Origin of the sequence: Microbacterium sp. SGAir0570 (assembly GCF_005491085.2) — a bacterium.
GTDB classification, from domain to species: Bacteria; Actinomycetota; Actinomycetes; order Actinomycetales; family Microbacteriaceae; genus Microbacterium; species Microbacterium arborescens.
Window position 1 is genome coordinate 684,068 of record NZ_CP027929.1, and the last position, 901,811, is coordinate 1,585,878.

Annotated in this window: 866 protein-coding genes, 20 tRNA genes, 3 other RNA genes and 5 pseudogenes (2 of these 894 running past the window's edge); 553 read left to right on the plus strand and 341 right to left on the minus strand. The window is 69.9% G+C overall.

All coding sequences use genetic code 11. The annotated features are described in order from the left end of the window. On the minus strand, positions 1 to 2,106 hold the 5' portion of the coding sequence (locus C1N74_RS03115) for an acyltransferase family protein (RefSeq protein WP_137749948.1). 321 nt of this gene lie to the left of the window's left edge; the window shows 2,106 of its 2,427 coding nt (coding positions 1–2,106); it begins with the start codon at positions 2,104 to 2,106; its stop codon lies off the left edge, out of view. A 131-nt stretch (positions 2,107 to 2,237) separates the two neighbouring features. Here C1N74_RS03115 and C1N74_RS16580 point away from each other — a divergent pair, with 131 nt between their 5' ends. The 5 genes from C1N74_RS16580 (at position 2,238) to C1N74_RS03135 (ending at position 7,313) form a co-directional block, all read left to right on the plus strand. Then, the gene (locus C1N74_RS16580) at positions 2,238 to 2,999 is read left to right on the plus strand and encodes a hypothetical protein (RefSeq protein ID WP_240482620.1); all 762 of its coding nucleotides are present in this window, start codon (positions 2,238 to 2,240) and stop codon (positions 2,997 to 2,999) included. A 4-nt stretch (positions 3,000 to 3,003) separates the two neighbouring features. Beyond that, positions 3,004 to 4,644: a RecQ family ATP-dependent DNA helicase gene (locus C1N74_RS03120; RefSeq protein WP_258317988.1), complete on the plus strand. Its 1,641-nt coding sequence runs from the start codon at positions 3,004 to 3,006 to the stop codon at positions 4,642 to 4,644. A 273-nt stretch (positions 4,645 to 4,917) separates the two neighbouring features. Then, a complete protein-coding gene (locus tag C1N74_RS03125; RefSeq protein ID WP_023952429.1) occupies positions 4,918 to 6,228 on the plus strand; it encodes an LCP family protein in 1,311 nt (436 codons plus the stop codon). Positions 6,229 to 6,321: 93 nt separating this feature from the next. Next, positions 6,322 to 6,413: transfer RNA gene (locus tag C1N74_RS03130), tRNA-Ser, on the plus strand. Positions 6,414 to 6,506: 93 nt separating this feature from the next. Next, positions 6,507 to 7,313 carry a sugar nucleotide-binding protein gene (locus C1N74_RS03135; protein ID WP_137749950.1) on the plus strand — a complete coding sequence of 269 codons (807 nt, stop codon included), beginning with the start codon at positions 6,507 to 6,509 and terminating at the stop codon, positions 7,311 to 7,313. Positions 7,314 to 7,469: 156 nt separating this feature from the next. Here C1N74_RS03135 and C1N74_RS03140 read toward each other — a convergent pair whose 3' ends face one another. Further along, positions 7,470 to 8,066, minus strand: coding sequence for a TetR/AcrR family transcriptional regulator (locus tag C1N74_RS03140; RefSeq protein ID WP_036305123.1), 597 nt, complete (start codon positions 8,064 to 8,066; stop codon positions 7,470 to 7,472). A 62-nt stretch (positions 8,067 to 8,128) separates the two neighbouring features. Between C1N74_RS03140 and C1N74_RS03145 the strand changes: the two genes are divergently transcribed. The 3 genes from C1N74_RS03145 (at position 8,129) to C1N74_RS03155 (ending at position 11,882) form a co-directional block, all read left to right on the plus strand. Further along, positions 8,129 to 10,183 carry a beta-galactosidase gene (locus C1N74_RS03145; RefSeq protein ID WP_137749951.1) on the plus strand — a complete coding sequence of 685 codons (2,055 nt, stop codon included), beginning with the start codon at positions 8,129 to 8,131 and terminating at the stop codon, positions 10,181 to 10,183. Positions 10,184 to 10,202: 19 nt separating this feature from the next. Next, positions 10,203 to 11,177, plus strand: coding sequence for a squalene cyclase (locus C1N74_RS03150; protein ID WP_114598010.1), 975 nt, complete (start codon positions 10,203 to 10,205; stop codon positions 11,175 to 11,177). Positions 11,178 to 11,249: 72 nt separating this feature from the next. Next, positions 11,250 to 11,882, plus strand: a complete 633-nt coding sequence (locus C1N74_RS03155; protein WP_114598009.1) for a flavodoxin family protein — start codon at positions 11,250 to 11,252, stop codon at positions 11,880 to 11,882. A 7-nt stretch (positions 11,883 to 11,889) separates the two neighbouring features. Here the strand turns inward: C1N74_RS03155 and C1N74_RS03160 are convergent, their stop codons facing one another. Then, positions 11,890 to 13,167, minus strand: a complete 1,278-nt coding sequence (locus C1N74_RS03160; protein WP_137749952.1) for a glycosyltransferase — start codon at positions 13,165 to 13,167, stop codon at positions 11,890 to 11,892. After that, positions 13,164 to 14,204: a glycosyltransferase family 4 protein gene (locus C1N74_RS03165; RefSeq protein WP_137749953.1), complete on the minus strand. Its 1,041-nt coding sequence runs from the start codon at positions 14,202 to 14,204 to the stop codon at positions 13,164 to 13,166. Before C1N74_RS03165 ends, C1N74_RS03160 begins: the two co-directional genes overlap by 4 nt. Positions 14,205 to 14,318: 114 nt before the next feature. Here C1N74_RS03165 and C1N74_RS03170 point away from each other — a divergent pair, with 114 nt between their 5' ends. From C1N74_RS03170 to C1N74_RS03185, 4 genes are read left to right on the plus strand one after another with little or no spacing between them, the layout of a single operon-like run. Beyond that, positions 14,319 to 15,446: a glycosyltransferase gene (locus tag C1N74_RS03170; RefSeq protein ID WP_258317989.1), complete on the plus strand. Its 1,128-nt coding sequence runs from the start codon at positions 14,319 to 14,321 to the stop codon at positions 15,444 to 15,446. Further along, entirely contained in the window at positions 15,443 to 16,561 is a 1,119-nt protein-coding gene (locus C1N74_RS03175; RefSeq protein WP_137749954.1) for a glycosyltransferase, read from the plus strand. Before C1N74_RS03170 ends, C1N74_RS03175 begins: the two co-directional genes overlap by 4 nt. After that, positions 16,558 to 17,571, plus strand: coding sequence for a glycosyltransferase (locus C1N74_RS03180; protein WP_137749955.1), 1,014 nt, complete (start codon positions 16,558 to 16,560; stop codon positions 17,569 to 17,571). The genes C1N74_RS03175 and C1N74_RS03180 overlap by 4 nt, the downstream gene beginning before the upstream one ends. Continuing rightward, on the plus strand, positions 17,568 to 18,365 hold the full coding sequence (locus C1N74_RS03185) for a glycosyltransferase (RefSeq protein ID WP_088380420.1): 798 nt from the start codon (positions 17,568 to 17,570) through the stop codon (positions 18,363 to 18,365). The genes C1N74_RS03180 and C1N74_RS03185 overlap by 4 nt, the downstream gene beginning before the upstream one ends. On the opposite strand, the gene C1N74_RS03190 is transcribed toward C1N74_RS03185, so the two are convergent. The 4 genes from C1N74_RS03190 to C1N74_RS03205 form a co-directional block, all read right to left on the minus strand. After that, positions 18,328 to 19,527: a glycosyltransferase family 4 protein gene (locus tag C1N74_RS03190; protein ID WP_137749956.1), complete on the minus strand. Its 1,200-nt coding sequence runs from the start codon at positions 19,525 to 19,527 to the stop codon at positions 18,328 to 18,330. The two genes, C1N74_RS03185 and C1N74_RS03190, sit on opposite strands and share 38 nt — an antisense overlap. Further along, positions 19,524 to 19,826 (minus strand): hypothetical protein, encoded by a 303-nt coding sequence (locus C1N74_RS03195; RefSeq protein ID WP_071918505.1) that lies wholly within the window; start codon positions 19,824 to 19,826, stop codon positions 19,524 to 19,526. The genes C1N74_RS03190 and C1N74_RS03195 overlap by 4 nt, the downstream gene beginning before the upstream one ends. A gap of 100 nt (positions 19,827 to 19,926) precedes the next feature. Further along, positions 19,927 to 21,399 (minus strand): glycosyltransferase, encoded by a 1,473-nt coding sequence (locus C1N74_RS03200; protein WP_137749957.1) that lies wholly within the window; start codon positions 21,397 to 21,399, stop codon positions 19,927 to 19,929. Between the two features lie 7 nt (positions 21,400 to 21,406). Next, positions 21,407 to 22,099 carry an SDR family oxidoreductase gene (locus tag C1N74_RS03205; protein WP_088380424.1) on the minus strand — a complete coding sequence of 231 codons (693 nt, stop codon included), beginning with the start codon at positions 22,097 to 22,099 and terminating at the stop codon, positions 21,407 to 21,409. A 219-nt stretch (positions 22,100 to 22,318) separates the two neighbouring features. Here C1N74_RS03205 and C1N74_RS03210 point away from each other — a divergent pair, with 219 nt between their 5' ends. Genes C1N74_RS03210 through C1N74_RS03220 form a run of 3 tightly spaced genes read left to right on the plus strand, consistent with a single transcriptional unit; the run spans position 22,319 to position 26,533 of the window. Next, positions 22,319 to 24,223 carry a beta-glucoside-specific PTS transporter subunit IIABC gene (locus C1N74_RS03210; RefSeq protein WP_137749958.1) on the plus strand — a complete coding sequence of 635 codons (1,905 nt, stop codon included), beginning with the start codon at positions 22,319 to 22,321 and terminating at the stop codon, positions 24,221 to 24,223. Next, the gene (locus tag C1N74_RS03215; protein ID WP_137749959.1) at positions 24,210 to 25,661 is read left to right on the plus strand and encodes a family 1 glycosylhydrolase; all 1,452 of its coding nucleotides are present in this window, start codon (positions 24,210 to 24,212) and stop codon (positions 25,659 to 25,661) included. The genes C1N74_RS03210 and C1N74_RS03215 overlap by 14 nt, the downstream gene beginning before the upstream one ends. Positions 25,662 to 25,705: 44 nt before the next feature. Then, positions 25,706 to 26,533, plus strand: a complete 828-nt coding sequence (locus tag C1N74_RS03220; RefSeq protein WP_023952409.1) for a PRD domain-containing protein — start codon at positions 25,706 to 25,708, stop codon at positions 26,531 to 26,533. 7 nt (positions 26,534 to 26,540) lie between these two features. Here C1N74_RS03220 and C1N74_RS03225 read toward each other — a convergent pair whose 3' ends face one another. Genes C1N74_RS03225 through C1N74_RS03250 form a run of 6 tightly spaced genes read right to left on the minus strand, consistent with a single transcriptional unit; the run spans position 26,541 to position 33,054 of the window. Next, the gene (locus C1N74_RS03225; protein ID WP_137749960.1) at positions 26,541 to 27,344 is read right to left on the minus strand and encodes an HpcH/HpaI aldolase/citrate lyase family protein; all 804 of its coding nucleotides are present in this window, start codon (positions 27,342 to 27,344) and stop codon (positions 26,541 to 26,543) included. Next, positions 27,329 to 28,114, minus strand: coding sequence for a 2-keto-4-pentenoate hydratase (locus tag C1N74_RS03230; protein ID WP_137749961.1), 786 nt, complete (start codon positions 28,112 to 28,114; stop codon positions 27,329 to 27,331). Before C1N74_RS03230 ends, C1N74_RS03225 begins: the two co-directional genes overlap by 16 nt. Before the next feature lie 27 nt (positions 28,115 to 28,141). Continuing rightward, complete coding sequence (hpaD, locus tag C1N74_RS03235) at positions 28,142 to 29,305, minus strand: 3,4-dihydroxyphenylacetate 2,3-dioxygenase (RefSeq protein ID WP_137749962.1); 1,164 nt, start codon at positions 29,303 to 29,305, stop codon at positions 28,142 to 28,144. Positions 29,306 to 29,358: 53 nt separating this feature from the next. Next, positions 29,359 to 30,870 carry a 5-carboxymethyl-2-hydroxymuconate semialdehyde dehydrogenase gene (gene hpaE, locus C1N74_RS03240; protein WP_023952401.1) on the minus strand — a complete coding sequence of 504 codons (1,512 nt, stop codon included), beginning with the start codon at positions 30,868 to 30,870 and terminating at the stop codon, positions 29,359 to 29,361. A gap of 28 nt (positions 30,871 to 30,898) precedes the next feature. After that, positions 30,899 to 31,597, minus strand: a complete 699-nt coding sequence (locus C1N74_RS03245; protein ID WP_258317990.1) for a GntR family transcriptional regulator — start codon at positions 31,595 to 31,597, stop codon at positions 30,899 to 30,901. Then, positions 31,594 to 33,054 (minus strand): fumarylacetoacetate hydrolase family protein, encoded by a 1,461-nt coding sequence (locus C1N74_RS03250; protein ID WP_137749963.1) that lies wholly within the window; start codon positions 33,052 to 33,054, stop codon positions 31,594 to 31,596. The genes C1N74_RS03245 and C1N74_RS03250 overlap by 4 nt, the downstream gene beginning before the upstream one ends. A 76-nt stretch (positions 33,055 to 33,130) precedes the next feature. Between C1N74_RS03250 and C1N74_RS03255 the strand changes: the two genes are divergently transcribed. Both C1N74_RS03255 and C1N74_RS03260 read left to right on the plus strand, forming a co-directional pair. After that, a complete protein-coding gene (locus C1N74_RS03255) occupies positions 33,131 to 34,531 on the plus strand; it encodes an MFS transporter (RefSeq protein WP_023952395.1) in 1,401 nt (466 codons plus the stop codon). Positions 34,532 to 34,553: 22 nt separating this feature from the next. Next, positions 34,554 to 36,443, plus strand: coding sequence for an FAD-dependent monooxygenase (locus C1N74_RS03260; RefSeq protein ID WP_137749964.1), 1,890 nt, complete (start codon positions 34,554 to 34,556; stop codon positions 36,441 to 36,443). Between the two features lie 9 nt (positions 36,444 to 36,452). Here the strand turns inward: C1N74_RS03260 and C1N74_RS03265 are convergent, their stop codons facing one another. Together C1N74_RS03265 and C1N74_RS03270 are read right to left on the minus strand one after the other, a co-directional pair. Then, the gene (locus tag C1N74_RS03265; RefSeq protein WP_064956154.1) at positions 36,453 to 38,105 is read right to left on the minus strand and encodes a thiamine pyrophosphate-binding protein; all 1,653 of its coding nucleotides are present in this window, start codon (positions 38,103 to 38,105) and stop codon (positions 36,453 to 36,455) included. Between the two features lie 156 nt (positions 38,106 to 38,261). Next, positions 38,262 to 38,618 (minus strand): hypothetical protein, encoded by a 357-nt coding sequence (locus C1N74_RS03270; RefSeq protein WP_023952389.1) that lies wholly within the window; start codon positions 38,616 to 38,618, stop codon positions 38,262 to 38,264. Positions 38,619 to 38,796: 178 nt separating this feature from the next. Between C1N74_RS03270 and C1N74_RS03275 the strand changes: the two genes are divergently transcribed. After that, positions 38,797 to 39,306: a MarR family winged helix-turn-helix transcriptional regulator gene (locus C1N74_RS03275; protein WP_023952387.1), complete on the plus strand. Its 510-nt coding sequence runs from the start codon at positions 38,797 to 38,799 to the stop codon at positions 39,304 to 39,306. 79 nt (positions 39,307 to 39,385) lie between these two features. Here the strand turns inward: C1N74_RS03275 and C1N74_RS16585 are convergent, their stop codons facing one another. Beyond that, on the minus strand, positions 39,386 to 39,508 hold the full coding sequence (locus C1N74_RS16585; protein WP_023952386.1) for a hypothetical protein: 123 nt from the start codon (positions 39,506 to 39,508) through the stop codon (positions 39,386 to 39,388). A 104-nt stretch (positions 39,509 to 39,612) separates the two neighbouring features. Here C1N74_RS16585 and C1N74_RS03280 point away from each other — a divergent pair, with 104 nt between their 5' ends. The 5 genes from C1N74_RS03280 (at position 39,613) to C1N74_RS03300 (ending at position 43,467) form a co-directional block, all read left to right on the plus strand. Next, a complete protein-coding gene (locus tag C1N74_RS03280) occupies positions 39,613 to 39,831 on the plus strand; it encodes a multidrug transporter (RefSeq protein ID WP_137749965.1) in 219 nt (72 codons plus the stop codon). Further along, the gene (locus C1N74_RS03285; RefSeq protein WP_103841222.1) at positions 39,828 to 41,003 is read left to right on the plus strand and encodes a zinc-dependent alcohol dehydrogenase; all 1,176 of its coding nucleotides are present in this window, start codon (positions 39,828 to 39,830) and stop codon (positions 41,001 to 41,003) included. Before C1N74_RS03280 ends, C1N74_RS03285 begins: the two co-directional genes overlap by 4 nt. Before the next feature lie 24 nt (positions 41,004 to 41,027). After that, the gene (locus tag C1N74_RS03290) at positions 41,028 to 41,468 is read left to right on the plus strand and encodes an SRPBCC family protein (RefSeq protein ID WP_064956152.1); all 441 of its coding nucleotides are present in this window, start codon (positions 41,028 to 41,030) and stop codon (positions 41,466 to 41,468) included. Further along, positions 41,465 to 42,919: an NAD(P)/FAD-dependent oxidoreductase gene (locus C1N74_RS03295; RefSeq protein WP_137749966.1), complete on the plus strand. Its 1,455-nt coding sequence runs from the start codon at positions 41,465 to 41,467 to the stop codon at positions 42,917 to 42,919. Before C1N74_RS03290 ends, C1N74_RS03295 begins: the two co-directional genes overlap by 4 nt. A 98-nt stretch (positions 42,920 to 43,017) precedes the next feature. After that, complete coding sequence (locus C1N74_RS03300; RefSeq protein WP_023952381.1) at positions 43,018 to 43,467, plus strand: MarR family winged helix-turn-helix transcriptional regulator; 450 nt, start codon at positions 43,018 to 43,020, stop codon at positions 43,465 to 43,467. Between the two features lie 14 nt (positions 43,468 to 43,481). On the opposite strand, the gene C1N74_RS03305 is transcribed toward C1N74_RS03300, so the two are convergent. Further along, entirely contained in the window at positions 43,482 to 43,781 is a 300-nt protein-coding gene (locus C1N74_RS03305) for a hypothetical protein (RefSeq protein ID WP_023952380.1), read from the minus strand. Positions 43,782 to 43,956: 175 nt separating this feature from the next. Between C1N74_RS03305 and C1N74_RS03310 the strand changes: the two genes are divergently transcribed. The 3 genes from C1N74_RS03310 to C1N74_RS03320 all read left to right on the plus strand — a co-directional run bounded on the left by C1N74_RS03310 (position 43,957) and on the right by C1N74_RS03320 (position 45,614). Further along, positions 43,957 to 44,253 carry a hypothetical protein gene (locus tag C1N74_RS03310; protein ID WP_137749967.1) on the plus strand — a complete coding sequence of 99 codons (297 nt, stop codon included), beginning with the start codon at positions 43,957 to 43,959 and terminating at the stop codon, positions 44,251 to 44,253. A gap of 42 nt (positions 44,254 to 44,295) precedes the next feature. After that, a complete protein-coding gene (locus tag C1N74_RS03315; RefSeq protein ID WP_114597998.1) occupies positions 44,296 to 45,255 on the plus strand; it encodes a Gfo/Idh/MocA family protein in 960 nt (319 codons plus the stop codon). Positions 45,256 to 45,320: 65 nt separating this feature from the next. Further along, complete coding sequence (locus C1N74_RS03320) at positions 45,321 to 45,614, plus strand: dienelactone hydrolase (RefSeq protein WP_023952374.1); 294 nt, start codon at positions 45,321 to 45,323, stop codon at positions 45,612 to 45,614. 13 nt (positions 45,615 to 45,627) lie between these two features. Here C1N74_RS03320 and C1N74_RS03325 read toward each other — a convergent pair whose 3' ends face one another. Next, positions 45,628 to 46,083 (minus strand): CinA family protein, encoded by a 456-nt coding sequence (locus C1N74_RS03325; RefSeq protein WP_023952372.1) that lies wholly within the window; start codon positions 46,081 to 46,083, stop codon positions 45,628 to 45,630. A 181-nt stretch (positions 46,084 to 46,264) separates the two neighbouring features. Between C1N74_RS03325 and C1N74_RS03330 the strand changes: the two genes are divergently transcribed. Continuing rightward, complete coding sequence (locus tag C1N74_RS03330) at positions 46,265 to 46,855, plus strand: DoxX protein (RefSeq protein ID WP_023952370.1); 591 nt, start codon at positions 46,265 to 46,267, stop codon at positions 46,853 to 46,855. Between the two features lie 52 nt (positions 46,856 to 46,907). Here the strand turns inward: C1N74_RS03330 and C1N74_RS03335 are convergent, their stop codons facing one another. Next, on the minus strand, positions 46,908 to 47,513 hold the full coding sequence (locus C1N74_RS03335; protein ID WP_137749968.1) for a response regulator transcription factor: 606 nt from the start codon (positions 47,511 to 47,513) through the stop codon (positions 46,908 to 46,910). A gap of 38 nt (positions 47,514 to 47,551) precedes the next feature. Between C1N74_RS03335 and C1N74_RS03340 the strand changes: the two genes are divergently transcribed. Together C1N74_RS03340 and C1N74_RS03345 are read left to right on the plus strand one after the other, a co-directional pair. Then, positions 47,552 to 48,106 carry a TetR/AcrR family transcriptional regulator gene (locus C1N74_RS03340; protein WP_137749969.1) on the plus strand — a complete coding sequence of 185 codons (555 nt, stop codon included), beginning with the start codon at positions 47,552 to 47,554 and terminating at the stop codon, positions 48,104 to 48,106. A gap of 7 nt (positions 48,107 to 48,113) precedes the next feature. Further along, positions 48,114 to 48,635 (plus strand): annotated as a pseudogene (locus C1N74_RS03345) (MMPL family transporter); the annotation flags it as partial. Positions 48,636 to 48,650: 15 nt separating this feature from the next. Here the strand turns inward: C1N74_RS03345 and C1N74_RS03350 are convergent. Then, a complete protein-coding gene (locus tag C1N74_RS03350; RefSeq protein WP_137749970.1) occupies positions 48,651 to 49,976 on the minus strand; it encodes an NtaA/DmoA family FMN-dependent monooxygenase in 1,326 nt (441 codons plus the stop codon). Continuing rightward, on the minus strand, positions 49,973 to 51,334 hold the full coding sequence (locus C1N74_RS03355; protein ID WP_083990608.1) for an O-acetylhomoserine aminocarboxypropyltransferase/cysteine synthase family protein: 1,362 nt from the start codon (positions 51,332 to 51,334) through the stop codon (positions 49,973 to 49,975). Before C1N74_RS03355 ends, C1N74_RS03350 begins: the two co-directional genes overlap by 4 nt. Positions 51,335 to 51,495: 161 nt before the next feature. On the opposite strand from C1N74_RS03355, the gene C1N74_RS03360 reads away from it, so the two are divergent. Continuing rightward, the gene (locus tag C1N74_RS03360) at positions 51,496 to 52,353 is read left to right on the plus strand and encodes a sulfurtransferase (protein ID WP_064956147.1); all 858 of its coding nucleotides are present in this window, start codon (positions 51,496 to 51,498) and stop codon (positions 52,351 to 52,353) included. Between the two features lie 5 nt (positions 52,354 to 52,358). Here C1N74_RS03360 and C1N74_RS03365 read toward each other — a convergent pair whose 3' ends face one another. After that, positions 52,359 to 52,928, minus strand: a complete 570-nt coding sequence (locus tag C1N74_RS03365; RefSeq protein WP_036305111.1) for a flavin reductase family protein — start codon at positions 52,926 to 52,928, stop codon at positions 52,359 to 52,361. An 85-nt stretch (positions 52,929 to 53,013) separates the two neighbouring features. Here C1N74_RS03365 and C1N74_RS03370 point away from each other — a divergent pair, with 85 nt between their 5' ends. The 3 genes from C1N74_RS03370 to C1N74_RS03380 all read left to right on the plus strand — a co-directional run bounded on the left by C1N74_RS03370 (position 53,014) and on the right by C1N74_RS03380 (position 56,153). Beyond that, positions 53,014 to 53,826 (plus strand): NADPH-dependent oxidoreductase, encoded by an 813-nt coding sequence (locus C1N74_RS03370; protein WP_219994758.1) that lies wholly within the window; start codon positions 53,014 to 53,016, stop codon positions 53,824 to 53,826. A 156-nt stretch (positions 53,827 to 53,982) separates the two neighbouring features. Continuing rightward, the gene (locus tag C1N74_RS03375) at positions 53,983 to 55,002 is read left to right on the plus strand and encodes a pyridoxal-phosphate dependent enzyme (protein WP_137749972.1); all 1,020 of its coding nucleotides are present in this window, start codon (positions 53,983 to 53,985) and stop codon (positions 55,000 to 55,002) included. Continuing rightward, positions 54,999 to 56,153 carry a cystathionine gamma-synthase gene (locus C1N74_RS03380; protein WP_137749973.1) on the plus strand — a complete coding sequence of 385 codons (1,155 nt, stop codon included), beginning with the start codon at positions 54,999 to 55,001 and terminating at the stop codon, positions 56,151 to 56,153. Before C1N74_RS03375 ends, C1N74_RS03380 begins: the two co-directional genes overlap by 4 nt. A gap of 22 nt (positions 56,154 to 56,175) precedes the next feature. Here the strand turns inward: C1N74_RS03380 and C1N74_RS03385 are convergent, their stop codons facing one another. After that, on the minus strand, positions 56,176 to 56,676 hold the full coding sequence (locus C1N74_RS03385) for a DUF1992 domain-containing protein (protein ID WP_137749974.1): 501 nt from the start codon (positions 56,674 to 56,676) through the stop codon (positions 56,176 to 56,178). A gap of 67 nt (positions 56,677 to 56,743) precedes the next feature. Between C1N74_RS03385 and C1N74_RS03390 the strand changes: the two genes are divergently transcribed. Together C1N74_RS03390 and C1N74_RS03395 are read left to right on the plus strand one after the other, a co-directional pair. Next, positions 56,744 to 57,820: an FUSC family protein gene (locus C1N74_RS03390; RefSeq protein ID WP_167366979.1), complete on the plus strand. Its 1,077-nt coding sequence runs from the start codon at positions 56,744 to 56,746 to the stop codon at positions 57,818 to 57,820. 63 nt (positions 57,821 to 57,883) lie between these two features. Continuing rightward, the gene (locus tag C1N74_RS03395; RefSeq protein ID WP_023952347.1) at positions 57,884 to 58,471 is read left to right on the plus strand and encodes a PadR family transcriptional regulator; all 588 of its coding nucleotides are present in this window, start codon (positions 57,884 to 57,886) and stop codon (positions 58,469 to 58,471) included. 2 nt (positions 58,472 to 58,473) lie between these two features. On the opposite strand, the gene C1N74_RS03400 is transcribed toward C1N74_RS03395, so the two are convergent. Beyond that, positions 58,474 to 59,109, minus strand: coding sequence for a hypothetical protein (locus C1N74_RS03400; protein ID WP_064956145.1), 636 nt, complete (start codon positions 59,107 to 59,109; stop codon positions 58,474 to 58,476). Positions 59,110 to 59,311: 202 nt separating this feature from the next. On the opposite strand from C1N74_RS03400, the gene C1N74_RS03405 reads away from it, so the two are divergent. From C1N74_RS03405 to C1N74_RS03425, 5 genes are all read left to right on the plus strand, one after another. Continuing rightward, entirely contained in the window at positions 59,312 to 59,956 is a 645-nt protein-coding gene (locus C1N74_RS03405; RefSeq protein ID WP_023952345.1) for a hypothetical protein, read from the plus strand. An 89-nt stretch (positions 59,957 to 60,045) separates the two neighbouring features. Beyond that, complete coding sequence (locus C1N74_RS03410) at positions 60,046 to 61,059, plus strand: LacI family DNA-binding transcriptional regulator (RefSeq protein WP_258317991.1); 1,014 nt, start codon at positions 60,046 to 60,048, stop codon at positions 61,057 to 61,059. A 74-nt stretch (positions 61,060 to 61,133) separates the two neighbouring features. Continuing rightward, entirely contained in the window at positions 61,134 to 62,759 is a 1,626-nt protein-coding gene (locus C1N74_RS03415) for a xylulokinase (RefSeq protein WP_137749975.1), read from the plus strand. A gap of 28 nt (positions 62,760 to 62,787) precedes the next feature. Continuing rightward, a complete protein-coding gene (gene araA, locus C1N74_RS03420; RefSeq protein ID WP_064956142.1) occupies positions 62,788 to 64,290 on the plus strand; it encodes an L-arabinose isomerase in 1,503 nt (500 codons plus the stop codon). 32 nt (positions 64,291 to 64,322) lie between these two features. After that, positions 64,323 to 65,258 carry an aldose 1-epimerase family protein gene (locus C1N74_RS03425; RefSeq protein ID WP_258317993.1) on the plus strand — a complete coding sequence of 312 codons (936 nt, stop codon included), beginning with the start codon at positions 64,323 to 64,325 and terminating at the stop codon, positions 65,256 to 65,258. 22 nt (positions 65,259 to 65,280) lie between these two features. Here the strand turns inward: C1N74_RS03425 and C1N74_RS03430 are convergent, their stop codons facing one another. Next, entirely contained in the window at positions 65,281 to 65,826 is a 546-nt protein-coding gene (locus tag C1N74_RS03430; RefSeq protein ID WP_064956141.1) for a hypothetical protein, read from the minus strand. Next, entirely contained in the window at positions 65,826 to 66,242 is a 417-nt protein-coding gene (locus C1N74_RS03435; RefSeq protein ID WP_036304665.1) for a DUF4383 domain-containing protein, read from the minus strand. The genes C1N74_RS03430 and C1N74_RS03435 overlap by 1 nt, the downstream gene beginning before the upstream one ends. A gap of 185 nt (positions 66,243 to 66,427) precedes the next feature. Between C1N74_RS03435 and C1N74_RS03440 the strand changes: the two genes are divergently transcribed. The 4 genes from C1N74_RS03440 to C1N74_RS03455 all read left to right on the plus strand — a co-directional run bounded on the left by C1N74_RS03440 (position 66,428) and on the right by C1N74_RS03455 (position 69,078). Then, entirely contained in the window at positions 66,428 to 66,889 is a 462-nt protein-coding gene (locus C1N74_RS03440; RefSeq protein WP_258317994.1) for a YdeI/OmpD-associated family protein, read from the plus strand. Positions 66,890 to 66,933: 44 nt separating this feature from the next. Next, on the plus strand, positions 66,934 to 67,551 hold the full coding sequence (locus C1N74_RS03445; protein ID WP_064956139.1) for a hypothetical protein: 618 nt from the start codon (positions 66,934 to 66,936) through the stop codon (positions 67,549 to 67,551). Positions 67,552 to 67,628: 77 nt separating this feature from the next. Continuing rightward, positions 67,629 to 67,701: transfer RNA gene (locus tag C1N74_RS03450), tRNA-Arg, on the plus strand. Positions 67,702 to 67,824: 123 nt separating this feature from the next. Next, positions 67,825 to 69,078, plus strand: coding sequence for an FAD-binding protein (locus C1N74_RS03455; protein ID WP_137749976.1), 1,254 nt, complete (start codon positions 67,825 to 67,827; stop codon positions 69,076 to 69,078). Positions 69,079 to 69,087: 9 nt separating this feature from the next. Here the strand turns inward: C1N74_RS03455 and C1N74_RS03460 are convergent, their stop codons facing one another. After that, a complete protein-coding gene (locus tag C1N74_RS03460; protein WP_137749977.1) occupies positions 69,088 to 70,158 on the minus strand; it encodes an FUSC family protein in 1,071 nt (356 codons plus the stop codon). An 89-nt stretch (positions 70,159 to 70,247) separates the two neighbouring features. Between C1N74_RS03460 and C1N74_RS03465 the strand changes: the two genes are divergently transcribed. Together C1N74_RS03465 and C1N74_RS03470 are read left to right on the plus strand one after the other, a co-directional pair. After that, complete coding sequence (locus C1N74_RS03465) at positions 70,248 to 71,660, plus strand: L-serine ammonia-lyase (protein ID WP_023952324.1); 1,413 nt, start codon at positions 70,248 to 70,250, stop codon at positions 71,658 to 71,660. A gap of 150 nt (positions 71,661 to 71,810) precedes the next feature. Beyond that, positions 71,811 to 72,236, plus strand: a complete 426-nt coding sequence (locus C1N74_RS03470) for an Hsp20/alpha crystallin family protein (RefSeq protein ID WP_071918483.1) — start codon at positions 71,811 to 71,813, stop codon at positions 72,234 to 72,236. A 213-nt stretch (positions 72,237 to 72,449) separates the two neighbouring features. On the opposite strand, the gene C1N74_RS03475 is transcribed toward C1N74_RS03470, so the two are convergent. Continuing rightward, on the minus strand, positions 72,450 to 73,886 hold the full coding sequence (locus C1N74_RS03475; protein WP_237049204.1) for an HNH endonuclease signature motif containing protein: 1,437 nt from the start codon (positions 73,884 to 73,886) through the stop codon (positions 72,450 to 72,452). Between the two features lie 167 nt (positions 73,887 to 74,053). Further along, positions 74,054 to 74,485 carry a MarR family winged helix-turn-helix transcriptional regulator gene (locus tag C1N74_RS03480; protein ID WP_064956135.1) on the minus strand — a complete coding sequence of 144 codons (432 nt, stop codon included), beginning with the start codon at positions 74,483 to 74,485 and terminating at the stop codon, positions 74,054 to 74,056. 35 nt (positions 74,486 to 74,520) lie between these two features. On the opposite strand from C1N74_RS03480, the gene C1N74_RS03485 reads away from it, so the two are divergent. Further along, the gene (locus C1N74_RS03485; RefSeq protein ID WP_258317996.1) at positions 74,521 to 76,320 is read left to right on the plus strand and encodes a DUF2207 domain-containing protein; all 1,800 of its coding nucleotides are present in this window, start codon (positions 74,521 to 74,523) and stop codon (positions 76,318 to 76,320) included. Between the two features lie 286 nt (positions 76,321 to 76,606). Next, positions 76,607 to 76,939, plus strand: a complete 333-nt coding sequence (locus C1N74_RS03490; RefSeq protein ID WP_088380439.1) for a hypothetical protein — start codon at positions 76,607 to 76,609, stop codon at positions 76,937 to 76,939. 40 nt (positions 76,940 to 76,979) lie between these two features. On the opposite strand, the gene C1N74_RS03495 is transcribed toward C1N74_RS03490, so the two are convergent. The 4 genes from C1N74_RS03495 to C1N74_RS03510 all read right to left on the minus strand — a co-directional run bounded on the left by C1N74_RS03495 (position 76,980) and on the right by C1N74_RS03510 (position 81,212). Next, positions 76,980 to 78,044 carry a sodium:calcium antiporter gene (locus tag C1N74_RS03495; protein WP_103841200.1) on the minus strand — a complete coding sequence of 355 codons (1,065 nt, stop codon included), beginning with the start codon at positions 78,042 to 78,044 and terminating at the stop codon, positions 76,980 to 76,982. A 93-nt stretch (positions 78,045 to 78,137) separates the two neighbouring features. After that, positions 78,138 to 79,376: an amidohydrolase gene (locus tag C1N74_RS03500; RefSeq protein WP_036304663.1), complete on the minus strand. Its 1,239-nt coding sequence runs from the start codon at positions 79,374 to 79,376 to the stop codon at positions 78,138 to 78,140. 23 nt (positions 79,377 to 79,399) lie between these two features. Further along, complete coding sequence (locus tag C1N74_RS03505) at positions 79,400 to 79,834, minus strand: VOC family protein (RefSeq protein WP_137749978.1); 435 nt, start codon at positions 79,832 to 79,834, stop codon at positions 79,400 to 79,402. Between the two features lie 355 nt (positions 79,835 to 80,189). Beyond that, positions 80,190 to 81,212, minus strand: coding sequence for a lytic transglycosylase domain-containing protein (locus C1N74_RS03510; protein ID WP_258317997.1), 1,023 nt, complete (start codon positions 81,210 to 81,212; stop codon positions 80,190 to 80,192). Between the two features lie 230 nt (positions 81,213 to 81,442). Here C1N74_RS03510 and C1N74_RS03515 point away from each other — a divergent pair, with 230 nt between their 5' ends. From C1N74_RS03515 to C1N74_RS03530, 4 genes are all read left to right on the plus strand, one after another. Further along, entirely contained in the window at positions 81,443 to 81,916 is a 474-nt protein-coding gene (locus C1N74_RS03515; RefSeq protein ID WP_023952312.1) for an S-ribosylhomocysteine lyase, read from the plus strand. A gap of 37 nt (positions 81,917 to 81,953) precedes the next feature. Continuing rightward, complete coding sequence (locus C1N74_RS03520) at positions 81,954 to 82,598, plus strand: hypothetical protein (RefSeq protein WP_137749979.1); 645 nt, start codon at positions 81,954 to 81,956, stop codon at positions 82,596 to 82,598. An 81-nt stretch (positions 82,599 to 82,679) separates the two neighbouring features. After that, positions 82,680 to 84,179, plus strand: coding sequence for a PepSY domain-containing protein (locus C1N74_RS03525; RefSeq protein WP_137749980.1), 1,500 nt, complete (start codon positions 82,680 to 82,682; stop codon positions 84,177 to 84,179). An 88-nt stretch (positions 84,180 to 84,267) separates the two neighbouring features. Beyond that, on the plus strand, positions 84,268 to 86,373 hold the full coding sequence (locus tag C1N74_RS03530) for a glucose PTS transporter subunit IIA (RefSeq protein ID WP_137749981.1): 2,106 nt from the start codon (positions 84,268 to 84,270) through the stop codon (positions 86,371 to 86,373). A gap of 106 nt (positions 86,374 to 86,479) precedes the next feature. Here the strand turns inward: C1N74_RS03530 and C1N74_RS03535 are convergent, their stop codons facing one another. Then, the gene (locus C1N74_RS03535; protein WP_137749982.1) at positions 86,480 to 88,150 is read right to left on the minus strand and encodes a bifunctional NAD(P)/FAD-dependent oxidoreductase/class I SAM-dependent methyltransferase; all 1,671 of its coding nucleotides are present in this window, start codon (positions 88,148 to 88,150) and stop codon (positions 86,480 to 86,482) included. A 65-nt stretch (positions 88,151 to 88,215) separates the two neighbouring features. Here C1N74_RS03535 and C1N74_RS03540 point away from each other — a divergent pair, with 65 nt between their 5' ends. Next, a complete protein-coding gene (locus C1N74_RS03540; protein ID WP_023952305.1) occupies positions 88,216 to 88,770 on the plus strand; it encodes a helix-turn-helix domain-containing protein in 555 nt (184 codons plus the stop codon). 98 nt (positions 88,771 to 88,868) lie between these two features. On the opposite strand, the gene pgi is transcribed toward C1N74_RS03540, so the two are convergent. Both pgi and aztA read right to left on the minus strand, forming a co-directional pair. Beyond that, entirely contained in the window at positions 88,869 to 90,554 is a 1,686-nt protein-coding gene (gene pgi, locus C1N74_RS03545) for a glucose-6-phosphate isomerase (RefSeq protein ID WP_137749983.1), read from the minus strand. Further along, positions 90,551 to 91,270, minus strand: a complete 720-nt coding sequence (gene aztA, locus C1N74_RS03550; protein ID WP_258317998.1) for a zinc ABC transporter ATP-binding protein AztA — start codon at positions 91,268 to 91,270, stop codon at positions 90,551 to 90,553. The genes pgi and aztA overlap by 4 nt, the downstream gene beginning before the upstream one ends. Positions 91,271 to 91,324: 54 nt before the next feature. Here aztA and aztB point away from each other — a divergent pair, with 54 nt between their 5' ends. The 6 genes from aztB (at position 91,325) to C1N74_RS03580 (ending at position 97,932) form a co-directional block, all read left to right on the plus strand. Next, positions 91,325 to 92,206, plus strand: a complete 882-nt coding sequence (aztB, locus tag C1N74_RS03555; RefSeq protein ID WP_137749984.1) for a zinc ABC transporter permease AztB — start codon at positions 91,325 to 91,327, stop codon at positions 92,204 to 92,206. Then, positions 92,203 to 93,450, plus strand: coding sequence for a hypothetical protein (locus C1N74_RS03560; protein ID WP_137749985.1), 1,248 nt, complete (start codon positions 92,203 to 92,205; stop codon positions 93,448 to 93,450). Before aztB ends, C1N74_RS03560 begins: the two co-directional genes overlap by 4 nt. After that, positions 93,447 to 94,349: a metal ABC transporter substrate-binding protein gene (locus C1N74_RS03565; protein ID WP_137749986.1), complete on the plus strand. Its 903-nt coding sequence runs from the start codon at positions 93,447 to 93,449 to the stop codon at positions 94,347 to 94,349. Before C1N74_RS03560 ends, C1N74_RS03565 begins: the two co-directional genes overlap by 4 nt. Positions 94,350 to 94,378: 29 nt before the next feature. Then, a complete protein-coding gene (aztD, locus tag C1N74_RS03570) occupies positions 94,379 to 95,563 on the plus strand; it encodes a zinc metallochaperone AztD (RefSeq protein WP_103841188.1) in 1,185 nt (394 codons plus the stop codon). A 77-nt stretch (positions 95,564 to 95,640) separates the two neighbouring features. Beyond that, positions 95,641 to 96,471, plus strand: coding sequence for a hypothetical protein (locus C1N74_RS03575; protein ID WP_137749987.1), 831 nt, complete (start codon positions 95,641 to 95,643; stop codon positions 96,469 to 96,471). Between the two features lie 57 nt (positions 96,472 to 96,528). Further along, positions 96,529 to 97,932 carry an MFS transporter gene (locus C1N74_RS03580; protein WP_308457273.1) on the plus strand — a complete coding sequence of 468 codons (1,404 nt, stop codon included), beginning with the start codon at positions 96,529 to 96,531 and terminating at the stop codon, positions 97,930 to 97,932. On the opposite strand, the gene C1N74_RS03585 is transcribed toward C1N74_RS03580, so the two are convergent. The 4 genes from C1N74_RS03585 to C1N74_RS03600 form a co-directional block, all read right to left on the minus strand. Continuing rightward, positions 97,907 to 99,118 (minus strand): MFS transporter, encoded by a 1,212-nt coding sequence (locus C1N74_RS03585; protein WP_023952290.1) that lies wholly within the window; start codon positions 99,116 to 99,118, stop codon positions 97,907 to 97,909. The two genes, C1N74_RS03580 and C1N74_RS03585, sit on opposite strands and share 26 nt — an antisense overlap. Positions 99,119 to 99,337: 219 nt before the next feature. After that, on the minus strand, positions 99,338 to 100,228 hold the full coding sequence (locus tag C1N74_RS03590; RefSeq protein WP_137749988.1) for a DUF4097 domain-containing protein: 891 nt from the start codon (positions 100,226 to 100,228) through the stop codon (positions 99,338 to 99,340). Further along, entirely contained in the window at positions 100,225 to 100,902 is a 678-nt protein-coding gene (locus C1N74_RS03595; RefSeq protein WP_137749989.1) for a response regulator transcription factor, read from the minus strand. Before C1N74_RS03595 ends, C1N74_RS03590 begins: the two co-directional genes overlap by 4 nt. Next, positions 100,890 to 102,158, minus strand: coding sequence for a sensor histidine kinase (locus tag C1N74_RS03600; RefSeq protein WP_114597975.1), 1,269 nt, complete (start codon positions 102,156 to 102,158; stop codon positions 100,890 to 100,892). Before C1N74_RS03600 ends, C1N74_RS03595 begins: the two co-directional genes overlap by 13 nt. 120 nt (positions 102,159 to 102,278) lie before the next feature. On the opposite strand from C1N74_RS03600, the gene C1N74_RS03605 reads away from it, so the two are divergent. From C1N74_RS03605 to C1N74_RS03615, 3 genes are all read left to right on the plus strand, one after another. Further along, positions 102,279 to 103,082, plus strand: coding sequence for a Cof-type HAD-IIB family hydrolase (locus C1N74_RS03605; RefSeq protein WP_088380449.1), 804 nt, complete (start codon positions 102,279 to 102,281; stop codon positions 103,080 to 103,082). A gap of 63 nt (positions 103,083 to 103,145) precedes the next feature. After that, positions 103,146 to 103,976 (plus strand): aldo/keto reductase, encoded by an 831-nt coding sequence (locus C1N74_RS03610; RefSeq protein ID WP_036304662.1) that lies wholly within the window; start codon positions 103,146 to 103,148, stop codon positions 103,974 to 103,976. 23 nt (positions 103,977 to 103,999) lie between these two features. Next, positions 104,000 to 106,078 (plus strand): alpha/beta fold hydrolase, encoded by a 2,079-nt coding sequence (locus tag C1N74_RS03615; protein WP_137749990.1) that lies wholly within the window; start codon positions 104,000 to 104,002, stop codon positions 106,076 to 106,078. 90 nt (positions 106,079 to 106,168) lie between these two features. On the opposite strand, the gene C1N74_RS03620 is transcribed toward C1N74_RS03615, so the two are convergent. The 4 genes from C1N74_RS03620 to C1N74_RS03635 all read right to left on the minus strand — a co-directional run bounded on the left by C1N74_RS03620 (position 106,169) and on the right by C1N74_RS03635 (position 108,747). Then, positions 106,169 to 106,894: a membrane protein insertase YidC gene (locus C1N74_RS03620; RefSeq protein ID WP_064956114.1), complete on the minus strand. Its 726-nt coding sequence runs from the start codon at positions 106,892 to 106,894 to the stop codon at positions 106,169 to 106,171. Positions 106,895 to 107,014: 120 nt separating this feature from the next. After that, positions 107,015 to 107,296, minus strand: a complete 282-nt coding sequence (locus tag C1N74_RS03625; protein WP_023952277.1) for a DUF6412 domain-containing protein — start codon at positions 107,294 to 107,296, stop codon at positions 107,015 to 107,017. Then, positions 107,296 to 107,835, minus strand: coding sequence for a DUF805 domain-containing protein (locus tag C1N74_RS03630; RefSeq protein ID WP_023952276.1), 540 nt, complete (start codon positions 107,833 to 107,835; stop codon positions 107,296 to 107,298). Before C1N74_RS03630 ends, C1N74_RS03625 begins: the two co-directional genes overlap by 1 nt. 126 nt (positions 107,836 to 107,961) lie before the next feature. Then, a complete protein-coding gene (locus C1N74_RS03635) occupies positions 107,962 to 108,747 on the minus strand; it encodes a siderophore-interacting protein (protein WP_137749991.1) in 786 nt (261 codons plus the stop codon). 100 nt (positions 108,748 to 108,847) lie between these two features. Here C1N74_RS03635 and C1N74_RS03640 point away from each other — a divergent pair, with 100 nt between their 5' ends. From C1N74_RS03640 to C1N74_RS03655, 4 genes are read left to right on the plus strand one after another with little or no spacing between them, the layout of a single operon-like run. Beyond that, positions 108,848 to 109,834 carry a siderophore ABC transporter substrate-binding protein gene (locus C1N74_RS03640; RefSeq protein WP_258317999.1) on the plus strand — a complete coding sequence of 329 codons (987 nt, stop codon included), beginning with the start codon at positions 108,848 to 108,850 and terminating at the stop codon, positions 109,832 to 109,834. 56 nt (positions 109,835 to 109,890) lie between these two features. Continuing rightward, positions 109,891 to 110,865: an ABC transporter permease gene (locus C1N74_RS03645; RefSeq protein ID WP_114597970.1), complete on the plus strand. Its 975-nt coding sequence runs from the start codon at positions 109,891 to 109,893 to the stop codon at positions 110,863 to 110,865. Beyond that, entirely contained in the window at positions 110,858 to 111,880 is a 1,023-nt protein-coding gene (locus C1N74_RS03650) for an iron chelate uptake ABC transporter family permease subunit (RefSeq protein WP_088380456.1), read from the plus strand. Before C1N74_RS03645 ends, C1N74_RS03650 begins: the two co-directional genes overlap by 8 nt. Continuing rightward, positions 111,877 to 112,635, plus strand: a complete 759-nt coding sequence (locus C1N74_RS03655; RefSeq protein WP_137749993.1) for an ABC transporter ATP-binding protein — start codon at positions 111,877 to 111,879, stop codon at positions 112,633 to 112,635. The genes C1N74_RS03650 and C1N74_RS03655 overlap by 4 nt, the downstream gene beginning before the upstream one ends. Positions 112,636 to 112,747: 112 nt before the next feature. Here the strand turns inward: C1N74_RS03655 and C1N74_RS03660 are convergent, their stop codons facing one another. The 3 genes from C1N74_RS03660 to C1N74_RS03670 form a co-directional block, all read right to left on the minus strand. Further along, entirely contained in the window at positions 112,748 to 112,966 is a 219-nt protein-coding gene (locus C1N74_RS03660) for a hypothetical protein (protein WP_023952268.1), read from the minus strand. A gap of 25 nt (positions 112,967 to 112,991) precedes the next feature. Continuing rightward, entirely contained in the window at positions 112,992 to 113,951 is a 960-nt protein-coding gene (locus tag C1N74_RS03665) for a DNA-3-methyladenine glycosylase (protein WP_137750956.1), read from the minus strand. Positions 113,952 to 114,051: 100 nt separating this feature from the next. Continuing rightward, on the minus strand, positions 114,052 to 114,744 hold the full coding sequence (locus C1N74_RS03670; protein WP_137749994.1) for a winged helix-turn-helix domain-containing protein: 693 nt from the start codon (positions 114,742 to 114,744) through the stop codon (positions 114,052 to 114,054). A gap of 403 nt (positions 114,745 to 115,147) precedes the next feature. Here C1N74_RS03670 and C1N74_RS03675 point away from each other — a divergent pair, with 403 nt between their 5' ends. The 8 genes from C1N74_RS03675 (at position 115,148) to C1N74_RS03710 (ending at position 122,720) form a co-directional block, all read left to right on the plus strand. Continuing rightward, positions 115,148 to 115,714, plus strand: a complete 567-nt coding sequence (locus C1N74_RS03675; protein WP_023952261.1) for a putative adenylate kinase — start codon at positions 115,148 to 115,150, stop codon at positions 115,712 to 115,714. Then, positions 115,711 to 116,004: a GNAT family N-acetyltransferase gene (locus tag C1N74_RS03680; protein ID WP_023952259.1), complete on the plus strand. Its 294-nt coding sequence runs from the start codon at positions 115,711 to 115,713 to the stop codon at positions 116,002 to 116,004. Before C1N74_RS03675 ends, C1N74_RS03680 begins: the two co-directional genes overlap by 4 nt. A 113-nt stretch (positions 116,005 to 116,117) precedes the next feature. Beyond that, positions 116,118 to 116,348: a hypothetical protein gene (locus tag C1N74_RS03685; protein ID WP_064956107.1), complete on the plus strand. Its 231-nt coding sequence runs from the start codon at positions 116,118 to 116,120 to the stop codon at positions 116,346 to 116,348. Further along, a complete protein-coding gene (locus C1N74_RS16590; protein WP_023952255.1) occupies positions 116,345 to 116,704 on the plus strand; it encodes a hypothetical protein in 360 nt (119 codons plus the stop codon). The genes C1N74_RS03685 and C1N74_RS16590 overlap by 4 nt, the downstream gene beginning before the upstream one ends. Before the next feature lie 150 nt (positions 116,705 to 116,854). Next, positions 116,855 to 118,315: an MFS transporter gene (locus C1N74_RS03695; RefSeq protein ID WP_023952253.1), complete on the plus strand. Its 1,461-nt coding sequence runs from the start codon at positions 116,855 to 116,857 to the stop codon at positions 118,313 to 118,315. A 62-nt stretch (positions 118,316 to 118,377) separates the two neighbouring features. Continuing rightward, positions 118,378 to 119,526, plus strand: coding sequence for an exonuclease SbcCD subunit D C-terminal domain-containing protein (locus C1N74_RS03700; protein ID WP_071918457.1), 1,149 nt, complete (start codon positions 118,378 to 118,380; stop codon positions 119,524 to 119,526). Continuing rightward, positions 119,523 to 122,528 carry an AAA family ATPase gene (locus C1N74_RS03705; protein WP_137749995.1) on the plus strand — a complete coding sequence of 1,002 codons (3,006 nt, stop codon included), beginning with the start codon at positions 119,523 to 119,525 and terminating at the stop codon, positions 122,526 to 122,528. Before C1N74_RS03700 ends, C1N74_RS03705 begins: the two co-directional genes overlap by 4 nt. Positions 122,529 to 122,537: 9 nt before the next feature. Further along, the gene (locus C1N74_RS03710; RefSeq protein ID WP_023952247.1) at positions 122,538 to 122,720 is read left to right on the plus strand and encodes a hypothetical protein; all 183 of its coding nucleotides are present in this window, start codon (positions 122,538 to 122,540) and stop codon (positions 122,718 to 122,720) included. On the opposite strand, the gene C1N74_RS03715 is transcribed toward C1N74_RS03710, so the two are convergent. After that, positions 122,708 to 123,274: a nucleoside phosphorylase gene (locus C1N74_RS03715; protein ID WP_258318000.1), complete on the minus strand. Its 567-nt coding sequence runs from the start codon at positions 123,272 to 123,274 to the stop codon at positions 122,708 to 122,710. The genes C1N74_RS03710 and C1N74_RS03715 overlap by 13 nt on opposite strands. Further along, positions 123,271 to 123,402, minus strand: coding sequence for a hypothetical protein (locus C1N74_RS16595; RefSeq protein ID WP_023952243.1), 132 nt, complete (start codon positions 123,400 to 123,402; stop codon positions 123,271 to 123,273). The genes C1N74_RS03715 and C1N74_RS16595 overlap by 4 nt, the downstream gene beginning before the upstream one ends. 143 nt (positions 123,403 to 123,545) lie before the next feature. Between C1N74_RS16595 and C1N74_RS03720 the strand changes: the two genes are divergently transcribed. Continuing rightward, positions 123,546 to 124,127 carry a hypothetical protein gene (locus tag C1N74_RS03720; protein WP_094262243.1) on the plus strand — a complete coding sequence of 194 codons (582 nt, stop codon included), beginning with the start codon at positions 123,546 to 123,548 and terminating at the stop codon, positions 124,125 to 124,127. Between the two features lie 25 nt (positions 124,128 to 124,152). Here the strand turns inward: C1N74_RS03720 and C1N74_RS03725 are convergent, their stop codons facing one another. Continuing rightward, positions 124,153 to 126,222 (minus strand): NAD(+) synthase, encoded by a 2,070-nt coding sequence (locus C1N74_RS03725; RefSeq protein ID WP_137749996.1) that lies wholly within the window; start codon positions 126,220 to 126,222, stop codon positions 124,153 to 124,155. Positions 126,223 to 126,292: 70 nt separating this feature from the next. On the opposite strand from C1N74_RS03725, the gene C1N74_RS03730 reads away from it, so the two are divergent. Beyond that, positions 126,293 to 129,811 carry a bifunctional RecB family nuclease/DEAD/DEAH box helicase gene (locus C1N74_RS03730; RefSeq protein WP_137749997.1) on the plus strand — a complete coding sequence of 1,173 codons (3,519 nt, stop codon included), beginning with the start codon at positions 126,293 to 126,295 and terminating at the stop codon, positions 129,809 to 129,811. Between the two features lie 17 nt (positions 129,812 to 129,828). Here the strand turns inward: C1N74_RS03730 and upp are convergent, their stop codons facing one another. Further along, positions 129,829 to 130,464, minus strand: a complete 636-nt coding sequence (gene upp, locus C1N74_RS03735) for a uracil phosphoribosyltransferase (protein WP_023952235.1) — start codon at positions 130,462 to 130,464, stop codon at positions 129,829 to 129,831. Positions 130,465 to 130,515: 51 nt separating this feature from the next. Between upp and C1N74_RS03740 the strand changes: the two genes are divergently transcribed. After that, entirely contained in the window at positions 130,516 to 130,983 is a 468-nt protein-coding gene (locus tag C1N74_RS03740) for a nucleoside deaminase (RefSeq protein ID WP_374754843.1), read from the plus strand. Positions 130,984 to 131,016: 33 nt separating this feature from the next. Here C1N74_RS03740 and C1N74_RS03745 read toward each other — a convergent pair whose 3' ends face one another. Beyond that, positions 131,017 to 132,135, minus strand: a complete 1,119-nt coding sequence (locus C1N74_RS03745; RefSeq protein WP_137749998.1) for an alpha/beta fold hydrolase — start codon at positions 132,133 to 132,135, stop codon at positions 131,017 to 131,019. 114 nt (positions 132,136 to 132,249) lie between these two features. Here C1N74_RS03745 and proC point away from each other — a divergent pair, with 114 nt between their 5' ends. Further along, positions 132,250 to 133,089 carry a pyrroline-5-carboxylate reductase gene (gene proC / locus C1N74_RS03750; RefSeq protein WP_137749999.1) on the plus strand — a complete coding sequence of 280 codons (840 nt, stop codon included), beginning with the start codon at positions 132,250 to 132,252 and terminating at the stop codon, positions 133,087 to 133,089. 122 nt (positions 133,090 to 133,211) lie between these two features. Here proC and C1N74_RS03755 read toward each other — a convergent pair whose 3' ends face one another. Beyond that, positions 133,212 to 133,883 carry a TrkA family potassium uptake protein gene (locus tag C1N74_RS03755; protein WP_023952231.1) on the minus strand — a complete coding sequence of 224 codons (672 nt, stop codon included), beginning with the start codon at positions 133,881 to 133,883 and terminating at the stop codon, positions 133,212 to 133,214. Beyond that, a complete protein-coding gene (locus tag C1N74_RS03760) occupies positions 133,876 to 135,318 on the minus strand; it encodes a TrkH family potassium uptake protein (protein WP_137750000.1) in 1,443 nt (480 codons plus the stop codon). Before C1N74_RS03760 ends, C1N74_RS03755 begins: the two co-directional genes overlap by 8 nt. Before the next feature lie 100 nt (positions 135,319 to 135,418). Here C1N74_RS03760 and C1N74_RS03765 point away from each other — a divergent pair, with 100 nt between their 5' ends. The 6 genes from C1N74_RS03765 (at position 135,419) to C1N74_RS03790 (ending at position 137,301) form a co-directional block, all read left to right on the plus strand. Further along, positions 135,419 to 135,826, plus strand: a complete 408-nt coding sequence (locus tag C1N74_RS03765) for a helix-turn-helix transcriptional regulator (protein ID WP_023952229.1) — start codon at positions 135,419 to 135,421, stop codon at positions 135,824 to 135,826. Positions 135,827 to 135,925: 99 nt separating this feature from the next. Beyond that, positions 135,926 to 136,117 carry a helix-turn-helix domain-containing protein gene (locus tag C1N74_RS03770; RefSeq protein ID WP_023952227.1) on the plus strand — a complete coding sequence of 64 codons (192 nt, stop codon included), beginning with the start codon at positions 135,926 to 135,928 and terminating at the stop codon, positions 136,115 to 136,117. A gap of 83 nt (positions 136,118 to 136,200) precedes the next feature. Continuing rightward, positions 136,201 to 136,299: a 30S ribosomal protein bS22 gene (locus tag C1N74_RS03775; protein ID WP_003792170.1), complete on the plus strand. Its 99-nt coding sequence runs from the start codon at positions 136,201 to 136,203 to the stop codon at positions 136,297 to 136,299. A gap of 114 nt (positions 136,300 to 136,413) precedes the next feature. Beyond that, on the plus strand, positions 136,414 to 136,707 hold the full coding sequence (locus tag C1N74_RS03780) for a rhodanese-like domain-containing protein (RefSeq protein ID WP_023952225.1): 294 nt from the start codon (positions 136,414 to 136,416) through the stop codon (positions 136,705 to 136,707). Positions 136,708 to 136,723: 16 nt separating this feature from the next. Then, positions 136,724 to 137,002 (plus strand): glutaredoxin family protein, encoded by a 279-nt coding sequence (locus C1N74_RS03785; protein ID WP_114597961.1) that lies wholly within the window; start codon positions 136,724 to 136,726, stop codon positions 137,000 to 137,002. Beyond that, positions 136,999 to 137,301: a Dabb family protein gene (locus tag C1N74_RS03790; protein WP_137750001.1), complete on the plus strand. Its 303-nt coding sequence runs from the start codon at positions 136,999 to 137,001 to the stop codon at positions 137,299 to 137,301. Before C1N74_RS03785 ends, C1N74_RS03790 begins: the two co-directional genes overlap by 4 nt. A gap of 41 nt (positions 137,302 to 137,342) precedes the next feature. On the opposite strand, the gene C1N74_RS03795 is transcribed toward C1N74_RS03790, so the two are convergent. Both C1N74_RS03795 and aspS read right to left on the minus strand, forming a co-directional pair. Further along, positions 137,343 to 138,536, minus strand: coding sequence for a mechanosensitive ion channel family protein (locus C1N74_RS03795; RefSeq protein ID WP_023952219.1), 1,194 nt, complete (start codon positions 138,534 to 138,536; stop codon positions 137,343 to 137,345). A gap of 89 nt (positions 138,537 to 138,625) precedes the next feature. After that, the gene (gene aspS / locus C1N74_RS03800; protein WP_137750002.1) at positions 138,626 to 139,966 is read right to left on the minus strand and encodes an aspartate--tRNA(Asn) ligase; all 1,341 of its coding nucleotides are present in this window, start codon (positions 139,964 to 139,966) and stop codon (positions 138,626 to 138,628) included. 99 nt (positions 139,967 to 140,065) lie between these two features. Between aspS and C1N74_RS03805 the strand changes: the two genes are divergently transcribed. From C1N74_RS03805 to ccsB, 6 genes are read left to right on the plus strand one after another with little or no spacing between them, the layout of a single operon-like run. Beyond that, positions 140,066 to 140,788 carry a DedA family protein gene (locus C1N74_RS03805; RefSeq protein WP_023952214.1) on the plus strand — a complete coding sequence of 241 codons (723 nt, stop codon included), beginning with the start codon at positions 140,066 to 140,068 and terminating at the stop codon, positions 140,786 to 140,788. 25 nt (positions 140,789 to 140,813) lie between these two features. Further along, positions 140,814 to 141,455, plus strand: coding sequence for a histidine phosphatase family protein (locus tag C1N74_RS03810; protein WP_137750003.1), 642 nt, complete (start codon positions 140,814 to 140,816; stop codon positions 141,453 to 141,455). Then, positions 141,455 to 142,069 carry a TlpA disulfide reductase family protein gene (locus C1N74_RS03815; RefSeq protein WP_023952210.1) on the plus strand — a complete coding sequence of 205 codons (615 nt, stop codon included), beginning with the start codon at positions 141,455 to 141,457 and terminating at the stop codon, positions 142,067 to 142,069. The genes C1N74_RS03810 and C1N74_RS03815 overlap by 1 nt, the downstream gene beginning before the upstream one ends. Continuing rightward, positions 142,066 to 142,905, plus strand: coding sequence for a cytochrome c biogenesis CcdA family protein (locus tag C1N74_RS03820; protein WP_023952208.1), 840 nt, complete (start codon positions 142,066 to 142,068; stop codon positions 142,903 to 142,905). The genes C1N74_RS03815 and C1N74_RS03820 overlap by 4 nt, the downstream gene beginning before the upstream one ends. Beyond that, on the plus strand, positions 142,886 to 144,661 hold the full coding sequence (locus tag C1N74_RS03825; RefSeq protein WP_137750004.1) for a cytochrome c biogenesis protein ResB: 1,776 nt from the start codon (positions 142,886 to 142,888) through the stop codon (positions 144,659 to 144,661). Before C1N74_RS03820 ends, C1N74_RS03825 begins: the two co-directional genes overlap by 20 nt. A 5-nt stretch (positions 144,662 to 144,666) precedes the next feature. After that, positions 144,667 to 145,722 (plus strand): c-type cytochrome biogenesis protein CcsB, encoded by a 1,056-nt coding sequence (ccsB, locus tag C1N74_RS03830; protein ID WP_064956098.1) that lies wholly within the window; start codon positions 144,667 to 144,669, stop codon positions 145,720 to 145,722. A 536-nt stretch (positions 145,723 to 146,258) separates the two neighbouring features. On the opposite strand, the gene C1N74_RS03835 is transcribed toward ccsB, so the two are convergent. Then, positions 146,259 to 148,310: a YhgE/Pip family protein gene (locus tag C1N74_RS03835; protein WP_137750005.1), complete on the minus strand. Its 2,052-nt coding sequence runs from the start codon at positions 148,308 to 148,310 to the stop codon at positions 146,259 to 146,261. Next, a complete protein-coding gene (locus C1N74_RS03840; RefSeq protein ID WP_137750006.1) occupies positions 148,307 to 151,132 on the minus strand; it encodes an MMPL family transporter in 2,826 nt (941 codons plus the stop codon). The genes C1N74_RS03835 and C1N74_RS03840 overlap by 4 nt, the downstream gene beginning before the upstream one ends. A gap of 124 nt (positions 151,133 to 151,256) precedes the next feature. Between C1N74_RS03840 and C1N74_RS03845 the strand changes: the two genes are divergently transcribed. Then, positions 151,257 to 151,874, plus strand: a complete 618-nt coding sequence (locus C1N74_RS03845) for a TetR/AcrR family transcriptional regulator (RefSeq protein ID WP_137750007.1) — start codon at positions 151,257 to 151,259, stop codon at positions 151,872 to 151,874. An 18-nt stretch (positions 151,875 to 151,892) separates the two neighbouring features. On the opposite strand, the gene C1N74_RS03850 is transcribed toward C1N74_RS03845, so the two are convergent. Next, positions 151,893 to 152,894 carry an o-succinylbenzoate synthase gene (locus C1N74_RS03850; protein WP_237049202.1) on the minus strand — a complete coding sequence of 334 codons (1,002 nt, stop codon included), beginning with the start codon at positions 152,892 to 152,894 and terminating at the stop codon, positions 151,893 to 151,895. Positions 152,895 to 152,929: 35 nt separating this feature from the next. On the opposite strand from C1N74_RS03850, the gene C1N74_RS03855 reads away from it, so the two are divergent. From C1N74_RS03855 to C1N74_RS03865, 3 genes are read left to right on the plus strand one after another with little or no spacing between them, the layout of a single operon-like run. Then, positions 152,930 to 153,829 (plus strand): 1,4-dihydroxy-2-naphthoyl-CoA synthase, encoded by a 900-nt coding sequence (locus tag C1N74_RS03855; protein ID WP_137750008.1) that lies wholly within the window; start codon positions 152,930 to 152,932, stop codon positions 153,827 to 153,829. A 17-nt stretch (positions 153,830 to 153,846) separates the two neighbouring features. Then, entirely contained in the window at positions 153,847 to 155,007 is a 1,161-nt protein-coding gene (locus C1N74_RS03860) for an AMP-binding protein (RefSeq protein ID WP_137750009.1), read from the plus strand. An 11-nt stretch (positions 155,008 to 155,018) separates the two neighbouring features. Beyond that, positions 155,019 to 155,987, plus strand: a complete 969-nt coding sequence (locus C1N74_RS03865) for a 1,4-dihydroxy-2-naphthoate polyprenyltransferase (protein WP_137750010.1) — start codon at positions 155,019 to 155,021, stop codon at positions 155,985 to 155,987. Between the two features lie 18 nt (positions 155,988 to 156,005). Here the strand turns inward: C1N74_RS03865 and C1N74_RS03870 are convergent, their stop codons facing one another. Further along, entirely contained in the window at positions 156,006 to 156,266 is a 261-nt protein-coding gene (locus C1N74_RS03870) for a DUF4229 domain-containing protein (RefSeq protein ID WP_023952191.1), read from the minus strand. Positions 156,267 to 156,319: 53 nt separating this feature from the next. On the opposite strand from C1N74_RS03870, the gene C1N74_RS03875 reads away from it, so the two are divergent. Both C1N74_RS03875 and menD read left to right on the plus strand, forming a co-directional pair. Further along, positions 156,320 to 156,724, plus strand: coding sequence for a PLD nuclease N-terminal domain-containing protein (locus C1N74_RS03875; RefSeq protein ID WP_023952189.1), 405 nt, complete (start codon positions 156,320 to 156,322; stop codon positions 156,722 to 156,724). 1 nt (position 156,725) lies between these two features. Further along, on the plus strand, positions 156,726 to 158,537 hold the full coding sequence (gene menD, locus C1N74_RS03880; protein ID WP_137750011.1) for a 2-succinyl-5-enolpyruvyl-6-hydroxy-3-cyclohexene-1-carboxylic-acid synthase: 1,812 nt from the start codon (positions 156,726 to 156,728) through the stop codon (positions 158,535 to 158,537). Between the two features lie 36 nt (positions 158,538 to 158,573). Here the strand turns inward: menD and C1N74_RS03885 are convergent, their stop codons facing one another. Continuing rightward, positions 158,574 to 159,866 carry an isochorismate synthase MenF gene (locus C1N74_RS03885; protein WP_137750012.1) on the minus strand — a complete coding sequence of 431 codons (1,293 nt, stop codon included), beginning with the start codon at positions 159,864 to 159,866 and terminating at the stop codon, positions 158,574 to 158,576. 25 nt (positions 159,867 to 159,891) lie between these two features. Here C1N74_RS03885 and C1N74_RS03890 point away from each other — a divergent pair, with 25 nt between their 5' ends. The 10 genes from C1N74_RS03890 (at position 159,892) to C1N74_RS03935 (ending at position 169,740) form a co-directional block, all read left to right on the plus strand. Further along, entirely contained in the window at positions 159,892 to 160,434 is a 543-nt protein-coding gene (locus C1N74_RS03890; RefSeq protein ID WP_309147427.1) for a DUF402 domain-containing protein, read from the plus strand. A gap of 117 nt (positions 160,435 to 160,551) precedes the next feature. Next, entirely contained in the window at positions 160,552 to 161,289 is a 738-nt protein-coding gene (gene ubiE, locus C1N74_RS03895; RefSeq protein WP_023952181.1) for a bifunctional demethylmenaquinone methyltransferase/2-methoxy-6-polyprenyl-1,4-benzoquinol methylase UbiE, read from the plus strand. A 48-nt stretch (positions 161,290 to 161,337) separates the two neighbouring features. Then, positions 161,338 to 162,393, plus strand: coding sequence for a polyprenyl synthetase family protein (locus C1N74_RS03900; protein ID WP_036304658.1), 1,056 nt, complete (start codon positions 161,338 to 161,340; stop codon positions 162,391 to 162,393). Between the two features lie 52 nt (positions 162,394 to 162,445). Further along, positions 162,446 to 163,831: an FAD-dependent oxidoreductase gene (locus tag C1N74_RS03905; RefSeq protein WP_023952177.1), complete on the plus strand. Its 1,386-nt coding sequence runs from the start codon at positions 162,446 to 162,448 to the stop codon at positions 163,829 to 163,831. After that, on the plus strand, positions 163,828 to 164,193 hold the full coding sequence (locus C1N74_RS03910) for a hypothetical protein (RefSeq protein WP_023952175.1): 366 nt from the start codon (positions 163,828 to 163,830) through the stop codon (positions 164,191 to 164,193). The genes C1N74_RS03905 and C1N74_RS03910 overlap by 4 nt, the downstream gene beginning before the upstream one ends. Positions 164,194 to 164,334: 141 nt before the next feature. Further along, complete coding sequence (locus C1N74_RS03915; protein WP_023952173.1) at positions 164,335 to 165,597, plus strand: extracellular solute-binding protein; 1,263 nt, start codon at positions 164,335 to 164,337, stop codon at positions 165,595 to 165,597. Further along, positions 165,594 to 166,529, plus strand: a complete 936-nt coding sequence (locus C1N74_RS03920) for a carbohydrate ABC transporter permease (RefSeq protein WP_036304657.1) — start codon at positions 165,594 to 165,596, stop codon at positions 166,527 to 166,529. The genes C1N74_RS03915 and C1N74_RS03920 overlap by 4 nt, the downstream gene beginning before the upstream one ends. After that, positions 166,529 to 167,377: a carbohydrate ABC transporter permease gene (locus C1N74_RS03925; RefSeq protein ID WP_094262209.1), complete on the plus strand. Its 849-nt coding sequence runs from the start codon at positions 166,529 to 166,531 to the stop codon at positions 167,375 to 167,377. Before C1N74_RS03920 ends, C1N74_RS03925 begins: the two co-directional genes overlap by 1 nt. Positions 167,378 to 167,420: 43 nt before the next feature. Further along, on the plus strand, positions 167,421 to 168,722 hold the full coding sequence (locus C1N74_RS03930) for an ABC transporter ATP-binding protein (RefSeq protein WP_103841132.1): 1,302 nt from the start codon (positions 167,421 to 167,423) through the stop codon (positions 168,720 to 168,722). A 40-nt stretch (positions 168,723 to 168,762) separates the two neighbouring features. Beyond that, positions 168,763 to 169,740: an alpha/beta hydrolase gene (locus C1N74_RS03935; protein WP_137750014.1), complete on the plus strand. Its 978-nt coding sequence runs from the start codon at positions 168,763 to 168,765 to the stop codon at positions 169,738 to 169,740. 4 nt (positions 169,741 to 169,744) lie between these two features. Here the strand turns inward: C1N74_RS03935 and C1N74_RS03940 are convergent, their stop codons facing one another. Both C1N74_RS03940 and C1N74_RS03945 read right to left on the minus strand, forming a co-directional pair. After that, complete coding sequence (locus C1N74_RS03940) at positions 169,745 to 171,061, minus strand: Nramp family divalent metal transporter (RefSeq protein WP_137750015.1); 1,317 nt, start codon at positions 171,059 to 171,061, stop codon at positions 169,745 to 169,747. 132 nt (positions 171,062 to 171,193) lie between these two features. Beyond that, positions 171,194 to 172,129, minus strand: coding sequence for a dihydrodipicolinate synthase family protein (locus C1N74_RS03945; RefSeq protein ID WP_023952166.1), 936 nt, complete (start codon positions 172,127 to 172,129; stop codon positions 171,194 to 171,196). A gap of 193 nt (positions 172,130 to 172,322) precedes the next feature. On the opposite strand from C1N74_RS03945, the gene C1N74_RS03950 reads away from it, so the two are divergent. Both C1N74_RS03950 and C1N74_RS03955 read left to right on the plus strand, forming a co-directional pair. Beyond that, the gene (locus C1N74_RS03950; RefSeq protein WP_137750016.1) at positions 172,323 to 173,342 is read left to right on the plus strand and encodes a LacI family DNA-binding transcriptional regulator; all 1,020 of its coding nucleotides are present in this window, start codon (positions 172,323 to 172,325) and stop codon (positions 173,340 to 173,342) included. 216 nt (positions 173,343 to 173,558) lie between these two features. Continuing rightward, on the plus strand, positions 173,559 to 174,497 hold the full coding sequence (locus tag C1N74_RS03955; RefSeq protein WP_137750017.1) for a hypothetical protein: 939 nt from the start codon (positions 173,559 to 173,561) through the stop codon (positions 174,495 to 174,497). Here the strand turns inward: C1N74_RS03955 and C1N74_RS16750 are convergent. Further along, a complete protein-coding gene (locus tag C1N74_RS16750) occupies positions 174,494 to 174,799 on the minus strand; it encodes a helix-turn-helix domain-containing protein (protein WP_137750018.1) in 306 nt (101 codons plus the stop codon). The two genes, C1N74_RS03955 and C1N74_RS16750, sit on opposite strands and share 4 nt — an antisense overlap. Here C1N74_RS16750 and C1N74_RS03965 point away from each other — a divergent pair. Beyond that, positions 174,749 to 175,366, plus strand: a complete 618-nt coding sequence (locus tag C1N74_RS03965) for a hypothetical protein (RefSeq protein WP_181405576.1) — start codon at positions 174,749 to 174,751, stop codon at positions 175,364 to 175,366. The genes C1N74_RS16750 and C1N74_RS03965 overlap by 51 nt on opposite strands. Before the next feature lie 3 nt (positions 175,367 to 175,369). On the opposite strand, the gene C1N74_RS03970 is transcribed toward C1N74_RS03965, so the two are convergent. From C1N74_RS03970 to C1N74_RS04050, 16 genes are all read right to left on the minus strand, one after another. Next, complete coding sequence (locus tag C1N74_RS03970) at positions 175,370 to 175,702, minus strand: hypothetical protein (RefSeq protein WP_137750020.1); 333 nt, start codon at positions 175,700 to 175,702, stop codon at positions 175,370 to 175,372. Between the two features lie 231 nt (positions 175,703 to 175,933). Continuing rightward, a complete protein-coding gene (locus C1N74_RS03975) occupies positions 175,934 to 176,212 on the minus strand; it encodes a hypothetical protein (RefSeq protein WP_137750021.1) in 279 nt (92 codons plus the stop codon). A gap of 414 nt (positions 176,213 to 176,626) precedes the next feature. Further along, the gene (locus C1N74_RS03980) at positions 176,627 to 176,938 is read right to left on the minus strand and encodes a hypothetical protein (RefSeq protein ID WP_137750022.1); all 312 of its coding nucleotides are present in this window, start codon (positions 176,936 to 176,938) and stop codon (positions 176,627 to 176,629) included. A 148-nt stretch (positions 176,939 to 177,086) separates the two neighbouring features. Then, a complete protein-coding gene (locus C1N74_RS03985; RefSeq protein ID WP_137750023.1) occupies positions 177,087 to 178,100 on the minus strand; it encodes a hypothetical protein in 1,014 nt (337 codons plus the stop codon). Between the two features lie 7 nt (positions 178,101 to 178,107). Next, positions 178,108 to 178,770: a hypothetical protein gene (locus tag C1N74_RS03990; RefSeq protein ID WP_137750024.1), complete on the minus strand. Its 663-nt coding sequence runs from the start codon at positions 178,768 to 178,770 to the stop codon at positions 178,108 to 178,110. Positions 178,771 to 178,778: 8 nt separating this feature from the next. Beyond that, positions 178,779 to 179,243 (minus strand): hypothetical protein, encoded by a 465-nt coding sequence (locus tag C1N74_RS03995; protein WP_137750025.1) that lies wholly within the window; start codon positions 179,241 to 179,243, stop codon positions 178,779 to 178,781. Positions 179,244 to 179,355: 112 nt separating this feature from the next. Continuing rightward, entirely contained in the window at positions 179,356 to 179,994 is a 639-nt protein-coding gene (locus C1N74_RS04000; RefSeq protein WP_137750026.1) for a hypothetical protein, read from the minus strand. Continuing rightward, a complete protein-coding gene (locus C1N74_RS04005; protein WP_137750027.1) occupies positions 179,994 to 182,672 on the minus strand; it encodes a phage tail tape measure protein in 2,679 nt (892 codons plus the stop codon). The genes C1N74_RS04000 and C1N74_RS04005 overlap by 1 nt, the downstream gene beginning before the upstream one ends. 315 nt (positions 182,673 to 182,987) lie before the next feature. Then, positions 182,988 to 183,641, minus strand: coding sequence for a hypothetical protein (locus C1N74_RS04010; protein WP_137750028.1), 654 nt, complete (start codon positions 183,639 to 183,641; stop codon positions 182,988 to 182,990). Positions 183,642 to 183,654: 13 nt separating this feature from the next. Continuing rightward, entirely contained in the window at positions 183,655 to 184,026 is a 372-nt protein-coding gene (locus C1N74_RS04015; protein WP_137750029.1) for a hypothetical protein, read from the minus strand. Between the two features lie 169 nt (positions 184,027 to 184,195). Continuing rightward, positions 184,196 to 185,119, minus strand: a complete 924-nt coding sequence (locus C1N74_RS04020; protein ID WP_137750030.1) for a hypothetical protein — start codon at positions 185,117 to 185,119, stop codon at positions 184,196 to 184,198. Positions 185,120 to 185,421: 302 nt separating this feature from the next. Further along, positions 185,422 to 185,907 (minus strand): hypothetical protein, encoded by a 486-nt coding sequence (locus C1N74_RS04030; protein ID WP_137750031.1) that lies wholly within the window; start codon positions 185,905 to 185,907, stop codon positions 185,422 to 185,424. 41 nt (positions 185,908 to 185,948) lie between these two features. After that, positions 185,949 to 186,149, minus strand: coding sequence for a hypothetical protein (locus C1N74_RS04035; RefSeq protein ID WP_137750032.1), 201 nt, complete (start codon positions 186,147 to 186,149; stop codon positions 185,949 to 185,951). A 325-nt stretch (positions 186,150 to 186,474) separates the two neighbouring features. Then, positions 186,475 to 187,008, minus strand: coding sequence for a hypothetical protein (locus tag C1N74_RS04040; protein ID WP_137750033.1), 534 nt, complete (start codon positions 187,006 to 187,008; stop codon positions 186,475 to 186,477). Positions 187,009 to 187,037: 29 nt separating this feature from the next. Further along, entirely contained in the window at positions 187,038 to 187,463 is a 426-nt protein-coding gene (locus C1N74_RS04045) for a hypothetical protein (RefSeq protein WP_137750034.1), read from the minus strand. A 489-nt stretch (positions 187,464 to 187,952) separates the two neighbouring features. After that, positions 187,953 to 188,123: an AlpA family transcriptional regulator gene (locus C1N74_RS04050; protein WP_137750035.1), complete on the minus strand. Its 171-nt coding sequence runs from the start codon at positions 188,121 to 188,123 to the stop codon at positions 187,953 to 187,955. A gap of 105 nt (positions 188,124 to 188,228) precedes the next feature. On the opposite strand from C1N74_RS04050, the gene C1N74_RS04055 reads away from it, so the two are divergent. Together C1N74_RS04055 and C1N74_RS04060 are read left to right on the plus strand one after the other, a co-directional pair. Further along, complete coding sequence (locus C1N74_RS04055; protein ID WP_137750036.1) at positions 188,229 to 188,756, plus strand: helix-turn-helix transcriptional regulator; 528 nt, start codon at positions 188,229 to 188,231, stop codon at positions 188,754 to 188,756. Between the two features lie 106 nt (positions 188,757 to 188,862). Continuing rightward, positions 188,863 to 189,855 (plus strand): site-specific integrase, encoded by a 993-nt coding sequence (locus C1N74_RS04060; protein ID WP_258318002.1) that lies wholly within the window; start codon positions 188,863 to 188,865, stop codon positions 189,853 to 189,855. 2 nt (positions 189,856 to 189,857) lie between these two features. Here the strand turns inward: C1N74_RS04060 and C1N74_RS04065 are convergent, their stop codons facing one another. After that, complete coding sequence (locus C1N74_RS04065) at positions 189,858 to 190,346, minus strand: YajQ family cyclic di-GMP-binding protein (protein ID WP_137750037.1); 489 nt, start codon at positions 190,344 to 190,346, stop codon at positions 189,858 to 189,860. Between the two features lie 68 nt (positions 190,347 to 190,414). On the opposite strand from C1N74_RS04065, the gene C1N74_RS04070 reads away from it, so the two are divergent. The 6 genes from C1N74_RS04070 to C1N74_RS04095 all read left to right on the plus strand — a co-directional run bounded on the left by C1N74_RS04070 (position 190,415) and on the right by C1N74_RS04095 (position 194,651). Continuing rightward, positions 190,415 to 190,909, plus strand: a complete 495-nt coding sequence (locus tag C1N74_RS04070; protein WP_181405577.1) for a GNAT family N-acetyltransferase — start codon at positions 190,415 to 190,417, stop codon at positions 190,907 to 190,909. A 48-nt stretch (positions 190,910 to 190,957) separates the two neighbouring features. After that, positions 190,958 to 191,281 (plus strand): hypothetical protein, encoded by a 324-nt coding sequence (locus C1N74_RS04075; protein ID WP_137750038.1) that lies wholly within the window; start codon positions 190,958 to 190,960, stop codon positions 191,279 to 191,281. 123 nt (positions 191,282 to 191,404) lie between these two features. Next, the gene (locus tag C1N74_RS16360) at positions 191,405 to 192,544 is read left to right on the plus strand and encodes a DUF2510 domain-containing protein (RefSeq protein WP_258318003.1); all 1,140 of its coding nucleotides are present in this window, start codon (positions 191,405 to 191,407) and stop codon (positions 192,542 to 192,544) included. After that, positions 192,541 to 193,923 carry a hypothetical protein gene (locus tag C1N74_RS04085; RefSeq protein WP_137750039.1) on the plus strand — a complete coding sequence of 461 codons (1,383 nt, stop codon included), beginning with the start codon at positions 192,541 to 192,543 and terminating at the stop codon, positions 193,921 to 193,923. The genes C1N74_RS16360 and C1N74_RS04085 overlap by 4 nt, the downstream gene beginning before the upstream one ends. Positions 193,924 to 193,984: 61 nt before the next feature. After that, a complete protein-coding gene (locus C1N74_RS04090) occupies positions 193,985 to 194,476 on the plus strand; it encodes an FBP domain-containing protein (RefSeq protein WP_023952148.1) in 492 nt (163 codons plus the stop codon). A 93-nt stretch (positions 194,477 to 194,569) separates the two neighbouring features. Beyond that, a tRNA-Tyr gene (locus C1N74_RS04095) sits at positions 194,570 to 194,651 on the plus strand. Between the two features lie 65 nt (positions 194,652 to 194,716). Here C1N74_RS04095 and C1N74_RS04100 read toward each other — a convergent pair. Together C1N74_RS04100 and lanKC are read right to left on the minus strand one after the other, a co-directional pair. Continuing rightward, positions 194,717 to 194,833 carry a SapB/AmfS family lanthipeptide gene (locus tag C1N74_RS04100; RefSeq protein WP_114597945.1) on the minus strand — a complete coding sequence of 39 codons (117 nt, stop codon included), beginning with the start codon at positions 194,831 to 194,833 and terminating at the stop codon, positions 194,717 to 194,719. A gap of 4 nt (positions 194,834 to 194,837) precedes the next feature. Continuing rightward, a complete protein-coding gene (gene lanKC, locus C1N74_RS04105) occupies positions 194,838 to 197,459 on the minus strand; it encodes a class III lanthionine synthetase LanKC (RefSeq protein ID WP_137750040.1) in 2,622 nt (873 codons plus the stop codon). A gap of 171 nt (positions 197,460 to 197,630) precedes the next feature. On the opposite strand from lanKC, the gene C1N74_RS04110 reads away from it, so the two are divergent. Next, positions 197,631 to 197,831 carry a hypothetical protein gene (locus C1N74_RS04110; RefSeq protein WP_137750041.1) on the plus strand — a complete coding sequence of 67 codons (201 nt, stop codon included), beginning with the start codon at positions 197,631 to 197,633 and terminating at the stop codon, positions 197,829 to 197,831. Here C1N74_RS04110 and C1N74_RS04115 read toward each other — a convergent pair. Further along, complete coding sequence (locus C1N74_RS04115) at positions 197,828 to 198,496, minus strand: response regulator transcription factor (protein WP_023952143.1); 669 nt, start codon at positions 198,494 to 198,496, stop codon at positions 197,828 to 197,830. The two genes, C1N74_RS04110 and C1N74_RS04115, sit on opposite strands and share 4 nt — an antisense overlap. 13 nt (positions 198,497 to 198,509) lie before the next feature. Next, positions 198,510 to 199,784 carry a sensor histidine kinase gene (locus tag C1N74_RS04120; RefSeq protein WP_023952141.1) on the minus strand — a complete coding sequence of 425 codons (1,275 nt, stop codon included), beginning with the start codon at positions 199,782 to 199,784 and terminating at the stop codon, positions 198,510 to 198,512. Between the two features lie 78 nt (positions 199,785 to 199,862). On the opposite strand from C1N74_RS04120, the gene C1N74_RS04125 reads away from it, so the two are divergent. The 5 genes from C1N74_RS04125 to C1N74_RS04145 all read left to right on the plus strand — a co-directional run bounded on the left by C1N74_RS04125 (position 199,863) and on the right by C1N74_RS04145 (position 203,348). Beyond that, on the plus strand, positions 199,863 to 200,744 hold the full coding sequence (locus tag C1N74_RS04125) for a hypothetical protein (RefSeq protein WP_023952139.1): 882 nt from the start codon (positions 199,863 to 199,865) through the stop codon (positions 200,742 to 200,744). A gap of 45 nt (positions 200,745 to 200,789) precedes the next feature. Continuing rightward, on the plus strand, positions 200,790 to 201,587 hold the full coding sequence (locus C1N74_RS04130) for an inositol monophosphatase family protein (protein WP_181405578.1): 798 nt from the start codon (positions 200,790 to 200,792) through the stop codon (positions 201,585 to 201,587). 134 nt (positions 201,588 to 201,721) lie between these two features. After that, positions 201,722 to 203,116 (plus strand): M23 family metallopeptidase, encoded by a 1,395-nt coding sequence (locus C1N74_RS04135; protein WP_081731739.1) that lies wholly within the window; start codon positions 201,722 to 201,724, stop codon positions 203,114 to 203,116. 63 nt (positions 203,117 to 203,179) lie between these two features. Beyond that, a tRNA-Thr gene (locus C1N74_RS04140) sits at positions 203,180 to 203,251 on the plus strand. Positions 203,252 to 203,274: 23 nt separating this feature from the next. Next, positions 203,275 to 203,348: transfer RNA gene (locus tag C1N74_RS04145), tRNA-Met, on the plus strand. Between the two features lie 552 nt (positions 203,349 to 203,900). Here C1N74_RS04145 and C1N74_RS04150 read toward each other — a convergent pair. Both C1N74_RS04150 and C1N74_RS04155 read right to left on the minus strand, forming a co-directional pair. Then, positions 203,901 to 205,220, minus strand: coding sequence for a cytochrome P450 (locus C1N74_RS04150; protein ID WP_258318004.1), 1,320 nt, complete (start codon positions 205,218 to 205,220; stop codon positions 203,901 to 203,903). 62 nt (positions 205,221 to 205,282) lie between these two features. Continuing rightward, positions 205,283 to 206,203, minus strand: a complete 921-nt coding sequence (locus C1N74_RS04155; protein WP_137750042.1) for a DUF368 domain-containing protein — start codon at positions 206,201 to 206,203, stop codon at positions 205,283 to 205,285. Positions 206,204 to 206,345: 142 nt separating this feature from the next. Between C1N74_RS04155 and C1N74_RS04160 the strand changes: the two genes are divergently transcribed. The 6 genes from C1N74_RS04160 to C1N74_RS04185 all read left to right on the plus strand — a co-directional run bounded on the left by C1N74_RS04160 (position 206,346) and on the right by C1N74_RS04185 (position 211,323). Further along, positions 206,346 to 206,705 carry a hypothetical protein gene (locus C1N74_RS04160; RefSeq protein WP_023952129.1) on the plus strand — a complete coding sequence of 120 codons (360 nt, stop codon included), beginning with the start codon at positions 206,346 to 206,348 and terminating at the stop codon, positions 206,703 to 206,705. After that, positions 206,702 to 208,492, plus strand: coding sequence for a glycoside hydrolase family 15 protein (locus C1N74_RS04165; protein WP_137750043.1), 1,791 nt, complete (start codon positions 206,702 to 206,704; stop codon positions 208,490 to 208,492). Before C1N74_RS04160 ends, C1N74_RS04165 begins: the two co-directional genes overlap by 4 nt. Next, positions 208,482 to 209,366, plus strand: a complete 885-nt coding sequence (locus C1N74_RS04170) for an SMP-30/gluconolactonase/LRE family protein (RefSeq protein WP_103841102.1) — start codon at positions 208,482 to 208,484, stop codon at positions 209,364 to 209,366. The genes C1N74_RS04165 and C1N74_RS04170 overlap by 11 nt, the downstream gene beginning before the upstream one ends. A 53-nt stretch (positions 209,367 to 209,419) precedes the next feature. After that, the gene (locus C1N74_RS04175) at positions 209,420 to 210,316 is read left to right on the plus strand and encodes an SDR family oxidoreductase (RefSeq protein WP_137750044.1); all 897 of its coding nucleotides are present in this window, start codon (positions 209,420 to 209,422) and stop codon (positions 210,314 to 210,316) included. A gap of 93 nt (positions 210,317 to 210,409) precedes the next feature. Then, entirely contained in the window at positions 210,410 to 210,904 is a 495-nt protein-coding gene (locus tag C1N74_RS04180) for a MarR family winged helix-turn-helix transcriptional regulator (protein WP_240482614.1), read from the plus strand. Then, positions 210,901 to 211,323 carry an organic hydroperoxide resistance protein gene (locus C1N74_RS04185; RefSeq protein WP_023952119.1) on the plus strand — a complete coding sequence of 141 codons (423 nt, stop codon included), beginning with the start codon at positions 210,901 to 210,903 and terminating at the stop codon, positions 211,321 to 211,323. Before C1N74_RS04180 ends, C1N74_RS04185 begins: the two co-directional genes overlap by 4 nt. 24 nt (positions 211,324 to 211,347) lie before the next feature. Here C1N74_RS04185 and C1N74_RS04190 read toward each other — a convergent pair whose 3' ends face one another. After that, positions 211,348 to 212,043, minus strand: coding sequence for a GTP pyrophosphokinase family protein (locus tag C1N74_RS04190; protein WP_023952117.1), 696 nt, complete (start codon positions 212,041 to 212,043; stop codon positions 211,348 to 211,350). Between the two features lie 113 nt (positions 212,044 to 212,156). Between C1N74_RS04190 and C1N74_RS04195 the strand changes: the two genes are divergently transcribed. From C1N74_RS04195 to C1N74_RS04225, 7 genes are read left to right on the plus strand one after another with little or no spacing between them, the layout of a single operon-like run. Further along, positions 212,157 to 213,884, plus strand: coding sequence for an ABC transporter ATP-binding protein (locus C1N74_RS04195; protein ID WP_137750045.1), 1,728 nt, complete (start codon positions 212,157 to 212,159; stop codon positions 213,882 to 213,884). Further along, complete coding sequence (locus C1N74_RS04200) at positions 213,881 to 215,935, plus strand: ABC transporter ATP-binding protein (RefSeq protein WP_064956003.1); 2,055 nt, start codon at positions 213,881 to 213,883, stop codon at positions 215,933 to 215,935. Before C1N74_RS04195 ends, C1N74_RS04200 begins: the two co-directional genes overlap by 4 nt. 43 nt (positions 215,936 to 215,978) lie before the next feature. Then, positions 215,979 to 216,842 carry a DUF2510 domain-containing protein gene (locus C1N74_RS04205; RefSeq protein ID WP_137750046.1) on the plus strand — a complete coding sequence of 288 codons (864 nt, stop codon included), beginning with the start codon at positions 215,979 to 215,981 and terminating at the stop codon, positions 216,840 to 216,842. After that, positions 216,842 to 217,678, plus strand: coding sequence for a sulfite exporter TauE/SafE family protein (locus C1N74_RS04210; RefSeq protein WP_023952109.1), 837 nt, complete (start codon positions 216,842 to 216,844; stop codon positions 217,676 to 217,678). Before C1N74_RS04205 ends, C1N74_RS04210 begins: the two co-directional genes overlap by 1 nt. A gap of 9 nt (positions 217,679 to 217,687) precedes the next feature. Beyond that, entirely contained in the window at positions 217,688 to 218,137 is a 450-nt protein-coding gene (locus C1N74_RS04215; protein WP_137750047.1) for a MaoC family dehydratase N-terminal domain-containing protein, read from the plus strand. Beyond that, on the plus strand, positions 218,134 to 218,541 hold the full coding sequence (locus C1N74_RS04220) for a MaoC/PaaZ C-terminal domain-containing protein (protein WP_137750048.1): 408 nt from the start codon (positions 218,134 to 218,136) through the stop codon (positions 218,539 to 218,541). Before C1N74_RS04215 ends, C1N74_RS04220 begins: the two co-directional genes overlap by 4 nt. Positions 218,542 to 218,543: 2 nt before the next feature. Further along, complete coding sequence (locus tag C1N74_RS04225) at positions 218,544 to 219,680, plus strand: UDP-N-acetylmuramate dehydrogenase (protein ID WP_137750049.1); 1,137 nt, start codon at positions 218,544 to 218,546, stop codon at positions 219,678 to 219,680. A 97-nt stretch (positions 219,681 to 219,777) separates the two neighbouring features. On the opposite strand, the gene C1N74_RS04230 is transcribed toward C1N74_RS04225, so the two are convergent. After that, positions 219,778 to 220,662 carry an endonuclease domain-containing protein gene (locus C1N74_RS04230; RefSeq protein WP_137750050.1) on the minus strand — a complete coding sequence of 295 codons (885 nt, stop codon included), beginning with the start codon at positions 220,660 to 220,662 and terminating at the stop codon, positions 219,778 to 219,780. 189 nt (positions 220,663 to 220,851) lie between these two features. Then, on the minus strand, positions 220,852 to 222,051 hold the full coding sequence (locus C1N74_RS04235; protein ID WP_023952099.1) for a pyridoxal phosphate-dependent aminotransferase: 1,200 nt from the start codon (positions 222,049 to 222,051) through the stop codon (positions 220,852 to 220,854). 94 nt (positions 222,052 to 222,145) lie between these two features. On the opposite strand from C1N74_RS04235, the gene C1N74_RS04240 reads away from it, so the two are divergent. The 5 genes from C1N74_RS04240 to C1N74_RS16365 all read left to right on the plus strand — a co-directional run bounded on the left by C1N74_RS04240 (position 222,146) and on the right by C1N74_RS16365 (position 226,836). Then, positions 222,146 to 223,027 (plus strand): ABC transporter ATP-binding protein, encoded by an 882-nt coding sequence (locus C1N74_RS04240; protein ID WP_137750051.1) that lies wholly within the window; start codon positions 222,146 to 222,148, stop codon positions 223,025 to 223,027. Then, a complete protein-coding gene (locus C1N74_RS04245) occupies positions 223,024 to 223,899 on the plus strand; it encodes an ABC transporter permease (protein ID WP_137750052.1) in 876 nt (291 codons plus the stop codon). The genes C1N74_RS04240 and C1N74_RS04245 overlap by 4 nt, the downstream gene beginning before the upstream one ends. A gap of 16 nt (positions 223,900 to 223,915) precedes the next feature. Continuing rightward, the gene (locus C1N74_RS04250; protein ID WP_137750053.1) at positions 223,916 to 225,097 is read left to right on the plus strand and encodes a sensor histidine kinase; all 1,182 of its coding nucleotides are present in this window, start codon (positions 223,916 to 223,918) and stop codon (positions 225,095 to 225,097) included. Beyond that, a complete protein-coding gene (locus C1N74_RS04255; protein WP_023952091.1) occupies positions 225,094 to 225,729 on the plus strand; it encodes a response regulator transcription factor in 636 nt (211 codons plus the stop codon). Before C1N74_RS04250 ends, C1N74_RS04255 begins: the two co-directional genes overlap by 4 nt. Positions 225,730 to 225,909: 180 nt before the next feature. After that, positions 225,910 to 226,836, plus strand: coding sequence for a hypothetical protein (locus tag C1N74_RS16365; RefSeq protein ID WP_181405579.1), 927 nt, complete (start codon positions 225,910 to 225,912; stop codon positions 226,834 to 226,836). 90 nt (positions 226,837 to 226,926) lie between these two features. Here C1N74_RS16365 and aceB read toward each other — a convergent pair whose 3' ends face one another. Next, a complete protein-coding gene (aceB, locus tag C1N74_RS04265) occupies positions 226,927 to 228,489 on the minus strand; it encodes a malate synthase A (RefSeq protein ID WP_258318030.1) in 1,563 nt (520 codons plus the stop codon). 196 nt (positions 228,490 to 228,685) lie between these two features. Further along, complete coding sequence (aceA, locus tag C1N74_RS04270) at positions 228,686 to 229,993, minus strand: isocitrate lyase (protein WP_023952085.1); 1,308 nt, start codon at positions 229,991 to 229,993, stop codon at positions 228,686 to 228,688. Between the two features lie 185 nt (positions 229,994 to 230,178). Here aceA and C1N74_RS04275 point away from each other — a divergent pair, with 185 nt between their 5' ends. Then, positions 230,179 to 231,609: a helix-turn-helix transcriptional regulator gene (locus C1N74_RS04275; RefSeq protein ID WP_137750961.1), complete on the plus strand. Its 1,431-nt coding sequence runs from the start codon at positions 230,179 to 230,181 to the stop codon at positions 231,607 to 231,609. A 97-nt stretch (positions 231,610 to 231,706) separates the two neighbouring features. On the opposite strand, the gene C1N74_RS04280 is transcribed toward C1N74_RS04275, so the two are convergent. Continuing rightward, positions 231,707 to 233,233, minus strand: coding sequence for a PucR family transcriptional regulator (locus tag C1N74_RS04280; protein WP_081731737.1), 1,527 nt, complete (start codon positions 233,231 to 233,233; stop codon positions 231,707 to 231,709). A gap of 84 nt (positions 233,234 to 233,317) precedes the next feature. Here C1N74_RS04280 and gabT point away from each other — a divergent pair, with 84 nt between their 5' ends. From gabT to C1N74_RS04315, 7 genes are read left to right on the plus strand one after another with little or no spacing between them, the layout of a single operon-like run. Then, a complete protein-coding gene (gene gabT / locus C1N74_RS04285) occupies positions 233,318 to 234,676 on the plus strand; it encodes a 4-aminobutyrate--2-oxoglutarate transaminase (protein WP_023952070.1) in 1,359 nt (452 codons plus the stop codon). 2 nt (positions 234,677 to 234,678) lie between these two features. Then, a complete protein-coding gene (locus tag C1N74_RS04290) occupies positions 234,679 to 236,175 on the plus strand; it encodes an amino acid permease (RefSeq protein ID WP_137750056.1) in 1,497 nt (498 codons plus the stop codon). Further along, the gene (locus C1N74_RS04295) at positions 236,168 to 237,526 is read left to right on the plus strand and encodes an NAD(P)/FAD-dependent oxidoreductase (protein ID WP_064955985.1); all 1,359 of its coding nucleotides are present in this window, start codon (positions 236,168 to 236,170) and stop codon (positions 237,524 to 237,526) included. The genes C1N74_RS04290 and C1N74_RS04295 overlap by 8 nt, the downstream gene beginning before the upstream one ends. Next, entirely contained in the window at positions 237,523 to 238,425 is a 903-nt protein-coding gene (locus tag C1N74_RS04300) for a universal stress protein (RefSeq protein WP_023952067.1), read from the plus strand. Before C1N74_RS04295 ends, C1N74_RS04300 begins: the two co-directional genes overlap by 4 nt. After that, complete coding sequence (locus tag C1N74_RS04305) at positions 238,422 to 239,981, plus strand: APC family permease (RefSeq protein WP_088381026.1); 1,560 nt, start codon at positions 238,422 to 238,424, stop codon at positions 239,979 to 239,981. The genes C1N74_RS04300 and C1N74_RS04305 overlap by 4 nt, the downstream gene beginning before the upstream one ends. Then, positions 239,978 to 241,444, plus strand: coding sequence for an NAD-dependent succinate-semialdehyde dehydrogenase (locus C1N74_RS04310; protein ID WP_023952064.1), 1,467 nt, complete (start codon positions 239,978 to 239,980; stop codon positions 241,442 to 241,444). The genes C1N74_RS04305 and C1N74_RS04310 overlap by 4 nt, the downstream gene beginning before the upstream one ends. 18 nt (positions 241,445 to 241,462) lie before the next feature. Then, positions 241,463 to 242,830, plus strand: coding sequence for an NAD-dependent succinate-semialdehyde dehydrogenase (locus C1N74_RS04315; RefSeq protein WP_064955984.1), 1,368 nt, complete (start codon positions 241,463 to 241,465; stop codon positions 242,828 to 242,830). Between the two features lie 72 nt (positions 242,831 to 242,902). On the opposite strand, the gene C1N74_RS04320 is transcribed toward C1N74_RS04315, so the two are convergent. The 3 genes from C1N74_RS04320 to C1N74_RS04330 all read right to left on the minus strand — a co-directional run bounded on the left by C1N74_RS04320 (position 242,903) and on the right by C1N74_RS04330 (position 249,176). Continuing rightward, positions 242,903 to 245,689, minus strand: a complete 2,787-nt coding sequence (locus C1N74_RS04320; RefSeq protein ID WP_137750057.1) for a hypothetical protein — start codon at positions 245,687 to 245,689, stop codon at positions 242,903 to 242,905. A 36-nt stretch (positions 245,690 to 245,725) separates the two neighbouring features. Then, a complete protein-coding gene (locus C1N74_RS04325; RefSeq protein ID WP_023952058.1) occupies positions 245,726 to 247,576 on the minus strand; it encodes an HSP90 family protein in 1,851 nt (616 codons plus the stop codon). Between the two features lie 184 nt (positions 247,577 to 247,760). Beyond that, positions 247,761 to 249,176 carry an HNH endonuclease signature motif containing protein gene (locus C1N74_RS04330; protein ID WP_137750058.1) on the minus strand — a complete coding sequence of 472 codons (1,416 nt, stop codon included), beginning with the start codon at positions 249,174 to 249,176 and terminating at the stop codon, positions 247,761 to 247,763. A gap of 245 nt (positions 249,177 to 249,421) precedes the next feature. Between C1N74_RS04330 and C1N74_RS04335 the strand changes: the two genes are divergently transcribed. The 6 genes from C1N74_RS04335 (at position 249,422) to C1N74_RS04360 (ending at position 253,413) form a co-directional block, all read left to right on the plus strand. Beyond that, a tRNA-Trp gene (locus C1N74_RS04335) sits at positions 249,422 to 249,494 on the plus strand. Between the two features lie 44 nt (positions 249,495 to 249,538). Next, complete coding sequence (gene secE / locus C1N74_RS04340) at positions 249,539 to 249,796, plus strand: preprotein translocase subunit SecE (RefSeq protein ID WP_023952054.1); 258 nt, start codon at positions 249,539 to 249,541, stop codon at positions 249,794 to 249,796. Positions 249,797 to 249,870: 74 nt separating this feature from the next. Continuing rightward, positions 249,871 to 250,932, plus strand: coding sequence for a transcription termination/antitermination protein NusG (nusG, locus tag C1N74_RS04345; protein ID WP_023952052.1), 1,062 nt, complete (start codon positions 249,871 to 249,873; stop codon positions 250,930 to 250,932). A gap of 216 nt (positions 250,933 to 251,148) precedes the next feature. After that, positions 251,149 to 251,580, plus strand: coding sequence for a 50S ribosomal protein L11 (gene rplK, locus C1N74_RS04350; protein WP_023952050.1), 432 nt, complete (start codon positions 251,149 to 251,151; stop codon positions 251,578 to 251,580). Between the two features lie 13 nt (positions 251,581 to 251,593). Then, positions 251,594 to 252,283 (plus strand): 50S ribosomal protein L1, encoded by a 690-nt coding sequence (gene rplA / locus C1N74_RS04355; protein ID WP_023952048.1) that lies wholly within the window; start codon positions 251,594 to 251,596, stop codon positions 252,281 to 252,283. Between the two features lie 86 nt (positions 252,284 to 252,369). Then, entirely contained in the window at positions 252,370 to 253,413 is a 1,044-nt protein-coding gene (locus tag C1N74_RS04360) for a nitronate monooxygenase family protein (protein WP_137750059.1), read from the plus strand. 33 nt (positions 253,414 to 253,446) lie between these two features. Here the strand turns inward: C1N74_RS04360 and C1N74_RS04365 are convergent, their stop codons facing one another. Together C1N74_RS04365 and C1N74_RS04370 are read right to left on the minus strand one after the other, a co-directional pair. Then, on the minus strand, positions 253,447 to 253,722 hold the full coding sequence (locus tag C1N74_RS04365; protein WP_023952044.1) for an acylphosphatase: 276 nt from the start codon (positions 253,720 to 253,722) through the stop codon (positions 253,447 to 253,449). A gap of 14 nt (positions 253,723 to 253,736) precedes the next feature. Next, positions 253,737 to 254,354, minus strand: coding sequence for a LysE/ArgO family amino acid transporter (locus C1N74_RS04370; protein ID WP_137750060.1), 618 nt, complete (start codon positions 254,352 to 254,354; stop codon positions 253,737 to 253,739). 71 nt (positions 254,355 to 254,425) lie between these two features. On the opposite strand from C1N74_RS04370, the gene C1N74_RS04375 reads away from it, so the two are divergent. Next, on the plus strand, positions 254,426 to 255,319 hold the full coding sequence (locus C1N74_RS04375; RefSeq protein WP_137750061.1) for a LysR family transcriptional regulator ArgP: 894 nt from the start codon (positions 254,426 to 254,428) through the stop codon (positions 255,317 to 255,319). Between the two features lie 121 nt (positions 255,320 to 255,440). Here C1N74_RS04375 and C1N74_RS04380 read toward each other — a convergent pair whose 3' ends face one another. The 3 genes from C1N74_RS04380 to C1N74_RS04390 form a co-directional block, all read right to left on the minus strand. Beyond that, positions 255,441 to 256,469 carry an NADP-dependent oxidoreductase gene (locus C1N74_RS04380; RefSeq protein WP_137750062.1) on the minus strand — a complete coding sequence of 343 codons (1,029 nt, stop codon included), beginning with the start codon at positions 256,467 to 256,469 and terminating at the stop codon, positions 255,441 to 255,443. A gap of 151 nt (positions 256,470 to 256,620) precedes the next feature. Beyond that, on the minus strand, positions 256,621 to 257,139 hold the full coding sequence (locus C1N74_RS04385) for a MarR family winged helix-turn-helix transcriptional regulator (protein ID WP_023952037.1): 519 nt from the start codon (positions 257,137 to 257,139) through the stop codon (positions 256,621 to 256,623). Positions 257,140 to 257,149: 10 nt separating this feature from the next. Next, positions 257,150 to 258,856 carry an MDR family MFS transporter gene (locus C1N74_RS04390; protein WP_242435700.1) on the minus strand — a complete coding sequence of 569 codons (1,707 nt, stop codon included), beginning with the start codon at positions 258,854 to 258,856 and terminating at the stop codon, positions 257,150 to 257,152. A gap of 189 nt (positions 258,857 to 259,045) precedes the next feature. Between C1N74_RS04390 and C1N74_RS04395 the strand changes: the two genes are divergently transcribed. Beyond that, the gene (locus C1N74_RS04395) at positions 259,046 to 259,558 is read left to right on the plus strand and encodes a 2'-5' RNA ligase family protein (RefSeq protein WP_137750063.1); all 513 of its coding nucleotides are present in this window, start codon (positions 259,046 to 259,048) and stop codon (positions 259,556 to 259,558) included. A gap of 49 nt (positions 259,559 to 259,607) precedes the next feature. Here C1N74_RS04395 and C1N74_RS04400 read toward each other — a convergent pair whose 3' ends face one another. Then, positions 259,608 to 260,267, minus strand: coding sequence for a YqaJ viral recombinase family protein (locus tag C1N74_RS04400; RefSeq protein WP_023952034.1), 660 nt, complete (start codon positions 260,265 to 260,267; stop codon positions 259,608 to 259,610). 149 nt (positions 260,268 to 260,416) lie between these two features. After that, entirely contained in the window at positions 260,417 to 261,388 is a 972-nt protein-coding gene (locus C1N74_RS04405) for a hypothetical protein (RefSeq protein WP_137750064.1), read from the minus strand. A 443-nt stretch (positions 261,389 to 261,831) separates the two neighbouring features. Here C1N74_RS04405 and rplJ point away from each other — a divergent pair, with 443 nt between their 5' ends. Then, positions 261,832 to 262,320, plus strand: a complete 489-nt coding sequence (rplJ, locus tag C1N74_RS04410) for a 50S ribosomal protein L10 (RefSeq protein ID WP_023952031.1) — start codon at positions 261,832 to 261,834, stop codon at positions 262,318 to 262,320. Positions 262,321 to 262,368: 48 nt separating this feature from the next. Further along, complete coding sequence (rplL, locus tag C1N74_RS04415) at positions 262,369 to 262,752, plus strand: 50S ribosomal protein L7/L12 (RefSeq protein WP_023952029.1); 384 nt, start codon at positions 262,369 to 262,371, stop codon at positions 262,750 to 262,752. Between the two features lie 97 nt (positions 262,753 to 262,849). Here the strand turns inward: rplL and C1N74_RS04420 are convergent, their stop codons facing one another. Further along, positions 262,850 to 263,899, minus strand: a complete 1,050-nt coding sequence (locus tag C1N74_RS04420) for a LacI family DNA-binding transcriptional regulator (RefSeq protein WP_023952027.1) — start codon at positions 263,897 to 263,899, stop codon at positions 262,850 to 262,852. Positions 263,900 to 264,167: 268 nt separating this feature from the next. Between C1N74_RS04420 and C1N74_RS04425 the strand changes: the two genes are divergently transcribed. The 3 genes from C1N74_RS04425 (at position 264,168) to C1N74_RS04435 (ending at position 267,921) form a co-directional block, all read left to right on the plus strand. Then, complete coding sequence (locus C1N74_RS04425) at positions 264,168 to 265,502, plus strand: ABC transporter substrate-binding protein (RefSeq protein ID WP_023952025.1); 1,335 nt, start codon at positions 264,168 to 264,170, stop codon at positions 265,500 to 265,502. A gap of 110 nt (positions 265,503 to 265,612) precedes the next feature. Beyond that, positions 265,613 to 266,950, plus strand: coding sequence for a carbohydrate ABC transporter permease (locus C1N74_RS04430; protein WP_023952023.1), 1,338 nt, complete (start codon positions 265,613 to 265,615; stop codon positions 266,948 to 266,950). Beyond that, entirely contained in the window at positions 266,950 to 267,921 is a 972-nt protein-coding gene (locus C1N74_RS04435; protein WP_023952021.1) for a carbohydrate ABC transporter permease, read from the plus strand. Before C1N74_RS04430 ends, C1N74_RS04435 begins: the two co-directional genes overlap by 1 nt. A 36-nt stretch (positions 267,922 to 267,957) precedes the next feature. Here the strand turns inward: C1N74_RS04435 and C1N74_RS04440 are convergent, their stop codons facing one another. After that, the gene (locus tag C1N74_RS04440) at positions 267,958 to 268,653 is read right to left on the minus strand and encodes a DUF305 domain-containing protein (protein ID WP_309147421.1); all 696 of its coding nucleotides are present in this window, start codon (positions 268,651 to 268,653) and stop codon (positions 267,958 to 267,960) included. Further along, a complete protein-coding gene (locus C1N74_RS04445) occupies positions 268,650 to 269,354 on the minus strand; it encodes a DUF3105 domain-containing protein (RefSeq protein WP_023952017.1) in 705 nt (234 codons plus the stop codon). The genes C1N74_RS04440 and C1N74_RS04445 overlap by 4 nt, the downstream gene beginning before the upstream one ends. A gap of 252 nt (positions 269,355 to 269,606) precedes the next feature. On the opposite strand from C1N74_RS04445, the gene C1N74_RS04450 reads away from it, so the two are divergent. From C1N74_RS04450 to C1N74_RS04460, 3 genes are read left to right on the plus strand one after another with little or no spacing between them, the layout of a single operon-like run. Continuing rightward, positions 269,607 to 270,836, plus strand: a complete 1,230-nt coding sequence (locus C1N74_RS04450) for a multidrug effflux MFS transporter (protein ID WP_137750963.1) — start codon at positions 269,607 to 269,609, stop codon at positions 270,834 to 270,836. A 58-nt stretch (positions 270,837 to 270,894) separates the two neighbouring features. Next, positions 270,895 to 271,554 carry a phosphatase PAP2 family protein gene (locus tag C1N74_RS04455; RefSeq protein WP_064955972.1) on the plus strand — a complete coding sequence of 220 codons (660 nt, stop codon included), beginning with the start codon at positions 270,895 to 270,897 and terminating at the stop codon, positions 271,552 to 271,554. A 10-nt stretch (positions 271,555 to 271,564) separates the two neighbouring features. After that, positions 271,565 to 273,490 carry a helicase HerA-like domain-containing protein gene (locus C1N74_RS04460; RefSeq protein WP_137750065.1) on the plus strand — a complete coding sequence of 642 codons (1,926 nt, stop codon included), beginning with the start codon at positions 271,565 to 271,567 and terminating at the stop codon, positions 273,488 to 273,490. 24 nt (positions 273,491 to 273,514) lie between these two features. Here the strand turns inward: C1N74_RS04460 and C1N74_RS04465 are convergent, their stop codons facing one another. After that, positions 273,515 to 274,990, minus strand: a complete 1,476-nt coding sequence (locus tag C1N74_RS04465) for an MFS transporter (protein WP_023952009.1) — start codon at positions 274,988 to 274,990, stop codon at positions 273,515 to 273,517. A gap of 242 nt (positions 274,991 to 275,232) precedes the next feature. Here C1N74_RS04465 and C1N74_RS04470 point away from each other — a divergent pair, with 242 nt between their 5' ends. The 3 genes from C1N74_RS04470 to C1N74_RS04480 are packed head-to-tail and all read left to right on the plus strand — an operon-like array spanning position 275,233 to position 277,747. Next, a complete protein-coding gene (locus tag C1N74_RS04470; RefSeq protein ID WP_137750066.1) occupies positions 275,233 to 276,846 on the plus strand; it encodes an SDR family oxidoreductase in 1,614 nt (537 codons plus the stop codon). After that, a complete protein-coding gene (locus C1N74_RS04475) occupies positions 276,843 to 277,319 on the plus strand; it encodes a molybdenum cofactor biosynthesis protein B (RefSeq protein WP_023952005.1) in 477 nt (158 codons plus the stop codon). Before C1N74_RS04470 ends, C1N74_RS04475 begins: the two co-directional genes overlap by 4 nt. Then, a complete protein-coding gene (locus C1N74_RS04480; protein ID WP_064955969.1) occupies positions 277,319 to 277,747 on the plus strand; it encodes a molybdenum cofactor biosynthesis protein MoaE in 429 nt (142 codons plus the stop codon). The genes C1N74_RS04475 and C1N74_RS04480 overlap by 1 nt, the downstream gene beginning before the upstream one ends. A 21-nt stretch (positions 277,748 to 277,768) precedes the next feature. Here the strand turns inward: C1N74_RS04480 and C1N74_RS04485 are convergent, their stop codons facing one another. The 4 genes from C1N74_RS04485 to C1N74_RS04500 are packed head-to-tail and all read right to left on the minus strand — an operon-like array spanning position 277,769 to position 280,836. Next, positions 277,769 to 278,002 (minus strand): MoaD/ThiS family protein, encoded by a 234-nt coding sequence (locus C1N74_RS04485; RefSeq protein WP_023952001.1) that lies wholly within the window; start codon positions 278,000 to 278,002, stop codon positions 277,769 to 277,771. Further along, entirely contained in the window at positions 278,002 to 278,481 is a 480-nt protein-coding gene (moaC, locus tag C1N74_RS04490; protein WP_023951999.1) for a cyclic pyranopterin monophosphate synthase MoaC, read from the minus strand. The genes C1N74_RS04485 and moaC overlap by 1 nt, the downstream gene beginning before the upstream one ends. Positions 278,482 to 278,485: 4 nt before the next feature. Then, positions 278,486 to 279,745: a gephyrin-like molybdotransferase Glp gene (gene glp / locus C1N74_RS04495; protein ID WP_375538050.1), complete on the minus strand. Its 1,260-nt coding sequence runs from the start codon at positions 279,743 to 279,745 to the stop codon at positions 278,486 to 278,488. Beyond that, on the minus strand, positions 279,733 to 280,836 hold the full coding sequence (locus C1N74_RS04500; protein WP_137750067.1) for a ThiF family adenylyltransferase: 1,104 nt from the start codon (positions 280,834 to 280,836) through the stop codon (positions 279,733 to 279,735). The genes glp and C1N74_RS04500 overlap by 13 nt, the downstream gene beginning before the upstream one ends. Before the next feature lie 119 nt (positions 280,837 to 280,955). Between C1N74_RS04500 and C1N74_RS04505 the strand changes: the two genes are divergently transcribed. From C1N74_RS04505 to C1N74_RS04525, 5 genes are read left to right on the plus strand one after another with little or no spacing between them, the layout of a single operon-like run. Further along, positions 280,956 to 281,348, plus strand: a complete 393-nt coding sequence (locus C1N74_RS04505; RefSeq protein WP_023951991.1) for a molybdopterin-binding protein — start codon at positions 280,956 to 280,958, stop codon at positions 281,346 to 281,348. Between the two features lie 3 nt (positions 281,349 to 281,351). Further along, a complete protein-coding gene (gene modA, locus C1N74_RS04510) occupies positions 281,352 to 282,170 on the plus strand; it encodes a molybdate ABC transporter substrate-binding protein (RefSeq protein ID WP_137750068.1) in 819 nt (272 codons plus the stop codon). Further along, positions 282,167 to 283,003: an ABC transporter permease gene (locus C1N74_RS04515; protein WP_137750069.1), complete on the plus strand. Its 837-nt coding sequence runs from the start codon at positions 282,167 to 282,169 to the stop codon at positions 283,001 to 283,003. Before modA ends, C1N74_RS04515 begins: the two co-directional genes overlap by 4 nt. Next, positions 283,000 to 284,079: an ABC transporter ATP-binding protein gene (locus C1N74_RS04520; protein WP_137750070.1), complete on the plus strand. Its 1,080-nt coding sequence runs from the start codon at positions 283,000 to 283,002 to the stop codon at positions 284,077 to 284,079. Before C1N74_RS04515 ends, C1N74_RS04520 begins: the two co-directional genes overlap by 4 nt. 16 nt (positions 284,080 to 284,095) lie before the next feature. Then, positions 284,096 to 284,701 (plus strand): GNAT family N-acetyltransferase, encoded by a 606-nt coding sequence (locus tag C1N74_RS04525; RefSeq protein ID WP_071918402.1) that lies wholly within the window; start codon positions 284,096 to 284,098, stop codon positions 284,699 to 284,701. A gap of 188 nt (positions 284,702 to 284,889) precedes the next feature. On the opposite strand, the gene cydC is transcribed toward C1N74_RS04525, so the two are convergent. The 4 genes from cydC to C1N74_RS04545 all read right to left on the minus strand — a co-directional run bounded on the left by cydC (position 284,890) and on the right by C1N74_RS04545 (position 290,807). Continuing rightward, positions 284,890 to 286,551, minus strand: coding sequence for a thiol reductant ABC exporter subunit CydC (gene cydC / locus C1N74_RS04530; RefSeq protein WP_137750071.1), 1,662 nt, complete (start codon positions 286,549 to 286,551; stop codon positions 284,890 to 284,892). Further along, positions 286,548 to 288,251 carry a thiol reductant ABC exporter subunit CydD gene (gene cydD / locus C1N74_RS04535; RefSeq protein ID WP_137750965.1) on the minus strand — a complete coding sequence of 568 codons (1,704 nt, stop codon included), beginning with the start codon at positions 288,249 to 288,251 and terminating at the stop codon, positions 286,548 to 286,550. Before cydD ends, cydC begins: the two co-directional genes overlap by 4 nt. An 86-nt stretch (positions 288,252 to 288,337) precedes the next feature. After that, a complete protein-coding gene (gene cydB / locus C1N74_RS04540; protein WP_137750072.1) occupies positions 288,338 to 289,369 on the minus strand; it encodes a cytochrome d ubiquinol oxidase subunit II in 1,032 nt (343 codons plus the stop codon). Positions 289,370 to 289,379: 10 nt separating this feature from the next. Beyond that, the gene (locus C1N74_RS04545) at positions 289,380 to 290,807 is read right to left on the minus strand and encodes a cytochrome ubiquinol oxidase subunit I (protein ID WP_137750073.1); all 1,428 of its coding nucleotides are present in this window, start codon (positions 290,805 to 290,807) and stop codon (positions 289,380 to 289,382) included. Between the two features lie 196 nt (positions 290,808 to 291,003). On the opposite strand from C1N74_RS04545, the gene moaA reads away from it, so the two are divergent. Next, positions 291,004 to 292,014: a GTP 3',8-cyclase MoaA gene (moaA, locus tag C1N74_RS04550; protein ID WP_023951975.1), complete on the plus strand. Its 1,011-nt coding sequence runs from the start codon at positions 291,004 to 291,006 to the stop codon at positions 292,012 to 292,014. 14 nt (positions 292,015 to 292,028) lie between these two features. Here moaA and C1N74_RS04555 read toward each other — a convergent pair whose 3' ends face one another. Continuing rightward, positions 292,029 to 293,207, minus strand: coding sequence for an MFS transporter (locus tag C1N74_RS04555; RefSeq protein ID WP_181405580.1), 1,179 nt, complete (start codon positions 293,205 to 293,207; stop codon positions 292,029 to 292,031). A 23-nt stretch (positions 293,208 to 293,230) separates the two neighbouring features. Between C1N74_RS04555 and C1N74_RS04560 the strand changes: the two genes are divergently transcribed. Then, positions 293,231 to 293,797, plus strand: coding sequence for a TetR/AcrR family transcriptional regulator (locus tag C1N74_RS04560; protein ID WP_103841036.1), 567 nt, complete (start codon positions 293,231 to 293,233; stop codon positions 293,795 to 293,797). Positions 293,798 to 293,832: 35 nt separating this feature from the next. On the opposite strand, the gene C1N74_RS04565 is transcribed toward C1N74_RS04560, so the two are convergent. The 7 genes from C1N74_RS04565 to C1N74_RS04595 all read right to left on the minus strand — a co-directional run bounded on the left by C1N74_RS04565 (position 293,833) and on the right by C1N74_RS04595 (position 299,599). Beyond that, positions 293,833 to 294,459, minus strand: a complete 627-nt coding sequence (locus C1N74_RS04565; RefSeq protein ID WP_071918395.1) for a metalloregulator ArsR/SmtB family transcription factor — start codon at positions 294,457 to 294,459, stop codon at positions 293,833 to 293,835. A gap of 176 nt (positions 294,460 to 294,635) precedes the next feature. Continuing rightward, positions 294,636 to 295,586 (minus strand): aldo/keto reductase, encoded by a 951-nt coding sequence (locus C1N74_RS04570; RefSeq protein WP_137750075.1) that lies wholly within the window; start codon positions 295,584 to 295,586, stop codon positions 294,636 to 294,638. Positions 295,587 to 295,741: 155 nt separating this feature from the next. Continuing rightward, the gene (locus C1N74_RS04575; protein WP_023951967.1) at positions 295,742 to 296,023 is read right to left on the minus strand and encodes a GlsB/YeaQ/YmgE family stress response membrane protein; all 282 of its coding nucleotides are present in this window, start codon (positions 296,021 to 296,023) and stop codon (positions 295,742 to 295,744) included. A gap of 220 nt (positions 296,024 to 296,243) precedes the next feature. Then, positions 296,244 to 297,041, minus strand: coding sequence for an alpha/beta fold hydrolase (locus C1N74_RS04580; RefSeq protein WP_137750076.1), 798 nt, complete (start codon positions 297,039 to 297,041; stop codon positions 296,244 to 296,246). 111 nt (positions 297,042 to 297,152) lie between these two features. Beyond that, a complete protein-coding gene (locus tag C1N74_RS04585) occupies positions 297,153 to 297,692 on the minus strand; it encodes a GNAT family N-acetyltransferase (protein ID WP_240482613.1) in 540 nt (179 codons plus the stop codon). A gap of 90 nt (positions 297,693 to 297,782) precedes the next feature. Then, on the minus strand, positions 297,783 to 298,565 hold the full coding sequence (locus C1N74_RS04590) for an alpha/beta fold hydrolase (protein WP_103841030.1): 783 nt from the start codon (positions 298,563 to 298,565) through the stop codon (positions 297,783 to 297,785). Then, positions 298,562 to 299,599 carry an LLM class flavin-dependent oxidoreductase gene (locus tag C1N74_RS04595; protein WP_023951959.1) on the minus strand — a complete coding sequence of 346 codons (1,038 nt, stop codon included), beginning with the start codon at positions 299,597 to 299,599 and terminating at the stop codon, positions 298,562 to 298,564. Before C1N74_RS04595 ends, C1N74_RS04590 begins: the two co-directional genes overlap by 4 nt. Positions 299,600 to 299,675: 76 nt before the next feature. Between C1N74_RS04595 and C1N74_RS04600 the strand changes: the two genes are divergently transcribed. The 13 genes from C1N74_RS04600 to C1N74_RS04660 all read left to right on the plus strand — a co-directional run bounded on the left by C1N74_RS04600 (position 299,676) and on the right by C1N74_RS04660 (position 310,293). After that, positions 299,676 to 300,185, plus strand: coding sequence for a bifunctional nuclease family protein (locus tag C1N74_RS04600; RefSeq protein ID WP_023951957.1), 510 nt, complete (start codon positions 299,676 to 299,678; stop codon positions 300,183 to 300,185). A 64-nt stretch (positions 300,186 to 300,249) separates the two neighbouring features. After that, positions 300,250 to 300,897 (plus strand): SDR family oxidoreductase, encoded by a 648-nt coding sequence (locus C1N74_RS04605; RefSeq protein ID WP_023951955.1) that lies wholly within the window; start codon positions 300,250 to 300,252, stop codon positions 300,895 to 300,897. Between the two features lie 67 nt (positions 300,898 to 300,964). Continuing rightward, positions 300,965 to 301,897, plus strand: a complete 933-nt coding sequence (locus C1N74_RS04610) for an iron-siderophore ABC transporter substrate-binding protein (protein ID WP_137750077.1) — start codon at positions 300,965 to 300,967, stop codon at positions 301,895 to 301,897. Next, on the plus strand, positions 301,894 to 302,895 hold the full coding sequence (locus tag C1N74_RS04615) for an iron ABC transporter permease (RefSeq protein ID WP_137750078.1): 1,002 nt from the start codon (positions 301,894 to 301,896) through the stop codon (positions 302,893 to 302,895). The genes C1N74_RS04610 and C1N74_RS04615 overlap by 4 nt, the downstream gene beginning before the upstream one ends. Positions 302,896 to 302,909: 14 nt before the next feature. Continuing rightward, positions 302,910 to 303,932: an iron chelate uptake ABC transporter family permease subunit gene (locus C1N74_RS04620; RefSeq protein WP_137750079.1), complete on the plus strand. Its 1,023-nt coding sequence runs from the start codon at positions 302,910 to 302,912 to the stop codon at positions 303,930 to 303,932. Beyond that, complete coding sequence (locus tag C1N74_RS04625; RefSeq protein ID WP_023951947.1) at positions 303,925 to 304,758, plus strand: ABC transporter ATP-binding protein; 834 nt, start codon at positions 303,925 to 303,927, stop codon at positions 304,756 to 304,758. The genes C1N74_RS04620 and C1N74_RS04625 overlap by 8 nt, the downstream gene beginning before the upstream one ends. Then, positions 304,755 to 305,612 (plus strand): siderophore-interacting protein, encoded by an 858-nt coding sequence (locus tag C1N74_RS04630; RefSeq protein WP_023951945.1) that lies wholly within the window; start codon positions 304,755 to 304,757, stop codon positions 305,610 to 305,612. The genes C1N74_RS04625 and C1N74_RS04630 overlap by 4 nt, the downstream gene beginning before the upstream one ends. 21 nt (positions 305,613 to 305,633) lie before the next feature. Continuing rightward, complete coding sequence (locus tag C1N74_RS04635) at positions 305,634 to 306,131, plus strand: GNAT family N-acetyltransferase (RefSeq protein ID WP_023951943.1); 498 nt, start codon at positions 305,634 to 305,636, stop codon at positions 306,129 to 306,131. 74 nt (positions 306,132 to 306,205) lie between these two features. Further along, positions 306,206 to 307,054 (plus strand): aldo/keto reductase, encoded by an 849-nt coding sequence (locus C1N74_RS04640; protein WP_023951941.1) that lies wholly within the window; start codon positions 306,206 to 306,208, stop codon positions 307,052 to 307,054. A gap of 124 nt (positions 307,055 to 307,178) precedes the next feature. After that, a complete protein-coding gene (locus C1N74_RS04645) occupies positions 307,179 to 307,910 on the plus strand; it encodes a sulfurtransferase (RefSeq protein WP_071918390.1) in 732 nt (243 codons plus the stop codon). Between the two features lie 2 nt (positions 307,911 to 307,912). Next, positions 307,913 to 308,596: an NAD-dependent deacylase gene (locus C1N74_RS04650; RefSeq protein ID WP_137750080.1), complete on the plus strand. Its 684-nt coding sequence runs from the start codon at positions 307,913 to 307,915 to the stop codon at positions 308,594 to 308,596. A 43-nt stretch (positions 308,597 to 308,639) separates the two neighbouring features. Next, a complete protein-coding gene (locus tag C1N74_RS04655; protein WP_114598557.1) occupies positions 308,640 to 309,725 on the plus strand; it encodes a DNA glycosylase AlkZ-like family protein in 1,086 nt (361 codons plus the stop codon). Between the two features lie 112 nt (positions 309,726 to 309,837). Then, positions 309,838 to 310,293, plus strand: a complete 456-nt coding sequence (locus C1N74_RS04660; RefSeq protein WP_023951935.1) for an SRPBCC family protein — start codon at positions 309,838 to 309,840, stop codon at positions 310,291 to 310,293. A 90-nt stretch (positions 310,294 to 310,383) separates the two neighbouring features. On the opposite strand, the gene C1N74_RS04665 is transcribed toward C1N74_RS04660, so the two are convergent. Beyond that, positions 310,384 to 310,599 carry a DUF2945 domain-containing protein gene (locus C1N74_RS04665; RefSeq protein WP_023951934.1) on the minus strand — a complete coding sequence of 72 codons (216 nt, stop codon included), beginning with the start codon at positions 310,597 to 310,599 and terminating at the stop codon, positions 310,384 to 310,386. Between the two features lie 133 nt (positions 310,600 to 310,732). On the opposite strand from C1N74_RS04665, the gene C1N74_RS04670 reads away from it, so the two are divergent. The 3 genes from C1N74_RS04670 to C1N74_RS04680 all read left to right on the plus strand — a co-directional run bounded on the left by C1N74_RS04670 (position 310,733) and on the right by C1N74_RS04680 (position 313,481). Beyond that, complete coding sequence (locus C1N74_RS04670; RefSeq protein WP_137750081.1) at positions 310,733 to 311,557, plus strand: SDR family NAD(P)-dependent oxidoreductase; 825 nt, start codon at positions 310,733 to 310,735, stop codon at positions 311,555 to 311,557. A gap of 150 nt (positions 311,558 to 311,707) precedes the next feature. Next, positions 311,708 to 312,073 carry a hypothetical protein gene (locus tag C1N74_RS04675; RefSeq protein WP_023951932.1) on the plus strand — a complete coding sequence of 122 codons (366 nt, stop codon included), beginning with the start codon at positions 311,708 to 311,710 and terminating at the stop codon, positions 312,071 to 312,073. A gap of 169 nt (positions 312,074 to 312,242) precedes the next feature. Further along, entirely contained in the window at positions 312,243 to 313,481 is a 1,239-nt protein-coding gene (locus C1N74_RS04680; RefSeq protein ID WP_137750082.1) for an NAD(P)/FAD-dependent oxidoreductase, read from the plus strand. Here C1N74_RS04680 and C1N74_RS04685 read toward each other — a convergent pair. From C1N74_RS04685 to C1N74_RS04695, 3 genes are read right to left on the minus strand one after another with little or no spacing between them, the layout of a single operon-like run. Beyond that, positions 313,465 to 314,112, minus strand: a complete 648-nt coding sequence (locus tag C1N74_RS04685) for a hypothetical protein (protein WP_023951930.1) — start codon at positions 314,110 to 314,112, stop codon at positions 313,465 to 313,467. The genes C1N74_RS04680 and C1N74_RS04685 overlap by 17 nt on opposite strands. Continuing rightward, on the minus strand, positions 314,109 to 314,966 hold the full coding sequence (locus tag C1N74_RS04690; RefSeq protein WP_137750083.1) for an endonuclease/exonuclease/phosphatase family protein: 858 nt from the start codon (positions 314,964 to 314,966) through the stop codon (positions 314,109 to 314,111). The genes C1N74_RS04685 and C1N74_RS04690 overlap by 4 nt, the downstream gene beginning before the upstream one ends. Then, the gene (locus tag C1N74_RS04695; protein ID WP_137750084.1) at positions 314,963 to 315,760 is read right to left on the minus strand and encodes a glycosyltransferase family 2 protein; all 798 of its coding nucleotides are present in this window, start codon (positions 315,758 to 315,760) and stop codon (positions 314,963 to 314,965) included. Before C1N74_RS04695 ends, C1N74_RS04690 begins: the two co-directional genes overlap by 4 nt. An 83-nt stretch (positions 315,761 to 315,843) precedes the next feature. Here C1N74_RS04695 and C1N74_RS16495 point away from each other — a divergent pair, with 83 nt between their 5' ends. Further along, positions 315,844 to 317,628, plus strand: a complete 1,785-nt coding sequence (locus C1N74_RS16495; protein WP_219994759.1) for an NYN domain-containing protein — start codon at positions 315,844 to 315,846, stop codon at positions 317,626 to 317,628. A gap of 18 nt (positions 317,629 to 317,646) precedes the next feature. Here the strand turns inward: C1N74_RS16495 and C1N74_RS04705 are convergent, their stop codons facing one another. Beyond that, entirely contained in the window at positions 317,647 to 319,149 is a 1,503-nt protein-coding gene (locus C1N74_RS04705) for an MATE family efflux transporter (protein ID WP_137750085.1), read from the minus strand. A gap of 433 nt (positions 319,150 to 319,582) precedes the next feature. Here C1N74_RS04705 and C1N74_RS04710 point away from each other — a divergent pair, with 433 nt between their 5' ends. After that, positions 319,583 to 319,921, plus strand: coding sequence for a TraR/DksA family transcriptional regulator (locus tag C1N74_RS04710; RefSeq protein WP_258318005.1), 339 nt, complete (start codon positions 319,583 to 319,585; stop codon positions 319,919 to 319,921). A 6-nt stretch (positions 319,922 to 319,927) separates the two neighbouring features. Here the strand turns inward: C1N74_RS04710 and C1N74_RS04715 are convergent, their stop codons facing one another. Continuing rightward, a complete protein-coding gene (locus tag C1N74_RS04715; RefSeq protein ID WP_306460407.1) occupies positions 319,928 to 321,031 on the minus strand; it encodes a HAMP domain-containing sensor histidine kinase in 1,104 nt (367 codons plus the stop codon). Next, a complete protein-coding gene (locus C1N74_RS04720) occupies positions 321,028 to 321,696 on the minus strand; it encodes a response regulator transcription factor (RefSeq protein ID WP_023951913.1) in 669 nt (222 codons plus the stop codon). The genes C1N74_RS04715 and C1N74_RS04720 overlap by 4 nt, the downstream gene beginning before the upstream one ends. Positions 321,697 to 321,782: 86 nt before the next feature. Here C1N74_RS04720 and C1N74_RS04725 point away from each other — a divergent pair, with 86 nt between their 5' ends. The 3 genes from C1N74_RS04725 to C1N74_RS04735 all read left to right on the plus strand — a co-directional run bounded on the left by C1N74_RS04725 (position 321,783) and on the right by C1N74_RS04735 (position 325,210). Then, the gene (locus C1N74_RS04725) at positions 321,783 to 322,478 is read left to right on the plus strand and encodes a M15 family metallopeptidase (RefSeq protein ID WP_114598566.1); all 696 of its coding nucleotides are present in this window, start codon (positions 321,783 to 321,785) and stop codon (positions 322,476 to 322,478) included. Between the two features lie 64 nt (positions 322,479 to 322,542). Beyond that, positions 322,543 to 323,832 carry a M18 family aminopeptidase gene (locus C1N74_RS04730; RefSeq protein ID WP_258318006.1) on the plus strand — a complete coding sequence of 430 codons (1,290 nt, stop codon included), beginning with the start codon at positions 322,543 to 322,545 and terminating at the stop codon, positions 323,830 to 323,832. A gap of 100 nt (positions 323,833 to 323,932) precedes the next feature. Beyond that, a complete protein-coding gene (locus tag C1N74_RS04735) occupies positions 323,933 to 325,210 on the plus strand; it encodes an MFS transporter (protein WP_137750087.1) in 1,278 nt (425 codons plus the stop codon). Here C1N74_RS04735 and chrA read toward each other — a convergent pair. Further along, positions 325,200 to 326,402: a chromate efflux transporter gene (gene chrA / locus C1N74_RS04740; RefSeq protein ID WP_258318007.1), complete on the minus strand. Its 1,203-nt coding sequence runs from the start codon at positions 326,400 to 326,402 to the stop codon at positions 325,200 to 325,202. The genes C1N74_RS04735 and chrA overlap by 11 nt on opposite strands. A 175-nt stretch (positions 326,403 to 326,577) precedes the next feature. Here chrA and C1N74_RS04745 point away from each other — a divergent pair, with 175 nt between their 5' ends. Continuing rightward, the gene (locus tag C1N74_RS04745; protein WP_137750089.1) at positions 326,578 to 331,128 is read left to right on the plus strand and encodes a lamin tail domain-containing protein; all 4,551 of its coding nucleotides are present in this window, start codon (positions 326,578 to 326,580) and stop codon (positions 331,126 to 331,128) included. Positions 331,129 to 331,143: 15 nt separating this feature from the next. On the opposite strand, the gene C1N74_RS04750 is transcribed toward C1N74_RS04745, so the two are convergent. Next, positions 331,144 to 332,073, minus strand: coding sequence for a GTP-binding protein (locus C1N74_RS04750; protein ID WP_103840998.1), 930 nt, complete (start codon positions 332,071 to 332,073; stop codon positions 331,144 to 331,146). 82 nt (positions 332,074 to 332,155) lie between these two features. Here C1N74_RS04750 and ykgO point away from each other — a divergent pair, with 82 nt between their 5' ends. Continuing rightward, positions 332,156 to 332,278 carry a type B 50S ribosomal protein L36 gene (ykgO, locus tag C1N74_RS04755; protein WP_023951906.1) on the plus strand — a complete coding sequence of 41 codons (123 nt, stop codon included), beginning with the start codon at positions 332,156 to 332,158 and terminating at the stop codon, positions 332,276 to 332,278. A 78-nt stretch (positions 332,279 to 332,356) separates the two neighbouring features. Beyond that, complete coding sequence (locus C1N74_RS04760; protein ID WP_023951904.1) at positions 332,357 to 333,136, plus strand: isocitrate lyase/phosphoenolpyruvate mutase family protein; 780 nt, start codon at positions 332,357 to 332,359, stop codon at positions 333,134 to 333,136. A gap of 62 nt (positions 333,137 to 333,198) precedes the next feature. On the opposite strand, the gene C1N74_RS04765 is transcribed toward C1N74_RS04760, so the two are convergent. Next, positions 333,199 to 334,056, minus strand: a complete 858-nt coding sequence (locus C1N74_RS04765) for an SDR family oxidoreductase (protein ID WP_114598572.1) — start codon at positions 334,054 to 334,056, stop codon at positions 333,199 to 333,201. Between the two features lie 96 nt (positions 334,057 to 334,152). Here C1N74_RS04765 and C1N74_RS04770 point away from each other — a divergent pair, with 96 nt between their 5' ends. The 4 genes from C1N74_RS04770 to C1N74_RS04785 all read left to right on the plus strand — a co-directional run bounded on the left by C1N74_RS04770 (position 334,153) and on the right by C1N74_RS04785 (position 337,675). Continuing rightward, on the plus strand, positions 334,153 to 334,521 hold the full coding sequence (locus tag C1N74_RS04770) for a helix-turn-helix domain-containing protein (protein WP_023951900.1): 369 nt from the start codon (positions 334,153 to 334,155) through the stop codon (positions 334,519 to 334,521). Positions 334,522 to 334,611: 90 nt separating this feature from the next. Beyond that, a complete protein-coding gene (locus C1N74_RS04775) occupies positions 334,612 to 335,196 on the plus strand; it encodes a PadR family transcriptional regulator (protein WP_023951899.1) in 585 nt (194 codons plus the stop codon). A 5-nt stretch (positions 335,197 to 335,201) separates the two neighbouring features. After that, a complete protein-coding gene (locus C1N74_RS04780; protein WP_375538051.1) occupies positions 335,202 to 336,944 on the plus strand; it encodes an ABC1 kinase family protein in 1,743 nt (580 codons plus the stop codon). A 20-nt stretch (positions 336,945 to 336,964) separates the two neighbouring features. Then, entirely contained in the window at positions 336,965 to 337,675 is a 711-nt protein-coding gene (locus tag C1N74_RS04785) for a CoA pyrophosphatase (protein ID WP_137750090.1), read from the plus strand. Positions 337,676 to 337,692: 17 nt separating this feature from the next. Here C1N74_RS04785 and C1N74_RS04790 read toward each other — a convergent pair whose 3' ends face one another. Further along, positions 337,693 to 339,000: an SLC13 family permease gene (locus tag C1N74_RS04790; protein WP_137750091.1), complete on the minus strand. Its 1,308-nt coding sequence runs from the start codon at positions 338,998 to 339,000 to the stop codon at positions 337,693 to 337,695. 97 nt (positions 339,001 to 339,097) lie between these two features. On the opposite strand from C1N74_RS04790, the gene C1N74_RS04795 reads away from it, so the two are divergent. Genes C1N74_RS04795 through C1N74_RS04805 form a run of 3 tightly spaced genes read left to right on the plus strand, consistent with a single transcriptional unit; the run spans position 339,098 to position 342,279 of the window. After that, positions 339,098 to 340,492: a serine hydrolase gene (locus C1N74_RS04795; protein ID WP_137750092.1), complete on the plus strand. Its 1,395-nt coding sequence runs from the start codon at positions 339,098 to 339,100 to the stop codon at positions 340,490 to 340,492. A 9-nt stretch (positions 340,493 to 340,501) separates the two neighbouring features. After that, positions 340,502 to 341,677 (plus strand): sorbosone dehydrogenase family protein, encoded by a 1,176-nt coding sequence (locus C1N74_RS04800; RefSeq protein ID WP_137750093.1) that lies wholly within the window; start codon positions 340,502 to 340,504, stop codon positions 341,675 to 341,677. Positions 341,678 to 341,724: 47 nt separating this feature from the next. Beyond that, positions 341,725 to 342,279 carry an NYN domain-containing protein gene (locus C1N74_RS04805; protein ID WP_137750094.1) on the plus strand — a complete coding sequence of 185 codons (555 nt, stop codon included), beginning with the start codon at positions 341,725 to 341,727 and terminating at the stop codon, positions 342,277 to 342,279. Positions 342,280 to 342,421: 142 nt separating this feature from the next. Here C1N74_RS04805 and C1N74_RS04810 read toward each other — a convergent pair whose 3' ends face one another. The 3 genes from C1N74_RS04810 to C1N74_RS04820 form a co-directional block, all read right to left on the minus strand. Further along, positions 342,422 to 344,185, minus strand: coding sequence for a pyruvate dehydrogenase (locus C1N74_RS04810; RefSeq protein WP_114598577.1), 1,764 nt, complete (start codon positions 344,183 to 344,185; stop codon positions 342,422 to 342,424). A gap of 108 nt (positions 344,186 to 344,293) precedes the next feature. Continuing rightward, the gene (locus tag C1N74_RS04815; RefSeq protein WP_137750095.1) at positions 344,294 to 346,009 is read right to left on the minus strand and encodes an AMP-binding protein; all 1,716 of its coding nucleotides are present in this window, start codon (positions 346,007 to 346,009) and stop codon (positions 344,294 to 344,296) included. 97 nt (positions 346,010 to 346,106) lie between these two features. Beyond that, positions 346,107 to 346,781 (minus strand): Type 1 glutamine amidotransferase-like domain-containing protein, encoded by a 675-nt coding sequence (locus C1N74_RS04820; protein ID WP_219994760.1) that lies wholly within the window; start codon positions 346,779 to 346,781, stop codon positions 346,107 to 346,109. On the opposite strand from C1N74_RS04820, the gene C1N74_RS04825 reads away from it, so the two are divergent. Both C1N74_RS04825 and C1N74_RS04830 read left to right on the plus strand, forming a co-directional pair. Further along, entirely contained in the window at positions 346,780 to 347,184 is a 405-nt protein-coding gene (locus C1N74_RS04825; RefSeq protein WP_137750096.1) for a DUF3054 domain-containing protein, read from the plus strand. The two genes, C1N74_RS04820 and C1N74_RS04825, sit on opposite strands and share 2 nt — an antisense overlap. A gap of 10 nt (positions 347,185 to 347,194) precedes the next feature. Next, positions 347,195 to 347,692, plus strand: coding sequence for a DUF427 domain-containing protein (locus C1N74_RS04830; protein ID WP_064956198.1), 498 nt, complete (start codon positions 347,195 to 347,197; stop codon positions 347,690 to 347,692). Positions 347,693 to 347,732: 40 nt separating this feature from the next. Here C1N74_RS04830 and C1N74_RS04835 read toward each other — a convergent pair whose 3' ends face one another. The 3 genes from C1N74_RS04835 to C1N74_RS04845 all read right to left on the minus strand — a co-directional run bounded on the left by C1N74_RS04835 (position 347,733) and on the right by C1N74_RS04845 (position 350,276). Continuing rightward, on the minus strand, positions 347,733 to 348,368 hold the full coding sequence (locus C1N74_RS04835) for an NADPH-dependent F420 reductase (RefSeq protein ID WP_137750097.1): 636 nt from the start codon (positions 348,366 to 348,368) through the stop codon (positions 347,733 to 347,735). 61 nt (positions 348,369 to 348,429) lie between these two features. Beyond that, entirely contained in the window at positions 348,430 to 349,206 is a 777-nt protein-coding gene (locus tag C1N74_RS04840; protein WP_071918379.1) for a siderophore-interacting protein, read from the minus strand. A 29-nt stretch (positions 349,207 to 349,235) separates the two neighbouring features. Beyond that, on the minus strand, positions 349,236 to 350,276 hold the full coding sequence (locus C1N74_RS04845) for a beta-propeller fold lactonase family protein (protein ID WP_137750098.1): 1,041 nt from the start codon (positions 350,274 to 350,276) through the stop codon (positions 349,236 to 349,238). A gap of 73 nt (positions 350,277 to 350,349) precedes the next feature. Here C1N74_RS04845 and C1N74_RS04850 point away from each other — a divergent pair. Then, a tRNA-Ser gene (locus C1N74_RS04850) sits at positions 350,350 to 350,438 on the plus strand. Between the two features lie 41 nt (positions 350,439 to 350,479). On the opposite strand, the gene C1N74_RS04855 is transcribed toward C1N74_RS04850, so the two are convergent. Further along, positions 350,480 to 351,088, minus strand: a complete 609-nt coding sequence (locus C1N74_RS04855; RefSeq protein WP_023951868.1) for an HD domain-containing protein — start codon at positions 351,086 to 351,088, stop codon at positions 350,480 to 350,482. A 200-nt stretch (positions 351,089 to 351,288) separates the two neighbouring features. On the opposite strand from C1N74_RS04855, the gene C1N74_RS04860 reads away from it, so the two are divergent. Continuing rightward, entirely contained in the window at positions 351,289 to 352,683 is a 1,395-nt protein-coding gene (locus C1N74_RS04860; protein ID WP_064955922.1) for a dicarboxylate/amino acid:cation symporter, read from the plus strand. A 107-nt stretch (positions 352,684 to 352,790) separates the two neighbouring features. On the opposite strand, the gene C1N74_RS04865 is transcribed toward C1N74_RS04860, so the two are convergent. From C1N74_RS04865 to C1N74_RS04875, 3 genes are read right to left on the minus strand one after another with little or no spacing between them, the layout of a single operon-like run. Beyond that, positions 352,791 to 355,073, minus strand: a complete 2,283-nt coding sequence (locus C1N74_RS04865; protein ID WP_137750099.1) for a DUF3488 and transglutaminase-like domain-containing protein — start codon at positions 355,071 to 355,073, stop codon at positions 352,791 to 352,793. Positions 355,074 to 355,104: 31 nt separating this feature from the next. Next, positions 355,105 to 356,385, minus strand: a complete 1,281-nt coding sequence (locus C1N74_RS04870; protein WP_084670310.1) for a DUF58 domain-containing protein — start codon at positions 356,383 to 356,385, stop codon at positions 355,105 to 355,107. Between the two features lie 7 nt (positions 356,386 to 356,392). Then, a complete protein-coding gene (locus C1N74_RS04875) occupies positions 356,393 to 357,385 on the minus strand; it encodes a MoxR family ATPase (RefSeq protein ID WP_023951861.1) in 993 nt (330 codons plus the stop codon). A gap of 107 nt (positions 357,386 to 357,492) precedes the next feature. Here C1N74_RS04875 and ffs point away from each other — a divergent pair. The 5 genes from ffs to C1N74_RS04900 all read left to right on the plus strand — a co-directional run bounded on the left by ffs (position 357,493) and on the right by C1N74_RS04900 (position 364,426). Further along, positions 357,493 to 357,589, plus strand: an RNA gene (ffs, locus tag C1N74_RS04880) — signal recognition particle sRNA small type. Positions 357,590 to 357,681: 92 nt separating this feature from the next. Further along, the gene (gene pta, locus C1N74_RS04885; RefSeq protein ID WP_137750100.1) at positions 357,682 to 359,799 is read left to right on the plus strand and encodes a phosphate acetyltransferase; all 2,118 of its coding nucleotides are present in this window, start codon (positions 357,682 to 357,684) and stop codon (positions 359,797 to 359,799) included. Then, positions 359,796 to 361,025 carry an acetate/propionate family kinase gene (locus tag C1N74_RS04890; protein ID WP_071918375.1) on the plus strand — a complete coding sequence of 410 codons (1,230 nt, stop codon included), beginning with the start codon at positions 359,796 to 359,798 and terminating at the stop codon, positions 361,023 to 361,025. Before pta ends, C1N74_RS04890 begins: the two co-directional genes overlap by 4 nt. A 26-nt stretch (positions 361,026 to 361,051) precedes the next feature. Continuing rightward, complete coding sequence (locus C1N74_RS04895; RefSeq protein ID WP_071918374.1) at positions 361,052 to 361,780, plus strand: HAD family phosphatase; 729 nt, start codon at positions 361,052 to 361,054, stop codon at positions 361,778 to 361,780. Between the two features lie 66 nt (positions 361,781 to 361,846). Beyond that, a complete protein-coding gene (locus tag C1N74_RS04900; protein WP_083990571.1) occupies positions 361,847 to 364,426 on the plus strand; it encodes a glycoside hydrolase family 65 protein in 2,580 nt (859 codons plus the stop codon). A gap of 28 nt (positions 364,427 to 364,454) precedes the next feature. Here the strand turns inward: C1N74_RS04900 and C1N74_RS04905 are convergent, their stop codons facing one another. After that, positions 364,455 to 365,594: an NAD(P)-binding domain-containing protein gene (locus C1N74_RS04905; protein ID WP_137750101.1), complete on the minus strand. Its 1,140-nt coding sequence runs from the start codon at positions 365,592 to 365,594 to the stop codon at positions 364,455 to 364,457. Positions 365,595 to 365,683: 89 nt separating this feature from the next. On the opposite strand from C1N74_RS04905, the gene C1N74_RS04910 reads away from it, so the two are divergent. Together C1N74_RS04910 and recR are read left to right on the plus strand one after the other, a co-directional pair. Next, a complete protein-coding gene (locus C1N74_RS04910; RefSeq protein ID WP_137750102.1) occupies positions 365,684 to 367,990 on the plus strand; it encodes a DNA polymerase III subunit gamma and tau in 2,307 nt (768 codons plus the stop codon). 3 nt (positions 367,991 to 367,993) lie between these two features. Then, positions 367,994 to 368,587 carry a recombination mediator RecR gene (recR, locus tag C1N74_RS04915; RefSeq protein WP_023951846.1) on the plus strand — a complete coding sequence of 198 codons (594 nt, stop codon included), beginning with the start codon at positions 367,994 to 367,996 and terminating at the stop codon, positions 368,585 to 368,587. Between the two features lie 19 nt (positions 368,588 to 368,606). Here the strand turns inward: recR and C1N74_RS04920 are convergent, their stop codons facing one another. Then, the gene (locus C1N74_RS04920; RefSeq protein WP_375538052.1) at positions 368,607 to 370,766 is read right to left on the minus strand and encodes a S9 family peptidase; all 2,160 of its coding nucleotides are present in this window, start codon (positions 370,764 to 370,766) and stop codon (positions 368,607 to 368,609) included. A gap of 199 nt (positions 370,767 to 370,965) precedes the next feature. On the opposite strand from C1N74_RS04920, the gene C1N74_RS04925 reads away from it, so the two are divergent. From C1N74_RS04925 to C1N74_RS04970, 10 genes are all read left to right on the plus strand, one after another. Further along, positions 370,966 to 372,210 carry an inorganic phosphate transporter gene (locus C1N74_RS04925; RefSeq protein WP_064956942.1) on the plus strand — a complete coding sequence of 415 codons (1,245 nt, stop codon included), beginning with the start codon at positions 370,966 to 370,968 and terminating at the stop codon, positions 372,208 to 372,210. Beyond that, positions 372,207 to 372,542, plus strand: coding sequence for a hypothetical protein (locus tag C1N74_RS04930; protein WP_023951841.1), 336 nt, complete (start codon positions 372,207 to 372,209; stop codon positions 372,540 to 372,542). Before C1N74_RS04925 ends, C1N74_RS04930 begins: the two co-directional genes overlap by 4 nt. A 23-nt stretch (positions 372,543 to 372,565) precedes the next feature. After that, positions 372,566 to 373,513 carry a phosphodiesterase gene (locus C1N74_RS04935; protein ID WP_137750103.1) on the plus strand — a complete coding sequence of 316 codons (948 nt, stop codon included), beginning with the start codon at positions 372,566 to 372,568 and terminating at the stop codon, positions 373,511 to 373,513. A gap of 54 nt (positions 373,514 to 373,567) precedes the next feature. Continuing rightward, positions 373,568 to 375,028, plus strand: a complete 1,461-nt coding sequence (locus C1N74_RS04940; RefSeq protein ID WP_103842010.1) for an aspartate ammonia-lyase — start codon at positions 373,568 to 373,570, stop codon at positions 375,026 to 375,028. Between the two features lie 76 nt (positions 375,029 to 375,104). Next, complete coding sequence (locus C1N74_RS04945; protein WP_023951837.1) at positions 375,105 to 375,512, plus strand: DUF4190 domain-containing protein; 408 nt, start codon at positions 375,105 to 375,107, stop codon at positions 375,510 to 375,512. Between the two features lie 175 nt (positions 375,513 to 375,687). Further along, positions 375,688 to 376,953, plus strand: coding sequence for an extracellular solute-binding protein (locus C1N74_RS04950; RefSeq protein WP_023951836.1), 1,266 nt, complete (start codon positions 375,688 to 375,690; stop codon positions 376,951 to 376,953). A 5-nt stretch (positions 376,954 to 376,958) separates the two neighbouring features. Further along, entirely contained in the window at positions 376,959 to 377,909 is a 951-nt protein-coding gene (locus C1N74_RS04955) for a carbohydrate ABC transporter permease (protein ID WP_137750104.1), read from the plus strand. Between the two features lie 4 nt (positions 377,910 to 377,913). Continuing rightward, entirely contained in the window at positions 377,914 to 378,798 is an 885-nt protein-coding gene (locus C1N74_RS04960) for a carbohydrate ABC transporter permease (RefSeq protein ID WP_023951834.1), read from the plus strand. Between the two features lie 56 nt (positions 378,799 to 378,854). Beyond that, positions 378,855 to 380,699 carry a glycoside hydrolase family 3 protein gene (locus tag C1N74_RS04965; RefSeq protein WP_137750105.1) on the plus strand — a complete coding sequence of 615 codons (1,845 nt, stop codon included), beginning with the start codon at positions 378,855 to 378,857 and terminating at the stop codon, positions 380,697 to 380,699. Positions 380,700 to 380,736: 37 nt separating this feature from the next. Continuing rightward, complete coding sequence (locus tag C1N74_RS04970) at positions 380,737 to 381,891, plus strand: LacI family DNA-binding transcriptional regulator (RefSeq protein WP_023951832.1); 1,155 nt, start codon at positions 380,737 to 380,739, stop codon at positions 381,889 to 381,891. Here the strand turns inward: C1N74_RS04970 and C1N74_RS04975 are convergent. Continuing rightward, positions 381,881 to 382,750 (minus strand): fumarylacetoacetate hydrolase family protein, encoded by an 870-nt coding sequence (locus C1N74_RS04975; protein WP_023951829.1) that lies wholly within the window; start codon positions 382,748 to 382,750, stop codon positions 381,881 to 381,883. The genes C1N74_RS04970 and C1N74_RS04975 overlap by 11 nt on opposite strands. A gap of 86 nt (positions 382,751 to 382,836) precedes the next feature. On the opposite strand from C1N74_RS04975, the gene C1N74_RS04980 reads away from it, so the two are divergent. The 3 genes from C1N74_RS04980 (at position 382,837) to C1N74_RS04990 (ending at position 385,277) form a co-directional block, all read left to right on the plus strand. Beyond that, complete coding sequence (locus C1N74_RS04980) at positions 382,837 to 384,006, plus strand: PrsW family intramembrane metalloprotease (protein WP_137750106.1); 1,170 nt, start codon at positions 382,837 to 382,839, stop codon at positions 384,004 to 384,006. A gap of 185 nt (positions 384,007 to 384,191) precedes the next feature. Beyond that, a complete protein-coding gene (locus tag C1N74_RS04985; RefSeq protein WP_137750107.1) occupies positions 384,192 to 384,560 on the plus strand; it encodes an FKBP-type peptidyl-prolyl cis-trans isomerase in 369 nt (122 codons plus the stop codon). Between the two features lie 162 nt (positions 384,561 to 384,722). After that, positions 384,723 to 385,277 carry a YceI family protein gene (locus C1N74_RS04990; protein WP_023951824.1) on the plus strand — a complete coding sequence of 185 codons (555 nt, stop codon included), beginning with the start codon at positions 384,723 to 384,725 and terminating at the stop codon, positions 385,275 to 385,277. Between the two features lie 75 nt (positions 385,278 to 385,352). Here C1N74_RS04990 and C1N74_RS04995 read toward each other — a convergent pair whose 3' ends face one another. Beyond that, positions 385,353 to 386,657, minus strand: a complete 1,305-nt coding sequence (locus tag C1N74_RS04995; RefSeq protein WP_023951822.1) for an MFS transporter — start codon at positions 386,655 to 386,657, stop codon at positions 385,353 to 385,355. A gap of 118 nt (positions 386,658 to 386,775) precedes the next feature. On the opposite strand from C1N74_RS04995, the gene rpsO reads away from it, so the two are divergent. After that, complete coding sequence (rpsO, locus tag C1N74_RS05000) at positions 386,776 to 387,045, plus strand: 30S ribosomal protein S15 (protein ID WP_023951820.1); 270 nt, start codon at positions 386,776 to 386,778, stop codon at positions 387,043 to 387,045. Between the two features lie 185 nt (positions 387,046 to 387,230). On the opposite strand, the gene C1N74_RS05005 is transcribed toward rpsO, so the two are convergent. Beyond that, positions 387,231 to 388,244 (minus strand): isopenicillin N synthase family oxygenase, encoded by a 1,014-nt coding sequence (locus C1N74_RS05005; protein ID WP_064956939.1) that lies wholly within the window; start codon positions 388,242 to 388,244, stop codon positions 387,231 to 387,233. 9 nt (positions 388,245 to 388,253) lie between these two features. Beyond that, positions 388,254 to 389,417: an acyltransferase family protein gene (locus C1N74_RS05010; RefSeq protein ID WP_064956938.1), complete on the minus strand. Its 1,164-nt coding sequence runs from the start codon at positions 389,415 to 389,417 to the stop codon at positions 388,254 to 388,256. 147 nt (positions 389,418 to 389,564) lie between these two features. Between C1N74_RS05010 and C1N74_RS05015 the strand changes: the two genes are divergently transcribed. Continuing rightward, complete coding sequence (locus tag C1N74_RS05015; protein WP_036305013.1) at positions 389,565 to 390,761, plus strand: LLM class flavin-dependent oxidoreductase; 1,197 nt, start codon at positions 389,565 to 389,567, stop codon at positions 390,759 to 390,761. Further along, a complete protein-coding gene (locus C1N74_RS05020; RefSeq protein WP_023951815.1) occupies positions 390,758 to 391,402 on the plus strand; it encodes a CE1759 family FMN reductase in 645 nt (214 codons plus the stop codon). Before C1N74_RS05015 ends, C1N74_RS05020 begins: the two co-directional genes overlap by 4 nt. On the opposite strand, the gene C1N74_RS05025 is transcribed toward C1N74_RS05020, so the two are convergent. After that, entirely contained in the window at positions 391,314 to 391,997 is a 684-nt protein-coding gene (locus C1N74_RS05025; protein WP_023951814.1) for a DedA family protein, read from the minus strand. The two genes, C1N74_RS05020 and C1N74_RS05025, sit on opposite strands and share 89 nt — an antisense overlap. A gap of 150 nt (positions 391,998 to 392,147) precedes the next feature. Here C1N74_RS05025 and C1N74_RS05030 point away from each other — a divergent pair, with 150 nt between their 5' ends. Then, the gene (locus C1N74_RS05030; RefSeq protein ID WP_088380787.1) at positions 392,148 to 394,136 is read left to right on the plus strand and encodes a GDSL-type esterase/lipase family protein; all 1,989 of its coding nucleotides are present in this window, start codon (positions 392,148 to 392,150) and stop codon (positions 394,134 to 394,136) included. Between the two features lie 114 nt (positions 394,137 to 394,250). Here C1N74_RS05030 and C1N74_RS05035 read toward each other — a convergent pair whose 3' ends face one another. Together C1N74_RS05035 and C1N74_RS05040 are read right to left on the minus strand one after the other, a co-directional pair. Then, on the minus strand, positions 394,251 to 394,931 hold the full coding sequence (locus C1N74_RS05035; RefSeq protein WP_064956934.1) for a response regulator: 681 nt from the start codon (positions 394,929 to 394,931) through the stop codon (positions 394,251 to 394,253). Beyond that, positions 394,928 to 396,256, minus strand: a complete 1,329-nt coding sequence (locus tag C1N74_RS05040) for an ATP-binding protein (RefSeq protein WP_309147422.1) — start codon at positions 396,254 to 396,256, stop codon at positions 394,928 to 394,930. Before C1N74_RS05040 ends, C1N74_RS05035 begins: the two co-directional genes overlap by 4 nt. A gap of 90 nt (positions 396,257 to 396,346) precedes the next feature. Here C1N74_RS05040 and C1N74_RS05045 point away from each other — a divergent pair, with 90 nt between their 5' ends. After that, positions 396,347 to 397,795, plus strand: a complete 1,449-nt coding sequence (locus C1N74_RS05045; protein WP_023951808.1) for a cation:dicarboxylate symporter family transporter — start codon at positions 396,347 to 396,349, stop codon at positions 397,793 to 397,795. Positions 397,796 to 397,932: 137 nt separating this feature from the next. Here C1N74_RS05045 and C1N74_RS05050 read toward each other — a convergent pair whose 3' ends face one another. Both C1N74_RS05050 and C1N74_RS05055 read right to left on the minus strand, forming a co-directional pair. Continuing rightward, entirely contained in the window at positions 397,933 to 399,447 is a 1,515-nt protein-coding gene (locus tag C1N74_RS05050; protein WP_258318008.1) for an HNH endonuclease signature motif containing protein, read from the minus strand. Positions 399,448 to 399,575: 128 nt separating this feature from the next. Further along, entirely contained in the window at positions 399,576 to 399,758 is a 183-nt protein-coding gene (locus C1N74_RS05055) for a DUF5302 domain-containing protein (protein WP_036304634.1), read from the minus strand. A gap of 289 nt (positions 399,759 to 400,047) precedes the next feature. On the opposite strand from C1N74_RS05055, the gene C1N74_RS05060 reads away from it, so the two are divergent. From C1N74_RS05060 to C1N74_RS05090, 7 genes are all read left to right on the plus strand, one after another. Beyond that, on the plus strand, positions 400,048 to 402,327 hold the full coding sequence (locus C1N74_RS05060) for a polyribonucleotide nucleotidyltransferase (RefSeq protein WP_071918366.1): 2,280 nt from the start codon (positions 400,048 to 400,050) through the stop codon (positions 402,325 to 402,327). Between the two features lie 198 nt (positions 402,328 to 402,525). Beyond that, positions 402,526 to 403,569 carry an aldo/keto reductase gene (locus tag C1N74_RS05065; protein WP_023951801.1) on the plus strand — a complete coding sequence of 348 codons (1,044 nt, stop codon included), beginning with the start codon at positions 402,526 to 402,528 and terminating at the stop codon, positions 403,567 to 403,569. A gap of 85 nt (positions 403,570 to 403,654) precedes the next feature. Next, entirely contained in the window at positions 403,655 to 404,254 is a 600-nt protein-coding gene (locus C1N74_RS05070; RefSeq protein ID WP_023951798.1) for a histidine phosphatase family protein, read from the plus strand. Beyond that, positions 404,173 to 404,667, plus strand: a complete 495-nt coding sequence (locus C1N74_RS16600) for a GrpB family protein (RefSeq protein WP_258318009.1) — start codon at positions 404,173 to 404,175, stop codon at positions 404,665 to 404,667. Before C1N74_RS05070 ends, C1N74_RS16600 begins: the two co-directional genes overlap by 82 nt. Positions 404,668 to 404,731: 64 nt before the next feature. Continuing rightward, positions 404,732 to 405,553 (plus strand): TSUP family transporter, encoded by an 822-nt coding sequence (locus C1N74_RS05080; protein ID WP_064956963.1) that lies wholly within the window; start codon positions 404,732 to 404,734, stop codon positions 405,551 to 405,553. 10 nt (positions 405,554 to 405,563) lie between these two features. After that, positions 405,564 to 406,379, plus strand: coding sequence for a 4-hydroxy-tetrahydrodipicolinate reductase (gene dapB, locus C1N74_RS05085; RefSeq protein WP_088380898.1), 816 nt, complete (start codon positions 405,564 to 405,566; stop codon positions 406,377 to 406,379). Beyond that, positions 406,376 to 406,825: a tetratricopeptide repeat protein gene (locus C1N74_RS05090; RefSeq protein WP_023951790.1), complete on the plus strand. Its 450-nt coding sequence runs from the start codon at positions 406,376 to 406,378 to the stop codon at positions 406,823 to 406,825. Before dapB ends, C1N74_RS05090 begins: the two co-directional genes overlap by 4 nt. A 1-nt stretch (position 406,826) precedes the next feature. On the opposite strand, the gene C1N74_RS05095 is transcribed toward C1N74_RS05090, so the two are convergent. The 3 genes from C1N74_RS05095 to C1N74_RS05105 all read right to left on the minus strand — a co-directional run bounded on the left by C1N74_RS05095 (position 406,827) and on the right by C1N74_RS05105 (position 408,655). Next, complete coding sequence (locus C1N74_RS05095) at positions 406,827 to 407,741, minus strand: TIGR01777 family oxidoreductase (RefSeq protein ID WP_071918364.1); 915 nt, start codon at positions 407,739 to 407,741, stop codon at positions 406,827 to 406,829. Next, the gene (locus C1N74_RS05100) at positions 407,734 to 408,159 is read right to left on the minus strand and encodes an OsmC family peroxiredoxin (protein ID WP_137750108.1); all 426 of its coding nucleotides are present in this window, start codon (positions 408,157 to 408,159) and stop codon (positions 407,734 to 407,736) included. Before C1N74_RS05100 ends, C1N74_RS05095 begins: the two co-directional genes overlap by 8 nt. Before the next feature lie 121 nt (positions 408,160 to 408,280). Further along, on the minus strand, positions 408,281 to 408,655 hold the full coding sequence (locus tag C1N74_RS05105) for a thioredoxin domain-containing protein (protein WP_237049195.1): 375 nt from the start codon (positions 408,653 to 408,655) through the stop codon (positions 408,281 to 408,283). A 134-nt stretch (positions 408,656 to 408,789) separates the two neighbouring features. Between C1N74_RS05105 and thyX the strand changes: the two genes are divergently transcribed. After that, complete coding sequence (gene thyX, locus C1N74_RS05110; RefSeq protein ID WP_023951782.1) at positions 408,790 to 409,542, plus strand: FAD-dependent thymidylate synthase; 753 nt, start codon at positions 408,790 to 408,792, stop codon at positions 409,540 to 409,542. A 43-nt stretch (positions 409,543 to 409,585) separates the two neighbouring features. Here the strand turns inward: thyX and C1N74_RS05115 are convergent, their stop codons facing one another. Beyond that, positions 409,586 to 410,125 carry an NUDIX hydrolase gene (locus C1N74_RS05115; protein ID WP_137750109.1) on the minus strand — a complete coding sequence of 180 codons (540 nt, stop codon included), beginning with the start codon at positions 410,123 to 410,125 and terminating at the stop codon, positions 409,586 to 409,588. A 288-nt stretch (positions 410,126 to 410,413) separates the two neighbouring features. Here C1N74_RS05115 and C1N74_RS05120 point away from each other — a divergent pair, with 288 nt between their 5' ends. The 10 genes from C1N74_RS05120 (at position 410,414) to C1N74_RS05165 (ending at position 420,733) form a co-directional block, all read left to right on the plus strand. Then, positions 410,414 to 411,220, plus strand: a complete 807-nt coding sequence (locus C1N74_RS05120) for a type IV toxin-antitoxin system AbiEi family antitoxin domain-containing protein (protein WP_036304632.1) — start codon at positions 410,414 to 410,416, stop codon at positions 411,218 to 411,220. A 157-nt stretch (positions 411,221 to 411,377) separates the two neighbouring features. Further along, entirely contained in the window at positions 411,378 to 412,355 is a 978-nt protein-coding gene (gene dapA / locus C1N74_RS05125; protein WP_023951777.1) for a 4-hydroxy-tetrahydrodipicolinate synthase, read from the plus strand. Between the two features lie 51 nt (positions 412,356 to 412,406). Further along, positions 412,407 to 414,083 carry a ribonuclease J gene (locus C1N74_RS05130; RefSeq protein WP_137750110.1) on the plus strand — a complete coding sequence of 559 codons (1,677 nt, stop codon included), beginning with the start codon at positions 412,407 to 412,409 and terminating at the stop codon, positions 414,081 to 414,083. A 48-nt stretch (positions 414,084 to 414,131) separates the two neighbouring features. Beyond that, entirely contained in the window at positions 414,132 to 416,852 is a 2,721-nt protein-coding gene (locus tag C1N74_RS05135; protein ID WP_088380887.1) for a DNA translocase FtsK, read from the plus strand. 17 nt (positions 416,853 to 416,869) lie between these two features. Continuing rightward, entirely contained in the window at positions 416,870 to 417,442 is a 573-nt protein-coding gene (gene pgsA, locus C1N74_RS05140) for a CDP-diacylglycerol--glycerol-3-phosphate 3-phosphatidyltransferase (protein ID WP_137750111.1), read from the plus strand. Continuing rightward, positions 417,439 to 417,984, plus strand: a complete 546-nt coding sequence (locus C1N74_RS05145) for a CinA family protein (protein ID WP_023951773.1) — start codon at positions 417,439 to 417,441, stop codon at positions 417,982 to 417,984. Before pgsA ends, C1N74_RS05145 begins: the two co-directional genes overlap by 4 nt. Before the next feature lie 157 nt (positions 417,985 to 418,141). After that, positions 418,142 to 418,462 (plus strand): helix-turn-helix domain-containing protein, encoded by a 321-nt coding sequence (locus tag C1N74_RS05150; RefSeq protein ID WP_023951772.1) that lies wholly within the window; start codon positions 418,142 to 418,144, stop codon positions 418,460 to 418,462. Positions 418,463 to 418,477: 15 nt separating this feature from the next. Then, positions 418,478 to 418,702 carry a DUF3046 domain-containing protein gene (locus C1N74_RS05155; RefSeq protein WP_023951770.1) on the plus strand — a complete coding sequence of 75 codons (225 nt, stop codon included), beginning with the start codon at positions 418,478 to 418,480 and terminating at the stop codon, positions 418,700 to 418,702. A 280-nt stretch (positions 418,703 to 418,982) separates the two neighbouring features. Further along, positions 418,983 to 420,035, plus strand: coding sequence for a recombinase RecA (gene recA, locus C1N74_RS05160; protein WP_023951768.1), 1,053 nt, complete (start codon positions 418,983 to 418,985; stop codon positions 420,033 to 420,035). Between the two features lie 239 nt (positions 420,036 to 420,274). Next, positions 420,275 to 420,733 carry a regulatory protein RecX gene (locus C1N74_RS05165; protein WP_237049193.1) on the plus strand — a complete coding sequence of 153 codons (459 nt, stop codon included), beginning with the start codon at positions 420,275 to 420,277 and terminating at the stop codon, positions 420,731 to 420,733. 59 nt (positions 420,734 to 420,792) lie between these two features. Here the strand turns inward: C1N74_RS05165 and C1N74_RS05170 are convergent, their stop codons facing one another. Further along, the gene (locus C1N74_RS05170; RefSeq protein ID WP_181405581.1) at positions 420,793 to 423,249 is read right to left on the minus strand and encodes a LuxR C-terminal-related transcriptional regulator; all 2,457 of its coding nucleotides are present in this window, start codon (positions 423,247 to 423,249) and stop codon (positions 420,793 to 420,795) included. Positions 423,250 to 423,593: 344 nt separating this feature from the next. Between C1N74_RS05170 and miaB the strand changes: the two genes are divergently transcribed. Genes miaB through dapF form a run of 4 tightly spaced genes read left to right on the plus strand, consistent with a single transcriptional unit; the run spans position 423,594 to position 427,485 of the window. Beyond that, complete coding sequence (miaB, locus tag C1N74_RS05175) at positions 423,594 to 425,144, plus strand: tRNA (N6-isopentenyl adenosine(37)-C2)-methylthiotransferase MiaB (protein WP_064956921.1); 1,551 nt, start codon at positions 423,594 to 423,596, stop codon at positions 425,142 to 425,144. Then, complete coding sequence (gene miaA, locus C1N74_RS05180) at positions 425,141 to 426,151, plus strand: tRNA (adenosine(37)-N6)-dimethylallyltransferase MiaA (RefSeq protein WP_167350509.1); 1,011 nt, start codon at positions 425,141 to 425,143, stop codon at positions 426,149 to 426,151. Before miaB ends, miaA begins: the two co-directional genes overlap by 4 nt. Beyond that, positions 426,148 to 426,606 (plus strand): GNAT family acetyltransferase, encoded by a 459-nt coding sequence (locus C1N74_RS05185; protein ID WP_137750114.1) that lies wholly within the window; start codon positions 426,148 to 426,150, stop codon positions 426,604 to 426,606. Before miaA ends, C1N74_RS05185 begins: the two co-directional genes overlap by 4 nt. A gap of 9 nt (positions 426,607 to 426,615) precedes the next feature. Next, entirely contained in the window at positions 426,616 to 427,485 is an 870-nt protein-coding gene (dapF, locus tag C1N74_RS05190; RefSeq protein ID WP_023951756.1) for a diaminopimelate epimerase, read from the plus strand. Between the two features lie 36 nt (positions 427,486 to 427,521). On the opposite strand, the gene C1N74_RS05195 is transcribed toward dapF, so the two are convergent. After that, positions 427,522 to 428,163: a class I SAM-dependent methyltransferase gene (locus C1N74_RS05195; protein WP_023951754.1), complete on the minus strand. Its 642-nt coding sequence runs from the start codon at positions 428,161 to 428,163 to the stop codon at positions 427,522 to 427,524. Between the two features lie 85 nt (positions 428,164 to 428,248). On the opposite strand from C1N74_RS05195, the gene hflX reads away from it, so the two are divergent. Then, on the plus strand, positions 428,249 to 429,766 hold the full coding sequence (gene hflX / locus C1N74_RS05200) for a GTPase HflX (protein ID WP_137750115.1): 1,518 nt from the start codon (positions 428,249 to 428,251) through the stop codon (positions 429,764 to 429,766). A 118-nt stretch (positions 429,767 to 429,884) separates the two neighbouring features. Here hflX and C1N74_RS05205 read toward each other — a convergent pair whose 3' ends face one another. Together C1N74_RS05205 and lexA are read right to left on the minus strand one after the other, a co-directional pair. Then, positions 429,885 to 431,801 carry a prolyl oligopeptidase family serine peptidase gene (locus C1N74_RS05205; RefSeq protein ID WP_137750116.1) on the minus strand — a complete coding sequence of 639 codons (1,917 nt, stop codon included), beginning with the start codon at positions 431,799 to 431,801 and terminating at the stop codon, positions 429,885 to 429,887. Positions 431,802 to 431,879: 78 nt separating this feature from the next. Then, the gene (gene lexA, locus C1N74_RS05210) at positions 431,880 to 432,545 is read right to left on the minus strand and encodes a transcriptional repressor LexA (RefSeq protein ID WP_023951748.1); all 666 of its coding nucleotides are present in this window, start codon (positions 432,543 to 432,545) and stop codon (positions 431,880 to 431,882) included. Positions 432,546 to 432,801: 256 nt separating this feature from the next. On the opposite strand from lexA, the gene C1N74_RS05215 reads away from it, so the two are divergent. The 6 genes from C1N74_RS05215 to C1N74_RS05240 are packed head-to-tail and all read left to right on the plus strand — an operon-like array spanning position 432,802 to position 437,118. Beyond that, positions 432,802 to 433,158 carry a LysM peptidoglycan-binding domain-containing protein gene (locus C1N74_RS05215; protein ID WP_036304627.1) on the plus strand — a complete coding sequence of 119 codons (357 nt, stop codon included), beginning with the start codon at positions 432,802 to 432,804 and terminating at the stop codon, positions 433,156 to 433,158. 42 nt (positions 433,159 to 433,200) lie between these two features. Continuing rightward, positions 433,201 to 434,286 (plus strand): histidinol-phosphate transaminase, encoded by a 1,086-nt coding sequence (locus C1N74_RS05220; RefSeq protein WP_137750117.1) that lies wholly within the window; start codon positions 433,201 to 433,203, stop codon positions 434,284 to 434,286. Continuing rightward, the gene (gene hisB, locus C1N74_RS05225; protein ID WP_023951742.1) at positions 434,283 to 434,888 is read left to right on the plus strand and encodes an imidazoleglycerol-phosphate dehydratase HisB; all 606 of its coding nucleotides are present in this window, start codon (positions 434,283 to 434,285) and stop codon (positions 434,886 to 434,888) included. The genes C1N74_RS05220 and hisB overlap by 4 nt, the downstream gene beginning before the upstream one ends. After that, positions 434,885 to 435,547: an imidazole glycerol phosphate synthase subunit HisH gene (gene hisH / locus C1N74_RS05230; protein ID WP_064956917.1), complete on the plus strand. Its 663-nt coding sequence runs from the start codon at positions 434,885 to 434,887 to the stop codon at positions 435,545 to 435,547. The genes hisB and hisH overlap by 4 nt, the downstream gene beginning before the upstream one ends. 58 nt (positions 435,548 to 435,605) lie before the next feature. Continuing rightward, a complete protein-coding gene (gene priA / locus C1N74_RS05235; protein WP_064956916.1) occupies positions 435,606 to 436,352 on the plus strand; it encodes a bifunctional 1-(5-phosphoribosyl)-5-((5-phosphoribosylamino)methylideneamino)imidazole-4-carboxamide isomerase/phosphoribosylanthranilate isomerase PriA in 747 nt (248 codons plus the stop codon). Next, positions 436,336 to 437,118 (plus strand): SseB family protein, encoded by a 783-nt coding sequence (locus C1N74_RS05240; RefSeq protein WP_137750118.1) that lies wholly within the window; start codon positions 436,336 to 436,338, stop codon positions 437,116 to 437,118. The genes priA and C1N74_RS05240 overlap by 17 nt, the downstream gene beginning before the upstream one ends. Before the next feature lie 42 nt (positions 437,119 to 437,160). Here the strand turns inward: C1N74_RS05240 and C1N74_RS05245 are convergent, their stop codons facing one another. Next, a complete protein-coding gene (locus C1N74_RS05245; RefSeq protein WP_023951737.1) occupies positions 437,161 to 437,565 on the minus strand; it encodes a DUF1844 domain-containing protein in 405 nt (134 codons plus the stop codon). Positions 437,566 to 437,792: 227 nt separating this feature from the next. Here C1N74_RS05245 and infC point away from each other — a divergent pair, with 227 nt between their 5' ends. The 10 genes from infC (at position 437,793) to pheT (ending at position 447,206) form a co-directional block, all read left to right on the plus strand. Next, on the plus strand, positions 437,793 to 438,452 hold the full coding sequence (infC, locus tag C1N74_RS05250; RefSeq protein ID WP_023951736.1) for a translation initiation factor IF-3: 660 nt from the start codon (positions 437,793 to 437,795) through the stop codon (positions 438,450 to 438,452). A gap of 44 nt (positions 438,453 to 438,496) precedes the next feature. After that, the gene (gene rpmI / locus C1N74_RS05255; protein WP_005048908.1) at positions 438,497 to 438,691 is read left to right on the plus strand and encodes a 50S ribosomal protein L35; all 195 of its coding nucleotides are present in this window, start codon (positions 438,497 to 438,499) and stop codon (positions 438,689 to 438,691) included. A 32-nt stretch (positions 438,692 to 438,723) separates the two neighbouring features. Further along, complete coding sequence (rplT, locus tag C1N74_RS05260) at positions 438,724 to 439,104, plus strand: 50S ribosomal protein L20 (protein WP_023951735.1); 381 nt, start codon at positions 438,724 to 438,726, stop codon at positions 439,102 to 439,104. A 77-nt stretch (positions 439,105 to 439,181) separates the two neighbouring features. After that, on the plus strand, positions 439,182 to 439,979 hold the full coding sequence (locus C1N74_RS05265) for an RNA methyltransferase (RefSeq protein ID WP_103840933.1): 798 nt from the start codon (positions 439,182 to 439,184) through the stop codon (positions 439,977 to 439,979). Between the two features lie 182 nt (positions 439,980 to 440,161). Beyond that, a complete protein-coding gene (locus C1N74_RS05270; protein ID WP_071918351.1) occupies positions 440,162 to 440,953 on the plus strand; it encodes an amino acid ABC transporter ATP-binding protein in 792 nt (263 codons plus the stop codon). A gap of 56 nt (positions 440,954 to 441,009) precedes the next feature. Further along, positions 441,010 to 441,921, plus strand: coding sequence for a glutamate ABC transporter substrate-binding protein (locus C1N74_RS05275; protein WP_064956912.1), 912 nt, complete (start codon positions 441,010 to 441,012; stop codon positions 441,919 to 441,921). Positions 441,922 to 441,991: 70 nt separating this feature from the next. Beyond that, positions 441,992 to 442,639, plus strand: coding sequence for an amino acid ABC transporter permease (locus C1N74_RS05280; RefSeq protein ID WP_023951730.1), 648 nt, complete (start codon positions 441,992 to 441,994; stop codon positions 442,637 to 442,639). Further along, on the plus strand, positions 442,636 to 443,574 hold the full coding sequence (locus C1N74_RS05285; protein ID WP_088380896.1) for an amino acid ABC transporter permease: 939 nt from the start codon (positions 442,636 to 442,638) through the stop codon (positions 443,572 to 443,574). The genes C1N74_RS05280 and C1N74_RS05285 overlap by 4 nt, the downstream gene beginning before the upstream one ends. Before the next feature lie 72 nt (positions 443,575 to 443,646). Then, entirely contained in the window at positions 443,647 to 444,687 is a 1,041-nt protein-coding gene (gene pheS, locus C1N74_RS05290; RefSeq protein ID WP_023951725.1) for a phenylalanine--tRNA ligase subunit alpha, read from the plus strand. Then, positions 444,687 to 447,206 (plus strand): phenylalanine--tRNA ligase subunit beta, encoded by a 2,520-nt coding sequence (gene pheT / locus C1N74_RS05295; protein ID WP_137750119.1) that lies wholly within the window; start codon positions 444,687 to 444,689, stop codon positions 447,204 to 447,206. The genes pheS and pheT overlap by 1 nt, the downstream gene beginning before the upstream one ends. A 108-nt stretch (positions 447,207 to 447,314) precedes the next feature. Here pheT and C1N74_RS05300 read toward each other — a convergent pair whose 3' ends face one another. After that, a complete protein-coding gene (locus tag C1N74_RS05300) occupies positions 447,315 to 448,439 on the minus strand; it encodes an AAA family ATPase (protein WP_137750120.1) in 1,125 nt (374 codons plus the stop codon). A 59-nt stretch (positions 448,440 to 448,498) separates the two neighbouring features. On the opposite strand from C1N74_RS05300, the gene C1N74_RS05305 reads away from it, so the two are divergent. Together C1N74_RS05305 and C1N74_RS05310 are read left to right on the plus strand one after the other, a co-directional pair. Beyond that, a complete protein-coding gene (locus C1N74_RS05305; protein ID WP_023951719.1) occupies positions 448,499 to 449,302 on the plus strand; it encodes an ABC transporter ATP-binding protein in 804 nt (267 codons plus the stop codon). Next, complete coding sequence (locus C1N74_RS05310) at positions 449,284 to 450,864, plus strand: hypothetical protein (RefSeq protein WP_137750121.1); 1,581 nt, start codon at positions 449,284 to 449,286, stop codon at positions 450,862 to 450,864. Before C1N74_RS05305 ends, C1N74_RS05310 begins: the two co-directional genes overlap by 19 nt. 33 nt (positions 450,865 to 450,897) lie before the next feature. Here the strand turns inward: C1N74_RS05310 and C1N74_RS05315 are convergent, their stop codons facing one another. The 4 genes from C1N74_RS05315 to C1N74_RS05330 are packed head-to-tail and all read right to left on the minus strand — an operon-like array spanning position 450,898 to position 453,498. Further along, positions 450,898 to 451,650, minus strand: a complete 753-nt coding sequence (locus tag C1N74_RS05315) for an ABC transporter permease (RefSeq protein ID WP_137750122.1) — start codon at positions 451,648 to 451,650, stop codon at positions 450,898 to 450,900. Then, positions 451,650 to 452,549: an ABC transporter ATP-binding protein gene (locus tag C1N74_RS05320; RefSeq protein WP_137750123.1), complete on the minus strand. Its 900-nt coding sequence runs from the start codon at positions 452,547 to 452,549 to the stop codon at positions 451,650 to 451,652. Before C1N74_RS05320 ends, C1N74_RS05315 begins: the two co-directional genes overlap by 1 nt. Continuing rightward, complete coding sequence (locus tag C1N74_RS05325) at positions 452,546 to 452,845, minus strand: transcriptional regulator (protein WP_036304625.1); 300 nt, start codon at positions 452,843 to 452,845, stop codon at positions 452,546 to 452,548. Before C1N74_RS05325 ends, C1N74_RS05320 begins: the two co-directional genes overlap by 4 nt. Next, the gene (locus tag C1N74_RS05330) at positions 452,842 to 453,498 is read right to left on the minus strand and encodes a hypothetical protein (RefSeq protein ID WP_137750124.1); all 657 of its coding nucleotides are present in this window, start codon (positions 453,496 to 453,498) and stop codon (positions 452,842 to 452,844) included. The genes C1N74_RS05325 and C1N74_RS05330 overlap by 4 nt, the downstream gene beginning before the upstream one ends. Positions 453,499 to 453,767: 269 nt before the next feature. Here C1N74_RS05330 and argC point away from each other — a divergent pair, with 269 nt between their 5' ends. The 11 genes from argC to C1N74_RS05385 all read left to right on the plus strand — a co-directional run bounded on the left by argC (position 453,768) and on the right by C1N74_RS05385 (position 465,192). Then, positions 453,768 to 454,826, plus strand: a complete 1,059-nt coding sequence (gene argC, locus C1N74_RS05335) for an N-acetyl-gamma-glutamyl-phosphate reductase (protein WP_064956904.1) — start codon at positions 453,768 to 453,770, stop codon at positions 454,824 to 454,826. Continuing rightward, entirely contained in the window at positions 454,823 to 455,980 is a 1,158-nt protein-coding gene (argJ, locus tag C1N74_RS05340; RefSeq protein ID WP_137750125.1) for a bifunctional glutamate N-acetyltransferase/amino-acid acetyltransferase ArgJ, read from the plus strand. The genes argC and argJ overlap by 4 nt, the downstream gene beginning before the upstream one ends. Continuing rightward, a complete protein-coding gene (argB, locus tag C1N74_RS05345) occupies positions 455,977 to 456,882 on the plus strand; it encodes an acetylglutamate kinase (protein ID WP_023951709.1) in 906 nt (301 codons plus the stop codon). Before argJ ends, argB begins: the two co-directional genes overlap by 4 nt. Beyond that, the gene (locus C1N74_RS05350) at positions 456,879 to 458,126 is read left to right on the plus strand and encodes an acetylornithine transaminase (protein ID WP_052007578.1); all 1,248 of its coding nucleotides are present in this window, start codon (positions 456,879 to 456,881) and stop codon (positions 458,124 to 458,126) included. The genes argB and C1N74_RS05350 overlap by 4 nt, the downstream gene beginning before the upstream one ends. After that, positions 458,123 to 459,046 (plus strand): ornithine carbamoyltransferase, encoded by a 924-nt coding sequence (argF, locus tag C1N74_RS05355; protein ID WP_064956902.1) that lies wholly within the window; start codon positions 458,123 to 458,125, stop codon positions 459,044 to 459,046. Before C1N74_RS05350 ends, argF begins: the two co-directional genes overlap by 4 nt. 33 nt (positions 459,047 to 459,079) lie before the next feature. Further along, complete coding sequence (locus C1N74_RS05360; protein WP_083990705.1) at positions 459,080 to 460,180, plus strand: heparan-alpha-glucosaminide N-acetyltransferase domain-containing protein; 1,101 nt, start codon at positions 459,080 to 459,082, stop codon at positions 460,178 to 460,180. A gap of 9 nt (positions 460,181 to 460,189) precedes the next feature. Then, the gene (gene argH, locus C1N74_RS05365; protein WP_137750126.1) at positions 460,190 to 461,620 is read left to right on the plus strand and encodes an argininosuccinate lyase; all 1,431 of its coding nucleotides are present in this window, start codon (positions 460,190 to 460,192) and stop codon (positions 461,618 to 461,620) included. 78 nt (positions 461,621 to 461,698) lie between these two features. Beyond that, positions 461,699 to 462,343, plus strand: coding sequence for a SatD family protein (locus tag C1N74_RS05370; protein ID WP_036304624.1), 645 nt, complete (start codon positions 461,699 to 461,701; stop codon positions 462,341 to 462,343). Then, on the plus strand, positions 462,340 to 463,035 hold the full coding sequence (locus C1N74_RS05375) for a hypothetical protein (protein WP_137750127.1): 696 nt from the start codon (positions 462,340 to 462,342) through the stop codon (positions 463,033 to 463,035). Before C1N74_RS05370 ends, C1N74_RS05375 begins: the two co-directional genes overlap by 4 nt. A 48-nt stretch (positions 463,036 to 463,083) precedes the next feature. Next, on the plus strand, positions 463,084 to 464,388 hold the full coding sequence (gene tyrS, locus C1N74_RS05380) for a tyrosine--tRNA ligase (protein ID WP_112613838.1): 1,305 nt from the start codon (positions 463,084 to 463,086) through the stop codon (positions 464,386 to 464,388). 9 nt (positions 464,389 to 464,397) lie between these two features. Beyond that, positions 464,398 to 465,192, plus strand: coding sequence for a DUF4184 family protein (locus C1N74_RS05385; RefSeq protein ID WP_137750128.1), 795 nt, complete (start codon positions 464,398 to 464,400; stop codon positions 465,190 to 465,192). 53 nt (positions 465,193 to 465,245) lie between these two features. Here C1N74_RS05385 and C1N74_RS05390 read toward each other — a convergent pair whose 3' ends face one another. Beyond that, on the minus strand, positions 465,246 to 465,614 hold the full coding sequence (locus C1N74_RS05390) for an RNA-binding S4 domain-containing protein (protein WP_023951692.1): 369 nt from the start codon (positions 465,612 to 465,614) through the stop codon (positions 465,246 to 465,248). Between the two features lie 22 nt (positions 465,615 to 465,636). Further along, the gene (locus tag C1N74_RS05395; protein WP_137750129.1) at positions 465,637 to 466,254 is read right to left on the minus strand and encodes a GNAT family N-acetyltransferase; all 618 of its coding nucleotides are present in this window, start codon (positions 466,252 to 466,254) and stop codon (positions 465,637 to 465,639) included. Between the two features lie 141 nt (positions 466,255 to 466,395). Between C1N74_RS05395 and C1N74_RS05400 the strand changes: the two genes are divergently transcribed. Beyond that, positions 466,396 to 466,469: transfer RNA gene (locus C1N74_RS05400), tRNA-Pro, on the plus strand. Positions 466,470 to 466,565: 96 nt separating this feature from the next. On the opposite strand, the gene C1N74_RS05405 is transcribed toward C1N74_RS05400, so the two are convergent. Continuing rightward, positions 466,566 to 466,766 (minus strand): hypothetical protein, encoded by a 201-nt coding sequence (locus C1N74_RS05405; RefSeq protein WP_258318010.1) that lies wholly within the window; start codon positions 466,764 to 466,766, stop codon positions 466,566 to 466,568. 53 nt (positions 466,767 to 466,819) lie between these two features. On the opposite strand from C1N74_RS05405, the gene C1N74_RS05410 reads away from it, so the two are divergent. After that, positions 466,820 to 467,281, plus strand: a complete 462-nt coding sequence (locus tag C1N74_RS05410) for a hypothetical protein (protein ID WP_137750131.1) — start codon at positions 466,820 to 466,822, stop codon at positions 467,279 to 467,281. On the opposite strand, the gene C1N74_RS05415 is transcribed toward C1N74_RS05410, so the two are convergent. The 8 genes and pseudogenes from C1N74_RS05415 to C1N74_RS05450 all read right to left on the minus strand — a co-directional run bounded on the left by C1N74_RS05415 (position 467,278) and on the right by C1N74_RS05450 (position 474,585). After that, on the minus strand, positions 467,278 to 467,997 hold the full coding sequence (locus tag C1N74_RS05415; protein ID WP_137750132.1) for a hypothetical protein: 720 nt from the start codon (positions 467,995 to 467,997) through the stop codon (positions 467,278 to 467,280). The genes C1N74_RS05410 and C1N74_RS05415 overlap by 4 nt on opposite strands. Next, the gene (locus C1N74_RS05420) at positions 467,994 to 468,449 is read right to left on the minus strand and encodes a hypothetical protein (RefSeq protein WP_137750133.1); all 456 of its coding nucleotides are present in this window, start codon (positions 468,447 to 468,449) and stop codon (positions 467,994 to 467,996) included. The genes C1N74_RS05415 and C1N74_RS05420 overlap by 4 nt, the downstream gene beginning before the upstream one ends. A gap of 337 nt (positions 468,450 to 468,786) precedes the next feature. Continuing rightward, complete coding sequence (locus C1N74_RS05425; protein ID WP_137750134.1) at positions 468,787 to 468,990, minus strand: hypothetical protein; 204 nt, start codon at positions 468,988 to 468,990, stop codon at positions 468,787 to 468,789. A gap of 11 nt (positions 468,991 to 469,001) precedes the next feature. Next, positions 469,002 to 469,361, minus strand: coding sequence for a hypothetical protein (locus tag C1N74_RS05430; RefSeq protein ID WP_137750135.1), 360 nt, complete (start codon positions 469,359 to 469,361; stop codon positions 469,002 to 469,004). After that, complete coding sequence (locus tag C1N74_RS05435) at positions 469,349 to 471,265, minus strand: phage/plasmid primase, P4 family (RefSeq protein ID WP_258318011.1); 1,917 nt, start codon at positions 471,263 to 471,265, stop codon at positions 469,349 to 469,351. Before C1N74_RS05435 ends, C1N74_RS05430 begins: the two co-directional genes overlap by 13 nt. Positions 471,266 to 471,354: 89 nt before the next feature. Further along, positions 471,355 to 471,798 (minus strand): annotated as a pseudogene (locus C1N74_RS16605) (bifunctional DNA primase/polymerase); the annotation flags it as partial. A 964-nt stretch (positions 471,799 to 472,762) separates the two neighbouring features. Beyond that, complete coding sequence (locus C1N74_RS05445; RefSeq protein ID WP_137750137.1) at positions 472,763 to 473,926, minus strand: HAMP domain-containing sensor histidine kinase; 1,164 nt, start codon at positions 473,924 to 473,926, stop codon at positions 472,763 to 472,765. Then, entirely contained in the window at positions 473,926 to 474,585 is a 660-nt protein-coding gene (locus C1N74_RS05450; RefSeq protein ID WP_137750138.1) for a response regulator transcription factor, read from the minus strand. Before C1N74_RS05450 ends, C1N74_RS05445 begins: the two co-directional genes overlap by 1 nt. Before the next feature lie 139 nt (positions 474,586 to 474,724). Between C1N74_RS05450 and C1N74_RS05455 the strand changes: the two genes are divergently transcribed. From C1N74_RS05455 to C1N74_RS05470, 4 genes are read left to right on the plus strand one after another with little or no spacing between them, the layout of a single operon-like run. Next, complete coding sequence (locus C1N74_RS05455; protein ID WP_023951683.1) at positions 474,725 to 475,378, plus strand: hypothetical protein; 654 nt, start codon at positions 474,725 to 474,727, stop codon at positions 475,376 to 475,378. 29 nt (positions 475,379 to 475,407) lie between these two features. After that, positions 475,408 to 476,409 carry a peptidoglycan-binding protein gene (locus tag C1N74_RS05460; protein WP_137750139.1) on the plus strand — a complete coding sequence of 334 codons (1,002 nt, stop codon included), beginning with the start codon at positions 475,408 to 475,410 and terminating at the stop codon, positions 476,407 to 476,409. Continuing rightward, positions 476,402 to 477,037: an ATP-binding cassette domain-containing protein gene (locus C1N74_RS05465; protein ID WP_023951679.1), complete on the plus strand. Its 636-nt coding sequence runs from the start codon at positions 476,402 to 476,404 to the stop codon at positions 477,035 to 477,037. The genes C1N74_RS05460 and C1N74_RS05465 overlap by 8 nt, the downstream gene beginning before the upstream one ends. Further along, positions 477,034 to 478,098, plus strand: a complete 1,065-nt coding sequence (locus tag C1N74_RS05470) for a hypothetical protein (protein WP_137750140.1) — start codon at positions 477,034 to 477,036, stop codon at positions 478,096 to 478,098. Before C1N74_RS05465 ends, C1N74_RS05470 begins: the two co-directional genes overlap by 4 nt. An 11-nt stretch (positions 478,099 to 478,109) precedes the next feature. Here C1N74_RS05470 and C1N74_RS05475 read toward each other — a convergent pair whose 3' ends face one another. Further along, the gene (locus C1N74_RS05475; RefSeq protein WP_137750141.1) at positions 478,110 to 478,892 is read right to left on the minus strand and encodes a TetR/AcrR family transcriptional regulator; all 783 of its coding nucleotides are present in this window, start codon (positions 478,890 to 478,892) and stop codon (positions 478,110 to 478,112) included. Between the two features lie 284 nt (positions 478,893 to 479,176). Between C1N74_RS05475 and C1N74_RS05480 the strand changes: the two genes are divergently transcribed. Together C1N74_RS05480 and C1N74_RS05485 are read left to right on the plus strand one after the other, a co-directional pair. Next, on the plus strand, positions 479,177 to 480,103 hold the full coding sequence (locus tag C1N74_RS05480) for an NAD(P)-dependent oxidoreductase (RefSeq protein ID WP_137750142.1): 927 nt from the start codon (positions 479,177 to 479,179) through the stop codon (positions 480,101 to 480,103). Between the two features lie 46 nt (positions 480,104 to 480,149). Next, complete coding sequence (locus C1N74_RS05485) at positions 480,150 to 480,836, plus strand: ScbR family autoregulator-binding transcription factor (protein ID WP_023951675.1); 687 nt, start codon at positions 480,150 to 480,152, stop codon at positions 480,834 to 480,836. On the opposite strand, the gene C1N74_RS05490 is transcribed toward C1N74_RS05485, so the two are convergent. Continuing rightward, on the minus strand, positions 480,833 to 481,765 hold the full coding sequence (locus C1N74_RS05490; RefSeq protein ID WP_137750143.1) for an AvrD family protein: 933 nt from the start codon (positions 481,763 to 481,765) through the stop codon (positions 480,833 to 480,835). The two genes, C1N74_RS05485 and C1N74_RS05490, sit on opposite strands and share 4 nt — an antisense overlap. Positions 481,766 to 481,891: 126 nt before the next feature. On the opposite strand from C1N74_RS05490, the gene C1N74_RS05495 reads away from it, so the two are divergent. After that, positions 481,892 to 482,374 carry a hypothetical protein gene (locus C1N74_RS05495; RefSeq protein WP_023951673.1) on the plus strand — a complete coding sequence of 161 codons (483 nt, stop codon included), beginning with the start codon at positions 481,892 to 481,894 and terminating at the stop codon, positions 482,372 to 482,374. Then, positions 482,374 to 483,123 (plus strand): GAP family protein, encoded by a 750-nt coding sequence (locus C1N74_RS05500; protein ID WP_064956887.1) that lies wholly within the window; start codon positions 482,374 to 482,376, stop codon positions 483,121 to 483,123. Before C1N74_RS05495 ends, C1N74_RS05500 begins: the two co-directional genes overlap by 1 nt. Here the strand turns inward: C1N74_RS05500 and C1N74_RS05505 are convergent. The 14 genes from C1N74_RS05505 to C1N74_RS05560 form a co-directional block, all read right to left on the minus strand. After that, a complete protein-coding gene (locus C1N74_RS05505; RefSeq protein WP_181405583.1) occupies positions 483,118 to 484,698 on the minus strand; it encodes a thiamine pyrophosphate-binding protein in 1,581 nt (526 codons plus the stop codon). The genes C1N74_RS05500 and C1N74_RS05505 overlap by 6 nt on opposite strands. Next, positions 484,695 to 485,129, minus strand: a complete 435-nt coding sequence (locus C1N74_RS16375; protein ID WP_023951669.1) for a hypothetical protein — start codon at positions 485,127 to 485,129, stop codon at positions 484,695 to 484,697. The genes C1N74_RS05505 and C1N74_RS16375 overlap by 4 nt, the downstream gene beginning before the upstream one ends. Further along, positions 485,119 to 485,967: a hypothetical protein gene (locus C1N74_RS05510; RefSeq protein ID WP_137750145.1), complete on the minus strand. Its 849-nt coding sequence runs from the start codon at positions 485,965 to 485,967 to the stop codon at positions 485,119 to 485,121. The genes C1N74_RS16375 and C1N74_RS05510 overlap by 11 nt, the downstream gene beginning before the upstream one ends. Positions 485,968 to 486,215: 248 nt before the next feature. After that, positions 486,216 to 486,929, minus strand: coding sequence for an NAD-dependent epimerase/dehydratase family protein (locus C1N74_RS05515; protein WP_071918326.1), 714 nt, complete (start codon positions 486,927 to 486,929; stop codon positions 486,216 to 486,218). Beyond that, complete coding sequence (locus C1N74_RS05520) at positions 486,926 to 487,435, minus strand: hypothetical protein (RefSeq protein WP_137750146.1); 510 nt, start codon at positions 487,433 to 487,435, stop codon at positions 486,926 to 486,928. The genes C1N74_RS05515 and C1N74_RS05520 overlap by 4 nt, the downstream gene beginning before the upstream one ends. Before the next feature lie 19 nt (positions 487,436 to 487,454). Then, on the minus strand, positions 487,455 to 487,712 hold the full coding sequence (locus tag C1N74_RS05525) for an acyl carrier protein (protein WP_137750147.1): 258 nt from the start codon (positions 487,710 to 487,712) through the stop codon (positions 487,455 to 487,457). Further along, positions 487,705 to 488,772: a hypothetical protein gene (locus C1N74_RS05530; protein ID WP_114598616.1), complete on the minus strand. Its 1,068-nt coding sequence runs from the start codon at positions 488,770 to 488,772 to the stop codon at positions 487,705 to 487,707. Before C1N74_RS05530 ends, C1N74_RS05525 begins: the two co-directional genes overlap by 8 nt. Further along, positions 488,769 to 489,635 carry an AMP-binding protein gene (locus tag C1N74_RS05535; protein ID WP_162815219.1) on the minus strand — a complete coding sequence of 289 codons (867 nt, stop codon included), beginning with the start codon at positions 489,633 to 489,635 and terminating at the stop codon, positions 488,769 to 488,771. The genes C1N74_RS05530 and C1N74_RS05535 overlap by 4 nt, the downstream gene beginning before the upstream one ends. A 22-nt stretch (positions 489,636 to 489,657) precedes the next feature. Next, positions 489,658 to 492,243, minus strand: coding sequence for a phosphotransferase (locus C1N74_RS05540; protein ID WP_114598618.1), 2,586 nt, complete (start codon positions 492,241 to 492,243; stop codon positions 489,658 to 489,660). Beyond that, positions 492,240 to 492,785 (minus strand): flavoprotein, encoded by a 546-nt coding sequence (locus tag C1N74_RS05545; protein WP_023951653.1) that lies wholly within the window; start codon positions 492,783 to 492,785, stop codon positions 492,240 to 492,242. Before C1N74_RS05545 ends, C1N74_RS05540 begins: the two co-directional genes overlap by 4 nt. Further along, positions 492,776 to 493,969 carry an aldehyde dehydrogenase family protein gene (locus C1N74_RS05550; protein WP_064956878.1) on the minus strand — a complete coding sequence of 398 codons (1,194 nt, stop codon included), beginning with the start codon at positions 493,967 to 493,969 and terminating at the stop codon, positions 492,776 to 492,778. Before C1N74_RS05550 ends, C1N74_RS05545 begins: the two co-directional genes overlap by 10 nt. Then, positions 493,966 to 494,391, minus strand: coding sequence for a hypothetical protein (locus C1N74_RS05555; RefSeq protein WP_114598619.1), 426 nt, complete (start codon positions 494,389 to 494,391; stop codon positions 493,966 to 493,968). The genes C1N74_RS05550 and C1N74_RS05555 overlap by 4 nt, the downstream gene beginning before the upstream one ends. Positions 494,392 to 494,454: 63 nt before the next feature. Continuing rightward, a complete protein-coding gene (locus C1N74_RS16755) occupies positions 494,455 to 494,538 on the minus strand; it encodes a microvionin family RiPP (protein ID WP_368730587.1) in 84 nt (27 codons plus the stop codon). Positions 494,539 to 494,764: 226 nt separating this feature from the next. Further along, a complete protein-coding gene (locus C1N74_RS05560) occupies positions 494,765 to 497,338 on the minus strand; it encodes an excinuclease ABC subunit UvrA (RefSeq protein WP_137750148.1) in 2,574 nt (857 codons plus the stop codon). Between the two features lie 42 nt (positions 497,339 to 497,380). Here C1N74_RS05560 and C1N74_RS05565 point away from each other — a divergent pair, with 42 nt between their 5' ends. Beyond that, positions 497,381 to 498,652: an MFS transporter gene (locus C1N74_RS05565; protein ID WP_088380858.1), complete on the plus strand. Its 1,272-nt coding sequence runs from the start codon at positions 497,381 to 497,383 to the stop codon at positions 498,650 to 498,652. A gap of 5 nt (positions 498,653 to 498,657) precedes the next feature. Here the strand turns inward: C1N74_RS05565 and C1N74_RS05570 are convergent, their stop codons facing one another. Beyond that, on the minus strand, positions 498,658 to 499,692 hold the full coding sequence (locus C1N74_RS05570) for a serine hydrolase (protein ID WP_137750149.1): 1,035 nt from the start codon (positions 499,690 to 499,692) through the stop codon (positions 498,658 to 498,660). Positions 499,693 to 500,037: 345 nt separating this feature from the next. Between C1N74_RS05570 and C1N74_RS05575 the strand changes: the two genes are divergently transcribed. Genes C1N74_RS05575 through C1N74_RS05600 form a run of 6 tightly spaced genes read left to right on the plus strand, consistent with a single transcriptional unit; the run spans position 500,038 to position 506,989 of the window. After that, a complete protein-coding gene (locus C1N74_RS05575) occupies positions 500,038 to 501,357 on the plus strand; it encodes an extracellular solute-binding protein (RefSeq protein ID WP_064956875.1) in 1,320 nt (439 codons plus the stop codon). Beyond that, positions 501,354 to 502,730 carry a carbohydrate ABC transporter permease gene (locus tag C1N74_RS05580; protein ID WP_219994761.1) on the plus strand — a complete coding sequence of 459 codons (1,377 nt, stop codon included), beginning with the start codon at positions 501,354 to 501,356 and terminating at the stop codon, positions 502,728 to 502,730. Before C1N74_RS05575 ends, C1N74_RS05580 begins: the two co-directional genes overlap by 4 nt. After that, positions 502,723 to 503,556, plus strand: a complete 834-nt coding sequence (locus C1N74_RS05585) for a sugar ABC transporter permease (RefSeq protein WP_064956874.1) — start codon at positions 502,723 to 502,725, stop codon at positions 503,554 to 503,556. Before C1N74_RS05580 ends, C1N74_RS05585 begins: the two co-directional genes overlap by 8 nt. After that, positions 503,553 to 504,725, plus strand: a complete 1,173-nt coding sequence (locus C1N74_RS05590; RefSeq protein WP_258318012.1) for a glycosyl hydrolase 53 family protein — start codon at positions 503,553 to 503,555, stop codon at positions 504,723 to 504,725. The genes C1N74_RS05585 and C1N74_RS05590 overlap by 4 nt, the downstream gene beginning before the upstream one ends. Further along, positions 504,722 to 506,371, plus strand: a complete 1,650-nt coding sequence (locus C1N74_RS05595; protein WP_137750150.1) for a glycosyl hydrolase 53 family protein — start codon at positions 504,722 to 504,724, stop codon at positions 506,369 to 506,371. The genes C1N74_RS05590 and C1N74_RS05595 overlap by 4 nt, the downstream gene beginning before the upstream one ends. Positions 506,372 to 506,419: 48 nt before the next feature. Further along, positions 506,420 to 506,989 (plus strand): hypothetical protein, encoded by a 570-nt coding sequence (locus C1N74_RS05600; protein WP_071918316.1) that lies wholly within the window; start codon positions 506,420 to 506,422, stop codon positions 506,987 to 506,989. An 18-nt stretch (positions 506,990 to 507,007) separates the two neighbouring features. On the opposite strand, the gene C1N74_RS05605 is transcribed toward C1N74_RS05600, so the two are convergent. Then, positions 507,008 to 508,084 (minus strand): LacI family DNA-binding transcriptional regulator, encoded by a 1,077-nt coding sequence (locus C1N74_RS05605; RefSeq protein WP_137750151.1) that lies wholly within the window; start codon positions 508,082 to 508,084, stop codon positions 507,008 to 507,010. A gap of 91 nt (positions 508,085 to 508,175) precedes the next feature. Next, the gene (locus tag C1N74_RS05610) at positions 508,176 to 511,388 is read right to left on the minus strand and encodes a glycoside hydrolase family 9 protein (RefSeq protein WP_181405584.1); all 3,213 of its coding nucleotides are present in this window, start codon (positions 511,386 to 511,388) and stop codon (positions 508,176 to 508,178) included. Positions 511,389 to 511,558: 170 nt separating this feature from the next. Here C1N74_RS05610 and C1N74_RS05615 point away from each other — a divergent pair, with 170 nt between their 5' ends. From C1N74_RS05615 to C1N74_RS05630, 4 genes are all read left to right on the plus strand, one after another. Continuing rightward, positions 511,559 to 511,969 (plus strand): barstar family protein, encoded by a 411-nt coding sequence (locus tag C1N74_RS05615; RefSeq protein ID WP_181405585.1) that lies wholly within the window; start codon positions 511,559 to 511,561, stop codon positions 511,967 to 511,969. 55 nt (positions 511,970 to 512,024) lie between these two features. Beyond that, complete coding sequence (locus tag C1N74_RS05620; protein ID WP_023951628.1) at positions 512,025 to 512,762, plus strand: response regulator transcription factor; 738 nt, start codon at positions 512,025 to 512,027, stop codon at positions 512,760 to 512,762. Beyond that, positions 512,759 to 514,231 (plus strand): HAMP domain-containing sensor histidine kinase, encoded by a 1,473-nt coding sequence (locus C1N74_RS05625; RefSeq protein WP_137750153.1) that lies wholly within the window; start codon positions 512,759 to 512,761, stop codon positions 514,229 to 514,231. Before C1N74_RS05620 ends, C1N74_RS05625 begins: the two co-directional genes overlap by 4 nt. A 123-nt stretch (positions 514,232 to 514,354) precedes the next feature. Further along, positions 514,355 to 515,656, plus strand: coding sequence for a heparan-alpha-glucosaminide N-acetyltransferase domain-containing protein (locus C1N74_RS05630; RefSeq protein WP_023951624.1), 1,302 nt, complete (start codon positions 514,355 to 514,357; stop codon positions 515,654 to 515,656). Between the two features lie 53 nt (positions 515,657 to 515,709). Here C1N74_RS05630 and C1N74_RS05635 read toward each other — a convergent pair whose 3' ends face one another. Continuing rightward, positions 515,710 to 515,913, minus strand: a complete 204-nt coding sequence (locus C1N74_RS05635) for a cold-shock protein (protein WP_023951622.1) — start codon at positions 515,911 to 515,913, stop codon at positions 515,710 to 515,712. Positions 515,914 to 516,223: 310 nt separating this feature from the next. After that, complete coding sequence (gene nrdI / locus C1N74_RS05640; RefSeq protein WP_064956867.1) at positions 516,224 to 516,670, minus strand: class Ib ribonucleoside-diphosphate reductase assembly flavoprotein NrdI; 447 nt, start codon at positions 516,668 to 516,670, stop codon at positions 516,224 to 516,226. A 190-nt stretch (positions 516,671 to 516,860) separates the two neighbouring features. Here nrdI and adhE point away from each other — a divergent pair, with 190 nt between their 5' ends. The 5 genes from adhE (at position 516,861) to C1N74_RS05665 (ending at position 522,574) form a co-directional block, all read left to right on the plus strand. Continuing rightward, on the plus strand, positions 516,861 to 519,605 hold the full coding sequence (adhE, locus tag C1N74_RS05645; RefSeq protein ID WP_137750154.1) for a bifunctional acetaldehyde-CoA/alcohol dehydrogenase: 2,745 nt from the start codon (positions 516,861 to 516,863) through the stop codon (positions 519,603 to 519,605). Positions 519,606 to 519,666: 61 nt separating this feature from the next. After that, the gene (locus tag C1N74_RS05650; RefSeq protein WP_137750155.1) at positions 519,667 to 520,659 is read left to right on the plus strand and encodes an aldo/keto reductase; all 993 of its coding nucleotides are present in this window, start codon (positions 519,667 to 519,669) and stop codon (positions 520,657 to 520,659) included. Positions 520,660 to 520,742: 83 nt separating this feature from the next. After that, positions 520,743 to 521,033, plus strand: coding sequence for a DUF1905 domain-containing protein (locus tag C1N74_RS05655; RefSeq protein ID WP_083990711.1), 291 nt, complete (start codon positions 520,743 to 520,745; stop codon positions 521,031 to 521,033). Beyond that, positions 521,030 to 521,509: an A24 family peptidase gene (locus tag C1N74_RS05660; protein WP_064956863.1), complete on the plus strand. Its 480-nt coding sequence runs from the start codon at positions 521,030 to 521,032 to the stop codon at positions 521,507 to 521,509. Before C1N74_RS05655 ends, C1N74_RS05660 begins: the two co-directional genes overlap by 4 nt. Positions 521,510 to 521,560: 51 nt before the next feature. Next, positions 521,561 to 522,574, plus strand: coding sequence for a YihY/virulence factor BrkB family protein (locus C1N74_RS05665; protein ID WP_137750156.1), 1,014 nt, complete (start codon positions 521,561 to 521,563; stop codon positions 522,572 to 522,574). Between the two features lie 10 nt (positions 522,575 to 522,584). Here C1N74_RS05665 and C1N74_RS05670 read toward each other — a convergent pair whose 3' ends face one another. Continuing rightward, entirely contained in the window at positions 522,585 to 522,941 is a 357-nt protein-coding gene (locus tag C1N74_RS05670; RefSeq protein WP_137750157.1) for a DUF6176 family protein, read from the minus strand. A gap of 17 nt (positions 522,942 to 522,958) precedes the next feature. Continuing rightward, on the minus strand, positions 522,959 to 523,690 hold the full coding sequence (locus C1N74_RS05675) for a glutamine amidotransferase (RefSeq protein ID WP_064956860.1): 732 nt from the start codon (positions 523,688 to 523,690) through the stop codon (positions 522,959 to 522,961). A 97-nt stretch (positions 523,691 to 523,787) separates the two neighbouring features. On the opposite strand from C1N74_RS05675, the gene C1N74_RS05680 reads away from it, so the two are divergent. Together C1N74_RS05680 and C1N74_RS05685 are read left to right on the plus strand one after the other, a co-directional pair. After that, the gene (locus tag C1N74_RS05680) at positions 523,788 to 524,033 is read left to right on the plus strand and encodes a hypothetical protein (protein ID WP_023951604.1); all 246 of its coding nucleotides are present in this window, start codon (positions 523,788 to 523,790) and stop codon (positions 524,031 to 524,033) included. Further along, positions 524,023 to 524,655 carry a CYTH domain-containing protein gene (locus C1N74_RS05685; protein WP_023951602.1) on the plus strand — a complete coding sequence of 211 codons (633 nt, stop codon included), beginning with the start codon at positions 524,023 to 524,025 and terminating at the stop codon, positions 524,653 to 524,655. Before C1N74_RS05680 ends, C1N74_RS05685 begins: the two co-directional genes overlap by 11 nt. 84 nt (positions 524,656 to 524,739) lie before the next feature. Here the strand turns inward: C1N74_RS05685 and lpdA (C1N74_RS05690) are convergent, their stop codons facing one another. Then, the gene (lpdA, locus tag C1N74_RS05690; RefSeq protein ID WP_023951600.1) at positions 524,740 to 526,140 is read right to left on the minus strand and encodes a dihydrolipoyl dehydrogenase; all 1,401 of its coding nucleotides are present in this window, start codon (positions 526,138 to 526,140) and stop codon (positions 524,740 to 524,742) included. Positions 526,141 to 526,149: 9 nt separating this feature from the next. Further along, a complete protein-coding gene (locus C1N74_RS05695; protein ID WP_137750158.1) occupies positions 526,150 to 526,704 on the minus strand; it encodes a copper resistance CopC family protein in 555 nt (184 codons plus the stop codon). A gap of 106 nt (positions 526,705 to 526,810) precedes the next feature. Between C1N74_RS05695 and C1N74_RS05700 the strand changes: the two genes are divergently transcribed. From C1N74_RS05700 to C1N74_RS05710, 3 genes are all read left to right on the plus strand, one after another. Then, positions 526,811 to 527,305 carry an FHA domain-containing protein gene (locus C1N74_RS05700; RefSeq protein ID WP_023951596.1) on the plus strand — a complete coding sequence of 165 codons (495 nt, stop codon included), beginning with the start codon at positions 526,811 to 526,813 and terminating at the stop codon, positions 527,303 to 527,305. Then, the gene (locus C1N74_RS05705) at positions 527,302 to 527,982 is read left to right on the plus strand and encodes a MerR family transcriptional regulator (RefSeq protein WP_023951594.1); all 681 of its coding nucleotides are present in this window, start codon (positions 527,302 to 527,304) and stop codon (positions 527,980 to 527,982) included. The genes C1N74_RS05700 and C1N74_RS05705 overlap by 4 nt, the downstream gene beginning before the upstream one ends. Positions 527,983 to 528,082: 100 nt before the next feature. Next, positions 528,083 to 528,628, plus strand: coding sequence for a MerR family transcriptional regulator (locus tag C1N74_RS05710; protein ID WP_023951592.1), 546 nt, complete (start codon positions 528,083 to 528,085; stop codon positions 528,626 to 528,628). A 74-nt stretch (positions 528,629 to 528,702) separates the two neighbouring features. On the opposite strand, the gene C1N74_RS05715 is transcribed toward C1N74_RS05710, so the two are convergent. Then, a complete protein-coding gene (locus C1N74_RS05715) occupies positions 528,703 to 529,524 on the minus strand; it encodes a ParA family protein (RefSeq protein WP_023951590.1) in 822 nt (273 codons plus the stop codon). Between the two features lie 90 nt (positions 529,525 to 529,614). Here C1N74_RS05715 and C1N74_RS05720 point away from each other — a divergent pair, with 90 nt between their 5' ends. The 3 genes from C1N74_RS05720 to def (C1N74_RS05730) are packed head-to-tail and all read left to right on the plus strand — an operon-like array spanning position 529,615 to position 535,377. After that, positions 529,615 to 533,022: a pyruvate carboxylase gene (locus C1N74_RS05720; protein ID WP_137750159.1), complete on the plus strand. Its 3,408-nt coding sequence runs from the start codon at positions 529,615 to 529,617 to the stop codon at positions 533,020 to 533,022. 50 nt (positions 533,023 to 533,072) lie between these two features. Further along, positions 533,073 to 534,884: a MinD/ParA family protein gene (locus tag C1N74_RS05725; RefSeq protein WP_064956955.1), complete on the plus strand. Its 1,812-nt coding sequence runs from the start codon at positions 533,073 to 533,075 to the stop codon at positions 534,882 to 534,884. Position 534,885: 1 nt separating this feature from the next. Further along, complete coding sequence (gene def, locus C1N74_RS05730) at positions 534,886 to 535,377, plus strand: peptide deformylase (RefSeq protein ID WP_023951584.1); 492 nt, start codon at positions 534,886 to 534,888, stop codon at positions 535,375 to 535,377. Positions 535,378 to 535,443: 66 nt separating this feature from the next. On the opposite strand, the gene C1N74_RS05735 is transcribed toward def (C1N74_RS05730), so the two are convergent. Beyond that, a complete protein-coding gene (locus C1N74_RS05735) occupies positions 535,444 to 537,279 on the minus strand; it encodes a long-chain fatty acid--CoA ligase (protein WP_023951582.1) in 1,836 nt (611 codons plus the stop codon). Positions 537,280 to 537,422: 143 nt separating this feature from the next. Between C1N74_RS05735 and C1N74_RS05740 the strand changes: the two genes are divergently transcribed. From C1N74_RS05740 to C1N74_RS05755, 4 genes are all read left to right on the plus strand, one after another. Then, entirely contained in the window at positions 537,423 to 538,355 is a 933-nt protein-coding gene (locus tag C1N74_RS05740; RefSeq protein ID WP_023951580.1) for an ROK family protein, read from the plus strand. A 3-nt stretch (positions 538,356 to 538,358) separates the two neighbouring features. Then, a complete protein-coding gene (locus C1N74_RS05745) occupies positions 538,359 to 539,048 on the plus strand; it encodes a 1-acyl-sn-glycerol-3-phosphate acyltransferase (RefSeq protein WP_023951578.1) in 690 nt (229 codons plus the stop codon). Positions 539,049 to 539,094: 46 nt separating this feature from the next. Beyond that, positions 539,095 to 540,429 carry a class II 3-deoxy-7-phosphoheptulonate synthase gene (locus C1N74_RS05750; protein ID WP_023951577.1) on the plus strand — a complete coding sequence of 445 codons (1,335 nt, stop codon included), beginning with the start codon at positions 539,095 to 539,097 and terminating at the stop codon, positions 540,427 to 540,429. 136 nt (positions 540,430 to 540,565) lie between these two features. Beyond that, entirely contained in the window at positions 540,566 to 541,486 is a 921-nt protein-coding gene (locus C1N74_RS05755) for a hypothetical protein (protein ID WP_137750160.1), read from the plus strand. A 102-nt stretch (positions 541,487 to 541,588) separates the two neighbouring features. On the opposite strand, the gene pknB is transcribed toward C1N74_RS05755, so the two are convergent. Together pknB and C1N74_RS05765 are read right to left on the minus strand one after the other, a co-directional pair. Then, a complete protein-coding gene (pknB, locus tag C1N74_RS05760; RefSeq protein WP_023951575.1) occupies positions 541,589 to 543,544 on the minus strand; it encodes a Stk1 family PASTA domain-containing Ser/Thr kinase in 1,956 nt (651 codons plus the stop codon). An 85-nt stretch (positions 543,545 to 543,629) separates the two neighbouring features. Beyond that, entirely contained in the window at positions 543,630 to 544,853 is a 1,224-nt protein-coding gene (locus C1N74_RS05765; protein WP_237049190.1) for a LysM peptidoglycan-binding domain-containing protein, read from the minus strand. Between the two features lie 183 nt (positions 544,854 to 545,036). On the opposite strand from C1N74_RS05765, the gene C1N74_RS05770 reads away from it, so the two are divergent. Beyond that, positions 545,037 to 545,342, plus strand: a complete 306-nt coding sequence (locus C1N74_RS05770) for an Rv2175c family DNA-binding protein (RefSeq protein WP_052007748.1) — start codon at positions 545,037 to 545,039, stop codon at positions 545,340 to 545,342. A gap of 32 nt (positions 545,343 to 545,374) precedes the next feature. Here the strand turns inward: C1N74_RS05770 and C1N74_RS05775 are convergent, their stop codons facing one another. Continuing rightward, on the minus strand, positions 545,375 to 546,448 hold the full coding sequence (locus C1N74_RS05775) for a polyprenyl synthetase family protein (RefSeq protein ID WP_137750161.1): 1,074 nt from the start codon (positions 546,446 to 546,448) through the stop codon (positions 545,375 to 545,377). A 68-nt stretch (positions 546,449 to 546,516) separates the two neighbouring features. Here C1N74_RS05775 and C1N74_RS05780 point away from each other — a divergent pair, with 68 nt between their 5' ends. From C1N74_RS05780 to C1N74_RS05870, 19 genes are all read left to right on the plus strand, one after another. Further along, positions 546,517 to 546,888, plus strand: a complete 372-nt coding sequence (locus C1N74_RS05780; RefSeq protein WP_023951571.1) for a DUF3040 domain-containing protein — start codon at positions 546,517 to 546,519, stop codon at positions 546,886 to 546,888. Between the two features lie 152 nt (positions 546,889 to 547,040). Beyond that, positions 547,041 to 547,472, plus strand: coding sequence for a division/cell wall cluster transcriptional repressor MraZ (gene mraZ, locus C1N74_RS05785; RefSeq protein ID WP_023951570.1), 432 nt, complete (start codon positions 547,041 to 547,043; stop codon positions 547,470 to 547,472). A gap of 99 nt (positions 547,473 to 547,571) precedes the next feature. Then, positions 547,572 to 548,531, plus strand: coding sequence for a 16S rRNA (cytosine(1402)-N(4))-methyltransferase RsmH (gene rsmH / locus C1N74_RS05790; protein ID WP_023951569.1), 960 nt, complete (start codon positions 547,572 to 547,574; stop codon positions 548,529 to 548,531). Continuing rightward, positions 548,528 to 549,148 carry a hypothetical protein gene (locus tag C1N74_RS05795; RefSeq protein WP_023951568.1) on the plus strand — a complete coding sequence of 207 codons (621 nt, stop codon included), beginning with the start codon at positions 548,528 to 548,530 and terminating at the stop codon, positions 549,146 to 549,148. The genes rsmH and C1N74_RS05795 overlap by 4 nt, the downstream gene beginning before the upstream one ends. A 5-nt stretch (positions 549,149 to 549,153) precedes the next feature. Then, positions 549,154 to 550,947 carry a penicillin-binding protein 2 gene (locus C1N74_RS05800; RefSeq protein ID WP_023951566.1) on the plus strand — a complete coding sequence of 598 codons (1,794 nt, stop codon included), beginning with the start codon at positions 549,154 to 549,156 and terminating at the stop codon, positions 550,945 to 550,947. 28 nt (positions 550,948 to 550,975) lie between these two features. Next, the gene (murF, locus tag C1N74_RS05805; RefSeq protein WP_064956847.1) at positions 550,976 to 552,388 is read left to right on the plus strand and encodes a UDP-N-acetylmuramoyl-tripeptide--D-alanyl-D-alanine ligase; all 1,413 of its coding nucleotides are present in this window, start codon (positions 550,976 to 550,978) and stop codon (positions 552,386 to 552,388) included. Beyond that, entirely contained in the window at positions 552,385 to 553,494 is a 1,110-nt protein-coding gene (mraY, locus tag C1N74_RS05810; protein WP_023951562.1) for a phospho-N-acetylmuramoyl-pentapeptide-transferase, read from the plus strand. The genes murF and mraY overlap by 4 nt, the downstream gene beginning before the upstream one ends. Next, on the plus strand, positions 553,491 to 555,038 hold the full coding sequence (murD, locus tag C1N74_RS05815) for a UDP-N-acetylmuramoyl-L-alanine--D-glutamate ligase (protein ID WP_137750162.1): 1,548 nt from the start codon (positions 553,491 to 553,493) through the stop codon (positions 555,036 to 555,038). The genes mraY and murD overlap by 4 nt, the downstream gene beginning before the upstream one ends. Then, the gene (gene ftsW / locus C1N74_RS05820; RefSeq protein WP_023951558.1) at positions 554,989 to 556,272 is read left to right on the plus strand and encodes a putative lipid II flippase FtsW; all 1,284 of its coding nucleotides are present in this window, start codon (positions 554,989 to 554,991) and stop codon (positions 556,270 to 556,272) included. Before murD ends, ftsW begins: the two co-directional genes overlap by 50 nt. 10 nt (positions 556,273 to 556,282) lie before the next feature. After that, positions 556,283 to 557,356, plus strand: coding sequence for a glycosyltransferase (locus C1N74_RS05825; protein ID WP_137750163.1), 1,074 nt, complete (start codon positions 556,283 to 556,285; stop codon positions 557,354 to 557,356). A gap of 49 nt (positions 557,357 to 557,405) precedes the next feature. Further along, on the plus strand, positions 557,406 to 558,806 hold the full coding sequence (murC, locus tag C1N74_RS05830; RefSeq protein ID WP_137750164.1) for a UDP-N-acetylmuramate--L-alanine ligase: 1,401 nt from the start codon (positions 557,406 to 557,408) through the stop codon (positions 558,804 to 558,806). Between the two features lie 3 nt (positions 558,807 to 558,809). Further along, positions 558,810 to 559,844 (plus strand): FtsQ-type POTRA domain-containing protein, encoded by a 1,035-nt coding sequence (locus C1N74_RS05835; RefSeq protein WP_137750165.1) that lies wholly within the window; start codon positions 558,810 to 558,812, stop codon positions 559,842 to 559,844. A 221-nt stretch (positions 559,845 to 560,065) separates the two neighbouring features. Continuing rightward, positions 560,066 to 561,217, plus strand: coding sequence for a cell division protein FtsZ (gene ftsZ, locus C1N74_RS05840; RefSeq protein WP_088380394.1), 1,152 nt, complete (start codon positions 560,066 to 560,068; stop codon positions 561,215 to 561,217). A 12-nt stretch (positions 561,218 to 561,229) separates the two neighbouring features. Beyond that, a complete protein-coding gene (locus C1N74_RS05845; RefSeq protein WP_137750166.1) occupies positions 561,230 to 561,916 on the plus strand; it encodes a YggS family pyridoxal phosphate-dependent enzyme in 687 nt (228 codons plus the stop codon). 31 nt (positions 561,917 to 561,947) lie between these two features. Beyond that, positions 561,948 to 562,406, plus strand: a complete 459-nt coding sequence (locus tag C1N74_RS05850; RefSeq protein WP_023951545.1) for a cell division protein SepF — start codon at positions 561,948 to 561,950, stop codon at positions 562,404 to 562,406. A 6-nt stretch (positions 562,407 to 562,412) separates the two neighbouring features. Continuing rightward, positions 562,413 to 562,715 carry a YggT family protein gene (locus C1N74_RS05855; RefSeq protein WP_023951543.1) on the plus strand — a complete coding sequence of 101 codons (303 nt, stop codon included), beginning with the start codon at positions 562,413 to 562,415 and terminating at the stop codon, positions 562,713 to 562,715. A 121-nt stretch (positions 562,716 to 562,836) separates the two neighbouring features. Beyond that, complete coding sequence (locus C1N74_RS05860; protein WP_023951541.1) at positions 562,837 to 563,415, plus strand: DivIVA domain-containing protein; 579 nt, start codon at positions 562,837 to 562,839, stop codon at positions 563,413 to 563,415. A gap of 3 nt (positions 563,416 to 563,418) precedes the next feature. Continuing rightward, entirely contained in the window at positions 563,419 to 563,997 is a 579-nt protein-coding gene (lspA, locus tag C1N74_RS05865) for a signal peptidase II (RefSeq protein WP_064956843.1), read from the plus strand. 1 nt (position 563,998) lies between these two features. After that, a complete protein-coding gene (locus tag C1N74_RS05870) occupies positions 563,999 to 564,919 on the plus strand; it encodes an RluA family pseudouridine synthase (RefSeq protein ID WP_023951537.1) in 921 nt (306 codons plus the stop codon). A gap of 33 nt (positions 564,920 to 564,952) precedes the next feature. Here the strand turns inward: C1N74_RS05870 and C1N74_RS05875 are convergent, their stop codons facing one another. Further along, on the minus strand, positions 564,953 to 565,555 hold the full coding sequence (locus C1N74_RS05875) for a cyclodeaminase/cyclohydrolase family protein (RefSeq protein ID WP_137750167.1): 603 nt from the start codon (positions 565,553 to 565,555) through the stop codon (positions 564,953 to 564,955). Then, a complete protein-coding gene (locus C1N74_RS05880; protein WP_023951534.1) occupies positions 565,552 to 566,025 on the minus strand; it encodes an NUDIX domain-containing protein in 474 nt (157 codons plus the stop codon). Before C1N74_RS05880 ends, C1N74_RS05875 begins: the two co-directional genes overlap by 4 nt. Positions 566,026 to 566,072: 47 nt before the next feature. Here C1N74_RS05880 and dnaE point away from each other — a divergent pair, with 47 nt between their 5' ends. From dnaE to C1N74_RS05905, 5 genes are read left to right on the plus strand one after another with little or no spacing between them, the layout of a single operon-like run. Then, on the plus strand, positions 566,073 to 569,591 hold the full coding sequence (gene dnaE, locus C1N74_RS05885) for a DNA polymerase III subunit alpha (protein ID WP_023951532.1): 3,519 nt from the start codon (positions 566,073 to 566,075) through the stop codon (positions 569,589 to 569,591). Positions 569,592 to 569,640: 49 nt separating this feature from the next. Further along, a complete protein-coding gene (locus C1N74_RS05890) occupies positions 569,641 to 570,942 on the plus strand; it encodes a hypothetical protein (RefSeq protein ID WP_258318013.1) in 1,302 nt (433 codons plus the stop codon). A gap of 31 nt (positions 570,943 to 570,973) precedes the next feature. Then, entirely contained in the window at positions 570,974 to 572,272 is a 1,299-nt protein-coding gene (gene hisD / locus C1N74_RS05895; protein ID WP_071918293.1) for a histidinol dehydrogenase, read from the plus strand. A gap of 12 nt (positions 572,273 to 572,284) precedes the next feature. Continuing rightward, the gene (gene nrdR, locus C1N74_RS05900) at positions 572,285 to 572,767 is read left to right on the plus strand and encodes a transcriptional regulator NrdR (RefSeq protein WP_023951526.1); all 483 of its coding nucleotides are present in this window, start codon (positions 572,285 to 572,287) and stop codon (positions 572,765 to 572,767) included. A gap of 11 nt (positions 572,768 to 572,778) precedes the next feature. Continuing rightward, positions 572,779 to 573,822, plus strand: coding sequence for a quinone-dependent dihydroorotate dehydrogenase (locus C1N74_RS05905; RefSeq protein ID WP_023951524.1), 1,044 nt, complete (start codon positions 572,779 to 572,781; stop codon positions 573,820 to 573,822). Here the strand turns inward: C1N74_RS05905 and C1N74_RS05910 are convergent. Then, positions 573,797 to 574,366 carry a DUF3043 domain-containing protein gene (locus C1N74_RS05910; protein ID WP_023951522.1) on the minus strand — a complete coding sequence of 190 codons (570 nt, stop codon included), beginning with the start codon at positions 574,364 to 574,366 and terminating at the stop codon, positions 573,797 to 573,799. The genes C1N74_RS05905 and C1N74_RS05910 overlap by 26 nt on opposite strands. Positions 574,367 to 574,413: 47 nt before the next feature. On the opposite strand from C1N74_RS05910, the gene C1N74_RS05915 reads away from it, so the two are divergent. From C1N74_RS05915 to C1N74_RS05935, 5 genes are all read left to right on the plus strand, one after another. Continuing rightward, positions 574,414 to 575,808 carry a dipeptidase gene (locus tag C1N74_RS05915; protein ID WP_137750168.1) on the plus strand — a complete coding sequence of 465 codons (1,395 nt, stop codon included), beginning with the start codon at positions 574,414 to 574,416 and terminating at the stop codon, positions 575,806 to 575,808. 98 nt (positions 575,809 to 575,906) lie between these two features. Further along, positions 575,907 to 576,266, plus strand: a complete 360-nt coding sequence (gene erpA, locus C1N74_RS05920; RefSeq protein ID WP_023951519.1) for an iron-sulfur cluster insertion protein ErpA — start codon at positions 575,907 to 575,909, stop codon at positions 576,264 to 576,266. A gap of 109 nt (positions 576,267 to 576,375) precedes the next feature. Beyond that, positions 576,376 to 577,284: a cytochrome c oxidase subunit II gene (gene coxB / locus C1N74_RS05925; RefSeq protein WP_023951517.1), complete on the plus strand. Its 909-nt coding sequence runs from the start codon at positions 576,376 to 576,378 to the stop codon at positions 577,282 to 577,284. After that, positions 577,284 to 579,050, plus strand: coding sequence for a cytochrome c oxidase subunit I (gene ctaD / locus C1N74_RS05930; RefSeq protein ID WP_023951516.1), 1,767 nt, complete (start codon positions 577,284 to 577,286; stop codon positions 579,048 to 579,050). The genes coxB and ctaD overlap by 1 nt, the downstream gene beginning before the upstream one ends. 3 nt (positions 579,051 to 579,053) lie before the next feature. Next, positions 579,054 to 579,491, plus strand: coding sequence for a cytochrome c oxidase subunit 4 (locus C1N74_RS05935; protein WP_023951514.1), 438 nt, complete (start codon positions 579,054 to 579,056; stop codon positions 579,489 to 579,491). A gap of 617 nt (positions 579,492 to 580,108) precedes the next feature. On the opposite strand, the gene C1N74_RS05940 is transcribed toward C1N74_RS05935, so the two are convergent. From C1N74_RS05940 to C1N74_RS05960, 5 genes are all read right to left on the minus strand, one after another. After that, positions 580,109 to 580,516, minus strand: coding sequence for a rhodanese-like domain-containing protein (locus C1N74_RS05940; RefSeq protein ID WP_023951512.1), 408 nt, complete (start codon positions 580,514 to 580,516; stop codon positions 580,109 to 580,111). 81 nt (positions 580,517 to 580,597) lie between these two features. Beyond that, entirely contained in the window at positions 580,598 to 582,448 is a 1,851-nt protein-coding gene (locus tag C1N74_RS05945; RefSeq protein WP_137750169.1) for a ubiquinol-cytochrome c reductase cytochrome b subunit, read from the minus strand. After that, positions 582,445 to 583,521 (minus strand): ubiquinol-cytochrome c reductase iron-sulfur subunit, encoded by a 1,077-nt coding sequence (locus C1N74_RS05950; protein WP_023951508.1) that lies wholly within the window; start codon positions 583,519 to 583,521, stop codon positions 582,445 to 582,447. Before C1N74_RS05950 ends, C1N74_RS05945 begins: the two co-directional genes overlap by 4 nt. Positions 583,522 to 583,557: 36 nt before the next feature. Then, positions 583,558 to 584,358: a c-type cytochrome gene (locus tag C1N74_RS05955; protein WP_023951507.1), complete on the minus strand. Its 801-nt coding sequence runs from the start codon at positions 584,356 to 584,358 to the stop codon at positions 583,558 to 583,560. A gap of 18 nt (positions 584,359 to 584,376) precedes the next feature. Continuing rightward, complete coding sequence (locus C1N74_RS05960; protein WP_023951505.1) at positions 584,377 to 585,021, minus strand: heme-copper oxidase subunit III; 645 nt, start codon at positions 585,019 to 585,021, stop codon at positions 584,377 to 584,379. Between the two features lie 121 nt (positions 585,022 to 585,142). Here C1N74_RS05960 and trpD point away from each other — a divergent pair, with 121 nt between their 5' ends. The 3 genes from trpD to C1N74_RS05975 all read left to right on the plus strand — a co-directional run bounded on the left by trpD (position 585,143) and on the right by C1N74_RS05975 (position 587,825). Continuing rightward, on the plus strand, positions 585,143 to 586,192 hold the full coding sequence (trpD, locus tag C1N74_RS05965) for an anthranilate phosphoribosyltransferase (RefSeq protein ID WP_023951503.1): 1,050 nt from the start codon (positions 585,143 to 585,145) through the stop codon (positions 586,190 to 586,192). A gap of 93 nt (positions 586,193 to 586,285) precedes the next feature. Next, entirely contained in the window at positions 586,286 to 586,777 is a 492-nt protein-coding gene (locus C1N74_RS05970) for an aromatic ring-opening dioxygenase LigA (protein ID WP_071919392.1), read from the plus strand. Positions 586,778 to 586,826: 49 nt separating this feature from the next. Beyond that, positions 586,827 to 587,825, plus strand: coding sequence for a PHP domain-containing protein (locus C1N74_RS05975; RefSeq protein ID WP_137750170.1), 999 nt, complete (start codon positions 586,827 to 586,829; stop codon positions 587,823 to 587,825). A 15-nt stretch (positions 587,826 to 587,840) separates the two neighbouring features. On the opposite strand, the gene C1N74_RS05980 is transcribed toward C1N74_RS05975, so the two are convergent. From C1N74_RS05980 to C1N74_RS05990, 3 genes are all read right to left on the minus strand, one after another. Then, positions 587,841 to 588,758 (minus strand): 5'-3' exonuclease, encoded by a 918-nt coding sequence (locus C1N74_RS05980; protein WP_103840820.1) that lies wholly within the window; start codon positions 588,756 to 588,758, stop codon positions 587,841 to 587,843. Between the two features lie 46 nt (positions 588,759 to 588,804). Next, entirely contained in the window at positions 588,805 to 589,263 is a 459-nt protein-coding gene (locus C1N74_RS05985) for a hypothetical protein (RefSeq protein ID WP_137750171.1), read from the minus strand. A 233-nt stretch (positions 589,264 to 589,496) separates the two neighbouring features. After that, complete coding sequence (locus tag C1N74_RS05990) at positions 589,497 to 589,949, minus strand: hypothetical protein (RefSeq protein ID WP_103840814.1); 453 nt, start codon at positions 589,947 to 589,949, stop codon at positions 589,497 to 589,499. A 184-nt stretch (positions 589,950 to 590,133) separates the two neighbouring features. Between C1N74_RS05990 and C1N74_RS05995 the strand changes: the two genes are divergently transcribed. The 4 genes from C1N74_RS05995 (at position 590,134) to C1N74_RS06010 (ending at position 595,200) form a co-directional block, all read left to right on the plus strand. Beyond that, the gene (locus C1N74_RS05995) at positions 590,134 to 590,553 is read left to right on the plus strand and encodes a YchJ family protein (RefSeq protein WP_071919391.1); all 420 of its coding nucleotides are present in this window, start codon (positions 590,134 to 590,136) and stop codon (positions 590,551 to 590,553) included. Positions 590,554 to 590,781: 228 nt separating this feature from the next. Continuing rightward, complete coding sequence (gene rpsA / locus C1N74_RS06000; RefSeq protein WP_023951490.1) at positions 590,782 to 592,239, plus strand: 30S ribosomal protein S1; 1,458 nt, start codon at positions 590,782 to 590,784, stop codon at positions 592,237 to 592,239. Positions 592,240 to 592,363: 124 nt separating this feature from the next. Continuing rightward, complete coding sequence (locus C1N74_RS06005; RefSeq protein WP_083990694.1) at positions 592,364 to 594,040, plus strand: cell wall metabolism sensor histidine kinase WalK; 1,677 nt, start codon at positions 592,364 to 592,366, stop codon at positions 594,038 to 594,040. Beyond that, entirely contained in the window at positions 594,037 to 595,200 is a 1,164-nt protein-coding gene (locus C1N74_RS06010) for a diguanylate cyclase domain-containing protein (protein WP_137750172.1), read from the plus strand. Before C1N74_RS06005 ends, C1N74_RS06010 begins: the two co-directional genes overlap by 4 nt. A gap of 18 nt (positions 595,201 to 595,218) precedes the next feature. Here C1N74_RS06010 and C1N74_RS06015 read toward each other — a convergent pair whose 3' ends face one another. Next, the gene (locus C1N74_RS06015; RefSeq protein ID WP_088380356.1) at positions 595,219 to 595,947 is read right to left on the minus strand and encodes a response regulator transcription factor; all 729 of its coding nucleotides are present in this window, start codon (positions 595,945 to 595,947) and stop codon (positions 595,219 to 595,221) included. Positions 595,948 to 596,038: 91 nt separating this feature from the next. Here C1N74_RS06015 and coaE point away from each other — a divergent pair, with 91 nt between their 5' ends. Both coaE and uvrB read left to right on the plus strand, forming a co-directional pair. Further along, positions 596,039 to 596,647 (plus strand): dephospho-CoA kinase, encoded by a 609-nt coding sequence (coaE, locus tag C1N74_RS06020; protein WP_137750173.1) that lies wholly within the window; start codon positions 596,039 to 596,041, stop codon positions 596,645 to 596,647. Positions 596,648 to 596,710: 63 nt separating this feature from the next. Next, on the plus strand, positions 596,711 to 598,792 hold the full coding sequence (gene uvrB / locus C1N74_RS06025; RefSeq protein ID WP_023951483.1) for an excinuclease ABC subunit UvrB: 2,082 nt from the start codon (positions 596,711 to 596,713) through the stop codon (positions 598,790 to 598,792). A 21-nt stretch (positions 598,793 to 598,813) separates the two neighbouring features. Here the strand turns inward: uvrB and C1N74_RS06030 are convergent, their stop codons facing one another. After that, positions 598,814 to 599,050 carry a hypothetical protein gene (locus C1N74_RS06030; RefSeq protein ID WP_370576207.1) on the minus strand — a complete coding sequence of 79 codons (237 nt, stop codon included), beginning with the start codon at positions 599,048 to 599,050 and terminating at the stop codon, positions 598,814 to 598,816. Between the two features lie 60 nt (positions 599,051 to 599,110). On the opposite strand from C1N74_RS06030, the gene C1N74_RS06035 reads away from it, so the two are divergent. From C1N74_RS06035 to C1N74_RS06085, 11 genes are all read left to right on the plus strand, one after another. Further along, the gene (locus C1N74_RS06035; RefSeq protein ID WP_036304948.1) at positions 599,111 to 599,557 is read left to right on the plus strand and encodes a MarR family winged helix-turn-helix transcriptional regulator; all 447 of its coding nucleotides are present in this window, start codon (positions 599,111 to 599,113) and stop codon (positions 599,555 to 599,557) included. 52 nt (positions 599,558 to 599,609) lie between these two features. Next, positions 599,610 to 602,495 carry an excinuclease ABC subunit UvrA gene (gene uvrA / locus C1N74_RS06040; protein ID WP_023951480.1) on the plus strand — a complete coding sequence of 962 codons (2,886 nt, stop codon included), beginning with the start codon at positions 599,610 to 599,612 and terminating at the stop codon, positions 602,493 to 602,495. Between the two features lies 1 nt (position 602,496). Then, the gene (uvrC, locus tag C1N74_RS06045) at positions 602,497 to 604,395 is read left to right on the plus strand and encodes an excinuclease ABC subunit UvrC (protein ID WP_137750174.1); all 1,899 of its coding nucleotides are present in this window, start codon (positions 602,497 to 602,499) and stop codon (positions 604,393 to 604,395) included. Positions 604,396 to 604,429: 34 nt separating this feature from the next. Next, complete coding sequence (gene rapZ / locus C1N74_RS06050) at positions 604,430 to 605,305, plus strand: RNase adapter RapZ (protein WP_036304946.1); 876 nt, start codon at positions 604,430 to 604,432, stop codon at positions 605,303 to 605,305. 41 nt (positions 605,306 to 605,346) lie between these two features. After that, positions 605,347 to 606,324: a DNA-binding protein WhiA gene (whiA, locus tag C1N74_RS06055; RefSeq protein ID WP_023951475.1), complete on the plus strand. Its 978-nt coding sequence runs from the start codon at positions 605,347 to 605,349 to the stop codon at positions 606,322 to 606,324. Positions 606,325 to 606,480: 156 nt separating this feature from the next. Then, positions 606,481 to 607,101, plus strand: a complete 621-nt coding sequence (locus C1N74_RS06060; RefSeq protein WP_023951473.1) for a superoxide dismutase — start codon at positions 606,481 to 606,483, stop codon at positions 607,099 to 607,101. A gap of 137 nt (positions 607,102 to 607,238) precedes the next feature. After that, complete coding sequence (gene gap / locus C1N74_RS06065; RefSeq protein WP_137750175.1) at positions 607,239 to 608,243, plus strand: type I glyceraldehyde-3-phosphate dehydrogenase; 1,005 nt, start codon at positions 607,239 to 607,241, stop codon at positions 608,241 to 608,243. A 5-nt stretch (positions 608,244 to 608,248) separates the two neighbouring features. Next, positions 608,249 to 609,463 (plus strand): phosphoglycerate kinase, encoded by a 1,215-nt coding sequence (locus tag C1N74_RS06070; RefSeq protein ID WP_137750176.1) that lies wholly within the window; start codon positions 608,249 to 608,251, stop codon positions 609,461 to 609,463. Further along, on the plus strand, positions 609,454 to 610,242 hold the full coding sequence (gene tpiA / locus C1N74_RS06075) for a triose-phosphate isomerase (protein WP_064956827.1): 789 nt from the start codon (positions 609,454 to 609,456) through the stop codon (positions 610,240 to 610,242). The genes C1N74_RS06070 and tpiA overlap by 10 nt, the downstream gene beginning before the upstream one ends. Positions 610,243 to 610,356: 114 nt before the next feature. After that, positions 610,357 to 610,605 carry a preprotein translocase subunit SecG gene (gene secG / locus C1N74_RS06080; RefSeq protein ID WP_036304945.1) on the plus strand — a complete coding sequence of 83 codons (249 nt, stop codon included), beginning with the start codon at positions 610,357 to 610,359 and terminating at the stop codon, positions 610,603 to 610,605. Next, positions 610,605 to 610,961, plus strand: a complete 357-nt coding sequence (locus C1N74_RS06085) for an RNA polymerase-binding protein RbpA (protein ID WP_023951465.1) — start codon at positions 610,605 to 610,607, stop codon at positions 610,959 to 610,961. Before secG ends, C1N74_RS06085 begins: the two co-directional genes overlap by 1 nt. A gap of 82 nt (positions 610,962 to 611,043) precedes the next feature. On the opposite strand, the gene pgl is transcribed toward C1N74_RS06085, so the two are convergent. Genes pgl through tkt form a run of 6 tightly spaced genes read right to left on the minus strand, consistent with a single transcriptional unit; the run spans position 611,044 to position 619,118 of the window. Then, positions 611,044 to 611,817, minus strand: a complete 774-nt coding sequence (gene pgl / locus C1N74_RS06090) for a 6-phosphogluconolactonase (RefSeq protein WP_064956825.1) — start codon at positions 611,815 to 611,817, stop codon at positions 611,044 to 611,046. A 1-nt stretch (position 611,818) separates the two neighbouring features. Next, positions 611,819 to 612,760, minus strand: coding sequence for a glucose-6-phosphate dehydrogenase assembly protein OpcA (locus C1N74_RS06095; protein ID WP_023951461.1), 942 nt, complete (start codon positions 612,758 to 612,760; stop codon positions 611,819 to 611,821). Then, positions 612,757 to 614,304: a glucose-6-phosphate dehydrogenase gene (zwf, locus tag C1N74_RS06100; protein ID WP_023951458.1), complete on the minus strand. Its 1,548-nt coding sequence runs from the start codon at positions 614,302 to 614,304 to the stop codon at positions 612,757 to 612,759. Before zwf ends, C1N74_RS06095 begins: the two co-directional genes overlap by 4 nt. 13 nt (positions 614,305 to 614,317) lie before the next feature. Beyond that, positions 614,318 to 615,940, minus strand: a complete 1,623-nt coding sequence (locus C1N74_RS06105; protein ID WP_137750177.1) for a glucose-6-phosphate isomerase — start codon at positions 615,938 to 615,940, stop codon at positions 614,318 to 614,320. Beyond that, on the minus strand, positions 615,937 to 617,043 hold the full coding sequence (gene tal, locus C1N74_RS06110) for a transaldolase (RefSeq protein WP_137750178.1): 1,107 nt from the start codon (positions 617,041 to 617,043) through the stop codon (positions 615,937 to 615,939). Before tal ends, C1N74_RS06105 begins: the two co-directional genes overlap by 4 nt. Beyond that, on the minus strand, positions 617,040 to 619,118 hold the full coding sequence (gene tkt / locus C1N74_RS06115) for a transketolase (RefSeq protein ID WP_088380353.1): 2,079 nt from the start codon (positions 619,116 to 619,118) through the stop codon (positions 617,040 to 617,042). The genes tal and tkt overlap by 4 nt, the downstream gene beginning before the upstream one ends. Before the next feature lie 222 nt (positions 619,119 to 619,340). Between tkt and C1N74_RS06120 the strand changes: the two genes are divergently transcribed. Then, a complete protein-coding gene (locus C1N74_RS06120; RefSeq protein ID WP_023951449.1) occupies positions 619,341 to 620,273 on the plus strand; it encodes a heme o synthase in 933 nt (310 codons plus the stop codon). Between the two features lie 378 nt (positions 620,274 to 620,651). Here C1N74_RS06120 and C1N74_RS06125 read toward each other — a convergent pair whose 3' ends face one another. Together C1N74_RS06125 and C1N74_RS06130 are read right to left on the minus strand one after the other, a co-directional pair. Beyond that, a complete protein-coding gene (locus tag C1N74_RS06125; protein ID WP_088380352.1) occupies positions 620,652 to 621,146 on the minus strand; it encodes a dinucleotide-utilizing enzyme in 495 nt (164 codons plus the stop codon). A gap of 79 nt (positions 621,147 to 621,225) precedes the next feature. Continuing rightward, positions 621,226 to 622,194: a heme A synthase gene (locus C1N74_RS06130; protein WP_137750179.1), complete on the minus strand. Its 969-nt coding sequence runs from the start codon at positions 622,192 to 622,194 to the stop codon at positions 621,226 to 621,228. Positions 622,195 to 622,439: 245 nt separating this feature from the next. On the opposite strand from C1N74_RS06130, the gene sufB reads away from it, so the two are divergent. The 6 genes from sufB to C1N74_RS06160 all read left to right on the plus strand — a co-directional run bounded on the left by sufB (position 622,440) and on the right by C1N74_RS06160 (position 627,782). Further along, positions 622,440 to 623,858 carry a Fe-S cluster assembly protein SufB gene (gene sufB / locus C1N74_RS06135; protein ID WP_023951442.1) on the plus strand — a complete coding sequence of 473 codons (1,419 nt, stop codon included), beginning with the start codon at positions 622,440 to 622,442 and terminating at the stop codon, positions 623,856 to 623,858. 1 nt (position 623,859) lies between these two features. Next, positions 623,860 to 625,044 carry a Fe-S cluster assembly protein SufD gene (gene sufD / locus C1N74_RS06140; RefSeq protein ID WP_137750180.1) on the plus strand — a complete coding sequence of 395 codons (1,185 nt, stop codon included), beginning with the start codon at positions 623,860 to 623,862 and terminating at the stop codon, positions 625,042 to 625,044. Continuing rightward, positions 625,041 to 625,370, plus strand: a complete 330-nt coding sequence (locus C1N74_RS06145; protein ID WP_023951438.1) for a non-heme iron oxygenase ferredoxin subunit — start codon at positions 625,041 to 625,043, stop codon at positions 625,368 to 625,370. The genes sufD and C1N74_RS06145 overlap by 4 nt, the downstream gene beginning before the upstream one ends. A gap of 15 nt (positions 625,371 to 625,385) precedes the next feature. Next, positions 625,386 to 626,156 (plus strand): Fe-S cluster assembly ATPase SufC, encoded by a 771-nt coding sequence (gene sufC / locus C1N74_RS06150; protein WP_023951436.1) that lies wholly within the window; start codon positions 625,386 to 625,388, stop codon positions 626,154 to 626,156. Between the two features lie 9 nt (positions 626,157 to 626,165). Continuing rightward, positions 626,166 to 626,495, plus strand: coding sequence for a metal-sulfur cluster assembly factor (locus C1N74_RS06155; RefSeq protein WP_023951434.1), 330 nt, complete (start codon positions 626,166 to 626,168; stop codon positions 626,493 to 626,495). Positions 626,496 to 626,603: 108 nt separating this feature from the next. Next, the gene (locus C1N74_RS06160; RefSeq protein WP_137750181.1) at positions 626,604 to 627,782 is read left to right on the plus strand and encodes a MalY/PatB family protein; all 1,179 of its coding nucleotides are present in this window, start codon (positions 626,604 to 626,606) and stop codon (positions 627,780 to 627,782) included. 89 nt (positions 627,783 to 627,871) lie between these two features. On the opposite strand, the gene C1N74_RS06165 is transcribed toward C1N74_RS06160, so the two are convergent. The 5 genes from C1N74_RS06165 to C1N74_RS06185 are packed head-to-tail and all read right to left on the minus strand — an operon-like array spanning position 627,872 to position 632,753. Further along, entirely contained in the window at positions 627,872 to 628,777 is a 906-nt protein-coding gene (locus C1N74_RS06165) for a siderophore-interacting protein (RefSeq protein WP_023951430.1), read from the minus strand. After that, positions 628,774 to 629,595 (minus strand): ABC transporter ATP-binding protein, encoded by an 822-nt coding sequence (locus tag C1N74_RS06170; RefSeq protein ID WP_114598655.1) that lies wholly within the window; start codon positions 629,593 to 629,595, stop codon positions 628,774 to 628,776. Before C1N74_RS06170 ends, C1N74_RS06165 begins: the two co-directional genes overlap by 4 nt. Then, entirely contained in the window at positions 629,592 to 630,638 is a 1,047-nt protein-coding gene (locus C1N74_RS06175; protein WP_137750182.1) for an iron chelate uptake ABC transporter family permease subunit, read from the minus strand. Before C1N74_RS06175 ends, C1N74_RS06170 begins: the two co-directional genes overlap by 4 nt. Further along, entirely contained in the window at positions 630,635 to 631,672 is a 1,038-nt protein-coding gene (locus tag C1N74_RS06180; RefSeq protein ID WP_023951424.1) for an iron ABC transporter permease, read from the minus strand. The genes C1N74_RS06175 and C1N74_RS06180 overlap by 4 nt, the downstream gene beginning before the upstream one ends. 40 nt (positions 631,673 to 631,712) lie before the next feature. Next, positions 631,713 to 632,753: an iron-siderophore ABC transporter substrate-binding protein gene (locus tag C1N74_RS06185; RefSeq protein ID WP_064956818.1), complete on the minus strand. Its 1,041-nt coding sequence runs from the start codon at positions 632,751 to 632,753 to the stop codon at positions 631,713 to 631,715. Between the two features lie 202 nt (positions 632,754 to 632,955). Between C1N74_RS06185 and C1N74_RS06190 the strand changes: the two genes are divergently transcribed. Next, positions 632,956 to 634,554 (plus strand): ABC-F family ATP-binding cassette domain-containing protein, encoded by a 1,599-nt coding sequence (locus C1N74_RS06190; RefSeq protein ID WP_023951420.1) that lies wholly within the window; start codon positions 632,956 to 632,958, stop codon positions 634,552 to 634,554. Between the two features lie 15 nt (positions 634,555 to 634,569). Here C1N74_RS06190 and C1N74_RS06195 read toward each other — a convergent pair whose 3' ends face one another. From C1N74_RS06195 to C1N74_RS06210, 4 genes are read right to left on the minus strand one after another with little or no spacing between them, the layout of a single operon-like run. After that, positions 634,570 to 635,493, minus strand: a complete 924-nt coding sequence (locus tag C1N74_RS06195; protein ID WP_114598657.1) for an SURF1 family protein — start codon at positions 635,491 to 635,493, stop codon at positions 634,570 to 634,572. Continuing rightward, positions 635,490 to 635,705 (minus strand): hypothetical protein, encoded by a 216-nt coding sequence (locus tag C1N74_RS06200; protein ID WP_036304608.1) that lies wholly within the window; start codon positions 635,703 to 635,705, stop codon positions 635,490 to 635,492. The genes C1N74_RS06195 and C1N74_RS06200 overlap by 4 nt, the downstream gene beginning before the upstream one ends. Continuing rightward, entirely contained in the window at positions 635,702 to 636,052 is a 351-nt protein-coding gene (locus C1N74_RS06205; protein ID WP_258318014.1) for a DUF3099 domain-containing protein, read from the minus strand. Before C1N74_RS06205 ends, C1N74_RS06200 begins: the two co-directional genes overlap by 4 nt. A 42-nt stretch (positions 636,053 to 636,094) precedes the next feature. Then, positions 636,095 to 636,544, minus strand: coding sequence for a DUF4190 domain-containing protein (locus C1N74_RS06210; RefSeq protein WP_023951415.1), 450 nt, complete (start codon positions 636,542 to 636,544; stop codon positions 636,095 to 636,097). 103 nt (positions 636,545 to 636,647) lie between these two features. On the opposite strand from C1N74_RS06210, the gene fabG reads away from it, so the two are divergent. After that, positions 636,648 to 637,358: a 3-oxoacyl-ACP reductase FabG gene (gene fabG / locus C1N74_RS06215; RefSeq protein WP_137750183.1), complete on the plus strand. Its 711-nt coding sequence runs from the start codon at positions 636,648 to 636,650 to the stop codon at positions 637,356 to 637,358. A 14-nt stretch (positions 637,359 to 637,372) separates the two neighbouring features. Here the strand turns inward: fabG and C1N74_RS06220 are convergent, their stop codons facing one another. The 3 genes from C1N74_RS06220 to C1N74_RS06230 are packed head-to-tail and all read right to left on the minus strand — an operon-like array spanning position 637,373 to position 640,012. Then, a complete protein-coding gene (locus C1N74_RS06220) occupies positions 637,373 to 638,062 on the minus strand; it encodes an alpha/beta fold hydrolase (protein ID WP_137750184.1) in 690 nt (229 codons plus the stop codon). Positions 638,063 to 638,105: 43 nt separating this feature from the next. After that, entirely contained in the window at positions 638,106 to 638,741 is a 636-nt protein-coding gene (gene serB / locus C1N74_RS06225) for a phosphoserine phosphatase SerB (RefSeq protein ID WP_023951409.1), read from the minus strand. A gap of 26 nt (positions 638,742 to 638,767) precedes the next feature. Next, positions 638,768 to 640,012 (minus strand): glucose-1-phosphate adenylyltransferase, encoded by a 1,245-nt coding sequence (locus tag C1N74_RS06230; protein ID WP_023951407.1) that lies wholly within the window; start codon positions 640,010 to 640,012, stop codon positions 638,768 to 638,770. Positions 640,013 to 640,059: 47 nt separating this feature from the next. Between C1N74_RS06230 and glgA the strand changes: the two genes are divergently transcribed. The 3 genes from glgA (at position 640,060) to C1N74_RS06245 (ending at position 642,384) form a co-directional block, all read left to right on the plus strand. Next, the gene (glgA, locus tag C1N74_RS06235; RefSeq protein WP_137750185.1) at positions 640,060 to 641,253 is read left to right on the plus strand and encodes a glycogen synthase; all 1,194 of its coding nucleotides are present in this window, start codon (positions 640,060 to 640,062) and stop codon (positions 641,251 to 641,253) included. Between the two features lie 9 nt (positions 641,254 to 641,262). Beyond that, positions 641,263 to 642,048: an ABC transporter ATP-binding protein gene (locus C1N74_RS06240; RefSeq protein ID WP_023951405.1), complete on the plus strand. Its 786-nt coding sequence runs from the start codon at positions 641,263 to 641,265 to the stop codon at positions 642,046 to 642,048. Between the two features lie 84 nt (positions 642,049 to 642,132). Continuing rightward, positions 642,133 to 642,384 carry a type B 50S ribosomal protein L31 gene (locus tag C1N74_RS06245; RefSeq protein WP_018186539.1) on the plus strand — a complete coding sequence of 84 codons (252 nt, stop codon included), beginning with the start codon at positions 642,133 to 642,135 and terminating at the stop codon, positions 642,382 to 642,384. A gap of 75 nt (positions 642,385 to 642,459) precedes the next feature. Here the strand turns inward: C1N74_RS06245 and C1N74_RS06250 are convergent, their stop codons facing one another. Further along, positions 642,460 to 643,146, minus strand: a complete 687-nt coding sequence (locus tag C1N74_RS06250) for a trimeric intracellular cation channel family protein (RefSeq protein WP_023951404.1) — start codon at positions 643,144 to 643,146, stop codon at positions 642,460 to 642,462. A gap of 36 nt (positions 643,147 to 643,182) precedes the next feature. On the opposite strand from C1N74_RS06250, the gene recO reads away from it, so the two are divergent. From recO to C1N74_RS06265, 3 genes are read left to right on the plus strand one after another with little or no spacing between them, the layout of a single operon-like run. Further along, entirely contained in the window at positions 643,183 to 643,911 is a 729-nt protein-coding gene (gene recO / locus C1N74_RS06255) for a DNA repair protein RecO (protein WP_023951403.1), read from the plus strand. Positions 643,912 to 643,953: 42 nt separating this feature from the next. Then, positions 643,954 to 644,757, plus strand: a complete 804-nt coding sequence (locus tag C1N74_RS06260; protein ID WP_137750186.1) for an isoprenyl transferase — start codon at positions 643,954 to 643,956, stop codon at positions 644,755 to 644,757. 46 nt (positions 644,758 to 644,803) lie between these two features. Then, on the plus strand, positions 644,804 to 645,481 hold the full coding sequence (locus C1N74_RS06265) for a DsbA family protein (protein WP_137750187.1): 678 nt from the start codon (positions 644,804 to 644,806) through the stop codon (positions 645,479 to 645,481). A 24-nt stretch (positions 645,482 to 645,505) separates the two neighbouring features. Here the strand turns inward: C1N74_RS06265 and C1N74_RS06270 are convergent, their stop codons facing one another. Next, positions 645,506 to 646,006, minus strand: a complete 501-nt coding sequence (locus C1N74_RS06270; protein WP_023951400.1) for a glutathione peroxidase — start codon at positions 646,004 to 646,006, stop codon at positions 645,506 to 645,508. A 57-nt stretch (positions 646,007 to 646,063) separates the two neighbouring features. On the opposite strand from C1N74_RS06270, the gene dusB reads away from it, so the two are divergent. The 5 genes from dusB to C1N74_RS06295 all read left to right on the plus strand — a co-directional run bounded on the left by dusB (position 646,064) and on the right by C1N74_RS06295 (position 651,469). Then, positions 646,064 to 647,227, plus strand: coding sequence for a tRNA dihydrouridine synthase DusB (gene dusB, locus C1N74_RS06275; RefSeq protein WP_137750188.1), 1,164 nt, complete (start codon positions 646,064 to 646,066; stop codon positions 647,225 to 647,227). Beyond that, positions 647,217 to 648,590, plus strand: coding sequence for a deoxyguanosinetriphosphate triphosphohydrolase (locus C1N74_RS06280; RefSeq protein WP_023951397.1), 1,374 nt, complete (start codon positions 647,217 to 647,219; stop codon positions 648,588 to 648,590). The genes dusB and C1N74_RS06280 overlap by 11 nt, the downstream gene beginning before the upstream one ends. Next, complete coding sequence (gene dnaG / locus C1N74_RS06285; protein WP_103840775.1) at positions 648,590 to 650,482, plus strand: DNA primase; 1,893 nt, start codon at positions 648,590 to 648,592, stop codon at positions 650,480 to 650,482. The genes C1N74_RS06280 and dnaG overlap by 1 nt, the downstream gene beginning before the upstream one ends. A 53-nt stretch (positions 650,483 to 650,535) precedes the next feature. Next, positions 650,536 to 651,303, plus strand: a complete 768-nt coding sequence (locus C1N74_RS06290) for an ATP-binding cassette domain-containing protein (protein WP_137750189.1) — start codon at positions 650,536 to 650,538, stop codon at positions 651,301 to 651,303. Positions 651,304 to 651,396: 93 nt separating this feature from the next. Then, positions 651,397 to 651,469: transfer RNA gene (locus C1N74_RS06295), tRNA-Asn, on the plus strand. A 162-nt stretch (positions 651,470 to 651,631) separates the two neighbouring features. Here C1N74_RS06295 and glsA read toward each other — a convergent pair. Then, entirely contained in the window at positions 651,632 to 652,558 is a 927-nt protein-coding gene (gene glsA, locus C1N74_RS06300; RefSeq protein ID WP_137750190.1) for a glutaminase A, read from the minus strand. A gap of 4 nt (positions 652,559 to 652,562) precedes the next feature. Beyond that, the gene (gene def / locus C1N74_RS06305; protein WP_083990691.1) at positions 652,563 to 653,129 is read right to left on the minus strand and encodes a peptide deformylase; all 567 of its coding nucleotides are present in this window, start codon (positions 653,127 to 653,129) and stop codon (positions 652,563 to 652,565) included. 40 nt (positions 653,130 to 653,169) lie between these two features. Between def (C1N74_RS06305) and C1N74_RS06310 the strand changes: the two genes are divergently transcribed. Continuing rightward, positions 653,170 to 654,162 (plus strand): DMT family transporter, encoded by a 993-nt coding sequence (locus C1N74_RS06310; protein ID WP_114598660.1) that lies wholly within the window; start codon positions 653,170 to 653,172, stop codon positions 654,160 to 654,162. Positions 654,163 to 654,209: 47 nt separating this feature from the next. After that, a tRNA-Ile gene (locus C1N74_RS06315) sits at positions 654,210 to 654,283 on the plus strand. A gap of 53 nt (positions 654,284 to 654,336) precedes the next feature. Here C1N74_RS06315 and C1N74_RS06320 read toward each other — a convergent pair. After that, complete coding sequence (locus C1N74_RS06320; RefSeq protein WP_064956803.1) at positions 654,337 to 654,528, minus strand: hypothetical protein; 192 nt, start codon at positions 654,526 to 654,528, stop codon at positions 654,337 to 654,339. A gap of 205 nt (positions 654,529 to 654,733) precedes the next feature. Here C1N74_RS06320 and C1N74_RS06325 point away from each other — a divergent pair, with 205 nt between their 5' ends. Continuing rightward, positions 654,734 to 655,237, plus strand: a complete 504-nt coding sequence (locus tag C1N74_RS06325; RefSeq protein WP_023951383.1) for a DUF3145 domain-containing protein — start codon at positions 654,734 to 654,736, stop codon at positions 655,235 to 655,237. A gap of 160 nt (positions 655,238 to 655,397) precedes the next feature. Here the strand turns inward: C1N74_RS06325 and C1N74_RS06330 are convergent, their stop codons facing one another. From C1N74_RS06330 to aceE, 6 genes are all read right to left on the minus strand, one after another. Beyond that, complete coding sequence (locus C1N74_RS06330) at positions 655,398 to 656,636, minus strand: beta-ketoacyl synthase (RefSeq protein WP_023951381.1); 1,239 nt, start codon at positions 656,634 to 656,636, stop codon at positions 655,398 to 655,400. A gap of 51 nt (positions 656,637 to 656,687) precedes the next feature. Beyond that, positions 656,688 to 656,936: an acyl carrier protein gene (locus tag C1N74_RS06335; RefSeq protein WP_023951379.1), complete on the minus strand. Its 249-nt coding sequence runs from the start codon at positions 656,934 to 656,936 to the stop codon at positions 656,688 to 656,690. Positions 656,937 to 657,011: 75 nt separating this feature from the next. After that, on the minus strand, positions 657,012 to 658,013 hold the full coding sequence (locus C1N74_RS06340) for a beta-ketoacyl-ACP synthase III (RefSeq protein WP_137750191.1): 1,002 nt from the start codon (positions 658,011 to 658,013) through the stop codon (positions 657,012 to 657,014). Next, on the minus strand, positions 658,010 to 658,927 hold the full coding sequence (locus tag C1N74_RS06345) for an ACP S-malonyltransferase (protein ID WP_064956801.1): 918 nt from the start codon (positions 658,925 to 658,927) through the stop codon (positions 658,010 to 658,012). Before C1N74_RS06345 ends, C1N74_RS06340 begins: the two co-directional genes overlap by 4 nt. Positions 658,928 to 659,051: 124 nt before the next feature. Next, the gene (locus tag C1N74_RS06350) at positions 659,052 to 660,254 is read right to left on the minus strand and encodes a CdaR family transcriptional regulator (RefSeq protein ID WP_137750192.1); all 1,203 of its coding nucleotides are present in this window, start codon (positions 660,252 to 660,254) and stop codon (positions 659,052 to 659,054) included. A 7-nt stretch (positions 660,255 to 660,261) separates the two neighbouring features. After that, on the minus strand, positions 660,262 to 662,991 hold the full coding sequence (gene aceE, locus C1N74_RS06355) for a pyruvate dehydrogenase (acetyl-transferring), homodimeric type (RefSeq protein ID WP_064956800.1): 2,730 nt from the start codon (positions 662,989 to 662,991) through the stop codon (positions 660,262 to 660,264). A gap of 137 nt (positions 662,992 to 663,128) precedes the next feature. Here aceE and C1N74_RS06360 point away from each other — a divergent pair. The 4 genes from C1N74_RS06360 (at position 663,129) to rnpB (ending at position 666,031) form a co-directional block, all read left to right on the plus strand. Then, a tRNA-Val gene (locus C1N74_RS06360) sits at positions 663,129 to 663,202 on the plus strand. Between the two features lies 1 nt (position 663,203). Next, positions 663,204 to 663,935 carry a zinc ribbon domain-containing protein gene (locus C1N74_RS06365; RefSeq protein WP_088380338.1) on the plus strand — a complete coding sequence of 244 codons (732 nt, stop codon included), beginning with the start codon at positions 663,204 to 663,206 and terminating at the stop codon, positions 663,933 to 663,935. A gap of 7 nt (positions 663,936 to 663,942) precedes the next feature. Further along, complete coding sequence (locus C1N74_RS06370; RefSeq protein ID WP_137750193.1) at positions 663,943 to 665,631, plus strand: bifunctional 3'-5' exonuclease/DNA polymerase; 1,689 nt, start codon at positions 663,943 to 663,945, stop codon at positions 665,629 to 665,631. 41 nt (positions 665,632 to 665,672) lie between these two features. Further along, positions 665,673 to 666,031, plus strand: an RNA gene (gene rnpB / locus C1N74_RS06375) — RNase P RNA component class A. Positions 666,032 to 666,055: 24 nt separating this feature from the next. Here rnpB and C1N74_RS06380 read toward each other — a convergent pair. Further along, complete coding sequence (locus C1N74_RS06380; RefSeq protein WP_258318015.1) at positions 666,056 to 666,220, minus strand: hypothetical protein; 165 nt, start codon at positions 666,218 to 666,220, stop codon at positions 666,056 to 666,058. Between the two features lie 191 nt (positions 666,221 to 666,411). Here C1N74_RS06380 and C1N74_RS06385 point away from each other — a divergent pair, with 191 nt between their 5' ends. From C1N74_RS06385 to C1N74_RS06395, 3 genes are all read left to right on the plus strand, one after another. Then, positions 666,412 to 666,681: a hypothetical protein gene (locus tag C1N74_RS06385; RefSeq protein WP_137750194.1), complete on the plus strand. Its 270-nt coding sequence runs from the start codon at positions 666,412 to 666,414 to the stop codon at positions 666,679 to 666,681. Between the two features lie 14 nt (positions 666,682 to 666,695). Next, the gene (locus C1N74_RS06390; protein ID WP_137750195.1) at positions 666,696 to 667,547 is read left to right on the plus strand and encodes a hypothetical protein; all 852 of its coding nucleotides are present in this window, start codon (positions 666,696 to 666,698) and stop codon (positions 667,545 to 667,547) included. 222 nt (positions 667,548 to 667,769) lie between these two features. Continuing rightward, complete coding sequence (locus C1N74_RS06395) at positions 667,770 to 668,447, plus strand: hypothetical protein (protein WP_137750196.1); 678 nt, start codon at positions 667,770 to 667,772, stop codon at positions 668,445 to 668,447. On the opposite strand, the gene C1N74_RS06400 is transcribed toward C1N74_RS06395, so the two are convergent. After that, a complete protein-coding gene (locus tag C1N74_RS06400) occupies positions 668,382 to 669,149 on the minus strand; it encodes a hypothetical protein (protein ID WP_137750197.1) in 768 nt (255 codons plus the stop codon). The two genes, C1N74_RS06395 and C1N74_RS06400, sit on opposite strands and share 66 nt — an antisense overlap. A gap of 225 nt (positions 669,150 to 669,374) precedes the next feature. Beyond that, positions 669,375 to 669,563 (minus strand): hypothetical protein, encoded by a 189-nt coding sequence (locus C1N74_RS06405; protein ID WP_137750198.1) that lies wholly within the window; start codon positions 669,561 to 669,563, stop codon positions 669,375 to 669,377. Positions 669,564 to 669,828: 265 nt separating this feature from the next. On the opposite strand from C1N74_RS06405, the pseudogene C1N74_RS16760 reads away from it, so the two are divergent. Next, a pseudogene (locus tag C1N74_RS16760) lies at positions 669,829 to 670,107 on the plus strand (helix-turn-helix domain-containing protein); the annotation flags it as partial. A gap of 75 nt (positions 670,108 to 670,182) precedes the next feature. Here C1N74_RS16760 and C1N74_RS16610 read toward each other — a convergent pair. Continuing rightward, a complete protein-coding gene (locus tag C1N74_RS16610; RefSeq protein WP_258318016.1) occupies positions 670,183 to 670,995 on the minus strand; it encodes a hypothetical protein in 813 nt (270 codons plus the stop codon). A 435-nt stretch (positions 670,996 to 671,430) separates the two neighbouring features. On the opposite strand from C1N74_RS16610, the gene C1N74_RS06415 reads away from it, so the two are divergent. Next, a complete protein-coding gene (locus tag C1N74_RS06415) occupies positions 671,431 to 671,916 on the plus strand; it encodes a hypothetical protein (protein WP_137750200.1) in 486 nt (161 codons plus the stop codon). A gap of 190 nt (positions 671,917 to 672,106) precedes the next feature. Here the strand turns inward: C1N74_RS06415 and C1N74_RS06420 are convergent, their stop codons facing one another. Both C1N74_RS06420 and ppgK read right to left on the minus strand, forming a co-directional pair. Beyond that, entirely contained in the window at positions 672,107 to 672,469 is a 363-nt protein-coding gene (locus tag C1N74_RS06420) for a hypothetical protein (protein WP_137750201.1), read from the minus strand. A gap of 412 nt (positions 672,470 to 672,881) precedes the next feature. Next, positions 672,882 to 673,706, minus strand: a complete 825-nt coding sequence (gene ppgK, locus C1N74_RS06425) for a polyphosphate--glucose phosphotransferase (RefSeq protein WP_023951363.1) — start codon at positions 673,704 to 673,706, stop codon at positions 672,882 to 672,884. Between the two features lie 78 nt (positions 673,707 to 673,784). Here ppgK and C1N74_RS06430 point away from each other — a divergent pair, with 78 nt between their 5' ends. Genes C1N74_RS06430 through C1N74_RS06445 form a run of 4 tightly spaced genes read left to right on the plus strand, consistent with a single transcriptional unit; the run spans position 673,785 to position 679,283 of the window. Continuing rightward, the gene (locus C1N74_RS06430; protein ID WP_137750202.1) at positions 673,785 to 674,006 is read left to right on the plus strand and encodes an SPOR domain-containing protein; all 222 of its coding nucleotides are present in this window, start codon (positions 673,785 to 673,787) and stop codon (positions 674,004 to 674,006) included. 33 nt (positions 674,007 to 674,039) lie between these two features. Next, the gene (gene glnA, locus C1N74_RS06435) at positions 674,040 to 675,377 is read left to right on the plus strand and encodes a type I glutamate--ammonia ligase (protein WP_064956796.1); all 1,338 of its coding nucleotides are present in this window, start codon (positions 674,040 to 674,042) and stop codon (positions 675,375 to 675,377) included. A 4-nt stretch (positions 675,378 to 675,381) separates the two neighbouring features. Further along, a complete protein-coding gene (locus tag C1N74_RS06440) occupies positions 675,382 to 678,372 on the plus strand; it encodes a bifunctional [glutamine synthetase] adenylyltransferase/[glutamine synthetase]-adenylyl-L-tyrosine phosphorylase (protein WP_137750203.1) in 2,991 nt (996 codons plus the stop codon). 8 nt (positions 678,373 to 678,380) lie between these two features. Continuing rightward, positions 678,381 to 679,283 (plus strand): DUF808 domain-containing protein, encoded by a 903-nt coding sequence (locus C1N74_RS06445; RefSeq protein ID WP_137750204.1) that lies wholly within the window; start codon positions 678,381 to 678,383, stop codon positions 679,281 to 679,283. Between the two features lie 3 nt (positions 679,284 to 679,286). Here C1N74_RS06445 and C1N74_RS16380 read toward each other — a convergent pair whose 3' ends face one another. Then, a complete protein-coding gene (locus C1N74_RS16380; protein ID WP_023951353.1) occupies positions 679,287 to 679,430 on the minus strand; it encodes a hypothetical protein in 144 nt (47 codons plus the stop codon). Between the two features lie 98 nt (positions 679,431 to 679,528). On the opposite strand from C1N74_RS16380, the gene C1N74_RS06450 reads away from it, so the two are divergent. Both C1N74_RS06450 and C1N74_RS06455 read left to right on the plus strand, forming a co-directional pair. Beyond that, a complete protein-coding gene (locus tag C1N74_RS06450) occupies positions 679,529 to 680,326 on the plus strand; it encodes an alpha/beta fold hydrolase (RefSeq protein ID WP_258318034.1) in 798 nt (265 codons plus the stop codon). Further along, on the plus strand, positions 680,323 to 680,994 hold the full coding sequence (locus C1N74_RS06455) for a triacylglycerol lipase (protein ID WP_181405586.1): 672 nt from the start codon (positions 680,323 to 680,325) through the stop codon (positions 680,992 to 680,994). Before C1N74_RS06450 ends, C1N74_RS06455 begins: the two co-directional genes overlap by 4 nt. A 6-nt stretch (positions 680,995 to 681,000) precedes the next feature. On the opposite strand, the gene arr is transcribed toward C1N74_RS06455, so the two are convergent. Beyond that, positions 681,001 to 681,408, minus strand: coding sequence for an NAD(+)--rifampin ADP-ribosyltransferase (arr, locus tag C1N74_RS06460; RefSeq protein ID WP_137750206.1), 408 nt, complete (start codon positions 681,406 to 681,408; stop codon positions 681,001 to 681,003). Positions 681,409 to 681,517: 109 nt separating this feature from the next. Beyond that, positions 681,518 to 681,679, minus strand: a pseudogene (locus C1N74_RS06465) (type I glutamate--ammonia ligase); the annotation flags it as partial. Positions 681,680 to 681,895: 216 nt separating this feature from the next. On the opposite strand from C1N74_RS06465, the gene C1N74_RS06470 reads away from it, so the two are divergent. The 4 genes and pseudogenes from C1N74_RS06470 (at position 681,896) to C1N74_RS16385 (ending at position 689,048) form a co-directional block, all read left to right on the plus strand. Continuing rightward, on the plus strand, positions 681,896 to 685,699 hold the full coding sequence (locus C1N74_RS06470; protein WP_258318035.1) for a 5'-methylthioadenosine/S-adenosylhomocysteine nucleosidase: 3,804 nt from the start codon (positions 681,896 to 681,898) through the stop codon (positions 685,697 to 685,699). Between the two features lie 314 nt (positions 685,700 to 686,013). After that, a pseudogene (locus C1N74_RS06475) lies at positions 686,014 to 686,234 on the plus strand (relaxase domain-containing protein); the annotation flags it as partial. Between the two features lie 855 nt (positions 686,235 to 687,089). Then, positions 687,090 to 688,790 (plus strand): hypothetical protein, encoded by a 1,701-nt coding sequence (locus C1N74_RS06485; protein ID WP_137750208.1) that lies wholly within the window; start codon positions 687,090 to 687,092, stop codon positions 688,788 to 688,790. Positions 688,791 to 688,883: 93 nt separating this feature from the next. Continuing rightward, a complete protein-coding gene (locus C1N74_RS16385; protein WP_181405587.1) occupies positions 688,884 to 689,048 on the plus strand; it encodes a hypothetical protein in 165 nt (54 codons plus the stop codon). 84 nt (positions 689,049 to 689,132) lie between these two features. Here C1N74_RS16385 and C1N74_RS06490 read toward each other — a convergent pair whose 3' ends face one another. From C1N74_RS06490 to glnA (C1N74_RS06500), 3 genes are all read right to left on the minus strand, one after another. Then, positions 689,133 to 689,543, minus strand: coding sequence for a hypothetical protein (locus C1N74_RS06490; protein ID WP_137750209.1), 411 nt, complete (start codon positions 689,541 to 689,543; stop codon positions 689,133 to 689,135). A 557-nt stretch (positions 689,544 to 690,100) separates the two neighbouring features. Next, a complete protein-coding gene (locus tag C1N74_RS06495) occupies positions 690,101 to 691,432 on the minus strand; it encodes a hypothetical protein (protein ID WP_137750210.1) in 1,332 nt (443 codons plus the stop codon). 230 nt (positions 691,433 to 691,662) lie between these two features. Beyond that, a complete protein-coding gene (glnA, locus tag C1N74_RS06500; RefSeq protein WP_023951345.1) occupies positions 691,663 to 693,087 on the minus strand; it encodes a type I glutamate--ammonia ligase in 1,425 nt (474 codons plus the stop codon). 133 nt (positions 693,088 to 693,220) lie between these two features. Here glnA (C1N74_RS06500) and C1N74_RS06505 point away from each other — a divergent pair, with 133 nt between their 5' ends. Beyond that, the gene (locus C1N74_RS06505) at positions 693,221 to 693,655 is read left to right on the plus strand and encodes an RDD family protein (RefSeq protein ID WP_023951343.1); all 435 of its coding nucleotides are present in this window, start codon (positions 693,221 to 693,223) and stop codon (positions 693,653 to 693,655) included. Between the two features lie 27 nt (positions 693,656 to 693,682). Here the strand turns inward: C1N74_RS06505 and C1N74_RS06510 are convergent, their stop codons facing one another. Next, positions 693,683 to 694,393 (minus strand): DUF4191 domain-containing protein, encoded by a 711-nt coding sequence (locus C1N74_RS06510; RefSeq protein ID WP_064956943.1) that lies wholly within the window; start codon positions 694,391 to 694,393, stop codon positions 693,683 to 693,685. 120 nt (positions 694,394 to 694,513) lie between these two features. Here C1N74_RS06510 and C1N74_RS06515 point away from each other — a divergent pair, with 120 nt between their 5' ends. After that, positions 694,514 to 695,833: a hypothetical protein gene (locus C1N74_RS06515; RefSeq protein ID WP_137750211.1), complete on the plus strand. Its 1,320-nt coding sequence runs from the start codon at positions 694,514 to 694,516 to the stop codon at positions 695,831 to 695,833. A gap of 18 nt (positions 695,834 to 695,851) precedes the next feature. Here the strand turns inward: C1N74_RS06515 and sucB are convergent, their stop codons facing one another. From sucB to C1N74_RS06530, 3 genes are all read right to left on the minus strand, one after another. After that, complete coding sequence (gene sucB / locus C1N74_RS06520; protein ID WP_137750212.1) at positions 695,852 to 697,585, minus strand: 2-oxoglutarate dehydrogenase, E2 component, dihydrolipoamide succinyltransferase; 1,734 nt, start codon at positions 697,583 to 697,585, stop codon at positions 695,852 to 695,854. A 64-nt stretch (positions 697,586 to 697,649) separates the two neighbouring features. Beyond that, complete coding sequence (gene lpdA, locus C1N74_RS06525; protein WP_137750213.1) at positions 697,650 to 699,020, minus strand: dihydrolipoyl dehydrogenase; 1,371 nt, start codon at positions 699,018 to 699,020, stop codon at positions 697,650 to 697,652. Next, a complete protein-coding gene (locus C1N74_RS06530; RefSeq protein WP_114598670.1) occupies positions 699,017 to 700,483 on the minus strand; it encodes a leucyl aminopeptidase in 1,467 nt (488 codons plus the stop codon). Before C1N74_RS06530 ends, lpdA (C1N74_RS06525) begins: the two co-directional genes overlap by 4 nt. Before the next feature lie 91 nt (positions 700,484 to 700,574). On the opposite strand from C1N74_RS06530, the gene C1N74_RS06535 reads away from it, so the two are divergent. From C1N74_RS06535 to C1N74_RS06555, 5 genes are all read left to right on the plus strand, one after another. Next, positions 700,575 to 701,501 (plus strand): proteasome assembly chaperone family protein, encoded by a 927-nt coding sequence (locus C1N74_RS06535; protein ID WP_023951330.1) that lies wholly within the window; start codon positions 700,575 to 700,577, stop codon positions 701,499 to 701,501. A 230-nt stretch (positions 701,502 to 701,731) separates the two neighbouring features. Next, positions 701,732 to 703,075 (plus strand): RNA polymerase sigma factor, encoded by a 1,344-nt coding sequence (locus C1N74_RS06540; RefSeq protein ID WP_137750214.1) that lies wholly within the window; start codon positions 701,732 to 701,734, stop codon positions 703,073 to 703,075. Next, entirely contained in the window at positions 703,072 to 703,770 is a 699-nt protein-coding gene (locus tag C1N74_RS06545; protein ID WP_023951326.1) for a coenzyme F420-0:L-glutamate ligase, read from the plus strand. Before C1N74_RS06540 ends, C1N74_RS06545 begins: the two co-directional genes overlap by 4 nt. Positions 703,771 to 703,780: 10 nt before the next feature. After that, positions 703,781 to 704,794 (plus strand): sugar-transfer associated ATP-grasp domain-containing protein, encoded by a 1,014-nt coding sequence (locus C1N74_RS06550; RefSeq protein WP_258318017.1) that lies wholly within the window; start codon positions 703,781 to 703,783, stop codon positions 704,792 to 704,794. 50 nt (positions 704,795 to 704,844) lie between these two features. Further along, complete coding sequence (locus C1N74_RS06555) at positions 704,845 to 705,852, plus strand: sugar-transfer associated ATP-grasp domain-containing protein (protein ID WP_023951322.1); 1,008 nt, start codon at positions 704,845 to 704,847, stop codon at positions 705,850 to 705,852. A gap of 81 nt (positions 705,853 to 705,933) precedes the next feature. Here C1N74_RS06555 and C1N74_RS06560 read toward each other — a convergent pair whose 3' ends face one another. Continuing rightward, positions 705,934 to 706,152, minus strand: a complete 219-nt coding sequence (locus C1N74_RS06560) for a hypothetical protein (RefSeq protein ID WP_023951321.1) — start codon at positions 706,150 to 706,152, stop codon at positions 705,934 to 705,936. A 193-nt stretch (positions 706,153 to 706,345) separates the two neighbouring features. On the opposite strand from C1N74_RS06560, the gene C1N74_RS06565 reads away from it, so the two are divergent. Next, positions 706,346 to 708,415, plus strand: a complete 2,070-nt coding sequence (locus tag C1N74_RS06565; RefSeq protein WP_023951320.1) for a type IIA DNA topoisomerase subunit B — start codon at positions 706,346 to 706,348, stop codon at positions 708,413 to 708,415. Positions 708,416 to 708,525: 110 nt separating this feature from the next. On the opposite strand, the gene C1N74_RS06570 is transcribed toward C1N74_RS06565, so the two are convergent. Further along, positions 708,526 to 710,985, minus strand: a complete 2,460-nt coding sequence (locus tag C1N74_RS06570; protein WP_137750216.1) for a DNA topoisomerase (ATP-hydrolyzing) subunit A — start codon at positions 710,983 to 710,985, stop codon at positions 708,526 to 708,528. 63 nt (positions 710,986 to 711,048) lie between these two features. Between C1N74_RS06570 and C1N74_RS06575 the strand changes: the two genes are divergently transcribed. Further along, entirely contained in the window at positions 711,049 to 712,176 is a 1,128-nt protein-coding gene (locus C1N74_RS06575; protein ID WP_137750217.1) for an alkaline phosphatase family protein, read from the plus strand. A gap of 30 nt (positions 712,177 to 712,206) precedes the next feature. Here C1N74_RS06575 and sepH read toward each other — a convergent pair whose 3' ends face one another. Continuing rightward, positions 712,207 to 713,244: a septation protein SepH gene (gene sepH, locus C1N74_RS06580; protein WP_071918256.1), complete on the minus strand. Its 1,038-nt coding sequence runs from the start codon at positions 713,242 to 713,244 to the stop codon at positions 712,207 to 712,209. A gap of 228 nt (positions 713,245 to 713,472) precedes the next feature. Between sepH and C1N74_RS06585 the strand changes: the two genes are divergently transcribed. Then, positions 713,473 to 713,766 (plus strand): DUF4193 domain-containing protein, encoded by a 294-nt coding sequence (locus C1N74_RS06585; protein ID WP_023951316.1) that lies wholly within the window; start codon positions 713,473 to 713,475, stop codon positions 713,764 to 713,766. A 73-nt stretch (positions 713,767 to 713,839) separates the two neighbouring features. On the opposite strand, the gene C1N74_RS06590 is transcribed toward C1N74_RS06585, so the two are convergent. After that, positions 713,840 to 714,337 (minus strand): DUF3093 domain-containing protein, encoded by a 498-nt coding sequence (locus C1N74_RS06590; protein ID WP_023951315.1) that lies wholly within the window; start codon positions 714,335 to 714,337, stop codon positions 713,840 to 713,842. Between the two features lie 12 nt (positions 714,338 to 714,349). On the opposite strand from C1N74_RS06590, the gene dut reads away from it, so the two are divergent. The 5 genes from dut to dxs all read left to right on the plus strand — a co-directional run bounded on the left by dut (position 714,350) and on the right by dxs (position 721,224). Then, entirely contained in the window at positions 714,350 to 714,802 is a 453-nt protein-coding gene (gene dut, locus C1N74_RS06595; protein WP_064956743.1) for a dUTP diphosphatase, read from the plus strand. Continuing rightward, positions 714,799 to 715,377 (plus strand): DUF3710 domain-containing protein, encoded by a 579-nt coding sequence (locus C1N74_RS06600; RefSeq protein ID WP_023951313.1) that lies wholly within the window; start codon positions 714,799 to 714,801, stop codon positions 715,375 to 715,377. The genes dut and C1N74_RS06600 overlap by 4 nt, the downstream gene beginning before the upstream one ends. After that, positions 715,374 to 716,141, plus strand: coding sequence for a DUF3159 domain-containing protein (locus tag C1N74_RS06605; RefSeq protein WP_071918253.1), 768 nt, complete (start codon positions 715,374 to 715,376; stop codon positions 716,139 to 716,141). The genes C1N74_RS06600 and C1N74_RS06605 overlap by 4 nt, the downstream gene beginning before the upstream one ends. A gap of 133 nt (positions 716,142 to 716,274) precedes the next feature. After that, positions 716,275 to 719,133 (plus strand): aconitate hydratase, encoded by a 2,859-nt coding sequence (locus C1N74_RS06610; RefSeq protein ID WP_137750218.1) that lies wholly within the window; start codon positions 716,275 to 716,277, stop codon positions 719,131 to 719,133. Between the two features lie 102 nt (positions 719,134 to 719,235). Beyond that, the gene (gene dxs, locus C1N74_RS06615) at positions 719,236 to 721,224 is read left to right on the plus strand and encodes a 1-deoxy-D-xylulose-5-phosphate synthase (RefSeq protein WP_137750219.1); all 1,989 of its coding nucleotides are present in this window, start codon (positions 719,236 to 719,238) and stop codon (positions 721,222 to 721,224) included. Here dxs and C1N74_RS06620 read toward each other — a convergent pair. Together C1N74_RS06620 and C1N74_RS06625 are read right to left on the minus strand one after the other, a co-directional pair. Continuing rightward, positions 721,206 to 721,808, minus strand: coding sequence for a hypothetical protein (locus C1N74_RS06620; RefSeq protein ID WP_137750220.1), 603 nt, complete (start codon positions 721,806 to 721,808; stop codon positions 721,206 to 721,208). The genes dxs and C1N74_RS06620 overlap by 19 nt on opposite strands. Then, a complete protein-coding gene (locus C1N74_RS06625) occupies positions 721,805 to 722,482 on the minus strand; it encodes a TetR/AcrR family transcriptional regulator (RefSeq protein WP_137750221.1) in 678 nt (225 codons plus the stop codon). Before C1N74_RS06625 ends, C1N74_RS06620 begins: the two co-directional genes overlap by 4 nt. Positions 722,483 to 722,546: 64 nt before the next feature. Here C1N74_RS06625 and pepN point away from each other — a divergent pair, with 64 nt between their 5' ends. Further along, the gene (pepN, locus tag C1N74_RS06630; RefSeq protein ID WP_137750222.1) at positions 722,547 to 725,051 is read left to right on the plus strand and encodes an aminopeptidase N; all 2,505 of its coding nucleotides are present in this window, start codon (positions 722,547 to 722,549) and stop codon (positions 725,049 to 725,051) included. Positions 725,052 to 725,111: 60 nt separating this feature from the next. Here pepN and C1N74_RS06635 read toward each other — a convergent pair whose 3' ends face one another. The 4 genes from C1N74_RS06635 to C1N74_RS06650 form a co-directional block, all read right to left on the minus strand. After that, positions 725,112 to 727,256, minus strand: a complete 2,145-nt coding sequence (locus tag C1N74_RS06635) for a 3-hydroxyacyl-CoA dehydrogenase NAD-binding domain-containing protein (protein ID WP_036304603.1) — start codon at positions 727,254 to 727,256, stop codon at positions 725,112 to 725,114. 11 nt (positions 727,257 to 727,267) lie between these two features. After that, complete coding sequence (locus tag C1N74_RS06640; protein ID WP_023951298.1) at positions 727,268 to 728,485, minus strand: thiolase family protein; 1,218 nt, start codon at positions 728,483 to 728,485, stop codon at positions 727,268 to 727,270. Between the two features lie 72 nt (positions 728,486 to 728,557). Next, on the minus strand, positions 728,558 to 729,754 hold the full coding sequence (locus C1N74_RS06645; RefSeq protein ID WP_137750223.1) for an HRDC domain-containing protein: 1,197 nt from the start codon (positions 729,752 to 729,754) through the stop codon (positions 728,558 to 728,560). Continuing rightward, entirely contained in the window at positions 729,747 to 730,337 is a 591-nt protein-coding gene (locus tag C1N74_RS06650) for a DUF3000 domain-containing protein (RefSeq protein ID WP_023951295.1), read from the minus strand. Before C1N74_RS06650 ends, C1N74_RS06645 begins: the two co-directional genes overlap by 8 nt. 25 nt (positions 730,338 to 730,362) lie before the next feature. On the opposite strand from C1N74_RS06650, the gene C1N74_RS06655 reads away from it, so the two are divergent. Beyond that, the gene (locus C1N74_RS06655) at positions 730,363 to 731,583 is read left to right on the plus strand and encodes a S9 family peptidase (protein WP_137750224.1); all 1,221 of its coding nucleotides are present in this window, start codon (positions 730,363 to 730,365) and stop codon (positions 731,581 to 731,583) included. Here C1N74_RS06655 and C1N74_RS06660 read toward each other — a convergent pair. Next, complete coding sequence (locus tag C1N74_RS06660; RefSeq protein ID WP_258318018.1) at positions 731,537 to 732,244, minus strand: dihydrofolate reductase family protein; 708 nt, start codon at positions 732,242 to 732,244, stop codon at positions 731,537 to 731,539. The two genes, C1N74_RS06655 and C1N74_RS06660, sit on opposite strands and share 47 nt — an antisense overlap. Before the next feature lie 33 nt (positions 732,245 to 732,277). On the opposite strand from C1N74_RS06660, the gene zapE reads away from it, so the two are divergent. From zapE to C1N74_RS06680, 4 genes are all read left to right on the plus strand, one after another. Further along, entirely contained in the window at positions 732,278 to 733,306 is a 1,029-nt protein-coding gene (gene zapE / locus C1N74_RS06665; protein WP_137750225.1) for a cell division protein ZapE, read from the plus strand. Between the two features lie 165 nt (positions 733,307 to 733,471). Further along, complete coding sequence (locus C1N74_RS06670; protein WP_023951284.1) at positions 733,472 to 734,740, plus strand: ammonium transporter; 1,269 nt, start codon at positions 733,472 to 733,474, stop codon at positions 734,738 to 734,740. Positions 734,741 to 734,921: 181 nt separating this feature from the next. Further along, positions 734,922 to 735,485: a type II toxin-antitoxin system PemK/MazF family toxin gene (locus C1N74_RS06675; protein ID WP_219994762.1), complete on the plus strand. Its 564-nt coding sequence runs from the start codon at positions 734,922 to 734,924 to the stop codon at positions 735,483 to 735,485. Positions 735,486 to 735,619: 134 nt separating this feature from the next. After that, a complete protein-coding gene (locus C1N74_RS06680) occupies positions 735,620 to 736,354 on the plus strand; it encodes a VIT family protein (protein ID WP_137750227.1) in 735 nt (244 codons plus the stop codon). A 149-nt stretch (positions 736,355 to 736,503) separates the two neighbouring features. Here C1N74_RS06680 and C1N74_RS06685 read toward each other — a convergent pair. Beyond that, positions 736,504 to 736,580 (minus strand) — tRNA-Val (locus C1N74_RS06685). A 151-nt stretch (positions 736,581 to 736,731) separates the two neighbouring features. Here C1N74_RS06685 and C1N74_RS06690 point away from each other — a divergent pair. The 5 genes from C1N74_RS06690 (at position 736,732) to C1N74_RS06710 (ending at position 738,268) form a co-directional block, all read left to right on the plus strand. Further along, a tRNA-Gly gene (locus C1N74_RS06690) sits at positions 736,732 to 736,803 on the plus strand. 55 nt (positions 736,804 to 736,858) lie between these two features. Beyond that, positions 736,859 to 736,929 (plus strand) — tRNA-Cys (locus C1N74_RS06695). A gap of 27 nt (positions 736,930 to 736,956) precedes the next feature. Then, positions 736,957 to 737,028: transfer RNA gene (locus tag C1N74_RS06700), tRNA-Val, on the plus strand. Positions 737,029 to 737,108: 80 nt separating this feature from the next. Next, positions 737,109 to 737,615: a glycine cleavage system protein R gene (locus C1N74_RS06705; RefSeq protein WP_137750228.1), complete on the plus strand. Its 507-nt coding sequence runs from the start codon at positions 737,109 to 737,111 to the stop codon at positions 737,613 to 737,615. Beyond that, positions 737,612 to 738,268, plus strand: coding sequence for a DNA alkylation repair protein (locus tag C1N74_RS06710; protein WP_064956730.1), 657 nt, complete (start codon positions 737,612 to 737,614; stop codon positions 738,266 to 738,268). Before C1N74_RS06705 ends, C1N74_RS06710 begins: the two co-directional genes overlap by 4 nt. A 23-nt stretch (positions 738,269 to 738,291) precedes the next feature. Here the strand turns inward: C1N74_RS06710 and C1N74_RS06715 are convergent, their stop codons facing one another. Further along, entirely contained in the window at positions 738,292 to 739,455 is a 1,164-nt protein-coding gene (locus C1N74_RS06715) for an SLC13 family permease (protein WP_064956729.1), read from the minus strand. Between the two features lie 195 nt (positions 739,456 to 739,650). On the opposite strand from C1N74_RS06715, the gene thrS reads away from it, so the two are divergent. From thrS to C1N74_RS06730, 3 genes are all read left to right on the plus strand, one after another. Further along, positions 739,651 to 741,690 carry a threonine--tRNA ligase gene (gene thrS, locus C1N74_RS06720; protein ID WP_137750229.1) on the plus strand — a complete coding sequence of 680 codons (2,040 nt, stop codon included), beginning with the start codon at positions 739,651 to 739,653 and terminating at the stop codon, positions 741,688 to 741,690. After that, a complete protein-coding gene (locus C1N74_RS06725; RefSeq protein ID WP_064956727.1) occupies positions 741,687 to 742,244 on the plus strand; it encodes an HIT domain-containing protein in 558 nt (185 codons plus the stop codon). Before thrS ends, C1N74_RS06725 begins: the two co-directional genes overlap by 4 nt. A 90-nt stretch (positions 742,245 to 742,334) precedes the next feature. Continuing rightward, complete coding sequence (locus C1N74_RS06730; protein WP_064956726.1) at positions 742,335 to 742,916, plus strand: hypothetical protein; 582 nt, start codon at positions 742,335 to 742,337, stop codon at positions 742,914 to 742,916. A 9-nt stretch (positions 742,917 to 742,925) separates the two neighbouring features. Here C1N74_RS06730 and pdxY read toward each other — a convergent pair whose 3' ends face one another. Together pdxY and C1N74_RS06740 are read right to left on the minus strand one after the other, a co-directional pair. Then, positions 742,926 to 743,777, minus strand: a complete 852-nt coding sequence (gene pdxY / locus C1N74_RS06735; protein ID WP_137750230.1) for a pyridoxal kinase PdxY — start codon at positions 743,775 to 743,777, stop codon at positions 742,926 to 742,928. Between the two features lie 4 nt (positions 743,778 to 743,781). Further along, entirely contained in the window at positions 743,782 to 745,110 is a 1,329-nt protein-coding gene (locus tag C1N74_RS06740; protein ID WP_137750231.1) for an aminotransferase class I/II-fold pyridoxal phosphate-dependent enzyme, read from the minus strand. Positions 745,111 to 745,198: 88 nt separating this feature from the next. Between C1N74_RS06740 and pdxS the strand changes: the two genes are divergently transcribed. From pdxS to C1N74_RS06790, 10 genes are all read left to right on the plus strand, one after another. After that, entirely contained in the window at positions 745,199 to 746,095 is an 897-nt protein-coding gene (gene pdxS / locus C1N74_RS06745) for a pyridoxal 5'-phosphate synthase lyase subunit PdxS (RefSeq protein WP_375538053.1), read from the plus strand. 4 nt (positions 746,096 to 746,099) lie between these two features. Continuing rightward, positions 746,100 to 746,711 (plus strand): pyridoxal 5'-phosphate synthase glutaminase subunit PdxT, encoded by a 612-nt coding sequence (gene pdxT, locus C1N74_RS06750; RefSeq protein WP_064956723.1) that lies wholly within the window; start codon positions 746,100 to 746,102, stop codon positions 746,709 to 746,711. A gap of 10 nt (positions 746,712 to 746,721) precedes the next feature. Further along, a complete protein-coding gene (locus tag C1N74_RS06755) occupies positions 746,722 to 747,483 on the plus strand; it encodes a YebC/PmpR family DNA-binding transcriptional regulator (RefSeq protein ID WP_137750233.1) in 762 nt (253 codons plus the stop codon). Between the two features lie 124 nt (positions 747,484 to 747,607). Further along, positions 747,608 to 748,177, plus strand: a complete 570-nt coding sequence (ruvC, locus tag C1N74_RS06760; RefSeq protein WP_023951254.1) for a crossover junction endodeoxyribonuclease RuvC — start codon at positions 747,608 to 747,610, stop codon at positions 748,175 to 748,177. 70 nt (positions 748,178 to 748,247) lie between these two features. Next, positions 748,248 to 748,865 carry a Holliday junction branch migration protein RuvA gene (gene ruvA / locus C1N74_RS06765; RefSeq protein ID WP_137750234.1) on the plus strand — a complete coding sequence of 206 codons (618 nt, stop codon included), beginning with the start codon at positions 748,248 to 748,250 and terminating at the stop codon, positions 748,863 to 748,865. Then, complete coding sequence (ruvB, locus tag C1N74_RS06770) at positions 748,858 to 749,883, plus strand: Holliday junction branch migration DNA helicase RuvB (protein ID WP_137750235.1); 1,026 nt, start codon at positions 748,858 to 748,860, stop codon at positions 749,881 to 749,883. The genes ruvA and ruvB overlap by 8 nt, the downstream gene beginning before the upstream one ends. A 79-nt stretch (positions 749,884 to 749,962) precedes the next feature. Then, positions 749,963 to 750,466 carry a preprotein translocase subunit YajC gene (gene yajC, locus C1N74_RS06775; RefSeq protein WP_023951247.1) on the plus strand — a complete coding sequence of 168 codons (504 nt, stop codon included), beginning with the start codon at positions 749,963 to 749,965 and terminating at the stop codon, positions 750,464 to 750,466. A gap of 44 nt (positions 750,467 to 750,510) precedes the next feature. After that, positions 750,511 to 752,226, plus strand: a complete 1,716-nt coding sequence (gene secD / locus C1N74_RS06780; protein WP_023951245.1) for a protein translocase subunit SecD — start codon at positions 750,511 to 750,513, stop codon at positions 752,224 to 752,226. After that, positions 752,226 to 753,215: a protein translocase subunit SecF gene (gene secF, locus C1N74_RS06785; RefSeq protein WP_023951243.1), complete on the plus strand. Its 990-nt coding sequence runs from the start codon at positions 752,226 to 752,228 to the stop codon at positions 753,213 to 753,215. The genes secD and secF overlap by 1 nt, the downstream gene beginning before the upstream one ends. A 49-nt stretch (positions 753,216 to 753,264) precedes the next feature. Then, the gene (locus C1N74_RS06790; protein ID WP_023951241.1) at positions 753,265 to 755,517 is read left to right on the plus strand and encodes a bifunctional (p)ppGpp synthetase/guanosine-3',5'-bis(diphosphate) 3'-pyrophosphohydrolase; all 2,253 of its coding nucleotides are present in this window, start codon (positions 753,265 to 753,267) and stop codon (positions 755,515 to 755,517) included. Here the strand turns inward: C1N74_RS06790 and C1N74_RS06795 are convergent. The 3 genes from C1N74_RS06795 to C1N74_RS06805 form a co-directional block, all read right to left on the minus strand. Next, positions 755,504 to 756,058: a hypothetical protein gene (locus tag C1N74_RS06795; RefSeq protein ID WP_064956720.1), complete on the minus strand. Its 555-nt coding sequence runs from the start codon at positions 756,056 to 756,058 to the stop codon at positions 755,504 to 755,506. The two genes, C1N74_RS06790 and C1N74_RS06795, sit on opposite strands and share 14 nt — an antisense overlap. Before the next feature lie 96 nt (positions 756,059 to 756,154). Further along, the gene (locus C1N74_RS06800; protein ID WP_023951236.1) at positions 756,155 to 757,417 is read right to left on the minus strand and encodes a DUF349 domain-containing protein; all 1,263 of its coding nucleotides are present in this window, start codon (positions 757,415 to 757,417) and stop codon (positions 756,155 to 756,157) included. 68 nt (positions 757,418 to 757,485) lie between these two features. Continuing rightward, complete coding sequence (locus tag C1N74_RS06805; RefSeq protein ID WP_023951234.1) at positions 757,486 to 757,788, minus strand: hypothetical protein; 303 nt, start codon at positions 757,786 to 757,788, stop codon at positions 757,486 to 757,488. Positions 757,789 to 757,888: 100 nt separating this feature from the next. On the opposite strand from C1N74_RS06805, the gene C1N74_RS06810 reads away from it, so the two are divergent. The 16 genes from C1N74_RS06810 to C1N74_RS06885 all read left to right on the plus strand — a co-directional run bounded on the left by C1N74_RS06810 (position 757,889) and on the right by C1N74_RS06885 (position 776,347). Then, on the plus strand, positions 757,889 to 759,214 hold the full coding sequence (locus tag C1N74_RS06810) for a replication-associated recombination protein A (RefSeq protein WP_023951232.1): 1,326 nt from the start codon (positions 757,889 to 757,891) through the stop codon (positions 759,212 to 759,214). A 3-nt stretch (positions 759,215 to 759,217) separates the two neighbouring features. Next, positions 759,218 to 760,765, plus strand: a complete 1,548-nt coding sequence (locus C1N74_RS06815) for a tetratricopeptide repeat protein (protein ID WP_023951230.1) — start codon at positions 759,218 to 759,220, stop codon at positions 760,763 to 760,765. Positions 760,766 to 760,921: 156 nt separating this feature from the next. Then, complete coding sequence (gene rpsD, locus C1N74_RS06820) at positions 760,922 to 761,551, plus strand: 30S ribosomal protein S4 (RefSeq protein ID WP_023951228.1); 630 nt, start codon at positions 760,922 to 760,924, stop codon at positions 761,549 to 761,551. An 88-nt stretch (positions 761,552 to 761,639) separates the two neighbouring features. Next, the gene (locus C1N74_RS06825; RefSeq protein WP_036304601.1) at positions 761,640 to 761,942 is read left to right on the plus strand and encodes a hypothetical protein; all 303 of its coding nucleotides are present in this window, start codon (positions 761,640 to 761,642) and stop codon (positions 761,940 to 761,942) included. A 67-nt stretch (positions 761,943 to 762,009) separates the two neighbouring features. Beyond that, positions 762,010 to 764,673 (plus strand): alanine--tRNA ligase, encoded by a 2,664-nt coding sequence (gene alaS / locus C1N74_RS06830; RefSeq protein WP_137750236.1) that lies wholly within the window; start codon positions 762,010 to 762,012, stop codon positions 764,671 to 764,673. Next, positions 764,670 to 765,140, plus strand: a complete 471-nt coding sequence (ruvX, locus tag C1N74_RS06835) for a Holliday junction resolvase RuvX (RefSeq protein ID WP_023951222.1) — start codon at positions 764,670 to 764,672, stop codon at positions 765,138 to 765,140. Before alaS ends, ruvX begins: the two co-directional genes overlap by 4 nt. Before the next feature lies 1 nt (position 765,141). Then, positions 765,142 to 766,557, plus strand: coding sequence for an endolytic transglycosylase MltG (gene mltG, locus C1N74_RS06840; RefSeq protein ID WP_137750237.1), 1,416 nt, complete (start codon positions 765,142 to 765,144; stop codon positions 766,555 to 766,557). Next, positions 766,538 to 767,398 (plus strand): shikimate dehydrogenase, encoded by an 861-nt coding sequence (locus tag C1N74_RS06845; RefSeq protein WP_071918232.1) that lies wholly within the window; start codon positions 766,538 to 766,540, stop codon positions 767,396 to 767,398. Before mltG ends, C1N74_RS06845 begins: the two co-directional genes overlap by 20 nt. A 4-nt stretch (positions 767,399 to 767,402) precedes the next feature. Beyond that, complete coding sequence (gene aroC / locus C1N74_RS06850) at positions 767,403 to 768,614, plus strand: chorismate synthase (RefSeq protein ID WP_023951216.1); 1,212 nt, start codon at positions 767,403 to 767,405, stop codon at positions 768,612 to 768,614. After that, on the plus strand, positions 768,611 to 769,120 hold the full coding sequence (locus C1N74_RS06855; RefSeq protein ID WP_064956716.1) for a shikimate kinase: 510 nt from the start codon (positions 768,611 to 768,613) through the stop codon (positions 769,118 to 769,120). Before aroC ends, C1N74_RS06855 begins: the two co-directional genes overlap by 4 nt. Further along, complete coding sequence (gene aroB, locus C1N74_RS06860; protein ID WP_064956715.1) at positions 769,117 to 770,193, plus strand: 3-dehydroquinate synthase; 1,077 nt, start codon at positions 769,117 to 769,119, stop codon at positions 770,191 to 770,193. The genes C1N74_RS06855 and aroB overlap by 4 nt, the downstream gene beginning before the upstream one ends. Positions 770,194 to 770,221: 28 nt before the next feature. After that, on the plus strand, positions 770,222 to 770,665 hold the full coding sequence (aroQ, locus tag C1N74_RS06865) for a type II 3-dehydroquinate dehydratase (protein ID WP_114598694.1): 444 nt from the start codon (positions 770,222 to 770,224) through the stop codon (positions 770,663 to 770,665). 53 nt (positions 770,666 to 770,718) lie between these two features. Then, positions 770,719 to 771,279, plus strand: a complete 561-nt coding sequence (efp, locus tag C1N74_RS06870) for an elongation factor P (protein WP_023951208.1) — start codon at positions 770,719 to 770,721, stop codon at positions 771,277 to 771,279. A gap of 16 nt (positions 771,280 to 771,295) precedes the next feature. Then, the gene (nusB, locus tag C1N74_RS06875; RefSeq protein ID WP_023951206.1) at positions 771,296 to 771,706 is read left to right on the plus strand and encodes a transcription antitermination factor NusB; all 411 of its coding nucleotides are present in this window, start codon (positions 771,296 to 771,298) and stop codon (positions 771,704 to 771,706) included. A gap of 46 nt (positions 771,707 to 771,752) precedes the next feature. After that, entirely contained in the window at positions 771,753 to 774,680 is a 2,928-nt protein-coding gene (locus C1N74_RS06880; RefSeq protein WP_258318019.1) for a DEAD/DEAH box helicase, read from the plus strand. 98 nt (positions 774,681 to 774,778) lie between these two features. Next, positions 774,779 to 776,347 (plus strand): MBL fold metallo-hydrolase, encoded by a 1,569-nt coding sequence (locus C1N74_RS06885; protein WP_088380301.1) that lies wholly within the window; start codon positions 774,779 to 774,781, stop codon positions 776,345 to 776,347. A gap of 30 nt (positions 776,348 to 776,377) precedes the next feature. On the opposite strand, the gene C1N74_RS06890 is transcribed toward C1N74_RS06885, so the two are convergent. The 6 genes from C1N74_RS06890 to C1N74_RS06915 are packed head-to-tail and all read right to left on the minus strand — an operon-like array spanning position 776,378 to position 781,419. Next, positions 776,378 to 777,253 carry a prenyltransferase gene (locus tag C1N74_RS06890; RefSeq protein WP_023951200.1) on the minus strand — a complete coding sequence of 292 codons (876 nt, stop codon included), beginning with the start codon at positions 777,251 to 777,253 and terminating at the stop codon, positions 776,378 to 776,380. Beyond that, complete coding sequence (locus C1N74_RS06895) at positions 777,250 to 777,552, minus strand: lycopene cyclase domain-containing protein (RefSeq protein WP_023951198.1); 303 nt, start codon at positions 777,550 to 777,552, stop codon at positions 777,250 to 777,252. The genes C1N74_RS06890 and C1N74_RS06895 overlap by 4 nt, the downstream gene beginning before the upstream one ends. Further along, positions 777,549 to 777,896 (minus strand): lycopene cyclase domain-containing protein, encoded by a 348-nt coding sequence (locus C1N74_RS06900; RefSeq protein WP_064956711.1) that lies wholly within the window; start codon positions 777,894 to 777,896, stop codon positions 777,549 to 777,551. Before C1N74_RS06900 ends, C1N74_RS06895 begins: the two co-directional genes overlap by 4 nt. 3 nt (positions 777,897 to 777,899) lie before the next feature. Next, complete coding sequence (gene crtI / locus C1N74_RS06905; RefSeq protein WP_103840691.1) at positions 777,900 to 779,495, minus strand: phytoene desaturase family protein; 1,596 nt, start codon at positions 779,493 to 779,495, stop codon at positions 777,900 to 777,902. After that, positions 779,492 to 780,367 carry a squalene/phytoene synthase family protein gene (locus tag C1N74_RS06910; RefSeq protein WP_023951192.1) on the minus strand — a complete coding sequence of 292 codons (876 nt, stop codon included), beginning with the start codon at positions 780,365 to 780,367 and terminating at the stop codon, positions 779,492 to 779,494. Before C1N74_RS06910 ends, crtI begins: the two co-directional genes overlap by 4 nt. Beyond that, complete coding sequence (locus C1N74_RS06915; protein WP_137750238.1) at positions 780,364 to 781,419, minus strand: polyprenyl synthetase family protein; 1,056 nt, start codon at positions 781,417 to 781,419, stop codon at positions 780,364 to 780,366. The genes C1N74_RS06910 and C1N74_RS06915 overlap by 4 nt, the downstream gene beginning before the upstream one ends. A gap of 94 nt (positions 781,420 to 781,513) precedes the next feature. On the opposite strand from C1N74_RS06915, the gene C1N74_RS06920 reads away from it, so the two are divergent. Next, on the plus strand, positions 781,514 to 781,981 hold the full coding sequence (locus tag C1N74_RS06920; RefSeq protein ID WP_137750239.1) for a MarR family transcriptional regulator: 468 nt from the start codon (positions 781,514 to 781,516) through the stop codon (positions 781,979 to 781,981). Positions 781,982 to 782,096: 115 nt separating this feature from the next. Here C1N74_RS06920 and C1N74_RS06925 read toward each other — a convergent pair. Next, positions 782,097 to 782,170: transfer RNA gene (locus C1N74_RS06925), tRNA-Met, on the minus strand. A gap of 135 nt (positions 782,171 to 782,305) precedes the next feature. Here C1N74_RS06925 and C1N74_RS06930 point away from each other — a divergent pair. Then, positions 782,306 to 782,821 carry a DUF6328 family protein gene (locus tag C1N74_RS06930; RefSeq protein ID WP_137750240.1) on the plus strand — a complete coding sequence of 172 codons (516 nt, stop codon included), beginning with the start codon at positions 782,306 to 782,308 and terminating at the stop codon, positions 782,819 to 782,821. Then, complete coding sequence (locus C1N74_RS06935) at positions 782,818 to 783,636, plus strand: carbon-nitrogen hydrolase family protein (protein WP_114598699.1); 819 nt, start codon at positions 782,818 to 782,820, stop codon at positions 783,634 to 783,636. Before C1N74_RS06930 ends, C1N74_RS06935 begins: the two co-directional genes overlap by 4 nt. Here C1N74_RS06935 and C1N74_RS06940 read toward each other — a convergent pair. Then, positions 783,610 to 784,809, minus strand: a complete 1,200-nt coding sequence (locus C1N74_RS06940) for an aminotransferase class I/II-fold pyridoxal phosphate-dependent enzyme (RefSeq protein WP_137750241.1) — start codon at positions 784,807 to 784,809, stop codon at positions 783,610 to 783,612. The genes C1N74_RS06935 and C1N74_RS06940 overlap by 27 nt on opposite strands. A 100-nt stretch (positions 784,810 to 784,909) precedes the next feature. Here C1N74_RS06940 and C1N74_RS06945 point away from each other — a divergent pair, with 100 nt between their 5' ends. The 3 genes from C1N74_RS06945 to C1N74_RS06955 are packed head-to-tail and all read left to right on the plus strand — an operon-like array spanning position 784,910 to position 789,130. Next, positions 784,910 to 786,391, plus strand: a complete 1,482-nt coding sequence (locus C1N74_RS06945; protein WP_137750242.1) for a S1C family serine protease — start codon at positions 784,910 to 784,912, stop codon at positions 786,389 to 786,391. 43 nt (positions 786,392 to 786,434) lie between these two features. Continuing rightward, positions 786,435 to 787,682, plus strand: coding sequence for a CDP-glycerol glycerophosphotransferase family protein (locus C1N74_RS06950; RefSeq protein WP_023951178.1), 1,248 nt, complete (start codon positions 786,435 to 786,437; stop codon positions 787,680 to 787,682). Further along, on the plus strand, positions 787,682 to 789,130 hold the full coding sequence (locus tag C1N74_RS06955) for a CDP-glycerol glycerophosphotransferase family protein (protein ID WP_137750982.1): 1,449 nt from the start codon (positions 787,682 to 787,684) through the stop codon (positions 789,128 to 789,130). The genes C1N74_RS06950 and C1N74_RS06955 overlap by 1 nt, the downstream gene beginning before the upstream one ends. Positions 789,131 to 789,161: 31 nt before the next feature. On the opposite strand, the gene C1N74_RS06960 is transcribed toward C1N74_RS06955, so the two are convergent. Then, on the minus strand, positions 789,162 to 790,253 hold the full coding sequence (locus C1N74_RS06960) for a glycosyltransferase family 2 protein (RefSeq protein ID WP_088380294.1): 1,092 nt from the start codon (positions 790,251 to 790,253) through the stop codon (positions 789,162 to 789,164). A 56-nt stretch (positions 790,254 to 790,309) separates the two neighbouring features. On the opposite strand from C1N74_RS06960, the gene C1N74_RS06965 reads away from it, so the two are divergent. After that, on the plus strand, positions 790,310 to 791,578 hold the full coding sequence (locus tag C1N74_RS06965) for a CDP-glycerol glycerophosphotransferase family protein (protein WP_137750243.1): 1,269 nt from the start codon (positions 790,310 to 790,312) through the stop codon (positions 791,576 to 791,578). Between the two features lie 20 nt (positions 791,579 to 791,598). Here the strand turns inward: C1N74_RS06965 and C1N74_RS06970 are convergent, their stop codons facing one another. From C1N74_RS06970 to C1N74_RS16620, 4 genes are all read right to left on the minus strand, one after another. Continuing rightward, positions 791,599 to 791,820: an SCO4848 family membrane protein gene (locus tag C1N74_RS06970; protein ID WP_023951170.1), complete on the minus strand. Its 222-nt coding sequence runs from the start codon at positions 791,818 to 791,820 to the stop codon at positions 791,599 to 791,601. Then, a complete protein-coding gene (locus C1N74_RS06975; protein ID WP_258318020.1) occupies positions 791,817 to 792,779 on the minus strand; it encodes a hypothetical protein in 963 nt (320 codons plus the stop codon). Before C1N74_RS06975 ends, C1N74_RS06970 begins: the two co-directional genes overlap by 4 nt. A gap of 38 nt (positions 792,780 to 792,817) precedes the next feature. Continuing rightward, positions 792,818 to 793,510, minus strand: a complete 693-nt coding sequence (locus C1N74_RS06980) for an NTP transferase domain-containing protein (protein WP_083990674.1) — start codon at positions 793,508 to 793,510, stop codon at positions 792,818 to 792,820. A gap of 229 nt (positions 793,511 to 793,739) precedes the next feature. After that, on the minus strand, positions 793,740 to 794,189 hold the full coding sequence (locus tag C1N74_RS16620; RefSeq protein WP_258318021.1) for a hypothetical protein: 450 nt from the start codon (positions 794,187 to 794,189) through the stop codon (positions 793,740 to 793,742). A 394-nt stretch (positions 794,190 to 794,583) separates the two neighbouring features. On the opposite strand from C1N74_RS16620, the gene C1N74_RS16625 reads away from it, so the two are divergent. From C1N74_RS16625 to C1N74_RS06995, 3 genes are read left to right on the plus strand one after another with little or no spacing between them, the layout of a single operon-like run. Continuing rightward, positions 794,584 to 795,486 carry an ABC transporter ATP-binding protein gene (locus C1N74_RS16625; RefSeq protein ID WP_258318022.1) on the plus strand — a complete coding sequence of 301 codons (903 nt, stop codon included), beginning with the start codon at positions 794,584 to 794,586 and terminating at the stop codon, positions 795,484 to 795,486. Further along, positions 795,462 to 796,997: a hypothetical protein gene (locus C1N74_RS06990; RefSeq protein ID WP_137750244.1), complete on the plus strand. Its 1,536-nt coding sequence runs from the start codon at positions 795,462 to 795,464 to the stop codon at positions 796,995 to 796,997. Before C1N74_RS16625 ends, C1N74_RS06990 begins: the two co-directional genes overlap by 25 nt. A 23-nt stretch (positions 796,998 to 797,020) precedes the next feature. Then, positions 797,021 to 797,287, plus strand: coding sequence for a DUF3039 domain-containing protein (locus C1N74_RS06995; RefSeq protein WP_023951164.1), 267 nt, complete (start codon positions 797,021 to 797,023; stop codon positions 797,285 to 797,287). Between the two features lie 105 nt (positions 797,288 to 797,392). On the opposite strand, the gene C1N74_RS07000 is transcribed toward C1N74_RS06995, so the two are convergent. After that, positions 797,393 to 798,715, minus strand: coding sequence for a nicotinate phosphoribosyltransferase (locus tag C1N74_RS07000; protein WP_137750245.1), 1,323 nt, complete (start codon positions 798,713 to 798,715; stop codon positions 797,393 to 797,395). An 80-nt stretch (positions 798,716 to 798,795) separates the two neighbouring features. On the opposite strand from C1N74_RS07000, the gene murI reads away from it, so the two are divergent. The 3 genes from murI to rdgB are packed head-to-tail and all read left to right on the plus strand — an operon-like array spanning position 798,796 to position 800,986. Next, positions 798,796 to 799,632 carry a glutamate racemase gene (gene murI, locus C1N74_RS07005; protein WP_036304919.1) on the plus strand — a complete coding sequence of 279 codons (837 nt, stop codon included), beginning with the start codon at positions 798,796 to 798,798 and terminating at the stop codon, positions 799,630 to 799,632. Positions 799,633 to 799,664: 32 nt separating this feature from the next. Next, positions 799,665 to 800,396, plus strand: a complete 732-nt coding sequence (gene rph, locus C1N74_RS07010; RefSeq protein ID WP_023951161.1) for a ribonuclease PH — start codon at positions 799,665 to 799,667, stop codon at positions 800,394 to 800,396. Then, positions 800,393 to 800,986, plus strand: coding sequence for an RdgB/HAM1 family non-canonical purine NTP pyrophosphatase (rdgB, locus tag C1N74_RS07015; protein ID WP_023951159.1), 594 nt, complete (start codon positions 800,393 to 800,395; stop codon positions 800,984 to 800,986). The genes rph and rdgB overlap by 4 nt, the downstream gene beginning before the upstream one ends. Before the next feature lie 125 nt (positions 800,987 to 801,111). Here the strand turns inward: rdgB and C1N74_RS07020 are convergent, their stop codons facing one another. Further along, positions 801,112 to 803,577, minus strand: a complete 2,466-nt coding sequence (locus tag C1N74_RS07020; RefSeq protein ID WP_137750246.1) for an ATP-dependent DNA ligase — start codon at positions 803,575 to 803,577, stop codon at positions 801,112 to 801,114. A gap of 61 nt (positions 803,578 to 803,638) precedes the next feature. Between C1N74_RS07020 and C1N74_RS07025 the strand changes: the two genes are divergently transcribed. After that, entirely contained in the window at positions 803,639 to 804,619 is a 981-nt protein-coding gene (locus tag C1N74_RS07025; RefSeq protein WP_023951156.1) for a Ku protein, read from the plus strand. Here the strand turns inward: C1N74_RS07025 and C1N74_RS07030 are convergent, their stop codons facing one another. The 5 genes from C1N74_RS07030 to C1N74_RS07050 all read right to left on the minus strand — a co-directional run bounded on the left by C1N74_RS07030 (position 804,620) and on the right by C1N74_RS07050 (position 808,713). Further along, positions 804,620 to 805,438 carry a DedA family protein gene (locus C1N74_RS07030; protein WP_083990673.1) on the minus strand — a complete coding sequence of 273 codons (819 nt, stop codon included), beginning with the start codon at positions 805,436 to 805,438 and terminating at the stop codon, positions 804,620 to 804,622. It lies immediately after the preceding gene. Positions 805,439 to 805,489: 51 nt separating this feature from the next. Beyond that, positions 805,490 to 805,571: transfer RNA gene (locus C1N74_RS07035), tRNA-Leu, on the minus strand. Between the two features lie 108 nt (positions 805,572 to 805,679). After that, positions 805,680 to 806,513: a formate/nitrite transporter family protein gene (locus C1N74_RS07040; protein ID WP_023951151.1), complete on the minus strand. Its 834-nt coding sequence runs from the start codon at positions 806,511 to 806,513 to the stop codon at positions 805,680 to 805,682. 78 nt (positions 806,514 to 806,591) lie between these two features. After that, positions 806,592 to 807,644: a methionine synthase gene (locus C1N74_RS07045; protein ID WP_137750247.1), complete on the minus strand. Its 1,053-nt coding sequence runs from the start codon at positions 807,642 to 807,644 to the stop codon at positions 806,592 to 806,594. A 31-nt stretch (positions 807,645 to 807,675) separates the two neighbouring features. Continuing rightward, a complete protein-coding gene (locus tag C1N74_RS07050) occupies positions 807,676 to 808,713 on the minus strand; it encodes a putative oxygenase MesX (protein WP_137750248.1) in 1,038 nt (345 codons plus the stop codon). A gap of 118 nt (positions 808,714 to 808,831) precedes the next feature. Here C1N74_RS07050 and C1N74_RS07055 point away from each other — a divergent pair, with 118 nt between their 5' ends. Next, positions 808,832 to 809,773: a LysR family transcriptional regulator gene (locus tag C1N74_RS07055; RefSeq protein ID WP_023951144.1), complete on the plus strand. Its 942-nt coding sequence runs from the start codon at positions 808,832 to 808,834 to the stop codon at positions 809,771 to 809,773. A gap of 53 nt (positions 809,774 to 809,826) precedes the next feature. Here C1N74_RS07055 and C1N74_RS07060 read toward each other — a convergent pair whose 3' ends face one another. From C1N74_RS07060 to C1N74_RS07070, 3 genes are read right to left on the minus strand one after another with little or no spacing between them, the layout of a single operon-like run. Then, positions 809,827 to 811,020, minus strand: coding sequence for a M20 family metallopeptidase (locus C1N74_RS07060; protein ID WP_137750249.1), 1,194 nt, complete (start codon positions 811,018 to 811,020; stop codon positions 809,827 to 809,829). 1 nt (position 811,021) lies between these two features. Beyond that, positions 811,022 to 812,455, minus strand: coding sequence for an MFS transporter (locus C1N74_RS07065; RefSeq protein ID WP_181405589.1), 1,434 nt, complete (start codon positions 812,453 to 812,455; stop codon positions 811,022 to 811,024). After that, complete coding sequence (locus C1N74_RS07070) at positions 812,445 to 813,056, minus strand: TetR/AcrR family transcriptional regulator (protein ID WP_137750251.1); 612 nt, start codon at positions 813,054 to 813,056, stop codon at positions 812,445 to 812,447. Before C1N74_RS07070 ends, C1N74_RS07065 begins: the two co-directional genes overlap by 11 nt. Positions 813,057 to 813,200: 144 nt before the next feature. On the opposite strand from C1N74_RS07070, the gene C1N74_RS07075 reads away from it, so the two are divergent. The 10 genes from C1N74_RS07075 (at position 813,201) to C1N74_RS07120 (ending at position 820,206) form a co-directional block, all read left to right on the plus strand. Then, positions 813,201 to 813,584, plus strand: coding sequence for a hypothetical protein (locus C1N74_RS07075; protein WP_137750252.1), 384 nt, complete (start codon positions 813,201 to 813,203; stop codon positions 813,582 to 813,584). 119 nt (positions 813,585 to 813,703) lie between these two features. Then, positions 813,704 to 814,348 (plus strand): hypothetical protein, encoded by a 645-nt coding sequence (locus tag C1N74_RS07080; protein ID WP_137750253.1) that lies wholly within the window; start codon positions 813,704 to 813,706, stop codon positions 814,346 to 814,348. Between the two features lie 183 nt (positions 814,349 to 814,531). Further along, positions 814,532 to 815,707, plus strand: coding sequence for a CpaF family protein (locus C1N74_RS07085; RefSeq protein WP_375538054.1), 1,176 nt, complete (start codon positions 814,532 to 814,534; stop codon positions 815,705 to 815,707). Further along, complete coding sequence (locus C1N74_RS07090; RefSeq protein WP_137750255.1) at positions 815,704 to 816,567, plus strand: type II secretion system F family protein; 864 nt, start codon at positions 815,704 to 815,706, stop codon at positions 816,565 to 816,567. The genes C1N74_RS07085 and C1N74_RS07090 overlap by 4 nt, the downstream gene beginning before the upstream one ends. Continuing rightward, positions 816,564 to 817,481 (plus strand): type II secretion system F family protein, encoded by a 918-nt coding sequence (locus tag C1N74_RS07095; RefSeq protein ID WP_137750256.1) that lies wholly within the window; start codon positions 816,564 to 816,566, stop codon positions 817,479 to 817,481. The genes C1N74_RS07090 and C1N74_RS07095 overlap by 4 nt, the downstream gene beginning before the upstream one ends. A 30-nt stretch (positions 817,482 to 817,511) precedes the next feature. Continuing rightward, complete coding sequence (locus tag C1N74_RS07100; protein WP_137750257.1) at positions 817,512 to 817,700, plus strand: hypothetical protein; 189 nt, start codon at positions 817,512 to 817,514, stop codon at positions 817,698 to 817,700. Between the two features lies 1 nt (position 817,701). Beyond that, complete coding sequence (locus C1N74_RS07105; protein ID WP_137750258.1) at positions 817,702 to 818,088, plus strand: TadE/TadG family type IV pilus assembly protein; 387 nt, start codon at positions 817,702 to 817,704, stop codon at positions 818,086 to 818,088. After that, a complete protein-coding gene (locus C1N74_RS07110) occupies positions 818,063 to 818,524 on the plus strand; it encodes a TadE family protein (RefSeq protein ID WP_137750259.1) in 462 nt (153 codons plus the stop codon). The genes C1N74_RS07105 and C1N74_RS07110 overlap by 26 nt, the downstream gene beginning before the upstream one ends. Next, positions 818,521 to 818,937 (plus strand): pilus assembly protein TadG-related protein, encoded by a 417-nt coding sequence (locus C1N74_RS07115; RefSeq protein ID WP_137750260.1) that lies wholly within the window; start codon positions 818,521 to 818,523, stop codon positions 818,935 to 818,937. Before C1N74_RS07110 ends, C1N74_RS07115 begins: the two co-directional genes overlap by 4 nt. A 96-nt stretch (positions 818,938 to 819,033) precedes the next feature. Beyond that, positions 819,034 to 820,206 carry a GAF domain-containing SpoIIE family protein phosphatase gene (locus C1N74_RS07120; protein WP_181405590.1) on the plus strand — a complete coding sequence of 391 codons (1,173 nt, stop codon included), beginning with the start codon at positions 819,034 to 819,036 and terminating at the stop codon, positions 820,204 to 820,206. A 20-nt stretch (positions 820,207 to 820,226) separates the two neighbouring features. Here the strand turns inward: C1N74_RS07120 and opgC are convergent, their stop codons facing one another. The 6 genes from opgC to C1N74_RS07150 form a co-directional block, all read right to left on the minus strand. Next, positions 820,227 to 822,728: an OpgC domain-containing protein gene (gene opgC, locus C1N74_RS07125; protein WP_258318023.1), complete on the minus strand. Its 2,502-nt coding sequence runs from the start codon at positions 822,726 to 822,728 to the stop codon at positions 820,227 to 820,229. Beyond that, positions 822,713 to 823,132: an ATP-binding protein gene (locus C1N74_RS07130; RefSeq protein WP_023951113.1), complete on the minus strand. Its 420-nt coding sequence runs from the start codon at positions 823,130 to 823,132 to the stop codon at positions 822,713 to 822,715. The genes opgC and C1N74_RS07130 overlap by 16 nt, the downstream gene beginning before the upstream one ends. Continuing rightward, positions 823,125 to 823,466 (minus strand): STAS domain-containing protein, encoded by a 342-nt coding sequence (locus C1N74_RS07135; RefSeq protein ID WP_023951112.1) that lies wholly within the window; start codon positions 823,464 to 823,466, stop codon positions 823,125 to 823,127. The genes C1N74_RS07130 and C1N74_RS07135 overlap by 8 nt, the downstream gene beginning before the upstream one ends. Continuing rightward, the gene (locus C1N74_RS07140; protein ID WP_114598716.1) at positions 823,463 to 825,469 is read right to left on the minus strand and encodes a glycosyltransferase family 2 protein; all 2,007 of its coding nucleotides are present in this window, start codon (positions 825,467 to 825,469) and stop codon (positions 823,463 to 823,465) included. The genes C1N74_RS07135 and C1N74_RS07140 overlap by 4 nt, the downstream gene beginning before the upstream one ends. 91 nt (positions 825,470 to 825,560) lie before the next feature. Further along, positions 825,561 to 826,415, minus strand: a complete 855-nt coding sequence (locus C1N74_RS07145) for an endo alpha-1,4 polygalactosaminidase (RefSeq protein WP_137750985.1) — start codon at positions 826,413 to 826,415, stop codon at positions 825,561 to 825,563. Between the two features lies 1 nt (position 826,416). Further along, positions 826,417 to 827,748: an MFS transporter gene (locus C1N74_RS07150; protein WP_242435629.1), complete on the minus strand. Its 1,332-nt coding sequence runs from the start codon at positions 827,746 to 827,748 to the stop codon at positions 826,417 to 826,419. Positions 827,749 to 827,773: 25 nt separating this feature from the next. Here C1N74_RS07150 and prfB point away from each other — a divergent pair, with 25 nt between their 5' ends. The 4 genes from prfB (at position 827,774) to smpB (ending at position 831,421) form a co-directional block, all read left to right on the plus strand. After that, a complete protein-coding gene (prfB, locus tag C1N74_RS07155) occupies positions 827,774 to 828,886 on the plus strand; it encodes a peptide chain release factor 2 (RefSeq protein ID WP_023951108.1) in 1,113 nt (370 codons plus the stop codon). 81 nt (positions 828,887 to 828,967) lie between these two features. Next, the gene (ftsE, locus tag C1N74_RS07160; protein ID WP_023951105.1) at positions 828,968 to 829,948 is read left to right on the plus strand and encodes a cell division ATP-binding protein FtsE; all 981 of its coding nucleotides are present in this window, start codon (positions 828,968 to 828,970) and stop codon (positions 829,946 to 829,948) included. Continuing rightward, a complete protein-coding gene (ftsX, locus tag C1N74_RS07165; protein ID WP_023951103.1) occupies positions 829,945 to 830,859 on the plus strand; it encodes a permease-like cell division protein FtsX in 915 nt (304 codons plus the stop codon). Before ftsE ends, ftsX begins: the two co-directional genes overlap by 4 nt. A gap of 85 nt (positions 830,860 to 830,944) precedes the next feature. After that, entirely contained in the window at positions 830,945 to 831,421 is a 477-nt protein-coding gene (gene smpB / locus C1N74_RS07170) for an SsrA-binding protein SmpB (protein ID WP_023951101.1), read from the plus strand. A gap of 52 nt (positions 831,422 to 831,473) precedes the next feature. Here smpB and C1N74_RS07175 read toward each other — a convergent pair whose 3' ends face one another. After that, entirely contained in the window at positions 831,474 to 832,136 is a 663-nt protein-coding gene (locus C1N74_RS07175; RefSeq protein WP_137750262.1) for an SIMPL domain-containing protein, read from the minus strand. Positions 832,137 to 832,268: 132 nt separating this feature from the next. Here C1N74_RS07175 and ssrA point away from each other — a divergent pair. Next, positions 832,269 to 832,638: a transfer-messenger RNA gene (gene ssrA, locus C1N74_RS07180) on the plus strand. A 333-nt stretch (positions 832,639 to 832,971) separates the two neighbouring features. Here the strand turns inward: ssrA and C1N74_RS16390 are convergent. The 4 genes from C1N74_RS16390 to C1N74_RS07195 form a co-directional block, all read right to left on the minus strand. Further along, positions 832,972 to 833,130 carry a hypothetical protein gene (locus C1N74_RS16390; RefSeq protein ID WP_023951097.1) on the minus strand — a complete coding sequence of 53 codons (159 nt, stop codon included), beginning with the start codon at positions 833,128 to 833,130 and terminating at the stop codon, positions 832,972 to 832,974. 76 nt (positions 833,131 to 833,206) lie between these two features. Beyond that, positions 833,207 to 833,599 carry a DUF4440 domain-containing protein gene (locus C1N74_RS07185; RefSeq protein ID WP_023951094.1) on the minus strand — a complete coding sequence of 131 codons (393 nt, stop codon included), beginning with the start codon at positions 833,597 to 833,599 and terminating at the stop codon, positions 833,207 to 833,209. Further along, positions 833,599 to 834,159, minus strand: a complete 561-nt coding sequence (locus C1N74_RS07190) for a hypothetical protein (RefSeq protein ID WP_137750263.1) — start codon at positions 834,157 to 834,159, stop codon at positions 833,599 to 833,601. Before C1N74_RS07190 ends, C1N74_RS07185 begins: the two co-directional genes overlap by 1 nt. Beyond that, on the minus strand, positions 834,156 to 834,992 hold the full coding sequence (locus tag C1N74_RS07195; RefSeq protein ID WP_023951090.1) for an inositol monophosphatase family protein: 837 nt from the start codon (positions 834,990 to 834,992) through the stop codon (positions 834,156 to 834,158). Before C1N74_RS07195 ends, C1N74_RS07190 begins: the two co-directional genes overlap by 4 nt. 94 nt (positions 834,993 to 835,086) lie before the next feature. Between C1N74_RS07195 and C1N74_RS07200 the strand changes: the two genes are divergently transcribed. Beyond that, positions 835,087 to 835,162: transfer RNA gene (locus C1N74_RS07200), tRNA-Lys, on the plus strand. A 71-nt stretch (positions 835,163 to 835,233) separates the two neighbouring features. Here the strand turns inward: C1N74_RS07200 and C1N74_RS07205 are convergent. Then, positions 835,234 to 836,781 carry an HNH endonuclease signature motif containing protein gene (locus tag C1N74_RS07205; RefSeq protein ID WP_137750264.1) on the minus strand — a complete coding sequence of 516 codons (1,548 nt, stop codon included), beginning with the start codon at positions 836,779 to 836,781 and terminating at the stop codon, positions 835,234 to 835,236. A gap of 126 nt (positions 836,782 to 836,907) precedes the next feature. Here C1N74_RS07205 and C1N74_RS07210 point away from each other — a divergent pair, with 126 nt between their 5' ends. Beyond that, complete coding sequence (locus C1N74_RS07210) at positions 836,908 to 838,092, plus strand: acetyl-CoA C-acyltransferase (protein ID WP_137750265.1); 1,185 nt, start codon at positions 836,908 to 836,910, stop codon at positions 838,090 to 838,092. A 23-nt stretch (positions 838,093 to 838,115) separates the two neighbouring features. On the opposite strand, the gene C1N74_RS07215 is transcribed toward C1N74_RS07210, so the two are convergent. Next, the gene (locus C1N74_RS07215; RefSeq protein WP_023951084.1) at positions 838,116 to 838,373 is read right to left on the minus strand and encodes a hypothetical protein; all 258 of its coding nucleotides are present in this window, start codon (positions 838,371 to 838,373) and stop codon (positions 838,116 to 838,118) included. 81 nt (positions 838,374 to 838,454) lie between these two features. Here C1N74_RS07215 and C1N74_RS07220 point away from each other — a divergent pair, with 81 nt between their 5' ends. From C1N74_RS07220 to serA, 10 genes are all read left to right on the plus strand, one after another. Further along, on the plus strand, positions 838,455 to 839,936 hold the full coding sequence (locus C1N74_RS07220; protein ID WP_023951082.1) for a trehalose-6-phosphate synthase: 1,482 nt from the start codon (positions 838,455 to 838,457) through the stop codon (positions 839,934 to 839,936). Next, entirely contained in the window at positions 839,933 to 840,724 is a 792-nt protein-coding gene (otsB, locus tag C1N74_RS07225) for a trehalose-phosphatase (protein WP_137750266.1), read from the plus strand. Before C1N74_RS07220 ends, otsB begins: the two co-directional genes overlap by 4 nt. A gap of 29 nt (positions 840,725 to 840,753) precedes the next feature. Continuing rightward, on the plus strand, positions 840,754 to 842,460 hold the full coding sequence (gene ilvD / locus C1N74_RS07230; protein ID WP_023951078.1) for a dihydroxy-acid dehydratase: 1,707 nt from the start codon (positions 840,754 to 840,756) through the stop codon (positions 842,458 to 842,460). Positions 842,461 to 842,506: 46 nt separating this feature from the next. Continuing rightward, positions 842,507 to 844,309, plus strand: coding sequence for an acetolactate synthase large subunit (locus C1N74_RS07235; protein WP_064956667.1), 1,803 nt, complete (start codon positions 842,507 to 842,509; stop codon positions 844,307 to 844,309). 1 nt (position 844,310) lies between these two features. Continuing rightward, on the plus strand, positions 844,311 to 844,820 hold the full coding sequence (gene ilvN / locus C1N74_RS07240) for an acetolactate synthase small subunit (protein ID WP_023951074.1): 510 nt from the start codon (positions 844,311 to 844,313) through the stop codon (positions 844,818 to 844,820). Between the two features lie 36 nt (positions 844,821 to 844,856). Further along, positions 844,857 to 845,882, plus strand: coding sequence for a ketol-acid reductoisomerase (gene ilvC / locus C1N74_RS07245; protein ID WP_023951072.1), 1,026 nt, complete (start codon positions 844,857 to 844,859; stop codon positions 845,880 to 845,882). Between the two features lie 140 nt (positions 845,883 to 846,022). Then, positions 846,023 to 846,745 carry a hypothetical protein gene (locus C1N74_RS07250; protein ID WP_023951070.1) on the plus strand — a complete coding sequence of 241 codons (723 nt, stop codon included), beginning with the start codon at positions 846,023 to 846,025 and terminating at the stop codon, positions 846,743 to 846,745. A 58-nt stretch (positions 846,746 to 846,803) separates the two neighbouring features. Next, complete coding sequence (locus tag C1N74_RS07255; RefSeq protein ID WP_023951068.1) at positions 846,804 to 847,277, plus strand: hypothetical protein; 474 nt, start codon at positions 846,804 to 846,806, stop codon at positions 847,275 to 847,277. Between the two features lie 5 nt (positions 847,278 to 847,282). Continuing rightward, positions 847,283 to 847,606 (plus strand): hypothetical protein, encoded by a 324-nt coding sequence (locus C1N74_RS07260; protein WP_023951066.1) that lies wholly within the window; start codon positions 847,283 to 847,285, stop codon positions 847,604 to 847,606. Positions 847,607 to 847,736: 130 nt separating this feature from the next. Further along, a complete protein-coding gene (gene serA / locus C1N74_RS07265; protein ID WP_064956664.1) occupies positions 847,737 to 849,341 on the plus strand; it encodes a phosphoglycerate dehydrogenase in 1,605 nt (534 codons plus the stop codon). Positions 849,342 to 849,383: 42 nt separating this feature from the next. Here the strand turns inward: serA and C1N74_RS07270 are convergent, their stop codons facing one another. Beyond that, entirely contained in the window at positions 849,384 to 849,929 is a 546-nt protein-coding gene (locus C1N74_RS07270; RefSeq protein ID WP_181405591.1) for a TetR/AcrR family transcriptional regulator, read from the minus strand. 63 nt (positions 849,930 to 849,992) lie between these two features. On the opposite strand from C1N74_RS07270, the gene C1N74_RS07275 reads away from it, so the two are divergent. The 6 genes from C1N74_RS07275 (at position 849,993) to C1N74_RS16395 (ending at position 856,065) form a co-directional block, all read left to right on the plus strand. Next, complete coding sequence (locus C1N74_RS07275) at positions 849,993 to 851,540, plus strand: MFS transporter (protein ID WP_137750267.1); 1,548 nt, start codon at positions 849,993 to 849,995, stop codon at positions 851,538 to 851,540. A gap of 38 nt (positions 851,541 to 851,578) precedes the next feature. Then, positions 851,579 to 852,631 (plus strand): 3-isopropylmalate dehydrogenase, encoded by a 1,053-nt coding sequence (locus C1N74_RS07280; protein WP_064956661.1) that lies wholly within the window; start codon positions 851,579 to 851,581, stop codon positions 852,629 to 852,631. A 41-nt stretch (positions 852,632 to 852,672) separates the two neighbouring features. After that, complete coding sequence (locus tag C1N74_RS07285) at positions 852,673 to 853,779, plus strand: branched-chain amino acid aminotransferase (RefSeq protein WP_023951057.1); 1,107 nt, start codon at positions 852,673 to 852,675, stop codon at positions 853,777 to 853,779. Position 853,780: 1 nt separating this feature from the next. Beyond that, positions 853,781 to 854,545, plus strand: coding sequence for a fumarylacetoacetate hydrolase family protein (locus C1N74_RS07290; RefSeq protein ID WP_023951055.1), 765 nt, complete (start codon positions 853,781 to 853,783; stop codon positions 854,543 to 854,545). After that, entirely contained in the window at positions 854,538 to 855,827 is a 1,290-nt protein-coding gene (locus C1N74_RS07295; RefSeq protein WP_137750268.1) for an MFS transporter, read from the plus strand. Before C1N74_RS07290 ends, C1N74_RS07295 begins: the two co-directional genes overlap by 8 nt. Before the next feature lie 61 nt (positions 855,828 to 855,888). Beyond that, positions 855,889 to 856,065 (plus strand): hypothetical protein, encoded by a 177-nt coding sequence (locus C1N74_RS16395; RefSeq protein WP_023951053.1) that lies wholly within the window; start codon positions 855,889 to 855,891, stop codon positions 856,063 to 856,065. Between the two features lie 29 nt (positions 856,066 to 856,094). Here C1N74_RS16395 and C1N74_RS07300 read toward each other — a convergent pair whose 3' ends face one another. Then, entirely contained in the window at positions 856,095 to 857,144 is a 1,050-nt protein-coding gene (locus C1N74_RS07300; RefSeq protein WP_181405592.1) for an aminotransferase class V-fold PLP-dependent enzyme, read from the minus strand. Between the two features lie 80 nt (positions 857,145 to 857,224). Here C1N74_RS07300 and C1N74_RS07305 point away from each other — a divergent pair, with 80 nt between their 5' ends. The 6 genes from C1N74_RS07305 to C1N74_RS07330 all read left to right on the plus strand — a co-directional run bounded on the left by C1N74_RS07305 (position 857,225) and on the right by C1N74_RS07330 (position 861,864). Then, the gene (locus C1N74_RS07305; protein WP_023951051.1) at positions 857,225 to 858,181 is read left to right on the plus strand and encodes a LysR family transcriptional regulator; all 957 of its coding nucleotides are present in this window, start codon (positions 857,225 to 857,227) and stop codon (positions 858,179 to 858,181) included. A gap of 10 nt (positions 858,182 to 858,191) precedes the next feature. Continuing rightward, positions 858,192 to 859,706, plus strand: a complete 1,515-nt coding sequence (gltX, locus tag C1N74_RS07310; protein ID WP_137750269.1) for a glutamate--tRNA ligase — start codon at positions 858,192 to 858,194, stop codon at positions 859,704 to 859,706. 83 nt (positions 859,707 to 859,789) lie between these two features. Beyond that, a tRNA-Gln gene (locus C1N74_RS07315) sits at positions 859,790 to 859,861 on the plus strand. A 95-nt stretch (positions 859,862 to 859,956) separates the two neighbouring features. Next, positions 859,957 to 860,214 carry a hypothetical protein gene (locus C1N74_RS07320; RefSeq protein ID WP_064956657.1) on the plus strand — a complete coding sequence of 86 codons (258 nt, stop codon included), beginning with the start codon at positions 859,957 to 859,959 and terminating at the stop codon, positions 860,212 to 860,214. Between the two features lie 23 nt (positions 860,215 to 860,237). Continuing rightward, a complete protein-coding gene (locus tag C1N74_RS07325; protein WP_071918193.1) occupies positions 860,238 to 860,786 on the plus strand; it encodes a TetR/AcrR family transcriptional regulator in 549 nt (182 codons plus the stop codon). Between the two features lie 25 nt (positions 860,787 to 860,811). Continuing rightward, on the plus strand, positions 860,812 to 861,864 hold the full coding sequence (locus C1N74_RS07330; RefSeq protein WP_137750270.1) for a 2,3-butanediol dehydrogenase: 1,053 nt from the start codon (positions 860,812 to 860,814) through the stop codon (positions 861,862 to 861,864). 86 nt (positions 861,865 to 861,950) lie between these two features. On the opposite strand, the gene C1N74_RS07335 is transcribed toward C1N74_RS07330, so the two are convergent. From C1N74_RS07335 to C1N74_RS07345, 3 genes are all read right to left on the minus strand, one after another. Beyond that, positions 861,951 to 862,163: a hypothetical protein gene (locus tag C1N74_RS07335; protein WP_023951041.1), complete on the minus strand. Its 213-nt coding sequence runs from the start codon at positions 862,161 to 862,163 to the stop codon at positions 861,951 to 861,953. After that, positions 862,157 to 863,638 (minus strand): SDR family NAD(P)-dependent oxidoreductase, encoded by a 1,482-nt coding sequence (locus tag C1N74_RS07340; protein ID WP_137750271.1) that lies wholly within the window; start codon positions 863,636 to 863,638, stop codon positions 862,157 to 862,159. Before C1N74_RS07340 ends, C1N74_RS07335 begins: the two co-directional genes overlap by 7 nt. 211 nt (positions 863,639 to 863,849) lie before the next feature. Next, positions 863,850 to 865,862, minus strand: coding sequence for a DUF262 domain-containing protein (locus C1N74_RS07345; RefSeq protein ID WP_137750272.1), 2,013 nt, complete (start codon positions 865,860 to 865,862; stop codon positions 863,850 to 863,852). A 126-nt stretch (positions 865,863 to 865,988) separates the two neighbouring features. On the opposite strand from C1N74_RS07345, the gene C1N74_RS07350 reads away from it, so the two are divergent. The 5 genes from C1N74_RS07350 (at position 865,989) to C1N74_RS07370 (ending at position 871,022) form a co-directional block, all read left to right on the plus strand. Next, positions 865,989 to 866,762 (plus strand): hypothetical protein, encoded by a 774-nt coding sequence (locus tag C1N74_RS07350; protein WP_023951035.1) that lies wholly within the window; start codon positions 865,989 to 865,991, stop codon positions 866,760 to 866,762. 144 nt (positions 866,763 to 866,906) lie between these two features. Then, the gene (locus tag C1N74_RS07355; RefSeq protein ID WP_103840621.1) at positions 866,907 to 867,683 is read left to right on the plus strand and encodes a DeoR/GlpR family DNA-binding transcription regulator; all 777 of its coding nucleotides are present in this window, start codon (positions 866,907 to 866,909) and stop codon (positions 867,681 to 867,683) included. Next, the gene (locus C1N74_RS07360; RefSeq protein WP_071919376.1) at positions 867,680 to 868,630 is read left to right on the plus strand and encodes a 1-phosphofructokinase family hexose kinase; all 951 of its coding nucleotides are present in this window, start codon (positions 867,680 to 867,682) and stop codon (positions 868,628 to 868,630) included. Before C1N74_RS07355 ends, C1N74_RS07360 begins: the two co-directional genes overlap by 4 nt. 37 nt (positions 868,631 to 868,667) lie before the next feature. Further along, complete coding sequence (locus C1N74_RS07365) at positions 868,668 to 870,740, plus strand: fructose-specific PTS transporter subunit EIIC (protein WP_137750273.1); 2,073 nt, start codon at positions 868,668 to 868,670, stop codon at positions 870,738 to 870,740. 12 nt (positions 870,741 to 870,752) lie between these two features. Then, positions 870,753 to 871,022, plus strand: coding sequence for an HPr family phosphocarrier protein (locus C1N74_RS07370; protein WP_023951028.1), 270 nt, complete (start codon positions 870,753 to 870,755; stop codon positions 871,020 to 871,022). Between the two features lie 62 nt (positions 871,023 to 871,084). Here the strand turns inward: C1N74_RS07370 and C1N74_RS07375 are convergent, their stop codons facing one another. After that, complete coding sequence (locus tag C1N74_RS07375; RefSeq protein WP_064956650.1) at positions 871,085 to 871,723, minus strand: MBL fold metallo-hydrolase; 639 nt, start codon at positions 871,721 to 871,723, stop codon at positions 871,085 to 871,087. A gap of 121 nt (positions 871,724 to 871,844) precedes the next feature. Between C1N74_RS07375 and C1N74_RS07380 the strand changes: the two genes are divergently transcribed. Continuing rightward, positions 871,845 to 871,920 (plus strand) — tRNA-Glu (locus C1N74_RS07380). Between the two features lie 66 nt (positions 871,921 to 871,986). Here C1N74_RS07380 and C1N74_RS07385 read toward each other — a convergent pair. Both C1N74_RS07385 and C1N74_RS07390 read right to left on the minus strand, forming a co-directional pair. Beyond that, positions 871,987 to 873,099: a DUF4349 domain-containing protein gene (locus C1N74_RS07385; protein WP_023951026.1), complete on the minus strand. Its 1,113-nt coding sequence runs from the start codon at positions 873,097 to 873,099 to the stop codon at positions 871,987 to 871,989. Beyond that, positions 873,096 to 873,656 (minus strand): RNA polymerase sigma factor, encoded by a 561-nt coding sequence (locus C1N74_RS07390; protein WP_023951025.1) that lies wholly within the window; start codon positions 873,654 to 873,656, stop codon positions 873,096 to 873,098. The genes C1N74_RS07385 and C1N74_RS07390 overlap by 4 nt, the downstream gene beginning before the upstream one ends. A gap of 116 nt (positions 873,657 to 873,772) precedes the next feature. Between C1N74_RS07390 and C1N74_RS07395 the strand changes: the two genes are divergently transcribed. The 7 genes from C1N74_RS07395 to C1N74_RS07425 all read left to right on the plus strand — a co-directional run bounded on the left by C1N74_RS07395 (position 873,773) and on the right by C1N74_RS07425 (position 881,380). Beyond that, the gene (locus C1N74_RS07395) at positions 873,773 to 874,846 is read left to right on the plus strand and encodes a TerC family protein (RefSeq protein ID WP_023951024.1); all 1,074 of its coding nucleotides are present in this window, start codon (positions 873,773 to 873,775) and stop codon (positions 874,844 to 874,846) included. Between the two features lie 152 nt (positions 874,847 to 874,998). Further along, positions 874,999 to 876,447, plus strand: a complete 1,449-nt coding sequence (gene leuC, locus C1N74_RS07400; RefSeq protein ID WP_023951022.1) for a 3-isopropylmalate dehydratase large subunit — start codon at positions 874,999 to 875,001, stop codon at positions 876,445 to 876,447. A gap of 2 nt (positions 876,448 to 876,449) precedes the next feature. Next, complete coding sequence (leuD, locus tag C1N74_RS07405) at positions 876,450 to 877,046, plus strand: 3-isopropylmalate dehydratase small subunit (protein WP_103840611.1); 597 nt, start codon at positions 876,450 to 876,452, stop codon at positions 877,044 to 877,046. A 72-nt stretch (positions 877,047 to 877,118) separates the two neighbouring features. Then, on the plus strand, positions 877,119 to 878,486 hold the full coding sequence (gene murA / locus C1N74_RS07410) for a UDP-N-acetylglucosamine 1-carboxyvinyltransferase (protein WP_137750274.1): 1,368 nt from the start codon (positions 877,119 to 877,121) through the stop codon (positions 878,484 to 878,486). A gap of 3 nt (positions 878,487 to 878,489) precedes the next feature. Further along, the gene (locus C1N74_RS07415) at positions 878,490 to 879,254 is read left to right on the plus strand and encodes a 1-acyl-sn-glycerol-3-phosphate acyltransferase (protein WP_114598760.1); all 765 of its coding nucleotides are present in this window, start codon (positions 878,490 to 878,492) and stop codon (positions 879,252 to 879,254) included. Continuing rightward, positions 879,244 to 880,380: an NAD(P)H-dependent glycerol-3-phosphate dehydrogenase gene (locus C1N74_RS07420; protein ID WP_023951014.1), complete on the plus strand. Its 1,137-nt coding sequence runs from the start codon at positions 879,244 to 879,246 to the stop codon at positions 880,378 to 880,380. Before C1N74_RS07415 ends, C1N74_RS07420 begins: the two co-directional genes overlap by 11 nt. Further along, positions 880,280 to 881,380 carry a D-alanine--D-alanine ligase family protein gene (locus tag C1N74_RS07425; RefSeq protein ID WP_023951012.1) on the plus strand — a complete coding sequence of 367 codons (1,101 nt, stop codon included), beginning with the start codon at positions 880,280 to 880,282 and terminating at the stop codon, positions 881,378 to 881,380. The genes C1N74_RS07420 and C1N74_RS07425 overlap by 101 nt, the downstream gene beginning before the upstream one ends. A 31-nt stretch (positions 881,381 to 881,411) precedes the next feature. Here C1N74_RS07425 and C1N74_RS07430 read toward each other — a convergent pair whose 3' ends face one another. Then, a complete protein-coding gene (locus C1N74_RS07430) occupies positions 881,412 to 881,924 on the minus strand; it encodes a DUF3515 family protein (protein WP_071918184.1) in 513 nt (170 codons plus the stop codon). A 53-nt stretch (positions 881,925 to 881,977) separates the two neighbouring features. Between C1N74_RS07430 and thiL the strand changes: the two genes are divergently transcribed. Continuing rightward, on the plus strand, positions 881,978 to 882,976 hold the full coding sequence (gene thiL, locus C1N74_RS07435; protein ID WP_114598763.1) for a thiamine-phosphate kinase: 999 nt from the start codon (positions 881,978 to 881,980) through the stop codon (positions 882,974 to 882,976). Here thiL and rsmD read toward each other — a convergent pair. Together rsmD and C1N74_RS07445 are read right to left on the minus strand one after the other, a co-directional pair. Next, positions 882,946 to 883,542, minus strand: a complete 597-nt coding sequence (rsmD, locus tag C1N74_RS07440) for a 16S rRNA (guanine(966)-N(2))-methyltransferase RsmD (protein WP_023951006.1) — start codon at positions 883,540 to 883,542, stop codon at positions 882,946 to 882,948. The two genes, thiL and rsmD, sit on opposite strands and share 31 nt — an antisense overlap. Continuing rightward, on the minus strand, positions 883,539 to 884,150 hold the full coding sequence (locus tag C1N74_RS07445) for a 1-acyl-sn-glycerol-3-phosphate acyltransferase (protein ID WP_064956647.1): 612 nt from the start codon (positions 884,148 to 884,150) through the stop codon (positions 883,539 to 883,541). The genes rsmD and C1N74_RS07445 overlap by 4 nt, the downstream gene beginning before the upstream one ends. A 57-nt stretch (positions 884,151 to 884,207) precedes the next feature. Between C1N74_RS07445 and C1N74_RS07450 the strand changes: the two genes are divergently transcribed. From C1N74_RS07450 to mutM, 6 genes are all read left to right on the plus strand, one after another. Then, complete coding sequence (locus C1N74_RS07450) at positions 884,208 to 886,367, plus strand: ATP-dependent DNA helicase RecG (protein WP_064956646.1); 2,160 nt, start codon at positions 884,208 to 884,210, stop codon at positions 886,365 to 886,367. 9 nt (positions 886,368 to 886,376) lie between these two features. Beyond that, on the plus strand, positions 886,377 to 886,874 hold the full coding sequence (gene coaD / locus C1N74_RS07455) for a pantetheine-phosphate adenylyltransferase (RefSeq protein WP_023951000.1): 498 nt from the start codon (positions 886,377 to 886,379) through the stop codon (positions 886,872 to 886,874). Between the two features lie 105 nt (positions 886,875 to 886,979). Further along, a complete protein-coding gene (locus C1N74_RS07460; protein ID WP_052007726.1) occupies positions 886,980 to 887,477 on the plus strand; it encodes a DUF177 domain-containing protein in 498 nt (165 codons plus the stop codon). 2 nt (positions 887,478 to 887,479) lie between these two features. Continuing rightward, positions 887,480 to 887,689 (plus strand): 50S ribosomal protein L32, encoded by a 210-nt coding sequence (gene rpmF / locus C1N74_RS07465; RefSeq protein ID WP_013586329.1) that lies wholly within the window; start codon positions 887,480 to 887,482, stop codon positions 887,687 to 887,689. 11 nt (positions 887,690 to 887,700) lie between these two features. Beyond that, complete coding sequence (rnc, locus tag C1N74_RS07470; RefSeq protein WP_023950996.1) at positions 887,701 to 888,393, plus strand: ribonuclease III; 693 nt, start codon at positions 887,701 to 887,703, stop codon at positions 888,391 to 888,393. Next, the gene (gene mutM, locus C1N74_RS07475; RefSeq protein ID WP_064956645.1) at positions 888,386 to 889,282 is read left to right on the plus strand and encodes a bifunctional DNA-formamidopyrimidine glycosylase/DNA-(apurinic or apyrimidinic site) lyase; all 897 of its coding nucleotides are present in this window, start codon (positions 888,386 to 888,388) and stop codon (positions 889,280 to 889,282) included. The genes rnc and mutM overlap by 8 nt, the downstream gene beginning before the upstream one ends. Here the strand turns inward: mutM and C1N74_RS07480 are convergent. Further along, complete coding sequence (locus C1N74_RS07480; RefSeq protein ID WP_023950994.1) at positions 889,230 to 890,357, minus strand: GNAT family N-acetyltransferase; 1,128 nt, start codon at positions 890,355 to 890,357, stop codon at positions 889,230 to 889,232. The two genes, mutM and C1N74_RS07480, sit on opposite strands and share 53 nt — an antisense overlap. Before the next feature lie 48 nt (positions 890,358 to 890,405). Beyond that, positions 890,406 to 890,657, minus strand: a complete 252-nt coding sequence (locus C1N74_RS07485) for a hypothetical protein (protein ID WP_023950993.1) — start codon at positions 890,655 to 890,657, stop codon at positions 890,406 to 890,408. Positions 890,658 to 891,027: 370 nt separating this feature from the next. Between C1N74_RS07485 and smc the strand changes: the two genes are divergently transcribed. The 4 genes from smc to C1N74_RS07505 are packed head-to-tail and all read left to right on the plus strand — an operon-like array spanning position 891,028 to position 896,412. Beyond that, positions 891,028 to 894,534, plus strand: coding sequence for a chromosome segregation protein SMC (gene smc / locus C1N74_RS07490; RefSeq protein WP_088379908.1), 3,507 nt, complete (start codon positions 891,028 to 891,030; stop codon positions 894,532 to 894,534). A gap of 4 nt (positions 894,535 to 894,538) precedes the next feature. Continuing rightward, complete coding sequence (gene ftsY, locus C1N74_RS07495) at positions 894,539 to 895,411, plus strand: signal recognition particle-docking protein FtsY (protein ID WP_023950991.1); 873 nt, start codon at positions 894,539 to 894,541, stop codon at positions 895,409 to 895,411. Between the two features lie 55 nt (positions 895,412 to 895,466). After that, a complete protein-coding gene (locus tag C1N74_RS07500) occupies positions 895,467 to 895,967 on the plus strand; it encodes a DUF2004 domain-containing protein (RefSeq protein WP_023950989.1) in 501 nt (166 codons plus the stop codon). A gap of 1 nt (position 895,968) precedes the next feature. Beyond that, the gene (locus C1N74_RS07505) at positions 895,969 to 896,412 is read left to right on the plus strand and encodes an MSMEG_6728 family protein (RefSeq protein ID WP_023950987.1); all 444 of its coding nucleotides are present in this window, start codon (positions 895,969 to 895,971) and stop codon (positions 896,410 to 896,412) included. Between the two features lie 27 nt (positions 896,413 to 896,439). On the opposite strand, the gene lipA is transcribed toward C1N74_RS07505, so the two are convergent. Beyond that, entirely contained in the window at positions 896,440 to 897,462 is a 1,023-nt protein-coding gene (lipA, locus tag C1N74_RS07510; protein ID WP_023950984.1) for a lipoyl synthase, read from the minus strand. Continuing rightward, positions 897,459 to 898,097 (minus strand): lipoyl(octanoyl) transferase LipB, encoded by a 639-nt coding sequence (gene lipB / locus C1N74_RS07515; RefSeq protein ID WP_023950982.1) that lies wholly within the window; start codon positions 898,095 to 898,097, stop codon positions 897,459 to 897,461. The genes lipA and lipB overlap by 4 nt, the downstream gene beginning before the upstream one ends. A 58-nt stretch (positions 898,098 to 898,155) precedes the next feature. Between lipB and C1N74_RS07520 the strand changes: the two genes are divergently transcribed. After that, complete coding sequence (locus tag C1N74_RS07520) at positions 898,156 to 898,722, plus strand: TetR/AcrR family transcriptional regulator (RefSeq protein WP_172407781.1); 567 nt, start codon at positions 898,156 to 898,158, stop codon at positions 898,720 to 898,722. A 33-nt stretch (positions 898,723 to 898,755) separates the two neighbouring features. Further along, positions 898,756 to 900,309, plus strand: coding sequence for a signal recognition particle protein (gene ffh / locus C1N74_RS07525; protein ID WP_064956639.1), 1,554 nt, complete (start codon positions 898,756 to 898,758; stop codon positions 900,307 to 900,309). A 16-nt stretch (positions 900,310 to 900,325) separates the two neighbouring features. Here ffh and C1N74_RS07530 read toward each other — a convergent pair whose 3' ends face one another. Continuing rightward, positions 900,326 to 901,495: a glutamate--cysteine ligase gene (locus C1N74_RS07530; RefSeq protein ID WP_023950979.1), complete on the minus strand. Its 1,170-nt coding sequence runs from the start codon at positions 901,493 to 901,495 to the stop codon at positions 900,326 to 900,328. A 183-nt stretch (positions 901,496 to 901,678) separates the two neighbouring features. Between C1N74_RS07530 and rpsP the strand changes: the two genes are divergently transcribed. Then, positions 901,679 to 901,811, plus strand: the beginning of a protein-coding gene (gene rpsP / locus C1N74_RS07535; RefSeq protein WP_023950978.1) for a 30S ribosomal protein S16. It continues 293 nt past the right edge of the window; 133 of the gene's 426 nt are visible here — the first part of the coding sequence; its start codon is at positions 901,679 to 901,681; its stop codon lies beyond the right edge, outside the window.

The window sequence follows — 901,811 nt, forward strand, 5'->3', positions numbered from 1 at the left end:
CATCCCATAGCTGTCGGCTTCGGCCTCCTGAGCGGCGAGCAGCGCATCGGCCGACAGGTCGGCCCCGTCGGGGGTGTGCCCGAGCGTGTAGGCGTTCGACATCACGACGAGGGTCGGCGCGTCGGCGAGGATCATGGCGCGGACATCGGCCTTCCGCTGCGGGCATGCCGCCATCACGCCGGCGCCGTCGTTCTGCACGGCGACGTCGGTGAAACGGCATCCGTAGAGGCCGACCGTCGTCACGCGGATGCCGCCGTCACTGTCATCGGCGAGCTTGCGGAACGCCGGAGCGTAGGCCATCGCGGTCGAATCGCCGACGAGATAGATGTGGACGGGGGCGTCGGAGCTGCCCGTGGAGCAGCCCGTGGCGGTCGGCGAGACATCGGGTGAGAAGCAGTCGCGCGCCGGGTTGCTCGCCGACGACCGGGTCATGACCTCGTCGAGCGAGGGATGCAGCTCGGGCCATTCCGTCGCGGTCGCGGCCGCGGCGAGCTCGGCCTGCAGGGCGGCGATCGGGTCGCCGGGGTCTGCGTCGGCCGCGTCGCTCGCGGCGTCGGCGGCACCCGCGGGCGGGAAGGCGACGAGCGATGCCGTGAGGCCGCCGAACACGTTCTGAACGACGAGCACGACGGCCAGCGCGGCGATGCCGAGCCCGGATGCCGCAAGCAGCGCCGGCGGCCCGAAGCGGGCGCGCCACGCGGCCCAGGGCGCAGATGCGTCGGACGTCGGTTCTGCGGTCGTCGTTGTCGCTGTCGCTGTCCCTGTCCCTGTCCCTGTCCCTGTCGCGTGTGCGAGCGCCGGCGCGGCTATCGGTGCGGGCACATCGTGAAGAGCAAGGTCCGCTGAGTCAGGACGGGGCATACCCGGGTAGTAGCGCGTCCCGGGAGTCCAGCCCGCGGGGCGGGTGCTGAGCGCGCGCGGCGCCGGGGCCGGCGCGGCATCCCGAACCGGCGTCGCAGCGCGCACCGCAGCGGACACCGGCGCGGCGGCGGCATCCTCGCGCGCCGTCTCCGTCGTTTCGCCGCCGACCGGCCGTCCGTACGGCGCGAATCGGAAGGGCCGCTCGACGAGGTGGTACGAGGCGACGGCGAGGACGGCCGTGATCGCGAGCACGAGCACCGTCGTGGCCTCCCGGGCGGGCAGCAGAACGGCGGCGAACACGATGACCGGGAAGTGCCAGAGGTACAGCGAGTACGACACGTCGCCCGCGAAGACGCTCACCGGGTTCGTCAGCGGGAAGAGGTGCCGATGCCGCGGGTCGCCGGGCACGCCGCCCGCGAGCACGAGTGCCGTGGCGACCACGGGCAGGGCGGCCCACGGAGCCGGGAACCCGCCCGCCGCGGGATCGATGACGGCGAACGCCACGACGAGGCTTCCGACACCGACCCACGACGCGAGTCCGCCGATGACGGGCGGGATGCGGCGCAGCAGCGGCACCATCGCGGCGATGAGCGCCCCGATCGCCAGCTCCCACGCGCGGGTGAAGGTGGAGAAGTAGGCCGCGACGGCGGCATCCGCGCTCTGCAGCATCGCCCACGCGAACGAGGTGGCGACGACGGCTGCCGCGAGCGTCGCCGCGGCCGCGGTCGCTGCGGCGCCGCGTCGCCGGGCGGCGGGCAGAAGCGAGACCGCCAGCAGGAGCAGCAGCGGCCACGCGAGGTAGAACTGCTCCTCGACCGCGAGCGACCAGAAGTGCTGGAGCGGTGAGACGGCGTCGTCGGCGTGGAAGTAGTCGGTGCCGACCGCGGTGAATCGCCAGTTGGCGGCGAAGCCCGCCGACCACAGCGCGTCGACGAGCGTCTGCTCGGCGCGGGGACGATTGAAGACGACGAAGGCGCTCGCCGCCGTGGCGAGGAGCACGACGACCGCGAGAGGCAGGATGCGGCGGGCGCGCCGACCGGCGAAGGCGGCGAGGCGGATGCCGCCCGTGAGCTGCACCTCGCGCAGCAGAGCCCCGGTGATGAGGAAGCCGGAGACGACGAAGAACACGTCGACCCCGACGAACCCGCCGCGTGGCCAGCCGACGGCGTGCGCGCCGATGACCGCGAGGACGGCGAGAGCCCGAAGGCCCTGGATGTCGCGTCGCGGCGTCGGGTGGGGGAGCATCGGGCTGTTCACATGGCGTCCGGAAGGGCGCCACCGAGTGTAGTGGGAGCGGTCTCACTGCGGCGATAGCGCATCGAGATCTCAGCGCAACCCCTGTGCACAAGCAGCAGGGAACCCGCTTCGCTGGCGCGATGAGAGCTCTTCCTCGTGCGCCTTTCGCCCGCGTGGCCGGGACGCTGCTCCGCGGATTCTTCGGCGCTCTGCTGGTTCTGCGCCGGCCGCGCCCGATCCACGTCCGCGGGACGATGCTCAGCGGCACGATCCGCTGGGTCGGCCCGGATCGTCGGTCCGGGGTCTCGTGGATAGACGATCCGCCGGTCGCCGGTGAGACGCCCGTGGTCGCTCGCCTGTCGCGATCACTCGGACTCCCGGACGCTCTGCCCGACATCTTCGGGCTCGCGCTCCGCATCCCCGGTGACCCCGAGTCTCCGGGGGACGGCGCGGCCGACATCGAGTTCGCCTCGACCGGGCGGGGCGTGCCGCTGCGCTACGCGCTGCTGCCCCTGCGCCGGCCCGAGCGCGCGCGTTTCGGCATCCTGCTGCCCTACCGCGGGCGCCGGGGCCCGGTGCTGCTCTCGGCGACGACCGTGGACGGCGGCCCGGATGCCGCGGACTGGCGTCTCGTGCTGTCGTTCGCCTCGCCGTTCGGCCCCTGGCGCCCGTTCGCGCTCGTGCGGCTGCGCCGTGCCGCATGGCCGGATGGTCAGCCCCGATTCGACGCCGGACGACGGGTGCTGCCCGGCGCGCGCGTCTACCCCTGGGTGCGTGCGTTGCGCCAGCCGTCGTACGACCGCGTCCAGCGTCGCGGGCTGCAGCCCGCTGACGACGCGCCTTCCACACCGGGGGCGCCGGCGCAAGCGGCGTGCACGGTCGCGGCGGGCGCGATGGACTGAGCCGGTGCAGCCCGACGAGATCGCCCGTGTCGCCCGAGAGTCCTTCGGCATCGAGGAGCTGCGCCCGCAGCAGCTCGACGCCATCGAGGCGGCCGTCGCCGGGCGAGACGTGCTGGTCGTCTGGGCGACGGGGGCCGGGAAGTCGGCCGTCTACCAGGTCGCCGCGGCCCTCCGGCCCGGACTGACCGCGATCGTCTCGCCCCTCATCGCGCTGCAGGAGGATCAGCTCGCGCGCATCGAGGAGGCGCCCGATGCGCCCGACGGCGTCGCCCTGAACTCGAGCCGGGGCGTGCGCGCCCAGCGCGAGGCCTGGGACGCGATCCGTTCGGGAGAGGCCTCGTACGTCCTGCTCGCGCCCGAACAGCTCGCGAAGGACGACGTCGTCGCCGAGCTCGCCGAGGCGGGGGTGTCGCTGCTGGTCGTGGACGAGGCGCATTGCATCGCAGCCTGGGGGCACGACTTCCGCCCCGACTACCTCATGCTGGGCGAGGTCTCCGAGCGTCTGGGGCGTCCGCCGATCCTCGCGATGACCGCGACGGCCACGAGCCCCGTCCGCACCGAGATCATCGAGCGGCTCGGGATGGACGACCCGGCGATCCTCGTGGGCGATGTCGACCGGCCGAACATCGAGCTGAACATCCGCCGTCATGCCGAGAAGTCGGGCAAGCGCGAGGCCGTGATCGACGAGGTGGCGGAGCTGCCGGGGCCCGGGCTGCTGTACACCGCCACCCGGCGGGGCGCCGAGGAGTACGCGGAGGCGCTGCAGGAACGCGGCGTCAACGCCGTCGCGTACCACGCCGGTCTGTCGGCGAAGGAGCGCAACGGGGTGCACGAGGCATTCCACGACGGCGAGGTCGAGGTCGTGGTCGCCACCTCGGCCTTCGGGATGGGGATCGACAAGGCCGATGTGCGCTTCGTCGTGCACGCCGACATCCCCGACTCGATCGACGCCTACTATCAGGAGCTCGGTCGCGCCGGCCGCGACGGCGAGCCCGCGACGGCGACGCTGCACTACCGGCCCGAAGATCTGTCGCTGCGACGTTTCTTCGCGGCGTCGGCCCCGAAGCGCGGCGAGCTCAAGCGACTCGTCGACGCCGTCGCCGGCGCGACGCGGTCGCGTGCCGAGATCGCCGCGGCCGGCGGGCTGTCGGCCCGTCGCGTCACCGCCCTGCTCACCGTGCTCGTGGATGCGGGTGCCGTGCGCACGAGTCGCGCCGGTGTGGCACTGCGGCGGGGGATGACCGTCGAGCATGCGGTCGACGCGGCGCTGGAGAGGTCGGCGGAGCGTGAGCGCATCGACGCCTCCCGCATCGAGATGCTCCGCAGCTACGCCGAGACCCGTCGATGCCGGCGGGCGACGCTGCTCGGGTACTTCGGGCAGGACTACGTCGAGCCGTGCGAGAACTGCGACACGTGCGCGGCATCCGCGAACGACCGCTCGGCTCGCGACGAAGGGCCGGGGAGACAGGGTGACCACACCGACGGGCCCTTCCACGTCGACGACATCGTCCGCCACCACGAGTGGGGTGAGGGGACGGTCATGGCGGTGGAGGACGACCGGGTGACCGTGTTCTTCGAATCGCAGGGGTACAAGGTGCTCGCCACAGACCTGGTGGCTGAGCGCGGCCTGCTCGAACCTGCCTGATCTTCGGCCGCTGCTCGCCCCTGGGAGTGCTTACCAGTCTCGTTCCATTCCGGCCGGTTCGCCGTTCGCGGCTCGTTAGCGTGCAGGTGAGTGAAACGAGCATGTCGGGGCGGTGGCGGCTGAATGGGGGGCGTCGCCGCCTCGCATGTCCGCGGCGCTCACAGAGTTTCCAGACATCCGTCCCTATGATGAGTCGGTCACCCGGGAGTGCCTGCGCGACGCGAAGAGCGTGCACCCGAACGCACTCCTCGCCGGCTCGTCGAGAGGACACCCGTGAGCGCACGTTCCGATGCGAAGGCGTCGCGGCGCCGTCGTCGTCCCGTCGCCCGGCACGGCCAGCTGCGGTCGCCGAACCCGCTGACCCAGATCCTGGCGGTGCTCGGCGTCATGGTCGCCGTCGTCGTCGTGAGCGGTGTCGCCATCGGCGGTTTCTACGTGTGGAACGCCACCCAGGTCGTGGCCGACGCGGGCGTCTCGATCGGCGACGACGACTCGCAGCTCCCCCCGACGATCGGCGAGATCGAGGGCGGCGTGAACATGCTCGTGGTCGGCACCGACTCGTGCGAGGGAGCGAACGCTGAACTATCGGGTGCCTGTCAGGCGAAGGACACCGACGGTGAGCGCAACGATGTGACGATGCTCGTGCACATCAGCGACGAGCCGCGACGCGTGACCGTCATCTCGTTCCCGCGCGACATGATCGTCCCGATCCCCGCCTGCACCGGCGAGGACGGCACCCAGTACTCCGCGATGAGCGCTCAGATGCTCAACGTCTCGTACATGTACGGCGGCCTCGCGTGCTCGGTCAGCACGATCGAAGAGCTGACGGGCATCGACATCCAGTTCGCCGCCGCGACCCGATGGACCGGCGTCATCAACATGTCCGACGCGATCGGCGGCGTCGACGTCTGCGTGTCGGATGACATCAACGACTCCCACACGGGCCTGAGCCTCGCGAAGGGCAATCACACTCTGCAAGGCACCGAGGCTCTGCAATTCCTGCGCACGCGGTACGCGATCGGCGACGGGTCCGACCTCGGGCGGATCTCGAACCAGCAGCAGTTCATGAGCTCGATGGTGCGCAAGCTGCAGTCCGACGGCGTGCTCGGCAATCCGACGGCGCTGCTCAACCTCGCCACCACCGCAGTCGACCAGGTCGCCAGCGGACAGATCAAGCTGAGCTCGTCGCTGTCGAGCCCGCAACGGATGGTGCAGATCGCCCTCGCCATGCGCAGCGTGCCTTACGAGGACATCGTCTTCGTGCAGTACCCCACCGCGTACGTCGACGGCGGGCTGCGCGTCCGGCCCGTCGAGAGCGCCGCGAAGGTGCTGTTCGACGCGCTCGCCGCGAACCAGCCCGTGCAGCTGAGCGGATCGACGAGCGACGGCTACGGCACCGAGGTCGTCGGCGAGGCGGCTCCTCCCGCGCCTGCTCCGACCGACTCCGCAGCGCCCGCCGACCCGGCGGCGACGCCGGATGCGCCCGCGACGGAGGCGCCCGAAGCGGGCGCGCCGGTCGTGCTGCCGGATTCGGTCACGGGCCAGACGGCGGCGCAGGTGACCTGCACCGTCAGTGCGCGCTGAGACGGGGCGCCTTCACGGCCTTCGATTCGGAGCCTGGGGAAGTCCGGGCTATGATTGCCGGGTGCATCCGCGCCGTCTCGCGTCGGATGCCGTGGAGACGTCGCATAGTCAGGCCTAGTGCACCACCCTGCTAAGGTGGAGTCCCCGTAAGGGGACCGAGGGTTCAAATCCCTCCGTCTCCGCCAAGACGAAAGCCCCGGTCCGCCGGGGCTTTTTCGTTTCCGGCTGCGTCTCGATGCGGCGGCCCCAGCCCTGGCGCGCCCTGGGAGGATGGGGATATGACTGCTCGACGTACGCTCCTGGTCGGATCCGGCAAGGTCGCCACTCGCCTCGGCGAGAGCCTCGTCGATGCGGGGCAGGAGGTCGTCGCGATCCGGCGGAGCGCCGGCGGCATCCGGCCCGCGTTCACGCCGATCGTCGCCGATCTGGCAGCGCCCCTCGACACGACGCTGCCCGCGGTCGACGCGATGGTCGTCACGCTTCCGCCGGGGGATGACCCCGGCTTCTACCGCGCCGCGCTTCAGCGGATCGCGCAGGCCCTCCCGAAGCAGCCCGAGCGCACCGTCTTCGTGTCGTCGACGCGGGTCTTCGAGGGGTGGGGTCCGGAGCGGGCTCTCGACGAGGATGACGAGCCTCGGCCCACGAGTATGCGGGGCGAACAGCTCGTCGACGGCGAGCGTGCGGCGCGCGAACTCTTCGACGCGATCATCGTGCGGCCGGCGGGGATCTACGGGCCCGGGCGCGAGCGGCTGATCCGGCAGGTTCTCGCGGGCGAGCCGGTCGACTACGACCGCCGCACCAACCGCATCCACGAGGTCGACCTCGTCCGCGCGATCGCGCAGCTGCTCGACGCGGACGCGCCGCCCGCGCTCCTGCACGGCGTCGACCGGCGACCCGCCGCCCTCGGCGAGGTGGTCGAGTTCATCGCGGATCGCCTCGGGGTCGCCGCACCGCCGCGCGCGGAGGTCATGCCCGACGCCGACCGCGGCAAGGTGCTCGACGGCTCGCGCCTCGCCGCGATGATCGACTTCACGTTCCCGACGTTCGTCGAGGGCTACGGGCGCATGATCGCCGACCGCGCCTGATCGCCGAGCCCAGCGGCGGCGATTCTGCCGTCGGAGCCGATACAGCCGTCGGACCGGTGGTGCTGGTGTCGCCAGTAGCGGGGTCCGAGACCACACCGGCCCCGGCAGTCCGACGAATGTATCGGCTCGAGCGCGGCGCGCTCAGGCGCGGCGTGCTCAGCGGCGAGGGCGCAGCAGGCCGGTGAGCAGCAGGCGCATCGCGGCGACGGGATCGGTGTCGTCGGTCAGCCAGCGGATCTGGATGCCCTCCCAGCCGCTGATCACGAGGTCGGCGAGGGCTCGCGGGTCGTCGTCCGCCTCGAGTCGGCCGCGGGTGCGGTCGTCGGCGATGGCCGCGGCGTAGGTCTCGGTGACCGCTCGGTAGCGCTCGAGCAGCCAGGCGTGCGCCTCGTGCTCGGGGTGCGTCGCCTCGGCCGACACGATCGAGAACATGCGGACGAGCTCGCGCCGCGCGAGGTTGCGCTCGACGATGGCGAGCACGCTCGGGATGAACCCGTCGCGGGCCGCGCGCGCGGGGAAGTCGGTGTCGGCGGCATCCTCCTGCTCGAGGACGGCCGCCAGCAGCGAGACCTTCGTGGGGAAGTGGTGCATCACGGTGGTGAGACTCAGATCGAGCTGCTTGGCGATCTGGCGGAGCGACCCGCCGCGGTAGCCGTGGGTGCCGAACACGACGGTCGCCGACGCCACGATCTCCGCGCGCCGGGCCGCGCTCTTCGCGTACGGCCCGCGGGGGTGAGCGGCATCGGATGGCATGACCCGAGCGTAGAACACCTCAATCCCGTGCATTTGCACGTGTTTCGGTCTAGGCTGATCGCATGGCAACGGATGACACGACCTACCGCTGGGTGAAGGACGGGGCGCTCGGCCCGGGACGGATGCGCTACGGCGCCGACTACAACCCGGAGCAGTGGCCGCGCGAGGTGTGGGACGAGGACGTCCGGCTCATGCGCGAGGCCGGGGTCAACATCGTCTCGCTCGGGATCTTCTCGTGGGCGCTGCTCGAGCCGCGTCCCGGCGAATGGGATTTCGGATGGCTCGACGAGGTCATCGATCTGCTCCACGCCAACGGCATCGACGTCGACCTCGCCACGGCGACCGCGTCGCCGCCGCCGTGGCTCGCGAAGCGGCATCCCGAGATCCTGCCGCAGACGATCGACGGAACGACCCTCTGGCCGGGGTCACGCCAGCACTGGCGGCCGACGTCGCCGGTCTTCCGCGAGTACGCGCTGCGGCTGACCCGCGCCCTGGCCGAGCGCTACGCCGACCACCCCGCCCTCGTCGCCTGGCACATCTCGAACGAGCTCGGCTGCCACAACCTGTACGACTTCTCGGATGACGCCGCCCGGGCCTTCCGGGTGTGGCTAGAGGAGCGCTACACGACCCTCGACGCGCTCAACGAGGCCTGGGGCACGGCGTTCTGGTCGCAGCACTACGAGGAATGGGACGAGATCCTGCCTCCGCGCGCCGCGCCGACGCAGCGCAACCCCGGACAGCAGCTCGACTTCGAGCGCTTCTCGTCGGATGCCGTTCGCGACCACCTCCGTGCCGAGAACGCGGTGCTCGCCGAAGTGACCCCCGGCATCCCGCGCACGACGAACTTCATGGTCGCCCAGAACGTCCGCGACATCGACTACCCCTCGTGGGTCGGCGACGTCGACTTCGTCTCGAACGACCACTACCTGCGCCCGGGCGAGCTCGGGCGCGACGACCTGTCGTTCTGGTCGAACCTCACCGGCAACATCGCCGGCGGCCGGCCGTGGTTCCTCATGGAGCACGCGCCGAGCGCGGTGAACTGGCGCGCCGTGAATCCGCCCAAGCGCCCCGGCGAGCTCGTCCGCGACGCCCTCACCCATGTCGGGCACGGGGCCGACGCGGTCTGCTACTTCCAGTGGCGGCAGTCCCGTGCCGGGGGCGAGCGCTACCACTCCGGCATGGTTCCGCACGCCGGCGCCGACAGTCGGGTGTTCCGTGATGTCGTCGACCTCGGTTCGCAGCTGCGCGACCTCGCACCCGTGACCGGCAGTCGGCGCGAGCGGGCTCGTGTGGCGCTGGTGTTCGATTACGAGTCGTGGTGGGTCAGCGGCCGCGACTCGCACCCCGCCGAGTCGCCCGCCTATGACGACGAGACACTGCTGTGGTACCGGGCGCTCCTCGACCTCGGCGTCCGCGTCGACGTCGTGCCCGTCGCCGCCGACCTCGCCGACTACGAGGTGGTCGTCGCGCCGATGCTCCACGTCGTCCCGGCGGCGCTGCGCGAGCGCCTGACCGCTTTCGTTGCCGGCGGTGGTCACCTCGTGACGACCTACTTCTCGGGCGTGGTCGACGAGAACGACCGGGTGTGGCTCGGCGGTTACCCGGGCGCGCTGCGCGACCTGCTCGGCATCACGATCGAGGAGTTCGTGCCGATGCTGCCGGGGGAGACGGCATCCCTCGCATCCGGCACGGTCGTCCGCGACTGGAGCGAGCGCATCGCTCGCGTCGAACCGGATGTCGAGGTGCTCGACTTTTACGCGGGCGGCGATCTCGACGGCGCCCCGGCCATCACTCGGCGCCGCAGCGCCCACGAAAGCGGCGGCAGCGCGACGTACGTGTCGGCTGCGATCGGTCGGCCCGGTGCGGCGGACGTCATGCGGCGCCTGGCCGGCGACATCCCGGCGCTCGCGGCAGACGCCCTCGCGGCCGACGGCGACGTCGACGTGATCGTCCGTCGCCACGAGGCCGGACGTTACGTGTTCCTCGCGAACCGCACCGACGACGAGGTGGTCGTGGCCGCAGCGGGTGACCTGCTCGCGGGCGCCGCCGAGCGCGGTTCCGCGGATGCCGTGACGATCGCTCCCCGCGGGGTCGCCGTGCTCGCGCAGGAGGGCTGACCCGCGCGACAATGACCGCATGACCGACACGGACGGCACGCTGGCGTGGCTTCTGGACACCGACCCGTCGCTGCGCTGGCAGGTGGAGCGCGACCTCGCCGGCGCTCCGCCGTCGGTGTGGCAGGCCACGCGCGCCCGCGTCGCGACCGAGGGCAACGGGGCGCGCCTCCTGCGGGAGCAGGGCGACGACGGCCAGTGGGAGGGCGGAGCCTACTTCCCCGCGGGGTTCTTCGACAGCCCGGAGGCCCGCGCGCCGGGTCAGCCCTGGACGGCGACCACCTGGACCCTGAAGGATCTGCGCGAGTGGGGTCTGGATGCCGCCGTCCTCGGCGACACCGCGGAACGGCTCCGGCGCAACAGCCGGTGGGAGTACGACGACCTGCCGTACTGGGACGGCGAGATCGACGTGTGCATCAACTCGTACACGCTCGCGACGGGCGCCTGGCTCGGCGTCGACGTGAGCGGACTGGCGCGGTGGTTCCGCGATCATCAGCTGACCGACGGCGGGTGGAACTGCGAGGCGGAGGAGGGCCGGTCGACCCGCGGGTCGTTCCACTCGACGCTCAACGCCCTGCGCGGCATGCTCGCGTGGGAGCAGATCACCGGCGACACGGCCCTCCGTGAGAGCCGCCACCGCGGTGAGGAGTACCTGCTGTCGCGGCGGCTGGCCTTCCGCGCCTCGACCGGCGAGCCCGTGGGCGACTTCGTGACGGAGTTCGTCTATCCCGACCGCCACCGCTACAGCGTCCTCGCAGCCCTCGACCACTTCCGCGCCGCCGCGCTCCTCGAGGGCGTCGCGCCCGACCCACGGCTGGCGCAGGCCGTCGACATGGTTCGGAATGCTCGCTCCGCCGACGGCACATGGCATCAGGGGACGCCGCTGGCGGGACGCGTCTGGTTCGACATCGATGTCGCCCGGGGTGAGCCGTCGCCCTGGCTGACGATGATCGCCCTGCGCGTGCTGCGGTGGTGGGATGCCGCCGTTCCGGCCTGACGCGGTCCTGTCAACGGCCTGTCGTCCGTCACGGATCGTCGCCGACGATGGCGGCAGACGAAAGGACTCGCCATGACGACAGACTCGCCCGCTTCCGACGCCCCGCTTCGCGTCGTCGCCCTCAACTGCACCCTGAAGCCCGCACCCGCTGAGTCGAGCACGCAGCTCATGCTGCAACAGGTGCTCGACGCCCTCGCCGAGCATGGTGCCGCGGGTACGCAGGTGCGTATCGCCGACCTGAACATCGCGCCCGGCGTCGAGACCGACATGGGGGAGGGCGACGAGTGGCCCTCCGTTCGTGAGCAGATCCTCGCCGCAGACATCCTGGTCGTCGGGACGCCCATCTGGATGGGGCACGCCTCGAGTCTCGCGCAGCGCGTCCTCGAGCGCCTGGACGCCGAACTCTCCGAGACGGACGATGCCGGTCGGCCGATCCTCTTCGACCGCGTCGCCGTGGTGGCCGTGGTCGGCAACGAGGACGGCGCGCACAAGGCCACCGCAGACCTGTTCCAGGGGCTGAACGATGTCGGGTTCACGATTCCCGCCCAGGGCGGTACGTACTGGAACGGCGAGGCGATGCAGACGGTCGATTTCAAGGATCTCGAGAAGACCCCCGACCCGGTCGCCTCGACGACGGCGACACTCGCCCGCAACGCGGCGCACCTCGCCCGCGTGCTGCGCGCGGCCCGCTACCCCGCGGAGTGAGCGCCGGTCATCCCCAGCCGCCGAGGTAGGCGGCGAGGTCCGGCTCGTCGGTGACGACGCGGATCGCCGCTGTCGTCACCGACGCCGTCGGGAAGAGATCGTCGCGGTGCCAGCGCTCGCTCCGGGTGCGGGCGCGCGTCGACGTCATCCGCACCAGTGGCTCGCCGTCGGGGGAGCGCAGCGTCACCTCGCCGAGCGCCTCGTCGCTCATCCGCGCCAGCGACGCGGCGAGGACGTCGGCGTCGGCGTCGACGCGAACCGGGCGCAGCAGCTCGACGACGACCCGGACCCGGTCGAAGGCGGCATCCGGCTCGGAGTCCTCGGCGAGGACTGCGGCGCGGTTCGAGGCGGGGCCGAGCGCCGCGAGGGTGCTGTCGAGGGCGAGGAACCGCTGCCCGGCGCTCGCGTGCGGCGGCGCGATGATCGCGATGTCGGGGTGGGTGGGCCGCAGGCCCCGGCCCGCGGATCCGGCGACGGGGATGAGGTCGCTCAGCCGGATGGTCTCGGCATTGCGGCGTGCGACAGCGCCTTCGTCGCGTCCGGCGGCATCCGGGCCGTCGTGCCAGGCGACGGCCGCGGGCACGTGGGCGAGCAGCGCGCCGCGCAGCCACGCGCGATAGGTCCACTCCCAGTCCTCCCCGCCGTACGACGTGAACGACTCGTCGAATCCGCCCGTCGCATCGAACAGCATCCGCGAGCACGCGATGACGGCCCCGATGACGTACCGGTAGCTGCGGTCGTCGGCGTGGAGGAGGTTCGCGGTCCGGCGATACTCCGCCGCGAGCCAGTCCGGCTCGGGCAGAGCCCTGGGCGCCGCCTCCTCGGCGAGCCGAGTGGCGTCGACGCCGCGCAGGTCGGCGTGCCGGCGGCGCCCGACCGTGACGCAGTCCGGCGCGAGTGCGGGCAGCCGGGTCAGCTCACGGATGAAGGCGGGTTCGGGTGCCGTATCGGCGTCGAGGAACACGAGCACGTCGCCGCGTGCCGCAGCCGCTCCGAGATTGCGGACGGCCGCGAGCCGGAACCCCCGGTCCTCGTGGTGGACGAGCTCGACCCCGTCCGGAACGGAGGGCGGCTCGGGCGAGCCGTCGTCGGCGACGATGATCTGCAGCAGCTCGGCCGGGTGATCCTGCGACCGCAGCGCGGCGAGCGTCCGCGCGAGCTGTTCGGGCTGGCGGTAGTGGGCGACGATGACCGACACGTGCGGCGGTTGTTCGGGCCACCGCCCGTCGAGGAGATCCCACCGGTTCGCCGGGAGCGGCATGCCGGCGGGGCTGTCTGCCGTCATCGCGGCATCCCGCGCCACCACGCGAGGTACGACCCGGCCGCGTCGGCGAGATCCGGATGCAGCGGGTGCCCCGGCACGAGGCGCGTCGAGGCCGGATCTTCCCAGGCGGCGGCGAGCATGCCGGTCAGCTCCGCCGGGTCGAACAGGGTCGCGGTGCCGGGTCGCAGACGGTCCATCTCGTCGCTGTAGCGCGAGCGGACGACCAGCGGGCGGCGGCCCGCCTCGATCCAGTCGAGCATCGACCGCGACGCCGACACGTGCTCGTGGGCGGCGACCGGGATGCCGGGTTCGCGCAGCCGCCGGGCGAAATCCTCGTCGCCGAGGAACCCGGTGATCTCGAAGCGACCGCCGAGATCGGCCGCCAGGCGTTCGAGTGCGGCGACATCGCCGTCATGGCCCGGCGACGCGGCGCCCAGCGCGCGGACGACCGCTTCGCCGACCGGCCGTCCCGACGCCCGCAGGGCGTCCACGGCGGCGGTCGCGGCGCGCACGGCGGGCTCGTGCCCCTTTCCGGGGTAGACGAAGCCGGCGATGAGCACGACGAGATCTGCCGAGGTGGTGGGTTCGCCGGTCTCGGGGGCGGCGGCGACGCGGGTTCCCAGCGGGATCACCCGGGGGCGCAGGTCGTCGCCCAGGTGCTCGGACACCAGCAGCCGTTCGTGATCGCTGTTGACGGCCACGGCGTCGGCCGCGGCGAAGAAGCGGCGATACGCGGCGACCCGGCGGTCGTACTTCGTGCCGTCGGAGGGCTGCGGCAGGTCGTGCAGCGTGAGCGTCAGCCGGCAGGCGCCGGCGAGCGTCTCGACCGCGTCTGCGGCGGCTTCGAGGCTCGTTCCGAGCAGGCGGTCCGTCGCGTGCAGGTGCACGCGCTCGCCGGGGGCGATCGCCGCCAGCGCGGCACCGAGGTCGGTCACCTCGACGGTGCGGAGGGCCGGGTCGAGCCGGTGGGCGGCCCGGGCGATGTCGGCACCGTAGTCGGTCACGCCGTGTCCGGCGGGGCCCCAGACCAGGCACAGGGGAGGGGGGTCGGCGGGCATCCGGTCATCGTTACCGGTCGCCTGTGGTTCGCGCAAGTGCGAGGCGCCGGCGTGTCCGCTCGGCTAGCGTCCGACTCGGGTCGCCCCTTCTCGGCGGCTCCAGCAAGGAGATTCGTGACCATCGTGACCGCGAGCGTGCCCCGGGACGAGATGTCCGGTGCACCCGACGTGCGCGTCGTGGCAGTGCCTGCGGGGCATCCGTACGTGCGGCGTGTGACGGATGCCGCGGGCATCGAGGTTCTGCCCGACCCGCCCGTGCCGGGCGCGGCCGAGGGCGTCTGGTGGCCTCCCGTGGCGCTCGACCCCGACTGGATCCGCCGCAACGCCGACGACGCCGACATCCTGCACGTCCACTTCGGCACCGAGTCTTTCCCCGCCGGTCACCTGACGGCGTGCGTCGAGGCAGCACACGCGGCGGGATGGGCCGTCGTGTTCACCGTGCACGACCTGACGCATCCGCAGCTGACCGACCAGAGCCCCTATGCCGCGCAGCTCGACGAGCTCGTACCGCGGGCCGACGCTCTCGTGACTCTGACCCCGGGAGCAGCCGCCGAGGTACGCGAGCGCTGGGGACGGGATGCGGCCGTGCTGCCGCACCCCGCGATCCTGCACGAGGGCGAGAGCCCGTCCATCGTGGCGGTGAGCGAGGACCTCCGGATCGGGATGCACCTGAAGGACCTGCGCCCCGGCACCGACGGGCCCACGAGCGCGCGGACGCTCATCGCCGCGGTCGAGCGGCTCCGAGACGAAGGCCATCACGCCGTCGCCGAGATCCGGATGCACCGGTCGGTCCGCGATCAGGGCGCCCGCGACGAGGTCCGTGCGGCCGTGGCCGGACACCCGTATGCGGTCCTCGTCGAGCAGGGCCGGTTGCCCGACGCCGCGTTGAACACCGCGCTCGGCGGGCTCGACGTGTGCGTGCTGCCCTACCGGTTCGGCAGCCACTCGGGGTGGCTCGAGCTGTGCTGGGACCTGGGGGTGCCCGTCGCCGTCCCCGACGTCGGCCACTTCGCCGATCAGCACGACGACGCCTCGACAGCGAGCTTCCGCCCGGGCGACATCGAGACGCTCACAGCGGCACTGCGCTCACTGCTGTCGTGCGACGACGCGGCACGGCCCGGGTCGATCGCGCGAGCCGAGCTGATGGAGCGGCGCCGCGCCCGTCGCCGGGAGCAGGATGCCTCGACGGCGGAGGCGCACGCCGCGCTGTACCGCCGGCTCCGCAGCGAGCGTGTCTCGTGACGGGGCGTTCGCTGCGCATCGCGGTGATCGCGCCGCTTCGGTTCCCGATCCGCAGGCCTCACGCCGGCGGGCTCGAAGCCGCCGTGTGGTCGGAGATCGAGGCTCTGCGCGCGCGAGGCCACGAGGTGACCGTCGTCGCGGTGACCGGGTCGGACCACGTCGAGCCCGGCAGCGTCTGGGAGATGCCCGAACTGGGCTGGGATGCCGACGCGGTGCGTACCGACAAGACGTACCCGCCCGCGTACGAGACGCTCAGCGTGCCGATGCTCCGGCGCGCGCTCGAGACCATCGGCGCGCGGGCCGCCGACTTCGACGTGATCTCGAACCATTGCCTGCACGCCCTCCCGCTGCAGCTCGCGCCGCAGCTGGGCGTGCCGATGGTCACGACCCTGCACACGCCGGTGGACGACGACTTCGTGCGCGCGCACCGCGCCGCCGCGGGCCGCGGCAGCGCGTTCCTCTCGGTCAGCGAGCACACCCGCCGGGAATGGCAGCACGCGGGGGTCGCCTCGACCCTGCTGGCCAACGGCGTGGACCCGCGCGTCTGGACCGGCGGCCCGGGCGGCGACGACCTCGTCTGGTTCGGCCGCATCGTCCCCGAGAAGGCCCCGCACCTGGCGGTAGCCGTCGCGCGGGCGCTGGGGCGACGCCTCACGATCGCGGGTCGCGTCGGCGATCGCGCGTACGCCGACGAGGTGCTCGGCCCGCTGCTCGGTGACGGCGTGACCGTCGTCGGTGAGCTCACGCCTCTCGAGCTCGCCGACCTCGTCGGCCGATCGGCGGTCGCGCTGGCCACTCCGGCGTGGGCGGAGCCGTTCGGACTCGTCGGGCCCGAGGCCCTCATGTGCGGGACCTCCGTGGTCGGCTTCGCCGTGGGCGGGGTGCCCGAGATCGCCGCGGCCAGCATCGGGATGCGGCTCGTGACCGCGGGGGACGTCGTCGCGATGGCGGATGCGGTCGAGGAGATGTGGGAGCAGGCTCACGATCCGCGCTTCCGCCGCGCGGTCCGCGCCCGCGCGGTCGAACGCTTCTCGCTCGATGCGCGCACGACGGCTCTCGAGGAGATCTTCGCGTCGCTGAGCTCGGAGGCCGCCCCCGCCGAGCTGCCGGCATGACCGGGCGCATCGGCTGGTACGTGCATCACCACGGCCAGGGGCACCTGACCCGGATGCGGGCGATCGCCCCCCACCTCGATGCCGACGTCGTCTGCTTCAGCTCGCTGCCCGTTCCCGCCGATCTGCCCGCGAACGTCTCCTGGGTCGAGCTCGCGCGCGACGATGAGCCCGCGCCCGCCATCCCCGCCGACGACCCGACGGCCGGCGGGATGCTGCACTGGGCCCCGCTGCGCCACGCCGGCCACCGCTCCCGGCTCGCGGTCATCGCGGCGGCGGTCGCGGCCGGCGACATCGAGGCGTTCGTCGTCGACGTCTCGGCCGAGGTCACGCTCTTCCTCCGGCTCCTCGGTGTGCCCGTGGTGATCATCACGCAGCCCGGTGACCGCATCGACGAGCCCCACCGGCTGGCCTTCCTGGCCGCGCGGCGGATCATCGCGCCGTGGCCGGAGGAGGCCTACGCGCCGGAGCACCTGACCGCCCTCGGCGATCGCGTCGCATTCGTCGGCGGGATCTCGCGGTTCGCCGGTCGTGACCGGCCCGCGCAGCCGCGCGGTGACGAGGTCGTCCTCCTCGGCGGTGGCGGCGGGGCCGACGTCTCCGCCGCCGACATCGCCGCCGCCGAGCGCGCGTCGAGACGCCCCTGGCGCGTGCTCGGCGCCGGTTCCGGAGCGTGGACCGCCGATCCCTGGGACGCGGTCACGACGGCATCCGTCGTCGTGTCGTGGTGCGGCCAGAACGCCGTCGCCGATCTCGCCGCCGCCGGTGCCCCGGCCGTCGTCATCCCGCAAGAGCGTCCCTTCGCCGAGCAGCGTGCGACGGCGTCGGCACTGGGGCGATCCGGGCTCGCCGTCGCCCTGACAGCCTGGCCGGAGCCCGAGCGCTGGCCTGAGCTGCTCGCATGCGCATCGGCGCGCGGCGGTGACGGGTGGGAGGCATGGCGCACCGATGGCGCCGCCCAGCGGGCAGCGGCCGTCATCCGTGCCGAGGCGGTCCCGGGAGGACGAGCATGAGCGACATCGCGATCGTGACGCTGTGCTCGGCGCCACGCCTGGCCCACCTGCGCAACCAGCTGCGCGCGACGGCCGGCACCCCGCGGGTGGTCGTCTGGATCGGCGACGACGACGCTCCCGCGCTCGACGCCGAGTCCGTCGTGCATGTTCCGCCGGGGCCCGCCGGTCTGCGGCTCGCAGCGGCCCGAAACGCGGGCGCGCGTGCGGCGGAGGCGCTGGGGGCACGCTTGCTCGTCTTCCTCGACGCCGACTGCATCCCGGGTCGCGATCTCGTCGAACGGTACCGCGACGCGGCGGCGCAGCACCCCGATGCGGTCCTGTGCGGACCGGTGACGTACCTCCCCGCGGGGGCCGCGCTCGATGCGGCATCCCTCCGCGCGGCCACCGCGCCCCACGCGGCGCGCCCGGCCCCGCCCCCGGGTGTCCTGCAGCGCGCCGCGGCGGAGGAGTATCCGCTGTTCTGGTCGCTGTCGTTCGCGACCACGCCGGCCGTGTGGCGGGCCATCGGCGGCTTCGACGAGCAGTACGAGGGATACGGGGGCGAAGACACCGACTTCGCGTTCTCACTTCGCCGGGCGTCGGTCCCGATGATCTGGGTGGGCGGCGCCGATGCCTATCACCAGCATCACGAGACCTCGTCACCGCCCTGGCAGCACCTCGACGACATCTTGCGCAACGGCCGCCGATTCGCGCGGAAGTGGGGCGAGTGGCCCATGACGGGGTGGCTCGAGGCCTTCGAGCGAGCCGGGGCCGTCGTCAGAGAGGACGACGGCTGGCGTCGAGCCTCGGCCTGACCGCACCGGCGAGGAGCTCGGTTGCGGCGGCGAGCAGGTCGCGGGCGACGGGATCGGGGGCGAAGTCCGCCACCTGTGCGCGGGCGTGCTCGGCGAGCGTCCGAGCCCACGCCGGATGCCGCACCGCGACGGTGATGGCTGCGGCGAGACGTTCCGGGTCGGCGGGCGGTACGGACTGGCAGTCCTGCCCGTCGGTGCAGAACTCGTCGAATCCGCTCCCGGAGGTGACCACCAGGGGAGTGCCGATCGTCTTGACCTCGAGGGCGACGTTGCCGAACCCCTCCCAGCGCGAGGGGCAGATGACGACGTCCGCGCGGGCGATGGCTCCGTAGATCTCGTCGCCCGGCACGTGCCCGAGCCAGATCACCCGGTCGCGCGCCGACGGAGGCAGCATCTCGAGGAGCGCGGAACGCGTCGGCTCGTAGCGGGCGTCGCCGCCAGCGCCGGCGAGCACGAGCCACGCACGCGGGACATCCTGGTGAACCCGTCCGAAGGCCGCGAACGCGTCCTCGACTCCCTTGCGGCGCTCGGACCGGCCGAGGAAGAGGACGATCGGTGCGTCGTCCTGGGGCCAGCCCGTCGGCACCTCGGGCCGCGCTGCCGCCGCGGCGACGGCATCGACGTCGATGCAGTTGCGCACGATGCGGGCCGGGGGCAGCCCGGGGTAGAGGTCGCTCGTGCGGTCGAGCATCGCGCGGGAGATGGCGATGAGGCCGGTCGACCGGTACAGCTGACGTCGCTCGGCGGCAGCCTGCCGTGCGCGCACGATCCGCTGCCCGATGGGCAGGTCGGCCGCCGCGAACCCGGAGACCTGGTCGGCGAGCCGGATGCCGGTCGCGAGGTTGGTCAGCAGCGGCGCCGTACGGGGAAGCGCCGCGGCCAGCCCGCCCCATTCGGGGGCGAAGACGACGTCATGACGGTGGGTACGGTATGCGCGTCGGATGCCGCCGTCGACCAGCCGGACGCCGGGGCCCGGGTCGTCGGACACGAGCTCCGCGCCCGTCTCGATCGCGAGGTCGACGGCGACCCCCTGGCGGGCGAGGGCCGGAAGGAGAGCGGCGTAGTGGCGGCCGATCCCGCCGGTGTACCCGGTGACTCCGGCGTACTCGGACGTCCCCACGAGCCAGCGGGTCTCGGCCTGCGACGTGAGCGCCCTGGTCATGACGCCTCGACAGGAAGGGTGCCGAGCGAGAGGCCGGTGATCGCGGCGGCCTCGGTGAGCATGGCCCGCACGCGCCGCGGATCCGTGCTGACCGGGTGCGACGACGCGAAGTCGAAACGCAGGGGGATCGAGCGCTCGAGCCACAGCGTGCTCCGCCCCTGTCCGTCGCCGTGCCTCCAGCTCACCGTGAACCCCTCACCTGCGCCGAGCTTCGCCGCGATCACGAGCTGAAGGTGCGCGAGCACGTCGTCGGGCATGGGGATGGCGATCAGGTCCGATCCGTATCGCAGCAGTCCCATCGCGGCCCTCGCCTCCCTCGTGCCACGACAGGGTGCATCACCCGTCCGCCGTTGTGAGTGGCCCTTGACGAGCTGGTGGAGCGCGAGCTAACGGCGGGGGTCAACCGTGCTTCGGTCGCAGGCGGCGTCGCAGGCCCCCGGCCAGGCGGCGCGCGGCGGCCGACAAGCGGCGCTGCCCGATGAGGATGCGCCGCCGGCGCCGCGCCGTCCGCAGGACGCTCGCCCAGCGGTGCCGGATACGGGCGTCGCTGTAGGCGGATGCCGTCGCGCGTGCGTTCCGCCGCATCGCGGCTCGCCGGGCGGGGTCGGCTTCTGCCGCGGCACGCACGGCACGGGCGAGCGCCTCGACGTCGCCGTCGGGGACGAGCCAGCCGTTCTCGCCGTCGCGGATGAGCTCGGCCGGTCCGTAGGCGATGTCGTACGCGATGGGGAGGCAGCCCGCGGCCATCGCTTCGAGCAGGACGAGCCCGAACGCCTCGGATCTGCTCGTGAGCAGAAGGACGCTCGCGGCGGCCATCGCCGTGGTCGGGTCGTCGGTGTGGCCGTGGAACCGGATCGCGTCGTCGTCCACGGCCAGGGCGGCGAGCTCGTCGGCACGAGATCCCGTGCCGTAGACGTCGAGCCGGACCTCGGGGCCGTCGCTGTCGCCGTCGTGGCCGTGGACGAGGCGCATCGCGGCGACGGCATCCTCCACGCGCTTGATGGGCTCCAGGCGCGCGATGACGACGGCTCCGGTGCGGTCGGACTCCGGCGGCAGAGCGGATGCGTCGACGGCGGAGACCGGGTGGGCGATGCTCGCGAGGAACGGGCGGGGGCCCACGATGTCACGGACGTCGGCGGCCTGGGCCTCGGTCGCGAAGGCGACGGCGTCGAAGTCGGCGAGCCGGGAGAACACCGCCTGGCGCGACGCCCGGACCGAGCCGGGCGTCGGGCCGCGGTGCGAGCCGTGCACGACGTGGACGGTGGTCACACGACGACGGCGGTAGCCCGCGGCGAAGGGGGCGACGGTCTTGCTGTCGACGATCAGGAACGCCTCGTCGTCTCCCACGAGGTGGTCGAGCCAGTCGGCGTAGAAGTCGTAGCGCCGGCGCCAGGCCCGGATCGGCCGGCCGTCGGCGTCGCGCGCGAGGAGGATGCGGCCGCGGGTTCCCACGCGCCGCTCCGAGAGCGCGATCGTGCCGTCGAGCCGGAGGTGGTCGACGTCGACCGGCTTGCCGTTCGCGCCCAGCCGCAGCCGGCGGAGGAGCACGCCGCCGGCTCCGTCGGAGATGACGCCGTCGTCCTCGGGGTCGAGCGGAGCCGGAGCGTCGGGCAGCCCCGAGCGGGCGGGGACCTCGTTCGAGCGCGGCCAGTCGTAGAGGTTGCGGATGGTCACCGAGGTGCCGGCACCGACTCCGGGGATCGGCGGCAGCGGGAGAGCGCGGTCGTCGAGGGTGAGGACGTCGACCGGTGTCCCCGCGTCGGCGAAGAGGCGGCTGCGGTCGAGCAGGGCGGTCGTCATGCCGCCGTAGGGGACGGCGATGCCCCAGGTCAGTGCGAGGTGTCGCCCGGGAGGGAGGTCAGAACCGGCCACGTCGTCGTCACCGCGGGCCGGGGCGCACGGATACGTCGGGGACGAGGGCGTCGCGCGGAAGGTCGAGCGCCGCGAGCGCGGTCGTCGCGACCGACTCCGGGTCGATGAAGGCCGCGGGGTCGTAGTCGCGCCCCTCCTGGCGGTGGACCTCCGCCTGCATCGGTGTGGCCGTCCGGCCCGGGTAGACCGTCGTCACGCGGACGCCGTTGGCGGATTCCTCGCCGCGGAGGGCGTCGGCGAGGGCCTTGAGCCCGTGCTTCGACGCGGCGTACGCGCTCCAGGAGGGGTGCGCGGTGAGGCCGGCGCCGGAGTTGACGAAGAGGATCTGACCGCGCGCGGTCCGCACCGCGGGCAGCGCGAGACGGGTGAGCTCCGCGGCGGCGATCAGGTTGACGGTCAGCTGATCGGTCCACGCGGCGACGGACAGGTCGGATACCGGGCCCAGCTCGACGACGCCCGCCCCGTGGATGACGGTGTCGATCGCCTCCGGCAGGCGATCCGCGAGCGCGCCGGCGAGCTCCGCGGGCTCGCGCAGGTCTGCAGCGACGCCGACGGCATTCGGGAAGAGGTCCGCGAGCTCGGCGGCACGGGCGTCGCTGCGGCCCAGCAGCACGAGCCGGTCACCGCGGTCGGCGAGCCGGCGCGCGATCGCGAGTCCGATGCCCGAGCCCGCGCCCGTGATGAGATGCGTCTGCGTCATGCTCCCATCGTCGCATCCGCGACCGTGCCCGTTGCGTCCGTTTGCACCCCGCAGCCGAACGTGCGACGATCTTCTCGGACATGTGACTGGTCATGCAGGCAGGATCCGAACGTACGTGCATCGCACGGCGGTCGGGTCCTTTTTTTATTGCCTCCGGCCGGGTCCGGAGCGGAGCCGCTCCGGCGGCACGGTCCGGGATTCCACAGGAGGAAAACGAAGATGACCACCACGAAGGACGCCGCCGGCGCGATCCTCGAGCACGTCGGCGGACCCGAGAACATCGCCGCCCTGCAGCACTGCTCGACGCGACTCCGCTTCAATCTCGTCGACGACGCCCGCGCCGACGAGGCGGCTCTCAAGGCGGTGCCCGGCGTCATCGGCGTCGTGCGCGGTCCGCAGACCCAGATCATCGTCGGGTCGAAGGTGGGCGATTACTTCGCCGAGATCGAGAAGCTGCGCGGCGGACGTGCGGCGGCTCGCGCCGCGGGCACGCCCCGGCAGAAGCTCACCTGGAAGCGCGCGGGCTCGGCGATCATGGACTTCGTCGTGGCGGTGTTCACCCCGATCATCCCGGCGATCGCCGGCGCGGGCATCTTCAAGTCGTTCCTGATCCTCGCTTCGGCGCTCGGGTGGATGCAGACCACCGATCCCAGCTACCAGGTGCTCTCCGCGATCCCCGATGCGGTGTTCTTCTTCCTGCCGCTGCTGGTGACCTACACCGCCGCGAAGAAACTCGGCGTCAACATCCCGCTGGCCCTCGGCATCGTCGGGCTCCTGGTGTTCCCGACGTTCTCGGGCCTGTTGACTCAGGAGGGCGGTGTCGCGCTGTTCGGGCTGCCGATCCCGGCGATCGCCTACAACGCGCAGGTGTTCCCGCCGATCCTCACGGTGCTGCTGCTGTGGCCCGTCGAGAAGCTCGCGACGAAGATCACCCCCGGGCCCATCCGCACGTTCTTCGTGCCGTTGCTGTGCTTCATCGTGGTCTCGCCGATCATGATCTTCGCTCTCGGGCCCCTCGGATACGGGCTCGGGTCGCTGCTGACCGGCGGGATGCTGTGGCTGTACGGCACGCTCGGCTGGGTCGCGATCGCGCTGCTGGCCGCCGTGCTCCCCTTCATCATCTCGGTGGGCATGCACAAGGCGTTCATCCCGCCCACGATCGCCACCGTCGCACAGCAGGGGCGTGACCCCTTCTACCTCGTGGCCTCGCTCGCCCACAACATCGCCGAGTCGGGCTCGAGCCTGGCCGTGGCCATCCGCACCCGCAACAAGACGCTGCGTGGCACGGCGATCTCGGCGGGCATCTCCGCGTTCTTCGGCATCACCGAGCCCGCGCTCTACGGTGTGACGCTCCAGAACCGCCGCGCGCTGTTCGCGGTGATCGCCGGCTCACTGACCGGCGGCGTCTACCTCGGCATCGCCGCCGTCGGCGCCTTCGCCCTCGTCAGCCCGGGGGCTGCGAGCATCTCGATGTTCATCGACGTGCTCAACCCGTGGAACCTCATCCATGCCGTCATCGGGGCGCTCGTCGCCTTCGCGACCGCTTTCGTCGTCTCGCTCGTCATCTGGAAGGACTCCGACTCGGGCACGATCCGCGCGCTCGACGCCCAGGCCGGCACGGCGGGCGACATCGCGGCCGAGCCCGTCGCCGACGGCCGGCTCGTCGCTCCCGTCGCCGGCGAGGTCGTCCCCCTCGACCGCGTCGACGATCCGGTGTTCGGCGGCGGCATCCTCGGCGACGGCGTCGCGATCCGCCCCAGCACCGGCGCCGTGTACGCACCGCTGTCGGGCGTCGTGTCGAGCCTGCTGCCGTCGAAGCACGCCTTCGGCATCACCGGTGACGACGGCGTCGAGATCCTCGTCCACGTGGGGCTCGACACCGTCAAGCTCGACGGTGCGCCCTTCGTCGCCCACGTCGCGCAGGGCGATCGCGTTGAACGCGGGCAGCTGGTCCTCGAGGCCGACCTCGAGGCGATCCACCTCGCCGGATTCGACACGATCACCCCCGTCGTCGTCCTCAACGGAGACGCGTTCGAGGTCGTCGAAGCCCTCACTGGGCCCGTCGAGGCGGGCACGGGAATCTTCACCGCACGCACCAAGGAGGCCGCTCATGGCACTGTCTGATTCGTTCCTGTGGGGCGGCGCGCTCGCCGCCAATCAAGCCGAGGGCGCGTGGCGCGAGGGCGGCCGAGGTCCGGCCGTCTCGGACATCGCGAAGTACCGTCCGAACGTCGACCCGCGCGAATACGCGATCCATCACGCGCACACGGTCGAGAGCATCACGGCCGCCATGGCCGATGACGACGAGACGTATTACCCCAAGCGCCGCGGCATCGACTTCTACCACCGGTATCCCGAGGATCTCGCGCTGTTCGCCGAGATGGGCTTCACGGTGCTGCGCGTGTCGATCGCGTGGACGCGGCTGTACCCGACGGGCGAGGAGACCGAGCCCAACGAGGAGGGCATCGCGTTCTACGAGGGGCTGTTCACCGAGATGCGGCGTCTCGGCATCGAACCGCTCGTCACGCTCTCGCACTACGACCCCCCTCTCGCCCTCGCCCTGAAGAACAACTGCTGGGTCGACCGCGGCACGATCGCCCTGTTCGAGCGGTTCGCCCGCACGTGCTTCGAGCGCTTCGGGCACCTCGTGAAGCTGTGGCTGTCGTTCAACGAGATCGACGGCATCGTGCGGCATCCGCTCACCTCGGGCGGCATCATCGAGGAGACCGTCGAGGGCAGCATCCTGCAGGCCTGCTACACCGCCCTCCACCACCAGTTCGTGGCCTCGGCCTCGGTGACGCGGATGCTGCACGAGATGTGGCCCGAGTCGCAGATGGGCTGCATGCTGACGATGCTGAAGACCTACCCGCTGACCTGTCACCCCGATGACATCGCCGCGACCCAGGCGAAGGACCGGCTGCTCTACCTCTGCACCGACGTCCAGGCCGGCGGCGCCTACCCCCGCCTGGCCCTCAACGCCCTCGCGCGACAGGGTGTCGAGATCGCGTTCGCCGAGGGGGATGCCGAGCTGCTGCGCGAGCACCCCGTCGACTTCATCTCGCTGTCGTACTACATGACCCTCGCCGAATCCGTCGACCCGGATGCCGAGCGGACGCCCGGCAACACGGTGCTCGGTGTCAAGAACCCCTACCTCGAGTCCAGTGAGTGGGGCTGGCAGATCGACCCGGTCGGGCTGCGGATCTCGCTCATCGATCTCTACGACCGCTACGGCAAGCCTCTGTTCATCGTCGAGAACGGGCTGGGCATGCGCGATGAGCTCACCCCCGACGGCCGCATCCACGACCCCTACCGCATCGACTACTTCCGGGCGCACTTCCGCGAGATGATCCGGGCGGTCGACGAGGGCGTCGAGCTGATGGGCTACACCAGCTGGGCACCGATCGACATCATCAGCGCGTCGTCGTCGCAGATCTCGAAGCGATACGGTTTCATTCACGTCGACCTCGACGACCTCGGTCGGGGCAGCGGTGAGCGTCGACGCAAGGATTCGTTCTGGTGGTACCAGCGGGTTATCGCCACGAACGGCGCAGATCTCGGGTGACCCTCCTGCTCCATGAGCGTGAGGCCGGGTCGATGAGGACGGGCATGCAGACCATCAAGAAGGTGCTCAACTCGAGCGTCGTGCTCGTCGACGACGAGCGCGGGGTCGAGCGGGTGCTGCTGGGCAAGGGCATCGGATTCGGAGCCAAGCCCGGCGACGTCGTCGACGAAGGGGCGACCGACCGGGTGTTCGTCGCGCTCGACGATGCGGATCAGCGGAACCTCGTCGAGCTGCTCGCGCAGATCCCGGGTGAGTTCGTCGAACTGACCCGGGAGATCGTGCGAGATGCCGTGGCCTCGGGGCTCGATCTGGACCCGCATATCTACCTCACGCTCACCGACCATCTCCACTTCGCCGTCGAGCGGCATCGTCGCGGCCTCGTCGTGGTGAACCGGCTCGCCTGGGAACTGCGCACCGTGTACCCCGACGAGTACGCCGTGGGCGCGCGGGGCGTGGAGCTGCTGCGAGCACGGATGCGCGTGGATGTGCCGGACGAGGAGGCCGCGAACATCGCGTTCCATCTCGCCAACGCCGCCAACGGGCGGGCCGGTGCCGACACGATGCACGTCGTACGGCTCATCTCCGCGGCGACGACGATCGTCTCGAACACCACGGGGATCGCGTTCGGCGACGACCTGCACTCGTCGCGCTTCCTCGTGCACCTGCAGTTCTTCGCCGAGCGGGTGTTCTCCGGGCGCATGCTCGACAGCGACGACGGCTTCCTCTTCGAGAGCATGAGCCGGCGGCATCCGCGCGCCACGGCGACGGCCGAACGGGTGCGTGCCCTCGTGCGGACGCAGCACGACATCGAGATCTCCGACGAGGAGGTCGCCTACCTCGCCCTGCACATCGCGCGGGCCGTTCCGGGGTGATCCCGCGTCAGTATCCGGAGCGGGTCGTGCGGTCGGCCTCGGGCACCCACGCCGTCGCGAGCGCTTCCGAGCCGCGGGCCAGGAGTGCCACGTCGGCTCCGACGAGCAGGAAGTCCGCTCCGGCGTCGGCGTAGTCGCGGGCGAGCGCGGGGTCGAAGGCGTTCACGCCCACCGGTGCGCCCGCGGAGCGGGCCTCGGTGAAGACGCGACGGACGGCGGCCACGACGTCGGGGTGCGTCTGCTGTCCGAGCAGCCCCATCGACGCGGCGAGATCGCTCGGGCCGACGAACACGCCGTCGACGCCGTCGACCGCGGCGATGGCCGCGGCTGCGTCGACCCCCGCGACGGTCTCGATCTGCACGACGAGCGACACGTGCTGCTCGGCGTCGGCCAGGTAGTCGTCGACGCGGTTCCAGCGGGCCGAACGGGCGAGGGCGGAACCCACGCCGCGGATGCCGCGCGGCGGATAGTGCACCGCGCGCACGACCGCTTCTGCTTCGGCGGCCGACGACACCATCGGCACGAGCAGGTTCTGCGCTCCGAGGTCGAGCACCTGCTTGATGACGACCGGATCGGCGGTCGAGACCCGCACCATCGTCGTCACCGGCGCCGCTGCGGCAGCCTGCAGCTGCGCGAGGACCGATTCGATCCCGTTGGGCGAGTGCTCCATATCGATGAGGAGCCAGTCGAGTCCCGCACCGGCGCAGATCTCGGCGACCAGCGGCGACCCGGAGCAGACCCACATGCCCGCGAGCGGGCGGTCGGCGCGTGCGAGGGCGTCGCGGAAGGTCGGTGTCAGACGAAACGGCATGCGATCACTCCCATCGGGCCATAGTCGCAGCGGACCGCGTCGCCGCGCGACACCCACATCGGCCGGGTGAACGACCCGGCGAGGATCAGCTCGCCCGCTTCCAGACGCGCCCCGTGCTGCGACACCTTGTTGGCGAGCCAGGCGACGCCCGTGGCGGGGTGTCCGAGAACACCGGCCGCCACCCCCGTCTCCTCGATATCGCCGTTGCGCGAGAGCAGCGCCGGCACCCACCGCAGGTCGATCTCATCGGGGCGTCGCCGCTCGGTGCCGAGCACCATCGCACCGTAGGCGGCGTTGTCGGCGATCGTGTCGACGATCGTGCGCCCCTCGAGCTCGATGTGCGAGTTGAGGATCTCGAGCGCCGGGACGGCGTAGTCGATCGCGTCGAGCGCGTCGTCGAGCGTGCAGTCCGGTCCGGCGAGCGGACGGGCGAGCGCGAACGCGAGCTCGACCTCGACGCGCACGTTCGAGAACCGCTCGGTCGCGATCTCGGCGCCGGAGGCGAAGACCGTGTCGTCGAACATGACGCCGTAGTCGGGCTCGGTGATCCCGGTCGCCTGCTGCATCGCCTTGGATGTCAGGCCGATCTTGCGCCCCACGATCCGGCGGCCCGACGCGATCATCCGATCGCGCCAGACGCCCTGGATGGCATACGAGTCCTCGACGGTGGCGCCGGGATGGCGGGCCGTGATCCGCGGGATGACGCCGTGCGTGCGATCGGCCTCGGCCAGTTCGTCCGCGATGGCGGCGATGTCGTCGGGGGAGAGCATGAGCGTCCTCTCAGAGCTGGTTGGAGATCAGAGCTGGTTGCCGAGCTTGTACTCGCCCTGCTTGTACTCGGGCAGCCCGTCATCGCCCGGGCGGGTGTACGAGAACCCGTCCGCGCCGATCGTGACGGCCATCTCGGAGTCATCGGTGCGGGCGCGGAGCGGCTGGGGATTCCCGTCGAGGTCGAGGACGAGCGAGGCCTCGGTGTACCAGGAGGGGACGACGGGGTTGCCCCACCAGTCGCGGCGCTGGTTGTCGTGCACGTCCCATGTGACGACGGGATTGTCGGGGTCGCCGGTGTAGTAGTCCTGCGTGTAGATCTCGACCCGGTGTCCGTCGGGGTCGCGCAGGTAGAGGTAGAACGCGTTCGAGACGCCGTGGCGCCCCGGCCCCCGCTCGATCGCGTCGGAGCGGCGCAGGGCGCCGAGCTTGTCGCAGATCGCGAGGATGTTGTGCTTCTCGTGCGTCGCGAAGGCGACGTGGTGCATGCGGGGGCCGTCGCCGCCGGTCATCGCGGTGTCGTGGACGGTCGGCTTCCGCCGCATCCACGCCGCGTACACCGTGCCGGCGTCATCCTGGATGTCCTCGGTCACCCGGAACCCGAGCGACTGCATGAACTGCACGGCGCGCGGGACGTCCGGGGTCACCTGGTTGAAGTGATCCAGGCGCACGAGCTCGCCGGGCGTGTGCAGGTCGTAGCGCCACGAGAGGCGCTCGACGTGCTCGGTCTGGAAGAAGAACTCGTAGGGGAAGCCGAGGGGATCCTCGACGCGAACCGAGTCGCCGATGCCTCGCACGAAGCCCTCCGGGCGCCGCTCGACCCGGCACCCGAGCTCGGTGTAGAACTCCACGGCGCGGTCGAGGTCGTCGGCCGACCGGACGCGGTACGAGAACGCCGCGACGGCGGCGACCGGCCCCTGGCGCAGGATCAGGTTGTGGTGGATGAACTCCTCGGTCGAACGGAGGTAGATCGCCTCGTCGTCCTCCTCCTCGGTGACGTAGAGCCCGAGCACGTCGACGTAGAACTCGCGCGAGGCGGCGAGGTCGGTGACGACCAGCTCCATGTACGCGCAGCGGAGGATGTCGGGAGCCGGCGCGGTCGGCGTCGGGATCGGGTCGTCGCAGGTGATCGGCGCCTCTTGGCTGACGAAGTAGCCCGAGGAGGTCCGGGTCATCTGGTCGCGGTGGGTCATGACAGCGTCCTTGCTCTCGTTGTCGGGGTGCAGTCGGGGTGCCGGGCGGCGATTCAGCTCTTGCCGAAGGTCGGGTTGTGGACCGCGCCGAGGGTGATGTGCACCGCCTGCTGGTGCGTGTAGAAGTCGATCGACCGGTAGCCGCCCTCGTGGCCGAGGCCGGACGCCTTGACACCGCCGAACGGGGTGCGGAGGTCGCGCACGTTGTTGGAGTTGAGCCACACCATTCCCGCCTCCACGGCCTGCGAGAAGTTGTGCGCCCGCTTCAGGTCGTTGGTCCAGACGTAGGCGGCGAGCCCGTACTTCGTGTCGTTGGCGAGGTCCAGGGCCTCGGCATCCGTGTCGAAGGGGGTGATCGCGACGACCGGGCCGAAGATCTCCTCCTGGAAGATCCGCGCGGTCGGGGGGACGTCGGCGAAGACGGTCGGGGCGACGAAGGTGCCGGTCTCGAACCCCTCGGGGCGACCGCCGCCGGCGACGAGCCGGCCCTCGCTCTTACCGAGCTCGACGTACGACATGACCTTCTCGAAGTGCTCGGGGTGCACGAGCGCGCCGACCTCGGTGGCCGGGTCGTGGGGGTAGCCGACGCGCACCCGCTCGGCCTGCGCGGCGTATCGCTCGACGAACTCGTCGTACACCGAGCGCTCGACCAGGATGCGGCTGCCTGCCGTGCAGCGCTCGCCGTTGAGCGAGAACACCCCGAAGATCGTGGCGTCGATCGCGGCGTCGAGGTCGGCGTCGGCGAAGACGATCGCCGGGCTCTTGCCGCCCAGCTCCATCGAGAGCCCCTTGAGGTGCGGTGCGGCGTTGGCGAAGATCAGCTGCCCCGTCGAGCTCTCACCCGTGAACGAGATGAGGGGCACGTCGGGGTGCTTCACGAGCGCGTCGCCCGCGTCCTCGCCGAGGCCGTTGACGAGGTTGAACACCCCCGGCGGCAGTCCCGCCTCTTCGAAGATGCCCGCCCACAGCGACGCGGACAGGGGAGTGAACTCGGCGGGCTTCAGCACGACGGTGTTGCCGGTGGCGAGTGCCGGGGCGAGCTTCCACGACTCGAGCATGAACGGGGTGTTCCACGGCGTGATGAGCCCCGCGACTCCGATGGGCTTGCGGTTGACGTAGTTGATCTGACGGCCGGGCACTTTGTACGTGTCGTCGGCCTGCGCGACGATCAGGTCGGCGAAGAACCGGAAGTTCTCCGCCGCGCGCCGGGCCTGCCCGAGCGCCTGGGTGATGGGGAGACCGGAGTCGAACGACTCGAGCTCGGCGAGGCGGGCGTCGCGCGACTCGACGAGGTCGGCGATGCGGTGAAGCACGCGTGAGCGCTCGCGCGGCAGCATCCGCGGCCACGGCCCGTCGGCGAAGGCTCGGCGGGCAGCGGCGACGGCCGCGTCGACGTCGGCCTTCTTGCCGGCCGCGGCCTGCAGATACACGCGTCCGGTGACGGGGTCGAGCACGTCGAACGTCGCGCCGTCGAGCGAGTCGACGAGCGACCCGTCGATGTAGTGCCGGATGGCGCCGGGGAGGTCCGCGGGCGTGTGAGGGGCGGTGAGCGTCGTGTCGGTCATCTCGTGCGTCCTTGCAACAGGGGGGCGGTCAGAAGTTGGGCAGGCCGAGCGCCTGGTCGGGGTGCTCGTGCGTCATGTAGGCGTCGAGCGTGGTCGAGCGGTGGCGCCGCGCGGCGTGCTCGATCTCGGTGAGGGGCGCCCCTCGCTCGATCAGCGCGAGGATGTGCTCGTGCTCCCGCACCGACTCCTGGGCGCGGCCCGGGACGAAGCTGAAGGTCGAGTCGCGCAGGTGGCCGAGTCGCGCCCATTCGGCCTGCACGAGCTCGAGCATCCGCGGGTTCGCGCACTGCTCGAACAGCGTCGCGTGGAACTCCTGGTTCAACCTGGTGAACGAGCGGGGGTCGAAGTGATCGAGCGACTCGGTCATCAGCGCGTTGATCTCGCGCGCGCGTCGGATGTCGTCGACGCTCAGCGCACGCGCGGCGAGCGCGGTCGCGGCGCCCTCGAGGATCGACAGCGCCTGCATGCTGAAGCGGTACTGCGAGTCGTCGACCATCGCCACGCGGGCGCCGATGTTGCGCTCGAAGGTCACGAGGCCCTCGGCCTCGAGCTGGCGGATCGCCTCGCGCACCGGCACGACGCTCATGTCGAGCTCGCCGGCGATCGTCCCGAGCACGAGCCGGTATCCGGGGGTGAACTCCTGCTCGGCGATGCGCTCGCGGATCCAGTGATACGCGCGCTGCGACTTGCTCTGCGTCTCGGGCAGGGGAGGCGTCGGCGACATCATGCGCCGCGCTCGCCGTCGTACCGGGCGCGCCAGGCCGCGTTCATCGGGAACAGGCCGTCGACCGAAGCGCCCTCCGCGACGCGCGCGGCGATCCAGGCGTCCTCGTCCTCCTGCGCGAGGGCCGCATCGACGACCTCCGCCACGAGTGCCGGCGGGATGACGATGACGCCGTCGGCGTCGCCGACGATGATGTCTCCGGGCTGGACGGTAGCGCCGCCGCAGGCGATGGTCCCGCCCGCCTCCCACGGGACGTGCTTGCGTCCGAGGACGGCCGGATGGGCGCCTGCGGTGTAGACGGGGAGCCCGATCTCGGCGACGGCGGCGTAGTCGCGCACGCCGCCGTCGGTCACGACGCCGGCCGCTCCCCGGGTCCGGGCGCGGAGGGCCAGGATGTCGCCGAGGGTGCCCGATCCGGTCTCGCCGCGCGCTTCGATGACGATGACCTCGCCGGGCGAGACCGCGTCGAACGCCTGCTTCTGCGCGTTGAACCCGCCGCCGTGCTGAGCGAAGAGGTCGGGGCGGAACGGCACGAACCGCAGCGTGGCGGCGGTTCCGACGAGCTTGCTGCCGGGGTGCATCGGCCGCACGCCGTCGATCGTCACGTCGTCGAGCCCGCGCTTGCGCAGCTGCTGCGACAGCGCCGCGACGGGCACGCGCTCGAGCTTGACGCGGAGGTCGGCGGTGAGGCCGGATGCCGGCTCGTCCGGCAGCCCGGCCGCGGCGGCGGATCCCCATGCCTCCTCGCGCTGGACGTCGTCGATCGAGGGAAGGGAGCCGAGCGCGGGGTCGAGGGCAGGGCTCGTGTCGGCGCCGACCGTCGTCACGAGACGTCCGGACGTGGCGCCGGTGTCGAGCGCGTCGACCTCGACCTCGACGACGTCTCCCGGAACGATGACCGACGATCCGGCCGGCGTGCCGGTCAGGATGACGTCGCCGGTCTCGAGGGTCACGTGCTGCGAGAGGTCGGCGACGATCTGCGCCAGGGGGAACAGCAGGCCGGCGGTCGTGTCGTCCTGGACGAGGTCGCCGTTGACCCAGGTGCGCACGCGGAGCCGGTGGGGGTCGACGGTGCGGGCGTCGATGAGGTCGGGGCCGAGGGGAGTGAAGCCGTCGCGGCTCTTCGAGCGCAGGTTCGACCCCTTGTCGGCGGAGCGCAGGTCGTAGACGCCGAGGTCGTTGGCCGCGGTGACGGCGGCGACGTGGTCCCAGGCCTCGGCGAGGGTGACATGGCGCGCTTCTCGTCCGATGACGAGCGCGATCTCGCCCTCGAACGCAAGCAGCTCGGTGCCCGGCGGGCGTTCGACCGTGCCGCCGGTCCCGGCGATCGAGCTCGACGCCTTCAGGAAGTACGAGGGGGCGGCGGGCGTGCGCCCGCGCTGGGCCGCCCGGGATGCATAGCTCAGGTGGACCGCGATGATCTTGCCCGGTCGACCGGAGCTTCCTCGCTCTTGTCTCATATTCGAAATCGTATATGATCATCGCCAGCAGAACAACGTCTGCAGACAACGTCGTCGACACCTCGGGAGCACGAAGATGAGCACCCCCACATCTACCCCCGGTCCGGCCGCTCGCAGCGGCTTCACCCCGACCGGGACCATCGCCACCGCCGCCGACCGCCGCCGCGTGGTCTTCGCCACCGTCGTCGGGACGACGGTGGAGTGGTACGACTTCTTCATCTACGCCACGGCGGTCGGGCTGGTCTTCGGTCAGCTCTTCTTCGCTCCGCTGGGTGCCAACAGCGCGTTGATCGGTTTCGCCACCGTCGGGGTGAGCTTCCTCTTCCGGCCGCTCGGCGCCTTCCTCGCCGGCCACCTCGGCGACCGGCTGGGACGCAAGCTCGTGCTGATGTGGACGCTCATCCTCATGGGCGTCGCGACGGCACTGATCGGCCTCCTGCCGACCTACGAGACCATCGGTCTCGCGGCGCCGGTCATCCTCGTGCTGCTGCGCATCGTCCAGGGCATCTCGGCCGGCGGCGAATGGGGTGGCGCCGTGCTCATGGCCGTCGAGCACGCGCCAAAGACGCGCCGTGGCGCGTTCGGCGCATCGCCGCAGATCGGCGTGCCGCTCGGGCTTCTCCTCGCGTCGGGCGTCATGGCGCTCATGGCGATGATCGCCCCCGGCGAGGCGTTCCTGGCCTGGGGTTGGCGAGTCCCGTTCCTCCTGAGCGTCGTGCTCATCCTCGTCGGCTGGTACGTGCGTCGCCGCGTCGAGGAGAGCCCCGTGTTCACCGAGCTCGCCGAGCGGCGCGAGAAGGCGCACATGCCGATCGTGCAGCTCTTCCGCAAGCACGCCGCCCTGGTCATCATCGCCGCCTTCGTCTTCGCGGGGAACAACGCCGTGGGCTACATGACCACGGGCGGCTACATCCAGAACTACGCCACCAACCCCGATGGGCCGCTCGGCTTCGACCGCGAACCGGTCCTGTGGGCCGTCGCCGGCTCGGCCGTCACCTGGCTCGTTACCACGCTCATCGCCGGATTCCTCTCCGACCGCATCGGGCGTCGCACGACCTACATCGCCGGCTGGATCCTCCAGCTCGCGGGCGTGTTCGCCCTCTTCCCTCTCGTGAACACCGGAAGCATCGGCCTCCTCTTCGCCGGGCTGGCGATCCTGACGATCGGCCTGGGCCTCACTTACGGCCCGCAGGCCGCCCTGTACGCCGAGCTCTTCCCCGCATCCATCCGGTTCTCGGGCGTCTCGATCTCGTACGCCATCGGCGCCATCCTCGGCGGGGCGTTCGCTCCGACGATCGCCACCGCGCTCGTTCAGGCGACGGGATCGACCATGTCGGTGACCTGGTACCTGGCCGGGATGACGGTGCTCGGGCTCGTCGCGACGCTGCTGCTGCGCGACCGCAGCGGAATCCCCCTCGATCCCGACCACGAGGCCGAGCAGTCGGTGAGCCCGATCGTCGGCACCGGCCGGCGCTGAACGCGGCGGCCAGGAGGACACGATGCAGTTCCATCATCACGGCTACGTCTCGGGAGATCCGCGTGTGCAGCCCGCGGCCGGTCGCGGGCTGCATCGCCCCGCCGAGCTGCCCGACCAGACCGACGTCCTCATCGTCGGCTCAGGGCCTGCGGGGATGCTGCTGGCCGCGCAGCTGTCGCAGTTCCCCGATGTCGACGTGCGGCTGATCGAACGCCGCGAGGGGCGACTCGAACTGGGTCAGGCCGACGGCATCCAGCCGCGCAGCGTCGAGACCTTCCAGGCGTTCGGGTTCGCCGAGCGGATCATCGCCGAGGCCTACAACATCGGCTGGATGAACTTCTGGGCGCCCGACCCCGACGATCCGGCGCGCATCGTGCGCACCATGCGCACGGAGGACTACGCGCTGCGGATGAGCGAGTTCCCGCACCTGATCGTCAACCAGGCGCGCGTGCTCGACTACTTCGCCGAGGCCGCGGCGCACGGGCCGGGGCGCGTCGTCCCCGACTACGGCATCGAGTTCCTCGGGCTGACCGTCGGTGACGAGGGGGACTTCCCCGTCGAGGTGCGCGTGCGTCACATCGCGGGCGCTCGGGCGGGGGAGGAGCGCACGATTCGCGCCAAGTACGTCGCGGGGTGCGACGGCGCGCGCAGCCGCGTGCGCGACGCGATCGGCCGGGTCCACGTCGGGGCGGCCTCGGCGCACGCCTGGGGTGTCATGGACGTGCTGGTCAACACCGACTTCCCCGACTGGCGCATCAAGTGCGCGATCAACTCGGCGGCGGGCAACATCCTGCACATCCCGCGTGAGGGCGGCTACCTCAGCCGCATGTACATCGATCTCGGCGAGGTCGCCCCCGACGACGATCACCGCGTGCGGCAGACGCCGATCGACGAGATCATCCGGCGTGCCAACGCGATCCTGCATCCCTACTCGATCGATGTGAAGGAAGTCGCCTGGCACAGCGTCTACGAGGTCGGGCACCGCGTCACCGACGGCTTCGACGATGTCCCGGCGGGCGCCCCGCGTGCGCCGCGCGTGTTCCTCACCGGCGACGCCTGCCATACCCACAGCGCGAAAGCCGGGCAGGGGATGAACGTCTCGATGCAGGACGGGTTCAATCTCGGGTGGAAGCTCGGTCACGTCCTGACGGGTCTGGCGGCGCCCTCGCTGCTGTCGACCTACGGAGCCGAGCGCCGGCCCGTCGCGCAGCAGCTGATCGACTTCGACCGGGAGTGGTCGGCCCTCATGGCGCGCAAGCCCGAGGAGATCACCGATCCGCAGGATCTCGCGACCCATTACCTGGCGACGGCGGAGTTCCCCTCCGGCTTCCGCACCCGGTACGCCCCGTCGGCGATCGTCGCCGACGCCACGCACCAGGACCTCGCTTCCGGCTTTCCGATCGGCATGCGATTCGCGTCCGTCGAAGTCGCTCGCGTCGCCGACGGCAACGCCGTGCACCTCGGTCACCATGCCCGGGCGGACGGGCGGTGGCGTGTCTACGCGTTCGCCGATGCCCCGCTGCCGGGCGCCCCGTCCGCCCTCGGCGACTTCGCGCGGTGGCTCGCGTCGTCCGCGTCGCCGGTGTCCGTGCACACCCCGGCGGGCGCGGACGTGGACGCGGTGTTCGACGTCAAGGTCGTGTACCAGCAGCGGTACGACGACATCGAGCTGCCGCTCGTGCCTGACATCTTCCGCCCCCGTACCGGTCCGCTCGGTCTGACGGACTGGGAGAAGGTGTACGCCGCGGCACCGAGCGCGTGGCATGATTCCGACATCTTCGAGGAGCGGGGACTCTCCCGCGACGGCGTCGTCGTGGTCGTCCGCCCCGATCAGTACGTCGCTGCCGTGCTGCCCCTGACGGCGACGGACGAGCTCGCGGCCTTCTTCGCGGGAGCCCTCCTGCCGCGCTAGGAGGCCGCGCTAGGAGTTCACACGCAGGATCTCCTCCTGGTACGGGGCGCGGATCTGCGCCGACACCCGCAGGTCGAGCAGGAGGAACGGACGCTCATCTGCGGGTCGGTCGCGCCACCGGGCGAGGGCCTCGAGGTCGTCGAGTGTTCGCACGACGACGCCCTCGCCGCCCACAGCGCGGCACAGCGCGGCGAAGTCGACCTCGGGAATGAGCATGGGTGCGGGCGCGAGGCCCTGTGCGCCGTAGAGGTGGACCTCGGCGCCGTACGCGCGATCGTTCCAGACGACCGCGAGGCCGTGGCCTCCCGCCACCCGCACGGCGGACTCCAGGTCGCTGACGGCCATGAGGCCGCCGCCGTCGCCCGTCGTCAGCACGATCGTCGCGTCGGGGCGGGCGCGTGCCGCACCGGGCACGGAGGGGAAGCCGAGACCGATCGACTGGTAAGCGGTGCCGACCATCATCATCCGGTCGGGCGACGACACGGGCCAGTACATGTTGGCCCAGCCGATGAAGTGGCCGCCGTCCGATACGACGACGCGGTCCGCGGGCAGCAGCTCCCCGATCCGCCGCGCGGCCGATCGCGGATCGAGGCGCCCGTCGGGGGCGAGTGCATCGCCGGGGTGGTGGTCGCGCAGGGCGACGATGTCGACCGACTCGCGCCATCCGCTGGCCGCAGCACCGATCGCGGTGAGCTCGTCGGCGATCGCCCGGGTGGCGAGCGCCGCGTCGGCGCGCAGATAGAGCCCGACGTGCGGATGCGTCGCCGTGGGGGCCGTGTCGATCTGCGCGACCGTCGTCCCGGGGGCGAACAGGGCTCCGAATCGCATCGTGAACTGGTTCAGCGACGCGCCGACGACGACCACGACATCCGCTTCGCGGATGAGCGACATCGCATTCTCGGCGCCGAAACCGCCGGTGACCCCGAGGTCGAACTCCTCCCGCGGGAAGAGCCCGCGCCCGAGCGCGGTGGTCGCGGTCACCGCTGAGGTGGCGTCGGCGAGAGCGCCGAGCGCGGGCCCCGCTCCGGCGAGCCAGGCGCCTCGGCCGGCGAGGAGGAGGGGGCGCTGCGCGCTGGCGAGCGCGCGCGCGATCTGACTGACGGTTCCGGTCGCGAACGGCGTGGCGGGAGCGAGCTCGGGGGCGCGTCGCGGCTCGGGCGTCTCGGTGAGGGGGCCGGCGTCGGCCTTCGCGACGTCGTAGGGGATCGCGAGAACGACGGGGGAGGAGTAGGCCAGGGCGTGCTCGATCGCGATGACGGTGGTGGCGGCGGCATCCGTCCGTCCCACCGTGTAGGTGCGGACTCCGACGGCCGACGCGAGGGCGATCTGGTCGACGTCCCACGGGCGCGGTCCCGACGTGGGCGCATCGCCGACGACCAGGACCAGCGGGGTGCGGGCCTGGGCCGCTTCGGCCAGTGGTGTCAGCGTGTTCGTGAACCCCGCGCCGTACGTCGCGGTGGCGGCCGCGAGACCTCCGCCGGCGCGGTAGTGGGCGTCGGCGGCGACCACGCCGCCCGCCTCATGCCGGAGGGCGGTGAAGGCGACCCCGGGTGAGCGCTCCAGTGCGTCGAGCAGGTGGGCGTTGCCGTTGCCCATCACCCCGAAGACGTGCGAGACGTGTCGGGAGAGGGCAGCGGAGACGTGCGCGGAGACGGAGGGCATGGCGATGCCTTTCGAGACGGAACGGTGATCGAGGCCGTATGTGTCTCACGCGCGGATGCCGCTTCGTGCCCATTTTTCGAGCACCGACGGCAACGCCGCCGCCGGACGTTCCGATTATAGGAACGACCGACGACGGCGTGAAGTGTTCGGTCCGGGTTACGCCGGGACCTTCAGTCGCGGCACCCCGGCGGTGACCGGGCGCAGCTCGCGCTGCGGGGCCTCGGGGATCTCCTGGTCGAGGGCGACCATCAGGCCGGCCGACGAGGTCGCGGCATTGGCGAGGTCGCGGACGGCAGCGGGGTTCAGGATCTCCATGTCCGCGCTCTCGAAGACGAAGCGCAGGGGGATGGACGGCTGCAGCCAGATCGATGAACGGCCCTCGTCGGACGTCCACGACATCATGAAGCTCTCGTTGCGCCGGAGCTTCGTCGCGATGACGACCTTCAGGTGCGCGAGCAGGCGGTCCGGGATCTCGATTCGGGTGTCGGAGTTTCCGTAGTGGAGCTGTCCCATGCTGTCCTCCTGAGATCGTCGATGAGCGAGGGAAGTGTTGGTTCCCTCATTAAGTATCTAGCCAGACAAGACACTTCCTGTCAATTCTTAGATCCTATGTATCTCACCATCTGTGAAAGACAGAATCTGTCAAGCCGGGCTAGTGTTCTAGGATGCTGTCGGAGGAGGTGGCAACCCGATGCCTCGAAACGTCGTCCTGCACGAAGGACTCCATCTCTACGCGGACCAACCTCGCGAAGAGGTCGGCCGTCGCCTGAGCGACGCCGTGCTGCGCCTGCGACGCGCCGAGCAGGTGCAGGCCGGGCTCGCCGTCCGAGCATCCGAGCTGTCGGCGATCGACCTGACCGCCTTGCGATACCTCGTCCAGGGCCACCGCGACGGCCGCGATCTGGGCCCGAAGGACCTCATCGTCATGCTCGCCACCTCGAGCGCCACCGTGACCAACGTCGTCGAGCGTCTGGCCTCGAAGGGGCTGGTCGAGCGCGTTCAGCACCCCACCGACCGGCGCGCGCACTACCTCGTTCCGACCCCGGAGGCGGTCGAGCGAGTGGATGCCGCCTTCGCCGCCCATCACCAGGCGATCGTGACCGTCATCGACGAGCTCGACGCGGAGCGTGCCGCCATCGCGGCCGAGGTCGTGGACCTCCTCGCGTCCGCTCTCGACGATGTCGCGGAACGCAGCGCCTGATCTCGAACGACGCTCCGGGCGCACGACGACGGAGGGGCCGGCTCGCATCAGGTGCGACGCCGGCCCCTCCGTCGTGGTGTCAGCTGTCTTCGCCCTCGGCCTGCGAGGGGTGTCCCGTCGCCTCTTCCGGGGCTTCGCCCGTGTCGGGGTGTTCGGGGTCGGCACCTTCGGCCTGACTGGGCTTCGCGTCGTCTCGTGACATCGGCGGTCTCCTTCCGGGATGGGCTTGTCGTCTCTGGCTACCACGCTTGTCCGGCCCTCGCCATCCCCTCGCTCCGGCCGGGCGGACGTGCTTACGGTCGCCCCATGTCCGACGCATCCGAATCCCTGACCGACGAAGACGCCCGCCGCGCGGAACTGCTGCGAGCCGGCGGATCGACCGAGGCCGACGCCGCGCCGCGGATCGAGACGAGCGAGCACGACGGCGTCACGCGCATCGACATCGCCGACACCGCCGCCGTGCGGCCCGGGCCCGGCCCCGGCACGCCCGAAGCCGACGGCGACGACCCGGAGGAGACACGATGAAGGCTCTCACCTGGCAGGGACGCCGGAAGGTCTCCGTCGAGACCGTGCCCGACCCCGAGATCCTCGAGCCGACCGACGCGATCGTGCGGATCACCTCGACGGCCATCTGCGGGTCCGACCTGCACCTCTACGAGATCTTCGGGCCGTTCATCGACAGCGGTGACGTACTCGGCCACGAACCGATGGGTGTCGTCGTCGAGGTCGGGTCTGCCGTCACGAACCTCGCCGTCGGCGACCGCATCGTCGTGCCGTTCAACATCTCGTGCGGGCACTGCTTCATGTGCCGTCGTGGCCTCCAGTCGCAGTGCGAGACGACGCAGGTCACCGAATACGGCAGCGGCGCCTCGCTGTTCGGCTACACGAAGCTGTACGGACAGGTCCCGGGAGGGCAGGCCGAGTACCTGCGGGTTCCGCTCGCGGACTACAACCACATCCGCGTCGGCTCCGACCTTCCCGACGACCGCTACCTCTTCCTCAGCGACATCCTGCCGACGGCGTGGCAGGGCGTGGCGTACGCCGACGTTCCCGAGGGCGGCACTCTCGCGGTCATGGGCCTCGGCCCCGTCGGGCAGTTCGTCGCGCGCGTCGGCGTGCATCGCGGCTATCGCGTGCTCGCGGTCGATCCGGTCGCCGAGCGCCGAGCGATGGCCGAGCGGCACGGTGCCGACGTCTTCGACCTCACCGATTCGGTCGCCGAGGAGCTCCGCGACCTCACCGACGGGCGCGGCGTGGATGCGGTCGTGGATGCCGTCGGCATGGAGGCCCACGGCAACCCCGCCGTCTCGACGGTGCACAAGGCGGTGGGACTGCTGCCCGACGCCCTGGCCCAGAAGGTCATGGAGACCGGCGGGCTCGACCGGCTGGCCGCACTGCACTCGTCGATCGACGTCGTCCGCCGCGGCGGCACCGTGTCGATCAGCGGCGTGTACGCCGGCGAGGCCGACATGATGCCGATGAAGACGATGTTCGACAAGCAGCTGAGCCTGCGGATGGGGCAATGCAACGTCAAGCGGTGGATCGATGATCTGCTGCCTCTCGTCGAAGACCCCGCCGACCCGCTCGGCGTCATGGATCTGACCACCCACCGCGCGCCGCTGACCGACGCGCCGGGCCTCTACGAGACTTTTCAGAAGAAGGAGGACGGCTGCATCAAGGTGGTGCTGCAGCCGTGACTCCGCCCCGGAGAGGAGACGGCCATGTCGCGTAACGTCCGGCTCATGCACTGCGCCCCCGAGGACGTCTTCGCGGTCCTGAACGACGGCTGGCTCTTCCCGGCCTGGGTCGTCGGTGCTTCGCGCATGCGCGACGTCAGTCCGGCTTGGCCTCAGACGGGGTCGCGCCTGCACCATTCGTTCGGGGTCTGGCCCTTCGTCATCGACGACAGCACATCGGTGCTCGAATTCGATCCGCCGCACCGCATGGTGATGCAAGCGCGCGGCTGGCCGATCGGCGAGGCCCACATCACCATCGACGTCAAGCCCCGCGGCGACGATTGCGTCGTGCGCATTCAGGAGGTGGCCGCGGAGGGGCCGGGATCATTCATCCCGCAACCACTGCTCGACCTGCCGCTGCACGTCCGCAACGCCGAGACCCTGCGGAGGCTCGCGCACCTCGCGGAGGGCGGCGCGGGACGGTGACGGCGGAGTACGACGCCGTCGTCGTCGGCTCCGGGCCGAACGGGCTGGCGGCGGCCGTCACCCTGGCGCGCTCCGGGCTCTCGGTCGCGGTGTTCGAAGCGGAGGACCACTTCGGCGGTGGGGCGGCGACGGGCGAGATCACGCTTCCGGGCTACCGGCACGACCTCTGCTCGGCGGTGCACCCGCTCGCTTTCGAATCCGCCTTCTTCCGCGAGTTCGGACTGCGCCGCCGCGTCGAGTTCGTCGTGCCCGAGGTGTCGTATGCGCACCCTCTCGACGGTGGCGCAGCGCTGGCTTACCGCGATCTCGATCGCACGGCCGAGGGGCTCGGAGCCGACGGCCGCGCGTACACCCGGCTGATGGCGCCGCTCGTCGAGCGCGTGCGCGGCATCGCGGACCTCACCGGTGGCTCGCTGCTGCGCGTCCCCGGCGATCCGATCGCCGCGGCCTGGTTCGGACTGCGCACACTCGAGCAGGGGAGCGCCGCGTGGAACCTGCGGTTCCGCGAGCAGGCCGCCCCGGCTCTGGTGTCCGGTGTCGCGGCTCACACCATCCTGGGCCTTCCGAGTCTCGCAGCCGCCGGTGGCGGGCTGACCCTCGCCACCTACGGTCATGCGCGCGGGTGGCCGATCCCCATCGGCGGCAGCGGCGCCATCGTCCAGGCGATGGTCGAAGACATCCGCGCCCACGGGGGCGAGCTGTTCGCGGGGCGCCGCATCCGCTCCCTCGACGAGCTCCCCACCGCCCGCGCCGTCCTGCTCGACGTCACTCCGCGTGCCCTCATCGGGATGGCGGGGGAGCGGATGCCGGCCCGGTACCGCCGCCGACTCGAGCGCTTCCGCTACGGCGACGCCGTCGCGAAGGTCGACTTCGCTCTGTCGGCGCCCGTGCCCTGGCGCGATCCGGCGATCGCGCGCAGCGGCACCGTGCACATCGGCGGCACGCGGGCGGAGATCGCCGCGTCCGAGAACGCGGTTCGGGAGGGGCGTCTGCCCGACGCGCCCTACGTCCTGGTCGCCCAGCCGTCGCTGTTCGACGAGACCCGTGCCCCGGCGGGACACCACACGCTGTGGGCGTACACGCATGTCCCCGCCGGCAGCGAGGTCGACCGCACCGAGGCGATCGTCCGGCAGATCGAGCGCTTCGCGCCGGGCTTCCGGGAGACGATCCTCGCCACTCACTCCGAGACGGCGCGGCAGGTCGCCGCTCGCAATCTGAACTATCCCGACGGCGACATCTCCGCCGGGGTGCCCTCGCTCGATCAGCTGATCGCGCGTCCCGTGCTCGCGCGAGACCCGTGGCGAACCCCTATGGACGGCGTCTACCTGTGCTCCTCGTCGACCAGCCCCGGACCGGGCGTTCACGGGCTGGGCGGCTGGTGGGCGGCCCTGAGCGCGTTGCGGCACGAGTTCGGGGTGCGGACGCGTCCCGACCTCTCGCCGCGTCTCTGAGGGGGCATTACGGGCCCCGGGCGGCGGAGTCAAGCCGCAGATCGCCGATTCTCGGCGCTTCTACAGTGGAGGCATCATCGACGTCTGCGGGAGGTTCCATGGTGTCCGGTGCGTCCGAGCCCGAATCCGTCGCACGCGCGGTCGAACGGCTGCGACTGGCCGAGGCCAGCCTGGCGCGGCGACGCCAGAGCGACTGCGGTCCGAGCGAGACCGCGCGTGCGGCGATGCGCGTCGTGTACGACAGCGCGGATGCAGGCAAGCGCGTCACACCGACCGACATCGCCGCGACGCTCGGCATCTCGACGCCGACGGCCACCACGATGCTCAAGCGCCTGCACGACGGGGGACTGGTCGCCTTCCAGCGCAATCCCGACGACGGCCGGAGCAAGTACGTCGTTCCGACGGACCGCAACGCCGATGTCGAAGGCGTCGACCCGCTCACGCTCCGCGTCCGCGACATCGCGCGCGGGCTCGACGAGGACACCGCGGCGAAGCTGGCGACGCTTCTCGACGCGATCGCGGACGCGGTCGATGAGGAGTGCCGCTGAGGCAGGCGACGTCGTCAGGCGTCGGCGGTCGCCGGCTCCGGGATCACCCGCAGGCCGTTCGTTCCGCCGGCCTCGAGCATGAGGGCCTCGACCCAGTGCCGATTGATCGTCGGCGGCCGGCTGCCGCTGAAGAGGAACACCATCGGAACGGCCGGGTGCACCCAGACGCTGAACAGCCCGCTGTCGGTCGAGCGGTGGAACATGAACGGCTCGTTGCGACGCAGCTTGTTCATGAAGACCACCCGCAGGTGAGCGAGCAGACGGTCCTCGACGTCGAACGTCCGCCCCTGGCTTCCGTAAACGAGTGTTCCCACGGACGCGAGGGTAGTGGCGCGGTTCGGCCTAACTAATTCCGGTTAGTTAGGCGAACTAGGTAGGTCGTGTTGACGCCGTGTAAACCCCGTGTGAACTTCTGTCAAGCCGGTAGGTGCAGCGGGTCCGGGGCGGGACACTCGATGCAGAGCGACGGGAGTGGTCATGGTCTTGGATATGTCACCGATCGCCCGCAAGCCCAGCGCGGTGAGGCTGGCCACGTCGGGCGCTCTGCGTCAGTTGCCCACCCGGCGGCCCGAGGCCCCCAGCGCCGAGGCGGACGTGCGGTGGGAGCTCGTCGACGTCGATCGCTACGAGGTGCGCGAGGGCGAGGTCATCCTCGGGTACATCGACGTCGTGGGCGCCGTGTTCGTGGCGCTCAGCGGCCCCTGGTACTCCGCCGCCGTCGAACTCCGTCAGACGCTGCGATTCGACGAGGCGGTGCAGACGCTGCGCTCGACCCGGCGCCACTGACGCAGCCCGAGGCCCCGGTCACCTCCTCCTAGGCTGGAGGGCATGATCCGGATCGCGACCGTCGGCACGAGCGTCATCACCGACGCCTTCATCGGTGCGGCATCCCGCACGCCCGGTATCGAGGTGGTGGCTGTGTCATCGCGCGATGGCGCGAGGGCGCGCGCGTATGCCGATCGTCTCGGCGTCGAGGGAGCGTTCGGCAGCGTCGAGGCCGCTCTCGCCGATCCCGGCGTCGATGCGGTCTACATCGGCTCGCCGAACTCCGCGCACGGCCCACAGGTCGCGGCGGCGATCGCGGCGGGCAAGCACGTACTCGTCGAGAAGCCGGCGGTCGGCTCCGCCGCCGAATGGGACGATCTCGTCGGCCGCTCCCGGCGGGCGGGGGTGGTGCTGATCGAGGCGATGCGCACGGCCTACGACCCGGGCATCGTCGCCGTCCGCGACCGCGTCCCGTCGCTCGGCAGCCTCCGCCGAGCCTCGTTCCACTACGCCAAGCGCTCCTCGCGTTACGACGCCGTGCTCGCCGGTGAGACCCCCAACATCTTCGATCCCGCGATGGGCGGCGGCGCGCTCGCAGACCTCGGCGTCTACGGTGTGCACGCCGCCGTCCTCCTGTTCGGCGAGCCCGTGAGGGTGTCCGCGTCGGCGGTGACCATCGCCACCGGTGCCGACGGGGCGGGCCTCGCGGTGCTGGAGTACCCCGGGCTGATCGTCGATGTCGGCTACTCGAAGATCACGACGGCGGCCAGGCCGAGCGAGATCCAGGGCGAGAGCGCGACGCTCTTGATCGATCATCTGGCCAGCCCGCGTCGGATCACGCGCATCGACGCGTCCGGTGCGTCGTCGGAATGGACCTCGGACGCCGCGGTCGACACCCTCGACGGGGAGGTCGCGCGCTTCGTGGAGCTCGTCGGCGATGCGGCGGCACCCGACGAGGATCAGGCCCGCACGTCGGCGACGCTGCGCACGCTCGAACGGATCCGTCGCGCCGCGGCCGGCTGACGCATCCGCGGATCGCGCTGTCAAGGCCCTGGGGTTCCGCCGGGGCCGTGACGCAGGCTCGGATCATGCAACACACGGGACTGCGCTGGGACGAGATCGCTGAGGATGCCTGGCGGGTATGCGATCCCGCTCGCCCGTCCTCCGATGCCGCCGCCGTCGTCGCCTACGTCGAGCGACGCCGCGACGGCGTGTACGAGGTGGTGTGGCTGTGCGGCACCGCGGGAACCGAGACGTTCGCCGCGATCGGCGAGGCGGCGTTCGCCATCTCCGAGCGGCACGCGGCGTCGCGCCGCACCGGGTCGCCGCTTGCGACCAAGCCGATCCCCATCGCGCACCGGCCGCCGCTGTCGACGGCCTGATCGGCGAGCGCGCTCAGCGTCGCATCCGATCGATGAGCAGTCCGAGGGCCGCGTTGACGCTGCCGTCGATGACCTGCTCGGGCTCGCCGTCGAGTTCGAGCAGCACGTGCCCGGTGTCGTCGCCGTCGCTCCACCCGAGGTAGACGGTGCCCGGCTCGTGCCCGTCGTGGGGCTCGGGGCCCCCGACGCCGGTCGCCGATACCGCGAGGTCGGCTCCCGTGAGGTCGCGCACCGCCCGGGCCAGCTGCTCGGCGCACTCCGGCGAGCAGGGATCGATGCCCTCGGCCAGGTCCAGGACCCGGTGCTTCGTCTCGAGCCGGTAAGCCACGACCCCGCCGGCGAACCAGTCGCCCGCGCCCTCCGCGGCGCCGATCGTCGCGGCGAGGTTGCCCGAGGTGAGTGATTCCGCGACGGCGATCACGGTGCCCGTCTCCTGTGCGCGTCGTGCGAGTTCCTCGATGTCGCTCATATCTCCTCCTGGCGCGACCCTAAGCAGCGGCGTGCGCTCCGGGCGCGGGGATTGTCCCCGGTCCGACGCGGTGATACGCGCGGGCGACCCTGCAGGCGGATCGGGACTTTGGTCCCTATTCATGACGCCGGGAACGCGAGATAGTTATGTGGTCAGACCACATACGACGAAGGAGACAGAAATGACCACGCACGCGGTCCACGCAGCCATCCCGCGCACGGAGGCTCGGACCCGCACTCAGGCGATCGCCCGCCAGGACGAGATCGTGACCTCGCTCACCGGACGCCGCACCCTCGCTGCACTGCGCTATGCGACCGGCTTCATCTTCCTCTGGGCGTTCCTCGACAAGCTGCTCGGCCTCGGTTTCTCGACGCCGTTCGAGCGGGCGTGGATCAACGGCGGCACCCCGGCGCAGGGCTTCCTCAACAGCCCCGCCGTGACCGGACCGCTCCAGCCCTGGTTCCAGAGCATGGCGAGCCCGCTCGCCGACGTCCTGTTCATGGCGGGCATGCTGGCCATCGGAGTCGCCGTCATGTCGGGCATCGGTCTCCGCGTCGCCGCGGTCGCCGGGAGCCTCGTCATGCTGCTGATGTACCTGGCCGAGTGGCCGTTCGCCTGGGGCGCGGCATCCACCAACCCCCTCGTCGACTACCACATCGTCTACGCGCTCGCGCTGATCGTGATCGCCGTGCTCCACGCCGGCGACACGTGGGGCCTCGGCGCCATGTGGAAGAAGCTGCCTCTCGTGCAGCGCTTCCGGTGGCTCGTCTGACACCGAGTCGCCCCGCCGAAGGCGCGGATCCCACCGGGGTCCGCGCCTTCGCTCATTCGTGCTCGGGTTGCGCCGCGCGCAGCGCGGCCTGCGTACGGCTCGTGACGCCGAGCGTGCGCATGATCCCCGTCAGGTGGTTCTTCACCGTCTTCTCGGCGACACCGAGCTCGGTCGCGATGGCGCGGTTCGACAGCCCCCGCGCGACCAGGGCGAGCACCTCCCGCTGCCGGCGGGGGAGGGCCTCCGGCGGCGACGTCGGGGGTGAGGCGGGTCGCAGGGTCGCGCTCAGCGGGTGCCCCGACCCGACCCGGCGCACGGCCTCGACGAGCTCGCCCGCCGCGACGTCTTCGAGAAGGAAGGCCGCGGCGCCCGCGGCGGCGCTCGCGGCGCGGGCCGTGTCGTCGTCCGCGGCGCTGAGGACGATGCACTGCAGGTGAGGGTCCAGCGCGCGCAGGGCGCGGCACACTTGTGGGCCGTCGCCGTCGGCGAGCCGGTATCCGATGATCGCGACGTCCGGCCGTGTCACCTCTGCGCGCGCCGCCGCCTGACGGGCGGTGGCCGCCTCGGCGACGACCTGCAGTCCCGTCGCCGCGTCGATCAGGTCGGCGACGCCGCGGCGGACCAGGTCGTGGTCGGCCAGGACGAGCACGGCGAGCATGGGCTCCACCGTAGCGTCCGGCTCGTTACGGTGGAGGGATGGACGAGCACCGGGCCGGTCCGCGGCGCAGCGAACAGGCTCGGCTGGCGGTACTGACGGCCGCGGCCGAGCTGATCGCGCAGAGCGGCTACGAGAACCTCACGATCGAGGCGATCGCCCGGCACGCCGCCGTCGGCAAGCAGACGATCTATCGGTGGTGGCCCTCTCGCGCCGCGATCCTCACCGAAGCGCTGCTCGAGGGGATGGTCTTCCGGCATCAGCTCGCAGTGCGAGACACGGGGGACCTCCGCCGCGACCTGACCGAGTGGATGTCGCGGGTGTGGACCGTCCTCGACGCTCCGCAGGGACGTCTGCTGCTGCGGTCGCTCGTCGCCGCCGCGACCGAGCATGCCGCGATCGGTGAGCTCATGCGCGACCGGCTGAGCGCCGACGGCGGCATCCGGGCGCGCGTGGTCGCACACGGCGATCCTGCTCTCGCAGCGGTCGAGATCGGCGATGCGGTCGCGGGCTGGATGATGATGCAGGCGCTCCTGGGCGCCGCCCCGACGCCCGACAGCATCCGGGCGATCGTGCACGTCCTGGTCCCGGGTTAGGGTTGACGCGACGGGAGGATTCATCCTGTCGCTGTTCGCCACCTACGGCGCCGTCGTCGCGGTCTTCCAATGGGGGTGGGGCGCCGAGTTCATCGGCCTGCACACCACCGGCCCGATCCTGAACTTCCTACCGGTGATCCTCGTGGGCATCCTCTTCGGACTCGCGATGGACTACCAGCTGTTCCTCGCGTCGGGGATGCGCGAAGCCTTCGTGCACGGCTCCGAGGCGCGCCTCGCGGTCATGCAGGGCTTCCGTGCCGGGCGGTCGGTCGTCATCGCGGCTGCGCTCATCATGGTGTCGGTGTTCGGCGGCTTCATCTTCGCCGAGGCGACGATCATCCGCTCGATGGGCTTCGGCCTCGCCTTCGGCATCCTCGTCGACGCGCTCGTGGTGCGGATGCTGCTCATGCCGGCACTCATGCACCTCATCGGGCGCGGCGCGTGGTGGCTGCCCCGGTGGCTCGACCGCATCCTGCCGGATGTCGACGTCGAGGGCGCCAAGCTCGAACGCACCCACCCGCACGTCTGAGCGCGCCGGTCGGGGTCAGAACGCGTCGAGGTCGGCGCGCAGGCCCCGACCGGTGTGCTCGGTGCGCAGGATGCCGCGGCGCCGCAGCACCGGCACGAGCTCGTCGAGTGCGCGGTGGAGGGTCACGGGGTGGAAGTCGCCCGAGAAGATCAGGCCGTCGTTGTCGGCATCGTCGCCCAGCGCCTGGATGACGTCGGCGATCTCCTCCGCGGTTCCCACCGTCCCTCCCGCACCGTCGGTCACGCGTCCGAGCCGCGCCTTGCCGGTGAGGATGTCGCGAAGCGATGCTTCCGAGAAGTCGGAGTAGCGCCCGAGCAGGCCCCGGATGGTGCCCTTCGAGACGTGATCGCCGAAGATCGCAGGATCGAGCGGGCGGTCGAGGTCGAGCGACGTCAGGTCGGTCTCGAGGTCGCTCGACCACGCTTCTGCGACCTCGCGGAGGGCCGCCTCGTCGGGATGACGCGACGCCTCGACGATGCGGTCTGCCTCGTCGACCGAGCTCGCGACGATGGGCTTGACGACGAAGAGAGTCTTGATCGCGTCGGCATCGCGCCCGGCGGCGATCGCCGCCTCGCGCACCCGGGCGCGGTAGGCCCGGATGCTCGCGGGATCGAGGTTCGACAGGGCGAGCTGGATCTCGGAGTTCGTGCCGGCGAAGCCGATGCCGCGCGGCGAGCCGCCGGGGGAGGCGACGATCGGGTCGCCCGCGGGCAGGGGCTCGGCGTTGAGGGGACCGTCGAATGAGAAGTACTCGCCGCGGTGCTGGACGGCGCGGATCTTCGAGCCGTCGGCGTAGATCTGCGTGTCGGGGTCGGCGATCAGCGCGTCGTCGTCCCAGCTGTGCCACAGCAGGCGCAGCGCATCGAGCCACTCCTGGGCGCGGTCGTATGCGGCGTCGTGCCCGAGGCGCTCGGCGCCGAAATGATGCGCCGATCCGACGTCGGTGACGACGTTCAGCCCCAGCCGGCTGCCGCTCAGGTGCTGCAGCGACGCGAACTGACGGGCGGCGAGGTACGGCGGCCACGCGGCGGGGTTGACCGTGGGGATCACGCCGAGGTGCTGCGTCGCGGCGAACAGGTACGGCGCGAGCGTCCACGGGTCGTGCTTGGGACCGCCGTACGCCTTGCGCACCCGCAGGTTCAGCGTCTCGGGCGTGATGCCGACCGAGAGCGCGTCTTCGATGAGGACGAAGTCGAAGCCCGCCTGCTCGAGCTCGCGGGCCGAGTGCTGGTAGAGGTCGGGCTTCTGCCACGGCCAGTTCCACCGCTGGTACGGCCGCGCCCAGCCGTGGGGCCCGAACCCGCGCGAGAGGAACCAGCCGAAGTGCTGTGCGCGCGTCATGCCGACACCGTTTCCGGCAGGTCTTCCGGCAGGTCTTCCGGCACGACGCCGGTCGCCGCGCGGGCGGCGTCGAGTCCGCGCGCGAGGTCGGCGATGAGGTCGCCGGCATCCTCCAGCCCGACCGAGATGCGCAGCAGCCCCGGACCGACGCCGATGCGCTCGAGGTCGGCATCGTCGCGACTCGCGTGGGTGGTGGTCGCCGGATGCAGCACGAGCGAGCGCACATCGCCGAGGTGGGTCATCGGGGTGAACAGCCGCACGCTGCGCGTGAACGCCTCTGCAGCCGGCCGCCCGCCCGCGAGGGTGAAGGAGAACAGCGCGCCCTGTCCCGCCGGAAGGAGGCGCACGGCGAGATCATGGTCGGGATGCGAGGGGAGTCCGCTGTAGTCGACGCCGGCGACCTCGGGACGCGTCTCGAGCCAGGCCGCGAGAGTCGCCGCGGTCTGCGACTGGCGCTCGACCCGCAGCGACAGGGTCTCGATGCCCTGCAGCAGCAGGAAGGCGTTCAGAGGTGAGGGGGAGGGGCCGAAGCGCATCGCGACGCGGCGTGCGGTGTCGAGGAAGGCGCGCTCGCCGGAGCGTTCGACGAACGTGCGCCCGTCGGGCCCGGTCTCGGCCGCGATCTGGCGGAACCGGCCCGGGACGGCGTCCCAGGCGAAGCGTCCGCCGTCGATGATGACGCCGCCCAGGCCCGTTCCGTGGCCCGACAGGAACTTCGACGCGGAGTGGATGACGATGTCGGCGCCGAGTTCGAGCGGGCGCAGCAGGTACGGGGTCGCGAGGGTCGAGTCGACGACGAGCGGGATGCCGTGCCGGTGTGCGACCTCGGCGACGGTGGGGATGTCGAGCACGCCGCCGCGCGGATTCGCGATGGTCTCGGCGACGAGCGCGCGCGTGCGCGGGCCGATCGCCGCCTCCCAGGCGGCGGGGTCGCGCGGATCGTCGACGAAGTCGGTCGTGATGCCGAGGCGGCCGAATTCGGAGCGCAGCAGTTCGCGCGTGCCCTCGTAGATCGCGGAGGCCGCGACGATGTGGTCTCCGGACTCGAGGATCGTCAGCAGCGCCGTCGTCGTCGCGGCCTGGCCGCTGCCGACGAGCAGGGCGCCGACGCCGCCCTCGAGGTCGGCGATGCGACGCTCAGCTGCCGCGGCGGTCGGATTGCCGACGCGCGTGTAGCTGAAACCCGTCGTGGGGTCGGCGAAGCGGCCCTCGCCGTCGGCGATGTCGTCGAACTCGAAGCCGGCGGTCAGGTAGATCGGGGTCGCGCGCGAGCCGTATGCGTCGAAGCCGCGGGCGCCCGCGTGCAGCTGACGCGTCGCGAAGGCGAGGGATTCGGGGTGGTTCTCGAGACCGGGCATGGGGGGAAGAGTACGGGCGGCGGACGCGGCGGCGCTTCCCCGCCGTCATGCGAGGTCACGCGGAGGCGCCCGTGGGTCGGCGTGTGTCGCTCTGTGTTCTCCCGTTTCCGACTGTTTCGATCGCGAGCGCACGGGGAACGCGGGCTGGGGAGCATGGGGGCATGTCCCCCCTGGTGAGCGTCGACGACCTCGCCGCCGAACTCGCTGCGGACGCTCCCGTGCGTCTGCTGGATGTCCGGTGGCGCCTGGACCGGGCCGAAGGACGCCCCGACTATCTGCTGGGTCATCTGCCCGGCGCCGTCTACGTCGATCTGGAACGTGAGCTCGCGCGCCCCGGGGTTCCGGAGCAGGGACGGCATCCGCTGCCCGACCGCGCCGACCTCGAGGCCGCGGCCCGTCGCTGGGGTGTGAGGGCCGGAGACCGGCTCGTCGCTTACGACGACAACGACGGTGTCGCCGCCGCGCGTGCGTGGTGGCTGCTGCGCCGTCACGGCCTCGACGTCCGGGTGCTCGACGGCGGCTTCCGCGCCTGGGTCGCGTCGGGGCGTCGCCTGGAGCACAGCGACCGGGCCGCCGCGGCGGGCGATGTGTCGCTCCCCGAGGGCAGCGGCGGTCTCGCCACCATCGACGAGGCGGCCGTCGCTCCCGCGCGCGGAGTGCTGCTCGACGTGCGCGCGCCCCAGCACTACCGGGGTCAGGTGGCGGGGGCCGACCCCGTCAGCGGCCACATCCCCGGGGCCCTGAATCTTCCGACGGTGGCCCACATCGCGCCGGACGGTCTCCTGCGCGGTCCGGACGAGGTCCGCACGTCGCTCGCGGCAGTGGGGATCGGCGCCGACACGGATGTCGTCATCACCTGCAGCTCGGGTATCGCCTCGGCGCACACCGCCCTAGCCTTCGCGGTGGCCGGATACGGCCGGGCGCGCGTGTTCGCGGGGTCGTGGAGCCAGTGGTCTCGTGACCCCGGCCGGCCCGTCGCGACGGGGGCGAGCCCGGCGGCGGCGATCGGCGTCGTCTGAGGGGATCAGCCGCGGATGGCGGAATCTTCGCTGAGGCGGTGCCAGGTGCGGTTGTGGTAGACCAGCGCATCGCCGTGACCGCCGGGCTCGACGTCGCGCTCGACGTGCGACTGGAGGGCGTGGCCGGCGATGACGATGGAGCCGCCGGCATCCATCCGCGACACGACCGCGCAGCGGACCCACGCCCGCACGCCGCGGTACACGGGTTCTCCCGTCGTCAGCCGCGACCAGGCCGAGGTGTCGGCGAAGCGATCGATGCCGCTCGTGGCGCCGAGCTTCGCCAGCGGCAGATCGTCGGCGTCGAGCAGGTGCACCACGACGGTCTCGGCAGTGGACAGGACGGCCGACGCGGACGACTGAGCCGACACCGAGAACACCAGGAGCGGCGGGTCGGCGCTCACCGACGACACGGAGGTCGCCGTGAGCGCGACCGGGCCGTCACCCGCGTCGGCGGTGATGACGGCGACCCCGCCGGGGTGCCCGCGGAAGAGCGTCTTGAACTCATCGGCGGACAGCGAGCCGCCCAGATGACGGGAGGGGTGCTCCGCGGACGGGTCGATGTTCGGCTGCGACATGATCACGACGTTAGTAACCACGACGACCCATCACATGTTCCGTGAACGTCGGAGACGATCGATGACGCCGTGTAACGTTCCCCGCGTGACGACGGAATCACGCGACGGCTGGTCTGGGCGGTACGGCTCTGCCGCGCCCGAGGGCCTCCCGCGCAACGATGTGCTGGACCTCCTCTACCGCCATCGCTCCGTGCGGCGATTCGCACCCGGCGAGATCGACGACGCGACGCTGACCGCGATCATCGCGGCTGCACAGTCGGCCTCGACGAGCTCGAACCTGCAGGCGTGGTCGGTGATCGAGGTGCGCGACCCCGACCGGCGCGACGCGCTCGCCCGACTCGCGGGCGACCAGGACTTCATCCGCCGGGGCGGCGTCTTCCTCGTCTTCGTCGCCGACTGGGCTCGTGCGCGCGAGCTCGCGCATCGCGCGGGGGAGCCGTCGGATGCCGTCGAGTACATGGAGAGCACGATCGTCGGCTTCATCGATGCGGCGCTCGCCGCCCAGAACGCCGTGATCGCCGCCGAGTCGCTGGGCCTGGGCGCGGTCTACGTCGGGGCGGTCCGGAACCATCCCGAGCAGATCGCCGATCTGCTCGAACTCCCCGCGGGAGCCTTTCCGGCGTTCGGCGTCGTGCTCGGCCGCCCCGACCCGCACGACCGGGCGGGGGTGAAGCCACGGCTGCCGCAGCGGGTCGTCCGCCACCGCGAGACCTATCGCCTGCCCGACGACGCCGAGATCGCCGCGTACGAGGAGGCGGTCACGGCGTACTACCGCACGCAGGGCGAGCCGCGGGGCTGGCTGCGCGCCGCGATCGCCCGGGTGCGGGGTGCCGCGAGCCTGCACGGGCGCCACACGATGCGTCGCTCCCTCGAACGCCGCGGTCTGTCGTCGCGCTGACCCGGGGGGCGAATCCGCTCGACAGCGGCCGGGCCCTGGCTTAGGGTGGACGCGTGCAGACCTGTCGTTGTTGTCGCTGAGCGCCGCCGCGCTCACCTCAGACGACCCCGACAGCACCCGCGCCTCTGAGCGCGCGGACACCGTGAGGACACCCTCGTGCGCTACGCAGAGAACATCGCCGAACTCGTCGGCAACACCCCGCTGGTTCGCCTGAACCGCGTCGCGTCCTCGACGCGGGCGACCGTGCTCGCCAAGATCGAGTACTTCAACCCGGGCAGCTCGGCCAAGGATCGCATCGCTGCGAGGATCATCGAGGCCGCCGAGCGCGACGGGCTGCTCCGGCCGGGCGGAACGATCGTCGAGCCCACGAGCGGCAACACCGGTGTCGGCCTCGCCCTCGTCGCGCAGCAGCGCGGCTACCGGATGGTCTTCGTCGTTCCCGACAAGTTCGCGGGCGAGAAGGTCGCCGTCCTGAAGGCGTACGGCGCCGAGGTCGTGATGACCCCCACGAGCGTGCCGCCGGAGCATCCGGATTCGTATTACAGCGTCTCGGACCGGCTCGCGCGCGAGATCCCCGGCGCCTTCAAACCCAACCAGTTCGCCAACGCCGCCGGGCCGCGCGCCCACTACGAGACGACCGGACCCGAGATCTGGCGCGACACCGCGGGGAGCGTGACGCACTTCGTCGCCGGTGTCGGCACCGGCGGCACGATCACGGGCACGGGACGGTACCTGCGCGAGGTCTCCGGCGGGGCCGTGACGATCGTCGGCGCCGACCCCGAGGGGTCCATCTACAGCGGCGACATCGGCCGGTACCTCGTCGAGGGCGTCGGCGAGGACTTCTGGCCCGAGACCTTCGATCCGTCCGTCGTCGACCGCTACGAGCGGGTGGGCGACCGCGAGTCGTTCGCGATGACCCGCCGCCTCGCGCGCGAGGAAGGCCTGCTCGTCGGCGGTTCGTCGGGCATGGCCGTGGTGGCCGCGCTTCGGACGGCACGCGAGCTCGGACCCGACGACGTCGTCGTCGTGCTGCTGCCCGACCACGGCCGCGGGTACCTCTCGAAGATCTACGACGACGACTGGATGCGTGCCCACGGGTTCGCCGACCTCGTCGTCGAACCCGACCACGGCATCCCCGATCACCGCACGACCCACGACACCAGGAGCGACGCATGAGCACGCACGATTCCGCCCGCGGCCTCGCGAGCCTCGCCGTTCACGCCGGCCAGGAGTTCGACCCCACCACCGGAGCGGTCATCCCGCCGGTCCACTTCTCGACGACGTTCGCGCAGGACGGCATCGGCGGCCTCCGCGGCGGCTACGAGTACGGTCGCTCGGGAAACCCGACCCGCACGGCGCTCCAGGTGCAGCTCGCCGCGCTCGAGGGCGGGGCGCACGGCTTCTCGTTCGCCTCGGGGCTGGCCGCCGAGGACGTGCTGCTGCGCGCCGCGCTGACGCCCGGTGACGAGGTGCTTCTCGGCAACGACGTCTACGGGGGCACCCACCGTCTCATCGCCCGTGTCCTGGCTCCGTGGGGTGTGAAGCTGCGGGTCGTCGACATGAGCGACCTCCCCGCCGTGCGGGCTTCGGTCGCCGAGCGCGCGCCGCGCGTGCTGTGGGTGGAGACACCGTCGAACCCGTTGCTGCGCATCACCGACATCGCGGGCCTGGCGGCCATCGGACACGAGGCCGGCTCGCTCGTCGTCGTCGACAACACCTTCGCGACCCCGGCGCTCCAGCGGCCCCTCGAGCTCGGCGCCGATGTCGTCGTGCACTCCACGACGAAGTACCTCGGCGGACACTCGGATGTCGTCGGCGGCGCGCTCGTGCTCGACGACGATGCGCTCGCCGAGAAGATCGGCTTCCTGCAGTACGCCGCGGGAGCGGTGTCGGGACCGATGGATGCCTGGCTCACGACGCGCGGGATCAAGACGCTCGATGTCCGCATGCAGCGCCACAGCGAGAACGCCGGGGCCATCGCCGCGTTCCTGGAGCGACACGATCGCGTCGCCCGCGTGTTCTACCCCGGGCTCGCCTCGCACCCCGGGCACGAGCTGGCCGCGTCGCAGATGACCCGCTTCGGGGGCATGCTCTCGCTCGCGCTCGAGTCCGGCGAGGCGGCGCGTCGCTTCGCCGAGTCGACGCGCCTGTTCCAGCTCGCCGAATCGCTCGGCGGCGTGGAGTCGCTGGTGAACTATCCCGATGCGATGACGCACGCTTCGGTCCGCGGCACGGAGGCCGCCGTGCCGGTCGAGGTGGTGCGGCTCTCCGTGGGCATCGAGTCGGTGGACGATCTGCTGGCCGACGTGGAGCAGGCGCTGCGCTGACCTCGTCTCGCCGGCGGGCCGCTCAGCGTCGGAACAGCCGCCGGCGGCGTCGCGGTTCGGCCGGCGGGGCTGCGGATGCCGCCGCCGCGGCATCCGCGCGACGCTGACGCCAGGCGGCGACCTCGGCCTCGACGTCGTGCGTCGGTGTGACCACGGGCGGCCCGCCCTGCAGCTGCCGGCGGGCCTCGACGACGCGCCGGTTGAAGTCGACGACGTACTCGCGCACATCGTCCTCGCGGTTGAGAGCGTCGACACGGGCGTCGAACTCGGCGTGCTCGATCCGCAGGGTCAGCGCCGGCGGGCCGAGCCCGGTGAGCTGCTCCTCGCGGATCTTCCGCTTGATCCACCAGTCGGGATCGTGGTTCGGGCCGAGATCGGCGATGGGCTTGCCCGCTCCCGGCAGATCGTCGAAGTCGCCGCGGCGGATGGCCTGCTGAATCGCCGTCTCGATGTAGGCCGCGCGTTCACGAGGGCCGGGCACCGGCGTCTGGGGCGTCGAGGATGCGGGGGAATCGTCGCTCATGTCGTTCTCCGCCTCCAGAGTACGTGCCGGCGCGCAGACGTCGGCGTTCTCGCGGGACAATGGAGTAATGCCGCTTTCGCTCGAACCGCCCCCCGACAGTTCCGGCCGGTGGCGGCGTGAAGCGGGGGAGCTGGGGCGCAGCCTGACGCGATTCGGGCCGTCGCCGGGACCGCGATGGCACCTCGGGCTGCAGGCTGCGCTCGCGATGGCGCTGCCCGTGGTCGTCCTCTCCGCGCTGGGGCTCGAGAACATCGCGCTGCTCGCCGCGACCGGAGCGTTCGCGACGCTGTACGGTGGCCGTCTCTCACCGCGCGAGCGCCTGCGCTTCGTCCCCATCGTCGCGGCGGTGCTGTGGTCGTGTGCGGCGCTCGGGGTCGCGGCGGCGGCCGTCGGCGCTGTCGCGGTGGCCATCGGCCTCATCGTGGTCGCCGTCGCGGCATCCGTTCTGGTCTTCGGCCGCTCGGTCGGTCCGCCGGGCCCGCTGTTCGCCGTGCTCATCTACGGTCTGTCGGCGCACGTCACGGCGCCGCAGTCGTCGCACGCGGTGAACCCGGCGCTGTATCTCGGTGTCCTCGCGGCGTCGCTGCTGTTCGCATGGCTGGTCACGGCGGCACCTCTCGTGCGGCGCTCGCACCGCGGCGCGAAGCCTCGGTCGATGCGCTCGCTCTTCCCCGCGGCCGGGGGCGAGGCGACGACGCGGACCCTCGTCGTGCGAACGGCGACGGTCGCGGTCGTCGGCACGGCGATCGCGCTGCTCGTCGATCCCGAGCGCGCCTACTGGATCGTCGGGGCGGGGATCGCCGTCCTCGGAGTCAGCGCGAGTCGCCGCGTCGCGCTGTCGCGCGGCATCCACCGCGCGCTCGGCACCGCGGCGGGGGCGGCCGTGTTCCTCGCCATCAGCGTCGTGCCGCTCGGCGGCGTCGTGCTCGGTCTCGTGCTCGGGGCGCTGCAGTTCATCATCGAGCTCGTCGTCGTCCGCCACTACGCGCTCGCGCTCGTCTTCATCACCCCGCTGGTGCTCCTCATCCTGAGCGCGGCGGGAGCCGGCGGCCCGGAGCTGGCGGTCGAGCGCGTCGTCGACACCGCGGTGGGTGTCGGACTCGGCATCCTCAGCAGCGTGATCGTGGTGGGCCCGCGGCGGTAGTCCCCTCGATACCCGGTATGCATATACTCGCAAACTACATACCCGGTATGCGAAAGGACGACCGTGTCGGTTCGACTCAGCCTTCTGGCGATCCTCGATCAGGGCCCCTGCTATGGCTATCAGCTGCGGGCGGAGTTCGACCGTCGGACCGGGTCGACGTGGCCGCTGAACGTGGGCCAGATCTACAACACCCTCGACCGGCTCGAGCGGGACGGTCTCGTCGAGAAGGGGTCGGTCGACGGGCAGGGCCACGTCTACTGGCAGATCACGGATGCCGGGCGCGCCGAGGTCGCGTCATGGTTGGGCTCGCCCGTCGAACGGCCGGCGGGCACACGGGATGAGCTCGCGATCAAGCTCGCGGTGGCCGCGACCCTGCCGGGGATCGATGTGAACGAGGTCATCCAGGCGCAGCGGCGCGCCTCGCTCGCGCAACTGCAGGAGCTCCGCAGCGGCGAGTACGCCGGAGCGAACCCCGACGGTCCCGAGGAGCTCGCCTGGTCGCTCGTGGTCGACTCGATGATCTTCGCGGCCGAGGCCGAGGTGCGCTGGCTCGATCACACCGAGCAGCGCCTCGCGCAGCATCCCGGCCGCGCGATGGCGATCGAGCTGTCGACGGAGAAGCCCAAGCGCGGGCGGCCGGTCAAAGCCTGAGCTCAGCCGAGCACTTGCCCGGTAGCCCAGAAATCGGGGCGGACCTCCGCGATGGGGGCGAGCTCGTCGCGCAGGCGGCGCCAGATCGCCAGGCCGGTTTCGAACGAGTCGGCGGGGACCGGGCCGTCGGGTCCCGCGTCCTGGATCGCGCCGTCCCAGGCGAGGAGATCCCGGGTCAGGTCATCGCTGATCCCGAGACTGCGCGGGTCGACGACGTACTCGTCCGTGAAGCTCTCCCACAGCGGGCTCGAGGCCCATCCCGAGAACATGCGGATGACGCGCCGTCCGTCGGGGAGCACGAGCGGCTCGCCGCGACGGGAACGCGCCATCAGGTAGCGATCCTGCATCTCGCGACGACGTTGCCATTCGACGCCGTCGGTCGGGGTGTCGTCGTAGTCGTACCCCGACAGCCAGACCAGACCCCGTTGCGCTCCCTCCCCGCGGACCAGAGCGACCGACCAGAGGTGGCGGTCGTCGTCGGAGAAGATGCGCATCTCGCGGAAGACGGTGTCGATCGAGACGTCGACGATGTCGATGATCCGCGTGTCTTTCGCGTCGCCGGGGTAGACGAACACCCGGAATCTCGGTCCGAGATCCTCCCAGGTCGTGTCACGGCGATCGGCGAGCTCTGCACGCATGATGCAGAGCCTACGCGGGCCGGATGCCGCGCTCTCAGGCGACTGCCAGGAAACCGCCGCGATCCGCATGAGGGCGCGGATGGCCGGCGCTCCAAACGGTGGCGGATGCACGGTTTTCGCTCGAGGTGTCCAATCCGCATCCGGGCTCGTCCCGGATAGCCCCACGTGCCGCAATCCAGCGCACGTGACGGAAGGAAGAGACATGCGTACGAACCTGAAGCGAGCAGCAATCTTCGGCACGGCGGGCCTGGGTGCCGCCGCGATCGCCACCGCCGGATTCGCCCTGCCCGCGTCGGCTGACGACACCACCGCAGTCGACTCGTCCACCACCGACACGACCACCACCACGGACGTCGCATCGTCGTTCGACGCGCTGTCGACGTGGATCGACGGCGTCCTCGAGGCCAACGGCAACGGCGTGGGCGAGAACGCCAACGTCGGCAACCTCGGGCTCGAGGGCGGCCTCATCAACGGTCCGCTGATCAGCGATGTGGGCAACGGCGCGCTGCTGTCGGGCAACGACACCCCGATCGCGTCGGGCAACGACACTGCCGTGGACGCCCCGGTCGACGCCCCCATCGTCTCGGGCAACGAGACCGGTAACGGCAACGAGACCGGCAACGGCAACGAGGTCGGCAACGGCAACCAGACCGACACCGACCTCGGCAACGGCACGGACGTCGGCACGGGTGACGTCGGCACGGGCGACGTCGGCACGGGCGAGGTCAGCACGGGCGACGTCACGAGCGGAATCGGCAGCACCGTCGACAACCTCGTCGGCGGCATCACCTCGGACGTGACCTCCGACGTCGACGACCTCGTGGGCGGCATCCTCGGCGACCGCTGATCCCGGATCCCATCCGACCGAGAGTTCTCGAAGGGCGGCACGCGGCCTCGGCCGGTGCCGCCCTTCGGCGTGCCCGCTAGCCTGGCGCAGTGAGCGAAGCGATGCCCGGGCGGGCGCGAGTGGGCGTGCGGGATGTCGCGGCCGCCGCGGGCGTGTCGACGCAGACGGTCTCGCGCGTCATCAACGACCACCCTCACATCCGGCCCGAGACGCGGGAACGCGTGGTCGCGGCGATGGCCGAGCTCGGCTATCGCGTCAACAATGCGGCGCGTGCGCTCGGCACCGCGACGACGCGGACGATCGGGGTCGTCGCCTCCGACACCGATCTGTACGGGCCCGCCGCGGGCATCGGGGCTCTCGAACGCGCGGCGCGGTCGGCCGGCCGGTGGATCGCCACGGCCTACGCCGACGGCGCGGATGCCGCCAGCGTCACGGCCGCCGCCGACCATCTTCTCGCCCAGGGGGTGGACGGGATCGTCGTCGTGGCGCCCCATACGGCGGCGCTCGAAGCGCTGGCGGCGGCATCCCCCGGGGTCCCGGTGGTGCCGCTGCACTCGCGGGTCGGGGGAGCCGGCACGCCGGCTGACGGCGACCGCGGCGCCGAGGGAGCGGCGCTCGCCGTCGATCATCTGCTGGACGCCGGGCACCGCCGCATCGCTCAGCTGTCGGGCCCGGCCGCCTGGCTCGAGGCCGTCGCTCGCGACACCGGTGCCGAGTCTGCGCTCGCGCGAGGGGGACTGCAGCTCGCCGGTCGCTGGCGCGGCGACTGGTCCGCGGCATCGGGGGCGGCGCTGGCCCCCGAGATCGCCGCCGCGGTCGGCGAGGCGGGCGGGCCGACCGCGATCGTCGTCGCGAACGATCAGATGGCGCTCGGCCTGGTCTCCGGACTCGCTTCACGGGGTGTGGACGTTCCCGCGGACGTCAGCGTGGTCGGCTTCGACGACCACCCGGATGCGGCCTTCTACCGGCCCGCCCTCACTACGGTCCGTCTCGATATCGCGGGCGAGGCGCAGCGGTGCGTCCGGATCCTGCTGGGCGCGGACTCTGCCACCGGTCCGGAACCGCCCCGGCTCGTGGTGCGCGACTCGACTCGCCCGGTCTGAGGTCGATGAGCCTGCCGTTCAGGCTCGCGTCGTGAGGTTGTTACCGGTAACATGTTCACACCGCGGCACGACCAATGGAGGCATCCGTGACCCACACCGCCACGCGCGACCGATCCGCCGAGCGCGACGACATCCTCGCCGGTCGCACGAGCCTGGGCATCGAATTCGGCTCGACCCGCATCAAGGCATGCCTCGTCGGGTCGGACCCGACCCGGGTCCTCGCGACCGGGTCGCACGCGTGGGAGAACCGTTTCGAGGAGCGCCGCTGGACGTATGCCCTCGACGACGTCTGGTCCGGCGTGCAGGCGGCCTACGCCGACCTCGCCGCCGCGATCGAGTCCCAGTACGGCGTCGTGCCCGAGACCTTCGGCACGATCGGCGTCTCGGCGATGATGCACGGCTATCTCGCGTTCGACGCCCACGACGAGCTGCTCGTGCCGTTCCGCACGTGGCGGAACACGAGCACGGGCGCGGCCGCGGCCGAGCTCACCGAGCTGCTCGGCATCAACATCCCGCTGCGGTGGTCGATCGCCCATCTGCATCAGGCCGTGCTCGACGGCGAGGCGCACGTCGCCGACATCCGTCACATGACGACCCTCGCCGGGTACGTGCACGCGAGCCTGACCGGTGAGAAGGTCCTGGGGGTCGGCGACGCGTCGGGGATGTTCCCGATCGACCCGGTCACCCGTGACTACGACCAGCGCCGCGTCGACCTCTTCGACGCGCACACCGCCGGGCGACTCCCGGCGGATCTCCGCGCCCTGCTGCCGGAGGTCCGTGTCGCAGGTCAAGCCGCAGGCTCCCTCACCGTCGCCGGTGCCGCGCTGCTGGACCCGTCGGGAGCGCTGCGCCCCGGCATCCCGTTCTGCCCGCCCGAGGGCGATGCGGGCACCGGCATGGTCGCCACCGAGGCCGTCGCGCCCCGCACCGGCAACGTCAGTGCCGGCACGAGCATCTTCGCGATGGTCGTGCTCGAGCGCCCGCTGCAGAGCACGCACCACGAGATCGACGTCGTCACGACCCCCGCGGGCGACCTCGTCGCGATGGTCCACTGCAACAACGGGGCGAGCGAGCTCGCGGCCTGGGTGGGCATGTTCGAGCGGTTCGCTGCGGCGTCGGGATCGGCGCTCGACGCCGACGCGGTGTACGACACCCTGTTCCGCGAAGCGCTCACGGGCGACCCCGACGCCGGCGGCCTGCTGGCCTACAACCACCTCGCGGGCGAGCCCATCGCCGGCACTGAGGAGGGTCGTCCGCTGTTCGTGCGCACCCCCGACAGTCGGTTCACGCTCGCCAACGCGATCCGGGCGCAGCTCTACGGCGTGTTCGGCACGCTCGCGCTCGGCATGCGCGTTCTCGACCGCGAGGGGGTGCAGCTCGACCGGATGTTCGCCCACGGCGGCATGTTCCGCACCGCCGGGGTCGCCCAGCGGTTCCTCGCAGCGGCCCTCGGAGCCCCGGTCGCCGTCGGTGACACCGCCTCGGAGGGCGGGGCCTGGGGCATCGCCGTGCTCGCCGACTATCTGCGCCACGGCGACGGCCTCGATCTCGACGCCTACCTCCGCGAGCGCGTCTTCGCGTCGGCGACGGTCGACGTCGCCGAGCCCGACGCAGCGGATGCCGCCGGCTTCGCCGCCTACCTCGATCGTTACGACGCGGGGCTCGCCGTCGAGCGCGCCGCCGTCGCCGCCTTGTCCTGACCCGTCCGACCTCACCGGAAGAAGAACAATGACCCTCTCCACCTCTCTCGAGCAGTACACCGTCTGGTTCGTGACGGGCAGCCAGAACCTCTACGGCGAGGAGACCCTGCGCCAGGTCGCCGAGCAGTCGCAACAGGTCGTCGCTGGCCTCGCCGGACTGCCGGTCCGCGTCGAATGGAAGCCGGTGCTCAAGGACTCCGAGTCGATCCGCCGACTCGCCCTCGACGCGAACGCCGACGACTCGGTGATCGGCGTCATCGCGTGGATGCACACCTTCAGTCCGGCGAAGATGTGGATCACGGGCCTCGACGCGCTCCGCAAGCCGCTGCTGCACCTGCACACGCAGGCCAACGTCGAGCTGCCGTGGGCCGACATCGACTTCGACTTCATGAACCTCAATCAGGCCGCCCACGGCGACCGCGAGTTCGGCTACATCCAGACCCGCCTCGGCGTCTCGCGCAAGACCGTCGTCGGGCACGTCTCGAACCCCGAGGTCACGCGTCAGATCGAGGACTGGCAGCGCGCCGCGGCCGGGTGGCAGGCCGCCCGCACGCTCAAGCTCGCGCGCTTCGGCGACAACATGCGCTACGTCGCCGTGACCGAGGGCGACAAGACCGAGGCAGAGCTGCAGTTCGGCGTCCAGGTGAACACGTGGGGCGTGAACGAGCTGGCGGATGCCGTCGCCGCGGCCTCCGACGCCGACATCGACGCGCTCGTCGAGGTGTACCTCGCGCAGTACGACGTCGCCGAGGAGCTTCTCCCCGGGGCTGAGCGCCACCAGTCGCTGCGCGACGGCGCGGCGATCGAGATCGGGCTGCGCTCGTTCCTCGAGGCCGGCGGGTTCGGAGCCTTCACGACCTCGTTCGAAGACCTCGGCGAGCTCACGCAGCTGCCGGGCCTCGCCGTGCAGCGCCTCATGGCCGAGGGCTACGGCTTCGGCGCCGAGGGCGACTGGAAGACCGCGATCCTCGTGCGCGTCGCCAACGTCATGGGTGCGGGCCTGCCCGGCGGGGCGAGCCTCATGGAGGACTACACCTACGACCTCGTTCCCGGCTCGGAGCGCATCCTCGGCGCACACATGCTCGAGGTCTCGCCGTCGCTGACGACCGCGAAGCCGCGCCTGGAGATCCACCCCCTCGGCATCGGCGGCAAGGACGACCCCGTGCGCCTCGTCTTCACCGCGGATCCGGGTCCCGCCCTCGTCGTGGCGATGAGCGACATGCGCGACCGCTTCCGCCTGACGGCGAACGTGGTCGAGAACGTCGAGGCTCCCGACCTGCCGAAGCTGCCGGTGGGCCGGGCGATCTGGAAGCCGGCACCCGACTTCGCCACGTCGGCCGCGTGCTGGCTCGCCGCCGGTGCCGCACACCACACCGTCATGACGACGGCCGTCGGCATCGAGGTGTTCCGGGACTTCGCCGAGATCGCCGGCACGGAGCTCGTGGTCATCGACGAGGACACGACGGTGCGAGGATTCCAGAAGGAGCTCCGCTGGAACCAGGCCTACTACCGCCTGGCCCGCGGACTGTGATCTCCGAGAACCAGAACCGAGAGGGGACGCCCGTGGCGGCATCCGGAACGTCGTACGTGCTGCGATTCGGCGACGCTGAGGCGATCGTGGCGAGCGTGGGGGCGTCGCTGCGCTCCTTCCGCGTCGCCGGGCGCGACCTCGTCGTCCCGTACGGCGAAGACGAAGTGCGCCCGGGCTACCGGGGTGCGACCCTCGCCCCGTGGCCGAACCGCGTCGTCGACGGTGAGTACGAGGTGGCGGGCACCCGCTATCGTCTCGCTCTCACCGAGCCGGAGCGCCACCACGCGCTGCACGGGCTGGTGGCCTGGCTCGACTTCGAGCCCGTCGTCGTCGCCGCCGATCACGTGACGCTCGGCGCCACGATCGTCGCGCAGACCGCCTACCCCTGGACCGTCCGCATCGAGGCGACCTACCGCCTCGGCGCCGACGGCCTGACGCAGACGGTGCGGGCGACGAACGAGAGCGCGGATGCCGCGCCTTTCGGCACCGGCCCGCACCCGTATCTCGTCGCCGGATCGGCGCCGCTGGACGAGTGGACGCTCGAACTGCCGGCAGCTCGCGTGCTCGAGGTCACCCCCGACCGGCTCTCGCCCGTCGGGCTGGCCGACGTCGCGGACGTCGCGGAGTTCGACTTCCGCGAGCCGCGGACGCTGGGCCCCGTCGAGATCGATCACGCGTTCACGGCGCTCTCGCGCGCCGAGGACGGCATCGCCGCGGTGCGGGTGACCGACCCGTCGGGAACGGGAGTCGCGATCTCGTGGGATGCCGCGTGCCCGTGGGTCCAGGTGCACACGGCCGATCTGCCCGGGGGACCGGCTCAGCCGGGGCACCGCGCGGGTCTGGCGGTCGAGCCGATGACGTGCGCCCCGGATGCCTTCAACGCCGCGCGGTACGACTACGACGCCGGGCTCATCCTCATCGAGCCGGCCGCCACGGTCGAGGCGTCCTGGCGCATCAGCGCGATCTGATCTCGCGGCCGCGCTCGGCGGATCAGTGGCTGTGCTCGGTGGAGAACAGCGGGTGGTCGGAGTGGCTCGGAGCGTTGCGACCCGCCTCTGTGGCCCCGAGCGCCGGCGTGACGAGTCCGGCCACGATGACGCAACCGGCGACGAGCCCGATGACGCTCGTCCGCGGGGTGGAGCGGGCTTCGGCGGGGGAGGAGCCCGCGGGCGCTGTGCGCGCCCGGCGGACGACAGCCGCTGCGGCCACGCCGTAGGCGACGTGGAGGAGAACGGTCACGCCGACGGCGTGAACGCTGATCCGCATCGGGTCCGCTGCGAGAGCGAGCCCCGATGCGATCGTGCCGGCGACGGCGATGGCCATCGCGACACGGGGAGCGACGAGGCGGCCGCGGGTCAGGGCGGCGACGCCCCAACCGAGGGCGGCCGCCCCGACCGCTACCGCCACGACACCGACGCCGCGATCGGCGACGCCGGTGCCCTGGGTGATCATGCCCGCGCCCACGCCGAGCTGGAGCAGACCAGCCCCCCACGCGGCGAGCGTGGGCCAGGAGCGGGTGAGCGCGGCGGTGTTCATCAGGCGACGGCGGTGCGGCGGGTGTCGACCGCGCGGTCGGTGCCGAGGCCGACGCCGAGCAGCACGAGGGCGCTGGCGAGGTGGAGGAAGTGGTCGGCGGTGTTCAGGGCGAGCACGTTCGCGGCGCTGTCCTGAATGAAGAAGCCGACGATGCCGAGCAGCAGGTAGGCCGCGCCGACGGTGATGTTGACGCCCTTCGCGGCGCGGACGCCGGAAAGGCCGCCGATGAGCAGCGCGGCACCGATCAGGAGGTGCGCGATGTTGTGCAGCGGGTTGACCTCGAAGATGCCGAGCAGCAGGCCACCCTCGGTGGCGATGAAGTCGACGCCCGCGGTCACGGTGAAGCCGAGGAGGCCGACGAGGATGTAGACGGCGCCGAAGATGATCGCCACGAGGCGGTTCGGTGATGTACGCATGAGGGTTCCCTCCCATTGGGCGACGGATGTCGCGGTGCTGCGGTTGTTCGGTGACAGGGGCAGATCGGTTTGCCACTGGGCGGGCCCGGAGCGTCCGATCTTGTGTGTTCGTCGATATCGATGGGGAGTCAGGCCCAGGCCGTGAAGCGAGGCTATGGTCAGCGAGTTCACGGCTCACCCTGCTTGTGTATTCGGGCGCCGCGGTGGTAATGAGAAGCGTGCGATTCGAGACGACGCTGTCCCAGTTCGGAAACAACACCGGCATCGAGGTGCCGTTCTCGATCCTGGATGCGCTCGGTGGCGGTCGTCGCCCCGCCGTCTCGGTCGCCGTCAACGGCTTCGCCTTCCGCAGCACGGTGGGGTCGATGCGGGGGCTCGCGCTCATCCCTTTCTCGGCGGAGCGGCGGCGCGAGAGCGGCCTCGCGGGAGGCGATGCGATCGTCGTCGACATCGAACTCGACGAGGCGCCGCGGGAGGTCGAGGTGCCGACCGATCTCGCCGCCGCGCTGACGGACGCCGGCGCGGGGGAAGCGTTCGACCGACTGCCGCCGAGCGCGCGGAAGGCGCATGTCGGGAACGTCGAGTCCGCGAAGGCGCCGGAGACCCGCGCGAGGAGGATCGCGGCGATCATCGCCAAGCTCGGCTGAGGCGCGCGCCCCGTAGGATTGGGGTGAGGTGAGGAGGGGCAGCGTTGGCCACCCGTCAAGCGCGTACCAAGAGCTCGGAGATCGTCGCCGAAGGGCTGTACATCGCCTCCGCGGCGACCCGCCTCGCGCTCAAGAACGCCATCCTCGTCGACATCCTCGCCGACGGGCGCGATTTCGAGGCCGACCGCTTCCTGGACGACGCGCGCGACGCCCTCATCTCTCTCGCGGAGGAGGCCGAGGCCGACGCCGAGCGCACCCATCGCGAACGCAAGGCCGCGAGCGGCCGCTACAGCGACTCGGGCGGGACGCACGACTACCGCAGCCGGGACGTGTCGAATCTGCGTCGACGTCGCAAGCAGTCGCTGCGCATCGCCAAAGAGCTCCGCGAGCGCGCGGCCGACGAGGCGGAGCTGCGCAAGCTCATCGCTGATGCGCGGGAGGCCGCGTGGGCCGAGGTCGCCGGGAACATCGACCGCACGCTTCGCATCGAGGCGGCGCGGCCCGATCTCGAACCCGACTACGAGCGCATGCGCACGGCGCGCATGCAGGCCCTGCGGATGGTCGACCTCCCGCGTCTCCGCTCGCAGCGTCGCAATGTCCAGCGGCAGGCGGCCGAGCGCGATGAGGCCGTGGATTCCGCGGCTGCGCCGGTGATCGACTAGCCGTTCCGTGCTCGATTCGCTCTTTGCGCGAGAGCGGGCTATGCTTGACGACGGCCCGGGAGAGATTCCCAGGCACTGCGCCCGTAGCTCAATGGATAGAGCATCTGACTACGGATCAGAAGGTTAGGGGTTCGAGTCCCTTCGGGCGCACACTGTGTTGAGACAGTGAACGAGAAGCCTCCGCTCTGCGGGGGCTTCTTTGTTTTCCGTTCCACGCCGACGACTTTGTTGTGGTGCTGCACATTCTCAGCGGTCATCGCGTAGCGTGGGGGCGTGACCGAACGGAACTGGGCCGGAACACACACCTTCACCGCCGAAGCTGTACTCGCACCGACGACGATCGACGAGGCTCGACGCATGGTCGCCGCGCACGACCGCATCCGGTCGCTGGGCACACGGCATTCGTTCAACGACCTCGCCGACACGGCCGGCGTCCTGCTCGATCTCACCGGGCTCGACGCCGACATCATCGTCGATGAGGATGCGCGGACCGTGACGGTGGGAGCCGGAACGCGCTATGCCGTCGTCGCTCGGCACCTCGCCGATCACGGCTGGGCGCTGCACAACATGGGTTCACTGCCGCACATCTCCGTCGGTGGTGCGACGGCGACGTCGACGCACGGGTCGGGCGACGGCAACGGGTCGCTCGCGACGGCGGTGCGGGCGCTGGAGTTCATCACTCCGGACGGCGAGCTGCGCACGGTCTCGGCCGGTGACGCCGACTTCGCCGGCAGCGTCGTCCACCTCGGCGCACTCGGGCCGGTCGTCCGGCTGACGCTCGCGATCGAGCCGACCTACCAGGTGCGCCAGGACACCTATGCCGGGCTCACCTGGGACGATCTCTTCGAGCGCTTCGACGAGGTGACGGCGTCGGGCTACAGCGTCAGCGTCTTCACCCGCTGGAAGACGCCGGATGTCGGCGAAGTGTGGATCAAGGAGCGCCTCGACGCCGCGTCGGCCGCCGACATGCCGGAACGCGTGCTGAGCGCTCGGCGCGTCAGGGTCAAGGCGGACTCGCCCGCGGCCGACGGAGTCGACAACACGACCGAGCAGGGCGGCATCCCCGGGGATTGGTGCGAGCGCCTGCCGCACTTCCGCATCGACGCGACCCCGTCCAACGGCGACGAGATCCAGACCGAGTACTGGGTCGACCGTGCGGTGGCCGTCGAGGCGATCGCGGCCGTGCGCTCGATCGCCGACCGGGTCGAGCCCGCCCTTCTCGTGACCGAGCTGCGCACCGTCGCCGCCGATGACCTCTGGCTCTCTCCCGGGTTCGGGCGCGACAGTGTGTGCATCCACTTCACGTGGAAGAACGAACCGGATGCGGTCCGCGAGGCGATCGCGAATGTGGAGCGCGTGCTCGCTCCGTTCGACCCCCGGCCGCACTGGGGCAAGGTCTTCTCGATGCCCATCGGCGATTCGCTCCCGCGTCTCGCTGATTTCCGCGAGCTCGTGGCGCGTGTCGACCCGACCGGTAAGTTCTCGGGTCCGTACCTCGAGCGGGTGCTGGGCATCGCCGCTCGCTGATTCACCGGTTCACGAGAACGGGCGGGATGCCTCGATGATCCGGCTGAGATCGACGGCGGTGCGCGTCCACGGCGAGATGCGACCATCGCCGTCCGCGGGCACCGTTGCGACGACGCGGGCGAGCGCCTTCTCGGCATCCTCGACCGTGGCTGCCGTCGCCGGGTCGCCCAGAGGTCGTGCGACGGCTTGCGCTGTGGCCCGTACGGCCTCGGCGAGCTCGGCGCGCAGCGGCGCGGCGTCGGGGGTGAGGGGGAGGCCGTCGATGCCGTCGCCGAGCTCGATCGTCTGGCGCACAGTGTTCTCGAGCGCTCTCAAGCGACGGTCGTTCTCGGCCTCGATGCCGCGGCGGCGCCGAGCGAGCGGATGGGCTTTGCGGCTGCGGGCGGCCTCGCGCACGTCGGCCGAGACGGCGTCGAGGATCTCTCCGAGGTAGCGCTGGCCCGCCGAATCGGCGGGTTCGCCGGCGGCGACCGAGGTCGCCAGCATCTCGAGCCGGTCCGAGACCGCGTCGCGCAGCTGCGACAGGCGGGTGGAGGCCCGCCGGAGGTACAGGGGTGGGACGAGCGCGAGGTTGACGGCCACCCCGATGAGCACGCCGAACGCCATCGTCACGAGGTACGACACCGAGAAGCCGCCGGCGTCGTTCGCGCCCAGCAGCAGAACGAACAGCGCCGCGATGGCGATCCAGTCTCGGCCGGTGCCGAGAGCTCGGATGCCGCCGACGGCGACGCCCGCGGCGACGACGATCGCCACGCCGACGATCCGCGGGCTGGGTCCGGAGACGATCCACAGTCCCGCGAGGCCGATCACGATGCCGATGGCCAGGCCTCCCAGCGCTTGCAGGCCCGCCTTGGCGGAGTCGGCGATCGTCGGGTACATGCTCACGAGCACGCCGAGCGGCGCGTAGTAGGAGTACTCGTCGTGCGCGAACGGCACATACGGCGCGAGGTACCAGGCGATCGCGGCGGCGAGGGCCGCCTTGCCGGCGAGCAGAAGGCGCGAGACCGCGAAGGCCTCGCCACCCGCGGTGCGCGCGGCTGCCTTGAGCGATGCCAGACGGGGGTGGGATGGGGTGGTCATCGGTCGCGACGATAGGCGCGTGGCGTATCCGTCGGCAGGCCCTTGACGTCGCCCGGTGCGTACGGCAGATGCTGGCGTAGCCTGGAGGTGTGAGCGCTTACGTCTCGGCGTTCGAGCTGTTCTCCATCGGTGTAGGACCCTCGAGCTCCCACACGGTCGGCCCGTTGCGCGCCGCCCGAGCTTTCGCCGTCGGGCTCGAGGCCGCCGGCAGGCTGCCCGAGGTCGTGCGCGTCGGCTGCGTGCTGTACGGGTCGCTCGGAGCGACCGGCATCGGGCACGGCACTCCCGACGCGGTGGTCGCGGGGTTGCAGGGCCACGCGCCCGAGACGGTCGATCCCGATGCGGTCCGCGCGGCGTGGACGAGCTGGACGGACGGCTCACCTCTGCTGCTCGCGGGCCGGCATCCGGTGCCGTTCTCGCGAGGCGATGTGACCTTCGAGCCGCGGACGCGACTGCCGGAGCATCCGAACGCGATGACGCTGAGCGCGTGGGATGCCGCCGGGCATCTCGTCGCGTCGGACACGTATCTCTCGGTCGGGGGTGGCTTCATCCGCCGGGCGGGGGCAGACGCCGCTCCGCGGGGAGCGGGAGGCGGACCGAGCAGCGATGTCGCGTGGCCGTACCGGTTCAGCACGGCGGCCGAGCTGCTCGAGCTGTGCGAGCGCGACGGGGTGAGCATCGCCGGGCTCGCGCGCCGCAACGAGGAGGCGCTTCGGCCCGAGGCTGAGGTCGCCGCGGGGCTCGACGCGATCTGGGATGCGATGTCGGGGTGCGTCGATGCGGGCTTGCGTGCCGAGGGCACGTTGCCCGGGATGCTGCGCGTGCGGCGGCGCGCGGGTGCGATGCGCGCGCAGCTCGAGGCGGCCGAAGCCGCGGGTGGACGGGAGCTCCCGGGGGAGTGGCTGGGTGCGTTCGCGCTCGCCGTCAACGAGGAGAACGCGTCGGGCGGACGCGTCGTCACCGCGCCCACCAACGGGGCCGCGGGGATTGTTCCTGCGGTGGCGATGTACTGGTGGCGGTTCGCGGCGGAGTCGCGCCTGGCCTCGGAGGATCTCGACCGTCGGCGCGGGATTCGGCGGTTCCTGTTGACCGCGACGGCGCTCGGCTCGCTTTTCAAGGCGAACGCCTCGATCTCGGGTGCGGAGGGCGGGTGTCAGGCCGAGGTCGGGTCCGCGTGCGCGATGGCGGCCGGGGGCCTGACGGCGGTCATGGGTGGCAGCAACGCGCAGATCGAGAACGCGGCGGAGATCGCGATGGAGCACCACCTCGGGCTCACGTGCGACCCGGTCGGCGGTCTCGTGCAGATCCCGTGCATCGAACGCAACGCGATCGCCGCGTCGACGGCGGTCACTGCTGCGCGCCTCGCGCTGCGGGGCGACGGGCAGCACTACGTCTCGCTGGATGCCGTCGTCGAGACGATGCGGCAGACGGGGATCGACATGTCGCACAAGTACAAGGAGACGAGCGAGGGCGGGCTCGCCGTCAACGTCGTCGAGTGCTGAGAGGCCCTTGCGCGCCCCGTCTCCGGGGCGCTGTTCGCCGTGCGAGAACCCTTGGCACTCGATGGGGGAGAGTGCTAATCTGAATGCAGTTGAGTCGACAGGGCTCAACTTCCAGATCTCAACATGAAGCATCAGAGAAGGGAAAGATCGATGGCTACTTACGACCCGTTCCGCGACCTCGACCGCATCGCCTCGAGCCTCTTCGACACGCGCCGCGGCCCCCGTCGCATGCCGATGGACCTCTACCGTGACGGCGACCACTACGTGATGACCGCCGACCTGCCGGGCATCGACCCGGGCTCGGTCGACATCGACGTGGACGGCCAGCTGCTGACGATCCGCGCCGAGCGCACGCTCACCAGCGGCGACGGAGTGAAGTGGATCACGCGCGAGCGTGAAGCCGCGAGCTTCCTTCGTCAGCTGAACCTCGGTCAGGGCGTCGACACGGAGGGCATCGCCGCGACGTACAACAACGGCGTCCTCACCGTCACCATCCCGGTCAGCGAGAAGGCCAAGCCGCGCAAGGTCGAGGTCACGACCGACGCAGCCGCGCCGGTGGTGCCGATCGAGAACTGATCGCGCAGATCCGCGTTCGCACGACGGGCGGCCGCAGCTCCCTCGGGGGCGGCGGCCGCCCTTCGCGTGCGGGTCGGTGCCGAATGCGTCGCGGATGCGCGGATGCGCGGATGCGCCGATGCGTCGCGGCTGAGCCGATGCGTCACCGCTGACCAACGGCGCGCGAGTCCGTCGTGCCCGGCCTCGGAACGTGCGCGGGCACACGCCCCGAACTCAGAACGGTGGAGGTTCGTCCGTCGGTGGCCCGCCGCTTCCGGCATCCCGTGGCGGGCTCGCGGTGTCGATGGTGAAGCAGACGGCCGGCATGGGAACGTCTTCGCGGTAGGTCCTGCCGAGGGGCGAGGTCCATTCGAGAACCCCGCCTCCGATCTGTCTGACCTCCCACTTGGTGAACTGCTTCATCGAGTGGTGTCTTTGGCAGAGGTGGGCGAGGTTGAAGATGTGGGTGTGGCCGCCAAGGGCGTAATCGATCGTGTGGTCGATCTCGCACCGGATCGCGGCGCGCCGGCATCCGGGGAACCGGCAGTGCTGGTCCCGCACCATCAGGAGTTTCTTCATCGATGCGGTGGGCCGATAGGTGTCGATCTCGACCGGTGTGCGGATGACCGGGTCGATGAAGAGCCGGTCCCATTCGCTGACCTGCCCGGCGAGTCGTCGGACGGTGTCGGCATCGACGAGCCCGGCCCCGACGGCTTCGGCGGGGTTCTCGTCCTTGCCCATCAGTGTCTCCGCGGCGACGGCGACTTGCACGCGTGCCCGGATCGCCCCCAGCCCACCGGCCCGGTCGGTCCCGTAGGTCGGGTCGACCACGGGCGCGCCGCCGAGAACGAGGTCGCCCAGGATGTCCGCGCGCAGCTGGTCCATCGTCCGGGTATCGGCGGGCTCGCCCGCTTCTGCGGCATCCGCCGCCGAACTCTCCCCGGCATCCGCGCCGGCGCCCCGGCCAGCGGCATCCGCCCCGCCCGCCCCGGCACCGCCAGTGCCCGCGACCCGGGCGTCCTTCACCGACTGTCCCATCTGCGTGAGCCGGTCGAGTATCCCGGCGGCGATGACGGTCGGAAGGGTGGCGACGAGGTTCGACATTCCGTCGGTTCCGTGGAACACGCGCACGCACCGTTCCGCGACCGCGGTCTTGTGCCGCTCTGTGAACGTCTGCGTATGCAACCGGGCCGCCAGGGTCTCCAGCGCACCCCGCACGCGAGAGGGCACATCCCGCTCACACACCCCGATCGCGGCCTCCGCGAACGAATCCCGCATCGCAGCCGGCACCCCCGCGCCGACGCGCACCACCAGATCCACGTGTCCGCGTTCGATCCGCCGCTGCACCCACGCGTCGAACACAGTGGGGTAGTCGTCGATGACCGTCATCGCGTGGTCGATCTCACCCTGCAGTCGGCGGTCGGTCAGCCGGGCCATCCCGGCCGCTTCGGCTGCCACCGACCGCAGCTCCATATCCGACGCCATGCCGCGCACGCCGTCGCGGCGCGCGTTGTGCAGGGCGGCGTGGCCCAGATCGGCCAGCGCCCGAGTGCGGGCGATGTCAGCGGCGTGAGAGAGGTCGAGCGCCTCCGCGTACCGCGAGAGAGCGAGCGCCTGCGACGGTGTGGGGGTCTCGCGTCCCACTTCGCCACCCACGCCATTCGCTGTCACGTTCCCATGATGCCAGCAAGGTGCGACATGTGAGTCGGACCTATGTTCGATTAAGGAACATCGGGTCACCGTCCCGCCTGGGGAGGAATCGACACCGCACGACGCCCCACGACACCGCGCGACGCCCCACGACACCGCGGGACGCCGCCCGACCGCTCCGCCGGGCGTCAGGGCAGGCGGCGCAGCTTCGTCGTCAGCTGCTCGAGCTGCTGCAGCTCCTCGGTCGACAGCACCGACATCCGCTCGGCGATGGAGCGACCGTGGGCCGCAGCGAGCCGGCGGAAGGCTGAGACGCCCTCCGGGGTCGCCGTGAGCATTGCGCCGCGCCCATCCGTGGGGTCACCGCACTTGGTGATGAGGCCGCGCGAGACCATCCGGTCGACCAGGCGCGACACGCTCGGCTGGCTGATGAGCATGTTGGCCGTGACATCGCGCAGCCGCGCCCGATGACCGGTGCCGCGCACGACCGTGAGAAGGACGTCGTACTCGGCTTGCGTGAGCTCATCGCCGGCGAAGTCGTTGCTGATGTCGTCGAAGATCTCGTGCTGCGCGCGGAACAGGCTCTCCCACGCTGCCACGGCACGACGACGATCGCTCATGGCGACAACTTTACTGCCCGCCTAAGCTGGTCGGCATGATGCGTCGCACCCGGGCGGCACTCGCGGTCGTGGTCCTCATGCTGATCACAGGCCTTTTCGGACTGACGGCCCCCGCCGCGGCATCCGAAGACGAATCCGCCGATGTCGACGCGTTCGTCTTCGATTCGCTTTCCGTCGATTACACCCTCACCCGCGACGAGGACGGCACGGCGCGGATGCGGGTCGTCGAGACCTTCGTCGCCGAGTTCCCCGAGTCGGATCAGAACCGCGGCATGCGCCGTCTTCTGCCCGAGACCTACAACGGGCAGCCGCTGCATCCGCAGCTCATCTCCGTCACCGACGAGAACGGGCAGGCCCGTCCCGTCGACACCGACAGCGAGGACGGCACGCTCGGCATCCTGACGCGCGAGCCCGGGTACCTGCACGGGCGGAACACCTTCGTCTTCACCTACGACCTCGAAAACGTCGTGTGGGACTTCGCCGACACCGGGCTGGAGTTCTACTGGGACGTCAACGGCACCGACTGGAAGCAGCCGTTCCGTGAGGTGACCGCGACGCTGCACATCGATCCCGTCCTCGCGGCCTCGCTCGCGGGGCGTCAGGCCTGCTACATCGGCGAGCAGGACAGCACGACTCCGTGTCCCGAGATCATCGCCTCACCGGACGGAACCACGATCACCGCCTCGGCGACCGACCTCGCACCGCACGAGACGCTCAGCTTCGCCGTCGGGTTCGACGAGGGCGCGTTCGAGGTATACGACACCGGGTTCCTGGCTTCGCCTCTGGGGTGGCTTCAGTCCGGGGCAGCGGTGCTCCTCGCCGGTGCCACCGGCTGGGCGCTGCGGAACCGCCGCCGGTACCTCCGCGACGATCCGGGGCGTCCGACGGTCATCGCGGAGTATGCACCGCCGCGCCGCATCGACGCACTCGATGCGGCGGTGCTGCTGCAGAAGACCTCGAAGGCGATTCCGGCCGAGATCCTCGAGCTCGCGCTCCTCGGTTCCATCCGCATCGTCGACGACGGCCACCGCCGCTGGGGGCGCGCGAAGCTGCAGGCGGAGCTCGTCGATCCCCGGGCCGCCGACGAGAACGGGCGCAGGCTCCTGCGCGGCATGTTCCCGAATCACCGACGCGGTGAGGTCTACCGTTTCGGGACCTCTGACACGCGGCTGTCGTCCGAGTCCCAGCGGGCGCTGAAGATGGCGAAGGACAGCCTCCGCGGGCGCGACATGTACAAGCCGGTGCCGAGGGGAGTGCGCGGCTGGCCCGTCGCCGCCTGGGCGATCGCGGCGGGACTGGTGATCCTGTTCGGGGCGCTCGCGCTGAGCGCATACGTCCACCCGGCGCTGCCCATCATCGGCATCGTGCTGGCGGGGGCGTCGTTCATCGTGGTCGTGTTCGCGGTCGCCGGCGATCCGTTGTCGGCCGCGGGCGCGGAGGTTCGTGATCACCTGCTCGGGCTCGACCTCTTCATCCGGTGGGCCGAGGCCGACCGCATCCGGATGCTGCAGTCGCCGACGGGCGCCGAGCGCGAACCGGTCGCGACGGACGACCCCCGCGAGGTCCTGCGGATCTACGAGCGTCTGCTGCCGTACGCCGTGCTGTTCGGCCGCGAGAAGGAGTGGGCCGAGCACCTGACGGCGGCCTACGCCGCAGCGGGTGTGAGTGCGCCGATCTGGTACTCCGGCTCGGGTGCCTTCGACGCCTCGTCCTTCTCCGCGGGCATCGGCACGCTCTCGTCGGCCGCGTCCTCGTCGTCGTCGACGTCGGGTGGCTCCAGCGGCGGCGGATCGGCCGGCGGGGGAGGCGGCGGAGGTGGTGGCGGCGGCGCCTGAGCGCTCGTCATCCGCGGCCGGCGCGCGACCCACGGACGCAGTTGAGGGCCCGACCGAAGAGGCATTCGGTCGGGCCCTCGTCCCTTTGCACCAAGAGTTTCCTGCAATCACATGCCGGTGGCTGCCACAGCAAAACAGCTACCGTGCGAGCACTCTATAACGACGAGGTAACGACGAGCAAGGGTTTTCCGTTATCTCTTCGTAATCATCGGAAACGCCGAGGCGCCACCTCGGCGGCATCCGGTTTTCGGCCTTCGCAGTGCCGTGGGTCTGTCAGGATGAGCGCGTGCACGCCCACGGCCGAGACACCGCCAGCGGACCCTTCGTGGTCACGCTCGTCGTCGACCTGCCGATCGCGAAGCCGGACGCTCTCGAGACGATCGCTTTCGTGTCGGATGGCGTCATCGAGAACGCAGGCACCGCGTTCCCGCGCGTGGGACTGGGGCGGGATGTGTGGGCCGAGGTGCAGATCCCCAAGTTCGCCGACCCGCCCCCGCTGGCGGTCGACGTGTGCTCGGACGTGTCATGGGATGTCGCGGCGACCGAGGCCGCACGACTGGCCGATGCCCTGCGGCGGGTCGGATGGTCGGTGCGGTCGCCACGCTCGGACGAGGTCTGACCCGCACACCCTGCGGCTGCGGGCTCACCCTGCGGCCGGATCAGCCCGCGACGGCGAAGAGCCCTGCCACCCCGGCAGCGTAGAGGACGAGCACGACCAGTGAATCGACGCCCATCCCGGCCACGCGCTTCGCGGGCCGGAAGATGAGTCCGACGACGTAGACGAGCGTCAGCAGCGCGGCCAGCGCGGTGAGGTAGATGTCAGCTCCATTCGCCTGCGGCAGTACGGCCTGGCCCGAGATCAGGGTGGCCACGAGGAACAGCACGGGCAGGAACGCATTGCCGCCGAAGATGTCGCTCATCGCGAGATTGTCATCGCCCTGGCGGATGGCCTGCAGCCCCGTGGAGATCTCCGGCAGCGCGGTCGCCAGTGCGAGGACGGTCGCTCCGAACAGGACCCCCGACAGGCCGATCTCGTCGGCGATGGCGTCGCCGACCCGTTCGAGCACGACACCGGCTCCGAGCGTCGCGAGCGCCGAGACGGCGAAGATCGCGACGACCGCGCGGGTGCTCATCGCGTGATGCGGATGCTGCGGCTTCGCGCGCCGGTGCCCCGGCCGGTGCTCGCTCGCACCGGGCGATGTGCCGTTCTCATGCCAGGGAAGGTGCTTCCCGGCGCGCTGCACGAGGAAGAGCCCCGCGAGCCACAGCGCCGCGATGAGCACGACGTCGGGGGTGAGGCGGGCCACGACGAGATCACCGGGTAGCTGGCTCCCCGCCATGACGACGGCGAGCACGGCGACCACGATCACGGCCTCGAGCACGAGGACGAGGGATGCTGCGCGATAGGTCAGCGGTCTGACCCCGTGCCCGCGCTTGCCGAACAGGTCGAGGATCACCAGCACCACGGTCTGCAGGGCGATGCCGCCGAGGATGTTGCCCACGGCGACCTCGAGATTGCCCGAGACGGCGGCGCTGACCGTGATGGCGATCTCGGGGAGGTTGGTCGCCACGGCGAGCACGATCAGTCCGCCGAACGCGCTGCCGATGTGCCAGCGCGCGTCGAGGACGTCGGTCGACTTCGAGAGCTGGATGCCGGCGACCCACACGACGGCGGCGGCAGCGGCGAACACCAGGAGGAGCAGCCAGAGGGGCAGGTTCGACATCCCCTCAGTGCACACCCGATCAGGCGGGTGCGTGTACCGCTTGCGTTCGCCCCCGGAACCGGCTCAGGACCCGGGACCGGTTCCGGATCCGGCTCAGCGGAGCCAGCTCGACCGGCCGAACCGCTCCCACCGCTCGACGATGTGCACGTCGCCGTCGTCGGTCGTCTCGAGCACCGTGGTTCCGCCGATGACCACGTGCTCGACGCGCGACTCCACGGCGAGCGGGTCGCCCGACCACAGGACGAGGTCGCCGTCGCGGCCGGCCTCGAGGGCGCCGACGCGGTCGTCGAGGCGCAGGATGCTGGCGGGGTTGGTGGTCAGCGCCTGCAGCGCGACATCCGCCGGGAGTCCCTCGCGCACCGCGAGGATCGCCTGCAGCCGGATCTGGTCGATCGGCACCACGGGGTGATCGGTCGTGATCGCGACTGTGACGCCCGCCGCGGCGATGAGGGCGAGAGCACCGATCGCCCGGTCGCGCAGCTCGACCTTCGAGCGCGAGGTGAGCATGGGCCCGAAGATGACGGGGATGCCCTTCTCGGCCAGGACGTCGGCGATCTTGTGCCCCTCGGTGCCGTGGTTCACGACGAGCCGGTAACCGAACTCCTCGGCCAGACGGATCGCGGTGACGATGTCGTCGTGCCGGTGGCTGTGCTGGTCCCACAGCAGCGTGCCGTCGAGCACCTCGGCGAGCGTCTCCTTGCCGAGATCGCGCTCGAACGGCTCGCCCTTGGCTGCCGCGGCATCCCGCTTGGCGACGTAGTTCTGCGCGCCGACGAAGGCGTCTCGCAGGACGGAGGCGACACCCAGCCGGGTGGAGGGGGTCTGCTTCTTGTCGCCGTACACGCGCTTGGGGTTCTCGCCGAGGGCCGACTTCACCGACACGTTCTCGGCGATCACCTGCTCGTCGACGGTGCGTCCGCCCCAGGTCTTGATGGCGACGGTGCGCCCGCCGATCGGGTTGCCCGAACCCGGCTTGATGACGACGGAGGTGACACCGCCGCGCAGTGCGTCGCGGAACCCGACCTCGTCGATGTCGATGCCGTCGAGCGCGCGGAAGCGGGCGCCGTTGGGGTCGGTCATCTCGTTGGTGTCGTTGCCCGACCATCCCTCACCGTCCTCGTGGACGCCGAGGTGGCCGTGGGCCTCGACGAACCCGGGCAGGACCCAGCGTCCCGCGGCATCCACGACCTCCGCGCCCTCGGGAACGGGCGTCTCGGCGCCGCCCACGGCGGTGATCACGCCATCGGTGACGATCACCGTCCCGCCCTCGATGGCGGGTGCGGACACGGGGACGATGCGGCCGTTCACGACGGCGAGGATGCGGGGGGCCATGTCTCCGACCCTATGCCGGACGATCACTGGAGGCAGAACTCGTTGCCCTCGGGGTCTCGCATCTGCCAATACCGCTCGGGCCACGCACCCCACTGCTGTTCCACCAGCCGGACGACACTCGCCCCCAGCGCGACCAGGCGATCCTTCTCGGCATCCAGGGCCTCGGCCGTTGCGCGGCGAGCACCGTCGGCCGGTGCGACCGACACGTCGATATGCAGGCGGTTGCGCCCCCGCTTCGCGCCGTCAGCGTGGTGGAAGTACAGGCGAGGCCCGCGGCCCTCGGGATCTTCCGCGAGCCCTCGGTGGTCGAGGTCGTCATCGGTCAGGCCGGCATCGAGCTGTTGTCGGCGCATGTCGTCGGGCCAGTCGAGGCGCGGATAGCCGAAGACATCGGCCCAGAAATGCGAGAGCGCGCGTGGGTTGTCTGCGTAGAAGGTGATGTTGCCGAGCGTGTTCATAGTGACCTCCTCGTCGCGACCGACGGTACCCCCGACCACCGACACGGGGCGAGTACACCCGGCGTCGCGGCGAGGCAACGGGGCTGACGGCGGTGAGGCGTCGCCGTATCTTGAGCGGTTCACGAACTACAGGGAGGAACCACTATGAGCCTCAATGGGAACGTGCCCTTCGTCGCACCGGGTGAGATGCCCATCGACCCGATCGAGGAAGCCCCGACACTCGAGCCCACGGCCGAAGACCCGGTCGACGAGGACTGACCCGGCATCCCGAGCCCGCACACGGCGAAAGCGCACGTCCGCACGGTTTCCGCGTGAGCGGACCGTGCGAACGTGCGCTTTCGTGAACTGGCAGAGATCAGTACCAGCCGGTCGACTGCGAGTGGCCCCATGCGCCGCAGGGCGAGCCGTAGCGGCCGGAGATGTAGCCGAGGCCCCAGCGAACCTGGGTGACGGCGCTGGTCTGCCAGTCGCCACCGGCCGAAGCCATCTTGCTGCCGGGAAGCGCCTGCGGGATGCCGTATGCACCGCTGCCGCTGTTGTAGGCCTGGTAGTTCCAGCCCGACTCCTTGTTCCACAGCGAGACGAGGCACGAGAACTGGTCCTGGCCCCAGCCGAACTCGCCGAGCATGTTGCTCGCGGCCTGCTGCGCGGCGCCGGGGGAGTTGTCTCCGGTCGAGGCGACGGCCGAAGCGGCGGGGGCGGACGACGACGAGGACGACGAGCGCGAGCTGTTCGAACGCTGCGCGGCAGCGGCCGCAGCGGCTTCCTCCTCGGCCTTCGCCTTCGCGGCTGCCTCGGCGGCCGCAGCCTCTTCGGCGGCGATCCGCGCGGCTTCCTCTTCGGCGGCCTTCTGCGCCTGTGCGGCCTCGAGACGTCCGCGGAGGTCGGCCGTCTCGGCCTGCACATCGTCGGTCGCGTCGGTCAGCTTGTCGGTCAGGTCGGGCAGGAGCAGCGTCGGGATGACGTCGGTGTCCTTCAGGCCCTCGATGCGCTCGCGCAGCTGCGACGTGTCGATCGTCGTGTCGCCCTCGATGGGGAGCGCCGCCGCCGACACATCGCCGGTCACCGTGGCGGCGTCCACGACGGATGCCTCGGCCGCGGCGACGGCGTCGCTCGTGGCCTGCTCGATCGCGCTCAGCGGCTTCGAGGTCGAGGTGGCCGCGGCGGTGACGAGCGCGGCGCGCTGCATGACGGGAGCGGGACCCGATGCCGTGGGCAGTGCGGCAGAGGCCGTCGTTCCCACCACCGCGGTCAGGCCCAGGGCCAGCCCGAGAGTGAGGGCAGCGGGGCGGACGAAGCGGCGGGATGCCGAGCTGGAGGCGGAGGTGGTGGAACGCCGCAGGTCGCGGCGGGTGGGCTGGCTTGACGAAGAAGTCATGCGAACAGGGGCGGTCCTTCGATGTTTGCGGGCACCGCGGCAGGCGGCGGGCGTCTCGGGCGGACGCACAAAACTCCCCGAGTCTGCGGGGTGAGTCTGGACGAGTCCCGGACAGCCCCTGGACGTAACCTGAGAGCGGAGGCGGGCCGACCCGGTGGCCCGGCGGGTTAATCTGGCCGGAACGACGGGCCGTTTCGGCCGTCCGATCGTCCGTGCCGAGGGAGGAAATCATGGCCGAGATCGAGAGCTTCACGTTGGACCACACCGCCGTGCTCGCCCCGTACGTGCGGCGGATCGGCGTCGAGCACGGCCCCGGCGGCGGCACCATCACGAACTTCGACGTGCGATTCGTGCAGCCCAACGCGGGCGAGATCCCGACCGCCGGCATCCACACCATCGAGCACATGCTCGCGGGCCTTCTCCGCGACCGCATCGACGGCGTCATCGACATCTCGCCCTTCGGATGCCGCACCGGCTTCCACCTGCTGATGTGGGGCGAGCCCGAGGTCGCCGACGTCGTCGCCGCCCTGACCGGGAGCCTGCGCTTCATCGCCGACGAAGCGGTCGAGGCCGATATCCCGGGCGTCTCCGCCCTCGAGTGCGGCAACTACCGCGACCATTCCCTGCACTCGGCCCGCGAGTGGTCGAAGACCGTGCTCGATCAGGGCATCAGCCTCGACGCCTTCTCCCGCGTCGGGGTCTGACGACCCCGCGACCGACCGGCCGACCGAGCACCGCGACGTGACCTCCCCTCGCCACCAGCGCGCGCTGAGAGCCGGCGCGTCCGCGACGCTGGCCACGTTCGTCGCTCTGCTGTCGCATGTGGCGGCGGGAGGTGAGCCGCCTTCGGCGCTGGGAGCCGCCCTGCCGTGGGCACTGTCGCTGGTGGTGAGCCTCGTCGTCGTCGGGCGTCGGCTCTCCGCGGTGCGGCTCGGAGCGGCGGTCACCGCGGCTCAGGTGCTCTTCCACGTCATGTTCGCGCTCGGCGTCGTGCCACTGGCAGGATCAGCGGGGGTTTCGACGGCCGGAGCGAGCCAGACGACGCCGATGAGCCTGCATGCGGGACATATGTCGCTCCCGGCATCCCTGTCCGCGCCGGGCGCGCTCGCCGCGGTGGCACCGGATGCCGCGATGATCGGCGCCCACGTCCTGGCCGCCGTCGCGACCACACTTCTCCTGCACCGCGGCGAGCGACTGCTCTCCGCGCTCCTCGGGCTCGCCCGGCGCATCGCCGTGCGTCTGCGCTCGGCGGCGCGGGATGCTGTTCCGCCGGCCCCGAACCCGCTGCGGGTGCGCCCGATCGTGTCGAGCGTCCGCATGCCCCGACGGCGCGCCCTCGTCGCGGCGCCCGCGCGGCGCGGTCCTCCCGTTCTCCTCGCTCTCTGACGCCCCGGCGCCCGTCGGGGCGATCCGCCGTGCGCGCTGACGTTGCTTCGCGTGCCGGCACCCCGACGACCGAGGAGTCTCATGTCCATCACCGAGTCGCGCACGCCCACCGGCGGCGCCCCCGACCCCGGCGGCGCGTCCGCCACCCCGTCCCGCGAACACGCCCCGCCGCGGCGACCGCGCGCGTGGGTGATGCCGCTGCTGCTGCGCATCCACTTCTTCGCCGGCATCCTGGTCGGCCCCTTCATCCTGATCGCCGCGGTCAGCGGGGCGATCTACGTCGTGACGCCGCAGCTCGAGCGCGTCGTCTACGCCCACGAGCTCAGCGCGCCGGTCACCGAGGCGACGCTCTCGATCGGCGACCAGGTGCGCATCGCGGAGGGGTACATCGGCGACGCCGCCTCGCTGGCGGCCGTCCGGCCCGCGCCCGCGGCGGGCGACACCACGCGCGTCATGTTCGCCCAGGACGGGCTCGGGCCGAGCGAGACGCGCGCCGTCTTCGTTGACCCGGGCACGGGGGATATCCGTGGCGACCTGACGGTCTACGGCACGAGCGGTGCGCTGCCGCTGCGCGCATGGGTCAGCGACCTGCACCGCAACCTCCACCTCGGCGAGCCGGGCCGCCTCTACAGCGAGTTCGCCGCGTCGTGGCTCGGCATCGTCGTCGTCGCGGGACTCGCGCTCTGGGTCGTGCGGCTGCGCAGGGCGCGCGTGAAGAAGGACCTGCTCCGCCCGAAGCGCGGTGCCACCGGGTATCGGCGCCTCTTCGGATGGCATGCGTCGCTCGGGGTGTGGCTCGTCGTCGGGGCGCTCTTCCTCTCGGCCTCGGGTATCACGTGGTCGACCTACGGCGGCGCGAACGTATCGACACTCCGGGCCGCGCTCTCGTGGCAGAACCCGACGTTGTCGACGGCGCTCGGCGACGACGGCCCCGCCGCCGCGGGCGCGCACGCGGACCACGGCGTCGTCGCGGCGCCGACGGCCGCGGTGTCGCCCGACACGTTCGACGACGTGCTCGCGGTCGCGCGCACCGAGAACGTGAACGTCGGCCTCATCGAGATCCGGCCGCCCTCGGCTGCGGGGCAGGCGTGGGTCGTCCAAGAGATCCAGCGCAGCTTCCCGACGGAGGTCGACGGTGTCGCGATCGACGGCGACACGCTCGCGGTCGTGGACCGGGTCGACTTCGCGGACTACCCGTTCATGGCGAAGCTCGCGCGGTGGGCGGTCGACCTCCATATGGGGTCGATGTTCGGGATCGTGAACCAGCTCATCCTCTTCGTGGTCGCCGCAGGGATCGCGACGATGGTCGTGTTCGGATACCTGATGTGGTGGAAGCGTCGGCCCACCCGCGACCCCGCTCGCCGGATGGGCACGGTCCCCGGCGAGGCCCTTCCGAACGCGCCGGTATGGGGTGTCGCGCTCGTGGCGGCCGTCGCGATCGGCATCGGGTACTTCCTTCCCCTCGTCGGACTGCCGCTCGCGGCCTTCGTGATCGCCGACGCGGTCGTGCAGGGATTCCGCGCCCGTCGCGCGCGGAGATCTTCCTCCGGGGGAGCGGAAACGAGTGTGGTCAGGCCATGACAGGTCAACCCCTCGTTCCCGGCGAATTCTCAGGGTAAAGTTCCGGGCGAAGAACTCCGGCCACCCGTCGGAGAACAGGAGAGAAGCCATGGCGACAAGCCCCGCTGAATCGATCGTCGACGCAGTCGGCGGTCCGGGAAACATCGAGAGTCTGACGCACTGCGCCACGCGCCTGCGTTTCCAACTGCGTGATTCGTCGAACGTCGATCAGTCGACGGTCGAGGCCATCCCCGGCGTCATGGGCGCCGTTCCGCAGGCCGGGAACCGGTACCAGGTCGTCATCGGCGGAGCCGTCCAGAACGTCTACAACGACATCAACGCGCTCCCCTCGATGTCGGGTGCCGGCGGTGGCGCTGTCGACGAGGACGACATCGACTCGGTCAAGGCGCGCGAGCGCGCGAAGGGCCCGCGCGGCAAGGTCGCCTGGCTCGACTCCCTGTTCGAGTTCCTGTCGGACTCGTTCCGCCCGATCCTCGGCGCACTGCTGGGCGCATCGCTGTTCATCACCTTCATGGCGCTGATGGCGACGCTCGGGGTCATCCCGGCCTGGAACGCCCCGGGCGTCGTCCTCGACCCCTCGTGGCAGTTCGTCAACCTGATGTGGCAGTGCGTCTTCATCTTCCTGCCGCTCATGGTCGCCTACAACGCGGCCAAGAAGGTCGGGGCCGACCCGTGGGTCGGCTTCGCGATCATGGCCGTCGTGATGCTGCCGCAGTTCTCGGGCCTCGCGACCCAGGAGGGCGCGCAGCAGATCAACTTCCTCGGTTCGGACATCACGACCGTCTCGGTCTTCGGTCTGCCGCTGACGATCTTCGACTACAGCTCGCAGGTGTTCCCGCCGCTGCTCATGGCGGGTGCGCTCGGGCTGCTCTGGAAGGGGCTGCGCAAGGTCATCCCCGAAAACATCCAGCTGATCTTCGTCCCCTTCCTGGCGATGCTGATCATGATCCCGCTCACGGCGTTCCTCATCGGACCCATCGGTGTGTACGCGGGTGCCGGTCTCGCGAACCTGCTGAGCTCGATCAACGACTTCTCGCCGTTCATCTTCGCGGTCGTCATCCCGCTCGCATACCCCTTCATGGTTCCGCTCGGCCTGCACTGGCCGATCAACGCGATCATGCTGCTGAACATCCAGAACCTCGGCTACGACTTCATCCAGGGCCCCATGGGTGCGTGGAACTTCGCCTGCTTCGGCGCGACCGCCGGCGTGCTGTGGATCTCGTGGCGTGCCCGTGACAAGCAGATGCGGCAGACGGCGACGGGAGCCCTCGCGGCCGGTCTGCTCGGCGGCATCTCGGAACCCTCGCTCTACGGCATCCACCTGCGCTTCAAGCGCATCTACCCCCGGATGCTGGTCGGATGCCTCGTCGGTGGTCTCATCATCGGCATCGGAGGTGGCGTCAAGACGCAGGCGTTCGTGTTCACGTCGCTCCTGACGATCCCCGCCTTCGACTCGGTCGTCCTCTACGGCATCGCCGTGCTCGCGGCGTTCGTCGTCGCGATGGCCCTCGTCATCATCAGCGACTACCGCACGCCCGAGCAGCGCGCCGAGTTCGAGGCGCAGCGCGACAAGGCCGAGGCGAAGGCCGGCGCGACGGCTGCCGGTGCTGCGGCAGCGCCTGCTGCGGCTGCGGCCTCGGGCTCGGCCTCGGGCTCGTCGACGGCGACCCCCGCGCAGACCGCTCCGGGAACCGCCACCGCGACCCTCGACAAGCCCGGCGCCACCGACGAGGTGTCGGCGGCCTTCGAGATCGCGTCGCCTCTCGACGGCACGGTCGTCGCCCTCTCCGAGGTGCCCGACCCGGTCTTCGGCGGCGGCGTCATGGGTCCGGGTGTCGCGATCGAGCCGACGGGGAACACCGTCGTCTCGCCCGGTGCCGGAACCGTCGCGGCGGCTCAGCCGACCGGTCACGCGTTCGGCCTCCAGCTCGACAACGGGGCCGAACTGCTCATCCACGTCGGCATCGACACCGTCAACCTGAAGGGCGAGGGCTTCGAGGTCCACGTCAAGGCCGGCGACCGCGTCGAGCAGGGCACGCCCCTCGTGACGTTCGACCGTGCCGTGATCGAGAAGGCGGGCTACCCGCTGATCACGCCGGTGATCGTCCTCAACGGCGACGCCTTCGCGACGGTCGACCCCGTGGGCCTCGGCTCCACGACCGCCGGCGCCCCTCTCCTGATCCTGGAGAAGTAGCCCCCGCTCCCTCCATCCCTCCCCACACGTCGACTCGCCACGAATCGCGGATGCCGGGCTTCCGGCATCCGCAGATTCTGGCGAGTCGACGTTTTGTGCTGCGGGGTCAGGGGAGGCGGCGGAGGAGGAGGACGCCGTCGAGCAGATGCGGGGGACGGGATGCGGCGCGCGAGGACGCCGCGGGGGCGGACGCGGCGCGCGAGGAAGCGGCGGGCGAGGAAGCGACGGGGGCCCGGCGCTCGTGGATCTCCCGGCGCTCGACGACCTCCTCGCGCTCGACGATCCACTCGGCGGGGTCGAGCTCGAGCGCGGCGCGCTCCTCGGCGGGCGTCGCGAACGGAGGATGCTCGTGCGGTTCGCCGTCCTCGGGCCCGCGCGGCGGTCCGCCGGCGTGCGACACGACGAGCAGGCGCCCGCCCGGGGCGACGTGGCGGAGGGCGGCGCGCAGGAGCGGGATGCGGGAGAACTCCGGGTCCCACGAGTGCAGGAAGCTCGTCGTCACGAGGTCGAACTCCCCGAGCTCCGCCGCGTCGATCTCGCCCGCGACGAAGGTCGCGTCGAGCTGAGCGTTCCGGGCGGCGGCCCGGGCGCGCGCGACCGCCGTCGGCGAGAGGTCGACCCCCGTCACCGACCACCCGCGCGAGGCGAGCCACAGCGCGTCACCGCCCTCGCCGCACCCCAGATCGAGAGCGGTGGTCGGAGCGAGCGAGCCCGCCGCCTCGAGCTCGGCGATCACCGTCGAGGTCGTCTCGTTCACGCGGCCCGACCAGACCCGGTCCGTCTCGGCGTATCGCGCCTCCCAGTCGGCGGCATGACCGCGGCGGCGCTCCACAGCTGCCGCGGCGTCGAGCGCGACGAGAGCGGCGTTGACCGCTGCGCCGGCCATCGACCCGGCGCCCATCGACAGGGGCACGTTCGCCATCGGTGCGACGACGTTGCCGGCGGCCCACACGAGGGGGTGGCTCGTCGCCCCCGCCGCGTCGACCGCGATGAACGACCCGACCGGTCCGTCGGAGCGGGCGAGGTCGAGCCCCGCGAGGAAGCCGTCGTGAGGCTCGAGGTGTCCGCCGGTGAAGATGGCGTCGATCGCCACGCGCTGCCCGTCGGCGGTCACGACATCGCCGATCGCCGCGTCGTCGGCGTCGTCCGCCGCTTCCGCCGGGCCGGTGACGGCGACCACGGGCGACGCGACGGTGCGGATGCCGCGGGCACGGAGCCGCTCCCGGACGTCGTCGCCGAGGTCACCCGCTGCCGCTGTGAACGCCACGACGTCGGGGCTCCACTGCCGTACGAGCTCGATCTGGTGCAGGCTCATCGGCGACGTCGCGAGCACGCCGATCCGGCGATCGCGCACCTCCCAGCCGTGGCAGTAGGGGCAGTGCAGCACGGTCCGCCCCCAGCGCTCGGCGAGCCCGGGCACGTCGGGCATGCGGTCGGAGACGCCGGTCGCGACGAGAAGCGCTCGCGTCGTGATCCGCTCGGTGCTTCCGGCGAGGACGACCTCGAGGCCGCCGTCGATCTCGGTCACCGATGCGACGCGCGCCGAACGGAAGGCGACGCCGTAGCGCTCCGCCTCTTCTCGACCGCGCCGGCGGAGCTCGGAGGGCGAGGTGCCGTCGAAACCGACGACGGCGTGCATGTGCTCCGCGAAACGATTGCGCGGGGAGTCCGAGTCGAGCATGAGGGTGCGGCGGCGAGCCCGCCCGAGCATCTGCGCGGCGCTGAGGCCGGCGGGTCCGGCACCGACGATGACGACGTCCTGATCGAGGTTCTGCATGTCCACAGCATCCGGTTTCGAATGCACGCTGGCAAACCCGTTTGCAGAAATGGCAAACTCGACCCATGACCGGATTGGATCAGATCGGCCCACGCCTGCGTGCGGCGCGGCAGGAACGCGGGCTCACCCTCGACGAGCTCGCGGAGCGGGCGGGCATGTCGACGAGCACGCTCTCGCGGCTCGAATCGGGCAAGCGTCAGGCGAACCTCGAGCTTCTCGTCCCGCTCACGCGGCAGCTCGGCATCCGCATCGACGACCTCGTGCCCGCCGAGCATCCCGATCCCCGGGTGCGTCGGCCCGCGACCATGCGGCACGGCCATGTCGTCGCACCGCTGACGCGCGAGACCTCGCCCGTGCAGACCTACAAGGTGACGTTCCCGCCGTCAGCTGAGGCGCCGTCGCCGCGGGTCCACGACGGCTTCGAGTGGTTCTACGTGCTGAGCGGACGCATCCGGCTCGTGCTCGACGACCAGGAGCTCATCCTCTCGCGGGGCGAGGCGGCGGAGTTCGACACGCGCACGCCGCATTCCATCAGCGCGGTCGGGACGCGCCCCGCCGAGGTCATCAGCATCTTCAACGCCGCCGGCGAGCGCATGCACACCCTGACGACCCCCTCCTGACCCCGCCCCGTTACCCGTCGACTCGCCGAGAACTGCGGATGCCGGCGCCCCGGCATCCGCGTTCTCTGGCGAGTCGACGGGGAGAGAGAAAGGGGGCGTCAGGAGTGGCGGTGGGTGCGGTAGTAGGCGAGGAGAGCCTGGGTCGAGGCATCCTGCGCGGCGAGCGCGTCGGCGTCGCCCTCGATCGCGGGCGCGATCTGCAGGGCGAGCTGCTTGCCGAGCTCGACGCCCCACTGGTCGAACGAGTTGATGCCCCAGATCGTGCCCTGCGTGAACGTGATGTGCTCATAGAGCGCGATGAGCTCGCCGAGCACCTTGGGCGTCAGCGCGGGCGCGAAGATCGACGTCGTCGGACGGTTGCCCGCGAACGTGCGTGCGGCGACGAGCGCTCCGGTCGTGCCCTCGGCCTCGACCTCCTCGGCGGTCTTGCCGAAGGCGAGCGCCTTCGTCTGGGCCAGGAAGTTCGCCAGGAACAGTCCGTGCACGTCGCGCCCGCCGTCGGTGAGCGGATGGGCCGGGTTGACGAAGGCGATGAAGTCGGCGGGGATCAGCCGCGTGCCCTGGTGGATGAGCTGGTAGAACGCGTGCTGGCCGTTGGTGCCGGGCTCGCCCCAGAAGACCTCGCCGGTGTCGGAGGTGACGGGGGTGCCGTCCCAGCGGACCGACTTGCCGTTCGACTCCATCGTGAGCTGCTGCAGGTAGGCCGCGAAGCGGTGCAGCTGCTGTGCGTAGGGCAGCACGGCGTGCGTCTGGGCGCCGAGGAAGTTGGTGTACCAGACGTTGAGCAGGCCCATGAGAACGGGCACGTTCTTCTCGAGCGGGGTGGATGCGACGTGCTCGTCGACCGCGTGGAAGCCGGCGAGCAGCTCGCGGAACGCGTCGGGGCCGAGCTCGATCACGAGCGACAGGCCGATCGCCGAGTCGACGGAGTAGCGGCCGCCGACCCAGTCCCAGAATCCGAACGCGTTGGCCGGGTCGATGCCGAAGGCCTCGACCTTCTCGAGCGCGGTCGAGACGGCGACGAAGTGGTGCGCGACGGCATCCGTCTTCTGCGCCTCGCTGTCGTCGATCGCACCGGCCTCCTGCAGCCCGGCCCACAGCCAGTCGCGGGCGAGGCGCGCGTTGGTGAGGGTCTCGAGGGTCGTGAAGGTCTTCGACGCGACGATGAACAGCGTCGTCTCGGGGTCGAGGTCGGCGGTCTTGTTCGCGATGTCGAACGGGTCGATGTTCGACACGAACCGTGCCTGGATACCGGCCGTGGCATAGGGTCGGAGGGCCTCGGAGATCATGACCGGCCCGAGGTCGGAGCCGCCGATGCCGATGTTGACGACGTGGGTCACCTTCTTGCCGGTGATGCCGGTCCATTCGCCGGAGCGAACCCGATCGGCGAACGCCGACATCTTCTCGAGCACGGCCTGCACGTCGGCGTCGATGTCCTGCCCGTCGACGACGAGCTCTGGTGAGGCGTCCGCGGGTCGTCGCAGCGCCGTGTGGAGCACGGCGCGGTCTTCGCTGGTGTTGATGTGCTCGCCCGAGACCATGGCGGCGTAGCGCTCGGCGACGCCGGTCTGCTCGGCCAGGCGCACGAGGGCGGCGACGATCTCGTCGGTGACGAGGTTCTTCGACAGGTCGACGTGCAGGTCGGCCAGCGGCAGGCTCAGACGCTCGACGCGTCCGGGGTCGCTGTCGAACCAGCCGCGGAGGTCGGGGGTGAAGCCGTTCTTCAGCGACTCGAGGTCGTTCCAGGCGGCGGTGGTGGTGGCATCGATGGGAGCAGCGGTCACGCTCTCACGGTAGCCGCGCCGCCGTGTCCGCGTCCACGCGGCGCGGCGGGAGAAGTCTCGACCACGCGCCCGTCGACGAGCCGGCAGACGGCGTCGACCTCGCCGAGCTCGGCCAGATCGTGCGTGACGGCGACGACGGCCGTGCCCGTGCGCGCCACGGCGGCCAGAGCGGATGCCACGGCGTCGCGGGATGCCGCATCCAGTCCGCTCATCGGTTCGTCGAGCAGCAGCAGGTCGGCGTCCTGGGCGAGAGCCTGCGCGATGTGCGCGCGCTGGCGCTGGCCGCCCGAAAGCAGTCCGAGCGGCCGCCGGGCGAGCGGCGTGAGCCCGACGGTCTCGATCGCCTCGGCGACGCGTGCGCGGTCGTGGCGGCGCAGTGGCAGGAACGGTCCGCGCTCGCGCCAGCGCCCCATCGCGACCAGGTCGGCCACGGTCAGCGGCAGGCGGGCGCCGTCGTTCGAGGTCTGCGGCACGAGACCGACGCGGATGCCGGGGTCCCGGCGCACCGTTCCCGAGGTGGGGGCGAGGAGTCCGGCCGCGATGGCGATGAGCGTCGACTTCCCCGAGCCGTTGGCCCCCACGATCGCGAGGAGCTCACCGCCCATCAGGTCGAGATCCACCCCGCGGAGGGCGAGGTGTCCGTCGAAGGCGACGGTCACCTCACGCAGGGCGACGACCGGGCCGCGGGCGACGGGAGCGGGGCTGAAGCTGGGCATCGACTCAGTATTGCAAATGAAAACGGTTCTCACTTTCATGTAAGGTCGTCGACCGTGTCCCTCCTCTTCGACCCCTTCGCCGTCACGTTCGTCCAGCGCGCGCTGCTCGGCGGCACGCTCGTCGCGGTCGTCTGCGGCATCGTCGGTACGTGGGTCGTGCTGCGCGGCATGGCGTTCCTCGGCGAGGCGATGGCGCACGGCATGCTCCCCGGGGTGGCCGTCGCCACCCTCACGGGCTTCCCGCCGATGGCCGGCGCCGCCGTCAGCGCGGCAGCGATGTCGCTGGGTGTCGGCGCGTTGCAGCGGCGCGGCCGTCTTTCCGCCGACACGAGCATCGGCCTGTTGTTCGTCGCGAGCCTCTCGCTCGGAATCATCGTCATCTCGGCCTCGCGCAGCTTCGCAACCGATGCCTCCGCGATCCTCTTCGGCGACATCCTCGCCATCGGGTCGGCTGATCTCGTCGCCCTCGCGGCCGCCCTCGCCGTCACCGTCGCCGTCGCGGCGCTCGGGCACCGGTCATTCGTCGCGCTGACCGTCGACCCGCGTCAGGCGCAGCTGCTCGGTCTCCGGCCCCGTGCCGCCCACATCGTCCTCGTCGGGCTCGTCACGCTCGCAGTGGTCTCGGCCTACCAGGCGGTCGGCTCTCTCCTGGTGGTGGGCATGCTCCTCGGGCCCGCCGTCGCGGCCGGCCAGTGGACCCGGCGCATCGTCCCCACGATGATGCTCGCCGCTGTCATCGGCACCCTGTCCGTCGCCGTCGGCCTCCTCGTCTCGTGGCACGCCGCCACCGCCGCCGGGGCCACCGTCGCCTTCACCGCGATCTGCTCGGGGGCCATCTCGACCGGCATCCGCGCCCTCATCCGCATTCCGACCCGCCCGGACGGACGCCGCGCGCCGTCATCCGTCATCCCGAACACCCCGGAAAGGACCGCATGAGAACTCGTGCACCTCTCTCGCTCATCGCTCTCACGGCCGGTGCAGCCCTCCTCGCCGGCTGCCAGGCCACTCCCTCGGACTCGGCCGCCGAGACTCCCGACGCCGATGCCACAGCACTCGGCGACGGGCACGGCGCCATCGCCGGAGCGCGCGAGCTCGCCGAGCCCGCGCTGCACCTCACCAGCATCGGAACCGACGGTGCCGTGCACCACCTCGACCTGATCGACGAGCAGTCCGAGCTCCTCGGCGAGATCGCTCCCGCCGACACCCTCGACAGCGAGGGACGCTTCCTCTTCGCGGGCCGCGAGGGCGAGGTGTCGATCATCGACAGCGGCGTGTGGACCTGGGACCACATCGACCACTTCCACTACTACGAGGCTCCGTCCCGCATCCTCGGCGAGCTCGGGGGGCCCGGCGCACCGCGAACCGTGACCAGCGACCTCGGGGTCGGCGTCTACTTCGACGGCGGCGACCACGGCGACGACCGCAGCGGCGAGGCCGTGCTGCTCGACTTCGACGCGCTGAAGAAGGGCGACATCGTCGAGAGCTTCCGCCTCGACCTCGATGCCCCCGGCTCCCTCGTCGCGCCGATCCCCGGGGGAGCGCTCATCGCCGATGCGCGCGCGGGCGAGATCCGCCGTGTCGACGCCTCGGGGACGGAACTCGACACCACGCCCTGCACCGAGCCGGCCGGGTCCATCACGACCAATGTGGGCGTCGTCGTCGGCTGCGCCGACGGTGCTGTGCTCGCCGTCTCGGATGCCGCGGGAACGACTCTCGAGCGCGTCCCGTATCCCGAGGGCGGGCCGAGCCGCGCCCTGTCGTTCGCCAACCGCGAGGGCCGGCCCACCGTGGCCGGTCGAACCGAGTCGTCGGCGTTCTGGCTGCTCGACACCCGCGAGCGGTCGTGGACGGCACACGACGCCGGCGAGCCCATCGTCCGCGTGACGGCGGTCGACGACGCCGACGACACCGTGGTCGCACTCGCCGCCGACGGCTCGGTGATCGTCATCTCCGGTGCCACGGGAGGGCAGCTCTCGCGCACGGAACCGCTGGTGGCGGCGTCCGTCGCCGACCCCGCGCTCATGGCAGGCGTCGACCTCGTCGCGGATCAGCGTCGCACCTACCTCAACGGGCCGGCGGAGCGAACGCTGTTCGAGCTCGATCCCGCTGACGGCGGCCGGGTGGCTCGGAGTTTCCCGACCGAGCATGCGCCCGCTCTCTTCGCGGAGACGGGCCGATGAAGCGGGTCGCGCTGGCTCTCGGCCTCTTCCTCGCCGGAGCGGTCTCGCTCGCCGGCTGCTCGGCGGGCGGAAGCGACCGCCCGACCGTCGTCGTGACGACCAACATCCTGGGCGACATCGTGCAGAATCTCGCCGGCGACGAACTCGACGTCGTCACCTTCATGCCGCGAGACGCCGATCCGCACTCGTTCGAGCTCTCGGCCCAGGACGCGGCGGCGATGCGCAGCGCAGACCTCGTCGTCTCGAACGGTCTCGGGCTCGAAGAGGGCGTGCAGCACCACGTCGACGCATCTGCCGCCGACGGCGTGGCTCAGTTCGTCGCAGGTGACCACGTCGAGACCCTCGGGTACCTCGACTCCGACGCCGTCGACCCGCACTTCTGGACCGATCCGACCCAGACCGTCCGTGTCGTCGACGCACTCGCCCCGGTCCTCGCCGACCTCGCCGGTGACGGCGGACGGAACGTGACGGATGCCGCCGACGAATACGCCGCGGAACTGGAGACGGTCGACGCCGAGATGGCCGCCGGCCTGGAGGCCATCCCCGCCGAGCACCGGGCCCTCGTCACCAACCATCACGTGTTCGGCTACCTCGCGCGCCGTTACGACGTGCGTATCCTCGGCGCGGCCGTCCCAGGCGGGACGACCCTCGCGGCCCCCAGCGCCTCCGACCTGCGGGAGCTCGTCGATGCGATCGATGCGGCCGGCGTCCGCACCATCTTCGCCGACTCGTCGCAGCCGGACCGGCTCATGCGCGTCCTCGCCGACGAGGCGGGGCGCGACGTGTCCGTCGTGCCGCTGCTGACCGAGTCGCTCGCCCCGGAGGGGCAACCCGGAGACACCTACCTCGACATGATGCGCCAGAACCTCCAGCGCATCACCGACGGCCTCACCCGATGAGGCATTTCCCTGGAAAGGAAACCCACCCCATGAAGAGAACCCTGCAGTTCGGCGCCCTCGCCGGCGCCGCAGCCCTGGTGCTGGCGGGATGCTCGTCCTCGCCCGCCGCGACGTCCAGCCCGTCGGGCGACGCGTCGGCCGAGGCGTCCGCGCCCGCCGGTCCGCGCGTCGCGCTCGGCTACGAGGGCGGCGTGCTCGTCCTCGGCGGCGAGGAGCTCGAGGTGATCGGAGACTTCGACTCCGAGGACTTCATCCGGCTCAACTCGGCCGGTGACGGCCGTCACGTCATGGTCACCACGTCGGAGGGCTTCCAGCTGCTCGACGTTCAGCAGCCTGAGCTCACCGACCTCGTCGTCCCGGCGGCCGCCGCCGGACACGTCGTCGTTCACGGCGGCAAGACCGTGCTCTACGACGACGCGACGAGCGACACGACGATCTTCGACACCGCCGACCTCGCACAGCTCGACGGCACGCTGCCCGACGCCGAGGTGATCCCCGGCGTCGAAGCGCACCACGGCGTCTCGGTCGAGCTCGAGGACGGCACACTGCTGACCACCGTCGGCGGAGAGGCCGGGCGCACCGGCATCCGCGTGCTCGATGCGGACGGCGCCGAGGTCGCGTCCAACGCCGACTGCCCGGGCGTCCACGGTGAGGGCACCGCCGAAGGCGAGCGCGTCGTGTTCGGCTGCGAGAACGGCGCGATCATCTACGACGGCGGAGAGATCACCAAGGTCACCTCGCCCGACTCCTACGGCCGCATCGGCAACGCCTTCGTCGCCGAGGACAGCCCGCTCGTCGTCATGGACTACAAGGACGACCCCGACGCCGAGGGCTACCTGCTGCGCAACATCGCCCTCGTCGACACCGAGGCGAAGTCGCTGACCAAGGTCGCGCTGCCCGCCGGCGTCGAGTACACCTTCCGCGGCATCGCGCGCGGGCCGGCCGGCGAGGCCGTGCTGATCGGCACCGACGGATCGCTGCACTGGATCGATCCCGCCACGGGGGGCATCACGAAGTCCCTGCCCGTGGTCGACCCGTGGGAGGGTCCGGCCGAGTGGCAGGCTCCGCACCCGGCCGTCAAGGTCGCGGGCGACATCGCCTACGTCACCGACCCGGCGGACAGCGAACTCGTCGCTGTCGACCTCACGACGGGCGAGATCGTGCAGACCGTGAAGCTGCCGCACGTTCCCAACGAGATCGCCGCCGTCTCCTGACGCGCCGCGCCGCCGCATCCGCTCCGGTCACCGGGGCGGATGCGGCGGACGTCCGACGCCGCCGTTAGCCTGGCGTCGTGCCGGCCGTCTCGACCTCGCAGCGCACGTATCGCTACCTGCGCCTGACCCTCGCGGGCGCGCCGGTGGCCATCATGCTCGCGGTGCTCTTCGCGATCCCCGACGTGGGAGTGCTCCCCAGCGTCAGCCACTACTTCTACAGCTCCGCCCGCACCGTCTTCTCCGCCGCCCTGGTCGCGGCAGCGGCCTGTCTGCTCGCCCTCTCCGGGCGGGGGCCGCAGCGGGTGCTGCTGGATGTCGCGGCGCTCCTGGCTCCGCTCATCGCCATCATCCCCACGCCGATCTCGGCCGGCGAGGTGCTCGGCATCGTCGTCGACTGCGCCGCCCCGTGCCTCCCCGCCGGGTTCACGGATGACCTCGACAACGCCCTGGCGACCTATCTCGTGATCGGCGCCGTCGTGCTCGCGATCGGCCTCGTGCTGGGGCGACGCGGCGACGTCGCCCTCCGCGACACGGGGCCGACCCTCGCCCTCGCGGCGGCGGTGCTGGCGGGCGTCGCCCTCGTGTGGGCGCTCGTGCCGCAGCTGCTCGTCCGCTACGGTCACGTCGTCGCGGCGTTCGGATTCTTCATCATCATCGCCCTCGTCGCGCTGGCCGAGGCGCTTCGGCCCTCCGACGCGCATCCACCCGCGAAGCGGATGCGGATCGGGTACGTCGTCGTGGCGATCGCGCTTCTGCTCGACCTCGCCACCACTGTCGTGTCGGCGGTGCTGTTCGACCTTCCCGTCGTGCTGGCGGGAGAGCTCGTCGCCCTGGCACTGTTCCTGGTGTTCTGGATGATGCAGACCGCCCAGAAGTGGTCGCTCGCCGACCCCGCGCTGCGAGCCTGACGGGCGACCCGGAATCCGCTCTTCTCCGTGTCGGCGTCCGGGTCTACTGTTCGTCCCATGACCGCCCCGCTCAGTGCCGTGGAGACCTCGCGCATGCGCGCGTTCCACCAGGTGCTCGGCAACACCCTGCTCGCGAACGTGACCTCGAGCTTCCTCTGGTTCGCCTTGACGTTCTGGGCGTACCTCGCGACGCAGAACGTGCTGGCGACCAGCATCATCGGTGGGTCGTACATGCTGCTCGTCGCCGTGTTCGGGGTGGTCTTCGGGGCCCTCGTCGACCACATGAAGAAGAAGGCGGTGATGGTGCTCTCGAGCCTCATCACCCTGTCGACCTATCTCGGCGCCGGCGCGATCTACCTGCTGTTCCCGGAGTCGGTGCTCGTCGATTGGGGCGGGCCGTGGTTCTGGGTCTTCGCGGGGTTGATCCTCGTGGGGGGAGTGGTCGAGAACCTGCGCAACATCGCGCTATCGACCACCGTCACCCTGCTCGTGCCGAGCGACCGCCGCGACCGGGCGAATGGCCTGGTCGGAACGGTGCAGGGCGTGGCGTTCATCGTCACGAGCGTCTTCTCGGGTCTCTCGATCGGCCTCCTCGGAATGGGCTGGACCGTCGTGATCGCGGTCGTCGCGACCGCGTCCGCCCTCGCCCACCTGACCTTCGTCTCGATCCCCGAGCGCGGCGTCACCGCGGCGAACGAGGCCGTGACGCCGGCCTTCACGTTCCGCGGTGTCCTCCCGGCGATCCGGTCGGTGCCCGGGCTGCTGGCTCTGATCCTGTTCACGACCCTCAACAACCTCGTCGGCGGGGTGTTCATGGCGCTCATGGATCCGTACGGGCTGACGCTTTTCACGGTCGAGGCGTGGGGCATCGTGCTCGCGGTCACCGGCACCGGATTCATCCTCGGCGGCGCGCTCGTGGCCGCTCGCGGCCTCGGACGCAATCCCGTGCGCACGCTGCTTCTCGTCAACGTCGGCGTCGCCGTGCTCGGCATGACGTTCGCGATCCGCGAGTGGTGGTGGCTGTACGCCCTCGGGATCTTCGTCTTCATGATGCTCATGCCCGTCGCCGAGGCCGCCGAGCAGACCGTCATCCAGCGCGTCGTGCCGTTCCACACCCAGGGCCGCGTCTTCGGGTTCGCGGCGTCGGTCGAGTCGGCGGCGTCTCCGATCTCGGCGTACCTGATCGGACCGCTCGCGCAGTTCGGCCTCATCCCCTTCATGCGCAGCGACGCCGGAGAACGCAGCTTCGGCTGGCTGCTCGGTGGCGGTGAGGCTCGCGGCATCGCCCTGGCCTTCGTCGCTGCGAGCGCCCTGATGCTCCTCATCGTCATCCTCGCGTTCGCCTCACCGCAGTACCGGCGCCTGAGTCGGGCGTACGCCGACGCGCCGCCGCCCGATCCCGCGGACGCGACGGTGGTCCCGGTCGCAGGCGCGGTCAGGCAGCCCGACGCGGCGCCCTGAGCCCGAGCACCGCGAGCAGACCGGCGACCGCGACCATCGCGAGGGTGCATCCGGCGACGCCGGGCCACCCGAGATCGTGGAAGGCGTATCCCAGGAGCCAGCCGAACAGGCTCGAGCCGCCGTAGTAGCCGAGGTAGTACAGCGATGCGGCCTGAGCTCTCGTCTGCGATGCGGCCGCAGCGGGAGCCCAGCCCGAGGCGATCGCGTGAGCGCCGAAGAAGCCGGCGGTCAGGACCAGCAGCCCCACGAGCACCGCGATCACGTGGGGCACGGCCGTCACGATGATGCCGATCGCCATGACCGCCAGTGCGGCCAACAGCACCGGCAGCCGGCCGTGCCGCCCCGCGAGCGATCCGGCCCACGGCGAGGCGACGGTCCCGGCGAGGTAGGCGAGGAAGAGGAAGCTCACGACCCACAGCGGCAGCGAGTACGGCGGTGCCACCAGGTGGAACCCGAGGTAGTTGTACACCGCGACGAAGCCGCCCATGAGCAGGAACCCCTGCGCGTAGAGAGCCAACTGGCGGCGGTCGCGCAGGTTCGTCACGAGCCGGGCGACCAGCGCCGGGCCCGAGGCGCCGGTCCGCCGCTGCGGCGCGAAGCCCTGTGCCGGCGGCGTCAGCCAGAGGAAGAGCGCCGCCGACGCGGCGCACACCGCTGCGACCGCGAAGACCCCGCCGCGCCACAGGCCGACGTCGCCGAACGGCCCTGCGACGAGCCGCCCGAGCAGCCCGCCGATCGTGGTGCCGGCGATGTAGCTGCCCGCCGCCGTCGCGGTGTGGGCCGCGTCGACCTCTTCCGACAGGTACGCCAGCGCGATGGCGGGCACGGCGCCGAGCGCCGCGCCTTCGAGCAGCCGGGCGCCGAGCAGTAGCGGCAGGGTGGGGGCGAGGGGGGCGAGCAGGCCGAGCACCGTCGCGGCGATGACCCCGATCGCCATCGCGGGCACGCGGCCGATGCGGTCGGCCACGACCGACCAGGGGATGACGCTGACGGCGAGACCGAGCGTCGAGACCGAGACCGCGAGGGCTGCCGTCGCCGGCTCGACCCCGAACTCCGAGCCGATGAAGGGGAGCACGGCCTGCGGCGAGTACAGCTGGGCGAAGGTCGCCACGCCTGCGAAGAACAGCCCGGCGATGAGCCGGCGGTAGGCGGGCGAGCCGGGGAGATGACCGGTGAACGCACGCACTCGGCCAGCCTACGACTGCCGCGATCGCCCGCCGGACGTGAGAAGGGCCGGCCGACTCAGAATCGTCGACCGGCCCTGTCATCCCTTGCACCAGAGATCACACCGCGCAGTCGGGGGAACTGCGTGCCTCGAATTTATAACGGCCAGATAACGGGATGCAACGGGTGAGCGTTTCTCATCAGCGGTGCATAGGGATCGTTCAGAATCGCCCGTCGGACCTCAGCGTCCCTCGCGCAGGACGACCGAGCCCGCCGACACCCGGACCTCGACGCGGTTGCGCGATGACGGGTCCTCGGTGAGGCCGTTGACGACCGAGCCCGCCTCCTGCGTCGCGCTGACGGCGTAGCCGCCGCGGGGGAGGGTCAGGTCGGCGCCGCCGGCCTCGGCGGTGATCGTCACCGACGTCGGCGCGGTGCCCGACAGCGTTCCCGACAGCCGGCCGGCGCTGACGTCGACGGTCGCCTCGCGGACACCGTCGAGGTCGACCGACACGCGTCCGGCGGACACCCGCGCGTCGAGACTCGTCGCGGAGCCGGCCGCATCGACCGATCCGGCGTCGGCTCGCAGCGCGAGCGCGCCGAACTCGCCGTCTGCACGCAGCGCTCCCGCCCCGACGCTCAGCTGGGCGTCGAGCCCGGCGAGGCTTGCGGGCAGGACGAGGGTTGCCCGCGACGATCCGCCCCACAGGCGCCATCCGCTCCACCAGTCGCGGTCGGAGTCGACCACGAGGCGGTCGCCCTCGCGGGCGAGCTCCCACGCCTCGGCGCCTCCCGTGCCGGTCACGGTGAGCGTCGCTTCGTCGACGTCGCCGAAGGAGACCTCGACATCGGCTGCTGCGGCATCCATCTCGAGCAGGTTCACGCCCGCGGTCGGTGCGGAGATCGTCGAGGTCGCCGCACCACCGCCGACGATGGTCGACACGACACCCGTGCCCGCGGTGAACAGGACGAGGGCTGCTCCCGCGGCGATCGTGAGTCCCGCGATCACCCGGGCGGATGACGACGGTCCCCGGGACGGTGCCGGCCCGGCCGGCGGCATGTCGCCCGTGACCGGCGGCTCGACCGGAGGTTGCGGCGGAGTGGCGGGAGGCGGGGTCAGGGTCGAGCTCATCGGACTGTTCCGTTCTGCGGCTGCGAGCCGCCGTATTCGAGGTGGACGAGCGCGGCGAGCACGCGACGGTTGCCGTGCTCGTCCTGCTCGAGATCGAGCTTCTGGAAAAGGGAGGTGATGTACTTCTCGACGCTCGCCTCGCTCAGGAACATCGCCCCGGCGATGGCCTGGTTGCTGCGGCCTTCGGCGATGAGGGCGAGCACCGTCCGCTCGCGTTCGGTGAGCCGCGACATCCGCTCGTCGCGTGAACGGCGCGTCAGGAGCTGCGCGACCACCTCGGGGTCGAGCACCGTGGCTCCCGACCCGATGCGCTCGATCGTCGCGAGGAACTCGCCGACGTCGGCCACACGGTCCTTCAGGAGGTAGCCCAGGGCTGCTCCCTGCGAGGTGATGAGCTCGCTCGCGTAGCGCTCCTCGACGTACTGGCTCAGCACGAGGATCGGCAGTCGCGGGTTCTCGGCGCGCAGCGCGAGGGCCGCGCGGATGCCCTCGTCGGTGAACGTGGGCGGCAGCCGGACGTCGAGGATGCAGAGGTCGGGACTGGTCTCGGTCACGGCGGCCGAGATGCCGTCGGCGTCGGGGAGGGCGGCGGCGACCTCGTGGCCCGCGTCGGCCAGCAGCCGCACCAGCCCCTCGCGCAGCAGCGTGGAGTCCTCGCAGATCAGGATGCGCACGGGACGCTCACCTCCAGAGCGGTCGGTCCGCCGGCCGGACTGTCGAGACGCGTCGTGCCGCCCGCCGCCGTGATGCGGTTGATGATTCCGTCGAGCCCGCCTCCGGGGATGACCCGGGCGCCTCCGACGCCGTTGTCCTCGACGCGCGCCCAGAGCGTGTGGTCGTCGCGATGGCGGACCACCACGCGGCATTCCCCGGCCCGCGAGTGCTTGGCGGCGTTGGTGAGCGATTCCGCGATGGCGAAGTACACGGCCGCCTCGGCGGTACGGCTGCAGCGCTGATCGACTCGCACGTCGAGGCTGACGGGGACGTGCGAGCGGGCGGCGAGCGCCGACAGCGCCGCGTCGAGCCCCCGGTCGTCGAGCACCGAGGCATGGATGCCGCGGGCGAGCTGACGCAGCTCGGTGATGGCCGCCTTCGTCGACGTGTGCGCCTCGGCGAGCAGCTCCTTCGCGGCAGCCGGATCGTCGTCGATCTTCTGCTGAGCCAGTCCCAGCGTCATGCCGACCGAGACCAGACGGGGCTGGACGCCGTCGTGCAGGTCGCGCTCGATGCGGGTGCGCTCGAGCTCTCCGGCACGGACCGCGCCCTCGCGCTGGACGCCCGCGGTGCGTGCTGCTTCGACGAGCTGGGCCTCGCGAGAGGGGACGAGGATCGATGTGGCGAGGATGCGGTGCAGGAGAGCGATGCCCACGAGCACGGCTGCCGGCACGATCACCATCAGCACGCCGGCCACGACGGCGCCCTCGAGCGGCACGGTGATCCAGGTCGACCCGATCGTGACGTCGCTGGTGGCGTATAGCGGCGCGAAGAGAAGGGCGACGCCCGACGCGAGCAGGCTCGCCAGGCTCAGCACGATGAGACCCAGCACGGTCGAGATCGCCGCGTGAGCGACCCCGCGCCACATCCGGCCGTCGGTGAACTGCAGCCAGACCGTGCGCAGCCAGCCGCCGAACCCGGGCCGTCCGCTGCTGCGCGCCGACAGCGGGGGCAGCCCCCATCCGTAGAGGCCGTCGACACGCGCGTACTCGAGCCAGCCGGTCAGCCAGAGCGCGTAGACGAAGCCGACGAGGATCGGCAGGCCGAGGCCGAGCGCCGGGGTGAGGCCGATGCCGACCGCCATGAGCGTCAGGATGACGGTGAATGCGGCGGTGCCCGCGAAGCCGAGGGCGGCGAGCTGGGCGAGCGCGCCGAGCGGGCGCGCCCACGTCAGGGCGCGGGATGGAGGGGCGGTGCTGGCGACGGCTGTGGTCATGGCTCCACGCTAGGACCGCGGCCCGGTGCCGCGCAGGCGAGCGGTCCGGAGACCCGCGTTCGGGTTATCCCCCGGGAGGGCGCGGCCGCACCGGCTGGTCGCGTCGGAGAGGATGGGGGAGTGACCTCTCCCGACATCCGCCTGATCGCCGTCGACATGGACGGCACGCTCCTCGACGCGGACGGCCGCATCCCGGACGGGCTGTGGCGGCTGCTGCCGCGGCTCCGCGACCGGGGCATCGTCTTCGCTCCCGCGAGCGGGCGGCAGCTCGCGACGCTGCGGCGGCAGTTCGCCGATGCGCCGGTCGAGCTGGACTACATCGCCGAGAACGGCGCGTACGTCGTGCGTGACGGCGCGGAGGTCAGCTCGGATGCCGTCGACGCGGAGTTCGCGGCATCCGTCGTCCGTCGCATCCGCGGTCTCGACCACCTCGATGTCGGCCTCGTCGTCTGCGGCAAACGGTCGGCGTACATCGAGCGCGCGGACGCCGCCTTCCTCGCCGAGGCCGACACGTACTACGCCGAGCTCGCGATCGTCGACGACCTGACGTCGGTCGACGATGAGATCCTCAAGCTCGCCGTCTACGACTTCGCGCTCGCCGAGGACTCGGTCGCACCGGAGCTGTTCGACCTCCGCGAGAGCCACCAGGTCGTGGTGTCGGGGCAGCACTGGGTCGACATCATGAACCCCGGGGTCAACAAGGGACGGGCGCTGTCGCGGTTGCAGGAGACGCTCGGGATCGGGCCCGAGCACACGATGGCGTTCGGCGACTACCTCAACGACCTCGAGCTGCTCCAGCAGGCCCGCTATTCGTACGCGATGGCCGAGGCCCACCCCGAGATCGCGGCGGTCGCGCGCTACAGCGCCCCCTCGCACACCGAGGCGGGAGTGCTCACCGTGATCGAGGAGTTCCTGGCGCGCTGAGCGGCGCGATCGGTCTGCGCAAGCCCGCGCCGCAGACCGCGGTGACGGCGTAGCGTGTGCGGCATGGTCACGATTCCCACGGTCTCGCTCAACGACGGCTCCGACTTTCCCGAGCTCGGGCTCGGCACCTACAACCTGCGCGGCCCGGAGGGCGTCGACGCCATCGCCGCCGCGATCGACTCCGGCTACCGCCTGCTCGACACGGCGGTGAACTATCAGAACGAGTCGGAGGTCGGCGAGGCCGTGCGCCGCAGCGGCATCCGCGACGAGCTGATCATCACGACGAAGGTGCCGGGGCGCGACCACGGCTTCGACGAGACGATCCGCAGCGCCGAGGGGTCGCTCGGCCGGCTGGGCGTCGAGAAGATCGACCTCTACCTCATCCACTGGCCGAACCCCAGCCAGGGGAAGTGGCTCGAGACCTACCGGGCAATGCTGGCGCTGCGCGACGAGGGGCAGGTCGGGTCGGTCGGGGTGTCGAACTTCACCGAGCCGATGCTCGCGCGCCTCATCGAGGAGACCGGAGTGGCCCCAGCGGTCAACCAGGTCGAGATGCATCCCTACTTCCCGCAGGCGGGACTGCGCGCGTTCCATGCCGCCAACGGCATCCGCACCGAGAGCTGGAGCCCCCTGGCACGGCGCAGCGAGCTGCTGAACGAGCAGGTCATCGCCGACATCGCGGCATCCCACGGCGTCACGGGCACCCAGGTCGTGCTGCGCTGGCACACACAGCTGTCGTCGACCCCGATCCCGAAGTCGGCCGACCCGGTACGCCAGCGCGAGAACGCCGACGTCTTCGACTTCCTGCTGACCGGCGACGAGATCACGGCGATCAGCGCCCTCGAACGCGGCCGGCTCTGGGACGGCGACCCCGACACGCACGAGGAGATGTAGTCCGCGCCGGATAGCGTGGAGGCATGACGACGCCGTTCGACTCTCTCGACGACTACTACGCCCTTCCCCGCATCGACGCGGCGGCGACCTCGCCCGACGGCTCGCACGTCGTGCTGACGGTCGCGACCCTGACGAAGGATCGCACCGGCTACGAGCGCTCGCTGTGGTCGGTGCCCGCTGACGGCACCGGCGTGCCGCGCCGGCTGACCCGTTCGACCACCGGCGAGTCCGGGGCCGTGTTCACCTCCTCCGGCGACCTGCTGTTCGTCTCGGCACGTCCCGACAACGACGCTGCGGACGGCGCCCCCGCTCAGCTCTGGCTGCTCCCGGCCGCCGGTGGCGAGGCGCGTCCGGTGACCCGGCTGGCCGGCGGGGTCTCCGCGGTCGTGACGGCAACGGACTCCGACCGCATCGTCATCGCGTCGTCGCTGCTTCCCGACGCCGCCACGATCGAGGCCGACGCGAAGCTGCGGGCGGAGCGGAAGAAGCTCAAGGTCTCCGCGATCATCCACGACACGTACCCCGTGCGCTACTGGGATCACGACCTCGGCCCCCACGAGCCCGCGCTGTTCGCCCTCGACCTGAACGACCTGGCCGACGCGCCCGCCGTCATCGCGACCGCCGACCAGGCCGTCGACGAGGTCGTCGGCGCGACGGCAGCACCGGAGGCCGCCGATGAGCCGTACCCCGCGGGCCTGCCGCGACCGCGCATTCTGCTCCGCGGCCGCGTAGCGGGCACGGCGGGAATGGCGCTGACGCCCGACGGCGCTACCCTCATCGCCTCGGTGCCCGAGCCGCAGGGACGCGACGCCCGGTACCGTCTCGTCGCGATCGACACCGCGACGGGCGAGCTGCGCGTCGTCCGTGACGAGGCCGATGTCGATGTCGAGATGCCCGCGATCAGCCGCGACGGCGCGCGGGTCGCATACGTCCGCACGGCGAAGTCGACTCCGGCGGGTCCCGCCGACCAGGAGCTGTGGGCCGGTGCCCTCGACGGCTCCGGCGCGCAGCGCCTCGCGTCGCGCTGGGACCGGTGGCCGAGCAGCATCCGCTTCGCCGACGACGACTCCGCACTCGTCGTGACTGCCGACCACGATGGTCGCGGCCCGGTCTTCACGGTGCCGCTCGACGGTGGTGACGCCGACGAGGTCACACAGATCACGCAGGACGACTTCGCGTACACGCATGTCGAGCCGGTCTCCGGGACGACAGATGTCGTCGCGCTCCGCTCGAACTGGATGACACCGCCGCATCCCGTCCGTATCGCAGCCGACGGCGCCGTGACACCCCTTGCGAGCCCGGCCCCGTCGCCCGCGACGACCGCCTCGATGGTCGAGGTCGAGACGACCGCCGACGACGGAGCCCGCGTGCGCGGCTGGCTCGTGCTGCCCGAGGGAGCGGATGCCGCGACCCCGGCGCCGCTTCTGCTGTGGATCCACGGCGGACCGCTCAACAGCTGGAACGCGTGGAGCTGGCGCTGGAGCCCGCTGCTGGCCGCCGCGCGAGGCTATGCGGTGCTGCTGCCCGACCCTGCCCTGTCCACCGGGTACGGGCTCGACTTCATCGCCCGGGGTTGGGATGCCTGGGGTGCTGCGCCCTTCACCGACCTCATGTCGATCACCGACGCGGTCGTCGCGCGCGATGACATCGACCAGACCCGGACGGCCGCGATGGGCGGATCGTTCGGCGGCTACATGGCGAACTGGGTGGCGGGGCACACCGACCGCTTCGACGCGATCGTGACCCACGCGAGCCTGTGGGCGTTCGACCAGTTCGCCGGCACGACCGACTTCGCGCCGTACTGGCAGAGCATCTTCAGCCCCGAGGGCGCGATCGCCAACTCGCCGCATCGTTTCGTCGCCGACATCCGGACGCCGATGCTCGTGATCCACGGCGACCGCGACTACCGCGTGCCGATCGGCGAAGGGCTCCGGCTGTGGGCCGACCTCAACGAGCATCACGCCGCCGAAGACGGCACGAGCCCGCACCGGTTCCTGTACTACCCCGACGAGAACCACTGGATCCTCTCGCCGCAGAACGCGCGCGTCTGGTACGAGACGGTCTTCGCGTTCCTCGAGGAGAACCTGCCCGCGCGCGCCTGAGCGCCGTCGGGTCGCGTTTCGCGGCCCTCGCTTGACAGGAGTGGCCGCTTCCCCGCGCGGGAGGGGGCCACTCCTGTCAGGTGAGCGGGTTCACGCCGCGATGGGCGGAAGGATGCGGCGCAGGATGAGGCGCTGCACCAGCGTCCAGGCGACCGTCACGACCAGGTACAGGCCCGCCGCAAGGGGAACGAACACCGCGATGACGGCGGTCGCGAACTGCGCGACCCCGAGCACTCCCGACAGGGCGGCCGGAGCATCCGTCACCCGGAAGGCGCGCCGCGTCAGCTCGCCGACGAGCGCGATCGAGGCGATGACGACGCCGAACACGAGGCCGGTGGTGAGCGGCAGCGCCCCCGAGGCGACGGTGCCCGCGAGGCTCGACCCGAGGGGGACCCCGAAGAGCGTCTCGGCGAGCAGCCCGTTGGCGTGCCCCGCGATCGTGGGGTGGATGAACACGCCGTACAGCAGTCCCACGACGGGGGCCTGCACGAGCAGCGGCAGACAGCCCGCCGTCGGCGAGACGTTCTCGTCGCGGTACAGCTTGAGCGTCTCGCGCTGCAGTCTCTCGCGATCGGTGCGGTGTCGCTGCTGGAGCTCGCGCAGCCGGGGCGCCAGGCGCGCACGAGCGCGGTCTGCGCGCGCCTGGGCGACGCCCGCGGGGATGAGTGCGGTGCGCACGACGACGGTGATCAGGATGACGGATGCCGCGGCGGAGAGGCCGCCGAGCGCGGGTTCGAGCGCCGCGGTCAGCGCGGCGAGGGTCGAGGCCACCGCGTCGAGCGCGGCGGCGAGGGGCGGGAAGGAATACAGGTCCATGAGGAGTCCGATCGACGAAGCTGAACACACGGGGGATCAGCCGCGAGGGGACGCCGGACGGCGCGATGCGCGAGGCCTCGGGCGCGGGTGCGCGCGGGTGTAAAGCCGTTCCGGACGTGGCTACGCGGCTGAGGCCGCGAGCCCCGGGGCGCGGGGGCGGCGTCTCCCGGGAGCGTCCGGGTCGCTCTGCGCCAGCAGCGTCGAGGGTGAGATCGACCGCCGGGGGTGTGGTCGTCGCGAGCCCGCGGGCCCCGTCGTGGCGGCGGTCGCCGAAACCGAGACGACCGCGATCGCGATCGCGAGCAGCGCCACCGCGGTCGCCGCAGCGAGCCCGCTCGAATCACCGAGCGACAGGGCGCCGACGATCGACAGCAGCATCGGGAGCACGGAGAGGAAGGGCATCACACCACCTCGGTCCGCACTCCGCCGGCGGCGCGCTCGAACAGGGCGGCATCCCCGTCGAAACGAGCGCCCTCGGGGCGCGACCGTCGCAGGGCGAGCAGGAGCAGGATGAAGCCGCCCACCGGCAGCAGGTTCAGCAGCACCCACCATCCCGAGAGGTTGGAGTCGTGCAGCCGCCGCACCGCCACGGTGAAACCGGGGACGACCGTCAGGGCGACCCACACGGCCGAAGCCCAGAGGTAGACGCCCAGAAGAGCGGAGAGCGGATCGGTCGGAGCGATCGGTCCGAAGAGCTCGAGGCCGCGCCATCCCCACCAGCCGAAGGGGTGGAGGCCGAGATCGAGCTGCGGCCAGCGCCCCGACAGCATCCGGGGGATCACGAGAAGCAAGATCACGGCGGCGGCGAACCCGACCGCCATCCACCACCAGTACTCGCTGCGGCTCGCGCGCCCGCGCAGACGGAAGGCGTGCGCGACGAAACGTCGCATCGCCTGGGGCAGCGAAGCGTTCGGCAGCGGTGCTGTCGAGACGGCCTCCATCCCGCGATGCTAGCGGAGCGGCGCGGCGCGGGGCGGCGCGGCGCGGGGCGGTCTTCGCCTGTCAGCTCTGGCCCCATCCCGCGTGGTGAGTGGGCGGGAAGTGCCAGGTGAAGCGACTCCGAGGGCTCAGTGGGGTGCGTGATACTCGGGCTCGCCACGCTTCCAGTAACCCTTGACGGTGATCCGCTCGGGGTCGAGGCGCCAGCGGTCGAGGAGCAGCGCTCGAGCCGGTCGCACGATCGACTGCTCGGCGGCCACGAAACCGAACACGGCGCCGGCCGGTCGGTCCCCGTCGCCGAGCGCGGCGAGACGAGCGGCGAGCGCAGCGCCGGCGGATGCCGATCCGCGGTGCACCTGCTCGACGACGACGCCCGGGGGCGTGGAGATGGGCAGCTCGTGATCACCGTCGGGCACTTCGATGAGCACGCGCCCGACGGCGGCGGCATCCATGTGATGGGCGAATCGCCGGATCGCAGGCACGGCGGTCTCGTCTCCGGCCAGGAACCAGCCGTCGGGGCGCCCCGTGAGCACCGCGGATCCGCGCGGTCCGCCGATGCCGATCGTCGACCCGATCTCCGCCGTCGCCGCCCAGTCCGCAGCCACGCCGTCACCGTGCAGGGCGAACTCGAGATCGAGCCAGCCCTCGTCGGCGTCCCAGGCGAGCGGGGTGTACTCGCGGCTCGGTGCCGCCCGCATCTCGTCGATGCTCTCGGGGGCCACGTCGGGGAAGAACACGCGGACGTGGTCGTCGCAGCCCGGGGAATCGAAGTCCCGCAGGTCGGCGCCCTCGAGCCGCACGCGGACATAGGCCGGAGTGAGCCATCGTCGGGCTGCCAGGCGGACGAAGCGGAAGCGCAGGTCGAGCGCTCGGCGAGCGATCCGGAACGAGGGGGTTGCGGTCGATGCGGACATGAAGGTTAGGCTAACCTACACAGCCGTCGGGGTCTCGATCCCGGCATCCGGTCGCCCGTCGACCAGCATCCGATACGCACCGCACCAGGAGATACGTCACGTGAGCCATGCATTCCGCCGTCCCGCACTCGTCTCGATCGCGCTCGTCGCAGCCCTCGGCCTCGCCGGGTGCGCGTCGTCGGCCAGTCCGGACGCCGAGCCCGGCGGCGACGCGACCTCGGCCGCGACCGTGACGGTGACCGACAACCACGGCGAGATCGAGGTTCCTGTCGCCCCCGAACGCGTCGTGGCGCTCGACAACACGACGTTCCAGACACTGAGCGACTGGGATATCGAGCTCGTGGCGGCACCGAAGCCGCTGATGTACGACCTGTGGCCCAACCTGTCCGGCGGCGACGACGTGCTCGACGTCGGGCTGCACCGCGAGCCCGACCTCGAGGCCATCATCTCGGCGCAGCCCGACCTCATCGTCGGCGGCTACCGCTTCCGCGACATCTACGACGACCTGACGGCGATCCAGCCCGCGACGATCGAGACCAGTGCGCGCGAGGGCGAGGAGCAGGTCGCCGAACTGAAGCGCCAGGTCGAGATCCTCGGCCAGGTCTTCGACCGCGAGGATGACGCGAAGAAGCTCGCCGACGACCTCGATTCCGCCGTCGCAGACGCGAAGGCGGCCTACAACGGCACCGACACGGTCGTGGGCCTGCTCACCTCGGGCGGCAAGATCTCGTTCGCGGCGCCGGGGGAGGGGCGCGGCGTCGGCGCCGTCTTCCCCACGCTCGGTCTCGTGCCCGGCATCGATCGCGGGGCGGAGAATGCCTCGCACGGCGACGACATCAGCGTCGAGGCGATCGCGGCGGCGAACCCGGAGTGGCTGATCGTGCTCGATCGCGACGCCATGTTCGGCGAGGACGGCTACGTCTCGGCGAAGGAGCTCATCGAGGGATCCGAGGCCCTGCAGAACGTTCCCGCCGTGCAGAAGGGGCAGATCGTGTACCTCGCGCCGAGCTTCTACCTCGACGAGGGCATCCAGGCTTACACCACGCTCTACGCCGACATCGCGACGGCGTTCGCCGCGGCGGCCTGATCGTCATCTCGGGGAGCCCCGTCCGGTACCGCCGGGCGGGGCTCCCGTAACCCGTCATGACTGCGCTCACCGTCCCCGCCCGCATGCGCGGGCGTCTCGCCCTCCCGGCCGCGATGATCGTCGTGGCCGGTCTCGTCGTGCTCTCGCTCTTCGTGGGCGTCTACGACCTCACCTCCGACGGCGTCGGCTCCGAGATGCTGTGGATCACGCGGATCCCGCGCACGCTCGCCCTGGTCCTCGCCGGCTGCGCGATGGCGGTCTCCGGCCTCGTCATGCAGCTGCTGACCCAGAACCGCTTCGTCGAGCCGACCACCACCGGGACCACGGAGTGGGCCGCGCTCGGCCTCCTCGCGACAGTGCTCCTGGTGCCCGACGCGCCGCTGATCGTGCGGATGGTCGTCGCGAGCATCGCGGCGTTCGCCGGAACGCTGGTCTTCCTCGCGATCCTGCGCCGCATCCAGCTGCGCTCGTCGCTGATCGTGCCCCTCATCGGCATCATGCTCGGCGCCGTCGTCTCGTCCTTCACGACCTACCTCGCCGTCAGCGCCAATGCCCTGCAGATGCTGGGCACCTGGTTCATGGGAAGCTTCACCGCCGTGGTCCGTGGCCGCTACGAGGTGCTGTGGGTCGTCGGCGTCGTCGTCGTGCTCGTCGCGCTCTTCGCCGACCGGCTGACGGCGGCGAGCCTCGGAAAGGATGTCGCGACGACGCTCGGCGTCGACTACGACCGGGTGCTCCTCCTCGGCACGGCCCTCGTCGCCGTCGCGACCGGGGTCACGACCGTCGTCGTGGGCTTCCTGCCGTTCCTCGGGCTCATCGTGCCCAACCTCGTGTCGATGTGGCGGGGGGACAACCTCCGCGCGAACCTTCCCTGGGTGTGTCTGGGCGGAGTGGCTGTCATCGTCGTCTGCGACATCGTCGGCCGCGTCATCCGGATGCCGTTCGAGGTGCCGGTCTCGATGATTCTCGGCGTCCTCGGCGCGGCCGTGTTCGTCATGCTGCTCCTCCGGCAGCGCGGGAACGATGGCTGAGGCCGTGCGCGGCACCGTGCGCGCGTCGTCCGCGGATGCTGCGACGCGGCGACCACGGGTGTGGCTGCGGTTCGTCGTCCTCGCCGTCGCGGTCGTCGCGGCCGCCGTCCTGCTGCTGACCTGGAACATCCCCCTCGATCCGGCGCAACGCGGCTACTGGCTCGCCGTGGATCTGCGGGTCACGACGGTTACGACGGTCGCGATCGTGGCCTGCTGCCAGGCGGTCGCGACGGTGCTGTTCCACACGGCGACGGGCAACCGCATCCTCACGCCCTCGATCATGGGGTTCGACGCGCTCTACGTCGTGATGCAGACGGGCCTGGTGTTCTTCTTCGGGGGAGCTGCGCTTGCGGCGACCGACGGACTCGCCAAGGTGGCTCTCCAGAGCGTGCTGATGGTGGCTTTCGCGACCCTCCTATACGGATGGCTCTTCGCCGGCAAGCGGGGAAACCTGCACATCATGCTGCTGATCGGCATCGTGCTCGGGGTCGGGTTCGGCTCACTCTCCACGGTGATGCAGCGGCTGCTGACGCCGAGTGACTTCGATCTGCTCTCGGCACGGCTGTTCGGCAACCTGAGCAACTCGAACCCCGAGTACCTGCCGTGGGCTGCGGCGATCGTCGGTGTCGTCCTCGTCGTGGTGTGGCGCCGCCGCCGCCGTCTCGACGTGCTGACCCTCGGTCGCGACGTCGCCACCAATCTCGGACTCGCCTACAAGCGCGAAGTCACCGTCCTGCTGATCCTCGTGGCGGTGCTCATCTCGGTCTCCACGACGCTCGTCGGGCCGATGACCTTCTTCGGGTTCATCGTCGCGACACTCGCGTATCAGCTCGCCGGATCGTCCCGGCACGCCGTCGTCCTCCCGTTCGCGGCTCTGCTGGGGATGACGACGCTCCTCGGCGGCTACTTCGTGCTGCGGCACGTGTTCTACGCGGCGGGCATGCTCACCGTGATCATCGAGTTCGTCGGCGGGCTCTTCTTCATCGTCTACCTTCTGCGAAAGGGCGCGCTGTGATCACCCTCACCGACGTCTCGAAGTCCTACGGCGGCCTGCGCGTGCTGGGTCCCATCGACCTCCGGATCCCGGCCGGCGGGGTGACCGCCCTCGTCGGGCCCAACGGCGCCGGCAAGTCCACGCTGCTCACGATCGTCGGGCGCCTGACCGAGCCGACAACGGGCACGGTCACCGTCGGCGGTCTCGATGTCGCGCGCACCCCGAGCCGCGAGCTGGCGCGCGTCGTGTCGATCCTGCGGCAGGAGAACCACTTCGTCACGCGGCTCACGGTGCGCGATCTCGTCGGCTTCGGGCGCTTCCCCCAGTCCGGAGGACGCCTCACCCCCGACGATCGGCGCCACGTCGACGAGGCGTTGCGCTTCCTCGATCTGGAGGATCTCTCCCACCGCTACCTCGATCAGCTCTCCGGCGGGCAGCGCCAGCGCGCCTACGTCGCGATGGTGCTCGCTCAGGACACCGACTGCATCCTGCTCGACGAGCCGCTCAACAACCTCGACATGCGCCACGCCGTCGGGATGATGCGACAGCTGCGACGGGCGGCGGATGAACTGGGCAAGACCGTGGTCGTCGTCATCCACGACATCAACTTCGCCGCCGCCTATGCCGACCGCATCGTCGCCCTCACCGGGGGAACGGTGGCGTGCACGGGGACACCGCGCGAGATCATGCGCCCCGATGTGCTCGAGAGCGTGTTCCAGACGCCGATCGCGGTCCGCGACGACGGCGAGTACCCGCTCGCGGTCTACTTCCGCTGACCTCGGCGCACCGAGTGGATTTCACCTGGCGTGGGTTTCACCTGGCAGTTGTGGCCGCATCCGGTGCATGGATGGGGCGCGAAGTGTCAGGTGAGGTGGCTCATGCGGCGGGTCAGAGCTGCGCGCCGTCGTCGTCGCGATCGTAGACGCCCTCGTTGCGTCCCCGGCGCGACTCGTAGGCGATGAGCCATCCCACCGAGATCGCCGCGGCGAGCACGAGACCCAGCCACACGTTGTTCATCACGAGGCCGAACACGATGCCCAGCACGAAGACGAGGGCGGCGCCGAGTGCCCAGTAGGTGTGTCCGCGCTGCCATCCCCGATTCGCCATGCCCCGAGCTTACGACGCGGCTGCCTCAGCGGTCGCGATGGTCTTCGGGATGCAGGCGCGGGCCGCGGCGCGGTTCGAACACGCCGCCGGCGTAGATGAGCCGGATGACGCGCTGCCGGTGGCCCCGCCACGGCTCGAGCAGTTCGAGCATCCCGTCGTCGTCGACGCGGTGGCCCGTCAGGGCGTAGCCCACGGTGTGGCACAGGTGGTAGTCGCCCACGCTCACGGCGTCGGGGTCGCCGAAGGCGCGGATGCGGGTCTCCGCCGACGTCCACGGACCGATCCCCGGCAGGGAGGTCAGGATGCGTTCGTGCTCGTCGCCGCCGTGGGCCCCGGCGACCGCACGCTCGATCGAGGCGCGCCGCTGGGCCGCGCGCACGACGGTGCGTGACTGCGGTGGCTCGAGGCCGGCGCGATGCCACGCCCAGCTCGGGATGAGGTGCCAGTCCGCGGGAGGTGCGAACATCGGGCGCGGCGTGGGACCGGGGGCGCGCTCGCCGTACCAGGTGACGATCGCACGCCAGGCACCGAACGCCTGCAGCCCCGTCACCTTCTGCTCGAAGACGGCGCTCGCGAGGTCGTCGAAGACGAGGTCGGTCGCGCCGAGGCGGATGTCGGGATGCCGGTGGTGGATGTCGGCGATGAGCGGATGCCGCGTCCCGTCGAAGCCCTCAGGATCGTCGTCACCGCCGCACAGCCGAGGCAGCTGCTCGATCGCCCACTCCGCGCCGGGGCCCCACGCGGCCGCTCTCACGAGCGAGCGCCCCACCCGCAGAGCGAGCGTCGCGACCCCGCGCGGCGTGCGGCTGACGCGCCAGATCACCTCGCCCGACGTGGTCATCGTGGGATCGTGGGCCCCGTGCTGCTGGTGGCGCACGGCGCGGGCGACGTCGATCGGCGCAGCCGGCCGGTACTCGGTCTCGATCGGGGGCGACGACGGCGGCGCGGCATCGAGACCGCGGATCGCCGGGCGGCGACCCGGCATCCGTCCCGTCGTCACCGCGCTCATGCCGACACCCTACGTCGGAACCTCCGACATCCCGCCGTGAGCGGCGTCGATCGGCACCCCGGTCGGGTGGGGCGCGTCAGAAGCGGTCGGGCGACGGCGTGCCGTGGCCGTAGCGGATGACCACGTCGGCGTGGCGGTCGAACCGGTAGCCGACGCCGCGGACGGTGCGCACGATGTCCTCGTAGCGCCCGAGCTTTGCACGCAGACGGCGGACGTGGACGTCGATCGTGCGCTCTCCCGGCGCCTCCTCGTCGGACCCGTTGTTCCACAGCGACTCGACGAGCTCGGAGCGCTCGATCGTGCGTCCCTCGCGCAGCACGAGGTACTGCAGCAGCTCGAACTCCTTGAAGGTGAAGGCGGCGGACTCGCCGTCGATGAAGACGCGCTTGCGCGAGATGTCGACGGTCACGCCGCCGGGGACGTGGTCCTCCGCCGGGACCTCCTGCTTCGTGCGGGCGACCGCGCTGGGCTCGTGCAGCGCGAGGCGGACGACGTCGACGTCGCGTCCTCCGGCGCCGACCGGTGCCAGGGCGACGGTCGCGTAGGTCTCGGCGTGGGGGGCGAGCTCGCTCAGCGTACGGCGCAGGGCCTCGACGAGCGTCGAGAGCGAGACGCCGTCGGCGGCGGCCTTGGCCTCGTCGATGCCGACGTACAGGGCGAAGCCGCGCGGCGCGGTCGAGGCCGCGGCGGCGGGTGCCGGGGGAGGCGTCTCGACGGCGCGAAGGTGACGAGCGGGGGCGGCGGGGGCGAGAAGAGCGGTGTTCGACATGGGAGGTTCGTCCTCGGAACGTGAACCCGGGCTGTCAGAGCCTGCGGCGGGTTCGGGTGTGCGTTGCGTGAGGCCCAGCGGGGGCCGGTGAGCGAGCATCCGGATGTCGGCGTTGTGGGCCGGGCCATCGGAACTCGGGGATCCGCGGCCGCGTTCAGAAGCGGCGGAGGATCAGGCGGGGTTCACCTGTCAGCGGCACATTCGGCAACACATGACAGCACGCTGCGACATCATCATGATGTCGGCAGTTCCGTTCGCCTCCCGGGCGGACAGAGTGCGTGCGATGTCAGTCATGGGGTTGATTATGACGATCCGTGTCCGGATGTGTCAAACACACCAGTGCCTCGCGTCCTTCGATGACGGAATGTGACAGATTGCTCAATCCTCGCTACGGTGCACGATCGTGGCTACGCGGATCCGGATCGTCGGCACCTCCGGCTCGGGGAAGAGCGTGCTCGCGGACCGTGTCTCGGCGCGGACGGGGCTGCCGCGGCTCGAGCTCGACGCCGTCTTCTGGGACGCCGACTGGCGGATGCGCGACCTCGACGAGGCCCGCGCCCGGGTCCGGGCGTTCGTGCGGCAGCATCCGGACGGGTGGGTCGCGGACGGCAACTGGACGTCGCGTCTGGGCGACATGCTCGATCCGGGCTCACCGGACGGCGCCGACACGGTCGTGTGGCTCGACCTGCCGCGCCGACGTGTGATGCGTCAGGTCGTCGGGCGGACGCTGCGCCGAGTGGTGCGGCGCGAGGAGCTGTGGCACGGCAACCGCGAGCGCGCACGAAATCTCCTGAGATGGCACCCGGAGCGGAACATCATCCGGTTCGCGTGGACCAACCATCCCGTCACGCGCGAGCGCATGCTCGGGCGCATCGCCGCGGGGGAGCGGATCGTGCGGCTGCGCGATCGCTCGGAGATCGACGCCTGGCTGGCCTCGCTGCCGCCGGCCGGGCGTAGCGTGGGCCCATGAGCGATCTGACATTCACGAATGAGAAGGACGCCTCGCGCTACGCGCTGCACCGGGGAGACGACCTCGTCAGCGTGCTCGACTACCGCGACGACGGGCGCACCGTGGCGCTCACTCGCGCCTACACGATCCCCACCTTCCGCGGGCACGGCTATGCGGCGGAGGTCGTCGAGCGCGCCGTGGCCGACATCGAGACTCTCGGCGACCGGACGATCAGCCCGGTCTGCTGGTACGTCGCCGACTGGTTCGAGGCGCACCCCGAGCGCGCGGACATTCTGACGCCGCGCAGCTGACCGCCGCGTCGTTTCGAGGCGGCGGGATACGTCCCTCGGCGCGCGCCTGTCAAGACGGTGCTCGCGAGAGGATGCCGGGGCCAGACTGGGGCGATCGATCGAAGGAGACAGTCATGAACCGCGATCTTCCCGAGGGCGTCGTCGACCCCGACGGCGCCGGTGCCACCTCGCTCGCCGCGAGCGAAGCCGAAGACGACGCCGTCCGCGACGCGGACAGCCCCGCCGACGTCCCGATGCCCGACGGCGACAGCCCGGACGGTTTCGTCGAGAGCGCCGAGATCCAGCAGGGCCTGGACCCCGACCTCGTCACCGACGAGCAGGCAGACGAGGAGGAGCAGCGATGAGCGGTCAGGCCGACGAGATCGACTCGAGCGTCTCGGACTCCGCGACGCAGGACGCTCCCGAGACCGGTCGCGGCGGCACGCGGGCGACATCTGCGGGAACCGGCGGCGACGTGACGCCTCCGAAGGAGGACACCCCGGTCTCGCCTCCGGGCGTGCAGGACGGTCCGGCGCTGTCAATGCACGACACGACCGAGCAGGAGCGCCTCGACGGGCTCGTCGCGCAGCTGCGCGCGGATCTCCCGGGCGAGAACCGCGCGACGGTCGAGAAGTACGTGCGTCAGCGCGTCTCGGAGGTCGGCCTGAACGTCGGCGACGACGAGATCGCGCGAATCGTCGACGACCTCGCCGCCGACTGACGAATGACATCGCGAATGCCCCGGGGCACGGTCCCGGGGCATTCGTCGTGGTGGCGCCCGGGCCTCTCCGGGAGCCCGGCCTCTACGGGGCCCGGGCCGACAGTGCAAGGCCGCGCACGGCATCTCTCGACGGGCATAGCCTGACCTACGATGAGTGACACGGCGAGCATCCCGCTGTCGGTGCACCAGCGGTGGCGGGCCTTCTGGGTCTGCGTCGCCGTTGCGGCGCTGACGATCCTGGACCTGACAAAGGTCAACGTCGCGCTGCCCTCGATCGAGAAGGCTTTCGGCGCGGGCTCGACGGAGCTGCAGCTCATCGTGTCGGGCTACGTGCTCACGTTCGGGCTGACCCTCGTACCGGCCGGACGCATCGGCGATCAGCGCTCGCGACGGGCGCTGTTCGTCATCGGGCTCTCGCTCTTCGCCGCCACGAGCGTCGTCTGCGCGCTCGCGCCGGATACGGGGGTGCTCCTGGCCGCCCGGCTCGTGCAGGGCGTGGCGGCCGGCATCCAGATGCCCCAGGTCATCGGTCTCGCCCAGGAGATGTTCCAGGGGGCCGAGCGCGGGAAGGCCTTCGGGCTGTTCGGCGCCACGATCGGCATCTCGACGGCGTTCGGCCCGACGCTCGGTGGTCTCATGATCGCGCTGGGCGGGGCCGAGGACGGCTGGCGCTACATCTTCTGGATGAACGTCCCGCTGACGATCGCCGTTCTCGCCGGTGTGATCTGGCTGCTCCCGAGGACCCGCGAGTCGCGGCCGGCCCGCCTGCAGCTCGACCCGGTGGGCCTGCTGCTGTTCGCGCTCGTCGTGATCGCCTTCATGGCCCCGTTCCTCCTCACGACGGGCGCGCAGGGCGACGATCCGCAGCGGTGGTGGTCGCTCGTGGCCTTCGGGGTCTTCGCCGCGATGTTCGTGTGGTGGGAGCGACGCTACGCGGCATCCGGCAAGCATCCGCTGATCCCGCTCGAGCTCTTCGCCATCTCGTCGTATCGAAACGGCACGCTCATCCAGGCGGTGTACTTCATGGCGCTCCCCGCCATGTTCCTGCTCACGACACTCTTCCTGCAGCTCGGAGTGGGCCTCGAACCGGTGTTCGCGGGGATGGTGTCGATCGGCTTCGCCATCGCCAGTGCGGGCGCCTCGTACGTCGGCGGTCGCATCGTGACGCGCGTCGGTCGCCCCCTGGTGGTCGGGGGACTGGTCATCATGCTCGCGGCGGTCGTCGCGCTCGCTCTCGTCGCATACTTCGTGCCGGCCGGGATCGTCGAGTTCGCGATGGCGGGCGTGCTGACGGTCGGCGGCTTCGGCGGCGGTCTCGTCATCTCGCCGAACCAGACCCTCACCCTCGCCGACATCCCGGTGAAGCAAGGCGGTCTGGCCGGCTCCGTGGGGCAGCTCGTGCAGCGCATCGGCACCGCCGTCGGAACGGCCGTCGCACTGTCGCTGTTCTACTCGACGGTGTACCGCCTCGGTGGTGGATCGACGCCGCGGATCGACGTCTATCACGATGCCTACGCCCTCGGGATGGTCTCGGTCGGCCTGTTCCTCGCGCTCGCCCTCGTGCTGGGCGTCGCCGACCTCGCGTCCCGACGGCGGGCGGCGCGGGCCTGAGTCTGGCGGCTTCCCCGCGGGGCATCGCCGCGATGTCCGACCCTCCTCCTACCCTGGTCGGCATGCGGATCCTCCACACCTCCGACTGGCACATCGGGCGGACCTTCCACGGTCATTCGACGCTCGACGCGCTGCGGGGCGTGCTCGAGGAGCTCACCGCGCAGGTCCGCGAGCACGAGGTCGACGTCGTCGTCGTGGCCGGCGATGTCTTCGACTCGGCCGCACCGGCGGCGGGGTGCTACGCCCTCCTCTCCGACACCCTCCGCGGCATCGCCGACGCCGGTGCTCGCGTCATCGTCACGAGCGGCAACCACGATTCCGCCGCCCGCCTCGGGTTCCAGGCGGGGCTGCTGCGCGAGGGCATCCACGTCCTCACCGACCCGGCCGCGGTGGGCACTCCGATCACGATCGCGGATGCCGACGGGCCGGTGCACTTCTACGGCATCCCGTATCTCGAGCCGGCGCTGCTGCGACACCTGTGGCCCGAGGCCCGGTCGCAGGCAGCCGTGATCGATCGCGCGATGGGGCTCGTGCGCGACGACCTGGCGGTGCGCGGCGGGCGGTCGGTCGCGATCGCCCACTGCTTCGCCGCGGGTGTCGAACCGACGCCGCACCTCGAGCGGGACATCCAGCAGGGCGGCCTCGACGTCGTGCCGCTGGCGGCATTCGCGGGTGTCGACTACATGGCTCTGGGGCACATCCACGGTCGCCAGCAGCTGGCCCCCGCCGTGCGCTACGCGGGCGCGCCGCTGCACTACAGCTTCGGCGAGGGCGACAAGCCCCGGGGTTCGTGGCTCGTCGAGCTCGACGCCGACGGCTTCGTCGACGCTCGGTGGCTCGAGCTGCCGGTTCCGCGTCGGGTCGTCACCCTGCGCGGCCCCCTCGCCGACGTTCTGGCCGATCCCGCTCACGAGCAGCACGCTGATGCGTGGGTCTGCGTCGAGTACACCGACACCCTGCCCGAGCGCGATCCGATGCGCCGTCTGCAAGAACGCTTCCCGTTCTGCGCGAAGGTCGTGCACGTACCGGCGGATGCCGCGCCGAGCGACGCGCGCACCTACGTCGACCGCGTGCGCGCCGCGCGCAGCGACGCCGAGCTCGTCGAAGCGTTCCTCGTGCACGTCCGCGAGGGGGCCGGTGCCGACGAGCGCGAGCGCGAGCTGTTGGCCGACGTCCTCGACGAGCGGATCCGCGTGGAGGCGATGGCGTGAAGCTGCATCGCCTGGAGCTGACCGGCTTCGGTCCGTTCCGCGAGAAGCAGACCGTCGACTTCGACGCCTTCGATCGCGACGGCGTCTTCCTCATCTCGGGCCGCACCGGCGCGGGCAAGTCGAGCATCCTCGACGGGGTGAGCTTCGCGCTCTACGGCTCGGTGCCGCGTTACGACAACGGCGAACGGCGTCTCCGCAGCGACCACAGCTTCCTGGGCGACCCCACCGAGGTGCGGCTGGAGTTCACCGTCGGCGGGCAGCGCTGGCGCGTGACCCGAGCGCCGGAGTACGAGCGGCCCGCGAAGCGCGGCGACAAGCTCACGACCGAGATCGCGCGCGCCGAGCTCGAGCAGGACGTCGACGGCGAGTGGGTGGGCCGGGCTGCGAAACCCCGCGAGGTCGCGCTGCTGCTCGACGAGGTGCTGGGCCTGAACGCGCAGCAGTTCCAGCAGGTGATCCTGCTGGCGCAGAACAAGTTCTCACGATTCCTCCTCGCTCGAAACGATGAGCGGCAGCAGCTGCTGCGCACGCTGTTCGGCACGAAGCGCTTCGAGCAGTACAAGGACGATCTCGAGGAGCGTCGGCGCTCCGCGCAGCGCGAGCTCGACGCCGCGGGCGATCAGGTGCGTACGCTTCTCGAGCTCGCCGAAGCGGCCATGACGCAGCAGAGCGGCGCCATCGGCGATGACGGGGCGACGGACGGGGCGGCGCCGCTCGACCTCGCCGGCCGACGCGATGTCGTCGAACGAGCACGCCGTCGGGCCGATTACCGCGTGGAACAGGCCGACGAGCTCCGCCAGCAGGCGGAGTCGCGGCAGACCGCTCTCGCGGCGACCTATGCCGAGCTCGTCGAGCGGGTGCGGGTGCTCGACGATCTCGCCGCAGCGCGCCGGCGCCTGGACGACCTCGACGCGGTCGCCGACGAGGTGGCTGCGGGTGAACGCCGACTCGAGCGTGCGCGTGCCGCCGAAGCGCTCCGCGCGACGCTCGAGCAGGCCGACCGGTCCGACGAAGCGGCGGGGGAGGCCCGCATCGCGGTGGGGCGCGCCGAGAGGCGCTGGACGGAGGCGGGCGGACGCGTCGACGACGACATCGCCGCTCTCGTCGAGGCCCTCACAGGCGACATCGCCCGCTGGACGGACGCGCTCGAGCGCGAGCACGAGCTGACGCACGCCCTCGCGGATCGAGACGCGACCGCGGGCGAGATCGCCCTCCTCGAGGAGCAGGCGACGCTGCTCGACGCACAGCACGCGCTCCTGCCCGCGGAGCGCGAACGGCTCTCGACCGAGCTCGCGGCGGCGACCCTCGCGGCGGCGCGCGGCGACGAGCAGCGTGTCCGGGTCGGCGAACTCGCTGCTCAGGCCGAGGCGGCCGGTGAGGCGGAACGCCTCGCGGGTGAGCTCCGCGAGGCCGAGGAAGCCTATCTGCGCACGAGTGATGCCGCGGAGGGGGCGGCTGCCGCCGTCACCGACCTGCTGCGGCGACGAGTGGCCGGTCGGGCGGGAGAACTCGCCGCCGAACTGGCCGACGGCGCGGCCTGCCCGGTCTGCGGGGCGCTCGAGCACCCGCATCCCGCGCCCCCGGCGCCCGACGGTGTGACGGACGACGATCTGGCCGACGCGGAGTCGGCGCGCGATGCCGCCGCGGCCGAGGCGCGCGGCGCGGGAGAGCGCGCCGCGCTGCTGCGCGCGGACCACGCCGCTGCGACGGCACGTGCGGGCGGTCGCGGGAGCGATGAGCTCGCAGGCATGCTCGCTCAGGCCCGGGACGAGCTGACATCCGCCGAACGCGCCGCAGAGCGTGTCGCCGACCTGACCGAGAAGCGCGACGTGCTCGACCGTCTCGACGCCGAGGCGGCCGAGGAGCGCTCGCGCCTGTCGGCCGCGCTGGCCGATGCGCGCGAGCGCTCCGCCGTGGCCACCACGACCCTCGCCCGCCTGGAGCGCGACGTGGCCGACGCACGGGGGCCGTTCGCGACGGTCGCCGAGCGCATCGCGGCGGCGACCGAGCGGCGCGACCTCGCGCGAGCGGTGATCGAGGGCCGGCGGGCGCTCGCCCACAGCGAGGCGACCGCGGCCGGTGCCGCGAACGACCGCGCGCAGCGCATCGAGGCATCGGTGTTCGCCGACGTCGGCGAGGTGCGCGAGGCGCTGCTCCCCGAATCCGAGCGGACCTCCCTCACGCGGCGCGTCGCCGAGCACGCCGCCGACGTCGCGGCCACGCGCGCCCGCCTGCTCGAGCTCGAGCTCGCCGCCGCGGGGCTGCCCGACGAGCGGCCCGATCTCGACGCTGCGGCCGAAGCGGTCGCCGCCGGAGACCGCGCCCGCAGCGAGGCGATCGCCGCGCACCGCGACGCCGTCAACGCCGCCGAGACGATGAGCGATCTCCTCCGGCGCATCGACGACGCGTTCGTCGCGGTGTCCGGTCTCGCCGAGCGGACGGCGACCGTGACCCGGCTCGCCGACACCGTCGCCGGCCGTGCGCCCAACACCCGCAAGATGGATCTCGAGACCTTCGTGCTCGCCGCCGAACTCGAAGAGATCGTCGCCGCCGCCAACCTGCGGCTGCGCGACATGTCGTCGGGCCGGTACACCCTCCACCACAGCGATGCGCTGCAGGCTCGTGGTGCAGCCTCCGGCCTCGGTCTCGAGGTGCTCGACGCGCACACCGGCCGCCTCCGCTCGCCGCAGTCGCTGTCGGGAGGAGAGACCTTCCTCGCCTCCCTCGCCCTCGCGCTCGGTCTCGCCGAGGTCGTCACGGGTCGTGCCGGCGGCATCCGCCTCGACACGCTCTTCGTCGACGAGGGATTCGGGTCGCTCGATCCCGAGACCCTCGAGCTCGCGATGCGCACCCTCGACGAGCTGCGCGCGGGCGGCCGCACCGTCGGCGTCATCAGCCACGTCGAGGGCATGAAGGAGCAGCTCGCCGCGCAGATCGTCGTCGAGGCGACGCGTGAGGGCCCGAGCATCATTCGACAGGAGGCGCTCAGTGAGCGCGACTAGGCTGGCGCCGTGAGGACTTTCTGGACCGTCGTCGGAGTGATCGCCGCGATCTTCGTGGCGTGGGTGATCGTCGACATCGTGCTGCGCCTGGCCGTGTTCGCGGTCAAGCTCGGGCTCGTCGCGGTCGTCGCCCTCGTCGTGTTCCTGCTGCTGCGTCGGCTGTTCGCGCGCAGCAGTGATCAGACGCCGTAGTCGGCCCGGATCCGCTCGTACAGGGCGCGACTGCACGCCGCGACGGCGTCGTCCCACCCGGTTGTCGCGCCGTCCTGGGCGTCGTCCGACACCGCTTTGAGCACCCGGATGGGGATGCCGAAGCGCTGGGCGACCCAGATGTAGACGTAGGTCTCCATGTCGACCAGTTGCGCGCCCAGCGACTGGATCAGGGCGACCGCCTCGGCGTCGTCGACGAAGACGTCGCCCGTCGCGATGCGCACCCCGGCACCGCCGGCTTCGACGCGCTCGGGCATCGACAGATGCCGGCCGCGAACCCCCGCCAGGTCGAACACGTCGTGCTGGACGGCGTCGCCGACCTCGTAGATGCCGGGGCCGAGAGCGCCGGCCACCGCTCCCGCGGTTCCGACGACCACGATCTCGTCGTACGTGGTGCGGTCGAGCGCGCGGGTCAGCTCATGTGCGGCGAGCAGCTTGCCGGGGCCCGTGAGCAGGATGTCGAACCCCGGGATGTCGGTGGGGAACCCGATCAGCTCATCGCGGTGCGCGACGACCAAGAGCCGTCGCACGGTCACGCACCGCCCCGGGCGAGGATGCCGAGGATGCCGGAGATCAGCAGGTAGGCGCCGATGCCGCCCACCACGACCCAGATCGCGATGCGGGCGGAGGACGGCCGCTTGTCGTCGCCGTTGTCGAGGCTCATCCCGCCAGCCTAAGCGAGGTCGCGTCGGCGGATCGCGCGGGCGGCCCGGGAACCGGATTGACCCGGTCGCCCGCCCTGGTGCGAGCACGTGCGGTCGCTAGACTCGACCTGAGGTCAGACCATCCAGAGGCGGGAGCGACGGAATGAAGACGGTACTTCTCGATACGCCCGCGGGGATCACCGCACGGCTCGGGTGGGATCCCGCCATCACGGTGCACCACCGGCGGCGGATGATCGCGCGTGAGCTCGTCGCTCAGGCTCTCGGCTGCGACGAGAAGGATGTCCGCATCGAACGTGAGGCTCCTCGCGGCTTCGGCTATCACACGCGCCTCATCGCATCGCGCGACGGCGTCGAGGTGCCGCTGGCGATCACGACGGCGAGCTTCCGTGCGGCGACGGTCGTCGCGGTCAGCGATCCGGGGCTGCCGGTCGGCATCGACATCCGCGACGCGCATCCCGAACCCGCCGACCTCGCCCGGATGCGCAAGCACTCCCGGCTCTTCGCCGGGGCCGACACCCTCGACCTCGTCGACCACTGGGTTCACGTGCAGGCGGTGCTGGAGGCCGACGGCCGCGGTGTCCGTGTCGCGCCGGAGCAGGTCCGGCTCGACCCGGGCCGGCACCGCGGCTGGATTCCCGACCGCAAGATGAAGTACACCCTCGTCGACATTTCGCGCGACGGGTGGCTCATCACCCTCGCCTACGGCACTCTGCCGACCGCCTGACCGGGCCGTCCGGGTCGCCGACGCGTCAGTCGACGAGGTCGGGCAGCGCCCGCCGGAGCTCCGCGAGCCACGCCTCGGGGTTGCCGTCCGACGGTGCACGCCAATCGCCCCGGGGCGACAGCGACCCCGCCGCGGCCACCTTGGGGCCGTTGGGGATCGCGCTGCGCTTGAACTGCGCGAAGCCGAAGAACCGCTTGATGAACACCTGCAGCCAGTGCGTGATCTCGGCGAGGTCGTACGCGTAGCGGCTGTCGCGCGGGAAGCCGACCGGCCAGTCGCCGGCGTCGGCATCCGACCAGGCGTGCTGGGCGAGGAAGGCGATCTTCGACGGGCGGAACCCGTAGCGCAGGACATGGTGCAGCGCGAAGTCGTGGAGGGCGTAGGGGCCGATCGTCGACTCCGTGGACTGCACCTTGCCGTCTTCGCCCGCGGGCACGAGCTCGGGGCTGATCTCGGTGTCGAGAACCGACTGCAGTACCGCCACGGCCTCGTCGGTCAGGTCGGTTCCCGTCCCCTCCCGGTGCGCGATCACCCAGCGGATGAGGTGCTGCATGAGCGTCTTGGGCACACCGACGTTCACGGCGTAGTGGCTCATGTGGTCGCCGACGCCGTAGGTGGCCCAGCCGAGCGCGAGCTCGGAGAGGTCGGAGGTGCCGATGACGATGCCGTTCAGGCGGTTGGCGAGCCGGAACAGGAAGTCGGTCCGCACACCGGCCTGGACGTTCTCGAACGTCACGTCGTACACGGGCTCGCCGGAGGCGTAGGGGTGTCCGATACCGCGCAGGAGCTCGTTCGCGGCGGGGCGGATGTCGATCGTCTCGATCGTCGCGCCGATCGCCTCGGCGAGCGCGACGGCATTGGACTTCGTGTGGTCGCTCGTCGCGAAGCCGGGCATCGTGTAGGCGAGGATGTCGCTGCGCGGCCGGCCCATGCGGTCCATCGCGCGGGCGACGACGAGCAGGGCATGAGTGGAGTCGAGCCCGCCGGACACGCCGATCACGGGGCGGGGCCCGCCGATGGCCCGCATCCGCTGCTCGAGGCCGGAGACCTGGATGTTGAACGCCTCGTAGCAGTCCTGGTCGAGGCGCGCCGGGTCGTCCGGCACGAACGGGAAGCGGTCGAGCGTGCGCCGCAGCCCGATGTCCTCGGCGGGCGGGTGCAGGAACGTCTCGACGGTGAGGAAGTCGGTCGCCGTCGTGCGGCGATTGTCGTCGAACGTGCCCTGGCGGTACCGGTCCTGGCGCACCCGGTCGAGGTCGACGTCGGCCACGCTGCGGCGCGGCCCGTCGGGGAAGCGCTCGGTCTCGGCGAGGAGCGAGCCGCCCTCGTAGATCATGGTCTGGCCGTCCCACGAGACGTCGTTGGTCGATTCGCCGAGACCTGCCGCCGCGTAGGCGTAGACGGCGAGGCATCGCAGCGACTGCGACTGCACGAGCGTGCGGCGGTCGTCGGCCCGGCCGATCGTGATGGGGGAGCCCGACAGGTTGACGAGCACCGTCGCCCCTGCGAGAGCCGCGCGCGACGAGGGCGGCACCGGAACCCACATGTCCTCGCACACCTCGGCGTGCAGGACGAGGCCCGGGACGTCGCGGACGTCGAAGAGGAGGTTCGTTCCGAACACGGTCTCGCGCGAGCCGATGCGGATGCCCTCGCCGTCCCACTCCTCGCCGGCGGCGTACCAGCGGCGCTCGTAGAACTCGCGGTAGGTGGGCAGGTGGGCCTTGGGGGCGACACCGAGGATCTCGCCGCGATGGATGACGACGGCGCAGTTGTACAGGCGGCTGCGGTGGCGGAGCGGGGCACCGACCACCAGCACCGGCATGAGATCGACGGATGCCGCGACGATGCGCTCGATCGCCGCGTCGACGGCATCCAGGACCGCGTCCTGCAGGACGAGGTCGTCGATCGCGTAGCCGGTGAGGCACAGCTCGGGGAACACCGCGACCGCGACGGAGTCGGCGTCGCACGCGTGCGCCTCGGCGATGACGGCTTCGGCGTTGGCGGCGGGATCGGCGATGGACACCGGAATGGTGCAGGCGGCGATCCGCGCGAAGCCGTGGGCGTACGCGCTGGCGAAGGGGAGCGACTCGTTCACCCTCCTCAGTCTGGCACCGGCGTCGGCGGTGTCGCACCCCGCGGTTAGGGTCATTGAACGGAAGGGGATCATGCGATACATCGAGGACGAAGGCCGGATCGTCTGGAGCGCGAGCGACCTCAAGGCCGCGGCCGAGTGCGAGTTTGCGTGGCTGCGCGCGATCGACGCCAAGCTCGGACGCGTCGCCGCCGTCGACGAGCCCGACGACCCGACGCTCGAACGGGCCGGCCGTCTGGGCGACCGGCACGAAGAACGTCAGCTCGCGGCGTACCGCGCCGAGTTCGGTGATCGTGTCACCGAGATCCCCGAGACGCGGTCATCGGATGCCGCGGGCCTGGCGCGGGCGGTCGCGCTCACGCGCGAGGCTCTCGCATCGGATGCGCGGGTGATCTACCAGGCCGCGTTCGCCGATACCGACTTCGTCGGGTTCGCCGACTTTTTGCTGCGCGACGAGGACGACCGGTGGGTCGTGCAGGACACCAAGCTCGCCCGTCACGCCCGGGTCACCGCGCTGATGCAGCTCGAAGCGTATGCCGTCCAGCTCGATCGCGAGGGTGCGCGCGTGGCCGATCACGTCGAGCTGCTGCTCGGCGACGGCACGGTGTCGCGGCATGCCCGGGCCGACATCGCGCCCGTGTTCGCCCTGCGCCGCGAGCGCCTGCGCTCCCTCATCGCCGATCGTGATGTCGCCGCAGGTGCGGCGCGGGATGCCATCGCGTGGGGCGACGACCGCGGAGATCTGCGGATCGCGGCCTGCGGACGCTGCGCGACGTGCGACCTCGAGGTCGTCGCTGCGCGCGACCTGCTGCTCGTCGCCGGGATGCGGCCGATCCAGCGCGAGCGGCTGCGGGCCTCCGGCGTCACCACGATCGACGAGCTCGCGGCAGCGCGCGAGGCGCCGGGCCGGATGTCGTGGGACACGTTCACGGGGCTCCGCACCCAGGCGCGGCTGCAGCTCGAGAGTCCCGCGGGCGGCGTCACGGCCACGCTCCAGGGTGATACCGAGGACGGCCCGAGCGCTGCGCCCCTGCCGACCTATGAGGTCGTCTTCCCGCGGGCACTCGGCGCGCTTCCCCGGCCAGACCTCGGCGACCTGTTCTTCGATTTCGAGGGAGACCCGCTCTACACCGAGGGCGCGGGTCGCCACTGGGGCATCGACTACCTGTTCGGGTGGGTCGACCTGCGCGAGCAGTACTCCGCGCTGTGGGCCCACACGTTCGACGAGGAGAAGGCGGCGTTCCAGACCTTCCTCGAGTTCGTCGCCGTGCAGCGGGCCGCCCACCCCGCGATGCACATCTATCACTACGCGCCGTACGAGCCGACGCATCTCCTCGCGATGGCCGCGCGCTACGGCGTCGGCGAAGCGGAGGTCGACCGACTGCTGCGCGACGGTGTCTTCGTCGACCTGTACCCGATCGTCCGCCGGGCGCTTCGGGTGGGCTCGCGCTCGTACTCGATCAAGAAGCTTGAGCCGCTCTACATGGGCGCCGAGGTCCGCACGAGCGACGTCCAGAAGGGCGACGACTCGATCGTCCGGTACGTCGAGGCGCGTGCGCTCGCCGAGGCGGGTGACGCCGACGGCGCCGCCGCGATCCTCGCCGACCTCGCCGACTACAACCGCTACGACTGCGTGTCGACGCGGCGGCTGCGCGACTGGCTCGTCGACCGGGCGCGCGAGGCGCAGCTCCGTCCGTCGGCCGACGTCGAGCCCGAAGAGCGCGCTTACGAGCCGTCGCCGCGGGCGACGGCGCTCTCACGGCTCGCGGATGCCGCTGCCACCGACGACCCCGCCGGTGCGGAGGCTCCGGCAGCCGTTGCGCTCCGGCTCGGGGCAGCGGCGATCGACTACTACCCGCGCGAGGCGAAGTCGTTCTGGGCCACGCACTTCCTCCGTCTGCGCGAACCGCTCTCGATGTGGGAAGACACCCGTGACGTCGTCGCCGTCGCGTCGGAGCGCAGCCGGGTGCTCGAGGACTGGCATCGCCCCGAGGGTGCCCGGACCGACCGGCGCATCCTCGAGCTTCGCGGCGAGGTCGCGCCGGGCACGCGGCTGAGCGTCGATTCGTCGCCCTTCGCGATCTACGAGTCGCCCGCGCCGTTCCCGACCGAACCGCGGCCGCGCTTCATCCACGCCGACCGGCGCGTTCGGGTCGTCGAGGTGCTCGATGACGGCGCGATCATCGAGGAGCTCGCCGCGGGGGCTCACATGTGGTCCGAGCTGCCGATCGCGCTGACCCCCGCGGCGCCGCCGCCCGCGGGCAGCCAGCAGGCGGCGATCGACGCGTGGGCAGACGGGGTGATCCATACCGCGCCCGAGCTTCCAGCCGATCCCGCAACCGACCTGCTGCTGCGCCGCCCGCCGCGAACGTTCTCCGGCGGTTTACCGGGCGACGGGTCCGACCCCGTCGCGGACATCTCACGCGCCATCCTCGACCTCGATCGCAGCTATCTCGCCGTCCAGGGCCCTCCCGGAACGGGCAAGACCTATGTGGGGTCGCACGTCGTCGCGCGTCTGGTCGGCGAGCGCGGATTCCGCGTCGGTGTCGTCGCGCAGTCGCACGCCGTCGTCGAGAACATGCTCGATCGCATCGCGGCGGCGGGCGTGCCCCGCGAGAAGATCGCCAAGGCGGTGAAGGGCGAGGCGAGCGGTGACGAGGCCTTCACCGTCATCCCGAAGAACGGCGTCGCCGAATTCACCGCGACACGTCCCGACGGCTACGTCATCGGCGGCACCGCGTGGGATCTCACTCACGCGGGCCGCATCCCGCGCGGCAGCCTCGACCTGCTCGTGATCGACGAGGCGGGTCAGTTCTCGCTCGCCTCGACGATCGCGGTGTCCGTCGCGGCATCACGGCTCCTCCTGCTGGGCGACCCGCAGCAGCTGCCGCAGGTCAGCCAGGGCACACACCCCGAGCCGGTCGACACATCCGCTCTCGGCTGGATCATGGACGGCGCTCACGTCGTTCCCGCCGACCGCGGGTTCTTCCTGGCCGAGACCCGGCGCATGCGGCCGGAGGTCGCCGAGCCGGTCTCGGTGCTGGCCTACGACGGACGTCTCGCCGCGCACGTCTCGACCGCGGACCGGGTGCTCGAGGGCGTAGCTCCGGGCGTCGTGCCCGTACCGGTCGCGCATCGGCGCAATGCGACCGCCTCGCCCGAGGAGGCGGAGGTCGTCGTGCGCCTGGTCGCCGATCTCCTCGGCCGCACGTGGCTGCCCGATCCGACGGCCGCGCCGCGTCCGCTCGACCAGCGCGACATCATCGTGGTCACCCCCTACAACGCCCAGCAGGTGCTCGTAGAAGAAGCGCTCGCCGCAGCGGGCTACACCCAGGTGCCGGTGGGAACGGTCGACCGCTTCCAGGGCCAGGAGGCCGCCGTGGCGATCGTGTCGCTCGCGGCATCCTCGGGACGCGATGCACCGCGAGGGCTGGAGTTCCTGCTGCTGCAGAATCGCCTCAACGTCGCCGTCTCACGGGCGCAGCACACGGCGTACATCGTCTACGGCACCGGCATCCTCGACGATCTGCCGCGCACGCCCGAGGGGGTCGCGCGGATGAGCGCGTTCGCTCGCCTCGTCGGGGCGGTCTGAAGCGCGCGGCTCGCGGGTCAGTCGACGGTGCCGTAGAGGCGGTCGCCCGCGTCGCCGAGCCCGGGCACGATGTAGCCGCGCTCGTCGAGACGCTCGTCGAGCGAGCCCAGGACGAGGGTCACGTCGCGGTCGCCGACCTGCTTCTCGATGGCGGCGAGCCCCTCGGGAGCGCCGAGGATGCAGATCGCGGTGACGTCCTGCGCGCCGCGCTTGAAGATGAAGTCGATCGCGGCGCCGAGCGACCCGCCCGTGGCGAGCATCGGGTCGAGCACGAAGCACTGGCGGTCGCTGAGGTCGTCGGGCAGGCGCTCGGCGTACGTGGTGGGCTCGAACGTCACCTCGTTGCGCGCCATCCCGAGGAAGCCCACCTCGGCGGTGGGGAGGAGCTTGGTCATGCCCTCGAGCATGCCCAGCCCGGCACGCAGGATCGGCACGACGAGGGGACGCGGCTTGGCGATCGCGAGGCCCGTCGTCCGGGTGACCGGGGTCTCGATCTCGACCTGCTCGGTGCGGACGTTCCGGGTGGCCTCGTACGCGAGCAGGGTGACGAGCTCTTCGGTGAGCTGGCGGAACACCGGCGAGGTGGTGTTCTTGTCGCGCAGGACCGAGAGCTTGTGGGTGATGAGGGGGTGGTCGGCGACGTGAACACGCATGTGATGATCCTACGCGGACGGTCCGCATCTCCTCGGCTCTACGCTGGTGCCGTGACCCTGACGGCATCCGCTGACGACATCCGCAGCATGACGCTGGCCCTCCAGCTCGCGGAAGCGGCTGCCGCAGCCGGCGACATCCCCGTGGGCGCGGTCGTGACCGACGCCGCGGGCGCGGTGATCGGCGAGGGACGGAACCTCCGCGAGGCGACCGGCGACCCGACGGCTCACGCCGAGGTGGTCGCGCTGCGCGCCGCGGCGGCCGCGACCGGGTCGTGGAACCTGGCCGGCTGCACCCTCACCGTGACGCTCGAGCCCTGCGTCATGTGTGCGGGCGCGATGCTGCAGGCGCACGTCTCGCGACTCGTCTTCGGCGCGTGGGACGACAAAGCCGGAGCCGCCGGTTCGCAGTACGACCTCGTGCGCGACCGCCGGCTTCCCGTGCGCGCGGAGGTCGTCGCCGGGGTGCGGTCCGCGGACTCGTCGGCGCTGCTGCGCACGTTCTTCGCGCAGCAGCGGTGAGGTCGGCTAGGACTGCGACGGCGCCAGGGCCGGTCAGTCCCAGGAGCTGAGGATGATCGCCTCGGTCGGGGGAGCCGGTGAGATGGGCGTGCCGAGGTAGCCCATCGTCGAGAGGATCGCGGTGCGGACCTTGCCCGGGCGTTCGAGGTGCACGGCGTGCCCGACGCCTTCGATGACGACCTCGGTCACCTGACCGCCCGCCTCGCGGTACCGCTCGAAGACGGCGCGCGTCTGCGCGACCATCTGCTGAGCCGGCGCGGCCTCCACACCCGGCCAACCCGGGATCGCGCCGATCTCACCGAGGTGACCGCTGTCGGCGAACGAGCCGTCCGCGACGATGACGTCCCCACCGCCGCGCACCCACAGGATCGGAGGCGCGTCGTAGCCCGCCGCGAGGTCGACGATCGCCGAGACGTCGAAGTGCCCCGGTGCGAGGGCGTTCTGCGTGCCGAGCCCACCTGCGGCGAAGCCCGGCCAGTTCTGGCTCGGGACGCTGTCGCCGGGGTAGTTCCCCTCGGCCGTCGACGTCGTGAGCATCGCCTCGACCCACGTGTCTTCGTTGTCGGACTCGTAGTCGGGCGAGACGAACGACGTGCGGAAGAACGAACGGGCGGTGCCCTCGTCGTCGCCGGCGTCGCGAGCGGTGAGACGGTCGACGAGTGTCGGGCTGATCGTGCCTGCACCGCACCCGGCGTCGTCGTCGGTCAGGCGCGTGCCGTCGAGCCGCGTGCCGCCGAAGCCGTAGGGCGAGACGGGCGAGAGAAGGCTGAGCGAGAGCACCCGGTGATCGAGGGCGTACTGCATCGCGACCGCGGCTCCCAGGCCCCAGCCCACGAGGTGCACGGCGTCGAGGCCCAGAGCCTCGAGCGTCGCCCGAACATCGTCGGAGAAGTCGCGGACGCCGCGCGTCGCGTCGACCGGGAGCCGTTCGGTGCCACCGAAGCCGCGGAGGTCGATGGCGATCGGGCGAACGTCGCTCGGCAGGTCTTCGATGATCTCCTGCCAGAACAGGCTCGACCCGGGAGCCGTGTGAAGCAGCACGAGCGTGCGGTCGGCCGGGGTCTCCGGGTCGTCTGCGGCGCGTTCGAGGATGTTCACCGCCAGGCGCGACGTCTCGATGGTGCGTGGCGTGATGCCGTCGAAGAGGGGCATGGCGGGATCCTTCGCTCTGCTCTGCGCGGCGAGCGCCTCCGCGCCCGCGGACGCTTCGACTCTACCTCGCGCCCGTTCCCTCCGCTGGGAAACGGCCGGACTTAAGATGGCCGCATGCCCGACGTCGTCGCCCTGCCCCCGATCGCCATCCTCGGAGCCGGTTCGATGGGGGGTGCGGTGCTCTCGGGCCTGGTGGCCTCCGGCGCCGCCGGAGGAGTGACCGTCACCAACCGCACCGCCGAGAAGGCTGCCGCCCTCGCCGACCTGCCGGGAGTGACGAGCGTCGCGCTCGCAGACACACCCACGGGCAACACGGATGCCGCGGCCGCGGCCGATGTGGTCCTGATCGGCGTCAAGCCCGCGATGGTGCCCGACCTGCTGCGCGAGATCGCGCCGGTGCTGCGCGCGGGGGCGGTCGTGGTGAGCCTCGCCGCGGGCGTCACGATCGACACGTTCGCCGGCATCCTGGGGTCGGACGTCGCGGTCATCCGATCGATGCCCAACACTCCCGCCGTCGTCGGGAAGGCCGTCACGGGACTGGCCGCCGGCCCCGCGGCATCCGATGCGCACCGGGCGACCGTGCGCGCGCTCTTCGAGACGTGCGGCGTCGTCGTCGAGGTGCCGGAGGAGCAGATCGACGCCCTGTCGACGATCTCGGGCTCGGGCCCCGCCTACGTCTTCCTGCTGATCGAGGAACTCACGCGGGCTGCGGTGGGCAAGGGCTTCGCCGAGGCGGAGGCGCGGGTGATGGCCGAGCAGACGTTCATCGGTGCGGCCGCCCTGCTCGACGCCTCGGGGGAGGACCCGGCCGAGCTGCGGCGGCGCGTCACGAGCCCGAAGGGCACCACCGAGCGGGCGATCGCCGTGCTGCAGGAGGCCCGCCTCGACGACGTCTTCGCTCGCGCGACCGACGCCGCGCTCGCACGCGCCCGCGAGCTCGCCGCCGGAGCCTGACCCCCGGCCCCCGGCCCCCCGGCCCTGTCCCGCCCCCCGGAGCGCCATCCGAGGTCCCACTTGGGCCGGGTATGCGTCCCGCATAACCGGCCGAATGGGGACCTCGACGCGGGGGTGCCGGGTCAGCGGTCGAGCGAGGCGAAGCGCTCGATGTCGGAGTTCGTGCCCGAGACGATGATGAGGTCGTGATTGGTGACGACCGTGTTCGCCTCGGCGTAGCGGAACGGCTTGCCGGGGCTCTTCACGCCGACGACCGTGACGCGGTACTTCGTCCGCACGCCGGACTCGTTGAGGCCGACGCCGCGGATGAACTTCGGCGGGTACATCTTCGCCAGCACGAAGTCGTCGTCGAAGCGGATGAAGTCGAGCATGCGCCCGCTGACGAGGTGCGCGACGCGCTCGCCGGCCTCGCGCTCGGGATACACGACGTGGTTGGCGCCGACGCGGGCGAGGATCTTGCCGTGCGACTGCGACACGGCCTTCGCCCAGATCTGCGGCACCTTCAGATCGACGAGGTTCGCGGTGATGAGCACGGACGCCTCGATCGACGAGCCGACCGCCACGACGGCGACCTGGAAGTCCTGCGCCCCGATCTGCTTGAGCGCGTCGAGGTTGCGGGCGTCGGTCTGCACGGCGTGCGTGACGCGCTCCGACCACTTCTGGACGAGCTCGAGGTTGTCGTCGATCGCGAGCACCTCGCGGTCGAGGCGGTCGAGCTCGCCCGCGCAGGCGGCGCCGAAACGGCCCAGCCCGATGACCAGGACGGGAGCGTCGCTTCGGATCTGCTCAACCAACGATCGGCCTTTCGACGGGCAGGGCGTACAACTGCGAACGGGATGCCGCGGCCACCGCTGCAGCGAGAGTCACTGTACCAACGCGTCCCATGAACATGACGAGGGCCATGACGTACACCGCCGGGTCGGGCAGTTCGGCCGTCAAGCCTGTCGACAGCCCGACGGTCGCGAAGCCGGAGATCACGTCGAACAGCACTTCGTCGACGGGAGCTTTCGTGATCTGGGCGATCGTGACGGTGCCGATCGCGACGATCGTGGCGCTCCACGCGACGACCGAGAGGGCGACGCGCTGGACGTCGCTGGGGATGCGGCGGCGGAACACCTGCACCGACGGGCGTCCCTTCGCCTCGGACCACACGGCGAGGGCGAGCACGGCGAGGGTCGTGACCTTGATGCCGCCGGCGGTCGAGGCCGAGCCGCCGCCGACGAACATGAGCATCGATCCGACGATGAGCGACGAGCCGTGCATCTCGCCGATGTCGATGATGGAGAAGCCCCCCGACCGGGTCATCGCCGAGATGAAGAAGGCCTGGAACGTGGTGTCCCACGCCTCCATCGACCCGAAGGTCGCCGGGTTGTCGTACTCGAGGAGCAGGAAGACTCCGGCGCCCGTGAAGAACAGGATGATCGTCGTGATGATTGTGAGCTTGGCGTGCAGTGACCACGCGCGCACGTGCCACTGGTGGCGCCAGAGCGTGAAGATCACGGGGAAGCCGATGGAGCCCAGGAACACCCCGGCCATGAGCACCGTGAGCATGACGTAGTCCTGCGCGAACGGCTGCAGACCCTCCGCGTTCGGCGAGAAGCCGGTGTTGGTGAAGGCCATCGCCGCGTAGTACGGCGCCTCCCACAGTGCGGTGAGCGGGTCGACGCCGCCGAAAAGCAGCGAGGGGTACAGCAGGATCGCCAGGCCCGCCTCGATGACGAGCGTCGACAGCGCGACGGTGCGCAGCAGCAAGCCGACCTCGCCGAGGCGGACGGCTTGACCTTCGTTGACGGGACCGCCGTGTGCGCGCATCGGATTGCTGTCGCCGGCGGCGATGAGCTTCGCGCGCAGGCCGAGGCGCTTGGAGATCACGAGTCCCAGGATCGACGCGAGGGTCAGCACGCCGAGCGCGCCGACGTTGACGCCGATGTAGATGAGGACGTGGCCGAACGGCGACCAGTGCGTGGCCATGTCGACGGTCGCGAGCCCCGCGACGCAGATCGTCGACACCGCGGTGAACAGCGCGTCGGCGAACGGCGTGGCCCGGCCCGATGCGGATGCCGCCGGCAGGGAGAACAGCGTCGTGAAGACGAGGATCAGCGTCGAGAAGATCAGAACCGCGAACCGTGACGGGGAGGCGGTCGCGAGATCACGACCGGCATCCCACGCGCTGCGCCCGAAGCCGCGGAGGCGGCTGAGGATGAGCGCGCCGACGGACCTGTCCGCCATGCGTGTTCCTCCCCACGATCGCAGCTGTTGCTCCCGGCGCCGCGGTAGGTCGGTGCCGATGTCATGGTACTCGGGCGTGCGCGCCGACTAACCTGATGGCATGGCGGACATCTTCGACGTGATCGCCGACGGTACCCGTCGGGACATCCTGAGGCTCTTGCTCGATCGGGACTCCGATCCGCGCTCGTCCGGGACGAGCGTCTCGCAGATCGTGAGCGAGCTCGGCGTCAGCCAGCCGACGATCTCGAAGCACCTGAAGGTGCTGCGCGGGGCCGAGCTCGTCACCGTGCGGGAGGAGGGGCAGCACCGCTACTACAGCCTGTCTCCCGAGCCGCTCGATGTCGTCGACGACTGGCTCGTCCCCTTCCTCTCGTCCGAGGCCTACGACGCCGAGCCCGTCGCCGCGCTGCCCGAGCAGGCGGTCGCTGCGGCCGAGCTGGTCGGCCGGGCTGCGGCATCCGCGAAGCACGCCGTCACGAGCGTGTTCGGCAAGCGGTCCGGACGCTGAGCCCAGAGCCCTCGCTTCGGCGGAGCAACAGGCGTCACTCCGGTTTACACGCGTCGCGCCCGACCCCTAGAGTGTTCGCATCCGGGGAAAGGGATGACGATGGCCGAGCTGCCCGATGTGCGCTTCCTCACTGTCGCGGAGGTGGCCGAGATCATGCGGGTGTCGAAGATGACGGTGTATCGCCTCGTGCATTCCGGCGAGCTGCCCGCCGTGCGCTTCGGCCGCAGCTATCGCGTCCCCGAGTCGGCGGTGCGCGACGTCGTGCAACGGCCGATCGCCGACGTCGGCTAGACTGATCCGAGGCATTTTTCGCGAGGTGCCTGTTCCCGGACGCAGACGAGATGCGTCCAGACCCTGACATAGTGAGGTTTTCCGTGGGTTCTGTCATCAAGAAGCGCCGCAAGCGCATGGCGAAGAAGAAGCACCGCAAGCTGCTTCGCAAGACTCGCCACCAGCGCCGCAACAAGAAGTAAGTCGCGGCGACGTCACTGAGCGCCCCGTTCGGCTCCGGCCGAGGGGCGCTTCGTGCTTTCCGGATGCGGCCGCCCCGCCGCGCCGCGGCCTAGGCTGAACGTGGAGGAACGAGCATGAAATCCATCACCATCGACGAGCTCCGCGCGGGCCGCGACATCCCCCTCATCGACGTGCGCGAGGATCACGAGTTCGCCGCGGGACGTGTTCCCGGCGCGATCAGCATCCCGATGTCGCAGCTCGGCGACCGCATCGGCGAGCTGCCCGATGGCGCCTTCGACGTCATCTGCCAGGCCGGCGGACGATCGGCGCAGGTCGTCGCCGCCCTCGAGGCGCGCGGCTACGATGCGACGAACGTCACCGGAGGCACCGGCGAATGGGCGTCGCGCGGTTTCGAGCTCGAGCGCTGAGAGCGCCGCGCCACCGATGTCCACGCTGACGCTCATCTCCAAGCCCGGCTGCCACCTCTGCGACGTCGCCCGCGAGATCGTCGACACGGTCGTGGCCGACCTGCCCGGCGACGCGGAGGTCGAGGTCGTCGAGCTGTCGATCTTCGATGACCCGGCGCTCTTCGAGCAGTGGTGGGAGAAGATCCCCGTCGTGTTGATCGACGACCGCCTCCACGCGCACTGGCGTGTTTCCGCCGACCGGCTGCGCGCCGCGCTGACCGACGAAACCCCGACCCCGACCGAGGAGTCCGCATGACCATCCGCCACGTCGTCGCCTGGAAGCTCGCCGCCGAAGACGCCGAGACCCGAGCCGAGCATGCCATCGAGGTGGCGCGCCGCATCCGAGGGCTCGTCGGTGTCGTCCCCTCGATCCGCTCCCTGAGCATCGGCCCGAACACCGCTTACGCCGATGTGAACGGCGACGTCGCCCTCGTCGCCGACTTCGACGATGTCGCCGGTCTCGAGGAGTACCAGGTGCACCCGGCTCACCAGGAGGTCGCGGCGTTCGTCCGCGGCGTCGTCGCGAGCCGCATCTCGGTCGACTTCGAGGTCTGAGCCGAGCCTCGGCCGCGCGCGGCGGCGCACGCGAGCACGCGTCAGTCGCGCCGATCGCGCTCGGCGAGGTCGTCCGTCACGACCACCGGGATCGCATTGGTGAACGTGCTCGCCCGGCGCTCGGCCTCGGCGCTGCCGGTGAAGAGCCCGTCGTTGGTCGGTGTGGGGTCGTGCGTGATGTGGTGGTCGCTGCCGTGGCCCGGGGTCGCGGCATCCGACATCACGATCCGCTGCACCGGAACGGCCTGCGGCATCGTGCGCTGCACCCACGTGACCATCGCCTCGCGCACGAGGCAGCGCAGGTCGAAGAGGGTCGGGGCGTCCTTCGCGGTGACGAGGATGCGCACCCGCACGTAACCGGCGACGGCATCGGTCACCTGCAGCACCGAGGTCCGGCGATCCCAGAGGTCGGTCTTCTCGAGCACGTCGTGCAGGTGGGTGCGCATCGCGGCGGGGGAGACGTTCCAGTCGAGGTCCATCTCGACGGCGCCCAGCAGCTCTGAGCCGCGCCGGGTCCAGTTCTCGAACGGCGTCGTCGTGAAGTAGGTGCACGGCAGGACGAGACGACGGTCGTCCCAGAGGTCGAGGACGACGTAGCTGAGGGTGATCTCGCCGACGCGGCCCCACTCGCCGTCGGCCACCACGACGTCGTCGACCCGCAGAGCGTCGCTGAAAACGATCTGAAGGCCCGCGAAGACGTTCGCGAGCACGGACTGCGCAGCAAGGCCCGCGACCACCGACGCGATACCGGCTGAGGCCAGGACGCTCGCCCCGACCGCGCGCACGGAGTCGAACGTGAGCAGCACCGCCCCGATGCCGATCACGATGATGATCGCGACGGCGAGGCGGCGCACGATCAGCATCTGCGTACGGATGCGGCGGGCGACGCGATTGTCGGGCACGTCGATGCGGTAGCGGCCGAGCGCGACGTCGGTGACGACGAGCACGAGGGATGCGAGCAGCCAGGCGCTCGCGGCGATGATGGCGATCGTCAGGATCTGCCCGAGCACCGACCGCCACAGCTCATCGGGGAACGCGGTCTGCACCGCCGCCCACAGCACGATGGCGACGAGCAGCGAACGGAACGGCGTGCGCGAGCGGCGGCCGAGCACCTCGGGCCAGCGCTGCCGTCGTGCGGCGATGCGCAGCGCGACGTGAGCGACCACCGCGATCACCGCCGCGACCGCGAGTCCCACCAGCACGGCGATGCCGAACTCCATCCAGCCGTCCCACATACGTCTTGCTCCTCTCGTCAGCGGAGAAGCCACGATACGGGCGTCGGCCGGCGGCGCCTGAAGGCTTGCCGGGTGTGCGGGGTGGTGTGTTACGGGGCCAGACGCGTGGGGCCGCGGAAGAGGTAGGTGACCTCGCGGATCGACGACTCGCCGAGCAGCAGCATCAGCACGCGCGCGAGGCCCATCCCGAATCCGCCGTGCGGCGGGGCGCCGTACCGGAAGAAGTCGAGGTAGAAGTCGAGGTGCTCGGGATCGAGCCCCTTCTCCTTGGCCTGCTCGATGAGGACGTCGACGCGGTGCTCGCGCTGCGCGCCGGTGGTGATCTCGACGCCGTTGAAGAGCAGGTCGTACGACTTCGTCAGCCCGGTCTCCTCGTCGCGCATGTGGTAGAAGGCGCGGATCTCGGGGTGATAGTCGGTGATGAAGACGAACTGGTGTCCGTACGTCTCGAGCACGTGCGCCGAGATCTGGCGCTCGCCCTCGGGGTCGAGGTCGCCGTCGGTGCGCGGGATGTCGTATCCGCGTGCCGCGACGATCGCGCGGGCCTCGGCGAGGGGGATCCGCGGGAACGGGGTCTGGGGAACCTGGACCTCGACGCCGAACAGCTCGGCGATCTCGTCGCCGTGCTTGTCCTTGACGGCCTGGAACGCGAACTGCAGGAGCTCCTCCTGCATCGCGGCGACGTCCTCGTGCGAGTCGATCCAGCTGATCTCGGCGTCGATCGAGGTGAACTCGGTCGCGTGCCGCGAGGTGAAGGACGGGTCGGCGCGGAAGACGTCGCCGATCTCGAAGATCTTCCCGAAGCCCGCGGACTGCGCCATCTGCTTGAAGAACTGCGGGCTCTGAGCGAGATACGCGGTCTTGTCCTCGAAGTAGGGCACCTCGAACAGCTCGGCGGCCGACTCGGATGCCGAGGCCATGAGCTTGGGGGAGTGGATCTCGATGTAGTCGCGCTCGATCCAGTACGTGCGCATGGCGTGCTCGAGCGTCGTCTGCACGCGGAAGATCAGGTTGTTGCGGCGCTGGCGCAGGTCGAGGAATCGCCAGTCCATGCGCTTGTCGAGGCCGGAGTCGGCGGCGATCGGCGTCTCGGGGAGGGCCGCGGCCGCGATGTCGAGGGCGCCGATCTTGATCTCGACGCCGCCGAGCTTGACGCGCTCGTCGTGCTTGAGCTCGCCCGCGACCGTGAGGAAGGTGCCGGTCGAGAGGTTCGAGATCAGGTCGGTGAGGGCGAGGGCCGCGGCATCCTGCTCGCTGCCGTCCTCCGCCGGTCGGGTGGCGGGGTTGACCAGCTGCACGGCACCGGTCTCATCGCGGAGGATGACGAACTGCACCTTCTTCTGATCGCGGACGGTCTCGACCCATCCGGACACCGAAACGGGGCCGTCGGGGCGGGCCTGCAGCTGCTGGACGAGAACGCGTTCACTCACGAGGGGAGAGTCTACGCGTCCAGCAATCTCCGACGTCGCGGCCCTAGGCTGTCCGCGGGGCCCGGCCGGGCATCCGATCACCGAGCGCGAAGGCACCCGATGACCGTCATGACCCGCACCGCCTCCGCGCACGCGTCGGCTGCCACCGCCGATGAGGGCGGGTCGTGGCTGACCACGCTCGCGGACTGGACCGTGTCGCTGATGGACACGATCGGGCCGGCCGGCGCTGCGATCGCCGTCGGGATGGACAACCTCTTCCCGCCGATCCCCAGCGAGGTCGTGCTCCCGATGGCCGGGCTGGCGGCGTCGCGGGGGTCGTTCACGCTCGCGGAGGCGATCCTGTGGACCACCTTCGGATCGGTCGCCGGCGCGTTCATCCTGTATCTCCTCGGCCGCTGGCTGGGCGCGGATCGCCTGCGCCGGATCGCCGATCGGATGCCGCTGGTGACCGGCGACGACGTGGTCCGGTCGGTCCACTGGTTCGAGAAGCACGGATCGATCGCGGTGTTCTTCGGCCGGATGGTGCCGCTGTTCCGGAGCCTCATCTCGATTCCGGCCGGCGTCGCGCGGATGCACTGGTGGAAGTTCGGCCTGCTCACGACGGCGGGCAGTCTCATCTGGAACTCCATCTTCGTGATGGCGGGCTTCCTCCTCGGCGAGAACTGGCACATCGTCGAGCAGTACGCCGAGATCTTCCAGACGATCGTGATCATCGTCGTCGCGGTGCTCGTCGTCTGGTTCATCGTCTCCCGTGTGCGCGAGCTGCGGCGAGGCCGCTCCTCGGGCCCGGGCACGGCACCCGAGCGCTCAGGGTCCGCATAGGAGCCGCCGCCGTAGACTGGAGACCGTGCCCGCAGCCCGTCTCCATCTCGTGCGCCACGGTGAGGTCCACAACCCCCGGCGCGTGCTCTACGGACGGCTGCCGCACTTCGGACTGAGCGAGGACGGCCGGCGCATGGCGCGCTCCGCTGCCGAGTACGTGTCGTCGCTCGACCGGCCCGTCACCGCCTTGATGTCGTCGCCACTGCAGCGCACGCGCGAGTCGTCGGAGCCGTTCACCGAGCTCTTCGGTCTCGACCCCGTCATCGACGAGCGGGTCATCGAGCCGCACAACGTCTTCGAGGGCCGTCGCATGCGCAACGCCCTCGTCAACCCCTGGAACTGGTGGCACCTGCGCACGCCCGCCACGCCGAGCTGGGGAGAGCCCTACCTCGAGATCGTCGCGCGCATGGATGCCGCGATGCGCGATCTGTGGACCGCGACGGATTCGGGCGACGTCGTGATCGTCTCGCACCAGCTGCCGATCTGGATCACCCACCTCGCGATCGCGGGGGAGCCGCTGCGCCATGACCCCCGTCGGCGCCGGTGCGCCCTCTCGAGCGTCACGAGCTTCGAGCTCGACGACGGGGGAGAGCGCGCCGCGTGGCGCGAGGTCGCGTATGCCGAGCCCGCGTCGACCGCGGGTGCCGTCGATGTAGGAGCCGTCTGATGAAGCGCCGCCTCGTGGCCGCCGTCCTCGCCCTCGGGCTCGCGGCAGGGCTCGCCGCCTGCTCGAGCCCCAACGACGACCTCGCCGGGCAGTACCGCGACGGCGACAACAAGGGGTTCATCTCGGGCGACGGCACGACCACGGAGATCCCCGAGGCCGAGCGCGGCGCCCCGATCGAGTTCACCGGAACGGCCGTCGACGGCTCGACGATCTCGAGCGCCGACTACGCCGGCAAGCCGCTCGTCCTCAACTTCTGGTACGCCCAGTGCGGGCCGTGCCGAGCCGAGGCGCCGCTGCTGGAAGAGGTCTACACCGACACGCAGGAGGTCGGCGCGGAGTTCCTCGGCGTCAACATCTACGACGGACCCGAGCAGGCGTCGGCCTTCGAGCAGAACTACGGCATCAGCTACCCCTCTCTCCTCATGCAGGGCGACGGTGAGCTGAAGCTCGCGCTCGCGGCATCCGCATCGGTCCAGGCGGCGCCCACGACGCTCGTGCTCGACACCGAGGGGCGGGTCGCCGCCCGTATCGTCGGGCAGCTGCGGGATGCCGGCATCCTGCGCACCCTCGTCGAGGACGCCGCGAAGGCGGGCGCCGGCGCGGGATCGTCGTGAACCCGGGCGAGATCGTCTTCGGCGGAGCCCTGTGGCTCGCGGTGCCGATCGCCGTGCTCGCGGGCCTGGTGTCGTTCCTCTCGCCGTGCGTGCTGCCCCTCGTTCCCGGCTACCTCGGCTTCCTCGGCAGTGCAGTCACCCCGCGCGAGCCCGCGGGGCGGGGCGCCGGCCGCGACGAAACTCGGAGAATCGCGCGAAGCTCGGAGGATGCCGAGGGATCGGTCCGCGTCTCGACGGATTCTCCGACGTCCGCGCCGGGCCGCGGACGCCTGCTGCTCGGCGTCGGACTGTTCATCGCGGGATTCACCGTGGTCTTCCTCGCCATGGGCGTCTTCGCGGGCACGGTCGGCCGCGTCTTCTTCGAGTACCAGGAGGTCATCACGCGCGTCCTCGGCGCCGTCGTGATCGTCCTGGGGCTCGTGTTCGTCGGCATGTTCGGCTTCGCGCAGCGCATCTACCGGCCGCAGCTGCGGCAGAACCTCGGCATCGCCGGGGCGCCCCTGCTCGGTATCGCGATGGGCATCGGCTGGGCGCCCTGCATCGGTCCGACCCTCGCCGCGATCCTCTCGATCGCCCTCAGCCAGGCCGACCCCACCCGCGCGGGGGTTCTCGCCGTCGCGTACTCGCTCGGACTCGGCATCCCCTTCGTCCTGCTGGCGCTGGGCGCGAGCTGGGCCACCCGCTCGGTGGCCTTCGTGCGCCGGCACATCCGCGTCGTGAACATCGCCGGGGGAGCGCTGCTGGTCGTCCTCGGCCTGCTGATGGTCACCGGCGTCTGGACCACGATCATGTCCGTCTTCCAAGGAGTGGTGGCCGGTGTCCCGACCTTCCTCTGACCAGGCCGATCCCTCGGCGCCGCTGCGACCGGGAGACCACTCCGACGCCCCGCAAGACAGCGGCGTGGATGGCGATCGCACGATCACGCAGCCCCAGCTCGGGATCGTCGGGTGGCTGCGGTGGGGCTGGCGGCAGCTGACGAGCATGCGCACGGCGCTCGTACTGCTGCTCCTGCTCGCGATCGCCGCCATTCCGGGATCGATCGTGCCCCAGCGCAGCGCCGACCCCAACGGCGTGACGCAGTGGCGCACCGACAACCCCGACCTGTATCCGATCCTCGATGCGCTGCAGCTGTTCGACGTCTACACCTCGGTGTGGTTCTCGGCGATCTACATCCTGCTGTTCGTCTCGCTCGTCGGATGCGTCATCCCCCGCACCAAGCACCACTGGCAGGCACTGAAGTCGCGCCCGCCCCGCACCCCCGTGCGCCTGTCCCGGCTGGCCGATCACCGCACGGTCGGCGTCGCTCTGCGAGAGGACGAGGATGCCGCGGCCGCGGCGTCGGCGGCCGTCGACGAGGCTCAGCGACAGCTGCGCAAGTCGGGCTACCGCGTCGAGCGCTACGACTCGGGCCCCGTGGCATCCGTCTCCGCCGAGCGCGGCTACCTGCGCGAGACGGGCAACCTCGTCTTCCACGGGGCGCTCGTGGGCGTGCTGATCTCGGTGGGCATCGGCGGCGGGCTGACGTACACGGGCCAGACCGTCATCGTCGAGGGCGACACGTTCGTCAACTCGCTCGGCCTCGGCTACACCTCGTTCAACCCGGGCCGCTTCGTCGACACCGACCAGATGCCCCCGTACTCGCTGACCCTCGACAAGTTCGACGTGACGTACGGCCCGTTCACCGGGGGACCGGGGCACGGGATGGCCGGTGACTTCCTCGCCCACCTCACGGTGACCGAGCCCGGGCAGGAGCCGCGCGACGGCGACGTGCGGGTCAACCACCCCTACGGGATCGAGGGTGACCGCGTATACCTGATGGGCAACGGCTACGCCCCGACCATCACCGTCCGCGACGCCGCAGGCGAGGTCGTGTTCAGCGAGGACGTGCCGTTCCTGCCGCAGGACAACAACATGACCTCGATCGGGGTCGTCAAGATCGCCGACGGGATGCCGAAGCAGCTGGGGTTCGCCGGCTTCTTCTACCCGACCGCTGCGACGCTCGAGACGGGCGCCATCGCCTCCGCCTACGGCGACCTCACCAATCCGCTCGTGACCTTCCGCGTCTACGAGGGCGACCTCGGCATCGACGACGGCACGCCCCGCTCGGTGTACACGCTCGACCCGACCGGCATGGAGCAGATCGCCGGCGGCGACTCGGGTGTCGCGTCGCTCGAGCTCGAACCCGGTCAGACCGTCGACCTTCCCGGCGGTCGCGGCACCGTGACCTTCGAGGACCAGCGCGCGTCGGGCGCCGAGGCAGCGGTCAAGCGCTACGTCTCGCTGTCGATCCACCGCGACGTGGGGGCGCCGTTCGTGCTCGTCTTCGCGATTCTTGCGACCCTCGGTCTGCTCGCGGGTCTCTTCGTGCCGCGCCGGCGCCTGTGGGTCAAGGCGACCCCGGCCGACGGCGCGATCCGCCTCGAGTACGCCGGTCTCGCCCGCGGAGAGGACCCCGCGATCGCGCAGGCGGTCGCCGACATCTCCCGCGGCCACCTCGCCGCCCTCGGGCGCGACGAGGTCGAGGTCCCGCCCGAGGCGGAGCGTCCGCGCCGTCCCCGCCCCGCCCGCGCGCAAGCGCCCGACGTAAACTGAGGATCATGCCCGAAGACCTGTCGTTGGATGCCGTCTCGGTCCTGCTCGTCTGGACAGCCGTGGCTGTCTACGCGCTGGCCTTCATCGCCTACGCGGTCGATCTGGCTCGTCGTTCCGACCTCGCGCTGAAGACCAAGGACTCCGTCCCGGCGGCCGCCGCTCCGGTCCTGGTCGGTGCCGGCGGCTCGCAGACGATCGGCGAGATCCGCGCCGCGGAGGCACAGGCCGAGCTCGCGCTCAACGCCCGCCCCGCCGACCGGCCGCGCCTGCTGTGGGCGCGCATGGGCACGACCCTGACGTGGATCGCGTTCCTCTTCCACCTCGGCGCCACCGTGCTCCGCGGCATCGCGGCCGAGCGGGTGCCGTGGTCGAACATGTACGAGTTCGCCCTCACCGGGCTGCTCCTCGTGGTGATGGTCTACCTCGTCGTGCTCTTCCGGTACGACCTCCGGTTCCTCGGCACCTTCATCACCGGTCTCGCGGTCGTGCTGCTGGGCGGATCGGTCCTCAACTTCTACGTCGCGGTGGTGCCGCTCGCGGACCCGCTGAAGTCGATCTGGCTCGTCATCCACGTCTTCGTCGCCTCGCTCGCGTCGGCCTTCTTCGCGCTGGCGTTCGCCCTGTCGATCGTGCAGCTCATGCAGGCGCGACGCGAGGCACGCGCCCTGGCCCGCGCAGGCGCAGACGCCGGGGATGCGGCATCCGCTCCTCGGCGCGACGGCGCGCGCTTCCTGCGGACGCTGCCGAGTGCCGACGCTCTCGAGTCGCTCGCCTACCGGTTCGCGATCATCGGCTTCATCTTCTGGACCTTCACCCTCATCGCCGGTTCGATCTGGGCCAACGATGCGTGGGGCCGGTACTGGGGCTTCGACACGAAGGAAGTGTGGACCTTCGTCATCTGGGTGCTCTATGCGGGCTACATCCACGCGCGCGCAACGCGCGGCTGGCGCGGCAACCGCAGCGCCTGGCTGTCGATTGTCGGCTTCTCGGCGGTGCTGTTCAACTTCATCATCGTCAACCAGTTCTTCAAGGGGCTGCACGCCTACAGCGGCCTGAGCTGAGCCTCGGGGCCGCCGCCCGGCCTGCGCCTCCGGTTGGCGGGTTCTGCCCGTACCTGTCGCGGGACGGGGCGTGAACTGCCACCTGTGCCATGCCGGTGGTGCGGGACCTCGCTTCGGTTGGGAGGATCCGCCCACTCGTGCGTCCTGAAGGGGCGCGAACTGCCGCCTGAACCTTGCGCTGGTGTGGTGGCCGCCCTCGACTGGCGGATCGGCCATTCCTGTGGGGTGAGGCCCGCCGCCCGAAGCTCACCGGGCCGCGGGCCCGGCCTCGCCCGGCAGCACGCGCCCATTCCTCTGGCGCGAAGGGGCGTGGACTGCCAACTGAAGCTCTGTGGTCCGTGGCCTCGCTTCGGTTGGCGGCGCGCGCCCATTGCTGCGGCGCGAAGGGGCGTGAACTGCCACCTGTGGCTTGCTGTGGTGTGCGGCCCCGCTTCGGTTGGCGGCGCGCGCCCATTCCCGTGGCGCGAAGGGGCGTGGACTGCCAAGTGAATCCCCGCGCCCGCCCCGCCCCGCGCGAGGCGGGGCGGGGGGCGGTGTCAGGCGGTGGCGGGGCTGAGCACGGCGCGCACCGACGTCGTGCGCGCGCGGGCGGTGACGATCACCGTGACCACGAGCGAGATCGCCGTCCACACGAGCAGTCCCGCGATCGCGGCGCCGACGCCTCCGGCCGAGGTGAGCACCGCGAGGAGGCCCTGGTAGGCGGATGCCGTCGGCAGCAGCCCCGCGATCTGCGAGAGCACGCCCGGCACGGTCGAGACGACTCCCGTGGCAACCGCGAGCACGGCGACACCGGCCGCGACCCATCGGCCCGCTCCGCCGAGCAGCGCCACGAGAGCCTGGTTCACCGCGGCGAAGGCGACACCAGCGAGGGCGGAGAGCCCAGCGAACGCGGCCCACGTCCACGGATCGTACGAAGCGGCGAGCTGCACGACGACGGCGACCAGCACGCCCTGCACGAGCCCCACCACGGCGGCGGGCGCGAAGGCGCGGAGCGTCAACACGAACGAGGGGCGCCGCGAGGTCAGCGCGCCGCGGGGTACGGCCTGCAGCGCGACGAACGATCCGATCGCGCCGAGCCACAGCGCCAGGCCCGTGAGGAGCGGAATGGCCGAGGCTCCGAACAGCTCGGCACCCAGGCCCTCGGCCTCGACCGGCGCCGCGACGACGCTCGCGAGGTCGGTCGCCTGCTGGTCGGTGTACGACGGCAGCGCGGCCGTCGCGGTGTCGAGGCCGTCGGCAAGGGTGCCCGTGCCGTCGGCGACCGTGCCGACACCGGTGGCGAGGTCGGTCGCACCGCCGGCCAGCTCGCCGGCGCCGGACGAGAGCTGCGCGGCGCCATCGGCGGCGGAGGAGGCGCCCGTCGCGAGCGCTGAGGCGCCGGAGGCCAGCTGGCCGCCTCCCGCCGCGAGAGCGTCGGCGCCGTCGGCGAGCTCGGTCATGCCGTTCGCGAGCTGTGTCGCCGCGCCCGCGGCCTGCTGCAGGCCGGCGATCAGCTCGGGCGCCGAGGCGGCGAGTCCCGAGACCTGTCCGGCGATCTGGCCGGACTGGCCGATCACGCCGGTGACCTCGGGGAGTGCGCTCTGCGTCCGCTCGGAGACGGCGCGCAGGGCATCGCAGACCTGCGCGGATCCGCCGTTCGCCTCGCAGCTGGCCGAGACCGCGGCGAGCTCGTCGGCCGCCTGCGTGACCCCGCTGGCGATGCGGTCGGAGTTCTCGGCGAGGTACTGCGCCCCGGCGACCGCCTCGGCGGGGATCTGGGGAACGCTCAGCCCGTTCAGCGACTGCGACAGCTGGGTCGCGAACTCGTTGGTCCCGCCCGCAAGGGTGCGTGCCCCCTGCGCCCAGGTGGTCAGGCCCGTCTGGGTCGCCGCGGCGCCGTCGGAGAGCTGCGAGGCACCGGTCGCGAGCTGGCCGACCCCGTCCGCGAGGGTTCCCGCGCCGCTCGCCAACTGGCCCGCGCCGTCGGCGAGCTGCGTCGCGCCGTCGGCCGCCTGCCGTCCGCCGTCGGCGAGCTGACGCGCGCCCGAGGCGGCGTCGCCGAGCTGATCCCCCAGCGTTGTGAAGCCGAGGAACACGTTCTCGAGGTAGACCGTCGAGAGCTGCGAGCCCATCAGCGACGTCGCCGCCTGCGTGATCTGGGCCGTGATGGCGTCGTCGACGACGAGGCTGTCGGGGGCGGTGTCGACCCGGATGGTCGCCTTCTCCGGCGTGCCGCCCGGGGCGGTCGAGGTGGCCGCCGCCGAGAAGCCGCTCGGGATCGTCACGACAGCGTCGTAGGTGCCGTCGGCGAGCCCGGCCCGGGCGTCCTCGTCGTTCGAGATGACCCAGTCGAGGTTGCTCGGGACCTCATCCGACCCGGCGACGAGACCCGCGGTCAACTGCCGGCCGAGGGGTGCGAGCTGACCGTTGATCTCGACGGCCTGATCGTCGTTGACGATGGCCGCCCGCATGTTGCCGAGCCGTTCGACGGGGTTGTAGAGCGCTGCGACCAGCACGCCGCCGATGAGGACGGGCAGCAGGATGACGCCCACGATCGTGAGCCAGGTGACGGGCTTGCGCGAGCGGGCGCGCTCGATGGGCAGAGTCATGACGAGATCACCTCGGTGTTCGGGTGCGACGGTTCGGACGCGGATGCCGCGGGTGCACCGTCGTGCAGGGGGAGGGTGTGGGGAGCGGGGCGGTGCGCTTCGGCGAGGATGTCGAGCACGCCGAGGTCGCGCCGCACGACGGCGACGACGGTGAGGGCGCCGGCGCCCGCGTGACGTTCGTCGAGGTCGGATGCCGCGTCGCGGAGTACCGCCGCGGCCTGGTCGCGGTCGGCGCCGGTCAGGGCGTCGAGCCCGTCGACGACGACGATCGCCGTGCCGCCGGCGGTAGCGCGACGCAGCTCGGCCACCGGGTCGGTCGTGTCGTCGAGCAGCGCGAGGCCGACGTGCGAGCGGACCCACGGCGCCCGCTCGGGCAGCAGGTGCCCGCCGACGCGGAGCAGCCCGCCGTCGACGCGCAGACGCCCGGAGACGGCGAGGGCGAAGGCCCGGCCGACACGGGGATCGGGGTGGGAGACGACGAGCGACTCGCCCGGCTCGACGCGGAAGGTCGCGTCGGAGAAGACCGCGGCGCGGCCGTCGTCGTCGGCGTGGACGGCGACATCCTCGCCGACCAGGGCGGCGGAGGTGTTCCGCTCCGGCCAGTCGCGCAGCGACAGCTCGCGTTCGACGGCCTCGCCCTCGATGTCGAAGTGGGGGAGGATGCGGTCGAGCCAGCGCGGCATCCACCAGGCCTTCTCGCCGAGCAGCGCCATGACGGCCGGCACGAGCGTCATGCGGATGAGGAACGCGTCGACGGCGATGCCGACGGCGAGCCCTAGTGCGATCGGCTTGATCGACGAGTCGCCCTCGGGGACGAACGCGGCGAAGACGGCGAACATGATGACCGCCGCGGCCGTGACGACGCGCGCCGATGAGGTGAAACCGGAGCGGACGGCCCCGACGGCGGTGAGGCGATCCGCGCGGCCACCCCGGTCTCGGCGGGCATGGACGTAGTCCTCGCGCATCCGCGAGACGAGGAAGACCTCGTAGTCCATGGCGAGGCCGAACAGGACGCCCATGAGGATGATCGGCATGAAGCTGATCACGGGCCCCTCCCGGGTGACGTGGAGCAGGTCGGCGAACCAGCCCCACTCGAAGACGGCGGCGACGACGCCGAAGGCGGCGAGCACCGAGAGCAGGTAGCCCAGCGCAGCCTTGATCGGCACCCAGATCGACCGGAACACGATCGTCAGCAGGATGAGGGAGAGCCCGACGACGAACACGCCGAAGGGCAGGAGCGCCTCGCCGAGCCGGTCGGAGATGTCGATGCCGACCGCGGTGAACCCGGTGACCTTGAGGTCGACGCCGTACTCGTCGAGCAATCGGTCGTGCTGTGCGCGCAGCTCGCGCACGAGGTCGGCGGTCTCGGGGGAGTCGGGTGCGGTCTCGGGCACGATCTGCACGAGCCCCGTGTCGGCGGTCTCGTTGGGGGTCGCGAGGGCCACCTCTTTCACGCCCGGGATGGTCGCGATGTCGTCGCCGATGTCCTGCATCAGGGTCAGCGGGTCGTTCGAGGTCACGATGGTGCCCGTCATGATCAGCGGGCCGTTCGCGCCGGGGCCGAAGTGCTCGGCGGTGAGGTCGTACGCCTGCCGGGCCTCGCTCGATGGCGGCTGCACGCCCGCGTTCGGGAGGGCGAGGGTCAGGCTCGCCGACGGGATCGCGACGACGCCGAGCCCCACGACGACCGCGATCGTCGTGACAAGGGGATGCCGCGTGACGCCGCGCACCCAGCGCTCCGAGAACGACCGGCGAGGTGCGGCCGGCCGCTTCCGCGATCGCTTCGCCCGGCGGGGCCAGCCGGCGACACGCGCCCCGGCGAATCCGAGCAGGGCGGGGGTGAGGGTGACGGCCACGACGACCGCGATCGCGACGGCGACGGCAGCGGCGATGCCCATCGTCGTGAGGAACGGGATGCCGGCGAAGCTCAGGCCGATCAGCGCGATGAGCACCGTGATGCCGGCGAACGCGACGGATGATCCCGCGGTTCCGGTCGAACGGGCGGCGGATTCCTCGGGGTCCATGCCTGCCCGCACCTGGTCCTGGTGGCGGGCGGCGATGAACAGCGAGTAGTCGATGCCGACGGCGAGGCCGAGCATGACCGACAGCAGCGGGGTCGTCGACGACACCGACGCGAACTGGGTGGCGACGAAGATCATCGACGTCGCCAGAGCCACGCCGATCAGGGCGCTGATCAGGGGGAACCACGACACCGCGAACGAGCGGAACGTGACGATGAGAACGAACAGTGCGACGAGCACGCCGATGACCTCGACGATCGACAACGCCGGGATCGAGGTCGAGAACAGGTCACCGCCGAGGGCGATCTGCGTGCCGTCGGGGAGGTCCGATCGCATCCGGTCGGCGACCGAGGTGAGCGCGTGCTTCGTCTCGGCGCTGACCGAGGTCGCCTCGCCGTCGAACTGCACGCGGACGATCGCGGCCCGATCGTCCTCCGAGACCAGGCCGGAAACGGTCTGGTCGAACGGATCGGTCACGGCCAGGACGTCGTCGCCGAGGTCTCCGAACGCCGTCACGGTGTCGGCGATCTCTCCGGAGAAGGGCTCATCGCGCACGCTCTCGCCGTCGGGGGCGACGACGACCAGCTGCGCGCTCGTGCCGCTCGCCTGGGGGAAGGTGCGGTTCAGCAGTTCCAGCCCCTCCTGCGCTTCGGTTCCGGGGATCGAGAAGGAGTTGTCGGTGCCCTTGTTCAGCAGTGCCGCACCGCCGCCGGCGATGACGAGGATCAGCAGCCATGCGGTGAGCACGCGCCAGGGGTGACGGAACGACCAGCGTCCGAGGGTGAACAGGAGTGTGGACACGGGCGCTCCAGGTCTGATCGATCGTCATGGTGTTCGATACAGCGCTGTATCCGATACACCAATGTATCCTAGGTTCATCACGCATCGGTCAGGCTGGACGATCGGTGTGAACACGAGGAGCACCATGGACGCCGAGGCACGCACAGCCACCCGCAGTCGCGAGAACACGCGCGCCCGGCTGCTCGATGCCGCCGCCGAGGTCTTCGCCGAGGTCGGTCTCGACGCGGCATCCGTCGAGGCCGTCTGCGACCGTGCCGGGTTCTCCCGCGGCGCCTTCTACTCGAACTTCGACTCCAAGGGAGAGCTCTTCCTCGCCCTGGTCGAGCGGTCCTCGAGCGAGAAGCTCGACCTGGTCGCCGACCGCGTCCGCACCCTCGATCGCACCGCGGCGCCCGATCCGTCCTTGCTCGTTCCGCAGATCGTCGACGTCTCGCTCGGGGGCATGGAGCCCCGGCTGGTGTCGGAGCTGCGCACGCAGGCGTTGCGCGACAAACGGATGGCCGAGGCCTACCTTCGCCTGCAGGACGGCATCGTCGAGCGAGTGCGGGTGATCGTCGACGACATCCGGAAGGTCTACGAGCTGCGCTTCCGGCTGCCGATCACGGAGGTCGCGCAGCTCATGGTCGATCTCTCCGATGCGACGTGCGAGCGGGCGGCGGTCGAAGGGCTCGGCGAAGCGGAGACGACGCGGCTGCTGCACGAACGCATCGGGCAGCTCGCGACCGCGCTCCTCGACGCCTGAGGTCTGCGCGATCTGCGGTCAGTGCTGTCGCGCGAGCACCGCGTGGCAGCGCTCGAGACGCTCACGCCACCACCGCTGCCGCTCCGCGGACGGGGCGAGCTCGGCGACGGCATCCCGGTCGACCGAGACCCGTCCGGTCGGGAGCTCGCCCGAGATGGGACGGAGGGCGGGAGTCGCGACGTCGGCGGCGAACAGCGAGGCCGTCCCCAGGCCGCAGTCGAATTCGAGATCGGGCAGGGCCGCCGCGAGGGCGACGCCCATCGACAGGCCGACGCTCGTGTCGAGGGCGCTCGAGACCACCGCGGGTAGACCTGCCTCTGCCACCAGGGCGAGCGCGCGCCGGACGCCGCCGAGCGGCTGCGCCTTGATGACGAGCAGATCGGCGGCGCCGGCCCGTGCCACGGCGAGCGGGTCGTCGGCCTTGCGGACGCTCTCGTCGGCCGCGACCGGGATCCCCATGTAGCGCACGCGGCGGCGCAGCTCGGCGAGTTCCGCCACGCTCGCGCACGGCTGCTCGACGTACTCCAGATCGAACTCCGCCAGGGCGTGGAGCGCGTGCTCGGCCTCGTCGAGGTTCCACGCGCCGTTCGCGTCGATCCGCACGCGCCCCTCGGGGCCGAGCGCCTCGCGGACGGCCCGCACGCGAGCCACGTCGTCGGCGAGCACCTGGCCGCGCTCCGCGACCTTGACCTTGACGGTGCGGCATCCGTCGTACCGCGAGAGCACCTCGGCGACGCGCTCGGCCGCGACGGCCGGAACCGTGGCGTTGACCGCGACGCGCTCGCGGACCGGCGCAGGCGTCGCGGTCCAGCCGAACTCGAGCGCGGCGGCCAGCCAGGTCGCGGCCTCGCCGTCGTCGTACTCGGTGAACGGAGAGAACTCGGTCCAGCCCTCGGGCCCCTCGAGCAGCAGTGCCTCTCGCACGTCGACCCCGCGGAAACGCGTCGTCAGCGGCAGCGCCACGACGTGCGACCGGTCGAGCAGCTCGGCCAAGGAGGGGAGGGGGAAGTCGGGGTCCACGCGTTCATCCTCCCACCGCGGCATAGGCTGGCGGCATGGTCTCGGAACTGTTCGATCCCGCGGAATGGTCGCTCGCCCCCGGGGCCGACGCGTACACAGACATCACGGCTCACGTCTCGAACGACGGGCGCATCGCGCGCATCGCCTTCGACCGCCCCGAGGTGCGCAACGCCTTCCGCCCGCACACGGTCGACGAGCTGTACCGCGCGCTCAACATCGCCCGTCAGGACCCCCGCATCGGCGTCGTGCTGCTGACGGGCAACGGTCCGAGCGCGAAAGACGGCGGCTGGGCGTTCTGCTCGGGAGGCGACCAGCGCATCCGTGGCCGCGACGGCTACAAGTACAGCGACGACGAGAGCGCCGTGGCCGACCCCGCCCGCGCGGGCCGGCTGCACATCCTCGAGGTGCAGCGCCTCATCCGGTTCATGCCGAAGGTCGTCATCGCGGTCATCCCGGGGTGGGCCGCCGGCGGCGGGCACTCGCTCCACATCGTGTGCGACCTCTCCATCGCCTCGGCCGAGCACGGCCGGTTCAAGCAGACCGACGCGGATGTCGGGTCGTTCGACGCCGGCTACGGCTCGGCGTACATGGCGCGCCAGGTCGGTCAGAAGATCGCCCGCGAGGTCTTCTTCCTCGCCGAGGAGTACTCCGCCCAGCGCGCGTACGAGATGGGCGCGGTGAACCGCGTCGTCCCGCACGCCGAGCTCGAGCGCGAGGCGATCGCGATGGCCCGCACGATCCTCGGCAAGTCGCCCACCGCGATCCGCATGCTGAAGTTCGCGTTCAACGCGATCGACGACGGGATGGTCGGTCAGCAGGTGTTCGCGGGCGAGGCGACGCGCCTCGCCTACGGCACCGACGAGGCCGTCGAGGGACGCGATGCCTTCCTGCAGAAGCGCGACCCCGACTGGTCGCCCTACCCGTACCACTTCTGAGATGGATCGCCTCTGACATGGCGGTCGACCTCGTTCCGGTCGCATCCGAGCCCCGCGCGGTGCTCCGGGCCCTGCGGCAGACCCTCGACGGTGCGGGGCCGGCGCTCGCCCTCGGCGCGCCCGCCGGCCACACCGTGCCGGCGCAGGCCCCACCCGGAACCGTCGCGGTCGTCACGACGTCGGGATCGACGGGCGTGCCCAAGAGCGTGGTCCTGAGTCGGTCGGCGCTGATCGCCAGCGCCGTGTCGACCGCGGCGCGGATCGGAGAGGGGCGCTGGCTCCTCGCCCTGTCGCCCGGGTACGTGGCGGGGCTGCAGGTGATGGTCCGCAGCCTGCTCTCGGGTCATGAGCCGGCCGTCCTCGCGGGGTCGTTCTCGCCCGCCGCGTTCGCCGCGGTCACCGCGTCGATGCACTCGAGCATCGGCGGGGAGCGTGCGGGCATGTTCACCTCGCTGGTGCCGGCGCAGCTGTCCGACCTGCTCGACGCGGCTGAGACCGATGCCGCCGTCGCCGATGCTCTGCGGGCGTACGAGGCGATCCTCGTGGGCGGGCAGGCGCTTCCGGCGGCGCAGCACCAGCGCGCCTTGGAGAGGGGCGCGCGCATCGTCCGCACCTACGGCTCGACGGAGACGAGCGGCGGATGCGTCTACGACGGCGTCCCGCTCGATGGAGTGGGGGTGCGGATCGTCGCGGGCGAGGTGCAGCTGTCGGGCCCGATGCTCGCCGACGGGTACCTCGGCGAGCCGGACCGAACGGCGGCATCCTTCCTCGTCGACGACGGTGTGCGCTGGTACCGCACCGGCGACGCGGGGGAGTACGACGGTGCCGTGCTGCGGGTGACCGGTCGTATCGACAACGTCATCATCTCCGGCGGAGTCAACGTCTCGCTCGACCGCGTCGAGGCCGTCGTCCGGGAACATGCCGGACTCGCGTCGGCCGTCGTCGTCGCGATCCCCGATGAGCGATGGGGCCAGGCCTCGGCCGTCGTCGTGCCGAGCGCGGCGCTCGCCGACGTCGGTTCCGACGTGCCGGGGCTGCTCGGCGAGCTCCGGGATGCCGTCGGTGATCGGCTCGGCAAACCGGCGCGCCCCGCACGGGTCGTCACGGTCGATCGGATCCCGGTGCTCGCGAGCGGCAAACCCGACCGTGCGGCGGTGCGTCGCATGCTCGCGATCTAGGATGATCCCTCGTGGCTCGTTCGTCTCGCTCCCCGAAGTCGTCCCGCCCTGCACCGCGCGGCGGCAACCCCGCCAAGCGCGGCCTCGTGTCGGCACCGCCGCCTCGGACGGCCACGGCGCGCGACTGGATCGGCGCCGCGCGTCTGCGCACGCTGCCGCTGGCGATCACCCCGGTGCTCATCGGCACGGGCGCAGCGATGCTCGTCGATCGACAGCTGCACTGGGTCATCGCGCTGTGCTGCCTCGTGGTCGCCGTCGCGCTGCAGATCGGCGTCAACTACGCCAATGACTACAGTGACGGCATCCGCGGCACCGACGACGTGCGCGTCGGCCCCGCCCGGCTGACCGGGGGGAAGCTCGCGCAGCCTCGCACGGTGCTCGCCGTCGCCCTCGGGTTCTTCGGGCTCGCGGCCGTCGCCGGTATCGCGATCGTCGTGCGCACCGGTCACTGGTGGATGCTGCTGATCGGAGCGGCCTGCGTCGTCGCCGCCTGGTTCTACACGGGAGGCAAGCGCCCGTACGGCTATGCGGGTCTCGGCGAGCTGTTCGTCTTCGTCTTCTTCGGGCTCGTCGCGACCGTCGGCACGACCTTCGTCCAGGCCGGATCCGTTCCCCAGGAGAGCTGGTTCGGTGCGGTGGGTGCGGGGCTGCTCGCCTGCGCCGTGCTCCTGGCGAACAACCTCCGCGACATCGACCAGGACCGGATCGCGGGCAAGCGCACGCTCACGGTGCTCATCGGCCGAACGGCCACCCGCATCGTCTTCACGCTGTTCGTTCTGGCGCCGTTCGCGATCGCCGTTCTGCTCGCGCTGGTCTACCCGATCGCATGGCTGAGCCTGTTCGCGCTGCTGCCCGCTCTGTCGGCGATCCTCATCGTGTGGACGTATCGCCAGCCGCGTGAGCTGGTCGTCGCGCTGGCGCTGACGTCGTTGACGTCGGTTGCTTACGGTGCGTTCCTGTTCTGGGCCTTCGTCGGCTGAGATGGCAGCGAGCCGCCGTCAGGATGCGGCGTCTTCGGCCTCGGCGTCGGCCTGGGCGCCCGAGCGGCGGCGCGTGCGCCGTTCGGCGAGGCCAGTCGCGACGTCGTCGAGCGGCCGGCGCAGGAAGATCATCGACAGGCTCAAGCCGATGAGGGCGGCGAAGATCGCCGCGAGCCAGTAGAACTCGCGCATGATCGGGAAGAGCATCATGATGCCGAAGGGGATCAGGAAGGCGAGGAGCCGCAGCACCGAGTAGACGACGGCCGAGCGGGCGTTCATCCGGCCATTCTACGTCCGGGCCGAGCACCCCGCCGGACGCCTAGGATGGGAGGATGGCGCGGCTCCTGCTCATCGGTGTGCTGCTGGCACTCGCCTTCTGGGTGTACAGCATCGTCGACTGCGCGCTCCAGGACGCCACGCGGCACCGCGGCGTCAGCAAGCCGGTGTGGATCCTCATCGTCGTCCTGCTGCCCGTGCTGGGCGGCATCCTGTGGTTCGTCGTCGGACGTGCGCGCCGAGCCAGTGCTCCGGTGCGCCGTGCGCCGGATGACGATCCCGAGTTCCTGGGCAGTCTCGGAACGGTCCGCGACCAGGACGAGCGCATCCGCCGTCTCGAGGAGGAGCTCGCCGCCCTCGACGCCGAGGCCGACGACCCCCGCGACATCCCGCCCACGCGCTCGTCGCAGAGCGACGACGACGCCGAAGGACCGGCCGGCTCACGCGGTCCGCGCGCCTGAGATGAGCGGGGCCGAACACGCTCCGACGCCGGCGGATCGGGCTCCCGCGACCGACGCCGCGGCGGCGCTTCTCGGCGCCCTGGTCGCCGGGGGAGTGCGCCACGTCGTCCTCAGCCCGGGGTCACGGTCGCAGGCGCTCGCGCTCGTGGCGGCCGAACTGGAGCAGCGCGGCCTGATCCGCCTGCACGTCCGCGTCGACGAGCGCGTCGCTGGATTCACCGCGCTCGGCATCGGGCGTGAGACGCGGATGCCGGCAGCCGTCGTCTGCACGTCGGGAACGGCGGTCGCGAACCTCATGCCCGCGGTTCTCGAGGCGCACCACTCGGGGGTGCCCCTGCTGCTGCTGACCGCCGACCGCCCGCCCGAGCTGCGCGGCATCGGCGCCAACCAGGCCACGCGTCAGCCCGGATTGTTCTCGGGCTTCGTCCGGCTCGAGGCCGACGCCCCGACCCCGGAGGACGTCGACGCCGACCCGACCGCGCCGCAGTCGGCCGATGTCGCCGCCCTCGCGGTCGAGGCTCTCGCCGCGACTCGCGGCGACCGGTCGCGCCCGGCGGGCCCCGTGCACCTCAACCTGCCGTACCGGAGCCCCCTGTCGGGCGCCCTCCCGCCGTGGCTCATCGACGTGGATGGCGAGCCCGCCCTCGCCCCCGATACCCGCCGCGCCGCCGCGGACGCGGCCGCCGAGTCGACGGTCTCGGGGGCGCACTATCAGGGCGGCGGCGGGATCGGCCAAGCCGAACCCCCCATGCCCCTCGAACCCGTGGAGCTCACCCGCGGTCCGAACACGCTCGTCGTCGCAGGCGCGGATGCCGGTCCGGCGGCGGAGGAACTCGCCCACGTGGGCGGCTGGCCGCTCGTCGCGGAGATCGTCAGCGGCGCGCGCTTCGGACGCAACCTCGTCCACGGCTACCGAGCGGTGCTCTCGCGTCCCGAGCTGGCCGACGCCGTCGAGCGGGTCGTCGTGTTCGGGCATCCGACGCTCAGCCGCGAGGTGGCCGGGCTGCTGTCGCGCCCGGAGGTCGAGGTGTGGGCCGTCCGTGGTCCGGGCGAAGACCTCAACCTCAACGGCACGACGACAGCGGTGTCCGCGGTGTCCGTTACCCCCGGGGCAGCCGACCGCGCCTGGCTCGGCGCCTGGATGCGCGCATCGCGTGACGAGGCGGTCGACCTGAGCCCCGCGGCGCCCGACGTCGACGGGCTCGCGTCGGCGGTGCCGCAGGAGCGCCTCGGCGCCATCTCGGCGGAGATGGCCGTGCTCAAGGCGCCGCTCGACCGCGAGTCGCTCGTCGACGCGGTCTGGCGGGCCAGCTGGCCGCACGATCGTCTCCTGTTCGCCTCGTCGAGGCTCGTTCGGGTGGCCGACACCGTGCTCGGGGGCAAGAAAGTGCCGGTGCACGCCAATCGCGGGCTCGCGGGCATCGACGGCATCGTCGCGACCGGGGTGGGCATCGCGGTCGCGAGCCAGGACGACGCGCGGGCCGGCGTGACCCGGGTGCTCACCGGCGACCTGTCTCTGCTGCACGACGTCGGCGCGCTGCTGCTCCCCGGCGCCGAGGACGAACCGCGGATCCAGGTCATCGTCGGCAACGACGGCGGCGGAACGATCTTCGATGGGCTCGAGGTCGCCGGAACCGCGCCGCCGGAGGCTGCTGACCGGGTGCTGTTCACCCCCCACGAGGCACGCCTCGAGCAGCTCGCGCTCGCCTACGGGTGGGAGTACCGGCGCATCACGACGCGCTCGGCGCTCGATCAGGCGCTGACCTCGCCCGTCGGCGGGCGCCAGCTGATCGAAGTCCCGCTGGTGCGCTGAGTACCGCTGAGCTGCGAGCGGCGCACGATCGCCCGCTCAGGCGAGGGCGTCGATGATCGGGCGGAACTTCACCCGCGTCTCGAGCATTTCCGATTCCGGGTCGCTCGCGCCCACGATGCCCGCCCCGGCGTAGGCGGTGAAGGGCATCGAGGCGCCGTCGTCGGTGCGTTCTCCGGGACGGAACTGCGCGCATCGCAGCGCGATGGCCCATTCCCCGTCGCCGGTCGCGTCGATCCAGCCGACGGGACCGGCGTAGCGTCCGCGGCTGAAGGGTTCGAGGCGGCGGATCTCGTCGAGCGCGTTGGGGGTCGGTGTGCCGGCGACGGCCGCCGTGGGGTGCAGCACCGCGACGAGGTCGAGGGCTGAGGCATCCCCGGCGAGCTCGCCCTCGACGTCGGTCGCCAGGTGCCAGACGTTCGGCAGCTTCAGCATGAACGGCTGTTCGCCGGCGACGAGCGACGAGGTCGACGGGCGAAGCGCCTCGAGGACGCTGCGCACCGCGTAGCCGTGCTCGTCGAGATCCTTCGTGCTGGTGGCCAGGTGCAGCGATGCCGCGGTGTCGGCGTCGGCGTCTGCTCCGCGCGCGATCGTCCCGGCGAGGACGCGCGCGGTGACGGTTCCGCCCGACACCGTCACGAGGGTCTCGGGACTCGCTCCGATGAGGCCGTCGACGGCGAATGCCCACGTGTCGGGGTACGCCGACGACAGCGCGCGGACGAGCCGCCGCAGGTCGGCGTCCGCGGGAACGGTGCCGGCGAGATCGCGAGCGAGGACGACCTTCTGGAGGTCGCCCTGGAGGATCGCGTCGACGCCCGCGCGCACGATCTCCTGGTAGCCGTCGGGAGGCAGCGCTCCGGGGCCGGTCGTCGCCGACCAGTGCGGGCCGAACCCGGTCGCGGCGGGGAGGGATGCGACGGGATCCGAGCCGTCGGCGGTGATCGCGGTCACCCACGCGCGCGATCCGCGGCGGCCCACGACGGCCCGAGGCACCGCGAAGTGCAGCGCCGGGGTCGTCGCGTCGGCGCGGTCGTCGGGGCGGGGATCGAACGGCAGGGCGCCGAAGGCGACGAGGCCCGATCCGGGCAATCCGACCGCGTCGTCGATCTCGGCGGTGGCGACCGTTCTGCGCCACCAGTCGGCCGCTTCGCGCGGACCGGGGTTCGCGTCGGCAGGACCGAAGGCCGCGGCGGTGCCGCGCGCCACGAGGATGTCGCCGCGTCGCGACCACACGGTGGGGTTCTGCGGGTCGGCGAACACCAGCAGCTCGTCGGGTGCCTCGATCTCGCGAGTGACCACGCGCAGCCGGGCGGCGGGCGCAGAATCGTTCACCCGACCAGCCTAGACTCGGCGCGTGATGCTCCGCCCCGTACCGGGAACCCCGGTGATCTTCCGCTGGCGCAAGTGGAACGGCGGCACCCACTGGGTGCACGCCTGCATCTATCTCGGTAGCGACGAGCACGGCGACTGGTTCGGCCAGCGACCGGGCGACGGCAGCAACCGGCCCGGACGCGACTTCGTCGCGACGCACCCCTGCGTCATGCTCCTTCCGCCTGTCGGGGAGTGGGTGCTGACGATGAACGCGCCGCCTCATCCCACCCGCGTCTACATCGACATCGCCTGGGACGCCCGCTGGGACGAGGGCGGCGAGCCCACCGCGATCGACATGGACCTGGATGTCGTCGACTCCGCCACCCGCGGTATCTGGATCGACGACCGCGACGAGTGGGAGGAGCATCGCGTGGCCTACGGATATCCGCGGGAGATCGTCGCCGAGCTCGAGGCTCTCGCTGTCGACCTCGAGGCGGCGGTCACCGCGCACCGCCCGCCCTTCGACGTGCCCACGGCCGCCCACTGGCTCGGCATCCTGGCATCCCTCCCCGCCCCCTCGGCCCCCTGACTCCCGTCCCACTCGCCGAGGTCCCACTTCGGCCGGGAAACCCCGGCCCAGACCCGGCCGAAGTGGGACGTCGCGGAGCGGGGCTGGGCGGTCACGGCCGCGCCTAGACTCGAGGGCGTGACCAGCGAGCCCAACCGCGCCGACCTCGGCAAGGACCCGTCGCGCGTCAGCGGCATGTTCGACCAGGTGGCCGGCGCATACGACCGCACCAACGACGTCCTCAGCCTCGGACAGGACCGCCTCTGGCGGATCGCGGCCACGCGCGCGATCGACCCGAAGCCGGGGGAGCGCATCCTCGATCTCGCCGCCGGAACGGGTGCGAGCTCCGTCTCGCTCGCGCGCAGCGGCGCCGAGGTGGTCGCCGCCGACTTCTCGCCGGGCATGATCGCCGAGGGCGTCCGTCGCTACGGACCGCAGGCGCCGGGCGGCGGCATCCCGAATCTGTCGTTCGTCGAAGCGGATGCCACGAACCTGCCGTTCGGGGATGCCGAGTTCGACGTCGTCACCATCTCGTTCGGGCTCCGCAACGTCAACGAGCCGAAGAAGGCGCTCGCCGAGATGCTGCGCGTCGCCAAGCCCGGCGGACGTCTGCTCATCAGCGAGTTCTCGCAGCCCCCGTCCCGCGCGTTCGCAGGGCTCTACCGCTTCTACAACGACCGGGTGCTGCCGCTGGTCGCGCGGGTGGTGAGCTCCAACGCCGAGGCCTACGACTACCTCAACGAGTCCATCCGCGACTGGCCCGACCAGCGCACCCTTTCCGGGTGGATCCGCGAAGCCGGCTGGGACGAGGTCGCCCACCGCGATCTGTCGTTCGGCATCGTCGCGCTGCATCGCGCTGTCAAGCCCGCCGGCTGAACCGGCTCGCGCGGATCGGCGCCGCCGCCCGGCCGGTAGGCTGGAGAGGTGACATCGAGCCCATCCGCGCCGCGGCTGGCGAAGCACCTCGGGATGACCGAGCGGATCTTCGCCGGACCCCGCACCCGCAAGCTGCTCGCGACCGTCGAAGCCGGGCTCGAGCGCGTCGAGACGCGCCTCGGCGATGAGCTCACCGTCAGCGACGCTCTCGTCGACGCCAAGACGCGCTACCTCTACGAAGCCGGCGGCAAGCGGCTGCGGCCCATGCTGGCGCTGCTGACCGCCCAGCTCGGCGACGGTGCGACCGAGGACGTCATCGCCGGAGCTGCGGCGCTCGAGCTGACCCACCTCGGTTCGCTCTATCACGACGATGTCATGGACGGCGCCGACAAGCGACGCGGCGTCCCCAGTGCGCACGAGGTGTGGGGCAACAACGTCGCGATCCTGACCGGTGACCTGCTCTTCTCGCGCGCGAGCCAGCTCATGGCCCGCATCGGCGAGCGGGCGATCCGCGTGCAGGCCGACACGTTCGAGCGCCTCGTGCTCGGTCAGATGCACGAGACGATCGGCGCCCAGCCCGGCGACGATCCGGTCGAGTTCTACATCCAGGTGCTGGCCGACAAGACCGGTTCGCTCATCGCCGCCGCAGCTCAGGTGGGCGTGCTCTTCTCGGGCGGACCGGAAGAGCTCGCCGAGCCGCTTCTCGCGTTCGGCGAGAAGGCCGGCGTGGCCTTCCAGCTGCTCGACGACGTCATCGACCTGTCGGCCGACCCCGAGGCGACGGGCAAGGTGCCGGGCACCGACCTGCGCGCCGGCGTGCCGACGATGCCGTACCTGCTGCTGACCCGCGCCGACGACGAAGCCTCGCGTGAGCTCGCCGCCACGATCGACCGCGGCGTGGCCGAGATCGCCGAAGGCGCCGACCCCGCGATCCTCGACGAGCCGCTCGCCCGGCTGCGCGATCACGCCGTCACGGCCGAGACGCGCCGGCTCGCCGAGAAGTGGGCCGATGACGCCGTCGCGGCCCTCGCGCCGCTTCCCTCCGGCGCCGTGCGCGACGCATTGACCCGGTTCGCCGAGGTCGTCGTCGACCGCGCCAGCTGACACAGACCCCGCTGCGCCCGCGCTCGGGTGCGACCAGGAACGAGGAACACCCATGACCAAGCTGAGGCTGGCCATCGTCGGAGCCGGTCCCGCCGGCATCTACGCCGCGGATCTGCTGCTGAAGGCCGAGCGCAAGTTCGACGTCTCGATCGACCTGTTCGATCACCTGCCCGCCCCCTATGGGCTCGTCCGGTACGGCGTCGCGCCCGATCACCCCCGCATCAAGGGCATCATCAACGCCCTCCGTGATGTCATCGACAGCGGCGACATCCGGCTGTTCGGCAACGTGCGCTTCGGCGAGGACCTCACCCTCGACGACCTCAAGCACCACTACAACGCCGTCATCTTCGCCACGGGGGCGGTGCGCGACGCAGCACTCGACATCCCCGGCATCGACGCCGACGGCTCATACGGCGCGGCCGACTTCGTCAGCTGGTACGACGGTCACCCCGACTTCCCGCGCGAATGGCCGCTGGATGCCGCATCCGTCGGCGTCATCGGCAACGGCAACGTCGCGCTCGACGTGGCCCGCCTGCTCGCCAAGCACGCCGACGACCTTCTCGTGACGGAGATCCCCGACAACGTCTACGAGGGGCTGCGCTCATCGGCGGTGACCGATGTCCACATCTTCGGGCGTCGCGGACCGGCGCAGGTGAAGTTCACCCCGCTCGAGCTGCGCGAGCTCGGCGACCTGCGCGACGTCGACCTGGTCGTCTACGACGAGGACTTCGACTACGACGAGGCCTCGAAGGCGGCGATCGCGTCGAACAAGCAGGTGATGGTCATCGACCGCGTGCTGCAGTCCTGGCGCCAGCGCCCGGGTGCGAACGGCCTCGGGGGAGAGGCCTCGCGCCGCCTGCACCTGCACTTCTACGCCAAGCCCGTCGAGGTCAAGAAGGACGCCGACGGCCGTGTCGCCGCGCTCGTCTACGAGCGGACGCGTCCCGATGGCCAGGGCGGCGTCGAAGGCACCGGCGAGCTGCGCGAGGTCGCACTCCAGGGGCTCTACCGCGCGGTCGGCTACTTCGGGTCGCCGCTGCCGGGTGTGCCGTTCGATGCGACGCACGGCGTCATCCCGAACCACGAGGGTCAGGTGCTGCACGAGGACTCGAACGAGCGGGTGCCGGGCGTGTACGCGACGGGGTGGATCAAGCGCGGACCCGTCGGTCTCATCGGTCACACCAAGTCCGACGCGATGGAGACCGTGCGCCACGTCATCAACGACCAGGGATCGTGGTGGCAGCCGGCCGACCCGTCCGAGCAGGGCGTCCTCGACCTGCTGACCGAGCGTGGCGTCGCCTGGACCGACCTCGACGGCTGGCACCGCCTCGACGAGCACGAGATCGCGCTCGGCGCCCCGGCCGAACGCGCGCGCGTGAAGGTCGTCGACCGCGACGAGATGGTCAGCATCTCGCGCGGCGAAGAGGCCGGGCGATGACCTTCCGGAGCAAGCAGACCCTCGACGCGTGGATCGAGGAGTTCCAGCGGTTCGGATACCCGCTCGCGGTGAAGGTCATTCCGCAGGACGGCAGCCTCGGCCGCGACACCGGGCTCGTCGCGATCACCATGATGAACGCCCAGACCGTGACCTACATCGAGCCCGACGTTCCCGGCGGCAACACATGGCGCATCACGTTCGAGGCGCGCGAGACCGAGCTGCGTCTGGGCGCGGGTGGGGCGCTCGCCCTGTCGACCGAGCTCGCGATGGTGTCGACCCTCTGCGCGTTCCTCGAGACGAAGTCGCACGCGTTCGCGGGTGACGACCCCGCCGAGATCGAGAGCCCGGTCGCCGCGGACTGACCGTTCGCCTCGCCCGCTCGACGTACTACAGCGCATCGGGTTGGGCAACCCGTGGTCGCGGCGTTCCTCCGACGCCATGATGGGTGCACGCCCGGTGCCGTGAGCGCGCCGGGGCGCGACGATACGGAACGAGGAGGCCCGATGCGCACGACCCGGGTCCTGGCAGCCGCATCGGTGGTCGCACTCGCAGCGACGCTCGGCGCCTGCGCCCCCGATGACGGCGTGCCCACGCTCACCTGGTACATCAACCCTGACGACGGCGGGCAAGCGCGGATCGCCGCGGCCTGCACGGATGCCGCGGACGGCGCCTATCGCATCGAGACATCGCTGCTACCGCGTGACGCGGCCTCGCAGCGCGAACAGCTCGCCCGGCGTCTGGCGGCCGGCGACACCTCGCTCGACATCATGAGCCTCGACCCGCCGTTCATCCCCGAGCTCGCCGAGCCCGGCTTCCTCGACGAGGTCCCGGGCGACCTGCAGGACACCGAAGGCATCGTCCAGGGTGCGGTCGACTCGGCAAGCTGGGGTGGCGAGCTGGTGACCGTGCCGTTCTGGGCCAACACGCAGCTGCTCTGGTATCGGCAGTCGGTGGTCGACGCCGCCGGTCTCGACATGTCGCAGCCGGTCACCTGGGACGACATCATCGGCGTCGCCGAAGAGCAGGATCTTCGGCTGGGCGTCCAGGGCGCGCTGGCCGAGTCGCTGACGGTGTGGATCAATGCTCTCGTCGCGTCGGCCGGCGGCGAGATCCTGAAGAACCCCGAGGCGCCCGCCGACGAGCTCGAGCTCGGACTCGACAGCGAGGCGGGCCGGGCCGCCGCGGAGATCATCCACCGCATCGGTGCCGACGGGCTCGGCGGGCCGGGTCTGCCGACCGCCGACGAGAACGCCAACATGAACCTGTTCCAGGGCGAGCAGGGCTCGTTCATGGTCAACTGGCCGTTCGTGTGGCCGGCGATGACCGGTGCCGATCCCGCCATCGCCGATGACCTGGGCTGGGCCGTCTACCCGCGCGTCGACGCCGACGAGCCGGCCGCCCCTCCCGTGGGCGGCATCAACCTCGGCGTCGGTGCGTTCAGCAAGAACCCCGACCTCGCCTGGCAGGCCGTCGAGTGCATCGTCCAGCCTGAGAACCAGTCGGAGTACTTCGTCACCGACGGCAACCCGCCGTCCAACGCCGCCGCCTACGACGACCCTCGCGTGCAGGAGGAGTTCCCGATGGCCGACACCATCCGCGAGTCGCTCGACCTCGGTGTGCCGCGTCCGCAGACGCCGTACTACAACGAGATCTCCATCGGGCTGCAGCGCACGTGGCACCCGCCGGCAGCGGTGGACCCCGACACCACTCCGAGAACGTCGAGCGAGTTCATCCTCGCCGTCCTGCGCGGGGAGCGTCTGCTGTGAGCACGCGGGAGAGTGCGGCGGCGCGGCCCCGGCGCTCCGCTCGGGCGCGTGCGGAGGGGCGACTGGGCTGGATGCTGGCGGGCCCGGCGTTCGTCATCATGCTGCTGGTCACGATGTATCCCATCGGGCAGGCGCTGTTCGATTCGCTGTTCAGCCTGCGGCTCACCGCCCCCGACGAGCGGTCTTTCGTCCTTTTCGAGAACTACCGGGTGGTCCTCAGCGACCCCGCGTTCTGGCGGTCGATGGGGGTCACCCTTTTCATCACGGTCGTGACCGTGCTGTTCGAGCTGATTCTCGGCTTCCTCCTCGCGCTCGTGATGCACCGGGCGATCAAGAAGCTCCGCGGTCTGGCGCGGACCGCGATCCTCGTGCCTTACGGCATCATCACGGTCGTGGCGGCCTTCGCCTGGTTCTACGCGTTCGACATCAACTCGGGCGGGTACGTCAACAACTGGCTGAGCTGGATCCCGGGGTTCGACCCCGAGCTCAACTGGTTCGCCGAGCAGGGCACCTCCCTCGTGGTGATCATCTTCTCCGAGGTGTGGAAGACGACGCCGTTCATCTCGCTGCTGCTGCTGTCGGGCCTCGCCCAGGTGCCCGGCGATCTGGAGGAGGCCGCGAAGGTCGACGGGGCCACCGGATGGGAGGTCATGCGTCGCGTCATCCTGCCGAACATGAAGGCCGCGATCATGGTCGCGGTGCTCTTCCGCACGCTCGAGGCGTTCCGCATCTTCGACAACATCTACATCATGACCGGCGGCGCCAACGACACCGAGGCGCTGTCGCTGCTCGCGTACAACACCTCGATCGGGCGCCTCGAGATCGGGCTCGGCTCGGCGATCTCGGTGCTGCTGTTCCTCAGCGTCCTGATCATCGCCGCGATCTTCATCAAGGGCTTCAAAGTCGACCTGGCGACGGGACGGAACTCCTGATGCGCACGCTCACCTGGCCGCAGCGGATCGGATGGGCCGCGATCATCATCGCGGTGCTCGTCTGGTCGCTCTTCCCCGTCTTCTCGATCCTCATGACGTCGTTCAAGACGCCGTCGGGTCTGTTCTCGGGCACTCTGCTCCCGCAGGAGTGGACGCTCGAGAACTACACCGAGATCCTCGCGCCCGGCGGGGGAGCGCAGGACCTGTTCCTGCCAGCGCTGCGCAACTCCGTGGGGATCTCGCTCATCGCGACCTTCGTCGCCGTCGTGCTCGCGACGCTGTGCGCCTACGCGATCGCCCGACTGGAGTTCCGCGGCAAGCGCATCATCCTCGTCACGGCACTCGCGGTCTCGGTGTTCCCGATCGTGTCGATCGTGACGCCGCTGTTCAACCTGTGGCGGGTCATCGGCCTCTACGACACCTGGCTCGGCCTCATCATCCCCTACCTCTCGCTCACGCTGCCGATCGCGATCTGGACCCTCGCGGCCTTCTTCCGTCAGATCCCCTGGGAGCTGGAGCAGGCGGCGCAGGTCGACGGTGCCACGCCGTTCGAGGCCTTCCGCAAGACCGTCGTGCCCCTCGCGGCGCCGGGTGTCTTCACGACCGCGATCATCGCGTTCTTCATCGCCTGGAACGACTTCGTCTACGGCATCTCGCTCACCTCGACCAGCGCCGCGCGTCCCGTGCCCGCCGCCCTGTCGTTCTTCACCGGAGCGTCGCAGTTCGAGCAGCCCACCGGCGCGATCTCGGCAGCAGCCATCATCGTGACGATCCCGATCGTGGTGGTCGTCGTCATCTTCCAGCGCCGGATCGTCTCCGGCCTCACGCAGGGCGCGGTCAAGGGATGACCTCCAGCATCTCCGCCGCCGCGTCGACCTCGAAGGGAACGTCATGGCCTCCATCACGCTGAAGAACATCGTGAAGACGTACGACGACGGCTTCACGGCGGTCAAGGGTGTCGACCTCGACATCGCCGACGGCGAGTTCGTCATCCTCGTCGGGCCCTCCGGATGCGGCAAGTCGACGCTCCTGCGGATGATCGTGGGGCTCGAGGACATCACCAGCGGCGAGATGCTCATCGACGGCGACGTCGTGAACGACAAGGCGCCCAAGGACCGCGATCTCGCGATGGTGTTCCAGAACTACGCGCTGTACCCGCACCTCACGGTCTACGAGAACATCGCCTTTCCGATGCGGTTGAAGTCGAGCAACGTGCCCGACGACGAGATCGACGAGCGGGTCCGGCGCGCGTCGAGCCTGCTCGAGCTCGACGAACACCTCGACCGCAAGCCCGCCAACCTCTCCGGCGGTCAGCGTCAGAGGGTGGCGATGGGGCGCGCGATCGTCCGCAACGCCCGGGCGTTCCTCTTCGACGAGCCGCTGTCGAACCTCGACGCCAAGCTGCGCGGGCAGATGCGCACCGAGATCGCGCGCCTGCAGCGCTCGCTCGGCACGACGACGGTCTACGTCACCCACGATCAGACGGAGGCCATGACGCTCGGCGACCGGGTGGCGGTTCTGCGCCGCGGGGAGCTGCAGCAGGTGGCCAGCCCGCGCGGCCTGTACGAGCAGCCGGTCAACCTCTTCGTCGCCGGTTTCATCGGGTCGCCGCCGATGAACTTCCTGCACGGCACGGTCGAGGGTGACACTCTCAAGCTGCCGATGTTCGACGTTCCGCTCGATGACCGGCTGCGCCGCGCGATCGGGGACCGCGAGCTCGTCATCGTCGGCGTGCGTCCCGATGCATTCGAGGATGCCGAGACCTCGGACCGTCCGCTCGAGGGTGGTGTGCGCGCCGAGGTCGACGTCGAGATGACCGAGTGGCTCGGCGAGGTGCTGTACGCCTACATCCCGTTCGACGTCGAGGAATCGGTACGCGAGAAGCTCGCCGAACTCGACCGCGATCTCGACGGGGAGGGGCTGCGCACCGAGCTCGTCGTGGCGCTCGACTCGCTCAGCAACATCCGCGCGGGCGATCCGGCGACGCTGTGGTTCTCACCCGACTCGCTGCACGTGTTCGACCCCGAGACGGGCGAGAACCTCACGCGCGACGAGCAGCGTGCGGCGAAGCTCGAGGACGACGCCCGCGAGCAGCGCAAGCGCGCGCTCCAGCGCGCCCAGGAGCGCGAGGCCCGTCGCACCGGCTCCGGTGCTGGCTCGGGCTCAGGTGCGCAGCAGAGTTCCGCCGCCTGACGCTCGGCATCCGTCGATGTCCACGACCTAGGGTGGGGACATGCGGGCGGATGACGTGACGTGGGGCCCCGACCTGCTGGGCCCCGGCTTCGAGCAGACGACGCTTCCGCTCGGCTCCGATGACGAGGGTGAGGTCGTCGCGACGCTCGTGCGGGCGATGCCGCATCCGGGCCTCCGCCTCTTCGGAGCGTGGCGTGACATCGACGTGCTGTACGTCCACGGCTGGTCGGACTACTTCTTCCAGACCGATCTCGCCCGCTTGTTCACCGACCGCGGCGCGCGGTTCCACGCGCTCGACCTGCGGAAGTACGGGCGCAGCATCCGTCCCGGTCAGGCGCGCGGCTACGTCACCTCGCTCGACGTGTACGACGACGACATCGAGGCCGCGCTCACTGTGATGGACACCGCGCGTCAGGGCCGGCGGCTCGTGCTCCTCGGGCACAGCACCGGCGGACTGACGCTCACCCTGTGGGCAGCGCGTCACCCGGGACGCGCCGCGGCCGTGGCGCTGAACAGCCCCTGGCTCGAGCTGCAGCTCGGCCCCCTCGGGCGGCAGGCGGTCGCGCCGCTCGTCGAGGTCCGGGCCCGTTTCGACCCGCGTGGCGCCCATCCCGTGGTCGATCTCGGGTTCTACACGCGGGCTCAGCGCGAGGTCGGCAGCCTTCCCGACGCTCCCGACGGCTGGCGACCCGAGCAGGGTTTCCCGACGCATCCGGCATGGCTCGCCGCCGTCATCGCGGGGCACGCGCGTGTCGCGGCCGGGGTCGACGTCGGCGCCCCGGCTCTCGTGCTGCTCTCGGCGCGGTCGACCTCGCCGCTGCGGTGGAACGACACGATGACCTCGACCGACTCCGTGCTCGTCGTCGACGACATCGCGCGCGCGGCCACCCGCATCGCCGCCACCGTCACGATCGCCCGCATCGACGGCGCCCTGCACGATGTCTTCCTCTCGGCTGCGTCCGCACGCGCCGAGGCCGCTGACCGACTGGTGTCGTTCGTCAGCGGCCTCGACCGGTGAGTGCTCAGCCCGCGATGATGCTGATGAGCAATCGGATCGAGAGGGCGAGCACCGAGACGAAGCCGATGACACCCAGCACGTTCTGCCACCAGCGGTTTCGAAGCGGGCCCATGAGCGCCCGGTTGTTCGCCATGATGATGATCAGGGCGGCCAGCAAGGGAGCGAACAGCACCGTGAGGGCCTGAGCGAGCACGATCAGCTCGATCGGCGACGTCCCGGCGAACGCGACGGTGATCGCGATGCCGAAGGCGAGGATGGACGCGCTGCCCAGCCGAGCGGTGATGGTTTCAGCCGATGCCCCGCGTCCGAGGGCGTCGGAGAGCAGGGTGCCGCCGGCGATGCAGTTGGGGATCATCGACGAGAACGCCGAACCGAAGAAGCCGAGCGCGAAGATCCAGGTGCCTACCGGTCCTGCAACCGGCTCGAAGATGCGCGCGAGACCGACGAAGGCTCCGGGAGCCGGGGTGCCCGTGTCGAACAGCACGGACGCGGACACGACGATGACGAGGGCGGTCATGATGCCCGGGGCGACGATGCCGGGAATCGTGTCGACGATCGTGATGTCGCGGTACTCCGATTCGGACCTTGCCCGGGCCTTGGTCCCGTACGACGCGAAGAAAGCGGCGTTGATGGAGAAGTTGGTCCCCACGAGCCCGATGATGAGCAACCAGGCTCCGTCGGGGACGACGGGGATCAGCCCGAGGCCGGCAGCGGCCCAGTCGGGGTTCGACACGAACGCCGACACGATGAAGCAGAACGCCATGATCGCGACGATGACGATCAAGGCCTTTTCGACGATGCCGTAGATGCCCTTCATGAGCAGGATGGTCGCGACGGCGACCGTGCAGATCACCGTCCACATGACGGGAGAGCTGCCCGGGATCAGCATCGCGAGCCCCACTCCCGATCCGACGGCGTTTCCCACCGAGAAGCAGAGGGCGATGAGGAAGACGCCGATGCCGGCTGCGACGCCGGTCCACCGGCCGAGGCTGTCCTTGATGGAGGAGATGAGCGAGACGGGCGTTCGGATGCCGAGCCGCACGCTCATGTCGGTCAAGAAGACCATCAGCAGCGTCGACACGATGATCACCCAGATCAGGGCGTAGCCGTATCCTGCTCCCGCGTTCATCGCGGTGGTGAGGTTTCCCGGACCGAACTGCCAGGCTCCCGCCACGAATGCGGGGCCGATCAGGGCGAGGCGACGCCAGAACGTTCGTCGCACGGGGTTCTTGCCGACGATGCTCCGCACCGTCTCGGTCGAGATCCGGCCGTGGCCGGTCGCGGGAGTGGCGGGGGGACGTGAGGTGATGCGGTCGCTCATGGAGACTCCTTCGGAGGGCGGCGGGATGCCGCGCAGTCGTCATTGACTTCGAGCCGGCGCTGCGACGCGTCGGGGAGCGGAACGGGGTGGAGGGAGGGCGGCCGGATGCGGGGTCCGGCCGCCCGTGGTGGTTTACGCGGGAACGGTGACGCTGCCGAGCTCGGCCGAGGCGAAGGCCGCGGCGATCTCGGCGTCTGCGCCGGCGGGGAGGGGCAGCAGCGGCTCCCGGACCGTCGCGTGGTCCAGGATGCCACGGTTGACCAGGCCCCACTTCAGGGCGACGGTGCCCTCCATGTGCGAGCCGCGGTGGTAGACGGCCTTCGTCACCGGGAGCAGGCGCTCGTGAATGGCGTGGGCAGCGGCGTAGTCGCGCGCCTTGCCCGCGGCGATCAGGTCGACCAGCAGCTCGGGCGCGATGTTCCCGTAGCCGACGAGCAGGCCGTCGACGTCGAACATCGTCGGCAGGAGGTACTCGTCGTGGCACGACAGGATCTGCAGGTCGGGGTACGCCGCGCGCAGTGCCGGGATCTCGGTGTACCACCGACGCATGTTCCGGACGCCGTTCTTGGTGTGGTTCACGCCCTCCTGGCCTGCGATCTCGAGCTGGGTGTCGAGGTCGTACGAGGCCTTGGTGTTGTCGGGGTACTGGAAGAGGATCTCCTCGAGCCCCGACTCCTCCCAGATCGCGCGGTATCGCGTCTGCGGCGCACCGGGCTGGAATCCGAAACGCAGCCAGCCGTGCGAGGGGTAGACCAGAGCGCCGCGCGCTCCGGCGGCCGCGGCATCCTTCGCCTCGAGCGCGGCGGTGGCGTTGCCCTCCTTCGTGATGCCGGCGATGATCGGCAGCCGGTCTTCCACGGAGTCGCGGAAGGCCCGGATGACGTCGAGCTGCTCCTTCTCGGTGAGGAATGTTCCCTCGCCGGCGTGGCCGAGCACGACCAGGCTCTTCACCCCCTCGATCGATCCGAGCCACGAGCCGAGCCGCGAGATGGCTGCGTAGTCGACGTCGCCGTCGACGGTGAACGGGGTGACGGGGGCGGGGTTGAGTCCGCGGAGGTCGAGGACCATGTCGTCTCCTTGGGTGAGGTCTCGTCGTCGAGATCGGGAGGTGCCGGTTGGCTGATCCCGAAACCAATAACGTTTGCGGGAACGTTTGCAGTTTGGACCTGCTCGCCATCGATGTCAAGCGGTTCGGGAACGTTCTCGGGAAGGTTCTCGCCGGCGTGCGTGTCACCGGTAGGCTCGGCGAGGGAGGCAGGACATGGCCGAGGGCGACCGGAACATCAGACACGTCGTGACGCTCAAAGACGTGGCGACGGCCTCGGGTGTCAGCATCTCGACCGTGAGCCGCATCCTGGACGATCGCACTCCGCCCTCCCGGTCGGCGACGGCCGAACGCGTTCGCGCAATCGCCGAAGAGCTCGGCTATCGCCGCAACGTGTTCGCCTCGGGGCTCCGACGTGGCGCCACGGGCACCATCGGCGTGCTCGTGCCCAGACTCACCGACGCGGTCATGGCGCTCATGTTCGAGGCGGTCGAGCGGGCCGCGCGGCAGCGGGGCTACTTCGCCGTCGTCGCGACGTGCGGCGACGACGGTGACGAGGAGCGCCGCGCGACCGAGACCCTGCTCGACCGGAACGTCGACGGGCTCGTCCTCGCGACCGCGCGCATCGACGACTCGCTTCCGGCGTCGCTGCGCGAGCGCGGCATCCCCCACGTGCTCGCGCTGCGGACCGACGGGGTCAGCCCCGCCTCGCTCGGCGACGACGAGACCGGCGGCTATCTCGCGATGCGGCACCTGCTCGACCTCGGACACCGCGACATCGCCGTCGTCACGGGCTCCTGGTTCACCTCGAGCGGACGCGACCGGCGCAGCGGCGCGAACCGCGCTCTCGCTGAAGCCGGCGTCGACCTGCCCGAGGAGCGGGTGATGGCGGTCGGCTACGGCCTCGACCACGGGATGGAGGCCGCCGAGACGCTCCTGGGCGGTACCTCTCGCCCCACGGCGATCTTCGCGGCCAACGACAATCTCGCGATCGGAGTGCTCAGCGTCGCGCAATCCCTGGGGCTCGAGACGGGGAAGGACCTCTCGATCGTCGGGTACAACGACATCTCGCTCGTGTCACGCCTGCCCGTGCCGCTGACGTCGGTGCGGACGCCATTCGACCAGATCGCCTCGTCGGCTCTCGACATCCTGCTAGCGACCGATCCCGCGACGCCGCAGATCGTGCGCGCGCTACCGACCCTCATCCCGCGCGCGTCGACGGCCCCGCGCCGCTGAGCCGCAGCGCTGGTGGGGTCTGTCGGCGCCGAGCCTTACCGGTAGTTGACGAACTGCATCCTGCTGGTTGCCTTTGACGGGCGAGAGTGGGATATGCCTTCTGACCTGCACGTTACCGGTTGTGCTTCGTTGTGGTCGCTTGGGCTCGATTGGATCTCTGGCGGACTCTGGGCGGACAGCTTGGCTTACGTGGTGGTTCACGGACACCCTGGACTGATGAGCGACTGGGACGAGATCGAACGACGAGCACGCGAGGTCGGGCAGCTGATCCCCGAGCAGTACCCGACGCACCTCGATGCCGGCGAGGAGTGGTTGTGGTGGCACGTTGAGAAGCAGCGCTGGCGTCGGGTGGAGCTTCTCGAGGTCGCGGAAGGTAGCCCCCAGCGGGTCAAGGTGCAGCACCTGGATCCGGATATGGGTGCACGCGCGGCCTGGTCACCGATCAGGCGGTGCCGAATTCCATGGGGCGCGCGCGACGCCTACATTGACTCACTCGATCGTCGGTCCCGGGCCGTGGATCACCCATTCGTGCAGGACGAGCGCGACGCCGCCATGGCGATAGTCCTCAAAGCCGTGCCATCTGACGTTGCGTTCATCGGATACAAGCCGGGTGGGACCCTTGAGGTGAATGATCCCGAACGGCTGACTGCCATCAGTGGGATCAGCGTTTCAGAGCTTCTGGGTCACCCTGATACCTATCGGGATGCGGACGGATGGTTGGTGCCGTGGCCTGTTGCGAAGCGGGTTGCGATGGCGCTGGCCCAGCGCGATCCGCTTCGATGGATCCGTTTGGTCGCGAGCGAGGAACGGGATGTCCGACCCCGCGTCGAGAGGAACATTGAGCTATCGATCGCTGAGGGCAGGACAGATCTCGAATGGCTGTCTGATGAGGAGAAGGATGAGATTGCCCGTAAGTCCTTCGCGCGGAGCGAGGGTAGGCACGCTGTCATCCTCGAGTGGGCTGGAGGATCCCGGCCGTCTTTGGGGCAGGAGTATCGACGCCTACGTGGCCAGTATCGTGAGCTGGCGCGGCTCGCTACCGAGGCACTGCCTGAGTTGAGGTCGAGGCGAACGAAAGGCGCTGCGATGCTGGCGGACCGAATTGAGGCCACTCTGGCGTCTGTACAGAGGTTGCCTGACGTCAGCGACGTCTAGGACGACCCTCGTTCCCTCGCCCATCGGCGTTCCCACCCCTGCTTGGCTGCCGCGCTTCTCGGTGACTGGTGCCAGGGGTCGGGGTGCGGCTCAGCCTGCTGGCGCACGCTCTCGAGGACTTCGCTGACGATGAACCGCCACCGGTTGCCGATCTTGAGCGCGGGTATGACTCCGGAGCGAGCCCAGCGATAGGTCGTGTCTGTGCTGACGTTCAAGATGCGGGCGAGTTCTCCGGCGTCAACAGTTGCCTCGTGAGTAGTGATGATGGTGCGCCTATCGGTGAGAAGTGGACTAGCTTTCATTCAGACATCACACCGGGGGAAGCCATGTCCAAGCTCGTTGCACTGCCCATCGCTCTACTCGTCGTCGCAGCTCTCTCGGGTTGCGCGAGCGCTGCTCCGGCTGACTTACAGACCCCGACAACCACCCAGCAAGCTGAGGTGAAGGAAGACAGCACGCCGGAGCAATGGGCATCGCTCGTTGCGCAACAACAAGCCGGCTGGGAGGACTGGCAAGACGGTTGGGACGAAGCTGGGTGTTCCTCTCTCGCGGCCGCTGCCGGGGCTATGGATTGCCAGCTCATGCTGACGTCCGCGAGCTTCATGGTCCAAACCACATCCATCGAACATGAGTTGGCTGTCTCGGCAGGAAAGAAAGGCTTCATAGCGACGACCCCGCCGGCGGAGGTGGCAACTCTGTTTGGTGAACTCACCGCTGCAGGGGAAGCCGCGGCAGACGCTGGTGTTGCGTGGTCTGACGCTGAGTGCGGCTCCACGGAATCTGACGACTGTACAACTTTGGCGATCGCGTTCGAGCGGTCGATTGATGCGCTTCAGTCGGAGTTTGCCGCGTGGCGGCCCTACATGTGACCGTTACATCGCTCGCCCCGTTGCGGCGCGGTAGATTTCGGCGGCCGAACGGCTACCGAGGTCATGGCCGTCCGCCAGGCGTGTAGACACGCGGTCTACAGCCGCACGGATGCGGTTGCAGGACGGGTTGTCGAACGCGATTGGTTGCCCCGCGAAGTCGGCCCAGTTGTCAAACGGGAGGGCTTGCAAGAGTGCGGCGCGCTCGAAGCCGGCGGCAGCCGCGTCGAACTCGATCGTGACCGTGCGATCTTTGTACCGGACATCGGAGACGGCGCGGGCGGCAGCGACTCCTGCATCTGCTCGCTCTTGCAGGAAGGCGCGGAAGGCCTCGATCACTTCGGCTGAGGTTGGAGTTTCCATGGGGCGAGACTACGAGCGAGCTCAGACATCAGCCGCCCAAGATTCCGGGTAGACCGTCGCTATCGGTGGGCCGTTCGATCCACGGGATGTCGATTTCCCACCCGCACCCGCCGCACTGGTAGCCGCCGTCGAGCGTACGCATGACGGTCCCACAGACCTCGCAGCGCGGCTCGGAGCCGATGTCGAAGCCGTCATCTTGCTTAGGCGTCATGTCACGCTGCCGCCCTCTTCGCCTACTTCGCTGGCGTTGGTTGCGGCGCGTCGTTCGGTTGCTCTCAGTCGCATGACGCCCACGAGGGTGGCAAGCAACCAGACGAGCAGCATCCCAAAGGCGACGAGTAACACCGTCCTCGAGACGTCGAAGTCGCGAATGACCAGGCCCACGCCGTTGACGATCACTATGCCGGCGCAGATGACTAGCTGCATGATGAGCAGCGGGAACATCGGCCCGGCCCACACCCGGAGGTTCTTTCCCCACCACGTCATGACGCGAGCGTAACGCTACGCGATGTCGGCGTAGCATGGCAGTCTCTCGGCCGGAGGAAGGGGTACCCGGCCAGGTGGGGACGAACAAGCGGTACGCGGATGCGATCGACAGGCGGGCTGCGGATATGTCGCAGCAGACGATCATGCGGATCCCGCCCTGCACGATCCCGATGCAGGCGTATGGGCCGCAGCCGCTCGAGTGGGCGGAGAAACGTCCGATGGTGTGGGCGTGGGTGTCGTGGCCTCACAAGCCTGCGGAGCGGATCCCTGCGGTCGCGCATGGGTGGAATGATCGGGTGGTCGTCGTGTACTGGATGAGCCCGGCGGGGGAGTTGAATACCGTGGTGTGGCGCAACGCTGTGACTCGTCGTCACGGCTAAGACAGGAAGCGACCTCGACCCCCGTGCCCCCTCGTCATCCCACGAGACCTTTGAACGCCGCGACTATTGCGTAGGCGGCGGAGGCCAGCAGAAGCGCTGTGCCAATGATCCGTAGCCAACCTCCCAGCAGCGGGCGGGATTCAGGCTTCTCTGAACGCCATAAAGGTATTCCGCCGTACACATCGGCGAGCATCACTCCGACGGTCCCTGCGCCAGCAAAGAGCACGGCGAGAAGGTTTAGTATCCTAACGTCAATACCGAACAGTTGACTGATACCTACAAATGTGCCGAAACCTAGCGCAACGATGATGAACGCACGGGCTGTGTGGCGTCGAATCGTTTCCATACTTCTCAAGTCTCCTTTTGCGGCTCCTCGGTCGAAAGTCGAAACGCCAGGAACGAAGCGTCGACCTCAAGGAGCTTCGTCCGGTGCCAGGAGTGGCTCTTTCTGTCAGCTCGCCGGTAGCAGTGTCGAGGGAGCCTGACGAGAACCACTACCTGAGTGCTGCCGCCTGGTCGTCTGCCGCCCTGGCGTCGGGAGCAGATCTTGCGGTGTACCGCTGGAGAAGCGCCGTCACAGACTTTCGAATCTCGCTCTCTCGCTTGGATTCGAACCACTCGTGGTCCGCGAGGTAGGCCGCGCGAATCTTCGGAATGAGCTTGTACGCGAGGTCGTGGACGGCGCGCCAGCGGGTCTCATCACCGACCGAATCTCTGTAGTGCGTACCGTCCTGAAGTACTCGGAATGCGCCGTTACTTGACAGATCGAGCTCGAACCGAGCGTCGATCGCGACGTCGGCGAGCTTGATGCGGGCGGGTCCTAAGCGGTCTTTTTCCGCGACCGCGACTAGGAAAGCTGGCCGGTCGAAGTCCACGCCTTGTGATAGTGAAGTCAGACGCTTGGCGTTGTCGCGCCCATAGATGCGATCAACCTTGGTGACGGACGTGGCGCTGTCGAGCGTTGGTTGATCCCTCACACGGGTTAGCAGCCACAAGAATACGTCGGCGTCCTCCAGGGACACGACGGATGTCTCGAAAGCGCCCGTCAATCTATCATCTACGGAGCCCACGCAATTCAGCAGGCTCATCCAGGGGCGGGCGGCAAGCGTGCTCTGCCGCGCGGAGATCAGGCACAGGTACTCCGAGCTGCTTCCAGGCACGCGGCTGATCAGCAGGTCGATTGCTTCCAGCGTGTGCCACTCAGCCGGATCACGATCGGAGAACTGCCGCCTGAGAGTGCTGTCTGGCTTGAAGAAGTAATAGCGTGCGTGAAGCCGTTCCGGGTATCCGTTCTCGGCGGGCAGGAGGATCGGATCGCTTACTGGCGCAGGGACGTTGCGATAGCCGAGCGCAACGTCGGTCCCTAGAGCGGGCCCGCCCCAGCCGGGCTCGAGCGTCGCGTGAACAGGTCGGTTCTGCACGAGGGCGTCACTGATCTCACGAAGGGAGGTGGTCGTGATCAACCGCGCCGGGTAGACGCCAACCTGTGACGAAGTGAAAGTTGGCACGTGTCTCCTACCCGTGAATGTTGATCAAGTCCGCGGAACGTTGCGTCCTCAAGAGAACCTTTGCACATCTGCTGACGAACCGGTTCGGACAGTGCGCGGAATAGGTGATCGTGAACGGGGTGCCGCTGGGTACGGCACCTGACGAGCGAGCAGAGAAGTACACCATGCTCCACATCCATGTCTCTCTAACAGGCATGTCCAGCAAGCGGGCGACAACGCCGTCCCCGTCCTGAGCTTCTTGGATGCGTTTGCTGCCGTCAGGTACTAGAGGCGTGGAGTTCTCGGCGGTTAGGTAGAGAGGGGCGGCCCGGGTATGGATGCGTAGCTCGACGTCGCCTCGGTGCGTGACGGCTCTGAGGATGAGCCATCCCACAAAGCTCCGCGCGGCCCCAGTGATGCTCAATTCGTACGCCACATTTCCACGCTGCAACCCATCACGAGGAAGGTCCAGCCTGGTCACGGGCATGCCGTTCCCCGGTGTCCGCCAGTCGACCGAAAGACGCGGTGGGATGATCACGAAACACACCAGGATCGTGGTCGCCAGAGAAGTGACGATGAGGCCTATGGCGGCCGCGATGATGGGATTGATGTCTGGCCACCAACCTTGCAGGATCGGTGGGACATGCACCGTGGCGACGTAGATGACCGCTAGCTGAACGAGCTGGATCACCCACTCGCCTACGCGAGGCGAAGCGCTTCCCACGCTGGCCTAACGAGGTCAATCGGTGAAGCACCCTGCTCCGCCTGGGTTACGCCATTGCGGCGGATCACGAAGCCGCGGTGGTTGGGGCCTACGAAGTGCACCCCGAGCACTGTGAGGTAGGGATATTTTGACAGTAGTAACTGGACAGCGGCGTTCGCACCCTGCCCCGTGAGTGCTCCCACGAGTTGACGTTGTATCCGAGACTCTTCCTTCTCGTCCTCGATCGGGTCGAGATTCACGTCCGCAAGCTCAAGCTTGTCTACGTCCCAACCATGCTCTTTGGCGTACGCGGCCAGCCGCAGCAGGTCTTGGGAGCCGAGGCGGGGTATGCGGCCCCGTCCCGTCTCTTCGAATGCGATCGGAGGAAGGTTCGTCGGGTTGTCAACAAGGCGCAGGATCGGACCGCCATCAACGCCGGTATACTTCAGAATCACCTGCACTGACGCGATCCTCCTTCCTTGTGTCTGTCCCGAGAATGATAGTGTCCCTCCGGCATCCGACACGCCGGACTACCGGACGGAATCCGTGCTCCAGCACCGCAGCTCCGCTGCGTCATGCCTCCCGCTCCGCGCTCAGGTGGAGCCGGTCGTAGTCATGAAATCGGTGCCAGTGCTGGTGCTCGATGCTGGTCGGAGTGAGACGCGTTGCAATGAGATCGCCACCGATCGCTACCGGGTCTGAGCTCCGGCTGTCGTCGTTCTCCTGTTTCAGCTGGATCGCGAGTTCGATCACCTGTTCGGGCGTCTCGGGTAGGTCGGGCTCGAAGGTCTCGGCTCGCGGTTTGTGTCCGAAGGCCTGCCCGCTGCCTCGTTCGGGGGCGTAGTCGAGCTTGGAGCGGTGGACGTACCTGACCAGGTCGTCCGTGCCTCGAGAGAAGCCCCACATGTAGATCGTCGATGTGCCGTGGTCGCCGAATACGGCAGACACCTGACCATGTATGGCGGTTAGCTCTGACTGCGCGAGCGTTGCGATCGATTCAATGTCGCTGTCGTCGTCAATCAGCTCAAGGATGCGAGCGTTCCAGAGGTCTCCGACCGCGGCGGTCCCGGTCATCGCGAGAACCATTCGCTGGTCGGGGTAGGTCCACAGCTTGTGGGCGTATCCGACAGGTCGCCGGTCAGCGGTGGAGACCAGCGTGTCGGTGAAGATGACGACTTCGTGTTCTTGCTGGTCGAAGATGAGGAGGCTCATTATGCCTCTCCTTTGTCGAAGGCCGCGAAGATCGCCGGCCGGGGGCGGCGGGTTTCGATGATCTGGTCCTGGCTGTCGGCGGTCCCGACGGCTTCACGGGTTAGGCTGCCTGCGCCGGCTCCGAGCACCGCAGACCGCCAGGCAGCGACTGCGCCGTGGCCGCCAGCGGCGTTCACTTCGGCTGCAGTAACAACGTGCTCACCATTGGACAGGCGACGCAGCACCGAGTCGGATGTCGCAGTCCCGGGTCCGTACACGGGACCACCGGTTGCTTGTCCAGGGATCGCGAGCGATCCGAGACCACCGACCGTTGCGCTCAGCGCGAAGGTCTTGCCGGACGGGATCGCGTTGATAGCTGCAAGGAAGTTCTCCACTCGTTCCTGAGCTACCGCTGTGTTAGCGAGTGCTTCGAATTCCCGCTCGGTGGGGATCGCGTAGATGCGGTCAGCGAGGCGGTTTGCTTCGTCGGCGCTGTATCCGAGATCCTGGGCGCGGCGGATCAGATCGTCCCGGCCGTTGACGAGCGCCTGGCGGAACTCGTCTGTGTTCTGTGTCGCGTCGAATTGGGCTTGAGCGGCGTCTTGTGACTTGGATGCGAGGTCGACGAGCATGTCGAGGTTGTCGCGACCGGCTTGTGTTCCGGTGTCGAGAGTGAGCGCGTAGCCTTCCTGGCCCTCGCGGGCTTTCGTGATGGTCTCGTCGACCTTCGCGATCGCGTTCTGATAGTCGAGGTTGGCGGTGATGGCGTCCTGCCCGACACCGTTTGCCTCGTTGATCGTGTCGATGAGCTGGGTGAGTTGGTCGTTGAGCCCTCCAACCTGCTGGGCGGACTCTAGGTACGCGTCCGCCGCTGTCTTCGTAACTTCGACCTGGTCGTCGGTGACGGAGTTGACCTGCTCCTTCACGCGGATCGCCTCTTCGATCGATCCGTTCTCGCCTGCGATCGCTTCGGCTACCAATGTCGACGCGGAGGATACGTCTGTGAGTGAGATGCCGAGTCTGTCGGCGAGACGCTGCGCGGCCTCCTGCGATCCCTCACCCGCCTTGAGTACGTCGTCGATCTCCCGAAGGGCATCCGCGTTGAGCATCGCCGCGTCGGTGACCGTGTCCAGGGAGAGACCCAGCTTCTCGGCGGCGTCATACGCGGATCCGCGAGACATCCACAGCCACGACTGCTCAGCTGCGAGGTTCTCTTTGGCGAGGTCGCGGGACGCGTTCGTGAGCTTGTCGGTACCGGCCTCGAGCGTGTCAGCGTAAGCGCGAGCTTTGGCCTGCGCTTCAGCGTGACGGCGGGCCAGCTCACCAACAACCATGAACAAGCCACCGAGGGCGAGGCCAGCGACACCAGCCCCGACGGCTACGCCCTTCATGGACACGCCCGCGGCATCCATCGTTGCCTTCATCTCGAGGAACTTCGGGACGGTGGTGAATGCTGCTCCGCCCGCAAGGAGAATGGCAGCGGTTCCACCGCCGATGGCGAGGACCGCCTGTTGGACGGGTTCGGGCAGGTCGTTGTACATATCGACGAGACCGGTCAGGCTCTGCACCAGCTCGCGGAGGGCGTCGTTTGCTCCGGAACCCGTCTGGATGAGCGCTGCGTCCATCGCCCCGCTCAGCGCCTCGAGGTCGCCAGCGAGGTTGTCTAGGCGGTCGCGGGCGGTCTTAGCGGCGTAGCCACTGTCATCGACAGCGGCCGTCCACTCGTCCACTCCCTTCGCGCCAGCCCGGTAGAGGGCCGTCGCCGCGGTCACAGTCTCGCGACCGAAGATGATGCCGAGCGAAGCGTCACGAGACGCGCCATCCATGTTGGTGTACGCCTCCGACAACTCACCGGCGGCGTTCTCGAGCCCGAGGAAGTTACCCTGCGAGTCGTAGATTGTGAGTCCAAGACGCTCGATCTCCTTGCGCGCCTGGGCAGACGGGGACGTAAGCGAGGAAAGCACGCCACGAAGCGACGTCCCCGCCTGCTCACCGATGATGCCCTGCTGCGCAAACATCGCCAGGACACCCGTCGTCTCCTCGAGCGACACACCCATCGCCGCAGCCACCGGGCCCACAAACTTGAGACCGTTCGCCAGATCTTCCACCGAACCCATCGCCTTACCAGCGCCGGCGGCGAGAACATCCGCCACGTGCGACGCCTGATCACCCGACAGCCCGAACTGGTTCAGCGCGGTCGAGGTGATTTCTGCGGCGCGAGCCACCCCCAGCTCACCGGCCGCCGCAAGATCGAGAGAACCAGACAGCGCTCCGGCTAGAACGTCAGCCGTCGACACGCCAGCCTTCGCGAGCTCTTCCACCGCGCCGGCCGCCTCGCTCGCTGAATAGACCGTCGATGACCCAGCTTCAATGGCGGCAGAGCGCAGAAGGTCCATATTCGCGGATGTCTCATGCGTTGCCGCCTGCACGTTCGACATCTGCTGGTCGAACTCAGCAAACCGAGATACCGCCAACGCCACACCAGCAGCCGCGGCAGCGCCGAACCCCAAGGCCAGGCCACCCAGGTCCGTGAGAACCTGCTTCTTCTGGGCCAGCTTCTCAAGCTCGGTCCCCGTCTTCGCGGTCTTCTGCGCAACCTGATCCATCCCGGACATGTAGCCCGTAGCGAGCAGAGACAGACGGACAGCAACAGACCGATCAGCCATTGCGTTCTCCTTCGATGCGAGCCGCAGCTTCACGCACCGCGGTCTCCTTCGCGGTGGGGTTCCGCCCCGCGAATGTCTTGAGCTGCCAGGTCTGTGCTTCTTCGCGACTCAGCGGTCGCGATCGGCCATCGGGAGTCGTATCTGACATCGCTGACGCCTTTCGTTCGCGGGTGGGGGAGGGGCCTGAGTCGGCACCCAGCAGTACCGCCGGGGAGGGGAACTCTCGGTCTGTCAGGTCAAAGGTTTTGCGGATCCCAAATGTTTTGAACCTGACACACCCCTTAATGCCCTCCCCGGCGGTACGAGGCAGTGAGGGATGAGGGGGTGCCCCCACGTCGGTCAGCGCGGTCATGCGGTGAGCGCCCCGCCCCACATCTGCCCTTCGTTGGGTTGCTCTTCGGCGGCGATGCGTTCGAGGGTGGCGTCGGTGTGACGCCCGAGCTCCTGGGGCTTGATGAGGCTGTACGCGGAGGTCGCGTTGAACTGGACATCCGGGTCGGTCTGGAAGTGGATGACGTCGGCGAGGTCTTTGAGGGTTCCGGCGGCGTTGGGGTTGTCGTTGTTGTATTGGCTGATGACACGGTCCCAGCCGGCGCTGAGTGCGCGGCTGATGAGCGCCGCCTGCAGGGTGGTGTCTCCGGCGAGCTCGGCGGTGTGCATCATCGTGAGAGCCTTCGCCTGGTCCTTCTCGGTGAGCGCGGTTGCTCGGTCCTGGGCGTCGCGGTAGGCGATGATGGCGCTGGGGTCGTTGCTGAACTGGCCGAAGATTTTCCGTTCGAGTTCGGCGCGTGTGGTCTCGAGAGCTTCGCGCTCCTGCCGGTCGAGGTCGCTAAGGGTGCGGCTCGCGCTGAGGTAGCGCTTGGCGAGTTCGGCATTCTTGCCGGTGCTCGACAGGCGCTCGTCTGCCCGGATGCTGGCTACCCATTCACGGTGGTTCGCTTGAGTCGAAGCCGCGGTGTCGCGGAGCTTGTTGAGCTTCTGGTTCAGCGTGGTGAGTGCCATTCGGGTTTCTCCTTCAGTCCGTCCGGTTTCCGGCGATGTAGCTCTTCGCGTCTTCTGCTCGTATGAGCCAGTTGGGTGCTTTGGTGGCTGGTAGCCGTCCGTCCTGGCAGTCGAGCCTCACGGTGCGTTCGGCCCGGTTCGCTGCTCGTGCAACTTGCCTGACCGTCCAGTAGCTACGTTCCTCTGATGCCGTCGTTTGCCGGGGCTCGTTGCCGGAACCGGCAGGCTGGTGGAAAGCGCAGATGGACATTTCGGTGAGGATCTGTCCGAGCCGTGTCGTGCTGCCTGCACGGGCTCGGTGCTCGCGGATCCGCAACGGGGCGTAGATGATCCGCACGTCAGCGGGGGTGAGGATGATCGAACCCTCTGCGATTCGTTGGGTCATCTGCACCTCCTGGTGGTGTCCCGGTAGCGGGCGTTGTTCACGGTAATCTCCTTCGGACGAGTGCATTTGGGGCCGAAAAAACGGGACTTGAGCGCATGCAGGATGTGTGGTGCTATCCCCGGCGGTACTTGGGGGTGCAGGGGGAGTACCCCGCACCCCCCGCTGTGGGTTAGGAGAATGCGCGGTCGACTGCGTGGGTCACTGCGGCATCGTCGCGTGCGGTGTCGTGTGCCTGTCGCGGTGTGGGAGTTCCTTCGAGCGGCGTGGTGTCTGACCCGACTGGCAGGTAGGTGCGGCTGGCCTCGGCGGGGAGCTCAGGAAGTGTGCCCTCGATGAGTTCGGCGTTACCGTCTCGGACGGTGCGCGCGAGGTTCGTCGGGTTGATCTCACGACTGCTGAGGATGTGACCGGCGGGCTTGCCGCCGAGGGGCCGAGTGAGCTTGACGCGGAAAGCGGGAGCGCGTTCGCTGTCCCGCTGGTCAAGGCGTGTGAGCGTTGCGGGGTCGAGAAGCTGGGACCGTGCGTCGCGGGTGTGCTGGTTGACGGCGTGGGCAACATACGCGGCGGGCCTCCGGAGTGCTGAGATCTGGTTGCCGCCGATGGTGATCGTCGTGCCGGCCGTGGCGGAGGTGTAGATCTTCACCTCTTCGTCGTCGATGGTGAGTCCCTGGTCGGGTACGCCGAGGTCACGCAGCTTGTTGACCCAACCAAGGATCGCGGCGTTCCGCTTGTTGTTCACGTCTCGGATGTTCTGCAGGGCGGTGTCGAGCTGCGCGAATGCTGCGGTGAGTTCGTCGGCCTTGAGTGACGAGTCATCCATGAGACCGGTGATGGCTGCGTGGATCTCAGCGTCGGGCGCGAGGCTGCTTCGTTCGCGGTCGGCTGCGGCCTGTACGGCGTCGGATCGGAGTTTGGCGAGGTCGTAGTCGGCCTGGATGTTCTTGAGGTCGCGTCCGGTGATCTGCCGTGCGAGCGCGGCTTGCTGGGCGTTCTCGAGCTGTGTCGCGGCAGCGTTCAGTTCTTCGGCTGCGGTGGCTGCTGCGAGCGTCTTCGGGCTCTCGAGCGTGAGGGTCGGGGTCTTTGCTTTCGTCATCGTGTTTCCTTTCGTCGTGAGGCTTGCTAAGCACTTGCCAAGCAAGTGCCTACGCGAGCGTCCCTCAGGCAGGATTCGAACCTGCGGCCGGCCGTTTAGAAAGCGGATGCTCTTCCTCTGAGCTACTGGGGGCTGTGGGGGTATGTGGTGGGCCATACCCCCGGGTGAAGAGAAGATCATGGTCGATGTTGAAATCAGGCCGAGAAGTTATCCACAGGCCCTAGTGAGGTGGTTGGTTTGGTGATGTATTTCCTGATGCTTGTAGTCAGTGGTTCCTTCCTTGTTCTTAGGGGGTAGGAATTTCATACCCCTGCAGGTAGGGATTCCCTACCCCTGAGGGGTATGGATTTCCTGCCCTTGAGGGGTAGGGATTCCCTGCCCCTGGGTCGCGAGCCGTCTCCCTTCCTCCGCCTCCTGTACTCCTCTGTGTTGATGCTCATCTGGACGTCGATCACGACCGCGAATTCTGCTCGCCGGCCCGCTCGACCTGACTTCAGGCGTCGGATCGCCCCGATGCCGGTCAGCCCGCTAACGGCCTCTTTGACTGCCGAGAACGCCGCGTTCCGCTCAAGCTGGATCTCAGCGTGGTCCGGATGATCGGGGTGTACCTCGTCTCTCACACGCCGACCGAGAGCGAGCGCGGATGCCTCGCGAGAGTCGAAGTAGCGGGGCGGGGTGTCGTCGTCCAGAGCAGTCAGTGCCATGTACGTCATGAGCCGGTACTCATTCGGCTTGAGGGGCACGTCGATGGCGTACGCGATGAGTTGCTTGACAAGTCGAGATCCCACTACGCGCGCCTCCCTTCGGTGTTCAGTTGTGTGCGCAGCGCTCAGCCGGCCAGGTTGCGAAGATTTGCATGCCACGCGGTGATCGCTGCTTCCATCTGGTCGACGATGGATCGGATGTCGCGGAACTCTCGTTCGACCTCCTTCCCGAGTTCCGTCAGATTCGGGGCGCTGATACGCCACTCGAGGTCGTCGAGCAGGATGACCCAGCCCTGACCGGGGCGTTGGTCAGCCCAGACACGCACTGAGCTCTTCCCGGCGCGAGCTATCGCAACCTCGCCGTAGTGGTCGTCATCGTCGGTGTTGTGCTCTCGGTCTGTCTCGACGCACCACGGGTAGGTATCGCACGTGTGAGTCATGCTTGCGCCGTCCTCTCGTACATGTTGGGAATCCCGCGTCGCTCTCGGTATCGCTGCACCGTTCGGTTGCAGATGCCGAGTGCGCGCGCGGTTGAGAGGTCGCTGTGGCCACGGTTGATGAGCGCTGCGATCCGCTCGTATACGTAGTCCTGATCGGGCGTACGGTGACGGCTGCGGGTGATTCCGCCCTGGCTCCGCACCTGGTGTGTGCTCATGCTGCGACCTCACCAGCGGTGTTCTCGTAGCCGCACAGCCACCGGAACGCGCTTGCGATCGTGCCTTCATGGGCGACGTACCCGAGCGGGTCGATGAGCTGCATGTGGTCGCCGCGTGCCCGTACTCGGAGGTCGCTCTTTCCGGCCCAGTTACGCAGCTTGGGGATCGAGCGGCGGTGGCCGATCTCGTCGGGCGCGAGCTGTACGAGAAGGTGTCGTTTCTCATCGGAGAGGACTACCTGCCAGGTGCCCAGGGACACCCGCAGGGTGACCGTCTCCTCGCCTGTGAGCGCCCACCGCCAAGTAGCCACGTCAATTGTGCTCACCCGGGGAAGCGGCGTCACGTTGACCCGATACTCAACCGACGGCGATTGGTCGTAGTCCATGCTGTGGATCTCGTCGATGTAGACGCGCTCTCCGTTGGGGATGACGCTGCGGCAGTCGATGACGAGTGTCGCGTGCCCCATAGAGCGCAGCGTGTCTTGCGCGGTCCCCATGAGGGTCGCGCGCTGGTCGATGACGTCTTGCACGCCTGTCAGTACGGCGCTCAGTTCCGGGCTCAATGCTCGTCCGCCTTGAGCGTCACGGCGATCTCCTCGAGGCGCCACATCATGTGACGGGTAACCGGCGAGAGGACGTGCGGGGTCTTGAAGAGATCCGCCACGTTCATGCCGGGGAAAGCGTCACAGACTGCTTCGAAGTTGACGTAGCCCTCACAGCGCTGCGCCAGTTCCTCAGCCGCCGCGAGGTCAGCCGTGAACTTGCGGACGCTCGCGAGGTCAGCGAAGAACTCGTCGGCTCGAAGCTCGACGTACCATCCCTGATTCGTCGCGTTGCCGGGGGTGACTTCCTTCCGGACGAAGATGTCGTAGCAGACGGCCTCGTGATAGTCGCGGTAGACAGAGACGTGGGATGCCTGGTGGTAGTCGTCGGGCTCGTGTTCCTGCCCGAACTCGACGCACATGGCCTCCTTGCAGATGGTCATCTGGCGAGCGGGGGTGGTCTGTGTCATACTCATGACAGATCGGTCCTTTCGTAGTGGTTAGGGGCGGTTCTGAAACCCGGCCGGCCAGCCGGGTTTTTCCCTTTGTAGGGAGCTTTCGAGGTCGAGATGTCGGTAGCGACGAGATCTCGTGTGAAGGTCGTTTCGGGCGGGTCGTGGGTCAAGCGAGCACCCACCGGGTAGCTCGACGACCGTGCCTCGACCGACCCGGTTCCGCCCCGGCTCTCACGAGTCCGCGATGCACGAGTTCCGATGTTCGGGTGCGGATTGACTGATCCGTTGCGAACGGGACGCTCTCGCTCGATGCCGCCCGCTTGCCGTAGGCGTCGATCAGTTCGTCATGAGTCATTGCGCCGTGCTCGGTGAGAAGAGACACGATGACCGTGTGAACGCGGGCTAAGACCGCGGGATGCTGCGAGGCAGAAGCTTCGAGTGCGTAGCCATCAAGAACCGCGGGGCGCGTGCGCGACGTCATGACGCCTCGGCGATGAATCGTTCGATGTCCGACTCGCGGAACATGCGGCGTCCGCCGATCTTGATACTCCGAGGCGCAGTGCCTGCGTGGAGCATCCATCTCAGTCCGGCCTCCGTCGTGCGGAGTTTGGGGGCCGTCTCTCTGACGGTGAACAGCTGGTCCGGCATGAAGCTATCTCCTCTCGTGGTCTACTTCGACCATGCTTCATAGTACACAGGATCTTGTCGTCCGCAACTGGATTTCGTGGTCGAAGATTGGATACGCTGTCTTACGTGGAAGAGAAGCGAACGCGCGATCAGGAACTGGGGCACAATCTGGCGCGCCTGCGAGGCGACATGAGTCAGCAGGCGCTTGCGGACAAGATGCGAGAAGCCGGCTTTGATTGGGCTCAGGCGACCGTGTGGAGCGTCGAGAAGGGCAAGCGCCCGCTTCGTCTTGCCGAGGCTGAGGCGGTGGCGAAGATCTTTGGCTTCGACCTGAACGCGCTCACGACACACACGTCCTGGTACACGTTGTTCAACCACGCGACCGACCTGCAGCGAGCCAATATGGCGCTCTGGCAGGCCGCGGAGAACTATGAAGCGACGCTACGCACGCTCGTCGAGGCCGCAGACGAAATGGTCGCGGAAGGCGTCGACGTGGACGAGATCACGAGCATGATGGCCGGCTACCTCGAGCCCGACTATATGGACCGTGCCAACATCATCGTCGGCAGGCGCATGACGTCGAGACACCCGGTTCCCGGTGGTGGCCCGTTCGCGAAGATGCACAAGGAGAAAGCCCGCAATGGCGAGCGTTAAGAAGCGTCCGAACGGGCGGTGGCGGGCCCGGTACACCGACGCCCAGGGCAAGGAGCACGCGCGCCACTTCGAGCTCAAACGGGACGCTGAGCGCTGGATCGACGAGGTGACGGCCGCGGTCGTGACCGGTCAGTATGCCGACCCTCGCGCGGGCAAGGTGACGTGGCGGGCGTGGGTTGAGGCGTGGATGAGTCGCCAGGTGTGGGCAGATGGTACGCACGAGGCGGCGCGGACGTCGGTCATGTCGGTGCCATGGCTTGATAGCGCAATCGGCTCGGTGCGCCCGTCGCACGTGCAGGCGTGGATCTCGGGGGAGAGTAAGCGCGGGCTGGCGGCGTCGACCATCCGTACGCGGGTCAACTATGTGCAGATGGCGTTCCGCGCGGCGACGCTCGATCGGGTCATTCCGACGAACCCGGCTGAGGGGGCGAAGTCGCCCCGCACGCGTCGCTCTGATGCGGCGATGAAACTGCTCACCGTCGAGCAGGTAGCCGCCGCGCTCGATGCGGCTGGCGACTTCCGGCCCTTCGTGGCGGTCTGCGCGTTCGCCGGCCTACGCCTCGGTGAAGCGGCGGGCCTGCGGGTGAAGGATGTGAACTTCCTGCGTCGCACGATCGGTGTGCGCCAGCAGGTGCAGGGATCGACGCACAAGACGGCGAAGATCGTTCCTCCGAAGGCCGGTTCGGAGCGTGACGTGTTCGGGCCCGATGGACTTATGAGTGTGCTCTCGCTCGTCGACCGCTCGTCGTCTCCGGATGCACTGCTGTTCCGCACGCCGCTCGGTCAGATGTGGCATCGGAACAACGCGGGTGAGGAGTGGCGGCGGATCCGCAAGGCCGCAGGTCTGCCCGAGGACGTGACGTTGCACGCGCTACGCCACACCTACGCCTCGAGCCTGATCGCGGCCGGCTGCGATGTGGTCACGGTGCAGCGCGCGCTAGGCCACTCTCAGCCGTCAATCACCCTGAACGTCTACAGCCACTTGTGGCCGTCTGCGGAGGACAAGACGCGAGCCGCGGCGGCGGACTTCATGGCCTCGGTTCTCGCTCCGGCGGACAATCCACGGACAGCTGACGGAAAAGCCCAGGTCAGAGGCTAGTCTTACCGGTAGTTGACGAACTGGAGGTCGACGTCGAGGTCGGCGGCCTTCAGCATCCGCTGCACTTCCTGCAGGTCGTCGCGCGACTTCGACTGCACGCGCAGCTCATCGCCCTGGATCTGCGACTTGACCGACTTCGGGCCCTCGTCGCGGATCATCTTGCTGATCTTCTTGGCATCCTCCGACGAGATGCCCTCCTTCAGCGTCGAGACGACGCGGTACTCGCGGCCGGAAGCGGTGGGCTCGCCCGAGTCGAGGCTCTTGAGCGAGATGCCCCGCTTGATGAGCTTCGTCTGGAAGACGTCGAGCACGGCCTTGGCGCGCTCTTCGGAGTTCGCCTTGATGAGGATCGACTCGCCCGACCACTCGATGGAGGCGTCGGTGCCCTTGAAGTCGTAGCGCTGCTCGACCTCCTTGCGGGCCTGGTTCAGCGCGTTGTCGGCCTCCTGGCGATCGATCTTGCTGACGATGTCGAACGAGGAATCTGCCATGCCGCTCAGCCTACCGAGCCGCCGTGCGCCCTGCCACGACGGCGAGGATCCCTGCCAGGGTGGGGTACATGAGCTTCGTGATCCGGGAGCCCGCCGCCGAGGAGGCAGCGCTGCTCGCCGAACTCCATGTCGCCACCTGGCAAGAGGCGTACGCGCACCTCCTGCCGGCTGGGTTCTTCGACGCAGAACACGTCACCTCGCGACATCGGATGTGGAATCAGATCCTCAACGACCCCGCGCCCACCGTCACGGTGCGCGTCGCGGAGCATGGCGGTCAGCTCGCGGGATTCGCTCTCGCGGGCCCGAGCTCTGCCGACGGTGGCGAGAAGCCCGGGCGTGACACCCACCTCTACGCGATCTATGTCTCCGCTGCTCATCACGGCACGGGGGTGGGCCAGGCGCTCCTGGACTCGGCGCTCGGGACAGCACCCGCGACTCTGTGGGTCGCCAAGCAGAATCCACGAGCGATCGCCTTCTACCTTCGGAACGGCTTCGCCTTCGACGGTATGGAGAAGGTCGACCCGATGGCTCCCGCTATCACGGAAGCCCGCATGGTCCGCTGACCTCGGTCGCGCCCGTGGCCTCGCGCCGGGGGACGCTAGGCTCGCGCCATGACGAGCGAGCCCGCCGACCGGCCCCGGCGCCGCGGCCGCGGGTGGGGAATCGCCGCGACGATCCTCGCGGGCATCGGCATCCTCCCGGTCGGTGTCGTGTTCATCCTCGGGTACACCGTGGATCCGCTCTGGGGATGGATGCTGTTCATCGCCCTGCCGATCTCGATCGCGGCAGGCGCCCTCGGCGGCGTGCTCGGCATCATCGGGCTGATCGCGGCGCGCGGTGACGGCGCGGGATACGGGTGGCCCGTGGTGGCACTGGTCCTCGGCTGGGGGCAGGTGCTGCTGGGGACCGGATTCCTGAACGGCTGGTTCATCTGACGCCGAGGGCGTCCGTCACGACTAGCAGATCCGGCGCGGAAAAGCAGGTGTACGAGCCACTTCGCGCATGCCAATAGCATCGTCTCGAACCGGCGGTGCTCGCGGCCGGGGCAAGGGGGACGTGTGAACGACGTGCCGGACTCTGTTCCGACCGCGCCGGCCGGCTGGCATCCCGACCCATCGGGACAGCAGCAGCTGAGGTATTGGGACGGCCAGCGATGGACCGATCACGTCTCGCCCTACCCCGTGGCGGAGCAGACGGCGCCGGATGCCGCACCGGCGGCGGCCCCCGCTGCCGCGCCCGCGCCCAAGAACCCCGGGCAGAAGGTGATGACGCGCGCGACCTGGATCCTGCTGGCGGCCACTCTTCTCATCGTCGGCGGCGCAGCCGGGTTCGTCGGCTGGACCGTCGTCTCGGCCAACGCGGCCGCGACCTCGGAGGCGCCGGATGTCGTCGACGGCTTCCTCGCCGCCGCCACAGCCGACGAGCCCGGCTGGACGCAGTACGCCTCGCCCGGCTACATCGCGATCTCGGGGTCGGCGACGCCCCTGTTCGGCGACGCGCGCGCCGCGGAGGTGCTCGACCTCTCCATCGAGTACGACCGGCGCGGCATCCTCTATGGAACCAACGGCACCGCCGGCTACGAGTCGCCCAGCGGCGCGGACACCGCCAAAGCAGTGGTCGACATGACCTACACCTTCACCGTCGACGGCACGCCGCAGACGGCGACCTCGACCCGCGAGATCTGGCTGACCCGGCCCTACTACTACGGTGACGACGTTCCGTCGGCGTTCAAACCGGGAGAGACGCCGACGGCGATCGGGCCTTGGCGGGTGACCGGCGCGGCATCGGCGGCGGCGTACGAGGGAGAGGTCGTCGCGACGACGAGCTTCGAGCCCGCCCGACTCGATCAGGCGTGCTACACCTCCGACGTCGTGCTGTCGCAGATGTCCGAGATCGCGCGCACCGAGGGTGTGCTGGCCGCGGTCTGCCTGAGCGGCGGCACCTCGACCTCCTTCGACGACGGCATCGACATCGACGCCCTCGCCGCCGGGTTCCCCGTCGTCGGCCAGGCTGCGCCGCTGAACGATCTGATGGGGTGGCACAACGATCCCAACACTCCGGCACCCCTCGAGCAGTACCTGATCTCTTCGGGCGGGACCGACTACGTCTTCGTCCTCGCCTCGACGGGCGTCGGCGGCGAACTGACGACCGACTCCGAACGCCGCATCATCCTCATCTCGAAGGCGGAGACCCGATGACCGACACCACCCCCGCGCCGGCCACCGAGGCGCCGGAGCGGAAGCCGCGCAACCGTGCGGCGCGCACGATGCAGATCGTCATCGCCTCCCTCGGCGTCGGCGCGCTGCTGATGACCGCCGCCGCAGGTGTCGTGCTGTGGCCGCGGACGCCCGAGGCGGGGCCGACGGCCGATGTTCCGGTCGCGTGGGCTCCGTGGGCTGACAACGACCTGGCGACTCCCACCAGCGCCACGTTCGCCGAGATGAACGCCGCGATGCGCGATAAGGATCGCGAGCGGTTCCTCGCTCACGCCACGGGTGACGCGGCGACGCAGCTCGCGCTGTGGTGGGACAACTCCACCAAGATCGGGTGGGATGTCGCGGCGATCGCGCCGTCGGACTTCGACGTCGACGAGACCGGAACCATCGAGGTCATCCTCGGCGCTCAGTATGCATTCGCGGCGCAGCCGCAGCGAGGCGACGGTGACCGTGACGCCGGTCTCGACCTCATTCAGGGCTTCGCCTACACTGTCACCTTCGAGCCCGGTACCGTCCCCAGTCGGTCGTTCGATCGGTACGAAGAGACGGAACCGCCCGAGCCCGCCACGATCACATCCATCGTCCCCGCGCGCGAGCCGAACCCGTGGGACGAGGGTGAGATCCACGTGGCCAAGCGCGACCACGTCGTCCTTTTCGGGATGAGCGACGAGGCCGAGCTGGTCGATCAGAACGCGGATGCGGCCGAGCGATCGGCCGTCATCGCGCTCGACACGATCCGCGCCCTCGGCGGCGAGCCGACGCAGGACGGCTTCGTATCGGCGATCACCGACGACGATGAACGCTTCCAGCGCTGGCAGTACGGCAAGGGCACGCCGTGGGACATGGATGTCGCCGGTTACGCCCGTCCGACTCTCCGACCGCAGATCGCGCAGCGCTTCCTCGACCCCGTGATCGCGACGGGATCCGACACCTCCGGAACGCTCATCGTGATGGGCCCGGGCGGCGCGACGGGTCGCGAGCAAGTGTTCGTCCACGAGTTCGCACACGGCCTTCACTACACAGCGGCGCCCGGGTCGTTCATCGCACCGCCCGTGGCGGTCCACGAGGGTTTCGCCCGCTTCGTCGAATGGAAATCGGGTCTCGCCGATCCCGGGTACCTCCGGCCCGAGGTGAAGGCCGCCATCGCCGCGCAGGGAATGGGGGCCTTCACCGACGAGGCGCTGCGCAGCAAGGACGCGAACCTCGCGTACGACGCCGCGGGGTCGTTCTACGCCTACGCCGATGCCTATGACGGGTCGGCCTGGACGATGGCAGTGGATTCAGTCCTCGGCGGCGGATTCTTCGTCGACAGCACCGACTTCACCGAGGCCGACTGGCAGGCATGGGTCGCATCGCAGTGACCGCGGGAGGGCGTCCGCGCACGCGGCCCGCTAATGCCGTGCGCTTCGTAGGCTGGAACGCGTGCAAGCTCTGACCGAAGACCAAGTCCGCGCTTCGTTCGTCAACGCGACGGTCGACGACCGCCGGATCATGGCGATGCCGATCGACTTCATGCTGCTCGACTGGGACCACCTCGACTTCCTCGCGTGGCGGGATCCGAACTCGCGCGAGCGGGGATACGTCATCACGCAGCGCGAGGGTGCGCCGGCCGGAGTCGTCATGCGCGCGGCATCCGGAAGCTCGCGTGCGCGCTCCGCGCTCTGCAACCTCTGCCACACCATGCAGCCCGGCGACCAGGTCACCCTCTTCAGTGCGCGCAAGGCCGGGCCCGCCGGCGATGCCGGTGACACGATCGGCACGTACATCTGCGCCGACCTCGGATGTCACGACAACGTGCGGATCGCCGGACCGCTCGCGCCCAGCGAGATCCGCGCGAGCGTCGATCGCCGGATCGACGGCACCCGCCACCGCACCGAGGCCTTCGTCGAACGGGTCATCGGAGGCGACGACTGACGGCTCTCGCCGTGGTTCGGAGCACGCGGTCACAGGGGGTAATATGGGTTCTCGCGCCTCCGGTCGACTGCACAAGCCGGGCGGGTGCGCACTGGCGAGTTACCCAAGCGGCCAAAGGGATCTGACTGTAAATCAGACTGCATTGCATTCGGGGGTTCGAATCCCTCACTCGCCACATCGAGAAGGGCCCCCGCTGAGCGGGGGCCCTTCTGCTTGGCGATCCGCGTGGTTCGCGCCCGGTCAGCAGGCGGTCGACACGGTGCTCCGGCACAGGCCGATGCTCAGTGTGCTGGCCAGGACCGTGCGGTGCTCGTCCTCGCTCTTCTCGAGCGTCTGCAGCGACAGGATGAAGCCCATTTCCTCACCTCCTTCGTTCGATCGCCGCCGGAGAACCGACGGGTGCGAGCACCGGGGGGAGTATGGGGAGGAGTGGCCGGTCGGTCATCGGACCGCGACCGGATGCCGCGACGAGGGTGAGCAGCACGCCCGCGGCTCCGGTGGCGAGGTCGCACGAGGCGCGCAGCATCCCGTCGCCGACGATGCGGACGCCGGCCGGGGCATCGAGGGCATGCAGGGTCATCCGCGACAGGTGGTGGTCGCGGGCGCGGACCGTCTCCGGCGTCGCATGTCCGGTCGCGTGCAGCGAGTGGAGGAAGAGCGCCAGCCCCGCTCGGCCGGCGAAGATTCCCGACTGCACGACGAAGGGGGCCGACGCTGCTCGGATGATGCCGCGCAGTGCATCATCCAGCTCGTCGTCCGGCTCATGCGCCAGGTACTGCGCGAGGACGAGTCCGATGCCAGCCGACCCGTGGGCGAGATAGGGAAGCAGCCGCCAGCCCTGGTCCACCTGCAGCGAGCCGTCCCCGTCGCGCCGCAGCGAGCCGAGGTCGATGGCGAGAGCGTGGCGGGCGATCTCGAGAAAGCGCCGGTCTCGGGTGTGCTCGAACAGCCGCACGGCCAGGAGCGCGGTTCCGCTCGCGCCGCCCATGAGGCCGCCGCGCCGTCGTGATGCGGGCGGCGTCGTCATCGGCGCGCTCCGCTCGTCGAGCCCCCACCTCTCGCTGAGGCGGTCGACGATGTCGATCGCTCGAGCGAGGTCGTCGGGCGAGCCGGATGCGTCGAGGAGGGCGATGCCGATACCGGCGAGGCCCGAGGCGAGGTCGGAGCCCCATGCTCCGACGTCGAGCTCGACGCTCTGCAGGCGCTCGCCGAGCGTCGTGGCCTCGTCGGTGAGCCCCAGGCGGCGGCACGCCCACACCGCGCCCGCGAGGCCGTCCATCAGGCCGACGCGAGGGCGGTCGTCCCGCACTGCGGAGATCGACTGCGACACCCACGCGCGCATCTCGGACGGCAGAGCGACACCGGCGGCGTCGAGCGCGAGGGCGACCCCCAGTGCGCCGTGGGCGAGCGAGAACGCGGGCTCCGCGAACTGACGGGGATCGCCCGGCCACAGCCGGTCGCGGCGGTGCGGCGTCGCATCGGCGATCAGCTGCGCGGCGATCCGCTCGATCGTCGGACCGGGCTGGGGATGCCGGCCCGCCTGGCCGGGGGCGCCATCGCCGCGAGACCCGAGCCGCAGCGCGGCGGCCATGCGCTCGGACCATGCGCGAGGCAGGTCGAAGGCGGCCGCGGCCTCAGCGGCGAGAGCGCCGGCCTTCGCCGGCTGAAGAGCGAGCACGCTCGTGAGCGGCAGGAAGACGTACAGCTCGATGCACGCCAGTGCGTGAGCGTCGCGCCGCACGGGGTCGGGCTCATCGGGCAGCGTGAACCCGGCCGCACCGAGTACGGCGGCGGAACGGGAGCCGACCGGCATCGACATCTCGAAGTCGATGAGGCCGACCGACCCGTCCGCGTCGACCACGACGTTCGCGGGGTGCAGATCCCCGTGGGTGAGGCCAGCGGCGTGGAGACGGGAGATCTCCCGCCCCAGGGCATCGACGACGCGCAGCATCCGGTCGCGATACGCGTGGCGCTCCGCGGCGGTGGAGACCGCGGCGGTCAGCGGGCTGCTGGTCGACACCACCCGATCGAGCGGCTGGCCCGGCAGCTGTTCCAGGACGAGGAAGCGATGACCGTGCGCGTCGAGGGATGCCCGCACCTCCGGCACGCGCACTCTGCCGGCGACGGCTCGCAGGGTCCGTTCCTCGTCCTGGAGCCGCGCGACGGCATCGCGGCCGTCCGGGGTCCAGCCGGCGAACGGCCGGGCCTCCTTCACGATGACGGGGGAGCCGTCGAGAAAGCCGCGGTAGACACCGCCGGCGTTGGAGTAGTGCAGCGCCCCGGTGATCTCCGGGAATCCCGCCGGCGGCTGGTCGCCGAGGGCGTCGAGCTGACGCCGGAGGAAGGTCGGCAGCTCGACCCAGGGCGGAACGTGGAACCCGGCTTCGCGGCGGTCGGGAACCCACTGCCCGCTCCGCAGGTCGCGCACCGCCGGCAGGGACTCGCCGTCGACGAGCACTTCATGGTCGGTGAAAGCGCCGTACCGGACGAAGAGCGGCCCCGCGTTCCAGCGCAGGTCCGACAGGATGTACGGGCCGGGCCGGGAGCCGACTGCTTCGTCGAGGGTGCCGAGGCAGTGCTCCAGGCTCTCCTCCGAGGGCGGATAGAGCGTGATGAACTTCCCGGCGCCCGACCGCTCGGCATCCTTCGCCAGCACGGCGTCGAGCGCCCGCTCGTCGATCAGGTGCTTGAACGGGATGCCGTGCCGGTGGCAGTACGCCGACACGATGTCGAGCACATCGCCGGCCCCGTCGGGCAGTGCCGTGACATGCACCTTCCACCCCTGATCGGCGAGGCGCATCCCGGGCGGCAGCCAGATGGACCACGGATGCCGCCGGCCCCGCCGCCAGCCGTCCCACGGGACCGCCGTCGACGGCGCGTAGACGTCCGCGCCTTCCGGTGCGCCGGCGCGGGCGGCATCCGTGCCGGGTGAGTCGTAGAACACCCGATCCCGTATCGCGAAACGCCCGAAGATCGGATCCATCTGCTTCCCCCACGGCCCGGTACGGCGGGCCCAGGGTCATCATCGGTCGGGCCGGACCGCGGGCTCGGCGGGCGAAGACCGGACAAAAGCCCCTTTGCCATTGCCGCGGGGAGCGGCGCAGGCGATGACGAGCAGGTGTACAGCGACCTGCCCGCCGGGTCGGAGTGCGTCGTGACGGAGACCCGATGCGGCACGACCGCGCTCGTGCAGGTGGCGACCGCCGACCCGGTCACCGTCGAGATCCTTCCCGCGACAGGCGGCGCAGAGCCGTACCTCGGCCTCATGCTCGGCCGGGGCAGCATGATGGTGGGTCTGCTCGTGCGTGGCAGAAACCGGTGCCGAAGTTTCACCCGGATGGATGACGAAATCTAGACCCGGTTGCGCGCTCCCCACAGCGCGAGCTGGGTGCGATCCGCGAGATCGAGCTTCTTGAGCGCGGAGTGCAGCTGCGATCGCACGGTGTGGACCGAGACCTGCAGCGTCTCGGCGATGCCCTCGTTGCTCGTGACGCCGCCGGCGAGAACGGAGATCACGCGACGCTCGGCGGAGGTCAGCTGCGCGCCGGCCTCGGGGTCTTCGGGGGCCCCGCCGCGGCGGACGAACTCGCGGATCAGCGGCGCCGTCACTCGCGATGACACGAGAGCCTCGCCCCGAGCCGCGGCGTAGATCGCGCCGACGAGCTGGTCCGAGTCGTGGCTCTTCAGCAGGTATCCGACGGCGCCGGAATCCAGGGCCTCGCTGACGTATCCGTCGACGGCGAAGCTCGTCATGACGATGACGGCGATGGGCGCGCTCCCGTCGTCGGGACGGGCGAGAAGGCGGGTCGCGGACAGCCCCGACATCTGGGGCATCTGGATGTCCATGAGCACGACGTCGGCGCGTTCGGCGCGCGCGACGTGGACGGCGTCGACGCCGTTCGAGACCTCGCCGACGACCTGGATGCCGGGAGCGCCTTCGAGCTGCAGTCGCAGCCCGCGACGCACAGCACGATTGTCGTCGGCGATCAGAACGCGGATGCGCTCGGCCCCACGAGTCATACCGTTCTCCTTGTCAGGCGACCGGGTCGATCGGGATCGTGATCCGCACTTCCCATCCGCCGGTCGGCGTCGGCCCTGCGAACAGTGTGCCCCGCAACAGCTCGACGCGCTCGCGCATCCCGCGCAGGCCCCAGCCGAGATCGAGGCCCGGAACAGGCGTCGAGTCACTGTTCGGGGCCCGGTTGACGATCCGGACGATGAGCTCGTCCTCGGCGGCGGTCACCGAGACGCTCACGGGTGCCCCGGGAGCGTGCTTGGCCGCATTGGTCAGCGCCTCCTGCAGGGCGCGGTACGCCGTGGTCGAGACGACGGCGGGCAGATCCGACACCCCGCCCGACAGCTCGAACGACACCGGCATGCCGCGCCGCGACCAGAACTGCACGAGTTCGCCCGCCCGGCGCAGGTCACGCGTCGTCTCAGTCGGGGTCGCTGCCTCCGTGTGCAGGTCGCTCAGTGCGCCCGCGAGGCTCGCAGCGGCGAACCGCCCCTCGTTCCTCACCTCACCGACCAGGCGGATCGCCTCGTCGGGGCGGGCCGGGGCGAGAGAGATGGCGGCATCGGCGAGTGTCACGAGCCCGGCGAGGTGCTGGCCCGCGACATCGTGCAGCTCTTGCGCGATGCGGGCGCGCTCGCGTTCGCGCGCGTCGTTGACCCGTGCGTCGTGCTCCTGGCGGGCGAGCTCGGCCTGCTCACGGGCCAGTGTCACCTGACGCACCTGGGCGCCCCACCAGATCCCGAGAGCGGTCGCCCCGAGGGCCGGAGCGGAGAAGCGGAAGAACTCGTTCGCCATGAAGCTCAGGGCGGTACTGACGTCGCCCGAGTAGAAGACGGCCCAGGTGAAGAGCCCGCCCATGCCGGCGACCACGACGCCGAGCAAGCACACGACGGCCGAACCGGCCGAGACCCGGCGGGCCAGAAGGAACTGCGCGAGTGCCACGACGAGGTACATGCCGATGAGCCAGTTCGGTATGTCGAAGGCGCCGAGGAGGACGAGGTAGACGGCGACCGTCGCGAAGACCGCCGTGCGGGGCCACCGCTCGCTCAGGAGAACAGCCGAGGCTTGGGCCACGCACGCCAGGGCGAGGATGACGCACAGGACCGATATGGATACGTCGAAGGGCCAGTCGACGGGACCAGCGATCATCGCGGTGATCGGCGTCGCCAGCACCTGGACGGTCGTGCTCACCGAGACGATCGCGACCAGGATCGCCGACGCGCGACGCGTGCGGAAGAAGGTCTGCGTCGCGGGTGCGCCGAAGTCGACGCCGGGCTCTCGGGGTGGCTTCACCACAGAATCCTCTCAGCCCCGCGCAGAAGCCCCGTGCATGCCAGGATGTGAGGAGTCAGCGCGGAAGGAAACCTGTCGATGAGCAAGCCCATCACATCTCCGGAATCGAGCAAGCTGCTGCGCGCCGCGATCTGGGTCGCCATCGGCGCACTCATCGCCGCGGCGATCGTGTGCGTCGTCTGGGTTCTGATCGGCTCGGGCACCGGCATCGTCGCGCGCGCCTTCATGACGGTGCTGCTGCTCGCGGGTTTTGCGGGCATCGCGATCCTCGAGTCGCACCTGGCGGGTCGTCGGCCCGCCTGGTTCGCGCTCACGAGCATGGGCAGCTGGGTCGTCGCGCTGCTGGTCGGCGCCGTCATGATCTGGCTGCCGTCCCCGACCGAGAGCTTCGGGTGGGGATACGAGCGCTTCATGCGCTTCCTCCTGGTCGTGCTGATTCTCCAGCTCGCGCTGCTGCACCTGCGCTTGTTCACGAAGGCCTACCTGCGCAACCCCACGACGTTCCTGTCGATCGTGACCTACGTCACCATCGCCTTCGTCGGCATCGTCGCCGTCATGCTGATCGTGCCGCTCGTCGGCGGCGAGTGGTTCGACTTCCTGCCGATCTACTGGCGCGTCGTGGTCGCGCTCACCATCCTCGCGGCGGTCGGCACCGCGCTGGTCCCGCTCGTGAACGCACTGCTGATGCCTCGCCCGCCGCATCCACCGGCAGCTGCGCCGTGGCCGACCTATGCCGACGGCCGCACGCCCTTGCCCGTGCTCGGCGATGGATCGCCCGACTGGCAGGCCTACTACACCGGTCGCCCCACCTACCCGCAGGGCTATGCCCCCGCGCAGCAGGCTCCGGCACATCCGACGGCGGCTCAGACGACCCCGCCGACGCAGGCGCCCGCGCAGCCGGGATACCAGGACTACCCGCCGCCCCCGCCGCTGCCCGACCAGCCGATCGCCCCGCGCTGACGTTCCCGGCCTTGCGGAGGCCGCGAACCCCGTAGCGTGGGTCGCATGGTGGATGCCCGAGAGCTCACAGATCTGGCCGTCGAGATCGCGCGCGAGGCGGGTGCGCTCGCGCGTCGACGCCGCGGCGAGGGCGTCGCGATCGCCGCGACCAAGTCCGCGCTCGCCGACATCGTCACCGAGGCCGATCGTGAGGTCGAGCTCCTCATTCGCGATCGCATCGCTCAGGCGCGGCCCGACGACGGGTTCCTCGGCGAGGAGTCCGGAGCCGAGCGCGGCGCGAGCGGCTTGACCTGGGTGGTCGACCCCATCGACGGAACCGTCAACTACGCCTACGGGATCCCGCACTACGCGGTGAGCATCGCCGTCGTCGACGGCGAGCCCGATCCGCAGCAGTGGGAGGCGGTGGCCGCGGCGGTCTTCTCGCCGGCCGTCGACGAGATGTTCAACGCGACCGCGGGCGAGGGCGCCTGGCTCGGCGACGCCCGCCTCGCGGTCTCCGAGCCGACCGACGCGGGCGCGCTCCTGGCGACCGGTTTCGGCTACGACCCGGCGACGCATGCGGGCGATCTCGCGCGGCTGGGTCGCATCATGCCCGTCGCGCGCGATATCCGCCGCGCCGGGGCGGCATCCCTCGATCTGGCGTACGTCGCCGCCGGCCGGCTCGACGGCTACGTCGAGCGCGGACTTCAGCCCTGGGACCACGCCGCCGGCGCGCTGCTGGTCGCCGAGGCCGGGGGAGTGGTGACCGGGATGCCCGGAGAGCGTCCGGGGCGGACCATGACGATCGCCGCGTCCCCGTCGCTCCACAGTCGTCTGGCAGAACGGGTTTTCCACGAAAGCTGACGCGTGGATCGCATTCCCAGCCGCAAGTCGTTAGTGTTTACCCGTTCGTTATCTTCGGAACCCGATCCGGAGGGCGGACACCACCCGGAGAGTTTGTGCCGCGCCAGCGCGCGCTGTTTTCGAGAGCCTGCGATTTGACTTCTGAGACCACCCCCACCGAGGCCGCGTCCTCGCGACCCTCGGCAGGGGAATCCTCGTCCGGTGCGGCGACGGGTCTCACGCGGGCTACGGGACTGACGCGAGCGCAGTGGCGGCGTCTGGCGGCTGAAGCCGAGCTCGCCGCGAAGGTCGCCGCGGTTCCGACCGACGACGTCGCGACGATCGACGAGGCGCCGTCGACGCCCGACGAGCCCCGCGCGGCTTCGAGCGACGATGCGAGCACCGCCCCCGTTGCGAAGCCCGAGGCCCAGATCGACGACGAGACCGACGAGATGGTCCTCACGGTCCTCGACGGCGACGCCTACGCCGGCCCGGATCTCGTCACGCCCTCCCGTCGTCGTCGCTCGCGTCCGGCCGAGCACGCTGCCCCCCAGGGGGAGTCGTTCGGTCCTGCCGCAGTCGATTCCGCGAAGACCGAGACGGCGGATGCCGCCGAGACGAGCTCGGCCGGCGACTCGGGCGCCGGTGACGAGACCCGCAAGCCTTCGGACGCGCATGACGTCGACGAGTTCGAGTTCGCCGCGCGCCTGTTCTCCTTCACTGCTCAGACGCCGGTGCAGGTTGCCGAGGAATCGATCGCCGAGCACCAGCAGCGCACGCGCGAGGTCGCGGTCGCCCGCCCGGGGCGCCTGCGTCGTGTCGGCAAGCGCGTCGCCGCGGCATCCGTCTCGATCAGCGCCGTCGCGGCCGTCGGTCTCCTCGCGGTCGGCCTGACGAGCCCTGCCGCTGCGGTCTTCGCGTCCGGTGACACCGGCCGTGACATCACGGCGGAGGTGCCGCGGACGTCGGCCTCGATCGAGCCCGAGGAGATCCAGGCGTACGTGTCCTCGTCCAGCACCGGTGTGACGTTCGACCGCAGCGACACCTTCGACGTCACTTCGGTCTCGAAGATCGCCGCAGACTCGGGTGTGACCAACTTCGCCGGCACGTGGGTCAACGACCCGAACGCCGCGATCCAGTGGCCGTTCCCGGTCGGTGTACCGATCTCGGCGCAGTTCGGCTCCGTCTCATACCTCTCCGAGTTCTCGCGTCCGCACCGCGGGGTCGACCTCACTCCGGGCGCAGGCGCGGACATCCACGCCGTTGCGGGCGGAACCGTCCGCATCGCGACCGAGGCGGGCGGCGACTACGGAGTGACGGTCGTCATCGACCACAACATCGACGGCGAGCTCGTCTCGACCCGGTACGGCCACATGCAGTACGGCTCGCTCAAGGTCAAGGTCGGCGACACGGTCGAGCCCGGCCAGATCATCGGCAAGGTCGGCAGCACCGGCAAGTCGACGGGGGCTCACCTGCACCTCGAGGTCCTCCTCGGCGGCACCACGCAGACCGATCCCATCGCCTGGCTCGAGGAGCACACGAAGCGCTGACCTGATTCGAAGTGAGGCCGCCGAGATGGTATCCTCTTCTAGTTGCCCGCTTGCGGGTGGCACGCCCCGATAGCTCAGTGGCAGAGCACTTCCATGGTAAGGAAGGGGTCGTCAGTTCAATCCTGACTCGGGGCTCGCAGCATCCTCGGATGCGTTGCGGCAGGGTAGCTCAGTTGGTGAGAGCGCACGACTCATAATCGTGAGGTCGCGGGTTCAAGCCCCGCTCCTGCTACAGATGAAAACCCCGGTGCGTCCGGGGGTTTTGTCGTATCCGGGGCGAGGTTGACGCGGCGGCCGTCGCGCCGAACACGAACGCATCAGGGAAAGAGGAGGCGCCCGGGACCCCTCCAGAGTCCCGGGCGCAGGTCGGACGCGAGACGAGGACCTAACTCGCGGCCGAGGGATCGAGCAGGCCCGCCCTGCTCCCCATCAGCGCTGGATCGCACCCGACGTGATGATCATGCCTCGGGTGGCAGATGGCCCGTGCTCACCGGCTGCGCCCCTGGCCGGGCTCAAAAAAGCCGGTCAAACGACTTAAAAGTCCCGCGACTGGGCTCTTGAAGGGCTCTGTATCCGCTGATGTTCCGCGCAGGATTTCATCCGATCGGATGATGCCGGGCACTCCCACGCGGACCGGAAACCAGAACGCCCCGTCATCCGAGGATGCGGGGCGCTCCACGATCCGGGGGGAAGATCGTCGACGTCATCGACGCTAGGGCCTCCCGGCCGGTCCGTCGAGTCGGCCTTTCGGGGGACACGGTGCCCGAGGACGGGTCGTGTCGCGTCAGCGCCGGTGGAACGGGCAACCGCTGCCGGTGCCGGCCGCACGGACACGACCGCCCGACGCGGGCTTCGTCGGCAGCCGGCGCATGTCGACGTCGAGACCGGAGCCGAGGATCGTGACATCCGGGTGGCTCAGCGCCGTGATCGCGGTCGCGAGCCCGGCGATCGCGAGCTTCTCTCCCGGGCACCGGTGGCCGGTGGCGACATCCGCGCCGCCGTGCGGGACGAACGCGGGAAGAGCCTCGTAGTCGTCGACGCCGATGAAGCGCTCGGGCGCGAACGAGTCGGCGCGCTCCCACGAGCTGTCATCGACGTTGGTGCCGAGGATGTCGAGGACGACGCGGCCACCCGCCGCGACGCGCTGGCCGTCGAGCTCGATGTCGGCGACCGCACGCGCGGGGAGCATTGGGACGAACGGGGCCGTGCGGCGGACCTCCTGGGCGAACGCGACGGCGAGCGGTCCGCCGTCGAGGGTCTTGCGATCGGCCGCCTCCGCGGCGATGCGCTCGCGCCACTCCGGACGATCGTGCAGCTCCTTCGCCGCGAAGGCCACGAACCGCGCGACGGCGATCATGGGTCGCATGCTGTTCTGCAGCTCGATCCCGGCGAGACGCGCAGACAGCAGCACGCCGGCGCGATCACGGTGCCAGGCCCACGCGTGGAGGGCCGTTCCGGGCTTCGGCTGGAGGTCGCCGTCGCGCACCGCCTCGATGAGGTGCTGAGCGTGGCGGTCGGACCAGCGGCGATTGATCCACGCGAGGACGTACTCGGGCGAGTAGGGGACGCCGAAGCCGTCCACGATCTGCGCCAGGCGCGCCGCCCACCGCGTCTTCGCGGCGGGAGTGCCCGGAAGTCCCGCCCACCGCATGACGGCACGCCCGAAGGCGCCCACAGCCGCGTCGTAGGCGGAGCGCTCACCGCCGGCGAACCAGTCGTCGAGCTCGCGCTGCCACTCGGCGGCGAGGAAGGGGCGCAGGCGCTCGACCTGCTCGTCCTCGTAGGCGACGTCGAGGAACGTCGCTTTGCGGTGCCTGTGGTCCTGACCGTCGAGGCTGTGAACCGAACCGTGGCCGAAGAGGGTCTCCTGCACGATCCCCGGCATCGCCCCGTGACGCCGCACCCGGTCCTCGTCGTAGAACACCTCGACGCCCTCGGCGCCCCGGACGAAGATCGTCGGATCGCCGAGAAGGCCCATCGGCGCCGAGCGAGCGCCGGCTCGCACTCGCCTCCAGATCCGATCGCCGAACCCGTAACCGCGCAGCAGAAGCTGGGGGGAGTCGTCGGTCAGCGTGCGTGCAGCGGCGGTGATCGAAGACATCATGAGTCCACGCTCACACGCCGGCCCGGCTGAGCCGAGGGGGAGGCGGATCCAGCCGACGTGTGCTAGCCCGCGGCGCCCGATTCGAGGCGACGAGCAGCCCTGCGCAGAACAGCGGATTCGATGAGGAGCACGCCGCCCACCGCCGCCGCGCCGAGGAGGACGAGGAGCAGCACCGGCAGGGCATCGGGCCCGGGGGGCTGCACCGTGCCGCCCTCCTGCCATGGCCACAGGGCGCGGAGCGAACCGAGCATCAGGCCCGTCATCATCGCCAGCATGACGCGCCGCCGGTGGACCAGCAGCCACTGCAGCACCGACACGAACAGCCCGAGACCGATCATCGCGCCGAGGATGAACACACCCAGATAGACCAGGTCGCGCTCGTTCACGGCGGCCAGCGTCGGGGCGTACATACCGACGGCCAGCAGGATGAACGAGCCCGAGACGCCCGGGACGACCAGTGCGCACACGGCGAACGCCGCCGCGAGCGCGACCACCGGAAGGGGCGGTTCGAGGGGATCGACCTGGGGGAGGCTCGTGAGAAGGAAACCGGCGACGGCGCCGACGGCCGCGATGGCGTACTCGCGCATCCGCCAGCGACCGCCGACCATCCGGATCGGGACGACGAGCGAGGCCAGGATGAGTCCCGCGAAGAGGGCGCGCGAGGCGACGGGCTCGGCCTCGATGATCGGTGCGAGGATCGCGGATGCCGCGAGGACCGCGGCGATCATGCCGAAGCCGACGGGCAGGACCACCGACCAGCGCACGGCGGCGAACTCCTCGCGCGCACGAGTGAGGCCGCGGCCCCGGACGCCGTCGGAGGCGGCGCGGGCGACACCGCGGGCGAGGTGGCCGGCCGAGTCGATGAGCGTCTCGTACACCCCGACGATCAGCGCGACGGTGCCACCGCTGACCCCGGGGATGATCTCGACGGTCCCGATGAGAGCGCCGCGACCGGCATCCAACAGCATTCGGGCGACGGGCATGGGTGACCTCCGGGATGACGACGACGGAGCGTTCCACGCTACCGGTGACCACCTGAGCGACCCGTGGTGGTCGCCGTTACCGCGCCCTCGGGCCCGGTGCAAGTGGCTCGACGAATTCATCGCTCCCGCGCATCGTGGAGTCATGTCCAACGCATTCAACGACGACCTCGCCCGCCCCACCGCAGCCGAGGACGCCGGCATCCAGCCGCTGCGCGACGGCGATGCGACCAGCGTGGCCGATCCCGACCTCGACCCCGCGCAGCGAGAGTGGGACCGCACCGACGCGATCGACGAGGCGCTCGACGCCGGCGTCGACCCCGCCGAACTCGACACCGCCACCGCCACGAGCGACGACCCGGCGCACATTCCCTCGGACGAAGACGAGATCCCCGCGGAGGACCTGCCCACGGGATACGCCCAGCCCGAGACCCAGGGAGACGACCCGGTCATCGCCGAGCTCGGTGAGGACGGCGAGGGCGACATCAACGACGAGGGCATGTGACCGCGGCGATCGAGTCGTACGCGCCGATCGGCGACGGTCGCACCGTCGCGCTGATCGGACTCGACGGCAGCATCGACTGGTTGCCGCTTCCCGAACTCACCTCCACCCCGGTCTTCGCCCGCCTGCTCGACAGTGAGACGGGCGGGTGCCTCGAGCTCGCGCCCACCGAGGAGTTCGAGACCACCCGGCGGTACATCCCCGACACCAACGTCCTGGAGACGACGTTCACCACCGCCCGCGGAACCGTGAAGGTCACCGACGCGATGGTCTCGGGAGTCGCCGGGCGGATGCCGTGGGCGGAGCTGGCGAGGCGCATCGACGGAATCGATGGCACCGTGCCGATGGCCTGGCGTATCCATCCCGGCACCTCGCTGCGGACGGCATCGCCCTGGATCGAGCGCACCCAGCACGGCGACGTCATCCGCAGCGGCAAGACCGCCCTCGTCGTCGTGGGTTTCGAGCACGGCCCCGACGCGCCCGACCCCGACGGCACGAGCGGCCCGCGCCTGACCGGGTCGTTCACCACCTCGGCCGGTTCGCGCCACCTGATCGCGCTCGCCGCGACGCACGACGAGCCCCTGCATCTTCCCGACCCGCGCAACGTCGACATCGGCATCGACCGGACGATCGACAACTGGCGGCACTGGTCCGAGGTCTTCTCGTACGAGGGGCCCTGGCAGGAACGCATCCAGCGCAGCGCGCTCGCCCTCAAGCTGCTCATCTTCAGCCCCACCGGCGCGATCGCCGCGGCCGCCACCACCTCGCTGCCCGAGAATCCCGAGGGCGGCAAGAACTGGGACTACCGCTACGCCTGGGTTCGCGACCTCGCCTACACCGCTCACGCCCTCGTGCGCTTCGGGCTCCGCGAGGAGACGCATGCGGCGCTGTCGTGGATGCTGCGCACCATCCGCGAGCACGGGCCCGAGCTGCACGTCATGTACACGCTGAACGGCGACCTCGTGCCCGATGCCCAGGACTATCCCGTGCCCGGATGGCGCGGCAATCAGCCCGTCGTGACGGGCAACCCCGCCCGCGAGCAGCTCCAGCTCGGCGTCTACGGCGACCTCATGGCCATCTGCCGAACGTACGTCGATGCGGGCAACGTGCTCGACATCGGAACGGCACGGATGCTGGCGGGTGTCGCCGACCGCACGTGCGACCTGTGGCGCAACCCCGACTCGGGCATGTGGGAGCTGCCGGAGGAGCGGCACTACACCTCGTCGAAGATGGGGTGCTGGAAAGCTCTCGACGACGCGGTCGCGCTCGCCGAGAGCGGCGCGATCCCCGGAAGCGCGGAGCGGTGGAAGGCCGAGCGCGAACGCATCCGGCTCTGGATCGAAGAGAACTGCTGGTCGGAGGTGAAGTCTGCGTACGTGTTCTACGCCGGGTCCGAGGAGCTCGACGCCTCCGTGCTGCTGCACGCGCCAACCGGCTTCGACCGCGGCGAGCGCATGTCGACGACGATCGACGCCCTCTCCGCGGAACTGGGCGCCGGGCCGCTGCTGTACCGCTACAGCGGGGTATCGGCCGAGGAGAAGACGTTCGTCGCCTGTGCGTTCTGGCGCGCTGAGGCGCTCGCGTGCGTCGGCAGGCATGACGAGGCGCTCGACCTCGTCGACCAGCTCGTCGCCCTCGCGAACGACGTCGGCATCTACGCCGAGATGATCGACGCCGACGACGGCACCGCGTGGGGCAACACCCCGCAGGCCCTCAGCCACCTCGCGTTCATCGCGACCGTGCTCACCATCCGCGACGTCGTCCCCGGGGAGGCACTCCGTGACAGATGAGATCGGAGTGTTCCGCGACACCCGTGCCGTGCTCGTCGAGAGCATCTGGTGGGATCACCGCGCCGACGAGGTCGTGTGGGTCGACATCACCGCGGGACTGCTGCATCGCGGCCCGCTCGACGGAGCGGTCGACGGCAGTGACGACCGCGTCGTGGAGCTGCCCCCGCCGCTGTCGGCGGTGCAGCCGGCCGCGGGCGGCGGCTACATCGCGGCGCTGAAGGACCGGGTCGTCCTGCTCGACCCGGACGGGCGCATCGAGCGCGACCTCGCGACGCTGCGTCACCGCCACGACGGGATGCGGCTGAACGAGGGCAAGGTCGATCCGTTCGGCCGGTTCGTCGTCGGTGCCATGGAGCTCACGCGCGACGCCCCCGACGCGACCGTCTGGTCGGTCGACCCCGACGGCGGTCTGCGGGTGCTCGGCGGCGGCTACGGCGTCGCCAATGGCATGGAGTGGTCGGACGACGGGCGCACGATGTACATCACCGACACCGCGACCTCGACGGTCTACCGGGCGCCATACGGCCCCGCCGGCGACCTCGGCGAGCTCGAGCCGTACCTCGTGGGCCGATCGAGCGACGGGCTGGTCCTCGCGACCGACGGCTCGTTCTTCAACGGCCTGTACGGCGAGGGCATCGTGGCGCGCTGGAGTGCGAACGGCGAACTCGTCGACGAGATCGCGATGCCCGCGCCCAACATCACATCCGTCGCGTTCGCCGGTCCCGACCTCGACGTCCTCCTCGTCGGATCGGCGCGCGAGAACCTCTCCGAGGAGCAACTGCAGCGGCATCCCCTCTCGGGCGGCATCCTCCGCCTCGAACCGGGCGCGACCGGCCGCCCCATCCACACGTTCGGATCTGCGTCGATCACCTGATCGACGGACCCGAGTGACGACCACCCCCAGGAAGACCGATGGAAGGAGACACCATGTCCCGTGACCAGTACACCTTCGCCAACCCCGCCGAGCTGTACGCGGACATCGAGCCCGAGAAGCAGCACATGGACGAGCCGGGCCTCGACGCCGACCTCACGCCGAAGGCCGACCTCGGCGAGGAGAGCTACCGCGGCAGCGGCCGCCTCACCGGGCGCAAGGCGCTCATCACGGGCGGCGACTCGGGCATCGGCGCCGCGACCGCGATCGCCTTCGCTCGAGAGGGGGCCGACGTGGCCATCTCCTACCTCCCCGAGGAGGACGAGGACGCGAAGCGCATCGCCGGCATTCTGAGGGATGCGGGCGTGACGGTGGCGCAGCTCCCGGGCGACCTGCGCGACCCGGAGTACTGCCGCTCGCTCGTCGCCGACACCGTCTCGGCGCTGGGCGGCATCGACATCCTCGTCAACAACGGCGGCAAGCAGATCTTCCAGTACGAGCTGGCCGATCTGACCGACGAGCAGTTCGACGACACCTTCAAGACCAACGTCTACGCGATGTTCTGGATCACCAAGGCCGCGCTCCCGCACCTGCCGGCGGGCGCTTCGATCATCAACACCACGTCGATCCAGGCCTACTCGCCGTCGGAGACGCTCGTGGACTACGCCTCGACGAAGGCGACGATCAACACCTTCACCAAGGCCCTGGCGCAGCAGCTCGCACCGAAGGGCATCCGCGTGAACGCCGTGGCGCCCGGGCCGATCTGGACGCCGCTGCAGCCGAGCGACGGGCAGCCGCAGGAGAAGATCGACAGCTTCGGCGAGGAGACGCCGCTGGGACGCATGGGCCAGCCGGCGGAGCTCGCGCCCGCCTACGTGTTCCTCGCTTCCGCGGAATCGAGCTACGTCGCGGGGGAGACCCTGAACGTCAACGGCGGCATGCCCACGCCCTGACGTCCGCGCTCGGAGGGCGTCGGCGGCCCCGGCTGCCGGCGCTCTTCTCGACCATATTGATTGTGCACAACTGAGTTGTGTACGATGCGTCACATGGAACCGACGCAGCACATGGTCTGCTTCTCGCTCTATGCCGCGTCGCGCGCGACCACGAAGGCGTATGCCGCCCTGCTCGAGCCGCACGGGTTGACCTATCCGCAGTACCTCGTGCTCGTGCTGCTGTGGAACCGCGACGGGCGCAGCGTGAGCGACCTGGGCGAGGCGCTCGACCTCGACTCGGGCACCCTCTCGCCGCTGCTGCGCCGGATGACGCGCGACGGTCTGGTCGAGCGCGGCCGCGACAGTGCCGACGAGCGCGTCGTGACCGTGTCGCTCACCGTCCGCGGGCGCGAGCTGCGCACGGAGCTCGCTCACGTCCCCGCCTGCATCGCGCAGGGGATGGGCGTCACCGTCGACGGAGCCCGTCAGCTGATCGCCGCCCTCACCGAGCTGGCGGACGGGATGCGCGATACCGCCACCGATCTGCGCGCGGCTCCTCGCGCGACGAAGACCACCCCCGAAAAGGAAATGAAGGAGGAGCACGCATGAGCGCTCTCTACACCGCCGAAGCACTTTCGACGGGCGCCGGCCGAAACGGGCACGTCCGCACCACGGACGGCCGCGTCGACCTCGAGATGGCCATCCCGAAGGAGATGGGCGGCTCGGGCAACGGCTCCAACCCCGAGCAGCTGTTCGCCGCCGGTTACGCCGCCTGCTTCCACTCCGCCCTCCAGATGGTGGCGCGGTCCAAGAAGATCGACGTGACCGACTCGGCCGTCGGCGGTCAGGTGCAGATCCACCCGACGGATGCCGGCGGGTTCTCGCTCTCGGTCGTCCTCGAGGTCGTGCTGCCCGGTGTCGAGCGCGAGGTCGCTCAGGAGCTCGCCGATGCTGCGCACCAGGTGTGCCCGTACTCGAACGCGACCCGCGGCAACATCCCCGTCGAGATCACGGTCTCGGAGGACTGATCCCGGCGTCCCCGCGTCGCGCGCTCAGATGCGCACGACGCGGGGACGGTGCCGCACCTCCCGGTGCAGGCGCTCCATCTTCGCGTCGAGCTCGGCCGCCGTCTCCGCGGCATCCTTCAGCTCCGCGATCAGCTCGGCCGGCACGTTCGCCGCGAACTTGTAATAGATCTTGTGCTCGAGGCTCGCCCAGAAGTCCATCGCGATCGTGCGGAACTGCACCTCGACGGGGACGGTGATGCGGCCCGTGGACAGGAAGACGGGCACCTCCACGATCGCGTGCAGGCTCTTGTAGCCGTTGGGCTTGGGCTCGGCGATGTAGTCCTTGACGGTCCGCACCTCGATGTCATCCTGGGCCGTGAGCAGGTCGAACAGGCGGTAGGCGTCCTGCGTGAAGCTGCACGTGACGCGCACGCCCGCGATGTCGGTGATGTGCTCGCGGATCGACGCGAACTCGGGCTCGACGCCCTTGCGCACGACCTTCTCGACGATGCCGTCGGGCGATTTCAGCCGGCTGGAGAGATGCTCGATCGGGTTGTAGTCGTGCAGCTGCTGGAACTCGTCGCGCAGGATCTGCAGCTTGGTCTCGATCTCCTGCATCCCGAACCGGTACTCCAGGAGGAACTGCTGGAACTCGTCGCGAAGGCTCCGCAGCTCCTGGGGTGAGAAGTTCTGCAGACCGTCGGTGATCGATAGCGGGGGCACGGAGCTGCCGGTCGTCATGGCACCGACGGTACCGATCCGGCATCGGCGGCGGCTGTGAGGATCGTCGGTCGGTCGCGTGTCGGAGCGCGGCGCTACCATGAACCGTCCGGTCGACTCGCTCAAGGAGACCCATGCTCGGCAAGCTCCTGTTCCGCTATCTGCGCACCTATCGGTGGCTGCTCCTGGGCGTGCTGGTGTTCCAGTTCGGCTCGGCGATGGCCTCGCTCTATCTGCCTCGTCTGAACGCGGACATCATCGACAACGGCGTCGCCCGCGGCGACACCGCCTACATCTGGTCGCGCGGCGCGATCATGCTCGTCATCGCGCTCGGGCAGATCGTCGCGTCGGTCATCGCGACGCTGTGCGCCGCCCGCGCCGCGATGGCCGCGGGGCGCGACATCCGACGCGACGTCTTCGAGAAGGTCAGCGGCTTCTCCGAGCGCGAGGTCTCGCGCTTCGGCCCGGGCACGCTCATCACCCGCAACACGAACGACGTGCAGCAGGTGCAGATGCTCGCGATGATGGGCGCCACGATGCTCGTCACAGCTCCGATGCTGGCGATCGGCGGCGTCATCATGGCGCTGCAGCAGGATGTCGGGCTCAGCTGGCTCATCGGGGTCGCGGTGCCGCTGCTGCTCGTCGTCGCGGGGCTCATCATCGGGCGCATGGTGCCGCTGTTCCGGCAGTTCCAGACGCGGCTCGACAACGTCAACCGCATCATGCGCGAGCAGCTCACCGGCGTCCGGGTCGTGCGGGCGTTCGTCCGCGAGCGCATCGAAGAGCAGCGCTTCCGCGGTGCGAACACCGACATCATGATCGTCGGCCGCAAGGTCGGATCCCTGTTCGTCCTGATGTTCCCGCTCGCCATGCTGGTGCTCAACGTCACGGTCGTCGGGGTCATCTGGTTCGGCGGCATCCAGGTCGACCAGGGCAACGTGCAGATCGGCACGCTCTTCGCATTCATGCAGTACGTCGGTCAGATCCTCATGGGCGTGCTGATGGCGACGTTCATGACGATCATGATCCCGCGCGCCGCGGTCTCGGCCGACCGCATCGGCGAGGTGCTCTCCTCTCACGATGCCCTCGAGCGGCCCACGGCGCCGGTACGCGAGTTCCCCGAGCCCGGCGCCGTTGCATTCGACGACGTCTCGTTCACCTACCCGGGCGCCGATGCGCCGGTGCTCGAGGGCATCTCGTTCCGCGCGGCTCCGGGCGAGACGGTCGCGGTGGTCGGTTCGACCGGCTCGGGCAAGACGACCCTCGTGTCGCTCATCCCGCGTCTGTTCGACGTCACGGGAGGGGCGGTCGCCGTGGCCGGCGTCGATGTCCGGAAAGCCGACCTCGATCTGCTGTGGAGCGGCATCGGCTACGTGCCGCAGCGCGCCTTCCTGTTCACCGGCACGGTCGCGTCGAACCTCCGGTTCGGTCGGGAGGACGCGACCGACGACGAACTGTGGAGGGCGCTCGAGATCGCGCAGGGGCGCGACTTCGTCGCGGAGATGGAGGGCGGGCTCGACGCCCGCATCGCCCAGGGCGGCACGAACGTCTCGGGCGGGCAGCGACAGCGGCTCGCCATCGCACGCGCGATCGTGCGGCGCCCCGACGTCCTGGTCTTCGACGACTCGTTCTCCGCGCTCGACCTCACCACGGATGCCCGACTGCGCGAAGCGCTGTGGCGCGAACTGCCGGAGGTCACGAAGATCGTCGTCGCACAGCGCATCTCCACCGTGACCGGTGCCGACCGCATCCTCGTGCTCGACGACGGCCGGATGGCGGGTCTCGGCACGCACGACGAACTGCTCGAGTCCAATGAGACGTATCGAGAGATCGTCGAATCGCAGCTGGGAGTGGACGCATGAGCGCCGACAACCTCACCGACGACGAGCGCACCGAGCTCGAGTTGGCCGAGCAGGCCCGCCAGAACTCGGGCAGCTGGGACAGCGTGGCACCCGGCAAGGCGGCGAAGTTCGGGCCGAGCTTCCTGCGGATGATCGGACTGCTGCGGCCGTACGCGGTCGTGTTCGCGCTCATGACGGTTCTCGGCGCGGTCGGCGTCGTTCTCGCCGTCCTCGCTCCGCGCGTCCTCGGCGATGCCACGAACCTCATCTTCGAGGGCGTCGTCTCGGCGAACCTCGGCTCGCAGTTCCCCGCAGGCACGAGCCAGGAGGATGTCGTCGCGGCGCTCAACGCCGCGGGGCAGACGGATGTCGCCAACATCGTCGGAGCGATGCAGAACTTCCAGGTGGGCGCGGGCGTCGACTTCGATCGGCTGAAGTGGGTCGTCGTCACCGTGCTCGCGATCTACGTCGGCTCGGCCGTGCTCACCTGGCTGCAGGGCTTCGTGATCAACATCATCATGGTCCGCACGATGTGGCGTCTGCGCGAGTCGGTCGAGGCGAAGATCAACCGGCTGCCGCTGTCGTACTTCGACCGGGTCCAGCGCGGTGAGCTGATCTCGCGGGTCACGAACGACATCGACAACATCACCCAGACGATGCAGCAGTCGCTGTCGACCGCCCTCACGAGCGTGCTGACGGTCGTCGGCGTGCTCTTCATGATGTTCTCCATCTCGTGGCAGCTGGCGCTCGTGGCGCTCGTGTCGCTGCCGCTCATGGCCGTGATCTTCGGCGTCATCGGGCCGCGGTCGCAGAAGGCGTTCGCGGTGCAATGGCGCAAGGTCGGACGCCTCAACGCCCGCGTCGAGGAGTCGTTCTCCGGTCACGCGCTCGTCCGGGTGTACGGCCGCGAGCGCGATGCGCGCGAGAAGTTCGCGGCCGAGAACGACGAGCTGTTCGAAGCTGCGTTCAAGGCGCAGTTCCTGTCGGGCCTCATCATGCCGGGCATGACCTTCATCGGAAACCTCACGTACGTGGGCATCGCGGTGCTGGGCGGCCTCATGGTCGCGTCGGGGCAGCTGCGACTCGGCGACGTGCAGGCGTTCATCCAGTACTCGCAGCAGTTCACCCAGCCGCTGTCCGAGCTCGGCGGCATGGCCGCGGTCGTGCAGTCCGGCACCGCGTCGGCCGAGCGCGTGTTCGAGCTGCTCGACGAGGACGAGCAGGAGCCCGATGCGCCCGACGCCGAGCCGGCGCGCGGCGGTCGCGGCGTCATCGAGTTCGAGCATGTCCGCTTCGCCTACTCACCCGACAAGCCCCTCATCACCGACCTGACGTTCCGGGTCGAGCCGGGGCAGACGGTCGCGATCGTCGGTCCGACCGGGGCGGGCAAGACCACGCTCGTGAACCTCCTCATGCGCTTCTACGAGCTCGACGGCGGCCGCATCCTGCTCGACGGTCAGGACATCTCCGAGCTTTCGCGCGACGATGTGCGCTCGCGCACGGGCATGGTGCTGCAGGACCCGTGGCTCTTCGCCGGCACGATCCGCGACAACATCCGCTACGGCCGCGAGAGCGCGACCGACGACGAGATCGTCGAGGCAGCAACCGCGACGCGCGTCGACCGCTTCGTGCATTCGCTGCCCGACGGTTACGACACGGTCCTCGACGAGGATGCCGCGAACGTCTCGGCCGGGGAGAAGCAGCTCATCACGATCGCACGGGCCTTCGTGGCGCAGCCCGCTGTGCTGATTCTCGACGAGGCGACCAGCTCGGTCGACACCCGCACCGAGCTGCTGCTGCAGCAGGCCATGTCGGCACTGCGCGAGGGCCGCACCTCGTTCGTCATCGCACACCGGCTCTCAACCATCCGCGACGCAGACCTCATCCTCGTGATGGAGCACGGCGACATCGTCGAGAAGGGCTCGCACGACGAGCTGATCGCAGCGCAGGGCGCCTACTGGCGCCTCTACCGATCGCAGTTCGAGCAGGCCGCGACCGAGCAGGCGGAGGCGGTCGCCGAGATCGCCGCGGTCGACGGTGAGACGGGCAGCCAGGTCGCGGCCGATCGGTAGTCTGAACGAGGCGGATCTGCGCCCGACGCGAGAGAAGGCAGAGTTGAGCGGTTCGACGCCTCCGGGCTGGTACGACGACGGGCACGGCTCACTGCGATGGTGGGACGGCTCGCAATGGACCGAGCACACGCACGCCCCCGTCGAACCGGAGCCCGAGCCCGAGCCCCAGCCGGAGCCCGAGCCCCAGCTCGAAGAACCGCCGGTCGTGACGGAGGCCTCCCTCGCCGAGAGCCAGCACGGGCTCGCGGCATCCGACACGGCGTCGCCGACCGACGCGCTGCCGCCGATCCCGCCGTCGCCGGGAGGGTTCGCTCCGGTCTACCCCGGCGCCCACCCGACGACGGCGACGGCGGCAGTGACCGGCGCCGTCGGTGAGACCGACCCAGCGCCCGCTCGCCGATCGAAGCTCTGGATCGTCTTCGTCGCGCTCGGCGTCGTGCTCATCGGGCTCGTCATCCTCGCCGCCGTTTTCGTTCCGCGCTTCATCGTGGGGATCCTGGATCCGAGCAGCGATCGCCCCGGTGCGACGTCCGTCCAGGGGGCCGATCTGCGGGCGGCCGAAGACATCGTCGACGCGTACGACGACGCCTGGGACGACATGGACTGCGCCGCGTACCAGGCGATCCTCACGCCCGAGTTCCTCGCCAGCGGCGGCCTGTCCGACTGCGCGGACTTCGCCCAGGCGGCACGCGAGTTCAACAACTCGGTCGAGGACTACGAGGTGAGCTTCATCTCCACGACCCGAGAGGGAGACACGATCTACGTCCAGACGGTCGAGACCTTCACGCAGACGGCGGATGCCGCCGGCGCCCCTCTCGACAATCCCGTGCCGGCGAGCTTCTCGGCGCTCTACACGCTCGTCCCGGGCGGTTCCGGTTGGCTCATCGACGATTACGTCGAGCAGTGATGGGGGAGCGGGGTGCGCGCCGCAGTGCGCGGTTCTACCTGGCCTGCGCTGGGGTCGGGCTCGCGGCCGGCCTCCTGTCGGGGCTGTTCGGCGTCGGCGGCGGAACGGTCATCGTCCCGCTCCTGGTGCTGCTGCTCGGGTTCGATCAGCGGCTGGCTGCCGGAACGTCTCTTGCCGCGATCGTCCCGACCGCCTCGGTCGGCGTCATCTCCTACGCCCTGACCGGGTCGGTCGCCTGGATCCCGGCCATCATCCTCGCCGCGGGTGCCGTGATCGGAGCGCAGATCGGAAGCTGGCTGCTGGCGAAGATTCCGCAGAACGCGCTGCGCTGGGGCTTCGTGGCGTTCCTCGTCGCGGTCATCGTGATGCTCTTCATCGTCGTGCCCTCCCGCGACGCGGTACTGGAACTGAGCTGGGGCGTTGGCATCGGGCTCGCCGGGCTGGGTCTGTTCACCGGCATCATGGCGGGGCTGCTCGGCGTCGGCGGCGGCGTGATCGTCGTGCCCGCGCTGATGTTCCTCTTCGGCACGAGCGATCTCATCGCGAAGGGCACTTCGCTCCTGATGATGATCCCGACGGCGATCTCGGGCACGGTGGGCAACGCCCGCCGACGCAACGTCGACCTCTTGGCGGCCCTCGTCGTCGGACTCGCCGCCTGCATGACCACCGCGGTGGGCGCCTGGATCGCGACCCTGCTCAACCCGCTGACCGCCAACGTCCTGTTCGCCGCCTTCCTCACCTTCATCGCGTCGCAGATGGCGGTGCGCGCCGTCAAAACGCACCGTGCGGCGCGTGCGGCGAAGCGTGCTGCGCAGCCCGCGGAGGGCCAACGGTAGAATCGGACGGTGTCCGTGAACCCCGATCTGGTCGACCGCGCCTTCGCGCCGACCGCCCCGTACCTCGTGGGTCGCGAGAAGGTGCGCGAGTTCGCCCGCGCCGTCTTCGCGACCGATCCGCAGCACACCGACCCCGACGCGGCGCGCGCGCTCGGTTACGCCGATGTGGTCGCACCCCCGACCTTCGCAATGGTGATCCAGGACCTCACCCTGCAGCAGCTCCTGGGTGAGCCCGACTCGGGCATCGCCCTCGAGCGGACGGTGCACGCCGAGCAGCGCTTCCGTTACACGCGACCGATCGTGGCGGGCGATGAACTCACCGCGCAGCTCACCGTCACCGGCATCCGTGCGTTCGGCAAGGGGGCGATGGTCACGAGCGAGGCGGACATCCGTGACGTCTCCGGCGACCATGTCGTGACGGCCGTGTCCGTGCTGCTGGTCGGGGGCGAGGACACATGAGCGATCTCATTGTCGGAACCATCGTCGCCGAGCGCTCCGTCGAGCTGACCCGTGAGTCGCTCGTGCGCTACGCCGGCGCTTCGGGCGACTTCAACCCGATCCACTATCGCGACGACGTCGCCGCCCGCGTGGGCCTGCCCGGGGTGCTCGCCCACGGCATGCTGACGATGGGGCTGGCCGTCGAGACGATCGTCGACTGGCTCGGCGACAGCGGCCGCATCATCGAGTACGGTGTGCGCTTCACGCGCCCCGTCGTCGTCGACGCCGAGATCGGCGCGACCCTCACCGTTGTTGCCAAGGTCGGCGCGGTCGAGGACGGCGTCGCGCGCATCGACCTGACCGTCAGCCACGACGGCACCGTCGTGCTCGGCAAGGCGCAGGTGCGCGTGCGCACCGCCGAGTGACCGTGGCCGAGATCGAACCGCGGCCCCTCGCGGAGCTGACCACGCTGCGCGCGGGCGCCGTGCCCGACCGCATGGTCGAGGCGCACACGGCCGACGAGCTCGTCGCCACGATGCGTGAGCTGTGGGCGGCCGGTGAACCCTGGCTCGTCGTCGGTGGTGGGTCGAACCTGCTGGTGGGTGATGAGCCGTTCGACGGCACCGTCGTCGCGGTCCGCACGACGGGTATCGAGGAGCTTCCCTCGCCGCATCCGGGCCACGCGCGTCTGAAGGTTCAGGCCGGACACTCGTGGGACGACCTCGTCGAGTACGCCGTCGCGGCCGGCCTCGGCGGGATCGCCGCGATGTCGGGCATCCCGGGCACTGCGGGGGCGGCACCGGTGCAGAACATCGGCGCCTACGGTCAGGAGGTCGTGCAGACCCTCGTCGAGGTCGAGCTGCTCGACGAGTCGACCGGCGAGGTCAGTGTCGTCCCGGCACCCGAATTGGGACTCGGCTTCCGCACCTCGGTGCTCAAGCACCACCACGGCTCGGTCGCGGCGCGTTCGGCCGTCATCCTCTCCATCACGCTCGAGCTCGAGCGTGTCGGGCACGGCGAGTTCGCGATCCGCGGGCCGCAGCTGCGCGGCGCGCTCGGGCTCGATCACGAGGCGACGGTGTCGCTGCGGTGGGTGCGCGAGACGGTGTTGTCGGTGCGGGCCAGCAAGGGGATGGTGCTCGACGACGGCGACCCCGACACGTGGAGCGCCGGGTCGTTCTTCCAGAACGCCGTGGTCACCGCTGCGTTCGCCCGGACCCTGCCCGACGCCTGTCCGCGCTGGCCGGTGGCGCCCGATCCCGTGTCCGACCGCGTGATCCCGCTGAACGAGTACTACGGCGTCTCGCCTGTGGGCGAGGTGGCGGAGCCGGATGTGAAGGTCAGCGCGGCCTGGCTCATCGAGCACGCGGGCATCGGCAAGGGCTTCTCGCTGCCCGGTTCGCGTGCCGGTCTGTCGACCAAGCACGCCCTCGCGCTGACCAATCGCGGGGGTGCGACGGCCGAGGAGCTCGCCGCGCTCGCGCGGTTCGTCCAGCAGCGTGTGCAGGCCGAGTTCGGCCTCATCCTGCAACCCGAGCCCGTCCTCGTCGGCGTCGAGCTGTAAGCCCCCCGCCCCCGCCCCACCCGTCGAGTCGCCAGAGAATGCGGATCATCGGGTGCCGGCATCCGCAGTTCGTGGCGAGTCGACGGAGTGAGGTTCGTCACGGCCCGGACAGGAGACGGCGGATGCGGCGCACGAGCGCGCCGGGATCGTCGAAGTCGCGCGCAGTCACGACGGTGACGCGGTAGCCCAGCGACTCGAGCTCGGCACGTCGTGACTGGTCGCGGCTCCACTGCGAGAGGTCGCGGTGATGATCGCCGTCGTACTCGAGGACGAGCCGGGCATCGCGGTACAGCAGATCGACCCGCGCGACGAAGCGCCAGCCGTCGCGGATGACATTCGTCTCGGGCCGGGGGAGCCCGGCCCGTATGAGGAGCACCCGCAGTTCCGACTCACGCGGCGATTCCGCGCCGTCGTCGAGCAGGGGCAAGGCCGCGGCCCGGCGGACCGCGCCGCGGCTGCGGCCCGCCCTCTCGTGAGCGAGTTCGAGCGCGTCGACCGTCGTGCGCGGCCCGCCGCGAGCGATGAGCGCGTCGCCCGCGGCCACGAGAGCGCCCAGCGAGAGGGAGGCGCCGAGGTCGACCCACGTGCGTTCGACCGTCGTGAGTCGGATGCCGTCGACCTCGACGATGTCGTCCGGCTCCACGGCCAATGCACGACCGACCACCTCGGGGCGTCTGACCCGGTTGGCCGGAAGCGCGACGGCGACGTGCGGTCGCGCCGCCGCGGCGTCTCGGAGGGGGCCGGGCAGCGGCATCCGGTGCGCCGCGGCGGCGGTGGGTCCGCAGAAGAATGCATGCGGCGGAATCCGCTCGCGGATCAGCCTGAGCAGGTCGAGATGGTTCAGCGGCTCGCGCGCCCGCGCACCGTGAAGGGGCCGGGCGAGATCACGAGCCCGCAGGCGGCCGGCCGTGACGCCGAGCTCGCGGGCCGTCTCGGTGAGGAATCCCACGGGAAGCGCGGCGGGAAGCGGAGCGCGTCGCATCGCACCAGCATCCGTCTCCGAGGGCTCGCGCCGACGTTCCGCTGCTAGTCCCGGGGATATCTCGCCCCCTCACCCCCCCTGTGCAGGACCCCTGGCTCCGTCCCCTCCCCGTCGAGTCGCCACAAACGGCGGATGCGGGCGTGCCCTGATCCGCGTTTCTTGGCGAGTCGACGGGGGAACGAGAGGGGGTCAGGAGAAGAGGCGCTGGAGGCGCTGGATGCCTTCGAGCAGCTGCTCGTCGCCGAGCGCGTACGACAGGCGCAGGTAGCCCGACGGACCGAAGGCCTCGCCGGGTACGACGGCGACCTCGGCCTGCTCGAGGATCAGGTCGGCGAGCTCGAGGCTCGTGTTCGCCTCCACCCCGCCCCACGAGCGTCCGAGCAGACCGGTGACGTCGGGGTAGACGTAGAACGCCCCGAGGGGGTTGGGAACCTCGACGCCGGGGATCTTCGCGAGCTCCTCGACGATCAGGCGGCGCCGACGGTCGAAGGCCAGGCGCATCTCCTCGGCCTCGGTCTGCGGCCCGGTGAGTGCGGCGAGGGCCGCGCGCTGCGCGACGTTGTTGACGTTCGAGCTGAGGTGCGACTGCAGGTTGCCGGCGAGCTTCATGGCGTCGGCGGGACCGACCATCCAGCCCACGCGCCATCCGGTCATGGCGTAGGTCTTGGCGACACCGTTGACCAGGATCGTCTGACCCGCGAGCTCGGGCACGGCCTCGACGATCGAGACGGCGCGGGCGCCTTCGTAGACGAGGTTCTGGTAGATCTCGTCGCTGATGACCCAGATGCCGTGCTCGAGCGCCCACTGGCCGATCGCGGCGGTCTCCTCGGGCGTGTACACCGAGCCGGTGGGGTTCGAGGGCGAGACGAAGACGAGCACGGTGGTGCGCTCGGTGCGCGCGGCCTCGAGCTGCTCGACGGTGACCTTGTACTCCTGGTCCGCGCCGGCGAAGACCTCGACCGGGATGCCGTCGGCGAGGGCGATCGCTTCGGGGTACGTCGTCCAGTAGGGGGCGGGCAGCAGCACCTCGTCGCCGGGGTTCACGACGGTCTGGAAGGCCTGATACACCGACTGCTTGCCGCCGTTGGTGACGATGACCTGCGAGGGCTGCACCTCGAGGCCCGAGTCGCGCAGCGTCTTGGCGGCGATGGCCTCGCGCAGCACGGGGAGGCCCGCGGCCGGGGTGTACCGGTAGTTGGCGGGGTCGGCGAGAGCATGCTGAGCGGCCTCGACGATGAACTGCGGCGTCGAGAAATCGGGCTCACCCGCCGCGTACGAAATGACCGGCCGGCCGGCGGCCTGCAGGGCCTTGGCCTTCGCGTCGACCTTGAGGGTCGCCGACTCGGCGATGGCGGAGAGCTTGCGGGACAGCGGTGCGCGTTCGGTCACCCTTCGAGAGTAGCGGCGCGGTCCACCGAATGGTGGACGGGGATCGACCGGATGACCCCTGCCGTACGGACGGCGGAACCGGCACGCTGGAGGCATGACCACGAGAGCGAGCGCACCGACCGTCGTGCGCGGCCTGACCAAGAGATACGGCGACGTGACGGCCGTCGACGACGTGAGCTTCGACGTACCCGCCGGCGGCGTGTTCGCGTTCCTCGGGACGAACGGGGCCGGCAAGTCCACGACGATCAGCGCTCTCACGACCGTGATCGAACCGGATGCCGGGCAGCTCGAGGTCGCCGGTCACGACGTGCGCTCCGACGGTGATGCGGTCCGCCGCGCGATCGGCGTCGTCTTCCAGGACTCGCTCCTGGATTCCGCGCTCACCGTCCGTGAGAACCTGACTGTGCGGGCGCGCCCCTACCTCGGTTCGACGGCGGCGATCCGCGATCGCATCGAGCGCCTCGCCGACATCATCGACCTGGGCGAGTTCATCGACCGGCGCTACGGGCGGCTCTCGGGCGGGCAGCGTCGCCGCGCCGACATCGCCCGCGCGCTGCTCCATGACCCGGAGATCGTCTTCCTCGACGAGCCGACGACGGGACTCGACCCGGCGAGTCGGCAGATGGTGTGGCGCACGATCCACGAGCTGCGCGAGCGCGCCGGCCTCACCGTGTTCCTCACGACCCACTACCTCGAGGAGACCGAAGAGGCCGACCAGGTCTGCATCATCGACCGCGGGCGCATCGTCGCCGACGGCACTCCGGCGCAGCTGCGCGCGCGACACAGCTCCAGCATCCTGTCGCTCGTCACGGCTGACGGAGACGAGCGCATCGCGGTGGCGGATGCCGCCGAGGCCCGCCGCATCCTCGCCGAACGGGGCGACGCGGTGCTCGACTTCGAGTTCCGCCATGGACGCATGGACGACGTCTTCCTGGCGCTGACGGGGCAGGCGGCGACGGGGGAGGCGACGCGATGAAGACCGTGCAGGCGTACGTCGGGCGCAATCTCCGGCTGTTCTACCGAGACCCGCTCGGGGTGTTCTTCTCGCTCACGGGCGCCCTGGTGGTGTTCCTCCTCTACGCCCTCTTCCTCGGCCAGATGCAGGTGGACTCGCTCGCCGCGACGCCGGGGTTCGACGCCGACGCCGCCCGCGACTTCGTCGACTCGTGGATGTTCTCCGGGGTCGTCGCCGTCGCCGCCGTCACGACCCCGCTCGGCGCGCTCTCGACGTTCGTCGAGGATGCCGCGTCCGGACGGTTCCGCGATTTCCTCGTCTCGCCGGTGCGCCGCTCGCAGCTCGTGCTCGGCTATCTCGGGTCGGCGTTCATCATCGGATTGATCACCACGCTGATCGTGCTCGCCGTCGCCCTGGCGTACCTCGGGCTCACCGGGCGGACGCTCCCCGACGCCGGGCAGATCACCCGCATCGTGCTGTGGACCGTGCTCTCGGTCGCCGCGTACACCGCCCTCTGGGCGTTCGTGGTGTCGTTCCTCCGCACGAGCGGCTCGTACTCGGGACTGTCGACGCTCGTGGGAACCCTGACCGGCTTCGTCGCGGGCGCGTACATCCCGGTCGGCTCGTTCCCCGACGCGGTGCGGGATGCCGTCGGCGTCCTCCCGTTCGCGCAGTCGGCGATGCTCGTCCGGCGCGAGTTCGCCGCCGATCCGCTCGATCGCCTCGCGAGCGGGGCGCCGGGCGCGGTCGAGGAGCTCAGTCGCATCTACGGCCTCGATCTGCAGGTGGGCACGGCGACGGTGCCGGTCTGGGTCGCGGCCGTCGTGCTGGCCGTCGTGGCCGTGGCGTTCACGGTGCTCGCGGCGTCCCGCATCCGCTCGCGGATCCGCTGAGCGGCAGGATGGTCTCGTGATCAGTCGCAACTGGGTGGATGTCGCCGTCGGTGTCGTGCTCGCCCTCGGCGTCGGCATCCTGGCGGCCGCGGGGGAGGCGGAACGGCTGCCGTGGGCGGTCGCGGGGCTGGTGCTGCTGCTCGCGGCGTATCTGATCGCGCGGCCCTCCGCCGGCGCGGAGGATCCCCGCCGCTTCGCGGTGTTCCTGGCCGTCGTGACGGTCTCGATCGCGGCGATGACGTTCGGTGAGGTCTCGCTCGCGACGATGCAGGTCATCGTGTATCCGCTGGTGTGGATCTTCGCTCCGTTGCGCCGTGATGGGGTCGTGGGGTCGCTTTCGGTGGGCGCCGGGATGCTCGTCGGGTACGCCGGCGGCTTCGGTTTCGCGCCCGACGCGCTGCTGGAGGCCGCTGCCGTCGCGGTGCTCTCGGTCGCGTTCTCGATCGCGATGGGGTGGTGGATCTCGGCGATCGCCGCCTACGGCACGGAGCGCGCGCGGCTGCTCGACGAGCTCTCCCGGGCGCAGCAGCAGGTCGAGGCGCTCAGCCGCGACAAGGGCGCGGCCGACGAGCGGGAGCACCTGGCTCGCGAGATCCACGACACCCTCGCGCAGACTCTCGCGGGAATCGTCATGCTCGCCGAACAGGCCGGGCGGCGCTCGCGTGCGGGCGACGTCGACGGTACCGCCGCGGCTGTCGAGCGCCTCGAGGTGGCCGCTCGCGACGCGCTCGGCGAGGCCCGGGCGATCGTCGCCCGGACCGCGGCCGTGCCGGGTGACCCCGTGCTCGGCGCCGCGGTGGAGCGGCTCGCGGAACGCTTCCGCGCCGACACCGGACTCGAGATCTCCGTCGTCGACACGGCATCGGGGGTCGATCGCGAGACGCAGGTGGTCGTCCTGCGCTGCCTGCAGGAGGCGCTTTCGAACGTGCGCAAGCACGCGGGAGCCGCGCGGGTCACGGTGACGCTCGCGGGCGGGGACGACGGCACTCTGAGACTCGTCGTCGAGGACGACGGACGCGGGTTCGACGTCTCCTCCCCGCGCACCGGCTACGGTCTCGACGGCATGAGCGATCGGGTCGCGCTCGCCGGGGGGACCGTCGAGGTCACGGCCGTCCCGGGGGCGGGAACGACGCTCTCCGTCCGCCTCCCCGCGCCCGCCGCGGCGGTGCCGAGTGCTGGCGCGGCGGTGCGCGCATGATCCGTCTGCTCATCGCGGACGATCACCCGATCGTCCGGGCGGGGCTGGCCGGCCTGCTCGCGGACGAGCCCGGCTTCGAGGTGATCGCGGAGGCGGCCGACGGCGACGAGGCCGTCCGGCTCGCCGCCGAGGCGCGACCCGACGTCATCCTCATGGACCTCCGGATGCCGGTGCTCGACGGCGTCGCAGCCACCGCTCGTATCGTGGCAGCGCGCGATGCGGCCGCGGGGCCGCGGGTGCTCATCCTCACGACCTACGAGAGCGACGACCAGATCCTCGCCGCCATCGAAGCCGGAGCCAGCGGATATCTGCTCAAGGCGGCTCCGCGCGAGGAGATCGTGGCGGGGATCCGGTCGGTCGCCGCCGGCCAGTCGGCTCTCTCGCCGGCCGTCGCGGTGCGTCTGGTGGAACGGATGCGGCAGCCCGAGCCGGCGGCATCCGCTCTCACTCCGCGCGAGACCGACGTGCTGCGCCTCGTCGCTGCCGGCCACGGCAACAGGCAGATCGCGGTGCAGCTCGGGATCGGCGAGTCGACCGTCAAGACGCACCTGTTGCGGGTTTACGACAAGCTCGGCGTCGACAGCCGAACCCGCGCCGTGACCCTGGCCCTCGAGCGCGGCCTCCTTCCCTGACCCCCCGCCCCTAGCCCGGTCGACTCGCCAGGAAACGTGGGTCCGGCGAGGCCAGGACCCACAGTTCGTGGCGAGTCGACGATCGTTATGGGGTCGTCACGTGCGGGAGCGGGCGCGGTCGTAGCGTGGGAGGGAACGGAGAGAACAGGGCAGGGGAGGGCTGCGGGGATGCGGATAAGGGTGGCTCTGGCCACGGGCTCGGGCACGCTATTGCTTCTCGCGGGGTGCGCGTCGATCCCGCTCGGACCGCCGCCTGTCCGCGAGGTGGCGACCGTGTCCGACACGATGTCGTGCCCGGACCCCATGCTCAACCCGCTTCCCGGCGCCGGTCTCGTCCCTGAGGACTTCGAGGTCGTCGCGGTGCTGGAGTGCGCCGACGGCGTGACGCGTGAGGATGCCGACGGCGTCCTCGCCGGCAACGAGGTGCGGCGCTACGGGGGCGACCTCACGGGATTCCTCGCCGCGATGGCGGCACCGAGCGATCCGGGGCCGGCAGCGGTCTGTCCCGCTATCGGGTACGGCTTCCGCGCGCTCTGGGCGACGGACGCGGCAGGCCGCTTCGTGCCGATATCGTTCCCCCTGACGGCGTGCGGCGGACCCAAGGAGGACGAACCATTCGCCGCCCTGGCTCGGCTCGAGATCGTCGACCGAGCCTTCTCAGCCGCGGGGCGCGTCGAACTGCACGACGCGACGGCGGCAGGCTGCGCGACGCGCGCGGGCGTGGCGCCGCTCGACGTCCTCGGGTGGGCTCCGACGGAGACGCAACCGCCGGCCGACGTCGCCGGCGCCCTGGTGTGCGTCTATCACGCCGAAGCCCCGGCCAGCACGCCGACCGTCGTCGGCGATGGGGACCTGTTCGCGGCGGCCTTCTCGCTCGACGCCGACGACGCCGCGGCGGTTCTCGAAGCCGCGGCTGCTCCGCCTGCAGGCGTGGAGTGCGCCGAGACGGCATCCCGTCTCGTCGTCGTCCACCCGGACGTCACGGCCGCCGCGGTCAGCGCGCCTCGCACTGTGACCGTCGAGCTCGACGGTTGTCAGCGCATCGTCGGCACCGACTTGCAGACTCGCTCCGCCCCTCCGGCTGTGATCCCCCTCCTGTCCCCCTGACCCCGCCCGGACCCCGTCGACTCGCCAGGAAACGTGGGTCCGGCGGGGCCAGGACCCGCAGTTCGTGGCGGTCGAGGGGGGTGAGGGACCTCAGAGGTACTTCGCGTAGGCGGGGAGGGTCAAAAACGCGGGGAAGTCCGAGCCGAGCGCGACCTCGCGGAACAGGGCCGCGGCGTCGTCGAAGCGGTCGCCGTCGCGGCGGTCGACCTCGGCGAGGACCTCGTCGACCAGTGCATCGACCCAGGCGCGGGTGATCGGCGTGCCGTCATCCGTCGTGCGGTCCTGGTGGATCCACTGCCAGATCTGCGAGCGGCTGATCTCGGCTGTGGCGGCATCCTCCATCAGGTCGTCGATCGCGACCGCGCCGATCCCGCGCAGCCAGGCCTCGAGGTAGCGCACGGCGACGGACACGTTCGCGCGCACCCCGGCGGTCGTGATCGGCAGGCCGATGTGGCAGTCGATGAGTTCGGACGCCGCGACCGCGACGTCGTCGCGCTGGCGTTCGAGCTGATTCGGACGGTCGCCGAGCACGGCGTCGAACTCGGCGCGCGCGATCGGGATGAGGTCGGGGTGCGCGACCCACGTGCCGTCGAAACCGTCGCCGGCCTCGCGACGCTTGTCGGCGGCGACCTTCTCGAAGGCGGCGCGCGTGACCTCGGGGTTCCGCCGGTTGGGGATGAAGGCGCTCATTCCGCCGATCGCGTGCGCGCCCCTGCGGTGGCAGGTCTTCACGAGCAGCTCGGTGTACGCGCGCATGAACGGCACCGTCATCGTGACCGCGCTGCGGTCGGGCAGGACGAACCGGGCGCCGCGGCCGCGGTAGTTCTTGATCATCGAGAAGATGTAGTCCCACCGTCCGGCGTTCAGGCCCGCGCAGTGGTCGCGGAGGGCGAAGAGGATCTCGTCCATCTCGAAGGCCGCAGGCAGCGTCTCGATCAGCACGGTCGCGCGGATGGTGCCGTGAGGCAGTCCGAGCCGGCGCTCGGTGAACGAGAAGACGTCGTCCCACAGCTGCGCCTCCTCGCTCGACTCGAGCTTGGCGAGGTAGAAGTACGGCCCACGGCCGCTCTCGACGAGTCGGACGGCGTTGTGGAACGCGAACAGGCCGAAGTCGACGAGCGAGCCGGATGCGTCGAGGGTGCGCCCCGTGCGGTCGGTGAAGGCGAGGTGCTTCTCGGTGAGATGCCAGCCGCGCGGGCGCATGACGATCGTCGGGGTGCGCTCGGCAGTGACGGTGTACCGCCGCCCGTCGGGGCCGGTGTGCTCCAGCTCGCCGCGGATCGCGTCGCGCAGCGACAGCTGCCCGCCGATGACGTTGCGCCAGGTCGGCGAGGTGGCGTCCTCCTGATCGGCGAGCCACACCCGAGCGCCCGAGTTCAGGGCATTGATCGTCATCTTGGGGTCGGTGGGTCCCGTGATCTCCACGCGGCGGTCCTCGAGGCCCGGCCCCGCGCCCGCGACGCGCCACGTGTCGTCCTCGCGGATGTGCGCGGTGTCGCTGCGGAAGGCGGGGTCGGCGCCGTTGCCGATCTCGAAGCGGCGCCGCATCCGGTCGGCGAGGCGGTCGTGCCGTCGCCCCGCGAACCGGTCGTGCAGTGCCGTGACGAAGTCGAGGGCATCGGGCGTGAGGATCTCGTCGAAGCGCGGGTGCATCTCGCCGCGCACCGCGATCGCGGGTTCGTGGGTCTGCACCGCGACGGGGCCCGTCCAGGTGCGTCGCCGGGTCTGGGTGGCTGTCTGTGTCATGGTCATGTTCTCGTCTCCGGTCTTGAGGGCGTCGAGTCGCCAGAGAATGCGGATGCCGGGGTGCCGGACCGGCACTTCTTGGCGACTCGACGGGTGAAGGGGGTCAGAACTGGGATGCCTCGGTCGATCCGGCCAAGGCGAGGGTGGCGCTGTCGGGGTTGAGCGCCGTCGAGAGGGCGTCGAAGTAGCCGGTGCCTGCTTCACGCTGGTGGCGGGTGGCGGTGTAGCCGTGCGTCTCGGCGTCGAACTCCGCCTGCTGCAGCTCGACGTACGCGCTCATCGCGCGGTCGGCGTAGCCACGGGCGAGATCGAACATCGAGTGGTTGAGGGCGTGGAATCCGGCCAGGGTGATGAACTGGAACCGGTAGCCCAGTTCGGCCAGCTCCGCCTGGAACGTCGCGATCTGCGCGTCGCTGAGGTGCCGCTTCCAGTTGAAGCTCGGCGAGCAGTTGTACGCGAGCAGCTTGCCGGGATGCTCGGCGTGAACGGCCGCGGCGAACTCGCGCGCCAGCTCGATGTCGGGCTCGCCGGTCTCGACCCACAGCAGGTCGGCGAAGGGCGCGAACGCGAGGCCCCGAGCGATGACCGGGTCGATCCCGGCGCGGGTGCGGTAGAAGCCCTCGCTCGTGCGCTCGCCGGTGAGGAAAGGGCGATCGCGCTCGTCGACGTCGCTCGTGATGAGGTCGGCGCCCAGCGCGTCGGTCCGCGCGATGACGATCGCGGGCACGCCCGCGACATCTCCGGCCAGCCGCGCGGCGTTGAGCGTGCGGATGTGCTGGGCCGTCGGCACCAGCACTTTGCCGCCGAGGTGGCCGCACTTCTTCTCGCTCGCGAGCTGGTCTTCCCAGTGAGTCCCGGCGGCACCGGCGGCGATGAGGGATGCCGCGAGCTCGTAGGCGTTCAGCGGACCGCCGAACCCGGCCTCGCCGTCGGCGACGATCGGGGCGAGCCAGTCGCGGGTGCGGCCGCCCTCGGCGTGCTCGATCTGGTCCTGCCGCAACAGCGCGTTGGTGATGCGCCGCACGACGGCCGGCACGGAGTTGGCGGGGTAGAGGCTCTGGTCGGGGTAGGTCTGCCCGGCGAGGTTCGCGTCGGCGGCGACCTGCCAGCCGGACAGATAGATCGCCTTCAGGCCGGCGCGCACCTGCTGGACGGCCTGGCCGCCCGTGTAGGCGCCGAGGGCGCGGACGTACTCCTCGGTGTGGAGGAGGTTCCACAGCGACTCGGCACCGCGGCGGGCGAGCGTGGCGTCCTCGCGCACGGAACCTCGCAGCCGGATGACGTCGGCGGCGCGGTACGTGCGCTCGATGCCGTCCCAGCGGGGGTCGGTCTGCCACAGCTCCTCGAGCTCGGCAGCGGTCTGAACCTGGTCGCCGGGCCGCAGCGGACCCGGAGCGGGAATCGTGGTCATCTCGGTCTCCTTCGTCGGAACGGGCGGCTCTGCCCGTCGTGGAGACCACTGTGGGCGAACTAACCCGCGCGGTACGGTCGGATCCGAGGAGAAGATCGGCCGATCTTCTGCTTTCGTGACAGAATCCCGCCATGACGCGCAAGGGTGCCGTCGCCGCCGCAGGGGTGGCGCTCGACGATGAGGACATGGACGCCTTCACGATCGGCCGGCGCATCCGGCAGATCCGCACCGGGCGAGGGATGACCCTCGACGACCTCGCCGCGGCCGTCGGGCGCGCGCCGAGCCAGCTCTCGATGATCGAGAACGGTCGCCGCGAGCCGAAGCTCTCGCTGCTCCGCACGATCGCCCGCGCCCTCGGCACCTCGCTCGACGCGCTTCTCGAGTCCGAGGAGCTCGATCCCCGAGCGGCCCTCGAGATCGAGGTCGCCCGGGCGATGACCGGGCCGACGTTCCGGAGTGCCGGGGTCACGCCGTTCCGCATCCCGCGCGCCGTGCCCGACGAGGTGCTGCGCGCCCTTCTCGCACTGCAGGGTGAGATCGAGCGGTTGCACGACGAACGCGCCGCGACCCCCGAGGAGGCGCGGCGCGCGAACGTCGCCCTGCGGCGCCTCATGCGCACGCAGAACAACTACTTCCCCGAGCTGGAGCAGCAGGCGCGGGAGCTGCTGGCGGCGGTCGGGCACCCGGGCGGGCCGCTGACGCAGCGCACCGCGAGCGACATCGCGGGGCACCTCGGGTTCAGCATCCACTACGTCGCGGATCTGCCGCAGACGACCCGCAGCGTCGCCGACCTCGCCCACGGGAGGCTCTATCTGTCGAGCCGCCTCGCTGCCGCGACCCCCGCCGATCCGCGGACCGCCGTGCTGCAGGCGCTGTCGAGCCGCATCCTCGGTCACACCGAGCCGGCCAGCTACGACGAGTTCCTCCGGCAGCGGGTGGAGACCAACTACCTCACCGGCGCACTGCTGATCCCCGAGGCGGATGCTGTGCCCGCCCTGCGCGAGGCGAAGGAGCGGCGGGCGATCTCGATCGAAGACCTGCGCGACGCGTACTCGGTGTCGTACGAGACCGCCGCGCACCGCTTCACGAACCTCGCGACCGAGCACCTCGGCATCGCGGTGCACTTCCTCAAGGTTCACGAGTCGGGGACGATCACGAAGGCGTACGAGAACGACGACGTCGACTTCCCGACCGACCGCCTCGGCGCCATCGAGGGGCAGCTGTGCTGCCGGGAGTGGACGAGCCGGGCGGTCTTCGACGTCGACGACCGCTTCAACCCGTACTATCAGTACACCGATACCGGCAACGGGACCTACTGGTGCACGGCTCGCGTCGAGCATTCGAGCGAGGGGGCGCACTCGGTCAGCGTCGGCGTGCGTTTCGACGACACGAAGTGGTTCCTCGGCCGCGACACACCTCACCGCGGGGTGTCGCGGCACTCGGTCGACGTGTGCTGCCGACGTGCGCCGGCGGGCCTCGAGGAGCGGTGGCGCGCCGCCGCCTGGCCGAACGTGAAGACGCCGCGCACCCTGCTGGCGACGCTGCCGACGGGCGCCTTCCCGGGCGTCGACACGACCGATCTCTACGCGTTCCTGGAGTCGCACGCCCCGTCCTGACCGGCGCCGCATCCCGTCGACTCGCCAGAAACGGTGGATGCGGCGGGGCCCGGATCCGCGATTCGTGGCGAGTCGACGGGAAGAGGCGGGGGGTCAGTCAGGGGGAGAGGCGGAGAGCCGTCCAGACGGCGGCACGATCGGCGAAGGTCGACAGGTCGCGGCCGAGCAGGCGCTGGGCCAGGGCGATGCGCGTACGGACGGTGTGCCGGTGTACTCCGAGGGCCCGAGCAGTCGCCTCATGCGCGCCGTCGTGATCGAGCCAGGCGACGAGCGTCGCCTCGAGCGCCGTGCCGTGACGGGCGTCATGGGTGCGCAGGGGTGCGAGCTCGGCTCCGGCCCGGGCGCGAGAGGGCGCCGTCGCGAGATCGTCGAGCAGATCGCCCGGGGCATCGACGACATCGGTGACGGCACCCGGACGCCCGCGGTCGCGCGCGAGCCGGGCACGGTCGCGGGCCGCCGTCACGTCGTCGTCGGTCGCGGCGGCGGCGGTTCCGAGCCGCCACGACAGCCGCGCGGCGATGTCGTCGAGCACCTGCCGTTCGCCCGCCCCGACGATCAGGAGCACTCCGTCCTCGTCGCGACCGTAGAACAACCGACCCCCCGCGGCGTGATTGTCGAGCACCTCGCGGGCGCCGGTCGGGGCGTGAGCATCGGCCACGGCGACGACGTATGGCGCGGCGGGGAAGCCGCCCCAGGCATCGGTCGCCACCTTCCGCGCGAGGGTGAGATGCCCGTCGACGAGCAGGTCGACGAGCGCCGCTCGCAGTCCGCTCCACGCTCCCGCGGTCATCCGGCGCTGCTCGAGAGCGAGGCCCGTCATCGCGACGACGGCGGTGACGACAGCCCGGGCATCCTGGTCGAGCTCGATGCCGACGGTGACGAGGACGCCCCGCTGACCCGCCGAGCCGAGGGTCTGCAGCGTCACGGTGTGCCCCGCCAGCCGCATCGCCGCACCTGTCCCGCCGCCCCTGCGCAGGAGGGCCGCCGCCTCGGCGTCGACGGCCCGGCGCAGGTCGTCGTCGACCGACGACCCGGCGGTCGAGTGCTCGTGGGTCAGCGCGCCCGAGGCGTCGTAGAGGCCGACCCACGCCCCGAGCTGGCGAGCGAGCTCGGCGAGCGTCGCGTCGAAGCCGTCGGGGCGCAGAGCGGCGATCGCGAGGGCGCGCTGCGCGTCGAGCGCCCAGCTGCGCCGGGCGTACGCCTGTGCCGCGATGGCCTCGGCCGCCGCTCGGGCGACGGCGATGAACGGCGTGCGGTACGGCACCTCGAACAGCGGCATTCCCGCCGTCGTGCACGCGGTCCGGAGCGCATCGGGGATGCCGTCGCGGACCACCTCCGTGCCGAAGCCGAGCCCTCGGACACCGCGCGCCCGCAGGCGGCCGACATAGGCCTCCGCCTCTGCGTCCGCGTCGTCGTCTCCGGCGAACTGGGTGCCCGTCGTGAGCAGGATCACGTCTTCCGAGAGGAAGGGCGTCGGGTCGGCGAGATCCGAGCTGTGCACCCAGCGCACGGGCGCGTCGAGGTTGGCGTCGTCGGCCGGCGTCGCGAGGCGCAGATCGAGCTCGCGCCGGGCCAGCAGCGCGCGGATCGTCGGCGACGGGGGAGCGGCGGCGGGCATCGGCATCCTGTACATGCTGGCGATAAGAGGTGGCATCACTGTACAACCCGGTGAATGCGGGTTGCGCGATGCGCGTCCTACTGTCGCGGAATGAGCACCACGACCTCGACGCCGACCATCCCCCTCGGCGGCCCGACCCTCCCGCAGGAGCGCCGCGTCGTCACCGCGATCCCCGGACCTCGCTCCGAGGAACTGCTGGCCCGCAAGGCAGCCGCCGTCCCGGCCGGTGTCGGCCACACCGCGCCGATCCATGCCGTCGCCGCGGGCGGCGGAGTCGTCGTCGACGCCGACGGGAACTCGCTCATCGACCTCGGCTCGGGCATCGCCGTGACCTCGGTGGGCAACGCGCATCCCGCCGTCGTCGCCGCTGTGCAGGCGCAGGTCGCGCAGTTCACCCACACCTGCTTCATGATCTCGCCGTACGAGTCGTACGTCGCCGTCGCCGAAGCCCTCAACCGGCTCACCCCGGGCGACCACGAGAAGAAGACCGCGCTGTTCAACTCGGGTGCCGAAGCGGTCGAGAACGCCGTGAAGATCGCTCGCAAGGCGACCGGCCGCCAGGCGGTCGTCGCCTTCGACCACGGCTACCACGGCCGGACGAACCTCACGATGGCGCTCACCGCGAAGTCGATGCCCTACAAGAGCGGATTCGGGCCGTTCGCCCCCGAGGTCTACCGTGCGCCGCTGTCGTACCCGTTCCGCGACGGGCTGTCGGGCCCGGATGCCGCAGCCCGCGCGATCTCGCAGATCGAGAAGCAGATCGGAGCCGACAACCTCGCCGCCGTCATCATCGAGCCCATCCAGGGCGAGGGCGGGTTCATCGTCCCCGCCGACGGGTTCCTGCCGGCGGTCGCCGACTGGTGCCGCGAGAACGGCGTCGTGTTCATCGCCGACGAAGTCCAGACCGGCTTCGCTCGCACCGGTGCCATGTTCGCCAGCGAGCACTTCGGCATCGTCCCCGACCTGATCACGACCGCGAAGGGCATCGCGGCGGGCCTGCCGCTCGCCGCGGTCACCGGGCGCGCCGACCTCATGGACGCCTCGCACCCCGGTGGCCTCGGCGGCACGTACGGTGGCAACCCGGTCGCGTGCGCGGCGGCGCTCGCCGCGATCGACGCCTTCGAGAACGACGGCCTGATCGAGCGAGCTCAGCAGATCGGGGCGCGCCTGACGGCGCGGCTGAACGCGATGCGCGAGAGCGACCCCCGCATCGGGGATGTGCGCGGGCTCGGCGCGATGATCGCCGCGGAGTTCGTCGACCCCGCCACCGGCGCCCCCGACGCCGCGCTGACGTCGGCGATCGCGAAGGCGTGCATCGCGGAGGGCGTCATCGTCCTCACGTGCGGCACCTACGGCAACGTCATCCGGTTCCTTCCGCCGCTGTCGATCGGCGACGAGCTGCTCGACGACGGCCTCGACGTCATCGCTGCGGCGCTCGGGCGGGTCTGAGCGTGGCGGCCCCGAGCTCCAGCGGCTGGAAGAACCCGGTCTCGCCCGAGACGTCCGCGGGGCTCGGGGCGGTGACGAAAGCGCGCTCGAACAAGCTGCGGTCGCGCCACGTCACGATGATCACGCTCGGCGGCATCATCGGCGCGAGCCTGTTCGTGGGGTCGGGCAACGTCATCCGTACGGTCGGGCCGGCCGCGGTCCTGTCCTACCTGCTGGGCGGTCTGCTGGTCTTCCTCGCGATGCGCATGCTCGGCGAGATGGCGGCGTCGCGTCCGGCGATCGGCTCGTTCATGGAGTACGCCCGCGTCGGACTCGGCGACTGGGCGGCCTATCTCGTCGGCTGGCTCTACTGGTACTTCTGGGTCGGCGTGCTCGCCTACGAGGCGGTGCTCGGCGGCGAGACGATGCACACCTGGTTCCCCGGCGTCCCCTCGTGGGGCTGGTCGCTGATCCTCCTGGCGGTCTTCGTCGGGACGAACGTCATCTCGGTCCGCACGTTCGGCGAGGTCGAGTTCTGGCTCGCCAGCATCAAGGTGCTCGCGATCGTGGTGTTCCTGGGTGCCGGCATCCTCTTCGCCCTCGGGCTGTGGCCGCAGGCGACCTTCGCCGTCCCCAATCTGTGGGAGCACGGCGGGTTCGCCCCCAACGGCATCGGCGTCGCCTTCACCGGGGTGGCCCTCGTGATCTTCTCCTACTTCGGCACCGAGATCGCCGTCATGGCGTCGGCCGAATCCGTCGATCCCGCCAAGGGCATCCGACAGGCGACGAGCACCATCATCTGGCGCATCCTGCTGTTCTTCGTCGGTTCGGTGCTCGTGATCGTCACCGTCGTGCCCTGGGACGAGCTGCCGGCGCCGACGGATGTCGCGAACGCGCCGTTCACCGTCGCGCTGTCGCGCTTCGGCATCCCTGGTGCCGACGTCATCATGCAGCTCGTGATCTTCACGGCGGTCATCTCGGTGCTCAACTCGGGGCTGTACTCGGCCTCACGGATGTTCTCGGCGCTCGCCGACAAGGGCTTCGCCCCGAAGATCGTCGCGCGGCGCTCGCGCAACGGTGTTCCGGTGATGGCGCTGCTGGCCTCGACGATCGGCGGGCTCATCGCGACGCTCGTGAACTTCCTCACGCCGGGGTCGGGCATCTTCGACTTCATCATGAACTCGGCCGGCCTCGTCGCGCTCTTCGTGTACGTCTTCATCGCCCTCACCCAGCTGCGTCTGCGTCAGCGGATGACGCCCGAGGAGGTGGCCGCGCTCAAGCTGAAGATGTGGCTGCACCCGTGGCTCAACATCTTCCTCATCGTCGCGATCGCCGCCGTCGTGGTGGTCATGCTCACGACCGAGTCGGGGCGTTCGCAGGTGTGGACGAGTCTCATCGCCACCGGTGTACTACTGGTGTTCTGGCCGCTCGTGCGCCGCAACCTGCGCGCCCGTCGGCTCGACCGGGAGAGTGTCGCCCCGGTCACGGGTTCTGCCAACGAAGGAGTCGGAAATGACTGAGATCACCCGCGACGTCGCGATCGTCGGAGCCGGCGCGGCCGGACTGACCGCCGCGAACGACCTGAGGAAGGCCGGGCTGTCGGTCGTCGTGCTCGAGGCGCGCGACCGCGTCGGCGGACGTCTGTGGACCGATGAGATCGACGGCGCCATGCTCGAGCTCGGCGGCCAGTGGGTCTCGCCCGACCAGCACGCGCTGATCGACACGCTCGCCGACCTCGGACTCGAGACGTACACGCGGTACCGCGACGGCGACAGCGTATACGTCGGTCCGGACGGGCAGGCGCGACGCTTCCGCGGCGAGATGTTCCCGGTGGCGCCGGAGACCGAACGGGTCATCGACGAGATCACCGCGCGGCTGGACGCGATGGTCGCCGAGATCGACCCCGACCGGCCGTGGGCGCACGAGAAGGCGGCCGAGTGGGACCGCATCTCGTGGGACGCCTGGCTGCGACAGCAGACCGACGACGACGAGGCGGTGCGCAACCTCGCGTTCGCCACGGGATCGGCGATGCTCACCAAGCCGACGCACACCTTCTCGCTGCTGCAGTCGCTGCTCATGGCGGCGTCGGCGGGGTCGTACTCGCACCTGGTCGACGCGGACTTCATCCTCGACAAGCGCGTCGTCGGAGGTCTGCAGCAGGTGCCGCTGCGCCTCGCGGAGCGACTGGGCGAGGACGTCCTGCTCGCTCAGCCGGTGCGCTCGATCGAGTACTCCGACGCGGGCGCGGTCGTCCGCACCGACGACGTCACGGTGCGGGCGCGTCACGTCGTGCTCGCCCTGGCACCGGTGCTCTACAACCGCATCTCGTTCTCGCCGCCGCTGCCGCGTCTGAAGCATCAGATGCACCAGCACTTCTCGATGGGCTTCGTCATCAAGGTGCACGCCGTCTACGACCGGCCGTTCTGGCGCGAGCAGGGGCTGTCGGGCACCGCTTTCAGCCCGTACGAGCTGTCGCACGAGGCGTACGACAACACCAACCACGGCGACGAGCGGGGCACGCTCGTCGGGTTCGTCTCCGACCAGAACGCCGACGACCTTTTCCGCCTGTCGGCGGATGAGCGGCGCGAGCGCATCCTCGAGTCGCTGTCGCACTACTACGGACCCGAGGCGAAGAACCCGATCGTCTACTACGAGAGCGACTGGGGCAGCGAGGAGTGGACGCGAGGCGCGTACGCCGCGAGCTTCGACCTGGGCGGCCTGACCCGTTACGGCGCTGAGCAGCTCGAGCTCGTCGCGCCCCTGCACGTCGCGTGCAGCGACCTCGCCGGACTCGGCTACCAGCACGTCGACGGGGCGATCCGCATGGGCCACCGCGTCGCCGACGAGATCCTCGAAGCGGACCGCGCATGAGTCGGTCGGCGTCCGCCGGCCGCATCGTCGTCGGATACACCGCGACCAAGGCGGGGCGGGATGCCGTGGCCTTCGCGAGTCGCCTCGGGGCGGCATCCGGGGCCGCGCTCCACCTCGTGCTCGTGCTCCCCGCCCAGAAGCCGGGCATCGTGCCGCCGGATGCCGGCTATGAGCGGCTGCTGCGCGAGCAGGCCGCCGGCTGGCTGCGGGAGGGCGCCGCGGAGGTTCCCGAGGGTGTGTCGCACCGCGCCCACGTCCGCTACGGCGAGTCGGTCGCGGCGGGGCTCATCGACACCGCCGACGAGCTGGGGGCCTCGCTCATCGTCGTCGGGGCGGCCGACGGCGGCAACCGGGGCCGGCACCGGCTCGGCACGACGACGACCGAGCTCGTGCACTCGTCCGACGTGCCGGTCGCCCTGGTTCCGCGCGGCGCGCGGCGGGTTCCGGTCGAGACCGGCATCACGCGGCTGACCGCCGCCGTGGGCGAGCGCGAGGGCACGGAACTCCTCGTCGAGGCGACCATCCGGCTCGCCGCGGCGACCGCGGCGCCGGTGCGGCTGCTCTCGCTCGTCGCCCTCGACCTGCCTGCGGGCCTCGACACCGGCGCCATCCGCACGGTCGGTCAGAACCACGCGCAGGAGGTGCTCGACGAGGTCCGTTCGGCGCTTCCGTCCGACGCCGAGGTGACCGCCGTGGTCGCGGCCGGCGACGGCATCGAGGACGCCGTGTCGCACCTCGAGTGGGAAGCCGGTGAGGTCGTCATCGTCGGCTCCAGCCGTCTCGCTCAGCCGCGACGGCTCTTCCTCGGCTCCACGGCGGCGCGGATGCTGCGCGTCGTGACCGCCCCCATGATCGTGGTGCCCCGCACCCGCAGCGACCGCGAAGGAGCGAGCGCATGACCCGAGCAGAACAGGCGGGGGTGCCCGCGGGCGACCCCGTCACCGGCGGCATCTCCCGGAAGGGGCTGAGCGCCGGGACCGTCGGCCTCATCGGAGCGGTCGTCATCGGCATCTCCTGCATCGCCCCGGCCTACACCTTCACCGCGGCGGTCGGGCCGACGGCATCCGTCGTGGGCACCCAGGTGCCGGCGATCGTGCTCGTCGGCTTCATCCCGATGCTGCTCGTCGCGTTCGGGTATCGCGAGCTCAACAACCGCATGCCCGACTCCGGCACCAGCTTCACATGGGCGACGCGCGCCTTCGGCCCGTGGATCGGGTGGATGGCCGGTTGGGGGCTGGTCGCTGCGACCATCCTCGTGCTCTCGAACCTCGCGGGTGTCGCCGTCGACTTCCTCTTCCTGTTGATCGCCCAGCTCACCGGGCAGGAGTCGATCGCCAGCCTCGCCTCGGTGGTCTGGATCAACGTCCTCGTCTGCGTCCTGTTCGTCGCCGCGGCGACCTTCATCTCTTACCGCGACATGCAGACGACTCAGAAGCTGCAGTACGGGCTCGTCGCCTTCCAAGTGGTCGTCCTCGTACTGTTCGCCATCGCGGCGATCGTCGAGGCGGTCTCGGGCAACGCCTTCGACGCCACGGCGTTCGACTGGTCGTGGTTCAACCCGTTCGCCGTGCCGACGTTCAGCGCCTTCGCCGCCGGGCTGTCGCTGTCGATCTTCATCTTCTGGGGCTGGGACGTCACCCTGACGATGAACGAGGAGACCAAGGACCCCGAGCGCACACCGGGCCGCGCCGCGACCATCACGGTCGTCATGATCGTCGCGCTCTACCTGCTGCTCGCGATCGCGATGATCATGTTCGCCGGCGTCGGCACGGGCGAGCTCGGACTCGGCAACGAAGACATCCAGGAGAACGTCTTCTTCCATCTCTCGGGACCGATCCTCGGCCCGCTCGCGTTCCTCGTCTCGCTCGCCGTGCTCACCAGCTCGGCGTCGTCACTGCAGTCGACCTTCGTCGGGCCGGCGCGCACACTGCTCGCCATGGGCCACTACGGTGCCCTCCCCGAGAGTTTCGCGAAGGTGAGCCCGCGGTTCTTCACGCCCGGCTACGCCACCATCGTCTCGGCGATCGTCGCGTCGGGCTTCTACGTCGTCATGCGCATCGTCAGCGAGAACGTGCTGTGGGACACCATCCTCGCGCTCGGCATGATGATCTGCTTCTACTACGGCCTGACGGCGTTCGCCTGCGTCTGGTACTTCCGGCGCCAGTGGTTCGACTCGGTGCGGAACGTCTTCTTCACGTTCCTCTTCCCGCTCGTGGGCGGCGTCATCCTGGCGGTGCTGTTCGTGACGACGCTCATCGACACGATGGATCCCGCGTACGGCAGCGGGTCGCAGATCGGCGGCATCGGCCTGGTGTTCATCCTCGGCGTGGGAGTCATCCTCGTCGGCGTCGTCGTGATGGTGTGGCAGGCCGTGAAGCGCCCCGCGTTCTTCCGGGGCGAGACTTTGACCAAGGATGCGCCGGCGAGCCGGCGCGCGAGAGGAGTGGCGCGATGACGCACGAGAACGAGACACGACTGCTGGCGGGAATCGAACGCGGCCTCTTCATCGGTGGCGAGTGGGTGGATGCCGAGGGCGGCGCGACCTTCCCGGTCACCGACCCCTCGACCGGTCGCACGCTCATCGAGATCGCCGACGCCTCGCCGGCAGACGGCATCCGCGCCCTCGATGCCGCTGTCGCCGCGCAGGAGGAGTGGGCCGCCACCGCGCCCCGCGTGCGCAGCGACATCCTGCGCCGCGCGTTCGACCTCGTGCAGGAGCGCAAGGAGGACCTGGCGCTGCTGATGACGCTCGAGATGGGCAAGCCGCTCGCCGAGGCGCGCGGCGAGGTCGTCTACGGCGGTGAGTTCCTGCGGTGGTTCAGCGAAGAGGCCGTGCGCATCTCGGGCCGATACGGCCTCAACCCCGAGGGCACCGGCCGCATGGTCGTCTCGCAGCGTCCCGTCGGCCCCTCGTTCTTCATCACGCCGTGGAACTTCCCGCTCGCGATGGCGACGCGCAAGATCGCCCCGGCGCTGGCGGCCGGGTGCACCGTCGTGGTCAAGCCCGCGGCGCTCACGCCACTCACCACGACGCTGTTCGTCCAGATCCTGCAGGAGGCGGGCCTCCCGGCGGGCGTCGTGAACGTCGTCAACGCGACGCGCTCGAGCGAGGTCGCCGCGCCCATCATCGCCGACCCCCGGCTGCGGAAGCTCTCGTTCACCGGCTCGACCCCGGTCGGGCGCAAGCTCATCGAGCAGGCGGCGGAGGGCGTGCTGCGGGTCTCGATGGAGCTCGGCGGCAACGCGCCGTTCGTCGTGTTCGACGACGCCGACCTCGACAAGGCGGTGGAGGGCGCGATGCTCGCGAAGTTCCGAAACATCGGGCAGGCCTGCACCGCGGCCAACCGCTTCATCGTGCACGAGTCGATCGCCGACGAGTTCGCCGACCGGCTCACCGAGCGCGTCTCGGCGATGAAGATCGGTCGCGGAACCGAGGACGGTGTGCAGATCGGGCCGCTCATCGACGAGAAGGCGGTCGCGAAGACCGGCGCGCTCGTCGAGGACGCCGTCGCACGGGGTGCCACGGTGCGCACGGGCGGTTCCGCGATCGACGGGGAGGGGACGTTCTTCGAGCCCACGGTCGTGACCGAGGTCGCCGCGGGCAGCGACATCCTGCGCGAGGAGATCTTCGGACCTGTCCTGGCGATCGCGACCTTCGCGGATGAGGACGAGGCCGTGCGCCTGGCCAACGACACCGAGTACGGACTGGTCTCGTACGTGTTCACGCAGGATCTCGCGCGCGGCCACCGGATGATCGATCGCCTCGAGACCGGCATGATGGGCCTGAACGTCGGGGTCGTCTCGAACGCGGCGGCCCCGTTCGGCGGTGTGAAGCAGTCGGGAATCGGGCGCGAGGGCGGACTCGAGGGCATCCACGAGTACCTCTCGACGAAGTACACCCTGATCCCCGCCGACTGACGAGACGAAGGAGAACCGATGAGCACGTATGCCGTGACCAACCCCGCCACCGGCGAGACGCTGGCGACGTACGACCCCGCGACCGATGAGGACGTCGAGCGGGCCCTGGCCGCCGCGGACGAGGCGTACCGCACCTGGTCGCGCGTCGTCGCGCCGGCCGAGCGGGCCGACCGGCTTCGCCGCGTGGCCGAGCTGCACCGTGAGCGCCGAGACGAGCTGGCCGCGATCATCGTGCGCGAGATGGGCAAGCCGCTCGCCGCGGCGGAGGGCGAGGTCGATTTCGCCGCCGACATCACCGCGTACTACGCCGACCACATCGACGAGATCACCGGCGACACCCCGATCCCGATCGAGGGGGAGGGTGCCGCGGTCATCCGTCGTAGCCCGCTCGGCGTGCTGCTCGGGATCATGCCGTGGAACTTCCCGTACTACCAGGTGGCCCGCTTCGCGGCGCCGAACATCGCGGTCGGGAACACCATCCTGCTCAAGCACGCGCCCCAGTGCCCCGAGTCCGCCGCCGCGATCGACGCGATCTATCGCGACGCGGGGTTCCCGGCGGGGGTCTACACGAACCTGTACCTGAGCAACGAGCAGGCCGCCGATGTGATCGCCGACCGCCGCGTGCAGGGCGTCTCGGTGACCGGGTCGGAGCGCGCGGGATCGGCGGTCGCCGAGATCGCCGGTCGCAACCTGAAGAAGGTCGCGCTCGAGCTCGGTGGGTCAGACCCCTTCATCCTGCTCTCGACCGACGATCTGGATGCGGCGGTGTCGGCGGCCGTCGAGGCGCGTCTGGACAACGTGGGACAGTCGTGCAACGGTGCGAAGCGGTTCATCGTGGTCGACGGGCTCTACGACGCCTTCGTCGAGCGGTTCGCGGCGGCGCTGGCCGACGCGAAGGTCGGCGACCCGTTCGCCGACGACACGGTGCTCGGGCCGCTGTCGTCGCTCACGGCGGCGGAGCGGCTGGCGGAGCAGGTCGACCGAGCCGTGGCGCAGGGGGCGACCCTCGTGACCGGGGGACGCCGCGACGGCGCCTTCTACCCGGGCACGGTGCTCACCGGCGTGACGCCGGAGATGGATGCCTACCGCGAGGAGTTCTTCGGTCCCGTCGGCGTCGTCTACCGGGTGGCGGATGAGGCCGAGGCGATCGAGCTCGCCAACGACACCCCGTTCGGGCTCGGTTCCTACGTGTTCACGACGGATGCCGAGCAGGCTGAGCGTGTGGCCGATGCGATCGACGCGGGCATGGTCTACATCAACCTCGTGCTCGCGGACGAGGCCGGGCTGCCGTTCGGCGGGGTCAAGCGCAGCGGCACGTCTCGCGAGCTCGGGCTCCTCGCCGCCGACGAGTTCGTGAACAAGAAGCTGATCCGCACGGGCGCCTGACCCGTCGCGGAGCCCGCGATAACCACGAAGGGCGCGCCGAGTGGATCGGCGCGCCCTTCGTGTCGATCGGGCTCAGGCGTCGAGGAGCGCGCGCACCTCGGCGGCTTCGGCGGGGCGGCCGAGCGCTTCGTAGACGTCGCCGAGCTCACCGGCGGCCACCTGGAGCAGCGGCGGGATCTCGGCGGCACGCTCCATGACCGACCGGTAGAGCGGGACCGCATCGGCGCCGCGCTCGTTCTGGGCGAGGACGCGCGCGGCGAAGAGCTCGGACGCGCCGGCAGAACCGGTGTCGCCGACCTCCGCGAACGCGTCGGCGGCCTGGAGCGCCGTGGCAACCGCCTCGTCCGCCTGCCCGAGCATGGCCAGCGCTCGGGCTCGCGAGTCGGTGATGTCGGCGACGAGCCACGGGGCGCCGAGACCGGAAGCGATCTCGCGGGCCTCATCGAAAGCCGTCAGCGCCTCGTGCTCGCCTCGCGCGGCGCGGACCTGACCCTCCGAGTGCCGCGCTTCGGCGAGCAGCCCGGCCTGTTCGGGCTCGGTGCGTGCGATCTCGACCGCCGTCTCGAGCGAGGCGAGGGCGTCGTCGAACTCTCCGAACCGGTGCAGCAGACGCCCGTGCGACAGGAGAGCGTTGGCGCGACCCACCGGCGCCTCTCCTTCGTCGAACAGTTCGGCGGCGAACTCCCATGCGCCGACCGCACGGCCGGGTTCGCCGGCGTCTTCGAAGGCGCGGGCCAGCAGCATGAGCGTCTGGGCGCGCGACGCCGCGGGCTCCTCGCGGTCGGTCTCGTCGGAGTAGACGTTCACGAGCAGCTCGGCGGCCTCGTCGGCGGAGCCGGATGCGAGCAGCGCCCGTGCGAGGCGGTACTGCACCGCGGTCACGGAGTCGCCGTTCTCGGTCGCGGCGCGCTCGGCGAACCGGTAACGGGCGACCGCCTCGCCGGGCGCACCGGCGTCCTCGTTGAGCGCGGCCGCGAGCACGTACGCTCCGGCGAGGACGCTGCGCGCGTCGAGCTCGACGAGGATGCGGCAGAGCTCGTCGGCGTCGGCCACACCGTCGAGGAACCTCTCCTGGCCGCCGCGCATGCGAGCCCGCAGGCCGAGCAGCCGGGCCCGGGCGCCGGCGCCGAGCGCGGGGTCCTCGAGCGCGGCGGTGATCGTCGCGTCGCACTCGTCGAATGCACCGATGGCGCCCTGGAACGATGCACGTGCGAGCGCGACGATGCGACGCAGGTCGTCGTCGCCCAGCGCGGCCTCGCGGTCGCGGGCGTCGTCGAAGAGGCCGCGGGCTGTCTCGGGGTCGGTCTCGGCGACGGCCATGCCCACCACGACCTCGACGATCGCGTGCAGACGGGGCGGCAGGCTCTCGCCGTCGGCGAGGACCTCGCGAAGCGTCTCGAGGTCGCCGGGGGCGCCGCGTCCGAACAGGGCGAGGCCGGCGCGCTCTTCGACCTGGGCCTCCGCGTCGCGACCGACGGCGCGGAGGGCGTCGAGACGGTCGTGCAGAGCGGCCTGGGCGCCTTCGAGGTCGTCGCGCGCGACAAGGGCGGCGATGCGCGCCGAGTGGAGCTTGGCGCGCTGGTCGAGGGTCGCGCCGGGGAGCGCCGCATCCGCCGCAGCCAGTGCTTCCGAGGCGCCGTAATCGCCGAGGTCGATGGCTCGCTGAACGAGCTCTTCGGCCGAGCGCGCGGCCACGGGGGCGACGCGGGGGAGCAGGGGCTCGGCGCTGAGGGGGAGCGAGTAGCGCTCCTGCCCGACGGCCCAGGCCCGGTCGAGACGGCGGCGGTGACCGTCGGTGCCGTCGCGGCGATCGAACTCGCCGGCGATCCGCTCGGCCTCCGAACGCATCACCGCCGCGAGCTCGGCGGCGCGCCACGGGCCGTCGTTCTCGCCGAAGAAGGCGCGGAGCCGCTCGGAGTCGGCGCCGCGAACGATGGTGTCGGCGTGTCCCGCCGCGCTGACGGCTTCGAGAGCGATCGCGAAGGCGGTGAGGGCGGAGAGGTGGCCGTCGACGCCGAGCGCGTCGTGCGCGAGCCAGTCGAGGTGGCGTTCGACGAGCGAGAGTGCCCGTGCTTCGTTGCCGGTGATGGCGCAGAAGACGATGTTGTCGGCCACGATGGCGAGGTTGTCGGCGTTGTCCTTCGCGAGGCGATAGCTGCGCAGGTGAGCGAGGCGGGCCTTGTCGTACTCGCCCGCGTGCAGGTACGGAACGAGCGACCGGGCGAGCGCGTGCTCCGGCTCTTCGCCGCATGAGAAGTCGCCCTCGACGAGCTCTTCGACGAGGCGGATCGCCTCGTCTTCGCGGTCGGTGTCGATGAGGTACCCGGCGACGACGCTGCGGACGCACGCCTCGCAGTGGCTGTGGCTGTCGCGGGGTGTCGTCTCGAGCTTGGTGCGCAGCTGCTCGGCCTCGTCGAGGCGGCCGGCCATCCACGCGTTCTCGAAGCGCGCCATGAGGACGCCGCTCTGACCGAGCCCGGCAGCGCGGTAGTGGTTCTCCATGTCGTCGAGCACGGCGGCGATCTGTTCCCGGTCGAACGCCGGAGACGCGGCCAGGCTGTCGGCCATCCACTTGAACTGCCACATGAGGTCGGCGGTCTCGTCGCCGAGGTCGGCGGGGAAGCGTTCGGGGTCATCGTCGTGCTTTCCGAGGCACCATGCGAAGGAGGTCAGCATCGCCTCGGTGTCGCCGCTCATGCAGGCGGACGAGGTCAGTCGCATCCGCGCCCGGTACTCCAGGGGCTCGTCGCCCGCATCGACGGCGAGGGCGATGGCCTCGTTGATGAGGGCTCGTTCTTCGACGCCGACCGGGGTGCGGTCGATCTGCTCGAACAGTTCGAGGATACGGTCGCTGCTCATTCTGTCCTTTCGTGGGGGCCGAGGCGCGGGATGCGGTCAGGACGCCGGGCGCGCGGAGAGTTCGACGAGCGCATGGAGCGCGCCCATCATGAGCGCGCGGTCGTCGCCGCTGAGGGGGCGCTGGGCGGCGAGGAGCGCCTGAACGTAGAGGAGGTGGACCGTGCGCGCGAAGGCGAGGTCGTCGGGGATGTCCAGGAGCGAACGCACGACCGAGTTCTGCCAGTTCAGGCAGAGACGGACACTCCCGGACGGCACCTCGGAGGAGGCCGGGCGCAGCCTCTCGGCTGTCGCGTCGATGCGGTCCATGACGCTTCCCCACAGCGGGCTGCCGACCGATCGGGCTCGGCCGCGGTCGATCGCCCGCAGCGCTTCGGCACCCGCGAGGTAGACCGCGGGGATCTCGGCGGCGTCGAGCGAGCGCACCGCGACCCTGCATCCGACAGCCGAGAGGGCGGAGGTCGCGCGCTCCTCGAGTGCGAGGACGCGGGCGCGGTCGTCGAGTGGAGGCGGATCGAGCCGGTCGAGCTCGTCGGCGAGGTCGACGTGCTCGACGGTGACGCCGTCGAAGACGAGCGGGAGCAGGCGCACCAGTTCGGCGTCGAACAGATATCCGCCGTTGACGAGCGGCTGCCGGGGGTCGGCGATGCCGGCGATCTGGCGGTACTCGTCGACCGTCTCGACGTATCGAAGGTGCGGGAAGCGGCCGATCAGGTCGCCGACCCGCATTCGCCCGTGCGTGGTCTCGACGCTCAGCCAACGCACGATGAAGGCGGCGAGCTCGTCGTCATGACGCACGAGAGACTTGAGCGCGACTTCGTGAACCGCGACGAACTGCGCGAGACGCTGCGGTTCGGTCAGCCCGAGGTCGAGCACCCAGCGCCGGATCGCGGCTCCGAGTTCCTGACGTGTGTGCTCGAGGGCATCGTCCTCGACCAGCGCCTCGCGGCTCGCGGTCGGGCTGAGCGCCGTGGAATCGATCACGGCCCGGACGAAGAAGGCCCAGTCGGGCAGGATGTCGTCGGCGTTCTCGCTCAGCAGCATCCGTCCGAGGTAGACGCGGGTGGCCTGTCGGGCGCCGGGCGGGGGAGCGTAGGGGAGGACGTATGCGGTCCCGACGGTGTCGGTTCCCGGGACGTGCAACGGGATCGCGTCGAACGGGTCCTGGCCGAGCAGGTCGCGCCCGTAGGCCCAGCGGGCCGCCTCGTCGATGCCGGTCGTGGCGGCACGGAAGGGAGGCGTGCGGGTGGTCAGTTGCTCGCCGCCGCCGGGAAGGTCGACGCGCACCGGGATGGGGAGGAACTCCCCGAAAGTCTCGGCCAGCTCGACCGTCGCGGGGGTGCTGAGGAGATCGCGCTGTCCTGGGCGCGGCCGCAGGTGCACGCTCGTGCCGACCGGGAGATCATCGGGAATCGTCCGCACCGTGAATGTGCCGTCGGCGTTGCCCTGCCATTCGACGGCGGCGCCGCCGCGCGCGCTCCGCGATCGGATGACGATCGTCTCGGCCACCATGAAGCACGACAGCAGCCCGATGCCGAACTGCCCCAGGAAGTCGCTCCTGGGGAGGTCGAAGATGTCGCGCTTCGAGCTGCGCCCGACGGTCGCGAGCAGGTCGGTCACCTCTGAGGCGGTGAGTCCGATGCCGTCGTCGCGGACGATGAACTCGTCGCTTCGGTCGCTGAGGGGAGTGATGCGGATGCCGCTCGACTCGCGCGGCATCCCTGCCGGGGATGTGCTCGCGTCGAACTCGGCGCGAGCGGTGATCGCGTCGCAGGCGTTCTGCATCAGCTCGCGAAGGAACACGCGAGGACCCGAATAGATGTGTCGACTCAGGAGGTCGACGATGCCGCGAAGGTCGACCTGGAACTGCTGTGATCGTCCGGTATTCATCCGCCTGATTTCGTTTCGGGTGAGCGTCACCGATGGCGTCCTCGGCGCGACAGCCGAGCGTAACAGTTCCCGGTAAGGGGCCATTTCTGACTCGCGTCCAGAATCGCGCGTCATATCCGGCGTCGGCTGACGGGCCACCCCGACGGGAGGAGGGGTACGGGCGCGGAGTCGCGACCCCCGGGGTTCAGAACGGCGGTGGCCCGCCGGGTGGCTTGCCTGCTCCGGCGCGGGAACGCGGCGGGTCGGCTGTGTCGATAGTGAAGCAGACGGAGGGTATGGGTACGTCTTCGCGGTAGACCCGCCCGAGGGGTGAGGTCCATTCGAGGATCCCGCCGCCGACCTGTCTCACCTCCCACTTGGTGAATTGCTTCATCGAATGGTGTCGTTGGCAGAGGTGGGCGAGGTTGAAGATGTGGGTGTGCCCGCCGAGGGCGTGATCGATGGTGTGGTCGAGCTCGCAGCGGATGGCGGCTCGTCGGCATCCGGGGAACCGGCAGTGCTGATCCCGCGCCATGAGGAGTTTCTTCATCGATGCGGTGGGCCGGTACGTGTCGATCTCGACCGGGGTGCGGGTGACGGGGTCGATGAAGAGTCGGTCCCACTCCGATACCTGCCCGGCGAGCTGTCGTGCCGTGTCGGCGTCGATCAGCGCACCGCCGACGGCTTCGGCGGGGTTGTCATCGCGCCCCATCAGCGTCTCTGCGGTGACGGCGACTTGCACCCGGGCTCGGATCGCGCCGAGCGCACCGGCGCGGTCGGTGCCGTAGGTCGGGTCGACCACGGGTGCTCCTCCGAGGACGAGGTCGCCGAGGATGTCGGTCCGCAGCTGGTCCATCGTCCGGACGTCCGGTGCGGCATCCGTTCCCGCCGGGCTGGCAACCGCGTCAGCGTGCACTCCGACAGCCCCGGCGGCATCCGCACCGTCAGCGCCCTCAACCCGGGCGTCCTTGACGGACTGTCCCATCTGCGTGAGCCGGTCGAGCATCCCTGCGGCGATGACCGTCGGGATGTTGGCGACGAGGTTCGACATCCCATCGGACCCGTGGAACACGCGCACGCATCGTTCCGCCGCCGCCGTCTTGTGCCGCTCCGTGAACGTCTGCGGGTGAAGCTGGGCCGCCAACGCGTTTAGCGCAGCCCGCACCCGGGACGGCACATCCCGCTCGCACACCGCGATCGCCGCTTCCGCGAACGAATCGCGCACCTCGTCCGGCACCCCCGCACCGACCCGCACGACCACATCCACGTGTCCGCGTTCAATCCGCCGCTGCACCCACGCGTCGAACACAGCCGGGTAGTCGTCGATCACGGCCATCGCGTGATCGATTTCGCCCTGCAGCCGACGATCCGTCAGCCGCGCCATCCCGGCCGCCTCAGCCGCGACCGACCGCAGCTCCATGTCCGACGCCATGCCTCGCACGCCGTCACGACGCGCCTCACGCAACGCCGACCACCCCAGCTCCGCCAACGCCCGAACTCGCGCCACATCAGACGCATGAGCCAGATCGAGCGCCTCGGCGAACACCGAGAACGCGTCGGCGTGCGGCGACCCACCCGAGGCGCGCTCGCCTCCGAGCCCGTGGTCGCCGTCCGATGTCATGTTCCCATGATGGCAGCGGGTTACGACATTCACATCGAATGCAGTTTCGCCTGTGCGCAACGGGCTCCGCATCTCTCCAGGGGAGGAGGCGGTGTCGAAATCGCGCCGACGTTCGCGACCCCGGCAGTCATGACGTACACTGAGAGGAGCAGTCGAAATCTGCATTCTTTCGCCATGCCCAAGCGTCGAAGACTCGACGGCCGTGGAGGAATGCGGGCGTAGACCCCGGGGTCCGAAGGATCTCTAGGGCGGTAGCTCAATTGGCAGAGCAGCGGTCTCCAAAACCGCAGGTTGCAGGTTCGATTCCTGTCCGCCCTGCGCGTCGGCGTCAGCCGGCACACGGAAGGTATCAGGTGGGTTCGATGGTCCAAGAGGGTGGCGAAGTCGTCGCCGCAGGTGGCGCGCCCCGCGAGAAGAGGCCGAACATCTTCGCGCGGATCATCATCTTCATCCGCCAGGTGTTCGCCGAACTCCGCAAGGTCGTCACCCCGACCCGCCAGGAGCTCGTGAAGTTCACGGCAGTGGTCCTCGGATTCGTCGTCGTCATGATGGCGCTCGTCTACGGCCTCGACGTCCTGTTCGTCTGGATCACCACCGTCGTCTTCGGCGTCCCGGGCTGATCGACGGGCCCAGCCCGCACGACCCGCGAATGCCTGCCGCGCAGGCATCCCGACAACCGATGGAAGAGAACGCAGTGTCAGAACGCATCCCCGACGACGTCGATTGGGCTACGGCCGCCGAGCAGTCCAGCGAGGACGACGAAGCCCAGGAGGGCAACGTGCTGGCCGGTCAGGAGCGTGCCTCCGACGCAGCCGAGCACACCGCCGTCCACGTCGTGGACGATGAGGCCGAGCAGGACGACACCGACCTCGACGGTGTGGAGATCGACGACCCCGAGGCCGACGCTGTCGTCAACGACGCGCTCGAGATCGACGAGACCGCCGAGGCCGAGGCTGCTGCGGAGGTGCTGACCGACTCCCTCGAGGAGGAGATCGCCGAGCAGGCCGCTGAAGCCGCCGACGAGGTCGAGCCCTACGACGGTCCCGAGCCCGACGTCGAGGTCTCCGAGGAAGCCGTCGACTACCTCTCGGAGTTCGAGGCCGCCGCCGGCATCGAGATCTCCGTCGGCGACGACGAAGACCCGTACGAGGCGTTCCGCACCGAGCTGCGCATGCTGCCGGGCAAGTGGTACGTCATCCACTCCTACGCCGGCTTCGAGCGCAAGGTGAAGGCCAACATCGAGCAGCGCAAGTCGACGCTCGAGGTCGAAGAGGACATCTACCAGGTCGAGGTCCCGATGGAGGACGTCGTCGAGATCAAGAACGGTCAGCGCAAGATGGTCACGCGCGTCCGGATCCCCGGCTACGTGCTCGTCCGCATGGAGCTCACCGAAGACACCTGGTCGGTCGTCCGCCACACCCCCGGTGTCACGGGCTTCGTGGGCAATGCCCACAACCCCACGCCGCTGCGCTTCGACGAGGCGTTCAACATGCTGAAGTCGCTCGTCGAGGTCAAGGAGGCGGCCCCCGCCAAGGCCGGCGCCGCGAAGGGCGTCGCCGCCCCCACGCGCAGCGTCGTCACCGAGGTCGACTTCGAGATCGGCGAGACCATCACGATCAAGGAGGGCTCGTTCGCCGGCCTTCCCGGCTCGATCAGCGAGATCAAGCCCGAGAGCGGCAAGCTCACGGTACTCGTGTCGCTCTTCGAGCGCGAGACGCCCGTCGAGCTCTCGTTCGACCAGGTCACCAAGCAGTAGCGCAACCCCGCGTCGACGAGCGCCCCTCCGCCGCACGGTGGCCGGGGCGCTTCGTCGTCTCGTGGCCAGGATCGCCGACGTCCGCCCTGCTGAGGATGCGGTAAGCTTGGGGAGTTTGCGGGCGCCTGCGCGCCCGCGCGACACAACCGCCGCTCGGAGATGCCGGGCGTGCGGGAGAGGGATGCCGCCGGCATCCGCTCGACGAAAGGAAAACGAATGGCACCGAAGAAGAAGGTGACCGGCCTGATCAAGCTCCAGATCAACGCCGGAGCAGCCAACCCGGCGCCGCCGATCGGCCCCGCGCTCGGTCAGCATGGCGTCAACATCATGGAGTTCTGCAAGGCGTACAACGCCGCGACCGAGTCGCAGCGCGGCAACGTCATCCCCGTGGAGATCACCGTCTACGAGGACCGCAGCTTCACCTTCATCCTGAAGACCCCGCCCGCCGCGGAGCTCATCAAGAAGGCCGCCGGAGTCGCCAAGGGCTCGGCCACGCCTCACACGACCAAGGTCGCGAAGCTCACGAAGGACCAGGTCCGTGAGATCGCTGAGGCCAAGATGCCCGACCTGAACGCCAACGACATCGAGGCCGCCTCGCTGATCATCGCCGGCACCGCCCGTTCCATGGGCATCACGGTCGAGAGCTGAGGGGGAGAACACAATGGCTAAGTCCAAGGTTTACGAAGCAGCCGCGGCGAAGATCGATCGCGACAAGTTCTACAGCTCCTCCGAGGCCGTCGCTCTCGCGAAGGACACCGGTTCGAAGAAGTTCGACTCGACCGTCGAGGTCGCGCTGAAGCTCGCTGTCGACCCGCGCAAGGCGGACCAGATGGTCCGCGGCACGGTCATCCTGCCCCACGGCACGGGTAAGACCGCTCGCGTCATCGTGTTCGCGACGGGCCCGGCCGCCGAGGCCGCCATCGCCGCGGGTGCCGACGAGGTCGGCGGCGCCGAGCTCATCGAGAAGGTCGCGGGCGGCTGGACCGCTTTCGACTCGGCCGTCTCGACGCCCGAGCTCATGGGTCAGGTCGGACGTCTGGGTAAGGTCCTCGGTCCCCGTGGCCTCATGCCCAACCCCAAGACCGGCACCGTGACCCCCAACCCGGCCAAGGCCGTCGAGGAGATCAAGGGCGGAAAGATCGAGTTCCGTGTCGACAAGCACGCCAACGTGCACTTCGTCGTCGGCAAGGCGTCGTTCTCGGCCGAGCAGCTCGAAGAGAACTTCAACGCGGCGGTCGAGGAGATCGTCCGCCTGAAGCCCTCGAGCGCCAAGGGCCGCTACATCCAGAAGGGCGCCGTGTCGACCACGTTCGGCCCCGGCATCCCGCTGGACGTCAACGCGCTCGTCTGATCGCGCTTCGCACGAACGGGGTCTCGCCTTCAGGTGAGGCCCCGTTCGTCGTTCCGGCCTCGCGCGCAACGCGCTAGCGTCGGCTCATGCGGAGTTCCCTCACCGATCTGCTCGGAATCGACCTGCCCATCGTGCTCGGCCCCTTCGGGGGCCTGTCGTCGGCGGAGCTGACCGCCACGGTGAGCGAGGGCGGCGGGCTCGGATCGTTCGGCCTCTACGGTTACGACGGCACGCGGATCCGCGAGACCGTCGCGTCGATACGAGAGCGCACGGCTCGCCCCTTCGCACTCAACCTCTGGCTGCCGCTCGGCGACGAGGTCACCCCGGACCGCGTGGACGCCGCGCCCTCGCGCGACGCGCTGCGACCGCTCTACACCGCCGCGGGCGCGGCCGTCCCCGAGCTGCCAGAACGCTTCCTGCCGCCGCTCGAGGAACAGCTCGCAGCCGTCTGGGAGGCGCGACCGGCGGTGCTCAGCGTGGTCTTCGGGGTGCCGGCACCGAGCGTCGTCGCCGATGCGCATCGGCTCGGCATCCGCGTGATGGGCACCGCCACGACCGTCGCCGAGGCGCGTGCGCTCGAGGCCGGCGGTGTCGACGTCATCGTCGCGAGCGGCGCCGAGGCCGCGGGCCACCGCGTGTCGTTCCTCGCGGCCCCGGAGGATTCCCTCGTGGGGACCTTCGCTCTCACGCCCCAGGTCGTGGATGCCGTCTCCGTGCCGGTGGTCGCCGCGGGCGGCGTCGCCGATCGGCGGGGCGTCGCTGCCGCGCTCGCCCTCGGGGCCGCGGGGGTGCAGGTGGGGACCGCGTTCCTGCGGACGCGGCAGTCGGCCGCATCCGACGGCCATCGCGCCGCGATCGCCGGTGCCGACGACACCTCGACGGTGCTCACGCGTGCGATGAGCGGGCGCCTCGCGCGAGGCATCCCGAATCGCGCCCTGCGCCACATCGAGGCGAGCGGGGTGATCGCTCCCTTCCCTGCGCAGAACTGGCTGACGGGAGTCTTCCGTGCCGCAGCCGGCGGAGATCCTGAGCTGTCATCGCTGTGGGCGGGGCAGGCGGCGGGTCTCGCCCGCCGGGATGACGCGGCGGAGGTGCTGCGCGAGCTCGCGGCCGGGCTGCCGGACTGCTGACGTACGGCCGGCACCGCGGCGGCGCGGCTGCGGTCAGTGGGTGTCGCGCACCTCGAAGCCCGTCGAGCCGACGCGCTGCGCGTCGGTCACCCGGGCCGCGTCGACCCGTGCTCCGGGAGGTCCCTCCGCCATCCAGGCGAGGACCGCGTCGACAGCATCATCCGTGCCCTCCAGGACGGCCTCGACCGAACCGTCGGTCCGGTTGCGCACCCAGCCCGCCACTGCGCGCCGGTCGGCTTCCAGCAGCAGGCTGTAGCGGTACCCGACGCCCTGAACGCGGCCTTCGACGATCACGTGAACGCTTCGCATCCCCTCATCCTGCCTCACGGCCAGACGAGGCTCACGGCGAGGATGATCATGACGACGGCGACGAAACCGTCGAGCACCCGCCACGCCCGCGGGGTCGCGAGCACCCGGCCGAGAAGCCGCGCGCCGAAGGCGAGCGCGAAGAACCAGAGGACGCTCGCCGCCACCGCCCCGACGGCGAACCAGACCCGGTCGTCGCCGTGGGTGGCGGCGATGCTCCCGAGCAGGAAGACGGTGTCGAGGTAGACGTGCGGATTCAGCCAGGTCAGCGCGAGGCACGTGAGCACGACGGTGGTGCGGCGTGCCGGCGCCGGCCGTTCGGTCGCCGCGTGCGCGTCGAGGGCTTGTCCGCTCGGACGCCAGGCGCGGCGGGCAGCCAGGAGGCCGTAGGCGAGAAGGAACGCCGCACCGGCCCACCGGACGACGGGTACGAGCCACGGCATGCCTTCCACCAGCAGGCCGAGGCCGGTCACCCCCGCGCCGATCAGCACGGCGTCGGATACGGCGCAGATGGTTGCGACGAGCAGGACGTGTTCCCGCCGGATGCCCTGCCGCAGCACGAACAGGTTCTGCGCGCCGATGGCGACGATGAGCGACAGGCCGAGGCCGAGGCCCGAGAAGGAAGCGGAGAGCACGAGTCGACGCTAGGGTCGGCGGACGCTACAGTCCAGTTCATGGAACTTCACTTGGTGAAGCGCAGCTGAAGATGCGTGTGCCCGTCGATCTGGTCGAGACGCTCGCGATGATCCTCGACGAGGGGAGCCTGGACGCCGCCGCGCGCCGGCTGCACATCACGCCGTCCGCGGTGAGCCAGCGGATCCGCGCGCTCGAGCGCATCGCCGGGCAGGTGTTGCTCGTGAGGTCGAAACCGGCGCGCGCGACCGAGGCGGCGCACCGCTTCGTGCGCTACGCCCGCCAGCTCGCCCTCCTCGAGCGCGATGCCTTCGATGGGATCGACGACGAGGTGACGAGCGTTCCGCTCGCGGTCAACGCCGACTCGCTCGCGACGTGGTTCCTGCCGCCGCTGGCCCGGGTCGCGTCCGCTCGGGATGTCGTGTTCGACCTGCATCGCGACGACCAGGACTTCACCGCGGGTCTCCTCGAGAGTGGAACGGTCATGGGCGCCGTCACCTCGCGTCGGGCACCGGTGGCGGGATGCCGGGTGTCGGCGCTCGGCGCGCTGCGGTACGAGGCGGTCGCGACGCCCGCTTTCGCGGGTCGATGGTTCGCCGAGGGGGGAGGTGGTGGACCCGATCGCGCCGGCCTCGCGGCAGCGCCCGTCGTGGACTTCGACCGCCGCGACGAGCTGCAGACCCGGTGGCTGCGCGGTGCGGGTGCGGACTCCGCCGCGCCGCCGCGGCACCGCGTGCCGGCCTCGCAGGACTTCGCGACCGCCGTGCTGCTCGGCCTCGGGTGGGCGCTCCTGCCGACGCTGCAGTCGCGCGCCCACGTGGCACGGGGCGAGCTGGTCCGGCTCGGGGGAGAGGACATCGTCGTGCCGCTGTACTGGCAGCAGTGGAACCTCGCCTCCCCGCTCCTCGACGCCGTCGCCGACGAGCTCGTCGCAGAGGCCCGGCGCGTGCTCGAACCCGTCGTCTGACTCGAGCTCGGTTCGCCGAGAGTGCACGCTCGTCGCGAGAGTGTCGCTATGACGGTACGTGGTGGGTGCGCGGGTGCGTGCTCGGTGAAATCTCACCGGGCCCGGCCCGGCGGGGCGGGGCTCAGGTCTCGGCGACCGTGAGGACGACCTTGCCGCGGGAGTGACCCCGCTCGACCTCGACGTGGGCGGCTGCGACATCGGAGAGGTCGTGCACGCTGTCGACGAAGACCTGGATGGCGCCGGAGTCGAGCAACCGCCCGAGGGTCGCCAGCACGCTGCCGTCGGGGATGACCTTGTATCCGGTCGCCCGAACGCCCGCGGCAGCGGCGGCTTCGCCGTACCCCGGCCACCCGCCGGTCGGAACCATCACATACAGACCGCCCGGACGCAGGACCCCGAGCGAGCGGGAGCCGGTGTCGTCGTGCACGTTGCCCACGAGGTCGATGACGACGTCCATCTCGCCGACGACGTCTTCGAAGCACGTCGTGGCGTAGTCGATCGCGACCGAGGCGCCGAGCTCGCGCAGCCAGGGGAGGTTCCGCTCCGAGCCGGTGGCGGTCACCTGCGCACCGAAGTAGGCGGCCAGCTGCACGGCGAAGTGGCCGACGCCTCCCGACCCGGCGTGGATCAGCATCCGCTGCCCCTCGTGCGCGTGAGCGGTCTCGACGACCAGCCCCCACGCGGTGAGCGCGGCGAGGGGAACCCCCGCAGCTTCGACGTGCGACAGGCTCGCGGGCTTCCGGGCGACGGACAGCGACGGCACGACGACGTACTCGGCGTAGCTGCCGCCCGACCGCGGGAACGGCACCATGCCGAAGACCTCGGTGCCCGGCTGCAGGTCGTGGGTCTCGAACGGGCTCGCGACCACGACGCCGCTGAAGTCGAAGCCGAGCGTGCTCGGCCAGCGATCGATGAGCCCGGCGACCCCGCGTCCCAGCCGCGTCTTGGCGTCGATGGGGTTCACACCGGCGGCCACCACTCGCACGAGCACCTCGCTCAGGGCGGGCGAGGGCACGGGAACATCGGTCACACGGAGAACCTCGGGTGCACCGGGTTCGTCGAACACGACCGCTCGCATGGTCTCGGGCGGCGTCTCGGCCGGCGTCGTCGGCTGGGAGGCGGTTGCTGTGCGCAGCGGCCGGAATCTCATCCGTCGCTCCTTCCTCACGCCGCCGGCGTCGGCGGCGATGATGCTCGGTCGGCCTCAGTCAATCGTGACATTGTCTCGACCGTGTTACGGAGCGGTCACCGAGGGGAGAAGCTCGCGCGCGTGCAACGCCGGCGCGCGGAGTCGAGGCGGGTCAGTCGGGCGCCTCGGATGCCGAGAGGGCGTGGAGGAGGCGGGTGAGCTCCCGGATGTCGTCGACGTGCCACGACTCCAGCGCGTTCAGAAGCGAGTTCTCGCGCGGGGCGCGGACGGCGTCGAGCCGTCGGATGCCGTCGGGGGTGGCCGACAGCAGGCTGGACCGGCCGTCGGCGGGGTCGGGCGTGCGCTGCACGAGCTGCAGCTCTTCGAGCTCGCGCACCGTTCGGCTGATCTGACCCTTGTCGGAATGCAGGGTCTCGGCGAGAGCGGAGAGGGTGATCTCGCCGCGGCGTGCGATCGTCGTGAAGACCTTGTATGCGCCGGGAAGCATCCCCGGGCTGAGCCGATCGGCGTTCTCGGCGAAGAGGCGCCGGACGTGCGTGAAAAGCTCGCCGAACTCGAGCTCGAGGGCTCGGACGGCCGCGGTGCGCTCGTCGTCGAAGACCGCGGCCCAGGGGCCGGGAGCCCCGGGGGCGGTGCACCCCCGGGACTCGGCGGACTCTTGCTCGGGCATCCCGATCACCTTAGCGAGCCGAGCGGCGGGTCTCGGCGTCGATCGGCGCATCGCCGTCGGCGGCATCCGTACGGACGGCTCCGGTCGCCGTGAGTGCGCTCATGCCCTCGGGTACCGACACCGTGGCGAAGTCCGCCTCGCCCGCCTGCAGGCGCTCGGTCGTGGTCATCGTGGTCAGCGGCTTGTTCGGCAGGAACACGATCGCGATGAGGCTCAGGACCGCGAACGGCACGGCGATGAGGAACGAGTGCGAGATGCCGGTGGCGTAGATGTCCTCGAAGACGATCCGCAGCGCCTCGGGCATCGCCGAGACCTGGGGGAGCGTCCCCGACTGCAGCTGCGCGGCCCAGGTCGGGGCCTGATCGCCGAGCGACACCAGCGCGGCCTGGATGTCGTCCTTCCGATCGCTGACGAGCGTCGTGACCTGTGAGGCGAGCGCGGCTCCCATGACCGAGACGCCGATCGTGCCGCCGAGGCTCCGGAAGAACGTCACACCCGAGCTCGCGACACCGATCTCGGTGGGGCGAGAGGTGTTCTGCACGACGAGCACGAGGTTCTGCATCGTCATGCCGATGCCCGCACCGAGCATCGCCATGTAGATCGAGACGAGGGTGAAGTCGGTGTCGTAGTGGATCGTGGACAGCAGGCTCGCCCCGCCGATCAGCAGCAGCGCGCCGACGATGAGGAACGGCTTCCAGCGTCCGGTCCGCGTGATGAGCGCGCCCACGCCGATCGAGGCGACGAGAAGTCCGCCGATCATCGGGATGGTCATGAGGCCGGCCTCGGTGGGGGTGGCTCCACGGGCGAGCTGCATGTACTGGCTGAGGAACACCGAGGCGCCGAACATGGCGATGCCCGTCGCGATCGACGCGATCACCGAGAGGGTGAAGGTCAGGTTGCGGAAGAGCGTGAGGGGCACGAGCGGCTCGCGCACCTTGAGCTCGGTGATGACGAAGAGCACCGCGCCGATCACGGCGCCGCCGACCATCAGCAGCGTCTCGACGCTCATCCACTCGAACGAGTCGCCCGCAAGGGTCACCCAGATGAGCAGGAGGGACACCGACGCCGACAGCAGCACGATGCCGAGGTAGTCGATGCGCGTCTCCTTGCGCGGGTGGGCCGGGATGTGGAGCGTGCGCTGCACGATCAGCAGAGCCGCCACGGCGACGGGAAGCGCGACGAAGAAGTTCCAGCGCCAGCCCCAGGCATCGGTGATGACGCCGCCGAGCAGCGGGCCGCCGATCGTGGCGACGGCCATGACGGCGCCGAAGAGGCCCATGTAGCGACCGCGCTCGCGCGGGCTGATGATGTCGGCCATCAGCACCTGGCTGAGGGCGGCGAGGCCGCCGGCGCCGATGCCCTGCACCGCGCGGAAGGCGATCAGCATCTCGGGGGACTGCGAGAAGCCGGCAGCGGCGGTGGCCAGCACGAAGATGACGATCGCGAGCTGGTAGAGCACCTTGCGGTTGGTGAGGTCGGCGAGCTTGCCCCAGATCGGGGTCGAGATGGCGGTCGTCAGCAGGGTCGCCGTGACGACCCACGTGAAGGCGGCCTGGGTGCCCTCGAGGTCGTGGATGATGACCGGGAGCGACGTCGAGACGACGGTCGAGGCGAGCATCGACACGAACATGCCGAGCAGGAGGCCCGAGAGGGCCTCGAGCACGCCGCGGCGCGACATGTTCTTTCCCTCGGGTGGAGCGGATGCGGAAGCGGACATGAGTCCTCCTGGGATTCGGACGGACGCGGCTGCGCTGGCGCGGATCGTCGGTGGACGGTACTTCGATAGCCGCGGGAGCGGCGTAACTGGTTGACGAAAGTCAACCGTTGAGATCGGTCAACTATATGTTCAATCGTTGAGCTACGTCAACTATTCCCGGTGCGACGCGTGAGGCGGAAGGATGGCGGGATGTTCAGTATCGAGTCGCTTCCGGACGACGTCGTGGATGCCGCCGTCCGGGCGGACTGGCAGCGGCTCATCGACGCCGATCTGCCCAGCGCCGGGCGGCATCCGTCCGACTCGAATCGTCCGCACGTGACGCTCGCGGTTCGAGACGACCTCCCGGAGGATGCGGTGCGCGAGCTCGCGCGAGCGGGTGGCGCGCTGCCGGTGGAGTGCCGGCTCGGGGGAGCGGTCGTCTTCGCCGCGGGCGAGCGGTTCGTCCTGGCTCGGCCCGTCGTCATGAGCGCCGCATTGCTGCGGCTGCACGCCGACATCGTCGACCTCGTCGGACCCCCGCCGGCTCGAGATGCCGTCACGGCGAAGGACCGGTGGACGCCGCACATGACGCTCGCTCGCCGGATGACGGCCGAACAGGTCGGCCGCGCACTCGGCATCGTCGGTGCGTCGACCATCGAGGGTGAGCTGACGGGGCTGCGCCTGTGGGACGCCGAAGCGAAAGTCGTCACGCCGCTGCGGTGACCGCGGGGCGGTGACCGCGGGGCTGTGTGCGCCGGGCGTGCGGGTCGAGTCAGTCGCTCAGGGCGAGGGCGCGGTACGGCTCGCGCGGATGCGCCGCTGCGACGCGGGGCGCCTCGGCCGCGCGTCGCAGCATGGTGCGGCGGTACAGCTCGTCGATGAGCTCGGTGGCGAGGTTCACGAGCAGTCGGATCTCTCGCTCATCGCGGTCGACCCACGCGCAGCGGGGCTCATCGTCGATGGGGACGAAACCGTCGTGCTGCTCCCACACCACGAGCGTGCGCTCGGCGCCGAGGACGTGCTGCTGCCACCACACCTGACGCAGATAGGTGCGAGGGATCGACCGCCAGCTCTTGTTCGTGGTCTTGATCTCAGCGAGGGTGACACGGCCATCGGCATCCACCATCACCCCGTCGGGAGTGGCGAGGTGACGCTTCTCGACCACGGCGTGGAACAGCGCGGAGGAGGGCTGGATGCCGTGCGTCGCGGCGACCCACGCGGCGATCTCCGGCTCGCGGCGGCGGCCGTGGTCGGTGTACGCGTTGCCGGAGAATCCCGAGCCCATGAGCTTGGCGTCGGCTGCGCGCGCGATCGCCTTCGGGCTCGTCAGCGTCGCGACATCCGTTGCCGTGATGCCCCGCGAGCGAGCCCGGATCCACGCCACGCGGTCGCGCGAATCCGCGACGATGCGAGCAGCGAGTTCGGGAGACACGCCTTAGACCCTAACCCCGCCCACCCCACCTCTCTGCCCTTGCCCCTCGGCGTGCCCTCCCCTCGCGTAGGGGTCGAGTGCACGGCATCCCATCCACTGCACGGCATCCGCGCGAGGATGTCTCGTTCACCCGGCGGCAAGCCGTGCACTCAGAGGGGAGGGTGGATGTTGAATGCCCTGAGGTGGGCGGCGAAGGCCGACGGGGAGATGACGTGTCGAGCCTCCCAGCGCACGAGGCGGCGTCCGGTCGTGCCCCGGATCCAGTCTTCGCGGCGCTTCTCATCGAGGACTGTCCTCTCCGCCGAGCCCGCGGACCGGAGCTCCGGGTCGAGGTACTTGCCGACGCCGTCGCATTCGCCCCAGGCATCGGCGTCGTCGAGGCCGAAGTCGACGCGGTACCAGCCCGCACCGCGCGGGCCGGCGATCGGCACTTGCAGCCGGACCGACCGAAAGCCGAGCTGGTGCAGCCGGAACCGGCTCACGCTCTCCAGGGTCGACTCGGCCCGGCCGTCGGCGAAGCCCGCCACCCATCGAGCCCGCCTGATCCCTCGCGCCGCCCCCGCCTCGGCGATCCGAGCGGCCATGGCCATCCGCCAGTCGTCGGGAGAGCAGCCCGTGTGGTCGCACCAGATCGGTTCGGCTCGGTCGGCGATGACGAGTGCCGCCTCGGGAGTCATGGTGCGCGCGACGTCGAAGACCGTCCGCGCGAGGGAGGTGCAGCGGATGCCGTTGACCTCGACGACGTCGTGCGCATCGAGAGGCGTGCAGTGGCGGAATGCATCGGGACTGCTGGAGACCCGGGCGCCCGGGGCCGTCGTGAGGTGGACGCGGGTCGGCCGGACGCGATAGAGGTCGAGGCCGTGCAGGACCGCGGCGGACTCGTGCGAGACGGCCGCGTGGCCTCGGACCTCGTGCGCGACCGCCATGACATGGAGCAGGTGCGCGTCTTCGGTGTAGAGCTCGTCGAACGCGGCGCGGTCGACGTACCAGCCGCGTCGCACGTGCACCCGGACGCCGTCGCGCACAGAACGCTCGATCGAGCGTTCGCTCTCACCGGCTTCGAGGTCGCGTCGGCGGTGGAGCAATGCCCGCACCTCATCCGGTCCTCGTCGTCTGCGCATCCCGCCCATGCTCACCCCCCACCCCCCACCACCCCCATTCCCCCCACCCATGTGTGGACACCCCCACCCCACCCCCCCCACATGTGCAGAACCCGCGGCCGGCGCCGAGTGAACGAGCTCGCGCCGAGTGCACGGGCACCCTGCGTTGCGGTGCCGTGCAGTGGGCGGGATGCCGTGCACTCGGCGGCGGGGCGGGGGGATTTGGGGGATGGGGGGTATGGGGGTATGGTGGGGGGTAAGCCAAAGACCGCTGGTCATCGGTGTGCGCGTGAGCGCACTCGTGATCGAAGCTCTGCACTGCAGGGGCCCGCGCAGGTGACACTGAACTTCTCCTTCGGGAACCGAGCTCCGTGCCTCTGCGCCGGAGCTTTTGTCATGTCCGGGGCTGGTCGAGGCCGGCGCTCCGCCACCGCGGGGCGTCAGGCACACATCAAGGAGTGACCATGGTGCAGAAGGACGCATCGGTCGCCGAGCTCACGAAGTCATTCGAGGACTCGACTGCCGTTCTGCTGACCGAGTACCGCGGTCTGACGGTGGCCCAGCTCAAGCAGCTGCGCAACAGCATCCGTCAGGACGCGAACTACGCCGTGGTGAAGAACACGCTGACCAAGATCGCCGCGAACAACGCGGGGATCACGTCGCTCGACGAGGACCTCAAGGGTCCCTCGGCCGTGGCGTTCGTGCACGGCGACTTCGTCGCCACCGCCAAGGCTCTGCGTGACTTCGCCAAGGCCAACCCGCTCCTCGTCATCAAGGGCGGCATCTTCGAGGGCAACGCCCTCACCGCCGACGAGGTCAACAAGTACGCCTCGCTCGAGAGCCGCGAGGTTCTGCTGGCCAAGGCCGCGGGCATGATGAAGGCGACGATGGGCAAGGCTGCCGCCACCATCGACGCGCTTCGCGAAAAGCTGGAGACCGCCGACGCCGCGTGAGCGACAGGCGAGCTCTTACACCAACCCCATCTATCTAGGAGATACATCATGGCGAAGCTTTCCACCGAGGAGCTGCTCGAGCAGTTCGCCGGCCTGACCCTCGTCGAGCTCAGCGAGTTCGTGAAGGCGTTCGAGGAGAAGTTCGACGTCACCGCTGCTGCCCCCGTCGCCGTCGCCGGCGCCGCTGGTGGCGCTGGTGCCGCTGAGGCCGAGGAGGAGAAGGACTCGTTCGACGTCATCCTCGAGGCTGCCGGCGACAAGAAGATCCAGGTCATCAAGACGGTCCGCGAGCTCACCTCGCTGGGCCTGGGCGAGGCCAAGGCTGTCGTCGACGGTGCTCCCAAGGCCGTCCTCGAGGGCGCGAACAAGGAGACCGCCGAGAAGGCGAAGGCCGCTCTCGAAGAGGCCGGCGCGACGGTCACCCTCAAGTAATTCCCCGCTCTCACTCGAGAGCAGCACGACGGCCCCGGATGCTGCATCCGGGGCCGTCGTCGTATCTCCCGGTCGTGCCGGGCCCGACGCGCCGAACTCAGTCGCGGCGGGAGAGGGTCGAGTCCCGGACGGCGACGGAGCTGTGTCCGGGGGCTCCCGCCGTCGTCCCCCGCACCACCATCCGCGGCTTGATGCGCATGGTCACCGTGTCGGCTTCGGGGTCCTCGATGTGGCGCAGGAGCAGTTCGACGGCGGCCCGGCCCTGCTCGTGGGGCACCTGTCGCAGCGTCGTCAGGGCGAACATCTCGGCGTTCACGTGGTCGTCGATGCCGACCACGCTCAGGGCGGAGGGGACGAGGATGCCGAGGCGGCGGGCCGCGATGATCGCGCCGATCGCGACGTCGTCGCAGGCCGCCACGATGCCGGTGGGCCGGGATGCCGGGTCGCTCAGGAGGTCGACGGCGGCGGCGTAGCCCGCGGGCATCGAGAGCTCCGCGGGCACGCGGGAGATCTCCGCCGCGAGGCCGGCGCGGCGCATCTCCGACTCATAGCCGGCGTAGCGCTCGGACTCGACGTGCGGCCAGCGGGTCGCATCGGTGCCGCCGAGGAACGCGATGCGGCGGTGCCCGAGCTCGACGAGGTGCGCCGTCGCGAGAGCGGTGGCGTGCGCGTCGTCGAGCGTGACGAGGCTCGTGTCGCCCTCGGTGCCGATGACGCTGACGACGGGCTTGCCCAGCGCCAGCAGTGCGTCGAGCTCGCTCTCGGCCGGTTCGAGGCCTACCGCGATGACACCGTCGAAGCGTCGACGGGCCAGGAAGTCCTCGAACACCCGCCGCCGGGTCTCGGTTCCCGGTCGGGCGTCGTACAGGGTGAGGTCGAGGCCGTGCTCGAGAAGTGCCGCCTGGATGCCCTCGAGGACTTCCCCGAAGAACCAGCGGCTGACATGCGGCATGACGACGCCGACCGTCTGGGTGCGACCGGTCGCGAGGCTCATGGCAGAGGAATGGGCGACGTACGACAGCTCCTGGGCCGCCGCGGCGACCCGCTGGCGGGTCTCCTCCGACACGTATCCCCGGCCGGAGAGGGCTCGGCTCGCCGTCGCCTTGGACACACCTGCTCGGGTGGCGACGTCGGCGATGGTGCTCATGGGACCTCCTCGTCCGTTCGGGAGACCTGCCGGGGGACTCCCACCAGAGCGTAGCGCTTTCCCGCGCGACCGGGAACCGGTTCCAGGCCCGTCCCGTGTGAGCGCTCCCACGAACAGGTGCATTACCACAGGTGATGGTTGTCATTCCGTGATATTCCGCTGGTTGTGCCGGACTCCGCAGGACAGTAGGTTGTCCTGGAATCGGTTCCCCAATGGATGCGGACAAGGCTCCTCTGGGTGAACGATGATCCCGATAGAGGAGAAGTACATGGCATTGTCACAGCGATACCGTCTTCTTGCCCCCGTCGCTCTCATGGGCGCGGCAGCACTGGTGCTGGCTGGGTGCGCCGAAGGTGGCGGCGAAGGCGGCGGCGACGGCGGCGGCGACGCGAAGACGACCGTCCGCATCTCGGGCGGAATCACCGGTGGTGAGGCTGACGCGCTCAACGAGTCGTTCGCACAGTTCACCGAGGACACCGGTATCAAGGTCGAGTACACCGGCGACAAGTCCTTCGAGGGCAACATCGTCACCAAGGTGACCGGTGGCGACGCCCCCGACATCGCGATCGTCCCGCAGCCCGGTCTGCTGAAGACGCTCGTCGAGACCGGCAAGGTGCTGCCCGCATCCGAGGCCGTCGAGAGCGCGGTCGACGAGAACTGGTCGCCGGACTGGAAGAAGTACGGAACGTTCGACGACACCTTCTACGCGGCACCGATGCTCGCGAACCTGAAGGGCTACGTCTGGTACTCGCCCAAGCAGTTCGCCGAGTGGGGCGTCGAAGTGCCCAAGACGTGGGACGAGATGATCGCCCTCACTGACAAGATCGTCGAGACGACCGGCGGGCCCGCCTGGTGCGCCGGCTTCGCCTCCGACGCCGCCTCCGGCTGGCCGGGAACCGACTGGGTCGAGGACCTCGTCCTGCGTCAGGCCGGTCCCGAGGTCTACGACCAGTGGGTCGCCGGTGACGTGAAGTTCACCGATCCTCAGATCAAGTCGGCGTTCGACGCGGTGGGCGAGATCCTGCTCAACCCCGAGTACGTCAACGCGGGCTACGGCGACGTGAAGAGCATCAACTCGACCGCGTTCGGCGACGTCGCCGCGGCCGTCGCGAGCGGCGACTGCGCGCTCACGCACCAGGCCTCGTTCCTGTCGGCGAACTTCCTCGACGTGCAGACCGCCGACGGCGCGACCCCCGAGGTCGCTCCCGACGGTGACGTCTACGCCTTCCTGACCCCGGGGTACACCGAGGGCGAGCTCCAGGTCGAGGGCGGCGGCGAGTTCGTCGCGGCGTTCTCGGACGACGAGTCGACGCAGAAGGTTCTCGAGTTCATGGCCTCTCCCGAGTTCGCTGACGCGCGCGTCAAGCTCGGCGGCGTGATCTCGGCGAACAAGAACGCCGACCCCTCGCTCGCCTCGAGCGAGTTCCTCCAGGAAGCCATGACGACGCTGCAGGACGAGACCACGGTCTTCCGCTTCGACGCATCCGACCTGATGCCGTCCACGGTGGGCTCGGGCTCGTTCTGGAAGGGCATGGTCGACTGGATCGACGGCAAGGACACCGAGACGGTCCTGTCCGACATCCAGGCCGGTTACGAGAACTGATCGTCGCCTGACGATCGGTTGAGCCGAGCGGGGTCGGGCTGCACAAGCCCGGCCCCGCTCCTCCCGTCCGTACCGCCCGGGTACGCCGCTGTACTCAGAAGGGGATCCACATGTCGCAGACGACCGTCGACAGACCTGTCGACACCGAACCTCCCACCACCACCCATGCCACCGATCCGAAGGGGAGGTCGATCACCCGGATCGTCGTCGCCGTCGGCTTCGCCCTGATCGTCGCCATCCTGCTGCTGCTGATCTTCACCGGATCGAGCGAGGAATCGGCGCGCATCACGATCGGGTTCTCACTCAACAGCTTCTTCCTCTGGCTGGGCGCGATGAACCCGCTCATCCAGATCCCCGTGATCCTGGCCGTCTTCGGGCTCGTCGTGGGCATCATCCTGGTGCTCATCGAGTACGCGCCCCGGCCGGGTCGCGGCTACTTCATCATGCGGCTCGTCGCGTGCCTGGTCATCCCGGTGCTCGCGTTCCTGCTGCTGCGCCCCTACGCCAACGCCGTCCTCTACGTCGTCGCGATCGCGCTGCTCGTCGGTGCGCTGCTCTTCTTCGCGGACTTCCGGTCGCGTCAGGGCGCGGGCTACCTGTTCCAGCTCATCCTCTTCATGGCCCCGGCCAGCATCATGCTGGCGCTCGGACTGATCTACCCGGCCATCGCCACGATCTTCAAGTCGTTCTACGACAAGTCGGGCGAGCAGTTCGTGGGCCTCGAGAACTACTTCTGGGTGTTCACGAACCCGACGGGCACGGCCTCGGTCGTCAACACGATCCTGTGGGCGCTCCTCGCTCCGACGATCTCGGTCGCCATCGGACTCGCCTACGCGGTGTTCATCGACCGCGCCCGCGGCGAGAAGGTGCTCAAGGTCCTCGTGTTCATGCCGGTCGCGATCTCGTTCGTCGGCGCCGGCATCATCTGGAAGTTCATGTACGACGCACGGCAGGGGGAGCAGGTCGGCCTGCTCAACGCGATCGTCACGGCGTTCGGCGGCGATCCGATCCAGTGGCTCGCCATCAAGCCGGTCATCAACACCCTCATGCTCCTGGTGGTCTTCATCTGGACCCAGACCGGATTCGCCATGGTGATCCTCTCCGCCGCGATCAAGGCGGTGCCGACCGAGCAGCTCGAGGCGGCGCAGCTGGACGGGACGAACGCCTGGCAGCGGTTCCGCAATGTCACGGTGCCCGGCATCCGCTCGTCGCTGATCGTGGTGCTCACGACCATCACGATCGCATCGCTGAAGGTGTACGACATCGTGGCGGTCATGACCGGCGGCCGCGATGAGACGACCGTGCTCGGCTTCGAGATGGTCAACCAGCAGCAGCGGTTCCAGAGCTACGGGCACTCGTCCGCGCTCGCCGTCGTGCTGTTCCTGTTCGTCCTGCCGCTGATCATCTACAACGCCCGATCGATGGCCAAGCAGAGGGAGATCCGCTGATGACCGTTGCAGCCCCGGCCGCGCCCGTCGACACCCGCACCAAGCGCCAGGTGGCGCGCGACACACGCCGCAACGAGGCGATCGCCCACAAGAAGCTGACGTCGAAGGGCGCGACCATCGCGGCCGTCATCATCGCCGTCTTCTGGACGATCCCGACGTTCGGCCTGTTCGTGACCTCGTTCCGGCCCGGTGCCGACACCCAGTCCACCGGCTGGTGGACCGTCTTCGCCAACCCGGAGTTCACCCTCGACAACTACGCCGAGGCGCTGACGGCCGGAGGAACGTCGACGACGCTCGCCTCGGCGTTCATCAACTCGCTCGCGATCACCATCCCCGCGACGGTGTTCCCGATCGTGATGGCCGCCCTTGCCGCCTACGCGTTCGCGTGGATCGACTTCAAGGGCCGCAGCGCGCTGTTCGTGTTCGTCTTCGCGCTGCAGATCGTGCCGCTGCAGATGGCGCTCGTACCGCTGCTCAGCCTCTTCTCGGAGGGGCTGACCATCAACGACGTGCCGATCTTCCCCGGGTTCGGTCTCAACGAGGTGCAGTACAGCTTCGCCCGCGTCTGGATCGCCCACGCGATCTTCGCCCTGCCGCTGGCGACGTTCATGCTGCACAACTTCATCGCCGAGATCCCGGGAGAGATCATCGAGGCGGCGCGGGTCGACGGCGCCGGCCACGGGCAGGTCTTCTTCCGCATCATCGTCCCGCTGGCAGCTCCGGCGATCGCGTCGTTCGCGATCTTCCAGTTCCTGTGGGTGTGGAACGACCTGCTGGTCGCGACGATCTTCGCGTCGCCGGGAGCTCTGCCGATCACGCAGGCGCTCAACTCGCTGTCGGGCACGTGGGGCAACCGCTGGTTCCTGCAGTCGGCGGGAACCTTCATCTCGATCATCGTGCCGCTGATCGTGTTCTTCGCGCTGCAGCGCTTCTTCGTGCGCGGCCTGCTGGCAGGTGCGACGAAGGGCTGATCGGGAGGAGCGGATGCCGCTGGGGTGCGGGGGCTGTCAGCCCTCGCACCCCAGTCTTTGCTGGATCGAGCGCATCAGGTCGATCTCGGCGCTCTGCGTCTCGATGACGCCGCCGGCGACCTGAACGGCCCGCGGGTCGCTGCCGAGGTCGACGAGGGCCTGGGCCATGGGGATGGCCCCCTGGTGGTGGCGGATCATCAGGCCGAGGAACGTGCAGTCGGCGGCGACGCCGGTCTCGGCATCCAGCTGCGCCAGCTGAGCGGGCGTGGCCATGCCCATCTCGGCGCGGAGCTCTTCGTCGCTCGGCTGCTGCGCCTGAGTCCCGTGGCTGTGAGCGGGGTGCCCGACCATCCACTGCATGAGGGGAGCGGTGGATGCCTGCGGCAGCCCCCACTGGACGAGCCAGTCGTAGAACTCTCCGCGCTGGCCGGCCTGGGCCGTGGCGATGTCGAACGCGAGCGTGCGGATGCCCTCGTCCTCGGTCTTGCGATAGATCGTCATCGCCATCTCGATCGCCTGCGTGTGGTGCACCTGCATGTCGCGGGCGAAGCCGGCCTCGGGGGAGGAGTTGCCGGGAACCGACGGGGAGGTGCCGAAGGCGGAGAAGCGCCCGACGGCGAACGCCGCCCCCGCGACCGCGAGGACGATGAGGAGCACCGCCCACCAGCGCAGGCCGGTGGGCGGCGGGACCGAGCCCTGCGACTCGGTCTCCACCGCGAGGTCGTCGGTCACGCCTTGCCGGGCCCGTCGATCGCGCCCGAGCAGATCGCGTTCGGCTCGGGGACGTTCTGGCTGCGCCAGTACTCGGTGAAAAAGTCGCGGATGCGCTCGTCATCGGCCGAGTCGACCTTCAGCTGCGCGTTCCAGGCGCTCACGGCGATGGGGGTGTCCATGTCGGGGTAGGGCGTCAGCAGCGCGTACGTGCTCGGCATGTAGCCCTCGAGGGTCTCGATGTCGGCATCCGAGACCTGGGCCGGGTCGTACGTGATCCAGACGGCGCCGTGCTCCATCGAGTGGACGGCGTTCTCGTTCGCCTGCGGCTCGGTGTAGACGCCGCAGTTGAGCCAGTACGGGTTGTGCTCGCCGCCGGCCGGCGGGTTCTGCGGGTACTCGACGGTGCCCTCGACGTGAGTCGTGATGTTCTGGAACGTCTCGACGCCGGGGATCTCGCGACCCGTGCTGTTGCCCGCCTCGTACGTGACGGGCCGAGGCGCGAGGACCACCGACGCGGCGATGAGACCCACCACGGCGACCGCGGCGGTCGAGCCGACGACCCACCAGGTCAGCTTGCTGCGACGTCGCTTCGCCAGCTGCTTCTGGTACTCGGCGAGCTTGGCCTGCTTCTGCTGCTCGCGCTGCTGCTTGACGGTGAGGTTGATCTGGGCCTGGGCGGCAGGATTGCCGCTCGTTCGCTTGTCGGCGGACGGAGTCATTGCTGTGACCTCGGTTCGGGGGCAAGGGGAGTGTCGGAGCGCGCGCGGCGCGGAGCCAGCCTATGCGCGTGAATGGTGAATCGGCTGAGAGGCGCGAACGACGCGAACCGGGCGCGGGTTACGATAGAAGGTCGCTCGAAAACGCTGCTGCCACGAAACGAAGAAGACGTGCCCGAAACTCCTCCCCATCATTCCTCCTCCGCCACCGGGGCGATCCGCACGCTGGGCTCGAACCCCGCTACGGCGCCCATCATGCTGCATCCGGGTGACGCGATCCCGACCTCGCGCCGCGTCATCTACATCATCCTGCTCGGCGCGCTGACGGCGCTCGGGCCCTTCACGATCGATCTCTACCTTCCCGCCTTCCCCGCGCTGGAAGCCGACTTCCAGACGACGGCGGCGGCGATTCAGCTCACGCTCACCGGAACGATGGTCGGCTTCGCGCTGGGGCAGCTCATCGTCGGCCCGCTCAGCGACAAGCTGGGGCGCCGCGTCCCGCTGCTGTGCGTGACCGCGCTCCACGTGCTCTCGAGCACGGCCGCCGCCATCGCCCCGACCCTCGAGCTGCTGAGTGCGGCTCGGGTCTTCATGGGCATCGGCGCGGCCGCGGGCGGTGTCGTCGCGATGGCGATCGTCCGCGACCTGTTCGGTGGACGCCGGCTCGTGGTGATGCTGAGCCGACTCGCCCTGGTCTCCGGTGTCGCCCCGGTCGCCGCCCCGCTCGTCGGCTCGGGCCTGCTGACGGTCATGCCCTGGCGCGGCATCTTCGTCGTGCTCGCCGCGTACGGCGCGGTGATGCTGATCGCCTCGCTCTTCCTCGTGCCCGAGACCCTGCCCAAGGCGCGCCGCCGCGACAGCGGTTCCGCCACGGTGTGGCAGCGCTACCGCAGCGTCCTGAGCGATCGCATCTTCATCGGTGTGCTGATCATCGGCGGCATGACCTTCAGCGGACTGTTCTCGTACCTGTCGTCGTCGTCGTTCCTCTTCCAGCAGACCTACGGCTTCGATCCGCAGCAGTACGGCGTCCTGTTCGCCGTCAACTCGCTCGGCGTCGTCCTGGGCGTGCAGACGGCGTCGCGGCTCGCCGCCCGCTTCGGCCCGCAGTGGGTCATGGCGGTCTCGACCGCCGTGCTCGTCGTCGCGGGGGTCGCCATCATCGTCACCGACCAGCTGGGGCTGGGCCTGTGGGGCACGGTCGTGCCGCTGTTCTTCTTCATCACGGCGTGCGGCTTCACCTTCCCCTGCGTGCAGGTGCTCGCTCTCGACCGTCACGGCCGCGCCGCCGGAACCGCGGCATCGCTGATCGGCGCCGTCAACTTCGGCGTCGCCGGCTTCATCTCGCCGCTCGCAGCGTGGATCTCGGGCGGCTCGGGCATCACTGCCACGACGATGGCCTCGGTGATGGCGGGGTGCGCCGTGCTGGCGGTCCTCTCGCTGTGGCTCGTCGTGCGCCCGCGCAGCGTTCCGCAGCTCTCTCCCTGATCGGCGCTTCCGGCGCAAGGGGCGGAGCCGAATCGGCCATCGCCGACACAATGGACCGATGAACGACGCCCCGCCGACCGACCCCCGCCGACTCTGGCCGCGCCGTGCCGCCATCGGAATCGTCCTGATGGTGGCGGGCGCGCTGCTGGGGTGGTGGCTGTTCACGCAGCTGGGCCAGCCCTTCGCCGTCGATCGGTGGTGGAACGAGACGCTGCCGGCCGATCCGGGGGCGGTCGGACTCGTGTTCGGGCTCGTGATGAACCGGATCGGCGGGACGTGGGTGGGGGTGTTCGCGATCCCGATCGCGGTCGCCGTGGCGCTGATCGTGCTGCGCCGGCCCTGGGCTGCGGGTTACTTCCTGGTGGCATCGGCGTTGAGCGCGCTCGTGGTGCAGCTGATCAAGAACCTCGTGGACAGGTCGCGACCCGAAGACATCCTCGTCACGACGGATGCCGGCTCATTCCCGTCCGGGCATACAGCCAATGCGGCCACGATCGCCGTCGTCGCCGTCATCCTCTTTCCGCGCATCTGGGTCGCGATCATCGGGGTCGTGTGGACGGTGCTGATGGCGCTCAGCCGCACGGTCGTGCACGCGCACTGGCTCTCCGACACGGTCGGGGGGATGCTGGTGGGGGCGGGCGTCGCCCTCGTGGTGGCCGCGATGTTCACCGAGCAGCTCGAACGGGAGCGACGCGCGGTTCAGGAGCGGCGGGGCTAGGCTCACCGCCATGAGCGTCTCGCCCGACGATCCGGCCGTTCCTTCCGCTGCCGCGGTCGCTGCGGCCGATCTCGCCCGGCTACGCGCCGAGGCGGAGGCCGCCGAGGCAGCCCTCGTCGCCGCACGGGCGCGCGCCGCCCTGGCCGCCGCCGAAGCGGATGCCGCCCGTGCTGCGGCCGGGCGACCCGAGTCGTCGGGTCCGGACGGGAAAGCCGAGCCGGCGGCTGCGGTCCCGCCACCCGAGCCGTCGGAGTCGGCGGGGGAACCCGAGCCCGCCGATGCGGCGGGTCCTCTCGACGGATCCGAGGTCGACGACATCCGCCGGGGCTACGCGTTCGACGGGCCCGCCCTCGAGCTCGGGGCTCTCCTGAACGGCGAGCCGCTGCGCGATGCGCCGGTCCGCATCCCGCTCGCGATGACGAACCGTCACGGTCTCGTGGCCGGCGCCACCGGCACGGGCAAGACGCGCACCCTGCAGGTTCTCGCGGAGCAGCTCGCGGCGAACGGTGTGCCGGTGTTCGCCGCCGACATCAAGGGCGACCTGTCGGGACTGGCCGAGCCGGGGGAGACGAGCGAGAAGCTGCTCTCCCGGACGGGCGCCATCGGGCAGGAGTGGACGCCGCGCTCTTTCGCGACGGAGTTCCTCGCGCTCGGCGACCGCGGAGCGGGAACGCCCGTGCGCGCGACCGTCTCGGGCTTCGGTCCGCTGCTGCTGAGCCGCGTGCTCGGGCTCAACGCGACGCAGGAGTCGAGCCTCGGTCTCGTCTTCCACTACGCCGACGCCAACGGCCTGGCGCTCGTCGACCTCGCCGACCTGCGCGCGGTGCTGACCTACCTCACGAGCGATGACGGCAAAGCCGAGCTCGCCGAGCTCGGCGGTCTCTCGAAAGCCACGGCCGGTGTCATCCTCCGCGAGCTCATCACCTTCGCCGATGCCGGGGCCGACGTCTTCTTCGGCGAACCGGAGTTCGACGTCCGCGACCTTCTGCGCACCACCGACGCGGGCGAGGGCGTCATCACCCTGCTCGAGGTACCCGGTGTGGCCGACCGGCCGGTGCTCTACTCGACGTTCCTCATGTACCTGCTGGCCGAGCTGTTCGAGGTGCTCCCCGAGGTCGGCGATGCCGACAAACCGGGGCTCGTGTTCTTCTTCGACGAGGCGCATCTGCTGTTTCGCGACGCGTCGAAGGACTTCCTCGCCGCCGTCGTCCAGACCGTCCGCCTGATCCGCTCGAAGGGCGTCGGCGTCTTCTTCGTCACGCAGACGCCCAAGGACGTGCCGTCCGACGTTCTGGCGCAGCTGGGCTCGCGCGTGCAGCACGCGCTGCGGGCCTTCACGCCCGACGACGTCACCGCCCTGCGCGCGAGCGTGCGCACCTACCCGCGCTCGGGCTACGACCTCGAGCGGGTCCTCCAGGAGCTCGGCACCGGCGAGGCGATCGTCACGGTGATGAACGAGAAGGGCGCGCCCACGCCCGTCGCCTGGACGCGGCTCCGCGCGCCGCAGGCCGCGATGTCGCCGGCGACGGCAGCGGAGGTCGAGGCCCGCGTGTCGGCATCCGAGATCCGGCCGCGCTACGCCGAGGCGATCGACCGCGAGTCGGCGCGCGAGATCCTCACAGCCCGCATGAACGCGGCCCAGGCGGCGCTCGACGCGGCCGAGGCCGAGGCCGCGCGCCGCAAGGCCGAGCAGGACGCCGCGAAGCTGCGCGCCAAGGCCGACGCCGCCTACGCGAAGCAGCTCGCAGCCATCCGCAAGCAGGCCGCGGCCGACGAGGCGAAAGAGCGTCGCGAATACGACCGGATGCTGCGCAGCATGACCTCGAACACGCGGTCGCGCCGGAAGACGCCGGCGGAGCAGATCCTCGGCTCGCGTGCGGCCCAGGAGGTGCTGACCGGCGTCATCCGGGGCATCTTCGGCACCGGGCGGCGCTGAGGACGCGCCCGGGCCGACGGCGCCTCAGGGGCGGACGATGTCGAGCGGCATCGTCGAGGTGTCGATGCGCGGATCGTCGTCCTGCCCGGCGACGAGAGCCTCGGCCTCGGCGATCGTCTCGACCGTCGGCACGGAGCCGAGGAGGGGCCGCTGGGCCGTCTCGCGCATCGCGAAGAGCGCGACGGCGGCGAGAGCCGAGAAGAACATGATGTAGAACGCCGGCATGTACGTGTTGCCCGTCCACTCGATGAGCGCCTGGCTGAACAGCGGGGTCGTGCCGCCGAAGAGCGACACGGCCAGGTTGTAGGCGATGCCCATCGCGCCGAAGCGGGTGGCGGTGGGGAACAGTGCCGGCAGGGCGCTCGCCGAGATCGCGACGAACAGCGCCACCGGCACCGCGATGATGCCCAGCGCGATGAAGACCGCCCACAGCTCGCCGATCTGCATGATCGCGAACGCCGGCACCGTCAGGACGAGCGACGCTCCGATCGCGAATGCGTAGATGCGCCGCCGGCCGAAGCGGTCGCTGAGCCGGCCGACGAAGGGCAGGGTCGCCGACATCACCACGAGCACGGGAACCGTCGCCACCGCGGCGGAGAGGTTCGAGAGTCCGACCTCCTTCTCGAGGTAGGTCGGCATGTAGCTGGTCAGCGCGTAGCCGGCCGTGTTGGTCGCCGCGACGATCGCCACGGCGACGAGGATCGTCCGCCAGTGGTGGCGCAGGATGCCGCCGATGCCGTGACGAGCCATCGGGTCGTCCTTGCTGGGCGCCGCGGCCGACTCCGACTCCTGCTCGAACGCCGGGGTCTCCGGGATGCGCAGGCGGAACCAGATGGCGACGATGCCGAGCGGGATGGCGACGAGGAACGGGATGCGCCAGCCGCCGTCGACCATCGCGTCGGGGCCCCAGAGTCCCTGCGTGATGAGGGTGGTCAGCGCGACGACCGTGGCGCCGGCGGCGAAGCCGACGTACGAGCCGACGTCGAGCCACGAGGCCCAGAAGCCCCGCGAGCGGTCGGGTGAGAACTCGGTCACGTACGTCGAGGCCCCGGCGTACTCGCCGCCGGTCGAGAAGCCCTGCACCATCTTCAGCACATACAGGGGCACGACCGCCCAGATGCCGATCTGCGCCGAGGTCGGCAGCAGGCCGATGAGCGCGGTCGCGGTCGCCATCATCGCCATCGTCAGGAACAGGACCTTCTGCCGCCCGATCCGGTCGCCGAGGGGGCCGAGCACGATCCCGCCCAGGGGACGCACGAGGAACGACACGGCGAAGCCGAGGAGGGTCACCAGCAGGCCCCACGGGTCGGGGATGTCCTCGGCGAAGACGACGGTGAGCGTCACGGCGAGGTAGCCGTAGATGCCGAAGTCGAACCATTCCATGAAGTTGCCGACGACGGTGCCCGAGATGGCGGTTCGGACCTTCTTGCGTTCGACGACGATGACGTCGTCGACCTCGAGACGTCGGCGGGCGGGCCGCTTCGTGCGCGTGCGTGACATATTCGGTTCTCCTCCGGCAGCGTCGCCGGGCTCGGGTCGCCAGACGACTGTCCTTCGCTCACGGGAGCGTAGACCCCGGTGCCGGGGCGGGCGCAATCTCGCGCGGGGGCGTTGCGATCCGGCGCATCGCCGCCTATCGCGCGCGCGTGAGGCGACGCGGACACAGTGCCCGGGCGGCAACGGGCGATCCGTCGCATGTCAAGTCGTGTCGGTCGGGACCGGTCCGCGCCTACCGTCTGATCATGACCGAGCTGACCGCACCTACCGGACACGAGCCCGAGCTGCAGGCGCAGCCCCGACCGGACGGATCGGCGCCGCGAGCCCTCGTCCTCGGCGCCACCGGATACATCGGCGGACGGCTCGTGCCACGTCTCGTCGCGGCGGGATACCGCGTGCGCGTGCTGGCGCGCACGCCCGAACGCGTCGCGAGCTTTCCGTGGGGCGACGCCGTCGAGATCGTGGGCGGCTCGGCCGACGACGCGGATGCCGTCGCCGAGGCCGTGTCCGACGTGGACGTCGTCTACTACCTGATCCACTCGATGGGGGCGGGGGCAGGCTTCGAGGAGGCCGACGAACGGGCCGCCCGCACGGTCGCCGATGCCGCGGCGGCGGCATCCGTGAAGCGCATCGTCTATCTCGGCGGCCTCCACCCCTCCGATGCCGAGTTGTCGCCGCACCTGCGCTCGCGCGTGGAGGTCGGCGAGATCCTGCTGGAGTCCGGCGTGCCGACCCTCGTGCTGCAGGCGGGCGTCGTCATCGGGTCGGGGTCGGCGTCGTTCGAGATGGTGCGTCACCTCACCGACGTGCTGCCGTACATGCCGGCGCCCAAGTGGGTGCGAAACCGCATCCAGCCGATCGCGGTCCGCGACGTGCTGCATTACCTGCTCGGCGCGGCGCGCGTGGATCCCGAGCTGAACCGCGCCGTCGACATCGGCGGTCCCGACGTGCTGCGCTACGGGCAGATGATGAACGGATACGCCCTCGAGGCGGGCCTGCGGCAGCGGGCGATCGCGGCCCTGCCGGTGCTCACACCCGGGCTCGCCTCGCACTGGGTGAACCTCGTGACGCCCGTGCCACGCGCCATCGCACGCCCGCTCATCGCGTCGCTCCAGAACGAGTGCGTCATGGACGACCACGACATCGACGACATCATCCCGCAGCCCGAGGGAGGCCTGACCTCGTACCGGACGAGCGTGCGGCTGGCGCTCGGCCGGGTGGATGCCGACGAGGTCGAGACGAGCTGGCAGGACGCCGACGTGCTCGGCGCGCCGAGCGATCCGCTGCCGAGCGACCCCGAGTGGGCAGGCCGGACCGTCTTCACCGACGAGCGCTCCGCCGACACGAGCGCCTCGCCCGAGCGACTGTGGGAAGTGATCGCCGGCATCGGCGGCACGAACGGCTGGTACTCGGCGCGCGCGCTGTGGGAGATCCGCGGCTGGATGGACCGCCTGGTCGGCGGCATCGGCCTCGCGCGCGGGCGCCGCAGCCGGGGCAAGGTGCGGGTGGGGGATGCGATCGACTTCTGGCGTGTCGAGGCCGTCGAGGAGGGGCGCCTGCTGCGTCTGCGTGCCGAGATGCGGGTGCCGGGGGAGGCCTGGCTCGAGCTGAAGGTCGCGCCGCGCGAGGGCGGTGCCCGGTACGAGCAGCGCGCGATCTTCTTCCCGCGCGGTCTGGCCGGGCGACTGTACTGGCTCGGCGTTCTGCCGTTCCACGGGCTCATCTTCACCGCGATGGCGACGCGCATCACCGAGATGGCGGAAGGAAAGGTCGAGGAAGGGCGGATCGCCGTCGAGAACACCCACGCCGACGACGACACGGCGCGAGCGGGGACGGACGCCCCTAGGGTGGGGTCGTGAGCCGTTCCGCCGCCGTCATCACCGTGTCCGATCGCTCGGCCCGGGGTGAGCGTCCGGATGCGGCCGGTCCCGTCGCCGTCGAGGCCTTGCGCGCCGCGGGATGGGACTGCGCCGACGCCGCCGTCGTCGCCGACGGTGCCGCCTCGGTGGCCGGGGCGCTGCGGGCCGCGATCGCAGGCGGAGCGCGTCTGATCGTGACGACCGGCGGAACCGGCGTGGCGCCGCGCGACGAGACTCCCGAGGGCACCGGCGAGGTCATCGAGCGCGAGCTGCCCGGCGTGGCCGAAGAGCTGCGCCGGCGCGGGGTAGCCGAGACGCCCACGGCCGTCCTCTCGCGCGGGCGAGCAGGGGTGGCCGGGCGAACGCTCATCGTGAACCTGCCGGGGTCGCCACGCGCCGTGGCATCCGGTATCGACGTGGTGACGGGGATCGCCGGGCACGTCGTCGCCCAGCTCGACGGGCACGATCACTGATGGGCGAGATCCGCATCGCCCGCATCACCGCGGAGCCCCTCGACGTCTCCCAGCATCTCGCGGCCGTCGATTCCCCCGCCATCGGGGCCGTGACGAGCTTCGTCGGGACCGTGCGCGATCACGACCCGGATGCCGCCGGCGCGGTCTCGGCGCTGCACTACGAGGCTCACCCCGACGCCGAGACGACACTGCGGGCCATCGCTGCGGCCGCGCTCGGCGACCGCGACGGCATCGTGGCGGTCAGTCACCGCATCGGCGACCTCGCGGTGGGGGATGCCGCCGTCGTCATCGCGGTGGGCACGGCGCACCGGGGCGACGCATTCGAGGTGTGCCGCGAGCTGATCGAGGCGATCAAGCGCGAGCTGCCGATCTGGAAGCAGCAGATCGAGGCGGACGGCACGACGGCGTGGAAGGGGATCGGCGGCTGATCCTCTCGGACGGCGGGTGACTCAGCCGCCGGCGAAGGGCGGGAGGATGTCGACGGTGACGTCGGGGCCGATCTCGCTGGAGTCGGCGGCGCGTGCGCCGTCGACCAGGACGGCGCATTTCGGCAGGATCGCCGCCAGCCCGGGATGCTCCCGCGACAGTGCGTCGCGCAGAGCGCCGAGGCTGTTCTCGGAGCGAACCTCCTCGCTCCGTCCCGCGCGCTCGGCAGCCGCGGCGAAGTAGCGGACGCGCGCCATCAGGCGCCCTCGCCGGGGCGCTGCCAGTCGCCGCTGCGGCCGCCGGACTTCGCGGTGATGCGGATGTTCTCGATCGAGGTCGCCTTATCGATGCCCTTCACCATGTCGACGACGGCGAGGGCGGCGACCGAGACCGAGGTGAGCGCCTCCATCTCGACGCCGGTGCGGTCGGCGGTGCGCGCGGTCGCCTCGATCTCGATGCCCGCGTCGGTGATGTCGAGGTCGACGACGACCCCGTGCACCCCGATCACATGGGCGAGGGGGAGAAGCTCCGGCGTGCGCTTGGCTGCCTGGATGCCGGCGATGCGCGCGACGGCGAGGACGTCGCCCTTCGGCACCGTGCCGTCGCGGAGGGATGCGACGACCTCGGGCGAGCAGCGGACGAACCCGCGAGCCGTCGCAGCGCGGACGGTCGGCTGCTTCGCGGTGACGTCGACCATGCGAGCGTGACCGGCGTCGTCGAGGTGAGTGAAGCTCATGCCCTCATCCTTCCAGCAGCAGGACCTCGACGAGGTCGCCGGGCTCGACGACGGCCGTCTCGGCCGGGACGACCGCGTACGCCTCGGCGAGGGCGAGGGCGCCCGCCAGGTGCGAGCCCGAGCCGCCCGGTGTCGCCGGGCGCACGCGCCACCGGGCGGGATCGCTGCGGTCGATGACTGCGGGAAGGTACTGCCGGCGCCCCGGCGGTGTGTGCCAGGATTCGGCAGCGGGAAGACGCAACGCGGGCCGGTGGAGGTCTGAGCGGCACTGGAGGGCGAGCAGGGCGGGGCGCACGAACACGTCGAATGACACCGCCGCGCTCACCGGATTGCCCGGCAGGCCGAAGACGAGGGTTCCCGACGGCAGGACCCCGAAGGCCTGCGGCTTGCCCGGCTGCATCGCCACCCGCGAGAAGCGCAGTGCGTCGCCGAGCTCGGTCTTGACGACCTCGTAAGCGCCCGCGCTCACCCCTCCCGAGGTGATGACGACATCCGCGCGGGATCCTCCGGTCGTCGCTGCGGCGATCTCGCGACGGAACGCGCTGCCGCCGTCGTCGACGTGCACACGGCGGACGACGTCGCCGCCCGCCTGACGGACGAGCGTCTCGAGCAGCAGGCCGTTGGACTCGGGAATCTGCCCGCGGGAGCGGGGAAGACCGGGCTCGACCAGTTCGCTGCCGGTCGAGATGACGACGACGTGCGGTGCCTCCGAGACCGTGACCCGTGCGATGTCGGCGGCAGCGAGGGCGGCGAGCTGCCGAGGGCCGAGCGGCACACCGGAGTCCAGCACCGTATCGCCTGGGCGGATGTCGTCGTGCGCGCGCCGGAGGAACACGCCCCGCCGGGCGGGGGCCGCGAGCACGCGCGCGGTCGTCAGCGAATCGTCGAGGCCCCCCGCGGTGTCTTCGAACGGCACGATCGTGTCGGCGTCCGTCGGCACCGGGGCGCCCGTCATGATGCGCGCGGCCTGCCCGGGGCTCAGGGACGGATCGTCGGCGGAGCCGGCCGGCAGGTCGGCGACGACCGCCAGATCGACGGGGTGCTCGGGCGACGCGCCCGCGACGTCGTCGAAGCGCACGGCGAAACCGTCCATCGCCGAGTTGTCGAAGTCGGGGATGCCCCCGCGGGCGACGGCGGCCTCGCGGAGGACGCAGCCGGCGGCATCGGCGAGCCCGACCGTGCGGGTCGGCAGCGGGCGGACGGCGGCGAGGACGTCGGCGAGCTGCTCCTCGACGGTGCGCAGCCCGCCGCTCACGACTGCCACCGCGCGAGCCCGCCCGCGAGCACGGATGCCGCGACACCGCGGCCCCGGAGGGCATCGGCCGCGCGATGGGCTCGGATGCCGTGCGCGCACACGACCACGACCCGCTCGGCGTCGACGCGGTCAGGGGCCGCGAGCAGTTCTCCCAGCGGCAACACCACCGATCCGGGAAGCACGCCGGTCGCCGTCTCGTGGGGCTCGCGTACATCGAGCACCACCGCACCGGCGGACTGCAGCGCTCGGAGCTGCTCGAGGTCGACCTCGGGCGCCGCCGTCCACGTCCGCTCGGGTGGGGTCGGCGGAACGGGGGCCTGCGATAGCGCACTCGACGCCGCGCGCAGCGGCACCTCGCTCTGGGTGCCGGTGAGGGCGTCGACGACGACGAGCCGGCCCAGGAGCGGTTCGCCCACTCCGGTGATGAGCTTGATCGCCTCGGTCGCGAGCATCCCGCCCACCGTCATGCAGAGCGAGCCGAGCACGCCGACCTCGGCGCACGTCGGCAGGTCGTCGGCGCTGCCGGCCGGGTAGAGATCGTCGAGGCCGATCGCCGGTACGCCTTCGGGTGGCGCGGTCCAGAAGACGGTGACCTGCGCGTGGAACTCCTGGATCACGCCCCAGACGAGCGGCAGCCCGAGCGAAGCGCACGCGGCGGCCACGACGGTGCGGGTCTCGAACGTGTCGGTGCCGTCGATGACGAGGTCGCTCCCCGCCAGCAGCCGCGACGCGTTGGCGGCATCCAGCCGCTCCCGACGCGTCTCGATCCGGGTCTCGGGGGAGAGCGCGGCGGCGGCGCGCACGGCGGAGGCGACCTTCGGCGAACCGACGTCGTCGACCCGGTGGATGACCTGGCGCTGGAGGTTGGCGTACTCGACCTCGTCGTCGTCGATGACGGTGATCGTCCCGACTCCGGCAGCTGCGAGGGCGAGGATCACCGGCGAGCCGAGGCCTCCTGCGCCGACGACGGCGACGTGGGAGGCCGCGAGTCGCCGCTGCCCCTGGTCGCCGAGGCCCGCGAGGACGGCGTGCCTCGCGGTGCGCTCGCGCTCGCGATCCGACAGAGGCCCGGTGGCGGCGACAAGAGGCGGGACGGTCATGGGATCAGGCTAGACGCGCGCGGGGGCAACCCGGGCGGACGGGAGGCGAGGCGTCACACGCATCCGTGAATGCGGCGGATTCGGCCCCGTCGGTCCGCAAATGCGGGTAAGTTCAGCGCATGACGGCATACCGAATCTCGGAGGCGGCGCGCCTGCTCGGCGTCAGTGACGACACCGTGCGCCGCTGGATCGACCACGGCGTCCTCCCGGTCACCGATGAAAGCCCCGCACGGGTGCCGGGCGACGCGCTCGCCGCCCACGCGGTCGAGCTGGCTTCGGCCGCAGCCGACCCGTCGGACCGGCTTTCGAGCGCCCGCAACCGATTCGTCGGCCTCGTCACCCGCGTGCAGATCGACGGCGTGATGGCGCAGGTCGACGTGCAGTCCGGACCGCACCGGATCGTGTCGCTGATGTCGGCCGAGGCGGCGCGCGAGCTCGAGCTCGAGCCCGGGTCTCTCGCCGTCGCCGTCGTCAAGGCCACCACCGTCGTCGTCGAGACCCCGAAGGACTGAGCCGTGCGCACCCGACGAACGAGCCTCGCCGCCCTCGCCGCCGCCCTACTCCTCCTGGCCGGATGCGCCGCGGGCGGCGGCCCCGACGCGGGGACGGATGCCGCGCCCGGCGTCGCGGAGTCGGAGTCCGGGTCCGCGGCCCCCGACATCTCAGGCGAGGTCACCGTGTTCGCCGCGGCGTCGCTGAAGGCGGGCTTCGACGAGCTGGCTGTGCGGTTCGAGCAGCGGCATCCGACGGTCGCCATCTCGCCCATCAGCTACGACGGGTCGTCGACGCTCGCGACGCAGCTGACCGAGGGCGCCCCCGCCGACGTGTTCGCCTCGGCCGACGAGGCGAACATGCAGAAGGTCGTCGCGGCCGGGCTCGCGGCCGACCCGCAGATCTTCGCGACGAACCGCCTCACCCTCGTCGTGCCCGCCGGCAACCCCGGCGCGGTCGCCGGCCTCGCCGACCTCGCGGACGCCGACCGCACCGTCGTGCTGTGCGCACAGGCGGTGCCGTGCGGGGCGGCGTCGGAGACGCTTCTCAGCGACGCCGGTGTCACGGCGAGCGTCGACAGCTACGAGCAGAACGTCACGGCCGTATTGACGAAGGTCGCCGGCGGCGAAGCCGATGCGGGGCTCGTCTACGTCACGGATGCCGCCCTGACCGACGACGTCGAGATCGTCGACACTCCCGGCGTCGACGAGGTGGTCAACCGCTATCCGATCGCCGCGCTGGCCGGCGCCCGTGCGCCCGAGGCCGCCGAGCAGTTCGTCGCCTACGTACTGTCTGCGGACGGCCAGGCGGTGCTCCGCCGTCTCGGGTTCGGGGCGCCGTGAGCGGCGGCCGGGCAGGCGGTCACCGGTCGACGCGCCGCGACGCGTCGGGGTATGTGCCGCGTGTCCTGCTCGTGCCGGCCGTCGTCGGGCTCGCGCTGCTCGTGGTCCCGCTCGTCGCGCTGGTGGGGCGCGTCGACCCCGCGACGGTGTGGGCCGACGTCACCTCGCCCGAGGCCGGCGCGGCGCTCGCGCTCTCGCTGCAGACCGCGCTCGCGGCCACCGCTGCGTGCATCGTGCTCGGCGTTCCGCTCGCCCTGACGATCGCCCGAGCAGGCGCCCGCGGTGCGGCGGTGCTGCGCGCCGTCGTGACGGTCCCGCTCGTGCTGCCGCCCATGGTCGGCGGCGTCGCACTGCTGTTCCTGTTCGGGCGGACCGGCTGGCTGGGCGCGATGCTCGGCGAAGCCGGCATCCGCATCCCCTTCACGACCACGGCCGTCGTCATCGCGCAGACCTTCGTCGCCCTGCCCTTCCTCGTCCTCGCGCTCGAAGGCTCCCTGCGGGCCACGGGAGCCGGTTACGAGCAGACCGCCGCCGCTCTCGGTGCGGGACGGTGGCGCATCCTGTTCCGGGTCACCCTGCCGCTCGCCGCCCCCGGCCTCATCGCAGGAACCGTGCTGTGCTTCGCGCGCGCCCTCGGCGAGTTCGGCGCCACCGCCCTCTTCGCGGGCAACGCGCCCGGCGTCACGCAGACGATGCCGCTGGCGATCTACACGGCGTTCAACGGTGCGGGGGTGTCGCAGGGAACGGCTGTCGCGCTGTCGCTCCTGCTGCTGATCACCGCGATCGCGGCGCTCCTGCTCGTGCGCGCCTGGCGGCCGGGCGGCGCCCGATGAGCGCGCGGCTCACCGCCCGCGTCCGGGTGCAGCGCCCGGGCATCACCGTGGCCGCCGAGCTCGTCGCCGAACCGGGCGAGGTCGTCGCGGTCATGGGGCCGAGCGGCGCGGGCAAGACGACGGTGCTCGAGGCGATCGCCGGCCTCGTCCCGCTCGACGAGGGGTCGATCCGTGTCGACGACGACGAGGTCGCCGGTCCCGGCCGCCGCGTGGCGCCGCAGCGTCGCGGCATCGTGCTGCTGCGACAGGACCCGGGGCTCTTCCCGCACCTCTCGGTGCGCGAGAACGTCGCCTTCGGGCTCCGCTCTCGCGGCGAGCCGGCGCGCCGGGCGCGCGTCACCGCCGACGACTGGCTCGAACGCGTCGGTCTCGCCGGCGTCGGCGGCCGGTACCCCCGAGAGCTGTCCGGCGGTCAGCAGCAACGGGTCGCCCTCGTCCGCGCGCTCGCCGCGCGGCCCCGCGTCGTCCTGCTCGACGAACCGTTCACGGCGCTCGACCCGGCGACCGCCGCGTCGCTGCGGACGATGCTCGGCGAGCAGCTGCGGGCCGCCGGGACGACGGCCGTCATCGTCAGCCACGACGCCCTCGATGCCGCGGCGGTGGCCGATCGGCTCGTCGTGCTCGAGGAGGGAACCGTGACGCAGAGCGGCTCGGTCCGAGAGGTGCTGCGGAGCCCGGCGACGGCGTTCGGTGCGGCGATCGCGGGAGTGAACCGCGTCGTCGGGGACGTGGTCGGTCATGGCGACGGAGCGGTCTGGCGGGCCGGTGCCCTCGCGATCGCGCGGCCGGGTGAGGGCGGCGGATCGGTCGCCGCGCTGTTCCGTCCGGGCGACGTCCGGCTCGAGGAGATCGGGGCCGGCGACGGGCTCGTGCGGCCGGAGGCCGCGTCGTCGGACGACGGCCGTGTCGCGTGGCGGGCCCCCGTGGTCCGGCTCGAACCCACCGTCGGCGGGGTGCGGGTGCTCGTCGCCGATCCGCCGCTGGCGGTCGACATCCCGGTGGATCTGGCCGCGGACCTTCGTGCGGGCGCATCGGTGACGCTCTCACTGCCGACCGCCGCGATCACGTGGGGCTGAGTGGCACGATGGGGGCATGCCCCACATGCGTGCCGTCCGGCCCGGCGATGACGCCGCGCTGAGCGAGATCTGTCTGCGAACCGCCGACCACGGCTCCGATGCCGCGGGGATCTTCGACGACGACGACATCTGGGGAGCGATCTACGTGCTGCCCTACGCCGAGCGGCATCCGGATCTCTCCTTCGTCGTGGCCGATGACGACGACCGCGCGATCGGTTATGTCGTCGCGACGCCCGATACCGATGCCTTCGAGGAGTGGTTTCGCGCCGAGTGGTGGCCGCGGTTCGCCGGTCGCTGGCCGGAGCCCGCGCCCGACGACACCTCGCGGCAGGCGGGCACGCTGCGGTACGCCTACGGCCGACGTCCCGGAGCCGAGCCGCTCGCCGAGGCGTATCCGGCGCACCTGCACATCGACCTGCTGCCCGGGGCGCAGGGACAGGGGTGGGGGCGACGGCTGATCGACCGGGTGTCGGAGCAGCTGCGGGCGTCGGGCATCACCCGTCTGCACCTGGTCGCGTCGGCCGCCAACGCCGGCGCGCTCGCCTTCTACGACCGCCTGGGCTTCGAGCGCCTGCCCTCCTCTCCCGGCGCGCAGGCGTTCGGCATCGATCTCGGGCGCTGAGGCCCGGTCGCGCGGCGCCGCCGAGGTCCCAGTTGGGCCGGGTCTGCCGGCTGGATTTCCGGCTCAATGGGGACCTCGGGTTGCGCAGGGGCGGTCGCGGCGGGCCACGGCGAGCGAAGTCCCACACGGGCCGGGTCTGCCGCTAGGTTTCCCGGCCGAACTGGGACCTCGCGGGGTGGGGGCGCGCGTCAGCCCGTGATCAGACGCCCGTCGGAGATGCGGACCGTGCGGTCGACGAGCGAGCTCGGCACCCGCACGTGCGAGATGAGCACGACGGCACGTTCCTCGTCGACGGCCGAGAGCAGATCGCGCATCAGCGCGTCGGATGCCGCGGGGTCGACCCCGGCCGTCGGCTCGTCGAGCACGAGCACGGGGAAGCCGTGCAGCAGTGCACGAGCGAGCGCGATGCGCTGCGCCTGGCCGCCCGAGACGAGGGCGCCGTGCTCGCCGACGCGAGCGTCGAGACCGCCGCGCTCGCGCAGCCAGCCGCCCAGCCCGACGCGCTCGAGCACGGCCTCCAGCTCGGCGTCGGTCGCGGTGTCGCGGGCGAACAGGAGGTTCTGGCGGATGTCCTCGTCGAAGAGCATCGGCTGCTGCTCGCACAGTCCGACCGTCAGACGCACGTCGTCGGGGGAGAGGTCCCGCACGTCGGTGCGCCCGACGCGGTAGCTCCCGTCGACGTCGAGGAACCGGACGAGGGCATGGGCGAGCGTCGACTTGCCCGCACCGCTCGAGCCGACGACGAGCAGACGCTCGCCCGGGCGGACATCGAGGTCGACGCCCGTGAGAGCGGGACGCTCGGCGCCGGGCCACGTCACCGACACGTCGCGGAGGTGCAGGCCGTCGCCGAGCGCGGGCGCGACACCCGTGGGAGCGACGCTGCTGTCGACGAGGCCGGCGGGGATGCCGCTCGGCACGGTCTCGGCGATGCGTTCTGCCGACGCGCGCACCTGACGCCAGGATGCCGCTGCGAGCGGAACCGTCTGGAAGACCTCGAACACGGCCATCGGCACGAGGACGGCGACGGCCAACCACGGACCGCCGAGCGCGGCGACATCCGGAGCGGTGACCATGACCGCGAGGATCGACGCGGCGCCGGCGGCGAGTGAGACGATGGCCGCGCTTCCGGCCTGCGCCCCGGCTCGGCGGACGACCGCACGGCGGAGGTCGGCGTCGGCTGCCTCGATACGGCGCCGGCTCTGCGCCTCGGCTCCGTACGCCAGCAGGACGTCGAGGCTGCCGAGGTGGTCGGCGACGGCGTCGGCGAGCCGGGCGCGGAGCGGCGCGATCGTGCGCTCCGCGCGGGCGCCTGCCACCCAGCCCCAGCCGGTGGCCGCCGCCGCGGCGACGACGAGGCAGCCGAGCAGGGTGAGCCCGGCGGGCCACGAGACGGTCATGACGAAGATCACGGCGGCGAGGGCGACCGTGGCCGATGCCACGAGCGGCTCGACGACCCGCAGCGGCAGATTCTGCAGGTCATCGACATCGTCGACGAGGGCGGACAGGGCGGATCCCCGGCGGATGCGGCCGAGCCCGTCGGGCGCCAGCGGAATGAGACGCCGGACGAGGTCGGTGCGCGTCGTGGCGAGCTGGCGCAGCGCCGCGTCGTGCGACGTGAGGCGCTCGAGGTAGCGGAAGACGGCCCGCGAGATCGCGAACGCCCGTACCCCGACCACGGCGGCCATCACGTACATCACCGCGGGCTGCTCGCTCGCGCGGACGATGAGCCATGCGCTGCACGCGAGGAGCGCGACGGCCGAGGCCTCCGTCGCGAAGCCGGTCGCGAGCGCGCGCCAGAACCGTCTCGGTGGCGGCATCGCGCCCCGGAGCACGTCGGCGGTCGTCGTCATGCCGTCACCTCGGATCGGGGTCGCACGTCCACCAGCACGTCGGCGATGGAGCGGGCCGTCTCCCGGTGCGAGACGAGCAGGACGGTCGCGCCGTCATCCGCGACGCGGCGCAGGCTCTGCCACAGGGCGGCCTCGGTCTCGGCGTCGAGAGCCGCGCTCGGCTCGTCGAGGGCGATCACCGGCGCACCGACGCTCTCGTGCCGGAAGAGGGCGCGCGCGACCGCGACCCGCTGCGCCTGACCGCCGGAGAGGCCCGCGCCGCGGACGCCGAGCTCGAGCGCCGGGTCGAGGTCGGCGGCGCCGGCAGCCACCAGCGCGCGCGAGATGGCACGCTCGTCCGCGGCCCCCGCGGTGCGGTCTGCCGAAGCGCCGAGAGTGACGTTCTCGGCGACAGTGCCGGCGATGAGGCCCGGATCCTGTCCGGCCCAGGCGAGCCACGACGCCGGCGGCGGAACCTGCGCTCCGTCGAGCGTCAGGTCGCCCTCGAAGGGGGCCACGCCGCGCAGTGCGGCGAAGACGCTGGACTTGCCGGCGCCGCTCGGCCCCGACAGGAGCGTGATCGTGCCCGGCCTCGCCGTGAACGACACCGGTGCGAGCAGCGAGTCGCCGCGCTGCACCCGAAGCTCACGGGCGCGGAGGACGCCGCGCTCCGCCGCCGCGGTCGTCGCGGCATCCGTCGGCGCCGGGATCGCGGCAGCCTGCTGCGGCAGCGCCCTCGCGGCGTCGAGGACCTCGAAGACGTCGTCGGTGGCGGCGACCCCCTCTGCGGCGGCGTGGAACTGCACGCCGACCTGACGGAGCGGAAGATACGCCTCGGGGGCGAGCAGCAGCACGAAGAGCCCGACCGATAGGCCGAGCGAGCCGTCGATGAGCCGGAAGCCGATCGACACCGCCACGATCGCGACGGAGATCGACGCGAGGAACTCCAACGCGAAGCCCGACAGGAACGACACCCGCAGGACGCGCATCGTCTCGATGCGGTAGTTCTCCGTCACGCGTTCGATCGACGTCGCTGCGCGGTGCTGCCGCCCGAACACGGTGAGCGTCGACAGGCCCCGGACGGTGTCGGCGAAGCGGGCGGCGAGCTGGCGGAGCGTCTGCCATTGCGCGCGCTGGACGGCGCGGGTCGCCAGGCCGATCAGCACCATGAACAGCGGGATCAGCGGCATCGTCAGCAGGACCGTGAGCCCGGAGATCCAGTCGCTCCACCAGATGACGGCGATGAGCACCGGGGTCGCGATGACCGTCAGGACGAGCTGCGGCAGGTAACGGCCGAAGTAGGCGTCCAGCGCGTCGAGGCCGCGGCCTGCCGTGACGGCGAGTTGAGCGGAGTTGCGGCTCGCGAGCCATCCGGGGCCGAGGCGACCGACGGCGGAGGTGAGTGCGCCGCGCAACTCGCTGCGCACCCGGGCAGCGGCGCGAGCAGAGACGGCTTCGCGCAGCCAGAGGAGCCCGGCGCGCGCGGCGACGACGGCCGCGAGAGCGGCGAGGGTTCGCATGAGGTCGGCGATCGGCATCCCGCCGATGGCGCCGACGATGGCCTGCGTGGTCAGCCACGCGGAGCCGACGATCACGATGGTCTGGGCGAGGCCGATCGCCCCGATCGCGACGAAGAAGACGCGCGAGGCGCGGGCATAGCGCAGCAGCCGCGGATCGACGGGCCGCCCGCTCGAGCGCGCGGGCGCCTCGGGGTCGTCCATGCTCACCCTTCGATCCTGCCTTACCCGGGACCGGGATGCCTCGGGCCCGGCGCGATCGCGCGGATCCGAGGCATCCCGTCATCCGGTCAGTGGGCGACGAGCTCGGCCTCTTCGATACGGGCCCGCGTGACGCGCTTGCGGAAGACCCAGTACGTCCAGCCCTGGTAGAGCAGCACGAGGGGCAGGAAGATCACGGCTGCCCAGGTCATGATCGTCAGCGTGTAGTCGGTCGACGACGCGTTCTCGATCGTCAGGTTCCACGCGGGGTCGGTCGACGACGGCATCACATTCGGGAAGAGCGAGAGCCAGAGGGTCAGCACGGCGAACATCACGGTGCCGGCGCCTCCCGCGAAGGCCCACCCCTCGCGACCCCGGGCATTGGCGAGGATGGCTCCGATCAGCATGACGGCGGCCAGGGCGGCCGTCACGAACACGAGCGGCAGCAGCGGCGCCTGCGCCTGCATCGCCGACAGCACGGTCCAGGCGAGGAAGACGGCCGCGGCGACCAGGGTCAGCAGTCCCGACTTCGTCGCCAGGTGACGGGCCTGCTCGCGCACGTCCCCGTCGGTCTTGAGGGCGACGAAGTAGACCCCGTGGGTGAAGAACAGCAGCAGCGTGACGACGCCGCCGAGCAGGCCGTAGGGGTTCAGCAGCGTGAACAGGGTGCCGGTGAACTCCTTGTCTGCGTCGATCGGAACGCCCTGCACGATGTTGGCGACCGCGACGCCCCAGAGGAAGGCGGGGAGTGCCGAGCCCACCACGATCATGAGATCGAAGCGCTTGCGCCAGGTGGCGTCATCGCGCTGGTGGCGGTACTCGAACGAGACCCCGCGCAGGATCAGGGCGATGAGGATCAGGAGCAGCGGCAGGTAGAACCCGCTGAACAGGGTCGCGTACCACTCCGGGAACGCTGCGAACAGGCACGCGCCCGCCACGATCACCCAGGTCTCGTTGAGGTCCCAGACCGGGCCGATGGTGTTGATGATCTGGCGCCGCGAGACGTTGTCCTTCCCGAGGAAGGGCAGCGACATCCCGACACCGAAGTCGAACCCGTCGAGGACGAAGTAGCCCACGAAGAGCACTCCGACGATGAAGAACCAGACGTATGCGAGATCCATGACGTGCTCCTCAGTAGACGGTGGTCTGGGTGTGGGACGCCGAGTGGTTCTCGGCGTCGGTTGAGCCCGGCTCGGGCAGCGGGTCGGGGCCCTTCTGCGCGGCCTTGCGGATGAGGCCGAACTCGACGACGGCGAGCGAGGCGTACACCGCGGTGAACGCGATCAGCGAGATGAGGACCGTCCAACCGGGCACGTTCGGTGAGACGCCGTCCTCGGTCAGCATGAGGCTGAAGACGATCCAGGGCTGGCGGCCCATCTCGGTGAAGACCCAGCCGACGAGGCTGCCGAGAAGGGGGAGGGGAGCGGACCAGATGGCGACCTTCCACATCCACCGGGCGACGGGGCGCTGAGCCTTCTTGCGCGTGACCCAGAGGCCGGCGACCGAGATGAGGGTCGCGATGCCCCCGAAGCCGATCATCCAGCGGAACGACCAGTAGGTGACCCACACGATGGGGCGGTAGTCGACGCCCGCCCCGAAGGTCTCGGTGTACTGCGCCTGCAGGTCATTGAGGCCTTCGACGCACCCGTCGAAGCTATGGGTCGACAGGAACGACAGCAGGTACGGCACGCGCAGCGACCAGACCTCTTCGGTGCCGTCGGGGGTTCCGATGGAGAAGATCGAGAAGGACGCGTCAGCCCCGCAGGCACTGTTGAACATGGCTTCGGCCGCGGCCATCTTCATGGGCTGCGTCGCCACCATCACGAGGCTCAGCTGATCTCCCGAGAGTGCGACCCCGACGAACGAGACGATCATGCCCCACATGCCGAAGCGGAGGGCGGGACGCATCGTCTCGACGTGCTGCGCGCGCGAGAGGTGCCAGGCGGCGACCGCGATGACCACGGCAGCGGCGAACATCCAGGCGGCGAAGATCGTGTGCGGGAAAGCGGCCAGCACGATCGGGTTGGTCAGGACCGCGCCGAAGTCGATCAGTTCGGCCCGGCCGCCGTCGGCGGCGATCTGGTATCCGACCGGGTTCTGCATGAACGCGTTGGCGGCGAGGATGAAGTAGGCCGACAGGGTCGACCCGAGCACGACCATCCAGATCGAGAACAAGTGCAGCGCCTTGGGCAGCTTGTCCCAGCCGAAGATCCACAAGCCGATGAAGGTCGCCTCGAAGAAGAAGGCGAGGAGACCCTCGAAGGCCAGCGGTGCGCCGAAGATGTCGCCGACGAAACGGGAGTAGGCCGACCAGTTCATGCCGAACTGGAACTCCTGGACGATGCCGGTCACGACGCCCATGGCGAAGTTGATGAGGAAGATCTTGCCGAACAGGCGGGTCAGGTGCAGCCACTTCACGTTGCCGGTGCGGTGCCACACCGTCTGGAAGATCGCCACCACGAGAGCCATCCCGAGGGTCAGCGGCACGAAGAGGTAGTGGTACAGCGTCGTCAGACCGAACTGCCAGCGTGCCAGCAGGAGCGGATCGAGGAAGTCCATCGGGGCGTGCCTTTCGGGAGGCGAGGGTTTCGACAGGCTGAAGGTATCGAGTGTGGTTTTCCCCGGTCTCAGGGGCGGCCGGGAATAATGCTACGCGTGGTCAGACCACTAAGCAAGGTGCTGTCAGACCACAACACGCGGCTCCGATCGGCCGCGGCCGGCCCTCGGATGCTCCGGAGCCGCTTACGCTCGACCCATGGGGGAGCCGCTCGTCGACAGATTCGCCCGGGTTCACCGCGACCTGCGCATCTCGCTGACCGACCGCTGCTCGCTGCGCTGCACGTACTGCATGCCCGAGCAGGGCAACGAATGGCTCGCGCGGCAGAGCATCCTCACCCTGGATGAGATCGTCGAGGTCGCGACCGTCGCCGCAGCCGCGGGCATCACGACCTTCCGTCTCACCGGCGGGGAACCGCTGCTGCGCACCGACATCGTCGAGATCGTGCGGCGGCTCGCGGCCATCGCGTCGCCCGACGGCCCGATCGAGATCGCCATGACCACGAACGGCATCCGGTTGCCCGAGGTGCTGCCCGACCTCGTCGCCGCGGGGCTCGCTCGCCTGAACATCTCGCTCGACACCCTCGACCGGGAGCGGTTCCGAAACCTCACCCGTCGTGACCGCCTCGACGAGGTGCTCGACGGGGTGCGCGCGGCCCAGGCGTCCGGGCTCCGGCCGCTGAAGATCAACGCGGTCGCGATGCGCGGTGTCAACGACGACGAGCTCGCCGACCTTGTGGCCTTCGCCGTGGCGCACGACGCGCAGATGCGATTCATCGAGCAGATGCCGCTGGATGCCGGCCACACGTGGGACCGGTCGAGCATGGTCACGCGCGAGGAGATCCTCGAAGCGCTCGCGGCGCGCTGGAGCCTCGAGCCCGTCCCGGGGCGTGGCGGCGCGCCCGCGGAGCGGTGGCGGCTCGACGGCGGCCCGCACACGGTCGGCGTCATCGCATCGGTGACCGCCCCGTTCTGCGGCGCGTGCGACAGGATGCGGCTGACCGCCGACGGCCAGCTGCGCAACTGCCTCTTCTCGATCGACGAGTACGACCTGCTGCCGGTGCTGCGCTCCGAGACGCCGCCCGAGGCGCGAGCCGAGCGGATCGATCGTGTGCTCCGAAACTGCATCGCCGGCAAGAAGGCCGGTCACGCGATCGACGACCCGGGCTTCCTGCAGCCCGCCCGCGGGATGAACGCGATCGGCGGGTAGGCCGAGATCGCCGCTCAGGCGCGGGGTGGGGTCGCTTCGCGGTGGCGCGGTGAGATCAGGACCGCACCACCGGTCAGGCACGTCGCGGCGGCTGCGGCGAAGACGAGCGCCGGTCCGCCGCGGGGGAGCAGTGCGCCGATCGCTGCCGCGCCTATGGCCTGTCCGACCATGAAGGTCACGAACAGCAGTGCTGTGCCGGCGGCCGCGTGTACGGCATCGATCCGCGTCGTCCACCCGATGAGCGCTCCTGAAGCGGTGACGTACGCCCACCCGAACACGGCGCACGCACCGAGGGCGAGCGCCGTGTTCGTCGGGGTGGCGCCCACCGCGAGTGTCGACCCGGCGATGAGCCCCGCGCCGATCAGCCAGAGTGCCCGGGGGTGCAGGCCGGACACGAGCCGCGATGTCGCGATGACGGCGGCGCCGCCGCATCCGAGCACGATCCACGCCAGCACCGACTGCGTCTGCGACCCGCCCGCGTCGACCAGGACGGTGCGGCCGTAGTTCCAGATCGCCGACGCGCCGATTCCGAGAAGGACGGATGCCGCGATCGCCGAGCGATGCGCCGTCCACCACGCTCCCGGCGGAAGAAGGGGAGGCCGGCTCGCGCCTTCGTCTCCCGGCGCGCTGTTCCGTCGGCGATCGGCGATGAGGACGGCGATCCCCGCCGTCACGGTCGCGACTGCCGCGATCAGCCAGCACAGGCGCCAGTCGGGGGTGAGGGCGAGGGCGATGAAGCCTGCGATGACGAGGCCCGGGCCGGTCCCGGCGTTGACGATCGCCTGCGGCGTGCTCGACTCGCGCTCGGCGAACGTACGCGCCACCAGGCGCACGAGGGCGGGCGAGGCGAGCCCAGCGCCGGCGGAGGAGATCGCCGCAGCGGGGGCGAAGGTCGCCGCATCCGTCGCCGCCGCGATCCCGACGGCACCGCCGCCCGCCGTGAGGATCGCCGCGACGACGAGGAGGCGTGGATGTCGCTCGGCGGCGAGGAAGCCGACGAGCGCGGCGAGGGCGTAGACGATCGACCCCGCCGCCGAGACGAGGCCGGCCGCGGCGGTGTCGATGCCGAGGTCGGCGCTCATCTCGGGCAGGTGGAGTCCGAAGGCGAGGCGCACGAGGCCGTAGGTCGCCGCGATTAGCGCGACTCCGGAGGCGACGAGACCCCACTGCCGAAACAAGAACGACCGTTTCACTTTACCGAGCATAGAGTGCTGGCATGGGAATGCGGCCGCGGACGCAGGAGCGGATCCTCGATGCCGCCGAGGATCTCTTCTTCACTCAGGGCATCGCCGCGACTCCGATCGACGCCGTGCTGGCACGCGCGGGCGTGTCGGCGGCGACGCTCTACCGGGGGTACGCGAGCAAAGAGGCGCTGCTCGCGGCGGCGCTCGAGCGGCGGCAGCGGGCTTGGATCGAAACGTGGGACGCCGCCGTCGAGCGCGGCGCCGACGACGAGGAGCGGCTGCTCGCGGTGTTCGACGCGCTCGCGGCGTTCCGCGACGAGCCGCGCGGGTCGCGCTGGTGCGCCTTCCTCGGCGCGGCCGCCGAATATGCCGATCCGCCGCCGGAGGTGGCATCCGCCGTTCGCGCCGACACGGAGGGCATGCGGGCGCGGCTGACCGAGCTCGCTCGTCCGATCGCCGGGGCCGCCGCGGCCGAGCTCGCGGAGCGGCTGCTCCTCGTCGTCAGCGGCGACCTGGCGATGCGGCTGCGCGAGCGCGGTCACGACACCCAGCTGGCCCGCTCGACCGCGGCGCTGGTGATCGCGGCCGCCCGGGGCTGAGGCCGGACGAGGTCCGGGTGTCGACTCCGCCGGGCTCAGTCGTGGGCGGTCGCGGCGTGCAGCAGCTGGATGATGCACACCGACGGGTCGCACGAGGACCGCATGCCGTCGACGGCGAGGGGTCCGCCCGCCTCGGTGAGCACGCCCTGCAGCAGGCTCAGGTGAACGCTGCAGAGCACCTCGCGATGATCGGCCTGCGCCGTGGCGTGTGCGCAGGGGGTCAGGTCGACCGTCAGCGCGGAGTCGTCGATGATCGGGTCGAAGCCTTCGTCCTCGAGCTCCTCGACGAGGGCGTCGAGCTGGTGCAGTGCGCGGGTCTCGAGCACGTCGGGGACGTCGACGGTGAGGACGCGGCGCATGAGGTCGCCGCGCTGCGCGGCATCCCGCACCTTGCGGCGCTGGATGGCGCTGCGGGTCGCGTCTCCGTCGGCGGCGCTGTAGAGCACGCGGGGGCGTCCGCGGGTGGTGCGGTGCTCCTTCTCGGCGACGATGAAGCCGTCGGAGATCAGTCGGGCCAGGTGCTCGCGGATGGTGTTCGGGTGCAGGTCGGTGGCCTCTTGCAGTTCGAGGATCGTCCGGCGGGGCTGCTCCTGGATGAGGTGCAGGATCTCCACGCGGGAGTAGCTCGAGATGGCGCTGTATCCGACGGTCGCGGTGCTCATAGGACTCATTAAACACGGAAAACCGTCTGTGGTCTTACCACACCGTGAATTTCGTGGGTTTGCTGGCGCGTCCTAGGTGTGTGTGGCGCAAACCTCGGAGAAAACGACGAACCTCGGAGCCTGCCTGCGCGGGGCTCCGAGGTTCGCGTGGTTGTCCGAGTTGCGGATGCCGCGGCTCAGGCCTCCGGGGTCCAGGTCGACACGCGGGTGAGCTCGGCGATCTCGTCGGCCGTGAGCTCGACGCGCCCGCCGTCGAGCAGGCCCTGCACCTGCTCGAGGCGCGAGGCGCTCGCGATCGGCGCGACCACGGTCGGCTGCGAACGCAGCCATGCGAGCGCGGCCGAGGCGATCGAGACGTCGTGTGCGGCGCCGACGCGCTCGAGGGTGTCGATGATCTGCAGGCCCTGCGGCGTCGCGTACACGGCGGCGCCCTCGGCGCGCGGGGTGTTGTGGGCCGAGGCATCCGTCGACCGGTACTTGCCGGTCAGGAAGCCCTTCGCGAGGGCGAAGTAGGGGATGAGGCTGAGGTTCTCGCGCTCGGCGATCGGCACGATGGTCTCTTCGACCTCGTTGCGGTGCACGAGGTTGTAGTGCGGCTGGATGGCGACGGGGCGGGCGACGCCGGTCTCGTCGGCGATGCGCAGCCACTCCTCGATGCGCTCCGTGGTGTAGTTCGACACGGCGATGTGGCGAACCAGGCCGTCGGCGACGAGCTGGCCGAACGCGCCGACCGTCTCGTCGAGAGGGGTCTCCTCGTCGTCGAAGTGTGCGTAGTAGAGGTCGATCGCGTCGACGCCCAGCCGCTTCAGCGAAGCCTCGGCGGCGGCGCGGACGTTCGAGGCGGAGAGCCCGCGGAAGTCCGGATGCTGGCTGACCTTCGTCGCCACGACGACCTCGGGGCGGCTGCGTGCTGCGAGCCATTCGCCGATGATCGTCTCGCTCTCGCCCCCGCTGTGGCCGGGCGCCCAGGCGCTGTAGGAATCGGCGGTGTCGATGAAGTTGCCGCCGCCTTCGACGAACGCGTCGAGGATCGCGAACGACGCGTCGCGGTCGGCGGTCCAGCCGAAGACGTTGCCGCCGAGGGCGAGGGGGAAGACGGAGAGGTCGCTGTTTCCGATCGTGCTCATGGTGGGTTCAAGCGGTGGGGTCGGGCTGATATTCCGGCCCGGTGACGACGAAGCGCCAACTCCTCAGAATCCGACGTGAGGCGGTGTCTCGGGCCCCGTGAGGGGCGTTGAGGCTCGGATCTGAGGAGTTGGCGCGGTGCCTGTGTGCAGCTGTGTCAGCGCGTACGAGTCGAGCCGCGGCGCGAGACGGCGACGTAGATGCCGAGCACGATGATGGCACCGATGATCGAGCCGATGATGCCGGACGGCTGCAGGAAGCCGCCCTCAGGGCTGTGGTTGAAGATGAGGAATCCGAGGAATCCGCCGACGAACGAGCCGACGATGCCGAGCACGATGGTCATCAGGATGCCGATGTTCTGCTTGCCGGGGATGACGGCGCGCGCGATGAAGCCGGCGATCAGTCCGACGAGGATGAGGCCGAGGATCGTCCAGAGCATGGTGCTTCTTCTTTCTGTGCAGGAACAGGCGCCGGTCGGGCACCCGGGGCGGACGACAGGTTATGACTGCGCGGTCGGGATCACCGCGGCTCTTTCGCCCACTCCCGCCGTGGTTGTACTCTTGCGGGCCCGTGCGAGCCGCGAGCACGTACCCCCGCCGCGAGAACGCACCCGCGACGGTGTGCTTTCGGCGCGATGGTGCGTTCTCGCACGGGATCCGTCAGGCGAGTGCGTCCCGGAGCGCGGCGAGCCACGACGGGAACGCATCGAGGTGCGCGTCGTGGCTGCCGTCGGGGAGCGGCAGGATGCGGGTGCCCGGGCGCCGCGCGGCGAGCTCGGCCTGCTGCTCGGGGGAGAACATGCCGCGATGGGCGAACACCGCCGTCGTCGGCACCGCGAGGTCCTCCCACTCCGCCCACCGTGGTTCGTGCACCGCGGCGATCACGGCCTGCATGACGTCGGCGTCGAAGCGGGGCCGCAACCCCGAGGGCGTCTGCTCAAGGTCCGCGACCCAGGCCTCGGTGAGCGGCGAGTCACCGAGGAAGGCCCGCGCGGCGGCCGCATCGGCGAATGGGATCGGCCACGAGGCGAAGAAGGCGCCGAGGTCGGCGGCATCCTGTGGATCGGTGCTCCCGGCCGGATGCCCCTCCAGCAGGATCAGCCGACTGACCAGGTCGGGATGCCGGCTCGCGGTGAGCAACGCGGTGTGCGCGCCCATCGACTGCCCGACCAGTGCCACTCGCTCACCCGGCGCGAACCGCTCGAGCACGGCGACGACATCCGCAACGAAGGCGTCGCGGGAGAGGTCGTCGGGTCGCCGCGTGCTGCGGCCGTGACCGCGCTGGTCGAGCAGGAGCACCCGGTGCCCGTCGGTGAGCGCATCCGCCGTGGGCATGAGCTCGCGCGAGCTGCCTGCCAGCCCGTGCAGCAGCAGGACCGCAGGGCCGGTCCCTCCGGTCTCGGTCACCGCGAGCGAGACGCCGCCGCGGTGAATGATCGTGCGGCGGCGTTGCGTCATCCGTCCATTGTCCGGGTGCGGCGCCCTGCACATCACCGAGAACGCACCGTTGCCGCGAGAACATACCCCGCACGGTGCGTTCTCGGCGCGATGGTGCGTACTCGGCGCGAGCTAAGACCAGCGCAGGGGCGTGACCTCGCCGGTCTCCCAGTCGCGGCGGAGGATGCTGTACGCCACCGACCCCAGCGGCTCGGAACCCTCGACGGGCCACCCCTCGCGGTAGTAGGCCTCCTGCACCCAGCCGCATGCATCGAAGACGCGGCGCATCGCACGGTTGTCTTCGCGGGTCTGCCCCTCGAAGCGGTCGACCTCGGGCATGGTCGTGAAAACGTGGTCTGCCGCCGTCGCCAGCACGTCTTTCGCGAGGCCGCGGCCCCGCCACACCGACGCCAGCCGGAGATCGAACAGCGGTGCGCCGTCGCTGATCTCCTCGAGGCGGAAGAATCCGATGCGGCCGTGTTCGACATGGTCGATCCAGAACGAGTCGTTGTCGTCGTCGCGGAACCGCCCCGCGGCGATGCCCTCCTCGACCTGAGCGCGCGTCGGTCGGATTCCGACGTGGAACGGGAACACCTCGCCGGTCATGAACGCGATCAGTTCCTCGCGGTCGGCTCCCGCCGGGTCGATACGGACGAGCTCGATGGTGTCCACCCGAGGGGCGGTCCGGGAAGTCGCGAGGCTGTGTGTCTCTTCATCGTGCACCCCATCCACGCTAGTCGGACGGGGCGCGAGCGCCTGCAGTCAGAGGGCGTGGTGTTCCGCTCGCAGAAGCCAGTCACGAACGAGCGGGGCGACAGCGTCCGGGTGCTCGAGATGGACGTTGTGTCCCGCCCCGTCGACGACGACGAAGGTGCCGCGGACGTAATGGCCGGCGGTACCGAGCCCGTCTTCGAAACCGACGACGTGGTCTTGACGCCCGAAGACGTGCAGGCTCGGCGCCGTGAACGGGAGGTCGGTGCGTTCGGGAGCGTATCCAGCAGAGTACGACGAGGTGATCCGGTCGAGGACCTCCGTGTCGGCTCCCCGGATGCCGGGCAGCACGAACCTCTCGAACGCGCTCAGCGCTTCGGCGGTCTGCAGCACCGCCATCTCCGCGAAGTCGTCCCGAAACGAACCCGCTCGGGAGAGCACGGACTCGTTCGCCATGACGATCTCGCGCGGAGGTAGTCGCCTCTTGTCATGGTCGAGCTCGAACACGCCGGCGAGGGTCGCCAGCCCGCGGCACTGAGGCCGAAGCGCATGCGCCACGTGACGGGCGACCATCGCGCCGAACGAGTTGCCGACGATGGCGAAGGGCCCGCCCGCGGCGATGGTTTCAACCTCGTCGCGGACAGCGTCGGCGACCTCCCGAGGCGTGCTGACACCCTGATCGGTCGCGCCCTCCGCCCAGGGCAGATCGAGATAGATGCGCCGCCATGGGCGATCGGCTACCCAGTCCTCCAAGGGAAGCAAGATGCGGTGATCGACTCCGAACCCGTGCACCGCGATGAGCGGGACGCCCGAGCCGTGTTCCGCCGCGATCATCGCGGCTGCAGCGCGCCCGACTTCCACCCGAGGGCGGGAGCGACGTACTTCGCGAACGACTCGACGATGCGCAGGTTGAACTCGACGCCCAGCTGCGAGGGGATCGTCAGCATGAGGGTGTCGGCGCTCATGACCGCGGCATCCTGCATCAACTGCTCGACGAGCACGTCGGGCGCCGCGGCGTAGGTCTTGCCGAAGGTCGAGCGCATGCCGTCGATGTAGCCGATGCCGTCCTGGTCGTTGCTGCCGCCGAAGTACAGCTCGTCTTCGGCGGTCGTGATCGGGAAGACCGATCGGCTGACCGACGTGCGGGGCTCACCGGGATGCCCGGCTTCGCGCCACGCGGCGCGGAACGCGTCGAGCTGTCGGGCCTGGAGGATGTCGAACGGCGTGCCGTCGGCCTCGGTGAGGAGTGTCGACGACATCAGGTTCACGCCCATTCGGCCGGCCCACTCCGCTGTCTCGGTCGTTCCGGCGCCCCACCAGATGCGCGAGCGCAGGCCGGGGGAGTGCGGCTCGATCCGCTGCTTGCCGTTCCCGCCTCCGAACGGGCTGTTCGGGTCGCGCTCGGCGAGCCCCTCGCCCTCGATGGCGCGGAGGAAGGTGTCGAAGTGGTCGCGAGCGATGTCGGCGCCGCGGGGATCCTGCGAGCCGGTGTACCCGAACGCCTCGTACCCGCGGACGACGGTCTCGGGTGACCCGCGGCTGACGCCGAGGGCGAGCCGTCCGTCGGAGATGAGGTCGACCGCCGCCGCCTCCTCGGCGAGATACAGCGGGTTCTCGTATCGCATGTCGATGACGCCGGTGCCGATCTCGATATTCTTCGTCGTCGCGGCGATCGCGGCCAGCAGCGGCATCGGCGACGCCTGCTGCCGTGCGAAGTGGTGCACGCGGAAGTAGGCGCCCACGGCGCCGAGGTCGTCCATTCCCTGCGCGAGGTCGATCGCCTGACGCAGCGAGGCACCGGCGGTGAGCTCGCGACCGCCGCCGAGGGGACCGTAGTGACCGAACGAAAGAGTGCCGAAACGCTGCATGTCAAGCCGCAACGCCCGCGGCCCCGTTCGCATTCCCTCGTGCATAGGCTGGGCGAAACCGACCCCGGGAGGTGTCATGGTCCAGGTCCGCGTTCTCGGGGTCGCGCTCGATCCCGCTCAACAGCACGTCATCCTGCTCAAGCCCGTCGATGCCCTGTCGGATCGGGTGCTGCCGGTCTGGATCGGTTCGCAGGAGGCGACATCGATCCTCGTCGCTGTCGAAGGGGTCTCGCCGCCGCGGCCGCTCGCGCACGACCTCATGATCCGCCTGCTCGACGCGACCGATGCGACCGTCGACCGGGTCGAGGTCACCCGCATCGACGACGGCACGTTCTATGCGGAGGTGACGGTCACGGCCCTCACCGGATCGCGGGTCGTCGATGCCCGTCCCTCCGACGCGATCGCACTCGCCTCGCGCGCCGGGGCGCCGATCTTCGTCGCCGATGACGTGCTCGCCGAGGCGGGCATCCCCGACACCGTGAGCGAAGCGCCGGAGGGAGCCGAGACTCCCGAGGCGGCCGAGCAGCGCGTCGCGGAGTTCCGCGAGTTCCTCGACGACATCGACCCCGACGACTTCCGCGGCTGACGCGCCGGCCGACGGGGCCGCCGCAGCCGCATCCGATCCACATCCCCCGACGAAAGGAACACCCATGTCCCGCATCCTGATCATCGGAGGCCACGGCAAGGTCGCGCTGCGCCTGGAGCCGATCCTCGCCGAGCGCGGCGACACCGTCACGGCCGTCATCCGCAACCGCGACCACGAGGCGGATGTCGCCGCGACCGGCGCCACGCCGCTCGTCGCCGACGTCGAGTCGTTCGACGTCGAGCAGCTGACGAACCTGCTCAGCGGCAACGACGCGGTCGTCTGGGCCGCGGGAGCCGGGGGAGGGGATGCCGCCCGCACCTGGGCGGTCGACCGCGACGCGGCCATCCGCTCGATCGACGCCGCCGCGGCGGCCGGCATCCGCCGCTACGTCATGGTGTCGTACTTCGGCGCGGGGCCGGATCACGGCGTGCCCGAGGACGACTCCTTCTACGCCTACGCCGAGGCGAAGGCGGAGGCCGACGCCCACCTGCGCGAGAGCGGACTGGACTGGACGATCGTCGCGCCGAGCGCTCTGACGCTCGACGAGCCGACCGGCAGCATCACGGTCGGTGGTTCAGGCAAGGAGTCCGTTCCGCGTGGCGATGTCGCGGCGGTCATCGCCGCCGTCCTGTCCGAGCCCGCGACGGTCGGGCGGATGATCGAGTTCACGGGCGGCGACACCCCGATCGAGGCGGCGCTCACAGCCGACTGACGGCTTTTGTTAGGGTTGCCTTGCCTCATCGCGCTCGCCGCGAGATCGACCCGAGGAAAGGCCCCACATGCTGTCTCGTCCTGTCCGGCGCGCCCTGAGCGCCGTCGCCATCTCGGCCGCCGCGGCGCTCGTCGTCGCCGGATGCGCGGCGCAGCCCTCCGCGGCCGACACCTCTTCGGAGGCCAGCGTCGCCCCTCGCGCCGTCGAGCATGCCCGCGGCGTCACCGAGGTCCCCGAGCAGCCCCAGCGCGTCGTGACCCTCGAGCCCCTCGAACTCGACACCGCGGTCTCCGTCGGCATCACGCCGGTGGGGGCCGCGGTCGCGAGCAACGTCGCGGGAATCCCGGCGTACCTCGAGGTCGACGGAGTCGAACCGGTCGGCACGGTGCCCGAGCCCGACCTCGAGGCGATCGCCGCGCTCAAGCCCGACCTCATCCTCGGAACCGAGGCGCGCCACTCGAAGCTGTACGACCAGCTGTCGGCGATCGCTCCGACGGTCTTCATCGCGACGCAGGCCGATCCGTGGCGTGACAACGCCGAGCTGATCGGCCAGGCGCTCGGACGCGAGGACGAGGTCGCCGCGCAGATCGCCGCCGTCGACGACCGCTGCGCCGAGATCGGGGCTGCCCACGACCTCGCGGGCAAGACGGCACAGGTCATCCGGCCGCGCGACGAGACGACGCTCAGTCTGTACGGACCCGTGTCGTTCGCGGGCAGCCTGCTCGAGTGCGTCGGCTACGCGACGCCCGAGCACGACTGGGCCGACGGCCTGCAGGCCGACATCTCGCCCGAGAACATCCTCGACGCCCGCGCCGACGCGGTGTTCGTCACGGCATCCGACACGACCGATGCGTCCGCGATCCCGGCGGCGATCACCCAGAACGCGGATGCCTTCCCGTCGGTGACCCTCGTCGACACGAGCACCTGGGTGGCCGGCGTCGGCCCCCGCGGCGCTCAGAGCGTGCTGACCGACATCGAGCGCTTCCTCGACGGGCGGTGACCTCGAGAGCCGGACGCGCCGCGGCGGCGGCCGCGATCGCCCTGGCCCTGGTACTCGTCGTCGCGGCATCCCTCGCCGTCGGGGCGAATCCGCTGTCGCCGGGCACCGTCGCCGCGGTGCTGCGGGGCGAGGGCTCACCCGAGGCGACGTTCGTCGTGGCCGAGCTCCGGATCCCGCGGACGGTCGTGGGACTTCTCGCGGGCGCGGCGCTCGGAGTCGCCGGTGCGCTGATGCAGGCCTTCACGCGTAATCCGCTCGCCGATCCCGGCATCCTCGGCGTCAACGCCGGTGCGGCCCTCGCCGTGGCGCTCGGGATGGCGGTGCTCGGCGTGCGCGCGGCGTCGGGGACGGTGTGGTTCGCGTTCGTCGGAGCGCTCGCCGTCACCGTCGCCGTCTATGTCATCGGTTCGGGCGGACGCGGAGCCGCGGGCCCGATCCGGCTCACGCTCGCGGGCGTCGCCCTCGGCGCGGTGCTGTCGGGCATCACGACGGGCATCGTGCTGAGCGACCCCGATGCGTTCGACGCGATGCGCAGCTGGAACGCCGGGTCGCTGCTGGGTCGCGGCTGGGACACGATCGTGGCGGTCGCTCCCTTCATCGCCGTCGGGCTCGTGCTGGCGCTCGTGCTCGGCGCCGGGCTCAACGCCGTCGCACTGGGCGATGATGTCGCTCGTGCGCAGGGTGCGAACATCGCCGGTATCCGGATCGGCGTGATCATCGCGGTGACCCTGCTGGCAGGCGCGGCGACAGCACTCGCGGGACCGATCTCGTTCGTCGGGCTCATGGTGCCGCACATTGCCCGCTGGCTGTTCGGTGCCGATCATCGGGTGATCCTCGCCGTCAGCGCACTGCTGGCACCCGTCGTCGTGCTGGCGGCGGATGTCGTGGGGCGCGTGCTCATCGCGCCCGCGGAACTGCCGGTCGGCATCGTCACGGCGTTCGTCGGGGCTCCCATCCTCATCGCGCTCGCGCGCCGACGCCGGGCGAGCGCCCTGTGAGCGGCGGGCCGCGGATGCTGAGCCCGCGAGTCGGCGGCCTGCACGTGGTGCTGCGCCTGCGCAGCGTGGTCGTCGGGATCGCTGCCCTCGTCGTCGCGGCGGTGCTGCTGGTCGTCGCCCTCGGCGCCGGCACCTTCCCCGTCGCGCCGGGCGATGTCGTCGCGGCGCTGGCGGGCGCGGGTGACGATGCGCTCGTGCAGACCGTGGTCCGCGAATGGCGGCTGCCACGGGCAGTGGCGGCGCTCGGGGTGGGGGCGATCCTCGGGATCGCCGGGTCGCTGTTCCAGACCGTCACGCGCAATCCGCTGGCGAGTCCCGACATCCTGGGGCTTTCCAGCGGTGCCTTCACGGGCATGCTCGCCGCGCTGGTCCTGGTGTCGTCGAGCTGGCCGGTGCTCGTGGGCGGCTCGTTGATCGGTGCCCTCGCCACCGCCGTGGCGATCTGGGCGCTCGCCTGGCGCGGCGGCCTGCAGGGGTTCCGCCTCATCGTCGTCGGCATCGGCGTCTCGGCGATGCTCGCGTCGCTCAACACCTGGATGCTGCTGCAGATCGAGCTCGAGACGGCGATGTTCGCCTCCGCCTGGGGCGCAGGCAGTCTCAACGGCGTCACGGCTCCGGCGGTGGCCGGCGCACTGGCGTGCGCAGCGCCGTTCGTCGTCGCATCCTTCGCGCTCGTGCCGCGGCTGCGTCAGCTCGAGCTCGGCGACGACCTCGCGGCGGCGACGGGCGCCCGGCCGCATCTCGTCCGCACGCTCGCCCTGCTGGTCGGGGTCGTGCTGGTCGCGGCGGCGACGACCGTCGGCGGTCCGATCGCCTTCGTCGCTCTGGCGGCGCCGCAGGTGGCGCGCCTCATCGCGCGCACGCCCCACCTGTCGCTCGGACTCTCGGCCCTCATGGGGGCCGTGCTGCTGATCGCCTCCGACCTCATCGCGCAGCATCTGCTGCCCGCACCGCTTCCCGTCGGCGTCGTCACCGTCTCGCTCGGCGGCGCCTACCTCGTCCTCATGATCGTGCTGGAGGTCCGCCGCCGTGCCTGACCCGTTCCCCCCGGCGACATCGCTCGCCGCCGAGTCCGTGACCCTCGCCTACGACGGTGCGGATATCGTCCGCGATCTGTCGGTGCGGATCGAGCCCGGGTCGTTCACCGTCATCATCGGTCCCAATGCCTGCGGCAAGTCCACGCTTCTGCGCGGCCTGTCGCGTCTGCTCGCCCCTCGCGCGGGGAGCATCGTGCTCGACGGCCGCGCGATCACGGAGATGCCCGCGAAGGAGGTCGCTCGGCGGCTGGGCCTGCTGCCGCAGTCGGCGATCGCCCCGGAGGGCATCACGGTGCGCGAGCTGGTCGGACGCGGGCGCTACCCGTACCAGACCGTGTTCCGGCAGTGGTCCGCCGCCGACGACGTGGCCGTCGACGAGGCGCTGGCGGCGACCGGCACGACGCAGCTCGCCTCGCGCCCCGTCGAGGCATTGTCGGGGGGCCAGCGGCAGCGGGTGTGGGTCGCGATGGTCCTGGCACAGCAGACCGACCTGCTGCTGCTCGACGAGCCGACGACGTTCCTCGACGTGGCCCACCAGGTCGAGCTGATGGAGCTGTTCGCCGAGCTGAACGAGCGGGGCCGGACGATCGTCGCGGTGCTCCACGATCTGAACCATGCCGCCCGGTATGCGAGCCGCATCGTCGCGATGCGCGACGGGCGCATCCTCGCGGAGGGACCACCGGCGGAGGTGATCACGAGCCAGCGGGTGGAGGAGGTCTTCGGCCTCGCGAACATCGTCGTCGACGATCCGGTCACGGGCGGTCCGCTCGTCGTGCCGCTCCGCGCACGTCGGCCCGGGGCTGTGACGGGGGAGGAGACGCCGTGAGCGGCGAGCGTCTCTGGGCCTACAGTGCCTTCGTCGTCGAGGTCGCCGCCGTGGCCCGGCTCAGCCCCGGCTTCATCCGCATCACCCTTCGCGGCGAGGCACTGGCGAACTTCGCACCGTGGGGCCTCGACCAGCGCATCAAGATCGTGTTGCCGATGTCGGGGCGCCCGCACCCGGGCCTCGCCGAGTTCGGCCTGCTCGACGAGCCGACCCCGCACCCCTCCGACTGGTATGCGCGGTGGAAGGCGCTCGACGAGGACGACCGCAACGTGCTGCGCACCTATACGCCGTCGGCGATCCGCGTCGCCCAGCGGGAGATCGACGTCGACTTCTTCCTGCACGAGCCCATCGGGCCCGCCTCGGCATGGGCCCTGGCCGCCCGACCCGGCGACCCCCTCGTCATCACGGGACCCGACGTGCGGATGGGGTGGACGGGATACGGCATCCACTGGACGCCCGGCGAGGCGAGCCGGTTCCTCCTCGTGGGCGACGAGACGGCCTTCCCCGCCCTGCGGAACATCGTCGACTCGCTGCCCGAGGAGACGCAGCCGCACGTGATCGCGGGCGTGGCGGACGCCGCCGACGACCTCGTCACCGACGCGCTCGCCGATCGCGCGCTCGTGACGCGTGTCGAGCACCGCGCCGGCGACGACGGCCTCGCCCTCGCTGTGCGGTCGTGGGCCGAAACACACGGCGCCACCGCGGCCGCCGATCCGGGGTTCGCGGTGTGGCTCGCCGGCGAATCGGGCGTCGTCACCGGCATCCGTCGCTTCCTCACCACCGAGGTCGGCATCCCGAGGGAGCGCATCTCGTTCCTCGGGTACTGGCGGCACGGCGGTCCGCTCGTCGGCTGACGCCCTCGATACGCTGACGGGATGACCCCGCGCGACCTTCCCGGCGGCGCCGTGCTGCGCGCCGCCCGCCCCGGTGACGAGACCGGCATCCTGGCCTGCATCCACGCCCTCGCCGTCTACGAGCGTGAGCCGGATGCCGTCGAGAACACCGCCGAGATGCTGACCGAGACGCTGTTCGGGACAGAGCCTCGCGCCTTCTGCCACGTGGTCGAGCGCGAGGGCGACATCGTGGGGATCGCGATCTGGTTCCTCACCTATTCGACCTGGACGGGGCGCCATGGCATCTGGCTCGAAGACCTCTTCGTCGACGAATCGCAGCGGGGCAGCGGCTACGGCAAGGCGCTGATCGCGTCGCTCGCCGAAGTCTGCGTCGAGCGCGGATACTCGCGGCTCGAGTGGACCGTCCTCGACTGGAACGCCCCCTCTATCGCGTTCTACCGCTCGATCGGTGCCGAGCCGATGTCGGAGTGGACGACGCAGCGCCTCACCGGCGATGCGCTGCACGCGCTCGCGGGCTGAGTACCTCCTTGCCCCTCGGGGCGCCCCGCGTCAATCCCGACGACGCAGTCGGAGCACGCTCGTAGGGTGGAGGCATGGCAGATCAGATCCACGTTCCGAACGTGTCCCTCAACTCCGGCTTCGAGATCCCGCAGCTCGGCTACGGCGTCTTCAAGGTCGACCCGGCCGAGACCGAGCGTCTCGTCTCCGAGGCCTTCGAGGCGGGCTACCGCCACATCGACACCGCTGCGATCTACGGCAACGAGGAGGGCGTCGGCCGGGCCATCGCGGCCAGCGGCATCCCGCGTGACGAGCTGTTCATCACCACGAAGCTCTGGAACGACCGTCAGGGCGGGGACGAGCCCCGCAAGGCCCTCTCGGAGAGCCTCGAGAAGCTCGGACTCGATCACGTCGACCTGTACCTCGTGCACTGGCCGGCTCCCGCCAACGGCAACTACGTCAATGCGTGGCAGAAGCTCATCGAGCTGCGCGACGCGGGCCACACCCGCTCGATCGGCGTCTCGAACCACCTCGTCGAGCACCTCGAGAAGATCCACGCCGAGACCGGCGTGCTCCCCGCTGTGAACCAGATCGAGCTGCACCCGGCCTACCAGCAGAAGGAGGTCGTCGACTGGGCGACCGACAAGGGCGTGCGCATCGAGTCGTGGGGTCCCCTCGGCCAGGGCAAGTACGATCTCTTCGGCGCCGAGCCGGTCGCCGAGGCGGCTGCCGCGCACGGGAAGAGCCCCGCTCAGGTCGTGCTTCGCTGGCACCTGCAGCGTGGCTTCATCGTCTTCCCCAAGACGGTCAGCCGCGAGCGCATGGTCGAGAACGCGTCACTGTTCGACTTCGAGCTCACGACGGCTCAGGTCGACGCGATCTCGGCCCTCGACCCGGGCGACGGGTCGGGCCGTGTGAGCGCGCACCCCTCCGAGGTGAACTGACCTCGGCCCCGATCGGGGTTCGGCTTCGGGCGCAGTTCTCAGCATCCCGCGCAGATCGTTCTGTGGCGGATGCCGGGGACTGCGCCCGATCCGCGCCCGGCCGCGGGTTTCGTAGGCTGGAGGCGTGGCATCCGTTCTCAACGTCTCGGCGTACCTGTTCACGCACATCGCCGACCCCGCCGAGTTGCGTGACGTGCTGCGCGAGCGTGCCCTGGGAGCGGGACTCAAGGGCACGATCCTGCTGGCCGAGGAGGGCATCAACCTCTTCCTCGCCGGTGCCGAGACCGCTGTTCGGGGCTTCCTCGACGACCTGCGCGCCGACGCCCGCTTCGCGGCGCTGACGGCGAAGGAGAGCTGGTCGGGCGACCAGCCGTTCGGCCGGATGCTGGTGAAGGTGAAACGCGAGATCATCCGCATGGACCGTCCCGCCATCCGGCCCGCCGCCGAGCGCGCGCCCAGCGTGTCGCCCGATGACCTGCGGCGCTGGCTCGACCAGGGCCACGACGACGCCGGGCGCGAGGTCGTTCTTCTCGACACCCGGAACGCCTTTGAGGTCGACTACGGCACGTTCGCGGGAGCCGTCGACTGGCGGATCGAGCGCTTCACGCAGTTCCCGGATGCCGCGTCCGCGCACCGCGATCAGCTCGAGGGCAAAACGGTCGTCAGCTTCTGCACGGGCGGCATCCGCTGCGAGAAGGCCGCGATCGTCCTGCGCGAGGAGGGGGTCGACGCCTACCAGCTCGAAGGCGGGATCCTCGGCTACTTCGAGCACGAGGGCGGCGCGCACTGGAACGGCGAGTGCTTCGTCTTCGATGAGCGCGAGGCCCTCGCCCCCGACCTGTCGGCGCGGCGCTGACCGTGGCGCGGATCGTCGTCCTCACCGGCGCCGGCATCTCCGCCGAGTCGGGCATCCGCACGTTCCGGGCCGTCGACGGGCTCTGGGAGGACCACCGCATCGAGGATGTCGCGACTCCCGAGGGCTATGCGGCCGACCCGGCTCTCGTCCACGCGTTCTACGACGAGCGTCGTCGCGCGGCGGCCGCCGCGGAGCCCAACGCGGCGCATCTCGCCCTCGCCGGCCTCGAAGCACGGCGGCCGGGCGATGTGCTCATCGTCACGCAAAACATCGACGACCTGCACGAGCGGGCCGGGTCGACGCGCGTCAGCCACATCCACGGCGAGCTCGGGTCGGCGCTCTGCGAGGCGTGCGGAGAGCGGATGCCGTGGCACGGCGACCTCGCCGGAGGGCCGCGCTGTCCCTCATGCGGGGCCCGGGCGCTCCGCCCCGACGTGGTCTGGTTCGGCGAGGCGGTGTACGGGCTCGACGACATCTTCGACGCGGTGGCGCTGTGCGAGCAGTTCTGGGTGATCGGCACGTCGGGGGCGGTCACGCCCGCGGCATCCCTCGTCGCGGTTGCGGCGGAAGCCGGGGCTCGCACCGCTCTGCTGAATCTCGATGCCCATGACGACCTGCGCCTGTTCGACGACGTCGTGCTCGGGCCGGCGACGGTGACCGTTCCCGAGTGGGTCGCCCGCTTCTGACGGAGGTCGCGGGCGCGTCGGAGGTCGGCGGTAGCGTCGTGGCATGGAACCGCACCGGCTCACCCGTGAGCAAGCCCGTCGCATCATCGTGCGGGCGCAGCTGCTCGAGGCCGACCGGCCCGGCGACGTCGTCGAGGTGGCCGAGCAGATCGGGGCGATCAAGATCGATCCGACGGCCGTCATCGCGCCAAGCGAGCAGGCGATCCCGTGGACGAGGATCGGCTGGGGCTACGAGCCCGGGCAGCTGACGAAAGCCGTCGAAGACGACCGGCAGCTCTTCGAGTACGCCGGCTCGTTCCACCCCGCGAGCATGCTTCCGGCGATGCGGGTGCGGATGCGGATGCGTCCCGTGCGCGAGAGCACCGCGGCGTGGCTCGAGGCCAACAGCGCTTTCCGGGCCGACGTGCTGGCGCGCCTGCGCGCTGACGGACCGCTGCTGGCTGCCGACATCCCCGACACGGCTGCTGTGCCCGCCGGCAACGACAGCGGCTGGTACAGCGACAACCAGGTGCCGCGGATGCTCGATCTGCTCGAACGACTCGGCGAGGTCGCGGTCGTCGGGCGTGCCGGCCGACTGCGCCGCTGGGACGTCGCCGAGCGGGCACGCGGCCCCGAGCCCGACGACCTGACCTACGACGAGGCCGGCGCGATGCTCGACGAGCGACGGCTGCAGGGAGCGGGACTCGCGCGGCAGAAGTCGTCGTGGTCGGGGGTGGGGCTGGCCGGTGAGCCGGCCGTCGTCGAGGGGAGCGCGTGGAAGTGGCGAGTCGACCCGCGGGCGCTCGAGGCCATCGACGACGACCCCGGGGGGAGGGTGGCGATCCTCAACCCGTACGACGGGATGCTGTTCGACCGGCCGCGACTGATCGAGGCGTTCGACTTCACCTACAAGCTCGAGCAGTTCGTGCCGAAGGCGCAGCGCGTGTACGGCTACTTCGCGCATCCGATCCTGTGCGGCGACCGGTTCATCGGTCTTCTCGACGCGGCCCTCGACAAAGCGAAGGAGAACCTCGTCGTCGCGGCGCTGCACGAGCTCGTGCCCTGGGAAAGCGAAGAGCGCGAGATGGTCGAGGCGGAGATCAGCGACCTCGCCGAGTGGCTCGGCGTGTCGGTGCGCGGGCTCGACTGACCCCGACCGCCGGGCCTACCAGCCGACCGCCGAGGTCGCAAGTCGCTCGCGACGGCGCCGGCGACGGCGAAGCATGAAGGCAGCCCCGCAATCGAAACGAAAGGAGCCGCCCATGGCTCGCATCATCGAGACCATCGACGTCGACGTTCCCGTCTCCGTCGCCTACAACCAGTGGACGCAGTTCGAGTCGTTCCCGCACTTCCTGAGCTTCGTCGAGTCGGTCACCCAGCTCGACGACGGCACGACCCACTGGAAGGTGAAGATCGGCGGGGCCGAGCGCGAGTTCACCGCCAAGATCACCGAACAGCACCCCGACGAGCGCGTCGCCTGGAACAGCGTCGGCGGCAAGGACGAGCACGCCGGCGTCGTGACCTTCCACAAGCTCAGCGACAACGAGACGCGCGTCACGGTCCAGCTGGACTGGAAGCCCGAGGGCTTCGTCGAATCGGTCGGTGCCGCCATCGGCATCGACGACCACGCCGTGAAGAAGGACCTCACGCGCTTCAAGGAGTTCATCGAGTCGCGCGGCACCGAGACCGGTGCCTGGCGCGGCGACATCGAGAACTGACCCCGGCGCTCACGCATACGACGAGAGGCCCCTCCGTTCGGCGGAGGGGCCTCTCGTCGTATGCGTGAGCGGACGCGGGGTGGCTGCCGCTCAGCTGCTGAGCTTGCGCAGCGCCGAACGCTTGTGCGCCGCCTGATCGCCGCTCTTCTCCGACTCGACGATGAAGGCCGGCTCGTCGGCGGATGCCGTGAACTTCTGACCCGCGAACTGGAAGTCCTTCTCCTTCTTCTCGACGATCTTCCCCTGCGTCCGCCCCTGAGAGGTGTCCCAGCTCACGCGGTCGCCCTTCGACAGTTCCTGAGCCATCCCGGCTCCTTCCGTTGTGCTTCGGTTGCCGCGATACTGTCGCCCGGCGGTGCCGGGCGAGAAGTCGTTGACACACCGGGGTCGGATGCGCCAGCACTCCCGCCAGGCGCCCGCAGCCTGCGAGACTGCGGGCATGCGCACGATCGTCATCACGGGAGCCAGCGACGGAATCGGGGCGGCCGCCGCGCGGCGTCTCGCGCGAGAAGGGCACCGCGTCGTGCTCGTCGGGCGCTCGCCGGAGAAGACCCGGGCTCTCGCGAGCGAGCTCGACGCGCCGTACCACCTGGCCGACTACGCCGAGCTCGCTCAGGTGCGGCGTCTGGCCGACGAACTGCTCGAGGCCTATCCGCGCATCGACGTGCTCGCCAACAACGCCGGCGGCATCTTCGGTCCGCGCGCCCTCACCGTCGACGGCTACGAGCAGACCTTTCAGGTCAATCACCTCGCCGGCTTCCTGCTGACGAACCTGTTGCTGGAGCGGCTCATCGAGAGCGAAGCATCCGTCGTCCAGACGGCCAGCGTGGCGGCTCGCCTGTTCTCGCGGTTCGACGCGACCGACCTGAACGCGGCGAAGCGCTACTCGGGGCGCATCGCCTACGGCAACGCCAAGCTCGCCGACATCCTGTTCACGCGCGAACTGCAGACCCGCTTCGGCGATCAGGGCATCTCGGCGGCCGCCTTCCACCCCGGCGTGGTCGCGACGCAGTTCGCCGCGAACGTGCCCGGTCCGCTCCGATGGGTCTACCACAACCCGCTCGCGCGGCGGCTGCTCACCACGACCGACGAGGGCGGCGCGCGCCTGGTCTTCCTTGCCGACGGAGTCCCGAATCGCGATTGGGTGCCCGGCGCGTACTACGAGAACGACCGCCCGACCCGGTCGCACCGCAACGCGACCGACCCCGATCTCGCCCGCGAGCTCTGGGATCGCAGCGCCGAGATGGTCGCCCTCGCCGGCTGACCTGCCGGCGCCGAGCACGCACCGTCGCGCCGAGCACGCACCGCACACCGTGCACTGTCGCCGGGATGGTGCGTGCTCGGCGGGAGATGCGCAAGGGGGTCGGGCGGGGCGTGCGGGGGCACGTACCGTGGGGGCGAACGGGAGGACGACATGGTCGACAAGCGCAACGAGCCCCACGGACCCGAGCAGATGCCGGACCGCCACCCCCGGCCCGATCCCACCGATCTGACCAATCAGGCCAGCTTCCGACACGGATCGGCCTCGCGGTGGCTCGTGCCCGCGGGCGTCCTGGCCGCGGTAGCGATCGTCCTCTACGTGCTGGCGTTCCAGCTGCAGACGGCGCTGCCCGCCATCGGCATCCTCTTCGCCGTGATCGGCTGGGCGATGATGGTCGTCGCCGCCCGGTCATCGGCCGACGCGCCCGTGCGCAACCGGCGCCTGGCTCTCGCGATGGCGATCCTCGCCGTCGGCATCCTCGCGATCTTCATCCTGATCTACATCACCGAGACCCTCTAGCCCGGCCCTGCTCTCGCCGAGAACGCACCTCCGCTCCGAGCACGCACCATGCAGTGAGCGTGCTCGCGTCGCGGGTGCGTTCTCGGCGGCATCCGCACCACGCCTAGACCCCGCCGTCGCGCGACGCAAGCACCCTCGCCGTTCCGGGCGCGACACCTAGCGTGGTCGCATGGCGACGGCAGACGCAGCATCTGATCCTCGAGCGACACGACGGCACCCCGTGCATCACCGGGTCGTGGTGGTGGGCGGCGGCAACGGCGGCGTCTCGGCCGCAGCCCGACTGCAACGGCAGGGTGTCGATGACATCGCGCTGATCGAGCCGAAGGACACCCACGAGTACCAGCCGCTGTTCTCGCACGTCGCCGGCGGCACCGCGCGCATCAGCGAGACGGTTCGGCCGCAGGGCAGTGTCATCCCCGACGGTGTCCGATGGATCCAGGATGCCGTGACCTCGGTCGATCCGCACCGGTCGACGGTGCGTCTGGCCTCGGGCGGAGAGGTCGGCTACGACCATCTCGTGCTGAGCCCCGGGATGCAGAAGGACTGGGCGAGCGTCCCGGGTCTGGCCGAATCGATCGGCACGGGCGACGTGACCACCCACTACGAGGGCGATCTCGCGGCCCGCACCTCGTTGCGCCTGCGCGACCTCCGGCGAGGCACCGTCGTCTTCACGCAGCCCGCGGGTCCCGCCTCGTGCGCGGGCGCCTCGCAGAAGCCGATGTACCAGGCGTGCGACTACTGGCAGCGCACGGGTGTGCTCGACGACATCCGGGTCGTCCTCGTCGTGCCGGAGACCACCGTGTTCGGCATCCCGGCCTTCGATCGCGAGATCCAGCGGGCGATCGACCGTTACGGCATCGAGCTGCGCACCGAGAGCGCGTTGATCGAGCTGGATGCCGCGGCGTCCGAGGTCGTGATCGCCTCGCCCTCCGGCATCGAACGCATCCGGTTCGATCTCGTCAACGTCGTGCCGCCGCAGTCGGCTCCCGACTGGATCCGGGAGTCCGGGCTGGCAGCAGCCGGCGACGCCGACGGGTTCGTCGACGTCGACCCCGAGACGCTGCGCCACACTCGCTTCGGCAACGTGTGGGCCATCGGCGACGCCGCCGGGACGACGAACTCGAAGAGCGGGGGAGCGCTTCGCAAGCAGACCATGGTGCTCGCGAAGAACCTCGCGGCCGTCGCCGGAGGAGGCGAGCCCCGCGCGCGGTACGACGGCTACGGCGTGTGCCCGATGACGGTGTCGCGGTCGAGTGTCGTGTGGGCCGAGTTCGGTCCGTCCGGCGAGCTCATGCCGACGATCCCGTTCTTCCGGCGGATGTATCGCGAGAGCGCGCTGTCGTGGTTCTTCGACCGGCGCGTGCTGCCGTGGGTGTACTGGAACTTCATCCTCACCGGGAGGGTGTGACGCCGGCGGCATCCTCGCGGTCGACGTCGCCGCCCGTGCCGCGCGGACGCTCGGCCGTCAGCCGCACGCGCGCCACGAGGATGCCGGCGATCAGCGCACCGACCCCGCCCACGGCCATGTCGCCGATCGTGTCGTCGTAGGTCACGAGGATGGAGTCGACGAAGGCCTTCCCGACCCACTCCACGATCTCCCAGAGCGCCGCGAAGGCGAGACCGAACGCCGTCGTGACGATGAGGCCGGTACGCCGCCGGAAGCCCGCAGCGCCGGGGAGCGGCACGATCCCGACGCGAGCCGCCGCGATGTAGGCGAGGGCCGCGAGCACGCCCGTGCACACGAGGTGCACCGGGATGTCCCACGACGGGACGCTGCGGTACAGATCGACGACGTTGCTCCACGCAGCGATGAGCACCGTGACGCCGCACGCGATGTCGAACGAGGGGCGGACCCCGACGAAACGCGGTGCGACGAGCGCGGGAAGCGCGAAGGCGAGGATGCCGGCATCCGTGAGCTCGAACCACAGTGCGGCGACGACGATGCTGAGCAGCCCGCAGAGCCGCACCGCGTCCGCGACCACGGCGCTCATCGTTCGAGGCGGGCGGAGGAAGTTCTCGATCATGACGGGGCGGCTCATGAGGCATCCTCTCCCAACCGGAGGAGCACATGCACGCCGAGGTGGTCGGACGGCGCCGCGCCGTCGATCGTCCGGGTGTCGATCGCGGCGCGGGTGACGCGGGTGCCCCGGTCGACGGCGATCCAGTCGATCGGCCCCTTGCGGACGCGCGGCGGGTGGTAGCCGCCGTAGGTGTCCCAGAGCGCAGTCGTGCGCATCTCGGCGGCGTGGCACGCGTCGACCAGGTCTCCGCTGAGGAGCGCCGCCACCGGCGCCGAGCCGGGCCCGGCGTTCAGATCGCCCATGACGACGACCGGACCCGGCGTCTTTGCGGCGAGGTCGTGCAGCAGCCAGGCCGAGCGCAGGCGCGATCGCGCCGAGAAGACGTCGAGGTGCGTGTTGAACACGGTCAGCACGCTGCCCGTGACGCGATCGAGGAACGAAGCCCGGACGACGACTCGGGGCACCGGATTGCCCCATGATGCCGATCCGGCGACGGCGGGCGTCTCCGACAGTGCGAGCTGAGCGTGGCCGGTCAGTTCGAGACGCTCGGTGTCGAAGAAGATCGGGCATCCCTCGCCGCGGCCGTCGGCGTTCCGGCCATGACCGACGAAGCGGTAGGACGTGCCGAGCGAGGCGCGCACGAGGTCGGCCTGGTCGGGCATCGCCTCCTGCGTGCCGAGGATCGCGGGCGGGTCGGCGTGCAGCACGGTGGCCAGTCGCCGACCGCGCACCGTCCAGCGGTCATTCGGCGGCCACGTCGGACCGTCGATGCGTCGGCGGATGTTCCAGGTCGCGACGTGAAGGTCGTGCGGATGCATCTCGCCGGGGTCGAAGAGGCGGGCGACGGTGCTCCCGCGCGATGCGCGCGTCATCGTCGAGCCTCCGCGGCGCGGGTCATGCGGCGGCGTCTGGTGCGCCGCAGTCGGCGGGCGACGCGGCGGTGCGGCAGCTCGTCGGGCCAGTGCGCGACGACGGTGTGGAAGCCGCGGGCGACCCGGGTACGGAAGGCGCGCCCGTCGTCGAAGGGCCGCATCGAGATCCCCATGTCGGCGCGTCGCGAGTACGCGATGCGGTGCCGTCCGCCCAGGTGGAACGCCAGGTCGAAGTCGTCGTGCACCTCGGCGTCGCCGCGGTGCACCTCTGTACTGACGCTCCGCCACGCGGTGCGCCGGAAGGCGAGATTGGAGCCGAACAGCGGCAGGTGGCCGAGCGCGGCGAACCCCAGCAGCGCGTAGAGACCGAGGTAGGTCGCCGCGAGGGGGCGGCGCAGCATCCGCGGTCCGTCGATGAAACGGGCGCCTCCCGTGAGCACGGCGACATCAGGGCGGCGGGCGAAGTCGCGGCAGAGGCCGGCGATCCAGCTGGGCGACGGCAGCGAGTCGGCGTCCAGGCGCAGCACGAGATCGCCGAGCGCGTGGTCGTAGCCCGTCGCCGCGGCGGCGGGGATGCCGGCGGCGGCGCATTCGACGACGCGGGCACCGGCGGCGCGGGCGACGTCGGCGGAATCATCGCGCGAGCCGTTGTCGACGACGACGATCTCGTCGGGTGGGTCGGACTGCTCGGCGAGAGCGCGCAGACACCGCCGCAGCATCACGGCGTCGTCCTTCACCGGGATCACGACCGAGACGGTCGGACGGTGCAGCGGGGGCCGGGCTTCGCGTGTCATCAGACCTCACGCTACGGCTGCCGGGGGAGCGCCGGCAGCGGCTTGACAGTGCTGCGCCGCCTCGTCAATGACATGCTGGGGGTATGCCTCAGCAGAGCGACCTCCTCGCCGTCCTCGTCGATGCCGACAACGTCTCGCCATCGCGGATCGGCGGTGTGCTCGCCGAGATCGCGACCTACGGCACCGCCTCGGTCAAGCGCGTCTACGGCGACTGGACCAAGTCGCAGTTGCGCGGGTGGAAGGATGCCGCGAGCGAGCACGTCATCCAGCCGATGCAGCAGTTCGACAACACGACCGGCAAGAATGCGACCGACAGCGCGCTGATCATCGATGCGATGGACCTGCTGTACACGCGCCGGTTCCAGGGGTTCTGCATCGTCTCGAGCGACAGCGACTTCACGCGTCTGGCCTCGCGCATCCGCGAGGAAGGGGTCACCGTCTACGGCTTCGGTGAGCGGAAGACTCCCGAGGCCTTCCGCAACGCGTGCGATCAGTTCACCTACCTCGAGGTGCTCGGTGTCGTCGACGAGCCGGATGCCGCACGCTCGACCACCGCGGAGCGCTGGACGTCTGCGGCGTTGCGCGGCGACGCGCGCCTCGTGGCCCTGCTGCGCAGCGCCGCCGAGACCGCCTCCGCCGACGACGGCTGGTCCGATCTCGGCACGGTGGGTCAGCTCATGCGCAAGCAGCAGCCCGACTTCGACCCCCGCAACTGGGGCTACGCGAAGCTGTCGGATCTCGTGCGAGCGGTGGGGCTGTTCACGATCGAGTCGAAGCCGGGCGGGATGTCGCTGCGCCCGAAGACCGCGGGGGGCTCGAAGGGCTCGGACGACACCGCTGCCGACGCGTCCGCGAAGGGGCGAGGCGATGCCGAACCGGGACGCTCGAGGCGCAAGCCGTCGCGTGCCAAGAGCGCAGGCGCGGAGTCCGAGTCGTTCGCGCAGGCGACACCGACCGCGCCGGAGGCGCCGACCGGGCCGGAGGACGGTGCGGACTCCCGCGTCGAGACCTCGCGGGCGACCGCTCCGTCGGAGAGCGCGAGCGGGTCGACATCCCGCGGCCGTCGTCCGATGATCGAGCAGCTGACGCTGGGCGCAGCTCTGGATGCCGCGCTCGACGCGGTCTCGTCGGCCGCGCGGGGCAACGCCGCGTCGTCGTCGTCGGAGGATTCCGATGCTGTAGGCGCCGGCGGGGGAGCGGTCGACCCCGCGCCGATGCCTGCCGCGACGGAGCGCACGACACCCGACGAGGCGACCGGCTCGGTGGATGCCGCCCCGGCCGAGGACGAGGCGGTGTCCGACGGCGGAGCGGCGAAGAGGCGGACAGCCGCGAAGAAGACCACCGCGAAGGCTGATGCGAAGACCCCCGCGAAGGCTCCCGCGGCGAAGACCCGGGCCCCCCGGACGACGACCTCTCGCGCCGCGGCGAAGCCTGCGGCCGAAGACGCCGATCCGACGGAGCCGAGCGTCCGCGCGGAATCCGTGTCCGGCCCGGACGACGGTGCCGCTCCGACGACGGTCGAGACGGAGACCGAGGCCGAGACGCCCGCGCGACCGAAGCGCGCGTCGCGCAGCCGAGCAACCGCATCGAAGACCGCCTCGGACGATGCCGACTCCGAGGCTCCTGTCCGGCCGAAGCGCGCGTCGCGCAACCAAAAGGCCGCGGCTGAGCCCGCGAACGAGCCGACGGTCGACCCTGCTGTCGAGCCCGTCGCGGAGCCCGCGACGAAGACGACTGGTCGGACTGCCGCCGAGCCCGCCGTCGAGGCGCCGGCCGAGGCCGTTTCGGCTCCGGCTTCAGCTGCGGCATCCGCGCCCGCCAAGCGGGCTCCCCGCCGGGCATCCCGGCCCGGCTCGTCGGCGAGCTGATCGCGGGGCGGCGCCCGGTCAGCCGCGTCCGCGGCGCAACGCCGAGACGAGCGCACGACGTCGGCGCCGCGCGACCGGAACGACGGGCACCGGCTGCGTGACCACCGCGTCGACGACCATCGATCCGCTCGCGGGGCCCACGACCGGTACCGGCGTCGTCGCTGCGGTGATGTGATCCGCGCGGGCGACGGGCATGCCCGCGAGTTCGCGCCGGGCCCGCAGGTAAGCGGGGATCAGGATGACGGTTGCGCCGAGCCACGCGAGCGGATTGCTCCAGGCCACTCCCGCGAACCCGAGCAGCGCGCCGAGCACGACGGCGGCTCCGGCGCGCATGAACAGCTCGACGATCCCGGTGATGGTCGGCACGAGGGTGTGCCCGAGCCCCTGCAGGGCCCCGCGAAGGACGAACAGGACGCCGAGGGCGCTGTAGGTCGCCCCGTTGATGATCAGCATGAGCGCGGCGAGGGAGACGACCTCATCCGAGCCGTCGCCGACGAACAGGCGCACGAGCGAGGCCCCCGAGGTGATCAGCACCACGCCGAGGGCGACGGCGCCGATCACTGCCATCCATGTCGCCTGCGCGACGCCTTGGCGGATGCGGTCGGGACGGCCGCCGCCGTAGTTCTGCGCGACGAACATCGAGACGGCGAGTCCGAGCGACTGCAGCAGAGCGACCGCGATGCCGTCGACGCGGGAGGCGGTCGTGTAGGCGGCGACGGCGTCGGCACCGAGCTCGTTGAGACGGACCTGCACCGCGAGCGTGCCGATCGCGATGATCGACGCCTGGAATCCCATCGGCAGCCCGAGTCGCAGGTGCAGGGCGAGATCGGTACGCGTGATGCGCCAGTCGGAGCGCCGCATGCGCAGAACGGGGATGCGCCGGCGGATGTAATCGAGGCACAGCACCACCGAGAGCGCCTGCGACACCACCGTCGCGAGGGCGGCCCCGCCGACCCCCCACCCGAGCGGTCCGACCATCAGCACCACGAGCACGACGTTGAAGACGCACGCGACCGTCAGGAAGATCAGCGGGGTGCGTGAGTCGCCGATCGCGCGGATGATGGCGGCGAGATAGTTGAAGAACATCGTCGCCCCGGCACCCAGGAAGCTGACGACCGCGAACGTCGTCGCGTCGTCGAGCAGTTCCGGGGGCGTCTGCAGCAGCTGAAGCAGCGGGCGCGAGAGGAACGGCGCCACGACGGTGAGCGCGACGCTCGTGATGGCGGTCAGCGTGGCACCGGCCGCGACCGAGCGGCGCACTGCGGCGTGGTCGCCGGCGCCGAAGGCCTGCGCCGTGGGGATCGCGAACCCCGAGGTCAGTCCCCACGCGAAGCCGATGAGGAGGAAGAGCATCGAGCCGGTGGCGCCGACCGCAGCGAGTGCGTCGACGCCGAGCCAGCGGCCCACCACGACCGCGTCGACGATGTGGTACATCTGCTGCACCACGTTGCCGATCAGAAGGGGCACCGAGAACGCGAGGATGACGCGCCAGGGGCTGCCGGTGGTGAGGTTGCGGGACATCGCGGTGGCCTTCGAGAAGATGCGGGCACGACAACGGCGGCGCCGGAGCGCCGCCGTCGGTCAGTCTATCGAATCGATTCGAGATGTGCCACGGGCTATCCCGCATGCGCACGCGCGGAGTCAGCGGGCCGAGCCCTTCCGCGGTTTGAGGAACGCGCCGTCCTCCTGCTTCTCGCGTCTGGCGGCGCGTTTTTCCTTGAGTGACAATTGCGGCGCCTTTTTGTCGCCGCGTGAGCGTGGTGTTTTGGTCGACATAAGAACTCGCTTCCCCTTGTGGCTGGCGTGTGACTCCCGACCATAGCCCGGAAAATAAAGAAGTCAAATCGACCGTCGAGGGCGATTTGCAGTGACTTGCTTTTTTGTGCGCACTGGCTATGGTGGGTGGTCAATGCCCCGTCATCTCGCCCCTGCGGGCTCGAGATCGGGGCTTTTCGTGCACCACAAAAAGCAGAACGGAAGAAAAATGGAAAAGACGGCCGAAGCGGCGTCGAGCGACGTCCGGACGCGCCTGGAAGCGCTCCTCGCGGAACGCCGCGAGCTGCTGGCGGATATCGAGCCGCGTGCCGTTCCCTCGGTCGACCCGGTGGCCTATCAGGCCGCCGCATCGCACCGCGCGACGATCACGCTGATCAGCGAGGCGCTGGGCCGCGTCCGTGCGGGCTCGTACGGTCAGTGCGTCGGATGCGGTCGTGCGATCGCGCCCGCACGCCTGGAAGCGGTTCCCTACGCTCCCGCGTGCATCGAGTGCCAGAGCCGGGCCGAGACGGCCTGAGGCCGCTCACGCGCTCGGCAGCGCGACCCGGACGAGCAGGCCGCCGCCTTCGCGCGCCGTGATGCGCAGATCGCCGCGGTGGCTGCGGACGATGGTCGCGACGATGGTCAAGCCGAGACCGACGCCGCGGTCGGATGCCGGGCGGGTGCGGTCGCCCGCCCGGACGAACGGCTCCGTGAGCGTCGAGACGCGAGCGGCATCCAGGTGGGGCCCGGTGTTCGCTATCTCGAGCAGCGCCCACCCGTCCGGCGCCGTGCGCGTCCGCACCGCGACCTCGCCGCCGTCGGAGAGGTTGTGGACCATCGCGTTGGTGACGAGGTTCGATACGAGCTGCCCGAGCAGGGCCGCATTGCCGTGGGCGACCGCCGGCCCCGGCTCCACCCGGATGGTCGGCGACGGCCGGTGCGTCGCCGGGGCGCCGGGGGTTCGCGCGTCCGCGGCGACGCGTTCCGTCACGGCGGCGAGGTCGACCGGCTCGAAGGCCAGGCCGGTGCGGCCGGCGCGTGCCAGGTCGAGCAGTGCCTCCGTCGTCGCGATCGCCCGCTCGTTCGTCTCGGCGATCCTGCTCAGGACGAGGTCGACGTCGCGCTCCTCCGGATCGGCTCGCGCGACCTCGACGATCGTCCGGATGACGGCGTGCGGGGTGCGCAGCTCGTGCGACGCGTTCGCCGCGAACCGCGATTCCTCGGCGACCGCTCTCTCGATCCGGTCGAGCATGTCGTCGAAGGCATCGGCGAGGTCGGTGAGCTCGTTCCGTCGTCCGCGCAGCGCGATCCGGCGGTGAAGCGTTCCCGCATCGGCCAGGCCGACGACCTCGGTGATCCGCCCGAGCGGGGCGAGCATCCACCCCGAGAGGAACCATCCGCCGACGAGGCCGACGACGACGAGCGCCGCGAGGGCCCACCAGGCGTACTTCACGAAGACGTCGGTGAGGTCACCGCGACCCGGTGCCCACCCGCCCGTCGACTGACTGAACAGGTCGCCGCTCGGCACGAACCGCAGGGCCAGCAAGCCGACGCCGAAGAGCACCGCGCCGGCGACGACGAGGAACCCGGCGTAGCTGAGGGTGAGCGAGACCCGTAAGGAGAGTCCTCGGCGACGGACGATCACGGCGCGGGGTCCGACATCCGGTATCCGACGCCGGGAACGGTCTCGATGACCCAGGGCTCGCCGAGCCGTTTGCGCAGCGTCGAGATCGTGATGCGGACCGCGTTCGTGAACGGGTCGGCGTTCTCGTCCCACGCCCGTTCGAGCAGCGTCTCGGCACTGATGACGCCGCCGGCGGCGCCGACGAGAACCTCGAGCACGGCGAACTGCTTCCGCGTCAGCGCGACGTATCTTCCGTCGCGGTAGACCTCGCGCCGAAAGGGATCGAGTCGCACGCCGCCGAACTCGCGGACCGGGGGAGCGGAGCTGGGCGAACGTCGAGCCAGCGCGCGCAGCCGCAGCACGAGCTCGCGCATCGCGAACGGCTTGGTCAGGTAGTCGTCGGCGCCGGATTCGAAGCCCGACGCCTTGTCGTCCAGCCGGTCGGCCGCCGTCAGCATGAGGATGCGGGGAGCCAGGGGGCGCTGCGAGAGGAGGCGGGCGATCTCGTCGCCGTTCGGGCCGGGGATGTCACGGTCGAGCACGACGACGTCGTACCCGGTGATGGCCAGCTGCTCGAGTGCGATGTCGCCGTCGGCGGCGAGGTCGGCGGAGATGGCCTCGAGGCGCAGCCCGTCGCGGATCGCCTCGGCGAGGAAGAGCTCGTCCTCGACGATCAGCACACGCATGGCCTCAGGATAGGCGGGCGCAGGTATCGCGGGCGTATGAGGAATCGGCGACACCGGTGCAACATCCGCTCTCGTCCACTGGGAGCATGAGCACTTCCTCCGCCCCGGTTCCGACCCGCCCGCTCGCGCTGCCGACGACCGAGCCCGGACGGCGGGTGACATTCGTGCCGCCGCGCCCGCGAGCGCGGACATCCCGTCGTGTCCGCCGTCGCCGTCTCGCGCTCGGCGCGGTCGCGGTCGCGGGTGCGGTCGCCCTCGCCGCGTCCGCCATCGGTGCGCTCGCCGGTGCGTCGGGCGTGCAGCTGCCCCCGATGCCGCCGGTGTTCCCGGGCCCGGCGTTCTCGCCGTCGGCGGACGACGGGTTCATCGAGGATGGCGTGCAGGTGAGCCTGTGGGACGACGACCTTCCGGCGATCTCGCGACTCGACCCGGAGCTGCTCGCGGCGATGCGCGCCGCCGAGGCGCGTGCCGCGGACGAGGGCATCCGCCTCGGTGTGACGAGCGGATGGCGCAGCGCGGCGTATCAGCAGTGGCTCCTCGACGACCGCATCGCGTCGGTGGGGGAGGAAACCGCGCGCGCCTACGTCGCCACCCCCGAGCAGTCGCGCCACGTCAGCGGGGACGCCATCGACATCGGGCCGGTCGACGCGCAGTACTGGCTCATCTCGTACGGCTCGGAGTTCGGCATCTGTCAGACCTACGGCAACGAGCCCTGGCATTTCGAACTGGCCACCGCGCCGGGCGCGGAGTGCCCGCCGATGCGCACCGATGCCAACGGCTGAGCCGCGGGTGCGACGGCGGGTGCGCCTACGATCGACGGAGGCCCCCAACGATCCAGGAGTCACCGTGTCCGCCGTCACCGCCGCCGCCCGCTCCCACGCCGCCGACCTCGCCGACTTCGTCGCGTCGTCGCCGTCGAGTTTCCACGCCGCCGCCGAGGTGGCCCGTCGCCTCGTCGCCGCGGGGTTCACCGCGCTGGCCGAGGACGAGCCCTGGCCCGATCAGCCGGGCGGGCGCTATCTCGTGGTGCGCGACGGCGCCGTGCTCGCGTGGATCGTGCCGGAAGCGGCGACGGCGGTGACGCCCGTCCGGGTGTTCGGAGCGCACAGCGACTCGCCGGCGTTCAAACTCAAGCCCCGCCCCACCACCGGGCGTCTCGGCTGGCTGCAGGCCGGTGTCGAGGTCTACGGCGGGCCGCTGCTCAACTCGTGGCTCGATCGCGAACTGCGCCTGGCCGGGCGCCTCGTGCTCGACGACGGCACCTCGGTGCTCACCGCGACGGGGCCGCTGCTCCGCCTTCCCCAGCTCGCGATCCACCTCGACCGCGAGGCGAACGATCATCTCGCGCTCGACAAGCAGACGCAGACCCAGCCGGTCTGGGGACTAGGGTCCGCCGAGTCCGCCGACCTGCTGGGGGAGCTCGCCCGAGATGCGGGCGTGGACGCCGCCCGCATCCGCGGCTACGACGTCGTGACCGCCGATGCCGCCCGAGGCTCGGTGTTCGGCGCGGGCGACGTCTTCTTCGCCTCCGGCCGGCTCGACGACCTCGCCTCCGTCCATGCCGGAGTCGTCGCCCTGGAGCGAGCCGCCGAAGGCTTCGACGCCGGGCACATCGCGATGCTCGCCGTCTTCGACCACGAAGAGGTCGGTTCGGCCACCCGCTCGGGTGCTGCCGGTCCCTTCCTCGCCGACGTCATCGAGCGCATCCAGCTCGGCCTCGGGGCCGATCGCGAAGAGGGGATGCGCGCGATGGCGGCATCCTGGTGCGTCTCGAGCGACGTCGGCCACTCGGTGCACCCGAACTACGCCCACAAGCACGACCCCGTCGTCCTGCCGGTGCTGGGATCGGGGCCGATCCTGAAGATCAACGCCAACCAGCGGTACGCGACCGACGGCGTCGGCGCGGCCGCATGGAACGGCTGGTGCGAGGCGGCGGGCGTCGCCAGCCAGGAGTTCGTGTCGAACAACAGCGTGCCCTGCGGGTCGACCATCGGGCCGATCACCGCCACGCGGCTCGGCATCCGCACCGTCGACGTCGGAATCCCGATCCTTTCGATGCACTCGGCGCGCGAGCTCGCGGGGGTCTCCGACCTGAATGACCTCTCACTCGTCGCCGAGGAGCTGTTCCGCCGGTAGAATCGAGGGGTCCGCGGCGCCGGCCCGGATGAAGCGATGCAACTACCTGCTGACGGAGCAAGGCGGCACGTGAGAACGAGCTGACTGCTCGGAGGCATGTATGACGTCGAATGATCGTTCCCTGATCCATCACACGGGCTGGGCGCTCTTCCCGATCGCCTTCATCGCCCGGCTTCCTTTCGCGATGATGGTCGTGGGCGTCCTCACCCTCGTCGTCTCCGCGACCGGCTCGGTCGGGCTCGGCGGGCTCACCTCGGCCGCCGTCGGCATCGGCGTCGTCATCGCCGGTCCGGTCATCGGCGACGCCGTCGACCGGTTCGGGCAGCGGCGGGTGCTCGTTCCGCTCGGGATCCTCAACGGCATCCTGCTCGGGATCTTCCCCGTCGTCGTCACGGCCGGATCACCCGACCCGCTCATCCTGACCGCCGCGGCGGCCATCGGACTGAGCGCTCCGCAGGCCGCGGCCATGTCGCGCAGTCGGCTGATGGGCATCATCCGGGCGCGACTCGACGCCGAGCATCGACCGCGGACGCTCTCGCGCGTGATGTCGTACGAATCGGCGGCCGACGAGACGGCCTTCGTCATCGGTCCGTTCCTCGTCGGCATCCTCGCGGCCGTCATCGCCCCCTGGGCCCCGATCGCGATCGCCGCAGCCCTCAGTCTCGTCTTCGTCACCGCTTTCGCCCTTCACCCCAGCGGGCAGATCGCGGCGACGGCCCTCGATCCGGGCGAGAGCGAGGAGCGGGCGCCGATCTCGCAGGTGCTGCGCGGACGCATCCTCGTGCTGGTCGCGGCCACGTTCGGCGTGGGGCTCTTCTTCGGCTCGACACTGACCTCGCTCACCGCCTTCGCGCAGACCGCGGGCGACGACGTCGAGGCAGGACTCCTGTACGGGCTGATGGGGATCGGCTCGGCGGCCCTCGCTCTCGCGGTCGTGCTCCTGCCCTCGCGGTTCGCGCTGCGCCGCCGCTGGCTCGTCTTCGCAGCCGTCCTCGCGGTCTCGGCCGGCGGTTACGCCGCCTCGGACTCGCTCGGGGCGGTCATCGTGATGCTGCTGCTGATGGGGCTCGGGGTCGGGCCGACCCTCGTGACGCTGTTCAGCATCGCGGGGCACCGCAGCCCCGTCGGCCGGTCGGCGACGACGATGACGCTCCTCGGATCGGCGCTGACGCTGGCGCAGGCGCTCGCGTCGGCCGTGACGGGCGCCATCGCCGAGGCCGGCGAGGTGCGGCTCGCCATGCTGCTGCCGACGATCGCGGCGGTGCTCGTGCTCGCGTTCGGTGTCGTCAACCTCGCCATCGAGCGGCGCGAACGCGCGGTTGATGGTGCCGGTACGCCGCGCGGAGTCCGCTCCGCACCGTCGCTCGTCAGCCGCTGATCATCGCTCCGGCGGCCGCACCGACGCCGGCTCCCAGCGCCACGACCACCCAGGCGGGGCAGCGCCAGAGCGTCAGCAGCCCGAAGCAGACCAGAGCGAGTGCGAACTGGTCGACCCGGGTGATCGACGTCGTGAAGACCGGGTCGTAAAGGGCGGCGCCGAGGATGCCGACGACCGCGGCGCTCGCTCCCCGGACCACGCCACGCGCCCACGACCGGCGCCGCAGGGCAGCCCAGACGGGCAGCGTTCCGAGGAGCAGCAGGAAGCCGGGCAGGAAGATGGCGACGAGCGCGATCGTGGCCCCGGCCACGCCTCCCGGGCCGACGCTCGCGAGCGCTCCGAGATAGGCGGCGAAGGCGAAAAGCGGTCCCGGCAGCGCCTGCGCGGCGCCGTAGCCGGCGAGGAACGTCTCGGCGTCGACCCAGCCTGGCCCGACGACGGCGCTCTCGAGGAGGGGGAGGACGACGTGGCCGCCGCCGAAGACGAGCGCGCCGGAGCGCAGGAAAGCGTCGAACAACGCGATCGAGCCGTCTCCCGTGATCCGGGCGGCGATCGGGCTCACGACGAGGAGCGCGACCAGGATCACGAGCGCAGCGATCCCGACGCGGGTGCCCGCGCTCGGAAGCGCGTCGTCCCCGCCGGCGTCATCCGAGTCGGAGGACCTCTCGCTGAGCCACAGAACCCCCGCGAGTGCGCCGAGGGCGATCGCCCCGAGCTGCGCGACGGGCCCGCCCACCAGCGCGACCCCGACGGCCGCCGCGATCGCTATCGTCCCGCGGGGCCGGTCGGGCGCGAGGCTGCGCGCCATGCCCCAGACGGCGTGCGCGACGACGGCGACCGCGACCACCTTGAGCCCGTCGATGACTCCGGTCGCGACGGGGCCGGTCACGGCCCCGATGCCGCTCGCCGCCCAGACCATGAGCGCGGCGGAGGGCAGCGTGAATGCGGCGAAGGCCGCGACGGCGCCCGAGAGTCCCGCGCGGCTCAGGCCGATCGCGAACCCCACCTGGCTCGACGCGGGTCCGGGCAGGAACTGGCACAGGGCCACGATTTCGCCGTAGCTCCGATCGCCGATCCAGCGCCGCCGGGTCACGAACTCGTCGCGGAAGTACCCGAGGTGCGCGATCGGGCCGCCGAAGGACGTCAGCCCGAGGCGGAGGAACACCGCGAACACGGCGGCGAAATTCGACACGCGTCCAGCGCACCACCGATCCGTGAACATGCGGTGAACGCCACGCGCGATTAGCACACCGAGATGACGCAGCGCGTCACCGCGCGGACACCTCGCGGGACGGGAGCGTTCACTCCGTGCTCGCGCACGGCCCCTACCGTCGGCGGCATCCCTCTTGCACCGAAGGTGGCTTGTCATGCCCGCTGAGCGCCCACGCGCCCGTTTTCTCACCATCGCGACGACGGCGACGCTCGCCGCGGGAGCCCTCTCGCTCGCGCTCGCAGCGCCCGCGCTCGCGGCTCCCACCGCTCTCGTGCCGACAGTGGCCGACGCGGCATCCGGCTCGCTCGTCGTGACCGAGATCGCCCCCGACAACGTCGGCGTCGACGACTACGAGTTCTTCGAGGTCCACAATCGCGGTGCCGCCGACGTCGACCTGGCGGCTGCGGGCGTCTCGTTCGCGTACACGTATGTCGACGGTGCCGACCGCTCCCGCGACGTTCCGCTCGCCGTGGCCGACCCGGTCGTGATCCCCGCCGGGGGGACCGTCGTGTTCTGGCTCAGCTACACCGCGGGGAGCGTCGACTCCTTCGCCCGCTCGATCGACGAGTTCCGCGCGCACTGGGGCGCCGATGCCGGCACCCCCGTCGTGCGCGTGACGGGGCAGGCCGGAATGGCCAACGGCGCGCCGCGCGGCATCCGCATCCTGCAGAACGACGGGATCGTGGGCTGGTCGACCTACGGCCGCACGGCGGCCGCCGCCGGACAGTCGGCGCACTTCCGTCTGCCCGCTGAGCGCGTCGACGGCGGCACGGACATCCTCGCCGAGCCGGCTGCGGCGACGCCCGGCGTCGTCGCACCCGAAGCCATCACCCCGCCCGCGGGAGAGGAGCCGGGAGGACAGCCGGGGTTCGACCCGAAGCCCGACCCGAGCGTCGTCACCGCACCGCTGCAGATCACCGAGCTGCTGCCCGACTCGGCCAACGTCGCGGGCTCCGACGCCTTCGAGTTCATCGAGGTCTACAACGCCTCGAGTGATCCGATCGACTTCTCCGACTACACGATCGATTACCTCTACCCCGTCGAGGGCTCGTCGAGCGTCTGGCCGGCCGTTCCCGGTGACGTCGTGATCCCGGCCGGCGAGACGCTTGTGCTGTGGATCAAGAACGGCGCCAACGACGCCCTGACCGCCGCCGACTTCAACGACCACTTCGGCTCGCGGCTCGTCGCGGGGGAGAGCCTCGTCGAGATCTCTTCGGCCGGGATGGCGAACGGCTCGCCTCGGGGCGTCGCGATCGAGACCAACAGCGGCCGACACGTCAGCACCGCGCTGTACAACCTCGACGGCGCCGATGACACCGTCGCCGACCAGGGGATCCGTTACACCGTCGGAGCGGATGTCGCGACGCAGCGGATCGTCGACCTCGCCCCGGCGTCGCCGGGTGCCGTGCAGCCAGACCAGGTTCCCGGCGGGCTCATGATCGTGGCGCCCGACACGCAGGCGCCGACGATCGTCGACGGCACCGCCGCCGAGATCCAGCCGGGCACCGACTTCGCGATCACCGCGACCGTGACCGATGACGTCCTGGCGCGGACCGTGACGCTGCAGCTCGCCAACGACGTCGATCCCGCTCCGGCGCGCATCAACCTCCTCGACGCGGGCGACGGAACGGTGACGTTCGTGGTCAACGCCGCCGACCTCATCGGCAAGAGCTGGTACGAATACACGATCACCGCGAGCGACGGCACGAACACCACGTCGACGCAGACTCGTCGCGTTCCTGTGGCCGGGGTCGACACCAACCCGGTCCGACTCAATCTCGAGGACGGGCGGTTCGTCTCGGGAACGACGGAGATCGTCGCCGGGGGCGACGCGTACCCGAGCCCGATCGAGCTGACGATCGACGGCGCGGCCGTGGAGACCACCCCCACCCTCGAGGACGAGCCGCGTTTCGTCTTCGACACGACGAACGTCAATTACTACTTCAAGAACGGCGTGCGCATCGGTGACGATGTCCTCAACATCTTCGAGATCGGCACGCAGGGATGGGAGACGATCGTCACGCCCGTGCCGCTCGAGTACGTCGTCCGCGGTGACGAGCTCGTCGTGAGCGTGTGGGCGGGTACGAAGAAGGCGCCCGAGATCGACCTCGCCGAGAACAACGACGACTTCGAGATCCGCGCCCTGCGCCTGGTGCTCCCCGACGGCCGGACGCTCACGCCCCTCGGCTACGACGATCCTGCCGCAGTCCTGCGGATGGGCGACAGCGTCACCGAGGCGGGAGCCGCCACCGGGAAGCTCGACTACTACGAGGCGCGCTTCGCGCTGCCCGACGATGCGTTCGCCGCGCTCTCGGCTTCCTGGGACACCACCGCCGGCGCCGACGGTGCCGCCGTGGTGGCGGCCACCGACGGCGAGACGACCGTCTCGCGGACGGTGACGGTCGACAACACCGCTCCCGTCGTCACCTCGCAGATCGTCGACGGCACCGCCTATCAGGGACCGATCGTCATCGATGCCGAGATCGTCGACGCGGGATCGGGCGTCGCGAGCACCGTCGCCCGGCTCGACGGCGCTGAGATCGCCCTGCCTCACGAGACCTCGTCTGTCGACCTGGCCGCGGGGGAGCACCGCGTCGAGATCACCGCGACCGATCAGGCCGGCAACACCGACACGTGGACGGCGACCTTCACGACGTACGACGAGCAGCCGAGTGCCGGGGCTCTCGCGCCCGCCGAAGGGGCCGAGGTGCCCGCGGGCGACGTGACGCTGCAGGCGAAGGTCGAGGATCCGACGGGCGACGTCCTCGACGTGAGCTTCCTCGAGGGACGCCGGCTCGATCTGTCCGACGGCGACGTCAGCGCGCAGTCCGGCACCGTGCAGGACGCACGAGCCGTCGACCGCGCCGAGGCGGAACAGCTGACGACCGACGAGCTGCGCACTCTCGCGGCCGTCGACGGCCTCTCGGAGGAGATCACGAGCGACCGGGCGTTCCCGTACCAGTCGTTCGACGTCGCGGTGACCGACGCCGACGCCGGTTCCGACGTCCGCTCGACCTGGTCGGGTCACGCCGACGCGGGAGCGACCGTCATCCTCTACGTCCAGCGAGCCGACGGGTCGGGGTGGGACGAGGTCGACCGCCACGTGAGCGCGGCCGACGACGAGTCGTTCTCGCTCGATGCCGTCGTCTCTGTCGACGACTACGCGTTCGCCGCCTCGGACGGCGCGGGACGGGTGGTGCGGATGCTCGTGCAGCACTCCGAAGGCTTCGCGGGCGCGGACCGCTCGGACCGGACGACTCCGGTCGCGCCGCACAACGCCGCCGATGTTCCGCGCAGCGAGTACGACTTCACCCTGGCGTGGGAGTCGGACACGCAGTACTACAACGAGAACACCCTCCCGGGCGAGCCGTACCGGCACCAGCAGGCGATCCACTCGTACCTGCTGGAACGGCGCGACGAGCTGAACTTGCAGTACCTCTTCCACACCGGCGACATCATCGACGATTACGACGTGATGGAGCAGTGGGAGCGGGCCGATCCCGAGTACCGCCGCCTCGACGAGGCGGCCTTGCCCTACGGCGTCCTGGCCGGCAACCACGATGTGGGACACCACCTCGAGGACTACTCGAACTACGGTGCGTACTTCGGCGAGGATCGCTACGCCGGCAACCCCTGGTACGGCGGCAGCTTCGAGGACAACCGCGGTCACTACGACCTCATCTCGGCGGGCGGCATCGACTTCCTGATGCTGTACACCGGATGGCTCCCCGGCGATCAGTCGATCGCGTGGATGAACGAGGTGCTCGCGCAGTACCCCGATCGCGTCGCGATCATCGCGCAGCACGAGTTCATCCTCACCACCGGCGGGCTCGGCGCGATCCCGCAGCGGGTCATGGACGAGGTCGTCGCGACCAACCCGAACGTCCGCATGGTCTTCTCCGGGCACTACCACGACGCATTCCTGCGCGAGGACGCGTTCGACGACGACGGCGACGGCATCTCGGACCGCACCGTGTACTCGATGCTGTTCGACTACCAGGGCCTCCCGGAGGGCGGTCTCGGCTTCCTCCGCCTCCTGCACTTCGACAACGAGGGGCGGCAGATGCTCGTGCGCACCTACTCGCCGTCACTCGACGTCTACAACTCCGACGAGCCGAGCCTCCTCGGCCCGGCGGGAGCAGGCGACTACTCGCAGCAGGAGTTCGCGCTCACGTACGATCAGCTGCGCATCGAGCCGGGCACGCGCATCCTCGGCACCGACGCCTTCTCGGCGGAGGTCCTCGGCGGCACGGAGATCGCGACGTTCTCGGATGTCGCGAGCGGCTCGATCCTCTCGGCCGCCTGGCCGCTCGCGGAGGAGGGCGAGCGCGGATGGTACGTCCGCACGAGCGATCCCTTCGGCGCCGTCGACGACTCGCGCGTGTCGCTGTTCACCGTGACCGCCGCCGTCGAGCCCGAGAACCCCGGCGAGGGGTCGGGCGGGGGCTCGGACCCCGGCGCCGGAGGCGGAGCAGGCGGCGGCACCGGTGGGGGTGCGGGCGGTGCTCCGTCCGGCGGCGCCGGCGCGACCGGCCCCGAGGCGGCGGGCGCAGCGGCCGGGGCCGGCGCGCGGCGCGATCTCGCTGCGACGGGCGGCGAGGCCTCGATGACCGCGACGGTGACCGGGATCGCTCTCGCGCTCCTCGCGGGCGGCGCGCTTCTCACGGCGATCCGCCGGCGCGCGCACCGCCGCGGACGGATCTGAACCGCACCCAGCGGCTCAGTCGGCGGTCGGGTCTTCGGACCCGACCGCCACGTTCCATTCGGGCAGGGGGTCGGACAGCCGTCGCCAGGCCGTCGGACCCGCCGACAGCTCCGCGTCGTCGAGCACGGCGGCATCCAGGACGTGCCGCACGGCGACGGTGTTGAGGTCGATGCCGGTCAGAGCGATGTCCTGGCCGACGTCGTCGAGTCCGTGGCCGGCCTCGATGGGGTCGATCCACATGGCCGAGCCGGCCTGCTCCCACCGCGCGGGAACATTCGGCCGCGTCGCGAGACGGCAGACCCCGACCGATCGCAGGACCAGTCCGCACGAGCCGGAATCGAGCAGATCGAGAGCCAGCACGAGCCGGCCGGGGTGGAACGGGCGCAACTGCTCGTAGCGCATCGTCGCAACGCGCCGATCGGTGAGGAACGGATCGTGCTCGCCGTTGAGGGCACGCGTCCATCCGGCGCGATCGCCCGCGTCGCGCAGTGGAAGGGTGGTGCCGAAGCCCAGTGCGGAGAGGTCGTCGACGACGCCGCGGCTGAGTCGGATGCGGGCGGTCGGTGCCAGGTGCGACGCGAGTGCCATGAGGATCGACAGGTCGGCCGTCGGCATCCGCTCCCAGTTGACGATCACGACGGCGCTCGCCGCCTCGATCAGCTGCGCCGCCAGCCGCGCGCGTGCTCCGACGTCTGCTCGCCCGTCTCCGTGCGGGACGGCCCGACGCAGCGGTGCCTCGTCGCGCAGGTCGTCGATCGCATGGCGGGCATCCAGCACGCAGAGCGAGGGCATGCCGTGGACGGTGGCGTGGACGTGGACCGGGTCGGCGTCGCTGGCGAGGTCGACGACGCGGAGGGCGCGGTGGCGACCGGCGATGACGCACAGACGGGCGTAACGACGGCGTTCGGCGCTGCAGACGCCGGTGACGGCGAGATGAGTGGTCACGGTGTTCTCTCCGGCTCGAGTTGTGGCGATCGGTCCTCCACCGTACCTTGTTGTTGATAAGAGTTCTCAATAGGAGGTCGTCGTGAAGGTTCGCGCATCCATCAAGTCGCTGAAGAATCAGCCCGGCGCGCAGGTCGTGCGTCGCCGTGGCCGCGTGTACGTCATCAACAAGCTCAACCCGCGGTTCAAAGGGCGCCAGGGCTGAGGCGCGGCCCGATGACACGTGTCGTCGAATCGCGCAACATGTGCCCCGTGTGCGCCGCGCGCGGTTAGCGTGATCGGCATGAGCACCCCCGCTGAGCGAGCCCAGACCCTGTCCGCACTCCATGCTGCGCCCGAGATCCTCCGGGTGGTGAACGTGTGGGACGTGGTGTCGGCCGAAGCCATCCTGGCTCTGCCCGAGACACGCGCGATCGCCACCGCCGGTCACTCGATCGCCGCGTCGTTCGGGTACGAGGACGGGACCGACATCCCGCTCGAGATCGTGCTGGACATGGTGGGCCGCATCGTCTCGGTAGCGGGCGACGTCCCGGTGTCGGCCGACCTCGACGCCGGCTTCGGCGACCCCGGTGAGACGACGCGCCGGGCCATCGGCGTGGGCATCGTGGGAGCCAACGTCGAAGACCGCCTGCAGCCTCTCGCGGACTCGGTCCGCGCGGTCGAGGCCATCGTCCGGGCGGGGGAGGCCGAAGGGGTCCCGTTCGCCCTCAACGCCCGCACCGACGCCTTCGTGCGCGCGGGCGACCGTTCGACCGAGGAATCGATCGCCGACGCCATCGAGCGCGGTCGCGCGTATCTCGACGCCGGCGCCGATCTGGTCTTCGTCCCGGGGATCCTCGACGCCGACATCACCCGGCGCCTCGTCGAGGGGCTCGGAGAGCGCAAGCTCAGCGTCATCGGGCTGCCCGGCGCGCTCACCGCGAAGGAGTACGAGGATCTCGGCGTCGCCCGCATCTCGTACGGTCCGACGACCCAGCGGGTCGCTCTCACGGCGCTGCAGGATGTGGCCCAGCAGCTCTACGCCAACGGTGTCATCCCGCCCTCGACGCGCCCTCTGAACTGAGCGGAGCAGATGCCGACGCGCCCCGGCCCCCGGAGGGGCGGAGTGCGTCGGCATCTTGCGGGTCAGGCGAGTGCGGCGCGAAGCCCGTCCGCGAACGACGTCGTCGGTCGTCCGATGAGGCGCGAGAGGGTGTGGTCGTCCACATCGAGAACGCCTTCGCGGATGCCGGTGTCGATCCCCGCGACGAACTGGGCGGTCCCGGCGTCGAGACCGGCGCTCTCGAGGGCCGCGATGTGATCCTCCGTCGACACGCGCGCGTAGGCGACATCGCGACCGAGCACCTCGGATACCGCGGCCGCGATGGCGTCGTACCCGATGCGGGTGTCGCCCGCGAACTCGTACACCTCGCCGAGGTGACCGTCCTCGATGAGCACGACGGCGGCGCCCTCGGCGAAGTCGGCGCGCGAGGCCGGTGCGATCAGCCCGTCGCCGACGGATGCCGCGATGACACCGCTCTCGGCGGCGCGCTGGACGTCGGGCACGTAGTTCTCGATGTACCAGTTGTTGCGCACCACGACAGCCGGAATGCCGCTCGCCGCGATCGCCTCCTCGGTCGCCTTGTGCTCGGCGCCCAAGGGCCACTCGAAGGTCGTCGCCTTCGGGGCGCTGGTGTAGACGAGCTTCGACACCCCTGCCGCCGCTGCCGCGTCGATGACGTTCTTGTGGCCCGCGAGCCGCTTGCCCGGCTCCGACGCCGAGATCAGCAGCACGCTGTCGACGCCCGCGAGCGCGTCGCGCAGCGAGGCGGGGTCGTCGTAGTCGACGCGGGCGGTGGCGACACCGCGGTCGGCGAGGTCGGCGAGCTTGGCGAGGTCGCGAGCCCCGGCGACGACGGTGTCGGGGGAGACGCCGCGGGCGAGCAGCGCGTCGACGACGAGGTGGCCGAGCTGTCCGCTCGCTCCGGTGATGAGGATGGTCATCGGTGGTCCTTTCGGTCGGGTGTTGCCGGTGACAACCGCCGCCGGGCATCCTTGCATTCCGTCAGATGGGTACCCACTTTTCGGTAAGCTACCTACATGGCAGTGAGTTTCGCGCAGATCCGGGCGTCCTCCGATCAGGTCTTCACCGAGAACTGCCCGACGCGGGTCGTGCTCGACCATGTCATGAGCAAATGGGGCGTGCTCGTGCTGCTCGCACTGACCGACGGCACCGCCCGATGGGGTGAGCTCCGGCGCTCCGTGGCGGGCATCAGCGAGAAGATGCTCGCGTCCACACTGCGTACGCTCGAGGCCGACGGCATCGTGAGCCGCACCGCGTACCCCGAGGTGCCGCCTCGCGTGGAGTACGCGCTGACCGAACGCGGTGTCGAGCTGATGGAGCGCATGATGCCGCTCATGGAGTGGATCGCCGCGAACGCGGACGACATCGTCGGTCGCCCCGCGTGAAGGCTGAGTGTTCCGTGCGAGCCCTGTCGCCGGGGGCGATAACGATATATCGTCAGGTATCGCTAACGTATCGACGACCGGGAGGTCAGCATGAGCGGAACATTCCCCACCGGCGGTTTCGGCGGCCGTGACAACATCTTCGGGGGACGAGGCGGGTTCAACGTCTCCGATCTCGGGAACAACGTGTTCGAGGCATTCGACCAGTTGAAGTCGACCTTCGAGCAGAAGGTGAACACCCGGGTCGGACGCGGCGACGTCCGTGCCGCCGTGCTCGCCCTCCTCGCCGAGCAGCCCATGCACGGCTACCAGATCATCCACGAGATCGAAGAGCGCAGCGGCGGGTCGTGGAAGCCCAGCGCGGGATCGGTGTACCCCACCCTCCAGCTGCTCGCCGACGAGGGCCTCGTCAGCGCCCAGGAGTCCAACGGACGCAAGACCTACTCGCTCACCGAGGCCGGCCGCGAGGCGGCGGGCGAGGCGGGCGAGAAGTCCGCTCCGTGGGAGTCCACGAGCCGCGACCACAGCCGCGTGACCGCGCTGCCCAAGGCGGGCGTCGAGCTCGCCCAGGCCGCCGCCCAGGTCGGCCGCAGCGGTTCGCCCGAGCAGGTCCAGCAGGCCGTGGAGATCCTCGACGACGCGCGCCGCAAGCTGTACGCCCTGCTCGCGCAGGCCTGACGCGGGTGGCCTCGGCCGAACCGCATCGCGTCGCATCGCCCGGCACCCCCGCGGTGCCGGGTGATGCCCGCGCGCGTGCGCGTTATCGCCGCATCCTGCGCTTCGCCGCGCGGGCGCTCGTGCAGACGTGGTGGTTCGAGATCGTCCTGCCGCGCTTCGGTCTCGAGCGGCTCTCCGAACGGGGGCGAACGGCCCGTCTGCGCCGCCTCGCGCGCCGCTTCCACGCGCTCGCCGTCGAGCTCGGCGGGCTGATGATCAAGGTCGGGCAGTTCATGTCATCCCGGCTCGACGTCCTGCCACCGGAGATCACGACCGAACTGGCCGGCCTGCAGGACGAGGTGCCCCCGGTTCCCTTCGACCAGATCCGCGCGGCGGCGGAAGCAGAGCTGGGGATGCCGCTGCGCGACGCCTACGCGTCGTTCGACGAGCAGCCGGTCGCCGCGGCCTCCCTCGGTCAGGCCCATCGCGCCCGGCTCGCCGCCGAGCAGGCCGCCGACGCCGGCTTCACCGACGTCGTCGTGAAGGTCCAGCGACCCGGCATCCAGACCATCGTCGACGTCGACCTCGCCGCGCTCCGCCGTATCGCGCGCTGGCTGCGCCGCATCCGCATCGTCTCGCGGCGAGCGGACATGCCGGCTCTCGTCGAGGAGTTCGCCGTCACGAGCCTCGAGGAGATCGACTATCGGCACGAGGCGGCCAACGCCGAGCGCTTCCGCGAGAAGTTCGCCGGCAACCCCCGAGTCGCCGTCCCCGAGATCGCGTGGGAGCGGTCGACCGCGCGGGTCCTGACGCTCGCCGACGTCACCGCGATCAAGGTCACCGACGTCGATGGTCTTCGCCGCGCGGGCATCGACCCTCACGAGGTGGCGAGCGTGTTCGCCTCCGTGATGTTCGACCAGTTCTTCGGTTTCGGCTTCTTCCACGCCGACCCTCACCCGGGCAACGTCTTCGTCACGCCGGTGCCGTCCGATCGGCGCCGCGAGGGCGAGCCGGACTGGGTGCTGACGTTCATCGACTTCGGGATGATGGGCGAGATCTCACCCTCGGCGCGCGACGCGCTGCGCACGGTTCTCGTCGCTGCCGCGGCCCGCGACGGCCGCGGACTCGTCGCCGGGATGTCGCAGGTCGGCGCGCTGCTGCCCTCCGCCGACGTCCGCGAGCTCGAGCGCGCGATGACCCAGCTGTTCGCGCGCTTCGGAGGCATGGGATTCGCCGAGCTGAAGCAGGTCGACCCGCGGGAGTTCCGCGACTTCGCGGGGGAGTTCGGCGAGCTCGCCCGTGCGCTGCCGTTCCAGCTGCCCGAGAACTTCCTGCTCGTCATCCGGGCGGCCTCGCTCACGTCGGGCGTGTGCACCTCGATCGATCCCGCGTTCAACCTCTGGGACGCGGTGGAGCCCTACGCGGCTCGGCTGCTCCGCGAGGAACGCGGCGATCTCATGCGCGACACCGCGCGACGCGCGATGGCGTTCGCCGATATCACGATGCGCCTCCCGCAGCGGCTCGACGGCCTCATCACGCATCTCGAAGACGGCAACCTCGGCTTCGACAGCGGGCGGCTCGAACGGCGGATGTCGCGCCTGGAACGGCTCGGACGGCGCGCCGTCTCGGGAATCCTCTTCGCCGGTCTGCTCGTGGCGGGAGTCCTGATGCGTCCCGACGACGAGACGGCGGGCACGGTGCTCATGGGGCTCTCGGCACTGCCGCTGCTGCACGTCCTGCTCGGCGGCGTGTTCGGCCGCCGCGACTGAGGGCTGGGTAGCCTGGAGGAATGCCCCTCGAGACGCCGGGAACGGGCGCGCGCGAACAGCTCGCCGCGCTCGCCGCGCGTGCCGGACGGGCCGGGTTCGGTGCGGGCCGGCTGACGGGGACCCCGGCCGCGCCCGGCGCACGCGCCGCCGCCGTGCTCGTGCTCTTCGGCATGCTCGATGACCATCCGAGCGATCATGCGCCCGATGCCGCTGTCTCGCGCGATCTCGATGTCCTGCTCCTCGCCCGCGCGGCGACGCTCCGATCGCATCCCGGGCAGGTGGCTCTGCCGGGCGGCCGGGTGGACCCCGGTGACGCCGACACGGTTGCGGCGGCGCTGCGGGAGGCGCGCGAGGAGACCGGCATCGACACCGGCGGGGTCGAGGTGCTCGGCGCCCTTCCGCCGGTTCCGCTGGAGTACTCCCACCACCTCGTGACGCCCGTCCTGGCCTGGTGGCGTCGTCCATCACCCGTGCGCGTGGTGGATGTGGCGGAATCCGCGGCCGTGTTCCGCGCCCCGGTCGCTGATCTGCTCGCGCCGGCGAACCGCGGCGTCACGGTCCTGCGCCGAGACGGCGCCGAATGGCGGGGACCGGGCTTCGTCGTCCGCCACGATGCCGGAGAGTTCCTCGTGTGGGGCTTCACCGCGATGCTCCTGGACGGCCTGTTCACCGAGCTCGGCTGGACCGAGGACTGGGACACCGGCAGGGAGCTGGTCCTGCCGCCGTCCTGACCACGGCCGCCCCGCGCTCAGAACCGCCAGATGAGTGGGACGTAGAACACCGCCGCGAGGAGGAACAGGACGGTGAGCGGCAGCCCGAGCCGCCAGTAGTCGCCGAACCGGTACCCGCCCGGCGCCATCACCATGAGGTTGACGGGAGTGGCGACCGGGGTGAGGAACGACGACGCCCCCGCGACCGTCAGTGCCATGAGGAACGGGAGCGCGCTGACATCGAGGGTGAGCGCGATCGAGGTCGCGACCGGCGCGACGATCAAGACGGTGGCGACGTTCGAGATGAACTGTCCGAGCACGACGACCACGACGCAGACCACGATGAGCGCCAGGTGCGGGTCGGCCTGGCCGACGACGGCGAGCAGGGCGTCGGCCACGACGTCGGCCGCGCCGGTCTCGAGGAACGCCACGGACAGGGGGATCATGCCCGCGATGAGGACGAGGGTCGTCCACGAGACGCCGTGATAGAGGTCGGGCAGCTTCACGACCCGCAGCACGATGAGGGAGCCGGCGGCGAGGAGGCCGGCGACCGCGGGCGGGATCGCGCCCGTGGCCAGCAGCGCGACCATCACGGCGGTGACGGCGAGCGTGCGCCGCGAGCCGCGGTGCAGGCGACTGCGCCGCTGCGTGCGCACAGCCCCCGTGCGCACGGCCTCGGGGACGAGCGAGAGAGTCTCGGCCTCGCGCTCCGTGTGATGTTCGGGGGCGGGGTCCGGTCCGTGATGCGGCAGCAGCCGCGGGCCGAGCAGCACGACGATCGCGATCGTGGCCGCGACGAGCGGGAGCCCGACGAGCGCGAACTCGAAGAAGCCGAACGGGCGGCCCGCCTCGGCCGCGAGCTCGGACACCACGACGTTGACGGGTGTTCCGGTCAGGGTGAGCAGCGACGCAGACGACGCGATGAAGGCCATCGGCAGCATGAGCTGCGACGGCGACAGGCCCGACCGCCGGGCGATCACGGCGGCGACGGGGATGAGCGCGGCGACGGCGCCGTTGATGCTGATCAGCGCGGTGAGGATCGCGACGATGCCGCCGACCCAGATCAGGATGCGGCCACGCCGCGTACCGGCGCGCGCGAGGATCACGGCACCGACCATCCGGGTGACGCCGCTCGTCTCGAGGGCCGTCGCGACGATGAACAGGCTCGCGATGAACAGCACCGTGGGATCGCCGAAACCGGCGAACGCCTGGGGGAGGGTGAGCACCCCCGTGGCCCACAGCGCGAGCGCGACACCCACGGCCACGACCTCGAGCGGCACCCGCGCCGACAGGAACGCGATGATCGCTGCGGCAAGGATTAGGAAGGTCGCGACGATCGGGTCCACCCTTTCACGCTACCCGCAGGGCCGAGCCGGTTCGGGTGGCCACGATCTCCTCCCGCAGGGGGAGGCGGTGACACCCGTGCGTCGAGAAGCTGGATAGGTGAGTCTCCCCATCGATACGCATGTTGCTCGTCCATCCACCCGCTCCCGCCGACGCGGACCGGTCGCCGTCGCCGTCGCCGCGGCGACCGCCGCAGCGCTCGCCTCCTGCTCTGCCGAGCCCGTGCCGGAGGGGACGCCCGCCTCGCCGGCCGCACCCGTCGAGATCCCCGGCACACCGGTCGGCGACCAGGTCCGCTGGGTGATGGACGAGATCAACGCCGACGCGGCCACCGACATCGAAGACATCGAGACGCACTTCGACGCCGCCGCTCTGGAGCAGCTCCCGCCCGCGCAGCTGCAGGACGTGTTCGCGCAGATGCAGGCCGCGGCCCCGTGGACGGCGGTCGGGTACGACGGCGTCGAGACCCAGGCCCGCGTGACCATCGAGTCCGCTCAGGTGACCTACGACATGTCGATCTCGGTCACCCCCGACGCTCGCATCCAGATGCTCCTGTTCAGCCCGCCGCAGCCTGAGCGCACGCCCGCGGCGTCCTGGGACGAGCTCACCCGGCAGATCGACGACGCCGCCTTCACCGCAGGCGTGCAGGTCCGGGAGGTCGGGGGCGAGGTGCTCTACGAGGGCGGTGACCAGGCCGCCGGACCCATCGGCTCCATCTTCAAGCTGTGGGTACTCGGCGCCGTCGTCGACGCCGTCGCGGCCGGACGGCTCGCCTGGGACGACGAGCTGGTCGTCGACGCGGCGGTGCGCAGTCTCCCCAGCGGCGAGCTGCAGGACCGTCCCGACGGCACAAAGGTGACCGTGCGGGAGGCCGCCGACAAGATGATCGCCATCAGCGACAACACCGCCACCGACATGCTCACCCGCGCCGTCGGTCGTGATGCGGTCGAAGCGGCGATGGTCTCGATGGGGCACTCCGACGCCGAGGCGAACCTCCCGTTCGCCACGACGCGCGAGTTCTTCTGGCTCCTCTTCGGCGACGCCGATCTGCGGGCGCTGTGGACCGCTGCGGGCGACCCCGATGCCCGTCGCTCGGTGCTGGAGCGGCTGCCCGCCGGCGTCCCCGATGTCGCGACCGCCTCCGATGCGCAGCCGGGCTGGCCCGACGGGATCGACTGGTTCGCGGCGCCCGATGATCTCGCGGCCGCACACGTTGCGCTGCAGGACCGGGCGCAGACGCCGGCGGGGGCGCCGGTGCGCGAGATCCTGTCCGCCAATCCCGGTCTCGCGTTCGGCGACGAATGGACGTACGTCGCCTTCAAGGGCGGGAGCTCGGTCGGCGTACTCGCCGGCTCGTGGTACCTCGAGCGGGAGGGCGGCGCGCCCGTCGTCATCACGGTGCTCGCGCGCGCCGACGACGCCACGACGCTCGCACACCCCGAAGCGGCGCTCGGGTGGGCACAGGACGCCGCCGCCATCCTCGCCGGCCCGTAGCCTGGAACGATGAAGCGCTCGACGAGCCACGGCATCCATCCGCGTCCTCGGGGGCCGAAGGCCCTGGCCGGGGCGCTCCTCGCCTCGACGCTGCTGCTGTCCGCCTGCACCGGCGCGGCCGAACCGCGCCCGAGCGGCGGCGCGACCGCGCCGACCCCGAGCGAGACCCCGACGGAACAGGCGGATGCCGTCGCCTGGTGGCACGCCGCGGGCGAGCCCCGCGACGTCGTCACTCAGCTGGAGGTGCCGTGGTCGGTCGTCGTCCTCGACGACGGGACCCAGCTCGTGAGCCAGCGCGACGACGGCGCTGTCCTCGAGGTCGACGCGGACGGGCTCGCGCGCGTCGTGGGCGAGATCGACCTCACGGCCGCGGTCGGCGAGGGCGGCCTCCTCGGCATCGCGGTGCATGAGGACGAGGACCGCACGCTGCTGTACGCCTACATGACGACGGCCGATGACAATCGCGTCGTGCGCGTGGGGCTCGACGGTGAGGCGGGGAACCGCCGGCTCGGCGGTGCGGAGGTCGTGATCGACGGCATCCCGCGTGATCGCGTCCACAACGGCGGGCGCATCGCCTTCGGGCCCGACGGCATGCTCTACGTCGCCACGGGAGACGCCGGACGGCCCGAGGCGGCGCAGGAGCCCGGTTCGCTGGCGGGGAAGATCCTGCGGCTGACGCCGGAAGGGGAGCCCGCCCCGGGCAACCCTTCCGGGTCTGAGGTGTACTCCCTCGGCCACCGCAACGTGCAGGGTCTCGCGTGGACGCAGGACGGCACGATGTGGGCGAGCGAGTTCGGACAGGATCGCTTCGACGAGATCAACCGCATCGAAGCCGGCGGCAACTACGGCTGGCCGGTCGTCGAGGGCGCATCGGACGACGAGCGCTTCATCGCGCCCCTCATCACCTGGACGCCCGAGGAGGCGAGCCCGAGCGGCGTCGCGGCGCGGGGGAACACCCTCTTCGTCGCGGGCCTGCGCGGCGAGCGCGTATGGCAGATCGACGTCGAGGCGGGCGCTCTCACCGGCGAGCCGGTCGCGCTCTGGCAGGGTGAGCTCGGCCGCGTCCGCGATGCCGTCGTGGCGGGTGACGAGCTCTGGCTGCTCACGAACAACACCGACGGCCGGGGGAATGCGGCGGCCGGCGACGACCGCCTGACGCGGGTCCCCCTGGGGGCAGCGGACTGAACGGGCTTGATAGCGTTCACGGGAGACATTCGCAGACAGGGGACCTCATGACCGAACGCGTGACATGGCTGCTCGTCGACGGCGAGAACATCGACGCGACGCTCGGTCAGTCGATCCTCGGGCGTCGTCCGCTCCCGGACGAACGACCCCGCTGGGACCGCCTGCTGCAGTTCGTCGACGATCAATGGCAGCAGCCCGCTCGCGGCCTGTTCTTCCTCAACGCCAGCAACCACCTGCCGATGTCGTTCGTCCAGGCGCTGCTCGCCCTCGACTACAAGCCGGTGCCGCTGTCGGGCGACGCCGACGAGAAGGTCGTCGACATCGCCATCCAGCGCACGCTCGCGGCGCTGAAGGAACGCGAGGACGATGTCGTGCTCGTCAGCCACGACCGCGACTTCGTCGGCGAGGTGGCGGCGCTCACCGTGCCCGGTCGTCGCGTGGGAGTGCTGGCGTTCTCGGAGTTCCGCAGCAGCGAGCTCACGGCCATCCCGGGCGTCGAGTTCTTCGACCTCGAGTACGACGTCCATGCATTCGATGCGCCGCTGCCGCGCGTCCGCGTCATCCCGATCGAGTCGTTCGACCCGTGGGAGTTCCTCGCCTGACCCATCCGGTGATGGAGGCGATACACCCGTCGGACCGGCGGGGCTGGCGTCGTCTCGAGCGGGCGCCGAGGGCACACCAGCCCCGCGAGTCCGACGAATGTATCGGCGGGCGCGGGCGCGCCGGATGCGGGCCGACGGGGTGTCAGAGACTCCGGATGTGCTTGATGTTCGACTTCGCCGTCTCGAGCACCGCGCCGATGCCGCCGGAGTCCTTCGCCCCGAGCACCATCTTCGCCATCGACATCCCGAAGCCCGCGACCTGCTCCGCCGTGATCGATGCCGGCATCGAGAGGGCATCGGGGTCGGTGACGATGTCGACGATGGACGGCCCCCGGTGCGCGAGCGCCGCGGCGGCGGCCGCCTCGAGATCGGCCGGATCGGTCACCCGCTGCGCGTGGAACCCGAGCGCCCGCCCGACGGCGGCGAAGTCGACCATCGGCACGTCGACGCCGAAGTCGGGGAAGCCGGCGACGAGCATCTCGGCCTTGACCATCCCGAGCGTGGAGTTGTTGAACACGAACACGTTCAGCGGCAGGTCGTAGGCGGCCACCGTGATGAGCTCACCGAGCAGCATCGAGAGTCCGCCGTCTCCCGCGATCGCGATGACCTGCCGATCGGGGTACGCCATCTGCGCGCCGAAGGCGTGGGGGAGGGCGTTGGCCATCGACCCGTGCCGCCACGACGCCAGCAGACGCCGCTCGGGCCCGGGAGTGACGTAGCGGGCCTGCCAGACGTTGCCCATGCCGGTGTCGGCGGTGAAGACCGCATCGGATGCCGCGACCCGGTCGATGACCGACATGGCACGCTCGGGATGGATCGGCTGCGCATCCGAGTCGGTGTACGCCGCGACCGAATCCTTCATCGCCTTCCGATACCGCTTCAGCGTGTGCTGGAGGAACGCGTCGTCGGTCTTCGCGGCGGTCCGCGCGCGCAGCGCCGCGAGGGTGAGGCCGACATCGCCGTGGACGGGATGCGTGACCCCCGCTCGGCGCCCGAGCCTCTGCGCGTCGATGTCGATCTGCGCGATGACCGTCTTGGCGCCGTCGGGGAGGAACTGCTCGTACGGGAAGTCGGTGCCGACCATCAGGAGGAGATCGACCTCGTGCATCGCGTGGTCGATCGCGCCGTAGCCGAGCAGGCCCGACATGCCGACGTCGAAGCGGTTGTCGTACTGGATCCACTGCTTGCCGCGCAGCGAGTGCCCCATCGGCGCCTGCAGGTGCTCGGCGAACGCGATGACCTCCTCGCGCGCGTCGCGGACGCCCTCGCCGGCGAAGATCGCGATCTTCTCGGCCTTGTCGATGGCGGCGGCGAGCTCGGCGACGCTCCGCTCGTCGGGCGCGATGCGACCGGGGCGAGCGGCGACGAACGGCGGGAACTCGCCCGTCGAGTGCAGCTCGGCGAGATCGCCGGGCAGCACGATCACCGAGACGGACGACCCCGCGGTGGCGTGACGGATCGCGGAGTTCACGACGCGCGGCGACTGCTCGGGCGTCAGGATCATCTCGCAGTAGTCGCTGCACTCGGTGAAGAGGCGCTCGGGATGCGTCTCCTGGAAGTACCCCGAACCGATCTGCAGGCTCGGGATGTGGCTGGCGATCGCGAGCACCGGCACACCCGACCGCTGCGCATCGAACAGTCCGTTGATCAGATGCAGATTGCCGGGGCCGCAGCTGCCCGCGCACACCGCCAGCTCGCCCGTGAGCTCGGCGTCCGCGGCGGCGGCGAACGCGGCGGCCTCCTCGTGGCGGACGTGGATCCAGTCGATCCCGCCCGACGCCGCACCTCCGGTTCGTCGTACCGCGTCGACGATCGGGTTGAGCGAGTCGCCGACGATGCCGTAGATCCGCTTCACCCCCGCATCCATCAGCTGGGCGACGATCTGTTCGGCGACGTTCTGCGGCACGAGGGCTCCTTCTGCTGAGGCTGTCCGGACACCCTCAGTCTTCTCCCGCCGCCTGTGCGCATGCCAGGGGTTGCGGATGGCTCGCCTGAGCGACAGGCGAGCCGCGCCTCAGCTTTTGAGGTCGGGGAAGTCCGACTCGCGCCACTCGGTCATCACGCGCTCGCCGGCATCCGCGGCGGCCACTTCGCGCTCGCGCAGCTCGACCCGGCGGATCTTGCCCGAGATTGTCTTCGGCAGCTCGAAGAACTCCACGCGGCGCACCCGCATGTACGGAGGCATGTGCTCGCGGGCGTGCGCCAGGATCGCCCGCGCGGTCTCGGCCGACGCCTCCCAGGATGCCGCGAGCGACACGTACGCCTTGACGATGTTGAGACGCACGGCGTCGGGCGCCCCGACGACGCCCGCCTCGGCCACGGCCGGGTGCGTCAGCAGGATCGACTCGACCTCGAACGGCGACACCTTGAAGTCGCTGGCCTTGAACACGTCGTCGGTGCGCCCGACGAACGTGAGCTGTCCGGCGGCATCCCGGACGGCGACATCGCTCGTGTGGTAGTAGCCGTCGTGGTCGACCCGGGCGGTGCGCTCGGGCTCGCCGAGGTAGCCGGGCATGAGATTGAGCGGACGGATCGGCGCGGTCGGCAGGCAGATCTCGCCCTCGTCTCCGATGCGCCCGGTGAGCGGGTCGATCAGCACGATGTCGTTGCCCGGGAGCGGTCGGCCCATCGCGCCGGGCTTGACGGCGACGCCCGGCGTATTGCCGATGACCGCCGTCAGTTCGGTCTGCCCGTACCCGTCGCGGATCTGCAGCCCCCACCAGCGCTGGATCGTGTCGATCACCTCGGGGTTGAGGGGCTCGCCGGCCGAGAGCAGCTCGCGCAGTGCGCGGGGCCGCTTCTCGAGGTCGGCCTGGATGAGCATGCGCCAGACCGTCGGCGGGGCGCAGAAGGTGTTGACCGCGTTGCGGTCGAGCTGCTCGACGAGGCGCGCGGCGTCGAACCGGGCGTAGTTGTAGACGAAGATCGTCGCCTCGGCGATCCACGGCGCGAAGAACAGGCTCCACGCGTGCTTGCCCCACCCGGGAGCGCTGATCGTCATGTGCACGTCGCCGGGGCGCACGCCGATCCAGTACGTGGTCGAGAGGTGCCCCACCGGATAGCTCACGTGCGTGTGCACGACCATCTTGGGCCGCGACGTGGTGCCGGAGGTGAAGTAGACGATGGCCGGATCATCGGAGGCCACGACGACACCGGGTGCCGCGTCGTCGGCGTCGGCCGCATCCGCGAACGAGTGCCATCCCGGACGCTCGCCGCCCACGACGACGCGCTCGAAGCCGCCCGCGATCGCGTCGAACTTGGCGGCGTCGACCGGGTCGGCCAGGATGGCGCGGATGTCGGCGCGTTCGACGCGCTCGAGGAGGTCGTCGGCGCCCAGTACGACGGAGGTCGGCAGGATGACGGCACCGATCTTGAGGATCGCCAGCATCGCCTCCCACAGCTCGACACGGTTGCCGAGCATGAGCATGACGGCATCTCCGTGCCCGACGCCGAGGCCGGTGAGCCAGTTGGCGACGCGGTTCGAGCGACGACGCATCTCGTCGTACGTGACCCGCGTCTCGCTGCCGTCCTCGTCGACGACGTGCAGGGCGATGCGGTCGTTGCCCGTGGCGATGGCGTCGAACCAGTCGACGGCCCAGTTGAAGTGGTCGCCGACGTCGGGCCAGCTGAACCCGGCGTGGGCCGCCTCGGGCGAGTGCGCGTTGTCGAGCAGGAAGTCGCGGGCGGCGCGGAATGCGGCCGTCGCCGCCGTCGCATCGGGAGAAGACATGGGCCTCGGATCTGTTCTCTCGTCCGGAGCAGGCGCGGCGGACGCCTTCCGAGTCTAGGAAGAAGCGGATGCTGGGCGAAGCATGGGACGCACGGATTCAGCGCGAGGCGATCACCCGCGAACCGGCATCCTCGATCAGCAGCGCCTGATCGTCTCGCAGCGGGAGGATCGCAAAATCCGATCCGTAGGTGTCGACGATGCGGCTGATCAGCTCGGGCGGGTAGGGCGGCAGCGCTCCGTCGGCGTGCGGGATCACCGTCACGTCGACCAGTCCGAGGCCCTCGTGGCTCGTGAGGGCGGGACCGTCGGCAGGATCGTCCATCAGCGATGCGGGTGTCACGTCGGGTCCCGCCACGATCGATCCGGCACTGAGCCCGATGTACGGGAGCCCTCGTCGAACATGGTCGACGAGGACGAGGTCGTTCCCGGACAGTCGCAGCGCTTCGAGCAGAGCGAAGGTGCTTCCGCCTGCGACGTACACCGCCCCGGCGTCGGAGAGCAGGCGCTCCGCATCGTCGGGGGCGGTATGCCGCAGGGTCGTCTCGACCAACTCGAGGCCGCACGAGCGCACCGCCTCGAGTTCGGCCGCGACGAACGGCGCGTCACGGAACGCGGCCTGGGCGTCGTCGACGTAGACGATCGGGCCCGGACGCTGGCCGTCGTCGAGGAACGAGCGCAGTGCACCGGGATGCAGGGAGAGGAGGAGCAGTCGCACGCCCACCACGCTATCGAGGGCAGCCGACACCGACGCCGCGGGGGAGGATGGGGGCATGATGCGTTCGTTCGTCCCCGCTCTCCTGCTCGATGCCGTCCTCGTGGTGGCGTTCGCGGCGACCGGCCGGGCGAGCCATGACTCCGATGTGCTCGCGGGCCTCTGGCACACCTCGTGGCCGTTCCTCGCCGGCCTGCTGGTGGCGTGGGTTGCCGTGCGCGCCTGGCGATCGCCGACCGGGATCGTGCCGACGGGTCTGGTCGTCTGGGCGGTCACGGTCGTCGGCGGGATGCTGCTGCGCGCGCTGTCGGGCCAGGGGACGGCACTGCCGTTCGTGGTCGTCGCGACGCTGACGCTGCTCGTCCTGCTCATCGGGTGGCGTCTCATCGCCCGCGGCATCCGCTCGCTGCGGTCACACGGCGATGGGCGTCCTCGCAGCCGGGATGTCGCTCCTCGCGCGTAACCTGTCGGGCATGCGCCGCCCCACCCCCGATCCCGTCGGTCCCGGACAGGAGTCCGTCTGGGACTACCCGCGACCGCCCCGTCTCGAACGCGTCCACGCGCGCGTCACGATCGATTTCGCCGCCGTCACGATCGTCGACACCGACGACGTCGTGCGGGTGCTCGAGACGAGCCATCCGCCCGTGTACTACCTGCCGGCCGCGGCGTTCGTGCCCGGCTCGCTGATACCTGCGGCTGGCAGCTCGTTCTGCGAGTTCAAGGGTGCCGCCGAGTACTTCGACGTCGTCCGCGGCACGGCGGTGCGCGAGCGCGCCGCGTGGGGTTATCCGAACCCGTCGCCGGGGTATGAGGAGCTCGTCGGTCGCGTCGCCGTCTACGCGGGCGGGATGGACCGGTGCACGGTCGACGGCGAGGTCGTCGTGCCACAGCCCGGCGGGTTCTACGGCGGCTGGGTGACGTCGAACCTCGCAGGCCCGTTCAAGGGGGTTCCCGGTTCGATGGGATGGTGACCCGCTCGAACAGGCCCGCGGAGGCGTTGCCGCGCTTCGTTCAGCGCTGAGCGCGGGCGAGGTTTGCGCGCAGCTCGTCGGCGTTCTGCCGCACGACGTAAGCGGGCTGGTCGCGCTCGACGCGCCAGCTCTCAGCGAGCGAACCGATGTCGACGGTGTCGAAGCCGAACGCGTCGTAGAGCGCCGTGACGTGGCCGACGGCATCCGGGTGGTCGCTCGCCGTCGCGAGCGCGCGCCGGTCCGGGGTTCCCGCGGGGGAGCCGTCGGTGTTGATGTCGGCGGCGGGGATGTGGTTGAACGCCTTGACGACCTTCGACTCGGCGAAATGACGCTGCGCCATCTCGGACGTCGTGGTGCGCTTCTCCTCGAGCTCGGCGATGCGGCCGTCGCGCTCCCAGTAGTAGTTGTTCGTGTCGAGCACGATCTTGCCCGCGAGCGGTTCGGCGGGGACGTCCTCGAGCGCCTTCAGCGGCACCGTCACGACGGCCCAATCCGCCGCCTCGGCCGCTTCCTGCGCGGTCGCCGCCCGTGCGCGCTCGCCGAGCCGCGCGACAAGGTCGCCGAGCGTCTCCGGCCCGCGCGAGTTGGCGATCACGATGTCGTAGCCGCGTTCGACCAGGCCCTCGGCGAGAGCGCTTCCGATGTGTCCTGCTCCGATGATTCCCACAGTTGTCATGGGGGAGTGAACCGCCGGAGCCGGTCCCGGCATTCCCGCACGATTGCAGAGACCGGGAAGGTCAGAGGATCTGGCCGATGGGCTCGCGCTTCTCCGCCTGGAACCGGTCCTCGTTGCGGCCCCGGGCCCAGTAGCCCGACAGGGAGACACGGCCGCGCTCGAGTCCGCGCTCGTCGAAGAGCACGCGCCGCAGAGCCTTCATCGACTCGCGCTCACCGTGCGCGAAGACCTGAACGTCGCCCGCCGGCCAGTCGTACTGCCGCACGACGGCGGCGAGAGCCTCGGGGTCGTGGGCAGGGTCGACGACCCACTCCACCTCGACACCCGCAGGCGCGTCGAGGGGCAGGATCGCGTCGTCGGATTCCACTTCGACGAACGCGTGTCCGGCCGCATCCGACGGCAGCGCCTCCAGTGCGGCGGCGATCGCCGGAACGGCCGAGAGGTCTCCGGCGAAGAGATGGAAATCGGCGGCGGCATCCGGGGCGTAGCCGCCGCCCGGTCCCATCAGCTCGATCTGGTCGCCGACCTGCGCGCGCGCCGCCCACGGCCCGGCGAGGCCCTCGTCACCGTGCACGACGAAGTCGATCGAGAGGGTGCCGGCGACGGCATCCACCCGCCGGACGGTGTACGTCCGCGTGACGGGTGCGGATTCGGGAGCGGGAGTCGTGAACTTCAGCTTGACGTACTTGTCGGTCTCGGGCCGGTTCTGGAACCCCGCGAAGCCGTCGCCGCCGAGGGTCACGCGCACCAGGTGCGCGGAGAGGCGTTCGGTTCCGACGACCTCGAGCTGGATGCTCGGGCGCGGGGTACGGGGAGCGGTGCGAGAGGAGAGAGCCACCTCACCCACGGTACCCGGGGCGCCGCGGGTCAGGCGAAGCGGACCCAGTTCGCGCCCGCGCCGGTCTCGGCCTGCTCGAGCAACGTCAGCTCGGCGCCGTCGACGGCGTAGAGCGAGACCGTGCGCGACTTCTCACCCGCCGCGATCAGGCGGTCGCCGGCGGGGGAGAGGGCGAAGCCGCGCGGCTGCGGCTCGGTGGGGATGAAGGACCCGACGTCCTGCACGGTGCCGTCCTCGGCGACGGGCGCGGCGCCCAGCGTGCTCGTCGAACGCTCCGAGATCCAGAGGTACCGCTCGTCCGCGCCGAAGTGGATGTCGGCGCCCCAGACGGCGTGGTTGGCGACCGGGTCGCCGCCGATCTCACCGCGCACGAGTCCGGCTGCGGGGTCGACTGCGTTGGCCCGGGAGCGCAGCTCCAGGCCGCCCGTCGCCGCGTCGCGCACGTAGTGCAGCACCTCGCCGGAGTACTCGGTCATGACGTAGACGGCGTCCTCGGCGCTGTTGAGCACCAGGTGGCGGGGTCCGCTGCCGGCGGGCGCCGCGGCGGTGCCCGGGCCGACCGGAGTCAGCGTCAGGTCGTCGCCGAGCTCGAACTGCCCGACGAGATCGTCGCCGAGTGAGACGAAGTAGGCGAAGCGCCCGTCGGAGGAGTGCAGCACCGAGTGCAGCTTGGAGAACTCGACGCGGCCGGTCGGCTCGCCGATCGCGCCGTCGGAGATCGGGGCGACGAACCCGTAGTCGCCGCCGTACGAGGCGGCGAGGAGCGCCGTGCCCCCGCGGGCGAGAGCGATGTAGCTGACCGAGCCGTCCGGAAGCGCGAAGCGCGAGCGGGGGGTGAGCTCGCCCGTGGCGCGGTCGAGGGAGAGCGTGACGATCGCCGCGGGCTCGTCGGAGGTCGCACCCTTGACTCCCGCGTAGACGAGGCCGCGCTCGCGGTCGATCGCGAAGGTGCCGGTGCCGGTGAGGCCGTCGGCGACGAAGAGCCGTTCGAGGGCGTCGCCATCGAGACGGAACACGCTGATGCTGCTGTCACCCGCGTTGGCGACCAGGACGAGAGAGGAATCAGTCACGCCACGAGCCTAGCTCCGCGGTCCGAGACCGACGCGGCGGGAGTCCACGCCGGGGACTGATAAACTTGTCGACGGAAGTGTGTCCGAGCGGCCTAAGGAGCATGGCTGGAATCCATGTAGGCGGGGTAACTCGCCTCGCAGGTTCAAATCCTGTCACTTCCGCCGAAACGAAGGGCGCCACTCCGCGAGGGTGGCGCCCTTCGTCATGCCAGGATGTCGTCCCACACCCGCCCGCCCTCGGCGATGCGCTGTGACGCGTCGAGCCGGGCCGCAGGAGTGCCGGGCTTGCGGCGCGCCTGTGCGTGGATGCACCCCGCGAACTGCGCGGCGAAGTCCCGGCGTGGATGCCTTCGCGTGACGGCCCGCAGGGTCTCGGCATCCCATAGCTCCGGCGCGACTCCCGAGACGTCGAGGCTCGTCGCGACCTCCAGCAGATGACCCTCGGGGTCGAGCGCCGGGTCGACGCTCAGCCACATGTGCCGCTCGATGACCTCGCGCGCGCGTTCGCGGCGCGCCGCGGGCCACCCCGCACCGGCCGCGAAGAGCCACGCGGCCGCGCCGCCGGCCGACTCGAACGCCATCTCGTGCGCGTCGAACGCGGGTGTCACGCCGAGGTCGTGGAGCATCGCGGCGACGAACAGCAGTTCGGGGTCGTGGTCGAGCCCGAGCGCTTCGGCGCGCAGCCGCGCCCAGGCCCACGACCGGATGCCGTGGTCGACGAGCACGGCCGACGACCACCGGCTCACCGCCTCGAGGGCGAGCGCGGCGGTGGGCGTCGGCGGGGCGAGGAGGCGGTCGAGATCACGGATCATGCGCTCATTCTGGGGTGGCGGCGGCAAACCCGACCGCCCCGCTGCCGACTCCGGCAGACATCAGAGCGCCCGTGTCCCGAAAGCGACGGCGCGAGCAGGCCGGCGGGTGTCATGGAAGGTCATACGGCCCCGGCGACCCCGATTCGGGTTTAGCGTCGGTGGGTCGCCATCGCGACGTCATCCCTCTCAGGAGCACCACCATGAGTTCTGCCACCTCGAAGAACGCCGCGCCGGCGAAGCGGAAGAAGCCCTTCTACCGCTCGTTCGGCTTCCAGATCACGATCGCGCTCGTCGCGGGCGTCCTCCTCGGCCTGCTGGCACGCCAGCTCGGGCCCGATGCCGAGGGCAACCCGAACGGCCTCGCCGCAACGCTGTCGACGATCGGCAGCGGCTACGTCACACTGCTGCGCACGGCGGTCGTGCCGCTGATCTTCCTCGCGATCGTCGCCTCGATCACGCAGCTGCGCAACGTCACCAACGCCGCGCGTCTGGCGGGTCAGACCCTGCTGTGGTTCGGGATCACCGCGCTGATCGCCGTGACGATCGGCATCGTGCTGGGTGTCACGATCCAGCCGGGCGCGCGCGTCGACGCCGGCCAGCTCACGCCCGACGTCCCCTCGAGCGTCGGCTCCTGGTGGAGCTTCCTCACGGGGCTCATCCCGCAGAACTTCCTCGGTCTGTCGGTGTCGACCTCGATCAACCCCGAGACGGGCGCCGCGAGCTCGAGCGTCGGCTACAACGTGCTCCAGATCATCGTCATCTCGGTCGCGATCGGCATCGCCGCCCTCAAGCTCGGCAAGCGCGCCGAGGCGTTCGTGTCGTTCACCGAGTCGGCGCTGAAGGTCGTCCAGCGGGTGCTCTGGTGGATCATCCGCATCGCTCCGATCGGCACCCTCGGCCTGATCGGGTCGGCCGTCGTCACCTACGGCTGGGAGAAGCTCACGACGCTCCTCTGGTTCGCCGTCGCCATCTACATCGGCCTCGCTCTCGTGCTCTTCGTCGTCTATCCCGTGCTGCTGAAGACCCACGGCCTGTCGGTGCGGCAGTACTTCTCGGGCGTGTGGCCCGCCGTGCAGCTCGCCTTCGTCTCGCGCTCCTCGATCGGCACCCTGCCGCTCACGCAGCGGGTCACCGAGCGCAACCTCGGCGTTCCGCGCGAGTACGCCTCGTTCGCCGTGCCGTTCGGGGCGACGACGAAGATGGACGGCTGCGCTGCGATCTACCCGGCGATCGCCGCGATCTTCGTCGCGCAGTTCTTCGGCCTCGAGCTGAACGCGGTGCAGTACCTGCTGATCGTGGTCGTCTCTGTCGTCGGTTCCGCCGCGACGGCGGGCACGACGGGTGCGACCGTCATGCTCACGCTGACCCTCACGACCCTGGGCCTGCCGCTCGAGGGTGTCGGCCTGCTGCTGGCGATCGACCCGATCCTCGACATGGGCCGCACGGCCGTCAACGTCGCGGGCCAGGCGCTCGTGCCGACGATCGTGGCCAAGCGCGAGGGCATCCTCGACCGCGAGCTGTACGACGCCGAGCGTTCGGGCGACCCGTTCGCCGACGACAGCGCCGACGAGGTAGAGGCCCCCGCCCGGGCCTGACGCTCGCGCCCACCGCGACGGGGCGCACTTCTCGGCATCCGGCGCAGCTTCTTCTGCGCTCGATGTCGGGATGTGCGCCCCATCGGCATGCGTGGCGCCCGCGGAGATCAGGCGCGAACGAGGAATCGGGGGAGCAGCACGGCGCCGATGCGCCGCGGCGTCGAGACGGATGCGAGCAGCCCTCGGCGGACGGCCAGGGCGTCGGATGCCGCGGCGCGGCCGATCGCGGCGTCGCGGTCGCCGTCGGGAACGTCGTAGCTCGTCCGTTCGACCGCCGCGACGAGCGCGTCGATGCGGTCGACGGGAACCGTCGGCACGGCCGCCAGGCGGATGCCGAGCGCGCGGGGGCTCTCGGCGTCGTCGATGCGCACGCCGATGTCGCGGGCGCTCTCGCGGACGATCCGCCACGCCGCGAGCACATCGCCGCGTTCGGCAGCCGTCGTCTGCCACCGCCGCCGCGCGGCACCGAGGAGGGCAGGCAGCAGCACGAGCGCCGCGAAGCCGAGGACGACTCCGCCGTAGGGCAGCGCGAGCGCGAGGGGCGAGGTTTCGGAGCCCGCGCTCGTCCCCGTCGAGGCGGTCGGCGTCGGAGTGGGGCCGCCGTCGGGCGCGACCGTCGCCGTCTGCTGCGGCGCGGGCGCGGGGGGCACGTCCTGCCCGCCGTCGTCCGGCAGCGGCTGCGCCGAGCGCGTATAGCTGGCGGGGGTGCCGAGGCTGTTCGTCGGCTCGAACGGCACCCAGCCGATGCCGGCGAAGTACACCTCGGGCCAGGCGTGCAGCTGCGAGCTCAGCACCGTCGCGACGCTCTCGCCATCGACGACGCGGCCGGTCAGCGTTCCGGGCAGGTATCCGACGACGATGCGGGACGGCATGTCGAGCGTCCGCGCCATCACCGCGAACGCGGAGGCGAAGTGCACGCAGTAGCCGCTGCGCACCTCGAGGAAGTCCGCGATCGCGTCGACGCCCGATCCGTCGAACCCGTCGGAGACCGGAGCATCGAGCGAGTAGGTGAACTCCGCGCTGCGGAACCAGCGCTGGAGGGCGGCGAGCCGGTCGTAATCGTTCTCGGCCCCCGCGGTGACCTCGCGCGCCGTCCGCTCGATCGCGGCGGGCATGTCGGCGGGCAGCTGGGTGACGGTGTCGGGGAGGCCGTCGATGGTCGTCCCGGCCGCCTGGATCTGCTCGAGGGTCGGACGCACGACATGGGTCGTCGTGACGTACTCCTGTCCCTGCGTGTCGGTGTCCGCGGCGACCACCGTGCGGTTGGAGGGCATCGCCTCCCAGCCGCCGGAGAGGTCGTCCACGCGCACGGCCGGGCCGGGTACCGGCAGCCATGCGGACGAGAGCTGCGTGATGCTGACGGTCGTCTGGTACTCGGTCACCCGCACGTCGGGGTCGGCGACGACCGGACCGAGCGCCTCGGGAGTGAGGGGGGTGGTCTCGTCGCGGTCGGGTTCCCAGACGCGTCCGTCGAAGCTCGAGAGCGTCGCGGCACGCAGGTAGGGCATGCTGGGCGCGTTGGTGCGGGTCGTGAGCACCTCGACGTCGGTGGGGCGCCGCAGATCGTCGCCGAGCTCGAGGCTGGCGTTGATGGTGGTGGCGGGGCCCGTTCCGATTCCGACGCGCGGCGCGGGGCGGGGGAGCTCGGGCACCACGATGACGGTCGCCACGATCGCCGTCACCGCGAGGCCTGCTGCGAGCACGGCACCCGAGCGTGGCAGGCGGCGCCGTGGTTCGGCCTCGCCGCGCTGTCGCGCCTCGGCGGCGCTGGCGGCTGCGGCCGATCGGGCCAGCGCACGCTCGCGCGAGCGGGTCTCGGTCCGGATGAGCAGGAGCACCGCGGCCGCGAAGACGACGAACGCGATCAGGTCGACGGGCGCAGGCACCGACAGTGCGGGAATCAGCCGTACCGCGACGAGGGCGATGGCCGCCAGCAGCGGCATCCGTGCCGTGATGACGGTGTGGTCGAGCAGGATCGTGAGAGCTGCGACCGCCGTCACGGCGAGGACCGCGAGCGGGCGGTCCGCAGTGAGGGGCGCGACTCCGTTGACGATCTGCCCGCTCGCGCCGGCGATGAGGGACGGCACCTCGGCGAAGGTTCCGGGGGTCGGGATGACGAGGAGCAGCGCGGTGTCGCCGAAGTAGACGGCGGTGACGAGTGCACCCGCCGTCACCAGCTCGGCGAGGGTGACCACGACGGCGGGCGTGTGCAGCCGCCGCAGTCCGACGCCGACGAGCAGCAGGGCGGCCGCCACGGCGACCGCGACGACGAGCCACGTGCCCGCGGCGACCACGCGCAGCAGCGGGAGGATCGCGGCGACGATCGAGAGGAGGAGGACGGCCGCCAGGGGCGTGTCGCCGGTGCGGCTCAGCTCGGCTCGCGAGGGCATCGTCGGACGATGCCGCCACCGGCGCGACGGATCAGTACGCGGCACGAGCGGTCCCCCGTTCGGTCGCGGCTCGCCAGCTCTCGGTGAGGTCGCCGTCGGGAGTCAGGACGCCGGCCCGCCAGCCGGCAGCGGACGCCCGTGCGAGCGCCTGTTCCGAGGATTCGGCCGCCAGCAGCACGGGAAGCGCGCTGTGCGCCACGAGCGGCGCCAACGCATCGGCGTCGGCCGTCGTCACGCGTGCGGAGACGACGACCACCGGTCCCGCGACGGTGCCTGCGAACAGGCGGGGGAGCGCCGCCAGTCGATCGTCGGAGCCGGCGACGATCGTGGCCAGGTCGAGGGCCAGCTGCTCGACCGCGACGGAATCGCCGGCCGGAACGGGCGCGCCCACCGGATGTCCCTCCGAGTCGATGACCGTGACGTCGTAGCCCTCCCGGGCCAGGCGTGCGACGGCCGAGATCGCCGCCGTCACGGCGGCCTCGAACGCCGGGTCTTCGCCGGGTCGCGACGCGGCGGGGGCCCAGCGGGACGCCGCCCGGTCGAGCACGACGGTGGCCTCGGGAGTGGACTCCTGCTCCTCCTGACGCACCATCAGCTCGTCGTGGTGCGCGCTCGCGCGCCAGTTGATCCGCCGCATCGAGTCGCCCGGCGCATAGGCCCGGGGGATGAGGTTGTCGGCGCCCTCGCCCAGCTGGTGCGTCGCGGTGTGGAGGCTGCCGCCCGCCTCGCCGGGGTATTCCGTCAGCGGGGGAAGCATCACGGTCGCCGGCGCGACGGTGATCGGCTCAGCCCGGCCCATGCGGACGCTCCGGCGGGTGAACCCAAAGGGATCGGTCACGACGAGGGCGAAGGGACCGACGTCGCGGATGCCGCGCCGGGTGCCCCGGATGCGGTAGGTCAGCCGGATGCGGTCGAGAGCGGCCGCACCGGTGAGGATGCCGGATGCGTCTCCCTCCACGCCGTTCGGCAACATGTCGGTCCACCGGGCGATCGCGCCGGAGACCCCGCCGCGGGCCGTCGCGTGCACGGTCACGACGCTCTCGCTCCCGACGGCGGCGACGTCGGGGGAGAACGAACGCGACACGTCGCCGTACCTGTGGACGAACCACAGCGACACCCAGCCCAGTGCGACGGCCGCGATCAGCAGCACGCCGACGTATACGAGCTCCACGACGCCGAAGGCGTGCGCGCAGACGATGGCGGCGACGGCGATCAGCAGCGCGCCGCAACCGCGGGCCGTCAGCGGCCAGGCCCGTCGGAGGGCGGGGCCCAGCCGATGCCGGCGGTGAGCCGGACGGGAAGAACCGGTCATGGCGGACTCAGCGGACCGGCAGCGGCACCGGCACCGTCGCGGCGATGTCGGCCAACGCCGCTTCGACGACTTCGGCACCGCTGCGGCCGCGGGACGCGCCGGTCGTCCGCGCCGGGATGAGGCGGTGGGCGAAGACCGGCTGAAGCAGCGCGACGATGTCGTCCGGGATGACGAAGGGGCGGCCGTCGAGGGCTGCCCACACCTTCGCGGCACGGACGAGCTGCAGAGTGGCGCGGGGACTGGCCCCCAGGCGCAGGTCGCGGTGATCGCGGGTAGCGCGGGCGATCGCGACGGCGTACTCCTCGACGGAGGGCGAGACATGCAGGCTGCGCGCCCAGGCGATGAGATCCTGCACCTCGCGCGCCGTGATGACCGGGGCGAGCGACGACAACGGGTTGACGGTGTCGCGCTCGCGCAGCATCCGAGCCTCGGATCCGGCGTCGGGATAGCCCATCGAGATGCGCATCATGAAGCGGTCGCGCTGCGCCTCCGGCAGGGCGTAGGTGCCCTCCATCTCGAGGGGGTTCTGCGTCGCGACCACCAGGAACGGCGCGGGCAGCGCATGGGTGCGCCCGTCGACCGTCACCTGGCGCTCCTCCATCGCCTCCAGCAGCGCGGACTGCGTCTTGGGGGAGGAGCGGTTGATCTCGTCGGCGATGACGATGTGGGCGAAGATCGCCCCCTGCTTGAACTCGAACTCGCGATCGGCCTGATTGAAGACGCTCACGCCCGTGACGTCGCCGGGCAGCAGGTCGGGGGTGAACTGGATGCGGCGCACCGTGGCGTCCACCGTCGCGGCGAGCGCACGCGCGAGCATCGTCTTGCCGACGCCGGGCACGTCCTCGATGAGGAGATGCCCCTCGGCCAGGAGGCAGACGAGCGCGGAGCGCACCGCCTCGGGCTTTCCGTCGATGACGCGGGCGATACTCGCCGAGATGGCATCGGTGGTGGCGGCGAACCGGTCGGGACCGAAAGCTGCCTGGGTGCCGTGGTTGGTCATGCGATCCCCTCGTTCTCGGCGTCGCGTGCCCCGCCGCGTCGCGCCCGTCTGGCGAGAGCCTAACCGGCCCCGGTGACGGGAGGACTCAGGTTCCGGGTTAGACTGGTGACAGCTCTCCGCGAGGCGGCATCCAGGCCAACTCCCCCAGGACGGAAACGTAGCAAGGGTAACCGGGCTCTGCCGGGTTCGCGGAGAGTCTTATTTTTCCCCCACCGTCGTGGCCTGCGGCATCCGCCGCCACGACCGTGGCGATATTCACGGCTCGTGGTCAGGCCTCTCCCTCTTAGGCTGAACCCGTGGCTCAGAGCATCTACATCACGTCCGCAGAAGGCCATTCCGCGAAGTCGATCATCGCGCTGGGGGTGCTCGAGGCGTTCAGCCGCGTCGCGCCGCGCGTCGGCGTCTTCCGGCCGATCGCCCGGTCGACGGAGGAACGCGACTACGTCCTCGAGATGCTGCTCGACCACGACGGCGTCGACCTCGCGTACGACGAGTGCATCGGCGTCACCTACGACGACATGCGGCGCGACCCCGACGGGGCGCTCTCTCGCATCGTGGAGCGGTACAAGTCGGTCGAGGCCAAGTGCGACGCCGTCGTCATCATGGGCAGCGACTACACGGATGTCGGTTCCCCCGCCGAGCTGAGCTACAACGGCCGCATCGCGGTGAACCTCGGCGCGCCGGTGCTGCTGGTCCTCGGCGGACGGGCGGGACAGGGCGGCGGCGAGAAGCTCGGGTCCGCCCCCGCGCGCACCCCTGACGAGATGGGGCAGATCGCCTCGCTGGCGGTGTCGGAGCTGCGCGGCGACCGCGCCGAGCTATTCGCCGTCGTCGCCAACCGTGCGGACGGCGATCGTCTCGACGAGATCATCGAGGCCGTGCGCGGCGCGGTGCCGCAGAACGTCCCGGTCTGGGCCGTGCCGGAGGACCGCTTCCTCGTCTCGCCGTCGGTGAGCACCGTCCTGGCCGCGGTCGAGGGCTCGCTCGTCAAGGGCGACGCCGACCTCCTGGGGCGCGAGGTGCTCGGGGTCGTCATCGGCGCGATGTCGATGGTCAACGTGCTCCCGCGGCTCAGCGAGCGCTCGGTCGTGGTCATCCCCTCCGACCGGGCCGAGGTGCTGCTCGCGACCCTGCTCGCGCACGGGTCGGGCACGTTCCCCTCGCTCTCGGCGATCGTCATCAACGGCGGGTTCCCGCTGCCCGAGGCGGTCGACCGGCTGATCGACGGCGTCGGCGAGACGCTCCCGATCATCGCCACAGATCTCGACACCTACGAGACCGCCGCCCGCATCATGGGCACGCGTGGGCGCCTCGCGGCCGATTCGCGCCGGCACTACGAGGCGGCCGCGGCCCTGTTCGAGCGGCACATCGACACCAATGAGCTGACCGAGGCGCTCGGGCTCGCGCGGTCCACCGTCGTGACCCCGCTGATGTTCGCGTACGGCCTGGTCGAGCGGGCGCGCACGGACCGCCGCCGCATCGTCCTGCCCGAAGCCGACGACGACCGCGTGCTGCACGCCGCGTCGATCGTCCTCGCCCGTGGCATCGCCGACATCACGCTGCTGGGCGAGGAGATCGAGGTGCGCTCGCGAGCGCTGGAGCTCGGTCTCGACCTGCGCGGAGCCGAGATCCTCTCGCCCTTCGACGCCGTCCACGTCGACAAGTTCGCCCGCGAATACGAGCGCCTGCGCGCTCACAAGGGGATGACGTACGGCCAGGCGGCCGACACGGTCACCGACGTGTCGTACTTCGGCACGCTCATGGTGCACCTCGGTCTCGCCGACGGCATGGTCTCGGGAGCCGCGCACACGACGGCGCACACGATCCGTCCCGCGTTCGAGATCATCAAGACCAAGCCCGGCGTCTCGGTCGTCTCGAGCGTCTTTCTCATGGCGCTCGCCGACCGCGTCCTCGTCTATGGCGACTGCGCCGTCATCCCCGACCCCACGAGCGAGCAGCTCGCCGACATCGCCGTCTCGTCGGCCGAGACGGCGCGCCAGTTCGGCATCGACCCGCGCGTGGCGATGCTGTCGTACTCGACGGGGGAGTCGGGTTCGGGCGCCGACGTCGATAAGGTGCGCGCGGCCACCGCGCTCGTTCGCGAGCGCGCCCCCGAGCTGCTGGTCGAAGGACCGATCCAGTACGACGCCGCGACCGACGCCGCCGTCGCGGCCAAGAAGATGCCCGGATCCTCCGTGGCGGGCAAGGCGACGGTGTTCGTCTTCCCCGACCTGAACACCGGCAACAACACCTACAAGGCGGTCCAGCGCTCCGCCGGCGCCGTCGCGATCGGTCCCGTTCTGCAGGGTCTGAACAAGCCGATCAACGACCTCTCCCGCGGAGCCCTCGTCGAAGACATCGTCAACACGATCGCCATCACCGCGATCCAGGCCCAGGGAGGGGCATCCGCATGAGCATCGTGCTCGTCATCAACAGCGGCTCGTCGTCGTTCAAGTACCAGCTGATCGATGCCGAGACCGGGCTCCCTCACGCGTCGGGTCTTGTCGAGCGCATCGGGCAGGAGCAGGGCCGGGTCAAGCACACCGTGTTCTTCCCGCCCGCCGCTGGCGGGGAGGCCGCGGTCACCGCCACCGACGCCACCTTCGAGCGCGAGCTTCCGATCGCCGACCACACCGCGGGCTTCCAGCTCATGCTCGACGCGTTCGCCGAGAACGGCCCGTCACTCGAGCAGCACGCGCCCGTCGCCGTCGGCCATCGCGTCGTCCACGGCGGCGCGCGGTTCTTCGAGCCGACGCTCATCACGCCCCTCGTCGAGATCAACATCGACGAGCTCTCGGTGCTCGCGCCCCTCCACAACCCCGGCGCGCTGCAGGGCATCCGTGCGGCCAAGGCCGCCTTCGCCGACCTGCCGCACGTCGCGGTGTTCGACACCGCCTTCCACCAGACGATGCCGCCCGCCGCCTACACCTACGCGATCGACGCGGCGCTCGCCGAGGCGCATCGCGTCCGCCGCTACGGGTTCCACGGCACGTCCCACAAGTTCGTCTCCGAGGCCGCCGCGGCTCACCTCGGCCGTCCGCTCGCCGAGCTGCGCCAGATCGTCTTCCACCTGGGCAACGGCGCATCCGTCACGGCGATCGACGGCGGTCGCTCGGTCGACACGTCGATGGGGATGACGCCGCTGGAGGGCCTGGTCATGGGCACGCGGTCGGGCGACATCGACCCGGCCGTCATCTTCCACCTGGCCCGCCGCGCCGAGATGACCATCCCTCAGCTCGACGACCTCTTGAACAAGCGCAGCGGCATGCTGGGCCTTGCGGGGGTCTCCGACATGCGCGACATCGAGGACGGGGTCGAGCGCGGCGATGAGGCGGCCACACTGGCGTTCGAGGTCTACGCGCACCGGCTGCGCGCCTACGCCGGTGCGTACCTCGCGGAGCTCGGCGGCGTCGACGTCATCTCCTTCACCGCCGGCGTGGGGGAGAACTCCCCGCTGGTGCGCGCCGCAGCCCTCGAGACGCTCGGGTTCGCCGGTGTCGAGATCGATCCGGCCCGAAACGAGCAGCGCGGGCGCGGCATCCGCCGGATCTCCACGGATTCCTCCCGGGTCGAGGTGCTCGTCGTCCCGACGAACGAGGAGCTGGAGATCGCGCGGCAGACCATCGCCGTGACGGCGTGACCGCCGGACCTCATTACGCTGGTTCCGTGACCTCGGCTCAGCTTCCCGACCTGACCACCTACGACGGCGTCCTGTTCGACCTCGACGGCGTGCTCACCCCGACCGCCGACGTGCACATGCACGCCTGGCAGGCCATGTTCACCGAGCTGTTCACGGCCTGGGGGATCACGCCGGAGTACACCGCGGACGACTACTTCCGCCATCTCGACGGCAAGAAGCGCTACGACGGCGTCGCGAGCCTGCTGCGTTCGCGCGACGTCGAGGTGCCGTGGGGCGACCCCGGCGACGACCCGTCGGCCGACACGATCTGCGGCATCGGCAACCGCAAGAACGCCGTGTTCGAGCGCGTCCTGCGAGCCGAGGGAATCGCGCCGTACCCCGGATCGCTGGCCCTGGTCGACAAGCTCCAGGCCGCCGGGGTCCCGATCGCCGTGGTGTCCAGCTCGAAGAACGCGCGCGAGGTCCTCGCCGTCGCGGGGCTTCTGGAGAGGTTCCCCGTCGTCATGGACGGCGTCATCGCCGAGGAGCGCCACCTGCCCTCCAAGCCCGCGCCCGACGTCTTCGCGGAGGGCGCGCGCATGCTCGGCGTCGATCCGGCCCGTTCCGTCGCGATCGAGGACGCCCACTCGGGTGTCGAGTCGGCAGTCGCGGCAGGCTACGCTCTCGTGGTCGGCGTCGATCGCGGCGCCGGCGCCGACGCGCTCCGCGCGCTCGGAGCCCACGTCGTCGTCGACGATCTCGACGCGTTCGTCTGACCCCACGTCAACACCCGCCCGCATCGCCCGCCTCCAGCGGCGGGGCCCGTCCTCCGGAAGGCCCTCATGATCGATCGCGATCGCTTCCCCGTCGACCCCTGGCGTCTCGTCGAGAAGAGGTTCTCGGTCGAGGACATCGGCGTGACCGAGACGCTCTTCGCGGTCGGCAACGGCTACCTCGGGCTGCGCGGCAACCACCCCGAGGGACGCTACGCGCACGAGCACGGCACGTTCATCAACGGCTTCCACGAGATCTTCCCGATCCGCCACGCCGAGAAGGCCTTCGGCTTCGCCGAGGTCGGTCAGACGATCATCAACGCGCCCGACGCGAAGGTGATGCGCGTCTACGTCGACGACGAGCCCCTTTCGCTCGACGTCGCCGACATCCGCGATTACGAGCGGGTTCTCGACATGCGCACCGGCGTGCTCACCCGGAAGCTGCTGTGGGTCACCCCGAGCGGCAAGGAGGTGCAGGTCGACTTCGAGCGCCTCGTCTCGTTCGAGCAGAGGCACCTGGCGATCATGCGGCTGACCATCACGGTGCTCAACTCCGACGCCCCGGTCTCGGTGAGCAGCCAGATCGTCAACCGTCAGGACGGCGAGGACGTCTACGGGGGGTCGGCGCCGGGCCGCGCCGCCGCGGGCTTCGATCCGCGCAAGACCGAGAAGATCGAGGAGCGGGTCCTCCAGCCGCAGGAGTACTGGCAGGACGAGGACGGCCGGTCGGTCCTGTCGTACAAGTCCACCAACTCGGGCATGACGGTGTCGGTCGTCGCCGACCACCTCGTCGAGACCGAGAACGAGTACTCGTCTCGCCGGCTCATCGAGCCCGACATCGCCAAGAACGTCTACCGGGTGAACGCCCGGCAGGGCGTCCCCATCACCGTCACCAAGCTCGTGAGCTACCACACGTCGCGAGGCGTGCCGGCGCGCGAGCTCGTCGAGCGGGGCCGCCGCGTGCTCGACCGGGTCCGAGAGGAGGGCGTCGCCGTTCAGTTCGAGCGGCAGGCGGCGTGGTGCGCCGACTTCTGGCGTCGTTCCGACGTGCGCATCGGCGGCCACGAGGACCTGCAGCAGGCGACCCGCTGGTGCCTGTTCCAGCTCGCGCAGGCGGCCGCCCGAGCCGATGGACAGGGCGTGCCCGCCAAGGGTGTCAGCGGGTCGGGATACAGCGGCCACTACTTCTGGGACACCGAGGTCTACGTCCTGCCCTTCCTGGCCTACACGACTCCGCTGTGGGCCCGGAACGCGCTGCGCATGCGCTACCTCATGCTCCCCGCCGCGCGCCGCCGGGCCCGTCAGCTCAACGAGGCCGGCGCCCTGTTCCCGTGGCGCACGATCAACGGCGAAGAGGCTTCGGCCTACTACGCCGCCGGCACCGCGCAATACCACATCAACGCCGACGTCAGCTTCGCCCTCGCGAAGTACGTGCGGGCTACGGGCGACGTGGACTTCCTCTACCGCGAGGCCGTCGACATCGCCGTCGAGACCGCTCGGCTGTGGTCGACGCTCGGGTTCTGGCGCTTCGGCGAGGACGGATCCGCAGAGTCGTTCCACATCCACGGCGTCACCGGACCCGACGAATACACGACGGTCGTCAACGACAACCTCTTCACGAACGTCATGGCGCGGTTCAACCTGCGGTTCGCCGCGCGGACCGTGCGCGACATGGCCGAGGAGGCGCCCGAGGCGTACCGCGCGCTCATCGAGCGTCTCGATCTCGACCCCGCAGAGGCCGACGGGTGGGAGCGGGCTGCCGAGGCACTGCTCATCCCGTTCAGCGAATCGCTGCGCATCCACCCGCAGGACGCGGTGTTCCTCGACCGCGAGGTGTGGGACCTGGAGAACACCCCCGACAGCCAGCGGCCCCTGCTGCTGCACTTCCACCCGCTTGTGATCTACCGCTACCAGGTGCTCAAGCAGGCCGACGTGGTGCTGGCGCTGTTCCTCCAGGGCAACCACTTCACCGACGAGGAGAAGCTGGCCGACTTCGAGTACTACGACCCGCTCACGACCGGCGACTCGACCCTGTCCGGTGTCGTGCAGTCGATTCTCGCGGCCGAGGTCGGATACCAGGACCTCGCGCTGGAGTACTTCCTCGAGTCGATCTACGTCGATCTCGGCGACCTCCACAGCAACGCCTCCGACGGCGTGCACGTCGCCTCCGCCGGTGGCGTGTGGACCGCTCTCGTGTCCGGATTCGGCGGCATGCGCGATCACTACGGAGCCCTGAGCTTCGACCCGCGCCTGCCGCGCGACTGGCCCTCGCTGGAGTACACCCTGCACTGGCAGGGCACGCGCCTGGACATCACGCTGACCGCCGACGCGATGACCGTCGCCGCGGGGCCGGGCGACCCGGTGGACTTCTCGGTGCGCGGTCGAGAGTTCCGGGTCGCGGGCGGCGACACCGTCCGCATCCCGCTCGCCGGTCAGGGACCGCTCCTGTCCGGCCGCCCGTCGCTGCGCCAGCTCGCTCAGTCGCGACGCGAGGACGGTTCGCTGCTGTCGGCCTCGATCCCCGACGCGACGGTGACGACGTCGATTCCGACGGTGACGACGGACGTTCCGATCATCACCGGTGAGGTTCCCGTCGTCGAGGACTACGCGCAGACCTTCGCCGACCAGCAGGTGGGCTCCGACTCCTGACGACGGCGGCGGGCCCTGGCCGGCCGGCTCAGGGAACCGCCGCCGCGGCGGGTTCGGGATCCGGCGCAGGGGCCGCCGCGAGCTCGGATATGATCGCCCGCACGGCGTCGCGGCCCGCGCGGTTGGCGCCGACCGTCGACTGCGACGGCCCATAGCCGATGAGGAACAGCCGCGGTTCGTCGATCGCGCGCCCGTTCGCGACCCGGATGCCGCCCGCAGCGGTCCGCAGGCCCAGCGGGGTCAGGTGCGGGATGTCGGCGCGGAAGCCGGTCGCCCACAGGATCGCATCGGCGGGCTCGACCCGGCCGTCCGGCATGCGCACGCCGGTCGGCTCGATCCGCTCGAACATCGGATGCCGCACGAGCACGCCGCGCTGCTGAGCCGACTCGGCCCAGCGGTTCCAGTGCAGGCCGGTGACCGAGATGACGCTGCCGGGCGGGAGCCCCTGCCGCACGCGCTCCTCGACCCCGGCGATGGCCGCGATGCGCGCGGCGGTGTCGAACCCGCCGGCATCCCACCGCAGCTCGTCGCGCGTCACCCAGAAGGTGTCGGCGACGCGGGAGATCTCGTCGAGCAGCTGGATGGCCGAGATGCCGGCGCCGACGATGACGACCCGCTGGCCCGCGAACTCGTGGGCCGAGACGTAGTCGTGCACGTGGAGCTGACGCCCCGCGAAGGTCTCGGCTCCCGGGTAGTGCGGCCAGAACGGGCGGCGCCAGGTCCCCGTGGCGTTGACGACCCAGCGGGCCGACCACGAGCCGGTGCCGGTGACCACGCGCAGCCGGCCGCGCGGATCGGCGTCCTCGCGTTCGACGCGCCGCACCTCCACGGGGCGATGCACCCCGAGGCCGAAGCGTCGCTCGTAGTCGTCGAAGTATGCGGGCAGCACGGTGCGGGCCGGAGCTGCCGGGTCGGCCGGCGGCACCGCGAAACCGGGCAGCTCGTGGATGCCGTTGACGGTCTCCATGCGCAGCGATTCCCAGCGATGCTGCCAGGCGCCGCCAGGGGCGTCCTCGGCGTCGAGGACGACGAAGGATCGCACCGACGCGTCGGAGGGGGTCTCGCCGGGGGAGAGAGGGACGAACCCGCGCCGCCGCAGATGGTAGGCGGCGGAGAGACCCGCTTGCCCCGCGCCGATGACGACGACATCGACGCGCGCTGCTCCCATGCCCCGTGCAACCGCGCGCTGGCGCGCGCTGTTCCCGACGTGGGGATGCCGACGGGGCCGGTGTCAGCGGTACGCCGTAGTCTGTCTGGGTGACCACCGCCCTCTACCGCCGCTACCGTCCCGAAGCGTTCGGCGAGATGATCGGCCAGTCGCAGGTGACCGAACCCCTGATGACGGCGCTCCGCTCCGACCGCGTCGGTCACGCGTACCTCTTCTCGGGTCCTCGCGGATGCGGCAAGACGACCTCGGCCCGCATCCTCGCCCGCTGCCTCAACTGCGCTCAGGGCCCCACCGACACGCCGTGCGGCACGTGCGACAGCTGCGTCGAACTGAGCCGAGGCGGGGGCGGCTCGCTCGACGTCGTCGAGATCGACGCGGCCTCCCACAACGGTGTCGACGACGCCCGCGACCTTCGTGAGCGCGCCGTCTTCGCCCCGGCCCGCGACCGCTTCAAGATCTTCATCCTCGATGAGGCGCACATGGTCACGGCGCAGGGCTTCAACGCCCTGCTCAAGCTCGTCGAAGAACCGCCGGCCCACGTGAAGTTCATCTTCGCGACGACCGAGCCCGAGAAGGTCATCGGCACGATCCGCTCGCGCACCCACCACTACCCGTTCCGGCTCGTGGCGCCTGCCGCGATGCTCGAGTACGTCGAGCAGCTGTGCGCCCAGGAGGGCGTGCAGGTCGAGGCCGGCGTGCTGCCGCTCGTCGTGCGAGCCGGGGGCGGGTCGCCCCGCGACACGCTCTCGTTGCTCGACCAGCTGATCGCCGGCTCCGACGACGGCGCGGTCGCCTACGAGCGCGCGGTCGCCCTCCTCGGCTACACCCACGCGGAGCTGCTCGACGAGGTCGTCGGAGCGTTCGGAGCCGTCGACGCCGCCGCGGCCTTCGCGGCGATCGACCGGGTGATCCAGACGGGGCAGGACCCTCGCCGGTTCGTCGACGACCTGCTCGAGCGGCTGCGCGACCTCATCATCGTCTCGGCCACCGGCCAGGGCGCGTCCGCCGTGCTGCGCGGCGTGTCCGCGGAAGAGCTCGAGCGGATGGGGCGGCAGGCCTCGCTCTTCGGCACCGACCGCCTCTCGCGCACGGCCGACCTCGTGGTCACCGCCCTCGACGAGATGTCGGGAGCGACGTCGCCGCGGCTTCAGCTCGAGCTGCTCGTGGCGCGCGTCCTCGCCGCCGCGCAGCACAGTGTTCCGGCAGCCGACCAGGCCCCGGTCGCCGCCGCTCCCGCGTCGCACGCCTCGTCTCCCGCGGCCGCGCCCGCAGCCCCGCCGCGCATCGTCACGCCCGCTCCGGCTCAGGTTTCGGCCCCTGCGCAGCCCGAGCGCGCCGCGTCCGCGCCGTCCGCCGCCCCCACCGCGCCGGCCGCCGCGTCGGGAGCCCCCGCGCCCGATACGCAGCGTCCCGCGGCCGCGAGCTCCGCCGAACCACGCGATCCGTCGACCGTCACGCTCGCGCAGATGCGCGACGCATGGCCCGAGGTGCTGCAGCGTCTCGAGTCGATCAGCCGCACCTCGTGGATGATCGCCTCCGTCGCCACACCTGTCGCGTTCTCCGAGACGGGCGTGCTGACGCTGTCGTTCCAGAGCCAGTCCGACGTCCTGCAGTTCAAGAAGCTCAACGCAGGCAAGGGACCGAGCGAAGACCTGCGGGGCGCGATCCTGGGCGTCCTCGGCGTCCGCGTGAAGTACGTCGCCCGTCACGACTCCGACCCCGGCGGCGGCCCGGCACCGGGCGGCCCGCCGGCCCCGCAACCGGGCGGTCAGTCGGGCGGCGCACCGCGACAGCAGCCCGCGGGGGATAACCGGCAGCCCGCGGCGGCCCCGCCGTCGCAGCCGGCCCCCGGCGGTCAACGCGCCGCGGGCGCTCCCTCGGCGTCGGCGGGTGCCCGTCCGGCCGCATCAGCGTCACCTTCCGGCTCCGCGTCCTCCGCCGGCCCCGTCACCGAGTGGGCCGTCGCGCCGATCCCGCAGGGCGACCCGGCACCGCAGTTCGCTGTGGACGACGAGCCGGAGGATGCCGTCGCCGCCCCCGTGCGCACGCTCACGGCTCCCCACGACGGTGACGTCGACCCGTACCCCGAGCCCCTGCCACCCATCGACGAGGAGGACCGCGACTACCCGCCGCCTCCCGTCGACGAATATGCGCCGCTGCCCCCGCGGGCGCCGGTCGCCGTCGAACGGTCCACGACCCCCGCTCCGGCGACGACAGGCCCCGCACAGACATCGCCGGGGTCCGCAGTCGCCGCCCCCGCGCCGTCGAGCGGCGGCTCGAACGCCGTGCCCGCGCGGGGCGGTATCGAGCGCTACGGCGAAGCGGTCGTCCGCCAGATGCTCGGGGCCACCTTCGTCCGCGAAGAACCCTTCACCTCACCCACGAGATTCGGCTAAGCCATGTACGACGGCATCGTCCAGGACCTCATCGACGAGTTCGGTCGCCTGCCCGGCATCGGACCGAAGTCGGCGCAGCGCATCGCGTTCCACATCCTGCAGACTCCCACCTTCGACGTCTCCAAGCTCTCGCACCTGCTCGGCGAGCTGCGCGAGCGCGTGCGCTTCTGCGAGGTCTGCGGCAACGTGTCCGAGCACGACCGCTGCGCGATCTGCCGAGACCCGCGGCGTGACGGCACGTTCATCTGCGTCGTCGAAGACGCCAAGGACGTCGCGGCGATCGAGCGCACCCGCGAGTTCCGAGGCCTGTACCACGTGCTCGGCGGCGCGATCAGTCCCATCGGCGGCATCGGCCCCGACGACCTCCGCATCGCGCAGCTCATGCAGCGTCTGGCCGACGGCACCGTGCAGGAGGTCATCCTCGCGACCAACCCGAACCTCGAGGGAGAGGCCACCGCGACCTACCTCAGTCGCCTGCTGACCGCTCTCGAGATCCGCGTGACGCGGCTGGCATCGGGCCTCCCCGTCGGAGGCGACCTCGAGTACGCCGACGAGGTCACCCTCGGCCGTGCGTTCGAGGGGCGCCGCCAGCTCTGACAGCGCCCCTCGGGTGGTCTCAGGCCGGCTGGTCGGCCAGGCCGACGACGTCGAGCAGCCACGCGAGCTCGAACGCGCGCTCGCGCCACGAGTTGTACCGGCCGCTCACCCCACCGTGGCCGGCCACCATCTCGCACTTCAGCAACGCGTCGGCCCCGACCTCCCGCAGCCGGGCGACCCACTTCGCGGGCTCGACGTACATCACACGAGTGTCATTGAGTGAGGTGACCGCGAGGATGCGGGGGTAGGTGGCGTCCGCGCGGACGTTCTCGTACGGCGAGTACGACTTCATGTAGGCATACACGTCGGGGTCGTGCAGCGGGTCGCCCCATTCGTCCCACTCGATCACGGTCAGGGGCAGCGACGGGTCGAGGATCGTCGTGAGCGCGTCGACGAACGGCACGGCGGCGAGGACGCCCGAGAACAGCTCGGGGGCGAGGTTCGCGACGGCGCCCATGAGGAGCCCGCCGGCCGACCCGCCCTCGGCGGTCATCCGATCGGGTGTGGTGTAGCCGGTCTCGACGAGGTGGCGGGCGACGGCGACGAAGTCGGTGAACGTGTTGCGCTTGTGCAGCAGCTTGCCGTCCTCGTACCACTGGCGCCCCATCTCGCCGCCGCCTCGCACGTGGGCGACGGCGAACACGACGCCGCGGTCGAGGAGCGACAGGCGCGCCACCGACATCGCCGGGTCGATCGAGTGCTCGTACGATCCGTAGCCGTACAGGTGCAGCGCGCGCGGCTGTCCGCCCTCGCTCTCGGCGGGGTCGCCGAACGACCGCTTCCACACGACCGAGACCGGGATGAGTGTCCCGTCGTCGGCCGTCGCCCACACCCGTCGCTGCTCGTAGTCCGCGGGGTCGTATCCGCCCAGCACCGGCTGGCGCTTGCGCAGCAGCAGCTCGCCGGTGGCGACGACGTAGTCGTAGACGGTGCCGGGGGTGACGAACGAGCCGTAGCCCAGACGCAGCACGGGCGGCGCCCACTCGGGGTTGCCGCCGGAGCCCACGGTGTAGAGCGGCTCGTCGAACTCGAGCTCGGTGACCGAGCCCGAACCGTAGTCGAAGATGCCCAGACGCTGCAGTCCGTCGCGCCGGTAGCCGAGCAGCGCCCAGTCGCGGAAGGTCGAGAGCCCTTCGAGGCGGCGTCCCGGCTCGTGGGGGAGCACGACCTCGCGCGCACCCGTCGGGTCGGCGGCCGAGACCCGGACGAGCTCGAAGTCGAGCGCGTCCTCGTTGTGCAGAACATAGAGCACGTCCTCGCCGGCCACGACCGCGTGCGAGACGGAGTACTCCACGCCCTCGCGCCGCGGCCACACCGACCGGGGTTCGGCCCGCAGGTCGTCCGCCGGCACGAGGAACTCCTCGCTCGTGATCGACGAGCCGACCTCGATCACGAGGTAGCGGTCGCTGCGCGTGAAGCCCGCACCCACCCAGTAGCGCTCGTCGGGCTCGTGGAACAGACGCTCGTCGGATGCCGTGTCGGTGCCGATCTCGTGCAGCCAGACCGAGTCCGGTCGCCACGCGTCATCCACCGTGGAGTAGACGACGAATCGGCCGTCCGGTGACAGCGAGGCTCCCGCGAAGGTCCCGGTGATCTCGTCGGGCAGGTTCTCGCCGGTGGCGATGTCGCGAAGGCGCAGCGTGTATCGCTCGTCGCCCTCGGTGTCGACGCCGTAGAGCAGCAGGGAACCGTCGGCGGAGACCTCGAAGCTCCCGAGCGAGAAGAACTCCGCGCCTTCGGCCTCGACGTTGCCGTCGAGAAGCACCTGCTCGCCGGCGACATCGACGCCGGGCTCGAGCTGCGGAGGCGTCCAGTCGTCGGGCGACGCGAGGGGAGCGCGGCAGTGGATGCCGTACTGGCTGCCTTCGACGGTGCGGCTGTAGTACCACCAGTCGCCGCGGCGGCTCGGAACAGAGAGGTCGGTCTCGAGCGTGCGGCCCTTGATCTCCTCGAAGATCCGCTCGCGCAGCCCGCTCAGGTGCGCCGTGCGGGCGTCGGTGTACGCGTTCTCCGCCTCGAGGTGCGCGATCACCTCGGCGTCGTCCTTCTCGCGCAGCCACTCGTACCGGTCGACGAACTCGTCGCCGTGGTGGGTGCGGCGGTGCTCGCGCACGGCCGCGACAGGGGCCGCGGGAGCGTCGGAGGAAGAGGGGCTGAGGATGTCGCGGGTGTCGGTCACCGTTCCACGCTAGCGCCGTGACCGCCCGATCCGGCCGCTCGGATTCACGGTGACGGCGATGGTGTGGCAGGATTCGATGGTCCGGTTGCCGGACCCTGAACAGACGGTGAACTCTTCGTTCGCGCCCGCCGCTGCCGCGGCATCCCGATCCGTACTCGAGGACCCGTGTTCGCGGGCCCGCACGCACAGAGAGCGCACAGTGGAAACCGCTGTACTCATTCTTCTGCTGGTCATCGGACTGGCACTCTTCTTCGACTTCACCAACGGCTTCCACGACACCGCCAACGCGATGGCGACGCCGATCGCGACGGGGGCGCTCAAGCCCAAGGTCGCCGTCCTCCTGGCCGCCGGCCTCAATCTCGTCGGAGCATTCCTGTCGACGGAGGTCGCCAAGACCGTCTCGCACGGGATCATCCACGAGGATCAGCTCGCCGCCACCGCGCTGCTGCCGCTGATCTTCGCGGGGCTGATCGGCGCGATCACGTGGAACATGCTGACGTGGCTGCTGGGACTCCCGTCGAGTTCGTCCCACGCCCTCTTCGGCGGGCTCATCGGCGCGACCCTCGTGGGTGTCGGGGCGATGGCGATCGACTTCGGCGTCGTGCTGAGCAAGATCATCCTGCCCGCGCTGATCGCGCCCGTGACGGCCGGTGTCATCGCGTTCACCGTGACGAAGGTCGCCTACGCCGTGACCCGTCGCCACGACGGCAAGCCCGATGGTCGCGACGGCTTCCGCTGGGGGCAGATCTTCACCTCCTCTCTCGTCGCGCTCGCGCACGGCACCAATGACGCGCAGAAGACCATGGGCGTCATCACCCTCGCCCTCATCGCGGCCGGCTGGCAGAGCGCCGAGCACGCCGAGCCCCAGCTGTGGGTCATCGTGGCGTGCGCCGTCACGATCGCGCTCGGCACCTACATGGGGGGATGGCGCATCATCCGCACTCTCGGCAAGGGGCTCACCGACGTCAAGCCCGCCCAGGGGTTCTCGGCCGAGGCGTCGACCGCGTCGACGATCCTCGCCTCGAGCGCCCTCGGCTTCGCGCTGTCGACGACGCAGGTCGCGTCGGGCTCGGTGATCGGCTCCGGACTCGGACGCCGCGGCTCGACGGTCCGCTGGGCCACGGTGGGCCGCATCGCGGTCGGCTGGCTGCTGACCCTTCCCGCCTCGGGGGCCGTGGGCGCCGTCGCCGCTCTGCTCGTGGTGTGGTTCGGGCCGGTGGGCATCGTCATCGATGCGATCGCCGCCGTCGCGATCGTCCTCGCGCTGTTCCTCCGCTCGCGTCGCAACGAGGTGCACGCGGGCAACGCGATGAGCGAGGTCGCCGATTCCGGTCTCGCCGTCGAGGTGCCGGCCGATCCGCCGCCCACGCGGCGGCAGCGGCGCGCGAAGGCGGCGGCCGCGGCGAGGAAGTCGGGCTCGGAGCAGACGGAGGGCGAGCGATGAACGTCTCGATCGACTGGTTCGCCTTCGTCCAGGTGTTCGCGGCGGCCATCACCGGCGCCGTGCTCGTCGTCGGCTTCTACGCGTTCGGCTTGCGGATGCTGGTTCGTGCGGGCCGCGTGCCGGTCGTGACTCCCGCGGAGTTCACCGACGCGATCGCGGTCATCAGCGAGAAGCAGGCGCGCCGCCACGCGAAGGCCGCGGCCAAGGCGGCGAAGAAGAACCCGCTGACGGCGGCCCAGAAGAGGGTCGCGCTCGTGGCCGCCTACGGCGCCTTCGCACTCTGCGGGCTCGCCGTCCTCGGGGGCATCGTCCTCATCGTGGCGGGGCGGTAGGACCCCCGGCATAGGCTGTGGCCATGACTTCAGCAGCGCCGTCGGACGGTTCCACACAGCCTCGCGACCGTGCGGCATCCGTGCGTTTCGGTCGTCATGAGCCCGCCGGTCACGTCCTCGTCCATATCAGCGACACGCACCTGCTGGCGGGTGGCGCTGCGCTCGGCGGGCGCTACGACGTCGAGGCGAACCTCGACGCCACCCTCGCGGCCGTCGAGCGCACCGGCGTCCGACCCGACGCGCTGGTCTTCACCGGTGACCTCACCGACCTCGGCGAGCCGGACGCGTATCGCCGCCTCCGCGACGCGGTCGAACCCGTGGCGGAACGGCTGGCGGCGCCGATCGTGTGGGTGGCCGGCAATCACGACGAACGCGACGCGATGCGCATGGGCCTGTTCGGCGGACCGTCGTCCCAGGAGCCGCTGACCGGGGTGTGGGACCTGTCGGGACTGCGGCTCGTCGCCCTCGACTCCACGGTCCCGGGCTGGCACCACGGTGACATCGATGCGGATCAGCGCGACTGGCTGCGCGGGATCCTGTCCGAGCCCGCGCCCCACGGCACGATCCTCGCGATGCACCATCCGCCGCTGCCGAGCCACGTGCCGTTCTTCGACATCCTCGAGCTGCGTCATCAGGAGGCGCTGGCGGAGACCATCGCGGGGACCGACGTGCGCGGCATCCTCGCCGGTCACCTGCACTACTCCACCTCCGGGACATTCGCGGGCGTTCCGGTCTCGGTCGCGTCGGCCACCTGCTACACGATGAACCTCCAGCGCCCGCCGCAGGCGGTCAACGGAATGGACGCCGGCCAGGCGTTCCAGCTGGTGCACGTCTACGACGACGTGATCACCCACACCGTCGTGCCCGTCGTCGACGCTCCGACGGGCGAATACTTCTCCGCCGAGTGGGTCGCCGAGATGGCGCGGCTTTCGCCGCAGGAGCGTCTCGAGGCGTTTTCCCGCAAGCGCTGACTAGGCTGGGATCGTCCCTCCCATCGCCGTGAGACCCACAAGGACCCGTGCATGATGTCGTCCACTCCCGCCACCCGCACCGAGACCGATTCGCTCGGTTCGCTCGAAATCCCCGCCGACGCCTACTGGGGCGTGCACACCGCTCGCGCACTCGAGAACTTCCCGATCTCGCAGCGGCCGATCTCCGTCTATCGCGACCTGGTCCGGGCCCTCGCGATGGTCAAGCAGGCCTCGGCGCGTGCGAACCGGGAGATCGGCGTGCTCGACGCCGAGCGCGCCGACTTGATCGACCGGGCCGCGCAGCTCGTCATCGACGGCGAGTACCACGACCAGTTCGTGGTCGGCGTCGTCCAGGGCGGTGCCGGCACCTCGACGAACATGAACGCCAACGAGGTCATCACCAATATCGCCCTCGAGCTGGCCGGCCGCCCCAAGGGCGATTACGGCTTCCTCTCGCCGATCGACCACACGAACCGCAGCCAGTCCACCAACGACGTCTACCCGACGGCGATCAAGGTCGGTCTCGCCCTCGACCTGCAGGGGCTGCTCGACGAGCTGGCGCTGCTGCGCGAATCGTTCCTGGCGAAGGCCGTCGAGTTCCACGACGTGCTCAAGGTCGGGCGCACGCAGCTTCAGGATGCCGTTCCGATGACGCTCGGACAGGAGTTCCACGGCTTCGCGACGACCCTGGGTGAGGACCACTCCCGCCTCGGCGAGAACGCGTCGCTCCTCTACGAGATCAACATGGGTGCGACCGCCATCGGCACGGGCATCACGACGCATCCGGAATACCGTCCCGCGGTCGTCCGCCACCTGCGCGAGATCACCGGCCTCGACCTCTCCAGCGCCGTCGACCTCGTCGAATCGACGAGCGACACCGGCGCGTTCATGTCGTTCTCCTCGTCGCTCAAGCGCAACGCCATCAAGCTCTCGAAGATCAGCAACGACCTGCGCCTGCTCTCGAGCGGCCCCCAGGCGGGCCTGGGCGAGATCAATCTCCCGGCGCGCCAGGCGGGGTCGAGCATCATGCCCGGCAAGGTGAACCCGGTGATCCCGGAAGTGGTCAACCAGGTCGCGTTCGCCGTCGCCGGCGCCGACCTGACGGTGACGATGGCGGTCGAGGGTGGACAGCTGCAGCTCAACGCATTCGAACCGATCATCGCCCACTCGATCTTCCAGTCGATCACGTGGATGCGGCGGGCCATGCGCACACTGCGCGTCAACTGCGTCGACGGCATCACCGCCAACCGCGAGCGGCTGGGCGCGATGGTCGGTTCGTCGGTCGGCGTGGTCACGGCGCTCACCCCCTTCATCGGCTACGCGGCGGCGGCGGCCCTCGCCAAGACGGCACTGCTGACCCACCGCAACGTGGGCGACCTCGTCGTCGAGGCGGGGTTGATGTCGCGCGAGGAGGTCGACAAGCAGCTCTCGCCCGCGCGGCTGTCGGGGCTGCAGGCCGTGACGGCGGCCATCCCGATCGTCCTCGCCGACGCTGAGGAGAGCGTGTCGGGCTGACCACCCCTTTGTGCCGGGGGGTCGGCTCTCGCTAACGTCGAGAAGTCCACCTCTTACCGACCGACCGGGGGATCCCATGACCGACCCGAACAACCCGTCCGCGCCGCAGCCTCCGGCCTACCAGCCACCGGCGTACCCGACGTCATCCTCCGACGCCTCATACGGCAACCCCAACGCACCGATCCCGGGCAAGACCCTCGGTATCGTCGCCTTCGTCCTGTCGTTCTTCGCGCAGCTCGTCGCCCTCGTCCTTGGCATCGTCGCGCTCGTCCAGAGCAAGAAGGCGGGGCACAAGAACGGGTTCGCGCTCGCCGCGATCATCATCAGCTCCGTGCTCATGGTCATCGGCGTCGTCGTGGCGATCGTGCTGTTCACCGTCTTCGGCAACATGGCGAACGAGATCTACCAGACCTGCGTCGTGGAAGGGGCCGACACCGTGACGGTCTGGGGTCAGACCCAGCCCTGCTCTTCCGCGCGGTACTGAGCCGACGCCAACACCGAAAGCCCCCGCGGATCCGATCCGCGGGGGCTTCCTCATGCCCGGCTCAGGACTCCCGGGCGCGATTGCGTCTTGGCGCTCAAAGCGCTTAAACTCGACGACGGCGCAGAGGTTAAGCGCTTTGATCGCCGCGGCGATCCCGCGATTCAAGGAGGAAGACGTGAAGTTCAAGACAGTGGCAGGTGGCATCGCCACCCTGGCCGCGGTGTCGCTCATCCTGACCGGCTGCGGCCGGGCGGACGAGTCGGCTGCCGGACCTGCTGAGGTCACCACGATCGACGACAGCCCGGCGACGGGCACGATCAGCGTGTGGGCGATGGGTGCCGAGGGCGAAGCGCTGCCCGCGTTCGTCGAGAAGTTCCAGGAAGCGAACCCGGACGTGAAGATCGACGTCACCGCCATTCCGTGGGACGCGGCGCACAACAAGTTCCAGACGGCGATCGCCGGCGGGAACACCCCCGATGTCGCCATGGTCGGCTCGACGTGGATGGCCGACTTCGGCGACGCGTTCGCCACCGTCCCGGCCGAGATCGCGACCGACGGCTTCTTCCCCGGTGCCCTCAGCACGACGGAGTTCGACGACCGCGCCGCCGGCGTGCCCTGGTACGTCGACACGCGGGTGCTCTACTACCGGACCGATCTCGCGCAGCAGGCGGGCTGGACGCAGGCTCCCACCACGTGGGACGAACTGCAGCAGCTCGCCGCCGACATGAAGGACAAGGCCGGCGCCGAGTACGGCATCCGGATGCCGGGCGGTAACGACTCGTTCCAGGGCGCGATGTGGATGCCGTGGTCTGCCGGTGCCGAGCTCACCGACGGTGACGCCTGGACGCTCGACACCCCCGAGATGACCACGGGGCTGGAGTACTACAAGAGCTTCTTCGACACGGGCCTCGCCGACGCGAACGCCGACATCTCGGCCGGAGCCACGGAGGCCGAGTTCGTGGCCGGGACCACCCCGATGGTCGTCGAGGGCCCGTTCCTGCGTGGTCAGCTCGAGCTGCTGGGCGGCCCCGACTTCGCCTCGAAGTACGCCACAGCGGTCCTGCCCGCCGACACCGGGTCGGTCTCGTTCAGCGGCGGCGCCAACCTCGTCGTGTTCAACCAGAGCAAGAACGCCGAATCGGCGTGGAAGCTCGTCCGCTGGCTCAGCGAGCCGGAGACCCAGGCGGCCTTCTACGAGACGACGGGTGACCTGCCCGCTCTCCAGGCGGCGTGGGACGCTCCTGCGCTGGCAGACGACGCGAGCCTGACGACCTTCGGCGAACAGCTCCAGACCGCCAAGGCTCCGCCCGTGACGACCAGCTGGGTGCAGGTCGCCGCGAAGGGCGACCAGGCCCTCGAGCAGCTGCGCCGCGGCGGCGCCGACGTTCCCGCGGTGCTGCAGAAGCTGCAGGCCGACGCCGACGCGATCGGACTCGAGTGACCTCGATGTCCACCACCACCCTCCCCGCGGCCGGAGTCGACTCCGGCCGCGGGGCCTCCCGCCCCGGCGGGCTGCACGCGAGGCAGCGCAAGCGCCAGGCCCTCATCGCCTGGGCGTTCTGCCTGCCCTTCGTCGCGGTCTTCGCCGTCTTCATGCTGTTCCCGATCGTCGGCTCGTTCGCGATGTCGTTCACGGACTTCACGGCGCGTGACATCACTTCGCCCTTCGCGGTGAACTTCGTCTGGTTCCAACAGTTCGCGACGCTCTTCGGCGACCCGCGCTTCCTCACCTCCCTCGGGGTCACCGCGATCTTCGTCGTGGTGGGCATCCCGGTCACGATGGTGCTGGCCCTCGCCCTCGCCCTGGCACTCAACAGCGGCGGCGGGCGCATCGTCGCGTTCTTCCGGGTCGGCTTCTACGCACCGGTGGTCACGAGCATCGTGGCGGTCGCGGTCGTCTGGCGGTACATCCTCCAGCCCGACGGCCTTCTCAACTCGGCCCTCGCCCTCGTCGGCATCGACGGTCCCAACTGGCTGAACGATCCCGCTTTCGCTCTGCCGTCGCTGATCATGATGGCGGTGTGGCGCAACGTCGGCACGCTCATGGTCATCTTCCTCGCGGGCCTGCAGGCCGTGCCTCAGGACGTCAACGAGGCCGCGACGATGGACGGCGCATCAGCCTGGCGGCGTCTGACCTCGGTCACCCTTCCGCTGCTGCGGCCGACGATCCTCCTCGGCGCGGTGCTCATCTCCGTCGGCTACCTGCAGTTCTTCGAGGAGGCGTTCGTCATGACCAAGGGCGGGCCGCTCGACTCCACCCTGTCGGTCGCGTACTACACCTTCCAGCAGTTCGGCTTCGGCGAATACGGCCTGGCGTCAGCCGCCAGCTACGTCCTGTTCCTGGCCATCGCGCTGCTGAGCCTGCTGCAGTTCCGGCTGCTCCGTTCGAAGGACTGACCCGATGACAACCATCCCCGCTCCCGTGGTGGACACCGTCACGCCACCGCCCGCTCCCCGGCGCCGTCGCCGTCGGTTCGGCCCGCGCGCGATCACCTACACCGTCCTGACGGTCGGACTCGCCCTCTGGCTCATCCCGTTCCTGTGGATGGTGCTGGGATCGGTCAAGACGCAGGGCGAGATCCTGCGCCGTCCGCCCACGTGGTTCCCGGAGAACCCGACGGGCGAGAACTTCGCGCAGTGGTTCGGGCCTTTGGACTTCGGCCACTTCTTCGCCAACAGCCTCATCGTCGCGGTCGTCACCGTCCTCGGCAACATCGTGTTCTGCTCGATGGTGGGCTATGCCCTGGCGAAGATGGAGTTCCCCGGCAAGAAGGCGCTCTTCGTCCTCGTCATGGTGACGCTCATGGTGCCGGGAGTCGTCACCTTCGTGCCCCTGTTCGTGATGGTCTCCTCGCTCGGGCTCGTCAACACCTATCCCGCGCTCATCCTGCCCTTCATCACCGCCCCCATCGGCGTGTTCCTCATGCGGCAGTTCATCATGGGCATTCCCGACGCGCTGCTGGAGGCGGCGCGCCTCGACGGGGCGGGGGAGTGGCGCATCTTCTCGCGCATCGTGATGCCGCTGTGCGGGCCGCCGCTCGCGACCCTCGGCATCCTGACGTTCCTCGCCTCATGGAACAACTTCCTGTGGCCCCTGGTGGCCGCCCAGACCGAGGAGATGTACACGCTCCCCGTGGCGCTGTCGCTCTACTCCACGGGGCAGAACGCGACCAACTACGGACTGCTCCTGGCCGGCTCGGTGCTCGTCATCGCGCCCATCATCGTGCTGTTCGTGTTCCTGCAGCGCTGGTTCATCCGGGGCGTTGCCACCACCGGCCTGAAGTGACCCTCGCGCGGACCTCCGCGTCGCCGCATCCGTCCCCCCACGATCGAAAGTCCCTCATGCGACCCGAATTCCACACCGCCCCCGACGGAACCCGCTTCCGCGACCTCAACGGCAACGGCATCCTCGACCCGTACGAGGACCCGCGCCTGACCCCCGAGGAACGCACCGACGATCTTCTCGGCCGGATGTCGCCGGCCGAGAAGATCGGCCTCATGTTCCAGACCGTCATCGAGATCGGCCCCGACGGCGAGCTCCTCGAGACGCCGGGGGCCATCTCGAAGTCGCCCACGACCGATGTCGTGGTCGGCAAGAACATGACGCACTTCAACGTGCACGCCATCCGGACCGCCCGCGAGGGCGCGCGCTGGAACAACAACCTCCAGCGTCTCGCCGAGCGCACGCCGCACGGCGTCCCGGTCACGATCAGCACGGATCCGCGGCACGCCTTCGTCGAGAACACCGGGGTCGCCTTCTCGGCGGGACCGTTCTCGCAGTGGCCCGAGCCGCTGGGTCTCGCCGCTCTCGACGACCTCGAGGTCATCGAGCAGTTCGCCGACGTCGCCCGACGCGAGTACTGCGCGGTCGGCATCCGAGCCGCGCTGCATCCGCAGATCGACCTGCCCACGGAGGCGCGATGGGGGCGGCAGGCGCAGACCTTCGGCTTCGATGCCGAACGGGTCTCGCAGATCACCGCCGCCTACCTCCGGGGCTTCCAGGGCGACGAGCTCGGTACCGAGAGCGTCGCCTGCACGACGAAGCACTTCCCGGGCGGCGGGCCTCAGCTCGACGGCGAGGACGCGCACTTCCCGTACGGCCGCGAGCAGGTGTACCCGGGCGGCATGTTCGACTACCACCTCGAGCCCTTCCGCGAGGCGATCCGGCGCGGCACGGCCGGCATGATGCCGTACTACGGCATGCCCGTCGGACTCGAGCGGAACGGGGTGCCGATCGCCGAGGTGGGGTTCGCCTACAACCGTCAGATCGTGACGGACCTCCTGCGCGACGAGCTCGGCTACGACGGCGTCGTCGTCACGGACTGGGAGCTCGTCAACGACAATCACGTCGGCGATCAGGTGCTGCCGGCGCGGGCGTGGGGCGTCGAGGATCTCGACCCCACCGAGCGGATGCTGCGGCTGCTGGATGCCGGTGTCGACCAGTTCGGCGGCGAGGAGTGCACGGAGCTGCTGGTCGACCTCGTCGAGTCCGGCACCGTGCCCCTCGAGCGCATCGACGTGTCCGCCCGCCGCATCCTGCTCGTGAAGTTCCGGCTGGGCCTCTTCGACGACCCGTACGTCGACGAGGACGCGGCCGAGCGCATCGTCGGCAACGCCGATTTCCGCGAGCTCGGGACCCGCGCGCAGGCGGAGTCGCTGACCGTCCTGCAGAACCGCGACGACGTGCTGCCCATCCGCTCGGAGCCCCGGCTGAGGATCTACGCCGAGAACGTCGGCGACAGCGCACTCGCCGCGTACGGCGACCGCGTCGAGCGGCCCGAGGATGCCGACGTCGCGATCGTCCGTGTCGGAGCGCCCTTCGAGCCCCGCGACGACCTGTTCCTCGAGAAGTGGTTCCACCAGGGTTCTCTCGACTTCGGGCCCGGACTCGTGTCGCGGTTGGGCCGTGTCGCCGCCCACGCCCCGCTGGTGCTGGTCGTCGGTCTCGACAGGCCCGCCGTGCTCACCCCCTTCGTCCCCATCGCCTCGGCGATCGTCGCCGACTACGGCAGCTCGGATGCCGCGGTGCTCGCCGCTCTCACCGGCGCCGTGCCGCCGCGGGGAACGCTGCCGGTCGAGATCCCGCGATCGATGGAGGCCGTGCGCCGCTCCCGGACCGACGTCCCGGGCGACACGGACGAGCCGATCTTCCCGCGGGGGACCGGGCTGTCGATCGTGCCGGCGTGAGGCGCGTCGGTAGACTCCCCGGGGAATCGAGGTAGTCATGGTGGTCGGACGGCCCACGGTGTACGACGTCGCGGAACGGGCCGGGGTGTCGATCGCGACGGTCTCCTTCGCGTTCCGGCGCCCCGACAAGGTGCGCACCGAGACGCGTGACACGGTGCTGCGTGTCGCGCGCGAGCTCGGATACGTCCCGAGCGGATCGGCCCGGAACCTCGCACGCGGCCGCACCGGTGTGCTCGGGCTGCACCTGTTCGACCTGCTGGTCGAATCGGCGCCGCCCGTCGAGACGGGGCTGTCCGCGGGCGCGCCGTCCGCCGGGCCGACGCCGCCACCCGGGCTCACCGATCTCGCCGAGCTCGACCTCGACGTCGACCTGATCGCCTGGGACGCCGACGAGGACGTCCGCCGGAGTGCTCCGCGCACCTTCCCGCTCTACGTCGACGAGATCCAGCGCGGCTTCGTGCTCGAGTGCAAACGGGCCGGCACCGCGGTGCTGCTCAGCACCGGGGGCCTGGGAGCATCCGAGATCGCCGACACGGCGGGCCAGGTCGACGGCCTCGCGATCCTCCCGGGGCCGACGGTGACGGCATCCCTCGGCTCGGTGTCGTCGACGCTTCCGGTCGCCGTGCTCAGCTCGCCGCTCGGCGACGCGCACCACGTCCTCGCCGACAACGCGGGCGGGGAGCGGATGCTCGTCGAGCATTTCGTCGAGGTCCACGGCGTCTCCACCTTCGGGTGGATCGACGCGCCCGCGGGCTTCGACACCGACGAGCGCCGCGCTGCCTTCTTCGAGGCCGTCGCGGCCCATCCCGGCGCGAGCGCGGAGATCATCGACACCGTCGAGCTCGAGCGCGCGCCGGTTTTCCCGGGGCTCAGCTCACGGGCGCACGCGGGCACGCTGCCTGACGCGGTCCTGTGCGCGACCGATCAGATCGCGCTCGCTGCGCTCGACGTGCTGCACGCCCGCGGCGTGCAGGTGCCGCACGACGTCCGGCTCGCGGGCTTCGACGGCATCCAGGCGGCGGGGATGTCGTCGCCCCCGCTCACCACCGTGCGTCAGCCGATGGAACTCATGGGGCGCATCGCCGCCCACCTGCTGCTGAACGATCCGGGCGACGGGTCAGCGCGCCGAAGCGTGCGCGTCGAGGTGGGACTCCGGGTCGGCGGGAGCTGCGGGTGCGCGGTCAGTCCGTGATGCGGCAGTGCGTCCGCAGCTCGCCGATCCCGTCGATCCCGACGGTCACGACGGAGCGGTCGCGCAGGAAGATCTGCGGGTCGCGCGAGTAGCCCGCTCCGCCCGGGCTGCCGGTCGAGATGAGCGTGCCGGGCAGCAGCGTCGCCGCGGTCGAGAGGTGCGCGACGAGCGTGGCCACCGATCGGATCATCTGCCCCGTCGAGGCGTCCTGCACCGTCTGTCCGTCGACGACCGCCCAGATGTGGAGGTCCTGCGGGTCGGCGATCTCATCGGCGGTCACCACGTACGGCCCCGTCGGGGTGAACCCGTCGAACGACTTGCAGCGCGACCACTGCGCCTCGGAGAACTGGATGTCGCGCGCGGTGATGTCGTTGACCACGGTGTAGCCCCAGACATGGTCGAGGGCGGCGTCGGCGGTCACATCCTTCGCCGCCGTTCCGATGATGACGCCGAGCTCGGCCTCGTAGTCGACGGACTCGCTGAGGCTCCGCGGCCACGACGTGATGGCCTCGTGAGCGGTGAGCGAGTTCGGCCACAGGGTGAAGACGGTGGGTGCGGTGTCGGCCTTCAGGCCCAGCTCGCTCGAGTGCGCCGCGTAGTTCAGGCCGACGGCGAGGACGATCGGCGGGGCCAGGACGGCCGACGCGAACGCCGAACCGTCGATGCCGTGCCACGCGACGTCGTCGCCCGTCGAGGCATCGGCGACGCGGGCGAGCCCGTCGTCACCGAGCTCGATGAGCTGCTGCAGACGCTCGGGTGCGCCGGCGAACAGGTCGCCGACGAAGGTGGCCCGGTCGTCGTCGACGAGCACGAGGCGGGGATCGTCGGCCCCCGCGGTCATCACGTGGGCAAAGCGCATACTGTCAGGCTACCCGGCTCGCGACTCGGTCGCGGCGCGGGCTGCTCATCATCGGGCGGAGCCCGCTCGCGCCTTAGGGTGGGGGCGTGTCGTTCCCGTCGCCCCTGTCGCAGCCGCAGCCCGGTCATCCCGGTCCCATCCCGGCCGCACCGACGTCGCCGCCCGTCGTGCCGGTGCGGGCACGCCCCGGGGGATGGGCCGCCCTCTGGGTGGGCGCCGTCCTCGTGCTGCTGCTGCTCGGACTCGTCGCCTACCTGGTCTCCTTTCTGGGGTGGTTCGCGGCGATCGTGGGTGCGGTGCTGGCCCTGCTTCCGCTGCTCGGCGTGCTCTGGGCCGTCCGCATCGTCGATCGGTGGGAGCCCGAGCCGCCGCGGCTGCTGTGGCTCGCCCTCGGGTGGGGAGCCGTCGCCTCGGTGGTCATCGCGCTGGGCGTCGACCTGCTGGTGACGATCGTGGCCGGTCCCGCGCGCGACCCGCTCGCGCAGGCGATGGGGAGTGTCGTGCAGGCGCCGATCGTGGAGGAGATCGCGAAGGGGCTCGGCGTCCTCCTCATGCTCCGCATCGGCCGCCGGTACTTCGACGGCCCCGTCGACGGCGTGGTCTACGGCGCGATGATCGGTGCCGGCTTCGCCTTCACCGAGAACATCCTCTACTTCGCCGACAGCCTGATCACCGGCGGTATCGCGCAGGTGTCGGTGACCTTCGTGCTGCGCGGCATCCTCTCGCCCTTCGCGCACGTCATGTTCACCGCCGCCACGGGGTTCGCGGTCGGACTCGCGGTGCGCCGCGGCGCGCGCGGCAGCGCCGTCTTCGGGCCGTGGGCGGCCGGTCTCGCCGTCGCGATCCTGCTGCACGCGCTCTGGAACGGTTCGGCCGCCTTCGCCGACTTCTTCGCTCTCTACGTCACGCTGCAGGTGCCCCTGTTCATCGGATTCGTGCTCGGTGTCCTGCTGCTGCGACGCGAGGAGGCGCGGCTCACGCGGGAGCGCCTCCACGACTACGCGGCAGCGGGATGGTTCACCCCCGTCGAGGTCGACCTCCTCGCCACCGGGGGAGGCCGGCGGCGCGCGCTGGCCTGGGCGCGGACCCTCCCCGGTGACCGCAGCGAGACGATGCGCGCCTTCATCGCCGAGGCCACGCGTCTGGCTGCGGCGCGGCAGCGGGCGCTGACCGGCCGTGACGATCGGGCCCTCGCCGACGAGCGCGAGCATCTCGCCCGGGCCACGCGCCTGCGCCAGACGCTGTTGCGCCCGTGACGCGGGACCGGGACGGCGCCGCCCGGTGAAAGACTCAGCGCCCGGTGCTGCGGCGATGCCTGCATGTCTCCCGGGCGCTGAGTTGGCCTGCCCTCATGATCCTCCCGCCGCCGCGCCGCGTCAAGAGGCGCGCTCGGACGGGCGCCGCGTTGCACCGGCCCGCGCCCTCGGGTTGGATGGACACCATGACTGACGACCGCACCAAGCCCGAGATCGACGCCCCCGAGGGTCCCGCGCCCGATGACCTCGTCGTTCGCGACCTGATCGTCGGCGACGGCGCCGAGGCCAAGCCCGGCGACACCGTCACCGTCCACTACGTCGGCGTCGAGTACACCTCCGGCGAGGAGTTCGACTCGTCGTGGAACCGCGGTGAGAGCATCCAGTTCCCGCTGCGCGGACTCATCCAGGGCTGGCAGGACGGCATCCCGGGCATGAAGGTCGGCGGACGCCGCGAGCTCGTGATCCCGCCGCGCCTGGCGTACGGCCCCGCCGGCGGCCACTTTCTCGGCGGCAAGACCCTGATCTTCATCATCGACCTGCTCGCGGTCGGCTGAGCGGGCGAATACCTCTCGACGGGCGGATGCTGCGCGACGCGGCATCCGCCCGTCGCCGTTCGGCCACCGAAAATTTACATTCGCGGGAATAGGCTGTGCGAGGGTCGCGTTGCCGCCCCTGTACGCCGGACCCCTCCCGGACACCTACGACGAAGGACGATCATGACCACGACCACCGACATCCCCGGTTACAAGGCTGGCACCTGGGTGCTCGACGCCTCCCACAGCGAGGTGGGCTTCAGCGTCCGCCACATGATGATCTCGAAGGTGCGCGGCACCTTCGCCGTCGCCGAGGCGACCATCGTCGCCCCCGAGAACCCGCTCGAGCTGACGCTCGACGCCAAGGTCGACGTCGCCTCGATCAACACCAAGGACGAGGGGCGTGACAACCACCTCCGCAGCGCCGACTTCTTCGACGTCGAGAAGTACCCGAACATCACGTTCGTCTCGACCGGTGTGCGTCAGCAGGGCGGCGACTTCCTCGTCGACGGCGACCTCACCATCAAGGACGTCACCAAGCCGGTGACCTTCGAGGTCGAGTTCGGTGGCTTCGGCACCGACCCGTGGGGCAACTACAAGGCCGGCGCGACGGCGAAGACCGTCATCAACCGCGAGGAGTTCGGCCTCACCTGGAACGCGGCGCTCGAGACCGGCGGCGTGCTCGTCGGCAAGGACGTCACGATCGAGCTCGACCTGCAGGGCTCCATCCAGGCCTGATCGCCCGGATACCCACGAGGGGCGGATGCCGCGGCATCCGCCCCTCGTCGTGTCATCGGCCCCGGTTCGGCCGGCTCAGGGCGTCGGGTGTGCCGCATCGTAGGAACGGAACGCGGGGGCCAGGCGAACGAGCAGCGCCACCAGCCCGACGATGATGAACCCGCCGAGCAGCGGCGGGAACCACAGCGCCGTGACCGTCGCGAGGGTGCCGGCGTACAGCGCGCCCAGACGCGGACCGCCCGCCACGACGACGATGAACAGGCCCTGCAGGCGGCCCCGGATCGCGTCGGGGACGGCGGCCTGCACCATTGTGTTCCGGTAGATCGAGCTGACGTTGTCGGCAGCGCCCGACCCGGCCAGGGCGATCGCCGCGAGGGCGATGAGCGCGACGTTCGCGGAGTCTTCGCCCACGTTTCCGGGGGAGAGCACGCCCAGCGAGCCCGCGAGCAGGACGCCGCCGAACAGGGCGATCGTGATGCCGTAGGCGATGATCGCCCGCTCGATTCCGCGCCCGTGCATCGGGTAGCGCGCGATCGGTCCCGAGAACAGGCTCGAGAAGAACGCTCCGACGGCGATGGCGGCCGTCAGCAGGCCCGTGGTGATCGCGCCGCCACCGAGGAGGACGGCCCCGATGGCCGGGAAGAGCGCGGTGGGCTGCCCGAAGGTCATCGCGATGATGTCGAGGATGAACTGCAGCCGGATGTTCTTCGCCCGCTTGATGAATCGCCAGCCGTCGGCGAGCGAGCGCAGCCCCGGGCGCACGACGGCGCCCTCCGGGCGAATGCTGGGCAACGACCAGAGGCCGAGGAAGAGGGCGCTCATCAGCACGAGGTCGATCGTGTAGGTCCAGCCGTAGCCGGTGAAGGCCACGAGCAGCCCGGCCGCGGCCGGCCCGACCGAGACCATGATGCCCATCGTGATGCCCCCGAGCGCCGAGGCTGCGGGCAGCAGCTCGCGGGGGATCAGCCGCGGCACGATCGCCTGCCGTGCCGCCATGACGACCGAATTGGCCGCGGAGTTCACGACCGCGATGGCGTACAGCCACGCGACCGTCTCGCCACCGCTCCAGGTCAGGACCATCAGGACGGCCGTCGAGGCGAACGTCACGGATGCCGCGATGAGGGCGACCCGCCGCCGGTCGAACGCGTCGGCGAGCATGCCCCCGTAGAGGCCGGCGATGATCATCGGCACGAGCCCGGCGACAGCGATCATCGCGACGGCGAACGTCGACGCCGTCAGGTCGTACATGTGGAGCATGATCGCGACGATCGTCAGTTGCCCCCCGAGACCCGCGAGGGTCGAGCCGACCCACATGCGCGCGAAGGCGGGGGAGGTGGTCAACGGCCGCAGATCGATGAGGTGATCCCGACGCAGGCGCATCAGACGAGCCTAGATGACTGGTACAGTGGAGCGGTTGCCGTTCGATCGGCCGCGGATAAAGAGAGCTCGCACATCGGGTGACGGGCGCCGCGCAATGAGAAGGAAGGGGATCCCATCTATGGCACTCGAAGCAGACGTCAAGAAGGCGATCATCGAAGAGTACGCGACGCACCCCGGTGACACCGGATCCCCCGAGGTGCAGGTCGCGCTCATGTCGCAGCGCATCAAGGACCTCACCGAGCACCTCAAGACCCACAAGCACGACCACCACTCGCGCCGTGGGCTCTTCCTGCTCGTCGGTCAGCGCCGTCGACTGCTCGGCTACCTCCAGGAGCTCGACATCCAGCGTTACCGTACGCTGATCGAGCGCCTCGGTCTCCGCCGCTAAGGAGAGCGACTCCGCGCACAATCGCGCAAAACATTCTTGCGAAGGCCGTCCCAGGTGTGGGGCGGCCTTCGGCTTTTCCCGAGCCGGCGCCGCGAGAACGTACCTTCACCGCGAGAACGTACGCCATCTGGTACGTCGTCGCGGAGACGGTGCGTGCTCAGCGGCGGGTGTTCGGCGGGGTGTGCTCAGCGGCGGGCCGCGGCGAGCAGATCGGCGTGCCAGCGCTCGGCGACGTCGGGGTGGGCCCGCAGGCGCGACTTCAGTGCGTTCTCGCCGTGGACCCCGTGGATGGGGTTGCTCGGGTCCTTCGTGACGCCCTTCGCCTCGGCGGCGAGCTCTGCGGGCAGCTCGATGAGCGGGAATCTGGCGTCGAGGGCGGGGTTGAAGAAGAACGGCACCGAGATGCGGTCGTCGGGGTACCGCGGCGACACGACGCGGTGGTTCGTCGCGATGAGATAGCCGTCGGTCGCGTACTCGAGCAGTTCGCCGATGTTGACGACGAAGGCTCCCGGCACCGGTGGAGCGTCGACCCATTCGCCCTCGCGCTGCACCTGCAGCCCGCCCTTGCCGGGCTCGACCCACAGCAGCGTCAGGGCGCCCGAGTCCTTGTGCGCCCCGACGCCCTGCTGCGGTGTCGGGTCGTCCTTGCCGGGGTAGCGGACGATCTTCAGCAGCGTCTGGGGTTCGCCGAAGTGGTCGTCGAAGTACGTCGAGGGCGCGCCGAGCGCTTCGGCCCAGGCGCGGAGCAGGCGCCGCGCGACCTCCGAGAGGTGGGCGACCCACGCATCGGCGACCTCACGCAGCTCGGGCTGCGCCGCGGGCCAGAGGTTCGGCCCGATGAGGCGCGCGTAGTCGGGGGCCTCGGGATCGGTCACCGCGGGCCGCTCGGGGCCGATGTCGATCTGCTCGCGCCAGTCGACCCGGCCCTGGGTGAGCTCGCCGCCCACGCGCGTGTAGCCGCGGAAGTGCGGGCTGTTGACGTTCTCGATCGCGAGCTTGTCGTCCTCGGGCAGGGCGAAGAACTCCCGCGCGACGCGGTGCAGGCGGTCCTCGAGCCCCTCGGGGATGCCGGTGCCGGTGAGGTAGAAGAAGCCGACGTCGTGCGTCGCGGCGCGCAGCTCGTCGCGGAAGCGGGCGATGTGGTCGGCGTCGCCGTCGAGCTGCGAGAAGTCGAGAACGGGGAGGGAGAGCTCGCTCATGCAGCGAGGTTACGAGCCGTCTGCGGCATCCGCTCGATTGTTGCGCGGGATGACCGCGCCGGGCTCTCGCGGACGACGCGAGCCCGTCGGATCGTTGCGCCGGCCCTCGCGTCCGGCGAGCTCCGGGTCGCGGAACAGCCATGCGGGGCGCGGCTCGACGAGCCGTCGGAACAAGCGTCGCACCGGTGCTGTGGCGAGTCCGAGCGCGATGAGAACCGACGCGACGACGACGAGCGGCAGCCATACCCACGTCGGCTCGGCATCGCGCAGCACGCCCGATTCCCGGAACGGGTACAGCACGAACGAGTGCAGCAGGTAGACGTACATCGTGTACTGCCCGAGGCGGGTCCAGCGGTGCGAGCCGCGGGGGATGAGGGCGAAGAAGGATGCCGTGAGGGCCAGCGCCACGAGGACGAGGGCGATCCGCACCGCTCCCGCCCACCACTCGGAGCTGCCCGCGTCGGAGTAGCTCGCGTCGTAGAACATCCACTTGCCGAGGTTGATGTCGCGCCACGTGCCGATGAAGGCCCACGCCGCCCAGCCGGCGAGCCCGAGCGTCGCGATGGCCGCCGTCACGGTCGCGGCATTGCGTCGCAGCAGGTCGAACCTGTCGACCACGTCGCGGTCGCGCAGCCACCAGCCCAGGACGAAGAAGGGCAGGAAGCCGAGGGTGCGCGACAGCGACAGGGTCGAGTCGATGTTGGGGAGGTAGCCCGAGACGATCGAGATCGCGACGGCCCACAGCAGCGGCCACCGCAGGAGCGCGAGGTAGGGCAGCACGAGGCGGAAGATGCCCAGTGCCAGCAGGAACCACAGCGTCCACGAGGGCTGCGTCGGGTTGGGGTTCGCGTGTCCTTCGACGAGGAACTTCGTGAGCGTCCAGAGGCCCTCGAAGATCGCGTACGGCACGATGATGTCGGTGATGACGCGGGCCATCTGTCGCCGCGACGGCGGATCGGACTTCGAGAAGTAGCCCGAGATGATCGCGAACGCGGGCATGTGGAACGCGTAGATCACGAGGTACATCGCCATCGCGATGTCGGAGTCGTACGTCAGGCGCTGGACGGCGTGTCCCAGCACCACCAGCACGATGCAGGCGAAGCGGGCGTTGTCCCAGAAGGGCACGCGCCGCTTCGGGCGCGTTCCGGTCGTGCCGGTGGCGGGATGCGTCATCGTGGATGAAACACTATCCCGCGGGAATAGTCCGAGCGCGACGGCGTTGCATGGTTTATATTCATTTGCATGAAACGGATGCCGCGGCATCCGGGAAGGCGGACCGACGTGAACACGCACACGAGCGAACACACCGGCTGGTCGGGGATGCAGTTCGGCATCTTCTCCGTAAGCGACATCACGGCAGACCCGACGACCGGCCACACCCCGAGCGAGGCGGAGAAGATCCGCGCAGCCGTGACCATCGCCAAGCACGCCGAGGAGGTCGGGCTCGACGTCTACGCGATCGGAGAGCACCACAACCCGCCGTTCTGGTCGTCCTCGCCCACCACGACGCTCGCCTACATCGCGGCGCAGACCGAGCGCCTCATCCTCTCCACCGCCACGACGCTCATCACGACGAACGACCCGGTGAAGATCGCCGAGGACTACGCGATGCTGCAGCACCTGTCGGGCGGCCGCGTCGACCTCATCATGGGCCGTGGCAACACCGGCCCGGTGTACCCGTGGTTCGGCAAGGACATCCGTCAGGGTCTGCCGCTCGCGATCGAGAACTACGCCCTGCTGCACAAGCTGTGGCGGGAGGACGTCGTCGACTGGGAGGGCAAGTTCCGCACCCCGCTGCAGGGCTTCACCTCGACGCCCCGCCCGCTCGACGGCGTCGCGCCGTTCGTCTGGCACGGCTCGATCCGCACCCCCGAGATCGCCGAGCAGGCCGCCTACTACGGCGACGGCTTCTTCGCGAACAACATCTTCTGGCCCAAGGAGCACTACCAGCGCCTGATCGACCTGTACCGTCAGCGCTTCGCTCACTACGGCCACGGCACCCCCGAGCAGGCGATCGTCGGTCTCGGCGGCCAGGTTTTCATGAGCGCCAACTCGCAGGATGCCGTCCGGCAGTTCCGTCCGTACTTCGACAACGCGCCCGTCTACGGCCACGGCCCCTCGCTCGAGGACTTCAGCGAGATGACCCCGCTGACGGTGGGATCGCCGCAGCAGGTCATCGACCGATACGCCGCCATGCGCGAGACGTTCGGCGACTACCAGCGTCAGCTGTTCCTCATCGACCACGCGGGGCTGCCGCTGAAGACGGTCCTCGAGCAGCTCGACATCCTGGGCGGCGAGGTCGTGCCCGTGCTGCGCAAGGAGCTCGCGCAGGGCCGCGGCGCCGCGGTGCCCGACGCCCCGACGCACGCTGCGCGCGTCCGTGAGGTGTACGGTGACGGCCCCGCTCGCGAGGCGCGGCCCCGCGCCAACCGCGGCGACAACCTCAGCGGCCCTTCGCCCTACCAGGACGCCCCGGCGCCCGCAGGTTCGGCCTTCGGCGTGGCGGCGGCACGATGAGCGCGCGCCGGATCGCCGTCGTGTCGGCGGGGCTGTCGAACCCGTCGTCGACGCGGATGCTGGCCGATCGGCTGGCGACCGCCACGATCGCGGAGCTCGCGGCATCCGACATCACCGCGACCGCCGACGTCATCGAGCTGCGCGATCTCGCGCACGACATCACCAACAACCTCCTGACCGGCTTCGCGCCGCCCGCGCTCGAGTCGGCGATCAACTCGGTCGTCTCGGCCGACGCGCTCATCGCCGTGACGCCGATCTTCTCGACGAGCTACTCGGGACTGTTCAAGTCGTTCATCGACGTACTCGATCCCGACTCGCTCACCGGGAAGCCGGTGCTCATCGGGGCCAACGCGGGTACGGCACGGCACTCGCTGGCGATCGACTACGCCATCCGCCCGCTGTTCGCCTACCTGCACGCGGCCCCGGTCTCGACCGGCGTGTTCGCGGCATCGAGCGACTGGGGGAGCAAGGCCGACGAGGTCGCTCCGCTGAGCGCCAGGGTCGAGCGCGGGGCGCGTGAGCTGGCGGCGGCCGTCGTGGCACGCACGCCCGTCACCGACGCGGATCCGTTCGACCCGGCCTCGTACCTGGGCGAGGGCAAGTCGTTCGGTCATCTGCTGGGCGGTCTCGCGGGGGAGTGACCCGCTCGCGGCGCCGCGCGACGGCGGCCGTGATCAGATCGATCACGACGCCCAGCGCGAGCGCCGCGACGACCGACAGGACGACCGCGAGAAGCGGAGCATCGGGAAGAAGCGCGCCGATCGCCGCTCCGATGATGCTCTGATAGGCGGCCCAGGTCGTGGCCGCGACCGCGGCGACGGTGAGGAAGCGCGCGGCAGACACGCGCGTCGCGCCCGCGGTGAGGTTGACCGCGAGGCGCGCGAAGGGGATGAAGCGGGCGGTGAAGACGACCGTCGCCGTTCCCCGCTGCAGCCGAGCCCCCGCCCACGCGAACGCGCGCTGCACGCGCGGATGCCGCATCCACCGCCAGCGGCGGAGGCCGATCCGACGCCCCACGGCGTAGCAGAGCGCATCCCCGCAGAACGCCGCCGCCGCGGCGACACCGACGACGGCCGCCACGGGGGGATCGCCGGTCGACGCCGCGAGTGCTCCCGCCGCCGTCACCGCGATCTCCCCGGGAACGACGACCAGCACCGAGTCGAGCAGGACGAGCACGAAGACCGCGACGAGGAGCCACGGCCCGCCGGAGATCGCGTTCAGCAGGTCGGCCAGCACGTGGCATCTCTATCAGCCGGGGATGAACGGTGCGGGAACGGCGACGGTCAGGCATCCGCGAGGTGACCGGCCGCCGAGGAACGCGTGAACAGTGCGCGATACCTGCCGCATCCGCGCGCGCGAATGCGTCCCGGGCGACACCCTGGTCTCGTGAGAGTCGCGGTGGTCACCGAGTCCTTCCTCCCCCACATGAACGGGGTGACCGGTTCTGTGCTGCGGGTGCTCGAGCATCTCGAGCGTCGCGGGCATGAAGCCTTCGTCGTCGCGCCGGGTGCGGGCCGCCGGCATCCGCTTGCTGTTCCGGGCCGGTCGGTCAGGTCGATCCCGATGCCCCGCTATCCGGCGGTGCGCGTCGCCGCTCCGCCGGTGGCATCGGTCACCCGCGCCCTTCGTTCGTTCCGACCCGACGTCGTGCACCTGGCTTCGCCGTTCCTCCTCGGGTGGCAGGGGCTGCTCGCAGCCGACGGTCTCGGTGTGCCGAGCGTCGCCGTCTACCAGACCGACGTCATCGCCTACACCGAGCGCTACGGCCTGCCGCACGCCACCGCGCTCACGGCGGCACACGTGCGGCGACTGCATCGCCGCGCGACGCTGACGCTCGCTCCCGCCGATGCGGCGCGACGCCAGCTCGTCGGCCTCGGGGTGGATCGTGTCGCGATCTGGGGCCGCGGGGTCGACGGCATCCGCTTCGCACCGCATCGGCGCGACGAAGCGTGGCGGGCCCGGACCGTGCCGGGGGCGACGAGCGGCGAGGTCGTGGTCGGCTACGTCGGGCGGCTCGCACCCGAGAAGCAGATCGAGGACCTCGCCGCGCTGAGCTCGCTGCCCGGAGTGCGACTGGTCATCGTGGGCGACGGTCCGTCACGGGCCGGGCTCGAGCGCCTGCTGCCGGATGCCGTGTTCCTCGGGCATCTGCAGGGTGATGAGCTGGCGACGGCGATGGCGAGCTTCGACGTGTTCGTGCACCCGGGTGAGAGCGAGACGTTCGGACAGACCATCCAGGAGGCGCAGGCGAGCGGTGTGCCGGTCGTCGCGACCGGACGCGGGGGACCCCTGGATCTCGTCCGCAGCAGTGTCGACGGGTGGCTCTACCGGCCCGGTGACCCCGACGACCTCCGCAGCCGGGTCGCCGACCTGGCGGGTGACGCCGCCAAACGGCGAGCGTTCGGTGCCGCCGCGCGGGAGGCCGTCGCCGCGCGGACCTGGGAGAGCCTCGGCGACGCCCTGCTCGGCCACTACGAGCGTGCGGGTGAGCTGCATGCGCTCGACCGCGCGCGGCGCGCGCGGGTGTGGCCGCGAGCCGAGCTGCCCGCCGCCGCAGACGGACCACCGCTCTGGCGGCGCTACGTCGCGCTGGGCGATTCGATCACGGAGGGGCTCTGCGACACCTCTCGAATGCCCGCGGGCATGCACCGGGGCTGGGCCGACCGCCTCGCGCAGCTGCTCGCCTCGGCGGCGCCGCGCGTCGGCGGGGGAACGGGCGCCTTCCAGTACGCGAACCTCGCCGTGCGCAGCAGACGGGTGCGTCACCTCGTCGACGAGCAGGTGCCGGCGTGTCTGGCGCTGCGACCCGACCTCGTCTCGGTGCTCATCGGAGCCAATGATCTCGTGCAGGCACGGGTCGACGTCGCGAGCGTCGCCGACGAGGTCGAGATCGCCGTCCGGCGGTTGCGGGAGTCCGGCGCCGACGTGCTGCTCGCCACCGTGTTCCTTCCCGGCCGGGCCGCCGCGGGCATCTTCGCCCGCCGGTTCGCCGCCTACAACGCGCGGTTGCGGACGATCGCAGCGACGACGGGCGCGATCCTGGTCGATCTCGAGGCGGTGCCGGAGCTCGCCCGCCTGGAACTGTGGGCCGACGACAAGGTGCACCTGCGCTCGCGCGGGCACCGGCTCGTGGCTTATCGCGCCGCGGAAGCGCTCGGGGTGCCCCATGCCGAGGCGCTGGCCGGTCTCGACGAGGCCTTCCACCTCGATGACGACCCGGTTGTGCCCGGGACATGGCTGCGGCGCGATGCTCTGCCGTGGGTGTGGCGGCGCCTGCGCGGTCGTACCGCCGGCGACGGTGTCGCCCCCAAGCTCCCCGCCTACGTGCGCATCGGCCCCATGGACTCGCGCCGCTCGCCCTCCCCGCAGCAGTAGCCCGCGCCGCCCCGCCCCGCCCCGACCCGACGAGCGCGTACCGTTCCCGCGACAACGCACCTTCGGCGGTACGCGTTCACGGCACGGGTGCGTTCTCGGCGGAGCGGGCGGGGGTCACGCGCGCCAGCGGTACTCGGCCTCGGGACGGCCGGGGGTGCCGTAGCGCTGGGCGCGCTCGGCGCGGCCGGCGTCGGCGAGGTGTTCGAGGTATCGACGGGCGGCGACCCGCGACATCCCGAGCGCCTCCGCAGCCTCGCGGGCCGACAGGGCGCCCGCGTCGCGGAGCCGGTTCGACACGCGCTCGAGCGTTTCGGGGGCCAGGCCCTTCGGGATCGGCGCGGTGACCGGTCGCAGCGCTCCGAGCAGTGCGTCGATCTCGGCCTGGGTCGCTGCGCCCGTGGTCTCGCTCGCGCGTGCGCGGAATCGGGCGTACTGCGACATCCGTTCCTGGAAGTCGGCGAAGGTGAACGGCTTCACGAGGTACTGCACCGCGCCGAGGCCGACGACCTGGCGCACCACGTCCGCATCGCGCACGGAGGTGATCGCGATGACGTCGACATCGCGCGCTCGTGCTCGCAGATGACGGAGGACATCGAGTCCTGAGCCGTCCGGCATCGTCATGTCCAGCAGCACGAGGTCGATCTCGTCGGCGGTGGGACTGTCGAGGAGTGCCCGCAGCGCCGCGCGCGCCCCGCTGCATTCGGCCACGACACCGAACCCGTCGAGCCGGTCGATGTAGTGACGGTGCAGGTCGAGGGTGAGGGCTTCGTCGTCGACGAGCAGCACGCCGATCATGCTTGCCTCCTCGGCAGGATGACGCGGAACGTCGTCGGGTGGTGGTCGAGGGCGAGGGTACCGCCGGCGTCGTCGACGATCGCCGCGACGAGGGCGAGGCCTACACCGCGACCCTCGGCGGCGGCGGGCTTGGTCGAGAAGCCGTGCTCGAAGATCCGGCGCCGAAGCTCGGGAGGAACGCCGGTTCCCGAGTCGGAGACGGCGATCTCGAGCTCGTCCTCCTCGGTGCGCGTCATCCTGATCTCCACCCAGCGCGGTTCGGGTCCGGCGGCGGCGGCGTCGAGCGCATTGTCGATGAGATTACCGACGACCGAGACGGCGTCGACCGGCGAGAGCACCGAGCGAGGCGCGTCGGGTTCGATGCGGGAGCGCCACCGGATGCCGCGTTCCTTGGCCTGCGAGGCCTTGCCGAGCAGCAGCGCCCCGACGGTCGGGTCACCGTCGCGGCGGGCGGCGACCTCGTCGACCAGCACCTGGCTCTGCCGCGAGGTCTCGGCGAGGATCTCGATCGCTTCGGGGGTGCGACCCAGCTCGAGCAGGGCGATGGCGGTGTGCATGCGGTTGCCGTGCTCATGAGTCTGCGCCCGCAGGGCTTCGCCGAGGGTGCGGAGCGACTCGAACGACGAGACGGCGTCGCGGATGGCGCCGGCGGGCAGGTCTCCGGTGACCTGCCGCGTCGCCCGACGTGCGACGACGGCTCCGACGAGACCGGCTGCGAGAAGCGCGGCCGCGATGCCGATGACGACGAGGATGCGGGGCCCCAGAGTCGCCGCGATGCTGCCGATCGTCACGCCGACCGAGACCCACCCGACGACGGAGCCGTCGCTCTCCACGGGCACGATCGTGCGGATCGAGGGGCCGAGGGTGCCCGTGAACTCCTCGGTGAGGGCCCGGGGTGCGGTGGGGATGGAGCCGAGATAGCGCTCGCCGATCCGCTCGGGGTCGCGATGCGTGATCCGTATGCCGCCGGGATCCATGATCGTGACGAAGTCGACGCGCGCATCGACGATGACCTGTTCGACCTGGGGCTGCAGTGCTGCGGACGCGAGGTCGCGGTCGCCGGTGGCGAGGAGGTCGGCGACCTGCGCCGAGTCGGCGACGGTCTGCGCGACGGCCTGGGTGACGCGCTCCGCCTCGGACCGCGCCGACCGCTGCCCGTCGGCGATGAGGATGCCGGCGATCGCCAGGGTGAGGACCGCCACGGCCACGGCGATCGCCACGAACACCAGCGAGGCGGCGCTGCGGGTACGCGTCGTCATGCCGCTCTCGCTCTCGTCTTCATCGTCGGGTGCGCCCGGGTCGCGGGCCGCGACCAATACGACCATAAATCGGCGTGCGAGCGGAACAGTCCGACGCTGAGAGCGCACCGACAGAGACGTCGGCATCGGACAACGACTGTTCAGCTGGAGGAGACCATGGCTCTCACATCATCTTTCCGCCTGCCGGGGTACAACGCCCGGAAGGGCAAGCAGGCCTGGGACAAGCACACCTGGCTCTACGTCTCGGTCATCCTGGCGGTCGTGCTGGGCGCGATCGTCGGTCTCGTGTGGCCCACCTTCGCGGTCGGCCTCGAACCGCTCGGGAAGGGCTTCGTCAATCTCATCAAGATGATGATCGCGCCGATCATCTTCTGCACGATCGTGGTGGGCGTCGGCTCGATCGCCAAGGCCGCGACGGTCGGACGCATCGGTGGTCTCGCGCTGCTCTACTTCATGGTGATGTCGACGTTCGCCCTGGCGATCGGTCTCATCGTGGGCAACATCATCCACCCGGGTGAGGGGCTCAACATGCAGAGCGCGGTCTACGACGCCGGGACGGCGGCCGAGGCGAAGTCGACGACCGACTTCCTGCTCGGCATCATCCCCACCACGTTCTTCTCGGCGTTCACCGGTGAGAGCGTGCTCCAGGTGCTGTTCATCGCGCTGCTGGTCGGATTCGCGCTTCAGGGACTCGGTGAGAAGGGCGCGCCGATCATGAGCGCCGTGAAGAACCTGCAGACGCTCGTCTTCCGCATCCTCGGCATGATCCTGTGGCTCGCTCCGATCGGCGCCTTCGGGGCGATCGCCGCGGTGGTGGGCAAGACCGGTGTCGCCGCCATCGTGAGCCTCGGCGTGCTGATGATCGCGTTCTACATCACGTGCATCGTCTTCATCGTCGCGGTACTCGGCACGCTGCTCTACGCCGTGGCGCGGATCAACATCTTCAGCCTGATGAAGTACCTCGCACGCGAGTACCTGCTGATCGTCGGGACGTCGTCGAGCGAGTCGGCGCTGCCCCGCCTGATCGCGAAGATGGAGCACGTCGGCGTCTCGAAGCCGGTCGTGGGCATCACCGTCCCCACGGGATACTCCTTCAACCTCGATGGGACGGCCATCTATCTCACGATGGCGTCGCTGTTCATCGCCGCGGGTATGGGCGCCCCCATGTCGATCCCCGAGCAGATCGGCCTGCTGGTCTTCATGATCATCGCCTCGAAGGGTGCGGCCGGAGTCACCGGTGCGGGACTGGCAACCCTCGCCGGCGGTCTGCAGGCGTACCGCCCCGACCTCGTCAACGGCGTCGGCGTGATCGTCGGTATCGACCGCTTCATGTCGGAAGGTCGCGCGCTGACCAACTTCACGGGCAACGCCGTCGCCACGATCCTCATCGGAACCTGGACCCGCGAGTTCGACCGCGACCAGGCACGCGCCGTCCTCAGCGGAGAGCGCCCGTTCGACGAGGCGATGCTCTCCGGTCATGGTCACGACGGGATGTCGGACGACACCGGTGCCGTCAACACGCAGGGCCTCGGTGACGCCGCTCTCGAGGAGGCGGCGGCCAAGGAGGAGCGCGCTCGCCTCCGTCGCGAGGCCGCGACGCGCTGACCGTTCCCCTTGTCCGGCGGCCGCGGATCCGAGCAATCGGATGCCGCGGCCACCGGCGTTCCCGACGGCAGGACAAACCGGGTCGGCGGCGCGCGCAGGGCAACGCGCCCGGCGAGGAGAAGCTGGAACTCGACCGCTCAGAATGGCGCGGCCCCCGGGTCGGGTGGGTCTGTGGTCGTGAAGGCGACGAGGGGTGGTGGTGCGTCGTGGCGGTAGACCCGTCCGGTGGGTGAGGTCCAGACGAGCCGACCACCCGGAAGCTGTTGGACTCGCCAGCGGGTGTGGTGTTTGACGTCGTGGTGTCGTTTGCAGAGGTTCGCGAGGTTGCACACGTGCGTTGGCCCGCCCTCGGATGCGGCGATGGTGTGGTCGACCTCACAGCGGATGGCGGGTTGCCGGCATCCGGGGAACCGGCAGTGCCGGTCGCGGGCCCGCAGCAGTCGCACCATGGCGGCGGTGGGCCGGTAGGTGTCGCACTCCAGCACGGTCCCGGTGACGGGGTGGGTGAGGAGCCGGTCCCACGAGGTGGCGTTGCCCGCCAGCTCCCGTGCGGTTGCGGCATCGATGGGGGAGCGGCCAGCGAGATCCGCGGGCCCGTCGTCTTGCCCCATGAGGGTGAGCGCGGAGACCGCGACCTGCACGTGTGCCCGGATGGCTCCGAGGGTTCCGTTGCCGTCTCCCGTGCCGGTGGGGTCGAGGGCGGGTGTGCCGGCGAGGAGGAGGTCGCTGAGCACGTCGGCGCGGACCTGGTCGATCGTGCGGGCATCGTCGACGAACGACGACCCGTCGCAAATCGTCGTGTCGGCATCGCGACCGCCATCGTTGGCGTCGGCTCGCGCGCCGGCTCGTGCGTCAAGCGCGTCGGCTCGAGCGCCAAGCGCGTCGGCTCGAGCGCCAGCGCCACCGGACGCCGCGTCGGCTCGAGCGCCAAGCGCGTCGGCTCGAGCGTCAGCCCCGCTCGCGTCAACGCCCGCCGCGTCGGCCTGATGCCGCACGTTGATGATCTCCCGCGCCTGCCGGGTCAGCCGATCCACGATCCCGTCGGCGATGACGGTCGGCAGGGTCGCGATGAGATCCGACATTCCGTCCGCGCCGGCCTGCACCCGCACGCACCGCCCCGCCGCGGCCTCTTCATGCCGCTCCGTGAAACTCCGCGGGTGCATCCGTTCCGCGATCATCCGCAACGCGTCCCGCACTCGGTTCGGGGTCTCGCCCTCGCACCGCTTGACCGCGACCCGTTCGAACTCCGCCCGCTCCTCCGCGGGCACCAGGCATCCCGTCTCCTGGATGACCCGCACATGCCCGCGGACGATCCGCCCGTCCTCCCACGCCGCCATCGTCACCGGGTAGTTCTCCACCAGATCGCGCGCCTCGTCGATGCGGCGCTGCACGGTCCGGTCGGTCGCCGCGAACACCCCAGCCAGCTCGGCGGCGATCCCGCGCAACGCCATCTCACGCGCCTTGACCCTCTCCGACGCCCCAGCGGCCTGCTTCTCCGCGAGAACCCCAGCGGCCGCGAGCACCCGAACCTCCCGGATCTGCGCCGACCGCGCAGCATCCGCCGCCACCTCGGCATCCGCCACCAAAGCCGCGAGCGCAGTGACGTCGCCGTCGGTGCCCATCCCGCCGCTCAGCCCGCCATTCGAATACATGTTCGAATGATGTCACGGACCTCCGACATCGGTACGTCACTCTCCACAGCCCCCCGAAGAGCTCGAAGAACGCACCCGGGGCCCGGACGCGTCAGCATCCGAGCCCCGTCGCGGGTGGTCGTTCGGTCTCACCCGCTCTTGCGGCGGAACTCCCGCTTGGTCATCGCACCGTGCGACGCGTGCACCGACGAATCGCCGTCGAGGTGCGCCTCTCCCGTGCGGTGCTGGGCGTTCTTCTTCTCGAGCGCCTCGCGGAACTTGCGCTTGACATCGTCGGATGCCGCGCCCGCGGGCTTGTCTGCTTCGCTCATGAGGCCACGATACGCAGGCGAGGGTCTCGCTGGTAGGCTGGGGCAGGTTGCCGTCCGGCACCCGCTCAATTCAACACTGAGCTCATGGAGCGGATCCGGCAGGAAGCTGGTCCCCTGTGGTGGGTTCCCATCCCGATCGAATCCCGGTCGCGGAGATGGTGATCTTCGACTGGTGACCAGCGCAGGCGGTTCTCGCGGTTTCGTCCGCGCGCCCATATCTGCCCCGCTCCTTCGCACGATCTCGTGCGCGAAACGCGCGTGCGAGTCTAAACAAAGAAGGAGGGACCTCTTGGAAGGTCCAGAAATCACCGCAGCCGAAGCCGTCCTCGATAACGGCCGCTTCGGCACCCGCACCGTCCGGTTCGAGACCGGACGCCTGGCACAGCAGGCGCAGGGCGCCGTTGCCGCCTACCTCGACGAGGAGACGATGCTCCTCTCGGCCACCAGCGCCGGCAAGCACCCGCGCGAAGGCTTCGACTTCTTCCCGCTCACCGTCGACGTCGAAGAGCGTTCGTACGCCGCCGGCAAGATCCCCGGCTCGTTCTTCCGTCGCGAGGGACGCCCCTCGACCGAGGCGATCCTCGTCTGCCGTCTGATCGACCGTCCGCTGCGCCCGTCGTTCGTCGACGGCCTGCGCAACGAGGTCCAGATCGTCATCACGGTCCTCTCGATCGCGCCCGGCGAGTACTACGACGCGCTCGCGATCAACGCGGCGTCCGCTTCGACGCAGATCTCGGGGCTGCCGTTCTCCGGCCCGATCGCCGGTGTCCGCCTGGCACTCGTTCCCGGTCACGGGGAGCACGAGGACCAGTGGGTCGTCTTCCCGAACCAGAAGGTCGTCGAAGAGGCCGTGTTCGACCTCACCGTCGCCGGCCGGGTCCTCCCCGACGGCGAAGTGGCCATCATGATGGTCGAGGCCGAGGCGACCGAGGGCAGCTGGAACCTCATCAAGGGCGGCGCCGTCAAGCCGAGCGAAGAGGTCGTCGCACAGGGCCTCGAGGCCGCGAAGCCCTTCATCAAGCAGCTCGTCGAGGCGCAGGCTTCGATGGCGGCCTCCGCGTCGCGTGAGCCGGGTGTCTACCCCGTCTTCCCGCCGTACGCCCCCGAGGTCTACGACTTCGTCGCCGAGCGTGCCTACGGCGAGCTGACGAGCGTCTACCAGATCGCCGACAAGCAGGAGCGCCAGAACGCCGACGACGCCATCAAGGAGCGCGTCAAGGGCGAGGTCGCCGCTGCCGTCGAGGCCGAGCAGCTCCCGGCATCCGCGCTCGCGGAGTTCTCCGCTGCGTACAAGTCGGTCACCAAGAAGATCGTCCGCGGCCGCATCCTCAGCGAGGGCGTCCGCATCGACGGTCGCGGCCTGGCCGACATCCGTCCGCTCGACGCCGAGGTGCAGGTCATCCCGCGCGTCCACGGCTCGGCGATCTTCCAGCGCGGCGAGACCCAGATCCTGGGTGTCACCACGCTGAACATGCTGAAGATGGAGCAGCAGATCGACTCGCTGTCGCCCACGACGAGCAAGCGCTACCTGCACCACTACAACTTCCCGCCCTACTCGACCGGTGAGACCGGACGCGTCGGCAGCCCGAAGCGTCGCGAGATCGGGCACGGCTTCCTCGCCGAGCGCGCCCTCGTGCCGGTGCTGCCCAGCCGCGAGGAGTTCCCGTACGCGATCCGTCAGGTCTCCGAGGCCCTCGGGTCGAACGGCTCGACCTCGATGGGCTCGGTGTGCGCCTCGACCCTGTCGCTGCTGAACGCCGGTGTGCCCCTGCGCGCCCCGGTCGCGGGCATCGCGATGGGTCTCGTCTCCGACCAGGTCGACGGTGAGACCCGCTACGCGGCGCTGACCGACATCCTGGGCGCCGAGGACGCGCTCGGCGACATGGACTTCAAGGTCGCCGGCACGAGCGAGTTCGTCACGGCCATCCAGCTCGACACGAAGCTCGACGGCATCCCGTCGTCGGTGCTCTCGGCAGCGCTGACCCAGGCCAAGGAGGCTCGTCTGACGATCCTCGGTGTCCTCAACGCCGCGATCGACAGCCCCGACGAGATGGCGCCCACCGCTCCGCGCGTCATCAGCGTCCAGATCCCGGTCGACAAGATCGGCGAGCTGATCGGCCCCAAGGGCAAGACGATCAACTCGATCCAGGACGAGACCGGCGCCGACATCTCGATCGAGGAGGACGGCACCGTCTACATCGGCGCCACCGACGGCCCCTCGGCCGAGGCCGCCCGTGCCCGCGTGAACGCGATCGCCAACCCCACCAACCCGGAGGTCGGCGAGCAGTTCCTCGGAACCGTCGTGAAGATCGCGACGTTCGGCGCGTTCATCTCGCTCCTGCCCGGCAAGGACGGACTGCTGCACGTCAGCGAGGTCCGCAAGCTCGCCGGCGGCAAGCGCGTGGAGAACGTCGAGGATGTCCTCGGTGTCGGCCAGAAGATCCTCGTTCGCATCACGAAGATCGACGACCGCGGCAAGCTCTCCCTCGAGCCCGTTCTCGAAGAGACCGCTGACCAGGACGGCTCGGCCGCAGCGAGCGAGGGCCCGGAGGCTCCCGCCGAAGGCTGATCCGCTGATCGCCCGGATGCCCGTCCCCGTCTCGGGGGCGGGCATCCGTCGTATCCGGGAGACCGTGATGAAACAGTTATGTGGAATTCACGGCCCGTTCGCGGCAATGCGCGCCCACTGCTGCCGGGTGTCCTACTCTCGAAGTGCGCGCCGAGGAGCCGCGCCCCGTGATTCCTCGGTGTCGACCGGAGGTGTGTGATGTCGGGGGACCGGGTGGCTCAGGCGGCACCCGCTGGTGCGCCCGCCGAGACCGCGGTGCCCGCCGCACCCGCCGTGCATCCCTCCAGCCCGATCCCCGTCCACGGCAAGCCCCTCGGGGCCGACATCCGCGTCGATCTCGGCGAGACCGGCCTGCGGATCTTCCCTCTGATCCTCGGCGGCTCCGAGTTCGGCTGGACCATCGATCTCGCGGCGAGCCATGCCGTGCTCGACGCCTACGTGCAGCGTGGCGGAAACGCTCTGCACACCTCGGACGGCTACGCGTCGGGCCGCAGCGAGCACATCATCGGGCGCTGGCTGGCCAGCCGGGGCAACCGCGACGAGATCGTCGTCACGGTGCGGGTCGGGGGCAACCCGGACAACCCCGGCCTCGGGCCGGTCAATCTCGTGCGGTCGGTGGAGGCTTCGCTCGGACGCCTCGGCATCGAGCGCATCGATGTGCTCTACCTGGATGCCGCGACCGACGGCGTCACGGCGCTCGAAGACACGCTCGCGACGGCGGAGTGGCTCGTCGACAGCGGCAAGGTCCGCTCTCTGGGAGCCGCCGGCTACACCGCGATGCAGCTCGTCGAAGCCCGCATCCTGTCGTCCGCGGGCTACCCGCGTTTCGCCGCCCTCGACGTTGCGTACAACCTCTTGCACCGCTCCGATTTCGACGGCGACCTGCGCTTGATCGCCGGAGCGCAGGGGCTCGCCGTCACACCCTCGCAGGCTCTCGAGCACGGTTACCTCACCGGGCGTCATCGCGATCGTGCCGGTCTGTCGTCATCGGTGCGCGGCTCGCAGCTCGCCGCATGGATGAACCGTCGCGGCGCCCGGACGCTGAAGGCGCTCGACCGCATCTCGGAGGAGCTGTCGGTCTCGACGGCGGCGATCGCGGTCTCGTGGCTTCTCGCGCAGCGCGTCGTCACCGCGCCGATCGTCAACGCGAGCCGGCCCGCGCACGTCGACCAGCTGGTGCAGGGTGTCGGCGCCCGGCTCGGCCGCTCGCATCTCGCCGAGATCGCGCGCGCCGTGGAGTGAGCCGATCCGTGATCCCTCGGTCCGGCTGTCGGAGGGGTGACGTAGGGTGGATGGCGCCCTGTTCATCGTTTCGAATCGAGCTTCTGTGACGCAGTATCTCTACCTCGTGCGCCACGGAGAGCATCAGGACGCCGAGCACGGTCTCGAAGACGGTCCGCTGTCTCCCCGTGGGCGCCGTCAAGCCGAGCTGCTGGCCGATCGCATCTCCGGCGTGCCGCTCGACGCGGTGTGGCACTCGCCCCTCGAGCGCGCGCAAGAGACCGCCCGCGCCGTCGCCAAGCGCCTGCCCTCGCTCTCGCCGCAGGCCTCCTCGCTGCTGTTCGACTGTGTCCCGACCGGTATGACGCCCGAAACGCCTGCCGTCTACGAGCCGTTCTTCGGGTCGTACACGGAGGCCGAGACCGAGGCGGGCGCGGCGCAGATGGCGGATGCCGTCGGCGAGTTCCTTGCCCGCAAGCCCGACACCCACGAGCTGCTGATCACGCACAACTTCGTCATCGCCTGGTTCGTCCGAGAGGTGCTGCAGGCGCCCGACTGGCGCTGGCTCACGATCAACCAGGCGCACTGCGGGCTGACTGTGCTCGCGCAGCGTCCCGGCCGCCCTTGGACGATGGTGTCGCACAACGACCTCTCGCACCTCCCGGTCGAGCTGCGCACAGGCCTTCCCGACATCCTGCCCGTCTGAGCCGATGGCCGACGAGTCCGGCAACCCCGCGCAGCATCCTTCCGCTGCCCTCCGAGGACGACCTGAGCGCTCGACTGGTCCCTGCGGGCTTCCGCCGCGCGTGGGGGTCGCGCCCCGACTCGCCGGGCGTCAGCCGCGACATCCCTCGGGGCGCCGATGACATCCCCGCCGACGTCTGGGAGAAGCGGCTCTACGTCGCGTCCGGCGCCGACGTGATCCTGCACGTGCGCCGCTCGGATTCGCCGTGGGCGCGCGAGACCGTGCGATTCCGCGACGCGCTGTGCTCCGACCCCGTGCTCCGCGCTCGCTATCAGGATCTCAAGCGTCGGCTGTCGGCCGCGAACGCGGGCAAGGCCGATTACGACGACTACACCCGAGCGAAGACGGCGTTCTTCAGCGACATGCGCGGCTGAGTCGCGGCGCGAGACCGGCTCCCGCCGATTGGACCTGGCGCTCACCGAACCGGAGAATCGATCGGTGCTCGATGGTCCTCTGCTCGCCGACTGGCTTCCCGTCTCCGTCTCCGCGCTGATCTTCCTCGTCGTGGCGGCCGGGGTGGCTGGATGGGTCGACGCGGTCGTCGGCGGGGGAGGGCTGATTCAGCTTCCCGCGCTCGTGATCGGCGTGCCGAAGGATGTCGCCACGCCGTTCATCCTCGGAACGAACAAGCTGTCGTCCTTCGCGGGCACGCTCTCGGCGAGCTGGGTCTACCTGCGGCGCATCCGGGTGCAGCTCGTGCTGCTCGTGCCGCTCGTGGCCGGAGCTTTCGGCGGATCGGCCGTGGGGGCGGCGCTGTCGCGCTACGTCCCGCGGGAGCTCCTGACTCCGATCGTTCTCGTCGCCGTCGTCGCGGTCGCGATCTACACGCTGCTCAAGCCCAAGATGGGCCTGCATCACGAGCCGCGCCACGAATCCCGGGCGGCGATCGTATGGCGCTCGGCACTCATCGGACTCGTCGTGGGCTTCTACGACGGCATCCTCGGTCCCGGCACCGGTTCGTTCTTCGTCATCCTCCTCGTCGCCGTGCTCGGGTACGGCTTCCTGCAGGCGAGCGTCAACGCGAAGATCGCCAACCTCACCACGAACCTCGCAGCGCTCCTCGTCTACGGGGTGCATGGTGAGATCCTGCTGCTCCTGGCCGTCGTGATGGCCGCGGCGAACATGACCGGCGGGTTCATCGGCGCGCGCATGGCGACGAAGAACGGCAGCGGTTTCGTGCGCATCGTGTTCCTCGTCGTCCTGTCGATCCTGGTCGTCAAGCTCGCCTGGGACACGTTCGTGCAGTTCGCGCCCGCGTAGGCTGGTGGTCATGACCACGCGCGTGGCCCTCGTGGGCGGCACCGGGAAGCTCGGCGGCATCATCCGAGACGTCATCGAGGCATCCGATGGCTTCGAGATCTGCGCGGTCCTGACCAGTCGCAGCAGTCTCGACGAGCTCGACGGCGCCGACCTCGTCGTCGACGCGTCGACCCCCGCCGTGTCCACGGATGTGGTCCGGGCGGCCGTCGAGCGCGGCATCAACGTGCTCGTCGGCACATCGGGGTGGTCCCAGGAGCGCATCGCCCAGGTCCGGCCCGCGGTCGAGGCCGCCGGTGTCGGTGTGGTCTTCATCCCCAACTTCTCGCTCGGGTCCGTCGTCGGCAGCGCTCTCGCCGCGGCAGCGGCTGCGCTCTTCCCGTCGATCGAGATCATCGAGGCCCATCGCGAGACGAAGGTCGACTCGCCCAGTGGCACCGCGGTCCGCACGGCCGAGCTCATCGCCGCGGCCCGCGCCGGGGTCGGCCCGGTGGAGTCGCCGCACGCCGATCAGCGCGCCCGCGGACAGAAGGTCGCGAGCGTCCCGATCCACTCGCTGCGTCGGCCGGGCGTCGTCGCCCGTCAGGAGACCATCCTCTCGGGACCGGGTGAGGCGCTGTCGATCGTGCACGACACGATCGATCCGGCGCGCGCGTACGAGCCCGGTATCCGCATCGCGCTCGACGCAGCGCGGGGGGCCCGGGGGATCACCGTCGGTCTTGACAGCTTCATCGACATCGGCATCCGCCCGCCGTCGGCACCGGCGCCGAAGGGCCCGGCCGACGAGGGCGACGTCCCCGGCCAGGTCGCGCGCGTCACCGGAGCATGAGCACCCGCATCCTGACGCTGATCATGGCGGCGCTGCTCGCGCTGTACATCGTCTTCGTCGCGCAGCGCGCCGTGCTCCTGGTCATGACCGGCGAGCCCGTGGGTGTCGTGATGGGCGTCGCGCTCATCGTGCTGCCGGTCATCGCGGCCTGGGCGCTCTGGCGCGAGTTGGCGTTCGGTGCGGGCGCGTCCCGGCTCGGCCGACGCCTCGAGCAGGAGTCGGCGCTGCCGGAGGAGAGCCTCGACCTGTCGCCGAGCGGCCGGCCCGATCGCGCTGAGGCCGACGCTCTCTTCCCGCGGTACCGCGAGGCCGTCGAGGACGCGCCCGAGGACTGGCGCGCCTGGTTCCGGCTCGGGCTCGCCTACGACGGCGCCGGCGACCGGCGCCGCGCCCGGCAGGCGGTGCGCACGGCGATCTCTCTCGAGCGCGCCGAGCGGCGCGTCTGACTCAGCGGGGCGGGACGACGGCGCGGACGGCGTCCTCGACGCGCTCGTGCGTGAACACGAAGCCCGACTTCTGCAGCACGGCGGGAGCCACGTCGGTGTCGTTGGTCAGCAGCGCCTCGGTGGCGTCGCGCCCGAGCACGAGCCGCAGCCCCCACTCGGGAGCGCGGACCAGATACGGGCGGTTCATCCTCATAGCGAGGGCGAAGCCCAGGTCGTTGGCCGTCGCGCGCGTCGGTCCGGTGAGGTTGACGGGACCGGCGACGTCGGCGTCGATGAGGTGGCGGATGGCGGCGACCTCGTCGACGAGCGAGATCCAGGGCCACACCTGCGTGCCTCGACCGATCGGACCCGACAGACCCGCCCGGGTCAGCAGCATGAGCGGCTTCAGCACGCCTTCGGGATGCACGACCGGCGCCGTACGCAGGAGGACCACGCGCGCCTGCTCACGAGCGGTCAGTGCGGCCGCCTCCCACTCACCGCACAGGTCCGCGAGGAAGGAATCGCCGCGGGGTGCGGTCTCGGTCATCCGGACGCCGGGACGCGTGGGGTAATAGCCGACAGCCGAGGACGACAGGAACGCCGGAGCATCCGATCCGAGGGCGCGGACGGCCCTCGCGAGGGTCTCCGTCGGAAGCAGTCGCGACCACACCAGCTCGTGCTTGTAGGAACGCGTCCACGGGAACCGGCCGATGCTCGCGCCGTTGAGGCCCACCACCGCGCGAGCGCCGTCGAGGACGCCGGGATCGAGCGGACGCTCCCCGGGGAACCACTGGACTTCGTCGGCCGCGATGGGGGAGCGGCGGACGAGGCGCGTGACCTCGATCCCGTCCTCGTGCAGCGCGTCGACGAGGGCGCGTCCGATCAGACCGGACGCGCCCGCGACGACGACGCGGCCCGCGGAGCCCTGATCAGCCAAGCGTGGCCTCGAGGGTGATCTCGATGCCGGCGAGGGCGGCCGAAACGGGGCATCCGCTCTTGGCCTCCTGCGCCAGCCGATCGAAGTCCTCGGCAGACAGTCCCGGGACGACGGCGTTGACATTGAGGTGAGAACCGGTGATGCCCGTGCCCGGGATGAAGGTGACCGATGCCGTGGTCTCGACCGACTCGGGCGGCGTGCCGTTCTCGGCCAGCGCGTGGGAGAGGGCCATCGAGAAGCACGGGGAGTGCGCGGCGGCGATCAGCTCCTCGGGCGTCGTCACCGCGCTCGAGCCTTCGCTGCGCGCCTTCCAGTTGACCTCGAAGGGTCCCTGGTTCGAGCTCTCCAGGGCGATCTGACCGGATCCCTCCGTGAGGCTGCCCTTCCAGCTGGTGGTTGCTTCGCTCGTGACGCTCATGACTCTCCTCTTCACAGGCGGCAGATGACGTGCCGCTTCGAGACGGCGCGGGGTGCGCTTGCGTCGAGCCTAGGTCGGCGGGGGCTTCGCCGGAACGTCTTGACAGTTTCCGCCCGCCAGCTCAGACCGAGGCGGAGTCGGCCCGCAGCCTCAGGATCTCGAGCTGCACGACATCCCGTCGAGGTGCACCGCCGAAACGCGTGCGCACGACGCCTCGCCCGTCGAGGATGAGCGTGGTGGGCGTCTGCGCGATCCGGAAGCGACGCGCGATGTCGGGGCGATCGGTCACGTCGACGTCGAGATGGACGACGTCGTCGCAGTCGCGAGCCATCTCCGCGAGTGTGCGGTGCACGGCCGGGCAGCGATGACAGGTCTCGGTGCTGAACTGCAGGAGCGTGGCGGTCCGGCCCAGCGCGTCGGGATCAGCGCCGAGTCGACGCGGGTCGACGACATCGAAACGGGGGATGGGGTAGGGGCGCGAGGCGCGCCACCGCACGAAGACTCCGATCCCACCTGTTACCGCTAACAGGCAGGCCAGGACGACCGCCACCGCCATGAGTTCCACAACAGCCCACAGTAGACCGTCGCGAGCGGCCGGGAGCACTCGGGCGCCGGGGGTAATCTGAAGCTGTGAGCGACGCCGAGCAGACCCCGACCAGTCCCGAAATCGAGTTCCGCAGCGATGTGACGGTCGAGCTCATCCGCTCGAGCGCCGCCGACTCGGACGTCTTGTTCGCGGCTCGCGTGTCGACGCAGGGGGAGCAGACCCTGGATGCCGCCGCCGCAGGCACCGAGGCATCCGGACGCGACCGTGGCCTCATCAACTACCTCATGCGCGACCGCCACGGCTCGCCCTTCGAGCACAACTCGATGACCTTCTACGTGCAGGCGCCCATCTTCGTGTTCCGCGAGTTCATGCGGCACCGCATGGCCTCGTACAACGAGGAATCGGGCCGCTACCGCGAGCTGCGTCCGGTGTTCTACGTCCCCGGCCGCGAGCGCAACCTCAACCAGGTCGGCAAGCCCGGCGCGTACGAGTTCCTGCCCGGCACCGACGAGCAGTTCGCGGTGGTGGACGAGAGCACGCGACAGGCGTCGATCCAGGCGTACGAGGCCTACCGGCGCATGCTGGACGCCGGCGTCGCTCGCGAGGTCGCACGCATCGTCCTGCCGTTGAACATCTACTCGTCGATGTACGTCACGGTCAACGCCCGTTCGCTCATGAACTTCCTGTCGCTGCGGACCAAGGTCGAGGGAACGCACTTCCCCTCCTTCCCGCAGCGCGAGATCGAGATGTGCGCCGAGAAGATGGAGACCTTCTGGCGTGAGCTCATGCCGCTGACGCACGCCGCGTTCAACGCCAACGGACGCGTCGCTCCCTGACGCGTCGCTCACTGGCCTCGGAGGGCGGCGGCCCGACCTCGACTCAGACGAATCTGCCCAGGCGGATGCCCGCGTAGGCGAGGGCGGCGACCGTCTCGCCGTCGTCGATCCGTCCCTCGGCGACCTGGCGCAGCGCCTCGGCGAACGGGATCCAGACGACACGCTCGATGCCTTCTTCGAGCTGAGACGTCGTGGCATCCTCGGCCGGCGCGAGGCCGCGCGCGAGAAAGACGTGCTCGGGTGCCACGGCGATGCCGTTCAGCGCATTCATCCGGCCGATGGGCTCCCACGCGTCGGCGGTGAGCCCCGTCTCTTCGAGGAGTTCCCGCTTCGCGGCGTCGAGCAGGTCTTCGCCGTCGCTCCCGCCAGCCGGCACCTCGAGCGACAGCCCGGTCGTGTAGCGGTCGACCTCCACGAAGCACACCCGGTCGTGATCGTCGATCGCCACGACGAAGACGGCCGGATGCCGCATCTCGACGACGCCGTAGATGCCGTCGCCCGCCGGCCCGATGACCTCGTCCTCCCGCACCGAAATCCAGCGGTTCTCGTACGTCGTGCGGGTGCTTCGGGTCGTCCAAGCCATGCCGCCACCCTAGAGCGCCCGACCGAGGTGGCCCATGCGGCTCGGGTGGCCCGGGTGGCGATACATCCGTCGGACCGACGGGGCTGGTGTCGCCTGGGCCGGCGTTGGAGGCGCATCGTGCACCGCAAATCCGACGGTTGTATCGGACTCGCGAACGCTCTGGGCTCCTCCCCAGGCCGCTGCGGGTCTGGCTCGTCCCCAGATGGCCGGTGGCCGGGCTGATGAGATCGCATTCTCGGCGAACGTCGGTGCATGAGTGCGCACGAGCTGGCCACGAGGATCCGCGCGATGGGCGGATGCGTACGGTCGCGGTGGTTGACCACGCGAGGGGTCACGCGACTGCAGCTGACGCGAGCCGTGGAGAAGGGCGCGCTCGTCAGGGTTCGTCACGGCGTCTACGCGACGCCCGATGCCGAGCCGGATGTCGTCGTCGCCGCCGCGCACGGCGGCGAGGTGTGCTGTGCGTCCGCGTTGCGACGGCGCGGCGTGTGGGTGCTCGAGCCGGAGGAACGCCTGCACGTTCGCGTCGGTCGGGCCGGCCGCGTGCACCCGCATGACGGATGCCGTTGCGTCACGCATCACGATGGGGAGGCAGCGGCATTCGGTGCCGTCTCGCTCGTCGACGCGCTCGAGCAGGCGGCGTCGTGCCTCGGCGCGGAGGGGTTCTTCGTGGCCTTCGAGTCGGCGTGGCGGCTCGGGCTGCTCACGCGCGCGGACCGCGCCGAGGTGCGCGCGACGCTTCCGGCCCGCTTCCGATACCTGGTGGATCTCGCCCGTCCCGATGCCGACAGCGGGCTGGAGTCCCTCCTGCGGCTGCGCCTCTCGCGGCTCGGCATCACCGTCGAGAGCCAGGTGCTCATCCGGGGTGTGGGGCGGGTCGACTTCCTGGTCGCGGGGTGCCTCATCATCGAGGTGGACGGCCGTGTCAACCACGAGGGTGCGTCGCTGCGTCACAAGGATCTCGTGCGCGACGCGGAAGCGGCGGCGATCGGCTACGAGACCTTGCGCTTCGACTATGCCCTGGTCGTCTTCGACTGGCCCCGCGTCGAGCGAGCCGTCCTCGCCCGTCTGGACGCGATCCGCCGGCGCGGCTGACGGACGTTCGATACATTCGTCGGATCCTCGGGGCTGGTGTTGCCCGGCAGCGTCTCCGCAACGCCACCAGCACCTCCGATCCTGCGAACGTATCGGCGACCGGGAGTCGGTCCGTCGGCCATACGCGATGCAAAGGCGGAACCGATACCCTGAGACCATGACGCACTCGGGCAATCCCTTCGGACAGGTCCTCGTCGCGCTGGTCACTCCCATGACCGCCGACGGTGAAGTCGATTGGCCCGCCGTCGAGAAGCACATCGACGACGTCATCACGGCCGGCGCAGACGGCATCGTCGTGACGGGCACGACGGGGGAGACGAGCACGCTCACCGACCCCGAGAAGCTCCGCCTCGTCGAGGTCGGAAAGTCGGTCTCGGCCGGCCGCGCCAAGATCATCACGGGAGGCGGCTCGAACGAGACCGCGCACGCGATCGAGCTCTACAAGGCCAGCGAGAAGGCCGGCGCCGACGGCATCATGATCGTCACGCCGTACTACAACAAGCCCACGCAGGCCGGCATCCTGACGCACTTCCGCCTCGTCGCCGATGCGACCGATCTGCCCGTCATCCTCTACGACATCCCGGGTCGCACCGGCGTGCCGATCAAGTACGAGACGATCCTGCGCCTCGCGAAGCACCCCAACATCCTGGCCGTCAAGGACGCGAAGGGCGACTTCAGCGAGGTCAGCCGCGTGCTCAATCAGACCGACCTCATGTACTTCTCCGGCGACGACGCCAACGTCCTGCCCCACCTCTCGATCGGCGCGAGCGGCCTCATCGGCGTCACGGCGAACATCACCGCCACGCCGTACCGCACGATCGTCGACGCGGTGAACCGGGGAGACCTCGCGGCCGCGACCGAGGCGCACAAGAGCCTCGAGCCGCTCGTGCGCGCGGTCATGACGCACGTCCCCGGCACCGTGAGCGCGAAGTACATCCTGCACGGCCTGGGACGCATCTCGAGCCCGCGCGTGCGCCTGCCCCTCGTCGGCCCCGAAGAGTGGGAGGCTGCGATCATCGAGGATGAGCTCGCCCTCGTCTCGGGTGTCCCCGGCGCCGACTTCTCCAACTTCCGTCCCGACCGTAATGCCGCCGCCGGCGGTGCGCTGCCCAAGGTGCACGGGACGACCCGCTAGACGAAAACAATGAGGATGCCGCGCACGTCGGCGTCCCGAGGAAGCGTGCCAATGCCCACGAACGTCTTCAGCCCGCCCGCTCTCGAACCCGGAACGCTGCGGGTCTACCCGCTCGGCGGTCTCGGCGAGGTCGGCCGCAACATGACCGTCTTCGAGTACGAGGGCAAGCTCCTCGTGGTCGACTGCGGCGTGCTCTTCCCCGAGGAGCACCAGCCCGGCGTCGACCTGATCCTGCCCGATTTCGAGCCGATCAGGCATCGCCTCGACGACATCGTCGGCGTCGTGCTGACCCACGGCCACGAGGACCACATCGGCGCCGTTCCCTACCTGCTCAAGCTCAAGGGCGACATCCCCCTCATCGGCTCGGGTCTGACGCTCGCCCTCATCGAGGCGAAGCTCAAGGAGCACCGCATCCGCCCCTTCACCCTCACGGTCGCCGAGGGGCAGGAGGAGCAGGTCGGCCCGTTCGACCTCGAGTTCATCGCGGTCAACCATTCGATCCCCGATGCGCTCGCCGTCGCAGTCCGCACCCCCGCGGGACTCGTCCTCGCCACCGGCGACTTCAAGATGGACCAGCTCCCGCTCGACGGCCGCATCACCGACCTGCGCGCTTTCGCCCGGTTGGGAGAAGAGGGGGTCGACCTGTTCCTCGTCGACTCCACCAACGCGGACGTCCCCGGCTTCACGCCGACCGAGCGCGGCATCGGGCCCGTGCTCGACCAGGTCATCAGCAAGTCGCCGCGCCGCGTCATCGTCGCGAGCTTCTCGAGCCACGTCCACCGCGTGCAGCAGGTCGTGGATGCCGCCGCCGCGAACGGTCGCCGCGTCGCCTTCCTCGGCCGCAGCATGGTCCGCAACATGACCATCGCCGAGAACCTCGGGTACCTCAACGTCCCGGACGGCGTGCTCATCGACTACAAGAAGGCCAAGGACCTGCCCGACGACCGCATCGTCTACATGTCCACCGGTTCGCAGGGCGAGCCGATGGCGGTGCTCTCGCGCATGGCCAACCTCGAGCACGCGATCGAGCCGGGGCCGGGTGACACCGTCATCCTCGCGTCGAGCCAGATCCCCGGCAACGAGAACGCGATCTACCGCGTCATCGACGGGCTGACCAAGCTGGGCGCCAACGTCGTGCACAAGGGCAACGCCAAGGTGCACGTTTCGGGTCACGCCGCGGCCGGCGAGCTGCTCTACTGCTACAACATCCTCAAGCCCCGCAACGTGCTGCCGGTGCACGGCGAATACCGCCACCTCATGGCCAACGCCAAGCTCGCGCAGGACACCGGCGTTCCGCAGGAGCGCACGATCCTCGCCGAGAACGGCACCGTCGTCGACCTGAAGGACGGCGTCGCGGAGGTCGTCGGCCAGCTCGACATCGGATTCGTGTACGTCGACGGCTCGACCGTGGGCGAGATCACCGACGCCGATCTGAAGGACCGCCGGATTCTGGGTGAAGAGGGCTTCATCTCGGTCATCGTCGTCGTGGACGGCAAGACGGGACGCGTGGTGAGTGGCCCGGACATCCACGCTCGCGGTGTCGCCGAGGACGATGCGGTGTTCGAGAGCGTCAAACCGAAGATCGCGGCGGCACTCGCGGAGGCCGTGCAGTCGGGAACGCGCGACAACCACGCGCTGTCGCAGGTCGTCCGCCGCACGATCGGCCGCTGGGTCAACCAGTCGCTGCGTCGGCGTCCCATGATCGTGCCCGTCGTCATCGAGGCCTGACCCGCGTCGTTCCGCGGTAATGGGGGAACCCCCGCGTACCGTGGAGGAATGGCCAGGAGCACGAACGCGCCCTCCGGACGCCGCGCACCGGCGAAGACCTCGACCTCGCGCGCCCGGAAGAGCGAACCGACACCCAAGCGGTACGTGGACGAGTCCGAGCGGCCGCCGGTCATCGCGCGTGCATGGATGGGCCTCGCCCACGCGACGGGCGGGATGTTCCGCGCGTTCGGTCCCGAGACGCTCGAGAAGGACCAGCGCCGCGACGGGCTGCCGTTCCTGCTCGTGCTCCTCGCGATCGCCGGCGCCGCGGTCGAGTGGTTCCTCATCGGGACCGAGGCCGGAACGCTCGTCAGCGCGTACACGGTGGGCTTCCTCATCGGTCGTGAGGCGTTCATCATGCCGGTGCTTCTTCTCTTCCTCGCGGGGTGGCTGTTCCGGCATCCCGCTTCGGTGAACGACAACGGGCGCATCGGCATCGGATTCGGGCTGTTCATCCTCTCCGTTGCGGGCTTCTGCCACGTCTTCGGTGCGCGTCCCGAGCCGAAGGCCGGCGCGCTTCAGCTGAGCGCGTCAGGCGGTCTGTTCGGATGGGCCGTCGGTGAGCCGCTCACCATCCTGACGGCATACGGCGCCGCTGCCGTCCTGGGGCTCGTGACGGTTCTCAGCATCCTCATCCTCACCAAGACGCCGCCGAACCGTATCGGCAGTCGCCTCGGAGACCTGTACGCCTGGATGTTCGGGGCCGAGCGTCCCGTCGCCGACCCCGACGGCGAAGCCCCCACGGTTGCGTTCTCGCCCAAGAAGGGCAAGAAGGCGGCGCCGGCTGCGGACGAGGATGCCGACGACGACGACGCGCTGCCCTGGTGGCGTCGCAACAAGAGCGGGCGCGAGGAGGATCCCGACGACAGCAGCGCATCGCAGGATCTCACCGAGCTCCTCGGACCATCGGTAGCCGGTTCCGTCGCCGGCGGGTTCGAGCAGGCTGTGGCCACCCCGCCCCCGCTTCCCGATGCGCCGACCGAGATCATCGACCCCGGCGTCATCGAGCGGGCCGCCACCGCGGCGCGTTCGGGGCGCCCGGCCGACACTGCCGTGCGCGACGACCACGACACCGGTGAGATCGACGAGCTGCCCGGGCTCACCGGCCTCGGCGGCGACTTCCACGGCCAGCCCCCGGCGACGCCGTACCGCTTGCCCGCCGTCGCGGCGCTCGGCGCAGGCACACCCGCCAAGACGCGGTCTGAGGCGAACGACGCCATCGTGCGTGCCATCACCGGCGTCTTCGAGCAGTTCTCGATCGACGCCAAGGTCACCGGGTTCTCACGTGGGCCGACAGTCACGCAGTACGAGATCGAGGTCGGGCCCGGCACCAAGGTCGAGAAGATCACGGCGCTGACGAACAACATCGCATACGCCGTCGCCTCGAACGAGGTGCGCATCCTCGCGCCCATCCCCGGGAAGAGCGCGATCGGCGTCGAGATCCCCAACACCGACCGCGAGATCGTCACGCTCGGCGACGTGCTGCGCTCCAACGCGGCGACCTCGTCGACGCACCCGATGACGATCGGGGTCGGCAAGGACGTCGGTGGCGGATTCGTCGTGGCCAACCTCGCCAAGATGCCCCACCTGCTGGTGGCAGGGTCGACGGGGTCGGGTAAGTCGAGCTTCGTGAACTCGATGATCACGAGCCTGCTGATGCGGGCGAAGCCCAGCGACGTCCGGATGGTCCTCATCGACCCGAAGCGCGTCGAGCTCACGAGCTACGCCGGCGTTCCCCACCTGATCACCCCCATCATCACGAACCCCAAGAAGGCTGCCGAGGCGCTGCAGTGGGTCGTGAAGGAGATGGACATGCGGTACGACGACCTCGCGTCGTTCGGGTTCCGTCACATCGACGACTTCAACAAGGCGGTCGTCGCGGGTGAGATCCAGCTGCCGGCCGGCAGCGAGCGCGTACTGAAGCCGTACCCCTACCTCCTGGTCGTCGTCGACGAGCTCGCCGACCTGATGATGGTCGCTCCGCGCGACGTCGAGGACTCGATCGTCCGCATCACCCAGCTCGCGCGAGCGAGCGGCATCCACTTGGTGCTCGCGACCCAGCGGCCGTCGGTCGACGTCGTGACCGGGCTCATCAAGGCCAATGTGCCGTCGCGACTGGCATTCGCCGTCACGAGCGTCACGGACTCGCGAGTCATCCTCGACCAGCCGGGCGCCGACCGTCTGATCGGTCAGGGCGACGCCCTGTTCCTGCCGATGGGGACGTCGAAGGCCATCCGCGTTCAGGGGGCCTGGGTCGCCGAGTCCGAGATCGAGAAGGTCGTCGCCCACGTCAAGGGCCAGGCGCAGCCGGAGTACCGCTCCGACGTGGCCGCCGTCGCCGAGAAGAAGGAGATCGACGCCGACATCGGCGACGACCTCGAGCTTCTGCTCGCCGCCGCCGAGCAGATCGTGTCGACGCAGTTCGGCTCGACCTCGATGCTGCAGCGCAAGCTGCGCGTCGGGTTCGCCAAGGCCGGGCGCCTCATGGACCTCCTCGAGTCGCGCGAGATCGTCGGCCCCTCGGAAGGGTCGAAGGCGCGCGATGTCCTCGTCACTCCCGACCAGCTTCCGGCCGTCCTCGCGCGTCTGCGGGGAGAAGACCCGCCCGCGCCGGCTGCGGCTTCGGCCGCTGCGCCCGTCGACCCGGTCGAAGCGCAGTTCGAGGGGCTCGAGGTCGTCGACGGTGACGACGCCTCCGAGGACGCCTGGGGTCTCACCGGGCGCGACTGACGGATAGGCTCGGCTCCGTGGCGATCCCCAGGCAACTGCCCAACGCGATCACGATCGTGCGCATTCTGTGCGCGCCCGTCTTCCTGTGGCTGCTTCTCGTCGACGGCGGATCCGACGGGGCCCTGCGGTGGTGGGCCGGTGTGCTCTTCATCGTCGCGATCGCGACGGACGGCATCGACGGGTACCTCGCACGCAAGTACCGCATCGTCACCGACCTCGGGAAGCTGCTCGACCCGATCGCTGACAAGGTCCTCACGGGCCTTGCGTTCATCGGATTGTCGCTGCTCGGAGAGCTGCCCTGGGTCGTCACGATCGTCGTGCTCGTGCGTGAGCTCGGGGTCACCGTGCACCGGCTCATCGTGGCAGGCGATCATGTCGTGGCCGCCGCGTGGATGGGCAAGCTGAAGACGGTCGCGCAGGCCGTCGCTCTCGCGCTCGCCCTCCTTCCGCTGTGGACGGTCTTCGGCGACGGCATCCACATCGTCAACACGATCGCGATGTGGATCGCGGTACTGCTGACCGTCGCGAGCGGGATCGACTACGTCATCACGGCCGTCCGCGGTGCTCGGCGAAGCGGAGCGGCATCGTGACGGCACGCGAGCACGTGCACGACCTGCCCGACGAACTGGAGTCGACCCTCGTCTCGACCGGCCGGCGCACGGATGCGGAGCGGCTCATCGACCGACTGGGCGAACTCGGCTGGACGCTCGCCGTCGCCGAGTCGCTGACGGGCGGGCTCGTCGTCGCGGAGCTCGTGGCCGTCTCGGGGGCATCGGCTGTGCTGCGCGGGGGAGTGGTCGCTTATGCGACGGAGCTGAAGCAACGGCTGCTGCATGTCGACGGCGCGCTTCTGGAAGCTCACGGTGCGGTCCACCCTCGGGTCGCGCGCCAGATGGCCGAGGGGGCTCGGGTGGCGCTCGGCCCCCGGGATGCGGCGGCGGATGTCGGCATCGCGACCACCGGCATCGCGGGCCCGGGGTCTCCGGACGGACAGCCTGTCGGGACGGTGCACATCGCTGTCGCCACCGCGCTGGGCGTGCGCATCGAGAGCCTGCAGCTCGAGGGCGATCGGGCCCAGATCCGCGCGGAGGCCACGGCTCGTGCGATCCGATTGGCGCTCGACGCGTTGTGACGGAATACGCACGGCACGGCCGTCGTTCTTGTCATCGTGAGCAGCGCGTGTCAACTCTCATGCGACCCACAGCGGGAGCGGGCTAGGGTGACGTGCTGATGAGATACCGTTGTCCACCCGGGACGAGCGAGCACCACGACGAAGGAGGGGGTCCGAGATGATCTTGGTTCGACAGGAGATCGGCGACGTTCTGCGTGACCTCCGCCTGCAGAAGGGTCGTACGCTGCGACAGGTCGCCAGCCGTGCGAGTGTCGCACTGGGGTACCTGAGCGAAGTGGAGCGCGGCCAGAAAGAGGCCTCGAGCGAGATCCTCGCTTCCGTCGCCGAAGCGCTCGACGTTCCGATCTCGAGCATCATGCGCGAAGTCGGCGACCGCATCTCCGTCCTCGAAGGACTCCCGGTTCTGTCGGATGTCGTTCCCGACGACATCGCGGGACTCGACGGCGATCTCGTCGCCCCCGAGCTCTCGCTGCACTGACCAGCGCTCCCTCCCATGCGTCGCAGTGAGTTCGATCGCGCCGTCGCGGCGGAGTTCGGCGGTCGCGGTCCGGCGCTGATCGACGACCTCGCTCTGGGACCGCTCGGCGATCGCACCGCGCGCCAGGCTCTCGATGCGGGCGAGTCACCGCGTGCCGTCTGGTTGGCGTTGTGCGTCGAGGCAGACGTGCCGGAGTCCCGGCGTTACGGCGTCGGTCGATTGGATCCGCGAGAGCGCTGACTCCCCGTCGCGGGCATCTCGGTCCTCGTGTGTTCGACGTCGGTCGTGATCTTTCGGCGTGTCGTCGAATATCTGTTCGAAACGAGCGTAGTGTCCTGCACAGGTGGTTCCTCCCGTCGAGGTTCCCCGGATACGGGCCGGTCGTCGACCGATGTCGGAGGCCCTCCGTACCGTGGACAGCGTCGAGAGACACACACCATGCCTTGTCGCAGCATCCCGGCGCCCTGCCGGGAGCGCGACAGCCTACAGGCGTCGGAAACGCGAGCATAAGGAGCACGCCATGCCATCACCCGCTGACCGCGAGAAGGCCCTCGAATCGGCCCTCGCCCAGATCGACCGTCAGTTCGGAAAGGGCTCGGTCATGCGCCTCGGCTCCGACGAGCGCGCACCCGTCGAGGTTGTGCCCACCGGATCGATCGCCCTCGACGTGGCCCTCGGCATCGGGGGGCTCCCGCGCGGCCGGATCATCGAGATCTACGGTCCGGAGTCGTCCGGTAAGACGACGCTGACCCTGCACGCCATCGCCAACGCGCAGCGCGCGGGCGGTATCGCCGCGTTCATCGACGCCGAGCACGCGCTCGACCCCTCCTACGCGCAGAAGCTGGGCGTCGACATCGACGCGCTGCTGGTCTCCCAGCCCGACACGGGTGAGCAGGCGCTCGAGATCGCCGACATGCTGATCCGGTCCGGCGCGATCGACCTTGTGGTCATCGACTCCGTCGCGGCGCTCGTTCCCGAGGCCGAGATCAAGGGCGAGATGGGCGACTCCCACGTCGGCCTGCAGGCGCGCCTCATGTCGCAGGCCCTCCGCAAGCTCACGGGTGGCCTGAACCAGACCAAGACGACGGCCATCTTCATCAACCAGCTGCGCGAGAAGATCGGCGTCTTCTTCGGCTCGCCCGAGACGACGGCCGGTGGTAAGGCGCTGAAGTTCTACGCTTCCGTCCGCCTCGACATCCGCCGTATCGAGACGCTCAAGGACGGTACCGAGGCCGTCGGCAACCGCACGCGCGTCAAGGTCGTGAAGAACAAGATGGCGCCGCCGTTCAAGCAGGCCGAGTTCGACATCCTCTATGGGGTCGGTATCTCCCGTGAAGGCAGCCTGATCGACTTCGGCGTCGAACACGGCATCGTCAAGAAGTCGGGTGCCTGGTACACGTACGACGGCGAGCAGCTCGGTCAGGGCAAGGAGAACGCGCGCAACTTCCTGATCAAGAACGTCGACATCGCCGCAGACATCGAGAACAAGATCAAGCAGAAGCTCGGCATCGGTCAGCCCGCCGCGACCGCGACGCCCGAGGCCGACGAGCTCGCGGCGCGCCGCCCGGCGTGAGCAGGACGGATCACGGCGGGGGCGAGGCCGAGCGCCTCGCCCCCGTCATCCCGCTCTTCGGGCAAGCGGATGCCGCTCGGTCAGAGGTTCGCCCGCGTAGCGCGGCGGCCCCGGAGAGCGGCCAGAGCTGGCACACCACCTGGACCACCGAGCCGCGAACAGTCGCCTCCGATCCGTCGCCCGCAACTCGATCGGCTCCTCGCGAGCCGGCAGCGGTGAGGCCCGCTGAAGAATCCGACGTGCGCGCACGTGCCGAGCGCGCACTGCTCAAACGCCTGCGGGGCAGGTCACTGTCCGTGCGCGAAGCTCGCGACGTCTTGCGCGAGGCGGATCTCGCCGACGCTGAGGCGGAGGCGGTCATCGCCGCTTTCCTCGACAACGGCTATCTCGATGACAGTCGGCTGGCGGAGCAGCTGCTCGATGGGGCGCTCGGGCGCAAGGCGCAGGGCGCCACCGCGATCGCGCAGACTCTGTCCCGCCGCGGCCTCGACCGCGAGGTCATCGACATCGCCATGGCGTCGCTACCCGACGACGAGGCCGAGCGCGCGCTCGATTTCGCTCGGCAGCGCGCCCGCGGCATGTCGGATCTCGACCACGATGTCGCCCTGCGGCGCCTGCACGGGCAGCTGGCCCGGCGTGGTTTTCGGGGTTCGGTGGCACTCGACGCCGCCCGTCAGGCGCTGTCAGAGCTGACCTGAGGGCGACACGAAGCTGGGTCCGGCTCGGCGGGAAGCGCGAGGATCGTGGTTTCGGCGGTTCACCCCCACGTTCGGCGGAAGTTCTGGTGGTCCCGGTCGTCCGCAGCGATGAGGGCCGCGAGATCTTGGCGACTTCGAGCCCCGATCTTGGAGCGCGCTTGATAGATGTGGGACTCGACCGTCCGCACCGACAGGAAGAGGGCGTTCGCGATCTGCCGGTTCGAGAGGCCCCGGTGCACGAGCTCGGCGATCTCGAGCTCGCGCGGGGTGAGTGTGCTCTGTGATTCCGCGGAATCGGGAGATCCGTGCGTGGCCAGGTCGGGGAGGAGCTGCGGCGGGCAGAGGTCGAGTCGCAGGTGAAGGAGCGCCGCCGGGACTGTCATCTCGTTGCTCCGAGCGGCTTGCTCGGCGCTCGCCAGAATCATCCGTGCAGCATCGGACGGAATGTCGCTGACGAGCGCACGCAGATCGTGCAGCGCCGCGCCGGCGTCCGGATGCCCGACCACGACGAGACGGTGCAGCGTCCGGGTCTGAAGCATGACGGCATCGGTGCGGCCGCTGATGACCCACGCTTGGGCAGCCGACCGTCGAGCGTCATCCCATCGTCCCTCGGCGAGCTCGATCGTGGCGCGCGTCGCGTGCTCCATGTGCGCGAACAACGGGCTCGGGGTTTCGAGCGGTGCCAACGCGTCCATGAGGTGTCGCGCCTCGCTGACGTGCCCGTACAGGGCGAGTCCGAGCGCGGTCTCGAGGACGATGAGGCCCTGCCCCTCGCCCCCGTTGATCGGGCTGCGTCGGAGAGCCGCGAGAAGCTCGATGCGTGCCTCCAGCACGTGCCCCCGCCGGAGGAGCGTGAGCACGGAGGCGACGCCTGCCAGCGCGAGACTCGTGTCACCGGTGTGCACTGCGAGGCGACGCTCGGCGTCCAGCTGCACGAGCACGTCGGTGTCGTCGACCCCGGCCGTCGTTCGCGCGGCGAGGTCCCGGCAGCGAGCAGCGAGCAGTTCTGCGGCCGAGCCGCGGCGTCCGCCGCTGCGCAGCAGCCACTCGACCGACCGCAGCTGACGTCGCATGTCCTGTTCGCGGCCCAGGTACGCTGACACACTCGCGGCCAGCAGCTCCATGTCGATCCGGTCGGCGTGGTCGAGATCCGGGTGCTCCCGGACGGACCGGAGAACGCCGTCGGCTCGTTCGATCTCCATCCTGCTGATGGCGTCGCGTGCATCGGCGAGCGCGCTGTCGACGGTGAACTCTGCCGCCACGACGGCGTCGGTCTGCGGGCGGGGGGAGCTGTCGAATTGCAGTGCGAGCGTCACCGCGGCGGTGAGCGTCCTCCGTTGGCCATGGGAGGGGAGCGCGTGCAGGTTGAGGTGACTGGTGCGCTTCGCCCCGAGCACGAGGTGAGCAAGATCCTCTTCGAGCGCGAGGACCGGCGTGGAGGCGTGCTCGCCCGCCCAGGCGGCGTATGCTGCGGCCGACCCGGCATCACCCTCGTCGTTGGCGAGGCGTGCGGCATCGGCGAGTACGCGGACGATCAGATCGGCGGACACGTCGGCGAGGCGAGCGGCACTGCCCGACTCGCGTATCCATCGCTCGGCGATCAGCCTCGCCAGCGGTCCATTCCACCATTGACCGCCATCCTCGATCATGCGGTCGGTCGCTTCGCGGACGATTGCCTCGGCTCGGCTCGCACCGGTCGCGCGCGCGGCCGCGCGCGCGACCGCGCGATTGGCGGTCAGGCGGTGTGCGAGGCTGCGGTCATCCTGCACGATGCCTGCGCTTCGCAGATGATGGAGGACGGTTGTCGGGACGAATCTCGCCGCGTCGCCGAAGGTGATGCCCGGCGCGTGGCCGACCAGGACGAGTGCTTGGAGGGCGGCGTCATCGACGTCGCGGATGTGTGCGCTCAGAGCTGCGGCGAGTTTGCTGCTGGGCGGGGCGTCGTCGATCGCGCGTATCGGATCTTCGCCGCGGGAGACGGCGTCGACAGCGTGATCGGCGAGGGCTCGAAGCAATAGGCGAGAACCGTCGGCCTGCCAGATGATCGCTGCGCGGGTCACACCGTCGAAAGTCTGGTTCGACGTGAACTCGGCGAACAGGCGCGATCCCTCCTCCGGGGTGAAACCGCCGAGGTCCAGCCGTTCGGCCGTCCCATCGAGCCACAGATCGGCAAGAAGGTGACCCGCCGTGTCGAGCTCGCGAGAGGGGATCCGCGGCTCGGAGAGCGCCACGAGCATCGCCGCCTGCCCGCGATGGACCGCACGCGCGACGGCCTCGGCGGACGCGGAATCGAGATGCTGTGCGTCGTCGACCATGAGCACGACCCTGCGCTCGAGCGTGCCCTGCCGCAGCTCGGATGCCCGGGGGTCGGATGAGGCGTTCACGACCCCGTACTCGACGTCTGCGAGTGCGGTTGCTCCTCGGAGGATCACCGGCGACACCGACCGGGCGGCGAGCGCCTCGGCGACGTGTTGCATCAGGAAGGTCTTGCCCGACCCGAGAGGACCGACCAGCACGGTCGATGCGCCTCGGATCAACGCGTCCGTCAAGGCGCGCGCATCTCTGCCTGCCCCGATGAGGACGTCGCGCTGCGCTGTGGAGGAGGCCGTTCTGCCCGTCTTTCCCGACGTCGGCCATCCGAATCGATCGTCCATCATGGTCCCGTGATGCTCCCCCCGGTTTCACGCTGTCCCTGCTCAACCTAGCCAGCCCGTGAGAGCGGTGCCAATGAGCAATCGCGGAGCGGCTACTGAGCTGGTTCTGAGTTCGCTTCCGCGGTGTGCAGATGGCCCGGGGGCGGACAAGCGCGCACAGGTGAATCGGCGGGACTCCGGACAGCCGATCGTAGAATGAGGGAATCATGTCGACTCCCTCGAGCGCACCCACTCTCATCGCGCCGTCGCTCGCGGCGCGCACCGCCGACGGCCGCGCGCGCACGTACGAGGTGCGCACCTTCGGCTGCCAGATGAACGTCCACGACTCCGAGCGCCTGTCGGGTTCGCTCGAGAGCGCCGGATACCTCCCGGCTGATCCCGGTACCGAGGCCGACGTCATCGTCATCAACACCTGCGCGGTGCGCGACAACGCAGCCGGCAAGCTGTACGGCACCCTCGGGCACCTGAAGTCGCGCAAGGACAAGCGCGACGGTATGCAGATCGCCGTCGGAGGCTGCCTCGCGCAGATGGATCAGGCCGCGGTGCAGCAGAAGGCGCCCTGGGTCGATGTCGTGTTCGGGACCCACAACATGGGGGCTCTTCCGGGCCTGCTCGAGCGCGCGCGGCACAACGGCGAGGCCGAGCTCGAGATCCTCGAATCGCTCGAGACCTTCCCCTCGACTCTCCCGACGAAACGCGACTCGGTCTACAGCGGCTGGGTGTCCATCTCGGTCGGGTGCAACAACACGTGCACGTTCTGCATCGTGCCGCACCTGCGCGGCAAGGAGAAGGACCGTCGTCCCGGCGACATCCTGAACGAGATCCGTCTGCTGGTCGACGACGGGGCGATCGAGGTCACCCTCCTCGGCCAGAACGTGAACAGCTACGGCGTCGAGTTCGGCGACCGCCAGGCGTTCGGCAAGCTCCTGCGCGCGGCGGGGGAGATCCCCGGCCTCGAGCGCATCCGCTTCACGAGCCCGCATCCGGCGGCGTTTACCGACGACGTCATCGACGCGATGGCCGAGACCCCGGCGGTCATGCCGCAACTGCACATGCCGCTGCAGTCGGGCTCCGACAGCATCCTGAAAGCGATGCGCCGGTCGTACCGCAGCTCGAAGTTCCTCGGCATCCTCGATCGTGTGCGCGAGCGCATTCCGCACGCGGCGATCTCGACCGACATCATCGTCGGGTTCCCCGGCGAGACCGACGCCGACTTCGAAGACACCCTGCGGGTTGTCGAGCAGTCCCGCTTCGCGAGCGCGTTCACCTTCCAGTACTCCATCCGAGAAGGCACACCCGCCGCGACCATGCCTGACCAGGTGCCGAAGGCGGTCGTGCAGGAGCGCTACGAACGCCTCGTCGCACTGCAGGACCGGATCGCCCTCGAGGAGAATCAGAAGCAGCTCGGTCGTGAGGTCCAGGTGCTGGTCTCGTCGGCTGAAGGCAAGAAGGGCGCCGAGACGCACCGACTCACCGGCCGCGCGGAGGACAACCGCCTGGTGCACTTCGAGGTGCCCGACGGCTCCGAGACGCCGCGGCCGGGGGATGTCGTGACGGTGACCGTCACGCATGCCGCGCCGTTCCATCTGCTCGCCGACAGCACCGACGGCTCACCGCTGCGTGTCCGCCGCACCCGGGCCGGTGACGCGTGGGACCGTTCGCTGGCCGAGTCGTGCGGTGTGCCGGCTCCGGCCACGTCGGATGGCGGCCCGCGCTCCGTCTCGCTGGGTCTGCCGTCCCTGCGCGTCGGCGTGTGACCGCAGCTCCGGGCCGGGCCCCCGGCCACCGCGACGGCGAGGATGCCGGGCCGCCGATCCTGTGGGCGATCCTCGGTGCGACCGGCACCGGCAAGACCGGTCTCTCCCTCGATCTCGCCGAAGAGCTCGCCGCCCGCGGACGCCGCGCCGAGATCGTCAACGTCGATGCGATGCAGCTGTATCGCGGCATGGACATCGGCACGGCGAAGATCCCCGAGGCGGATCGCCGCGGCATCCCGCACCATCTGTTCGATGCGCTCGCCGTCGCGGAGGAGGCCGCGGTCGCGTGGTACCAGGAGCTCGCGCGACGCACGATCGATGCGATCCACGGCCGGGGCGCGGACGCGATCCTCGTCGGTGGCTCCGGCCTGTACGCATCGAGCGTGCTGTTCGACTTCCGTTTCCCTCCGCGCGACGAACGGCTGCGCGCGAGCCTTGAGGACGAACTCGAACGCCTCGGCGCGGGGCCGCTGTTCGCGCGCCTGCGTGCCGCCGACCCGGCCGCGGCCGATCGCATCGATCCGCGGAACGGCCGCAGGGTCGTGCGCGCGCTCGAGGTGCTGGCTCAGGGCGGACGTACCCACGGCGGAGCGCTGCCCGAGGCACCGGTGTTCTGGTCGCCCCGGACCCGGATCATCGGCACCGCGGTGCCGCGCGAGGAGCTGGTCCCGTTGCTCGACGCGCGTGTCGAGGGCATGTGGGCCGCCGGGCTGCTCGACGAGGTCGAGGCGCTGCGGCGGCAGGGCCTCGAGCGCGGAGTGACGGCGGGGCGCGCCATCGGCTACGCGCAGGCCCTCGCGCAGCTGCGCGGGGACCTGAGCGAGGAAGAGGCCATCGCGCAGACGCAGGCCCTCACGCGGCGCTACGCGCGCCGGCAGGTCTCTTGGTTCAAGCGCTACGACGAGGTGCGGTGGGTCGACGCCCGCGAGGTCGACGCGGCGTCCGTCGTCGACGGGGCGGCCGCGCCGGGTGACGGAGCGCCCCGGTCGACAGGGGAGGAACGATGAGCATCACCGTGCGCGCATTCGCGCTCGCCGACGAGGACTCGGTCGTCCAGCTGTGGCACGCGGCCGGTCTCACGCGACCGTGGAACGACCCGCGCGCCGACATCAGGCGCAAGCTGACGGTTCAGCCCGAGCTGTTCCTCGTAGCGGTCGATCAGCCTGACGACGGGACGACCGAAGCCGTCGTCGGCAGCGTGATGGCCGGGTACGACGGTCACCGCGGCTGGCTCTACTACCTGGCCTCGGCCCCCTCGCACCGCGGACTCGGCGTCGGGCGCATGCTCGTCGCGGAGGCCGAGCGCCTGCTGGAGGCCATGGGGTGCCCGAAGGTGCAGCTCATGGTGCGGCCCGAGAACGAGGCCGTGCGCGGCTTCTACGACGAGCTCGGGTACGAGCCGTTCACCGTGTGGTCGGCGGGCAAGCGCCTCGTCGTCGATGGCCCGGGCGGCCCCGCCTAAGCTGGGCTCATGGCGACTCTCGCGTTCACCAAGGGCCACGGCACCGGCAACGACTTCGTGATCCTGGCCGACCCGGACGGTGCGCTCGACCTCAGCGACGCGCAGATCGCCGCCCTGTGCGACCGCCACGTCGGTATCGGCGCCGACGGGCTGCTGCGGGTCGTCCGCTCGTCCGCGATCCCCGAGGGAGCGGATGCCGCTGCCGCCGGGGCCGAATGGTTCATGGACTACCGCAACGCCGACGGGTCGAAGGCCGAGATGTGCGGCAACGGAACGCGGGTCTTCGCCCGCTACCTCGCCGACGCGGGTCTCGCGTCGGTCGAGGCCGGACTCCGTATCGGCACGCGCGCGGGCGTCAAGACGATCACTCGCGCCGACAACGGCTTCGAAGTCGACCTCGGGCTCTGGCGCGCCGACGACGGCGACGTGCTCGTCCGGGCACGCGGGCTCGGAGTCGCCCGCCCCGGTCAAGGGATCGACGTCGGCAACCCGCACGTCGTCGTCGCGCTCGCGGGCGAGGACGAACTCGACGGGCTCGACCTGACGGTGCAGCCGACCCTCGAGCCCCGTCCGTCGGCCGGCGCGAACGTCGAGTTCGTCGTCCCGGCCGAGCCGCTCGTGCAGAACGGAGTCGGGGCCATCCGGATGCGCGTCTACGAGCGCGGCGTGGGAGAGACCCTCTCGTGCGGCACAGGGGTGGCGGCATCCGCTCTCGCGGTGCGCCACTGGGCCGGGGCGGCCGCGCCCGACCGCTGGACCGTCGACGTGCCGGGCGGAACGCTGGGCGTGCGGATCGTGCGGCAGGCCGATGGCGAGCACGTTCTGCTCTCGGGCCCCGCGACGCTGGTGTTCTCGGGGCAGGTCACCCTCGCAGACTGATCCGAGCGCCACGGCGTCCGGACGCCCGGCCCGTCATCAGGGCAGTTCGATCGCGCCCGTCGGGGGAGTGCCGTGCCGGCGCACCCGAAGCACGCGGAATCCGCGGCCGGTCGCCGCGCGCGAGACGCCGTAGCCGTCGTCGAACGTGGCGGCGAGCCACCGCTGCAGCGAGTCGGAACCGAGGTTGCGCTGCACGACGAGCCACGCGTCGCTGCGTTCGGCCAGACGCGGGATCCACCGCTGCAGCATCCCGTGGAGCTCGTTCTTGCCCACGCGGATCGGCGGATTGGAGCGGATGGTCCGGAATACGACGTCGTCGGGAACATCGTCGGGCAGGACGGCGTTGACGTTGTCGAGTCCCAGATCAGCGGCGTTGCGTCGCACCAGGTCGAGTGCCCGTTCGTTCACGTCGACGGCCCACACCGTGGCGTGAGGCGACTCCAGAGCCAGCGACAGCGAGATCGGCCCCCAGCCGCAGCCGAGGTCGAGGAAATCCCCGCCGGACGGTGCCGGCGGAGTATTGGCCAGAAGAACCCCTGTGCCCGAATCCACGTGGTCAGGGCTGAACACCCCGCCCGCGGTCGTGACCTCCACGGCACGGCCCGCGAGGGTCACGCGGATGCGGCGGAGGTTCTGCTCGCTGGACGGGGACGCGCTGAAGTAATGATCGCTCCCCATGCATCCGAGCGTATCGGAGCCGGACGTACCGGCGGGAGACTAGAATTCACGGATGCCCGGGCACGGGCATCCCGGGAAGAGAGTTATGACGCATATCACCACCCCCGACGGCGACGACGACATCGCGGTGGACCCGGTCGAGCGCGTGCTCGCGAGCGCGGAGACGCGTTCGTCGATCCGCGTCTTCGGCGGCGCCCAGGCGCTGCAGGACGAGGCGACCGTCGCGTACGGAGACACCGACGGCGACCAGTGGGACCGCGAGGAGCGTGCCGCGCTGCGTCGCGTCCCCGGCCTGTCCACCGAGCTCGAGGATGTCACCGAGGTCGAATACCGCCAGCTGCGACTCGAGAACGTCGTGCTCGTCGGCGTCTACCCCCAGGGGTCGCAGGAGGACGCGGAGAACTCGCTGCGCGAGCTCGCGGCGCTGGCCGAGACCGCCGGCGCGGTCGTGCTCGACGGCGTGCTCCAGCGGCGGCCGCATCCGGACCCCGCGACCTACATCGGACGCGGCAAGGCCGCCGAGCTGCGCGACCTCGTCGCCGCGGTCGGAGCCGACACCGTGATCGCCGACACCGAGCTGGCGCCGAGTCAGCGGCGTGCCCTCGAGGACGTCGCGAAGGTCAAGGTCATCGACCGCACGACGGTCATCCTCGACATCTTCAGCCAGCACGCGAAGAGCCGTGAGGGCAAGGCCCAGGTCGAGCTCGCCCAGCTCGAGTACCTGCTTCCGCGCCTGCGAGGCTGGGGCGAGTCGATGAGCCGTCAGGCCGGTGGCCGGGTCGGCGCCGGCGGCGCGGGCATGGGCTCGCGCGGACCGGGTGAGACGAAGATCGAGCTCGACCGTCGCCGCATCCGCACCCGTATGGCGCAGCTGCGCAAGCAGATCCGCGAGTTCGCGCCGTCGCGCGAGGCCAAGCGGGCGGAGCGCCGGCGAAACACGATCCCCTCGGTTGCGATCGCCGGCTACACCAACGCCGGCAAGTCGAGCCTGCTCAACCGGCTGACGAGCGCCGGCGTCCTCGTCGAGAACGCCCTGTTCGCGACGCTGGATGCCACCGTGCGCCGGGCCGAGGCCGCCGACGGCCGCGTCTTCACGCTCACCGACACCGTCGGCTTCGTGCGCAATCTGCCTCATCAGCTCGTCGAGGCCTTCCGGTCGACGCTCGAGGAGGTGTCGGGTGCGGACGTCATCGTGCACGTCGTGGACGGGTCGCATCCCGATCCTGCGGCACAGCTCGCGACCGTCCGCGATGTGATGGGCGACGTGGGCGCTCGTGCGACGCGCGAGCTCGTCGTGTTCAACAAGGCCGACCTCGTCGACGACGATGCTCGGCTGCTGCTGCGCGGGCTCGAGCCGACGGCGCACTTCGTGTCCTCGCGCACCGGCGAGGGCATCGATGAGCTCCGCGCCGCCATCGAGGACGCGCTGCCGCTGCCGGCCGTCGAGGTGCGCGCGCTCGTGCCGTACGACCGCGGCGACCTGATCTCGGCCGTGCACGAGAGCGGCCACATCGTCGAGACGTCGCACGAGCAGGACGGGACCGCCGTGCACGCGCATGTCTCGGAGCGTCTCGCAGCCGAGCTTGCGCCCTACGCCGTCTGAATCGGCGCGCGGCGATACACCTGCAGGGTCGGTGGTGTCGGTGAGTCCTCCGCGCGCGTGGAAGGCCTCACCAGCACCACCGGCCTGACGGATGTATCAGCACCGGGCGTCGCGGGGCTCAATCGAGCGCGAGCGGTGCGACGCCGGGGGTGTCGAAGCCGAAGACCCGGCCGAGGAACGCCAGCTCGCTCTCGAGCGCGTTCACGATCGTCTCGGTGCGCCGGAACCCGTGTCCCTCGCCCGCGTACAGCACGTAGGCGTGGGGCACACCGTGCGCCACGAGCGCGTCGCGGATGGCCTCGGCCTGCGCCGGCGGCACGACGGCGTCCTCGTCGCCCTGCAGGAGCAGCAGCGGCACCCGGAACCGCTCGGGCCGGCTCAGCGGCGATCGCTCGATGTAGACCGGCTCGGCTTCGGGGAGGGGGCCGATGAGACCGTCGAGGTACCGCGCCTCGAAGTCGTGCGTCTCGGCGGCCAGAGCACGCGCATCGCCGACACCGTAGCGCGAGACGCCCGCCCCGAAGACATCCGTTCCGACGAGCGCCGCGAGCACGGTCCAGCCGCCGGCGGATCCTCCCTCGATCGCCAGCCGTGACGGATCCGCGAGACCCTCGTCGGCGAGACCGCGTGCGGCCGCGGCGACGTCGTCGACGTCGACGACACCCCACTGTCCCTTCAGCCGTTCGCGGTAGGAACGGCCGTATCCCGTCGAGCCGCCGTAGTTGACGTCGAGGACGCCGATGCCGCGGCTCGTGAAGTAGGCCACCTTGCTGTCGGCCGCGCCGCCCACGTGCGAGGTCGGCCCGCCGTGCACCCAGACCAGGTACGGGGGCAGTTCGTCGGCCGGCGCGGTGACGTCGGGGTTGGTCGGCGGGTAGGCGAAGGCATGCACCAGGCCGTGCGGGCCCTCCGTCGTCAGCTGCCGGGCGTGCGGGATCCACGATGCGTCGACGTCCGGAGCACCGCCGCGGACCGCGCTCGTCTCGCCGGTGTCCAGGTCGACGAGCCACAGGCCCGCCCCTCCCGGCATCGCCCCGCTGACGAGGGCGCGGCTGCCGCGGACGTCTTCGATCTGCACGCGTGCGGTGGCGGGGAAGGGAAGCGGGATGGCGCCGCCGTCGCGGTCCACGATCACGAGCTGGTCCGATCCGTGGGTGCGCACGGCCACCAGGCGGCCGTCATCGAGCGGCGCGTACCAGCGGGTGCCGAGCACCCACAGGCCACCACCCGTGTCGGCGTCGGCGGGCGAGACGGCCGTGGGCGGGGCGTCGGTCGCGGGGTCGACGCGGTAGACATTCCAGCGTCCGGTCGGCTCGTCGGCGAAGAACAGCGCGCCGTCGTCGGTCCACTCGGGCTGCAGCGCGGCGGTGGCGCCGCCCGCGACGTCACGGATGCCGCGGGCGGCGTCCAGGTCGGCGACGCGGATGCGCGTGCGGTCCCAGGGCATGTCGGGGTGATCCCAGGCCACCCAGGCGAGGCGCGAGCCATCGGGCGACAGCGCCGGCTGGGCGACGAAGTCGCTGCCGCCGGCGAGCTCGGTCACGCTCGAGGCGTCGGGAACCTCGGCGCTGTCAGCGCGCTCGATGCGGACGATGTGGCGCTCGGGCGTGCCGCCGGGTCGTTCGCGTTCGCGAACCGCGAGGAGGACGCCGCGTTGCCAGCGGAGGCCCCCGTAGTGCGTCCCGGTCTCCTCCGGAGTGAGCGGTCGGGGATCGCCGCCCGGGCGAAGGCTCCGGATGCGCTGGTCGGACTTGTCGACGAAGAACAGCTCGCCGTCATCCGACACCGTCCAGGCGCCGCCGCCGTACTCGTGCACGCGCGAGCGTGCGTTCCAGGGCGCGGGGAGGACGACCTGCGCGGTGCCGTCGCCGCGGCGGCGCATGACCGCGACGCGACCGGCCTCGTCGGGCAGCGACTCGCCCCACCAGATCTCATCACCGACGAAGCTCGCGCCGTCGAGGCGCAATGATGACGCGCTGGCCCATGCCGCGGTCAGGGGAGACGGCCAGGAACCATAGGGAAGCTGCTGCGACATACAGCCACGCTACGCGAGGCCTGGCTTCCCGACCTCGTCCGGGGAGACGGTGGGGAGCGGATGCCGTCCCGGGGCGCCTCAGACCGTGCGCAGAACCGCCACGACCTTACCGAGCACCGTCGCGTCGTCGCCGAGGATCGGCTCGAACGCCGAGTTGCGGGGGAGGAGCCACGTGTGGCCGTCGCGCTGGCGGAGCGTCTTCACCGTCGCCTCGCCGTCGAGCATGGCCGCGACGATCTCGCCGTTGTCGGCGGTTGCCTGCGCCCGCACGACGACCCAGTCGCCGTCGCAGATGGCCGCGTCGATCATCGAGTCGCCGACGACCTTGAGCATGAACAGCTCGCCCTTGCCGACGAGCTGGCGCGGCAGCGGGAAGATCTCCTCGACCTGCTGGTCGGCGGTGATCGGCACGCCTGCCGCGATGCGGCCCACGAGCGGCACGAGGGCGGCGTCGCCGAGGGCGGGCGCGGCGTCGGCCGGGTTCTCGCCGGCGGTGCCCGGGAGATCGATGAGCACCTCCATCGCGCGGGTCTTGCCGGGGTCGCGCCGCAGGTAGCCGCTGAGCTCGAGCTGGTTCAGCTGGTGGGTGACGCTGGACAGCGACTTGAGGCCGACCGCGTCGCCGATCTCGCGCATGCTCGGCGGGTAGCCGTTGCGGGCGATCGCGTTCTGGATCACCTCGAGGATCGCGAGCTGCTTGTCGCTCAGATTCTTGCGTCGTCGCGTCTGCGGCTTCTCGCTCATACCGCCGGTCTCCTGTCGTCGCGCCCCGCCCCCGACCCGATGTCGGAGGTTCATGGTGGGCTCTCGCTGTCGAAAAGGTAGCCCGATACGACGGCGACATCGCGGAACGCTCCGCGTGTCTCTTCGATCGGTCTCCGATTTCGGTGGGTGGTTGACACCACACAATATCGAAGATACGTTCGGAACCGAAGTTCGCACCCGTCTCTCCCGGCCGAGAGGCGCGGGCGAATCTTCCTACCGCTCCCGAGGAGATGCCATGACCACGATCGATGCCCGCTTCGCACCGGCCCCCCGTACCCGCCTGCGTCTGACGCGCCGCGGACGCCGCGTCGTCGCCACGATCGCCGCCCTTCCGGCGGTCGTCGCCATCACGGCAGCCGTGCTCTCGGGGGGAGGCGCGCTCGCCTCGAGCGAGGTCGGCGCCCCCGCCGGCTCGTTCACGACCGTGACCGTGATGTCCGGCGAATCGCTCTGGTCCATCGCCGAAGAGGTGGCGCCCGCCGCCGACCCCCGCGATGTCGTCGATGCGATCATCCGGCTGAACGCTCTCGGCTCGGGCCAGCTCGAGGCCGGCCAGACGCTTGCGATCCCGGCCGAGTACGCCGCGAGCTGACTCCGGCGGCAACAGTGGCGCGCGCGGCCTAGCATGGGTGGGATGAGCCCGAGTCTGGATGATCTGCCCCTCAGAGACGATCTGCGAGGCCTCACCCCGTACGGCGCCCCGCAGGCGCCGCTTCCGGTCGCGCTGAACGTCAACGAGAACACGCATCCCGTTCCCGAAGAGGTCGCCGACGACATCCTGGATGCCGTAGCCCGCGCCCTGCGCGACGTCAACCGCTATCCCGACCGCGAGTTCACGCACCTCCGCGAGTCGTTCGCCGAGTACCTCGGCCACGGCCTGACCCCCGATCGCATCTGGGCAGCGAACGGATCGAACGAGGTCCTGCAGCACCTCCTCCAGGCCTTCGGAGGCCCGGGACGCACCGCGATGGGCTTCGGCCCCACGTACTCTATGTACCCCCTGCTGACGCGCGCGACCGGCGCCCAGTACGTCACGGGGACACGCGGACCCGACTTCACGCTCGATCCCACCTCCGCCGCAGCCCAGGTCGCCGAGCTCCGCCCGGACGTCGTCTTCCTGTGTGCGCCCAACAACCCCACCGGCACACCCCTCGGGCTCGACGTCATCGAGGCGGTGTACGGGGCCACCGACGGCATCGTGATCGTCGACGAGGCCTACCAGGAGTTCGCACCGCGCGAAAGCTCCTCCGCTCTGACGCTTCTCGGTGAGCGCAACCGGCTCGTCGTGTCGCGCACGATGAGCAAGGCCTTCGCCTTCGCCGGCGCCCGCGTCGGCTACCTCGCCGCCGACCCCACGCTCATCGACGCGCTCCGGCTCGTCCGGCTGCCGTACCACTTGAGCGCGCTGACGCAGGCGGCGGCGACAGCCGCCCTCTCCCACTCGACGACGATGCTCCGGATGGTCGACGAGATCGTCGCGCAGCGCGACCGGATGTCGGCGACGCTCGACGCCCTCGGCTATCACGCGTTCGAGAGCTGGACGAACTTCGTGCTGTTCGACGGCGTCGACGACCCGCGGGCGACCTGGCAGGCTCTGTACGACCGCGGCATCCTCGTCCGCGACGTGGGCATCCCGCACAGCCTGCGTGTGAGCGCCGGCACGGAAGACGAGACGACCGCGTTCCTCGAAGCACTGGCCTCGATAGACTCGGAGGCATGACCAGCCCCCGAACGGCCAGCATCCGTCGCGCCACGAGCGAGTCGAGCGTCGAGCTCGAGCTCAACCTCGACGGCACCGGGATCAGCACGATCGAGACGACCGTGCCGTTCTTCGACCACCTGCTGACGGCGTTCGCGAAGCACTCGCTCACCGACCTGACCGTGCGCGCGACGGGCGATACGCACATCGACGCGCACCACACGGTGGAGGATGTGGCGATCGTGCTCGGACAGGCGCTGCGTTCCGCGCTGGGCGACAAGTCGGGCATCTCCCGCTACGGTGATGCACTCGTCCCCCTCGACGAGGCGCTCGCGCAGGCGGTCGTCGACATCTCGGGGCGTCCGTACCTCGTGCACTCGGGGGAGCCGGACGGTTACGAGTTCCACCTCATCGGCGGGCACTTCACCGGTTCGCTCGTGCGGCACACGTTCGAGGCCATCGCGTTCAACGCCGGGCTGACGGTGCACGTCCGCGTCCTCGGCGGACGTGATCCGCACCACATCGCCGAAGCGGAGTACAAGGCGTTCGCCCGAGCTTTCCGGCAGGCGAAGGCGCTCGATCCGCTCGTGCACGGCATCCCCAGCACGAAGGGCGCCCTATGACCGAGGGTGACCGGACCGAACGCGCGCCGCTCGTCGCCGTGCTCGACTACGGGTCGGGCAACGTCCACTCGGCGGTCAAGGCTCTTTCCGCCGCGGGGGCAGATGCGCGGTTGACGTCGGACCGCGGCCTGATCCGCGACGCCGACGGGCTTCTCGTTCCGGGAGTCGGTGCTTTCAGCGCCGTCATGGCCGCCCTGCGCGAGAGCCGCGGCGACGAGATCATCGAGCGGCGCCTGGCCGGGGGACGTCCGGTGCTGGGCATCTGCGTCGGGATGCAGATCATGTTCGGCAACGGCGTGGAGCGCGGCGATGACACCGAGGGGCTCGGACAGTGGCCGGGCACCGTCACCGAGCTGCAGGCGCCCGTGCTGCCCCACATGGGCTGGAACACCGTCCGTGCCGGGGCGGGGTCGACGCTGTTCGACGGGCTGGAGGACGAGCGCTTCTACTTCGTGCACTCCTACGGCGCCCAGGACTGGAGCCTCGAGGTCATGAAGCCCTTCGCCGAGCCCGTGCTGACGTGGTGCGACTACGGCGCACCGTTCCTCGCCGCGGTCGAGAACGGGCCGCTGTCTGCGACGCAGTTCCACCCCGAGAAGTCGGGGGCCGCCGGCATCCGTCTCCTCGCCAATTGGATCGGCGCCCTGCCGCGCCACTAGTCTCCCTCTGGTGCGCTCGCGTGGACGAGCGCGCATCCCGACCCACCCCTGGAATGTGATGAACGACTTCGCGTCCACCCCCGAACTGATCCTCCTGCCCGCGGTCGACGTCGCCGACGGGAAGGCCGTGCGCCTGACCCAGGGCGAAGCCGGCAGCGAGACGACCTATGGCGACCCCGTCGACGCGGCCCTCGCCTGGGCCAAGCAGGGCGCGCAGTGGATCCATCTCGTCGACCTCGACGCCGCCTTCGGCCGAGGCAACAACGCCGCCGTGCTGCGCAAGGTCATCAAGCAGGTCAAGGGCGTGCAGATCGAGCTCTCGGGTGGCATCCGCGACGACGCGACGCTCGAGGCGGCCCTCGAGAGCGGAGCGACCCGCATCAACCTCGGCACTGCGGCGCTCGAGAACCCGGAGTGGGCGGCCGACGTGATCGGACGCTACGGCGACGCGATCGCGGTGGGACTCGACGTCCGCGGCACGACGCTCGCCGCCCGCGGCTGGACGCGAGACGGCGGCGACCTCTGGGACGTCCTGGAGCGCCTCGAGGATGCCGGCTGCAGCCGTTACGTCGTCACCGACGTGACCAAGGACGGCACCCTGCAGGGGCCCAACATCGAGCTGCTGCGCGAGATCACCTCGCGGACGCCCAAGCCCGTGGTCGCATCCGGTGGGATCTCGAGCCTCGATGACATCGCCGCGCTCCGCGAGCTCGTGCCGCTCGGTGTCGAGGGCGCGATCGTCGGCAAGGCACTCTACGCCGGCGCGTTCACGCTGGCCGAGGCGCTGGATGTCGCCGGAGACTGAGGACGGCTGCGGCCACGCCGCCGATTCGGCGGGCGTCCCCTGGGAGGGGCGCAGCTTCGAGTCGAACCCGCACGCCGGCGACGATGGCTCCGCCGATCCCGCGCTGCTCGCCGCGCTGGAGGCGTTCCGCGTCGGCGCTGGTGACGCGGTGGCGGTCGTCGAGGCGTACCGCACGGCGCGGCTGCTGATCCCGCTCGTCCCCGAGAAGGGCGACGAGGGGATCGGACCCGCCGGGCTCCGTGTCGACAAGACGCAGGAGCTGTCGATCGTCACGGTTGCGGCCCCCGACGGTCGTCGGGTCCTGCCGGTCTTCACCTCGGTTGCGGCGCTGGCGCGGTGGGATTCCGTCGCTCGGCCGGTCCCGGCCGACGGTGTGCGCACGGCCATGGCCGCGGCATCCGATGACACCGACCTGATCGTGATCGATCCGGGCTCCGAGACGGAGTTCGTGCTGCGGCGACCTGCCGTCTGGGCGATCGGTCAGGGTCTGCCGTGGGAGCCCGCACCGACCTCACCCGAGGTCTTCACCGCACTGCAGGCGAGCATCGGGGGAGAACTCGCGGTGCTCGACCTCTCGGTCGCGGCGGGGGATCCCGACGCGCGGATGCGCGGACCCGAGCTGGTCGTTCGGCTCCATCTCATCGACGGACTGGATGCCGCCGAGCTCGACGCCGTGCTGTCGCGGCTCGCTTCGCGGTGGGCTGCCGACGATCGCATCGCGGTGCTCGTCGACTCGCTGACGGTCAAGCTGGTGCGCGCGTCCTGACGGAGGTCCCGGACCCGGGCGCGGCCCGAGCCCGGAACGACGTCAGTTGACCGGGCCGGTGAACTTCTCGCCGGGGCCCTTGCCGATCGGGTCGGGGATCGTCGACGCCTCGCGGAAGGCCAGCTGCAGCGAGCGCAGGCCGTCGCGCAGCGAACGCGCGTGCATGTCGCTGATCTCGGGTGCGCCGGCGGTGATGAGCCCGGCGAGGGCGTTGATGAGCTTGCGGGCCTCGTCGAGATCGAGCTGCGTGGCGGGGTCGTCGGCGAGTCCGACCTTGACCGCGGCGGCGCTCATGAGGTGGACGGCGGCGGTGGTGATGACCTCGACGGCGGGAACGTCGGCGATGTCGCGGGTCGCGGCGGAGGCGGCGCGCTCCTGCTCCTCCCACCGCTGGCGACGAGCCTCGTCGTCGGTGAAGGTGCTGTTGTCGGCGGGGTTCGTGTCCACGTGTCGCTCTCTGCTAGACTGTGCGGGCACCGGAGTGTTCTACTCCGGATCGAAAGAGGATCACATCCCACCCGCGCTTGCCGTTCCAGGCTACCGGGTCATGCACTCCGCTCCGTCCGTGTCACAACGGCCGGAGTAGCCAGGGTGCGGAACACGAATGCCGACGCACGTGCGTCGTGCGGGGTGGATGCGATGCTCTTCCGCCCGGGTCGCGTCCTCGCGTCCCGGTGGCCACCACCGCACGAACAGGAGTTCCGCACATCAGCGATCCCCGCACCAACGACCGCATCCGCGTCCCCGAGGTTCGCCTCGTCGGCCCCGCTGGAGAGCAGGTCGGCGTCGTCCGTATCGAGGTCGCCCTGCGTCTGGCGCAGGAGGCCGAACTCGACCTCGTCGAGGTCGCCCCGAACTCGAAGCCGCCCGTGGTCAAGATCATGGACTACGGCAAGTTCAAGTACGAAGCGGCTCAGAAGGCCAAGGAAGCGCGTCGCAATCAGGCGAACACGGTCCTCAAGGAGGTCCGGTTCCGTCTGAAGATCGAGGCGCACGACTACATCACCAAGCTCAAGCGCGCCGAGGGCTTCCTCCAGGCGGGCGACAAGGTCAAGGCGATGATCCTGTTCCGCGGCCGCGAGCAGTCTCGTCCCGAGCAGGGCGTGCGCCTGCTCCGCAAGTTCGCCGAGGATGTCGCCGAGCTGGGCACCGTCGAGTCGAACCCGACGATCGACGGCCGCAACATGGTGATGGTCATCGCGCCGCACAAGAACAAGTCCGAGGTGAAGACCGAGCAGAACGCCCAGCGTGCCGCCAACAAGGAGGCAGCACGTCAGGCCCGCTCCGGCGACGCGCCCGAGACCGAAGACGCCGCTCCCGCCTCGGCGGAGTAGCCCCCAGACTCCCGCCTCGCGGGATACACAACGAAGGAAGAGACATGCCGAAGCAGAAGACCCACTCGGGTGCCAAGAAGCGCTTCAAGGTCACCGGCAGCGGAAAGATCAAGAAGCAGCAGGCGAACCTCCGCCACAACTTCGAAGGCAAGCCCACCAAGCGCACGCGCCGTCTGTCGGCCGACAAGATCCTGGCTCCCGGCGACGCGAAGGTCGCCAAGAAGCTCCTCGGCATCTGAGCGCTGCTGCGCACGAATAGGAAACAAACGAAATGGCTAGAGTCAAGCGGGCAGTAAACGCCCACAAGAAGCGTCGCGTCATCCTCGAGCGCGCCTCCGGTTACCGCGGACAGCGTTCGCGCCTGTACCGCAAGGCGAAGGAGCAGGTCACCCACTCGCTCGTCTACGCGTACCGCGACCGTCGCAAGCGCAAGGGCGACTTCCGTCGTCTGTGGATCCAGCGCATCAACGCCGCTGCCCGTCAGAACGGCATCACGTACAACCGCTTCATCCAGGGCCTCGGCCTCGCGGGTGTGCAGGTCGACCGTCGTATGCTCGCCGAGCTCGCCGTGAACGAGCCCGCCGTCTTCGCGTCGCTCGTGGCGACGGCCAAGGGCGCTCTGCCGGCCGACGTCAACGCTCCCAAGGCCTGATCGGGTCTTCGCGTTCCACGCATCCACGAAGGGGCGTCCTCCGAGAGGAGGGCGCCCCTTCGCCGTATGCTAAAAACGTGCTCGAGAACCCTCGCTCGCCCCGCGTTCGCGCCGTCGCCAAGCTGACCAAGCGCAGCGCTCGTCAGGAGACCGGCCTGTTCCTGCTCGAGGGCCCTCAGGCCGCGCGCGAGGCCTTGGCCTACCGCGCCGAGACTCTCGTCGAGATCTTCGCGACGCCGAACGCGATCGATCGGCATCCCGAGCTGGCCGCGAGCGCTGAGAAGGCCGGCGTGGCCGTCGTCTCGGCGAGCGAGGCCGTGCTCGAGGCGATGGCCGACACCGTCACGCCGCAGGGCATCGTGGCCGTCGCCCATCAGTCGCCGTCGTCACTGCACGACATCTTCGCCGCACGCCCCCGACTCGTCGCGATCTGTGAGGAGGTGCGCGATCCCGGCAACCTCGGGACGATCATCCGGGCCGCGGATGCCGCCGGCGCGGACGCCGTCGTGCTGACGGGGCGGACCGTCGACCCGTACAACCCGAAGGTGGTCCGCTCGACCACCGGGTCGCTGTTCCACCTTCCGATCGCGCTCGGCGTCGAGCTCGACGCTGCCGTCGAGCAGGCGCACGGCGCGGGCCTGCGGGTCGTTGCGGCCGACGTGAAGGGTGAGGAATTCCTCGACCACCGCGCTAACCTCGCCGAGCCGACGGCGTGGCTCTTCGGCAACGAGGCGCGCGGGCTCGCCGACGAGGCCCTCGCGCGCGCCGACCTCGCGCTGCGCCTGCCGATCTACGGCGCCGCCGAGTCGCTGAACCTCGCGACCGCCGCGAGCGTGTGCCTCTACGAGACCGCGTTCGCCCAGCGCGCCGGCTGAGCCCCGTCTCTGTTGGGTCGACTCGCCAGGAACGGCGGGTCCGGCCCCCGCAGCATCCGCAGGTCGTGGCGAGTCGACGGGGGCAGGCAAGACGCGCCGTGTATTCCGATTCTGTTACAGATCGGTGACTCGGACCGTTCGCGGCTGCTCCGAGCGGGGGAGTGCTCTTAGTGTGAACTCTTATGACGACTCCCGAAAACCCGGCGCCCCCGACGTCGAACATCTCGGTGCGCCGCGGCGACCCGCTCGTGGTGATCGAGGGCGTGCAGAAGCACTACGGCTCGTTCCAGGCCCTCAAGGACATCGACCTGACCGTCAACCGCGGTGAGGTCGTCGTGGTCATCGGTCCGTCGGGCTCGGGCAAGTCGACGCTCTGCCGCACGATCAATCGCCTCGAGACGATCAGCGAGGGCACGATCACCATCGACGGCGAGAAGCTGCCGTCCGAGGGCAAGGCTCTCGCGGCGCTCCGCGCCGACGTCGGAATGGTCTTCCAGTCGTTCAACCTCTTCGCTCACCTGACGATCCTCGAGAACGTCACGCTCGGGCCGATCAAGGTCAAGGGCATGAAGAAGGCCGAGGCCGAGAAGCTCGCCCGCGAGCTGCTCGATCGCGTCGGCGTGGGACACCAGGCCGACAAGCTGCCGGCGCAGCTGTCGGGCGGTCAGCAGCAGCGAGTCGCGATCGCCCGTGCGCTCGCGATGAAGCCGAAGGTGATGCTCTTCGACGAGCCCACCAGCGCGCTCGACCCCGAGATGATCAACGAGGTCCTCGACGTCATGGTCGGTCTCGCGCAGGACGGCATGACGATGATCGTCGTCACCCACGAGATGGGCTTCGCCCGCAAGGCGGCCGACCGGGTCGTGTTCATGGCCGACGGGCAGATCGTCGAAGAAGCCGTTCCCGAGCAGTTCTTCACGGCGCCCAAGAGCGACCGCGCGAAGGACTTCCTCTCCAAGCTCATCACCCACTGAGACCACCGACTTCCGCGCTCTGCACCGGGCGCGGATGCCCCAACCAGGAGGACCACATGCGCAAGACACGAATCACCGGCGCTTTCGCCGGTATCGCCATCGCTGCGATCGCTCTGACCGGCTGCAACAGCGGCTCGCCCACCTCGCCCGGCGGTGCCGCCACCGGTGACGGCGGAGACAGCAACGAGGCCCTGTGGGAGGTCGCCTCCGACGTCTCGCTCGAGGGCAGCCCGACGTTCGACGCGATCCAGTCGCGTGACAAGGTGATCGTCGGTGTCAAGGAGGACCAGCCCGGTCTCGGCTTCCTCGACGCGACGTCCAACGAGCGCAGCGGCTTCGACGTCGACATCGCACGCTGGATCGCGGCATCCCTCGGCTACGACGAGGACAAGATCGAGTTCAAGGCGATCGCCTCGGCCAACCGCGAGCAGGCCATCGTCAACGGCGACGTCGACTACTACGTCGGCACGTACTCGATCACCGACTCGCGCAAGCAGCAGATCGACTTCGCCGGTCCGTACTTCATCACGGGCCAGGGCCTGCTCGTCGCCGCGGACAGCGACATCGCGAGCGAGGACGACCTGAACGAGAACACGCGCGTGTGCTCGGCGACCGGATCGACGCCCATCCAGAACATCAAGACGAACTACCCTGAGGTTCCCACCGAGGAGTTCGACCTCTACTCGGCATGCGTCGACGCGCTCATCAACGGCACCGTCGACGCCGTCACGACCGACCAGGCGATCCTGATCGGCTACGCGGCGCAGTACCCCGACGAGATCAAGGTCGTGGGCGAGCCCTTCAGCGAGGAGAAGTACGGCGTCGGCCTGCGCAAGGGCGACGACGCGTTCCGCGCGCACATCAACGAGCTGCTCACCGACGGCGGCGACGTGTGGCAGGGCATCTTCGACAAGAACCTCGGTCAGTCCGGGATCACGGTCGAGCAGCCCGCGGTCGACGCGTACTGATTCGCACTGACACCATGACCACGGGGTGGGGGCGCACGCGTCCCCACCCCGCACCATCCAAGGAGACGATGTGGGCGTCATCACCGACAACCTCGACCTCTGGGGCGAGGCGCTCGGCAACACCCTGTTGCTGTTCTTCGCCGGCGGAGCGATCGCCCTGGTCCTCGGCACGCTGATCGGCGCCATGCGCGTCTCGCCGATTCCGGTGGCGCGCGCTTTCGGCACGGTCTACGTCAACACCATCCGCAACACCCCGCTGACGCTCGTCTTCTTCTTCTTCGCGTTCGGCTACCCGCAGCTCGATCTGCCGAACCCCGGCTTCACGGTGCTCGGCATATGGGCGCTGGGCATCTACACCGCGACCTACGTCGCCGAGGTCATCCGTGCCGGCATCAACACCGTGCCGGTCGGCCAGGCCGAAGCGGCCCGCGCGATCGGCCTCACGTTCGGTCAGGTCATGACCCTCGTGGTCATGCCGCAGGCCTTCCGGTCGGTCGTGCCGCCGATGATGAGCGTGTTCATCGCGCTGCTGAAGAACACCACGGTCGCCGCCGGCTTCTCCGTGGTCGAGCTCGGCGCCATCCGAGCCAATCTGAGCGAGCGCGGCGAGAACGCCCTGACCGTGCTCCTCTGGGTCGCCGTCGTCTTCGTCGCCCTGGTGCTGGTCCTCAGCGCCGTGCAGCGACGACTCGAGAACAAGTGGAGGATCGCGCGATGACTTCCGTCCTGTACGACGTTCCGGGGCCCCGCGCGATCCTGCGCAACCGCATCCTCGGCATCGTCACCGTCCTCCTGGTCGCCGCGGCGATCGGATTCGTGGTCTTCCGCTTCGCGGTGAGCGGTCAGTTCTCCGCCGACAAGTGGTACATCTTCACCTTCAGCAACGTGTGGCTCGGCATCCTCAAGGCGCTCGGCAACACGCTCGCCGCCTTCGGGCTCGCGGCCGTCGGTGCCCTGGCGCTCGGCTTCGTCCTCGCGATCGGACGCCTGTCGGATCACGCGTGGGTGCGGATTCCCTTCGGCGTCGTCATCGAGGCGTTCCGGGCCGTACCGGTGCTGATCTTCATGATGCTGATGTACTACGGCCTGCCGACGCTCGGCATCCGCATGGAGCCGTACTGGGCCGTCGTCATCGCCCTCGTCGCGTACAACGGCTCCGTGCTGGCGGAGGCCCTGCGCGCCGGCATCGAGTCGCTGCCACGCGGGCAGAAGGAAGCCGGCTACGCGATCGGGCTCCGCAAGAGCGGCGTCATGCGCCTCGTCCTGCTGCCGCAGGCGGTCCGCGCCATGCTGCCCGTCATCGTCGCGCAGCTCGTCGTGACGCTGAAGGACACCGCGCTCGGCTTCATCATCACCTACCCCGAGCTGCTGTACTACGCCAAGCAGCTGACATCGCAGCCGGGGCGCCCGATCCTGCAGGCCGGCATCGTCATCGGCGCGATCTACATCGTGATGTGCCTGCTGCTGTCGTGGTTCGCGAGCTTCCTCGAGAAGCGGCTCTCGCGTTCGCCTCGCACCCCGGGCACCGCGGGCGGTGGGGCATCGGCCGTCGATCCACTGCACCACCCGGTGCCTCCGACGACGGACACCGAGCTCATCGCGATGCAGAAGGGGATCGGCAAGCACGACTCCAATAGCTCGGGCAGCGCCTGACTTCCCCAGCACGACCCCGACGGGCCCCTCACGCGAAAGCGGAGGGGCCCGTCGCCGGTAGACTCGACTCCCGTGTCCGACGCACCCGAGATCACCCCTGACGCGGTCGCCGCGGCGGTGGATGCGGCCCTCGCCGCCATCGCCGACGCGACCTCGACCGCAGAGCTGAAGTCCGTCCGCAACGCCCACACCGCCGAGGGGTCGCCGCTTGCGCGACTCAACGCGCAGCTGCGGTCGGTGCCCAACGAGAAGAAGGCCGAGTTCGGCAAGCTCGTTGGCCAGGCGCGCGGTCGCGTCACCCAGGCGCTCGCTGCCCGCGAGGACGAGCTCGCCGCCGCCGAGACGGCCGCGAAGCTCGAGGCGGAGGCGCTCGATGTCACCGCCATCGCCCCGCGCGGACGCGTCGGGGCGCGGCATCCGATCTCGCTCCTGCAGGAGGAGGTCGCCGATCTCTTCGTCGGGATGGGCTGGGAGATCGCGGAGGGTCCCGAGCTCGAGCACGAGTGGTTCAACTTCGACTCGCTCAACTTCGACGTCGACCACCCCGCCCGCCAGATGCAGGACACGTTCTTCGTGGATCCCGTCGCGCGTCACCTCGTCATGCGCACGCAGACGAGCCCCGTGCAGATGCGGTCCATGCTCGAGCGCGACATCCCCATCTACGTCCTCTCGCCGGGCCGGGTGTTCCGCACCGACGAGTACGACGCGACCCACCTGCCCGTGTTCACGCAGTTCGAGGGCCTCGTCGTCGACAAGGGCATCACGATGGCCCACCTCAAGGGCACCCTCGACCACGCGGCACGCGAGCTCTTCGGTCCCGAGGCCAAGACCCGTTTCCGCACCAACTACTTCCCGTTCACCGAGCCGAGCGCCGAACTCGACCTGTGGCACCCGACCTTCGCCGGCGGTGCGCGCTGGATCGAGTGGGGCGGCTGCGGCATGGTGAACCCCAATGTGCTCCGCGCCGCAGGCATCGACCCCGAGGTCTACTCCGGGTTCGCCTTCGGCATGGGCATCGAGCGGACGCTGATGTTCCGCTCCGACGTGAAGGACATGCGCGACATGGCCGAGGGTGATGTGCGTTTCAGCGAGCAGTTCGGGATGGTGGTCTGATGCGCGTTCCGCTCTCGTGGTTGCGTGAGTACGTCGATGTGCCGGCGGATGCCGCGCCCGAGGACATCCTCGCGGCGCTCGTGTCGGTCGGCTTCGAAGAGGAGGACGTCCACGGGTTCGACCTCACCGGTCCGATCGTCGTCGGCCGCGTGGTCTCGTTCGAGCCCGAGCCGCAGTCCAACGGCAAGACGATCCGCTGGTGCCAGGTAGACGTGGGTGAGGCCAACGGCGGCATCCGCGGCATAGTCTGCGGCGCCTCGAACTTCTTCGAGGGCGACAAGGTCGTCGTCACCCTTCCCGGCGCCGTGCTGCCCGGCCCGTTCCCGATCGCGGCGCGCAAGACGTACGGACACGTCTCGGACGGCATGATCGCCTCGGCGAAGGAGCTGGGCCTCGGCGACGAGCACTCGGGCATCCTGCGCCTGACCGAGCTCGGTCTCGACAGCGACGAGGATGCGCCGGTCGGTGCCGACGCGATCGCGCTGCTCGGCCTCGACGACGCTGCCATCGACGTCAACGTCACCCCCGACCGCGGCTACGCGCTGTCGGTGCGCGGCATCGCCCGCGAGTACTCGCACGCGACCGGTGCGGCATTCCGCGACCCCGGCCTGCGCGAGTTCGACGAGCTCGAGCACCCCGCGACGGGCTTCGACGTCGCGGTCGACGACCGGGCGCCGATCCGCGGCCGCGTCGGTGCGACCGAGTTCGCGGTGCGCGTCGTCTCGGGGGTCGACCCGTCGCGGCCGACGCCGCCGTGGATGGTCGCGCGTCTCACGCTCGCCGGCATCCGCTCGCTCGGCATCCTCATCGACATCACCAACTACGTCATGGTGGAGCTCGGCAACCCGATCCACGGCTACGACCTCGACAAGCTCAGCGGCGGCATCACGGTGCGGCGCGCGACGCCGGGGGAGAAGCTCACGACGCTCGACGGCAAGGAACGCACGCTCGACGGCGAAGACCTTCTCATCACCGACGAGTCGGGCCCCATCGGCCTCGCCGGCGTCATGGGCGGCGGCACGACCGAGATGACGGATGCGACGCGCAACGTGCTGATCGAGGCCGCGATCTTCGACACCGTCACGATCGCCCGCACCGCTCGTCGTCACAAGCTGCCGAGCGAGGCCTCGCGGCGCTTCGAGCGCGGTGTCGACCCGCTGCTGCCCTTCGTGGCCGCCCGCCGCGTCGCCGACCTCATGGTCGAGCTCGCCGGCGGCACGCTCGAGCCGGTCGGCGGCGCTCTGTTCGGAGAGGTGTTCCTCGAGGCGATCGACCTGCCGCGCGGCTTCGTCGCAGGCCTCATCGGCATCGACTACACCGACGACGAGGTCGTCGCAGCCCTCGAGACGATCGGCGCAGAGGTGTCGGACACGGATGCCGGTTGGGAGGTCATTCCGCCGTCGTGGCGTCCCGACCTCACCGACAAGTGGACGCTGGCCGAAGAGGTCGCGCGCATCCACGGGCTCGACCGCGTTCCTTCGGTCCTCCCAACGGCACCGTCCGGTCGCGGACTGACGGATGCCCAGAAGGGCCGTCGTCGCGTGTCGAACGCACTGGCGGCCGCGGGCTTCGTCGAGACCCCGTCGTTCCCGTTCACGACGCGCGACAGCAACGACCTGCACGGCTCCGCCTCGGGCGAGGAACTGCCCTCGGTCAAGATCGCCAACCCGCTCGACGGGCAGGCCCCCTACCTGCGCCGCTCGCTCGTGCCGGGCCTGCTGCAGGTCGCCCACCGCAACGTCTCACGTGGCCTGACGGATCTCGCCCTCTTCGAGGTCGGCGCGGTCTTCCTCCCCGAGCCCGGCACGCAGTACGGCACCGCGACGGTTCCGCCGCTCGCTGTGCGTCCCGACGACGCCACACTCGCGGAGCTCCACGCGTCGATCCCGCCGCAGCCGCGTCACGTCGCGGTGCTCGTCGCCGGCAATGCGTCGCCGAAGAAGCCGGGCCAGGCCGCCGTCACGGCCGATCTCAGCGACGTGTTCGCCGCCGTCGCAGCGATCGGCTCGGCCGCCGGCGTCGACATCGAGATCTCGCAGACCCGGCGCGCCGCGCTGCATCCGGGTCGCGCCGCCGCGCTCACCGTCGGCGGTGTCGAGGTCGGTTACGCCGGGGAGCTGCATCCCGAGGTCTCGGCCGCGGCCGACCTGTCGGGCCGGGTCCTCGTCGCCGAGGTCGATCTCGACGCGGTTCTGGCGAGCGCGGGAGAGCGGGTCGTCGTCGCGTCGCTGTCGGGCTACCCCGCGGCCACGCAGGACGTCTCGCTCGTCGTCCCCGACTCCGTGACAGCGGGTGCTCTTGCCTCGGCGCTGTCGGAGGGAGCCGGCTCGCTTCTCGAATCGCTCCGACTCGTCGACGACTACCGCGGCTCGGGCGTTCTCGAAGGCTCGAAGAGTCTGACCTTCGCGCTGCGCTTCCGCGCCGATGACCGCACCCTGACCGCGGCCGAGGCGAGCGAGGCCAAGCTCGCGGGCGTCGCCGTCGCGGCCGAGCGCTTCGGCGCCGTCATCCGCGACTGACCTGCGTATCGGGCGCAGTTCCGGGCGTCGCGCGCGGCTCCAACCGTGTCGCGCGTCCGGAACTGCGCCCGACTCGTCGTCTCGGCCGGCCGACCGACAGCGAGGGGCTCAGCGCGAACCCCAGTTCCAGGCCGGAACGTCGAGCAGACCCTGACCGCGGACGGTCGTCTCGGCGTTCGACCGTTGCAGTTCGACGCGGGACGGTTCGGGCAGAGCGTCGACGAGCGCGTCGGCGTGCGACACCGTGATGACCTGTGTGCGCTCGGATGCCGTTCGCACGAGCGACGCGAGGGGCGCCAGCAGCGAGGGATGCAGGCTCGCCTCGGGCTCGTTCAGCACCAGGAGCGGTGCGGGTCGTGCCGGCAGCAGCGCGGCGCACAGCAGGAGGTAGCGGAGCGTGCCGTCGGAGAGCTCGGCCGCATCGAGCGGACGCAGCAGCCCGGGCTGCTCGATCGTCAGGCGGAACAGGCCGTCGGAGGTCACGACACGCACCCGGCTGCCCGGGAACGCCTGGTCGACCGCGCGGGCGAGGGCATCGCCGTGCCCGGCCTCGACGATCGTCGCCCAGGTCGCAGCGAGATTCGCCCCGTCGTGCGCGAGGGTGTGACTGCGGGTGCCGACCTGCGGCTGTCGGGCGGGGGCGTCGAGGTCGACGCGGAAGTGGTCGTAGAAGCGCCAGGCGGTCATCCCGCGCCGGAGCGTCAACAGCTCGGGGGCGGTGTCGCCCTCGGCGAGGTCGGTGACGATGCTCTCGTACGGCGCGAGCTGCTGGTCGAGCATCGTCCAGGAGTCATCGCGCACGCGGGTGAGCTGCCGCGTGCGGTCGATCAGCAGGGTCGAGGGCTTGGCGACGACGCCGGCGAACACCTGTTCGCGCTTGATCTCGGGGTCGCGAGCGAACGGGCTGTTCTGGTCGCCCTGCGGGATTCCCAGATCGATGAGGTACCCCAGCTCATCCGAGGCGTAGCCGAGCTGCACCGCGATCGGCCCTCGGCGCACGGTTCCTTGGTCTCCGCCGTTCTCGGGCCCGGCCCAGAGCACCGACGGCAGCCCGCCTTCCCGGGCGAGTGCGCCGACGATGTCGCCCTGCGCCGCCGCGGCGAGCAGGCGCAGCGCCCGGTAGAGGTTCGACTTGCCCGAGCCGTTGGGGCCGGTGACGACCGTGAGGTCGCCGAGCGGCACGACGACGTCGCGAAGCGAGCGGTATCCCGACACGGCCAGAGTGCGCAGCATCCCCTCACTCTGGCATCCGTGTCTGACACCGCCCTCCGCTTGCCGATAGTGTCGGGGCCGTGAGCGAGATCCCAGCCAGCGTCACCCCATCGTCTCCGGCGGCCGGCGCCGCCCCCGCCCTCGAACTGCTCGGCCTGGTCAAGAGGTTCGGTGAGAAGGTCGCCGTCGACGGCATCGACCTCGTCGTCCCGTCCGGCTCGTTCTACGGTCTCGTCGGGCCGAACGGCGCGGGCAAGACGACGAGCCTCTCCATGGCCACGGGACTGCTGCGCCCGGATGCCGGTACCGCGCGCGTCCACGGGATCGACGTCTGGCGCGACCCGGTGGCCGCCAAGCGTACGATCGGCAACCTCGCCGACGGCGTGCGGCTCTTCGACCGGCTGACGGGGGAGCAGCTCATCACCTATACCGCGATGATGTTCGGGCTGCCCCGGCCCGAGATCGCACCACGCGTGTCGGACCTGCTCGACCTCATGGACCTGCGCGGCGCAGCCGGGACGATCGTCGCGGACTACTCCGCGGGTATGACCAAGAAGGTCGCGCTCGCGTGCGCCCTCGTGCACGCCCCGCGCCTGCTCGTTCTCGATGAGCCCTTCGAGTCGGTCGACCCGGTGTCGGCCGCGAACATCGAGGACGTTCTGCGCAGCTACACCAGCTCGGGCGGCTCGGTGATCGTCTCGAGCCACTCGATGGATCTCGTCCAGCGCATGTGCGACCACGTCGCCGTCATCGCCGCAGGCCGGGTGCTCGCGGCCGGCACGATCGACGAGGTGCGTGCCGGCGAGAGCCTGCAGGACCGCTTCGTCTCGCTCGTCGGCGGACGCCACCAGTCGGAGGGACCGCAGTGGTTGCGACAGTCCTGAAGCTGCGTTACCGCGTTCTCGGCAACACGCTCGCCCGTCGACCCTGGCAGCTCGTTGGCTTCATCCTCGGATCGCTCTGGGGCCTCAGCATCCTCGGCGGGCTCGTCGCCGCGCTCATCGCGCTGTCGATCTTCGAGAATCTCGAGGTCGCGTCGGTCGTCGCCGTCCTCGGCGGCTCGGCGCTGATCCTCGGCTGGCTCATCGGCCCGATCCTCATCGCCGGGCTCGACAGCACCGTCGACGCCGTGCGTCTCGCACCGTTCCCGCTGACCCGTCGTCAGGTCATGCTCGCTCTCGCGGGCACCGGCCTCACCGGCATCCCGGGAATCGTCACCACCGTAGCCGCCCTCGCCACGCTCATCGTGTGGGTGCGCTGGCCGCTCGCGGCGGTCGTCGCCGTGCCGACGGTGCTGCTCGGCGTCCTGACCTGCGTGCTGGCGTCACGCCTCATGGGCGAGCTGTCCGGTGGCATGGGCGGTCGCCGTTCACGCGAGATCATCGGCACTGTCGTGCTCGTCGTGCTCATCCTCACCGGCCCCATCCTCACCGGCATCATGGCTCTGCTCGACCAGGCGGGCGGCGACCTGTGGGCGCGGATCCAGCAGGCGGCGGGCATCCTCGCCTGGACACCGCTGGGTGCCGCCTGGTCGGTCGCGCCGAGCGTCGCGGCAGGCCAATGGCTTCCGGCGCTCGCCAGCACCGCGATCGCCCTCGTGACCCTCGTCGTGCTGTGGATCGTATGGGAGCGCGTCATCGAGACGGCCGTGTCGTCGCCGCGCCAGCGCGCGACCCGAGCCGTCGCCGCCGGCAAGCTCGGCCTGTTCGGCGTCATGCCGACCGGTGGCGTCGGCGCGACGTGGGCGCGATCCCTCTCGGGATGGCTGCGCGATCCCCGGTACCTGCGGCAGCTCATCGTCATCCCGCTGTTCCCGGTGCTGTTCGCCTTCACGGGCGGAACCGACGGCTTCATGTTCCTCATCTCGCCGGTGCTCGCCGCACTCGTCATGGCGGCGGTGGGCTACGCCGATGTGTCGTTCGACGGCACCGCTTTCGGGACCACCCTCGCCACGGGCATCTCCGGGCGCGCCGACCGGCTGGGCCGTCTGCTCGGTGCCGCCTGCGTCGGCATCCCGCTCATCGTGGTCATCGCGATCGCGACCGCGCTCGTCTCCGGTGACGCGGCGCACCTTCCCGCCGTGCTCGGCGCGGCCCTCGGCGTGCTGCTCGCCGGGTACGGCGCCTGCGCTGTGTCGTCGGCGCTCATCGTGACCCCGGTGCCCGCGCCCGGTGACAGCCCGTTCAAGAGCACGCCGGGTCAGAACTCCATCGTGGGCCTGCTGGTCTTCGTCGTGTGGGCCGCGGTGATCGCGCTGTCGCTGCCGGCCATCGTGCCGGCGATCGTCAACGCGGTGACGGGAGATGCGATGTGGGGCTGGATCGCGCTGGCGGTCGGTGTCCTCTTCGGCGCCGTCGTCGCGGTCGTCGGGGTTCTGGTCGGCGGACGCACGCTCGAGCGGACCGGCCCCAACTTGCTCGTGCGCATCAAGTCGTTCCCCACCTGAGCGGCCCCGGGGCGGACGCGAGTCCCGGTCGGCTCAGCGGTAACGGCGGCCCTCGTCGCGTCGGTACAGCCACACGACGAGGGCTCCCAGCGTGACCGTCCACGCGATGATGCCGAGGATCGCCCAGAGCGGCACCTCGGTGCCCGTCGCGACCCCGACGACGATCTCGCGGGCCTGACGGATCGGCAGGACCGACGAGGCGGTGTCGAGCCAGGAGGGGAAGAGCTCCGGAGGCAGGAAGAGGCCGCCGCCGAAGGCGAGCAGGAACAGGGCGACCTGCGTGACGGCGATGGCTGCCTTCGGGCCCGTCGTGATCCCGATGATCGCGCCGATGAGCATCGGCGGCAGCGCCGTCGCGATGACGAGGACGATCGCCGCGAGCAGTCTCACCGGCTCGGGGCGCGCACTCGTGAAGACCGCGCCGACGATGAGCAGCGGCAGCATCGCCACGGTCGCGATCGCGAGGGTCGCGAGGATCAGGGCGCCGATGCGGGCCATCGGGCTGCCGGGGAGCGTGCGCAGGTAGGGGGTCCACGGCTTCGAGCGCTGCTCGGCGAGTTCGAGGCCCACGGAGAACAGCCCGGACGACATGAAGGCGAACACCACCATCGAGCAGACCGCGGCCGTCGCGACGGTGCTGTCGGCCACGATCGCGCGCTGCGGCAGCACGAAGAGGCAGAACGCGAGGGTGGGGAAGACGACGGACCCGATGACCGCGATCGGAACCCGTGCGGTCTCGATGAGGTTGTACTTGGTCGCGGTGAGGGTGAGCGAGAGCGAGGACATCAGGCGGCCTTCTCGGTGTGCGCGGACGTGGCGGTCAGGGTGAGGAACGCCTCTTCGAGGGTCGCTCCGCGCACCGCCAGATCTCGGAACGGCAGATCGGCGGCGACGAGCGAGCGGACGAGAGCGTCGGAGTCGCCGACGACGGCCGTCACGGCGTCGTCCGTGGTGGTGACGGATGCCTCGGGGTCGAGGCGCCGGATGTCGTCGGCCGAGACCCCGCGCAGGGTGACGCGGCGTCGCGAGACGTTCGACACGACGGCCGCGAGCGTGTCGTCGGTGCGGACGACGCCGTCATCGATGACGACGACGCGGTGTGCGAGCTGTTCGATCTCCTCGAGGTGGTGGCTCGTGACCACGACGGCGCACCCGGCGGCGTGCCGGGCGCGGACGGCATCCCACAGCGCTCGCCGGGCGTCGACGTCGAGACCCGTCGTGGGCTCGTCGAGCAGCACGAGGTCGGGGTCACCGGCGAAGGCCAGCGCGACCGCGACCCGCCGCTGCTGGCCGCCCGACAGGCCGCCGCACTGCTGACGCAGCAGGGGGCCGAGGTCGAACTCGTCGACGAGGCGGGAGCGGGGCGCGGGATGCGGGAAGTGCGACGCGACGAAATCGAGGACCTCGCTCACCCGGAGCGCGTCCGGCAGCGCCGTCGCCTGCGGAGTCGAACCGAGCCGCACGCGCGACGACGCGTCGCGCGGGTCGCCGCCGAACAGGCGCACCTCGCCGCTGGTCGGGGTGCGCAGGCCCTCGACGAGCGACAGGAGCGTGGTCTTGCCCGCGCCGTTCGGGCCGAGGAGTCCGACGCATTCGCCGGCGTGGATGTCGAGCGTCACTCCGGCCAGCGCGGTGACGTCGCCGAACCGCTTCACGAGGTCGCGGGTGCTGATGAGGGCGGTCATGATCCTCCTCCGAGGAGATCGAGCAGATGGCTGCGATAGGTGCGGAACGCCGCGCGCCCGGCGGGAGTGAGGGCGACGTAGGTCACGGGCTTGCGTCCGGCGAACGCCTTCGCGGTCTCGACGTAGCCCGCCGCCTCGAGCTTTGCGAGGTGGGTGGTGAGGTTGCCGGCGGTCATCCCCAGCAGTTTCTGCAGCACGGGGAACGTCACCTCGTCGCCGTCGGCGAGGGCCTCGTTCAGCGCCGTGACGATGCGCAGGCGGGCCGGGGCGTGGATGACCGGGTCGAGCTCGGTCATCGGGTGCCTTCCGCCGGAATGACGCCGCGTAGCATCAGGGTCGCGACGACGAGCATCGCGAGCGGGCCGACGGTCGCGTACACGAGGTAGTTGGTCGGCGTGCCCGCGTACGAGGCGACGATCGCGGTGGCGATCATGACGATGCCGAGCGCGTACTGCACGGGGGAGCGCCACAGCGCCCCGCCCGCCAGGTAGAGCACACCGACGAGCAGGACGAAGATCGCGGGGGAGAGCACCGCCATCACGGTGGCATCCGCGCCGGTGCGCTGCACAGCGCCGATGAGGAGCCCGGCCCCGAACATCGACAGCGTCCACGCCCAGCCGTACATCGCGCCGGCAAGGCGTGAGGGCCCCCGCACGCCTGCACCGGAGCGGATGCCGGCGACGGCGGAGACCACGATGCCCGTGATGAGCACCACGCCGAAGACGATCCACGCGGGTGTGGTCGGAATGCGGAAGAAGGGGTTCCCGCCGCCGACCGCCGCGCTCCAGATCGCTCCGAACCCGATGATCCACGCCGCCGCCCACGTGATGAGCATCACCGCGTAGTTGCGGTTGACCCAGTGCGCGGTGCGCCGACGCTGGTCCTGCATGAGAGCGAGCATCGCCGCCGGGTCGGCCTGCTGCTCGTCATCCATCGAATCGTGCTTCATGCAAACCACTTTGCACCGCAAACTGCATGGGGTCAACTCCACTCGGATACGGGGGATTTGGCGGATGCGGCGCGCGAGCGCTACTGTCGGCGCATGTCTTCGGCTTCGCAGCGCACCATCACGGTGCTTCGCGCGCGCCGACGTCTGGGCGACCGCCGACGCTAGGCGACCCTGCACGCTCCCGCATCCGCGGTCGAGCGCGTGGTGTCGCCGCCGCCGGTCCCCGTCGCCGCGAAGGCGACGTCATCCCAGACAATAAGGTGGAAGTCATGCCCCTCTCCGTCGCCGTCTCCGGCGCATCCGGATACGCGGGAGGCGAGATCCTGCGCCTGCTCGCCGCTCACCCCGAGGTCGAGATCCGCACCGTCACCGCGCACTCCAACGCCGGTCAGCCGCTCATCGATCACCAGCCGCACCTCCGCTCGCTGCGTCATCTCACGCTCCAGCCCTCGACGCCGGAGGTGCTGGCGGGGCACGACATCGTGTTCCTGGCCCTCCCGCACGGCCAGTCCGGCCAGTACACCGAGGCGCTCGCCGACACCGCCCTCGTGATCGACGCGGGCGCCGACCACCGGCTGACGTCGTCGGACGACTGGGATGCCTTCTACGGCGGCGACTTCCACGAGCCCTGGACCTACGGTGTGCCCGAGCTCCTCGTCGGAGGCGCGAGCGACACCGTCAAGCAGCGCGACAAGCTCGTCGGAGCCTCGCGCATCGCCGCTCCCGGGTGCAACGCCTCGACCGTGGCGCTGAGCCTCGCCCCGGGTGTCGCAGCCGGCGTCATCGACCCGGGTGACATCGTGAGCGTGCTGGCCGTCGGTCCGTCGGGCGCGGGCAAGAGCCTGAAGACGAACCTCCTCGCCGCCGAGATCCTCGGGTCGGCGAACCCCTACGCGATCGGCGGATCGCACCGCCACATCCCCGAGATCCGGCAGGCGCTGCGGGGAGCGGGCGCGGCAGGCGACATCCGCATCTCGTTCACCCCCGTCCTGGTGCCGATGTCGCGCGGCATCCTGGCCACCTCGACCGCTCCGATCGCGGATGGCGTCTCGGACGCTCAGATCCGCGAGGCGTGGGAGAGCGCCTACGCCGACGAGCCCTTCGTGCAGCTGCTGCCCGAAGGCTCCTTCCCTCGGACAGCCGACGTCACCGGTGCGAACACCGCCCTCATGGGTCTCGCGATCGACCGGGCCGCGGGCCGCGTGGTCGTCGTGACCGCGGTCGACAACCTCGCCAAAGGCACCGCGGGTGCCGCCATCCAGTCGATGAACATCGCCCTCGGTCTCGCCGAGACCACGGGCCTGAGCGTGAACGGAGTCGCCCCGTGAGCGTCACCGCCCCCCAGGGATTCGAAGCCGCCGGTGTCGCCGCGGGCCTGAAGTCGACCGGAAAGCCCGACGTCGCCGTCGTCGTCAACCGCGGCCCCCTCAAGGTCGGTGCCGCGGTGTTCACCTCGAACCGCGCCAAGGCGAACCCGATCCTGTGGTCGCAGCAGGCGATCGCCGACGGTGTCGTCGAAGCCGTCGTCCTCAACTCCGGCGGAGCGAACTGCTTCACGGGCAGCTTCGGCTTCCAGACGACGCACCAGACCGCCGAGAAGGCGGGCGAGCTGCTGGATGTCGGCGCCGGCGACGTGCTCGTGTGCTCGACCGGTCTCATCGGAACGGGCGACGAGGTGTTCCGCGCCAAGGTGCTCGAGGGCACCACGGTGGCGATCGGCTCGCTCAGCCCCGAGGGCGGCGAGGACGCCTCGCTCGCGATCATGACCACCGACTCCCGGCCCAAGCGTGCCGTCGTCTCGCGCGGCGGCTGGATCATCGGGGCTATGGCGAAGGGCGCGGGGATGCTCGCGCCCGGCCTCGCGACGATGCTCGTCGTGATCACCACCGACGCCGTCCTCGACGCGGCGGAGGCGGATGCCGCGTTGCGCTCGGCCACCCGAACGAGTTTCGACCGGCTCGATTCCGACGGGTGCATGTCGACCAACGACCAGGTGACCCTCATGGTCAGCGGCGCGTCGGGCGTGACGCCGGATGCCGCCGACTTCGCCGCCGCGCTCGCCGAGGTCTGCCACGACCTCGCCGAGCAGCTGCAGGGCGACGCCGAGGGGGCGAGTCACGACATCACGATCGAGGTCGTCGGTGCCGCATCCGAGGACGACGCCGTCGTCGTCGGACGCTCCGTCGCCCGCAACAACCTCTTCAAGGCCGCGATCTTCGGCAACGACCCGAACTGGGGCCGGGTGCTCGCCGCGATCGGCACGACGAATGCGGCCTTCGACCCCTACGACGTCGACGTCTCGTTCAACGGCGTGCGCGTGTGCACGGCCGGCGGCCCCGACCGCCCGCGTGAGGAGGTCGATCTGACGCCCCGCGCGACGCATATTCTCATCGACCTGAAGTCGGGCGACGCGACGGCGACGATCCTCACGAACGATCTCACGCACGACTACGTCCACGAGAACAGCGCTTACTCCTCATGAACGACATCGACCTCCAGTACACGACCCCCGAAGAGGCGGCGGCCAAAGCGGGCGTCCTCATCGAGTCGCTGCCGTGGCTGCAGCGCTTCCGCGATCAGATCATCGTCATCAAGTACGGCGGCAATGCGATGGTTTCCGAGGAGTTGCAGGAGTCGTTCGCGCAAGACATCGCCTACCTGCGCTTCGTCGGCGTGAAGCCCGTCGTCGTGCACGGCGGTGGCCCGCAGATCTCGAAGATGCTCAACCGGCTCTCGATCGAGAGCGAGTTCAAGGGCGGCTACCGGGTCACCAGCACCGAGGCGATCGACGTCGTCCGGATGGTGCTGACCGGGCAGATCAACCCGCAGCTCGTCGCCCGCATCAACGCGTACGGTCCGTTCGCCACGGGCCTGTCGGGCGAGGATGCCGGTCTGTTCGGCGGTCGCCGGCGCGGCGTCGTGATCGACGGCACCGAGCACGACCTCGGGCACGTCGGCGATGTCGTCGAGGTCGACCCGCAGCCGGTGCACGACCAGCTCGACGCCGGCCGCATCCCGGTCATCTCCTCGATCGCGCCCGACCTCGACAACCCCGGGCACTCGCTCAACGTCAACGCGGATGCCGCGGCCGCGGCGCTCGCGACGGCGCTCGGCGCGACGAAGCTCGTCGTCCTCACCGACGTGCCGGGCCTCTACGCCGACTGGCCCAACCGCGACTCGCTCGTCTCGCACCTGACGGCGACCGACCTGCGCGCGATGCTGCCGAAGCTCGAGTCGGGGATGATCCCGAAGATGCAGGCATGCCTCGACGCGGTCGACGGGGGAGTGGACACCGCGGCGATCATCGACGGACGCCAGCCCCACTCGGTGCTGGTCGAAGTCTTCACAGCACAGGGAATCGGTACGGAAGTGGTGGCGGGATGACGAACCCGACGATCCAGCAGACAACGCCCACATGGGCGGACGATGTCGATCGCGACCTCGTCCGCAGCGCCGGTGCGCGCCTCGCGCTGCTCGAGCGCGGCGAAGGAGCGTACGTGTGGGATGTCGACGGCAAGCGCTACCTCGACTTCCTCGCGGGCATCGCGGTCAACTCGCTCGGACACGCTCACCCGGTGTTCGTCGAGGCGGTCTCGCGGCAGGCGGCGACGCTCTCGCACGTCTCGAACTACTTCGCGACACCGCCGCAGCTCGCCCTCGCCGCGCAGCTGAAGCGTCTCGCGGGCACCGGCGACGCCGGACGCGTCTACTTCGGCAACTCCGGCGCCGAGGCGAACGAGGCGGCGTTCAAGCTCGCGCGACTGCACGGCGGCGCCGAGCGCCCCCGCATCCTCGCGCTGAAGGACGCGTTCCACGGCCGCACGATGGGCACCCTCGCCCTGACCGGCAAGCCGCAGATGCAGCAACCGTTCGAGCCGATGGTCCCCGGTGTCGAGAGCATCGACTCGACGGTCGAGGCCCTCGAAGCCGCGATGGACGATCGTGTCGCGGCGCTGTTCGTCGAGCCCATCAAGGGCGAGGCCGGGGTCATCCCGCTGCCCGAGGGCTACCTCGCGGCGGCGCGTGAGATCACGAAGCGTCACGGTGCGCTGCTGATCATCGACGAGATCCAGACCGGCGCCGGACGCACCGGCGCATGGTTCGCATTCCAGCACGCCGGTATCGAGCCCGACGCGATCACGGTCGCCAAGGGCATCGGCGGCGGGTTCCCGATCGGCGCTCTCATCACCTTCGCGAGTGCGAGCGACCTGTTCTACCCGGGCACGCACGGCTCGACCTTCGGTGGCAACCCGCTGGGCACCGCCGTCGCCTCGGCCGTCCTCGGCGAGATCGAGAACGGCGGGCTCGTCGACGCCGCAGCGACCCACGGCGCACGCCTGCGCCAGGTGCTCGAGACGATCGAATCGTCGCTCATCGAGGGCGTGCGCGGCCAGGGCCTGCTGCTGGGCGTCGGGCTGCGGCATCCGGTCGCCGGCGCCGTCGTCGCGGCGGCGCAGGAGCACGGCCTGATCGTCAATGCGGCGAACGACCGCACCGTGCGGATCGCTCCGCCGCTCACCATCGGCGACGTCGAGATCGACGAGTTCGCCGAGCTGTTCACCGCCGCGCTGCGCACCGTCGAGTCGGCCCTGCTTCTCGAGACCACGACCACGGAGGAATCCGCATGACCCGCCACCTGCTCCGCGACGACGACCTGAGCCCGGCCGAGCAGGCCGAGGTCCTCGACCTCGCGCTGTCGCTGAAGAAGGACCGCTGGAAGCTCAAGCCCCTCGAGGGCCCGCAGACCGTTGCGGTCATCTTCGACAAGTCGTCGACCCGCACGCGCGTCTCGTTCGCCGTCGGCATCGCCGACCTCGGTGGCTCGCCGCTGATCATCTCCACGGCCAACAGCCAGCTCGGCGGCAAGGAGACCCCCTCCGACACCGCACGCGTGCTCGAGCGGCAGGTCGCCGCGATCGTCTGGCGCACGTACGCGCAGGCGGGTCTCGAGGAGATGGCTCGCGGCACCCGCGTGCCGGTCGTCAACGCGCTGAGCGACGACTTCCACCCCTGCCAGCTGCTCGCCGACCTGCTGACCATCCGTGAGCACAAGGGCGACCTCGCCGGGCTCACCCTGTCGTTCTTCGGCGACGGGCAGTCGAACATGGGCCACTCGTACGTGCTCGCCGGCGTGACCGCGGGCATGCACGTCCGTGTCGCCTCGCCCGAGGGCTACGGTCCCCGTGAAGACGTCGTGGCCGACGCGCAGCGCATCGCGGCCCAGACGGGCGGATCGGTCACGATCCTCGTCGACCCGCTCGAAGCGGCATCCGGCGCCGACGTCATCGTGACCGACACCTGGGTGTCGATGGGCAAGGAAGAGGAGAAGATCGCACGCATCCGCGATCTGGGTGCGTACAAGGTGACGCAGCAGACGATGGATGCTGCCGCCGACGGCGCGATCTTCATGCACTGCCTGCCCGCCGACCGGGGCTACGAGGTCGACGCCGACGTCATCGACGGTTCGCACAGCGTCGTCTGGGACGAGGCCGAGAACCGCCTGCACGCGCAGAAGGCGCTGCTGGTCTGGCTGCTGCGTCAGCAGTGACCACGGCACGGTGAGGAGCGGCCGGTGCCGGGGATGAGCGAGATGCTGCGGCGCCGCTCGCTGTTCGCGCCCTCGCGCATCGACGGTATCGACCTCGCTCGCGGGCTCGCCGTGATCGGCATGCTCGCGGCGCACCTGCTCGCCATCCCCGACTTCGACTGGACGATCCCCTCCTCGTACGAGGGGATCGTCCACGGGCGGTCGTCCATCCTGTTCGCGACGCTCGCGGGTGTCTCGATCGGGCTCGTCAGCGGCGGCCCGGTTCCGCTGCGCGGCCCACGACTCGAGACGGCTCGTCTGCGCCTGCTCGTGCGCGCCGGGGCGATATGGGTGATCGGCGTGCTGCTGCTGTTCCTCGCGGTGCCGGTGTACGTCATCCTTCCCGCCTACGCGCTGCTGTTCGTGATCGCCGCCGCCGTCCTGCCGCTGCGGGCGCGCACGTTGCTCATCGCCGCCGCGGTCGTCGGGCTCGTCGCGCCGTTCCCGCAAGCGGCGATCGACGGCCTGTCGTTCTGGTCGACACCCGAGGGCGTCGACGTCTCGAACGCCGTCGGGTGGCACTACCCGTTCCTGACCTGGATGGCGTTCGTCCTCGCGGGCATGGGGGCGGCGCGCCTCGACCTGCGCTCGCGCGCGACGCCGTGGCTCCTCGCGCTCGCCGGGCTCGCCCTGACGGCGGTCGGCGCCGCCCTCGACATCGTGTGGGGACGCTCCGAGGTCTTCGGTGAGACACCGTGGACCGGGGAAGCCCACTCATCCGGGCTGTTCGAGGTCATCGGATCCGGCGGCTTCGCCCTCCTCGTCATCGGCGTGTGCGTCCTCGTGTGTCGCACGCCTCTCACATGGATCGCGTTGCCACTGCGGGCGGTCGGCTCGATGCCGCTCACCGCCTACTCGGCGCAGATCGTCGTGTGGGCGCTCACCCGGCCTGCCGCCGAGCCCGGCGTGTTCGAACTCGATGCATACCGGGCCCTTGAGCCGTTCTGGCCGATGACCCTCGGCATCATCCTCGGGTGCACCGTCTGGGCGCTCCTCGTGGGACGCGGTCCCCTCGAGGCCGGGATCGACGCGCTCGCCCGGGTAACGGTCCGCGGTCGCGCGGACGCGCCGAGCGCGGCGATGCCGCCCCGATAGGCTGGAGCGATGAGCGCAGACACGTCAGGCGGCACGAACTCCGGGGCTCTCTGGGGAGCCCGCTTCGCCTCGGGCCCCGCGCCCGAGCTGGCCCGCCTGAGCCGATCGACGCATTTCGACTGGGCGCTCGCGGGGTACGACATCGCCGGATCGCACGCTCACGCAAAGGCGCTCGCCGCGGCCGGGTATCTCACGCCCGACGAGGAGAGCCGCATGCACGCGGGGCTCGACTCGGTGCTCGCCGCCGTGCGCGACGGCTCGCTGCAGCCTGCCCCCGGCGACGAAGACGTGCACGGCGCTCTCGAAGCCGCCCTCATCGCGACCGTCGGGCCGGAGCTCGGCGGCAAGCTGCGCGCCGGACGCAGCCGCAACGACCAGATCGCCACGCTCGTGCGCCTGTACCTGCTCGATCACGCCGAGGTCGTCGCCCGCGACATCCTGCGGGTGATCGACGCCATCGTCGGCCAGGCCGAGACCCACTCCCGCGCGATCATGCCCGGCCGCACCCACCTGCAGCACGCGCAGCCGGTGCTGCTCGCCCACCACCTGCAGGCCCACGCCTGGCCGCTGCTGCGCGACCTCGAGCGCCTGCGCGACTGGTCGGCGCGCGCCCGGGTCTCGCCCTACGGCGGGGGAGCGCTCGCCGGCGCGACCCTCGGGCTCGACCCGCAGCTCGTGGCCACGGAGCTCGGGCTCGACCGGCCCGCCGACAACTCGATCGACGGCACGTCGTCGCGGGACGTCGTGGCCGAGTTCGCCTTCATCGCGGCCATGATCGGTGTCGACATCTCGCGGTTCGCCGAAGACATCATCATCTGGAACACCCGCGAGTTCGGCTTCGTCACGCTCGACGACGGCTACTCGACGGGGTCGAGCATCATGCCGCAGAAGAAGAACCCCGACATCGCCGAGCTCGCCCGGGGCAAGGCCGGCCGCGTGATCGGCAACCTCTCGGGTCTGCTCGCGACCCTCAAGGCGCTGCCGCTCGCGTACAACCGCGACCTGCAGGAGGACAAGGAGCCGGTCTTCGACTCGATCGAGACGCTCGAGGTCGTCCTGCCCGCATTCGCCGGCATGGTCGCGACGCTTCGCTTCGACGTCGACCGGATGGCCGAGCTCGCGCCGCAGGGGTTCTCGCTCGCGACCGATGTCGCCGAGTGGCTCGTCAAGCGCGGTGTGCCGTTCCGCGAGGCGCACGAGATCTCGGGCTCGCTCGTGCGGCTCTGCGAGGAGCGGGGCATCGAACTCCACGAGGCGACCGACGACCACCTCGCCTCGGTGTCACAGCACCTGGCTCCGGAGGTTCGAGAGGTTCTCTCGCCCGAGGGATCTGTCGCGAGCCGTGACGGTATCGGCGGAACCGCTCCGGTGCGGGTCGACGAGCAGCGTGCTGCATTGATCGCTCGCGCTCAGCAGGCCGTGCGGGTGTGGCAGCTCTGATATCAGCCTCGGACTGATATCCCTCGAACATGAGCGAATGACTTATATCTCTGAAATATAAGTGATAACCTGATCGACATGTCGATCGCCGTGATCGCCGACATCGTCGGTTCCCGCCTGCTCGTGGATCGCAGCAGCACCCAGACGCGGATCGAAGCCGCGATGGCCGAGATCGATCGCGCGCTCCCCGTCGCCGCTTCGCCGATGCGTGCCACGTTCGCCGACGAGTTCCAGGCGGTCTTCGACGAGCTCGATGACGCGCTGGCCTGGCTTCTGCTTCTCCAGCTGGTCCTGCCCGATGAGGCGTCGCTGCGCTTCGGGCTGGGCATCGGCGACGTGGGGTCGGTCGCATCCGAGAGTGCGGACATCTCCGACGGGCCGGGCTGGTGGCGCGCGCGAGAGGCGATCGAACAGGTGCACGCGATGCAGGACCGCGCGGTTCCGCGCGCCCGCACCCGCATTGTCGGAGGGGAGGACGAGGATGTCGCCATGGCCGACCGAATCCGCTTCGCCAACGCCTACGCGCTCGCCCGCGACGAGATCGTCGGGGGCATGTCGGAGCGCGCCCGGCGCCTGACCTACGGCCGCTGCCTCGGACGCACCCAGGGCGCCCTCGCGAAGGAGGAGGGCATCACGCAGTCGGCGGTGTCGCAACTGCTCGCCTCGTCGGGAGCCCCCGCGGTCGTCGCCGGCTACGCGGCGCTGACGGAGCGCTCGTCGTGATCGGCGCGGGGCTCATCCTCCTCGGTGTCGGCGCGCTCGACCTCGCCCGCAAGCGGCTGTCGGGCGCGAAGCTCGGGATCGTGCTCGTGGTTCTCGGCGCCGCGCTGCTGCCCCTCGCCGCCTGGGCGGGCGCCGCGGCCTGGTGGTTCGCGGCCGTCGCGGTCGCAGCCGGATGGGCGGCGGTCACCTCGACGCGCGAGCCCACCCGGTGGGGACTGTGGCCCGCGGCGCTCCTGGCGGTCGTCGTGGCCGTGGCGGTCGCCCTCATCGGGGTGCGCGATGGCCAGGGGCCGCTCGAGAGGATCTGGCCGATCGACTCGCCGCTGGGCGTCGTGAGCTTCGACCTCGCCATCGCGCTGGCGGGCGCGTTGGTGTTCCTCGTCGAGTCGGGAAACGTCATCGTGCGGGCGTCGCTGCGGGGCGGTGTCGTGGCCGCCGAAGCGGCGAACGAGCTGAAGGGCGGGCGCATCATCGGCCCCCTCGAGCGCGTGCTCGTCTTCGCGCTCACCCTCACCGGGGCGTTCACGCTGCTGGCCGCCGTGCTCGCGGCGAAGGGCATCGTCCGCTTCCCCGAGATCTCGCGCGACCACGACGGAGGAGACCGCGCCGAGTACTTCCTCGTCGGAAGCCTCGTCAGCTGGGTCGTCGCCCTCGGCGCGGCCTTCCTCATCTGGTGGGGCACCGCCGCCTGAGCGCCGTCGAGGCGGGTCGCGCCGTGCGCCGCTGATAACCTGAAGCGCGTGTCTGATGAAGCCCTGACGACCGCCCCCGTGGCGCTCGATCCCGCGTTCGAGAACGTGTGGGACGAGTTGGTGTGGCGCGGTCTCGTGCATGTGTCCACCGACCAGGAAGCGCTGCGAGAGGCGCTCGGCGGAGACCCGATCACGTATTACTGCGGCTTCGACCCGACGGCGGCATCCCTGCACCTCGGTCACCTCGTGCAGCTGCTCACGCTCCGCCGTCTGCAGCTGGCCGGTCACAAGCCCCTCGGTCTCGTCGGCGGCTCGACGGGCCTCATCGGCGACCCGCGCCCGACCGCCGAGCGCACGCTCAACTCGCGCGAGACCGTCGCCGAGTGGGTCGACCGTCTGCGCGGTCAGATCGAGAAGTACCTCAGCTTCGAGGGCGAGAACGCCGCCCGCATGGTCAACAACCTCGACTGGACGGCGCCGCTGTCGGCCATCGACTTCCTGCGCGAGATCGGCAAGCACTACCGCGTCGGCACGATGCTGAAGAAGGATGCCGTCGCCGCCCGTCTGAACTCGGATGCCGGCATCAGCTACACCGAGTTCAGCTACCAGATCCTGCAGGGTCTCGACTTCCTCGAGCTCTACCGCCAGTACGGCTGCACGCTGCAGACGGGTGGATCGGACCAATGGGGAAACCTCACCAGCGGCACCGACCTCATCCACCGCGTCGAGGGCACCTCGGTGCACGCGTTCGGCACGCCGCTGATCACCAACAGCGACGGCACGAAGTTCGGCAAGAGCGAGGGCAACGCCATCTGGATCGACGCCGAGCTTACGAGCCCGTACGCGTTCTACCAGTTCTGGCTCTCGACCGCGGATGCCGATGTCGTCGAGCGCCTGAAGGTGTTCACCTTCCTCAGCAGCGCTGAGATCGCCGAGTACGAGCGCCTCGTCGCCGACGAGCCGTTCCGCCGTGCCGCGCAGAAGCGTCTGGCGTTCGAGGTCACCGCGACGGTGCACGGAGTGGATGCGACGGCCAAGGTCATCGCGGCATCCGATGCGCTGTTCGGCCAGGGCGACCTGACCGCTCTCGACGCTGCCACGCTGCGCTCGGCTCTGCAGGAGCTTCCGCACGCCACGGCGTCGGCCGGTGCCTCGGTCGTGCAGCTGCTCGTCGACACCGGGCTCGTGGGCAGCCTGTCGGAGGCCCGTCGGGCCATCGCGCAGGGCGGCGTCTCGATCAACGGTGCGAAGGTCGACGACGAGTCGGCCGTCGTCGTCGGCGACCTGCCGGGCGGTGTGGCCGTGTTGCGGCGAGGCAAGAAGACGCTCGCGGGCGTCTTCGTCGAGGACTGACCCGACCGGATGCCGTTCACCCCGAGCCACGCCGTCGTCGCGCTGGCGGTCGTTCGCACACCGCTCGTGCCGGCGGCGCTGGCTGTCGGGGCGATGGCTCCGGATCTGCCGTTGTTCGCGCGCGGGATCGGCATCAGCTATGCGCAGACGCACGCGTACCCGTGGCTGACGGTCGTGATCGCGGGCGTGCTGCTGCTCGCGTGGTGGCTGCTGCTGCGCCCGGCGGTGCGTGAACTCGCGCCGGACTGGCTGTCGAGACGGCTGCCGCCGGCGTGGGATTCCAGGGGTGGCGACGCGCTGCGAACGGTCGTGCCGGGGTCGGGGCGCGGCCGGTCGGTCGCGGTCACGGTTCTGCTGGTCGTGGTGTCGCTCGCTCTCGGCGTGCTGAGCCACATCGCCTGGGACGCCTTCACCCACGAGGGGCGCTGGGGCGTCGAGCTCTTACCCGCGCTGGCCGAACGCTGGGGACCGTTCCACGGCTACCGGTGGTTCCAGTACGCATCGAGCGCGCTCGGCCTGCTCGGGCTCGCGGTGGCGGGGGCGTTCTGGTTGCGGAAACGGTCGTCGGCTCCGGTGCGGCGGGTGCTGCCCGGCGCCGTGCGGGTGGTCTGGTGGGTGTCGCTGCCGGTCGCGCTTGTCGCGGCGTGGCTGATCGGTCTTGCCGCGTACGGACCGCTCACGACGGAGTGGACTGCGCAGCACCTCGCGTACCGCGTGCTGCCGCCCGCGTGCGCCATCTGGGGAGTGGTGACGCTCGTGCTGTGCGTCGTCGTGCAGGTGGCGCGCCGCCGCGCCGCGCGGTGAGTGTCGCGGGCTAGTTGTCGAGGCGATCAGTGATCGCGTGCCCGAGGCGTGGATCAGTCGACTCCGCGCAGTCGGTCGATCTCGCGGCGTTCGCGTTTCGTCGGTCGGCCGGCGCCGCGGTCGCGGACGGCGAGCATCGCCATCGGCTCGCGCGGGGGAGTGCGGTCTTCCAACGCGGTGGCGGCAACGGGCGCACCGACGCGCTTGGTGAGAGTCTGTCGGACGACGAGGATGCGGTCGAAACCCGCGATCCGCACTCGTAGCTCGTCGCCGGGCTTCACCGACTGCGACGCTTTGACCTTCTCCCCGTTGACCCGGACGTGACCGGCGCGGCAGGCCGTGGTCGCCGCTGAGCGGGTCTTGTAGATGCGGACCGCCCACAGCCACGAGTCCACGCGGACGGGGGCATCGGATGCGGTCATGCGTTCCATTCTCGCCGAAGCGTCACGGGTGCTCTCCGGTGCCCGTCTCGTGGGTGTCGGCGAGGTCGAGCGAGACGACGGCGACGTGCGGCTTGGGGCGCGCGACCTCGCGGAAGCCCGCGCTGAGGAACGTGGACAGAGCGCCGTGGTACAGCTCGTTGGACGTCACCTTTCGCCCCGCATTCGGGTCAACGGGGTACGCCTCGACCACGCGTGCGCCGTTCTCGCGGGCGAAGGCGATCGCGGCATGGAGAAGCGCCGCGTTGAGGCCCGAGCCGCGATGCTCCTTGCGCACCGCGAAGCAGCTGACGGCCCAGACATCCGCGTCGTCCCAGGGCTCTTCGGTCGCGCCGGCGTAGGCGCGTGTCTTGCTCAAGCGGATCTGACGGGTACGCGGGCCGACACGCACCCAGCCGGCGGCATCACCGTCGACGTAGGCGATGAGTCCGGGGGAGGGCGCGGCATCCACTTCGCTTCGGAAGGCTGAGGCACGGCCGTCGATATCGGTGCGCTGGAAGTCGGCGTTCGTCATCGTCCACCACTGGCACTGACACTCGTGCCCATCGCCGCCGCCGCTCATCGCGTGCTGGGCATCGCTGAAGCTGCCGGGCGTCACCGGCACGATCGTCGTCTCGCTCATGGCCAGAACGTACTGCCCGCCTCGGACAGCGGGCAACGAGCGGTCGTCGTACAAGCCCCGCAACGCGCCCGGGTGCGCCGGTTCGCGAGCGGGCTCAGGACCGGTTAGGATAGGGGAGTTGTCCGCGTGCGGACAGCGGACCGGGATGTGGCGCAGCTTGGTAGCGCACTTGACTGGGGGTCAAGGGGTCGCAGGTTCAAATCCTGTCATCCCGACAGAAAGGGCCGGAATCCTGCGGGATTCCGGCCCTTCTTCGTTTCACGGGAGCGCCCCGTCTCACATGCGTCTCACATCGCTTCGGAGGTGTGGTGCTAGTCGTCCTCGGCGGCGAGCTCCGCGGCCCTGCGTCGCATCCGCCATTGGTGGGTGGGCCAGTTGTCGAGCCGCTGCCGGAACCACGCCTGCAGCACGTCCTGGTCGACCACCCGCATCCGCTGCCCGTTCCGGTCCTCCCACCCCATCGGCATCCCGTTGAGCCGCCACCGTTTGATGGTGCGAGTCGACCGACGCACGACCCTCGCTGCTTCCCGGTAGGTCAGGGTCGCCACGGAAGTAGAGTTCGGGCATGGATTCCGGTTGGGCAGTTGTGTTGGGCGCCGTGATCGCGCTGATTGGTTCGTCGGTGGTGCCGTGGATACGGGAGTCTCTGGCCGAGCGCTCGCGAGCAAAACGCGCGCAGGAAGAACGTCGACGGACCGCGATGATCGACGTCATCGAGACGACATCGGCAGGCGCGGCCGCTCTCATCATGGACGACGACCCCGCGTTCCTGGCGGCATACAGCGCCCGCACGGCGGCCGTGACACGTCTCATGCTCGAGTGCGATGAAGCTGACCGACGTCATCTCTGGAAGGTGAACACGCGAGCGGCGGGTAAGTCCAGGCGTAACGCACCCGAGGCAGCTAGAGCGTTCCATCTCGTGATGGTCGACTGGTACGCGGGAACGGTTCCGGCGGACAAGCTGCTCGAGCGCTTCGATGAGGAGCTGCGAGAGGCTGAGAGACTTCGTTCGGGCGGCAGCCACTAGTCAACCCCGATCGTGTAGGTCTTGCCGCAGACCCGGCAGATGCCGGACTGGATGGGCTTCGGTGATCCGTTGCCGGCGTCGATCCAGTCGACGATCACGGCGCGTTCGCCGCAGGTGGCGCAGAGGCGGGGGCGCGCGCGGCGGACGGTGCTCGCGCCCCGGTACCGGCCCTTCGTGCGCCGGATCCGCGCGAACATTGCCTCTTGGTGCTCGGTGAGCTGTTCGAGCTGCTGCACCTGGTCGGTGTGGTCGATGAGCCAGCCGACGAGGGTAAGCGCGAGGCTGCGCGCGAGCCACGTGTCTGCTGGCGGCCGCGGCGCGACCCACTGGCGGCGGTCGTGCGCGATGTCGGGGAGGTCGGGCGCGTACGGTGCGGGGATCTCGTGGTTGATCCACGCGGTCACGGCACGGGAGTACTCGACGAGCTCGGCCCACAGCTGCGCCTGGTCGCCCGTGGTGCCGGCGTCGACGATGCGGCCGCTGCTCTCGACCCGGACGTCGCGGATGAGGACGTTGTTGTAGTACCCGCCGCCGGTGATCTGCACCTTGTCGAACCGTGACCCGCCGCGCGAGACGCCGACCCCGGGCGCGGCGAGCACGCCCATCGTTTCGATGAGCGGGGGAATCTGGTCGAGGTGCCACTCGAACGCGCGCCGCCACTCGCGCGCCTCGGCCTCGGGATAAATCGCGTTGACGGGGATCTCGTAGGTGGTCATGACAGCTGCTCCGCGATCTGCAGCACGACGTCGGCGGGGAGCGCGCGGCATCCGGGGAACCCGGTGATCGGGATCGGCGTCGGCAGGGGCCGCGGGTTGTTCAGCACCAGGTGGTAGACGTTGCGCTCGCGCCACGGCGACGTGTGGTCGATCGAGTGGACGCCCGACAGCGACCGGCACTTCCCGTTCGGGGAGAGCGCGCCACGGTGGACGTCGACGAGATCCACGAGACCGATGACTGCGCCGGCGGGACTGCGCCACGATCCGTCCTCGTCGACCGCGAACGGCTGGTCGCCGTGCCAGAGCACGGCGTCTTCGTCGTACTGCTTCCCCGCGATGATGGCGAGCGGGCCGCGGTACAAGCCGACGATGTTCGTCGTGCGATTCTCGACGTCCTTCCCGCCGTGGATGATCGCGGACGCCCACGGCTGCTTGACGGTGATGGCCTTCATCGGGTTGCCCCTCTCTTGCGCTTCGGCGCGATCTCGGTGTGGAGTGCGAATAGCTCCGGTGTCTCCCTTGCTTCTGCCTCAAGCGCGCGAGACTCTGAGGGGGTGTTCGCCGCGCTGTTGCACGTCCTGCCAGACCTACTGCTGCTGTTGATGCCAGGACATTGGGGCACGCGGCGGCGAGCGGAGCGGGCGGAGCGTCGCCGACGCGCCACGGGCGAAGGCGAGTAGACGACGGCGTCGGGGTCGTCGGCCCGCCACGGGTGCTGACGGGACATCTGGATCCGCTTCGGACCGAGGCCGAGGCCGCCGACGCCTGCGAACAGTTCACCGGAGCGCATCAGCCGGCCGCCTTCTCGGCGGTGTATGCGTCGCCGGCATCGGCGGCCGCGATGAGCTCCGCCGCGAGCTCACGTGCCTCGGTGGGTGACAGCTCCACCTTGGCGACCTCGAGGCGGCTGCCGCGGACGAGGGTGTCGACGTTGCCGCGATCGTTGACCTCGGCAGCGGCGAGGGTGTGGGTGTAGGTGCGGGTGACAGGCATGGTGTGTTTTCTCAGAACGGGGGAGTGTCGGGGTAGGTGGTGCCGGCGTCGGGGGCGAGCTGCAGTCGCTCGGCGTCCCACACGCGGGAGCAGTGATGTTCGGGGGCGACGTGCCCGTCGACGGGGCGCCGCGGCCAGTAGAACGACCGGGCCGAGGTGATCCACTGCCCGGTGAGGCGCTGCTGCAGCTGCCACAGCGGGATCCCACCGATGATGCACGCGGTCACCTGCTGCTGATCGAGCGCGACAGGGTCCAGGCGCGGGTCACCGATGAGGAGGTCGGCTTGGTAGTCCCACCGCACCTGCAGCACGTCCGCACCGCACCACCCGCAGCGGGCGTACAGCGGGGCCGTGGCGGTCACTTGTCCCACCAGCTCTGCTGACCGGCCGGCTCGTCCTCGGTCGGCGACTCGGGGGCGTACACGGTGACGTTGGTGTAGAACCGGCGGCCATTGGACTTCGCCGACCCGACGCTGAACCGTTGCTTCAGCTGACGGCCGAACGTCTGCGACGTGAGCGCGTCCTCGTGCCGCTCACGGCACCATGCGTCGTACGCCTTGCGGAGCTCGGACATCTCGACGCGGACCATGTCGCCGCCGCCGACGTGGCACCGGTCCTCGATGAACCGGCCGAGGTGGTCCTCCTCGGCCCGGTAGGTCTCGGTCGCGGCGAGGACTTCGGGAGGTGTGGGCAGGCCGCCCTCGGCGTACTGCACGGCGCCCTTGATGATCCAGTGCAGGATCCCGGGGCCCTCTTCGTCGACGAGGCGCTGCTGTAGCCCTTCGATGCGGTCCTGCTCGGGCACGGTGTGAGTGAACGGGATCAGCCGGATGCGGCGGAAGAACGAATCCCCGCCGGTCTCGACCTTCGGCTGGCTGTTGCCGAGCAGCCAGAACGTGTGGGACGGCACGAACGTCAAGAAGTCCTGCCGCATGAACCGGGCCGTGATCTTGTCGCCACCCGACAGGAGCTTGACCTTCGCCTCGTCGAACCGGGTGTTCTCGTTGACCTCGGACCCGACGACCATCCGCCGGCCCTGCAGGTTCGCGAGCTCGGTCTCGTGCTTGTCGCGGCCGGCGATGAGGAACCCCTGCGGCGCCTCGGTCGCGTAGTCGCCCGCGATCGTCGACAGCACCTCGGCGAACACGGTCTTGCCGTTGCCGCCCGGGCCGTGGAGGAACGGCAGCACGTGCTCGAGTACTTCGCCGATGAACGTCAGCCCGGCGAGGCGCTGCAGGTACCGCTCGAGCAGCGCGTTCGACTGGAAGGTCGTCTTCAGGAATTGGTCCCACAGCGGGGTGGGCATCGCCTCGGGCGTCACCGTCGTCTGCTTCGAGTGGAACAGTGCCGGCGTCGACGCGGCGAACGCACCGGTGCGGAGGTCGACGACACCGCCCGGGGTGTTCAGCTGCCACGGGTGCCGGTCGAACTGTGCGGCCGCGATCCGCATCGGCGGCGCCGACCGGGCCAGGCGCACCGCGTCACCGATCGCCCGGGCACGCATCGACTTCAGCCGGTGCGCGGCGAGCTGCGCGTTGTCGGTCGGGATCCGCCGAATGACGTCGCGGGCGGCTTCGATGGCCGGCCCGTCGTCGGGATGCCACGCCCACCGGGTGCCCTCCCACGTGACCCACTTCCCCGCGTCGGGGACGTACCGCATCGTGCCGGAGTACTCCGACACCAGCAGCCGCGCGTTGCCGTCGTCGGTCAGGTCGGCGCTGTCCGAACCGATCACCGCGGCAGGCGCGGACGCGGGCGCCGTCGACCCGAGCACGGCGAGCTGCGTGCCCGTCGACGTCGTGCGCGTCGCCGGCGCGAGCTCGCGCGGCGCCCGGTACCCGTGGCCGGCGTCGGCGAGGGCCTTCGCCGCGGCGCCGTGGTCGCCCCGGTGCTGCAGCAGCGTGTACGCGCCGAACTTGGTGTACGGCACCTCGGGCTCGAAGTCCGTCGACGAGGTGAACACGAACAGGCGATCGCGGTCGCCGGCGTGCCCGGTCGTCGCGCTGATGCCGTCGTTCTTCCCCGGGCGCCGCCAGTACCGGGTCGCGCCACGCGTGAACACGTGCGTCCAGCCGAGCAGGATCTCCGCCCAGTCCGTCTTGGCCTCGAAGTCGTCGCCCGGGGTGATGTCGCCGGCTGCGGTCGTGTACGCGGTCGACCACTTCGCGTCGACGGGCCCGGAGGGTGTCGCCGGGAGCTGCTCGGGCATGCTGTCGAGGGCGGCGTGCACGACGGCGTGCAGCTGCTCGCGTTCCTCGGCCGTGACCGTTGGCATCGTCGTGGGCCGCCGGCGATGCGAACCCACGCGCGGCCGGTCGGGTGCACGTCGCCGGCGGGCGGAGCGACGACGACGTACCCGCCGGTGCCGCGGGTCTCCGCGAGCGGCTCGCGGCCGGTTGCCCCCTCGCTCGGCCGCTGAGCCACCTTCTGGTTGCCGGGTACCGCGCCGCCCTCGACGCGGTACAGCAGATGCAGACCGCCCGACGGGGACTGCTCCGACCAGCCGGTGACGAGCCGGTCGTGCAGCGGCCGCAGCCCGGTGCCGTCGAGCAGCTCGAGCACCTCACCCATGAGCGGCATCGCGACGCCCTCGACCTCAAGCAGTTCGACGTCGCCGTACCCGGTGACGAGGCCGATGCCCTGCGGGATCTCGTTGTCGAACGAGCCGCGCAGCCCTGCCTCGTCGGCCGCGGTGGTGGTGTGCTCTTTCCACGCGATGCGGGGGCGCTTCGTGCCGTCGGCGGCGACCGGGACGGCAGAGAGACCGGCGGCGTGCAGCTCGAGGGCCGCGGTGAGCAGAGCGTTCATCGCGTGCCCACTACAGTTCGGTGCATGACCGATGTAGGCGCAATAGTCCTCGCTGCTGTATCCGCATTCGCCGCGGGAGCATCAGCCATCATCGCTTGGGCCGCCCGGGCTGACGCTCTGAAGTCCGCGGACCGCGCCGAAGCCGCCCAGCAGTCTGCATTGCGTGCATGGCAGGACTCCGCGGCCGCATTGAAGGAGTCGAACGATCTGAGTCGTGAGCAGTACGACGAGCGTCTGAGGCGTGAACGTAAAATCCGCCGGGTTGAGGTCGCGGAACACTTCCGACGTTGGTACACCGAGGACGCGATGCGTCGCCTCCTTGGGCAGCGCATGAGCGACCGAGAGAAGGCCGAAAAGCGTGAGCTATTGATCAAGATGACCGCAACAGGCGAGCCCGGCGCTTCCGTCGTGGCGACCGTGATCATCGAGGCGGTACAGAAGGTCGTGCCCGGTGATATGTCTTCAGTGGTCGCGGCAGCCGCGAAGATCTCGACCGCAACCCACCAATGGATCGAGGACCCGGAGGCGTACACCGAGTCGGTTCGGTCAGACTTCACCGCAGATCGCATCGGCGACCGGATTGTCAGCGCAACTGGCCTCATGGAAGAAGCAATGGGCGGACGTTCGGAAAGTACCGATACGCCGGAATGAAGGTCGCTGGGGGTCTGGTCGATGAATCGCATGTGCCCCGGGTCCTTCTCGATGGGACGGCGCGCGGTCGTCCTCGCGGCGTCTCTGGCCGTCGGCGGTGCGCTGAGCGCCGCCCCGGCTTACGCAGGACAGAGCGGCACGTGGTTCGCCGGTCCCTTCAACGCCAGCGCGGAGCACGATGTGTGGGGCGGCACACAGGGGCTGTCCTTCGCCAAACACGGCTGCAAGACGGCCACCTCGGGCTGGACGACCAGCGGCGGATACGCGTGGGCAGCCTGTGGCGTGGACACGGGTAGCTACGCCTACAACTCGTTCAGGTGATCGCCTGAGTGGGCTGAGCTGAACGGAGGCCGGGGGTCGCATCCCCGGCCTCCTCTGTTGCCGGCGGGAGGCGAAGGGTGCCGACGAGGCCGCCTTCCTGGCGCGGTTCCAGTTCGAAGGTACCGCCATGCTGACGTGCGATGCTCGCAACGATCGACAGCCCGAGTCCGTGCCCGGTGACGTCGCCAGCGCGTGTCTGGGCGCCGCGGCTGAACGGCTCGAGCAACTGTGCGACCTCTTCGTCCGTGTAAGCGCATCCATCATTCGCGAAGCGGGCGGTCACGGCCGTGGGCGACGCGGTGACTTCGAAGGTCGCATGCCCGTCGGCTGGGGCGTACTGAGCGGCGTTTCGCATCAGATTGTGCACGGCCTGGGTGAGCAGTGTCTGATCCCCGTCGACGATGGCGACCTGGTCAGCTTTCACCTCGAAGCTGACGCCACGGGCCGCGAAAGCCGGGGCGAGGTCGTCGGCGAGGATGCGGACCACCCCTGCGACGTCCACCGGGTAGCGCCTGTCTTCGGGGAGGCGCCGGGTCTGAGCGAGCAGAAGGAGGGCGTCGATCGTCTCGTCCATGCGGGTTACGTTCCGGAGGGACCGGTCGACATCCTCGTCATGGGCAATGCGGGCGCCGATCGACTCCAGGGACGTCCGTACGACGGCGAGTGGGGTGCGCAACTCGTGGGAGGCGTTCGCGGCGAACCGCTCCTGCTGGGCGAAGGCGTCACTGAGCTGGCTGAGGGTGTCGTCGATCGTGTCGGCGAGGTCCTTGATCTCGTCATCAGGCCCGCGGAGGGCGAGACGCTCGTCCAAAGTGCTGGCGGTGATGCGCCGGGTGTGCTGGGTGATGTCGGAGACGCGGCGCAGGGAGGCCCGCGCTGCGCGATAGGTGAGGAAGGTGCCGAGGGCGGTGATCAGGGCGAGTGCGGAGCCGGTGACGGTCATGGTCATCGTCTTCGCCTGGTTGGTGAGTCGGAACACGGCTTCCACGACCTCCGGGGCGGAGGAGGCTCCGTTTTCGGGGACGACGGTGATGCTCGAGGAGGCGACAGAGGTCAGGGACGCCCAGACCGCGACGAAGACCAGAACCGAGATCGCGGTGAAGATCGCTGCGGACCGCACGGCGATGCGCGCGGCGAGAGAGCTCCTGCGGGACATCAGCTTGTCTCCAGTCGATACCCGAAACCGGGGTCATGGACGATGAGGTCGGGAGCGAGCTTGCGGCGCAGCGAGTGCATCGTCACTTTCACGACGCTGCGGGAGATGTCGTCGGGGGCGTCCCAGGCGACGTCGAGTAGGCGTTCGACGGTCAGGTGCCGTCCGTCGGCGCGGGCGAGTGCCTCGATGACGGCGAATTCCTTGGGGGAGACACGGATGCTCCGGCCGTCGAAGATGACGTTACCGCGGACTCGATCGACGGTGAGCGCGCCGACGGTGATCTCATCCGAGATGGGCGCGGTTCCGCGCCTGCGGAGCGCCCGCAGGCGGGCGGCGAGCTCCTCGTACGCGAATGGCTTGGTGAGGTAGTCGTCTGCGCCGAGGTCGAGCCCGGTGACGCGATCGCGCACGGTGGTCAGCGCGGTGAGCATGATGATGGGGATGTCCTGACCGGAGGTGCGGATCTCGCGGCAGACGCTGTCTCCGCTCATGCGCGGGAGGTCGCGGTCGAGGATGACGGCGTCGAATTCGTAGTCGATGAGGCGGTCCAGTGCCTGGACGCCGTCGTACGCGGGGGTGATCGTATATCCGTCGCGGGCGAGAGACATGGTGATCGCTGCGGACAGGTCGACGTTGTCTTCGACCAACAGTATTCGCATCGCGTGCTCCCTTCCTCAGGTACATACGCAGTCTTCCCGGAGGCGGTTAGGGCCAGGTTAGGAGAGCGCTAACCGTACCGAGACCCGCCGTGGGTAGACCGGTAACACCACGGCAATTCAGAGGAATCGGAGCGTTCTCATGCGAACAACCACAGCATCAACGCGGGTCGTCACCGGCATGGTGGCACTCGTCCTCGCAGGCTCGGCGCTGGTCGCCTGTACCTCCGGAGTGGACGGCGAAGGTCAGGCTGCTCCGGAAGGCGAGCGTCTGGCGGGTAGCTTCGAGGAGCTCCTGGAGCAGTACCTCGAAGGCGAGGAGAACCCGTACGTCATCGACGTACTCACGAGCGCCATCGACACCGGCGGCATCACGCAGGCTCAGTATGACGAGGCGCATCGCATGTACACCGAGTGCATGGTCAACGCCGGCTACGAGGAGGAGCACAAGCGCCTCGCCTCCGGCATCATCCAGATCACGCCCCCGGAGATGTCCGCTGAGGAAGCGCAGAAGTACATCGACACCGCCGGGGAGTGTGCCGACGAGCTCGCGCCGATCGAGGCCCTGTACCGAGCGCAGCAGGGCAACCCCGACCTGCTCAGCAACGGCGAGGAGATCGTCGTGGCCTGCTTCAAGCGCAACCAGGTCGTCGAGGCCACGTACACGACCACCGACCTCGCCGAGGACCTCGAGAACCGCTTCGAGGAAGCGGAGTACGACCCGAACGACGCCACCGTGCAGGAGTGCTTCTCAGCAGGCGGCTACGCCGTCGCATTCGAGGAGGAGGAGCAGTGACGTCCCGCCGGACGGCCTCACTGATCGCTGTGACCACACTGGTGGTTATCGGCGCGGCAGGTTCCCTCGGGTACGCGCTCCGACCAGTCCCGGAACCCGAGCTGCTGCGTGCAGGCAGTGAAGAGACATCGGCGCCGGTGGTCGCGCAGACCTTCGACGACAGTCGGCGCGTGCAGGTCAAGCTCGTCAGCGGCGCCGACCAGACCCTCGCCATCCAGACGTCGGGCACGCTGACAGCGTCCTGGTGCCGCGACGGGGGGGAGGTTACCTCGGGCACCGTCGTCGCGCACGTCGACGAGCGCCCCCTCATCGCAATGCACACTACGGTCCCGCTCTACCGCGACCTGTCCGTCGGGGACGACGGCGCCGACGTGGCCGCGCTGCAGACCGAGCTCATCCGCCTGGGCCACCTCGACGCGGAAACCGTGGATGGGGAGTTCGGCAGCCGCACCGGACGGGCTCTGCAACACCTGAGGGTAAGAGCCGGAGTCGAGGAGGGCGAGCGGTTCGCTGAGCGCGCGGAGTTCATCTGGCTGCCGTCGCCGCAGCTGACCGGCATCGCATGCGCCGTGAAAGTCGGCGACGCCGTCTCGCAAGGGAGTGCCATCGCAACATCCCGCGGGGCCCTCGAACGCGTGACGGTGCAGTCTGTCCCCGACAACCTCACGCCCGGCGACCGGACGATCAAGATCGGGTCGGTGCGGGGCCCTCTCGATGCGCAGGGAACCGCCTCCGACCCGGCCTTCCTCGCCCAGCTCGCCGGCGATGAGCGGCTGATCTCCGGCCTCGCCGAAGATCCCGGGGCGACTGTCACCGCGACCATCGCGCTCGCGTCGCCGATCGACGCCTATTCCATTCCCGCCGGCGCGCTGATCTACGACGGTGACAGCAGCTGCGTCAAGACAAGCGCCGGCACCGTGAAGACAGAACTTCTGGGCTCCTCCCTCGGCGCGGCCGTGGTCGCGTTCGAAGGCGAAGTGCCGGAGAGCGTCGCGATCGGGACCGCGCTGGAAGGGGTGCACTGTGAATGACGGGCGTGCGGTGCGCGCCATCGGGCTCGGGCACGGCTTCCCCGGCACACCGCTGCTGTTCGAGAGCCTCGATTTCGAGGCGCGCCCGGGCGACGTGGTGGGACTGTGCGGTCCTTCCGGGAGTGGCAAGTCCACGCTCCTATCCATCTTCGCCGGGTGGGAGACGCCATCGATGGGTCGGGTCGAACGCGTGCGCATCACGCGCACCAGCTGGGTGTTCCAGAACCCGCACGGCGTCGCGCACCGGAAGGCGATCGACCATGTCGTCTTCCCGTTCCTCGCCGCGGGAAGCACGCGCGGCGAGGCCGTCGAGCTCGCTCGTCCGATACTCGCGTCGTTCAAGCTGACCGCCGTCGCCGACCGCTCCTTCCGAGAGCTCTCCGGAGGGGAGGCGCAGCGCCTGATGCTTGCCCGCGCCGTCGCGACCAGGCCCTCCCTGCTCCTTGTCGACGAGCCGACGGCGCAGCTGGACCTCCGAACCTCGGAGACCGTGAACCAGACCCTCGGTGCGGTCGCGCAGGAGGGCGCCATCGTCCTCATTGCCACGCACGACCCGGGCACACGGGATGCGTGCAACCGCGTCATCCAGCTCGAGGACTACGCCCCCACGAGGGGGGTGGCCGCATGAAGATGCGCAGCATCGCCTCCGAGGTCCTGCGGAACGTCGTCTCCGGGACCGCGCACGTGCCGCTTCTCGGTCTCCTGCTCGCGCTGACGGCGGGGCTCGCCGCGGGGGCGGACGTCGCGGCCGTCCACGGGCTGCAGAACCAGGCCCGTACGTTCATCACCGGCGGCGGGGCGACCCGCATGCTGGTCGCGGAGGACAGCGTCGACCGCGCCCGTTGCGAATCGCTCGACTGGTACCGGAGCGTGCAGGCCTCCGGTGCATTGCGTCAGGCCGAAGACCTGCCACTGGACGCACTCGCCGGCGCCGGGTTCCCTGTGTACGAGGTGACAGCCGGGTTTGCAAGCCTGCTCGACGTGAAGTCCGCCTCCGAGGGTGCTTGGGTCTCGGAGCCTCTCGCGGAGTCCCTCGGGGTCGCCACCGGTTCGACCCTCGCCACGGATGGCCGGGACCTCAAAGTGGCCGGCATCTTCGCCTACCCCGACGACGGACGTGACGCTCGCCTGGAGTACGCGATTGTCATGCCCGTCGAGGGTGCCGGGGTCTTCGACGAGTGCTGGATGCGCGCCTGGCCTCAGGGCCCCGACGACGATGGCCTCCTCCGCCAGGCGCTCGCGTCCGAGGCAAGCACCGGGACCGAGGTGTCGCTGACTCAGCTGAACCGCAGCATGGGCACGAGCTTCACAGGCACAGCGATGTTCGACGACCGCCTCACCCGATGGGCGCCCGCGGTCGCCGCGGCCGCGGGGCTGCTCATCGGGTTCGCCGCCGTACGCGCCCGTCGCCTGGAGCACGCTTCGGCACTGCACGCCGGCCAGTCACGCGGCGCGATGACCTCGACAGCGATCCTCGAAGCCGTCGTGTGGTCTCTGGCCGGCGCCGTCTTCGCAGGAGCAGTCATCTACCTCAGTGCAGGAGCTCTCGCCCCGGAGGACGTCGCCTGGGTCCCGGCCGCCATGCTGCCGTCGCTGGTCGCGAGCTTCGGTACGGCGCTCGCGGGCGTTTTCCTCGGGACTCTCACTGTGCGCGAAGCGGACCTGTTCCGATTGTTCAAAGAGCGATGAACGCCGTCAGATCATCGCGCGGCTGTCGGCGAGAGCGACGCAGTGAAGGCCTCGTATCCCTCGTCGGTGGCGATCCCCCGGATCGCAAGCGAGCTGACCTCGCGAATACGCTCCTCGAGGTCGGCCCAGCGCGTGGCGATGGCGGAGATCTCCTGCACGCCGACGAAGGTGGCCACCACGAACCGGGAGGCGGCTTCGATCTCGACGTCGGAGCGGACCTCGCCTGCCCCCTGTGCGCGCAGAAGGAACTTCCCGATGGCGTCGTTCCACATGGTGAACGACGCGCCCAGGAACTCCGGGAACTCCTCAGGAGTGTGGGAAGTGAGGCGAAGCCCCGCCTGCACCGTGACATCCGCGCGCACCAGTTCCGCCAGCCCTGTCGACACCTCGTGCAGGCCGGCGAGACCGCCTCCCGCGGAGCTGAGGACCCGCTCGCTCAGGTCGACCATCATCGCGTGCTCACGTCGGATGATCTCGAGCGCGAGCTCGTGCTTGTTCTCGAAGTGGAAGTAGAAGGCACCCTGCGTGACTCCGAGTGGTTCGATCACATCCGCGATGCGGGCCTTATCGAACGGTATGGTCGCGAAGACCCGGCTCCCGGATTCGAGCAGTGCTTCACGGGTCTCCCCGCTCCGCTGTTGCTTGCCCATATGGGGGCTGACACCTCCGACCGGAATTGGGTTCCCCCACCATGACACTCGCCGCGAGTGGGGTCGCAGGGCCTGGTGAGAACTGCCTACATGGTACAGAGATGAATGTATGACCACTGCCAACGATGCATATGACAGGGGCATGAGCCGGGACGCGAAGGGCCGTTCATGCTACGTAGTCGGCTACCGGTGTGAACTTTGCCGCTGCGCGCCCGATACGCCGGCGTGGGCGGCATCCGTCGACGGTCAGGGGCGGCAGGAACTCGAAGGTGATCTTCGCCGTGCATGGATATTCGAGCGCCGCCGATGATGACAGAACCGCTCGCGGGAACGTGGACGTGACCGTGCCGCCTCATGACGGTCTCGCCGAACTGAGCGGATAGCTGCTTGTATGTTCTGAGGGGGTTCGAGTCGTGGTGGGGGAAGCTATGGCGAATTCAGTCGCGGTCATCGGCGGGACGGGATTCGTCGGTCGTCATGTGGCGGAAGAGCTCGCGCATGCGGGATTCGACCCGCTCATCCTCAGTCGAGGCCGGAACGCCGAATTGCGATCCGATCACAGGAGTCGCGTCGTCGATATCGCCGACGGGGCGGAATCTCTCCGCAAGGCGATCTCCGGGTCGATCGCTGCGATCAATGCGGCGAGTCACGTCGGAGATGATGCACGGGAGCAGCGCGGCGTGAACGTCGACGGCGTGACGCATACCGCCGAGGCGACGACGTCGCTCGGCATCCCCCTCGTGCACGTCAGCACGGCGGGAATCTACGGTGCACTCGCATTCTCAGGCGGCAGGGAGGGGCAGTATCCGGTTCACCCGGAGTCCGAGCTCAGCGCGACGCGAGCGCGAGGCGACGCGGTCGCATCCGCTTCAGGCGCGTCCGTGCTGCGCCCCCTGTTCATCACCGGAGTGGGGGACGGGCACTTTCTTCTGCGGCTGCTCTCCGCCCACGCCGCGCTCGGAGCATGGATCGAAGACGGTGCCGCCCGATTGTCGGTGGCATCTGCCGGCCTCGTCGCCCGGGCAGCCGTCGCTGCCGTGCGGCATCGCCTGGAAGGTGGAGCGGGTGCGGTGGTGCATGTCGTGCCGGATCGGCCCGTCGCCGTGAGAGACCTCCTCTCGCCGATCCTCGCCGAGTGGGGGAGACTTCCCTCCCGGTCGCTGAGCGCCGCCGATGCCGGTGCGGCACTCGAGGCGCGCGGTATCCCAGCGCGCAAGGTCGCGCAGTTCGCCCACGACTACTTTCTCTCGTCCGAGCGCCTCCGCGATCTCGTGCCCGATGCGGGAAGCCGCGATGTTCACCTCACCGATGCCGCGCTGTCGTGGTACGTCCAGCACGGGCGGTCGGCGCGCTGAACGTGTGAGCACCGGCCGCGGATCGGCCAGAGGATAATGGGCTCTCGTGCGCAAGGATGAAGCAAACCGCGAGGTCTCGACGGCTGTTCGGCGGACGCCGCAGCAGAGTCGGTCGCAGGAGACCCAGCGCGCGGTGGTCGAGGGGGCCGCGAACGTGTTCGACCGCGAGGGATACGGCAAAGCCAGTCTCTCGATGATCGTCGAGGAATCGGGGATCTCCCAGGGGTCGATGTACTTCCACTTCAAATCGAAGGAGCAGATCGCGCTCGCGGTCATCAACGAGCAGCACGCGCGCTCGCTCCCGTTGTTGACGGATGCCGTCGACACCTCGCCCGGCGTCTTCGAGAGGCTGGTCGCGGTGTCGCGCGCCATGGCGGACCAGCTGCGTCACGATGCCGTCGTGCGGGCCGGAATCCGGCTCGCGATGGAAGAAGGCGCCCTCGGCGCGCCGGCCGGCAACTTCTACCTCAACTGGGTCGAGATGACGAGTGCGATGCTCGCACCTGCGCTGGAACGAGGCGAGCTCACGAGCGGGCTGTCTCCCGAGACCCTCGCGAAGACGCTCATCGGCTTCTTCACCGGTGTGCAGCTCATGTCGCAGGCGATGAGTTCACGTGACGACCTGCTCGCCGGTCTCCGCGATATGTGGCTCTTTGCGGTAGACGCGATGGTGCCCCCGGCGGATCGCGATGCCGCCGTCGCCGCCGTCGAGGCAGCATTCCGGCCCGCCTAACGAGAGTAGGCGAGCGAGGCTGCAGCCTGGAGGCCTCCGGTGCCGCGCGCGACGACGTCGAACACGTTCCACCGCACGGACGCGCGGTCTATCCGTTGGGTTCGGGCGATACTGACCTCCAGAAAGAGCGGTCCGTGCAGCTGTCGACGCTCGCCGACGTCGAACGACGCGCTCCGCATCCAGATGGAGTTGGCAGACGCCCGATCCAGTCCGTCGCTGCAGTAGATCAGCGCCTGCGCCTGCTGCGCGGAGAGGCGCAGGAGGTCGAGCACGGTGACGACTCTTCGGGCGGGGGGACAGTCGGACGCGATCTCGTGCTGGAACTCGACCGAGCGCCCCGCCTCGATGCGTGTCAACCGGGACTTCCACACGTGCTCCACGGCGCAGTCGGCGGCGAGCTCGACGGAGAGGGGGCTTCCGTCCGACGGTGTCGCCTGAATCAGCGCAGGCGGACGATCCAGGTGCGCGACGGTGCGCATTGCGCCCAGGGTGAGCCGTGCTTCGACGCCCGCCGTGGAACCCAGCGCGCCGAGCGTGCCCGAGACGGGAACGCTCTCGAGTTCGACATCCGCCGTCGTCCCCGCACGAAGACTGACGCTGCGTAAGCCCGGGGGCGTGGGCGACGAGGAACCGTCGATCGGTGCCGGGTGCGAGCACAGTGCCGCAGTCAGGACGATCGCATCGATGGAGCTGAAATGCGGCGCGGGTGATCTTCCCGTTTTGACCGTCCAGGTCTCGGGATACTCCAGGGCGGCGCGGCCTTCGAGGGCGAGCTGCTGATCGCCGGAGCGCGTCGCAGAGCCGGTGAATGCTCGCGCGACGTGTCGGAATCGGCTCGCCAGGTAGCGCTCGGATGCGGGGCCGAGCAGATCGTCCAGACTCGCGCCGACCGCTCCTGAGATGGCAGCTGATCGATGCGAGTAAGCCATGCGGTCAGCTTATTTATGGCACACAGGTAACGCTAGAGCGAGATGGATGCCCGTTCATGCCATGATTAACTGGTGCGAACGACTTAGTAATGCCGGCGATGATGACCAAGGCAGGGGAGCGACGCGATGAAGGCACTCCGGAAGACGATCCTGGCGGTTGCGATGGTCGGCGGGCTGACGGTGGCAGCGTCCGGATGCGGCGTGATCGACGACACCATCGAAGGACTCACGGCGACCGGTCCGGCGACGCCCGCCCCGCCTGCCGGGGGCGATGGGTCCGAGGGCACCGGCACCGACATCGTGGTGACCGCGATCGTGACGAGCGACGCCGCGAAGTCCGGCGAGATCTTGGTGACCGTCGACGCGCCCCGCGACAGTCAGAGCTTCGCGGAGGACTCGGTCGAGCTGCCGTTCGAGCACGAATTCAGCGTGCCGACGGATGTGGCGTTCCCGTTCCGCGGAAGTCGGATCGAGGTCGACGCGGGACCGGGGGCCACGTGGATCGAATGTCGCATCATCGTCGACGGTGAAGAAGTCGCGACCCACCGTGCCGAGGGAGGCGCTTCGACCGCGGTGTGCGAACGCAGGCTCCAGCTCGGGCCGTCCTGATGGATGTCGGCACCCTCGGAACCCTCGTCGTCCTTGCGCTCGTCGACTCGACGAGCTTCGGCACGCTGCTGATTCCCGTGTGGCTTCTCACAGCTCCGGGACGGGTCCGCGCAGGTCGCGTCGTCGGATACCTCGCGACCGTCGCTGCGGCCTACTTCCTCGTGGGAGTTCTGCTGTATCTCGGTCTCTCCGCGATCGTCACGCGAACGCGAGCCGTATGGGATTCGCCTGGCTTCCTGATCGCGGTCCTCGTGCTAGGCATCGTGCTGATGGCGGTGAGCTGGCTGATGGACACGAAGAAGGCGCGTGCTCGCGCGGCGGAGCGCGCGGCGGCCGGTGGCGGAAGGATTCTGAACTGGCGGAACCGGATCATGGAGGACGGGCGCACGCGCGGGGCGACGCTCGGTCTGGTGAGTCTGGCACTCGTAGCGGTCGTGCTCGAACTCGCCACGATGGTTCCCTATCTCGCCGCGATCGGCATCGTGGCGGCCACAGGCGTCGGCCCGGGCCTGTCGGTGGTGACGATCGCGGGATACTGCGTCGTCATGATCCTGCCGGCCCTCGTCCTCCTGGTCGGGCGGATGGTTGCGCACGATGCGCTCGAAGGACCGCTCACGCGGCTCGATCGGTGGCTCACGCGCAACGCTCAGGCGACGACAGCCTGGATCATCGGCATTGTGGGGTTCCTGCTCGCGGTGAACGCGGTGGCGAATCTCGGCTGGGTCGATATCGGCGCCGGAGCGTCATGACTCCCAGGGCGGTGCCGCAGGATGGACGTCGAAAAATGTCGCAGCGGGTGCCGAGAGGTGCTTCTGTGACCGGAGTTCTGCGGGTGTGATCACATCGACGCCGAGTGACGACAGCACGGCGGGCAGACGACGGTTCCACGCGAACGTCGTGAGCTCGGGGTCGGTCCTCGACAGAGAAGGCCAGCCCATTCCGGAGTTGCTCGACACGACGTAAGCGATGGGCCGGTGGTTCTCCACCGCGTCCGTCACGGCCGCCAGATGCATGCGGAGGGTCGCATCGCCGCAGATCACGAGGGCCTTCTGCGAGCGCTTCGCGCCGAGCGAGCCGCAGAGCGCGGCACCCATGGCCGCTTGCTCGGCAGCGACGACGAGTGACGTCGACGGCGGAACCGTGAGGAAGCGCGGGTCGTAACCCCACATGTCCGTGAGGCCGTTCTCGATGCAGACGATGTCGAAGTGTCCATCGACCATGATGCCCTCGATCTGAGCCCATGTCGCGGCCATCTCGGACACGCCCTGCTGCCTGATCGGCCGGGCCCCGCGGAGCGGGGGCGGAGCTGCGGAGGCCACGAGCCCGTCGCGGGCGAGCGCCAAGAACGCCGCTGCGTCGGACGTGACGTCGATCCTCCGGCCGTCGTGGGCCGGGCAGCTGACCTCGGACTCGTCGACCAGGAGGAGCGTGGCGCCCTGTTTCGGCGCCCACCTCTCGCGCACGGTTTCCTCGAGCGCTGATCCGAGCGACACGACGACATCTGCCGCCGCGAGCGCATCGAGGCCTTCCGGCGTCGCATAGAGCCCGGCCAGGCCGACGAAGCTCTCGCTCGACTCGTCGATCGCGCCTCGGCCCGAAGCGGTCACCAGCGTCGACGCGCCGAGCTGAGCCGCGAAGGCGTCGAGATCCCCGCCGCGGACGTGCGCCCGCTTCGCGCCCCCGCCGACGATCACCGCGATCCGCGCGCGTTGGGCCGCGGCATCCCGAAGCTCGTCGACCGCCCGCAGAGCGGACATCGATTCCCGTGTTGCCGGGATCGAAACGCTCCGATCGCGAGACCACCGGCGCCGGGTCCCGTCTCCGTGCTCCTCGTCCGACCCCGTGCGCGTGCGCACCACCGCGACCGCCGGCGAGCGGTGGCGGAACGCCTGCCGCGAAGCGGCGGTGATCCCCGCGATGAGATCGGCTGAGTTCTCGATCGTCCTCGTCGGCATCTTCAGGGATCGGCAGATGTCCTCTATCGGCAGATCCTGGAACGCGCCCCACCCCCGCCGCTCCGGTGCGGCCGCCTCGACGACGACCAGCAGGGGCACGCGACCTGACGCTGCTTCGGACAGCCCGAGGAGCGCGTTGACGAACGAGGGCCCGGTCTCGAGGCTGAGCACCGTCAACGCGTCGGGCTGGAGAGTCGCGCGCCCGAACGCGGCGAACGCGGCGGTGCGCTCGTCGCTGAAGACCGACCGCTCTTCGCGAGTGCAAGCGTCGAGGAGGCCCGGTGCGTCGAGCGGCAGGCCGAACACGTGCAGGTCGCCCAGGTCGCGCAGCGCCGCCGCCGCCGGACCCCAAGCGAGTTCCGACGTCACGCGGGGTGTCCCGACAAAGCCGAGGAAGTGACGTCCCAGGTGCCCGAGGGCGTTCTCCGGACGCGGATGATGAGCGCAGTACGCTCGCCGTCGTGGGCGCTGGCGGCGACATGCACGAGGGTGGGGTCGGTGGCTCCCACCGCGAACGCACTGCCGTCGAACCCCGCTTTCGCCAGCAGCCCGAAGGCCCGGCACGCGTCCGCGTTCATGAGCTCGGTGGGCACGACGCGGTAGCCCGGGCTGTATCGGCGTCGCGGGTACTCGACGGAGATCCAGTCGAGGAGCGGGCCGCAGTCGAACCAGACATCGAAATCGTCTTCGAGGTCGGGGCTGTGCAGATGGCACGCGGCGAGGACGATCTCGCCCATCGTCACGTGCCATGACGGGTAATCCAGCGAGACATTCGCCGCGACGGTGTGCTCAGTGGTCATGGCTGTCTCCGATCAGAGGGGAGTCGCTGTTCGTCAGGCTGACGTGCAGGGCGCTGCTCGTGGCGTGCGGGTCGGGTCGCCAGGGCAATTCGGCGGTTCCGTGAGCGATCTCTTCGCCGTCGCGTCGGAGACGCCAGTCGACGATGTAGTCGGGGCACACCGGATTCGTCTCGAGCCTCCGGTGCATCCGCACGTCGACCGTGTCGCCCTCACGTACCGGTAGCTCCGTGCTGCCGAGGGGAACCACGACGGGCAACCAGCTCGACCGAGAGCTCAGGCTGTCGACGGAGTGCGTCCCGATCTTCACCGCCACCGACAACAGCAGTGAGTCCAGCGTCCCCGGACGCGACACCGCCACCTCGGCCGGAGCGGATGCGACTTCCGAGAAGCTCCCGCTGAAATTCGCTGTCTCCACGGTGGTAGGGCGGGACAGCAGGCCAAGCTGGACCTGCCGCCCCACGACGCACAGCCGCACGTCGCCGCAGCCGACGGTCTCCGCGAGCGCACGGCGATAACGATGGGCTTCGCGCGCGAACACGGGCTCGGCGCCCCTCAGCATCCGCCGCCAGCTGAACGCGCTCACGCTCGTGATCCAGCCCTGCGGGACGACGAGCATCCCGGGGTCGCCGATACGTCGGATCTCTCGGCCCACCACCTGCTCAGCCCCTTCGGAGCTGCCGATGGCACCGACGATCTCGCTCACGAGGATCGTGGGGCGGATCTCCGATTCGACATATTCGTCGTAGGAGAGAACATCGATCGATGCATATCGGGGGTCGTTCGCCAGTTCGGCGGTCAGGGCCTCGCGGACGTGGTCCAGCTGCTCGACGGCGACCACTCGGCGCGCCGAGCCGTGCCGCGAGGCGTGCCCACGGGGCTTGCCGGCCGCAGCCCAGCTCGACGACGACCGAGTCTGCGGAGACGGCGTCGGTCAGAGTCTCCTCGAAAGCGCGCACCCGAGGCTCATCGTCCATCATGAACTGATAGGCGGCGTCGTCGTAGACGGGGTACTCGCCGATCGACGGCAGAAAGTAGGCGCCCGATCCGGAAGGCGTGCCGGGGAACGCGGCGCGCGGTGCGTCGAGATCAAGCGTCATGCTGCACCCGGATGACGCGCGGCAGGCGTTCGCCGCGTTCGGACATCAGTGTCGCGTCGACCAACCGGTCGGTGACAGCGGCGAGATCGACCCACCGGCCGGCCGAGACCAAGCGATCGACAAGGTCGGGATCTCGCCGGCGGTAGATGGTGTGGGCGGTCGAAGGCACGACGAGGTCGGCCACGACCGCGGTGAACGAACGGCATGTGCTCGATGCGTCCGCGACGGAAGCCAGCAACGACTCTCCCTCTCGTTTGGTGCGTGCCGTCAGCTCGTACATATCGGGCTCCTCGTCGTCGGGTCGATCCGGCAGATGGTTGTGGGCGTCCGTGGATGTCACGTAGACCACTCCGAACGGAACGCGGTTCGTGTCCGCGATGCCGCGGACCAGGTTCGCGGGCGCCGTGGCGTTGACGGTCCGAGCTCCGGTCGCATCGGGCTCGCTCTCGAGGCCCGCCGCAGCGCACAGGAGCACTGTCGAGATCTTCCCGCCCAGCGCTGCCAGGATCCCGGCGGGCCTGGGCTCGGGCTCGTCGAGGAGGTCGAGCTGCCGCGCCTGCCAGCCCGAGCATCTTGCGGCCAGGCGTGTCGCGCGAGCTCTGCTCGATCGATAGGTGAACACGCCCTCGACGCCGCGGCGGTCGAGTGCACTCACGAGGGACGCGCCGATGCCTCTGCCGCCGCCGACGATGAGGACCGTCATGCCGGCTCGCTCGCCATCGCGCGGGAGGGGAGCGGGGGATACCGCTCCCGAATGCGCGACAGGAGGGTGTTGGCCGGCTCGAAATCCTCTTTCGTGACCATGCCCCATCGCGCGGTGCGCGACAGCGACCCCTGACCGAGATACGACGGCGAGACTGCCGTCTGGCGCGCGACCCCCAGGCGGAACAAACTGTCGAGCGGCCTGTTCTCGACCGAGGTGATCACCGCAAGCGCGTACGCCTCGCGGAAGTCGAACAGCCATGCACCCAACGTGATGGCGGCGTCCAGCCCCGCGCCGCTCGAGAGCGCCCGATCATCCAGCTCGATGCCGATCTGGAACACGCGGGGGAATGTCTGCCGCGAATCGATGCGTCCGACCGGATCGCCGTCGGACAGTCGGTGGATGTCGAATCTGCTGTAGTCCTGCGACGATCCCGCCTCGGCAGATCGCCGCAGATACGTCCACTTGCCGTGCAGATGGCTTCGCCAGCTGGTGTCGGGCTCCACGCCGGTTCCTCCGCTGCCGCTAAGCGCTGACCGTCTCGGCGGAGTCGAGGAACCGACGCAGGTCTCCCACGGTCTTGATCTCCGCGGCCACTTCGTCGGCCACAGCCACCCCGAACACCTCTTCGACACGGATGCACAGCTCGAGCATCGCGAGCGAGTCGATGTCGAGGTCGTCGGCGAGGACGGTGTCGTCGGAGACGACGACATCCGCGTAGCTCTCCTCGTTGATCCGGCCGGCCTCGATGCGCACGAAGTCGTACAGTTCCGAGTCAGTCATGGTTCTCTCCTTCTGTTTCGATGATCAAAGCGACATTGCTGCCCGAGAATCCGAATCCGTTGACCAATGCCGCCCGGTGCCGGTCGGACAGATCGAGGCGGGCTTCGCCCTCCGCCTCCGCGAGAAGCCGGATGCTGCCGGGAGCGGCGAGCGGCTCGCGAAGTCCGAAACTGCCCCCGACAGGTACACCGGAGAGAACGCGCACGGCGGTGACGATCGACGCGACACCCGCGGCGAACACCGCGTGACCCACGGCGCCTTTGTTGGCGAGCACGTCGACCGCCAGGCCGTACGTCTCGGCATACCGTGCGATCGCCTGCAGTTCGGCCTGATCGCCCTGCTTCGTGCCCGTCGCGTGCGCGATCACGAGGGTGGGCGCTCGGCCCGCCTTTCGTGCGGATTCGCTCATCACGAGGTATTCCTCGTCGGGGTCCGAGACGGTCTTGCCGCCGATGCTGCGTGCGTGCCAGCCGGTGATGACCGGGTCATCACCGAGGGGAGTCGGGGCGGCCTGGACGATCAACGCGCCGGCGAAACCGTAGACGCGTGTGCCGGCTGCGGCCTGATCGAAGGGGCGCACCTCGGGCGCCCATGCCCGTGCGTCTCGGAACGTGTCCTCTTCGAGCGACCCGTCGATGGAGGATGAGCACACCACGACCGTGTCGGCTGCCCCCGCACGGCAGAGATCGGCGGCCACGCCGGCGGCGACACCGGTCGAAGCGCACGCATGCGAGAGCACCAGCGACGTGACCTCGGACCCGGGGAGCAGTGCCTTCACATGCCGCTCGGGACTCTCCGGGTAGTAGCGCGAGGTGGCCGGGTCCGCCCCGATGCACTGCGCGCCGACGATGACGACGACCCTGCGACCGATGACGTAGCCCTTGGCCTGAGCCGCGTTGAGCGCGTTGCTGATGCATGCGTCGCGGAGCTCATGCGCGGCGGCATCCGGATCCCATGCGACATCGTCGCCCACGTCGGCAAGGCCGACATCGAACCGCTCGCTTCGTGGCGAGCTCACGCTGGTCGCCGTGATGACGGCCCGTGCCGGTGCGGATGTCATGACGCCGTTCCCGCCTGATCGCGCAACCGGCCGAGGGGAACGATCTCACCGTCGATGATCTGAGCTCCGTCGCCCGTGCGCAGCCAGCCGTCGTCGTCCCTTTCGGGCGGATCCACGATCCGGTGATTCACGACCTCTCCGAGGGCGGCGAACGGTGACCGGATCACGAGCTCGCCGTCGCGGATGGTGCACTCGACGCCGTCCAGCGGTCGGCCGCAGCTGCCCTCCGTCGCCGAGGCGTGCAACCCGATCGCGACATTCGGACCGGCCTGGGTGAGTCCGTACCCGTTGGCCAGCGGTATCCCGTTGTCTCGGTAGTGCGCTTCGACGGAGCGAGGGAGCGGATCGCCGCCGACCCCGCGCACGGAGAGGTCGGCGAGGGCATCGAGGACGGCGGGGTCGCGCCGTGCTTTCACCGCGATGGTCTGCCAGAAGCGCACACCGGCGTCGAAGGTGTCGATGCGACGCTCCAGGATGGCCCGGATCGCCGAGTCGATGTCGAGCGGGTCGAAGACGACCAGCGCGGTGTCGTTGAACAGCGACATCAGCACGACGCTTGTGTAGTACGCCGTACCCGCGCGAATCGCCATGGCTACGCGGCATCCCGGCCGCACGTCCATCGCGCGAGCCGTAGCGGCGGCGTGCTCTCGGACGCCTGCACGCGCGAATGCGAACATCCTCGGCACGCCCGTGGTTCCGCTGGTGCGCTGAAGCAGCGCCACATCCGACCCGTCGACGTCGAGCCGGGCCTCGCCGACGGGCGCTGACGCGGAGTCGACGAGGATCACCTCATGTCGGTCCCACCGCTCCCTCATCGAGTCGAGCAGCTGGGATGCCGGGAGCGACGGGTCGATCGCGGTCACACGGCGACCATCGAGTCGGCGCTCAGTGGGTAGTGACAGGGGCATGTGCGCGCTCTCCATAGTGGGTTCGGTTGTCGATCAGACCGGCGAGCGAGAGATCGCCGCGGTGAGTCGCGACCGCGACCGCGACCCCGCCCGCTCCCGTCGCCCCGTCGAGGGCGACCCGGCGGCCGAGGCCCCCCGGTGTCAACGGGCCATGGGGCGTCTGCACGAGCATCGATCGGAGGTCGGCGAACAGCCCAGCCGAGTCGATCCGGCCCGGAAGGTGTCCGAGACGCGCGTTGACGACACTCGCGGCGAACAGCAGCCCGGCGGCTCCGGTCATGAGGCCCGGCGCGACGCCAAGGGCGGTCCTGAGCCCGGCGGCGATCCGCTGCCAACGCGGATTCGCCAGTTCGTTCGCCGGGAGGACCGCCGACGCGGCGACGAGCAGCCCGGCGTTGCCCCGGTCGAGGTACGGACGGAACTTTTTGTCTCCGTCCACGAAGTAGAGCGCACGATTGACGACCTGATATCGGCGCCGCTCGCTGTCGATGAGGTCGTACGAGAGACCGGCATCGCCCCCGTGCGACCGGGCCCACAGGGAAAGCGCGAGGGCGATCCCCGGGCCACCGCCCATCAAGCCACGCTGCTCGGCGTCGGGCGACCGCCCGAGGTCGTTGCGCAGCAGATGTCGGGCTCGGGTCTCGAGCTCCTTCCCGACGCGGTCCGCGACGGCCGCGGCACGACCCGACGGTCGCCCCTCGGTGCCGAGGAGAATGGCGGTCAGGATGCCCGACAGTCCCGTGTCCAACCGCGAGCTGAGCGCATCCACCTCAGTGGCCTCGAGGCGGTCCAGGTAGGCCTCCGACCACTGCGCTGCGGTGTCTCTCTCGCCGTGGCGTCGGAGAGCTGCGGGGAGCAGGCCGACTCCGCCGATGAGTCCGAGGTCGGAGACACGCAACGGCCGAGACGGGCCCCCTGCGAGGACGTCGATCAGCCGTTCTTGCGCCGAGCGCACCTCGTCGTCGTCGCGGGGGAGGAAGAGCAGGCTGAGGAGGCCCGATCCGAGGCTCGCGACGGGGCGGTTGTCGAGATTTCCTCGCGGCGAGCGCAACGGATGCGGTAGACCGATTCCGGTATCCAGGTAATGGCGGCATGCTCTCGCGTAAGCCCGATAGATGTCCGCAGCCGCGGGCGGCGTGGCCGGAGACCCGGCGTGACCGCCGGTCGTCGCGTGCGATATCGGCGCATGGCCGGAGAAGTAACGTTGCACGCCTGCCGTGAACCTCGATCTCCAGTCGGGGTCGAGGTGCGCCGAGACCACCGGGGGCCAGTAGGCATAGGCCATGAGCCGGTCGACTGCGTCGACATCGCTCCCGGTCGAGTATTCGCGCCGGGTTCCGTACACCCACGGCACGCCGCGGACACCCGACGGCCCCCCGCGGCTCGCCGCTTCGAAGTCGACGAGAGCGACTCCCGCATCCGTGACGAGCACGTTCGCGGGCTGGAGGTCGTTGTGCGTGATGCCTGCTCGCGACAGATCGACGACGAGTTCGCGCAATCGATCGCCGATCGTCGCTACGCGCAGGGAATACGTCGCGGCAAGACCCTGGTACTCGTCGGTACCCCGGTCGATGCCCGCGTACACCGGGCTGTTCGAGGCCACCCATTCGAAAAGCGTGACTCCGTCGACCCTGGTCTCGACCAGGAAACTGCTCGTGCCGATCTCGAAGGTGTCGACGAGCCGCGGGACGCGACCATCCAGCTCGGGGCTGTCGGCCATCGACCGAAGAGTCGCCGCCTCGTCGCGGATCCGCTGCGCCGCGTCGGTGCCATGGCCGTCGAGGCCGATGAAACGGATGCCGCGTTTGATGACCACTCTGTCACCCGTTGCGAGGTCGTCGGCGAGGTAGGTCCCGCCGCCCGCGTGCACCGCGACGGCAGCGCGCACGCGATACCTGTCCGGGAGTGCATGAGGCTCAGCGTCGAAGCGGAGACCGGTCAGCTCGAACAGCTGATCCTTATCGGCCGCTACCGGCACCACAGCGCGGGCATCAGGCCGCAGCGTCCCGTCGGGCCCCTCGATCAGCGCCTGTCCCCATTCGTTGAACTCCGTCGCATCCGAGAACTCGAACGCGCCGAATCTGCAGTGGATGATCGTGTCGCTGAGGGAGTGGTCGCCGGCGACAGGAGGCCCGGAACGCGGACCGAGCGCCCTCCGGAGCGACACGAGGCATCTGGCCAGGTCCTCGGGTCGCGGGTAGAGCACGATCGCCTTACCGGCATTCGCCCGTGGGGCGTTCTTGGAGTACAGCGCCCACAGGAACTCGCGTCGCGCGACGTGCTTCAGTGTGAGCTCGAACTCCTGCGCGACCCGCTCGGCGATGGCGAGGACCTCGTCGAACTCGTCGAAGCACGGGGCGAGATGGATCTTGAAGCCCTGAGCGGGCAGCGGGCGGCGCCCGCGTATGACACGCCAGATGCCCCAATCCGACGTCGGATCCGGCGATCGCTGTCCCAGAGGGCCGAAGAACCGCGGGTCGATCGGGAAGTCCTGCCCCTCGGGGCGCCAGAGAGTGATGGGAGCGGTCATCACGGGGTCTGCGAGGTCGTCGAGGTATGTCATGGCTGAGTCACCATCCCTTCCAGTTCGGGCCACAACTCCCAGAGCGGCGGCGGCACGGATCCGGGTGCCGCGCTCGCGAGGCTCTCCCCGACGACCGGCTCGACCATCCGATACCGAGGCACGGACTCGATCCGCTGCCGCGCTGCCGTGTACAACGGATGCGCGACGATCCGCGGTGGTAGCGACGGGCAGAGAACCGTCGTGCATTCGCCCGTCGCGATAGCGGCCACCGACGGGGTGTCGAAGGCGAGCAGGCTGACGCGCATCAGATAGTTCACGGTCGCCGGGTAGACGAGGATCACATCGCTCGACTCGCCCAGTTCGACATGGTGCAGGTCGGCGGTCGAGAACGACTCCCAGTCGTCCTGTATCACCGGAACCCGGGCGATGCTGCGCAGCGACAGGGGACTCACGAATTGCGAGGCGGAGCGGGTCATCACGATGCGTTCGAGACCGTGCGCCTCCCGGCGACGTAGCCAGGAGAGGTACATCGGCAAGTGCGCGGCGGAGACGGCCCCCGTGGCGACCATGGTCACGCGCACAGTTCCCTCCTCAGCGTGTGGAACACACTGACGGGTCTGCCTGTCGTCATCCCGTCGACCGTGAGCCAGGTCGCGTCCGCACCGTAGCCGCCGAAGGGCCGCAATGCCGCCTCGTGGTGAAACGGCGTAGACGACGGGCACAGCCGGTAGGCGTCCGGCACCGGCCCCCCGGCGCCGCCGTAGAGGCTGAGGTACATCTCACTGCCCGCGTAGGGTGCAGCGGCGAAGGTCTCGAGGAGACGCTCCCACGATGAGAACGTCACGACGTTGAAGACGGGGGAGAAGAGCTCGGTATGCGAGGCCTCGGCGAGGTCGCTCGTCGTCACGGTTGTCGGAACGAAATCGGGCGAGTCGCAGTCAGGACCCGACCATGTCGTCCGATCCGCCATCTCGGCGAGGAACTGTCGCCCCTGCGTCGCGGTTCGTTCGTCTGGGCTCGGAGCATGCGCGATCGTGCCGGCGGATCTGCGATCGGTCATCTCGAGCAGCGTCAACCGGGCGGTCAGCCGCTCGTGGAACTCCGCGTACACCGACTCGTGTACGAAGACCGAGTCCGGAGCCAGGCAGTCGGCGCCGGAGTTGTACAGGCGCGCGAAGACGAGGTCGTCGCTGGCTTTCGAAAGATCCGCCCCGGGCATCACGATGGCCGGATTCAGCGAGGACCCGAATCCGATGAAGGCCCGATGCGACGTCTGCGCCTCGACACGGCGGCCGTTCTCGCTTCGTCCCGTGAAGATCAGCACGTCCTCGGCTGAGGAACGCGAGGTGAAATCCCGCTGCGATTCGTCGCGAAGGTGGGCGCTTCCGAAGCGGTCGAGCCCGGTCAGCTGCCAGAGCTCGGTGACCAGACCCGAGAGCGCCGCGGGCGGTCGCGCCTGCACCGGGAGCCCGAGGGAGAGAGGGATCAGGCAGTACAGGGCGATCGAATACAGAAGATTGTTGCGCGGCAGAAAGGTGTACACCGTTGCGGGGTGGCTCTGGCGCCGAGCCGGAACGCTCGCGAGCCGTTCGAGATTCCGTGCGAGCCGGAGAGACTGCGCCAACTCGATCTCGGCGCTGTGGAGTGTGCATTGCTCGGTCAGCCGGTGAAGCAGTCGCGGCGCATTGCGGATCAGCGACTGCTCGAAGCTGCGCTCCACCGAGACATCGAGATCGCCGGGATTGTCGAGCGCGTCGAGCGTCATCGTCCACCGCCGGGGACGGAGTAGAGGATCAGATCCCAGCGCTCGCCGTAAGCGAAGACGGCCTTCTCCAGGACGCCCTCCCGGGTCATCGACTGTGCGGCTGCGTGCACGATTGCCGCGTTCCACGCCGGAACCCAGGCTTCGAACCGGTCGGCCCCGCGCATCCGGGCCCCGGCCGCGGCTTCCGTCAAGGCGGATGCCACCCAGCCGGGCGCGTCATGTCCGTCGGGGATCGCGACGAAGCATGTGGCGGTCGGGTGCTCGGGCGCGAGCGAGAAGCCGACGTGGCACGCGTCGTCGTCCGTGACGGCCACCAACTCACTGTCCAGGAAGTTATCGACGGCCACGTCGTCGAACCATGCCGGGACGCCGATCGATGCCGCGGTGTTCGGGGCATGGAGCACGCGGGTCAATGCGTTCACGAAGACCTCCTCGTCGAGGGGAAGCGGAGCGGGCGGACGCGGTCGCGTCCGCCCGCTTATCTGTCAGCAGGACTGGCTGCCGAGGCTGGCGGCCATTTCCGCCGCCTCCGAACTCGCGTCAAGCGCTTCGAGCTGTTCCAAAGTCATCGATTCCACCCCCTTCCCGTGGCCGGGATCCCGGCGGCAATGCAGGCGATCAGACGCGTGTGAGCGGGTTACGAAGAGCCATCAGAACTCGACGAAACTGCCACGCTTGGTGAAACCGATGACCCCCCACGTGCGGCCTATTGCCACATCTGGCTACATACGTGGCGATAGTAACACGGGCGTTCGCCTTAATTACAAGCGGTTTCCGGTTTTCGGCTTCCGCGTGCTATTCGGCTGGTGCGGAAATGACGTTCGAGAGGACCCGAGCGAGATACGGCGCCGTCCGGCTGGAGGGATGCCGGACGAGCTCGGCGGGCGCGGCCGCAGCCATGATGCGCCCGCCGGCGTCGCCGCCGGACGGGCCGAGGTCGATGACCCAGTCGGCTGAGGCGACGACATCCATGTCGTGTTCGACCGCGACCACCGTGTTGCCGGCGTCCACGAGTGTGTGCAGCTGCGCGAGCAGCAGGCGCACATCGGCGGGATGCAGTCCGGTGGTGGGCTCGTCGAGCAGGTAGAGGGTGTGACCGCGACGGGCGCGCTGCAGCTCGGTCGCGAGCTTGATGCGCTGGGCCTCGCCGCCCGACAGCTCGGTGGCCGGCTGACCGAGTCGCAGGTAGCCGAGGCCGACATCGCGCAGAGTGCGCAGGCTCCGGGATGCCGCGGGCACCGGCTCGAGGAAGCCGGCAGCGTCATCGACGGTGAGGGCGAGCACGTCGGCGATGTTCTTGCCGCGGTAGGTGACCTCGAGCGTCTCGGCGTTGTACCGAGCGCCGTCGCACGTCGGGCACTTTCCGTAGCTGCCGGGCAGGAACAGCAGCTCGACCGAGACGTAACCCTCGCCGAGGCAGGTCTCGCAGCGGCCTCCCGCGACGTTGAACGAGAAGCGGCCGGCGGTGTACCCGCGCTCGTGTGCGAGGTCGGTGCCGGCGAAGACCGCGCGCACCGCATCGAACAGGCCCGTGTACGTCGCCAGGTTCGAGCGCGGCGTACGTCCGATCGGCTTCTGATCGACGCGCACCAGACGGTCGATGTGATCGAGGCCGGTGACCGCTCGCACCGCCGGGACCTCGGCCTGCCCGTCCGGCAGCGCCTCGACCGGGCCCGCCTCGCCCGGCTCTGTGGCATCCGTCGTCTCGTCGTGCGACTGGTCCGCCGTCTCATCCCCGCGCAGATGACGCCGCACCACGTCGTGGAGCACTCCGCCGACGAGCGACGACTTGCCCGACCCCGACACCCCTGTGACCGCGACGAACGTCCCGAGCGGGAACGCCGCGTCGACGTTCGCGAGGTTGTGCAGCGACGCGCCCTCGAGCGTCAGCCAGTCGGTGGGGGAGCGCAAGAAGCGCGACTCCACGGCGCCACCCTCGGTGCCGGGGAACAAGAAGGGCCGCGTCATTGATGCGGTGACCTCGGCGAGCCCATCGACGGCTCCGCTATAGAGCACCTCGCCGCCGCCCTCGCCCGCTCCGGGGCCGACATCGACGATCCAGTCCGCACCTCGGACGACGTCCATGTTGTGCTCGACGACGAACACCGAGTTCCCCGATGCCGCCAGCTGCTCCAGCACATCGAGCAGCGGCTCGGCGTCGGCGGGATGCAGCCCGGCCGATGGCTCGTCGAGCACGTAGACCACCCCGAACAGGCCCGAGCGCAGCTGCGTCGCCAGGCGCAGGCGCTGCATCTCGCCGGGGGAGAGGGTGGTGGTCACGCGACCGAGCCCGAGGTAGCCGAGCCCCAGGTCGATGAGCACCTCGATGCGGGCGACGAGGTCGGTGGTGATCGCGACGGCAACATCCGTGCGCTCGCCCGACGATGACGTCGTGAGCGCGGGTGCGGCATCCGTCAGCTCCGTGGTGGGACGCAGGATGTCGGCGAGCTCGCTCATCGGCAGGGCGTTCAGCTCGGCGATGGTGCGGCCGGCGAAGGTGACCGCGAGCGCCTCGCGCCGCAGACCCGACCCGCCGCACAGCGGGCAGATGCCCGTGCGGACGAACCGCAGCACCCGCTCACGCATCTTCGCGCTGTTCGAATCGGCGAGGGTGTGGAAGACGTACTTCTTCGCGCTCCAGAACGTGCCCTTGTAGGGCTTGGCCACGCGGTCGCGCTGCGGCGCGATCTCGACGATGGGCTGCTCGTCGGTGAACAGGATCCACTCGCGGTCGGCGGGGTCGAGGTCGCGCCACGGGCGGTCGACGTCGTAGCCGAGGGCGATGGTGATGTCGCGGAGGTTCTTCGCCTGCCACGCGCCCGGCCACGCGGCGATCGCGCCGTCGCGGATGCTGAGGGAGGGATCGGGCACGAGGGTCTCCTCGGTGACCGTGTGCGCGACGCCGATGCCGTGGCACTCCGGGCACGCGCCGGCGGCGGTGTTGGGGGAGAAGGCGTCGGAGTCGAGCCGGTCGGTGAACCCGTCGGGGAACGTGCCGGCGCGCGAGAACAGCATCCGCAGCGAGTTCGACAGCGTCGTCACGGTGCCGACGCTCGAGCGCGAGCTGGGCGCACCGCGACGCTGCTGCAGGGCGACGGCCGGCGGAAGCCCCGTGATCGACTCGACGTGCGGATTGTGGCCCTGCTGGATCAAGCGCCGGGCGTAAGGGGCCACGGACTCGAGATACCTGCGTTGCGCCTCAGTGAAGATCGTCCCGAACGCGAGCGACGACTTGCCTGAGCCCGACACCCCGGTGAACGCGACGATCGCGTCGCGCGGAACGTCGACGTCGACGTTCCGGAGGTTGTTCTCGTTCGCTCCGCGCACACGGACGAAGGCATCGGGGGTCGTGCGGCGGTCTCCGGACATCGGGCAAGCCTACGTGTCCGAGGTGCGCTCTAGGCTCGTGCGGTGGGTATCGCAGAGTGGGTCGCGCCGCGGCGCCTCGGCCGTGACTTCCGGTGGCTGTTCGCTTCGTCGCTGACGAGCAACATCGGCGACGGCATCGCCCTCGCAGCCGCGCCGCTCCTGATCGCGTCGATGACCGATTCGCCCATCCTGGTGGCCTCCGGTGCCGTCATGCAGTTCCTGCCGTGGCTGCTGTTCGGACTCCACGCCGGCGCGATCGCCGACCGGGTCGACCGGCGCATCCTGATCATGGTGGCCAACGGCATCCGGGCTCTCGTGCTGATCGGTCTGTGCGTCTTCCTCATCACCGGACTCGCCAGCATCTGGATGGTGCTGATCGTGGCCTTCCTCTACGGCACCGCCGAGGTGTTCGTCGACACGACCAGCAGCACCCTGCTGCCGATGATGGTGCGCAAGAGCGACCTCGGGATCGGCAACGCGCGGCTGCAGGCCGGGTTCCTCGTGGCGAACCAGCTCGGCGGCCCGCCCCTCGGTGCCTTCCTGTTCGCCATCGGGTCGTTCTGGCCGTTCGCCGTCCAGGGGCTGTGCGTCGCGCTCGCGATCGTCCTCATCTCGCGAATCACGGCGACGAAGAGAGTCGAACCAGTGGATGCAGCGCGTGAGCGGACCGCGGTGCACGCCGACATCCTGAGCGGCATCCGCTGGTTGTGGTGCAACCCACCTGTGCGGACGCTCGTGATCATCATCCTCACTTTCAACGTGACGTGGGCCGCGCCCTGGGGTGTGCTCGTGCTGTACGCCACCGACTACCTGCAAATGGGTCCCGTCGGGTACGGCGCGCTGACCACGGCCTCGGCCATCGGGGGACTGGCGGCGACGCTGCTGTTCGGAAGGCTGGAACGACGCTTCTCGTTCGCCGCGCTGATGAGGGTGTGCCTTACTGCGGAGGTCCTCATGCACCTCGCGTTCGCCCTGACGACGTCCGGCGTCGTGGCGTTCGTCATCATGATCGCGTTCGGCGCCTACGCGTTCGTCTGGGCGACCATCTCGACCACGGTCCGCCAGCGCCTGGTTCCACACGAGCTGCAGGGACGCATCGCCTCGGTGAACATGGTCGGTGTCTTCGGCGGCCTCGTCATCGGTCAGGCGCTCGGCGGGGTGATCGCGCAGGTCTGGGGGCCGACGGGTCCTTGGTGGTTCGCGTTCGTGGGTGCTGCGCTCACCCTCTTGTTGGTGTGGCGTCCCATCACGCACATCGCGGCAGCACCGCCGGTCATCGAAGACGACGAGAACGAAGCCGTCCCGGCAGGCTGAGCGGCCTACCGATCGTCGAGCGCGGCCATCGCATCGGCCAGCACGCGCGCGACGGGCCACGCGCCGTCGGCCGTGTTGCTCATCACGGTCGCCGTCGTCGAGGTCGGCGGGTGATGCACGGAACGGAACGACGCTCCCACGTCGCAGCCCTCCAGCACGACGCCGGCCCCCGTCTCGGTCAGCCAGAAACCCAGGCCGTATCTCATCTCCTCGTCTTCGACCCGGGAACGTGGCGCCGTTATGAGAGCCACGGACGCGGGGGAGACGATGCGTCCGTCGAAGAACGCTCGCCAGAACCGGTGCACGTCGGCGGTTGTGGTCGAAGCGCCGCCGTCGCCGCCGGCGCGGACGGGCAGGTGCAGCGTGTTGACCCGCAGTCCCTCGTCGAAGACGTAGCCGCGGGCATGATCCGCGCCGAGCTCGTCGGTACGGGGGAAATCGGTGTCGGTGAGGCCGGCCGGGGCGATGACGAGGTCATGCACGACCTCGTGGAACCCGCACCTCGTCACCCGCTCGATGATGATCGCCAGCAGGACGTACCCGCTGTTGCAGTAAGAGAAGGTCTCGCCGGGAGCGGCCCGGGGCGGGATGCCGTCGAGCAGGGGAAGGAACGCTTCCGCCGTCGTCAGCGTGTGCACGGGCACTCCGAGGAAGAAGTCCGACACATCGAGATCGTCGTCCTCATCGATGTAGTCGCCGATCCCCGACGTGTGGCCGAGGAGATGCTCGACGGTGACGGCGTGGTCGATGAGCGGAAGGTCGTCACCGAGCAGGTCTCGGACCGCTGTGTCGAGCGCGAGATCGCCCTCTTCCACGAGCCGCATGATCGCAAGCGCGGTGAACGCCTTGCTTCCGGATGCGATCGCAAATCGTGTGGCCTCGCTCGCCGGCGTCCCGTTCGCGCGGTCAGCCAGTCCGTGCGCGCTCCGCCATACCGGAGCGTCGCCCGAGTCGACGCTGATGACCCCGGAGAACGGCGCACCTGCGATCGCGGACCTCAGCGCCCGCTCGTCGATGATGTCGCTTTCCAACGTGCTCATCCCCCCACTGTGCCAGCCGCACTGCGGTCGATGCGACCGGCACAAGCGGCGTCGGGTCGGGCAGTCGTCACGGCTCCACTCCGATCCGGTGGCTCAGCGCGGCGTAGCTCAACGCCGTGAACGTCTCCGGTTCGGTCAGGAGCATGTCGCGGAGTACCCGAGAAGGGGTCGCGTTCGCAGGCGAGCACGTACATGGCGGCGGATGATCGCGAGCTCCGTCGGACACCGACTCCTCCCCAGGGAGAGACCGCACGCGGGGGCGATCCCGCCACTACTGTCATGGACTCAGATGGACGGCGACAGTTGACTGGGACCGGTCACAGTCACGGCAACGAGGGAGTTTGCATGACCATCCGAAGCACAGCAGCCACTGCCCGTACCACGGTGGGAGCGGCCATCGTCCTCTCGCTCGCGGCCACCGCCGGGTGCTCCAGCGCGCCGCCCGACGAGGAAGCGACCCTGACCTGGGATGCCGAGGCGCGGGCATATGAGATCGAGCCCGACGTCGCCAGCGGAGAGGCGCCGCTGAAGGTCTGGGTGGAGTACCCCGAGTACGGCGAAGCGCTGGTGGAGGCCTTCACCGCGGTACATCCCGACATTCGCATCGAGCTCACGACGGTGTCGAAGGTCGATGCCGTCGCCAAGATGGAACTCGACGGCGAGGCCGGCACCGGCGCGGATGTGTACTTCACGAACTTCACCGATCTCCCGGGGGCGATCGACTCGGGTGTCGCCGCGCCGCTGGGTGAGTACGACAGCGAGATCACGCAGCGCGTCGGCGAGACCTTCGCCGGCGTCGTCAGCCGCGACGGCGACCTGTACGGCGTGCCGGTGTCGACCGAGTCGATCGCGCTGTTCTACAACAAGACCCTCCTGGAACAGCTCACGGGTTCGAGCGAACCGGCGCAGACCTGGGAGCAGATCCGCGAACTCGCGGCGAGCTACAACGACCCCCGGACGAATCGCTGGACCGTGCGCTGGCTCAGCGGCGAGCTCTACTACGCCTATCCGGTGCTGACCTCGCTGGGGTGGCATCTCACGGGCGACCCCGCGGCTCCCGGCCTCGACGACCCCGCACTGACCACCGCGCTGGCCTACTACGGCGGTCTTCGCGACCTCTGGCAGGTGAACGCCGCCGACGCGACCTGGGACTCGATCGAGATGGAGTTCGCCAAGGGAGAGACCCCGTACGTGATCACGGGACCCTGGTCGATCGGCGATTTCACCGCGGCAGGAGAGTCCGAGGGGTTCGAGTTCGGCGTGACAACATTGCCCGCCGTCGAGGGAGGCGAGGAGCCCGCGACGCTCGCTGGGCTCGGCGTGGGTGTCGTGTCGGGCTATTCGGCCCACCCCGGTGCCGCGCGGGTCTTCGCCGCGTTCCTCGCCTCGGACGAGGCCGCCGCCGCACTCTATGAGACGACGGGTGGCATCCCCGCGCTGACGAGCGAGAACACCGAGGCCATTCCCGGCCTCGCCGACGACGAGCACGCCGGTGGCATCCTCGCGCAGGCCGAGCGATCGGACCTCGTCTCCGATGTCGGCGACAAGCTCTGGACCGTCGGGAACACCCTCGTCTCCAGCGTGTGGGACGGCGTGCTCGACGCCCCCGCCGCCCAGCGGCAGGCCGTCTCGGGGTACGCCGATCTGACCGGGCTGGGGGAGTGACCCCGCATCATCGCGGAGCGAGCCCGACGGCGCCCTGGTCGATCGGACTCGCCTCCGCCCTCGTGCCCGGTCTCGGGCAGGTGCTCAACCGCGAGTGGGTGAAAGGGATCGCGCTCGCCGTCGTGGCTGCGCTCGCCGTCGCTGTCGAGCTCACGACGGGGCATTACGCGGATATCGGTGAGTACACGCCTCGGACGCACGGCGGATTCTTCGTCCGCGGTCTCTGGGGCCTTGTGACGCTGGGCACGCAGCCGCGGGCCATGACCGTGGCCGGGCTGTCCGCGGGTGACCACTCGATCATCCTGATGATCAACGGGATCATCGCGGTGCTCGTCCTCTCGCTGCTCCTCGCCCTCGCGGTGTGGGCGGTGCGCGATGCCGCGAACACGCGACGCCGTTTCCTTGAGACCGGCGAACGCGTGGCTGTCCGGGCCTGGGTCCGCGACGCGCGGCAGCGCTCATTCCCGTATCTTGTGCTCGCGCCGACCGTCGTGCTGCTGCTGTTCGTCACCGCGCTGCCGGTCGTCTTCGGCATCCTCATCGCCTTCACGGACTACAGCAAAGACAATCTGCCGCCGATGCAGCTCGTGGAGTGGGTCGGGCTGGCGAACTTCCGGCAGCTGCTCGGCGCGGGCGCCTGGGGAGCGACGTTCTTCGGCGTGCTCGGCTGGACGATCGCATGGGCGGCGCTGGCGACGGCGACGACCTACGTGTTCGGGTTCTTGCAGGCGGTCCTCGTCTCGAGTCGGCGCGTCCGCTTCCCCCGCGTGTGGCGAAGCATCTTCTTCCTGCCGTGGGCCGTGCCGGCGATGATCTCGGCACTCGTCTTCCGCTCGATGTTCAACGGCCAGTTCGGGCCGATCAGTCAGGCCCTGGTCGACTGGGGCGTGACGTCCGAGCGGGTCATGTGGCTGACCGACCCGGCCAATCCGTGGCTCGCCCGGATCATCGCGCTGCTGGTCAACCTCTGGCTCGGCTTTCCATACTTCATGGCACTCGTCAGCGGTGCACTGACGAACATCTCGTCGAGCTACTACGAAGCCGCCCGCATCGACGGCGCCTCCGCCGCGCAGCAGGTGCGCTACATCACCCTGCCGATCGTCCTGCGGGCCACGGCGCCGCTCATCGTGCTGTCATTCGTCGCCAACTTCAACAACTTCGGGGTCATCTACTTCCTCACGCAGGGTGGTCCGGCCAACCCCGACTACCGGTACGCCGGCAGCACCGACATCCTCATCACCTGGCTCTACAAACTCACCCTCGACAACGGTCTGTACGACATCGCTTCGGTGATGTCGATCCTGATCTTCGTCATCGTCGGGAGCTTCTCCGTCTGGAGCCTGCGTCGCTCGAAGGCCTTCACCGATGCATAGAACCCGAAGCCGTCTCATCACCGTCCTCATCCACGTCGAGCTCGTCGTCGTCGCGGTCATCGTGCTTTACCCGCTGGCGTGGATCGTCGGATCATCGCTCGGCTCGGGACGCTCGCTCGCCCAGGCGTCGGCGATCCCCGCCGATCCGACGTTCGCCAACTACATCCGGTTGTTCGCCGAGACGCCGTTCGCGACCTGGTACGGCAACTCCCTCATCGTCGCGGTATCGAACATGGTGCTCAGCGTGCTGCTGTCGGCGATCGCCGCCTACGTCTTCGCGCGACTCCGATTCTCGGGCCGGCGCACCGGCCTGCTGGTCATGCTCGTCATCCAGATCTTCCCGACGTTCATGACCGCCATCGCGATCTACATCCTGTACCTGAATTTCGGACTGCTCGACAGCCTCGCGGGTCTGATCATCGCGAGCGTCGCCGCCGCGGTGCCCTACAACATCTGGCTTCTCAAGGGTTATCTCGACGGGATCTCGACCAGCCTCGACGAGGCGGCGGTGCTCGACGGCGCGTCGCATCTGCAGATCTTCACGCGCATCCTGCTGCCGCTGATGACCCCGATGCTGACGTTCGTCGCGGTCACCCAGTTCGCGGTCCCCTGGATGGACTTCATCCTGCCGCGCCTGTTGATAAGCAGCCCGCAGAACTACACCGTCGCGATAGGACTGTTCCAACTGATCTCGGATCAGACCCGGAACGACTTCACGACGTTCGCGGCAGGGGCCATCCTCGTCGCGGTGCCGATCACGGTGCTTTACATGGTGCTCCAGCGCTACCTGGTCGCGGGGCTCGCTCAGGGAGGAGAGAAGGAATGATGACGACACCACCGCAGATCCGGGGTGCCGACGTATCGATGACCGCAGAGGTCGAGGCGCTCGGGGGGTGGTTCTCGGATGCCGCGGGCGCGAGGGACCTCTTCCGGATCCTCGCCGACCACGGGGTCAATCTCGCGCGGCTTCGCGTGTGGGTGGATCCGACCGACGCGGAGGGACGCCCGTATCAGGGCGGCACGAACGATCTCGCCACGACCGTGCGCCTGGCCGAGCGTGCGCGCGACGCCGGCCTCGGCCTCATGATCGATCTCCACTACAGCGACTTCTGGGCCGATCCGAAGAAGCAGTCGCTTCCCCGCTCGTGGCAGGCACTCGACCTCGACGGCCTGTGCGAGGCCGTGGCTGCCCACACCACCGAGGTCATCTCGGCCGTGAGCGCGAATGCCGGCAGCCCGGAGTGGGTCCAGGTCGGCAACGAGACGACGAACGGGATGCTGTGGCCGCTCGGCCGGACACCGCGGTACGACCTCGTGAACCGAGCCTTCGAGGCGGTGCCCACCGACGAGGCGCGAGAGCAGTACGACCGTCTCGCCCGCTTGCTGCACGCGGGCTCGAGCGCCGTTCGTGCCGCCGACGACCGTTCGCGCATCGTGCTCCACCTCGATGCGGGAGGCGCCGCCGACCTCTACCGTCGATGGTTCGACGAGATCACGGCGCGAGCCGTCGACTTCGACGCGATCGGGCTGTCCTACTACCCGTTGTGGCACGGATCGCTCGCCGACCTGAGCGGTAACCTGCACCAGCTCGTCCAACGCTACGAAAAGGACGTCATCGTCGTCGAGACCGCCTACGCGTACCGACCTGACAACCCGGCGGGGACGTCGATGTTCGATGCGAGCTCACCGGCGGCGGTCTACCCGGCGTCGGTCGAGGGCCAGTCGCGGTACCTCCACGACCTGGCCCGGGTCGTCCGCGACGTGCCCGGTGGCCGTGGCCGGGGAGTCGTGTACTGGGAGCCCGCCTGGCTGCCCGTTCCGGGAACATCCTGGGCGTCGACGGCGGGCATGGCTTACGGCAACGACGTGGCCGAGCCCGGCAACGGGTGGGCCAATCAGACGCTGTTCGACGAGGGCGGATGCGCTCTCGCCTCGTTGAGCGCACTGGGGGCGACGGCGGATCCGCTCCGACCGATGAGAGAGGAAGACACATGACGCACAGAGCACGGCGGCGAGCATCGGCGCTCATCACGGCGGCGGCGCTCGTCCTCGTCGGGGCGGCGCTGCCCGCGACGAGGGCCGCGGCCGTCGAACCCGACGGCTTCGTGATGGGCGGAGATCTCGGGATGATCCACGAGGTCGAGTCGCTCGGCGGGACGTTCTCCCGCGGCGGAGTCGTGGGCGACCCGATCGACATCATGGGCGATGCCGGCATGAATCTCGCTCGGCTGCGCCTCTGGGTCGATCCGTACACCGTCACCGGCGAACCGTACGGTGGCGGCACGAACGACCTGGCCACGACGATCTCGACGGCGCAGCGAGCGAAGGCCGCGGGGATGGACATCCTGCTCGACTTCCACCTCAGCGACTGGTGGGCCGACCCCGGCACGCAGACCGTACCGAAGGCATGGCGCGGTCTGACCTACTCGCAACTGGTGTCGACCGTTCGCGCATGCACCGAAGACGTCATCGACGCGATGCGAGCGGCCGGGGTGCTGCCCGACATGGTCCAGATGGGCAACGAGATCCCCGGCGGCATCCTCTGGGATCACGGGCGGGTCGGCAATGGCGTCTCGGACTTCACCCAGCTCGCGGGCCTGCTGAAAGCGGGGATCGCGGGCGTCGATGCGTCGCTCCGGACGGGGGAGGACATCGAGATCGTCCTGCACCTGGATCACGGCGGCGACAACGCGCTGTATCGCTGGTGGTTCGATGCGATCACGGCGCAGGGTGTTCCGTTCGACATCATCGGGCTGTCTTACTACCCGTTCTGGCACGGCACCATGGGGCAGCTCGCCGTCAATCTCAACGACATCAGCGCGCGGTACGACAAAGACGTCCTCATCGTCGAGACCGCGTACGGCTGGACGCTCGGCGACGGCGACGGCCTCGGGAACTCGTTCTACACGGCAGAGGCGGCGACCGGCGGCTACCCCGCGAGCGTCGTCGGTCAGACCGCCTTCCTCCGTGACCTCCGCGACATCGTGCGCGCGGTGCCCGACGGGCGAGGGCGCGGACTCATCTGGTGGGAGCCCGGCTGGCTTCCCGTCCCGGGCGCCAACTGGGGGACCGAGGCCGGGAAGATCGACAACGACGACCCGGGTGTCCTCTCCAACCCGTGGGACAACCAGACGCTGTTCGACTGGAGCGGCGCGGCTCTGCCGACCCTCGACGTGTTCGGCGAGACGCCTCCGACGAACCTCGCCGTCAACGGCGGCTTCGAGCAGGACGGTTACACGAACGAGCCGACCGGCTGGGGTGTGTGGTCGCCAGGAGGCGCGCACGCCAACGCGGTCTTCACTCAGGACCCGGCGGTCGTCGGTGCGCTCAAGCTCACGTTCTGGAAGTCGACCGCCTATACCGCGTCGATCTATCAGACGCTCGGCGGGCTCCCGTCGGGGCTCTATCGCGTCTCCGCGTGGACGCTCAACAGTGGTGGCCAGAGTTCCGCGTACCTCTACGCGAAGAACTCCGGCGTACCCGAGCGTCAGGCGGCACTGCCGGTGAGCCCGAACGACTGGACGCGGGTGTCGCTCGAGGTGCCGGTCACCAACGGAACCCTCGAGTTCGGGTTCTCCTCGGAGGCCGCAGGCGGCACCTGGTTGAACATCGACGACGTCCGCGTCGAGCGGATCGGCTGATGCGATACCGTCGAGCGTCGCCCGATCCTGACGAGAGGCCCGTCGCCCATGGATGCTCTGTTCTCCGTGATCGGCTTCGCCGTCGCTGTCGTCATGCTGGCGATCGCGGGCGCGAGCGCCGTACTGGCGAGATCGTCCGACGTCGCTGCGGCGTGGCGTCAAGAACGCGCCACGGTGCTCTTCGTCGTATCGACGCAGCGTTGGCGGCGGGTCATGGTGCGCGTCGGGGGTTGCATGATGGCGATCATCGGCGTCATCAATCTCGTCGGTCCGCTCTCCCGTCCGGAGGACTCGCCCGCGAGGCGGATCGTCGGGCTGGGCGCTCTGCTCATCGGCGCGGCGCTCGTGTGGCTGGCGCACGGGATGAGCCGGATGCGGCTCGAGGTCGCCCCCCAGGTGGTCTTCGTCTCGCGGGGTTTCCTGCCGCCGATCCGGGTCGAGCTGGCGGACATCACCCGGCTGCGCCCGCACGTGGCTCATCGGTACAGCGGGGTTCTCGCGAAGTGCGGCCGGCGGACGGCCTTCACAGCGACCTCGGCCATGACGGGCTACGGACAGCTCCTGGCACATCTGAAGGCCGAACGCCCCGACCTGTTCGCACCGGGCGGCTTCCGCTGACGCGACGGCGCTGAGCCGCTACAGGGAGGGAGGTCCCCCGACCGACCCGCCGACCCGGATCGGCATCGGCACGCGTTCGATCCGCGGCGAATCGCCGGGGGCCGCGAGCATCGCCGCCGCCTGCCGCCCCAGCTCGATGTGGGGGAGCGCGATCGACGTGAGCTCGGGCTCGACGGCGCGGGCGTAGGGGCTGCCGTCGAACCCGATCACCGACACGTCGGCGGGGACGCTGAGCCCGGCGTGATGCAGCGCCTGATAGGCACCGACGGCGAGCGCGTCGTTCGCGCACACGAGCGCGGTCGGCGCGTCCCGGGCCTCCGCGAGCATCCGCGACACCGCTCGTCGACCGTTCGCGACATCCCAGTCGTCGTCGATCGCGGTGACACCGGCGAGGGTCGTTCCGGCCGCGGTCAGCACCTGGTCGATCCCCGCCAGCCGCTCGGTCAGCGCGATCGGGTCCCACTCGGGCCAGGCGGCTCCGCCTCGCGAGCCCGCCGGCAGGGCTCCGAGGAACCAGATCCCGTCGCGGTGGCCGTGATCCAGCAGCATCCGCGCGGCATCGCGGCCCGCGGCGATCTCGTCGGGCACGACGGCGTCGATCGACCCGTCCACCGTCACGCAGTTCAGCAGGACCGTCGGCACGCCCTCCAGCACTCGCGGCAAGGTGACGGTCCGCGTGAACATCGAGGCGTAGATGACCCCGTCGATGTTGCGGCCGAGAAGACTGTGGAGCAGCTGGTCCTCCAGGTCGGCGTCGCCCTGGGTGTCGACGGTGAACAACAGGGTGTCGTGCTCCCGGAGCTCCTGCATCGCGCCGCGCACCATCGAGTTCGCGAACGAGGTGCTGCTGACGAAGTCGGAGACCAGCGCGACCGTGCCCGAGCGCCCGGTGCGCAGCGTCTGCGCGGTGATGTTCGGGCGGTAGCCGAGCTCGTCTGCGGCGCGTCGAACCCGATCGAAGACGTCGTCGGAGAGGCGTTGGTCGGTGCGACCGTTCATCACGAACGAGACGGCGGAACGTGAGACGCCGGCGCGCTCCGCGACCTCCCGCAGCGTCACCCGGGCTGCCCGGCGGGCGGGGGGAGTGTCGGTCATGTCCTCGTTCCGGATGATGGTCGCGCTGTTCGAAAGCTAACACGGACGCGACGGGGCGCTCGGGACCTGGCTCCGAGCGCCCCGTGCGGTGTCAGTCGAGCCGCCGCCGCAGCAAGCAGACTCCCGCCGCCGTGAGAGCCGCGGCGACGCCGGTCAGCACCCACAGCGGAAGCGGGTCCATACCCGACCGTGCAAGGATGCCGCCGGTCGCGCTCGGTGCCGCGGAGCCCGCAGCACCGGAGCCGCTGGGCTCTTCGGATGCCGGACTCGCGGTGACGGTCGCCGTGATGGTCGCGGTCACCTCGGTGCCGCGGGCATCTGCGACGCGGTAGCTCACCGGGTCGGCCGTTCGCTCGAACGCGACATCCGCGATGAACGACACGACGTCCCCGTTCAGCTCGTATCGCCCCTGGCCTTCGACGACGACGGTCGTCGTCGGCGCGCCGTCGGCATCGATGAGCGCGAGCGACGCCGCCACGAGCGGAATGTCGGCATCGCCGGCGACGTCGTTGGCGAGCGGATGCACGGCGATCCTGCCACCGGCGGGCCCCGAGGCGACGTCGTCGACGGCGCGCGGCGAGACGGCGACGAAGCCGTCTCCGAGGTCGGCGACGAAGGAGGAGACCCAGGCGAGGGCCGAGTTCCAGTTGACGGTGATCTCGTTGACCGACCAGGCCCCGATGTTGTCGACGTAGCACGCCTGCGGCGCGCAGCCCTGCAGCCAGGCTCCTGCCACCGGGTCCTGGATCGACGAGTTCGGTCCGCCGGCGACCGTGCCCACCGGAGGATTCGGGAGCGCCGGGTCGAGGGCATTGGCGTACCAGCGGCTGTGCTGGTTGCGTGCGTCGTTCGTCCCGTACCCGGTGATGTACGACTGACCGAGCACGTTGCGCCCGAGCAGGTAGTCGAAGCCCTCGACGACCGCATCGGCGTACCGCGGGCGCTGGGTCAGATCGAACGCCGTCCCCAGGACGACCTGATTGTTCAGCACCGATGAGTTCGAGCCCCAGTCGTACAGTCCCTCATCCGGCGCGTACGGCTGGCCGAACGGCTGTGCCCGCTGATCGGCGATCAGACGCTCGGCCGCATCGATCACCGACGCGCGGATGCGGTCGATGTCGGGCAGGTCCGTTGCGAATCGAGCGAGCTGCATTCGTCCGAGGGCCGCGACTTCGCCCCAGTAGAAGCCGCCGGGCTCGAACACGTCGGCCTGATGCAGCGGGTTGCCCTCCACCTCTGCGCGGTAGTGGTCGCTGCCGGTCGTGATGTAGAGCTCCGCCGCCGCCCAGTAGAACTCGTCGGTCACCTCGTCATCGGCGTAGGTGCCGCCGCCCGTGCCGTCCTCTTCCGGCGCGAGCAGGTCGGGGTGTGCGAGGGCGGCGTCGTACGCACGCTCGGCCGCTTCGAGCAGCCGCTGCGCGAACGAGGCGTCGAACGGCTCATACAGGCGGGATGCCTGCGCTGCGGTCGCCGCCAAGTTCAGCGTCGCCGCCGTCGACGGCCGGTGCAGCAGTCGTTCCTGCGGGTCGTCGTGCGGCATGAGCGGCAGTCCCGTCCACGCTCGGTCGTGCACCTTGTGCCAGGCCATTCCGGCGAGCGGGTCGCCGGAGGGCACCTGCATCCGCAGCAGGAACTCCATCTGCCACCGCGCCTCGTCGAGGATGTCCGGGACGCCGTTGCCCCGCTCGGGAACCGCGAGGGTCGAATCGCCCAGCGCGTCCGCCGTGCCGGCGGCGACGGCCCGCTCGTAGGTCGAGAGGACCTGGGCTACCGCGATGCCGCCGTTGACGACGTACTTGCCGTGGTCGCCCGCGTCGTACCAGCCGCCGCGGACGTCATGACGATCGCTGCAGGTCCAGCCGTCCGACCACGGCTGCGGCTCGCGGCACCCGACATTGTCGTCACCCTGATTGGGCGAGGCGCCGATATGACCGGCGGGGCGAGCGTACTCCGCGCCCGCGATGTCGCCGTCGATGTCGATGCCGGAGCGGTTCGTGTAAAAGAAGCGCATCGAGTCGGCGCGCAACGACTGGAAGACGTCGGCGGAGATCGCGAAGGGATGGCTGATGTCCGTGCCGACCCGGAGCCGCACATCGACCGCTTCCTCGGTGACGTCGCTGAAGTCGATCCGGTGGACGGACGCCCCGGCGCTCGCGTCGAAGCCGGCCGGCTCGGTCTCGCCCATGGCGAGAACGGATCCGTCCGACGCTTCGAGGGTCCACGGCAGCGGCGCGGCGGCGTCGGACACGACGGTCGCGCGCTTGGGGCCCTGGGGTAGGTACCCGACCTGATTGACCTTGACGGCGGGGCCCGGATCGGCAGTGTACGAGTAGACGGTGCCCCGGAGTGATATCTCGTCGAAGCAGATCTCGGTGCCGGCGGGCACCGCGCCGAGTCGGAACTGCACCTGGCCGAGGTGGTAGTCGGCGGCGGGCGTCGTCGTGAACGCGATGTCGAACGACTGCGGCTGGGTGTCCAGTGTGAAGGACTGCTCGAGCCAGTCGGTCGGCGATGCGCCTGTGTAGGTCCCGACCTTCGCCGAGGCGGTCGCGATGGACGAAGCGGATGCGGTGAAGCTCAGGCGAAAGTCCGTCTCACCGGGCAGGAAGATGTCGTTGTGGCCGAGGAGAACGTCCCACAGATTCGGCGTCTGCTCGGTCACCGTCGCACACATCCGCTGGCCGGGGTTCGACAGCGACACGGGGCCGCTCGTCCACCACGGGTTCGTGCTGTCGTCCAGCGTAGGATTCGGGAGCAGCTCGTCGTCGCCGATCGGGGTGACCGGGGGAGTCGGGGCGTCGTGGGCGACGAGACTCACGTCATCGACGCAGAATCGCGTGGCGCCGTTCGCGCCGAGGCGGAACTGCAGCTCCGACACGGTGCCCTGTCCCAGGTCGCGTGCTGTGAACTCCGCGCGGATCAGCTGCCAGTCGTCGGTCAGCTGGGTGCTCTGCGCGAGGTACGTCGTGTAAGCGGCGTCCGGGACGGTGGGGGCGACCTGAGCGACGACCGTGGCGGTCGCATCGGCGCGAACTCGCGCCGTCAGCGTGTAGGCGGCCCCGTCGACCAGAGCGAGGTCGCTCTGACCGATCAGCACATCCCAGGGGTTCTCGGTGTCGGGCACCCCGGCGCAGAAGGCGCCGGTCGCGGTGTCGAAGCCGTCGACGCCGGCCGACCACCAGGGCTCATGACCCGTCGAGAAGTCCCCGTTCCGGAGTAGCTCGGCCGGCGCCGCCGCAGCGGCCAGCGGGGCCGTGGTCATCGCTGCCCCCACGAGCAAACCCGTCGTGATCACGGACGTCACGCGTCTCCTGTGACGCTGTCTCATTGCTTCCATTCAAGCTCCTTCGCTCGTCTGAGAGCGCTCCCAGGGAGCGCTCTCACGCACGCTAGCAGAACGGTCCTCGCCGTGGCCCGCCTGTTTCGGCCTCGCCTCGCGGGCGCGTCATCGTCATGTGCGGCTAGCCTCGGCGTGTGAATCGTCCGCCGTCCGCTGCCGTCGACCTGCGCATCGAGGGGGCGCGCGTCCGCGACATCCCCTCGCTCTACGCGGAGCTCAACCGCGTCTTCATGCCCGACGAGGACTGGAATCTCGGGGAGAGCCTGGACGCCCTCGACGACCTGCTCTACGGCGGGTTCGGCGTCCTCGCCCGCGCGTCGTCCGCCCGCGTCGTGTGGGCTGATGCGACCGCCTCGCGGCAGGCACTGGGCGTCCCGCTCACCCGGGCCTACCTGGCCGCGAAGCTCGAGCGCCCAGACGTGTACGCGGCGGCGCCGGCACGCGCCGCGCTGGACGATCTCGATCGGGGCGCCGGGAAGACCTACTTCGACCTGGTGCTGGACGTGTTCGCCGGCCACCCCGAGCTCGACCTCGTGCTCGCCTGAGATTTGTCGCGGGTTCTCTTAACGGGCGCATATCGTCGCACGGGAGCATGAAGACATGTCGCTCTCGTCGTCCCCGCTGTCCGATCCCGCGATCCGCGTGCTCGTCGTCGATGATGAGCCGAACCTCCGCCATCTGCTCGGAGCGGTGCTGTCTCGGCAGGGCTGGCAGGTGGAGGTCGCCGCGACGGGGGCGAGCGCCATCGAGACCGCGCGTCGCATGAGGCCGCATCTGATGGTCCTCGATGTCGTGCTGCCCGACATCGACGGAGTCGAGGTGCTGCGTACGCTCCGGAGCGAGCTGAGCGAGACCATGGTCCTCTTCCTGACGGCCAACGGAACCGTCGCCAATCGCATCACCGGCATCGCTGCCGGTGGCGACGACTACGTGGCCAAGCCCTTCAGTGTCGAAGAGGTCGTCGTGCGCCTTCGCGGACTGCTGCGGCGCAGCCCCATGCTCATGCAGGGCGCTCCGACGCCGATGCTCGAGGTCGGCGATTTGAGGCTGAACGAGGACAACCACGAGGTCACGCGGGCAGGGGAGCAGATCCGGCTGACGGCGACGGAGTTCTCGCTGCTGCGCTTCCTGATGCTCAACGCCGACCGGGTCCTCAGCAAGGAGCAGATCCTCGATCGCGTCTGGGAGTATGACTTCGGACGGGAGTCGAACATCGTGGAGATCTACATCTCTTATCTGCGCAAGAAGATCGATCACGGGCGTGAGCCCATGATCCACACGCTGCGTCGCGTCGGCTACATCCTGCGTGCAGCTCCGACCGCTCCGGCTTCATCGTGACGCCTGCGCGGCTGGGAGGCCTGCGCACCCTGCGTGGGCGCTCGGTCGCGATGATCTCCGGGCTCCTTCTGGCGTCCGTCACCGTCTTCGGCGTCGTCTCCGTAGCCATCCTGCGGCAGAGTCTCGTCACCCAGGCCGAGTCGACGCTGTACCTCGCGAACGACACAGCCATCGGGCAGACTCTCACGGCCGTGGACGCGAGCGGAAGCGTTCCGACGTTCGACGACGTGTCACTCGCAGTTCCCTCCGACGGGTTCTTCTTCGTCATCCAGGACGGGGAGGTCGCGGTGTCGGCGTTCTTCACCCGTGACTACACCTACCGTCCGATGACAGAGCGCGAACTCACCCACGTTCGTGACGGGATGGCGGAGAGCGGCTACACCACGATGATGGACGTCGCCGACGACGGCGGGTACCTCGTGACGGCCTCCGATGTCGAGGCGGCGGACGGGCAGGAGCTCACCATCGTCAGCGGTGTGGGCCTCACCGACACCGAGACGGTCGTCCGCACCTACGCCCTCTGGCTCGCGGTCGTCGGGATCGCGATCGCGGCGTTCGCCGCCGTGTTCGGCTGGCGGTGGACCCGGCAGCAGCTCGACCCGCTCGAGCGGGTCGCCGAGATCGCCGATGAGGTGGCGGCCACACCGCTCTCATCCGGCGAGATCGCCCCGCAACGCCGGGTTCCCCGTGACGTGCGGCATCTGGGGTCCGAAACCGACCGCGTCGCCGACGCGCTCAATCGCCTCCTCGACCACGTCGAGCTCTCGCTCAACGCACGTCACCGCGCCGAGGAGTCGATGCGTCGCTTCATCGCCGAGGCGAGCCACGAGCTGCGCAACCCCCTCGCCTCCATCCGCGGCTACGCCGACTTCTACGCGCAACCCGATGCCGGCGCCGACCCCCTCGAGACGCAGGGCGTCCTCCAGCGCATCGGGTCGGAGGCGTCGCGGATGAGCGCGCTCATCGACGACCTGCTCTTGCTCGCGCGTCTCGACGCCGACCCGGTGGTCGCGCGCGACGACGTCGAACTGTCGATGATCGTGGCGGAGACCGCTTCCGACGCGAGGTTCGCCTATCCCGGGCACGTCTGGCGCATCGCTCTGCCCGACGAGGACGTCACGGTGGTCGGGGATGAGGGCGCGATCCGGCAGATGCTGTTGAATCTCGTCGCCAACGCGGGGCACCACACTCCGGACGGAACCAGTGTGACCGTGTCCATCGAGACGACGTCGACCTCCGTCGAAGTGGTCGTCGAGGACGACGGACCGGGAATCGACCCCGAGGCGCTGCCCACCATCTTCGATCGCTTCACCCAGGCGGGGAGCCGGTCGCAGACACGCGGGACCACGGTCGGGCTCGGTCTCGCAATCGTGCAGGCGCTCGCGACAGCCTCGGGCTACGAGGTCTCGGTCACCAGCTCGAGCGTGGGCACGCGATTCGGGATTCGGATTCCGACGAGCCCCGCCTGATCGCCGCACGCGACCAGCGCGCTTAATTCGCGCACAGGGCCACGATCTACCGTCGACCGGCCGCGCGGTATCTGCCGCACGCGCCCGTGTCATCATCCGGCCCGTCGCCGAGGAGAGCCTGCCGTGTCCCTGCCGACCACCCCGATCGCTCGAGCCCTCGAGTCGACCCGCCGTTCCTTCCGCGACCGTTGGCACGACTTCGGCCGCCCGCCCCGTCTCATGGGCGTCGATGTGGCGCGCGGCCTCGCGATCTTCGGCATGATCGGCGCGCATACCGGGATCGTGTGGATGGTCGCCGGTCCCGACGGCCCCGACCTCGCGGCGATCGTCCAGGGACGATCTTCCATCCTCTTCGCCGTGGTCGCCGGCATCTCCGTCGCTCTCGCGACCGGACGCGGACAGCGTCCCCGGGGAGAGGCACTGCGGTCCGCGCGTCTGCGCATGGCCGGCCGCGCCCTCGTCGTTCTCGCCCTCGGGCTGGCGCTGGAAATGCTCGGCAGCGGGATCGCCGTCATCCTGCCCATCTACGGCATCCTCTTCCTGATCCTCATCCCGTTCCTGGGCCTGCGTCGCCGAACCCTCGCGCTCACCGCGGCCGCGATCGCCGTGGCGGGGCCGACCGTCGTCGCGCTCCTGCGTGCGGTGACGCTCTCGGGCGCCGGCATCCCGCAGGGAATCGGCGGCACCGCGGTCGACTTCCTCCTCAGCGGCTCGTATCCGCTGACCGTGTGGCTGCCCCTGGTCCTCGCCGGGATGGCGCTCGGGCGGCTGCGACTCGACCGGCCGCGGACCGCGGCGGTGCTGCTCGGGTCCGGAGTCGGGCTCGCCGCCTTCGGCTACGGCCTGGGCGACGCGTTCAACGGAACTGTCCGCGGGTGGCTCACGGGATCGGGGAGCGTCTCGTCGTCATCCGCGCTGTCGTCTTCGGGAGTGTCGTCGCTGTTGCCGGGATCATCCTCGTCGATGCGTCCCGACGCGCGCAGCTATCTCGAACAGCTGAGCGAGGTCGATCTGGGAGCCGCGCTGTCTCAGGCGTGGGGTGTGACGCCGCACTCGGGAGGGACATGGGAGATCATCGGGTCGGGCGGATTCGCCTTCGCCGTCGTCGGCGCCTGCCTGCTCGCCGCGCGTCCGTTCCGGGCGCTGCTCGTGCCGCTGGCCGCCGTCGGATCGATGCCCCTCACGGCGTACACGGCGCACGTCGTCTCTTTCGCCGTCCTGATCTCGCCGCTCGCGCTCGCGCCGGGTCTCGCGTCGTGGGACGGCGACCCCGCCGCCAGCGGCTGGTTCTGGATCGGATGCGTCGCGGCCCTTCTCGCCGCGTGTACGACCTGGGCTCTCAGTCGCGGCCGCGGGCCCCTCGAGTCACTCGTGGCCGGCGCCGCGCATCGAGTCGATCGACCCGCGGACAGCGGAGCCCGCTAGAAACGCGGAAGGGGCCGGTCCGATCGGACCGACCCCTTCACTGCGTCGAACGCTCAGAGAGCGCGGATGTTCGTCGCCTGCAGGCCCTTCTGGCCCTGCTCCACGTCGAACTCGACCTTCTGGTTCTCGAACAGGTTGCGGTGTCCAGTGCCGGCGATGGCGCTGAAGTGCGCGAACACGTCCGCGGTGCCGTCGTCCGGAGCGATGAAGCCGAACCCCTTCTCCGAGTTGAACCATTTGACGGTGCCAGTGGCCATGTCGTCATTTTCCTTCTGTGTTCTGGGACCACCGCTGTGATGATCCGGATACCGCTGCGGCCGGGCCGCTGCGGAGTGTATGGGGGCGAGCAGATACTCGCCGGTGTGGGCGACCGGTCCAGATAGGTGCGGTCGCGGGGCCGAGAGCACGGCCCGGGTGCGTGAGATCGACGGCGGAATGAAACGAAGTGCACGTCGGAGCGAACCGACGGAGAGGCGCGCCGTGACGCACCGACTCTCGAATGCTACGCGATTTCGGACGCCCGTGGGGCGATGCTTCGTGCAATGTCGTCGAAAGACGCGATACGACTCATGGATGCTGCGCGGTGGGGTCGCTCCCGAAGCGCGCATCGAAAGCGGCGAGGATACGAGCGCACTCCAGCACGTCCTCCGGGGTGCCGGCGAGCTCGAACTCGAACACGACCGGACGTCCCGACGCCCGGGCGAGCTCGCGGGCCGCCGCCTGGTAGTGGTCTCCGAAGTTGCGGTTGCCGGAGCCGATGATCCCGACGAGGCGCCGGCGGTTGGCGGGGGAGCGGAGGAAGGCGCGGACTGCTGCCGGCAGAGTCGCGTGAGCATCATTGCCCGCCTTGTACGACGGTGTCAGCAGGACCCAGGGTCCCGGTGCCTCGCTCGCACGCACCGTCCGCTCGGACAGGTCCCGCACCGGCCGTCCGTCCGAGTCGTGCAGGTTACGCGCGAAGCGACGGATGAGGTTCGAGGTCGAGGAGAAGAAGTAGACCGGGAGTTGCGCCACGGGGCCCAGTCTGCGCGGGTAGAGCGCCCGAGGCAGTGCGGGGCAGCGGGAAAACCCGTATTCGATTTGTTCCGGCCCGGGGACTCTTGTGGTCAGACCACATGAGCCACACTGGGGACACGGGGTCGAGGTCCCTCCATCCCGGATTCGGACACAGACGCGGAGACCGTCCGCGCCGGGAAGGCTCACGATGTCCATCGCCGTCGACGCCCTCGTCACCCGGGCACAGCGTGCCCTCGACGAGTACGCGCACTTCACCCAGGAACAGGTCGACCACATCGTCCGCAAGGCGTCGGTGGCGGCGTTGCACCACCACGGCGAGCTCGCTGTCATGGCGGTCGAGGAGACCGGGCGCGGCCTCTTCGAGGACAAGGCCGTGAAGAACATGTTCGCCTGCGAACACGTCACCCACTCGATCATCGATCAGAAGACCGTCGGCGTCATCGCGCACGACGAGCTCACGGGGATCACCGAGATCGCCGATCCGGTCGGAGTGGTCTGCGCGCTGACTCCGGTGACGAACCCGACCTCGACCGCGATCTTCAAGTCGCTCATCGCACTCAAGACGCGCAACCCGATCGTCTTCGGCTTCCACCCGTCGGCGCAGCGCTGCTCGTCGGAGGCCGCCCGCATCGTCCGCGACGCCGCGGTCGCGGCCGGTGCCCCCGCCGACTGCATCCAGTGGATCGAAGAGCCGTCGATGGAGGCGTCCGGCGAGCTGATGAACCACCCGGGCGTCGCCCTCATCCTCGCCACCGGCGGCAACGCGATGGTCCGAGCCGCGTACTCGTGCGGCAAGCCCGCCCTCGGTGTCGGCGCGGGCAACGTTCCCGCCTTCATCGAACGCACCGCCGACGTCGGCCGCGCCGTCAACGACATCGTGCTCTCGAAGTCGTTCGACATGGGCATGGTGTGCGCGAGCGAGCAGGCGGTCGTCCTGGATGGGCCCATCGCGGAAGAGGCGCTCGAGGAGTTCGCCCGCCTGCACGCGTACCGGGTGAGCAGCGAGGAGAAGGCGATGCTCGAGGAGTTCATCTTCGGTGTCACCGCCGACAGCGCCAACTGCGCCGACGCGAAGCTCAACGCGCGGGTCGTCGGTCAATCGCCGGTCTGGATCGCCGAGCAGGCGGGCTTCACGGTCCCCGCGGACACGTCCATCCTCCTGGCCGACGTTGCAGGCGTCGGCCCGCACGAGCCGCTCACGCGCGAAAAGCTCGCCCCCGTCCTCGCCGTGCTCCGTGCCGAGACTCCGGATGAGGGAATCGAGCTCTCGCGGCAGATGGTGGCGTTCGACGGGCTCGGTCACTCCGGCGCGATCCACTCGAACGACGCGGAGGTGATCGCCCGCTTCGCGGAGGTCGTCAAGGCGGTCCGCATCATCGAGAACTCGCCGTCGGCTCTCGGCGGCATCGGCGACATCTACAACGCCTTCCTGCCCTCGCTGACCCTCGGCTGCGGCTCGTACGGTCACAACTCCGTCTCCAACAACGTCTCGGCGGTGAACCTGGTGAACGTCAAGCGCGTCGGACGGCGCAACAACAACCTGCAGTGGTTCAAGGTCCCGGCGAAGACCTACTTCGAGCCGCACGCGATCCGGTACCTGGCCGACATGAGGGGAGTCGAGCGGGTCAGCATCATCACCGATGAGACCATGACCTCGCTCGGCTACGTCGACCGCATCACCGATGTCCTGAACCGGCGTGAGAACCGTGTCCAGGTGCAGTTGCTGAACCAGGTCCGGCCCGAGCCGAAGGTCTCGGAGGTCGTGGCGGGCGCGGAGCAGCTGCGCCAGTTCCAGCCCGACACGATCATCGCGCTCGGTGGCGGGTCACCGATGGATGCCGCGAAGGTGATGTGGCTGCTGTACGAGAACCCCGAGATCGAATTCTCCGACATGCGGGAGAAGTTCTTCGACGTGCGCAAGCGCGCGTTCACCTTCCCCGAGATGGGCAAGAAGGCCAAGCTGGTCTGCGTCCCCACCACGTCGGGAACGGGCTCGGAGATGACTCCATTCGCCGTCATCACCGACGACGCCACCGGGATGAAGTATCCGCTGGCCGACTACGCGCTGACACCGTCCGTCGCCATCATCGATCCTGAGCTGACGCGCGTGCTTCCGGGTTTCCTCGTGGCCGACGCCGGCTTCGACGCTCTGACGCACGCGACCGAGGCCTACGTGTCGGTGTACGCCAACGACTACACCGACGGGCTCTGCCTGCACGCGATCAAGCTCATCTTCGAGAACATCGAGCGCAGCACGAAGGCGCAACCGGGATCGACCGACAGCTCGGATCGGAAGGCTCGCGAGAAGATGCACAACGCTGCATCGATAGCCGGTATGGCCTTCGGCAACGCGTTCCTCGGGATCGTGCACGCGATGGCGCACGTCACCGGCGCCACGTACAAGCTCGTGCACGGACGGACCAACGCGGTCTACCTGCCGCACGTGATCCGGTACAACGGCACCGTCCCGACGAAGCTCACGAGCTGGCCCAAGTACGAGCGGTACATCGCTCCTGAGCGCTTCCAGCAGATCGCGCAGCACCTCGGGCTTCCCGCCGCGACGCCGGAAGAAGGTGTCGAGAGCTACGCCCGCGCGGTGGAGGATCTGCGTGACCGCGTCGGCATCGAGCGCTCGTTCCAGGCGCAGGGCGTCGACGAGGCCCGCTTCCTCGACAACCTGCACAGTCTCGCGATGGCCGCTTACGAGGATCAGTGCGCCCCCGCGAACCCGCGGATGCCGATGATCGACGACATGAAGACGCTCATGGAAGCCGCGTACTACGGCACCTCGTTCGCCGATGTGCGCGCCACCCGTGCCGCGGCCGTCGTCGCCGCGGACGCCGCCCTCCCGGCGACTCCCGTCGATGCGCAGACCCCCGACGCACCCGCGAAGAAGGGCAGCGGGAAGGCGAAGGCGGCGCACGGCGCCTGACGGCGATCCGCGGAGCGCAGGGCCGGACCGAGGTGTCCGGCCCTGCGCCTACGCTGTAGCCATGCAGCAGCGCAGCCTCGCTTCGACCACCCGTTCCGTCTCGGCCATCGGCCTCGGCACCTGGCAGCTCGGTGCCGACTGGGGCGAGGTCGACGACGGCCAGGCTCTGGCCGTCTTGGAAGCGTCCGCCGATGCCGGCGTGACCCTCTTCGACACCGCCGACGTCTACGGCGATGGCCGCAGCGAGACGACCATCGGCCGATTCCTCGCCGGCCGACCCGGCCACGGCATCACCGTCGCAACCAAGATGGGGCGCCGCGAGGCGCAGGTGCCCGAGAACTACAACCGCGAGAACTTCCGTGCCTGGACGGAGCGGTCGCGCCGCAACCTCGGCGTCGACACGCTCGACCTCGTGCAGCTGCACTGCCCGCCGTCGGCCGTCATCGAGTCGGACGACACCTACGACGCGCTCGACGAGTTGGTTCAAGACGGAGCGATCGCCGCTTACGGGGTCTCGGTCGAGACCGCGGCGCAGGCGCTCGCCGCGATCGCGCGGCCGAACGTCACGAACATCCAGATCATCCTCAACCCGTTCCGGTTGAAGCCGCTCGACGAGGTGCTCCCGGCAGCCCGAGCCGCCGGCGTCGCGATCTTCGCGCGCGTCCCGCTCGCGTCGGGGCTGCTGAGCGGCCGTTACACCGAGCACACCGAGTTCGCGGCGAACGACCACCGGTCGTATAACCGCAACGGCGAGGCTTTCGACCGCGGCGAGACCTTCTCGGGGGTGGACTTCGAGACCGGCGTCAAGGCGGCCCGGCGGCTTGCGGCTGCCCTTCCCGAAGGCATCACCCTGCCCGCGGCGACGCTCGCGTGGATCGCGTCGCGTCCGGGCGTCACGAGCGTCATCCCGGGAGCCCGGACGACCGAGCAGGCCCGCGCGAACGCAGCCGCGGCGGCGCTGCTCGATGACGGCACCGATCTGACCGGCTTCTCCGACGCGGTCGCGGAGGTTTACGACGAGCTCCTCCGAGCAGACATCCACCCGCACTGGTGACCGTGCGAGCGGCGTGGCGGGGTGTCTCCTGTGGACACCCCGCCACGCTCGCTTCGGGGGCGGCCTACGCTGATCGCGTGAAGATGGAATTCGACGCGGAGGTGTTCCGCTGGGAGGCCCGCACCCAGGATTGGTACTTCGCGGCGGTGCCGGAAGAGCCCAGCGCCGACATCCGAGAGATCCCGCGGATGCCGCGGGGGTTCGGGTCCGTTCGGGTGCGGGCGACGATCGGCGATTCCACGTGGGAGACCTCGATCTTTCCGGATGCCGGGCGCGGCGGTTACGTCCTCCCGTTGAAGCAAGCGATCCGCCGCGCCGAATCGATCGGATCCGACGGCGTCGTCCGGGTGATACTCGAGGTCCTCGACGCGTGACGCCGCTGGCGATCGCGACGATCGTGGTCGTGGCTGCCTGTGCCGCGCTGAGTGTCGCGCTGGCGGCGGTCGACATCGCGACGCACCGGCTTCCGAACCGCCTCGTCCTCGGATTGACGGGCGCGGCCGCGAGCCTCGCGGTGCTCTCCGCCATCGAACAGGCTTCGATGGGGCCGATCGCCGGCGCGGCGGGCGCCGGAGTCGTGCTGTTCGTCGTCTACTACCTCCTGCACCGGGGCGGTCGGGCGCTGGGCGGGGGAGACGTCAAGCTCGCGGCGGCGATCGGGCTGCTCACGGGCACGCACGACTGGGTGGCGCCGCTCGTCGCGACCGCGCTCGCGTTCTTCTGCGGCGGTCTCGTCGCCGTCGTCGTCATCGCCGCCCGCCGCGGCGACCGGCATACCCGGATACCGTTCGGCCCCTTCATGCTGCTCGGCGCATGGGCAGTCGTCGGGGGTGTCTGGGCCGGGATCTGAGGCGTGTCAAGTGCACGGGGGCGAGGGTGAGCGCCGCGCTATCGTGGCGGCATGGCCGAGTCCACGTTCATCTCCCGCTCGATCGCGTGGGCGCTGCAGCGCAAACCGGTGCGCGCGTTCCTGCTGTACAGCGAGCACCGTGGACCGGTGCTCGCCGACAGCGTCACCTATCGCACCCTGTTCAGCGTGTTCGCCGGCGTGCTGTTGGGGTTCTCCGTCGCGGCGCTCTGGCTTGCCGGTGACCCCGTCGCGTGGCAGGCGCTCATCGACGCCGTGAACCGTGTCATCCCGGGACTCGTCGGAAAGAACGGCCTCATCAAGCTCGACGACATCCAGGCCCCGGCCGGCCTGACCATCGCGGGTGTCATCGCCACCGTCGGTCTGGTCGGTGCGGCGATCGGTGCGATCGGTTCGCTCCGTACCGCCATGCGCGCGATCGCGGATCAACTGACCGATGATGTGCTTTTCGTCTGGGTCCTGCTGCGCAACCTCGCACTCGCGATCGGCATCGGCGGGGCGCTCGTCGCCGCTGCCGGCGTGACGTTCCTCGGGACGGCCGGGGTCGGACTGCTCGCCGACCTCCTCGGTTTCTCCCACGAGAACCCGCTCGTGCAACTCGGCGGCTGGGCCGTGTCGCTGGTGGTGGTGTTCACCCTCGACGCGGTCGCTGTCGCCGTGCTCTTCCGGGTCCTGTCCGGGGTGAAGGTTCGAAAGCGTGCACTGTGGAGCGGCGCGCTGCTCGGCGCCGCCGGGCTGACGGTGCTGCAGCAACTGTCGGGCCTGTTCGTCGGTGGTGCCACCTCGAACCCGCTGCTGGCGTCGTTCGCCTCACTGATCGCGCTGCTGCTGTGGCTCAACCTGTCATCGCAGGTCATCCTCATCGCGACCGCCTACATCGTCACGGGCGTGCGCGAAGAGGAAGACCGCGTTCGGGCGCGCTTCGGCGCCACCACCTTCCTGCAGCGTCGCGTGCAGCGCGCGGAGGACGCCGTCTCCGCCGCCGCCCGGGAGCTCGAGAAGGCGCGCGAGCTCGAGGCCGAGGAACGCGCGAAAGCGGGCGGCTGACTCGCCGGCCTCAGTCGCCGACGGAGCTCGTCCGAGGAGGGCGCAGTCCTGCGCGCAGGTCCAGGACGACCTCGCTCCCAACCCGCCCGCCCGCGGCCGCGCGCATTACCGCACGGTGCTCCGCGTCGATCGCACGAGGCGACGCATCTGCGACCGCCTGCGAGCGCGCGAGGTCGTCGGTCTGCATGGCGTAGACGATGACCGGACCATCCGTCGTATCGATGATCATAGCGGTCTCGTGCTCGACCCCCTCAGCCGCGAGCGACTCCAGCGCCTCCGCGCGCCGAGGGCCGTCGATCTCGCGCAACCACTCGGTGACGCGCTCGCGATGATCGGGGCGAAGACGCCGAGCCACCAAATGGATCACGGCATGAGACTAGCGACCTAGCGCGCGTAGCGCTCGACGAACGCGCGGAGGATCGACCCCGTGTGGGTGACCGGGCTGCGGCTCACGGCGCTCAGGGTGAGGTCGAGCTCGTCAGGCGCGAAGTAGCCGTAGTCGGCGTAGGCGTGGATGCGAGTGGTGATGCCGGCGAGGTCGAGTTCTGGATGGAACTGCGTCGCGTAGACGTTCTCGCCGACCCGGAACATCTGCACGGGGCATGCCTCGGAGGAAGCAAGCAGGACGGCACGGGGAGGAAGGGCCGAGATCGCTTCCTTGTGTCCGACGAAGCCGGCGAACGTCGGCGGCATCCCCGCCAGGAGCGGATCGCGCCGCCCGGCATCCGTCAGCTCGACGTCGACGACGCTGATGGGCTCGCCGAACCGTCGGTCGATCGTCGCCCCGAGAAACGCACCCACCGTGCCGATTCCGTAGCACGCACCGAGGAACGCGGCGTCCTGTGCGACGACCCGTGCCAGAAGGTCGGCGAACTCGGCCTCGACCCGGCGCTGAACGGCGGATTTCTGCTCATACGGATCAGACGCGTTGAACGGGCCACCGCCGACGAAGATGCCCGAGATGTCGTCGAGGTCTATCTCGGGCATCGGTTCCGACTCGAGTCGCACGCGCCGGAGCGAGGCAGGTTCGAGCCCGGTGTGGCGTAGGAAGAGCTCGTACTCTTCGTCGGCGGGCACGTCTTCGGCCCGGGTGGCGAGCAGCACGAACGGCTTCACGCCGAGGGGAGCTTTCGTAGTCGCCGAGCACGCATGGCGCAAGCGTATCGGCCGGTCCGGACAGCGCGGGTATCGTCGGGAGACAGGAGGTCAGAACATGGCTATTGCACGACTGCACGGTGGTCCCCTCGACGGGCAGACCCTTCCGCTGGACGACGACGCGTCAGACCGGCTCATCCTTCCCTACAGCGAGACCCAGGTGGTCTACGAACGCTCCGGCGAGCCGGAGAACACCGGCGAGGGCGACGGACCGACGTCGTCGGAGTTCCACTTCGTCGAAGCCGAGGGCGACATCGACCCCTCGACCGACGAGCGCGACGACCGCGTCACCAGTGACGACTGAGCCGCGCAGCTCGCTCGAGGTCGAGCGGAAGTACGACGTCGGCGACGAGGCGAGCGTTCCCGACTGGTCGCTCCTCCCCGGCGTCGCGACCGTCGGCGCAGCCGAGCCCCGTGAACTCGACGCGCGCTACCTCGACACTGCCGACGGACGACTCGCCGCCGCGCTGACCGCGCTGCGGCGACGCACGGGCGGCCCCGACGAGGGGTGGCACGTGAAGCGGTCCACGCCCGAGGGCAAGCTCGAGACTCATTGGCCCCTCGACGACGCCGATGAGGCGGCCCCGCCCGACGTGCCGGACGCCATCGTCGCCGAGCTCGCCGAGGTGGCGCAGCCGCCCTTCGAGGTCATCGCCCGCATCCGGAACTCGCGCACCGCCTTCGCCCTGCTCGACGCCGCGGGCGATCTGGTCGCGGAGTTCGTCGACGATCGGGTGACGGCCACGGACGAACGGTCGGGACGAACGAGCTCATGGCGGGAGTGGGAGCTCGAGCTGGGCCCCGCGGCGCCCGCCAGCGCGGCCGGTGTCGCCGAGCTCTTCGCAGCTGCCGACGAGCTGGTCGCATCCGCCGGGGGAGCGCCCGCGGCATCCGAATCCAAGCTCGGACGCGCCCTCGGACGCTGAGCATCCCGGGTTCGATCAGCCGCAAAGACGAACGCACCGCCGGCCGAGGCCGAGCGGTGCGTTCGTCTTCTGGCGACGCGAGCGTCAGAGGTTGATCATGTGACCCGCGAGACCGTGGAACGCCTCCTGAAGACCTTCCGACAGGGTCGGGTGCGTGTGGACGTTGCGCGCGGCCTCGAGCGCAGTGAGGTCCCACTTCTGAGCCAGGGTCAGCTCCGGCAGCAGCTCCGAGACGTCGGGGCCGATGAGGTGCCCACCGAGGAGCTCCAGGTGCTCGGCGTCGGCGATGAGCTTGACGAAACCGACGGGCTCGCCCAGGCCGTTGGCCTTGCCGTTCGCCGAGAACGGGAACTTCGCGACCTTGACGTCGTAGCCCGCGTCGCGCGCCTGCTGCTCGGTCAGGCCGAACGATGCCACCTGCGGCGAGCAGAACGTCGCACGCGGCATGTTGCGGTAGTCGCCGAGCGTCTGCGTCTCGGCGCCGCCGATGGTCTCCGCCGCGACGACACCCTGCGCCTCGGCGACGTGCGCGAGCTGCAGCTTGGCGGTGACGTCGCCGATCGCGTAGATGCCCTCGACGTTCGTCCGCATGTGGTCGTCGATGTCGATCGCGCCGCGCTCGGTGAGCTTCACGCCGGTGTTCTCGAGACCGAAGCCCTCGACCCGGGGAGCGAAGCCGATCGACATGAGGACCTTGTCGGCCTCGATCTGCCCCTTCGCGCCGTCGGCGTTGGCCGAGTACGAGACGGTGACTTTGTCGCCCGAGTCGACGATCTGCTCGACCTTGGTCGAGGTGAGGATGTCGATGCCGTACTTCTTGTACTGCTTCTGGATCTCCTTCGAGACCTCGACGTCCTCGTTGGGGAGGGCGCGGTCGAGGAACTCGATGATCGTGACCTTCACGCCGTAGTTCGACATGACGAAGGCGAACTCCATGCCGATCGCGCCGGCGCCGACGATGACGATCGAGTTCGGCAGGTCACGGGTGAGGATCTGCTCCTCGTAGGTCACGACGTTGTCGCTGAGCTGCACACCGGGGAGGAGTCGCACGGTCGAGCCGGTGGCGATGATGACGTTGTCGAACGTGACGGTCTCCTGCGAGCCGTCGGCCTTGGTCACCTGGATCGACTTCGCGTCGAGGAACGACCCGCGTCCCTCGTACTCGGTGACCTTGTTCTTCTTCATCAGGAAGTGGATGCCCTTGACGTGCGTCTCGGCCACCTTGCGGCTGCGGTCGAACGCGGTGCCGAAGTCGAAGTTCACATCCCCGCTGATCCCGAAGAGATCGGCCTTGTGCTTGAAGGTGTGGGCAAGGTCGGCGTTCTTCAGCAGAGCCTTGGAGGGGATGCAGCCGACGTTGAGGCAGACGCCTCCCCAGTACTTCTCTTCGATGATCGCGACGGACTGTCCGAGCTGCGCAGCGCGGACAGCTGCGACATACCCGCCGGGGCCCGCGCCGAGGATGACGACGTTGTAGTGAGGCATGCTCCCAGCCTAGTCCTCGGTGCGCCGCCGAGACGCCGCGACGAGGGCGATGACGAGGGCGATCACACCGGCGACCACGACGACCGCGACGACGATCCAGAACACCGCGGGCAGGCCCTCGGCCGGTGCCGTCTCGGTGGTTCCACCGGCGGGTGCCGTCGGCGCGGCCGCCGGGTCGCCCGCCGTGAACGAGAACTCGCCCGAGACCGGGTGGCCGTCGCTCGAGACCACCCGCCAGCGCACGGTGATCGGGCCCTGGCTGTCTCCGTCGATGGCCTGGGTGGCCGTCGTACCGTCGAGCGCGGGCGTCCCCTCGGCGAGTTCCGTTCCCGCCGCGTCGGTCACCGAGATCGCGTTGACCCCCTCCTCGGCGATGAGCACGCCGCTGAAGGTGAGCGTCACCTCGTCGGGCAGCTCGGCCACGGCCGAATCGGCTGCCGGATCGGAGGCCAGCAGCTCGTCGTGCGCGAGGGCGGGCGACGCGGGGGAGGCCGCGGCGAGGCCGAGCACGATGCCGAAGCCCACGAGCAGGCGCATACGAAGAGAAGGAGTGCGTGCAGACATCGCCCCGAGCCTAATCGTCGGCCATATGAAGGTGGTGAGAGGCCCGGGTATTCGCGTTCGCGACTCGTCGTCGATCCGTTAGGCTGGCCCGGAAGAGGAGGACACTGTGGACGAAAAGGATCGAGACGTCGACGACATCCGACGCGGACCCGACCGCGCGCCGCACAGCGGTTCCTCGGACACGACGCAGACGTTCGGGCACGACCTGGATCTGTCGTTCGTGCCGTTCGGGGCTGACCTCACCGCTGTGGAGCGTGACGCCATCCAGGCGCTGCCCGAGCGGGCGGCCCTGCTTCTGGTTCGTTCCGGCCCCACCGCGGGGGCACGGTATCTGCTGGACACCGACGTGACGACCGTCGGCCGCCACCCCGAGGCCGACATCTTCTTCGACGACGTCACCGTCTCGCGGCGGCACGCGGAGATCACCCGTACGGGGTCGGCTTTCGAGATCGTCGACCAGCGCTCGCTCAACGGCACCTACGTCAACGGTGAGCGCGTCGACCGCGCCGTGCTCTCCGATGGAGCCGAGCTGCGCGTCGGCAAGTTCCGCCTGAACTTCTTCGTCTCACCGCTCGACCGCGCTCCGGCGACCGGCGCGTGAGTGCGGCCCCCGCAGCCCGCGGTCGGTCCACGGCAGCGGGTCACCTGAGCATCGGCCAGGTCCTTGCGCGGCTCAGTCCGGAGTTTCCGGCGCTGAGCTCGAGCAAGCTGCGGTATCTCGAAGACCAGGGGATCGTCACCCCCACGCGCACCGGCTCGGGGTACCGGAAGTTCTCACCGGCGGACGTCGAGCGGCTGCGTACTGCGCTGACGTTGCAACGCGATCACTACATGCCGCTGGCGCGTATCCGCGAGTACCTCGACACGCCGGGGGCCGAGGGGCTCCCGCCCGCGCTGCCGGCGTCGATCGTCCAGCATCGGCGCTATCGACGCGACGAGCTGATCGATCAGGCCGAGGCCACGGCAGCGCTGCTCGGCGATGCGGTGTCAGCGGGTCTGCTGCCGGCCGCCGACACGTACGACGAGCGAGCGCTCGTCCTGCTGCGCACGCTCGTCGCGCTCGATCGCCACGGCATCGGCCCGCGCCACCTCCGCACCGTGCGGCAGGCGGCTGAACGCGACGTCGCGCTGGTCGAGACCGCGCTCGCGCCGCTGCTGCGCCGCACCGATTCGTCGTCTCGCGGACGTGCCCATGAGCTCGCGCCCGAGCTGGTACGTCGGCTCGACGACGTCCGTTCGGCGTTCGTCCAGACGGCCATCGACCGACTGGTCCGGTGAGCCACGCGCGACACGCCGCGGGCTCGGAGCGGATGTCGTTGCCGCGGCGGCATCCCTCATCTAGCGTGGAAGAAACCCGACCGTCCGGCAGGAGGACCAGATGACCGCGCATGATTCGCTCGGCGAGATGCGGTTCACGACCGACCTCCTCTTCACCGACGGTCTCCCCGAGATGGACGACGAGGCCGGGTATCGCGGAGCGCAGGCCGCTCGCGCCGCCGGCATCACGTACCGTCAGCTCGACTACTGGGCTCGTACCGAACTGGTCGTCCCCACCGTCCGCGGTGCCAGCGGCTCGGGTTCGCAGCGTCTCTACGGTTTCCGCGACATCCTCGTGCTGAAGCTCGTCAAGCGTCTGCTCGACACGGGCATCTCGTTGCAGCAGATCCGTGTGGCGGTCGACCAGCTCCGCGCCGCGGGCATCCGCGACCTCGCGGGGACGACCCTGATGAGCGACGGCGCGTCGGTCTACCTCTGCACGTCGAACGACGAGGTCATCGACCTCGTCAGCCGCGGTCAGGGGGTGTTCGGCATCGCGGTCGGAAAGGTCCTCCGTGAGGTCGAGTCCACACTCGTCGAGTTCGACCCCCAGGCGCCGGACCCCGTCGACGAGCTCGCTGCGCGACGCTCGGCACGCAGCGCCTGAGCCGTCCCCGAGATACACAGAACCCCGGCGCACCTGCGGTGCGGCCGGGGTTTCTTTCGTGTGGTGACGGCCGGTCAGCTCGGCGCGGCCGTGGGGGCCTCGCCCGCGACCGGGATCCGGCCGGTGCGCAGCACGCGGTCCAGCAGCGCGTCGAAGTCGGAGGCGAGCTCCTGCGCGGAGTCTCCGGGCCAGATGTGCAGCGGCTTCGCGGCGCCCTGCGCCTGCTGCAGCGACGTGCGCTCGGGAAGCTGGGGCGAGAGCACCAGGGGACCGAACATGTCGCGCAGTTCCTTGATGCGGAATTGATGCTCGATCGACTGCGGGCGCACCCGATTGACCACGATACCGAGGGGCTGCAGGCGGGGGGAGAGTCCTCGGCGGATCTCTTCGATGGCGCGCAGCGCGCGGTCGGCGGCAGCCACGGAGAACAGGCCGGGCTCGGTCACGACGATGACGCGATCGCTGGCCGCCCACGCCGTGCGGGTGAGCGCGTTGAGCGAGGGGGCGCAGTCGATGAGGACGAGGTCGTAGTCGGCCTCGATGGTCGCCAAGGCCTCTTCCAGCTTCCAGACGTCGCGCACGCTCGGGTGCGGACCGTCGAAGTTGATGGCGGACGGGCTGCCGATCAGGACATCGATGGTGCCGGGATGCACCTTCGCCCACCCGCTCGAGGTGATGGCCTGACGGACCACCTTCTCCTTGGGATTGGCGAGGACGTCGGCGACGTTGAGACGGCCGGCGACCTGGATGTCCATCCCCGTCGACACGTCGGACTGCGGATCGAGATCGACGACCAACGTCCGGACACCGCGGGCGAACGCGGCGGATGCGAGCCCCAAGGTGACCGTGGTCTTGCCGACCCCGCCCTTGAGCGAGCTGACGGAAAGTACGTGCACGAGGCTCTACGTTACCGTCCCCTAGGCTGTGAGGGTATTCGAGCCCCCGCGCGGCGCCGTCGCCGTGCGACTCATTCCAGCGAGGTGAGCATGTTCCGCAAGATCCTTGTCGCGAATCGCGGTGAGATCGCCATCCGCGCCTTCCGCGCCGCCTTCGAGCTGGGGGCGCGCACCGTGGCCGTCTATCCGCACGAGGACCGCTACTCGCTCCACCGTCTGAAGGCCGACGAGGCCTACGAGATCGGGGTGAAAGGGCACCCCGTCCGGGCCTATCTCGACGTCGACGAGATCATCCGCGTCGCGCGCGAGAGCGGAGCGGACGCGATCTACCCGGGATACGGCTTCCTGTCCGAGAACCCCGAGCTCGCCGCTCGCGCCGCCGACGCGGGCATCGCCTTCATCGGTCCGTCCGCGCGCGTGCTCGAGATGGCAGGCAACAAGGTCACGGCCAAGAGCCATGCTGTCGCCGCCGGAGTGCCGGTGCTGCGATCGACCGAGGCCTCCGACGACATCGACGCTCTCGTCGCCCAGGCGGAGGACATCGGCTTCCCGGTCTTCGTCAAGGCGGTCGCCGGCGGCGGCGGACGCGGGATGCGACGCGTCGGCGCACCCGGCGAGCTCGCACCGGCACTGTCGGAGGCGATGCGCGAGGCCGGCAGCGCGTTCGGCGACGCGCGTGTCTTCCTGGAACAGGCCGTCCGCCGTCCGCGCCACGTCGAGGTCCAGGTGCTCGCCGACGCCACGGGTGAGACGGTGCACCTGTTCGAACGCGACTGCTCGGTGCAGCGACGTCATCAGAAGGTCATCGAGATCGCGCCGGCCCCCAACCTCGACGACGAGACGCGGGCAGACCTGCACCGGCACGCGATCGCCTTCGCGACCTCCATCGGCTACGTGAACGCCGGCACCGTCGAGTTCCTGCTCGAGACGGACGGGCCCCGGGCGGGCGAGATCGTGTTCATCGAGATGAACCCGCGCATCCAGGTCGAGCACACGGTGACCGAGGAGGTCACCGACGTCGACCTGGTCCAGTCCCAGATGCGGATCGCGGCGGGGGAGACCCTCGCGCAGCTCGGCCTCACGCAAGACCGCATCCAGCTGCGCGGCGCGGCCCTGCAGTGCCGCATCACGACCGAGGATCCGGCTCAGGGGTTCCGCCCCGACACGGGGAAGATCACCACCTACCGGTCGCCGGGCGGAGCCGGCATCCGTCTCGACGGCGGCACGACCGCCGCCGGCTCCCAGGTGAGCCCGCACTTCGACTCGATGCTCGCCAAGCTCACGTGCCGGGGGCGCGACTTCGGTGCCGCGGTCGTGCGCTCGCGCCGTGCCCTCGCGGAGTTCCGCATCCGAGGCGTCTCCACCAACATCCCGTTCCTGCAGCAGGTGCTCGACGACCCGTCGTTCGCGCGAGGCGACCTCAGCACCTCCTTCATCGACGAGCGACCCGAGCTGCTCGAGGGCCGGATGTCGAAGGACCGCGGATCGAAGATCCTCGGGTGGCTCGCCGACACGACCGTCAACCGCCCGCACGGCTCTGCTCCGACGAGCGTCGATCCGCGGACCAAGCTGCCCCGGCTCGACCTCGCGACACCGCCGCCCGCGGGCTCGCGCCAACGCCTGCGCGAACTCGGCCCCGCGGGGTTCGCGCAGACCCTGCGCGGGCAGACCTCGCTCGCCGTGACCGAGACGACCTTCCGCGACGCGCACCAGTCGCTTCTCGCCACACGCGTCCGGACGAAGGATCTCGTCGCGGTCGCTCCCGCCGTCGCGCGGCTCACCCCGCAGCTGCTGTCCGTGGAGGCGTGGGGCGGGGCGACCTACGACGTGGCTCTGCGCTTCCTCGGCGAGGACCCGTGGGAACGACTCGACAAGCTGCGAGAGGCCCTGCCCAACGTCGCTCTCCAGATGCTGCTGCGCGGCCGCAACACCGTCGGCTACACCCCGTACCCGACGGCGGTGACGCAGGCCTTCGTGCGGGAGGCGGCGGATGCCGGCGTCGACATCTTCCGGATATTCGACGCCCTCAACGACGTCGCGCAGATGCGGCCGGCGATCGACGCCGTCCTCGAGACCGGGACGACGATCGCCGAGGTCGCGCTCTGCTACACGGGGGATCTGCTCGACCCGGCCGAAGACCTCTACACCCTCGACTACTACCTCCGTCTCGCCGAGGAGATCGTCGATGCGGGCGCGCACGTGCTCGCCATCAAGGACATGGCCGGCCTGCTGCGGCCGGCTGCGGCGTCGCGCCTGGTCGCGGCGCTGCGCGAACGGTTCGATCTGCCCGTGCACGTGCACACGCACGACACCGCGGGCGGACAGCTCGCGACGCTCCTGGCCGCGAGCGCCGCGGGTGCGGATGCCGTCGATGCGGCGTCCGCGCCGATGGCGGGCACGACCAGTCAGCCCTCGCTGTCCGCGCTCGTGGCAGCACTCGCGCACACCGAGCGCGACACCGGTCTCGATCTCGGCGCCGTGTCGGACCTCGAGCCCTACTGGGAGGCGGTGCGTCACATGTACCGTCCGTTCGAGTCGGGTCTGCCCGGCCCCACCGGACGCGTCTACCGCCATGAGATCCCGGGCGGACAGCTCTCGAACCTGCGGCAGCAGGCCATCGCGCTGGGGCTCGCCGACGATTTCGAACTCATCGAGGACATGTACGCCGCGGCGAACGAGATCCTCGGCCGGGTTCCCAAGGTCACCCCGTCGTCGAAGGTCGTGGGCGACCTCGCGCTGCATCTGGCGGCGGTGAAAGCCGATCCAGCCGCCTTCGCCGCCGACCCGGGCGCATACGACATCCCGGAGTCCGTCGTCGGCTTCATGGCAGGCGAACTCGGCGACCTGCCGGGAGGATGGCCCGAACCGTTCCGGTCGAAGGTCCTCGCAGGGCGCACCGTGCGTCCCGCGGCTGCAGATCTCTCGGCGGCGCAGGAAGCGGCTCTCGACGCCGATTCCGCGACACGGCGACGCACGCTGAACTCGTTGCTCTTCCCTGCGCCGACACAGGAGTTCGACCGGGTGCGCGACACCTACGGCGACCTGAGTGTGCTCGACACGGCGGACTACCTGTATGGGCTGGTCCCCGGCGCCGAGCACGTCGTCGAGATCGAGAAGGGTGTGCAGCTGTACGTCGGACTCGAGGCCATCGGTGAGGTCGACGACAAAGGCATGCGCACGGTCATGGCCACGCTCAACGGTCAGCTGCGGCCGGTGTTCGTGCGCGACCGCAGCATCAGCGTCGAGGCTCGTCAGGCCGAGAAGGCCGACACTTCGGTCCCCGGTCAGGTCGCCGCCCCGTTCTCGGGCGTCGTGACGCTCAAGGTCGCCGTCGGCGATGCCGTCGGGGCGGGAGCTCCCGTCGCGTCGATCGAAGCGATGAAGATGGAGGCGGCGATCACGGCGCCGGTCGCGGGCGTGGTCGAGCGGCTCGTCGTCGGGCCGACGGCGGCGGTCGAGGCGGGCGACCTTTTGGTCGTCGTCCGGCCCGGCGGGTAGCCTAAGGGGTCGGGCGCGAGCTCGAGACCTTGGAGTGGACGCAGCACAACATGCCTGAGCGCAACGAGAACCAGCCCGACGAGACCGATCCCGCGGTCCTCGCCGACAGCGAGAGTATCCATACGACGGCCATCGGGATCATCGGCGGCACCGCACAGGTCGACGTCGCGCTCCCCGTCGCGGAAGACGACCTCGATGACGACGACGTCATCGACGGCGAGGTCGGCGACGAGCAGCTGACGACCGGCGACATCCCCCTCGGCATCGCGCCGGTCGATTCGGACGACGACGAGTCGAGGGATGCCGCGACGGCCGCCGCCGACGACGAGGCGGATGCAGGCGGTGAGGCGAACCCGGAGAACGAGGAAGCTCCCGCGCTCCGGGCAGAGCCGGGCGACCATGCCGGCACCGAAGACGAAGAGTTCGAGGGCGACGGCGCGGACGAGGTTGCTTCCACCGAGGCATCCGAGCTCGCTGATGAGGACGACGACCGCGACGTGTCCGGCGACGAGGATGCCGGGGAGCCTGTCGATGAGGTGGTCACCGCCGTGATCGACGATGAAGACGACCCCGAGATCGACCTCCCAGCGGAGGTCGACACGACGACCGCCGACGCTCCGGCCACGTCCGAGGGTGTGACGGATGCTGCCGCAGAGGACGTCACGGCCGGTGACGACAGCGATCACGCCCGGGGTGCCGACACCGCGACGTCCGGGGCCGCGGAAGCGCGCGACACCGGTGTCGTCGTCGCGACGGTCGTGCCGACGACCACGCCGATCACCGGCACCGTGCCGACCACCCGCCGGCAGGCCCACCAGGTCGCCGAGCAGGTTCGTCATGCCGCCGAGCGGGTGCAGATCGCGCGTCCGACCGAGCCGGTCCTGCAGTCGCGGCGCCTCGGCGATCTCGAGCCCGGGCGCGAATCGGCAGACCTGCTGACGGCCGAGCGTCTGCTCGACCCGGCGCAGATCGTGCGGGCCGAGCCGGAAGGCCGCTGGCAGCGCCTCGTGTACAGCGTCTCGGGTCATCGCATCAACCTCGGCGACGGCAAGCGGGCACGCTCGCGCAAGGAGCTCGATCGTCGGATCACCGCGCCGCTCACCGGCGGGGCCAAGTTCGTCCCGGTTCTCTCGCGCAAGGGCGGCGTCGGCAAGACGACCGTGACCACCCTGCTCGGGATGGCGCTCGCCGATGCCCGTGACGACCGCGTGATCGCGATCGACGCGAATCCCGACCGCGGCACGCTCGCCGACCGTATCGGCCGTACGAGCGGCAAGACGGTGCGCGATCTGGCGCGCGCGCGTGGCGAGGTCGTCGGCTTCAACGATCTCTCCGCCATCGTGGCCCGCGACGAGACGCGGCTCGACGTTCTGGCGTCCGACGCCGACCCGCACATCTCGGAGGCCTTCAGCGACCACGACTACGAGGAAATCGCCGCGATCGCCGCGCACTACTACTCGATCGTGCTCACCGACACGGGCACGGGGATCGTGCACTCGGTGATGGGGGCGACGCTCGGGCTCTCCGACCAGATCGTCGTCGTCGCCGGTCTCTCGGTCGACGAGGCGCGGCTGGCCTCCGAGACACTGACCTGGCTCGAGTCCAACGGTTTCGCCGACGCAGTGAAGAACGCGGTGGTCGTGCTCAACACGTCGCGTCCGGGCACGCCGATGGTCCGCGCGGAGGAGCTGGAGACCCACTTCGCCACGCGCGTCCGCTCGGTGCTGCGCGTGCCGTACGACCCGCACCTCGCAGCGGGAAGCGCGGTGTCGTTCCGGGACCTCGACCCGGCGACGCGTGAGGCGGCGCGCAAGCTCGCCGCCAGCGTGGTCGAGGGGCTGCGTCTCGGGGCGGCGGCCTGACATGGCGGTTCGCGCGATCCGGTTCTTCGGCGACCCCGTCCTGAAGTCGGCGGCGGCGCCCATCCAGGCGATCGACGACGGTGTGCGCTCGCTCGTGCAGGATCTCCTCGACACGGTGGAGCTGCCCGGCCGAGCCGGCGTGGCGGCGCCGCAGATCGGGGTCGGGCTGCGCGCGTTCAGCTACAACGTCGACGGCGTCATCGGCTACATCCTCAACCCGCGACTGGTCGAGGTCTCCGGCGAGCCGTCGCTCATCGGCGAGGGCTGCCTGTCCGTGCCCAACCTCTGGCATGACACCCTCCGGCACCCGTACGCACGCGCCGTGGGCATCGATCTCGACGGCGACGAGATCGTCCTCGAGGGCGAAGGGCTCATGGCTCAGGCGCTGCAGCACGAGTGCGACCACCTCGACGGCATCCTGTACCTCGACCGGCTCTCGCCCGCCGAACGGCGGATCGCGATGCGCGAGGTACGCGAGTCGTCCTGGTTCTGACCCCTCACGCGGAAGCGGGGCCCGGCCGGTGATCCACCAGCCGGGCCCCGCTTCCGCGTCATCCGGTCATCCGAGCGGCACGTTGCTCGTCTTGACCGGCTCGTCGTAGATGGCCGAGATCTCACCCGAGAAGTCGGTGAGGATGACATTGCGCTTGATGCTCATCTTCGGCGTCAGGTGACCGCTCGCCTCGGTCCATTCGGTGTCGAGGATCGTGAACTTGCGGATCGACTCGGCACGAGAGACGTTGCGGTTGGCCTCGTCGATCGCGCGCTGGACCTCCGCGCGGACCTGGCTGTTCTTCGCCGCGTCGGCGAGCGACATGTCGCCCGAGAGGCCGTTGTTCGTCAGCCAGGTCGGCAGCATCTCCGGGTCGAGCGTGACGAGCGCGGAGATGAAGGGCTTCTGATCGCCCACGACGACCACCTGTCCGACGATCGGGTTGGCGCGGATGGGGTCTTCGAGCACGGCCGGTGCGACGTTCTTGCCGCCGGCGGTGACGATGATCTCCTTCTTGCGGCCGGTGATCGTGAGGAAGCCGTCATCGTCGAACGATCCGATGTCGCCCGTCTTGAACCAGCCGTCGTTGAACGCGGCCTCGGTGGCCTCGGGATTGCGCCAGTACTCGGCGAAGACGTTGATGCCGCGCACCTCGACCTCGCCGTCCTCGCCAAGGCGGACGCCGACACCGGGCAGGACCGGCCCGACGGTGCCGATCTTGGACTTCGTCGCGAGGTTGACCGTGGCCGGAGCCGTCGTCTCGGTGAGGCCGTACCCTTCGAGGATCGTGACCCCGAGGCTGTGGAAGAAGTGGCCGAGGCGCGGACCCAGGGGAGCGGATCCCGAGACGGCGTAGGTGACGCGACCGCCCATGGCGGCGCGGAGTTTGCCGTAGACGAGCTTGTCGAAGAGGCGGAACTTCAGCTTGGTCAGGAGCGGAATGCTCTTCCCCTCCTGCTGCAGGCGCGAGTGGTCGATCGCGACCTGTGCCGCGGCACGGAAGATCTTGCCCTTGCCCCCGGCCTCGGCCTTCTGCTCGGCGGAGTTGTAGACCTTCTCGAACACGCGGGGCACGGCGAGCAGGAAGGTCGGCTGGAACGTTCCGAGAGCGGGCAGCAGCTGCTTGGTGTCGGGCTGATGCCCGGTTTTGACCCCGGCGTGCACGTTGAGGATCGAGATGAAGCGCGCGAAGACGTGGGCGGTCGTGATGAACAGCAGCGTCGATGCTCCACCGGGGTGGTTGACGACCTCTTTGAGCGCTTCGCCGGAGTTGCGGGCCAGCTCGACGAAGTTGCTGTGCGTCAGGACGCAGCCCTTGGGTCGTCCGGTCGATCCCGAGGTGTAGATGAGCGTCGCGATGTCCGAGCCCACGGCGAGGTTGCGCCGTCGCTCGATCTCCTCGTCGGGCACGTCTGCACCGCCCGAGCGCAGCCGGTCGAGGTCTCCCGAGGCCATGACCCACACCTCGCGGACGAGGGGGACCGTCGCACGGATCTCGTCGATGCGTGCGGCGTGGTCGGCGGACTCCGCGATCGCGAAGGTCGCACCCGAATCGCTGAGGATCCAGGCGATCTGCGACGCCGAGCTCGTCTCGTAGACGGGGACCATCACGGCGCCGGCGAAGAAGATCGCGAAGTCGACGAGCGTCCAGTCGTACGTGGTGCGCGCCACGAACGCGACCTTGTCGCCGGGTTCGACGCCCGCCGCGACGAGCCCCTTCGCGAGCGCGATCACCTCGCGTTGGAACTCGGCCGCGGAGATGTCTCGCCAGGCGCCGTCGTGCGGCACGGCGAAGAGGGCTCGCGACGGGGTGGCGGCGACCCGGTCGACGAGGAGATCGGTGATGTTCGCGTCAGGATCGGCTGGAACGACGGCGGGGACTTCGAACTGGACGGCGCTCATGGGCGGCAACTCCTTCGGTACCGGAAGCGTCTGGCAGGGTAAACACACTCTATCTGCCACCCGGTCGCCGAGCCCGCGCGGCGAGGCGGCGCCCCATTAGACTTTCCGGGTCGCCGGCGGACGGCCGACGGAAAGGACCACGCGTGCTCAACATCGGCATCGACATCGGCGGAACCAAGATCGCCGGAGGTGTCGTCTCCGCCGACGGGACGATCGTCGACCGCATCCGCGTCGACACGCCCGCCGACACCGACGCGCTGGCGGACGCCGTCGCCGACATGGTGCGGCATTTCCGCGCGTCCCACGAGGTGACCGCAGTAGGGGTCGCCGCGGCCGGCTTCCTCGATCGCACGCGTTCGATCATGCGTCACGCACCCAACATCGACTGGGTGGAGCACCCGTTGCGTGCCGAGCTCGAGGCGCGCGTCGGTGTCGCCGTCGTGCTCGAGAACGACGCGAACGCAGCCGGCTGGGCCGAGTACCGTTTCGGCGCCGGCCGCGGCAGCTCGAACATGGTCATGCTCACGCTCGGCACGGGTGTCGGGGGAGCGGTCATCATCGACGGGCAGCTCCTCATCGGCGGGCGCGGCGCGGCGGGAGAGCTGGGTCACGTGCGATTCGAGCGCGGCGGCCGGCTGTGCGGCTGCGGCCTGCAGGGATGCCTCGAGCAGTACGCCTCGGGAAGAGCACTGCAGCGCGAGGCGATCGCGATCGCCGACGACCCCGAGCTCGGGGCCGGTCTCGCGCAGGTGCGAGACGAGCACGGCTCGATCCCGGGCGACGCGATCTCCCGCCTGATCCTCGCCGACGATCCCGGCGCGCTCGCGGCCCTCCACCGGGTCGCGACGGCGCTCGGCGAGACGGCGGGTGGATTCCAGGCGACGCTCGATCCCGAGATCTTCGTCATCGGCGGGGGTGTCGCGCAGCTGGGCGAAACGCTCCTGGCGCCGGTCCGGACCGCCTACCGGGGAGCCCTTCCCGGCGGTGAGAACGCGGCTCCGGCCGACTTCGCCATCGCCACCCTCGGCAACGACGCGGGTCTGATCGGCGTGGCCGACCTGGCCGGGGGGCGGTGACCGGTGTTCTACTGGCTGATGAAGTACATCTTCATCGGACCCGTCGTCAAGGCGATCTTCCGGCCGTGGATCGTGGGGCGCCGCAACGTCCCGGCATCCGGTGCCGCGATCTTCGCCAGCAACCACCTGTCGGTCAGCGACTCGATCTTCCTGCCGCTCATGATCGACCGGCCGATGTCGTTCCTCGCAAAGAGCGACTACTTCACCGGCACGGGCCTCAAGGGCTGGGCCACCCGGATGTTCATGAAGGCGACCGGTCAGATCGCCATCGACCGCACGGGAGGCAAGGCCTCCGAGGCCTCGCTCAACACCGGACTCCAGGTGCTCGGCCGCGGTGATCTGCTCGGGATCTACCCGGAGGGCACACGGAGCCCGGACGGCAAGCTCTACCGCGGGCGCACCGGCCTGGCGCGTATGGCGCTCGAGGCCCGCGTCCCCGTCATCCCCGTCGTGATGGTCGACACCGATGCGGTCATGCCGATCGGACGCAGCATCCCGCGTGTCGGACGAGTGGGAATGGTCATCGGCGAACCGCTCGACTTCTCGCGCTTCCAGGGGATGGAAGGCGACCGCTACGTGCTGCGCTCGGTGACGGACGAGATCATGGTGGCGTTGCAGCGCCTGGGTGAGCAGCAGTACGAGGACGTCTACGCGTCGTCGGTCAAGGAACGCGCGGCGCAGCAGCAGGCCTGAGCGTCACACGGCCGGGGAGGTCGCGGCCGAGCACTAGACTTGGCACGTGCCTACGCTGGATTCACTCGACACGTGGCGCGATCTTCCCATCAAGCAGCAGCCGGCGTGGAACGACCCCGACGCCGTGGCTGCGGTGTCGGCCGAGATCGCGACGCTCCCGCCCCTCGTCTTCGCCGGTGAGGTGGACATCCTCCGCGAGCGCCTCGCGCGCGCGGCATCCGGAGAAGCCTTCCTCCTCCAGGGCGGTGACTGCGCCGAGACCTTCGCCGGCGCGACCGCGGAGAAGATCCGCAACCGCATCAAGACGGTGCTGCAGATGGCGGTCGTGCTGACCTATGGCGCCTCGATGCCCGTCGTGAAGATGGGCCGTATGGCCGGTCAGTTCGCCAAGCCCCGCTCGAGCGACACCGAGACGCGCGGCGACGTCACGCTGCCCGCTTACCGCGGCGACATCGTCAACGGCTACGACTTCACCGCCGCCTCGCGCCAGCCCGACCCCGCTCGCCTGCTCAAGGGCTACCACACGGCTGCATCGACGCTGAATCTCATCCGGGCGTTCACGCAGGGCGGGTTCGCCGACCTCCGCGAGGTGCACTCGTGGAACAAGGGCTTCGCATCCAACCCGGCGAACGCCCGCTACGAGGGCCTCGCGGGTGAGATCGACCGCGCCATCAAGTTCATGGAGGCGGCCGGGGCCAACTTCGACGAGCTGCGCGGCGTGGAGTTCTACACGGGTCACGAAGGCCTGCTGATGGACTACGAACGTCCGATGACGCGCATCGACTCGCGGACGAACACGCCGTACAACACGTCGTCGCACTTCCTCTGGATCGGTGAGCGTACCCGCGAGCTCGACGGTGCCCACGTCGACTACTTCTCGAAGATCCGCAACCCGATCGGCGTGAAGCTCGGCCCCACGACGTCGACCGATACCGCGCTCGCGCTGATCGACAAGCTCGATCCCGAGCGCGAGCCGGGGCGTCTGACCTTCATCACGCGCATGGGCGCCGGCAAGATCCGCGACGCCCTGCCGCCGCTGCTCGAGGCCGTGAAGGACTCGGGCGCGACGCCGCTGTGGGTCACCGACCCGATGCACGGCAACGGCATCACGACGCCCACCGGCTACAAGACGCGTCGCTTCGACGACGTCGTCGACGAGGTCCGCGGCTTCTTCGAGGCGCACCGTGCCGTGGGGACGTTCCCCGGCGGCATCCACGTCGAGCTCACGGGTGACGACGTCACCGAGTGCCTCGGCGGCTCGGAGATGATCGACGAGGCGACGCTCGCCACGCGCTACGAGAGCCTGTGCGACCCGCGCTTGAACCACATGCAGAGCCTCGAACTGGCCTTCTTGGTCGCCGAGGAGCTCGAGAAGCGCTGAGCTCCGGCTCACCGGAGCCCGCGAGAGCGCACATCTGCACGGTTGGGGGACCTCCCCACCGTGCGGATGTGCGCTCTCGCCGTTTCGGGCTGTGGAGAGCGCGGGATCAGCGGGATCGACGGGGGATCGTGGGCGGGTGAACCGTCGAGCTTCGCTGCCACAAGACATCGCCCGACAAGCGTTCGCCACGAACGAGGCGCGGGCGTTCGGCGTGAGCCGCGGCAGGTTACGGGCGGCCGACCTGCGGCATCCGCATCACGGGATCTACGCGGCGCTCGATGCCGGGGACGATGACGACACGGTCGGGCGCTGCCGCCTGCTCCTCCCCGCGCTCGGTCCGGAGCAGCTGTTCTCCGGGCGCACGGCCGCGGCTTTGTGGGGGATGCCGTTGCCCCGGACCTCGACGCCGCCGATGCTCGAGGTGATCTCGGCGGGCGGGGGAGCAGCGATGCGGCGACCCGGCGTGATCGGATCTCGAACGGGACTCATCCTCGAATGCCGAGACGTCGACGGTGTGCCCGTCCTGTCGCCGACCGAGACGTGGTGCCGGCTCGCGGCCGGTCGGCAGCCCCTGGCCGGGCGATGGCTCGTCGCGACGGCCGACTTCCTCCTCAGCGGTCGGCGGGGTGAGCGAGGTCGCACGCGTCCTCTCACGACGCGCGCCGAACTGGAGGCGGCCGTCGTCGCCCGAGGAAGCGCGCGCGGAGCCCGGTCGCTGCGATCGGCGCTCGACCGCGCCCGCTCGCCGGTGGACTCGCCCCAGGAAACGCTCCTGCGTGTCGCGCTGGTCGACGCGGGGATTCCCGAACCGCAGGTGCAGGTCGCCGTTCGCACAGCTGCGGGCGTGCGGCATGCCGACCTCGGCTGGCCCGAGCAGCGTGTGCTGCTCGAGTATCAGGGGGACGAGCATCGCTCGTCGCGGCGACGCTGGCTCGAGGACCTCACGCGCGTGCAGCTTCTCGAGGATGCCGGCTACCGCGTCATCCTCGTCGGGTCCGCCGATCTCGACGACGGCGCCGGCGCGCTGGCCGCCCGCATCCGCAGAGCTCTCGCCTGAGGGGGCGTCGACGGCGAAGATGCGCAACTGCACGGTTCGGAGCCGTCGACACCGTGCGGATGCGCGTCCTCGCGGCCGCGGGGCCGGGAAAGGACGACAGGCTCAGCCGGTCGCGGTGATCTGCAGGGTGATGGTCGTGCCGCGCACGTGCTTGCTACCGCCGGCGGGGTCCTGGGCGGTGACTTTGGTCAGCCCGTCAGGCCAGATGTTCCACAGGGCCGAGAAGCTGACCTCGAAACCCGCGTCGCGCAGCGTCTTGGCGGCTGCATCGCGCGTCTGGCCGACGACGCTCGGCACGTCGAAAAGCGGGGGCCCGCTCGAGACGATGAGGGTCACGGTGTCACCCGGCCGCCAATTGCCTTCTTCGCCGCGGTCGTCGATGCCGATGACATCGCCCTTGGCGATGCGATCGCTCGACTGCGCGCGGGTGTCGCCCGACACCTCGAGGCCGACGTCGGTGAGGGTGGCGGTCGCCCGGTCGACGCTCTGGCCCGAGACGTCCGGCACGGCCCCGCGCGACACGAGCAGGCTGGCCGAGTCTCCCTGGCGGAGCGTGCAGCCGTCTGAGCAGTCCACGGGATCGCCGCCTCCGGCCGGGGTCGCCGAGACGCGGATGACGGTGCCGTCGGCGACATCCGGATCGAATTCCGCATCGGCATCGTTCGACACGGCGACGATGTTCTGCCGCAAGATCTCTCGAGCCGCCTGCTCGGTCTGGCCGGCGAGGGCCGGGATCGACACCTCCGCCGGTCCGCGCGAGATGACCACGGTCACGATCGCGTCGCGGTCGAGCCGTGCGCCGGGGTCGGGGTCGGTGCGGATCGCAAGACCCTCTGCGACGTCGAGGCTGTTCTCGCCGGCCTCCTGGGCCTGCAGGCCCTGTGCCGCGATGGCGCTCTGCGCTTCGGCGAAGGTCGTGCCGCGTACGTCGGGTACGGCGACGAGCGATCCCGGCCCGGAGCCGAACCACCATCCGGTGCCGCCGGCGAGAGCCGCGAGCAGCAGGACGATGGTGACGAGCCAGGCGCCCTTCGCCCGGTTTCGGCGGGTGAGGCGGCGCAGTCGCGTCGCGTTGTCGACGTCGGTGGTCACCGGAGGTGCCGTGAAGGTGCCGGGCATGACCTTCGTGAGCTCGCCCGATCCTTCGCCGTCGTCGTCGATGACGACCGCCGGCGCGCCGGAGGGGGCGGTGCGCACCACCTGAGGGAACACGCCGAGCTCGCGCTCGATCTCGCGCAGACGCTCGAGCATGACCTTCGCGTCGAGCGGACGCTCGTCGGGTTCGCGCTCGGTCGCCCACAGCACCAGCTCGTCGAGCTGTTCCGGGACGCCGGGGTTCTTCGCGCTCGGGCGGGGCACCGAGTCGGTCGCGTGCTGGTAGGCGATCTGCATCGGCTGCTCGCCCTTGTAGGGCTGCTCGCCGGCGAGCATCTCGTAGAGCATGATGCCGAGGGCGTAGATGTCGCTGCGGGCATCGGCGGTGCCCCGTGTCACGAGCTCCGGCGCGAGGTAGGCGATCGTGCCCAGGAGCATCTGCCCGGTCGCCGTGTTCGCCGTCGTCGCTCTCGCGAGTCCGAAGTCGCCGATCTTGATGCGCCCGTCCTCGGCAAGCAGCACGTTCTCGGGCTTGACGTCGCGGTGCACGATCCCGGCGCGGTGCGCGGCGGCGAGACCCGAGAGGATCGCGTCCATGATCGTGATCGTCTGGGGAATGGTCAGCCGCCTCTGCTCGCGCAGCAGCTCGCGCAGGGTGATGCCCGGCAGGTACTCCATGACCAGGTAGGCCATCTCGCCGTCCTGACCCTGGTCGAAGACGTTCACGACATGCGGGTCGGCGAGCCGGGCGGCGGAGCGCGCCTCCTGGATGAACCGGCTCTGGAAGACCGAGTCGTCCGACAGATGCCCGTGCATGACCTTCAGGGCCACGCGGCGCTCGAGTCTGAGGTCGGTCGCGACGTACACCGTCGCCATCCCCCCTCGGGCGATGCGAGCACGGACGCGGTACCGCTGGTCGACCAGTCGGCCGATCAGCGGGTCGGTCTGCTGGCTCATGCTCACGGAGCGATTCTACGGAGCGGATGCTGCGAGCCCGGGCAACGGCTCACCCCCGGACGTCTGCGACATGCTTCCCGATGCTTCGGAGTCAGCCGAGCGCGTCGAGCCAGCGGTATGCCTGCTGTTCCCATTCGCCGTAGCGGTCGGGGTACGCGGAGATCTGCACCGCCTGTGCGGCGTCGGTGAAGGAGAGGCCCTCCCAGCCCGGAACATCAAGCAGCCCCCGGGTCGCGGTGCCGTTGGGGTCGGCGGCACCGCCGTAGAAGGCCGCGATCGATCGCGCCGGGTCGCGGACCTGATCGGGGGTTCCCCAGCCGGTGCTCGGACGCTGCTGGAAGAGGCCGAGAGAATCCCGGTCGCCCCAGTCGAGGTTGCGGATCCACGACTCGACCATCGCCGTCGCGAGGGCGATCGCGATCCCGCGATCGGGCACGCCGCGTTCTCGGCCGACCTGGATGATGAGCCGTGCATTCGCGATCTGCTCTGCGTCGAGACCGAGGTCCGGGAGCGCGACGGTCGCGACGGCCGGCGTGGCCACGGCCCCGGGGATCACGAGTTGCTGTCCCGGGTAGATGATCGACGAGCGGTCGAGCCCGTTCGCGGCGAGCAGCGCATCGAGGCCCAGGCCGTGAGCGCTCGCGATCGCCGAGAGGGTGTCGCCGGCGGCGACGGTGTGGGCCGCGGCCGCGGCCGCGATCGTGGTCGCGGGAGTCGCCGCTGCGGGGGTGGCAGCCGGGGCCGCGCCGGCCGACGAGGGGATCGCGAGCGTCTGCCCGGGGAAGATCACGGCGCCGTCGTCGAGCCCGTTCGCGGCGAGCAGCGCACCGACGCCGATGCCGTGCGTCCGAGCGATCGACCACGGGGTGTCGCCGGCGGAGACGGTGTGGGTGCTTCCCTCGGATGCGTTCTGCGTGCCGGGCGTCACCGCGGGTGCCGCGGAGCCGGGGGAGTCCGCACTGAGTCGAATGCGGTCACCGGGGCGGATGACGGACGACCAGTCGAGGCCGTTCCAGGCGAGGAGATCGACCGTGCGAAGCCCGTAGGCGGACGCGATCCGGCTGATGGTGTCGCCGAGGGCCACCGTGTGCTCGGCGGGCCGAGCGGAAAGCGGACGCGGCGCGCCGGCGGTCGCGGGCACGGCCCGGAACGAGGCGCCGGGCGCAGCATCCCGATGCGCGGTTTCGGCCATCGGCGCCGCGGCGGCAGGCTGCGCCGTCAGGCTCAGTGCGATGGACCCGACGACGGCGGGCGCGACGGCGCCGCGCAGGCGGGGGCGCGGACGGTGCGGGGGAGAGATCGAGTCGCGGCGCACGGAGGGTCCCTTCTCGGAGGTCTCCGAAACGCTGACATGTCGCTGTGAGAGGTGTCAACCGAAGTGACGACTGTGACTGGTGTGAAAGTGCCTGAACAGACGCCCCGCGGCTCCGGTGGGAGGTGAGATAGTGAAGGGGTGAGCACTCCCGAATACCCCGTCGTTCCCCTGTCCTGGCTGACGATGCCCGAGGTGGTCGACCTGACGGGCGAGACGCTCAGCCGCGTCCGTCGTCTCCTGGATGAGAATCACCTCATCGGGTCGCGTCGCGACGGCACGCTCCGCATTCCGGAGGCGTTCTTCCTCGACGGCGCGCCGCTCTCGTCGCTTCGCGGCACCATCACCGTGCTTCACGACGCCGGGTTCTCGGACGACGAGGCGATCGACTGGCTCTTCGCCACGGAGGACTCGATCGGCGCAGCGCCCATCGCCGCGCTGCGCGCCGGACGCAAGAGCGAGGTGCGCAGGGTCGCTCAGACCCTCGCCTGAGGCCGTCGGGGCGTTTGCCGCTCAGGCGCGGGTCAGGCAGACCGCCGGATCGCCGCGTCGGCGATCTCGCGGAGCGCGGCGACCTCCGGCTCCCCGATGGGTGCGTTCTCGAGCGCGGCATCGGCCGCGGCGGAAAGGCGATCGATCTCGCTCTCGAGGCGCCGGACCGCGCCGCTGTCCTCGATGACCTTCTGCAGTCGCGCGATCGTCGCCTCATCGAGCGTCCGGTCGCCGAGTGCCTCGTCGAGTTCCGCCCGACCGGCGTCATCCATCGCTTCGCGGGCGTACGCGATGAGAACGGTCCGCTTGCCCTCGCGGAGATCATCGCCGGAGGGCTTTCCCGTCACCGCCGCGTCGCCGAAGACTCCGAGGACGTCGTCGCGCAGTTGGAAGGCGAGCCCGACGGCATGACCGAAATCGGCGAGGGCCTCGCGTTGCGGCGGGGTGGCGCCGCCGAGCGCCGCGCCGATCAGAAGCGGCTGCTGCACGCTGTACCGGGCCGACTTGTACGAGGCGACGCGCAGAGCGCGCGCGGCGTGCTCTGCGTCGGGCGCCGTGGCCCAGGCCGCCTCTTCGGCGACGTCCAGGTACTGTCCGACGGTGACGTCACGGCGCATCGTCGCGTATTGGCGGCGCACGTCCGAGGCGTAGGGATGCCCGTCGATGGCGTCTTCGAGGAGGTCATCGCTCCAGGCGATCAGCAGATCGCCGAGCAGGATCGCCGCGGCGCGCCCGAAGGCGTCGGCGTCGCCCTGCCATTCGGAACCTCGGTGTCCGTCCTCAAGAGCCCGGTGAGCGGCGGGGCGGCCGCGCCGCGTGTCGGAGTTGTCGACGAGATCGTCGTGCACCAGGGCTGCCGCGTGGAAGATCTCGAGCGAAGCGGCGACACCCGCGATGTCGGTGCGTACGGCGGAGGCGCCGGCTGCCGCGTGACCCGCCGTCAGGAACCGGGCGCGCAATCGCTTGCCGCCGGCGACGGTGGCAAGGGCGCGGTCGACGAAATCGGCCGCTTCGGCCCCGAGATCGGCGACCTCGGCCCGCCGATCCGATGCGAAGCTTTCCAGTCGCTGGGAAACGGTCGAGATCGGGTCGGTGGAGCTCGTCACAGGCCTAGCCTAGTTCTCATCAGCGCGCGTAGAATCGGGCGCACCGGTACCCGAACAGAGGGGGATGCATGCCACTGTCAGAACAGGAGCAGCGGCTGCTCGACGAGATGGAACGCCATCTCATGCGCAATGAAGCAGACGTCGTCAGTGCTCCGCGCGAAGGTCAGTCCCTCAGCTACCGCAACATCGTCTACGGAGCGGTCCTCGTCCTCCTCGGCCTCGGCGGGCTGATCGCCGGTGTCTCGAGCAGCATCATCGCAATCGGCGTCGTCGCCTTCCTCGTGATGGTCGGCGGCGTCGTCCTGGCGCTGACGCCCTCTCGCAACGGGACCGCAAGCCGTCCCACTGCCACGACCGGCACGCGAAAGCCTGCTGCCCGGTCGTCGAGTTTCATGGATCGCATGAACGACCGATGGGATCGTCGCAACGGCGAACGCTGACGTATCCCGCTTCACCTTCAGAGCACCGACCTTCGGGTCGGTGCTCTTTTTTGTGCTCCGGGGGAGGAACAGGCGTCATTGCCATAGTGAAGTGGAGGAAAGTGGAGTAAAGTGGTGCGCACCGACGGGCCGGGAGGGGGTGGTGGAGCACCATGCTTCTCGGCACGCACACCCCCAAGCTCGACGAGAAGGGCCGCGTCATCCTCCCCGCCAAATTCCGCGACGACCTCGGCCCCGGTGTCGTCGTGACGCGCGGCCAGGAGCGGTGCCTCTACGTGTTCAGCACCGTGGAGTTCGAGCGCGTGTACGAGCGCATCCGCGAAGCGCCCCTGACGAACAAGCAGGCCCGTGACTTCCAGCGCATGTTCCTGTCCGGCGCGAGCGCGGAGAAGCCCGACAGCCAGAACCGCATCACCGTCCCACCGCACCTGCGCACCTACGCCGGGCTGGGGCGCGAACTGGTGATGACCGGTGTCGGCGCGCACGCCGAGATCTGGGATGCCGACGCCTGGAACGCCTACGCCGCCGGCAACGAAGACGCCTACTCCGACATGGAGCAGGAGGTGATCCCCGGACTCTTCTGACCCGTGGCCGTGATCCTCAGCCGCTGGCCCTGACGCACTTCCCCGGTGTCAGGTCGCAGCGGAGGGGGATCAGGGCTCCGGGGCCGTCCCGCCACGATCATGACGAACGACGACATCCACACCCCCGTCCTGCTCGACCGCTGCGTCGAGCTGCTCGCCCCCGCCCTGCAGCGCGAGGGCGCCGTCGTCGTCGATGCCACCGAGGGCATGGGCGGTCACTCCGAGGCGCTTCTCGAGAGGTTCCCGGGCGTGCGGCTGGTCGGGCTCGACCGCGACACCGACGCACTCCGCATCGCGGGGGAGCGCCTCGCCCGGTTCGGCGACCGCGTCGCCCTCGTGCACACCGTGTACGACGGCATCCGCGAGGCGCTCGACTCCCTCGGCATCCGCCGCGTCGACGGCATCCTGTTCGACCTGGGCGTGTCATCGCTGCAGCTCGACGAAGCGGACCGCGGATTCGCGTACGCGCAGGACGCGCCCCTCGACATGCGGATGGATCAGACCGCGGGAACGACCGCAGCCGACATCCTCGCGACATACAGCGAGGGCAACCTGCGTCGCATCTTCGAGCGCTACGGCGAGGAGAAGCTGGCCGGGCGGTACGCGCGAGCGATCATCGAAGCCCGCGGCCGTGCTCCGCTCACCCGTTCCGGCGAGCTCGTCGACGTGCTCATCGCCGCGACGCCGGTCGCCGTGCAGCGCGATCGTGCGGGACACCCCGCCAAGCGCGTGTTCCAGGCGCTGCGCATCGAGGTGAACGCCGAGCTGGCGGTGCTCGAGCGCGCGCTTCCCGCCGCGCTCGAGGCCCTCGCCGTGGGCGGACGCATCGTCGTGATGTCCTACCAGTCGCTCGAGGACCGCGCGGTCAAGCGCGTGCTGGCCGAGGCATCGTCCTCGACCGCGCCCAGCGGTCTGCCGGTCGAGCTGCCCGAGCACGCGCCGCGGTTCCGACTGCTGGTCCGAGGCGCGGAGCTGGCATCCGAGGAAGAACGTGAACGCAATCCCCGCGCGACGCCGGTTCGGCTGCGCGCGGCGGAACGGATGAGGGAGGCCTCGTGACCGCCGACAACACCGCCCGCATCCCCTCACCGCTCGGCGACGACTTCTTCGCGAGCGTCCCCGGCCGGCTCCCGCGCGAGGGTGAGCGCGAACGCCAGCGCGATCTGCGGCTGGTCACCGGCGCCGCGCGCCGCCGCCGCCCCCGCATGCTCTACGGCATCATCGCCGTGTCGGGTGCCGTTCTCATCGGTGCAGTCCAGATGGGGCTGTCGATCCTCACCACGCAGACCTCATACGAGATCTCGGCGCTCTCGCAGCAGCAGCGTCAGCTCACCTGGCAGAAGCAGATCATCCAGGATGACCTCGCCGGGCTCGCCTCGCCCCAGTACCTCGCGGCGAATGCGACGGCACTGGGTATGGTCATCGCCGAATCGCCGAGCTACTTGCGGCTCAGCGACGGCGCCGTGCTGGGCTCGGCGAGTGCGGCCGGATCGCACTCGAACGTCGACGCCCTCGGTCGCGCCGCCGTGGCGAACTCGCTCGTCGCCGGGGTTCCGCTGGTGACCGACCCTGCCGCGAGCCTCGAGAGCGGCACGAGCACGGACGAGCTGGTGGGCGCCGATCATGCGACACCCCCGCCCATCGCAGACGGATTGCCCGCCCCGAGCACACACTGAGAACCATGACGACACGAGCCACCCGCAGTCCGCGCCGCCGTACGGTCGTCGCACTCCTCGTCGTCCTGATCGTCGTCGTCTCGTTCATCGTCCGGCTCGTCGACATCCAGGTCGTGAATGCCGACGAGCACGAGGCGGACGCACGCAACCTCGCGATGGAGGCCGGGACCGACCTGTTCGGCACGCGCGGCGACATCACCGACGCCAACGGCGCGACGCTGGCCACGACGACCTCCGTCTACGACGCGAAGATCGACCCGAAGCTGGCGGTCGAGGGAATCAAGCGCAAGAGCGACGACGGACAGACCATCACGGTCACGTGGCCCGAGCTGGCAGCCGAGATCGCCGCTGTCACCGGGCAGGACGCCGCCGAGGTCGAGAGCATCGTCACGACCGCTGTCGCCGCCGACCCGGACTCGCGTTTCGCCTACCTCGAGCGGGGGATCTCCACCGAGCAGTATCGTGCCCTCGCCGACCTCAAGCTGCCCTTCGTCGGCTTCGACCCTCACCCGCATCGCACCTACCCCGACGGTGCCGTCGCGGGCAACGTCATCGGCTTCGTCGGCTCGGACGAGACGCCTCTCGAGGGGATGGAAGCCCTGCAGAACTCGTGTCTGCAGAGCAGCGACGGGAAGATCCGCTACATGCGGGGTCTCGACGGCGTCGTCATCCCCGGCACCGAGGTCGAGGACCCGGCCCCGGTCAACGGCGGGACGCTGCAGCTCACGATCGATCGCGACCTGCAGTGGTACATGCAGCAGCTGATCGCCGAGCAGACCCAGAACCTCGGGGCGGAGAGCGGGTCGATCCTCGTCGTGGAGGTCGCAACCGGCAAGATCCGCGCCGCCGCCGAATATCCCAGCGTCGACCTCAACGACATCGCGGCATCCGATCCCGCGGACCGGGGCAGCCGCCTCTTCCGCGACTCGTACGAGCCGGGCTCGACGTTCAAGCCCGTCACGGCGGCGACCGCGATCGAGGCGGCCGGCCTGACGCCGCTCTCCACCGCATGGTCACCCGACCGGATGGAGTTCCCCAACGGCGCCGTCGTCAACGACTCGGAGCACCACGAAGCCCAGAACCTGACCCTCACCGGAGGACTCGTCACCTCGTCGAACGTCGCTCTGTCGCAGTTCGGCTCGCAGGTCGACCCGGAGACCCGGCTCGAGTACCTGAAGAAGTTCGGTGTCGGTGAGGGAACGGCGCTCAACTGGTCGGGGGAGCCGAAGGGCACCTACATCCCGACCGACCAGTGGGACAACCAGACCTACTACACGACGACGTTCGGTCAGGCGTTCACCGTCACGGCTCCGCAGGTGGCATCGGTCTACCAGACGATCGCCAACGGCGGTGTGCGTGAGCCGCTGAGCCTCGTCGAGTCCTGCACGGCGTCCGACGGCACGGTCACCAAGCCCGATCTGCCGGAGCCGGTGCGCGTCATCAAAGAGAGCACCGCGACCCAGGTCAGCGAGATGCTCGAGAACGTCTTCGCTCAGGGCACGCTCGCCGATGACATCGCGATCCCCGGATACCGGATGGCGGGCAAGACCGGTACCGCTCAGAAGGTCGACCCGAACACCGGTGCATATAAGGACAACCTGTACTACACGTCGCTGGTCGGCTACGCACCCGCCGACGATCCGAAGTATGTTGTCCTGACGGCATTCGACGAGCCGAAGACCCTGCGTCTGTCGGCAGCCAACCGGCCGGCGTTCCAGAAGGCCATGACCCAGGTGCTCAAGCACTACCGGATCATGCCGTCCGACTCGCAGACGCCACTGCTCCCCGTGACCCAGTGATGCGCGTGAGCGCGTCCGAGGATTGAACATGATCTCCCTTCCGTTGTCCGATATCGCCCGGGTGCTCTCCGGCACCCTCCACGTCGCCGGCGGCGACTCTCCCGACACCCGAGTCGGGGGGACGGTCGACACGGACTCGCGGAACATCGGCCCGGGCGACGTCTTCGTGGCCAAGCCGGGCGAGGCCACCGACGGCCATCTCTTCGTGCCGGCGGCCGCCGAAGCCGGAGCCGCGCTCGCGATCGTCGAGCACCTCGTCGATGCCGACATCACGCAGATCGTCGTCGCCGACGCGGTGACGGCACTGGCCGACCTCGCTCGCGAGGTGGTCGGACGCGTGCGCGCGACGGGTGATCTCCGTGTCGTGGGGATCACCGGCTCCAACGGCAAGACCACGACGAAGAACCTCCTCGCGCGCATCCTCGAGGGCGAGGGTCCGACGGTCGCGCCGCGGGCATCGTTCAACAACTCCGTGGGTGCTCCCTTGACCATGCTCCGCGTCGCCGACGACACCCGCTACCTCGTCAGCGAGTTCGGTGCCGACGGCTCGGGTCAGATCAGGCGTCTTGCGGGCCTCGTGACCCCGGACGTCGGGGTGGTGCTCATGGTCGGCATGGCCCACGCCGGCGGCTTCGGCGGCGTCGAGGCGACGCTGAAGGCCAAGACGGAGCTGGTCGAGGCGGTCCGCCCCGGCGGCGTGGCCGTCCTCAACGCCGACGACGCGCGCGTCGCGACGATGGCGGCAGTCGCCGAAGCGCGCGGCGTGCGCGTCCGCTGGTTCGGACGGGGCGCCGCAGCCGAGGTGCGAGCGGACGACGTCGAGGTGGACGCGTCGGGGACGACCTGCGTCGTCGTCGTCGGAGATCAGCGCATGCCGTTGCGGCTCCGGGTGCTCGGCGAGCACCACGTCATGAACGCGCTGGCTGCCATCACCGCCGCTCTCGAGCTGGGTGTCGCGCTCGAGGATGCCGTCGAGCGACTCGAGACCGTCGAGATCGCCGAACGCTGGCGGATGCAGCCGCTCGGGTCGGACTCGGTGCGGATCATCAACGACGCCTACAACGCGAGCCCCGACTCGATGGCCGCAGCGCTGCGCACCCTCGCGCAGATCACGCAGCCGGGCGAGCGCAAGGTCGCGGTGCTGGGCGCGATGAGCGAGCTCGGCGAGTTCGCGGGCGATGAGCACGACCGGGTCGGCCTGCAGGCGGTCCGTCTGCGGATCGAGCGGATCGTCGTCGTCGGCGCCGAAGCGCGTCGGCTCTACCTCGCCGCCGTCGGCGAGGGGTCTTGGGACGGCGAGGCGGTGTTCTTCGCGGACGCCGACGCCGCCTACGACTACCTGATCGAGGAGCTGCGCGCCGGTGACCGCGTGCTCGTGAAGTCGTCGAACTCCGCCGGACTGCGGCACCTCGGTGATCGTCTGGGAGAATTCTTCTCGTGAGATCCCTGCTGACGGCCGCGACGATCTCCCTCGCGTTCACACTCTTCCTGACCCCCCTGTTCATCCGGCTCTTCGAGAAGCTGGGCTGGGGTCAGGTCATCCGCACGCCCGACGACGCGACCAACCCGAGCCACCACGCCAAGCGCGGGACGCCCACGATGGGCGGCATCATCTTCATCATCGGCACGATCGTCGGCTACCTCGTCGGCACGCTGACCGGTGGCGCGCCGCCGTCGATGTCGGGTCTGCTCGTCATCTGGATGATGGTCGGGCTGGGAATCGTCGGATTCATCGACGACTACATGAAGGTCCGCTCGCAGCGAAGCCTCGGGCTCTCCGGATGGCGGAAGGTCGCCGGACAGGTCATCGTGGCCGTCTCGTTCGGAGTCCTCGCCCTGCTCGTGCCCAACGACGGCGGTGAGCCGGTCGGACGCCCCTTCATCTCGCTGTTCCGCGACATCGACTGGCTGTCGTTCATGGCGCTGGGCGGTGTCGCCGGCTGGCTCCTGTACCTCGCGTGGATCTCCTTCCAAGCCGTCGCGTGGTCCAACGCCACCAACCTGACCGATGGTCTCGACGGGCTCGCGACCGGCGCGGGCATCTTCACGGTGTCCGCGTACAGCCTCGTGACGTTCTGGCAGTTCCAGCAGCGGTGCGCCAGCGGCGCGCTCGTGCCGGCATACGAGGCCGCGTGCTACACGACGAACGATCCGATGGACCTCACGATCATCTCTGCGTCCTTCGTGGGCGCGCTCGTCGGGTTCCTCTGGTGGAACGCGCCGAAGGCCAAGATCTTCATGGGCGACGTCGGATCGATGGCGATCGGCGGCGTCATCGTCGCCATGGCCGTGCTCTCGCGCACCGAGCTGCTCGCGGTCATCATCGCCGGCGTCTTCATCATCGCCCCCGGCTCGGTGATCCTCCAGCGGTACTACTTCAAGGCGACCGGCGGTAAGCGCCTCTTCCTCATGAGCCCGTTCCACCACCATCTCGAGATGCGCGGGTGGCCCGAGGTGACGATCGTCGTGCGGATGTGGATCATCGCCGGGATGCTCGCCGTCGGCGGCGTCGGTCTCTTCTACGTGGCCTGGCTGGCGGCGGTATGACCGCGCGCCTGCACGATCTGACGAGCTGGAACGCCGACTGGCGCGGCCTCCGCGTCGTGGTCCTCGGACTCTCGGTCACTGGTTTCTCGGTGGCCGACACCCTCGCCGAACTCGGCGCTGACGTCCTCGTGGCGACAGAGGGAGCGGATGCCGAATACGCGCGGCTCCTGCCGGTCATCGGCGTCGCGCTGCACGATGGCTCGCTGCAGAGCGTCCCCGACGCGGTGGCGGCTCACGCGCCCGACGTCGTCGTCGCCTCGCCGGGGTTCCCGCCGCATCATCCCGTCATCCGATGGGCGCGCGAGAGCGGCATCGCCGTGTGGGGCGACATCGAACTGGCATGGCGCGTGCGCGACAAGGTCGTCCGCCCCGACGGACGCCCAGCCGACTGGGTGCTCATCACGGGCACGAACGGCAAGACCACCACGACGCAGCTCACGGCCGCGATGCTCGCCGCCGGGGGACTGCGTGCCGCGCCCTGCGGCAACATCGGCGTGCCGGTGCTCGACGCGGTCCGCGATCCGGGAGGTTTCGACGTCCTGGTCGTCGAGGTGTCGAGTCACCAGCTCTGGTACCTGGGACTGGCCGAAGGCCCCGATCGGCTCTCGCCGCACGCGAGTGTCTGCCTGAACCTGGCGGACGACCACCTCGAGTGGCACGGCTCGTTCGCCGCCTATCGCGACGCCAAGGCCGCGGTGTACGAGAACACCCGCGTCGCCTGCGTCTACAACAAGGCGGATGTCGCCACGCGTGAGATGGTCGAGGAGGCCGAGGTCGTCGAGGGCTGCCGCGCCATCGGCTTCGACCTGGGCGTGCCCGGCCCGAGCGATCTCGGCGTCGTCGACGGCATCCTCGTCGACCGCGCCTTCCACGAGGATCGGCGCGCTTCGGCTCTCGAACTGACGACGGTCGCCGAGCTCGCGGCGCGAGACCTCGCGGCTCCGCACATCGTCGCGAACATCCTGGCCGCTGCCGCGCTCGCACGATCCCTGGACGTCGAGCCGGCCGCCATCCGCGCCGCCGTCCTGGCGTTCCGCCTCGATCCCCACCGGATCCAAGTCGTCGCCCGGGTGGCGGGCGTGACCTGGGTCGACGACTCCAAGGCGACCAACCCGCACGCCGCGGCGTCGTCGCTTGCCGCCTTCCCGGGCGCGATCTGGGTCGTGGGCGGCCTTCTCAAGGGTGTCGACATCTCCGCGCTCGTCGCCGGGCGCGGCGCGGCGACGAAGGCCGCCATCGTCATCGGTGAGGACCGCACGGCCGTGCTCGCCGCGTTCGCGCGACACGCCCCGGCGGTTCCGGTGATCGAGGTCGAGGCGACTCAGACTGAGGATGTCATGGCACGGGTCGTCGAACTGGCGGCCGAGGTCGCGGGTGCCGGAGACGTCGTCCTCCTCGCTCCCGCAGCCGCCTCGTTCGATCAGTTCGCCTCCTACGCAGACCGCGGTCGCCGCTTCGCGGACGCCGTGCGCGAACGGATCGGAAGGGGAGACGGTGACCACGACGCCGAGCCGCCCGACGCCGCCACCGACGAACCTCGCTGACGACGGCCCGGCGCGCAGCGGGTTCGCCGCACGCGTGTCACTGGGGCGCGTCTTCGCCCCGGTCCCCAGCGAGTTCCTGCTGCTCGCGTCGACCGCTCTCATCCTGACCGGCTTCGGTCTCGTGATGGTCCTCTCGGCCACGATGGCGACGGCGAACGCGAGTCCGTTCGAGACGGTTCTCAAGCAGGCGGTTTTCGCGCTCCTCGGCATCCCGCTCATGTTCATCGCGGGCCGGATGCCGCTGCGGTTCTGGAAGCGCATCGCGTGGCCGGCGCTCGGCCTCGGCATCGCGTTGCAGCTGCTCGTCTTCGTCCCGGGCCTGGGCGTCCACAACGACGGGAACACGAACTGGATCTCCCTGTTCGGGTTCCAGGCGCAGCCGTCGGAGTTCCTCAAGCTCGCGCTCGCGATCTGGCTGGGGTTCGTGCTGTACCGCAAGCAGACGCTCCTGTCGAAGTGGCAGCATGTGTTCATCCCGGTGGTGCCCGTCGGCACGCTCGTGATCGGCACCGTCATGGGCGGACACGACCTGGGGACGGCGATGATCCTCATGGCGATACTTCTCGGCTGCCTGTTCTTCTCCGGCGTCAAGCTGCGCCTGTTCGTGATCCCCCTGATCCTCGTCGTGGCGGCCGCCGCGGTGTTCGCGGTGACGAGCCCCAACCGCATGGCTCGCATCATGAGCTTCCTCAACGTCGATTCGACCGACTGCTACTTCGCCGACGCGGGCTCGTGCTACCAGCCGCTCCACGGCGTCTGGGCCCTCGCGAGCGGTGGGATCTTCGGGCTCGGTCTGGGCAACTCCCGCGAGAAGTACCAGTGGCTGCCGGCCGCGGCGAACGACTACATCTTCGCGATCGTGGGGGAGGAGCTCGGGCTCATCGGCTGCGCCGTCGTGCTCGGTCTGTTCGCCCTCTACGCCGTCGGCGCCTTCCACATCATCCGAAAGACCAACGACCCGTTCGTGCGCATCGTCGCGGGCGGCATCACGATCTGGATCGTGGGCCAGGCTCTCATCAACATCGGCGTCGTGCTGCGCGTCTTCCCGGTCCTCGGCGTCCCGCTGCCGTTCATGTCTCAGGGCGGCACCTCGCTCGTCTCCGGACTGCTCGCCACGGGAGTGCTGCTGTCGTTCGCGCGAACGCTGCCGGTGCGCGTGCCCGCGCTCGACGTGGCCTCGGGGGCGCGCCCGGCGCGGCCGGTGCCCGCTCGGGCAGGGTCCGCCCGCCGGTAGGCTCGTTCCGGTGACCACCTACCTTCTGGCGGGCGGCGGAACAGCGGGACACGTGAACCCGTTGCTCTCCGTCGCCGACGAACTCCGCGCCCGACGTCCCGACGACACCGTTCTCGTGCTGGGTACGCGCGAGGGCCTCGAGTCGCGTCTGGTCCCCGAGCGCGGGTACGAACTCCTCATCGTCGACAAGGTGCCGTTCCCGCGTCGTCCGAACGGTGCCGCGGTCCGGTTCCCCGCCCGCTGGCTGCGGGCGGTCGCGCAGGTCCGCACCTCCATCCGCGAACGCGGCGTCGACGTCGTCGCGGGATTCGGCGGCTACGCGGCCGCCCCGGCCTACGTCGCCGCACGCCGGGAGGGCGTTCCCTACGTCGTCCACGAGGCGAACGCGCGTCCCGGCCTCGCTAACGTCCTCGGAGCGCGGAAGGCCGCCGCGACCGGCACCGTGTTCGAAGGGACGCCGCTTCGCGGTGCTCAGGTGGTCGGGATGCCGCTCCGCCGCGAGATCGTCGACCTCGATCGCTCAGCGCGGCGCGACGAAGCCGCGGCCGCCTTCGGTCTCGACCCGGCGCGCCCGGTCGTCCTGGTCTTCGGCGGCTCGCTGGGGGCACGCCGGCTCAACGAGGCGCTCACGGGTTCGTGGCGGGACATCGTCGACGCCGGCTGGCAGGTGCTGCACGCCGCGGGGGAGCGCAACGAGGTGTCCGAGGCGCCGTCGCCCGACTACCGGGTCGTCCCGTACCTCGATCGGATGGATCTCGCGTTCGCTCTCGCGGACGTCGTGGTCTCGCGTTCGGGGGCGGCGACCGTGAGCGAGGTCAGCGCGCTCGGCATACCGGCGGTTTACGTCCCCTATGCCGTGGGCAACGGCGAGCAGGCGCTGAACGCCGCGGGAGCGGTTCGAGCCGGTGCTGCGCGCATCATCGACGACGCCGACTTCACGCCCGACCGCGTGCGCTCGGAGGTCGTTCCCCTGCTGAGAGACCGTGACGAGCTCGACCGGATGCGGCGCGCTGCCGCGTCGATCGGCATACGCGACGGGGCGGCCAACGTCGTGGAACTCCTCGACGCGGCGCAGCGACGCTGAGGGCGTGGCGGGCGGTCCTCTCAGCCGGGCGACCTAGACTTGACGGGTCATGATCAGACCCGACTTGAGCCTCCCGATCCCCGCCGACATCACCGCCGCGCACTTCATCGGCATCGGTGGATCGGGCATGTCCGGCCTCGCCGGGATGTTCCTCGACCGCGGCATCCGCGTCTCGGGCTCCGACCGTGCCGACAGCCCCGCGATGCGCGCGCTCGCGGCCCGCGGAGCCGATGTCCACGTCGGACACGACGCGGCACACCTGCCTGACGACGCCGACACGGTCGTCCACACGGGAGCGATCTGGCCCGAGAACCCGGAGTTTCTCCTCGCCAAGGAGCGCGGGCTGCACGTCATCCACCGTTCGCAGGCGCTGCACTGGCTCATCGGCGGCCGCCGGCTCGTCTCGGTGGCCGGAGCACACGGCAAGACGACCTCCACCGGCATGATCGTCACGGCGCTGCGCGGTCTCGGCACCCGTCCGACCTTCGTCAACGGCGGCGTCATCGCTGATCTGGGCGTCTCGAGCGCGACCGGCGACGACGATGTCTTCGTGATCGAAGCGGACGAGTCCGACGGCACCTTCCTGCTCTACGACACCTCGATCGCGCTCATCACCAACGTCGATCCGGATCACCTGGACCACTGGCAGACGCGCGACGCGTTCTACGACGGGTTCGTCCGCTTCGCCGACGGTGCCCGCGAAGCCGTCGTCATCTCGGCCGACGACCCCGGTGCGGGCCGCGTCGCGGCGGCACTCACGCACCGGCGGGTCATCACGTTCGGCGAGGCCGCCGACGCGGACGTGCGGGTCTCGGACATCGTGACCGACGGTCCGGTGTCGTTCTCGCTCACCGTAGGCGACGAGACGGTCCACGGGCGCCTCTCGGTGCCGGGCGCCCACAACGCGATCAACGCCGCGGGAGCCGTGGCGGTGCTGACCGCCCTCGGGTACGAGCTCGAGCGCGCGCTGCGCGCTGTCGAGGGCTTCGGGGGCACGGCGCGGCGCTTCGAGCTCCACGGGGTCACGCGCGGTGTCAGTGTGTACGACGACTACGCCCATCACCCGACCGAGGTGGCGGCGGCGCTCTCCGCAGCACGGACGGTCGTGGGGGACGGGCGCATCATCGCCCTTCACCAGCCGCACACGTACTCGCGGACCCAGGAGATGTTCCGCGAGTTCGCCGACGTCCTCGAGACGCACGCCGACCACACCGTCGTCCTCGACGTCTACGGGGCCCGCGAAGACCCGGTTCCCGGCGTCACCGGCGAGCTCGTCAGCGGCGCGTTCGCCGACGCCGGCCGCGTGCACTTCGTCGCCGACTGGCAGGAAGCGGCGGACTACACGGCCGGTGTCGCGCGCGACGGCGACTTCATCGTCACTCTGGGCTGCGGGAACGTGAACCTGATCATCCCGCAGGTGCTCGACGCTCTCGCCCGGGCGGAGGACTAGCCGGTGCGCCGCCCGAGTCCGCTGCCGCCCTCGTCACGGCCCGCCGGCGGGCAGGACGGCGCAGGCGCATCCGCGAAGCGTCGCGCCCCTGCGGGGCAGGACGCGGGCGATGTGACCGCGGTCGCCTCACCGGACTCGACGCGGACCGAGCCCGTCGAGGAACTATGGCACCAGCGCGGCCGCGACTACGGAATCGCCCCGATCATCCCGTTCGACCCTCCGGCGCGAGCGGAGCCCACGACGCCGCCTCCGGATGCCGCGGACGCCGACGCCGCGGATCGCCCGCTCACGGCGCGCGACCTCTGGGGCGCCGCGCGTGCGCGTCGGCGTGCGCTCCGCCGCGAGGTGCGGCGCTTCACGGCACGCCAACGTCGGCGCAGACGCATCTGGCTGGTCTCCGCGGGCGTGCTGGTCGCGCTCGTCCTCGGGTCGATCGGTGCCGCCTACAGCCCGTTGTTCGCCGTCGAGCGCATCACGATCGTCGGCACCTCGCAGCTCGATGCGGCGGCCGTGGAGACGGCGCTGGCGGGTCAGGTGGGCACGCCGATGCCCCTCGTCGACGAGAGCGCCGTCAAGGCGGCGCTGGTCTCGTTCCCGTTGGTCGAGTCCTACAGTCTCGAGGCCAGGCCCCCGCATGAGCTGGTGGTGCGCATCGTCGAGCGGACGCCGGTGGGCGCCGTGCAGGGCGAGGCCGGCTACACGCTCGTCGACGCGGCCGGGGTCGCCCTCTCGACGACCCCCGAGCCGCCCGCGGGACAGCCGCTCCTCGAGGTCGAGGGCGGTCTGTCCTCCAGCACCTTCGCCGCTGCAGGCCAGGTGTTCCGATCCCTGCCGGATTCGCTGCGGTCCCAGGTGACCGTCATATCGGCGACAACGCCCAACGACGTGACCCTGACGCTCGCCGACGGCCGTTCGGTCGTCTGGGGCGGGCCGTCTGATTCCGGCAAGAAGGTCCAGGCGCTCGAAGCGCTGATGAACGCGCGAGCGGATGCCTCCGGCTACGACGTCTCGTCGCCGCAGGCGGCCGTCGTCCGCTGAGCCGCCGCCGATCGGCTCCGCGCGGGCCAGGCGCCACGACGGTCTGCGCGCCCTTGTTCGAAGCCGAGAAACGCGGGATGTCGCGACACGCCGCTCACGTCCGCCGGGTGAGTCCATGAGTGCGTAGCTTCAACTCAGGAATTGCATACCCGGCAATTCTTTAAACCTCTACGTGAGGTTGAAGGTTTACGAGCAGGGTTCGGGACGAGATGGAGGCCGGCATGAGCCAGAACCAGAACTACCTCGCGGTGATCAAGGTCGTCGGTGTGGGCGGTGGCGGCGTCAATGCCGTCAACCGGATGATCGAGCTGGGGCTGCGGGGTGTCGAGTTCATCGCGGTGAACACCGACGCGCAGGCGCTCCTCATGAGCGACGCGGACGTCAAGCTCGACGTCGGCCGTGAGCTGACGCGCGGGCTCGGTGCCGGCGCCGACCCCGAGGTCGGACGTCGCGCGGCTGAAGACCACGCCGAAGAGATCGAGGAGGCGCTCGCGGGTGCCGACATGGTGTTCGTCACCGCCGGCGAGGGTGGTGGGACCGGCACCGGTGGCGCGCCCGTCGTGGCGCGCATCGCGAAGTCGATCGGCGCGCTGACGATCGGTGTCGTCACGAAGCCCTTCTCCTTCGAGGGTCGTCGGCGCCAGAGCCAGGCCGAGGCCGGCGTGTCGAAGCTCAAGGAAGAAGTCGACACCCTCATCGTCGTCCCGAACGACCGCCTGCTCGAGATCAGCGATCGCGGCATCTCGATGGTCGAGGCCTTCGCGACCGCCGACCAGGTGCTCCTCGCCGGTGTCCAGGGCATCACCGACCTCATCACGACCCCGGGTCTCATCAACCTCGACTTCGCCGACGTCAAGTCGGTCATGCAGGGAGCCGGTTCGGCGCTCATGGGCATCGGCTCCGCCCGCGGCGCCGATCGCGCGATCAAGGCCGCCGAGCTCGCCGTCGAATCGCCTCTGCTCGAAGCCTCGATCGAGGGAGCCCACGGTGTGCTGCTCTCGATCCAGGGTGGCTCGAACCTCGGGATCTTCGAGATCAACGATGCGGCTCAGCTCGTCAAGGAGGCCGCGCACCCCGAGGCGAACATCATCTTCGGTACGGTCATCGACGACACGCTCGGCGACGAGGTGCGCGTGACGGTCATCGCGGCAGGGTTCGACGGCGGCGAGCCGCAGGCTCGCATCGAGCCGATCGCGGCCGCGCGTCCGTCGGCGCCGCCGGTCCTCCCCGAGATCCCGGCCGAGGAGGCCGCGGCATCCGAGCCCGCCGAGCGCCGCGAGGCCAAGGAGACGGTGCCGGTGTCGGCCAAGAGCGAGTCATACGACTCGGTCTTCGGCGATGACGACCTCGACATCCCGGACTTCCTGAAGTAGGCCGATCGCCCCATGCCGGACCTGGCCGAACGGCTCGCCGACGTCGACGCCCGCATCGCCGCTGCGATGCGGGCGTCGGGTCGCGCGCCCGACGAGGTGACCCGCATCGTCGTGACCAAGTTCCACCCGCCCGAGCTCATCTCTCAGCTCCATGACCTCGGCGTGCGCGACGTAGGGGAGAACCGGCAGCAGGAGCTCAGCGCCAAGCGCGCAGCGCTTCCGGCGCTCGATGGGATGCGCTGGCACTTCATCGGTCAGGCGCAGACGAACAAGGCGCGCGCGGTGCGAGCGGCGGCGGATGCGGTCCATTCCGTCGATCGCTCGCGCATCGCGGACGCGCTGCACAGCGCCGATCTCGAGGGGGAGCCGCTCGACGTGCTGGTGCAGGTGAATCTGACCGACGACCCCGGTCGTGGCGGCGTCGCGCCTGCCGGTGTCGAGTCCCTGACAGCGCACATCGTGGAGCACTGCCCGAGCCTGTGCGTTCGCGGCGTCATGGCCGTCGCCCCGCTCGGCGAGGAGCCCGCATCGGCCTTCGCCCGTCTCGCGCAGGCGTCGGACGTCTTGCGCTCCGTCGCGCCCGACGCGACCTGGATCTCCGCCGGGATGACCGGCGATTTCGTCGAAGCGATCTCCGCCGGTGCGACACACCTGCGGATCGGATCGGCAATCACGGGACCGCGCCCGGACCGCGGATAGCCTCGGAACAGACGAGCAAACGGAGGATGCGATGTCGAACCCGCTGAAGAAGACCATGGTTTACCTGGGCCTTGCAGATGAGGAAGAAATGTACGAAGAGCCGCAGGCCGAGCAGCAGGCCCGCCGTGACAAGCCTGTCGAGAAGCCGGCCGCGCCGGTGACCCCCCTGCACCGGCCGGCGGTCGTGCGTCAGCCCACCACGGGCACCGTCAGCGAGATCCTGACCGTCCACCCCAAGCAGTACCGCGACGCGCAGGTCATCGCCGAGAACTTCCGCGAAGGCGTGCCGGTGATCATCAACCTCTCGCAGATGAGCGACGCCGACGCGCGCCGGCTCATCGACTTCGCGAGCGGTCTGTCCCTCGGCCTCTACGGCCGCATCGAGCGCGTGACGAGCAAGGTGTTCCTGCTCTCGCCCGAGAACATCGCCGTCTCCGGCGACGGCGCTGTGGCTCAGGCTGAGCCTGAGGCGGCGCCGTTCGCGCAGTGACCTGACGTGGATGTCGTACGGCTGCTCGCCGCACTCGTCTACTTCGCTCTCCTGCTGTACATCCTCGTTCTGTTCGTCCGACTGATCCTGGAGTACATCCCCCTGTTCAACCGGGAGTGGCGCCCGAGGGGATTCACCCTCGTGCTCGCCGAGGTCGTCTACACGATCACGGACCCCCCGATCAAGACACTGCGCCGCGTCATCCCTCCGATCAGGCTCGGCGTCATCGCAATCGATCTGGCATTCCCGCTCACCATGCTGGCGTGCTTCATCCTGCTGTCGATCACCCGCGTGATCGCCTTCGCCTGAGGCGGTCGCGGCGGGATCGTCGCGGCCGCGAAGGCGTCGGACTATGCTGGGTGGGTACGGCCCGCTGCGGCGGGTGCCGGCTGACCGGCCCGCGTCGTGAGCCCTGAAAGAGGACAACACCATGGCTTTGACCCCTGAAGACGTCGTCACCAAGCAGTTCCAGCACGTGCGTTTCAAGGAAGGATTCGACCCCGACGAGGTCGACGACTTCCTCGACGAGATCGTCGTGGAATGGCGCAAGACGATCGCCGAGAACGAAGAGCTCAAGGCGAAGCTCGCCGCTTACGAGTCGGGTGAGACCCCCGCCGCCGCTTCCACCGACGACGCCGTCGTCGAGGAGGTGCCCGCGCCGGTTCCGGCCGTCGAGCAGCCTGCCCCGGCCGGCGACATGGCTCCGGCCGCCGCATCCGCCGGCATCATCGAGCTGGCGCAGCGCCTGCACGACGAGCACGTCGCCGAGGGCAAGGCCCAGCGCGACAAGCTCATCGCCGACGCGCAGGCCCAGGCCGCGTCGATCATCTCCGAGGCAGAGGCCCGTGGCCGCGATGAGGTGGCGCGCCTCGAGGCCGAGCGCGTGTCGCTCGAGGGTCGCATCTCCGAGCTGCAGCAGTTCGAGAAGGACTACCGTGGTCAGCTCCGGGGCTTCATCGAGAGCAAGCTCCGCGACCTCGACACGACCGGCGTCTCGGCCGGCGCGTAATCCTTGGCGTCGCGCAAGCGTCTGAACGGTCCGGCGGCCGGTGCCCTCGTCGCGATTCTCGCGGCAGTGGTGCTGGCCGCCGACCAGTTCACGAAGTACCTCGCCCTTGAGAACCTGCCGTATCAGCGGGAGGTTCCCGTCCTCGGCGAGTTCTTCCAGCTCTATCTGACGAAGAACCCCGGCGCCGCGTTCTCGCTCGGCACAGGCGTGACCTGGCTCTTCACGCTCGCGCTCGCGGCCGTCGCCGTCGTCGTGATCGTGCTCACGGTCCGCCGGGTCCGTGCGCGGTCGTGGGCCATCGTCCTCGGTCTGCTCCTGGGAGGCGTGCTCGGGAACCTCACCGACCGCCTGCTGCGTGAACCCGGATTCCTCGTCGGGCACGTCATCGACTTCATCCATACCCCGTGGATGTGGCTGTGGTTCCCCTCGGCGATCTACAACGTCGCCGACATGTTCATCGTGACGATGATGATCTCCGTCGCCGTACTCGTCGTCGTCGGCATCCGCTTCGACGGTTCGCGCGAGCGCCGCAACACCGACGACGCGGCGGACGAGCCGACTGCCACGGTCACGGATCGCTGAGATGCCCCAGCGCGCACTGCCCGTTCCCGATGGACTCGACGGTGTCCGTGTCGACGCCGCACTGGCCAAGCTGCTCGGATTCTCGCGCACCTTCGCCGCAGAGGTGGCGACCGCGGGCGGGGTGACACTCGACGGACGCACGCTCGCGAAATCCGACAAGCTCGTCGCAGGCGCATGGCTCGATGTGTTCTGGGAAGAGCGTGCCGAGGCGCAGATCGTCCCGGTCGCTGTACCGGACCTCGGCATCGTGTACGACGATGACGACATCGTCGTCGTCGACAAGCCCGCCGGTGTCGCTGCACACCCCTCGCTGGGGTGGGACGGGCCGACCGTGCTCGGGGCGCTTGCCGCCGCCGGCTACCGCATCGCCACCACCGGCGCCGCCGAGCGCCAGGGCGTCGTTCACCGGCTCGATGTCGGCACGAGCGGACTCATGGTGGTCGCGAAGAGCGAGCGGGCCTACATCGCCCTCAAGCGCGCATTCAAGGAGCGCGAGGTCGAGAAGATCTACCACGCCGTGGTCCAGGGGCACCCCGACCCGCTCGCCGGCACGATCGACGCTCCGATCGGACGCCATCCCTCGCACTCGTGGAAGTTCGCCGTCACCCCGGCGGGCAAGGACTCGGTCACCCATTACGAGACGCTCGAAGCGTTCCCGGGTGCCTCGCTGCTCGAGATTCACCTCGAGACGGGACGTACGCATCAGATCCGCGTGCATATGGCCGCGCACCGGCATCCGTGCGTCGGGGACCCGCTCTACGGAGGCGACCCGACGCTGTCGGCTCGCCTCGGGCTGACCCGCCAGTGGCTGCACGCGCATCGGCTCGCCTTCGACCATCCGGTGTCGGGGGAGTGGTCGAGCTTCACGTCGCCTTACCCGGCCGACCTCGCGCGGGCTCTCGAGACGCTCAGGGGCGACTGACCCGCCGGCTGGCGTGCGCCGGCCCTCGTGCGGTCACTCCTCGGCGAGGCGGTCGGCGAGGCCGCGGGCCTCACGGCGTGCCGCGAGGAGCCGATCGCGCAGATCGCCGTGAGCGGCTTCGACGGGTCCCGGGTCGCCGTGCGCCGCGACGAGGGCGAGGCCGCCGATCAGGTTCGTCGCCGCGCCGCCGAGTCCGGCCGCAACGGCGTCGGCGGCGACCGCGACATCCGACATGAGGTGGCGATTGCCCACGTCGGCGAGGAGGCGCACCTCCGCCCAGACGCCCAGAGCGATCTCGCCGAGAGCAGCGGACGTCTCGATGGCGCCGGCCGCCGCCTCGACGATGCGCCGGTCGCGGTTGCCGCGGTCGTCCTCCGAGACCGGACGGAGCGAGGCGCCGAGGGCACCCGACGCCCGCCCGTCGCGTTCCGCTGCGGCGACGGCCGCGTCGCGAAGGCGGGCGAGCCGCGCGTCGATACCGGCGGCGGCGGGTTCTGCGGAGCTGTAGCGGCTGACCATCTGCGCGAGCGCGGCCGCGACGGCGGTGATGACGCCGCTGGCGGCGCCACCGCCCGGATCGCCCTGATCGCGCGCGAGGGCGTCGAGCAGGTCGCCCAGGGCGACGCGCGAGGTCACCGCCCGCCCCGGAAGGTCGCCGGGTCGTCCTCCGCGACCGCCAGGGCGATCTTGCGGACGTGCTCGGGCGCCACGTCGGTCATCTGACCGAGGTCGTAGAACCCGACCTCGGTCAGCTCGCCGTCGGCGGGATGCGGGTCGCCCGAGACCCATGAGCAGCGGAACACCAGGTCGAGGTAGTCGACCTGGTCGCCGTTGGCATAGACGATGCGGGGGACCTGGTGCACGAGCGCGAGCCGTTCCGCGCGGACGACGACCCCGGCCTCTTCGAGGCATTCACGCACCGCCGCGTCGGCGGGCTCCTCGCCGGGATCGACGATGCCCGACACGGGTTGCCAGCTGCCGTTGTCGGCTCGCTTGCCCAAGAGCACCTTCTCGTCGCGGAACACCACGGCGGTCACCCCTACGAGCGGCAGCGGAGCGGTGCCGATCTTCTCGCGCAGATCGAGGACGAAGTCGGGAGTGGCCATGGGCCCAGCCTAGGACCGGTGTCCGAGCCCGAACGTAGACTCGTCTGGTGGCATCCGACTCCTTCGTTCATCTGCACGTGCACAGCGAGTACTCGATGCTCGACGGTGCAGCCAAGATCGCGGCCATGACCCAGGCGGCGGCCGACTACGGCATGCCGGCGATCGCGGTGACCGACCACGGCAACACGTTCGCCGCCTTCGAGTTCTACCGCGCCGCCCAGGCGGCGGGGGTCAAACCGATCATCGGTCTCGAGGCGTACGTGACTCCGGGAACGCACCGCAGCGACAAGTCGCGCGTGGCCTGGGGGTCGCCCGAGCAGAAGAGCGACGATGTGTCGGGTTCCGGCGCCTACACCCACATGACGATGTGGAGCCAGAGCACCGAGGGCATGCACAACCTCTTCCGGCTGAGCTCGCTGTCGAGCATGGAGGGCTACTACTTCAAGCCGCGCATGGACCGCGAGCTGCTGCAGACCTATGGCAAGGGGCTCATCGCGACGACGGGATGTCCCTCGGGGGAGGTGCAGACCCGGCTCCGTCTCGGCCAGTACGACGCCGCTCGCGCCGCGGCGGCGGAGTTCCAGGACATTTTCGGCAAGGAGAACTACTTCGCCGAGATCATGGACCACGGCCTGTCGATCGAGCGTCGGGTGATGACCGACCTGCTGCGGCTGGCGAAAGACCTCGACATCCCGCTGGTCGCGACCAACGACTCCCACTACACGCATCAGCACGAGGCCGATGCTCACGCCGCGCTGCTCTGCGTGCAGTCCGGATCGACGCTCGACGACCCGAACCGCTTCAAGTTCGACGGCGACGGCTATTACATCAAGACCGCGCAGGAGATGCGGCAGCTCTTCCGCGACCACCCCGAGGCGTGCGACAACACCCTGCTCATCGCCGAGCGTTGCGAGGTCGAGTTCAACACCTCGGCCAACTACATGCCGCGGTTCCCGGTGCCCGACGGCGAGACCGAAGACAGCTGGCTCGTCAAAGAGGTCGAGGCCGGGCTGCACTACCGATACCCCGGCGGCATCCCCGACAAGGTGCGCAAGCAGGCCGAGTACGAGACGGGCATCATCCTGCAGATGGGCTTCCCGGGCTACTTCCTCGTCGTCGCCGACTTCATCAACTGGGCGAAGGACAACGGCATCCGCGTCGGCCCCGGGCGCGGGTCGGGCGCCGGCTCGATGGTGGCGTACGCGATGCGCATCACCGACCTCGATCCGCTCGAGCACGGTCTCATCTTCGAGCGATTCCTCAATCCCGACCGCGTCAGCATGCCCGACTTCGACGTCGACTTCGACGACCGTCGTCGCGGCGAGGTCATCGAGTACGTGACCGAGAAGTACGGCTCCGAGCGTGTCGCGCAGATCGTCACCTACGGCACGATCAAGTCGAAGCAGGCGCTGAAGGATGCCGGGCGCGTGCTCGGTTTCCCCTTCAGCATGGGCGAGAAGCTCACCAAGGCGATGCCGCCGGCCGTGATGGGCAAGGACATGCCGCTCGACGGCATGTTCAACAAGGACCACCCACGGTTCAAGGAGGCCAGCGAGTTCCGCGCCCTGATCGACACCGATCCCGAGGCGAAGACCGTGTTCGACCGCGCTCTCGGGCTCGAAGGCCTGAAGCGGCAGTGGGGCGTGCATGCGGCCGGCGTCATCATGTCGTCGGAACCGCTCCTCGACATCATCCCGATCATGCGTCGCGAGCAGGACGGTCAGATCGTCACGCAGTTCGACTACCCGTCGTGCGAGACGCTCGGTCTGATCAAGATGGACTTCCTGGGGCTGCGTAACCTCACGATCATCTCGGATGCGCTCGACAACATCCGCATGAACCGGGGTGAGGAGCTCGACCTCGAGCATCTCGCCCTCGACGACCGCCCGGCCTACGATCTGCTCACCCGCGGCGACACGCTCGGGGTGTTCCAGCTCGATGGCGGGCCGATGCGATCGCTGCTCCGCCTGATGAAGCCCGACAACTTCGAGGACATCTCGGCTGTCATCGCGCTGTACCGCCCGGGACCCATGGGCGCGAACTCGCACACGAACTACGCGCTGCGGAAGAACGGCCTGCAGCCGATCACGCCGATCCACCCCGAGCTCGAAGAGCCGCTGCGCGACATCCTCGACACGACCTACGGCCTGATCATCTACCAGGAGCAGGTCATGGCGATCGCTCAGAAGGTCGCCGGCTTCTCGCTCGGACAAGCAGACATCCTCCGCCGCGCGATGGGTAAGAAGAAGAAGTCCGAGCTCGACAAGCAGTACGAGGGCTTCTCGGGCGGTATGAAGGAGCGCGGCTTCGGCGAGGGCGCGATCCAGGCGCTCTGGGACATCCTGCTCCCGTTCTCCGACTACGCCTTCAACAAAGCGCACTCGGCCGCCTATGGGCTCGTCTCGTATTGGACGGCCTACCTCAAGGCTCACTATCCCGCCGAGTACATGGCCGCCCTGCTCACGAGCGTCGGCGACTCGAAAGACAAGATGGCGGTGTACCTGAACGAGTGCCGCCGCATGGGCATCAAGGTACTGCCGCCCGACGTCGGCGAGTCGATCCGATACTTCGCCGCCGTCGGTGAAGACATCCGATTCGGCCTGGGCGCGGTCCGCAACGTCGGTGCGAACGTCGTCGACGGCATCATCGCCTCGCGCGCCGACGACAACTACGTCAGCTTCCACGACTTCCTCACGAAGGTCCCGCTCCACGTCGCCAACAAGCGCACCGTCGAGTCCCTCATCAAGGCTGGGGCCTTCGACTCGCTCGGATCGACCCGCCGCGCACTCATGGAGATCCACGAGGATGCGGTCGAAGCGGCGGTCGACGCCAAGCGCAAGGCCGCCACCGGTGCGATCGGATTCGACTTCGACAGCCTGTACGACGAGGCCGAAGAGGTGATGCCGGCCAAGGTGCCCGAACGCCCCGAGTGGACGAAGAAGGACAAACTCGCCTTCGAGCGCGAGATGCTCGGGCTCTACGTGTCCGACCACCCGTTGGCCGGACTCGAGATACCGCTGGCCAAGCACGCGTCGACGTCGATCCACGACCTGCTCGCTTCGGAAGACGTCCAGGACGGCGATCAGGTCACCGTCGCCGGGCTCGTGACGAGCGTGCAGCATCGCGTGGCGAAGCAGAGCGGCAATCCCTACGGCATGATCACCGTCGAGGACTTCGACGGTGAGGTGACCGTGATGTTCATGGGAAAGACCTACACGGAGTTCCAGAGCATGCTGGTGGCCGACTCGATCCTCGTCGTCCGAGGACGGGTGTCGCGTCGCGACGATGGGCTGAACCTCCACGGTCAGTCGGCCTTCTCTCCCGACCTCGGTTCGTTCGATGCCGCGGGGCCGCTCGTGCTGCTGCTTCCGGAGCAGCGGGCGACGGAATCGACGATCGGCGAGCTGGCGGCCGTCCTGCGGCGCCACAGTGGCGAGACCGAGGTCTCGCTCAAGCTTCACAGAGCCGGTACCGCGAAGGTCTTCGAGGTACCGCATCCGGTGCGCGTCACCCCCGATCTCTACGGTGAACTCAAGGGACTTCTGGGACCTCAGTGTCTGGGTTGAGCCGGGTAGGATTCCACCGCAGCGCAACCGCCGCGACGAAGGGAACATCGTGACCGACGAGAAGAACATCCACTCCGACGACGGCCGTCCCGAGGACGCAGCGCCCGGCGCTGCCGAGTCGGCACACGAGACCACGGCCGCCGACGAGGTCGACGGCACGCAGACCGACGCCGCTTCGGACGCGTTCGCGCCCGCACCGGATGCGGTGGTCGTGATCGACGAGTCCGCCGTCGAGCCCGTCGTGATCGACGAGTCCGCCGAGCACGCCGCCGCGGAGCACACCGCCGCGGAGGACGCTCCTGCCGAGCACGCTGCCGCCGACGGCGCAGCGGAGACGCCGGCATCGTCCGAGCACGCCTCCGCCGCGCCCGGACACACCACGGCTGCTCCCGGATCGGACGAGCGCGGCGCGCAGTCCGCCGCGGGCACGTCGGGGGAGGCGCCGCCGCAGTACGGGGTGGGTCCGCTCTCGATCCGCGAGGTCGCCCTCGCCGGCGTCTGGGCCGTCGCGTTCATCTGCTCGTTCTTCCCCGTGTACGGCCGGTTCGGAGCCGGGGTGTCGGTGTGGGGTGCGGGGATCGACTGGATCCTCACGATCGGCGTGCCCACGGTCGCGGTCTTCCTGGTGCTGCTGCGCCGCTTCTCCCCGCAGGGCATCCGCCGTGTCGGCTCTCTCGGCATCGACCAGTTCGCGTCGGTCGCGTTCTCGGTCTCCGCCACCGTGTGGCTCGGGATCATCTGGAGCTCGTTCGCGGGTCTCGCTCAGTCGGGCGTGTTCCTCGCGAGCTGGGTCGTGTGGGTCGAGGTGATCCTGGCTCTGGCGGGTGTCGTGCTCACCGTCGTCGCGCCCCACCTTCCCGTCCTCGGCGACGATTTCGCGCACCGGCCCGAATCGCCTGCGCACCGGGTGGCGCGCGCGACGCGTCCGGTCGTCGCCCGGCCGGCATCCGCCCGGCCCGCCCCGCACACCGGTGCGTCGCACGGCGGATCGGCGTATGCAGCTGGCGCCGGCAACCCCGCGTACACCGGCTACGCCGCTCCGGCCGGCAACGCCGTTGCGGCAGAGGCTCCGGTGTCTTCCGGTGTGTCCGAGTCGGCACCGGCCGACGCCGCGGAGCCGTTCGACACCGGTGCGACGACGGTCATCGAGCCCGTCGCCGCACCCCAGGCGTTCTGGGCGCTCGCCCCGGACGAGCGCGATGTCCTCGACGAGATGGGTTCGCCGCTCTTCCGGATCGGTCCGACGGCGTGGGCCCTCGTCATCGAGGACCGCGGCGAGGTCTTCGTGGTCCGTCACGAGGACGGTCGCGTCGGCTATCTCCACGACACCAGCGATGTCACGCGCGGCTGAGTCCGCCGTGACCGGGCGCTAGCCTGGAACGATGCGCACCATCGATCTTCGCGGCCGTCGTCTGACGCCCGCCGAGTTGCTCGCCGCCGTTCCCCGGGCAGAGGCCGCCCGTGGGCTCGCCCTGGCCACCGCAGCCGAGATCGTCCATGACGTCGCCGCTCGCGGAGAAGCATCGCTCCGTGAGCAGGCGGCACGCTTCGACGGTGTGGAAGGTCACTCCGTGCGGGTTCCCGCCGAGCACCTGGATGAGGCGCTGGCGGCCATCTCGCCGGCGGTCAGGGCTGCGATCGAGGAGTCCATCCGCCGCGTGCGGCTGGCCTCCGCTGCCCAGATCCCGCCGGACCGCGTGACCGAGCTCGGTCCGGGGGCGCGGGTCGAGCAGCGGTGGCGTCCCGTGCGTCGCGTCGGGGTCTACGTCCCCGGGGGCAAGGCGGTCTATCCCTCCAGTGTCGTGATGAACGTCGTCCCCGCGCAGGTCGCGGGCGTGCAGACGGTCGCGCTGGCATCTCCACCGCAGCGCGACCACGACGGACGCATCCACCCCGTGATCCTCGCGGCCGCGCGCCTTCTCGGCATCTCGGAGGTCTACGCGATGGGAGGCGCGGGGGCGATCGGCGCCTTCGCGTACGGCGTCGGCTCGCTCGGGCTCGACCCCGTCGATGTCATCTCGGGACCGGGGAACAACTTCGTAGCGCTCGCGAAACGCGTCGTCGCCGGTGTGGTCGGCACCGACTCGGAGGCGGGTGCCACCGAGATCCTCATCGTCGCCGACGGGGAGGCGGACGCCGACCTCGTAGCCGCTGATCTCGTCAGCCAGGCCGAGCACGACGAGCAGGCTGCCGCCGTCCTGGTCACCGACTCGCCCGGCCTGGCCGAGGCCGTCGCGGAGCGGGTCGCAGCCCGCGCAGCCGCGACCCGCCATGCCGAGCGTGTCGCGATCGCTCTGGAAGGTCCGCAGTCCGCCATCGTCCTCGTCGACGACATCCCGGCCGCAGCGGCGTTCTCGAACGCTTACGCGCCCGAGCACCTCGAGCTGCACCTGCGCGACCCGCGCCCCGATGAGTACGTCAACGCCGGTGCGGTGTTCGTCGGCTCGCACACGCCGGTGAGCCTCGGCGACTACCTGGCCGGCAGCAATCATGTCCTGCCGACCGGGGGACAGGCGCGTTATGCTGCGGGGCTGGGCGCGGCGACCTTCCTGCGATCGCAGCAGGTCATCTCCTACGACCGGGAAGCCCTGCGTGCCGTGCACGACGGCATCCTCGCCCTGTCCGACTCCGAGCAGCTTCCCGCGCACGGCGAAGCCGTGTCGGCGCGGTTCGACGCGTAATCTGGGCTCGTCATGCATTGCCCGTTCTGCCGCAATCCCGATTCCCGCGTCATCGACTCCCGCACGAGCGATGACGGTCTCAGCATCCGCCGCCGGCGTCAGTGCCCGAAGTGCGGCGGCCGTTTCTCCACGATCGAGACGGCGAGCCTCAACGTCATCAAGCGGTCGGGCGTCATCGAGCCGTTCAGCCGCGAGAAGGTGATGTCTGGCGTACGTAAGGCCTGCCAGGGCAGGCCGGTGACCGAGGCCGACCTCGCCGTGCTCGCACAGGCGGTCGAAGAGGCCGTGCGTCAGACCGGTTCGTCGCAGATCGACACGAACGAGATCGGCCTCGCGATCCTCGGACCTCTCCGCAACCTCGACGAGATCGCCTACCTGCGGTTCGCGAGCGTCTACCAGGCGTTCGACACCCTCGAGGACTTCGAGGCCGCGATCGAACAGCTGCGCGCCGACCACGTCGCCGCGCGGACATCGGAGGGCTCGACCTCGCTCTAGGCTGGACGGCGATGTATCCGTTCATCTTCCGCACCGTCTTCTCGCGCATGGAGCCCGAGACCGCGCACCACCTCGTGGTGCCGGTCATCCGCCTGCTGGGCATCCCGCCGTTCTCGATCGTGGCCCGGGCGCTCACCCGCCCTGACCCGTCTCTGCGCACCGAAGCCCTCGGTCTCGTGTTCGACTCGCCGTTCGGTGTTGCAGCCGGATTCGACAAGAACGCAGTCATGGTGCGCGGCCTCGGAGCGCTCGGTTTCGGCCACGTCGAAGTCGGCACGGTCACCGCGAAGCCGCAGGACGGCAACCCCCGCCCCCGCCTGTTCCGTCTGATCCAGGACCGCGCGCTCATCAACCGGATGGGCTTCAACAACCGCGGCGCGAGCGCGGCGGCATCCCGTCTGCGGCGTCTCCGACGAGGAAACACTCACGCCGTCGTCGGCGCGAACATCGGCAAGAGCCGCGTCGTCGACGTCGAGAACGCGACCGCCGACTACGTCGAGAGCACACGGCTGGTCGCGCCGGAGGCCGACTACCTCGTGGTCAACGTCTCGTCACCCAACACTCCCGGCCTGCGCGGGCTGCAGGCGGTCGAGACGCTGCGTCCCCTGCTCGAGGCCGTGCGCGACGCGGCGGGAGCGACGCCGCTGCTGGTGAAGATCGCGCCCGACCTGGCCGACGACGAAGTGACCGCCATCGCCGAGATGGCTGTGGATGCCGGCCTGGCCGGTCTCATCGCCACGAACACGACGATCTCGCGCGACGGACTCCTCGCCGACGAGGCGACGATCGAGCGGATCGGCGCCGGCGGGCTCTCGGGTGCGCCGCTGCGTCGCCGCGCTCTCGAGGTCCTGCGTCTGGTGCGTTCGGCGGTGCCGCGGGAGTTCTGCGTCATCGCAGCCGGGGGAGTCGAGACCGCCGCCGACGTGCAGGAACGGCTGGCGGCGGGTGCCGACCTGGTTCAGGGGTACACCGCGTTCATCTACCGCGGCCCGCTGTGGGCGCGGCAGATCAATCGCGGGCTCGTCGAGCTCAGGCGGGGCGCTGACCGCGCTTGACCTGAGGCTTCGGAAGCCGCATGAAGCGCATCTGGATGGAACGCATCGCGCCGTACCAGCCGAGCCCCTTCTCCATCCGCTCGGCACCGAACTTCGCGCGGGCGGCCTTCTTCACCCGGATGCTGGTGATGACCATGTCGCCGATGACGAGCAGGATGAATGCCCACAGCGCGATGAACGCGTAGAAGGTCACGGCGTTCGACCCGAGGAAAGTGACGATGATGACCAGCACCATCGCGCCCATCACGAGCTCTCCGAGGTGCCAGCCCGCATCGATGTAGTCGCGGACGAATCGCCGCTGCGGACCCTTGTCGCGCACCGGGAGGTACCGCTCGTCGCCGTTGGCCATGCCGATCCGCGCCTTATCGCGGCGCTCGGCGAGCTCGGCACGGGCACGCGCCTTCGCCTCCTTGGTGTCGGGCACCAGCGGGCGCTTGCGAGCCGCCTCCTGGGCGGCGCGGCTGGGAGTGGGACGGTTCTTGCCGGTGCCCGTCGACGCCTGGTCGGCGTCGTCCGGAGCGGGGGCAGCGGGAGTTTTGGCCACGGGGATCCTCGGGTTCTGCGACGAACGTGCCTCTTAAGATTACCCGCATGACCTCCGAATCTCCTCGGTCCGCCGCTGTGCGCGACGCCGCCCTGTCCGCCGTCCCCGCCGCCCTCGCCGATCTCGGCGCCCTCGTGCGGATCCCGTCGGTCGCCTTCCCCGGGTTCGACCGGGCCGAGGTCGAGCGCAGCGCCGAGGCCGTCGCCGAGCTGGCGCGCGGGCTCGGCATCTTCGATCGAGTCGAGGTCGCGACCGCGACGGTGCCCGAGACGGGCGAAGAGGGGATGCCGGCGGTGCTGGCGACCCGAGCCGCTCGGAACGGACGGCCGACGATCCTGCTCTACGCCCACCACGACGTCCAGCCGGTCGGCGACGAGGCCCTGTGGGAGTCCGCTCCCTTCGAGCCCACCGTCCGAGACGGTCGGCTCTACGGGCGCGGTGCCGCCGACGACAAGGCCGGGGTCATGGCGCACATCGGTGCCCTGCGCGCGCTCGTCGAGGCGGCAGGCCAGGACTTCGATCTCGGCGTGAACCTCTTCATCGAGGGCGAAGAGGAGGCCGGCTCGGCATCCTTCGCCGCGTTCCTGTCCCAGAACGCCGACGCGCTGCGCGCTGACGTCATCGTCGTGGCCGACTCGGGCAACTGGGATGCGAAGACGCCCGCGCTCACCGTGTCGCTGCGTGGAAACGCCCGCTTCACCATGACGGTCCGCACACTCGAGCACGCATCGCACTCGGGCATGTTCGGGGGAGCGGTCCCCGACGCCATGCTGGCGACCGTGAAGCTGCTCGCGACGCTCTGGGACGATGAGGGCGGCGTCGCCGTCGAGGGTCTGACCGCGCGCGACGCGGAGACGCCGGAGTACTCGGAGGAGACGCTCCGTTCCGAGGCCGGTCTCCCGTCGGGGGTCTCGCCGATCGGATCGGGGACGATCCTCTCGCGCATCTGGAACAAGCCCTCCATCACCGTGACGGGCATCGATGCCCCGAGCGTTCGCAACGCGTCGAACACGCTCAGCCCCGAGGTCTCGGTCGTCCTCTCTGCGCGTGTGGCGCCGGGACAGTCCGCTGAGGACGCGTACCGGGCCATCGAGGCGCATCTGCGAGCCCACGCGCCGTTCGGCGCGGAACTGACCTTCCGAGACATCGAGACCGGCAATCCCTTCCTCGTCGACACCACGGGCGAGGCGGTCGCGCACGCGCGGGCAGCTCTCGCGGAGGGGTACGGCGTCGAGCCTGTGGACATCGGCGTCGGCGGATCGATCCCTTTCATCGCCGACCTGGTGCGCGAGTACCCGGCGGCGCAGATCCTCGTCACCGGGGTCGAGGACCCGCACGCGCGTGCGCACAGCCCGAACGAATCGCTCCACCTCGACACCTTCCGGCACGCCCTCGTCTCCGAGGCCCTGCTGCTCGAACGGTTGGATGCCGGTTCGCGCTGACGATCACGACGTCGTCTCGGGCCGACCCGCGGCCGGTGCTCACGCGTAGAATCGTGGCACCGGCCGCATGTCCTGCGGCCCGAGACCTCGGGAGAATCATGACCGACATCGCCACGTCCGACACCGTCCGTGCCCACGGCGTCTCGCTGACCGATGAGGCGGCGCTCAAGGTGAAGAGCCTCCTCTCGCAGGAGAACCGCGACGACCTGCGACTGCGCGTCGCCGTTCAGCCCGGCGGATGCAGCGGACTGATCTACCAGCTCTACTTCGACGAGCGCTTCCTCGACGGTGACAAGGCCGTCGACTTCGACGGGGTCGAGGTCATCGTCGACGACATGTCGGTGCCCTACCTCGACGGAGCCACGATCGACTTCAAGGACACGATCTCGGAGCAGGGCTTCACGATCGACAACCCCAACGCGGCGGGCTCGTGCGCGTGCGGCGACAGCTTCCACTGAGCCCTGCCCGCGACACTCCTCGTCTCCGACATCCTGAATGGATGGCCTGAATAGGGTGAAAGCTTGCCCTAGACTGAAGGTCGAACCATTCGTCCCGGAAAGGTGCACTGTGCGCTTCAAACGCCGCCTCCGCTGGGCCGTGATCCCGCTCGGGATCGTCACGGCAGTCTCCCTCGCAGCTTGTACACCGACGGAGCTGAACGGCTACCTTCCCGGCTTCACCGATGACGGTACGCAGGCGACCAACCGCACCGAGATGGTGTCGGGGCTCTGGGTGAACTCCTGGATCGTCCTCCTCGCCGTCGGTGTTCTGACGTGGGGCCTCATGGCCTTCGCCGCCATCGCGTACCGCCGCCGTCGCGGCCAGACGGGCCTGCCCGTCCAGCTGCGCTACAACATGCCGATCGAGATCTTCTACACGATCGTGCCGCTGATCCTCGTGATCGGCTTCTTCGCCTTCACGGCGCGCGACCAGTCGATCCTCGAGACGCAGTACGACGACCCCGACGTGTCGATCACCGCGATCGGCAAGCAGTGGGCGTGGGACTTCCAGTACAACGGCGAGGATTCCGACAACGCCGACGCCGTCTGGACGATGGGCGTGCAGGCGCAGCCCGACGCCGAGGGCAACGTCGACCAGGCAGCGCTGCCGACGCTCGTGCTGCCGGTGAACAAGGAGGTCAAGATCAACCTCCAGTCGCGCGACGTCATCCACTCGTTCTGGGTCATCGACTTCCTCTACAAGAAGGACATGTACCCGCACCGCGACACCAACTCGTGGTCCTTCGTCCCCACCCGCGAGGGAACGTACGCCGGCAAGTGCGCCGAGCTGTGCGGTGAGTACCACTCGATGATGTTGTTCAACGTCAAGGTCGTCTCCGAGCAGGAGTACGAGGACTACCTCGAGTCGCTGCGCGTCAGCGGCCAGACCGGTGACATCAATAAGGCATACGACCGCCTCCAGAACGCTCCGGGAACGGGCGCGGTCACCGACGACTCCGGCGAGGGAAGCCACTGATGGCCACGACACTTCCGCTCCAGGGCGAACAGCCCGCAGGCCGCCCCACGACCCTGCCGCCGCGCCAGGCGGCACTGCTCAGCGCATCTCGCGTCGAGCAGAAGGGCAACATCATCGTCAAGTGGATCACCTCCACCGACCACAAGACGATCGGGTACATGTACCTCATCGCCTCGGTGATGTTCTTCCTCCTCGGCGGCGTGATGGCGCTCATCATCCGTGCTGAGCTCTTCGAGCCCGGCATGCAGATCGTGCCGACGAAGGAGCAGTACAACCAGCTCTTCACCATGCACGGCACGATCATGCTGCTGATGTTCGCGACGCCGCTGTTCGCCGGCTTCGCCAACGCGATCCTGCCCCTGCAGCTGGGTGCGCCCGACGTCGCCTTCCCGCGTTTGAACGCGTTCGCCTTCTGGCTGTTCCTGTTCGGATCGATCATCGCGATCTCGGGCTTCCTCACCCCGCAGGGTGCCGCCTCGTTCGGATGGTTCGCGTATCAGCCTTTGGCCAACGCGACATTCTCGCCGGGTGCCGGCGGAAACCTCTGGATGCTCGGCCTCGGCATGAGCGGTTTCGGCACCATTCTCGGCGCCGTGAACTTCATCACCACGATCATCACGATGCGTGCGCCCGGCCTCACGATGTGGCGGATGTCGATCTTCTCGTGGAACACGCTGGTCACGAGCATCCTGATCCTGATGGCGTTCCCGGTGCTCGCGGCGGCGATCTTCGCGGCGGCATCCGACCGCGTTCTCGGATCGCACATCTACGACCCGGCGAACGGCGGCGTGCTGCTCTGGCAGCACCTGTTCTGGTTCTTCGGCCACCCCGAGGTGTACATCATCGCGCTGCCGTTCTTCGGCATCGTCTCGGAGATCCTTCCGGTGTTCAGCCGCAAGCCGATCTTCGGATACAAGACGCTGATCTACGCGACCATCGCGATCGCCGCGCTCTCGGTGGCCGTCTGGGCGCACCACATGTACGTCACGGGCGCAGTGCTCCTGCCCTTCTTCGCGTTGATGACGATGCTCATCGCGGTTCCGACGGGTGTGAAGATCTTCAACTGGATCGGCACGATGTGGCGGGGTTCCGTCACGTTCGAGACGCCCATGGTCTTCACCCTCGGCTTCCTCGTGTCGTTCGTCTTCGGTGGTCTCACCGGTGTGATCCTCGCGTCGCCGCCGCTCGACTTCCACCTGTCCGACTCGTACTTCGTGGTTGCGCACTTCCACTACGTCGTGTTCGGCACGGTCGTGTTCGCGATGTTCGCGGGCTTCTACTTCTGGTGGCCGAAGTGGACCGGACGGATGCTCAACGAGCGCCTCGGCATGGTGCACTTCTGGATGCTGTTCATCGGCTTCCACATGACCTTCCTCATCCAGCACTGGCTGGGCGTCGACGGCATGGTGCGTCGCTACGCCGACTACTCCGCTGCGGACGGCTGGACCTGGCAGAACCAGGTCTCGACGATCGGTGCGATCATCCTGGGCGCGTCTATGATCCCGTTCTTCCTGAACGTCTGGATCACTTCGCGCACGGCTCCCAAGGTCACGGTCAACGACCCGTGGGGCTACGGAGCGTCGCTCGAGTGGGCGACGAGCTGCCCGCCGCCGCGGCACAACTTCACGTCGATCCCGCGCATCCGCAGCGAGCGTCCGGCGTTCGACCTGAACCACCCCGAGGCCGCCATCCCGGTCGGCGTGGGCCCCGCGAAGGACGCCCCCGATGCACCGGTTGTGGATGTCGCCGATGGAGAGGTGAAGTAAGCCGTGAAGACCAACATCAACCTGTGGTGGGTGCTCACGTGGTTCTTCTTCGCGGTGTTCATCACGTACACCGTGTGGAACCTCGTCGCCCACACCGATCAGGGTGTCTGGTGGCACCGTATCGAGTGGGTCGGCTCGACCGCCCTCCTGTTCACCGGCTTCATGGGCGCGATGATCGCGTTCTACGTCTCGCGCGTGCACAAGGCTCAGGGCGGCGTGCTGCCAGAGGATTCGCTCACCGCTGACATCGACGACGGCGACCCCGAGGTCGGCGAGTTCAGCCCATGGTCTTGGTGGCCGCTCGTGCTGGCGTTCGCGGCGTCGGTGTTCATCATCGGACTCGCGGTCGGCCAGTTCCTTCTGCCGATCGGATTCGCAATCTTCATCGTCGCCATCGTCGGATGGGTGTACGAGTACTACCGCGGTTACTTCGCGCGCTGACCCCGAACGTCTACGACGGCCATCGCACTCCGGTGCGGTGGCCGTCGTCGTTGACGCCGTCGCGGCGGCATCCTTCGTGCGCCCGCTGCGTCCGCCCGTGGGTCGCGCTGTCATGTGCGCCCGCGCCCCGAGGCCTTCGTAGCGTCGGCCGAGGACTGTGCGTGGTCCTGCCGCCTGGGCACCTCAACGCCTTTCGGGGCACGCGAGGCGGTTGAAGCATTGCCGGCGCGCCAGGCAGGCGTTCCGCGCGCCTGGTCCGTCGAGCCGCGTGTCCGGGCGACCCGTGCAGATGACGTCTCGTGCTCATCATTGGGCCGGGATGCAAGGTCTCTGCAGCAACACGCCGCCTCTGAGCTCCGGGGCTCGGCGCGTGGGCGCTGATCTCTTGCATTGCGGCCCCCGCATCACGAGCGGGCGGGCTGCGCCTGGTAGGAACCTCTCGCTGCAGGTTCTGCGGGCCGGAGCGCCGGGATGCAATGGATTACGACAGACACCCCACGTCGGGCACGGTCAGAGCGGGGTGTCTGTTCCGATCCATTGCATCGCGGTACACGCAGCTGCGGCGGCGGGGACCAGCAGGCCCCAGCGCGGAGGTCGGCAGGTGCCGCAAGGACGCCTTAGGAGCGTACGACGGCGACCAGGGGGTCGTACGTGCGGGTGAGGGGACCGTGAGCGTTTTCCACCGGGTAGCCCTCGCGCGCCCAGTACTCGAACCCGCCGATCATCTCCCGGACGCGGTAGCCGAGCTTGGCGAACTCGATGGCGGCGCGGGTTCCGCCGTTGCATCCGGGACTCCAGCAGTAGACGACGACGTCGACGTCTCGATCGAGCTCGGCGGCCGCGCGCGCGGTGATCTCCTGGTGGGGGAGGTGTATGGCGCCGACCGCGTGGCCTTGAGCCCACGCCTCATCGCTGCGGACGTCGACGAGAACGAAGCGGTCGCCCCCTCGCTGCGCTGCGTACACGTCGGAGGCATCCGTCTCATGCTCGAGCTTGGCGGTGAAATAGGAGAGCGCGTCTGTCATGGTGATCACGCTACGCAGACAGAACAACGGCGGGGTGCGACCGATCGGTCACACCCCGCCGTAATCCGGACAGGTCCGTTGTCAGCTCTTCTTGGGCGACTCTCCGCCGTCGGCATCCTCGTCGGGGACGATGATGTTCGAGGGGCGGTTGGCCGTCTCTACACCTTTGCCTTCGTCGATCGGCTGGTGCGGAGCGTTCGGCACGCCGGCGCGCTCGTGGGCGCCCTGGATCTCGGCGACCTCTTCCTCAGCGATGTGCTCGAGGTCGTGGTGGGCGTGTGCCCGGGCAGCCTCGATCTCGGCCTGCGTGAGCGGTGCGAGACGGTCCTCGAAGAACCAGCGCGAGAGGCCGGCCCGCAGGTTCTCGTGCCACGGGATCTGGCCCTTGTCGTTCGGACGCACAACCAGGGGAGCGTTCGTGGTGTAGTCGACCAGCTTGACGAGCTCGTACTCGTCGACAGGCTGGTGCACCTCGATGTACTCGCCACCGGGCAGGCGCACGATGCGACCCGACTCGTAACCGTGCAGAGCGATCTCGCGGTCCTTCTTCTGGAGCGCGATGCAGATGCGCTTCGTGACGAAGTACGCGATGACGGGTCCGAGGATCAGGAGCGCCTGCAGCGTGTGAATCACGCCCTCCATCGTCAGATGGAAGTGGGTCGCGATGATGTCGGACGACGCAGCAGCCCACAGCACGGCGTAGAAGGTCACACCGGCGGCACCGATCGCGGTGCGCGTGGCCGCGTTGCGAGGACGCTCCGCGATGTGGTGCTCACGCTTGTCGCCGGTGACCCACGCCTCGATGAAGGGGTAGAGCATGACGATGACGATGAACAGACCGAGTCCGACCAGCGGAACCAGGATGTTGAACGACCAGGTGCGGTCGAACAGGACGAACTCCCAGTGCGGCGGGACGAGGCGCAGCGCGCCGTCGGCGAAGCCGATGTACCAGTCGGGCTGCGTACCAGCCGACACGGGGGAGGGGTCGTACGGGCCGTAGTTCCAGATCGGGTTGATCGTGAACAGCGCGGCGATGAGCACGAGGACGCCGAAGGTGCTGAAGAAGAAGCCACCCATCTTCGACATGTAGACCGGCATCATCGGGTAGCCCACGACGTTGTTGTTCGTCCGGGCGGGCCCGGCGAACTGCGTGTGCTTGTTCACAATCATGAGCATGAGGTGCAGGGCGAGGAGCGCGACCAGGATCGCCGGCAGCAGCAGGATGTGCAGCGCGTACAGGCGCCCGACGATCTCGGTGCCCGGGAACTCTCCGCCGAACAGCAGGAACGACGTCCAGGTGCCGATCAGCGGGATGCCCTTGATCATGCCGTCGATGATGCGCAGACCGTTGCCCGACAGAACGTCGTCGGGGAGCGAGTAGCCGGTGAAGCCCTCCGCCATCGCGAGGATGAAGAGGATGAAGCCGATCACCCAGTTGAGCTCGCGCGGCTTGCGGAACGCGCCGGTGAAGAACACACGCAGCATGTGAACGCCGATTCCGGCGACGAACACGAGCGCGGCCCAGTGGTGGAGCTGGCGCACCAGCAGGCCGCCGCGGATGTCAAAGGAGATCTCGAGGGTCGACGCCATGGCGGCCGACATCTCGAGGCCGCGCATCGGCGCGTAGGCGCCGTAGTAGTGCGTCTCAGCCATCGACGCCTCGAAGAAGAACGTCAGGAACGTTCCCGAGAGCAGGACGACGACGAACGACCACAGCGCGATCTCGCCGAGCATGAACGACCAGTGGTCGGGGAAGATCTTCCGGCCCAGCTCCTTGACGAGGCCCGAGATGCTCGTGCGCTCGTCGAGGTAGTTCGCGACGCCGCCGACGAACTTGCCGCCGAGCGGCTTGTCCGAGGGACGCGCAGGGCCGTCAGCGTGAACCGCGGGCGCGGTCGTGACGTTCTCCGTGGGGTGGGTGGAGGTGCTCAATGACGCTCCCAGAAGCTCGGGCCGACGGGTTCGGTGAAGTCGCTGCGTGCGATCAGGTAGCCCTCGTCGTCGACGGTGATCGGGAGCTGGGGCAGCGGACGTGCTGCGGGGCCGAAGATGACGGCGGCCGCGTTGGTGACGTCGAACTGCGACTGGTGGCACGGGCACAGCAGGTGGTGGGTCTGCTGCTCGTAGAGGGCGACGGGGCATCCGACGTGCGTGCACACCTTGGAGTACGCGACGATGCCGTCGTACGACCAGTCCTTGCGGTCATCCGCCTCGTTCAGCTGCTCGGGGAGCAGACGCATGAGGAGGACGATGGCCTTGGCCTTCTCCTCGAGGTAGCCGTCGTGGTGCGCGAGCGTCGCGAGGGACTCGGGGATGACGTGCACAGCGGAGCCGAGCGTGAGGTCGGCGGCGCGGATGGGCTTGCCGGTCGGGTCGTGCGCCAGGCGCATGCCCTCTTCCCACATCGTGTGCTTGAGCAGGTGCACCGGGTCACCCGCGTGCGGGTGCTCGGGCGAGCTGTGCGGCGCGAGGCCGCGGAACAGCGTGATGCCGGGCAGGACGGATGCCGCGAGTGCGACGAAGAGCGAGTTGCGCACCATCGTGCGGCGGCCGAAGCCGGACTCGTTGTTCGCGTCGGCGAACACCTGCACTGCTGCGGCACGGGTCTTCTCGCTGCCGCGCGTCGAGTGACGCTCCTCGATGAACTCGGTGTCGTTCATCACGGCCTTCGACCAGTGGATCGCGCCGATACCGATGGCGAGGAGAGCCGTGGCGATGCCGAGACCGATGAACAGGTTGTTCCGGCGGATGTCGCTGATCAGCCCGCTCTCGATCGGGAAGAGCAGGTACGCCGCGATGGCCCAGATGCTCGCCGCGGCGGACAGGTAGAAGAGGGTGTACACGGTGCGGACCGCGCGCGTCATGGCCGCGGGGTCCTTGTCGGTCATGCGCTTGCGGTGAGGTGCGAGCCCGGGGTTGTGCACCGGGTCGGACACCGCTACGGCGAGCCCCGATGAGGGCACCGGGGAAGCAGGAACCTGCTCGGGCGCCTTCTCGTCAGCCATTTTGCTCCTTGTGCGTTGCTTCGATCGTCACGGTTCTCAGTTCGACTTCGCGGTGATCCACACCGAGATAGCGACGAGCGAGCCGATGCCGAAGATCCAGATGAACAGACCCTCCGAGACGGGGCCGAGCGAACCGAGCGAGAATCCGCCGGGCGAGTTCTCGGTCGGGCGCATCATCAGGTAGCTGATGATGTCGCGCTTCTCCTCGGTGGTGAGGGTCATGTCGTTGAAGACGGGCATGTTCTGCGGGCCCGTGACCATGGCGGCGTACATGTGCAGCGGCGAGGTGGTCGTCAGCGGCGGGGCGTACTTGCCCTCCGTGAGCGCACCGCCGGCGCCGGCGACGTTGTGGCACATTGCGCAGTTGATGCGGAAGAGCTCGGCGCCGTGCGAGACGTCGCCTTCGCCGTCGAGCACCTCGGACTCGGGGTAGGTCGGGCCGGGGGCCTCGGACTGCACCCAGGCGGCCATCGCCTCGATCTGCTCCTGCGTGAACTGCACGGGCTTCTGCGGAGCCTGGGGGCCCTGCATCTGAAGCGGCATGCGGCCGGTGGCGACCTGGAACTCGACCGACAGCTCGCCCACGCCGTAGAGCGAGGGGCCGTCGTTCGTGCCCTGAAGGTCGAGGCCGTGGCAGGTGGCGCAGTTGGCCTGGAACAGCTTCTTGCCGTCCTCGACCGTGAGCGTGGATGTCGTCTGCGTCGTGTCTCCCGCGGCCATCGCGGCGGTGGCGCCGGCGTAGCCTCCGCCGGTGACGAGCAGTCCGATGCCGATCAGTGCGGCGGCAGCCCACTTGCTGCGACGTCCGCCGTTGCGGCGCGGGTTCTTGGATGCCATGGGTGAATCAGCTCCGGGTTACTTCAGGAAGTAGATGACGGCGAACAGGACGAGCCACACCACGTCGACGAAGTGCCAGTAGTACGACACGACGATGGCGGACGTCATCTCTTTCCGGCCGAAGTTCTTGACGGCGAAGGCGCGCCCGATGACGAGGAGGAACGCCACGAGACCACCGGTGACGTGGAGGGCGTGGAAGCCGGTGGTGATGTAGAAGGCTGACGCGTAGGAGTCGGCCTGGATGGGCATGCCTTCCGCGACGAGGGTGGCGTACTCCCACACCTGGCCGGAGACGAAGATCGCGCCCATGAGGAAGGTCAGGAAGAACCACTCCACCATTCCCCACTTGCGGAGGTTCCAGATGGAGCCCGAGCGGTAGGGGCGGAAGTGTTCGGCGTTGTGGACACCGATCTGCGCCGTCACCGACGACAACACGAGGATGAGGGTGTTGACCGCGGCGAACGGGATGTTCAGCAGTTCGGTGCGGTCGGCCCACAGCTCGGGAGAGGTGTTGCGCAGAGTGAAGTAGATCGCGAAGAGGCCCGCGAAGAACATCACCTCGCTGCCGAGCCACACGATGGTGCCCACAGCGACCGGGTCCGGCCGCTTGACCGAGCGCAGGGCCTGGGAATACGTCGCTGGAGTGGTCGTCACGGCATCCATTATGGCCGATCTGCGGGGTGGTTTCTGCATCGCTGAAGGTCTGATCGGATCGCGTCGCGGTTAGGTATACCTAAGAATGAGCTCAAAGTCGCCCGGCAAGTGGCCGATAGGATCGTGTGTCATGGCTCAGCACGCGTGGCGCGACATCCTGACCGATCTTCTCGAGAAGCGGGATCTCAGCGTGTCGGCGGCGACGTGGGCCATGCGCGAGGTGATGGCCGGCCGGGCATCCGACGCTCAGCTCGGAGGCTTCCTGGTGGCGCTGCGCGCGAAGGGCGAGACGGTCGACGAGATCGTGGGGTTCCGCGATGCGATCCTCGAGGCCGCCCTGCCGCTGGCGGTCCCCACCGACGCGCTCGACATCGTCGGCACCGGAGGCGACCGCTTCGGCACGGTGAACGTGTCGACGATGGCGTCGATCGTCGCGGCGGCCACCGGCGTGCCCGTCGTCAAGCACGGCAACAAAGCCGCGAGCTCGAAGTCCGGCTCGTCGGACGTGCTCGGCGCGCTCGGCATCGACCTGTCGCTCGACCCCGACCATGTCGCACGCGTGCTGGAGGAGGCGGGGATCACCTTCGCCTTCGCGTCGGCCTTTCACCCCGGCTTCCGTCACGCCGGGGCGGCGCGCGCGGAGCTCGGCATCCCCACCGTCTTCAACTTCCTCGGGCCGCTCTGCAACCCGGCTCGCGCTGAGGCGAACGCCGTGGGCGTCGCGCACCTCGACCGGGTGCCGCTCATCACGGGCGTCTTCCGAACGCGCGGTGCGACTGCCCTGGTCTTCCGCGGCGACGACGGCCTCGACGAGCTGACCACGACGGGGCACAGCCGGATCTGGGAGGTCAGTCTCGGCGATATCCACGAGCACGATCTGGACCCGCGCGATCTCGGCCTGCCCCTCGCGCGCATCGAGGATCTGATCGGCGGTGAGCCGCAGCACAACGCCGCGGTCGTCCGGCGCGTGCTCGACGGGGAGAGTGGCCCGGTGCGCGACATCGTCGTTCTGAACGCGGCGGCGGGAATCGTGGCCTACCGGCTGTGGCGGGATGCCGCTCAGGTGCAGCGTCCGATTCTCGAGCGACTGGCCGAGGCCTCCGAGGCCGCGGTGCGGGCCATCGATTCGGGGGATGCGTCGAAGACCCTCGAGCGGTGGATCGCGGCCTCCGCGAGCTGAGGTCAGACCACATCCTTTATTCACGGCACCGTGTGGGCGGCGCCGTGAGGCCGGGTGAATAGCGTGAGGCGCAACGCACCCGAGGAGGAACTGATGTCCCACACCACCCCCACCGCCGATACGGTGGAGGCCCCCGTCCGCCGTACCGGTCTCGTGAAGCTCCTAGGCATCCTGGGGATGCTCGGCGGAGTCGTCCTGATCATCGGCGGAATCGTCGTCTGGTCGATCGTGTCGGGGCAGCTGCGCGCCGAGAACATCACCGTCCCCGACGACGCCGCTGCTTTCCAGGGGCAGACCGTCGCCGGACCGTTCACCGCCTACGTGCAGGCGGACATCATCCAGCATCACGCGCTCGACGCCTCCGGCGGCAAGACCTATGCCGAGTTGGACAAGGACGACCCCGTCCGCGCGACGATGATGAACGCCTCGTTCCTTCGCGCATCTCTGTTCACCTCCGTGGTCTCGTTCGGCGTCGCCGCCTTCGCGATGGGCGTCGGTATCCTGTCGATCATCTTCGGCTTCGCGGTACACCGCCTGGCCTCGGCCCCGGTGGTCGTCCGCCGTACGGCGGTCACCTCCGGCTGAACGGGGAGGACGCAGGGCCCGTGCTCCGGCACGGGCCCCAGACACGCTCATGGATCCCATCGACGCCTTGACCGAGATCGCCGAGCTGCTCGAGCGCGAGCGTTCGTCGAAGTACAAATCCAAGGCGTTCCGAGCTGCGGCCGACGCGATCCGGAGCCTGTCCGACGATCAGCTCGACGACACCACCGCGCTGCGCCGCCGCCCCGGCATCGGCGAACGGACCCTCGCGGTCATCGTCGAGGCGCGGGCAGGCGGCGTGCCGGCCTACCTCGCGGATCTGCGCGAACGGCGCGGTGTCGTCGTCGCCGGCGAGCTGCGCCGCCGGCTGCGGGGCGACCTGCACTGCCATTCGGACTGGTCCGATGGCTCCACCCCGATCGCCGAGATGGTGGCCGCGGCGCGCACCCTCGGGCACGAGTACCTCGCCCTGACGGATCACTCGCCTCGCCTGCGCGTGGCCCGCGGCCTGTCGCCGGAACGCCTGCGCGACCAGCTCGACGTCGTCGCCGGGATGAGCGGCGACGGGTTCACGCTGCTCAGCGGCATCGAAGTCGACATCCTCGACGACGGCTCCCTCGATCAGGAGGACGCCCTGCTGAGGCGACTCGACATCGTCGTCGCCTCGGCGCACTCGAAGCTGCGGATGGCCCGGGGCGCGATGACCCGGCGGCTGGTGGCGGCGACATCCGATCCTCGTGTCGACGTGCTCGGTCATGTGACCGGCAGGCTCGTCGAAGGGGAGCGCGGCACGCGGCCGCAATCGGAGTTCGATCCCGAACCCGTCTTCGACGCGTGCGCCGAGCATGGCGTGGCCGTCGAGATCAACTCCCGGCCGGAGCGGCAGGATCCGCCCGACAATCTCATCGAGCAGGCGATCGCCGCCGGCTGCCTCTTCTCGATCGACTCGGATGCGCATGCGCCGGGGCAGCTGTCGCTCATCGACTACGGGGCCGAGCGCGCGGAGCGGCTGGGCGTCCCCGCCGACCGCATCGTCACGACCTGGTCGCTCGACCGGCTGCGGGAGTGGGCCGGTCGTCCCCGCTCCTGAAAGGGCGTGGAGGGGTCAGGCGCGGCTGCGCAGCGCGGATGCCGCGCGTGCGAGCGAGCCGCCCAGCCCGCGGCGCTCGGCGACCTCTGCGACGGCGTCGGGATCGGCGGCACGGATGCGGCTGTCGACAGCGCCGAGGTCCAGGTCGCGCACGACCCGGACGACCTGAGGCGCCACCGCGAGATAGTCGGCCGCCGCGGCCAGCTTCGCCCGCACGCCGGCCGTCATGCCCTCGCCCCGTCCGGCAGCTGCCAGGATGCCGGCGAGGTCGCCGTGAGCGGCCAGCAGGGTCGCCGCTGTCTTCTCGCCCACCCCCGCGACGCCGGGAAGCCCGTCGGAGGCGTCGCCGCGCATCGTCGCGAAGTCGGCGTACTGTTCGGGGCGCACGGCGTACTTCGCCAGCACGCTCTCTCCGGTCAGCACGTCGAGGTTGCTCATCCCGCGTCCGGTGTAGACGACCCGGACGCCCTGGTCGTCGTCGACCAGCTGGATGAGGTCGCGGTCGCCGGTGACGACGTCGACGGGCATGGTCGCCCGCGTGGCGAGGGTGCCGATGACATCGTCGGCCTCGTGGTGAGGCGCGCCCACGACCGGGATGCCGAGCACGCCGAGGCTCTCGCGGATCGTGGGGATCTGCGCCTCGAGCGGGTCGGGCACGACCTCGACATCGGGGCCGGACTCGACCGCCTCTGCGACGCGATGCGTCTTGTAGGTCGGGATCAGGTCGACCCGCCATTGCGGGCGCCAGTCGTCGTCCCAGCAGGCGATCAGGTGGGTCGGCTCGTAGGCCGCCACGAGCTTCGCGATCATGTCGAGGAAACCGCGGGCCGCGTTGACGGGCCGGCCATCGGAATCCTTCACGGTGTCGGGCACGCCGTAGAACGCGCGGAAGTAGAGGGATGCGCTGTCGAGCAGCATGAGGCGGTCGCTCATCGCATCATCCTGGCACGGGATGCCCGCCTCGCAGCATCCTGCCGCTTCAGCACCCGGGGCCCGACGGCGGCTCGTTGCAGGCGCGGTCGACGAGCGTCCCACGAGCCTCCAGCACCTCGATCGGATACCCCGCGGTCGGAATGTCGAGGAGACCCGCGACCGGTCGCCATCCGCGGCCGAGATCGACCTCCGCTCGATAGCGCACCGTGGCGGTCGCGACGAATCTGCCGCGCGAGCGGTAGACGTGGCTCGCAGGCGTCCGAGCGTTGCCCGCGACGCTGAGAGTCGATCCGTCGCCGGGCGCGATGACGATGTCCTCCGCCGTGAAGCGAACGGTCACCGGAAGCTCGAAGAGGGTTCCGGTGGCGATGTGCTGCGGTGCCGCGATCTCGAAGTCCACGGGAAGCCCGGCAACGGCGAAGCCGGCCGGCTGGCTGCTGAGCGCAGCGGGTTGCGGAGCGAAGGATGCGACGTCGGCGATCGTCGCCTGCGGCAGGAGCGACACCGTGAAGTCGTCGCATCGGTTGAGTGCTCCGCAGTCTCGCGGCGGGCCTGGCTGAGGTACACGAGGATCGCTGCCCGAGTCGGACGGCGCAGTGCCAGGCCGCTCAACAGTTGCTCCCACGTGTACTTCACTTCGACTTGTGCTCGCTGACCAGCTGCCGATTGTGCCGCGGGGTGGTTCGTCCGGGGGCGTGGCGATGCCGGTCAAACTCACGATGATCAAGACGGAGGACGTCAGTCGCACGTCGGCCCCTCGAGGGTGCTGACAACATCGATCAGCAGCGCGCCAGTGTCGAGCTGTGGGTCCCTTTCGGCCGTCACCAGCATCGCTTGTATTGGTTCGCGATCAGGGGGAACCATGCTTTCGCCGTCGGCATTGGTGAGAGTTACGGACGAGACGTCGATGCAGACGTAAAGCTCCGCGACATCGCCGTCAACAGAGTGAGGGACGACCTCTTTCACCTCCGTCCGCCCGCTCATCGTGACTCCGGATGCGTTGTAGCCGCTGAGAGCCTTTCGATCAGACTCGAGTATCTCGCCGGTGGTGAGGGCGTAGACGGGCTCGAAGGTCGACGGGTCGGCGAGGTCGACAGCGTTGAGGGCTTCGACGTAGGCGCGGTAGGTCTCCTCGGCGGCCGCGAAAGCGGCGGCGTCGCTGTCGGCGGGGGAGGCGGTCGTCGTGGTCATCGGTGAGGCGGGCGGCGACGCGGGGGAGCCGCATCCGTTCGTCAGAAGGAGAGCGGCGACGAGAGCGGCAACATGACGGCGTCGGACGAACATGTCCTGAACGTACCGAGGCCGGCCCGGCGGGCGTGCGAACTGTCCACAGGGGCGGTCTCGTAGCCTGGAGGCATGCGGAACCGGGGTGGGCATGTCGTTCGGTGAAGCGGCGCTGAGACGGCGGCCGGCTGCCACAGACCCCTGCCCTTGCGGCGGCGGGTCGTTCGGGTCGTGCTGCGGCCCCGTTCTCGACGGTCGGGCGGCGCAGACCGCGGAACAGCTGATGCGTTCGCGCTACACCGCGTTCGCCGTCCACGACGGCGCCCACCTGGCGCGCACCTGGCATCCCGTGACGCGCCCGGACGACATCGAGTCGGACGGGCCCGAGCAATGGACCGGGCTCACGGTCGTCCGCGCGGCCGGCGGCCCCGACGACACCGAGGGCACCGTCGAGTTCACGGCGCGGTGGCGCTCCGGCACGGACTCGGGAGAACTCCACGAGGTCAGCCGGTTCACGCGGATACGCGGTCGGTGGCTCTACGTCGGCGGCGTCGTCGATCCCTTGCGCTGACCGTCGAGCAGAGCCTCGGGCCGGATGTCGCCGGGAGCCGGGGATGCGCTGGGGGACTGGAATCGCGCGGGCGCGCTCTGATACTCTGGATCGTCACTCGTGTGGCCTTGTCGCCATGCGTTCACGACGCATCATCCACAACCATCCGCCGCGGTCGAGCCCGTCATCGTCGAGATGACGCCCGGATCCGCGGCCCGACACCCTGACCCAACAAGGACAACCCACTACATGACTAACGCAACGACCGCCCCGGCCACCAAGCAGGTCGCTATCAACGACATCGGATCTGCTGAGGACTTCCTGGCCGCGGTCGAGAAGACTCTGAAGTTCTTCAACGACGGTGACCTCATCGAAGGCACCGTGGTGAAGATCGACCGCGACGAGGTCCTCCTCGACGTCGGCTACAAGACCGAGGGCGTCATCCCCTCGCGTGAGCTTTCCATCAAGCACGACGTCGACCCCAACGAGGTCGTCAAGGTCGGCGACGAGGTCGAAGCCCTCGTTCTCCAGAAGGAGGACAAGGAAGGTCGCCTCATCCTCTCCAAGAAGCGTGCGCAGTACGAGCGCGCTTGGGGCGACGTCGAGAAGATCAAGGAGAACGACGGTGTCGTCACCGGCTCCGTGATCGAGGTCGTCAAGGGCGGTCTGATCGTCGACATCGGCCTGCGCGGCTTCCTGCCGGCATCGCTCATCGAGCTGCGTCGCGTCCGCGACCTCACGCCGTACCTCGGCCAGGAGATCGAGGCCAAGATCCTCGAGCTCGACAAGAACCGCAACAACGTCGTGCTCTCGCGCCGCGCCCTGCTCGAGCAGACGCAGTCCGAGTCGCGCACCACGTTCCTCAACAACCTGCACAAGGGCCAGGTCCGCAAGGGCGTCGTCTCGTCGATCGTCAACTTCGGTGCGTTCGTCGACCTCGGCGGCGTGGACGGCCTCGTGCACGTCTCCGAGCTCTCGTGGAAGCACATCGAGCACGCCTCCGAGGTTGTCGAGGTGGGCCAGGAGGTCACCGTCGAGATCCTCGAGGTCGACCTCGACCGCGAGCGCGTCTCGCTGTCGCTGAAGGCGACGCAGGAGGACCCGTGGCAGGTCTTCGCCCGCACCCACGCGATCGGCCAGGTCGCTCCGGGCAAGGTCACCAAGCTCGTTCCGTTCGGTGCGTTCGTGCGCGTCGCAGACGGCATCGAGGGCCTCGTGCACATCTCCGAGCTGTCGGGCAAGCACGTCGAGCTCGCCGAGCAGGTCGTGTCGGTCGGCGAAGAGGTCTTCGTCAAGATCATCGACATCGACCTCGAGCGTCGCCGCATCTCGCTGTCGCTCAAGCAGGCGAACGAGTCGGTCGACCCCTACGGCACCGAGTTCGACCCGGCCCTCTACGGCATGGTCACCGAGTACGACGAGAACGGGGAGTACAAGTACCCCGAGGGCTTCGACCCGGAGACCAACCAGTGGAAGGAAGGCTTCGACGAGCAGCGTCTTGCCTGGGAGGCCGAGTACGCGGCAGCTCAGGGTCGCTGGGAGGCTCACAAGGCCGCCGTCGTCAAGGCTCTCGAGGCCGAGGCTGCGGCTCCCGCCGACAACGGCTCGTCGTTCTCGTCGGACGTCCAGTCCGCGAGCACCGGCGGTGGCACCCTTGCCGACGACGAGGCTCTCGCCGCTCTGCGCGAGAAGCTGTCGGGCCGCTGAGTTCACACTGACACGACGGAAGGGTCGGAGCCTCGTGCTCCGGCCCTTCCGCCGTTTCATGCGCAGTCGGGATCATCAGCCCGCCGCGTGCCCGGGCTGCTCCGGGACGCGATAGTTTCAGATCATGGAGACGGACACGCCGCAGCGCACGCGGGCGACATATGTTCTCCCCGCGCCCCCGCGATGGGTCGATGCCGTCCTCGGCGACGGCGACCGCACGCGATCGGCGATGCTCAATCAGATCGTCACCACGTCCGTGGTGCTCGTCGTCGCGATCGCCGGTCTCGTCATCGGATTCCGCGGTGACACCGCTCTCTTCTTCCTCGCGGTCACCGCCGTGTTCATGCTCACCGGCGCCGCGATCATCGTCCCCTGGGGTCACCTCCGTCCGCTGTGGCTCGCGATGATCCCACTCGGCGACGTCGCGGCGATCGGGGTCATGCGGGTCGCCGAACCGACCGGGGGATTCGGGCTGCTGTGGGTGTTCCCCGTGATCTGGCTCGCCGCCGGGTTCGGCACCGTCGGCTGGATCGGGGGCATCGTCCTCGCTCTGACCGCGTACGGAGTGACGGAGGCCGTCATCCATGCGTCGCCGTCCTCGTTCGGGTTTCTTCTGCTGCCGCTGCTGCTGATCGCGGTGAGCACCTCCACGTATCTCAGCAGCAGGCGGGCCGCTGCTCAGCGTCTCCTCCTCGACCGTCAGGCGACGGTGCTGACGCAATCCCTCGAGCGAGCTCGCCGGCACGAGCAGGTGCTCACGGAAGCTCTCGACCGCGTGGACTTCGGCGTTGCTCGCATCGAAACGGACGGCTCGGCCTCGATCATCAACGATGCGCACGCCCGGCTGCAACGGGGATCCCGCACGAGCGGACAGCCCGACGTGTATGCGGCGGACGGCTCGACGCCCCTCGACCCGCAGGATCATCCGCTCGCCCGAGTGCGGCGCGGCGAGGCGTTCACCGACGCGCGCATCCAGGTCGGACGCGACGATGACCGCCGCGTCCTGAGCGTGTCGGCACGGCGCATCATCGAGCCGGACGGACGCGACTCCGGAGCCGTCGTCGTCACGCGTGACGTCACCGCCGAGACCGACGCGCTGCGAGAACGGGACGCATTGGTCTCGTCGGTGTCGCACGAGCTGCGCACGCCCCTCACCTCGATCCTCGGGTACCTCGAACTCGCGATCGACACTCCTGGGGTGCCCGAGGCGGCGCTCGAGAACCTGCGCGTGGCCGACCGGAATGCGGATCAGCTGCTGCGTCTCGTGGGCGACGTGCTCGCTGCGTCGAGCCAGCACAAGTCCGCTGCCCAGCTGACGGTGTCTCCGGCCGACATCGATCTCGTCGAGATCGTCAACGCCGCGGTGGAGTCCATCCTCGTCAGCGCGGGCGAGCGCGGGATCACGATCGATGTGTCCCGCGTCGAACCCGCCCGCGCGTACGCCGACCCGGTCCGCATCCGTCAGGTGCTCGACAACCTGCTCTCCAACGCTGTGAAGTACAACCGCCCGCGCGGACGCGTGTCAGTGGCGACCTCGGTGGGCGATCAGTGGGCGCTCATCGCAGTCCAGGACTCGGGTGTGGGCCTCAACGAGGAGGACCTCGGTTCGGTGTTCCAGCGCTACTACCGTGGAGCCGCTGTGCGGGACTCCACCGTCACCGGAAACGGACTCGGGCTCGCCATCAGCCGCGACATCGTCCGCAGGCACGGCGGCGACATCACGGTGAGCAGCGTCCTGGGGGTGGGGTCGACGTTCTCGGTGACGCTTCCGGCCCGTCGACCGGGGGCGGCGCCGTCATGATCGACCAGTTCTCCGTATCCGTGATCACCGCGACCGTGGTCTTGGCGTGCGCGGTGCTCTTCGTCTTCGACACGCTGGTCCGGCGTCCCGAGCAGAGCGGCCGCTTCTGGGCGGTCGGGTTCCTCTGCGCCGTGCTGACGACGATGTTCTATGTCGTGTGGGCCAGCGCTCCTGAGACCGCGTGGGCCGTCGTGTGCGGCAACACGGCTTCGGTGGTGGGCACGGGGCTCATGTGGCTCGGATGCCGTGCCTACAATCGGCGGACGGTACGCGGGGCCGGCGTGCTGGTGGCGGTCGCCGGCATCGTCGCCGCGATCGCCGCGTCCGTCGAGTTCGCACTGGGCGGCGACGACTGGTCCGGCTCCCTCGTGATGTTCGCCGCCCTGAGCGCCGCCGCGGCCGCTGCCTCGGTGGAGTGCTTCCGCGGCGCGCTCGGGGCATCCCGCACGGCGCTCCCGCTGGGTCTCGTGTTCGGTGTGCAGGCCGCGTTCTATCTCGCGCGCATCCTCGTCGTGTCGATGTTCGGCTACGGCGAGACGTTTCAGCTGTGGGTGGGCTCTGTGCCGACCAGCATCCTCACCGTCGTCCTCTCCATCACGGCAGTCGTGAGTGCGTCCGTGCTGCGTGCCGGCCGGGCCGGTGTCCGCGGCTCCGATTCGCCGGAGGGGCGGGATGCCGGCCCCGGCGAGATCGTCTCGGTCGCCGGCTTCCGCCGCGCTGTCGCCGTGAGCGTTCAACGCGCGCGAGCCCGGCGGGAGCTGATGGCGGTCTGGGTGATCGAGCTCGACGGGCTCGAATACATCGCGACGGCTTTCGGCCTCGATGTCGGCGACGAGGTCGTGCAGACGTGGCGCGACACCATGACGACCAACGCGCCGACGCTCGCTGTCGTCGGCGAGGTCGGCTCCGAGCGGATCGGCGTCGTCACGGTCGTGAGCTCGGCGGCCGACGCGCGGCGACAGGCCATGGCGCTGTACCGCTCGCTTTTCGAGGCGCTCGCATCGGTCGAGGGGGGAGTGCTGCCCGCGATCGGGATCGGAGTCGCCCTGAGCGACGTGGTGGGCTACGACGGGGACGCTCTCATCGAGGTCGCCGCGACGACGGCGACCCGCGCGTCATCCGGGGTGGCGTCGGCCGTGCTTCTCGCGGAGCCTTCCTGATCGCGTGAACGGGTCGGCTCAGGAAGGCGCGAGGCGATAACCGATGCCCTGGTCCGAGAGGATCAGCGTGGAGGCGGCCGCGGCGGCGAGCGTCTGCCGCAGCGACTCGACGCTGCGCTCTACCGCCCGGACCTCATCGGCATCGGGGGCATCGGCGCGCGAGCGGGAGCGCAGGGAGAGGGCGAGCTCGTGCTTCGTCCGTGTGCGCCCATGCGCGACGACCAGGTCGCGCAGCACCGCCGATTCGGTGGGCGCGAGGTCGACGGGTGCGCCGGCGACGCGGAATCCGCCTTCGTCGACGGAGAGGTCACCGTAAGCGGACCCGGCCGGCGCGGACGTCGCCAGCCCGGCAGGGACGATGTCGTCGACGGGCGCCTCGTCGCGGCGCCGTCGAGACGGAATCGCGGCGAGGCGTGCCTTGAGGTCTCGCGGACGGAAGGGCTTGCCGAGGTACTCGTCGCCACCGGCTGCTCGCCCTCGTTCCGCATCGCCGGGCTCGACGAACGCCGAGATGAAGATGATGTAGGTGTCGCTGAACGCGCGGACGCGGCGCGCGACCTCGAACCCGTCGATCCCCGGGATGTTGACGTCGAGCGTCGTGACGTCGGGGGCGACGGTTCGGATCAGCTCGACCGCGTCGAGCCCGTTCTCGGTGGCGTGCACGGTGAACCCGCTCGACTCGAGGATCGCCGAAAGCAGGCTGCGGATGTCGGCCTGGTCTTCGACGATGACGGCGGTACGTTCCACGGTGATCCCACCTTCTGCGGGTTGTCAGGGTTCTATCGTATCGATCGCGCGACCTCGCGCCGGGTCTAGCGCCCATGGCATCCTCGGGTGTATGCCTCTGATCGCATTGACCGGCGGGATCGCATCCGGCAAGAGCACGATCGCACGGCGACTGACGGAGCACGGTGCCGTCGTCGTCGATGCCGATGCGATCGTCCGAGACGTCCAGCGAGCGGGTTCGCCCGTCCTGGAGGCCATTCGCGCGGCGTTCGGGCCGGCAGTGATCACGGCGGCTGGCGAGCTCGACCGCGCCGCGCTGGCGTCCATCGTCTTCGCCGACTCGGAGGCGCGGACGACGCTGAACGAGATCGTGCACCCGGCGGTGCGCGCGGAATCGCAGCGTCGCTTCGACGAGGCGCTCGGGCAGGAGCGCAGGAGAGTCGTCGTGTACGACGTGCCGCTGCTCGTCGAGGCCCGCGTCGACGACCCGTGGGACGCGATCGTCGTCGCGCACGCGCCCGCCCCCGTGCGCCGCGAGCGGCTGCAGCACCTGCGGGGGATGACGGCCGAGGAGGCCGACCGCAGGATCGCGGCTCAGGTTCCGGATGACGAGCGCCTCGCGATCGCGGACGTCGTCATCGACACCGCGGGCGACCTCGACGAAACGCTCCGGCAGGTCGACGCCCTGTGGGACCGGCTGACGGCGGAGGCCACCGGCTAGCACGAGTGCACGCTCTGAGCGAAGACCGGGCCCGGTGTCGGTGGCCCCGCCTACGCTGGAATCATGCAGACCACGCGCTCAGTGAGGCCCTTCGAGGTCATCAGCGAATACGTCCCGAGCGGTGACCAGCCCCAGGCGATCGCCGAGCTCGCGGGCAGGATCAACGCGGGTGAGACGGACGTCGTGCTGCTGGGCGCCACCGGTACGGGGAAGTCCGCGACGACGGCGTGGCTCATCGAGCAGGTGCAACGGCCGACGCTCGTCATGGCGCACAACAAGACGCTCGCCGCGCAGCTGGCGAACGAGTTCCGCGATCTCATGCCGAACAACGCGGTCGAGTACTTCGTCAGCTACTACGACTACTACCAGCCCGAGGCCTACGTCCCGCAGACCGACACCTTCATCGAGAAGGACTCCTCGATCAACGCCGAAGTCGAGCGGTTGCGCCACTCGACCACCAACTCGCTGCTGAGCCGCCGCGACGTCGTCGTCGTCAGCACCGTCTCGTGCATCTACGGCCTCGGCGCGCCGGAGGAGTACCTGCGCGCCATGGTCGCGCTGCAGGTGGGGGAGCGTTACGACCGCGACGCCCTGATCCGCAAGTTCATCGCAATGCAGTACAACCGCAACGACGTGGACTTCTCGCGCGGCAACTTCCGGGTGCGGGGCGACACCATCGAGATCATCCCCGTGTACGAGGAATACGCGATCCGCATCGAACTCTTCGGCGACGAGATCGAAGCGCTCTACATGCTGCATCCTCTGACGGGCGACATCGTGCAGAAGATGGACAGCGTTCCGGTGTTCCCGGCCTCCCACTACGTCGCGGGCACCGATACGGTGCAGCGCGCCATCGGCACCATCGAGCACGAGCTGGCCGAGCGCCTGAAGGAGTTCGAGAGCCAGGGAAAGCTGCTCGAGGCGCAGCGACTGCGGATGCGGACGACGTTCGATCTCGAGATGTTGCAGCAGCTCGGGTTCTGCTCGGGCATCGAGAACTACTCGCGGCATCTCGACGGTCGTTCCCCCGGAGAGCCACCGCACACGCTGCTCGACTTCTTCCCCGACGACTTCCTTCTCGTGATCGACGAGTCGCACGTGACCGTTCCCCAGATCGGAGCGATGTACGAGGGGGATGCCTCCCGTAAGCGCACCCTCGTCGACCACGGTTTCCGTCTGCCGAGTGCGATGGACAACCGCCCGCTCCGCTTCGACGAGTTCAAGGAGCGCGTCGGGCAGACCGTCTACCTCTCCGCGACGCCGGGGCGCTACGAGATGGGCATCGCCGACGGCGTCGTCGAGCAGATCATCCGTCCGACGGGCCTCGTCGACCCCGAGATCATCATCAAGCCGTCGAAGGGTCAGATCGACGATCTGCTCGAGGAGATCCGACTCCGGGTGGAGCGCGACGAGCGGGTGCTCGTCACAACGCTCACGAAGAAGATGGCCGAGGAGCTGACCGACTTCCTCGGCGAGCACGGCGTGCGCGTGCGTTACCTGCACTCCGACGTCGACACGCTGCGGCGCGTCGAGCTCCTGACCGAGCTGCGCCAGGGTGCCTACGACGTCCTCGTCGGCATCAACCTGCTGCGCGAGGGACTCGACCTGCCGGAGGTGTCCCTCGTCGCGATCCTCGACGCCGACAAGGAGGGGTTCCTGCGCTCAGGAACCTCGCTGATCCAGACCATCGGACGTGCGGCACGAAACGTCTCGGGTCAGGTGCACATGTACGCCGACAAGATCACCGACTCGATGGCCGCGGCCATCGAGGAGACCGAGCGCCGACGTGAGAAGCAGATCGCCTACAACCTCGAGAACGGCATCGATCCGCAGCCGCTGCGCAAGAAGATCGCCGACATCACCGATGCGCTCGCTCGCGAGGCGTCCGATACCCGCGATCTGCTGAACGGCAAGGCGACTGCTCGCAACAAGTCGGGCAAGGGCAAGAGCCCGACACCGCAGCTGCGACGTGAGGGAATCGCCGCAGAAGGGGCTCAGCAGCTCGAGGCGACGATCGAAGACCTGTCGCAGCAGATGCTCGCCGCCGCAGCGGAACTCAAGTTCGAGCTGGCCGGGCGCCTCCGCGACGAGGTTCAGGATCTGAAGAAAGAACTGCGCGCGATGGAGCGCGCCGGGCACGCCTGACGCCTCGGCCGTGTCTGGGTCTCAGCGGGGGCAGTGCAGAAGCGGCTTCGGGCCGGTCCGGTCGACATCGTGCTCGGTCATGGGGTGGCCGCACAGCGGGCACGCGCGTCCGGTGCGCTCCGGTTCGGGTTCGGTGTCGTAGGGGCCGACCGACGCGGGGCCGGCCGCGCGGATGAGGCGCGAGTTGACGTAGGCGTACCAGCCGCCCGCCTCGCGGACGCGGGTGCGGAGGGGAGGGCGGTGGTCGTGGTCGGTCATGATCATCAGTGTACTAACGATTAGGACGTATAGGATGCGAGCGTGGACTCCGCCGACGACATGTTGAAGCTCGACAACCAGCTCTGCTTCGCGCTGGTCACCGCCGCCCGCAACGTCGTGGCCATCTATCGCCCGATCCTCGAGCCCCTCGGTCTGACCCATCCGCAGTACCTCGTCATGCTCGCCCTCTGGGAGGCGTCTCCGCAGGCGTTGGGTGAGCTCGCGGCCGACCTCGCGATGGAGCCGGCGACGCTGTCCCCGCTCGTCAAACGCCTCGAAGCCCAGGGGCTCGTCACGCGTGAGCGACGCAGAGGCGACGAGCGTGTGCTCGAGATCGGCCTCACCGCCGACGGCCGCGCGCTGCGGGCGGATGCCGTGCGCGTACCCGAACAGGTCATGGCGGCGGTCGGGATGACCGTCGACGACGTGACCGCTCTGCGGGACGGTCTCCGGCCCTTCGCGGGGCGGCGGGTCCCTCGAGAGCCCGCCTCTCTCCGTCGCGAGTGAGCCCAGGGCGAACCTCGGAGCCAGTGTCGGAGGCCCCACCTAGACTTGTGCGGTGCCCATCGTCCCCGTCGCTTCCTCATCGAAACTCAGCGTCCGCGGAGCCCGCGTCCACAACCTCAAGGACGTCGATCTCGACATTCCGCGCGACAGTCTCGTCGTCTTCACCGGCCTCTCCGGCTCGGGAAAGTCGAGCCTCGCCTTCGACACGATCTTCGCCGAGGGTCAGCGCCGCTACGTCGAGTCGCTGAGCGCCTACGCGCGCCAGTTCCTCGGTCAGGTCGACCGTCCCGACGTCGACTTCATCGAGGGCCTCAGCCCGGCGGTCTCGATCGATCAGAAGTCGACGAACCGCAACCCCCGGTCGACCGTCGGCACGATCACCGAGATCCACGACTACATGCGCCTGCTCTGGGCTCGCATCGGCGTTCCGCACTGCCCCGAGTGCGGTGAGCGGATCCAGCGTCAGACGGTCCAGCAGATCGCCGACCAGCTGATGGAGCTCCCCGAGCGCACCCGTTACCAGGTCGTGGCGCCCGTGGTGACGCAGAAGAAGGGCGAGTTCGTCGACCTCTTCAAGGAGCTGAGCGCGAAGGGCTACGCCCGCGCCGTCGTCGACGGCGACGTCGTCTCGCTCGCCGAGCCGCCGACGCTGAAGAAGAGCTACAAGCACGACATCGCGGTGGTGGTCGACCGGCTCGTGGCCGGCCCCGACCTGCTCGGACGCGTCACCGACTCCGTCGAGACCGCGCTCGCGTTGGCCGGAGGCGTCATCAAGATCAACTTCGTCGACGAAGAGGGCGACGCCGCGTGGCAGAGCTTCAGTGAGAAGCTCGCCTGCCCCAATGGGCACGCCCTGCAGCTCACCGAGATCGAGCCGCGCACGTTCTCGTTCAACGCACCCTTCGGTGCGTGCCCCACGTGCTCCGGTCTCGGCACCCGGATGTCGGTCGACCCGGAGCTCATGCTGGGCGACGAGGAGCTCTCCATCGCCGAGGGCGTCCTGCTGCCGTGGACGACGCAGGGCAAGGGGCTCTTCCAGTACTACGAGCGCCTCCTCGAGGGGCTCGCATCCGACCTGAAGTTCTCGCTCAAGACTCCGTGGCGCGACCTCCCCGGCGACGTGCAGGATGCGGTGCTCCGCGGAGAGAACTACAAGGTCACCGTCAAGTGGAAGAACCGCTACGGGCGCGAGATGCGTTACGCCTCCGGGTTCGAGGGCGTCATCCCGTACATCGAGCGTCAGTATCTTCAAGCCGAGACCGACACGCAGCGTCAGCGCTGGGCCGAGTACCTGCGCGAGGTCCCGTGCCCCGCATGCGACGGCGACCGGCTCAAGCCGGAGGTGCTCGCCGTCCTCGTCCACGAGCGCTCCATCGCCGACGTCGCTCGGCTGAGCCTCGCCGAGGCGCAGACGTACTTCAACCAGCTCGAGCTCACGGAGCGCGAGGCCAAGATCGCCGCGGCGGTGCTGCGTGAGATCCGCGCTCGCCTCGACTTCCTCATCGAGGTCGGGCTGAACTACCTGAGCCTGGGCCGCGCAGCCGGGTCGCTCTCGGGCGGCGAGGCGCAGCGCATCCGACTCGCGACGCAGATCGGTTCGGGCCTCACCGGGGTGCTCTACGTCCTCGATGAGCCGTCGATCGGACTCCACCAGCGCGACAACCGGCGATTGATCGACACCCTCGTCAAGCTCAAGAACCTCGGCAATACGCTCATCGTCGTCGAGCACGACGAAGAGACGATCGCCGCAGCCGACTGGGTGGTCGACATCGGCCCGCGCGCCGGTGTCGAGGGCGGCAACGTCGTGCACTCCGGCCCCTATGATGCTCTGCTCGCCGACGAGAACTCGATGACCGGCGACTACCTGTCGGGGCGGCGCTCGCTCGAGACGCCGACCAAGCGTCGCAAGATCGACAAGAAGCGGATGCTGACCGTCGTCGGCGCTCGTGCCAACAACCTGAAGAACGTCACGGCCGAGTTCCCGCTCGGCGTGCTGACCTCCGTCACGGGTGTGAGCGGCTCGGGCAAGTCCACGCTGGTCAACGGCATCCTCTACGAAGTGCTCGCGACTCGTCTGAACGGCGCGCGACGCGTCGCGGGCAAGCACACGCGTGTCACCGGACTCGACAACCTCGACAAGGTCGTCCACGTCGACCAGGCGCCGATCGGCCGGACACCGCGCTCGAACCCGGCCACCTATACGGGCGTCTTCGACCGCATCCGCACCCTGTTCAGCGAGACGCCCGAGGCGAAGGTGCGCGGGTACCTGCCCGGCCGTTTCTCGTTCAACGTCAAGGGGGGCCGCTGCGAGGCGTGCTCGGGCGACGGCACGCTGAAGATCGAGATGAACTTCCTGCCCGACGTCTACGTCGACTGCGAGGTGTGCCACGGCAAGCGCTACAACCGCGACACCCTGGCCGTGCATTACAAGGGCAAGAACATCGCCGAGGTCCTCGAGATGCCCATCTCGGAGGCGGCAGAGTTCTTCGAGCCGATCCAGGCGATCCACCGCTACCTGAAGACTCTCGTCGACGTCGGGCTCGGTTACGTCCGGCTCGGTCAGTCGGCCACGACGCTGTCGGGCGGGGAGGCGCAGCGTGTCAAGCTCGCGACGGAGCTCCAGCGCCGCTCGAACGGCCGAAGCATCTACGTGCTCGACGAGCCCACGACCGGTCTGCATTTCGAAGACGTCCGCAAGCTCCTCGAGGTCCTCAACGGCCTCGTCGACAAGGGCAACACCGTCATCACGATCGAGCACAACCTCGACGTGATCAAGGCCTCCGACTGGATCATCGACCTCGGTCCCGAAGGTGGAGCCGGCGGCGGCACGATCGTGGCGACCGGCACGCCCGAGCAGGTCGCGGGTGTTGCCGAGAGTCACACCGGCCAGTTCCTCGCCGAGATCCTGGGGGCCCCGGCGGCGCGCAAGGCGGGCTGACGTGGCGAACGTCCTTCCCTACCGGCCCAAAGCGGGCGAGATTCCGACCGATCCGGGCGTCTACCGCTTCCGCGACGCGGACGGGCGGGTGCTGTACGTCGGCAAGGCGAAGAACCTGCGGGCGCGCCTGTCGAACTACTTCGCGCCGCTGCACACGCTCCACGAGCGCACGCGGCGCATGGTCACGACAGCGGCATCCGTCGAGTGGACGGTGGTGGCGACCGACGTCGACTCGCTCCAGCTGGAGTACATGTGGATCAAGGAGTTCGATCCGCCGTTCAACGTCCGCTACCGCGACGACAAGTCCTATCCGTTCATGGCGATCACCCTCGCCGATGAAGCGCCCCGCGTGATCGTGACGCGCAACCGCCGGATCCCCGGCGCGAAGTACTTTGGCCCGTACCCCAAGGTCTGGGCGGTGCACGAGACCATCGACCTGATGATCAAGGTCTTCCCGATCCGCACCTGCAGCGATTCGTCGTACAAGAAGGCCATGGCGTCGGGGCGTCCGTGCTTCCCCGGTCAGATCGGCCGGTGCGGCGGTCCCTGCTCGATGAAGGTCACGATCGAAGAGCACCGCGCGATGGTCGACGATTTCGTCGCCTTCATGTCGGGCGGCGATCAGCGGTTCGCCCGCGAGCTCACGACGCGCATGCGCGAGTCGGCCGCCGCGATGGACTACGAGTCGGCCGCCGTTTACCGCGACAAGCTGCAGGCGATCGATGCCGTCCTGAACAAGAGCGCGCTCGTGCTCGAGGACGACATGGATGCCGACCTCTTCGGCATCGCCGAGGACGAGCTCGCCGCCGCCGTCCAGCACTTCGTCGTGCGTGGCGGCCGCATCCGCGGTGTCCGGGCGACGACCATCGAGAAGGAGATCGACATCTCGGGTGCCGATCTGGTCGATCAGGTGCTGCAGCGGACGTACGGGGATGCCGCTGCCGCCGACATCCCGCGCCATGTGTTCGTCCCGACCCTCCCGGGCGACGCCGGGGAGCTGGAGCAGTGGCTCCAGACGCGCCGCGGGAGGCGCGTGACGATCCAGGTCGCACAGCGCGGGCGGAAGGCCGACCTCATGAAGACCGCCAGCATCAATGCCCAGCAGGCGTTGATGCTCCACAAGACGCGTCGCACGAGCGACTACGTCGCCCGCAGCCAAGCGCTGACGGATCTGCAGGAAGCGCTGGGCCTGAACGAGGCTCCGCTGCGGATCGAGTGCTACGACGTGTCTCATCTGTCGGGCACGAACGTGGTCGCTTCGCTCGTGGTGTTCGAGGACGGCCTGCCGCGCAAGGATCAGTACCGGATCTTCGGCGTCAACGAGACCACCGACGACACCGACTCGATGTATCAGGTGCTCACGCGACGTCTCGCCTACCTCGACCGGCCCGACGAGGAGGACGAGCCGGTTCCCGACGCGACGGCCGACGGTGAGGTCGTCACGGCACGCAAGCGTCCGCGGTTCGCCTACCGTCCGCAGCTGCTCGTGGTCGACGGCGGCAAGCCTCAGGTCGAGGCCGCAGCCCGGGCGCTCGCAGACGCCGGGCACACGGAGATCGCGCTCTGCGGCATCGCCAAGCGGCTCGAGGAGATCTGGCTGCCGGGGGAGGAGTACCCGGTCATCCTGCCTCGTACCTCGGAATCGCTCTATCTGCTGCAGCGACTGCGTGACGAGGCGCATCGCTTCGCGATCGTCCACCAGCGCAAGCGGCGCAAACGCGACATCACCTCGGTGCTCTCCGAAGTCCCCGGCCTGGGAGCGGCCCGCATCAAGGCGCTGCTGCGCCATTTCGGGTCCGTGTCGAAGCTCAAGCAGGCCACCCCCGAGGAGATCCAGGAGCTGCCGGGAATCGGTCCCCGCCTCGCGGAGGCGATCCACCGGCACCTCGCGGACGGATAGGCTGGACACCGGCGAAAAGACAGGGGTGGTGACGGTGACCGACGAGGTTCCGGCGGGCGAGATTCTCATCGTCACGGGTATGTCCGGGGCCGGACGCACGACGGCCGCCAACGCCCTCGAAGACCTCGGCTGGTACGTCGTCGACAACCTTCCGCCGCAGATGCTGCGCCCGCTGCTGGAGCTCAGTGAGCTCGCGGGCAACGCGCTGCCGCGAGTCGCGGCGGTCGTCGACGTGCGCGGTGGCGAGCTGTTCGCGGCGCTGCCCGACATCACCCGCGCGCTGCGACACGGCCGCGCTCTGCGGATCCTGTTCCTGGATGCCGCCGACGAGGTGCTCGTGCGCCGGTTCGAGTCCGTGCGGCGGCCGCACCCGCTGCAGGGCGACGGCACACTCGTCGACGGCATCCGCCGCGAGCGCGAGCGACTCGCCCCCATTCGCGAGAGTGCGGACGTGATCGTCGACACCTCTCGCGACAACATCCACCAGCTCGCCACCTACATCGCCGATCTCTTCGCCGACGACGGCGCGGCGCGGCACACGGTCACCGTCATGAGCTTCGGGTTCAAGTACGGGCTGCCGCCGGACGCGGACCTCGTGGCCGACATGCGCTTCCTCCCGAACCCCTTCTGGAACCCCGAGCTCAAGGCACTCACCGGCGAGGACGACGCGGTGCGCGAGGAGGTGCTCTCGCACGATAATGCGCGCGAGTTCATCGACGCGTACGCTGCGGCCCTCGCCCCGGTTCTGCGCGGGTACCAGGAGGAGAACAAGCGTCATTCGGTGGTCGCCGTGGGGTGCACCGGCGGCAAGCACCGCTCCGTCGTGACAGCACGCGAACTCGCTCAGCGGTTGTCGGGCCTCCCGGGTGTGGCGGTGCGACTCAAGCACCGCGACCTCGGTCGCGAGTAGGCTATCCCTTCGTCCCCCGAACCCCCTCCCGAAGGAGCGCCGTGCCGCTGACCGCTGACGTCAAGACCGAGTTGGCTGCGATGCGCGACCCTCGACCCGCCGCCCGGGTGGCCGAGGTGACCGCGATCCTGCGCTTTGCGGGCGGTCTGCACTCCATCGCGGGCCGTGTGGCCGTCGAGGCCGAGGTCGACTCGGAGATTCTGGCGCGCCGCGTCGCCCGCGAGCTCGTCGAGATCTACGGTGTGCGCCCCGAGCTCGCCCGCATCCAGGCATCCGGCGGACGCGACGGCGCGACGTTCGCCGTTCGTGTCCGCGAGGGCGGGGAGACCCTGGCTCGCCAGACGGGCCTGCTCGACCAGCGTCGACGTCCCGTCCGCGGCCTTCCCAACCGGCTGACGACGGGATCGCGTCCCGATCTGGCCGCGCTGTGGCGCGGAGCGTTCCTCGCGGCCGGCTCGCTGTCGGACCCCGGGCGTTCGGCGGCTCTCGAGATCTCGTGCCCGTCGCCGGAAGCCGCCATGGCCCTCGTCGGCGCCGCCCACCGTCTGGGCATCGCCGCCAAGGCACGCGAGGTGCGCGGGATCCCGCGCGTCGTCGTCCGCGACGGCGAGGCGATTCGTCAGACGCTGGCCGAGATGGGCGCCACGCGCACGGCCGACACCTGGGATCAGATGCGTCAGCGCCGCGAGGTGCGCGCCGGCGTGAACCGTCTCGTGAACTTCGACGATGCGAACCTGCGTCGTTCGGCCCAGGCGGCCGTCGCAGCCTGTGCCCGGGTCGAGCGCGCTCTCGAGATCCTGGGGGACGAGGTGCCCGACCACCTCAAGCAGGCCGGAGACCTGCGCCTCGCGCACCGGGACGCGAGCCTCGACGAGCTCGGGCACCACGCCGATCCGCCCCTCACCAAAGACGCCGTCGCGGGCCGCATCCGCCGCCTTCTCGCGATGGCCGACAAGAAGGCCGCCGCCGAGGGTCTGCCCGACACCGAGTCGGCCGTCCCCGCGGGTCTTTCCGACTGAGCGACCTCTTCCGCGTTACACCGCGTTCCGAACGGGAAGCAACGGGGTGTGCGACGCGTTGCCCCTCAATAGGATGAGAAACGTCCACGAGGCGTGCGGTCGCGCGCCTTCGACAGCACGAGCCGCGCGCTGCGCGGTGCTGACAGGAGATAGAGAATGACGAAGTACACCCTTCCCGAGCTCCCCTATGATTACGCGGCTCTCGAGCCGCACATCAGCGGCAAGATCATGGAGCTTCATCACTCCAAGCACCACCAGACGTACGTGAACGGCGCCAACACCGCTCTCGAGCAGCTCGCGGAGGCCCGTGAGACCGGCAACCTCGCGAACGTCAACAAGCTCGAGAAGGACCTCGCGTTCAACCTCGGCGGGCACGTCAACCACTCCATCTTCTGGACGAACCTCTCGCCCGAGGGCGGTGGCGAGCCCGAGGGCGAGCTCCGTGCGGCGATCGACGAGTTCTTCGGGGGCTTCGACAAGTTCCAGGCGCACTTCACGGCTGCCGCCACCGGCATCCAGGGCTCCGGCTGGGCCGTGCTCAGCTGGGACCCGATCGGCGCCCAGCTGATCATCCAGCAGCTGTTCGACCAGCAGTCGAACACCGCCCAGGGAACCATCCCCATCTTCCAGCTCGACATGTGGGAGCACGCCTTCTACCTCGACTACCTCAACGTCAAGGCGGACTACGTCAAGGCGGCGTGGAACATCGCGAACTGGCAGAACGTCGCCGAGCGCTTTGTGACGGCTCGGGAGAAGACGGCCGGCCTGCTCGCGTAGTAGGGTCATAAACAGGTGAGGATGCCGGGCTCCTCCCGGCAACGGGAGCCGAACCCGGCATCCTCTTCTTTTTCATCAGATCGCGTTTCGGTCAGCCAGCACGGGCTTTTCCGGCGCGACAAGAAACGGGAGACATCGTGTCTGTCAAGATCGGCATCAACGGCTTCGGCCGCATCGGACGCAACTACCTCCGCGCCGCCCTCGCTCAGGGCGCGGACCTCGAGATCGTGGCGGTGAACGACCTCACCGACAACAAGACTCTCGCCCACCTGCTCAAGTACGACTCGATCCTGGGTCGCCTGGACGCCGAGGTCACGTACTCGGAGGACTCGATCACGGTCGGCGGCAAGACCATCAAGGTCTTCGAAGAGCGCGACCCCGCCAACCTGCCCTGGGGTGAGCTGGGCGTCGACATCGTCATCGAGTCGACGGGTCGCTTCACGAACGCCGAGGACGCCAAGAAGCACATCGCGGGCGGCGCCAAGAAGGTTCTGATCTCGGCTCCCGCGAAGGGCGAGGACGGCACGTTCGTCATCGGCGCCAACGAGGACCTGTACGACCCCGAGAACCACAACGTCATCTCGAACGCGTCGTGCACCACCAACTGCCTCGCGCCGCTGGCGAAGGTTCTCAACGACGAATTCGGCATCGTCAAGGGCCTCATGACGACGGTCCACGCGTACACCGCCGACCAGAACCTGCAGGACGGCCCGCACAGCGACCTCCGCCGCGCACGCGCCGCCGCCCTGAACATCGTCCCCACCTCGACGGGTGCGGCCAAGGCCATCGGCCTCGTCCTCCCCGAGCTCAAGGGCAAGCTCGACGGCTTCGCCCTGCGCGTGCCCGTTCCCACCGGTTCGGCCACCGACCTCACGGTCGAGCTCGAGCGCGAGGTCACGGTCGACGAGATCAAGGCCGCATACAAGGCTGCTGCCGAGGGACCGCTCAAGGGCATCCTGAAGTACACCGAGGACGAGATCGTCTCGAGCGACATCGTCACCGACGCCCACTCCTGCATCTTCGACGCAGGCCTGACCCGCGTCATCGGCAACCAGGTCAAGGTCGTCGGCTGGTACGACAACGAGTGGGGCTACTCCAACCGCCTCGTCGACCTCACCGAGCTCGTCGCCAGCAAGCTCTGACGACCATGGCTCTGCGAACCCTCGATTCGCTGGGCCCGCTCGCAGGCAAGCGCGTCATCGTCCGTGTTGACTTCAACGTCCCCCTGAAGGACGGAGTCATCACGGACGATGGCCGTGTGCGTGCGGCGCTGCCCACCATCGACCACCTCATCGGCCAGGGCGCGCGCGTCATCGCCTGCTCGCACCTCGGTCGTCCCGACGGTTCCCCCGACCCGAAGTACTCGCTCGAGCCCGTCGCGCAGCGGCTGTCCGAGCTGCTCGGCAAGCCCGTCGCCTTCGCCGGCGACACCGTGGGCGAGTCGGCGCAGCAGGTCGTGTCGTCCCTCGGCGACGGCGACGTGGCGGTGATCGAGAACCTCCGCTTCAACGCAGGGGAGACCGCGAAGGACGAGACCCAGCGTCGCGCCTTCGCCGAGCAGCTCGCCGCCCTCGGCGACGTGCTCGTCTCGGACGGCTTCGGTGTCGTGCACCGCAAGCAGGCGTCGGTCTACGATCTCGCAGAGATCCTGCCCTCGGCGGCCGGGTTCCTCATCGAGAAGGAGGTCGACGTCCTCGACCGCCTCACTGAGAACCCGGAGCGTCCGTACGCGGTGGTGCTCGGCGGTTCGAAGGTGAGCGACAAGCTGGGTGTCATCGAGCACCTGCTTCCGCGCGCCGACAAGATCCTCGTCGGCGGCGGGATGCTGTTCACGTTCCTCGCTGCGCTCGGGCACAAGGTCGGCAAGAGCCTGCTCGAGAGCGACCAGCTCGAAACCGTGAAGGGCTACATCGCCACGGCGAAGGAGCGCGGCGTCGAGCTCGTTCTCCCCGTCGACGCCGTCATGGCCTCCGGTTTCGCCGCCGACGCCGACCACGTCGTCGCCGCGGCCGATGCTCTGGAGGACACCGCCTTCGGTGCCGACGGCATGGGCCTGGACATCGGCCCGAAGACGGCGGAGCTTTTCGCAGACGCGATCCGCAGCTCCCGTACCGTCTTCTGGAACGGGCCCATGGGCGTGTTCGAGATGCCGGCGTTCGCCGCGGGCACCCGCGCTGTCGCCCAGGCGCTCACCGAAGTCGACGGCCTGTCGGTCGTCGGCGGCGGAGACTCCGCGGCGGCGGTGCGCCAGCTCGGATTCTCCGACTCGTCGTTCGGCCACATTTCGACCGGTGGCGGTGCGTCGCTGGAGTTCCTGGAGGGCAAGAAGCTGCCCGGTCTGGAGGTGCTCGGATGGGCATGAACCGTATGCCCCTCATCGCGGGCAACTGGAAGATGAATCTCGACCACCTGCAGGCGGTCGCGTTCGTGCAGAAGCTCCACTGGACGCTGAAGGACGCCAAGCACGACGACGACTCGGTCGAGGTGGCGGTCTTCCCGCCCTTCACCGATCTGCGGACGGTGCAGACGCTGCTCGACGCCGACAAGATCGCGTTCGCGCTCGGCGCTCAGGACCTCTCGACGAAGGACTCCGGTGCGTACACCGGTGAGATCTCGGGAGCGTTCCTCAAGCAGCTCGACTGCCGGTATGTGATCATCGGTCACTCCGAGCGTCGCGAGTACCACGCCGAGACCGATGAGGTCGTCGCGGCGAAGGTCCAGGCGGCACTCCGTCACGGCCTCTCGCCGGTCATCTGCGTGGGGGAGACGGCGGAAGACCTCGAGAAGCACGGCGCTTCGGCTGTTCCGGTGGCGCAGCTCGAAGCGGCCCTCGCGGGCGTGGCGGCGGATGCCGACATCGTGGTCGCCTACGAGCCGGTGTGGGCCATCGGCTCGGGGCAGGCGGCGACGCCGCAGCAGGCGCAGGACGTATGCGCGAAGCTGCGTGAGGTCGTCGGCTCCGTGCTCGGGGCTGACGCGGCGGCACGCACCCGCATCCTGTACGGCGGTTCGGTGAAGTCGGCGAACATCGCCGGATTCATGCGCGAGCCCGATGTCGACGGCGCCCTCGTCGGCGGCGCGAGCCTGGTCGCGGACGAGTTCGCCGCGATCATCCGCTACCAGAAGCACGTCGGCGTGTGACGTCGTACGGCCCGGCGACCTACCGGTCGCCGGGCCGTACGCGTATCCGCGCGGCTGCTGGATATACTTGATCCTCGTGCGATCGGAACGATCGCCGGAAAGGTGACGACCACCGTGCAGATCCTCGAGTTCGTGCTGCAGGTGCTTCTGGGCATCACCAGCCTGCTCCTGACGTTGCTGATCCTGCTCCACAAGGGGCGTGGCGGCGGCCTGTCCGACATGTTCGGCGGCGGGATGAGTTCCGCTATGGGCTCGTCGGGGCTCGCCGAGCGCAACCTCAACCGTTTCACGATCGTGCTCGCGCTGGCGTGGTTCCTCTCCATCGTCGCCCTCGGCCTCATCACGAAGTTCACGGTGCTCTGATGGCCACGGGAGGGAACGCGATCCGCGGCACCCGCGTCGGCGCGGGGCCCATGGGCGAGCAGGACCACGGTCACCACGCTGATCGCGTGGCGATTTCGTACTGGGATGCTCTCGGTAACGAAACCGTGCGCTATTTCGCTGCCGGTATCGCCGAGGAAGAGATCCCCGAGACGATCGACTCGCCCCACTCGGGGCTGCCGGCCGGCCGCGACAAGGCGAACCCGCCGGCTGTCGCCAAGACCGAGCCGTACAAGACGCACCTCGCCTACGTGAAGGAGCGTCGCACTGACGAAGAAGCCGAGCAGCTCCTCGATGAGGCCCTGCAGCAGCTTCGCGAGCGTCGTGGGCTGAACTGACGCGAGACGCACGACGCGACGAACGAAGAAGAGAGCGGATGCCACGGCATCCGCTCTCTTTCGTTCATCCGGGTCGGCGACGTCAGTACTGGTCGTCGATCAGCTCCGGCGGCACCTGAGCGGCGGTCGCTTCGTCGGTGAACAGGATCGTGCGACGAGTGCCCTTGGCGCCTGCGGCGGGCACGCTGTGATAGCTGGCGCCGGCGAGGGCGAGCCCGAGTGCCGCCGACTTGTCGGGTCCGGCCAGCACCATCCACACACGCTTGGACCCGTTGATCACGGGACGTGTGAGGGTCACGCGGTCGGACGGGGGCTTGGGGGAGTCGTGTACGGCTGACACAGGGCTGTCGGTGATGCGGATCTCACCGCGGTCCGGGAACAGCGAGGCGATATGGCCGTCGGGGCCGACGCCGAGGAAGCAGATGTCGAATACGGGCCAGGCCGCCTCGTCCGAACCGGCTGAGGCGAGCTCTGCCGCGTACGCCGTAGCCGCGGCCTCGGCATCCGGGACCTCGTCGGATGCGGCGATGGGGTGCACGTTCTCGGCGGGCACGGCGATCGCATCGAGGAACGCCCGGCGGGCGACGGCTTCGTTCCGGTCGTCGCTGTCGCGCGGAACGAAGCGTTCGTCGACCCACCAGAAGTGCACGCGCGACCAGTCGACGCCGTCACGATCCGGGTGGGAACCCAGCCGCTCGAGCACATCGCCGATGATCCCGCCGCCCGCGAGCCCGACGTTGACGGTCCGCCCGTCCGCGCCCCACTTCGCCACGCGATCGAGGAAGCGTGACGCGATGGAGCCGGTCAGGGTGTCGACGTCAGGACTGATGACGACGCGTTTCTCGGCGGTGGGCATGTCAGGCGTCTCCCGCCGGCGATCGGTGGAGTCTCGCCCAACCGTCGGTGATGACGCGCCCGTAGAGGACGTCGGGCCCCAGGCGGCGAAGCTCCTCGGCGAGGCACTCGCGAAGCGTCCGACGGGGGAGGACGAGGTCGTGCGAGGGCTGGCCCGGCTGCGTCAGGGTCGCGTCGATGGTCGTGGTGCGCTCGAGCAGGACGTCGCCGCTCGGACGCTTCAGCCGCACGCTGCGGATGCCGTGCTCCCATTCCTCGCGGGGGGCGTACTGCCAGTTCACCGGCACGTCCAGCATGAGGCACAGCCACGCCGCGAGCAGCCCCGTCGACGGAGAGCTGCCGCTTCCGACGACCTCGACCTCGGTGACGGGGTCGTAGGGCGGCTGGTCGAGCACGGCGGCGAGCTGCTCGCGCCAATGGGTGAGGCGGGTCCACGCGAGGTCGGTGTCGCCGGGGGCGTAGCCGGTGCCGAGGGCGGCGAGCCGTCCGCTGTCATACGGCAGGGTGGCGGCGTCGGTGATGCGGCGCTGCGCGATGCGGCCGATGGGAGACTGCGAGGGGTCTGCCGGCGGGTGGTCGGGCCACCATGCCACGACGGGGGCGTCGGGGAGCAGCAGGCCCGTCACGAGCGCCTCGTCGTTGCTCGCGGCTCCGCCACTGGCGCGCAGGACGATGACCTCGCTCGCCCCGGCGTCTCCGCCGACCCGGATCTGCGCATCGAGCTTCGATTCACCCTCGCGATTGGTGATCAGCACGATCACGCGCATCGGGTGCTCGCGCGATGCATCATTGGCCGCCTCGATCGCGTCCTCTTCGAGTCCGTGCGAGGTGGCGATGACGAGGGTCAGCACTCGCCCGAGAGCGACGGCGCCACCCTCCTCGCGCACGTTGACGAGTTCGCGGGCGATCTTCGACACCGTCGTGTCGGGCAGATCGACGATCATGGACGCCTCCAGACGCGGCCGTCGCGGGCCAGCAGTTCATCTGCGGAAGTGGGACCCCAGGAGCCGGGGGCGTACTGCTCGAGCGGACCGCCCTGCTTCGCCCAGAACTCCTCCACGGGGTCGAGGATGCGCCACGACAGCTCCACCTCTTCGTGGCGGGGGAACAGCGGCGGGTCGCCGAGGAGGACGTCGAGGATGAGGCGCTCGTACGCCTCCGGGCTCGACTCGGTGAACGCGTGACCGTAGCCGAAGTCCATCGTGACGTCGCGCACCTCGGTGGCCGCGCCGGGCACCTTCGACCCGAACCGGATCGTGACGCCTTCGTCCGGCTGAACCCGGATGACAAGGGCGTTCTGCCCGAGCTCGGTCGTCTGATTGCGCAGGAACAGGTGCTGCGGAGCACGCTTGAACACGACGGCGATCTCGGTCACGCGGCGACCCAGACGCTTGCCCGTCCGCAGATAGAACGGCACACCGGCCCAGCGACGCGTGGCGATGTCGACCTTGATGGCGGCGTACGTCTCGGTCGTCGACTCGGGGTCCATCCCGTCCTCGTCGAGGAAGCCGGTCACCTCCTCGCCGCCCTGCCAGCCACCGGCGTACTGCCCGCGGGCGGTCGCCGTCGACAGGTCGTCGGGGAGCTGGACGGCGGCGAGCACCTTCTCCTTCTCTGCGCGGAGGTGGTTCGCCTCCATCGAGATGGGCTCCTCCATCGCAGTGAGGGCGAGGAGCTGGAGGAGGTGGTTCTGGATGACGTCACGCGCTGCGCCGATGCCGTCGTAGTACCCCGCACGACCGCCGACGCCGATGTCCTCGGCCATCGTGATCTGCACGTGGTCGACGTAGTTCGCGTTCCAGATCGGCTCGAACATCTCGTTCGCGAAGCGCAGCGCGAGGATGTTCTGCACCGTCTCCTTGCCGAGGTAGTGGTCGATCCGGAAGATCGAATCCGCCGGGAAGGCCACCTCCAGCGCCGCATTGAGCTCGCGGGCCGTCTTCAGGTCGCTGCCGAACGGCTTCTCGATGACGACGCGTCGCCAGGTGTCGGCGTCGGCGTGCTCGTCGACCAGACCTGAGTCCTTCAGCTGCTTCGCGACGATCGGGAAGTCCTTCGGAGGGATCGACAGGTAGAACGCGTGGTTCCCCATCGTCCCGCGATCGACGTCGAGCTTCTCGACCGTCTCGCGCAACCGGCGGAAGGCGTCGGCGTCGCCGAACTCGCCCGAGACGAAGCGGATGCCCTGGAGGAGCTGCTTCCACGTCTCCTCGCGGAACGGGGTACGGGCGTGCTGCTTCACCGCGGCGTGCACGACCTCGGCGAAGTCCTGGTCCTCCCAGTCGCGGCGGGCGAACCCGACGAGGGCGAACCCCGGGGGAAGCAATCCGCGATTGGCGAGGTCGTACACGGCGGGCATGAGCTTCTTGCGCGACAGGTCGCCGGTGACACCGAAGATCACCAGGGCGCTCGGCCCGGCGATGCGGTTCATGCGGCGGTCGTCGGGATCGCGCAGGGGGTTGTGGGCGCGCGAGATCTCCACGGTCATGGGAGGGGTCTTCCTACTGGGCGGCTTCGAAAAGGGTGAGGACCTCGGTCGCGGGGTCCGTCAGGGTGAGTGTCACGACCGGCCGGCCGCGCCCGGCGAGGACTGCGGCGTCGCCGGAGGCCTGCGCCTCGATCAGTCGTCCGAACGTGAACGGGCGCCCCGGGATCTCGAGGTCGACGTCGGTGCGTTCGGTGATCTGGAGGAAGACGCCGTTGGCGGGGCCTCCCTTGTGATACTGGCCGGTGGAGTGCAGGAACCGCGGTCCCCATCCGAACGTGGTCGGGCGGCCGGAGTCCGCCGCGATCAGTTCGCGCACGCCGGCCAGCTGCGGCACCGCCGTGCGATCGACGTAGGCCTGAACGGCGACGTAACCGTCGGCCGGCACGCTCCGCCACAGGTTCGCGAGAACGCCGGCGAGCGTGTGATCCGCAGCGAGCGACGGATCGGACACCCGCACCTCGACGCCGTTCTCGACGAACAGCGGCGCGGAGGCGGTGGGCTGGGCGTCGTCGAGCAGAGCGCGCGCGGCGGACTTCGCCGCTTCGACGTCGGGCTGGTCGAACGGGTTGATCCCGAGCAGGCGACCGGCGATCGCCGTGGCGTATTCCCAGACCAGGAACTGGGCGCCGAGCGAGCCGCTGACGAGCACCTCGCCCGGGTGCTGCTCGAGGATCTGGAAATGGACCGCGTCGCCGACGAGCCGCACGACCTGCAGGTCATCGGGCAGGAGGTCGAGCTCGGGGGAGAGCGGGGTGGCGACGACGGGCAGGATGCCGGTGCCGGCCTTCCCGGTCGACTCGGCGACCAGCTGCTCGATCCAGTCGGGGAGTCCCACGATGTGGGTTCCGTCGCTGGTGAGAGCCAGCTTGTCGCGGCGCGGTTCTCCACCCGCGATCGCCGCAGCGAGCACGAGAGCGGGGTTGCGACGGTCGTCGACCGCCACTTCGAGCAGGGTCGCGTCTGCTTCGTCGAGCAGCTGACCGATGTCGGCTCCGGCCAGGCCGGCCGGCACGAGCCCGAACGCGGTGAGCGCGGAGTACCGCCCTCCCACCGTCGGGTCGGCGGTGAACACGCGGTGTCCCGCCGCGCGCGCCTCGGCCTCGAGCGGCGAGCCCGGGTCGGTGACGACGACGATCCGGTCGGCGGGGTCGATGCCGAGGTCGCTCCACGCCGCGGCGAAGGCCCGCCGGGCAGCGTCGGTCTCGACGGTCGATCCGGACTTGGACGAGACGACGAGGACGGTCTCGGCGAGACCGCCCGTCTCGGCGTCGCCATCGATGGCCGCCAGGACCTGCCCGGGGGCGGTGGAGTCGAGGATCGTGAGCGGCACCCCATGAGTGCGCGCGATCACCTCGGGCGCGAGCGACGAACCGCCCATCCCGGCGAGCACGACGCGCGTGATGCCGCGGGAGAGCAGCTCCGCGCGCAGCGCCTCGATCTCGGCGACGAGGGGGCGCGACACCGCTACGGCCTGCACCCAGCCGAGTCGACGAGACGCCTCGTCGGCGGCATCCGGACCCCAGAGGGTCGCGTCACCCGCGGTGATGCCGCTCGCCACCAGATCGGCCACGAGCCGGGGCAGCGTCTGCTCGACGACGTCGGAGACGTGCCCCGAGACGTGGATCTCGAAGCTCAACGGGCGCTCTCCAGAGCCGCCGTCACCGTGCCCTGCAGGTCGTGCCAGGACGCGATGAACTTCTCGACGCCCTCGTCCTCGAGCAGCTGCGTGACGTCGTCGAGGTCGATGCCGACGGCCGCGAGGTCGTCGAACACCTTGTGAGCCGCTTCGTACGCGCCGGTGACGGTGTCGCCCGAGATCACGCCGTGGTCGAAGGTCGCCTCGAGGGTCTTCTCGGGCATCGTGTTGACCGTGCCGGGAGCGACGAGCTCGGTGACGTAGAGGGTGTCCGGCAGTGCGGGATCCTTCACGCCGGTGGACGCCCACAGCGGACGCTGCAGGTTCGCGCCGGCGGCGACGAGGTCCTGCGCGCGCTGCTCGGCGAACTTCTTCTCGAACAGCTCGTACGCCAGGCGCGCATTGGCGACACCGGCGAGCGACTTCAGCTCGTTGGCGGCATCCGATCCGATCGCGGAGAGACGCTTGTCGACCTCGGTGTCCACGCGGGAGACGAAGAACGACGCGACGGAGTGGATGCCGCCGAGGTCGATGCCCGCCTCGCGGGCTCGTTCGAGACCGGCGAGGTAGGCGTCGATGACCTCGCTGTAGCGCTCGAGCGAGAAGATCAGCGTGACGTTGACGCTGATGCCGGCCGCGATCACCTCGGTGATCGCGGGCAGGCCCGCCTTGGTCGCGGGGATCTTGATGAGGACGTTCGGTCGGTCGACCGCGGCGGCGAGCTTCTTCGCCTCGGCGATCGTCGCGTCGGTGTCGTGTGCGAGGTCGGGGGAGACCTCGATCGACACGCGGCCGTCGACGCCGCCGGTCCTGTCGAAGATCGGGCGGAAGATGTCGGACGCGTTGCGGACGTCCGTCGTCGTCAGCTCGAAGATCGTGTCGTCGGTCGATGCTCCGGCCTTGGCCTGGGCTTCGATGGCCTCCTCGTATCCGACGCCGGCGCTGATGGCGGCCTGGAAGATCGAGGGGTTCGTGGTCACGCCGACGACGTTGCGCGTGTCGATGAGTTCCTGCAGGTTGCCGGTCGTGATGCGCTGGCGCGACAGGTCGTCGAGCCAGATGCTGACGCCGGCGTCGGAGAGGTCCTGGATGGGCGTGCTCATGCGTTGTTCTCCTCAACGGTTGCGCGGGCGGCCGCGACGACGGCCTCGGTGGTGATTCCGAACTTCTCGAACAGGGTCTGGTAGTCGGCCGATGCACCGAAGTGGTCGATGCCGACCGAGCGTCCCGTGTCGCCGACGATCGAGCGCCACAGCGGGGTGGCGCCGGCTTCGACCGACACGCGCGCTCGAACGGCGGAGGGCAGGACAGACTCGCGGTAAGCCTCGTCCTGCTCGGCGAACCACTCCAGCGACGGGGCGGAGACGACGCGCGCCTGGATGCCGTCCGCCGCGAGAGCCTCGCGAGCCTCCACGGCCAGCTGAACCTCGGAACCGGTGGCGACGATGATGACGTCCGGCTGGCCGCCCTCGGCGTCGACGAGCACGTAAGCGCCCTTCGCCACGCCGTCGGTGGTCGCGAAGCCGTCTTCGCCGCGGGGGAAGACCGGGATGTTCTGACGGGTCAGGGCGATTCCGGCGGGTCCGGCCTGACGACGCAGCAGCTCGTGCCACGCCGCGGCGGTCTCGTTCGCGTCGGCCGGACGGACCACCGTGAAGTTGGGGATCAGCCGCAGCGACGAGATCTGCTCGATCGGCTGGTGGGTGGGGCCGTCCTCACCGAGGGCGATCGAGTCGTGCGTCCACACGTAGATCGAGGGGATGTTCATCAGGGCGGCCAGACGCACCGCGGGGCGCATGTAGTCGCTGAAGATGAGGAACGTGCCGCCGAAGGCGCGCGTCTTGCCGTGCAGGACGATGCCGTTGACGATGGCGCCCATCGCGTGCTCGCGGATGCCGAAGTGCAGGACACGACCGTAGGGGTCGCCCGACCACTCGTGCGTGGACCACTCGGTGGGGATGAAGCTCTTGCCCGACTTGATCGTCGTCAGGTTCGACTCGGCGAGGTCGGCGGAGCCGCCCCAGAGCTCGGGGAGCTGCTCGGCGAGGGCGTTGATGACCTGTCCACTCGCCGCGCGGGTCGAGACCGCCTTGCCCGCTTCGAATGCGGGGACGCTGACGTCGGCCGGAAGCTCGCCCGATTCGAGGCGGTCGAGCAGGGCCTTGCGCTCGGGGTTGGCCTCGGCCCACGCGTCGAACGACTTCTGCCATTCGGCGCGCTCCGCGGCGGCACGCTCGGCGAGGGCGCGGGTGTGGGCGATGACGTCGTCGGCGACCTCGAAGCTCTTCTCGGGATCGAACCCGAGGACCTTCTTGGTGGCGGCGAGCTCATCGGCGCCGAGCGCCGAGCCGTGGATCTTGCCGGTGTTCTGCTTGCCGGGCGCCGGCCAGCCGATGATCGTCTTGAGGACGATGAGCGAGGGCTTGTCGGTCTCGCCCTTCGCGGCCTCGATCGCGTCATAGAGCGCGGCGACGTCCTCGACGTACTCGCCGGTGCTCTTCCAGTCGACCGTCTGGACGTGCCAGCCGTAGGCCTCGTACCGTGCGGCGACGTCCTCGGTGAAGGCGACGTTCGTGTCGTCCTCGATCGAGATCTGGTTCGCGTCGTAGATCGCGATCAGGTTGCCGAGCTGCTGGTGTCCGGCGAGCGAGCCGGCCTCGGCCGTGATGCCCTCCTGGATGTCGCCGTCGCTGGCGATGACGTAGATGAAGTGATCGAAGGGGGAGGTGCCAGCCGGCGCCTCCGGGTCGAAGAGGCCGCGTTCGTAGCGAGCCGCGTAGGCGAAGCCGACGGACGTCGCCAGACCCTGACCGAGGGGACCGGTCGTGATTTCAACGCCCTTGGTGTGGCCGTACTCGGGGTGTCCCGGAGTCAGCGAGCCCCACGTGCGCAGTGCCTTCAGGTCGTCGAGCTCGAGCCCGAACCCGCCCAGGTAGAGCTGGACGTACTGCGTGAGCGACGAGTGACCCGCCGACAGGATGAAGCGGTCGCGCCCGAGCCAGTCGGTGTCGGTGGGGTCGTGCCGCAGCACGCGCTGATACAGCAGGTAGGCGGCCGGGGCGAGGCTCATGGCCGTCCCCGGGTGGCCGTTGCCCACCTTCTCCACCGCATCCGCGGCCAGGACGCGGGCGGTGTCCACCGCGCGCCGATCGATCTCGTCCCAACGAAGTTCCGACACTCGGTCGCCTTTCTCGAGAGGCAGCGCCTGCGCATGCCGCTCCGCAGTCAGGAAGGGAGGGTTTCGGCGCCGGCGCGCGTATGTCTTCAGCATAGCGATCACGTCAGGCGCCCGGGGCGCGGACGTCGTCTTGTGACGGCGTGCAGCAGCCGCCTCCCGGAGGCCCCGCTCGGGGGATGCCCTAGACTGGACAGGTTCACAGCGGGTGAGATGCGGGGAGCGATGGACATCACGACGACTGCGGGTTCGGCCTCTGTCGACACTTCTCGCGGCACGTCCTTCGGTGCCACGGTGCGCGCCTACGTCGCGCTGACGAAGCCCCGCGTGCTCGAGCTGCTGCTCGTGACGACCGTCCCGGTCATGATCCTCGCCGCCGGTGGCCTGCCGAACCTGTGGCTGGTCCTGGCGACCGTGGTCGGGGGAGCGATGAGCGCGGGATCCGCTGCCGCGTTCAACATGTACCTCGATCGCGACATCGATGCGCACATGAAGCGCACGGAGAATCGCCCCATCGTGACGGGCGAGGTGTCGGCTCGGGGTGCGCTCATCTTCGCGTGGACCCTCGCCGTGGCATCCACCGTCTGGCTCGCCGTCACGACGAACTGGGTCGCGGCATCCCTCAGCGTCTTCGCGATCTTCTTCTACGTCGTCATCTACACGATGATCCTCAAGCGCCGCACCGAGCAGAACATCGTCTGGGGCGGCATTGCGGGGTGCTTCCCGGTCGTGATCGGCTGGTCCGCCGTGACCGGCTCGCTCTCCTGGGCGGCGCTGATCCTCTTCGTCCTCGTCTTCCTCTGGACCCCGCCGCACTACTGGCCGCTGTCGATGAAGTACAAGAACGACTACGACGAGGTCGACGTCCCCATGCTCGGCGCCACCCGCAACGGCTCTCAGGTCGGTCTGCAGGTCATCCTCTACGCGTGGGCAACAGTGGCGTGCTCGCTGCTGCTCATCCCGGTCGCGCCCATGGGGCTTGTCTACAGCGTGTCGGCGATCGTCTTCGGCGGGTGGTTCCTGTACGAGTCGCACCGCCTGTACAACCGCGCCGTCCGTGGCGAGCAGGCTCGCCCGATGCGCGTGTTCCACGCGTCGATCACCTACCTGACGCTCGTCTTCGTCGCCATCGCGGTCGACCCGCTGCTGCCCTTCTGACACCGGCGCCCGCCCGCCCTGCGGGGCTCGCTGGGCAGTTGGTGCCCCTTCGGGGAGTGGGTTGGGGCGTGTGCTGCCAGGTGAGCTCGCTGGGTTGGGCTCGCTGGGCAGTTGGTGCCCCTTCGGGGAGTGGGTTGGGGCGTGTGTTGCCAGGGGCGCTCGCTGGGTTGGGCTCGCTGGGCAGTTGGTCCCCTTCGAGGCGTGGGTTGGGGCGTCCGCTGCCAGGTGACGTTGCCCGGACCGGGGGCCCGGCAGCGTCTTCGGGGTCGGCAGGGGTGCGCTGAGAACTGAGCAGAGCGTGCAGAACGGCCGCCCTCCTGACTCCCGGTGAGCCCGGGCGGTGAGGAGGACGGCCGTCCTGAACGAGTGCGGCGGTGGTCAGCGCTGCTGCGCGTCGCCGGCCGGCGATTCCAGCGTCGAGGTCGTCGCCGGGTCGGGCGCCGAGGTGTCGGCGGCGCGAACCGCGGTCGTCTCCGTCGAGACGGGCGTCTCCGAGGCCGCGGGCTCCGAGATGGCGGTCTCCGACGCCACGGGCGCCGCGACGACGGGCTCGGCTGCGGCGGGCACCGCAGTGTGGTGCTCCTGCTGCGCGCCGGCGCCGCGCGCAGCAGCGGAGAGGACCGAGCTCAGCGCCGCGGTGGCGAGGGCGAGTGCCAGACCGACGACACCGGCACCCAGCAGGATGCCGCCGAAGACGCCCCAGATCTGGCCGACGTAGACGTCGACACCCGTGGCGGTATTGTCGAGAATGGTCGCCTCCATGTGGCTGAGCTTCTCGACCAGGACATAGGTGCCACCGCCGATCGCGGCAACCGATCCGGCAACGAGAATCCAGAACGGGATGCTGCGGACAATGCGGGGGTGAACGCTCATGGTGCTCCTTCGTGTCGCGACCGCTGTCGGCGGCCTCGAACACTCTGGGGGATCGACCTCTGCGTGCCCCTTCCGAAGCCTATGAGGCTTCTGTGTGCGCGACCTCTCGGGCGGCCGCGGGCGCCGCGCTGGCCAGCGGGGCCTTGAGAGACATCACGACGGCGACCATCGCGGACACGAGGGCCACGGCGAGCACCATGTGGATGTTCACGAGCGCGATTGGCAGGCCCGTACGCGCCTGCCAGAGGCCGACCGCGATCTGCAGCAGCTCGACGCCGAGCAGGAGGCCCGTCCATCGCTGCAGCCCGGTCGTGCGGGGGAGGCGCACCGCGCCGGAGACCAGCACGAGCGTCAGCACGAGGGTGATGTAGGCGGGCCAGCTGTGCACGTGCTGCCAGAAGATCGGGTCGAGACCGTTGCGGGCGGCCGCGTCGTCGCCGGCATGCGGTCCGGCCCCGGTGAGGAGGATGCCGACGACGACCGTCACGGTCACCGCGAGAGTAGTCACGTGCGTCGTGATGGCGTACGCGCGGGGCACGATGCGCACGCGCGGGCCGGGAGTGGCGTAGACGCGCACGAGGAATGCGGTCGCGAGGGCGACGAGGGCCGCGGAGATGAGGTAGTGGAGCCCCACGATGCTCGGGTGCAGGTGCAGCCACACCGTGATGCCACCGACGACGGCCTGCACGATGATCCCGAGGCCGACGAGGAAGCTCAGCACCGGCAGCTCGCGTCGCGTGGCGCGCAGGCGGATGACGGACAGGAAGGCCAGGAGCGCGACGATGACGAGCACGCCGGTCAGGGTGCGGTTGCCGAACTCGATGAGACCGTGGATGCCCATCTCGGGTGTCGGGGTGAGCGAACCCTCCGTGCAGTACGGCCACGTCTCGCACCCCATGCCCGATCCGGTGAGCCGGACGAGGCCGCCGGTGCCGACGATGCCGATGTTCGTGATGACGAGCAGCCATGCCATGACGCGCGTCCATCGCGTGATGGCGGTGGGCATGATCGTCGCGACGAGTCCGGGGCGGGTTCGGACCAATGACATCGGAGTCCTCCGGGGGCGCTCGATTCGCGCCTCGTACGTTCCGGGCAGGCCCGCGGATGGGGGCGTTGCCTGTAGAATCGGGTGTGTTCGGGATGGCGGCGCGTGTGCACGTCGTCCCTCATAGTCTAGGCGCGGCATCCGCGTCCATCAGGCCCGCGAATCGGCATCCCCGTCCACGTGACTCCCGTCGGAGTCGGGAATGCCGGGACGGATGACACCGTTGCGGTGCGAAGAGGAGGAAAGTCATGTCGGATGTGCTGATCGACCGACCGGAACTCGAAGGCCTGGGGGTGTACGAGTTCGGCTGGCACGACACGGATGCCGCGGGCGCTGTCGCGCAGCGCGGCATCAACGAGGACGTCGTCCGCGGGATCTCGGCCCTCAAGAACGAGCCGGAGTGGATGCTGAAGACCCGTCTGAAGGGCTACCAGCTGTTCGGCCGCAAGCCGATGCCCACGTGGGGCGCCGACCTCAGCGATATCGACTTCGACAACATCAAGTACTTCGTGCGCTCGACCGAGAAGCAGGCGCAGTCGTGGGAGGACCTCCCCGAGGAGATCCGCGAGACCTACGAGAAGCTCGGCATCCCCGAGGCCGAGCGTCAGCGTCTTGTCGCCGGTGTCGCGGCCCAGTACGAGTCCGAGGTCGTGTACCACCAGATCCGTGAGGATCTCGAGGCGCAGGGCGTCATCTTCATGGACACCGACACGGCTCTCCGCGAGCACCCCGAGTTCTTCGAGGAGTACTTCGGCACCGTCATCCCGGCGGGCGACAACAAGTTCGCGGCGCTGAACACGGCGGTGTGGTCGGGCGGCTCGTTCGTCTACGTTCCCAAGGGCGTCCACGTCGAGATCCCGCTGCAGGCCTACTTCCGCATCAACACCGAGAACATGGGGCAGTTCGAGCGGACCCTGATCATCGCCGATGAGGACAGCTACGTCCACTACATCGAGGGGTGCACCGCGCCGATCTACAAGAGCGACTCGCTCCACTCGGCGGTCGTGGAGATCATCGTGAAGAAGAACGCCCGCGTTCGCTACACGACGATCCAGAACTGGTCCAACAACGTGTACAACCTCGTCACCAAGCGCGCCGTCGCCCACGAGGGCGCGACCATGGAGTGGGTCGACGGCAACATCGGCTCCAAGGTGACGATGAAGTACCCGTCGATCTACCTGATGGGGGAGCACGCGAAGGGCGAGACCCTGTCGGTCGCCTTCGCCGGTCCCGGTCAGCACCAGGACGCCGGCGCCAAGATGATCCACATGGCGCCCTACACGCAGTCGTCGATCGTCTCGAAGTCGATCGCGCGCGGCGGCGGGCGGGCCGGCTACCGCGGAGAGGTCCGGGTCGACGCGAACGCGCACCACTCGGCCAACACCGTGCGCTGCGACGCCCTGCTCGTCGACACGATCTCGCGGTCCGACACGTACCCTGCGATCGACATCCGCGTCGATGACGTCCAGCTCGGGCATGAGGCCACCGTCTCCAAGGTGTCCGAGGAGCAGCTGTTCTACCTCATGAGCCGCGGCATGCCCGAGGACGAGGCGATGGCCATGATCGTGCGCGGCTTCATCGAGCCGATCGCGCGCGAGCTCCCGATGGAATACGCCCTCGAACTCAACAAGCTCATCGAGATGGGCATGGAAGGCAGCGTCGGCTGATATGACGAGCGTCACCCAGGCCCCCGCCACCGGCGAGAAGGGCCACATCGACCCTGCAGCGGCATTCGTTCCCGTCCAGACGCGGTCCGAGCGGCCGTCGTCGTACGACCCGGCCGATTTCGGCGCCCCGACGGGCCGCGAGGTCAACTGGAAGCACACCCCCATCGACCGGTTGGCCCCGCTGCTGGTCGACGAGGCCGGTCCGACGGGCGTCGTGTCGGTCGAGGTGAGCGCGCCCGCCGAGGTCGAGCAGTCTCGGCTCCGCGTGGGCGATGCGCCCCGCGGCGAGGTCTTCCGTCCCGAGGACCTGCCGAGCGCCATCGCGTGGTCGCAGGAGGCCGAGGCGCCGCTGCTGCGGATCCCCGCGGGCGTCGAGCTGGCCGAGCCGGTCGTGGTCAGCCTTCGCGGCAACGGCGGCCTGGCCCACGCGCACGTGGTGATCGAGGCCATGCCGAACGCGCGCGGCACCGTCATCCTCCGCCACGAGGGGACGGCCGCCCACGCGCAGAACGTCGAGATCATCGCTCGCGACGGCTCAGCGCTGACGGTGGTCTCGCTGCAGCGCTGGGACGACGACGCGGTCCATGCCGCGGCGCATCAGGCCCGCGTCGACCGCGACGCCTCGCTCACGCACGTCGTGGTGAGCCTCGGCGGCGCGGTGGTCCGCGTCAACCCGTCGCTCGAGCTTGCCGGCGCAGGGGCCGAGGGGCGGATGTACGGTCTGTCGTTCGCCGACTCCGGCCAGCACCTCGAGAGCCAGGTGTACCTGCACCACAAGGGCCCGCAGACGGTGGGCGATGTGTTGTACAAGGGCGCGCTGCAGGGCGAGAGCGCCCACAGCGTCTGGATCGGCGATGTGCTCATCGGCCCCGACGCCGTGGGGACCGACTCCTACGAGGCGAACCGCAACCTGGTCCTCACCGACGGTGCGCGTGCCGACTCGATCCCGAACCTCGAGATCGAGACGGGCGACATCCAGGGTGCAGGCCACGCCAGCGCGACCGGCCGGTTCGACGATCAGCAGCTGTTCTACCTGCAGGCGCGGGGCATCCCCGAGGCCGAGGCTCGCCGCCTGGTCGTGCTCGGATTCCTCGCCGAGATCGTCCAGAAGATGGGCGTCGACGAGCTCGCGGACGAGCTGCTGGAGGCCATCGAGGCCGAGCTGGCGGCGGGAGCCGACGCGTGACCGCTCAGAAGGTGCTCAAGCTCAGCGAGCTGGAGCAGGACACCGCGGTGCGCGTCGTCGTCGACAAGGTGCCGATGGCGGTCGTCCTCGACGCCAACGGCGAGGTGCACGCGATCGGAGACACCTGCACGCACGGCGACATCTCGCTCGCCGAGGGCTTCGTGGAGGGCGACACACTGGAGTGCTGGGCGCACGGCTCGGCGTTCTCCTTGCGCACCGGTCAGCCCCTGAATCTTCCGGCGTACGAGCCGGTCCCCGTTTACGAGGTCACGATCGAGGGGGACGACATCCTCATCGATCCCGCCGTGACCCGCGATGTGAAGTGAAGTAAGGAACCCGACATGTCTGTTCTCGAGATCCGCGACCTGCACGTGACGGTCGAGACCGAGGCGGGGGCCACCCCGATCCTCAACGGCGTCACCCTCACGGTGCGCACCGGCGAGACCCACGCGATCATGGGGCCCAACGGCTCCGGCAAGTCGACGCTCGCCTACGCGATCGCCGGACACCCCAAGTACACCGTGACCGGCGGCTCGATCACGCTCGACGGCGAAGACGTCCTCGAGATGTCGGTCGACGAGCGGGCCCGTGCCGGCCTCTTCCTCGCCATGCAGTACCCGGTCGAGGTGCCCGGCATCACGGTCACCAACTTCCTCCGCACGGCCAAGACGGCCGTCGCGGGCGAGGCGCCCGCGATCCGCTCGTGGACCAAGGACGTCAAGCAGGCGATGGCCAACCTGCGCATGGACCCGAAGTTCGCGCAGCGCAACGTCAACGAGGGATTCTCGGGCGGTGAGAAGAAGCGTCACGAGATCCTCCAGCTCGAGCTTCTCAAGCCGAAGATCGCGGTGCTCGACGAGACCGATTCCGGCCTCGACGTGGACGCGCTGAAGATCGTCTCCGAAGGCGTGAACCGTGCGAAGGCCGACACCGACCTGGGTGTGCTGCTGATCACGCACTACACGCGCATCCTGCGGTACATCCAGCCGCAGTTCGTTCACGTCATGGTCAAGGGCCGGATCGTCGAAGAGGGCGGGCCCGAGCTCGCCGACCGACTCGAGGAAGAGGGCTACGACCGCTTCCTCGACGCCGACACCCCCGTCGACGCGTAGGATCGTTACATGACCGCAACACTCGCGCCCGAGAAATACGACGAGGTCACCGAGGCTCTCAAGGACGTCATGGATCCCGAGTTGGGGATCAACGTCGTCGACCTGGGTCTCATCTACGACCTCGCGTGGGACGACGAGAACGACGCTCTCATCATCCACATGACGCTGACGTCGGCGGGCTGCCCGCTGACCGACGTCCTGGAGGAGCAGACGGCTCAGGCTCTCGACAACGTCGTGGATCGCTTCCGCATCAACTGGGTGTGGATGCCGCCGTGGGGTCCCGAGCGGATCACGGACGATGGCCGCGACATGATGCGCGCTCTCGGCTTCGCGATCTGACGACTCCTGAAGACGAGCCCCCGTGACCGCCCGACGGCGGATCCGGGGCTTTCGTCATGCGGCGACACCTACCGGCGCGACGCCTGGCGGCGCAGCTAGGCTCGCCGGATGAGCACCCAGCCCCTCGACGCCCTCCCGCTCGAGACGCTGCGGCGACGGTCGAGCACGAAATGGCGATCGTACCCGCACGACGTCATCCCGATGTTCGTCGCCGAGACCGATTTCGCGCTCGCGGAGCCGATCACGAGTGCGCTGCGCGAAGCCGTGGAGATCGGCGACACCGGTTACACGCCGCCGCAGCCCGGTATCGCCGAGGCCTTCGTTGGGTTCGCCCACCGCCGATGGGGATGGACGGTCGACCCGAGCCGGGTCCGCTGGACCGGGGACGTCATGATGGGCGTCGTCGAGCTCCTGCGCGCCACGGTCGCTCCCGGTGACCGGGTCGTGGTCCACCCCCCGGTGTACCCGCCGTTCTTCGATACGGTCGCCGAGGCGGGGGCCATCGTCGAAGAGGTGCCGCTGACCGACACCGGCTCGGGCTGGGAGCTCGATCTCCACGGCATCGAGCGGGCCCTCATCGGCGGCGCGCGAGCTGTTCTGCTCTGCAACCCCCACAACCCGACGGGAACCGTGCACTCGGTCGAGTCCCTGCGAGCACTCGCTGCTCTGGCGCACCGATACGGCGCCGTCGTGATCAGCGACGAGATCCACGGACCCCTCACGGGCGGCGAGGTCGCCTTCGTCCCCTTCCTCACAGCGTCGCCCGAGGCCGCCGCCGTCGGATACGCGGTGACGAGCGCATCGAAGGCGTACAACCTCGCCGGACTGAAGTGTGCGGTGATCGTCACCGCGTCCGAGGGGAATGCAGACGTCGTACGCGGGTTGCCCTGGGAGGTCGAATGGCGCACCGGCCTGTTCGGCGCGCTGTCGACGATCGCCGCGTTCTCGCCCGAATCGGATGCGTGGCTCGACAGCCTCCTCGTGCGCCTGGATCAGAACCGGCGGCTGCTGGGGGAGCTGTTGGCCGAGCACCTTCCGCTTGCGCGCTATCGCGTCCCCGACGCGGGGTTCCTCGCGTGGATCGACGTGTCGGCGTACGGCTGGGGCGATGACCCGGCCGACCCGATCCGAGAAGGCGCCCGGGTCGCCCTTCACCATGGCCCGTTCTTCGGAGCCGAGGGCGTCGGGCACGTGCGGCTCAATTTCGGCTGCGGGCCCGACGTCCTGCATGACGCCGTCGGCCGCGTCGGCGCGTTCGCGCGTCAGACGGTGCTGGCCCGCGGCTGAGGCGTCCGCCGCGTCGTCGACTCGCCAGGGAATGCGGATGCCGGGCGCCTCGCACCCGCAGATACCGGCGAGTCGTCCTGCGTGCGTCGTCAGTTCTCGGAGCGCCCGAGCCGCCAGTAGCCCATGAACGCGACGGCGCGGCGATCCACGCCGACGGTGCCGACCAGGTGGCGTCGAAGCGTCTTGATCGCCGACGCCTCGCCGGCGAGCCAGGCGTAGAGGGGAGCGCGCTTGAGGGCGGCCCCTCCCTTGGCCGTGCGGGGCACCTCCCAGAGGATGTCGGCGTCGATGTCGATCTCCTCGACCTCGGCGCCGATGCCGGCCGGTGCCAGCCGTGCGGCGGTCTGCTCCACCGTCGAGATCAGGTGGCTGTGGCGCTGGCCCTCGTCGGCCCGCGCCGCGATCCGGCGCTCGAACCCGGGGTGGTGCGGCAGATAGTCGAGGTCGCCGCTCGTCGGGAGCTCGAGCACGACAGTGCCGCGCGCGTCGGCCGGGAGCTGTTCGAGGATCACCGCGATCGCCGGGGCGGCCGTCTCGTCGCCGGCGAGCAGGATAGCGTCGGTGTCGGCGGGCGGAACGAAATCGATTCCGTAGCTCACCCCGGTGTGCGCGGTCGTCGGCGCCAGGATGAGCACTTCGTCGCCGACGCGCGCATCCGCGATCCATGCCGAGGCCGGGCCGATGACATCGTGCGCGACCATGTCGATGTCGACTTCGCGCAGCTCGGGCCGGACAGCGCGCGTCGTGTACGTCCGCATCACGGGGCGGGCGTCGGGGGCGAGTGCGCGCCAGCCCTCGTACCAGTCCGGGCCCGTCGGCATGGTGTCGATGGACGCGGTCTCGGTGGGGAACAGGATCTTCACGCGCTGGTCGAAGCCGGGGTCGCCGTACTCCGCCAGGTCGTCGCTGCGGAAGGTGAAGCGCCGGAAGCTGGGGGTCAGGTCGGTGATGGCCGCGACGGAGACGCGGAAGAAGTCGAGTGCGGGGCGAGTCATGGTTTTCCAATCAGCTCTGCGGGCACATGGTGACGCCCGATGGGGAGCACGAGCGGCCGCCCCGTGAGCGGGTCGGGGATGACGCGGCTGTCGAGCCCGAACACCGCGCGCACGGTCTCGGCGGTCAGGACCTCTCCGGGGTCGCCGGCGCCGTAGAGGTGCCCGCCGGCCATCGCGACGAGGTAGTCGGCGTACCGCGCCGCGAGGTTCAGGTCGTGCAGAACCATGACGATCGTCGTGCCGCGACCGCGATTGAGGTCGGTGAGCAGGTCGAGCACGTCGATCTGGTGACTCACGTCGAGGAACGTCGTCGGTTCGTCGAGCAGGAGCACATCGGTCTGCTGGGCCAGCGCCATGGCGATCCACACACGCTGCCGCTGGCCGCCCGATAGCTCGTCGACGGAGCGATCGGCGATGGCGGCCGTGTCGGTCGCATCGAGCGCCTGGGCTACCGCCTCGTCGTCGGCCCGGGTCCAGCGGGCCAGCGGGCCATGGTGGGGCGTCCGGCCGCGGCTCACGAGATCGGAGACCGTGATGCCCTCGGGAGCGATCGGCGACTGCGGCAGCAGACCGAGATCACGAGCCACCCGCTTCGTCGGCAGCCGGTGGATGTCCTTCCCGTCGAGCAGCACGCTTCCGGACCGCGGGGTGAGGAGCCGGGCCATCGATTTCAGCAGCGTCGATTTGCCGCATGCGTTGGCGCCGACGATCGCGGTGATACGGCCTCCGGGGACCGTGAGGTCGAGCTCGTCGACGATGACGCGGTCACCGTAGCCGAGACGGACGCCACGCGCTTCGAGAGAGCGGTCCGCGGTCATAGTGAGCCTCCTGAGCGGCTGCTGCGGATGAGCAGGAAGATGAGATAGGGAGCACCCAGCACCCCGGTGACGACGCCGACGGGCAGGCGGATGCCCAGCAGATACTGCGCCGTGAGGTCGGCGACCAGGACGAGGAGCGACCCGAACAGACCCGCGGCGAGAACCGGGGATCCGACGGGCCCCATCATCCGTGCGGCGATCGGGCCCGAGAGGAACGCGACGAACGAGATCGGGCCGGCCGCTGCGGTGGCGAAGGCCAGGAGCGCGACGGAGGCGACGATGAGCAGGACGCGGCGGCGTTCGACGGGGACACCGAGAGCTGCCGCCGTGTCGTCGCCGAGGCGCATGAGCTCGAGGTCGCGAGTCAGCCACAGCAGAACGGGAACGACCACGACCATCGTGAGCGCCAGCGGGACCGCCTGACCCCACGACGCTCCGTTGAGGTTGCCCGTGATCCACCGCATCGCGGCCTGAAGATCCCATTCCGCCGCGCGCGAGAGCACGTAGGACACGACGCTGTTGAAGATCGCCGCGACACCGATCCCGATGAGGATGAAGCGAGCCCCGGCACCCCCGTCCTTGAACGCGAGCAGGTAGATCATCAGCGCAGTCGCCAGTGCGGCGACGGTGGCCAGCAGCGAGATGCCCGCCTCGCTGAGCGACAGGAAGACGATACCGACGACCGCCGCGGCACTCGCGCCGGCGTTGACGCCGATGATGTCGGGGCTGGCGAGCGGATTGCGCAGCATCGTCTGGAACACGGCGCCGCCCATTCCGAAGCAGAGACCCGTGAGGAGTGCGACGGTTGCCCGGGGCAGTCGTAGCTCGCCGACGGTGAACGAGGCACCGGGAACGGTCTGGCCGGTGATGACGCCCCAGACCTCGGCAGGGGTGTAGAAGGTCTGACCGACCATGAGCGAGACCGCGTACATGACGACGACAGCTGTCAGCAGCGAGCCGACGACGACCCGTCTGCGCCAGGCGCGCCGCGTGCGACCGGCGACGACGACGTCGATGGTCGCACGGGTGGCTGCGGCGGTCACAGAGCGCGCATCTTCTGTCGGCGGACGATCGCGATGAAGAACGGGGCTCCGATGAGCGCGGTCACGATTCCGACCTCGACTTCCTGAGGGCGCGCGATCACACGGCCGACGACGTCGGCGACGATGAGAAGCCCCCCGCCGACGAGCGCCGAGACGGGGAGGAGCCAGCGGTGGTCGGGACCGACGAGCAGGCGGCAGATGTGCGGCACGATCAGCCCGACGAAGCCGATGGGGCCGGCGACGGCGGTCGCGGCGCCGCAGAGGATGACGGCACCGAGTGCGGCGACCAGGCGCGCCGTGCGAACGCGCTCGCCGAGCCCCGCCGCGAGCTCGTCTCCGAGCGCGAGCGAGTTGAGTGCGGCGCTGGCCGCGAGGCAGATGACCATTCCGACCGCGAGGAAGGGGAGTACGAGGAGGATCTTCTCGACGGTGGCACCGCCGACACCGCCGATCTGCCAGAACCGGAAGACGCTCATCACGTCGATGCGGGGGAGGAGGATGGCGCTGATCAGCGAGCTGAAGGCGACCGCCGTCGCCGCCCCCGCGAGAGCGAGTTTGAGAGGGCTCGCGCCGCCGCGGCCCAGGGACCCGATCGTGTAGACGAAGACGGCTGCGATGGCCGCGCCCAGCATGGCGAGCCAGATGTAGCCGAACGCGCTGGACACGCCGAAGAAGGCGAGCCCGATGACGACGGCCAGCGATGCGCCGCCGTTGATGCCGAGGATCTGCGGGTCCGCGAGGGGGTTGCGCGTGACACCCTGCATGACGGCGCCCGACACGGCGAGGGCCGCGCCCACGACCAACGCGAGCACCGTGCGCGGAACGCGCTTGGAGACGGCGGCCGCCGAGGTGCTCTCGATGCTCCCGGTGAGGCCCGCGATGATGTCGTCGAAGGAGACGGCACGCGTTCCGAACGTCACCGAGACGATGGCCGCCACCAGGACGAGCAGCGCCAGGATGACGAGCCAGACGACCCGCCGCCGCCGCGAGTCGCGCCGCAGGGGCGCGTTCACGGCGGCGGGGGCCGTCGTCATGGTCGGAACGCTCACGGCATCCGGAGCAGGTCGACTGCGATCACGAGCTCGCCTTCGCGGCAGCCGCACCGATCATGTCGACGTACTCCGAGGTCAGCGGATCGGTGATCGAAAGGGGGCTGGGGTTGGCGGCGGCAGCGAGCGGGTCGTTCGCCGCGGGCAGCACGACGACGGCTCCCGACGCAACGGCGGGGATCCGCGAGAGCAGCGGGTCGGCCTGCATCGCCGCGAGCGTGGTGTCATCGCCGTAGGTCACGAGCACCTGCAGGTCGGCGAATCGCTCGATCTCTTCGGTGCTGTTGGTGATCCAGAACTGGTCGGTGCCCTTCGACTGCTCGGCGACGGTCGCCGCCGGGGTCAGCCCCAGGTCCTCGAGGAAGAGCGGGCGCGGGTCGGCCGTCGAGTAGAAGCCGATCTGGCTCAGGTCGGTCGCGTCGAACGAGCTGAACAGCGTCGTCTTGCCGGCGATGTCGGGGTACGCGCCCGTCAGATCGTTCAGGTGTGCGGTCAGGTCGTCGACGAGGGTCTCCGCCTCGTCCTTGAGCCCGAGGGCCGTGCCGTTCATGACGGTGAGCTCCTGCCAGCTGGTGCCCCAGGCGATGTCGGGGTACGCCACCACCGGGGCGATCTTGCTCAGGGTGTCGTAGTCGTCCTGCGTCAGCCCCGAGTAGGCGGCGAGGATGACGTCGGGCTGGGTGTCGGCGACGGCCTCGAAGTCGATGCCCTCGGCCTCGTCGAAGAGGACGGGCGTCTCGCCGCCGAGCTCGTCGAGCTTGTCCTTCACCCAGGGGAGGATGCCGTCGCCGTCATCGTCGCCCCAGGTCACCGCGGGCATGCCGACGGGCACGACGCCCAGAGCGAGCGCGGCCTCCTGGTTTCCCCACGAGACGGTCGCGACCCTCGTGGGCTTGCTCTCGATCGTCGTCTGTCCGAACGCGTGATCGATGGTGACGGGGAAAGCGTCGGACGACGCGTCGCTCGAAGCGGCGGGCGCCGAGTCGGGAGCCGCGGTGGAACCGCAGCCGGCGAGGAGCAGCGTGGCTGCGATGAGGGCTGCGGCGGCTGTGCGGATGCGGGGCACAGTGTCCTCCAGAGGAGAGGTGAGTAAGGGCAGGCTTACTTTACGTCCGCGGCGCGCATCCCGCCAATCCGCTGCAGCCGGACTGAAGGTGCCGCACCGCGTGGTTCTCGGCAGCTCGAGGAACGGCCGCGCCGACACCGAGTAGGATGAGAGGCTGGCCGTTCGGCCGCCCCTCCCTGTTCCTGACGATTGGACGATCGCTGTGCTCGCCGTGCACGACCTCGAAATCCGCGTGGGCGCGCGCACGCTGATGTCGGACGTGTCCTTCCGCGTCTCCGACGGAGACAAGATCGGACTCGTCGGTCGCAACGGCGCCGGCAAGACCACTCTGACCAAGGTGCTCGCCGGCGACCTGCTGCCCAGCGACGGCAAGGTCGAACGCTCGGGCGAGCTCGGCTACCTGCCGCAGGACCCGCGCTCGGGTGACCCGGAGATGCTCGCACGCACGCGCATCCTCGACGCCCGCGGCCTCGGCACGATCGCGGTGGAGATGCAGAGCGCGTCGCTCGAGATGGGTTCGGATGACGAAGCCGCGGCGGCCAAGGCCATGCGCCGGTACGGCAATCTCATGGAGCGGTTCGAAGCGCTCGGCGGTTACGCGGCCGAGGCCGAGGCCGCATCGATCGCCCATAATCTGTCGCTGCCCGACCGCATCCTCGATCAGCCGCTGAAGACACTCTCCGGTGGGCAGCGGCGGCGCATCGAGCTGGCCCGCATCCTGTTCTCGGACGCGCAGACGATGATCCTCGACGAGCCGACGAACCACCTCGATGCCGACAGCGTCGTGTGGCTGCGGGAGTTCCTGAAGGGGTACAAGGGCGGCCTGATCGTCATCAGCCACGACGTCGAACTCGTCGGCGAGACCGTGAATCGCGTCTTCTACCTCGACGCCATGCGTCAGGTCATCGACGTCTACAACATGAACTGGAAAAACTACCTGCGCCAGCGCGTCGCGGATGAGGAGCGTCGCAAGAAGGAGCGCGCCAACGCCGAGAAGAAGGCGACCGCCCTGCAGCAGCAGGCGGCCCGTTTCGGCGCGAAGGCGAGCAAGGCAGCAGCCGCGCATCAGATGGTGGCGCGCGCCGAGAAGCTCCTCTCGGGTCTCGACGAGGTTCGCCAGGAAGATCGCGTCGCGAAGCTGCGCTTCCCCAAGCCCGCCCCCTGCGGGAAGACGCCCCTCATGGCGTCGGGGCTGTCGAAGTCGTACGGTTCGCTGGAGATCTTCACCGACGTCGATCTCGCCATCGACCGCGGGTCGAAGGTCGTCGTCCTCGGTCTCAACGGTGCCGGCAAGACGACGCTGCTGCGCATCCTCGCGGGCGTGGACCAGCCCGACACGGGCGTGCTCGAGCCCGGGCACGGCCTTCGCATCGGCTATTACGCGCAGGAGCACGAGAACCTCGATGTGGCGCGGTCGGTGCTCCAGAACATGATGTCTGCCGCGCCCGACATCACCGAGACCGAGGCGCGCAAGGTGCTCGGATCGTTCCTGTTCACCGGGGACGACGTGCTCAAGCCCGCCGGGGTGCTCTCCGGCGGCGAGAAGACCCGTCTGTCGCTGGCGACCCTCGTCGTCTCGTCGGCCAACATGCTGCTGCTCGACGAGCCGACCAACAACCTCGATCCCGCGTCACGCGACGAGATCCTCGGCGCGCTCGCTCACTACGAGGGCGCCGTCGTCTTGGTGTCGCACGATGAGGGAGCCGTCGAGGCGCTCAATCCCGAGCGTGTGCTGATCCTTCCCGACGGCGTCGAGGACATCTGGGGACGCGACTACCTCGAGCTCATCACCCTGGCCTGACGGCCCGGGGCGCGATCAGCTGCGCGTCGAGTCGAGGATCGCGTCCTCGTCCTCCATGTCGCGGTCGCGCTTCACGTCGCGGCGGCGCCGGAGGCTCGCCGGGACGACGGACGCCTCACCCGAGCCGGATGCCGTGGCCGCGGGTGCCGGTGATTCGGCTGCCTCGGGCGCTGCGAGCGCGGCGGCCGCAGCATCCTCTTCGTCCTCACGTCGGTGCCGGCGCTCGGTGCGGATCATGTACCAGATGAAGACGAAGCCCATGATCGCGAACAGGATCCACTGGATCGCGTACGACAGGTGCGGTCCCGGGTCCTCGGACGGGATCGGCATGGCACCGAGACCGTCGGCCGGCGCGGGATCCTCCGAGACGAGGAGCCCGTATGCCGATGTCACGACATCGCCGGTCAGGCGGGCTTCGTCGGCGACGAGGTCGACGTTGATCGTCGGGACCTGACCGTCGGGGGCCGACCGCCCCGAGGTGGGCGCCGCCTCGGCGGGCTTGAGGCGAGCGACCACCGTCACCGTGCCCGAGGGCGGTGCGGCGATCGCGGCGGGTTCGGGGCTGTCGGATGCCGGGGGTACCCAGCCGCGATCGACGATGAAGATCCGCCCGTCCGTCGTCTCGAACGGCACGAGCACCTCGAAGGCGGAGGTGCCTCCGTGGGGGCGGTTGCGCACCAGCACCTGGTCGTCGGCCCGGTACTCGCCGATGAGCTCCACGGGGTGCCACTCGTCGGCCGGATCGAACTCGGTCCCGGACGGGAGGATCTCCGATAGCGCCGCGGGATCGGCGTCGTAGTTCCGCTCGACGAGCTCGAGCTGCGCGCTCCGCTCCTCGTTGCGCGTGAACTGCCAGTTCGACAGGTAGGCGCAGGCGATCGCGAAGGCGATGGCGACGGCGACATAGCCGGTCCAACGCAGGGCGGTCTTACCTCTCATGATGCGCCCGCCTCGGTCGTGTCCACGACGAGACGCTCCACGCTGACGGGGAAGTCCCGCGCCGCGACGAACTCGCGCAGGTATGCGACGTGGTCGTCGCACGCCACCCAGATCTTCCGCCGGTCGGCGGCGTGGATGCGGGGGTTGCGCCAGATGACCCGCCACCGTGCCGACGCGCGGCATCCGGCGCGGGAGCACTCGATGTCGTTCACTCCGGCCGTGACTCCCGGATCTCGATGACGGTCGGTTTCGCAGGCGCCTGCGGCTCGCGCGTGGTTTCGTCGGGGTGCTCGGGGAGCGCTGCGAGGGGCGAGACGGCAGCGGGCTCCCGCGCATCGTCTCCCACATTCGCGATCACGACGGCGATGTACGGCAGGAACACCGCTCCGACCGCGAAGGCCGCCGTGTGCCAGCCGTAGGGGGTGATGACGACCATGAGGACGAAGCACACCACGCGTACCGCCATCATGATGAAGTACTTCGTCATGCGACGGTTCGAGTCGTCGTGCGGGGCTCGCGGGAGCGAGGTCGCCGACGGGGTGGCGGGCTGATGCTTCACGGTGCATCAAGGATACGCCCGCGGGGCCGGGGGAGGCCGGTCTCAGAAGCTCGACGAGTAGGTGCTGTAGCTGTCCTGCTCGATGGCCCAGCCGATGAAGGCGGCGAAGGCGATGATGCCGATGACCGCCAGGGCGAGCCCGGCGTAGCCGACGATGAGGCCCGCGATCGCCATGCCGCGGCCCTTCTCGTTCGTCCGCTTGATCTGGGACAGCGAGATGTGGCCCATGATGACGCCGGCGATCGACCCGATGACGGGCAGGAGCCAGATGAAGCCCACGATCGAGGCGATCATCGACACGATCGCGAGCGTGTTCGTCTTCTGCTGGGGGTAGCCGCCGCCGTAGCCGTAGGCGGGCGCGGGGTAGCCCGCGGGCTGGTACGCCTGCTGCGGCGGGTTGGCGTACGGCGGCGCCGGGGGCGGGGTGGGCGCGCCGGAGGCGGGCTGCCCGGGCGCGGGGTACGGCTGCTGCGGCTGGGGCTGGTCGCTCACATCTGCTCCTCGTCGACGTCGGGCCGCCAGCTTATCGTTCGCGGCCGTCGGGCGCGCTGCGGTTAGGCTTGCGAGGTTCCCGCCGCAGACACAGGAGAGTCGTATGTCCACGTCCCGAGTCGTTCTCGTCACCGGAGGCAATCGCGGCATCGGCCGCGCGATCGCGGAGCGCTTCATCGCCGACGGCCACCGCGTCGCGGTGACGGCCCGTTCGGGTGAGGGACCCGAGGGTGCGCTGACCGTCCGGGCGGACGTGACGGACGCTGCATCGATCGACGCCGCGTTCACTCAGGTCGAGAACGAGCTCGGTCCGGTCGAGGTCGTCGTCGCGAATGCCGGCATCACGAAGGACACGCTCCTGCTCCGTATGACCGAGGATGACTTCGACTCGGTCGTCGCGACCAACCTCGGCGGCGCGTTCCGCGTCGTCAAGCGGGCATCGAAGGGCATGCTGCGGGCCAAATGGGGTCGCGTCATCCTCATCTCGAGCGTCGTCGGCCTGTTCGGCTCAGCAGGACAGATCAACTACTCGTCGTCGAAGGCGGCACTCGTGGGATTCGCCCGTTCGCTCACCCGCGAGCTCGGCGCCCGCGGCATCACGGCGAACGTCGTCGCCCCGGGATTCATCGAGACGGACATGACCGCGGCTCTTCCCGAAGAGACGCAGGCGGAGTACAAGCGCAGCATTCCGGCGAGTCGTTACGGCTCATCCGCCGAGGTCGCCGGGGCCGTGGCCTGGCTCGCCTCGGATGACGCGGCCTATATCTCCGGTGCCGTCATCCCGGTCGACGGCGGTCTCGGAATGGGGCACTGACGCGGCGCCGAGCGTCAGGAGAGCGCGGCGACGATCTTGCGCGCGAGTCGATCGGGCTGCGAGAACTGGGGCCAGTGGCCTGAGCCGAGCTCGACGACCGTGACGTCCTCGAGCGCCTCGAACTCAGCGAGGAAGGGTGGCCAGGCCGCCAGCATCTCGCGGATTCCGGGTTCGTCGGCCGAGCCCGACAGGACGGTCACCGGGATGCCGTGACGGCGTGCGTCGTCGAGATCGACCGCATCGGTCGGCACCGCTGCCGGAACCGGGTGCGTGCGGGCCGCCCACCGGGAGCGCGTGCCGTCGTCGAGGTCGGCGACATCCGGCTCGTCGAAGAACTCCCAACCGGGAAACGGCACGACGCCGTCGACGACCGGGAACGCCGAGATCTCAGCGCCGGGCGCGGGCGGGAGGGTGTCGACGAGGACGACCCGCGCGATGCGATCGGGGCGCCGGTCGGCGGCCGCCCACGCGACGTTCCCGCCGCCGCTGTGCCCCACGAGGGCGAGCTGGCCGGGGAGGTCGTCGATGCGGGCGACCACCGCGTCGACCCAGTCGCGGAGGGTCGCCGAGACCGCTCCGGCGGTGTCGCCGACGCCGGGCATCGTGAGGGCGTTCGGGTGATGCCCCGCATCGCGGAGGGCGGGGACGACGTCGTCCCAGGACGAGGCGTCGAGCCAGAGGCCCGGGATGAGGATCACGTGCATGACCCGACCGTAGCGCTCGGCCCGGACAGGCGACAGCCTCGCGTCAGGGGAGGAGCGCGATGACCTCTCGCAGGTCGACCGGGCCGACCACGAGGTCCGCCTGGCGGCGCACCGCGGGCTTGGCGTTGAAGGCGATGCCGAGGCCGGCAGCCGCCATCATCCGCAGGTCGTTCGCCCCGTCACCGATGGCGATGGTCCGGGCGAGGGGGACGTCGTGACCGCGCGCCCATTCGCGCAGCGACGCCGCTTTGGCCTCCGCGTCGACGATGTCGCCCGCGACCGTGCCGTCGAGCGTCGCGCCGTCGGACCCGAGCCGATTGGCGCGCCACAGGTCGACCCCCAGGCCGGGAGCGATGTGGTCGAGCACCTCGTGGAAGCCCCCGGAGACGACGGCGGCTGCGCCGCCGCGCTCGTGGATCGCCGCGATGAGCTCACGCGCGCCCGGTGTCGGCTCGACGCGCGACCGCACCCGCTCGAAGGCCGTGAGCGGAACACCCGCGAGCTGCGCGACGCGTGAACGCAGACTCGACGCGAAATCGACCTCGCCGCGCATCGCCGCCTCCGTCGCAGCGGCGACCTCCGCCCCGCGTCCCGCTTCGTCGGCGATGAGTTCGATGACCTCGTTGCGCAAGAGGGTCGAGTCGGCATCGAAGACGACGAGGAAACGCGCGTGGGGCATGACCACCACGCTAGCGGGAACGCGCGTCAGCGTTCGACGCGCGCGTTCTTGCCGACGACGGTGATGCCGGTGTCGGTCACGGTGAAGCCGCGGGCGAGGTCGCGTTCGCGGTCGACACCGACCGTGGCGCCGTCTTCGAGCACGACGTTCTTGTCGAGGATCGCCCGGTGCACACGCGCCCCGGCGCCGACGCTGACGTAGTCGAACAGCACCGAGTCGGTGATCGTCGCACCGCCTCCGGAGAGCGTCCACGGGCCGACGACGCTGCGCTCGAGATGGGTGCCCGACAGCACGGAGCCGAGAGAGACGATCGAGTCGATCGCGTTGCCCATGCGCCCGACGCTGTCGCGCACGAACTTCGCGGGCGGCGAGTTCACTGCCTGCGAGTGGATCTGCCAGTCGGTGTTGTACAGGTTGAAGATCGGCAACGTCGAGATGAGGTCCATGTGGGCGTCGAAGAACGACTCGATCGTGCCGACGTCGCGCCAGTAGTTGCGGTCGCGCGGGGTCGACCCGGGCACGTCGTTGCGCTTGAAGTCGTAGACGGCGGCCTCGCCGCGGTCGACGAAGTAGGGGACGATGTCGCCGCCCATGTCGTGGTTCGACGTCGGCAGCTCGCCGTCGGCCTCGACCGCCTCGATGAGGGCGTCGGTGTCGAAGATGTAGTTGCCCATCGAGGCCAGCACCTCATGCGGCGAGTCGGGCAGCCCGGTGGGGTCCTGGGGCTTCTCGAGGAAGGCGCGGATCCGGGTCTCGTCGGCGGGGTCGACGTCGATGACGCCGAACTGGTTGGCCAGGCCGATCGGCTGGCGGATGCCGGCCACCGTCGCCCGGGCGCCCGAGGCGAGGTGGGCGTCGAGCATCTGACGGAAGTCCATGCGGTAGACGTGATCGGCTCCGATCACGACGACGATGTCGGGCTTCTCATCGTTGATGAGGTTCAGCGACTGGAGGATCGCATCGGCCGAGCCCGAGAACCACCGCTTGCCCAGGCGCTGCTGGGCGGGAACCGAGGCGACGTACGAGTCGAGCAGCGCCGACATCCGCCAGGTCTGCGAGACGTGACGGTCGAGGCTGTGCGACTTGTACTGGGTCAGGACGACGACCTGGCGCAGGCCCGAGTTGATGAGGTTCGAGATCGCGAAGTCGATCAGGCGGTACTGGCCGCCGAACGGGACCGCGGGCTTGGCGCGATCCACCGTCAACGGCATCAGGCGCTTACCCTCCCCGCCCGCGAGAACGATTCCGAAGACCTTGGGCGCTGCTGGCATGGCACCACACTAGGCCCGTCGAACGCTCCTGTACTAGCGTTCGACCCATGCGTGTAGACATCGTCTCGAAGGAGTATCCTCCCGCGATCTATGGCGGAGCGGGGGTGCACGTCACCGAGCTCGTCCGCGCCCTGCGCGAGACGATGGAGGTGCAGGTCCGTGCCTTCGGAGCAGACCGGGACGAGCCGGACACGACCTCCTACGCGACCCCCGTCGGGCTGAGCGACGCCAACGCCGCGCTCCAGACGCTCGGGACCGACCTCGAGATCGTCGGAGACGTCGCCGGCGCGGACGTCGTGCACAGCCACACCTGGTACGCCAACTTCGCCGGGCACCTCGCCTCGCTCCTCCACGGCATCCCGCACGTCGTCACGGCTCACTCGCTCGAGCCGCTGCGGCCGTGGAAGGCCGAGCAGCTCGGCGGGGGCTACGCCGTGTCGAGCTACATCGAGAAGACCGCTTACGAGAACGCGGCGGCCGTCATCGCCGTGAGCGACGGAATGCGCCGCGACATCCTGCGCAGCTATCCCGATCTCGATCCCGAGAAGGTGTCGGTGATCTACAACGGCATCGACGTCGAGTCGTGGCGGCCCGTCGACGATCCCGCCGTCCTCGAACGCCACGGCATCGACCCCACCCGCCCCTCCGTGGTCTTCGTCGGACGCATCACGCGGCAGAAGGGCCTGCCGTACTTTCTGCGGGCCGCGCGCCTGCTTCCCGTCGACGTGCAGGTCGTCCTCTGCGCGGGAGCGCCCGACACGCCGGAGATCATGGCCGAGGTGCAGGGCCTCGTGCGCGAGCTGCAGGCCGAGCGCTCCGGGGTCGTCTGGATCGAGGAGTTCCTCCCGCGCGACGAGCTCTGCGCGATCCTGACGGCAGCCACGACCTTCGTCTGCCCGTCGGTCTACGAGCCGCTCGGCATCGTCAACCTCGAGGCAATGGCGTGCGGGGCCGCCGTTGTCGGGACCGCGACCGGCGGCATCCCGGAAGTCGTCGTCGACGGCGAGACCGGGCGCCTCGTGCCGATCGAGCAGTCCGACGACGGCACCGGTACCCCGCTGGATCCCGAGAAGTTCGTCGCCGATCTGGCGGCCACGCTCACCGAGGTCGTCTCGGATCCCGACACGGCGCGACGCTACGGCGCCGCGGGCCGCGAGCGTGCCGCCAGCTCGTTCAGCTGGTCGGCGATCGCCGACGAGACCGCCGCGTTGTACGCGAGAGTGGCGGGGCTCGGCCGCTAGGCTGAACCCATGCCGCAGGTCCTGGAGTTCTCCGACGTCGTCGTCCGCCGAAACGCCCGGAACATCATCGACCGGGTCGACTGGTCGGTTTCCGATGATCAGCGCTGGGTGGTGCTCGGGCCCAACGGCGCGGGCAAGACGACGGTGCTGCAGCTCGCGGCGAGCCTCCTCCACCCCACCTCGGGAAGCGTCGAGATCCTGGGGGAGCGCCTCGGGCGGACCGACGTGTTCGAGCTGCGCCCGCGCATCGGATTCGCCTCGTCGGCGATGGCCCGGCGCATCCCGGCCGAAGAGACCGTGCTCGACGTGGTCCTCACGGCGGCGTACGCCGTGACCGGGCGGTGGCGTGAGGAGTACGAGGACATCGACGAGCGACGCGCGATGCGCGTGCTCGCCGAGTGGAAGCTCGACGGACTCGCCGAGCGGACCTTCGGCACGCTCTCGGACGGCGAGCAGAAGCGCGTCCAGATCGCCCGCGCCGTCATGACCGACCCCGAGCTGCTGCTCCTCGACGAGCCGACGGCGAGCCTCGACCTCGGCGCCCGCGAGGAACTGCTCGCTCTCCTCGGCGGTTACGCCCAGGCGCCCACCACGCCCGCGATGATCATGGTGACGCACCACGTCGAGGAGATCCCGGTCGGGTTCACCCACGTGCTCCTGTTGCGCGAGGGCGGCGTCGTCGCCGCCGGTCCGCTGGCCGAGACGCTCACCGCCGAGAACCTCACCGAGACGTTCGGGCTGTCCATTGCGCTCAGCGAGGAGCGCGGACGCTACGCGGCTCGGGCCTCATCCTGAACCTGGTAGGATCGCTCTTTGCTGCAGACGCATCGCAGACTTCCCTCGCCCTGGCAAAATCCAGGGCACCACGTAAGGAATCCCATGAAGACTGACATTCACCCTGAGTACCGCGCCGTCGTTTTCCGCGACCTCGGCTCCGGCGAGACGTTCCTGACCCGTTCGACGGTCTCGAGCGACAAGACGATCGAGCTGGACGGCGAGACCTACCCGGTCATCGACGTCGAGATCTCGTCCGCCTCGCACCCGTTCTACACGGGCAAGCAGCGCATCATGGACTCGGCCGGCCGCGTCGAGAAGTTCAACCAGCGCTTCAAGAACTTCGGCTCCAAGTAAGCCGTTCTTCGATCAAGGCCCCGCTTCGGCGGGGCCTTCGTCGTTTCGCGGGGTGCGTTCGCCGCCCCCGCGGTCTCACGGCTTGACGATCGGGATCGACGCCGTCTCCGCCGCGACCTTGCGCCGGTGCAGGGCGCGCTGCTCGGGCAGAGAGATGTCGAAGACGACCGCGAGCAGGCGGATGACGGTGGTCACCGCGATGCCCACGATGGCAGCGGCCACAATGGGCGCGCCCAGCGCCGACGCTCCGGCGAGCACCGCGCACCCGGCGGCGGCCGCGATCGCATAGAGCGAGCCGACGTGCATGATGGCGACGGGGAGTCCGAGGATGACGTCGCGCAGCATGCTGCCGCCGACGGCGGCGCAGGAGCCGATGAAGATCGCGGGGACGATCGGCAGCCCGAGCACGAGGGCCTTGCTCGTCCCGAACGCCCCGAACATGCCGATGACGACGGCGTCGAGACCGATGATGACGGCGTTGAGCCGTTGGAACAGGTTCGACAGCAGCATGCCGACCAGCGCGGCCGAGGTCGCGGTGATGAGATACCAGTTGCTCTGCAGCGTGACAGGCTGCACGCCCAGGAGCAGATCGCGAATGAGACCGCCGCCCATCCCGATCAGGATGCCGATGATCACGACCCCGAGTGGATCGAGCCGCTGTTTGCCGACGAATCCGGAAGCGAAAAGGGCGCCCTGGACCCCGCCGAGCCCGACGGCGGTCAGATCCGCCCAGAGCGGGATCACGAACTGAGACTGCGCCACGGAACCATTGTCGTCGGTCGGCGCGATAATTGAAGAGTGCCCACCTACCGCGACGAGGTCGTGATCCTGCGCACCCACAAGCTGGGCGAGGCGGATCGCATCGTCACGATGCTCAGCCGGCGGCACGGCAAGCTGCGCGGCGTCGCGAAAGGCGTGCGGCGCACGTCGTCCCGGTTCGGTGCGCGACTGGAGCCGTTCATGGTCGCCGACGTCCAGATGTACAAAGGGCGCTCGCTCGACATCGTGCAGCAGGCCGAGTCGCTCGGCTCCTACGGTGCCGACATCGCGACGGACTACGACCGCTACACCTCGGCGTCCGCGATGGTCGAGGCCGCCGATCGTCTGAACGAGGCCGAGACCACGCCGCAGCAGTATCTGCTTCTCGTCGGTGGGCTTCGCGCCCTCGCGCGCGGCGACCACGACAGCCGCGCCGTGCTCGACTCGTACCTCCTCAGAGCCATGGCGCTCTCGGGCTGGGCGCCGTCGCTCGACGCCTGCGCGCGCTGCGGGCGTCCAGGCCCCCACGACGGTTTCGTCGCGCCCCTCGGCGGATCGGTGTGCGACGCGTGCGCGCCCGCGGGGTCGGCCCGCATCGCCCCCGAAACCGGAGCGCGCCTGCGCGCCCTCATCGCCGGAGAGTGGGAGACCGTCGATGCGGGCAGCCCCGGCACAGCCAACGCCGCATCGGGGCTGATCGCGGCCTATGCCCAGTGGCACCTCGAGCGCGGCATCCGATCGCTCGGCCACATCGGCGCGGCGCGCTGACACCTGTGATGCCGCACGGCTCGACCGCCTAGGCTCGAACCGATGAGTCCCAAGCCGTACACGCACCGCGACGCGGTTCCCTATCGCCCCCTCGACTGGACCGGGGTGTGCCCGCCGGCGTTCCCGCGGGGCGGCGTTCCGAATCACGTCGCGATCGTCATGGACGGCAACGGACGCTGGGCCAATCGCCGTGGCCTCACGCGCATCGAGGGCCACCGCGCCGGCGAGGAGGTGCTGCTCGACGTCGTCGCCGGCGCCATCCAGGCCGGGGTCAAACACTTGAGCGTGTACGCGTTCTCGACCGAGAACTGGTCTCGGTCGCCCGACGAGGTGCGCTTCCTGATGGGGTACAACCGCGACGTCCTCCATCGCCGTCGCGACCAGCTCAACGAATGGGGCGTGCGCGTGCGGTGGGCAGGGCGAAAGCCGCGCCTGTGGGGATCGGTCATCTCCGAGCTCCAGTACGCCGAGCAGCTCACTCGCGACAACCACGTGCTCACGCTCACGATGTGCGTCAACTACGGCGGGCGTCACGAGATCATCGACGCCATGCGCGCGATGGGCGAGCAGATCGCCGCGGGCCGGATGAAGCCCTCCGCGATCACGGAGAAGGCCCTGCGCCGGCACCTCTACGTGCCCGACATGCCCGACGTCGATCTGTTCATCCGCTCGAGCGGGGAGCAGCGGACCTCGAACTTCCTCCTGTGGGAGGCGGCGTACGCCGAGATGGTGTTCCTCGACACCCTGTGGCCCGACTTCTCGCGATCGGACCTGTGGGGCGCGATCCAGCTCTATCTCTCGCGCGACCGCCGCTTCGGCGGCGCCGTCGACGCTCCGACCGCGTGACGCGGTCGCGGGAATAGCTCGCGCGCGCCGGGACGTTGCACCCGGTGTGACGGACGCAATCAAGATCGACGTGTGGAGCGACATCGCCTGCCCGTGGTGCTACATCGGCAAGCGCAACCTCGAGTCGGGCCTGGCGGCCACGGCGGATGACGAAGACGCTCCGCGCGTGGAGGTGACCTTCCATTCGTTCGAGCTCTCGCCCGACACCCCCGTCGACTTCGAAGGCGACGAGCTCGACTTCCTGTCGAGCCACAAGGGGATGCCGCGCGAGCAGGTGGAGCAGATGCTCGAGAACGTCACCGGCGTCGCGAAGGATGCGGGCCTGGACTACCACTTCGACATCCTCCAGCACACGAACACCGTCAAGGCGCACGAGCTGCTGCACGCCGCGAAGGCGGAGGGGCGTCAGCACGAGATGGCCGAGCGCCTGATGGCGGCCTACTTCACCGAGGGTCGCCATGTGGGCCGCATCGACGAGCTGGTCGAGCTCGCGGCTGAGGTCGGTCTCGACCGCGACGCCATCCGGGCGGCGCTCGAATCGGGGGAGCACCTGCCGGCCGTCCGCGCCGACCAGGATCAGGCGCGCGCGTACGGCATCAACGGGGTGCCGTTCTTCGTCATCGACGGTCGCTACGGCGTTTCGGGGGCGCAGCCCGCCGAGGCTTTCGCCCAGATCGCCCGACAGGTGTGGGCGGAGCGCAACGGCGTCGAGACCGCGAGCTGAGCCCCGTCCGCGAGCGCCGGCGAGTCAGCGCGGCAGGTTCGCCTCGATCACCGCGACGATCTCCGGCGCGTCGGGCTTGGTCTGCGGCCGGAAGCGGTGCACCTCGCCGCCGGGCGTGATCACGAACTTCTCGAAGTTCCACATCACCGGGCCGCGTGCGCCCTCCTCGTTGCGGATCTTCTTCAGCGCCTTGTAGAGCGGTGCGGCGTGCGAGCCGTTGACCCGGATCTTGTCCATGATGGGGAAGCTCACTCCCCAGGTCATCGCGCAGTAGTCGAGGATCTCGTCCATCGAGCCGGGCTCCTGACCCATGAACTGGTTGCAGGGGAATCCGATCACCTGCAGGCCGCGCTCGCCGTACGTGCGCTGCAGCTGCTCGAGCTGCTCGTACTGGGGCGTGAGACCGCACTTGGAGGCGACGTTGACGACGAGCAGAACGCCGTCGCCGAGGTCGTCGAGCGTGGTGGGGGTGCCGTCGGCGGAGGAGAACGGAATCGAACGGATGTCGGTGGTCGCTTCGGTCACGTCCCCAGGCTACGCCCGGCCGCCTTCCGGCATCCGTCCTTCTGGGAGAATGATCTGGTGAGTACCGTCCTGTCCGCCTCCCCGCGCCTGCGGATCGGCCCGATCGCCCTGGATGCGCCCGTCGTCCTGGCCCCGATGGCCGGGATCACGAACACCGCCTTCCGTCGGCTCTGCCGCGAATACGGCGCGGGTCTCTACGTCAGCGAGATGATCACGACCCGCGCACTCGTCGAGCGCAACGCCACCACGATGCGGCTGATCACGCATCACGAGTCCGAGAAGCCGCGCTCCATCCAGCTCTACGGCGTGGACCCCGCGACGACCGAGGCCGCCGTGCGGCTTCTGGTCGAAGAGGACCGTGCCGATCACATCGACCTGAACTTCGGGTGCCCCGTCCCCAAGGTGACCCGCAAGGGCGGGGGAGCGGCACTGCCCTGGAAGCTCGATCTCTTCCGCGACATCGTCACGCGCGCCGCCCGCGCGGCCGGTGACGTCCCGCTGACGGTCAAGATGCGAAAGGGCATCGACTCCGACCACCTGACCTACCTCGACGCCGGCCGCATCGCCGAGGATGCCGGTGTGTCCGCCGTCGCGCTCCACGCCCGCACGGCTGCGGAGTTCTACTCCGGCCACGCCGATTGGTCGGCCATCGCCGCGCTGAAAGAGGCGGTCACCAGCGTTCCCGTCCTCGGCAACGGCGACATCTGGTCCGCCGAGGACGCCGTCCGGATGATGGCGGAGACCGGCTGCGACGGCGTCGTCGTCGGACGCGGGTGCCTCGGGCGTCCCTGGCTCTTCGGCGACCTCGCGCGCGCTCTGGGCGAGCCCGGCTCGGCCGGCCCCGAGGTCGATGCCACCCTCGGGTTCGTCGCGACGGCGTTCCGACGCCACGCCGAGCTGCTGGTGGAGTTCTTCGAGGACGAGGGCCGCGGATGCCGCGACATCCGCAAGCACGTCGCGTGGTACTTCAAGGGCTACCCGGTGGGCGGCGACACGCGTGCGCGCCTGGCGACCGCGTCGAGTCTCGCCGAGATCGACGACATCCTCGAGACGCTCGACTGGTCGGCGCCCTACCCCGGCTCGGCTGCGGAAGGCCAGCGCGGGCGAGCGGGAACACCGAAGCGTCCGGCGCTACCGGACCGCTGGCTCGATTCGCGCGACGTCGACGCGGCGGAGTCGTCGACCATCGCCGCAGCGGAGATCGAGAACAGTGGGGGCTGAGGTCACGAGCGGCGTCGGCGTCTCGGCGGGACGTCCCTCCGGCTACGACGACCACGATGCCGCCCGCTTCCACCGGGAGGAGCACCGCTCCCGCCGCGACAGCTTCGCGCGCGATCGCGCCCGCGTGCTGCATTCGGGTGCCCTGCGCCGGCTCGCCGCGAAGACACAGGTGCTGAGCCCGGCGAGCCCCGCCGACTTCGCCCGCAATCGATTGACGCACTCGCTCGAGGTCGCGCAGGTCGGACGCGAGCTCGCGATCGCGCTGGAGCTCTCGCCCGACGTCGTCGACACCGCCTGCCTCTGCCACGACCTCGGCCACCCGCCCTTCGGCCACAACGGTGAGCGGGCCCTCAACGACTGGGCCGAGGACATCGGCGGCTTCGAGGGCAACGCGCAGTCGCTGCGCATCCTCTCGCGTCTCGAGCCGAAGGTGGTCGACGCGTTCGGGCAGAGCGCGGGCCTCAACCTCACGCGGGCGAGTCTCGACGCGACCTGCAAGTACCCGTGGACCGTCGAGCACGCCATCCCGGACCCGGGCGGACGGCAGAAGTTCGGCGTATACCCCGAGGACGAGGCGGTGTTCCAGTGGATGCGCGAGGGCGCCCCCGGTCGCCTGCGCTGCATCGAGGCCGAGGTGATGGACCTCTCCGACGACATCGCGTACTCGGTGCACGATTTCGAGGACGCGGTGCTGAACGGCTACCTCGACCCGGCGCGACTCGCCGACCCCCGAGAGCGCGAGGCACTGCTCACCGCGATCCAGAGCTGGGTCGGCTACGGCTTCACGAAGGACGAGCTCGGCGACGCGCTGTATCGCCTGACGCTGCTTCCCGAGTGGCTGGACTCGTACGACGGTTCGCGGGCGGCGATGGCCCGGCTCAAGAACCTGACATCCGATCTCATCGGTCGCTTCGCGCGTGCGGCCACCGCTGCCACGCGTGAGCACTACGACATCCCCGTCCTGACGCGCTTCCGCGGTCGTGTCATCGTCCCGCGCGTCATCGAGGTCGAGATGGCCGTGCTCAAGGGCGTCATCGGTGCGTTCGTCGTCTCTATCGAGGGGCGCAAGGGCCTCTACAAGGAGCAGCGTCGCGTGCTGCGCCGGCTTGCCGACGCCCTCTGGGAGCGTCCCGAGCACCTCGACGCACTGCACGCCGAGGACTTCGCCGCCGCGGTGACGGACGCGGCCCGCCGACGTGTCATCGTCGACCAGGTGGCGACGCTCACCGACCGCTTCGCGATCGAGTGGCACGGCCGCCTGGTGGGTCCGGTCGACCTTCGCGAGCTGGGTCTGTGGTCGTCCGATCCGCGCGCGACGGCGCCCAGCCACTTCGCGCTGCCCGAGCCCATCGAAGGGCTCTGATGGCACGGATCCGGCAGACCGACATCGAAGAGGTCAAGGCGCGCACGAACATCGGCGACATCGTCGGCGAACGTGTCGCCCTGAAGTCCGCCGGCGTCGGCTCGCTGAAGGGCCTGTGCCCGTTCCACGACGAGCGCAGCCCGAGCTTCCACGTGCGGCCCCAGGTCGGGTACTACCACTGCTTCGGCTGCGGCGAGTCGGGCGATGTCTACTCGTTCCTGCGTGCGATGGACCACTTGTCGTTCACCGAGGCTGTCGAGCGTCTGGCTGCGCGCATCGGGTACCAGCTGCACTACGAGGACGGCGCGGCCGCCCCCGAGACGAGCGGTCGTTCCCGGCTGTACGCCGCCCACACCGCGGCTGCCGAGTTCTACCGGTCGCAGCTGGCGGCCCCCGACGCGCAGGCGGCCCGGCAGTTCCTCGGCGAACGAGGTTTCGACGCCGGTGCCGCTGCGCACTTCGGGGTCGGATACGCGCCCCAGGGCTGGTCGGCGCTCCGCGACGCCCTGCGGTCGCAGGGGTTCACCGACGAGGAGCTGGTCACCGGGGGACTGGTCTCGAAGGGTCAGCGCGGCGTCTACGACCGGTTCCGGGGTCGGGTGGTCTGGCCCATCCGCGATGTCGCCGGTCAGACGATCGGTTTCGGCGCTCGCCGTCTGTACGACGACGACCAGGGACCGAAGTACCTCAACACGCCCGAGACGCCCATCTACAAGAAGGCGCAGGTCCTCTACGGCCTCGACCTGGCCAAGAAGTCGATCTCGAGGGAGCACCGCGTCGTCGTCGTCGAGGGCTACACCGACGTCATGGCCTGCCACCTCGCCGGGGTGACCGGAGCCATCGCATCGTGCGGCACCGCGTTCGGCACCGACCACATCACGGTGCTGCGTCGCGTCATGGGCGACAGCGAGGGCAGCTCGGGTGAGGTGGTCTTCACATTCGACCCGGATGCCGCCGGTCAGAAGGCCGCGCTGCGGGCTTTCGGCGACGAGAAGCGCTTCGCGGCGCAGACGTATGTCGCGGTCGCCCCCGAGGGGCTGGACCCCTGCGACCTTCGGCTGAACCGCGGCGATGCGGCCGTTCGCGCTCTCGTCGAAGCCAAAGCGCCGATGTTCGAGTTCGTCATGGATCAGCGTCTGTCGACGTTCGATCTGTCCACCGTCGAGGGACGCATCGGCGCCCTGCGCGCGGCGGCGCCCATCGTCGCCGACATCCGCGACACCGCCCTGCGCCCGGGATACACGCGCGTGCTGGCCGGAAAACTCGGGCTCGACCTCTCCGAAGTGCAGCCGGAAGTCGAGCGCGCCGCGCGTCGTGCTGCCGGCCCCTCGGGCCCGGGGGAGCGTGCCCGCGGGGAGGCGCCCGCGGGACGCGCCGCCCCCGCAGACCCGCCCGGCCGGGGCGCCGAAGCTCCGCCCGCGTCGGTCCGGGTCACCCTCGCCTCCCTGCCGCCTGCGCTCGAGCTCGAGAAGCGCGCTCTCATGGGCGTGCTGCAGTACGGGCACCTGCTCGACAAGCAGGCCGTCGACATCGCGCTCGGCCTGCCCATGCCGCATCCGGCTCTCGAGGCTGTCCGGCAGGCCGTGTCGATGCAGCCCGACCTCACACGGCCCGGCTGGACCTCGGCCGCAGTGGACGCCACTCGCGAGCCGTACCGCACACTCGCCATCGAGCTGCTCACGGCGGACTTCCCCGCGGGCACGGAGCGCATCGCGCAGACGACGGCGATGGAGTCGCTGCGCAAGCTGCGTCAGCGGGCACTCGAGCGCGAGAAGGCCGAGCTCAGGAGCGCGCAGCAGCGTCTCGAACCGGGCTCACCCGAGTTCCGTTCGATCGGCGTCGCCATCCGCGACCTCGACCTGCGGCTGCGGCAGCTCATGGAATCGGAATAGCCGCCGTCTGCGGTGAGTAGCGGTCGAACGATGAAAACGGCAGGATGATGCGCATGTCCCGACGACCCGACGCGGAAATCGCGGTGCGCTGCGACGATCTCTCGATCGCGCGGACGGGTGATTCCGATCGGGTCGTCGAGGGCGTCAGCGTCACGGTGCGGGCCGGGGAGGCCCTCGCTGTGATGGGCGCGACCGGGTCGGGTAAATCGACGCTCCTGTCGATCCTCGCCGGCACCGCGCCGTCGGATGTCGGCGTCGTCGGTGGGGCCGCTGAGGTCGCGGGCCTCTCGGTGCGCAAGGGTGGCCGTTCCCGGCGCATGCTGACCTACTACGCCGGGCACATGCCCCAGGCCGCGGGCGCGTCGCTCCCGGCTCGGCTGACGGTGGCCGAGGTGATCGCCGAGCCGATCACCTCGCGCGACCGTCGCGTGAGCCAGCGCGCGCTCTCCCTTCGAGTCGCCTCTCTCCTCGACGAGCTGCACCTGCCGCTCGGGGCGGCGTCGCAGTACCCGTACGAGCTGAGCGCCGGGATGCGCCAGCGCGTCGCACTGGCTCGCGCCCTCGTGCTCGACCCGAAGGTCTTCATCGGCGACGACCCGTACGCCAACCTCGACATCGAGGTGCGGATCGCGGCTCGCGAGGCGTTGCTGTCGCGCCGTGACGACACGGGGATGGCGATCGTCATCGCGACGAACGACGTCGAGACCGCGGACGAGCTGGATGCCGCGGCTCTCGTTCTCCACGGGGGACGTCCGGTGGGCTACGGGCCCACGGCGTCGGACGTCGTGTGGACGCCGGGCGGCCGGTCTCGGGCTTCCTGAGCAGCGCGACCCGCCCGGGGGTCGGTTCATGTCGTGAGCACCCCCGGAGCTTTGCTAATATAGACGGGTTGCCCAGCGCGAGCGGGCGACTGATCCTCGGTAGCTCAATTGGCAGAGCAATCGGCTGTTAACCGATAGGTTCTTGGTTCGAGTCCAAGCCGGGGAGCGAGAGACCCGCGTTATCTACCGCGGCTCTCACCGAAGGCCCGGGCTTCCACCCCGGGCCTTTACTCATGTGCCCGCGCGTCGGCTCCCCCGGCAGTCGGTGCCCGGTCCTCGGAAATCACGCGGCGCGGTGTGCCATCCGAAGACGTGCGCGGGCGATGGATCAGCCGAAGACGTGCAGCCCGAGGTCTGCGCTCAGGGCCTCGGCGCCGATGCGACCGCGCACGCTCGTCCCGCGCTCATCGAGAGGCGGGCTCACGATCGCGGCGCCCAGGGTGCCCGGTGCTGACAGGACGATGGCGCCGGAGACACTCGATTTCGCGGGGACCCCGACTCCACGCATCCACCGTCCCGATCCGTCGTAGACACCGCACGTGGCCATCACGGCGACGACGTCGCGCGCGATCCGGGAGGAGACCACGCGATGGCCGGTCGCGGGATTGACGCCGCCCAGGGCGAGCGTCGCGCCCATCACGGCGAGGCTCTCGGCATCGACGAGGACGGCGCATGCGCGCGCGTAGACGGCGACAGCCTCGTCCGCCGTGATCGTCAGTGTGCCCTCATCGCGCATCAGGTGGGCGAGGGCGTGATTGCGGTCTCCGAGCAGATGCTCGCTGTGCGCGACGCCGTCGTCCACCTCGAGTGGGCGACCGGCGAACGCTGAGAGCCCGCCGATGATGCGAGCTGTGCGCTCGTCGGGATCATCTCCATCGACGAGCGCGCAGGTCAGGATGGCGCCGGCGTTCACCATCGGATTGGGCGGGCGTCCCGTGCCGCTTTCGAGCTTGATCGCGTCGAACGCCTCGCCCGTCGGCTCGATGCCGACCCGGTCCAGGGCTGCGCCGTCGGTGTCAGCCAGCGCGAGCGCGAACAGGAACGGCTTGACGGCCGACTGGATGCTGAACGGGACGTCCCCGTCGACCGACGAGCGGACCGAGCCGTCCGGCAGAGCCAGGGCTATCGCGCACAGGTCGGGGTCGGCGTCGGCGAGCTCGGGGATGCTCGTCGAGCGTTCGCCGTCGCGCTCGGGGACGAGCCGCCGGCGCAGAGCGTCGATGTCGTACCCCCGGGGGTCGGCGGCCTGCCTCACGAGATCAGGCGTCCAGGTCGTCCACGCCCGGCGTCCAGGCGTTGCCCGGACGGCCCCAGCCGCGCTTCTTCGCGATCTTCTGCGTCGTCTTCCAGTCGGAGTCGTCGAGGCGATCGATGTAGAGGATGCCGTCGAGATGGTCGAACTCGTGCTGCATGATGCGCGCTCGCCAGCCGTCGACGCGGATCTCGACGGGGGAGCCGGAGAGGTCGGTGCCCGTGACGAGCACCTCGTCGGAACGGCGCAGCGGGAAGCGTTCGCCGGGGAAGGAGAGGCACCCTTCCGACTCGTCGTCGGGGTCGGGCGCACCGGGCTCGAGCGGACGCATCCAGAGCTCGGGGTTGATGATCTCACCACGCCACGGCTGGCCGTCATCGTCCTGATACGTGTAGACGTAGATGCGCAGGCCGACGCCGACCTGGGGAGCCGCCAGCCCCACTCCGGGGGCGGCGTCCATGGTGTCGTACATGTCGGCGACGAGCTGGCGGATCTCGTCCGTGATCTCGGCGACGGGTTCGGCGGGGGCGTGCAGCACGGGGTCGCCCATGATGCGAATCGGAAGAACGGGCACGTTGCGAGCCTAATCGAGCGCGCTTCGCGGTTATGGTCGAATGGTGATTCCGTTTGTCGCGTCCCTCGATGACGTCACCGATCAGCTGATCGGAGTCTTCCGCGAACCCAGAATCCTCATCGGAATCCCGCTCGCGCTGCTCGGCGCCGTGTTCATGTCCTTCGGAGCGCTCTACCAGCACCGGGGTGTGCAGAAGGTCGAGCGTCTCACGAACTCGTCTGGTAGCTCGGGTCTCAACGGCTCGCAGCTGCTGAGTCTGCTCAAGCGTCCGTCGTGGGTGGCGGGGACGATCATGCTCGGGCTCGCCATCGTGTGTCAGCTCGCAGCGCTGACTTTCGCGCCGCTCATCCTCGTTCAGCCGCTCGGTGCGATATCTCTCGTCATCACGACACTCCTGAACGCGCGCATCACCGGCGTCAAGCCGACCAAGCGCTCGGTCCGCTCCATCATCCTGTGCGTCGGAGGCATCCTCGCCTTCGTCACGGTGGCCGCGCTCGTCGCGACCGAGGAGCCGATCGATCAGGCCCAGCTCATCACCATCCTGGCGCTGCTCGCGGGGGTGCTCCTGATCTCGGGGGCCGTGTGGATGCTGGTGCGCAAGGGCGCGAAGCCGCTCTTCTACATCGCGGCCTCGGGAATCATCTACGGCTTCGTCGCGACGCTCGCGAAGGTCGTTATCTCGCGCATCCAGAACGGCGACTTCGAGTGGTTGACGCTCCTGTGCCTCGTCGGCCTGATCACCGCGACCGCGGTCGGTGCGTACTTCGTCCAAACCGCTTACTCCGTCGGGCCTCCCGATCTCGTCATCGCCGGGCTCACGGTCATCGACCCGATCGTCGCCGTCATCATCGGCATCGCCATCCTGCGTGAGGCCGCAACGGCGCCGTGGCCGGCGTTCGTCGGTTTCGTCATCGCCGGCGCGATCGCGGTGTACGGCGTGACCTCCCTGGCGCGCAATCATCCGCAGGTCGTGCTCGACAGTCAGCAGCTCCCGATTCCGCGCGGGAGCAAGGGCAAGCGCCTCGACGACTGAGCGATCGCATCGGCCCGACGCGGCTCGCGCTAGGCTCGATACGACGAGGGGCGGTGGCCAAGCTGGTCAAGGCAGCGGGCTCATAACCCGACGATCGTGGGTTCAAGTCCCACCCGCCCTACGCACGAATGGCCGCCCGCGGGCGGCCATTCGCATGCACAGAGGCGTGTGACGTCAGGGGTGTGTGATCGCGGGATCCTGCGGAAAGTCGGTGTTGTCGTCGCCCGCCGTGAGATCGGTGTCGCCGAGGTCGGAGCCCGCGCGAGCGGCGTCGGCCTTCACCTCATCGCTGGCGGCATCCGTCGGCGCGGCACCGTCGGCGTGAGCGTCATCGGCGTCGCGGTGGTGGGGAGTGCTGTCGGACATGCGGCATCCTTTCCTCGGTGTGTGACATCCACCCTGACGGCCGGACACGACACGAGGAAGGCGCTTGACATCGGATGATGCGCGAAATCGTGACACGGTTGTGATTCTTCAGGTTCGTGCGCCATAATCGACGCCATAACCGAACACTCGCCGGCATCCGGACTCAGGTCGTAGGGGAAGACGTACCTGATGAAACGGAGAAGTCATGGCGACACCACAGGCGCGTGGAGTGATCTTCATCCACTCCGCGCCACGCGCGTTGTGCCCGCACCTCGAGTGGGCGGCAGGACGTGCGCTCGGACGCGCGGTCAGCTTCGACTGGGAAGACCAGCCGGTGCTCGACGGCAGCCGTCGCGCGGAGTTCTATTGGGAGGGACCCGCCGGAACCGGCGCGGCCCTCGCGACGGCCATACGCGGCTGGGAGCACCTGCGATTCGAGGTGTCGGAGGACCCGACGCCGCGCAGCGACGGGGGTCGGTGGATGCATACCCCGAGTCTCGGCATCCACTACGCCCAGACCGATGCATCGGGCAACGTCGTGATCGGCGAGGACCGCATCCGCTACGCGATGGAGATCGCGGCGGGCGATGTGCGCGAGCTGCAGCGCGAGCTCGACGTCGCGTTGGGTGCAGCCTGGGACGAGGAGCTCGAGCCCTTCCGCCACGCCGGCGACGATGCCGCCGTGGTGTGGCTGCACAAGGTGGGCTGATCCCGAGTCGAACACAGACCCAGCCGGCCCGTGCGTTCGTACCGAGCCCCGGTGGAACGATCCCGGGGAACGGGAGCACGTACGGGACGGCTGACCCGAAAGAAGAACAGACCCCCGCGGAACGCCGTCCGCGGGGGTCTGTTTCGTCGTCTACGGCCGCTCAGGCCGATCGGAACGCGACGACGGCGTTGTGACCGCCGAAGCCGAACGAGTTGCTGATCGCCAGCAGATCACCGTCGCCGAGGCTCTGGGTCTCGCCCGAGACTCGGAACGGCACGGCGGGATCCTGCTCGGTGATGTTGATCGTCGGCGGCGCGATGCGCTCGCGCAGGGCGAGGATCGTGAAGATCGCCTCGAGCGCTCCGGTGCCGCCGAGCAGGTGGCCGGTGGACGCCTTCGTCGCCGAGACCGGGATCTCGTCGATGCGGTCGCCGAACACGCTGCGCAGGGCCTGGTACTCGTTGGGATCGCCGACCGGGGTCGAGGTCGCATGCGCGTTGATGTGCGCGACGTCGTCGGGGGAGGCATCGGCCTGCTCGAGAGCCGCGCGAACCGCGCGCGATGCGCCGGCACCCTCGGGGTCGTTGGCCGTGATGTGGTACGAGTCGGCCGTGACGCCGCCGCCCACGGCGTACGCGTAGATCTTCGCGCCGCGAGCCTTGGCGTGCTCCTCGGTCTCGAGGATCAGCACACCGGCGCCCTCACCCATGACGAAGCCGTCACGGTCGACGCTCGTCGGTCGCGAGGCCGTCGCCGGGTCGTCGTTGCGACGCGACAGGGCCTGCATCGACGCGAACGACGCCATCGTGATGGGGTGGATCGCCGACTCGGTGCCGCCCGCGATGACGATGTCGGCCAGACCGTCCTGCAGGTGCTCGATCGCGTTGACGATCGACTCGGTGCTCGAGGCGCAGGCGCTGGCCACGGTCCGCGCGAAGGCGCGGGCACGGAAGTGCAGCGAAAGGTTGCCGGCGGCCGCGTTCGGCATCAGCATCGGAACCGTCATCGGCAGGACGCGCCGCGGTCCCTTCTCGCGGAGCGTGTCCCACGCGTCGAGCAGGGTCCACACGCCGCCGATGCCGGTTGCGAAGTCGACACCGAGACGCTCGGGGTCGACGTCGGGGCTACCGGCATCCGCCCATGCCTCCATCGCGGCGACCATCGCGAACTGCGATGCGGGATCGAGGCGCTTGGAAACGGGGCGCTCCAGCACCGTATCGGGGCGCACGATCGCCTCGGCGGCGAAGTGGACCGGGATCTGGTACTTCTCGACCCACTCGTGCTCGAGTGTGCGCGAGCCGGAACGGCCGGCCAGCAGGCCATCCCAGCTCTCGGGTGCGGTGCCGCCCAGGGGCGACGACGCTCCGATTCCGGTGACGACGATACGCGGGGTGCTCATGGATCTCCTCGGTGGAACCCCGGCGGGGGCGTGTGCCCCCGCCGGTGGGGGTTACGCCTGGTTGGACGTGATGTAGGTGACGGCGTCGCCGACGGTCTTGAGGTTCTTGACCTCTTCGTCGGGGATGGTGACGCCGAACTTCTCCTCGGCGTTGACGACGATCGTCATCATCGAGATCGAGTCGATGTCGAGGTCGTCGGTGAACGACTTCTCGAGGGCGACCTCGTCGGCCGAGATGCCGGTCTCGTCGGTGATGAGCTCGGCGAGTCCTGCGAGGACCTCGTCGTTGCTGAATGCCATGGGGTTTCTCCTTGTTATCTCTGGACCGACCCGGACGCGGGCCGCTGTTCAGTCTAGGTGCGGGGGCCCGCCCGATCAGGGAAGGACGACCACCTGCGCGCCGAAGACGAGTCCCGCTCCGAAGCCGATCTGGAGGGCCAGACCGCCGCTGAGCTCGGGGTTCTCCTCGAGCAGGCGGTGGGTCGCGAGAGGGATCGACGCCGCCGACGTGTTGCCGGTGGTCTCGATGTCGCGGCCGATCGCGACGGTCTCGGGCAGGCCGAGCTGCTTGGCGAACTCGTCGATGATGCGCATGTTGGCCTGGTGCGGGATGAACGCGGCGAGGTCGCCCGCCTGGATGCCGGCCTCCTCGATCGCGCGCCGTGCGACCTTGACCATCTCCCAGACCGCCCAACGGAAGACCGTCGGGCCCTCCTGGCGGAGGGTGGGCCACGGCGCGGTCCCGTTGCGGAACTCCACGAGCGTGTGGTTCATCCCCACAGCGTCGGCTTTCGAGCCGTCCGAGCCCCACACCGTCGGGCCGATGCCCGGGGTGTCGCTCGGGCCGATGATGGCGGCACCGGCGCCGTCGCCGAGGAGGAACGAGATCGTGCGGTCGGTGGGATCGACGATGTCGCTGAGCTTCTCGGCGCCGACGACGGCGACGTAGCGTGCTGCCCCCGCGCGCACGAGCGCGTCGGCCTGGGTCACCCCGTACGAGAAGCCGGCGCACGCCGCGTTGACGTCGTAGGCCGCCGCGGGGTTCGCCCCGACGCGGTCGGCGACGATCGCCGAGACCGACGGCGTCTGCTTCGGGTTCGAGATCGTCGAGACGATGACGGCGTCGACCTGGTCGGCGGGCACCCCGCTGCGCTGGATCGCCTCGGCGACCGCATCCGCGGCGAGGTCGATCACGGTGGTGTCCTTATCGGCGCGGACGCGCGTGACGATGCCGGTGCGCTGGCGGATCCACTCGTCGCTCGAATCGATCGGACCGACGAGATCGTCGTTCGGCACCGCGTTCTGGCCGCGAGCCGCCCCGTAGGCGTAGATACGCGTGTGAGCGGGGCCGGTGGCCTGGCGAATGGCGGCGGTCATGCGGCACCTCCGGAGATGAGAGCGGATGCGGCGACGAGGTCGTCGGGGGTCTTCACGGCGACCGAGGGCACACCGCGCAGAGCGCGCTTCGCGAGACCCACGAGGGTGCCGGCGGGAGCGAACTCGATGATGCCGCTCACGCCGTGCTCGGCGAACGACGCCATGCACAGGTCCCAGCGCACGGGGGAGGCGACCTGGGCGACCAGGCGGTCGAGCGCGTCGCGGCCTGCGGTCACGACGGCGCCGTCGCGGTTCGACCACAGCGTGAGGTCGGGGTCGTTCACCGAGGTGGCGGATGCCGCTGCGGCGAGCGTGTCGACGGCCGGCGCCATGTACCGCGTGTGGAACGCGCCGGCGACCTGCAGGGGGATGACACGGGTCGCGGACACGGGCTCAGCGGCCAGGGCTGCGAGGGCGTCCAGCGCGCCGGCGGCGACGATCTGACCGCCGCCGTTGTAGTTGGCGGGAGTCAGATCGAGCTCGTCGAGACGCGCCACCACGGCATCCTGGTCGCCGCCGAGGACGGCGCTCATGCCGGTCTGCTCCCGAGTCGCGGCATCCGCCATGGCGCGGCCGCGGAGTCCGACCAGACGCATCGCGTCGTCGTCGCCGAGCACGCCGCCAGCGGCGAGTGCCGCGATCTCGCCGACCGAGTGACCGGCGACGCCCGCGGGGCGAGCGCCGTCGCGCACGAGTGCGTCGTACGACAGCAGGCTCGCGGCGACGATGAGCGGCTGCGCCACGGCGGTGTCGCGGATGCGGTCGGCATCCCACTCGGTGCCGGCTGCGACGAGGTCGACCTCGGCGAGCTCGGAGAAGCGCTCGAGGCGCTCGCGCGCGCCGTCCAGCTCGAGCCACGGGGCGAGGAAGCCGGGGGACTGAGACCCCTGCCCGGGGAACACGGCGATGATCACTTTTACATCCTTCCAAGTTCAGTCGGCCGACCGCTGGCGACGATGTCACAACAATGCGGCGAACCTTTGTGTCGACCGTACAGTCGACGGGTCGTGAGTAGCGGTCAGCGGCAGCGCGTCGTCGTCAGCTCCGGCGCGACTGCGGCGCGCGGCGCCTCGTGAGATCGTTGCCGATCGAGCCGAGAATGAGCGCGGTCTGCAGAATGAGCGCCTCGCGCGGCCCCGTGGCATCCCATCCGATGACGTCGGAGACGCGCTTCAGCCGGTACCGGACGGTGTTCGGATGCACGAAGAGCTCGCGGGCGGTCGCCTCGAGGGAGCGACCGTTGTCGAGATAGCTCCACAGGGTGGCGACGAGATCCGCCGAGTGGGCGAGGAGCGGACGGTAGATCCGCTCGACCAGGGTCGCCTTTGCGACCGGATCGCCGGCCAGCGCGCGTTCGGGGAGCAGGTCGTCGGCCTCGACGGGGCGCGGTGCGTGACGCCAGGCGCCGGCGACCGCGAACCCTGCGAGCGCCGCGCGGGCGCTCTGGCTCGCGTCGACCAGGGCGGGCACGGTGGGGCCGAGCACCAGGTGGCCAGGGCCGAACCCGGGTTCGAGCCGCGCCGCGATCTCGAGGAAGGTCAGCTCGGACACCGGCTCGACCCGGCCCGGCAGGTCGGCGCGCCCGATCACGAGCACCAGGCGCAGGCCCTGAACCCCGACGAGGACGTCGACGCCCATCTTCCGGGCGGCGCGACGCAGCTGATCGACGTCGAACTGCGGGGGAGCCGTGCCGACGAGGACCGCGACGGCGCCGTGACCGTGCCAGCCGAGCGCGGCGATCCGGCTCGGCAGCTCCTCGTCGGTCTCGCCCGTGAGGATCGAGTCGACGACGAGGGCCTCGAGACGGGCGTCCCAGAGCCCGCGCGCCTCGGCCGCGCGCGCGTACACGTCCGCAGCGGCGAAGGCGACATCGCGCGAGTACTTCAAGATCGCTTCGCGCACATCGTCGCCGCGATGGGCGACCCGCTCCTCGGTGACCTCGACGGTCACCCGCACGAGCTGCAGCGTCTGCGTCAGGCTGACGCTGCGCAACAGCTCGCGCGGAGCGGCGGCGAAGATGTCGGCCGCGATGCGCGGGGTCGAGGTGGGGTCCTCGTACCACTGGATGAACGAGGTGATGCCCGCCTGCGCGACCAGTCCCACAGAGGACCGGCGCGCAGGCGGCATCTCGGCGTACCAGGGCAGCGTCTCCTCGAGCCGATTGATCGTGGCCGTGGCCAGATCACCCGAGATCCGGCGGAGCCACGCGAGTGTCTCCGCCTTCGAGCTGTCGTCGGTCACCGAAGGGTCAGCTCTCGCCGCCCGCGTTTCCGCTCGTGCCCGCCGTCACGTCGTGCAGGCGGTAACGCTCGATCGCCTGCGCCGACAGGCCGCGGTCCACCACGCCGTCCTCGGCCAGAGCCTGGAGCGTCCGCACCACGATCGACGGCCCGTCGATCTTGAAGAACCGTCGAGCGGCCGGGCGGGTGTCGGAGAAGCCGAAGCCCTCCGCGCCCAGCGTCGCGAAGCGACGCGGCACCCACGGGCGGATCTGGTCCTGCACGGCGTGCATGAAGTCGCTGACCGCGACGACCGGACCCTCGGAGTCGTTGAGCTTCTGCGTGACGAAGGCCGTGCGGGGCTCGTCGGTCGGGTGCAGGAAGTTGTGCTCGTCGACGGCGAGACCGTCACGACGCAGCTCGGTCCAGCTCGTGACCGACCAGACGTCGGCGATCACGCCCCAGTCGTCCTTGAGGAGCTTCTGCGCCTCGTAGGCCCACGGCACGCCGACGCCCGACGCGAGCAGCTGGGCGCGCGGCCCGTCGCCCTCGCCGACGCTTACGCGGTGGATGCCGCGGATGATGCCGTCGACGTCGACATCCTCGGGCTCCTTCGGCTGCACCAGCGGCTCGTTGTAGAGCGTGATGTAGTACATGACGTTCGGGTCGGGGTGGTTCCCGCCGTACATGCGCTCGAGACCCGAACGCACGATGTGGGCGATCTCGTACCCGTAGGCCGGGTCGTACGACACGGTGGCAGGGTTGGTCGACGCGAGCAGGTGCGAGTGACCGTCGGCGTGCTGCAGGCCCTCACCGGTCAGCGTCGTGCGGCCGGCGGTCGCGCCCATGATGAACCCGCGGGCCATCTGGTCGCCCGCAGCCCACTGGGCGTCGCCGGTGCGCTGGAATCCGAACATCGAGTAGAAGACGTACACCGGGATGAGCGGCTCGCCGTGCGTCGCGTACGACGTTCCGATCGCGGTGAAGGCCGCGACGGCGCCGGCCTCGTTGATGCCGACGTGCAGGATCTGGCCCTGCGGGCTCTCCTTGTACGCCAGCAGCAGCTCGCGGTCGACCGAGGTGTAGTTCTGCCCGTGCGGGTTGTAGATCTTCGCCGTCGGGAAGTACGCGTCCATGCCGAACGTGCGCGCCTCGTCGGGGATGATCGGCACGATGCGGTGACCGAAGTCCTTCGCACGCAGCAGGTCCTTGAGCAGGCGGACGAACGCCATCGTGGTGGCGATCTCCTGCGTGCCCGAGCCCTTCTTCGGCAGAGCGTATGACTCGTCGCCGGGCAGCGTCAGCGGCGCGTGGTTCGTGCGGCGCTGGGGCAGGAACCCACCGAGCTCGCGGCGACGCTCGAGCATGTAGCGGATCGTCTCGTCCTCGGCGCCCGGGTGGTAGTAGGGCGGGAGGTACGGGTTCTCCTCGAGCTGCGCGTCGGTGATCGGGATGCGCATCGAGTCGCGGAAGTGCTTCAGGTTCTCGAGCGTCATCTTCTTCATCTGGTGGGTCGCGTTGCGGCCCTCGAAGTGGTGACCGAGACCGTAGCCCTTGATCGTCTTCGCGAGGATGACGGTCGGCTGGCCCTTGTGCTCCATCGCCTGCTTGTAGGCGGCGTAGACCTTCTGGTAATCCAGACCACCGCGGCGCAGCTTGCCCCAGATGTCGTCGTCCGACCAGTCCTTCACGAGAGCCGCGGTGCGCTCGTCGCGACCGAAGAAGTGCTCGCGGATGAACGCGCCGTCCTCGGCGCGGTAGGTCTGGAAGTCGCCGTCGGGCGTGGTGTTCATCAGACGCACGAGCGCGCCCTCGTCATCCTGCGACAGCAGCTCGTCCCAGCCGCGACCCCAGACGACCTTGATGACGTTCCAGCCCGCGCCGCGGAAGTACGCCTCGAGCTCCTGGACGATCTTGCCGTTTCCGCGGACCGGGCCGTCGAGGCGCTGGAGGTTGCAGTTGATGACGAACGTGAGGTTGTCAAGACCCTCGTTGGCGGCGACCTGCAGCTGACCGCGGCTCTCGACCTCGTCCATCTCGCCGTCGCCGAGGAAGGCCCAGACGTGCGAATCGGAGAGGTCCTTGATGCCCCGGTTGGTGAGGTACTTGTTGTTCATCGCCTGGTAGATGGCGTTGATCGGGCCGAGACCCATCGAGACCGTCGGGAACTGCCAGTAGTCCGGCATGAGACGCGGGTGCGGGTACGACGGGATGCCGTCGGGCGCCTTCGACGCCTCCTGACGGAAGCCGTCGAGCTGGCTCTCGCTGAGGCGTCCCTCGAGGTACGAGCGGGCGTAGATGCCGGGGGAGGCGTGGCCCTGGATGAAGATCTGGTCGCCGCCGGACGGGTGGTCCGGGCCGCGGAAGAAGTGGTTGAAGCCGACTTCGTAGAGCGAGGCCGACGATGCGTAGGTGGAGATGTGTCCGCCCACACCGATGCCGGGGCGCTGAGCGCGGTGCACGGTGACGGCGGCGTTCCAGCGGATCCAGCGACGGTAGCGACGCTCGAGTTCTTCGTCACCGGGGAACTCCGGCTCGTTCTCGGGCGCGATGGTGTTGATGTAGTCCGTCACCGGCACCTGCGGGACGTTCAGCTGCAGCTCGTGCGATGCCTGCAGGAGGCTCAGCATGATCTCGCGACCGCGACCCGAGCCCTTCGCATCGACCAGCTGGCGCAGCGACTCCTGCCATTCACCGGTCTCTTCCGGGTCGCTGTCCAGGGCGTCCTGGGAGTAGGGGTCTTGATCGTTGACAGTCACGGGCGACCTTTCTCGTATGGCAGATCGTGCCAGGTAATCACCACGGGCAGGGCGCGGGCGTTGTCGGGCGCGCACAAGCACCGCACGACAGCCTACTCACGCTCGGAGGGGTCGGCGCTCTCGTACACTGAGACCAGGGGCCTATAGCTCAGTTGGTTAGAGCACCTCGTTTACACCGAGGGAGTCGGGAGTTCGAGTCTCTCTGGGCCCACATGAAAGCCACCCCCGCAGATCAGCTGCTGCTGCTGGACATCGCCCGCCTCGACGCGCAGGCGCGCGGAGCGGAGGCCGCGAAGCGCAATCCGGCTCAGGCTGCGCGTGTCAACGAGCTGCTCGTACGCCGCCAGGAGCTCTCCGTCGAGCTGACGGGCCTTCTCGGCAAGCGCGACGACATCGAGGCCGAGCTCAAGCGCATCGCCTCGGACGTCGCAGTGGTCGACGCGCGGGCCGCGCGCGACGCCGAGCGACTGGCCGCGACGTCGAACCCGAAAGATGCCCAGGGCCTGGAGCACGAGATCGCTTCGCTCTCACGTCGAAAGAGCGAGCTCGAAGACGCGCAGCTCGAGGCCATGGAGCGCCTGGAGGCCGCAGAGGCCGCGGTGTCCGCGCAGCAGGCCCTGATCGCCGAGGTCAACGACGAGGGGGGTCGGTTGAGCGCCGAGGGCAAGGCCGCTGTCGCGGACGCCCAGGCGCGCCTCGACGCCGCCACCCGTGACCGCGCCGCGGTCGCTGCCAAGGTGCCGGCAGATCTCCTCGCGCGCTACGAATCGCTCGCCGAGCGGACGCCGGGCGCCGGTCTCCTGCAGCGCCGCACGTGCGGCGGATGCCACATGGAGCTCTCCGGAACCGACCTCAAGGCGATCGGACAGGCTGCTGCCGACGAGGTCGTCACGTGCCCCGAGTGCGGCTGCATCCTCGTCCGCACCGACGAATCCGGTCTGTGATCCGTCGATGACGGCCGTGCGCGCCCGCTGGCGCGCGGTCGGCCGCCGCGGTGACGGCGACATCGACATCGCGGTCGTGGATGCCGCCGGCGCGGTGATCGAGCGCGGTCGTGTCAACGCTGGCGAGCTGGCGGGTGAGATCGCAGCCGATCCCGACGCACGATGGATCTGGTCGGATACGACGGCCTGGTACCACGACATCCTCGCCGCGGGGGTGCGTGTCGCGCGGTGCCACGATGTGCGCCTGTGCCATGCGATTCTTCGCGACAGTTCGCTCGTCACGGACGGCGCGAAGCTGCGGGCGGCGACCGTCTGGGATGCTGCGCCGGACGACCCGGTGTCTGACCGCGACGTCCTCTTCTCGCTCGAGCCGGCCGCCGACGCGCTCCCGCACGACCTCGACGCGACGCTGGCGGAGTTCGCGCGTCAGACCCGGGCGATCGAGAGCGCGACCGACCCCGGCCGACTGCGCCTGCTGACGGCTGCGGAGTCCGCTGGAGCGCTCGTCGCCGTCGAACTGCATACCGCCGGCGTCCCGTGGAGCCGCGAGGTGCACGACGCGATCCTCGCCGACGCGCTCGGTCCACGTCCGCGACCGGGTGAGCTGCCGAGTCTCGTACGCGACCTGGCCGACCAGGTGCGGGCCGCCCTCGGCGATCCGACGGCGAGCCTCGACTCGCAGCCGCGACTGCTGCGCTCGCTGCACCGGGTGGGTGTGCTCGTTGAGTCGACGAGCAAGTGGGAGCTCCGACGTCACGACCACCCGGTCATCGAGCCGCTCCTGGCCTACAAGCGCGCGATGCGGCTGCTGAGCGCCAACGGCTGGGCGTGGATGGACGAGTGGATCGCGACCGATCGGTTCCGTCCGGTCTACGTGCCGGGAGGAGTCGTCACGGGGCGCTGGGCGTCATCGGGCGGGGGAGCGCTGCAGCTGCCGCGGATGCTGCGGCCGGCGGTACGAGCCGACCCGGGGTGGCAGCTGGTGGTCGCGGACGTCGCTCAGCTCGAGCCGCGCATCCTCGCGGCGATGTCCGGAGACCTCGCTCTCGCAGACGCCGCGCGGGGGCGCGACCTGTACGAGGGCATCGTGGCACGCGGTACCGTCCCGACGCGCCAGGAGGCGAAGATGGCGCTGCTCGGTGCGATGTACGGGGCGACGACGGGTGACAGCGGCCGGCTCGTCCCGTCGCTGCGCCGCGCCTACCCGCGGGCGATGGCCCTCGTCGACGACGCGGCGCGCGTGGGTGAGGAGGGCGGCTCGGTGCGCACGCTCCTCGGGCGCACCAGCCCGGCCCCGTCAGCCGGGTGGCGAGACCTCCAAGCGGATGCCGCCGAGCCCGAGGCATCCGACGCCATCAAGACGCTCGCCCGGTCACGGGCCCGCGAGCGCGGCCGCTTCACGCGCAATTTCGTCGTCCAAGGAACCGCCGCCGAGTGGGCGCTCGCCTGGCTCGCCGACCTGCGGCAGCGCCTGGTGTCGTTTCCGAGCGTCGGAGACCACCCCGTGACGGGGCGGGCGCACCTGGCGTTCTTCCTGCACGACGAGATCATCGTGCACACCCCGGTTGAACACGCCGAGGCCGCTGCGGCAGCCGTTCGCGAGGCCGCAGATGCCGCCGGGCGGCTGCTCTTCGGCTCGTTGCCCCTCGACTTCCTGCTGGACGTGCGCATCGCGGCATCCGCCGACAAGAGCTGACGACGGGCGAAGGCGGCCCGCCGGTAGACTCGACGGGCGAATGGGTCGGCTGGACGGTCGCGTGGCGGGCAACCGCACCGAGGAACGTCCGGGCTCCACAGGACAGGACGGTGGGTAACACCCACCCGGAGTGATCCGCGAGACAGTGCCACAGAAAGCAGACCGCCGGCGTTCGCGCCGGTAAGGGTGAAAGGGTGGTGTAAGAGACCACCGGGGTCGTGGTGACACGACTCGCACGGTAAACCTCGTCCGGAGCAAGGTCAGACAGGGGATGTTGACGCGGTCCGCCGAGTCCCCGGGTAGACCGCTGGAGCGGCACGGCAACGTGTCGCCGAGAGAGATGGCCGTCCACGGGGCTCACGCCCCAGGACAGAACCCGGCGTACAGGCCGGCCCATTCGCCTTATCCGCCCTGACCTGCTCTTTCAGGCGTTCGAGTCGTCCGCGGTCCGCGAAGAGTCCGCACGAGCGCCGAGAACGCTGTCCACGGCCTCGCGCGTGCGGTCGTCGGAGTCTGCCCACATGTGGCCGTAGGTGTCCAGGGTCTCCGTGGCGGACTTGTGCCCGAGACGGCCCTGCACCGTCTTCACCGACTCGCCGTATCGCAACCGGCCTGATCTTCCCCCAGAACCACGTCAACTTCCAGGTCGACGGGGACTGGGTCACCTTCACCATCAACGTCCGCGGCGTCGTCGGCGGCGCCACCGAGTGGAGCATCGAGGCGCGTCTCCTCGACGTGATCGAGCACACATTCGGCCCGCAGTACTCCGAGCCTCAGAACGTGCCTTTCACCGAGCTCCAGACCGCGACTTACGTCGCCGAGAAGCGCGGCTTCGGGAAGCCGAACGCTCCGATCGACTCGCTCCCGGCATCCGCCGGCGCGTGGGGAGTCATCGCCGACCAGGGCGACGGCCTCGGAGGCAGCACCACGGCGACGATCGTCCGCAGCGTCCGCACCTTCAACCCGCGGTGCCGGATCGAGCTGCGTCTCACCTTCAAGGACGGCACCAACCCCGGCGCCGTCATCGCGATGCTCGCGAACGTTCACTGAGAGGGGACACCACCATGGTCGACTTCAACGCAATCACCATCCCCACGCTCGTGCCGAACACCGCGATCCCCGTCCCGCCGCCGGACAACCGGGTCGCGCCGAAGGGGTCGCTGATCTACTTCGATCCGACCCACCCCGCGAACCCGCGGCCGACCGGAATCGGCGCGTTTCCGAACCTCGTCGAGACGATCGCGGCGGAGACGATGGGCGTCGGGCAGCTCTCCCAGACCCAGATCTCCGTCGCGAACTCGATCGGCGTCGGCGAGGGCGTCGTCGAACGCACCAGCAAGGGCGGCCTGTACATCGCGTCCTCGCGCACCGCCGACGTCACCGCGCATGTCTACCAGCTGCTGATGTCCCCGCAGATGCAGGCGTGGATCCTCGCGAACAAGGCGCACATGTTCTACATCTCGATGTCGATGCGCGTCACCGGCGCCGGGCAGAGCGGGCAGACCCCGCACTTCGCCCGCATCGGTCAGAACAGCAGCACCTTCGCCGTCGCCGTCCAGGAAGGGCAGAACGTTCCGGCAAGCAGGGTGTCTGGGGTGCCGGTTCCGAACCGCACGACCTCGCCGTCGCCCGGGCTGATGCGGGTATCGGCGGCCGGCCGCGGACAGGACGCGTCCCGGCCCGTCGACATCACGAGCCTGGTGCAGTGGTTCCTCTCCGGCGGACCGCTCACCGCGGCCGCGCTGCACCAGGCCGCGGACTTCATCGTCTACGACTTCGTGCTCGAGGACCTCACCGTCTCCGGCCGATCGTTCGCTGACGCCGAGGCACAGTTCGCTGCCAAGCACGCTCAGATGCACGGCACCGGCGGCCGCTACTTCGGCGACACATGGCGCGACCCCGCGACGATCGCATGATGAGCGTAGAAGCCGCGCTCGCTCGGTTGGATCAGATCGTTTCCGGGATTGACGCGGAGGAGAGGGATTCACCGGAGGGATGGTGGGAGACCTCTACGGGCGCGGAGTTCGGGTCCGCGAAGAGGGCCGAATTGCGTCAACTGGTCATCGAGATAGCAGCCTCGGACGTCTGAGGCTCTGGGCAGTGTCTCGGGCATGGGGACCCCGAGAGATGCGCTGAGCGTGATCGCCAACATCCGCGAGCAGATCGAGTTCATCGAAGCGAGCGCCGAGCAGTTCGATTCCGGACGGCTGCACTTCGCCAAGATGGTCGCCGTGAATGTGCGCAACCTCGTACACCAGACGCGCACCTCACACGCCATGCTTATCCAAGCTGGCGTGCTGACAGAGATACGTTGGTTCAGCGGCGCCTACAACGCTGAGGAAGAGAACCGTCGCCTCGAGGAGATCGGCAGTCAGATCCGACGCGGTGAAGTCGCGTACAGTCAGAGCCTCGTCGGCACCGTCATACGCGCCGAAGGGCCGCCAACGCACCAGTCCCTCTTCCTTAACCCCGGGGACTGGAGCACGCGGTGGACCCACTTCGAGTCTTGGTGGACGGAATTGGTGCTCGTCTTCGACTCGGAGCAATGGTCGCGGAAGATGATCACGCTGACACTCGCAAACAAATCTGGGGGTGCCCACTTGGATCCAGTGGTGCCCGATGATGTAGCTCGCATCGAGACCGAAGGGTTGGGTTGGATCTATCAGGACGAGACCGGTGCGGAGCAACCGATGCTCGAGAGCCCGCTTCCGTGGGCGGTTCGCACGGTCGCCGACGAGTTACTGATCACGCTAGACGGAGCCCGTCCAGACTTGTCGCGGTGGCAAGGGTCGACGAGTAACCGACGGCCCGCTTGAGAGCAGCGGAACAATCACCCCCGCGACCTTCCCACTCGGGTGGCGGACGCCGAGGCGCTTTCGCGTAGACCAGTAGCCGCAGATCAGCCACCGTGAGCGGCTCTCAGCGTTCTGGAAATGGGTGGCTGCCCAGTCCCAAGCGCCGGCTGTCGGCCACTTCGCGTCCGCCTCGGCGTCGAGCACCCGGAATGCTCGGTAGAGGGTGGCTTCCGGATCTGGATCGCGCTCCCACCGGTCCACGGCGGTTCTGAGCTGCCACGTCATCTTGGTGAGGCGGTCGTCGCCGGCCCACAGCTCCTCCGGGTCCGGCGACGAGATGGGCGTGTTTGACACCCAGACTGAAAGATGTGCGAGCAGTTCGGTCATATGCGCGTAGCCGGCCGCTTCCAGCTGAGTTGCCATCCCGCCGGGGTGGAGAACTTGCACCTCGTCCTCAGATAGCCGGCGATCCTGGCCTCCGAAGCTCGCGCGCCGTTGCCTCTCATCGTCCAGAGCGATGTACCTCGGTAGCCAGACGATCAACCGGCTTCCCGCTTCTCGCCGCGCGGCCGCACGCCGCCACCCGAACTCAGAGGCGACCGATTCGCGTTGCGCTTGTATCGCAGCCCATGCGATGGCGTTCGCTTCCCGGGCCAGACCAGTCGCGTTCTTAGAGGTGACGAGCGCGACAACCACTGCTGCGACGGTCGCGGTCGCTGCCACCGCCGACACCCACGTGTCCAGAAACGCCCCCGGCGCCCCTCATCTTCGGGTGGGTGGACGCCGGGGGTGATTCGTTCGTTGCGCGGTCAGCTCTTGACGACTGCGACGAAGACCAGAAGCGCGATGAGCGCGACCGTATGGTCCATCATGGTCCTTTCCGCCGGGAGGGGATCTGACCTTCCGACCGCGCGGAGTCTATGGGCCGTTTTGTGGTGACCTAGGGGGTCAGGTCAGATCGACGACATCGTCGGGCTGCAGGATGACGCTGTACTCGCCGTACTGAACGCGGATGCCGAACGAGCCGAGGCCCGCGCTCTCGAAGACGCCCATCGTGGTGCTGCCGTTCTTGTCGGTTCGAGTGAGGGTGGAGCCGAGGTCGTCGTGGTCGAGCTGACGAGCCTTCTTCGTAGTCATCGTGGGTTCCTCTCGGTTGGATGCGCTAATGGGCTTGCGGCCAGCCTATGGTGCCGTGTCGGGGCTACGTGAGGGTCGCGCCGTTTGCTCGTTTACGGGCGGATCAGCGGCGCCGAGTGCCGGGGGATTCCGCGACGACGGTGACCCTCAGCTACCCACGCCTCAGCGCCGGGGATCTCGCGCAGCGCGTCCGTAACCGCGGCGCCCGCCAATTCGAGGAGCGGTGCAAAATGAGGTCATGCAGGATGCGCTGTTCGAAGTGGCGATGAGAGTGATCTCGTCGCACTGCCGGGACGGTGGGCTGACGAGCGTCAGCCTCGCGAGGGATCTTGCTTCGTCGGTGCGTCAGGTCCAGCGGGTGTTTCGGGCCCGGGGAACGTCCCCGGCGCGCGAGATCCGTCTGGCTCGCGTTGCGCGCGCGCAGGAGATCTTGCGGGACCCTGGAGCGGAGGGCCTCACGATCGAGGATGTCGCGCAACACAGCGGCTTCGCTGATGCGGACTCGATGCGTCGGGCGTTTCGGCTGGCCGCCGAGCCAGCGCCGTCGCAGTTCCGGCCACGGGCGCAATCACCAGGGGTAGCGGTTTCAAGCCCTGACGTGCCTGCCGTCGCACGCTCGTCATGCCAGGAGGTAGACCCGTCGGACGCCGGCTGGGGTGTTGAAGTTGAAGGTCACGCTCGTGAGGGGCTGACGTGGATAGCGGTTCTCGAGAGTAAACGTGTTCGTCCCGTTCGCGAGGTCTGGCAGGTCGGGAACGGTATATGTGTCGAGTTCGTAGTCCAGTTCGATCGCTGACAGTGCGTAGCTCTCGTCCATCCCCGTGATCTGCAGTTCGACCGAAATGAGGGAACTGTCCTCGGCGACGGTGCCGGAGGTGGCCCGGAACACGTTCGGGGCGGGTTCGATGATCTCGGTCCATTCGCCTCCAACCTGTGGAGCCTCGAGTGAGGTGCCGACGATGGGTCGGTTCCCGCGGAAGCTCGTCTCCGGCACGTTCGGGACGGTGAAGATCGCGTGGGCGGAGTCGGTGACGTTCAGGGGGATGTCGTTGTAGGCGACAGAGAACTGCAGGCTGCCTTCCGGCGCGATTCCTGGCGTGACTTTGAGTGTGGACTCGGAGTCGGTGGGGAATGTGCCTGTGATGACGCCGGTCCAGGTGTAGGTCTCGAACCCGACGGGGCGAGCACCGTCGGCGGGCGTCCACGGCTTGTGGGCGATCCTCGATGAGACGAACGCATCAATTCGGTACTCCGCTGGCGGGGGCGATGCGACCGCGGCAGGAACACCGATCGCCGCATAGATGGTGGGACGCGCCCACGCACGGGCGTCGGGCGAGATCAGCCCTACGGTCACTGCGCCCGCCGCGGTGATCGTGCTGGCTCCTGCGAGGGCCAACACATTTCGTCGCGACACGTCCCCCTGTGCACTCATGAGCCGAACGCTATCGGTTCGCGAGGATATGACGCTACGTCCCTGTGGTCATGGGGCGCAGGATGGGCGTCCAGTCCTGGCGGCGCACTCTGCGTGGGGATGCCGCGACGACGCAGGCCCTCCGCCACCCATGCCTCTGCGCCGGGGATGCGGCGTGGAGCGGCGGCGAGCGGCCGCGTCTCGCGCGACTCGGAGTAGCCGGCCCAGATCCCGGCGGGCGCGCGACAACGTCGTCACGGCCTCGCGCCGCGGCGCCCGGTTCGGCGACAACGGGTTCGGGGTCGCGTGTGTCCTGGTTGCGGCCGCAGATCCCGGACATCTGCACGTCGAGCTGCACCTCTGGCTCGAGCGGTGACCTCGTGGTCGGGTTCCCCATTCCTCCGGCCGAGAGGCTGACATGCTACGCCGACATCGGCAGTCGATAGGCTCGCTCCCGTGGATGCGTCGGGGGAGCTGAGCGGGCGGGAGAGGGCGGAGCGACGTCTAGCCGTCATCTACGGCGAGCTCCGAGAACTCGTGCAGCCGACCGGCGCCCTCAACGATGCACCGCTCGCTCGTAGCGAGGAGTTGGAACGCGAAGCTGCGGACCTTCGCCAGCGCTGGGATCTTATTGATCCCCGAGACATCCGTCGCGACCCACCGAGTCCAGTCGCGAAATTCCTCCGGCGGCAGTGGGCTTACTACGCCGGGCCACCGTTCTCCATGGCTGTGATGCTCGCCATCGTCTGGCTCGCGCTTGGGGTCGTGTGGCTTGTCAGCGCGATGGGTGACGGCGCGGTGATGCACGTCGCTCTCGCCGTCGGCGGCCTACTGCTCGGCGGGGCGTGGGGTGTCACAGTGGTCGGTGCGATCGCTCACCGGCGCAGACTGGCGCGCCAGCCTCGCGAATCCGGGGCGCGGACTGATTCGGGTGAGTCTTGATCGGAGACGGAGACGGACACTTCGACATCGGCTCGGAACCGCGCTGCGAGGTCTACGCACGGTCGAAGGCGGGTACGTCTGCGGCGGATGCAGCTACGAGATCGACATCCCGTAGATCGAGCCCGCCTCAGCAGCGAACGAGTTGCCCGGCCTCCGCGGCGGCTGAGCTACTAGGGTGGGTCGTTTCCGTCTAGTTTGTCGGCTGCGTCGCAAGCCATGCGAGGAACTCGTCGACAGCTTCAGGTGTGACGGTGAAGCCCATCTCCGCGGCCCGTTTCACGATGGCTGTGGTGGGGTCGCCTTCGGCGGCCGCGGCCTCGATCTGCTGCAGCGCCCACGTCTGCTGCTCCGGCGTCGCATCCTCCCAAACATCCTTCATCGCGTCGGCCTCGTCAGCGACGGGCGTTTCAACGATCTCGGTCGGGGTGGGGAGAGCAGTTGGTGCTGGGGGTGGGGTGGCCGCACGAGTGGCTTCCACCTCGGGCGACGAGACGGCGCATCCGGCGAGCAGCAGGGTGAGCGCCACTGTCGACGGGAGAAGGACGCGGTTCATCCCGCGAGTCTACGAAAGGCTAGCTGAGCGTCAGCAGTCATGAGCCCGCCACCGGCCGTTGGCTCACCTGGCGGGCGAATCAGCGGTGCCGAGTGCCACGGAATGCCGCTACCCCACGCGCAGACGCTTGGCACCCTCTGCGAGGCTATCGCCGGCTCGGGGCAGGAGGGCAAGAAGCTGAATCACATCCGCGGGAGTCATGCGAACGGTGTGGCAGCGGCAGAGGCGGGCCCAAGGGGCCCGCCGGCGATGGTCTCATCTTGGTGGTTCGGGGCCGGCGTACAGGCCGGCCCATTCGCCTCGCCCGCCTGAGGTGGGGCGCATCTCCACGAATCGCGCGCGGCTCGAACTGCGCTCGATCCGCCGACGTGCGCCCGACGCCGTAGGGGCCGCCGCAAACCGGCCGCGCGGGTCAGTGGGCGGTCGTGCCGGCGAGGTCTTCCGTCGTCTCGTCGAGGACACCGGGGCGTTCGCCCGCGAGCGCGAGAGCCGCTGCGCCGATGATGCCGGCGTTGTTGCGGTGCACGGCAGGCACGATCGGCGTCTTCAGGTCGAGCAGCGGCAGGAACTTGTCGGCGTGCTTGGACACTCCGCCGCCCACGACGAACAGGTCGGGGGAGAAGAGGAACTCGATGTGGCTGTAGTACCACTGCAGCCGCTCGGCCCACTCGGGCCAGTCGAGCTGGTCGCGCTCCATCGCGGAGTATGCGGCCCACGCCTCGGCGTCCTTGCCGTGCTTCGCCCGGTGGACGTGGCCGAGCTCGGAATTGGGGATCAGGACGCCGTTGTAGATCATGGCCGAGCCGATGCCGGTGCCGAGGGTCGTCAGGATGACGAGCCCGTCCTGGCCGCGTGCGGCGCCGTAACGCAGCTCGGCGACCCCGGCGACATCCGCGTCGTTGGCGAAGTGGATCTGACGGCCGAGCCCCTTCTCGAAGAAGCTCTCGGCCTCGAAATCGATCCAGGTGTCGGCGACGTTGGCCGCCGACAGGGTGCGGCCGTTCTTCACGATCGCGGGGAAGGCGACGCCGAGCGGCACGTCGCCCGCGTCGGTCACCTCCAGTCGGTCGAGCACGACCTTGACGGCATCCAGGACGTCTTCGGGCTCGGCGCCCTTCGGGGTGGCGACCTTGATGCGGTCGGTCAGGAGCTCGCCGGTCGACAGGTCGACGACGGCTCCCTTGATCCCGGTTCCCCCGATGTCCACTCCGACGGCCCGCGTCGCACTCGCACTCATACGGCTCAGCCTATCGAGCACGAGCCGCGCGGATTAGGCTCGGACCGAGCGCCACCGCAGGCGCAGTCTGGAGCGACCATGCCCGAGAGCGACGGCGAGTACTGGTACAACCTCACGACGCACGAGGTCGAGCGCGGCAAGCAGTCGCCTGGCGCCGATCGTGCCGGTCCGTTCACCTCGGCAGAAGAGGCGGCCCGGGCGCCGCAGATCATGGCGCAGCGGGCGCAGGCGTGGCGCGAGGACGAGGCTCACGAGGACGACTGGGGCACGCCGCCGTCGGAGGGCGCTCGCCGCCAGTAGTCTGGGATCCGACCCTGTCTCGGAGAGGACGCGATGGACAAGCAGCGGGACTTCGTACTGCGAACGATCGAGGAGCGCGGCGTCAAGTTCGTGCGGCTCTGGTTCACCGATGTGATCGGCACCCTGAAGTCGGTGGCGATCGCGCCGGCCGAGGTCGAGGGCGCGTTCGCCGAGGGGCTCGGGTTCGACGGTTCGGCCATCGAGGGGCTGACGCGCAGCTATGAGTCCGACCTGCTCGCCCACCCGGATCCGACGACGTTCCAGCTTCTGCCCTGGCGCGGTGAGATCGACCCCACCGCTCGGATGTTCTGCGACATCACGACGCCCGACGGCCAGCCCGCGGTCGCCGACCCTCGCAACGTTCTCAAGCGAACCCTCGCGAAGGCCGCCGATGCCGGATTCACGTTCTACACGCACCCCGAGATCGAGTTCTACCTGCTGAAGTCGTCGTCGTACGGGCCCGACGGTCCCGAGCCGGTCGATTCCGCCGGCTACTTCGACAACGTCCCCGGCGGCACGGCCCACGACTTCCGCCGGCGCTCGGTGCGGATGCTGGAAGACCTCGGCATCTCCGTCGAGTACAGCCACCACGAGGGCGGTCCGGGCCAGAACGAGATCGACCTGCGCTACGCCGACGCCCTCGCGACGGCCGACAACATCATGACCTTCCGGACCGTCATCAAGGAGGTGGCGATCGAGCAGGGCGTCTACGCGACCTTCATGCCGAAGCCCCTCAGCGGCCACCCGGGCAGCGGTATGCACACCCACATGTCGCTCTTCGAAGGCGACGTGAACGCGTTCTACGAGGAGGGCGCGCAGTACCAGCTCTCGCAGACCGGTCGACAGTTCATCGCCGGTCTCCTGCGCCACGCGAACGAGATCTCCGCGGTCACCAACCAGTTCGTCAACTCGTACAAGCGTCTGTGGGGCGGCGACGAGGCCCCGAGCTTCATCACGTGGGGCCACAACAACCGCTCGGCGCTCGTGCGCGTGCCGATGTACAAACCGAACAAGAGCCAGTCGTCGCGTGTGGAGTACCGCGCGCTCGACTCGGCGGCCAACCCGTACCTCGCCTATGCACTGCTGCTCGCAGCGGGCCTGAAGGGCATCGAAGAGGGCTACGAGCTTCCCGCCGAGGCCGAGGACAACGTGTGGTCGCTCACCGACTCCGAGCGGCGTGCCCTCGGCTACGCGCCCCTGCCCGCGAGCCTCGACCACGCCCTCGAGTACATGGAGGAGTCCGAGCTCGTCGCCGAGACGCTGGGCGAGCAGGTCTTCAACTACGTGCTGCTGAACAAGCGTCGTGAGTGGCAGAACTACCGCGCACAGGTGACGCCGTTCGAGCTCAAGAGCAACCTGGAGATGCTCTGAGGCCATGACCCGGTCCCCTCGTTCGACCGGGCTGACGGGGCTGGCCCGGGCGGGCTTCGATGACCTCGCGCGCGCGGACGCCGACCTCGCCGAGCTCACCGAGCTGACCGGCATCGAGCGTGAGGAGCTCGTCGGATCGGCGGAGCTGGCGGCGGACCCCGACGGAGCGGTGGCGGCGCTGCTGCGCATCGCGCGGCGGGATGCCGAGATCGTCACCGACGCGCTGAGACGGCGGCCTGCGGCGGTGTGGTCCGTTCTCGGCGCGTCAGTCGGGCTGGCCGACTTCTATCTGCGGCATCCCGAGGAGCTCGCCGATCTCGCCTCCGAGGGCGACGGGCTCCCGACACGCGACGAGTTGATCGTGCAGATGCTGGATGCCGTCGGCGCCGAGGACGGCTTCGCGGCGTCCTCCGGTGATGACGCCTGGGTCGCACTGCGGGTGCGGTACCGCCGAATGCTGGCGCGTATCGCCCGGTTCGACCTCGCGGCATCCGATCCGACGATCATCCTGCACGCGGTCGCCGCCGCGCTCGCGGACGCCGCCGGTGCGGCCCTCGAGGCCTCCCTCGCCGTGGCACGCAGCAGGCTCGTCGCGGGTGTCCCGGGTGCCGGTCGTTTCGAGCGCGACGCGGTCGCCGCGACGCGCCTCGCCATCATCGGAATGGGCAAGTCCGGGGCGCGCGAGCTGAACTACGTCAGTGACGTCGACGTCATCTTCGTCGGAGGATCGGCTGACGAAGACACCGTCTCGGAGTCGCAGGCCGTGGAGATCGCCACGCGGCTGGCAATCCAGACGATGCGCGGCATCTCGGAAGTGGAGATCGAGCCGCCGCTGTGGGAAGTCGATCCGAACCTGCGCCCGGAAGGGAAGCAGGGCGCACTCGTGCGCACCCTCGACTCGCACATCGCCTACTACGACCGCTGGGCCAAGAGCTGGGAGTTCCAAGCCCTGCTCAAAGCCCGTCCGCTGGCCGGCGACGTGCAGCTCGGCGAGCAGTACGTCGACGCCGTGCAACCGATGGTGTGGGCGAGCGCGGCCCGCGAGAACTTCGTCGAGAGCGTGCAGAAGATGCGGGAGCGGGTGACCGACCACATCCCTCCGGCCGAGGTCGCGCGGCAGCTCAAGCTCGGGCCGGGCGGCATCCGCGATGTCGAGTTCACCGTCCAGCTGCTGCAGCTCGTGCACGGCGCGACCGACGACCGTATCCGGGAGCGCTCGACTCTCGACGCGCTGGACGCGCTCGTGTCGGAGGGATACATCGGACGCGAAGATGCGTCGCGCTTCGCGCTCGACTACCGGCGTCTGCGCGTCATGGAGCACAGGCTGCAGCTGCGCGAACTGCGCCGGACCCACCTCATGCCCGAAGACGGGGCGGCGCTGCGCACACTCGCTCGGTCGTCGCGTATCGGCGACGGCGGCGACCGGGTCGTCGCGGTGTGGGAGGAGATCAAGCGCGAGGTGCGCGAGATCCACGTGCGGCTGTTCTACCGGCCGCTGCTCTCGGCGGTCGCGGCGCTGCCCGCTGACGAGCAGACGCTCTCGCCCGAGGCAGCGAGGGCGCGGCTCGCCGCCATCGGGTTCCGTGACCCCGCGGGCGCGCTGCGGCACATCGGGGCGCTGACGAGCGGCCTCAGCCGGAAGGCCGTCATCCAGCGGCACCTCATGCCGGTCATGATCCGCTGGTTCGCCGACGGAGTCGATCCCGACTACGGGCTGCTGGCGTTCCGGCGCATCAGCGAGCGACTGGGGAACACGCCGTGGTTCCTTCGGATGCTGCGCGACTCGTCGGGAGCCGCCGAGAGTCTCACCCGGCTGCTCTCGGGCTCGCGCTACGTCGGTGAACTGATGGAGTGGATCCCCGAGTCGATCGCCTGGCTCGATTCGCCCGATCAACTGCGGCCCCGACCCGGATTCGTGCTTCAGGAAGAGGCGCGGGCCATTCAGACCCGGCATGCCTCGATCGACGACGCGATGTCGGCGGTCCGGGCCCTCCGCCGGCGAGAGCTGCTGCGCCTCGCGATGGCGGCCGTCGTCGGCGAGCTGTCGATCGAAGAGCTCGCCGAAGGCCTGACCACCGTCACGGAGGTCACGATCCAGGCGACACTGCGCGCCGTGCGGCGCGAGGTCGTACCGCCCGAAGACGACCGCCTAGATTTCTCCGTCATCGCGATGGGGCGTTTCGGGGGTTCCGAGCTCGGGTTCGGCTCGGACGCCGACATCATCTACGTCTTCGACGCGAACGGCGTGCCGGCGCAGCGCGCTCAGGAACTCGCCCTCCAGCTCGTTCAGGGTGTGCGCCGATACTCCGAGGATCATCGCCTGCCGCTCGAGCTCGACGCGGGGCTGCGACCCGAAGGGCGGAACGGCCCGCTCGTGCGTTCGCTGGAGTCGTACGCTGAGTATTACCGGCGCTGGTCCCTGTCGTGGGAGGCGCAGGCCCTTCTGCGCGCACGTGGCGTCGCGGGCAGCGTGACGCTCATCGATCGCTTCCTCGCGCTGGCCGATGACCTGCGCTATCCGGTGGCCCCCGATCCTCAAGGTCTCCGCGAGATCCGGCGCATCAAGGCCCGGGTCGAGAGCGAGCGACTGCCGCAGGGACAGGACCGCTCTCGGCATCTCAAGCTCGGTCCCGGCGGTCTGAGCGACGTCGAGTGGCTCGTGCAGCTCATCCAGCTCGAGCACGCCCACCGGGTGCCGGGCCTGCGCACGACCTCGACCATCGCGGCCCTCGAGGCGGCCGTCGAAGCCGAGCTCATCCCGCGCGATGCCGCGGAGAAGCTCGCGGCGGCGTGGCGGCTGGCCAGTCGGCTCCGGTCGGCGAACACCCTGCTGTCGGGACAGACGAGCGACGTCCTGCCGACCGATCGCGGACGACTGGACGGAATCGGTCGTTTGCTGGAGTATCCGGCGCGATCGGCGACCATCGTGGAGGAGGATTGGATGCGCGCTGCGCGTCAAGCCCGCCGCGTGTTCGAGAAGCTCTTCTACGGCTAAGGGGAAACATGTCGGTTGGTCTGCTGGCTGTCGTCGACGACATCCTGAGCGCGGCTCTGCGCGCCTCCGCGAAGTCGGCGGGTGTCGTGATCGACGATGCCGCCGTGACGCCGCAGTACGTCCAGGGGATCACCCCCGCCAGAGAGCTGCCCGTCGTGGCGAAGATCGCGCTCGGGTCGATCGCGAACAAGTTCCTCATCATCATCCCGGTGGCGCTGCTGCTGACCGCGTTCGCGCCGGCCGTGCTGCCCTTCCTCCTCATCCTGGGCGGCATGTTCCTCTGCTACGAGGGAGCCGAGAAGGTGCTGGAGTGGTTCGGTGTGCATCACGGAGCGGACGACGACGGTCCGCGCGACGAGAAGAAGCTCGTGCTCGGCGCCGTCCGCACCGACCTCATCCTGTCGGCCGAGATCATGCTCATCTCATTGTCGAATCTCGACGAGAGGATGGGTATCTGGCAGACCCTGGCGGTCCTCGCGGTGATCGCCCTGCTCATGACGGGGATCGTCTACGGCGCCGTCGCCCTGTTGGTGAAGATCGACGACATCGGGCTGCGGATGGCGAAGAACCCGTCGTCACGCGTCCGGCACACCGGCATGCGGATCGTCCGGTCGATGCCCGCCGTGTTCCGCGTGATCAGCGTCGTGGGAACGGTCGCGATGCTGTGGGTCGGCGGACACCTCGTGCTCGCGAACCTCGGCGAGGTGGGTGTGACTTTCACCCTCGACCTTCTGCACGGGGTGGAGCACCTTCTCGAAGCTGCGGGCGGTGTCGTCGTCTGGATCGGTGAGACCGCCGTCTCGGCCGTCGCCGGGCTGCTCGTCGGCCTCGTCATCGTCGGGGTGCTGACCGTGCTCCGGCGCCTCCGCAACGGCGAACTGCAGCACGCCGGAGGCGCCGGCACGCACTGAGCGTCAGTGCTCGGCGTCCGGAATCCGGTCCTCCTCCGCCTCGACGGGATCGGCGTCGAGGTCGGGCACGATCGAGGTGTCATCGCGATCGGTGTCCTGCGCGGCGGGGTCGGCGATGGGCTGCTGGTCACGGGATGCGTCGGTCATGACAGCAGTCCACCGTGGCGGCGGCATCCGGTCACGGTGGTTGACACGAAGTCAAGCCGCCTGCTCACGGTCGATGCGTCTCATAGCCTGACGGAGTGATGACGACCGCGACGCTGCCCCGCGCGGCGCGTGTTGAACCTTCGCAACGTCGCTTTTCCCTCGATGGACTGGAGTTCCGCGTCTGGAGCTCGGACGCGGTGGCGTCCTTCCCGGCTATCGTGCTTCTCCACGGTGTGGGGATGTCGCATCGGTCGTTCCTGCGGCTGCACCCGCTGCTCGCGCAGACTGCAGCCGTGCACAGCATCGATCTGCCCGGCTTCGCGGGCCTGCCGGTGCCGGACCGGAACGTGCCGGTCGCCATGATGGCCGATGCGCTTGCGGAACTGCTCCGCCGCGTGGTCGGCCGACCGGCCGTGATCGTCGGGCACTCGATGGGAGCGCAGTGGGCGGTGGAGACGGCGTCGCGGCATCCGGATCTGGTGAGTGGGCTCGCCCTGATCGGCCCGGTCGTCGATGATCACCACCGCACGCTCGGCGCGCAGGCCCTGGCACTCTCCCGCGATGGACTGCTCGAGCCGCCCCGGGTGAACGCCCGCGTCACGCTCGACTACTTCCGCACCCGCCCGCGCTGGTTCTTCGCGCAGGTCCGCCATATGCTCGCCTATCCCATCGAGGACCGCGTGGCGGTGGCCGAGGTCCCGACCCTTGTCGTGCGCGGCGGCCGCGACCCGATCGCCGGGGACGCGTGGGTCGAGCGCCTCGCCGGCCGAGCGGCACGGGGCAGCGTCCTGGTCGTGCCGGGGAAAGGCCACCACGTGGAGCGCACCGCGGCGGAGCCCGTCGCTCGCGGCATCCTCGCCGTCGCCGCGTCGAGCGAGCCGGGGGAGGGCCCGTGACCTTCCGCCCCGTGAGGAATGCCGTCTGGTGGGTCGCGGACTACGCCTACGCCGCCGTGTGGCAGGTTCGAGCCTTCTTCTCGCGGACGGATCCCGGCGACTTCGTGTCGGGAGAAGGTAGACCCATCGTGGTGCTGCCCGGCGTCTACGAGACGTGGCGGTTCCTCCAGCCGCTCATCACCGAGCTGCACGATCGCGGGCATCCGGTGCACGTCATCACCGCATTGGGGCGGAACCGCTGGCCGGTGCCGCGTGCTGCCCGCCACGTCGCGGAGTACCTGCAGCAGCACGACCTCGACGACGTCGTGATCGTCGCGCACAGCAAGGGCGGGCTCGTCGGCAAGCAGGTCATGGTGGATGCCGCTGTCGGCAGCCGCGTCCGGGGCATGGTGGCCGTCGCGAGCCCGTTCGCGGGGTCCGTGTACGGCCGACTCATGCTCGTGCCCGCGCTGCGTGCGTTCTCGCCGAGCGCGCCCGGGATCCTGGCGCTGGCGCGCGAAGTCGCACCCAACGCGCGCATCGTGTCGGTCTACGGCGAGTTCGACCCTCACATCCCGGGCGGAAGCGAGCTCGACGGCGCGCGCAACGTCCGACTGGAGACCGGAGGACATTTCCGGATCCTCGCGCACCCGCGGGTCATCGCCGAGGTCGTGCGGTTGGCCGAGTGAGGCTCGTCAGTTGATGATCTCGGCGCGTTCGGCCGCCATCCGATCTATGCGCTCCCGCCACGTCTGCAGCGCCTCGGCCGACAGGCGGGTCCAGTCGGTGACTTCGCCGACGACGCGCAGGGGAGCGGCGGAGCGGTACGACCGCGTGGGGTTGCCGGGGAACTTCTTGTCGGTGACGTTCGGGTCGTCCTCGAACTCGCCGGTGGGTTCGACGACATAGACGTGGGGCTCGCCCGGAACGGGCGCGATCTCGGCCGCGAGACCGGCGCCGTTCTTCACTGCCGTGAAGTACACGTGGTTCATCGTGATCTCCGGGCGGTAGTTCGACGGAAAGCCGGGGGTGAGCAGGTCGCCGACGCGGAGCGACGCCTTCGTACCGTGGAAGAACGGTCCGGGGATGTCGGAGAGATTCACCCGAAAAGGATGGCTCCGCTGATGCCCGCGATGCAAGCGCGCACCGACGACGGAACCCCGCCGCCCGACTCGTGCAGAGTGGGCGACGGGGCTCGTCGCAGCCGAGGCGTCAGACGCCGAAGTACAGCTCGTACTCGTAAGGGTGAGGACGGGCGTTGATCGGCTGGATCTCGTTCTCGATCTTGTACTCGATCCAGGTCTCGATCAGCTCGGGCGTGAAGACGCCGCCGGCCAGCAGGAACTCGTGGTCGTTGCGCAGCGCCTCGAGGGAGTGGCGTGTTGGCCTAGCGATTCGCCAGGACGCACCGGCGAAGTCGCGCCGGGCAAGAGGGGTAAGCCGCGCTGACCATTCCATGGTGACCTTGAGCAGTAAGTGTTGAGCGATGCGAACCCATCGCGAAGGCGACGCCCGAAGGCTGTAGGCTCATCGCGACTTCGATGGCGATGAACGCCACGAACAGATACGGGGTGGGGGCTTCTGTTGCAGATGGATGGCGTTGACGTTCTGTTGTTGTGTGCGGTTCCGGTGGAATGGGACTGCCTGAAGGAACTTATCAACGAGGCCGTGCCCGATCCCCTCTTCAATGACCCGGCGATCCGTGGTCGCCTGGAGATCAGTGGGCGCAGCTTCAGCGCTGCGCTGGTCGAGGTCGGAATGGGACTCACGCCCGCCGCGATGGCCACCCTCAAAGCCGTCGAGAAGTACAGACCCGCTCTCGTGGCTTTCGTTGGTATTGCCGGTGGCATCAAGGACGTGAAGATCGGCGACGTCGTCATCGCCGACAAGGTGTACGCCTATGAGACCGGCAAGGTCGAGGCAGGCAAGTTTCAATCACGTTCCGACACACGCGTACCTGCTGCCCACCTAGTGGGCATCGCACGCAAGTTCCGTGCACTGCATGAGCCCGTGGGGTACAAGATCTTCGTCGGCGCGTTGGCCAGCGGCGAGAAAGTCGTCGCGGACATCAAGTCATCCGAAGTGCAGCGGATCAAGGCGATGGGCGGTGATTCGCTGGCGCTTGAGATGGAGGGCTCCGCCGTCGTCGGCGCGATCGACCGTGCCGAGCTCAATCCCGACTACTTCCTCGTCCGCGGCATCTCCGACCTCATCGAGGGGAAGTCCGACACCGACGAGGACGGTGGACAGGAAGTGGCCATCGCGAACGCGCGCGATGCCACCGTCGCCTTGATACTTGCGTGGGATGGAGACGCCAGTATCAGTGTCCCGGTTGAACAGACCGGGATGGACCTGTTGGCGGCGGGCCTGCCTCTGCCAGCGGCGACGGAGCGTTTCATTCTCCTTGCGCCACCGCACTCGGCACACGCCGAGGCGGCCATCGACAGCGGTCTCCCAGTGTCCTTGGTCGTCGATCTGGATCCTGAGTCGGAAGTTTCCGGTCTCCTCGCCCGCACACGTCCGGCACTAGAAGCACGTCGTGCGATACACCTGGGCTCGCCGCAGAACCCTCCGCCGTTCGGTGTGAGTTCGACCGCGTGGGTCAGCGTGCGAGGTTTCGATGACGCGGTGGAGGAACTGCAACGGTGGAATCGGACACTTCGCCGGCCGTGGCGCTCGATGCTCTCCACCTTCGCCTCGGCTATCGGGGGTCGGCGCACGACCGTCCTCGTCGCCGACGACGGTGACGTCGCATGGGATGCGTGGCGGTTCGCGCTCGTCGATGATCTCGTCACCGAGTTCGGCGACCGCATCAACGTCGGAATACTCGGCCACGGACGGTCCATTGGTGACGAGGATTTCCGGCTGGATTTGGCCCCCGCCGATCTTGCAGCCGCTTTGGTTGCCGTGGTCCCGAACGAACGATCGGCGGCCTCGCACGTGCTGCCGGGACATGAGGGGCCGGTGGAAGTCTCAGCGACCGACGCAGGGTGGATCAGCGAAGATGCGACCATCTATTGGGCGTCGGAGCCGGACACCACTGGTGCGGAAGCGGCAACCCTTGACTTCCTGCGCGGCGGCGAGATCTCGCTGGCAGCCCTTGCAAACAATGCTGATGTCACGCGTTCGCAGGCTGCCAGCATCGAGAAGCAACTCCGCGGCATGCTCGGCAATCGTGCAACGCTTCGCCTTAACTTGTTCCATGCTCCAGGGGCTGGCGGTACCACGCTGGCCCGTCGCATCGGGTTCAACCTGCGTGAGCAGTTCCCAGTCCTATCTCTAAGCCGGTTCCGGGAAGGGGAAACTGTCCGCCGCATCGAAGCGGTCAGCCGGCAGACCAACCGGGCTGTCCTCGTCGTCGCCGAAGCGCCTGCGGTTCGCGACGACCAGGTTGTGGCGCTGATGGACGAACTGCACGCGGTTTCGTTGCCGGCCGTGGTCCTCGCGGTATCCCGGGCCTACAGTCCGCCCTCGGAAAAGTCCTCTTCGCCGTACCTCCCCGATGTCCTCGACGACCTGGAGGCGGATGACTTCGTCGACGCGTACAGCTCAAAGGAGTACGCCGCCCGGCACGCGTTGCAGACTCTCGCCAGCTACCACGATCACCGTCGTAACGCCTTCTTCTTCGGGCTCGTTGCGTTTGAGGAAGACTTCCACGGCATCAATGCTTTCGTAGGCGGACGCCTGGCTGGTGTCGAAGGTTCGCAGAGGCACGTCATGCTTGTCTGTAGCATCGCCCACTTGTTCGGCCAAGCCGCCGTGCCCGAGTACGCCCTGGCTCGCCTGGTCGGTCTGCCGCCGTCGAGGGCCGGTGGCTTCGCGCGGATGCTCGTGCCCGCGCTACGAAGCCTGTTGTGGCGTTCGCCCGATGGCGAGTGGCGGACCACGCACCCGCTGGTCGCCGCGGAGATTCTTCGTCAGCTCGGTGGTGGTGACGAGGTGCGGTGGCTTCAGGCGCTGTCGAGTTGGGGCAAGCTATTCGCTGACTTCTGCCTTGAGGGAGGTGACGATGACGCCATGCAGCTCCTAATCGACAGTGTGTTCGTTGAACGCGACGATGACGCGGCCCAATCAGGTGCCGGCAAAGAGAGCTTCGCGCGGCTCATTGAAAAGATCCCGTCCCGAGACGGGGCGTCCCAGCTGCTTGCTTACCTGGCTGGGCTCCAGCCCGAGAACGCCCACATCCAGGCTCATACCGCCCGCTACTACGCCTTGCGGATGAACGATTTCGAGACTGCGGAGGGATACGCGAAGCGGGCCAGCGCGCTCTCGCCGGACAGCTCGACCCTGCACCACATCCTGGGCATGGTCTATCGTTCGCGGGTGTACGACGGCATAGGTCGAAACGTGCCCCTGGATGACATATCGCCATGGGCGGAAGCGGCGGCGTCGGAGTTCGCGATCTCTCGCGAGCTGGCACCTAGTACGCAGACGCATGGGTTCATTAGTGAGATCCAAATGCGCGTCAAGATCGTGGAGTACGCCATTCGTGGAGGCACACTGGCGAAGTATCTTGGTTCCGCTCCGCACCGGCTAGTGGTGTCGAGCGTGGAGAAGGCCGAGGATCTGATCTCCACACTCCGCTACCGCGGTGACCCGAAGAAGCCCAGCAGTTTCGAACAGACGGAGCGTGCGAAGTTGAACCGCATCTACGGAGACTACGCCACGTCTTTGCAACTGCTGGATTCCCTCCTGCAGAAGGGCGCCGTGCCGCTCCCTGTCGTGCGGCGCCAACTGGTGTGGACCTACCTCGCCCGCGCGGACCGGAATTGGCGGGCCTTACCGAAGAAGGACGTGGATCGGGTTGTTTCGCTGCTCGACGAGAACCTGATGATGGACGGGTATTCATCCTCCGACGCCCTCGCCTGGTGGCGCGCGGTTAGGTTGAAGACGCCGGCTATCTCACACGAACGAGTAAAGGAGGTGCTCGCCTACTGGCGCGCCTCCAATCCCTGCCTCGACGCAGAGTACTGCTCGTTCGTCGCCTACGCGCTCGACGCGCTCGCCGACCTGCCCGCGTCGGTTGCCGATGCGTCCAAGCACGCGCGCAGGAGCGCCGACATGGCAAGGAACGAAGGCACCCGAACCCGCTCAGTCGACTGGTATGGCGAGGGAGAAGGGATGGCGTCACTTGTCCATCACTCCGAGTTGGGGAAATGGGACCCCGCGCTGGACTTCTGGGCGGATACTTCCCGCTTGCGTCTCATCGACGGTCGGGTCGCCCAGATTCATGGACCACAGGCCGGTTACGCTGAAATCTCCGGCATGACGGCGTTTTTTGTGCCGCAGCGTGCTGGCGTCGTTCGTGGCCGCCATGAGAACGAACGCATCCGCGGGTACCTTGCGTTCACCCATGATGGATTGCGGATCTGGGAGCCCAGCCTGATTGAGTGACCTGGCTGACGCAACCCCTTCTCCCGCCGCCATCGCGGCGGTGCGCACCCCGACACTGGCGAATCCCACCGGCTCACCGCCTGGTGCGAGATGAAGCATCACAGCAAAGTGGCATAGGCAGCCGTAGGGAATGGGCGAACGGCTTACCGCCGCCACCCACAGCACGAGAGGTTGTGCCAACAGCCGCGCCCGGTCCTGAGCGTCCCCCGGTCCTGAGCGTCCACACGTCCTGCAGATCCAGAGCCGGGCCCGCTGAGCGGGCCCGGCTCGTCCACCTCTTTGACAGAAAAGAGGGCGTGACGGTGTCGGTTTCGATGCGCGTGATGAGCGCGGGGGACGGGTACAACTACCTCCTCGGCGCCGTCGCTGCCGTGACGGCGATCGACCGCTCTCCACCCCGCTAACCCGCTACTACGCCGAGGCCGGCACGCCGCCCGGCCACTGGCTCGGGAGTGGTCTGCCGGTCTTGGCTGACGGAAGGATCGGCGCGGGCTCACATGTGTCCGAGGCACAGCTCGAGCGGCTTCTAGGAATGTACCTCGCCCAGCGCATCCGTATTTCGATCCAATGGCTCGAGCGAAACTCGACGCTGGGTGAATGACCTCGCGACGTCCGCCACGGCAGCCCTGGGGTCGGTCGAGTTCAGCCCCCGTCGAAGGGGCTCCGACCTGCCGGCCAGCTCCCTCAACGCTGCGTCAAGGAAATAGGGTTGTGGTCATTTACTGGACGGTTCAGATAAGCCGAGAGCCCTCGAGTACCATCCAGAACCTCCGAGGACTGATGGCGCGTGCTGGCACTCGTCACCACCGGAGTGAGGTCGAAGGGCCAGATTCCGGGCTTTGTGGTACGAGGCGAGACCATCCGGGCCTGTGCCACAGCTAGTAGCGCACGTGCATGGCATGCAGGGGGTCAGGGATTCGAGTCCCTCAGGTCCCTGCGACGACTCGCGAGTCGTCGCATGACATCGGCTACCGCGACGCGAGTCGCAGTACCTGACGTCTTCGCTCACGAGCGTTGGACTGCGCCGCGCGAGTGGGCTGACGCCGACGGCACTCGAGGGGCCGACATCATTGAGTACCGGCCGTAGAACGTGTCGTGCCGAGTTGCCCGGCCGGGGAGCTGCACGAATAACACCGCGGGGGCGGGAATCGCGGACGGGGACGCCAAGCGCCATCAAGGAGTGGCTGCCCGCGAAGTTCCGGGTCTCCTTTAGCCGTGATGCCTTGCGACTACGCCGCCGGCCGCCCGTCCCGAGGGACTTCGAGCGACTGGTGAAGACAGTTGAGGCGATCAGCGCCGACGGCCACGGACGAGGCTGACCTCCGAGGGAAAGGGACCGACCGGCGCGGCACCGGCCGTGTGTGTCTGTTCGCGCGGATACGATCCAGTCATGCCGGAGACCGTTCTGCCCGCCGATTTCGCTCTCGTCTTGGCCGCTAATCCGGATGCGCCGGATGCGCTGAGGGCCTTGGGGGAGCGGTACTGGGAGCACGAGGGAATCTCCGCCGACACTGGCGACATCATCTGGGCCCGAGCTGTCTCCGATCTCGACTACGCCTCGTGGTCGGGCACGCCGTACTACGCGGCGGCGGCCGGCGTTATCGCCACCGCGCCGGAGTTCGACTGTGCAGATTGCGGTGAGCCGCTCACCCTGAGCTCTCGTCAGACCCTCACTGCGGCGCGCCGGGGAAACGACGTCCGGTGCCGTGCCTGCAACGGAACGCTCGAAGAGCGCGCCGCGGGAGTCCTTGATCCAGCCGCCCGCGCAAACCGCGAGCGCAAGGCCGAACGCGAAGCCAGCGCCCGTGCGGCGGAAGAACTTCGGGGTGCCAGCGCGACGGATCTCGATGCCGCGCGCCGCCTGGCAATCGAGACGAGGTACCAGGGAGCGATCGAGGACGACGGCGGGTACGCGCTGGACCAGGCACCCGTGGCGACGCGCGTCGCAGCTCTGGCAGTGGTCCACGCCGCCGGCCAACCGTCAGGTCTCATTCATCCCGTCCGCTACGGCGACGGATCGATCGCACCGAACTCTGAAACCGCTCGGGAGTTCTTCGTCGACGCCTGGCGCTCCGATCTTCTGGTGGTTCATCCGTCGTCTCCCACGAATGCCTTCGTGTGGGACGAGGACGAGCTGGCAACCCTCGGAAACGGTCTCTATGCGGACCGCGCCCATTTCGCCGCGCCCGGCGAAGGCCCGCTCGCCCGCCGGCTCGAGACCTTCGCGGCGGATCTCCGTCGCGGGCTGTCGCTTAAGCGGCTCTGGTCGACGGAACGCGTCGAGGCTAGGGACCTCTCGCGCCGGCTGGTAGCGGAGGAAGCGATCCGCTACCTTTCCCACGAGCTCGCGGTCCACGACCTGCCCGACCCCGCCGCGCAGCACCAGGAGCGCCTGCGCACCCACGCGGCGAACGCGGCCGACTCCTTCGCGCTCGGGCAGATCTACCGGATGGCCTGGATGGCAGCGCGGGACGCGATCTCCGCGTACAAGCGCATCCAAGGGATGAACCGCGAGAAGGCGGCAACGCACGGGCTAAACAAGTTCGTCTCCTACATCCAGCGCGGCCTCGACGAGCCGGAGACGCTCGGCGAGGCGTTCGACGAACGCTCCGACCTGCCCCTGAGCGCGGTCACCGACGTCGTGTTCCGGATCGTGTTCGGCCTGAACCCGATGACTGCGACGCCGGCGGACGTCGCCGAAAAGGCGGCCGGCTCAGCCGACCGGGAGCTCCGAAAGTCCTGCGACGCCCGCATCCCCGACCACTCGACGGTGATGGAATGGCTGCGCACCTCCGAAGCGTGGGAGCCGGCGGAATTCCGGAAGGCGCTCTCGCGGGCGGTTGACGAGGAGGACGAGCTGTGCGGCCCGCGCTGCGCCCACCACAACGCCCCGATGGTCGCCTACGAGGCGGGCCGCGTCTATGACCGCACCGTCAGCCGCGTCGGCGAGCGCGACGCGGCGATCGTGACGGCGGAGGCGCTGTCGATCGGCAACGAGTCGCCTTACGAGGGCAGATCGGGCGACCTGGTGCTGGCGACGCTCGCGCGCGAGCTCGGGTGGGAACCGGCGGACGCCGACGAGGACGATTGAGTCGTCGGCGTCCGAGCAGTCCGGCGTCTACGCGGCCTCCACCGCTGTCGGCGAATCGGGGACCGGTACCCGTCGGGCTGTCATGCGCAGGCCGTGGAAGTCGACGCGGATCGGCCCGTCCCAACCCGGGACATCGAAGTCGAAAGGCTGCCCGAGCCTCGCCTTCGCCTGAAACAGCAACGCGGCATCACCCTCCAGAGAGAACTCGCGGCCCGGCATGCGGACGTCGAGGAATTGCTTGTGGTGGCCATCATCTGAACTCCAATCATGTGGAGCCCCGCAGTTTAGGTGACGATTTCGGACCACGGACCCGCTTCTCCCGTCCAATCCGGCGCCGCGGCTTCACCGTTCGGGTTCGTCCCCGGGCCTAATCTCCCAGCGGCTGGATCGGCCCTTCCTAACCACGGCGTCTGGATGCTCGGCTCGAAGCTCAGAGAGTCGCTCAATGACCCCGGCGATCGGGAGCTCGCCTGGCAGCGTCGCGAGCGGCTGCGGCTTGGGCGGTTCCAGTACCGTCGGTGACTTCCGCTCTGCCACCGATCGCAGGGTCTCCCGCACCCGTCCCACCCGGGCCGCGTGCGTGGGCCAATTCGGGCAGGGCCGCGTCTCGAAGATGTCGCCTCCCGAGGTGTGCTGGAATGTCGGCGTGTAGCAGTCCGCCCACGTCTGCTCGGCCTCGAGCCGGGGGATGGCCAGCAGCGTCTCCAGCCGGCGCTGATCGGACCCAAGATGGACGCACAGCGTGGACTTCATTTCTCGGTCCTTCATACCGGCGACCTTCAGTTGCTGCGCCGCGATCGACTCGTTGAGCTCACCGACTCATTCGATCCGCAGGTGCCGGTACCAAATGACGTTCCACCGGCGGCGGTCAGCCGGGGCTTGCCGTCTGAGTCGACAACCTCCTCGCGGCCTCCGACGATGATCGAGAGGCGTGGAGTTCGTCGGCACTCTGCTCGCGCTTCGCCTCGAGCTCGAGGATCTCCTTGGTTCGTCGGTCGCCCGACATCGCTGGGAACAGGGCGCCCGACCGGTGGCCGGCAAGTTCGCATCCGAGGTTCGCTTGGATGGCCTCCCGCTCGAGCAGCGCGCGTACCGCGCCCTCTCGCGTTCGGCGTCGGCGGTCGAGCCGAGATCGGCGAGCTCCCGCAGCGAAACCCGGCGCGGGGCGCTAGTCGGCGTTCGCGAACAACAGGTTTGCGCTGGCCCCGCGCCTGACGGCAAGCGGTTGCATCTGGCCGACCGCGGTCGCGCCGACGTGACCCACCACCCCCCCCGTGGCACGGTGGCCCGTCGGCGGAGAGTTCAGCGGGTCAGTCGAAGGCGCTGGTGTCCCTCACCGCGCAGGCCAGCACCGAGGTCGCGAGCATGATCGCGATGGTGGCGTTGATGCGGTTGTACTGCCGCTCGGTCACGGCGTGAACGGTGGCGTTGCGGCGGAAGCCCGTGCCGGTGTGGTCGACGTCGAACTGGCCACGCATGACCGTCTCAAGCGGCAGCAACGACAGCGCGAGGCGCCACCCGTCCGCGAGCAACTTGTGATTCCACGTCGGGTTCACCAACGTGCTTCGCGGCACCCCGAGCGCGGGGGCGATGAAGTGGCCGACGAGCGTGTCGAGGATGTTGGTCGCGAGCGCCTGCGCGGCGTCGGTGTGAGCGTCGCGCAGCGCAGCGGTGGCTCGACGAAGCTTGTCGGCGTACCTCAGTGCGCGGGGTGCCGGCAGCCCGCCGAGCACGTCGTCGCAGTCGTTCAGGATGCCACGCCAGTTGTTGGAGATGATCCGTCGACGCGCACGCGCATCGGGCGCATCCAGCAGGAGCTGCACGACCCGTTCGCTTGGCACCCAGCCGAGCGGGATGCCGTCGGCGAGCACCGCGCGGATGGACTCTTCCGCATCGTCGGGATCGAGGTCGATGTCCACCCAGTTTGACGGAACCCGCTGCAGCCTCAGCGACCTGAGAAGCGGTTCGACATCGAAGCCGGTGATGAACGACGGCAAGCCGATCTGCAAACCGAAATCCGGCATCGCGATCGCCGGGAGTATCGCCTGCGACTGCGCGTCCGTGAACAGATTGCCGGTGAACGACCCGACCCCGGTGAGTCCGGGCAAGTCTTTCATCCAGCCGGTGTCGGTGAGTGCCGGAATGCTCTCCATCCATGCGGCGCCGGCGAGCCCCTGGTAGTCCTTCACCCACGTGGAGGCGTCGATCGCGGAGGAGATCAACTGCGATGTCGCAGCATTCATTTCTGGCACGAAGGAGGCGTCGCTAGTGAGGCCCGTGACCTTCAGCCAGGCGGACCCGAAGACACCGGAGTCGGACGTCTGGCCGAGGAGCCGTGTCACGGAGTCGCTGCGCTTCAGCGTCGAGATCTGCTGCATGAACGGGCTGATCAGAGACCGCATGAAGTCGTCGTCGAAGATTCGTCCCAGCGACCCCGAGGGGAGTGCACCCTTGAACGCGGTCAGATCCTTCGGGTCCAGCGGCTCGCCGTCGTCGCCACGAATCGTGAAACGGCTGCGCGTGTGCTGCGGGGTCTCTCCCGAAGTGTCGTCGGTCGGCACGGCGCACTCGTCGGCGGAGGCCTCTTCTTCGCCCTCGTCGAAGGGTTCGTCGTCGTCAGATGGGGCGATCACGGTGGCCATCCAACCAGCGAACCACACGCTGCGGGCCCGCCGCGCCTCGCCCGTGCCTCTTGCCGTCATTGCGCGTGCGCGGAAGCGGTCATCCGCGCTGTCTGAGAACCTGTCCGTTTACTTCCCGTAACCGTCCGTAAACGTCCAGATAGACTGAGCCCCAGACAGCAGCTGCTGTCTGGGGCTCAGTAGATTGCTGGCCTCGGAACCGGGAGTGCGGTCCCTAAGCCCCCTCGGAATCAGACGCCGAAGTACAGCTCGTACTCGTAGGGGTGAGGACGGGCGTTGATCGGCTGGATCTCGTTCTCGATCTTGTACTCGATCCAGGTCTCGATCAGCTCGGGCGTGAAGACGCCGCCGGCCAGCAGGAACTCGTGGTCGTTGCGCAGCGCCTCGAGGGAGTCCAGCAGCGAGTTCGGAACCTGCGGGATGTTCTTGGCCTCCTCGGGCGGCAGCTCGTAGAGGTCCTTGTCGACGGGCTCGTGGGGCTCGATGCGGTTCTTGATGCCGTCGAGGCCCGCCATCATCTGCGCGGCGAACGCGAGGTACGGGTTGCCCGAGGCGTCGGGGGCTCGGAACTCGATGCGCTTGGCCTTGGGGTTGGTACCCGTGATCGGGATGCGGACGGCCGCCGAACGGTTGCCGGCCGAGTACACCAGGTTGACCGGAGCCTCGTAGCCCTTGACCAGACGCTTGTACGAGTTGAGCGTCGGGTTGGTGAACGCCAGGACCGCGGGAGCGTGCTTGAGCAGGCCGCCGATGTACCAGCGGGCGATGTCGGAGAGACCGCCGTAGCCCTTCTCGTCGTAGAAGAGGGGCTCGCCGTTCAGCCACAGCGACTGGTGGGTGTGCATGCCCGAGCCGTTGTCGCCGAAGAGCGGCTTGGGCATGAAGGTCGCGACCTTGCCCCACATCTCGGCGGTGTTCTTGACGATGTACTTGAACTTCAGGATGTCGTCCGCCGAGTGCACCATGGTGTCGAAGCGGTAGTTGATCTCCTGCTGTCCACCGGTGCCGACCTCGTGGTGCGCGCGCTCGAGCACGAGGCCCGACTCGATGAGCTTCAGCGAGATGTCGTCGCGCAGGTCGGCCGTCTTGTCGACCGGCGAGACGGGGAAGTAGCCGCCCTTGTAAGCGGTCTTGTTGGCGAGGTTGCCGCCCTCTTCGACACGGCCCGTGTTCCACGCGCCCTCTTCGGAGTCGACGGAGTAGAAGCTCGAGTTCTGCTTCACCTCGTAGCGGACGTCGTCGAAGATGTAGAACTCGGCCTCGGGGGCGAAGAACGCGGTGTCGGCGATGCCGGTCGAGGCGAGGTACTTCTCAGCCTTCTTCGCGACCTGCCGCGGGTCCTTGGCGTAGATCTCGCCGTTGCGCGGGTTGTAGATGTCGAAGATCATGATCAGCGTCTTCGCCTCGCGGAACGGGTCGACGTAGGCCGTCGACACGTCCGGGATCAGCTGCATGTCCGACTCGTGGATGTTCGCGAAGCCGCGGATCGACGAGCCGTCGAACAGCTGACCGACCGTGAAGAACTCCTCGTCGACGGTCGAGGCCGGGATGTTGAAGTGCTGCTGCACGCCAGGAAGGTCCGTGAAACGGATGTCGAGGAACTTGACGTCCTCGTCCTGGATGAACTTGAGCACCTCGGAAGAATCTTTGAACATGGAGTCTCCAAGATCGGGTGAGGAACAGCCTGGAGTCATCCAGACCTCTTCGAACCTATCGGCATCCAGTTGCCCGGCAGTATCTCGGATGTTTCCGGGATGTTACGCGGCCGGCCCCGTTTAGGCTGGACGGGTGCCCGAATCCCTGCGCGAGAACACCTATCCCGGCGAGCGGCTGGGGCGTCCCGAGCACGGGCCCGGCAGCGTCGGCCGCCTGGGACGGCGTCTCGCGGCGCTCGCTATCGACTACGCGGCGGCGACCCTGCTCGCGACCGCGTTCCTCGGGTTCGACCAGTTCGCTCTTCCCGGAGAGGCGGGGGTGACGCAGTTCGCGCCGCTCACGGTCTTCGCGGCGCTGCAGGTCATTTTCATCCCCCTGATCGGTGGAAGCCCGGGACACCGCATCGTCGGCTTGCGCCTCGAGCTCCTGCACGGTGGCTGGACCGGCCTCTGGCGTCCGATCGTCCGGACGCTGCTCCTCATCCTCGTCATCCCCGCCGTCGTGTTCGATCCCGATCAGCGGGGGCTGCACGACAAGGCAGCGGGCACGATCCTCGTCCGCGTCTGACGGAGCGGGTCCGCGCCTCCGGACGGATCAGCGGGGTCGCTGGGCGCGGGCCTTCATGGGGTCGACGCCCTTCGGGATCGGCAGCGACGTCACCGACTGCGAGACCGACTCGATGCGCTTGATGACGGCTGCCATCGTGGTGCGGTCGATCGCCTTCGGCAGAGCCTTGATCGTCGGGGCGAGCTTGGCGATGGGAACGTCGTCCTCGCCGTGGCCGACGTAGAGGACATGGATCGGAACACCCGAAGCGACGCGCTTGACCTTGCTGCGCTCGTCGTTGATCAGTCGCGTCAGACGCCCGCGGGCGCCCTCGCCGATGATGACGACACCGCCACGACCCACCGCGCGGTACACAGCCTCCTGCGTCTTCGGGTTGACGCCGACCGGCATCTCCGAGGCCTGCCACTTGCGCCCCAGGTTGGTCGAGATGATGTGTCCCGTCGCGCCCGGCATCCCGTCGATGCGCTTGTACATCGCCCGCGTCGCCAGACGCGTCATCGTGATCATGGCGCCGAGGATGCCGAAGAGCAGGCCCGTGACGCCCCACAGGATGACGCTCCAGATCGCTCCCGGCGGAATCAGGAACCCGACGAGCACGCCCAGGCCCACACCGGCGACCACGATGCCGATGAGCAGCCACGGCAGCCAGCTGTAGTACTCCTTCGTGAAGGTGAAGAGGGAGCGGAGCTGGGAGAAGAATCCGGGGCGCTTCTCGGGTGCGGTGCTGCGGGACGACATGCTCACAGCCTACCTTTTCGGCCGCGTCGTTCCGCCTCCACAACCGCCCCTGCGCGGTGACCGTGCACAGATCGACTCGATGCCGGTGAGAGGGGGACGAGCGGGAGCGACGCTGACACGATGAATCACACGCCGTCCGCCGATGTTCCCGCGCCGCTGCGGCGTGTGGCGCCCCCTGACGCTCCCTTCCCCGGTGAGATCCTGGCGTCGCCCCACGGAGCTGTGTACCGGGTCGCAGCGACGCGCGTGCCTCACGAGATGTGGTCAGCGCGCTCCGGCGGTCACCTTCTCGCTCCCGACGACGTCGATCGGGTCGCGGACGAGACGCTCGTGATCCTGCCGCTCCTCCGTGCGCGCCTGTGCGGCGCAGACGCAGCGTTCGACCTCACATCCGGTCAAGCGGTGACCCTGGTCGTCAGCGTCCTGCGCGGCGCGGTGGATGCGGCGCGGTCGGAATGGCGCACGGGGGAGTGGTGGTCGACGAGCGATGGACGCCCTGTGCTCGTCCCCACGGGAGCGCGGGGATGGGAGATGTCGTCGCGCACCGTGCTCGGTCGCATCCCCGACGCGACGCTGTCCCCCGATATCCGCCAGCGGGTCGGTGACGCCCTGGCGGACCGGATCACACTGCCGTTCGCGGCGCCCGGTCTCGAGGACGACCTGTTCGCGGTGGCCTCTCCGGAGCCGTTCGTCATCGCGCCGCCGATGGGCCTACATCGCCCGTCGGTCGGTGCTGCCGGAGAGAGCCCCTCGGCGGATGCCGCGGTCGTGGCGCGAAGCGCGGCGGCGGGGCTCGTCGACGGCGAGCTGATGGGGCGCGTGAGCACCGCGATCGCCGGGACCCGTGCGGCACTGCAGCATGCGACCGGTCTTCTCTCGCGGCAGCGACGACGACCCGAGCGGAGTGGCGAGGCCGCGTCCGCCGGCCGGCGACGCGTGATGTGGGTCGCGCTGGCCGCGGTCGGTGCGACAGTCGCCATCGGCCTCTCTCTGCCATATGGCGCGGGCGGCGATGAAGGATCCGCTGCGGACGTGCCGGCCTCGGAAGCGGAGGAGCAGCCCCGGGCGGAAGCCGGCTCCCCGGATCCGTCGGCCGGCGGGGACGCCCCGGGGGATGATCGGTCGTCGCCGTCGTCGCGTGTCGAGACACCGCCGACCGCCCCTGATCTCCGGGTCGTCGACGACCTTGCGGATTGCTTGCGCAGCGACGATCCGGCGTGCCGCGCCGCGGTTCTCGAACGACCGGATGCAGCCTTGCCGGAAGGCATCGCGACCGCCGACGCGCCGCGTGAGGTGCGCCTGCTCGACGATCTCGGCGGAGTGGAAGTGGTGCGCGTCGACGACCCCTCGGGGGAACGCCCCTCTCAGATCGTGGTCGTCGTCACCCATGACGAGAAACGGCTGGTCCGCGACGTATACGACGTCGCGGACCAGCCGTGATGAGGTGGACTCAGCTGATCAGTAGCCGAGGTTCCCCTCGAACTGGGCACCCTCGAGGCGTGCCTTCATGGCGCTCAGGAAGCGCGCCGCGTCGGCGCCGTCGATCGTGCGGTGGTCGTACGAAAGCGCGAGGTAGACGTACGAGCGCACCGAGATCGCGTCCTTCCCGTCCACCGTCACGACGCCGGGGCGCTTGTAGACGATGCCGGTGCCGAGGATCGCCGACTGCGGGAGGAACACCACGGGGGTGTCGAAGAGCGCTCCGCGCGAACCGGTGTTGGTGATCGTGAACGTGCCGCCGGCGAGCTCGTCGGGCTTCAGCTTGTTGTCGCGCGTGCGTGCGGCGAGGTCAGCGATGTCCTGTGCGATCTGGGCGAGGTTCTTCGAACCGGCGTCGCGCAGCACGGGCGTGAGCAGCCCGCGCTCGGTGTCGACCGCGATCGAGATGTTCTCGGTGGCCGGGTAGACGATCTCTTCTCCGTCGACCGTCGAGTTCACGATCGGGAAGGTCTGGAGCGCCTCCGCCGCGGCGAGAGCGAAGAAGGGCAGGAACGACAGCTTGGCCCCGGTCTTCTCGTTGAAGTCGACCTTCACCTTGTCGCGGAACGCCGACAGCTTGGTGACGTCCACCTCGACGACGGTCGTCAGCTGAGCGGTCTGCTGCATCGACTCGACGGCGCGCTTGGCGAGCACCTTGCGCAGGCGCGACATCGGTGCGCGCGTGCCGCGGAGCTCCGAGACCTCGACCTGAGCGGGCGCGGCGGGTGCCTCCGCTGCGGCGGGCTTCGCCGACGCGGCTTCCGCGGCCTTGAGGACGTCCTCCTTGCGGATGCGACCGCCGACGCCGCTGCCCTTGATCGACGAGAGGTCGACACCCTGCTGCTGCGCGAGGCGGCGCACGAGCGGGGTCACGTACGTGACGCCGTCGTTGTCGGCTGCGGGGGCGGCCTCAGCTGCCGGTGCGGCGGCGGGCGCGGACTGCTGCGCGGGAGCGGGCGCGGACTGCTGCGCGGGGGCAGGAGCGGACTGCTGGGCGGGGGCAGGAGCGGACTGCTGCGCGGGGGCCTCGGCCGGTGCGGCCGGCTTCTCGGCAGCCGGCTCGGGAGCGGCGGGCGCCTCGGCAGCCGGAGCGGGAGCACCCGAACCGATGCGCGCGAGCGCGGAGCCGACCTCGACGGTCTCGTCCTCCTGGACGAGGATCTCGACGAGAGTGCCCGCGAAGGGAGCGGGGATCTCGGTGTCGACCTTGTCGGTCGAGATCTCGAGGAGCGGCTCATCGACGGCGACGTCGTCGCCGATCTGCTTGAGCCAGCGGGTGACGGTTCCCTCGGTGACGCTCTCGCCGAGCTCGGGGAGGACGACATCCTTCGCGTCGCCGGATGCTGCGGGCGCGGGCTCGGACTGCTGCGGCGCGGACTCCGCGGGCGCCTCGGCAGCCGGGGCCTCCTGCGCGGGGGCGGGGGCCTCTTCGGCCGGCGCCTGCTCGGTGGGGGCGTCGCTGGAGGGCGCACCCGAGCCATCGCCGATCTTCGCCAGGATGGCGCCGACCTCGACGGTCTCGTCCTCCTGCACGAGGATCTCTTCGATGACGCCGCTCACGGGCGACGGAATCTCGGTGTCCACCTTGTCGGTGGAGATCTCGAGAAGACCCTCGTCTTCCTGGATGGTGTCACCGACCTTCTTGAGCCAGCGGGTGACCGTTCCCTCGGTGACGCTCTCTCCGAGCGCGGGGAGGACCACGGAAGTGCTCATGAATCTGTCTCCTTCAAGAAATGCCGATGTTCTTCTAGCTTACTGATCTGCATCGGTCGACCGGTCAGAGCGCATGCAGCGGTTTGCCCGCCAGCGCCAGGAATGCTTCTCCGAGAGCTTCGCTCTGAGTCGGATGGGCGTGGATGAATGGTGCGATGTCCTCGGGGTGGGCTTCCCAGCCCACGGCGAGTTGGCCTTCGGTGATGAGCTCGCCGACGCGGTCGCCCGCGAGATGCACACCGAGGATCGGGCCGTCGAGGCGTCGGACGACCTTGACCAGCCCGGCCGTCCCGAGGATCTCGCTCTTCCCGTTTCCGGCGAGGTTGTACTCGCGCACGGCGATCGCGTCGCCGTGCGCGGCGCGGGCCTGCTCCTCGGTCAGCCCGACGGAGGCGACCTCGGGACTGCTGTAGGTCACGCGCGGAACGAGACTGTCGGGAACGACGGTGGGGCGCAGGCCCGCGATCTCCTCGGCGACGAAGATGCCCTGCTGGAAGCTGCGATGGGCGAGCTGCAGCCCGGGGACGATGTCGCCGACGGCCCACACGCGGTCGCGCGTGGTGCGCAGCCGCTCGTCGACGCGGACGAAGCCGCGATCGAGCTCGACACCGGCGTCCTCGAAGCCGAGGCCCGCCGTCGCGGGACCGCGGCCGACCGCGACGAGCAGTACGTCGGCCTCCAGCGTGGTGCCGTCTTCGAGCGACACCCGGACGCCGTCCGCGTGCGACTCCGCGGCGCTGAAGCGTACTCCCGTGCGCGCGTCGATCCCGCGCTTGCGGAACGCGCGCTGGATCGTCTTGCTCATCGCGGCATCCTCCGCCGGCAGCAATCGATCGAGCGCCTCGATGATCGTCACGTCCGCGCCGAAGGAGCGCCAGATGCTCGCGAACTCGACGCCGATGACACCACCACCGAGGATGACGGCGTGACGCGGCACAGCGGGGAGCGCCAGGGCGCCCTCGCTCGTGATGATCCGGTCGTCGAGCTCGAGCCCCGGCAGCGAGCGGCTGTACGAACCGGTCGCCAGCACGACGTCGGTGCCGCGGTAACGGTCGCCGCCCACGGTCACGTCACCGTCCGCCTCGAGCCTGCCCTCGCCGTGCACGACGGTGATCTTCCGTGCCGCGATCAGACCCTCGAGACCCTTGTGCTTCTTGGCGACGATGCCGTCGCGATACGCATGGACCCCCGCGACGTCGATGCCCTCGAACGCAGCGCGGACGCCGACGTGCTCCGAGCCGCGGACGTTGTCCGCGACCTCCGCGGAGTGCAGGAGTGCCTTGGTCGGGATGCAGCCCCGGTGCAGGCAGGTTCCGCCGACCTTGTCCTTCTCGACGAGCACCACCGAGGAACCGAGCTCAGCCGCGCGGAGCGCGGCCGCGTAGCCTCCGCTGCCGCCGCCGAGGACGACGAGATCGACGCTGTGATCGGTCATCGCTGCGAACCCCGCAGGTACTCGACGAGCGAGCGGACGGTGGCTGCGGTCGGCCCCTTGTCGGTGCCGCCGAACGCGGCCTTGGTCGTGCCGGACCCCGCGATGTCGAGGTGGATCCAGGGGATGCGGGGCGCGTCGTCCTCGTCGCCGGCGCGACCGACGAAGCGCTGGAGGAACAGCCCTGCGAAGAGCGAGCCGCCGGAGGGGTCGCCGATCTTCGCGTTCTGCATGTCGGCGATGGGGGAGTCGAGCTCGTCCTCCATGTGCGCCGGCAAAGGCAGCTGCCAGGCGGCTTCGCCCGCTCGCTCGGCGGCCGCCAGGTAGTCGGCGACGGCGTGGTCGTCTCCCATGACGCCGGTGTGACGGTTTCCGAGCGCGACGATGATCGCCCCCGTCAGGGTCGCCACGTCGACGATCGCGTCGGGTCGTGTCCGGCTGGCGGCGACGAGGCCGTCCGCGAGGACGAGGCGACCTTCCGCGTCGGTGTTCAGGACCTCGACGGTCGTCCCGTCCAGCATCCGGAGCACATCACCCGGACGCGTCGCGCGGCCGGAAGGCATGTTGTCGGCCACGCACAGCCATGCCGAGACCCGCACAGGGAGAGCGAGCGCAGCCGCGGCCTGGACGACGGCGAGCACCGTCGCGGCACCGGCCATGTCGTACTTCATCCCGACCATGCTCGCGGCCGGCTTCAGTGAGAGGCCTCCCGTGTCGAACGTGATGCCCTTGCCGACCAGAGCGACGTGGCGTGCGGCATCGGCGGGGGAGTACTCCACCCGCACGACGCGCGGCGGCCGGTCCGAGCCCTGCCCGACACCGAGCACTCCGCCGAAGCCCTGCCGTTCGAGCTCCGCCTCGTCGAGCACCTCGACCTCGACGGGCAGGCCGGCGACGGCCTCGATCGCGCGCTCCGCCAAGTCGGCGGGAGAGAGCCACTCGGCGGGCGTGCTGACCAGGTCCTTCACCAGCGCGAGCGATCGTCCGAGCGCGTTGACCCGGGCGATCTCCTCGGCGGAGGGCGAGGCGGACGAGTGGATCGTGACGCGCTCTGCTCGCGACTTCGGCGTGCCGCCCTTGTATCCCGCGAAGCGGTAACCGCCCATGACGGCGCCCTCGGCGAGGGCGCCCCAGGTCTCGGCGGGCGCGAGCGGTGCGGCGACGGCGAGCGAGGCGAACCCGGTGGTCACGCGAACCGCGGTGCCGACGGCATCACGCAGCGCGTGGACGTCGGGGTCGCTTCCGGTTCCGACGACGACGACGGGCGTCGACGACACGGCGGGCAGGAACACGCGGTGCACCGATCCTCGTGCGCCGGTGAATCCGACGGCTGCCAGCATCTCGGCGATGCCCGGCCAGCCGGCGACGTCTGCGTGCTCGTCGAGCGGTGGCAGAGCGAGGACCAGGGCGTCGGCGTCGGACTCGGTGACGGGCGCGCTGGTGTGCGCGATCTCGGGGAACGGCATCCTCCCATCCTAGGTTCGCGAGCCGGCGGCGTTCGCTGTCAGCGAGGGGCGAGCCGCCTACGGGGCATGAAGCGCCTCGTAGAGTTGGAGCATGCCGCTGTCCGGACCGCTCTACGCACGTGCCGCCGGGTCCCCGCCCGTCCCCGCGGGGCTGCCGCTCGTCATCGCGCTGACCGGGTTCACGGATGCCGGCGGCGCGGTCTCCCGCATCGTGGAGTACTTCCGCGGAGAGCTCGACCCGACGCCGATCGTCGCCTTCGACAACGACGTCCTGTTCGACTACCGCGCGCGTCGGCCGATCGTGACCTTCGACGAGGACCACCTGACCGACTACCGTGCGCCGCGTCTCGAGCTGTCGCTCGCGCACGACTCGCTGGGTCAGCCGTTCGTGCTGCTCGCGGGCTACGAGCCGGACTTCGCCTGGGAAGCCTTCGCTGAGACGGTTGTGGGGCTGGCAGAGGGCATGCAGGTCGCCTCGATCACGTGGGTGCATGCCATTCCGATGCCGGTGCCGCACACCCGTCCCATCGGGGCGACGGTCAGCGGTACCCGATCGGAGCTGACCGCGGCTCACTCGGTCTGGCAGCCGCGCACGCAGATCCCGGCCACCGCGGGACATCTGCTCGAGCTCCGTCTCGCCGAGGCGGATGCGCGCGTCGCGGGCTTCGCGCTGCTGGTTCCTCATTACCTCGGTGACACCGAGTACCCCGCTGCGGCCATCGCCGGCCTCGACAGTTTGAGTGTCGCGACCGGGCTCGTCTTCGACAGCGACACGCTCCGCAACGAGAACCGCGACTACCTCGAGAAGGTCGAGGACCAGGTCTCGGGCAGCGAAGAGCTGACGACGATGCTGCACACGCTCGAGGAGCGGTACGACTCCTACATGGCGGCGTCGGCTCTCGGGCAGCCCATCATCCATACGGGTGATCTTCCGAGCGCGGATGAGCTGGCCGCCGAGCTCGAACGATTCCTCGCCTCGCGACCACCGGGCGACGACGACAAGCGCGGACGCTCCTGACATCGGCCCGTTGCGCACCGCGATTCCCGATGGAGGGAATGCGTCACGCCCGGTCGGCGTTCTCATAGGAATGAATGCTTGCGCAGGAACAGCGCACGAGATATGAGACAATGAAGGACCTGACCCGTTGTCGATCCTGTGCTCCTCGTTCGCTCGAGTGGCGGGGGACTTGACAAGGGTCTTACTAGTGTCCGAGAATCCGGTGCGTTCGCACCGGTGAGAGGCTAACCGTGACGTCAGGCACGAAGACCACCCGCACCCGCGCGAGCGAGGACACCGAACTCGTCGAGGACGCGCCCGCCACCGCCGCGAAGGCTGCGCCCAAGAGCGCTGCGAAGAAGGCGCCCGCCAAGAAGGCCGCGACCAAGAAGGCCGCGCCCGCGAAGGCCTCCAAAGCCAAGGCCGACGACGACGAAGAGATGGACGACGAGGACGTCGAGGTCGACGTCGAGGTCGACGCCGACGACGCCTCGGACGACGACGCCGCCCCCGCGGACGACGACGCCGCCCCCGCGGGCGACGCTGCCAAGGCCGACGACGACGAGGACGACGACGAGCCGAAGAAGCCGGCCGTCACCGAGGCTCTGCCCACCGGCGCGATCGTCATCTCCTCGAGCGACGAGGAAGACGTCCCCGTCTACTCGACGCAGATCACCGGCGCCACGGCCGACCCGGTCAAGGACTACCTCAAGCAGATCGGCAAGGTGCCTCTGCTCAACGCGGCCGAAGAGGTCGAGCTGGCGATGCGCATCGAAGCCGGACTCTTCGCCGAAGAGAAGCTGTCGCACATGTCGGCCGCCGAGAAGTCCAACCAGCTGGGACTCGACCTGCAGTGGGTCGCGCGTGACGGACAGCGTGCCAAGAGTCACCTGCTCGGCGCCAACCTGCGACTCGTCGTCTCGCTCGCCAAGCGCTACACGGGCCGTGGCATGCAGTTCCTGGACCTTATCCAGGAGGGCAACCTCGGTCTGATCCGCGCCGTCGAGAAGTTCGACTACACCAAGGGCTTCAAGTTCTCGACCTACGCGACCTGGTGGATCCGCCAGGCGATCACGCGCGCCATGGCCGACCAGGCCCGCACGATCCGCATCCCGGTGCACATGGTCGAGGTCATCAACAAGCTCGCCCGCGTGCAGCGTCAGATGCTGCAGGACCTGGGCCGCGAGCCCACGCCCGAGGAGCTCAGCCGCGAGCTCGACATGACCCCCGAGAAGGTCATCGAGGTCCAGAAGTACGGCCGCGAACCGATCTCGCTGCACACCCCGCTCGGCGAGGACGGCGACAGCGAGTTCGGAGACCTCATCGAAGACACCGAGGCGGTCGTCCCGGCCGACGCCGTCGGCTTCACGATGCTGCAGCGCCAGCTCGAGTCGCTTCTGGACTCGCTCAGCGAGCGCGAGGCAGGCGTCATCCGCATGCGCTTCGGCCTCGGCGACGGTCAGCCGAAGACCCTCGACCAGATCGGCGACACGTTCGGTGTCACGCGCGAGCGCATCCGTCAGATCGAATCGAAGACGATGGCCAAGCTGCGCCACCCGTCGCGGTCGCAGTCGCTCCGGGACTACCTCGAGTGACCGGCGCCGCGAACGAGGGCAAGGCTCTCGAGGTCGTCGTCGACGGCACGTCCTACGCGCGGATCCCGATCCGTACCCGCGTAGTGATGCCCGGCGACGATCTCGACGCCGTCATCTCGGAGTACGCCGCCTCGGCCGTCCAGCCGGGGGACCTGCTGTTCGTCACCGAGAAGATCGTCGCGATCACGCAGGGCCGTTCGTACACGCTCGACGAGATCCGCGTCCGCCCGCTCGCGAGGTTCCTGTCGAAGTACGTCACCCGCACGCCCTACGGAATTGGTCTGGGGATGCCGGAGACGATGGAGATGGCCCTCCGCGAGTGCGGTACACCGCGCATCCTGTTCGCCGCGGCTGTCAGCGCCGTGACGAAGATCTTCGGTCGACGCGGCGACTTCTACCGCGTCGCGGGAGACAAGGCGCGCGCGATCGACGGCCCGACGTCGGGCACCATCCCGCCGTACAACAAGGCGGTCGTCCTGGGGCCGACCGATCCGAAGGGCGTCGCCGCGCGGATCAAGTCCCGGTTGGGCGGCATCGCCGAGGTAGCGGTCGTCGACATCAACGACATCGGCGGCAACATCCTCGGCTCGACGCTCGACAAGGCCGGAGAGCAGCGGCTCGTGCGGATCCTGCGCGACAACCCGCTGGGCCAGGGTCACGAGTCGACGCCGCTCGGCGTCATCCGCGAGGTCTGACGTGGGAGCGGTGAACCGGGTCTACCGGCGCGCGCGTTTCTTCGTCCGCCGCGTCGTCTCGTTCGATCGCGAGCGGGTACTGCAGTTCGCCCGGCAGTCCGCCGCCCTCTCGAAGGCGCCGGTCTGGTGGGTCGCGGCCGACATGGCGTGGTGCGCCGTCCGCTACGAGACGACGTTCGAGAACTACTCCGAGTGGGACTTCCGGATCCTCAGGGCTCGCGAGCGCCGCACCTACATGACCGACCCCAAGTCGTTCCACCTCTCACGACGCCTCAACGACAACTCCGTGCGCGGCGTCTTCGACGACAAGCTCCAGTTCGCTCGCCGGTTCGGCGACGAGCTCGGGCGCGCGTGGCTCGATGTCGCCTCATCCGACACCGCGGCGCTGGCAGCCTTCCTCGACGGGCGCGAGCGCGTCATCACGAAGAACCCCGGGGGAGTCGGCGGCAACGGCATCACGATGCGGGAGGTCGCGTCGATCGGCGACGTCGCGAGCCTCCGCGAGGAACTCCTCGCGTCGGGCGAGACGCTGGTCGAGGAGGTGCTGGTGCAGCATCCCGAGATGGCGCGCCTGTATCCCGGCAGCGTCAACTCGCTGCGAGTAGTGACCTATCGCGATCCCGACGATGTCGTGCACGTCCTCGCCGCGGTTCTGAAAGTCGGCAACGGCGGCGTCATCGACAACTTCTCCAACGGTGGCATGTACACCATGCTCGACGATGAGGGCCGGGCGCTTCACGCCGCCAGCGACGAAGAGGGCCGTCCCTTCGAGACGCACCCGATCACGGGAGTCGCGATCACGGGGTACCAGGTCCCGCTGTACCCGCAGGTCCTCGAGCTCGTCGATCGCCTTGCCCGCCGTGTTCCCGAGATGCCGTACATCGGCTGGGACATCGCCATCACGCCGGAGCGCCCGGTGGTGATCGAGGGCAACCACAACACGGGCGTGTTCCAGTCCAAGCCGTCGGTGTCGGGCATCCGGCGCGGGCTGCTGCCGCGCTACCGCGCCGCGATGCGCTTCTGAGCGCCCGCGGATCCGCAACCGGAACACCGAGAACACGGAGAGAACGAGCAATGGGTCGATCACGCGTCCGGCTGGGCTACCTCCTGGACCGAGCCCGCAACATCCGGGTCGGCAATCTCATCGAGTTCGGGCGCCAGGTGCAGAAGGTGTCGAGAGCACCGCTGCCGCTCATCATCGCCGACATGCTGTGGTGCTCGGTCAAGTACGACATGGGCTTCCGCGATTACGCGGTGTGGGACATCCGTCTGCTGAACGCCCGCGAGCGCGCGACCTGGATGACGCACCCGAAGTCGTTCCGGATCACCCGAATGCACAATACGCCCGAGGGGCGCGCGAAGCTCGAAGACAAGCGGCGCTTCGCGCGCGAGTACGCCGATCTGCTCGGCCGCGAGACGCTCGACCTCCGGGATGTCGACGACGCCGAGCTCGGCGCGTTCCTGGCGCGTCACCCGAAGGTGCTGGCCAAGCCGCTCGACGGGCACGGCGGTGGGGGGATCACCCTGCACGAGAACGTGACGGATGCCGCCGCGTTCCGGGCCGAGGCGACCGCGGCCGGCCAGTCGATCGTCGACGAGTTCATCGTCCAGCACCCCGAGATGGCCTCGCTCTACCCCGACAGCGTCAACACGGTGAGGATGATCACGTTCCTCACCCCCGACGGCCACGTCCGCCTTCTGGCCGGCGTCCTGCGCATCGGGAACGGCGACGTCATCGACAACTTCGCCTCGGGCGGCATGTTCACGATGCTCGACGAGCACGGCGTCGCGCTGTATCCGGGCGTCGACAAGAACTCGAACGTCTATCGTGAGCACCCGGTCACCGGCACCCCTATCGTCGGCTTCACGGTGCCGTTGTTCGACCAGGTGCTCGCCCTCACCGAGCAGCTGGCGCGCCGGACGCCGGAAGCACCCTACGTCGGGTGGGACCTGGCGATCACGCCGAACGGCCCCGTCGTGATCGAGGGGAACCACAACTCGAGCGTGTTCCAGCCCAAGCCGTCCGCCTCGGGCGTGCGTACCGGTCTGCTCCCCGTCTATCAGGCAGCCGTCGGCTTCTGACCCGCGACCCGGCACCCCGCGGTGCCGGGGAACGCGAAAGCCCCGAGCGCGATGCTCGGGGCTTTCGTCGTGGAGCCGTCCTCAGCCGGCGGCGACGAGGCGCGAGGTCTCGTCGTGCCAGCTGGTGGCGACGGCGCGCAGCTTCTCTTCGTACTTGCGTCCGTGGTGGGCGCAGAAGAGCAGTTCGCTGCCGTTCACCTCTGCGGCGATGTAAGCCTGGGCGCCGCACGAGTCGCAGCGATCGGCCGCGGTCAGGCGGTGGTCGAGGACGGCGGTGCTCTCGGAAGTGTTCGTGGTCATGATGGGTGCCTCCTCGGTCGATCGGGTCGTGCAACTGAGTCCCTCGATACAACCACGACCAGCCGGGGGTATGCCCCATTTGACGATCATTTCGCTCAGCGCGTACGCTCACCGCCCGCACTCGGGCCCGAGTCGCTCCCGAGGGTGTGTGTCCTCCCCGTCGTGTCGGTGCGCGCGGATACGCTTGGAGATCGTGACTGCTGAGTATTCCGCCCATCACCTCCAGGTGCTCGAAGGGCTGGAGGCCGTCCGCAAGCGCCCTGGCATGTACATCGGCTCGACCGACTCGCGCGGCCTCATGCACTGCCTCTGGGAGATCATCGACAACTCCGTCGACGAGGCTCTGGGCGGTTACGGCTCGCGCATCGACATCGTCCTCCACGCCGACGGCAGCGTCGAGGTTCGCGACCGCGCGCGCGGCATCCCTGTCGATGTCGAGCCCCGCACCGGTTTGACCGGTGTCGAGGTCGTTTTCACCAAGCTGCACGCCGGCGGAAAGTTCGGTGGCGGCTCGTACGCCGCGTCGGGTGGACTCCACGGCGTCGGAGCCTCCGTCGTCAACGCCCTCTCCGAGCGTCTCGACGTCGAGGTCGACCGTGGGGGCAAGACCTACGCGATGTCGTTCCACCGCGGCGAGCCCGGTCTGTTCGCGGGCGACGCTCCCGACTCGGAGTTCACGCCGTTCGAGCGTTCCTCAGAGCTGCGCGTGGTCGGCAAGGCGCCCCGAGGCACCACCGGAACCCGCATCCGCTACTGGGCCGACCGGCAGATCTTCACGAAGGATGCCGCGTTCCACCTCGAAGAGCTCGTGCAGCGTGCACGTCAGACCGCCTTCCTCGTCCCCGGCCTCGAGATCGTCATCGTCGACGAGCGCGGCGAGGAGCGGGTCGAGACGAGCTACCGCTTCGACGGCGGCATCTCGGAGTTCGCGGAGTTCCTGGCCCCCGACGCGCCGATCACCGACACGTGGCGCCTGACCGGCTCGGGAACGTTCACCGAGACCGTGCCCGTGCTGCAGGCCAACGGCGCCATGGTGCCGACCGAAGTCGAGCGCTCCTGCGAGGTCGACATCGCGCTGCGGTGGGGGACGAGCTATGAGACCGTCACCCGGTCGTTCGTGAACATCATCGCCACCCCGAAGGGCGGAACGCACCAGCAGGGCTTCGAGCAGGGGCTCATGAAGGTCATCCGCAGCCAGGTCGAGCAGAACGCGCGACGGCTGAAGGTCGGAAACGACAAGCTCGAGAAGGACGACATCCTCGCCGGCCTCACGGCGGTGCTGACGGTCCGGCTCCCCGAGCCCCAGTTCGAGGGCCAGACCAAGGAGATCCTCGGAACACCGGCCGTGCGCCAGATCGTCGCCTCGGTGGTCAATCGCGAGATGGGGGCGCTCTTCTCCTCCACGAAGCGCGACGACAAGGCGCAGACCGGGCAGCTGCTCGAGAAGGTCGTCTCCGAGATGAAGGCGCGCATCTCGGCGCGCACGCACAAAGAGACGCAGCGCCGCAAGACGGCCCTCGAGTCGTCGTCGCTGCCGGCGAAGCTGGCGGACTGCCGCAGCAACGACGTGGCCGAATCCGAGCTGTTCATCGTCGAGGGCGACTCGGCCCTCGGTACGGCCAAGCACGCCCGCAACAGCGAGTATCAGGCGCTCCTCCCGATCCGCGGCAAGATCCTGAACGTCCAGAAGGCCTCGGTGAGCGACATGCTCTCCAACGCCGAGTGCGCCGCGATCATCCAGGTGATCGGTGCCGGTTCCGGGCGCTCGTTCGACCTGAGCGCGGCCCGCTACGGCAAGGTCATCCTGATGAGCGATGCCGACGTCGACGGCGCGCACATCCGCACGCTGCTGCTGACCCTCTTCTTCCGCTACATGCGACCGCTGATCGAGGAGGGCCGCGTGTTCGCCGCCGTGCCTCCGCTGCATCGTGTGGTCGTCGTGAATCCCGGTTCGAAGCCGAACGAGACGATCTACACCTATTCGGAGGCCGAACTGCACGGACTGCTCGCAAAGCTCCGCAAGTCGGGGCGCAAGTGGCAGGAGCCGGTGCAGCGCTACAAGGGCCTCGGCGAGATGGATGCCGATCAGCTGGCGACGACCACGATGGATCGCGCCGGCCGCACGCTGCGCCGTGTCCGCGTCGAGGATGCAGATGCCGCCAACGCGGTCTTCGAGCTGCTCATGGGCAATGAGGTCGCCCCGCGCCGCGACTTCATCGTCACCTCGAGCGATCGGCTCTCGCGCGAGTCCATCGACGCCTGACCCGCGTCGCGGCTGCCCCTCCGAAACTCGGAGGACGACGCGAGCCTCGGAGGAATTCCGGTCAACCGTCCGAGGTCGACGTCATTCTCCGAGGCTCGGGGGCGGCAGGCTCAGGCGACGACGGTGCCGATCGCGCCGATGACGCCGTCGAGCGGCTGGCCGGAGGCATCGCGCTTGGCGCCGGCCTCGGGCAGGCTCCGCGTCGCACCGTCGGGGCCGACCGCGCGCGGGGAGTCGCCCACCCACGCGACGGTCAGCGTGTCCTCGCCGCGCAGGAACCGCTGAGCCCGGACTCCGCCGGTCGCTCGTCCCTTCGCGGGGAACTCCGAGAACGCCGACACCTTGCCGCTGCCGGCATCGGCCCCGGCGAGGGACTGCGTCGAGCCCGCGATCGTCACGACGACCGTGTCATCGGATGCCGCGACCGCGGTGAACGCGATGACGCGCTCACCGTCCGCGACACGGACCCCCGCCATTCCGCCGGCTGCGCGGCCCTGCGGACGCACCGCCGCCGCATCGAATCGCAGCAGCTGGGCGTCGGAGGTGACGAAGACCAGTTCGGAGCCGTCGGGTGCCGGGGCGGCGCCGACGACGCGGTCGCCGGGCTTGAGCGAGATGATCTCGGCGTCGGGTTTGCCAGCCGCCAGCTCGGTCGCCGCGACGCGCTTGACGACGCCCTGCGCCGTGCCGAGGGCGATGGGCGGTTCACCGGTCAACGGCACGATCGCCACGACGTGCTCACCGGCTCCGAGCCCGAGATACTGGTCGGCCTTCGAGCCCGCCGCGAGCTGAACGCTGTTGCCCGGTACCGATGGCAGGTCGACGGGGGAGAAGCGCACGAGGCGTCCGGTGCTGGTGACTGCGCCGAGGTCACCGCGGACCGTCGCGTCGACGGCGGAGCGGATGGCGTCGTGCTTGCTGCGCCGGGCGGGCGGAACGATGCCGCTGCTGAGCAGGTCTTCGCCGAGCTCTGCTCGGACCATCCGGCCGGTCGCCGAGAGGAAGACGCGGCAGGGCGCGTCGGCGATCTGCAGGTCGGCGGCGGCCTTCTTGCCCGAGCGCGCGGTCACGGGGCCGCCGTTGAGCAGCAGCGTGCGACGGGGCGTGCCGTAGGTCTCGGCCGCCGCCTCGAGTTCGCGGGCCACCTGGGCTCGCAGTAGCACGTCGCTCGCGAGGAGCTCCTCGAGGTGTGCGATCTCGGCCTTCAGCTGGTCGCGCTCGGTCTCCAGCTCGATACGGGAGAACTTCGTCAGGCGGCGCAGACGCAGTTCGAGGATGTACTCGGCTTGCGGCTGCGAGAGATCGAAGACGTCGATCAGTCGCGTCCTCGCCTGCTCGCCGTCATCCGAGGTGCGGATGACCTGGATGACCTCGTCGATGTCGAGAATCGCGATCAGCAGTCCCTCGACGAGGTGCAGGCGCTCCTGCTTCCGGGCCAGCCGGTAACGGCTGCGTCGCGTGACCACCTCGATGCGGTGGTCGAGATACACCCGGAGGAGCTCCTTGAGCCCGAGGGTCTGGGGCTGTCCCTCGACGAGCGCGACGTTGTTGATGCCGAAGGAGTCCTCCAGCGGGGTCAACCGGTAGAGCTGCTCGAGCACCGCGTTGGGGTCGAATCCGGTCTTGATCGTGATGACGAGACGCAGCCCGTGGTTGCGATCGGTGAAGTCCTGGACATCAGAGATGCCGGTCAGCTTCTTGGCGTTGACCGCATCTTTGATCTTCTCGATGATCCGCTCGGGACCGACCATGTAGGGCAGCTCGGTGACGACGAGGCCGGTGCGGCGCGGACCCAGCGACTCCACCGACACCTTCGCGCGGGTGCGGAAGGTGCCGCGCCCGTTGGTGTAGGCATCCTTGATGCCGTCCAGACCCACGATCACGCCGCCGCCGGGCAGGTCGGGGCCCGGAACGAACTCCATGAGCTCGTCGAGCGTCGCATCGGGATTCTCGAGAAGGTGCACGGCTGCCGCGGCGACCTCGATGAGATTGTGCGGCGCCATGTTCGTCGCCATACCGACCGCGATGCCGGTCGTGCCGTTGACCAGCAGGTTGGGGTATGCGGCGGGCAGGACCGCCGGCTGCTGGAACTGACCGTCGTAATTCGGGATGAAGTCGACGACGTCCTCGTCGAGGTTCTCGGTGAGGGCGAGAGCAGACGGCGCGAGCCGCGCCTCGGTGTACCGCGCTGCCGCGGGGCCGTCGTCGAGCGAGCCGAAGTTGCCGTGACCGTCGACCAGGGGCACCCGCAGAGCGAAGTCCTGCGCGAGGCGGACGAGCGCGTCGTAGATCGCCGAATCGCCGTGCGGGTGCAGCTTTCCCATCACTTCACCGACGACACGGGCGCTCTTGACGTGGCCCTTGTCGGGGCGAAGGCCCATGTCGGCCATCTGGAAGAGGATGCGCCGCTGCACCGGCTTCAGGCCGTCGCGAGCGTCGGGGAGAGCGCGCGAGTAGATGACCGAGTACGCGTATTCGAGGAACGATCCCTGCATCTCCGCTGAGACGTCGACGTCCTCGATGCGCTCCGGCTGGTCGGGGACGGGTGAAGCGGTGCGGGATGCGGCCATGAAGCTGTTCGGACCTCGATCGGGGATGGGAGGGCGGATGCGGTCTGTGTCAGACTGTCCGCGATGCCCTCAAGCCTACCGACCGACCCGCCCACGGCCCGGAGCCTCACCGGTGTGCTGCCGCAGCTGCTGACCTCGCTGTCGGGCCGGTCCGACTGGTTCGCTCCGGCACGGTCGGCCATCGTCATCGTCGCCGACGGGCTGGGACGCGGCAACCTCGCGCAGCGCGCCGCCTACGCTCGCTTCCTCTCCGAGCGCATGACCAAGCGGGATGCCGCCCGCACGGTGTTCCCCGCGACGACGGCCGCCGCCCTGAGCAGTCTTTTCACAGCTGTGCCGCCGGGGGAGCACGGCATCGTCGGATACCGGGTGAGGGTGCCCGGCACGGCCTCGACCCCGAACCAGCTCACCGGCTGGGAGGACGATGGCCTCGACCCGCTCTCCTGGCAGCGTTCGCAGCCCGTGTTCGAGCGAGAGGCCGCAGCGGGCCGACGCTGCTTCGTCGTGAGCCGTGCTCAGTACGCCGCGACCGGGTTCACCACGGCGACCGTGCGGGGGGCGGAATTCGTGTCGGCTTCGGGGGTCGGTGAACGGCTTGCGCGGGCCGAGGCCCTCGCCGGAGCCCACGAGGGAGCTCTCGTCTACGTCTACATCCCGGAGCTCGACGTCATCGGCCACGGGCACGGCTGGGAGGGCGACCGGTGGGCGGCGGAGCTGGAGTCGCTCGACGCCGAGCTGCGCCGGTGGGATCGTCAGCTGGGGCCGGGCATCGGTGCTGTGCTGACGGCGGATCACGGCATGATCGACGTCCCCGCGCACCGGCACGTCCTGCTGCGGGAAGGCGACGACCTGCTCGATGAGGTCGATGTCATCGGCGGCGAACCGCGGATGCTTCACCTCTACGCGTCAGCCGGCGCCGCCGAACGCGTGGCCTCCCGCTGGCGCGAGTCGGAATCGGATCGTTCGTGGGTGATGACCCGGGCCGAAGCCGTCGACGCCGGACTCTTCGGGACGGTTCACCCCGAGGTGGCGCCGCGCATCGGAGACGTTCTCGTCGCCGCTCGGTCGAGTGTGGCGTACTACGACGACCGGCTGGCCGACAAGAAGCCGCAGCGGATGGTCGGACAGCACGGGTCGCTCACCGACCAGGAGCGGATCGTTCCCCTCATCCGTTTCGGCGTGTTCGCCTGAGAGCCCGCGTGCGGCGCGCCGCGTGGGTGTTCAGGCGTCTTCGCTGCGCGCGCCGAAGACGATCTCGTCCCACGACGGCATCGAGGTGCGGCCGCCGCGGCGGCGGGTCTCCGGGGTCGTGTCCTCGCTCGCCGGCTCCGCCTGGGGCGCCTCGGGCTCGGGGGTGGGCTCAGCGGGTTCGCGGTAGCCGGGCTCGAGCGCGTCGAAGAGCGCGACCGGTGTCCGTTCGCGCGTGTCCTGCCCGCGGTCCTCGCCGGGCATGGGCTCGCGCTGTCCGCGACGGCGGCGGAGTGCCTCGAGGAGGTCGGCGGTCTCGGACGACGTCACGACCGGCTCGGGAGCGCGCTTGATCGCCGCGTCCTTCGCAGTCGTGCTGCGGAGCGGGGCGGACGCGGCCGCCTCCGGCTCGGCGGCGGGATGATGCCGGGGGCCGAACGCTCCGCTGTCGAACCGCGACTCGTCCTTGGCCTGCGGCGTGTCGAGGGCTCGCAACCGCGGGATCAGCCCCTCGGGCAGCGATCCCTGCCGCGACAGCTGGGTCGCGTCGGAGTTGAGGGGCGCGAGCGACGAGCGTCGCGGGTCGAAAGACCACCGGGCGTCGTGCTCGACCTCGCCCACGGTGAACTCGAGCTTGACGATCCAGCCGTCGGGTTCGCGCCAGCTGCTCCAGCGCTCACCGGTCGCGCCCGCCTCGGCGAGCTTCGTGCGAACCGCGGTGCCGAAGGTCGGCTGGGCGTCCGGTTCGAGCTCGCCCGCGATGAGGACCGGCACCGCGAGGGCCTGTCCGACGATGTGCTCGCGCTCCGCGATGATCGGCCGCTCGTATCGGGCGACGTCCTCGACCCGGATGCCGAGGAGCGTGGCGACATCCGCGGCGCTCATGCCGGCGCGGATGTGCGACTGGATCTCGCGAGGGCTGGGGCGGGGAGCCCGCGGTTCGTCAGCCGGACGGGCGCGGCGCAACTGGGCGCGCAGCGTCTCGTTCACCGGCAACGCGAAGCGCTCCCCGGACTCGGTTGCGAGGACGAGGATGCCCTCCTCGGTCCCGATGACCTTGAGCTGTTCCATGCGCAGAACCCTCCCAGCGATACGTGTGCCGTCATGGTGTCACAGGCATCCGGGGACCGTGGGAATATCCGGGGCGCGCCGTCGGTTTCGGGGGGCGAACCGGTCGTCAGCAGCCGTTCCCGGAAGGATCTTCCGCGACGTTTTGCGAAATACGCGCCGGTCATGCAAACTATCGCCGCCCCACTCGGCGCGGCAACCGGCAACACCTGGAAGTAGAGGCCTTTCGACATGGCTACGGATTACGACGCACCCCGCAAGACCGAGGACGACAGCGAGTCGATCGAGGCCCTGAAGGAGCGCGTGCCCGACAAGTCGTCGGGCTCGATCGACAACGAGGACGCCGACAACCCGTCGGGCTTCGAGCTGCCGGGGGCTGACCTCTCGGACCTCGAGCTGGATGTCGTCGTCCTTCCCCCGCAGGAGGACGAGTTCACGTGCATGGAGTGCTTCCTCGTGAAGCACCGCACTCAGATCGACCACGAGACCAAGGTCGGCGCGATCTGCACCGAGTGCGCCGCCTGACCGTCACGACTCTCGCTGACCCTCGACGCCCCGGCGTCGAGGGTCTGTCTTTTGCGCGAAGCGGTGTGACGGCCTAGGAGCGTCGGGCGCGTGAGGCGGCGTCGGCGCGAGCGCTCTCGACCACCGCGACGACCCGGGACGGCGTCCGGGAGGAGAACACCCAGTGAGTGACCGGATCGTCATCGTCGTCGATCGCGACGCGGACCACACCGTCGATGCCGCCCCGCAGCAGGTGCCACGAGCTCGGTGATAGACCCGGTCCGCGCGCCTGCCGTGCATCGTCGCCCGTCAGCGCCTCCATCTGACCGAGATACTCGAGCTCGATGCTCGCGCGGCCGACGCGCAGGCGTCCGCCGGACACCTCGACGACCGGCGACAGGGCGATGAGGCCCGCGACGACGAGTGCGCCGACGACGATCCCCGCGACGAGCCCGACGATCGAGTCGAGCGGGGCGAGCACGAGGGCGACCATCGGGCCGCAGACGGCCGCGCTCACCAGCAGCCAGAGCGATGGGCTCAGGCGCTCGCGATAGCTCGTAGCGGGCGGGGTGGCGGGGGCGGAACTGTGCATTAGCCTCGTGGGGTGACCGAATCCGTGGACGTCCCCATTATCGCCGTCGACGTTCCCGTGTATGCCCACCCGGGGGATGCCGGAGCAGATCTCGTCTCCACCGAGACGGTGCATCTCGAGCCCGGACAACGCGCACTTGTGGGCACCGGCGTTCGCATCGCCCTGCCCGAAGGCTTCGCCGCCTTCGTCGTCCCGCGCAGCGGCCTCGCCGCGAAGCACGGCATCACCGTGGTGAATTCTCCCGGAACGGTCGACGCCGGCTACCGCGGCGAGATCAAGGTCACCCTCCTGAACACCGACACGTCCGAGGCGTACGACATCGCGCCCGGTGACCGCATCGCACAGGTGATCGTCATGCCGGTGACCCGCGCCCGCTTCATCCCCGTCGACACGCTGCCCGAGAGCGTTCGCGGCGAAGGTGGGTTCGGCTCGACCGGCTACCAGCAGACAGGAGTATCCGCATGAGCGACGACGCGAAGTCCGCGCCCGCCGACCGCGCCACAGCCGGACCGTTCGACGAGTCCGAGGCCAACCCGGTCCGTCCCTACATCGACCTCGGCGGCATCAAGGTGCTGCCCCGCGAGGGTCTCAACCTGCGCCTCGAGGTCGAGGAACAGACCAAGCGCATCGTGGCGGTCGGTCTGGATTACGCCGGGTCCACGCTGCAGGTGCAGCCGTTCGCGGCGCCCCGCTCGACGGGGCTGTGGGACGAGACACGCGAGCAGATCCGTCAGCAGGTGCGACAGCAGGGCGGCCGCGTCGAAGAGCGCGAGGGCCCCCTCGGGCCGGAGCTGCTCGCAGAGGTTCCCGTGATCGCGGGAGCTGACGGCAGCGGCAAGCGTCTCGCGCGATTCGTCGGCGTCGACGGTCCGCGCTGGTTCCTCCGCGGTGTCATCGGCGGGGCCGCCACCAACGACGTCGAGGCGGCCGCGCAGGTCGAGGATCTGTTCCGGTCGCTCGTGGTCGTGCGCGGCGGGTCGCCCATGCCGCCGCGCGACCTCATCCCGCTGAAGATGCCGGCGACCCCCGGCTCAGCGTGAACGGCGACGAGCGTCCCGAGGCGGCGACCGAGCGTCCCGACGACCTGACTCCGCCGGAGCCGGCGGGATCGACGTCGGGTGTGCTGGGCGCCGCCCTCGGCGAGGCCGCGCGCAGGGCGGGCTTCGATCCGGAGACGAACGCCTCGACCGGGGGAGTCGTCTGGCGGGCGATGGGCGGATTCCGCGGAATCGTCGAAGCCGTCCTGCCCGGTCTGGTCTTCATCGTGGTGTTCACGCTGACGACGGACCCCGAGACGCGCGAAGCGAACCTCTGGTTGTCGCTCGGACTCTCGGTCGGGGTCGCCGCCGTCTTCACGCTGCTCCGCCTGATCCAGCGGGGGCCTGCCGGGGCGGCTTTCGGCGGCCTCATCGCAACCGCCGTCGCCGCGGGCCTCGCGCTGTGGACAGGGCGCGGTCAGGACAACTTCATCCCCGGGCTGATCACCAACGCCGCGTACGGCACGGCCTTCCTCGTCTCTGCTCTCATCGGGTGGTCGCTCATCGGGCTCGCGGCGGGATTCCTGATGAACGAAGGAATCGCGTGGCGTCGCGATAAGCGCAAGCGTCGCGTCTACTTCTGGCTCGCGATCGCATGGGCGGCCCTGTTCTACCTGAGGCTCGCGGTGCAGCTGCCGCTGTACTTCGCTGACGAGGTCGCCGCCCTCGGAACCCTGAAGCTCGTCATGGGGCTTCCGTTGTTCGCCCCGCTCGCGGCTGTCACCTGGCTCGCCGTGCGGGCGCTCTATAAGAGGCCCGCCGAGTGATATATTTATCTTGACGTCAAGATAAATTTCCCCCGATCCGACTAAGGGTCGCCTCACTAGATCGACCGGTGCGGCGAGGGGATGATGGGACAGTGCGCGCGAGCGCGCGGCCCGCCGATGAAGGAGAGCAGACGTGTCCACTGTTGACAGCTTCGGAGCCAAGAGCACCCTGACGGTCGGCAGTACCGACTACGAGATCTTCCGGATCGCCACGGTCGAGGGTTACGACCGTCTTCCCTTCAGCCTCAAGGTGCTGCTCGAGAACCTCCTGCGCACCGAGGACGGCGCGAACGTGACGCAGGAGCAGATCCGTGCGCTGGGCTCGTGGGACGCATCGGCGGAGCCCGACACCGAGATCCAGTTCACGCCCGCCCGCGTCGTGATGCAGGACTTCACGGGCGTGCCCTGCATCGTCGACCTCGCCACCATGCGCGAGGCGGTGACCGCGCTCGGCGGTGACCCGAACCGCATCAACCCGCTCTCGCCCGCCGAGATGGTCATCGACCACTCGGTCATCGCCGACCTGTTCGGCAGCGAGAACGCCCTCGAGCGCAACGTCGAGATCGAGTACGAGCGCAACGGCGAGCGTTATCAGTTCCTCCGTTGGGGTCAGGGCGCATTCGACGACTTCAAGGTCGTCCCCCCGGGCACCGGCATCGTCCACCAGGTGAACATCGAGCACCTCGCGAAGGTCATCTACGACCGCAACGTCGACGGCGTGCTCCGCGCATACCCCGACACCTGCGTCGGCACCGACTCCCACACCACGATGGTCAACGGCCTCGGCGTCCTGGGCTGGGGCGTCGGCGGCATCGAGGCCGAGGCCGCGATGCTCGGTCAGCCCGTGTCGATGCTCATCCCGCGCGTCGTCGGTTTCAAGCTCACCGGCGAGATCCCCGCGGGCGTCACCGCCACCGACGTCGTGCTGACGATCACCGACATGTTGCGCAAGCACGGCGTGGTCGGCAAGTTCGTCGAGTTCTACGGCGCCGGCGTCGGGTCCGTCCCGCTCGCCAACCGCGCCACGATCGGCAACATGAGCCCGGAGTTCGGCTCGACCGCTGCGATGTTCCCCATCGACGACGTCACGCTCGACTACCTGCGTCTGACTGGCCGCGACGAGCAGACCGTCGCGCTCGTCGAGGCGTACGCGAAGGAGCAGTCGCTCTGGCACGACCCCGCGAACGAGCCGAGCTACAGCGAGTACATGGAGCTCGACCTCTCGACGGTCGTCCCCTCGATCGCCGGCCCGAAGCGTCCGCAGGACCGCATCCTCCTGTCGGAGTCGAAGGAGCAGTTCGCGAAGGACATCCTCAACTACGCGACCGCAGCCGACGAGCCCGTCGAGGTCGAGGGCACCTTCCCGGCGTCCGACCCGGGCACCGCTCCCGGTGTCGAGCACGAGACGCTCTCCGACGACACCGTCTCGCACCAGCACGACCACGCCCACGCGGGCCTGCTGTCCAGCGGCGCGCCGCACGCGGCGTCCAACCCCGTCAAGGTCACGCAGCCGTCGGGCGAGAGCTACATGCTCGACAACGGCGCCGTCACCCTCGCGGCGATCACCTCGTGCACCAACACCTCGAACCCGTCGGTCATGATCGCGGCGGGTCTGCTGGCGCGCAAGGCCTCGGAGCGCGGTCTCACGCGCAAGCCGTGGGTCAAGACGACGCTGGGACCGGGCTCGAAGGTCGTCACCGACTACTACGAGAAGTCGGGCCTCGACAAGGACCTCGAGAGCCTCGGCTTCTACACCGTCGGATACGGCTGCACGATCTGCATCGGAAACTCGGGCCCGCTGATCGAAGAGGTCTCGGCCGCGATCAACGACAACGACCTCGCGGTCACGGCAGTGCTCTCGGGCAACCGCAACTTCGAGGGCCGCATCAGCCCCGACGTCAAGATGAACTACCTCGCCTCGCCGCCCCTGGTCGTCGCGTACGCCCTGGCCGGGTCGATGAACTTCGACTTCGAGACCGACCCGCTCGGCAAGGACTCCGACGGCAACGACGTCTTCCTGAAGGACATCTGGCCCGCCCCGGACGAGGTCCAGGAGATCATCGACTCGTCGATCTCGCGCGAGCAGTTCATCAAGCAGTACGCCACCGTGTTCGACGGTGACGAGCGCTGGAAGAACCTGCCCACGCCGACCGGTCCGGTGTTCGAGTGGGACGAGAACTCGACCTACGTCCGCAAGGCGCCGTACTTCGACGGCATGCAGATGGAGCTGACCCCGGTCAGCGACATCACCGGTGCGCGCGTCATGGCGACGTTGGGCGACTCGGTCACGACCGACCACATCAGCCCGGCCGGAAACATCAAGGCCGGCACCCCCGCCGCGCAGTACCTCACCGAGCACGGTGTCGCGCAGAAGGACTTCAACTCCTACGGCTCGCGTCGAGGCAACCACGAGGTCATGATCCGCGGAACCTTCGCCAACATCCGCCTGAAGAACGAGCTCACGGCGGCGGTCAACGACGGCAAGGTCGTCGAGGGCGGCTACACGCGTGACTTCACCCAGGAGGGCGGCCCGCAGTCGTTCATCTACGACGCGAGCCAGAACTACCAGGCGCAGGGCACGCCGCTCGTCATCTTCGGCGGCAAGGAGTACGGCTCGGGATCGTCGCGTGACTGGGCCGCGAAGGGCACGAACCTGCTCGGCGTGAAGGCCGTCATCACGGAAAGCTTCGAGCGCATCCACCGCTCGAACCTGATCGGTATGGGCGTCGTGCCGCTGCAGTTCCCCGCTGGCGAGAGCTGGAAGTCGCTCGGACTCGACGGCACCGAGATCATCTCGATCACGGGTCTCCAGCAGCTGAACGAGGGCGTCACCCCCAAGACCGTCAAGGTCGTCGCCGAGCCGAGCGAGTTCTCGCCCGAGGGCAAGGAGACGGTCGAGTTCGACGCGGTCGTGCGCATCGACACCCCCGGTGAGGCGGACTACTACCGCAACGGCGGCATCCTGCAGTACGTGCTGCGCTCGCTCGTCTGAGCCAACCAGCCGCATAGTCCACGAGAGGCCGGAGCGTCCAGCTCCGGCCTCTCGTGCATCCTGCTCGTTAGACTTACCGGCACCGATGGAAGGAGGAGCGCGATGTCACTGCTCTCCTCGATCTCGCACCCGCGCGATCTGGACGCCCTCTCGCTTCCGCAGCTCGAGGCTCTCGCGAGCGAGATCCGCTCGTTCCTCGTCGAGAACGTCGCGCGCAGCGGCGGGCACCTCGGCCCCAACCTCGGCGTCGTCGAGCTCACGCTCGCGATCCACCGGGTCTTCGACTCTCCCAACGATCCGGTGGTGTTCGACACCGGACACCAGTCCTACGTCCATAAGCTCGTGACCGGGCGGCAGGACTTCTCGCGGCTGCGCTCACGCGGCGGCCTGGCGGGGTACCCGCAGCGCAGTGAGAGCGAGCACGACGTCGTCGAGTCGTCGCACGCGTCGAGCTCGCTCAGCTGGGCGGACGGCATCTCGCGAGCCTTCGCCCGCACCGGTCGCACCGACCGGCACGTCGTCGCAGTCGTGGGCGACGGGTCGCTGACCGGCGGCATGACGTGGGAGGCGCTCAACAACATCTCCGACGACAACGATCGCAACCTGGTGATCGTCGTCAACGACAACGGTCGCTCGTACGCTCCCACGATCGGCGGGATGGCGCGCTTCCTGAACAAGGTGCGCACGACCGAGGGGTACCGGTCGCTCCACGAGGGTTCGGCGTCGCTGTTCGGCCGCCTCGGGCCGGCGGCGCGGGCCGTCTACCGCGGACTCCGCGGGGGTACTCACGGGTTCCTGTCCCGCTTCGTGAACAACGAGGCGCTGTACTCGAACCTCGACATCAAGTACCTCGGGCCCGTCGACGGGCACGATCTCGAGGCCATGATCGAGACGCTGCGGCTCGCGAAGTCGTACGGCGCGCCGGTCATCGTGCACGCGATCACCGAGAAGGGCCGCGGCTACGCGCCCGCGCGCCTCGATGAGGCGGATCAGTTCCACGCGGTGGGCAAGATCGACCCCGCGACGGGCCGGCCGGTCTCCTCGGGCAGCACGATCAGCTGGACCGACGTGTTCGCCGAAGAGCTCGTGTCGGCGGGGGAACGCCGCTCTGATGTCGTGGCGATCACCGCCGCGATGCTGCGTCCGACCGGACTTCTGCCGTTTGCGCAACGGTTCCCCGATCGCGTCCTCGACGTCGGCATCGCGGAGCAGCACGCCGTCGCGGCATCCGCCGGCCTCGCCTTCGGCGGCCTGCATCCGGTCGTCGCGATCTACGCCACGTTCATGAACCGCGCGTTCGACCAGATGATGATGGATGTCGCGCTGCACCGTGCCGGCGTGACATTCGTGCTCGACCGGGCCGGCGTCACCGGGCCCGACGGTCCCAGTCACCACGGTATCTGGGACCTCGCGATGCTCCAGCTCGTGCCCGGCGTCCGCATCGCCGCGCCCCGCGACGCCGAGCGTCTGCGCGAGGTGTTCCGCGAAGCGGTCCAGATCGAAGACGCCCCCACGATCGTCCGCTACCCGAAGGGCTCGGTCGGTGACGAGCTGCCGGCCGTGGAGCGTCTGGACGACGGGACCGACGTGCTGGTGCGGGGCGAGTCCGACGACGTGCTCATCGTCGGTATCGGTCCGATGGCGCGTCTCGGCGTCGATGTCGCCGAGCGCCTGCGAGCACAGGGAATCGGCGCGACCGTCATCGATCCGCGCTGGGTGGTGCCGGTCGCGCGCTCGGTCGTCGACCTCGCCGCCGAACACCGGCTCGTCATCACGATCGAGGACGGGATCCGTGTCGGCGGCATCGGCACCCGCATCCGCCAGGTGCTGCGCGAGGCCGGCATCGACACCGCCGTCGACGAGCTGGGGCTGCCCGACGAGTTCATCGACCACGCGGAGCGCGACGAGATCCTCGAAGACGCGGGCATCACGGCCGCGAAGATCGCGCACGACGTCGTCGCGCAGGTCCTCGGCACCCGCATCCCGATCGCTCGCCCCAGCGCGGACGCGGAGTCGGACTGGTCGGATTCCGCTGACGCACCGGACCGTGCGGAGGCCGCGGACGGCGAGCGTCAGTCTCGAGGCCGCTGACGTCGTCTCCGATCGGGGTCGATGATGCGGTAGCGCTCGTCGAGAGCGTCCTCGGTCGCGGCATCCGCATCCGACGCCGGCACACCGTCGCCGAATCCCTCGGAGTCGAGGCGCAGTGCTCGCCGCGCGGTGATGAACCATGCTCCTGCCAGCCCCATCGCGCTGAGAGGCACGTTGACGAGGAGAGCGATCGATCCCGCCCAGCCGTCGGCCGATCCGCCCATCAACGTGATGAGGGCGCCCGCCGTGGTGACGACGCCGACCAACGCGCCGTACGCCGCGAAAGCGATCAGGTGTACGCCGATACGCGGCGAACGTCGCAGGAAGCGGCCGAGCGCGTATGCGCCGGGCGAACCGATCACGACGGCGGGGACGGAGGCGATCACGATCATCACGGTGCCCACGACCAAGCTGAAGCCGCCCGTCACCACCGCCCACGAGACGATGAGCAGCAGCGTCGTCGCGCCCCACGCGCGGGCGGCGCCCTTCAGGAACTCGGCGCGGGTGAACGCGAGAGGTTCGGCATCCGTGCGCGGCGAGTCTCGACGGGACGCGAGCGGCGGTTCGGGGTCGGTGCCCGTCACGATCGTGTCTCCGCGATGAGGTCGAGGAGCTCCCGCAGCGGCCGTCGCAGCATCGGGAGGCGGACGAGCGGGAGCGCCATCGCGAGAAGCGCCAAGCCCCTGTCGAGCAAGCGCCGCGTCTTCGCCTGGTCGTCGGACTGGTCGTAGACCCAGTACATCGCAAGCAGCAGATGCGCGAGAACGAGCGCCCCGGGTAGCGCCTCGGCGATGTCCTTCGGGAGCTTGTGGTCGGCGCCGTCGACGGCGGTGCGGAACAGTTCCTCCACGATCGTGAGCGAGGCATCCGACTCGGGCGACAGCGGGTTGATCGACGAGCGGGGGGACACCGCGGCCGTCAGGAACTCGGGCGCATGGCCATGAGTCGGCGTCAACTGATCGAGGCCCGTGTGGAAGACGATCGCGAGTCGGGTCGTGAGGTCACGCTCGGACGCGAGTCGGGGGAGGGCGGCAGCTCGGTGCGCCAGCTGCACCTGGAGGTAGAACTCCTGCACGAGCTCGTTCTTCGACGCGAAGTGGTAGTTCGTCGTGCCGACCGAGACGCCGGCCTCCGAGGCGATATGACGGATGGTGGTCGCGTCGTAGCCACGCTCGCGGAACGAACGGAGCGCGGTCTCGACGATCAGGGCACGCGTGCGGTCTCGTTTCGATCCGGTCGGCGACGGTGTGCTGAACATGTTCAGACTCTACAGCGCGACTTCTCAGGCCGTCCGGCCCACGCTCGCGTGAAAGCATGGAGGGATGACCGGCGACAACCTCTCCCGTTCCGATGCTCAGCGGCGTGCAGCCGAGATCCGGCTCCACACCGTCGATGTTCTCCTCGATGTCCGCGACGCGCCGCGGGCCGACGAGACGACCTTCGGCACCCGCGCGGTCCTCTCGTTCGATGCGACCGTCGGGGGAGAGACCTGGGTCGACTTCCTCGGTTCGAGCGTCGACGCGGTCACCGTGAACGGAGAGAGCCGGCCCGTGGACTGGGACGGCGCCCGCATCCGCATCGACCGCCTCGCCGAACGGAACACGGTCTCGATCGAGGCACGCGGCCTCTACAGTCGCTCGGGCGAGGGCCTGCACCGTTTCGTCGACCCGGTCGACGGTGGCGTCTACCTGTACACGCAGTACGAACCGGCCGACGCCAGGCGTGTCTACCCGTGCTTCGAGCAGCCCGATCTGAAGGCGCGCTGGCGGATGCGGGTCGCGGCGCCGCGGGGGTGGCGGGTGCTGTCCAACGGTGCGGAGGCCGTCCGCCGCGACATCGACGGCGGCGTCGAGGTCGCCTTCGCCGAGACCCTCCCGATCTCCAGCTACATCACCGCCGTCGCCGCGGGGCCGTACCACCGCGTCGACGCCGTGTGGGACGGGCCGGAGGGGCCCGTCGAGCTGGGCGTGCTCTGCCGCGCCTCGCTTGCGCCTCACCTCGACGCTGAGGAAGTCATCGACATCACTCGCCGCGGGCTCGCATACTTCGGGGAGGCGTTCGGGCTCGGTTACCCGTGGGGCAAGTACGACCAGATCTTCGTTCCCGAGTACAACCTCGGCGCGATGGAGAACCCGGGGCTCGTCACTTTCACCGAGGCCTACGTCTTCCGCGGGGCGGCGACGTCGGCGCAGCGCGAGGCGCGCGCCAACACGATCCTCCACGAGATGGCGCACATGTGGTTCGGCGACCTCGTGACCATGCGCTGGTGGGACGACCTGTGGCTGAAGGAATCCTTCGCCGACTTCATGGGTTCGCACGCGTCGGTCGCGACCGGGCTCTATCCGGATGCCTGGGTGAGCTTCGCGAGCAGGCGCAAAGGCTGGGCGTACGAGCAGGACCAGCTGCCGACGACGCATCCGATCGTGGCCGACATCCCCGACCTGCAGGCCGCCAAGCTCAACTTCGACGGGATCACGTACGCCAAGGGAGCGTCCGTGCTCAAGCAGCTCGTCGCGTACGTGGGGGAGGAGGCGTTCTTCGCCGGTGCGCGTCAGTACTTCGCCGCCAACGCCTACGGGAACACCACGCTCGCTGATCTGCTGGACGCGCTCGAGCACACCTCCGGACGCGATCTGCGCGCGTGGAGCGGCGCGTGGCTCGAGACCACCGGGATGTCGGATCTGTCGGTCGAACGCGATGGGCCGGACGGCGTCACCGTCGTCCAGACAGATCCACGACCCCATCGCGTGACGATGGGACGCTACGTGGAGACGGAGGGGGCGCTGCGGCGCGAGGATGGAGTCGACCTCGATCTCGTCGACGCTCGGACGCCGCTGCCCGGGGATACCCGAAGCCTGATCATCCCGAACGACGACGACCGAACCTATGCGAAGGTCCGCCTCGACGAAGAGACGACGGCCGCGCTCGAGCGATCGCTGTCGACGATCGGCGACCCCCTCGCTCGGTCGGTCGCATGGGCTGCGCTCTGGAACGCGGTGCGCGACGGTCGTCTCGACGTCGCGCGCTACCTCGAGATCGTCAGAGTGCACCCTGCAGCCGACACCCACATCGGTCTGCTCGGCGACGCGGTCGCTCACGCCGACTACGCGATCGCCCACTACGCAGCGCCCGCGCAGCGGGAGACGCTCGCCGCGCGCTGGCTGGAAACCGTCTGGCAGTCCCTGCACGAAGCCCGCCCCGGCAGCGATGCGCAACTGGTGTGGGCACGTGCCCTGGGGGCCTCCGCCGCGGTGGATGCGGGGCGTGCGGCATCGTTGCGCCAGCTGCTCGCCGGCGCGGGGCGACTCCCCGACGGTCTCGTTCTCGATGCCGACCTGCGGTGGAGCTGGCTCTTCGCGCTCGCCGCGACGGGCGAGGCCAGCCCCGCCGAGATCGACGCCGAGCTGATGCGAGACGACACCGCGAAGGGCAGACGAGCCCACCGCGCTGCCCGCGCGGCACTGCCGGAGGCGGCGGTGCGCGAGGCCGCCTGGGTCGAGGCCTGGACGGACGAGACCCTGTCGAACGACGAGCTCGACGCCACGATCGCGGGTGTTCGCGCCGGAGGGCGACGCGATCTCATCGCGGCCTTCGACGCGGACTACTTCTCGCGCATCGAACGGGTCTGGGCGACCCGCAGCATCGAGATCGCGCGGCGCCTCGTGCGCGGGCTGTTCCCCGCGGCGGATGACCTCACGGAAGCGACGGCGTGGCTCGACTCGCATCCCGAAGCGCCGGCCTCGTTGCGGCGCATCGTGATCGAGCAGCGCGACATCCTCGAGCGAGACCTTCGCGTGCAGAGCGCGCAGGGCGGCTTGCCGGCGTGACACGACGAGGACCCCGCGGCTTCGTGCCACGGGGTCCTCGTCGTGATGCGGCGCGAGGTGTCAGCGATTCGCGATCCCGCGAATGGGCGGGTGGTGGAACGTGTCGCCGAACGCCCGCTCCGACGCGCCCTCCCGATCGAGGTAGGGCGAGGCCCCGCCATCGATGAACGGCCAGCCGGCGCCCAGGATGAGGCACAGGTCGATGTCCTGCACCTCGGGGACGACGCCTTCGTCGAGCATGAGCTTGATCTCCTGTGCCAGGCCGTCCTGCACGCGCTGAAGGATCGTCTCGGCCGCGACCGGCGACGAACCCGTCGCCTTCTTCGCGATCTTCTCCGCGGCCTTGGTGAATCCGGTGACGCGCCCTCCCTTGTCCTTCTCGACGACCTCGGAGAGCTCCGCGAGCTGATGGAAGTTCTCGTTCGCGTAGAAGCGGTCGGGGAACGCCGAGGTCATCGTGTCCTGCACGTGTGCGGCGACCTTCCAGCCGACGAGGTCGATGAGCTGGAAGGGCCCCATCGGCAGCCCGAGCGGCGAGAATGCCTTCTCGACATCGGCGACCGGCGTGCCCTCGTAGACGGCGCGCGCCGCCTCGCCCATGACCTTCGCCAGCAGCCGGTTCACGACGAAGCCGGGCGCGTCGGCCGTCAGGACGGCGTTCTTTCCGAGCCCCTTCGCGACCACGAAGGCGGTCGACAGGGCAGCATCCGTCGTCTGCGGCGTCTTCACGACCTCGATCAGCGGCATGACCGCGACGGGGTTGAAGAAGTGGAAACCGACCAGACGCTCGGGGTGAGCGAGCTTCGCGCCGATCTCCGCCACCGACAGTGACGAGGTGTTCGTCGCGAGGATCGCGTCGTCGGCGATGATCTTCTCGATCTCGCCGAAGACCTGCTGCTTGACGCCGACCTCTTCGAAGACCGCCTCGATGACGAAGTCGCAGTCGGCGTACTCGCTCTTGTCGACGGTGCCGTGGACGAGCGAGCGGAGCTTGCCCGCCGTGTCGGAATCGATGCGGCCCTTCGCCTCGAGCTTGCCGATCTCCTCGCGGATGTAGGCGAGCCCCTTGTCGACGCGCGCCTGATCGAGGTCGGTGATGAGCACGGGCACCTGGAGCCTGCGGACGAAGAGCAGCGCGAACTGGCTGGCCATGAGGCCCGCACCGATGACGCCGACCTTCGTCACCTTCTTCGCCAGCGACTTGTCTGGAGCGCCGACGGGCCGCTTCGCGCGCTTCTGCACGAGGTCGAAGGCGTACATCGACGCGGCGAACTGGTCGCCCGAGATGAGCTCGGCGAGAGCGTCGTCCTCGCGGGCGAAGCCTTCTTCGCGCGATCCGCTACGGGCCTTCTCGAGCAGCTCGAGCGCCAGGTAGGGCGCCTTCGGCACGGTGCCGATCTTGGACTCGAGCATCCCGCGAGCGACCTTGACGGCGATCGGCCACTTCGTCAGGCGCTCGAGCTTGCCGGGCTCGTTCTTGCGCGTGACCGAGACGGCACCCGACAGTACGCGGTCAGCCCAGGCGAGGGAGTCCTCGAGGTAGCTCACCGCGGGGAAGATCGCGTCCATGATGCCCAGGTCGAACGCCTGCTGAGGCTTGAGCACGCGGTTCTGCTTGAGCGGATTGCTGATGACCACTTCGAGCGCGTTCTCGATGCCGATTAGGTTCGGCAGCAGGTAGGCGCCGCCCCAGCCCGGGATGAGACCGAGGAAGACCTCGGGCAGGGCGATGGCCGCCGCGGAGGCATCCACGGTCCGGTAGGTGCTGTTCAGCGCGATCTCGAGACCGCCGCCGAGGGCGAGGCCGTTCACGAAAGCGAAGGAGGGGACACCCAGCTGCGACAGGCGCCCGAGCACCTGGTGCCCGCGCTGCGCGACGAGCTTCGCGATCTCCTTCGAGGGCAACCGTGAGACATCGGAGAGGTCGGCTCCCGCGGCCAGGATGTACTGCTTGCCGGTGATGCCGACGGCATCGATCTCGCCCGCTGCCGCACGCGCGGCGAGCGTATCGAGGACGCCGCCCAGCTCGGCGAGCGTCGCCGGACCGAGCGTGTTCGGTCGGGTGTGGTCGCGGCCGTTGTCGAGGGTGATGAGCGCGAGCGTGCGGCCCGAGGGGAGCCGGACATCACGCACGAGCGAGTGGGTGACGACCTCGTCGCCGGTCAGGGCGTCGAGGGGGGAGAAGTCGATGTCGTCGTAGGTCATGTCGGCGCGCCTCACTTCTTCGCGGTCTTCTTCTTGCCGGTGTAGTGCGGGTTCTCCCAGATCACGGAACCGCCCTGGCCGAGGCCGACGCACATGGCCGTCAGTCCGTAGCGGACGTCCGGACGCTCGGCGAACTGAGCGGCGAGCTGGATCATCAGACGCACACCGGATGCCGCCAGGGGGTGACCGACCGCGATGGCGCCGCCCCACGGGTTGACGCGCGGATCGTCGTCGTCGATGCCGAAGTGGTCGAGAAGCGACAGCACCTGCACCGCGAACGCCTCGTTGAGCTCGAACAGGCCGATGTCGTCGATCGTCAGGCCGGCCTTGGCGAGCGCCTTCTCGGTTGAGGGGATGGGGCCGATGCCCATCACCTCGGGCTGGACGCCGGCGAAGCCGAACGAGACCATCCGCATCTTCGGAGTGAGGCCGAGCTCCTTCACCGCGCGCGAGCCGGCGAGGAGGCTGATGGTCGCGCCGTCGGTGAGAGGTGAGGACGTGCCCGCGGTGACGCGCCCGTGCGGGCGGAAGGGCGTCTTCAGCTGAGCGAGGCCCTCCATCGTGGTCTCGGGCCGGCGGCCCTCGTCCTCGGTCGCGAGGCCCCAGGCACCGTCCGCGGACTTCACCGCGACGGGAACGAGATCAGGCTGCAGCTTGCCCGCCTCGTACGCGGCCTGAGCCTTGTGCTGGCTGCGCATTCCGAACCGGTCGGCGCGCTCCTTCGTGAGGACCGGGAAGCGGTCGTGCAGCCGCTCGGCGGTGATTCCCATGTTCAGGGCGTCTGCGCTGACGAGCTTCTCGGTGAGGAAGCGCGGGTTGGGATCGGTGTCGCCGCCGCCGAGGGGGTGTCGACCCATGTGCTCGACGCCGCCCGCGAGGGCGAGGTCGTACATGCCGATGCCGATCGAGCCGGCCATCGTGGTGACGCTCGTCATCGCACCCGCGCACATGCGGTCGATCGCGAAGCCCGGCACGCTCTGCGGGAGGCCGGCGAGGATCGCTGCGGTGCGGCCGAGGGTCAGGCCCTGGTCGCCCTGCTGGGTCGTTGCGGCGATCGCCACGTCATCGATCCGGTCGAGCGGCACATCGGGGTTGCGTTCGATCACGCCCCGGATCGCTTTGACGACGAGGTCGTCCGCTCGGGTGTTCCAGTACATGCCCTTCTCGCCGGCGCGCCCGAACGGGGTGCGCATGCCGTCGATGAAGTAGACGTCCGAGATCTCGGCCACTTTGCCTCCAGAAGATGGGATCTTCCCCAGCCTAGAGAGCTGCGGAGGCCGGGAAAATCGGTTGGGTCGAACCTACGAACCGGCCGAGGAAGGTGCGGCATCCCCGTTCACGGAATCCACAAAGGCTTGAGCGATCAGCTGTGCAGTCTGCTCAATCTGCCACGGCCGCGCGCCGAGCTCCGCGAGTGCCGTCCCGACCGCCTCGGCCGAGATCTCCGCGGGCGGTGCCCATGCCACGCGGCGCAGCAGCTCAGGAGTGAGCAGGTTCTCCGTCGGCATCGACAACTCCTCCGCGCGCTGCTCGACGAGCGGCTTGGCAGCCTTCAGGCGGGCGTCGGCGGGAGGGTTGCGGTCGACCCAGGCCCGCACGGGCGGCAGGCCGTCGCCCGGCAGCCGGTCCGGCGGCAGCGACTGCTCGGCCCGGCCGGCCTCGAAGGCCGCCCACCAGCGGTCGAGCTGCGAGCGGCTCGCGCGGCCGGTGAAGTCCTTGACCTTCGCCAGGTCCTGCTTCGTCTTGGGGTCGGCGGCGAGCGCCGCGACGAGCGCGCGGTCGGGGACGAGCCGGCCGGGGGCGATGTCCTGCTCGCGGGCGTACTCCTCGCGCGCGGTCCACAGTGCTCGCGCAACCGCGAGCGCGCGGCGGCCCCGAATCGTGTGCAGGCCGCTGAGTCGGCGCCAGGGGTCTTCGCGCGGTGGCTTGACCGGCCGGTCGAGCACGGCTTGGAACTCCTGTGCGGCGAACTCGACCTTGCCCTGCGCCTCGAGCTCGCCTGCGAGCGCATCGCGCACGTCGATGAGGTGCTCCACGTCGAGGGCTGCATACTCGAGCCACGACTGCGGCAGCGGGCGCGTCGACCAATCGGCCGCCGAGTGCGCCTTGGCGAGGACGATGCCCAGGGTGTCCTCGACGACGGCGCCGAGCCCGACGCGGGCGTGCCCGAGCAGGCGTGCGGCGAGCTCGGTGTCGAAGATCGACGTCGGGTCGAGCCCTGCCTCGCGGAGCGAAGGCAGGTCCTGGCTCGCGGCATGCAGCACCCACTCGACGTCGCCGATGGCGGACTGGAGAGGGGCGAAGGTCGTGATCGCCGGGGGATCGAACAGATGCACGCCGGCTCCACGGCGGAAGACCTGGATGAGATAGGCCCGTTGCGAGTAGCGGAAGCCCGACGCTCGCTCGACGTCTACGGCGACGGGTCCGTCGCCGGCCGCGAGCAGCTGCGCGGCGCGTTCGAGTCCGGCGTCATCGGCGATGACGGTGTATTCAGCCACGGTTCCCCCGGCGTGCTCCGAAGACGGCGACGCCCTCCGACCCCGGAGGAAGGCCGGCCAGCATGCAGGTCAGTTCCGCCCAGGCGTCGATGTGGGCGGTGATGTCGCCGACGGGGGTCCACGAAGCGCGCAGTTCGATCTGCGCACCGTCGCCCTCATCGGCGAGACTTCCGAAACCGCGCGAGAGCGTCTTCGTCGCGGTCCCCGAGATGGAGTGGAACGAGGCGCCGCGATGATCGAGCGCGTCGATGAGCCACGACCAGGCGACCTCGGCGAGAAGCGGATCGACGCCGATCTCGGGTTCGAGCGGCGCCTGGGCGAATGCGACGATGCGCCACGCCCCGCCCCAGGCATCCGGCTCGTCGTCGTCGTGGAGGACGACGATGCGGCCGGTGCCGTAGGGGGAGTCGACGGCGTGATCCTCGGGTCGCACATCGCCCGCAAGCGCGAGGGCGTCGGGCGCGAGGCCGGTCGGGGCAGGGATCTCGCGGACCACGAGGTCGTCGCGGAAGGTCATCGCCAGCACCGCCTCGCGTGCGACGACGAATGCCGTCGCGTCGGCGGGAGGACGGGAATCGGCCACGTCGACAGACTAGAGTGAGGCTTCGATGATGGGTTCCAGGCGCGCCGGGGCTGCGGGCGCATCTCCCGCAGCAGCCACCGCCGCGAAGACGACGATCGCGGCATTGGCCGGAGCCCTCGGGATCTCGTTGGCCGCGCTCGGCACCGTTTCGATGCGCGTAGCCCGTAAGGTCGTGACGCCCGCCGGGCGGGTGCCCGACACGCAGCTGCTCGCGGTCGACGTCGCCGCGCAGACGCTCACCCTCTCGCGCACTCCCGACACCGAGCTGCCGGGGCGGTACGGACTGTTCACGACGGGCACCGCCTCGTACGTGAAGGTCGGTGCCGTGCTGGCGCTCGACGAGACGTCGGTCAAGCGCAAGCTGCTCACGCAGATCGGAACGGACGACCGGCTGTCAGCCGCCGCGGCATTCAGCGGGTGGTACTACTCCGATCCGGCAGAGCTGCACCTGCCCTACCACTCCGAGCTCGTCGGGTCTCCGCTCGGACCCTGCCCCGCATGGTTCTTCCCGGCCGCGGACGCGGCGGGGGAGCCGAGCGACACGTGGGTCATCCAGATTCACGGGCGCGGCACGACACGGGCCGAGACGCTGCGTGCGGTGCCGGTGTTCCACGCCGCCGGTGTGTCGTCCCTGCTGGTGTCGTACCGCAACGACGGCGAGGCGCCGCGCAGCCGATCGGGCACGTACATGCTCGGTGCGACCGAATGGCGCGATGTGGATGCCGCGATCGGAGCGGCCCGCCGCCGCGGCGCGCGCCGCATCTTCCTCATGGGGTGGTCGATGGGCGGCGCGATCGCCCTCCAGGTCGCCCTGAACTCGGCCCATCGCGACATCATCGCCGGAGTCTTGCTCGAGTCGCCGGCGATCGACTGGCGCATCGTGCTCGACTACCAGGCGCACCTGCTGCGCATCCCCGCCCCCGTCGCGAGCACCGCCGTGCGCGCGCTCGACAGCGCGTGGGGGTCGCGGGTCGTCGGGTTGAACACCCCGATCCCGTTCGACCGGCTCGATGTGGTCGCCCGTAGGGCCGAGCTTCGGCATCCGATCCTCATCCTGCACAGCGACGACGACGGCTTCGTCCCGGCGGACGCGTCGTATCAGCTGGCAGAGGCGCGTCCCGATCTGGTCGAGCTGGAGGTGTTCCGGACGGCCCGGCACACGAAGCTGTGGAACTACGATCCGGAGCGTTGGACCTCGGTCATCCGCGACTGGCTCGAGCGCCGACGCTCAGCCGCAGATAGCTGAAGCCCGCGGCATCCATCAGCGCACCCGCGACGGCGGTCGGCACCTCGTCCGCAACCGGCAGGACGGGATGCCGGACCGGTCCGATGCGCGGCGCGACCGTGAGGCAGATCTCGTCGGCCACGCCCGCGGCGATGAACTGCGCAGCGAGGGTCGGTCCGCCCTCGCAGACCACGCGCTCCCACCCGCGGGCCGACAGGACGGCGAGCACGTCGGCGGGGGACAGGTCGGGCCCGCTGCCGGCGGTGACAACGGTGACGCCGGCGGGCGCTTCGGGACGGGCGCCGTCGGGAACGACCAGGACGACCCGCCCCGCCTCGGCGTCGGTCAGGCGGTGGCCGTCGAGACGCCCCGACCGCGAGACGATGGCGAGGGCCGCCGTACGCGGAACGACATAGCCCTCCGCGCGGACGGTCTCCGCGCCCACGACGACGACGTCGGCGTCCCGGCGGATGATGCCGAGGATGCTGCGATCGGTCGGGCTCGTGATCGTCTCGCTCGTCCCGTCGCCGCCGGAGGCCGACCCGGTCAGGGTGGTGACCATGTTCACGCGGACGTATCCGCCGGGCGCTCGCCGGTAGCGCCCTGCGAGCCACACCCGTCCGGCATCCGTCGTGGGATCGGCGCTCTCGCCGGTTCCCGGAAGCATCTCGGTCACACGCACGGCGTCATCCTTTCACGCGGTTAGGGTTGATCCGTGACGAGCACATCCGCCGGAATCCTGCGCCTCAGCGACCGCCGTCCCGAGGTGAGCGGCACCGAGATGCTCGCCGCCCTGGTGCCGCCGCCGCAGTTCGACGAGGCGACGTTCGATTCGTACCGGGCCGACCCGCAGTACCCGTCGCAGCAGGAGGCGAAAGACCTCCTCGAGACCTTCGCCGGCGGTGGGGCGCCGGCCGCCCGCGGGGGACTGTTCCGCCGCGCGAAGAAGGCGCCCGAGACGAAGCCCGGGGTGTACCTCGACGGCGGCTTCGGCGTCGGCAAGACCCACCTGCTCGCCGCGATCTACCACGCGATGCCGGCACGCCGGAAGTACTTCGGCTCGTTCATCGAGTACACCGCCCTCGTGGGAGCCGTCGGGTACCAGAACACGGTGCAGCTGCTGCGCGGCGCCGACCTGCTGTGCATCGACGAGTTCGAGCTCGACGACCCGGGCGACACGATGGTGATGACCCGGCTCCTCGGCGAGCTCGTCGCATCGGGCACGCGTCTGGCGGCGACCTCGAACACGCCGCCCAACGCGCTGGGCGAGGGGCGTTTCGCCGCTCAGGACTTCCTGCGCGAGATCCACGCGATGTCGGCGAGCTTCCAGACCATCCGGATCGACGGCACCGACTACCGGCAGCGTGCCGTCGACGGGCACGCCGTCGCGCTCGCGCCCGAGAAGTACGAGGCGGCGATCGCGGAAGCCGCGGCATCCGGTCTCGTCTCGGACGACCCCTTCGCCGACGTCATCGCGCACCTCGCGACCGTCCACCCGTCGCGTTACATCCGCCTCGTCGATGACATCTCCACGATCGGTCTGCGCGACGTCACGCAGTTGACCGATCAGTCGGCCGCCCTCCGCTTCGTCGCGTTCGTCGACCGCGCCTACGACGCGCAGATCCCGATCCGCGCCACGGGCCGGCCTCTCGACGAGGTCTTCGGCGACGAGATGCTCGGCGGCGGATACCGCAAGAAGTACCTGCGCGCCATCTCGCGCCTCGTGGCTCTCACCCACTTCTGAGCACCTGCGCAGGGCTCGCGCGGCGCCAGGAAACCTGATGTTTACCGGGGGAGCGCTCGCGTAACCGTTCGGAAACACGACTGCGCCGTCGGGGGAAACTGGGTGCCTCGACACTGAGGGGACCCGACGCTACACCTGCGTCCCTGCAGAGAGGTTCCCTTCGAGATGGATCAAGGCAACACCGCATTCATACTCATCGCGGCCGCATTCGTCCTGCTGATGACGCCAGGACTCGCATTCTTCTACGGCGGTCTCGTCAAGGCCAAGAGCGTCATCAGCATGATGATGATGAGCTTCGGCGCCCTCGGACTCATCGGCGTCCTCTGGGTGCTCTTCGGCTACGCCATCGCCTTCCCCGGCGCTGAGGGAACCGTCGCCCCGTGGTCGATCGACTGGAGCGCGATCGGTCTGAGCAGCCTGCTCGAGACCCCCGACGACGCCGCCTTCCCGCCCATGGCATTCGTGTGCTTCCAGGCCACCTTCGCGATCCTCACCGTCGCGCTCGTCTCCGGAGCGATCGCCGACCGTGCCAAGTTCGGCGCGTGGATGCTGTTCGCCGGTGTCTGGGCGACCGTGGTCTACTTCCCGGTCGCGAGCTGGGTCTTCAACTTCGGCCTCGCCGATGACGGCTCGTTCGAATACGGCGGCTGGATCACCAAGGGGCTGCAGGACGTCTTCGGTGTCGGAGCGATCGACTTCGCCGGTGGCACCGCGGTGCACATCAACGCCGGTGCTGCCGCTCTCGCCCTCGCTCTGGTCCTCGGCAAGCGCGTCGGCTTCCAGAAGGGCGTCCACGTTCCCCACAACCCGCCGTTCGTGCTCCTCGGCGCCGGTCTGCTGTGGTTCGGCTGGTTCGGCTTCAACGCGGGCTCCGAGCTCGCCGCCGACGGCACCGCCGCGCTCGCCTTCATCAACACGATCGCTGCTCCCGCCGCCGCTCTGCTGGCCTGGCTCCTCGTCGAGAAGATCAAGGACGGCAAGCCCACCTCCGTCGGTGCCGCATCGGGTGCGGTCGCGGGTCTCGTCGCCATCACCCCCGCGTGCGCCTCGGTCGACCCCATCTGGGCGATCGTGCTGGGCCTCATCGCCGGTGCCGCCTGCGCGCTGGCCATCGAGCTCAAGTACAAGCTCGGCTTCGACGACTCGCTCGACGTCGTGGGCATCCACCTCGTCGGCGGCCTCATCGGAACGCTCTACCTCGGCTTCTTCGCCAACGGCACGGGCCTGTTCATGGGCGGCGACGCCAGCCAGCTGATCGTCCAGGCGATCGCGGCCCTCGCCGTTCTCGTCTACTCCTTCGTGCTGGCCTTCATCATCGGGTTCGCGATCGAGAAGACGATCGGCTTCCGCGTGAAGAACGAGGACGAGATCGCCGGCATCGACACGGTCATGCACGGCGAGGTCGGGTACACCCTCTCCGACGCCAAGGTCTGATCAGGCCTCGGCTCTGACTCGGGCGGGGCATCGCGGATCACTCCGCGGTGCCCCGCCCTGTTTCTCGTGGGCGCTCGGTTGGCAGGCGGCGCCGCTTCGCGGGAGGTGAAGGGGCGCGAGCTGCCAGGTGAGGCGGAGGATGAGGCGGGGCGCGCCTCGCGGGCTGGGTAGGTTTGGGCGCATGGGTGTGCTTTCGCGTGTGTGGGATCTGCTGCGACCGCGTCGGACGGCGGGTGGCTCGGGTCGGCCGGCCACAGCGCGTCCGCGGTCGGCGACCGTCTCACCGGCTCGCCCGAGCAGGCCCTCCGCGCCGGGCGGCGGGGTCGCCGGCGCGGCATCCGTCGTCGAGGTCGCTCTCCCCGATGCCGTCGGCCTGCGGCTCGCCTACGAGCCGACGCCCGACGGGCAGCCCGATCCCGGCGAGATCGTCTGGGCGTGGGTTCCGTATGCGGAGGATGCCGCGCGCGGCAAAGATCGCCCGCTGCTCGTGCTCGCGCGCGCCGACGGCGGCCGCAGCTGGGCCATGAAGCTCACGAGCAAGCCGCACGACGGCGAGCGCGACCACATCCCGCTCGGGACGGGGGATTGGGACCGCGAGCGGCGCCCGTCGTGGCTCGACGTCGACCAGATCTACCTCGTCCCCGCGAGCGGCATCCGCCGCACCGCCGGAGCCCTCGATCGCACCACCTACGCTCGGGTCGCCCAGTCGCTCTCGCAGCGCTACGGGTGGCGGACCGCCCGCTGACCTGCGCTAGTCCCGCGCCGAGAGTGCACCCTCTCAGCGAGAACGTACCGGGAACCATGCGCTCTCGCAGCGGCAGTGCGTCCTCGGTGCGTGGGGGGCTGCCGTGATCGAGGCGGGGGTGGTTTCATGGCGACATGAGCGAATCGTTCCCGGAGGTACCGGGGGCGCACCCGGGCGAGCCTCACGCGTCATCCATGTCGGGGCGGCTGAACTGGCTGCGCGCGGGCGTCCTGGGCGCGAACGACGGCATCGTCTCGACCGCCGCCCTGGTCGTCGGCGTCGCGGGGGCGACGACGGAGACGGCGCCGATCTTCGCCGCCGGCGTTGCGGGACTCGTGGGCGGCGCGATCTCGATGGCGCTCGGCGAGTATGTATCGGTCAGCAGCCAGAGCGACAGCCAGCGCGCCATGATCACCAAGGAGCGCCGCGAGCTCGCCGAAGACCCCGCGGCTGAGCTCGTCGAGCTCGCGGGGCTGTACGAACAGCGCGGGCTCTCGCCCGAGACTGCGCGGCGGGTTGCCGAGGAGCTGACGGAGCACGATGTCGTCGCCGCGCACCTCGAGGCCGAGCTGGGGCTGACCGAGGACGAGGTCGTGAGCCCGTGGGCGGCGGCCGGCGCCAGCGCGCTCGCGTTCACCGTCGGTGCGCTGCTGCCGCTTCTCGCGATCCTCCTGCCGCCCGCCGACATCCGGGTTCCCGTCACCTTCGTGGCGGTGCTCATCGCTCTCGCTCTCACCGGGTATCTGAGCGCGCGCCTGGGCGACAGTCCGCCGTTGCGTCCCGTTGTGCGGGTCGTCGCCGGCGGGGCTCTCGCGCTGATCGCGACCTTCACGGTGGGCTCGCTGCTGGGCGTCTCGGGCGCCTTCTGACCCGGCGCGGATCTCGTGCACCGCGAGGACGCACCGCTGCGGCGAGCGCGCACCATGCGCGGTGCGTTCTCGTCGCGACGGTGCGTGCTCGGCGGGCGCAGAGCACACGACAACGAAAAGCGCCCCGGTCGAGGCGACCGGGGCGGGGATGGTGGGCGATGCGGGACTCGAACCCACGACCTCTTCCGTGTGAAGGAAGCGCGCTAACCAACTGCGCCAATCGCCCATCTGGCCCGTGAGGGCCGAGACACGAGCATACCGGATGCCGCGACGGTTCCCGAACGCGGAAGCGAGACACGCGCGGGGCGTCGCCGGTTTTGCACTCGTGCGATCGTCGGCTAATGTTTAACAAGTGCCGGAGCGATCCGGAACGAAATGCGGATGTAGCGCAGTGGTAGCGCATCACCTTGCCAAGGTGAGGGTCGCGAGTTCGAATCTCGTCATCCGCTCGAGTGCGAGGATCTCCCGTGAGGGGGATCCGGCACGTGGGTCAGAACCACACACGGTGGCGTGGCCGAGCGGCTAGGCACCGGCCTGCAAAGCCGTTTACACGGGTTCGAATCCCGTCGCCACCTCGCCTCATAACTGAACAGCCTGTATAGGCGCGATTGGCGCAGCGGTAGCGCGCTTCCCTGACACGGAAGAGGTCACTGGTTCGATCCCAGTATCGCGCACCGAGTAAAACCCCCGGTCTCACCGGGGGTTTTGTCGTTTCGCGGGACGCTGGTCAGCGCTGCCGGTTAGGCTCGGCGCCATGTCTCAGCTCGTGCTCACGGTCGTCGGAGACGATCGGGTCGGACTCGTCCGCACACTCGCCGACACCGTCGCCGCGCACGGCGGCAACTGGGAGCGCAGCGAACTCGCGGAGCTGGCCGGGGCCTTCGCGGGCATCGTGCTGGTGGACGTTCCCGCTGACCGTGAGGCCGGCCTCGTCGACGCCCTCGAGCGGCTGGACGGGCTGCTGCGCATCACGACCCACCAGCCGCTGCCGCCGGTCGTCGCGAGCGGCCAGGTACTTCGATTCACGGTGCTGGGCAACGACCGTCCCGGCATCGTCCGCGAAGTCAGCGACGCGATCGGCGCTCATGCGCTGAGCATCGACGCCCTGACCACCCGTACCCTCGACGCTCCGATGGCCGGTGGCACGCTTTTCGAGGCGACCCTGGTCGTGCGCCTGCCCGCCGAGTTCGACGCGGCCGACATCGTGGCGGACCTCGAGCGCCTCGCCGGTGAGATCCAGGTCGACCTCACCCTGACGTGACCCTCGTCGACGACATCCGCGCCGCGCTCCGCGCTGCGGCGCAGCCGGAACGAGCCGCCGCGCAGCAGGCGTACATGAAGTCTGCGATACCGTTCCTCGGGATCCGCCTCCCCGAGGTGCGCCGGGTCACCCGTACGCTCGGCGCCGGAGAGCAGGATGCCGCGGTGCTGCGCGCTGCCTCGCTGCAGCTGTGGGACGAGGCCCGCCACCGCGAGGAGCGCTATGCGGCGATGGCGCTCCTCGCGCTGCCACCGCTGTCGGGAACCCTGCCGACGGTGCCGCTCATCGAGCACATGGTGCGCACCGGGCGGTGGTGGGACATCACCGACGAGCTCAGCGGGCTCGTGCGCGAGCTGCTCATCGAGCACGCCGACGAGATGGCGCCCGTCGTCCGCGCGTGGGCTCGGGACGAGAACCTCTGGATACGCAGGATCGCGATCCTGTCGCAACTGACCCGTCGCTCGGAGTTCGACGAGCAGCTCTTCACGGATGTCGTCGTCCCGAACCTCGGCGATGCGGACTTCTTCATCCGCAAGGCGATCGGATGGGCGCTGCGCGATCGGGCGCGCGTCGATGCCGCGTGGGTGCGATGGTTCGTCGATGAGCGGGGCGTGGCCGGCCTGAGCAGGCGCGAGGCGCTCAAGCACGTCTGACCGGTGCCGCCGGTGCGGGAGGCTCAGCGAAGAGCGAGCGGGAGGACCGACAGCCCGACGACGAGGGGCGCGGCGACGAGTCCCCAGAGGACGAAACGCCGCCAGGGGACGTCGACGCCCACGGCGTGCAGCCGCTCGTGCCAGAGCAGCGTCGCGAGCGACGCCCAGGGGGTGATGAGCGGTCCCGCATTGACGCCGACGAGCAGCGCGCCCAGGCGCTCCGGGGTTCCCGCCGCCGACTCGAGCAGCAGGTACGCGGGCAGGTTGTCGACGGTGTTCGCCGCGACCAGGGCGGTGCCCGCCATGCGCCACAGCTCGAAGGGGCCGCCGGCCTCGCCGGCGATCACCGAGACCACCGCCGCCGACCCGAGCGACTCGAGCGCAGCCATCGCGGTGAACAGCCCCGCGGCGAACACGAGCAACTGCCAGGGGATGAGCCGAAGCGACAGTCCGCGGGGCGAGCGCCATGCGAAGAGGCCGATGAGCAGAACCGCGGCGATCGTCGCCGGAATCCACGGCTCCAGCCCGCTGACGAGGGCCGGCATGAGTGCGACGACGACGACGGATGCGACGCCCAGCTGCACCCGGTCGGTGACGCGCGGCACCGGGGCCGGGTCGAACCGCCCGACGAGCGAGCGCCGGTGGATGGCGAACAGCAGGCTCACCGTCACCGCGATCGCGACGGCCGCCGAAGGCCCCATGAGCGCGAGGAACGCGACGGGCCCGCCCTCGGGCAGCCGGCCGAGAGCCAACAGGTTCGTCAGGTTGGAGACCGGCAGCACGAGTGACGCGGTGTTCGCGAGCCACACCGTCGTGAAGGCGAAGGGGAGCGGCGGCAGCCCGTTGGCGCGCGCGACGGCGACGACGACCGGTGTGAGCAGCACAGCGGTCGTATCGAGCGACAGGAAAGCCGTCGCAACGACGGCCAGCGCCACGACGAGGAGCCACAACAGCGTCGTCCGGCCCCGTGAGGCGCGGGCGAGCCACCCCGCAGCGACGTCGAACACGCCGGCTTTCGCCGCCAGCTCCGCCACGATCGTGACGGCCACGACGAAGGCGAGGATCGGCGCGACACGCTCGGCGATGCCGGCGAGATCGTCGGGAGGCAGGATGCCGCCGACCACCGCGCCCGCCGCCACGAGCAGCAGTGCGGCTCCGGCGATGGCGAGCTTCACGGCATCCATCATGCGCCCTCGTGCGTCGCCCCGAAGCCATCGACGCCCACGACTAGGATCGACGCATGGAACGTCGCCGGATCGGAGCCCGCGTGCTCACCCGCTTCGTCGCCGCCGGCCGAACGCTCTCGGCCTGAGCGGGCGGGACGCGGCGAGCGTCCGAAGCTGAGTAGCCTTGATCCGAGCCACCCATCTGGAGATGTTCCCTTGACTGACGTCGTTTCCCCGTCGGACGTGTCGTACCCCGCCGACGGCTTCGCCCTCTTCCCCGACCGCTCCGTCGTCGCCCTGCGCGTGAACGGAGAGCTGAAGGATCTCGCCACCGTGGTCAGCGAGACGGATGCCGTCGAGCCGATCACCGTGTCGAGCCCCGACGGCCTCGCGATCCTCCGCCACTCGACCGCGCACGTGCTGGCCCAGGCCGTGCAGCGCATCCGGCCGCAGTCGAACCTGGGCATCGGGCCGCCCATCGAGGACGGCTTCTACTACGACTTCGGCGTCGACGAGCCCTTCACTCCGGAGGACCTCAAGTCGATCAAGAAGGAGATGGAGCGGATCGTCCGCGAGAACCAGCGGTTCGTCCGGCGGGTCGTCACCGCCGACGAGGCGCGCGCCGAGCTCGCCGACGAGCCGTTCAAGCTCGAGCTCGTCGACCTCGCCGGTGGTCCCGGCTCGGGCGCCGACGCGGCCGAAGGGGCCTCGGCCGAGATCGGCGCCGGCGAACTGACGATCTACGACAACGTCACCCGCGACGGCTCGACCGCCTGGAAGGACCTGTGCCGCGGACCCCACGTGCCCGGCACCCGGATGGTCGGCAACGGCTGGGACCTCACCCGCGTCGCCGCCGCCTACTGGCGCGGCTCCGAGAAGAACCCCCAGCTGCAGCGCATCTACGGCACCGCATGGCCGTCGAAGGACGAGCTGCGCGCCTACCAGGAGCGGCTGGCCGAGGCGGCTCGCCGCGATCACCGGAAGCTCGGGGTCGAGCTCGACCTGTTCTCGTTCCCGGATGAGATCGGACCCGGTCTGTCGGTGTTCCACCCCAAGGGCGGCATCATCCGGTACGAGATCGAGCGCTACATGCGCGAGCAGCTGCTCGCCAACGACTACGAGGTCGTCAACACCCCGCACATCACCAAGGGCGACCTGTTCATGACGAGCGGGCACCTGCAGTGGTACGCCGACGGCATGTACCCGCCGATGAAGCTCGATGAGATCGTCGACGCCGAGGGCAACGTGACCCGCCAGGGGCAGGAGTACTACCTCAAGCCCATGAACTGCCCGTTCCACAACCTGATCTTCCGCTCGCGGGGGCGCAGCTACCGTGAGCTGCCGCTGCGCCTGAGCGAGTTCGGTTCGGTCTACCGCTACGAGAAGAGCGGCACCCTCTCGGGCCTCACCCGCGTGCGGGGGATGACCCAGGACGACACCCACATCTACGTCACCCCCGATCAGGTCGAGGACGAGCTCGTCCGCAGCCTCGAGTTCGTGCTGCAGACGCTGCGCGACTACGGACTCAACGACTTCTATCTCGAGCTGTCGACGAAGGAGGAGGGCAACCCGAAGTTCATCGGCGACGATGCCCTCTGGCAGCAGGCGACCGAGACCCTGCGCCGCGTCGCCGAGGGCTCCGGCCTCGAGCTCGTCCCGGATCCGGGCGGCGCGGCGTTCTACGGCCCGAAGATCTCGGTTCAGGCCCGCGACGCGATCGGCCGCACCTGGCAGATGTCGACCATCCAGCTCGACTTCAACCAGCCCGAGCGCTTCGAGCTCGAGTACACCGGTCCCGACGGCGAGAAGCATCGCCCCGTCATGATCCACCGCGCACTCTTCGGGTCGATCGAGCGGTTCTTCGCGATCCTCCTCGAGCACTACGCGGGTGCCTTCCCCGTCTGGCTCGCGCCGGTGCAGGTCGTGGCGATCCCGGTCGCCGACGATTACGCGCCGTACCTGCGGGAGATCGTCTCGCGGCTGCGCAAGGCCGGCGTCCGCGCCGAGCTCGATCGCTCCGACGACCGCATGCAGAAGAAGATCCGCACTCACACCACGCAGAAGGTGCCGCTCCAGCTCATCGCCGGCGAGCAGGACCGCGCAGCAGGCACGGTCTCGTTCCGCTTCCGTGACGGATCGCAGACCAACGGCGTGCCCGTGGACGAGGCCGTCGAGCGCATCCTCGCGGCCATCGCCAACCGTACACTCGTCGACACCGCGGAGCACCTGAGCGACACGGCGGAGCAGCTCGCGTGACCGGCTCGTCGGACGCCCCGCGCCCGGTCGAGGACGCCGCGCACCTGGCCGGGGTGCCCGACGAGTTCCAGCGCCTGTGGACCCCTCACCGGATGGCGTACATCCAGGCGGGCCCCGAACCGCTGCGTGACGAGTGCCCGTTCTGCGCTGCGCCCGGCAAATCGGATGCCGACGGGCTCATCGTCGCGCGCGGCCGCACGGCCTACGTGCTGCTGAACCTCTTCCCGTACAACTCCGGTCACCTGCTCGTCTGCCCGTACCGGCACATCCCGACGTACGATCTCGCGACGCCCGAGGAGGTCGCCGAGATCGGCGCGCTGACGCAGACGGCCATGCGGGTGCTCCGAGAGGTGTCGCGGTGCGACGGTTTCAACCTCGGAATGAATCAGGGCGCTGTCGCGGGTGCCGGGGTCGACGGGCACCTGCACCAGCACGTCGTGCCACGGTGGGCGACCGATGCCAACTTCTTCCCGATCATCGCGAAGACGAAGGCGCTCCCGCAGCTGCTCGGCGAGGTGCGCGAGGCCGTCGCCGCCGCGTGGCCGACGACCTGACCGCACACTTCCTCACGCTCGGCCTCGAACGCAAGCCCGGGTGCCGGGTGGCGCGATGACGATAGCCTGAGCGCTCACTGAGGAGGCACCATGTCGATCACCGCCCGTCCCCGCACCGCGACTCTCGCCGCACTGGCTGTTGTCGGGGCCCTCGCCTTGACGGGGTGCACGCCCGCGGGAGACGCGAACCCGACCGAGGCGACTCCGACGACGACGACAGTGCCGGACGAGAGCGCAGCGGCGACCCCCGACGCCGGTGGCGACGGATCCGCGACCGCCGATGCCCTGGCCGAGCGCGACACGTTCATCGCGGCGCAGCAGCAGCCCGTGGGTCAGACCACGCTCACCGCGAAGACGCCCGAGCAGCAGGAGCTCGTCGCGCAGCAGCGCGCGCACGTCGAGGCGAACGGCGGTCAGTGGTCGGAGCAGGCCGAGACCGTGACGCTCGCCCTCGCTCTGGACGCGTGCGAGACCTCGATCCTCAACGGTCACCAGGTCGATCAGAACGTCTACCAGATGCACGTCGCGTCGTCCCCGCTCATCCAGAGTCTCGCCATCGACGACGCGTCCCGCGAGGGTGCTGTGAGCATCATGGTCTTCGGCACCCGGTTCCTCTGCCCCGATGACGCTCCGCAGTGGGAGCAGGCGTGGACCGAGTCCAGCGGACAGTAACGGCGCCGGTCAGCGCACCCGCTCGACCGTGAACTGCATCCGCGGGTGCGCGTAGGCCTCCTGGCTCTCCACGAGCTGGAGCTCGCGCTCGCCCGACTCGTGTGTGCGCGTGAGCAGGTCGAACACGCTCGAGGTCGTACGGGCCAGCGCCTCGGCTGCGGAGCCGGTGCTGCGGTAGTGAGCTGTGAACAGGGCCGCCGTCACGTCACCCGATCCGTTCGCCTTCATGGGGATGTGGGGAGTGCGGACGATCCACGCTCCGGCGTCGTCCGCGGCGAGCATCTCGATCGTTCCCTCGGGGCGTTCCGGGCGCTCGACGCTCGTCACGAGCACCGTGCGCGGCCCCATCGCGCGGGCGGCGTCGACGGACGCGAGCGTCGAGTCGAGATCGGTGGGCTCGGTCTCGGTCAGGAAGCCGAGCTCGAATTGGTTCGGCGTGATGATGTCGGCGGCCGGCACGACGCGCTCGCGCAGCAGAACGGGGATGGCCGGTGCCACGAAGCATCCCGACTTCGCGTTGCCCATGACCGGGTCGCACGCGTAGACGGCATCCGGGTTCGCCGCCTTGACGCGCGCGACGGTGTCGAGGATGACGTCGGCTATTCCTTGGCCGCCCTGGTACCCCGACAGGACGACGTCGATCTGCGGGAAGGCGCCGCGATCCTCGACGCCCGCGATGACGGCGCGGACATCGTCGGGACTGATCATCGGACCGCCCCAGACGCCGTAGCCGGTGTGGTTGGAGAAGTTCACCGTGTAGACCGGCATCACCTCCACGCCGATGCGCTGCAGCGGGAACACCGCGGCGGAGTTGCCGACGTGTCCGTATGCGACGGCCGACTGGATCGAGAGCACCTTCATGGGGTCATGCCTTTCGAGAGGGGAGGGCGGATGCGACGAGGTCCCGCGCGAGCTGCGCGGCGTCGGCGTCGTTCAGATCGTGCACGGTCAGGCGCAGGTGCCGCGACGGGGCGTCCTCTGCCAGCCGGAACTCGTCGCCGGTGCGCGCCAGCCACCCGCGGCGCATTAGGGCGTCGGCGACGGAACGAGCAGTGCCGGGCACCTCGACCCAGAGACTGAGCCCGTCGCCGGGTGCGCAGGGCAGGCCCGCGCGCGTGAGCTCCGCGGCGAAGGCGGCGTTGCGGTCGGCGTAGTGGATTCGAGCGGCGGCGATCTCAGCCGCGGCGGTGCCGTCGGAGAGGAGAGCGTGGGCCAGTCGCTGCAGCAGATGGCTGACCCACGTCGTGCCCGAGCCGAGGCGCAGCGCGAGACGTTCGGCTGTCGTGGGATCGGATGCCGTGACCGCGAGACACATGTCGGGCCCGAGGAACTTCGACACCGAGCGCACGCGCGCCCAGCGCTCGTGGTTCTCGCCGATGACCGAGCGATAGGGCTGGGTCGACAAGAGCGAGAAGTGGTCGTCCTCGATCACCAGGACGTAGGGGTGATCGGCCAGCACCTCGCGCAGCGCCGCGGCGCGCTCGGCCGACAGGCTCGAGCCGGTGGGGTTCTGGGCTCGCGGGGTGATGACGACGGCTCGGGCACCGGCGTCCAGGGCCGCGCGCAGACCGTCCACCGTCATGCCCTCGCTGTCGACGGGAACGGGGACCGCACGGTAGCCGGCGAGCCGGACGGTATGGATGCTGGCGAGGAAGCAGGGGTCTTCGAGCGCGACCGCATCATCGCGGGTGAGCGCCTGCGCCAGGAGTCGTTCGACGGCGTCGACGGCGCCGCCCGTGACGGTGAGGTGGATGTCGGCCTCGCTCGCCGAGTCCGCGGCGAACCAGCGTGTGGCCCACTCGGCGAGGCCGGCGTCGATGACCGGCTCGCCGTACAGGACGGGGCGCCCGGCGACCCGGGCGAGCACGCCGCTCGGGTCGGGGATGACAGCGGGATCGGGGTTTCCCGACCCGACGTCGCGCAGCACCGTGTCGGCGGCGACCCCCTCGGCGGCGACGGGGGAGACCTCGGCGATGCGCGTTCCGCCGCGGCCGCGAGCAACGACGACCCCGGCCTGCGCCAGCAGCCGGTATGCGGCGACGACGGTGTTGCGGTTGACGCCGAGATGCTCGGCCAGTGCGCGCACGGGCGGCAGGACGTCGTCAGCGCGCAGGGCGCCGCGCTCGAGCAGCATCCGGACGCTGTCGGCGATGTCGCCCGCCGTGTGCCCGGAGATCGTGTCGCTTGAAGTCATCGGGACGATCTTATGTCGGATGCCATGCTAACTTTTGGCCTAGGCCGAACAAGATCCCCGACCAGGCGGCCCAGATCGGAGCTCCATCGTGTCGAACGACCAGACCGTCACCGGATCCTCGCGCGTCAAGCGCGGGCTCGCCGAGATGCTGAAGGGCGGCGTCATCATGGACGTCGTCACGGCCGATCAAGCGCGGATCGCCGAGGATGCCGGCGCGGTGGCCGTCATGGCGCTCGAGCGTGTCCCCGCCGACATCCGGGCCCAGGGCGGCGTCGCCCGCATGGGCGACCCCGACCTGATCGACGAGATCATCGCATCGGTGTCGATCCCCGTGATGGCCAAGGCCCGCATCGGACACTTCGTCGAGGCGCGCGTGCTGCAGGAGCTCGGCGTCGACTACATCGACGAGTCCGAGGTGCTCTCGCCGGCCGACTACACGCATCACATCGACAAGTGGGGATTCACCGTCCCGTTCGTCTGCGGTGCGACCAATCTCGGCGAGGCGCTGCGCCGCATCACGGAGGGGGCCGCGATGATCCGGTCCAAGGGTGAGGCCGGCACGGGCGACGTCTCGGAGGCGACGCGCCACATCCGCACCATCACCGCCGAGATCCGTGCTCTGCAGGCGAAGAGCCCCGACGAGCTGTACGTCGCGGCGAAGGAGCTCCAGGCGCCGTACGACCTCGTCGCCGAGGTCGCGGCCAGCGGCGCCCTGCCCGTCGTGCTCTTCACCGCGGGCGGTGTCGCCACCCCCGCCGACGCCGCCATGATGATGCAGCTCGGCGCCGACGGCGTGTTCGTCGGATCGGGCATCTTCAAGTCGGGCGACCCCGCGCGCCGTGCCGCGGCGATCGTGAAGGCGACGACCTTCCACGATGACCCCGCCATCGTCGCCGAGGCCTCGCGCGGCCTGGGTGAGGCGATGGTCGGCATCAACGTCTCCGATCTGCCTGCTCCGCACCGTCTCGCCGACCGCGGCTGGTGATCCGGTGAGCGAGGGAACGCCGCCGCGCGTCGGAGTCCTCGCCCTGCAGGGGGACGTCCGCGAACACCTGCGCGTGCTCGAGGAGCTCGGTGCGGCGGCATCCCTCGTCCGCCGCCCGGACGACCTCGCGACGATCGAGGGACTCGTCCTGCCGGGCGGCGAGTCGAGCGTCATCGACAAGCTGGCACGCGCGTTCGGGATGCAGCAGCCCATCCGCGACGCGATCACGGCGGGCATGCCGGTCTACGGCACGTGCGCCGGGCTCATCCTGCTCGCCGACCGCGTCGACGGGGCGATCGCCGGGCAGGAGACCTTCGGCGGGCTCGACGTGACCGTGCGACGGAACGCCTTCGGCGGTCAGACCGAATCGTTCGAGACGGCGCTCGCCGTCGCCGGCTGGGACGCGCCGGTGCGCGCGGCGTTCATCCGAGCGCCTCTCGTCACCGAACTCGGGCCGGGGGTGCGGCCGCTCGCGACCCTGCCGGAGGGCGGGGTCGTCGCGGTCGAGCAGGGGCGACTGCTCGCCACCGCGTTCCACCCGGAGGTCTCGGGCGAGCGTCGCTTCCACGAGAGGTTCCTCGCGCGCGTCCGCGAGGCGCGCGCATCCGCCCGGTAAGATCGAGCGCATGTCCGGTCACTCCAAATGGGCCACGACCAAGCACAAGAAAGCCGTCGTCGACGCGCGCCGTGCCAAGTCGTGGGCCAAGCTCATCAAGAACATCGAGGTCGCTGCCAAGCTCGGCGGTCCCGATCTGCAGGGCAACCCCACGCTCTTCGACGCCGTCCTGAAGGCCAAGAAGACCTCGGTCCCGAAAGACAACATCGACCGCGCGATCAAGCGCGGCGCCGGGATCGGCGGCGAAGCCGTCGAGTACTCCTCGATCATGTACGAGGGCTACGGGCCCAACGGCGTCGCGTTCCTCATCGAGTGTCTGACCGACAACAAGAACCGCGCCGCCGCCGAGGTTCGCACCGCTCTCAGCCGTAACGGCGGAACGCTGGCCGACCCGGGCAGCGTCGCGTACAACTTCAGCCGCAAGGGCGTCATCGTCGTGCCGTCCGCGGGCACGACCGAGGACGACGTCATGCTCGCGGTGCTCGAGGCGGGAGCGGAAGAGGTCGAGCCGCACGGCGACGGCTTCGGCGTCATCACCGAGGCCTCCGACCTCGTGTCGGTGCGCAGCGCCCTGCAGGACGCCGGCATCGAGTACGACTCCGCCGACGTCGAGTTCGTGCCCTCGCTCAAGGTGGAGGTCGACGCCGACACCGCCCGCAAGGTGTTCCGTCTCATCGACGCCCTCGAAGACAGCGACGACGTGCAGAACGTCTACACGAACTTCGACCTGACGCCCGAGGTGCAGGCCGAGCTCGAGAACGACGACGAGTAAGAGCTCCGGCATCGCGCGCAGTTCCCGGCATCCACCGCAGCTCGTTCTGCGTGGGGTGTCGGGAACTGCGCGTTTCGCGGGCTGTCGTCGCGCCGGGTCGCCGCGACGGACGTAGCGTGGGGGAGTGACCTCTCTGCGCGTTCTCGGTGTCGACCCGGGCCTCACCCGATGCGGTGTCGGTGTCGTCGACGTCGCTCGCGACCGATCCGCTGCCCTCGTGCACGTCGGAGTCGTCCGCTCGGCCGTCGATCTGCCCATCGAACGCCGGCTCGCGACGATCGCCGCGGGGCTCCGGGCCGTCATCGCGGAGCATCGGCCGCACGTCGTCGCGGTCGAGCGCGTCTTCGCGCAGCACAACCGCACCAGCGTGATGGGAACCGCGCAAGCCAGCGGCATCGCCCTCCTCGTCGCCGCCGAGAGCGGCCTCGATGCGGCGACCCACACCCCCTCCGAGGTGAAGGCCGCCATCACCGGATACGGCTCGGCCGAGAAGCTGCAGGTGCAGACGATGGTCGCCCGCGTGCTGCGTCTGGACTCCCTGCCGCAGCCGGCGGATGCCGCCGACGCCCTGGCCCTCGCGATCTGTCATGCCTGGCGCCGCGGTCCCGGTGGCACCGGGACCGGGACCGGCGCCGCAGCGCTCACTCCCGCCCAGCGGGCCTGGGCGGATGCGGAACGCCTGTCACGCCGCTGAGGCGGCCGTGCGGCCGGGCGTCACGCGTGTCGCTCGAACATACCTGCGAAGCGCCGCCTAGGCTCGGATCATGATCTCCTCCCTGCGCGGCAGCGTGCTGCACCTCGAGTCCGACAGCGTCGTCATCGACGTCGGCGGGGTCGGGTTCTCGGTCGCCGTGACCCCCGACATCCCGCGCTCGTTCCATGTCGGTGATGAGATCGTGCTGCACACGAACCTCGTCGTCCGCGAAGACGCCCTCTCGCTCTTCGGTTTCGAGACGCGCGAGCAGCTCGGGGTCTTCCTCCTGCTCATCGGGGTGACCGGCGTCGGCCCGAAGTCCGCGCTCGGCGTCCTGTCGGCGCTCAGCGTCGCGCAGATCGCCGAGGCCGTCACCGCCGAGGACGACGCTCCCTTCCGCCGTGTCTCGGGGATCGGACCCAAGACCGCGAAGCTCATCGTGGTGCAGCTCGCGGGCAAGCTCCAGGCGTTGCCCTCCGGGCAGCCGGCATCCGTTCCCGCCGGCGCCGGAACGCTCAGCGGTCAGGTCGTGGCGGCGCTGGTCGCCCTCGGCTGGAGCGAGCGCGTCGCGACGGAGGCCGTCGCGCAGGTGACGGCGGATGCCGCCGCCCCGGCGACCGTGCCCGCCCTGCTGAAGCTCGCGCTGGCGCAGCTCGGCCCCGCGCGACCGGAGCAGACCGGTGTCTGACGCGCACGAACTGGCCGCGGACGAGACCGAGCTCGCGGTCGAGGGGGCCCTGCGGCCGACGTCGCTCGCCGAATTCGTCGGGCAGCAGAAGGTGCGCGGGCAGCTCGAGCTCCTGCTGCAAGCCGCCGCGATGCAGGACCGACCCGCCGACCACATCCTGCTGTCGGGCCCTCCCGGGCTCGGCAAGACGACGCTCGCGATGATCGTCGCCCACGAGAGCGGCCGTCCCCTGCGGATGTCGAGCGGTCCCGCCATCCAGCACGCGGGCGACCTCGCAGCCCTCTTGTCGAGCCTCGTGCCCGGCGAGGTGCTCTTCATCGACGAGATCCATCGAATGGCGCGCTCGGCCGAGGAGATGCTGTACCTCGCGATGGAGGACTTCCGCATCGACATCATGGTCGGCAAGGGAGCCGGTGCCACCAGCATCCCGCTCGAACTCGCCCCCTTCACGCTCGTGGGTGCGACCACCCGGTCGGGACTGCTGCCGAATCCGCTTCGCGACCGTTTCGGTTTCACCGCCCACATGGAGTACTACGAGCCCGAAGAGCTCGAACGAGTCATCCAGCGGTCGGCGAGCGTCCTCGCCGTCGACGTCCCGCCCATCGCGCGGTCCGAGATCGCGCGCCGCTCCCGCGGCACGCCTCGTATCGCGAACCGCCTGCTGCGCCGCGTCCGAGATTTCGTGGTCGTGCACGGCAACACGGCGGCGGGCGCGACGGAGGCGGATGTCGCGGCCGCGCTCGACCTCTACGACGTCGACGCCATCGGGCTCGATCGCCTGGACCGCGCCGTGCTGGACGCCCTCGTCCGCCGCTTCGGCGGGGGACCGGTCGGGCTGAACACGCTCGCGGTGACCGTGGGGGAGGAAGCGGAGACGATCGAGTCGGTCGTCGAGCCGTACCTCGTCCGCATCGGCTTCGTGGGCCGCTCGCCGCGTGGCCGCGTGGCCACGCCCTCGGCCTACCGCCATCTCGGCGTTCCCCGTGCCGACGGGGCGCTGGAGATCGATGACCTATAATCGCTGAAGGCTTCTCGCCGACGAATCCCGAGGGTGCGCATTCTTCGCGTGCCTACCCGTGAAAGGTGCTCCCACCTCCATGCTCTTCTTCGCCACCACCCCGGCCGACGCTCCTCCCGCGAACCCGGCGGTGCAGTTCTTCGCCGAGTACGGGCTGCTGATCATCCTCGCGCTGCTCATCGTCTTCATGTTCTGGAGCCAGCGTCGTCGCGCCCAGCGGATGAAGGCGGAGCAGGCCGAGAAGTCGCGTCAGCTCCTCCCCGGCGCGAAGGTGCTGCTGCAGGGCGGGTTCTACGGGACGATCGTCGAGTACGACGGCGAAGACCTCTCGAAGTCGGCCCGCGTCGAGCTCGCGCCCGGCGTCGAGGTCGAGGTCCACAGCCAGGCGATCCTCCGCGTCGTCGACCCCGCCGAGGGCACGCTCACCGAGGACGAGTACATCGAGGCCGAAGAGCACCACGAGGAGTACGTCGCCGACGTCGAGCAGGGGCTCATCACCTCGGTCAGCGACGACGCCGCGCGCGATCGCGCCGACGCCGCCTCCGAGGGTGCGGCCGACCGCGACGACAAGCCCCGCGCCTGAACCGCCGCTGACCCGGCGCTCGCTCGACGAAAGCTGACCTCCCCGTGGCGACTTCCACACCTGTGCGCCGTGCCTGGCGCGCGCTGACCGGACTCGTGGTCCTGACGGCGCTCCTGTTCGGCATCAACGCCCTCGGCGTCTATGTGTTCAAGGCGAGCTCGTGGGCTCCCGAGCTCGCGCTGGATCTCCAGGGCGGGACGCAGATCGTCCTCCAGGCGCAGTCCGACGGAGCGGTGCCCTCGAGCGAGCAGATGCAGCAGGCTGCCTCCATCATCCGCCAGCGCGTCGACGCGTCGGGACTGGTCGAGGCGGACATCGCCACGCAGGCCGGCAACCAGATCGTGGTGCAGCTGCCGGGCGAGGTCGACGACGAGACGCGGGAGCGCATCGACGCCTCGGCACAGCTCCAGCTGCGCGCCGTGCTCTACACCGGCACTCCCGCAACCAGCTTCGTCGGTGACGACGGCAACGAGACGCCGTATCCCACGCCCGACCCCAACCTGCCGGCCACGCCATCGACGACGCCCTCCAACGGCAGCGACCCCGCGTGGATCACCGAGGCGCTGCAGGCGCAGTTCCTCGCCTACGACTGCACCGATCCGGCGAACGACCCGGCCGACGCGCCGGCCGATCAGCCGCTGATCACGTGCGATCGCACGGGGACGGCGAAGTACATCCTCGGGCCGGTCGAGCTCGACGGGTCGTCGATCGACAACGCCACCAACGGCCTCGAGCAGAGCACCGGTCGCTGGGCCGTGAACATCACGTTCGACCAGCAGGGCACCGAGACATTCGGCAAGATCAGCCAGCGGCTCTACGGGCAGCAGTCGCCGCTCAACCAGTTCGCCTTCGTCCTCGACGGCGACGTGCTCTCGGCGCCCTCGATGGACGCCGTCATCCTCACCGGCAAGCCGTCGATCACGGGCTCGTTCGACCAGGACAGCTCGAAGATCCTCGCCGACCAGCTCAAGTTCGGCGCTCTGCCGCTGAGCTTCGAGGTGCAGAGCACGAACACGATCTCCGCGACCCTCGGTTCGCAGCAGCTGCAGATCGGACTCATCGCGGGTCTCATCGGTCTCGCGCTGGTCGCGGTGTACTCACTCGTCGTCTACCGGGCACTCGGAACGGTCATCATCGCCTCGCTGGTCGTCATGGCTGTGCTCACCTACGCGGCACTGACTATTCTCGCGTGGCGCATGGGCTTCCGCCTGTCGTTGGCGGGTGTGGCCGGCCTGATCGTCACGATCGGCTTCACAGCCGACTCGTTCATCGTGTACTTCGAGCGGATTAGAGACGAGCTGCGTGACGGCAAGTCGATCACCGGTGCCGTCGAGGACGGCTGGTCCCGCGCGAAGCGGACGATCTTCATCTCGAAGTCGATCAACATCCTCGCCGCCGTGGTGCTGTACATCCTCGCCGACTCGACGGTGAAGGGCTTCGCGTTCACGCTGGGGCTGACGACCGCGATCGACATCCTGATCTTCATCCTCTTCACCCACCCCGTGCTGCAGCTGCTCGTGCGCACGCGGTTCTTCGGGTCGGGTCACAAGTTGTCGGGTCTCGACCCCGATGCGCTCGGCGCGGTCTACCGCGGGCGTGCGCAGTTCCGCGCCCCGGTCGCTGCCGGCGCGAAGACCGCGGCCGGTCGCCGAGCCGCCAAGTCGCGCGGCGAGGCCGAACGGCGACAGACGATCGCGGAACGCAAGCGCGCCGAGCAGGCCGCAGGCGAGAAGCGCGACGCGACGGGGGACAAGCACTGATGCGATTCTTCAACCGGTTCGGAAACGACCTCTACACGGGGAAGCTGTCGTTCCCCTTCGTCGCCCGTCGCACGCTGTGGTTCATCATCGCCGCAGCCCTCGTGCTCGGCTCGGTCCTCGTCCTCGTCGTGAAGCCCCCGCAGTTCTCCATCGAGTTCACGGGCGGGTCGCAGTTCACGGTGACGAACGTCTCGAACACCGACCAGCTGTTGGCGACCGCCGCCGTCCAGGACGTCGTTCCCGGAGCGACGACGAAGGTCACCACGATCGGCGAGGACGCCGTGCGCGTGCAGACCGACCAGATGTCGGATGCCGAGACCCGTGATGTCACCGCGCGCCTCGCCGAGGCCTACGACGTCCCCGCCGCCGAGGTGAGCTCGTCGTTCATCGGGCCGAGCTGGGGTCAGGACGTCACCCGTCAGTCGCTGTGGGGCCTGGCGATCTTCCTCGCCCTGACGTTCCTGATCCTGGCGCTGTACTTCCGCACCTGGAAGATGTCCGTCGCCGCGATCATCGGCCTCGTCGACGTGCTCGTGGTCACCGTGGGCGTCTACTCGCTCTTCGGGTTCGAGATCTCTCCCGCCGCCGTGATCGGCTTCCTGACGATCCTGTCGTACTCGCTGTACGACACCACGGTCGTCTTCGACAAGGTCCGCGAGAACACGTTCGAGGACGGCGAGAAGTCCGGGCGGACGTTCGGCGAATCGGTCAACCTGGCGGCAAACCAGACGCTCGTGCGCTCGATCAACACCACGATCGTCGCGGCCCTCCCGACCGGAGCGATCCTCTTCATCGGCGCGCTTTGGCTCGGTGCCCAGACGCTCACCGACATCTCGCTGTCGATCTTCGTCGGCACGCTGGTCGCCGCCTACTCGACGCTGTTCGTCGCCGTGCCGCTGTTCGCGCTGCTGCGCGAGGGCGAGCCCGGTATCAAGGCGAATGACGCTCGGGTGCGCGAGTCGCGCGAGCGAGCCTCGGTCGAGGCCTGAGCGCCGCGAGGGCGCGTAGAATCGATGTCTGCATGGCGGAGGTGAGGGCATGACCGAGATCACCCCGCCCCCTGCCCAGAGTTCGCTCCGCCGCCTCGTTCCGCGCATCTTCTCGCGAGCGGCGCCCCGCGAAGGGCTCGAGCAGCTCGTTCGGACGGTGCGCGCGCACCACCCCAAAGGCGACATCGCGATCATCGATCGCGCCTACCAGACCGCCTCGCGGGCCCACGCGCAGCAGAAGCGCCAGAGCGGCGAGCCGTACATCACGCACCCGCTCGCCGTCGCGCAGATCCTGGCGGAGCTCGGCCTCGGCCCCCGGGCCATCGCGGCCGCGCTCCTGCACGACACCGTCGAAGACACCTCGTACGGTCTCGACCAGCTGACGGCCGAGTTCGGCGACGAGGTCGCGATGCTCGTCGACGGCGTGACGAAGCTCGACAAGGTCAAGTACGGCGACGCCGCGCAGGCCGAGACGGTCCGCAAGATGATCGTCGCGATGTCGCGCGACATCCGCGTGCTCCTGATCAAGCTCGCCGACCGGTTGCACAATGCCCGGACGTGGGGTTTCGTTCCGCCGGAGAAAGCGGCGAAGAAGGCGACGGAGACGCTCGAGATCTACGCGCCGCTCGCACACCGGCTCGGCATCCAGGCCATCAAGAGCGAGCTCGAAGACCTGTCGTTCGCGGTGCTCCACCCGAAGCTCTACGCCGAGATCGACAGCCTGGTCACCCAGCGCACACCCCAGCGCGAGCAGTATCTGCAGACGGTCATCGATGCGGTCGAGAGCGACCTCCGTGAACTGCGCATCCGCGGCCGCGTGATGGGCCGTCCGAAGCAGCTGTACTCGGTGTACCAGAAGATGGTCGTCCGGGGTCGCGAGTTCGACGACATCTACGACCTGATCGGCATCCGCGTTCTGGTGACGACGGTCCGCGACTGCTACGCGGTGCTCGGTTCGATCCACGCGCGGTGGACTCCCCTTCCCGGGCGTTTCAAGGACTACATCGCGACGCCGAAGTTCAATCTCTACCAGTCCCTCCACACGACCGTCATCGGTCCGGGCGGGCGCACGGTCGAGATCCAGATCCGCACCCACGAGATGCACCAGCAGGCCGAGTTCGGTGTCGCGGCGCACTGGAAGTACAAGGAGCGGATGGCGGGCGGCAAGGCCGACGCCAAAGCGGTCGACAACGACATGGCGTGGCTCGCCCACATCTCCGACTGGCAGGCCGAGACGGCCGACCCGGGGGAGTTCCTCGACTCGCTGCGTTTCGAGATCGGTGCGAAAGAGGTCTACGTCTTCACTCCGAAGGGGCGGGTCATCGGCCTGCCCGCGGGTGCCACCCCGGTCGACTTCGCCTACGCCGTGCACACCGAGATCGGCCACCGCACGATGGGCGCCAAGGTCAACGGGCGTCTCGTGCCGCTCGAGTCGACGCTCTCCAGCGGCGACGTCGTCGAGGTCTTCACCTCGAAGAACCCCGATGCCGGCCCGAGCCAGGACTGGCTCACCTTCGTCAAGAGCACACGAGCGCGCAACAAGATCCGCGGCTGGTTCACCAAGGAGCGGCGTGAGGAGGCCGTCGAGCAGGGCAAGGACGCGATCGCGCGGGCGATGCGGCGTCAGAATCTGCCGCTCCAGCGCCTCATGGGGCAGGACGCGTTCAGCGAGGTCGCCCACCAGCTCCGCTACGAGGACGTCACGGCGCTGTACGCGGCGGTGGGCGAGGGGCATGTCTCGACGCAGTCGGTGATCGAGAAGGTCACCGCGCTCGTCCGAGCGGAGGAGGACACCTCCACCGGGCCGATCCAGCTGCCGGCCGTGGGACGATCCCGGCAGAAGCGAGACAGCGACTCCGGAGTCCTCGTCCGCGGCGCGCCCGACATCCTCGTCAAGCTGGCCAAATGCTGCACACCCGTTCCGGGCGATGAGATCGTCGGCTTCGTCACGCGGGGAAGCGGCGTGTCCGTGCACCGCTCCGACTGCACGAACGTCGAGTCGCTCATGCGCGATCCGGAGCGCCTCATCGAGGTGTCGTGGGCGCCGACGACGAAGAGTCTCTTCCTCGTCCAGATCCAGGTCGAGGCGTTGGATCGCGCCGGGCTCCTCAGCGACGTGACGCGCGTGCTCAGCGAGCACCACGTCAACATCCTCTCGGCGTCGGTTCAGACCAACAATGATCGGCTCGCACTCAGCAGGTTCGTGTTCGAGATGGGTGACACCGTGCATCTCGACCGTGTGCTGAACGCGGTGCGGCGCATCGACGCGGTCTACGACGTCTACCGCGTCACGTCGTCCTAACCGTCCAGCTCTCCAACCACGCGAGCGCCCGGCGCTTGTGCGGCAGCGGCCCGCCGCACGCCAACGCCACCCGGGCGTCGGCGAGGATGTCGGGGAACATCCCGATCATCGCGACGGCGCCGGCACGCGGTCCATCGCCTGCCGCTGCGTCGGCGCGCAGGAGGTCGCACAGGGTGCGAACGCGGTTCGACACCGGCATGCCGCCGAGGCGAACCGTCTCGCTCGCGGGGAGCTGAAGGTCGCGGTAGCGGAGCCGAGGATCGAGCACGTGATTCCGGCGGCGCTCGGTGCATCGCTGCACGCTGTGCCGCAGCGGAGGTTCGGACAGCGCGCCGTGAACCCACGCGGCGGACTCGTGTGTGAGAGCGAGACCCTGCGCGACGAGGGGGCGGAGCGACGCGGCCCGGATCTCAGGGCTTTCGACGGCATCGGCGGGCATGAAGGCTTCGCCGACCTCGACGACGTCGCCGTCCAGTCGGGCGGCGCCCAGCTCGGCGAGGGAGAGGCGAGTGCCCGGGGCGTAGACGTATGGTGAGACCATTGCGTCAGTCTCGCGCCAACGTGGGAATGGCGGTGCTAACGAGCTAAGGGCCTGTGGAGAGCGTCGCCTCCACAGGCCCTTAGCCGGAGACGAGAGTCAGCCGCCGAGAGCGCTGAGCCAGGCCTTGCGTGCGCTGAGCGCTTCCTTCGCCTGTGCGATGGCGCGCTTGTCCCCCGAAGCCTCGGCCTCGGCGACCTCGGCCTCGAGCTTGGCGATCGCGTCGTGGAGCTGCGACAGCATGTCGCCCTGGCGTGCCTTGGTCTCGGGGTTGTTGTTCTTCCAGTCGGCGTCTTCGCGTGCGCGCACCGCCTGCTCGACCTTGCGGAGCTCGTCGTCGAGGGCGCGCTCCTTGTCGCGGGGGAAGATGCGACCGATCTCGTCCCAGCGGCGCTGGATGCCGGTCAGCAGCGCCCGCGCGGCCGCCGTGTCCTTCTCGGCGTTGACGGCAGCGGCTTCGTCGAGCAGCGCGCGCTTGGCGACGATCTTCTCCTGGGATGCCTCGGCGTCGGCCTGCTCCCGCTCGGCGCGGGCACCGTAGAGGGCGTCGCCCGCGGCCTTGAAGCGTGCCCAGAGCGCGTCGTCGGCCTTCTTGCCCGCGCGGCCCGACTGCTTCCACTGCTCCAGCAGGTCGCGGTACGCGCCGATGCCGTCCTCGCCGCGCGGGGCGAGGGCCTCGGCGCGCTCGATGAGCCGCTGCTTGGCGTCGCGTGCGCTCTTGTGGGTCTCGTCGAGGCTCGCGTAGAACTCGCGGCGGTGCTTGTCGATGGTCGAGCGGGCGTCGCGGAACCGCTTCCACAGCTGCTGGCCGGTGCCGCGGGGCAGGCGCGGGCCGTCGGCCTGATGGCGCTGCCATCGCTCGAAGAGATCGTTCACCTCGGCGGACGTCTGCTTCCACTGGATCGACTTCGGGTCGCGTGCGGCGATCGCCTCGATCGCCTCGACGAGCCCCGTGCGCTCGGTGATCGCGGCGTCGAGAGCCTGCTTCGCTTCGGCGGCCTCCGACTCGGAAGCCGCGTCGAGCTCGCCCTCGAGGGCGACCAGGCGCGCCTCGAGCGCGGCCAGGTTGCCGACGGCCGCTGCCCCCGCGATGCGCGAGCGGAGCGTGCTGACGGTCGAGCGGAGATCGGCGGCGGAGGCTCCGCCACGGCGGTGACGCACCTCGATGAGCGTCACCTCGCCGGCGAGGTCGGAGAACTTGCGCTGGAAGTAGGCGAGCGCCTCTTCCGGCGTGCCGTCGGGATACTGGCCGACGACGCGCCACTGATCCCCCTCGCGCACCGAGACGGTGCCGTCGTCATCGACGCGACCCCACGGGGCGTCGTCGGCGGGGGTGATCGTGGAGTCAGGGGTGGAAGTCACGGAAGGCACCTCGTCGCGGCTCGCGCCGCATGGGGGTCAGGTCGGGGGACAGCCTAGTACGGAGGGGGTCAGGGAGTCGGGATCGTTGCCGGAGTGGAATCCGACGGTGTCGGCGTCGGCGATCCCGGCATCGTCTCGGTCGGAGTCGGGGCCGGGGTCTCGGCGGGTGCCGGGGCTCCGGGGCCGGCGGTGAAATACGCGACCTGAGCACCGATCGCGGCGAGGATCAGGACGCCGCCGGCGACGGCGGCGACGATGTTGTCGCGGGTCCGGCGCCCCGCCAGACCCTCGTGGTACTCGCGCCGCGCAGCGTACAGGCGGGCGCGTTCCTGCGCCGCGCGATCGTCCCGGTTCTTGCCGCGACCTGCCACGTTGCCTCCTCCGTGCCCCGTTCCGGGCCGCTCAAGCCTACGGCGCGCGTCGGTACCGCGACAAAATCCCGGTGTCCCCGCGCGCGACTAGCCTGAGGGGATGACCGATTCGAGCGCGCTCTTCTCCGGGCAGACGCCGCTCGCCGTGCGGATGCGACCCACCTCGCTCGACGAGGTCGCCGGCCAAGGGCATCTGCTGCGGCCCGGCTCGCCCCTGGTCGCCCTCGCCTCGCCCGACGGCAACCGAGCGGGAGCGGTCTCCGTCATCCTCTGGGGGCCGCCGGGGACGGGCAAGACGACGCTCGCTCAGGCGATCGCGCGCTCGTCGGGGCGCCGGTTCGTCGAGCTCTCGGCCGTGACCGCCGGGGTCAAGGATGTCCGCGAGGTCATGCAGGAGGCGATGACGCAGCGCGACCTCTACGGCATCTCGACGATCCTGTTCCTCGACGAGATCCACCGCTTCACCAAGGCGCAGCAGGACGCTCTTCTCCCGGGCGTCGAGAACGGCTGGGTGCTGCTCATCGCGGCGACGACCGAGAACCCGTCGTTCTCCGTCGTCGCGCCGCTGCTGTCGCGTTCACTGCTGCTCACTCTCCAGCCGCTCAGCGATGACGACCTCGGCGGGCTCATCGACCGCGCCGTCACCGATGCCCGCGGACTCGCCGGCTCGATCGTCCTCGCCGACGACGCGCGGACCGCCCTCATCCGGCTGGCCTCGGGCGATGCCCGGCGCGCGCTGACCTCGCTCGAGGCCGCGGCCACGATGGCCGAGCCCGGCGATGACGACGACGCGCCGGTGATCACGGCGGACCACGTCGCGCAGGCGGTCGACCGTGCGCTCCTGCGCTACGACCGGCAGGGCGATGAGCACTACGACGTCATCAGCGCCTTCATCAAGTCGATACGCGGGTCGGATGTCGACGCCGCGATGCACTACCTCGCCCGGATGATCGAGGCGGGCGAGGACCCGCGCTTCATCGCCCGGCGTCTCGTCATCTCGGCCTCCGAGGACATCGGCTTGGCCGACCCGCAGGCGCTGACGATCGCCGTCGCCGCCGCCGACGCGGTCGCCTTCATCGGGATGCCCGAAGGCCGTATCCCGCTCGCCGAGGCGACGGCGTATCTCGCCACGACCGCCAAGTCGAACGCCGCCTACAACGCCATCAACGCTGCGATCTCCGACGTCCGCGCCGGCGGCTTCGGTCGCGTGCCCAAGCACCTGCGCGACGCCCACTACGCGGGTGCGAAGCGGCTCGGACACGGCAAGGGGTACGTCTATCCCCACGACCTGGAGGTCGGAGTCGCCACGCAGCAGTACCTTCCCGACGAGCTTCGCGGCAAGCGGTACTACGAGCCGACCAATCGCGGCGTCGAGCGCGAGATCGGTGCGCGCGTCGAGAAGCTGCGGAAGATCCTGGGGGACTGACCCGTGGCCGACCCTGTGCCCCCGTGGACGCTGCTGGGCTCCTCGCCCGCCTTCGACGGATACGTGCGCGTGCGTCGCGACCGCTACCGGCTGCCCGACGGCAGCGAGAGCGACTGGGACGTCGTCGAGGTCGGCGACACCGTCACGGTGGTCGCGGTCACGGCCGATGACACGGTCGTGTTGTTCGATCAGTATCGGGTGGGCCCGCAGCGCGTGCTGGGCGAACTCCCCGGCGGCCTCATCGATCCCGGTGAGGACGCCGTCGCCGCGGGCGTGCGCGAGCTGCTGGAGGAGACCGGGTATCGCGCCGGGGCCGTCTTCGACGCCGGCGCCGAATGGGCGGCGGCGAACGCCCGCCGCCGCCGGCACGTGATCATCGCGGCGGACTGCACCCGCGTCGCCGAGCCCGCGTGGGGCGAACACGAGACCGGGCGGGTGCGGACCATGGCGGCATCCGATCTCGTCGATCATCTGATGGCGGGGGAGACCAGCGATGCCGGCCCGGCCCTGCGCGGGCTGGTCCGATTCGCGGCGAGCCGGGAAGTCGACCCCGAGCTCCGCGACCTGCAGTCGCGCGTACGTCACCTCCTCGCTGCATTCGTCGCCGGTGACAGCGTCGCCCACAGCACAGCAGCCGGCGCCACCGACGCCCACAGCGCCGATCCGTTCGATGCGTTCTGGGGTGCTGCCGCAGGCAAGAGCACCGCAGCTCTGTGGGCCGAGCTCGACGAGCTCGCGGCGGACGCAGACGAGGCGGTCCGCAGCTACGAGCGGGGCTCGCTGCACGATTTCCTCGGCGAGGAGGCCGAGGCGATCCCGCTGTATCGGGCGGCGCTCGAGGCGGGGTTGACCGGTGAGCGGCGCTCGGCGTGCGTCATCCAGTTGGCGAGCTCGCTTCGCAACATCGGCGATCCCTCGGGTGCTCTGGCACTGCTGCATCGCTTTCCCGACACCGATGCGCTCGCCGACGCCGCCCGGGCGTTCGAGGCGCTCGCACTGTTCAGCGATCAGAAGCCCGCGCCCGCGCTCCGGACCGCGTTGCGCGCCCTCGCCCCGCACCTGCCCGCCTACGGGCGTGCGGTGACCGCCTACGCGGACGAGCTGGCTTCGCCGCACCGCATCCGGGCGATCTCCGTGGCCCTCGTCGTCTCCGACGGGTACGTCCTGGCTGAGGAGTACCCCGGCGCACCCGGGTCAGGGCCCTTCCTCCGGGCTCCCGGCGGCGGCATCGAGTACGGCGAGACCGCGGCTGCGGCCATGCGCCGGGAGCTGCGCGAGGAACTGGCCGCCGACGTCGAGCAGCTGCGGCTGCTCACGGTGAGCGAGAACATCTTCGACGACGGCCGCAAGAGCGGCCACGAGATCGCTCATGTCTTCGCCGTCCGCAGCGCCTCGCTCGAGGCTCTGCCGCACGGAGAGCGTCTCCCCGTGCTCGACGGCGACACCACGGTCGGCTGGTATCGCATCGACGACCTGCGTCGGGATGCGACCCCGTTCTATCCGGCCGGCATCCTCGATCTCGTCACCGCGGTCGACGCGGGCACCGTCTGATAGACTCGACCGGCTCGAAGCCCAGTTTTCGGGCATCCCTCTCTTCTGATCAAGACCTCTCGGCGTGCCCCGGCGTGCAGTCCGAGACGGGCGAGGAGGCGGAGATACGTCCGTGAGTCGTGAACGTCGCGACCACGTCATCGGAAGGAGAGCTTCGTGACCACGAAGTCTCAGGACCGCCGCAAGGTCCGTCTGTCGCGCGCCCTCGGCGTCGCGCTGACCCCGAAGGCCGCCCGCTACCTCGAGAAGCGTCCCTACGCTCCGGGCGAGCACGGCCGCACCAAGCGCAAGGCCGACAGCGACTACGCCGTCCGTCTGCGCGAGAAGCAGCGTCTGCGCGAGCAGTACGGCATCCGCGAGAAGCAGCTGCGCATCCAGTTCAACGAGGCCCGCCGCAAGGACGGTCTGACCGGTGAGAACCTGGTCGAGCAGCTCGAGATGCGTCTGGACGCGCTGGTCGTTCGTGCCGGTTTCGCCCGCACGACCGCACAGGCCCGCCAGCTGGTCGTGCACCGTCACATCCTCGTCGACGGCCAGCTCGTCGACCGCCCGTCGTTCCGCGTGAAGCCGGGTCAGCTCATCCACGTCAAGGAGAAGAGCGAGTCGCTCGAGCCCTTCCAGGTTGCAGCCGCCGGTGGTCACGCCGACGTCCTGCCCCCGGTCCCGGGCTACCTCGAGGTCGAGCTCGACAAGCTGCAGGCGCGCCTCGTGCGTCGCCCGAAGCGCGCCGAGGTGCCCGTCACGTGTGACGTCCAGCTCGTCGTCGAGTACTACGCCGCGCGCTGAGTCGCACGGCTCGCTGAGTCTCAGCACTGCCGCGAAGGGCGTCGGGTTCTCCCGGCGCCCTTCGTGCTTTGCACCTAACATGGATGCCATGAAGAACGCGCTGTGGTTCGTTTTGGGCGTCGCCGGCGGTTTCGTCGCCGCGCACGTGGTCAACAAGGATCCGCGCGGTCACGAGATGCTCGCCGAAGTCGATGCGCGGATCTCCGAGTTCGCCGACCGGATCGGCGATGCCTACCGCGAGCAGGAGGCCCGCATCGAGGGTCTCGCGGCGGACGTGAAGGGCGCGGCATCCGACGCCCTCGACTCGGCCGCAGACGCCGCCTCCGACGTCGCGGACGCGGCGCGGGACGCCGTCGCCAAGGCCAAGAGCGCCGCCGACTCCTCAGACTGATACCCGACCCGATTGCGGCGTCGCGCCCCGGGGCGCGACGCCGATGCCTGCCTGCCGAAGGAACCCGATGAAGACCGCCGAGATCGCCCAGCGCTACCTGGACTACTTCGAGAAGAAGGGGCACACGATCGTGCCCTCCGCATCGCTCGTCACCGATGACCCCGCGCTGCTGTTCACCGTCGCGGGCATGGTCCCCTTCATCCCGTACCTCTCGGGCGATGTGCCTGCTCCCTACCCGCGCGCCGCGGACGTGCAGAAGTGCATCCGCACCAACGACATCGAGGAGGTCGGCAAGACCCCTCGTCACGGCACGTTCTTCCAGATGCTCGGCAACTGGTCCTTCGGCGACTACTTCAAAGAGGGCGCCATCTCGTTCGCGTGGGAACTGCTGACCAGCCCCGAGTCGGAGGGCGGCCTCGGGTTCGATCCGAAGGATCTCTGGGTCACGGTCTACGAAGAGGACGACGAGGCCCGTGAGCTGTGGCTGAAGCACTCGACGCTGCCCGATGAGCGCATCCAGCGTCTCGGCAAGGACACCAACTACTGGAGCACCGGGCTGCCCGGTCCCGCGGGTCCGTGCTCCGAGATCTTCTTCGACCGCGGCCCCGCGTACGGCATCGACGGCGGCCCGGCGACCGACGACGACCGGTACGTCGAGATCTGGAACCTCGTGTTCATGCAGTACGAGATCGCCGACGTGCGCTCGAAGTACGACTTCACGATCGTCGGCGAGCTGCCGAACAAGAACATCGATACCGGCATGGGACTCGAGCGGGTCGCCTTCATCAAGCAGGGCGTCGACAACATGTACGAGACCGATCAGGTGCGTCCCGTGCTCGACAAGGCGGTCGAGCTGTCGGGCAAGACGTACGGCGCCGACCACGAGGACGACGTGCGCTTCCGTGTCATCGCGGATCACGTGCGGTCGTCGCTCATGCTGCTCTCCGACGGCGTCACGCCGTCGAACGACGGCCGGGGCTACATCCTGCGTCGTCTGATGCGTCGGGCCATTCGATCGATGCGCCTGCTGGGCGTCGAGGGACCGAGCTTCGCTGAGCTCTTCGCCGCGTCCCGCGACGCGATGAAAGAGGCCTACCCGATCGTCGAGACCGACTACGCGCGACTCTCGCAGTACGCCCTCGCCGAGGAGGCGACCTTCCTGCGCACGCTGGCCGCGGGGTCCGAGCTGCTCGACGAGTCCGTCGCACAGGCCAAGCAGGCCGGCGCGGGCGAGCTGAGCGGTGCACAGGCGTTCCTGCTGCACGACACCTACGGGTTCCCCATCGACCTGACGCTCGAGATTGTCGAGGAGGCGGGTCTCAGCGTCGACCGGGGGGCCTTCGACTCGCTCATGCAGGAGCAGCGCGAGCGTGCCAAGGCCGACGCGCGGTCCCGCAAGGGACAGCTCGCCGACACGAGCGTCTACCGCGACTTCCGCGCTCAGGGTGAGACGGTGTTCACGGGCTACACCGAGCTCGAGACCGGCAGCCGGGTGCTCGGCATCCTGGTCGGCGGTGTCTCCGTCGACCGCGCGAGTCAGGGCCAGATCGCGGAGGTCATCCTGGCCGAGACGGCCCTGTACGCCGAATCCGGCGGACAGGTCGCCGACAAGGGCGTCATCGTGGGCCCGGGCTACGAGCTCGAGGTCCTCGACGTGCAGAAGCCGGTGCCCGGTCTCGTCAGCCACACCGTCGAGGTCACGACCGGCGAAGTGGCCGTGGGTGAAGCCGCCACGACGGTGGTGGATGCCGCGAACCGCCGCGCTGCGCAGCAGGCCCACTCCGCGACGCACCTCGTGCACGCGGCACTGCGTGACACGCTCGGCAAGAGCGCGACACAGGCCGGCTCGCTCAACCGCGCCGGCTACCTGCGCTTCGACTTCTCGTGGGGTCAGGCCCTCTCGCCCGAGACGCGCACCGAGATCGAGGAGATCGCCAACAACGCCGTCCGCGACAACCTCGAGGTCACGACCCGGATCATGTCGCTCGACGAGGCGAAGGCCGCGGGCGCGATGGCGCTGTTCGGCGAGAAGTACGGCGAGACCGTCCGCATGGTCGACATCGGTGGCCCGTGGTCGCGCGAGCTCTGCGCGGGGACGCATGTGTCGTCGAGCGCCGAGGTCGGTCTCATCAATCTCATCGGCGAGTCGTCGGTGGGTGCGTCGAACAGGCGCGTCGAGGCCCTCGTCGGCCAGGATGCCTTCCGCGAGCTCGCCGCCGAACGCGCCATCGTCTCGCAGCTCACGAGCTCGCTGAAGACGCCGCGCGACCAGCTCGCCGCGCGCGTGGCCGAGCTGGCCGCGAGCCTGAAGGCCGCCGAGAAGCGGATCGCACAGTTCGAGGCCCGCGCCCTCGCCGACCGGCTGCCGCAGCTCGTGTCGGCGGCCGCTGCCGCGGGGCCGTTCCAGATCGTCGCCGAGTCGCTGGGGTCAGCGGGGTCGGCGGACGACGTGCGCACCCTCGCGCTGCAGGTACGCGATCGGCTCGGGGCCGACGTGGCGGCGATCGTCGCGCTCGGCGCGGTCGTGGGGGAGCGGCCGGTGGTGGTCGTCGCGACCAATGACGTCGCACGCGCTGCCGGTGCCAAAGCCGGCGTGCTCGCCAAGGCCGCGGCATCCGCTCTCGGTGGCGGCGGTGGCGGACGTGACGATGTGGCGCAGGGCGGCGGAACGGACGCCGCGGCGCTGCCCGCGGCCCTCCGTGCCGTCCGCGACGCGGCGAGCGGCCTGTGAGCGGATTCCGCCCGGGCGTGCGCCTCGGCGTCGACGTGGGCACCGCCCGCATCGGCGTCGCACGGTGCGACCGAGACGGACTGCTCGCGGTACCGGTCGAGACGGTGCCGCGCGGTGAGGGCGACGTGGCGCGCATCAGCGCGCTCGCGGCGGAGTACGACGCGGTGGAGCTCGTCGTCGGCCTGCCGGTCGCCCTCAGCGGACGGGAGACGGCTTCGACGGCCGACGCTCGCGGATTCGCCGAGGCTCTGGCCGCTGCGGGGCACCCCGTCCGTCTCGTCGACGAGCGGCTGAGCACCGTCAGCGCGCACAGCGCATTGCGCGGTTCGGGCCGATCGCAGCGATCGTCTCGTAGCATTGTTGACCAGGTCGCCGCCGTAGTGCTCCTCCAGCAGGCACTCGACGTCGAGAAGAGCACCGGTAACCCGCCCGGCGCTTCCGTCGCATCCTCGCAGGAGCACCCCTGACATGACTGATCGCCCGCCGCACGACAACGCCGTCCCGACGAGCCGACGCGCCGCGCGTGCGGCCGCCCAGAGTCCGGCATCCTCGCCGGGTGGTGCAGCGCGTCCCGAGCAATCCCCGCGCACCGGGGAGGCTCCGCGCCCGGAGCACGTCCCGACCTCCGCTGCCGAGCACCGCGGATCGGTGCACGCGACGGCGTCCCGCGATTGGGCTCAGGGCGAGCAGCCGTCGTATGCGCAGGCGCCGAGGGCCGCTGCGCCTGCGGTCGGCACGCTCGACGCCCTGTTCACGGGGGAAGTGAGCACGCACGAGGTGGGGGCTGTTCCCAGCCGCCACGACCGCGACCGGAAGAAGAGCCGCATCGCGAAGTGGGTCGTGCTGATCGTGATCCTCGCGATCATCGGAGGTATCGGTGCCGGCGCCGCGTGGGTCTGGAGCACCTACGAGACGCAGATCCGCTCCGTGATGGGCTGGGAAGAGCCGAAGGACTTCGAGCCCGGCGAGGCGACGGGCGAGGTGCTGGTCACCGTGGTCGACGGTGACACCGGATCCACGATCTCTCAGACGCTCTTCGACCAGGGCGTCACCAAGACGCCGACGGCGTTCTACGACCACCTCATCGCGACCGCCCAGAACCCGACCTTCCAGCCCGGCGTGTACGCGCTGCAGCAGCGGATGACCTCGGAGGCGGCCCTCGCCCTCATCCTCGACCCGACCAGCAAGCGCCAGAACGCGGCGCAGCTGCGGGAGGGGCTGACGCTGGACCAGACCGTCGAGGTGCTCGCCCAGGGGACGGGGATGCCGGCGGCGGACTTCACCGCCGCGGTCGCCGACCCCTCTGCCTACGGTGTCGCCGCCGCCTCGCTCGAGGGCTGGCTCTTCCCGGCGACCTATCAGTTCGATCCGGGCCTGTCGGCCACCGACATCGTACGGACGATGGTGGACCGGACGATCGAGTCGCTCGACGCCGCGGGAGTGCCGCAGGAGCGCCGCGAGGAGATCCTCACGACGGCGTCCATCATCCAGCGCGAGGCGCGTCTGTCTGACGACTTCTACAAGGTCTCCCGCGTCATCGCCAACCGTCTCGCGGACGGCATGCCCCTGCAGATGGACTCGACGGCGCAGTACGGCTACAACGAGATGCACGACGGTACGGTCAGTTCGTCGGCGGAGGCGCTCGAGGACGACAACCCGTGGAACACCTACGTCCGCGCCGGGCTGCCGGCCGGGCCGATCGCCAATCCCGGCGACGAGGCGATCGACGCCGCCATGCATCCCGCGGACGGGCCGTGGCTCTACTTCGTCACCTGGAACATGGACACCGGCGAGACGATCTTCTCTGCGACCTACGAGGAGCACCAGGCCGGCATCGAGCAGTGGCACGCATGGTGCGACGCGAATGACAACCGCGGCTGCTGAGCCGTCTGCGGGAGAGCCGCGCCGCTTCGAGGTGTGGGGCTCGCCGATCGGTCACAGCCTGTCGCCGGCTCTCCACACCGCGGCGTACGACCGGCTCGGTCTGCCATGGCGGTACGGGCGGCGGCGCGTCGACGAGTCGTCGTTCGCTCGGGAGCTGGCGGCGCTCGGGCCGGAGTGGCGGGGACTGTCGCTGACGATGCCGTTGAAGACGCTCGCGCACGACGCGGCTCGGACGCGGGATGCCGCGGCGACCGCGACCGGCGCGGCGAACACGCTCGTCCGCTCCGGCGACGGCTGGGCGGCGTTCAACACCGACGTGGGCGGGTTGGCGGCCGCACTGACGGAGATCGGGTCCGCCGCTGCGCCCCGTGCCCGCATCGTCGGTGCCGGCGCGACGGCGACATCGGCGCTCCTCGCCCTCGAGCGCATCGGCGTCGGCCGGATCGACATCGCGGCACGACGCCCCGCCGCGGCCGACCCGTTGCTCGCGCTCGCGGCGAGCCGGGGCATTCCGACGACCGTGTCGCCGCTCGATGCTCCCGCGGGGGAGGTCGAGCTGACCGTATCGACCCTGCCGGGCGATGCTCCGGTCTCCGACCCCGACGCCGAGCGGCTCGCCGCGACCGGCGGAACGCTCTACGACGTCGTCTACGGCACGTGGCCCACCGCACTCGGACACGCCTGGCTCGCGGCGGGACAGCCGGCCCATCCGGGCGCGACCATGCTGCTCCATCAGGCGGTGCTCCAGATCCGCATCTTCGCCTCGGGCTCGCCCGACGACCCGCTGACCGGCGAGGAGGACGTCGTCGCCGTCATGCGCCGGTCGCTCATGGGAGGATAGACGAATGCTCCGCGTGCTCACGGCCGGCGAATCGCACGGCCCCGAACTCGTCGCCCTCATGGAGGGTCTCCCCGCCGGCGTGCCCGTCTCGCGCGCCGCGATCCAGGCCGACCTCGCTCGGCGCAAGCTCGGCTATGGCCGTGGCTCGCGCATGAAGTTCGAGGAGGACGAACTCACCATCTCGACGGGCGTCCGACACGGCTTCAGCCTCGGCAGCCCGATCGCCCTGCGCATCGGCAACACCGAGTGGCCGAAGTGGGTCGAGGTGATGAGCCCCGAGCCGATCGAGCTCACGGAACGCTCACGCGGACGGGGCGCCGCCCTGACGCGCCCCCGCCCCGGCCACGCCGACCTCGTCGGGATGCAGAAGTACGGGTTCGACGAAGCCCGCCCGATCCTCGAGCGTGCGAGCGCGCGAGAGACGGCCGCGCGCGTGGCTCTGGGGGCGGTGGCCCGGTCGTTCCTGAACGAGCTCGGCATCCGGCTCGTCAGCCACACGCTCTCGATCGGTCCCGTGCGGGTTCCCGACGGCTCGGCGCTGCCGACGCCCGACGACGTCGACGCGCTGGACGCGGACCCGCTGCGGTGCTTCCACGCCGAGACCTCTGCCGCGATGGTCGCCGAGGTCGACGCTGCGAAGAAGGACGGCGACACGCTGGGCGGGATCGTCGAGGTCCTCGCGTACGGGCTGCCGCCGGGGCTCGGCTCGCACGTGCAGTGGGACCGCCGTCTCGACGCGAAGCTCGCGCAGGCGCTCATGGGCATCCAGGCGATCAAGGGCGTCGAGGTCGGCGACGGCTTCGAGACCACGCGTCGTCGTGGCTCGGCGGCGCACGACGAGCTGTTCGCGACCGACGCGGGCATCGCGCGTTCCAGCGACAAGGCAGGCGGCACCGAGGGCGGGATGTCGACGGGCACCGTCCTCCGCGTCCGTGCGGGCATGAAGCCGATCGCGACCGTGCCGAAGGCGCTGCGCACCGTCGACGTCGCCTCGGGCGATGCGGCCACGGCCCACCACCAGCGGTCCGACGTGTGCGCCGTGCCGGCGGCGGGCGTCGTCGCCGAGGCCATGGTGGCGATCGTGCTCGCCGAGTCCGTGCTCGAGAAGTTCGGGGGCGACAACGTCGCGGAGACCCGCCGCAATCTCGAGGGGTACCTCGCGGCGATCCCCGAGACGCTGCGCTCGGCGGCGCTGAGCGACGACGCGATCGGATGACCGCCCCGGCGATCGTCCTGATCGGGCCGATGGGCGCGGGCAAGTCGAGCATCGGCAAGAAGCTGGCGCGCGTCCTCGGCACGACGTTCACCGACAGCGACGCTCTCGTCGTCCGCGACCACGGCCCTATCGAGCGGCTGTTCGCGGAGCACGGCGAAGAGCGCTTCCGCGAGCTGGAGCGTCTCGCGGTCGCCGAGGCGCTCGCGCGTGGTGGCGTCGTCGCCCTCGGCGGCGGAGCGGTGCTGCACCCCGACACGCGGAGCGACGTCGCTTCGCACCGCGTCGTGCTGCTCACCGTCTCGGAGCAGACGATCGCCTCCCGCCTGGCCGGCACCACGCGCCCGCTGCTCCAGGGCGAAGACCCGGTGAAGCGCTGGCGGGAGGTCGCCGAGGGCCGGCGCGAACTCTACGAGCAGCTCGCCGACGCACGCTTCGACACATCCACCGGCCGGATTCAGGACATCGTCGACGCCATCGCGGCGTGGGCGCAGGAGGGGACGTCATGACAGACACCACCGTCATCACCGTCGGGGGCGCCGCGCCCTACGACGTCACCATCGGGCGCGGCATCCTCCCGCTCGTCGGCTCGGTGTTGCCCGAGGCCGCGCGCAAGGTCCTCATCGTGCACCCCCCGACCCTGTCGGCGCAGGCCGAGCGCCTCCGCGAGACCCTCGGCGGCGACCGTCAGGTGCTGCTGGCGGAGATCCCCGACGCCGAGCAGGGCAAGCGCGTCGAGGTCGCCGCCTTCTGCTGGCAGGTCATGGGCCAGGCGGACTTCACGCGGACGGATGCCGTCGTCGGATTCGGCGGCGGGGCGGTGACCGACCTCGCCGGCTTCGTGGCCGCGACGTGGCTGCGCGGCATCGCGGTCGTCCAGGTGCCCACGACGGTGCTCGGCATGGTCGACGCGGCCGTCGGCGGGAAGACGGGGATCAACACCGCGGAGGGCAAGAACCTCGTGGGTGCCTTCTGGCCCCCCGTCGCCGTGGTCTGCGACCTCGACCTGCTCGACGGGCTCTCGCGCAACGAGCGCGTCGCCGGCTTCGCGGAGGTCGTCAAGGCCGGTTTCATCTGGCACCCCGAGATCCTCGACCTGATCGAGGCGGATCCCGAGTCGGCCGTCGACCCTCACAGCGACGCGTTCCGGCGCAGCATCGAGCTCGCGATCGACATGAAGGCGAAAGTCGTGGGGGAGGACCTGCGCGAAGCGGGGCTGCGCGAAGTCCTCAACTACGGGCACACGCTCGGGCATGCCATCGAGCACGCGGAGCGCTACCAGTGGCGTCACGGGGCCGCGATCTCCGTGGGGATGATGTTCGCGGCCGAGCTGTCGCGGCTGGCGGGGCGGCTTCCGGATGCCGCGGCCCAGCGTCACCGCGACATCCTCGAGACCCTCGGGCTGCCGACGTCGTACCGGGCGGGTGCCTGGCGTCAGCTGCTCGCGACGATGCAGCGCGACAAGAAGACGCGGGGTTCGATGCTACGGTTCATCGTGCTCGACGACATCGCGAAGCCGACCGTGCTGCAGGCGCCCGACGAGTCGCTGCTCTTCGCCGCTTACCAGGAGGTCGGCGCCTGAGCCCGGGCGTCGTCGGTAGGGTGGGCGCGTGAACACCCCCCGCCGCCTGCTGCTGGTCAACGGGCCGAACCTCAACCTTCTCGGCACCCGCGAGCCCGAGATCTACGGACGCGAGACCCTCGCCGACGTCGAGGCGCTCGTCATCGCGACGGCGGCGGAACGCGGCGTCGACGTGCGCTGCGTGCAGAGCAATCACGAAGGCGTCCTCATCGACGCCATCCACGCGGCCCGCGCGGACTGCGGCGGCATCGTGATCAACCCCGGCGGACTGACGCACACCTCCGTCGTCCTCCGAGACGCCCTCGCGGGAGTCTCCCTGCCGGTGGCCGAAGTCCACATCTCCAACGTCTACGACCGCGAGAGCTTCCGCCACCACTCCTACGTCGCCGACGTCGCCTCGGTGCACGTCATCGGTGAGGGCGTCGGCGGTTACGCGCGCGCGACGCGACAGCTGCTCGACATCCTCGCGTAGAATCGATCCTCGGCCCGTCGGCCGCCCGACCACACGAACGGAACTCCACACTCATGGCATCGACCGCAGACATCAAGAACGGCGTCGTCCTCAGCATCGACGGTCAGCTCTGGAACGTCATCGAGTTCCAGCACGTCAAGCCCGGCAAGGGTGGCGCCTTCGTGCGCACCAAGCTGAAGAACGTCGTGTCGGGCAAGACCGTCGACCGCACCTACAACGCGGGCGCGAAGATCGAGATCGAGAACGTCGACCGCCGCGACTTCACCTACCTCTACAACGACGGCGACAACTTCGTCTTCATGGACGTCGACGACTACGACCAGATCACCGTCCCCGCCGTCACCGTCGGCGACGCCAAGAACTACCTGCTCGAGAACCAGCAGGTGCAGATCGCGCTCAACAACGGCAACCCGCTCTACATCGAGCTCCCCGCCTCGGTCGTCCTCGAGATCACGTACACCGAGCCCGGCCTCCAGGGCGACCGCTCGTCGGCCGGCACGAAGTCGGCGACGGTCGAGACCGGCTACGAGATCCAGGTCCCGCTGTTCGTCGAGCAGGGCACGAAGGTCAAGGTCGACACCCGCACGGGTGACTACCTCGGCCGCGTGAACTGACGCCGGCCTTCGTCCGATGAGCGCTCGCTCCAAGGCGCGCAAGCGCGCCCTCGACATCCTCTATCAGTCCGACATCCGCGGCGACGACCTCGGGGTGACCCTCGCCGCCGAGGCCAAGCGCGCGGCGCTCGAGCCCGCACGCGAGGCGTCGTGGCTGTACGCGCGCGAGATCATCGACGGGATCATCGACAACCGCGACGACATCGACGAGCAGATCACCACCTTCGCGAAGGACTGGTCGCTCGCGCGGATGCCTGCGGTCGACCGGGCCATCCTGCGGCTCGGGGTCTGGGAGATCGTGTACAACGACGCCGTCCCCGCGGCCGTTGCGATCGACGAGGCCGTCGAGCTCGCGAAGGAGTTCTCGACCGACGGGTCGAGTGCCTTCGTGCACGGCGTGCTCGGCCGGGTCGCGCGCCTGGGCTGACCGACGTCGGAGGCACGCGCGAGGATCCTCCTATGAGGCCTGACCCGTGATCGGGAGGACGACGCCGTCGTGGCGTACCGTCCTCGCGCCCGCGACGACGGGGGAGAACCCGGTCGCCCTCGGCGTGCAGCTGCGACAGCGAGAGAGCGCGGGCACGGCGCACTGGGGCCCGCGGCGGGTGCTCCCGGCCACCGCACGCAGCGTCGCCACGTCCGACGGCGAACTCCGACTGGCGGCGCGCCCGCTCTCGCGGAGCGCGACGAGCGGGCGATGGGTGCAGGGCGACGAGACCTGGGAGTCGCTTCGCCGCGGCGCCTGGCGGGTCGATCCGGCGCGCGCCCGCTGGTTCTCGACGCTGTACGGCATCGCGCACGACGCCCGGCTGCTGGGCGGCTACGGCGATTCGGAGTGGCTGACCCTCGACGGCTCCGACTCCGAGCTGCTCTGGCCGCATCTTCGCGCGGCGTCCGCTCTCGGGATCCCGATCGTGTCGACCCGGCCAGACCAGGACGTACGACTCGGCGATGCGGCGTCGGTGGAGGTGCGCATCGACGGCGTCGACGGCGGCCTGCGCCTCAGCCCCGTCGTGCGCTTCGACGGAGGGGATGCCGCCGCGCACGCGCGTCCCATCGGCCACGTCGGGGTCTACGGAATCGAGCAGGCAGGCGGTTCGCTCCAGATCGTCTTCGCGCCGGCCGGCGTCGGTCCGGGCGTGCGTTCGCTGCTGGCTGCGGGCGGACCGGTCACCGTGCCGGAAGCGGAGCGCGCCGACTTCCTGCGCGAGGCCTATCCGCAGCTGGCCCGCGAGACGGCCGTCATCGGGGGCCACGGTGTGCGGCTGCCGGCACCGGAGCGGACGACGATCGTCGTCACGGTGAACCAGCGCCCGCGCGACGAGCTGGCGTATGCGATGGCGTGGCAGGTGCCCGGAGTCGGTCAGGTGCCGTGGGAGAGCGCCGCTGGTTCGTCATCGGTCGACCCCGAGCTTCGCACCTCGCTGGAGGCAGCGTGGGCGAGCGCTACCGAGCGACCGTTCTCGCCCAGCGGAACCCGGACCGGCGTCGACGCGGCCGAGTTCACGAACGAGCTCCTGCCCGCGCTGCAGGCCGTGGACGGGGTCCGGGTCGAGATCTCGGGCGTGACGCGGTCCTACCGCGAGCTGTCGGGCGATCCTCGCATCCGGGTGCGAACGGTCGAGACGGCGGATGCCGATTGGTTCGAGCTCGGCGTGCACGTCGAGGTCGAGGGGCGCCGCGTGCCGTTCCGGCCGCTGTTCATCGCGCTCGCCCAGCGCCGCAAGAAGATGCTGCTCTCGGACGGCGCCTACTTCTCGCTCTCGCACCCGGCGCTCGACCGCCTCCGTGAGCTCATCGAGGACTCGCGCGACCTGGTGGAGTGGGAGACCGGCGGTGCCCGGCTCAACCGCTATCAGCTGCAGCTGTGGACCGACTTCGAGGATCTCGCCGACGAAGCCGAGCCCGCGTCGCGCTGGCGGGATGCGCTCGATCGTCTGCGCGAATCGGTATCAGCGGGCCCGCGGCGCGCCCTCCCCGAGGTCCCCGAGGGGATCGCGACGACCCTGCGGCCGTATCAGCACGAGGGCTTCGCGTGGCTCGCGGCGCTCCGCGATGCTCAGCTGGGCGGCATCCTCGCCGACGACATGGGTCTCGGGAAGACCCTGCAGCTGCTGGCGCTGCTCCAGCGCGAGCGTGAGCGCGGCGAGAGCCGTCCAGCGCTCGTCGTGGCTCCGACGTCGGTCGTATCGGCCTGGCGCGACGAAGCGGCCCGTCACGCGCCCGGGCTGCGCATCGCGGTGGTGGACGGCGCGGGAGTCCGGCTCGATCGGCCCGAGGTGGACGTCGTCGTGACCTCGTACGCGCTCCTGCGTCTCGACGCGCACGCGTATGCCGAGCAGGAGTGGTCGACGGTCGTCCTCGACGAGGCGCAGTACGTCAAGAATCCTCGGACGCGCGTGCATCGCGCCGCGCTCGGCCTGCGCGCCGACGTCGTCCTCGCGGCCACCGGGACGCCTCTGGAGAACAGCCTGACCGACCTCTGGGCGATCCTCTCGCTGACGAGTCCGGGATTGTTCCCCTCCGCCCGGCGCTTCCGCGAGGAGTACGTCACACCGATCGAGCGCGGACGCGTCGAGGAGAACGCCGAGGGCGGTGCCGCGCGCGAGCGACGGCTCGCGCGCCTGCGCCGGCGTGTCCAGCCCTTCCTGCTGCGGCGCACCAAGGACGTCGTGGCGGCCGACCTTCCGCCACGGCAGGAGCAGGACGTGCGTGTGGAGCTGTCCAGCGGACACCGTGCGGTCTACGAGCGCGTGCTCCAGCGGGAGCGACGCAAGGTGCTGGGGCTGCTCGACGATCTCGACAGTCAGCGATTCATCGTCTTCCGCTCGCTGACGCTCCTGCGGATGCTCGCGCTCGCTCCCGCGCTCGTGGATGCGGGCGGCCCGGGGCTCGTTCCCAGCAAACTCGACGCGTTGCGCGGCCGTCTCGACGAGCTCATCGCGGAGGGGCACCGCGCTCTCGTATTCAGCCAGTTCACGTCCTTCCTCGACATCGTCGAGGCCGATCTGCGCGCGCACGGCATCGGGGTCGTCCGTCTCGACGGCTCCACCACCCGGCGGGCGGCGGTCGTCGACGCGTTCCGGAAGGGTGACGACCCGGTCTTCCTCATCAGCCTCAAGGCCGGCGGTGTCGGTCTCACGCTCACCGAGGCCGACTACGTCTTCCTCCTCGATCCCTGGTGGAACCCGGCGGCGGAGCAGCAGGCGATCGACCGAACCCACCGGATCGGGCAGGAACGACCCGTGAGCGTGTACCGCCTCATCGCCGCAGGCACGATCGAGGAGAAGGTCGTCGAGCTCCAGCGACGCAAAGCGCGTCTCATCAGCGCTGTCCTCGACGCGGACGGTGCCTTCTCGAACGCGCTGACCGCGGAAGACATCCGGCACCTGCTCGCCTGATCCGGCGGCATCCGTCCCGGCAATGACACGGTTCCCCGCGGCCGGCCTCCGCCGGGGCCTCACGTAGACTCGACCAGTCGCAACAGGAGGTCATCGTCATGCGCATCACAGGCCTGGGACACGCCGGAATGTTCATCGAGACGGCAGGGGGCAGCATCCTCTGCGACCCGGTCGTCGGACCGAGCTTCTTCGGCTCGTGGTTCCCGTTCCCCGACAACCGGGGACTCGACTGGGAACGCTTCGGCCGCGCCGACTTCCTGTACATCTCGCACCGGCACCGCGATCACTTCGACCCGGCACTGCTGCGCGCGCACGTTCCCACCGACATCCGCGTACTGCTGCCGGATTACCCGACCGACGATCTCGAACGGGATCTGCGTGAGCTGGGGTACGACAACATCATCTACACGCAGGCGGGCGTGCCTCTCGAGTTCGGCGACCTGAAGGTCATGGTCACGCCGCTGCGGGCGCCGAGCGACGGACCGATCGGCGACTCGTCGCTCTCGGTCGACGACGGCACGGGGTCGGTGCTGAACCAGAACGACTCGCACCCGCTCGACCTCGAGAAGCTGATGTCGTTCGGAAAGCCCGACGCCTACTTCACGCAGGTGTCGGGCGCCATCTGGTGGCCGATGGTCTACGACCTGCCGCAGGATGCCAAGCAGAACTTCGCACAGCTCAAGCGCGATGCGCAGAACAAGCGCGCCATGTACTACATCGACAAGGTCGACGCGCCTCACGTCTTCCCCATGGCCGGGCCGCCGATGTTCCTGCGCGAGGAGCTCTTCCGGTACAACGGCTGGGGCGAGCAGAACGACTCGATCTTCACCGACCAGGCGCAGTTCCTGGCGCACATGGCCGAAGAGCGACCCGACCAGAAGGGATATCTGTTCGTTCCCGGGACGCAGGTCGACCTGAACGACGGCGCCCTCGAGGTGACGCAGACGCTCTACACGGATGCCGAGATCGAGCGCATCTTCTCGGACAAGTGGAGCTACCTCGCCGAGCAGCGCGACAGCCGCCAGGAGGAGATCCGTGCCGAGGTCGAGCGCCGCGCCCCGATCCTGCCGCCGGAGGAGATGCTGGCCGCGATCAAGCAGTGGTGGGAGCCGCTCCTGCGGCGCGCCCGGACCATCCGCAACGGGGTCGGCGGCATGGTTCGCTTCCGCATCGGCGAGCTGGACATGGTGGTCGATTTCCCGAAGGCGAAGGTGCGCGAGTACGCGGGGGAGGAGTGCATCTACTGGTACACCATCCCCGCTGACCTCGTCTCGACGAACATCCGCGACCATGAGATCGATTGGTCGAACTCGATCTTCCTCTCGATGCAGTTCGAGGTCGGTCGCAGTGGCAAGTTCAACGAGTTCCTGACGACCTTCCTCAAGTGCCTTTCGCGCGATCGCATCGAGTACGTCGAGAACTGGTACGCCGAGCAGTCGGATCAGACCGAGGATGCCGAACTGGGCGACTGGACGGTGCAGCGGCGCTGCCCGCATCTGCGGGCAGACCTCACGAAGACGGGCAAGATCGAGGACGGTGTGCTCACCTGCTCGCTGCACGACTGGAAGTGGGATCTCGCGACCGGGCGCTGCCTGACCACACAGGGGCACCCGATTCGCGCGAGTCGCATCATCGAGACCGCGAGCGCGACCGACTCCGCCGCCTGATCTCGTCGATGCGCAACGGGTGGTGGCCGATCACGTCGTGATCAGCCACCACCACACGAGCAGCAGCGTCACGAGGAAGCCGCCGAGCTGGTTGAGCCAGAGGAAACGGTCCCAGCCCGCGGTCGCACGCTCGCACGTCTCGTCGGTGATGTTCCGGAACGGCCACAGCGTGATGAGGTATGGGACGGCGACGAGCGCCGCGAGCGGCCCCGGCCACGTCGTCGCGAGCATGAGCGCGCCGGCCAGGGCGTAGCAGGCCAGGGCGAACCGCACGGTCCACCGGGCTCCGCGCACGGTCGCGATGGAGGCGATGCCCGCCTCGCGGTCGGCGCCGACGTCCTGGACCGCGCCGAAGGCGTGCGAGGCGATGCCCCATGCGGCGAAGGCCAGCAGGATGACGGCGAGCTGCCAGGTCCAGGTGGCGCCCGACAGCACGAGCCCGTACGCCGCCGGGGAGAAGAAGTGGATGCTGCTGGTGATCGAGTCGGCGAACGGCCTCTCCTTCAGTCGCAGCGGCGGAGCGCTGTAGAAGACGACGAAGAAGAGGCTCGCAGCCAGGACGAGCCACGACAGCGGCGAGCCCACAGCGACGAGGTAGGCGACGAAGGGCAGGCACGACAAACCTGCTGTCCACAGCGTCGCCCGGTGCACGCTGCGATCGAGGATCGCGCCGTGCGCCCCGCCCTTGCGCGGGTTCCGCAGGTCGGACTCGTAGTCGAAGACGTCGTTGATGCCGTACATCGCGAGGTTGTACGGAACGAGGAAGAAGAGCGTGCCGATGACGAGCGTCGCGTCGATCTGGCGCGTCGTGAGGAGGTAGGCCGCGGCGAACGGATAGGCCGTGTTGATCCAGCTCACGGGACGTGAGGCGACGAGGAGCTGACGTGCGAGCGCGGTGGCGGTCATCGGTTCGGCTTCTCCAAGAGGGTCGCGACGGCCGGCACCAGGAAGGCTGCGCACAGCGGGTATGCGAAGTCCTCGAGCGGTGCGAGACCGATCCGGATGCCGCTGAGGTGCTCCTCCGGGTAGGTGAACAAGCCGGCGGCGATCATCACGTTATCGAAGACGGCCGTCAGCAGGATGAGCACGACGGCGGCGGCTGTGGACCAGACCATGCGCGCGCGGAAGCGCGGCCGCCGGGCCGATAGCGCGGTCACGACGACGGTCGCGACGACGAACGGGATGACGATGAGGGGATAGGTCACGGCGCGGCATCCGTTCGGCGTCTCTCGCGGCCCGTCCGCTCCCGCCACCGCCGCGCTCCGCCGTAGGCGACGAGAGCGAGGTAGCTGAGGAACAGCAGGAACACCGGCTCCTCGAGCGGAAGATGCGGGGCGAGGTCGATGCCGAGCAGCGCGGCACTGGTGCCCTTCACGAAGACGCCCGTGGCGATGCCCACGGCATCCCACAGCAGGAAGAACACCGTCCCCAGCAACGCGGCGATCACCGTCCGTCGTCGGTCTCGCCAGAACGCGAGCCGGAACCGCCGGTCGAGCAGCCCGACGCCGCAGAGCGACACGAGCAGGGCGATCAGGTACGACCCCGGCACCGCTCAACCGGCGGGCGTCGCGGGCTCGGGAAGCGGTCCGGCGGTCGTGTCGCCGCGGAGGCGCTTGACCACCAGCTCCGCCGAGATGAGGCACATCGGCAGTCCGATCCCCGGCAGCACGGAACTGCCGGCGTAGTACAGACCGGGCACTTTCTTCGAGGCGTTGCCTGGACGGAAGAGCGCACTCTGCCCGAGCGTGTGCGCGAGACCCAGGGAGTTGCCGCGCCACGCCCCGAGATCGCGGGCGAAGTCGGCGGGAGCGATCGTGCGTCGGACCGTCACTCGCGACGCGAGGTCGGTCGCGCCCGTCCACTGCGCGATCTGGGCGATCGCGCGGTCGGCAGCGGCCTCGATCGCGGGATCGCCGCCGCCGTCCACGCCCCCGTGCCCGAGCTCCGGGTCTGCGGGGATCGGGACGAGGACGAACAGATTCTCCGAGCCGTCGGGTGCGACTGTGTCGTCCGTCGCGCTCGGCCGGCACACGTACAGCGACGCGGGATCGGGGATGTGGGTGTCACGGCCCGAGATCGCGTCGAAGTTCTCGCGCCAGCCGCGTGTGAACAGCAGCGTATGGTGCGACAGCTCCGGGATCTCGCCCTCGACCCCGAGGAGGATCAGGAGCGCACCGAAGCTCGGGGTGCGCTTGCGCCACCAGCGCTCCGGGTAGGACTGCCGGTCGGGCGGCAGCAGCACGGTCTCGGTGTGGTGCAGGTCGGCGGTCGAGACGACGATGTCGGCCGGGATCTCCGTCGTATCAGCGAGACGGACGCCCGTCGCCGACCCATCGTCGGCGGTGAGGATCTGGGCCACCGGGGTACCCGTGCGCACGTCCACGCCGCGCTCGCGGGCGAGACGTTCGATCGCCGCGATGATCTCGGTGAAGCCGCCGCGCGGGTAGAGCACCGCGTCATCGAGATCGAGGTGGCTCATCAGGTGGTACAGGCTCGGCACGTCATACGGTGACGAGCCGAGGAAGACCGCCGGGTAACCCAGCACCTGGCGGAGCATCGGGTCGTCGAATCGGCTCTCGACGAGGCGGTTGAGCGATCGGGTGAGCAGCGGCGCGAGCATCGGCACCCGCTTGAGGATGTCGGGGTCGCGGAGTCCCTCCGACGTGGCGTAGGTGTCGTACAGGAATTTCGACACGGCCAGGTCGTAGGCGTCGGCGGCGGAATCGAGGTACTCGTCGAGCCGAGCGCCCGCCCCCGGCTCGCGGCTCTCGAACAGTGCGGTCGCCTCGGCACGTCCCGACACGACGTCGATGTGCTCGCCGGCGCCATCGCCCTCCGGCTCGGCGTACACGCGGTATGCCGGCACGAGAGGCACCAGGTCGAGTTCGGCCGCAGCGCTCGTCCCGAGGAGCGCGAAGAAGTGGTCGAAGACCTCGGGCATGAGGTACCAGCTCGGGCCGGTGTCGAACCGGAAGCCGTCGCGCTCCCACGAGCCCGCGCGCCCTCCCGTCTCGTCTCGCGCCTCGACGACGGTCACGGCGTATCCCTCGTGGGCCAGCAGGGCGGCCGTGGAGAGCCCGGCGATGCCGCCGCCGATCACGACGGCGCGCGATCCCGGGGCCGCCTCGCCGGCACGTGCCCGGCTCATGCGCCGGCCCGCAGGGGAGCGGCGCCCACCGTCGCGCGGGCCGCGAGCCCGAGCTTGACGGTGTTGGGTACGCGCACCCGCTGGTCGGTGTCACCGGCACGCCTCAGGCGACGCGAAAGCGCGGTGAAGAGATCATGGGCCGCGGTCACCGCTCGGCGACAGTCGGCCGGCAGGAGGGGGATGATGGCGCCCGCCGCGTCGAGGTCGGCGTCGATGCGGTCGAGGACGTCGACGCGTGACGAGGTGCCGCCGGCGCCGTCGACGCCGAGGTAGTCGCGTCCGAGGGATCCGACGTCGTGGGGGAGATCGCGCAAGAAGTTCACGTCCTGAAAGGCTGCGCCGAGGCGGCGTGCGCCGTCGACGAGGGCGGGGTCGGCGGGACGCGGGTGCGAACCGCCGGCGTTGACGAAGGTCTGGAGGCACATCAGCCCGACGACCTCCGCCGAGCCGTAGACGTAGGAGTCGTGCGAGCCCGCGTCGTGGGACGTCACCTCGAGATCGGTGCGCATGGACGCGAAGAACGGGCGGACGAGATCGGCGCCGATCCCGCACTCCCGGGCCGTCGACGCGAATGCGTGGACGATGAGGTTCGCGCTGAACCCTTCATCGACGGCGACCAGCGTCTCCGTCTCGAGGGCGTCGAGGACGCGGCGTTGAGCCGATAGGGGCATGCCTGCCTGTTCGGCGGAGCCGTCGACGATCTCGTCGGCGATACGGACGAGGGCGTAGATGTTGCGGACGTGCGGGCGCACGCGCGGCCCCAGCAGGCGGGCTGCGAGGCCGAACGAGGTCGAATAGGCCGAGATGACCACGGCGGCCGCGTCGCGCGCCGTGCGGTCGTACAGCGCGATGGCCGAGTGGTCGGGGTTCACGGGATCCGTCCTTCGATGCCGTCTGCAAGCTGCTCGATGAGGGCGCGCGGGGCGGGCGGCAGCTCGGTCGCCCGACGCCGTACCGAGGCGAGCGTCTGGCCGATGAGCGTCACGAGTTGCTCTCGGGCACCGCTCGCGTCGAGCTCGCGCTGTGCCGCCTGCACCGCGATGGGTCCGGTCGGCGCCATCGCGAGCGCCGACGACACCTGAGGCCACGACGCCGACTCGCGCGCGAACGAGATCAGCGGTGTCCGCTTGGCCTCGCGAAGGTCCGCGCCCGCGCCGCGGCCGGCCTGAGCTTCGTCGCCGAAGGTGCCGATCAGGTCGTCCACCAGCTGGAAAGCCAGGCCCAGGTCTGCTCCGACCGACATCAGCACGGCGCGATCGCCGTCGTCGGCATCGGCGAGCACGGCGCCCGCAGCGAGGGGAGCGCAGAACGAGTAGACCGCGGTCTTGTCGTGCGCCGTGCTGAGCAGCTGTGCGGTCTCGGGCTCGGTGGGCACGACCGCCTGCTCCACATCGGCGAGCTCGCCGATCGCTGACACGAGCACGGCGTCGTCGAGCAGGTCGAACAGGGGTACCCGCTGAGCCGACGCGACGTCGGCGGTGGCGACGAGACGCGCCGCCTCGTAGAGAAGGATGTCGCCGGCGAGGACGGCCGCGGCATCGCCTACCCGCTCGGCGTCGTCAGCGCTGACGCCCAGTGACCGCGCGTGCGACCGGAAGGTCCCGCCGACGTTGGGAACACCGCGACGCTCGATGTCGCGGTCGATCAGATCGTCGTGGATGACGAACGCGCTGTGGAGCAGTTCGAACGCTGCCGCGACATCCCAGAGCCCGGGCGCGGTCCCGCGGTCGCCGCTGAACGCGTCGAACGCCGCGACGACCAGCGCCGGGCGGAACCGCTTGCCGCCGGCTGTCGCCGCGGCCGCGGCGCGGATGAGGGCGAGCGCCGACGAGCCCCGGGGGATGGCCCGCTCCGTGAGCCGGGTGAGGACCTCGTCGAGCGCGCGATCGACAGCGGCTCGGCTGTCATCGGGCAAGGAGATCACGTTCACCGTCCTGGATATGCCGTTTGCAAGGCGTTTTTGCTAGCTTAACTAGCGTTTGAGCCGATGATAACCAGGCTCGAGAGGTGGTGTCCACATGGCTGACCCGAATGCCGAGGTCGCGAGAAATCGTGTAGAGCGATCGGCTCTGGAGGCCGTCAGAGCCTTCAGCGACGCCATGGATCGCATGCACACGGGGCTGCGCTCCGACATGGATATGAACGCCACCGACCTCTCGGCGCTGCGCATGCTCAGCATCCGGGAGCAGCGCGGCGAGCTGGTGAAGCCGCACGACCTCGCTCGTCATCTCGGCATATCGAGCGCGTCCACGACGAAGATGCTCGACCGCCTGGCGAAGGAAGGGTTCATCGAGCGCGCGCCGCATCCGAACGACCGGCGCGCGCTGATCATCACGCTCACGGAGTCGTCACGTCGGGACTTCGGTCGCCACTTCGCTGCCCGGCTGATGCGCATGCGGGAGGCGATGGGGCCCTTCAGCACCGAAGAGCTCGGGGCGGTCACGCGATTCCTCGACGGCATGAGCGAGGCGATGCTGGCCGACTGATTCCGGTGCCGCCGAGCTCCGCTCGGGCTGATGTTCCGCGTTCGGCGGGCTTGCGCCGCGCGAGGAGCGCACACGACGAAGGCCCCGTCTTTCGACGGGGCCTTCGTGTTTTCTGTTGCGGGGACAGGATTTGAACCTGCGACCTCTGGGTTATGAGCCCAGCGAGCTACCGAGCTGCTCCACCCCGCGGCACAAGAGATAACACTAGCACGGGCTCTGCGGGTCGTCCAATCGTGGCGCCATCCGAAGCGCACTCGGGCGTGTCGCATCGCAAACGGCATCCGGGTATTGGCGTCCGCGACCCGGGGCGAGGAGGATACCGACATGAGCCCCGCGACCCCGGTCGCCGACCGAGGCGATGACGTCGCAGACGACGGTCGTGCCGAGTCGGCGGATGAGCGTGCCGACCGCAACTGGAACGAACTGCTGCAGGAGCTGCGCGTGCTGCAGACGGGCACCCAGATATTGACGGGGTTCCTCCTGGCCCTCGCCTTCCAACCCGCGTTCCGCGACCTGAATGGACCGCAGCGGGTGTTCTATCTGACCCTCATCGTGCTAGCGGCCCTCAGCGCGATCGTCGCCCTCTCCCCGGTCGCACTTCACCGCGGCCTGTTCCGACGCCGGGCCAAGCCGGCCGTGGTCGCCTTCGGCCACACGGCTCTGCTGTTCGCGCTGGTGACGGTGTCGGTCCTGCTGGTGGGCGTGGTCGTCTTCGTCTTCGACGTCGTCGTCAGTACTGCGGCATCCTGGATAGTGGGGGGCGCGCTGGCGTCCCTCATCGCGGCGCTGTGGGTGGTCTCGCCGCTCATCTACCGCCACCGCCGTTCGGAGGACCGATGACAGCTCTCGCCGTCGCCCAGTTTGCACCCGCCGCCGACGTCGACGACAACCTCCGGGCGATCGCCGGGTTCGTCGAACGGGCTCGGTCGCGCGGAGCCCGGGTCGTGCTCTTCCCGGAGTACTCGAGCTATTTCGTCGACCCGTTCGACCAGACGCTCCGCGAGAACGCCCAGGACCTCCAGGGCCCGTTCGTCGAGGGGCTGCACAAGCTCGCACGTCTCCACGGCATGCACATCGTCGCAGGCCTTCTGGAGCGGGCGTCGGACGCCGAACGCGTGCGCAACACGGTCGTGGCCGTCGGCCCCGACGGGCTCGTCGCGTCGTATCGCAAACTGCACCTCTACGACGCCTTCGGGCAACGCGAGTCCGACTGGGTCGAGGCCGGTGAGATCGCGCCCCCGGAGACCTTCGAGATCGACGGTGTGCGCTTCGCTCTGATGACCTGTTACGACCTGCGGTTCCCCGAGATCGGCCGCGTCCTCGCCGACACCGGCGCGCACGTCGTCCTCGTTCCGGCGCAGTGGGTGCGCGGTCCGCTCAAGGAACTGCAGTGGAACACGCTTCTGCGGGCTCGCGCGATCGAGAACACCCTCTTCGTCGCGGCAGCGGACCATCCGCCGCCGCTGGGGGTCGGCAACTCCGGCGTGTTCGATCCGCAGGGCGTGGAGATCGCCGCGGTGGGAACATCGAGCGACGTCGCCGTCGCGCACGTCGACGTCCATGCGGTCGAGCGCGTGCGACGCGTCAACCCCGCGCTCCGGCTGCGTCGCTTCGAGGTCGTCCCGCGCTCAGAAGGCCCGCGCGAGTCGAGCTGACGCCTCGGCAAGGACGTCCGGGCGCTTGCAGGCGGCGAACCGCACCAGCGTCACGTACTCGCCCCGGTGCGCCGGCGAGGCGAAAGCCGTCAACGGGATCGCCACGACCCCCGCACGGTCCGGCAGCTCCCGGCAGAACGCATCGGCGTCGGATGCCCCGAGGGGTGCGGCGTCCGCGACGGTGAAGTACGAACCCGCCGGAGTCGACACCGCGAAGCCGGCCTCGCGCAGACCGGCGCCCAGGAGGTCGCGACCCGCGCGGAGGCGGTCGGCGATGCCCGAGAAGACGGCGTCGGGGAGCCGCAGTCCGGCGGCGACGGCAGGCTGGAACGGGCCGGCGTTGACATACGTGAGCCACTGCTTGACGGCGAGAACGGCGCGGACGAGGTCGGCGGGACCCGTGACCCACCCGACCTTCCAGCCGGTCACCGAGAACGTCTTGCCCGCGGACGAGATCGACAGTGTCCGCTCTGCGGCACCGGGCACGGTCGCGATCGGAACGTGCGGCGCGTCGAAGGTCAGATGCTCGTACACCTCGTCGGTGACGATCACGGTGTCGTGGCGATGCGCCAGGCGCACGATCTCCTCGATCGTCTCGGGCGAGAAGACCGTACCCGTCGGATTGTGCGGATCGTTGACCAGGATGAGGCGGGTGCGATCGGTGACGGCTGTCGCGAGCTCGTCGAGATCGGGCTGGAAGTCGGGCCACCGCAGGGGCACGCCCACGAGCCGGGCACCGGATAGGGCGACCAGGGCCGCGTATGCGTCGTAGTAAGGCTCGAAGACGACGATCTCGTCGTCCGGGCCGTCGACCAGTGCGAGCACCGTGGCGGCGAGCGCCTCGGTCGCACCGGCGGTCACCAGCACCTGCGTGTCGGCGTCGAGCTCGATGCCGTACCAGTGCGACTGGTGATCGGCGATGGCAGCCAGCAGCTCGGGCTCGCCGCGACCCGGCGGGTATTGGTTGCGTCCGTCGGAGATAGCCGCCCGAGCGGCTTCGAGCACCTCCACGGGACCGTCCTCGTCGGGGAAACCCTGGCCCAGGTTGATCGCGCCCGTCCGAGCCGCGAGCGCTGTCATCTCCGCGAAGATGGTGGGAACGGGGGAGCCTTCATCGGTGAGCAGGCCGGCGCCGCGTGCGGCGCGGCGCCAGGCGCCGGGAACCTCGTGCATCCGGTTCACGCTACACGCATAGGCGTGTCCCAACCTCGGCATAGGCAAACCACAGCATCGCGCGGCAACCTGTTCTTGCTTGGACAAAGGAGCAACCTCGATGAGCGACCAGAACTTCCCCGACGACCGCACTCCCGACGCGCGAAGCGACGCCGAGCAGCCTGCCGACCACGCCCGTACATCGCCCGTGTCGGCACCTGATGCGGCAGCGGCGCCGCGCACAGATGCGACCATCCCGCCCCGCCCGCCCCTGCCCGGCGCCCCGGCAGACAGCGGGTCGACGTTCCACACGCAGCCGACCCAGCCCTACGGCCAGCCCGCGCCGCACGCCGGTGCGGCTTTCGGTCAGCCCGCCACCGCCACCGCCCCCGCACCGCATGACCGCACCAGGGTCGGCGGCGGCAAGATCGCGGCCATCCTCGTGGCCGCCGCGCTCGTCGGCGGAGCGGCCGGGGTCGGAGGAGCCGCGGCGGTGGGCTCGTCCTTCGTGTCCGCGCCCGCGTCGCAGAGCTCGGGCCCGTCGTCGATCACCGTCAACAACCCCGACTCGGTCAACGCCACCACGGCCATCGCGACCAAGGTGCTGCCGAGCGTCGTGACCATCTCCGCCTCGGCGGGCACCTCCGGCGGCACCGGTTCCGGCGTCATCCTGAGCGACGACGGCTACGTGCTCACGAACACCCACGTCGTCACCCTCGACGGTGCCACGGGAGACCCGAAGCTGTCGGTCACCACGTCGGACGGCCGGGTGTACGCCGCCACCATCGTGGGAACCGACCCGACCTACGACCTCGCGGTCATCAAGCTGACCGATGCCTCCGGGCTGACCCCGATCGAGTTCGCCGACTCGAGCAAGCTCAACGTCGGCGACCAGACGGTCGCCGTGGGTGCCCCACTGGGACTGTCGAACACGGTGACGACGGGTATCGTCAGCGCGCTGAACCGCTCCATCCAGATCGCGTCGTCCGCAGCGCCCGAGTCCGAGGGCGGGACGCAGCAGGAGGAGACTCCCGGCGGTCGGACGCCGTTCGAGTTCGACTTCGGCCAGGGGCAGCAGACCCCCTCGCAGCCGAAGTCCTCGATCGCGATCTCGGTCATCCAGACGGACGCCGCCATCAACCCGGGCAACTCCGGTGGCGCCCTCGTCGATGGCAAGGGCCGCCTGATCGGCATCAACGTCGCCATCGCGAGCGCCGGCGGTGCATCCACGGAGGCCGGCTCCATCGGCGTCGGATTCGCGATCCCCTCGACGGTCGCCGAGCGCGTCGCCAACGAGATCATCGACAACGGCTCGGCCACCCACGGCCTGCTCGGCGCGACCGTCGGTGATGCCGCCTCCGCCCCGGGAGCGACCCGTGCCGGCGCCCTCATCAACGAGGTCACCGCCGGGGGCGCCGCGGCATCCGCGGGTCTGCGCAACGGCGACATCGTCACGCAGTTCAACGGCATCGCCATCACCGACCAGGTCGACCTGACCGCCCAGGTGCGGGCGCTGGCCGCCGGCAGCGAGGCGAAGCTGACGTACGTCCGTGACGGCCGCGAGCAGACGGCGACCGTCACCCTCGGCCAGTTGCAGCAGTAAACGCCGTACCGGCCCGGACGCCACCCCGCGATAGGCTCGCGGGGTGGCGTCCTTCTCGTTCGGCGCGGGCAACGTACGCAAGGTCCTGCGCATCCCCGTGTATCTCGCGGGACGCCTCGCCACCTTCGTCATCCCGCGGGACCGATCCGCGTGGGTCTTCGGGTGCGCCGTGGGGATCGCGGACGGAGCGCTCGCTCTCTGGCAGGCCGCGCCCCGCCGTCGGGCCGTCTGGGTGGTGTCTTCGCCGCGCCAGGAGGAGGAGGCGAGACGACGAGGCATCCCGACCGTGCAGCGCGACTCGTTCGCCGGTTTCTGGCGCACTGCCCGCGCGGGTGTCGTAGTCGTCACCCACGGCCTCGGCGATGTCAACCGATACGGCGTCGGCGGTGCGTTCCTCGTGCAGCTCTGGCACGGCATCCCGCTCAAGCGGATCGGCCTGGATTCTCCGGTGACGACGGAACCCGGGCGGCTGGCCGCCGTTCCCGGCATTCGGTGGCTCCTCGCGCTGGCGTACCGGCGGGCGCAGGCGCAGATCGACCTGCTGCCCGCAGCGTCCCATCGTGTCCGCGGCCGGCTGGAGAGCGCCTTCGGACTCGACGACGCGCGTGTTCCCGTCCTGGGCGAGCCCCGCGTGGACGTCCTCTCGCCGCCCGACCCGCCCGCCGCGCGGCGCGAGGCGCGGCGGCTGCTCGATGACGTCCTCCCGGGGCTGTCGGACGCGCGTGTCGTCCTCTACGCGCCGACGTGGCGCGACGGCGAGCCCGACCCGGCGACGCCCGACTCGGCCGACTGGCAGGGGATCCTGAGCGTCTTGGAGACCCATGACGCCGTTCTCCTCGTGCGATCGCACCCGTTGGGTGGCGGGGACTACACGCCTCCCGCGGCGACGCGTCGCGTGCGCATGCTGGGAAGCGACCTCGTTCCTGATGTCACGCCGTTGCTGGCCGCCGTGGACGTGCTCGTCACCGACTACTCGTCTCTCGCATACGACGCGGGGCTTGTGCCCCTGCCGACGCTCTTCCTCGCGCCGGACGTCGAGCGTTACGCGCGCACCCGCGGCTTCTACGGGACCTATGCCGAGGTCGCCGGCGACGACGCGGCACGGTCGTGGGCGGTCTTGTGCGCACAGCTGGACGCTGTGCTGGGGGATGAATCCGAGGCGGACCGTCGGCGGTCCCGTGCGGACCGACTGAGCCGCCGGATGCATGCGTGGCGAGACGGACGGAACGCGCGGCGCGTGCACGAAGCCATCGTCGCGGCGGTGCCGGAATCAGCGGGGGAGCGGTCGTGATGCGCATCGGGTTCGGCGGCGAGGAGCTGCCGGTGATGACGGTGACCGGTACCGGGGATGTGCCCGCCCGGATCGAGATCGTCGGTCCGCGCGCCGGAGCGCGCGGCGAGGTGACCGCCGGCGACGGCGGCTGGACCGCGCGCCTTCCCCTGCACGTCGCGCGCTGGGGAGGCCCCGAGCTCCCGCTGCCGTCCGGCAGCTACGCCCTCGTCGTCGACGGCGTCTCGCCACAGGGCGAGGATCAGGCCGACGGCGCGGGCGCGGAACTGAGAACGCCCCTGCTCCGTGCGAGTTGGGACGGAGCACGGCTCGCGATCGCCCCTCCCGTCGACCCGGCACTGGATTCGGGCGAGGGGCGCCGCGCTCTCGAGCAGCGCTACGCCGCACACCGCGGCCCCCTCGAGAACGCCGTGTTCTTCGAGAGCTTCTACGGCCGGAGCGCGAGCGACAACCCGCGTGCCATCGACCGCGAGCTGGCGCGGGCAGCCCCAGGGGTCACCCGCTACTGGAGCGTCGTCGACCTCTCGGTCGCCGTGCCCGAGGGGGCGATCGCCGTCGTCGACGGCAGCCCCGAGTGGTGGCGAGCCCGCGCGGTGGCACGCCTGCTCGTGGTCAACGACTGGCTGCGCCGACCGTTCGTCCGCAAGCCGGGGCAGGCTGTGCTGCAGACCTGGCACGGCACACCGCTGAAGCGACTGGCCCTGCATCGACCCGGCTTCGATCCTCGCCGGGCGCTGGCGGTGTTCCGCGAGAGCCGGCGCTGGGACATCCTGCTGGCACAGAACCCGTACAGCGCACGCGTGCTCCGTGCCGCCTACGCCTTCCGTCGCAAGCCCGTGTGGGTGGAAGGGTATCCGCGCACCGACGACCTCCACTCCGGCGACCGGGATGCCGCGCGCGCGGCACTCGGCATCGAGGCGAACGAGAAGGTCCTGCTCTACGCGCCGACCTGGCGGGATGACCGACAGACGATCGTCGATTTCCTCGACCTGCCTGCCCTCGCCGCGTCGACGGGCGCGGTCGTGCTCGTGCGCGGACACTCGCGCACACTCGCCCCGGGAACCGACGAGCGCGGCGCGCGCGTCATCGACGTGACGTCGCACCCCGATCTCGCCGCCCTGCAGCTCGCCTCGGACGCCCTCATCACCGATTACTCCTCGGTGATGTTCGACTACTCGGTCACCGGCCGTCCCATCTACTTCTTCGTGCCCGACCTCGAGCACTACCGCGGCAAGCTGCGCGGCTTCTACTTCGATCTCGCCGAGTGGGCACCAGGCCCGATCGTGCGCACGCAGGATGATCTGGTCCGAGCCATCGCGGCGGACGAGGCCGGTGACCCCGAGCGCTACGCACGCTGGCGTGCGCGTTTCAACCCTCGCGACGACGGGAGTGCTGCGGAACGCGTCGTTGCGCGCATCCTCGACCAGGGGCTCGTCTCGCGCGACTGAGCAGGACCGAGCGAGAGCGGGCAAAGCGGAGTCAGGGCAGCGGCGTGTTGCGCGCCAGGCGCGATGTGTCGACAGTGCCCCGGGCACCGCGCGCGGCGCCCTGCAGGAAGCCGACGCCCCAGGAGAAATGCATCGACGGCAGGACCGCGAGCGTCCACAGCCGGTCGCGCAGACTCCGGCCCCCACCGCGCCCCGCCGCGACGACGGCGACGAGCGCGGCGTAGGCCGCGATCGGAAGGTGCAACACGGACAGCAGGATGCCGGTGCGCCCCGACAACGCTCCCGACAGCTGGACCGCACCCACGACGAGCGACGCCGCGGCGGCGATGACCAGCAGCGGGGGAGCGAAGAAGCGCAGGCCGTTCCGCCTGCCGAAACGCCGCACGAGCTCTCCTCGCCAGGAGCCGGTAGCCCGGAACTGCCGCACCAGGCGAGCCCAGCTCTCGCGAGGCCAGTAGGTGACGTGGAGGTCGGGGTCGAACCATACGCGGTACCCGGCGCGTCGGATGCGGAGATTGAGCTCCCAGTCCTCGCCGCGGCGGATGCCTTCGTCGAACAGCCCGACCTCGTCGAGCACGCTGCGCCGCATCACGCCCAGGTAGGCCGATTCCGCCGGGCCTTCGTCGGTTCCGCCGTGGTAGGCGCCGCCGCCGAGCCCGATGCGCGAGTTGTATGCCCGGGCGACGGCTCGCTGGAACGGGCTCCGCCCCTCGGCGCGCATGACTCCGCCGACGTTCGCCGCCTGCACCCGGGCGAGCGTCTCCAGCGCCGCTCTGGTGTAGCCGGGCTCGAGCTCGGAGTGGGCATCGACCCGGACGATCGTCGGATAGCGGGAGCTGCGGATCGCGATGTTCAGGCCGACGGGGATATGGGCGGCGGGGTTGCGCACGAGGCGGATCCGCGCGTCTTCGTCGGCCAGTCGGCGGGCGACGGACTCCGTGCCGTCGGACGATGGGCCGAGGGCGAGGATGACCTCGATCGGGGCGTCGAGCTCTTGGGCGAGCACGCTGCGCACGGCACGTTCGAGGTAGGCGCGCTCGTTGAGGACGGGCATGACGAAGGACACGCCCGCGTCCGGGGCCGGGACAGGCGCGGGACGCCAGCGGTGCGCGTCGTCATGCATCCGTCGATCATGTCACGCGTCCCGGTCCTGGCTTGCACGCTCGGTACCCTGGAGGGGTGGGAATCATCGCTGACGCGCGCAAAGCCGTAGCCCTCGTGCGGCGGGCGGTATCGAACCGAGCGGCGTACGTCGACGTGCGGCGCTCCCTCGCGCTACTGCCGAAGCCGGCGACCGACCACTTCCGCATCGCCGTCTACTTCGCCGACGGCGAGGTGAACATGTACCAGATGCGGCAGTGGTACAAGCCGCTGCAGCTCCTCGCCGAGACCTGGCCGGTCGTCGTCATCAGCCGCAGCGCGACGGGTGCGCAGGCGCTTCTCTCCGACGGCGCGCTGCCCGTCGTCTTCGCTCCGACCGTCCGGGCGCTCGAATCGGTGGTCGCGGGCCAGGACATCCGCATCGTCCTCTACGTCAACCAGAACACCCGCAACTTCCAGATGTTCCGGTACGGGCACCGGTGGCACGTCTTCATCAACCACGGTGAGTCCGACAAGATGTACATGACCACCAACCAGTTCAAGGCGTACGACTACGCCCTGATCGCCGGTGACGCGGCCCGCGAACGGCTCGGCCGCGTCCTGTGGGACTACGACCTCGACGCGCGCACGATAGCGATCGGACGGCCGCAAGCGGATCACTTCTCGGGTGCGCTGCCGTACCCCGACGACGGACGCCGCGTCATCCTCTACGCCCCGACGTGGGAGGGCGACCGGCCCGCCGCGCACTACGGCTCGATCGCCTCGCACGGCGAATCGCTCGTGTCGGCCGTCCTCGCCTCACCGCGGCATCGGCTGATATATCGCCCGCACCCTCGCTCCGGCGTCGTGGATGCGGCGTACGGCGACGCGCACCGACGCATCATCGCCGCCATCGCCGCGGCCAACGCCGCCGACCCGCTCGCGCATCACGTCTACGACGACGGGCCGGAGCTGGGCTGGCAGCTGGCCGCTGCCGACCTCGCCGTCGTCGACATCTCGGCCATGATCTACGACCGGCTGGCGGTGGCGAAGCCCCTGCTGGTGACCCGTCCGGTCGACCCTGCGGCGCTCGTCGACAGGGGCGGCTACCTCGCCGACGCCGCGTGGCTCGATGCGGACTCCGCCGCGTCGATCGTCGAGATCGCCGACCGCGTCGCCGACGACCCGGAGGCCACGCAGCAGCTCCGCGTGTGGTCGCACCACTACTTCGGCGACACATCGCCCGGCGCGGCGACGGCACGATTCCACGCTGCCATCGAGCTGCTCATGCAGCGGTGGGCGGAGTGGGACGCGCGCACGGTGACGGTCGCAGACGAACGCGACGAGGCCGAGCTCGACGACGCCTGACCTGCGGCCCCGCCCGAGGCTCAGAGCGCGGCGGCGCCGATCATCACCGCGCCCACCACGAACAGCGCCGCCAGCACGAGGGCGATGACGACGAGAACGAGGTGCACGGTGAAGAACCGGGTGCGCCGGCCCGCGGCATCCGTCGCGCGCGGATCGCGCGCTACCCGCCGCAGGAATGTCGGCCAGGTGACGACGTTGAACAGCGCCCCGACGATGAGGATCGACATCAGGAAAGCGGTCATGATTCCTTCCCGCCGTCGAGATCGTGCTCGGCGCCGGCGGCGGGTTCGTCAGTGCCGCCGGTGTCTGCGATCGCGCCGCTGCGTTCGCCACGCCGGAACGGACGAGAGGCGAGCGTGCCGATCTGACGGCCTCCCTCGGCGAAGACGCCGCTGATCCGCCGCGCCACGAGCCCGGGGCCTCGTCCGATCGGTTGATCTTCGTCGCGTGATTCGAGCGCCGCAGGGAAGCTCGCAGGAACCACCCCGAACGCGCGGCGGGCGCCGGAGATCACACGGCGGCCGAGAATGTGGTTGCCGGTTCCGCCGATCGCGGCACCGATGCCGAACGGGAGTGCCTTGCCCACGACGGACGCCCCGCCGGCGGCGGCGAATCGGCGCACGAACGCGTGCTTCAGCCGGTCGAGGACCGGGCCGACGGCGGTGCGGGGGAGCGAGGACGTGACGAGTTCACCCCAGTAGGAACTGCGGGGGCCGCCTTTCCCGCTCGCCTGCTTGGCGAACTGCCCCACCAGGTCGGCGCCCTCACGGCCGAGCATGAGCGCGAGCACGAGCGCCCGCGCGCGGTCGGGGTTGTCGACGGGGATGCCGTGCAGTTCCGCGAGCGACTGGGCGAACAGCGCCGTCGCCTCGAGGAACCCTGCCGTCTCCACGCCGCTGAGCGCGAGGGTCGTCGCCGTGCCGATGCCCGGGATCACGGCCGTCGCGCCGACTGCCGCGCCGCCCGTGGTGACGGCGGTCAGATAGCGGCGCTCGAGCATCTGCACGACCTGTGCGGTCGTCGCCTCGGGATGCCGGTGGCGGATGCCCCGCAGGTGCGCCAGGACGACCGGACGCTGGACTGCGAGGAGCCGGTCGAGTGTCCGGATGCTCAGCGGATGCTGCCCGGCGACGGCCTCGCCCGCGTCGCGGCGCGGAGCGTCGTCGGGAAGGGAGTCGATGCGGTGCACCTTACGGGCCATGGCACCCATCCTCTCGCGCCTGCGGCGCGGCGGCGCCGTCAGACGTACAGGTTCGCGCGCTCGAGGTCCTCGGCGAAGTCGACCTCGACGGCGTACAGGTCGGAGATGTCCATCGGCTCGAGCCGGAGGCCGTTCTCGGCGACGGCGAGCTCGAGACCGCGCTCGAAGTAGTCCTGGTCGTCGACGCGGCCGAGCTGCGCGATGAGCGCCTTCTTGTCGCGCGAGGAGATGTAGTTGATGCCGACCGCCTCGCCGATGCCGCCACGGACGGTCTTGGAGAGCTCGGCGATGAAGCCGTCGGCACCGACGGTGTACTTCACTTCCTCGTCGCTGACCTTCGCGGTGTTGACCGTCACGAACGACTGGTCGCGCTCGATGAGCGCGACGGCACGGCCGAGGACACGCGGGTCGAAGACGACGTCGCCGTTCATCCACAGGACGCCCCCGCGCCCCGACGCCTTGAGCGCGCGCAGCAGGCTCTGCGACGTGTTCGTCTCGTCATAGCGGGCGTTGTAGACGTAGTCGACATCCGGGAAAGCGTCGACGATCGTCTCGGCGCGGTAGCCGACCACGGTGGTGATCCGGGCATCGTCGCCGAACGCCGCGCGGATGTTGTCGTGCTGCTGCTGCATGATGCTGCGGCCGTCGTTCAGCTCGGTGAGCGGCTTGGGGAGAGAGCGGCCCAGGCGGGAGCCCATCCCTGCGGCGAGGATCACGATCTGAAGGGCCACGAGTATCTCCTGAAGTTACGAGTTAGATCAGCATTCACCGGAGCGACACCCCGGGACAGCGTTTTTCATGCTAGCGACCCGATCTGGGAGGTCGCCCGAACACCCGCAGCCGTTGCGCTTTCGTGACCTTGCTGGTAGCGCGATTCTCGGTGTTCCCCAATGACGCGGAGCCTCGGCGCAGACGGCCCGCTTGATAGGTTTGAGGCGTGACAGACGACTCAGCCACCCCTCAGCACGAACAGCGTGGCGCGTCGCCTGTCGGTACGTCCGCGCCGCCTTTGCCCGACATCCCCGCGGAGGTCGCGGCCGCCGAGCTCGCGGTTGCGGCAGCACCCTCCGCTGGCTCGTCCGAGCGAGCCACGACGGCGACCAAGAAGGGCTCTCCCCGGACGACGAAGCCACGCAAGCCGCGTGCATCGGGCTCGACTGGCGCGAAGAAGGCCCCGCGGAAGCCGCGCTCCACGGACGCGGCGCCGGAGGCGGGGGCGACACCGCCGAAGCCGGAGATTCCCGCCGCCGTGGCGGCGGCGTCGTTCGTGGCGTCTGCGGAGGACGCGGGCCCGAAGGCCGTGGAGATCGTTCCCGAGGCGGTCGACGAGGCCGTCGCAGCCGATGCGACCCCGTCGGAGGCGGCCTCGGCCGGTGAGTCCGCCGGCGAGACGTCTGCGGATGGTGTCACCCAGACCGCACCTGATGAGGATGCCGTTGCGGAAACCGTGGCTTCCGCGGACGTCGCACCCGAACCGGAGCCCGACGCCGAGCCGGAGCCTGAGCCGGAGCCTGAGCCTGAGCCTGAGCCTGAGCCTGAGCCTGAGCCTGAGCCTGAGCCTGAGCCTGAGCCTGAGCCTGAGCCTGAGCCGGAGCCGGAGCCGGAGCCGGAGCCGGAGCCGGAGCCGGAGCCGGAGCCGGAGCCTGAGCCTGAGCCGGAGCCGGAGCCTGAGCCGGAGCCTGAGCCGGAGCCTGAGCCTGAGCCTGAGCCTGAGCCGGCCCCGGACCCGGACCCGGAGCCTGCGCCGGAGCCTGCGCCGGAGCCGGAGCTTGAGCCTGAGCCGGACCCGGAGCCGGAGGGCGTCGTGGCTCCGAACGAGGGAGGGGAACCGGAGCCCGAGGCGGCCGCTTCCGACGATGACGCCGAGCCCTCCGAAGAGGTCGTCATCGCGACGGTGGCTGCAAGCGGCGTCACCTCGGCGCACGATTCCGAGGACGTCGCCCCGAGCGCCCCGGCGTTGCGCCTGCGGAGCGTCACGAAGGCCTACGGTGAGGCACGCGCGGTCGATCGCATCGACCTCGAGATCCCCGCAGGATCCTTCTACGGGCTCGTCGGTCCCAACGGCGCGGGAAAGACGACGACGCTCTCGATGATCGCGGGCCTTCTCCGCCCCGATGAGGGAGCGGTCGAGATCGCGGGGATCGATATCCGTCGCGACCCGGCCGGGGCGAAGCGGCAGATGGGCGTTCTCCCCGACCGGCTGCGCACCTTCGACCGTCTCTCCGGCCGCCAGCTCCTCTACTACTACGGGGTCCTGCGCGGACTGAAGCCCGCCGTCGTCGAGAACCGCATCGCCGACCTGGCTGCGGCGTTCGATCTGACCGACGCACTCGGACGGAGCGTCTCGGACTACTCCGCCGGCATGACGAAGAAGGTCATGCTCGCAGGCGCGATGATCCACGCGCCGCGACTGCTCGTCCTGGACGAGCCCTTCGAGTCGGTCGATCCGGTGTCGAGCGCCGTCATCCTCGACATCCTGCAGAAGTACGTCGATCACGGCGGCACCGTCATCCTGTCGAGTCATGGGATGGAGCTCGTCCAGCGCGCCTGCTCCGGCGTCGCGGTCCTCGTGGGCGGCCGCATCCTGGCTGCGGGCACCGTCGACGAGGTACGTGACGGACGCACGCTCGAACAGCGGTTCCTCGAACTTGCCGGCGGGACGAGCGCGGTGGAGGGCCTCGAATGGTTGCACACGTTCTCCGACTGAGGTTCGACGTCCTCGTCGGGGCACTGCGGTTCCACCGTGCCCGCGCGCTCGCAGCGCTCGCAGCGACCGTGGTTCTCGTCGGCGCGATCGTCCTCGCGCTCCTGCGTCTGCAGGATGCGCCCTACGCCAGCGCTCTCGTGGTGCTCGCCGTCGGCGGTGCGGCCGTCTCGGCATGCTTCGCGCTCGTGCCGCTGGTCACGCCCGTTCGCGACCCGCTCGATCCGCGTGCCTTCATCGTGACGGGTCGTGACTGGTGGCTCGTCGCCGCGTCGACGGCTGCGGCAAGTCCGCTGAGCCTGCCGTCGGCGGCCGTGATCGTCGTGTCGGTCGCTGTCGCGCTCACCTGGATCGCCCACGGCGTCGACCCGGTGGTCGCCGTCTTCGGCGCGGCGCTGATCGTCGTCACTCAGCTCCTCCTCGCGCGGGTCGCGCTCGGAGTAGCCGCTCTCGTGCTCGCGGAGCGTCGATCGCGGGAGCTCACGACCCTGCTGCTGCTCGGCATCGGCGTGGTCGCGATTCCGGTCGCGGTCTTCCTGGCCTCGCTCAACTGGGACGACGGCGTCCCCGGCCCGCTGCTCGCGGCCGTGGGGACGCTCGCGGTCACCCCCATCGGGGCGGCTTGGGTTCTCCCGCTCGACCCCCGGCCGACCGTCGTCATCGTCGCGGTCCTCACGGCGGCGGCGTTGGCCGTGGCATGGATCCTGATCGTGCGGCGGATGCTCACCCACACCGAACGGCCCGTTTCCGTGCGCGAGCGCCGCGGGCTCGGCTGGTTCACCGTGACCCCCGGAACGCCCGGGGGCGCTGTCGCGGCGCGCTCTCTCGTCTACTGGCTGCGCGATCCCCGTTACCTCGTCGACATCGCGATCATCCCGGTGGCGTCTGTCGTCGCGGTCGTACCGCTCGTCATCGTGGGCGTGCCGCACGAGATCGCCGCGCTGATCCCCGCGCCGCTCATCGCGCTCCTGCTCGGCTGGGTCGTCCACAACGACCTCGCGTACGACGGTTCGGCCGTCTGGCTGCACATCTCGAGCGCGGTGCGCGGTGCGTCCGACCGGGTCGGTCGACTGGTGCCGCTGCTTCTCGTGGCGTTGCCGCTGCTCGCCATCGCGATCCCCGTCGGCATCGGCATCCACGGTGATTGGGGCGTCCTGCCGGTCATGGTCGGAGTCTGTTCCGCGCTGCTCCTCGGCGGTCTCGGTCTCTCGTCGGTCTCGTCCGTGCTCGCGCCCTACGCGGTCGCACGACACGGTGACAGCCCCTTCCAGCAGCCGCAGCGCACCGGCGGCGGGCTCGCTCAGGGAGCGGTGCTGGTGGGGGCGCTGCTCGCGGCAGCACCGGCGCTGTGGTGGTCGTGGCGGTTCCTGCTGGGCGAATCGCACGCGCAGTGGTGGGCTCTCGGCACCGGAGTCGGGGTCGGGCTCGTCGTGCTCGTGGCCGGTATCCTCATCGGCGGTCTGCTGTTCGACCGGCGCGGGGACCGGCTGATGGCATTCGCCGAGACGACCTGACCGTTCGCCGATAGAATTCCCGCATGAGCACTCCTCTCGATTCTCCCGACCAGGGCGGTCTCGCGACCCTCGACCGTGAGCTCGAAGAGCTCATCCGCGAGGAGACGATCGAGCCGGGCGACCACGAGCGGTTCTCGCACTACGTCAAGAAGGACAAGATCCTCGAGTCCGCGATCACCGGTAAGCCCGTGCGCGCGCTGTGCGGCAAGAAGTGGACGCCCGGTCGCGACCCCGAGAAGTTCCCGGTCTGCCCGACCTGCAAGGAGATCTACGAGTCGATGACGCGCTGACGCGTCGCTGCTGAACTCGCGAAAACGCACCGCCCCGCCGAGAGTGCACCGTCATGGGTGCGTTCTGAGCGGGGCGGTGCGTTTTCGGCGAAGCGGGGATTCGTCTCAGTCCGCGTCGCGGTAGATCGTCGGGATGGCGGGCTCGGAGCGGCTCAGTGCCAGAGCGCGAACCGGCATCTCCTCGATGACGCTCGCGTGGTGGTCTCGGGCGGCCCGAACGCCGGCGGCACCGACCCAATCCACGACGGCCCGGCCGTCGGCGAACAACACCGTCTGCAGTGCGCGGGCATCGGGATGCTCGGCGGGAGTGTCGAGGGGCTCGAACCCGTCGGATACGACGACGATCTCTTCAAGAGCCGTGCCGTTGTCGAGCGCTCGGAACGCCGTCTTGCGTCCGCCGTGCGACACCTTGTCCGCCGAGGCCTTCGCGACCGAGAGCCAGGACCCGTCGTCGTTCTGACGCGCCACGAGCTTGTAGACCATGCCGGCGGTCGGAGTGCCCGAGCCGGTGACGAGCGACGTTCCCACCCCGTAGGCGTCCACGGGGGATGCCGCCAGGGCCGCGATCGCGTACTCGTCGAGGTCGCTCGTGACGGTGATGCGCGTGGCGTGGGCGCCGAGCTCGTCGAGCTGCGCTCGGACGTCCGCTGCGACGGTCGGGAGGTCGCCCGAGTCGATCCGCACGCCGCCGAGTCCGGTGCCCGCGACCCGGATGGCCGTTGCGACGCCCTCGGTGATGTCGTAGGTGTCGATCAGGAGCGTCGTGTCGGCGCCGAGCGCGTCGATCTGGCTGCGGAAGGCAGCCTCCTCGCTGTCGTGCAGCAGCGTCCAGGCGTGTGCCGCGGTGCCCATGGTCGGAATGCCCCACGTGCGACCCGCCTCGAGGTTGCTCGTGGCCCCGAAGCCGGCGATGTGGGCTGCCCGAGCGGCCGCGACCGCGCTGCGTTCGTGCGCACGGCGCGACCCCATCTCGGCGAGAGGGCGGTCCCCGGCGGCGATCGCCATGCGCGCCGCCGCCGTGGCGACGGCGGAGTCGTAGTTGAGGATGCTGAGCACGAGGGTCTCGAGGACGACCGCCTCGGCGAAGGTCCCCTCGACGGTCAGGACCGGTGAACCGGGGAAGTAGAGCTCGCCCTCGCGGTATCCGGTGATGGTGCCGGTGAAGCGATAGTCGGCGAGCCACGCGAGGGTGGTCTCATCGAGACCCGCGTGCTCGCGCAGGAACGTCAGCTCCTCGTCGCCGAAGCGGAAGCGCTCGATCTCCTCGAGCAGCCGTCCGGTGCCGGCGACGACGCCGAACCGCCGCCCGCCCGGGAGCCGCCGCGCGAAGACCTCGAACACGCAGCGTCGATCGGCCGTGCCGTCGCGCAGGGCCGCCTGCAGCATCGTGATCTCGTAACGGTCGGTGAGCAGAGCGCTGGAGGCCATGACTGCCACTGTAGCGACGCTGCATTGCGCACCGACGACACGGGATGCCGCGGCGGCGAGGCCAGGTAGGCTCGATGATCGTGAACGACGCGCCCATCGGAATCTTCGACTCGGGTGTCGGGGGGCTCACGGTGGCGCGGGCGATCTCGCAGCTGCTGCCGCGGGAGTCTCTGCTGTACATCGGTGACACCGCGCACTCGCCGTACGGTCCGAAGCCCATAGCCGACGTTCGGCGCTATGGGCTCGAGGTGCTCGACACCCTCGTCGACGAGGGCGTGAAGATGCTCGTCATCGCGTGCAACACCGCTTCCGCCGCCTTGCTCCGCGACGCGCGTGAGCGTTACGACGTGCCGGTGGTCGAGGTCATCAACCCCGCCGTGCGGGCAGCGATCTCCACCACCCGCAACGGGCGCATCGGCGTGATCGGGACAGTCGGCACCATCGCCTCCCGCGCCTACCAGGACATGCTCGAGGTCAACGAGCGGCTGGAGGTCTTCGCGGCATCCTGCCCCCGCTTCGTGGAGTTCGTCGAGGCGGGCATCACGCAGTCGCCCGAGGTGCTCGCCGTCGCCGAGGACTATCTCGCGCCGCTGCGCGAAGCGGGGGTCGACACCCTCGTGCTCGGCTGCACCCACTACCCGTTCCTCGAGGGCGCGATCAGTTACGTCATGGGCCCCGACGTCGCGCTCGTCTCGAGCGACTCCGAGACGGCGAAGGACGTGTACCGTCAGCTCGTCTCCCGGGGCCTGCTCGCGCACGATTCGGCGGTGCCCCGTCACGTCTACGAGGCCACGGGCGACTCCGGCGACGACTTCCTGGACCTCGCAGACCGGCTCATGGGCCGGGGCGTGCCCTCGGTGCGCATGGTCCAGACGGGGGCGATCGTGCTGCCCAAGCTCGCCCCGCCCGCATCCTGACCCCCATCCGCCGTCCGATCGGAGACACCTTCATGACCGATTCCCTGCGCGCCGACGGGCGCACTGCCGACCAGCTCCGCACCGTGACGATCGAGCGCGGCTGGAGCGCACACGCCGAAGGATCGGCTCTCGTGAGCTTCGGGGGCACGAAGGTGCTCTGCACCGCCTCGTTCACCAACGGCGTCCCGCGCTGGCTGACCGGCAAGGGCAAGGGATGGGTCACGGCGGAGTACGCCATGCTGCCGCGAGCGACCAACAGCCGCAACGACCGCGAGTCGATCAAGGGCAAGGTCGGCGGACGGACGCACGAGATCTCGCGACTGATCGGCCGCGCCCTGCGGGCCGTCGTCGACACGAAGGCGCTGGGCGAGAACACGATCGTCATCGACTGCGACGTGCTGCAGGCCGACGGCGGCACCCGCACCGCCGCGATCACCGGGGCCTACGTCGCCCTGGCCGACGCCATCGAGTGGGGGCGGTCGCAGAAGTTCATCGCGCAGCGCTCGGCGCCGCTGGTGGACTCCGTGTCGGCGGTGTCGGTCGGGATCATCGACGGAACGCCGATGCTCGACCTCGCCTACGTCGAGGACGTGCGGGCCGAGACCGACATGAACGTCGTCGTCACCGGCCGCGGGCTCTTCGTCGAGGTGCAGGGCACCGCTGAGGGCGCTCCCTTCGACAAGCGCGAGCTCGATGCGCTGCTCGAGCTCGGCGTGAACGGGTGCGCGCAGCTGCGCGACATCCAGACGGCGACGCTGGCATGACCGGCCGCATCGTCCTGGCGACCCACAACCCCCACAAGGTCGAGGAGTTCCACGCGATCGTCGCGGCGGTCCGCCCCGACCTGGAGGTCATCGGGTACGACGGGCCGGAACCGATCGAGGACGGCGTCACCTTCACGGAGAACGCGCTCATCAAGGCCCGGGCTGCCGCGGCGCACACGGGGCTCCCGGCCCTCGCCGACGACTCGGGGATCTGCGTCGACGCGCTCGGGGGAGCCCCGGGTGCCTTCTCGGCGTACTGGGCCGGTCACCAGAAGGATGCCGCCGCCAACACGGCCCTGCTGCTCGATCAGCTCTCCGACATCGCCGATCCGCGTCGCACGGCTCAGTTCGTCTCGGTGATCGCGCTCGTCGACGGTGAGACCGAACACGTCGTCGAGGGCGTCTGGCCGGGCCGGCTGGCGACCGAGGCGGCCGGCGAGGGCGGTTTCGGATACGACCCGGTGTTCGTGCCCGACGGGCAGCCGGAGCCGGCTCGCACCGTCGCGGAGTGGTCGGCAGCGGAGAAGAACGCCGCGTCGCACCGCGCGCGAGCCTTCGTCGCGCTCACCGAGCTGCTGCGCTCGCTCTGACCTTCGTCCGGCAGGCCCACCGCGCCGCGCGGGCCGGTCGCCGACGCACCCCGCACGCCGCGGCCGAGTGCAGCGGTTCAGCCTGTCGTCGGCACACCCCGACGGCACAACCCCGACCGGCGACCCTAGCTCTCCTCTCGGCGGACGTCGCCGGGGGTCCGGTCAGGCCGCAGGCCCCGCCAGCGAGCGTGGCGCAGGATGCCGCCCGGCGTGAACTCGGCGAACTCGACCTCGCCGACGAGCTCGGGTCGAACCCACCGGGCGTCGGAGGCGTCGGCTGCGGGGATGCCCACGAACGGGTTCTCGCCCGAGCGGAGAGGCTCGAGGGCGGCGGTCAGCCGCGCGAGTTCGGCATCGGAGAACCCGGATCCGACGCGCCCGGCGTAGTGCAGAGCGCCGTCGTCGTCGGGGATGCCGAGCAGCAGCGACCCGATGCTGCCGCGGCGTGCACCCTTGCCCGGCCTGATAGCCCCGATGACGACGTCCTGCGTGCGGGTGAGCTTGACCTTGAGCCATTCCTCCGATCGAACGCCGGGGCGGTAACGGGATGACGGATCTTTCACGACGGCACCCTCGAGATCGAGCTCCCGAGCCACGGTCAGCGCGGCGTCGAGGTCGTCGGTGACGGGCGGCACCGTGAGCGGCGGTTTCGCGTGCGCCGTCGCGGACTCGAGCAGTCTTCGGCGCTCGCGCAACGGCAGGGTCGTGACGTCGCGGTCGCCGTGCCGCAGCATGTCGAACACGAAGAGATCGGCGGGCGTGCGGTCGCGCTCCCGCGCGATGTCGCGGGCCTTCGTGAGGTGCATCCGGTTCTGCAGGAGCGGGAAGCTCGGGCGTCCCGCCCCGTCGAGCGCGACGATCTCGCCGTCGAGCACAAGGGGGGTCTCGCCGAGTCCCAGATCCGCATCCTCGCCCGTGAGCTCGGGGTAGCGGGCCGTGATGTCGGTGCCGCTGCGGGCGTGCAACCGCATCCGCTCGCCGTCCCAGTACGCGATCGCCCGGACGCCATCCCACTTGAACTCGACCCACGGCCCCCAGCGTTCCGCCGTCGCGCGGGCGGCTCCACGCGACGATGAGACGGCCAGCATGGGCGACACCGGTCCCGCCGCGATCGTCGATGCGCCCGTCTCGGCCTCGGGATGAGCAGATGCCGGCGGCCGCGCGGATGCCGCCGGCCGCGCAGACCCCGCGGATGCGGAGGAGGCCGACCCCGGAGCCTCGGTCTTCATCCGGTGCAGGAGCCACTGCGACTTCTCGCCCGACCCGCCGGTGCGGATGAGCACGAGGCGCGCGTCGTGCGCGGTTCCGCCGGTGGTGCCCCGGAGGGTGAAGATGATCTCGTCCTCGCGCCACTTCTCGAGGTCGTAGACGCCGGTGTCCCAGATCGTCATGGTGCCCGCACCGTACTCGCCGGCGGGGATCTCGCCGTGGAAGGTCAGGTACTCCATCGGATGCGGCTCGGTCATCACGGCGAGATGGTTGCGGTCGGTCGTCTCGGGGATGCCGCGGGGCACGGCCCAGCTGACCAGCACTCCGTCCCGCTCCAGGCGCAGGTCGTAGTGCAGCCGCCGGGCATGGTGCTCCTGCACGACGAAGCGGGGCTTGCCCGCTGGTGCGGTACCCGCAACGCCCGCCGCCGCACCCGACACGGCGTCGGGCATGGGCTCGGGCGTGCGGTCCGCGGACCGCTTCGCGAGGTACGGCGCCAGCGGTGCCGTTCGCCGGGGTGCGAGCGCCGCGAGCAGGTCGCCGACGTCGTCTGCGCGCTCGAGCATCTCGTCGAAGCGGAGGTGGCGGAGGTCCGGATCGTCGAGCTCGTCCCACGTTCGCGGTGCAGCGACGGTCGGCTCATCGCGGCCGCGCAGCGAATAGGGCGCGATGGTGGTCTTCGAACCGTTGTTCTGGCTCCAGTCGAGGAAGACCTTGCCGGTGCGGGCGCTCCGGGTCATCTGACTGATGACGAGGTCGGGGTGGTCGGCCTCGAGAGCGCGGGCGAGCTCCTTCGCGAACGCCGAGGCCTGATCGCTCGTCTTCGCGCCGGCGAGCGGAGCGTACAGATGGATGCCCTTGCTTCCGCTCGTGACGGGAAACAACTCCATTCCCATGTCCGAGAGGATGCTGCGCACCCACCGCGCCACCTCGGCGCACTCGGCCAGCCCGACACCGGGGCCCGGATCGAGGTCGAGGACGAGCCGGTCGGGAGAGCCGCGCTCGCCGGCGTCGGTGAAGCGCCACTGCGGGACGTGCAGTTCGAGGCTCGCGACCTGCGCGAGGTAGACGAGCGAGGCCACCTCTTCGACGAGGGGGTAGTCCTTCGATCCGCTGGAATGGTCGATCGGCATGCGGGGAAGCCATGAGGGAGCGCCGGGCTCGAGGGCTTTCGCGAAGAAGTCGGGCTGTTCGACGCCCTCGGGCCAGCGTTTGCGCGTCACCGGGCGCCGGTCGAGGTGGGGGAGCATCAGGGGCGCGATGCGCGAGAAGTAGTCGATCACCTCGCCCTTGGTGGTGCCCGTTCTGGGGTACAGCACCTTGTCGAGGTTCGACAGCCGCAGACGTCGGCCGTCGACCCGGACCGTCTGCTCTCCTGCCATGCCGACAGGTTATTGCGCCACCCGCTGGCGTCGCCGAGGGGTTGCGGTGTGTACTTCGTGCATGAGATCGATCTGGAAAGGCGCCCTCACCTTCGGGCTCGTCAATGTGCCGGTGAAGGTCTACTCGGCGACCGAGGACCACGACGTGCCCCTGCACCAGGTGCACAACGCCGACGGCGGGCGCATCCGCTACCAGCGCATCTGCGAGATCGACGGTGAGGTCGTGCCCTACGCCGATATCGATCGCGCCTACGACGACGGCGAGCAGACCGTCGTGCTCACGAAGGAGGATCTGGCGTCGTTGCCCTCCGAGCGGAGCCGCGAGATCGACGTCGTCGAGTTCGTGCCGAGCGACCAGATCGATCTGCTGACGCTCGACAAGGCGTACTACCTCGAGCCCGACTCGTCGTCGCCCAAGTCGTACGTCCTGCTCCGCAAGACCCTGGAGCAGACGGATCGGACCGCGATCGTGCGGTTCTCCCTGCGACAGAAGACGCGGCTCGCGGCGCTGCGCGTGCGGGGCGATGTCCTCGTGCTGCAGACGCTGCTGTGGGCCGACGAGGTCCGTGAGGCGGCGTTCCCGGCCCTCGATGAGTCGGTGCGCATCTCGGCGAAGGAGCTCGAGATGTCGGCATCCCTCGTCGAGAGCTTCTCGAGCGACTTCGACCCCGAGGCGTTCACGGACGAGTATCAGGAGGAGCTGCGGACCCTCATCGACGCCAAGCTCGAGAAGGGCGACGCTCTCGACACCTCCGAGACCTTCGGTGAGAAGGCCGAGAAGGAGGGCGGCGAGGTCATCGACCTGATGGAGGCGCTGCGGGCGAGTGTCGAGCGCAGCCGTGCGGCGCGTGGCGGGGGCTCGAAGACATCCAGCGACGATGCCGGAGACGGCGACACCGAGACGCCCGCGAAGAAGCGCGCCGGGAAGAGTGCGGCGGCGAAGCCGGATGCCGACGAGAAGTCGCCCGCGAAGAAAGCGCCCGCTAAGAAGAAGACGGCCGCGAAGAAGACTCCCACGAAGAAGAGCGCGAAAGCCTCCTGATCAGCTCCGCGGCGGTTCGTGACCGCCGTCGGGCTCAGGCGCCGGCGCCCCGGGGCGGTGCACGTGCGGGTGGCCGTGCTCACGGAAGACCTCCGGGTCGAGCACGAGCTCGCGCGCCTCTTCGGAGTCGGTGTACTCGTCGGGTCCGGCGGCCATCTCCTTCTTCGCCTTCCGCTTCTCGGCGAAGTAGTGCCACACGATGAAGAAGACGGTGCCGACGACGGCCGCGAGCAGGATGACGTCGATGTACTTCGCGACGAACTCGCCGACGCCCGGAATCAGGCTCACGAGGTAGCCGATCACGGTCAGGCCGAAGCCCCAGATGACGGCCCCGATGAGGTTGTAGAGCGAGTACCGATGCCACGGCATCTTGCCGACACCGGCGGCGACGGGCGCGAACGTGCGGACGATGGGGACGAAGCGGGCGAGGATCACGGTGACGCCGCCGTATCGCTCGAAGAACGCGTTCGTGCGCTCGACGTTGCGGCGACTGAACAGGCCCGATTCCTTGCGCTCGAAGACGGCGGGGCCGCCCTTGCGGCCGATCACATAGCCCACCTCACCGCCGAGGAAGGCCGAGAATCCGATCAGGAGACCGACGATCCATACGTTGATCCCGAAGACCCCGTGGGGTGCGTGCGTGACCGGGTTCGACAGCAGGCCCGCCATGATCAGCAGCGTGTCGCCGGGAAGCAGGAAGCCGACGAGCAGTCCGGTCTCGGCGAAGATGATGAAGCACACCACGAGCAGAGCCCAGGGGCCTGCCGCGCTGATGATGGTGGCGGGGTCGAGCCAGGGGATGAGGGCGATCTGATGCACGAGTTTCCCGTCGGGAGAGGATGACGCGAGGACGGGCGAACGCCCGATCCGTGCGGAAGGTGGGACTTGAACCCACACGCCGTGAGGCACAGGAACCTAAATCCTGCGTGTCTGCCAATTCCACCACTCCCGCTGACTGGTTCAGTCTAGGCGGGCGGGATAGCCAGAATCGTCCGGATAACCCCCGAATCCGCCGAGATGATGTGGCGGTCACGGCGCACGCATGGCCGCCCCATCGCACCTATCGCGCGACCGAGCTCTCGCGCCCTGAGCCCGGGATGTTCGCGGGGGCCTCAGCGATCCGCGGGGAGCCGCCGACGAACCAGTATCCGGTGCCGACGACGAGGCCGCCGCCGACGAGGTTCCCGGCGCCCACGAGCACCAGATTGAGGGCGAAGCCGCCCAGGGTCGCCGACGGGTCGCCGGAGAGCAGGCCGATCGTGAACGTGGTCATGTTCGCCACGACGTGCTCGAAGCCGGAGGTGATGAACGCGAGGATCGCCGCGAAGACGACCAGGATGCGGGCGGTCTCGCTGCGCAGCCGCACCGTCATCCAGATCGCGATGCAGACGAGCACATTGCACAGGATGCCGCGCACGAACAGCTCGACCGGCGACTCGTGTGCCTTCGCGGCGAGCATGTCGGAGATCATCGCGCCGGCCGCGGCATTGCTGTGCAGCACCCCCGACGCGACGATCAGCGCTCCGAACACGACGGACCCGACGAGGTTGGCGGTGAACGTCCATGCGATCGCCCCGGCCGCGCGTCCCGGCGGCACGGCCCTCATGAGCGCGGCCTGGGGGATCGTCATCATCGAGGACGTCACGAGCTCGCCCCCGGCGATGACGACGATCGTCAGCGCGACCCCGAACACCACTCCCGACACGAGCTTGCCCCAACCCGAGCCCACCGCGAAGAGGGGGCCGGCGGCAGTGACCATGAGCACGACCCCGACACCGATGTACGCGCCCGCGAGCATGCCCGCGACGGTGAAGCGAGCGGGGGAGCGCATCCCGTCGGCCTTGTGGCGGCCGTTGTCGGCTTGTGCGCCGAGCGCTTCGGGGATCGTGAGCACGGGATCACCGTCCTTCCGCCGCCAGTGTGCGCTCGCGGCGCGGGCGGGGAGAGGGCGACGGGCCGGGGATAACCCGCGTCAGCGCGCGGCGAGAGCGCTGGGCGCGGAAACCTCGGCGCGGACGAGGGTAGCGCCCGCCACCAGAGCGCTGATCTTGTCGTACGCCACGGCGCGGGGCAGCGGTGCCATGCCGCAGTTGGTGCTCGGGATCAGGTTGCCGGCGTCGACGAACTCGAGGGCACGGCGGAGGGTCTCGGCGACCTCGTCCGGCGTCTCGACCTCGTGGCTGGCGACGTCGATGGCGCCGAGCATCACCTTCTTGCCTCGGATGAGCTCGATCAGCTCCACCGGAACGTGCGAGTGGTGGCTCTCGAGCGAGATGACGTCGATGCTCGAGCGCTGGAGAAGCGGGAACGACTCCTCGTACTGCCGCCACTCCGGACCGAGCGTCGCCTTCCACTCGTTGTTCGCCGCGATGCCGTAGCCGTAGCAGATGTGCACCACCGTCTCGGCGCGCAGGCCCTCGGCGGCTCGTTCGAGTGCGGCGATACCCCAGTCCTTCATCTCGTCGAAGAACACGTTGAACGCGGGCTCGTCGAACTGGATGATGTCGACGCCGGCGGCCTCGAGCTCTCGGGCCTCCTGGTTGAGGATCGTCGCGAACTCCCACGCGAGCTTCTCGCGGCTCCGATAGTGATGATCGGCCAAGGTGTCGATCATGGTCATCGGTCCCGGGAGCGCCCACTTGATGCGACGGTCGGTCTGCTGCCGGAGGAAGGCCGCGTCATCGACGAAGACCGGCCGCCGGCGACTGACGGCGCCGACGACGGTGGGCACGCTCGCGTCGTATCGATCGCGGATGCGCACGGTCTCGCGCCGTTCGAAGTCGACGCCGTCGAGGTGCTCGATGAAGGTCGTGACGAAGTGCTGGCGGGTCTGTTCCCCGTCGCTGATGATGTCGAGTCCGCGGCGCTCCTGCTCGTGCACCGCGACGCGCAGGGCGTCTCGTCTGCCTTCCGTCAGCGTGTCGCCGGTCAGTTCCCACGGTGACCACAGCACCTCGGGTTTGGCGAGCCACGACGGCTTGGGCAGGCTGCCGACGGTCGAGGTGGGCAGAAGGGTGTGCGACACGGATCGTCCTTCGGGTGAGCGGGTCAGCGGGTCAGCGGGTGAGCGCGCTCGGGGCGGCGTAGCGGGCGGCCCAGCGGCTGAGGACCTGGCGGTGCGGGGTGACGAAGTGCTCCTCGGCGTACCTGCCCTGCGTCGTGGCGAGCTGGCTGCGCTCGACCCGGTCGTAGGTGATGTCCGTCCGCACGAAGTCATCACTCTCGAGGGTGGGCCGGTAGACCTCGCCGGCGGGCTCGGTGGCGTTGTAGATCTCGGGCCGGTAGATCTTCTGGAACGACTCCATCGTGCTGATCGTGCCGATCAGCTGCAGATCGGTGTAGTCGGCGAGCAGGTCGCCGCGGTGGTAGAACGCCAGCGGCGCGACGCTTCCGCGCGGCATGAAGTACCGCACCTGCAGCCCCATCTTCGCGAAGTACTCGTCCGTCAGCGAGAACGAGTCCTGCTCGTACTCGACGCCGAGGACCGGATGCCGGTTGCCGTTGCGCCGGTAGGTCCGGCTCGTCGACACGCTGATGCACACGACGGGGGATTGGGGGAACCGCTCGCGATAGGCGTCGGAATCGAGGAAGTGGCGGAAGAGCTTGCCGTGCAGGTCGCCGAACCCATCCGGCACCGTGAACGCGCCGGGCGTCTGCTGCGCGGACGGCAACAGGATGCTGAAGTCGTAGTCGCGCAGATACGACGAGAAGTTGTTGCCGACGATGCCGTGGTGACGCTCGCCGGTCTGCCGGTCGAGGATGTGGATGTCGAGCACCTCGAGCAGCGGGAACTCGCGGTCGGCGGGGGCATCCGTCGATGCGCCGTCGGTATCGGAGTCGGTGTCGTCGTCGAACCGCAGGTTGACCGAGACGATGTCGAGCTCGGCGGTGTACCGGTCGCCGTCCGGGTTGCCGGTGCGGGCCAGGTCGTTGAGTCGAGCGTCGATCATCGCGAGCGCGCCGCGGAGGTTCTCCCGGCGGCGCTCGCCGCGGGCGAGGTTGGCGAAGTTCGTGGTGATGCGCGACGAGTCGGAGGGGGTGTAGTCCTCGTCGAAACGCGTCGTCGAGATGCGGAACGTGAAGTCGTTCGCCATGATCAGCCAATCAAGCGGAGCTCCGGAGAGCCGTGCGGAAGATGTCGGCTCCATCGTGCGCTCTGGCGGTAGTCATCGGGTAATTCCCGCTCGCTATCCAGTGCCATAGTCTGGGGCTATGGCCGTGCGTCGAAGCGGGATCACCCTGCAGCAGCTGCAGTACTTCATCGAGGTCGCCGCCGAGGGCTCGATCTCGGCGGCATCCGATCTGCTCTACGTCGCGCAGCCCACGATGTCTGCGGCGATGAAGGATCTCGAGGCGCGGGTCGGCCGTGATCTGCTGGTCCGGTCGGCCCGAGGCGTGACCCTGACCACCGACGGCGTGGAGTTCCTGGGGTACGCCCGTCAGGTCGTCGAGCAGGCCGAGCTGCTCGAGCAGCGCTACCTCGGGCGGCCGCCGTCGCGGCGGCTGCTCGGCGTCTCGACGCAGCACTACTCGTTCGCCGTCGACGCGTTCGTTCGGATGGTCAGGAGCACCGGGGCGCCCGAATACGAGTTCTCGCTGCGCGAGACCCGGACGTGGGACATCATCGAGGACGTCCGGACGCTGCGAAGCGAGCTGGGCATCCTCTTCCGCAACGACTTCAACCGGAACGTGATCGACAAGCTGCTGCGGGATTCGGGGCTCGCTTTCCACCCGTTGTTCGTTGCCGAACCGCACATCTTCGTCTCGCGCCGGAACCCGCTCGCGGCTCGTGCCCGCGCGACCCTCGACGATCTCGCCGACCTGCCGCGCCTGACCTTCGACCAGGGCGCGAACAACTCGTTCTACTTCGCCGAGGAGATCCTCTCGACGCTCTCGAGCAAGCAGGAGATCCGGGTGTCGGATCGCGCGACGATCTTCAACCTCATGATCGGCCTCGACGGCTACACGATCTCGACGGGCATCATCAGCGATGACCTGGATCCTGAGATCGTCGCCGTGCCGCTTGATGTCGACGAACGCATCGAGATCGGGTGGATCGGCCGCACGGCCGTCCCGCTCACCGAGCAGGCGCAGCGCTATCTCGAGGAAGTCCGCGCCGTCGTCGCGGGGTTCGGCATCGAGCTGCTCGGCTGAGCCGGAGTCGTCGCCGCAGGTCGCACGAGCTGGGTGCGGCGACGACTCGTCGGCTACCGTGACGTGCGCGCGAAGGCGACCGATGCCAACGCCGCGGCCTGGTCGCCCAGCACCGAATCGTCGAACAGCACGCGAGGGGAGTGATTCCACTCGACGGTGCTCAGATCGGTTCCCTCGGGTGACGTCAGGAGCGCGATGAAGGTCCCGGGAACTTCCGCCAGGACGAACGCGAAGTCCTCGGAGCCCATCATCGGGGAGGGCAGCACCATGACGCGTTGCTCGCCGAATGTCCGGCGAAGCTCGGCGAGGGTCGCCTCGGTCTCGGCGACGTCGTTCACGGTCACGGGGTACATGGTCTCGAAGCGGGTGTCGGCGGTGAGACCGTGCGCCGAGGCGACGCCGTCGACGACCCGCGGCAGTCCGCTCTGCAGGATCGCCAGCGACGTCGGCGACATGTTCCGCACGGTCGCGGCGATCTCGACCTTCTCGGGGATCACGTTGACGGCCCCGTCTCCCGTCGACAGGCGGGTGACCGACAGCACCACGGGGTCGAAGGCGTCGAAGCTGCGCGTCACGAAGCTCTGGAGCGCGAGCACGATCTCGGCGGCGGCCGGCACCGGATCGAGCGTCTGGTGCGGCTGCGAGCCGTGCCCGCCGCGACCGTTGACCGTGATGAATAGCTGGTTCGAGCCGGCTGCCACGGCGCCCGTCCTCGTCGCGAACATGCCCCGTGGTCCCGGTGCGACGTGGATGGCATAGGCGGCGATGGGGCGCTCGCCCGCGGCATCCAGCAGCCCCTCGTCGAGCATGATCTTGGCGCCGCCGTGGCCCTCCTCGCCGGGCTGGAACATGAAGACGACCGACCCGTGCAGTTCGTCGCGTCGAGCAGAGAGCAGCTTCGCCGCGCCCACGAGTCCCGCGGTGTGCAGGTCGTGGCCGCACGCATGCATGGTGCCGTTCGTCGCGGCGTAGTCGAGCCCCGTCGCCTCGTCGATCGGCAACGCGTCCATGTCGCCGCGCAGCAGCACGGCCGGGCCGGGCAGCGCGCCGCGGAGGACGGCGACGATCGACGTCGTCGCCGTTCCCGTCGTGATCTCGAGCGGCAGCCCCTCGAGGGAGTCGAGCACGCGCTGTTGTGTGCGGGGCAGGTCGAGCCCGAGCTCGGGGTCGGCGTGGAGCGCGCGGCGCAGGGCGACGAGATCGGGAACGATCGCGGCCGCATCGGCGGTGAAATCGGGGGTGGTCATGTCAGCCTTTCGTTGCCGGGGTGACGGAGCGCGGCATGCGCATGGTGGCGAGGGCGACGGCGGCGATGAGGAACGCCGCGGCGCAGACTCCCCAGATCGTGATGTAGCCCTGGATCGACGAGTGCAATGCGCCCGTGGTCGTGAAGCCCGCGAGCACGACGGCGAACACGGCGCCGGCGGTCGAGCCGCCGAGCGTGCGGAGCGAGTTGTAGACGCCCGCTGCGATGCCCGTCGAATCGGTGGGAGCGAGCTCTGCGACGAGCGCGGGCAGAGCGCCGAGCAGCAGACCCATCCCGATGCCGTTGATCGCCGAGACCACGAAGATCTGCCAGAGGTGGTCGTGGAACGCGATCTGGACGAGCGAACCGGATGCTGCCGCGAGCGCCCCCGCGATCAAGACGGCTCGGATGCCGACCCGCCGGGCCAGCGGTGCGAATGTGGCCGCCCCGAGGGTGGCGAGGATCGTGACCACCGCGGTGACGGCGGAGGCGGTGCTCGCCGACGCGGCGAATCCGTAGCCCGTCTGCGCGGGATCGGCGGTGAGGAATGTCGTCGTCGGCGACTGCGCGCCGAACATCACCATGCCGAAGAGGAAGGCCGTGAGGTAGACGGGCCCGAGCCCGGGAGAGACGACGAGACGGAGGTCGATCGCAGGCGACGTCGTCCGCAGCTCCCACACGACCCAGACCGCGAAGACGACGAGCGCTGCGGCGAGAGTCGCGATCGTCGCGGGCGACGCGAAGCCGGACGTCGAGGCGAGGCGCAGCCCGAACAGCAGGAGGACCATGGCGAGGCCGATGCCGACGAAGCCGAGCACGTCGACCTTCGCCGCCGTGCGGGTGGTCGATTCGGGCACCTTGAAGAACACCGCGTAAGCGCTGACCGCGACGAAGACGACCGGCACGAGAAGGGTGAGGGTGAGGCTCGGCAGCACCGCAGAGAACAGGCCGGCAGCGAGCGTCCCGAGGATCGCGCCACCGGTCAGGCACGACACGAGCAGACCGATCGAGGTACGAGCCGTCTCGCCCTTGATTCGGTTGTGGACGAGCGCGATCTCGAGCGGCAGCCAGACGGCGAGCGGGCCGACGAGGATCCGCGCGGCGAGCACGATCGGGTAGCTCGGCAGGAACGCCGTGACGAGGGTGCCGATCAGCACCGCGACGACGGCGATGCGCAGCATCCGCCGGTGCCCGAAGATGTCGCCCAGCTTCGACAGGAGTGGCACGCAGACGGCGGCCGCCAGCGTCTGAACGGTCAGGAACCACGTGATGTCGGCATCGGATACGCGAAGATGGCCGGCGATCTCGCCGAGGAGCGGGGCGTAGAACCCCTGGACGAAGCCGCTGGCGAGCTCGCAGAAGACGAGGAAGCCGACGACGGCGCGGACGCTGACCTTCGACAGGGACTGGGTGAGGGGCGGGGATTCAGGAGGCATCGGGAACCTGTTCATCGGCGTCGGGCAGTCGACGGGGAGGGTGTGTCACGAGGGCGTCGATGATGTCGACGTAGTGGCGCTCATCGATGTGGATGCGCTTGACGGACTGCCGGTACAGGGTGAGCCCGGCGATCGTGTCGAGGAGGATGTCGTGGTCGACGTCCTCGGGAAGCTCGCCCCGGGCGATGGCGCGATCGATGATCTCGATGCCCTGGTGGCGACGGTGCTGGAAGAAGGTGTCCCACAGCAGCGGGAAGACCTCGGGCTCAAACATCGCGCGGAGCCCATTGCTCTGTTCCGGCGAGAGCTCTTGGTTGCGCTGGTTCTGACGTGCGTGCTCGAGCAGGTCGGCGCGCACGTCGTCGTGGTCGGGCATGGCGCCGACCGCGACCTGCGACCGCAACACTGCGGCCACGAGCGCTCCCTTGTCGGAGTAGCGGCGGTAGATCGCCGTCTTCCCGCAGCCGACGGCCTTGGCGACCCGTTCGACGCTGAGCTGCTGATACCCGTGCGCGCCAAGGAGGTCGGCGGCGGCGACGAGGATGCGGCGGGTCAGGTCCTCGTCGGTGGGTCGGCCCGGCTTCTCGGTCTGCGGCGTCATGACCACAACGATACGAAACGGTGTGTTTCGTTAGTGTTACGGATCGTTCACGATTCCGGCGGGCCTCGGCGGCCGCGTCCTGTCGCGGTCGTCTACTCTGCTGGGACTCTCCCTTTGCGTCCGAGCTGGAGGAGGTGCGGCGGGATGCAGATCATCACCGCGGGCCTGCTGGTGGCATGGGCGTTGGCTGTCGTCATCGCCAGCACCCTCGGAGTACGCGGTAGATACGAGACGGCGTCCATCAACGGCATGCGGAGGCGTCGAGCGGATGCGTCCGACACCGCCTGGCGAGCCGGTCTTCGGGCGCTCTATCCGTGGATGCTGACATCGGCCGCGCTGCTCCTTTTCCTGGCGCTCGCGGTCCTCTTGTCGTCACCCGGCGCTCCGTATCTTTTGCTCCTGCTCGGCCTCGCCTTTGTCCTCGGAAGCGTCTTCGTGGGTATCGGGGCTCTGAATCGAGCGGTTCGGCGGCAGCAGGAAGCGGAAAGTGCCGAGCGTGGCCTTGGCGTGCCGCCGAAAAAGCGATAAGGCTAGATTGACCTGACAGTTCACGGAGCGGGTACTGCGGTCACCTCGGCCCCTACGTCCCGCTGACTAGCGTGAACATGCCACGGGCGCAGAGCGCGAATACATTTTGCGGAGGGGTCATGCTGAAGAAAATCGTCGTCGCCGCGATTGCGTCATTGCTAACGGTGGGAGGTCTAGTCGGGTGCGGCTCTCCCGCACCACAGGCGCATGGGAGCCAACCGACGGCAGAGCGCTTGGCGGTCTCTTTCGAGGCGATGTACGCGAGCTGGCTCGCGGATCCTGAACTGACGGAGAGGGATGTCGAGATCCTCACCGAGGCCCAAGCGACGGGCCGGGTGACGCGAGTCCAGTACGAGGACTCCCTCGAGCGGCTCGTTGACTGTATGGCGGACGCAGGCCATGACCTCGATCTCACGACATACCCCTCGGGGATCGTGAACGTGCAGCCCCCTGCTGCCGTGACCGATCCGGACAGGATGATGGCGGCGAAGCACCGTTGCGAACAAACGACATCGATCCACGCGATCATGGGATATGAGATGCAGCAAGCGAATCCCGATCTCTACGCCGACCCGTCATTGCGGGCGTTCACCTGTTTGCGAGACGGTGATCTCATCGCCGCCTCGGGCACCGTCGAGGACGTTCATCGGTTCATGTTCGCGTCGATGCGCGGTGATCTGCCGTTCGATTCCAACGACCTCGGAGTAGAAGCCTGCTTCTACGGTGCGGGCATGTCTTACGACACGGGATCAACCGCGGGCTAGGTGCTCACCAAACGTCGGTCGACGCGTTCACTTTCTCCTCGGGCGCGAGATAAGCCGTCGTGTATGCCGCCGTCGCCCACACGGCCACGTCCCGGATACCGCTCACCCACCCTCCACGCGTCGAGCGGCCGGCCCTGTGGAAAGTCACGACGGGCTCACGAGATAGCGACCACGATGCTGCGGGTGAGCATTTCCCTCTCTTCCGCATCCGGGTCCGAGCCGCCTGATCTGCCTCCCGAGACGCGGATCGCGTGCCGTCTGCGCGATCGGCTGCGGTCGGAGGGCATCGATCCTGCGGAGCGCCCGGACGAGGTCGAGCGCGTCGCGGCCGCGGAGGTGCAGCGACACAACGACTTCGCTCTGGCACGCGGGCTCGAAGCCGTCGACGACGAGTCCGCTGCGGTGCGCCGCGTGCTGGCGTCCGTGGCCGGTTACGGCCCTTTGCAGGCTCTCCTGGACGATCCGAGCGTCGAGGAGCTGTGGGTAAACGCTCCCGACCGCATCTTCGTCGCGCGCGGCGGCCGAAGCGAGAGGGTCGCGCTGACTCTGACCGAGGGGCAGGTGCGCGACCTGGTCGAGCGGATGCTGCACGCGACTGGGCGCCGCGTCGACTTGAGTCAGCCGTTCGCCGATGCCTCGCTTCCGGACGGCTCGCGGCTTCACGTCGTCATCCCCGACATCACCCGCCATTGGTCCGTGAATGTCCGCAAATTCCTCCGCACGTTCCACACGCTCGACGACCTCGTGGCGGTCGGGTCGGTGACGGTGGAGGCGGCGGACATCTTGCGCACCGCGATCGCGAGCGGACGGAACATCATCGTGTCCGGTGCCACTCACGCGGGTAAGACGACAATGCTCAGCGCTTTGATGGCGACGAGTCCGCCCGAGCAGCGTGTCGTCACGGTGGAGGAGACGTTCGAGCTCGCCGTCGATCTGCCCGATGTCGTCGCCCTGCAGGGCCGTCAGCCGAGCCTCGAAGGCGGGGGAGAAGTGACGCTGCGGCGCCTCGTGAAGGAGGCGCTGCGTATGCGACCGGACCGTCTCGTCGTGGGCGAGGTGCGCGACGCGGAAGCTCTCGACTTGATCCTCGCACTCAACACCGGCGTTCCGGCAGCCGCGACCGTCCACGCCAACTCCGCGGCGGATGCGTTGCGGAAGCTCTCGGCCCTCCCACTTCTGGCCGGCCGGAACATCGACATCGAGTTCGTGCGCGGCGCGCTCGCGGCGTCCGTCGACCTCGTGGTCCACTGCGAGCTCTTGAGCTCGGGCCGCCGCCGCGTCGCCGAGATCGTGTCTCCCACCGGGGCAGTGGTCGAGGGCGTCATCGCGACGCGCTCGGTCTACCGGAGCCGGACGTGATCCTGCTGTGGGGCGCCAGCCTCGGCGCGGGACTTCTGCTGATCGTCTCGCCGTGGCTGTCGCCTCTGACGGCCACGACTGCGGCGACACCCGGTCCGTCCCGGCGATGCGGTCGCGTCCTCCTCGAATCCTCCGGTTTCGCGCACGCGCCGGTGAGCGGGCTCGCCGCCGTATCGGTCGGGGCCGCGGTGCTCGCCGCCGCGGCTGCATGGCTCGTGACATCGCTGCCTGTGGTTGCCATCGTCGCCGGGGGCGCCGGGGCGCTCCTGCCGGCGGCCTGGCTACGATCACGCGCGCGGCGACTGCGGAGAGCTCGCCGAGGACTCTGGCCCGACGTCTGCGACCTCCTCGTCGCATCCGTTCGAGCCGGGATGCCTCTCGGTGACGCCGTCTCGTCGATAGCGGAGAACGGGCCACCACCCCTTCGGCCCGCGTTCCACGGGTTCGCGCGAGATCTCGCTGCCTCCGGTCACTTCGACACCAGTGCCGCGCGTCTGCAAGCCATGCTCGCCGACCCTGTGGCCGACCGCATCGTGGAGACGCTTCGGATGGCCCGGCAGGTGGGCGGGACCGAGCTCGTCCCGGTACTGAGGGCGCTGTCGACCTCCGTCCGCGCCGATGCGGCCCTGCGCGCGGAGGTGGAGGCGCGGCAGTCGTGGATCCGCGGCGCGGCCGTGCTCGGCTTGGTCGCGCCCTGGGTGGTCCTGACGCTCCTGGCCCTCAGACCGGAAGGGGCACGCGCGTATGCCTCGGGTGAGGGAGCGGTCCTCATCGTGGCTGGGGCCGCGGTGTCCTTCGTCGCGTACCGGCTCATGCTGCGGATCGGCCGGCTGCCGGAACCGCGGAGGTGGGTGCGATGACCGCCTTCTCCGACCTCGCCCTCGCCATCATCTGGGGGACTGTTCTGGCAACCGGGGTTCTCCTCACCGTCGCGGGGATGCCGCGTTGGGCGGGACCTCCGCTCGAGCGACGCATCGCGCCCTACCTGCGCGACATCGCCGACCCGATGGGCCTGACTCCATTGCATCCGGGATCCTCGTGGCAGAGGCGCCTTCTCACCTGGGTCTCGCGGCTGGGCGCGCGAGTCGGCGGATCAGACACGGTGCGACGGCGGCTCCTGCGGGCCGGCTGGTCCGTCTCTGCCGAGGCGTTCCGCCTGCGGCAACTCTTCGCCGGCCTCGGAGGTCTCGCGATGGGAACCGCGATCACGATCGTCGTGGCGATTCGCGGCGATGCGAACGGAGCGACGCTGCTGCTGCCGATCGTCTTCGCCGGCGCCGGAACGCTCGCAGCCCACACGATGCTCGCGCAGGCCGCGGAGAACCGGATGCGGCAGGTGCGGGAAGAGGTGCCGACGGTGCTGGAGTTCCTCGCACTCTGCCTCTCCGCGGGAGAGAGCCTCAACGATGCGCTCCGCCGCGTCAGTGACGTGGGAGCCGGCGAACTGACGCGTCACCTCCGTGCGGCGGTGCTCTCGGCCAGCACCGGGTCGACCCTGACCGATGCCCTGCGCGACATGGCACGCTCCCTCGACGTGGCGAGCATCGATCGCGCGGTCGACCAGCTCGTGGGAGCCATCGAACGCGGCGCCCCGTTGGCACAGGTCCTGCAGACCCAGGCGGCCGATGCGCGGGAGGACGCGAAGCGGGTTCTGATCGAGCAAGCGGGCCGCAAGGAGATCCTCATGCTCGTTCCCCTGGTCTTCCTCGTGCTGCCTCTCTCGGTCCTGTTCGCGGTGTTCCCCGGCATCGTGATGCTGCGCCTGGGGCTGTGAACCACATCCAGAACGAAGAAAGGAAACGCGATGAAACGAACGGTCGCGATGGTCCGCGGCGCCGCACGAGACCTCCGGGATGACGAGCACGGCGATGTTCCCGGCTGGGTGCTCGTCACCCTCATGACGGCGGGGCTCGTCGTCGTCATCTGGGCGCTCGCCGGTCCGGCGCTGTCGAACCTGTTCGAGCAGGCGATCGCGCGAGTGTCCGGACTCTGAGATGGCGGTCACTCTCGACGACCGCGGTTCGAGTCCGGCGGAGTTCGTGATGGTCGGAGCGCTGCTGACCCTGCTCACCCTGGGGGTGATTCAGCTCGCTCTCGCCGTCTACGTTCGAGGGGTCGCTCACGACGCGGCGGTCGAAGGCGCGTACGACGCCGCGCTGGCCGATGTGACCGACGGGGAGGGAGCTGGGCGCGCCCGGGAGATCGTCGACCGGACGCTCGGGCCGGGGGTCGTGCAGGATGTCCAGACGCGGCGCACTGCAGTCGATGACGCGGCGATGGTTCAGGTGACGATGCGGCTCACCCTGCCGCTCGTCGGATTGACGGGCATCCCGGCAGCGTGGGAGGTGACCGCGCATGCGCCTGCGGACGACGGGGAGTGAGCAACACCGCGCTGAGGACGGATCGGCGTCGCTCGAGTTCCTGACTGCCGGGCTCATCCTGCTCGTCCCCGTCGTATACCTGATCGTGTCGCTCGGCATCGTGCAGACTCACACGTTCGCTGCCCAGGCGGCGGCGCGGCACGTGGCTCGCGCGATCGCGACAGTGACCGACGTCGCTCAGGCCGACGCGCGCGCCGATGACATCACGCAGGCGATCGCCGCCGAGTACGGGATGGCGACGGACGATCTCGCGCTCGCCGTCTCGTGCGACGGGGCCGGTCCGTGTCCGCGTCCGGGGGAGACGTTCCGCGTCACCGCGGAGACCGAGGCGACGCTTCCGCTCGTGCCTCCTGTGCTCGGCCTCGACCGGCTCGCCCGCGTTCCGATCGAGGCGACCGCGGTGCAACGGATGCCGCGGCTGTGGGGCGCGCCATGACTGGACATCATCGGCTGGGCGACGAGGGGAGCGTGCTGCCGCTCACACTCGGATACGCTCTGCTCGCCATCGTGCTCGTCCTCCTCAGCGCCGACGCTATGAGCCTGTATCTCGCCCATAAGCGGGCGGACACCGTCGCGGACGCCGCGGCTCTGGCCGCCTCCGACGGGTTCGAGTTCTCCGTCGAACAGGGCTCGCCGCGCGCGCTCCTCGACCCGGCTGGTGTCCGTGACCTCGCCGCCCAGGTCGTCGCGGCATCCGGTGACGTCACGCTGGTCGACGCTGCCACTCCCGACGGGGTGTCGGCGCGAGTCACCGTGGCGACGGTGTGGCATCCGCCCGTCTCATCGATGTTCGTGCCCGACGGCGTGCGGGTCGAGGCGACTGCGACGAGCCGGACCGTGCTGCGCTGAGTCCGCGACGCGCAGCGATCGCGCAACCTCCTTCCCGGAGGAATCGGCGCTGGCTAGGGTCGGATGACCGGCTATGCGTGGAGGGGGAGCCCGCTCATGACCCAGCAACTCGATGTCAACGACGACGCGGTGACGCGCCTCGGTCTGATGGACACCGCCCCGGAGGAGCGCTTCGACCGCATCACGCGGCTCGCTCGCGAGATGTTCGATGTCGACTACGCCGTCGTGAACGTCGTGAACTCCGAGACCGTGTTCACGAAGTCGCAGCCTGCGGAGTCCGACTTCCGGCACACCCCGATCGAGGACTCGTTCTGCGGCGAGGCCGTCAAGCAGCCCGCCGTGCTCGAGGTGCGCGACGGCCGCGCCGACCCGCGGTTCGCCGACCGCGCGATCGTCGCCGAGCACGGCATCCGCTTCTACGCGGGCTTCCCGATCCACACCGACGCGGGAGAGACGGTCGGCACACTCTGCCTGCTCGACACCGCGCCCCGTGATCTCAGCGACGCCGACCGCGACGCGTTCGAGCGCTTCGGCCTGTGGGCGCAGGCCGAGATGCGCATGGGCGATCCCGGTGCGTCCGGAGCCGTGCCCGTGCCCGCCGCGTCCAGCGCCCCGGCCAAGCGCGACGACCGTCTCGCAGCTGGAGAGGTCCGGCTCGCAGCCCTGGCGATCCCGTACGGGCAGGTCAGCGGCGACCGGAGCAGCTGGCAGCAGGTCGGAGACCGCATCATCGTCACCCTCGCCGACGTCATGGGCAAGGGCGAGGAGGCCGGCGGATTCGCGGAGGAGCTGATCGGCGCGCTCCAGCAGCGCGCTCACCTCGACCCTGTCGAGGCGATGCTCTCGGTCGAGGACTACGCCCGGCACGACAAGCGCTATCGCGAGACCTTCGCCACCCTGTTCCACGCGGTCATCGAGACCCGGAGCGGCCGGGTGGCCTACGTCGATGCGGGGCATGGGCTCACGTTGCTTCTCCGTGCCGACGGCATGAGCGAGCGCCTGAGTTCACGCAACCTTCCGCTCGGCCTGCGCCCATCCGACGCCGAGTGGGAGGCCGGCGAGACGGTGGTCGGTCACGGCGACCTCATCATCTCGGTCTCGGACGGTGCCCTCGATGCCTACGACTCCACGCTCGACAGCCTGCGTCTCATCGGTGAAGACCTCCGCCGCGCCGCCGAACCCGACGCCTTCTTCGACGAGCTGTCCATTCGCGTCTCCGAGCACGTCGTCGACGATGACGTGACGGCCGTGGTCGTCTCGGTGCGCTGACCACGGCCGTCCGGACGTCGTCAGCGGGGGATCACCGAGAACAGGAACCGTTTCCGCACCATCAGATAGATCACCGCGATGACCGCGGTATGGATCAGCGTTCCCTGCCAGAAGCTCTGCCGATCGAGCCCGGGGATGTTCGCCACGGCGAGCACGAAGAACACGTGCACGATGAAGACGTACAGGCTCGCCTGCCCCAGCGGGATCCAGAGCCACCCCATGACCGCGTTGATCGGCTTCCAGGCCACCGTGAGCACGGCGTAGCTGCAGGTGATCACGAGAACGAGGTCGAGCAGACGCCCCCAGTGCAGATCGATCCGCGGGTAGCCCGAGTCGTACAGCATCCCGTAGAGGCCGGCAGGGAAAGGGGCCGGCTCGAACCCGAAGCTGTCGCCCGCCCAGAGATAGACCAGGAACCCGGCATAGCCGACGACGAAGAGCCCGACGAGGATCTTCCCCGGTGTCGAGGTGAGCGCCCCGATGATCTGGCGCCGGTAGTACCCGATCACGAGTCCGTGTGTGAAGAGCACCTGCCAGGCCAGCAGCGGGAAGACCGCGTTGAACTGCGACGGCAGGGGTGACAGCTCCGGCATCGTGATGTGGAGAGCGTAGAGACCCCAGCTGCCCGCCAGCACGAGCCACCATAGGCGCCGGCGGATGAGCCACATGAGCCCGGGATAGGCCAGGCTCAGCACGACGAACAGCCCCATGATGTTGAAGGGCCACGGTCCCATCTCGAGCAGCAGCAGCTGTCTCACCGCGTACCAGGGCGGCGGGTAGTCGAGCAGGCGGTCGGCGTTCGGGTAGAGGTCGTACACGCGGCCGGTCGTCGCTTGACCGTCCTCGCCGGTGCCGCGGTCGGTGAACGTCATGATCGCCGAGGCGTCGATGAATGGCACGAAGCTGACGATGAAGATCAGCAGGATGACGGCGAGAGCGACCAGGTACTGCTTCCGTGCTCGCGCCCACGCAGCGAGAGCTGCGCCCCATTCCCCGCTGCGTTTCACTGCGGCGGGGAAGACCATGCCGAGGACGACGCCGCTCAGCAGGACGAAGAGCTCGGCGCCCGTGATGGCGCCGATGATGTTCAGCGAAGCGAACGAGTAGGGGCTCAGCACCTCGATGTGGGTGACGACGACCACGATGATGACGAAGCCCCGCATCATGTCGATGCGCAGGTCGCGAGTCGCGGAATCATCGGGATAGCGCCACGACGGCAGCATCCGGCCCACGATCCCCGATACGAGGAATGCGATGGCGAGCACGGCGGCCGCGCCGGTGATCCAGTTCATCTCGTCGTTGCCCTCGCGCACCTGCACAGTGCTGGCCGAGGCCTGCTCGGGGGTGATCACGTCAGTGATCGGACTCCACTGCACCTGCCCGGATGCCGCGAGGTCGGCGCGGAACGCGCTCGCGAGCTCACCCGAGGCGGTCAGGCGCCAGTCGACCTCCTGCGCGCCGGCCTCGGCCTCTTCGCGCACCGCCTCGAGCCAGGTGACCGCGGTGATCCGCGGATGATCGGGCAGCTCGGCGAGCACCTGGCGCCACCAGCCCTGCTTGACGGCGAGCTCGGTGTCTCCGGCGAGTGAGAAGTCGTAGAGCGCGCCGGTGTCGAGCAGAAGGTCCCGGCTCTCGCCCGACGCGAACCTGTCGTAGAAGGCCTCCGCCTGCGGCACGGTGTAGCCCCACTGCTCGTCCAGGCGCGCGGCCACCTCACCCTCATCGGGAGCGCTGTTCGACACGAGCGGCACGTCGCGACCCGCGGCAGCACCCGACTCGCCCTTGCCGAAGTAGAACATCGTCAGACCCACCCGGTCGACGGCATCCGCGTCGGGGAAGTAGGGGCCGTACGGGTCGTCGGCCTCGGTCAGCAGACCGTCCGCGTCGGTGTCGAGCGCCCGAAGGTCACCGGGGGAGAGATCGTCGAGGCGACCGTCCGCGCGCTCGAACGGGTAGCCCGCGCCGTAGGAGGGGGCCCAGACCATCTCGGCGCCCGAACCGCCGTCGTGGACGACGTCGGCCACGGCCTCGAAGGCGCGCACGAACTCACGCGGCTGCTGCCCCCACGAGGTCCACGAACCGTTCATCTCCGGGGCGAAGCGCACGAGGTGGTGCGTGTCGTAGTCGCCCTGCATCTTCTCGAGCATCGCGTTGAACGCCGCGGCATCGTCGCGCGTCAGGTCCGCGAGGGGAACGCGCGGCTCCATGCTCAGGACGAGGACGGCGCCCTGGGCAGCGGCCGCCGTGGCTGCGCGGGACCAGTCCTGCCGGGCCCTGTCATCGAGCGGATACGACAGGCGGATGGCGTAGGTCGCGGGCGTCTCGCCGAGCCGGTCGGCGTATCCGTCCGGACCGTCGGAGCCCCAATCGAGCTCCGGGCCGAACCAGAGCCCGTCCTGCGTGACGGGCGCGGGCACGGAGGTGTCGGCGACGGCCGCGGGCGCCGCGAGGAGAGCGCCGGCGGCGGCGAGGATCAGGGCGGCGAGCGTCCGCCTCAGGTGCCGCGTCACTCGCGGCGGCACTCGAGACTCCACACGTTGCGCCCGTTCTCGTAGCGGTAGTCGACGGAGTCGACGCTCGCGAGCGCGAGAGCGAGCCCGCGGCCATCCTCGGAGTCGGCGTCGGCCATCGTCACCGCGCTGAGGTCGAGTTCGGCGGGCTGCGCGTCATCCTGGAAGGTCGCCGTCAGCGCCTCGGGGGTGGCGCGCAGGTCGAGCGTGAAATGCCGCCCCTCGGCACCGTGCGCGGCGACGGAATGCTCGACGATGTTGCCCGCGATCTCGATGACGGCGATCTCGAAGGCGAAACGCGTGCGCGGGTCGACGTCGCCCGCCTCCTCCCACCAGGATGCGAGCAGATCGTGGACCGCCTCCACACTCTCGAGAGAGACATCGGCGACGAGCGACCGGTGCGCGACCTCAGCCATCGAGGGCGTCCTGCACGGTGGCGCGCGGCCGGAGCACGCGGTCGAGGTTCGTCAGGCCGAGCACCATGGTGACCTGTTCGCTCGGCGCGGCGAGTCGGAGATCGCCACCACCTTGCCGAGCGGTCTTGAGGCAGGCCACGAGGGCGCCGAGGCCCGATGAGTCGATGAAGGCGACGTCCGACAGATCCACGATCACGGGCGATTCGCCCGCCGCGGCGATCTCCTCGCTCACCCGCTCGCGGAAGGGGCGGGCCGAGACCATCGTGAGTCGACCGTGGGGGCGGACGACTCGACCGTTCTCGCGTACGTCGATATCGAGGTCCAGCATGGTCATGTCTCCTTCAGTTCCAGATGTGCCGGTGGCCGGTAGAGCACGGCGCGGATGATGATGCTGAAGACCATCAGGTCGTACAGCACCCAGACGATGTTGATGAGCGGCGCGATGCCCTGGGCCTGCCCGACGGCATAGCGGATGGCGACGGCGACGAGCGACAGGACGAGCGCTGCCATCGCGATCAGCTGCGGCTTCACGAGATCCCACCGTGGGCTGTCCTCGGTGGCGCGCGTCTTCGGGGTGACCGCGAACCCGAGGGCACGACCGCGGTAGACGTTCGCGAATGCCGTGGTCACGGAGCGGATCCAGACGGGGAAGAGAGCGAGCGAGTACTGCGCGCCGCGCCAGGTGGGGCGTCCGTTGGCGACGACGAGGAAGAGCAGCTGATTGAGGAGGAAGAAGGGGATGAATCGCGCGAAGAAGTCGACGCTCCAAGCCTGAACCGGCATGACGCCGAACGTCAGGTAGAGCACCGGCGCGGCGATGTAGACGATGCCGGCGAAGCCCGCCAGGTAGCTCCACATCGTGCCGAAGTACATGATCCGCTGTCCCCAGCTGAGGCTGCGTTGCACGAGAGGGTTCTCGCGGAACATCACCTGCATGGTGCCCTGCGCCCACCGCAGCCGCTGCGTCAGCATCGTCGGCAGGTCTTCGGGCGCGAGTCCCTCGGCGAGCACCTCGTCGTGATACACCGACTTCCAGCCGAGGCCGTGCAGCCGCATCGAGGTCGCCATGTCCTCCGTGACCGAGATGGTCGCGAGAGGCATGATCGCCTGGGCCTCTTCATCCCGTCCGACATCGAACGCCGAGACGAGCATGCTGATCGACTCGAGCGCGGCCAACGGCGACAGGCTCCGGTCGCCCAAAGCATCGAGGGTGACCTCGTCGATGACGGCGAGGGCCTCGGTGTCCGCGGTCAGCTCGGCGAGGGCGCGCAGCTCTTCGCGGACGTCGGACATGTCCTGGTCGGCGAGCTCGCGGCGGACGCGGTCGATCCGACTCTGGAAGGCGTAGGTGACATCGGCCAGTGCGTCACCACGCGCGATCTCCACCTTGACGTCGTCGAGCGCTGCGGCGACGGTGTCGAGGGCGGCCGCGATGCGCGGGTCGGCGCCGTGGTCCCGGCGCGCGCGGGCGAGCACGCGACGGGAGGAGCGGACGCCGCGGTTGACGGCGAGCGTGACTTCGTCGACGTACCGCGAGACGCCGAGCTGCATCAGGGCCTCGCGGCGCAGGATCGCATTCGAGCCGCAGAAGAACGCCGCGTTCCACCCGTCCTTCGACTGCTGGATCGGGCCGTAGAAGAGCGGAGCCTGGCTGCCGAGCGGATCGCTCGGCGGAACGTTGACGAACCACTGCGGCGTCTGGACGAGAGCGACCTTGTCGTCCATGAACCAGCCGAGCGTACGGTCGAGGATCTTCGGCGAGGGCACCTGATCGGCGTCGAGGATGAGCAGGAACTCGCCCTCGGTGACCATGAGGGCGTTGTTGATGTTTCCGGCCTTCGCATGGCGTGGGCGGTCGCGCCATGCCTGCGACCGGGTGACGACGCCGATGCCCTCGGCCTCCGCGAGACGGCGGAGCTCGGGCCGGTCGCCGTCGTCGAGGATCCAGGTCTCGTGCGGGTAGTCGATCGCCTGGGCCGCACGCGCCGTGCGCATGACGAGGTCGAGCGGTTCGTTGTAGGTGGTGACGAGGACGTCGACCGTGACGTCGCGCGTCAGGGGCGGCGCATCGTGGCGCTCGCGCAGCCGCCAGGCGCCGACGGCGAAGATGAGCGAGTCGATGAGGCTGTATGTCTCGGCGAGGACGAGGGGCAGGGCGATCCACCACGCCTCCCAATTCACGGAGGCGAGCCAGCGCCAGACGATGTAGTTCACGCCGGAGATCGCGGCGAGCAGCACGACGAGCCGGATCAGCGCGAGGCGCCTCGCCGTCCGCTTCGACTGGCGCGCCACCTCGCGCCGTGTGCCCTCGCGGCCCAGCGTCGTCTCGAAGACCATCGATCTCCCTCGGTCGAGAGCAACGCTGTCAGCACCTTGTCGCGGCGTGAAACGGGTTGCGCCATGAACGACGTTCAGACCAAGATTCGCCTCAGCAATGCGTCGCTACCTGCTCAGGATAACCTCGCACGGTCAGGTCCCTGTCGCGCAGCACGACGGAAGACGGGGTCTCCGGATCGGCGCACATCTCGTCCCAGGTGCGCGGAAGATTGTCGGTGTACTCGATGTCGACGACGGCCTCGCCATAGACCTCGGTGTAGCGGGAGCACTCGAGGTAGGCGGCGCATTCCTCGACGACGGCGAAGTCGAAGCCCGCCTCGTCGCGGAGCTGCCGAGCGAACTCCGCCGCATTCTTCTGACCTGCGGCGAGACCCGCGTCGTGGGCTACGTCGACGTAGGCGGCGGCGAGCGCCAGATTGCCGTCGATGTCGAGCATGCCCTCGGAGCGCGTGAAGGAATCGAGGTTGTCGAACTCGACCGCGTCGAACCCGGACTCGGCGCAGCCACGGATCCAGGGGGAGACCAGGGCGAGGATGCGCTCGCGTTTGTCGGCCGTCGATGAATCGATCAGCACCTCGTCGGGCCAGTCCGGATCGATGAGGGGCTCGCCGTCGACTGTCACGAGCAGATCGTCATCCCACAGGTCGCGTTCTGCCGGCTGCGTCTGGAACCCGTTCACGTAGCAGATCGAGTAACGGTCCGGTGCGGGCTCCGCTGTGCGGTCGCGGCCGACGATCTCCACGTCCTCGCCGGGCGGGTACTCTCCGCCCAGCTGGTAGTCCGGCTTTCCGCCGACCGGCGGCAGTATGACGTCGACGGCGTGCGCGGACTCGGCGACCGCCCCCTTCGCATCCCCGTGCCCGGGGATGCCGACGGCGCAGCCGGACAGGACGCCGGCGACCAGGATGGCCGAGCCGGCGGCCGCGAATCGGCGCACGACGAGCATGCTACGCGGGGTCGTCACGGTCGTCGGGGCCGCCGTCCGGGCCCTCGGGATCACGGTTGATCCGGGTGCGCGGGACGAAACGGGGGACCCACCGGATGAACCCCAGAGCGCCGACGAGACCGAACGCCCCCATGACGGCGGCGGCGGCCGGCAACGAGGCGACGGCGGTGATCCCGGAGACCAGCAGCGGGGCGGCGGCACCGCCCGCATCCGTGAGCGTGCGCCAGGAACCGAGGAACGGCGCCGGGTTCGCCGTCGGCGCCACATCCGCGCCGAGCGTGAGGAGGATGCCGCTCGAAAGTCCGTTCCCGACCCCCAGCACGGCGGCGAAGAGGGCGAACCAGAGCTCGGGCTGCGCGCTGGCCGCGGTGAGCGCGAGGGCGATGAGGCCCGCACTCATGAGGAGCATCGCGGGGAGGGCCGCCCACAGGCGACCGAAGCGGTCCATGACCTGGCCGCTGGCGTAGAACAGCGCGAAGTCGATCGCACCCGAGACGCCGACGACCAGTGCGATCGTCGAGCCGTCCAGCCCGATCGCCACGCCCCACAAGGGGAGCAGGACCTGACGCGTGGACCGCAGCGCCGACAGCGACGCCGCCGCGACACCGAGGCGCGCCAGCACGTCGCGGTTGCGCCAGGCGGTGCGGACGACGCCGGTGCCGGGGGCGCGGCGCGTCCGGACAGGCGCCGTCGTGATCGCTTCGCCCTCGACGGTCCGTGCGATGGCGGGCGGCGGTCCCAGCCGCTTCTCGGGTTCGGGTCCGAAGGCGACCAGAGCGATCATCGCGACGAGGCACACCCCGAAGAACCAGATCGTGGCGTGCTCGTCGCCGAACGCCCACAGGAGCGCAGCGGCGATGAAAGGCCCGACGAACATGCCGAGGCGGAAGCTGCCGCCGAGCAGCGACAGCGCCCGAGCGCGGAAGGTGAGGGGCACCCGAGTGGTCATGAACGCGTGACGGGCGACGCCGAAGGCCGCCGCGCAGATGCCGATGACGAAGACGGATGCCGCGAACACCCCCAGCACGGGAGCGAAGGCCATCGCAGCGACACCGACGAGCGCGAGCAGCCCCGCGATGATCATGGTCGCCCGCTCGCCGATGCGGGCCACGGCCCACCCAGCGGGCAGATTGCCGCACAGCTGGCCCACCACGAGTGCGGCGGCGACGAGTGCCGAGGTGGCGACGTCAGCGCCCAGTTCGGCGGCGATGACCGGGATGAGGGGGATGACGGCGCCTTCACCGAGCCCGAACAGGGTCGTCGGTCCGTAGATCATCGGGGCGAGGCGCCAGAGAACGCGGCGGATCGGTTCGTTCTCGTCGCTGGCTCCCATTGCTTCCACGATACTCTGGAGTGCCATGCTCGAATTCGATATCTCCGCCGACATCCAGGCCCTGCGCTCCACGTTCGCCGACATCCAGGCGGTGGTCGACGTCGAGGCTCTTCGGGCCGAGATCGCCCGCCTCTCCGAGGAGGCCGGCGCGCCGGATCTCTGGGATGACGTCGAGAAGGCGCAGAAGGTCACCAGCGCGCTCAGTCACCGCCAGGCCGAACTCAAGCGCGTCACCGAGGTCGAGCGCCGACTCGACGACCTTGACGTGCTCGTGGAGCTCGCGATCGAGATGGACGACGAGGAGTCGGCCGAAGAAGCGCGCAAGGAGCTCAAGCAGCTCGAAGAGGTCATCGGTCAACTCGAGGTGCAGACGCTCCTCGACGGCGAATACGACGACCGCGCGGCCGTCGTGACGATCCGCTCGGGCGCGGGTGGCGACGACGCCACCGATTTCGCCGACATGCTGCTGCGCATGTACCTGCGCTGGGCCGAGCGCCACAAGTACCCCGTGAAGGTCATGGACACGTCGTACGCCGAGGGCGCGGGGATCAAGTCGGCCACGTTCGAGGTCGACGCCCCCTACGCATACGGCACGCTGTCGGTCGAGGCCGGAACGCACCGCCTCGCGCGCATCAGCCCCTTCGGGTCGGCTGACAAGCGCCAGACGAGCTTCGCCGCTGTCGAGGTGATCCCGGTGATGGAGGAGGCCGTCGAGGTCGACGTCCCCGAGAACGACATCCGCGTCGACGTCTTCCGATCGTCGGGCCCCGGCGGGCAGTCGGTCAACACCACCGACTCGGCCGTGCGCATCACGCACATCCCCACCGGCATCGTCGTTTCGATGCAGAACGAGAAGTCGCAGATCCAGAACCGTGCCGCGGCCATGCGCGTCCTGCAGACCCGACTCATGCTCCTGCAGCGCGAGGAAGAGGCTGCGAAGAAGAAGGAGCTGGCGGGCACCATCACCGCGAGCTGGGGCGATCAGATGCGCTCCTACTTCCTCTACGGCCAGCAGCTCGTGAAGGATCTGCGCACCGGCCACGAGGTCGGCAACCCCTCGACCGTCTTCGACGGCGATCTCGACGGGTTCATCGCTGCGGGCATCCGGTGGCGCAAGCGCAAGGACGACGACGCCTGATCGAGTGCTGAGGCGCGGATGCCGCGGCGCGCGGGTGTCGCGGCGTGGTTGCGCGGGGGAGCCGCTTAGGCTCATCGAGTCATGATCCGGTTCGAACACGTCAGCAAGCGGTATCGCGGCACCTCGAAGCCCGCGCTCAGCGACGTCGACTTCGAGATCCAGCGCGGCGAGTTCGTCTTCCTCGTCGGCGCTTCCGGATCGGGCAAGTCGTCGTGCCTGCGGATGATCCTGCGCGAGGATGTCGCTTCCGAGGGGCGTGTCGTCGTGCTCGGCCGCGACCTCCGCGGTCTCTCGACGCGCAAGGTCCCCTACTTCCGTCGCCACATCGGCGCCGTCTTCCAGGACTTCCGGCTGTTGCCGAACAAGACCGTCTTCCAGAACGTCGCGTTCACCCTGCAGGTCATCGGGTCGTCGCGCGCCTTCATCTCCCAGGCGGTCCCCGAGGCGCTCGCGCTCGTCGGCCTCGCGGGCAAGGAGAAGCGACTCCCGCACGAGCTGTCGGGCGGTGAGCAGCAGCGCGTCGCCATCGCGCGCGCGATCGTCAACCGTCCGCAGGTGCTGCTGGCCGACGAGCCGACGGGAAACCTCGACCCGGCGACATCCGTCGACATCATGCAGTTGCTCGCGCGGATCAACGCCAACGGCACGACGGTCGTGATGGCCACCCACGAGGCCGGGTTCGTCGACCAGATGCAGCGCCGCGTGATCGAGCTGAGCGGTGGCGTGATGGTCCGTGACGAGGTCGGCGGCGGTTACGGCGACACGTCGGCTCTCCCGAGCCTGGCCCCCGAACCGGTCCGCGGCGCCGCCGCCGTCGCCGCGCTCACGGCGGTCCTCGAACTGCAACGCGAGATCGCCGAGACGCCGCCGACCGCGCACGTTCCCGTTCCCGACGAGCCCGAGGCGCCCGCCGAGCCGCCGCCACCGGTGGGGGAGACGCGGGCCATCCCCATCGTCGCCCCCGACATCGACCTGGCCGGCCTCGGGCTGCCCGACGTCGCCAAGAAGCTCGGGCTCGGCGATCGCGATGACCGCAGCGACGAAGTGGGGCCCACGTCATGAGAGTCGGCCTGATCCTCGGCGAGGCCCTGACCGGTCTGCGCCGCAACGCGTCGATGGTCATCTCCGTCGTGCTCGTCACCTTCGTCTCGCTCACGTTCGTGGGCGCGGCGATGCTCATGCAGATGCAGATCAGCAAGACGAAGGACTATTGGTCCGAGCGGGCGCAGGTCGCGGTCTACATGTGCCGCGAGGACGCCACGGTGCAGAACTGCGCCGATGGCGCCGCGACCGACGAGCAGATCGCCGCCGTCGCCGAGCGTTTGGAATCGCCCGCGCTGCAGAGCGTCGTGCGTGACGTCCGCTTCGAGACGAGTCAGGAGGCGTACGACAACGTCCTCTCCCTCATGGGACAGGATTACGCCGAGTTCGTCAGCCCAGAGCAGCTGAACAACACCTACTGGGTCAATCTCGCCGACCCGTCGCAGAGCGATGTCATCAGCGAGGCGTTCAAGGACTTCGACGGGGTCGAGGAGGTCGCGAACCAGCTGCAGTACCTCGACCCGTTGTTCTCGGCGCTCACCGTTGCCACATACATCGCGGTGGGCATCGCCGGCTTGATGCTGATCGCCGCAGTGCTCCTCATCGCGACGACCATTCGGCTGTCAGCATACGCGCGTCGGAGAGAGCTCGGCATCATGCGCCTCGTCGGAGCCTCCAACCGTTTCATCCAGACACCGTTCATCCTCGAGGGCGTGTTCGCGGCGCTCATCGGATCGGCGCTCGCGAGCGTCGCGATCATCGCGATGGTTCAGGTCGGCGTCGGCGACTATCTGTCGTCGCAGATCGATTTCGTCACGAGCTGGGTGAACCTGGGGGACGTCGCGTTGGTCGTGCCCGCGGTCATCGTGATCGGTGTCGTGCTGGCGGCCGTCTCGGCCGGATTCGCCATCCGGCGGTGGTTGCGCGCCTGACATCAGGTCGCGGTCGGGTCGAGCACCCGGCCGGCGTGCCCTTAGACTGTAGGGCTGCGCCAGTGCACCAGGAAGGAGGCGCGTCATGCCGAAGGAACAGGGCGAGAAGCTCGTCGCGAGCAACAAGCGCGCCCGTCACGACTACGCCATCGAGAAGACGTACGAGGCCGGTCTCGTGCTGACCGGCACCGAAGTGAAGTCGCTGCGGCAGGGCCGGGCCAACCTCACCGACGGCTACGCCTACATCGACAACGGTCAGGCCTACCTGGACGCCGTGCACATCCCCGAGTACTCGCAGGGCCACTGGACGAACCACGCGGCGAAGCGGACGCGCAAGCTCCTGCTGCACAAGGAGGAGATCGTCAAGCTCTCCCATGCTGTCAGCGCGGGGGGCTACACGCTCGTGCCGCTGCGACTGTACTTCTCGGACGGCCGCGCGAAGGTCGAGATCGCCGTCGCGAAGGGAAAGCGCGAGTTCGAGAAGCGCCAGACCATCCGCGAACGCGAGGACAAGCGCGAGGCCGAGCGCGCCATGCGCACCCGTAACCGCCTCGGGGAGTGACGGCATCCGCGATGGCCCGCGGCTGACCGCCGTGCGGTTCGGCCTGGCCTCGTCATCGAGCCCGGAAACGGGCCTCCACCGCGGCCGTCACGACGATCTCCGCCGGGCGGAGCTCGACGCCTCCGGGTGACGCATCGGCCGACATCGTGGCGGCGCGCGCGAACATCGGGGCTGCGGGCGGGGTGTCGGCGCCGCTGAGCAGGCCGACGTCGGCGATCTCGACGGGCTCGACGGCTCCGTGCCCGAGCGCGGTCGCATAGGCGGATGCCCGCGCCACAGCGACGCCGACTGCCGAGGTGGCGACCTCGCGTTCGATCGTCGCTCGCGTGGCGGGGGAGAGCTGCCATTCGACGTTCGAGACGCGCATCCCCGCGTCGTCCGAGAGCAGCGCTACCCATTCGGCCAACGCCACGAAGTCATCGAAGGTGGCCAGGAGGTCGATCGTGGCGTGGTGCACCGGCGCGAGCTGGTTCCCTGCGGGGGTCCACGGCCGGTCCGACCAGGTCGACACCGACCCGCTCGACCAGTTCGAGACCACCCCGGCCCGAGTGAGCTCTTCGAGGCGGGTGCGCAGCGGTGCGATCGTCGCGGTGGCCCGGGCGACGACGGCGGTTCGCTCGGGACCATCGGCGGAGGCGGCGGCCGAGACGATCGCGACCTCGGGCGAGACGCGCCGCTCGGCCTCGCCGCGGACGGAGATGAGGATGTCTGCCATGGTCTGACTCTAGGCGCGGTGGTCGGGAATGGCGCAGGATACCGATCGGTTGTAGTCTGTAGTGCTCGGGTGCTGCGGCATCCGGTTTGGTAACTCCACAGTGTGACAGCGGCCCTTCGTCCGAAGGCTCATGGGGATGATCGGTTTCGACATCGCCTGTGTGTCGGCGAGAAGCGGGCCGAGGATGCAGGGTTATCTCGTTAACGATCTCTGCAAACCAATAAGTGCCGAATCCAAGCGCACTGACTTCGCCCTCGCTGCATAAGCGAGCCCGATAGTCCGTCAGACCGTGTGTGATCCCGCCACGGACCCTGGCGTCATCTAGGGATCTTGCTGCGTGACGGCGTCCGGACGTCACGCGGGACTCTTCCCGGACTGGGCCCGTCGACTTATGTGTCTGTACTGAAAGTCGGGGCCGAGCAGAACGCCTCTACAGACTGCGCCCGGAGAAGACGCCGTATCTCAGCGATGGACGGGGGTTCGATTCCCCCCATCTCCACCACTGCCGCTGTCACAGCACGAAGCCCCCGCATCCCTGACCTCAGGAGATCCGGGGGCTTCGGCGTTCCCGGGCTGAGGTTGCCCCGTCCTGACCCGAATCAGGCGGGGCACGCGCACCGCGTACCCCCCAAATGCACCCGGCGCACGTGTCTCCTTTCGGAGCAGCGCGAGGGTCGGATTGCTGCGACTCCGATTCGCCATCGCCATCCGCATGGCCGGGTGCCGGCTTTCCAGCTTCTGGAGTCCATGCCCAGAGGGGCGGAGCTCAGCGGAAGGAAGGTACGGCGAAGGCCCCCGCCCTCAGCTGGGGCGGGGGCCTTCGCCGTTCGGGTGATCAGGTCTTGTTGCGAATCGAGCGCATGAGCCAGGCGATGACCGCGATGAGGATGAGCGCGATGCCAACGAACAGCAGGAACTTCACCGCTTCGACGAAGATTCCCGTGAACAGCAACGCGATGCCGATGATGATGAGGATGATCGCAAGTGCAGGCATGTCTCGATTGTGACGCGCACCGGGCTTCGGCGCAGGTCCTTGACCTCGCGCCGCGCAGACTCTATGGAGACGACGCCTACGGACGTGCGTCGGCCGATGACTGTTCGGTGCCTTGATGGAAGCGCAGCGCCAGGGTGTCGCCCGACGTGGCCCAGACGGACGAATGCCGGCTGATCCGCGTGCCGGCGATGAGACGATACGTGACGAGCACCGTGTCGACGTCGAGGCGCTGGATGACCCACTCGTCCGTCTGCGGAGTGTCTCGGGTCGCTTCCTCGACGAGTTCGACGAGGAGATCGGAGCGCGTCCATAGGCGACCGGATCGACCGATCTCGGTGAAGTCCGGGTGGATGAGCTGTCGCAGGCGTCGCGCGTCCTGGCGGACGGCACTCGTGAGCAGGTCGCGCTCGGCGTCGCGGATACGGCCGGCCAGGTCGTCGGCTACGCCGACGGCTTCGAGCTCGTTCATCAACGTCGCTCGATGACGACGAGGCCCTGCTTCACGTCGGCGACCTGAGCATAGCCGTCACCGAAGAAGTAGGTGACGCCGTAACCGTCGGCGTCGATGTTGAGCGCGAAGGACGGGTCTTCGGTCAGGTAGACCCCGCCGTCGCCCTCTTCGCGAATCCACCCCTGAGACTCGAGGGTACGCTCGGCATCCGTCGTCTCGGCGGCGGTGAGCGGCGCCCATCCGAACTGGAGGATGTTGCCGCCGGGCTCGGCAGCGTTGGTCCAGGTGCACGAGACGCCCGCGTCGATCTGCATCTCGCCGATCATGAACGGCCCCTGCTGATACTCCCAGCCCTGCGACTGCAGTTCTTCGAGGCTCGCCTCTCGGATGATGTTCTCGCAGGTCGGATCGGGCAGGGCGGGCTCGGAAGCGGTCGCCTCGGGCGTCGCGACGGGCGACGATGGTACGGCTTCGGGCGGAGCGGTCTCGGCGGGTTCGGGGGCGGAGCACCCGGCGAGCAGCATCAGGATCATCGCCGAGCCGGTCGCAAGGGCCAGGGGTGTGTGCTGCCGGGTCATGCGTCGCCGTCCTTGCGAGAGAGCAGTTCGAGGAAGGTGTCGTGGAGGACGCCGTTAGTGGCGAGAGATGAGCGGGTCGACAGGGTTTCGGCCCCGTCGATGTCGGTGAAGCGTCCGCCCGCCTCGCTCACGATCGGGACGTGCGCGGCCAGGTCGTATTCCTTCACGCCGAACTCCGCTACGAACTCCAGTCGCCCTTCCGCCAGGAGCATGTACGGCCACGCGTCACCGTAGCCGCGGTCACGCCAGACGCGCCGCGACAGAGCGAGCAGCTGCTCGCCGCGACCGACCTCGTCCCACTGATGGATGCTCTGGAAGCTGATGCTCGACTGCGCGAGGTCGTCGATCGGCGACACCGCGATGCGCCGGGGGGTCGTGTCGCCCGGGACGTTCGTCCATGCGCCGTGTCCGGTCGCGGCCCACCACCGGCGGCCGATCGCCGGCTGGCTGACGACACCGACCCGCGGCACGCCGTCCACAGCCAGCGCGATCAGGGTCGCCCACATCGGGATGCCCTTGAGGTAGTTCGCGGTGCCGTCGATGGGGTCGATGATCCACTGGCGACGCGCGTCTCCGGTGGCGCCGTACTCCTCACCCAGCACGCTGTCGTCGGGTCGCTCCGCGCCCAGGAGCTCGCGGATCGCGCGTTCTGTGGCGAGGTCGGCCTCGGTCACGTGCGACGCATCCGCCTTCAGCTGCACGTCGAGGTCGGCCGCGTCGAACCTGGCCATGCTCACCGCGTCGGCGGCATCGGCCAGGCGGAGCGCGAGAGCCAGGTCGTCGGCCAGGGCGCCTGCGAACGGCGCTGTCGGATCCGGTGTGGTGGGGGTCACGGCTCCAGGATACGACGCGCCGGAGCCCTCGATTGGCGCGATGACGCGAAGTGGGGTAACGTTTCTCCTCGGTTCGCTTCACTGCGAACAGCCTGCACCTCTAGCTCAATCGGCAGAGCAACTGACTCTTAATCAGTGGGTTCTGGGTTCGAGTCCCAGGGGGTGCACCAGCACGAAGACCCCGCAACTCTCGCCAGTTGCGGGGCCTTCGTGTGTTGCCGTCAGGATGCGATCGAGCGCCTCAGAACGGCGGGGCGCCGCTGACGGCCCGCACGGCAGTGACGGCCCGCACGGCAGTGCCCAACTCGGTCGGCGTCGCGTTCACGAAGGAATGCGGTCTGTCACCGCCGGGTGGCGGAGCGATCGCGAATGCCACCAGTGGTGGTGGTGCGTCTTCCCGGTAGACCCGTCCGGTGGGGGAGGTCCAGACGAGCCGCCCGCCCGGGAGCTGTCGGACTCGCCAGCGGGTGTGGTGTTTGACGTCGTGGTGTCGTTTGCAGAGGTTGGCGAGGTTGCACACGTGCGTCGCTCCGCCGTCGGAGGCGGCGATGGTGTGGTCCAACTCGCAGCGGATGGCGGGTTGCCGGCATCCGGGGAATCGGCAGTGCCGGTCGCGGGCCCGCAGCAGTCGCACCATGGCGGCGGTGGGTCGGTAGGTGTCGCACTCCAGCACGGTCCCGGTGACCGGGTGGGTGAGGAGCCGGTCCCACGAGGTGGCGTTCCCGGCGAGTTCGCGTGCAGTGTTCGCGTCGATGGGGGAGCGGCCAGCGAGATCGGCCGGCCCGTCGTCTTGCCCCATGAGGGTGAGCGCGGAGACCGCGACCTGAACGTGCGCCCGGATCGCTCCGAGGGTTCCGTCGCCGTCACCGATGCCGGTGGGATCGAGGCCGGGCGTCCCGGCGAGGAGGAGGTCACTGAGCACGTCGGCGCGGACCTGATCGATGCTTCGCGCATCGTCGACGAACGACGACCCGTCGCGAATCGTCGCATCGGCACCGGGACCGCCACCGTTAGCGTCGGCTCGCGCGCCACGCGCGTCGGCTCGAGCGCCAGCGCCACCGGACGCCGCGTCGGCGCCAGCGCCAGCGCCAGCGCCAGTGCCACCGGACGCCGCGTCAGCCTGCGCCCGCGCGTTGATGATCTCCCGCGCCTGCCGGGTCAGCCGGTCCACGATCCCGTCGGCGATCACCGTCGGCAGGGTCACGATCAGGTCCGTCATCCCGCCCGCGCCTGCCTGCACCCGGACGCACCGCCCCGCCGCGGCCTCCTCGTGCCGCTCCGTGAAACTCCGCGGGTGCATCCGCTCAGCCAGCATCCGCAACGCGTCCCGCACCCGGTTCGGGGTCTCGCCCTCGCACCGCTCGACCGCAAGCCGTTCGAACTCCGCCCGCTCCTCCGCAGGCACCAGGCATCCCGTCTCCTGAATCACCCGCACGTGCCCGCGGACGATTCGTCCGGCCTCCCACGCCGCCATCGTCACCGGGTAGTTGTCCACCAGGTCCCGCGCCTCGTCGATGCGCCGCTGCAGCGTCCGGTCCGTCGCGACGAACACCCCGGCGAGTTCTGCTGCGATTCCGCGCAACGCCATCTCACGCGCCTTGACGCGTTCCGCCGCTCCAGCGGCCTGCTTCTCCGCGAGAACTCCAGCCGCCGCGAGCACCCGAACCTCACGAATCTGCACCGCCCGCGCGGCATCCGAAACGCCCTCGGCATCCGCGACGAGCGCAGCTAGCGCGGCGACGTCGCCGTCGCTGCCCATCCCGCCACCGAGCCCGTCGTTCGAATGCATGTTCGAATCGTGTCACACACCTCCGACATCGCCCCGGAGCCATCCACAGCGGGTACGCCGCTCGCGGTCACCCCGAGCGCGTGCGGCGTCGCCCGTTGATGTCGGGTCCGCTCTTAGGCTGGGAGCATGACCCCGCCCGAGATCGTCATCGTCGCAGCCTCTCGCACCCCGCAGGGGCGCTTACAGGGGAGTCTTTCGTCTCTTCCGGCGCCCGAGCTCGGTGGGGCGGCCATCGCCGCGGCGCTCGCGGCCTCGGGCGTTCCCGCGGATGCCGTCGACGCGGTCATCATGGGGCAGGTGCTCCCCGCCGGAAACGGGCAGAACCCGGCTCGTCAGGCGGCGCTGTCGGGCGGGATCGGGTGGGATGTCCCGGCCTCCAGCGTCAACAAGGTCTGCTTGTCCGGCCTCACCGCGATCATCGACGCGTCGCGCATGATCGCGCTGGGTGACGCCGAGGTGGTCGTCGCGGGCGGCATGGAGTCGATGAGCCGAGCGCCACACCTCCTTCCCGGCTCTCGCTCGGGATGGTCGTACGGATCGATCGAGGTGCTCGACCACGCCGCGTTCGACGGTCTGACCGATGCGTACGATCGCGAGAGCATGGGCGCCTCGACCGAGCGTCTGAACCCGCGCTTCGACGTCACCCGCCAGGAGCAGGACGCCGTCGCCGCGCGCTCGCACCAGCGTGCCGCGGCTGCCCGCGACGCGGGCCGCTTCGCGGCTGAGATCGCGCCGGTGACCGTTCCGCAGCGACGAGGCGAGCCTGTCGTCGTCGACACCGACGAGGGTATCCGCGCCGACACGACCGTCGACACTCTCGCCGGCCTGCGCCCCGCCTTCGCGAAGGACGGCTCGATCACGGCGGGCAACGCCTCGCAGATCTCCGACGGCGCAGCCGCGGTGCTCCTCACCACCCGCGAGCGCGCGGAGCGCGAGGGATGGCCGGTACTGGCCGTGCTCGGTGCCAGCGGTCAGGTGGCTGGACCCGACAACTCACTCCACGAGCAGCCGGCCGCCGCGATCGAGCGCGCACTGGTGAAGCAGGGAATGACGGCATCCGACCTCGACCTCATCGAGATCAACGAGGCGTTCGGTGCCGTCGTGGCAGCCTCGGAGCGCCGCCTGGGCATCTCGCCCGACATCGTCAACATCGACGGCGGGGGAATCGCTCTCGGCCACCCCATCGGCGCATCCGGGGCGCGGCTCGTCGTGCATCTGGCCCATGAGCTCGCGCGCCGCGGCTCGGGCACGGCCGCAGCAGGCCTGTGCGGGGGCGGCGGTCAGGGCGAGGCCCTCATTCTGACCCGCTGACCCGGTACGGCGACGGGTCGCGGTCAGCGGCGGTTGCGCTTGACCCGCTCGGCGAAGAGCTTGTCGCGGTCGACGTTGGAGTCGTCCGCGACGAGACGTCCGCGCGCCCCGCGGTAGCTGTCGACCACGGCGCCGATCGCGAGCGCCATCGTGATGCCCCAGCTGAGCCAGGCGAGGGCGGTGCGCCACGTGAACGGCTCGTCGCTGCGGGCCGAGCGGAGCAGCGTGACGCCGCCGGTGATCGCGGAGAAGAGGCCGGTGCCGAAGAGGTACTTGCGCATACCACAAACGTAGCTGGCCCTGAGGGTCGCCGGGCGCGCGGGTAGGCTGGGATCACCGCCGATCGCAGCCTGGAGGCATGCATGAGCACCGCTGATTTCGTCGTCGTCGCCAACCGGCTTCCGGTTGACCGGAACACGGATGGTGGTGGGGACGGGGAATGGCGCCGTTCGCCCGGAGGGCTCGTCACGGCCCTCGAGCCCGTCATGCGCCGCACCGAGGGGGCCTGGGTCGGCTGGCCCGGCAAGCCCGATCTCGAGTTCGAACCGTTCGACTTCGACGGTATGCACCTCGTGCCCGTCGCTCTCAGCGCCGCTGACGTCGAGGACTACTACGAGGGCTTCTCCAACGACACGATCTGGCCGCTGTACCACGACGTCATCGCCGCGCCGCGGTACCGACGCAACTGGTGGGAGGCCTACCAGCGTGTGAACCGTCGCTTCGCCGAAGCGGCGGCGGCTGTCGCGGCGGACGGCGGCACCGTGTGGGTGCAGGACTACCAGCTTCAGCTGGTTCCGAAGATGCTCCGCGACATGCGGCCCGATCTGACGATCGGCTACTTTCACCACATCCCGTTCCCGGCGTACGGACTGTACTCGCAGCTTCCGTGGCGCAAGCAGGTTCTGGAGGGGCTGCTCGGCGCCGACGTGATCGGTTTCCAGCGGATCGCCGATGCCGGCAACTTCGCCCGCGCCGTGCGGCGCCAGCTGCGGTACGAGACGAAGGCGAGCGGCATCCGCGTCCCGGCGGAGGGCGGCGGACACCGTACGGCTCTCGCGAAGGCCTTCCCGATCTCGATCTCGACCGACGATTACATCGAGCTCGCGCAGCGCCCCGACATCCAGGCGCGAGCCGCGGAGATCCGCGAAGACCTCGGCAACCCCAAGACGGTGCTGCTCGGGGTCGACCGGCTCGACTACACCAAGGGCATCCGGCACCGGCTGAAGGCGTTCGGCGAGCTGATCGAAGACGGGCGCGTCTCGGTCGAGGATGCGACGCTCGTGCAGGTCGCCAGCCCGAGCCGCGAGCGCGTCGAGTCGTATGTGCAGCTGCGGGACGAGATCGAGCTGACGGTCGCGCGTATCAACGGCGATCACGACACATGGGGTCACAGCGCGATCCGCTACATGCACCAAGCCTTCCCGCGCGAAGAGATGGTCGCTCTCTACCTCGCTGCCGACATCATGCTCGTCACCGCGCTCCGCGACGGCATGAACCTGGTCGCGAAAGAGTATGTCGCGAGTCGCATCGACAACCGGGGCGTGCTCGTGCTGAGCGAGTTCGCCGGGGCCGCCGATGAGCTCGCGAGCGCCGTTCGTATCAACCCGCACGACATCGACGGGATGAAGGATGCCATTGTGCGGGCGATCGAGATGCCCGCGGCCGAGCAGGGAAGGCGCATGCGCGCTCTGCGCAAACGCGTGCGCGAACACGACGTCGAGGACTGGTCGCGAGCATTCCTCGATGCGCTCGCGTCAGCGGCTCGCTCCAACAGCCCGGCCCATTCCGCTGCCGGCGCACGCGCGATCTCGACCGCGGCCACCGAGGCGGAGCACCGCGCATGAGCGCTGTGGCGTACACGACGCCCGACGGCATCGCAGAAGCCGTCGAACGCGCCGCGAGCGCGCGGCATCTCCTCGTCGCCCTCGATTTCGACGGCACTCTCGCCCCGCTGGTCGACGAGCCCATGTCGGCCCGGATGCTGCCCGCGGCACGCGAAGCGCTCACGCGGCTCGCGCAGGCACCCGAGACGACCGTCGCTCTCGTATCGGGCCGAACGCTCGAGCATCTGGCGGAGATCTCCGAGCGCGAACCCGATTCGCGGATCCATCTCGCCGGTTCGCACGGTGCCGAGTTCTGGCATCCGGGTGCCCGGGCCGATTCCGAATCCGATGACGACGCCGCCCTCCGCGACGACCTGACGGCGCGGGCGGAGCAGACGGTCGAGGGCATCGCGGGCGCGTGGATCGAGCACAAGCGATTCGGATTCGGCCTCCACACGCGCCTCGCCGATCGAACGAGCGCGGCCGACGCCGCGGCGCGTATCGACGAACTCGTCCGCGCGGAAGCCCCGACGTGGCGACGCCGTACCGGCCAGGACATCCTCGAGTTCGCATCGCGGCACGAGGGCAAGGACTCGGCAGTGCGCAGCCTCCGCGAGCGGGTCGGTGCCGACGTCGTCGTGTTCGCGGGCGACGATGTGACCGATGAGGACGCGCTGCGATCGCTCGGCGCCGCTGACGTCGGCATCCGGGTCGGCGGGGGAGAGAGCGTCGCCGCGTATCGGGTGCCGGATGCCGCCGCGCTCGCGGAGATGCTCGGCCGGCTCGCCGAGGCGCGCGCCGGAGAATGAGCCTCGGCCCGCGGGCATAGAATTCGAGAATGCCCGACAGCTCCGAGACCATCGACATCAAGCCCCGCAGTCGTGCCGTCACCGACGGCATCGAAGCCACGACCTCCCGAGGCATGCTGCGTGCCGTCGGTATGGGCGATGAGGACTGGGACAAGCCCCAGATCGGCATCGCCTCGAGCTGGAACGAGATCACGCCCTGCAACCTGAGCCTCGACCGCCTCGCGCAGGGCGCCAAGGAGGGTGTGCACTCCGGCGGCGGCTACCCGCTGCAGTTCGGCACCATCTCCGTCTCGGACGGCATCTCGATGGGCCACGAGGGCATGCACTTCTCACTCGTCTCGCGCGAGGTCATCGCCGACTCCGTCGAGGCCGTCATCATGGCCGAACGGCTCGACGGCACCGTCCTTCTCGCCGGCTGCGACAAGTCGATCCCGGGCATGATGATGGCCAGCGCCCGCCTCGGCCTCTCGAGCGTCTTCCTGTACGCCGGATCGACGATGCCCGGATGGGTCAAGCTCAGCGACGGCACGGAGAAGGACGTCACGATCATCGACTCGTTCGAGGGCGTCGGTGCCTGTCGCGCAGGCAAGATGAGCGAGGCCGACCTCAAGCGCATCGAATGCGCCATCGTTCCCGGCGAGGGCGCGTGCGGCGGAATGTACACCGCCAACACGATGGCCTCCGTCGGCGAGGCCCTGGGTCTGAGCCTGCCGGGCTCCGCCGCGCCGCCGTCGGCCGACCGTCGCCGCGACTACTACGCCCACCGCTCGGGCGAGGCCGTCGTCAACCTGCTGCGCCAGGGCATCACGACGAAGGACATCCTGACGAAGGAGGCCTTCGAGAACGCGATCGCGCTTGTCATGGCCCTCGGCGGCTCGACGAACGCCGTCCTCCACCTCCTCGCGATCGCCCGCGAGGCGGAGGTCGACCTCAGCCTGCACGACTTCAACCGCATCGGGGACAAGACGCCCCACGTCGCGGACATGAAGCCCTTCGGCCAGTACGTCATGAACGACGTCGACCGTCACGGCGGCATCCCGGTCGTCATGAAGGCGATGCTCGACGAGGGCCTGCTGCACGGCGACGCTCTGACGGTGACCGGCAAGACGCTCGCCGAGAACCTGCGCGAGCTCGACCCGGAGCCCATCGACGGCAAGGTCATCCACACGTTCGACAACCCGATCCACGCCAGCGGCGGGATCACGATCCTGCACGGTTCGCTCGCCCCCGAGGGCGCCGTCGTCAAGACCGCCGGATTCGACGCGGCCGTGTTCGAGGGACCTGCGCGCGTCTTCGAGCGCGAGCGGGCTGCGATGGATGCCGTCGCGAACGGCGAGATCGAGCCGGGCTCGGTCATCGTCATCCGCTACGAGGGCCCGAAGGGCGGACCCGGCATGCGCGAGATGCTCGCCATCACGGCCGCCATCAAGGGCGCCGGCCTCGGCAAAGATGTACTACTCTTGACGGACGGACGATTCTCAGGCGGCACAACCGGCCTGTGCATCGGCCACATAGCACCCGAAGCGGTGGACGCAGGTCCCATCGCATTCGTGCGCGATGGTGATCTGATACGGGTCGATATCGCGGCTCGCTCCCTCGACCTACTCGTCGACGAGGCTGAGCTGAACGCTCGCCGTGACGGCTGGGCTCCTCTTCCCCCGCGCTATACCCGTGGCGTTCTTGCCAAGTACTCCAAGCTCGTGCGCTCCGCCGCGGAGGGCGCGACTACCGGCTGACTTCGGCTCCGACATCGTCTCCTCTTCTCCAGCGAGGTTCATCACCATGTCCACCGACATCTCCGCGGCCATTCCCCGGCCGCCGTCCCGCACGCCCTCGGCTCCCGTGATCACGGGCGCAGAGGCCGTCGTCCGCTCGCTCGACAACCTCGGCGTCACCGAGGTCTTCGGGCTCCCGGGCGGCGCGATCATGCCCGTCTACGACCCGCTCATGGACGATGAGGCGGTCCGCCACATCCTCGTCCGGCACGAGCAGGGCGCCGGTCACGCCGCCGAGGGCTACGCCGCGGCATCCGGCCGGGTCGGGGTGGCGATCGCCACCTCGGGTCCCGGAGCGACGAACCTCGTGACGGCGATCGCCGACGCCTACATGGACTCCGTCCCGCTCGTGTGCATCACGGGCCAGGTGTTCTCGACCCTGATGGGAACGGACGCCTTCCAGGAGGCCGACATCGTCGGCATCACGATGCCGATCACGAAGCACTCGTTCCTCGTGAAGACCGCCGAGGAGATCCCCGGCGCCATCGCCGCAGCCTTCGAGATCGCCGGCACCGGGCGTCCCGGCCCCGTGCTCGTCGACATCACGAAGGACGCTCAGCAGAACACGGCGCCATTCGTGTGGCCGCCGAAGGTCGACCTGCCGGGCTACCGCCCGGTGACCAAGGCGCACGGCAAGCAGATCCAGGCCGCCGCGCAGCTGCTGGCCGAGTCGCAGAAGCCCGTGCTCTACGTCGGCGGCGGCGTCATCCGGGGGCGCGCCTCGGACGAGCTGCTCACTCTCGCCGAGGCGACGGGTGCGCCGGTCGTGACGACCCTCATGGCTCGTGGCGCGTTCCCCGACTCGCACCCCCAGCACCTCGGCATGCCCGGCATGCACGGCACGGTTCCCGCTGTGCTCGCGCTGCAGGAGTCCGACCTGATCGTCGCGCTGGGTGCGCGGTTCGACGACCGTGTCACCGGCAAGGCGTCGCTGTTCGCCCCGCACGCGAAAGTCGTGCACGTCGACATCGACCCCGCAGAGATCTCGAAGATCCGCTTCGCGGATGTGCCCATCGTGGGTGATGTGCGCGACGTGCTCGTCGACCTCGAGTCGGCGTTCCGTGGCGTGATCGGCGACGGAAAGCCCGACACGACCGAGTGGTGGGCGTACCTCGACGGGCTGCGCGAGGAATTCCCCCTCGGCTACGCCCCGACCACCGACGGTCTGCTGTCGCCGCAGCACGTGATCCAACGCATCGGCGAGCTCACCGGTCCCGAGGGCGTGTACGCCTCCGGCGTCGGTCAGCACCAGATGTGGGCTGCGCAGTTCATCAAGTACGAGCGCCCCAATTCGTGGCTCAACTCCGGGGGCGCCGGCACCATGGGGTACGCGGTCCCCGCGGCCATGGGCGCGAAGGTCGCCGAGCCCGACCGTGTGGTCTGGGCGATCGACGGCGACGGCTGCTTCCAGATGACCAACCAGGAGCTGGCGACCTGCGTCATCAATCAGATCCCGATCAAGGTCGCCATCATCAACAACTCGTCACTCGGCATGGTGCGCCAGTGGCAGACGCTGTTCTTCGACGGCCGCCACTCGAACACCGACCTGAACACCGGGCACGGCACGGCGCGCATCCCCGACTTCGTCAAGCTCGGCGAGGCGTACGGCTGCCTCGCCATCCGGGTCGAGACGGAGGACCAGATCGACGACGCCATCAAGCTCGCACTCGAGACGAACGATCGCCCCGTCGTGATCGATTTCGTCGTGAGCGCGGACGCGATGGTGTGGCCGATGGTCCCGCAGGGTGTCAGCAACAGCTACATCCAGTACGCCCGCGAGCACGCGCCCGCATTCGACGAGGAGGCCTGAGATGTCGCGCCACGTGCTGAGCCTCCTGGTGGAGGACAAGCCGGGTCTGCTGACCCGAGTCGCCGGGCTGTTCGCCCGACGCGGCTTCAACATCGAATCGCTCGCGGTCGGCGTCACCGAGGTGCCGGGTCTCTCGCGCATCACGGTCGTCGTCGACGTCGAGGAGCTGCCGCTCGAGCAGGTGACCAAGCAGCTCAACAAGCTCGTGAACGTCATCAAGATCGTCGAGCTCGACTTCTCGTCGTCGGTGCAGCGCGAGCATATCCTCATCAAGGTGCGGGCCGACAACCAGACCCGCTCCAACGTCATCGAGGTCGCGAACCTGTTCCGGGCGTCGATCGTCGACTACGCACCCGATGCCCTGGTCGTCGAAGTGACCGGAGATCGCGGCAAGATCGACGCGATCCTCCGCGCCTTCGAGCCCTTCGGCATCAAGGAGCTCGCCCAGTCGGGTCTGCTCGCCATCGGGCGCGGCGGCAAGAGCATCACCGAGCGCGTTCTGCGCGGCTGACCTTCCGAACCACGAATCAAGGAGAAACACACGAACATGGCCGAGATCTTCTACGACGACCACGCCGACCTGTCCATCATCCAGGGCAAGAAGGTCGCGATCGTCGGCTACGGCTCGCAGGGACACGCCCACGCCCAGAACCTCCGAGACTCCGGCGTCGAGGTCGTCATCGCGCTCAAGGACGGCTCGAAGTCGGCCGCGAAGGCGCAGGACGAGGGCTTCGAGGTCAAGAACGTCGCGGATGCCGCGGAGTGGGCCGATCTCATCATGATCCTGGCTCCCGATCAGCACCAGCGCTCGATCTACGCCGACTCCATCAAGGACAAGCTGACGGCGGGCAAGACCCTCGCGTTCGCGCACGGCTTCAACATCCGCTTCGGCTACATCGACGCTCCCGAGGGCGTCGACGTCATCCTCGTCGCTCCGAAGGCGCCGGGCCACACCGTGCGCCGCGAGTTCGTCGCCGGCCGCGGCATCCCCGACATCATCGCCGTCGAGCGCGACGCGTCGGGTTCGGCCTGGGACACCGCGCTGTCGTACGCCAAGGCCATCGGCGGCACGCGCGCCGGCGTCATCAAGACCACCTTCACGGAAGAGACCGAGACCGATCTCTTCGGCGAGCAGGCCGTGCTCTGCGGTGGCATGAGCCACCTCGTGCAGTACGGCTTCGAGACCCTCATCGAGGCCGGCTACCAGCCGCAGATCGCCTACTTCGAGGTGCTCCACGAGCTCAAGCTCATCGTCGACCTCATGTGGGAGGGCGGCATCGCCAAGCAGCGCTGGTCGATCTCCGACACGGCAGAGTACGGCGACTACGTCTCCGGCCCCCGCGTCATCTCGCCCGAGGTCAAGGAGAACATGAAGGCCGTGCTCGCCGACATCCAGTCGGGTGCGTTCGCGCAGCGTTTCATCGCCGACCAGGACAACGGCGCCACCGAGTTCCTCGGCCTCCGCGAGAAGGAGCAGGGTCACCCCATCGAGGCGACCGGCAAGGAGCTGCGTGGCCTCTTCGCCTGGAAGCAGCAGGACAGCGACTACATCGAGGGCAGCGCCGCGCGCTGACCCGTGACGGACGGCTCCGTCCGTTCTGTGACCCTCGGCGGCACCCCGTCGAGCCCGGCCTCGTGCCACGGAAGCCCGGTCCCCATCAGGGGCCGGGCTTTCGGCGTGCTTGCATCGCCCCGACCTTTTACGATGGATGCATGCCCGTCCGTAAGAAGCAGTTCGCTCGCGCGCGCCTGGGGGCGGTGTGCGTCGCAGCTTCTGTGATCGCGGGGGCGATCACCGCTCCGTCCGCCTGGTCGGTCGCGACCGATGAGATCGAGATCGTTCCGCGGTCGGACGCTCCGGTCACACCGACGGAGCCTGAGGACGGAGAGACGAACGAGGATGTCGTGACCCCGGCGCCGGGGGAGAGCGGCACGCCCTCTCCCGAGCCGACGCCGGAGCCCTCCCCGACCGACGCGCAGCCCACGCCGTCGCCCAGCTCCAGCCCGTCGCCGAGTCAGCCGACATCGGAGCCCTCTCCTCCCGCTCCGGTGCCGCCGGCTCCGGCGCCGGTCCCGCCGCGCGTCGAAGGCGAGGCCGGCATCGAACTGCGCGCGCCGACCGCCGTTCGCCTCGGCGCTCTGCTGCGCCTGACGCCGCGGAACGCCGTCCCGGCCTCGCCGACGCCCGAGCCGAGCGATGTCGTCCATGTCGACGGCGGACCCGATGTGGGCGGATCGGCCCAGCTCGGTGCCTCGGTCCCCGCGGAAGATCCCACGGGACGAACCGATGCCGTCCGTGTCGGTTCGCTGCACGACGGTTCGGGCGCCGAGCTCGCGCAACCCGCCGTCTGGGCCCCGTGGGGCGGTGCTCTGGCGGTCGCCGGTGCTGCTGTCGCCGTGCTCGTGCTGCGTGGCGGCCGCCAGATCGGTCGCTGACCTCGTCGGAGCGCGCTCGTTCCTCCCAGTCGCCGGTGGCCGGCGCTACTCTGAGGAGGTGACGAGCCGTGATGACGACGCCCTGAGCTGGGCCGGCGACGACGACCCGACCCTCGTGTCCGCGCCTGCGCCCACGCCCGTGGGAGGGCCCGCGTCCTCGCGGCGCCAGAGCGACGAGCTGGCGGAAGCAGAGACCGAGCAGCCGGGTGAGATCTCGACCGAGGCTGCGCCCGAGGGCCTGAGCAACGCCGCGCTGATCTCGCTGGGGGTTCTCGGTGGCATCTATCTGCTGTATTCGATCGGCTGGTTCGTCGGAGGTATCCGCGTCCACAACCTGAGCGGTCTGCTCGGCATCGATACGGCCGTCTCGGTTCCCGTCCTCGTGCTGGCCGTCGCCGCCCCGGCGATCTGGTTCATCGCGACCTACGTGCTCACGCGTGGGTCGCGCGCCTGGATCCGGTTCGCCTGGCTCGTCGCGGGGGCGCTGCTGCTCGTGCCGTGGCCGTTCGCCACCCTTGGAGCCGGGAGTTGAACGCGATGCGCGACACGCAAGAAGCCCGGCGGACGCCCGCGGTCTGGAAGGTGGCCACCGTCGCCGGTGCCTTCGGTCTCTTCTACGCATACGCGGTCTGGGCCGCGGTCCCGCTGCTGATCACCCCGTCGCCGGCGCGGACCGCAGTCGGGTGGGTCGCTGTGATCGCTGCCGTGGCGCTGCCGATCCTCATCTTCGCGGGAGCATTCGCGCTGGGGTGGCGCCGACGTTCGGGCGCCTTCGCGATGATTCTCCTCGCGGGGCTCGGGCTCGCAGCGGTGTTCTTCCTCAACGTCCTGTCCTTCGCCCTGACCTCGGGCGCTGTCTGAGTCGGCAGAACGTCACACGGTCGTGGGCGCTGTCGGCACCGCGCTAGGCTGAGACGACCCGCCGCACCGCCGTCGGCTGTCGTGGCGACCACCCGTTCCGCGCTTCTGCGCATGCTCCAGAGGATCGTCCGTGCCCCAGCCCGTCGTGCTCATCGCCGAAGAACTCTCGCCCGCAACGATCGATGCCCTCGGTCCTGATTTCGAGATCCGGTCGGTTGACGGCGCCGACCGCGCCGCGCTGCTCCCGGCCCTCGCCGACGCGCATGCCGTCCTGATCCGGTCGGCGACGAAGATGGATGCCGAAGCGATCGCCGCCGCGCCGTCACTCAAGGTCATCGCGCGTGCCGGCGTCGGACTCGACAACGTCGACATCAAGGCCGCGACGGCCGCCGGCGTCATGGTCGTCAACGCCCCGACCTCCAACATCATCTCGGCGGCCGAGCTGACGGTCGGACACATCCTGAGTCTCGCGCGTCACATCCCCGCAGCTCACGCCTCCCTCGCTGCCGGCGCCTGGAAGCGCTCGTCGTTCACCGGCACGGAGCTGTTCGAGAAGACGGTGGGCATCATCGGTCTGGGCCGCATCGGCGCGCTGATCGCCGCGCGGCTGCAGGCGTTCGGCGTGAGTGTCGTGGCGTACGACCCGTACGTCACGCCCACCCGGGCTCAGCAGCTCGGTGTGACGCTGCTGACCCTCGACGAGCTGCTCGCGCAGAGCGACTTCGTCACGATCCACATGCCGAAGACCCCCGAGACGACCGGCATGATCGGTGCGGAGCAGTTCGCACGCATGAAGAAGTCGGCCTACGTGGTCAACGTCGCTCGCGGCGGCCTCATCGATGAGGAAGCGCTCTACACCGCTCTCACCACCGGCGAGATCGCGGGCGCCGGTCTCGACGTGTTCACGACCGAGCCGCCGAAGGAGGACGGCACCGCCTTCCCCCTCCTGTCGCTGCCCAACGTCGTCGTCACGCCCCACCTCGGCGCCTCGACCGACGAAGCGCAGGAGAAGGCCGGCGTCTCGGTGGCGAAGTCGGTCAAGCTGGCTCTCGAGGGAGATCTCGTGCCGGATGCCGTCAACGTCGCCGGTGGTGTCATCGACCCGTTCGTCCGGCCCGGTATCGCCCTGGTCGAGCAGCTCGGTCAGATCTTCACCGGGCTTGCGCCGAGCGCGCTCACGAGCCTCGACATCGAGGTCCGCGGTGAACTGGCGGACTACGACGTCAGCGTCTACCGGCTCGCGGCGCTGAAGGGGATCTTCACCAACATCGTCAGCGAGAACGTCTCGTACGTGAACGCCCCGCTCTTCGCGGAGCAGCGCGGCATCGAGACGCGCCTCATCGTGGAGTCCGAGAGCCCGCTCTATCGCAACATCACGATCCTGCGCGGAACGCTCTCCGACGGGTCGGTTCTGACCGTCGAGGGCACGCTGGCGGGTACGCGCATGGTGCCCAAGGTCGTCGGGATCAACGGTTACGAGGTGGAGGTGCCGATCGAGCGGCACCACGTCGTGATGCGCTACGCCGACCGTCCCGGGATCGTCGCGATCTACGGACAGAAGCTGGGCGAGGCCGGCATCAACATCGCGGGCCTGCAGGTCGCCCGGCCCGACGCGTCCGGCCGCGCTCTCTCGGTGCTGACGGTCGACTCGCCGGTGCCCGACCACCTTCTCGACGAGATGCGCGAGGCGGTCGCCGCCGACCTGTTCCGCCAGATCGAGCTGACCGAGGTCTGACGAAGCGGAACGATGCCCGGGGTGCTTCCGCCCCGGGCATCGTCATCGCTGGGCGACGCCGAGGACGAGCCGGATGAGCGCGTCGAAGTCTTCGCCCTGGGGGACGGGGCCGACGACCGCCCCCGCGCCGAGGGCGTTGTTGAAGTAGAGGCCGTCGCCCACGAGTAGGACGAGCTGCAGCGCCGTCTCGTCACGGGTGTGACCGCGCAGTGCTTCCTCCCAGAGCGTCCGGACGTCGCGCAGCGCCGCGCTCGCGGCGGGGTGTCCGCTCTGCGCGAGTCGCGATCCGGCGAGGAGCGCGCGATCGAGCGCGCTGTCCTCCATGACGGAGGTGCGCAGGTAGGCGGCGACGATGCCTTCGGGGTGCCGCGCCATGTCATCGACATCGAGGCGGGCGAGCTCCATCATCCGATCCAGAAGGGCCGTCTCGAGCGCCTCCTTCGAGGCGTAGTGGTAGAGCAACCCGCCCTTGGAGACGCCGGCTGCCGCGGCGACGGCATCCATCGTGGCGCCACGAGCCCCGTCGGATATCAGGAGGTTCTCGTACGCGTCGAGCACGCTCTCGCGCGCACGTGGGGGACGACTCATGTCTTCGATCCTCTCGCGTTTCGGCGTTCGGTCCTGTTACTATACCGGCTGGACGGTGAACTAATGACGTTGACAGAAGAGATCGCAATCGCAGACGGACAGGGCCGGCGCGTCGGCTGGCGGGGGTGGGCCGCACTCGGCGTGCTCATGCTTCCGGTCCTGCTTGTGTCGGTGGACAACACGGTGCTCAGCTTCGCGCTGCCCGAGATCGCTCGCGCGCTGAGCCCGACGAGTGCCCAGCAGCTCTGGATCATCGACGTGTACCCGCTCATCCTCGCGGGTCTCCTCGTGACGATGGGATCGCTCGGAGACCGGTTCGGTCGTCGTCGGATGCTGCTGATCGGTGCGACCGGGTTCGCGACGGTCTCCGCGCTGGCGGCCTTCGCCCCGAGCGCCGAACTCCTGATCGCCGCTCGGGCCGCGATGGGCGTGTTCGGCGCCATGCTGATGCCCTCGACCCTCTCATTGCTGCGCAGCATCTTCACCGACCGGGACCAGCGCCGCCTCGCCATCGCGGTCTGGGCCTCGATGTTCTCGGCGGGCGCCGCGCTCGGTCCGATCGTCGGTGGTGTGCTGCTCGAGCACTTCAGCTGGGGATCGGTGTTCCTCATGGCGGTACCGGTTCTCGTGCCGCTGCTCGTGCTCGCGCCCTTCCTCGTTCCCGAGAGCCGCGATCCCCGCCCGGGGCGCATCGATCCAATCAGCATCGCTCTGTCGATGCTGACGATGGTGCCGATCGTCTACGCCATCAAGGACTTCGCGGTGAAGGGCTGGGGCATCACGCCGCCGGTGCTGTTCGCGTTCGGACTGGTGTTCGGGTGGCTCTTCGTGCGGCGCCAGCTCCGCGTGAACGAGCCGATGCTCGACATGCGGTTGTTCTCGCGCGGCACTTTCAGCGGCGCGCTGCTGGTCAACCTGCTGAGCGTCGTGGCGCTCGTGGGCTTCCTGTACTTCGTCACGCAGCATCTGCAGCTGATCGTCGGCCTGTCGCCGTTGCAGGCGGGGCTCGCCCTCGTCCCCGGTCTGACCATGATGATCGTCGCGGGCCTGGGCGTCGTGCCGATCTCGCGCCGGGTGTCGCCTCGCGTCGTCGTCCCCGCGGCACTGACCCTTTCGGCCGCCGGTTACGTCATGATCGCTCTGCTCACCGAGCCCGACAGCATGATCGAGCTCGTGCTGGCCTTCGCGCTGCTGGGCATGGGCATCGGAGCTGCGGAGACGGTCTCGAACGAGCTCGTGCTCGCGAGCGCTCCTCCCGCCAAGGCCGGCGCGGCGAGCGCCGTCTCGGAGACCGCCTACGAGGTGGGCGCAGTCCTCGGAACGGCGGTGCTCGGCGGCATCCTGACGGCGATGTACCGGCTCGGCATGGCCGTGCCCGAGGGTGTGCCCGCCGAGGCGGCCGACGCGGCGCGGGAGACGCTCGCGGGCGCCGTCAACGTCGCACAGGATCTGCCCGATTCCGTTGGCCGTCAGCTGCTGGATGCCGCGGCGCACGCCTTCGATTCCGGTGTCGGCGTGACGGCGACGATCGGCGCCGTACTGGTCGTCTGCGCGGGGATCATCGCGGCCACTACGCTGAAGGGATCCCACTCGCGGCCCGCCGAGCACTGAGCGATCGGCGTGCCGCGCCGCCGAGAACGAGGAGAGCGATGTCGCGCGTCGTGAAACTTGCCGTGATTCCGGGCGACGGAATCGGCCCCGAGGTCGTCGCCGAGGCCGAGAAGGTGCTCGACGCGGCGGTAGCGGGAACCGATGTCGTCATCGACAAGACGCGCTTCTCGCTCGGCGCGGCCCGGTACCTCGAGACCGGCGACACCCTCACCGACGAAGACCTGCGGGCGATCGCGGACCATGACGCGATCCTCCTCGGCGCCGTCGGGGGAGTGCCGGGCGATCCGCGGCTGCGTGACGCCAACATCGAGCGCGGGCTCCTGCTGAAGCTTCGCTTCGAGCTCGACCACTACGTCAACCTCCGTCCGTCGAAGCTGTACCCGAGCGTGCCCGGCCCCCTCGCCGAGCCCGGCGACATCGACTTCGTCGTGGTGCGCGAGGGCACGGAGGGGCCGTACGTCGGCAACGGCGGCAGCATCCGCCGCGGCACCCCGCACGAGGTCGCGAATGAGACCTCGGTGAACACCGCCTTCGGTGTGGAGCGTGTCGTGCGCTATGCGTTCGATCTGGCCGAGCGCCGGCGGCAGAAGCTGACGCTCGTGCACAAGACGAACGTGCTCGTGCACGCGGGCGGGATCTGGAAGCGCATCGTGGACGAGGTGGCCGCCGAGCACCCCGACGTCGCCGTAGACTATCTCCACGTCGACGCGGCGACGATCTTCCTGGTCACGAACCCGGGCCGCTTCGACGTGATCGTCACCGACAACCTCTTCGGCGACATCCTGACCGACTTGGCCGGCGCCGTCACCGGAGGCATCGGCCTCGCCGCTTCGGGGAACATCAACCCCGACGGCGCGTTCCCCTCGATGTTCGAGCCCGTCCACGGATCGGCGCCCGACATCGCGGGCCAGCAGAAGGCCGACCCCACGGCCGCGATCCTCTCCGTTTCGCTGCTGCTCGATCATCTCGGGCTCACGGAAGCCGCCCGACGCGTCACCCACGCCGTCGAGGCCGACATCGCCGACCGCAGCTCGGAGCCACGCACCACGACGCAGATCGGCGACGCGATCGCGGCTCGCCTCCAGGCGTAGCCTGGAATCCGCCCGCCGCCCGACATCCGCTTGGAAGACAGATGACCCTCCTCGAAAACGATCCCGACGCCGGACTCGAACCCCTCGAGTTCACCGTTACCCGAAACCTCGCTGCGGCCCCGGCCGCCCGACGCGACGAGATTCTCGCGAACCCCGGGTTCGGCACCCATTTCACCGACCACATGGTCGACATCTGCTGGTCGGTGCGCGGCGGCTGGCACCGCCCGCGCGTCCAGCCCTACGGGCCGATCACCCTCGATCCGGCTGCGGCGGTGCTGCACTACGGCCAGGAGATCTTCGAGGGCATCAAGGCCTATCGTCACGCGGACGGGTCGGTGCACACCTTCCGACCCGATCAGAACGGCCGACGGCTGCAGCGCTCTGCGCGCCGCCTCGCACTGCCCGAGCTGCCGGTCGAATGGTTCATCCAGTCGCTCCGCGAGCTCATCGCCGTCGACGGCGACTGGGTCCCCTCGGGTGCCGATCAGTCGCTCTACCTGCGTCCGTTCATGTTCGCCAAGGAGGCGTTCCTCGGCGTGCGCCCCGCGAACAAGGTCGCGTATTACCTCATCGCGAGCCCGGCGGGCGCGTACTTCACCGGCGGCGTGAAGCCCGTGTCGATCTGGCTCAGCGAGGACTACGCCCGCGCAGGCAAGGGCGGCACGGGTGCTGCTAAGACCGGCGGCAACTACGCGTCGAGCCTGCTCCCGCAGGCCGAGGCGTACGAGAACGAGTGCGACCAGGTCGTCTTCCTCGACCAGGACCGCAACGTCGAGGAGCTCGGCGGCATGAACGTCGTGTTCGTCTACAAGGACGGCACGATCGTCACGCCGCAGTCCGACTCGATCCTCGAGGGGATCACCCGCGACTCGATCCTGCAGCTCGCGCGCGACCGCGGGCACAAGGTCGAGGGCCGTGCCGTCTCGCTGGACGAATGGCGCCAGGGCGTGGCATCCGGAGACATCGTCGAGGTCTTCGCCTGCGGTACAGCTGCCGTCGTGACCCCCATCGGCGTTCTCAAGGGCCGCGACTTCTTCGACGAGCAGCCGGTCGGCGAGCTCGCCCTGTCGCTGCGCGAGGAGCTCACCGACATCCAGTACGGACGTCGCGAAGACAAGCACGGCTGGCTCGTGCGGCTGGACGCCTGAGATGAAGATCGTACGTTTCTCGCACAACGAGGCCATCCGCTACGGCATCCTCGACGGCACTGATCTGGTGACGCTCGCGGGCGACCCGATGTACGCGGGCTATGACACGACGGGCGAGCGCGTGGCGCTCAGCGACGCCGTGCTGCTCGCTCCGGTCATCCCGCGATCGAAGATCATCGCCGTCGGCCGCAACTACCGCGAGCACGCCGCCGAGTTCGGCAACGAGGTCCCCGCCGAGCCGCTGCTGTTCTTCAAGCCGAACACCTCGGTGATCGGTCCCGGCGACGCCATCGTCCGGCCGACGCAGTCGCAGCAGGTCGATTTCGAGGGAGAGCTGGCCGTCGTCATCGGCAAGGTCACCCGCAACGTCTCAGCCGCCGACGCGCTGAGCCACGTGTTCGGTTACTCGATCGCCAACGACGTCACCGCGCGCGACCTGCAGCGCAGCGACGGGCAATGGACCCGCGCGAAGGGCTTCGACACGTTCTGCCCGCTCGGACCGGCCATCGAGACCGAGTTCGACCCGGCGCAGGCGCAGCTGGTGGCGCGAGTCAACGGCGACGAGAAGCAGCGTGCTCCGCTGACCGACATGGTCCACGGCATCGCCGATCTCATCGCCTACGCGTCCGCAGCGTTCACGTTGCTCCCGGGCGACGTCATCCTGACGGGGACGCCCGCGGGCGTCGGCCCCCTCGTCGCGGGTGATGTGGTCGAGGTCGAGATCGACGGTCTCGGCATCCTGCGCAACATCGTCCGGGATGCCTGACAGGGAGATTCTCCCGGTTCCGACCGCGGCCGCCGCGGTCGGCGCGCGCGACGCGGTCCGTCGGCGTGCGCTGGTCGTGCTCTCGCTCGGTCAGGTGCTCGGCGGCATCGGTTTCGGCTCGACCATCTCGCTGGGCGCGGTCATCACCGAACGGCTGACGGGTGACGACGCGCTCGCGGGTCTTCCGACCGCGGCGGTGACCCTCGGCGCCGCGCTGCTCGCGATGCCGCTGGCCTCGCTCGCGTCGCGGGCGGGTCGCCGACCGGCACTGGCCCTCGGCATGCTGCTGGCTCTCGTCGGGGTGGTCCTCGTCGTCGTCGGCACCGCGTCGGGGCTGTTCCCCGTGCTGCTCATCGCCTTCGCGATGATCGGCGCCGGTCAGGCCGCCAATCTGCAATCCCGGTTCGCTGCCACCGATCTCGCGACCGACCGCACGCGCGGGCGTGACCTCTCGATCGTCGTGTGGGCGACCACCATCGGCGCTGTGCTGGGGCCGAACCTGATCGGTGCCGGCGAGGCGATCGGCGACGCGGTGGGGATGCCTCCTTTGACCGGGCCGTACCTCTTCACGGCGGTCGCGCAGCTGCTGGCCATCGCCCTGTATCTCGTCGCTCTGCGGCCCGACCCGCTGCTGCTCGCGCGTACGTCGAGCGCCGGCGCACCCCAGGCGTCAGCGACGCGTCGGACGCACGCCGACCGGCCCGGTGCCGCCCGTTACGCCTTGCTCGCCATCGCCGGATCGCACGGGGTCATGGTGTCGGTCATGGCGATGACGCCCCTGCATCTGGTCCACCACGGCGCGGAGCTGACAGTCGTCGGGCTCACCATCAGCCTGCACATCGCCGGCATGTACGCGCTGTCACCCGTCTTCGGCATCCTCGCCGACCGCCTCGGGCGTGTGGCGACGATCCTGATCGGTCAGGCTCTGCTCGCCGCCTCGCTCGTCGTCGCCGCGATGGGAGCCGACTCGACATTGGCCGTCACCCTCTCGCTGATCCTGCTCGGCCTCGGCTGGAGCGGCGCCACTGTGGCGGGATCGGCGCTGCTCACCGAGGCGTCGTCGCCGGAGCGGCGAACGACGCGTCAGGGACGCAGCGACGAGATCATGAACGTCGTCGGCGCCGCGGGGGCTGCCGTCGCCGGGGGAGTGCTGGGCCTGATCGGCTTCGCGGGGTTGGCTGCGTGCGCTCTCGCTGTCGTCGCGGTCGTCGTGATCGGTGGCGTTCGCGCGGCCCGATCGACGCACTCGGCTGACGCCGCCACCGGCCCGGTCGAGCTCTAGCCGCCCGGCCGCCCTGCGGCAAGCATTTTGCTCCGGGGCGGAAGGCTGGCACCGTGGAGTCATGAGTCACCGCGCACAGTTGATCATCGCCCTCGTCTCGAGCGCGATCCTCTTCCTCTCCATCGCGCTGATGTTCGCGCTGGTGATCATCAGCTTCTTCACCGACGGCATCGACTTCGCGGGCGATCCCCACATCGCCGACGCCATCGGCACCACCGCATGGGTGCTGACCGCCTGACGAGGCCGCCCATCGCTCTCCTCGGCTGATCAGGCGAGGAGAGCGTTCGCAGCCAGTTCGACGTCGGCCTCGTCGTTGAAGACGTGGAAGGCGACGCGCGCATTGCCGCGACGGCCGGATGCCGCCACGCCGGCGCTTGTGAGCCGTGTGAGATCCGCGCCGGCGGGGTCGGGCCACGTGACGATGGGGCTCGCGTGCAGCGGCTCGGGCAGTCCGAGTCGCGTGCGGAACGCCGCGGCGAGACCGGTGACCCGTGCGTGCAGGGCCGCAGGGTCGGCATCCGCGAACATCGCCAGGGCCGGTTCCGCGCCCACCATCGCCTGCCAGGCGGGTGACACGTCGAAGCGTCGGGCGGAGCGGGCGAGGGTCGCGTCGGTCCCGTAGCACGCAGCCCAGGGGTCTTCGCCGGCGTACCACCCGGCGTGGAGGGGCATGAGCGTCGCTGCGAAACCGTCGGAGAGCGCGAGGAAGGCGACGCCGCGGGGCGCGCACAGCCACTTGTACGTGTGACAGACGAGGGCGTCGAACTGCTCGGCGTCGAGGGGGAGCCAACCGGCCGCCTGTGTCGCGTCGCAGAGCGTGCGGGTGTTGTGCCGCCGCGCGGCCGCGACGATCGCCGCCGCGTCGGCGACCTCTCCCGTGGCCGATTGCACGATCGAGAATGCGACGAGGTCGACGTCGGGAGTGATGGCGCCGGCGAGGTCGGCGAGCGCGACGGCGCGAACCCGGATGCCGCGCCCGGCGTGGGCGAACGGGAGAACGAGTGAGGAGAACTCGCCCTCGGGGCACAGCACGGTCGCACCATCGGGGAGGGAAGCCGCGATCAGTCCGACCAGGACCGACGTCTGCGACCCGATGGCCACGCGGTCGGGCACCGTCGACATCAATCGGGCGAAATGTGCGCGGCAGCGCTCGGCCACGTCAGCGTAGTGAACCAGGTCGGGTCGGGCGTCGAGGTCGGCGATGACCGCCGCCCGTGTCGCGGTGGTCGGCAGACCCGTGCTGCACGCGGCGAGATATCCGCGCGACCCGGTGAACGCGGCGTGGAGCGCTTCGGGTGCGAGGGTGATCTTCTCCATGCATCCAGGCTGGGCGATCGCGATCTATTGGTCTACGGCAGGATTTGCATGCAAACCATCACAGCTAGTTATCTTTTTGCATGGACACCCCGGACTATCGTCTCGACGTCACCGAGTTGCGCGTCGTGCGAGCCATCGCCGACGGCGGGTCGATCACTGCGGCGGCGTCGGCTCTGGGCTACAGCCAGCCGGCCGTGAGCCAGCAGATCAAGCGACTCGAACAGCGTCTCGGCGTGCCGGTCGTCGAGCGGGTCGGGCGGCGGATGCGGCTCACCGAAGCCGGTCGCGTGATCGCCCGGCATGCCGCGGCGGTCGCGACGGTCATCGAGGCGGCCTCGGGCGAACTGGCCGAGCTCGCCGGATTGCGGTCGGGCACGGTGCGCATGGTCGGCTTCCCTTCCGCCTCGCCGACGGTGCTGCCGCGCCTCATGGATCGGCTGGCTCACGCGGAACCAGGGCTGACCCTGACGTACGTCGAGGCGGAGCCGCCCGAGGCGATCGCCGATGTTCGCGCGGATCGAGCCGACATCGCGTTGACCTTCGGCTACCCGGGCGATCGGAGCGACCCGCATGGCGAGAACGCTCGGGGACTCGACGCGGAGGTCATCGGGTACGACGACCTGCTGGCGGTTCTGCCTGCTGGCCACCCCGCCGCCCACGGCGTGGGTGCGATGGAGATCGCCCCTCTTGCGCTCGAGGCCTGGATCGCCGGATGCCCCCGCTGCCGCGGCCATCTGCTCGAGGTGTGCGGCCGAGCCGGGTTCGACCCCGAGATCCGTTTCGAGACCGACAATTTCGTCGCGGTCGAGCAGCTCGTGGCACAGGGGATCGGCGTCGCGACGCTTCCCGGACTCGCGGTCGCGTCGTTCCCCCTCCTCCCCGGTGTGGTGACGCGACCGCTTCCCGCGAGCGAACGCCGCGCCATACACGCGGTGTCTGCGGGCGGTGCGGGCCGGGTTCCCGCGGTGGCATCGGTCCTGGGGCACCTGCGGGCCGTCGTCGCCGAGCTCACCGGCGGCGACTCTCACGAGAACTAAGCTGGAGGGGATGTCCACCGCACCTCACCCCGCCACCACGACCGCCACCGGAACCGATGTCCGCGTGCGGTTCTGCCCGTCGCCGACCGGTCTGCCGCACGTCGGCCTCATCCGCACGGCCCTGTTCAACTGGGCCTACGCGCGCCACAACGGCGGCAAGATGGTCTTCCGCATCGAAGACACCGACGCCGCGCGCGACAGCGAGGAGAGCTACCAGCAGCTGCTCGAAGCGCTGCGGTGGCTCGAGATCGACTGGGACGAGGGCGTCGAGAAGGGCGGCCCTCACGCGCCGTACCGCCAGTCGCAGCGCCACGAGATCTACCGCGAGGTGCTCGACAAGCTCATCGCCGCCGGGGTCGTCTACGAGTCGTACTCGACCGCCGAGGAGATCGACGCCCGCAACGAGGCGAACGGCCGCGCGAAGCAGCTCGGCTACGACAACTTCGACCGTGACCTCACCGACGAGCAGAAGGCCGCCTTCCGCGCCGAGGGCCGCGAGCCCGCGTGGCGCCTGCGCGTGCCTGACCACGACCTCACCTTCGTCGACCTCATCCGCGGCGAGGTGACCTTCCCCGCGGGATCGTACCCCGACTTCGTCATCGTTCGCGCCGGCGGCGTCCCGCTCTACACGTTCGTGAACCCCGTCGACGACGCGCTCATGGGAATCACGCACGTCCTGCGCGGCGAGGACCTCATGCCGTCGACGGCCCGTCAGCTCGCGCTGTACGCAGCGCTCATCGAGGCGGGCGTCACCGACTTCGTCCCGCGGTTCGGCCACATGCCCCTCGTCCTCGGCGAGACCGGCAACAAGAAGCTGTCGAAGCGCGACCCGAAGGCCGATCTCTTCCTGCAGCGCGAGAAGGGCTTCATCCACGAGGGGCTGCTGAACTACCTGTCGCTCCTCGGCTGGTCGATCGCGCCCGACCGCGACGTCTTCACGCGCGACGAGCTGATCGCCGCGTTCGACATCGCCGACGTGAACCCGAACCCGGCGCGCTTCGACCAGAAGAAGGCCGAGTCGATCAACGGCGACCACGTGCGGATGCTCGCGCCCGACGACTTCGCCGAGCGCCTCGTGCCCTACCTCTCCGGCGCCGGCCTGATCGAGAACCCTCCCACGGCGGCACAGCGCGAGATCCTCGAGGCCGCGGCGCCCCTCGTCCAGGAGCGCATGCAGCTGCTCGGTGACGCACCGGGTCTGCTCGGCTTCCTGTTCCGCTCCGAGGTCGCGTACGACGACGATGCCCTCTCGGGGCTGCCGGCGAACGCGGGGGAGGTGCTCGTCGCGTCGGTCGGCGCCCTCGAGCTCGTCCCCGAGCAGGGCTTCACCGCCGCCGCGGTGCAGGATGCCCTCGCGCCCGCGCTCATCGAGGGGCTCGGGCTCAAGCCGCGTGTCGCCTACGGCCCGCTGCGCGTCGCCCTCAGCGGACGTCGCGTGTCGCCCCCGCTGTTCGAGTCGATGGAGCTGCTCGGCAAGGCCGAGACCATCCGCCGGCTCGACGCGCTCGTCCAGCGCGTCGGCTGACGCGCCCGGGCGGCGCTCGGTTAGGCCTCACCGCATCCGTCGGGTATAGTTGATCCTCGGTGCGACTGAGGTCAAACCGACCATGGGGTATGGTGTAATTGGCAACACGGCTGATTCTGGTTCAGTTGTTCTTGGTTCGAGTCCAGGTACCCCAGCTTCGAGAAAAGCCCCGCTTCGGCGGGGCTTTTCCGTTTGATCTGCGTTCGCCGTGAGAGCGGCCGAGCCGTGCCCATCGAGCGAGAATGGGCACATGGGACTCTTCATGCAGCGACCCGAGGAACCGAGCGAGTGGGCGGGGCTGCCCTCCGAGCCCGCGCGCCGCAAGTCGAACGCCGAGCTGCTGCCCGACGAGCCGCCGCCCGCCGACCCTGCGGGCGACCTGCTCGGCGGGGGCGGTATCGCGTCGATCTCGATTCCCCTCGCGGTCCCGATCGCGGCGGAGGCGGAGGACTCCGGCATGGGCGCTGCGGGTGAGGCGGAATCAGGCAGCGAGCCGCCCACTGTCTGACAGGTGTCGGATAGGCTGGGGTCATGGACCCGCGGTCGCTGCGCAGCCGAGAGGCACTGCGCCGGGCGGCCCTCGATCTGGCTGCTGTCCGTCCCCTCACGGATCTGTCGGTCTCGGAGATCTGCCGCGCGGCCGGCGTGACGCGCGACACGTTCTACCGGCATGCCGACGCGCCCGTGTCGCTCGTCGCCGACGCGCTGAGAGTCGAGCTCGCCGATGTGCTGGCCGATGTCGGCGAGCTCGACTCGCTGACCATCGCCGAGGATCGCCTGCTCGCACACGTCAGAGCGCGAGCCGATGTGTACCGCGGTGCGCTGCATCCGTCTCTCGCCGCGCCCATCCGTGACGTGCTCGAGCGCGTCATCGCCCGGGGGCTGGAGGAATGGCTGGAGCGGCATCCCGAGATCGAGCCGCCCGCGATCGCCGACCAGTCGACGCGAGAGATCGCCGTCGCATACGCGGCCGGCGGGACGGTGGCGGCGATCGAAGTCTGGTTGCGCTCGGGCGCGGACGACGTGGCGTGGGCGACGAGGGCGATCCTCGCCGCCTCACCGGAATGGTGGCTGCGGTGATGCAGCCGAACGAGAGGAGATCACGATGAAGGCAGCAGTGTTCCACGCGAAGGAAGACCTCCGTGTGGAGAACGTCGACGAACCCACGGTGAGCGCAGGCCAGGTGAAGCTGAAGAACGCTTTCGCGGGCATCTGCGGGTCGGATCTGCACGTCTATTACGCTCCGGAAGCCGCGGGCCTCACGCTCGACGAGCCGCACCCGGTGACCGGTGCGCAGCTTCCGCAGATCCTCGGCCACGAGTTCGCGGGAACCGTCGTCGAGGTCGGCGACGGGGTCGAGGGGGTCTCGGTCGGCGATCGTGCCGCAGTCTGGCCCGTCTACTACTGCGGCGAGTGCCCCGCGTGCGAGAAGGGCATGTTCAACGCCTGCCAGAACATCGGCTTCCACGGACTCAGCTCGCTTGGCGGCGGGATGGCGGAGTACACGACGGTTCCGGCCTCGATGCTGCACAAGCTCCCCGAGAACGTCGACCTGCGCATGGGCGCCCTCGTCGAGCCCATGGCCGTCGCGTGGCACGCGGTCGAGCGCTCCTTCGTGAAAGCGGGACAGACCGCAATCGTCGCGGGCGCCGGCCCCATCGGCATCGGCGTCTGGTTCGCTCTCAAGGCGCACGGCGTCGAGAGGGTCCTCGTGTCGGAGCCCAGCGCATCGCGGCGTGAGACGATCGCCGCGCTCGGTGCGACGGTCGTCGACCCCGTGTCGGGCGACCTCGCCGCCGCTGTGGCCGAGCTCACGGGCGGACGAGGTGCCGACGTCGCGTTCGATGCCGCCGGCGCCGGACCGGCTATCACGTCGGGACTCGCGAGCCTCGTGCCCGGCGGGCGCCTCGTCGTCGTGGCGATCCACGAGCGCGCGATGGAGTTCTCGCCGACGCAACTGGTCATGGCCGAGACCGAGATCGCCGGTGCGCTGGCGTACCTTCCGGCCGACTTCGACGCCGTCATCGACGCGATGTCGCGCGGCGTCTACGACACGACGGGATGGGTCGAGGAGGTCCCGATCGACGGTGTGGTCGGCGCCATCGAGAAGCTCCGCGGTGGGGCCGGGGCGAAGATCCTGGTGCGCGCGGACGCCTGAGTGCGGACGACTCCCGCAACCGAGAGCCCGCGAGTCCGAGTCATCGGCTCGCGGGCTCTTGCGTTCGCGCGCCGCAGGAGCGAGCGTCAGGCGCGGCGTGGCCGCGGCGCGGGCGGCGGAGGCACGGGCTTCGCCGCGATGATGTCCGAGCGGCGGATGCGCTCCACACCGCGCTTGCCGTCGACCACGACCAGCTCGTCGTCCGCGCTCAGCAGCTCGCCGAGCGCATCCGTGGCCTGTCCCGTCGGTAGCAGGTAGCGGACGACCACGCGGTTGCCGGGGGCAGGGAGCCTCACCATGCGCCGGGGGAGTAGTCCTTGAGGAAGACTCCGAACAGATCCTCGCCGGCCTCGCCGCGGACGATCGGGTCGTAGACGCGTGCCGCGCCGTCGACGAGGTCGAGCGGGGCGTGGAAGCCTTCCTCGGCGAGACGCACCTTGGTCGGGTGGGGACGTTCGTCGGTGATCCATCCGGTGTCGACGCTCGTCATCAGGATGCCGTCGGTCTCGAACATCTCGCGGGCGCTCGTGCGCGTGAGCATGTTGACGGCGGCCTTGGCCATGTTCGTGTGCGGGTGGCCGGGCCCCTTGTAACCGCGGTTGAACACGCCCTCCATGGCGCTGACGTTGACGACGTAGGTGCGGCGAGCCGGGCTCGCAGCCAGCGAGGCGCGCAGCTTCGAGACCAGGAGGAAGGGGGCCGTGGTGTTGGCGAGCTGCACCTCGAGCATCTCGAGCGGGTCGACGTCGCCGACGCGCTGCGTCCACGAGTTGACGCTGTGGAGATCGGGAATGAGCCCGCCGGCGTCGATCGCCGTCCCGGCAGCGAGTCGTTCGAGCGAGCTCGAGCCCGCGGCCATCGCCTGCTCGGTGAGTTCGTCGGCGCGCGAGGCCGCGGCGGCGAGGATCGGGTGCGCGTTCACCGAGCGCTCGAGCGCTTGCGGGTGCATGTCGTTGGTGTGGCCGAAGGTGACCAGCTCGGGCAGCGGTCCGTCCGGCAGCGGTGAGAGCTCGGCGTCGACGAGGGGCTGGTAGGCGCCGGGGGAGCGCCGCACCGTCTGCGTCGCGTTGTTGATCAGGATGTCGAGCGGACCGGCCGCGGCGACGTCATCCGCGAGCCCGACGACCTGAGCGGGATCGCGCAGGTCGATGCCGACGACCTTGAGCCGGTCGATCCATTCCGCGGAGTCGGGAAGGCTCGTGAACCGGCGCACCGCATCGCGAGGGAAGCGCGTGGTGATGGTGGTGTGTGCGCCGTCGCGCAGCAGCCGCAGGGCGATGTACATCCCGATCTTGGCCCGCCCGCCGGTGAGCAGAGCCCGGCGACCCGTCAGATCGGTGCGGGCGTCGCGCTTGGCGTGGCTCAGCGCCGCGCAGTCGGGGCACAGCTGGTGGTAGAAGGCATCCACGATCGTGTAGGGCTGCTTGCAGATGTAGCAGGCGCGCGCCTTGATGAGGGTGCCGGCGATCGGAGCGGTCGTCGACGACGAGATCGGGATGCCGCGGGTCTCGTCGTCGATGCGGTCGGGGGCGCCGGTCGCGGTGGCGTGCACCACGGCGCGGTCGGCGGAGGCGACGGCATCCCGGATCTCGCGGCGCCGAACCTTCTTCGCAGCCTTGAACATCGCCGCCGTCGCGCGTCGCACCGTGACGTAGTCCGGGTGGGTGTGGTCGATGTCGGCGAGCTGGTCCAGAACGCGGAGCGTCGCGGCGAGGTCGGCCGGATCGATGCCGCTGGGCGCGAGGGAAGAGGGGGAGATCGTGTCGGGAAGCACACGGAATTCTACGTCACGACACCTGGGCGACCCCGGAGAAGGGGACGGCCCCGCCGGAGATGAGATCTCACGGCGGGGCCGTCAGTGAGCCCTGGGAGAAAGTGACCCGAACACCGTCTCTACCGAGCCGCTCACGTACAACAGCGAAGCTACGCGGTCGAGAACCGGATCGCGGGGTCGTTGACGCCATGCTCTCGACTCTGCTAGGCGATCAGCGCATCGCCTCGCCGATGTAGGAGTACTTCAGGAAGACCTCCGACGCCCAGCCGGCCTCTTCGAGAACGCCCTGGACCGCCGTGAGCATGTAACGGGAGTCCCAGCCCATGTAGAGGTAGCTGCCCTCACCGAGCTCGTCCCACTGGCCGTTCCACGCCATCGCCGGGTACACGGGGCCGCCACGGCGCGCGCTGAAATCGACGACGCTCTGGCGGGAGTCGACCCAGAGGCGCTTGAAGACCCGGTTGAACAGGTAGCGGACGTCGGGGACTTCCCAGTGCTCGCCGCGGAACTCGACGTAGTCGAACTCCCGCTGCCAGCCGCGGGGCCAGCCGCGGCGCAGCTTCGCATCCAGGATCGGGGTGAGGTTGTCGTCATCGATGCCCGTCAGGGACGGCCGCCGCCACAGGTCGACGAATCGCGCGGCCAGCGTCTCCGTGCGGGCGCTGATCGCCGCGGTGTCCCAGCTGGCGATCTCTGCGATCTCTCGCGACATCGTCACCGCGCTGCCCGCGAGGAGCGGGCGCAGCTGCGGGAAGGTCGCGTCGAGCGCGCGCTCCGCGCGGTCCTGCTCGAGCAGCGTGAGGTTGCCGATCGTGTGCGCCAGGGCACGGTGGCTGTTCTGCTCGTCCTCGCTGTAATCGGCGAAGCGTCGCGTGCCGTCTCCCGACCAGTCGTCGCCGGCGCCGGCAGGGAAGACCGGCGAGACGTCGAGGAGGTCGGCGGGGTCGGCGTCGGCGAGACGGCCCAGGACATAACGCGGATGGGGGAGTTCGCTGTACTTGAGACCGACGCGCACCCGCTCGTCCGAGGGGGTGATGCGCGCGATCGCGCGGGTCAGCGCGTCGGGGCCTTCGGCGTACGCGCGGCAGAGGCGTGCGACGAGCCGCTCGGTCGCGATGCCGACGACGACGCGGCGCAGCAGGAGCGACTGGATGTCCTCCAGACGCGCGATGAGCTCCTCGCGGGGCAGGATGCCGGCGCGCTGGTCATGCACGAGTCGCATCGCGAGCGGGAACATCTGACGTCCGAGCACCGCGAGGAAGCCGAGCTGCCGGCCGACCTCGGGGTCGTCGCTCGTGGCCGGGTCGAGCAACTCGCGATAGATCTCCGAGAATGTCCGCCAGCTCGTCGCGTGCTCCCGCAGGCTGTCGATGTCGAGTCGGGGGAACTGCTGCCGGAAGACGTCGTAGACGCCGCGTCCACCGGTGATGAGCACCTCGCGCCCCGTGAGCATGACGAGGTAGTGGTTCCAGAACGATCCGATGGCATCGCCGGTGTTCTGCTCGATCGCGAGCCAGTACTCCTGCTCGATCTCGTTCTGCTCGCCGTGCGTGAGTCCCATCAGCACGTAGTTGTGGATGAGTTCGTGGTCGCGCAGCGGCTCGCCGGTGGAGTTGAGGCTCTCGAAGATCTGCTGCGCGTTGGCCTGCGGCCCCAGGGTGATCGCCACGTGCTCGAGCTTCTGCAGGCCGCGCCACAGCGCCGCCGCCTCGCCGGGCCGGATCTGACTGCGGAAGAACGCGTAATTGTCGTCGAAGCGCGAGACGCGAAGCTCGTCCTCGGGGGTGCGCCGATCGAGGACGACGCTCTCGAAGACGTCGGCCCAGGCCCGGTGCGGACGCAGCTTCGTGCGCGTGGGGTCGTCGGCCCGGACGAGGACCGCCTCCAGCTCGCGCGCGAGCTCCGGATCGTCATCGCGCAACGTGTGGTGCAGGGCCGCGACGAGCAGCATCAGGGTGGTGATGCGCTGCTGCCCGTCGATGAGCACGAGTTGTGCGTCGTCGTCGGACGAGGTGCTCGCGGTGGAGAGGATCGATCCGATGAAGTGGGTGTGCGTGTCGTCGGACGCGGACACCGACCGGATGTCGCCGAGCAGCTGCTCGCAGCCGCCGATGTCCCAGCGGTACTGCCGTTGGTACACCGGGACGACGATGGTGGTGTCGGATGCCGAGAGCCAGCCGATCGTGTTGACGGCGGTCGCTTCGACATTCGTGGCAGTGCTCATGTTCTCCGAAATCGCTCCTCGAAAACCCCGGACGAGTCTACCGGCGCGTTCAGGAGCCCTAGGTAGGCTGACCTAAGTCGGGCCTGTAAAAACTTCGCTTGTCCGACAGAAAGGTCATGATCCGTCATGGGTTACATCAAGTCCGCTGCCCTCGAGGAGACCGGTTACGTCGTCCTCGACCGCTACAACAAGGAGATCGATCCGAAGGAATGGCTCGACGTCGAGTACGTCGACTGGAAGTCCTCGGGTGACACCCGTTTCGCCCCGCTGGCCTCGGCCAAGGGCGAGATCGAGTGCAACGGTTTCTGGAACCACAAGCCGCCGCGTACCGACAAGGACGGCGTGTGGATCGACTCGCAGACCGCGATCGCGCCGACGCTGACCGCGCGTGCGCAGGAGCCCGGCGCGAACGTCGGCCGCTGCCGCATCATCGAGCTGCAGCCGAACACGTACGCCGACTGCCTCTACAACCTGCACCAGGACGACAACAACCGCCTCAACCCCGACGGCACGGGCTGGGTCGTCCGAGGCTTCTTCAACCTGACGGACGACAAGACGAGCTACTTCGTGCTCCGCGAGAACCGCACCGACCCCAGCGAGGAGACGCGTATCGCGCTGCCCGCCGGTGCGCAGCTCATCGTCGACACCCAGCGCCTGTGGCACGCGGCCGCCCATTACGGCGACGAGCCGCGCTACTGCCTCATCACGTCGTGGGAGTCGGGCCCCGAGCTCGACGCCTACATCGCCAAGTACAACGGCGTGAACAAGGTGGAGAGCTACCCGGTCGACCAGGAGACCCTCGACGCCGGTCAGATCGAGCAGGAGCGCCGAATCGCAGCTCGTGCGGCCGCGCTCGCAGCGCGTGGCCAGCAGGAGGTCATCGCGATGAGCGAGGCCTGAGCCTCGGATCGCCCCGGAGGGAGGTGTCGGCTGCGGCCGGCGCCTCCCTCCGTCGTTTCCGGCCTCGGGACCAAAGGCGGTGTTGCATTCTGTTGCTTTGCGTTTGATCGCGTTGTATCGTGTGGGCATCCGAAGGAGGATGTCGTGTACGCAATGGAGCGCCAGCAGCTCATCGAACGAATGCTCGCCGCCCACGGCCGCGTCGCCGTGGTCGACCTCGCGTCGCGGTTCGACGTCACGACCGAGACGGTCCGCCGCGATCTCGCCGTCCTCGAGGAGACCGGCGTCCTGCGCCGGGTCCACGGAGGCGCCGTCTCGGCAGAGCGCGTCAGCACGGCCGAGCCCTCCGTCGCCGAACGCTCCCAGCGCCACTCCGCGGCCAAGGAGCGGATCGCCCGTCGCGCGTTGGCTGCGCTTCCGGGCGGCGCCGGATCGATCTATGTGGATGCGGGCACGACGACCGCCGCCTTCGCCGAGGCGCTGATCGCACGCAGCGCGCCCAGCGGCCTCGAGGTCGTCACGCATTCGATGACGATCGCTCACTCGCTCGCCGGCGCGAGCGGCATCGGCCTGACGGCGATCGGCGGGCGTGTCCGAGGACTGACCGCGGCCGCGGTCGGATCCGACACCGTTGCGGCCATCTCACGGCTGCGCCCCGACGTGGCCTTCCTCGGCACGAACGGCATCGCCCGCGACGCGGGGCTGACCACGCCCGACCCCGACGAAGCCGCCGTCAAGCGCGCCGTCGTCGCGGGCGCCCGGCGAGTCATTCTGCTGGTCGACGCCGACAAGTTCGACTCCGAATTGCTCGTCTCGTTCGCCGACCTCTCGGACCTCGATGTCGTCGTGACCGACCGGGAGCCGGATGAGGAGCTCGCCCGCGCCTTGCGCGAGGCCGACGTGGAGGTATGGATCGCATGATCGTGACCCTGACGGTGCACCCGTCGCTCGACCGGACCATCTCGATCGACGCGCCGCTGCGTGTCGGCGAGGTTCAGACGGCGTCCGCTGTTCGCGAGGATGCCGGAGGCAAGGGCATCAATGTGGCGCGCGTACTGCATGCGTCGGGAAGCGACAGCCTCGCGGTGCTGCCGCTGGATCCCGCCGACCCCTTCGCGGCCGCGCTCGCGGCGGAAGACCTCGACGTTCGGGCGGTACCGGTGCGCGGTCGAACCCGCGCGAACATCGCGGTCACGGACCCCGCGGGAGAGACGACGAAGATCAATCTCCCCGGCGTGGCCCTGAGCTCCGCCGACCTCGACGACGTGATCGACGTGGTCGCGGAATGTGCTCGCGACGCCCAGTGGCTCGTGCTCGCCGGATCGCTCGCGCCCGGCCTGCCGGATGACGCCTACGTCTGCATCATCCGAGCGGTTCGCGAGCGGCTGGGCCATGAGGCGCCCCGGATCGCTGTCGACACGTCGGGCGCCGCACTGCGCGCCGTCGTCGCGGATGGACGTCCCGACCTCATCAAGCCGAACGATGAAGAGCTCGCCGATCTCCTCGGCGCAGCGCTGCCCGCAGCCGACACCCTCGCCGAGGCGGTACACCTCGCCGCTCGCGGGCTCGTCCCCGCGACGGTGGGGGCCGCGCTCGTGACTCTCGGTGGCGACGGCGCCGTCTTCGTCTCCGACCGAGGCGCGTGGGCGGCTACTCCGCCTCCCACCCGCGTTCGCAGCACGGTCGGCGCAGGTGACAGCTCGCTCGCGGGCTTCCTGCTCGCCGACTCGCGCGGCGCGGACCCCGCTGCATCCCTCGTCTCCGCCATCCGTTACGGTTCGGCGGCCGCGGCGCTCGACGGCACACAAGCCCCGACTCCGACCGATCTCCCCACCGCGGACGTCCCCGTCCGCGAGCTCCATCACTGATCCGAACGACCCGCAACACTCGAACCAGGAGGACACCGTGTCCGACACCATCACCCCGGAGCTCGTCAGCCTCGACGCGCCCCTCGGGACCGACAAGAAGGACGTCATCCGCGCTCTCGCTCGCCTCGTCGCAGCGCAGGGCCGCGCCACGGACGCCGACGCCCTCGCGAATGACGCGATCGCTCGCGAGGAGAAGGACGAGACCGGGCTTCCCGGTGGCATCGCGATCCCGCACGCGAAGAGCGCTGCGGTGACGCAGGCCTCCCTCGCCTTCGCACGGCTGAAGCCGGGCGTGGCCTTCGGGGCGCCCGACGGACCGGCCGACCTCGTCTTCCTCATCGCCGCGCCCGAGAACGCCGCCGAGGAGCACCTCGCCGTGCTCTCGCGTCTCGCCCGCAGCCTGATGCAGGACACGTTCACGAGCGACCTCCGCGCGGCGGCGACTGCCGACGACGTCGTGCGTACGGTTCGCGCGGCGATCGGCGAGGGTGAGGCCGCTCCGGCTTCCGCAACCGCCGCGCCGCCGGCCACCTCCGCTGCCCCGGCTGCAGCAGCCTCCGGCGACCTGACGATCGACGGTCGGCCCGCGCGCATCGTCGCCGTGACCTCGTGCGCGACGGGCATCGCCCACACCTTCATGGCCGCCGACGCCCTGACGGCCGCGGGTAAGGAAGCGGGGGTCGACCTCGTCGTCGAACCCCAGGGCTCGAGCGGATACCAGGCGCTGCCGGCATCCGTCATCGACAACGCCGACGCCGTGATCTTCGCCACCGACGTCGACGTCCGCGAGATGTCGCGGTTCGCCGGCAAGCCGGTCATCCGCTCGGGCGTCAAGCGCGGCATCGAGCAGCCCGCGCAGATGATCCGCGAAGCCGTCGCCGCCGCGTCCAACCCGAACGCCGCCCGCGTCAGCGGTGCCGCAGCGGATGCCGGTTCCGGTGCGGGAACCGCGTCGCAGAACCTGTCGTGGGGTGCGAAGATCCAGCGCATCCTGCTCACGGGCGTCAGCTACATGATCCCCTTCGTCGCCGGCGGCGGTCTCCTGATCGCCCTCGGTTTCGCCCTCGGCGGCTACGAGGTCACGGCGAATGCGTCGAAGGTCATCATCGACAACGCGCTGTGGAACCTGCCGACCACCGACATCACGTCGCCGTTCGGCCCGCTCGGCCAGTACCTCGGGTCGGTGGCGTTCATGATCGGCTCGACATCCATGGGCTTCCTGGTGGCCGCCCTCGCGGGCTACATCGCCTACGCGATCGCGGACCGCCCGGGCATCGCTCCCGGATTCGTCGCCGGTGCGATCGCCGTCACGATGAGCGCCGGCTTCATCGGCGGCATCATCGGAGGTTTCCTCGCCGGCTTCGTGGCCTGGTGGCTCGGACGCCTCCCCGCCCCGCGCTGGCTGCGCGGTCTGATGCCCGTCGTCATCATCCCGCTGCTCGGTTCGATCGTCGCCTCGGGTCTCATGATCCTGTTCCTGGGCCGCCCCATCGCCGCGCTCATGGCGCTCCTGACCGACGGACTCACGAACCTCACCCAGAGCGGTGCGGGCCTCATCGTCGTCGGCGTGATCCTGGGCCTCATGATGTGCTTCGACCTCGGCGGTCCGATCAACAAGGTCGCCTACGTCTTCGCCACCACCGGCCTCGCGGCCGCGTCGACGGAGAACACAGCCCCGTACCTCATCATGGCTGCGGTCATGACGGCGGGAATGGTGCCGCCGCTGGCTCTTGCGCTCGCGTCGACGGTGCTCGCCCGTCCGCTCTTCACGCCGGTCGAGCGCGAGAACGGCAAGGCGGCATGGCTGCTGGGCGCATCGTTCATCAGTGAGGGTGCGATCCCGTTCGCGGCGGCGGATCCGCTGCGCGTCATCCCGGCATCCCTCGTCGGCGGGGCGATCACCGGTGCGCTGAGCATGTGGTTCGGGGTCCAGAGCTTCGCTCCGCACGGCGGCGTGTTCGTGCTGTTCGCCATCTCGCCGGTGTGGGGTTTCTTCGTCGCGCTTCTGACAGGTACCGTCGTTTCTGCGCTGTTGCTCGTCGTGCTCAAGAAGTACGTCCGCAAGAGCTCCACCGCCCCGGCCCCGGCCGCGGCGACCGCGACAGTCTGAGGAGACACCACCATGGCAGAACGCACCGCCACCATCGCGAGCAGCTCCGGACTGCACGCCCGCCCCGCGAAGCTCTTCGTGCAGGAGGTGCAGTCGAAGGGCGTCCCCGTCACGATCGCCGTCGAGGGCGGCCCCGACCTGAACGCCGGCAGCATCCTGAGCATCATGGGCCTGGGCGCCTCGCAGGGCTCGGTCGTGACGCTCAAGGCCGAGGGTGAGGGTGCCGAGAAGGCGCTCGACGAGCTCGTCGCCTTCCTCGAGATCGACCACGACGCGGCCTGATCCGCCCGCGAAGCACGGATGCCGTGGACCTTCGGGTCCACGGCATCCGTCGTTTCCGGGGGTCAGATGTCGGTGGAGTCGCCCGGGTCCAGCGCCACGAAGTCGCCGCCATTCTGCTGGGCCGCCCACGAGAGCCGCTCGCGGCCCATCGACAGGCCCGCCGCAGACAGCGTCATGTCGTGGGTCGCGAAGACCCGTTGCGGCTTGATCTCGAGCACGAAGTCCATCGCGTCGCCGATCTTCAGCCAGGGGGCGCCGACGGGCGCCGCGAGGAGCTTCACATGCGCTCCCTCGGGCACGGCGTAGGAGTCGCCGGGGTAGTAGAACTCGTCGTCGACGAGGACGCCGACGTTGTCGATCACGGGGATCGACTCGTGGATCACCGCGTGGCGTCCGCCGAAGAACTCGAGGCTGAACGGGCCCGCCTCCAGCTTGTCACCGGGGGAGACCTCGCGGATGTCGAACCCCGCGGCCGCCCGCACGACACCCTCGGGGCCGTACACGGGGATGTTCGGGAACTGCTCGAGGATCGACGAGAGGTGCTGGGACGTCCAGTGATCGGGATGCTCGTGGGTGACGACGACAGCCACGACGTCGTGCAGATCCTCGAGAGGTGAGGTGAACGTGCCGGGATCGATGATCAGGGTCTTGCCCTCGCGCTCGAGGCGCAGGCAGGCGTGTTCGTGCTTGGTGACATGCATGTCCTCAGTCAACGCCCGACACGCCCGAGACGGCAATGGGGGCCTCGATTTTGCCGGATGCGCGAGGCCGTGGCATACTTTAACGGTTGCCTCCGGAGCCCCGGGGAAGACAGAAAAGTACGGCCCCATCGTATAGCGGCCTAGTACGCCGCCCTCTCACGGCGGTAACGCGGGTTCGAATCCCGCTGGGGTCACCACCGCGAAACGCCCATCCTCTCGGATGGGCGTTTCGCATTCCCGCCCGGGATCTCCCCGCTGCGCGTTCAGGACTCGGGCGATTCCCGACGCGCCCGACGCCGGCGAGTCGTCGAGACGACGAGCCAGATCAGCGCAGCCGTGAGCCCGATCACGGCGAGCCAGGGGAGCAGGAATCCGAGCCCCACGACGATCCCGTTGAACGTGGCGATGAGCCCGTTCCATCCCGTCGCGAGTCCGTCGCCGAAGCCCGCGGGATCGGCGTCCACCTTCTCGGCCGGAACCTGCAGCTGAACCGTGAGCGACGACAGGGCGACCTGCGACTCGAGCGCGGTGAGCTGCTGCTGCAGCGAGTCGAGGTCGGCCTGTCGCTCAGCGAGCGCGGACTCGGCTGCGATCAGATCCGCGACCGAGCCCGCTTGCCCCATGAGCTCCGTCAGCCGCTCGACCGAGGCCTGACCGGCGGCTACCCGCGCGCGCAGGTCTGTGGTCTGAGTCGTCACGTCGTCGCGCGAGACCTGGGAGCTCTCGACCTCGCCGACGTCCGAGAGGCCCGCGATCGCATCCTCCAGACCCGTCGCGGGGACGCGCACGCTCACCCATGCCGTTCCCGAGGGGCGCGGCCACGTCGCCACCCCGTCGAGGGGCGCCGGAGCGCCGTCACCGAGACTCATCGATTCGACGTACCCGCCGGCTGCGACCGCTGCATCGGCGATCGACTCCGCTGCGGCGCGGGGATCGCTGACGACCACCGAGGCCGATGCCGTCGCGACGACCTCGCGCCCGTTTACCGCGGCACCGGTCTCGGCGCGGCTCCCGGAGATCGCGGCGCCGGAGTCGTCGAGGACGAAAGGCTCAGGAGCAGCCTCAGAGCTGCCGCCGTCCGACGAGACGCCACCGTCCTCGAGCGAGCCGATCGTCCAGCCCGGTTCGCCGGCGGGGGAGACCGATGACGCGCCGCCGCTGCTGCTGGTCAGCTGCGGAGCGATGGCCGCGGCGACGACGATGACGGCTGCGGCCGCTCCTGTCGCGCCCCACCAGGTGCGGCGCCGACGCCGTCGCTGCGACACGGAAAGGTCGTCGCGGGCCCGTGCCTCCGCCCGTTCGCGGGCGATGTCCGCGAACAACGCCTCCTCGATCGCGTCGATGCGGCGGTCGTCGAGGGTGGGTAGATCGTTCATGACTGCTCCGGTTCAACGCTCGAGCGGACGAAAGTGCGGATGCGGGAAAGCCGGTTCCGGACGGTCCCATGGCTGACGCCGAGGCGATCGGCTGCCGCTTGGTACGCGAACCCCTCCGCGGCGCAGAGTCGGAAGATGTCCTGGTCGAGCGGGCTCAAGGAGCCGACGGCGGCGAGAATGCGCTCGACCAGGTCGCTTTCCACGACCTGTCGCTCGACATCGACGGTGTCGGCGACGTCGGCGGTGTCCGCCTCGGTCGTGTGCCGGCGTTCGCGTTGGCGTCTTCGGATGCGGTTCGCGCTCTGGAATCGGCAGATCGTGATCAGCCACGGCAGAAGCGACTCGCCTGCCAGCTGAAGATCCGGGAGCTTGCGCCAGGCGACGAGAAACGTCTCCTGGGCCACGTCCTCGGCCTCGGCGGAATCGCCGAGAAGGCCGTGCGCGAGCCAGTACACCGGCCGGACGTAAGCCCGGTAGAGCGTGCGGAAGGCGTGTTCGCTTCCGGATGCCGCCGCTTCGACGAGTTCGGCATCACCGCGTGCGATCGTGTCGACCATGCGTCCGAGTTCCTTCCCTCACCCCATCAGTGTCGCGTCGTCGCGAACCGTCTCACACCCGGGCCGCGGGGGAGCCGGGGTGTAGTCTCGGGAGGCTTCCTCCCCGAAAGGCTCGCATGGACCTCCCCGTGCCGTTCCAGATCGTCGCGCTCGTCGTCCTGGTGCTCGTGCTCGTCGCCGACCTGCTCATCATCGTCAAGCGACCCCACATCCCGTCCCCGAAGGAATCGACGCTGTGGGTGCTGTTCTACGTGTCGCTGGCGCTCGTGTTCGCCGGCATCCTGTGGGCCGTCGCCGACGTCGAGCATGCCGGCCAGTTCGTCGCGGGATGGCTGACGGAGTACAGCCTGTCGATCGACAACCTGTTCGTGTTCGTCCTGATCATGAGCCAGTTCTCGGTTCCTCGGCGATATCAGCAGAAGGTGCTGATGGTGGGCATCATCATCGCGCTGGTGCTTCGAGGTCTCTTCATCCTCGCGGGGGCGGCGATCATCGAGCAGTTCAGCTGGGTGTTCTACATCTTCGGGGCCTTCCTCATCTACACGGCGATCAAGCAGGCGCTTCCCGAGGGCGACCACGACGACGACGTGAAGAAGGAGAACTTCCTCGTCCGCATCATCCGTCGAACCGTCGACATCTCCGACGAGTACGACGGCCCCAAGGTGCGGACCGTCGTGGACGGCAAGCGGATGTTCACCCCGATGATCATCGTCTTCGTCGCGATCGGCGTCACCGATCTGCTGTTCGCCCTCGACTCGATCCCGGCGATCTTCGGCATCACGCAGGATCCGTTCCTGGTGTTCACCGCCAACATCTTCGCCCTGATGGGCCTGCGGCAGCTCTACTTCCTGCTGGGCGACCTGCTCGACCGGCTCAAGTACCTGCATTACGGCATCGCATTCATCCTCGCGTTCATCGGCGTGAAGCTGATCCTCCACGCCATGCACGAGAACGAGCTCGCGTTCATCAACGGCGGCGACGGTATCGCCTGGGCGCCCGAGATCTCGACGTGGGTCTCCCTCGGGGTCATCGTCGGCGCGATGCTCGTCGCGACCGTCGCGAGCCTGATCGCCGCGCGTCACGACCGCGACGCTGCCGACCCGACTCAGGCTGCTGCCGCGGTCGCCGACGAGCAGGGCACGCCTCCGACGGTCGAGCAGCCGTCCGTGCGCGACGACGAGCGCTCGTGACCGGACGCCCCCGCCGCGCCCGGTGGTATTCTGACCGCATGCGGATCGCTCGCCTTCTCCTTAGCGGCCGCGGCGAGGTCTCGTTCTGAGCCCCTCCTCGCCGCGGAGTCCGTCGTGGGCTTGATCCCGGTTCGCAAGGAGAACGAAACCCCATGAGCATTCCCACCCCTCCCGAGCGCCCGCGCACCCTGGCCGAGAAGGTCTGGGACGACCACCTCGTCGTCAAGGGTGAAGACGGGCAGCCCGACCTCATCTACATCGACCTGCACCTCGTCCACGAGGTCACCAGTCCGCAGGCCTTCGACGGTCTGCGCGCCGAAGGCCGCCCGCTGCGGCGCCTCGACCTCACGATCGCGACCGAGGACCACAACACCCCGACGCTCGACATCGACAAGCCGATCGCAGACCTGACGAGCCGGACGCAGATCGAGACGCTGCGGCGCAACGCCGAGGAGTTCGGCGTCCGCCTCCACTCCCTCGGCGACGCTGAGCAGGGGATCGTCCACGTCGTCGGGCCCCAGCTGGGCCTCACGATGCCCGGCATCACGGTCGTGTGCGGTGACAGCCACACCTCGACGCACGGCGCGTTCGGCGCGATGGCGTTCGGGATCGGCACGAGCGAGGTCGAGCACGTCATGGCGACCCAGACGCTGCCGCTGAAGCCCTTCAAGACGATGGCGATCACCGTCGAGGGCGAGCTGAAGGAAGGTGTGACGGCGAAGGACATCATCCTCGCCGTGATCGCCAAGATCGGCACCAACGGCGGTCAGGGCTACGTGCTCGAGTACCGCGGCAGCGCCATCCGCTCCCTCTCGATGGAGGGGCGCATGACCATGTGCAACATGTCGATCGAGGCCGGCGCCCGCGCCGGCATGGTGGCCCCCGACGAGATCACCTTCGAGTACGTCAAGGGCCGTCCGCACGCGCCGACCGGGCAGGACTGGGAAGACGCCGTCGCCTACTGGCGCACGCTCCCCAGCGACGAGGGCGCCGTCTACGACGCCGAGATCTTCATCGACGCGGGCGAGCTCGAGCCGTTCGTCACATGGGGCACCAACCCCGGCCAGGGTGTGTCGCTCAGTGCGACGGTTCCCTCGCCCGACGACTTCAGCGATCCGAACGAGAAGGCCGCGGCCGAGCGTGCGCTCGAGTACATGGACCTGCAGCCGGGCACGCCGCTCAAGGAGATCCCGGTCGACGCCGTGTTCATGGGCTCGTGCACGAACAGCCGCATCGAGGACCTCCGCGCGTTCGCGTCGATCATCGAGGGACGCACGAAGGCGGACGGCGTCCGCGTCATGGTCGTTCCGGGCTCGGCCCGCGTGCGGCTCGAGGCGGAGGCCGAGGGCCTGGACCGCGTCTTCACCGAGTTCGGCGCCGAGTGGCGCTTCGCCGGCTGCTCGATGTGCCTGGGGATGAACCCCGATCAGCTCGCTCCCGGTGAGCGATGCGCGTCGACCAGCAACCGCAACTTCGAGGGACGCCAGGGCAAGGGCGGCCGTACGCACCTGGTCTCGCCGCTCGTCGCCGCCGCCACCGCCGTGCTCGGGCGCCTCGCGTCACCGAGCGATCTGCCCGCACGCGAGAAGGTCGAGGCCTGACCATGGAGAAGTTCGAGACCCACACCGGTGTCGTCGCCCCGCTCAAGCGCTCCGCCGTCGACACCGACCAGATCATCCCCGCCGTCTACCTCAAGCGCGTCACCAAGACCGGCTTCGAAGACGCCCTCTTCGCCAACTGGCGTCAGGATCCCGAGTTCGTCCTCAACCAGCCGGCCTTCGCGGGGGCGTCGATCCTCGTCGCGGGTCCGGATTTCGGTACCGGCTCGAGCCGTGAGCATGCCGTCTGGGCGTTGCGCGACTTCGGATTCCGCGTGGTGCTGGCCCCCAAGTTCGCCGACATCTTCCGCGGCAACGCCGGTAAGCAGGGACTCCTCGCGGGCGTCATCTCCGAGTCGGACCGTGAGGCGATCTGGGCTGCCGTGGATGCGCAGCCCGGAATGCGGATGACGGTCGACCTCGAGGCGCGCGTCGCCGCTCTGGGTGACCTCCGAGTCCCCTTCGAGATCGACGATTACACTCGTTGGAGGCTCCTCGAGGGACTCGACGACATCGGGCTCACGCTGCGCAATGAAGAGGCGATCGCGCAGTTCGAGGCGCGCCGTGAGGCGTGGCGACCTCGGACACTCCCCGTCGCGTAGCCCCGGATCACGCCCCTGACCCGTGGGGCGAAGATCCGCCCCGCCCTCGATCACCAAGTGAGGAAGTCCTGCATGAGCACTCCGCCGAGTGAGCCGATCGCATCGGAGAACGGCAGCCGTCGCGAAGACGGCGAGATCCTCGAGATCCGGGGCGGACGGCCCCTCGTCGGACGTGTCGACGTCAAGGGAGCGAAGAACTTCGCGACCAAGGCCATGGTCGCCTCGCTGCTCGGTGAGAGCGAGAGCGTCTTGCGCGACGTCCCCGACATCAGCGACGTCGCCGTGGTGCGCTCGCTTCTCGAGGTGCACGGGGTGACGGTCGCCGACGACGGCGAGGGCACGTACCGGCTCGACCCGAGCGGCGCCGAGTCGGCCGGGTTCGAGGAGATCGACGCGCACGCCGGTGCTTCGCGAATCCCGATCCTCTTCTGCGGACCGCTGCTGCACCTGCTCGGCCAGGCGTTCATCCCCGACCTCGGCGGCTGCCGTATCGGCGACCGCCCGATCGACTTCCACCTCGACGCGCTGCGCAAGTTCGGCGCGATCGTGGACAAGCAGCCCAGCGGCATCCGTCTCTCGGCGCCCGAGGGCCTCCACGGGGCCGACATCGAACTGCCCTACCCGAGTGTCGGGGCCACCGAGCAGGTCCTGCTGACCGCGGTACGGGCCAAGGGCACGACGGAACTGCGCAACGCCGCCATCGAGCCCGAGATCATGGATCTGATCGCGGTCCTGCAGAAGATGGGCGCGATCATCTCCTACGAGCCGAACCGCGTCATCTTCATCGAGGGCGTCGACCGGCTCCGGGGATACGACCACCGGTCGATCTTCGACCGCAACGAGGCCGCGTCGTGGGCATGCGCTGCGCTGGCGACCGACGGCGACATCTTCGTCGGCGGCGCCAAGCAGCAGGAGATGCTGACGTTCCTCAACGTCTTCCGCAAGGCCGGCGGCGACTTCGACATCCAGGAGGACGGCATCCGGTTCCGTCGCAACGGCGCACTGCGTCCCGTCTCGGTCGAGACCGACGTCCACCCGGGGTTCATGACCGACTGGCAGCAGCCGCTCATCGTCGCACTCACTCAGGCTGAAGGCGTCTCGACGGTGCACGAGACGGTGTACGAGAACCGTCTGGGCTTCACGCAGGCCCTCAACAAGATGGGTGCTCAGATCGTGGTGCACCCCGAAGGCATCGCAAGCCCGGATCGCCGCGTTCCCCGTCGTGCGCTCGAGCAGGCCGCGGTCATCACCGGTCCGACCCCGTTGGACGGGGCGGATGTCGTCGTGCCCGACCTCCGCGGGGGCTACAGCTACGTCATCGCGGCTCTGGCGGCCGAGGGCGTCTCGGTCGTTCGCAACGTCGGGATCATCCGTCGCGGTTACGAGAAGTTCTTCGACAAGCTCGAGGCGCTCGGCGCCGACTTCGACGTCATCGGCTGACCGATGTCCGAGAACCGCCGTCGCGCGTCAGCGGAGAAGACCAAGCCGACACCGTTCTGGCTGGCGGCAGCCGTGGTCGTGCCCGCCGTCGGACTGCTCGCCCGGATCGAGATCGAGGGCGGTGAGCATCTCCCCGAGGAGGGACCGTACGTCCTCGCCCCGAACCACTACAGCGAGTTCGATCCGATCGTGATCGCGGTCGCGACCTGGCGGCTCGGGCGGGCACCGCGCTTCATGGCGAAGGAGAGCCTCTTCCGGGTACCGGTCGTGGGCGCGGTCCTGAAGGGCCTCGGCATGATTCCGGTCTCCCGGACGACGTCGGCCTCCGCCGCCGGCCAGGCGATCGCCCAGGCCGCCGAGCTCGTGGCCGACGGCCGCGGCGTCATCGTGTATCCGGAGGGATCGCTGACCCGCGAGCCCGATCTGTGGCCGATGCGCGGCAAGTCGGGCGCGGTGCGCGTCGCAACGGCCGGCGACATCCCGATCATCCCGGTCGCGACGTGGGGCGTGCAGTCGATCCTGCCCCGCTACGGCAAGTTCAGCGCCTGGCCGCTCCGCAAGCGCATCCGCGTGCGGTTCGGGCCGCGGGTGGATCTCGCGCTGGAGCCGGGCGTCACGCCGTCGCCGGCCCAGCTGGTGGCGGCCACGGATACCGTCATGGCGCGTATCGCGGGCCTGCTGGGGCAGCTCCGCGGCGAGGAGCCGCCCGCCGAGCGCTGGAATCCGGGACAGCACGGCCAGAAGGAGACGGGTCGCCTTGAGCCGTAGGACCGAGACCACCGGACCCCGCGTCACCGTCATCGGTTCGGGCAGCTGGGGAACGACGTTCGGAAAGGTTCTCGCCGACGGCGGGGCCCAGGTCACGATGTGGGCGCGCCGCACCGAGCTTGCGCACGAGATCCGCGAAGGCAAGCGCAACAGCCGCTATCTGCCGGGCATCAACCTCCCGCGCTCGATGACGGCCACCCATCATCTCTCCGAGGCGCTCGACGGTGCTGAGCAGGTGTACCTCGCGGTCTCGAGCCAGGCGCTGCGCGAGAACCTCACCGCCATCCGCCCGCTCATCGCCGGCGGAACCATGCCGGTGGTGTCGCTCATGAAAGGCGTCGAGAAGCGCACCGGCCTGCGGATGAGCCAGGTGATCGAGCAGGGACTGGACTGCGACCCCAACCGCATCGCGGTGGCATCGGGCCCCAACCTCGCGCTCGAGATCGCGCGAGAGCAGCCGACCGCCGCCGTCATCGCCTCGGCGAGTCAGGACACCGCCGAGGCGGTCGCTCTGCGCGCCCGCAACGGGTACTTCCGCTCGTTCGTCAACACCGACGTCATCGGGACCGAGTTCGGCGGTGTGCTGAAGAACCTGATCGCCGTCGCGATCGGCATCGTGGACGGTGTCGGGTACGGCGAGAACACGAAGGCCTCGATCATCACGCGCGGTCTGGTCGAGATGACGGACTTCGCCGTGGCACAGGGAGCTCACCCCGAGACGCTCCAGGGCCTTGCGGGCCTCGGCGACCTCATCGCGACCTGCCAGTCGCCCCTGAGCCGGAACAACACGGCCGGGCGCCTGCTCGGACAGGGCTTCTCGTTCCAGGACGTCGTGAAGCAGATGGACCAGACCGCCGAAGGCCTGGCGTCCGTGGCGCCCGTCCTGACGCTGGCGCGCGCCGCGGGAGTGCAGATGCCCATCGTCGAACAGGTCAAGATGGTCCTGGACGGCACCATGAACCCGCGCGACATCGCGCCCCACCTGACCACCGACGACGATAAGCCGACCGGCGAGAGGACCCCCCATGGCGACGACAACAGTAGCGGTGCTCTTCGGCGGGCGTTCCAGCGAGCATTCGATCAGTTCCGCAACGGCGGCCGGGGTCCTGCGCGCGATCGATCGTGAGCGTTACCGCGTGATCCCCGTCGGGATCACGCGCGAGGGGGCCTTCGTCCTCGAGGACGACGACGCCGATAAGTTCGCGCTGAACCCGGAGCGGATGCCGGAGGTCGTCGACAACGGCACTCGCGTGCTGTGGCCGGAGCCGGGCGGACCGCGCGAGCTGCGTGTCCGCCGCGTCGACGGCGACATCGATGTCCTCGGCGAGGTCGACGTCGTGCTGCCGATCCTGCACGGCCCGCACGGTGAGGACGGCACGATACAGGGCTTCTTCGACACCCTGCAGCTGCCCTACGCCGGTGGTGGCGTCCTCGACTCGGCGCTGTGCATGGACAAGCACTTCATGAAGATCGTGCTGCAGGCGGCCGGTATCCCCGTCGCGCCCTGGGTCACCGTTGACGAGGCCCGGTGGCGTCGGGATCCCGAAGGCGTCCGCTCCGATGCCGCGGCTCTCGGCATCCCGAGCTTCGTCAAGCCGGCGCGCGCCGGCTCGAGCGTCGGCGTGTCGAAGGTCCACGAACCCGGTGAGCTCGACGCCGCCCTCGAACTCGCTTTCGCGGAAGACGGCAAGGTGCTGATCGAGCCCGCGATCGTCGGCCGTGAGGTCGAAGTCGCGGTCCTGGAGGGACGCGGCGGCGGGCCCGCCCGTGCGTCGCTGCCGGGGGAGATCGTGCTGACGACGCGTGAGTTCTACGACTTCGAGGGGAAGTACCTCGGCGGTGACGGCGCGGAGGTCGTCTGCCCCGCCGACGTCACCGAGGATGAGATCGACGCGCTCAAGCGGATGGCGGTGGCCGCCTTCGCCGCTGTCGACGGCCGCGGTCTCGCGCGCGTCGACTTCTTCCGGACGCCCGACGGGCTGTACGTCAACGAGCTGAACACCATGCCGGGGTTCACGCCCATCTCGATGTTCCCCAAGTGCTGGATCGCCTCCGGCCTCAGCTACGGCGATCTCATCTCCGAGCTGATCGAGATCGCGCTCTCCCGCGTCGCCGACCGCGTCTGACGGGTTCCGACGGCGGGGATGCGACCCGCGCTCAGGGTTCGACGGGCGACGGGACCGGGGTAGCTTCCGAGCGTTCGACGCATTCGCCGCCGTCGCGGGGAAGCCGAGAGACGACTCGCGAGAGCTCGTCGAGAACCTCTCGGCTCGACACGCCCTGGACGTCCTCGGAGCTCTCGGTGTCGAAGTAGAGCTCGACGGCGGGAGTGCGCCCGAAGGTGACGACGCGGAACCGGGGAGCCTCGGATTCGTCGATCACCCAGTCGACTCCCGCGACGGACTCGCAGCGCAGCGTCGTCGGGCCGGGCGAGGCTACGCCGCACGAGAAGATGATGGTGGCGGGGTCGCCCCAGGCAGCGGTGGCCTGACTGTCGGTCCAGCGACGCTCCGCTCCGGCGACCGTCTGCGGGAGGCGGACCATCACGTCCGCGCACTCGGGAGCGTTCGCCTGCGGCGCCGCCGGAACGTTCACGGTTCCCGCGCAGCCGGCGAGAACGAGGGTCGCCGAGGCCAGGACGAGAGCGGGGATGGATCGGCGGCGGAGCACCTGTCCAGGGTACTGCGCCGCGAGCCGGTCGACCGCGGCGGTAGCGTGGAGCCATGCCCGACGCCGCCCCCGCCACCCCCGTCGGCTCGCTCTCGGAGGAGGCGGTGCTCGCCGCGATCCTCGAGTGCCTCGGTCCTTCCGATTCGCTCGTCGGACCCGGTGATGACGCGGCGGTGCTCCAGCTCGCCGATGCGCGCGTCGTCGTGACGACCGACACCCTCATCCACGGGCCCGACTTTCGTCTCGCGTGGTCGTCCGGCAGGGACCTCGGCGCGAAGGCCGCGGCGGTCAACCTGGCGGACGTCGCCGCGATGGGCGCCCGGCCCGTGGCCCTGTTCGTCGCTCTCGCGATGCCTCCCGAGACGACCATCGGGTTCGTCCGGGAGCTCGCGACCGGTCTGCGCGAGGCCTGCGACGAGCTCGCACCGGGCTGCCGTGTCGCGGGCGGCGACCTCACGAGCTCGGACACTCTGACGATCGCGGTGACCGCGATCGGCGAGATGGAGCCGGGGCACTCTCCGGTGCTCCGCTCAGGCGCCCGGCCCGGCGACATCCTGGCGATCTGCGGCGAGGTCGGGCTTGCGGCGGCCGGGCTCGACATCCTGTTCGAGCGGTTCCGCGACGAGGACGGTCAGGCGGTCGCGGTGGACGCCGGAATCCTCACCGCGCCCGAGCGCACTGCTGTGGCGGGGCAGCTGCGTCCCCGCCCGCCGATCGGCTCCGGCGCGGCGGCGGCGAGAGCGGGCGCGACAGCGATGATGGACGTCTCGGACGGCCTGGTGCGCGATGCCCGTCGGCTCGCGCGCGCCTCGGGGGTCACGCTCGACATCGCACGTCTCGCGCTGGGCCCGGACAGCGATCGTGCGCTCCGCGGCGGGGAGGATCATGCGCTCCTCGCGACCTTCCCGGCCAACACCATCCTCCCGGCGGGCTTCCGTGCGATCGGCTCGGTCGGCGCGGCGGGCCCCGACCCGCTCACCGTCGACGGGCTGCCGGAGCGTTCGGCCGGCGGGTGGGACCCCTACCGCGACTGGGACGGTGCCGGGGGCTGATCCGCGTCGACCGCGCGTTCGAACCACCACAGGGTCGTGTCGCCGTAGCGCTTGGTGCGCAACGGCTCGAGTCGCGCCGGAACACGCGGCTCGGGGGAGCGGCTGGCGCGTTCGACGATGACGACCGCTCCGGGCGCGCAGAGGTCTGCGAGCAACGCGAGCGTGACGGCGAGCGCGTCGTCGTCGAGGTCGTAGGGCGGATCCAGGAAGACGAGGTCGAACGGACCGGTCGCCGACCCGAGGAACGTGTCGGCGCTGCTGCGGTGGACCCTGACCGGCGACGAGGCGACTGCTCGCGCGACTGTCCGTGCGTTCTGTTCGGTCACGGCGGCGGCCGGGGCCGACTTCTCCACGAGGTCGACGGATGCGGCCCCTCGGCTGAGCGCCTCCAGGCCGAGCGCGCCCGAGCCCGCGTACAGGTCGAGCACACGCGCGCCGTCGAGGATGCCCGATGCGTCGAGTCCGCCGAAGAGGGACTCGCGGACGCGATCGCTCGTCGGACGCGTGCCGCGATCGGGTACACGCAGCGCGAGAGATCCTGCGGCGCCGGCGATGATGCGTGTCATGCGGGTCCCGCCTTTCCGGCATCATCCTTCGGGAAGCCGCCGCCCTCTTCGTCACGCAGCCGTGGCTCGCTGCGGAGCTCGGGGCGGAAGCCGGCCTTGTCGGCGTAGAAGGCGCGGATGACCGACATGTCGGCGGCGACGTCGCCGGTGAGCTCGATGGTCGGTCCCAGGCCCGTGGTCATCGTGGTGCGGTCGACGTAGCCCAGTGTGACGGGCAGACCCGACGCGCGTGCGATGCGGTAGAAGCCCGACTTCCATCCGGTGCGCGAGGTCCGGGTTCCGTCGGGGGTGATGACGAGTCCGAAGACGTCGCCCGCCGCGATCTGCGCGAGGACGTCGTCCACGACGCGCGACGGGTCGTCCCGGTCGACGGGGATGCCGCCCAGCCGCCGCATCGGACCGCTCCGCCACCCGTGGAAGAGGCTCTTCTTCCCGAGCCAGCGGATGGGGATCTGCAGGCGCCACGCGATGGCGAGCATGAGCACGAAGTCCCAGTTGGAGGTGTGGGGCGCCCCGATGAGGATGGTGGGCCTCGTCGGGGCGGGTGTGCTGACGAGGCGCCAGCGGCTGAACGTCCAGAAGAGGCGGGCGATCGCGCGTCGGAGCATCCTCTTACCGTAGAGCCTGGCGGCACCGTGTCCGACCTCCTGCCTAGACTCGTGTCCATGCCGCAGGTCGACCTCGATACACCGCTGCCGCAGGCCGTGGGCGAGAAGGTCGCGGCGACCCTCTCGCGTGCTTTCGGGATGTCCACCGTCGGCGACCTCCTCGCACACTATCCGCGTCGTTATGCCCGTCGTGGCGAGCTGACGCCCATCTCCTCACTGCCCGTCGGCGAGATGGCGACGATCGTCGCCGAGGTGAAGTCGGTCTCCGAGCGCCCGATGCGTCAGCGTCGCGGCTCGCTCCTCGAAGTCGTGATCAGCGACGGCGTCGGCGAGGCGACGCTGACCTTCTTCGGGCAGAAGTGGCGTCTCCAAGAGCTCCGGGTCGGGCGGCAGGGCATCTTCTCGGGCAAGGTCGGCGTGTTCAAGGGGAAGCAGCAGTTCGCGCATCCCGACTACGAGCTTTTCGACGACGAGGTCGAGGCGCGCGTGACGGCGGTCGCGCGCAGCCTCGAACCGATCCCCATCTACTCCGCCACGAGTACGATCACCAGCTGGCAGCTGCGCAAGATCATCGCCGACGTCATCGCCCGGCTCGGCGAGGTACCCGATCCGCTCCCCGATGAGGTGCGCGCACGTCATCAGCTCCTCGACGCTCGCACCGCGCTCGTCCAGGTCCACACGCCCACGGTTCCCGAACAGGTGCGGCCGGGGTTCGCGGCCCTGCGGATGCACGAGGCATTCGTACTGCAAGCAGCACTCCTCCAGCACCGCATCCAGGTCCGCCAGCTCGCCGCGACCTCCCGGCCCGCTGGCGACCTGCTCGAGCAGTTCGACGCTTCCCTGCCCTTCGAGCGCACGCCGGACCAGATCGCTGTCGGTGACGCGATCGCCGCAGACCTCGTGAACGAATGGCCGATGAATCGTCTCGTGCAGGGGGAAGTGGGGTCGGGCAAGACGCTCGTCGCCCTGCGCGCGATGCTGCAGGTCGCGCAATCGGGCGGGCAGGCCGCGCTGATCGCGCCGACCGAGGTGCTCGCTGCGCAGCACGTGCGATCCATCGCGAAGATGCTCGGGCCGCGGCTGGCACCCGAGCTGATGCCCACTCTGCTCACGGGGGCGCAGCCGGCCGCCGAGCGGCGCAAGGCAGCGCTGCGCGCGGCATCCGGCCAGGCACGGATCGTCGTCGGCACCCACGCCCTGCTGAGCGCCTCGACGACGTTCGCCGACCTCGGCCTCGTCGTCGTCGACGAGCAGCACCGATTCGGGGTCGAGCAGCGCGAGGCCCTGCGCGCCAAGGGAACCTCGCCCCACGTGCTCGTCCTCACGGCGACGCCGATTCCGCGCACCGTGGCGATGACCGTCTTCGGAGACCTCGACGTGTCGACCATCCGCACGATGCCGACGGGGCGTGCGGGCATCTCGACCTTCGTCGCGCCCCTGGCCGAGAAGCCCGGGTGGTTCGGTCGTGTGTGGGAGCGTGTGGCCGAAGAGGTGGCCGCCGGGCGCCAGGCCTTCGTCGTCTGTGCGGCGATCGACGCCGAGAAGGCCGTCGTCGACGACACCGACGACGCGGGCATGCTCGAAGACGGTACGCGCGCGCGCACGCGGTGGGGTGTCGTGCAGGCGAGCGCGATGCTCGCCCAGCATCCCTCCTTCGCCGATCTGACGGTGGCCACGCTGCACGGCAAGATGCCTGCGGACGAGAAGGATGCCGTGATGCAGGCCTTCGCCCGTGGTGAGATCGACGTGCTGGTGGCCACGACGGTCGTCGAGGTCGGCGTCGATGTGCCCAACGCCTCGACGATGGTGATCCTCGAAGCCGAGCGGTTCGGCGTCTCGCAGCTGCACCAGCTTCGCGGCCGGGTCGGTCGCGGAAGCGTTCCCGGTCTCTGCCTCCTGGTCACCGAGGCCGATCCCGACACGGCGGCGCGTTCGCGGGTCGAGGCCGTCGCGGCGACGACCGACGGCTTCTCCCTCGCCGAGGTCGACCTCGAGCTCCGCGGCGAGGGAGACGTTCTCGGCGATGCGCAGTCGGGCGCCCGGTCTTCGCTCCGCCTGCTCCGCGTCGTCGCCGATGCCGACTTGATCGCGCAGGCGCGCGAGGAAGCAGCCGAGGTGCTGGGCGACGACCCCGACCTCTCCCGCCATCCGGGACTGGCTGCTGCGATCGCGCGGCGGCTCGGCGAGGACGAGCGCGGCGCGCTCCATAGGAACTAGGCTCGGAGCATGAGCAACCGGATCGCGGTCGTGCCCGGCTCCTTCGATCCGCCGACCCTCGGCCATCTCGACGTCATCCGTCGTGCCGCGGCCCTCTACGACCAGCTTCACGTCCTGGTCGTGCACAACCCGGGCAAAGAAGCGATGCTCCCCATCGCGCAGCGGCAGGCGCTGCTCGAGCAGTCGATCGACGACGCCGGGATCGAGGGCGAGATCGTGGTCGCCGCGTGGAGCATGGGGCTGCTCGTCGATTACGCGACCGACGTCGGCGCCGGGATCCTCGTCAAGGGGATCCGTTCGCAGGTCGACGTCGCCTACGAGACGCCGATGGCGATCGTCAACCGGCACCTCGCACAGATCGAGACCGTGTTCCTCCTTCCCGACCCCGCGCACGCGCTCGTCTCGAGCTCGCTCGTGCGGCAGGTCGCCTCGCTCGGTGGCGACGTCTCGCCGTTCGTCCCGGGGCCCGTCGCGCGCTTCCTCGACACCGGATCCCGCGGCATCTGAGTCCGCTCGTCGCCACGGCGACTACCATGGTCGATCGTGGGTAGAAAGCACGTCACCGGACCATTCGTCATCCCCGTGCACGACATCGTGCGCCAGCCGGGGGAGATGCGGGAGTTCGCGTTCAGCGTGCCCGCGCCCGACAAATGGGGTGAGGGCCTCGTGTTCGTCCCGTCGGGTCAGCCGATCGAACTCGAGGTGCGCCTCGAGTCGGTCCACGAGGGCATCCTGGCGACCGCGGAGGCGGACACTGTCTACGAAGGGGTCTGCGGTCGGTGCCTCATGGAGCTGACACGCCCCCTCCGAATCGAGTTTCAGGAGCTCTTCGGGTATTCTGGGGACGAAGCGTCCGACTTCGAGGTTCAAGACGACCACGTGGATCTTGAAACTCCGGTCAGGGATTCGATCGTCCTGGCGCTTCCGTTCCAGCCGGTGTGTCAGCCGGATTGCCCCGGGCTCGACCCGGTCACGGGTGAGAAGCTGACGCCCGGAGCGGAGCCTGCGGAGCAGGTGCAGATCGACCCGCGCTGGGCCGCGCTGACGGCCTACACCCCAGACCACGACGACGCAGACCATCGCGTCGCGCCCGACACAGAGAAGAGCTAGCCATGGCAGGTAACCCCCCGAAGCGGAAGGTCTCCCGATCCAACACGCGTTCGCGTCGCGCGCAGTGGAAGGCCGAGGCTCCCGCCCTCGTCAAGACCATCGAGAACGGCAAGGTCGTCTACAGCCGTCCCCACCAGGCGAAGGTCGTCACCGACTCGCAGGGCACCGAGCTGTTCCTCGAGTACAAGGGTCGCAAGGTCGCTGACGTCTGACGACGAGCGGCGTGACTGAGAACATCACCGAGCGCTCGGCGCTCACCGACAAGCTCGGGGTCGATATCGACCCCGAGCTTCTGTCGCTCGCCCTCACCCATCGCTCGTACGCGTACGAGAACGGCGGGACGCCTCACAACGAGCGCCTGGAGTTCCTCGGCGACTCGATCCTGGGTCAGGCCGTCACCGTGCACCTCTTCCGCACGCATCCGGATCTCGACGAGGGCGCCCTGGCGAAGCGGCGAGCGAGTGTGGTCTCGACCGTCGCCCTGGCCGAGGTCGCGCGGACGATCGGGCTGGGCGACCACATCATGCTGGGGCGCGGCGAGACGCAGACCGGCGGTCGCGACAAAGACTCGATCCTCGCCGACGCCATGGAGGCCGTGATCGGTGCGGCGTTCCTCTCGGCGGGCCCGGACCGTGCGCAGGAACTCGTCCTTCGGCTGGTGGCGCCGCTTCTGGCCGACCCCGCGCGGTACGGGGCGGCGATGGACCCGAAGACCTCGCTGCAAGAGCTCGCCGCGCATCTGGGCGTCGCGCCGCCCGTCTACGGCATCGAGGCCTCGGGGCCGGACCACCACCGCGTCTTCACCGCGACCGTCACCGTCGGCGACGTGTCACGCGAGGGAGTGGGAAGCAGCAAGAAGCAGGCCGAGATGGCCGCCGCCCTCGCTGTGTGGCACGTGCTGTCGGCCCGTGCCTGAGCTTCCCGAAGTCGAGGTCGTCCGTGCCGGTCTCGAGCCGGCCGTCGTCGGCGCGCGCATCGAGGCCTGCACGGTCCTCGATGCGCGCGCGCTCACGCGCCACGCCGGGACGCGGGAGTCTTTCGAGCGGGAGCTGATCGGCCGCTCGCTTGCCGCGGCCGCGCGCCGCGGCAAGTTCCTGTGGTTCCCCGTGGCGGACACGGATCGCGCGGTGGTCGCCCACCTGGGGATGAGCGGGCAGATGCTCCTGCGCGAGCCGGGCGCCCCCACCGAGCGTCATGAACGGATCCGCTGGGACATCGTGCACCCCGCGCACGGCGAGCTGTCCGTGCTCTTCGTCGATCAGCGGACTTTCGGATCCCTGGCCGTCGACGACCTCGAGCCGACCGCGGATGGCGCCGCGGGCGGGCGCGGAACGGATGCTGCCCTGATCCCGGGACAGGTGCGGCACATCGCCCGTGATCCCCTCGACCCCGCGTTCGACGCCGCGCGCTTCCATCGAGAGCTGGCGCGGCGGTCGTCGGGCATCAAGCGCGTTCTGCTCGATCAGGGCGTGGTCAGCGGTATCGGCAACATCTACGCCGACGAGGCGCTGTGGGCGGCCCGCATCCACCCGGAGACCGCGGCATCTCTCCTCTCGCGCCCCGCGCGCGAACGCCTCCTGGAAGCGGTCGTCGCGGTCATGACGAAGGCTCTCGCCGAGGGCGGCACGAGCTTCGACGCGCAGTATGTGAACGTCAACGGCCAGGCCGGCTACTTCGCCCACTCTCTGGAGGCCTACGGCCGCACCGGAGCGGAGTGCTCGCGATGCGGCTCGGCCATCGTCCGGGTCGCGTTCACCAATCGGTCATCGCACTACTGTCCGCGCTGCCAGCGTCGCCGCTACTGAGCCGCTTCTTCCAGGCACCCTCGTACGAGAGCGGCCGGAAGCCGAGGGCCTCGTTGATGTCGAGCATCGGCCGATTCTCCTCGGCGTTGTAGGTGATGACGCGGGGCGAGCCGGGGGCGATCTCGCGCCACGCCACGAGCCCTGCGCACTTCACGAGCATCCCGAGCCGGTGGCCGCGGTGCGTCGCCGCCACGAGGGTGTCGTGCTGGTGGGTCGCTCCGGTGCGGTCCGAGCTGATCATGAGCTCGTTGAAGGCTGCGAGCTCACCGGTCTCGATGTGCTGGGCAGCGGTCACGAGCAGTGTCTGGTCCGCTTCGACGTAGCGCGCATCGTGGCGGGCCAGGCGCGCGGCATCCCACTCTTCCTCGTCCACCTCGAGGCCGGCGGCGGGGGCGTCGGTCGACATGCGCGATTTGAGCCAGGCGTACCCTTCGACGAACTCCGGCGGCGTCGGCACAGTCCATCGCACCACGCGATACCCGGCGGCCGCGACTGCGGCTCGCGCCAGGTGCTCATCGACGACGGCGGCGGAGCCGGGCAGATCCAGCACGCTCTTCCGGTTGATCTGCTCGAGCGTGTAGCCGTGCCGCAGGAGGAACCGCGCGGCATGGTCGCGCGGAATGTCGCCGTACCCCGTCGGTGCGGCCATCCTGTCGCCCGGCTGGTCGGGATGCTCGGCGTACGTCTGCAGAACGTGCCGTCCGTGCTCGCGGGCCGTGCGCTCGATGAGAGCGTGCGCGTGCGACCCGATCCCGCGGCCGTGGACGTCACGCAACAGTTCGATGAGCCAGTACGCCGTATCGGATCCGGCCTCGTGGGGGACGTCGAGCCCCACGCGCCCGACGACTGTGCCGTCCCAGACCGCGAGCCAGCTGAACCGCGTCTCGTCCGGACTCGGGCGATAGTGGGGGAGCAGCTCGTCGGGGCGGGCGGCGTCGTCATCGCTGCCGGTGATCTCGCGGTACACGAGATTGCGCACGCGGACCATCTCGCAGAAGTCCGCGGCGTCCGGCGCATCGATGCGGTCGGGAATGTGGAGAGAGCGCAGCTCGAGCTGCGCGGTGATGTCGTTCATGGTTCTCTTTCGATGGCGTGGGGTCTCGTCGCCGAGACCCCACGCGGATCAACGGTAGGGAGTGAGCAGGTACGCGCGCTCCCAGTGGCGCTCGCGTGCCTCTCGAGCGGCGAGCTGCTCGCGGCGGTACGCGACCTCTGGCGCAGAGCTAGCGCCGCGGTTCGCGCTCCACACGATGAGGCGCAGTGCGATCCGCAGCGCAACGCGCTGGGCGAGGGTCGGACGGCCGACGAGAGTCTGCTCGGGGATGACAGGCCGCGCAGGCGCAACCTCGGGACGTCGTTGTACGACGGTGTTCATGGTGTCCTCGTTCGAAGAGGGCGGATGTGCGATGGCGACGACGTGCGTCGCGGGGACAGCCAGGGGCTGCTGCCCGGCGCGCGGAGATCACGCGGGGCGGAAAGGCGGAACGGGGCGAGGGACTCGCAGACTCAGACGTTCAGCGGAGCACCGACGACGGCGGCTCCACCGATAACGCAGACGAAACGGTCGCGGTGCTCGGAACGAACAGCAACAGCGTTAAACGCGGTGACAGAAATCAACATCGGGGAACCTCCTTTCGTCAGGGATGCGGAAAGTGACGCTAGCGGTCCGTCCGGTGCGGCGTCAAGTCCGGCGCGTCATCCTCCGGTAGCGTGTGGACGTTGACCGAGCGCCGGGAGGGTTCGACATGCACCTGAAGAGCGTCACGCTCAAGGGCTTCAAGTCGTTCGCCCAACCGACCACGTTCGTGCTCGAACCGGGGGTCACCTGCATCGTCGGGCCGAACGGCTCCGGCAAGTCGAACGTCGTCGACGCCCTCGCCTGGGTCATGGGAGAACAGGGAGCCAAGACCCTGCGCGGCGGCAAGATGGAGGACGTCATCTTCGCGGGCACCGCGACGCGCGGTCCGCTCGGTCGTGCCGAGGTGCAGCTGACGATCGACAACCACGACGGCGTGCTTCCGATCGAGTACGCCGAGGTCACGATCAGCCGAACGCTGTTCCGGAACGGGTCGAGCGAGTACGCGATCAACGGCGAGACGTGCCGGTTGCTCGACGTGCAGGAGCTGCTGAGCGACTCCGGTTTGGGCCGCGAGATGCACGTCATCGTCGGGCAGGGCCGTCTCGACACCGTGCTCCAGGCGAGCGCGGAGGACCGCCGCGGCTTCATCGAAGAGGCGGCGGGCATCCTCAAGCACCGGCGCCGCAAGGAGAAGACGGTTCGCAAGCTCGAGGCGATGGAGACGAACCTCACCCGGCTGAGCGACCTCGCGGGCGAGCTGCGACGGCAGCTGAAGCCGCTCGGCAAGCAGGCCGAGATCGCCCGCGAAGCGGCGACGATCGCCGCCGTCGTCCGCGACGCGAAGGCGAGGCTGTTCGCCGATGACCTCGTCGCCCTGCGTGCCCAGCTCGCCGACCACGCCCGGGACGAGCATGAGCGGCACGCCGAGCGGCTGGTGCTGCAGGACCGGCTCGACGGTGTGAAACGACGCATCGACGAGCTCGAGGCCGAGCAGCGGTCCGAAGCCGTCGACCGTGCACGCGCCACCGCTTTCGCGCTCGAACAGGTCCAGGAACGGGTACGCGGGTTGCACACGCTCGCAGCGCAGCGCCGAGCGCTCCTCGAAGACGACGGCCAGCTCTCGATAGAGGTCGCCACGGTCGGGCAGTCGGCCATCGACGAGGCTCGGCAGGAGGTCGACGACATCGCGTCAGGCGTCGGTGATGCGCAGGATGCGGCTGCTGCGGCATCCCGCGACGTCATCCGGGCACGCGCCGAACTCGATGCGCTCGACGCCGACATCGCCGCCCAAAGCGCTCTCGTCTCGGAGCACGACATGCGCCTGACCAAGCTTCGCGGCCGGGCCGAGGCCGCAGCATCCCGGCTGGAGGCCCTTCGAGCGACGGTGGAACGGCAGCAGCGGGGCCTCGATGCCGCTCGCGCGCGCCGCGCCGAGGCGGAGGCAGCCCTCGAGCAGGTCCAGGCGGATGCGGCTCCCGAGATCAGCTCCGCCGAGCACACTGCCGCCTACGAGCGGGCTCAGCGCGATGCCACGGACGCCGAGACCGAGCTGGCGGGGATCCGCGAGAGGCTGCACGCGGCCGAGCGCGAGGTCGAGTCGCTCACGGCGCAGACCGCGGCACTCGGGCGCGCGCTCGAGGTCCGCAATGCCGCTGCCGATCTCCTCTCGCGCGGTGACGAGGGGCTGCGATCCCTCGTCGCCGACGCCCTGAAGGTCGAGCCGGGCTACGAGGCCCCGGTGGCTGCCGCTCTGGGGGCTCTCGCTGAAGGCGTGCTCGCGGTCGATGTGGCGGCAGCGCTGCGGGCGGCGGCCACCGCCTCCGCGGATGACCTCGGCGTGGTCGACATCGTCCTGGCGGACGCCGCGCGGGGAGAGGCTGTCGCCGCTCCACCGGGTGCTGTTCGCGCCACCGACATCGTCAGCGGTCCCGACGGTGTCGTCGGGCAACTCGAGAATGTGCTCGTCGCGGATGACCTCGACGCCGCTGTGCGCATCCGTGACGGCTGGGTCGCGAACGAGCGCGAGCGTGCCGTGGTCGTGACGAAGCAGGGTGAGCTCGTCTCGTGGCGCACCGTCCGGGCCGGCTCCGGCGAAGGGCGATCGCGTCTCGAACTCGCGGCCGAGCGCGATGCGGCGGCCGAGCGGCTCAGCGAGATGAGGGTGGTCGCCGACGCGCTGCGCGAGTCGCTGGCCGAAGCGCAGGCGGCGTGGTCCGAGGCACGCGCCCGCACGAGGACGGCGCTCGAGACCCTCCGGGCGCACGACGCGGCGCTCGCGGCCGACGCGGAGAAGTTCAACCGGGCTACCGTGCGGTACGAGGCGGCCGTCGCGGAGTGCGATCGGCTCGAAGCGGGTATCGCACCCGCTGTGTCCGCCGTGACCGAGGCCGAATCGGCGGCTCGCGAGGCTGAGGAAGCGCTCGCGGCAGCGGCTGCGGCACCGAGGCCGATCCTCGACGCATCGGCGCGCGAGGGGCTCCTCGAAGCCCTCGAACAGACACGCGAACGCGAGATGCGCGCCCGGCTCGACGTCGAGACCCTGCGGGAGCGCGTGCGAGCCGGAGAGGCACGTGTGGTCCAGCTCGAACGCCAGCGCGAGCGCGAGCGGGCAGCCGCCGCCGAAGCCGCCCGGCGCGCCGTCATCCGGAGGCGGCAGCGTGCGATCGCGGACGCCGTCGCCGCACAGCTGCCCCCGCTGCTCGAGTCGATCGACCGGTCGGTCGCGGCCGCCCGCGTGGAGCTGGGTCGCGCCGAGCAGGCGCGGAGCGAGATCACGAGCGAGCTCGCAGAGCTGCGCCGTCAGGATCAATCGGCGCGCAGCCGACTCGCAGCCCTCACCGAGTCGGTCCACGGACTCGAGATGCAGATGCACGAGAAGAAGCTGCACGTGACGAGCCTGCTCGAGCGTGTCGCCTCGGAACTCGGGTTCGACGAGGACATTCTTGTTTCGGAATATGGGCCGGACCAGCCCGTCCTCGATGATTCGGGCGAGCCGGTGCCTTTCGATCGGAACGCGCAGCGGCGTCGCCTCGCCGAAGCGGAGCGAAAGCTCGCGCAGCTCGGGCGGGTCAATCCTCTGGCGCTCGAGGAGTACGCCGCGCTCGAGCAGCGCCACGCATTCCTCACCGAACAGCTTGCGGATCTGACGCAGACACGGGCCGATCTGCTGACCATCATCGGCGAGCTGGACGAACGGATGCAGTCGATCTTCCTGGCCGCGTTCGAAGACACCAAGATCGCGTTCGGCGAGGTCTTCCCGATCCTGTTCCCGGGCGGCACGGGCAGCATCTCGCTCACCGACCCCGACAATCCGCTGACGACCGGTATCGAGGTCGCGGTGCGACCCGTGGGCAAGAAGATCGAGAGGTTGTCGCTGCTGTCCGGCGGCGAGCGGTCCCTGGCCGCCGTCGCGCTCCTGACGGCGATCTTCAAGGCTCGCCCGAGCCCGTTCTACATCCTCGACGAGGTCGAGGCGGCGCTCGACGACGCGAACCTCGGTCGCCTGCTCGGCGTGTTCGAGCAGCTCCGCGAGTCGAGCCAGCTCATCGTGATCACCCACCAGAAGCGCACGATGGAGATCGCCGACGCCCTCTACGGCGTCTCGATGCGGCAGGACGGCGTGTCGGCGGTCGTCGGTCAGCGCGTACGCGAGCGCGCAGGCGCCGTAGGCTGAGGGCATGGCCGACAATCCCTGGTCGCTCTCGCGCGCGCTGCGCGGGCTCTTCGTCAAGCCGACCATCGACGAGAACACGTGGGACGACCTCGAGACGGCGCTGCTGACCGCCGACTTCGGGCCTGACATCACCGAGCGTCTCGTCGACGACCTGCGGGACAAGGTCGAGCGGTACCGCACCACCGACCCCCGTGATCTCCAGCGCATGCTGAAGGAGACGCTCGAGGAGCGGTTCGCAGCCTTCGACTCGACCCTGCGCCTGACCGAGCGTCCCGCCGTCGTCCTCGTCGTCGGTGTGAACGGCGTGGGGAAGACCACGACGATCGGGAAGTTCGCGAAGTTCCTGCAGCGATACGGCCGGTCGGTCGTCGTCGGTGCGGCCGATACGTTCCGTGCCGCGGCCGTCGACCAGCTCGCGACGTGGGCCGAACGCGGCGGTGCACAGATCGTCCGGCCGCAGCAGGAGGGCCAGGACCCGGCTTCCGTCGCGTTCCAGACGATCGATTACGCCAAGCGGACGGGCACGGAGATCGTGCTCGTCGACACCGCCGGCCGCCTGCACACCAAGGGCGGCCTGATGGACGAGCTCACCAAGATCCGGCGCGTCATCGAGAAGCAGGCGCCTATCAGCGAAGTGCTGCTGGTGCTGGATGCGACGACGGGCCAGAACGGCGTGATGCAAGCCGAGGCGTTCCTCGAACACGCCGGCGTGACGGGTCTCGTCCTGACCAAGCTCGACGGGTCCGCGCGGGGCGGTTTCGTGCTCGCGGTCCAGGAGCGCACCGGCATCCCGGTCAAGCTGCTCGGTCAGGGCGAGGGCATAAACGACCTCACCGGTTTCACCCCGCACGTGTTCGCAGCCGCTCTCGTCGACTGAGCGCCGCGCCGCATCTCCACTTCCCCCGCACCCTCACGGCTGGTTTCATAAACACATGGCGATCGAGCACGACTACTTCGGACTCCTCGAGTCGGGTCCGGACGGATCGATCTTCTGGTCGGATCACGTCGAGATCGGCGACCAGACGGTCACCGTCGATCTCACGGCCCCGGATCAGGACGACGTGTCCGCCGCCGCGCTCGACGTCGCTGCCGCGATGATCTCGGCGATCGAGTCGATCGACCTCTCCGCCCGAAACGCGATGGTGTCGGAGCTCAACGACCGCACGAGCGAGGTGACCGAGTTCATCCTCCAGCAGCAGGAGGAGCTCGGAGAGGACATCGAGTCGTACCTGGTGGATATCTCCGGCGACGTCCACATGGACGTCATCCGGTCGCTGCAGCTGATCAGCATGACGATCCTGGCCGACGAGCACGGGGGATCGGACCCGTTCGCGGTGCTGGAGTACGCGCTCGACCCCGACTCGACCGAAGAGGTGCTCCTGGTCAACCTCACGAGCGACGGCAGCATCCAGTCGGTCACCAGCGCCGACTGACGTGCAGACCTTCCTGCCCTACCCATCGTTCGCCGAGTCGGCGGCTGCGCTCGACACGGCTCGACTGGGCAAGCAGCGCGTCGAGACGCTGCAGCTGCTGCGGGCCAACACCGTCCCGGGATACGGATGGCGCAACCACCCGGCCGCCAAGATGTGGCGCGGCCATCTGCCGGCCCTCACGGCGTACGGCCTGGCGATGACGGACGCGTGGATCGCCGCCGGTCGCCCGGATACGGTCCGGCCGCAACTGCTGCGGTTCGCTCCCGATGTCGACGGGATGCCCGAGAGCGAGCTCGAGATGCCGCCGTGGCTGGGCGATGAGGCGTTCCACCTGTCTCACCGCTCCAACCTCGTGCGCAAGGATGCCGCGTTCTACCGCCCGCGTTTCGGCGATGTCCCCGACGACCTCCCGTACATCTGGCCGCCGGACCCGACCGCGGCCTGAGTCGCACGCGGACGGGTCGGCGACTCGTCAGACGGCCTGCGCGAACCCGGACTGCGCGGAGTCGGCGAGGTGCGCGAGGTGCGGGGGGATCTCCCGGCCCTTGGCGGTCATCGATTGCGCCCACAGCCGCCCGGCCCGGTAGGAGGACCGCACGAGTGGTCCGGCGAGAACCCCGAGGAAGCCGATGCGCTCCGCCTCTTCGCGGAAGCCGACGAACTCCTCTGGCTTGACCCACCGGTCGACCGGCAGATGACGAGGCGTCGGCCGCAGATACTGCGTGATCGTGATGATGTCGGTGCCGGCGTCGTGGAGGTCCTGGAGCGCCTGCACGACCTCCTCGGGGGTCTCGCCCATTCCGAGGATGAGGTTCGACTTGGTGATGAGTCCGGCGTCACGGGCGCGCGTGATCACGCCGAGCGAGCGCTCGTAACGGAACGCGGGTCGGATCCGCTTGAAGATGCGGGGGACCGTCTCCACGTTGTGCGCGAAGACCTCCGGTCGCGACGCGAAGACCTCGTCGAGCTGCGCCGGGTCGCCGTTGAAGTCGGTCGCGAGGATCTCGACGCCCGTGCCCGGGTTCTCCGCGTGGATCCGTCGCACCGTCTCCGCGTGCAGCCAGGCTCCGCCATCGGCGAGGTCGTCGCGCGCCACCCCGGTGACCGTGGCGTAGCGCAGCTGCATCCGGCTGACGCTTTCGGCGACGCGCCGCGGCTCGTCGGTGTCGTACTCGGCCGGTTTACCCGTGTCGATCTGACAGAAGTCGCACCGTCGTGTGCACTGCGAGCCGCCGATGAGGAAGGTCGCCTCTCGGTCTTCCCAGCATTCGTAGATGTTGGGACATCCCGCCTCCTGGCAGACGGTGTGCAGGCCTTCCTCGCGCACGAGGTCGTGGAGCGCGCGATACTCCTCGCCCATCCGGGCCTTCGTCTTGATCCACTCCGGCTTGCGCTCGATCGGCGTCTGCGCGTTGCGGACCTCCAGGCGAAGGAGTTTGCGTCCCTCCGGCCCGCCCGCGGCGGGAGCGGCGGGCACGGCGCAGCCGCCGCTCATGCCGCGACCGCCGTCTCGAACTCGGCGCGGAAGCGACTCGTGACGGTGTCCACCACGTCGGCGGGCGAGACCCTCCGGGCCAGGACCGTGGAGAGTGAGGCGACGCCGGCATCGGTGATGCCGCACGGGATGATCTGCTCGAACGGCGCGAGATCGTTGTCGCAGTTGAGCGCGAAGCCGTGCATCGTCACGCCGCGCTGAACCCGGACGCCGATCGCCGCGATCTTGGCGTCGCGGCCGTCCTGGCTCACCCACACGCCGCTTCGGCCCGCCACCTGCCGGGCTGAGACGCCCAGGTCCGCGACGGCTGAGATGAGGACCCGCTCGAGCCTCCGCACGTGCGAGACGACGTCGACGGGCTCGGGCAGGCGCAGGATCGGGTACCCCACCAGCTGTCCCGGGCCGTGCCAGGTGATCTTTCCGCCGCGATCGACATCGACGACGGCGGTCCCGTCGGTCGGTCGCTCCGCGGGCTCGGTACGCGCGCCCGCGGTGAACACCGCTTCGTGCTCGAGGAGGAGCAGCGTGTCCGGGCTGCCGGCGACCACGGCGTCGTGGACGCGGCGCTGCAGCTCCCAGCCTTCTGCATAGGGGACGACGGCGGGGGCGAGCCCCACGACGCGGACATCGAGCACGGATCCTCCTCGAGATACTGGACTGCGTCCAACAATACGACACGCCTAGGCTGTGATGGTGACGTCATCCACCCGCGCGGGCCGGCCTCGCGTGTCGTCCCGCGAAACCCTTGCGGAGGCCGCCTGCGAGCTGTTCCTCGAGCGCGGCTACGAGGCGACGACGGTCGCCGACATCACCCGGCGTGCCGGTGTCAGCCGGTCGAGCTTCTTCAACTACTTCTCATCGAAGTCGGCGGTCCTGTGGTCGGGGCTCGACGAGCGCATCGGGGCGCTCGAGCTCGCTCTGCGGGGCGCCGGCGGTGCCGACGAGGTCGCGTCTGCGATCGGCGACCTCGCCCGAGGCTTCGCCCCCGACGCCCTGGCGCTGGCGATCGTCAACGACGTCGCGATGGGACTGTCGGACGAGCTCGCGCGGGATGCCGCGTTGCGGGCCGCCCGCGTCGCGCGTGCCGTCGCCGCGGCCCTTCACCGCTCGGGGATGGCGGCACTCGAAGCCGACATCCTCGGCGCGGCCTGGGGCGGTGCGGTGCTCGGCGCCGTCCGCTCGTGGGCCCGCGGGGGAGCGGGGCGCGCCGACCTGGCTCAGGAGATGGGGCGAGCTATCGCCATCGTCCGGGGGCGCTGACCGGGTCGCCCTCTCGCATAGAATCGAGGGATCATGGCAACTTTCGGCACGCTCTCCGACCGTCTTACCGAGACCTTCCGGAATCTCCGCACCAAGGGAAAGCTCTCGGCGGCTGACGTCGACCAGACCGTCCGTGAGATCCGCCGTGCGCTTCTCGACGCCGACGTCGCTCTCGCGGTGGTCAAGGAGTTCACCGCCAAGGTGCGCGAGCGCGCGCTCGGCGACGAGGTCAATCGCGCGCTGAACCCGGCGCAGCAGGTCGTCCAGATCGTCAACGAGGAGCTCGTGGGCATCCTCGGCGGCGAGCAGCGCCGCCTGCAGTTCGCGAAGAACCCGCCGACCGTGATCATGCTCGCGGGTCTCCAGGGCTCGGGAAAGACAACGTTCGCCGGCAAGCTCGCCAAGCAGCTCGAGAAGGACGGTCACACGCCGCTCCTCGTCGCGTGCGACCTCCAGCGTCCGAACGCCGTGAACCAGCTCCAGGTCGTGGCCGAGCGTGCCGGTGCCGCCATCTACGCTCCCGAACCCGGCAACGGCGTCGGCGACCCCGTGCGCGTCGCACGCGACGGTGTCGAGCATGCACGCCGCCAGCAGCACGACGTCGTCATCATCGACACGGCGGGACGCCTGGGCGTCGACGCGGAGCTGATGAAGCAGGCCGCCTCGATCCGCAAGGCCACCGATCCCGACGAGGTGCTATTCGTCATCGACGCGATGATCGGTCAGGACGCGGTCAACACCGCCAAGGCGTTCCAGGAGGGTGTCGACTTCACCGGCGTCGTCCTCTCCAAGCTCGACGGCGACGCCCGAGGCGGTGCCGCTCTGTCGGTCGCCTCTGTGACTCAGCGCCCGATCATCTTCGCTTCCACGGGCGAGGGCCTCGACGACCTCGAGCCCTTCCACCCCGATCGCATGGCCAGCCGCATCCTCGACCTGGGTGACATCCTCACCCTGATCGAGCAGGCGCAGCAGGCGTTCGACGAGCAGGAGGCCCTCGCGGTCGCCGAGAAGCTCGCGAAGGAGCAGTTCACGCTCGAAGACTTCCTCGACCAGCTTCAGCAGATGAAGAAGATGGGGTCGATGAAGAAGATGCTCGGCATGCTGCCGGGCATGGGGCAGATGAAGCAGCAGCTCGAGCAGTTCGACGAGCGCGAGATCGACCGCACCGAGGCGATCATCCGGTCGATGACCCCCGCGGAGCGCCGCAACCCGAAGGTCCTCAACGGCTCGCGTCGCCTGCGCATCGCGCGCGGATCGGGGATGACGGTGACCGACGTCAATCAGCTGGTCCAGCGGTTCGAGCAGGCGGCCAAGATGATGAAGACGGTCGCGCGCGGGGGCGTTCCCAACATCCCGGGGATGGGGCCGATGGGCGGCAAGCCCGGCGCCTCGAGCAAGCGTGGCAAGCAGGCCAAGAACAAGGGCGGTTCCCGTTCGGGCAACCCCGCGAAGCGCGCCGCCGAGAACGCGGGCCTCGCGACCGCGACCGCGCCGACCGGCTCGGGCTTCGGTCTGGGGGCAGCCGGGCAGGCTCAGCCGAGCGAGGCCGACCTCGCCGAGATCCAGAAGCTCTTCGGCAAGGGCTGAGTCGAGCGGGCCCGGCTCAGCGGCCGACGTCCGGCTTCGCCAAATGCTGGCGCAGCGTGGGGCCGTCGCGGAACTCGCGGATCAGGTGCTGGACGACCTCGCGAAGGTCGCCGTCGGCGGCATCCGCGACGCGCGTCTGACGGAGGTAGCTGGCCCCCTGATCGAGAATCGTGTTCAATCCACGGAACTCGCGCGCGCAGTGCAGCTCTTCGGCGATCGGCTCGAGTTCGGCCATCGTGTCGCGGAGGTGGTCGGCGACGTGGCGCTGAGTGCCGTCGGCATCGACGATCAGACGCGCGTCCAGCCCGTACCGAGCTGCCCGCCACTTGTTCTCGCGGACGAACCACGGCGGGATCGTCGGGAGCTCGCGGCCCTCATCGAGCTGCCGTGAGAGATGCTCGGTGAGGACCTGGACGAGGGATGCCACGGCCGCCAGCTCGGGGAGGGTCGACATCCCGTCGCAGGCGCGGATCTCGATCGTTCCCCACTTGGGAGCGGGGCGGATGTCCCAGCGCACCTCCGAGGCGTCCTCCATGACGCCCGTGCGGACCATGCCGTCGAGGTAGCTCTCGAAGTCGCTCCACTGTGTGAAGCTCCACGGCAGGCCGGCGGTCGGCAGCTGCTGGAAGACGAGGGCCCGGTTGGACGCGTATCCGGTGCGGTCGCCGGCCCAGAACGGGCTCGACGCCGACAGGGCCTGCAGGTGGGGGAGGTAGAGCGACAGTGCGTTGATGAGGGGGAACACCTTGTTGACGTCCTCGACGCCGACGTGGATGTGGATGCCCCAGATCATCATGTTCCGGCCCCACCACTGGGTCCGCTCGATGAGCTTGTGGTAGCGGGTCTTGTCGGTGATCTGCTGCTCGTACCATCGGGCGAAGGGGTGACTTCCGGCGCAGAGCATCTCGAGGCCGCGCGGTGCGGCGAATTCGCGCACCCGCTGGATGGCGTCATCGATGTCGTCGACAGCCGCGGCGACCGTGTCGCCGACCCCGCTGGTCACCTCGATGGTGTTCGTCAGCAGCTCGCCGGTGATCGTGTAGCGCTCGAGTGCGGAGGAATCCTCCACCTCGGCGAGCACTTCGGGCGCCCGGGGCGCGAGATCCCCGGTGTCGCGGTCGGCGAGCATCAACTCCCACTCGATGCCCACGGAGGAGCGGGCAGACGTGGCGAAGGGGACCGTCATGCGCTCAGTCTGACACGCGGTGCGGTGCGGTTCGCGACGACCGTCATCATCTGGCAAAATAGACGGTTGGACCGCTCGCTCGACCCTCTATCCGGCGGGAAGGTCCACCCTCAGAGCTCCCGCCGGGTGTGCACCCCACGCTCCAGGCGACGTTCACTTCACATCACACCACTCAGGAGAATTGTGGCTGTCAAGATCCGTCTCAAGCGCCTCGGTAAGATCCGCGCGCCCTACTACCGCATCGTCGTCGCCGACTCGCGCACCAAGCGCGACGGCCGCGTGATCGAGGAGATCGGTCAGTACCACCCGACCGAGG

Coding starts and splice junctions, on each gene's coding strand:
- C1N74_RS06890 (WP_023951200.1), bottom strand. CDS start 777,253: ATGACCGCCACCGCGCTCGCACGTCAGCTCCTCGTCGCCTCACGTCCC.
- C1N74_RS05860 (WP_023951541.1), top strand. CDS start 562,837: ATGGCTTTGACCCCTGAAGACGTCGTCACCAAGCAGTTCCAGCACGTG.
- C1N74_RS03905 (WP_023952177.1), top strand. CDS start 162,446: ATGACCAAGCTGAGGCTGGCCATCGTCGGAGCCGGTCCCGCCGGCATC.
- C1N74_RS06335 (WP_023951379.1), bottom strand. CDS start 656,936: ATGGCATTCAGCAACGACGAGGTCCTCGCAGGACTCGCCGAGCTCATC.
- C1N74_RS07330 (WP_137750270.1), top strand. CDS start 860,812: ATGAAGGCAGCAGTGTTCCACGCGAAGGAAGACCTCCGTGTGGAGAAC.
- C1N74_RS03875 (WP_023952189.1), top strand. CDS start 156,320: ATGGCGCGGCTCCTGCTCATCGGTGTGCTGCTGGCACTCGCCTTCTGG.
- C1N74_RS03535 (WP_137749982.1), bottom strand. CDS start 88,150: ATGCAGAACCTCGATCAGGACGTCGTCATCGTCGGTGCCGGACCCGCC.
- C1N74_RS03350 (WP_137749970.1), bottom strand. CDS start 49,976: ATGACGCGCGCACAGCACTTCGGCTGGTTCCTCTCGCGCGGGTTCGGG.
- smpB (WP_023951101.1), top strand. CDS start 830,945: ATGCCGAAGGAACAGGGCGAGAAGCTCGTCGCGAGCAACAAGCGCGCC.
- coaD (WP_023951000.1), top strand. CDS start 886,377: ATGAGCAACCGGATCGCGGTCGTGCCCGGCTCCTTCGATCCGCCGACC.
- tal (WP_137750178.1), bottom strand. CDS start 617,043: ATGAGCACGCCCATCCAGGACCTCTCCGACGCCGGCGTCAGCATCTGG.
- C1N74_RS07070 (WP_137750251.1), bottom strand. CDS start 813,056: ATGACGCCGCAGACCGAGAAGCCGGGCCGACCCACCGACGAGGACCTG.
- C1N74_RS04635 (WP_023951943.1), top strand. CDS start 305,634: ATGACCCCGCGCGACCTTCCCGGCGGCGCCGTGCTGCGCGCCGCCCGC.
- C1N74_RS06990 (WP_137750244.1), top strand. CDS start 795,462: ATGGTTGCACACGTTCTCCGACTGAGGTTCGACGTCCTCGTCGGGGCA.
- C1N74_RS06930 (WP_137750240.1), top strand. CDS start 782,306: ATGAGCCCCGCGACCCCGGTCGCCGACCGAGGCGATGACGTCGCAGAC.
- C1N74_RS04130 (WP_181405578.1), top strand. CDS start 200,790: ATGGTGGATGCCCGAGAGCTCACAGATCTGGCCGTCGAGATCGCGCGC.
- C1N74_RS05350 (WP_052007578.1), top strand. CDS start 456,879: ATGACGAACCCGACGATCCAGCAGACAACGCCCACATGGGCGGACGAT.
- C1N74_RS04905 (WP_137750101.1), bottom strand. CDS start 365,594: ATGGGAGCAGCGCGCGTCGATGTCGTCGTCATCGGCGCGGGGCAAGCG.
- C1N74_RS06675 (WP_219994762.1), top strand. CDS start 734,922: ATGGGTGTGCTTTCGCGTGTGTGGGATCTGCTGCGACCGCGTCGGACG.
- C1N74_RS04665 (WP_023951934.1), bottom strand. CDS start 310,599: ATGGCTCAGGAACTGTCGAAGGGCGACCGCGTGAGCTGGGACACCTCT.
- C1N74_RS04655 (WP_114598557.1), top strand. CDS start 308,640: ATGGAACCGCACCGGCTCACCCGTGAGCAAGCCCGTCGCATCATCGTG.
- C1N74_RS07530 (WP_023950979.1), bottom strand. CDS start 901,495: ATGACGGTCCCCTTCGCCACGTCTGCCCGCTCCTCCGTGGGCATCGAG.
- ilvC (WP_023951072.1), top strand. CDS start 844,857: ATGGCCGAGATCTTCTACGACGACCACGCCGACCTGTCCATCATCCAG.
- def (WP_023951584.1), top strand. CDS start 534,886: ATGGCGGTTCGCGCGATCCGGTTCTTCGGCGACCCCGTCCTGAAGTCG.
- C1N74_RS06740 (WP_137750231.1), bottom strand. CDS start 745,110: ATGACTTCAAGCGACACGATCTCCGGGCACACGGCGGGCGACATCGCC.
- C1N74_RS06195 (WP_114598657.1), bottom strand. CDS start 635,493: ATGAGAGGTAAGACCGCCCTGCGTTGGACCGGCTATGTCGCCGTCGCC.
- C1N74_RS06005 (WP_083990694.1), top strand. CDS start 592,364: ATGGAGACGGACACGCCGCAGCGCACGCGGGCGACATATGTTCTCCCC.
- C1N74_RS05480 (WP_137750142.1), top strand. CDS start 479,177: ATGGCGAATTCAGTCGCGGTCATCGGCGGGACGGGATTCGTCGGTCGT.
- serB (WP_023951409.1), bottom strand. CDS start 638,741: ATGCCCCACGCGCGTTTCCTCGTCGTCTTCGATGCCGACTCGACCCTC.
- dapA (WP_023951777.1), top strand. CDS start 411,378: ATGACGCACTCGGGCAATCCCTTCGGACAGGTCCTCGTCGCGCTGGTC.
- coaE (WP_137750173.1), top strand. CDS start 596,039: ATGCCTCTGATCGCATTGACCGGCGGGATCGCATCCGGCAAGAGCACG.
- C1N74_RS03380 (WP_137749973.1), top strand. CDS start 54,999: ATGAGCACGCACGATTCCGCCCGCGGCCTCGCGAGCCTCGCCGTTCAC.
- aceA (WP_023952085.1), bottom strand. CDS start 229,993: ATGACCACGATTCCCGCTCCGGGTCCGCTGCGGCCCGGCGACCAGGTT.
- C1N74_RS03430 (WP_064956141.1), bottom strand. CDS start 65,826: ATGAACACCGCCGCGCTCACCCGCTCCTGGCCCACGCTCGCCGCGTGG.
- C1N74_RS03615 (WP_137749990.1), top strand. CDS start 104,000: ATGACGACGCCGTTCGACTCTCTCGACGACTACTACGCCCTTCCCCGC.
- C1N74_RS07075 (WP_137750252.1), top strand. CDS start 813,201: ATGCAGATCATCACCGCGGGCCTGCTGGTGGCATGGGCGTTGGCTGTC.
- C1N74_RS07250 (WP_023951070.1), top strand. CDS start 846,023: ATGCCCGTCCGTAAGAAGCAGTTCGCTCGCGCGCGCCTGGGGGCGGTG.
- aroB (WP_064956715.1), top strand. CDS start 769,117: ATGACAGACACCACCGTCATCACCGTCGGGGGCGCCGCGCCCTACGAC.
- C1N74_RS04570 (WP_137750075.1), bottom strand. CDS start 295,586: ATGAGCACGATCGGAAACAGCGACCTCTCCGTCTTCCCCCTCGCCCTC.
- recA (WP_023951768.1), top strand. CDS start 418,983: ATGCCATCACCCGCTGACCGCGAGAAGGCCCTCGAATCGGCCCTCGCC.
- C1N74_RS07300 (WP_181405592.1), bottom strand. CDS start 857,144: ATGGAGAAGATCACCCTCGCACCCGAAGCGCTCCACGCCGCGTTCACC.
- C1N74_RS07270 (WP_181405591.1), bottom strand. CDS start 849,929: ATGAGTCGTCCCCCACGTGCGCGCGAGAGCGTGCTCGACGCGTACGAG.
- C1N74_RS05590 (WP_258318012.1), top strand. CDS start 503,553: ATGATGACGACACCACCGCAGATCCGGGGTGCCGACGTATCGATGACC.
- C1N74_RS03505 (WP_137749978.1), bottom strand. CDS start 79,834: ATGAACACGCTCGGCAACATCACCTTCTACGCAGACAACCCACGCGCG.
- sufD (WP_137750180.1), top strand. CDS start 623,860: ATGACGAGCGTCACCCAGGCCCCCGCCACCGGCGAGAAGGGCCACATC.
- C1N74_RS05455 (WP_023951683.1), top strand. CDS start 474,725: ATGCGAACAACCACAGCATCAACGCGGGTCGTCACCGGCATGGTGGCA.
- C1N74_RS03760 (WP_137750000.1), bottom strand. CDS start 135,318: ATGGCGGACAGGTCCGTCGGCGCGCTCATCCTCAGCCGCCTCCGCGGC.
- C1N74_RS04220 (WP_137750048.1), top strand. CDS start 218,134: ATGAGCGATCTCATTGTCGGAACCATCGTCGCCGAGCGCTCCGTCGAG.
- C1N74_RS03805 (WP_023952214.1), top strand. CDS start 140,066: ATGACCGTCATGACCCGCACCGCCTCCGCGCACGCGTCGGCTGCCACC.
- C1N74_RS03580 (WP_308457273.1), top strand. CDS start 96,529: ATGACCGCCCCGCTCAGTGCCGTGGAGACCTCGCGCATGCGCGCGTTC.
- C1N74_RS05320 (WP_137750123.1), bottom strand. CDS start 452,549: ATGACCGCCCTCATCAGCACCCGCGACCTCGTGAAGCGGTTCGGCGAC.
- C1N74_RS04765 (WP_114598572.1), bottom strand. CDS start 334,056: ATGACCATCCTCATCACCGGAGCGAGCGGACAGCTCGGCCACCTCGTC.
- mraZ (WP_023951570.1), top strand. CDS start 547,041: ATGCTTCTCGGCACGCACACCCCCAAGCTCGACGAGAAGGGCCGCGTC.
- C1N74_RS07395 (WP_023951024.1), top strand. CDS start 873,773: ATGGACCTCCCCGTGCCGTTCCAGATCGTCGCGCTCGTCGTCCTGGTG.
- C1N74_RS05980 (WP_103840820.1), bottom strand. CDS start 588,758: ATGAGCGACCGCCTCATGCTGCTCGACAGCGCATCCCTCTACTTCCGC.
- C1N74_RS03390 (WP_167366979.1), top strand. CDS start 56,744: ATGCCGCTTTCGCTCGAACCGCCCCCCGACAGTTCCGGCCGGTGGCGG.
- C1N74_RS04860 (WP_064955922.1), top strand. CDS start 351,289: ATGAGTTCTGCCACCTCGAAGAACGCCGCGCCGGCGAAGCGGAAGAAG.
- C1N74_RS03510 (WP_258317997.1), bottom strand. CDS start 81,212: ATGACTTCTTCGTCAAGCCAGCCCACCCGCCGCGACCTGCGGCGTTCC.
- C1N74_RS04480 (WP_064955969.1), top strand. CDS start 277,319: ATGGGCGAGATCCGCATCGCCCGCATCACCGCGGAGCCCCTCGACGTC.
- C1N74_RS03685 (WP_064956107.1), top strand. CDS start 116,118: ATGAACCGCGATCTTCCCGAGGGCGTCGTCGACCCCGACGGCGCCGGT.
- C1N74_RS04670 (WP_137750081.1), top strand. CDS start 310,733: ATGCGCACGATCGTCATCACGGGAGCCAGCGACGGAATCGGGGCGGCC.
- C1N74_RS06310 (WP_114598660.1), top strand. CDS start 653,170: ATGGTGATTCCGTTTGTCGCGTCCCTCGATGACGTCACCGATCAGCTG.
- murF (WP_064956847.1), top strand. CDS start 550,976: ATGATCTCCCTTCCGTTGTCCGATATCGCCCGGGTGCTCTCCGGCACC.
- C1N74_RS06590 (WP_023951315.1), bottom strand. CDS start 714,337: ATGCACAGTTCCGCCCCCGCCACCCCGCCCGCTACGAGCTATCGCGAG.
- tpiA (WP_064956827.1), top strand. CDS start 609,454: ATGGGCATGAACCGTATGCCCCTCATCGCGGGCAACTGGAAGATGAAT.
- C1N74_RS04280 (WP_081731737.1), bottom strand. CDS start 233,233: ATGCCGATGCCCGCCGCCGCTCCCCCGTCGCCGACGATCCGCGCGCTG.
- C1N74_RS03460 (WP_137749977.1), bottom strand. CDS start 70,158: ATGACCACCCCATCCCACCCCCGTCTGGCATCGCTCAAGGCAGCCGCG.
- C1N74_RS05215 (WP_036304627.1), top strand. CDS start 432,802: ATGACCACGATCGATGCCCGCTTCGCACCGGCCCCCCGTACCCGCCTG.
- recR (WP_023951846.1), top strand. CDS start 367,994: ATGTACGACGGCATCGTCCAGGACCTCATCGACGAGTTCGGTCGCCTG.
- C1N74_RS05600 (WP_071918316.1), top strand. CDS start 506,420: ATGGATGCTCTGTTCTCCGTGATCGGCTTCGCCGTCGCTGTCGTCATG.
- C1N74_RS07335 (WP_023951041.1), bottom strand. CDS start 862,163: ATGGTGAGGCTCCCTGCCCCCGGCAACCGCGTGGTCGTCCGCTACCTG.
- ilvD (WP_023951078.1), top strand. CDS start 840,754: ATGCCCGACAGCTCCGAGACCATCGACATCAAGCCCCGCAGTCGTGCC.
- C1N74_RS04180 (WP_240482614.1), top strand. CDS start 210,410: ATGGAACCGACGCAGCACATGGTCTGCTTCTCGCTCTATGCCGCGTCG.
- C1N74_RS03435 (WP_036304665.1), bottom strand. CDS start 66,242: ATGCGTACATCACCGAACCGCCTCGTGGCGATCATCTTCGGCGCCGTC.
- C1N74_RS03360 (WP_064956147.1), top strand. CDS start 51,496: ATGTCCCCCCTGGTGAGCGTCGACGACCTCGCCGCCGAACTCGCTGCG.
- C1N74_RS03765 (WP_023952229.1), top strand. CDS start 135,419: ATGGCGGACATCTTCGACGTGATCGCCGACGGTACCCGTCGGGACATC.
- C1N74_RS05115 (WP_137750109.1), bottom strand. CDS start 410,125: ATGGCTTGGACGACCCGAAGCACCCGCACGACGTACGAGAACCGCTGG.
- C1N74_RS04185 (WP_023952119.1), top strand. CDS start 210,901: ATGAGCGCTCTCTACACCGCCGAAGCACTTTCGACGGGCGCCGGCCGA.
- C1N74_RS06960 (WP_088380294.1), bottom strand. CDS start 790,253: ATGCATGACGACGCGCACCGCTGGCGTCCCGCGCCTGTCCCGGCCCCG.
- C1N74_RS04365 (WP_023952044.1), bottom strand. CDS start 253,722: ATGCGAAGCGTTCACGTGATCGTCGAAGGCCGCGTTCAGGGCGTCGGG.
- C1N74_RS06555 (WP_023951322.1), top strand. CDS start 704,845: ATGGGTCGATCACGCGTCCGGCTGGGCTACCTCCTGGACCGAGCCCGC.
- C1N74_RS05020 (WP_023951815.1), top strand. CDS start 390,758: ATGAGCGCGCGCCGGATCGCCGTCGTGTCGGCGGGGCTGTCGAACCCG.
- C1N74_RS04855 (WP_023951868.1), bottom strand. CDS start 351,088: ATGATCCGTGATCTCGACCGCCTCCTCGCCCCGCCGACGCCCACCGCC.
- C1N74_RS06885 (WP_088380301.1), top strand. CDS start 774,779: ATGCGCATCACAGGCCTGGGACACGCCGGAATGTTCATCGAGACGGCA.
- gabT (WP_023952070.1), top strand. CDS start 233,318: ATGAGCACCACGACCTCGACGCCGACCATCCCCCTCGGCGGCCCGACC.
- C1N74_RS05525 (WP_137750147.1), bottom strand. CDS start 487,712: ATGACTGACTCGGAACTGTACGACTTCGTGCGCATCGAGGCCGGCCGG.
- C1N74_RS16380 (WP_023951353.1), bottom strand. CDS start 679,430: ATGACCGACGCATCCCGTGACCAGCAGCCCATCGCCGACCCCGCCGCG.
- C1N74_RS05040 (WP_309147422.1), bottom strand. CDS start 396,256: ATGGTCGTATTGGTCGCGGCCCGCGACCCGGGCGCACCCGACGATGAA.
- C1N74_RS04175 (WP_137750044.1), top strand. CDS start 209,420: ATGTCCCGTGACCAGTACACCTTCGCCAACCCCGCCGAGCTGTACGCG.
- C1N74_RS07050 (WP_137750248.1), bottom strand. CDS start 808,713: ATGGCGAACGACTTCACGTTCCGCATCTCGACGACGCGTTTCGACGAG.
- C1N74_RS06755 (WP_137750233.1), top strand. CDS start 746,722: ATGTCCGGTCACTCCAAATGGGCCACGACCAAGCACAAGAAAGCCGTC.
- prfB (WP_023951108.1), top strand. CDS start 827,774: ATGCTCGAATTCGATATCTCCGCCGACATCCAGGCCCTGCGCTCCACG.
- C1N74_RS07095 (WP_137750256.1), top strand. CDS start 816,564: ATGACCGCCTTCTCCGACCTCGCCCTCGCCATCATCTGGGGGACTGTT.
- C1N74_RS04675 (WP_023951932.1), top strand. CDS start 311,708: ATGGTCGACAAGCGCAACGAGCCCCACGGACCCGAGCAGATGCCGGAC.
- C1N74_RS05300 (WP_137750120.1), bottom strand. CDS start 448,439: ATGCTGCGCACTCTGGCCGTGTCGGGATACCGCTCGCTTCGCGACGTC.
- ftsZ (WP_088380394.1), top strand. CDS start 560,066: ATGAGCCAGAACCAGAACTACCTCGCGGTGATCAAGGTCGTCGGTGTG.
- C1N74_RS06510 (WP_064956943.1), bottom strand. CDS start 694,393: ATGTCGTCCCGCAGCACCGCACCCGAGAAGCGCCCCGGATTCTTCTCC.
- C1N74_RS05385 (WP_137750128.1), top strand. CDS start 464,398: ATGCCGTTCACCCCGAGCCACGCCGTCGTCGCGCTGGCGGTCGTTCGC.
- C1N74_RS04800 (WP_137750093.1), top strand. CDS start 340,502: ATGAAGCGCTCGACGAGCCACGGCATCCATCCGCGTCCTCGGGGGCCG.
- C1N74_RS05575 (WP_064956875.1), top strand. CDS start 500,038: ATGACCATCCGAAGCACAGCAGCCACTGCCCGTACCACGGTGGGAGCG.
- aroC (WP_023951216.1), top strand. CDS start 767,403: ATGCTCCGCGTGCTCACGGCCGGCGAATCGCACGGCCCCGAACTCGTC.
- C1N74_RS06130 (WP_137750179.1), bottom strand. CDS start 622,194: ATGTCATTGGTCCGAACCCGCCCCGGACTCGTCGCGACGATCATGCCC.
- C1N74_RS06220 (WP_137750184.1), bottom strand. CDS start 638,062: ATGCACGTGATCCTCATCCCGGGCCTCTGGCTCGACGCCTCGTCCTGG.
- C1N74_RS03975 (WP_137750021.1), bottom strand. CDS start 176,212: ATGACGTGGTGGGGAAAGAACCTCCGGGTGTGGGCCGGGCCGATGTTC.
- dapF (WP_023951756.1), top strand. CDS start 426,616: ATGGCGACTCTCGCGTTCACCAAGGGCCACGGCACCGGCAACGACTTC.
- dapB (WP_088380898.1), top strand. CDS start 405,564: ATGACCACGCGCGTGGCCCTCGTGGGCGGCACCGGGAAGCTCGGCGGC.
- rsmD (WP_023951006.1), bottom strand. CDS start 883,542: ATGACACGCATCATCGCCGGCGCCGCAGGATCTCTCGCGCTGCGTGTA.
- C1N74_RS03220 (WP_023952409.1), top strand. CDS start 25,706: ATGCAGACCATCAAGAAGGTGCTCAACTCGAGCGTCGTGCTCGTCGAC.
- C1N74_RS05185 (WP_137750114.1), top strand. CDS start 426,148: ATGAGCATCACCGTGCGCGCATTCGCGCTCGCCGACGAGGACTCGGTC.
- C1N74_RS05650 (WP_137750155.1), top strand. CDS start 519,667: ATGCAGCAGCGCAGCCTCGCTTCGACCACCCGTTCCGTCTCGGCCATC.
- lanKC (WP_137750040.1), bottom strand. CDS start 197,459: ATGGATCCGATCTTCGGGCGTTTCGCGATACGGGATCGGGTGTTCTAC.
- C1N74_RS04295 (WP_064955985.1), top strand. CDS start 236,168: ATGACTGAGATCACCCGCGACGTCGCGATCGTCGGAGCCGGCGCGGCC.
- C1N74_RS07140 (WP_114598716.1), bottom strand. CDS start 825,469: ATGGTCTTCGAGACGACGCTGGGCCGCGAGGGCACACGGCGCGAGGTG.
- C1N74_RS04045 (WP_137750034.1), bottom strand. CDS start 187,463: ATGACCATCTGCAAGGAGGCCATGTGCGTCGAGTTCGGGCAGGAACAC.
- C1N74_RS04970 (WP_023951832.1), top strand. CDS start 380,737: ATGGTGGTCGGACGGCCCACGGTGTACGACGTCGCGGAACGGGCCGGG.
- C1N74_RS03915 (WP_023952173.1), top strand. CDS start 164,335: ATGCGCACGACCCGGGTCCTGGCAGCCGCATCGGTGGTCGCACTCGCA.
- secF (WP_023951243.1), top strand. CDS start 752,226: ATGCGATTCTTCAACCGGTTCGGAAACGACCTCTACACGGGGAAGCTG.
- C1N74_RS04275 (WP_137750961.1), top strand. CDS start 230,179: ATGGACGCCTTCACGATCGGCCGGCGCATCCGGCAGATCCGCACCGGG.
- C1N74_RS05050 (WP_258318008.1), bottom strand. CDS start 399,447: ATGTATTCGAATGGCGGGCTGAGCGGCGGGATGGGCACCGACGGCGAC.
- C1N74_RS03155 (WP_114598009.1), top strand. CDS start 11,250: ATGACGACAGACTCGCCCGCTTCCGACGCCCCGCTTCGCGTCGTCGCC.
- C1N74_RS05500 (WP_064956887.1), top strand. CDS start 482,374: ATGGATGTCGGCACCCTCGGAACCCTCGTCGTCCTTGCGCTCGTCGAC.
- C1N74_RS04770 (WP_023951900.1), top strand. CDS start 334,153: ATGGCAGTGAGTTTCGCGCAGATCCGGGCGTCCTCCGATCAGGTCTTC.
- C1N74_RS05220 (WP_137750117.1), top strand. CDS start 433,201: ATGAGCCCGAGTCTGGATGATCTGCCCCTCAGAGACGATCTGCGAGGC.
- ftsE (WP_023951105.1), top strand. CDS start 828,968: ATGATCCGGTTCGAACACGTCAGCAAGCGGTATCGCGGCACCTCGAAG.
- C1N74_RS05530 (WP_114598616.1), bottom strand. CDS start 488,772: ATGACATCCGCACCGGCACGGGCCGTCATCACGGCGACCAGCGTGAGC.
- C1N74_RS06825 (WP_036304601.1), top strand. CDS start 761,640: ATGAAGAACGCGCTGTGGTTCGTTTTGGGCGTCGCCGGCGGTTTCGTC.
- C1N74_RS04390 (WP_242435700.1), bottom strand. CDS start 258,856: ATGTCCGCTTCCGCATCCGCTCCACCCGAGGGAAAGAACATGTCGCGC.
- C1N74_RS04995 (WP_023951822.1), bottom strand. CDS start 386,657: ATGCGCCTGCGTCGGGATCACCTCATCGATCTGCGGCCGTTGACCACC.
- C1N74_RS06705 (WP_137750228.1), top strand. CDS start 737,109: ATGTCTCAGCTCGTGCTCACGGTCGTCGGAGACGATCGGGTCGGACTC.
- C1N74_RS04580 (WP_137750076.1), bottom strand. CDS start 297,041: ATGACGCAACGCCGCCGCACGATCATTCACCGCGGCGGCGTCTCGCTC.
- C1N74_RS04900 (WP_083990571.1), top strand. CDS start 361,847: ATGATCGATCGCGATCGCTTCCCCGTCGACCCCTGGCGTCTCGTCGAG.
- C1N74_RS06495 (WP_137750210.1), bottom strand. CDS start 691,432: ATGGCCACCGTGATCGCCCCATCTGACGACGACGAACCCTTCGACGAG.
- C1N74_RS16390 (WP_023951097.1), bottom strand. CDS start 833,130: ATGCCTGCACTTGCGATCATCCTCATCATCATCGGCATCGCGTTGCTG.
- C1N74_RS06570 (WP_137750216.1), bottom strand. CDS start 710,985: ATGGCCGCATCCCGCACCGCTTCACCCGTCCCCGACCAGCCGGAGCGC.
- C1N74_RS04830 (WP_064956198.1), top strand. CDS start 347,195: ATGCGCCGCCCCACCCCCGATCCCGTCGGTCCCGGACAGGAGTCCGTC.
- C1N74_RS07055 (WP_023951144.1), top strand. CDS start 808,832: ATGGCCGTGCGTCGAAGCGGGATCACCCTGCAGCAGCTGCAGTACTTC.
- C1N74_RS03955 (WP_137750017.1), top strand. CDS start 173,559: ATGAGCGACTGGGACGAGATCGAACGACGAGCACGCGAGGTCGGGCAG.
- C1N74_RS04990 (WP_023951824.1), top strand. CDS start 384,723: ATGACCACGACCACCGACATCCCCGGTTACAAGGCTGGCACCTGGGTG.
- C1N74_RS03270 (WP_023952389.1), bottom strand. CDS start 38,618: ATGGGACAGCTCCACTACGGAAACTCCGACACCCGAATCGAGATCCCG.
- crtI (WP_103840691.1), bottom strand. CDS start 779,495: ATGAGCCGGGCACGTGCCGGCGAGGCGGCCCCGGGATCGCGCGCCGTC.
- C1N74_RS03300 (WP_023952381.1), top strand. CDS start 43,018: ATGGTGTCCGGTGCGTCCGAGCCCGAATCCGTCGCACGCGCGGTCGAA.
- erpA (WP_023951519.1), top strand. CDS start 575,907: ATGACCGACATCGCCACGTCCGACACCGTCCGTGCCCACGGCGTCTCG.
- C1N74_RS03650 (WP_088380456.1), top strand. CDS start 110,858: ATGGCTGAGGCCGTGCGCGGCACCGTGCGCGCGTCGTCCGCGGATGCT.
- C1N74_RS05130 (WP_137750110.1), top strand. CDS start 412,407: ATGCCCACGAACGTCTTCAGCCCGCCCGCTCTCGAACCCGGAACGCTG.
- C1N74_RS07360 (WP_071919376.1), top strand. CDS start 867,680: ATGATCGTGACCCTGACGGTGCACCCGTCGCTCGACCGGACCATCTCG.
- C1N74_RS04315 (WP_064955984.1), top strand. CDS start 241,463: ATGAGCACGTATGCCGTGACCAACCCCGCCACCGGCGAGACGCTGGCG.
- C1N74_RS03855 (WP_137750008.1), top strand. CDS start 152,930: ATGGTCTCGGAACTGTTCGATCCCGCGGAATGGTCGCTCGCCCCCGGG.
- miaB (WP_064956921.1), top strand. CDS start 423,594: ATGTCGACTCCCTCGAGCGCACCCACTCTCATCGCGCCGTCGCTCGCG.
- dxs (WP_137750219.1), top strand. CDS start 719,236: ATGTCACTGCTCTCCTCGATCTCGCACCCGCGCGATCTGGACGCCCTC.
- C1N74_RS06790 (WP_023951241.1), top strand. CDS start 753,265: ATGACCGAGATCACCCCGCCCCCTGCCCAGAGTTCGCTCCGCCGCCTC.
- C1N74_RS03225 (WP_137749960.1), bottom strand. CDS start 27,344: ATGCCGTTTCGTCTGACACCGACCTTCCGCGACGCCCTCGCACGCGCC.
- ctaD (WP_023951516.1), top strand. CDS start 577,284: ATGGCCACGACACTTCCGCTCCAGGGCGAACAGCCCGCAGGCCGCCCC.
- C1N74_RS06530 (WP_114598670.1), bottom strand. CDS start 700,483: ATGCCGTTCCCCGAGATCGCGCACACCAGCGCGCCCGTCACCGAGTCC.
- C1N74_RS04870 (WP_084670310.1), bottom strand. CDS start 356,385: ATGACCGGTTCTTCCCGTCCGGCTCACCGCCGGCATCGGCTGGGCCCC.
- C1N74_RS04565 (WP_071918395.1), bottom strand. CDS start 294,459: ATGAGCACCGCGACCGTCGGATACAGCGCCATCTCGAGCTACTCCCGC.
- C1N74_RS05315 (WP_137750122.1), bottom strand. CDS start 451,650: ATGTCCTCGCTCTCGCTCACCCTCACCGCGACCAAGTACAACCTCATC.
- C1N74_RS05605 (WP_137750151.1), bottom strand. CDS start 508,084: ATGACCGACACTCCCCCCGCCCGCCGGGCAGCCCGGGTGACGCTGCGG.
- C1N74_RS04820 (WP_219994760.1), bottom strand. CDS start 346,781: ATGCCCCCATCCTCCCCCGCGGCGTCGGTGTCGGCTGCCCTCGATAGC.
- C1N74_RS03730 (WP_137749997.1), top strand. CDS start 126,293: ATGCGATACATCGAGGACGAAGGCCGGATCGTCTGGAGCGCGAGCGAC.
- rplT (WP_023951735.1), top strand. CDS start 438,724: ATGGCTAGAGTCAAGCGGGCAGTAAACGCCCACAAGAAGCGTCGCGTC.
- C1N74_RS04785 (WP_137750090.1), top strand. CDS start 336,965: ATGCCCCTCGAGACGCCGGGAACGGGCGCGCGCGAACAGCTCGCCGCG.
- C1N74_RS04020 (WP_137750030.1), bottom strand. CDS start 185,119: ATGACGAAAGCAAAGACCCCGACCCTCACGCTCGAGAGCCCGAAGACG.
- C1N74_RS04835 (WP_137750097.1), bottom strand. CDS start 348,368: ATGACAACTGTGGGAATCATCGGAGCAGGACACATCGGAAGCGCTCTC.
- C1N74_RS04200 (WP_064956003.1), top strand. CDS start 213,881: ATGAGCGCCGACAACCTCACCGACGACGAGCGCACCGAGCTCGAGTTG.
- C1N74_RS03470 (WP_071918483.1), top strand. CDS start 71,811: ATGGCTACTTACGACCCGTTCCGCGACCTCGACCGCATCGCCTCGAGC.
- C1N74_RS04320 (WP_137750057.1), bottom strand. CDS start 245,689: ATGAGCAGCGACCGTATCCTCGAACTGTTCGAGCAGATCGACCGCACC.
- C1N74_RS04010 (WP_137750028.1), bottom strand. CDS start 183,641: ATGGCACTCACCACGCTGAACCAGAAGCTCAACAAGCTCCGCGACACC.
- C1N74_RS04735 (WP_137750087.1), top strand. CDS start 323,933: ATGACGTCGAATGATCGTTCCCTGATCCATCACACGGGCTGGGCGCTC.
- argB (WP_023951709.1), top strand. CDS start 455,977: ATGAACGACATCGACCTCCAGTACACGACCCCCGAAGAGGCGGCGGCC.
- C1N74_RS03945 (WP_023952166.1), bottom strand. CDS start 172,129: ATGGTCCTCGACCTCCGCGGACTCAACCCCGCCCCCGTCACCCCGTTC.
- ffh (WP_064956639.1), top strand. CDS start 898,756: ATGGCAACTTTCGGCACGCTCTCCGACCGTCTTACCGAGACCTTCCGG.
- C1N74_RS04230 (WP_137750050.1), bottom strand. CDS start 220,662: ATGCGACGCGCTCCGCTTCCCGCCGCGCTTCCCGTGGGATTCCTCACC.
- C1N74_RS07260 (WP_023951066.1), top strand. CDS start 847,283: ATGCGCGACACGCAAGAAGCCCGGCGGACGCCCGCGGTCTGGAAGGTG.
- menD (WP_137750011.1), top strand. CDS start 156,726: ATGAGCGGGGCCGAACACGCTCCGACGCCGGCGGATCGGGCTCCCGCG.
- C1N74_RS05490 (WP_137750143.1), bottom strand. CDS start 481,765: ATGGCTTACTCGCATCGATCAGCTGCCATCTCAGGAGCGGTCGGCGCG.
- C1N74_RS04985 (WP_137750107.1), top strand. CDS start 384,192: ATGACTGACGACCGCACCAAGCCCGAGATCGACGCCCCCGAGGGTCCC.
- lpdA (WP_023951600.1), bottom strand. CDS start 526,140: ATGCCTCACTACAACGTCGTCATCCTCGGCGCGGGCCCCGGCGGGTAT.
- efp (WP_023951208.1), top strand. CDS start 770,719: ATGGCATCGACCGCAGACATCAAGAACGGCGTCGTCCTCAGCATCGAC.
- C1N74_RS04825 (WP_137750096.1), top strand. CDS start 346,780: ATGATGCGTTCGTTCGTCCCCGCTCTCCTGCTCGATGCCGTCCTCGTG.
- C1N74_RS06440 (WP_137750203.1), top strand. CDS start 675,382: ATGACCCGGTCCCCTCGTTCGACCGGGCTGACGGGGCTGGCCCGGGCG.
- C1N74_RS05135 (WP_088380887.1), top strand. CDS start 414,132: ATGGCCAGGAGCACGAACGCGCCCTCCGGACGCCGCGCACCGGCGAAG.
- rplJ (WP_023952031.1), top strand. CDS start 261,832: ATGGTGCAGAAGGACGCATCGGTCGCCGAGCTCACGAAGTCATTCGAG.
- murA (WP_137750274.1), top strand. CDS start 877,119: ATGAGCACTCCGCCGAGTGAGCCGATCGCATCGGAGAACGGCAGCCGT.
- C1N74_RS04705 (WP_137750085.1), bottom strand. CDS start 319,149: ATGTCCCGCAACCTCACCACCGGCAGCCCCTGGCGCGTCATCCTCGCG.
- C1N74_RS04075 (WP_137750038.1), top strand. CDS start 190,958: ATGACGAGCGAGCCCGCCGACCGGCCCCGGCGCCGCGGCCGCGGGTGG.
- C1N74_RS07100 (WP_137750257.1), top strand. CDS start 817,512: ATGAAACGAACGGTCGCGATGGTCCGCGGCGCCGCACGAGACCTCCGG.
- C1N74_RS06240 (WP_023951405.1), top strand. CDS start 641,263: ATGCCGCAGGTCCTGGAGTTCTCCGACGTCGTCGTCCGCCGAAACGCC.
- C1N74_RS05035 (WP_064956934.1), bottom strand. CDS start 394,931: ATGATCGGCGTGCTGCTCGTCGACGACGAAGCCCTCACCCTCGACCTG.
- C1N74_RS06095 (WP_023951461.1), bottom strand. CDS start 612,760: ATGATCGTCGATCTGCCCGACACGACGGTGTCGAAGATCGCCCGCGAA.
- C1N74_RS07220 (WP_023951082.1), top strand. CDS start 838,455: ATGAGCACCGCTGATTTCGTCGTCGTCGCCAACCGGCTTCCGGTTGAC.
- upp (WP_023952235.1), bottom strand. CDS start 130,464: ATGCGTGTTCACGTCGCCGACCACCCCCTCATCACCCACAAGCTCTCG.
- C1N74_RS04000 (WP_137750026.1), bottom strand. CDS start 179,994: ATGAGCCTCCTCATCTTCGACCAGCAAGAACACGAAGTCGTCATCTTC.
- C1N74_RS05845 (WP_137750166.1), top strand. CDS start 561,230: ATGCCGGACCTGGCCGAACGGCTCGCCGACGTCGACGCCCGCATCGCC.
- C1N74_RS03180 (WP_137749955.1), top strand. CDS start 16,558: ATGACCGGGCGCATCGGCTGGTACGTGCATCACCACGGCCAGGGGCAC.
- C1N74_RS06060 (WP_023951473.1), top strand. CDS start 606,481: ATGACGAAGTACACCCTTCCCGAGCTCCCCTATGATTACGCGGCTCTC.
- C1N74_RS06085 (WP_023951465.1), top strand. CDS start 610,605: ATGGCCACGGGAGGGAACGCGATCCGCGGCACCCGCGTCGGCGCGGGG.
- C1N74_RS03340 (WP_137749969.1), top strand. CDS start 47,552: ATGGACGAGCACCGGGCCGGTCCGCGGCGCAGCGAACAGGCTCGGCTG.
- pgl (WP_064956825.1), bottom strand. CDS start 611,817: ATGCCCACCGCCGAGAAACGCGTCGTCATCAGTCCTGACGTCGACACC.
- C1N74_RS03630 (WP_023952276.1), bottom strand. CDS start 107,835: ATGGAGGCCGTCTCGACAGCACCGCTGCCGAACGCTTCGCTGCCCCAG.
- C1N74_RS16375 (WP_023951669.1), bottom strand. CDS start 485,129: ATGACCACTGAGCACACCGTCGCGGCGAATGTCTCGCTGGATTACCCG.
- C1N74_RS05870 (WP_023951537.1), top strand. CDS start 563,999: ATGCCCCAGCGCGCACTGCCCGTTCCCGATGGACTCGACGGTGTCCGT.
- C1N74_RS07275 (WP_137750267.1), top strand. CDS start 849,993: ATGACGTTGACAGAAGAGATCGCAATCGCAGACGGACAGGGCCGGCGC.
- C1N74_RS03720 (WP_094262243.1), top strand. CDS start 123,546: ATGAAGACGGTACTTCTCGATACGCCCGCGGGGATCACCGCACGGCTC.
- C1N74_RS04300 (WP_023952067.1), top strand. CDS start 237,523: ATGAGTCGGTCGGCGTCCGCCGGCCGCATCGTCGTCGGATACACCGCG.
- C1N74_RS05595 (WP_137750150.1), top strand. CDS start 504,722: ATGACGCACAGAGCACGGCGGCGAGCATCGGCGCTCATCACGGCGGCG.
- argH (WP_137750126.1), top strand. CDS start 460,190: ATGAGCGCAGACACGTCAGGCGGCACGAACTCCGGGGCTCTCTGGGGA.
- C1N74_RS03565 (WP_137749986.1), top strand. CDS start 93,447: ATGAAGCGGGTCGCGCTGGCTCTCGGCCTCTTCCTCGCCGGAGCGGTC.
- C1N74_RS04575 (WP_023951967.1), bottom strand. CDS start 296,023: ATGCTCTGGACGATCCTCGGCCTCATCCTCGTCGGACTGATCGCCGGC.
- C1N74_RS05570 (WP_137750149.1), bottom strand. CDS start 499,692: ATGAGCACGTTGGAAAGCGACATCATCGACGAGCGGGCGCTGAGGTCC.
- C1N74_RS04520 (WP_137750070.1), top strand. CDS start 283,000: ATGAGCGCGCGGCTCACCGCCCGCGTCCGGGTGCAGCGCCCGGGCATC.
- C1N74_RS04470 (WP_137750066.1), top strand. CDS start 275,233: ATGACCGAGCTGACCGCACCTACCGGACACGAGCCCGAGCTGCAGGCG.
- C1N74_RS06370 (WP_137750193.1), top strand. CDS start 663,943: ATGACGGCCGTGCGCGCCCGCTGGCGCGCGGTCGGCCGCCGCGGTGAC.
- C1N74_RS03230 (WP_137749961.1), bottom strand. CDS start 28,114: ATGCTCTCCCCCGACGACATCGCCGCCATCGCGGACGAACTGGCCGAG.
- C1N74_RS05620 (WP_023951628.1), top strand. CDS start 512,025: ATGTCGCTCTCGTCGTCCCCGCTGTCCGATCCCGCGATCCGCGTGCTC.
- C1N74_RS04460 (WP_137750065.1), top strand. CDS start 271,565: ATGAGCGTCTCGCCCGACGATCCGGCCGTTCCTTCCGCTGCCGCGGTC.
- C1N74_RS06035 (WP_036304948.1), top strand. CDS start 599,111: ATGTTGAAGCTCGACAACCAGCTCTGCTTCGCGCTGGTCACCGCCGCC.
- moaC (WP_023951999.1), bottom strand. CDS start 278,481: ATGAGCTTCACTCACCTCGACGACGCCGGTCACGCTCGCATGGTCGAC.
- C1N74_RS06160 (WP_137750181.1), top strand. CDS start 626,604: ATGAGCACCCAGCCCCTCGACGCCCTCCCGCTCGAGACGCTGCGGCGA.
- C1N74_RS04720 (WP_023951913.1), bottom strand. CDS start 321,696: ATGCGTGTGCTGATCGTCGAGGACGAGCTCTTCCTCGCCGAGGCGATC.
- C1N74_RS05120 (WP_036304632.1), top strand. CDS start 410,414: ATGGGCGGATGCGTACGGTCGCGGTGGTTGACCACGCGAGGGGTCACG.
- C1N74_RS03530 (WP_137749981.1), top strand. CDS start 84,268: ATGGCGACAAGCCCCGCTGAATCGATCGTCGACGCAGTCGGCGGTCCG.
- C1N74_RS06995 (WP_023951164.1), top strand. CDS start 797,021: ATGAGCACTCCTCTCGATTCTCCCGACCAGGGCGGTCTCGCGACCCTC.
- C1N74_RS07235 (WP_064956667.1), top strand. CDS start 842,507: ATGTCCACCGACATCTCCGCGGCCATTCCCCGGCCGCCGTCCCGCACG.
- alaS (WP_137750236.1), top strand. CDS start 762,010: ATGAAGACCGCCGAGATCGCCCAGCGCTACCTGGACTACTTCGAGAAG.
- C1N74_RS05270 (WP_071918351.1), top strand. CDS start 440,162: ATGACGACTCCCGAAAACCCGGCGCCCCCGACGTCGAACATCTCGGTG.
- C1N74_RS07190 (WP_137750263.1), bottom strand. CDS start 834,159: ATGACCCGGCAGCACACACCCCTGGCCCTTGCGACCGGCTCGGCGATG.
- C1N74_RS03930 (WP_103841132.1), top strand. CDS start 167,421: ATGGCCTCCATCACGCTGAAGAACATCGTGAAGACGTACGACGACGGC.
- C1N74_RS07280 (WP_064956661.1), top strand. CDS start 851,579: ATGTCGCGCGTCGTGAAACTTGCCGTGATTCCGGGCGACGGAATCGGC.
- C1N74_RS07080 (WP_137750253.1), top strand. CDS start 813,704: ATGCTGAAGAAAATCGTCGTCGCCGCGATTGCGTCATTGCTAACGGTG.
- uvrB (WP_023951483.1), top strand. CDS start 596,711: ATGCAGACCACGCGCTCAGTGAGGCCCTTCGAGGTCATCAGCGAATAC.
- C1N74_RS07375 (WP_064956650.1), bottom strand. CDS start 871,723: ATGCATGTCACCAAGCACGAACACGCCTGCCTGCGCCTCGAGCGCGAG.
- C1N74_RS03385 (WP_137749974.1), bottom strand. CDS start 56,676: ATGAGCGACGATTCCCCCGCATCCTCGACGCCCCAGACGCCGGTGCCC.
- C1N74_RS04450 (WP_137750963.1), top strand. CDS start 269,607: ATGCTGCATCCGGGTGACGCGATCCCGACCTCGCGCCGCGTCATCTAC.
- C1N74_RS05065 (WP_023951801.1), top strand. CDS start 402,526: ATGTCGGGGGACCGGGTGGCTCAGGCGGCACCCGCTGGTGCGCCCGCC.
- C1N74_RS04015 (WP_137750029.1), bottom strand. CDS start 184,026: ATGACCCAACGAATCGCAGAGGGTTCGATCATCCTCACCCCCGCTGAC.
- C1N74_RS06670 (WP_023951284.1), top strand. CDS start 733,472: ATGGATCAAGGCAACACCGCATTCATACTCATCGCGGCCGCATTCGTC.
- C1N74_RS06405 (WP_137750198.1), bottom strand. CDS start 669,563: ATGACTACGAAGAAGGCTCGTCAGCTCGACCACGACGACCTCGGCTCC.
- C1N74_RS06390 (WP_137750195.1), top strand. CDS start 666,696: ATGGTCGACTTCAACGCAATCACCATCCCCACGCTCGTGCCGAACACC.
- C1N74_RS05995 (WP_071919391.1), top strand. CDS start 590,134: ATGTCGTTCGGTGAAGCGGCGCTGAGACGGCGGCCGGCTGCCACAGAC.
- zwf (WP_023951458.1), bottom strand. CDS start 614,304: ATGACCGTGGAGATCTCGCGCGCCCACAACCCCCTGCGCGATCCCGAC.
- C1N74_RS03275 (WP_023952387.1), top strand. CDS start 38,797: ATGCCTCGAAACGTCGTCCTGCACGAAGGACTCCATCTCTACGCGGAC.
- C1N74_RS06070 (WP_137750176.1), top strand. CDS start 608,249: ATGGCTCTGCGAACCCTCGATTCGCTGGGCCCGCTCGCAGGCAAGCGC.
- araA (WP_064956142.1), top strand. CDS start 62,788: ATGACCCTCTCCACCTCTCTCGAGCAGTACACCGTCTGGTTCGTGACG.
- C1N74_RS05915 (WP_137750168.1), top strand. CDS start 574,414: ATGACCTCCGAATCTCCTCGGTCCGCCGCTGTGCGCGACGCCGCCCTG.
- C1N74_RS03205 (WP_088380424.1), bottom strand. CDS start 22,099: ATGACGCAGACGCATCTCATCACGGGCGCGGGCTCGGGCATCGGACTC.
- proC (WP_137749999.1), top strand. CDS start 132,250: ATGCCCGACGTCGTCGCCCTGCCCCCGATCGCCATCCTCGGAGCCGGT.
- C1N74_RS03245 (WP_258317990.1), bottom strand. CDS start 31,597: ATGATGTCGCCGACGCCTCCCCTGCCCGAGACGCAGAGCAAGTCGCAG.
- C1N74_RS03415 (WP_137749975.1), top strand. CDS start 61,134: ATGGAGGCATCCGTGACCCACACCGCCACGCGCGACCGATCCGCCGAG.
- C1N74_RS07210 (WP_137750265.1), top strand. CDS start 836,908: ATGACCCCGCCCGAGATCGTCATCGTCGCAGCCTCTCGCACCCCGCAG.
- C1N74_RS06560 (WP_023951321.1), bottom strand. CDS start 706,152: ATGACCACGAACACTTCCGAGAGCACCGCCGTCCTCGACCACCGCCTG.
- C1N74_RS03770 (WP_023952227.1), top strand. CDS start 135,926: ATGGCCGAGCTGCCCGATGTGCGCTTCCTCACTGTCGCGGAGGTGGCC.
- C1N74_RS04100 (WP_114597945.1), bottom strand. CDS start 194,833: ATGGGCTTCATCCTGTCGCTGCAGACGCTCGAGAAGAGCGAGGACGAG.
- C1N74_RS05090 (WP_023951790.1), top strand. CDS start 406,376: ATGAGCACCCGCATCCTGACGCTGATCATGGCGGCGCTGCTCGCGCTG.
- C1N74_RS04485 (WP_023952001.1), bottom strand. CDS start 278,002: ATGGCGCGCGTCCGCTACTTCGCCGCGGCTGCCGAGCGCGCGGGACGG.
- C1N74_RS04115 (WP_023952143.1), bottom strand. CDS start 198,496: ATGACTCGTGGGGCCGAGCGCATCCGCGTTCTGATCGCCGACGACAAT.
- C1N74_RS06260 (WP_137750186.1), top strand. CDS start 643,954: ATGAGTCCCAAGCCGTACACGCACCGCGACGCGGTTCCCTATCGCCCC.
- C1N74_RS16395 (WP_023951053.1), top strand. CDS start 855,889: ATGAGTCACCGCGCACAGTTGATCATCGCCCTCGTCTCGAGCGCGATC.
- C1N74_RS03815 (WP_023952210.1), top strand. CDS start 141,455: ATGAAGCGCCGCCTCGTGGCCGCCGTCCTCGCCCTCGGGCTCGCGGCA.
- C1N74_RS04445 (WP_023952017.1), bottom strand. CDS start 269,354: ATGACTCCGTCCGCCGACAAGCGAACGAGCGGCAATCCTGCCGCCCAG.
- C1N74_RS03680 (WP_023952259.1), top strand. CDS start 115,711: ATGAGCGATCTGACATTCACGAATGAGAAGGACGCCTCGCGCTACGCG.
- C1N74_RS06125 (WP_088380352.1), bottom strand. CDS start 621,146: ATGAGCGTTCACCCCCGCATTGTCCGCAGCATCCCGTTCTGGATTCTC.
- C1N74_RS05010 (WP_064956938.1), bottom strand. CDS start 389,417: ATGACGCATCCCGCCACCGGCACGACCGGAACGCGCCCGAAGCGGCGC.
- C1N74_RS07370 (WP_023951028.1), top strand. CDS start 870,753: ATGGCAGAACGCACCGCCACCATCGCGAGCAGCTCCGGACTGCACGCC.
- rpmI (WP_005048908.1), top strand. CDS start 438,497: ATGCCGAAGCAGAAGACCCACTCGGGTGCCAAGAAGCGCTTCAAGGTC.
- C1N74_RS04435 (WP_023952021.1), top strand. CDS start 266,950: ATGACCGTTGCAGCCCCGGCCGCGCCCGTCGACACCCGCACCAAGCGC.
- lpdA (WP_137750213.1), bottom strand. CDS start 699,020: ATGACCGATCACAGCGTCGATCTCGTCGTCCTCGGCGGCGGCAGCGGA.
- C1N74_RS04605 (WP_023951955.1), top strand. CDS start 300,250: ATGTCCCGCATCCTGATCATCGGAGGCCACGGCAAGGTCGCGCTGCGC.
- C1N74_RS04420 (WP_023952027.1), bottom strand. CDS start 263,899: ATGAGCACCATCGCCGACGTCGCCACCCGAGCAGGTGTGTCCAAGGCG.
- C1N74_RS05975 (WP_137750170.1), top strand. CDS start 586,827: ATGGATCCCATCGACGCCTTGACCGAGATCGCCGAGCTGCTCGAGCGC.
- C1N74_RS06680 (WP_137750227.1), top strand. CDS start 735,620: ATGAGCGAATCGTTCCCGGAGGTACCGGGGGCGCACCCGGGCGAGCCT.
- C1N74_RS16750 (WP_137750018.1), bottom strand. CDS start 174,799: ATGAAAGCTAGTCCACTTCTCACCGATAGGCGCACCATCATCACTACT.
- C1N74_RS03560 (WP_137749985.1), top strand. CDS start 92,203: ATGAGAACTCGTGCACCTCTCTCGCTCATCGCTCTCACGGCCGGTGCA.
- mltG (WP_137750237.1), top strand. CDS start 765,142: ATGACTGATCGCCCGCCGCACGACAACGCCGTCCCGACGAGCCGACGC.
- sufB (WP_023951442.1), top strand. CDS start 622,440: ATGTCGGATGTGCTGATCGACCGACCGGAACTCGAAGGCCTGGGGGTG.
- C1N74_RS05850 (WP_023951545.1), top strand. CDS start 561,948: ATGTCGAACCCGCTGAAGAAGACCATGGTTTACCTGGGCCTTGCAGAT.
- C1N74_RS04500 (WP_137750067.1), bottom strand. CDS start 280,836: ATGACCGTCCCGCCTCTTGTCGCCGCCACCGGGCCTCTGTCGGATCGC.
- pdxY (WP_137750230.1), bottom strand. CDS start 743,777: ATGAAGGTGCTCTCGATCCAGTCGGCCGTCGCATACGGACACGTCGGC.
- C1N74_RS05585 (WP_064956874.1), top strand. CDS start 502,723: ATGCATAGAACCCGAAGCCGTCTCATCACCGTCCTCATCCACGTCGAG.
- C1N74_RS06515 (WP_137750211.1), top strand. CDS start 694,514: ATGAATCACACGCCGTCCGCCGATGTTCCCGCGCCGCTGCGGCGTGTG.
- C1N74_RS06920 (WP_137750239.1), top strand. CDS start 781,514: ATGGCTGACCCGAATGCCGAGGTCGCGAGAAATCGTGTAGAGCGATCG.
- C1N74_RS07325 (WP_071918193.1), top strand. CDS start 860,238: ATGGACCCGCGGTCGCTGCGCAGCCGAGAGGCACTGCGCCGGGCGGCC.
- C1N74_RS03500 (WP_036304663.1), bottom strand. CDS start 79,376: ATGGCCCCCCGCATCCTCGCCGTCGTGAACGGCCGCATCGTCCCCGTG.
- murD (WP_137750162.1), top strand. CDS start 553,491: ATGACCGCGCGCCTGCACGATCTGACGAGCTGGAACGCCGACTGGCGC.
- C1N74_RS06155 (WP_023951434.1), top strand. CDS start 626,166: ATGACCGCAACACTCGCGCCCGAGAAATACGACGAGGTCACCGAGGCT.
- C1N74_RS07020 (WP_137750246.1), bottom strand. CDS start 803,577: ATGGCAGGAGAGCAGACGGTCCGGGTCGACGGCCGACGTCTGCGGCTG.
- C1N74_RS03315 (WP_114597998.1), top strand. CDS start 44,296: ATGATCCGGATCGCGACCGTCGGCACGAGCGTCATCACCGACGCCTTC.
- sepH (WP_071918256.1), bottom strand. CDS start 713,244: ATGGAACAGCTCAAGGTCATCGGGACCGAGGAGGGCATCCTCGTCCTC.
- thiL (WP_114598763.1), top strand. CDS start 881,978: ATGCCCGACGCCGCCCCCGCCACCCCCGTCGGCTCGCTCTCGGAGGAG.
- C1N74_RS05395 (WP_137750129.1), bottom strand. CDS start 466,254: ATGAGCGAGACGACGATCGTGCCGGTGACGCCCGGCAGCTTCAGCGAT.
- ilvN (WP_023951074.1), top strand. CDS start 844,311: ATGTCGCGCCACGTGCTGAGCCTCCTGGTGGAGGACAAGCCGGGTCTG.
- C1N74_RS06490 (WP_137750209.1), bottom strand. CDS start 689,543: ATGAAGTCCACGCTGTGCGTCCATCTTGGGTCCGATCAGCGCCGGCTG.
- C1N74_RS05970 (WP_071919392.1), top strand. CDS start 586,286: ATGTCCCACACCACCCCCACCGCCGATACGGTGGAGGCCCCCGTCCGC.
- C1N74_RS04210 (WP_023952109.1), top strand. CDS start 216,842: ATGGGGGAGCGGGGTGCGCGCCGCAGTGCGCGGTTCTACCTGGCCTGC.
- C1N74_RS03195 (WP_071918505.1), bottom strand. CDS start 19,826: ATGGGACTGCTGCGATACGGATCGGACCTGATCGCCATCCCCATGCCC.
- argC (WP_064956904.1), top strand. CDS start 453,768: ATGCCCCTCTCCGTCGCCGTCTCCGGCGCATCCGGATACGCGGGAGGC.
- C1N74_RS03405 (WP_023952345.1), top strand. CDS start 59,312: ATGCGTACGAACCTGAAGCGAGCAGCAATCTTCGGCACGGCGGGCCTG.
- otsB (WP_137750266.1), top strand. CDS start 839,933: ATGAGCGCTGTGGCGTACACGACGCCCGACGGCATCGCAGAAGCCGTC.
- C1N74_RS05240 (WP_137750118.1), top strand. CDS start 436,336: ATGTCGCCGGAGACTGAGGACGGCTGCGGCCACGCCGCCGATTCGGCG.
- C1N74_RS05770 (WP_052007748.1), top strand. CDS start 545,037: ATGCCCGAGGTGGTCGACCTGACGGGCGAGACGCTCAGCCGCGTCCGT.
- C1N74_RS04660 (WP_023951935.1), top strand. CDS start 309,838: ATGGCTCGCATCATCGAGACCATCGACGTCGACGTTCCCGTCTCCGTC.
- C1N74_RS06940 (WP_137750241.1), bottom strand. CDS start 784,809: ATGCACGAGGTTCCCGGCGCCTGGCGCCGCGCCGCACGCGGCGCCGGC.
- C1N74_RS03190 (WP_137749956.1), bottom strand. CDS start 19,527: ATGACCAGGGCGCTCACGTCGCAGGCCGAGACCCGCTGGCTCGTGGGG.
- C1N74_RS04975 (WP_023951829.1), bottom strand. CDS start 382,750: ATGCGCTTTGCCCACGTGATGACCGCGGGGGCCGACGATCCCCGCCTC.
- aztD (WP_103841188.1), top strand. CDS start 94,379: ATGAAGAGAACCCTGCAGTTCGGCGCCCTCGCCGGCGCCGCAGCCCTG.
- C1N74_RS04745 (WP_137750089.1), top strand. CDS start 326,578: ATGCCCGCTGAGCGCCCACGCGCCCGTTTTCTCACCATCGCGACGACG.
- C1N74_RS04965 (WP_137750105.1), top strand. CDS start 378,855: ATGCGACCCGAATTCCACACCGCCCCCGACGGAACCCGCTTCCGCGAC.
- rsmH (WP_023951569.1), top strand. CDS start 547,572: ATGACGAACGACGACATCCACACCCCCGTCCTGCTCGACCGCTGCGTC.
- C1N74_RS05515 (WP_071918326.1), bottom strand. CDS start 486,929: ATGACGGTCCTCATCGTCGGCGGCGGCAGAGGCATCGGCGCGTCCCTC.
- C1N74_RS03400 (WP_064956145.1), bottom strand. CDS start 59,109: ATGCGTGCAGAGCTCGCCGATCGCCGTGACACGACCTGGGAGGATCTC.
- C1N74_RS03700 (WP_071918457.1), top strand. CDS start 118,378: ATGCGGATCCTCCACACCTCCGACTGGCACATCGGGCGGACCTTCCAC.
- hflX (WP_137750115.1), top strand. CDS start 428,249: ATGACGCATATCACCACCCCCGACGGCGACGACGACATCGCGGTGGAC.
- C1N74_RS05015 (WP_036305013.1), top strand. CDS start 389,565: ATGCAGTTCGGCATCTTCTCCGTAAGCGACATCACGGCAGACCCGACG.
- C1N74_RS03785 (WP_114597961.1), top strand. CDS start 136,724: ATGTCCACGCTGACGCTCATCTCCAAGCCCGGCTGCCACCTCTGCGAC.
- C1N74_RS03355 (WP_083990608.1), bottom strand. CDS start 51,334: ATGCCCGGTCTCGAGAACCACCCCGAATCCCTCGCCTTCGCGACGCGT.
- C1N74_RS05205 (WP_137750116.1), bottom strand. CDS start 431,801: ATGTCGCAGCAGCTTCCCTATGGTTCCTGGCCGTCTCCCCTGACCGCG.
- C1N74_RS06170 (WP_114598655.1), bottom strand. CDS start 629,595: ATGACCGCGGACCGCTCTCTCGAAGCGCGTGGCGTCCGTCTCGGCTAC.
- C1N74_RS05695 (WP_137750158.1), bottom strand. CDS start 526,704: ATGTCTGCACGCACTCCTTCTCTTCGTATGCGCCTGCTCGTGGGCTTC.
- C1N74_RS04640 (WP_023951941.1), top strand. CDS start 306,206: ATGGCAGATCAGATCCACGTTCCGAACGTGTCCCTCAACTCCGGCTTC.
- C1N74_RS06600 (WP_023951313.1), top strand. CDS start 714,799: ATGAGCGACGACGCGAAGTCCGCGCCCGCCGACCGCGCCACAGCCGGA.
- C1N74_RS04760 (WP_023951904.1), top strand. CDS start 332,357: ATGAGCACCCCCGCTGAGCGAGCCCAGACCCTGTCCGCACTCCATGCT.
- C1N74_RS07145 (WP_137750985.1), bottom strand. CDS start 826,415: ATGCTCGTCGTGCGCCGATTCGCGGCCGCCGGCTCGGCCATCCTGGTC.
- C1N74_RS03160 (WP_137749952.1), bottom strand. CDS start 13,167: ATGACGGCAGACAGCCCCGCCGGCATGCCGCTCCCGGCGAACCGGTGG.
- C1N74_RS04595 (WP_023951959.1), bottom strand. CDS start 299,599: ATGCAGCGTTTCGGCACTCTTTCGTTCGGTCACTACGGTCCCCTCGGC.
- C1N74_RS04305 (WP_088381026.1), top strand. CDS start 238,422: ATGACCCGAGCAGAACAGGCGGGGGTGCCCGCGGGCGACCCCGTCACC.
- aceB (WP_258318030.1), bottom strand. CDS start 228,489: ATGCACCCGCGCTTCGACGAGATCCTCACGCCCGATGCCCTCGACTTC.
- C1N74_RS03320 (WP_023952374.1), top strand. CDS start 45,321: ATGCAACACACGGGACTGCGCTGGGACGAGATCGCTGAGGATGCCTGG.
- ruvA (WP_137750234.1), top strand. CDS start 748,248: ATGATCTCCTCCCTGCGCGGCAGCGTGCTGCACCTCGAGTCCGACAGC.
- C1N74_RS03280 (WP_137749965.1), top strand. CDS start 39,613: ATGTCCGACGCATCCGAATCCCTGACCGACGAAGACGCCCGCCGCGCG.
- glnA (WP_023951345.1), bottom strand. CDS start 693,087: ATGTTCAAAGATTCTTCCGAGGTGCTCAAGTTCATCCAGGACGAGGAC.
- C1N74_RS05415 (WP_137750132.1), bottom strand. CDS start 467,997: ATGACCACCTACGAGATCCCCGTCAACGCGATTTATCCCGAGGCCGAG.
- C1N74_RS07350 (WP_023951035.1), top strand. CDS start 865,989: ATGGGTTACATCAAGTCCGCTGCCCTCGAGGAGACCGGTTACGTCGTC.
- C1N74_RS07425 (WP_023951012.1), top strand. CDS start 880,280: ATGGCGACGACAACAGTAGCGGTGCTCTTCGGCGGGCGTTCCAGCGAG.
- C1N74_RS06655 (WP_137750224.1), top strand. CDS start 730,363: ATGATGGGTTCCAGGCGCGCCGGGGCTGCGGGCGCATCTCCCGCAGCA.
- C1N74_RS03845 (WP_137750007.1), top strand. CDS start 151,257: ATGGACGCCGAGGCACGCACAGCCACCCGCAGTCGCGAGAACACGCGC.
- C1N74_RS07215 (WP_023951084.1), bottom strand. CDS start 838,373: ATGCGCAAGTACCTCTTCGGCACCGGCCTCTTCTCCGCGATCACCGGC.
- C1N74_RS03210 (WP_137749958.1), top strand. CDS start 22,319: ATGACCACCACGAAGGACGCCGCCGGCGCGATCCTCGAGCACGTCGGC.
- C1N74_RS07445 (WP_064956647.1), bottom strand. CDS start 884,150: ATGCTCCGACGCGCGATCGCCCGCCTCTTCTGGACGTTCAGCCGCTGG.
- C1N74_RS07000 (WP_137750245.1), bottom strand. CDS start 798,715: ATGGCCTCCAGCGCTCTGCTCACCGACCGTTACGAGATCACGATGCTG.
- C1N74_RS04865 (WP_137750099.1), bottom strand. CDS start 355,073: ATGCCCTCGCGAGCCGAGCTGAGCCGCACCGGCGACACGCCCCTGGCG.
- rplK (WP_023952050.1), top strand. CDS start 251,149: ATGGCACCGAAGAAGAAGGTGACCGGCCTGATCAAGCTCCAGATCAAC.
- C1N74_RS03635 (WP_137749991.1), bottom strand. CDS start 108,747: ATGTCCGCATCGACCGCAACCCCCTCGTTCCGGATCGCTCGCCGAGCG.
- C1N74_RS04960 (WP_023951834.1), top strand. CDS start 377,914: ATGACAACCATCCCCGCTCCCGTGGTGGACACCGTCACGCCACCGCCC.
- C1N74_RS03255 (WP_023952395.1), top strand. CDS start 33,131: ATGAGCACCCCCACATCTACCCCCGGTCCGGCCGCTCGCAGCGGCTTC.
- C1N74_RS05940 (WP_023951512.1), bottom strand. CDS start 580,516: ATGACAGACGCGCTCTCCTATTTCACCGCCAAGCTCGAGCATGAGACG.
- C1N74_RS05780 (WP_023951571.1), top strand. CDS start 546,517: ATGCCACTGTCAGAACAGGAGCAGCGGCTGCTCGACGAGATGGAACGC.
- C1N74_RS04610 (WP_137750077.1), top strand. CDS start 300,965: ATGCTGTCTCGTCCTGTCCGGCGCGCCCTGAGCGCCGTCGCCATCTCG.
- C1N74_RS05445 (WP_137750137.1), bottom strand. CDS start 473,926: ATGTCCCGCAGGAGCTCTCTCGCCGCGCGCATCGCCGTGCGGTCCGCA.
- argF (WP_064956902.1), top strand. CDS start 458,123: ATGACCCGCCACCTGCTCCGCGACGACGACCTGAGCCCGGCCGAGCAG.
- C1N74_RS06730 (WP_064956726.1), top strand. CDS start 742,335: ATGTCGATCACCGCCCGTCCCCGCACCGCGACTCTCGCCGCACTGGCT.
- C1N74_RS05475 (WP_137750141.1), bottom strand. CDS start 478,892: ATGCCCCTGTCATATGCATCGTTGGCAGTGGTCATACATTCATCTCTG.
- pepN (WP_137750222.1), top strand. CDS start 722,547: ATGACCGGCGACAACCTCTCCCGTTCCGATGCTCAGCGGCGTGCAGCC.
- C1N74_RS03925 (WP_094262209.1), top strand. CDS start 166,529: ATGCGCACGCTCACCTGGCCGCAGCGGATCGGATGGGCCGCGATCATC.
- C1N74_RS07120 (WP_181405590.1), top strand. CDS start 819,034: ATGACCCAGCAACTCGATGTCAACGACGACGCGGTGACGCGCCTCGGT.
- rph (WP_023951161.1), top strand. CDS start 799,665: ATGACCGATTCCCTGCGCGCCGACGGGCGCACTGCCGACCAGCTCCGC.
- C1N74_RS06365 (WP_088380338.1), top strand. CDS start 663,204: ATGAAAGCCACCCCCGCAGATCAGCTGCTGCTGCTGGACATCGCCCGC.
- C1N74_RS05540 (WP_114598618.1), bottom strand. CDS start 492,243: ATGACATACCTCGACGACCTCGCAGACCCCGTGATGACCGCTCCCATC.
- C1N74_RS04590 (WP_103841030.1), bottom strand. CDS start 298,565: ATGATCGCGGCGGAACACGGCTCGGGCGTCCCGCTCATCGCGGTGCAC.
- C1N74_RS06325 (WP_023951383.1), top strand. CDS start 654,734: ATGGCGACACCACAGGCGCGTGGAGTGATCTTCATCCACTCCGCGCCA.
- C1N74_RS03625 (WP_023952277.1), bottom strand. CDS start 107,296: ATGCCCTTCCTCTCCGTGCTCCCGATGCTGCTGTCGATCGTCGGCGCC.
- C1N74_RS03980 (WP_137750022.1), bottom strand. CDS start 176,938: ATGGAAACGATTCGACGCCACACAGCCCGTGCGTTCATCATCGTTGCG.
- C1N74_RS04190 (WP_023952117.1), bottom strand. CDS start 212,043: ATGACGACCGGCAGCTCCGTGCCCCCGCTATCGATCACCGACGGTCTG.
- C1N74_RS04160 (WP_023952129.1), top strand. CDS start 206,346: ATGTCCAACGCATTCAACGACGACCTCGCCCGCCCCACCGCAGCCGAG.
- C1N74_RS16755 (WP_368730587.1), bottom strand. CDS start 494,538: ATGACTTTGGAACAGCTCGAAGCGCTTGACGCGAGTTCGGAGGCGGCG.
- C1N74_RS03310 (WP_137749967.1), top strand. CDS start 43,957: ATGTCACCGATCGCCCGCAAGCCCAGCGCGGTGAGGCTGGCCACGTCG.
- C1N74_RS04330 (WP_137750058.1), bottom strand. CDS start 249,176: ATGACATCGGACGGCGACCACGGGCTCGGAGGCGAGCGCGCCTCGGGT.
- C1N74_RS04195 (WP_137750045.1), top strand. CDS start 212,157: ATGCTCGGCAAGCTCCTGTTCCGCTATCTGCGCACCTATCGGTGGCTG.
- C1N74_RS07390 (WP_023951025.1), bottom strand. CDS start 873,656: ATGGTCGACACGATCGCACGCGGTGATGCCGAACTCGTCGAAGCGGCG.
- glnA (WP_064956796.1), top strand. CDS start 674,040: ATGGACAAGCAGCGGGACTTCGTACTGCGAACGATCGAGGAGCGCGGC.
- C1N74_RS03835 (WP_137750005.1), bottom strand. CDS start 148,310: ATGACTCTGCCCATCGAGCGCGCCCGCTCGCGCAAGCCCGTCACCTGG.
- C1N74_RS07345 (WP_137750272.1), bottom strand. CDS start 865,862: ATGAGCACTGCCACGAATGTCGAAGCGACCGCCGTCAACACGATCGGC.
- C1N74_RS05495 (WP_023951673.1), top strand. CDS start 481,892: ATGAAGGCACTCCGGAAGACGATCCTGGCGGTTGCGATGGTCGGCGGG.
- C1N74_RS05360 (WP_083990705.1), top strand. CDS start 459,080: ATGAGCGAGATGCTGCGGCGCCGCTCGCTGTTCGCGCCCTCGCGCATC.
- C1N74_RS03660 (WP_023952268.1), bottom strand. CDS start 112,966: ATGGCGAATCGGGGATGGCAGCGCGGACACACCTACTGGGCACTCGGC.
- nusB (WP_023951206.1), top strand. CDS start 771,296: ATGAGCGCTCGCTCCAAGGCGCGCAAGCGCGCCCTCGACATCCTCTAT.
- C1N74_RS04325 (WP_023952058.1), bottom strand. CDS start 247,576: ATGAATACCGGACGATCACAGCAGTTCCAGGTCGACCTTCGCGGCATC.
- C1N74_RS04685 (WP_023951930.1), bottom strand. CDS start 314,112: ATGAGCCGCCCCGTCATGATCGAGAACTTCCTCCGCCCGCCTCGAACG.
- cydD (WP_137750965.1), bottom strand. CDS start 288,251: ATGGACGACCCCGAGGCGCCCGCGCGCTCGAGCGGGCGGCCCGTCGAT.
- C1N74_RS04155 (WP_137750042.1), bottom strand. CDS start 206,203: ATGCCCGTCGCCCGAATGCTGTTGGATGCCGGTCGCGGCGCTCTCATC.
- yajC (WP_023951247.1), top strand. CDS start 749,963: ATGCTCTTCTTCGCCACCACCCCGGCCGACGCTCCTCCCGCGAACCCG.
- C1N74_RS04680 (WP_137750082.1), top strand. CDS start 312,243: ATGGCGACGGCAGACGCAGCATCTGATCCTCGAGCGACACGACGGCAC.
- C1N74_RS04310 (WP_023952064.1), top strand. CDS start 239,978: ATGACGCACGAGAACGAGACACGACTGCTGGCGGGAATCGAACGCGGC.
- C1N74_RS04150 (WP_258318004.1), bottom strand. CDS start 205,220: ATGATGTCTTCGATCACCGCCGCTGCACGCACGCTGACCGACGACTCC.
- C1N74_RS03890 (WP_309147427.1), top strand. CDS start 159,892: ATGCTCCGCCCCGTACCGGGAACCCCGGTGATCTTCCGCTGGCGCAAG.
- C1N74_RS06340 (WP_137750191.1), bottom strand. CDS start 658,013: ATGACCGCCGCCATTCGCCAGGCCACCGGCCCCGCTCACACGCGTATC.
- C1N74_RS04395 (WP_137750063.1), top strand. CDS start 259,046: ATGTTCAGTATCGAGTCGCTTCCGGACGACGTCGTGGATGCCGCCGTC.
- C1N74_RS06855 (WP_064956716.1), top strand. CDS start 768,611: ATGACCGCCCCGGCGATCGTCCTGATCGGGCCGATGGGCGCGGGCAAG.
- C1N74_RS04690 (WP_137750083.1), bottom strand. CDS start 314,966: ATGACGCGCGCATCGCGCGGGAGCACCGTCGCCCGCCTCTTCGACCCC.
- C1N74_RS03145 (WP_137749951.1), top strand. CDS start 8,129: ATGGCAACGGATGACACGACCTACCGCTGGGTGAAGGACGGGGCGCTC.
- C1N74_RS03485 (WP_258317996.1), top strand. CDS start 74,521: ATGATGCGTCGCACCCGGGCGGCACTCGCGGTCGTGGTCCTCATGCTG.
- C1N74_RS05725 (WP_064956955.1), top strand. CDS start 533,073: ATGCCTGAGCGCAACGAGAACCAGCCCGACGAGACCGATCCCGCGGTC.
- C1N74_RS06010 (WP_137750172.1), top strand. CDS start 594,037: ATGATCGACCAGTTCTCCGTATCCGTGATCACCGCGACCGTGGTCTTG.
- C1N74_RS03645 (WP_114597970.1), top strand. CDS start 109,891: ATGACTGCGCTCACCGTCCCCGCCCGCATGCGCGGGCGTCTCGCCCTC.
- adhE (WP_137750154.1), top strand. CDS start 516,861: ATGTCCATCGCCGTCGACGCCCTCGTCACCCGGGCACAGCGTGCCCTC.
- C1N74_RS06030 (WP_370576207.1), bottom strand. CDS start 599,050: ATGACCGACCACGACCACCGCCCTCCCCTCCGCACCCGCGTCCGCGAG.
- C1N74_RS04380 (WP_137750062.1), bottom strand. CDS start 256,469: ATGAGATTCCGGCCGCTGCGCACAGCAACCGCCTCCCAGCCGACGACG.
- rpsO (WP_023951820.1), top strand. CDS start 386,776: ATGGCACTCGAAGCAGACGTCAAGAAGGCGATCATCGAAGAGTACGCG.
- C1N74_RS04430 (WP_023952023.1), top strand. CDS start 265,613: ATGTCGCAGACGACCGTCGACAGACCTGTCGACACCGAACCTCCCACC.
- rplL (WP_023952029.1), top strand. CDS start 262,369: ATGGCGAAGCTTTCCACCGAGGAGCTGCTCGAGCAGTTCGCCGGCCTG.
- C1N74_RS05470 (WP_137750140.1), top strand. CDS start 477,034: ATGAAGATGCGCAGCATCGCCTCCGAGGTCCTGCGGAACGTCGTCTCC.
- C1N74_RS06330 (WP_023951381.1), bottom strand. CDS start 656,636: ATGAGCACCCCGCGTATCGTCGTCACCGGAATCGGAGCGTCGTCGCCC.
- leuC (WP_023951022.1), top strand. CDS start 874,999: ATGAGCATTCCCACCCCTCCCGAGCGCCCGCGCACCCTGGCCGAGAAG.
- cydB (WP_137750072.1), bottom strand. CDS start 289,369: ATGGATCTCGCATACGTCTGGTTCTTCATCGTCGGAGTGCTCTTCGTG.
- C1N74_RS06470 (WP_258318035.1), top strand. CDS start 681,896: ATGGATGGCGTTGACGTTCTGTTGTTGTGTGCGGTTCCGGTGGAATGG.
- C1N74_RS16495 (WP_219994759.1), top strand. CDS start 315,844: ATGCCTCAGCAGAGCGACCTCCTCGCCGTCCTCGTCGATGCCGACAAC.
- leuD (WP_103840611.1), top strand. CDS start 876,450: ATGGAGAAGTTCGAGACCCACACCGGTGTCGTCGCCCCGCTCAAGCGC.
- nrdR (WP_023951526.1), top strand. CDS start 572,285: ATGCATTGCCCGTTCTGCCGCAATCCCGATTCCCGCGTCATCGACTCC.
- C1N74_RS05550 (WP_064956878.1), bottom strand. CDS start 493,969: ATGACGCTCGACGCGCTCGACAATCCCGGCGATCTCGATGTCTCGGTG.
- C1N74_RS06635 (WP_036304603.1), bottom strand. CDS start 727,256: ATGACCTACGACGACATCGACTTCTCCCCCCTCGACGCCCTGACCGGC.
- C1N74_RS07205 (WP_137750264.1), bottom strand. CDS start 836,781: ATGCATTCGAACGACGGGCTCGGTGGCGGGATGGGCAGCGACGGCGAC.
- C1N74_RS05880 (WP_023951534.1), bottom strand. CDS start 566,025: ATGGCCACTCCCGACTTCGTCCTCGATCTGCGCGAGAAGATCGGCACC.
- C1N74_RS16580 (WP_240482620.1), top strand. CDS start 2,238: ATGAGAGCTCTTCCTCGTGCGCCTTTCGCCCGCGTGGCCGGGACGCTG.
- C1N74_RS03140 (WP_036305123.1), bottom strand. CDS start 8,066: ATGCCATCCGATGCCGCTCACCCCCGCGGGCCGTACGCGAAGAGCGCG.
- C1N74_RS03260 (WP_137749964.1), top strand. CDS start 34,554: ATGCAGTTCCATCATCACGGCTACGTCTCGGGAGATCCGCGTGTGCAG.
- C1N74_RS04525 (WP_071918402.1), top strand. CDS start 284,096: ATGCCCCACATGCGTGCCGTCCGGCCCGGCGATGACGCCGCGCTGAGC.
- C1N74_RS05410 (WP_137750131.1), top strand. CDS start 466,820: ATGGATTCCGGTTGGGCAGTTGTGTTGGGCGCCGTGATCGCGCTGATT.
- C1N74_RS03870 (WP_023952191.1), bottom strand. CDS start 156,266: ATGAACGCCCGCTCGGCCGTCGTCTACTCGGTGCTGCGGCTCCTCGCC.
- C1N74_RS07285 (WP_023951057.1), top strand. CDS start 852,673: ATGACCCTCCTCGAAAACGATCCCGACGCCGGACTCGAACCCCTCGAG.
- C1N74_RS05990 (WP_103840814.1), bottom strand. CDS start 589,949: ATGACCACGACGACCGCCTCCCCCGCCGACAGCGACGCCGCCGCTTTC.
- C1N74_RS03185 (WP_088380420.1), top strand. CDS start 17,568: ATGAGCGACATCGCGATCGTGACGCTGTGCTCGGCGCCACGCCTGGCC.
- C1N74_RS03215 (WP_137749959.1), top strand. CDS start 24,210: ATGGCACTGTCTGATTCGTTCCTGTGGGGCGGCGCGCTCGCCGCCAAT.
- C1N74_RS07130 (WP_023951113.1), bottom strand. CDS start 823,132: ATGGCTGAGGTCGCGCACCGGTCGCTCGTCGCCGATGTCTCTCTCGAG.
- C1N74_RS03590 (WP_137749988.1), bottom strand. CDS start 100,228: ATGAGCTCGACCCTGACCCCGCCTCCCGCCACTCCGCCGCAACCTCCG.
- C1N74_RS04360 (WP_137750059.1), top strand. CDS start 252,370: ATGCGGAGTTCCCTCACCGATCTGCTCGGAATCGACCTGCCCATCGTG.
- C1N74_RS05720 (WP_137750159.1), top strand. CDS start 529,615: ATGTTCCGCAAGATCCTTGTCGCGAATCGCGGTGAGATCGCCATCCGC.
- C1N74_RS04505 (WP_023951991.1), top strand. CDS start 280,956: ATGACGGCATACCGAATCTCGGAGGCGGCGCGCCTGCTCGGCGTCAGT.
- C1N74_RS07065 (WP_181405589.1), bottom strand. CDS start 812,455: ATGCCTCCTGAATCCCCGCCCCTCACCCAGTCCCTGTCGAAGGTCAGC.
- C1N74_RS07185 (WP_023951094.1), bottom strand. CDS start 833,599: ATGAACGAGCTCGAAGCCGTCGGCGTAGCCGACGACCTGGCCGGCCGT.
- C1N74_RS04050 (WP_137750035.1), bottom strand. CDS start 188,123: ATGCCGGACCAGCTGTTCACCGTCAGAGAGACGGCCCCCAAACTCCGC.
- C1N74_RS05370 (WP_036304624.1), top strand. CDS start 461,699: ATGTCGATCGCCGTGATCGCCGACATCGTCGGTTCCCGCCTGCTCGTG.
- C1N74_RS07115 (WP_137750260.1), top strand. CDS start 818,521: ATGACTGGACATCATCGGCTGGGCGACGAGGGGAGCGTGCTGCCGCTC.
- C1N74_RS06290 (WP_137750189.1), top strand. CDS start 650,536: ATGTCCCGACGACCCGACGCGGAAATCGCGGTGCGCTGCGACGATCTC.
- fabG (WP_137750183.1), top strand. CDS start 636,648: ATGTCCACGTCCCGAGTCGTTCTCGTCACCGGAGGCAATCGCGGCATC.
- C1N74_RS04815 (WP_137750095.1), bottom strand. CDS start 346,009: ATGTCTTCTCCCGATGCGACGGCGGCGACGGCCGCATTCCGCGCCGCC.
- C1N74_RS05960 (WP_023951505.1), bottom strand. CDS start 585,021: ATGGATGCCGTGACGACCACTCCAGCGACGTATTCCCAGGCCCTGCGC.
- hisD (WP_071918293.1), top strand. CDS start 570,974: ATGCGCACCATCGATCTTCGCGGCCGTCGTCTGACGCCCGCCGAGTTG.
- C1N74_RS06180 (WP_023951424.1), bottom strand. CDS start 631,672: ATGACGACGGCCCCCGCCGCCGTGAACGCGCCCCTGCGGCGCGACTCG.
- C1N74_RS03795 (WP_023952219.1), bottom strand. CDS start 138,536: ATGTGGGACGGCTGGATGGAGTTCGGCATCGCCGTGCTGGTGGGACTC.
- C1N74_RS04085 (WP_137750039.1), top strand. CDS start 192,541: ATGACCGACACCACCCCCGCGCCGGCCACCGAGGCGCCGGAGCGGAAG.
- C1N74_RS06945 (WP_137750242.1), top strand. CDS start 784,910: ATGAGCGACCAGAACTTCCCCGACGACCGCACTCCCGACGCGCGAAGC.
- C1N74_RS05680 (WP_023951604.1), top strand. CDS start 523,788: ATGGCTATTGCACGACTGCACGGTGGTCCCCTCGACGGGCAGACCCTT.
- C1N74_RS05950 (WP_023951508.1), bottom strand. CDS start 583,521: ATGGCTGACGAGAAGGCGCCCGAGCAGGTTCCTGCTTCCCCGGTGCCC.
- C1N74_RS05325 (WP_036304625.1), bottom strand. CDS start 452,845: ATGACCGAGCTCGACCCGGTCATCCACGCCCCGGCCCGCCTGCGCATC.
- C1N74_RS06975 (WP_258318020.1), bottom strand. CDS start 792,779: ATGGCCCGTAAGGTGCACCGCATCGACTCCCTTCCCGACGACGCTCCG.
- C1N74_RS06715 (WP_064956729.1), bottom strand. CDS start 739,455: ATGATGGATGCCGTGAAGCTCGCCATCGCCGGAGCCGCACTGCTGCTC.
- ftsY (WP_023950991.1), top strand. CDS start 894,539: ATGGCCGACAATCCCTGGTCGCTCTCGCGCGCGCTGCGCGGGCTCTTC.
- C1N74_RS04890 (WP_071918375.1), top strand. CDS start 359,796: ATGAGCATCGTGCTCGTCATCAACAGCGGCTCGTCGTCGTTCAAGTAC.
- C1N74_RS06585 (WP_023951316.1), top strand. CDS start 713,473: ATGGCTACGGATTACGACGCACCCCGCAAGACCGAGGACGACAGCGAG.
- sucB (WP_137750212.1), bottom strand. CDS start 697,585: ATGAGCACTTCCGTGGTCCTCCCCGCGCTCGGAGAGAGCGTCACCGAG.
- C1N74_RS03670 (WP_137749994.1), bottom strand. CDS start 114,744: ATGTCGAACACCGCTCTTCTCGCCCCCGCCGCCCCCGCTCGTCACCTT.
- C1N74_RS07385 (WP_023951026.1), bottom strand. CDS start 873,099: ATGAACGATCTACCCACCCTCGACGACCGCCGCATCGACGCGATCGAG.
- C1N74_RS03695 (WP_023952253.1), top strand. CDS start 116,855: ATGAGTGACACGGCGAGCATCCCGCTGTCGGTGCACCAGCGGTGGCGG.
- C1N74_RS05155 (WP_023951770.1), top strand. CDS start 418,478: ATGCGTCGCAGTGAGTTCGATCGCGCCGTCGCGGCGGAGTTCGGCGGT.
- C1N74_RS07480 (WP_023950994.1), bottom strand. CDS start 890,357: ATGAACGACATCACCGCGCAGCTCGAGCTGCGCTCTCTCCACATTCCC.
- C1N74_RS04465 (WP_023952009.1), bottom strand. CDS start 274,990: ATGTCACGCACGCGCACGAAGCGGCCCGCCCGCCGACGTCTCGAGGTC.
- C1N74_RS04245 (WP_137750052.1), top strand. CDS start 223,024: ATGAAGACCGTGCAGGCGTACGTCGGGCGCAATCTCCGGCTGTTCTAC.
- C1N74_RS06970 (WP_023951170.1), bottom strand. CDS start 791,820: ATGACCGCTTTCCTGATGTCGATCCTCATCGTCGGGGCGCTGTTCAAC.
- gltX (WP_137750269.1), top strand. CDS start 858,192: ATGTCCACCGCACCTCACCCCGCCACCACGACCGCCACCGGAACCGAT.
- C1N74_RS04385 (WP_023952037.1), bottom strand. CDS start 257,139: ATGCCCGAGCAAGAGTCCGCCGAGTCCCGGGGGTGCACCGCCCCCGGG.
- C1N74_RS05665 (WP_137750156.1), top strand. CDS start 521,561: ATGGCCGAGTCCACGTTCATCTCCCGCTCGATCGCGTGGGCGCTGCAG.
- C1N74_RS05390 (WP_023951692.1), bottom strand. CDS start 465,614: ATGACCGCATCCGATGCCCCCGTCCGCGTGGACTCGTGGCTGTGGGCG.
- C1N74_RS04955 (WP_137750104.1), top strand. CDS start 376,959: ATGTCCACCACCACCCTCCCCGCGGCCGGAGTCGACTCCGGCCGCGGG.
- ccsB (WP_064956098.1), top strand. CDS start 144,667: ATGCCCGAAGACCTGTCGTTGGATGCCGTCTCGGTCCTGCTCGTCTGG.
- C1N74_RS07175 (WP_137750262.1), bottom strand. CDS start 832,136: ATGGCAGACATCCTCATCTCCGTCCGCGGCGAGGCCGAGCGGCGCGTC.
- lipA (WP_023950984.1), bottom strand. CDS start 897,462: ATGAGCGGCGGCTGCGCCGTGCCCGCCGCTCCCGCCGCGGGCGGGCCG.
- C1N74_RS04945 (WP_023951837.1), top strand. CDS start 375,105: ATGACCGACCCGAACAACCCGTCCGCGCCGCAGCCTCCGGCCTACCAG.
- moaA (WP_023951975.1), top strand. CDS start 291,004: ATGGGGGAGCCGCTCGTCGACAGATTCGCCCGGGTTCACCGCGACCTG.
- C1N74_RS04125 (WP_023952139.1), top strand. CDS start 199,863: ATGAGCAAGCCCATCACATCTCCGGAATCGAGCAAGCTGCTGCGCGCC.
- C1N74_RS03135 (WP_137749950.1), top strand. CDS start 6,507: ATGACTGCTCGACGTACGCTCCTGGTCGGATCCGGCAAGGTCGCCACT.
- C1N74_RS05710 (WP_023951592.1), top strand. CDS start 528,083: ATGACCGCGCATGATTCGCTCGGCGAGATGCGGTTCACGACCGACCTC.
- hisB (WP_023951742.1), top strand. CDS start 434,283: ATGACCAGCCCCCGAACGGCCAGCATCCGTCGCGCCACGAGCGAGTCG.
- C1N74_RS03480 (WP_064956135.1), bottom strand. CDS start 74,485: ATGAGCGATCGTCGTCGTGCCGTGGCAGCGTGGGAGAGCCTGTTCCGC.
- C1N74_RS05045 (WP_023951808.1), top strand. CDS start 396,347: ATGGCTCTCACATCATCTTTCCGCCTGCCGGGGTACAACGCCCGGAAG.
- C1N74_RS06935 (WP_114598699.1), top strand. CDS start 782,818: ATGACAGCTCTCGCCGTCGCCCAGTTTGCACCCGCCGCCGACGTCGAC.
- C1N74_RS16590 (WP_023952255.1), top strand. CDS start 116,345: ATGAGCGGTCAGGCCGACGAGATCGACTCGAGCGTCTCGGACTCCGCG.
- hpaD (WP_137749962.1), bottom strand. CDS start 29,305: ATGACCCACCGCGACCAGATGACCCGGACCTCCTCGGGCTACTTCGTC.
- C1N74_RS07060 (WP_137750249.1), bottom strand. CDS start 811,020: ATGACCACCCCCGATTTCACCGCCGATGCGGCCGCGATCGTTCCCGAT.
- rpsA (WP_023951490.1), top strand. CDS start 590,782: ATGACTAACGCAACGACCGCCCCGGCCACCAAGCAGGTCGCTATCAAC.
- C1N74_RS05560 (WP_137750148.1), bottom strand. CDS start 497,338: ATGTCCGGAGACCGCCGCACGACCCCCGATGCCTTCGTCCGTGTGCGC.
- C1N74_RS04375 (WP_137750061.1), top strand. CDS start 254,426: ATGCGTGTGCCCGTCGATCTGGTCGAGACGCTCGCGATGATCCTCGAC.
- C1N74_RS03780 (WP_023952225.1), top strand. CDS start 136,414: ATGAAATCCATCACCATCGACGAGCTCCGCGCGGGCCGCGACATCCCC.
- C1N74_RS06955 (WP_137750982.1), top strand. CDS start 787,682: ATGCGCATCGGGTTCGGCGGCGAGGAGCTGCCGGTGATGACGGTGACC.
- C1N74_RS06450 (WP_258318034.1), top strand. CDS start 679,529: ATGACGACCGCGACGCTGCCCCGCGCGGCGCGTGTTGAACCTTCGCAA.
- C1N74_RS04930 (WP_023951841.1), top strand. CDS start 372,207: ATGAACGTCTCGATCGACTGGTTCGCCTTCGTCCAGGTGTTCGCGGCG.
- C1N74_RS04255 (WP_023952091.1), top strand. CDS start 225,094: ATGATCCGTCTGCTCATCGCGGACGATCACCCGATCGTCCGGGCGGGG.
- C1N74_RS07110 (WP_137750259.1), top strand. CDS start 818,063: ATGCGCCTGCGGACGACGGGGAGTGAGCAACACCGCGCTGAGGACGGA.
- C1N74_RS05635 (WP_023951622.1), bottom strand. CDS start 515,913: ATGGCCACTGGCACCGTCAAATGGTTCAACTCGGAGAAGGGGTTCGGC.
- C1N74_RS03600 (WP_114597975.1), bottom strand. CDS start 102,158: ATGACCACAGCCGTCGCCAGCACCGCCCCTCCATCCCGCGCCCTGACG.
- C1N74_RS07025 (WP_023951156.1), top strand. CDS start 803,639: ATGAGATCGATCTGGAAAGGCGCCCTCACCTTCGGGCTCGTCAATGTG.
- C1N74_RS04240 (WP_137750051.1), top strand. CDS start 222,146: ATGACCACGAGAGCGAGCGCACCGACCGTCGTGCGCGGCCTGACCAAG.
- C1N74_RS03610 (WP_036304662.1), top strand. CDS start 103,146: ATGGTCACGATTCCCACGGTCTCGCTCAACGACGGCTCCGACTTTCCC.
- C1N74_RS16610 (WP_258318016.1), bottom strand. CDS start 670,995: ATGAGTGCACAGGGGGACGTGTCGCGACGAAATGTGTTGGCCCTCGCA.
- C1N74_RS06230 (WP_023951407.1), bottom strand. CDS start 640,012: ATGCCAGCAGCGCCCAAGGTCTTCGGAATCGTTCTCGCGGGCGGGGAG.
- smc (WP_088379908.1), top strand. CDS start 891,028: ATGCACCTGAAGAGCGTCACGCTCAAGGGCTTCAAGTCGTTCGCCCAA.
- C1N74_RS03250 (WP_137749963.1), bottom strand. CDS start 33,054: ATGAGACAAGAGCGAGGAAGCTCCGGTCGACCGGGCAAGATCATCGCG.
- C1N74_RS07295 (WP_137750268.1), top strand. CDS start 854,538: ATGCCTGACAGGGAGATTCTCCCGGTTCCGACCGCGGCCGCCGCGGTC.
- C1N74_RS07450 (WP_064956646.1), top strand. CDS start 884,208: ATGCCGCAGGTCGACCTCGATACACCGCTGCCGCAGGCCGTGGGCGAG.
- C1N74_RS04405 (WP_137750064.1), bottom strand. CDS start 261,388: ATGCGCAGACGACGAGGACCGGATGAGGTGCGGGCATTGCTCCACCGC.
- lexA (WP_023951748.1), bottom strand. CDS start 432,545: ATGAGCGAGAAGCCGCAGACGCGACGACGCAAGAATCTGAGCGACAAG.
- rplA (WP_023952048.1), top strand. CDS start 251,594: ATGGCTAAGTCCAAGGTTTACGAAGCAGCCGCGGCGAAGATCGATCGC.
- C1N74_RS04455 (WP_064955972.1), top strand. CDS start 270,895: ATGAACGACGCCCCGCCGACCGACCCCCGCCGACTCTGGCCGCGCCGT.
- C1N74_RS04805 (WP_137750094.1), top strand. CDS start 341,725: ATGACCGAACGCGTGACATGGCTGCTCGTCGACGGCGAGAACATCGAC.
- C1N74_RS05655 (WP_083990711.1), top strand. CDS start 520,743: ATGGAATTCGACGCGGAGGTGTTCCGCTGGGAGGCCCGCACCCAGGAT.
- hisH (WP_064956917.1), top strand. CDS start 434,885: ATGACCGAGGGTGACCGGACCGAACGCGCGCCGCTCGTCGCCGTGCTC.
- C1N74_RS03525 (WP_137749980.1), top strand. CDS start 82,680: ATGTCCATCACCGAGTCGCGCACGCCCACCGGCGGCGCCCCCGACCCC.
- trpD (WP_023951503.1), top strand. CDS start 585,143: ATGGCTCAGCACGCGTGGCGCGACATCCTGACCGATCTTCTCGAGAAG.
- C1N74_RS03910 (WP_023952175.1), top strand. CDS start 163,828: ATGACCTTCCGGAGCAAGCAGACCCTCGACGCGTGGATCGAGGAGTTC.
- C1N74_RS05450 (WP_137750138.1), bottom strand. CDS start 474,585: ATGCGAATACTGTTGGTCGAAGACAACGTCGACCTGTCCGCAGCGATC.
- secE (WP_023952054.1), top strand. CDS start 249,539: ATGGTCCAAGAGGGTGGCGAAGTCGTCGCCGCAGGTGGCGCGCCCCGC.
- C1N74_RS06245 (WP_018186539.1), top strand. CDS start 642,133: ATGAAGACTGACATTCACCCTGAGTACCGCGCCGTCGTTTTCCGCGAC.
- C1N74_RS05330 (WP_137750124.1), bottom strand. CDS start 453,498: ATGAAGCACGATTCGATGGATGACGAGCAGCAGGCCGACCCGGCGGCG.
- C1N74_RS04560 (WP_103841036.1), top strand. CDS start 293,231: ATGGGAATGCGGCCGCGGACGCAGGAGCGGATCCTCGATGCCGCCGAG.
- C1N74_RS06320 (WP_064956803.1), bottom strand. CDS start 654,528: ATGTCCGACAGCACTCCCCACCACCGCGACGCCGATGACGCTCACGCC.
- C1N74_RS05100 (WP_137750108.1), bottom strand. CDS start 408,159: ATGAGCGTCACGAGCGAAGCAACCACCAGCTGGAAGGGCAGCCTCACG.
- C1N74_RS03515 (WP_023952312.1), top strand. CDS start 81,443: ATGGCCGAGATCGAGAGCTTCACGTTGGACCACACCGCCGTGCTCGCC.
- C1N74_RS04425 (WP_023952025.1), top strand. CDS start 264,168: ATGGCATTGTCACAGCGATACCGTCTTCTTGCCCCCGTCGCTCTCATG.
- C1N74_RS16595 (WP_023952243.1), bottom strand. CDS start 123,402: ATGAGCCTCGACAACGGCGACGACAAGCGGCCGTCCTCCGCCCGCATC.
- C1N74_RS03265 (WP_064956154.1), bottom strand. CDS start 38,105: ATGCCCTCCGTCTCCGCGCACGTCTCCGCTGCCCTCTCCCGACACGTC.
- C1N74_RS06120 (WP_023951449.1), top strand. CDS start 619,341: ATGGACATCACGACGACTGCGGGTTCGGCCTCTGTCGACACTTCTCGC.
- cydC (WP_137750071.1), bottom strand. CDS start 286,551: ATGACGACGACCGCCGACGTGCTCCGGGGCGCGATGCCGCCACCGAGA.
- C1N74_RS03330 (WP_023952370.1), top strand. CDS start 46,265: ATGACCACGCACGCGGTCCACGCAGCCATCCCGCGCACGGAGGCTCGG.
- C1N74_RS07135 (WP_023951112.1), bottom strand. CDS start 823,466: ATGACCATGCTGGACCTCGATATCGACGTACGCGAGAACGGTCGAGTC.
- C1N74_RS04545 (WP_137750073.1), bottom strand. CDS start 290,807: ATGGACTTCCTCGATCCGCTCCTGCTGGCACGCTGGCAGTTCGGTCTG.
- C1N74_RS04695 (WP_137750084.1), bottom strand. CDS start 315,760: ATGACACGCGAAGCCCGGCCCCCGCTGCACCGTCCGACCGTCTCGGTC.
- C1N74_RS06795 (WP_064956720.1), bottom strand. CDS start 756,058: ATGGTCTCACCATACGTCTACGCCCCGGGCACTCGCCTCTCCCTCGCC.
- C1N74_RS06445 (WP_137750204.1), top strand. CDS start 678,381: ATGTCGGTTGGTCTGCTGGCTGTCGTCGACGACATCCTGAGCGCGGCT.
- C1N74_RS07305 (WP_023951051.1), top strand. CDS start 857,225: ATGGACACCCCGGACTATCGTCTCGACGTCACCGAGTTGCGCGTCGTG.
- C1N74_RS03335 (WP_137749968.1), bottom strand. CDS start 47,513: ATGCTCGCCGTGCTCGTCCTGGCCGACCACGACCTGGTCCGCCGCGGC.
- C1N74_RS06485 (WP_137750208.1), top strand. CDS start 687,090: ATGCCGGAGACCGTTCTGCCCGCCGATTTCGCTCTCGTCTTGGCCGCT.
- C1N74_RS07105 (WP_137750258.1), top strand. CDS start 817,702: ATGGCGGTCACTCTCGACGACCGCGGTTCGAGTCCGGCGGAGTTCGTG.
- C1N74_RS03290 (WP_064956152.1), top strand. CDS start 41,028: ATGTCGCGTAACGTCCGGCTCATGCACTGCGCCCCCGAGGACGTCTTC.
- C1N74_RS07150 (WP_242435629.1), bottom strand. CDS start 827,748: ATGGGAGCCAGCGACGAGAACGAACCGATCCGCCGCGTTCTCTGGCGC.
- ppgK (WP_023951363.1), bottom strand. CDS start 673,706: ATGAGTGCGAGTGCGACGCGGGCCGTCGGAGTGGACATCGGGGGAACC.
- C1N74_RS03745 (WP_137749998.1), bottom strand. CDS start 132,135: ATGCCCCTCTTCGACGGCATCACGCCACGCACCATCGAGACGTCGCGC.
- C1N74_RS03935 (WP_137750014.1), top strand. CDS start 168,763: ATGCGGGCGGATGACGTGACGTGGGGCCCCGACCTGCTGGGCCCCGGC.
- C1N74_RS06575 (WP_137750217.1), top strand. CDS start 711,049: ATGCCCTCAAGCCTACCGACCGACCCGCCCACGGCCCGGAGCCTCACC.
- C1N74_RS06430 (WP_137750202.1), top strand. CDS start 673,785: ATGCCCGAGAGCGACGGCGAGTACTGGTACAACCTCACGACGCACGAG.
- C1N74_RS05800 (WP_023951566.1), top strand. CDS start 549,154: ATGACGACACGAGCCACCCGCAGTCCGCGCCGCCGTACGGTCGTCGCA.
- C1N74_RS04620 (WP_137750079.1), top strand. CDS start 302,910: ATGCTGAGCCCGCGAGTCGGCGGCCTGCACGTGGTGCTGCGCCTGCGC.
- C1N74_RS05425 (WP_137750134.1), bottom strand. CDS start 468,990: ATGCCTGTCACCCGCACCTACACCCACACCCTCGCCGCTGCCGAGGTC.
- priA (WP_064956916.1), top strand. CDS start 435,606: ATGAACGACTTCGCGTCCACCCCCGAACTGATCCTCCTGCCCGCGGTC.
- C1N74_RS03495 (WP_103841200.1), bottom strand. CDS start 78,044: ATGTCGAACCTGCCCCTCTGGCTGCTCCTCCTGGTGTTCGCCGCTGCC.
- C1N74_RS07500 (WP_023950989.1), top strand. CDS start 895,467: ATGGCGATCGAGCACGACTACTTCGGACTCCTCGAGTCGGGTCCGGAC.
- C1N74_RS04065 (WP_137750037.1), bottom strand. CDS start 190,346: ATGGCAGATTCCTCGTTCGACATCGTCAGCAAGATCGATCGCCAGGAG.
- C1N74_RS06625 (WP_137750221.1), bottom strand. CDS start 722,482: ATGTTCAGCACACCGTCGCCGACCGGATCGAAACGAGACCGCACGCGT.
- C1N74_RS03325 (WP_023952372.1), bottom strand. CDS start 46,083: ATGAGCGACATCGAGGAACTCGCACGACGCGCACAGGAGACGGGCACC.
- C1N74_RS05195 (WP_023951754.1), bottom strand. CDS start 428,163: ATGGGGAGCGATCATTACTTCAGCGCGTCCCCGTCCAGCGAGCAGAAC.
- C1N74_RS05735 (WP_023951582.1), bottom strand. CDS start 537,279: ATGAGCGCCGTCCAGTTCGAAGTCCCCGCCGTCGTTCCAGCCGATCCT.
- C1N74_RS03285 (WP_103841222.1), top strand. CDS start 39,828: ATGAAGGCTCTCACCTGGCAGGGACGCCGGAAGGTCTCCGTCGAGACC.
- C1N74_RS04940 (WP_103842010.1), top strand. CDS start 373,568: ATGTCGTCCACTCCCGCCACCCGCACCGAGACCGATTCGCTCGGTTCG.
- C1N74_RS05055 (WP_036304634.1), bottom strand. CDS start 399,758: ATGAGCGAAGCAGACAAGCCCGCGGGCGCGGCATCCGACGATGTCAAG.
- C1N74_RS07290 (WP_023951055.1), top strand. CDS start 853,781: ATGAAGATCGTACGTTTCTCGCACAACGAGGCCATCCGCTACGGCATC.
- aztA (WP_258317998.1), bottom strand. CDS start 91,270: ATGCCCAGCTTCAGCCCCGCTCCCGTCGCCCGCGGCCCGGTCGTCGCC.
- C1N74_RS05420 (WP_137750133.1), bottom strand. CDS start 468,449: ATGAAGGCCATCACCGTCAAGCAGCCGTGGGCGTCCGCGATCATCCAC.
- glgA (WP_137750185.1), top strand. CDS start 640,060: ATGCGTGTAGACATCGTCTCGAAGGAGTATCCTCCCGCGATCTATGGC.
- C1N74_RS03165 (WP_137749953.1), bottom strand. CDS start 14,204: ATGCCCGCCGACCCCCCTCCCCTGTGCCTGGTCTGGGGCCCCGCCGGA.
- C1N74_RS03665 (WP_137750956.1), bottom strand. CDS start 113,951: ATGCCGGGTCGCCGCCCGGCGATCCGCGGTCTCGATGCCGCGCCGCCG.
- sufC (WP_023951436.1), top strand. CDS start 625,386: ATGTCTGTTCTCGAGATCCGCGACCTGCACGTGACGGTCGAGACCGAG.
- pheT (WP_137750119.1), top strand. CDS start 444,687: ATGCGCGTTCCGCTCTCGTGGTTGCGTGAGTACGTCGATGTGCCGGCG.
- C1N74_RS07485 (WP_023950993.1), bottom strand. CDS start 890,657: ATGAACACCGTCGTACAACGACGTCCCGAGGTTGCGCCTGCGCGGCCT.
- C1N74_RS03950 (WP_137750016.1), top strand. CDS start 172,323: ATGGCCGAGGGCGACCGGAACATCAGACACGTCGTGACGCTCAAAGAC.
- C1N74_RS04600 (WP_023951957.1), top strand. CDS start 299,676: ATGGTCCAGGTCCGCGTTCTCGGGGTCGCGCTCGATCCCGCTCAACAG.
- C1N74_RS04070 (WP_181405577.1), top strand. CDS start 190,415: ATGAGCTTCGTGATCCGGGAGCCCGCCGCCGAGGAGGCAGCGCTGCTC.
- hpaE (WP_023952401.1), bottom strand. CDS start 30,870: ATGACCGACACGACGCTCACCGCCCCTCACACGCCCGCGGACCTCCCC.
- C1N74_RS05905 (WP_023951524.1), top strand. CDS start 572,779: ATGTATCCGTTCATCTTCCGCACCGTCTTCTCGCGCATGGAGCCCGAG.
- C1N74_RS07460 (WP_052007726.1), top strand. CDS start 886,980: ATGCGGGAGTTCGCGTTCAGCGTGCCCGCGCCCGACAAATGGGGTGAG.
- C1N74_RS05275 (WP_064956912.1), top strand. CDS start 441,010: ATGCGCAAGACACGAATCACCGGCGCTTTCGCCGGTATCGCCATCGCT.
- C1N74_RS04935 (WP_137750103.1), top strand. CDS start 372,566: ATGACTTCAGCAGCGCCGTCGGACGGTTCCACACAGCCTCGCGACCGT.
- C1N74_RS05435 (WP_258318011.1), bottom strand. CDS start 471,265: ATGCCAACGGTCACGGCCGAGGAACGCGAGCAGCTGCACGCCGTCGTG.
- C1N74_RS03940 (WP_137750015.1), bottom strand. CDS start 171,061: ATGAGCGACCGCATCACCTCACGTCCCCCCGCCACTCCCGCGACCGGC.
- murC (WP_137750164.1), top strand. CDS start 557,406: ATGATCAGACCCGACTTGAGCCTCCCGATCCCCGCCGACATCACCGCC.
- C1N74_RS03540 (WP_023952305.1), top strand. CDS start 88,216: ATGACCGGATTGGATCAGATCGGCCCACGCCTGCGTGCGGCGCGGCAG.
- C1N74_RS07415 (WP_114598760.1), top strand. CDS start 878,490: ATGTCCGAGAACCGCCGTCGCGCGTCAGCGGAGAAGACCAAGCCGACA.
- C1N74_RS04775 (WP_023951899.1), top strand. CDS start 334,612: ATGAGCGGAACATTCCCCACCGGCGGTTTCGGCGGCCGTGACAACATC.
- C1N74_RS06845 (WP_071918232.1), top strand. CDS start 766,538: ATGACAACCGCGGCTGCTGAGCCGTCTGCGGGAGAGCCGCGCCGCTTC.
- C1N74_RS06165 (WP_023951430.1), bottom strand. CDS start 628,777: ATGACTCGCCCCGCACTCGACTTCTTCCGCGTCTCCGTCGCGGCCATC.
- C1N74_RS03365 (WP_036305111.1), bottom strand. CDS start 52,928: ATGTCGCAGCCGAACATCGACCCGTCCGCGGAGCACCCCTCCCGTCAT.
- C1N74_RS05955 (WP_023951507.1), bottom strand. CDS start 584,358: ATGGCATCCAAGAACCCGCGCCGCAACGGCGGACGTCGCAGCAAGTGG.
- C1N74_RS03150 (WP_114598010.1), top strand. CDS start 10,203: ATGACCGACACGGACGGCACGCTGGCGTGGCTTCTGGACACCGACCCG.
- C1N74_RS06535 (WP_023951330.1), top strand. CDS start 700,575: ATGCCGCTGTCCGGACCGCTCTACGCACGTGCCGCCGGGTCCCCGCCC.
- C1N74_RS06810 (WP_023951232.1), top strand. CDS start 757,889: ATGACCGATTCGAGCGCGCTCTTCTCCGGGCAGACGCCGCTCGCCGTG.
- C1N74_RS03620 (WP_064956114.1), bottom strand. CDS start 106,894: ATGGACCTGTATTCCTTCCCGCCCCTCGCCGCCGCGCTCGACGCGGTG.
- rpmF (WP_013586329.1), top strand. CDS start 887,480: ATGGCAGGTAACCCCCCGAAGCGGAAGGTCTCCCGATCCAACACGCGT.
- C1N74_RS03860 (WP_137750009.1), top strand. CDS start 153,847: ATGGCGGTCGACCTCGTTCCGGTCGCATCCGAGCCCCGCGCGGTGCTC.
- C1N74_RS04875 (WP_023951861.1), bottom strand. CDS start 357,385: ATGACCAACCACGGCACCCAGGCAGCTTTCGGTCCCGACCGGTTCGCC.
- C1N74_RS05285 (WP_088380896.1), top strand. CDS start 442,636: ATGACTTCCGTCCTGTACGACGTTCCGGGGCCCCGCGCGATCCTGCGC.
- rdgB (WP_023951159.1), top strand. CDS start 800,393: ATGACCGGCCGCATCGTCCTGGCGACCCACAACCCCCACAAGGTCGAG.
- C1N74_RS03790 (WP_137750001.1), top strand. CDS start 136,999: ATGACCATCCGCCACGTCGTCGCCTGGAAGCTCGCCGCCGAAGACGCC.
- C1N74_RS05005 (WP_064956939.1), bottom strand. CDS start 388,244: ATGAGCGAGCTCTCCCTCCCCGTTCTCGACTTCTCGCAGCTCGACGGC.
- C1N74_RS06420 (WP_137750201.1), bottom strand. CDS start 672,469: ATGAACCGCGTCCTTCTCCCGTCGACAGTGGCGCTCACCCTGCTGCTC.
- C1N74_RS04725 (WP_114598566.1), top strand. CDS start 321,783: ATGAGCACTTCCTCCGCCCCGGTTCCGACCCGCCCGCTCGCGCTGCCG.
- dnaG (WP_103840775.1), top strand. CDS start 648,590: ATGGCACGGATCCGGCAGACCGACATCGAAGAGGTCAAGGCGCGCACG.
- C1N74_RS05150 (WP_023951772.1), top strand. CDS start 418,142: ATGATCTTGGTTCGACAGGAGATCGGCGACGTTCTGCGTGACCTCCGC.
- C1N74_RS16585 (WP_023952386.1), bottom strand. CDS start 39,508: ATGTCACGAGACGACGCGAAGCCCAGTCAGGCCGAAGGTGCCGACCCC.
- C1N74_RS07320 (WP_064956657.1), top strand. CDS start 859,957: ATGGGACTCTTCATGCAGCGACCCGAGGAACCGAGCGAGTGGGCGGGG.
- ftsX (WP_023951103.1), top strand. CDS start 829,945: ATGAGAGTCGGCCTGATCCTCGGCGAGGCCCTGACCGGTCTGCGCCGC.